This window comes from Marinobacter sp. V032 (genome assembly GCF_052645435.1).
The window spans coordinates 684,440-1,607,185 of sequence record NZ_JBQXYE010000001.1 but is presented as its reverse complement, the minus strand read 5'-3'; the positions used below and the strand labels follow the sequence as shown (position 1 = coordinate 1,607,185).

The 922,746-nt window shown below is 56.2% G+C and carries 838 protein-coding genes, 1 other RNA gene and 2 riboswitches (2 of these 841 only partly in view); of the genes, 425 read left to right on the top strand and 414 right to left on the bottom strand.

Features of this window, described 5'->3' with window-relative positions:
• Both ACUN9X_RS07365 and ACUN9X_RS07360 read left to right on the top strand, forming a co-directional pair.
• Positions 1–1,841 carry the 3' portion of a putative bifunctional diguanylate cyclase/phosphodiesterase gene (locus ACUN9X_RS07365; RefSeq protein WP_445472653.1) on the top strand. The gene continues 385 nt to the left of window position 1, outside the view, so the window shows 1,841 of its 2,226 coding nt (coding positions 386–2,226); its start codon lies beyond the left edge, outside the window; its stop codon occupies positions 1,839–1,841.
• Positions 1,842–1,858: 17 nt separating this feature from the next.
• Positions 1,859–3,781, top strand: a complete 1,923-nt coding sequence (locus tag ACUN9X_RS07360; protein WP_260036224.1) for a sensor histidine kinase — start codon at positions 1,859–1,861, stop codon at positions 3,779–3,781.
• A gap of 142 nt (positions 3,782–3,923) precedes the next feature.
• Here the strand turns inward: ACUN9X_RS07360 and ACUN9X_RS07355 are convergent, their stop codons facing one another.
• Entirely contained in the window at positions 3,924–4,589 is a 666-nt protein-coding gene (locus ACUN9X_RS07355) for an AbiTii domain-containing protein (RefSeq protein ID WP_445472652.1), read from the bottom strand.
• 464 nt (positions 4,590–5,053) lie between these two features.
• Between ACUN9X_RS07355 and ACUN9X_RS07350 the strand changes: the two genes are divergently transcribed.
• Genes ACUN9X_RS07350 through ACUN9X_RS07340 form a run of 3 tightly spaced genes read left to right on the top strand, consistent with a single transcriptional unit; the run spans position 5,054 to position 7,790 of the window.
• Positions 5,054–6,997, top strand: a complete 1,944-nt coding sequence (locus ACUN9X_RS07350; protein ID WP_445472651.1) for a SpoIIE family protein phosphatase — start codon at positions 5,054–5,056, stop codon at positions 6,995–6,997.
• Positions 6,994–7,410 (top strand): ATP-binding protein, encoded by a 417-nt coding sequence (locus ACUN9X_RS07345; RefSeq protein WP_445472650.1) that lies wholly within the window; start codon positions 6,994–6,996, stop codon positions 7,408–7,410. The genes ACUN9X_RS07350 and ACUN9X_RS07345 overlap by 4 nt, the downstream gene beginning before the upstream one ends.
• A gap of 14 nt (positions 7,411–7,424) precedes the next feature.
• Positions 7,425–7,790, top strand: coding sequence for an STAS domain-containing protein (locus ACUN9X_RS07340; protein WP_260036229.1), 366 nt, complete (start codon positions 7,425–7,427; stop codon positions 7,788–7,790).
• Between the two features lie 79 nt (positions 7,791–7,869).
• On the opposite strand, the gene phnE (ACUN9X_RS07335) is transcribed toward ACUN9X_RS07340, so the two are convergent.
• The 4 genes from phnE (ACUN9X_RS07335) to phnD form a co-directional block, all read right to left on the bottom strand.
• Complete coding sequence (gene phnE, locus ACUN9X_RS07335) at positions 7,870–8,670, bottom strand: phosphonate ABC transporter, permease protein PhnE (RefSeq protein ID WP_445472649.1); 801 nt, start codon at positions 8,668–8,670, stop codon at positions 7,870–7,872.
• A complete protein-coding gene (gene phnE, locus ACUN9X_RS07330) occupies positions 8,667–9,467 on the bottom strand; it encodes a phosphonate ABC transporter, permease protein PhnE (RefSeq protein WP_260036232.1) in 801 nt (266 codons plus the stop codon). The genes phnE (ACUN9X_RS07335) and phnE (ACUN9X_RS07330) overlap by 4 nt, the downstream gene beginning before the upstream one ends.
• Complete coding sequence (phnC, locus tag ACUN9X_RS07325) at positions 9,464–10,252, bottom strand: phosphonate ABC transporter ATP-binding protein (protein ID WP_260036233.1); 789 nt, start codon at positions 10,250–10,252, stop codon at positions 9,464–9,466. The genes phnE (ACUN9X_RS07330) and phnC overlap by 4 nt, the downstream gene beginning before the upstream one ends.
• Before the next feature lie 82 nt (positions 10,253–10,334).
• Positions 10,335–11,333, bottom strand: a complete 999-nt coding sequence (phnD, locus tag ACUN9X_RS07320; RefSeq protein WP_260036235.1) for a phosphate/phosphite/phosphonate ABC transporter substrate-binding protein — start codon at positions 11,331–11,333, stop codon at positions 10,335–10,337.
• Positions 11,334–11,585: 252 nt separating this feature from the next.
• Here phnD and ACUN9X_RS07315 point away from each other — a divergent pair, with 252 nt between their 5' ends.
• The 3 genes from ACUN9X_RS07315 to ACUN9X_RS07305 all read left to right on the top strand — a co-directional run bounded on the left by ACUN9X_RS07315 (position 11,586) and on the right by ACUN9X_RS07305 (position 14,186).
• Entirely contained in the window at positions 11,586–12,371 is a 786-nt protein-coding gene (locus ACUN9X_RS07315) for a ZIP family metal transporter (RefSeq protein WP_260036237.1), read from the top strand.
• 268 nt (positions 12,372–12,639) lie between these two features.
• Entirely contained in the window at positions 12,640–13,011 is a 372-nt protein-coding gene (locus ACUN9X_RS07310) for a DUF7673 family protein (protein ID WP_260036239.1), read from the top strand.
• 365 nt (positions 13,012–13,376) lie between these two features.
• Positions 13,377–14,186, top strand: coding sequence for a Crp/Fnr family transcriptional regulator (locus ACUN9X_RS07305; RefSeq protein WP_260036240.1), 810 nt, complete (start codon positions 13,377–13,379; stop codon positions 14,184–14,186).
• A 106-nt stretch (positions 14,187–14,292) separates the two neighbouring features.
• Here the strand turns inward: ACUN9X_RS07305 and ACUN9X_RS07300 are convergent, their stop codons facing one another.
• On the bottom strand, positions 14,293–14,790 hold the full coding sequence (locus ACUN9X_RS07300) for a hypothetical protein (RefSeq protein ID WP_445472648.1): 498 nt from the start codon (positions 14,788–14,790) through the stop codon (positions 14,293–14,295).
• Positions 14,791–14,950: 160 nt separating this feature from the next.
• Here ACUN9X_RS07300 and ACUN9X_RS07295 point away from each other — a divergent pair, with 160 nt between their 5' ends.
• A complete protein-coding gene (locus ACUN9X_RS07295; RefSeq protein ID WP_445472647.1) occupies positions 14,951–15,580 on the top strand; it encodes a LysE family translocator in 630 nt (209 codons plus the stop codon).
• Positions 15,581–15,584: 4 nt separating this feature from the next.
• Here the strand turns inward: ACUN9X_RS07295 and ACUN9X_RS07290 are convergent, their stop codons facing one another.
• Positions 15,585–16,478 (bottom strand): chemotaxis protein, encoded by an 894-nt coding sequence (locus tag ACUN9X_RS07290; RefSeq protein WP_260036245.1) that lies wholly within the window; start codon positions 16,476–16,478, stop codon positions 15,585–15,587.
• Between the two features lie 244 nt (positions 16,479–16,722).
• Between ACUN9X_RS07290 and ACUN9X_RS07285 the strand changes: the two genes are divergently transcribed.
• Entirely contained in the window at positions 16,723–17,223 is a 501-nt protein-coding gene (locus tag ACUN9X_RS07285; protein WP_260036246.1) for a DUF2244 domain-containing protein, read from the top strand.
• A gap of 15 nt (positions 17,224–17,238) precedes the next feature.
• Here the strand turns inward: ACUN9X_RS07285 and ACUN9X_RS07280 are convergent, their stop codons facing one another.
• Entirely contained in the window at positions 17,239–17,712 is a 474-nt protein-coding gene (locus tag ACUN9X_RS07280) for an Lrp/AsnC family transcriptional regulator (RefSeq protein ID WP_260036248.1), read from the bottom strand.
• A 183-nt stretch (positions 17,713–17,895) separates the two neighbouring features.
• Here ACUN9X_RS07280 and ACUN9X_RS07275 point away from each other — a divergent pair, with 183 nt between their 5' ends.
• Complete coding sequence (locus tag ACUN9X_RS07275) at positions 17,896–19,572, top strand: aminotransferase class V-fold PLP-dependent enzyme (RefSeq protein WP_445472646.1); 1,677 nt, start codon at positions 17,896–17,898, stop codon at positions 19,570–19,572.
• A gap of 28 nt (positions 19,573–19,600) precedes the next feature.
• Here the strand turns inward: ACUN9X_RS07275 and ACUN9X_RS07270 are convergent, their stop codons facing one another.
• From ACUN9X_RS07270 to ACUN9X_RS07240, 7 genes are all read right to left on the bottom strand, one after another.
• Entirely contained in the window at positions 19,601–19,933 is a 333-nt protein-coding gene (locus tag ACUN9X_RS07270) for a YkgJ family cysteine cluster protein (protein WP_260036251.1), read from the bottom strand.
• Positions 19,934–20,046: 113 nt separating this feature from the next.
• Positions 20,047–20,904, bottom strand: a complete 858-nt coding sequence (locus ACUN9X_RS07265; RefSeq protein ID WP_260036253.1) for an ABC transporter permease — start codon at positions 20,902–20,904, stop codon at positions 20,047–20,049.
• Positions 20,904–21,764 (bottom strand): ABC transporter permease, encoded by an 861-nt coding sequence (locus tag ACUN9X_RS07260; RefSeq protein ID WP_260036254.1) that lies wholly within the window; start codon positions 21,762–21,764, stop codon positions 20,904–20,906. Before ACUN9X_RS07260 ends, ACUN9X_RS07265 begins: the two co-directional genes overlap by 1 nt.
• Positions 21,761–22,852, bottom strand: coding sequence for an ABC transporter ATP-binding protein (locus ACUN9X_RS07255; RefSeq protein ID WP_445472645.1), 1,092 nt, complete (start codon positions 22,850–22,852; stop codon positions 21,761–21,763). The genes ACUN9X_RS07260 and ACUN9X_RS07255 overlap by 4 nt, the downstream gene beginning before the upstream one ends.
• A 5-nt stretch (positions 22,853–22,857) precedes the next feature.
• Entirely contained in the window at positions 22,858–23,907 is a 1,050-nt protein-coding gene (locus tag ACUN9X_RS07250; RefSeq protein WP_260036603.1) for an extracellular solute-binding protein, read from the bottom strand.
• A 227-nt stretch (positions 23,908–24,134) separates the two neighbouring features.
• Complete coding sequence (locus ACUN9X_RS07245) at positions 24,135–25,199, bottom strand: hypothetical protein (RefSeq protein ID WP_445472644.1); 1,065 nt, start codon at positions 25,197–25,199, stop codon at positions 24,135–24,137.
• Positions 25,200–25,318: 119 nt separating this feature from the next.
• Positions 25,319–26,377: a hypothetical protein gene (locus tag ACUN9X_RS07240; protein WP_445472643.1), complete on the bottom strand. Its 1,059-nt coding sequence runs from the start codon at positions 26,375–26,377 to the stop codon at positions 25,319–25,321.
• A gap of 298 nt (positions 26,378–26,675) precedes the next feature.
• On the opposite strand from ACUN9X_RS07240, the gene ACUN9X_RS07235 reads away from it, so the two are divergent.
• Positions 26,676–26,834: a YqaE/Pmp3 family membrane protein gene (locus ACUN9X_RS07235; RefSeq protein ID WP_091998138.1), complete on the top strand. Its 159-nt coding sequence runs from the start codon at positions 26,676–26,678 to the stop codon at positions 26,832–26,834.
• Between the two features lie 74 nt (positions 26,835–26,908).
• On the opposite strand, the gene rarD is transcribed toward ACUN9X_RS07235, so the two are convergent.
• The 3 genes from rarD to ACUN9X_RS07220 form a co-directional block, all read right to left on the bottom strand.
• Complete coding sequence (gene rarD / locus ACUN9X_RS07230) at positions 26,909–27,814, bottom strand: EamA family transporter RarD (protein WP_445472642.1); 906 nt, start codon at positions 27,812–27,814, stop codon at positions 26,909–26,911.
• Positions 27,815–27,926: 112 nt separating this feature from the next.
• The gene (locus ACUN9X_RS07225; RefSeq protein ID WP_445472641.1) at positions 27,927–30,281 is read right to left on the bottom strand and encodes an EAL domain-containing protein; all 2,355 of its coding nucleotides are present in this window, start codon (positions 30,279–30,281) and stop codon (positions 27,927–27,929) included.
• Positions 30,282–30,354: 73 nt separating this feature from the next.
• Positions 30,355–31,242 carry a tetratricopeptide repeat protein gene (locus ACUN9X_RS07220; protein WP_445472640.1) on the bottom strand — a complete coding sequence of 296 codons (888 nt, stop codon included), beginning with the start codon at positions 31,240–31,242 and terminating at the stop codon, positions 30,355–30,357.
• A gap of 439 nt (positions 31,243–31,681) precedes the next feature.
• Between ACUN9X_RS07220 and ACUN9X_RS07215 the strand changes: the two genes are divergently transcribed.
• Positions 31,682–32,626: a Wzz/FepE/Etk N-terminal domain-containing protein gene (locus ACUN9X_RS07215; protein WP_445472639.1), complete on the top strand. Its 945-nt coding sequence runs from the start codon at positions 31,682–31,684 to the stop codon at positions 32,624–32,626.
• Between the two features lie 31 nt (positions 32,627–32,657).
• On the opposite strand, the gene ACUN9X_RS07210 is transcribed toward ACUN9X_RS07215, so the two are convergent.
• Positions 32,658–32,909, bottom strand: coding sequence for a TIGR02647 family protein (locus tag ACUN9X_RS07210; RefSeq protein ID WP_260036270.1), 252 nt, complete (start codon positions 32,907–32,909; stop codon positions 32,658–32,660).
• Positions 32,910–33,437: 528 nt separating this feature from the next.
• Here ACUN9X_RS07210 and ACUN9X_RS07205 point away from each other — a divergent pair.
• Positions 33,438–34,268 carry a formate/nitrite transporter family protein gene (locus ACUN9X_RS07205; protein WP_260036272.1) on the top strand — a complete coding sequence of 277 codons (831 nt, stop codon included), beginning with the start codon at positions 33,438–33,440 and terminating at the stop codon, positions 34,266–34,268.
• A 72-nt stretch (positions 34,269–34,340) separates the two neighbouring features.
• Positions 34,341–36,062, top strand: coding sequence for a protein kinase domain-containing protein (locus ACUN9X_RS07200; RefSeq protein WP_445472638.1), 1,722 nt, complete (start codon positions 34,341–34,343; stop codon positions 36,060–36,062).
• An 18-nt stretch (positions 36,063–36,080) separates the two neighbouring features.
• Here the strand turns inward: ACUN9X_RS07200 and ACUN9X_RS07195 are convergent, their stop codons facing one another.
• Positions 36,081–36,782 carry an SDR family oxidoreductase gene (locus ACUN9X_RS07195; RefSeq protein WP_445472637.1) on the bottom strand — a complete coding sequence of 234 codons (702 nt, stop codon included), beginning with the start codon at positions 36,780–36,782 and terminating at the stop codon, positions 36,081–36,083.
• A 172-nt stretch (positions 36,783–36,954) separates the two neighbouring features.
• On the opposite strand from ACUN9X_RS07195, the gene ACUN9X_RS07190 reads away from it, so the two are divergent.
• Positions 36,955–37,665, top strand: coding sequence for a dienelactone hydrolase family protein (locus tag ACUN9X_RS07190; RefSeq protein ID WP_445472636.1), 711 nt, complete (start codon positions 36,955–36,957; stop codon positions 37,663–37,665).
• Between the two features lie 37 nt (positions 37,666–37,702).
• Here ACUN9X_RS07190 and ACUN9X_RS07185 read toward each other — a convergent pair whose 3' ends face one another.
• Together ACUN9X_RS07185 and ACUN9X_RS07180 are read right to left on the bottom strand one after the other, a co-directional pair.
• On the bottom strand, positions 37,703–38,389 hold the full coding sequence (locus ACUN9X_RS07185) for a glutathione S-transferase family protein (protein WP_445472635.1): 687 nt from the start codon (positions 38,387–38,389) through the stop codon (positions 37,703–37,705).
• A 28-nt stretch (positions 38,390–38,417) separates the two neighbouring features.
• Entirely contained in the window at positions 38,418–38,609 is a 192-nt protein-coding gene (locus ACUN9X_RS07180; protein WP_260036281.1) for a hypothetical protein, read from the bottom strand.
• A gap of 210 nt (positions 38,610–38,819) precedes the next feature.
• On the opposite strand from ACUN9X_RS07180, the gene nfsA reads away from it, so the two are divergent.
• Positions 38,820–39,557 (top strand): oxygen-insensitive NADPH nitroreductase, encoded by a 738-nt coding sequence (gene nfsA, locus ACUN9X_RS07175; RefSeq protein ID WP_445472634.1) that lies wholly within the window; start codon positions 38,820–38,822, stop codon positions 39,555–39,557.
• Between the two features lie 77 nt (positions 39,558–39,634).
• Here the strand turns inward: nfsA and ACUN9X_RS07170 are convergent, their stop codons facing one another.
• Positions 39,635–39,880 carry a hypothetical protein gene (locus ACUN9X_RS07170; protein WP_445472633.1) on the bottom strand — a complete coding sequence of 82 codons (246 nt, stop codon included), beginning with the start codon at positions 39,878–39,880 and terminating at the stop codon, positions 39,635–39,637.
• Positions 39,881–40,159: 279 nt separating this feature from the next.
• Here ACUN9X_RS07170 and ACUN9X_RS07165 point away from each other — a divergent pair, with 279 nt between their 5' ends.
• The gene (locus ACUN9X_RS07165; protein ID WP_260036285.1) at positions 40,160–40,861 is read left to right on the top strand and encodes a lytic transglycosylase domain-containing protein; all 702 of its coding nucleotides are present in this window, start codon (positions 40,160–40,162) and stop codon (positions 40,859–40,861) included.
• 15 nt (positions 40,862–40,876) lie between these two features.
• Here the strand turns inward: ACUN9X_RS07165 and ACUN9X_RS07160 are convergent, their stop codons facing one another.
• From ACUN9X_RS07160 to ACUN9X_RS07130, 7 genes are all read right to left on the bottom strand, one after another.
• Positions 40,877–42,988, bottom strand: a complete 2,112-nt coding sequence (locus ACUN9X_RS07160) for an FUSC family protein (RefSeq protein WP_445472632.1) — start codon at positions 42,986–42,988, stop codon at positions 40,877–40,879.
• 18 nt (positions 42,989–43,006) lie between these two features.
• The gene (locus ACUN9X_RS07155) at positions 43,007–43,867 is read right to left on the bottom strand and encodes an efflux RND transporter periplasmic adaptor subunit (RefSeq protein ID WP_445472631.1); all 861 of its coding nucleotides are present in this window, start codon (positions 43,865–43,867) and stop codon (positions 43,007–43,009) included.
• Between the two features lie 9 nt (positions 43,868–43,876).
• On the bottom strand, positions 43,877–44,077 hold the full coding sequence (locus ACUN9X_RS07150; RefSeq protein ID WP_260036288.1) for a DUF1656 domain-containing protein: 201 nt from the start codon (positions 44,075–44,077) through the stop codon (positions 43,877–43,879).
• A gap of 78 nt (positions 44,078–44,155) precedes the next feature.
• Positions 44,156–45,274, bottom strand: coding sequence for a BamA/TamA family outer membrane protein (locus tag ACUN9X_RS07145; RefSeq protein WP_445472630.1), 1,119 nt, complete (start codon positions 45,272–45,274; stop codon positions 44,156–44,158).
• A 30-nt stretch (positions 45,275–45,304) separates the two neighbouring features.
• Positions 45,305–46,672, bottom strand: a complete 1,368-nt coding sequence (locus tag ACUN9X_RS07140) for a hypothetical protein (RefSeq protein ID WP_445472629.1) — start codon at positions 46,670–46,672, stop codon at positions 45,305–45,307.
• Positions 46,673–46,889: 217 nt separating this feature from the next.
• A complete protein-coding gene (locus ACUN9X_RS07135; RefSeq protein ID WP_260036291.1) occupies positions 46,890–47,549 on the bottom strand; it encodes a porin family protein in 660 nt (219 codons plus the stop codon).
• 135 nt (positions 47,550–47,684) lie between these two features.
• Positions 47,685–48,128 (bottom strand): hypothetical protein, encoded by a 444-nt coding sequence (locus tag ACUN9X_RS07130; RefSeq protein WP_260036292.1) that lies wholly within the window; start codon positions 48,126–48,128, stop codon positions 47,685–47,687.
• Positions 48,129–48,499: 371 nt separating this feature from the next.
• Here ACUN9X_RS07130 and rnk point away from each other — a divergent pair, with 371 nt between their 5' ends.
• Positions 48,500–48,898 (top strand): nucleoside diphosphate kinase regulator, encoded by a 399-nt coding sequence (gene rnk, locus ACUN9X_RS07125; RefSeq protein ID WP_445472628.1) that lies wholly within the window; start codon positions 48,500–48,502, stop codon positions 48,896–48,898.
• 119 nt (positions 48,899–49,017) lie between these two features.
• On the opposite strand, the gene efpL is transcribed toward rnk, so the two are convergent.
• Positions 49,018–49,584 carry an elongation factor P-like protein EfpL gene (gene efpL / locus ACUN9X_RS07120; RefSeq protein WP_445472627.1) on the bottom strand — a complete coding sequence of 189 codons (567 nt, stop codon included), beginning with the start codon at positions 49,582–49,584 and terminating at the stop codon, positions 49,018–49,020.
• A gap of 298 nt (positions 49,585–49,882) precedes the next feature.
• On the opposite strand from efpL, the gene ACUN9X_RS07115 reads away from it, so the two are divergent.
• A complete protein-coding gene (locus ACUN9X_RS07115) occupies positions 49,883–50,413 on the top strand; it encodes a cytochrome b (RefSeq protein ID WP_445472626.1) in 531 nt (176 codons plus the stop codon).
• A 34-nt stretch (positions 50,414–50,447) separates the two neighbouring features.
• On the opposite strand, the gene ACUN9X_RS07110 is transcribed toward ACUN9X_RS07115, so the two are convergent.
• Positions 50,448–51,650 (bottom strand): helix-turn-helix transcriptional regulator, encoded by a 1,203-nt coding sequence (locus ACUN9X_RS07110; protein ID WP_445472625.1) that lies wholly within the window; start codon positions 51,648–51,650, stop codon positions 50,448–50,450.
• 188 nt (positions 51,651–51,838) lie between these two features.
• Positions 51,839–53,062: a dicarboxylate/amino acid:cation symporter gene (locus ACUN9X_RS07105; protein ID WP_445472624.1), complete on the bottom strand. Its 1,224-nt coding sequence runs from the start codon at positions 53,060–53,062 to the stop codon at positions 51,839–51,841.
• 266 nt (positions 53,063–53,328) lie between these two features.
• Between ACUN9X_RS07105 and ACUN9X_RS07100 the strand changes: the two genes are divergently transcribed.
• On the top strand, positions 53,329–54,405 hold the full coding sequence (locus ACUN9X_RS07100; RefSeq protein ID WP_445472623.1) for a hypothetical protein: 1,077 nt from the start codon (positions 53,329–53,331) through the stop codon (positions 54,403–54,405).
• 95 nt (positions 54,406–54,500) lie between these two features.
• Here the strand turns inward: ACUN9X_RS07100 and ACUN9X_RS07095 are convergent, their stop codons facing one another.
• Positions 54,501–55,199, bottom strand: a complete 699-nt coding sequence (locus ACUN9X_RS07095; RefSeq protein ID WP_445472622.1) for a crotonase/enoyl-CoA hydratase family protein — start codon at positions 55,197–55,199, stop codon at positions 54,501–54,503.
• 219 nt (positions 55,200–55,418) lie between these two features.
• On the opposite strand from ACUN9X_RS07095, the gene ACUN9X_RS07090 reads away from it, so the two are divergent.
• From ACUN9X_RS07090 to ACUN9X_RS07080, 3 genes are all read left to right on the top strand, one after another.
• Complete coding sequence (locus ACUN9X_RS07090) at positions 55,419–56,609, top strand: helix-turn-helix transcriptional regulator (RefSeq protein ID WP_260036300.1); 1,191 nt, start codon at positions 55,419–55,421, stop codon at positions 56,607–56,609.
• 101 nt (positions 56,610–56,710) lie between these two features.
• Complete coding sequence (locus ACUN9X_RS07085) at positions 56,711–57,190, top strand: DUF6942 family protein (RefSeq protein WP_260036302.1); 480 nt, start codon at positions 56,711–56,713, stop codon at positions 57,188–57,190.
• Positions 57,187–58,032: a DUF72 domain-containing protein gene (locus ACUN9X_RS07080; RefSeq protein WP_260036303.1), complete on the top strand. Its 846-nt coding sequence runs from the start codon at positions 57,187–57,189 to the stop codon at positions 58,030–58,032. Before ACUN9X_RS07085 ends, ACUN9X_RS07080 begins: the two co-directional genes overlap by 4 nt.
• A 43-nt stretch (positions 58,033–58,075) precedes the next feature.
• Here ACUN9X_RS07080 and ACUN9X_RS07075 read toward each other — a convergent pair whose 3' ends face one another.
• The gene (locus tag ACUN9X_RS07075; RefSeq protein ID WP_260036304.1) at positions 58,076–58,279 is read right to left on the bottom strand and encodes a YjfB family protein; all 204 of its coding nucleotides are present in this window, start codon (positions 58,277–58,279) and stop codon (positions 58,076–58,078) included.
• 163 nt (positions 58,280–58,442) lie between these two features.
• On the opposite strand from ACUN9X_RS07075, the gene ACUN9X_RS07070 reads away from it, so the two are divergent.
• A complete protein-coding gene (locus tag ACUN9X_RS07070; protein ID WP_445472621.1) occupies positions 58,443–58,847 on the top strand; it encodes a DUF1090 domain-containing protein in 405 nt (134 codons plus the stop codon).
• 3 nt (positions 58,848–58,850) lie between these two features.
• Here the strand turns inward: ACUN9X_RS07070 and ACUN9X_RS07065 are convergent, their stop codons facing one another.
• Positions 58,851–60,590: a S8/S53 family peptidase gene (locus ACUN9X_RS07065; protein ID WP_445473193.1), complete on the bottom strand. Its 1,740-nt coding sequence runs from the start codon at positions 60,588–60,590 to the stop codon at positions 58,851–58,853.
• A 400-nt stretch (positions 60,591–60,990) separates the two neighbouring features.
• Between ACUN9X_RS07065 and putP the strand changes: the two genes are divergently transcribed.
• Positions 60,991–62,484 (top strand): sodium/proline symporter PutP, encoded by a 1,494-nt coding sequence (putP, locus tag ACUN9X_RS07060; RefSeq protein ID WP_260036306.1) that lies wholly within the window; start codon positions 60,991–60,993, stop codon positions 62,482–62,484.
• Positions 62,485–62,575: 91 nt separating this feature from the next.
• Here putP and ACUN9X_RS07055 read toward each other — a convergent pair whose 3' ends face one another.
• The 5 genes from ACUN9X_RS07055 to ACUN9X_RS07035 form a co-directional block, all read right to left on the bottom strand.
• Positions 62,576–62,899 carry a hypothetical protein gene (locus ACUN9X_RS07055; protein ID WP_260036307.1) on the bottom strand — a complete coding sequence of 108 codons (324 nt, stop codon included), beginning with the start codon at positions 62,897–62,899 and terminating at the stop codon, positions 62,576–62,578.
• A gap of 243 nt (positions 62,900–63,142) precedes the next feature.
• The gene (locus tag ACUN9X_RS07050) at positions 63,143–65,146 is read right to left on the bottom strand and encodes an alkyl/aryl-sulfatase (RefSeq protein ID WP_445472620.1); all 2,004 of its coding nucleotides are present in this window, start codon (positions 65,144–65,146) and stop codon (positions 63,143–63,145) included.
• Positions 65,147–65,812: 666 nt separating this feature from the next.
• A complete protein-coding gene (locus ACUN9X_RS07045) occupies positions 65,813–66,808 on the bottom strand; it encodes a homoserine dehydrogenase (RefSeq protein ID WP_260036309.1) in 996 nt (331 codons plus the stop codon).
• A 262-nt stretch (positions 66,809–67,070) separates the two neighbouring features.
• Positions 67,071–67,661 carry an outer membrane beta-barrel protein gene (locus tag ACUN9X_RS07040; RefSeq protein ID WP_260036310.1) on the bottom strand — a complete coding sequence of 197 codons (591 nt, stop codon included), beginning with the start codon at positions 67,659–67,661 and terminating at the stop codon, positions 67,071–67,073.
• A 67-nt stretch (positions 67,662–67,728) separates the two neighbouring features.
• Complete coding sequence (locus ACUN9X_RS07035) at positions 67,729–69,174, bottom strand: hypothetical protein (RefSeq protein WP_260036312.1); 1,446 nt, start codon at positions 69,172–69,174, stop codon at positions 67,729–67,731.
• A 442-nt stretch (positions 69,175–69,616) separates the two neighbouring features.
• On the opposite strand from ACUN9X_RS07035, the gene ACUN9X_RS07030 reads away from it, so the two are divergent.
• Entirely contained in the window at positions 69,617–70,060 is a 444-nt protein-coding gene (locus ACUN9X_RS07030; RefSeq protein WP_260036313.1) for a YtoQ family protein, read from the top strand.
• 92 nt (positions 70,061–70,152) lie between these two features.
• Here ACUN9X_RS07030 and ACUN9X_RS07025 read toward each other — a convergent pair whose 3' ends face one another.
• The 4 genes from ACUN9X_RS07025 to ACUN9X_RS07010 form a co-directional block, all read right to left on the bottom strand.
• The gene (locus ACUN9X_RS07025) at positions 70,153–70,590 is read right to left on the bottom strand and encodes a DUF3010 family protein (RefSeq protein WP_260036315.1); all 438 of its coding nucleotides are present in this window, start codon (positions 70,588–70,590) and stop codon (positions 70,153–70,155) included.
• A gap of 12 nt (positions 70,591–70,602) precedes the next feature.
• Entirely contained in the window at positions 70,603–70,947 is a 345-nt protein-coding gene (locus tag ACUN9X_RS07020) for a PBPRA1643 family SWIM/SEC-C metal-binding motif protein (RefSeq protein ID WP_445472619.1), read from the bottom strand.
• Positions 70,948–71,201: 254 nt separating this feature from the next.
• On the bottom strand, positions 71,202–72,131 hold the full coding sequence (locus ACUN9X_RS07015; RefSeq protein ID WP_445472618.1) for a sucrase ferredoxin: 930 nt from the start codon (positions 72,129–72,131) through the stop codon (positions 71,202–71,204).
• A 42-nt stretch (positions 72,132–72,173) separates the two neighbouring features.
• Entirely contained in the window at positions 72,174–73,001 is an 828-nt protein-coding gene (locus ACUN9X_RS07010) for an ABC transporter ATP-binding protein (RefSeq protein WP_445472617.1), read from the bottom strand.
• Between the two features lie 238 nt (positions 73,002–73,239).
• Here ACUN9X_RS07010 and ACUN9X_RS07005 point away from each other — a divergent pair, with 238 nt between their 5' ends.
• From ACUN9X_RS07005 to ACUN9X_RS06995, 3 genes are read left to right on the top strand one after another with little or no spacing between them, the layout of a single operon-like run.
• Positions 73,240–74,118: an ABC transporter substrate-binding protein gene (locus ACUN9X_RS07005; protein WP_445472616.1), complete on the top strand. Its 879-nt coding sequence runs from the start codon at positions 73,240–73,242 to the stop codon at positions 74,116–74,118.
• Positions 74,112–75,116, top strand: coding sequence for a FecCD family ABC transporter permease (locus tag ACUN9X_RS07000; RefSeq protein WP_260036324.1), 1,005 nt, complete (start codon positions 74,112–74,114; stop codon positions 75,114–75,116). The genes ACUN9X_RS07005 and ACUN9X_RS07000 overlap by 7 nt, the downstream gene beginning before the upstream one ends.
• On the top strand, positions 75,113–76,153 hold the full coding sequence (locus tag ACUN9X_RS06995; RefSeq protein ID WP_445472615.1) for a FecCD family ABC transporter permease: 1,041 nt from the start codon (positions 75,113–75,115) through the stop codon (positions 76,151–76,153). The genes ACUN9X_RS07000 and ACUN9X_RS06995 overlap by 4 nt, the downstream gene beginning before the upstream one ends.
• Positions 76,154–76,221: 68 nt before the next feature.
• On the opposite strand, the gene ACUN9X_RS06990 is transcribed toward ACUN9X_RS06995, so the two are convergent.
• From ACUN9X_RS06990 to ACUN9X_RS06980, 3 genes are all read right to left on the bottom strand, one after another.
• Positions 76,222–78,339 (bottom strand): TonB-dependent receptor, encoded by a 2,118-nt coding sequence (locus tag ACUN9X_RS06990; RefSeq protein WP_445472614.1) that lies wholly within the window; start codon positions 78,337–78,339, stop codon positions 76,222–76,224.
• 281 nt (positions 78,340–78,620) lie between these two features.
• Positions 78,621–79,964, bottom strand: a complete 1,344-nt coding sequence (locus ACUN9X_RS06985; protein ID WP_445472613.1) for a diguanylate cyclase domain-containing protein — start codon at positions 79,962–79,964, stop codon at positions 78,621–78,623.
• Positions 79,965–80,107: 143 nt separating this feature from the next.
• Positions 80,108–81,013 (bottom strand): LysR substrate-binding domain-containing protein, encoded by a 906-nt coding sequence (locus tag ACUN9X_RS06980; RefSeq protein ID WP_260036331.1) that lies wholly within the window; start codon positions 81,011–81,013, stop codon positions 80,108–80,110.
• Between the two features lie 123 nt (positions 81,014–81,136).
• Here ACUN9X_RS06980 and ACUN9X_RS06975 point away from each other — a divergent pair, with 123 nt between their 5' ends.
• A complete protein-coding gene (locus tag ACUN9X_RS06975; RefSeq protein WP_260036332.1) occupies positions 81,137–81,841 on the top strand; it encodes an FMN-dependent NADH-azoreductase in 705 nt (234 codons plus the stop codon).
• 131 nt (positions 81,842–81,972) lie between these two features.
• Here the strand turns inward: ACUN9X_RS06975 and ACUN9X_RS06970 are convergent, their stop codons facing one another.
• Positions 81,973–83,142 carry an alkane 1-monooxygenase gene (locus tag ACUN9X_RS06970; protein WP_445472612.1) on the bottom strand — a complete coding sequence of 390 codons (1,170 nt, stop codon included), beginning with the start codon at positions 83,140–83,142 and terminating at the stop codon, positions 81,973–81,975.
• Positions 83,143–83,280: 138 nt separating this feature from the next.
• Between ACUN9X_RS06970 and ACUN9X_RS06965 the strand changes: the two genes are divergently transcribed.
• Both ACUN9X_RS06965 and ACUN9X_RS06960 read left to right on the top strand, forming a co-directional pair.
• Complete coding sequence (locus ACUN9X_RS06965; protein ID WP_445472611.1) at positions 83,281–84,297, top strand: AraC family transcriptional regulator ligand-binding domain-containing protein; 1,017 nt, start codon at positions 83,281–83,283, stop codon at positions 84,295–84,297.
• 117 nt (positions 84,298–84,414) lie between these two features.
• Positions 84,415–85,614 carry a CynX/NimT family MFS transporter gene (locus ACUN9X_RS06960; RefSeq protein WP_260036337.1) on the top strand — a complete coding sequence of 400 codons (1,200 nt, stop codon included), beginning with the start codon at positions 84,415–84,417 and terminating at the stop codon, positions 85,612–85,614.
• A gap of 137 nt (positions 85,615–85,751) precedes the next feature.
• Here ACUN9X_RS06960 and ACUN9X_RS06955 read toward each other — a convergent pair whose 3' ends face one another.
• The 5 genes from ACUN9X_RS06955 to ACUN9X_RS06935 all read right to left on the bottom strand — a co-directional run bounded on the left by ACUN9X_RS06955 (position 85,752) and on the right by ACUN9X_RS06935 (position 90,994).
• The gene (locus ACUN9X_RS06955; protein WP_260036339.1) at positions 85,752–86,618 is read right to left on the bottom strand and encodes a hypothetical protein; all 867 of its coding nucleotides are present in this window, start codon (positions 86,616–86,618) and stop codon (positions 85,752–85,754) included.
• A 29-nt stretch (positions 86,619–86,647) separates the two neighbouring features.
• Entirely contained in the window at positions 86,648–87,244 is a 597-nt protein-coding gene (locus ACUN9X_RS06950; RefSeq protein WP_260036341.1) for a hypothetical protein, read from the bottom strand.
• 381 nt (positions 87,245–87,625) lie between these two features.
• Entirely contained in the window at positions 87,626–88,330 is a 705-nt protein-coding gene (locus ACUN9X_RS06945) for a hypothetical protein (protein ID WP_445472610.1), read from the bottom strand.
• A gap of 123 nt (positions 88,331–88,453) precedes the next feature.
• A complete protein-coding gene (locus ACUN9X_RS06940; RefSeq protein WP_445472609.1) occupies positions 88,454–89,248 on the bottom strand; it encodes a substrate-binding periplasmic protein in 795 nt (264 codons plus the stop codon).
• Between the two features lie 135 nt (positions 89,249–89,383).
• Positions 89,384–90,994, bottom strand: a complete 1,611-nt coding sequence (locus ACUN9X_RS06935; protein ID WP_445472608.1) for a BCCT family transporter — start codon at positions 90,992–90,994, stop codon at positions 89,384–89,386.
• A 308-nt stretch (positions 90,995–91,302) separates the two neighbouring features.
• Between ACUN9X_RS06935 and ACUN9X_RS06930 the strand changes: the two genes are divergently transcribed.
• The 5 genes from ACUN9X_RS06930 (at position 91,303) to ACUN9X_RS06910 (ending at position 96,885) form a co-directional block, all read left to right on the top strand.
• Positions 91,303–92,922, top strand: coding sequence for a GMC family oxidoreductase (locus tag ACUN9X_RS06930; RefSeq protein ID WP_445472607.1), 1,620 nt, complete (start codon positions 91,303–91,305; stop codon positions 92,920–92,922).
• A 22-nt stretch (positions 92,923–92,944) separates the two neighbouring features.
• On the top strand, positions 92,945–94,699 hold the full coding sequence (locus ACUN9X_RS06925) for an aldehyde dehydrogenase family protein (protein WP_445472606.1): 1,755 nt from the start codon (positions 92,945–92,947) through the stop codon (positions 94,697–94,699).
• Between the two features lie 62 nt (positions 94,700–94,761).
• Complete coding sequence (locus ACUN9X_RS06920) at positions 94,762–95,376, top strand: TetR/AcrR family transcriptional regulator (RefSeq protein ID WP_445472605.1); 615 nt, start codon at positions 94,762–94,764, stop codon at positions 95,374–95,376.
• Positions 95,377–95,586: 210 nt separating this feature from the next.
• The gene (locus ACUN9X_RS06915; protein WP_445472604.1) at positions 95,587–95,991 is read left to right on the top strand and encodes a hypothetical protein; all 405 of its coding nucleotides are present in this window, start codon (positions 95,587–95,589) and stop codon (positions 95,989–95,991) included.
• A 15-nt stretch (positions 95,992–96,006) separates the two neighbouring features.
• Positions 96,007–96,885, top strand: a complete 879-nt coding sequence (locus ACUN9X_RS06910; RefSeq protein ID WP_445472603.1) for a hypothetical protein — start codon at positions 96,007–96,009, stop codon at positions 96,883–96,885.
• Positions 96,886–96,925: 40 nt separating this feature from the next.
• On the opposite strand, the gene ACUN9X_RS06905 is transcribed toward ACUN9X_RS06910, so the two are convergent.
• Together ACUN9X_RS06905 and ACUN9X_RS06900 are read right to left on the bottom strand one after the other, a co-directional pair.
• Complete coding sequence (locus ACUN9X_RS06905; protein ID WP_260036357.1) at positions 96,926–97,069, bottom strand: DUF3096 domain-containing protein; 144 nt, start codon at positions 97,067–97,069, stop codon at positions 96,926–96,928.
• A 318-nt stretch (positions 97,070–97,387) separates the two neighbouring features.
• Positions 97,388–98,116, bottom strand: a complete 729-nt coding sequence (locus tag ACUN9X_RS06900; RefSeq protein WP_445472602.1) for a hypothetical protein — start codon at positions 98,114–98,116, stop codon at positions 97,388–97,390.
• 331 nt (positions 98,117–98,447) lie between these two features.
• Here ACUN9X_RS06900 and ACUN9X_RS06895 point away from each other — a divergent pair, with 331 nt between their 5' ends.
• A complete protein-coding gene (locus tag ACUN9X_RS06895; RefSeq protein WP_260036360.1) occupies positions 98,448–98,747 on the top strand; it encodes a 2OG-Fe(II) oxygenase in 300 nt (99 codons plus the stop codon).
• Positions 98,748–98,787: 40 nt separating this feature from the next.
• Here ACUN9X_RS06895 and ACUN9X_RS06890 read toward each other — a convergent pair whose 3' ends face one another.
• The gene (locus tag ACUN9X_RS06890; protein WP_445472601.1) at positions 98,788–99,588 is read right to left on the bottom strand and encodes an enoyl-CoA hydratase; all 801 of its coding nucleotides are present in this window, start codon (positions 99,586–99,588) and stop codon (positions 98,788–98,790) included.
• A gap of 509 nt (positions 99,589–100,097) precedes the next feature.
• Between ACUN9X_RS06890 and ACUN9X_RS06885 the strand changes: the two genes are divergently transcribed.
• Positions 100,098–101,681 carry an arylsulfatase gene (locus ACUN9X_RS06885; RefSeq protein WP_445473192.1) on the top strand — a complete coding sequence of 528 codons (1,584 nt, stop codon included), beginning with the start codon at positions 100,098–100,100 and terminating at the stop codon, positions 101,679–101,681.
• A gap of 103 nt (positions 101,682–101,784) precedes the next feature.
• Here the strand turns inward: ACUN9X_RS06885 and ACUN9X_RS06880 are convergent, their stop codons facing one another.
• On the bottom strand, positions 101,785–102,531 hold the full coding sequence (locus tag ACUN9X_RS06880; RefSeq protein WP_445472600.1) for an SDR family oxidoreductase: 747 nt from the start codon (positions 102,529–102,531) through the stop codon (positions 101,785–101,787).
• A gap of 346 nt (positions 102,532–102,877) precedes the next feature.
• Here ACUN9X_RS06880 and ACUN9X_RS06875 point away from each other — a divergent pair, with 346 nt between their 5' ends.
• Both ACUN9X_RS06875 and ACUN9X_RS06870 read left to right on the top strand, forming a co-directional pair.
• Positions 102,878–103,360, top strand: coding sequence for a VOC family protein (locus ACUN9X_RS06875; RefSeq protein ID WP_445472599.1), 483 nt, complete (start codon positions 102,878–102,880; stop codon positions 103,358–103,360).
• A gap of 123 nt (positions 103,361–103,483) precedes the next feature.
• Positions 103,484–104,095: a YqaA family protein gene (locus tag ACUN9X_RS06870; RefSeq protein ID WP_445472598.1), complete on the top strand. Its 612-nt coding sequence runs from the start codon at positions 103,484–103,486 to the stop codon at positions 104,093–104,095.
• Positions 104,096–104,152: 57 nt separating this feature from the next.
• On the opposite strand, the gene ACUN9X_RS06865 is transcribed toward ACUN9X_RS06870, so the two are convergent.
• Entirely contained in the window at positions 104,153–104,761 is a 609-nt protein-coding gene (locus ACUN9X_RS06865) for an NAD(P)H-dependent oxidoreductase (protein ID WP_445472597.1), read from the bottom strand.
• A gap of 259 nt (positions 104,762–105,020) precedes the next feature.
• On the opposite strand from ACUN9X_RS06865, the gene ACUN9X_RS06860 reads away from it, so the two are divergent.
• Both ACUN9X_RS06860 and ACUN9X_RS06855 read left to right on the top strand, forming a co-directional pair.
• Positions 105,021–105,917: a LysR substrate-binding domain-containing protein gene (locus ACUN9X_RS06860; protein ID WP_445472596.1), complete on the top strand. Its 897-nt coding sequence runs from the start codon at positions 105,021–105,023 to the stop codon at positions 105,915–105,917.
• Between the two features lie 396 nt (positions 105,918–106,313).
• Positions 106,314–107,750: an NCS1 family nucleobase:cation symporter-1 gene (locus tag ACUN9X_RS06855; RefSeq protein WP_445472595.1), complete on the top strand. Its 1,437-nt coding sequence runs from the start codon at positions 106,314–106,316 to the stop codon at positions 107,748–107,750.
• A gap of 177 nt (positions 107,751–107,927) precedes the next feature.
• Here the strand turns inward: ACUN9X_RS06855 and ACUN9X_RS06850 are convergent, their stop codons facing one another.
• From ACUN9X_RS06850 to ACUN9X_RS06835, 4 genes are all read right to left on the bottom strand, one after another.
• Positions 107,928–108,407, bottom strand: coding sequence for an FKBP-type peptidyl-prolyl cis-trans isomerase (locus ACUN9X_RS06850; protein ID WP_260036371.1), 480 nt, complete (start codon positions 108,405–108,407; stop codon positions 107,928–107,930).
• 206 nt (positions 108,408–108,613) lie between these two features.
• On the bottom strand, positions 108,614–110,050 hold the full coding sequence (locus ACUN9X_RS06845) for an arylsulfatase (RefSeq protein WP_260036385.1): 1,437 nt from the start codon (positions 110,048–110,050) through the stop codon (positions 108,614–108,616).
• 126 nt (positions 110,051–110,176) lie between these two features.
• Positions 110,177–111,430 (bottom strand): FAD-dependent oxidoreductase, encoded by a 1,254-nt coding sequence (locus tag ACUN9X_RS06840; protein ID WP_445472594.1) that lies wholly within the window; start codon positions 111,428–111,430, stop codon positions 110,177–110,179.
• A gap of 50 nt (positions 111,431–111,480) precedes the next feature.
• Positions 111,481–113,280, bottom strand: a complete 1,800-nt coding sequence (locus ACUN9X_RS06835) for a DEAD/DEAH box helicase (protein WP_445472593.1) — start codon at positions 113,278–113,280, stop codon at positions 111,481–111,483.
• Positions 113,281–113,496: 216 nt separating this feature from the next.
• On the opposite strand from ACUN9X_RS06835, the gene ACUN9X_RS06830 reads away from it, so the two are divergent.
• Positions 113,497–114,057 (top strand): hypothetical protein, encoded by a 561-nt coding sequence (locus tag ACUN9X_RS06830; RefSeq protein WP_445472592.1) that lies wholly within the window; start codon positions 113,497–113,499, stop codon positions 114,055–114,057.
• 194 nt (positions 114,058–114,251) lie between these two features.
• Positions 114,252–114,920, top strand: coding sequence for a thiaminase II (gene tenA, locus ACUN9X_RS06825; protein WP_445472591.1), 669 nt, complete (start codon positions 114,252–114,254; stop codon positions 114,918–114,920).
• A 203-nt stretch (positions 114,921–115,123) separates the two neighbouring features.
• On the opposite strand, the gene ACUN9X_RS06820 is transcribed toward tenA, so the two are convergent.
• Both ACUN9X_RS06820 and ACUN9X_RS06815 read right to left on the bottom strand, forming a co-directional pair.
• A complete protein-coding gene (locus ACUN9X_RS06820) occupies positions 115,124–115,903 on the bottom strand; it encodes a hypothetical protein (protein ID WP_445472590.1) in 780 nt (259 codons plus the stop codon).
• Positions 115,904–116,081: 178 nt separating this feature from the next.
• On the bottom strand, positions 116,082–116,750 hold the full coding sequence (locus tag ACUN9X_RS06815) for a PEP-CTERM sorting domain-containing protein (RefSeq protein ID WP_445472589.1): 669 nt from the start codon (positions 116,748–116,750) through the stop codon (positions 116,082–116,084).
• A gap of 273 nt (positions 116,751–117,023) precedes the next feature.
• Between ACUN9X_RS06815 and ACUN9X_RS06810 the strand changes: the two genes are divergently transcribed.
• Entirely contained in the window at positions 117,024–117,344 is a 321-nt protein-coding gene (locus ACUN9X_RS06810; RefSeq protein WP_445472588.1) for a hypothetical protein, read from the top strand.
• Between the two features lies 1 nt (position 117,345).
• The gene (locus ACUN9X_RS06805; protein WP_445472587.1) at positions 117,346–117,855 is read left to right on the top strand and encodes a hypothetical protein; all 510 of its coding nucleotides are present in this window, start codon (positions 117,346–117,348) and stop codon (positions 117,853–117,855) included.
• Positions 117,856–117,931: 76 nt separating this feature from the next.
• Here ACUN9X_RS06805 and ACUN9X_RS06800 read toward each other — a convergent pair whose 3' ends face one another.
• The 21 genes from ACUN9X_RS06800 to urtA form a co-directional block, all read right to left on the bottom strand.
• Positions 117,932–118,324: a transposase gene (locus ACUN9X_RS06800; protein WP_445472586.1), complete on the bottom strand. Its 393-nt coding sequence runs from the start codon at positions 118,322–118,324 to the stop codon at positions 117,932–117,934.
• A gap of 72 nt (positions 118,325–118,396) precedes the next feature.
• Positions 118,397–119,089, bottom strand: coding sequence for a transposase (locus ACUN9X_RS06795; RefSeq protein WP_445472585.1), 693 nt, complete (start codon positions 119,087–119,089; stop codon positions 118,397–118,399).
• A 448-nt stretch (positions 119,090–119,537) separates the two neighbouring features.
• Positions 119,538–120,122: a hypothetical protein gene (locus ACUN9X_RS06790; RefSeq protein WP_445472584.1), complete on the bottom strand. Its 585-nt coding sequence runs from the start codon at positions 120,120–120,122 to the stop codon at positions 119,538–119,540.
• Between the two features lie 525 nt (positions 120,123–120,647).
• Positions 120,648–121,958, bottom strand: coding sequence for a hypothetical protein (locus tag ACUN9X_RS06785; protein ID WP_445472583.1), 1,311 nt, complete (start codon positions 121,956–121,958; stop codon positions 120,648–120,650).
• Positions 121,959–122,041: 83 nt separating this feature from the next.
• Positions 122,042–123,193 carry a hypothetical protein gene (locus ACUN9X_RS06780; RefSeq protein WP_445472582.1) on the bottom strand — a complete coding sequence of 384 codons (1,152 nt, stop codon included), beginning with the start codon at positions 123,191–123,193 and terminating at the stop codon, positions 122,042–122,044.
• Positions 123,190–123,687 carry a DUF4365 domain-containing protein gene (locus ACUN9X_RS06775; protein WP_445472581.1) on the bottom strand — a complete coding sequence of 166 codons (498 nt, stop codon included), beginning with the start codon at positions 123,685–123,687 and terminating at the stop codon, positions 123,190–123,192. Before ACUN9X_RS06775 ends, ACUN9X_RS06780 begins: the two co-directional genes overlap by 4 nt.
• Positions 123,688–123,916: 229 nt before the next feature.
• Complete coding sequence (locus ACUN9X_RS06770) at positions 123,917–124,417, bottom strand: hypothetical protein (RefSeq protein ID WP_445472580.1); 501 nt, start codon at positions 124,415–124,417, stop codon at positions 123,917–123,919.
• 6 nt (positions 124,418–124,423) lie between these two features.
• The gene (locus tag ACUN9X_RS06765; RefSeq protein ID WP_445472579.1) at positions 124,424–125,206 is read right to left on the bottom strand and encodes an NERD domain-containing protein; all 783 of its coding nucleotides are present in this window, start codon (positions 125,204–125,206) and stop codon (positions 124,424–124,426) included.
• 222 nt (positions 125,207–125,428) lie between these two features.
• Positions 125,429–126,001, bottom strand: coding sequence for a HupE/UreJ family protein (locus ACUN9X_RS06760; RefSeq protein WP_445472578.1), 573 nt, complete (start codon positions 125,999–126,001; stop codon positions 125,429–125,431).
• 172 nt (positions 126,002–126,173) lie between these two features.
• Positions 126,174–126,812, bottom strand: coding sequence for an urease accessory protein UreG (gene ureG, locus ACUN9X_RS06755; RefSeq protein WP_445472577.1), 639 nt, complete (start codon positions 126,810–126,812; stop codon positions 126,174–126,176).
• Positions 126,813–126,857: 45 nt separating this feature from the next.
• Entirely contained in the window at positions 126,858–127,544 is a 687-nt protein-coding gene (locus ACUN9X_RS06750; protein ID WP_445472576.1) for an urease accessory protein UreF, read from the bottom strand.
• Entirely contained in the window at positions 127,534–128,130 is a 597-nt protein-coding gene (gene ureE / locus ACUN9X_RS06745; RefSeq protein WP_445472575.1) for an urease accessory protein UreE, read from the bottom strand. The genes ACUN9X_RS06750 and ureE overlap by 11 nt, the downstream gene beginning before the upstream one ends.
• Positions 128,131–128,138: 8 nt before the next feature.
• Positions 128,139–129,842: an urease subunit alpha gene (gene ureC, locus ACUN9X_RS06740; protein ID WP_445472574.1), complete on the bottom strand. Its 1,704-nt coding sequence runs from the start codon at positions 129,840–129,842 to the stop codon at positions 128,139–128,141.
• Positions 129,843–129,990: 148 nt separating this feature from the next.
• The gene (locus ACUN9X_RS06735) at positions 129,991–130,308 is read right to left on the bottom strand and encodes an urease subunit beta (protein ID WP_260036418.1); all 318 of its coding nucleotides are present in this window, start codon (positions 130,306–130,308) and stop codon (positions 129,991–129,993) included.
• A 10-nt stretch (positions 130,309–130,318) separates the two neighbouring features.
• Complete coding sequence (locus tag ACUN9X_RS06730) at positions 130,319–130,621, bottom strand: urease subunit gamma (protein ID WP_260036419.1); 303 nt, start codon at positions 130,619–130,621, stop codon at positions 130,319–130,321.
• 46 nt (positions 130,622–130,667) lie between these two features.
• Positions 130,668–131,600: an urease accessory protein UreD gene (locus ACUN9X_RS06725; RefSeq protein ID WP_445472573.1), complete on the bottom strand. Its 933-nt coding sequence runs from the start codon at positions 131,598–131,600 to the stop codon at positions 130,668–130,670.
• Positions 131,597–132,295 carry an urea ABC transporter ATP-binding subunit UrtE gene (urtE, locus tag ACUN9X_RS06720; protein WP_260036423.1) on the bottom strand — a complete coding sequence of 233 codons (699 nt, stop codon included), beginning with the start codon at positions 132,293–132,295 and terminating at the stop codon, positions 131,597–131,599. The genes ACUN9X_RS06725 and urtE overlap by 4 nt, the downstream gene beginning before the upstream one ends.
• Complete coding sequence (urtD, locus tag ACUN9X_RS06715) at positions 132,295–133,119, bottom strand: urea ABC transporter ATP-binding protein UrtD (RefSeq protein WP_445472572.1); 825 nt, start codon at positions 133,117–133,119, stop codon at positions 132,295–132,297. The genes urtE and urtD overlap by 1 nt, the downstream gene beginning before the upstream one ends.
• Positions 133,116–134,264, bottom strand: coding sequence for an urea ABC transporter permease subunit UrtC (urtC, locus tag ACUN9X_RS06710; RefSeq protein ID WP_445472571.1), 1,149 nt, complete (start codon positions 134,262–134,264; stop codon positions 133,116–133,118). Before urtC ends, urtD begins: the two co-directional genes overlap by 4 nt.
• Positions 134,265–134,267: 3 nt before the next feature.
• Positions 134,268–135,881 (bottom strand): urea ABC transporter permease subunit UrtB, encoded by a 1,614-nt coding sequence (gene urtB, locus ACUN9X_RS06705; RefSeq protein WP_445472570.1) that lies wholly within the window; start codon positions 135,879–135,881, stop codon positions 134,268–134,270.
• A 179-nt stretch (positions 135,882–136,060) separates the two neighbouring features.
• A complete protein-coding gene (gene urtA, locus ACUN9X_RS06700) occupies positions 136,061–137,359 on the bottom strand; it encodes an urea ABC transporter substrate-binding protein (RefSeq protein WP_260036430.1) in 1,299 nt (432 codons plus the stop codon).
• Between the two features lie 840 nt (positions 137,360–138,199).
• Here urtA and ACUN9X_RS06695 point away from each other — a divergent pair.
• From ACUN9X_RS06695 to ACUN9X_RS06685, 3 genes are all read left to right on the top strand, one after another.
• A complete protein-coding gene (locus ACUN9X_RS06695; protein ID WP_445472569.1) occupies positions 138,200–139,243 on the top strand; it encodes a 2-dehydropantoate 2-reductase in 1,044 nt (347 codons plus the stop codon).
• A 523-nt stretch (positions 139,244–139,766) separates the two neighbouring features.
• On the top strand, positions 139,767–140,072 hold the full coding sequence (locus ACUN9X_RS06690; RefSeq protein ID WP_347710192.1) for a ComEA family DNA-binding protein: 306 nt from the start codon (positions 139,767–139,769) through the stop codon (positions 140,070–140,072).
• 358 nt (positions 140,073–140,430) lie between these two features.
• A complete protein-coding gene (locus tag ACUN9X_RS06685; protein WP_445472568.1) occupies positions 140,431–141,375 on the top strand; it encodes a DMT family transporter in 945 nt (314 codons plus the stop codon).
• Between the two features lie 71 nt (positions 141,376–141,446).
• On the opposite strand, the gene gloA is transcribed toward ACUN9X_RS06685, so the two are convergent.
• Positions 141,447–141,992: a lactoylglutathione lyase gene (gene gloA, locus ACUN9X_RS06680; protein ID WP_260036435.1), complete on the bottom strand. Its 546-nt coding sequence runs from the start codon at positions 141,990–141,992 to the stop codon at positions 141,447–141,449.
• Positions 141,993–142,244: 252 nt separating this feature from the next.
• Here gloA and ACUN9X_RS06675 point away from each other — a divergent pair, with 252 nt between their 5' ends.
• Positions 142,245–144,026 (top strand): monovalent cation:proton antiporter-2 (CPA2) family protein, encoded by a 1,782-nt coding sequence (locus ACUN9X_RS06675; RefSeq protein ID WP_445472567.1) that lies wholly within the window; start codon positions 142,245–142,247, stop codon positions 144,024–144,026.
• Between the two features lie 255 nt (positions 144,027–144,281).
• The gene (locus tag ACUN9X_RS06670) at positions 144,282–145,142 is read left to right on the top strand and encodes a choice-of-anchor L domain-containing protein (RefSeq protein ID WP_445472566.1); all 861 of its coding nucleotides are present in this window, start codon (positions 144,282–144,284) and stop codon (positions 145,140–145,142) included.
• Between the two features lie 77 nt (positions 145,143–145,219).
• On the opposite strand, the gene ACUN9X_RS06665 is transcribed toward ACUN9X_RS06670, so the two are convergent.
• Entirely contained in the window at positions 145,220–146,269 is a 1,050-nt protein-coding gene (locus ACUN9X_RS06665) for an alkane 1-monooxygenase (protein WP_260036605.1), read from the bottom strand.
• A gap of 422 nt (positions 146,270–146,691) precedes the next feature.
• On the opposite strand from ACUN9X_RS06665, the gene ACUN9X_RS06660 reads away from it, so the two are divergent.
• Entirely contained in the window at positions 146,692–147,369 is a 678-nt protein-coding gene (locus ACUN9X_RS06660; RefSeq protein WP_445472565.1) for a GntR family transcriptional regulator, read from the top strand.
• A 9-nt stretch (positions 147,370–147,378) separates the two neighbouring features.
• Here ACUN9X_RS06660 and ACUN9X_RS06655 read toward each other — a convergent pair whose 3' ends face one another.
• The gene (locus ACUN9X_RS06655) at positions 147,379–147,849 is read right to left on the bottom strand and encodes a DUF4864 domain-containing protein (RefSeq protein ID WP_445472564.1); all 471 of its coding nucleotides are present in this window, start codon (positions 147,847–147,849) and stop codon (positions 147,379–147,381) included.
• A 228-nt stretch (positions 147,850–148,077) separates the two neighbouring features.
• On the opposite strand from ACUN9X_RS06655, the gene ACUN9X_RS06650 reads away from it, so the two are divergent.
• Together ACUN9X_RS06650 and ACUN9X_RS06645 are read left to right on the top strand one after the other, a co-directional pair.
• Positions 148,078–148,863 (top strand): substrate-binding periplasmic protein, encoded by a 786-nt coding sequence (locus tag ACUN9X_RS06650; RefSeq protein ID WP_445472563.1) that lies wholly within the window; start codon positions 148,078–148,080, stop codon positions 148,861–148,863.
• A gap of 244 nt (positions 148,864–149,107) precedes the next feature.
• Positions 149,108–150,103, top strand: a complete 996-nt coding sequence (locus ACUN9X_RS06645) for a DUF6160 family protein (RefSeq protein WP_445472562.1) — start codon at positions 149,108–149,110, stop codon at positions 150,101–150,103.
• An 85-nt stretch (positions 150,104–150,188) separates the two neighbouring features.
• On the opposite strand, the gene ACUN9X_RS06640 is transcribed toward ACUN9X_RS06645, so the two are convergent.
• From ACUN9X_RS06640 to ACUN9X_RS06630, 3 genes are read right to left on the bottom strand one after another with little or no spacing between them, the layout of a single operon-like run.
• Positions 150,189–151,934: an alpha-amylase family glycosyl hydrolase gene (locus ACUN9X_RS06640; protein WP_445472561.1), complete on the bottom strand. Its 1,746-nt coding sequence runs from the start codon at positions 151,932–151,934 to the stop codon at positions 150,189–150,191.
• 14 nt (positions 151,935–151,948) lie between these two features.
• Complete coding sequence (locus tag ACUN9X_RS06635; protein WP_260036447.1) at positions 151,949–153,199, bottom strand: glycosyl transferase; 1,251 nt, start codon at positions 153,197–153,199, stop codon at positions 151,949–151,951.
• Positions 153,200–153,208: 9 nt separating this feature from the next.
• Positions 153,209–154,051 carry an HAD-IIB family hydrolase gene (locus ACUN9X_RS06630; protein WP_260036448.1) on the bottom strand — a complete coding sequence of 281 codons (843 nt, stop codon included), beginning with the start codon at positions 154,049–154,051 and terminating at the stop codon, positions 153,209–153,211.
• 276 nt (positions 154,052–154,327) lie between these two features.
• Here ACUN9X_RS06630 and ACUN9X_RS06625 point away from each other — a divergent pair, with 276 nt between their 5' ends.
• The 3 genes from ACUN9X_RS06625 (at position 154,328) to ACUN9X_RS06615 (ending at position 158,699) form a co-directional block, all read left to right on the top strand.
• On the top strand, positions 154,328–155,461 hold the full coding sequence (locus ACUN9X_RS06625; protein WP_445472560.1) for a lysylphosphatidylglycerol synthase transmembrane domain-containing protein: 1,134 nt from the start codon (positions 154,328–154,330) through the stop codon (positions 155,459–155,461).
• A complete protein-coding gene (locus ACUN9X_RS06620; RefSeq protein WP_445472559.1) occupies positions 155,439–157,679 on the top strand; it encodes a glycosyltransferase in 2,241 nt (746 codons plus the stop codon). The genes ACUN9X_RS06625 and ACUN9X_RS06620 overlap by 23 nt, the downstream gene beginning before the upstream one ends.
• Positions 157,680–157,754: 75 nt before the next feature.
• Positions 157,755–158,699, top strand: a complete 945-nt coding sequence (locus ACUN9X_RS06615) for a YbgA family protein (protein WP_445472558.1) — start codon at positions 157,755–157,757, stop codon at positions 158,697–158,699.
• 40 nt (positions 158,700–158,739) lie between these two features.
• Here the strand turns inward: ACUN9X_RS06615 and ACUN9X_RS06610 are convergent, their stop codons facing one another.
• From ACUN9X_RS06610 to ACUN9X_RS06600, 3 genes are all read right to left on the bottom strand, one after another.
• The gene (locus ACUN9X_RS06610; RefSeq protein WP_260036452.1) at positions 158,740–159,480 is read right to left on the bottom strand and encodes a DUF481 domain-containing protein; all 741 of its coding nucleotides are present in this window, start codon (positions 159,478–159,480) and stop codon (positions 158,740–158,742) included.
• 130 nt (positions 159,481–159,610) lie between these two features.
• Positions 159,611–160,612 (bottom strand): oxygen-dependent tRNA uridine(34) hydroxylase TrhO, encoded by a 1,002-nt coding sequence (gene trhO / locus ACUN9X_RS06605; protein WP_445472557.1) that lies wholly within the window; start codon positions 160,610–160,612, stop codon positions 159,611–159,613.
• A 230-nt stretch (positions 160,613–160,842) separates the two neighbouring features.
• Complete coding sequence (locus ACUN9X_RS06600) at positions 160,843–161,577, bottom strand: DsbA family protein (RefSeq protein WP_260036455.1); 735 nt, start codon at positions 161,575–161,577, stop codon at positions 160,843–160,845.
• A gap of 144 nt (positions 161,578–161,721) precedes the next feature.
• Between ACUN9X_RS06600 and ACUN9X_RS06595 the strand changes: the two genes are divergently transcribed.
• The gene (locus tag ACUN9X_RS06595; protein WP_445472556.1) at positions 161,722–162,690 is read left to right on the top strand and encodes an NAD(P)H-dependent flavin oxidoreductase; all 969 of its coding nucleotides are present in this window, start codon (positions 161,722–161,724) and stop codon (positions 162,688–162,690) included.
• Between the two features lie 106 nt (positions 162,691–162,796).
• Here ACUN9X_RS06595 and ACUN9X_RS06590 read toward each other — a convergent pair whose 3' ends face one another.
• The 6 genes from ACUN9X_RS06590 to tkt form a co-directional block, all read right to left on the bottom strand.
• Positions 162,797–163,132, bottom strand: a complete 336-nt coding sequence (locus ACUN9X_RS06590; RefSeq protein WP_260036458.1) for a chaperone modulator CbpM — start codon at positions 163,130–163,132, stop codon at positions 162,797–162,799.
• Between the two features lie 3 nt (positions 163,133–163,135).
• Complete coding sequence (locus ACUN9X_RS06585) at positions 163,136–164,104, bottom strand: DnaJ C-terminal domain-containing protein (protein ID WP_445472555.1); 969 nt, start codon at positions 164,102–164,104, stop codon at positions 163,136–163,138.
• 246 nt (positions 164,105–164,350) lie between these two features.
• A complete protein-coding gene (fba, locus tag ACUN9X_RS06580) occupies positions 164,351–165,415 on the bottom strand; it encodes a class II fructose-bisphosphate aldolase (protein ID WP_260036461.1) in 1,065 nt (354 codons plus the stop codon).
• A gap of 55 nt (positions 165,416–165,470) precedes the next feature.
• Positions 165,471–166,631, bottom strand: a complete 1,161-nt coding sequence (locus tag ACUN9X_RS06575) for a phosphoglycerate kinase (RefSeq protein WP_445472554.1) — start codon at positions 166,629–166,631, stop codon at positions 165,471–165,473.
• Positions 166,632–166,646: 15 nt separating this feature from the next.
• Positions 166,647–167,672 (bottom strand): type I glyceraldehyde-3-phosphate dehydrogenase, encoded by a 1,026-nt coding sequence (gap, locus tag ACUN9X_RS06570; protein WP_445472553.1) that lies wholly within the window; start codon positions 167,670–167,672, stop codon positions 166,647–166,649.
• Positions 167,673–167,771: 99 nt separating this feature from the next.
• Complete coding sequence (gene tkt / locus ACUN9X_RS06565; RefSeq protein WP_260036466.1) at positions 167,772–169,772, bottom strand: transketolase; 2,001 nt, start codon at positions 169,770–169,772, stop codon at positions 167,772–167,774.
• Positions 169,773–170,010: 238 nt separating this feature from the next.
• Here tkt and ACUN9X_RS06560 point away from each other — a divergent pair, with 238 nt between their 5' ends.
• The 7 genes from ACUN9X_RS06560 (at position 170,011) to ACUN9X_RS06530 (ending at position 177,344) form a co-directional block, all read left to right on the top strand.
• Positions 170,011–171,033 carry a metalloregulator ArsR/SmtB family transcription factor gene (locus ACUN9X_RS06560; protein WP_445472552.1) on the top strand — a complete coding sequence of 341 codons (1,023 nt, stop codon included), beginning with the start codon at positions 170,011–170,013 and terminating at the stop codon, positions 171,031–171,033.
• Positions 171,034–171,116: 83 nt separating this feature from the next.
• Positions 171,117–172,307, top strand: a complete 1,191-nt coding sequence (metK, locus tag ACUN9X_RS06555; RefSeq protein ID WP_260036469.1) for a methionine adenosyltransferase — start codon at positions 171,117–171,119, stop codon at positions 172,305–172,307.
• Between the two features lie 84 nt (positions 172,308–172,391).
• Positions 172,392–173,783: an adenosylhomocysteinase gene (gene ahcY, locus ACUN9X_RS06550; RefSeq protein ID WP_260036471.1), complete on the top strand. Its 1,392-nt coding sequence runs from the start codon at positions 172,392–172,394 to the stop codon at positions 173,781–173,783.
• A 111-nt stretch (positions 173,784–173,894) separates the two neighbouring features.
• Positions 173,895–174,764, top strand: coding sequence for a methylenetetrahydrofolate reductase [NAD(P)H] (gene metF / locus ACUN9X_RS06545; RefSeq protein ID WP_445472551.1), 870 nt, complete (start codon positions 173,895–173,897; stop codon positions 174,762–174,764).
• A 262-nt stretch (positions 174,765–175,026) separates the two neighbouring features.
• On the top strand, positions 175,027–175,785 hold the full coding sequence (locus tag ACUN9X_RS06540; RefSeq protein WP_260036475.1) for a transporter substrate-binding domain-containing protein: 759 nt from the start codon (positions 175,027–175,029) through the stop codon (positions 175,783–175,785).
• A gap of 127 nt (positions 175,786–175,912) precedes the next feature.
• Positions 175,913–176,584, top strand: a complete 672-nt coding sequence (locus ACUN9X_RS06535; RefSeq protein WP_260036476.1) for an amino acid ABC transporter permease — start codon at positions 175,913–175,915, stop codon at positions 176,582–176,584.
• 13 nt (positions 176,585–176,597) lie between these two features.
• Positions 176,598–177,344: an amino acid ABC transporter ATP-binding protein gene (locus tag ACUN9X_RS06530; RefSeq protein WP_445472550.1), complete on the top strand. Its 747-nt coding sequence runs from the start codon at positions 176,598–176,600 to the stop codon at positions 177,342–177,344.
• A gap of 87 nt (positions 177,345–177,431) precedes the next feature.
• Here ACUN9X_RS06530 and ACUN9X_RS06525 read toward each other — a convergent pair whose 3' ends face one another.
• Complete coding sequence (locus tag ACUN9X_RS06525) at positions 177,432–177,920, bottom strand: DUF2505 domain-containing protein (protein WP_260036478.1); 489 nt, start codon at positions 177,918–177,920, stop codon at positions 177,432–177,434.
• Between the two features lie 162 nt (positions 177,921–178,082).
• On the opposite strand from ACUN9X_RS06525, the gene ACUN9X_RS06520 reads away from it, so the two are divergent.
• From ACUN9X_RS06520 to ACUN9X_RS06495, 6 genes are all read left to right on the top strand, one after another.
• On the top strand, positions 178,083–179,432 hold the full coding sequence (locus ACUN9X_RS06520; RefSeq protein WP_445472549.1) for an adenosylmethionine--8-amino-7-oxononanoate transaminase: 1,350 nt from the start codon (positions 178,083–178,085) through the stop codon (positions 179,430–179,432).
• An 8-nt stretch (positions 179,433–179,440) separates the two neighbouring features.
• Positions 179,441–180,187, top strand: a complete 747-nt coding sequence (locus ACUN9X_RS06515) for a 16S rRNA (uracil(1498)-N(3))-methyltransferase (protein ID WP_445472548.1) — start codon at positions 179,441–179,443, stop codon at positions 180,185–180,187.
• A gap of 155 nt (positions 180,188–180,342) precedes the next feature.
• Positions 180,343–181,623: an efflux RND transporter periplasmic adaptor subunit gene (locus ACUN9X_RS06510; protein WP_445472547.1), complete on the top strand. Its 1,281-nt coding sequence runs from the start codon at positions 180,343–180,345 to the stop codon at positions 181,621–181,623.
• On the top strand, positions 181,620–184,760 hold the full coding sequence (locus tag ACUN9X_RS06505) for an efflux RND transporter permease subunit (RefSeq protein WP_445472546.1): 3,141 nt from the start codon (positions 181,620–181,622) through the stop codon (positions 184,758–184,760). Before ACUN9X_RS06510 ends, ACUN9X_RS06505 begins: the two co-directional genes overlap by 4 nt.
• Positions 184,761–184,991: 231 nt before the next feature.
• On the top strand, positions 184,992–186,221 hold the full coding sequence (locus tag ACUN9X_RS06500; RefSeq protein ID WP_260036483.1) for a DUF445 domain-containing protein: 1,230 nt from the start codon (positions 184,992–184,994) through the stop codon (positions 186,219–186,221).
• Between the two features lie 249 nt (positions 186,222–186,470).
• The gene (locus tag ACUN9X_RS06495; RefSeq protein ID WP_445472545.1) at positions 186,471–187,376 is read left to right on the top strand and encodes an HDOD domain-containing protein; all 906 of its coding nucleotides are present in this window, start codon (positions 186,471–186,473) and stop codon (positions 187,374–187,376) included.
• 18 nt (positions 187,377–187,394) lie between these two features.
• On the opposite strand, the gene ACUN9X_RS06490 is transcribed toward ACUN9X_RS06495, so the two are convergent.
• On the bottom strand, positions 187,395–188,720 hold the full coding sequence (locus ACUN9X_RS06490) for a YihY/virulence factor BrkB family protein (RefSeq protein ID WP_445472544.1): 1,326 nt from the start codon (positions 188,718–188,720) through the stop codon (positions 187,395–187,397).
• 332 nt (positions 188,721–189,052) lie between these two features.
• Here ACUN9X_RS06490 and ACUN9X_RS06485 point away from each other — a divergent pair, with 332 nt between their 5' ends.
• Positions 189,053–189,373 carry a hypothetical protein gene (locus ACUN9X_RS06485; RefSeq protein WP_260036486.1) on the top strand — a complete coding sequence of 107 codons (321 nt, stop codon included), beginning with the start codon at positions 189,053–189,055 and terminating at the stop codon, positions 189,371–189,373.
• 152 nt (positions 189,374–189,525) lie between these two features.
• On the opposite strand, the gene ACUN9X_RS06480 is transcribed toward ACUN9X_RS06485, so the two are convergent.
• Complete coding sequence (locus ACUN9X_RS06480; RefSeq protein WP_445472543.1) at positions 189,526–191,916, bottom strand: fatty acid cis/trans isomerase; 2,391 nt, start codon at positions 191,914–191,916, stop codon at positions 189,526–189,528.
• A gap of 217 nt (positions 191,917–192,133) precedes the next feature.
• Here ACUN9X_RS06480 and ACUN9X_RS06475 point away from each other — a divergent pair, with 217 nt between their 5' ends.
• From ACUN9X_RS06475 to ACUN9X_RS06440, 8 genes are all read left to right on the top strand, one after another.
• Positions 192,134–192,799, top strand: a complete 666-nt coding sequence (locus ACUN9X_RS06475) for a DsbA family oxidoreductase (protein ID WP_260036488.1) — start codon at positions 192,134–192,136, stop codon at positions 192,797–192,799.
• A gap of 3 nt (positions 192,800–192,802) precedes the next feature.
• A complete protein-coding gene (locus tag ACUN9X_RS06470; RefSeq protein ID WP_445472542.1) occupies positions 192,803–193,429 on the top strand; it encodes an FMN-binding negative transcriptional regulator in 627 nt (208 codons plus the stop codon).
• A 144-nt stretch (positions 193,430–193,573) separates the two neighbouring features.
• On the top strand, positions 193,574–193,795 hold the full coding sequence (tatA, locus tag ACUN9X_RS06465; RefSeq protein WP_445472541.1) for a twin-arginine translocase TatA/TatE family subunit: 222 nt from the start codon (positions 193,574–193,576) through the stop codon (positions 193,793–193,795).
• A 27-nt stretch (positions 193,796–193,822) separates the two neighbouring features.
• Complete coding sequence (locus tag ACUN9X_RS06460; protein WP_445472540.1) at positions 193,823–194,251, top strand: Sec-independent protein translocase subunit TatA/TatB; 429 nt, start codon at positions 193,823–193,825, stop codon at positions 194,249–194,251.
• A gap of 7 nt (positions 194,252–194,258) precedes the next feature.
• Positions 194,259–195,056, top strand: a complete 798-nt coding sequence (gene tatC / locus ACUN9X_RS06455; protein WP_260036495.1) for a twin-arginine translocase subunit TatC — start codon at positions 194,259–194,261, stop codon at positions 195,054–195,056.
• Between the two features lie 209 nt (positions 195,057–195,265).
• Positions 195,266–196,732 (top strand): alkaline phosphatase PhoX, encoded by a 1,467-nt coding sequence (locus ACUN9X_RS06450; RefSeq protein ID WP_445472539.1) that lies wholly within the window; start codon positions 195,266–195,268, stop codon positions 196,730–196,732.
• Positions 196,733–196,847: 115 nt separating this feature from the next.
• On the top strand, positions 196,848–197,411 hold the full coding sequence (locus ACUN9X_RS06445; RefSeq protein WP_445472538.1) for a PEP-CTERM sorting domain-containing protein: 564 nt from the start codon (positions 196,848–196,850) through the stop codon (positions 197,409–197,411).
• Between the two features lie 401 nt (positions 197,412–197,812).
• Positions 197,813–198,355, top strand: a complete 543-nt coding sequence (locus ACUN9X_RS06440) for a GNAT family N-acetyltransferase (RefSeq protein WP_445472537.1) — start codon at positions 197,813–197,815, stop codon at positions 198,353–198,355.
• Positions 198,356–198,404: 49 nt separating this feature from the next.
• Here ACUN9X_RS06440 and ACUN9X_RS06435 read toward each other — a convergent pair whose 3' ends face one another.
• Entirely contained in the window at positions 198,405–198,707 is a 303-nt protein-coding gene (locus ACUN9X_RS06435; RefSeq protein ID WP_260036501.1) for an antibiotic biosynthesis monooxygenase family protein, read from the bottom strand.
• A 239-nt stretch (positions 198,708–198,946) separates the two neighbouring features.
• On the opposite strand from ACUN9X_RS06435, the gene ACUN9X_RS06430 reads away from it, so the two are divergent.
• Together ACUN9X_RS06430 and ACUN9X_RS06425 are read left to right on the top strand one after the other, a co-directional pair.
• Positions 198,947–199,861, top strand: coding sequence for a glutathione S-transferase family protein (locus tag ACUN9X_RS06430; protein ID WP_445472536.1), 915 nt, complete (start codon positions 198,947–198,949; stop codon positions 199,859–199,861).
• An 88-nt stretch (positions 199,862–199,949) separates the two neighbouring features.
• Positions 199,950–202,736: a hypothetical protein gene (locus ACUN9X_RS06425; RefSeq protein ID WP_445472535.1), complete on the top strand. Its 2,787-nt coding sequence runs from the start codon at positions 199,950–199,952 to the stop codon at positions 202,734–202,736.
• 173 nt (positions 202,737–202,909) lie between these two features.
• Here ACUN9X_RS06425 and lpoB read toward each other — a convergent pair whose 3' ends face one another.
• The 3 genes from lpoB to ACUN9X_RS06410 form a co-directional block, all read right to left on the bottom strand.
• Positions 202,910–203,509 (bottom strand): penicillin-binding protein activator LpoB, encoded by a 600-nt coding sequence (gene lpoB, locus ACUN9X_RS06420; protein WP_260036505.1) that lies wholly within the window; start codon positions 203,507–203,509, stop codon positions 202,910–202,912.
• 12 nt (positions 203,510–203,521) lie between these two features.
• A complete protein-coding gene (locus ACUN9X_RS06415) occupies positions 203,522–203,932 on the bottom strand; it encodes a YcfL family protein (RefSeq protein WP_445472534.1) in 411 nt (136 codons plus the stop codon).
• 85 nt (positions 203,933–204,017) lie between these two features.
• On the bottom strand, positions 204,018–205,499 hold the full coding sequence (locus ACUN9X_RS06410; RefSeq protein WP_445472533.1) for a COG3014 family protein: 1,482 nt from the start codon (positions 205,497–205,499) through the stop codon (positions 204,018–204,020).
• 272 nt (positions 205,500–205,771) lie between these two features.
• On the opposite strand from ACUN9X_RS06410, the gene ACUN9X_RS06405 reads away from it, so the two are divergent.
• On the top strand, positions 205,772–206,050 hold the full coding sequence (locus ACUN9X_RS06405; protein ID WP_260036510.1) for a peptidylprolyl isomerase: 279 nt from the start codon (positions 205,772–205,774) through the stop codon (positions 206,048–206,050).
• Positions 206,051–206,136: 86 nt separating this feature from the next.
• Here the strand turns inward: ACUN9X_RS06405 and ACUN9X_RS06400 are convergent, their stop codons facing one another.
• Positions 206,137–207,099: a 2-hydroxyacid dehydrogenase gene (locus ACUN9X_RS06400; RefSeq protein WP_445473191.1), complete on the bottom strand. Its 963-nt coding sequence runs from the start codon at positions 207,097–207,099 to the stop codon at positions 206,137–206,139.
• Positions 207,100–207,264: 165 nt separating this feature from the next.
• Here ACUN9X_RS06400 and tmpT point away from each other — a divergent pair, with 165 nt between their 5' ends.
• Both tmpT and ACUN9X_RS06390 read left to right on the top strand, forming a co-directional pair.
• Positions 207,265–207,924, top strand: a complete 660-nt coding sequence (gene tmpT / locus ACUN9X_RS06395) for a thiopurine S-methyltransferase (protein WP_445472532.1) — start codon at positions 207,265–207,267, stop codon at positions 207,922–207,924.
• 48 nt (positions 207,925–207,972) lie between these two features.
• Positions 207,973–208,719 (top strand): spermidine synthase, encoded by a 747-nt coding sequence (locus ACUN9X_RS06390; RefSeq protein WP_445472531.1) that lies wholly within the window; start codon positions 207,973–207,975, stop codon positions 208,717–208,719.
• A gap of 81 nt (positions 208,720–208,800) precedes the next feature.
• On the opposite strand, the gene ACUN9X_RS06385 is transcribed toward ACUN9X_RS06390, so the two are convergent.
• Together ACUN9X_RS06385 and ACUN9X_RS06380 are read right to left on the bottom strand one after the other, a co-directional pair.
• Positions 208,801–209,313 (bottom strand): hypothetical protein, encoded by a 513-nt coding sequence (locus tag ACUN9X_RS06385; protein ID WP_260036514.1) that lies wholly within the window; start codon positions 209,311–209,313, stop codon positions 208,801–208,803.
• A gap of 510 nt (positions 209,314–209,823) precedes the next feature.
• Positions 209,824–210,942: an App1 family protein gene (locus ACUN9X_RS06380; RefSeq protein ID WP_445472530.1), complete on the bottom strand. Its 1,119-nt coding sequence runs from the start codon at positions 210,940–210,942 to the stop codon at positions 209,824–209,826.
• A gap of 235 nt (positions 210,943–211,177) precedes the next feature.
• On the opposite strand from ACUN9X_RS06380, the gene ACUN9X_RS06375 reads away from it, so the two are divergent.
• The 11 genes from ACUN9X_RS06375 to ACUN9X_RS06325 all read left to right on the top strand — a co-directional run bounded on the left by ACUN9X_RS06375 (position 211,178) and on the right by ACUN9X_RS06325 (position 222,867).
• Complete coding sequence (locus ACUN9X_RS06375; RefSeq protein ID WP_445472529.1) at positions 211,178–212,101, top strand: bile acid:sodium symporter family protein; 924 nt, start codon at positions 211,178–211,180, stop codon at positions 212,099–212,101.
• A gap of 321 nt (positions 212,102–212,422) precedes the next feature.
• Complete coding sequence (locus ACUN9X_RS06370) at positions 212,423–214,066, top strand: AMP-binding protein (protein ID WP_445472528.1); 1,644 nt, start codon at positions 212,423–212,425, stop codon at positions 214,064–214,066.
• A complete protein-coding gene (locus ACUN9X_RS06365) occupies positions 214,063–214,491 on the top strand; it encodes a PaaI family thioesterase (protein WP_445472527.1) in 429 nt (142 codons plus the stop codon). The genes ACUN9X_RS06370 and ACUN9X_RS06365 overlap by 4 nt, the downstream gene beginning before the upstream one ends.
• 13 nt (positions 214,492–214,504) lie before the next feature.
• Positions 214,505–215,314, top strand: coding sequence for an alpha/beta fold hydrolase (locus ACUN9X_RS06360; protein ID WP_445472526.1), 810 nt, complete (start codon positions 214,505–214,507; stop codon positions 215,312–215,314).
• A gap of 75 nt (positions 215,315–215,389) precedes the next feature.
• Positions 215,390–216,169 (top strand): ABC transporter ATP-binding protein, encoded by a 780-nt coding sequence (locus ACUN9X_RS06355; protein WP_445472525.1) that lies wholly within the window; start codon positions 215,390–215,392, stop codon positions 216,167–216,169.
• Positions 216,166–216,888 carry an ABC transporter ATP-binding protein gene (locus tag ACUN9X_RS06350; protein ID WP_445472524.1) on the top strand — a complete coding sequence of 241 codons (723 nt, stop codon included), beginning with the start codon at positions 216,166–216,168 and terminating at the stop codon, positions 216,886–216,888. The genes ACUN9X_RS06355 and ACUN9X_RS06350 overlap by 4 nt, the downstream gene beginning before the upstream one ends.
• A 97-nt stretch (positions 216,889–216,985) precedes the next feature.
• Positions 216,986–218,200 carry an ABC transporter substrate-binding protein gene (locus ACUN9X_RS06345; RefSeq protein WP_445472523.1) on the top strand — a complete coding sequence of 405 codons (1,215 nt, stop codon included), beginning with the start codon at positions 216,986–216,988 and terminating at the stop codon, positions 218,198–218,200.
• Between the two features lie 98 nt (positions 218,201–218,298).
• Positions 218,299–219,186 (top strand): branched-chain amino acid ABC transporter permease, encoded by an 888-nt coding sequence (locus ACUN9X_RS06340; RefSeq protein WP_260036529.1) that lies wholly within the window; start codon positions 218,299–218,301, stop codon positions 219,184–219,186.
• Between the two features lie 41 nt (positions 219,187–219,227).
• Positions 219,228–220,184 carry a branched-chain amino acid ABC transporter permease gene (locus tag ACUN9X_RS06335; protein ID WP_445473190.1) on the top strand — a complete coding sequence of 319 codons (957 nt, stop codon included), beginning with the start codon at positions 219,228–219,230 and terminating at the stop codon, positions 220,182–220,184.
• A gap of 137 nt (positions 220,185–220,321) precedes the next feature.
• A complete protein-coding gene (locus ACUN9X_RS06330; protein ID WP_260036533.1) occupies positions 220,322–221,947 on the top strand; it encodes an acyl-CoA synthetase in 1,626 nt (541 codons plus the stop codon).
• A 176-nt stretch (positions 221,948–222,123) separates the two neighbouring features.
• Complete coding sequence (locus ACUN9X_RS06325) at positions 222,124–222,867, top strand: class I SAM-dependent DNA methyltransferase (protein ID WP_260036535.1); 744 nt, start codon at positions 222,124–222,126, stop codon at positions 222,865–222,867.
• Between the two features lie 37 nt (positions 222,868–222,904).
• On the opposite strand, the gene ACUN9X_RS06320 is transcribed toward ACUN9X_RS06325, so the two are convergent.
• Complete coding sequence (locus ACUN9X_RS06320; RefSeq protein ID WP_260036537.1) at positions 222,905–223,708, bottom strand: hypothetical protein; 804 nt, start codon at positions 223,706–223,708, stop codon at positions 222,905–222,907.
• Positions 223,709–224,049: 341 nt separating this feature from the next.
• Between ACUN9X_RS06320 and ACUN9X_RS06315 the strand changes: the two genes are divergently transcribed.
• Both ACUN9X_RS06315 and ACUN9X_RS06310 read left to right on the top strand, forming a co-directional pair.
• Positions 224,050–224,868 (top strand): DUF1206 domain-containing protein, encoded by an 819-nt coding sequence (locus ACUN9X_RS06315; protein WP_445472522.1) that lies wholly within the window; start codon positions 224,050–224,052, stop codon positions 224,866–224,868.
• A 229-nt stretch (positions 224,869–225,097) separates the two neighbouring features.
• The gene (locus tag ACUN9X_RS06310) at positions 225,098–225,736 is read left to right on the top strand and encodes an SDR family oxidoreductase (protein ID WP_260036540.1); all 639 of its coding nucleotides are present in this window, start codon (positions 225,098–225,100) and stop codon (positions 225,734–225,736) included.
• Positions 225,737–225,833: 97 nt separating this feature from the next.
• On the opposite strand, the gene ACUN9X_RS06305 is transcribed toward ACUN9X_RS06310, so the two are convergent.
• Entirely contained in the window at positions 225,834–226,736 is a 903-nt protein-coding gene (locus tag ACUN9X_RS06305; protein WP_260036542.1) for a DUF4382 domain-containing protein, read from the bottom strand.
• 317 nt (positions 226,737–227,053) lie between these two features.
• Here ACUN9X_RS06305 and ACUN9X_RS06300 point away from each other — a divergent pair, with 317 nt between their 5' ends.
• Positions 227,054–228,127, top strand: a complete 1,074-nt coding sequence (locus ACUN9X_RS06300; protein ID WP_260036543.1) for a Gfo/Idh/MocA family protein — start codon at positions 227,054–227,056, stop codon at positions 228,125–228,127.
• Positions 228,128–228,177: 50 nt separating this feature from the next.
• Here the strand turns inward: ACUN9X_RS06300 and ACUN9X_RS06295 are convergent, their stop codons facing one another.
• Positions 228,178–228,576: a GFA family protein gene (locus ACUN9X_RS06295; protein ID WP_445472521.1), complete on the bottom strand. Its 399-nt coding sequence runs from the start codon at positions 228,574–228,576 to the stop codon at positions 228,178–228,180.
• Positions 228,577–228,797: 221 nt separating this feature from the next.
• Here ACUN9X_RS06295 and ACUN9X_RS06290 point away from each other — a divergent pair, with 221 nt between their 5' ends.
• From ACUN9X_RS06290 to ACUN9X_RS06275, 4 genes are all read left to right on the top strand, one after another.
• The gene (locus ACUN9X_RS06290) at positions 228,798–230,483 is read left to right on the top strand and encodes a methyl-accepting chemotaxis protein (RefSeq protein ID WP_260036545.1); all 1,686 of its coding nucleotides are present in this window, start codon (positions 228,798–228,800) and stop codon (positions 230,481–230,483) included.
• 199 nt (positions 230,484–230,682) lie between these two features.
• Positions 230,683–231,264: a LemA family protein gene (locus ACUN9X_RS06285; RefSeq protein WP_445473189.1), complete on the top strand. Its 582-nt coding sequence runs from the start codon at positions 230,683–230,685 to the stop codon at positions 231,262–231,264.
• Positions 231,265–232,032 carry a TPM domain-containing protein gene (locus tag ACUN9X_RS06280; protein WP_445472520.1) on the top strand — a complete coding sequence of 256 codons (768 nt, stop codon included), beginning with the start codon at positions 231,265–231,267 and terminating at the stop codon, positions 232,030–232,032.
• Positions 232,033–232,086: 54 nt separating this feature from the next.
• Positions 232,087–232,704: a TPM domain-containing protein gene (locus ACUN9X_RS06275; protein WP_445472519.1), complete on the top strand. Its 618-nt coding sequence runs from the start codon at positions 232,087–232,089 to the stop codon at positions 232,702–232,704.
• Positions 232,705–232,837: 133 nt separating this feature from the next.
• Here ACUN9X_RS06275 and ACUN9X_RS06270 read toward each other — a convergent pair whose 3' ends face one another.
• A complete protein-coding gene (locus ACUN9X_RS06270; protein ID WP_260036550.1) occupies positions 232,838–233,002 on the bottom strand; it encodes a hypothetical protein in 165 nt (54 codons plus the stop codon).
• A 167-nt stretch (positions 233,003–233,169) separates the two neighbouring features.
• On the opposite strand from ACUN9X_RS06270, the gene ACUN9X_RS06265 reads away from it, so the two are divergent.
• Together ACUN9X_RS06265 and ACUN9X_RS06260 are read left to right on the top strand one after the other, a co-directional pair.
• On the top strand, positions 233,170–233,535 hold the full coding sequence (locus ACUN9X_RS06265) for a hypothetical protein (RefSeq protein WP_445472518.1): 366 nt from the start codon (positions 233,170–233,172) through the stop codon (positions 233,533–233,535).
• Entirely contained in the window at positions 233,536–233,712 is a 177-nt protein-coding gene (locus ACUN9X_RS06260; protein WP_445472517.1) for a DUF1289 domain-containing protein, read from the top strand.
• Between the two features lie 76 nt (positions 233,713–233,788).
• Here the strand turns inward: ACUN9X_RS06260 and ACUN9X_RS06255 are convergent, their stop codons facing one another.
• The 3 genes from ACUN9X_RS06255 to ACUN9X_RS06245 all read right to left on the bottom strand — a co-directional run bounded on the left by ACUN9X_RS06255 (position 233,789) and on the right by ACUN9X_RS06245 (position 235,705).
• Positions 233,789–234,160: a YajD family HNH nuclease gene (locus ACUN9X_RS06255; protein WP_445472516.1), complete on the bottom strand. Its 372-nt coding sequence runs from the start codon at positions 234,158–234,160 to the stop codon at positions 233,789–233,791.
• 185 nt (positions 234,161–234,345) lie between these two features.
• A complete protein-coding gene (locus ACUN9X_RS06250) occupies positions 234,346–234,906 on the bottom strand; it encodes an HD domain-containing protein (RefSeq protein ID WP_445472515.1) in 561 nt (186 codons plus the stop codon).
• Between the two features lie 220 nt (positions 234,907–235,126).
• Positions 235,127–235,705 carry a hypothetical protein gene (locus tag ACUN9X_RS06245; protein WP_445472514.1) on the bottom strand — a complete coding sequence of 193 codons (579 nt, stop codon included), beginning with the start codon at positions 235,703–235,705 and terminating at the stop codon, positions 235,127–235,129.
• A 324-nt stretch (positions 235,706–236,029) separates the two neighbouring features.
• Here ACUN9X_RS06245 and ACUN9X_RS06240 point away from each other — a divergent pair, with 324 nt between their 5' ends.
• Positions 236,030–237,673: an Ig-like domain-containing protein gene (locus tag ACUN9X_RS06240; protein ID WP_445472513.1), complete on the top strand. Its 1,644-nt coding sequence runs from the start codon at positions 236,030–236,032 to the stop codon at positions 237,671–237,673.
• A 296-nt stretch (positions 237,674–237,969) separates the two neighbouring features.
• Here ACUN9X_RS06240 and ACUN9X_RS06235 read toward each other — a convergent pair whose 3' ends face one another.
• The gene (locus ACUN9X_RS06235) at positions 237,970–239,670 is read right to left on the bottom strand and encodes an Ig-like domain-containing protein (protein ID WP_445472512.1); all 1,701 of its coding nucleotides are present in this window, start codon (positions 239,668–239,670) and stop codon (positions 237,970–237,972) included.
• Positions 239,671–240,247: 577 nt separating this feature from the next.
• On the opposite strand from ACUN9X_RS06235, the gene ACUN9X_RS06230 reads away from it, so the two are divergent.
• The gene (locus tag ACUN9X_RS06230) at positions 240,248–241,624 is read left to right on the top strand and encodes a lactonase family protein (RefSeq protein WP_445472511.1); all 1,377 of its coding nucleotides are present in this window, start codon (positions 240,248–240,250) and stop codon (positions 241,622–241,624) included.
• 82 nt (positions 241,625–241,706) lie between these two features.
• Here the strand turns inward: ACUN9X_RS06230 and ACUN9X_RS06225 are convergent, their stop codons facing one another.
• The 7 genes from ACUN9X_RS06225 to osmF all read right to left on the bottom strand — a co-directional run bounded on the left by ACUN9X_RS06225 (position 241,707) and on the right by osmF (position 249,860).
• The gene (locus ACUN9X_RS06225) at positions 241,707–242,744 is read right to left on the bottom strand and encodes a DNA helicase UvrD (RefSeq protein WP_445472510.1); all 1,038 of its coding nucleotides are present in this window, start codon (positions 242,742–242,744) and stop codon (positions 241,707–241,709) included.
• Positions 242,729–244,294 (bottom strand): ATP-dependent nuclease, encoded by a 1,566-nt coding sequence (locus ACUN9X_RS06220; protein WP_445472509.1) that lies wholly within the window; start codon positions 244,292–244,294, stop codon positions 242,729–242,731. The genes ACUN9X_RS06225 and ACUN9X_RS06220 overlap by 16 nt, the downstream gene beginning before the upstream one ends.
• A gap of 512 nt (positions 244,295–244,806) precedes the next feature.
• Positions 244,807–246,021, bottom strand: coding sequence for a winged helix-turn-helix domain-containing protein (locus ACUN9X_RS06215; protein ID WP_445472508.1), 1,215 nt, complete (start codon positions 246,019–246,021; stop codon positions 244,807–244,809).
• 19 nt (positions 246,022–246,040) lie between these two features.
• Positions 246,041–246,787 carry an ABC transporter permease gene (locus tag ACUN9X_RS06210; protein WP_260038945.1) on the bottom strand — a complete coding sequence of 249 codons (747 nt, stop codon included), beginning with the start codon at positions 246,785–246,787 and terminating at the stop codon, positions 246,041–246,043.
• Positions 246,787–247,734 (bottom strand): ABC transporter ATP-binding protein, encoded by a 948-nt coding sequence (locus ACUN9X_RS06205; protein WP_445472507.1) that lies wholly within the window; start codon positions 247,732–247,734, stop codon positions 246,787–246,789. The genes ACUN9X_RS06210 and ACUN9X_RS06205 overlap by 1 nt, the downstream gene beginning before the upstream one ends.
• Positions 247,735–247,754: 20 nt before the next feature.
• Positions 247,755–248,921 carry an ABC transporter permease gene (locus ACUN9X_RS06200; RefSeq protein ID WP_445473188.1) on the bottom strand — a complete coding sequence of 389 codons (1,167 nt, stop codon included), beginning with the start codon at positions 248,919–248,921 and terminating at the stop codon, positions 247,755–247,757.
• Between the two features lie 66 nt (positions 248,922–248,987).
• Complete coding sequence (gene osmF, locus ACUN9X_RS06195) at positions 248,988–249,860, bottom strand: glycine betaine ABC transporter substrate-binding protein OsmF (protein ID WP_445473187.1); 873 nt, start codon at positions 249,858–249,860, stop codon at positions 248,988–248,990.
• A gap of 544 nt (positions 249,861–250,404) precedes the next feature.
• Here osmF and ACUN9X_RS06190 point away from each other — a divergent pair.
• The 5 genes from ACUN9X_RS06190 to ACUN9X_RS06170 all read left to right on the top strand — a co-directional run bounded on the left by ACUN9X_RS06190 (position 250,405) and on the right by ACUN9X_RS06170 (position 257,646).
• A complete protein-coding gene (locus ACUN9X_RS06190) occupies positions 250,405–252,327 on the top strand; it encodes a PrkA family serine protein kinase (protein ID WP_260038943.1) in 1,923 nt (640 codons plus the stop codon).
• A gap of 175 nt (positions 252,328–252,502) precedes the next feature.
• Positions 252,503–253,795 (top strand): YeaH/YhbH family protein, encoded by a 1,293-nt coding sequence (locus ACUN9X_RS06185; RefSeq protein WP_445472506.1) that lies wholly within the window; start codon positions 252,503–252,505, stop codon positions 253,793–253,795.
• Complete coding sequence (locus ACUN9X_RS06180; RefSeq protein ID WP_445472505.1) at positions 253,792–255,336, top strand: SpoVR family protein; 1,545 nt, start codon at positions 253,792–253,794, stop codon at positions 255,334–255,336. The genes ACUN9X_RS06185 and ACUN9X_RS06180 overlap by 4 nt, the downstream gene beginning before the upstream one ends.
• An 88-nt stretch (positions 255,337–255,424) precedes the next feature.
• Positions 255,425–256,834 (top strand): flavin-containing monooxygenase, encoded by a 1,410-nt coding sequence (locus ACUN9X_RS06175; protein ID WP_445472504.1) that lies wholly within the window; start codon positions 255,425–255,427, stop codon positions 256,832–256,834.
• The gene (locus ACUN9X_RS06170) at positions 256,834–257,646 is read left to right on the top strand and encodes an alpha/beta hydrolase (protein ID WP_445472503.1); all 813 of its coding nucleotides are present in this window, start codon (positions 256,834–256,836) and stop codon (positions 257,644–257,646) included. Before ACUN9X_RS06175 ends, ACUN9X_RS06170 begins: the two co-directional genes overlap by 1 nt.
• Positions 257,647–257,666: 20 nt before the next feature.
• Here the strand turns inward: ACUN9X_RS06170 and ACUN9X_RS06165 are convergent, their stop codons facing one another.
• Complete coding sequence (locus ACUN9X_RS06165; protein ID WP_445472502.1) at positions 257,667–258,122, bottom strand: EVE domain-containing protein; 456 nt, start codon at positions 258,120–258,122, stop codon at positions 257,667–257,669.
• Positions 258,123–258,319: 197 nt separating this feature from the next.
• On the opposite strand from ACUN9X_RS06165, the gene ACUN9X_RS06160 reads away from it, so the two are divergent.
• A complete protein-coding gene (locus tag ACUN9X_RS06160; protein WP_445472501.1) occupies positions 258,320–258,877 on the top strand; it encodes a hypothetical protein in 558 nt (185 codons plus the stop codon).
• Between the two features lie 73 nt (positions 258,878–258,950).
• Here the strand turns inward: ACUN9X_RS06160 and ACUN9X_RS06155 are convergent, their stop codons facing one another.
• Positions 258,951–260,471, bottom strand: coding sequence for a ShlB/FhaC/HecB family hemolysin secretion/activation protein (locus ACUN9X_RS06155; RefSeq protein WP_445472500.1), 1,521 nt, complete (start codon positions 260,469–260,471; stop codon positions 258,951–258,953).
• A 118-nt stretch (positions 260,472–260,589) separates the two neighbouring features.
• Between ACUN9X_RS06155 and ACUN9X_RS06150 the strand changes: the two genes are divergently transcribed.
• Positions 260,590–261,639 (top strand): FecR domain-containing protein, encoded by a 1,050-nt coding sequence (locus ACUN9X_RS06150; RefSeq protein ID WP_445472499.1) that lies wholly within the window; start codon positions 260,590–260,592, stop codon positions 261,637–261,639.
• 29 nt (positions 261,640–261,668) lie between these two features.
• On the top strand, positions 261,669–264,413 hold the full coding sequence (locus tag ACUN9X_RS06145) for an EAL domain-containing protein (protein ID WP_445472498.1): 2,745 nt from the start codon (positions 261,669–261,671) through the stop codon (positions 264,411–264,413).
• Between the two features lie 3 nt (positions 264,414–264,416).
• Here the strand turns inward: ACUN9X_RS06145 and ACUN9X_RS06140 are convergent, their stop codons facing one another.
• The gene (locus ACUN9X_RS06140; protein WP_445472497.1) at positions 264,417–264,995 is read right to left on the bottom strand and encodes a PhnA domain-containing protein; all 579 of its coding nucleotides are present in this window, start codon (positions 264,993–264,995) and stop codon (positions 264,417–264,419) included.
• A 411-nt stretch (positions 264,996–265,406) separates the two neighbouring features.
• Here ACUN9X_RS06140 and ACUN9X_RS06135 point away from each other — a divergent pair, with 411 nt between their 5' ends.
• The 17 genes from ACUN9X_RS06135 to gntR all read left to right on the top strand — a co-directional run bounded on the left by ACUN9X_RS06135 (position 265,407) and on the right by gntR (position 283,059).
• A complete protein-coding gene (locus ACUN9X_RS06135; protein ID WP_260038959.1) occupies positions 265,407–266,150 on the top strand; it encodes an ABC transporter ATP-binding protein in 744 nt (247 codons plus the stop codon).
• Entirely contained in the window at positions 266,140–266,865 is a 726-nt protein-coding gene (locus ACUN9X_RS06130; RefSeq protein WP_445472496.1) for an ABC transporter ATP-binding protein, read from the top strand. Before ACUN9X_RS06135 ends, ACUN9X_RS06130 begins: the two co-directional genes overlap by 11 nt.
• A gap of 89 nt (positions 266,866–266,954) precedes the next feature.
• Positions 266,955–268,205 (top strand): ABC transporter substrate-binding protein, encoded by a 1,251-nt coding sequence (locus tag ACUN9X_RS06125; protein ID WP_445472495.1) that lies wholly within the window; start codon positions 266,955–266,957, stop codon positions 268,203–268,205.
• Positions 268,206–268,282: 77 nt separating this feature from the next.
• Entirely contained in the window at positions 268,283–269,161 is an 879-nt protein-coding gene (locus tag ACUN9X_RS06120) for a branched-chain amino acid ABC transporter permease (protein ID WP_260038957.1), read from the top strand.
• Between the two features lie 7 nt (positions 269,162–269,168).
• Positions 269,169–270,083, top strand: a complete 915-nt coding sequence (locus ACUN9X_RS06115; RefSeq protein WP_260038956.1) for a branched-chain amino acid ABC transporter permease — start codon at positions 269,169–269,171, stop codon at positions 270,081–270,083.
• Between the two features lie 186 nt (positions 270,084–270,269).
• On the top strand, positions 270,270–270,734 hold the full coding sequence (locus tag ACUN9X_RS06110; protein WP_445472494.1) for a MarR family winged helix-turn-helix transcriptional regulator: 465 nt from the start codon (positions 270,270–270,272) through the stop codon (positions 270,732–270,734).
• Complete coding sequence (locus ACUN9X_RS06105; RefSeq protein ID WP_445472493.1) at positions 270,731–271,852, top strand: HlyD family secretion protein; 1,122 nt, start codon at positions 270,731–270,733, stop codon at positions 271,850–271,852. The genes ACUN9X_RS06110 and ACUN9X_RS06105 overlap by 4 nt, the downstream gene beginning before the upstream one ends.
• Entirely contained in the window at positions 271,849–273,369 is a 1,521-nt protein-coding gene (locus tag ACUN9X_RS06100) for a DHA2 family efflux MFS transporter permease subunit (protein ID WP_445472492.1), read from the top strand. Before ACUN9X_RS06105 ends, ACUN9X_RS06100 begins: the two co-directional genes overlap by 4 nt.
• Positions 273,370–273,430: 61 nt before the next feature.
• Positions 273,431–275,230, top strand: a complete 1,800-nt coding sequence (locus ACUN9X_RS06095; RefSeq protein ID WP_445472491.1) for an ABC transporter transmembrane domain-containing protein — start codon at positions 273,431–273,433, stop codon at positions 275,228–275,230.
• A gap of 92 nt (positions 275,231–275,322) precedes the next feature.
• Entirely contained in the window at positions 275,323–276,255 is a 933-nt protein-coding gene (locus tag ACUN9X_RS06090; RefSeq protein ID WP_445472490.1) for a cation diffusion facilitator family transporter, read from the top strand.
• A 3-nt stretch (positions 276,256–276,258) separates the two neighbouring features.
• Entirely contained in the window at positions 276,259–276,693 is a 435-nt protein-coding gene (locus tag ACUN9X_RS06085; protein WP_445472489.1) for a DUF2946 domain-containing protein, read from the top strand.
• Between the two features lie 167 nt (positions 276,694–276,860).
• Entirely contained in the window at positions 276,861–278,297 is a 1,437-nt protein-coding gene (locus tag ACUN9X_RS06080; RefSeq protein ID WP_445472488.1) for a PepSY-associated TM helix domain-containing protein, read from the top strand.
• 213 nt (positions 278,298–278,510) lie between these two features.
• Entirely contained in the window at positions 278,511–279,521 is a 1,011-nt protein-coding gene (locus ACUN9X_RS06075) for a TRAP transporter substrate-binding protein (RefSeq protein ID WP_445472487.1), read from the top strand.
• Between the two features lie 98 nt (positions 279,522–279,619).
• Positions 279,620–280,204: a TRAP transporter small permease subunit gene (locus ACUN9X_RS06070; RefSeq protein WP_445472486.1), complete on the top strand. Its 585-nt coding sequence runs from the start codon at positions 279,620–279,622 to the stop codon at positions 280,202–280,204.
• The gene (locus ACUN9X_RS06065) at positions 280,197–281,513 is read left to right on the top strand and encodes a TRAP transporter large permease (RefSeq protein ID WP_445472485.1); all 1,317 of its coding nucleotides are present in this window, start codon (positions 280,197–280,199) and stop codon (positions 281,511–281,513) included. The genes ACUN9X_RS06070 and ACUN9X_RS06065 overlap by 8 nt, the downstream gene beginning before the upstream one ends.
• Position 281,514: 1 nt before the next feature.
• Positions 281,515–282,021, top strand: a complete 507-nt coding sequence (locus tag ACUN9X_RS06060; protein WP_445472484.1) for a gluconokinase — start codon at positions 281,515–281,517, stop codon at positions 282,019–282,021.
• 39 nt (positions 282,022–282,060) lie between these two features.
• The gene (gene gntR / locus ACUN9X_RS06055) at positions 282,061–283,059 is read left to right on the top strand and encodes a gluconate operon transcriptional repressor GntR (protein WP_445472483.1); all 999 of its coding nucleotides are present in this window, start codon (positions 282,061–282,063) and stop codon (positions 283,057–283,059) included.
• Positions 283,060–283,083: 24 nt separating this feature from the next.
• Here the strand turns inward: gntR and sodC are convergent, their stop codons facing one another.
• Positions 283,084–283,644, bottom strand: coding sequence for a superoxide dismutase [Cu-Zn] SodC (gene sodC / locus ACUN9X_RS06050; protein ID WP_445472482.1), 561 nt, complete (start codon positions 283,642–283,644; stop codon positions 283,084–283,086).
• Positions 283,645–284,034: 390 nt separating this feature from the next.
• On the opposite strand from sodC, the gene ACUN9X_RS06045 reads away from it, so the two are divergent.
• Entirely contained in the window at positions 284,035–285,450 is a 1,416-nt protein-coding gene (locus ACUN9X_RS06045) for a DHA2 family efflux MFS transporter permease subunit (RefSeq protein WP_445472481.1), read from the top strand.
• Positions 285,451–285,573: 123 nt separating this feature from the next.
• On the opposite strand, the gene ACUN9X_RS06040 is transcribed toward ACUN9X_RS06045, so the two are convergent.
• On the bottom strand, positions 285,574–287,160 hold the full coding sequence (locus tag ACUN9X_RS06040; protein WP_260038906.1) for an ABC-F family ATPase: 1,587 nt from the start codon (positions 287,158–287,160) through the stop codon (positions 285,574–285,576).
• Positions 287,161–287,444: 284 nt separating this feature from the next.
• Here ACUN9X_RS06040 and ACUN9X_RS06035 point away from each other — a divergent pair, with 284 nt between their 5' ends.
• Positions 287,445–288,329 (top strand): AEC family transporter, encoded by an 885-nt coding sequence (locus tag ACUN9X_RS06035; RefSeq protein WP_445472480.1) that lies wholly within the window; start codon positions 287,445–287,447, stop codon positions 288,327–288,329.
• Here the strand turns inward: ACUN9X_RS06035 and ACUN9X_RS06030 are convergent.
• The 3 genes from ACUN9X_RS06030 to ACUN9X_RS06020 form a co-directional block, all read right to left on the bottom strand.
• Complete coding sequence (locus ACUN9X_RS06030; RefSeq protein ID WP_445472479.1) at positions 288,315–289,013, bottom strand: aspartate/glutamate racemase family protein; 699 nt, start codon at positions 289,011–289,013, stop codon at positions 288,315–288,317. The two genes, ACUN9X_RS06035 and ACUN9X_RS06030, sit on opposite strands and share 15 nt — an antisense overlap.
• A gap of 3 nt (positions 289,014–289,016) precedes the next feature.
• On the bottom strand, positions 289,017–293,651 hold the full coding sequence (locus ACUN9X_RS06025; RefSeq protein WP_445472478.1) for a CHASE domain-containing protein: 4,635 nt from the start codon (positions 293,649–293,651) through the stop codon (positions 289,017–289,019).
• Between the two features lie 128 nt (positions 293,652–293,779).
• On the bottom strand, positions 293,780–294,706 hold the full coding sequence (locus ACUN9X_RS06020) for a diguanylate cyclase domain-containing protein (protein ID WP_445472477.1): 927 nt from the start codon (positions 294,704–294,706) through the stop codon (positions 293,780–293,782).
• Between the two features lie 306 nt (positions 294,707–295,012).
• Here ACUN9X_RS06020 and ACUN9X_RS06015 point away from each other — a divergent pair, with 306 nt between their 5' ends.
• Positions 295,013–295,723: an SIMPL domain-containing protein gene (locus tag ACUN9X_RS06015; RefSeq protein ID WP_445472476.1), complete on the top strand. Its 711-nt coding sequence runs from the start codon at positions 295,013–295,015 to the stop codon at positions 295,721–295,723.
• Positions 295,724–295,753: 30 nt separating this feature from the next.
• Here the strand turns inward: ACUN9X_RS06015 and ACUN9X_RS06010 are convergent, their stop codons facing one another.
• Positions 295,754–296,446, bottom strand: a complete 693-nt coding sequence (locus ACUN9X_RS06010; protein WP_260038898.1) for a Crp/Fnr family transcriptional regulator — start codon at positions 296,444–296,446, stop codon at positions 295,754–295,756.
• A 175-nt stretch (positions 296,447–296,621) separates the two neighbouring features.
• Here ACUN9X_RS06010 and ACUN9X_RS06005 point away from each other — a divergent pair, with 175 nt between their 5' ends.
• From ACUN9X_RS06005 to ACUN9X_RS05995, 3 genes are all read left to right on the top strand, one after another.
• Complete coding sequence (locus ACUN9X_RS06005) at positions 296,622–297,401, top strand: class II aldolase/adducin family protein (protein ID WP_260038897.1); 780 nt, start codon at positions 296,622–296,624, stop codon at positions 297,399–297,401.
• A 56-nt stretch (positions 297,402–297,457) separates the two neighbouring features.
• A complete protein-coding gene (locus tag ACUN9X_RS06000) occupies positions 297,458–298,045 on the top strand; it encodes an HD domain-containing protein (RefSeq protein WP_445473186.1) in 588 nt (195 codons plus the stop codon).
• 249 nt (positions 298,046–298,294) lie between these two features.
• Positions 298,295–299,740 (top strand): WS/DGAT/MGAT family O-acyltransferase, encoded by a 1,446-nt coding sequence (locus tag ACUN9X_RS05995; RefSeq protein ID WP_445472475.1) that lies wholly within the window; start codon positions 298,295–298,297, stop codon positions 299,738–299,740.
• 109 nt (positions 299,741–299,849) lie between these two features.
• Here ACUN9X_RS05995 and ACUN9X_RS05990 read toward each other — a convergent pair whose 3' ends face one another.
• A complete protein-coding gene (locus ACUN9X_RS05990) occupies positions 299,850–301,115 on the bottom strand; it encodes a malic enzyme-like NAD(P)-binding protein (protein ID WP_260038895.1) in 1,266 nt (421 codons plus the stop codon).
• A 323-nt stretch (positions 301,116–301,438) separates the two neighbouring features.
• Positions 301,439–301,654: a 50S ribosomal protein L31 gene (gene rpmE / locus ACUN9X_RS05985; RefSeq protein WP_260038893.1), complete on the bottom strand. Its 216-nt coding sequence runs from the start codon at positions 301,652–301,654 to the stop codon at positions 301,439–301,441.
• Between the two features lie 225 nt (positions 301,655–301,879).
• On the opposite strand from rpmE, the gene ACUN9X_RS05980 reads away from it, so the two are divergent.
• The 6 genes from ACUN9X_RS05980 to ACUN9X_RS05955 all read left to right on the top strand — a co-directional run bounded on the left by ACUN9X_RS05980 (position 301,880) and on the right by ACUN9X_RS05955 (position 309,092).
• Positions 301,880–304,087 (top strand): primosomal protein N', encoded by a 2,208-nt coding sequence (locus ACUN9X_RS05980; protein ID WP_445472474.1) that lies wholly within the window; start codon positions 301,880–301,882, stop codon positions 304,085–304,087.
• 118 nt (positions 304,088–304,205) lie between these two features.
• Positions 304,206–305,891 carry an arginine--tRNA ligase gene (argS, locus tag ACUN9X_RS05975; RefSeq protein ID WP_445472473.1) on the top strand — a complete coding sequence of 562 codons (1,686 nt, stop codon included), beginning with the start codon at positions 304,206–304,208 and terminating at the stop codon, positions 305,889–305,891.
• Positions 305,892–305,923: 32 nt separating this feature from the next.
• The gene (locus ACUN9X_RS05970) at positions 305,924–306,577 is read left to right on the top strand and encodes an SPOR domain-containing protein (RefSeq protein WP_260038889.1); all 654 of its coding nucleotides are present in this window, start codon (positions 305,924–305,926) and stop codon (positions 306,575–306,577) included.
• Between the two features lie 170 nt (positions 306,578–306,747).
• Positions 306,748–307,278, top strand: a complete 531-nt coding sequence (gene hslV, locus ACUN9X_RS05965) for an ATP-dependent protease subunit HslV (protein ID WP_260038888.1) — start codon at positions 306,748–306,750, stop codon at positions 307,276–307,278.
• Between the two features lie 11 nt (positions 307,279–307,289).
• Positions 307,290–308,615: an ATP-dependent protease ATPase subunit HslU gene (hslU, locus tag ACUN9X_RS05960; protein ID WP_260038887.1), complete on the top strand. Its 1,326-nt coding sequence runs from the start codon at positions 307,290–307,292 to the stop codon at positions 308,613–308,615.
• 114 nt (positions 308,616–308,729) lie between these two features.
• Positions 308,730–309,092 carry a DUF971 domain-containing protein gene (locus ACUN9X_RS05955; protein WP_260038886.1) on the top strand — a complete coding sequence of 121 codons (363 nt, stop codon included), beginning with the start codon at positions 308,730–308,732 and terminating at the stop codon, positions 309,090–309,092.
• 57 nt (positions 309,093–309,149) lie between these two features.
• Here ACUN9X_RS05955 and ACUN9X_RS05950 read toward each other — a convergent pair whose 3' ends face one another.
• The 3 genes from ACUN9X_RS05950 to ACUN9X_RS05940 form a co-directional block, all read right to left on the bottom strand.
• A complete protein-coding gene (locus tag ACUN9X_RS05950; protein ID WP_445472472.1) occupies positions 309,150–310,397 on the bottom strand; it encodes a patatin-like phospholipase family protein in 1,248 nt (415 codons plus the stop codon).
• A 131-nt stretch (positions 310,398–310,528) separates the two neighbouring features.
• On the bottom strand, positions 310,529–312,838 hold the full coding sequence (gene ptsP / locus ACUN9X_RS05945; RefSeq protein ID WP_445472471.1) for a phosphoenolpyruvate--protein phosphotransferase: 2,310 nt from the start codon (positions 312,836–312,838) through the stop codon (positions 310,529–310,531).
• A gap of 6 nt (positions 312,839–312,844) precedes the next feature.
• Positions 312,845–313,366, bottom strand: a complete 522-nt coding sequence (locus tag ACUN9X_RS05940; protein ID WP_260038883.1) for an RNA pyrophosphohydrolase — start codon at positions 313,364–313,366, stop codon at positions 312,845–312,847.
• A 267-nt stretch (positions 313,367–313,633) separates the two neighbouring features.
• On the opposite strand from ACUN9X_RS05940, the gene ACUN9X_RS05935 reads away from it, so the two are divergent.
• Positions 313,634–314,290 (top strand): histidinol-phosphatase, encoded by a 657-nt coding sequence (locus tag ACUN9X_RS05935; RefSeq protein ID WP_260038882.1) that lies wholly within the window; start codon positions 313,634–313,636, stop codon positions 314,288–314,290.
• A gap of 6 nt (positions 314,291–314,296) precedes the next feature.
• Positions 314,297–315,400: an imelysin family protein gene (locus ACUN9X_RS05930; protein ID WP_445472470.1), complete on the top strand. Its 1,104-nt coding sequence runs from the start codon at positions 314,297–314,299 to the stop codon at positions 315,398–315,400.
• Between the two features lie 79 nt (positions 315,401–315,479).
• Here ACUN9X_RS05930 and ACUN9X_RS05925 read toward each other — a convergent pair whose 3' ends face one another.
• The 8 genes from ACUN9X_RS05925 to ACUN9X_RS05890 all read right to left on the bottom strand — a co-directional run bounded on the left by ACUN9X_RS05925 (position 315,480) and on the right by ACUN9X_RS05890 (position 322,389).
• The gene (locus ACUN9X_RS05925) at positions 315,480–316,673 is read right to left on the bottom strand and encodes a class I SAM-dependent rRNA methyltransferase (RefSeq protein WP_445472469.1); all 1,194 of its coding nucleotides are present in this window, start codon (positions 316,671–316,673) and stop codon (positions 315,480–315,482) included.
• Between the two features lie 142 nt (positions 316,674–316,815).
• A complete protein-coding gene (gene gcvH / locus ACUN9X_RS05920; RefSeq protein WP_260038879.1) occupies positions 316,816–317,208 on the bottom strand; it encodes a glycine cleavage system protein GcvH in 393 nt (130 codons plus the stop codon).
• A gap of 73 nt (positions 317,209–317,281) precedes the next feature.
• Positions 317,282–317,917 carry a YqiA/YcfP family alpha/beta fold hydrolase gene (locus ACUN9X_RS05915; protein ID WP_260038878.1) on the bottom strand — a complete coding sequence of 212 codons (636 nt, stop codon included), beginning with the start codon at positions 317,915–317,917 and terminating at the stop codon, positions 317,282–317,284.
• 7 nt (positions 317,918–317,924) lie between these two features.
• Positions 317,925–318,764, bottom strand: coding sequence for a 3',5'-cyclic-AMP phosphodiesterase (gene cpdA, locus ACUN9X_RS05910; RefSeq protein WP_445472468.1), 840 nt, complete (start codon positions 318,762–318,764; stop codon positions 317,925–317,927).
• A 134-nt stretch (positions 318,765–318,898) separates the two neighbouring features.
• Positions 318,899–319,384, bottom strand: coding sequence for a DUF1249 domain-containing protein (locus ACUN9X_RS05905; RefSeq protein WP_445472467.1), 486 nt, complete (start codon positions 319,382–319,384; stop codon positions 318,899–318,901).
• Positions 319,384–320,013, bottom strand: a complete 630-nt coding sequence (locus ACUN9X_RS05900) for an NUDIX domain-containing protein (protein ID WP_260038875.1) — start codon at positions 320,011–320,013, stop codon at positions 319,384–319,386. Before ACUN9X_RS05900 ends, ACUN9X_RS05905 begins: the two co-directional genes overlap by 1 nt.
• A gap of 106 nt (positions 320,014–320,119) precedes the next feature.
• The gene (gene thiC, locus ACUN9X_RS05895) at positions 320,120–322,000 is read right to left on the bottom strand and encodes a phosphomethylpyrimidine synthase ThiC (RefSeq protein ID WP_445472466.1); all 1,881 of its coding nucleotides are present in this window, start codon (positions 321,998–322,000) and stop codon (positions 320,120–320,122) included.
• 101 nt (positions 322,001–322,101) lie between these two features.
• A riboswitch (TPP riboswitch) is annotated at positions 322,102–322,235 on the bottom strand.
• The gene (locus tag ACUN9X_RS05890; protein ID WP_445472465.1) at positions 322,201–322,389 is read right to left on the bottom strand and encodes a hypothetical protein; all 189 of its coding nucleotides are present in this window, start codon (positions 322,387–322,389) and stop codon (positions 322,201–322,203) included. (Overlaps the previous riboswitch by 35 nt.)
• On the opposite strand from ACUN9X_RS05890, the gene ACUN9X_RS05885 reads away from it, so the two are divergent.
• On the top strand, positions 322,388–323,770 hold the full coding sequence (locus ACUN9X_RS05885; protein ID WP_260038873.1) for a TolC family outer membrane protein: 1,383 nt from the start codon (positions 322,388–322,390) through the stop codon (positions 323,768–323,770). The genes ACUN9X_RS05890 and ACUN9X_RS05885 overlap by 2 nt on opposite strands.
• Positions 323,771–323,865: 95 nt before the next feature.
• On the opposite strand, the gene waaA is transcribed toward ACUN9X_RS05885, so the two are convergent.
• Positions 323,866–325,125 (bottom strand): lipid IV(A) 3-deoxy-D-manno-octulosonic acid transferase, encoded by a 1,260-nt coding sequence (waaA, locus tag ACUN9X_RS05880; protein WP_445472464.1) that lies wholly within the window; start codon positions 325,123–325,125, stop codon positions 323,866–323,868.
• Positions 325,126–325,346: 221 nt separating this feature from the next.
• Here waaA and lpxL point away from each other — a divergent pair, with 221 nt between their 5' ends.
• From lpxL to ACUN9X_RS05850, 6 genes are read left to right on the top strand one after another with little or no spacing between them, the layout of a single operon-like run.
• Positions 325,347–326,303, top strand: coding sequence for an LpxL/LpxP family Kdo(2)-lipid IV(A) lauroyl/palmitoleoyl acyltransferase (gene lpxL / locus ACUN9X_RS05875; RefSeq protein ID WP_260038871.1), 957 nt, complete (start codon positions 325,347–325,349; stop codon positions 326,301–326,303).
• Entirely contained in the window at positions 326,300–327,253 is a 954-nt protein-coding gene (locus ACUN9X_RS05870) for a mitochondrial fission ELM1 family protein (protein ID WP_445472463.1), read from the top strand. Before lpxL ends, ACUN9X_RS05870 begins: the two co-directional genes overlap by 4 nt.
• Positions 327,250–328,356, top strand: a complete 1,107-nt coding sequence (locus tag ACUN9X_RS05865; protein ID WP_445472462.1) for a glycosyltransferase family 4 protein — start codon at positions 327,250–327,252, stop codon at positions 328,354–328,356. Before ACUN9X_RS05870 ends, ACUN9X_RS05865 begins: the two co-directional genes overlap by 4 nt.
• A complete protein-coding gene (locus ACUN9X_RS05860; RefSeq protein ID WP_260038868.1) occupies positions 328,353–329,174 on the top strand; it encodes a polysaccharide deacetylase family protein in 822 nt (273 codons plus the stop codon). Before ACUN9X_RS05865 ends, ACUN9X_RS05860 begins: the two co-directional genes overlap by 4 nt.
• Complete coding sequence (locus ACUN9X_RS05855; protein WP_260038866.1) at positions 329,174–330,205, top strand: glycosyltransferase; 1,032 nt, start codon at positions 329,174–329,176, stop codon at positions 330,203–330,205. The genes ACUN9X_RS05860 and ACUN9X_RS05855 overlap by 1 nt, the downstream gene beginning before the upstream one ends.
• A 14-nt stretch (positions 330,206–330,219) precedes the next feature.
• A complete protein-coding gene (locus ACUN9X_RS05850) occupies positions 330,220–330,879 on the top strand; it encodes a PhoP regulatory network YrbL family protein (protein WP_260038865.1) in 660 nt (219 codons plus the stop codon).
• Positions 330,880–330,888: 9 nt separating this feature from the next.
• Here the strand turns inward: ACUN9X_RS05850 and ACUN9X_RS05845 are convergent, their stop codons facing one another.
• Entirely contained in the window at positions 330,889–331,683 is a 795-nt protein-coding gene (locus ACUN9X_RS05845) for a class I SAM-dependent methyltransferase (protein ID WP_260038864.1), read from the bottom strand.
• 315 nt (positions 331,684–331,998) lie between these two features.
• Here ACUN9X_RS05845 and ACUN9X_RS05840 point away from each other — a divergent pair, with 315 nt between their 5' ends.
• From ACUN9X_RS05840 to ACUN9X_RS05820, 5 genes are all read left to right on the top strand, one after another.
• Positions 331,999–332,907 (top strand): lysophospholipid acyltransferase family protein, encoded by a 909-nt coding sequence (locus tag ACUN9X_RS05840; protein ID WP_445472461.1) that lies wholly within the window; start codon positions 331,999–332,001, stop codon positions 332,905–332,907.
• A gap of 114 nt (positions 332,908–333,021) precedes the next feature.
• A complete protein-coding gene (locus ACUN9X_RS05835; RefSeq protein WP_445472460.1) occupies positions 333,022–333,861 on the top strand; it encodes a glycosyltransferase family 2 protein in 840 nt (279 codons plus the stop codon).
• 36 nt (positions 333,862–333,897) lie between these two features.
• The gene (locus ACUN9X_RS05830) at positions 333,898–334,716 is read left to right on the top strand and encodes a glycosyltransferase family A protein (RefSeq protein WP_260038860.1); all 819 of its coding nucleotides are present in this window, start codon (positions 333,898–333,900) and stop codon (positions 334,714–334,716) included.
• A gap of 15 nt (positions 334,717–334,731) precedes the next feature.
• Positions 334,732–335,544, top strand: coding sequence for a hypothetical protein (locus ACUN9X_RS05825; protein ID WP_445472459.1), 813 nt, complete (start codon positions 334,732–334,734; stop codon positions 335,542–335,544).
• Between the two features lie 101 nt (positions 335,545–335,645).
• Positions 335,646–336,536 carry a glycosyltransferase family 2 protein gene (locus tag ACUN9X_RS05820; RefSeq protein ID WP_260038856.1) on the top strand — a complete coding sequence of 297 codons (891 nt, stop codon included), beginning with the start codon at positions 335,646–335,648 and terminating at the stop codon, positions 336,534–336,536.
• Positions 336,537–336,599: 63 nt separating this feature from the next.
• On the opposite strand, the gene ACUN9X_RS05815 is transcribed toward ACUN9X_RS05820, so the two are convergent.
• Complete coding sequence (locus tag ACUN9X_RS05815) at positions 336,600–337,427, bottom strand: polysaccharide pyruvyl transferase family protein (RefSeq protein ID WP_260038854.1); 828 nt, start codon at positions 337,425–337,427, stop codon at positions 336,600–336,602.
• Between the two features lie 154 nt (positions 337,428–337,581).
• Between ACUN9X_RS05815 and ACUN9X_RS05810 the strand changes: the two genes are divergently transcribed.
• Entirely contained in the window at positions 337,582–338,841 is a 1,260-nt protein-coding gene (locus ACUN9X_RS05810) for an O-antigen ligase family protein (RefSeq protein WP_260038852.1), read from the top strand.
• Here the strand turns inward: ACUN9X_RS05810 and ACUN9X_RS05805 are convergent.
• The 3 genes from ACUN9X_RS05805 to ACUN9X_RS05795 are packed head-to-tail and all read right to left on the bottom strand — an operon-like array spanning position 338,812 to position 341,057.
• Positions 338,812–339,585 carry a glycosyltransferase family 25 protein gene (locus ACUN9X_RS05805; protein WP_445472458.1) on the bottom strand — a complete coding sequence of 258 codons (774 nt, stop codon included), beginning with the start codon at positions 339,583–339,585 and terminating at the stop codon, positions 338,812–338,814. The two genes, ACUN9X_RS05810 and ACUN9X_RS05805, sit on opposite strands and share 30 nt — an antisense overlap.
• Positions 339,585–340,286: a lipopolysaccharide kinase InaA family protein gene (locus ACUN9X_RS05800; RefSeq protein ID WP_445472457.1), complete on the bottom strand. Its 702-nt coding sequence runs from the start codon at positions 340,284–340,286 to the stop codon at positions 339,585–339,587. Before ACUN9X_RS05800 ends, ACUN9X_RS05805 begins: the two co-directional genes overlap by 1 nt.
• Positions 340,287–341,057 carry a 3-deoxy-D-manno-octulosonic acid kinase gene (locus ACUN9X_RS05795; RefSeq protein ID WP_445472456.1) on the bottom strand — a complete coding sequence of 257 codons (771 nt, stop codon included), beginning with the start codon at positions 341,055–341,057 and terminating at the stop codon, positions 340,287–340,289.
• Between the two features lie 117 nt (positions 341,058–341,174).
• On the opposite strand from ACUN9X_RS05795, the gene ACUN9X_RS05790 reads away from it, so the two are divergent.
• A complete protein-coding gene (locus ACUN9X_RS05790) occupies positions 341,175–342,236 on the top strand; it encodes a glycosyltransferase family 9 protein (protein ID WP_445473185.1) in 1,062 nt (353 codons plus the stop codon).
• A gap of 21 nt (positions 342,237–342,257) precedes the next feature.
• Here ACUN9X_RS05790 and ACUN9X_RS05785 read toward each other — a convergent pair whose 3' ends face one another.
• The 3 genes from ACUN9X_RS05785 to glnE all read right to left on the bottom strand — a co-directional run bounded on the left by ACUN9X_RS05785 (position 342,258) and on the right by glnE (position 346,604).
• The gene (locus tag ACUN9X_RS05785) at positions 342,258–342,662 is read right to left on the bottom strand and encodes a DUF6165 family protein (protein ID WP_260038845.1); all 405 of its coding nucleotides are present in this window, start codon (positions 342,660–342,662) and stop codon (positions 342,258–342,260) included.
• Positions 342,663–342,780: 118 nt separating this feature from the next.
• A complete protein-coding gene (locus tag ACUN9X_RS05780) occupies positions 342,781–343,707 on the bottom strand; it encodes a branched-chain amino acid transaminase (protein ID WP_260038843.1) in 927 nt (308 codons plus the stop codon).
• A gap of 122 nt (positions 343,708–343,829) precedes the next feature.
• Positions 343,830–346,604: a bifunctional [glutamate--ammonia ligase]-adenylyl-L-tyrosine phosphorylase/[glutamate--ammonia-ligase] adenylyltransferase gene (glnE, locus tag ACUN9X_RS05775; RefSeq protein WP_445473184.1), complete on the bottom strand. Its 2,775-nt coding sequence runs from the start codon at positions 346,602–346,604 to the stop codon at positions 343,830–343,832.
• 331 nt (positions 346,605–346,935) lie between these two features.
• Between glnE and ACUN9X_RS05770 the strand changes: the two genes are divergently transcribed.
• Positions 346,936–348,003, top strand: a complete 1,068-nt coding sequence (locus ACUN9X_RS05770; RefSeq protein ID WP_445472455.1) for a potassium channel family protein — start codon at positions 346,936–346,938, stop codon at positions 348,001–348,003.
• A 178-nt stretch (positions 348,004–348,181) separates the two neighbouring features.
• Here the strand turns inward: ACUN9X_RS05770 and ACUN9X_RS05765 are convergent, their stop codons facing one another.
• The 5 genes from ACUN9X_RS05765 to typA all read right to left on the bottom strand — a co-directional run bounded on the left by ACUN9X_RS05765 (position 348,182) and on the right by typA (position 354,353).
• Positions 348,182–349,090 carry a CYTH domain-containing protein gene (locus ACUN9X_RS05765; RefSeq protein WP_445472454.1) on the bottom strand — a complete coding sequence of 303 codons (909 nt, stop codon included), beginning with the start codon at positions 349,088–349,090 and terminating at the stop codon, positions 348,182–348,184.
• A 91-nt stretch (positions 349,091–349,181) separates the two neighbouring features.
• The gene (locus ACUN9X_RS05760) at positions 349,182–350,147 is read right to left on the bottom strand and encodes a porin (protein ID WP_445472453.1); all 966 of its coding nucleotides are present in this window, start codon (positions 350,145–350,147) and stop codon (positions 349,182–349,184) included.
• A gap of 638 nt (positions 350,148–350,785) precedes the next feature.
• A complete protein-coding gene (gene dtd / locus ACUN9X_RS05755; protein ID WP_445472452.1) occupies positions 350,786–351,235 on the bottom strand; it encodes a D-aminoacyl-tRNA deacylase in 450 nt (149 codons plus the stop codon).
• Positions 351,236–351,472: 237 nt separating this feature from the next.
• Positions 351,473–352,438 (bottom strand): prolyl aminopeptidase, encoded by a 966-nt coding sequence (gene pip / locus ACUN9X_RS05750; RefSeq protein ID WP_445472451.1) that lies wholly within the window; start codon positions 352,436–352,438, stop codon positions 351,473–351,475.
• A gap of 103 nt (positions 352,439–352,541) precedes the next feature.
• Positions 352,542–354,353: a translational GTPase TypA gene (typA, locus tag ACUN9X_RS05745; RefSeq protein WP_260038834.1), complete on the bottom strand. Its 1,812-nt coding sequence runs from the start codon at positions 354,351–354,353 to the stop codon at positions 352,542–352,544.
• Positions 354,354–354,895: 542 nt separating this feature from the next.
• Here typA and glnA point away from each other — a divergent pair.
• The 4 genes from glnA to ntrC all read left to right on the top strand — a co-directional run bounded on the left by glnA (position 354,896) and on the right by ntrC (position 360,057).
• Entirely contained in the window at positions 354,896–356,299 is a 1,404-nt protein-coding gene (gene glnA, locus ACUN9X_RS05740) for a glutamate--ammonia ligase (RefSeq protein ID WP_260038833.1), read from the top strand.
• Positions 356,300–356,544: 245 nt separating this feature from the next.
• The gene (locus ACUN9X_RS05735; protein ID WP_347710213.1) at positions 356,545–357,078 is read left to right on the top strand and encodes a DUF4124 domain-containing protein; all 534 of its coding nucleotides are present in this window, start codon (positions 356,545–356,547) and stop codon (positions 357,076–357,078) included.
• Positions 357,079–357,556: 478 nt separating this feature from the next.
• Positions 357,557–358,627, top strand: coding sequence for a nitrogen regulation protein NR(II) (glnL, locus tag ACUN9X_RS05730; RefSeq protein WP_260038832.1), 1,071 nt, complete (start codon positions 357,557–357,559; stop codon positions 358,625–358,627).
• Positions 358,624–360,057, top strand: coding sequence for a nitrogen regulation protein NR(I) (gene ntrC / locus ACUN9X_RS05725; RefSeq protein ID WP_260038831.1), 1,434 nt, complete (start codon positions 358,624–358,626; stop codon positions 360,055–360,057). The genes glnL and ntrC overlap by 4 nt, the downstream gene beginning before the upstream one ends.
• Before the next feature lie 131 nt (positions 360,058–360,188).
• Here ntrC and ACUN9X_RS05720 read toward each other — a convergent pair whose 3' ends face one another.
• Complete coding sequence (locus ACUN9X_RS05720) at positions 360,189–360,449, bottom strand: hypothetical protein (protein WP_260038830.1); 261 nt, start codon at positions 360,447–360,449, stop codon at positions 360,189–360,191.
• 277 nt (positions 360,450–360,726) lie between these two features.
• Between ACUN9X_RS05720 and ACUN9X_RS05715 the strand changes: the two genes are divergently transcribed.
• Entirely contained in the window at positions 360,727–361,764 is a 1,038-nt protein-coding gene (locus ACUN9X_RS05715; RefSeq protein ID WP_445472450.1) for a Solitary outer membrane autotransporter beta-barrel domain, read from the top strand.
• Positions 361,765–361,816: 52 nt separating this feature from the next.
• On the opposite strand, the gene ACUN9X_RS05710 is transcribed toward ACUN9X_RS05715, so the two are convergent.
• Positions 361,817–362,317 carry a copper chaperone PCu(A)C gene (locus ACUN9X_RS05710; RefSeq protein ID WP_260038828.1) on the bottom strand — a complete coding sequence of 167 codons (501 nt, stop codon included), beginning with the start codon at positions 362,315–362,317 and terminating at the stop codon, positions 361,817–361,819.
• 56 nt (positions 362,318–362,373) lie between these two features.
• The gene (locus tag ACUN9X_RS05705; protein ID WP_260038827.1) at positions 362,374–362,745 is read right to left on the bottom strand and encodes a VOC family protein; all 372 of its coding nucleotides are present in this window, start codon (positions 362,743–362,745) and stop codon (positions 362,374–362,376) included.
• Positions 362,746–363,077: 332 nt separating this feature from the next.
• Here ACUN9X_RS05705 and ACUN9X_RS05700 point away from each other — a divergent pair, with 332 nt between their 5' ends.
• Together ACUN9X_RS05700 and ACUN9X_RS05695 are read left to right on the top strand one after the other, a co-directional pair.
• On the top strand, positions 363,078–364,223 hold the full coding sequence (locus ACUN9X_RS05700) for an efflux RND transporter periplasmic adaptor subunit (protein ID WP_445472449.1): 1,146 nt from the start codon (positions 363,078–363,080) through the stop codon (positions 364,221–364,223).
• Complete coding sequence (locus ACUN9X_RS05695; protein WP_445472448.1) at positions 364,223–367,282, top strand: efflux RND transporter permease subunit; 3,060 nt, start codon at positions 364,223–364,225, stop codon at positions 367,280–367,282. Before ACUN9X_RS05700 ends, ACUN9X_RS05695 begins: the two co-directional genes overlap by 1 nt.
• A gap of 118 nt (positions 367,283–367,400) precedes the next feature.
• On the opposite strand, the gene ACUN9X_RS05690 is transcribed toward ACUN9X_RS05695, so the two are convergent.
• Entirely contained in the window at positions 367,401–368,786 is a 1,386-nt protein-coding gene (locus ACUN9X_RS05690; RefSeq protein ID WP_260038821.1) for an alpha-amylase, read from the bottom strand.
• Positions 368,787–369,018: 232 nt separating this feature from the next.
• Entirely contained in the window at positions 369,019–370,512 is a 1,494-nt protein-coding gene (gene mqo / locus ACUN9X_RS05685) for a malate dehydrogenase (quinone) (protein ID WP_260038819.1), read from the bottom strand.
• A gap of 226 nt (positions 370,513–370,738) precedes the next feature.
• On the opposite strand from mqo, the gene nhaD reads away from it, so the two are divergent.
• Both nhaD and ACUN9X_RS05675 read left to right on the top strand, forming a co-directional pair.
• Positions 370,739–371,986: a sodium:proton antiporter NhaD gene (nhaD, locus tag ACUN9X_RS05680; protein WP_445472447.1), complete on the top strand. Its 1,248-nt coding sequence runs from the start codon at positions 370,739–370,741 to the stop codon at positions 371,984–371,986.
• Between the two features lie 327 nt (positions 371,987–372,313).
• Complete coding sequence (locus ACUN9X_RS05675) at positions 372,314–372,955, top strand: NAD(P)H-binding protein (RefSeq protein WP_260038815.1); 642 nt, start codon at positions 372,314–372,316, stop codon at positions 372,953–372,955.
• A 63-nt stretch (positions 372,956–373,018) separates the two neighbouring features.
• Here the strand turns inward: ACUN9X_RS05675 and msrB are convergent, their stop codons facing one another.
• Positions 373,019–373,444, bottom strand: a complete 426-nt coding sequence (gene msrB / locus ACUN9X_RS05670; RefSeq protein ID WP_260038814.1) for a peptide-methionine (R)-S-oxide reductase MsrB — start codon at positions 373,442–373,444, stop codon at positions 373,019–373,021.
• A 12-nt stretch (positions 373,445–373,456) separates the two neighbouring features.
• Positions 373,457–374,104 carry a peptide-methionine (S)-S-oxide reductase MsrA gene (gene msrA / locus ACUN9X_RS05665; RefSeq protein ID WP_445472446.1) on the bottom strand — a complete coding sequence of 216 codons (648 nt, stop codon included), beginning with the start codon at positions 374,102–374,104 and terminating at the stop codon, positions 373,457–373,459.
• Between the two features lie 158 nt (positions 374,105–374,262).
• Between msrA and ACUN9X_RS05660 the strand changes: the two genes are divergently transcribed.
• A complete protein-coding gene (locus ACUN9X_RS05660; protein ID WP_260038812.1) occupies positions 374,263–375,237 on the top strand; it encodes a metallophosphoesterase in 975 nt (324 codons plus the stop codon).
• A gap of 24 nt (positions 375,238–375,261) precedes the next feature.
• Positions 375,262–375,939 carry a hypothetical protein gene (locus ACUN9X_RS05655; RefSeq protein ID WP_445472445.1) on the top strand — a complete coding sequence of 226 codons (678 nt, stop codon included), beginning with the start codon at positions 375,262–375,264 and terminating at the stop codon, positions 375,937–375,939.
• Between the two features lie 52 nt (positions 375,940–375,991).
• Here the strand turns inward: ACUN9X_RS05655 and ACUN9X_RS05650 are convergent, their stop codons facing one another.
• The 4 genes from ACUN9X_RS05650 to ACUN9X_RS05635 all read right to left on the bottom strand — a co-directional run bounded on the left by ACUN9X_RS05650 (position 375,992) and on the right by ACUN9X_RS05635 (position 379,618).
• On the bottom strand, positions 375,992–376,471 hold the full coding sequence (locus tag ACUN9X_RS05650; protein ID WP_260038811.1) for a CDP-archaeol synthase: 480 nt from the start codon (positions 376,469–376,471) through the stop codon (positions 375,992–375,994).
• Positions 376,472–376,567: 96 nt separating this feature from the next.
• Positions 376,568–377,944, bottom strand: a complete 1,377-nt coding sequence (locus tag ACUN9X_RS05645) for a class II fumarate hydratase (protein ID WP_445472444.1) — start codon at positions 377,942–377,944, stop codon at positions 376,568–376,570.
• Positions 377,945–378,003: 59 nt separating this feature from the next.
• Positions 378,004–378,288, bottom strand: coding sequence for a hypothetical protein (locus ACUN9X_RS05640; RefSeq protein WP_260038809.1), 285 nt, complete (start codon positions 378,286–378,288; stop codon positions 378,004–378,006).
• Positions 378,289–378,499: 211 nt separating this feature from the next.
• Positions 378,500–379,618: an S-(hydroxymethyl)glutathione dehydrogenase/class III alcohol dehydrogenase gene (locus tag ACUN9X_RS05635; protein WP_260038808.1), complete on the bottom strand. Its 1,119-nt coding sequence runs from the start codon at positions 379,616–379,618 to the stop codon at positions 378,500–378,502.
• 135 nt (positions 379,619–379,753) lie between these two features.
• Between ACUN9X_RS05635 and ACUN9X_RS05630 the strand changes: the two genes are divergently transcribed.
• From ACUN9X_RS05630 to ACUN9X_RS05615, 4 genes are all read left to right on the top strand, one after another.
• Positions 379,754–380,629, top strand: a complete 876-nt coding sequence (locus ACUN9X_RS05630; protein ID WP_260038806.1) for a LysR family transcriptional regulator — start codon at positions 379,754–379,756, stop codon at positions 380,627–380,629.
• A gap of 174 nt (positions 380,630–380,803) precedes the next feature.
• Complete coding sequence (locus ACUN9X_RS05625; protein ID WP_445472443.1) at positions 380,804–383,398, top strand: intermembrane phospholipid transport protein YdbH family protein; 2,595 nt, start codon at positions 380,804–380,806, stop codon at positions 383,396–383,398.
• Between the two features lie 51 nt (positions 383,399–383,449).
• Positions 383,450–383,671: a YnbE family lipoprotein gene (locus ACUN9X_RS05620; RefSeq protein ID WP_260038803.1), complete on the top strand. Its 222-nt coding sequence runs from the start codon at positions 383,450–383,452 to the stop codon at positions 383,669–383,671.
• 25 nt (positions 383,672–383,696) lie between these two features.
• Complete coding sequence (locus ACUN9X_RS05615) at positions 383,697–384,041, top strand: YdbL family protein (protein ID WP_260038801.1); 345 nt, start codon at positions 383,697–383,699, stop codon at positions 384,039–384,041.
• 13 nt (positions 384,042–384,054) lie between these two features.
• On the opposite strand, the gene ACUN9X_RS05610 is transcribed toward ACUN9X_RS05615, so the two are convergent.
• Positions 384,055–385,422: a wax ester/triacylglycerol synthase family O-acyltransferase gene (locus ACUN9X_RS05610; RefSeq protein WP_260038799.1), complete on the bottom strand. Its 1,368-nt coding sequence runs from the start codon at positions 385,420–385,422 to the stop codon at positions 384,055–384,057.
• 419 nt (positions 385,423–385,841) lie between these two features.
• Between ACUN9X_RS05610 and ACUN9X_RS05605 the strand changes: the two genes are divergently transcribed.
• Positions 385,842–386,768: an alpha/beta hydrolase gene (locus ACUN9X_RS05605; protein ID WP_260038797.1), complete on the top strand. Its 927-nt coding sequence runs from the start codon at positions 385,842–385,844 to the stop codon at positions 386,766–386,768.
• A gap of 24 nt (positions 386,769–386,792) precedes the next feature.
• Here the strand turns inward: ACUN9X_RS05605 and ACUN9X_RS05600 are convergent, their stop codons facing one another.
• Positions 386,793–387,074 carry a polyhydroxyalkanoic acid system family protein gene (locus tag ACUN9X_RS05600; protein WP_260038796.1) on the bottom strand — a complete coding sequence of 94 codons (282 nt, stop codon included), beginning with the start codon at positions 387,072–387,074 and terminating at the stop codon, positions 386,793–386,795.
• Between the two features lie 343 nt (positions 387,075–387,417).
• Here ACUN9X_RS05600 and ubiE point away from each other — a divergent pair, with 343 nt between their 5' ends.
• The 10 genes from ubiE (at position 387,418) to ACUN9X_RS05550 (ending at position 394,509) form a co-directional block, all read left to right on the top strand.
• Positions 387,418–388,209 (top strand): bifunctional demethylmenaquinone methyltransferase/2-methoxy-6-polyprenyl-1,4-benzoquinol methylase UbiE, encoded by a 792-nt coding sequence (gene ubiE / locus ACUN9X_RS05595; protein ID WP_260038795.1) that lies wholly within the window; start codon positions 387,418–387,420, stop codon positions 388,207–388,209.
• Positions 388,209–388,853 (top strand): ubiquinone biosynthesis accessory factor UbiJ, encoded by a 645-nt coding sequence (locus tag ACUN9X_RS05590; protein WP_260038794.1) that lies wholly within the window; start codon positions 388,209–388,211, stop codon positions 388,851–388,853. Before ubiE ends, ACUN9X_RS05590 begins: the two co-directional genes overlap by 1 nt.
• Complete coding sequence (ubiB, locus tag ACUN9X_RS05585; protein WP_445472442.1) at positions 388,850–390,502, top strand: ubiquinone biosynthesis regulatory protein kinase UbiB; 1,653 nt, start codon at positions 388,850–388,852, stop codon at positions 390,500–390,502. The genes ACUN9X_RS05590 and ubiB overlap by 4 nt, the downstream gene beginning before the upstream one ends.
• A 27-nt stretch (positions 390,503–390,529) precedes the next feature.
• Positions 390,530–390,982 carry a phosphoribosyl-AMP cyclohydrolase gene (gene hisI / locus ACUN9X_RS05580; protein WP_260038790.1) on the top strand — a complete coding sequence of 151 codons (453 nt, stop codon included), beginning with the start codon at positions 390,530–390,532 and terminating at the stop codon, positions 390,980–390,982.
• On the top strand, positions 390,979–391,326 hold the full coding sequence (locus ACUN9X_RS05575) for a phosphoribosyl-ATP diphosphatase (RefSeq protein WP_260038789.1): 348 nt from the start codon (positions 390,979–390,981) through the stop codon (positions 391,324–391,326). The genes hisI and ACUN9X_RS05575 overlap by 4 nt, the downstream gene beginning before the upstream one ends.
• Positions 391,327–391,409: 83 nt before the next feature.
• Positions 391,410–391,646 carry a Sec-independent protein translocase subunit TatA gene (gene tatA / locus ACUN9X_RS05570; RefSeq protein ID WP_260038788.1) on the top strand — a complete coding sequence of 79 codons (237 nt, stop codon included), beginning with the start codon at positions 391,410–391,412 and terminating at the stop codon, positions 391,644–391,646.
• 11 nt (positions 391,647–391,657) lie between these two features.
• Complete coding sequence (tatB, locus tag ACUN9X_RS05565) at positions 391,658–392,050, top strand: Sec-independent protein translocase protein TatB (RefSeq protein WP_260038787.1); 393 nt, start codon at positions 391,658–391,660, stop codon at positions 392,048–392,050.
• Between the two features lie 77 nt (positions 392,051–392,127).
• A complete protein-coding gene (gene tatC, locus ACUN9X_RS05560; protein WP_260038786.1) occupies positions 392,128–392,859 on the top strand; it encodes a twin-arginine translocase subunit TatC in 732 nt (243 codons plus the stop codon).
• Positions 392,856–393,575, top strand: a complete 720-nt coding sequence (locus ACUN9X_RS05555) for a 16S rRNA (uracil(1498)-N(3))-methyltransferase (protein WP_260038785.1) — start codon at positions 392,856–392,858, stop codon at positions 393,573–393,575. The genes tatC (ACUN9X_RS05560) and ACUN9X_RS05555 overlap by 4 nt, the downstream gene beginning before the upstream one ends.
• Positions 393,576–393,738: 163 nt before the next feature.
• A complete protein-coding gene (locus tag ACUN9X_RS05550; RefSeq protein ID WP_260038784.1) occupies positions 393,739–394,509 on the top strand; it encodes an HPP family protein in 771 nt (256 codons plus the stop codon).
• Positions 394,510–394,922: 413 nt separating this feature from the next.
• Here the strand turns inward: ACUN9X_RS05550 and ACUN9X_RS05545 are convergent, their stop codons facing one another.
• From ACUN9X_RS05545 to ACUN9X_RS05530, 4 genes are all read right to left on the bottom strand, one after another.
• On the bottom strand, positions 394,923–395,147 hold the full coding sequence (locus ACUN9X_RS05545) for a hypothetical protein (RefSeq protein WP_445472441.1): 225 nt from the start codon (positions 395,145–395,147) through the stop codon (positions 394,923–394,925).
• A gap of 357 nt (positions 395,148–395,504) precedes the next feature.
• Positions 395,505–396,005, bottom strand: coding sequence for a hypothetical protein (locus tag ACUN9X_RS05540; RefSeq protein WP_445472440.1), 501 nt, complete (start codon positions 396,003–396,005; stop codon positions 395,505–395,507).
• Positions 396,006–396,361: 356 nt separating this feature from the next.
• Positions 396,362–396,571, bottom strand: coding sequence for a hypothetical protein (locus ACUN9X_RS05535; RefSeq protein ID WP_445472439.1), 210 nt, complete (start codon positions 396,569–396,571; stop codon positions 396,362–396,364).
• A 107-nt stretch (positions 396,572–396,678) separates the two neighbouring features.
• Positions 396,679–397,005 carry a hypothetical protein gene (locus tag ACUN9X_RS05530; protein ID WP_445472438.1) on the bottom strand — a complete coding sequence of 109 codons (327 nt, stop codon included), beginning with the start codon at positions 397,003–397,005 and terminating at the stop codon, positions 396,679–396,681.
• A gap of 145 nt (positions 397,006–397,150) precedes the next feature.
• Between ACUN9X_RS05530 and ACUN9X_RS05525 the strand changes: the two genes are divergently transcribed.
• The gene (locus ACUN9X_RS05525; RefSeq protein WP_445472437.1) at positions 397,151–397,441 is read left to right on the top strand and encodes a hypothetical protein; all 291 of its coding nucleotides are present in this window, start codon (positions 397,151–397,153) and stop codon (positions 397,439–397,441) included.
• 721 nt (positions 397,442–398,162) lie between these two features.
• Here the strand turns inward: ACUN9X_RS05525 and ACUN9X_RS05520 are convergent.
• The 9 genes from ACUN9X_RS05520 to ACUN9X_RS05480 form a co-directional block, all read right to left on the bottom strand.
• Complete coding sequence (locus ACUN9X_RS05520) at positions 398,163–398,480, bottom strand: hypothetical protein (RefSeq protein ID WP_445472436.1); 318 nt, start codon at positions 398,478–398,480, stop codon at positions 398,163–398,165.
• A gap of 455 nt (positions 398,481–398,935) precedes the next feature.
• Complete coding sequence (locus tag ACUN9X_RS05515; RefSeq protein ID WP_445472435.1) at positions 398,936–399,307, bottom strand: hypothetical protein; 372 nt, start codon at positions 399,305–399,307, stop codon at positions 398,936–398,938.
• Between the two features lie 19 nt (positions 399,308–399,326).
• Complete coding sequence (locus tag ACUN9X_RS05510; protein WP_445472434.1) at positions 399,327–404,207, bottom strand: RHS repeat-associated core domain-containing protein; 4,881 nt, start codon at positions 404,205–404,207, stop codon at positions 399,327–399,329.
• A 9-nt stretch (positions 404,208–404,216) separates the two neighbouring features.
• Complete coding sequence (locus ACUN9X_RS05505; protein WP_445472433.1) at positions 404,217–405,029, bottom strand: DUF4123 domain-containing protein; 813 nt, start codon at positions 405,027–405,029, stop codon at positions 404,217–404,219.
• On the bottom strand, positions 405,022–407,079 hold the full coding sequence (locus ACUN9X_RS05500; protein ID WP_445472432.1) for a type VI secretion system Vgr family protein: 2,058 nt from the start codon (positions 407,077–407,079) through the stop codon (positions 405,022–405,024). Before ACUN9X_RS05500 ends, ACUN9X_RS05505 begins: the two co-directional genes overlap by 8 nt.
• Positions 407,080–407,159: 80 nt before the next feature.
• Complete coding sequence (locus ACUN9X_RS05495) at positions 407,160–408,428, bottom strand: UbiH/UbiF/VisC/COQ6 family ubiquinone biosynthesis hydroxylase (protein ID WP_445472431.1); 1,269 nt, start codon at positions 408,426–408,428, stop codon at positions 407,160–407,162.
• On the bottom strand, positions 408,425–409,699 hold the full coding sequence (gene ubiH / locus ACUN9X_RS05490) for a 2-octaprenyl-6-methoxyphenyl hydroxylase (RefSeq protein ID WP_445472430.1): 1,275 nt from the start codon (positions 409,697–409,699) through the stop codon (positions 408,425–408,427). Before ubiH ends, ACUN9X_RS05495 begins: the two co-directional genes overlap by 4 nt.
• Before the next feature lie 60 nt (positions 409,700–409,759).
• Positions 409,760–411,073 carry a Xaa-Pro aminopeptidase gene (pepP, locus tag ACUN9X_RS05485; RefSeq protein WP_445472429.1) on the bottom strand — a complete coding sequence of 438 codons (1,314 nt, stop codon included), beginning with the start codon at positions 411,071–411,073 and terminating at the stop codon, positions 409,760–409,762.
• A gap of 36 nt (positions 411,074–411,109) precedes the next feature.
• Positions 411,110–411,694 carry a UPF0149 family protein gene (locus ACUN9X_RS05480; RefSeq protein WP_260038267.1) on the bottom strand — a complete coding sequence of 195 codons (585 nt, stop codon included), beginning with the start codon at positions 411,692–411,694 and terminating at the stop codon, positions 411,110–411,112.
• Positions 411,695–411,969: 275 nt separating this feature from the next.
• On the opposite strand from ACUN9X_RS05480, the gene ACUN9X_RS05475 reads away from it, so the two are divergent.
• The 4 genes from ACUN9X_RS05475 to ACUN9X_RS05460 all read left to right on the top strand — a co-directional run bounded on the left by ACUN9X_RS05475 (position 411,970) and on the right by ACUN9X_RS05460 (position 413,489).
• Positions 411,970–412,176, top strand: coding sequence for a TIGR02449 family protein (locus ACUN9X_RS05475; RefSeq protein WP_260038268.1), 207 nt, complete (start codon positions 411,970–411,972; stop codon positions 412,174–412,176).
• Positions 412,176–412,472, top strand: a complete 297-nt coding sequence (locus tag ACUN9X_RS05470; protein ID WP_260038269.1) for a cell division protein ZapA — start codon at positions 412,176–412,178, stop codon at positions 412,470–412,472. The genes ACUN9X_RS05475 and ACUN9X_RS05470 overlap by 1 nt, the downstream gene beginning before the upstream one ends.
• A gap of 90 nt (positions 412,473–412,562) precedes the next feature.
• A non-coding RNA gene (gene ssrS, locus ACUN9X_RS05465) (6S RNA) lies at positions 412,563–412,744 on the top strand.
• A gap of 46 nt (positions 412,745–412,790) precedes the next feature.
• The gene (locus ACUN9X_RS05460) at positions 412,791–413,489 is read left to right on the top strand and encodes a 5-formyltetrahydrofolate cyclo-ligase (protein ID WP_260038271.1); all 699 of its coding nucleotides are present in this window, start codon (positions 412,791–412,793) and stop codon (positions 413,487–413,489) included.
• Between the two features lie 698 nt (positions 413,490–414,187).
• On the opposite strand, the gene ilvA is transcribed toward ACUN9X_RS05460, so the two are convergent.
• On the bottom strand, positions 414,188–415,717 hold the full coding sequence (gene ilvA / locus ACUN9X_RS05455) for a threonine ammonia-lyase, biosynthetic (RefSeq protein ID WP_260038273.1): 1,530 nt from the start codon (positions 415,715–415,717) through the stop codon (positions 414,188–414,190).
• 214 nt (positions 415,718–415,931) lie between these two features.
• Here ilvA and rpiA point away from each other — a divergent pair, with 214 nt between their 5' ends.
• On the top strand, positions 415,932–416,603 hold the full coding sequence (rpiA, locus tag ACUN9X_RS05450) for a ribose-5-phosphate isomerase RpiA (RefSeq protein ID WP_445472428.1): 672 nt from the start codon (positions 415,932–415,934) through the stop codon (positions 416,601–416,603).
• Between the two features lie 63 nt (positions 416,604–416,666).
• On the opposite strand, the gene oadA is transcribed toward rpiA, so the two are convergent.
• Both oadA and ACUN9X_RS05440 read right to left on the bottom strand, forming a co-directional pair.
• Positions 416,667–418,475 (bottom strand): sodium-extruding oxaloacetate decarboxylase subunit alpha, encoded by a 1,809-nt coding sequence (gene oadA / locus ACUN9X_RS05445; protein ID WP_260038277.1) that lies wholly within the window; start codon positions 418,473–418,475, stop codon positions 416,667–416,669.
• Positions 418,476–418,487: 12 nt separating this feature from the next.
• Complete coding sequence (locus ACUN9X_RS05440; RefSeq protein WP_445472427.1) at positions 418,488–419,909, bottom strand: acetyl-CoA carboxylase biotin carboxylase subunit; 1,422 nt, start codon at positions 419,907–419,909, stop codon at positions 418,488–418,490.
• Positions 419,910–420,170: 261 nt separating this feature from the next.
• On the opposite strand from ACUN9X_RS05440, the gene ACUN9X_RS05435 reads away from it, so the two are divergent.
• Positions 420,171–421,313: an acyl-CoA dehydrogenase family protein gene (locus ACUN9X_RS05435; RefSeq protein ID WP_445472426.1), complete on the top strand. Its 1,143-nt coding sequence runs from the start codon at positions 420,171–420,173 to the stop codon at positions 421,311–421,313.
• A gap of 19 nt (positions 421,314–421,332) precedes the next feature.
• On the opposite strand, the gene ACUN9X_RS05430 is transcribed toward ACUN9X_RS05435, so the two are convergent.
• Together ACUN9X_RS05430 and ACUN9X_RS05425 are read right to left on the bottom strand one after the other, a co-directional pair.
• Positions 421,333–421,878 (bottom strand): hypothetical protein, encoded by a 546-nt coding sequence (locus ACUN9X_RS05430; RefSeq protein WP_445472425.1) that lies wholly within the window; start codon positions 421,876–421,878, stop codon positions 421,333–421,335.
• A 2-nt stretch (positions 421,879–421,880) separates the two neighbouring features.
• Positions 421,881–422,204, bottom strand: coding sequence for a hypothetical protein (locus ACUN9X_RS05425; RefSeq protein ID WP_260038282.1), 324 nt, complete (start codon positions 422,202–422,204; stop codon positions 421,881–421,883).
• Positions 422,205–422,572: 368 nt separating this feature from the next.
• Between ACUN9X_RS05425 and ppa the strand changes: the two genes are divergently transcribed.
• Positions 422,573–423,106 carry an inorganic diphosphatase gene (ppa, locus tag ACUN9X_RS05420; protein ID WP_260038283.1) on the top strand — a complete coding sequence of 178 codons (534 nt, stop codon included), beginning with the start codon at positions 422,573–422,575 and terminating at the stop codon, positions 423,104–423,106.
• 99 nt (positions 423,107–423,205) lie between these two features.
• On the opposite strand, the gene ACUN9X_RS05415 is transcribed toward ppa, so the two are convergent.
• On the bottom strand, positions 423,206–424,246 hold the full coding sequence (locus ACUN9X_RS05415) for a DUF2333 family protein (protein ID WP_260038284.1): 1,041 nt from the start codon (positions 424,244–424,246) through the stop codon (positions 423,206–423,208).
• Positions 424,247–424,377: 131 nt separating this feature from the next.
• Entirely contained in the window at positions 424,378–426,375 is a 1,998-nt protein-coding gene (locus tag ACUN9X_RS05410) for a bifunctional diguanylate cyclase/phosphodiesterase (RefSeq protein WP_445472424.1), read from the bottom strand.
• 269 nt (positions 426,376–426,644) lie between these two features.
• Here ACUN9X_RS05410 and ACUN9X_RS05405 point away from each other — a divergent pair, with 269 nt between their 5' ends.
• From ACUN9X_RS05405 to ACUN9X_RS05345, 13 genes are all read left to right on the top strand, one after another.
• Complete coding sequence (locus tag ACUN9X_RS05405) at positions 426,645–428,258, top strand: diguanylate cyclase (protein ID WP_260038286.1); 1,614 nt, start codon at positions 426,645–426,647, stop codon at positions 428,256–428,258.
• A 249-nt stretch (positions 428,259–428,507) separates the two neighbouring features.
• Positions 428,508–428,948 carry a type II 3-dehydroquinate dehydratase gene (aroQ, locus tag ACUN9X_RS05400; RefSeq protein WP_260038289.1) on the top strand — a complete coding sequence of 147 codons (441 nt, stop codon included), beginning with the start codon at positions 428,508–428,510 and terminating at the stop codon, positions 428,946–428,948.
• An 18-nt stretch (positions 428,949–428,966) separates the two neighbouring features.
• On the top strand, positions 428,967–429,431 hold the full coding sequence (gene accB, locus ACUN9X_RS05395) for an acetyl-CoA carboxylase biotin carboxyl carrier protein (protein ID WP_445472423.1): 465 nt from the start codon (positions 428,967–428,969) through the stop codon (positions 429,429–429,431).
• Between the two features lie 28 nt (positions 429,432–429,459).
• The gene (gene accC, locus ACUN9X_RS05390; protein WP_260038518.1) at positions 429,460–430,800 is read left to right on the top strand and encodes an acetyl-CoA carboxylase biotin carboxylase subunit; all 1,341 of its coding nucleotides are present in this window, start codon (positions 429,460–429,462) and stop codon (positions 430,798–430,800) included.
• 2 nt (positions 430,801–430,802) lie between these two features.
• Positions 430,803–431,699, top strand: coding sequence for a 50S ribosomal protein L11 methyltransferase (gene prmA / locus ACUN9X_RS05385; RefSeq protein WP_260038295.1), 897 nt, complete (start codon positions 430,803–430,805; stop codon positions 431,697–431,699).
• 145 nt (positions 431,700–431,844) lie between these two features.
• On the top strand, positions 431,845–433,182 hold the full coding sequence (locus ACUN9X_RS05380; protein WP_445472422.1) for a DUF3426 domain-containing protein: 1,338 nt from the start codon (positions 431,845–431,847) through the stop codon (positions 433,180–433,182).
• Between the two features lie 166 nt (positions 433,183–433,348).
• Positions 433,349–434,347: a tRNA dihydrouridine synthase DusB gene (gene dusB / locus ACUN9X_RS05375; protein ID WP_260038299.1), complete on the top strand. Its 999-nt coding sequence runs from the start codon at positions 433,349–433,351 to the stop codon at positions 434,345–434,347.
• Positions 434,344–434,661, top strand: coding sequence for a DNA-binding transcriptional regulator Fis (fis, locus tag ACUN9X_RS05370; RefSeq protein WP_260038301.1), 318 nt, complete (start codon positions 434,344–434,346; stop codon positions 434,659–434,661). The genes dusB and fis overlap by 4 nt, the downstream gene beginning before the upstream one ends.
• A gap of 85 nt (positions 434,662–434,746) precedes the next feature.
• Complete coding sequence (gene purH / locus ACUN9X_RS05365) at positions 434,747–436,327, top strand: bifunctional phosphoribosylaminoimidazolecarboxamide formyltransferase/IMP cyclohydrolase (RefSeq protein WP_260038302.1); 1,581 nt, start codon at positions 434,747–434,749, stop codon at positions 436,325–436,327.
• A 23-nt stretch (positions 436,328–436,350) separates the two neighbouring features.
• Positions 436,351–437,637 (top strand): phosphoribosylamine--glycine ligase, encoded by a 1,287-nt coding sequence (gene purD / locus ACUN9X_RS05360; RefSeq protein WP_260038303.1) that lies wholly within the window; start codon positions 436,351–436,353, stop codon positions 437,635–437,637.
• A gap of 124 nt (positions 437,638–437,761) precedes the next feature.
• Positions 437,762–438,724: an alpha/beta fold hydrolase gene (locus ACUN9X_RS05355; protein WP_445472421.1), complete on the top strand. Its 963-nt coding sequence runs from the start codon at positions 437,762–437,764 to the stop codon at positions 438,722–438,724.
• A 27-nt stretch (positions 438,725–438,751) separates the two neighbouring features.
• The gene (locus tag ACUN9X_RS05350; RefSeq protein ID WP_260038305.1) at positions 438,752–439,579 is read left to right on the top strand and encodes a crotonase/enoyl-CoA hydratase family protein; all 828 of its coding nucleotides are present in this window, start codon (positions 438,752–438,754) and stop codon (positions 439,577–439,579) included.
• A 192-nt stretch (positions 439,580–439,771) separates the two neighbouring features.
• Positions 439,772–441,349, top strand: coding sequence for a cation:proton antiporter domain-containing protein (locus ACUN9X_RS05345; RefSeq protein WP_445472420.1), 1,578 nt, complete (start codon positions 439,772–439,774; stop codon positions 441,347–441,349).
• 18 nt (positions 441,350–441,367) lie between these two features.
• Here the strand turns inward: ACUN9X_RS05345 and cadR are convergent, their stop codons facing one another.
• The 3 genes from cadR to ACUN9X_RS05330 form a co-directional block, all read right to left on the bottom strand.
• On the bottom strand, positions 441,368–441,835 hold the full coding sequence (gene cadR, locus ACUN9X_RS05340; protein WP_445472419.1) for a Cd(II)/Pb(II)-responsive transcriptional regulator: 468 nt from the start codon (positions 441,833–441,835) through the stop codon (positions 441,368–441,370).
• Positions 441,836–441,853: 18 nt separating this feature from the next.
• Positions 441,854–442,330: a Cys-tRNA(Pro) deacylase gene (gene ybaK / locus ACUN9X_RS05335; protein WP_445472418.1), complete on the bottom strand. Its 477-nt coding sequence runs from the start codon at positions 442,328–442,330 to the stop codon at positions 441,854–441,856.
• A gap of 63 nt (positions 442,331–442,393) precedes the next feature.
• Positions 442,394–444,382, bottom strand: coding sequence for a CASTOR/POLLUX-related putative ion channel (locus tag ACUN9X_RS05330; protein ID WP_445472417.1), 1,989 nt, complete (start codon positions 444,380–444,382; stop codon positions 442,394–442,396).
• 523 nt (positions 444,383–444,905) lie between these two features.
• Here ACUN9X_RS05330 and ACUN9X_RS05325 point away from each other — a divergent pair.
• Both ACUN9X_RS05325 and ACUN9X_RS05320 read left to right on the top strand, forming a co-directional pair.
• Positions 444,906–446,321 (top strand): sigma-54-dependent transcriptional regulator, encoded by a 1,416-nt coding sequence (locus ACUN9X_RS05325; RefSeq protein WP_445472416.1) that lies wholly within the window; start codon positions 444,906–444,908, stop codon positions 446,319–446,321.
• Entirely contained in the window at positions 446,318–447,373 is a 1,056-nt protein-coding gene (locus ACUN9X_RS05320) for a transporter (protein ID WP_445472415.1), read from the top strand. Before ACUN9X_RS05325 ends, ACUN9X_RS05320 begins: the two co-directional genes overlap by 4 nt.
• Positions 447,374–447,379: 6 nt before the next feature.
• On the opposite strand, the gene ACUN9X_RS05315 is transcribed toward ACUN9X_RS05320, so the two are convergent.
• The 4 genes from ACUN9X_RS05315 to ACUN9X_RS05300 all read right to left on the bottom strand — a co-directional run bounded on the left by ACUN9X_RS05315 (position 447,380) and on the right by ACUN9X_RS05300 (position 450,096).
• A complete protein-coding gene (locus tag ACUN9X_RS05315; RefSeq protein WP_260038316.1) occupies positions 447,380–447,898 on the bottom strand; it encodes a hypothetical protein in 519 nt (172 codons plus the stop codon).
• Between the two features lie 5 nt (positions 447,899–447,903).
• Positions 447,904–448,614, bottom strand: coding sequence for a C39 family peptidase (locus ACUN9X_RS05310; RefSeq protein WP_260038317.1), 711 nt, complete (start codon positions 448,612–448,614; stop codon positions 447,904–447,906).
• Positions 448,615–448,644: 30 nt separating this feature from the next.
• On the bottom strand, positions 448,645–448,998 hold the full coding sequence (locus tag ACUN9X_RS05305) for a hypothetical protein (protein WP_260038318.1): 354 nt from the start codon (positions 448,996–448,998) through the stop codon (positions 448,645–448,647).
• 87 nt (positions 448,999–449,085) lie between these two features.
• On the bottom strand, positions 449,086–450,096 hold the full coding sequence (locus ACUN9X_RS05300; RefSeq protein WP_260038319.1) for a hypothetical protein: 1,011 nt from the start codon (positions 450,094–450,096) through the stop codon (positions 449,086–449,088).
• A gap of 471 nt (positions 450,097–450,567) precedes the next feature.
• Between ACUN9X_RS05300 and ACUN9X_RS05295 the strand changes: the two genes are divergently transcribed.
• Positions 450,568–452,529 (top strand): hypothetical protein, encoded by a 1,962-nt coding sequence (locus tag ACUN9X_RS05295; protein ID WP_260038320.1) that lies wholly within the window; start codon positions 450,568–450,570, stop codon positions 452,527–452,529.
• Positions 452,530–452,646: 117 nt separating this feature from the next.
• Here ACUN9X_RS05295 and ACUN9X_RS05290 read toward each other — a convergent pair whose 3' ends face one another.
• Entirely contained in the window at positions 452,647–454,248 is a 1,602-nt protein-coding gene (locus ACUN9X_RS05290) for an isocitrate lyase (RefSeq protein WP_260038321.1), read from the bottom strand.
• A 527-nt stretch (positions 454,249–454,775) separates the two neighbouring features.
• Here ACUN9X_RS05290 and ACUN9X_RS05285 point away from each other — a divergent pair.
• From ACUN9X_RS05285 to ACUN9X_RS05220, 14 genes are all read left to right on the top strand, one after another.
• Positions 454,776–456,770 (top strand): LTA synthase family protein, encoded by a 1,995-nt coding sequence (locus tag ACUN9X_RS05285; RefSeq protein WP_445472414.1) that lies wholly within the window; start codon positions 454,776–454,778, stop codon positions 456,768–456,770.
• Between the two features lie 59 nt (positions 456,771–456,829).
• Positions 456,830–457,237, top strand: coding sequence for a GtrA family protein (locus tag ACUN9X_RS05280; protein ID WP_260038323.1), 408 nt, complete (start codon positions 456,830–456,832; stop codon positions 457,235–457,237).
• Complete coding sequence (locus ACUN9X_RS05275; protein ID WP_445472413.1) at positions 457,230–458,279, top strand: glycosyltransferase family 2 protein; 1,050 nt, start codon at positions 457,230–457,232, stop codon at positions 458,277–458,279. The genes ACUN9X_RS05280 and ACUN9X_RS05275 overlap by 8 nt, the downstream gene beginning before the upstream one ends.
• Positions 458,263–459,765 (top strand): ArnT family glycosyltransferase, encoded by a 1,503-nt coding sequence (locus ACUN9X_RS05270; RefSeq protein WP_445472412.1) that lies wholly within the window; start codon positions 458,263–458,265, stop codon positions 459,763–459,765. The genes ACUN9X_RS05275 and ACUN9X_RS05270 overlap by 17 nt, the downstream gene beginning before the upstream one ends.
• Positions 459,766–459,769: 4 nt before the next feature.
• A complete protein-coding gene (locus ACUN9X_RS05265; protein WP_445472411.1) occupies positions 459,770–460,516 on the top strand; it encodes a response regulator transcription factor in 747 nt (248 codons plus the stop codon).
• The gene (locus ACUN9X_RS05260) at positions 460,513–461,814 is read left to right on the top strand and encodes a sensor histidine kinase (protein WP_445472410.1); all 1,302 of its coding nucleotides are present in this window, start codon (positions 460,513–460,515) and stop codon (positions 461,812–461,814) included. Before ACUN9X_RS05265 ends, ACUN9X_RS05260 begins: the two co-directional genes overlap by 4 nt.
• A 299-nt stretch (positions 461,815–462,113) precedes the next feature.
• On the top strand, positions 462,114–463,685 hold the full coding sequence (locus ACUN9X_RS05255) for an ABC transporter substrate-binding protein (RefSeq protein WP_260038330.1): 1,572 nt from the start codon (positions 462,114–462,116) through the stop codon (positions 463,683–463,685).
• Positions 463,686–463,811: 126 nt separating this feature from the next.
• Positions 463,812–464,861: an ABC transporter permease gene (locus tag ACUN9X_RS05250; RefSeq protein ID WP_445472409.1), complete on the top strand. Its 1,050-nt coding sequence runs from the start codon at positions 463,812–463,814 to the stop codon at positions 464,859–464,861.
• Positions 464,858–465,790, top strand: coding sequence for an ABC transporter permease (locus ACUN9X_RS05245; RefSeq protein ID WP_260038332.1), 933 nt, complete (start codon positions 464,858–464,860; stop codon positions 465,788–465,790). The genes ACUN9X_RS05250 and ACUN9X_RS05245 overlap by 4 nt, the downstream gene beginning before the upstream one ends.
• A 3-nt stretch (positions 465,791–465,793) precedes the next feature.
• Complete coding sequence (locus tag ACUN9X_RS05240) at positions 465,794–466,792, top strand: ABC transporter ATP-binding protein (protein ID WP_260038333.1); 999 nt, start codon at positions 465,794–465,796, stop codon at positions 466,790–466,792.
• Entirely contained in the window at positions 466,789–467,805 is a 1,017-nt protein-coding gene (locus ACUN9X_RS05235) for an ABC transporter ATP-binding protein (protein WP_260038334.1), read from the top strand. The genes ACUN9X_RS05240 and ACUN9X_RS05235 overlap by 4 nt, the downstream gene beginning before the upstream one ends.
• Positions 467,806–467,925: 120 nt before the next feature.
• Positions 467,926–468,840 (top strand): LysR family transcriptional regulator, encoded by a 915-nt coding sequence (locus ACUN9X_RS05230; protein ID WP_260038335.1) that lies wholly within the window; start codon positions 467,926–467,928, stop codon positions 468,838–468,840.
• Positions 468,833–470,128 (top strand): Xaa-Pro dipeptidase, encoded by a 1,296-nt coding sequence (gene pepQ / locus ACUN9X_RS05225; protein WP_445472408.1) that lies wholly within the window; start codon positions 468,833–468,835, stop codon positions 470,126–470,128. Before ACUN9X_RS05230 ends, pepQ begins: the two co-directional genes overlap by 8 nt.
• Before the next feature lie 26 nt (positions 470,129–470,154).
• Entirely contained in the window at positions 470,155–471,189 is a 1,035-nt protein-coding gene (locus ACUN9X_RS05220) for a threonine aldolase family protein (protein WP_260038339.1), read from the top strand.
• 135 nt (positions 471,190–471,324) lie between these two features.
• Here ACUN9X_RS05220 and ACUN9X_RS05215 read toward each other — a convergent pair whose 3' ends face one another.
• The 15 genes from ACUN9X_RS05215 to ACUN9X_RS05145 form a co-directional block, all read right to left on the bottom strand.
• Positions 471,325–472,320, bottom strand: coding sequence for an AgmX/PglI C-terminal domain-containing protein (locus ACUN9X_RS05215; protein WP_445472407.1), 996 nt, complete (start codon positions 472,318–472,320; stop codon positions 471,325–471,327).
• Positions 472,317–472,820 (bottom strand): ExbD/TolR family protein, encoded by a 504-nt coding sequence (locus ACUN9X_RS05210; protein ID WP_445472406.1) that lies wholly within the window; start codon positions 472,818–472,820, stop codon positions 472,317–472,319. The genes ACUN9X_RS05215 and ACUN9X_RS05210 overlap by 4 nt, the downstream gene beginning before the upstream one ends.
• Before the next feature lie 44 nt (positions 472,821–472,864).
• Entirely contained in the window at positions 472,865–473,362 is a 498-nt protein-coding gene (locus ACUN9X_RS05205) for an ExbD/TolR family protein (RefSeq protein WP_445472405.1), read from the bottom strand.
• 57 nt (positions 473,363–473,419) lie between these two features.
• Complete coding sequence (locus tag ACUN9X_RS05200; protein WP_260038346.1) at positions 473,420–474,124, bottom strand: MotA/TolQ/ExbB proton channel family protein; 705 nt, start codon at positions 474,122–474,124, stop codon at positions 473,420–473,422.
• 156 nt (positions 474,125–474,280) lie between these two features.
• Complete coding sequence (locus ACUN9X_RS05195) at positions 474,281–474,616, bottom strand: hypothetical protein (RefSeq protein ID WP_445473215.1); 336 nt, start codon at positions 474,614–474,616, stop codon at positions 474,281–474,283.
• A gap of 3 nt (positions 474,617–474,619) precedes the next feature.
• Positions 474,620–475,219, bottom strand: coding sequence for a tetratricopeptide repeat protein (locus ACUN9X_RS05190; RefSeq protein ID WP_445472404.1), 600 nt, complete (start codon positions 475,217–475,219; stop codon positions 474,620–474,622).
• Positions 475,209–478,058 (bottom strand): tetratricopeptide repeat protein, encoded by a 2,850-nt coding sequence (locus tag ACUN9X_RS05185; protein WP_445472403.1) that lies wholly within the window; start codon positions 478,056–478,058, stop codon positions 475,209–475,211. The genes ACUN9X_RS05190 and ACUN9X_RS05185 overlap by 11 nt, the downstream gene beginning before the upstream one ends.
• On the bottom strand, positions 478,055–480,115 hold the full coding sequence (locus ACUN9X_RS05180) for a tetratricopeptide repeat protein (protein ID WP_445472402.1): 2,061 nt from the start codon (positions 480,113–480,115) through the stop codon (positions 478,055–478,057). Before ACUN9X_RS05180 ends, ACUN9X_RS05185 begins: the two co-directional genes overlap by 4 nt.
• Before the next feature lie 8 nt (positions 480,116–480,123).
• The gene (locus ACUN9X_RS05175; protein WP_260038351.1) at positions 480,124–480,663 is read right to left on the bottom strand and encodes an AraC family transcriptional regulator; all 540 of its coding nucleotides are present in this window, start codon (positions 480,661–480,663) and stop codon (positions 480,124–480,126) included.
• Between the two features lie 17 nt (positions 480,664–480,680).
• A complete protein-coding gene (locus ACUN9X_RS05170; RefSeq protein ID WP_445472401.1) occupies positions 480,681–481,847 on the bottom strand; it encodes a DUF3570 domain-containing protein in 1,167 nt (388 codons plus the stop codon).
• Positions 481,834–482,073, bottom strand: coding sequence for a DUF4266 domain-containing protein (locus ACUN9X_RS05165; RefSeq protein WP_445472400.1), 240 nt, complete (start codon positions 482,071–482,073; stop codon positions 481,834–481,836). Before ACUN9X_RS05165 ends, ACUN9X_RS05170 begins: the two co-directional genes overlap by 14 nt.
• A 7-nt stretch (positions 482,074–482,080) precedes the next feature.
• Positions 482,081–482,557: a TlpA disulfide reductase family protein gene (locus tag ACUN9X_RS05160; RefSeq protein WP_445473183.1), complete on the bottom strand. Its 477-nt coding sequence runs from the start codon at positions 482,555–482,557 to the stop codon at positions 482,081–482,083.
• Between the two features lie 98 nt (positions 482,558–482,655).
• Positions 482,656–483,303 (bottom strand): outer membrane beta-barrel domain-containing protein, encoded by a 648-nt coding sequence (locus ACUN9X_RS05155; protein WP_445472399.1) that lies wholly within the window; start codon positions 483,301–483,303, stop codon positions 482,656–482,658.
• Positions 483,273–484,058: an outer membrane beta-barrel protein gene (locus ACUN9X_RS05150; protein WP_445472398.1), complete on the bottom strand. Its 786-nt coding sequence runs from the start codon at positions 484,056–484,058 to the stop codon at positions 483,273–483,275. The genes ACUN9X_RS05155 and ACUN9X_RS05150 overlap by 31 nt, the downstream gene beginning before the upstream one ends.
• A 57-nt stretch (positions 484,059–484,115) precedes the next feature.
• Positions 484,116–486,722 (bottom strand): HzsA-related protein, encoded by a 2,607-nt coding sequence (locus tag ACUN9X_RS05145; RefSeq protein WP_445472397.1) that lies wholly within the window; start codon positions 486,720–486,722, stop codon positions 484,116–484,118.
• Between the two features lie 391 nt (positions 486,723–487,113).
• Here ACUN9X_RS05145 and ACUN9X_RS05140 point away from each other — a divergent pair, with 391 nt between their 5' ends.
• Genes ACUN9X_RS05140 through ACUN9X_RS05130 form a run of 3 tightly spaced genes read left to right on the top strand, consistent with a single transcriptional unit; the run spans position 487,114 to position 492,349 of the window.
• Positions 487,114–488,331 (top strand): hypothetical protein, encoded by a 1,218-nt coding sequence (locus ACUN9X_RS05140; RefSeq protein WP_260038355.1) that lies wholly within the window; start codon positions 487,114–487,116, stop codon positions 488,329–488,331.
• A 3-nt stretch (positions 488,332–488,334) separates the two neighbouring features.
• Positions 488,335–490,815 (top strand): LamG domain-containing protein, encoded by a 2,481-nt coding sequence (locus ACUN9X_RS05135; RefSeq protein WP_445472396.1) that lies wholly within the window; start codon positions 488,335–488,337, stop codon positions 490,813–490,815.
• A 13-nt stretch (positions 490,816–490,828) separates the two neighbouring features.
• The gene (locus ACUN9X_RS05130) at positions 490,829–492,349 is read left to right on the top strand and encodes a hypothetical protein (protein ID WP_445472395.1); all 1,521 of its coding nucleotides are present in this window, start codon (positions 490,829–490,831) and stop codon (positions 492,347–492,349) included.
• Between the two features lie 21 nt (positions 492,350–492,370).
• Here the strand turns inward: ACUN9X_RS05130 and ACUN9X_RS05125 are convergent, their stop codons facing one another.
• From ACUN9X_RS05125 to ACUN9X_RS05075, 11 genes are all read right to left on the bottom strand, one after another.
• Entirely contained in the window at positions 492,371–493,372 is a 1,002-nt protein-coding gene (locus ACUN9X_RS05125; RefSeq protein ID WP_445472394.1) for an FAD:protein FMN transferase, read from the bottom strand.
• Positions 493,373–493,551: 179 nt separating this feature from the next.
• Positions 493,552–493,899 (bottom strand): VOC family protein, encoded by a 348-nt coding sequence (locus tag ACUN9X_RS05120; protein ID WP_260038359.1) that lies wholly within the window; start codon positions 493,897–493,899, stop codon positions 493,552–493,554.
• An 81-nt stretch (positions 493,900–493,980) separates the two neighbouring features.
• Positions 493,981–494,466: a pyrimidine dimer DNA glycosylase/endonuclease V gene (locus ACUN9X_RS05115; protein WP_445472393.1), complete on the bottom strand. Its 486-nt coding sequence runs from the start codon at positions 494,464–494,466 to the stop codon at positions 493,981–493,983.
• 190 nt (positions 494,467–494,656) lie between these two features.
• Complete coding sequence (locus tag ACUN9X_RS05110; RefSeq protein WP_445472392.1) at positions 494,657–494,935, bottom strand: hypothetical protein; 279 nt, start codon at positions 494,933–494,935, stop codon at positions 494,657–494,659.
• An 81-nt stretch (positions 494,936–495,016) separates the two neighbouring features.
• Complete coding sequence (locus ACUN9X_RS05105) at positions 495,017–495,280, bottom strand: RNA recognition motif domain-containing protein (protein WP_260038362.1); 264 nt, start codon at positions 495,278–495,280, stop codon at positions 495,017–495,019.
• Positions 495,281–495,481: 201 nt separating this feature from the next.
• Positions 495,482–495,799: an antibiotic biosynthesis monooxygenase family protein gene (locus ACUN9X_RS05100; protein WP_445472391.1), complete on the bottom strand. Its 318-nt coding sequence runs from the start codon at positions 495,797–495,799 to the stop codon at positions 495,482–495,484.
• A gap of 57 nt (positions 495,800–495,856) precedes the next feature.
• A complete protein-coding gene (locus tag ACUN9X_RS05095) occupies positions 495,857–496,234 on the bottom strand; it encodes a nuclear transport factor 2 family protein (RefSeq protein ID WP_260038364.1) in 378 nt (125 codons plus the stop codon).
• Between the two features lie 267 nt (positions 496,235–496,501).
• Positions 496,502–497,161, bottom strand: a complete 660-nt coding sequence (locus tag ACUN9X_RS05090) for an NADPH-dependent FMN reductase (protein WP_445472390.1) — start codon at positions 497,159–497,161, stop codon at positions 496,502–496,504.
• Positions 497,158–497,364, bottom strand: coding sequence for an NnrU family protein (locus tag ACUN9X_RS05085; RefSeq protein ID WP_445472389.1), 207 nt, complete (start codon positions 497,362–497,364; stop codon positions 497,158–497,160). Before ACUN9X_RS05085 ends, ACUN9X_RS05090 begins: the two co-directional genes overlap by 4 nt.
• A gap of 124 nt (positions 497,365–497,488) precedes the next feature.
• A complete protein-coding gene (locus ACUN9X_RS05080) occupies positions 497,489–498,211 on the bottom strand; it encodes a YebC/PmpR family DNA-binding transcriptional regulator (protein ID WP_260038366.1) in 723 nt (240 codons plus the stop codon).
• A 71-nt stretch (positions 498,212–498,282) separates the two neighbouring features.
• Positions 498,283–499,467, bottom strand: coding sequence for a benzoate/H(+) symporter BenE family transporter (locus ACUN9X_RS05075; protein ID WP_445472388.1), 1,185 nt, complete (start codon positions 499,465–499,467; stop codon positions 498,283–498,285).
• Positions 499,468–499,604: 137 nt separating this feature from the next.
• Here ACUN9X_RS05075 and ACUN9X_RS05070 point away from each other — a divergent pair, with 137 nt between their 5' ends.
• The 3 genes from ACUN9X_RS05070 to ACUN9X_RS05060 all read left to right on the top strand — a co-directional run bounded on the left by ACUN9X_RS05070 (position 499,605) and on the right by ACUN9X_RS05060 (position 501,638).
• The gene (locus ACUN9X_RS05070; protein WP_445472387.1) at positions 499,605–500,174 is read left to right on the top strand and encodes a helix-turn-helix domain-containing protein; all 570 of its coding nucleotides are present in this window, start codon (positions 499,605–499,607) and stop codon (positions 500,172–500,174) included.
• 78 nt (positions 500,175–500,252) lie between these two features.
• On the top strand, positions 500,253–501,317 hold the full coding sequence (locus ACUN9X_RS05065) for a beta-N-acetylglucosaminidase domain-containing protein (protein ID WP_445472386.1): 1,065 nt from the start codon (positions 500,253–500,255) through the stop codon (positions 501,315–501,317).
• A gap of 36 nt (positions 501,318–501,353) precedes the next feature.
• Positions 501,354–501,638, top strand: a complete 285-nt coding sequence (locus ACUN9X_RS05060; RefSeq protein WP_445472385.1) for a DUF1330 domain-containing protein — start codon at positions 501,354–501,356, stop codon at positions 501,636–501,638.
• A gap of 79 nt (positions 501,639–501,717) precedes the next feature.
• Here the strand turns inward: ACUN9X_RS05060 and crp are convergent, their stop codons facing one another.
• Complete coding sequence (crp, locus tag ACUN9X_RS05055; RefSeq protein WP_260038371.1) at positions 501,718–502,359, bottom strand: cAMP-activated global transcriptional regulator CRP; 642 nt, start codon at positions 502,357–502,359, stop codon at positions 501,718–501,720.
• A gap of 416 nt (positions 502,360–502,775) precedes the next feature.
• On the opposite strand from crp, the gene ACUN9X_RS05050 reads away from it, so the two are divergent.
• The 4 genes from ACUN9X_RS05050 to ACUN9X_RS05035 all read left to right on the top strand — a co-directional run bounded on the left by ACUN9X_RS05050 (position 502,776) and on the right by ACUN9X_RS05035 (position 505,876).
• On the top strand, positions 502,776–503,198 hold the full coding sequence (locus tag ACUN9X_RS05050) for an OsmC family protein (protein WP_260038374.1): 423 nt from the start codon (positions 502,776–502,778) through the stop codon (positions 503,196–503,198).
• A 224-nt stretch (positions 503,199–503,422) separates the two neighbouring features.
• On the top strand, positions 503,423–504,214 hold the full coding sequence (gene speD, locus ACUN9X_RS05045) for an adenosylmethionine decarboxylase (RefSeq protein ID WP_260038375.1): 792 nt from the start codon (positions 503,423–503,425) through the stop codon (positions 504,212–504,214).
• 154 nt (positions 504,215–504,368) lie between these two features.
• Positions 504,369–504,971: an FMN-dependent NADH-azoreductase gene (locus ACUN9X_RS05040; RefSeq protein WP_260038376.1), complete on the top strand. Its 603-nt coding sequence runs from the start codon at positions 504,369–504,371 to the stop codon at positions 504,969–504,971.
• Positions 504,972–505,018: 47 nt separating this feature from the next.
• Entirely contained in the window at positions 505,019–505,876 is an 858-nt protein-coding gene (locus ACUN9X_RS05035; protein ID WP_445472384.1) for a pirin family protein, read from the top strand.
• Between the two features lie 129 nt (positions 505,877–506,005).
• Here ACUN9X_RS05035 and ACUN9X_RS05030 read toward each other — a convergent pair whose 3' ends face one another.
• Together ACUN9X_RS05030 and ACUN9X_RS05025 are read right to left on the bottom strand one after the other, a co-directional pair.
• Positions 506,006–506,872 (bottom strand): phosphoribulokinase, encoded by an 867-nt coding sequence (locus tag ACUN9X_RS05030; RefSeq protein ID WP_260038378.1) that lies wholly within the window; start codon positions 506,870–506,872, stop codon positions 506,006–506,008.
• Between the two features lie 105 nt (positions 506,873–506,977).
• A complete protein-coding gene (locus ACUN9X_RS05025; RefSeq protein WP_445472383.1) occupies positions 506,978–510,730 on the bottom strand; it encodes a DUF1631 family protein in 3,753 nt (1,250 codons plus the stop codon).
• Between the two features lie 213 nt (positions 510,731–510,943).
• Here ACUN9X_RS05025 and ACUN9X_RS05020 point away from each other — a divergent pair, with 213 nt between their 5' ends.
• Positions 510,944–512,038, top strand: coding sequence for an aminopeptidase (locus tag ACUN9X_RS05020; RefSeq protein WP_445472382.1), 1,095 nt, complete (start codon positions 510,944–510,946; stop codon positions 512,036–512,038).
• Here the strand turns inward: ACUN9X_RS05020 and argA are convergent.
• The 3 genes from argA to ACUN9X_RS05005 form a co-directional block, all read right to left on the bottom strand.
• Positions 512,022–513,332, bottom strand: coding sequence for an amino-acid N-acetyltransferase (gene argA, locus ACUN9X_RS05015; RefSeq protein WP_260038381.1), 1,311 nt, complete (start codon positions 513,330–513,332; stop codon positions 512,022–512,024). The genes ACUN9X_RS05020 and argA overlap by 17 nt on opposite strands.
• Positions 513,333–513,426: 94 nt before the next feature.
• Entirely contained in the window at positions 513,427–514,641 is a 1,215-nt protein-coding gene (argE, locus tag ACUN9X_RS05010; protein ID WP_445472381.1) for an acetylornithine deacetylase, read from the bottom strand.
• A gap of 3 nt (positions 514,642–514,644) precedes the next feature.
• A complete protein-coding gene (locus ACUN9X_RS05005) occupies positions 514,645–516,237 on the bottom strand; it encodes a hypothetical protein (RefSeq protein ID WP_445472380.1) in 1,593 nt (530 codons plus the stop codon).
• 203 nt (positions 516,238–516,440) lie between these two features.
• On the opposite strand from ACUN9X_RS05005, the gene ACUN9X_RS05000 reads away from it, so the two are divergent.
• A complete protein-coding gene (locus tag ACUN9X_RS05000) occupies positions 516,441–516,875 on the top strand; it encodes a PilZ domain-containing protein (RefSeq protein ID WP_260038387.1) in 435 nt (144 codons plus the stop codon).
• Positions 516,876–516,923: 48 nt separating this feature from the next.
• Here ACUN9X_RS05000 and argB read toward each other — a convergent pair whose 3' ends face one another.
• The 4 genes from argB to coaBC form a co-directional block, all read right to left on the bottom strand.
• Positions 516,924–517,820: an acetylglutamate kinase gene (gene argB / locus ACUN9X_RS04995; RefSeq protein WP_260038389.1), complete on the bottom strand. Its 897-nt coding sequence runs from the start codon at positions 517,818–517,820 to the stop codon at positions 516,924–516,926.
• A 171-nt stretch (positions 517,821–517,991) separates the two neighbouring features.
• Complete coding sequence (locus tag ACUN9X_RS04990; protein ID WP_279307135.1) at positions 517,992–520,664, bottom strand: phosphomannomutase/phosphoglucomutase; 2,673 nt, start codon at positions 520,662–520,664, stop codon at positions 517,992–517,994.
• Between the two features lie 63 nt (positions 520,665–520,727).
• Entirely contained in the window at positions 520,728–521,189 is a 462-nt protein-coding gene (gene dut / locus ACUN9X_RS04985) for a dUTP diphosphatase (RefSeq protein WP_260038391.1), read from the bottom strand.
• A gap of 51 nt (positions 521,190–521,240) precedes the next feature.
• Entirely contained in the window at positions 521,241–522,434 is a 1,194-nt protein-coding gene (gene coaBC, locus ACUN9X_RS04980) for a bifunctional phosphopantothenoylcysteine decarboxylase/phosphopantothenate--cysteine ligase CoaBC (RefSeq protein ID WP_260038394.1), read from the bottom strand.
• Between the two features lie 160 nt (positions 522,435–522,594).
• Here coaBC and radC point away from each other — a divergent pair, with 160 nt between their 5' ends.
• The 3 genes from radC to rpmG all read left to right on the top strand — a co-directional run bounded on the left by radC (position 522,595) and on the right by rpmG (position 523,857).
• Positions 522,595–523,299, top strand: a complete 705-nt coding sequence (radC, locus tag ACUN9X_RS04975; RefSeq protein WP_260038396.1) for a RadC family protein — start codon at positions 522,595–522,597, stop codon at positions 523,297–523,299.
• A gap of 153 nt (positions 523,300–523,452) precedes the next feature.
• Positions 523,453–523,689 (top strand): 50S ribosomal protein L28, encoded by a 237-nt coding sequence (gene rpmB, locus ACUN9X_RS04970; RefSeq protein ID WP_260038398.1) that lies wholly within the window; start codon positions 523,453–523,455, stop codon positions 523,687–523,689.
• A gap of 12 nt (positions 523,690–523,701) precedes the next feature.
• The gene (gene rpmG, locus ACUN9X_RS04965; protein WP_096783935.1) at positions 523,702–523,857 is read left to right on the top strand and encodes a 50S ribosomal protein L33; all 156 of its coding nucleotides are present in this window, start codon (positions 523,702–523,704) and stop codon (positions 523,855–523,857) included.
• A gap of 111 nt (positions 523,858–523,968) precedes the next feature.
• On the opposite strand, the gene ACUN9X_RS04960 is transcribed toward rpmG, so the two are convergent.
• The 3 genes from ACUN9X_RS04960 to ACUN9X_RS04950 all read right to left on the bottom strand — a co-directional run bounded on the left by ACUN9X_RS04960 (position 523,969) and on the right by ACUN9X_RS04950 (position 526,316).
• Entirely contained in the window at positions 523,969–524,829 is an 861-nt protein-coding gene (locus tag ACUN9X_RS04960; protein ID WP_260038399.1) for an endonuclease/exonuclease/phosphatase family protein, read from the bottom strand.
• Positions 524,830–524,857: 28 nt separating this feature from the next.
• A complete protein-coding gene (locus ACUN9X_RS04955; RefSeq protein WP_445472379.1) occupies positions 524,858–525,490 on the bottom strand; it encodes a thiol:disulfide interchange protein DsbA/DsbL in 633 nt (210 codons plus the stop codon).
• Between the two features lie 217 nt (positions 525,491–525,707).
• Entirely contained in the window at positions 525,708–526,316 is a 609-nt protein-coding gene (locus ACUN9X_RS04950; RefSeq protein WP_260038401.1) for a c-type cytochrome, read from the bottom strand.
• 138 nt (positions 526,317–526,454) lie between these two features.
• Here ACUN9X_RS04950 and yihA point away from each other — a divergent pair, with 138 nt between their 5' ends.
• Positions 526,455–527,123: a ribosome biogenesis GTP-binding protein YihA/YsxC gene (gene yihA / locus ACUN9X_RS04945; protein ID WP_260038402.1), complete on the top strand. Its 669-nt coding sequence runs from the start codon at positions 526,455–526,457 to the stop codon at positions 527,121–527,123.
• 220 nt (positions 527,124–527,343) lie between these two features.
• Here the strand turns inward: yihA and ACUN9X_RS04940 are convergent, their stop codons facing one another.
• Positions 527,344–527,997, bottom strand: coding sequence for a TetR/AcrR family transcriptional regulator (locus tag ACUN9X_RS04940; protein ID WP_260038403.1), 654 nt, complete (start codon positions 527,995–527,997; stop codon positions 527,344–527,346).
• Positions 527,998–528,232: 235 nt separating this feature from the next.
• Here ACUN9X_RS04940 and ACUN9X_RS04935 point away from each other — a divergent pair, with 235 nt between their 5' ends.
• The 6 genes from ACUN9X_RS04935 to ggt all read left to right on the top strand — a co-directional run bounded on the left by ACUN9X_RS04935 (position 528,233) and on the right by ggt (position 534,672).
• Positions 528,233–529,678: a coniferyl aldehyde dehydrogenase gene (locus tag ACUN9X_RS04935; protein WP_445472378.1), complete on the top strand. Its 1,446-nt coding sequence runs from the start codon at positions 528,233–528,235 to the stop codon at positions 529,676–529,678.
• Between the two features lie 99 nt (positions 529,679–529,777).
• Entirely contained in the window at positions 529,778–530,395 is a 618-nt protein-coding gene (locus ACUN9X_RS04930) for a hypothetical protein (RefSeq protein WP_445472377.1), read from the top strand.
• An 18-nt stretch (positions 530,396–530,413) separates the two neighbouring features.
• Positions 530,414–532,006: a GMC family oxidoreductase N-terminal domain-containing protein gene (locus tag ACUN9X_RS04925; protein ID WP_445472376.1), complete on the top strand. Its 1,593-nt coding sequence runs from the start codon at positions 530,414–530,416 to the stop codon at positions 532,004–532,006.
• A gap of 106 nt (positions 532,007–532,112) precedes the next feature.
• Positions 532,113–532,595: a pantetheine-phosphate adenylyltransferase gene (coaD, locus tag ACUN9X_RS04920; protein WP_260038408.1), complete on the top strand. Its 483-nt coding sequence runs from the start codon at positions 532,113–532,115 to the stop codon at positions 532,593–532,595.
• A 119-nt stretch (positions 532,596–532,714) separates the two neighbouring features.
• Positions 532,715–532,963 carry a YfhL family 4Fe-4S dicluster ferredoxin gene (locus ACUN9X_RS04915; RefSeq protein WP_260038409.1) on the top strand — a complete coding sequence of 83 codons (249 nt, stop codon included), beginning with the start codon at positions 532,715–532,717 and terminating at the stop codon, positions 532,961–532,963.
• Between the two features lie 2 nt (positions 532,964–532,965).
• Positions 532,966–534,672 carry a gamma-glutamyltransferase gene (ggt, locus tag ACUN9X_RS04910; RefSeq protein ID WP_445472375.1) on the top strand — a complete coding sequence of 569 codons (1,707 nt, stop codon included), beginning with the start codon at positions 532,966–532,968 and terminating at the stop codon, positions 534,670–534,672.
• Positions 534,673–534,723: 51 nt separating this feature from the next.
• Here the strand turns inward: ggt and ACUN9X_RS04905 are convergent, their stop codons facing one another.
• The 3 genes from ACUN9X_RS04905 to hemB form a co-directional block, all read right to left on the bottom strand.
• Positions 534,724–536,016 carry a DUF945 family protein gene (locus tag ACUN9X_RS04905; protein ID WP_445472374.1) on the bottom strand — a complete coding sequence of 431 codons (1,293 nt, stop codon included), beginning with the start codon at positions 536,014–536,016 and terminating at the stop codon, positions 534,724–534,726.
• A 244-nt stretch (positions 536,017–536,260) separates the two neighbouring features.
• A complete protein-coding gene (gene ppk1 / locus ACUN9X_RS04900; RefSeq protein ID WP_260038413.1) occupies positions 536,261–538,366 on the bottom strand; it encodes a polyphosphate kinase 1 in 2,106 nt (701 codons plus the stop codon).
• A 38-nt stretch (positions 538,367–538,404) separates the two neighbouring features.
• On the bottom strand, positions 538,405–539,421 hold the full coding sequence (gene hemB, locus ACUN9X_RS04895) for a porphobilinogen synthase (RefSeq protein ID WP_445472373.1): 1,017 nt from the start codon (positions 539,419–539,421) through the stop codon (positions 538,405–538,407).
• Positions 539,422–539,839: 418 nt separating this feature from the next.
• On the opposite strand from hemB, the gene ACUN9X_RS04890 reads away from it, so the two are divergent.
• The gene (locus ACUN9X_RS04890) at positions 539,840–541,978 is read left to right on the top strand and encodes an FAD-dependent oxidoreductase (protein WP_445472372.1); all 2,139 of its coding nucleotides are present in this window, start codon (positions 539,840–539,842) and stop codon (positions 541,976–541,978) included.
• Positions 541,979–542,125: 147 nt separating this feature from the next.
• Here the strand turns inward: ACUN9X_RS04890 and ACUN9X_RS04885 are convergent, their stop codons facing one another.
• Entirely contained in the window at positions 542,126–542,347 is a 222-nt protein-coding gene (locus ACUN9X_RS04885; RefSeq protein WP_260038417.1) for a hypothetical protein, read from the bottom strand.
• Positions 542,348–542,631: 284 nt separating this feature from the next.
• Here ACUN9X_RS04885 and ACUN9X_RS04880 point away from each other — a divergent pair, with 284 nt between their 5' ends.
• From ACUN9X_RS04880 to ACUN9X_RS04860, 5 genes are all read left to right on the top strand, one after another.
• Complete coding sequence (locus ACUN9X_RS04880; protein ID WP_260038418.1) at positions 542,632–543,264, top strand: TetR/AcrR family transcriptional regulator; 633 nt, start codon at positions 542,632–542,634, stop codon at positions 543,262–543,264.
• A gap of 3 nt (positions 543,265–543,267) precedes the next feature.
• Positions 543,268–544,974: an isovaleryl-CoA dehydrogenase gene (locus ACUN9X_RS04875; RefSeq protein ID WP_445472371.1), complete on the top strand. Its 1,707-nt coding sequence runs from the start codon at positions 543,268–543,270 to the stop codon at positions 544,972–544,974.
• A 127-nt stretch (positions 544,975–545,101) separates the two neighbouring features.
• Positions 545,102–545,440 (top strand): DUF503 domain-containing protein, encoded by a 339-nt coding sequence (locus tag ACUN9X_RS04870; RefSeq protein ID WP_260038420.1) that lies wholly within the window; start codon positions 545,102–545,104, stop codon positions 545,438–545,440.
• Between the two features lie 265 nt (positions 545,441–545,705).
• Entirely contained in the window at positions 545,706–547,385 is a 1,680-nt protein-coding gene (gene panP, locus ACUN9X_RS04865; protein ID WP_445472370.1) for a pyridoxal-dependent aspartate 1-decarboxylase PanP, read from the top strand.
• 84 nt (positions 547,386–547,469) lie between these two features.
• Positions 547,470–547,940: an Mpo1 family 2-hydroxy fatty acid dioxygenase gene (locus ACUN9X_RS04860; protein ID WP_445472369.1), complete on the top strand. Its 471-nt coding sequence runs from the start codon at positions 547,470–547,472 to the stop codon at positions 547,938–547,940.
• Between the two features lie 124 nt (positions 547,941–548,064).
• Here the strand turns inward: ACUN9X_RS04860 and ACUN9X_RS04855 are convergent, their stop codons facing one another.
• Together ACUN9X_RS04855 and ACUN9X_RS04850 are read right to left on the bottom strand one after the other, a co-directional pair.
• Positions 548,065–548,331, bottom strand: a complete 267-nt coding sequence (locus tag ACUN9X_RS04855) for a hypothetical protein (protein WP_445472368.1) — start codon at positions 548,329–548,331, stop codon at positions 548,065–548,067.
• 85 nt (positions 548,332–548,416) lie between these two features.
• On the bottom strand, positions 548,417–549,979 hold the full coding sequence (locus ACUN9X_RS04850; RefSeq protein ID WP_445472367.1) for an inorganic phosphate transporter: 1,563 nt from the start codon (positions 549,977–549,979) through the stop codon (positions 548,417–548,419).
• Positions 549,980–550,368: 389 nt separating this feature from the next.
• Here ACUN9X_RS04850 and ACUN9X_RS04845 point away from each other — a divergent pair, with 389 nt between their 5' ends.
• From ACUN9X_RS04845 to ACUN9X_RS04835, 3 genes are all read left to right on the top strand, one after another.
• Positions 550,369–551,460: a GGDEF domain-containing protein gene (locus tag ACUN9X_RS04845; protein ID WP_445472366.1), complete on the top strand. Its 1,092-nt coding sequence runs from the start codon at positions 550,369–550,371 to the stop codon at positions 551,458–551,460.
• Positions 551,461–551,535: 75 nt separating this feature from the next.
• On the top strand, positions 551,536–551,985 hold the full coding sequence (locus ACUN9X_RS04840; RefSeq protein ID WP_445472365.1) for a flavodoxin: 450 nt from the start codon (positions 551,536–551,538) through the stop codon (positions 551,983–551,985).
• Positions 551,986–552,226: 241 nt separating this feature from the next.
• The gene (locus ACUN9X_RS04835) at positions 552,227–554,755 is read left to right on the top strand and encodes an EAL domain-containing protein (RefSeq protein WP_445472364.1); all 2,529 of its coding nucleotides are present in this window, start codon (positions 552,227–552,229) and stop codon (positions 554,753–554,755) included.
• Positions 554,756–554,774: 19 nt separating this feature from the next.
• Here ACUN9X_RS04835 and tesB read toward each other — a convergent pair whose 3' ends face one another.
• A complete protein-coding gene (tesB, locus tag ACUN9X_RS04830) occupies positions 554,775–555,641 on the bottom strand; it encodes an acyl-CoA thioesterase II (RefSeq protein WP_445472363.1) in 867 nt (288 codons plus the stop codon).
• 127 nt (positions 555,642–555,768) lie between these two features.
• Here tesB and ACUN9X_RS04825 point away from each other — a divergent pair, with 127 nt between their 5' ends.
• Positions 555,769–556,179 (top strand): hypothetical protein, encoded by a 411-nt coding sequence (locus ACUN9X_RS04825; protein WP_445472362.1) that lies wholly within the window; start codon positions 555,769–555,771, stop codon positions 556,177–556,179.
• Between the two features lie 43 nt (positions 556,180–556,222).
• Here the strand turns inward: ACUN9X_RS04825 and ACUN9X_RS04820 are convergent, their stop codons facing one another.
• Both ACUN9X_RS04820 and rd read right to left on the bottom strand, forming a co-directional pair.
• Positions 556,223–557,377, bottom strand: a complete 1,155-nt coding sequence (locus tag ACUN9X_RS04820) for an FAD-dependent oxidoreductase (RefSeq protein WP_260038433.1) — start codon at positions 557,375–557,377, stop codon at positions 556,223–556,225.
• Between the two features lie 83 nt (positions 557,378–557,460).
• On the bottom strand, positions 557,461–557,628 hold the full coding sequence (rd, locus tag ACUN9X_RS04815) for a rubredoxin (RefSeq protein WP_260038434.1): 168 nt from the start codon (positions 557,626–557,628) through the stop codon (positions 557,461–557,463).
• Between the two features lie 254 nt (positions 557,629–557,882).
• On the opposite strand from rd, the gene ACUN9X_RS04810 reads away from it, so the two are divergent.
• The 5 genes from ACUN9X_RS04810 (at position 557,883) to phoR (ending at position 562,486) form a co-directional block, all read left to right on the top strand.
• Positions 557,883–558,440: a hypoxanthine-guanine phosphoribosyltransferase gene (locus tag ACUN9X_RS04810; RefSeq protein WP_260038436.1), complete on the top strand. Its 558-nt coding sequence runs from the start codon at positions 557,883–557,885 to the stop codon at positions 558,438–558,440.
• Positions 558,421–559,011: a chorismate--pyruvate lyase family protein gene (locus tag ACUN9X_RS04805; RefSeq protein ID WP_445472361.1), complete on the top strand. Its 591-nt coding sequence runs from the start codon at positions 558,421–558,423 to the stop codon at positions 559,009–559,011. Before ACUN9X_RS04810 ends, ACUN9X_RS04805 begins: the two co-directional genes overlap by 20 nt.
• Positions 559,012–559,108: 97 nt before the next feature.
• Entirely contained in the window at positions 559,109–559,996 is an 888-nt protein-coding gene (ubiA, locus tag ACUN9X_RS04800; RefSeq protein ID WP_445472360.1) for a 4-hydroxybenzoate octaprenyltransferase, read from the top strand.
• A gap of 393 nt (positions 559,997–560,389) precedes the next feature.
• Positions 560,390–561,082, top strand: coding sequence for a phosphate regulon transcriptional regulator PhoB (gene phoB / locus ACUN9X_RS04795; protein WP_445472359.1), 693 nt, complete (start codon positions 560,390–560,392; stop codon positions 561,080–561,082).
• A gap of 75 nt (positions 561,083–561,157) precedes the next feature.
• Complete coding sequence (gene phoR, locus ACUN9X_RS04790) at positions 561,158–562,486, top strand: phosphate regulon sensor histidine kinase PhoR (RefSeq protein WP_445472358.1); 1,329 nt, start codon at positions 561,158–561,160, stop codon at positions 562,484–562,486.
• A 17-nt stretch (positions 562,487–562,503) separates the two neighbouring features.
• On the opposite strand, the gene ACUN9X_RS04785 is transcribed toward phoR, so the two are convergent.
• A complete protein-coding gene (locus tag ACUN9X_RS04785; RefSeq protein WP_260038445.1) occupies positions 562,504–563,343 on the bottom strand; it encodes a response regulator in 840 nt (279 codons plus the stop codon).
• Between the two features lie 305 nt (positions 563,344–563,648).
• On the opposite strand from ACUN9X_RS04785, the gene ACUN9X_RS04780 reads away from it, so the two are divergent.
• The 4 genes from ACUN9X_RS04780 to rsuA all read left to right on the top strand — a co-directional run bounded on the left by ACUN9X_RS04780 (position 563,649) and on the right by rsuA (position 567,221).
• Positions 563,649–564,815 carry a lytic murein transglycosylase gene (locus tag ACUN9X_RS04780; protein WP_445473182.1) on the top strand — a complete coding sequence of 389 codons (1,167 nt, stop codon included), beginning with the start codon at positions 563,649–563,651 and terminating at the stop codon, positions 564,813–564,815.
• Between the two features lie 39 nt (positions 564,816–564,854).
• Positions 564,855–565,400 (top strand): ADP compounds hydrolase NudE, encoded by a 546-nt coding sequence (nudE, locus tag ACUN9X_RS04775; RefSeq protein ID WP_260038446.1) that lies wholly within the window; start codon positions 564,855–564,857, stop codon positions 565,398–565,400.
• 196 nt (positions 565,401–565,596) lie between these two features.
• A complete protein-coding gene (locus ACUN9X_RS04770) occupies positions 565,597–566,337 on the top strand; it encodes a THxN family PEP-CTERM protein (RefSeq protein WP_445472357.1) in 741 nt (246 codons plus the stop codon).
• Between the two features lie 191 nt (positions 566,338–566,528).
• The gene (gene rsuA / locus ACUN9X_RS04765) at positions 566,529–567,221 is read left to right on the top strand and encodes a 16S rRNA pseudouridine(516) synthase RsuA (protein ID WP_445472356.1); all 693 of its coding nucleotides are present in this window, start codon (positions 566,529–566,531) and stop codon (positions 567,219–567,221) included.
• 13 nt (positions 567,222–567,234) lie between these two features.
• Here rsuA and ACUN9X_RS04760 read toward each other — a convergent pair whose 3' ends face one another.
• The 7 genes from ACUN9X_RS04760 to ACUN9X_RS04730 form a co-directional block, all read right to left on the bottom strand.
• Positions 567,235–567,732: an asparaginase domain-containing protein gene (locus tag ACUN9X_RS04760; protein WP_260038449.1), complete on the bottom strand. Its 498-nt coding sequence runs from the start codon at positions 567,730–567,732 to the stop codon at positions 567,235–567,237.
• Positions 567,733–567,776: 44 nt separating this feature from the next.
• Entirely contained in the window at positions 567,777–568,694 is a 918-nt protein-coding gene (pbpG, locus tag ACUN9X_RS04755) for a D-alanyl-D-alanine endopeptidase (protein ID WP_445472355.1), read from the bottom strand.
• Between the two features lie 54 nt (positions 568,695–568,748).
• Entirely contained in the window at positions 568,749–569,219 is a 471-nt protein-coding gene (locus ACUN9X_RS04750) for a CopD family protein (RefSeq protein WP_445472354.1), read from the bottom strand.
• 219 nt (positions 569,220–569,438) lie between these two features.
• Positions 569,439–569,765, bottom strand: a complete 327-nt coding sequence (trxA, locus tag ACUN9X_RS04745; RefSeq protein ID WP_445472353.1) for a thioredoxin — start codon at positions 569,763–569,765, stop codon at positions 569,439–569,441.
• Between the two features lie 176 nt (positions 569,766–569,941).
• Positions 569,942–570,565 carry a TetR family transcriptional regulator C-terminal domain-containing protein gene (locus ACUN9X_RS04740; protein ID WP_445472352.1) on the bottom strand — a complete coding sequence of 208 codons (624 nt, stop codon included), beginning with the start codon at positions 570,563–570,565 and terminating at the stop codon, positions 569,942–569,944.
• 161 nt (positions 570,566–570,726) lie between these two features.
• Positions 570,727–572,403, bottom strand: coding sequence for a dihydroxy-acid dehydratase (gene ilvD / locus ACUN9X_RS04735; RefSeq protein ID WP_445472351.1), 1,677 nt, complete (start codon positions 572,401–572,403; stop codon positions 570,727–570,729).
• Positions 572,404–572,446: 43 nt separating this feature from the next.
• Complete coding sequence (locus ACUN9X_RS04730; RefSeq protein ID WP_445472350.1) at positions 572,447–573,037, bottom strand: DUF938 domain-containing protein; 591 nt, start codon at positions 573,035–573,037, stop codon at positions 572,447–572,449.
• A 322-nt stretch (positions 573,038–573,359) separates the two neighbouring features.
• On the opposite strand from ACUN9X_RS04730, the gene ACUN9X_RS04725 reads away from it, so the two are divergent.
• The gene (locus tag ACUN9X_RS04725; RefSeq protein ID WP_445472349.1) at positions 573,360–575,936 is read left to right on the top strand and encodes an EAL domain-containing protein; all 2,577 of its coding nucleotides are present in this window, start codon (positions 573,360–573,362) and stop codon (positions 575,934–575,936) included.
• On the opposite strand, the gene ACUN9X_RS04720 is transcribed toward ACUN9X_RS04725, so the two are convergent.
• The 3 genes from ACUN9X_RS04720 to ACUN9X_RS04710 all read right to left on the bottom strand — a co-directional run bounded on the left by ACUN9X_RS04720 (position 575,900) and on the right by ACUN9X_RS04710 (position 579,339).
• The gene (locus tag ACUN9X_RS04720; protein ID WP_445472348.1) at positions 575,900–577,435 is read right to left on the bottom strand and encodes a flavin-containing monooxygenase; all 1,536 of its coding nucleotides are present in this window, start codon (positions 577,433–577,435) and stop codon (positions 575,900–575,902) included. The two genes, ACUN9X_RS04725 and ACUN9X_RS04720, sit on opposite strands and share 37 nt — an antisense overlap.
• An 89-nt stretch (positions 577,436–577,524) precedes the next feature.
• On the bottom strand, positions 577,525–578,448 hold the full coding sequence (locus ACUN9X_RS04715; protein WP_260038463.1) for a ferritin-like domain-containing protein: 924 nt from the start codon (positions 578,446–578,448) through the stop codon (positions 577,525–577,527).
• Positions 578,449–578,496: 48 nt separating this feature from the next.
• On the bottom strand, positions 578,497–579,339 hold the full coding sequence (locus ACUN9X_RS04710) for an SDR family NAD(P)-dependent oxidoreductase (RefSeq protein WP_445472347.1): 843 nt from the start codon (positions 579,337–579,339) through the stop codon (positions 578,497–578,499).
• A gap of 83 nt (positions 579,340–579,422) precedes the next feature.
• Here ACUN9X_RS04710 and ACUN9X_RS04705 point away from each other — a divergent pair, with 83 nt between their 5' ends.
• A complete protein-coding gene (locus ACUN9X_RS04705; RefSeq protein WP_260038465.1) occupies positions 579,423–580,073 on the top strand; it encodes a TetR/AcrR family transcriptional regulator in 651 nt (216 codons plus the stop codon).
• 54 nt (positions 580,074–580,127) lie between these two features.
• Here the strand turns inward: ACUN9X_RS04705 and ACUN9X_RS04700 are convergent, their stop codons facing one another.
• Positions 580,128–580,736, bottom strand: coding sequence for a Yip1 family protein (locus tag ACUN9X_RS04700; RefSeq protein ID WP_260038466.1), 609 nt, complete (start codon positions 580,734–580,736; stop codon positions 580,128–580,130).
• A 228-nt stretch (positions 580,737–580,964) separates the two neighbouring features.
• On the opposite strand from ACUN9X_RS04700, the gene ACUN9X_RS04695 reads away from it, so the two are divergent.
• Positions 580,965–581,777, top strand: a complete 813-nt coding sequence (locus ACUN9X_RS04695; protein WP_445472346.1) for a dienelactone hydrolase family protein — start codon at positions 580,965–580,967, stop codon at positions 581,775–581,777.
• Between the two features lie 47 nt (positions 581,778–581,824).
• On the opposite strand, the gene ACUN9X_RS04690 is transcribed toward ACUN9X_RS04695, so the two are convergent.
• Positions 581,825–582,397: a glutathione S-transferase family protein gene (locus ACUN9X_RS04690; protein ID WP_445472345.1), complete on the bottom strand. Its 573-nt coding sequence runs from the start codon at positions 582,395–582,397 to the stop codon at positions 581,825–581,827.
• Positions 582,398–582,596: 199 nt separating this feature from the next.
• Here ACUN9X_RS04690 and ACUN9X_RS04685 point away from each other — a divergent pair, with 199 nt between their 5' ends.
• From ACUN9X_RS04685 to ACUN9X_RS04645, 9 genes are all read left to right on the top strand, one after another.
• Positions 582,597–585,356, top strand: a complete 2,760-nt coding sequence (locus ACUN9X_RS04685; protein ID WP_445472344.1) for an endo alpha-1,4 polygalactosaminidase — start codon at positions 582,597–582,599, stop codon at positions 585,354–585,356.
• Positions 585,357–585,359: 3 nt separating this feature from the next.
• Positions 585,360–588,812 (top strand): tetratricopeptide repeat protein, encoded by a 3,453-nt coding sequence (locus ACUN9X_RS04680; RefSeq protein WP_445472343.1) that lies wholly within the window; start codon positions 585,360–585,362, stop codon positions 588,810–588,812.
• 10 nt (positions 588,813–588,822) lie between these two features.
• Entirely contained in the window at positions 588,823–589,353 is a 531-nt protein-coding gene (locus ACUN9X_RS04675; protein WP_260038471.1) for a hypothetical protein, read from the top strand.
• Between the two features lie 11 nt (positions 589,354–589,364).
• Positions 589,365–590,693 carry a PelD GGDEF domain-containing protein gene (locus tag ACUN9X_RS04670; RefSeq protein WP_445472342.1) on the top strand — a complete coding sequence of 443 codons (1,329 nt, stop codon included), beginning with the start codon at positions 589,365–589,367 and terminating at the stop codon, positions 590,691–590,693.
• A complete protein-coding gene (locus ACUN9X_RS04665; RefSeq protein WP_260038473.1) occupies positions 590,683–591,669 on the top strand; it encodes a tetratricopeptide repeat protein in 987 nt (328 codons plus the stop codon). Before ACUN9X_RS04670 ends, ACUN9X_RS04665 begins: the two co-directional genes overlap by 11 nt.
• Positions 591,666–593,186: a GT4 family glycosyltransferase PelF gene (gene pelF, locus ACUN9X_RS04660; RefSeq protein ID WP_445472341.1), complete on the top strand. Its 1,521-nt coding sequence runs from the start codon at positions 591,666–591,668 to the stop codon at positions 593,184–593,186. Before ACUN9X_RS04665 ends, pelF begins: the two co-directional genes overlap by 4 nt.
• Positions 593,186–594,562, top strand: a complete 1,377-nt coding sequence (gene pelG, locus ACUN9X_RS04655; RefSeq protein WP_260038475.1) for an exopolysaccharide Pel transporter PelG — start codon at positions 593,186–593,188, stop codon at positions 594,560–594,562. The genes pelF and pelG overlap by 1 nt, the downstream gene beginning before the upstream one ends.
• A gap of 92 nt (positions 594,563–594,654) precedes the next feature.
• On the top strand, positions 594,655–595,938 hold the full coding sequence (locus ACUN9X_RS04650) for a glycerophosphodiester phosphodiesterase family protein (RefSeq protein ID WP_445472340.1): 1,284 nt from the start codon (positions 594,655–594,657) through the stop codon (positions 595,936–595,938).
• A gap of 157 nt (positions 595,939–596,095) precedes the next feature.
• A complete protein-coding gene (locus ACUN9X_RS04645; protein WP_445472339.1) occupies positions 596,096–597,367 on the top strand; it encodes a D-amino acid dehydrogenase in 1,272 nt (423 codons plus the stop codon).
• A gap of 149 nt (positions 597,368–597,516) precedes the next feature.
• Here the strand turns inward: ACUN9X_RS04645 and ACUN9X_RS04640 are convergent, their stop codons facing one another.
• The 5 genes from ACUN9X_RS04640 to cysZ form a co-directional block, all read right to left on the bottom strand.
• Positions 597,517–597,723, bottom strand: a complete 207-nt coding sequence (locus ACUN9X_RS04640) for a cold-shock protein (protein ID WP_260038478.1) — start codon at positions 597,721–597,723, stop codon at positions 597,517–597,519.
• A gap of 262 nt (positions 597,724–597,985) precedes the next feature.
• Positions 597,986–598,375: a fluoride efflux transporter CrcB gene (crcB, locus tag ACUN9X_RS04635; protein WP_445472338.1), complete on the bottom strand. Its 390-nt coding sequence runs from the start codon at positions 598,373–598,375 to the stop codon at positions 597,986–597,988.
• 187 nt (positions 598,376–598,562) lie between these two features.
• Entirely contained in the window at positions 598,563–601,010 is a 2,448-nt protein-coding gene (locus tag ACUN9X_RS04630; RefSeq protein WP_445473181.1) for an acyl-CoA dehydrogenase, read from the bottom strand.
• Between the two features lie 320 nt (positions 601,011–601,330).
• Entirely contained in the window at positions 601,331–604,234 is a 2,904-nt protein-coding gene (gene rapA, locus ACUN9X_RS04625; protein WP_445472337.1) for an RNA polymerase-associated protein RapA, read from the bottom strand.
• 24 nt (positions 604,235–604,258) lie between these two features.
• The gene (gene cysZ, locus ACUN9X_RS04620; RefSeq protein WP_260038480.1) at positions 604,259–605,032 is read right to left on the bottom strand and encodes a sulfate transporter CysZ; all 774 of its coding nucleotides are present in this window, start codon (positions 605,030–605,032) and stop codon (positions 604,259–604,261) included.
• Positions 605,033–605,103: 71 nt separating this feature from the next.
• On the opposite strand from cysZ, the gene ACUN9X_RS04615 reads away from it, so the two are divergent.
• Entirely contained in the window at positions 605,104–605,538 is a 435-nt protein-coding gene (locus tag ACUN9X_RS04615; RefSeq protein ID WP_445472336.1) for a VanZ family protein, read from the top strand.
• A 499-nt stretch (positions 605,539–606,037) separates the two neighbouring features.
• Here the strand turns inward: ACUN9X_RS04615 and ACUN9X_RS04610 are convergent, their stop codons facing one another.
• On the bottom strand, positions 606,038–606,700 hold the full coding sequence (locus ACUN9X_RS04610; protein WP_445472335.1) for a class I SAM-dependent methyltransferase: 663 nt from the start codon (positions 606,698–606,700) through the stop codon (positions 606,038–606,040).
• Positions 606,701–606,856: 156 nt separating this feature from the next.
• Between ACUN9X_RS04610 and mnmH the strand changes: the two genes are divergently transcribed.
• From mnmH to ACUN9X_RS04585, 5 genes are all read left to right on the top strand, one after another.
• Positions 606,857–607,972 carry a tRNA 2-selenouridine(34) synthase MnmH gene (mnmH, locus tag ACUN9X_RS04605; protein ID WP_445472334.1) on the top strand — a complete coding sequence of 372 codons (1,116 nt, stop codon included), beginning with the start codon at positions 606,857–606,859 and terminating at the stop codon, positions 607,970–607,972.
• 297 nt (positions 607,973–608,269) lie between these two features.
• A complete protein-coding gene (locus ACUN9X_RS04600) occupies positions 608,270–609,109 on the top strand; it encodes a mechanosensitive ion channel family protein (protein ID WP_260038484.1) in 840 nt (279 codons plus the stop codon).
• A gap of 258 nt (positions 609,110–609,367) precedes the next feature.
• Positions 609,368–609,874 (top strand): aminoacyl-tRNA deacylase, encoded by a 507-nt coding sequence (locus ACUN9X_RS04595; protein WP_260038485.1) that lies wholly within the window; start codon positions 609,368–609,370, stop codon positions 609,872–609,874.
• Between the two features lie 94 nt (positions 609,875–609,968).
• Complete coding sequence (locus ACUN9X_RS04590; RefSeq protein ID WP_445472333.1) at positions 609,969–611,276, top strand: FAD-dependent oxidoreductase; 1,308 nt, start codon at positions 609,969–609,971, stop codon at positions 611,274–611,276.
• A 110-nt stretch (positions 611,277–611,386) separates the two neighbouring features.
• Positions 611,387–611,752: a histidine triad nucleotide-binding protein gene (locus tag ACUN9X_RS04585; protein WP_260038487.1), complete on the top strand. Its 366-nt coding sequence runs from the start codon at positions 611,387–611,389 to the stop codon at positions 611,750–611,752.
• An 80-nt stretch (positions 611,753–611,832) separates the two neighbouring features.
• On the opposite strand, the gene ACUN9X_RS04580 is transcribed toward ACUN9X_RS04585, so the two are convergent.
• Entirely contained in the window at positions 611,833–612,249 is a 417-nt protein-coding gene (locus ACUN9X_RS04580) for a GFA family protein (protein ID WP_445472332.1), read from the bottom strand.
• A 488-nt stretch (positions 612,250–612,737) separates the two neighbouring features.
• Between ACUN9X_RS04580 and ACUN9X_RS04575 the strand changes: the two genes are divergently transcribed.
• Positions 612,738–614,033 (top strand): maltoporin, encoded by a 1,296-nt coding sequence (locus ACUN9X_RS04575; RefSeq protein ID WP_260038489.1) that lies wholly within the window; start codon positions 612,738–612,740, stop codon positions 614,031–614,033.
• A 58-nt stretch (positions 614,034–614,091) separates the two neighbouring features.
• Here ACUN9X_RS04575 and ACUN9X_RS04570 read toward each other — a convergent pair whose 3' ends face one another.
• Complete coding sequence (locus ACUN9X_RS04570; RefSeq protein ID WP_445472331.1) at positions 614,092–615,186, bottom strand: DUF2855 family protein; 1,095 nt, start codon at positions 615,184–615,186, stop codon at positions 614,092–614,094.
• 19 nt (positions 615,187–615,205) lie between these two features.
• Entirely contained in the window at positions 615,206–616,606 is a 1,401-nt protein-coding gene (locus ACUN9X_RS04565) for an NAD(P)/FAD-dependent oxidoreductase (protein ID WP_445472330.1), read from the bottom strand.
• A gap of 85 nt (positions 616,607–616,691) precedes the next feature.
• On the opposite strand from ACUN9X_RS04565, the gene ACUN9X_RS04560 reads away from it, so the two are divergent.
• Positions 616,692–617,279, top strand: a complete 588-nt coding sequence (locus ACUN9X_RS04560) for a TetR/AcrR family transcriptional regulator (protein WP_260038493.1) — start codon at positions 616,692–616,694, stop codon at positions 617,277–617,279.
• 43 nt (positions 617,280–617,322) lie between these two features.
• On the opposite strand, the gene ACUN9X_RS04555 is transcribed toward ACUN9X_RS04560, so the two are convergent.
• The 3 genes from ACUN9X_RS04555 to ACUN9X_RS04545 form a co-directional block, all read right to left on the bottom strand.
• Positions 617,323–617,577, bottom strand: coding sequence for a DUF2164 domain-containing protein (locus ACUN9X_RS04555; protein WP_260038494.1), 255 nt, complete (start codon positions 617,575–617,577; stop codon positions 617,323–617,325).
• A 36-nt stretch (positions 617,578–617,613) separates the two neighbouring features.
• The gene (locus ACUN9X_RS04550) at positions 617,614–618,369 is read right to left on the bottom strand and encodes a substrate-binding periplasmic protein (RefSeq protein ID WP_445472329.1); all 756 of its coding nucleotides are present in this window, start codon (positions 618,367–618,369) and stop codon (positions 617,614–617,616) included.
• Between the two features lie 66 nt (positions 618,370–618,435).
• A complete protein-coding gene (locus tag ACUN9X_RS04545; RefSeq protein WP_260038496.1) occupies positions 618,436–619,284 on the bottom strand; it encodes a formate/nitrite transporter family protein in 849 nt (282 codons plus the stop codon).
• 295 nt (positions 619,285–619,579) lie between these two features.
• Here ACUN9X_RS04545 and ACUN9X_RS04540 point away from each other — a divergent pair, with 295 nt between their 5' ends.
• Complete coding sequence (locus tag ACUN9X_RS04540) at positions 619,580–620,908, top strand: SAM-dependent methyltransferase (RefSeq protein WP_260038497.1); 1,329 nt, start codon at positions 619,580–619,582, stop codon at positions 620,906–620,908.
• A gap of 1 nt (position 620,909) precedes the next feature.
• Entirely contained in the window at positions 620,910–622,049 is a 1,140-nt protein-coding gene (locus tag ACUN9X_RS04535) for an NAD(P)/FAD-dependent oxidoreductase (RefSeq protein WP_445472328.1), read from the top strand.
• Between the two features lie 102 nt (positions 622,050–622,151).
• Here the strand turns inward: ACUN9X_RS04535 and ACUN9X_RS04530 are convergent, their stop codons facing one another.
• Positions 622,152–623,882 carry a choice-of-anchor I family protein gene (locus ACUN9X_RS04530; RefSeq protein ID WP_445472327.1) on the bottom strand — a complete coding sequence of 577 codons (1,731 nt, stop codon included), beginning with the start codon at positions 623,880–623,882 and terminating at the stop codon, positions 622,152–622,154.
• A 237-nt stretch (positions 623,883–624,119) separates the two neighbouring features.
• Positions 624,120–624,593 carry a Dps family protein gene (locus ACUN9X_RS04525; protein WP_445472326.1) on the bottom strand — a complete coding sequence of 158 codons (474 nt, stop codon included), beginning with the start codon at positions 624,591–624,593 and terminating at the stop codon, positions 624,120–624,122.
• Positions 624,594–624,869: 276 nt separating this feature from the next.
• Between ACUN9X_RS04525 and ACUN9X_RS04520 the strand changes: the two genes are divergently transcribed.
• The 15 genes from ACUN9X_RS04520 (at position 624,870) to ACUN9X_RS04450 (ending at position 638,342) form a co-directional block, all read left to right on the top strand.
• Positions 624,870–625,160 carry a DUF2061 domain-containing protein gene (locus tag ACUN9X_RS04520; RefSeq protein ID WP_260038501.1) on the top strand — a complete coding sequence of 97 codons (291 nt, stop codon included), beginning with the start codon at positions 624,870–624,872 and terminating at the stop codon, positions 625,158–625,160.
• A 202-nt stretch (positions 625,161–625,362) separates the two neighbouring features.
• Positions 625,363–627,414 carry a TonB-dependent receptor plug domain-containing protein gene (locus ACUN9X_RS04515; RefSeq protein ID WP_445472325.1) on the top strand — a complete coding sequence of 684 codons (2,052 nt, stop codon included), beginning with the start codon at positions 625,363–625,365 and terminating at the stop codon, positions 627,412–627,414.
• 24 nt (positions 627,415–627,438) lie between these two features.
• Positions 627,439–628,617, top strand: coding sequence for an HmuY family protein (locus tag ACUN9X_RS04510; protein ID WP_445472324.1), 1,179 nt, complete (start codon positions 627,439–627,441; stop codon positions 628,615–628,617).
• 14 nt (positions 628,618–628,631) lie between these two features.
• Positions 628,632–629,729 (top strand): hemin-degrading factor, encoded by a 1,098-nt coding sequence (locus ACUN9X_RS04505; RefSeq protein ID WP_445472323.1) that lies wholly within the window; start codon positions 628,632–628,634, stop codon positions 629,727–629,729.
• Positions 629,720–630,577: a heme/hemin ABC transporter substrate-binding protein gene (locus ACUN9X_RS04500; protein WP_445472322.1), complete on the top strand. Its 858-nt coding sequence runs from the start codon at positions 629,720–629,722 to the stop codon at positions 630,575–630,577. Before ACUN9X_RS04505 ends, ACUN9X_RS04500 begins: the two co-directional genes overlap by 10 nt.
• Positions 630,567–631,601, top strand: a complete 1,035-nt coding sequence (locus ACUN9X_RS04495) for a FecCD family ABC transporter permease (protein WP_445472321.1) — start codon at positions 630,567–630,569, stop codon at positions 631,599–631,601. The genes ACUN9X_RS04500 and ACUN9X_RS04495 overlap by 11 nt, the downstream gene beginning before the upstream one ends.
• A 48-nt stretch (positions 631,602–631,649) precedes the next feature.
• Positions 631,650–632,462, top strand: coding sequence for a heme ABC transporter ATP-binding protein (locus ACUN9X_RS04490; RefSeq protein ID WP_445472320.1), 813 nt, complete (start codon positions 631,650–631,652; stop codon positions 632,460–632,462).
• A 356-nt stretch (positions 632,463–632,818) separates the two neighbouring features.
• The gene (locus tag ACUN9X_RS04485) at positions 632,819–633,361 is read left to right on the top strand and encodes a hypothetical protein (protein WP_260038767.1); all 543 of its coding nucleotides are present in this window, start codon (positions 632,819–632,821) and stop codon (positions 633,359–633,361) included.
• A gap of 82 nt (positions 633,362–633,443) precedes the next feature.
• A complete protein-coding gene (locus ACUN9X_RS04480) occupies positions 633,444–633,740 on the top strand; it encodes a hypothetical protein (RefSeq protein WP_260038766.1) in 297 nt (98 codons plus the stop codon).
• 141 nt (positions 633,741–633,881) lie between these two features.
• Positions 633,882–634,184, top strand: coding sequence for a putative quinol monooxygenase (locus tag ACUN9X_RS04475; protein WP_008927334.1), 303 nt, complete (start codon positions 633,882–633,884; stop codon positions 634,182–634,184).
• 34 nt (positions 634,185–634,218) lie between these two features.
• On the top strand, positions 634,219–634,515 hold the full coding sequence (locus tag ACUN9X_RS04470; RefSeq protein WP_445472319.1) for a hypothetical protein: 297 nt from the start codon (positions 634,219–634,221) through the stop codon (positions 634,513–634,515).
• A complete protein-coding gene (locus ACUN9X_RS04465) occupies positions 634,503–634,937 on the top strand; it encodes an ankyrin repeat domain-containing protein (protein ID WP_445472318.1) in 435 nt (144 codons plus the stop codon). Before ACUN9X_RS04470 ends, ACUN9X_RS04465 begins: the two co-directional genes overlap by 13 nt.
• A 10-nt stretch (positions 634,938–634,947) precedes the next feature.
• Complete coding sequence (locus ACUN9X_RS04460; RefSeq protein ID WP_445472317.1) at positions 634,948–635,262, top strand: HigA family addiction module antitoxin; 315 nt, start codon at positions 634,948–634,950, stop codon at positions 635,260–635,262.
• A gap of 308 nt (positions 635,263–635,570) precedes the next feature.
• Entirely contained in the window at positions 635,571–636,218 is a 648-nt protein-coding gene (locus tag ACUN9X_RS04455) for a LysE family translocator (protein ID WP_445472316.1), read from the top strand.
• A 186-nt stretch (positions 636,219–636,404) separates the two neighbouring features.
• Positions 636,405–638,342: a methyl-accepting chemotaxis protein gene (locus tag ACUN9X_RS04450; RefSeq protein ID WP_445472315.1), complete on the top strand. Its 1,938-nt coding sequence runs from the start codon at positions 636,405–636,407 to the stop codon at positions 638,340–638,342.
• 20 nt (positions 638,343–638,362) lie between these two features.
• Here ACUN9X_RS04450 and ACUN9X_RS04445 read toward each other — a convergent pair whose 3' ends face one another.
• The gene (locus ACUN9X_RS04445; RefSeq protein ID WP_445472314.1) at positions 638,363–639,460 is read right to left on the bottom strand and encodes a 3-deoxy-7-phosphoheptulonate synthase; all 1,098 of its coding nucleotides are present in this window, start codon (positions 639,458–639,460) and stop codon (positions 638,363–638,365) included.
• Positions 639,461–640,017: 557 nt separating this feature from the next.
• Between ACUN9X_RS04445 and ACUN9X_RS04440 the strand changes: the two genes are divergently transcribed.
• Positions 640,018–640,788: a secretin N-terminal domain-containing protein gene (locus ACUN9X_RS04440; protein ID WP_445472313.1), complete on the top strand. Its 771-nt coding sequence runs from the start codon at positions 640,018–640,020 to the stop codon at positions 640,786–640,788.
• A 22-nt stretch (positions 640,789–640,810) separates the two neighbouring features.
• Here ACUN9X_RS04440 and ACUN9X_RS04435 read toward each other — a convergent pair whose 3' ends face one another.
• Complete coding sequence (locus ACUN9X_RS04435; RefSeq protein WP_445472312.1) at positions 640,811–641,395, bottom strand: DnaJ domain-containing protein; 585 nt, start codon at positions 641,393–641,395, stop codon at positions 640,811–640,813.
• Positions 641,396–641,557: 162 nt separating this feature from the next.
• Here ACUN9X_RS04435 and ACUN9X_RS04430 point away from each other — a divergent pair, with 162 nt between their 5' ends.
• The 5 genes from ACUN9X_RS04430 to ACUN9X_RS04410 all read left to right on the top strand — a co-directional run bounded on the left by ACUN9X_RS04430 (position 641,558) and on the right by ACUN9X_RS04410 (position 646,933).
• Positions 641,558–642,430: a prephenate dehydratase gene (locus ACUN9X_RS04430; RefSeq protein ID WP_260038978.1), complete on the top strand. Its 873-nt coding sequence runs from the start codon at positions 641,558–641,560 to the stop codon at positions 642,428–642,430.
• Between the two features lie 2 nt (positions 642,431–642,432).
• Positions 642,433–642,759, top strand: coding sequence for a DUF3301 domain-containing protein (locus ACUN9X_RS04425; RefSeq protein ID WP_260038979.1), 327 nt, complete (start codon positions 642,433–642,435; stop codon positions 642,757–642,759).
• A 169-nt stretch (positions 642,760–642,928) separates the two neighbouring features.
• On the top strand, positions 642,929–643,858 hold the full coding sequence (locus ACUN9X_RS04420; RefSeq protein ID WP_445472311.1) for a lipase family alpha/beta hydrolase: 930 nt from the start codon (positions 642,929–642,931) through the stop codon (positions 643,856–643,858).
• 79 nt (positions 643,859–643,937) lie between these two features.
• Complete coding sequence (locus tag ACUN9X_RS04415) at positions 643,938–645,035, top strand: lipase secretion chaperone (RefSeq protein ID WP_445472310.1); 1,098 nt, start codon at positions 643,938–643,940, stop codon at positions 645,033–645,035.
• Between the two features lie 98 nt (positions 645,036–645,133).
• Complete coding sequence (locus ACUN9X_RS04410) at positions 645,134–646,933, top strand: ATP-binding response regulator (protein WP_445472309.1); 1,800 nt, start codon at positions 645,134–645,136, stop codon at positions 646,931–646,933.
• A 59-nt stretch (positions 646,934–646,992) separates the two neighbouring features.
• On the opposite strand, the gene ACUN9X_RS04405 is transcribed toward ACUN9X_RS04410, so the two are convergent.
• Positions 646,993–647,691, bottom strand: coding sequence for a response regulator transcription factor (locus ACUN9X_RS04405; RefSeq protein WP_445472308.1), 699 nt, complete (start codon positions 647,689–647,691; stop codon positions 646,993–646,995).
• A gap of 374 nt (positions 647,692–648,065) precedes the next feature.
• On the opposite strand from ACUN9X_RS04405, the gene ACUN9X_RS04400 reads away from it, so the two are divergent.
• The 3 genes from ACUN9X_RS04400 to ACUN9X_RS04390 all read left to right on the top strand — a co-directional run bounded on the left by ACUN9X_RS04400 (position 648,066) and on the right by ACUN9X_RS04390 (position 652,131).
• Positions 648,066–649,745, top strand: a complete 1,680-nt coding sequence (locus ACUN9X_RS04400; protein ID WP_445472307.1) for an acetolactate synthase large subunit — start codon at positions 648,066–648,068, stop codon at positions 649,743–649,745.
• Positions 649,746–649,889: 144 nt separating this feature from the next.
• Complete coding sequence (locus ACUN9X_RS04395) at positions 649,890–651,185, top strand: pyridoxal phosphate-dependent aminotransferase (protein ID WP_445472306.1); 1,296 nt, start codon at positions 649,890–649,892, stop codon at positions 651,183–651,185.
• A gap of 127 nt (positions 651,186–651,312) precedes the next feature.
• Positions 651,313–652,131 (top strand): inositol monophosphatase family protein, encoded by an 819-nt coding sequence (locus ACUN9X_RS04390; protein ID WP_445472305.1) that lies wholly within the window; start codon positions 651,313–651,315, stop codon positions 652,129–652,131.
• Between the two features lies 1 nt (position 652,132).
• Here ACUN9X_RS04390 and ACUN9X_RS04385 read toward each other — a convergent pair whose 3' ends face one another.
• The 10 genes from ACUN9X_RS04385 to ACUN9X_RS04340 all read right to left on the bottom strand — a co-directional run bounded on the left by ACUN9X_RS04385 (position 652,133) and on the right by ACUN9X_RS04340 (position 661,570).
• Positions 652,133–652,984: a substrate-binding periplasmic protein gene (locus ACUN9X_RS04385; RefSeq protein WP_445472304.1), complete on the bottom strand. Its 852-nt coding sequence runs from the start codon at positions 652,982–652,984 to the stop codon at positions 652,133–652,135.
• Between the two features lie 146 nt (positions 652,985–653,130).
• Complete coding sequence (gene slmA, locus ACUN9X_RS04380; RefSeq protein ID WP_445472303.1) at positions 653,131–653,727, bottom strand: nucleoid occlusion factor SlmA; 597 nt, start codon at positions 653,725–653,727, stop codon at positions 653,131–653,133.
• A 53-nt stretch (positions 653,728–653,780) separates the two neighbouring features.
• Positions 653,781–654,575 carry a thiazole synthase gene (locus tag ACUN9X_RS04375; protein ID WP_445472302.1) on the bottom strand — a complete coding sequence of 265 codons (795 nt, stop codon included), beginning with the start codon at positions 654,573–654,575 and terminating at the stop codon, positions 653,781–653,783.
• Between the two features lie 71 nt (positions 654,576–654,646).
• The gene (thiS, locus tag ACUN9X_RS04370) at positions 654,647–654,847 is read right to left on the bottom strand and encodes a sulfur carrier protein ThiS (RefSeq protein ID WP_445472301.1); all 201 of its coding nucleotides are present in this window, start codon (positions 654,845–654,847) and stop codon (positions 654,647–654,649) included.
• Between the two features lie 22 nt (positions 654,848–654,869).
• On the bottom strand, positions 654,870–655,190 hold the full coding sequence (locus ACUN9X_RS04365; protein WP_445473180.1) for a DUF423 domain-containing protein: 321 nt from the start codon (positions 655,188–655,190) through the stop codon (positions 654,870–654,872).
• Between the two features lie 52 nt (positions 655,191–655,242).
• Positions 655,243–656,049: a symmetrical bis(5'-nucleosyl)-tetraphosphatase gene (locus tag ACUN9X_RS04360; protein ID WP_445472300.1), complete on the bottom strand. Its 807-nt coding sequence runs from the start codon at positions 656,047–656,049 to the stop codon at positions 655,243–655,245.
• Between the two features lie 40 nt (positions 656,050–656,089).
• Positions 656,090–656,893: a 16S rRNA (adenine(1518)-N(6)/adenine(1519)-N(6))-dimethyltransferase RsmA gene (gene rsmA / locus ACUN9X_RS04355; RefSeq protein WP_260038998.1), complete on the bottom strand. Its 804-nt coding sequence runs from the start codon at positions 656,891–656,893 to the stop codon at positions 656,090–656,092.
• Complete coding sequence (pdxA, locus tag ACUN9X_RS04350; protein ID WP_445473179.1) at positions 656,886–657,887, bottom strand: 4-hydroxythreonine-4-phosphate dehydrogenase PdxA; 1,002 nt, start codon at positions 657,885–657,887, stop codon at positions 656,886–656,888. Before pdxA ends, rsmA begins: the two co-directional genes overlap by 8 nt.
• A gap of 2 nt (positions 657,888–657,889) precedes the next feature.
• On the bottom strand, positions 657,890–659,272 hold the full coding sequence (locus tag ACUN9X_RS04345; protein ID WP_260038999.1) for a peptidylprolyl isomerase: 1,383 nt from the start codon (positions 659,270–659,272) through the stop codon (positions 657,890–657,892).
• A gap of 36 nt (positions 659,273–659,308) precedes the next feature.
• Complete coding sequence (locus ACUN9X_RS04340; RefSeq protein ID WP_445473178.1) at positions 659,309–661,570, bottom strand: LPS-assembly protein LptD; 2,262 nt, start codon at positions 661,568–661,570, stop codon at positions 659,309–659,311.
• A 371-nt stretch (positions 661,571–661,941) separates the two neighbouring features.
• Here ACUN9X_RS04340 and ACUN9X_RS04335 point away from each other — a divergent pair, with 371 nt between their 5' ends.
• The 3 genes from ACUN9X_RS04335 to ACUN9X_RS04325 are packed head-to-tail and all read left to right on the top strand — an operon-like array spanning position 661,942 to position 664,410.
• On the top strand, positions 661,942–662,976 hold the full coding sequence (locus tag ACUN9X_RS04335; RefSeq protein ID WP_445472299.1) for an aminoglycoside phosphotransferase family protein: 1,035 nt from the start codon (positions 661,942–661,944) through the stop codon (positions 662,974–662,976).
• Positions 662,973–663,656 (top strand): N-acetylmuramate alpha-1-phosphate uridylyltransferase MurU, encoded by a 684-nt coding sequence (murU, locus tag ACUN9X_RS04330; protein WP_445472298.1) that lies wholly within the window; start codon positions 662,973–662,975, stop codon positions 663,654–663,656. The genes ACUN9X_RS04335 and murU overlap by 4 nt, the downstream gene beginning before the upstream one ends.
• Positions 663,649–664,410 carry a DnaJ domain-containing protein gene (locus ACUN9X_RS04325; protein WP_445472297.1) on the top strand — a complete coding sequence of 254 codons (762 nt, stop codon included), beginning with the start codon at positions 663,649–663,651 and terminating at the stop codon, positions 664,408–664,410. The genes murU and ACUN9X_RS04325 overlap by 8 nt, the downstream gene beginning before the upstream one ends.
• Positions 664,411–664,426: 16 nt before the next feature.
• On the opposite strand, the gene ACUN9X_RS04320 is transcribed toward ACUN9X_RS04325, so the two are convergent.
• On the bottom strand, positions 664,427–665,455 hold the full coding sequence (locus ACUN9X_RS04320; protein WP_445472296.1) for a DUF3530 family protein: 1,029 nt from the start codon (positions 665,453–665,455) through the stop codon (positions 664,427–664,429).
• Between the two features lie 73 nt (positions 665,456–665,528).
• On the opposite strand from ACUN9X_RS04320, the gene rpe reads away from it, so the two are divergent.
• From rpe to trpC, 6 genes are all read left to right on the top strand, one after another.
• Entirely contained in the window at positions 665,529–666,200 is a 672-nt protein-coding gene (gene rpe / locus ACUN9X_RS04315; RefSeq protein ID WP_445472295.1) for a ribulose-phosphate 3-epimerase, read from the top strand.
• Positions 666,197–666,886, top strand: a complete 690-nt coding sequence (locus ACUN9X_RS04310) for a phosphoglycolate phosphatase (RefSeq protein ID WP_445472294.1) — start codon at positions 666,197–666,199, stop codon at positions 666,884–666,886. Before rpe ends, ACUN9X_RS04310 begins: the two co-directional genes overlap by 4 nt.
• Positions 666,887–667,139: 253 nt before the next feature.
• Entirely contained in the window at positions 667,140–668,627 is a 1,488-nt protein-coding gene (gene trpE, locus ACUN9X_RS04305; protein ID WP_260039006.1) for an anthranilate synthase component I, read from the top strand.
• 20 nt (positions 668,628–668,647) lie between these two features.
• Positions 668,648–669,250, top strand: a complete 603-nt coding sequence (locus ACUN9X_RS04300) for an anthranilate synthase component II (RefSeq protein WP_445472293.1) — start codon at positions 668,648–668,650, stop codon at positions 669,248–669,250.
• Between the two features lie 28 nt (positions 669,251–669,278).
• Positions 669,279–670,307, top strand: a complete 1,029-nt coding sequence (gene trpD, locus ACUN9X_RS04295; RefSeq protein ID WP_445472292.1) for an anthranilate phosphoribosyltransferase — start codon at positions 669,279–669,281, stop codon at positions 670,305–670,307.
• A gap of 30 nt (positions 670,308–670,337) precedes the next feature.
• Positions 670,338–671,150 (top strand): indole-3-glycerol phosphate synthase TrpC, encoded by an 813-nt coding sequence (gene trpC / locus ACUN9X_RS04290; RefSeq protein WP_445472291.1) that lies wholly within the window; start codon positions 670,338–670,340, stop codon positions 671,148–671,150.
• 118 nt (positions 671,151–671,268) lie between these two features.
• Here trpC and ACUN9X_RS04285 read toward each other — a convergent pair whose 3' ends face one another.
• The 3 genes from ACUN9X_RS04285 to ACUN9X_RS04275 form a co-directional block, all read right to left on the bottom strand.
• Positions 671,269–671,886, bottom strand: a complete 618-nt coding sequence (locus tag ACUN9X_RS04285) for a glutathione S-transferase family protein (protein ID WP_260039010.1) — start codon at positions 671,884–671,886, stop codon at positions 671,269–671,271.
• Between the two features lie 174 nt (positions 671,887–672,060).
• The gene (locus ACUN9X_RS04280) at positions 672,061–672,798 is read right to left on the bottom strand and encodes an alpha/beta fold hydrolase (protein ID WP_445472290.1); all 738 of its coding nucleotides are present in this window, start codon (positions 672,796–672,798) and stop codon (positions 672,061–672,063) included.
• Between the two features lie 6 nt (positions 672,799–672,804).
• On the bottom strand, positions 672,805–673,905 hold the full coding sequence (locus tag ACUN9X_RS04275) for a M14 family zinc carboxypeptidase (RefSeq protein ID WP_445472289.1): 1,101 nt from the start codon (positions 673,903–673,905) through the stop codon (positions 672,805–672,807).
• Between the two features lie 250 nt (positions 673,906–674,155).
• On the opposite strand from ACUN9X_RS04275, the gene ACUN9X_RS04270 reads away from it, so the two are divergent.
• From ACUN9X_RS04270 to ACUN9X_RS04255, 4 genes are all read left to right on the top strand, one after another.
• Positions 674,156–675,868, top strand: coding sequence for a diguanylate cyclase domain-containing protein (locus tag ACUN9X_RS04270; protein ID WP_445472288.1), 1,713 nt, complete (start codon positions 674,156–674,158; stop codon positions 675,866–675,868).
• Between the two features lie 183 nt (positions 675,869–676,051).
• The gene (locus ACUN9X_RS04265) at positions 676,052–676,720 is read left to right on the top strand and encodes a hypothetical protein (protein ID WP_445472287.1); all 669 of its coding nucleotides are present in this window, start codon (positions 676,052–676,054) and stop codon (positions 676,718–676,720) included.
• Positions 676,721–676,751: 31 nt separating this feature from the next.
• On the top strand, positions 676,752–677,231 hold the full coding sequence (locus tag ACUN9X_RS04260; protein ID WP_260039018.1) for a GNAT family N-acetyltransferase: 480 nt from the start codon (positions 676,752–676,754) through the stop codon (positions 677,229–677,231).
• 42 nt (positions 677,232–677,273) lie between these two features.
• Positions 677,274–677,708 carry a GNAT family N-acetyltransferase gene (locus ACUN9X_RS04255; RefSeq protein ID WP_445472286.1) on the top strand — a complete coding sequence of 145 codons (435 nt, stop codon included), beginning with the start codon at positions 677,274–677,276 and terminating at the stop codon, positions 677,706–677,708.
• An 83-nt stretch (positions 677,709–677,791) separates the two neighbouring features.
• On the opposite strand, the gene ACUN9X_RS04250 is transcribed toward ACUN9X_RS04255, so the two are convergent.
• From ACUN9X_RS04250 to ACUN9X_RS04225, 6 genes are all read right to left on the bottom strand, one after another.
• Positions 677,792–678,646 (bottom strand): DUF2059 domain-containing protein, encoded by an 855-nt coding sequence (locus ACUN9X_RS04250; protein ID WP_445472285.1) that lies wholly within the window; start codon positions 678,644–678,646, stop codon positions 677,792–677,794.
• 165 nt (positions 678,647–678,811) lie between these two features.
• The gene (gene phoU / locus ACUN9X_RS04245; RefSeq protein WP_260039021.1) at positions 678,812–679,531 is read right to left on the bottom strand and encodes a phosphate signaling complex protein PhoU; all 720 of its coding nucleotides are present in this window, start codon (positions 679,529–679,531) and stop codon (positions 678,812–678,814) included.
• Positions 679,532–679,552: 21 nt separating this feature from the next.
• Positions 679,553–680,359 carry a phosphate ABC transporter ATP-binding protein PstB gene (pstB, locus tag ACUN9X_RS04240; RefSeq protein ID WP_445473177.1) on the bottom strand — a complete coding sequence of 269 codons (807 nt, stop codon included), beginning with the start codon at positions 680,357–680,359 and terminating at the stop codon, positions 679,553–679,555.
• 91 nt (positions 680,360–680,450) lie between these two features.
• Positions 680,451–681,728, bottom strand: a complete 1,278-nt coding sequence (pstA, locus tag ACUN9X_RS04235) for a phosphate ABC transporter permease PstA (protein WP_260039023.1) — start codon at positions 681,726–681,728, stop codon at positions 680,451–680,453.
• Positions 681,721–683,109 (bottom strand): phosphate ABC transporter permease subunit PstC, encoded by a 1,389-nt coding sequence (pstC, locus tag ACUN9X_RS04230; protein ID WP_445472284.1) that lies wholly within the window; start codon positions 683,107–683,109, stop codon positions 681,721–681,723. Before pstC ends, pstA begins: the two co-directional genes overlap by 8 nt.
• 225 nt (positions 683,110–683,334) lie before the next feature.
• Positions 683,335–684,387, bottom strand: a complete 1,053-nt coding sequence (locus ACUN9X_RS04225) for a substrate-binding domain-containing protein (RefSeq protein ID WP_445472283.1) — start codon at positions 684,385–684,387, stop codon at positions 683,335–683,337.
• Between the two features lie 264 nt (positions 684,388–684,651).
• Between ACUN9X_RS04225 and ACUN9X_RS04220 the strand changes: the two genes are divergently transcribed.
• The 3 genes from ACUN9X_RS04220 (at position 684,652) to ACUN9X_RS04210 (ending at position 687,179) form a co-directional block, all read left to right on the top strand.
• Positions 684,652–685,209 (top strand): TRAP transporter small permease subunit, encoded by a 558-nt coding sequence (locus ACUN9X_RS04220; protein WP_445472282.1) that lies wholly within the window; start codon positions 684,652–684,654, stop codon positions 685,207–685,209.
• Positions 685,206–686,591 (top strand): TRAP transporter large permease, encoded by a 1,386-nt coding sequence (locus tag ACUN9X_RS04215; protein ID WP_445472281.1) that lies wholly within the window; start codon positions 685,206–685,208, stop codon positions 686,589–686,591. The genes ACUN9X_RS04220 and ACUN9X_RS04215 overlap by 4 nt, the downstream gene beginning before the upstream one ends.
• 186 nt (positions 686,592–686,777) lie before the next feature.
• Complete coding sequence (locus tag ACUN9X_RS04210) at positions 686,778–687,179, top strand: acyl-CoA thioesterase (RefSeq protein WP_260039032.1); 402 nt, start codon at positions 686,778–686,780, stop codon at positions 687,177–687,179.
• Between the two features lie 81 nt (positions 687,180–687,260).
• On the opposite strand, the gene ACUN9X_RS04205 is transcribed toward ACUN9X_RS04210, so the two are convergent.
• Both ACUN9X_RS04205 and uvrD read right to left on the bottom strand, forming a co-directional pair.
• On the bottom strand, positions 687,261–688,403 hold the full coding sequence (locus ACUN9X_RS04205; protein WP_260039033.1) for a TRAP transporter substrate-binding protein: 1,143 nt from the start codon (positions 688,401–688,403) through the stop codon (positions 687,261–687,263).
• 254 nt (positions 688,404–688,657) lie between these two features.
• A complete protein-coding gene (gene uvrD / locus ACUN9X_RS04200; protein ID WP_445472280.1) occupies positions 688,658–690,823 on the bottom strand; it encodes a DNA helicase II in 2,166 nt (721 codons plus the stop codon).
• Between the two features lie 339 nt (positions 690,824–691,162).
• Between uvrD and ACUN9X_RS04195 the strand changes: the two genes are divergently transcribed.
• From ACUN9X_RS04195 to ACUN9X_RS04185, 3 genes are read left to right on the top strand one after another with little or no spacing between them, the layout of a single operon-like run.
• Positions 691,163–692,776, top strand: a complete 1,614-nt coding sequence (locus ACUN9X_RS04195; RefSeq protein WP_445472279.1) for a methyl-accepting chemotaxis protein — start codon at positions 691,163–691,165, stop codon at positions 692,774–692,776.
• Positions 692,777–692,828: 52 nt separating this feature from the next.
• Positions 692,829–693,980 (top strand): hypothetical protein, encoded by a 1,152-nt coding sequence (locus ACUN9X_RS04190; RefSeq protein ID WP_260039036.1) that lies wholly within the window; start codon positions 692,829–692,831, stop codon positions 693,978–693,980.
• Between the two features lie 9 nt (positions 693,981–693,989).
• Positions 693,990–694,403: a phosphate ABC transporter substrate-binding protein gene (locus ACUN9X_RS04185; RefSeq protein ID WP_260039037.1), complete on the top strand. Its 414-nt coding sequence runs from the start codon at positions 693,990–693,992 to the stop codon at positions 694,401–694,403.
• A gap of 6 nt (positions 694,404–694,409) precedes the next feature.
• Here ACUN9X_RS04185 and ACUN9X_RS04180 read toward each other — a convergent pair whose 3' ends face one another.
• Positions 694,410–695,864 (bottom strand): NAD-dependent succinate-semialdehyde dehydrogenase, encoded by a 1,455-nt coding sequence (locus ACUN9X_RS04180; RefSeq protein WP_445472278.1) that lies wholly within the window; start codon positions 695,862–695,864, stop codon positions 694,410–694,412.
• A gap of 222 nt (positions 695,865–696,086) precedes the next feature.
• On the opposite strand from ACUN9X_RS04180, the gene ACUN9X_RS04175 reads away from it, so the two are divergent.
• Both ACUN9X_RS04175 and ACUN9X_RS04170 read left to right on the top strand, forming a co-directional pair.
• The gene (locus tag ACUN9X_RS04175; RefSeq protein ID WP_260039039.1) at positions 696,087–697,112 is read left to right on the top strand and encodes a histone deacetylase family protein; all 1,026 of its coding nucleotides are present in this window, start codon (positions 696,087–696,089) and stop codon (positions 697,110–697,112) included.
• 242 nt (positions 697,113–697,354) lie between these two features.
• On the top strand, positions 697,355–697,567 hold the full coding sequence (locus ACUN9X_RS04170) for a PA3496 family putative envelope integrity protein (protein ID WP_260039040.1): 213 nt from the start codon (positions 697,355–697,357) through the stop codon (positions 697,565–697,567).
• Between the two features lie 47 nt (positions 697,568–697,614).
• On the opposite strand, the gene thiI is transcribed toward ACUN9X_RS04170, so the two are convergent.
• Complete coding sequence (thiI, locus tag ACUN9X_RS04165) at positions 697,615–699,066, bottom strand: tRNA uracil 4-sulfurtransferase ThiI (protein WP_260039041.1); 1,452 nt, start codon at positions 699,064–699,066, stop codon at positions 697,615–697,617.
• 212 nt (positions 699,067–699,278) lie between these two features.
• On the opposite strand from thiI, the gene ppnN reads away from it, so the two are divergent.
• Positions 699,279–700,652 (top strand): nucleotide 5'-monophosphate nucleosidase PpnN, encoded by a 1,374-nt coding sequence (gene ppnN, locus ACUN9X_RS04160; protein ID WP_260039042.1) that lies wholly within the window; start codon positions 699,279–699,281, stop codon positions 700,650–700,652.
• 33 nt (positions 700,653–700,685) lie between these two features.
• On the opposite strand, the gene ACUN9X_RS04155 is transcribed toward ppnN, so the two are convergent.
• Positions 700,686–701,015 (bottom strand): c-type cytochrome, encoded by a 330-nt coding sequence (locus tag ACUN9X_RS04155; protein WP_445472277.1) that lies wholly within the window; start codon positions 701,013–701,015, stop codon positions 700,686–700,688.
• A gap of 281 nt (positions 701,016–701,296) precedes the next feature.
• Here ACUN9X_RS04155 and ACUN9X_RS04150 point away from each other — a divergent pair, with 281 nt between their 5' ends.
• A complete protein-coding gene (locus ACUN9X_RS04150; RefSeq protein ID WP_445472276.1) occupies positions 701,297–702,403 on the top strand; it encodes an enoyl-CoA hydratase/isomerase family protein in 1,107 nt (368 codons plus the stop codon).
• A gap of 21 nt (positions 702,404–702,424) precedes the next feature.
• Here ACUN9X_RS04150 and ACUN9X_RS04145 read toward each other — a convergent pair whose 3' ends face one another.
• From ACUN9X_RS04145 to ACUN9X_RS04135, 3 genes are all read right to left on the bottom strand, one after another.
• A complete protein-coding gene (locus tag ACUN9X_RS04145) occupies positions 702,425–703,099 on the bottom strand; it encodes an ankyrin repeat domain-containing protein (protein WP_445472275.1) in 675 nt (224 codons plus the stop codon).
• A 136-nt stretch (positions 703,100–703,235) separates the two neighbouring features.
• Positions 703,236–705,395 carry a tRNA(Met) cytidine acetyltransferase TmcA gene (locus ACUN9X_RS04140; protein WP_445472274.1) on the bottom strand — a complete coding sequence of 720 codons (2,160 nt, stop codon included), beginning with the start codon at positions 705,393–705,395 and terminating at the stop codon, positions 703,236–703,238.
• Positions 705,396–705,406: 11 nt separating this feature from the next.
• Positions 705,407–705,790, bottom strand: coding sequence for a DUF2237 family protein (locus tag ACUN9X_RS04135; protein WP_445472273.1), 384 nt, complete (start codon positions 705,788–705,790; stop codon positions 705,407–705,409).
• A gap of 87 nt (positions 705,791–705,877) precedes the next feature.
• Between ACUN9X_RS04135 and ACUN9X_RS04130 the strand changes: the two genes are divergently transcribed.
• From ACUN9X_RS04130 to ACUN9X_RS04120, 3 genes are all read left to right on the top strand, one after another.
• Positions 705,878–708,148 carry an ATP-dependent helicase gene (locus ACUN9X_RS04130; protein ID WP_445472272.1) on the top strand — a complete coding sequence of 757 codons (2,271 nt, stop codon included), beginning with the start codon at positions 705,878–705,880 and terminating at the stop codon, positions 708,146–708,148.
• Between the two features lie 190 nt (positions 708,149–708,338).
• Positions 708,339–709,526: an OmpA family protein gene (locus ACUN9X_RS04125; RefSeq protein ID WP_260039052.1), complete on the top strand. Its 1,188-nt coding sequence runs from the start codon at positions 708,339–708,341 to the stop codon at positions 709,524–709,526.
• A gap of 79 nt (positions 709,527–709,605) precedes the next feature.
• Positions 709,606–710,091 carry a DUF4124 domain-containing protein gene (locus ACUN9X_RS04120; RefSeq protein WP_260039053.1) on the top strand — a complete coding sequence of 162 codons (486 nt, stop codon included), beginning with the start codon at positions 709,606–709,608 and terminating at the stop codon, positions 710,089–710,091.
• Here ACUN9X_RS04120 and ACUN9X_RS04115 read toward each other — a convergent pair.
• Positions 710,076–711,326 carry a methyltransferase gene (locus ACUN9X_RS04115; protein WP_445472271.1) on the bottom strand — a complete coding sequence of 417 codons (1,251 nt, stop codon included), beginning with the start codon at positions 711,324–711,326 and terminating at the stop codon, positions 710,076–710,078. The two genes, ACUN9X_RS04120 and ACUN9X_RS04115, sit on opposite strands and share 16 nt — an antisense overlap.
• Positions 711,319–711,600, bottom strand: a complete 282-nt coding sequence (locus ACUN9X_RS04110) for a SelT/SelW/SelH family protein (RefSeq protein WP_445472270.1) — start codon at positions 711,598–711,600, stop codon at positions 711,319–711,321. The genes ACUN9X_RS04115 and ACUN9X_RS04110 overlap by 8 nt, the downstream gene beginning before the upstream one ends.
• A 120-nt stretch (positions 711,601–711,720) precedes the next feature.
• Positions 711,721–711,963, top strand: a riboswitch (cobalamin riboswitch).
• Positions 711,964–712,102: 139 nt separating this feature from the next.
• Between ACUN9X_RS04110 and ACUN9X_RS04105 the strand changes: the two genes are divergently transcribed.
• From ACUN9X_RS04105 to ACUN9X_RS04085, 5 genes are all read left to right on the top strand, one after another.
• Complete coding sequence (locus tag ACUN9X_RS04105) at positions 712,103–713,119, top strand: ABC transporter substrate-binding protein (RefSeq protein ID WP_445472269.1); 1,017 nt, start codon at positions 712,103–712,105, stop codon at positions 713,117–713,119.
• Positions 713,116–714,186 (top strand): FecCD family ABC transporter permease, encoded by a 1,071-nt coding sequence (locus ACUN9X_RS04100; protein ID WP_445472268.1) that lies wholly within the window; start codon positions 713,116–713,118, stop codon positions 714,184–714,186. Before ACUN9X_RS04105 ends, ACUN9X_RS04100 begins: the two co-directional genes overlap by 4 nt.
• Positions 714,183–714,947 carry an ABC transporter ATP-binding protein gene (locus ACUN9X_RS04095; protein WP_445472267.1) on the top strand — a complete coding sequence of 255 codons (765 nt, stop codon included), beginning with the start codon at positions 714,183–714,185 and terminating at the stop codon, positions 714,945–714,947. The genes ACUN9X_RS04100 and ACUN9X_RS04095 overlap by 4 nt, the downstream gene beginning before the upstream one ends.
• Positions 714,948–715,119: 172 nt before the next feature.
• Positions 715,120–715,926 (top strand): TatD family hydrolase, encoded by an 807-nt coding sequence (locus tag ACUN9X_RS04090; RefSeq protein WP_445472266.1) that lies wholly within the window; start codon positions 715,120–715,122, stop codon positions 715,924–715,926.
• Between the two features lie 145 nt (positions 715,927–716,071).
• Complete coding sequence (locus ACUN9X_RS04085; protein ID WP_445472265.1) at positions 716,072–717,280, top strand: HD-GYP domain-containing protein; 1,209 nt, start codon at positions 716,072–716,074, stop codon at positions 717,278–717,280.
• 21 nt (positions 717,281–717,301) lie between these two features.
• Here the strand turns inward: ACUN9X_RS04085 and ACUN9X_RS04080 are convergent, their stop codons facing one another.
• The 14 genes from ACUN9X_RS04080 to acnA form a co-directional block, all read right to left on the bottom strand.
• On the bottom strand, positions 717,302–717,691 hold the full coding sequence (locus ACUN9X_RS04080; protein WP_445472264.1) for a response regulator: 390 nt from the start codon (positions 717,689–717,691) through the stop codon (positions 717,302–717,304).
• 52 nt (positions 717,692–717,743) lie between these two features.
• Positions 717,744–720,707: a GAF domain-containing protein gene (locus ACUN9X_RS04075; RefSeq protein WP_445472263.1), complete on the bottom strand. Its 2,964-nt coding sequence runs from the start codon at positions 720,705–720,707 to the stop codon at positions 717,744–717,746.
• Positions 720,708–720,783: 76 nt separating this feature from the next.
• Entirely contained in the window at positions 720,784–721,941 is a 1,158-nt protein-coding gene (locus tag ACUN9X_RS04070) for an HDOD domain-containing protein (protein ID WP_445472262.1), read from the bottom strand.
• Positions 721,942–722,124: 183 nt separating this feature from the next.
• Positions 722,125–723,306 carry a choline ABC transporter ATP-binding protein gene (gene choV, locus ACUN9X_RS04065; RefSeq protein WP_445472261.1) on the bottom strand — a complete coding sequence of 394 codons (1,182 nt, stop codon included), beginning with the start codon at positions 723,304–723,306 and terminating at the stop codon, positions 722,125–722,127.
• Positions 723,303–724,151, bottom strand: coding sequence for a choline ABC transporter permease subunit (choW, locus tag ACUN9X_RS04060; protein WP_260039068.1), 849 nt, complete (start codon positions 724,149–724,151; stop codon positions 723,303–723,305). Before choW ends, choV begins: the two co-directional genes overlap by 4 nt.
• Positions 724,152–724,223: 72 nt before the next feature.
• On the bottom strand, positions 724,224–725,150 hold the full coding sequence (locus tag ACUN9X_RS04055) for a choline ABC transporter substrate-binding protein (protein WP_260039069.1): 927 nt from the start codon (positions 725,148–725,150) through the stop codon (positions 724,224–724,226).
• 97 nt (positions 725,151–725,247) lie between these two features.
• Positions 725,248–726,915, bottom strand: coding sequence for a choline dehydrogenase (gene betA / locus ACUN9X_RS04050; RefSeq protein WP_445472260.1), 1,668 nt, complete (start codon positions 726,913–726,915; stop codon positions 725,248–725,250).
• Positions 726,916–726,988: 73 nt separating this feature from the next.
• Complete coding sequence (betB, locus tag ACUN9X_RS04045) at positions 726,989–728,452, bottom strand: betaine-aldehyde dehydrogenase (protein WP_445472259.1); 1,464 nt, start codon at positions 728,450–728,452, stop codon at positions 726,989–726,991.
• Entirely contained in the window at positions 728,449–729,048 is a 600-nt protein-coding gene (gene betI, locus ACUN9X_RS04040; RefSeq protein ID WP_445472258.1) for a transcriptional regulator BetI, read from the bottom strand. The genes betB and betI overlap by 4 nt, the downstream gene beginning before the upstream one ends.
• Positions 729,049–729,302: 254 nt before the next feature.
• The gene (locus ACUN9X_RS04035) at positions 729,303–730,211 is read right to left on the bottom strand and encodes a lysine exporter LysO family protein (protein WP_445472257.1); all 909 of its coding nucleotides are present in this window, start codon (positions 730,209–730,211) and stop codon (positions 729,303–729,305) included.
• 57 nt (positions 730,212–730,268) lie between these two features.
• Positions 730,269–730,640 (bottom strand): PA4575 family protein, encoded by a 372-nt coding sequence (locus ACUN9X_RS04030; RefSeq protein ID WP_260039075.1) that lies wholly within the window; start codon positions 730,638–730,640, stop codon positions 730,269–730,271.
• Positions 730,641–730,686: 46 nt separating this feature from the next.
• Entirely contained in the window at positions 730,687–731,001 is a 315-nt protein-coding gene (locus ACUN9X_RS04025; RefSeq protein WP_260039076.1) for a DUF2288 domain-containing protein, read from the bottom strand.
• Between the two features lie 49 nt (positions 731,002–731,050).
• Entirely contained in the window at positions 731,051–731,596 is a 546-nt protein-coding gene (locus tag ACUN9X_RS04020; protein WP_445472256.1) for a hypothetical protein, read from the bottom strand.
• Positions 731,597–731,808: 212 nt separating this feature from the next.
• Complete coding sequence (acnA, locus tag ACUN9X_RS04015) at positions 731,809–734,559, bottom strand: aconitate hydratase AcnA (protein WP_445473176.1); 2,751 nt, start codon at positions 734,557–734,559, stop codon at positions 731,809–731,811.
• A gap of 454 nt (positions 734,560–735,013) precedes the next feature.
• Here acnA and ACUN9X_RS04010 point away from each other — a divergent pair, with 454 nt between their 5' ends.
• Positions 735,014–736,483: a hypothetical protein gene (locus ACUN9X_RS04010; protein ID WP_445472255.1), complete on the top strand. Its 1,470-nt coding sequence runs from the start codon at positions 735,014–735,016 to the stop codon at positions 736,481–736,483.
• On the opposite strand, the gene ACUN9X_RS04005 is transcribed toward ACUN9X_RS04010, so the two are convergent.
• The gene (locus ACUN9X_RS04005; protein WP_445472254.1) at positions 736,472–737,929 is read right to left on the bottom strand and encodes a rhomboid family intramembrane serine protease; all 1,458 of its coding nucleotides are present in this window, start codon (positions 737,927–737,929) and stop codon (positions 736,472–736,474) included. The genes ACUN9X_RS04010 and ACUN9X_RS04005 overlap by 12 nt on opposite strands.
• 371 nt (positions 737,930–738,300) lie before the next feature.
• Here ACUN9X_RS04005 and ACUN9X_RS04000 point away from each other — a divergent pair, with 371 nt between their 5' ends.
• Together ACUN9X_RS04000 and ACUN9X_RS03995 are read left to right on the top strand one after the other, a co-directional pair.
• A complete protein-coding gene (locus ACUN9X_RS04000; RefSeq protein WP_445472253.1) occupies positions 738,301–739,023 on the top strand; it encodes an OmpA family protein in 723 nt (240 codons plus the stop codon).
• A gap of 140 nt (positions 739,024–739,163) precedes the next feature.
• Positions 739,164–739,580, top strand: a complete 417-nt coding sequence (locus tag ACUN9X_RS03995) for a copper resistance protein NlpE (RefSeq protein ID WP_445472252.1) — start codon at positions 739,164–739,166, stop codon at positions 739,578–739,580.
• Positions 739,581–739,602: 22 nt separating this feature from the next.
• Here ACUN9X_RS03995 and ACUN9X_RS03990 read toward each other — a convergent pair whose 3' ends face one another.
• The 6 genes from ACUN9X_RS03990 to ACUN9X_RS03965 all read right to left on the bottom strand — a co-directional run bounded on the left by ACUN9X_RS03990 (position 739,603) and on the right by ACUN9X_RS03965 (position 744,303).
• On the bottom strand, positions 739,603–740,004 hold the full coding sequence (locus ACUN9X_RS03990; protein WP_260039083.1) for an MAPEG family protein: 402 nt from the start codon (positions 740,002–740,004) through the stop codon (positions 739,603–739,605).
• Between the two features lie 2 nt (positions 740,005–740,006).
• Complete coding sequence (locus ACUN9X_RS03985; RefSeq protein ID WP_260039085.1) at positions 740,007–740,249, bottom strand: GlsB/YeaQ/YmgE family stress response membrane protein; 243 nt, start codon at positions 740,247–740,249, stop codon at positions 740,007–740,009.
• Between the two features lie 120 nt (positions 740,250–740,369).
• Positions 740,370–741,071 carry a lysophospholipid acyltransferase family protein gene (locus ACUN9X_RS03980; protein ID WP_260039087.1) on the bottom strand — a complete coding sequence of 234 codons (702 nt, stop codon included), beginning with the start codon at positions 741,069–741,071 and terminating at the stop codon, positions 740,370–740,372.
• Positions 741,072–741,160: 89 nt separating this feature from the next.
• Positions 741,161–741,451: a DUF6316 family protein gene (locus ACUN9X_RS03975; protein ID WP_445472251.1), complete on the bottom strand. Its 291-nt coding sequence runs from the start codon at positions 741,449–741,451 to the stop codon at positions 741,161–741,163.
• A 135-nt stretch (positions 741,452–741,586) separates the two neighbouring features.
• Positions 741,587–742,165, bottom strand: coding sequence for a class GN sortase (locus ACUN9X_RS03970; protein ID WP_445473175.1), 579 nt, complete (start codon positions 742,163–742,165; stop codon positions 741,587–741,589).
• Positions 742,165–744,303 (bottom strand): marine proteobacterial sortase target protein, encoded by a 2,139-nt coding sequence (locus ACUN9X_RS03965; protein ID WP_445473174.1) that lies wholly within the window; start codon positions 744,301–744,303, stop codon positions 742,165–742,167. Before ACUN9X_RS03965 ends, ACUN9X_RS03970 begins: the two co-directional genes overlap by 1 nt.
• 208 nt (positions 744,304–744,511) lie before the next feature.
• Here ACUN9X_RS03965 and pdsR point away from each other — a divergent pair, with 208 nt between their 5' ends.
• Genes pdsR through ACUN9X_RS03950 form a run of 3 tightly spaced genes read left to right on the top strand, consistent with a single transcriptional unit; the run spans position 744,512 to position 747,878 of the window.
• Entirely contained in the window at positions 744,512–745,213 is a 702-nt protein-coding gene (pdsR, locus tag ACUN9X_RS03960) for a proteobacterial dedicated sortase system response regulator (RefSeq protein WP_260039092.1), read from the top strand.
• Between the two features lie 30 nt (positions 745,214–745,243).
• Positions 745,244–747,382 carry an ATP-binding protein gene (locus ACUN9X_RS03955; RefSeq protein ID WP_445472250.1) on the top strand — a complete coding sequence of 713 codons (2,139 nt, stop codon included), beginning with the start codon at positions 745,244–745,246 and terminating at the stop codon, positions 747,380–747,382.
• A 58-nt stretch (positions 747,383–747,440) separates the two neighbouring features.
• On the top strand, positions 747,441–747,878 hold the full coding sequence (locus ACUN9X_RS03950; RefSeq protein WP_260039094.1) for a DUF4124 domain-containing protein: 438 nt from the start codon (positions 747,441–747,443) through the stop codon (positions 747,876–747,878).
• Between the two features lie 3 nt (positions 747,879–747,881).
• Here ACUN9X_RS03950 and ACUN9X_RS03945 read toward each other — a convergent pair whose 3' ends face one another.
• Positions 747,882–748,607: a spermidine synthase gene (locus ACUN9X_RS03945; RefSeq protein WP_445472249.1), complete on the bottom strand. Its 726-nt coding sequence runs from the start codon at positions 748,605–748,607 to the stop codon at positions 747,882–747,884.
• A gap of 165 nt (positions 748,608–748,772) precedes the next feature.
• Between ACUN9X_RS03945 and ACUN9X_RS03940 the strand changes: the two genes are divergently transcribed.
• The 3 genes from ACUN9X_RS03940 to ACUN9X_RS03930 all read left to right on the top strand — a co-directional run bounded on the left by ACUN9X_RS03940 (position 748,773) and on the right by ACUN9X_RS03930 (position 752,007).
• Entirely contained in the window at positions 748,773–750,374 is a 1,602-nt protein-coding gene (locus tag ACUN9X_RS03940) for a phospholipase D family protein (protein ID WP_445472248.1), read from the top strand.
• A 131-nt stretch (positions 750,375–750,505) separates the two neighbouring features.
• Positions 750,506–750,967: an NfeD family protein gene (locus ACUN9X_RS03935; RefSeq protein ID WP_260039096.1), complete on the top strand. Its 462-nt coding sequence runs from the start codon at positions 750,506–750,508 to the stop codon at positions 750,965–750,967.
• A gap of 2 nt (positions 750,968–750,969) precedes the next feature.
• The gene (locus tag ACUN9X_RS03930) at positions 750,970–752,007 is read left to right on the top strand and encodes an SPFH domain-containing protein (RefSeq protein WP_445472247.1); all 1,038 of its coding nucleotides are present in this window, start codon (positions 750,970–750,972) and stop codon (positions 752,005–752,007) included.
• A 70-nt stretch (positions 752,008–752,077) separates the two neighbouring features.
• On the opposite strand, the gene ACUN9X_RS03925 is transcribed toward ACUN9X_RS03930, so the two are convergent.
• The 3 genes from ACUN9X_RS03925 to ACUN9X_RS03915 form a co-directional block, all read right to left on the bottom strand.
• Positions 752,078–752,353 carry a DUF7218 family protein gene (locus tag ACUN9X_RS03925; protein WP_445472246.1) on the bottom strand — a complete coding sequence of 92 codons (276 nt, stop codon included), beginning with the start codon at positions 752,351–752,353 and terminating at the stop codon, positions 752,078–752,080.
• 45 nt (positions 752,354–752,398) lie between these two features.
• Positions 752,399–753,724 (bottom strand): MFS transporter, encoded by a 1,326-nt coding sequence (locus ACUN9X_RS03920; RefSeq protein ID WP_445472245.1) that lies wholly within the window; start codon positions 753,722–753,724, stop codon positions 752,399–752,401.
• A gap of 99 nt (positions 753,725–753,823) precedes the next feature.
• Entirely contained in the window at positions 753,824–754,894 is a 1,071-nt protein-coding gene (locus tag ACUN9X_RS03915) for a right-handed parallel beta-helix repeat-containing protein (RefSeq protein WP_445472244.1), read from the bottom strand.
• A 191-nt stretch (positions 754,895–755,085) separates the two neighbouring features.
• Between ACUN9X_RS03915 and nfi the strand changes: the two genes are divergently transcribed.
• Positions 755,086–755,814, top strand: coding sequence for a deoxyribonuclease V (nfi, locus tag ACUN9X_RS03910; RefSeq protein WP_445472243.1), 729 nt, complete (start codon positions 755,086–755,088; stop codon positions 755,812–755,814).
• Positions 755,815–756,078: 264 nt separating this feature from the next.
• Positions 756,079–756,483 carry a DUF4332 domain-containing protein gene (locus ACUN9X_RS03905; protein WP_445472242.1) on the top strand — a complete coding sequence of 135 codons (405 nt, stop codon included), beginning with the start codon at positions 756,079–756,081 and terminating at the stop codon, positions 756,481–756,483.
• 89 nt (positions 756,484–756,572) lie between these two features.
• Here the strand turns inward: ACUN9X_RS03905 and ACUN9X_RS03900 are convergent, their stop codons facing one another.
• From ACUN9X_RS03900 to ACUN9X_RS03880, 5 genes are read right to left on the bottom strand one after another with little or no spacing between them, the layout of a single operon-like run.
• On the bottom strand, positions 756,573–757,334 hold the full coding sequence (locus tag ACUN9X_RS03900; RefSeq protein WP_445472241.1) for a sulfite exporter TauE/SafE family protein: 762 nt from the start codon (positions 757,332–757,334) through the stop codon (positions 756,573–756,575).
• A gap of 3 nt (positions 757,335–757,337) precedes the next feature.
• Positions 757,338–758,132: an SDR family NAD(P)-dependent oxidoreductase gene (locus ACUN9X_RS03895; protein ID WP_445472240.1), complete on the bottom strand. Its 795-nt coding sequence runs from the start codon at positions 758,130–758,132 to the stop codon at positions 757,338–757,340.
• Positions 758,129–759,067, bottom strand: coding sequence for an SDR family oxidoreductase (locus ACUN9X_RS03890; RefSeq protein ID WP_260039106.1), 939 nt, complete (start codon positions 759,065–759,067; stop codon positions 758,129–758,131). The genes ACUN9X_RS03895 and ACUN9X_RS03890 overlap by 4 nt, the downstream gene beginning before the upstream one ends.
• A 19-nt stretch (positions 759,068–759,086) precedes the next feature.
• Positions 759,087–759,980, bottom strand: coding sequence for a bile acid:sodium symporter family protein (locus tag ACUN9X_RS03885; RefSeq protein WP_445472239.1), 894 nt, complete (start codon positions 759,978–759,980; stop codon positions 759,087–759,089).
• Position 759,981: 1 nt separating this feature from the next.
• Entirely contained in the window at positions 759,982–761,274 is a 1,293-nt protein-coding gene (locus tag ACUN9X_RS03880) for a flavin-containing monooxygenase (RefSeq protein ID WP_445472238.1), read from the bottom strand.
• A 146-nt stretch (positions 761,275–761,420) separates the two neighbouring features.
• Between ACUN9X_RS03880 and ACUN9X_RS03875 the strand changes: the two genes are divergently transcribed.
• Entirely contained in the window at positions 761,421–762,383 is a 963-nt protein-coding gene (locus ACUN9X_RS03875) for an AraC family transcriptional regulator ligand-binding domain-containing protein (RefSeq protein ID WP_445472237.1), read from the top strand.
• Positions 762,384–762,412: 29 nt separating this feature from the next.
• On the opposite strand, the gene ACUN9X_RS03870 is transcribed toward ACUN9X_RS03875, so the two are convergent.
• The 29 genes from ACUN9X_RS03870 to ACUN9X_RS03730 all read right to left on the bottom strand — a co-directional run bounded on the left by ACUN9X_RS03870 (position 762,413) and on the right by ACUN9X_RS03730 (position 802,738).
• Entirely contained in the window at positions 762,413–763,279 is an 867-nt protein-coding gene (locus tag ACUN9X_RS03870) for a DNA ligase (protein ID WP_445472236.1), read from the bottom strand.
• A gap of 249 nt (positions 763,280–763,528) precedes the next feature.
• Positions 763,529–764,842 (bottom strand): hypothetical protein, encoded by a 1,314-nt coding sequence (locus ACUN9X_RS03865; protein WP_445472235.1) that lies wholly within the window; start codon positions 764,840–764,842, stop codon positions 763,529–763,531.
• A 463-nt stretch (positions 764,843–765,305) separates the two neighbouring features.
• Positions 765,306–765,533 carry a hypothetical protein gene (locus tag ACUN9X_RS03860; protein ID WP_445472234.1) on the bottom strand — a complete coding sequence of 76 codons (228 nt, stop codon included), beginning with the start codon at positions 765,531–765,533 and terminating at the stop codon, positions 765,306–765,308.
• Between the two features lie 5 nt (positions 765,534–765,538).
• Positions 765,539–766,366 carry an RHS repeat-associated core domain-containing protein gene (locus tag ACUN9X_RS03855; protein ID WP_445472233.1) on the bottom strand — a complete coding sequence of 276 codons (828 nt, stop codon included), beginning with the start codon at positions 766,364–766,366 and terminating at the stop codon, positions 765,539–765,541.
• Between the two features lie 52 nt (positions 766,367–766,418).
• Positions 766,419–769,268, bottom strand: coding sequence for a golvesin C-terminal-like domain-containing protein (locus tag ACUN9X_RS03850; RefSeq protein WP_445472232.1), 2,850 nt, complete (start codon positions 769,266–769,268; stop codon positions 766,419–766,421).
• Between the two features lie 41 nt (positions 769,269–769,309).
• A complete protein-coding gene (locus tag ACUN9X_RS03845) occupies positions 769,310–770,956 on the bottom strand; it encodes a hypothetical protein (protein ID WP_445472231.1) in 1,647 nt (548 codons plus the stop codon).
• Between the two features lie 148 nt (positions 770,957–771,104).
• Complete coding sequence (locus ACUN9X_RS03840; RefSeq protein WP_445472230.1) at positions 771,105–772,418, bottom strand: hypothetical protein; 1,314 nt, start codon at positions 772,416–772,418, stop codon at positions 771,105–771,107.
• Between the two features lie 859 nt (positions 772,419–773,277).
• On the bottom strand, positions 773,278–774,153 hold the full coding sequence (locus ACUN9X_RS03835) for a hypothetical protein (protein ID WP_445472229.1): 876 nt from the start codon (positions 774,151–774,153) through the stop codon (positions 773,278–773,280).
• 139 nt (positions 774,154–774,292) lie between these two features.
• Positions 774,293–775,168, bottom strand: coding sequence for a hypothetical protein (locus ACUN9X_RS03830; RefSeq protein ID WP_445472228.1), 876 nt, complete (start codon positions 775,166–775,168; stop codon positions 774,293–774,295).
• Between the two features lie 131 nt (positions 775,169–775,299).
• Positions 775,300–776,175 carry a hypothetical protein gene (locus tag ACUN9X_RS03825; protein WP_445472227.1) on the bottom strand — a complete coding sequence of 292 codons (876 nt, stop codon included), beginning with the start codon at positions 776,173–776,175 and terminating at the stop codon, positions 775,300–775,302.
• Positions 776,150–779,017: a toxin VasX gene (locus tag ACUN9X_RS03820; protein WP_445472226.1), complete on the bottom strand. Its 2,868-nt coding sequence runs from the start codon at positions 779,015–779,017 to the stop codon at positions 776,150–776,152. The genes ACUN9X_RS03825 and ACUN9X_RS03820 overlap by 26 nt, the downstream gene beginning before the upstream one ends.
• The gene (locus ACUN9X_RS03815) at positions 779,010–779,876 is read right to left on the bottom strand and encodes a DUF4123 domain-containing protein (protein ID WP_445472225.1); all 867 of its coding nucleotides are present in this window, start codon (positions 779,874–779,876) and stop codon (positions 779,010–779,012) included. Before ACUN9X_RS03815 ends, ACUN9X_RS03820 begins: the two co-directional genes overlap by 8 nt.
• Entirely contained in the window at positions 779,876–781,951 is a 2,076-nt protein-coding gene (locus ACUN9X_RS03810) for a type VI secretion system Vgr family protein (RefSeq protein WP_445473173.1), read from the bottom strand. Before ACUN9X_RS03810 ends, ACUN9X_RS03815 begins: the two co-directional genes overlap by 1 nt.
• A gap of 146 nt (positions 781,952–782,097) precedes the next feature.
• On the bottom strand, positions 782,098–782,385 hold the full coding sequence (locus tag ACUN9X_RS03805; protein WP_260038535.1) for a type VI secretion system PAAR protein: 288 nt from the start codon (positions 782,383–782,385) through the stop codon (positions 782,098–782,100).
• A 179-nt stretch (positions 782,386–782,564) separates the two neighbouring features.
• Positions 782,565–786,158, bottom strand: coding sequence for a type VI secretion system membrane subunit TssM (gene tssM, locus ACUN9X_RS03800; RefSeq protein ID WP_445472224.1), 3,594 nt, complete (start codon positions 786,156–786,158; stop codon positions 782,565–782,567).
• A gap of 117 nt (positions 786,159–786,275) precedes the next feature.
• Positions 786,276–787,715, bottom strand: coding sequence for a type VI secretion system protein TssA (tssA, locus tag ACUN9X_RS03795; RefSeq protein WP_445472223.1), 1,440 nt, complete (start codon positions 787,713–787,715; stop codon positions 786,276–786,278).
• A 30-nt stretch (positions 787,716–787,745) separates the two neighbouring features.
• Positions 787,746–788,408, bottom strand: a complete 663-nt coding sequence (gene vasI / locus ACUN9X_RS03790; protein ID WP_445472222.1) for a type VI secretion system-associated protein VasI — start codon at positions 788,406–788,408, stop codon at positions 787,746–787,748.
• The gene (locus ACUN9X_RS03785) at positions 788,405–789,988 is read right to left on the bottom strand and encodes a sigma-54 interaction domain-containing protein (RefSeq protein WP_445472221.1); all 1,584 of its coding nucleotides are present in this window, start codon (positions 789,986–789,988) and stop codon (positions 788,405–788,407) included. The genes vasI and ACUN9X_RS03785 overlap by 4 nt, the downstream gene beginning before the upstream one ends.
• A 10-nt stretch (positions 789,989–789,998) precedes the next feature.
• Positions 789,999–792,692, bottom strand: a complete 2,694-nt coding sequence (gene tssH / locus ACUN9X_RS03780; RefSeq protein WP_445472220.1) for a type VI secretion system ATPase TssH — start codon at positions 792,690–792,692, stop codon at positions 789,999–790,001.
• Positions 792,693–792,702: 10 nt separating this feature from the next.
• A complete protein-coding gene (gene icmH, locus ACUN9X_RS03775; RefSeq protein ID WP_445472219.1) occupies positions 792,703–793,503 on the bottom strand; it encodes a type IVB secretion system protein IcmH/DotU in 801 nt (266 codons plus the stop codon).
• Positions 793,504–793,506: 3 nt separating this feature from the next.
• Positions 793,507–794,841 (bottom strand): type VI secretion system baseplate subunit TssK, encoded by a 1,335-nt coding sequence (tssK, locus tag ACUN9X_RS03770; RefSeq protein ID WP_260038545.1) that lies wholly within the window; start codon positions 794,839–794,841, stop codon positions 793,507–793,509.
• 2 nt (positions 794,842–794,843) lie between these two features.
• On the bottom strand, positions 794,844–795,374 hold the full coding sequence (gene tssJ / locus ACUN9X_RS03765; protein ID WP_445472218.1) for a type VI secretion system lipoprotein TssJ: 531 nt from the start codon (positions 795,372–795,374) through the stop codon (positions 794,844–794,846).
• Positions 795,371–796,702: a type VI secretion system-associated FHA domain protein TagH gene (gene tagH / locus ACUN9X_RS03760; RefSeq protein ID WP_445472217.1), complete on the bottom strand. Its 1,332-nt coding sequence runs from the start codon at positions 796,700–796,702 to the stop codon at positions 795,371–795,373. Before tagH ends, tssJ begins: the two co-directional genes overlap by 4 nt.
• A 5-nt stretch (positions 796,703–796,707) precedes the next feature.
• Entirely contained in the window at positions 796,708–797,724 is a 1,017-nt protein-coding gene (tssG, locus tag ACUN9X_RS03755; protein WP_260038550.1) for a type VI secretion system baseplate subunit TssG, read from the bottom strand.
• Complete coding sequence (tssF, locus tag ACUN9X_RS03750; protein WP_260038552.1) at positions 797,688–799,466, bottom strand: type VI secretion system baseplate subunit TssF; 1,779 nt, start codon at positions 799,464–799,466, stop codon at positions 797,688–797,690. Before tssF ends, tssG begins: the two co-directional genes overlap by 37 nt.
• 4 nt (positions 799,467–799,470) lie before the next feature.
• On the bottom strand, positions 799,471–799,911 hold the full coding sequence (gene tssE / locus ACUN9X_RS03745) for a type VI secretion system baseplate subunit TssE (RefSeq protein ID WP_260038553.1): 441 nt from the start codon (positions 799,909–799,911) through the stop codon (positions 799,471–799,473).
• Between the two features lie 3 nt (positions 799,912–799,914).
• On the bottom strand, positions 799,915–801,396 hold the full coding sequence (gene tssC / locus ACUN9X_RS03740; RefSeq protein ID WP_260038554.1) for a type VI secretion system contractile sheath large subunit: 1,482 nt from the start codon (positions 801,394–801,396) through the stop codon (positions 799,915–799,917).
• Between the two features lie 91 nt (positions 801,397–801,487).
• Positions 801,488–801,994 carry a type VI secretion system contractile sheath small subunit gene (gene tssB / locus ACUN9X_RS03735; RefSeq protein ID WP_260038555.1) on the bottom strand — a complete coding sequence of 169 codons (507 nt, stop codon included), beginning with the start codon at positions 801,992–801,994 and terminating at the stop codon, positions 801,488–801,490.
• A gap of 252 nt (positions 801,995–802,246) precedes the next feature.
• The gene (locus ACUN9X_RS03730; protein ID WP_260038556.1) at positions 802,247–802,738 is read right to left on the bottom strand and encodes a DUF4442 domain-containing protein; all 492 of its coding nucleotides are present in this window, start codon (positions 802,736–802,738) and stop codon (positions 802,247–802,249) included.
• A gap of 161 nt (positions 802,739–802,899) precedes the next feature.
• On the opposite strand from ACUN9X_RS03730, the gene ACUN9X_RS03725 reads away from it, so the two are divergent.
• A complete protein-coding gene (locus tag ACUN9X_RS03725; RefSeq protein WP_260038557.1) occupies positions 802,900–803,166 on the top strand; it encodes an acyl-CoA-binding protein in 267 nt (88 codons plus the stop codon).
• Positions 803,167–803,316: 150 nt separating this feature from the next.
• Positions 803,317–803,625 carry a site-specific integrase gene (locus tag ACUN9X_RS03720; RefSeq protein WP_260038558.1) on the top strand — a complete coding sequence of 103 codons (309 nt, stop codon included), beginning with the start codon at positions 803,317–803,319 and terminating at the stop codon, positions 803,623–803,625.
• A gap of 32 nt (positions 803,626–803,657) precedes the next feature.
• On the opposite strand, the gene ACUN9X_RS03715 is transcribed toward ACUN9X_RS03720, so the two are convergent.
• Positions 803,658–804,116 carry a hypothetical protein gene (locus ACUN9X_RS03715; protein ID WP_260038559.1) on the bottom strand — a complete coding sequence of 153 codons (459 nt, stop codon included), beginning with the start codon at positions 804,114–804,116 and terminating at the stop codon, positions 803,658–803,660.
• Between the two features lie 249 nt (positions 804,117–804,365).
• Between ACUN9X_RS03715 and greB the strand changes: the two genes are divergently transcribed.
• Together greB and ACUN9X_RS03705 are read left to right on the top strand one after the other, a co-directional pair.
• Complete coding sequence (greB, locus tag ACUN9X_RS03710) at positions 804,366–804,839, top strand: transcription elongation factor GreB (RefSeq protein ID WP_445472216.1); 474 nt, start codon at positions 804,366–804,368, stop codon at positions 804,837–804,839.
• Positions 804,840–805,165: 326 nt separating this feature from the next.
• Complete coding sequence (locus ACUN9X_RS03705; RefSeq protein ID WP_260038562.1) at positions 805,166–805,402, top strand: hypothetical protein; 237 nt, start codon at positions 805,166–805,168, stop codon at positions 805,400–805,402.
• A gap of 42 nt (positions 805,403–805,444) precedes the next feature.
• Here the strand turns inward: ACUN9X_RS03705 and ACUN9X_RS03700 are convergent, their stop codons facing one another.
• From ACUN9X_RS03700 to ftsY, 8 genes are all read right to left on the bottom strand, one after another.
• A complete protein-coding gene (locus ACUN9X_RS03700; RefSeq protein ID WP_260038564.1) occupies positions 805,445–806,944 on the bottom strand; it encodes a sensor histidine kinase in 1,500 nt (499 codons plus the stop codon).
• Positions 806,931–807,611: a winged helix-turn-helix domain-containing protein gene (locus ACUN9X_RS03695; protein ID WP_260038566.1), complete on the bottom strand. Its 681-nt coding sequence runs from the start codon at positions 807,609–807,611 to the stop codon at positions 806,931–806,933. Before ACUN9X_RS03695 ends, ACUN9X_RS03700 begins: the two co-directional genes overlap by 14 nt.
• Before the next feature lie 94 nt (positions 807,612–807,705).
• Positions 807,706–808,500: a hydroxypyruvate isomerase gene (gene hyi / locus ACUN9X_RS03690; RefSeq protein ID WP_445472215.1), complete on the bottom strand. Its 795-nt coding sequence runs from the start codon at positions 808,498–808,500 to the stop codon at positions 807,706–807,708.
• Between the two features lie 2 nt (positions 808,501–808,502).
• Positions 808,503–809,423, bottom strand: coding sequence for an NAD(P)-dependent oxidoreductase (locus ACUN9X_RS03685; RefSeq protein ID WP_445472214.1), 921 nt, complete (start codon positions 809,421–809,423; stop codon positions 808,503–808,505).
• A gap of 176 nt (positions 809,424–809,599) precedes the next feature.
• On the bottom strand, positions 809,600–810,466 hold the full coding sequence (gene rpoH, locus ACUN9X_RS03680) for an RNA polymerase sigma factor RpoH (RefSeq protein ID WP_260038571.1): 867 nt from the start codon (positions 810,464–810,466) through the stop codon (positions 809,600–809,602).
• Between the two features lie 251 nt (positions 810,467–810,717).
• Complete coding sequence (gene ftsX, locus ACUN9X_RS03675; protein ID WP_445472213.1) at positions 810,718–811,767, bottom strand: permease-like cell division protein FtsX; 1,050 nt, start codon at positions 811,765–811,767, stop codon at positions 810,718–810,720.
• Positions 811,757–812,449, bottom strand: coding sequence for a cell division ATP-binding protein FtsE (gene ftsE / locus ACUN9X_RS03670; protein ID WP_260038575.1), 693 nt, complete (start codon positions 812,447–812,449; stop codon positions 811,757–811,759). The genes ftsX and ftsE overlap by 11 nt, the downstream gene beginning before the upstream one ends.
• 30 nt (positions 812,450–812,479) lie before the next feature.
• Complete coding sequence (ftsY, locus tag ACUN9X_RS03665; RefSeq protein WP_445473172.1) at positions 812,480–813,733, bottom strand: signal recognition particle-docking protein FtsY; 1,254 nt, start codon at positions 813,731–813,733, stop codon at positions 812,480–812,482.
• 270 nt (positions 813,734–814,003) lie between these two features.
• On the opposite strand from ftsY, the gene rsmD reads away from it, so the two are divergent.
• Positions 814,004–814,636, top strand: coding sequence for a 16S rRNA (guanine(966)-N(2))-methyltransferase RsmD (gene rsmD / locus ACUN9X_RS03660; RefSeq protein ID WP_445472212.1), 633 nt, complete (start codon positions 814,004–814,006; stop codon positions 814,634–814,636).
• Positions 814,637–814,715: 79 nt separating this feature from the next.
• Here rsmD and ACUN9X_RS03655 read toward each other — a convergent pair whose 3' ends face one another.
• Entirely contained in the window at positions 814,716–815,891 is a 1,176-nt protein-coding gene (locus ACUN9X_RS03655) for a DesA family fatty acid desaturase (RefSeq protein WP_445472211.1), read from the bottom strand.
• Positions 815,892–816,185: 294 nt separating this feature from the next.
• On the opposite strand from ACUN9X_RS03655, the gene mutM reads away from it, so the two are divergent.
• The 6 genes from mutM to ACUN9X_RS03625 all read left to right on the top strand — a co-directional run bounded on the left by mutM (position 816,186) and on the right by ACUN9X_RS03625 (position 821,477).
• A complete protein-coding gene (gene mutM / locus ACUN9X_RS03650) occupies positions 816,186–816,998 on the top strand; it encodes a bifunctional DNA-formamidopyrimidine glycosylase/DNA-(apurinic or apyrimidinic site) lyase (protein WP_445472210.1) in 813 nt (270 codons plus the stop codon).
• Between the two features lie 186 nt (positions 816,999–817,184).
• Positions 817,185–817,514, top strand: a complete 330-nt coding sequence (locus ACUN9X_RS03645) for a hypothetical protein (RefSeq protein WP_445472209.1) — start codon at positions 817,185–817,187, stop codon at positions 817,512–817,514.
• 117 nt (positions 817,515–817,631) lie between these two features.
• Positions 817,632–818,312 (top strand): GMP/IMP nucleotidase, encoded by a 681-nt coding sequence (gene yrfG / locus ACUN9X_RS03640; protein WP_260038580.1) that lies wholly within the window; start codon positions 817,632–817,634, stop codon positions 818,310–818,312.
• 99 nt (positions 818,313–818,411) lie between these two features.
• Positions 818,412–818,816, top strand: a complete 405-nt coding sequence (gene hslR / locus ACUN9X_RS03635) for a ribosome-associated heat shock protein Hsp15 (protein WP_260038581.1) — start codon at positions 818,412–818,414, stop codon at positions 818,814–818,816.
• A 67-nt stretch (positions 818,817–818,883) separates the two neighbouring features.
• Positions 818,884–819,735 (top strand): Hsp33 family molecular chaperone HslO, encoded by an 852-nt coding sequence (hslO, locus tag ACUN9X_RS03630; RefSeq protein WP_260038582.1) that lies wholly within the window; start codon positions 818,884–818,886, stop codon positions 819,733–819,735.
• Positions 819,736–819,944: 209 nt separating this feature from the next.
• A complete protein-coding gene (locus ACUN9X_RS03625; protein WP_445472208.1) occupies positions 819,945–821,477 on the top strand; it encodes a phosphoenolpyruvate carboxykinase in 1,533 nt (510 codons plus the stop codon).
• 96 nt (positions 821,478–821,573) lie between these two features.
• Here the strand turns inward: ACUN9X_RS03625 and ACUN9X_RS03620 are convergent, their stop codons facing one another.
• From ACUN9X_RS03620 to ACUN9X_RS03610, 3 genes are all read right to left on the bottom strand, one after another.
• Positions 821,574–823,649, bottom strand: a complete 2,076-nt coding sequence (locus ACUN9X_RS03620) for a TRAP transporter large permease subunit (RefSeq protein WP_445472207.1) — start codon at positions 823,647–823,649, stop codon at positions 821,574–821,576.
• 43 nt (positions 823,650–823,692) lie between these two features.
• On the bottom strand, positions 823,693–824,709 hold the full coding sequence (locus ACUN9X_RS03615) for a putative solute-binding protein (RefSeq protein WP_445472206.1): 1,017 nt from the start codon (positions 824,707–824,709) through the stop codon (positions 823,693–823,695).
• A gap of 234 nt (positions 824,710–824,943) precedes the next feature.
• Positions 824,944–826,011 carry a hypothetical protein gene (locus ACUN9X_RS03610; RefSeq protein WP_445472205.1) on the bottom strand — a complete coding sequence of 356 codons (1,068 nt, stop codon included), beginning with the start codon at positions 826,009–826,011 and terminating at the stop codon, positions 824,944–824,946.
• Between the two features lie 295 nt (positions 826,012–826,306).
• Between ACUN9X_RS03610 and ACUN9X_RS03605 the strand changes: the two genes are divergently transcribed.
• Positions 826,307–826,582 (top strand): HU family DNA-binding protein, encoded by a 276-nt coding sequence (locus ACUN9X_RS03605; RefSeq protein WP_260038589.1) that lies wholly within the window; start codon positions 826,307–826,309, stop codon positions 826,580–826,582.
• Positions 826,583–826,654: 72 nt separating this feature from the next.
• On the opposite strand, the gene ACUN9X_RS03600 is transcribed toward ACUN9X_RS03605, so the two are convergent.
• From ACUN9X_RS03600 to gshB, 9 genes are all read right to left on the bottom strand, one after another.
• Positions 826,655–827,680: a putative solute-binding protein gene (locus tag ACUN9X_RS03600; protein ID WP_445472204.1), complete on the bottom strand. Its 1,026-nt coding sequence runs from the start codon at positions 827,678–827,680 to the stop codon at positions 826,655–826,657.
• Positions 827,681–827,846: 166 nt separating this feature from the next.
• Positions 827,847–828,134, bottom strand: coding sequence for a hypothetical protein (locus tag ACUN9X_RS03595; protein WP_445472203.1), 288 nt, complete (start codon positions 828,132–828,134; stop codon positions 827,847–827,849).
• Positions 828,135–828,240: 106 nt separating this feature from the next.
• The gene (locus tag ACUN9X_RS03590) at positions 828,241–829,539 is read right to left on the bottom strand and encodes a dihydroorotase (RefSeq protein WP_445472202.1); all 1,299 of its coding nucleotides are present in this window, start codon (positions 829,537–829,539) and stop codon (positions 828,241–828,243) included.
• The gene (locus tag ACUN9X_RS03585; protein ID WP_445472201.1) at positions 829,536–830,546 is read right to left on the bottom strand and encodes an aspartate carbamoyltransferase catalytic subunit; all 1,011 of its coding nucleotides are present in this window, start codon (positions 830,544–830,546) and stop codon (positions 829,536–829,538) included. The genes ACUN9X_RS03590 and ACUN9X_RS03585 overlap by 4 nt, the downstream gene beginning before the upstream one ends.
• Positions 830,547–830,551: 5 nt before the next feature.
• Positions 830,552–831,076, bottom strand: coding sequence for a bifunctional pyr operon transcriptional regulator/uracil phosphoribosyltransferase PyrR (gene pyrR, locus ACUN9X_RS03580; protein ID WP_260038595.1), 525 nt, complete (start codon positions 831,074–831,076; stop codon positions 830,552–830,554).
• Between the two features lie 115 nt (positions 831,077–831,191).
• A complete protein-coding gene (ruvX, locus tag ACUN9X_RS03575; protein WP_260038596.1) occupies positions 831,192–831,614 on the bottom strand; it encodes a Holliday junction resolvase RuvX in 423 nt (140 codons plus the stop codon).
• Positions 831,607–832,167 carry a YqgE/AlgH family protein gene (locus tag ACUN9X_RS03570; RefSeq protein WP_260038597.1) on the bottom strand — a complete coding sequence of 187 codons (561 nt, stop codon included), beginning with the start codon at positions 832,165–832,167 and terminating at the stop codon, positions 831,607–831,609. Before ACUN9X_RS03570 ends, ruvX begins: the two co-directional genes overlap by 8 nt.
• A 66-nt stretch (positions 832,168–832,233) precedes the next feature.
• The gene (locus ACUN9X_RS03565; RefSeq protein WP_445472200.1) at positions 832,234–833,100 is read right to left on the bottom strand and encodes a TonB family protein; all 867 of its coding nucleotides are present in this window, start codon (positions 833,098–833,100) and stop codon (positions 832,234–832,236) included.
• A 153-nt stretch (positions 833,101–833,253) separates the two neighbouring features.
• Entirely contained in the window at positions 833,254–834,201 is a 948-nt protein-coding gene (gene gshB / locus ACUN9X_RS03560) for a glutathione synthase (RefSeq protein ID WP_260038600.1), read from the bottom strand.
• A 475-nt stretch (positions 834,202–834,676) separates the two neighbouring features.
• Here gshB and pilG point away from each other — a divergent pair, with 475 nt between their 5' ends.
• The 12 genes from pilG to ACUN9X_RS03500 all read left to right on the top strand — a co-directional run bounded on the left by pilG (position 834,677) and on the right by ACUN9X_RS03500 (position 852,477).
• Positions 834,677–835,069 (top strand): twitching motility response regulator PilG, encoded by a 393-nt coding sequence (pilG, locus tag ACUN9X_RS03555; RefSeq protein WP_111498521.1) that lies wholly within the window; start codon positions 834,677–834,679, stop codon positions 835,067–835,069.
• 34 nt (positions 835,070–835,103) lie between these two features.
• On the top strand, positions 835,104–835,466 hold the full coding sequence (gene pilH / locus ACUN9X_RS03550) for a twitching motility response regulator PilH (RefSeq protein WP_260038602.1): 363 nt from the start codon (positions 835,104–835,106) through the stop codon (positions 835,464–835,466).
• 18 nt (positions 835,467–835,484) lie between these two features.
• The gene (locus ACUN9X_RS03545) at positions 835,485–836,030 is read left to right on the top strand and encodes a chemotaxis protein CheW (RefSeq protein ID WP_260038603.1); all 546 of its coding nucleotides are present in this window, start codon (positions 835,485–835,487) and stop codon (positions 836,028–836,030) included.
• An 80-nt stretch (positions 836,031–836,110) separates the two neighbouring features.
• A complete protein-coding gene (locus ACUN9X_RS03540) occupies positions 836,111–838,183 on the top strand; it encodes a methyl-accepting chemotaxis protein (protein ID WP_260038605.1) in 2,073 nt (690 codons plus the stop codon).
• A 33-nt stretch (positions 838,184–838,216) separates the two neighbouring features.
• Positions 838,217–839,110 (top strand): CheR family methyltransferase, encoded by an 894-nt coding sequence (locus tag ACUN9X_RS03535; RefSeq protein ID WP_260038779.1) that lies wholly within the window; start codon positions 838,217–838,219, stop codon positions 839,108–839,110.
• Between the two features lie 11 nt (positions 839,111–839,121).
• Entirely contained in the window at positions 839,122–847,197 is an 8,076-nt protein-coding gene (locus ACUN9X_RS03530; protein ID WP_445472199.1) for an Hpt domain-containing protein, read from the top strand.
• Positions 847,197–848,246 carry a chemotaxis protein CheB gene (locus ACUN9X_RS03525; RefSeq protein WP_445472198.1) on the top strand — a complete coding sequence of 350 codons (1,050 nt, stop codon included), beginning with the start codon at positions 847,197–847,199 and terminating at the stop codon, positions 848,244–848,246. The genes ACUN9X_RS03530 and ACUN9X_RS03525 overlap by 1 nt, the downstream gene beginning before the upstream one ends.
• Positions 848,247–848,256: 10 nt before the next feature.
• Positions 848,257–848,721 carry a chemotaxis protein CheW gene (locus tag ACUN9X_RS03520; RefSeq protein ID WP_445472197.1) on the top strand — a complete coding sequence of 155 codons (465 nt, stop codon included), beginning with the start codon at positions 848,257–848,259 and terminating at the stop codon, positions 848,719–848,721.
• An 80-nt stretch (positions 848,722–848,801) separates the two neighbouring features.
• Positions 848,802–849,311 carry a Fur family transcriptional regulator gene (locus ACUN9X_RS03515; RefSeq protein WP_260038609.1) on the top strand — a complete coding sequence of 170 codons (510 nt, stop codon included), beginning with the start codon at positions 848,802–848,804 and terminating at the stop codon, positions 849,309–849,311.
• The gene (gene znuC / locus ACUN9X_RS03510) at positions 849,304–850,116 is read left to right on the top strand and encodes a zinc ABC transporter ATP-binding protein ZnuC (protein WP_260038610.1); all 813 of its coding nucleotides are present in this window, start codon (positions 849,304–849,306) and stop codon (positions 850,114–850,116) included. The genes ACUN9X_RS03515 and znuC overlap by 8 nt, the downstream gene beginning before the upstream one ends.
• A complete protein-coding gene (znuB, locus tag ACUN9X_RS03505; protein WP_260038611.1) occupies positions 850,103–850,918 on the top strand; it encodes a zinc ABC transporter permease subunit ZnuB in 816 nt (271 codons plus the stop codon). Before znuC ends, znuB begins: the two co-directional genes overlap by 14 nt.
• Positions 850,919–851,013: 95 nt before the next feature.
• A complete protein-coding gene (locus ACUN9X_RS03500; protein ID WP_260038612.1) occupies positions 851,014–852,477 on the top strand; it encodes a PAS domain-containing protein in 1,464 nt (487 codons plus the stop codon).
• 53 nt (positions 852,478–852,530) lie between these two features.
• Here ACUN9X_RS03500 and ACUN9X_RS03495 read toward each other — a convergent pair whose 3' ends face one another.
• On the bottom strand, positions 852,531–853,610 hold the full coding sequence (locus tag ACUN9X_RS03495) for a patatin-like phospholipase family protein (RefSeq protein ID WP_445472196.1): 1,080 nt from the start codon (positions 853,608–853,610) through the stop codon (positions 852,531–852,533).
• Positions 853,611–853,732: 122 nt separating this feature from the next.
• Here ACUN9X_RS03495 and ACUN9X_RS03490 point away from each other — a divergent pair, with 122 nt between their 5' ends.
• Positions 853,733–854,374: a TetR/AcrR family transcriptional regulator gene (locus ACUN9X_RS03490; protein WP_445472195.1), complete on the top strand. Its 642-nt coding sequence runs from the start codon at positions 853,733–853,735 to the stop codon at positions 854,372–854,374.
• Positions 854,375–854,518: 144 nt separating this feature from the next.
• On the top strand, positions 854,519–855,586 hold the full coding sequence (locus ACUN9X_RS03485) for a GGDEF domain-containing protein (protein WP_445472194.1): 1,068 nt from the start codon (positions 854,519–854,521) through the stop codon (positions 855,584–855,586).
• 1 nt (position 855,587) lies between these two features.
• On the opposite strand, the gene ACUN9X_RS03480 is transcribed toward ACUN9X_RS03485, so the two are convergent.
• Complete coding sequence (locus tag ACUN9X_RS03480) at positions 855,588–856,499, bottom strand: alpha/beta fold hydrolase (protein WP_445472193.1); 912 nt, start codon at positions 856,497–856,499, stop codon at positions 855,588–855,590.
• 290 nt (positions 856,500–856,789) lie between these two features.
• On the opposite strand from ACUN9X_RS03480, the gene ACUN9X_RS03475 reads away from it, so the two are divergent.
• The 11 genes from ACUN9X_RS03475 to ACUN9X_RS03425 all read left to right on the top strand — a co-directional run bounded on the left by ACUN9X_RS03475 (position 856,790) and on the right by ACUN9X_RS03425 (position 868,021).
• Positions 856,790–856,996 (top strand): hypothetical protein, encoded by a 207-nt coding sequence (locus ACUN9X_RS03475; RefSeq protein WP_445472192.1) that lies wholly within the window; start codon positions 856,790–856,792, stop codon positions 856,994–856,996.
• Positions 856,997–857,292: 296 nt separating this feature from the next.
• Positions 857,293–857,859: a GTP cyclohydrolase I FolE gene (gene folE, locus ACUN9X_RS03470; RefSeq protein WP_260038621.1), complete on the top strand. Its 567-nt coding sequence runs from the start codon at positions 857,293–857,295 to the stop codon at positions 857,857–857,859.
• Between the two features lie 31 nt (positions 857,860–857,890).
• Positions 857,891–858,274 (top strand): dihydroneopterin triphosphate 2'-epimerase, encoded by a 384-nt coding sequence (gene folX / locus ACUN9X_RS03465; protein WP_260038622.1) that lies wholly within the window; start codon positions 857,891–857,893, stop codon positions 858,272–858,274.
• Between the two features lie 10 nt (positions 858,275–858,284).
• Positions 858,285–858,719 (top strand): CoA-binding protein, encoded by a 435-nt coding sequence (locus ACUN9X_RS03460; protein WP_260038623.1) that lies wholly within the window; start codon positions 858,285–858,287, stop codon positions 858,717–858,719.
• 490 nt (positions 858,720–859,209) lie between these two features.
• Positions 859,210–860,487, top strand: a complete 1,278-nt coding sequence (locus tag ACUN9X_RS03455; RefSeq protein ID WP_445472191.1) for an HD-GYP domain-containing protein — start codon at positions 859,210–859,212, stop codon at positions 860,485–860,487.
• Positions 860,484–861,440 carry an AEC family transporter gene (locus ACUN9X_RS03450; RefSeq protein WP_260038625.1) on the top strand — a complete coding sequence of 319 codons (957 nt, stop codon included), beginning with the start codon at positions 860,484–860,486 and terminating at the stop codon, positions 861,438–861,440. Before ACUN9X_RS03455 ends, ACUN9X_RS03450 begins: the two co-directional genes overlap by 4 nt.
• A 142-nt stretch (positions 861,441–861,582) precedes the next feature.
• Entirely contained in the window at positions 861,583–863,853 is a 2,271-nt protein-coding gene (locus ACUN9X_RS03445; RefSeq protein ID WP_445472190.1) for a putative bifunctional diguanylate cyclase/phosphodiesterase, read from the top strand.
• A 124-nt stretch (positions 863,854–863,977) separates the two neighbouring features.
• Complete coding sequence (locus ACUN9X_RS03440; protein ID WP_260038627.1) at positions 863,978–864,292, top strand: hypothetical protein; 315 nt, start codon at positions 863,978–863,980, stop codon at positions 864,290–864,292.
• A gap of 116 nt (positions 864,293–864,408) precedes the next feature.
• On the top strand, positions 864,409–864,867 hold the full coding sequence (locus tag ACUN9X_RS03435) for a MerR family transcriptional regulator (protein ID WP_445472189.1): 459 nt from the start codon (positions 864,409–864,411) through the stop codon (positions 864,865–864,867).
• The gene (locus ACUN9X_RS03430) at positions 864,860–867,454 is read left to right on the top strand and encodes a heavy metal translocating P-type ATPase (RefSeq protein ID WP_260038630.1); all 2,595 of its coding nucleotides are present in this window, start codon (positions 864,860–864,862) and stop codon (positions 867,452–867,454) included. The genes ACUN9X_RS03435 and ACUN9X_RS03430 overlap by 8 nt, the downstream gene beginning before the upstream one ends.
• A 126-nt stretch (positions 867,455–867,580) precedes the next feature.
• Complete coding sequence (locus tag ACUN9X_RS03425; RefSeq protein ID WP_260038631.1) at positions 867,581–868,021, top strand: DUF411 domain-containing protein; 441 nt, start codon at positions 867,581–867,583, stop codon at positions 868,019–868,021.
• Between the two features lie 28 nt (positions 868,022–868,049).
• On the opposite strand, the gene ACUN9X_RS03420 is transcribed toward ACUN9X_RS03425, so the two are convergent.
• On the bottom strand, positions 868,050–868,454 hold the full coding sequence (locus ACUN9X_RS03420; RefSeq protein ID WP_260038633.1) for a hypothetical protein: 405 nt from the start codon (positions 868,452–868,454) through the stop codon (positions 868,050–868,052).
• A gap of 165 nt (positions 868,455–868,619) precedes the next feature.
• Between ACUN9X_RS03420 and ACUN9X_RS03415 the strand changes: the two genes are divergently transcribed.
• The 3 genes from ACUN9X_RS03415 (at position 868,620) to ACUN9X_RS03405 (ending at position 873,043) form a co-directional block, all read left to right on the top strand.
• On the top strand, positions 868,620–869,216 hold the full coding sequence (locus ACUN9X_RS03415) for a hypothetical protein (RefSeq protein ID WP_260038635.1): 597 nt from the start codon (positions 868,620–868,622) through the stop codon (positions 869,214–869,216).
• Positions 869,217–869,392: 176 nt separating this feature from the next.
• On the top strand, positions 869,393–871,351 hold the full coding sequence (locus ACUN9X_RS03410; RefSeq protein ID WP_260038638.1) for a ribonuclease R family protein: 1,959 nt from the start codon (positions 869,393–869,395) through the stop codon (positions 871,349–871,351).
• A gap of 204 nt (positions 871,352–871,555) precedes the next feature.
• Complete coding sequence (locus ACUN9X_RS03405) at positions 871,556–873,043, top strand: putative bifunctional diguanylate cyclase/phosphodiesterase (protein WP_260038639.1); 1,488 nt, start codon at positions 871,556–871,558, stop codon at positions 873,041–873,043.
• 32 nt (positions 873,044–873,075) lie between these two features.
• Here the strand turns inward: ACUN9X_RS03405 and ACUN9X_RS03400 are convergent, their stop codons facing one another.
• Complete coding sequence (locus ACUN9X_RS03400) at positions 873,076–873,972, bottom strand: acyltransferase (protein WP_260038640.1); 897 nt, start codon at positions 873,970–873,972, stop codon at positions 873,076–873,078.
• A gap of 200 nt (positions 873,973–874,172) precedes the next feature.
• Between ACUN9X_RS03400 and ACUN9X_RS03395 the strand changes: the two genes are divergently transcribed.
• Positions 874,173–875,324 (top strand): alpha/beta fold hydrolase, encoded by a 1,152-nt coding sequence (locus tag ACUN9X_RS03395; protein WP_445472188.1) that lies wholly within the window; start codon positions 874,173–874,175, stop codon positions 875,322–875,324.
• Positions 875,325–875,328: 4 nt separating this feature from the next.
• On the opposite strand, the gene ACUN9X_RS03390 is transcribed toward ACUN9X_RS03395, so the two are convergent.
• Positions 875,329–876,009 (bottom strand): haloacid dehalogenase type II, encoded by a 681-nt coding sequence (locus ACUN9X_RS03390; RefSeq protein ID WP_445472187.1) that lies wholly within the window; start codon positions 876,007–876,009, stop codon positions 875,329–875,331.
• 131 nt (positions 876,010–876,140) lie between these two features.
• On the opposite strand from ACUN9X_RS03390, the gene ACUN9X_RS03385 reads away from it, so the two are divergent.
• The 4 genes from ACUN9X_RS03385 (at position 876,141) to ACUN9X_RS03370 (ending at position 880,418) form a co-directional block, all read left to right on the top strand.
• On the top strand, positions 876,141–877,043 hold the full coding sequence (locus ACUN9X_RS03385; RefSeq protein ID WP_445472186.1) for a LysR family transcriptional regulator: 903 nt from the start codon (positions 876,141–876,143) through the stop codon (positions 877,041–877,043).
• Positions 877,044–877,154: 111 nt separating this feature from the next.
• Positions 877,155–878,372, top strand: coding sequence for a multidrug effflux MFS transporter (locus ACUN9X_RS03380; protein WP_445472185.1), 1,218 nt, complete (start codon positions 877,155–877,157; stop codon positions 878,370–878,372).
• Between the two features lie 109 nt (positions 878,373–878,481).
• Positions 878,482–878,979 carry a thiol peroxidase gene (tpx, locus tag ACUN9X_RS03375; RefSeq protein WP_260038645.1) on the top strand — a complete coding sequence of 166 codons (498 nt, stop codon included), beginning with the start codon at positions 878,482–878,484 and terminating at the stop codon, positions 878,977–878,979.
• 176 nt (positions 878,980–879,155) lie between these two features.
• Positions 879,156–880,418: an MATE family efflux transporter gene (locus tag ACUN9X_RS03370; RefSeq protein ID WP_445472184.1), complete on the top strand. Its 1,263-nt coding sequence runs from the start codon at positions 879,156–879,158 to the stop codon at positions 880,416–880,418.
• A 12-nt stretch (positions 880,419–880,430) separates the two neighbouring features.
• Here the strand turns inward: ACUN9X_RS03370 and ACUN9X_RS03365 are convergent, their stop codons facing one another.
• Positions 880,431–880,859 carry a thioesterase family protein gene (locus ACUN9X_RS03365; protein ID WP_260038648.1) on the bottom strand — a complete coding sequence of 143 codons (429 nt, stop codon included), beginning with the start codon at positions 880,857–880,859 and terminating at the stop codon, positions 880,431–880,433.
• On the opposite strand from ACUN9X_RS03365, the gene ACUN9X_RS03360 reads away from it, so the two are divergent.
• The 5 genes from ACUN9X_RS03360 (at position 880,858) to ACUN9X_RS03340 (ending at position 886,427) form a co-directional block, all read left to right on the top strand.
• Positions 880,858–882,630 carry an MBL fold metallo-hydrolase gene (locus tag ACUN9X_RS03360; protein ID WP_347710209.1) on the top strand — a complete coding sequence of 591 codons (1,773 nt, stop codon included), beginning with the start codon at positions 880,858–880,860 and terminating at the stop codon, positions 882,628–882,630. The two genes, ACUN9X_RS03365 and ACUN9X_RS03360, sit on opposite strands and share 2 nt — an antisense overlap.
• Positions 882,631–882,940: 310 nt before the next feature.
• On the top strand, positions 882,941–883,318 hold the full coding sequence (locus ACUN9X_RS03355) for a DUF4398 domain-containing protein (RefSeq protein ID WP_260038651.1): 378 nt from the start codon (positions 882,941–882,943) through the stop codon (positions 883,316–883,318).
• A 21-nt stretch (positions 883,319–883,339) separates the two neighbouring features.
• Complete coding sequence (locus tag ACUN9X_RS03350; protein ID WP_445472183.1) at positions 883,340–884,128, top strand: OmpA family protein; 789 nt, start codon at positions 883,340–883,342, stop codon at positions 884,126–884,128.
• A gap of 109 nt (positions 884,129–884,237) precedes the next feature.
• A complete protein-coding gene (locus ACUN9X_RS03345; RefSeq protein ID WP_445472182.1) occupies positions 884,238–884,603 on the top strand; it encodes a DUF2784 domain-containing protein in 366 nt (121 codons plus the stop codon).
• A gap of 186 nt (positions 884,604–884,789) precedes the next feature.
• Positions 884,790–886,427 (top strand): succinylglutamate desuccinylase, encoded by a 1,638-nt coding sequence (locus ACUN9X_RS03340; RefSeq protein ID WP_445472181.1) that lies wholly within the window; start codon positions 884,790–884,792, stop codon positions 886,425–886,427.
• A gap of 15 nt (positions 886,428–886,442) precedes the next feature.
• Here ACUN9X_RS03340 and ACUN9X_RS03335 read toward each other — a convergent pair whose 3' ends face one another.
• Entirely contained in the window at positions 886,443–886,775 is a 333-nt protein-coding gene (locus tag ACUN9X_RS03335) for a DMT family transporter (protein WP_260038655.1), read from the bottom strand.
• A gap of 200 nt (positions 886,776–886,975) precedes the next feature.
• Between ACUN9X_RS03335 and ACUN9X_RS03330 the strand changes: the two genes are divergently transcribed.
• Complete coding sequence (locus ACUN9X_RS03330; RefSeq protein WP_445472180.1) at positions 886,976–887,518, top strand: hypothetical protein; 543 nt, start codon at positions 886,976–886,978, stop codon at positions 887,516–887,518.
• 21 nt (positions 887,519–887,539) lie between these two features.
• Here ACUN9X_RS03330 and ACUN9X_RS03325 read toward each other — a convergent pair whose 3' ends face one another.
• Both ACUN9X_RS03325 and ACUN9X_RS03320 read right to left on the bottom strand, forming a co-directional pair.
• On the bottom strand, positions 887,540–887,944 hold the full coding sequence (locus ACUN9X_RS03325; protein WP_260038657.1) for a group III truncated hemoglobin: 405 nt from the start codon (positions 887,942–887,944) through the stop codon (positions 887,540–887,542).
• A 112-nt stretch (positions 887,945–888,056) separates the two neighbouring features.
• Positions 888,057–888,692, bottom strand: coding sequence for a MarC family protein (locus ACUN9X_RS03320; RefSeq protein WP_260038658.1), 636 nt, complete (start codon positions 888,690–888,692; stop codon positions 888,057–888,059).
• Between the two features lie 258 nt (positions 888,693–888,950).
• Here ACUN9X_RS03320 and ACUN9X_RS03315 point away from each other — a divergent pair, with 258 nt between their 5' ends.
• The gene (locus ACUN9X_RS03315; RefSeq protein ID WP_445472179.1) at positions 888,951–889,823 is read left to right on the top strand and encodes an alpha/beta fold hydrolase; all 873 of its coding nucleotides are present in this window, start codon (positions 888,951–888,953) and stop codon (positions 889,821–889,823) included.
• Positions 889,824–890,093: 270 nt separating this feature from the next.
• A complete protein-coding gene (locus ACUN9X_RS03310) occupies positions 890,094–891,500 on the top strand; it encodes a TPM domain-containing protein (RefSeq protein ID WP_445472178.1) in 1,407 nt (468 codons plus the stop codon).
• On the opposite strand, the gene ACUN9X_RS03305 is transcribed toward ACUN9X_RS03310, so the two are convergent.
• Entirely contained in the window at positions 891,487–892,380 is an 894-nt protein-coding gene (locus tag ACUN9X_RS03305) for a DMT family transporter (RefSeq protein WP_260038663.1), read from the bottom strand. The two genes, ACUN9X_RS03310 and ACUN9X_RS03305, sit on opposite strands and share 14 nt — an antisense overlap.
• Positions 892,381–892,505: 125 nt before the next feature.
• Between ACUN9X_RS03305 and ACUN9X_RS03300 the strand changes: the two genes are divergently transcribed.
• The 3 genes from ACUN9X_RS03300 to ACUN9X_RS03290 all read left to right on the top strand — a co-directional run bounded on the left by ACUN9X_RS03300 (position 892,506) and on the right by ACUN9X_RS03290 (position 896,277).
• Entirely contained in the window at positions 892,506–893,423 is a 918-nt protein-coding gene (locus tag ACUN9X_RS03300) for a helix-turn-helix domain-containing protein (RefSeq protein ID WP_445472177.1), read from the top strand.
• 262 nt (positions 893,424–893,685) lie between these two features.
• Positions 893,686–894,429: a hypothetical protein gene (locus ACUN9X_RS03295; RefSeq protein ID WP_445472176.1), complete on the top strand. Its 744-nt coding sequence runs from the start codon at positions 893,686–893,688 to the stop codon at positions 894,427–894,429.
• A gap of 57 nt (positions 894,430–894,486) precedes the next feature.
• Entirely contained in the window at positions 894,487–896,277 is a 1,791-nt protein-coding gene (locus ACUN9X_RS03290) for a carbohydrate binding domain-containing protein (protein WP_445472175.1), read from the top strand.
• A 77-nt stretch (positions 896,278–896,354) separates the two neighbouring features.
• Here ACUN9X_RS03290 and ACUN9X_RS03285 read toward each other — a convergent pair whose 3' ends face one another.
• Positions 896,355–896,975 (bottom strand): TetR/AcrR family transcriptional regulator, encoded by a 621-nt coding sequence (locus ACUN9X_RS03285; protein ID WP_445472174.1) that lies wholly within the window; start codon positions 896,973–896,975, stop codon positions 896,355–896,357.
• A 217-nt stretch (positions 896,976–897,192) separates the two neighbouring features.
• Here ACUN9X_RS03285 and ACUN9X_RS03280 point away from each other — a divergent pair, with 217 nt between their 5' ends.
• From ACUN9X_RS03280 to ACUN9X_RS03260, 5 genes are all read left to right on the top strand, one after another.
• Positions 897,193–899,289, top strand: a complete 2,097-nt coding sequence (locus tag ACUN9X_RS03280) for a 3-hydroxyacyl-CoA dehydrogenase NAD-binding domain-containing protein (RefSeq protein WP_260038669.1) — start codon at positions 897,193–897,195, stop codon at positions 899,287–899,289.
• 81 nt (positions 899,290–899,370) lie between these two features.
• Complete coding sequence (locus ACUN9X_RS03275; RefSeq protein ID WP_445472173.1) at positions 899,371–900,552, top strand: acetyl-CoA C-acyltransferase; 1,182 nt, start codon at positions 899,371–899,373, stop codon at positions 900,550–900,552.
• A gap of 103 nt (positions 900,553–900,655) precedes the next feature.
• Positions 900,656–901,843 (top strand): acyl-CoA dehydrogenase family protein, encoded by a 1,188-nt coding sequence (locus ACUN9X_RS03270; RefSeq protein WP_445472172.1) that lies wholly within the window; start codon positions 900,656–900,658, stop codon positions 901,841–901,843.
• 11 nt (positions 901,844–901,854) lie between these two features.
• On the top strand, positions 901,855–903,012 hold the full coding sequence (locus tag ACUN9X_RS03265; RefSeq protein ID WP_445472171.1) for an acyl-CoA dehydrogenase family protein: 1,158 nt from the start codon (positions 901,855–901,857) through the stop codon (positions 903,010–903,012).
• A gap of 10 nt (positions 903,013–903,022) precedes the next feature.
• Positions 903,023–903,796: an SDR family oxidoreductase gene (locus ACUN9X_RS03260; protein WP_445472170.1), complete on the top strand. Its 774-nt coding sequence runs from the start codon at positions 903,023–903,025 to the stop codon at positions 903,794–903,796.
• 93 nt (positions 903,797–903,889) lie between these two features.
• Here ACUN9X_RS03260 and ACUN9X_RS03255 read toward each other — a convergent pair whose 3' ends face one another.
• Positions 903,890–905,473, bottom strand: coding sequence for a flavin-containing monooxygenase (locus ACUN9X_RS03255; RefSeq protein ID WP_445472169.1), 1,584 nt, complete (start codon positions 905,471–905,473; stop codon positions 903,890–903,892).
• Between the two features lie 168 nt (positions 905,474–905,641).
• On the opposite strand from ACUN9X_RS03255, the gene ACUN9X_RS03250 reads away from it, so the two are divergent.
• A complete protein-coding gene (locus tag ACUN9X_RS03250; RefSeq protein WP_445472168.1) occupies positions 905,642–906,271 on the top strand; it encodes a TetR family transcriptional regulator in 630 nt (209 codons plus the stop codon).
• A 42-nt stretch (positions 906,272–906,313) separates the two neighbouring features.
• Here ACUN9X_RS03250 and ACUN9X_RS03245 read toward each other — a convergent pair whose 3' ends face one another.
• Complete coding sequence (locus ACUN9X_RS03245; RefSeq protein WP_445472167.1) at positions 906,314–906,694, bottom strand: hypothetical protein; 381 nt, start codon at positions 906,692–906,694, stop codon at positions 906,314–906,316.
• 138 nt (positions 906,695–906,832) lie between these two features.
• On the opposite strand from ACUN9X_RS03245, the gene ACUN9X_RS03240 reads away from it, so the two are divergent.
• Together ACUN9X_RS03240 and ACUN9X_RS03235 are read left to right on the top strand one after the other, a co-directional pair.
• Complete coding sequence (locus ACUN9X_RS03240; RefSeq protein ID WP_012137510.1) at positions 906,833–907,084, top strand: type II toxin-antitoxin system Phd/YefM family antitoxin; 252 nt, start codon at positions 906,833–906,835, stop codon at positions 907,082–907,084.
• A complete protein-coding gene (locus ACUN9X_RS03235; protein ID WP_008938367.1) occupies positions 907,081–907,335 on the top strand; it encodes a Txe/YoeB family addiction module toxin in 255 nt (84 codons plus the stop codon). Before ACUN9X_RS03240 ends, ACUN9X_RS03235 begins: the two co-directional genes overlap by 4 nt.
• A gap of 86 nt (positions 907,336–907,421) precedes the next feature.
• On the opposite strand, the gene ACUN9X_RS03230 is transcribed toward ACUN9X_RS03235, so the two are convergent.
• From ACUN9X_RS03230 to ACUN9X_RS03215, 4 genes are all read right to left on the bottom strand, one after another.
• On the bottom strand, positions 907,422–907,817 hold the full coding sequence (locus ACUN9X_RS03230) for a hypothetical protein (protein WP_445472166.1): 396 nt from the start codon (positions 907,815–907,817) through the stop codon (positions 907,422–907,424).
• 112 nt (positions 907,818–907,929) lie between these two features.
• Complete coding sequence (locus ACUN9X_RS03225) at positions 907,930–908,535, bottom strand: hypothetical protein (protein WP_445472165.1); 606 nt, start codon at positions 908,533–908,535, stop codon at positions 907,930–907,932.
• 463 nt (positions 908,536–908,998) lie between these two features.
• Positions 908,999–909,313 (bottom strand): outer membrane protein assembly factor BamE domain-containing protein, encoded by a 315-nt coding sequence (bamE, locus tag ACUN9X_RS03220; protein WP_260038695.1) that lies wholly within the window; start codon positions 909,311–909,313, stop codon positions 908,999–909,001.
• Between the two features lie 191 nt (positions 909,314–909,504).
• Complete coding sequence (locus ACUN9X_RS03215) at positions 909,505–910,617, bottom strand: NADH:flavin oxidoreductase (RefSeq protein ID WP_260038697.1); 1,113 nt, start codon at positions 910,615–910,617, stop codon at positions 909,505–909,507.
• Positions 910,618–910,738: 121 nt separating this feature from the next.
• Here ACUN9X_RS03215 and ACUN9X_RS03210 point away from each other — a divergent pair, with 121 nt between their 5' ends.
• Entirely contained in the window at positions 910,739–911,239 is a 501-nt protein-coding gene (locus tag ACUN9X_RS03210) for a winged helix-turn-helix transcriptional regulator (protein WP_445472164.1), read from the top strand.
• A gap of 68 nt (positions 911,240–911,307) precedes the next feature.
• Here the strand turns inward: ACUN9X_RS03210 and ACUN9X_RS03205 are convergent, their stop codons facing one another.
• Positions 911,308–912,621, bottom strand: coding sequence for a DEAD/DEAH box helicase (locus tag ACUN9X_RS03205; protein ID WP_260038701.1), 1,314 nt, complete (start codon positions 912,619–912,621; stop codon positions 911,308–911,310).
• A gap of 760 nt (positions 912,622–913,381) precedes the next feature.
• Between ACUN9X_RS03205 and ACUN9X_RS03200 the strand changes: the two genes are divergently transcribed.
• Both ACUN9X_RS03200 and ACUN9X_RS03195 read left to right on the top strand, forming a co-directional pair.
• The gene (locus ACUN9X_RS03200) at positions 913,382–914,443 is read left to right on the top strand and encodes a Leu/Phe/Val dehydrogenase (RefSeq protein WP_260038702.1); all 1,062 of its coding nucleotides are present in this window, start codon (positions 913,382–913,384) and stop codon (positions 914,441–914,443) included.
• 180 nt (positions 914,444–914,623) lie between these two features.
• Positions 914,624–916,027: a sodium-dependent transporter gene (locus ACUN9X_RS03195; protein ID WP_445472163.1), complete on the top strand. Its 1,404-nt coding sequence runs from the start codon at positions 914,624–914,626 to the stop codon at positions 916,025–916,027.
• A gap of 78 nt (positions 916,028–916,105) precedes the next feature.
• On the opposite strand, the gene ACUN9X_RS03190 is transcribed toward ACUN9X_RS03195, so the two are convergent.
• The 3 genes from ACUN9X_RS03190 to ACUN9X_RS03180 form a co-directional block, all read right to left on the bottom strand.
• On the bottom strand, positions 916,106–917,527 hold the full coding sequence (locus tag ACUN9X_RS03190) for an efflux transporter outer membrane subunit (protein WP_445472162.1): 1,422 nt from the start codon (positions 917,525–917,527) through the stop codon (positions 916,106–916,108).
• Positions 917,520–920,711 carry an efflux RND transporter permease subunit gene (locus ACUN9X_RS03185; protein WP_260038705.1) on the bottom strand — a complete coding sequence of 1,064 codons (3,192 nt, stop codon included), beginning with the start codon at positions 920,709–920,711 and terminating at the stop codon, positions 917,520–917,522. Before ACUN9X_RS03185 ends, ACUN9X_RS03190 begins: the two co-directional genes overlap by 8 nt.
• A 106-nt stretch (positions 920,712–920,817) precedes the next feature.
• A complete protein-coding gene (locus tag ACUN9X_RS03180; protein WP_445472161.1) occupies positions 920,818–921,999 on the bottom strand; it encodes an efflux RND transporter periplasmic adaptor subunit in 1,182 nt (393 codons plus the stop codon).
• A 352-nt stretch (positions 922,000–922,351) separates the two neighbouring features.
• Here ACUN9X_RS03180 and ACUN9X_RS03175 point away from each other — a divergent pair, with 352 nt between their 5' ends.
• Positions 922,352–922,746, top strand: partial view of an AraC family transcriptional regulator gene (locus ACUN9X_RS03175; protein WP_445472160.1) — the 5' portion only. The gene runs 565 nt beyond the window's last position; the window shows 395 of its 960 coding nt (coding positions 1–395); it begins with the start codon at positions 922,352–922,354; its stop codon lies beyond the right edge, outside the window.

Below are 922,746 nucleotides of genomic sequence, written 5' to 3'. Positions count from 1 at the left end.
AAGCGTTCGATATCGACGACTACTGGAACAAGACCGAACTCACACATGACCATCTGATCTCAATGCTTTCCGGCAATCTACGGTCGTGGCGCAAGGCGGCCGAGCTTGAAGAAGCACGCAGCGGGCTGGAGCAGCTGGTAAATGCATGCCAGGCAATCACCTATAAGAGGTACCTGACCGAGCTGACTCGCACTGCGCTCCAACACCTGGGCTCTCTGGCCGGTACAACCGATGGTATTGTTTGTCTCCATCGCAGCAAACTATCAAATCTGGATGGCGCCGTTATCATCGCAGCGTCGGGTTCCTTGCAGCCAACCATGGGACAGACACTGGCTGAAGCGGAGCCCCTGCTGCCATTGCCGCTGATTGCACGGGCGGCAGAACAAAAGTCCCATATCAGTGACCAGAGCTATCACCTGTTCTACTTTGCAAATCCGGATATAAACGACGTCGAGTACTTTATAGTCCTCGAGCGGGCCAGAACCGATGCCAAACAGACCGACTGGAATCTGCTCAGTGTTTTTACCGAGCAGGTGGCAACAGGGTTTGCCAACGTTTCCCTGTTAAACCGACTATCAGAAACTGCTTACACGGATCTGGCTCTCGGTTGCGCGAATCGCAGCAAGCTTTTGGTGGAACTCAAGCGTTACACACTGCGACCCGATATCCGCTGTCGACTTCTCATTACGACGCTTGTGCAGCTTCAGGACATCATTTTTTCGCTGGGCGAAGACTTCCTCAATCAGCTCCTCCGGGGCATGTTGGACAGGCTTAAAGAACAGTTCCCCGGCAGCTTTATAGCGCGTCACGAACGTGGTGGCTTCGCTATGTTGCTGACTGGAAGTGAAGACCTCAGCCAACCCAGCCTGCACGCCATGTTCGACAATCCACTGACCATCGACTCGGGCCAGCACACAGTGCTTGCAAGCTTTGCGGTGGTAACGCTGGGGGCTGCTTCGAACCTTCAACCTACTCAGTTGCTATCACTGGCGGAGGGGCACCTGAATCACGCTTTCCACACAGGTAAATTTTTTATTGAGTACAAACCTGAACTCCAGGAACAAATTACCCAGAGCTATCAACTGCTCAATGAGCTCCGCGTAGCCCTGAATGAACAACAACTATTTATCTTGCTTCAACCTAAAGTGCGATTACGTGACACACGGATTGTTGGCTTCGAAGCGCTTGTGCGGTGGCAACATCCCGATGGCAGGATAATCTTGCCTGCGGACTTCATTCATGTCGCCGAAACCTCGGGCCTTATTGAAACCTTGGGGAGGCAAGTACTTCATGCTACCTGTGTCGCGGCGAAGGCGCTGGAAAATGCAGGGTTCAGATTGCCGGTATCATTTAATGCGTCCGGGACAGAGCTGGCAAAACCCGGCTATTTTGACCAGGTACTTTCGATTATCGCATTACACAATTTATCGCCGTCGCAACTTGATCTCGAAATTACTGAAACCCAGGCTATGCAGGAATTTTCTGACATCCGCCGTGGACTGCTGAACCTTATAGATAAAGGTTCAAAGGTTAGCATTGATGACTTCGGTACTGGTTATTCATCACTTGAATACGTCACACGTCTTGCGGCGACAACACTAAAAATCGATCGTAGCTTCATCAGCGGCATGAACGAGCCTAGAGGTGAAGAAGTTGTTGAGCTTATTTTGCGATTAAGCCGGCGGTTCGAACTTGAAGTGGTTGCTGAGGGGATAGAAACAAAAGCTCAAATGGAAAGCCTGCAAGCTAAAGGCTGCGAGACAGGACAGGGTTACTACTTCGCACGGCCTATGCCTGTGGCCGAGGCGATTGAATGGGCGGCTAATAATTTGTCCAGCTAATGTCCGGAGAGACAAAAATGGCGGTTGACGCACAAACCAGCCTGCTCAGCAGGTTTAACGCACACAGGGCCCGGTTCGAAACTTTTTATCCGGTGTGGGTGCCATTTGCCTGTATTGTAATTCTCTCGTCGATACTTGCTTACCAAAAATTACTGGATCTCCGTCTTTCGCCCTATCGGACCAGCCAACAGATGGTCATCAAAGAAGCGAATGGTACACTTGTACGTGAGCTCGGTTATCTCACGCGGATCCCCAGACTATTAAAACTCAACCCTGACGTACGCGCAGCGCTCGACCAAGCAAACGCTCTGGATCTGGAGCGTCTCGGCCAGGAGTTTTCCTATTTTTCAAAGCTGTCGCCACTCATTTCCCAGATCCGCTGGCTCGACGCGGATGGAAATGAACGCGCTCGCATCAATGTATCAGCAGGGTCCCCTGTCATTGTGCCAACGGATGAACTTCAGGTTAAGGCCGACCGTTATTACTTCACTGAAGCGCTCAAAATGCCTGAGGGGCACGTCTATGTTTCACCGATAGATCTTAATATCGAAAACAACGTCATTGTCGAACCCTTCCAGCCCACATTTCGTGCGGCTATCAAAACAGGTAAGAGCGAGGGCCTTCACCTTGGCGTGCTTGTGGTCAATTATAGCCTGGAATCCTTACTCAACACTTTACGCCAGATCAGTCCCCAAGGGATTAACTATCAGCTCATAGACGAACGTGGTTACTGGCTAATCAACCATAATCGCAGGCTGCAATGGGGCCGACATCGGGACAAGCCGGAACTAAGAATCAGCGAATATTATCCGGAAGTCTGGCAATTACTTCAGCGACAGTCTGCCGGCCATGCCGCTATCGCAGACGCCAAGATCTGGTCATATAGTGTTGTGCCCATAGCCCTTTCGACGTCACCGGGAGGTCATCTCTATAGTCTTACGACCACCCACGCCGATACGGCAAACCATATTCAGTTCACGACAAGGCTCACGATTCTGTTGTTATGCGCTGCTTTGTTGATTTTCGGTGCCATAATTGCGTGGCGAATGGAAAGAGCCCGACGCAGAGAAAGACGACTCAGTCAGGCCCTGGCATCCGAAAAGGCCGAGTTGCTGATGGCCTGCGATGATTTACTTGCCTCAAAAAAACGCTCTGAAGCTCTGCAATACGAGCTGATCGAAGCCAGAAAACTTTCTTCGCTGGGAATGATGGTGGCTGGCGTAGCGCATGAACTTAATACTCCTGCTGGTGGTGCGCTTATGAGCATCAACAGCCTCAAAGCTAATCAAGCTCAGCTCCAGCTTGAAGTTGCCCGAGGTATCACCAAAGAACACTTCGATGGGTTCATGGAGCGCTATCGAGAGGGGCTTAGGCTTGCGGAGCACAACGTTGAACGAATCATTGAATTAATAAAGAGTTTCAGGCGCCTTGCAATTGATCGGGCAAACGAATCTGTTCAGCGATTTTACCTATTTGAACAAGTTGAAGATCTGGTCCTTTCTCTCCAACCGCGACTGGAGAAAACCAATATCCAGATCATCACGCAAATACCGAAAACATTGGTACTGGAGTCCTATCCTGGCATCATTTCCCAAGTGCTACAAAACTTGATTGACAACGCAGCGCTGCACGGCATCGGTCTCGAAGGCACAGGCAAAATCTGGATCAAGGCCAGACCCCTTGAAGGCAATGATTTGATCATCCAGGTAAAAGACAACGGACGGGGTATTGATCTGGACATCCAGAAGCAGATCTTTGATCCGTTTGTCACTTCAGGTCGTGGTAAAGGCCATACCGGGCTGGGCATGCATCTGGTCTACCAGTGGGTAACGCAGGAATTGCAGGGTAAACTGAAAATAAAATCAGGTCCCGGCGGCGGCACGCAGGTGACCATCCGTATCAAACAGAAGATGTCTTATCGATCAGGCTCATTAAATTAAACCGCTTGCCCATTCCGGGCGCTTTTGACTCTCACCTTACCGACACTAGAGCTTCCGGCTTTTTATTTTTTTCTACTTGCATGCTTTCGGGATAAAACCAAACCGGGCGACTTCCCTTTTCCAGGAAGCCGCCATTAAACGATCAACTGGCGCGACCAAATACCCGCTCCAGAAATCCCGAGGTGCGTACGCCCGGTATGGGCAACGACGGCGCCTCTGTCATGGCTTCTCGCCAGAAACGTTCAGGGTCGTCCAGGTGCGCGGCTCTTGCCCTTTCCGAATCATTGAACGAGTTATGCTCGCCTGAAAAGCCCAAGGCCACCAGTTCGCGAGTCCAAAGGTAAATGGCCGATCGGATAACCCGTAGCACGTCGACATAAGATTCCCGGCTAACCGTGATCGCCAGTTCCGCACTCAGGTTGATTTGCGCCTGTAGCGCCAGCATCTGATCCGGTGGAAAGGCGATTTGCTGCCCACTGCCTTTCTTGCATTTCATGCAGAACCGCTCCAGCGTTTTGACGCCGTCAGGCAGATCGCGATGGCCGTGCTCGAGCTTCTGTTTGTCATTCACCGGCGCCGGGATCCAGCCGTACTGAGGGGACTTGGCAACAATATGGCCCACCACATCACGACGAAAATCCGGCAGTGCCGCTCCTTCGTCGTATCCTTCGAATTCTGTGCGAAACCAGGACGACATTTTCCTGTGGCGAAACATCATAGCCAGCGTAATGGCGGCTGGCATAATTTCCATCAGTTCGTCGCTGGCATCCTGAACACGCTGTTCCAGATCATCAACGGGGGCGCTCATCTACTTGTCCTCTTCCTGAAGAACCGCTCCGGTAGCCATTTGCGATCAACCGGTACGGTGATTTGTTGTTGTGAATAAGGCTTCGCAGGAGAAGTCTTTGGTCAAAAAGTAGGCTGAAGCAGGCCATCTCTCCGTTGCAAATTGGTTGCAGTCCGTAACTGCACGTAAATGGTGCACGATTTGTTGAGAACATTCAGCGACTTTACGAAAACCCTCTTTTTGTGCAATCAAAATGGCTGCCCCGTTTTCGCCTGGCCCCTGGATCGATAAGCATCGTGCGTACCGTCACCATCGCTTACACTTTTGCCATTGCTTTACATTTAAACAGCGCCGCACTATAGGCCCGTAGAGCAGTACAATAAGCCGGACTGGCGGCTCCCTAGCGTTCAACGAGGTATTCCATCATCGCTTTTCACCCCAGACTGTCACTACCGCTCCATCTGCGTATTGCGGGGAGTTTTGCGTTGCTGGCTATTGTGATGGGAGCCATGCTGACCGGGTTTTATCAATCCAAAACTGAATCCCTCGTGATGGATACCGCCCACACGTTGTTTGATCAGGCTGCCACCAAAATCACTCTGGCGTTCCAGAAAACATATCGGCCTGTACAGGAGCTGACCAGCGTACTGTCTCGAGCCCCTCAAACCAGCAACCCGTCATTAGCTGCGCGGAAGAACACACTTCCGGTATTTATAAGTGCTTTGCAGAGGCAACCGGAAACCGTCGCCATCTCCATTGGCTACGACAACGGTGATTACTTCATTGTACGGGCCGCGGCTTCAGAAAAACTTCGCACCGTCTTCGAGGCGCCCGCCGGAACGGTCTACATCGCCGACCACCTGGTGCAAGCCGACAACGGCAACGCATTGATGACACGGCAATTCCTGAACGATGATCAGATCGTTATTGAGGAACGACGCCTGGACCCGATGGTTTATGATCCGCGCACCCGTCCCTGGTTCACGGCCGCGATGGCAACAGATGAGATTGTCATGACCGAGCCCTATGCGTTTTTCTTCTTCCGCCAACCGGGGTTGACCGTCGCCCGACAGACCGAAGACGGCAAGGCAGTTGTCGCCTCGGATATCACACTTGAATCCCTTTCGGGCACACTCAACAGCCTGAGCATTTCTCCCAGCGCCCACTCTGTACTCTATCTTCCAAACGGCACCGCAATGGCCTACAGCGACGGCTCAAAGATGGTGGTGACAACCCGGGAAAACCAGTCCCGGATTGCCCAGGTCGATGAGTTGGACATTCCGGTGATGCTCAGCCTCGATGGCGAGAATCCAATAGAGCCGCCTGAGGGCTGGATGGAGAACACCGTCGTGTTGCCGCTGACCGACCAGCTTCAGCCACGCCTGACCATTGCGGCCCCCAGCCGCGAGATTCTGGGTAGTTCCTACCTTGCGTGGCACGATGCCTTATGGACGGCCATCGCAATCATTGCACTGTCGTTGCCGTTGACCTGGTTGATCGCCAGATCAGTATCCGGCCCAATCAGAGCATTGCGTACAGCAGTCGGTCACGTATCGGAGGGTAACTTCGATTTTCATTTGCCGGATGCCAAGCGTCGCGATGAAGTCGGCGAACTGACCCGCGCCTTTCGTTCAATGCGCACGTCTTTGCGCCAGCACATAGAAGAGCTCAAGCAAACCACAGCCGCCAAAGAGCGCCTTGAAAGTGAGCTGGAGATCGCCCGGGAAATCCAGATGAGTATGGTGCCCGGCGATGGAGAACTGAATCGACAGCTCCGCAACTGGGACATGGCCGCTACACTCCGGCCCGCTCGCGCCGTGGGCGGCGATCTGTTTGATATAGCCGAGCTCCCGGATGGCAAGCTACTGGTCACAGTGGGCGATGTTTCGGACAAGGGCGTTCCTGCCGCTTTGTTTATGGCGCGTACTGTTTCATTGATGAAGCTGCTTTACGGTCAGGGGCATTCATTGCAACACCTGATGCATGAGCTCAATCAGCATCTGGCACTCGACAACGAGAGCTGCATGTTTGTCACCTTACTGTGCCTGATTGTCGACACCGACACCGGCGCTATCGAAATGTCGTCAGCCGGTCACAGCCCTCCCGTGCTGGTCAGTGAACACCAGGCACAACTGCTGGAGATGGAGAACGGCCCTCCAATGGGCATTCATGAAGATATCGACTTTCCATGCTGCCAGGCATCACTTCCTGTCGGTTGCTCTCTGATCCTCTACACTGACGGGGTCACCGAAGCCTTTAGCCCGAATCGAGAGGAATTTGGCGAAGACCGTATGCTGGCTTCTCTGGCGGCGATTGGCTCCCCTGACAGTAACGAGTCAGTCCGGGGATTGCTGGATGCGGTAACCCGGTTTGCCGCAGATGCAGATCAATCTGACGACATCACGGTGCTGGCACTGAAACGCTTATGACAGAATTGACGCCCAGAATGCAGATAACAGCCGAAACGGAATTGCCCAATGCCATGAACTGGCTGGACCGCCATCTCACCGGTCCCGCCGCTGATATTCAAAGCGATCTCAAGGTTGTGCTGGATGAACAGCTGGCGAACATTTTCAGTTATGGCGTCATTGATGAGCAGGCGATAGAGGTGCGGCTTGAGCTGGATATTCAAGATGACGCGCTGCAGCTACGCATCATCGATAACGGGCTTGCATTCAACCCTCTACAGAATGATATCGATACCGACTTTCCGAACATCGAAGACCGCCCAATCGGCGGCCTCGGCCTGCTGCTTATGCGGGAGCTCACCGATTCTCAGCATTACCAGCGCCAGGACAACCTTAATATCCTGGAACTGACCCGTTACCTTCCCCAAACATAAAAAGGACAAGACACGTGCCGCTTACTATCGACATTCAATCGCCCGGCCCGACAGCCATCAAGGTGTCCCTGACCGGTTCCCTCGACAGCCAGACAACACCCGAACTTGAAGCCGCCCTGAACCAGGCCATGACGGACCAGACACAATCCGTGGCGTTTGATATGGGCGGCGTCGATTTCATCAGTTCCGCCGGTTTGCGCGTCATTTTCAAAACCCTGAAGCGGGTGAAAAAGCACGGCGGCAAGGTGAGCGTGTCCCGAATGTCAGAAGGCGTCAGGAAGGTATTTGAAATCGTAAAGGTGCTGCCGGATCTGGAAGTTTTCGCCAGCGAGGAGGAAATGGACGAGTATCTGGCCGCAATCCAGAACGCAACGCGTTAAGACAAGCGCCAGTTCAAACAGTGTGCGGGCGCCCTCTATCAAACAGGTTGGTTACGATCCATCAGTGCCCGGGAACGGGCTAAATGACCTTCTTGCGCAACCAGGCCGAGATGGCCTCACCCACAATGACCAGCACCACAATCGCGATCAGTACCGTCGCCACGGTACGCCAGTCAAGCGTATCGATAGCGCCCTGCAGAATCACCCCGATGCCGCCCGCACCGACCAGGCCAAGCACTGTGGATTCCCGCAGGTTGATATCCCAACGCAAAACGCTCACCGCAAAAAACGCCGGCACGACCTGCGGCACAATGGCGTAGAGGATGACTTTTGCGTGAGATGCGCCAGTCGCTTCCAGTGCTTCGACGGGCTTGCGATCAATCTCTTCAATCGCTTCACCTATCAGCTTGCCCAGAAAACCGACCGACCGGAACATGATCGCGACAATGCCAGCCACGACGCCCGGGCCAAATATCGCCACAAACAGCAATGCCCAGATCAGGGTATTCACCGAGCGGCTCGAGACCAGAATAAAACGCCCCAGCCACAGCGTGGCCTTATTGGGTGTCGTATTCTGCGCTGAAATGTAGGCGACCGGTAATGACACCACGACCGCCAGCACTGTGGCGATGGTTGCGATGTTTACCGTTTCAATGAGCGCCCACACGATGGCATGAATGCTGGAAAAATCCGGCGGCACCATACGGCTGAGCAGGTCCGCAATCTGCACCGGGGCATCCCACACCCAGGGCCAGATGATATCGATGGTGGCCACCGACCAGAACACCGCCAGCGCCACTGCGGCCATGCTGGCGAAACGGATCCAGCGCTGTCGGGGGCTATATCGCGTCCAGGCGCGATCGGCTACAGATTGAGTCACCAGATATTTCTCCGAATACGGCCACTTACCGCTTCGCTGACAAGAATCGCCGCGATAATCACGATGGTAATGGCAAGTGCAAAGTCGTAGTCATAACGGCCAAATGCGTTCATCAGGGTTGAGCCGATACCACCGGCACCCACAATGCCGACGACCGCCGACGCGCGCAGGTTACTGTCAAGCTGATACATCGCCAGGCCGATCTGACGCGGCATGATTTGCGGCAGCACAGCGTACTGAAGCATGGCAAGGTGGCCTGTGCCGGTACTTCTCAAGGCCTCAAGTTGCCCCATGTCGATTTCCTCGATGCGCTCGGCCAGCATCTTGGCCACAAAGCCTATCGAGTAAAGCGTCAGCGTCAGTATGCCCGCCACCGGGCCGAACCCCACGGCCTTCACAAAGAGGATCGCGACGATGACCGGGTGAAAGCTGCGGGCAAAAATGATCAGGCCCCGGCCCAGCAGGTACACCGGCTTCGCTGCAATGTTGCGTGCCGCCATAAACGCGATCGGGACGCTCAGTAACACTCCCAGCAAAGTCGAGACGATGGCAATTTTCAGGCTTTCCAGAAAGCCATCGATCAGCAGCTCACTGCGGGAAAAATTGGGCGGAAAAGCGCCGGAGAATATGCGGGCTGCACGCTCCATCCCCTGAGCGACGCGATCCCAGTCGAATGGCAGGGTATAGAGCGCCCACACGGCATAGCCGACACAGGCGACCAGCATCACCCAGCGAACGATCGGGTTGCGAATAAACGGCGGCTTGCGCCAGGCACGATGAACGGCGCTGTCGCTCATGACACCACCGGTTGCGACGGTGTTTTACCCTCGCCCTGCTCTTCCGACTGGGTGCCACTGTAGACCTCACCCATGGCTTGTTCATCAAGATCAGCAGGCGTGCCATCAAAAATCAGCCGTCCAAAGCGCATACCCACAATTCGCTGGGTAAACTCTTTGGCTTCATTGACGTTGTGAATATTGATCAACACGGGCAGTTTGAACTCGGCAGCAAGATTCTGGAGCAACTCCATAATCTGCCGTGAACTGACGGGATCCAGCGAGGCCGTGGGTTCATCCGCCAGCAGGATTTCCGGCTCCTGCATCAAGGCCCGCACCACCCCTACTCGCTGGCGCTCGCCACCGGAAAGCTCATCTGCGCGCTTGTCGGCATAGTGAGCAATGCCAACCCGCTCCATCAGGTGAAACGCGCGATCAATATCTTCTGCGGGATAACGGCGCAGTGCGGCACGCCAATACGGGATATAGCCGAGCCGGCCGCACTGGACGTTTTCCATTACCGTGAGGCGATCAACCAGATTGAAGCCCTGAAAAATCATGCCGATATGGCGCCGCGCATGGCGCAGGTCATTGTGCCTGAGCCCTGTGAGTTCAACGCCATTCAACTCAATGCTGCCGGACGTCGGTTCGACCAGCCGGTTGATGCAACGCAGCAAGGTGCTCTTACCGGCTCCGGAAGCGCCAATTATCGACACCACGGATTCGTCGGGCACTTCAAGATTCAGATCACGGAGCACCGGCTCTCCGTTGCCATACCGTTTAACGAGGTTACTGATTTTTAGCATACTGCTGTCTCTGGTTCGAAACACTGCCGCTGCGCCACAGGGAGTCGCAGCGCAGCGGTGCCGGATAGATAGAAGGTGGGGCTTACTTGAGGTTTTCCTTGGTGTAAGTCACGCCGTTGGCTTGCTGGATATCACGGATGATTTCCCAGTCGTCCTTGTACGTGATCGGCACAAACTTGGTGACGCCCTTGAACTCTTCACCCAGAGCCGTGCCTTTCATGTTGAAGCTGAAAAAGGCTTCCTTGATCTTCTCGGCCAGTTCCGGCTTCAGGCTGTGCGAGTAGGTGTACGACGTTGTCGGGAAAGACTTCGACTCATAAATGATCTTGACCTCTTCCGGATCAAACAGATCACGCTGGGCCATCCGGTCAACGACCTCTGACGCCACCGGTGCGGCATCGTAATCGCCTGCCACTACGCCCAGCATCGACTGATCGTGGGAGCCGGAATACACCACTTCGTAATCATCGCCCGGCACGATGCCCTCTTTGGGGAACAGCGCGCGAGGTGCCTGGTTGCCGGAATTCGATGTCGGCGAGGTATGCGCTACCCGCTTGCCTTTCAAATCTTCCATCGTGTCGATGCCGCTGTCTTTGCGGGTATACAACTGGAGCTTGTAACCAAACGAGCCATCATCCGATCCCATGATCGCAAAAGGCACCGCGCCGCCCAGATTAACCGCAAACGGTGTGGGGCCCGTCGAGTAGCCGGCGATATGGATGCGATTACTGCGCATGGCTTCAATTTCGGCAGAGTTGGATTGCACAGCGAAGAAGCGCACGTCCTTGCCGGTTACGTCACTGAGGTGCTTGATGAAAGGCTTCCAGATATCAGCGTAGATCGCAGGATCCTCAACCGGTGTATAGGCGAATACCAACGTATCAGGGTCAATCTGATCGGCACTATTAGTCGGGGTATCGGCAACCAGGTCGCCATCAGCATCACAGTATATTTCGGCTAACTGGCCGCGGTTCTTGCAGTCAGCTGCGGTCGCAGAGCCGGGTAGAATCAGGCCGGCAAGCAAGAGCGATGACAGCCAAAGCGGTGCAGAGCGGGTAACACGAGACAAAGGTAATGGCATAAGACTGACTCCTTTCCCTGTTGATTTTGTTGTTGTGATTTTTAGGAATGCGTTTTCAAGATTACTCAGCATAGTTGGCTTTCACAATCCCTGCTCTTATACCCATTGTCTAATTGACGGACTCAATTCACTTTCCATGAATATCGGTTCAAAGCTTGGCCAAATGGACACTGGCACCCACATAGGCCTCTGTGTAAGCATGGTTGCTTTTCCGCGACCGATGGCCACAGCGGCGCAACCAGCAGGTAGCCAATGTTCGAAGGACTCAATATTGTCTGGCAGGGATCGATTGCCAGCTTTCTGGCCGGTATGGGAACCAGCCTTGGCGCTCTGGGCGTATTCCTGGTGCGTACGCTGTCGATCCGGCTGCAGGATGCACTGCTGAGCGCCGCCGCGGGCGTGATGCTGGCCGCTTCATTTTTCTCATTGCTATTACCGGGAATTGAGTACGGGGAAGCCCTGACCGGTCATACCTGGATTGCTGCCCTTATCGTCATTGCCGGACTATCAATGGGCGCAGTGACCCTGTATATCATTCATCAACGCCTGCCCCACGAACACTTCATGCTCGGACGTGAAGGTCCTGAAGGTGCGCATATCCGCCGGATCTGGCTATTTATCGTTGCGATCACGCTTCATAACTTTCCCGAAGGCATGGCGGTCGGTGTCGGCTTTGGCGGCGGTAATACGGGGAACGGTATTGCGCTGGCGATAGGCATTGGTCTTCAGAACATTCCGGAAGGTCTGGCTGTTGCCGTATCACTACTTGGCATTCAGTACAGCCGACTGCAGGCCTTTTCGATTGCCGTACTGACAGGGCTGGTCGAGCCCATCGGCGGGATATTCGGAGCCGCCATGGTGTGGCTGGCGGAGCCTATCATGCCGTGGACGCTGGGTTTCGCAGCCGGCGCCATGCTGTTTATTATCAGTGACGAAATCATTCCTGAAACCCATAACAACCGGAACAAAACCCTGGCCACATTTTCACTGCTGGGCGGTTTTTCCGTGATGATGTTTCTGGATGCAACGCTCGGCTGAACCACGCTCTACCCACGTCTACTTCACAGCATTTCCCCTTTACTAACGAGCCCTTACAGGCGCGTCCCACCGTACCTGCCGCCCCCGTCACTTCATGACGAAATCAAAACGATTTACAACCTATGTTAATAAGCCATGCGAACGAACCATGTCATGATTAACAACCAGCCAAGTGATCCTGTTTTAGGTTCGTCAACGACCATTGGAACTTGACCATCACTATTGCTAATGCACTTTTCAGCGATGCCCTTGGCAAGGAACGAACGTTATGAAAAAGGACGCCACTACCCGGGCAACCGGTCAGGTATCAGAAGCCGAAATCATCTGTTCAGAGCTCGCCGTTTCAGCAGGCGATTACCACAAAGCAATCGAATTACTTTGGTCCCAGTCTGCGATCGACGACGCCAAAGCAAGTGTGGCTTCACGCATTTTGCTCGGTGCTTACGATCCGACAAATTGGGGTATTACATTCTGCGACCTGGGTTCGCTGGATTATCCCCTGCTGAAAGCAGCTCTGATTGTCATACGCGGCCGACTGGTGCTCGGTATTGAGCCACACACTGTCATTTCGAATGGTCCGGCGCGCTTCCGCCAACTGATAGAGCGAAGCTATCCGCGACATCTAAAGATTGCCCAGTGAATCAGCAGCAGTTGCCATTCAGGCAGTTTTTATCGGTGCTTTGGCTGATCGCCGTCTGGCTTGGTGCTCAAGCCATACTGAATTCAATGTCGGGTGAGTACACACAGGTTGAAACCAGCCCAACCCGGCCAAGCGGATACGAGGCGCAAGCCAGCACCACAATACAGCCTCTGTGCTCATGCGGTTCGGTTGGGCAGGTAAACCGTGCAACCGGCATTGAACAACCGGCCTGTCCGGAAAACGCAAACCGCACATGCGAAGCGTTTTAGCGTGCGCTAACACAAGACATCGGAATTGGCCCATTGGAAGACACACAGCCAGGCCACAAATAACTGATCAGATTATATCGAGGCAGGAGTCCCCTTTTGGAACCGAGTTGTATCATCAGACATTTTGAGCACTACTCTCCATTGGGAGAGAGTGACAAGGCTCTTCTGGATTCCCTTGAGAAAACCCCGAAAACCTACCGTAAAAATACAGCCGTGTGGCACCAGGGTTCCCCCTGCGAGGACTTCTATACGGTAAAACAGGGCTGGGCTTATTCTTTCAGGAACATGGAAGATGGCTCACGGCAGGTGCTCGATATTTACGTGCCGGGTGACATTGTAGGACTACGTGAGCTTGCCTTTGAGAAGCGAATCACCGGTTTGATGGCGCTATCCGATGCCACGCTCTGCCCTTTTCCGAAAGCCAGACTGATGGAAGTGTTTTCTGAATCGCTTCTGCTGTGCAGCATCTTCTTTATGGTGAGCTCGGCCGACCAGGCACTGCTGCTGGCGCGACTGGTGAACTTTGGTCGTCGCTCCGCCCGACAAAAGCTCGCTCACTTGCTGCTCGAGGTATCCAAGCGCCTTGAAAAAACCAACTACGATTCCCGCAATCCTCTCAGGCTGCCGCTAACCCAGGCGCTACTCGCTGATGCGCTGGGCCTTAGTGTGGTGCATGTTAACCGGGTGTTTCGTGAGCTTCGGGACGAAGGGCTGATCAGTTCGGCTGCCGGTGAAGTCGAATTGCTCGATATCAAAGGCCTGAGCAAAGTCGCGTGTTTTGAGGCTGATTATCTTGAAGAAAATGACGTGCTTATGATTCAGCACGCACGCGATGTTCAATCACGCGTCGGCCATCCCCTTGACGCAGCGCAGACCGATCAGGAACTGACCCACTCCACGAAGTAAGTCCGATCAGGTTGCCCTGTTGATTGCTTCAAACGCTGCGGCCAGTTTGCCCCATCCAGTCAGGGGCCCATACTCACCAAAAGAGTGAGTTAAAGGCCCCTGATACTCAGATACTGTTTCGGCGCTTTTCGTTCTCGTCAGCTTCGACTTCTCTTTCCGCGTTATCCCAGGCTTCAGACAAGCCTTCATAGGCGCTGGAGAACCCTTTCTTCATTCGTCCCCATGCGGTGGACGAGCTGTCTTTGAGGCGTTCATACCAGTCGCCCACCTTTTCACGCTGGGCACGTAAGGCATCCAGACTCTCGCGGGTCTGTTCGCGGGTGGCGTCGCTCATCGCGTCCCAGTCTTCCGCCACACGTTTCTCGAGGGTTGCGATCCGCTCGTCGAGTACCTCAAGTGTATCGCTGATCGAGCGAGCAGCTTCGTCCCGCTGCTCGGCGGTGTAGTTTTTCAGTTTTTCAGCCAGCGCCCGGGTGTCCTGCTTCAGTTCTTCAACCGACGGCGGCGTATTCTCCGCTTCCGCGCTTGCCAGCATCGGAGTAGCCAGGGCTATCGCAGCCAGCACAGCAGCCCTTGACCAGCGTGTCGTTCGACGAGATGTCATATCGTTTTCCTGTTGCTCAATCCGTTTATATGAGGGATACACTGAGAATAGCCTCTTGTTGGTAGCAACCTCCAGCCCTGACACGCTATATAGGGAGCTATTCAAATGCCATGCGGCGCACTATGATGGAAACACATTCACTGTAACAATCGGGACGCTTGTGCTGTCGCTGAACCTTCATCTTCTGTCTGCGTTTATCCCGACATTTTTCGTCGTTTCCATTACGCCGGGAATGTGTATGACTCTGGCGCTATCGCTGGGCATCACAATCGGTGTGCGTCGCGCAATGTGGATGATGGCGGGTGAACTGGTCGGTGTCGCACTGGTCGCGACCTCTGCGGCCGTCGGTGTCGCCGCATTCATGCTGAAATACCCGACGGCATTCATTTTGTTCAAGTATGCCGGCGGCCTCTACCTGGCCTGGCTGGGCATCCAACTCTGGCGCTCACGAGGCAAGCTGGCCATGCCCGAAACCGATGCCCCTGCGCCGACATCATCCAGAGTACAGCTCGCTATTCAGGGTTTTGTCACAGCAATCGCCAATCCCAAGGGTTGGGCTTTTTTTGTCGCACTGCTGCCGCCGTTTATCGACAGCGATTTGCCCATGGCGCCTCAGTTGACTGTGTTGATCCTGATTATTCTGTGTCTGGAGTTTATTTGCCTGCAGCTTTATGCCCACGGTGGAAAAAAGCTGAGTCAGGCGTTGCGGCGTGGTGCCGGCGTTCGCGTGATGAACAGAATTGCCGGCACCTTGATGATTATGGTGGGCGGCTGGTTGGCGCTGGCCTGAGGTTTCAGCTCTTTTCAGCGGCGCCTCGCAGCATTGCCTGCAACAGCTCATCGGCATCAAACTTGGTCAGCGCTTCATCGGCTCCCACCTGAGTGGCGTAGCTTACACTCATTTCGCTGTTCAGTGACGTGTGGAGAATGATGTACGGCTGAACTTTCAACGTCGGGTTATCGCGCACGCTAAACGCCAGTTCGTAGCCATCCAGCCCGGGCATTTCGATATCGCTGACCAGAATGTGGATCGGCTGCTGATCCCTGTCCGCCTCCAGCATGGTGTCCAGCGCTCGCTGGCCGTTCGACGTTACCTGATACGGAATATCCTTGCTGTCGAGTACGTCTGACAGCTGCTTTCGGGCGACTTTGGAGTCATCCACCAACAGAATATTCATTGCCCTCAAGGCTTCCCGCTGCACGTCTGTCAGCACCACTGACGCCAGGTCTCCGCTTTGGGGGTACACCAGCGAAAGCAACAATTCCACATCAAGCAATTGCACCAGCTGCCCTTCGAGATCCAGCAAGCCAGTAACAAACGCCCGACTGCCCAACGCTGACGGTGGCGGCTGAACCTGCTGCCAGTCTGCTTCGACAATCTTGTCGACACTGCGCACGACGAAGCCGATTTCCTTACGCTGGATATCGGTAATGATGATTGAGCTGGTCTTGCATTCTTCCGCCGTTAACGGGCGATAGCCGACGGCAGCGGCCATATCAATCACTGGCACCGCGGAACCGCGAAACATAAGCGTGCCGATAACAGACGGATGACTGTGCGGCAGTTGAGTCAGCGACGTGAACGACATGATTTCACGGATCTTGAGAGTGCCGATAGCAAACGACTTCTGCCCTCCCAGACCGAACAACAGTAATTTCTGATAGTGATTACTTCGATTGGATTTCAATGTCGTGAGTCCTGAATAAAGCTGTCGCTATTGCCGGAGACATACCGGCAATAGCGGGTCACAAGATAACACCCATCATTACCAACCGGCCTGTTGATCCCGTGTCGTCCTGACGCAAATAATGGGGTAAGGGTTACACTTGAACTTAATACGCCATCGTCACGATATCAATTGCCGTTTGTATCGCCGTCATCATCATGTCCTGTTCCGGTGATGATTGGCATACAGCGCGAGGAAAATGTCTATGGTGCAGCAACTTCCCAATGAGTCCGGCATACGCCTCCTGCTCGCACCTAACCGGTCGCTGAGCTGGCGAGGCAATGTCCGGATCTGGTTGGTGCTGTGCGCTGTGTCCCTGTTAATCAGCATCGGCATGCTGACGGCAGGTGCCTGGGTTGTCCTGCCGTTTGCCGGTCTTGAAGTGCTTGCGGTAGGCGCGGGGTTTTATTACACCGCCAGGCAATGTCAGCGTCAGGAAGTGCTGACGTTCAGCGATAACAACCTCAGGTTGGAGAAGGGGGTTAACCATATAGAAGCGTCGTGGGATCTTCCCCGACATTACACTCGTCTGAAAATGACCGAACCGCGGCATGTCTGGACACCGCGACGTCTGTTTCTTGTCTGCCGTGACCTCGAAATCCCCCTCGCCCCTTTTCTCAACCTGGACGACATCAAAGCCCTGACAAGGATTCTCGAACGGGAAGGTCTTCGCATACAACATCAGCCAGTCACCAGCGTGTTTTGACGCGCCCGACCCACACTATCCTGACGGCAGTAAATGCGACAACGGCAGTTCCGTGGTTTGCTTCATGGTTTCCATCACAAAACTGGAACTGACATCGGAAAGATCGGCCCGGATCAGCTTTTTATAAAGCCGGTCATAATCCGGCATATCTGTGACCACCGCCTTGATCAGGTAATCCAGATCACCGCTCATGCGATAGACTTCCAGCACCTCCGGAATATCCCCCAGCACCGCACGAAAATTGGCGGCCCACTGATCATTGTGCTGATTGGTGCGGATCGAGATATACACCGTGAGCGGCAGGTTTACCTTGTCCGGGTTCAGCAGGGTGACGCGCTGGCGAATCACCTCTGCCTGCTCCAGTTTCTGAATGCGGCGCCAGCAGGCCGATTTCGACATACCCACCTGTTCGGCCAACTCGCCCACTGACAATGCAGCATTCCGCTGAAGCAACTCCAGTATCTGCCGATCCGATTTATCGAACGCCATAGCTCTTGATACTCCCGGTTTCGCTTTTGCTTCTCATGCCAATAAGAGAAACAAAATTTCGATTATGAAAAGTATAATGGCATGTTTTTTCGATTTTCGCAGGAGTCTCCGCTCATTCAGGCACAATGTGCGCCGCACGCTGCTTTAAACTGGGTTTATTCCCAGATAACAGCGGCGGCCATCATGACCTTACTCACAGACATCATCCGAAACTCAATTATCGGCGAACGCGCATTAATCCCAACGCCGTTCGGTGACAAACCACTGGTGTATGCCGACTACACCGCGTCGGGCCGTTCGTTGACGCTGATTGAGGACTATATTCGGAATCAGGTCATGCCCTGGTACGCCAACACGCATACTGAAACGTCCTTTACCGGTGCTCAATCCACCGCATTGCGGGAGCAGGCTCGGCAGCAGGTGCGCTCCGCTGTTAACGGCACTGATGATGACAAGGTAATCTTCTGCGGATCAGGTGCCACGGCAGCGATAGACAAGCTGATCGACGTGCTGAATCTGCGTCTGCCGGCAGACCTGAATACCCGATACAAACTGGAAGACGTTATCCCGGAGCCTGAGCGGCCGGTGGTGTTCATCGGCCCCTACGAACACCATTCCAACGAGTTGCCCTGGCGGGAAAGCATTGCCGATGTGGTACGGATCCCGCTATGCCGCAACGGGCAGCTTGATGGCAGCGCACTTGAGAAAGCGCTGCTCCGCTACAGCGATCGCACCCTGAAAATCGGCAGCTTCTCCGCCGCATCCAATGTCACCGGCATCAAGACTCACGTGGACGCGGTCACCCGCCTGCTTCACCAACACGGCGCCTTGGCGTTCTGGGATTACGCGGCCGCCGGTCCTTATGTCGGAATCGATATGACAGGAAGCGTGACCGCCGAAGGCGACAGCCACAAAGATGCTGTCTTTCTCTCCCCTCACAAGTTTGTGGGCGGGCCCGGCACGCCCGGCGTGCTGATCGCCAAACGCCACCTTTTCAAAAACCGGGTGCCGGCAGTACCGGGTGGCGGAACGGTTGCCTACGTGACCCCGGATGATCATCGCTATACTGATGACATTGAACGCCGCGAAGAAGGCGGCACCCCCGCCATTATCGAATCGATTCGGGCCGGGCTGGTGTTCCGATTACAGCAGCAAGTAGGCACCGACACGATCGAGGCACTGGAAACGGATTTTATGCGCAGGGCCCGTGAGCGCTGGTCCGCTTTCGACAATATCGAGATACTGGGTCCTGATGACGCCCCACAGCTTTCGATCGCTTCGCTTCGAATCAAGCATCAGGGCAAAGACCTGCACTATGGCTTTGTCGTCGCGTTGCTCAACGACCTTTTCGGTATTCAGGCACGAGGCGGCTGCTCGTGCGCTGGCCCCTACGGGCACGCATTGCTCAATATGGATATGACGTACAGCCGTGCTTTGGACAGACAGGTGATCGCCGGCCATATGATTCTGCGCCCCGGCTGGGTGCGGCTCAATTTCAATTACTTCATTGATGAGTCGACATTCGAGTACCTGATACGCGCAGTCGAACTGGTGGCTGAACACGGCTGGCGACTGCTGCCCTATTACGCGTTTGATACGCAGGCCAATGTCTGGCGCTATCAGGGAAGCGAAACCCCGTTAATCACGCAGTGGCAAGATATCGATTTTGAGGAAATGGTTAAGCGTTCCCCGGGCGCTCCAGCGACGGCCGACAAAACGCTGCCTGACTACCTGGCAATGGCTGAGAAAACCCTGACGGATACCCGAGACCAGGCAACCGTTTATTCGCTTGAATTGCCCGAAGAAGCCGAGGCACTGCGATGGTTTGCGTTACCGCAGGAAGCAGCACGCGCCTTTTGAATCTGGCAAAACCCTACCGGCGGGGCACTTACCCCATGTGCTCCGCCCGCTCAACCCGACACTCGTAAGAGCCCATTTCCAGCGAACGACACACCCAGGGCCGTTTTTCGTAGATCGTACACATCATCGTGTTGCGGTCGAGCGCCGCGCACCAGCCGTCATCCAGGCGCGCCATGGTCTGCCCGCCGTAGTCGTCCTCCTCGATAAAACGGTCCGGCACGCCTGTGTCACTGATCAGCATCACTTCCAGTCGACAGCAGCACGCCAGGCAGTTCGAGCAACTGACCGCAGGATCGATATCAATGGTCGCATCAACAACTGCAATAGTGGAAACGATGGCAGACACCTCGTGATACGGCATTGCCGCAGCGGGCCGGAGAGTCGGAATAAACCGGGCGTATTGGAAGGCACGTTACCACAGGGCGGAATAATCGGGACAGTTCGAATCGCATGTGACCGCCCGGATTTCAGGCGTTACCTGGCTGATTCTGACGATCGCCCCATCACCAGCACCGCCAGCACGGCAGAGCCGACCATCAGCAACACGGCAACAGCGTTCAGCACGGGCGTCGACCCTTCACGCAAACGATTGAACAGGGCGACGGTCAGCGGCGTATCGCTACCGGTGAGCATCACCGTGGTGTTGAAGTTCTCGAAGGACATCAGAAATGCCATCGCGGCGGCGCCGAATATCGACGGCAACAGCCAGGGCAATGTCACGGTAAACCAGGCCACAACCGGCGTTGCCCCAAGGTTGAGAGCGGCTTCTTCCAGTTGTCGATCAAACTTGCGCAGGCGAGCCGCGATCACCAGCGTGCAAAGGGTCGTGATAAACGCCACCTGCCCGCCAACCACCAGAGGCAGTCCCGGACGGAATACATCCAGCTCGATCCCCCAGAGACTCGACGCATCGTTGGCCATGCCGCTGTAGAACACCAGAATCGAAACACCGAGAATCACCCCGGGAATCACCAGCGGCAGCAGCATGATCACATACAGCAACTCCTTCCCGCGAAATTCCAGCCGTTCGAACAGAATCGCATTCAGGCACCCCAGCGCAACACTGATAAGCGTTACCCAGAAAGCAACGATCACGCTCACCCACAGCGCGGACAACAGACCGTCATCATGGAACAGGCCTGTCCTTCCGCTGCCTTCAGCGAAGTACCAGTCCAGCGTAAACCCTTTCCAGGGCAGTGAGGGAAATGACGCATCATTGAAAGCAAATGCAGCCGTCACCAGCAGTGGCAGCGAGAGGTAGACAAAGAACACCAGCAGATAGGTCAGGTAGAGCCCGTCAAATGACGAGGAACGAGGTACAGATCGAATCATCAGCCCATCACCTTACGCAACGACTGACCGGTCAGCCGCAGCCCCAGCCAGACCATTACCGACGACAGCACCAGCAACAACACACCCAAAGCGGCGCCCTGCTCCCAATTGAAGCGTGTAATGAACTGGGTGAAAATCTGACCGGTAAACCAGGCACTGTCTTTACCTCCCATCAGAATGGGCGTCAGGTAGCTCCCGAGCGTCAGCATAAACACCACAATACTGCCCGAGACGACGCCCGGCATCGCCCATGGCACCACCACTTCGCGCAGCACCGTGAAGTGATTGCCGCCAAGATCGTAGCCCGCCTCGACCAGATTGTCGTCCATGCCTTCCAGCGTGGTTACCAGCGGCACCAGCATAAACAGCAACCCGTTGTAGACCAGCCCGATAATCACCGCGACATCGTTGTAGAGCATTTCAACCGGTCCATCAGCGAAGCCGAGATACTGCAACCAGGTGCTGAACAACCCGCTTTCGCGCAGCAGGATCATCCAACCGTAAGTGCGCACAAGCTCGCTGGCCCAGAAGGGAATCAGGCAGGCAAAAAACAGCAAGCCTTTGGCTCGGCCCCGGGCCAGTTTGGCGATGTACCAGGCAATCGGAAAGGCAATGATCAGGGTCAGAAAAGTCGTGAAAAGCGACATCAATCCGGTTCTGAGGAAGGTTCGCCAATAGTAGGATTCGCTGAAAAAGTTCTGGTACTGCTGCACACCCCAACTGATGGTGTCCCAGCTTTCACGCACCTGGAACGACACTCGCAGCATCTGCAGGTGCGGAAGCAATACCAGCAACAGAATCCATAGCGCAAAAGGCGTAATCAGCAGGCACAGCGACAAGCGGCTGGCACTGGCATTCATGTACCCGCCTCCGCAAACACCGTGGCCAACTGCGGATTCCAACTCAGATCGATGGCGGATTCCGGCGCGACGCGCCCGACGGATCCGTCCTGCGGCAATCGGGCAAACAGAGTCTGCCCGGAAGCCTCGGCCTCGACCCGGCTGTTGGCACCGTCAAACAGAGTGGTCGTTACGGAAGCCCTTAGACTGGCGTAGCCGGTGGCCGCAGCGGGTGTAAGCATCAGGGATTCGGGGCGAATAAACAGGTTCGCCCGCTGGCCCACTTTCAATCCGGGAAACGCCAGTTTGCCGGAGACGCGCTCCCCGCTTGCCAGCAGCAGTTCGGCAATCCCCTCCTGCAACCCGACAACTTCGCCCGAGAGACGGTTATTGTCGCCCACAAAATCGGCGACAAAGGGCGTCTCAGGTGCACGGTAGAGGGTTTCCGGCGGCGCTACCTGATCGAACTGGCCATTGCGCATAACCGCCACCTGATCAGACATCACCATGGCTTCAGACTGATCGTGCGTGATGTAGACGAAGGTGGTGCCAAATGCCTTTTGCAAATGCTTGAGCTCGATTTTCATCTGCTCACGCAGTTTGAGATCGAGCGCTCCCAGCGGCTCGTCCAGCAACAGCAGTGTCGGCTCCAACACCAGACAGCGGGCCAATGCTACCCGTTGGCGCTGTCCGCCACTGAGCTGCTGCGGATTGCGACTTTCCAGGCCGGGCAAACCCACCTGTTCGAGCACACGCGCAACCCGCTTGCTGCGCTCGGCAGCCGGGACTTTCTTTCGGCGCAAGCCGTAGCCGATGTTGTCACCCACTGACATTGTCGGAAACAACGCCAGATGCTGAAACACCATGTTGACCGGTCGACGGTTTGGCGGCACCTCGTTCATCCGCTGACCGCGGATATGGATATCGCCTTCATCCGGGCGATCAAACCCCGCCAGCAACCGAAGCAAGGTGGTTTTACCGCAACCCGAAGGTCCCAGAATTGAGAAGAACGTCCCCGCAGGGACGTCGAGTGACACCCGATCCACCGCAGCATGGCTGCCAAAACGGCGGATCAGGTCAGTGCAGAAGAGGTCTGAATCCATTCCCATCCGGATCAGTTCGCCGCCTGCACGCGATCAAGCACCTGCCCTTCCATGGCTTCCAGTCCCGGCGGAACCGGTGGGTACCATTTGATGTTGTTGAGTGCGTCTTCGTTGAAGCTTTGGCGATAGGCATCACGCAGCTCGGCTGTAACAAATTCATCGGCGCCTTTGGCTGCAGTGAAGTTACCGGACTGGTTGGTGATTTTCGCGGCGATTTCCGGCTGCATCACAAAGTTAATCCACTTGTAGGCGGCATCTTCGTTCTCACCCCGGCGCGGCAGCGCGAAGGTATCGATCCAGCCCAATGCGCCGGATGTGGGGGCCACAAAACTGATGGCCGGATTCTCGGCATTCAGCTTCCAGCCGCCGGCATCCCATGCCATCGCCGCCTTTATTTCGCCGGAGCGGAGCAGCGCCAGCAGTTGATCACCGCCGGTCCAGTAGGTTTTGACGTTGCCTTTGCAGTCGATCAGTTTCTTTTCAACCTTGGCAAGAATCGACTGGTATTTCTGCTCATCGTTATAGGCAGCAAAAGGATCTTCACCCATCGCAAACGCAAACCCGATCAGGGTCGGGCGCTTAAGCCGGTAGCTGACCCTGCCGGCAACCGCAGGGTCACACAAGTCCGTGTAGTCCTTGACGGTGTCCTCAACCTCTCCGTTCACGATCAGCCCACTGGTGCCCCAAACCGCAGGCACACCGTAGGATTTCCCATCCAGCGCAGTGGCCTCTTTGGTGGCTTTCATCATTGAAGGCTGCACACGGGCAGCATCCACTTTGCTGTAATCAATCGGGCGATAGATATTGAACTGGCGCTGTACACCGACAATACGATCCTGGCTGGGTTGCGCCAGATCAAAACCGGCGCCGCCGGTTGCCCGCAACTTGGAGATCATGTCTTCGTTATTGGATAGCGTGACTTTGACATCGATACCCGTTTCTTCCTCGAACTGGGCGACCACATCATCAGGCGCGTAGCCACCCCAGGTGATCAACCGCAACTCTTCGGCTGTGGCCGAAACCGACAACAACGCAGCGGCAACACCGGCGGCAACTTTCATAAGGCGAAAACGGGACGTCCCTTGCTTGCTGACCATACCTTTTCCTTGTTTCTGGGGTTGAGTACGCTAACCAATAAAAGCGACACAGGTATCAGAAAGTTATAGACCATATGTTTCAGTTTTGTGAAGTCGCGGGTGCAAAACCTCGGGAGGGCAAATACATAGAGGGATCAGTCAATCAGGCGGGGCGCCCGACAGCGCTGAGGGCTGCCGGGCTTTGCAAAGCATCAATTGTTCAATGTGGTGTACACCAGAGATGACATATCGGTGTTGGCCGAATTCGGCACTTCGATGTACCGGTCGCCAGAACCCCAGAGCTGCCACCAGGCCCGCTTGTTATAACTACGACTGGCGAAATCCACCTGCAAGCCATTTAGCGTGGTGTTGTTGACCACCGGCACCGAGATATTGCCGACTTCGCTACCCAATACACCACTGTGAGTCACGTCCTCGTTCATCAGCACCGGATAGTGATTCCAGTAGAGGCTGTCGGGCGCATCCTGACTGGACACCTTGCCGGCAAGGCTGAGATTCGAGACACAGGAATCGATGGCATTGGACGATGCAGAACCACAGGATGAGTGCGTCGGAACAACGCCATCATCGGTTCCGTCGATAAACGGCTTGGTCACCCCACCGTAGGACGCGCCACCTGCAACAAACCGCAGTCGGGGAATATCATTCGGGCTGACCGCCAGATTGCGGGCCACGTTGGTTTGCAGATCGTTGACAACACCCAGCTTGCCCGGCTCGGGATCAATACCGGTAAACAGCCGAACGGCCGCCTTGACCGGCGCCAGGTACCAGCTGTCGTTGTATGCAACGCTGACCGCCAGATCGGCCAGATCCGTACCACCACCGGCGCCGGAGAAGTCCAGAGACGCCAGTATCTTCAGGGGAGGCAGGCCATCGGCGGCCAACCACCGGGCCTGATTGTCGAGCATGTAGCGGGTTACCAGATCACCGGTTGAATGCGACACGACGATGCAGTAGTCATCACATAGCCCTTGCTGGGCAATGGATTTGATTTGGTTATAGGCCTGCTGGGCAATTGCACCTTCAACCCGACCATCGCTACCCCAATCGATACGGGCCTCCGACCGGGATAACCAGAAGGTACGCCAATAGTCTTCGCCATTGGCTTTGACTTCGTTCAGGTCTGCCGGCGGGTTTGCCAGGTCTTCTTGCTGGAATCCGTGGATCAGGACCACATTGTGCCCGGCCACCTGCGCCATCGCGGCAGTTGAGCAAAAGGCTGCCGCCAGGGCAACCGCTAGTGTTGGCTTTCTCATGTTGTTCTCCGTCTGTGTTGCAGTCTTGTTGTTATTGGTCCTCCGGGAATCCGGAGCTTGCACTCAGTACGGCACGGTCCGGTTCCTCTGTTTTCACACAGGGCCTCGACCGCGGCGTATCAGCCGCCAACCGCCAGCTTTCTCAGTAAGGCTGCTCGCTGCACTGATTCGGGGTCCCTCGCGGGAGTGTCCTTGAGATCGTCCAGGCCCGAGGCCTTGAACTCGAAACCTTCTTCCGGGCCGAAAGCATAATCGGTGCGATCACCGGGGCGTGCGGGTAATCGCCGTATCTGCAAACCCTTCAACTGCATAACCGGCGCATCAGGCTGGCCGGCCAGTACCGTCCCATGGGCCTTGAGATCAATGGTTGCGCTTGATCCATCCAGACGTTGTTCGTGGCTGAGATGTGCAACCGGGCGCTCGCCGACGTAAAGGTTGGCGCTCAGCGCAAAGTAGCCGGAAGCGTCCGGTTTGAACCGGACCGGAATCACCAGATTATTGTTCTCGATGAAGGGCGATTCGACGCCGCCAAAATCGCCCAGATAGGGCTCGATGGTCAGGGTCGACACATGACGGATCGGTTTTCCGTCAATGCGGGCCTCAACGATCAAACGGTATTCGCCCGGTTCATGATCACTTTCCAGCATGCCTTCAAAAAACCCGTCCGGAGTCCTCTCAAGCGTCGAGGAACCGGAGTCGTCCCCATCCTGCGACTCGAGTCGTGCGGTGGCCTGATCGCCCACAACCATGGTGCCGTTCAGCGTCGCCACGACCAGAATGTCCTCGCCCCGGGTAAAACGGTATTTTTCGAGACTGACAGAAAAACGCCCTTCCCCCGCCAGTGGCAGAACAACCGGCTCATAGTGATTGCCGGCATAGGCCTCCGCCTGTTCAGCACTAAGGGGAATGGAGTAACGGGGATAACGGGTACTCGCTTCATATCGGCTGGCCACTTGCGCGAACATGAATCGAACCGCATCGTCTGGCCGCGTCTTGACCGACGAAGGAACAGGGGGAGCGGGCACTGCTGCAGGCGTAGTGAAAGTTGATGCTGGCTGATGTGCAGCCTTTGCCGTGGCAATAACCGTCCGCTGGTCAGGCGATGCTGACAGCAAATAACCGATACCGACAGCAGTGCCGATAGCAGCCATAACCCAGAACGGGCCACGAAGGCGCATTTACTTCACCTCTACGTCCACTGAATGGAGTTGGGAACCTCTACTACACTAGTAGCTGGAAGCGACGGCACGCCAAATTTCCGCCGATATCAGCGAATGAAAAGTGACCCAAGTCACACTTTAGAGTGAGCACCTACAAGCCGGCGAAGGTCTTTAGTCTGCGCATTGCCGCTTCGAATGAAGGCGAGGTAATGCACCCCGGGGTGCTTTTGTTGTTAACCTGAGGGTAATGGACGCAAGCCGCCATGTGCGGACGTCCTTCATTCGCCCTTTATTTGAGAATCAGGGAGTACTGTCGATGGATCTTCTACGTATTCTGATCGCAATTCTTTTACCCCCGCTGGGCGTGTTCCTGCAGGTAGGCATAGGGAAACACTTCTGGATCAATATTTTGCTGACGCTGCTGGGCTATATTCCGGGCATTGTTCATGCCGTATGGGTCATTGCGAAGAAGTAGGTTTTGCAGAGGCCGGCCTGACAGGACAGGCTGGCCGATTCCGCGCCAACTCAGCTCCCCTTGCGATATGAACGCTACCTTGGTGCTGGTTCCCCAGGTCGCTCCCGGGATTGCCAGGCCGACCAGGAATAGAGCGCCAGTGCAGTCCAGATCATAATGAAACTGATCAGCTGGATCAGGCTGATGGCCTCTCCGAACACAAACAGTGCAATGAAGAACTGCAACGTCGGGTTGATGTACATCAGGAAGCCTACAGTCGACAATCTCAGTCGGCGGGCAGCGCCGGCAAACGCCAGCAAGGGCAGCGCGGTAATCACGCCACTGGCCACCAGCAAGAACGTGGTGCTGGCATTGGCGGTAAAGTGTGACATGCCGGCATAATCCAGTCCCGCCAGCGCAATCAGCCCGACCGGCAGCAGCAATAGCGTTTCAACAAACAACCCGGACAAACCATCCAGCGCCACCTGTTTGCGCAGCAAGCCATAGGTGCCGAAGGTGGTTGCCAGTATCAAACTGATCCAGGGCACACTTCCGAGCATCACCAACTGCAACAGTATCCCGCAACCGGCCAGCGTCACCGCAACAACCTGCAAACGCGCCATCCGTTCGCTCAGTACCAGCATGCCCAGCGCCACGTTCACCAGTGGCGTCAGAAAATAACCCAGGCTGGCCTGCAGGACGTGATGAGTTTCAACCGCGTAGATATAAAGCCCCCAGTTGGTCGCAATCAGTATCGCGCAACCGAGCACACGACCGAGTTTTCGGGGCTCCATAAGCGCCGCTTTTACCGGGCGCCAGCGCCTGAGCACTGTGATCACAAACGCCAGGAATACGCAGGACCAGATGATGCGGTGAAACAGGATTTCGTAGGCAGGCACATTCTGGAACAGCGCAAAAAACAGGGGGAAACAACCCCACATCGTGTAGGCGCCAAGACCAAAAAATATGCCTTTGGTCGCTTCCGGGGTAGTGGTTTTCATAGCGCGACTCTTGGGGAAAGACCCACTAATCTAACACACGGTAATCACGAAAAACCGGAACAGTCAGCCCCCGATTGACCAGTACAGATAACCGGGCTGACGTATGCGGAACCTATACAGTTTCGAAGCGAGCAGTCTGGATGAGTGTCGGGCCAGGCATACTGAAATATTCCCCCTGGGAGTACTCGATACCCAGCTCCACTACCTTCGCCTGCACGGCCTCACTGTGGACAAACTCCGCCACAACTTTGATACCGAGACTGCGGGCAAACTGAACAATGCCCTTGGTTACCAGATAGGCTGTGTGGTCTTGCGCCAGATACCGGATCAGGCTGCCATCGATCTTGATGATATCGATGTTCAACTGCAACAGATGGGAGAAGTTGGAATAGCCGGTGCCGAAATCGTCAATCGCAATCTGGCAACCGAACGGTTTGATCTTCTCGATAAAGCGGAAGACCTCACTGTAGTTTTCGATCCCGTCCGATTCGAGGATTTCGAAAATCACACGCTGGCCCACGTTGCTCTGTTTCAGGTGCCGGAGAATTAACTCCAGTATTTCCGGATCCACGATATCGGCATACGACAGGTTGATCGCGAACTCATAAGGTTCTTTGGCAAACGCCGCAAATGACTTTTCAATCATGACGCGCGTGATGTGCCGGTTGAGCCTCAACTTGTTGGCAACTCCGATGAACTGTCCTGCGGCAACCACCCCATGCTCATCATCGGGCATTCTCACCAGGCATTCGTATTTGGTTATGCGTTTTTGCTGGTTGTCATAGATCGGCTGGAAATGTGGAACCAGCGCGTTCTTCTCGAGCGCATTTTTCAATCGAAGCGCCCAGTAGAGATTTTGCTCGTACCCCTTCTCCACTTTCTGAAGCTGATCGTAGAACAGATAATTCCGCATTTGCTCGCGGGCCTGATGGACCGCGATGGTGGCCTGGCTCAGCAGTTTATCCGGCGAGGCATCGCTTTCCTTGGCTTGCCGGAACGCGATACCGGCGCTGGCATCCAGGCTTAGAGGCTGCTGTTGCCAATAGATACGCTTTTCACGCAGGAAGTCGGTCAGTTCCTCGGTAAATCGTCGGACCCTGCTTTCGGTTGCCATCGGCCCCAGCAGTGCAAACTCGTCACCCGCCACCCGGTAAACAGACAAAGCAGCGCCGAAAACGCGGGAATGGCTCCCCACAAATTCAGTCATATGCCTGGCCATCGCCAGCAACACGTGATCGCCACAGTCGTTGCCGAACAGGCTGTTGATCTCCTTGAATCGATCAAGGTTTACAACAATGAGGCAAGCATCATCACGATCGCCAAGATCTTTGAGAATACGGGTGCGGTTTGGCAGTCCGGTCAGATGGTCAGTGTAAGATATCTGCAGCTCGCGCATCAGCAGCACAATCCGGTAAAGCAGATAAAGACTCAGCACCAGCAATACCGATCCGGTGATAATCAGAATGCGGTAGTTGATGTCACGCATCGGAATCAGCACCCTGTCTATCTCGTCTCGAGGGACGCCGGCGCCATACACCATCCCGGCAGGCGTCGCTGCGTAATACAGTTCGTAGACGCGGCCTTCGACTTCAATTGCCTTGTTCTGCATACGCTGTCGCTGAGCCGAGGCATCCCTAAGCGCGGTCGTATCCGGCGCGTCGGTCGAAAGGTTTTCTGCCAGAATGGCATCAATGATTTTCTGTTCCAGTACCGGGTCATCACCCTCGCTAAGACTCGAGAGGTTGCGATTGTTTCGATCGTTCAGAAACGAAAAACTGTTGTCGGTCACTTCCACACGGCTGACCAGATCTACAATCTGCTCTGAGGCCCAGTCCATTCTGGCGACACCGATATAATGACCGGCTGCGTCGTACATCGGACTGGCCAGCGTCAGAATCGCTTTCTCGGTATCAAAATCGAAATACACCGGCGACCAGAAAACCCGATGAGTGGCAGAATCACCGAGCGGGCTATCCCCTAGGGTCAGCGCAAACCAACGTTCACTCCGAATACTGTCGGCGCTGCCTGCGGCGTCAACACCGGTGAAATCCTTCGGCCCGGAAGACCCTGTCAGGTACACCGAGTGCGTATTGCCTTCAGCGGCCAGCACTCCGGGTGCATACCACAGGCCAGCACCGGATACGCCGTCTGCAGCCGTCAGATGTGCCTTCAGAGAGGTTCCAAGCTGGCGTTGCAATGCCTTGCGTTCGTCGACATCTCCGCTGGCATTCTCTGCCAATCGTGCAAAGGTTTCACCGATTGCTGCCAATCCTTCGATGTTGCGCTGCAACGCAATCTGACGGGCATCAATACGAGTAAGGCTGGCAATAAAGACATCCCGAATCTGCTCGCGCCTGAGTTCATACATCGCCTGCTGCGAGTAGCTCAGATTCAGGTGTGACAACAACAGCATGCCGACAAAAAACAGGAGGGTTAAGAGCGCCAGCAGCCACATAATCGAATGCATGGCGTAATTGCTGCGCCAAAACTTCAGACGCAGGCGACCCAGATTTGTGCGCACGGACCAGCCGGCCGGAGGCTTAATGGATATTGGCATCAGAGCTTGCGGTCACGACATCGTTCATTCGCGCTTTTGCCCCGGCATGACCGAGGCTTGCGGCCTTTTCGAACCACAGAGCGGCTTTCGCCTGATCAGCGCCTACTCCGTGCCCCTGGGAATAAAGTTCACCAAGAAGGTTGGCAGCGTCGCCGGACTCCGGGGCTGCCAGCGTCGCCCAGCGGTATGCATTCCCGTAGTCTCGCAGGGCGTTGGAAATAAGCGCCATATTGGTTTGAGCTCGCACATTGCCTGCATCTGCCGGGGCATGACACGCTTCAAGGGCGCTCGAAAAATTACGGATCGCGGTGAGCAGATAACAGTCGTTCAATTGCTTTCTGAGCGCCTCATCCATTGGCTGCTCCGCGGCTACCGATTCGGCAGGCACAGGTTCCGCCGGTTCTGGTGCAACCTGGGCAGCAACGGGTTTCTCAACGGGGTCAGCGGGCGCGACATTTAACAGGGCAACACGCTCGGCATATGTAGCCACATCTGCCGGGCACGACAGCGTGTAACCGGCACGGTACCGCGCAAGCCGATCAGCGGAGACAGGTTTTTCGGCGTAACGGGAAGCAATCACGGCGCAACGACGGTCCCGTTCTTCAGCAACCACCGCACGCAGGTCTGCCTTGGCGGGATCCCCTTCAACGTCGCGCATGTAAGCAGTAAGCGGATCAATATAAGGTTGGTCGAACAGTGCCTTCAGCTCTGCATTGTTCTCAACAACGGGGTTGGGCTGGCCTATTTTTCCCAGCGCCTGCCCGGTTCGATGAAAAAACTCGGACGACGAGCTAAACAGCCCCTTGTCCTGAAGATTGGCACAACCCGTTAAAAAGGTCAGCAGAGTGAGAGAGACCAGCAATCGGTACATCAGTATTCACCAGAAAAAGTGGCCGCAAAATGTAAAAAAACAGATAACACAACAATGATCCAAAGTTCTGACCAAAAGAGACATTCAACCGGATACTAGTCCGTAGCGATGATCATAGTTCATAACACATGACATAATAGTTCATTATCTGACGCTTTCACTGCCATCTCGGCGGCGGGTAATCGTCACCATTGGACACCGAAACCCACAACGACGCGATTCCCGCACGTTTTTAGTTCCGACTCCGCGCTCTCAGCTCACTTGTGAACTATTGAAAAATTTTTGCCCGAGTGTCGAAAGAGGGTCGCTAAACCGATCTAACGCCCTTCAAAGAAACGCGCGCTGAGACAGACCTCCCATCAAGCGCGAAACCGATTGAGTGGGAGCATCAGGCCCCGTATTATTCCGTTTTATATAATTTCACGTTTCAGGATTACTAATGAGCGAGCAGGAAGCCGGCGCCCATCCCCCCCATCCATCCTACGCCAACGATGAGATCAGTCTGGTTGATATAGCGAAAGTCTTAATCCGGAGAAAAGCCTGGATTATCAGCCTTTTCCTCATCTGCTTACTCGGTTCTGTGGGTCTTGCACTGGTCAAGGATCGCCACTACACCTACACCACCAGCATCCTGGTAGGCGAGTTCGGATTGGACAAATACGTCTCGTCGGCAAAACAGGCCAAAAGTGTGCTCGACAGCCGTATCGTTCCGGTGATTGAAAGGCAGTTTGTCGACAAGCGGAATATTGAGCAGATTCCTTTTGAAACCTCTGTCATGGCAGACGAAGGCAACAATTTCGTCACGCTGCAATCAAAAGCGACAGAGGACAAGCGGTCGCTGGTTGCCGAGTTCCATGAGTCCATGGCATCCGCTCTGACACGTGACCATAACGAGAAGCTGTCGTTGCTGGAAAAAGAGAGTGACATGCGCCTGCAGGCCTTGCGTGTCTCTTATGAAACAGAGCAGCGTCAACTGGAAGAACTTCGAAAACTGCTGGCAACCTCAACCGAATCCGTCGACAAAGCGGAGGCAGAAGAACAGGTGAGAGCCAACTCACAAGGCGCTAGCGGCAACATGGAAGCCACCCTGACCAGCTCCAACAACAAGCTGACATTTATGCTCAGCCAAATGCAGCTGACACAACAACTAAGTGAACGTGAAAACCGGGTAAACGAGCTTCAAAGCGATATTAACGAGGAAGAACTGAAGCGCTCGTGGATCAAACCCACCCGCACAGCCAACCTTGCCACCGCGTCAATCAGACCATCAGGCACCGGCAAGGCGCTCATTGTCGCCTTGGGTGCGATGCTGGGCCTCATGCTAGGCGTGTTTGCGGCTTTCTTCGCAGAGTTCGTCGGTCGGGTCAGACAGGTATCCGAGTAATCACATTTCACTGCGCCAGGGCCGGGAAATTTCAGGTGTCCGCCTTTTCCCCTGACAGCACTCCCAGCAGCGTTTGCGTGTGCTCTACCGCCTCGGCTCCCAGATTGGTCAGGTAGCCTCCGTCGTCCTGAGTGATCAGACCCTTTTGAAACAATCGCTCTGCCGCCATTACCATCTCGGGGGCAGCGGAGTGCTGATGGACCTTGATGCCTTCCTGGCTGGATGACGAGTTGAACAGGGCCAGAAGATTCAGTTCAGCGAGATGATCAGGCGAAAACGGCATTGTCTTACCTCGAATTGTTGTTAGTGGCACTTAACAGTTCTATACGAGATTGCGTCATTCCACAAAGTTAAATTCCCACCCAGACTGCCCTCACCCTTTTGCCGGATGCAACACCCACAGCCTGCATTCCATTTCGGTGCACACCGCCCTGAATCAGGGCGGTGTGGCCTGCTTATAATTTAAAACTCCTTTATTTTCAACAAACTAACTTATGGCACAGCTATTGCTGAATATCTAGCGAATGCCAGACGGGCTTCGCTGTTGCCAGTACGCGGCCAGACTCTGGCATTCAACAGTGAAAATTGAGCAAAGGCGCTCATTGCAACGTGTTTAACGGTGCAGTGGGCGTTTTTTTTGCCCGTTTTGACCGAAAGCCCAAACAGAAGCGTTACTCATAAAAGCGACCCGAGAGAGACCTGCGTGACACGTGACAGGCGCATCTCCTCACTGTTGTGGCCTGGCATGAAAGGACAGATCCAGGGTACCTGACTGCCAAGCCCCTTCGCTCTTCACCCAGAGGAATAGATTATGTCTTATTTGGTTCCATCCGAATTTGTCACCAAGATGGTCGACGCAGGTGAATCCAAGATTCACATGTCGACCCGAGACACCCTGATTCGCGCCTTTATGGCCGGTGCCATTCTTGCGCTTGCTGCGGTTTTTGCGATCACTATCGCGGTGCAGACCGGCAACTTCCTGATCGGCGCCATTCTCTTTCCTGTTGGGTTTTGCATGCTCTATCTGATGGGATTTGACCTGCTAACCGGTGTTTTCATGCTGACCCCGCTGGCATTGTTGGACAAGCGACCGGGCGTCAACGTAAACGGTATCCTGAGAAACTGGGGACTGGTATTTGTGGGCAACTTTGCCGGTGCACTGACCGTTGCCTTCATGATGGCCTTCGTCTTTACCTACGGCTTCAATGTCGAGCCGGGTGCAGTGGGTGCCAAGATCGCAACGATCGGTGAAGCCCGCACTCTGGGGTATGCCGAATACGGTGCCGCGGGCTGGGCGACTATCTTCATCCGCGGCATGCTGTGCAACTGGATGGTATCCCTGGGTGTTGTCGGCGCGATGGTATCAACCAACGTAGGTGGCAAGGTCATCGCAATGTGGATGCCGATCATGCTGTTCTTCTATATGGGCTTTGAACACTCAGTCGTGAATATGTTCCTGTTCCCTTCCGCGATGATTATGGGAGGACAATTCTCGGTTATGGATTATCTGATCTGGAACGAGATCCCGACTGCGCTGGGCAACCTTGTGGGCGGCATCGCATTCACTGGCCTGACCCTGTACACCACTCACGTCCGCACCGCTGCAAAGCGTCGCGTTGTGGGTGAGCGTGTTGCGGCATAACTGATAGCGCCCAACGACATCACTACTAGCGGACCACGGCTTAGCGGCCGTGGTCCGGATTCTGGATCGCACATGAGCCGTCAGCTGAAAGTATCGGTAGGACAGCATTCCGATAAAGGTCGCAAGGCTTCCAATCAGGACTTTCACGGCTGCTATATCCCCGACGAACCCCAGCTCAGCATGAAGGGCATTGCCTTCGCCATGGCAGACGGCATCAGCAGCAGCCACGTCAGTCATATCGCCAGCGAAACCGCAGTCAAAAGCTTTCTGGATGACTACTTCTGCACGTCCGAAGCCTGGTCCGTCAAACAATCGGTTCAGCGCGTCATCAATGCCACAAACTCCTGGCTTCACTCACAAACACTGAACAGTCCTGCCCGTTATGACAAAGACAAGGGGTATATCTGCACCCTCAGTGCGCTGGTCATAAAAGCGGCAACGGCACACCTGTTTCATGTGGGCGATACCCGCATATATCGCTTGCAGGATAAAGGTCTTGAACAACTCACCCACGATCACCGCCTGTGGGTTTCACAGGAAAAAAGCCACCTGAGCCGGGCCCTGGGGATTGATGCCATATTAGAGCTGGATCACCAGACCCTGCCGGTTTCCGTCGGCGATATTTACTTGCTGGCGACTGACGGCGTATACGAACACACAGACGCCGAATTTATCCGGGGCGCCATTGAGCGCTACCCTGACGACCTTAACGAGGCCGCAAGATCGATTGTTGATCAGGCTTACCAGCAAGGCAGCGCTGACAACCTCAGCATTCAGATTGTACGGGTAGATGCATTACCGCAGGACGCGTCCCACTCCCTTCAACACCAGATTGATCAACTGCCCTTTCCACCGGTGCTCGAAGCGCGAGCAAGTTTCGACGGCTATACCATTCTCCGCGAGCTGCACGCCACCAGCCGAAGCCATGTGTATCTGGCTCAGGATGATGAGACCGGCATTCAAGTCGTACTCAAGAGCCCGTCTATCGATCTGCGTGGCGACCCGCACTACCTCGAACACTTCCTGATGGAAGAATGGATTGCCCGGCGGGTCAACAGTGCTCACGTGCTCTCAACCGGCCCGCAGACGCGCTCGCGCAACTACCTCTATACCGTTGCCGAATTCATTGACGGACAAACGCTCAAACAGTGGCTGACCGACACCCCCAAACCTGACCTTGAAGCGGTTCGAAGCATTATTGAACAGGTCGCCAAGGGACTTTACGCGTTGCATCGTATGGAGATCCTGCATCAGGATATCCGTCCGGAAAACATCATGATTGACGCCAACGGCACAGTGAAAATCATTGATTTCGGATCAGCCCGAGTGGCCGGGATCGTGGAGGCAAGCACGCGCAGTGAACAAAGCGATATTCCCGGCACCGCCCTTTACATGGCGCCGGAATATTTTATGGGTGAAGTAGGCACGGTGCAGTCGGATATCTATTCACTGGGCGTACTGACCTATCACATGCTGACAGGCGCATTCCCCTACGGCACTCAGGTTTCCCGTTCACGCACGGCCGCGGCCCAACGCCGCCTGACCTATCGCTCAGCGTTGGACGATGAACGTGAAATTCCGGCCTGGATTGACGAAACCCTGCGCCGTGCCGTGCATCCAAATCCGGACAAGCGCTACCAGGAACTGTCCGAGTTCACCTTCGACATGCGCCAGCCCAACAGGGCCTACCTCAACAAAACCCGGCCACCGCTTCTGGAGCGGAACCCGGTTTTGTTCTGGCAAGGGATATCGGCGGTTCTGGCAATGATTATCGTCATGTTGCTGAGCCGTTAAAAAGGCCGGCAACCCCGGTTACTCTTCAGCAGGGGTAGGACGAATCAGAATCTCATTGACGTCCACATGACGCGGCTGGGAGACGGCATAGATAACGGCGCGAGCGATATCTTCGTCTACCAGTGCGTGCTTGGGCTTTTCATCAAAAAAAGCGGTATCCACCATCCCCGGTTCAATCAGTGTCACCCGCACACCACTACCTCGCAGCTCCTCACGCAGGCCATAACCAATAGCACTCACGGCCCACTTGGTGGCGCTGTACATTGAGCCCGGAATCGTCGCACGACCAGCAGCCGAGCCGGTAAGCAGTACATGCCCCTTCGACTTGCGTATCGCTGGCAATGCCGCCTGGAGTGTCAGGCCGACGCCGTATACATTGGTCAGAATCATGTCCCGCCAGGCTTCGTGGTCGGCCTCGCTGAAGCCGCCCGGGGATCCACCGCGGCCGGCATTGGCGAAGACCGCATCGAGTCGGCCAAATGCCTCAGTGACCTGAGCGACCATCGCTTTTTGCTGGTCAAAATCCTGCACATCGCATTGCAATGCCAACGCCCGTTCGGGCCCACCGAGTTCATCCTGCAAAGCCTTGAGCTTGTCTGCCGATCGCGCAGCGAGTGCCACGCGGTATCCGGCTTTTGCAGCAGCACGGGCGGTTGCAGCGCCGATACCGGAGGACGCGCCGGTAATCAGAATCACGTTGTTCTGGCTTTCGTTTGTCATAGTGCCTCCCTGGATCGAAATTACGTTTAGCGTTACGACTATGCACCTCGAGGTTGTACGTGTCACATCACCTGATCGGTTTTCCCACCTGGCACAAGGCGGTCATCAGGCGTTACTGTATTCAGGTGCAATTAATTGTCAGGTCGCAAGTCCATTACATTCCGGAGGAAACATGTCCGAATCACCTGTCACCACCCAATGGATCGACATCACCAGCACCGATGGCCAGACTTTCAATGGCTACCTGGCCCTTCCCCCTGGCGGCAGTGGCCCCGGCATTGTGCTGATTCAGGAAATTTTCGGCGTTAATCGTCATATCCGCAGCGTGGCCGAGCAGTACGCTCAGGATGGCTACGTCGTCCTGGCCCCGGATGTATTCTGGCGCCAGGAGCCAGGCGTTGAGCTGGCCTACGACGGCGAGGATATGGACAAGGCCCGGAAGCTGGTGCAGCAGATTGATTTCTCGACTGCGGTTGATGATCTCGCCTGCGCCACACAGACGTTACGGCATCAGCCACAATGTGAAGGCGAAGTTGCAGCAATCGGCTACTGCATGGGCGGCATACTGGCGTATCTCGCCGCACTCGGCGCCGGTGTCGATCGCGCCGCCAGCTTCTATCCCGGCGGTATCGCCAATCATCTCGACAAGGCTGCCGAACTGAAGGTACCGGTCCAGTTCCACTTCGCCGGCAATGACAGCCACATTACCGGCGCACATGTGGAGCAAACCCGCGCCGCCTTCAGTGATCGTGATGACGTCGCTGTGTTCGTCTATGACGGTGCCGAACACGGCTTTAACTGCTGGGCCCGCAACAGCTACCAACGCCACGCTGCAGCACTGTCGCATGGTCGGGTTCTGAGCTTTCTGGAAAGCGGGGACTAGTGTCCCCGTTTGGTTAACTCGTTAATCTACCGGGACACTAGGACGATACCCGGTTGTCTTCGATCCATCGACCCGCCCTGCGGGCCTCCTCTTCGTGTGCCTCGTCGCGCCAGGGTTCCTGCAGGGCAGCGTCATACCAGGCGCGCATCGAAGGGAGAGCCAACAGGCGCTCGGCATACGCCATGCTCTCCGGCGACAGCGACAAACCATAGGTCCGGACTCTAAAGGCGACCGGCGCATAGAAGGCATCAACCGCAGTGAAACTGTCCCCAGCGAGGAAAGGCCCGCCAAAATGCGAGAGTCCCTGCTGCCACACGGCATCAAGCCGGCTGACTTCGCTTTTCAGCCCTTCTGGCCAGGGGCCGGTTTCGATCAGCAAACCGCAGTTCATGGTGCAAAAATCACGCATTACCGGAAAACCCGAGTGCATTTCCGCCGCAGCACTGCGGGCCCAGGCTCTGGCCTCACGGCTGCTGGGCCAGACTTCCGGCTTAATTTCCGCCAGATATTCCGCAATGGCCAAAGAATCCCAAACCAGCACATCGCCATCCTTCAGGTAAGGCACTTTTCGCGAAGGTGATCCGGCAAATACTGACTGCGGATCGTGCTTTTCGGAAAAAGGCGAGAGTTGCTCGTCAAATGGAATGGCAAGCTCGTGCATCAATACCCATGGACGCAGCGACCAGGACGAGTAGTTCTTGTTGGCAATGGCAAGTTCGAGCATGGCGTAATCAACCTCAGGACAGGTAGGTTCAGAAGAAGTAATAGCGAATCAACTGCAGTACGATCAATAACCCCATCAGAGGGAAAAGAAACCGGGTGATGTTGCCATAATCGCGAGGTTCACCTTGCTTCTCTGTTTTTTTCGCGTGCTTTTCCATAAACGGCACCAATACGACAAGCGCGAGAATCAGCACGGTGATGATCGCCAACAAGTTCATCATGGACAAAACTCCAGCGATGGGTTTGGACAGGGACAATCGTTTACCCCCGAACCATTGCAGCATGTCCCCGTGACCGGGTAAAGAACGATTGGCAGGCGCAACCCGGTGCCTTAGGCTTTTTACTAATGGTACATGCGCCACATTCCTTCGTATCCTAGTGATTAGTCCGGCAGACGTTCTATTTGATCCACTGCATTACATTGAGGCCTTATGAATCCGACCATCGAACTACTCAACTCTCACCGGTCCATCCGGAAATTCAAGGACCAGAAAATTCCGCAGGATCTGTTTGAAACGATCATCCGAGCCGGCCAAAGTGCCGCAACATCCAGTCATGTTCAGGCCTACTCCATCATTCATGTGGTCAACCCGGAGAATCGGGCAAAACTGGTCGAACTGACAGGCGGCCAGACCTATGTCGCTGATTCTTCAGATTTCCTGGTGTTCTGTGCCGATATGAAACGCCCAACTGAAGCCGCTGAGCGTGCGGGAGCAGAGGTCGTGCGGGGCATGATGGAGCAACTGCTGGTCGCCAGCGTCGATACAGCCCTGATGGCTCAGAATATTGCGGTTGCCGCAGAATCAGAGCAACTTGGCATCTGTTATATCGGCGGAATCCGGAACCACCCCGCAGATGTGAGCGAAATCCTGCGGCTGCCCGAGCATGTGTACCCGGTATTTGGAATGTGCCTGGGTTACCCGGACCAGAACCCCGAAGTCAAACCCCGCCTGCCACTGGCATCGATTCTCAAAGAAGATTACTACCACGACGAGCAGGACCTGGCTCAAATAGGCGCATTCGATGACACCATGCGCACCTACTATCTGGAGCGTACCGGAGGCAACAAGGAAACCAACTGGTCAGAGCAGCTCAAACCCTTGTTTACTTCGAAGCTGCGCCCTCACATGAGCAGCTTCCTCAAAGCCCGAGGGTTTGAGATGAAATAACGCCAGGACGGCAATAAAACGAAAGCCGGTCTACCCGAGCAGGTAGGCCGGCTTTAATTCAAGTTCAATCCTGCAGGTTACTGCTCCGCTGCCTTCAGCTCATCCAGCGCCTGATCCAACACCTCAACGGAATTGCCATGCTTGCCCTGTTTATGAAGGGCCAAACCTTTGTCGCGCAGGGTCTCGATTCGCTCTCGGGTTTCACTATCAAGATCAACGGTGGCCAGCTGGTCATCGATTTTCTTAACCAGTGACGGGCAATGGGATGCCAGCACCGGGCTGCTCAGCAGCATGCTGACCACTACAGCAATTACATAACGCATATCTCATTCCTCCATGACGAGCGTGTCAAAACCAGTCTACGCTTACCTGAGCAGCATCGAAATCGTTTATTTTATGACCACTCATCGCAATCCCGGGAGTAAGGCGGGCGATCTCGGACAAAGACGTTTAAATGAGAACCCGGCAGCAGAACGCGAAACGTAACATTTTTTCCACAAATCAAGGCGTTTCTTCTAAAGTTCAAAGTCGTATCATTCAACATTGAAAATGTTCAGGACAGGCGGACGATTCTCAGGAATCGAACCGACGAAGAGACAGCAATGACGCAAGGCAAACGGACCTTTTTACCCTGGTTAACCACACTGGCACTGATTGTCGCGATGCCCGCCATGGCGGATGGCGTCAAGCGCATCATGCATGCTGATGGCACGGTGGAGTTCACCAACGTAAAAGGTAACAGTCAGAAGCGAGCCTCGACCAAAAATGAAGTCGTGTTCCGCTACAAGGATGACAACGGCGTGGTTGCTTTTAGTGGCACTCGCCCCAGCAACACCGACGTCGATGTGATTCACTTCTACTGTTATGCCTGCGATCCGAACTCTCGCGTCAACTGGCATACCACACCGTTGTACCGCAAACCTTTCAGTGACGAAATCAAAACCGCGGCCACCGAGTTCGGAGTGGATCCGGCGCTGGTACGGGCTGTGATTCATGCCGAATCCGCCTTCAACCCCGCCGCTTTATCGCCTAAAGGTGCGCAGGGGCTGATGCAGTTGATGCCGGCCACCGCAATGGAACTGGGTGTCAAAAATGCGATGATGGCCACCGATAATATTCGCGGCGGAGTCAATTACCTGGCCCTTATGCTCAAGCGCTTCAACGGTGACATTAGCCTCGCTGCGGCAGCCTATAATGCGGGCCCCGGAGCCGTATCGAAGTACAATGGCATACCTCCTTATGCCGAAACCAAGGCCTACGTGAAACGCGTGGGCATTCTCCGCGACCGTTACGCCACCAGATAGATACCACCTTTAACGTCACGCACCGGCCGTCCGGATTGCCTCGGGGCGTGCCGATTCTTTCCAGCCAGTCATGCCCTCGGCTTCTGCCACCGTATTGGCCGTGCGCTCAAATGTAAGCGCGATGCGTTCGAACATCCCTTCAGCAATAAGCGTTTGGTGATCAGCTTCCACATCGGCATGAGCTGCACGAATAGCGCGCAGCAACTGGGCGCTCACCACCCGGAAATCCGTGTTTACGCCACCTTTTGAGGACATCAGGTAACTGTCAGCCAGCGCAACCTGCCACTGGTTCAGCAACACGTTGACGGCAGGCGTGCGGTGTTTTTGCAGTAGCCGCCGCAGACGCATGGACACATGCCCGAGGTTGAGGCCGGTAAAACCGAGATCGGTCATGTATCGGTGCGGACTGCCGGTTTCCTGATCATAGTTGGCAAGCCTCAGCAAACGGTCTCCCATGCGACCGTTAAACCAGTCTTCCGGCCTGGCGTGGTGATCAATGTTCGTCAGGTCCTTCGCTGTTGAGATCAGTAAACGCCGCTGCATCCGTTTGCCATCAGGCGGTGTGATCAGCTTGAAGATCCAGTAAAGCAGACTCATGCCAACGAACAGCCCCAGCGCAATACTGACCGCCGTGTCAGCATGGAATTCCATATGATTGGTGGGCTGGGTAATGACGGTAAACGGTACGCAAAAGCCAAGTCCGTAAGGCAAGGTCGCGCGGTTAGGCAGGGTGAGCAGGCCCACAAAATAGGGGCCTGCGAGCACCAACACCAGCATCTCGAAATCGCCACTGGTCTGGGACAGCAGGAAAACACCAAAGAACAGGGCCGCAGGAATGGCTGCGATCGCACCCAGCATCAATCGCCGCAACACGACCATCAGCGTAACCGGTGAGAAGCGGGCAAACATGATCGAATAGACCACCGGCAGTATCATCAGCATGATCGCTGCGGGGCTGGCCGATAGCACCCAAAGGATAGCGCCCATCATGAAAACAACGGCGGTACGAAAACCGTTGACGATGCCGATAAGCGGGTCCCGATGGGTCTCCAGCTTGGGCGCTTTGAGCAGTGTTCGATCCCGGTTTTCGAGCGCGTTATATGCCCGTAAGGCGATGACAAGATCAGCCACCAGTTCCAGCGATGTCTGGGTCAGACGACTGACGATTGCAGGCTCATCAACATACTCCGAGCGCAGGCTCAGCAGGGTGCGACGCAGGGTCTGAGCCAGTTTGTAGCTTTCCTCGTAGCTGTTCGCTTCGGCGATGCGATGGAAGTAAAGGCGCATTTCACCGAGCAGTTCGTTAAATGCCGGCGTCACCAGTTCCGCATGATTGCGCTGGAAGCGCCCCAGAATCTGTATCACCGCGAGCAACGACATGATCTTGTTACACAGCAAGTTTGCCGCACGCCCCCTGCCCGGTCCCTCGGTGCCTTCATAAACAACGGCACTGGAATCGTCATTGAGCGCGATGAGGGACTCCAGAATGACATCTGCCAGCTGATGGCGATCGTCCCTTGCGCTCTCCGGATCCAGCTGCAATCGCAGGTAATCCAGCGTCTTGTTGATCACACTGCGGGCATGATCTCGCAGTACATCTTTGACCTTTAGTGGCCACAGCAGCCGGCTCACCAGCAGCGCACACAAAGCGCCCACTGCGATTTCGCTGATCCGCGCCTGGGCGATCTCGAAAATAGCCGGGCTATCGACTGTTCTCGCATCGGCCATAACCAGCACGACAATCAGGCCAGCGCTCATACCCGCCATCGCGAAGGCATATATAAAATTGGTGTTGTGGACCGTTGAGGATGCAGCCGAATTCAGTCCGATCCAGGTGGTCAAACAGATCAGGGCTGCGACCGGATAAGGCATCAGAAATGCGAGGATCAGAATCCCGACACCGGCGCCGACGATCGAGCCGAATATCTGGCAAAGCGCCTTCTCGATGACCAGGCCGCTCTGAGGGCGAATCTGGAGAAATACCGCAGAAACCAGCGCCCAGTAGGGACGATCCAACTGAAGATACATCGACACGTAAAGCGCCAATGCCATGGAGATCACGCCTTTGATGGCATAGATCACCGACCTGCGGTCCGGCGTCAGGAGTTGGGCGAGTAGCGGGTGCACTGGCGTCAGCTCCGCCGGTTATCGGGGTTCGAGATCGATTGAGACCGTCATACCGGCACTGATGTGAATTCCCTCCGGCAGCGGTTCCAGTTTGATATCAACGGGAATGCGCTGCGCAAGGCGTACCCAGTTAAACGCCTGCTGCACCTGGGGAAGCTGCTGGCTGTTGCTGGTGTTATTGGTGTCAGCGATGCCTTTGGCGATACTGACCACCTCGCCATCCAGCTTGTGGCCACCTCCCATCAGGGTTATTCGCGCCTTCTGGCCCACCTGGACACGCTGCAACTTGGTTTCTTCAAAATAGCCGGTGACGTATAACGAATCACTTTTGATAACCGACATCACGGTATTTCCGCGGCTCACATAATTGCCTTCACGCAGGGTGAGGTTGCTGATTGTGCCGTCTTCAGGCGCGATCACGCGGGTACGCTCCAGATCCAGTCGGGCACTGTTCAGCTCAGCTTTCGCCACGTCGTAGGCGGCCTTTGCCGAGGCGGTGTGGATGCGATAGGTTTCCAGATCCTCTTCGCTGATAGCGCTGCGGCCGGTCAGCTTCTCGCGGCGCTGATACTGGTGCCGGGCCAACTCCCAAGCGATGCGCTTTTGCTCCGCCTGCGCCTCGGTTTCCTCGATTCTGGCCTGATAACGCGCGGCATCGATTTCAAACAGGAGATCTCCCTTGGCCACCTGCTGATTATTTGCCAGGTGCATCTGCGTCACCCAACCCGACACATCCGGCGCGATGGTGATAATGTCCGCCCGCACCCGGCCATCCCGGGTCCAGGGCGAATACATATAATGATTCCACGCCCAGTGCCCCGCCACCACAGCAACGACAACCACCAATAATGTCACGCCTATACGAAGCACCTTATTCATAACTCCGTTTCAACTCCCGAAAAAATAAATGATGAGCGCGAGATAGCACACATAAAGCCCCACATCGAACCAGGCTTCCTTCCAGATATACCGCCGCCAGTCCAGGTGGTGTAGTGCCAGCCGGGTGACGGACGCCAGTACAAACGCCATTGGTATCATGACCACCAATGGACTGAACAACATGCCGCCAAATCCCAGTTCGTGAAGCATCAGTGCCTTGTCATCGTCATAGGGTTTATTTCCAGCGAAAACACCCTGAAGGAATCGATCGCATAACCTGCGAATTATTCAGAAGCGCTCGCCAATCTGGATAAAGACAACGGCATCGCTGTCGCCGGTGTAAGCGACGTCCAGTCCGAGATTGAGCGGTTTATCCGGCGTTGTCTGCCAGCGAATACCCCCGCCGATACTGAACGCCGTCTCACCCGACAGTATGCGGTCAGCCTTGTCACTGACCCAGCCGTAGTCGTAAAAACCAACAACCGACCAGCGGGCCCTGAATTGATAGCGCGACTCGATGCTGAGCTTCAGGGCACCGTCGTCCATATAACGCCCCCGATCGTAGCCACGAACGCCCGGAGACGCGAGCATGAAAAACGGGATATCGCCTGCACCGGTTTCGTAATAGGCATTGCTGGCAACCACCAGCTTTGGCGACACCGGAAAATAATTACTCAGGTACGCCGTGGTCTTGCTGAAACTGAAATCACTTCCCAGATCGTCCCCATAATAAAAGGAGCTGATGCCAAAGTCCGCACCCCGGGTAGGATAGTAATTGTTATCGCGGGAATCGTAGGTCAGGGTCAGCCCCAGCCCCGATATCAGAATATTTTTGCCAACGGCTGGCAGAGTCGGCACCAGCGAGCTGAAGTCGAGCGTTACATCGCCCTGACCATAAACGTAAGCGGGCCCCAAAAACCAGTGTTCCGTGCCCGGCAAACGCCACTGCGCGCGGGCAAACCCAACATCAGCATCGAGACTGTAACCAACGGGGTTGCTGGCCAACAGCCCTCCTCCACCGGAACCGAAGTACTTCAGTTGCAACGAGCCCTTCCCCGCTGCCGCCATGAGCCGCAAACTGTCATCGTAAAGGTAAGTCTTGTGGAACAGGCCCGCAAACCAGCTGTCGGTGTCTGTGTACATCAGGCCCAGGCCCGTGGTGGCATTGGGCGAATCATCACTGTTGCCTCGCGCCGGGTGAAGATAAAGAACGGCCAGCTGCAGGCCGGTACCCAGAGTCGGATTTGAAATAGGTATGGGCGCCACCACCCAGTTACCTTTGTCGATATTGGGTGCCAGCTGACTGCTCTCTGTCGAATCCACAAATGCGTCAGGCTCATCAATTGCGTTTGCACGGAATGCCAATGACAGCAGTCCAACGGTGAGTAAAATGCTATAGCGTGTCATGTGGATCAAGATCCCCATTGAACAGCGACATCAGAACCGAACAACCAGTGACGAAATGAAGGACTCCCGAGTGCCGATAAAGCCGTTGTACTCGGCAGTCCATGACAGTCGAGGGCTGACGTCCCAGTTGAAACCGGTAACCAGAGCCCAGCGGTCTTTATTACGTTGCTTGATGCGATATTCCAGCTGAATATCCGTTTTGGGAACGATGAGCGTCCCGTTCACCGTATTTCGACTATCCAGATAGTTTCCGCCTGCAAACAGCGAGAGACGCCCCAGCCGGTTCAACTGGAACGCGTGCCCCCCTCGCGGCGTAATGGTGAGCGAGCGCCCATATGCCACTGCATTGTTGGGCTCCGAATAGGTAATGTTGATAGGCAATGCCACAAACCAGTCGTGCCAGCCACCGGCAAGTACGGTGCCCGCCCCGTAGGTAATCGGACTGACGCCGGTACGGATGGGCAGCGTCACGTTGCGACCTTCCAGAACCAGACAGCTAACAGGCTTGATCACTTTGCTGCAGTCCTTCCCTGCCTGGCTGAGTAGCGCATCGCCATCTACCAGCACATTCATCTGGATGTCGCCATCGACCTGCCCGAACATGGCGAACACATTCATGAAGGGAAACAGCCAGGCATCCACCTTGATCTGCGTGGTCCGCAGCTCAGTGGCCGTGTCATTAAACGCGACGAATTCGTAGGGTTTGGGCTCGGTGCCGTTGAAGCCGACCATCAAGTCGGTAAGCGTCATTTCCTGATCAACATCCGCAATGGTGATACCGATTCCGTACGGGTTCGGCAGATTGAATCCTAAATCCACGACGTCCTGAGCCAGAAAAGGCAAACGATGGGGCCACTTTCGCGGTGCTGCCTCGGTTTGCCTGCTGGGGGAACCGGCCCCCAGAGTGGGGAAGCTGATCGTCGCAAGCCCCGTATCCGTCAGTTCCTGATTTACATTCAGGTGGGTTATGCCGACCCCTGCAACAGCTGCAGCACCGGATTCGCTTCGAGCGAGCACTTCGAGATCACCGTCGGCCAGTATATAGGCGCTGCTGGTATCCCCTAGAGCGCCGCCAAGGCTGGGTTGAAACACCCAGCGGCCCCGCTGCAACTGGTCCAGCATATCCTCAGTCTTGACGATCGCCAGGTATTCGGCCTCAACTGAACCCAGCCCCACACCGACATTCAGGCTGGTGCCGTCGAGATAGGTTCGGGTGCGGCGTTGCTGATCATAAAGCACACATGCGCTTGAAGCGCTTCCGAGGGCGGCCACCATCAAAGTGGTGGCGTTGCACACCATATAGCCAGGCGCAGCCGCCAGCTCTTTGGCAATGGCGGCATCTTCTTCAATAAACCGCTGCAACGACTCCTGGGCCGCGATATCAAGCTCATCCCGCACTCTGTCCCGGTCCTCCACCGGAACAGAACTGCAGCCGGAAGCCAGACCAGCAATACAAGCTGCCGCCCCCCAATACCTGAGGTCGCTGATAGCACGCCGCCAACTTGAGCCCATTGTGTCCACGCCAGCCATCACTCCCCGCCGAATTCCTTTTAATACAAAACACTATAGTTGAATTCCGGACGGTTGCCGGGAGGAATAAGATGCCCGGCGATACTTACCAGGCCGGCAGGCGCCAGCCAAATTCGATACGCCATAGATCGAAGTCGGGGCTGGAGCCCAGACCGTCGCCCACCAGTTCGTAGTGGTCAAAGCCACCGGAAACAAATAACTGCTCACCGATGTCGTAACGCAGGCCCACGCCCATGCCGTAGGTAAAGAAGGTGTCGTCATAGGTCTCGTAATACCGGGAGCAGATATAGCCGTACCAGGGGTCCCACCAACAGACGCCTGAAGGTACATCGTCGGACACGATATTCGAATCAATATATGTCCACCCGAGCCCGCCACGCACATAAGGGGTCAGCGGGCCGGGAAGGAAATTCCAGGCGCCATATAGATGACCGTTAAACACGTCCAGTTCCGAGTCGATCGTTTCCTGGCCACCCCCTTCAACATTGATGGTCGCCTTATAGTCGGGATAGAAAAACGACAGGTCTGCCCCGAACTGCAGGTGCTCATTAACATGATAGGAACCGCCAAATGCCATCCCAACTGCAGAATCGATATCGACGCTCGATCCGTTGCTGCCGTTGCTCTTCTCACTGAAGTTGCCCAACATCTGAATGGACATGTCCCAGCGCTCCGCCCTTTTGGCCTGAACAGCCATTGAACACACAACACCCAGGATCAGAATCACCAGAGTACAGAATTTCACGATCCACTCTCCTTCTGATTAAGCCAACAGCGCAAGAGCGCCCAGGCACCTTTAACTATTAAAATAGTGAACCTGGCGGAGAATGGAAATGTGTGATGACAGCCGCGTACGACACAGCACCGGATTGGCGCCGGTTCACCAGACCGCAAGCAAGGCGCCAACCCCCAGTACAGCGCTGCCACCCACCTCGGCGACAATCAACAGCACCATAAAGATCACCATCAGTACCGGAGGCAATGTCCTGCGCCCCACCCTGTGCGGTTTGCGCAGCTGATTACTGGTGTCTTTCAGCACCCCGTGCACCACATAACTGGCAATTGCGAACGCGAAAAAAGACAGCGCCGAAGCTGCAGCCGCTGTATTAAGCCATTGGGGAAACACACTGTAAGTTGCAAACCACCCGAGCAACATGGCTGCAAAGCTGTACATCAGGGAGCTGCGATGCGCGACATCGACATAGCGTGGTGCGACCGCTCTGGGGCTCGCTGCCATGCAGGCATATTTCCAGATACCGGTGAGCAAACCGGTCATAAAGAAAATAAAGGCAGCCGTCAGGCACAATTTTTCTGCGATTGTCATGATACTGTTTCCATTTATTTTTGATCGAGTCTATCGACAACCGAATTTAAAATCCTGTGTTTACAGGCCTTTCCTGGGCCACCGCCAGCCTCTCCGCAGATAGCAGACCAATTTTCTTGATCTTGGGTCGGGCATCAGCTAATGATAGAGCCACTATTCTTCTATCGAGCATCACCGTGTTCAGATCAATGCCCATGCAACTGTCAGATACTGCGTCATCGCCAGCCCCAGTGCTCCGGGTGATGCGCTGCTGCTTCGCTCTCTTCCATTCTTCTCGCTGAATCCGCACCTGCATCGTCGGATTCGGCGATGACATCGACCCCAGCCCACCAACCAACGAGCAAGCATTCAACGAGAATTGAGAGATCACTATGTCCGACAGACCCGCAATTACCATTACCCAACAGGATCACGACCGACTCTGGGTCATGCTCGAAAGGCAAGCAGCCGATACTGAAACAACGATTGGGCTTGAAGAAGAGTTGTCCCGCGCCACTCTTGTGCCGGCCGGAAACTTGCCTGCCAACATCGTAGCCATGAACTCGACTGTCCGGTTTATGAACGAAGACAACCAGCGCGAACATGAACTGAAGCTGGTCTACCCTTCTGACGCCAAAGGTGCCGAAGGCTGTGTATCCATTCTCGCACCTGCCGGTTCGGCCCTGCTGGGGCTAAGCGTGGGTGACAGGATCGAATGGCCGGTGAACGGGAGAAATATGCTGCACCTGAAAATCATTCAGGTGACCGACTCGTCACAGCCTGCCGTGTGAATTTTGTGGCAGGCCGCAAGCAACGCGGACACCTCAATTGACGTGAGGTGTCCTGGCTTGCACCAAAGCCGGTGGGCAGAGAAGCAACGCCGCCTGTCAACGATGCGTTATCGCTAAAATCAGGCGCGACTCAGAAACCGGCGTTCATCGACGTTGATCTTGATGCGGTCACCGGTGGAGATATGTTCCGGCACCTGCACCACCAGACCGGTCGTCAGGGTTGCCGGCTTGGTTCTGGCGGTGGCTGAACCACCCTTGAGGGAAGGATCTGTCTCTACGATTTCCAGATCAACCGTGGGGGGCAGCCCAAGCGCTACGGGTGAGTCACTGACCAGAATCACTGTCACGCCCTGAGTTTCTTCACTGATGAACAACAGTTCTTCTGCAATGACTTCCCTGTTGAGGCTGTATTGAGTGAAGTCTTCAGTATCCATGAAGACGAACTCATCACCATCCGCGTAGGAAAACGTAGCAGGACGCCGGGTAAGATCCGCCAGCGTCAACATGTCTGAATCCTTGAAGGTCTGGTCGATTTTATTGTTCGTCACAACATCGTACATCCGCATACGGTAGAGACTTCCACCAGCACGACCTTGTGGTACTGAACGCTCGATATCCCTCACGAAGTAGACCCGACCCTCAAACTCAACTGCCGAGTTCTTCTTGATTTCACTTGCTTTTGGCATCTTCCAAAACTCCAGAATTTTAATCAGACAGAGATCGACCGACACAATGCGATCACCGACTACACAACCGCCCTCACGCGATGCTTTCACCGGTATGCTGATATACCACGAAGACACAGTCCAGGCGATAGTGGATCGATAACCGTATTCGAAAACAGCCCGGTTTGAGCATGCCTCAGGCGTCTTGCGAAATAAGGGGAACGTCCTATTCTGGAAATCATCAGAACAGGCAAAATAGATGGCTGAACAATCCGAACCCCGTTTCTAACTTTCATTCATCCCATGCCATGGAGTTCACATGCACAAGGATACGCCCCAACATTACGGCACCATCAGCCGGCTGTTTCACTGGAGCACTGCGCTTCTCTTGCTCTGGCAGTTCACCACAGCGTTCGGGCATCTCCTGCTGGATGACACGCCCGTTGGGGATTTCCTATGGAGTAGCCACAAACCTACAGGGCTGGTAATTATCGTACTGATCACGATCAGATTAGCCTGGGCATTGTGGACCCATCCCCGCCGCCCAGCCGCGATCAATCAGCTCGCAGCGTATGGCCACTACGCTCTTTATGCACTGATGCTACTCATACCCGCACTCGCGCTGTTGCGACAGTATGGTTCAGGAAGGAGCTTTACACCTTTCGGGATACCGCTAATGCCGGGCTTTGAAGGCGAAGCCATTGAATGGATGACCTTGCCCGCTAACGTGCTGCACAGCTGGCTGGGATGGCTTCTGTTGGCGATGATCGCAGGGCACATCATGATGGCCCGGGCGCACCGGCGTAGCGGGGATGTCAACGTACTGGAAAGAATGGCATCGAAACGCTAATCCAGAGCGCTACTACCAAACCGCCATCCGGGCGCTACCCGAGCGCCCGCACCATTGCCGCCACCAATTGAGTCTGGCGGCGATAGCCATTCTTGCCCAACAGGCTCTTGATATACTGGCGAACGGTGTGAACTGAAATCGAGAGCTCTTCAGCGATGGATTCTGCCGTCATCCCCTGAGCCAGAAGAGATGCTGTGCGCGCTTCAGCGGGGGTACACTGGAAAAGCTCCTGCAGCCGGTTCTGGTCAACCGGGTTCGCGGCATTAAACAGCACCAGCTCCGCCAAAGCGCCGTGATGATTATTCTCACCCTCAACTAATGGTGTAAGACAGATCGCGATACGTTCATCGTCGGTTTCGTCAAACAACGTGATGATGTCCTGAATACCGTGCCGGGCGTTGAATATACTGGTGACAATTGCACTCTCGAGTTTACGGTTGAAGCGGGCATGCCGGCTTTTGAGCCTTTGCTCCTGTGAATCCGTCACGAACAACCCGGGATGCATAGCCAGCACGACCTCGGCCGCCGCATTGCATTGCACCACCTGTGCGACTTCGTTGAACACAATCATCGGTTTGGAAACGTGGTTCAGGGCAGCGGAGAGGTTCTCGCTATCACCCTTGGAGTGATAAAGCTTTTGATGAAGTTTCACTGCATTTTCAATATGCGGCGCCAGCATATTCATCTGCAGCAGTTCCGTCTCTGTATAAGGCCCTTCATCCCGATGGCGGTTGGTCATGAATACGATCTGGGATTCATCGTTACGGCAAACCAGCATTCCGGCGCTGTCACCAAGACCGGCTTCCTCTGCCCAGACACGGCTCTGCTCCCCCATCATCGCCATAAAATCCACATTGGGATCGCCTCCGGTAAATGAACCAAACTGGCGTGGCGACAGCGCAGTATATTTCAGCAGAGCTTCATCCTGCTGGGGTAAGTCACTATTGATGTACCACTGCTCGAAGCCGTCAGGATAGCCGAACGTCCAGCCATAGATCATCCGGATCGGCGCGTTGGTTAGACCAAGGAGGCCGCCTTGAAGACACCTGAAATGGGATTTGAAAGCATCGAAGAAGGGGTGAAAGCCGCTATTGGAGTTCAGGCAACCATAAAGTGCTGCCACGAGCTGATCGTAGCCAGCGAAGTCATCGAGACCGAAGGCAAATGCGTCGTGCGCCTGCACTTCGCCTCGGTTTGGAGGCACGTCGCCGGCGAACATTTCTTTATCATGAGCCATGACAGGGTAGTGTTTGCGCTAGGGGTTGACGTCAGGCGCCTTCCGGCGCCACTGATGTCCACATTATAGGCAAACCGTAGCATTTATGGCCACACCCGGCCGACTGCGGCTTCAAGCACGCTGCATTCAACGAATTCAGCCCGACGCCAATGTGTCCAGCGATGCCACTGATCGCGACATAAACGGGTTTATGTCACATGCTTCTTCTCGGTTTTCGCAATAATCGAGGTGCACACCAGATCCCCCGTAACATTGAGCCCGGTGGCGCCCATGCCAACCAGCGCATCAATGGAGACCAGCAATGCGACCGTCTCGATCGGCAAGCCTACCTGAGCAAAAACGGTTGCGATCATCACGATGCCAGCACCCGGCACACCGGCAGTGCCGATTGAGGTCAAGGTGCCGATCAGCACGATCTCAATCATGGTCATGAGATCCAGTGGTATACCCACCACGTTGGCAGCGAAAACAGCGGAAATCGCGATACGAATCGCAGCGCCATCCATATTGACGGTGGCCCCGAGTGGAAGACTAACGCCATAAATTTGCTTCGGAATTCCCAGGCGCCGAGCAGCATCCAGAGTAAGTGGCAAAGTGCCTGAACTGCTCTGCGTTGCGAAGGCCGTTGCCATCGGTGTGCGCGCTTCACGGAAAAAATCAGTCAGCCGCACACCGAATGCGCGCATCAGTCCACAATAAACCACTAGATGGACGGCCAGCGCGATATACAGCACAAGCACCATATCGCCCAGTGCCAGAATGGTGTCGGTACCCTGTTCTCCCGCCGTCTTTGCGACAATTGCGAAAACACCGATCGGCACGTATTGAAGGACACCCGCCATCACCTTCAGCGTAATTTCGTTGAGTGCTTCGATCACACGATAAAGCTGGTCGCCCAACGCCGCATGCTTGTCAGACTCACGCACCTTCAGCAAGGCAATACCGAAAACAATAGCGGTGAAAATAATCCCCAGCAGATTCGGCTCAGCAAAAGCGCCGAAAATATTGGTCGGCACAATACTGAGCAGCACTTTCACAAATCCCGGGTTCTCAGGCACCTCGATCTCGGCATTTTCATCCAGCGTCATGCCGCTGCCCGGCTCAAACAGGGAGGCCACAACCAGGCCGACAATCATCGCAAGGGCGGATGTGAGGACATAGAAACCCAACAACTTGCGCCCGACACGCCCCATACTGCCAATGCTCGCCTGATTGATACCGACCAGCAGGGTGAACAACACAATCGGCACAATCAGAAACTTCAGCAGCCTCAGCAGCAACTCACCAAACGGCGCCAGCCAATCGGCAACCTGTGGCCCACCAATCAGGCCCACCACCACGCCCAGCACCAGGGCGATACTGACTCGCAGAATCAACGATGAATTCAAGTAGATGTTCAGCAGAGCCCTCATTCCGCAGCTCCCCCGTCGCAAGAAAAAAACAGCACCATAACGCGGCCCCAATCAAAGATGCCGATGATTGTGGTGGATATCGTCAGGCGGGTAAACAGGAAACGCCTGATAGCTCGCCGGATTATCGCCGGTACACCACGCCCGGTTGAGGAAACAGGAGCCGTTCGTATAGCTACTCCATTGCCCCATCCATTGCATTTCAGAATTCGGAGCTACACTGGTTTATAGAGAAATCCTTCGACGACTGCCAAGTCCCGGAGACTCCATTGATAGAACGAAGAGCATTATCGCTGGTCATGCTGAGTATCCTCCCGCTATCCATTTCAGCCGCCCCGCAAGAGGGAGATAACGCTGAGTCCAACGGGAAGATGAGCAGCAAGTGGCTGGTCGCGCCCGTACTGAGCAACGGCCCCAAACTTGGGCTTTCAGGCGGGGTAAGTGTCAACTATCTCAACCAGTTCGATGGTAGCTCTCCTGCTTCGATGACAGGGCTATCAACAAAGTATTCGGATACGGATTCGTGGACGGCATTTCTATACAACCGATCGTATTGGGACAACGATAGCAAGCGGTTCGTAGGGGTGATCGGCCAGGCCGAGACCAAAAATGATTACAACGATTACCTGGGGCAAGGGCCGGCATCTGTGGATACGCACTTTCAGATGTACTACGCCCGTTACCAACAGCGGGTTTCCGGTTCGGACTGGTTTGTCGGCGGGAGCTATGTCTACACCAACATTAACCCTCAAGCCGCTGACGATGCCACAAACGTCATCATGACGGAGTTCGATATTGGTGAGGCGTACAGCGCAGGCCTGGGGTTGAACATCAACTTTGATACCCGTGACAACCTGATGAATCCCAAAACCGGTTCCAACTTTGAAACCGCCATAACAGCTTTTAACGATGCATTTGGGGGCGACAACAATTATTGGGCTTACAACGTCCAGTATTCCTATTTTCAGGCCATCAGCGATCGTTTGCTGATCGCTTACGATACGGGCGTGCTCTCAACACCTGACGCGCCGACGGCGTCCCAAGCTACCACTCGACGGTTCCGTGGTTATACCCCGGGAGAAAACAGTGCCGAAAACTCGTTATGGGGTCAGGTCGAAGTTCGGTACGTTTTACGCCCTCGTTGGGAACTAGCGGGATTCACGGGCACCACAACGCTGTTCGATTCGGACAACGACCTGAATGAATCTGAAAACTGGTACCCCATGGTGGGACTTGGCGGCCGTTACATTATGGATCCGAAAAGTCAGACCATTCTTCGATTGGATTACGCGGTGGGCAAGGCAAACAATCAGGGGTTATATCTGAGCCTGGGTCAGCCGTTCTGATGCCTCATTCAAACAAAAAACCGGCCGCGTAGCGCGCCGGCTTTTTTGTTTTGGACGTCTGGTTGATCACAAATGAAAAACCAGTGGGTTCAGACTTAACCTGCCAGCCCCAATGCTTGCGCATCGTCTTCAATACAACGATCGAGCAATGCCAAATAGTCCGCTTTCGTTTTGAGCTTGGTTTGCGCATGGGCTCGCATGTTCAGCTGCTGGAACTGGCCTGCGACGGCTTTTGCATGCGCCATCAATTGCTCAGGTGCGACAACCTTATCAAGGAATCCGGCAGTCACGGCATCTTCAGGGCTGAAAATTTCAGCGTTGATCACCGAACGGTAGAAGTGCGACGGCGTCAGGCGATGGCGCGCGATTTCAATACCCGCATGATGCATGGTCATACCGATCATCACTTCGTTAAGGCCCAGTTTGAAATCACCTTCAACGCCGATGCGATAGTCGACAGACAGCAGGATAAACGCACCCTTTGCAATGGCATGACCACTACAGGCACCAATTACCGGCAAGGGGAAAGCAGCCAATCGACGCGTCAAGGTCGAGCCGACTTTGACCAGCGCAGACGCTTCCTTTGCGCCCTTCTGCATTTCTTTCAGGTCATAACCGCCGGAAAAAATACCCGGCTGTCCGGTCAGGATCACCACCGCCTTGTCCTGTTCGGCGCGATCGAGCGCAGCATTCAGCGCCTCAAACACCTCATGGCTCAGAGCGTTTGCCTTGCCGTTATTAATGATAATCGTTGCCACGCCATCGTTCAGTTGGTAATCAACCAGATCAGTCACAAGCCTGCCCTCTTTTTTCGGTTTCGTTTTGATCCGTTGAACTGTGCCACCTTATTGCGGTTGCCTCAATCCAATATGCGAGAAGCCGGGGATTGTAACTGACCTTGCGCGCGAATTTCAGGCGACGTGATCTCCGCCTGACCGAAAGGATGTCGCTGGCCGGCACAGCGAGCGCCGGCGAATCGATACCGTCAATAGATTCGATACCAGGTTTGGGCTATGGTTATTGCCAATTACGTCAATGATAACCAAGGACAGGCAGTGGTCAATCCATCCACACCTATACCCACTCCCGGCCAGCGCACTTCCCCGCTGCCAGATGAACTCGCCCTGATCCACACACTTTATGCAGCGCTGACGGCCAAAGACGGTTTCCATGATTTCCTCGAAGCACTGACCACCGCAATCAACGGCGTTGCAGCACAGCTTGTGGTGGCCCGCAAACAACCACTGCAGATAGATCACCTGTGGCACCATGGTTTGTCCGATGAATTCCTGAGCTGGTACCTGGACAACAACATGATCGCTCAGGACGTTGTCACCAATCATGCGACCTTCCAGCCCCCAGGCCTGTTCCACTCGGCGTTACCATTACTACCCGACTTCCAGCCAGACAAGGACTACTCCCGCTGGGAAAATGATCAGGATATGCTGGACACCGCCTGGCTTGTAGTGGATAGCACCGACGCTCACACCTTTTTACTGTGCGTTCAGCGAACCGTGGCCCAGGGCCCTTACCTTGATACTGAACTTCGGGGGCTCAACCGGCTGGTACCGCATATTCGCCAGGCGGTGCAACTTCACCGACAGTTGGATCTGAGGCACCAGATCGTGTCCTCACTCGCAACCGTGATTGATCTTCTGCCCGACCCCACCTTTGTACTCGATACGTCGGGATCGGTCGTGTGTTCCAATAACGCTGCGCAAACACTGATCACCCAGGAGCGCAGCCTTGCGATCGAGGATGATCGTTTCAACTTCACGGAGAGCCATCTTCAGGATGCCTTTTTCAGGGCATCCGTGAGAATCGTGCGTTCGAGTATGGGTAAGGAGGACTACTTCAGCGAAACGCTTTTCCTTGAGCGCCCGGGCCGAATGCCACTCGCGTTCGTGATCAGACCCATCGAAAGCCAGGAACTGACAGCCGGCGGCGCACTGATCACCGTGTACGATCCCGTAAAAAGACCATTGCCGTCAGCGGAACATATTGCCATTTATTTCTCATTAACCCACGCGGAGGCGCAGGTGTGTGAGGGATTGGTCAAAGGTATGGACGTTCAGGGGATCTCTGCTTTCTACGGAAGGGCCGTGTCCACTGTGCGGTTTCAGATCAAGCAGGTATTCCAGAAAACAGGATGCTCCCGGCAGGGCGAGCTGATCAGCAGAATTCTATCGGCGCTACTGCGTTGAATCGCACAAAGGCAATGCGCAAACTGCAGCTCACCATTTGCAGCCTGCCCAACAAGACAGGAAAATGAACCGCGCGGTTACCTTTTAGGCGAACATTCCCCATGTCTCAACCTGATTATCTTGGCAGTGCCAATCCACGGCTGGTGCTCTATCTGCCCCATCGACCGAATAGCCTGGCAGAAATTGCGAACGCACCTTGTGCAAACACACTGGTCGCTGCCAACTCCAATCATTGGCGCAAGATCGTTAATCTGTTAGCCAAGATCACCAGTCCTGTGGAGGACCATTGGCGTGAATTCAGGGATGCGGCGCTATTCCGGCAAACTGCGCTTTGCTTTCGTCCCGAATTGTTGATGACTGACGGCTGGCACTGGATTGGTGGAAAAGACAACCTGCAGCGTTTTGGCGCTCTGCACTGCAATACGCAGCCGCTGACGGAGTGCGCGGAAGTGTCGATCGATATTGAGAAACGACTATTGCTGACGCCCTATCCGGATTACCGACAGCTCAGCAACAAAGTGGTCAGTCAAATCCGCGCGGCGCTGGTCAGTCAGAGGTTTTATAGCGGCTCCCCCTCATGACCCTGCCCTATTTCCTAGGCTGCCCGCAATGGCAGGATCCAAGCTGGAACACATCACTGCCATCAGGCGGATATCCGCTAGAGCGCTATGCGAAAATCCTCAATAGCGTTGAGGGCAACACCACGTTTTATGCAACACCCAGCCAGGACCAATGCCGCCAGTGGCGGGCGCAGGTGCCCGACGACTTCAGGTTCGTATTGAAGTTTCCCCGGCGCATCACCCATGAACGGCTGCTTGCCGGACCTGGCTCAGAGGTGCTTGATTTTCTTGAGATCGTAGCGCCACTCAATGACGTTCTCGGCCCTTTCCTGCTTCAACTCCCTGCCGCTTTCGGGCCAGAGCACCTGAAAAATCTCTGGCGGTTTATTGAGGCACTGCCTGCTCCGCTAAGCTGCACCGTCGAAGTCCGGCATAGCGCGTTTTTCAGTAAAGGCGAAGCGGAAAAATCGCTGAATCGGGGATTAATGGAGCGGAACATCAGCCGCGTCTGCCTCGATAGTCGGGCACTCTTCTCCGCGGCGCCGGATAACGAGACCATCCGTGATGCCCAGCGCAAGAAACCACGAGTTCCAGTACACCTGCTGCCTGTCGATGCACCACCGGTGATCCGTTATATCGGACACCCTGATCTTGAGAGCAATCGTCGTTTTCTGGCCCCATGGGTTGAACGTGTCGGAAACTGGATCGAGGAAGGGCGGCAGCCGTTTGTTTTTATGCACATGCCGGATAACGGCGATGCCCTGTTCCTGGCTGCGCTATGGAGCGAGTTGCTGAACAAGAGGCTACCTCAGCTGGAAGCACTGGATCTTAACGAAAAAAAGCCCCAGATGGGGCTATTCTAGTCCGCTTAAAAATGGGTTGGAGGCCACAAGCGAATGCGCGCCCTCAGGCTCGCACATCAACCAGGCTGCCCAGATTGGAGTTGGCACTGGTAGGAGTCGGTGCCGTTGCGGTGACACTATCCAGTAATTGAAGGACGCCAGACTGCGCCATGTCCTGAGCGGATTTAAGCACACTGATCTGTACCTGCTCCCTGAGCTGGCTCTGGCTCAGCTGCGTGCTGAAGCTGGCGATCGAAGCTACGTCCACAATAGACTCCTGTGAAAGTCGGGGTTAACGCGATACCAGCCAATAGACCCAAAAAACCGCGCCTCACTGGCTAAATTATAACCACCTCGTGCTTCAATAAAACCCCATTTCGACTACCCTTTCAAATCATTACATCCACTTACACGTTGAGGTCCGCACTACCATGACCACGTCATTTACCCTTGCCACTAGCAGTCTGTTACTTATCGTCGTGGGTGTCTCGACCTCAACTCTGGCTGACGACACAACGCCCGCGCTCCGCGACTGCTCCGCAAAAATTGCCGAGATCCAGACACAACTTGACCATGCCAATGCTCAGGGCAACCAATCCCGGATTGCCGGGCTTGAGCGAGCACTGGCAGGCGCACAAAACTGTGACGACCAACAGTTGCGAGAGAACGCCCTACAGGACATTGAAGAGGCGAAAGCCAAAGTGCGCGAGCGGCGCCAGGAACTTCAGGAAGAACGCGAAGACGGTGACGCCGACGATATACGCAAGGCCGAACGCAAACTCCGTGAAGCCGAAGAAGAATTGGCTGAACTGGCGCGTCCTGCGGAGCAGGACTGACAACTATCGTTCCCGGTCGAGACTTTGCACCGTGAGATCCAACGCTTTCTGCATATCAAGCCGGGCGGAGTGCCCAACATCAGGGTCATCCAGATTGTTCTCGCGCTCAGAAGGCAGAATCGGTGACGTCAGGTCATCCGCATCAGCGGGCTCGAAGTCATATTCCTCACCAATCGTCATCGCACTGCGGCGCAATAACATGCGTAATTGCTCTGGCGACAGCTCCGGATCAATCGACATCATTCCGGCAAGCAATCCTGTCACCAGCGGCGTCGCGTACGAGGTGCCGCAATGCACCTCGCCGGGTTCGTCCGGCTTCGCGGTCGAGCCATGGGCGCAGGCCGCCGCTGTAATATCAACCCGCATATCAATGTTCGAGGCTTTGCGCTTGATGGCGTAATCGGGATCATCCACGTCCAGCCTAGTCTCTTTGTTCAACTCGTGGGCGCCCACGACGAACAATTGTTCCGTGACAAATGAAGACGGCAGGCGATACTCATCCCGGCTCGAATAAGACGACGCGTTACCGGCAGAATTCACTACGACAACATCAGGGTGTTCACGTCGCAGCCAAAGGAAAAACTCTTCCAGTAGCTCTTCATAGCCACTCATCGCGAGGCCGGAGCGGACCAGCGAGTCCACTTCATTCCCTTCAATATTAACCGCTCCGATACGATGGAGCCCCCAGCTCCAATTGAGCACCCGCACGCCATCTTCCACAAGGTTGACCGAAGCAGCGATATTGGCAGTGATGCCGGCATCAGAACCCCGTTCAACAATCACGTCAAAGCCTGGACTTGCGGAATCAAGCCCCCGGAGAAAGCCAGTGTTTCCACCGTTATCCCAACCAGCCGCGAGGATACCTGTCACCGTTGTGCCGTGATCTGCGGGGTTATCTGCATCGCGGGCAAAAACGCAGGTTCGGAGCTTGCCCGCATGACAGTTGCCGAGATAATCCTCAAAGTCCGGTGTATCGAAATCCACATCGCGTTCAATCACACCTACCTTTATCGGGTGCGTCTTTATCGCAGCATTGTTCTGCTTCAAGCGGCGCGTGTAATAGTTCACGCCATCAAGAAAACGGTTCGCAGTCCATTCTTTCTGGTCAGCCTCCGGTAACCTGTCACTTTCACCCTGCTCATCAGTCAACCGATTGTCTTCAGGACTCGTTTCCTCGATTACCACAGCATCAACACTCACCTCACCTCCCATGCGGAGAATAAGCGCGTCGCGCTCAGTCAGGTCCGAAACGGGCAGCCTGAGTTGGTAGAGGTTTAACGGTGGAATAGCGCCGACAATCCGCGCATCGAACTTCTCGGCAAGACGTTGTGCCTCCTCGGCACCGTTATAGCTCTCCTCAATAATAATGCTGATCAGATCCACATAGGTTGTCAGGCCATCCATATTCTTGGCGACTTCGTCCTGAGTAGCCGCCACGACATGACTGCCCGCCAGGCTCAGCCAGACAGGATTGCTCTCCACATCATTCCGCTCCAGCCACAGTGGGCCACTCTCATTGTCAGTGGATGAAAGCGACACGGTTAGCTGGCCATCGTCGACGCTAACCTTGCCTTCAGGTATCTGGTTGCCATCCAGCATAACCTTGGGGATTTCGCCCTTGAGTCCCGTAACGTTCAGACAAAAGGTTACCATCGCTGACTCAGGCGACTTGTTGCAGCGCTCGATGTGCTGGACACGCAACTGATCCCCCAGCGCAGTGGAGCTGACCAGCAGGCAGATCATGGTCTGCAGCCATCGAACGAACCCAAAGTGTGCGCTACCCATAAATAAATCCCATGATCCACAGCCTCCTATTGTACGCGCAGGCTAGCGCCCATTTTGTTTGAAACCCATTGTTCAATATCAGGAATAAACGCGCTGACCAACTCAGCAACTTTACAGAAGCGATCCGTCTAAGTGGGCAAGGTTGCACATGTTTCATGGACGGGGCATATCAACTTCGATCAAAAAAGACGCAAAACCGTCCCGAATTAGCACAATTTTCAGTCAAATTTACCCCTTTCAGTCACTTTTTACCGTTTTGGCAAATAAAACCTGCATATCACTGCTACTCTTATATGCGATGGAAAGCCTACATAAACGGTCGCAGCGAATGCCGACCTGACAAACCGGAGGAACATTCATGGCAATTGGTATTTGGATCAGTCTGCTTCTGTATTTTGCGCTGATGCTAGGCATCGGGTTTTATGCGTGGCGCAAGTCAACCGCATCGTCGGAAGACTACATGCTGGGCGGGCGTAATCTTAGCCCCGCAGTAGCCGCTCTCTCTGCGGGCGCTTCGGATATGAGTGGCTGGCTGCTCCTGGGTCTGCCTGGGGCCTTGTACGCAACCGGGCTGGTAGAAGCCTGGATTGGTATCGGTCTTTTCGTCGGGGCACTGGTTAACTGGATCGTTGTCGCGCCACGCCTGCGTGAGCAGACGGAACGCTACGGCAACAGTCTGACGATCCCCCAGTTTCTGGCCAATCGATTCCCCAGCAGAGCCATGGCACTGAGAACCGTGTCTGCAATCATCATCGTTGTGTTTTTCGCGGTGTATACCGCATCGGGCCTTGTTGCCGGGGGTAAGCTGTTCGCCAGTGCATTTGGCGGGCTTATCGATTCCTCTACCTTCAGCGATTATTCCATCGGCATCTGGCTGACATTGGGTATCGTTCTGACCTATACCGTCATCGGCGGTTTTCTCGCGGTCAGCCTGACGGACTTTGTGCAAGGCTGCATCATGATGCTGGCACTGGTCATTATGCCTGCGGTCGTTCTGTTCGGCAGCGGCGGTGGTGGCCTCGAGCAGGCATCTGAAACGCTGGCCAGCATTGACCCTAACTTCCTGTCCTGGACGCACGGCCTCACCTTTATAGGATTCCTGTCGGCGGTCACCTGGGGGCTTGGGTATTTCGGGCAGCCGCATATTATCGTGCGGTTTATGGCCGTTCGCTCAGTACGCGAAGTCTCGACCGCCCGTAATATCGGTATGAGCTGGATGGCCATTTCGCTGATCGGCGCCATCTGCCTGGGCGTATTTGGTCGCGCTTATGCGGTTCGCAATGGTCTGGACGTTGGCGATTCGGAAACCATCTTTATCGTGCTGGCTGACCTGTTGTTCCATCCGCTGGTAACAGGCTTCCTGTATGCGGCACTGCTCGCGGCCATCATGAGTACCATTTCAAGCCAATTGCTGGTGTCTTCATCTTCACTAACCGAAGACTTCTACCGGCTGTTCCTCCGCAAGGAAGCGACCGATAGCGAAAGTGTGACTGTAGGACGTGTCTGCGTGCTGCTGGTGGGCATCGTGGCGGCATTCATTGCGGGCGACCCTGACTCAGAAGTTCTGGGACTGGTCAGTAACGCATGGGCCGGCTTTGGTGCCGCGTTCGGGCCATTGATGATTCTGTCGCTGACCTGGCCGCGCATGTCAGGCACTGGCGCAGTCGCCGGCCTGGTCGTTGGCGCAGTTACCGTTATCGCCTGGATCTCACTGGGCTGGAACAGCAGCTTCATGGGTGGACCTGGCGTATACGAGATCATCCCGGGCTTCATTGCGGCCTGGATTGCGATCGTTGTTGTGAGCCTTGCCACGCAATCAACCGGCGAGTTCCAACCGATTGATTCACACTAATCCGTGAATCCGCAGTCTCCCGTGGCTCCGTTGAGTCACGGGAGACTCACCCTCTACTACTCTCCCTTCTCTGAAGTCTCCTGCATAAACCTCAATCAAAGTAGTCCTGCATCCACTCAAACAGTTTTTCTGTGGTCATTTCCGAGAGCGCCATTTTCTTGAATTCATCCCCCGCCTCATCTTCAATCATCACAAACTGATACAGCAGCGCGCCCGGGTGCTCATCGTGCAATATCAGCGTGATGCGCCGCTGCGTGCGCAGGCAATCAATGGTCATGGCATCAGCAGGAATGCCTACATCACGCATGCCACGGCGCACACCGACCACCGGATTGATATGTTGATGCGCCTGCTGGATGCGGGCATGCGCATCACTGGCCATATCGGAAAGGGCTTTCAAAGGATCTTCGGACATTCTGACTAACCTGCACTGTCGTTGCATTCATGTCGTTGCATTTAACCACAATCAATGCTCATGACGCTTTGACTGCAGGATCAGCACCACCCATAAGCAAAGTAGGCAGGTAGCCACAAACCGTCTTCATGACGGAACCGGAACACAAAAAAGGGCAGATTGATTTAGCGTCAATCTGCCCTTTTGAACTTCCTTTTAAATCAGAGCATCAACATCCTGTCGACGCCCTGTTCAGCGCGACGGTTACATCGCGGCTTTTTTCGGTGTCATGACAGGCCACCATGGATCGAATTCGACAAGCACCGAACGGAACTCGTCAAACTTGGCTGAATCGCCATCCAGTGATGCTTCGCCAGACCCCACCATGTCCTTCAACGTTGTTTTGCCAAGCAGGACATCATTGAAGTCTTCACGCGTGGTTTTGATCGTCAGATCCGCATCATCCAGCAGCTTCTTGTGATAATTCAGAACGCCGTTCTCAAGCGTTACCGAATAGTCTTCCTTGGTATCCGTCAGCGAGAAGTTCATGCTGATTTTCTTACCCGCTGCTTTCATACCATCGACGTGAATGGCCACGAAATCGAGGTACATGGGGATCGTCATGGAGCCCACAATATCAGGCGAGCTTGTATTCGTAACTGGCAGTTCCTGAACACCATTACGCAACTCTTTCGCACCCGTCAGGTAAAAGTTACGCCATTGGCCATTCTCGGCCTGATAGCCCAATTGAGTCAGGGCATCCGCCATCAGGTCCTTCGCCTTCTGGTTATCCGGTTGTGCCATAACAAGCTTGTCCAGCACTTGCGCTACCCAGCGATACTCGCCGGCATCGTAGTCCTTCTTGGCCTTCTGGATAATCGCGTCTGCGCCTCCCATATAGTCTACGAACTTCTTGCCAGCTTCAGTTGGCGGCAGGGGATGCAAGCGCGCCGCGTTGCCGTCGAACCAGCCCAGATAGAAGTTCCACACTGCTTTCACGTTGTGGTTCAGGCTGCCGTAATAGCCTCGGTTCGGCCAGTATTCGCCCAGTTCCGGCGGGAGCTCGACCATTTCCGCTGCCTCTACCATGTTGTAGCCTTGGTTAGCCAGACGAAGGGTTTGGTCATTGAGGTACTTATACAGGTCACGTTGTTTCTTGAACTGCTCAACGATCTTGTCCTGTCCCCAGGTTGGCCAGTGGTGAGGCGCGAACAGCACTTCGGCCTTGTCACCCCAGCGCTGCAGAGCGGCATCAATATAGCCTGACCATGCACGGGCATCCCGAACCTTGGCACCACGAAGAGTGTAAAGGTTGTGCATGGTGTGGTTCACATCCTCTGCCGGGCAAAGCGCCTTCAGCTCTGGAATATAGAACAGCATTTCGGCTGGCGCTTCACTGCCGGGTGCCATCATGAACTCGAACGTCAAGCCGTCAATTTTAAGGGTATGATTTTCGTCATTGATAATGTCTGTCGGTTCAATCAGGGTCGGGGTGCCTGTTGAGGTCGACAGCCCCAAGCCGGTACCAAGGCCGCCCTTCGGACCTTTGTCAATCAGGTTGCCGTACATATAACCGGCACGACGCGACATCGTGTTGCCGGCAAATACGTTTTCGCTGACCGCTTCCTCCGTGAAGCCCTCCGGAGCAATAATCTTGATTTTTCCGGCTTTCACCGCGTCGCCGTCAGCGACGCCCCGCACACCGCCGAAGTGGTCGATGTGACTGTGGGTATAAATGACCGCCACAACAGGCTTGTCACCACGGTGCTCGCGATAAAGCTCGAGACCCGCTTTCGCGGTTTCGGCCGATATGTTCGGATCCACGACGATAATGCCGGTGTCGCCTTCAATGAAACTGATGTTGGTCAGATCGTTGTTACGCACCTGATAGATACGCGGCGTGACTTCATACAACCCCGTCTTGAGCAACAGTTGTAACTGGCGCCACAAACTGGGGTTGGCAGTGGCTGGCGCCTCTGAGTCTATGGCAAACGAGAACTGGCTCAAATCCCAGACCGGCTTACCGTCCTTACCCTTGATGACACCATCATTGGGTATGGGCGCGATAAAGCCCTTGTCAGCGTCTTTAAAGTCTTGCTTGTCATTAAACGGCAGCGTCTCCAACACCTTCTGGTTTGCTGCTTTGGTGGTTTCCGTAGCCTCATCCTGCGCGGCCATCAGCCCGCCGGATGTTACCGTACAGACAAGAAAACTAACCGCACAAATTGCTTTGCCAAGCTTCGATTTCTGACCATAACATCCCATCATCAACTCTCCTGGAGATTCTCAGTTTTTATTGATTGCGCTGTCATTTGCACAGGCGCCGACTCGATAGTTGAGCCGCAACGCTAGCTCACCGCGACAACCAGACCCCTTCCACCGTTTACGTCTGGCAATATAAAGAAATCACCAGACTCTTCCGGGTGGAACAGCCTTCCAACGGCATAAGTGACATTTCTTGCAATAGCCCAGGTCGCCCCATTTCACTGCTCCAGGATTACCGGCACTATCGGCGAAACAGCCATCCATACCTCAGAACTGATTGCTGAATTCATTCCAACAAAGCTCACGCCCCACAGGCGCTCTTGGTGCACAGCTGGACTACCCAGCCGCCGAATTGCTTTCAAATTACATGTCGTATTTTTTAGCGTAGTACCGGTTTATGACATTTGCACAATATTTTACATTCCTGAAATTCATATAATTTTGCACCGATTTGGTGCTGATTTACCGGGAGGGTTCTTGGGTCTAGTCGATGGATTAAGAGAATGCATGTCGGGCACCCAACAGGCATTTGAAACCGGTGTGCGGGGATAACCATCAGGAAATGGCAAAGCGTATCGAGACAGCTGGAGTACCAAACAATTCGGTGTGCCAGATGCCGTGGAAGGTTTCAGTTGCAGAAATCGCAACAGGTTGTATAGGCGCCCCTTGTTACCTCTGCATCAGAATATGTTCAAAGTCCTTAAGCGCTGCCGCAGCCGTTGCGAGCGGCCCGGCCTTGCAGATAGCGACAACCTCACCCATTGCATCGGTCTCTACCCTGATCGCTTTCATTTTCGCGTTGATATGTGCAAACGGATGATCCTGCTCATAGGTTCTAAGCCTGACGCCCGCAGTCACACCACACTCGCTCACAACAATCTCCCCCACAAGCTTTGGCACCACGCCTGCGGCTTTCCAGGACTCGATATCGCCGCGCGTGATGTTGTCGATACCCTCACGCTCAATGTCGTCAAAGGTGAGGTCAGCACCGAGTGCTGCGTTGGCAAGCAACATGATTTTGCAGGTGGTGTCCCAGCCTTCCATATCGAAGCGGGGATCAGGCTCTGCCATTCCAAGGCGCTGCGCTTCGGCCACGCAATCCGCCAAACCGTGGCCTTGCATCATTCGGTTCAATACAAAATTGGTTGTTGCAGTCAGAATACCCTCGACCTTCAGTACCCGACATCCTGCGAGGTTATGCTCGAGCAGATCCAGCGTCGGGAGAGAGGTCGCCGTCGCGCCGCTGAACTTGAGAGCGACATTATGCTGGCCAGCCAGAACACGCAGTCCCTTCAAATCGAAAATCAACGCGCCCTTGGAAATAGCGATGGCATGCCTGTCGTGCGCAAGCGCAGAACGCATGTATTGATACGCCGGGCCGCCAGTGACGAAATCGGTCGGGCCTGCGTCGATTACCACCGATGCATTCGTGGATTCGATGAACTCGACACCCGTGAGCCCAGCCTGAAGATCTTGCCGGGCTGGCGCATAGGGCCCGGCCAAGCCTTCCGACGCATACAATCCCGCGCGAGAAGTGCACACAGCAGTCAGCCGAACATCCGCCCCATATCGCTCTGCGTAGTGTGATCGTCGCTGCCACAACAGTTCGGCAACGGCCCGACCCACTGTGCCGAACCCCGTAATGGCGATGTTCCATCGTTGCATTCCGACTCCCCTATGCGTTTATTTCGCACTCAGCATAGCGGGGTTTGCGAACGACATGAATTGGCGTGTGGTGACATCAGTTCAGGCGAGTGACCAGGTGACGGTTCTATTCCGCCTTTATTACGCGGTTTGGAACGGAGGCGTGCGGCTTTAAACCGGGTGTCATTCAGATCGCGGTCGTGATTCACAAAGAAACAGGGAGGACTCAAACTATAGAAGCCAGCCCTCGCTGAGCTGACTGGCTTCTATCAAGCTCAATTACTCAGAAGGCGTAGCCGAGGCTAAGCGCGATATTGTTTATAGTGTGGTCATAGTCAACGCTATTGAGCGTGCCATCAAACGTCAGATTGGTGTACTCCAGCGCAACGCGGATATTGGTGCTCGCACGATACTCAGCACCTGCGCCATAGTAGAAGTCGATGCCGTCGTCACTGAGCTTGTAAACCTCGCCCGGGAGTGAACTGTCACTTTCCTCAACATCGTAGTTCCACCGTGAAGCGCCCGCGCGCCCGAACAACGAGAAGCCATTGCGGATCGGCAAACTCGCTTTCAAGCCAGCATTCACGGACGACGTTGTCACTTTCTCAGTGATGGTATCGCCGAACGGATCAATAAAGCTGTCTTCCATCTCTCCATAGTGAATATAGGAAAGTTCCGCCGCCACGTACTCGTTGAATGCATAGGCGGCTCTGAGCCCCAATGAGAGGCTGTTTCCGGAAACGGAGGTGACGTCTCCGATTTCGGTTTCCTGATCAGCATTTCCCAATAAAAAATCGACGGAGAAACCGGTTTCTGCTGAAACATTTGCTGAAAAGAAAAACAGCGCGCCTGCCGCGACAACATACTTTTTCATACTATTCCTTTAACAATCACTTTTAAAAACCGTGCTTACCCGCGCTGAAATAGCGTGGTTCATTGCGTTAGTGCTTACTCACTCCAACAGCATAATCACCGTCGATCTTGACCTGAGTATAGGCATTGTCGCCCTCTTGATAAGACCACAACTCGTTCCAGCCTTCGTTATCGCTGTCAGTCAAAACGAAATAGCGGTTGCCCAGAACAAAGCCCTTATCAACGGAGCTGCTGAATGTATGCTGTGGAGTGAAAACATCGGTTGCGCTGTTAAGGCTGGAGACCACATAGCCATCAGTATTGTTACCGGTCACCGCGATGATCTGGTCATCGTAAACATACAGGAATGCCGAATCCTCGGAGCTGTGAATCATCTTGGTAGTCGCTTCGGTACCCTGGGTCCGCCAAATATCGACGGTTGCGGCACCTTCTTTTCGTGCCACAAAAAACGCGGTGTTACCAACGCTGACGAGGCTGGATATAGAGGTAGAGCCGGGATACAGATCCTTGATCATCCGGGTGCCAGCCTGAGTGCCATCGCTGGCCCATATTTCAGTATTGCGATAGACAGTATCACTATTATCGTCGGCCGCATTATCGGCCCGGAAAACGAAATAATCTCCCACGCTGACAAGGTTGCGAATGTCTGCATTGCTGTCTGAATAGAGCGTCTCGTTGATATCCGCAAACACCTGTGTGCCCGCCGGGGTGCCATCGCTCTTGTAGAGAACATAACCTTTGCCACCGTCAATGTAGTCACCCGCGCTGGCCCGAAAGTAGAGACTGCCTTTAAAGGCCAGGGCAAAGTCGGCACTGAAACCATCTACCCAGGTCACATTGGAGTCAATCAATTGGTCGTTATCCGCCGTGCCGAGGCCAGCAAAGACTTTCGAGCCGGTCCCACTGGCGTGATCGTCAACATTCGAATAGAAGATGAGCTGACCGTTATACTCCAAGAACTGCCCTGGTGAAGCATGGTCAATGTTCGAGTTACGTGTGTTGACCACGAATTCAGGGCCGGTGCTTTCATCTACAAATTTCCAGAGTGCCGTTGCCTGATAGGCATTGCTCTGCCCCTGAAAGTAGAGCGCATTCTTGTAAATGATCCCCTTGTTGCCGACAAAACCAGCATAACCGCCAGAAAACAGATCCTTGATGATGTAGGTACCGTCACTTGTCCCGTCGGTACGCCAAAGCTCCCTGCCCTCGAGATTCGTTGTCGCGGTGAAATAGGTAATGCCACCCAGCTCGCCCTGTATGGCGCCTCCTCCATCGAATTCACGAACCAACTCTGCTGAACCGTCACTGCCGAAGTTATAGAGTCCCGGTTGCTTGGTGTTCAGGTTGGTCAGTATTTTGAATGCATAGACCGTCTGCTCAACCTCATCTTCTTCGGGGTTGTCACCACCCGACACCGAATCATCGTTATCCCCGCAGGCAGTCAACACCAGCAATGCCAAACACAAGAGCGCATATCGCACGAACAGGTTTGCTGAACCGTCTTTGTTTTTCATATCGTCCTCGTTATAAAACAACAGGGGGCTGCGGCATGCACAGCCTCTCCCAGCGCTTGTCAGGGCATTTGGATGCCAAAAGCTCATTCGCCCGGTAGAGACACCGGACACTCAGTTAATCGCAATGCGCAGGAGAGAAACGGAATAAACGACGGCGCACAGTACTCGGATGGCAAGGTACACATCTGGCTGCTACGCCTTGAAAATGCGGGCCTTTTCACGCCAAAAGATAGTCGCTTGCGGATACGCGGTCTGTAGGCAAATTGTTGCGGTTATGTCTGTTTTTATGACACAACTATGGAATAAAGTGATGGACACCCCCTGTCAGTCAGGCGTGCTCCACATCAAACGGACCATGATAACCAGCAATCGCTCGCGTATGATGGACGCCTCTTACGTGGTCGAATACCGATCCTTCCCGATATCAACCAAGGAGACTTCCATGATCTGGACTGTTTATTTATCTGGCGAAATCCATACCGATTGGCGTGAACAGATTCAGGCTGGAGCTGAAGCAGCGGGATTGCCGGTGGAATTCACCGCGCCTGTCACTGATCACGCAGCCAGTGACGCTGCAGGTGATGTGCTGGGCAAGCCGGACGTGCCTTTCTGGCGTGATCACCAGTCGTCAAAGGTCAACGGTATTCGTACCAAAACACTTTTGGAACAATGCGACCTGGCCGTCATCCGCTTTGGCGACAAGTACAAGCAATGGAATGCAGCCTTTGATGCGGGGTTTTGTGCCGCTATGGGCACCCCCTACATCACCCTCCACAATGACGACATTATCCACCCCCTGAAAGAAGTGGATGCATCCGCCATGGCCTGGGCGCAAACGCCGGAGCAAGTGGTTGAGGTGTTGAAGTACGTTATTACGGCGCGGTAAAACGCGAAATCGGGACGGGATGATCAGTGCGTCGAATTCATCCCGTCCCGGCTAACGTAAAAGCGTCTTGAATTGAACAAAGCAAAGGGCAGTTACGCCTGCCCTGATTTCGCTGCTGCGTAGGCCACCACGAAGGCCGCTTCCTGAAACATTTTGAGTCCGGTATCAGCAAAGTCGATAGGCAGCGGGTTGGCAGCCAGTGTCGATTTGATGAGCGCAGGCGGGTACAGGGAAACTTTCAAGTACTTGCCTGGAATCAACTGGATCGCGGCCTCCAGCTTGAAGCTGATAGCGCCTCCGGCAAATTTACCTTTGGGCATCCGCTCTTTTATCGCGACCTTTTTCACGCCGTATTCCGCCATCAGCTCCGCAAACGAGGTCTGAAAATCCCGCAGATCTTCACGGGTGTGATTCTTCTTTAGCGTTAGCTTGCGTACTTTGCTATCTGGGAGACTGAACTGCCCCTGGTCAAGATTGAGAAAGCAGACGACAGCATCGCTACCGGTCAATTCAACACCGCAAATAATCATAAAAAGCCCTTTCTAACCGCAACACTTCTTGAACTTGAGGCCACTGCCACAGCTGCAGGGATCATTACGCGATGGCACCTTACTCTGCGTCACCGGCGCGCCCTTGTTCAATATTGCCGTCAATTCACCGATGGATTCGACCGCCCCTTCACTCGTATCAAGCCTGATATCCGCATGCAGCTGCGCTTCGGCAACCAGCGCTTCGACTTCCTGCTTGCGCGCATCACTGGTAACGACAAGTGCTAGCGGGTATTTCCTGCTCCCACTCTTTTTTACAGCATCGGGCTGATAGCCACCGTAGGCCGTATGATGCTGACGGGCATCCTGCCTACCTTTGAAGAAAAATTTATCTGACATGCTGAAATCCTGATGAGGAGGGTGGCCCTCTTGAGCGCAATGGTTAACTCTTCATGAGCTCAGGGCGTTGGCGACATAATACGCTGAAGCGCGGTGCATTGCCGCAAATCAGTGCATCAAGCTCATTTGAGCTTCACCATAGTGTTTCGACAAAAAGATGCACCTGCAGTGCGTTTGCAACGCGGCCGAGGGGAAAGCGCATACTGTCTAACGATATTAGATTCAGCGGGCGCCAGCTCAGTACGTAAAGACACTCAGACGGCAACACCGCTAATTGGCAAAACCTCTTGCCCAAGCCAGACAGTGCTGAGGGAGGGACCTTCGGGCTGGATATCTGCACAGGTATCATACCGCATCACTTCACTGGCTCCGCACCGCACCATAAGACGACCTGACGAGGCGCCAGCACCCCAAAGCACGACAACGTTGGTTATGTCCCCTGAGGAGTCAGCCTGCGTTGACTCAATCTCTATTTTGGCTGTGTAGCCCCTGGCACTCAGCCATTGGAGCGCTGCTATCTCGGCACACTGCTCTACTGGCTTCAGCTCCGGATTACCCCGATAGCAGGGCAGATAGGGGCAATCGTGAGACTCTGCTTCGAGGAAGGGCAAAATGTCGTCTGGCGCAATGCGGCCGTACTTTCGGTTGGCAGGAAAAACAATAGCGCTGGTTGCGAGCCGACAACCACCAAGATGTGAGCTCTGCCAAACGTCAAAGCGGTAGCCATTGAGGTTCACCGCATGCTCCAAAGATTTGAACGTAGCATAGCCAAACCTGGCACAGCACTTGTCCTTTTTGCCGTGAGTGCAGCATAAAACGAGAGGGGCGCTCATCGGAATGGGGAGCCAGGGCTCAATCGATGCACTCGTATTCAGGGCTTTTAGAAATGCCGGCAGCTCGTTCCGGGTCAAATCCAGTTGCAGATTCTCTGGTATCAGAAAAACCCGATGCTGCTCGGGTGACTGTTGCTCACGATGAATGAGATTGACCCGGCGACCGGATTCAACAACAGCTTCAATGCCGTCAATAACGTCCGGGGCCATATCTTTGGCTCTACGCAGACTGCGCAGCCATTTCCCGCTCGGCCAGCTGATCAAAAGATTACGCTGTGCATGAGCACCGGTTCCGGCCAGTGGATCACCGACCTTCTCGCTCTCAACAGCACAAAACACTCGGTTAGGCATAAGCAACAAACTTCGTCATAAATTCTCTAATGCGAGCCACGCCTAAGACGCAACACAAGAGTTCAACGGCACTGGGGTGGGCGCTGTTCGCCGAGCTTTAGGTATACAAACAGGTCGACCGCTTTCCGGATCGATGAGTATATGGCTGTCCAGATCAAATACCTGTTTCAGATTGGCCGCTGTGAAGACTTGATCCGGCGACCCCAAATACTCAATTTTGCCCGCATTCAACATAACAATTGTATCGGCATAGGCCGCCGCGAGATTGAGGTCATGCAAAACAATCAGCAGTGTTCGGCCTTTGTCATGGGCCAGGCTTACCAGCAGCTCAAGCAGATCTACCTGCACTTTGAGATCAAGAAAGGTGGTGGGTTCATCCAGCAAGATCAGGTCAGTTTCCTGAGCCAGCACCATCGCTATCCAGCAGCGCTGACGCTGCCCCCCTGATAGCGCATCAACCGGGCGATCGGCAAATCCGGCAACATCAGCGATATCCATCGCCTCACTGACGGCAATTTCATCCCGCTTCGACCATTGTTTCCAGAGCGACTGATAGGGAAAACGACCAAGATTAACCAGTTCTCTGACGGTCAAACCTTCGGGTGCGGTAGAGCTTTGAGGGAGCATGCCCAAACGCTGGGCCACGGAGCGCGTGGATTGCCTGTGTATTGAGTGACCATCCAGTATGACGCCACCAGCCCTGGGCTCTATAGTACGGGCCAATGTTTTGAGCAAGGTGGATTTGCCACTACCATTCGGCCCCAAAAGGACCGTCACCTTACCGTCTTCTACCTGAAAATCCACGCTGCGAAGGATCAGGTTATCGTTGTAGGCAACATCCAGTCCTTGCCCTTCCAGGCGGCAGTTCATATCGGTTTTCCGGGGCGAAGCCATAGACGCTATCGAAATCAGTTAAACGGTGATGGTATTATTTATCATTCTCATTTTCAATTAAGCGGAAGTCCGACCAACACCCATGCCATCCCTTTTGTTGACACACGGTCGCCCACGCACCGCTTGGTCACTTGCATCGATAATCCACGTCATGTTTGTGATGACCCTGTTCACCGGTTTTTCTAGCGCGACTCATGGACAGCCATCCGAAGCCATGGATCAGACAAACACTGTGGACCACCCCAAACATAGCCAGATCGCACCCAAAAGGGTGGTCACACTGTTCCAGGGCGCAACCGATAACGCCGTGGCTTTGGGCCTGAAACCGGTAGGCGTCGTTGAGTCGTGGACAGAGCAGCCAATGTACCATTACTTGCGACCGTACCTTGAAGGTGTCCATTATCTGGGACTGGAAACTCAACCTGATCTGGAATCCATTGCCTGGTTAAACCCGGATCTCATTGTTGGAGAAAGGAGTCGCCACCAGCTCATATCCCCTCTGCTCTCCCGTATCGCCCACACCGTTATTGCGGATCAGCTTTACGACTTCAAAGCGCTACTCAAGCTCATGGGACAGGCAGCTGGCCGTGAGCACAAAGCAGATGAGCTGCTGGCGTGCTGGCAGGTTCGCGTTGAAGACTTCCGCATGAAGATGGCCTCCCGACTGGGGGAAAGATGGCCGCAGAAGGTGTCGGTAATCCGCTTCCGGGGCGCCAGCGCCCGCATCTACTACGGCGGATTTGCCCGCTCAGTTCTCGATGAACTGGGCTTCACCCGGCCAGAATCACAACGACAATCCGGTTGGGGGATTAATCTGACGAGCCAGGAAAGTATCCCCGCCATGGATGCGGAGGCCATCTTTGTATTTATGGTCGAATCCAACCCTTCCGTCATGGAAACCTACCGCACCTGGACCCGGCACCCTCTGTGGCAGCAACTTGAAGCCGCAAGGTCAAAGCAGATCTATAAAGTTGATCCGGTGACGTGGAACATGGGCGGTGGTTATTTGGCCGCCAACAACCTGCTGGACGAACTCTACGCTCACTATTCTCTTGAGCCGCTGAACCAGGCTCAGGAATGCTGCACATGCTGACGTCAACATCAGGCAAGCTTGCAGGTCTGGCGATAGCATTACTGCTGGTCGTGATGAGCTTCGCCGGCAGTCTCGCTTTTGGGCAGTTTGCAACATCGTTCTCTACACTGATGCGCGCGCTGTTAGCCTATGACCCCGCCTCCACCAGCCACCTCATTATTGTGACCGAAAGATTGCCACGCGCGATCGTGGCGGTATTGGTAGGCGCCAGCCTGGCCGTCTCCGGCGCGCTGATGCAGTCACTGACCCGGAACGCACTGGCATCTCCCGGCATATTGGGTATCAACGCAGGTGCCATGCTGTTCGTGGTGATCAGTGCAGCCTTCTTTACCGATAACGTACCGGCGTCACTTATTTGGGCGGCCTTTATGGGAGCGGCAACTGCAGGCAGCATTGTCTACTTCCTCGGACGGGAGCCAGGGGCCGGCAGCTCGCCGCTGCGCACAGTACTCGCAGGTGTTGCGGTATCAGCCCTGTTTGTCTCGTTCGCGCAAGGTTTACTGGTGGTCAATCAGGAGCGGTTCGGAAGTCTGGTTTTCTGGCTGGCCGGTTCTGTTTCCGGACGGGGGCTCGATATGCTCTGGCCAATGCTGCCGCTGTTCGCTGGCGCTTCTGTGATCTGTGTATTCCTCACCCGCCAACTCAATGTCCTGTCACTCGACGATGAAGTGGTTCGGGCGCTTGGTCAACGTACGGGACTCGTCAGGCTTACCGCCGGTCTCGTCGTGATAGTGCTGTCGGGTGCATCAGTCGCTCTCGCCGGAATGATTGGCTTTATCGGACTAATCGTGCCCCATATCACCCGTGGCGTATTTGGCCGGGACCACCGATGGTTACTCCCCGGATGCACGTTGCTTGGGGCCTCTCTTTTGCTGATTGCTGACACCGCCGCACGGTTTGTTATCCCTCCACAGGAAGTACCTGTAGGTGTTATGACTGCCCTGCTGGGAGCCCCGCTGTTCCTCTATCTGGCCAGCCGCAGGAGCCAGTCGTTATGAGCAACACCGTGATCGTGTTAAGAACCCGGAGTGAACGACTGACTCTTCGTTTATCACGGCATACCCTGTTTGTCGTAGCTGCACTCGGTACAGCCCTTCTTGGCAGCGCATTTGTTTCTCTGTGCCTTGGCAGTCATTCAACCTCGCCGGCAAACGTATTTCAGGCTCTGGTATCACCACATGAAAGTGACATTGCGCTGATCGTCCGCGAAATCCGGCTACCAAGGGTTTTGTTGGCTATTCTGGTTGGCGCCGCACTTGGCGTGGCCGGTCTAGTTTTGCAGGGACTGGTGCGCAATCCGCTTGCATCACCGGACGTCATCGGCATTACCAGTGGCGCATCGGCGGCCGCCGTGTTCCTGCTTACGATAGGCGGTGCCGCTCAAGGCAGCCCCTTAATACCCGTCGTTGCCATTGCCGGCGCCTTCGCGGTGGCGCTGACCATTCTGACGGTGGCATGGATAAAGCATGCCACTCCCGGGCAACTTATACTCGTGGGTATAGGCATCGCATCGGCTATGGGCGCGCTCATTACGCTAATGATCGTTACGAGCCCAGACACTACAGCGATGAATGCGTACCTCTGGCTAACCGGCAGCCTCTATGCTGCGCAATGGGGCGACGTACTGGGATTGCTGCCGTGGGTGGCAGTTTTTCTTCCGTTGGCGCTAAGCCGTGCACGCCATCTGGACATTATGGCTATGGGTGACGACATGGCCACCAGTCTTGGAAGCGCCCTGAATCTAAATCGGCTGGTTTTACTGTTAGCAGCGGTCGCACTTGCCGGTTCAGCTGTCGCGTTCGCCGGTGGCCTGAGCTTTATAGGACTTGTTGCCCCTCATATGGCCCGTAACCTGAGCCGGTCAGGATCTGCTGGATTAATACTTATAGCCGCTATGGTGGGCGCTCTGATGCTACTGCTTGCCGACATCATCGGTAGGATCGGGTTTGCCCCGAGAGATTTGCCTGCGGGTGTCTTTGTGGCCTGTATCGGCGCACCCTATTTTGTCTATCAATTGCATCGCCTGAGGCGTTGAGACTCCAAAACCGACGCGCCGCCGATCATGTAAGCTCGATCGGCGGCGCGTCCGGTTCTCAACTCCACTTAAAAATCGACAGCATACCCAAGCGTCACTGTTCGCCCTCTGCCTGTGAAGTAGTATTCATCACTTACCCGCGCAGCCTGTGAGTAATACGTGATGTAGTCTTTATCAGTCAGGTTCTCAATCCCCAGACTCACACGCCCTTTAGGCAACCGGTATGCCATGGATGCGTCCACCAGCGTGTAGCCATCGAACTCCAGTTCGGGATCATCAGTGCTGCGATCAAGGTAGTGGAACAGCTGCAAACGAGTGCTCAAACGACTTGTCCAGGCGCTGCTCCAGCCCGCCCGAATGGTATCTGGAGCAATATTAAGGCCCGTCAGATCAGTATCAACGGAACCGTCTCCATCGGTATCGGATTCACCTTCGGCATGGGTGTAACTCAGTGTCAGGTTGTGAGCGTCGCTCACTCGCGCTTCACCACTGATCTCAACGCCCTTGATCTCAGTTTTTTCACGGTTTCCTACCCAGACCCCGTTAACCTCACTCAACCGTTCACCAAGATCGGAGTATGACTCGTAATAGCTGATCTCCAGCTTGTATCGATCCCAATTGAACCGAGTGCCGATCTCACGGTTATCCGTCACGATGGGTTCGAGCGTGAGAAGCGTATCGACGTCCTGGCCCGGGGTGTCGATTCCGCGCAGGACCCGGCCGACGTCCGGCATACCGAAACCTTCAGAGTAGTTGCCGTAAACCTGCGCCCAGTCCGTTACGTCATATACCAGCCCGGCATTGAACAGGGTCTCCTCAAAATCCGGACTACCACCATTAACTGTCACGCCGTCTTGCGTAACATTGCTTCGATCAATCGTTTGATAGGTGTCGACGTTTAGCTTGGCATACTCATGACGCGCACCACCATGGAACGTCAGGTTATCGGTAATGGCCAGATCACCCTGAAGAAACAACGCCAGATTGCGAAATTGCGATTCAGGCACATAAGTGCGCCCGGTGTGGACCAGCACTTGTTCGGTTTCATCCTGAAGCACATCAAGGCCGGTTGTAAGAGTCAGGTGGTCATCGAACATACCATCCCTTACAAGCGTAAACTTGCCCCCGATCTTGTCTGACTTATTACGCGTCTGGTCATACTGCGTATCGTTATTGCCGTCCAAATAGGGAAAGAAAGGTGTTGTTGCAAACTGCGCGCGGAACGTCTGGCTGTATAGCTGGGCATCGAGTTGATTGCCATACCAGTCCCCATGGCTATACGACAGACGAGCAGTAGTGACTTCGTTGTATCCGGGATCGCCAACTGGCGTGCCTTTCTCCGCCGTCGTCGGAATACCTGCATCCCGGTCACCCACAACCGGGATGTAATCCCCGTTTCCTTCAAGCTCGAAGTGATTCACAAAGAACTCAACATTCTGTTCGTCATCAATCCAGTAGCCCAGCTTCGCCAATACGTCATAACTGGTCGAGTTTTGAATCTCACCCGGATAGGCAATCCCGACCAGCTCATCATTCCCGTCATAGTAGACACCGCGTTCCTGAATAGTGGCGCCGGCGAGATAATCCCACTTCCCCTTTTGTCCGCTGAGTCGATAGTTCGCCTTGTAGCCAAGGCCATCTGACTGAACGTCGTCGTCAGTTGTCATCTGAACTTCGGCATGCTGGTTCAATGTGTCGGTGCCAGGCCGCTTCGTGACGAAGTTGATGATCCCTCCAGTCGCGCCCAGACCATGCTCAGCACTGGCGCCGTAGATAACCTCAATTCGCTCAACCATGCTCAAATCAATTGTGTAACTGGAACGGGCACTGTCCCTTAGGGGATTCGACTGGGGTACGCCATCAATCAGGAACTGGGCGGTACGTCCGCGCAGCGTCTCGCCGGCGTTGGACATTTTTTGCCGACTGGGTGAGTACGAAGGGATCAGATTGCTCAGCACCTGGCCGGGATCGCTGGTGATCGCCAGTTGCTGTTCAATATCCTCGCGGGTGATGATCTTCACCTTCTGCGGTGTTTCACCCTCAACACTTTTATTTCGTGTGGCAGATACCACAATCGGTGCCAGATTGGTTGCAGAGGTGCCAGTTTCGGAAAAGGCGGTGGAGGGCAAAAATCCAGACATGAAGGGCGCTAACCAGAGAATTCGCAGCTTCGGTACAGCAGTCATCTTTATTCTGTTCCTTATCATTTAAGACGTGTGGCGCAACCCACAAAAGCATGGGACTGCAAACCGCATTCTAAATGATAATTGTTATTATTTATACCGGAGCCATAAATGGTTTTTAGCGGCCCCTCTGGTATCGGAGGACCAACGATTTTGGATACAACCTGATGAATAGCGAATCAAAGCGGTGGAGTGAGGCGCAAGAAAAATGAAATAACGGCGGAAACATATAATGTGGACAATATAACCGTCGCGATCTGACGATAGTCACGTCCACGATGCGCTTAGTCGGCGCTTCCCTTTATCTCTCGCTTCATCCCATACATAGCGGCATCGGCACTGCGTAACAGGCACTCGGCGTCAGTGCCGTCATCGGGATAAAGCGCGGTGCCAATGCTAAACACTGCCGAAAAGCTGTGCCCATTGAACTCTATAGGGGTGGCCATCACATCGCGAATTTTCTGTACTGTTGTGGCGACTGATTCCGGGTCGTTAATGCCTGTCAGCAGTATCGTAAATTCGTCGCCCCCCATCCGGGCCACGGTATCGGATGCCCGCGTGCACTGTTCAAGCCGACGCGAGACCTCACACAATATGCGATCACCTGCCTCGTGACCGCAGGTATCGTTTATTCGCTTGAAACCATTGAGATCCAGATACAGAAGCGCCACCTGCCCCTCGTCTCGCTGAGCCACGCGGAGCGCTGTTTCCAACCGGTCGTAGAATAACGGGCGATTGGTTAGCCCGGTGAGCGCATCATGATGAGCAATAAACCGCAGGTCTTCTTCTGCCTTTTTACGTTCGATGACTGTTGAAATCTGGGTCGCCACAAAATCCAGCAGGTCCCGATCCTCTTCAGTGTAATGCTCAGCTGCCGACTGGCTCTCGATAACCACCGCGCCCAGGCAACGACCGCCCGACACCAGAGGTACGCCCAACCAGTTAGCCTCTTCAGGTCGTTGCACCACTGCTCCACCCTGACCGGGGCGCAACACATCACGAGTGGCCAGCAAAGACCGGCCCGATCCGATCACTTCAGCAATCGCTGTGCCTGCCTGCAGCGGCCCTTCCATCCATGCAAACACCCGGTCTTTTGGGGCGTAAGGATACGACAGCGCGTCATTGGCAAAGTCGTAGAACGTCACATAAAGATCATCTGTCGACAGCAGTTCACCGACGACCTGGTGAACTTCCTGACACAGTGACCGCAGGCTTTCAGTCACATGCGCTGCCTGAGAAATACGGTACAGAGCGTCCCGCATTTGATCCGCCTGCCGCAGCTTTGTCACATCCCGCGCCACTGCGATACGGACTTTGTTTTCCGCTGACCAGCGGGCCGACCACAAGACATGGACGATCTTGCCTTCTTTGTGCAGATAACGGTTTTCGAAATCGATATGGGAGTTGCCGCTCATAACTGCCTTGGCAGCCTCCAGCGTGCGCTCCAGATCTTCTGGATAAACAAGGTCCATCAACTGGGTGCCAACTAACTCTTCCGGAGTGTAGCCCAGCATGCCCTCGCACGCGTCACTGATAAAAGCGACGTTCCCGGCCTCATCCACAACGACGATAAGATCGAGAACAAGGTTCAATAGTTTGGGAAATAGTGCTTCAAGATCGACAGGCATACGTCAGTTTTACCCGTAAAGTGCTTCGGAGTCGGCCTGCTTTCCTACACTGCGCAGAAGAGCCTGTATTAAAAACTTTAGCAGAAAGTCTACGCAGGAAGCCGAACAGATTTCTTTAGACATCCCGATCCATGCCTACAAGGTTAGTGTGGCAGCGAGCAAAGCCCGCCCGGAACGTTCAATACCCAGTCACGAATGGCGAGAATCGTTGGATCCAGCTGCCGGTTTTCCGGATAAACCAGATAAAACGGCTTACCTTCAAGCTCTGGACCGAAAGGCTGTACCAGCCGCCCTTCTGCCAACTCATCCTCAATCAACTGTCGGCTCATTAACGCCACGCCCTGACCACCAATAGCAGCGGAGATGGCGTGGGTCTCATCGGAGAAGATGAGTCCGGCACTCACATCCAGCCCCGGCACCTGCGCCTGCTTTTGCCAGCCGGTCCAATCCACGGGCGACACCGACGCTACCTGGGGGCGGAAGTGAATCAGTGAGTGTTTCGGCAGGTCTGCCACATTGTGCAGCTCCAGGTGAGGGCTGCAGGCTGGAACGAACGTGTTATCAAACAGTTTCTCTGCCACCACCCCCGGCCAGCTCCCATCGCCATAGCGAATCGCAAGATCTGCCGTCACCCCATCCAGTGCCGCCACCTCATGAGAAGCATGGAAGCGCAGGTCAATGCCCGGATGCGAGTCCCTCAACATACACACCCAGGAAAGCAACCACCGAACGGCGACTGCTGGTGTCGTGGAGAGCGTAACTGACTGGCGCGTTGGCGTCGTTTTCAAGCGATCAACAACGTTGCTGATGTTATCGAACGACATTTCCAGCACTTGTTGCAACTCTCGCCCCTGAGGCGTCAATTCAAGCTGGCGTGGTTTGCGCACAAACAGCGACACTCCCAACGCCTCTTCCAGACTCCGGATCTGGTGACTGATGGCGGTGGCGGTCACAGAAAGCTCTTGCGCAGCGTGTTTGGCGCTCTCATGGCGGGCAGCAGCTTCGAAAGCCCGCAGGGCAGACAAAGAAGGTAAGCGACGAGCACTCATAACTGAAATTGTCTCATCTATAAGTGAAAGAAATGATCATTTGCCGCTCAATTAAGCGCGGCGATAAGCTGAGTTTGCTGTCAATTACAGATGAATTCAACTCATATATTAAGGAGAGATAAGATGCCTCATATCCTGCAAATCGATGCCAGCGCACGCCCGGGCTTTGCCGGTACAGATGAACACGGGTCCCACAGCCGCAAACTTACCCATCTATTCGTTAGCGAGTGGCAAAAACGGCATCCAAAAGATACCCTTACCAAACGGGATGTGGGCTTAAATCCACCATCGTTCATTACCCGGGACTGGATTCAATCCGCATTCACATCTTCGGAAAATCAGGAACCCTGGATGACGAAGATCCTGGCCGAAAGCGACCAATTGATTGACGAACTCATCGTCGCGGACATTCTGGTGATTGGCGCGCCGCTGTATAACTTCGGCATGCCCGCAGCGCTAAAAGCCTGGGTCGACCTGGTGGTGCGCATGGGCCGTACAGTGGACTACGATCCCACCACACCGGAGGCTCCTTTCACTCCGCTGCTTGCAGACCGGCCGCGCCACGCGATTATCCTTTCCTCCCGGGGAGGAGCTGGTTTTGGCCCGGGCCAGGCATTGGCCCACATGAATCACCTTGAACCCGGCTTGACGACTGTGCTCGAATTTATCGGCATCACCAATGTCCATCAGATTGCCGTGGAAGATCAGGAAGCAGGAGGTGAGCTACTCGCCGCATCCGTCGCGGATGCGGAACGTCAGGTGGGAGAGCTGGTGACAGCGCTACAAGCAGCCTTTCAGGTCGCGCCCGAACCCGAGATGGCGTGCTGAGATTTCGGCAAGCAACGACGCTCTTCCTGTCCCACCGATATTGGCGGCAACGCAACCGTATGTTCGTTGCCGCACAGGACTGGGCTGAAGAGCAGACAATACGAAATCGCCGGCCACCAGACCCGACGTGTTTATGCCGCCCGCGCAGAACCGTCACCGGCCTGAACCGATTGCTCGAAATCCTTGGCCGACAACTGCCACTCTTCGCCCTCATAATAAGCTCGCACTCGCGGGTTCATCACTCGAAACCAAAGTGGTGGAATGAGCGCCAGCACATACATACCGGCGTATCCCGTCGGCAACTGAGGTGCACCATCGTAATGACGCAACACCTGATAACGCCGGCTCGGGAAGGCGTGGTGATCCGAATGCCGCTGCAAGTGAAACAGCCCCATATTGGTGACCAGATAGTTGCTGTTCCAGGAGTGTGCTGGCGTGGTGCGTTCGTACCGTCCGTTCGCGAGTTTGCGGCGGTGTAAACCGTAGTGCTCCACGTAGTTGATAATCTCCAGCGTGGTGAAGCTCATCCAACTAACGCCCAGATAAAAAGCCAGCCCGGCCCAACCAAACATTTCGAAGGCCGTCAAAGCAAATCCAACACTCACGGCATTCCACCAGATCAGTTCATTACGCCAGTGCAGGGCCGGCAGGCCCAGACGGGACAGGCGCACGGCTTCCAGCTTCCAGGCATTGCGCACGTTGTGGAGATAAGCCCGTGGCAAAAAGTGGTAAAGGCTCTGCCCGTAACGGGACGACGAGGCATCTTCCGGCGTGGAGACCGTGACATGATGACCTCGCACATGCTCTACCTTGAAACCGGCGTAGCAAACCGAGGCGTATAACAAACCTCCGGCCGACCGCTCAAGTCGACTGCGGCGATGAATCAGTTCATGCCCGACATTGATCGAGAGGATGGCACTGACAATACCGCAAGAGAGGATCCAGCCGACCTGCCCTGCCAGTGAAAACTGAGCCGTATTGGCAAACACCCAGGCGCCAAACGCAAGCACGGCGAGTTGCGCCGGGACCGCCATCAGCGTCAGGAATGCATACCAGCGCTGCCCCGACAGCAGCTTCACCTCGGATTCGGACGGGTTAGATGCATCGGTTCCGACCAGGTGATCAACAATCGGCAAAATGCCGAAAATTACAAACAGCGGCCACCAGGCATACAGGTCCCAGTGCCCCGAAGACTGCATGCTCTGCCAGGCGTTGTATGGCAGCAAAGCCACTGCAAACACCAGCAGGAACAGCGCCTTTTTCAAAGTAATCATGACTCGCGAAGGCAGCCTGGAAAACATACATCACCTCTGTCAGTAAATGTCGTTTTTGACAGGCCCACTTTGAGCGAATGCGTTAGGGCCTGCAGGTTGCCAATTGACAGATTGCTGTCATTTTCAGACACTGATTCAAACAAACAAAACAATAAAGGCCCGGCGATGGACACCCCGCAAGTGCAGGCCTCAACGGCTGCGCGCTACATCCACAGCCTGTGCAAATTGCTCGCCCAAGCCGGCGACCCCGTTGATCATCTGCTCGACGGCACCGGGCTGAGCACTGAAGCACTTCAGAGCCCGGGTCGGTATGTTCATCATGATGCCCTTGACCGGTTCCTGCTGAATGTGGAGCAACAAACCCGTGAAAAACTGCCGGGTGTCCTGCTGGGCCATCATCTTAATATCAGCGCGCACGGTGCCGCCGGTTATGCGGGCCTGACCACTGCCAATGCAGGCAAAGCCATAGAAGTCGCCATTCGCTACTTCCCGCTTATCACCTCACTGGTAACACTGGACCTCAATCGCACCGGGAGTTGCGCCCAACTCCAGATCATCCCGGCACCCGGCATCTCGTCACGCACTGAACAATTTATACTGCATACCTTGCTGGCCAGCTTCGACGTAATGGGGCGTTTTCTGATGGGTGATCTGAAGCTGGAAGCGGCCCTGACATGCTCTGAGCAGAAAGAGCTGAGAGCGCGCCTCAGCCCGGCCATCCATGACATTGTGTTCGATCAGCCAGATGCCTTTTTTTCGATCCCCGAAACACAGCTCGAGGTGCCATTTGCGCTTGCAGACCAGAGCGCTCACGAGCGGGCCATCGAACAGTGCGAGCGAGAGCTCAAGTCGCTTAACAACCAGAGAAGTCTGGCAGGACGATTGCTCGAACTGCTAACCCAAGACTCTGCCCCGATGCGTAATCAGGAGGCCATCGCCGCTCAGCTCGGCATGTCATCTCGCACATTGCACCGACGACTGCAAAATGAGAGCGCCAGTTTTCGCGACCTGGTGCAAACCGCACGCATGACGCGAGCCAAACACTATCTGGTGAATGACCGGTTTAGCGTGACTGAAACGGCCTATCGGCTGGATTACCAGGATTCGGCCAATTTCACCCGGGCCTTTCGAAAAGCAACGGGGATGACGCCTTCGGAGTATCTGCGTCAACAGAACGCCTGACATCGCAACGGCTTGATCTGATATTGTCCAACCCGCCAGTTCACGGCAATGCAAAATCATGGCGTTTACGGAAAGCTGCCCGCCAGTCACCATTGTTATCAACAGGAATCGACCTTCATGCCTCATGTTGCCCCGACATCCCGAGCGCCTTCGGTCGCACTGACATTGCTCGGTCTGATGCTCGTTGCACTGAACCTGCGACCCGCGTTAACCAGCGTTTCGCCAGTGCTCTCCCAAATCGGCGACAGCCTGTCATTGTCATCCTCCGGGCAAGGTATTCTGACGACCTTGCCCGTGCTGTTTCTGGGGCTGCTTGCACCCGTAGCGCCTTTGGCGGCAAGACGTCTTGGCGTGGACAGAACCGTACTGGCGGCCGTGATCGTGCTTGCGCTGGCTCTGCTTGTGCGCCCGTATGCCGGCATCACAGGTTTGTTCATCGGCACGGTTATCGCCGGTGGCTGTATCGGCGTGATGGGGGTCTTGCTGCCGGGTATTGTCAAACGCGATTTCTCCCGCTCGGCCAGCCTGCTAACCGGTGTTTACACCGCCGTACTCTGCCTGGGAGCCTCCGCCGCTGCCGGCGCGACCGAGCCAATGCGCATCGCCTTTGGCAATGACTGGCAGGCCGCATTGGCGATATGGATGGTGCCGGCGGTGATCGCCGCAGTCATCTGGTGGTGTCAACTCGATGGCAAGCACGTGCCCAAAACCCACATCAAACCCGAACGGTCACTGTTCCGCGATCGCCTGGCCTGGCAGGTCACGCTCTATATGGGGTTACAGTCATCCCTCGCCTACTCGGTTTTTGGCTGGCTGCCAACGATTTTACAGGACCGAGGATTGTCACCCGTCGACGCCGGACTGGGGCTTTCCGTGTCCATACTGACCCAGATTTCAACTGCCATTGCTTTCCCCTGGATCAGCAGCCACATGCGAGATCAACGTGCGATGTTGGCGCTTGCCGTTATATTGACCGTCAGCGGTATAGCCGGTTGTATTTATGCCCCCATCAGCGGCGTGTGGTTCTGGGCCGTTATATTGGGGCTCGGCCAGGGCGGCACTTTCAGCATGGCGCTTACCTTACTGGCAGTCAGGGCCCGCGATGCGGATATGGCCGCACGTTTATCCGGCATGGCGCAGGGCGTCGGTTACACCATGGCCGCAATCGGCCCATTGGCGCTGGGCTTGCTGCACGATGCATTCGACGACTGGCAGGTCGCCGGCATATTTTTGGGGGCTATTGGCATAGCGGCACTGGGGTTTGGAATAGCTGCAGGGCGGGATCGGTATGTTGGGGAGTCGGCGGAGAGCTGCTAGTTACGTTGGCTGCAGGGCTGGAAGGCCCCCCGCAAAATAGGGGCCGAATGAATCCTGATAGAGAATAGATCCCACTAATCGGTGACGGCATGAGCTTCAGGTAAGCATAGATACCTTCAGCCACATGCCCGTGGCGTTCATTTTTGCTTTCGAAACCTCAGACCCAACGCGAGCAGCGGGAGAAGCAATACGAACCAATCCATTCCACCAATCCCACCTTTCCTTCCTGAGCGGTTGCTTGCTGTATCGGAAAGAACCGCCGCTTCCAGAACCGCAATTTCAGCTTCAGCTGAGTCCAGTAATGCCTCGAGCTCATCCATAAGTCTGCTTTGTTCCTGAAACAGACCAATATCCAACTGCGACTTGGTGAGCACATCGGAGTCAGCAATTGCAGCCGCCACATGAACCAGGCGACGGCGTAGTTCGGCGCTTCCAAGACTCACTTGACCATCCGCAAATTCTGCCCCGGCCCCCAAGGCAACGCCGCTTCCAGTAGTGCCACCAAGCACAACACTGTCTACCTGCAAGAACTGCCGGACTGGCAAGCAGTTCTGTAAATTGTTTTCTATAGGCGACCCTTCGGGAATGGTTCCCACAACAGTATTGGGAGCAGCTGGGCAGTCGTAGTCCGGGGCTGTGCCATCACTTAATACCGTGTAGCTGTTAATGCTTTGCTGATTGATATAGAAAGCATTTAATCCGCCATTCGCAGATTGATTAGCCTCCATTCGCCACGACTGACCGACTCCACCGTCAAAGTACCCATTGGGCAATACTTTACGCACGGTTGCACCAGCAGCGGCCGAGGTGTCATACCAGCGAATACGCAAATTATTTTCTTTGAGCTTCAGCGCTCCCGAAGAGAAAACTTCACCGCTAACACAATCAACGCCTACACAAAGATTGCCTTGCACGATCAGGTCATCGGTTTTCACCTGATCGGCGTAAGAAGGCAGTGATACCAAGGTACATAGCGCAAATACGCCAAACTGAAAAATTCTCATTAGCTGGATTCCTGACTGAACGGCTGAAATCAATTGGCTTGGGTCGCAACGGCCTCAAGGCGCGTTACGAGATCCGATAGCCGAGTTTCCAGTCCGGAAAGGCGAGTATCCAGCGCCTCCACATCACCTGAAACGGAAGTTGTAGCGGTCGTCTTAAATGCATTGAACTGGGCCAAACTCACCGCATCACTATCATCGACCCCATCAGCTACGTGAGTCACCCTGCGCTCGCTGCCCAAATCACCCACAGAAACCGCTTCGGCAACGATTGCAGCGCCGGCCCCCAAAGCAACATCCCCGTCTGCGGAGATCACCAAAGCGTCGAGGTTGTGGGTCAGGTTTTTGATGAAGAAAGTCGTAGGTGTTGCGGAACCACCATCAGTAATACCAACGCTCCAGTCGTCACCCGGGAAGCTTGCGGAGCCACTGGTGTCTTGAAATTCAATTTGAGGCGTCGGTGATTGAAGACGCAGGGTATCAAAATCGAATTCGATATCCGCGACGCAACCCTCACCCGCACAGAGGCTCGCCTGCACGATCAGATCGTCCGCAATCGTTTCATCTGCAGTTGTAATAACGGGAAAAGACAGTAAGACGGCAGAGGCAAAAATATAACACTTTTGCATTTAATTATTCCTTATCCATTTAATGAGAGCTTGTAACCGGTGCCGTCCGACTCAATAATAATGAGCCTTTCCGCGCTTTAAACTGGAACGAGTATGCAGCCCACTTATATCAGGAAGCTAATAAATACTTGTTATTTTGCGTGTCGAAATATATCCAAGACCACAAACAGTAAATGAGTTTGCATATATTGGCTGGGGAGCCATTTCAGGGCACGGCAGCTCTTTAAGTTTTCACTCAGGTCAGCAATTGGGTGCTGGCAGCAGAGCCCGATATGCCGAAAAAACAGAACAGAATCGGTATGGGGAGGGGAGATAAGTCGCGGTTTTACTTACGTCATTCATCATCCCCCGAACGCCTGGCCGGGGGATGACGAGCAAGTATCAATCGAAGTGGTTAGCGGAGATACCGCGAGAAGAACCATACTGTTGCCAAACAGCCATAGCCTCGCCATTAGCACCAACAGCCAATCTCGGATTCTCGCCTGATTCGCTGTCCGATTGAATCAGGATATCAGAGCCCCAGCTTGCGCTGGCGGAAGCATAGCGATTTGCGTGAATGGTAGTGTTACCCGAACCATCTTCCTCACTCCACACTGCTAACGCGTTACCATTCGCATCCATGGCTACTTGCGGAAGAAAGGCATCAACACTGCTGGTTTCAATTTCAACGGCACCACTCCAACTGTCATCAGCGATGGTATAACGTTTCGCGAAAACGCTCACGACCGTTGGAGCATTCGCCTGGAACCATACCACCAGGGCATTCCCACTGGGATCAATAGCCACATCCGGGTTGTCGGCAAAAAAATCAGCCTCATCTAGCAAGATCTCGCCGCTCCACATTTCCTTAGCTGCGGAGTAGCGATTGGCATAGACGCGATTCACAGAGTTGAATCTCTGACCCCACACCACCAAAATGTTTCCGCTTGCATCGATGGCCGCTTGCCCCTCGTAGACACTCGTACTTAGGTTTTCGAGCGACACGGGCGTTCCCCAGCTCTTAGTAGCTACCGTATAGCGGTTCGCATAGAGATCACCACTCTCACTCCACACAGCGACAGCATCGCCATTCGCAGCAACAGCCAAATCCGACGGATCATCTATTGTCTAGGCCTCGGGTTTAATGCCGGAGGCGGTCACGATGACAGACGTTCGATTGACTGGAGGGTGTCGAGCGATTAAAGCAGCAACGGGCTTGCGCCTTACAGCCTACTGAACAGCGTAAGCCGACTCGGATATGTTGTACTTGCTCAGGAGCGCCTGACGCTGATCGCGCGTTTGTTCTAATGCTGACTGGAAGCGCTGGATCAAGGCGTCGGGGGTCTCTTTATGAAAAGCGATGAAGTTTCCTTCTGAACTGACCCTTACCACCACGTGAAAGTCACCGGTTGAGTATTGCTCCCTTTCAACAACCTGCTGAAACCCTGAGAGCGACATCAATATCAAATCCACGCGCTTCCGAGAGAGCATTTCCAGCAACTGCTTTCTTGTCGTCACCGAACTGATATGCGCCTCGGGATGTTTTGATGCCAACAATTCCTGGTGGGTGACATCATTTATTACCACGGCCACATCCAAATCAGAGGCATCGGCCAGTGATGTGATCGTCCTGTCAAAATCACGCCGCGCGATGAGCACGTGATGGGCAACAAAAATCGGCCCGATCCATTTGAACAGTGATTTCCGCTCCGGCGTGCGAGACATGGTGAAAAGCACGGATCCCGGTTGCTGGAGCACCTCACGATAGCCCCTCGCCCAAGGCACTATGTTGATACGCTGCTCTGCCACGCCCATCTGCTTCCACATCAGACGCAGGCTATCCACCGTCAGCCCCGTCACTTCCCCGTTTTCGAGATAGTTTGCCGGCGCATAATCTTCAGCATAATAAGTCAGACTTTCCGGCGTCCAGGCGTTAACAGGCTCCTCGCCCCGGGCGTCAACAGCCCTAGCCATAACTAACACCATCACGGAAACAAGCAATACAGGGAAAGACGACAGTGTCATAACGCGACCACATCATGTTTACGGAAACTACGTACAAGGGCAGTTTAGCAGCTTGCATTTTAACTGCTAATTACGCCCCGACAACCGCAACAGATCTGCTTTCGATGGCTCTACCGTTGACCACGCACGCCTGAACTACAACTCCTCCAGTCTGGGTGGTTGGCCAACTTTTACTTCGGTGAGGTTCTCTTGTGTTAAGCCTCGGTATAGCGCGAACATCATCGCAAACACCAATATAAACATCGGCAAGCCAACTACCGTGATGACCTGCTGCAGCGCAGTGAGCCCCGCGTCACCTGCAAGCACGATAAGCATGGCCGCCAGCACGCCTTCCGAAACGCCCCAGAATACCCGCTGATGCCAGGGGCCCGGATCAGCGGTGCCCGTGCACAACATATCGACCACAAGCGAGGCTGAGTCCGAGGACGTCGCGAAGAAAATTGCCACGATCACCACCGCCAGTCCCTTGATCAGTGTGGCCGCCGGGAAGTGATCAAAAAACGCGAACATGGCCAGCGGAATGCTCTCTTCCACCGCCGCTGACAGTGACCCCGCCTGCGCGCCAAGAGCAGCGCGGGCATCCGCTCCGATACCGTCAATTTCCATTGCTGACCAGCCGTAGATAGCGAACCAGACGAGCGTAAAAATAGACGGGGCAAACAGAACCCCGAGTACGAATTCGCGAATGGTGCGACCCCGTGAAATTCGTGCCACAAAGATTCCGACGAACGGAGACCAGGTCACGGTCCAGGCCCAGTAGAACACCGTCCAGTTACCCTGCCAGCCCCAGCCGCCCTGCTCGTGTGTATACTCCGCCAGTGCATCGTTCCAGAACGCCAACGGCAATATATTGGAAATATAAAGCCCGAAGGTCTCAACAATAGCGCGCAACAGGAAGACGGTTGATCCCGCTATCAACACGAAGAGCATGAGCCCGATCGCCATGGCAATGTTGATGTTGGATAGCAGCTTCACGCCCTTATCAAGCCCCGCCACGATAGAACACACGGCGACAGTCGTGAGTGCCGTAATAATGAGCACCTTGGTTGTGACCGTCTCCGGCACACCGAACAACTCGGAAAGCCCGGCATTGATCTGCTGAGTCCCCAGCCCGACGGACACGGCGACACCAAACAAGGTGCCGAGCACAGCAAAAATATCGAGTGTTTTGCCGACAGGGCCGTAAATCCGGTCGCCGATCAGCGAATAGAAGACCGAGCTGAAACGCATCGGCAGGTTATAGCGATAGATAAAGTAAGCGAACGCCAGCCCCGGTAACGTAAAGATCGCCCAGGTATGAAGCCCCAGATGATAAATCGCGAATCCCATGGCATCGTCAGCCGCTTCCACGGTGAACGCCGCGACATCGGGCCGCGGTGGCGTGGAGAAGTGCGAAATAGGTTCAGCCACGCCCCAGAACATCAGCACGGTGCCAATGCCGCCTGCAAACAGCATGGTGAACCATGACGCATTGCCATAGTCCGGCTTTGCATCGTTACCGCCAAGACGGATTGCACCGTAACGACTGAACGCCACCCAGAGCAAAAACACCACCCAACTGGTTACGCCGAAGATGAAAAACCAGCCCAGGTTGGTGACGATCCATGCTCGCCCGGCGCCGAAGGCTTCGCCTATTGCTTCAGGTGCCAGCAATAGCGCCGCCAGAAAGATGACCATAATGCCGGCGGAAACGAAAAATATGGTCGGGTCTGTCCTCAAACCAAGCCTTTGCGCGAGCTTTTCCATTAGCGGTCTCCTTTTGATTAATTGAAAGGTAGGCCGCTTCTACGGAACTGGGCAAATTACACTCTGCAAGTCACAACATAATGCCCTGAAATTGCTACCAAATAGCAGGGAAATAAATTTCAGGATCAACACCTGACAGCTTCCAGCAAGCTACTGTCAAAGCCCTCTTTCGCCAACAAAACCGAGGGCAACAAAAAATTTGGACAAATGACCAAAACAAGTGATCTACTCTTGTCATGCGCGTCGAAACTTCAAGACTGAATCCGGCGCGTGCCTGTCCTTATCCAACAACAAAAGAGGGAGAGGTCATGACCTTTGACTACGTAATTGTGGGCGGTGGCTCCGCCGGGGCTGTTCTGGCATCCCGACTAAGCGAAGATTCGGATGTGACGGTTTGCCTGCTCGAAGCGGGCAGCAACAAAGACCATATGCTGATCCGGACGCCGGCCGGCGTGGTGGCGATGATGCCTGGCCATGGCAAGATCAATAACTGGGCATTCAATACCGAGCCTCAGCCGGGGCTGGGCGGTCGCATCGGTTATCAACCCCGTGGCAGAGGCCTTGGGGGGTCGAGCCTGATAAACGCCATGCTCTATGTGCGCGGCCATCGGGAAGATTACGATGACTGGGTTAAACAGGGCTGCACCGGTTGGGGCTGGGATGATGTCCTGCCTTACTTCCGCAAGGCTGAAAACAACGAGCATGGCGAAAACGCATTCCATGGCGCTGACGGCCCCCTTCATGTCAGTGATCAGAACTCTCCCCGTCCCATATCACGTGCATTTGTTGAGGCTGCCAAACAATGCGGCCATGCCGCTACCGATGACTTCAACGATGGCGACAACGAAGGTGTCGGGCTCTACCAGGTCACCCAGTTCCACAGCCGCGAACGCGAAGGTCAGCGCTGCTCTACCGCTGCCGCATACCTGCATCCAATCAGGGACACGCGCCCCAACCTGACGATCCTCACGGATGCCCATGCAACCCGCATTACTTTCGAGGGCAAACGGGCAACAGGTGTTGCGTATCGCCAAAAAGGTCAGGATGGACAAGTAACGGCTAAACGTGAGGTTCTGCTGGCTGCCGGCGCATTTGGCTCGCCCCAGTTGCTTCAGCTATCCGGTGTGGGGCGCCCGGAAGACATCAAGCCGCATGGTATTGAAACGCATCATGAGCTCCCCGGCGTCGGGCAGAACCTGCAGGATCATCTGGACTTTATTCTGGCCTATAAGACCCGCGACACCGACAACTTCGGCTTCGGTGGGCAAGCCGTCGGCAACATGATCAGGGCATTGAAGGAATGGCGGCGAGATGGCTCCGGCTTGCTGTCGTCGCCCTTTGCCGAGGGTGCGGCCTTCCTGAAATCAGATCCGTCACTGGATCGCCCGGATTTGCAGCTCCACTTTGTTGTGTCGATCGTCGATGACCATGCCCGAAAACTGCATTGGGGTTATGGCTTCAGTTGTCATGTCTGCAACCTGCACCCCAAATCAAGGGGGCGGGTATTCCTGCATAGCAGTGATCCAACAGCAGCTCCGGCGATTGACCCGCAGTTCCTGGCTGAACGCAGTGACCTGGAGGTCACCATCAAGGGCGCGAAGCTAACCCGCGAGATCCTGGAAGCCCCTGCCATGGAGCCGTTCCGGTACAAGGAGCTATTCGGTATTCATGGTGATTTGAGCGACAACGAATGGGAGCAGCACATCCGGTCCCGAGCGGACACCATCTATCACCCCATCGGCACCTGCAAAATGGGCACAGACGAGATGGCGGTTGTGGATCCCGAGTTGAAAGTCCATGGGCTTGACGGGCTACGCGTCGTTGATGCCTCCGTCATGCCGACCTTGGTAAGCGGTAATACCAACGCCCCCACAATCATGATTGCCGAGCGGATAGCGGATCTGATTCGCGGCCGTCTGGCACCTTAACGCTTTAGACCGGAGCTAAAACATGACCAGTCAGAAACAAGAAGAAGCCCTGACGGATCGCAACGCCCCAAACGAAAACCCGTTCCCCGCTGTCGAACAGGCGGTCGCTTCGCTGGTGTCGGCCCGTGATACCTGGGCCCGCACTTCCATAGCCGAACGCATCAGCATTCTGGAGGACATTCGCACTGCGCTTGACGGTGTAGCGCCGGCATGGGTCGACTCGGCAGCCAAAGCCAAGCAGCTTCCGACCGATTCACCACTGGTCGGTGAAGAATGGACATCCGGGCCCTATGCTCTCATGGGCGCCTGCAACGGCCTGATTGAAACGCTTTCAGGTATGCCCGGTAAAACCTTTCTGGATCAGATACCGCTGCGTAGTCTGCCGAATGGCCAGACCGCTGCACGAGTGACACCGCATTCCGTTTGGGATCAACTGCTGCTCTCCGGAGTGACGGCCGAGGTCTGGATGAAACCCGGTATCGATGCCAGCAATCTCGCCAACCACACCGCCCAAAGCTACGACCAACCAGCAGAGCAACGTACCGGGCGTGTAGCGCTGGTGCTGGGGGCCGGGAATATTGCCGCCATCGCACCACTGGATGCATTCCAGAAGCTCTTTGTTGAACACCAGGTCGTGGTATTGAAGATGAACCCGGTCAACGATTACCTGACGCCCCACCTTGAGCAGGCATTGCGCCCACTGATAGAGCGGGACGCCCTGCGCATTGTTACCGGGGGTGGAGACGTCGGTGCCTGGCTTACCAATCACCCGAGCGTGGAAGAAATCCATATTACCGGAGCGGAATCGACTCACGACGCCATCGTCTGGGGCACCGGCGCAGAGGGCCAGGCCAACCGCGAGGCCGGCACCCCGAAAATCGACAAGCGCATCACGTCCGAACTTGGCGCCGTCTGCCCGACAATTGTTGTGCCGGGCCCCTGGTCACCGGCCGATGTGCAGTTCCAGGCCGAGCATATTGCCACCCAAAAGCTTCACAACTCGGGTTTCAATTGTGTCGCCTGCCAGGCCCTGATCATGCCCGATGGCTGGGACCAGTCCGCGTCATTGCTGGATGCGGTTCAGCGCATCATCGGACAGTCTTCACGCCCGGCCTATTACCCGGGAGCCGAGGATCGGCTTGAGCAATTCGCCAGCCAGGCCGCTCAACCAACGCGTATCAGCAGAGGCAAGGCACCAGCGGTGGTGATGAACGACCTGGACGACGCCCCCTGGTTCTGTAACAACGAGGTATTCGCACCCGCGCTTTCGATTAAAAGACTGCCGGGTAGCAACGCTGAGCAATACCTGCTCGACGCCATCGAGTTTGCCAACAATGAGCTGCACGGCACGCTGGGTGCCAATGTGTTGATACATCCCGCCACAATCCGCGAGATCGGGCGTGACCGGTTCGAGGAAATCCTCGCCGAGCTTCGCTACGGCACCATTGCGATCAACGCCTGGACGGGGCTGGGCTTTTTGATGACCGCTTGCCCCTGGGGCGCGTTCCCCGGTCACACGCTGGATGATGCCCAGAGCGGCATCGGCACGGTACACAACACCTTCATGTTCGATGCAGCTGAACGCACCGTCGTTGAAGCACCGTTCCGGCCATTCCCCCGCTCAATGCTGGGCGGGCAGTTCAGCCTGCTGCCCCGACCACCCTGGTTTATCACTAACCGGCGTTCTCATCACATCGGCCGCCTGCTCACGCAGTTCCAGTATCGACCTGCATGGCACCGGCTTCCCCGCATTTTCTATCACGCCCTTTTGGGATAAGGTGCACGGCTTTGCCGGACGGGCGCCCCGCGCGTCGTCCGGTAGCCAGGAGAAACAGAGTCATGACGAGCGCAGTTTCCGAAAAGCTCCAACGCCGCACAGAGCGCAAGGAGCTTAAACGGGAGGAGAAAAAAGCCCAGATCGCGACAAGCGCGCAGCTGGTTCTGCAGGAATTGGGATACGCCAATACCAGCTTGCGGGACATTGCGGCCAGAGCGGACCTCTCGCTTGGGTCTCTTCATTATTATTTTGAAGACCGCACCCAGCTGATCCTGTATTGCGTTCGGGCGTACAAGACCACGTTCTCGGAGCGGTTGCAGGCATCGATTGCCCATGCCTCCGGTCGTGACGCCATCATTGACGCATTTGCCGAATCACTGACGACATCCATTATCGAAGATGCCACCACTCACCGTCTCTGGTACGACATCCGGGTACAGGCCCTGTTTGACCCGGTCTTCCGACCGGTTGTCGAAGAGATCGAAACCATGTTGATCAATGCCGTCGACGTGGCCGCGGACAAGGCAGGGGTCAGCGACCCGGCACTCAGCACCTACGGCTACCCCATGATCGACGGCCTGTTCCGCTTCCACATGCAGAACGCCATCTCCGGTAACGGTTTGCCCCGAGACCGCCTTGTCGAAGAGATGCGTCGCGCATTGGCGCGCATTTTCTAGCGGGCTCGCTTAATTCTGCGGGCTCCTCACCCTGCCCCTGCCAACTTCGCCCCCTGCTCCACGCGCCTTTTGCGGCGCGACTTTGACCTGTTTTTACCTTAAAACCTGTCGGTTCATACCAATCTCTGTGAGAGACTCGCTATCGAAAATGGAAAGCCATTGGCAAAGGACGCCCAGCCTTAATTAATAAATACAAAAGGAAAAGGTGCGATGAAAAAACTGCTAATTACTCTGTTTGTCATTCTGATCAGCCACACCGCGTTAGCGGATGGCAAGAACGAAGGTATCACCTGCCTGAACAACGACCAGTGGGTTAAAGCCCAGTGGGGCGATCGCAGCAATTCAAACCGGTCACAATGGTTCCAGGCAACCAAATCCGCACCGGGAAATCCCGCTAACTCCGGCTTCGATACCGGTTGCATGGGGCGATGCGGCGAAGGATGTGGCAGTGATAATGGCGCCGGCTTTTACACCAAGGACTGCATGGATCACGATGCCTGCGCTTTCTATGATAGCGAGTTCGGGGGCGCCTTCGATCGGGACTGCGGTGATGAATGGCGTCAGGCAGCCGATGATTTCAGCTTCGGTCAGGCCTGCCGCTTGGGCTCCAAGTAAAACCGGATAACTCAGATGGTCTACGGGTATAAACCCTTTTACATCCTCGCTGGCCTGCTAATCTGTGCAGCCAGCCTGTTCTGGCTGCTGCTCCATGAGGAGCAGCAGCCGGCGCCAGCCCCCCACAAAACCATTACCGTAGTGCCGAAGCCGTCGTCAATTGACCGCCAATCGGTAACCGGTGCAGTTGTCATGAAACCCAAACAAACTGCCGTCTCCAATGAGCCCGCCTGCGATCATGTATCCACCCGTGAGCAGGCGCTCAATGACTGGTATCGGGCCAATGGGTTTCCCTACCAGAGCGGACATACCAAGGGTATGCGGGACGATATTCTTCAGCTTCACGGCATGTCTGCCGGCCAACTCACCCGCCTAGCGCAGGTCGGATCAGCAAGCGCCATGACGGTGCTGGCCCAACGCCAACTGAACGCGGCCATGCCGGGGGCAGGGTTTCTGGCTGACAAAATCTACAATGCAGATGAAACAGTCGCAATCCCAGAGTCGAATTCCGATATAGACACAGACGCGTCAATGGAAAACGGTATCCACTGGGCACGACAGGCGGCTCTCAACGGCCAGGTATACGCTCTGAGTTTGCTGGCCCGAGCGTATCAATGGAAACTGCTTAACACTGAAACAGGTACACCTGAAACTGATTCCCTCCAGCCTCAATTGATCGCCAAGTACCTCGCCTATCGGACGCTCTGGCACGATGCCCTGGGGCTGAGCACCGAAGACGAGCAGCCCATACCGGAACTGACAGCGCCGCCATCAAGCGATGTTATGGACGATGCAGAAATGCAAATGCGTAAGTTCATGGAGGATCGCCGTCGACTGGGTTACGCCCCGCGTCTTTCCAGCGCACCGCCGGCTGTGTCAACCTGCTTCGAATAATCAGTTGCCAGCCTGCACGCCCACGGCACATCCAGCTTACTCAGAACCCCTGCCCCAACAGGCCCAATACACCGAGCACAATCAGATAGGCCGCCACGATATAGTTAAGCAGGCGCGGAAAGAACAGTATGGCCACGCCGGCGCCCAGAGTGATCAACGGCGCCAGTTCGAGATGAAGCGTCATACAATGACTCCTTATTGAGTATCCCGGATCAGGGACAAGGATAAATGTGACGTGTCGCCTTAACCGACAAATCGTCCACTACTCCAAGCCTAGCAAAACGATATGCTCCGCTGTGTTAACCCTGCCTTGCCATTTTTTTAGCTTTTCTGATTCCATCTGACACAGCAGACCGAATCATAAACAGCAGACAGAGGTTCATCTGCGTCACACTATTTGAGAAAAGACTGATTGAGGACGCCGTATTCTCTTGAGTCGAACCCCTCCATGCCAGTCGAGTCACTCCGGATAACCAGCATGAACTGCTAGAAACATATCAGGTCATTCATTCAAAAAAGCACTTGAAACCGCCGCAATCATGGCCACGAAAAGGGGCATAGACCATGCCGTTATAAGCAGTTGCATCGCATCTTTTTCAAAAGACGCCATCGCAGTCACATGCATTTCAGCAAGCGTATGTTTTCGCATTTTCAACAAAACAACCAGCGTCAGTACCAGATAGAACAGCGCAAACGCCAACCCAGTACGATAACTTGTAACCTCTTTCGTGCCCGGCGGATAAGCGATCGAAAAGACAATCAGGCCAAAAGCGCCGCATAAGTATAAAAGCGTGGATCCATACTTACCCGTCAACGACCATAAAGCGGGAAACATTTGGATCAGGAGTTTTTCATCTTCGCTTTTTGCGCTGTACAACGAGCGCGCGAAATATGGCCTTAGTCTGGATACCGCGAAACTCAGCCTGAGGTAGCGCCGGAGAAACGGCAGTATCAAAAGCGCAAAAGCGACCCAAACATCCATTCCAAATTGCGGAATAGTCCAGCCGGTCAAATGAGAGACCCACTCGATCAGAACCCCGGTCCACACCCGATAAAACTCAACACCGTTAACGAGGAAACCCTTAAGCTCAATAATGGTTTCCCCAATTGACGCAACGGACAGCAATCCAATCAAGCCAAAAATTGATGAGAGCAACCGACCCGCCCGGGTTTTGACGGTCCATTGGTTAGTGGCATCTATCAGCTTTTTCAGGTCTTCTGATGCATCCATGCAGCATGTCTTCCATGAAGCGGGATCAATTCCCCCTAAAATGCATTTAGCCATGAGCCCGGCGAAAGTGGGACATATTTATTCCGATACTCGCCATGATCAATCAGACGCATGTCTCTTCAAGATCCGCTATAAGCCGCCACCCGGGGCGTAATGTCCTTTCACCCAGTGTCTCAGGTTCCGCCTCAAATCCCGATAAACAACTTTTCCGTGACGGCCCTTACAGGCGACTAGCAACACTGTCGCAGGCATCGAGTTCAAATCGATCATTGACCGTTGCCTCGCAAATCCAGCAAACTTTTCGCCACACTCACTCCAGAGCAAGCAGACGATGCCGGCATCTGTGAAAAACCGGATTCTATTTCGGTCGAAGCGCCTGAATATCTATCTCGTGCGCTACCCTGAAGGCCATAAAGTCGGGCCTCACATTGATATGGTCGAGCAGGGGAAGCTATACAAGCTCAACTGCGTATTGGTAAAGCCCAAAACCGGCGGGGAATTCGTGTGCGAGAAAAACGTATTCAACCTGTTCGGGCGACTCATCCTGTTCCGTCCCGATCTCTATCAGCATCGCGTGGAAAAGATCCAGCGTGGAAACCGATGGCTGCTCAGTTTCGCGCTAAGCGCATGACGAACTGGCAGACGTGCAGGTAACGGCACAAACACGCTGATCAACTATCCGTCCAATCCGGCTTGCGCTTATCCAGAAAAGCGCAGATGCCTTCTTGGGCATCATTAGCCTTGAGGTTCTCGGCCATCACATTGGAAGTGAATGCATACGCCTCGTTCAGAGGCATTTCCAGCTGCCGGTAAAACGCCTCTTTGCCGACTTTCAGGGTATGTCCGGATTTATCTGCAATTGTCCGCGCGATCCGGTAGACCGTTTCGTCCAGCTGCGATTCTTCTACAACACGGTTCACGAGCCCAATCTGCTCGGCCCTCTCGGCGCTGACCATCTCGCCGGTCAGCAGCATTTCCATCGCATGCTTACGCGAAACATTCCGGGACAGCGCTACCATCGGCGTAGAACAGAACAGCCCAATGTTGACGCCGGGCGTCGCAAACCGGGCGCTGCTGGCCGCTACCGCAAGATCGCAACTGGCAACCAGCTGGCAGCCTGCGGCGGTTGCAACACCCGCCACCCGGGCAATCACCGGTTTGGGAAGCATTATGATCTGCTGCATCACCTTGCTGCACTGGTTAAACAGGGCCAGCTGAAAATCCGCGTCACCAAACTGTTCACGGATTTCCCTGAGGTCATGCCCTGCGCAAAACACCTTGCCCTGCGCCGCAATCACTACAACCCGGGTGTCCGCATCCGCAGCAATACTGTCCAACTCAACAGACAAAGCTTCGAGCATTGCCATCGACAGGCTGTTGTGCCGCTCCGGTTGGCTCAGGGTCAGCGTGGTAATCCCTCCATCTGTATTTTTGCGGACCAGCGGTTCCTGTTCTTTTACGGCGCGCGACATTCGGCCCCCTCCTCTCGACGAGTTCTGTTGTCCCAGTTGGTATTGCCAGTATTGGTCAAACGAAGGGCGCTGTCGAAGCCACTTTCGTAGTATCGAAGTGGCCCACCAAAGTTGGGGATGACCTCACTATTCTTGACTGAGGAATTGATTCAAACCCGATCTTTAGCGTTCAGTTCTGATTATCCCGCATCTCTTTATCACCGCAGTTTTCAGTCCATGGCACGCAACGTTTTTACCCAAACTGTAATGTTCATGCCGTTTAATGACTCTCAGTCACTGCAAGGTTCCTCTTCATTCTGAACCTTCCAACACATTCAACAGCGGCGTATCGACGTTCAAAACTGCCACCAGCAGCTGGCGCTACCCAGAATGGGCGACTAATATTTTGATGTCTTTTGCACAGAGTTCTTTAACGAGTTTGCAGGTGAAACGCCTGCAAACCTGTCCGCGCAACCGTGAGCTCGTTATATCTCAGCAAACCAGGAGACTTACCCGTGATCAAAAGGTTCATGATACTGCTATCAGCGAGCTGGCTGTTGGCGCCAACAGGGGCGTTTGCCCAACAAGACAAACCCAATATTCTGGTAATTTGGGGCGACGATATTGGCACTGAGAACATCAGCTTCAATAACCGCGGCATGATGGGATACGAAACACCCAATATCGACCGCATCGCCCACGAAGGCGTGTCCTTCACTGACTATTATGCCCAACAGTCCTGCACGGCCGGGCGAGCCGCCTTCGTCGGCGGGATGACACCAGTTCGTACCGGTATGACTAAGGTTGGCCTACCCGGTGCAAAAGAGGGCTGGCAGGAAACCGATATCACCATCGCTGCTGTCATGAAATCCCTTGGCTACGCCACGGGGCAATTTGGCAAGAATCATTTCGGCGACCGGGATGAGCACTTGCCAACCAATAATGGCTTCGACGAGTTCTTCGGCAACCTCTACCACCTCAACGCGGAAGAAGAGCCCGAGCATCGTGATTACCCGGGAGACTATGTCTTGCCCAGCGGAGAGACCTTCGCGGAGAAATGGGGCCCACGTGGTGTGCTTAAAGCGAAAGCCAATGGTGACGGCACACAAACCATCGAGAACACCGGACCGCTGACCAAAAAGCGCATGGAGACTATCGATGATGAAACCGTGGCGGCCGCAAAAGACTTCATCAAACGGCAGCACGACGCAGGCAAGCCGTTTTTCACTTGGTGGAATGCCACGCGCATGCACTTCCGCACCCACGTCAAGGAAGAGAATACGGGCATCAGTGGACCAAGTGGCAATGAATATCACGACGGCATGGTCGAACACGACCGACATGTTGGCGAGCTGCTCGATCTCATCGATGAACTCGGCATCGCGGATGACACCATCGTGTTCTATTCGACAGACAACGGCCCGCATTACAACACCTGGCCGGATGCTGGCACCACGCCGTTCCGCAGTGAAAAGAACTCAAACTGGGAAGGCGCCTACCGTGTCCCAGCCTTTGTCCGCTGGCCGGAGCACTTCCCTGCCGGGCAAACGCTGAACGGTCTCGTCGCTCATGAGGACTGGCTACCTACCTTTGCAGCCGCAGCAGGAAAAGACGATATCAAGGAAGACCTGCTCGACGGTTACAAGGCCATCGGACGCACCTACAAAAATCACATCGACGGCTACGACATGACCGAATATCTGTCCAAAGCCGGCAGTTTCAAAACGATTAACGACAACATCGCTGCATCTCCGCGCAAGGAGTTCTGGTACTTCAACGATGACGGCCAGATGGTCGCGATCCGCATGTCAGACTGGAAAGCCGTGTTCTATGAAAACCGGGCACAAGCCTTTGAAGTCTGGCGGGAGCCGTTTACAGAACTGCGCGTACCGCTGCTGTTCAACCTTCGCCGCGACCCGTTCGAGAAGGCACAGCACAACGCAAACACATACAACGACTGGTTTCTGGATCACGCCTTTATCCTGGTTCCAATGCAGGCAGCGGCGGCCCAGTTCGCCCAGACATTCGTTGATTACCCACCGAGCCAAAAGCCAGGTTCATTCAACCTCAATGGTGTTGTAGAGAAACTGAAGGAAACTGGCGGCGCACGCTGATCAGCCAGGTTCTCATTGAAGCGCGCCCTGCGATGGGCGCGCTTCCTTTCCGAGAAAGCCATTCATATCGAACCTCACGAAGTCGCAGTACTTCCCCGGACAATCACATCGCCCTGGCGAATAACCCGAAGGGCATGGCCTTCAATACGTAACTCAGCGGAGTCCACGGCCACCAGGGCACATAAGCACGGCGTTTTTCGGATTCGATCGCTTTCACAAGCGCTTTCACACCGGTGTTCAGATCCACCCGGAAAGGCGCGTTTTTAGTGTCGCGATTGATATCGGTGAGGATATACCCGGGCATGATATTGGTGACATTTATCGGCGTGCCTCGCGTATCCAGCTGCAGACCCTCTGCCAGCGTGGCAACAGCTGCTTTGGTGGCGGCGTAGACGTTCATTGAACCACGGAAACCGCGCACGCCACTGACCGACGACATCAACACCAGATGGCCGCTGTTCTGTTCCCTGAAAATCGCCATCGCCGCCTCGCTCTGGGCAATAGCCGCCACAAAATTGGTCTCCGCCGTTTGGCGATTGGCCTCAAAGTGCCCGCGGCCGATCGGCTGGGAACTGCCGATGCCGGCATTCACCACCACCCGGTCAAGACTTCCCAGTTCATGCCGGAAACCCTGAAACACGTCGAATACCTGATCGTACTCAGCCACATCCAACCCACGAACCAATACCCGGATCTCCGGATAGGCCTGCTGCAGCTCACGCTGCAATGCTTCAAGCTTGCCAGCCCTGCGGGCGCAGAGCGCCAGATTGCAGCCTTTGGCCGCCCACTCACGGGCCATACCTTCGCCGAGTCCGGTGCTGGCGCCGGTGATCAGAATATTCTGTCGCATTGGTGGTGCCTTGTTGTTATCGAAAGGACTGCCATTTAATCAGACTGGCAAGGCACAGCAAAAGGCCAGATGCGCCACAATCTGCGTTCGTTCGGTGTTGTGTCGCGCCGTTGGGCTGATTCCTAGCGGGTTATGGACCACTGAAAAGCGTACACCAGGATACAATGTGGGAGGGATTTATGAATCTGAAAACCGGCCAACTGGCGCCACTTATTGCGTCACTCACGCCAACCGCTTTTTGGTGTGACGTTGGTCAAAGATTAAATTTATCGAACAATGTCGATCTTTAATGCGGCTGTGCGACAAGGCTATGGAGGCCGGCCACATCATTCAAGGAGAAACCGCCATGAATCATCCCAAAAACACTATCTGCCTGTGGTACAACGGCGACGCCGAGGAAGCCGCCCGTTTTTATGCAGACACCTTTCCCGACTCTTCAGTCGATGCGGTGCATCATGCCCCGGGGGATTATCCGGCAGGCTCGGAAGGCGATGTGCTGACTGTTGAGTTCACGGTTCTGGGCATTCCCTGCCTCGGACTGAACGGTGGCGATGCATTCAGGCATTGCGAGGCTTTTTCATTTCAGGTGGCCACCGCCAATCAGGAAGAAACCGATCGTTACTGGAACGCGATTGTCAGTAATGGCGGAGAAGAGAGCGCCTGCGGCTGGTGTAAAGACAAGTGGGGCCTGTCCTGGCAGATTACGCCGGTCGTGTTGACGGAGGCAATCACCGACCCAGACCCCGCGGCCGCGAAACGGGCATTCGAGGCCATGATGCAGATGGGCAAAATTGATGTCGCCACCATTGAAGCGGCAAGGCGGGGCTAAGCCGAGTCAGTAAAAAGCCTCTATCCAGAGGACCTTAAGCGTCGCGGCGAGTCAGACCGAACTGATTTCAGTTAAACTCCCTGTCTACCCTTTACAGCACGGCAACGTGCTTCAGGAACGATGATGACAGAGGACACTGAGCGCCCTGCCCGGGGACTCGCCCGCATTAAAGAACTGACGCTACGCCTGATCCATTCCAAGCATGCTTACTGGGGGTTAGGACTCGCATCTTTCCTCGAATCCATCATTATTCCGATCCCGTTAGAGGCCGTTCTCATTCCTTTGATGCAGGCCCGACGCAATCATATATTCCTTCTCAGCACGATTGCCCTGCTCGGCTGCCTGGCAGGTGCGACGGTCGGCTACCTCGTCGGCTATTTTGTATTTGATGCCATAGGGCAACAACTTGTGGCGATGGTGTCCACCCCCGAACAATTCGAGCAAGTCCGCATGCGGATGGAGCAGGATGGGTTCTGGTTTATCCTGAGTGTCGGCGTTATTCCGATTCCGTTTCAGATCGCCATGCTGGCCGCTGGCGCCACCAGCTATTCGTTCTTCCTGTTTATGCTCGCGTCAGCCTTGTCCCGCGCACTGCGATACTATGGCCTCGGGCTGCTGGTCTTCATTGCCGGTAATCAGGCACAGGCTATTTTCGAACGTCACAAAGTCAAAGCAACCATCGTGCTGACCGCCGTGGTGCTGGTGATTTGGGGAAGCTCGATACTGGGAGGTTAAATCCGGGAGACCAGCCATCAGACCCACTCCACTGGCTGGTGCCGATCCACTTGCCTTTCAGCAGGCTTCGGTTTCGACAGTCGTTGCCGGTTCGAAAACACGGGCCAGGTGTTTCTGGTAGGCGATCTGGTGGCCGGCAATATCGGGTGCCTTGATAACATCATTGGCGAGGAATGTCGGCAATGCGCTCATCCCCAGAAACTCCATCGCCTTATGAACCGGGAAGTAGACGGCATCAACACCGCGGCCCTCGAAGAAATTACCGGGTTCTTCAAAGGCTTCCCGAGGGGCATTCCACGTAAGCGACAGCATGTATTGCTTGCCTTGCAGAAGCCCACCGCTACCGTACTGAAGGCTGGGGTCTGTGCGTGAGCGGCCATCGCTGGCATACAAGCTCCCATGGCCCCCGGTGAGCACTTCGTCCAGGTAGCGTTTGACGGTCCAGGGGGTACCCATCCACCAGCCGGGCATCTGGAAGATCAGAACATCAGCCCAGAGCCATTTATCTACCTCTACTTCAATATCGAAACCATCGTCGATACGGGTCTCCTGCAACTGATGGCCTTGTTCAGCCAGGAGCGCGCGGGCGCTATCATGCAGGGTATCGTTGTATCGACCGCCGGAATGAGCAAATGCCTTGCCGCCATTAAGTAGAAGAATGTTCATATATTTCCGTGCTCCAGTTCTGCGTGCAGTTCGTCTATTTAGTATGAGGTAGACTGCTCGGCATACGGGCTATCGATTGCACGCCACCTTCTCGCATGACAGAAGAGTATTTGAGCAGCGTGGAGCTCGTACTGCGTGCCGAACCTATCAAGTGGGTGCATTTTGCTCCGGCTGTTTTGTTTTATAAATAACGCTAAAATAGAAACACTTTTGCATTATTCGCAATAATCGAAGAGCTGAGAGCTGATGGGAGGCTGAATTGCGGAGTCGCTCGGAAGACCTTGAATTGCTGATAGCCGTCGTCGATTGTGGTGGCTTCAGTGCCGCCGCCAGACAACTGGACGTACCGGTGGCGAAGGTGTCGCGTGCGATACAGCGCCTGGAGCTGCAGCTTGAAACGCCGCTGCTCAATCGCACCACTCGAAGCGTGACCCTTACGAGCGAGGGTCGCGCTTTTGTCGACCGGATCCGCGAAGGTCTGGGCCTGCTAACCGAGGCGGAGGAGGCAATGCGCCAAAGCCGCGAGCGCCCCAGCGGCACCCTTCGAGTGGACGCGGCCACGCCCTTCCTGCTGCACCAGTTGGTCCCGTTGATCGGCCGCTTTTGCCAGGCATATCCGGGGATTGAGCTCGAACTCACCGCTTCGGAAGGCATTATCAATCTACTGGAGCAACGCACCGACATGGCGATCCGCATTGGCGGACTCGAGGACTCAACGCTGCATGCCCGCCCCCTCGGGCGCTCGCCATTACAGCTGGTGGCAAGTCCGCGTTACCTGGAACGGCACGGCGTCCCGGTAAGCCCCGCCGCCCTGCGTGACCACCGACTGCTGGGATTTATAAACGCCGGCAACCTCAATTATTGGCCCGTGGCAGGACTACCTCAAACAAGCGCCAACATTAAGACTCAGGTGAACACCTCAAGCGGGGAAGTGATGCGCCAGCTCTGTATTGCCGGTGAGGGCATTGCATGCCTGTCACGTTTCATGATCCAGGACGACCTTGCGCAGGGCCGGCTGGTCAGCCTGATGGCGGATCGCATTATCAGTCCCAACTCCCGCGAGCAGGTCCAGGCAGTCTATTACCGCAGCACAGCGCTCTCATCACGCATTACGGCCTTTCTCGATTTCATCGCGCCTCGCCTTCAGCTGCAGTGATAGTAGTACTCTGCAGTAATCTGCGTGGACTACCAGCACCCCTGGTCACACATCAGGGAGACCTGGTCGCCAACATGCATCACACCTCAACGTCTACTCTGCCGGTCGGCTAGCATTCCTGCCTACAAATCGCTGACGGATCGAATGTAAATCCGGCTGCCCTTTAGTGCCACAAAGCTTTAGATGTCAGTAGGTTGCACAAAACCGGTGCGATTTTATTGGTACATCATGAATTTTAGGCCGCTGTAGTGCGCTCTCGTGTTTAGCGCTATTCAATCCGCGTCACTCTCATCCTTGTATATCCGCAATTTATTGAAAAATATCACTTAATTATTTCTGGCATAAAAGCTGCGCTCGCTTGAATCCTTTGTTTCATAAATTAAAACGGTGAGCCACATGTTTCAGGAAAAAACAGAGGGTAATGACGCGCTTGCGATTGTCGGGAGCGATAAAAAGCGCTGGGGCTGGTTTGAAATTTTCAACATCTGGGCGAATGACATTCAAAGCCTGTTTGGCTACACACTGGTCGCTTCATTATTTATAAGTTACGGCGTAACAGGCTGGACCGCCTTTGCGGGATTGATCACCGCTGGCCTGATGGTCATGTTTCTGGTCAATATCTCAGGTCGAGCGGGGGTCGATTACGGCATCCCCTATCCGGTTCTAGCGCGCGCCAGCATGGGAACCCAGGGTGCAAAGCTTGCCGCAATATTGCGCGCAATCGTCGCCGTGTTCTGGTTTGGCGTACAAACCTACTTCGCTTCAACAGCCTTGAATCTGCTATTGGTCACCCTGACCGGCGCGCCCGGGGGCGAACTCTACTTTGGCATGACGCTGCTGGGCTGGTTCTCTTTTATTATCGTCTGGATACTTCAGATGGTGATCTTTTCGCGCAGCATGGATTGGGTGAAAAAATTTCTGAACCTCGCCGGGCCGTTTGTGTATGCCGTTATGATTGGGCTACTGGTTGTGCTGTGGCAAAAGGCAGACGGTCAACTGCTCTCCTCTGCAAACTCGATTTTCCAGAACCCGAACGCGAGTTTTGGAACTGAGTTGAGCGGATTTATCGCTATTGTGGGCACGATGGTGGCGTATTTTGCAGCCGTTATGATCAACTTCAGTGATTTCTCAAGATTTGCCCGCGATCGTAAGTCAGTCGTGATGGGGAACCTTGCCGGCCTGCCATTCAACATGGTTTTCTTTTCTGCATTAGCGCTTCTCATTACTGCGGGCGCGGCAGTGGTCTATGGAGAGCAACTCACCAATCCCACCGCGATCGTTGAAAAAGCAGATAGTGCCGTGTTGAGCGTTATCGCAGCCATCACTTTTTTCGCCGCTACGGTGGGCATCAATCTTGTCGCCAACTTTATCCCCGCAGTCAACGGCATTGCGAACCTGTCGCCTTCAAAAATCAGCTTCCAGAAAGCCGGCATGATCACGTCGTTGTTTGCACTGGTGATCGGTGCACTTTGGACCAGTTTTATAAGCCAAGTGGGGATAGGCGCCTTTGTGAACACATTGGGTGCAACCCTGGCCCCTTTGTACGGGATTATGGTGGTTGACTATTATCTGGTGCGGAAACAGAAGCTGAATACCGACGCGCTCTACGACGAATCATCCTCCAGTTGTTATTTCTTCAAGCAAGGCTGGAACAACACCGCACTCGTTGCATTTGCGATTGGCGCGGTGTTCTCGGTAGCGACGGTATGGGTTGATGCGCTTGCTCAACTTTCAGGCTACGCATGGCTCTTGGGCGCACTATTGGGCGGGCTGCTATATCAATGGCTTAGCAAAAAGACACTGGTGGCCATGCCTGTTGAGGCTGTTAATTAAGCGAAGCGCTGGCCTGATGATCTGCCGGTTTGCACGGGAGCCCCTTATAAGGTGTGCTCCCGCATCTTAACCAGAATATGAAGTTTTCTACCACAGAGGATGACTGAGGCAGATCGGTTTCAGTTTACACGCCTCGCGCCCACCAAAAACCCGCCCCCAATCTCTACTTTATGATTCTCAATGATGCCCGCCAGGCCCATGCGCGTGGCCGTGTGCTATTTCACTTGGATCGGCATCGCGCACTTCGGTGATGTCGATATCGAATGTCAGCGTTCTGCCAGCCATCGGATGGTTGGTGTCGACATCGACGAACTTGTGACCCACCTTTACGACCACCACATGGCGCGGTCCCTGATCGGTCTGTACCTGGGCGACCATGCCCGGCTTCCAGCGTTTGGCGCCACGCAGGTGTTTGAGCGGCACACGCTGCATGGCGTCGGCTTTGCGCGGGCCGTAGGCTTTATCCGGGGTGATGGTGACACTGAAGCTTTCGCCTGCATCGCGGCCCTCAAGGGCTTCTTCCACGCCTCGGACAACACCGCCGTGGCCATGCAGATAAGCGTTCGGCTCGCCACCATGAGAACTTTCAATAACCTTGCCTTGTTCGTCACTGACGCTGTAGTGGAACAAGACCACGTGATTCTTTTCGATTGGCATAGGGTTCTCCGCGCCAGTTAAAGGTAGGCCATTATAGCCGGCTGAGACGTTGACTCCAGTCGGCACTTTTGTTCGGGCCTTCTCTAACGCGACGGGCAAGAATTGCACTTGTCCCGGCTCTTCAACAAACACAGTGCCAGGCCCAACCCCGCGCAAGCGATCAGGCCCGGGAACCTTAACCCAAAAGCCACCTAACAGATTCGTGATTAACTGTCGGGTGTGTAGGGCTCAGGAGCAGGAAACGGCACCGGGGGTTCGTCCTTGAGGGATTGCTGGAACTCCAGCACACGCTCGGTGACGGCGGGAAATACCCAGGTCAGGTTTTGCGCGCCTGTGTTGTTCGCACCCCCGGTGATTCCGAACAGTTCTTTCGGGTCTCTGATCAGGTTGTGCACTCGAGGGAAGTTGTGGGCGACCGGGGTATCGAACATGCTGTCCTGTTTCCAGTAATGCACTTTGAAGTTCCGCCACTTGTATGACTGCAGGCGACTTCCGTTATAAGCCGGGAAACCCTCCCGAGCGGATTTTTCCGTTTGCCCGGTAAAGAAGGGCAGCTGATCGACTCCGTCAATCATACGGTCGTCCGGCACCTTGAAGCCTGCAGCATTGGCCAGGGTCGGCATCATGTCGACCATATGCACAATCTCATTACTGACCCCGCCCTCCGGCACATGGCCTGGCCAACGAATGAGAAAGGGTGTCCGTAACGACCCTTCCAGTGTGGTGAAATAAAACCCGCGCCAGTAGCCCGCAGTGCCGAAGTGATTCGGGGCTTCTTCAGGGCCATTGTCACTGGTCCAGATTACGATGGTGTTGTCGCGAAGCCCGAGCCTGTCGATGGCGTCCAACACCTGGCCTGCGTTGTGGTCCACCTCCGCCAACATATCCGCCCAGCGTCCATTGCCCGTTTTGCCCTCAAAATCGGGATGCGGTATTGCAGGAAGATGAGACTGTGTATAGGGGAGATAGAGGAAAAAGGGATCGCCGGCATCCTTGGCCTGCTCCATGAAATCAATGGCGCGCTCCGTCAGTTCCCGGTCAATCAGTGGGCGGGTGCTCAAATTGTAGTCTTTAACGGCTACAGGCGTTTCACCGCGCTTGGCTTCAACTATTTTGGGCGCTTTTACCACTTCAGGGTCGTAGCCAAACTGTGAGGTGTATTGTGATTCATCGGTGGTGTTTGCAATACCGTACCAGCTGTCAAACCCCTGATCTGTGGGGTACCGGCCTTCCTGTTCACCGAGGTGCCATTTACCGAACATGCCGGTGCGATACCCCGCCTCTGACATGAGTTCGGCGATGGTTACCTCCCATCCCACAAGACCATAGGGCAACCCCCACACAACCTTGGTAGTGCCGGACCGAATCGGATGCCTGCCTGTCATCAGTGCAGAGCGGGTGGGCGTACATTGGGGTTCTACATTGAAGTTCAGCAGCCGGGTGCCTTCTGCAGCCAGCGCATCCAGGCGAGGCGTTTCCGCACCGCGAAGCGCTCCACCTCCGTAAACGCCAATTTCGCCCCAACCGAGGTTGTCCATCATCATAAAGACAACGTTCGGCTTGGCATTATCCTGTGCCCAGGCAAATGGCATCGCCAGCGCGTTGAAAAGAATGATCAGCCCAACGCTTTTAAATCGCTTCATTGCATTTCCCTCTACTGGCTCAATGGTTCGATGCAGCGTTACCAACTTAGGTGAGTTACCGAAAGTATAGTCAAAGGGGCAAAACTGGCTTGAATCAAATCGAAAAGACGCTCTGCCTGATAGCGCTCAGGCGCGCGGTAGGCCACTTGAACTGATCGCATCGACTACCGCGCTGGCTGAGCAGACTGCCGACTCCAGCAGCGGCACGCCTTCGTAGGCCCAGGAGCCGCAGAAGAACACTTTGCGGCCGGGCTGGCGATGCCATTGAACCAGCGCCTCGTGAACCCGGGCAGTGCCGGAGTCGACAACGGCGCGATCCAGCGGCACCCGGGCGAGCACCTTGTCCGGGGCCGGATCGAACAGCGGGTTCCAGGTCTGGAAAACCGGGGCCTTGCCCGCAAGCGTAGGCTCCACTTTGTTGACCCAGACTGTAAACATGGGCTTTTCCAGCGCTTCGTCCATCTGGAAATTCAACGCGGTCCAGTCCTGTTTCTTCGTGGGCATGAAGCGCGCGTCCTGGTGGACCCAGAGCTCGCCGGAGTCGAATCCGATGCCTTCCAGCAGTTCCCGCTCGTGCCCGAACTGCGCGTCATCCAGAAAGCTCAGCTCATTGGCCTGGGTCGCCACAATCGCCCGATCAAACACGCCACCTTCGCCCCGCTGGTTGCAGACCTTCACCCCCTCCCCGATTTCTTCAACCTGCACCACGGGACTGCCGGAATACAGCGGCAGATCTTTTATCAGTTTCTCGACCAGCGCCGACGTACCGCCCTTCAGGCGACGGATGTGGGCGCCGTGGAGTGTGCTGTCGAGCAGCGAGAGTAGCTGCGCCGCAGGCCAGTCGAGCAGATGTTTCTCCTCGCAGGTGCAAATAGTGGTGAGTATTGGCAACACCAGCCCACGCCAGAACAAGGGGTCAAAATCATGCTGCTCGAGGATTTCACCCAAGGTGGCGCCGTTATTCTCGCGCTCAAGCCGGCGCGTAAGACGTTTAAGTTGCCAGATGCCCCGCCCCATGCGCAGTGCACGGCCATTCAGATAACGCAGGGAACCAATAGAGGGCCAACCCAGAACCGGCACCTTCCCGCCGCTACGAAACCAGGTATGACGATTGGTCCAACTGCACGAAGCATCGAGGCCAATTTCGAAGGTGCCAACGCCTACCTCACTGGCGAGCTGGAGCAGGCTTGGCCAGGAATCCGCACTCATCACGCGCAAAGGCACATCCACCAGACCGCCATCCACCGTGAGGGCGTGGGCATCCATCCCATGGCGTTTACTGGCTTCAAATACGGTGACATCGTGGCCGGCGAGACGCGCCCGGTAAGCCGCCGCCAGCCCCGCCATACCACTACCTATGACTGCAATGGAGTAAGTCATCAGGCACCCTTGTCTAACATTTGCTTAAAGCGTAACAGCTTCCGCAGGCGTCACACCTCATTCGCCTTGCGATAGCTACCCTGATAATCAAAGATCCGATCCTGCACCTGCCAGTAATGCTTCTGTTTGCGGGCAATCACAAAATCCGGTGCGGGCAACAAGGTTTGTATCCCGAGCACCTCTTCAAGGTTACTGAACACTTGCGGGGCCTGGCTGTTCGCCAAACGTCGTCCAAATAGTCTGTTGAAAACGTTGCGCTGTGCCGGCTTGCTGAAATCAAAAGACTCACTGAGCTCTTCCCCGTCTTCACCGTGATAGGTGATTCTCAGCTTGCTGTCGGTTTTGCCGCTATAGGCGCTTAAGGTGGTACCAGCGCAACGGATTACCATGGCATCTTTCAGTTTCAGGGCATTTTTTAACTGATCATCCGGGTCGATAATGGCTTTTTTACACTGCTGGCAGTTACGGGCCGCAATATCATTTTCGCTGCCGCAGTGTGGGCACTCCTTGAAACGAAAACGGTAATCGCACTGTTCAGGGCGACTGCTCCTGGCTGCAGCTCCATCCTCTTCAGCAGGCTCCAACAGCCCCTGGCAACGGCGTCCGTAATGCTCGGTAACGCGGCCTTCACTATCAGTTATGCCCCAGAAGATATTGGCAAACCCACAGCCCGGGCAGAATACCTGCACCGGCTCGCTATCCGGATTCGGCTTCTTCTCCCCTACTTCGGGGTGATACAGGTTGACCCTGTTGCCGGCGTAATCAATCACCAGACACGTCTGCTTACCTTCATCCAGACGAAGCCCGCGTCCCACGATCTGCTGATACAGGCTGACCGACTGGGTGGGTCGAAGAATGGCGATACAGTCCACATGGGGCGCATCAAAGCCGGTGGTGAGTACGGATACATTCACAAGGTACTTTAATTGCCGCTGTTTAAAGCGCTGGATCAGCAGATCCCGCTCGTTCTGAACGGTCGCACCGGTGATCAAGGCGGTCTGGTGTTCCGGCAGATAACCGGTGATTTCACGCGCATGATCCACGGTTGCCGCAAAAATCATCACCGCCTGACGCTCAACCGCCAGCTCCATCACCTGCTCAATGATGGCGCGGGTTACACGCTTGTGCTTGCTCAGCAGCTTGTTCACGTCCTTTTCGGCATATTCGCCAAAGCGGTTCTGAGACAGCACAGAGAAATCGTATTGTGCGACCGCCGCGTCGACCAACTCGGGTTTGGTGAGGTACCCCCGATTGATCATATAGCTCAACGGCAGTTCATAAATGCAGTACTGAAAGGGCTTGGCCTGCTCTTCACCACCTTCACTACGGCCACGGACAAAGCCCCGGTAGTGATAGCGATAGATCCAGCCCATGGCCAAACGATAGGGGGTGGCGGTTAGCCCGAGCACTTTAAGGGCGTCATTCTGCTGCTTGAGCAGCTCGATAATTCGCTGATACTGACTGCTGTCATCCTCACTGACCCGATGGCACTCATCGATGATGAGCAGCGAGTATTCATCCCTGAACTGATCCAGATTGGCGGATACAGACTGCACGCTGGCGAAGGTGACCTGATACCGGTTTTCCTTCTGCTTTAACCCCGCAGAGAAGATGCCGGCCGTTAACCCATAACTCTCATATTTGGCGTGATTCTGCTCGACCAGCTCTTTTACGTGGGTCAGCACCAGAATTTTACGACGGGCAAGACGGGCCAACTCCGCAATGACCAGACTCTTACCCGCACCGGTCGGCAGCACAATTACCGCAGAATCATCCGATTTGCGGAAATGGTTCAGCGTGGCATCGACGGCTTCCTGCTGGTAGGGCCGGAGTTGGAAGGGAGCGTTCATCTAGCAGCGCATCATCTTATCGGGATGAGAAGAAGGCCATACTAGCAAATTCCGGCGCCATAACGCCGGGCCAAAACTAAACCTGCCTCGGAAAACCACGTTAACTCTCATGGATTTAAAAAAGAAACCGCCCCGAGATCATAACCAGCTACATATGCTTATAGATAAATGTTATAAATCACTCTAACTCTATAATATTGTTAGGATGACATAAAAATGAGGACGATCTTGGCGTTTACCCTGGCTTCCACGTTGATGGCTGGTTGCGGAGGTAGCAGTGACAGCAGCGATCAGGGAACAAACGGCTCTGGAACCGGTTCCGGGTCGGATTCCTCTCAGGGTGGGAATGACAACGATTCCACCAGCCCGACCGGCGAAGCAACCGTGCTTGAAGGCACCTGGAAAAAGCAATGCGGGCCAGTTGCTGGCCAGGAGCATTCCGATATTGTGACCTTGACCTTTACCGGCAACACTTTTACCAGCGATATCGAGAACTATATTGATGCCGGCTGCAATGTCCCATATGCCGAGGCGCCAAACCCCACCGCGTCGGGAACCTTCATATTAGGTGAGGACGTAATGCTGAGTAGTGGCGTCACAGCGACCGAACTCGATAGCCATATCACCCAGTTCGACGGCGCGCCATTCGACATCGACGAATACAACGTCATTTACATTCAAGGCGACATTCTCTACACCGGCGAAGGTGAGGCTGATTCACCGCAACAGCGACCAACCAGCCTGGACTACAACCGCCCCTTTGATCGTGTGAACTAGGCGCCGCCATCCTCCTAAAACAGGAGAGGCCTTGCAGGTAGGCGATAACTCCGCCTGCAAGGTCTGAATCCATGAAGGGCCTGATTGATTGACCCGGGAGGGTTAGATTCTGTTTTTAAAAGACCAATACCGGGCTGATCAAAATTAAATCGACCTGATGCCTTTAGCGTGATACCAGTACACAAGGAGCCCCAATGCCTTACCAGTTTGACGACCTCAAGAAGAGCTGCCCAGCCGAATGGCGTGCCTACATCGAGCACCGCTTTGTGCGGCAGCTGGGCGAGGCCTCACTGGCTCCGGAGGCATTCCAGCATTATCTCAAACAGGACTATCTGTTCCTGATCCAGTTTGCCCGCGCTTTTGCCCTCGCCGCCTACAAAAGCCCGACCCTGTCGGACCTCCGTCAAGCCAAAGACGGGTTGCAAGCGATTGTGGATACCGAGCTGGACTTGCACATCGGTTACTGCAATGAATGGGGGATCTCAGAGCAGGAACTGGCCGACCTTCCAGAAGCCCGCGCCACCCTCGCCTACACCCGCTATGTACTCGACACCGGCAACCGCGGCGACCTGCTTGATCTGCACGTTGCCCTGTCTCCCTGCATGGTGGGTTATGGCGAGATTGCCAACTGGTTGAACCACCACACAGACACCATTCGAGGCAACGCTAACCCCTACGATGCCTGGATAGCCATGTATGAAAGCGATGAATTCCAGGACGCCATGCAGGCAGAGGTTCGCTGGTTAAATGAACGACTGGCCGACGTTTCTCCTGCCCGGTTCGAGCAGTTGACCCGGATATTCCGGGACGCCACTCGACTGGAAATCGACTTCTGGGATATGGGGCTGAACCTGAGTGACTGAGTCAGTTATCGCGGTTCGGAAGCGGGTGATTTCCGGAGAGCCTAATTGAGGCGGGATAGGCTCAGTCATCAAGGCGAAGCGCTTTCCGAATGCTTCGGATATACCATGTCTCCGGTGTCTTTCTCGTGAAGGGGCGGGGTCACTGCTCTCGCTCCATGGCAGTTCTGGAACGATGAATAAACTCAATCTGCCCTTTAATTCGCTTATTGCCTTAACGCAGAACAAACCCCGGGAGAGACGTCGACCGTTCCCAATCGTTCACCCTCACGATCGACAGTCGCGTAGCGGATGGTCGCCCCATTATCAATCAGACTGGAAACCCTTGGATCACCGCATGCACTTTGCACACCGATCTGATTGAGGATCACTTGAACCTCGTCGAGGTCCAATTCGCTTGCAGTTGTAGTATGAAGGCGCTGACTGTAGATCAAAGCAGATCCTTCAACTTCTACACTTTCGAGGCGTGTGTCAGCATCGAGATTCAGGGGCAGATGTGGGCGTATCATGTTACTGATTTTGGAAAGCGATTCCGCGAGTTCATCTGAAGGTTCACATTGCGATAGAGAAGCTGTCTCTGTGTATTCCTCTACAATTAACCAACGATCGCCTTCGCGTTCTACGTCCATATGAAAGTCCAGGCCGTCTATACACTTGAGGGCGGAGGATCGTAGTGCAGTTACCCGATAGCCCTCGCCGTGCGAATCTACCTGAACGTCTGTGTAGGTGGAAACATCGCCCCGACGTTCAGCTACCGGCATTATCTTTCTGACCAGAGTCTGCCATTCAGCACCGGTGAACTCGAGGGTATCCCTTCCATCCCGAAGCGTGCTGATTCTCGCATCAGGGCTGTAAAGCTCAACAACATCAGCATCAAAATTCTTTCCGAATTCGACGTACTTGTTAAAGAGCGCCTGAACTTCATAGGCATCATCGGCAAACGCAAATGAACTGATTAGAAGGGTTAGAAAAACGATAAAACGCATTGGCTATCCTTAGTCATTTCTTACTTGATCCTTTACATTACTAAACAAGTGCAGCGTTAGCTTTCTGGACGCTGCACCTCTAAAACTAAACCTGCCCCGGTTCTGGAATTCTCACCAGCTCGGATCGCCGAACCAGAGTGATCAAAAAATCGACCTCCCCCTTAACCAGTTTGCATACTTAGTTTTTTCGTCTTCTAAAAACCAGGAATGCGCCTCCTATACCTATCAGGGCGATGGAAGATGGCTCCGGCACTTGCGAGGCAATTTCTGATGACAGGCTATCGGGTTTATAATTAAACTGACCAAAAATTCCGGGTAATTGAATTGAACCAAATGTATAATTATAATCTTCAAAGCTCATTGGGTAATCAGGTAGTTCGTCACTCGTAATCAAACCTAAGTCAACATCCCTGTTTTGGAAACCTGCAACTACTTCCGCCCCGTTTTCTAACCTACCAGTCACAGTATAAGAATCAATAACCGGATACATACCAGGTTTAGGTGTATACTCCCAATTGTTCTCCGTCAATATCATCGAAATATAACCGCTATAGTTATATAGAACAGAGTTACTGTTTGACGAATCCAGTATAGATAAACTAAAGCTGCTATTGATTTCAGTAAACATATACTGGCCAACAACGTCCCAGTCATTAATATCATCAACTCCAGACGGATCATAATTAAAAGACCCGACAACGATATCGCCTTCTTCGACTTTATCAAAATATGAACTAGATCCAATGTTTCCGGAAGCGCTAGTAATTATTCCTGAGTAATCAATAGTTGATGCATAAGACGGGACTGAAAACAACAGTAATGCGGCGGAGCAATAGCGGTACTTCATGGGCAATCCTTGCGAAAAAAGTTGTACAGCAAGCAGACTCGTACAGAGAGCCTACAAAGAGCATAAAATAATAACAGAAATTTAATGATTGGCAATCAGGATGCAACGGGACAGATTGAAACTCGCCCCGGTTAGATGCAGCTCTGAACAAAGCCAAGACCCGGTACCGACACTACATCTTTTCCACTTTAATTTCTGTTGTCTGTAAACATAAACCCCGGTATCTTCAAAGCTTCCAGGCTCAGGACGAGCTCCAGAAAAAAGGGAATTCTTATGGATTCTTCCGAGCGAGAGCATATCGCTACGGTACTCAACTATTTCTGGGGAGGCGGCACAGCGACTCCTCACTCCGTAAATGAAAATACCGCATCTGTTGCCTACGAAGCTCTAGAGGAAGCCCAGAGCTGTTCGGCTTCTATGGATCTTGTTCCGCGCCCTGTATTCGGTCGCCCGGGCATTGGCCACGCGGTGAAAGAAGTGGCAAAGATCGGTAAGCGCATAGCGTCCGGTGATACCGAAATCTACGAGAGTTGTCGTCGCCAAGTTGCATCAACTTACCGCATCAAGATTGAGATGGCGCTACAGGGGATATGAAGTGAAACGGATTTATCTATTTTTGACGATGCTGCTTTTATCTACTGCCGGGTGCGCCGACTCCGAACCAACTATCCAAGCTGTTTTCTCGGGAGTGAAGTTCAATATTCCGAACAATCCATTGATAGTCGGAAACCTCGGACAGAACAACGATCTACTAATCGTGAAATACAGCCGCGAATTGGGGAAGCAATACATCGGGTTTTCAAAAGAACGCGACATCGATACCGGCGGTTGTACTGCCGATGTTTTTTTTGAAACAACAATTGAAGACGATGATGCCGATACAAAGTGCAGCGGGACAGCGATTGATGCATTCCGTAAAGTCTTCGTCGAAGGCGCTTCTTATGGTCAATGGAAAGGAAAGAAGCGTGAGTACTACTTCTTCCTCAAAGATGAGAAACCATCGTTCATCTTCTATACTCTGACCGATGGCTCGGTAATTAAACTGGAATCTGATTTTATGGATAAGCAGGGATTCCGGGAGATGCTGGGGGCTGAACTTAATTAGCATCAAGTACCGGGGCTGATACCGCCTTAAGAGTCAGCGCTCGGCTGATCAAAATTAAAAGCTTCAGTAACAGCGATCAGACCATCGCAGCGCGAACCGGGTTTAGAAGGATGTATCGACACAGTTCGAGTAGATAGCTGTCCTTCTTGACAAGTATTGCCTTATACCGCCCCTGAAAGACATGCCCTCCCCGATTATGATTGCGATTGAAGAATTGTGTATACACCCCGTTAAGCTGACGCATCCCTCTCGACAGATTACCTTCAGGGGCTTCAATCAAAAGATGGTAGTGGTTGCCCATCAGGTAGTAAGCGTGGCATTCCCAGTTGAAGGTCTCACACACTTCATCGAAAACTGACAGAAAGGCACGGCGGTCATCCTCTGATTCAAAAATCATCTCACGCCGATTTCCGCGAGACGTCACATGATACAACGCGCCGGCAAATTCCAGTCGCAGCGACCTAGCCATTCCTTGGCGCCTTCCGTGGTGCTAGTTGGGGGTCCGGCTCGGCTGCTTGGGGTAAGATCGATTTAACTTTGATCAACCAAGGCTGCCAACCGGACGCCCTTTTCCAACCTTCCCGGCCTTGCGCCCAAGAGCCGATTCCACCTGCTCCCTGAATCGTCCGCTGCCTAAAATCTGACTGGCGGACAGGCACTTGGCGATATCATTTCTGGCTTGCTCTGGCAGACTGAACCTGAACAAATCCCGGTACGCGATGCTCCGATCAACACTGTTAACTGCCAACGCCTCGAATAGCGAGTGTGGAGAGATCAGGCTGTCGGGTTCGCCCAGCGCATTGAATCGAAAACTACTCCACGGATACTCTTCCGGTTTGCTGACCATACAGGCCGTCACTGGATTCAGCTCGATGTAGCGATAGCAACTCAGGAGATAGCCCTCAGCATCGATCAGACTCCCCTTGTGGCGCCCTTCCCACAATGTGCCGGACCGACGATAGGTTCGATTCACGTACTGAACGTATTGACGACCCACGTGCTGCATGAGCCTTGAAATGCTATCGGTATGGTGGGGCGTAAGCAGAAGGTGAACGTGGTTGGTCATCAGGCAATAGGCATGGAGCTCTGCGCCATAGCGTTTCAGCCCCTCACCCAGCACTTGGCGGTAGTAGCGGAAGTCCTCTTCCGCAAAGAAACAGGCATCCCGGTTGTGGCCACGTTGAACCACATGTACAGGAACGCCCGGTAGATACATTCGTGTCTTCCGCGGCATATTCCAAATCCGTTTGGCTTGGTGTTGAGCCTATCCTTTGGCTCCCACGGGGATTGTAACTGAACGGGTTCGGAAGACCGAATTGATCAAAATTAAATCGATCTGACCCCTTTAATCCACCCGGATATTCCGGGACGCCACTCGACTGGAGATCGACTTTTGGGACATGGGGCTGAACCTGAGTGACTGAGCCGGTTGTCGCGGTTCGAAAGCGTGTGATGGCCGGAAAGTCTGGCTGAGACGAGGTAGGCTTGATCATCAAAACTAAGCGTCAAAATCGGGGCAAAGGGCGCGACCTGACTGGCATTCTGTCTTTATGTTGAGCCTATTCATTGGCCCACACGGAGGTTCTAACTAAACGTACTAGGAAGACCCAATTGATCAAAACTAAATCGATCTGAGTCCTTTTGGGTTGCCCTTCAATGCTGCGAAATAACTATTATCTGCTTTAATTTCTAAGCGCCCTTGATAGTTTGGCGGCCGCAATGTTCAAGCATTCATCGAAAGTAACGATATGGGTTTCATCGATTCGAAGGCAATATCGGCCAACATCGAAGTTTGATTTTGGATCGCCTGGTATGTCATAGAAGATCTTGTAAATCATTTTTTCTCTGAGTGAGCTTTTACTCTGCTGAGAAGGTTTAATCGTTTGAGGCTTCTCGGCGTTAACTTCAACTTGGCGCTTAGCCAGCCCTGTTGGTGCGATATTCAGGCACTCTTCGAGCGTCATGGGTTTGCTGTGTTCAGTGCGAAGGCAGTATGCGCCATAATCAAAAAATGGGCTCGAATCTTCTGGGATCTCATCAGCAACACGCTCTACAGCCTTATTTCTGGATAAGACAGCATTCTCCTGGACAGACTGAGTAGTCGAAATTTTTATCGAGTGTTTGTCTACTGTGGGATTCAGACTTTTGGCCCCGAGAGTTAACAGGTCGATGTGAGTGTAAGTCAGGTAAATAAATGCAACGACATAACAGTTGAAGGCAATCGATCCGGTCAGCAAGCGGCTAAAGAATTGGATTACTTTTTTCATACTAAAATCTGAGCTCTGTTATTATGGGTCTTGCTACTACGGTATCCTAAATTGGGAGTCTGATAATCCAAACCGTACTCAATTTACAAATAATCCGGAGTATAGGGGTTCAATCTTCTTCCTCTTCCTAACCTTGTGCTTCTGCAAAATTGGGATACGCAAAAACTAGGACAAATTTATTTCCCGCCAACCTCTAATCCAAGCGTCTGCTTTCAATTTTTGAGATTACTCAGGTAATAAGCGTAGTTCTATCCTGTTCTTCGACAAAAACAGCTTGCCGATTATGACCATGCTGAACAATGTAATGAGGTGAAAAATGCACGATAACAAGGGCTTGGCGGGGTACTGGCTTCTCCTTGCTTTGGGAACGAACGCATATCCATCCCCGCTGTCGGATTCTACCTTAGCTAACAACTGTGCAGCGCTGAGAACTGAGCGGGAAATAAATCTGTCCCGGTGTTTCCCGATGAAACAACTTGCGCTTCAAGACCACATCTCACTCTGACAGGGGATTCAACTATATTTTTAGTAACCGGCTAACTCTGGTAGAGCAAATATTGAGCGAGATCTTGCCTTATCAAGCCAATTAAAGCGCTCATAAACGCCGTAAATCTCTATTAATTCTTTCGCAAGTTCACCATAGTGTAGAAAACAAAGGCTTAATACTAAATTATCGAAAAAATTTTCTTTATCAACTAAGTGCATAAAACTTTCTTTTATACCCTCAATACCTTCCCGGCCACGCATTTCAGCTGCTCTGAGCTCTCTTTGATAGGTAAAAACATATGTCTCTGAAAACTTCTTATCACGAGCAAAATAAAATAAAGATCTGAGCCCTGCGAGCACCGTTGGTGTAAGTTGCCCATTAATCCCAACCCAAAATTCGATCTTTGCTTTATCATCGATTTCTAACGAACCCATAATGGAGTCTACATCCATGTCCATAAATTTCGAGTCATTACTTTTATTTTTTATTTCAGGATTTATTTTTATCCAAAAATCTAAAAACCATATCAAATCATATTCATCTAAACCTCTTAGAGGCAACTGCCGACCAACCTTATACGCAAGCTCATAATTTGATTTAATAATATTTATAGCTTTCGTTAGGTCATTGCTAGTTATACTATACTTTTCACGCAGCTCTAATTTTTTCTCTCGAAATCCTTCGTTCCGCCACAAATTTATTTCTGGAAGATCTTCGGCTATTTTGAACAGTTGTTGTCGAGAAAGCTTGCTTGTAAATGTACTCAAATAGTACTCTTCTAAAAGGTAGTCATTGAACTCCAGCAGCTCGTTTAAATTTTCTTCTAGTCGACTAAACTTTTCCTTTAAAACAAAAAAATTTATTAATGCTACATTCGTTAAATGCCGCTGACTCTCTTTGTCTGTAGGGTATCTGAACGTCTGCCCCGTCGCATCTATATCTGCGATATCAAGTATAATTGGCTCAATTTTTGAATTAACAACCTCATAACGACTATCAAAACTTTCGGATTGCTGTTTGAAGAAACCCCAAACATTTCCTATGTCATGAGACCTTACCAGATCGAAATTCAGAACAACCCCTTTAATTCTTGCAATTTTCTGTAATTCTGAAATCGCTCCTTTTAACCGAAGCTCAACTGAATGCCTCATATTGAAACAAACTGGATAAACCAAATCATCAACAGTAAGACCGATACCTCTTGAACTAACAACTTTATCAATAAGAAAATTAGCAGCCTTTGAAAACCCTAATGCGTATTCAACATAGCTAGGCGAACCATTATCCCCGACACACGCATTTGCCCACGCTGGGCTACTGCCATGAAATGTTGAGTTTTCTTCTCTCATAATGGCCTCGATATTAACTTAATATATAGCACGAAAATATACAGCGCTTCAGAATGGGGTAGTTGTCGCCGTGATTGTTATCGTTAGGATAAGTCATCAAACATGTCAGGATTCCGTACGACACTAAAATCCTTAGGGTTAACTAGAGATGCCGACCTTGGATTCACATGGAGATCACCTCGGCATACGACTGGAATATTAGGTTTGTGAGCTTTGACGGCTTCCCAGTAATTATCGAGATCAAGCTGAATCGAAATATTCCTCGTAACCCCATTCACTAGTGAACTTACCCTAACAACGCCATAACCTTCAGTTGGCTCATGGTCCATCCTCACCACTAAACCGAAAACTTCATAGTTATTAATAACGAAATTACCCTTATAATACTCGGATGCAGTCGCTAACACTGGAACTTGACGTGATAAAAACTTGTGCTTTCTGACAATTTTCTGAGAGTCTATTTCAGCTAGCGCTAGCTCTATCGAAATCTCTACGTCACGATTCCTATTAACACCACTAATACCAATTATTGCATCACAAAGATTTGCGCTCACTCCGCTTGAAATTGCATCTTCAAAAAAAATCAGGCTTTCCGATTCTTCATATTTTTCAACAGCGATAATTGTCGCCTCAAGGCTTTTGGCCAAATTATTGCTCATCGACCGAGTGATAGAGCTGTCAGCTTCTGAAATATCTCCTTCAGGAAACGGCATAATGGGAGCAATAACATTAACCACGTAACTTCCACGCTCAGTCTGTCCAAATCTTAGGGTTTCTAGAAAGTCTTTCACGGCTGACGGCCAACTACCCGAGAAGAACCGTTTCTTTTTGAAGGCAGATAGACTAGATGAAACCAGTAAGTCTTTTGCCCTCTCAAAAAGTAGCACGCCATCATCAAGCGGGATCACACCGCCTTGAACGTCAGCATTTATTACTCTAATTCTCACTATATCAGAACTAAAATTAATAACATCTTCAATGACTTTTTTTATAGGCCGCTCCTCAAAATCAGACACGACCTGCATCGCTTCATACATCCTTTGCATATAGTCACGAAGACTTTTATCTAAGGGCTGAACTAACTCTAAATCAAAGTACTTTTTTTCAGGTCTATGCCATACCTTGGCTTTGTCACCTATAGCTTCATCGTCAGTCCACCCACTTGAACGGAGATATTTCTCGAGTTGAATCGGAACAATATCTTTGATGGCTAAGCTCAGATCGAAGAAGCTCATGCCATCTCCATGACATTAGCCATTTCCATCAAATAAAGCATACTTTCAGAGGTTAGTCGTTGCGATCTAGGAATCTTTATCGTTACTGAAGTGCGATTTTCTACTGTCGGCATACTACGTAGTGAAAACCAATAGCAACAGTGCTTAATAATACTAAAATTTGAGTGATGAACTAACCACTCTTGACAGTCTTCTGGTACTACCAAGACAAACAAATACCTTGGACAAAGAATATTGTCGCCTCTAAGATCATTATAATTCTTCAATGACAGTGAAAACTTCAAGAAACCTTCTTCACCGTCATTATTGGCCGTACATTTCAGTTGAGCATCAAATTGGGGGTTTCTAATACCAAACCTGTAGCCTCTACCTCGAACAATGACATCTATACTATCGTCATCCACGTCAGGTTCGGCACTCCTGAAGCCCGATTGAGCAGCTAAGGCTTTCACAAAAGCCTTGCTGAACAGTTCTTTTTTTTGGCTATTATCCATGTGCAAACTCGTATCCTAAAAAATATTAATACTCAATGCAGTGGCGCGGTAACTATCCGTTGACTTTTGTTTTATGCGGCCTCTTGTGATACAGCATCAATGGCCAGTGGTATCGGGAAATGTATTGAATTGGACCCAATATGGAAAAAACTTTTTCCTATCATAAACTTCAATCATTTATTCAGCTGGTCTTCCGATAGCTAACAGTAAGACCAGAATCGGGACGGATTTATTTATCCGATATCAGTTCGTTATACACCTCACACAACGCCCATCTCTTCCTCAAAACCTCAGGCTCCCGACTCCCCATAGCCGCCACAGTAGCCGCATTACAAGCCTGCCTCGCCTTTTGTAACTCAGACTCTTCACTAGCCACACTCACGCTCGCAATCGTCGGTTTAAACATCATCGAGGCGTTGCAATACATCGTCCGAAACTTGCCGTGTTTCCAGTTCTGCTGTGGTGCCTTGGAAAGCTCAGAGCAAAGAACACTGAACAAATCCTTGGCCTTCAAACTGCATTCAGAAAACGCTTTAAGGTTATGGCTGACGTTGCCGCACACGCTTTTATCGCGGATTCGCCAAAGCTGATGCTGGAACGCCACATTCACGCCGTTGTACTCGATTTCCACAGGCGTAACCTGCGTGCCGTAGATCTCGGCAACGTTGTTCTGAACATGGCCCTTTACCGTATTCAGGTATGCGGCAAACAAATAGGAAACTGGATCCAACTCTCTCTACTCCGACTGAAGGTTCAGCATTCCCCGGCACTTCGGAAACACTGAACAGCCCCAAAATTCTTTTCCAATATTTTCGCCACGTTTAACCACACGGCGAACCATCTCGCCCTGGCATTTCGGGCAACGAATCGCATTCTCTTTTTCTTCAACAATGGTTTTAACGTGCTTTACATGCTCGCGGTGCGTCTTGAATGACGCCTTCAGGCGACCGGAAGCGACTTTCTCCACGATCACCCTGACTTCCTCCGCATTCAGCACTGCATCCTGATGCGATTTTATAAACCGCAAATACCCACCACCCCGCGTCACATTCGCAGGCATATCTGTCTTAAACGTCGCATCCCCCACAAACACCACCACCGAATGAATCTGCGAATCACTCAGCCCTAACAACCCCTGCAGCGTTTTCAAATGCTTGTAGTTCTGATGCAGTGGGTTCTGGAATTTCTGGGAGTGCTTGAAGATCTTCTGTGTCCACTGGCGCTGGTGAGCGCTGCCGAAAATCCACCCCTTCATGTTCTTGGTTTCCACCACGAACACGCCAAACGGCGACACGATAATGTGATCGATCTGGGTGGTGCCGTCTTCTGTCGGCAGGGTGATGTTGCGGATCAGGTGGTAGGTGTTTTTATCGAGAAAAAGGCGAGCCGATACATTGACGAGGCATTCGCCCATCCAGCCTTTGAACCAGGGCGATTTCAGAACATTTGCAAGAATGATGAGCGGTATGATGTACCAGAGAACTTGGATGACGGGCTGAAAGGCAGGTGCAAAATCCATTTTATGATCCCCGCCAACGCACTCCGTACATTGGCTACTTCGTTATTGTTAGGCGCGTGAATCGCGCAACTTTCTTTATGGTTAATGAATTTATAGCTGGGGATTAATTAGGGAGCAATTGAATTGGGTAACCGCTTTGAAAACTCTTGTTAAACAAAAAGGCGCGAGGTTTCCCGTCGCGCCTTTTTGATCGTGACTCAATGTGGTCACACTGCCATTTGATCAGGCTGCCAAAAGCGCCCCAGTCGCCGCCAGCGCTACACCAACGCCGCGCGAGATCCGGCTGTCTGTTTTCATCAACAACGCCCCCAGACCGCGCCCGGCAAAGGCAATCGCCGCTGTCGCCAATCCAAAGCCTGCCATGTAGGCCGCAAAGTGCGCGCCCATTGGCATTTCCACTGCGTGGGCAAAACCGTGAAACACCATAAATGCGGCAACCAGAGTGCCGCCTACAGCAGTCGGCAGTTTGGCTAATGTTGCGATCAATACACCCGCCAGCATCACGGATAACGCGATACCAGTTTCAACACCCGGAATGCTCAGCCCGGCAAACGCCAGCCCGGCGCCCAGGAACATGCCACCGATCATGAACAGCGGTGTGCCACGCTGCATCACTTTGGACTGGCGCATGCTCCAGAACCCGATGGCGGCCATGGCCAGCAGGTGGTCGAGGCCCAGCATCGGGTGCAGCAGGCCGCTGGTGAAGCCACCTTCACCGTGGCCCGGATGAGCAGATGCGGCGGTGGCCGTGAGCATGAGGCCGGCGGTGAGCAGGGTTTTGGTGAGTCGATTCATCTTTTTTCTCCTAGAAAAACTGCAGATATTCAATTATTTAACAGCTAGCACTAGCCTCTGGTTCTGGTGGCGTGAAGGGCAAGGCGCACCGACGCGCAGGAAGCGGGACATACCGACCGGTAGGACCGCTTTTGAGCATTGGAGCAACGCTGCCATTCGCGTCACCAGGGCCTTAGGCGGTACTCGCAATCTTGCTTGGGCGACGCTCTGGCAACATTCCGCGTTCGAGGATGAAGCTAATGATCTCTTCCAGCCCTACCCCGTCATACAAATTCGCAAACACAAAGGGCCGTTCGCCGCGCATCTTTTTGGAGTCCCGCTCCATGATGTCGAGTGAGGCGTGGACGTATTCGGCGATGTCGATTTTGTTGATGATCAGCATGTCGGATTTGGTGATGCCGGGGCCGCCTTTACGGGGAATCTTGTCGCCGGCGGACACGTCGATGACGTACAGGGTGAGGTCCGACAGTTCCGGGCTGAAGGTGGCGGAGAGGTTGTCGCCGCCGGATTCCACCAGCACCAGTTCCAGATCCGGATGACGGGTCTGGAGATCGTCGATGGCGGCCAGGTTCATGGAGGCATCTTCACGGATGGCGGTGTGGGGGCAGCCGCCGGTTTCTACGCCGAGGATGCGGTCGGCGGGCAGTGCATCGTGCTTGAGCAGGAAGTCGGCATCTTCACGGGTGTAGATGTCGTTGGTGACCACGGCGATGTTGTAGTGATCACGCAGGGCCAGGCAGAGCTGGCGCAGCAGTGCGGTTTTACCGGAACCGACAGGGCCACCGACCCCGACGCGCAGACAATGTTTCATGATGTGTTCCTCATCGTTGTTTCTGGGTGCGCTCTGGTTGGCGCTTTAGCTACGAAATAATCGTGAATACTGTGTTTCGTGATGGGCAGACGCGAGCGCAAGGCCGGGCAGAACCGGGCCCAGTGCGTCGTCCTCCAGCATTTGTGCGGCGTCCACGGCTTTCACCAGGGACGGGCGCAGTTGTTCTGTGAGCCTTTGGGCGGCGGTGTGCCCCAGAGGCAATGCCTTGCAGGCCACGGCGAGCTGGTTTTCCATCCACGCCCAGGCGAAGCCAAGCAGGGTTTGGCGCACCGGCACATGGCGTTGATGGGCGGCCCAGGCGAAGACGGTGACGTAGCCGGGATCGCCGGGCATCAGCCCGTCTTTTGGCATGAGTTCCAGGCTGGTCAGCAGTCGCACCAGTGCCAGGCCGAGGCGGGTGTCTTCGTCGCTCAGTTCGGCGGTTTCGCGTGTTGCGTGAAGCCAGTCGTTCCACTCAGCCAACGCGTTTGCATCGCTGTTGGCCCAGGCGTTTTGCAGGCGTATCAGCAATGGCAATTCGCAGCGGGTGAGGCCATCTTCCAGCACGCCTTCCAACCACTCGCCCAGCTCCGCCTCGTTGGTGACCCAGCCGAGTTCAAAGGCACTTTCGAGCCCCTGTGACCAGGCAAAAGCACCTATCGGCAATGCCGGACTGACCAGCTGCATCAGCCCCAGCAATGACAGATCGGCGGAGGTGGATTCAGTGTGCATGGTCGTTTTCCGCGTCATGGCTGTGGTCGTGGCTATGACTGTGAGAGTGGCTATGGGAATGCCCATGAGCGTGCGAATGCGATTGTCCATGAGAGTTCTCATGAGAGTGCCCATGAGAATGACCGTGCGAATGCCCTTCTCCTGCTTTGGCATAGGCGCCCGGTTCCGGATCGAACGGCGCCTGATGGTGCTTCAGGGTGGCGCCGAGTCGTTCGGCCAGTTCTTCAAGCACGTGATCAGGCGGGAAGCGGACCCAGCCTGTTTGATCATCGGTCTGGCCTAGCGCCAGTTGCACGTGGCGGTTGCCCAGGTGATAGCTCAGGCGGGCCATGGCCAGGCCGTTGGCGATTTCAGCGGTGACCACCGGTTCGTCGGCGGCACGGATCTGGACGATTTCGCCGCTATCGGCTTGCAGGCATTCGCCTTCGCGCAGTACCGGGCCACGGTCGAGAAACAGGCCCACGTCGGTGCCGTTGTCGGTGGTCGCCCGCAGGCGCCCCCGAATGCGGAGTTCGTAAGGCAGGGTCAGGCTGTCGAAGATTTCAGCCGATTCGACCTGGCCCATGCGTTGTGTGAGTTCCAGCATGTGGGCTCCTAAAACAGGTGGTAGCGCTGGGCCAGCGGCAGCTCGGTGGCCGGCTCGCAGGTCAGCAGTTCGCCGTCCGCATGAACCTCGTAGGTCTGCGGGTCCACGGTTAGTTCCGGACAGGCGTCGTTGAGTTTCATGTCGCTCTTGCGCACCTGGCGCACGTTTTTGCAGGCGGACAGCGGGCTGTCGAGACCCAGTTCTTTATCGACGCTGGCATCCAGTGCGGCCTGGCTGACAAAGGACAGGCGGGTGGCGCTGGCTGCCTTACCGAAAGCGCCAAACATGGGGCGGTAATGCACCGGTTGCGGCGTGGGGATCGAGGCGTTCGGATCGCCCATTGGCGCTGCCGCGATCATGCCGCCTTTGAGAATGCAGGCGGGCTTCACGCCGAAGAATGCGGGGCTCCACAGCACCAGATCCGCCAGCTTGCCAACTTCCACCGAGCCCACATCGTGCGCGATGCCGTGGGTGATGGCGGAGTTGATGGTGTACTTGGCGATGTAGCGCTTGGCGCGGAAGTTGTCGGCGCCCATGTCCTGATCTTCAGGCAGCAGGCCGCGCTGGACTTTCATTTTGTGGGCGGTCTGCCAGGTGCGGCATATGACTTCGCCCACCCGGCCCATGGCCTGTGAGTCGGAGGAGATCATGGAGATCACGCCCATGTCGTGCAGGATATCTTCGGCGGCGATGGTTTCGCGGCGGATGCGGGAATCCGCGAAGGCGACGTCTTCCGGAATATTCGGGTCCAGATGGTGGCAGACCATCAGCATATCCAGATGCTCGTCGATGGTGTTCACCGTGTAAGGCCGTGTCGGGTTGGTGGACGACGGCAGTACGTTGGGCCTGGAACAGGCTGTGATGATATCCGGTGCGTGGCCGCCGCCTGCGCCTTCGGTGTGGAAGGTGTGGATGCAGCGATCCTTGAACGCCGCCAGGGTATCTTCGACGAAGCCGGATTCGTTCAGGGTGTCGGTGTGAATGGCCACCTGCACGTCGTACTTGTCGGCAACCGTGAGGCAGTTGTCGATAGATGCAGGCGTGGTGCCCCAGTCTTCGTGCAGTTTGAGGCCAATCACGCCTGCCTTGATTTGCAGTTCCAGCGCTTCCGGCAGGGAGGCGTTGCCCTTGCCGAGGAAGCCGATGTTCATTGGCTGCGAATCCACCGCCTGGAGCATCTTGCCGATGTGCCACGGGCCAGGTGTGCAGGTGGTGGCGTTAGTGCCGGTGGCCGGGCCGGTGCCGCCGCCGAGCATGGTGGTAATGCCGCTCATCAGGGCTTCTTCGATCTGCTGCGGGCAGATGAAGTGAATATGCGGGTCGATGCCGCCAGCAGTGAGGATTTTGCCCTCGCCTGCGATGATTTCAGTACCGGGGCCGATAACGATGGTGACGTCTGGCTGGGTATCGGGGTTACCGGCCTTGCCGATGGCGGCGATGCGACCTTTCTGGATACCCACGTCGGCTTTGACGATGCCCCACCAGTCGAGAATCAGGGCATTGGTGATGACGGTGTCCATCACGGTGTCGTCTGCCAGTTGGCTCTGGCCCATACCATCACGGATGACTTTGCCGCCGCCGAATTTTACTTCGTCACCGTAGTGGGTGTGGTCTTTTTCGACTTCAATCCAGAGTTCAGTGTCGCCCAGGCGAATGCGGTCGCCGGTGGTGGGGCCATACATGTCGGCGTAGGCTTGTCTTGTGATTTTCATGTTATGCCTCTTCTTTCTAACTTGGGTGCCTGGGTTCGCTCAGTTATCGCTCTGCGGGAAACGCTCAAGCACATCCCTCTGGTGCTTGGGCTCCGCCATCCATGGCTCCGCACATTCCCGCAGAGCGATAACTGACCAACCCTCCGACTTATTTCGTGGCGTCCAACTTACCCATCACGTCACCACGGAAGCCGTAGATTTCGCGCTTGCCTGCGAAGGGGATTAGGGTGACTTCGCGGCTTTGGCCCGGCTCAAATCGGATAGCGGTGCCTGCCGCTACATCAAGCCGGTAGCCGGTGGCTTTTTCGCGGTCAAAGGTGAGAGCCGGGTTGGCTTCGGCGAAATGGTAGTGGGAGCCGATCTGGACCGGGCGGTCGCCGGTGTTGCCCACCTCGATGGTGATGCGGTCGCGGCCAGCGCAGAGTTCGATGTCGCCGTCTTTGAGTGCGTATTCGCCGGGAATCATATCGGGCTCCTTATACGATCGGGTTGTGGACGGTGACCAACTTCGTTCCGTCAGGGAAAGTGGCTTCCACTTGCACTTCGTCGACCATATCGGCCACGCCGTCCATCACATCGTCGCGGGTGAGCACTTCGGTGCCGGCACTCATCAGCTCGGCAACGGTGCGGCCATCGCGGGCACCTTCCAGGATTTCGGCGCTGATCAACGCGACCGCTTCGGGATAGTTGAGTTTGAGACCACGCGCTTTACGGCGTTCGGCAAGCAGTGCTGCGGTGAACAGCATCAGCTTGTCTTTGTCTCTTGGCGTGAGTTCCATCGTTGTCACTCCGTTGTTTGAGATAAGGGCTGCTTCAGATAACCCGTCAGGTCAGCCAGATTCTTGGTATGTGTGCCTGCTGCCCGGTTAACCGGGGCCGCAGGATTTCCCAGGCCTGTTGGCACAATGCCCAGGCTTCGTTGCGTTCGTTGCCGAGGTAGCGCAGTAGCAGCACGCCGCGTCGGCGGGTAACGGCCCAGCGCACGGATGCCGGGATCGCTTCGCGCAGGGCTTCAACTGCACCCACTTCGTCGTCTAGCCCCACAGCCCATAACGTTGCTTGCACGCTGGCGCCACCCTGCCCCCATTTGCCTTTGAAGCGCGGGTGCTTCGGGTCCATCGGTTGGCGTTCCTGCCACAGCGGGCGGCCGTTACGGGTCAGGCGGAAGCGCTGTTCCAGATGACCGCTGACAAAAGGCAGATCACCGACCGGACGACCCAGCGCTAGGATTTCCCAGCCGATGCAGCGGGCATCGTCTTCCAGATCAATCGTTGTGGTCTGTTCACCGCGGGAGCCGTCAAATGCGAGGGTTTCCTGCGGGAGCCATTCCAGGGTCGCGCCTTTGGCGACTGTCAGGTGCGTGTGCTGCCCCCAGGCCACGCCGTGGCTGTCGGCCTTGTAGAGTTTGGCGGCAGCGGGCGTGGTGAGCAGCGTGTGCGCACCGGCGCCGACATGGGCTGCAATATGCAGCGCATCACCGCTGACCAGTCCGCCCGGCGGGTGCAACAGGTAGACGTGGCAGCAACCGGTTTTGCCTTCCGGATAGAAGGGCCGCTGGACTCGCAACGGGCCTTGATGGCGGCGGCGGGTCAGGCGGGTAACCGTGTGCAATTGCTCGCTACGGGATTCAAATCCCAGCTCGATGGACGCTGCCCAGCGCCGGCCCGCATCGAAGCGGTGGCCGGAATCGTTCGCCGGGGCTGTCTTCGACAAGGCATCCGGCGTGAGGGGCTGGGCGATGGGCGTGTAGATCGTCATACCGTCAGGTGTTGTTTGATGAGCGCGTCAGAAAGCTCGGCAATTTCGCCCTCTGCCACACGGCGGCCCCGGTCCATAATCGCGAAGCGGTCGGCGTATTTGCGGGCGAAGGGTAGTTTTTGCTCTACCAGCAACACAGTCAGGCCATCTTCAGCGATCAGGCGACGAATGACCTCGCCAATCTGGGCGACGATATTGGGCTGAATGCCTTCGCCCGGCTCGTCAAGAATCAGCAGGCGTGGTTCGATCACCAGCGCCCGACCAATCGCCAGCTGTTGTTGCTGACCACCGGACAAATCACCGCCCCGGCGGTTTTTCATTTCTTTCAATACCGGGAAGAGTTCGTAGATGCGCTCGGGGATGGTTTTGAGGCCATCGCCACGGGCGGCCAGCCCGGTGCGCAGGTTTTCTTCCACGGTGAGCAGCGGAAATATCTGACGGCCCTGGGGCACGTAGCCAATGCCCAGCGAGGCGCGATCTTCCAGACGGCGTTTGGTCAGCTCGACCTTGCCTTCATAGAGCAGACTGCCGCTGGCTGTCAGTTCCTCGCCCATTACACACTTCATCAGCGTGGTCTTACCCACGCCGTTACGCCCCATCACGCAGGTGCACTGGCCTTTGGGAATGTCGAGATCGAGATCCCACAGGGTGTGGCTTTCGCCATAGAACTGGTTGAGCTTTTCGATTTTCAGCATCAGGCGCCCTCCCCCAAATACACTTCGATCACTTTGCGATCATTGGAGACCTGGTCCATCGTGCCTTCTGCCAGCACGCTGCCCTGGTGCAATACCGTGACTTTGCGTGCGATGGAGCGAACGAAGCCCATGTCGTGTTCAACCACTACAACCGACTGCTTGCCGGCGAGACTGGTCAGCAGCTCGGCGGTGCGTTCCATTTCCTGCTCGGTCATGCCGGCGACCGGTTCGTCCACCAGTAGCAGGCGCGGCTTCTGCATCAGCAACATGCCGATCTCCAGCCACTGTTTCTGGCCGTGGGAGAGAATACCGGCGTCGCGGTGGCGCAAGGCGGTCAGGCCGATCATAGTCAACACTTCGTCGATGCGTTCCCGGGTTTCGCCGGTCATGCGGGCGGTCAGTGTGGGGAACACACGCTTGTCGGCGGCCATCGCCAGTTCGAGGTTTTCGAATACTGTCAGCGCTTCGAAGACCGTGGGCTTCTGGAATTTACGGCCGATACCGAGCGTGGCAATGCTGGGCTCGCTCATGGCCAGCAGGTTGTGACGACTGCCGAACCAGACTGAACCGGTGTTGGGGCGCGTTTTGCCGGTGATGATGTCCATCATCGTGGTTTTGCCTGCCCCGTTGGGGCCGATGATGCAGCGCAGTTCGCCATCGTCGATGGTGAGGTTCAGGTTGTTGATGGCCTTGAAGCCGTCAAAGCTGACACTGACATCTTCCATGTAGAGGATAGGCCCGTGGCGCACATCCACTGGCGATTGCGTCGGTGTCAGAAAATCAAAAACCCGGTCGCGGCGGCCCAGTTCCGTCATGATGCTCATGCGGTGACCTCCTTGGCGGTGGATGGCGGTGTGCTGTCATCGTCCTGCGGCTCTTTCTTCAGTGATGGCAGCAGGCCCGCAATCCCTTTGGGCAGGAAGACCGTCACCAGCACGAACAGCGCACCCAGTGCGAACAGCCAGGCGTCCGGCATTACGCCGGTAAACACGGTTTTGGCGTAGTTGACCAGCAAGGCGCCGATCACCGCGCCGTAGAGCGTTGCCCGCCCACCCAGTGCTACCCAGACCACGATTTCAATCGAGAACAAGGGGGAGAATTCGCTCGGGTTGATGATGCCGACTTGCGGCACATAGAGCGCACCGGCAACACCCGCCAGCATCGCCGATACGGCGAACACAAACAGCTGCACCCGCTCGACCCGATAGCCGAGGAATCGCGTGCGGGCTTCCGCATCACGGCAGGCGACACTGACGCGCCCCAGCTTGCTGGTCACGATAATCCGGCAGATCACATAACCGATGGCCAGCGCCACGCCTGTTGCGAGGAAAAGGCCCATTCGCGTGGCGTCGGTACGCAGGTCAAAGCCGAGGATGTCTTTGAAATCGGTCAGGCCGTTGTTTCCGCCGAACCCCATTTCGTTGCGGAAGAAGGCCAGCATCAAGGCGAAGGTCAGCGCCTGGGTGATGATTGACAGATACACACCGGTGACCCGGGAGCGGAATGCCAGGAAGCCGAAGACCAAAGCCAGAATACCCGGTGCCAGCAGCACCATGATGAAGGCGAACCAGGCCATGTCGAAGCCTTGCCAATACCAGGGCAGCTCCTGCCAGTTGAGGAACACCATGAAGTCCGGCAGGTCCGGATTGCCGTAAACGCCGCGATCACCGATCTGGCGCATCAGGTACATGCCCATGGCGTAGCCACCCAGCGCGAAGAACGCACCGTGGCCCAGGCTGAGAATGCCCAGGTAGCCCCACACCAGATCAACCGCTACCGCGAGCAAGGCATAGCAAAGGTACTTGCCCAGCAACGTGATGGTATAAGCGCTTACGTACAGCGCGCTGCCCTCCGGTACTGCCAGGTGCAGTACAGTGACCACCGCCATGGCGGCGAACAGGATGCCCAGGAACAGTTGTGTCGAACGCTCGGTAAAAGGCCGCGCCAGAAACGATTGCGATGATTGCATTGCTCAGCCCTCCGCCGCACGGCCCTTTTGCGGAAACAATCCGCGCGGGCGCTTTTGAATGAAAAGAATGATGAAGACCAGCACAACGATCTTGGCGAGAACAGCGCCTGCCCAGGGTTCGAGCAACTGGTTGATGGTGCCGAGAGACAAGCCAGCCAAAAGCGTGCCCCAGAGATTACCGACGCCGCCGAACACCACCACCATGAACGAGTCGATGATGTAGTTCTGGCCCAGGTTGGGGCCAACGTTGGTGATCTGCGATAGCGCAACACCCGCAAGCCCGGCCACGCCGGAACCGAGGGCAAAAGTCATGATGTCGACTTTGGTGGCCTTGATGCCCATTGACCGTGCCATCGCCCGGTTCTGGGTGACGGCACGCACTTCCAGACCCAGCCGGGTCTTGCGCATGATCAGCATCAGGCCGGCAAACACGATCAGCGCAAAGCCGATGATGTAGAGCCGGTTAAGTGTGAGTGACAGGGCTTCGTTGACCATGATCGAACCGCTCATCCACTCCGGCGTAATAACCGTGCGGTTGAGTGGGGAAATCACCGTGCGCACCAGTTGCTGCAGAATCAGGCTGATGCCGAATGTAGCCAGCAGGGTCTCCAGCGGACGGCCCTTGAGGAACTGAATAACACTGCGTTCAATCGCAATGCCCGCCAGCGCCGCGACCATAAAACCGGCCGGTATCGACAGGAGCAACGCCAGACCGGGTTGCCCCGGCAGCAACTGCTGCATGCCCCAGGTGGTATAGGCGCCGAGCATGATCAGCTCGCCGTGGGCCATGTTGATCACGCCCATTACGCCAAAAGTGATCGCCAGACCAATCGCCGCCAGCACCAGCACTGAACCCAGTGACAGGCCAAAGTAGAGGGTCTCGGCAGCGCGGTTCCATTTGAGTTTCTGTTCGATGCTGGACAGTGCTTCGTTAGCGGCCTTGACCATCGAGGGGTCGTCTCCGCGAGCAGCGGTTGTCAGCGCCGCGCGAGCTTCTGTATTAAGGCTGCCGGAGAGCTGCGCGACTGACGCGACATCGCCCTGTTCAACCCGGTAAATCGCGAGGCTTTCGCTGAGCACATCGCTGACCCGGTCGTCGGATTCGGTTTCGAGCAGCGTGGTGATGCGCTCGGCCATCGCCTCATCCACCCGGCCGCGGATCGCGCGGGCCGCTTCGAGGCGGGTATCTGCATTGTCCACGGTCAGATCAATGACCGAGAGGATGCCATCCAGCTCCCGGCGCAATGCATTATTAATTCGAATGTTGTCGAGATCACGGCGGGATATTTCGCCCATCGACTCGCCCGTCAGGGCGTCTTTTACTTTCCAGTTGCGGCCACGATTTTCCAGCACGATGACAAACTGACCGCTGTCTTCAACGCGGCTCAACTTGCCTGAAGCAAAGGCTTCGAGCCAGTCACGCGCCCTTTCATCACCACTCTTGGCGATGTCACTCAAGACCTGACCCTTCTGCGCATTTGAAGAATCAGCCAGTGCCTGCAACAGCGCCTGCCCGTTATCACCGGCTGACGGTGCTTCAGCCTGGGCCTGCGCCATCAGCGGTAAAGCCAGACAGCAGACAAAGAGCCACTGTGTGAGCGATCGAATGATGCTCATGGTGTTTTCCTGTTGTTTCGGATGAATCAAAGTTCGGATAAATCAACGCTCGGACAAATCAAAGTTCGGTTGAATCTGAACTCGGGTGGATCAGGGTTCGAATGAACCCGATCCGATAGCGGGCATCGGCGTTAGTTATAGGTGGATCACCGATGCCCGCCAGATACTGCGTTTACACCTTACTTGGCTGCGACTTCAGACTTGCCGCCACAGGTCTTCTCAACCACGTTGTAGTTGCCGCAGTTCATCGGCTTGCGCCAGTCACTGATCAGGTCCTTCGAACCGGGCAGGAAATCAGACCATGCATCGCCTGCAACGGTTGACGGGGTCTGCCAGACAACTGAGAACTGGCCGTTGTCCTGGATTTCGCCAATCAGCACCGGCTTGGTGATGTGGTGGTTCGGCATCATGGTGGCGTAACCACCGGTCAGGTTGGGAACAGACACGCCGATGATGGAGTCTTTCACCGCATCAACGTCTGTAGTGCCCGCTTTCTTGACTGCTTCAATCCACATGTTGAAACCGATGTAGTGAGCTTCCATCGGATCGTTGGTGACTGAGTCATCTTTGCCGGTGTACTTGACCCAGGCGTCGATGAAGTCGTAGTTGGCGTCGTTATCGACGCTCATGAAGTAGTTCCAGGCCGCCAGATGGCCGACCAGCGGTGCGGTGTCGATACCGGACAGTTCCTGCTCACCCACAGAGAAGGCGACAACCGGGATATCCGATGCTTCGATGCCCTGGTTTGCAAGCTCACGGTAGAAAGGCACGTTGGCATCACCGTTAATGGTAGAGACCACTGCGGTCTTCTTGCCCTGGCTACCGAATTTTTTGACGTCAGAAACAATCGACTGCCAGTTGGAGTGACCAAACGGCGTGTAGTTGATCATGATGTCGGATTCAGCCACACCATGGTCTTTCAGGTAGGCTTCCAGAATCTTGTTGGTAGTACGCGGGTAAACATAGTCGGTACCCGCCAGAACCCAGCGCTTCACGCCGATTTCGTTCATCAGGTAATCGACCGCAGGAATCGCCTGCTGGTTGGGCGCTGCGCCGGTGTAGAACACATTCTGGGACGACTCCTCACCTTCGTACTGAACCGGATAAAACAGCAGGCCGTTCAGCTCTTCGATAACAGGCAGTACCGACTTGCGGGATACCGACGTCCAGTTACCAAAGATGACATCGACCTTTTCCTTAGCCAGCAGCTCACGTGCTTTCTCAGCAAACAGCGGCCAGTTGGACGCCGGATCAACGACAACTGGTTCAAGCTGACGTCCCAGCACACCGCCTTCTGCGTTCTGCTTTTCGATCAGCATCAGCATGGTGTCTTTCAGGGTAGATTCACTGATAGCCATGGTGCCGGAGAGCGAGTGGAGGATACCGACTTTAATAGGAGGTTCTGCAGCAGCTGCAGAAAGTGAAAATGAAAGTGCCAGCGCAGAAAGCCCGAGTTTCAAGCCCTTTTTTACGTTCATTATTCCTTTCCTTTATTGATTATGGTGTCGCGTGTTTACCTCCCAACAGAGTGCACTCCGCGTTCCAATCAAAGGAAACTCAATTTAAAATCAAAGTGTTACGAAAAAATACCAACACCTTTTCAACGTCCGATCGCATCATCATGTGCACCGCAGCCTTCCATACACCCCCTTATTGCACCATTTTGAATCGCGCGCCGATGCAGAATCATTAGCCAACACACGGCAACCTGTTCAGTAATTAACCGATTTAGATGAGGTTGCGATATTTATTGCAGATAAGTGAGATGTTTAAGGCAGAGAAGCCGCGAGTGCGCACCACAACAATGCAGGATCAATGCACTCGCACCACGGCGCGATGCCAAGGCCATATCAGTGCACCGAGTATCGTTATGGCCCATCAACGCGGAATCATATTGATCGAAAAACGAACAGAGAAAACGATTCGCTTAAACTCATGCCCGAATGCGGTGCACAAACAGCGCGTCAGCCGGCACCCGAAAGCCGCACCAGAACCGCATGCAACGCTGCGCTACCGATGATTTGTGCATCGCTGATCAACAAGAATTCACATTGTCTGACCAAATGGCAGCGACGTATCGTGAACACTATGCCATTCTTGAAACACCGGCCTGGCAAACGCCCGTTCTCACTGCAAGGCCTCAACAGAAGGCATCTGGCCGAGGCGGCGATCCGTATTAAGCAGGGCTTGGCGATGATAAAACCGCCTTAACAGGCGAACTGAAGCGCTTAAATGTAAACTATTTGACAGTTTGTAGTGTCGTTTACCCATACAGTTCGGCCTCACCCATAAAAACAGCAGCGATAAGAGCACTCTTGATGACGACTGATTCTGTTGCGCCCCGTTCTCCTCACATCGTGATCGTTGGCGCGGGCAGTATTGGTTGCTATCTGGGCGGACGCCTGCTGGCCGCCGGCGCCAGCGTCACCATGATCGGCCGACCAAGGTTGCATCAGGTATTCGAGACCCACCCGCTGAGGGTGAGTGATTACCATGGTTTCGACTCAGCAGTGCAACTGGCGCCGTATCAGTTCACGACATCCCCCGAACCTGTTGCTCACGCAGACCTGGTGCTGCTGACCGTCAAATCGGCAGCGACCGAAGATACCGGCAGAGAGATCGCCCCCCTGCTTCGGCCGAACATCCCTGTGATCAGTTTCCAGAATGGTATTGGCAACGCCGACCGGCTCAGGCCGCTGCTACCCAAAGCATCCGTGCTTGCCGGAATGGTGTCGTTTAATGTGTTGCAGAAAACGCCCGGTCACTTTCATCAGGGAACCGAAGGCAAGCTGATGGCTGAGGCAAGCCTTGCACTTACACCGGAGATCATTGCGGCATTCAACAACGCAGGCATTCCGCTAACGCCTCGCACCGATATGCATTCTGTGCTCTGGTCAAAGTTGTTGCTCAACCTCAACAATCCGATCAACGCGCTGTCCGGCCTGCCCCTCAAAGAACAACTCTCGACCCGGGCTTATCGTCGCTGCCTGGCAATGGCGCAGGACGAAACGCTGAGTCTGCTCAAAGCGGCCAATATCCCGACCATAAAAATGGCAGCAGTCCCGATGGAGTGGATACCCACGGTCATGCGCCTGCCTGACTGGTTGTTTCGCCGGCTCGCGCAAACCATGCTCGCCGTGGATCCGATTGCGCGCTCGTCAATGTGGGAAGATCTTGAAGCCGGGCGAAAAACTGAAATTGAATGGATTAATGGCGAAGTCATCAGGCTGGCAAAAGCTCACGGCAGAACAGCGCCCGTAAACCAGCGGCTTGTCGACCTGATTCATCAGTCCGAATCCGGTCAACGCCAAGCCTGGCCCGGCCTGGCGCTGTTGCACGAGCTCACAAAGCCGTCGGCCTGACACGCCACCTCACCGCACATCCTCTGCATATCTGCTGCTCATTCTTTCCAAATGATTACGACGCTGTAATCCATATCGCACACGCTATGGTGCGAATGTCGGATTTGCTTCCTACACCATTCCCGTAAACTTGTTTTCAGCAAGGACGCAGAACTGCAAGGATGCAGAACACGGATGTTAAGCCTGAAGGATCAGGCGCCAGGGAAGAGTTTAGTCTGAAGGATCAGACACATAGGGATATACCAGCCTGACGGATCAGGCGACCGGAGCCACGGAGCAGGTGCACAAGGATTGTGGGCCTTACTCCGTGACTTTTTCTGCACGACACCTGATGGTGTTCCAACTGGGTGTCATCTGGTTACCCTGAGCGCTCAACTCAGGACACTCTCTCGCCTCAGCTATCTTCGGTCATGTAACACGCTACTGAAGCACGCCGATGCCTCCCTGTTTCCGCATGTTCCCCTCCGCACTCTACGTGCTTGTGATGGTCACCCACACTCACTCGGACATCACGGAGCATTTCATGAAGCTTGTTTTCAGCCTGCTGCTTACCCTGGCCACCTTACTGGCCGGCACCGGCATCGCAGTAGCCGCACCGACATCAACAGCACCACAAACCCAGGCAGTCAAAACTGCTATCAACATCAACACAGCGGACGCCCAGACACTGGCCTTGAACCTCGATGGCGTCGGCACAGTCAAGGCCCAGGCAATTGTTGACTATCGCAAAGCCAACGGTCCATTCGCGACAACCGCTGATTTGCGCAAAGTGAAAGGCATCGGCGAACGCACTATTGAGATTAATAAAGCCAACATCAGCGTGCAGTGATAGCTGAGATCCACTGGCTGACAGAGAAGCCGGCCCGTTGCAAAGCCGGCTTCTCTTTTTGAATTACCCTGCGCCTGGTTGATTCTCCCAAGCAGACAACCAGACAACCAGACAACATCTCTTCGTTGCCCCGGCTTTCCCCTATCGGCATGTCTTGCCAGCCTATGGCATTAACGTTAGGCTGACCGCATGACTAATTCTGCAACCCTCTTCGGAAAACGTACCCCACCGCCCCGGTTCTGAGCCGGATAAGGGGATTCTTGTCTGAGCATTAAACTCCGCTCGGTGATCGCCCGCCTGTCCGGTTCACAGCATTTTGCTGCCTTCACCTTTCCAGTAACCGGACAACGGATCTGACATGACCCAATTCAAACAATTGTCGCCTGCAACGCGCGGCGCTTTACTGATCGCCATTGCTGCTGCGCTTTGGGCAACCACCAGCATTGCCGCAAAAACCCTGTTCAATCACACCGATCTGGAGCCGCTGACGCTGGCGTGCCTGAGGCTATGGATCGCCTTTCCTCTGTTTTTCATACTCATGATGCGTGAGCGGGCGTCGCGCCCCCTGCCCCGCGGCAAAAAAGTCATCTTGCCGCTACTGGCACTGGGTTGCCTTCAAGGAGCCTACCAGGGCACTTATCTCTGGGCGGTCGACCTGACGGGGGCCAGCATTGCCACTCTGGTAACGCTTTGCCTGGCACCGGTTCTGGTTGCGATTGTCGCAGCACCGCTGCTGGGTGAGCGCCCGAACCGCACCACTATCATCGCCCTTGTTTGCGCTATCTTCGGTACGCTGCTGCTGGTTTCAGGCGACATGCAGAGCGCGGACTCAGCCCGGATAGGCGGGGTGCTGGTGTCTGTGGTCGCCGCGGCGGTTTATGCCGCTTTTACCCTGACAAGCCGGCATGCTGCCAGTGGCGCGTCAGTGTATGCCACGGCATTTGTCTGTTTCCTGACCGGCGCGCTGGTACTGCTCCCTCTGGCCCTTGCCAGTGGCGGGCTGACGGAACTGGCAGATCTTGATGCCAGAGGCTGGTTGCTGGTGGCCTACATCGGCGTGGTGCCCACTTGTGTGGGTTATGTGTGCTTCTTTACGGGAATGCAGAGCACCCCTGCGACGACTTCCAGCATTATCGTGACGCTTGAGCCGCTGTTCGCTGCATTTCTGGCGTGGATTATTCTGACCGAAGTGATCGGTTTGAGCGGGATTATTGGCGCGGTCATTCTCACTGCGGCAGTGCTGGTCGCCTCACGGCAATCGCCGGCGCAGCAGGAGCAAGAAGAGCCGACGGGCCATCAGTAGCAGGTTAAAACCAAACAGGGCCGGCGAATTGCCGGCCCTGTTTGTCTGAGGCGCCAGGTAAAAAGAGGCATTCACTCCTTGCGCTGACGTTCCAGCATGTTGGGCTGGAGAATCTCGATCCAGTATCCGTCGGGATCCTGAATAAAGGCCAGGCCCTTCATCTTGCCATCGTCCGGGCGCTTCACAAACGGCACGTCCAGCGACTCAAAACGCTCGGCCGCCTGATAGACGTCCGGCACCGCAATACCGATATGGCCAAAACCCTGTGGCTCGTCGTTGCCGTTGTGATAGTCAAAGGCCGCATCATGCTCGGTGCCCCAGTTATGGGTCAGTTCGAGCATAGCCTCACGGCCGAAGATAAAGGTCGTGCGGTGCGCATCGTCGGACGGCACAGCATTGGCCTGCCTGTCGTCCAGATAGCCCAGGAAATACAGAGTGAACTTCATCTCCGGAAAATCGAGCTTGCGGATCAACCGCATGCCCAGTACCCGCGTATAAAAATCCAGACTGCGCTCGGGATCCTTGATCCGCAGCATCGTCTGGTTAAAGACATAGCCTTCCGTCGCCGGGTCTGCGTCTTCAGACAAACCGGGGGCTGTTTCAAAATGGCGGGACATACTTGTTTCTCCTGTCGTCGAGGCGGGTGAGTCGATACATCCTGTTCGTCGCATGCACATGCGGATAATGACGCATAGACAGCATCGGCCTCGCATTTACAATGAACTGCTCACGATGAGGGGCTAAGCCCAAACTTTCAAGGCGCACATTTACGATACCGAACTAAAATACCGGTGAGGCCCTGCTGCCGGGCTCTATCGGGATAGCCCGCGCTCAACGCTCTACTCACCGATTTCTTTGCAAGGATACCCATGAACCCCCTCGCTCAGCTTGTCATTCTCTTTCTGGTCGCCGTTATTGCGGTTCCACTGTTCAAACGGGCCGGGCTGGGCGCAATTCTGGGTTATATCGCTGCAGGCATTTTGCTCGGCCCCTATGGCATGCGGGTGTTCAGCGACGTCGACACTATGATGCACATCTCGGAATTCGGCGTGGTGCTGTTGATGTTTGTGATCGGGCTGGAGCTGCAATTCTCACGCCTCAAAGCCTTGCGGAAACCGATTTTCGGGCTCGGCAGCCTGCAGGTTGCGTTGTGTATGGCGGGTATTGGCGGTGTCACCCTGCTGCTGAGCTATTCATTGACACTGGCCATCGTGCTCGGCAGTGCACTGGCGCTGTCGTCCACGGCTTTCGTACTTCAACTACTGGCTGAAAAAAAAGAGCTGGCCACATCCCACGGGCGACTGGCCTTTACCATTCTGCTATTTCAGGACATGGCAGTGGTGCCTTTCATTGCGTTTCTGCCGTTTCTCGCAGGCGGCGGCTCTCCTTCAAGCTGGGAAGAAAACCTGTTTGATGCAGGCCGGATCGCACTCACCTTCGCCGGCATTGTATTCGCCGGGCGCTATCTGCTGCGCCATGTTCTGAAATTCATTCACGCCACCCAGGTCCGTGAAATTTCAATTGCTGCCGCACTGCTGCTCGTCGCAGGCACCGCATTGCTGATGGAATCCGTTGGACTCTCGATGGCTTTGGGTGCGTTTGTGGCGGGCGTTCTGTTAGCGGATTCAGAATTCAGACACCAGCTTGAGGCTGATATCGAACCGTTTAAAGGATTGCTTCTGGGGCTTTTCTTCATCTCGGTGGGCATGACACTCAATCTCGAACGGGTGCTCGCTAATCCGCTTTTCCTGATCTCCGGTGCAGTGCTGCTGATGCTGATTAAAACCGTGCTGATTGCCCTTATTGGCTGGCGCGGCGGCAAACTGAAAAAACTTGGCGCGTTGCGGCTGGGCCTGCTGCTCAGCCAGGGCGGCGAGTTCGGCTTTGTGATTTTTTCGATGGCGGGCCAATTACAGTTGCTCGACAAGAGCCTGCACGAACAATTGATCGCGATCATTACAATATCAATGGTGCTGACACCGATAGCCGTTTTCCTGTTCGAAAAGACGGTCATGCGCTTCGCCCGCGATTCGCACCCGGCCTTTGACGAAATCGATGACGGCAAAACTGGCGTCGTGATTGCCGGCTTTGGTCGCTTTGGCCAAATCAGCGGCCGGGTTCTGGCCTCGCTGAGAATTCCGTTCACTGCCCTCGATATTAATCCCGAACAAGTCAGCGTAGTGCGCCGGTTCGGGAACAAGGTTCACTACGGTGACGCCTCGCAGCTGGACATGCTACACGCGGCACGTGTTGGCGATGCCAAGGTGCTGATTCTGGCGATTGATGATATCGATGCCTCACTACGCACGGCGCGGCTGGTGCAGCAGGATTTTCCGGATGTGCGCATTCTGGCCCGGGCCCGTAATCGCCGCCATGCCCACTTGCTGATGGACGCGGGCGTCACCTGGATGGTGCGGGAAAACTACCATTCCTCGCTGTTGATGGCGGAGGAAATGCTCGTAGGAATCGGCCGGGAACGCAAAGAAGCCCAGGAGCTGATTCAGCTTTTCCGCGATGCCGACGAATCCACGCTGATCCGCCAGCACGGTCTGCATAATGATCCCGACAAGATTCTCCAGTCAGCCAAGGAAGCCGCCGACGAATTGCGCGAACTGTTCGAGGAAGACCAGCGCAGCCGGGACCGCTCCTGACCTGACGCAGACTCTGGCCGGCACTCCGGGAACGCCCTGAATACCGGCCGAAGTCGTCGATTTTTATTACACCCGCCTCGTTTTTCACCATCGCTGCCTCCCGCCTCGCCCCATTTTATGGGCCTTTCAAGCCCATGGAGTGAATATTGCTTCCCCTCGCCGCAAGCCCAGGCTATTGCTGTAAGTTCTGGGCCGTGGAACGAATGGAGTGCGGTGGTTTATCGCACGTTTAACAGGAAGAAAAAGGAAACAGCTATGAACGGATTTCAGAAAGTACTGCTCGCTGCAGCGTTGGCGACCGCCAGCGCCCAGGCATCAGCTCTTGCCGTCACAACAACCGCATCCGGTTCAGATCTGGTTGATACCATCATCGGAACAGGCGTCACGATTGACTACGGTTCTATCAACTACGTTGGCAGCAGCACCCAGGCGGGTATATTCACCGGCGGCCTGAGTGCCGGCATCGGCATCGATAAAGGCATCCTGCTCACGAGCGGCGCGGCCACCAATGCGATTGGCCCTAACTCAGCCGACGACACCACGACAGATCTCGGCTCTGCAGGTGACGCCGATCTGAATGGCCTGGTTGGCGGCAGCACTCAAGATGCCAACGTGCTTGAATTCGAGTTTTCAACGACTGGCGGCGACCTGTTCTTCAACTATGTGTTCGCATCAGAAGAATATAACGAATACGTCGATTCCGAATTCAACGACGTGTTTGCGTTTCTGGTCGATGGCATCAACATCGCGACGATCGGCAGCGACCCGGTTGCGATCAATACGGTCAACTGTGGCAATCCTTTAAGCACGACCGGTAGCAACTGCGATCAGTTCAACGACAATGATCCGAGTGACGGCACTCCCTCTTACAACCTGGCATACGACGGCTTCACCAATGTGTTTACAGCCTCAATCCTGGGACTGAGCGCCGGTACTCACTCCATGAAACTGGCGATTGCCGATCGCGGTGACGGCCGTTTGGACTCGGGTGTATTCATCCAGGCCAATTCCTTCTCCGACATTCCGACACCGCCAACTGAAGTACCCGAGCCCAGCACCTTTGCGCTGATGGGTCTGGCACTGGCCGGTCTGACACTGCGCCGTCGTACCAAGTAACACTGGCCGCAGTATAAAAAAACCCGCAGCGTTTACGCGCTGCGGGTTTTTTCGTTCATGGCATGCGAACAGCGGCATCACGCCAGCTGGTGTTCTTCCCCTTCGTAATACGCTTCCACCCGTGGATTCATAATCTTCTTCCAGAGCGGCGGAAAGAGTGCCAGCACGACCATGGCGGCATAACCGGCGGGCAGTTGAGGTGCTATTTCGTGGTGACGCAACACCTGATAGCGACGCTTGGCAAAAGCGTGGTGGTCACTATGTCGCTGCAGATGGAACAGGAACACGTTGGTCAGAAAGTAGTTGGAGTTCCAGCTGTGTTCCGGCGTTGTTCTTTCGTAGCGTCCGTTCTCGAGTTTGCGGCGGTGCAAGCCGTAATGCTCAAGGTAATTCACGATCTCCAGCAGAGTAAACGCGAAGAAACTCTGGCCGATAAAGTAGGCGGCGCCCAGTGCACCGAAAGCAAGGGTGAAGCCGATCAGCGCCAGCGCCGAGATGCTGTACCACCAGATCAATTCATTGCGCCAGCTTAGTGCCCGATGCCCCTTGCGTTCCAGTCGAACGGCTTCCAGACGCCAGGCATTAATGAAATTACGCACGTACGCCTGAGGCAGGAAATTGTAGAGCGACTGATTGTAGCGGGAAGACGACGCATCTTCCGGCGTCGATACATGCACATGGTGCCCACGCAAATGCTCCACCTTGAAACCGGCATAACTCACCAGTGACAGAAGCAGGCCGCCCGCCCAGGTTTCGAGTTTCTCGTCCTTGTGGATCAGCTCGTGGGCCACATTGATGCCCAGCCCGCCGACAATACCGATCGAAACAATCCAGCCAATACTACCCAGTGCATTGAACTGCCCCGACGCCAGTACCACCGCGCCCCACACCAGAAGCACTGCGTAGGCGACAACCCAGCCCAGCGTCATCACCTTGTAGAAACGTTCGCCAATCATCTGCGGCACGTCGGCTTCTTCATCCGGGTTCAATGCATCCTGTCCCAGCATAAGATCCAACAATGGAATGATGCCGAACACCACAACCGGAACGCCCCAGGCAAAGACGTTGATCCAGCCCGTCGCCTGACCCGCGCTCAGTAGCAGGCCCGGTAACGCCAACGGCAGCATGGCAATCAGATAACTGTACTTTTTCAATCGAAGCAGCAAACGGCGCCGCGCCGTTGGCTGAGTGATGGTCGCTTCCTGTGTATTCACCGAAAAGCCCTCTTTTGTTGTTAGGGAGCCGAAGCAGCCTGCAGCCGCTTTCCGCTCAGTTGCGCATACCAGGATGCGCCCTCATTCGACATACTGCTATATTGTAGAACAATACAGCAGTCGTCAACAAAAATATGGCAAAGTTGATCAACAAGGCATCAACAAAAATGACCATCATGATCGACACGAGCCCCTCGTCAGATATCAACCACAGTCCATATTGGGCTGTGCTAGACTAGGCCGAATCGACCGAGTCGCAGATCTTTGCTCTGCATATCAAGGGTTTCAGGCCGGTCAGCGCCCACCGATCAGCATCACGCGGACAAGAGCATCGAATGGAGTTTCAGGTTCCCAACACCCTTGCCGAGCAAATAGCCAATTACCTGGCTGACAGGGTTATGACCGGGATAATCCGCCCGGGCGAGCGGATTCAGGAAGCCACTGTGGCGGCAGAGCTGAGAGTCAGCCGGGCATCAGTCAAAGAAGCGCTATACACGCTGGAGCGCTGGCATCTGGTGGACATCACGCCGCGCAAGGGCGCATCCGCAACCCGGCTTGATGCCCATCATGCGTCCGAGTTGTACGACGTCTACATGCATTTACTGATTATGCTGGCGCGAAGGCTTACGGAGCGCTGGAAGGTGGAGGATCGTCCTCATCTGCTGGAAGCGATTGAGTCCGTAACCCATCGTCTCAATGCCGGGACACCGGATGTTGCCGCCGTGGTCCAGGCCAGTTTTGATGTGATGGATGCCTGCTGCAATGTGGTCAGAAACCCCTATCTGACTGAAGCCCTGGCGAACTTCAAGCCGGCGGTCAGCCGCACCTATTACTTCTGTGCAGACCGCTACAAGCAGGATCTCGACAGTACCGGGATGTTTTTCGGGCAGCTGACCACCGCCGTCTTGGCAAGGGATGCTGACGGCGCTGAACAGCGCATTGTCGAGTTTGCAAACCACCAGAAAGCACTATTGTTGGCAGCCCTGCCTGATCCGCTGAAAACAGGCGTCTAGTCCGCCTGATCAAATGCCGCCGGCCACCTCTGTGAGCACAACGCCACCAATGCGCCATTCACCGGGGCCTTGCGGCTCCATGCGATAGTAGGCATCCCAGTAGTGCCCTTGCGGCCCCACTAACTGAACCCTTTGTACCAGAAAGCCCGGATGGGGTACTTGCTCACGGAATCTCACAGTGACCGCCTGAAATACCGCCGGATACCGCCGTTTGACCATATCGGAAAAGGCACTGGCACTGGAAAAGCCGTTCCGGATCGCGGGCGAAGCGTAGCTGAATGCCCGCTCCTGATCGTCATTGGCAAAGGCGTCAAGCTGTGCTGAAATCACCCTTTCGATCGCCGCCGCTGCATCTGCCTCGCGCAGGCTATCATCCGCAGACACACCGGTAGCTGAGAACGCGCCAAGCAGAGCCAAGCCCGCTATCAGAAGGCCGCCTGATAGCCGCCTGCCGAACAGAATCCGTATGCGGTGGATCATCAGGGTACCTCCGCCGGGTGAAGAATTGAGAACGGGCCACGCATCGCACATCAGGCGTTCTCCATGTGTTCAAGTTTAGACGCATCGTCATCAGGAGTACGACTGAAGAGTGCCGACAGATGAATTTAACAATGGCGCTACTGCTGTGTCCCTTTTTATGACATATTCTTGGTATAGCCATTAACCGTGGCAGCGGAATTTACCCACTAGTCAGGATCTGAACCAGTCATGATGACCGCATTTTGTCGATGGGGTTTTGTGAGCGCGCTCTGGGCGGTAGCTGTGCCCGGTTTTGCCGTCTGCTCCGCATCGCCTCCATCGACTGAAAGTGGTACGCCAACCTCACAGATTTTATTCAATATCGCGCCTGGCGGTTACCCACCCTACACTGTCATCAACTCCGATGGCTCGGTTTCGGGCATTATGTGGGACGTGATGACGACCATCGCCAATGCTAACGGCCTGACCGTTGAAGCACGTCAGATCCCATCCAAACGCGTTGATAACTTTATGCTTTCCGGCGAGCTTGACGCGACCATGCGCGCTATTGAGTGGACCCGGAAGCCGGAGCAGTTTGCCTTTACCGAAGGCGTGCTAAAAGCCCAGGACGTGATTTTCAGCACTCGAAAACGACCGCTGGAGCTGAACTCAATAGACGATCTCGAGGGCACGATACTGCTGAAGCATCTGGGGTTTAGCTATCCCATGCTGGAAGCCCATCTGGAAGCCGGCACTATCCGCTCGATCGATGCCCCTGATGGACAGACCATGTTCCGGCGACTGGCCGGCGCGGAGCGTTTTAATGGCCTGGTTTTCAACAGGCGAGCCGGCGAATGGATCATTCAGCACAATAACTGGCAGGATACGTTCATCAGAGAGCCGCTAGTGCTGGAGGAAACCGACTACCGGCTCATGTTCTCGCCCCAATGGCGCCCCATGATGAGCTGCTTCGACGAAACCCTGCTCCAGATCAAGCAGGACGGGCTGCTGGACAGTATTCTGGCCCGATACTGACGGCGCACTTACGCCACCACCCTCCGCTCCTGCTGAGTTCGCCCCCACCTTAAACTCGTGAATCCGTTCACAGACCTGACAGAACCAAGCCGATACTGTAACGGTCTGTAACACCGCTTCGCGAGAGCAGTCCGAGGCGCATCACGGAACTGACGTTTACAACGAAACTAAAAATATAACGATAAAAATAAACTCGACACCGGCCGGCTATCGCTGACTGGCACGGGTACAGGGACTGACTATCATGACTGGACTGCGACGCGTCTTGTTAAGCGTACCACTCGTTCTTATCTCTCCATTTGCGGCCGCCGAAATTCAGGCACTGGATGACCAGACCATGAGCCGGGTGACAGGCCAGGCCGGGGTCACGATCGAACTGGAAACCCGCGTTGATCTGGACAGATTTTCCTACATCGATGAAGGCCGCCTGAGCATCTATGACCTCAGCCTTTCCGATCCCGATGGCACGGCACTGGACAACATGAAGCTGACCATCGATGTCGCCGGTGACGGTGAAGTGCTGGAGCACGGTTTCTCGGAAATTGCCCGGCGGGCAAGTACCGGCCAGCTCTCCACCGCCAACCCGGATGTGGCCGATGCCCTGAGCAAATACGCCGTAGGCGGCAGCTTTGGCAAGCAGTTCAACAGCGGTGATCTGGTCATTCACCTCGGCCCCACAGACGCAGGCAACCCGGCATCACTGGAAGAGTACCTGCACGCCATCGACTTCCAGCTGCAAATTGGCGAAGTCCGCGCTGAAGGCGCCACCGACAGCACCACACTGTTCTCCAATATCCGGCTTGACGGTTACATCGGTCCGACGGATATTGTCGTGCGCAACGGCGGCGACACGACTCGTGTACTGGCCAACGGCAACACCGTATCCAACTCGGAACTGCAGTTCGACACGCATTTTGAGATCAGCAACGGCTCTCTCGACTGGGACGTTGGTGATGTGATTCTGCTATTCAATTTTGCAGGTGTCGGCATTGAGGATCTGGCCATTCATAACCGTCGTGGCGACGATACGGAAGGTCACTTTGGCATGGCCAGCGCGACGGCCAAATTGTCCAGAGGCACCAGCGGTTCCTCCGGACAAGAGGGCTTGTCGATTCACGATGTGGAATTCCGTGCAGACATCGACATGCCGGTTTTCAACATCGGTGGCACCAGCATTGGCGAGGTCTACTTCACAGACTTCGTGATCAGCAATACCTCAATGATGGTTTACGGACACTGATATACGAGCAATCCAGACTTTAATCACCAGCGTTCCAACCGGAACGCTGGTGATGCCACTCTCCCTTCCCAAGGCATTCAGCCAATCAAGACCGGTTCGACAGCCAGACAAACTCAAATGGCGCCAGCGTTACACTCGCGCCCCGCTCCTGAAATGACGTCCTGCTGACAATATCCAGCCACTCATCAGTGGAAATAAGGTTCAGCTCGGACAGACTGAAGACCTGCTCCTGCCCCGAAATATTGTGGATCGCAAATATGCTCTGACGCCGATCGACACTCTGACGCCAGAAAGCAAACAACCCATCCCCAAGATGTAAGGTGTATTGGGTCGCATTGGGATGAAACGCAGCCTGACGGGTGCGTATCGACAACAAGCGGCGCAGGGTTGTGAACACATCCCGGTGATGAGTATCCGACGCCAGCAGGTTCTCCAGCTCATCGGCGTCCCATACATGGCGATTAATGGAACGGTTCTGGCCGGTATGCTCCACCCGGTCATCGTCATTTCGGGTCGCCAGCAGGCTGTGAATATAAAACGCCGGGATGCCCTCCAGCGCCATCATGATCGCGTGAGCGCAAACAAACCGGGCCAGTTGATGGCCGTCAACGCCATCCGCTTCGGTTCGTTCCATCGCATCCCACAGGCTGATATTGATTTCGTAGGGCCGCACTTCGCCGGACGCACCGGTTCGGCTTGTGACGCGAGCGCCAGATGCGACCAGTGTGCTGATCATCCGGTCGCTTTCTTCATCGCTTAGCAGGCCCTCGACCGGGCGCAGGCCAATGCCGTCATGAGAGGCCAGAAAGTTGAGATAGGCAGTGCCCTGCTGAGCCGGCGGCATCGTCATCAGCCAGTGTTTCAGATGCTGGCAATTGCCGCTCAACATGGTGTGCAATAACAGGGGCGGCAGCGAGAAGTTGTAGATCAGGTGCGCCTCGTTGGCATTACCGAAATAGGTCAGGTTTTCCTGATTGGGGATATTGGTTTCGGTGACGATCACCGCATCCGGCTGACGGTGTTCAATCAGCAGACGCAGCAAACGGATCACTTCGTGGGTTTCCGGCAGATTGATACAGGGGCCGCCCGGCACCTTCCACAGAAATGCCACGGCATCCAGCCTGAACCAGCGCATACCCTTATCGAGGTACAGCCGGATGATACCGAGAAACTCCAGCAATACGTCCGGGTTGGCGAAATCAAGATCCACCTGGTCATGACTGAAAGTGCACCACACGTGCCTTTCACCATTCACTGTTTCTACCGCACGCAACAATGGTGACGTACGAGGTCGCACCACGGCGCTCAAATCATCATCTTCGCTGGCTTCAACAAAATAGCGGTGCCCCGGTGCCCGACCTGCTTTGTAATTTTCGAACCACAAACTGCGGCTCGAGCAGTGATTGATCACCAAATCCGTCATGACCTGAAAGCCTGAAGAAAGATGGGTCAGATCATCCCAATCACCGAGCGACGGGTTGACTGTGGAATAGTCCATCACGGCAAAACCATCATCAGAGCTGTAGGGAAAAAACGGCAGCACATGGACCGTTGAGATCATCCCGGCTGCCAGGTTGCGCCGACAGAAGGCATTCAAAGTCTGGAGCGGCGCTTCACCGTCGCGCCTGATGGTATCGCCATAGGTAATCAACAAGGCGTCACCCGCATTCCACAGGTTGCGATGCGGCGTTGGCGACGGCGCGGTTTTCGCCAGGTCGAATGTCGCCAGGCACTGATCAACCAGTGCATCGAGGTTTTCGCCCGGGTACAGACATTCAAGATGCGCTTTCAATCGCGATGCCAGTGGCGGCACTGTCTCGGCTTCTGTCATGGCGAAAACTCCTCTTAAGCATCGCTCGGTGCGCGTTGCACTGACTCACCGTGCTCGCGCAAATCATCTTCAACCGCATCATGCAATTGGGTCATGACCCCCGGAAACGCGCTGGCAACACGCCCCCAGGATGAAATAAACGGCGCTTCCATGGGGTTGTCGAGAAAGTACTCGCCCGCTTTCATGATGTTGCGGGCAAATAGCTCAACAGCCTGTTCTTCCTGATGCACATCAAAGCTGAGGCCGTTGATTTCGGCGTCGTTGCGGTAGGTTTCCACAAAATCCAGCGCAATCCGGAAATAGGTCGCCTTGATAGTGCGGAAGGACTCATGGGTAAACACGATGCCATTGGTGGCCAGCTTACGGAAAATGGCCTTGGTGATATCAATCGACATTTTGGACAGGCCACCGCTTTCATCCTCCGGCGACAGAATCTGGTGCTTGTGATCGTAATTGTCTGCGATATCGACCTGACACAGCCGGTTGGTGCTGTAGTTGCGCTTCATTTCGCTCAGCACACCGATCTCCAATCCCCAGTCACTGGGAATCCGGATGTCCGTCATCACATCTTTGCGGAAAGAGAACTCGCCAGAGAGCGGGTAGCGATAGCTGTCGAGATAGTCGAGGTAATCGAGATTGCCGAGCACTTTCTTGAGCGCCCGCAGCAGGGGTGTCACCAACAGACGGCTGACGCGTCCGTTCAGTTTGCCGTCAGCAACCCGCGCATAGTAGCCCTTGCAGAATTCATAGTTGAAGTTGGGATTGGCCACCGGATAAATCAGCCGCGCCAGCAGCTCACGGTCATAGGTCACAATATCGCAGTCATGCAATGCGATGGATTCGGCTCGGCCGGACGCCAGCACATACCCCATACAGAACCACACATTACGACCTTTACCCGGCTCTGTCGGCGCCAGCTCTTCGCCTTTGAGATCGCGGTCGATCTGGCGCAGCCGGGGGCCGTCGTTCCAGAGCACCCGATGGCGTTGCGGCAAAGCCGAGAAGAATTCCAGCGCATGGTGGTACTGTGCCTCTGTCGCCCGATCAAGGCCGATAACGATCTCGCTCAGGTACGGCACCTTTTTCAGGTGCTCGAGAATCCGGGGCATGGCCTCTGTTTCGAGTTCCGAATACAGGCATGGCAGAATCAACGCCATCGGCCGGCTTTTCGAGAAACGGACCAGCTCTGCTTCAATGTCTTCCAGCGGTCGCTTCGAAAGATTGTGGAGTGTTGTGACAATGCCGTTCTGGTAGAAGTCACCCATGACATACCCTCATTCTGGTTTACCCTGGCTGGCAATATCGACGCCATACTTCGACAACACTGATGACACCGCATTCGCCCAGCCTTCCGGGCCGTATGAAGAGGTAATGCACACATCGGGCCGGTTCGGGATCACAGGTGGTGCGTGCACCGGCGAGCGCACCAATATCGGGATATCAGCTGCAGCCAGCATGTCGACGTCGTTATCGCTGTCGCCCAGTGCCAGTGAGGTGACCGCGCCGCCGAAGGCATTCTGATAAACCGCGAGCAACCAACTCATGGCCTGACCTTTATCGCAGGCCCCAATCACATGAACGAAGCGCCCGCCCCGGACAAGGCGCAGATTGAGCGCATCCAGATCAAGCGCGCACTTTTTCAGTGCATCCTCCGTATCCAGCCAGACCAGGGGTTCGCTGAACTCTCTTTGCGACGCCAGGCGCGCTTCTTTGCGCCCGAGGCCGGTGCGTTCAACGATCTCTTCCAGCCCCATCTCGGACAGGCCCCGGAACACATAGCGGCTGCGTAACCCGTAAAGCCTTTCCAGAATGTCTGCCCGTGCAATCGACATCACCTTGCAACGCATGCCGTCATGGGCGCGGGCGTCCGGTGGCAGTGGCAACGTCGTGTTATCGGGAAACCAGACTGCCGCGCCATTCTCTACGATAAACGGCTGCTCCAGCCCCATGGCGGCCTGCAACTGAAGCACCTCCGCCCGGGTCTTGCTGGTATTGAACACGCAAGGAACACCGGCGGCCTGCGCTGCCTCCCATACCGGTCGCGCCGCTGCGCAGGAATATGAAAAATGATCGAGCAGCGTACCGTCCAGGTCCGTGAAAATAACCAGCCTTGCCATGGGTTTGCCTCCCTGCATTCAAATGAATTGATTTGCGGCCGGCATTCGCATCACCTCAGGTGATGCCTGCACCTGCCCAAAATTCCGACAACTCGCAGAACCAGCAATGCAAGGTAGACGCCAGCATTGGGAAAATGGGCATTTTTTATATGACGGCCATAGCGGGTGTCCCCCGCCGGTTACCAACAGTTCATGGTATACGCGCTTGCCAGCGCCCCCCGCATTCGCAGTAAACTGCCCGCTCCCGGCCCAACAAGGATCTCTGACCCGAGCGTCATGACCAGCCCTTCCACTACAGAACAAACAGGTACACAAGCATCCGGCTGGAAACTGGCAGGCTTTGCGCTGCTGTTTATCCTGCTCAGCGCGGGCGGCACCTGGGCGATCTGGCACCAGTTTGCAGATAACAACTTCAGTTTTGATGATCGCCTGCTGAGTGCAGCCTTTCTGATCGCTGCGGTGGTTTTACTGGGCATTTACTTTGCCGCGGACGGGCTGCGCCTGCACTTTACGCTGCGAGCGCTCGGTCACAGCCTGCCAATTGGCCAGATCTTCCGGCTGGTGTTTATTAACATCTTCTTCTCTAACGTGACCCCGATGGCCACCGGCGGCGGCTTTGCGCAGATCTGGTACTTGCAGCGAAAGGGCGTTCCCGTGGGCACCGCGACGGCGGCCACAACCATCCGTACCGTGTTAGCCATCGCGTTCATTTTTTCCGTCACCCCCATCTGCCTGTTATGGCTTGATGCGCTGAAAGGACAACCCCTGCTCGGTGAAGTCTCCGGCTTGCTGGCCTTGTTCATCGCGCTCTATCTCGGCTTTTTTGCGATTGTGCTGCTGAGAACCCGTTGGCTGATCGGCCCTCTCTCAACATTGATTGATCTGCTTCATCGCATTCACGTGATAAATGAGCCTCGTCGGCGTCGCTGGCAGTTCGGCATGAAAAGAGAGATGGTGCGTTTTGCCCGCAGTTTCGCGATCTATATCCGCGGGCCGCGCCGCGATGTGTTGCTATCGGTTGTGTTCACGCTGGCATTTCTGATCAGTCTGTTCAGTTTTCCGGCGTTACTGATGACAGCACTGGGTTATGACGTAGACTATCTGACCGTGATCGGACTTCTGTTCGTCACGACTTTCATTATGTATTTTGCCCCCACGCCCGGCGCATCCGGCATATCGGAAGGCGTCTTCGGCAGTTTTTTCAGCACCCTGGTTTCGGCCAACCATCTGGTACTGGTGACCGTGGCCTGGCGTTTTCTCACAATCTACCTGGGAATGATCATTGGCCTGGTGTTGATGCAGAGGGAGTTGGCCAGCAGCCTTCGAACGTCGCAGGTTGAATCAGGGCAGCGCAACCAAACGGGAAAACCCGGCTCAGGGATGACTGATGATCCGACGCAAACCTCTTAAGGCACTGTTCTATCTCTGCCTGCTGATCGTCACATTGTTGATCGGTTATAAAATCTATCTGGATTTTTTTGAGCCAGATTACGAAGCCGTACATACCGAACAGCTTGACCGGATTCACGCAGGGCTGGATAACGCGTCGGAATTCAGCTTTGCGGTAGTGGGCAATATCAACAACTCGGTGGGGGTGTTCGAGCGAAAAATAGTACCGATGCTCAACCGGGCCAATGCGGATTTCCTCATCTCCGCGGGCAATGCCGTCAGTAGCGGTGGCGAAGACAAGTACCGGGCGATCTACCGCACCCTCAACCGGCTCGACATGCCCTACCTGCTGACCTTTGGTGATAACGAGTTCAGCAACTTCGGCAGCTTCCGGTTCTATGAACATTTCGGTCCTTACTTCTATTCGTTCAAGACCGGCAACAGCCGCTTTGTATTCCTTGATGCAACCGGCAAAACCCCCTACCAATGGCAGATTCGCTGGCTGGCCGACCTGTTAAGTGAGGATGACAGCGAACATCGGTTTGTCTTTATCGGTGAGCCGCTGCTGCCGGTGAACAAGGACACGCTGTTTGACGACGAAGACAACTATCTGAACAACCCGGCCTTCAGGGACGAACTGATGCGCCTGTTCGATGCCTATGAAGTCGATGCTGTGTTCTCGGCAAACCTGCCCCTTTACTCAACCCAGACCAAAGGCTCTACCCGTTACATCACAACCGGCGGCGCAGGCGGCCTGGTGATGAACGACGAGACCAGCTTTTATCACTTTGTCCGCGTTGACGTGACCAAGGAAGGCTTCACCACCCGGATGGAAAAGCTGGATATCGGCCAACACCCGGTATTCAAACAGCTGGAAAGTCTGTGGTTTTTTATTCACTCGCTATTTTATGTCGGCTATCTGAATTTTATTCTGCTGGTTGCCGTCATGGCGCTGATCACCATCAAGCTCTACGCGCTGATTTTTACTGACCGTGATTACTACCCTGATTTCGAGCTGGACCCCTCACCCTGGCAGAAGCGCCCGTTAAAAGTCGCGATGTTTACCAACAACTACCTGCCCTTTATCGGTGGCGTTCCCCTGTCAATTGATCGCCTGAAGCGCGGCCTTGAGGCGCTGCATCACAGTGTTCTGGTTGTAGCCCCCCGCTACCGCGATCAGTCAGACGATGAGCCGGACGTGTTGCGCGTGCCGTCGCTGGTAACCATGGGCGGACAACGGGAGTTCCGGCTGGCGAACATTTTTCTGGGCCGCATCCGCAAGCGGGTGAAGTACTTCAAACCCGAAATCATTCACGTTCACCACCCTTTCTGGCTAGGATCACTCGGCCTCTGGGTTGCTCGACGTCTGGGCATACCGGCTGTCTACACCTACCACACCCGGCTTGAGCACTACGCCCACTTCGTGCCGCTGCCCGGCCTGATCTTCCGCAACCTGATCTCCCATGCGCTGATCAAGCGCTTTGCCAATAAGTGTGACGGTGTGATCGTCCCCACTTACTCGGCGGAAGACTATCTGCGCATGATCGGTGTCAAAACGCCTGCTTTTGTGCAACCCACGGGCATCGAATACGACACCTTTCAGGAGGTGGACACCGAGGCTGTTGAAGCGCTGCGGCAATCTTTCGGTATCGGGCCGAATGACCATGTTTTTGTCAGTGTGTCGCGCCTGTCCACCGAGAAGAACATCGACTTCATGATCGAGGCCATCGCAGGACTCGCCAAAAAAACCGATCAAACCTTTCGGTTTCTGATGATTGGTGAAGGTCATGAACATGAGCGCTTGCAACAACGCATTGACGATCTCGGCCTGCACGATCAGTTCATTCTGGTCGGTGCAGTGCCTCCGGAAAAAATGGCGACCTACTACCATGTTGGCGACACCTTCCTTTTCGCCTCAAAATCGGAAACTCAGGGCATGGTTATTCTGGAAGCCATGGCGGCAGCATTGCCGGTAGTTGCGGTTCGCTCCAGCGGCATAGAGGATGTTGTCCGTGACGGGCACAACGGCTTCAAGACCCCGGAAAATCACGACCAGTGGCGGGCGGCCGTACTGCGGCTGCTGAACGAGCCTGAGCTGCATGCCAGCCTTTCGAAAAACGCGCTGGAATTTGCCGGCAACTTCTCGACCCACCAGTTCGCCAAAGACGTCACCAACGTTTATGCCACCGTACTGGCTGGCTATCGCAAGCGACAGGGCAGGAAAACAAAAGCCGAATAGGCCCTGTAGCGATCGAATTCCGCGCGCTCGACGTATTGTCCTGAAGATCCACTTCAGGGCGAGGGTTCATCAACCATGAGTCATATTCCCGTCGGCATCAGCAGCTGCCTGCTCGGACAATCAGTGCGCCATGATGGCGGCCACAAGCATTCCCGATTCTGCACCGGCGTGCTGGCTGAGCACTTCAGTTTTCAACCACTGTGCCCTGAACTGGAAGCGGGCCTGGGCGTGCCTCGTCCCACAATTCACATCCGCGATATTGATGGCGACTTGCGACTCGTGGAATCAAAGGGCTCCGCAGATCACACGGATGCCATGCGAAACTGGATCAAGCAGCGTATTCCGGATATCGACCAGCTTCGGGGTTATATTCTGATGGCCAAATCCCCCAGCTGCGGGATGGAGCGGATCAAGGTCCATAACGCCGAAGGGCGAGTGATTCACCGGGAAGGACGGGGACTGTTCGCCGAAGCACTGATCCAGGCCTACCCTCTGATGCCGGTCGAAGAAGAAGGCCGGCTGAATGACAGCCACCTGTGCGAGAACTTTATCGAGCGGGTATTTGCTTACGATGATTGGATGAACCTCGTAGAATCGGGTTTGACGCCGTCTGCACTGGTCGATTTCCACACCCGCCACAAGTTCCAGTTAATGGCGCATTGCAACCAGACCCATCAACAATTGGGACGAATGATCGCCAACCTCAAAAGTGCGCCGATAGGCGAGATTGGCAACGAGTATATTGCGCTGTTTATGGCCGCGATGAGAAAGCACATTCGCCGTGGCGCTCATGCCAATGTGATGCAACATATGATGGGATTTCTGAGGCAGGCGCTGTCGGCGTCGGATCGGCAGATGATGACCGAACAGATCGATGCCTACCGAAGGGAGGAAGTCCCGCTCATCGTGCCGATGACGCTGCTGATGATGGCTCAGCGCAGGGCACCCGCTGACTACCTGAGCAGGCAGGAATACCTGTCCCCCTACCCGGAACAATTGGGACTGCGGAATAAGGTTTAGGGGGGATGCGGCATCCATGCCGGCAATCCGAAGTGACCGATCAGAACCCGTAAAGCAGACTCAGGGCGGTTTCCGTATCGGTGTTGGCAGTGCCTGCGGGTACCTTGGATTCGTGTTTGACGCGATAGGACAGCTTCATCGCCAGATTTCCGATCAGGTTGGCTTTGATGGCTGTGAGCGACTCGGAAATCGTACTGCTATCATCCTGCAGCCCCACTTCAGTGCTGAGTTCCTGGATGAAGAGCGCATTTTCAGAGAGCTCATAATTGAAAATGCCGGCAAAACGGGCAACCGCGCCATCCTCCTCTTCTTCACCTTCATCATTGGGCTCGTAGAGCTTGTTGTAGCGGTAACCAGCACCAGCCTTCAGATCAAGAAAGCTCTTTTCAGTCAATTCCCACACCCGGTTACCATAACCGGCGGTTACAGATGACTGGAACCGATAACCAGAGAAGCGGTCATCCTCATAGGCACCACGAAGGAACCAGAACTGGCGCTCGTCAAACTTGTAGTTGGTTTCTGCTTCACCGAGATACTTCTCGGATGTCGTTTCTTCGTCTGCTTCCGAGTAAAGCGTTCGCAGCTCAAGCGTGTTACGCCAGCTTTCAATTTCATGCTTCAACCCGAGGCGGGTGTTGAGATTGGTCTCGTCAGAATTGCCGGAGGTAATCAGCAGTCCCACCTCCGCTTCGCCTTCCCAATCATCACTTGGATCTTCCTGGGCCATGACTGCCGGTGAAATAGCGACCGACAACCAAAGCAGCGAGTACTTCAATCGCATGCCTACTCCTTAGTGTGTGCGTATGAAAAAATCTATACACGAACCGTGCCTATAAAACACGATTGGCGCTTTCAGGAAAAGGTCGTGATTGAAGACAGGCCACCAGAGCGGCATACCCGGGAGTGCTGAATTACCCCAATTCACCCCGGCGGCTGCGCTCCGCCTGCTGCTCCCTCGCCTCTTGCTTCAGGCGCCGACGCTCGGCGATTACCGCTGCCGCATCACCTCCAACATGGGCTTCGCCGCGCGCTTTGGCGAGCTGCATCTGCTTCTCGCGCTCGGCAAACCGCTGGCGCTGAGCGGGCGTCAGCTGCGCAAAGCACTGATGACAGCTCACCCCCTGCTTGTACTCGGGCCGCGCCTTGTCAGCTTCCGTAATCGGCCTGCGACAGGCATGACACTGGTCATAATCGCCGCGTTCAAGACGGTGATTTACAGTGACACGGTCATCAAATACAAAGCACTCGCCCTGCCAGAGACTCTGCTCTTCCGGGACGTCTTCGAGGTATTTCAGAATGCCGCCCTTGAGGTGGTAAACCTCGTCAAACCCCTTTTCCTTGAGAAACGCCGTGGATTTCTCACACCGGATGCCTCCGGTGCAGAACATAGCTACTTTACGATGGCGGGACGGATCCAGATGCGTTTCAACATATTCCGGAAACTCACGGAAGGTATCGGTTGCAGGATTGCGGGCGTTCTTGAAGGTGCCGACTTCCACTTCGTACTGATTTCGGGTATCGATCAACAGCACGTCCGGATCGGAAATCAGCTCGTTCCAGTCGCTGGGCTCAACATAGGTGCCGACAACCCGACGCGGGTCGACGGTCTCCACACCCATGGTGACAATTTCTTTTTTGAGTTTCACTTTGGTGCGCTTGAACGGCTGGATATCCACCTCGGATTCCTTGTAATCAATGCCGGTAAAGCGCTCATCAGCGCCCAGCCATTGCTTGATCACATCAACGCCTTCACGGGGACCGGCAATAGTGCCATTGATGCCTTCGTGGGCGAGCAGCAAGGTGCCGCAGACATCGTTGTCAGTCATGAGGTCTAGCAGGGGCTGACGGAGGGTTTCAAAATCATCCAGCGCGGTAAATTTATACAGCGCACACACAACAGTTGCGTTCATCATTTTCTCCAGCGGGCCGGACCGTAAATCCGGAGCAGGTTAAATTAATGTCGATTCAGACAGCGGATATCGGGGCGCTTACCCCAAGAGGCCAATGCGGCGGTGCAGATTTTAACCAATCAGGCGCCGGGAAAGAAGAGCGGTAGTGGAAGTCACGACCAAGGCACCTGGCTCAGCAGGCGATACAGGATCGCGGCCACCGCGATCCTTTACGAATAAAGATACGAGCAGGGTTATTCTGCGCTATCGGCAAGCTCTCGCATCACAACAGCCGACAGCTGAGCCCAGCCGGGCTGCGTCAGTTTGATATTGTCGACGTAAACCGTGGGCGTGCTGGTGACCCGCAATTGCTTTGACAGGGCGAGGCTCTGATCAATCGCTTCGCGATGCAGGTCTGTGCTGAAGCAGCGCCCAAAGCGGCGGCCATCCATGCCCAGCTCTTCTGCATAACGCGTAAACATACCCTGGGTATCACCGGTTGTGTTCCATTCCGACTGGTGATCGAACAGCTGGCCATGCATCTCCCAGAACTTGCCCTGGTCGCCCGCACAACGGGCTGCCATCGCTGCCGGAACAGCATTGTCGTGCTGCGGTAACGGCAATTCGAAGAACACAAACCGCACCTTGCCCGTTTCAACCCACTTTTCCCGCAGCTGGTCTGTTGCAGTTGAGAACCGGGCACAGGCCGGGCATTGATAATCAGCAAATTCGCGCACCACAACCGGCGCATTCGCATCCCCCAATGAAATCCCCACTGAATCAAACTGTGCCGGGAAAGGTGCCGTTCCTTCCGCCACGTCGGGTAACGCTGAAGAGGTCGGCGCTGGTGGCTGCGTGATCCACCACAATCCGGCGATGACCATGGACACTACCGCCAGCACGGCAATAATAATCAGCCCCGGTTGGCGCTGTTTACGCCCTCCCGAGCCCTGTTGCCCTGTGCTTTTCCGACGCTTGGCCTGCCCCATGGTGAACTCCTTACAATTTGCTGATTCCGGTTTAATGTCGCAAGCTTACACTAGGGTCGGCCATGTCGAGTAGATGCGTTTTGCAGTTAAGCCCGACATCCCCCCCCGTCGCCACCACCACAACGCATGCAGGAGCCCGTATCCGTGAGCCTTCCCCCCCGTCTCCAGAACCAGTTGTCTCTGCCGCTAATCGCCGCGCCGATGTTTCTGATATCGGGCCCGGAGCTTGCACTGGCCTGTTGCCGGAACGGTATTATCGGCAGTTTCCCCGCTCTCAATCAGCGCACCAGCGATGCCTTCGAAGAATGGCTGATACAGATGAACGCCGGCCTTGACGAAATTCAGCGAGAAAACCCTGACGGCCCTTTCATTCCCTACGCAGTGAATCTGATCGTCCACAAGACCAACCCTCGCTGGGAGGCCGACCTGAAGCTTTGCGAAAAACATCATGTGCCCATCGTGATCACGTCACTCGGCGCCGCAAGCCATGTGGTGGATGCCGTTCACCGATACGGCGGACTGGTGTTCCATGATGTGACCAACCGCCGGCATGCAGAAAAGGCGGTTGAGGCGGGAGTGGATGGCATTATCGCCGTATCAGCCGGCGCCGGTGGCCACGCCGGCACGACTAACCCCTTCGTGCTGGCCCATGAGATACGGGAGATTTTCGATGGCACGCTGATTCTGGCGGGTTGTCTGTCGCATGGTGAGGATATTCTGGCGGCCCAGGCCATGGGGGCTGATCTCTGCTACATGGGCACACGTTTTATCAACACCACCGAATCCATGGCGGAAACAGCCTATAAAACAATGATCAGTGAGGCCGTATCCGGTGACATCATTCATACCCCGGCGGTATCCGGTATTCCAGCGAACTTCATGCGACAAAGCCTGGAAGCAGCCGGCTATCCGATGGACAAACTGAACCAGCCTGGCGCGCTGGACTACGGTGAAAAACTGAAGCCGGTAGATGACGAAGCAAAGGCCTGGAAAACAGTGTGGTCAGCCGGCCAGGGGGTCAGTGGCATTTCTGACGTGGTCAGTGTCCAGGCACTGGTCAAACAGCTTCAGGAGGAATACGGGAATGCCAGGCAGCGCCTGACGGCACTCTAAATCACGATGCTCGGATTAATCGGGCAACGGGTAGTGATATGACTGCGTGGCACGCCATTAAGCGGCGGGCGCCTGGCAGCGCCCGCTTCAATCCGTGTTGCCGCCGCTACTCGCCCCGCAACTGCCGGACCTGCTGATTCAGTCGCGCCACTTCGCGACGGAGCTCGTCCACGTCATCCAGCAACTCCAGCGACATCGCCAACCCAGGCAGATTGAGTTTCAGATCACGCTGGAGCCGCTGAGCCTTGCGCAATCGCGACAGCGCTATGGCATCAAAGTACCAATCCCTCGGCGCACCCTCTTCCACTGGTGCGATCACGCCGTAACTGACAAGCTTGACGACGAACTCAGCGTGCACATCACTGCGTTCGCAAATTTCACGTAGCGTGAATTGAGTGCCATGATCCAGCACTTCAACTTGATAAACCGTTTCAATCTTCATGGATCAAGCCCCCTCCGGCTCAAGATGAGCGCGCGGATTGAAATCCGCTTCCGCCTCGGCAAGTTTCTGATAGAGCGCTTCACTGGCCTCGCTATGCGTTTTCGGCAAGGCAATTTGCAGTATCACAATCTGGTCACCGGGCTGTTTGCCCGGCAACCCTTTACCCTTGAGCCTGAGCTTCTGGCCGCCGGTGGCGCCCTTGGGCACCTTTAACTTCAGCTTGCTACCCAGTGTGGGCACCGTCACCGACGCACCCAGTGCGGCTTCCCACGGCGTCACGGGCAGGGTCATAATCAGATCCCGGCCTTCCACCGTGAAGACCGGATGTGGCGCAAGATCCACTTCAACGAAGAGATCGCCCGACTCACTGCCGCCAATCCCCGGAGAACCCTGACCCCGCAACCTGATGTGCTGGCCCTGCTTCATTCCGGCGGGGATTTTGACTTTCAAAGTCTTGGTGCGGCGAAAAGGCCTGCCATCGGCGCCCACCTCGGTGACCTCGAACTGCATCTGTTTCTCGCAGCCGTTATAGGCTTCTTCAAGAAACAGTGCCACCCGGGCATGCACATCCTCGCCCCGCATGTGCGCCCTCTGGCGGAACCCGCCGAAACCGCCAGCGCCGCCTTTCCCACCGCCAAATATGGACTCGAAAAACTCGCTGAACTGGGCGGAATCAGCCTCGGTGTAGCCTCCGCCCCCAAAGCTCGCGCCACCCTGCCAACCCGGAGGTGGCTGGAAGTTGCCTTTCTGGTTAGCACCGTATTTGCGCAGCTCGTCATACTCCGCGCGCTTTTCAGGATCTTTCAGTGCCTCGTAGGCCTCGCCAACATCCTTGAACTTGTCTTCAGAACCTTCTTCCTTGCTGACATCCGGGTGATATTTACGCGCCAGCTTGCGGTAGGCCTTTTTGATCTCATCCGGCGACGCATCTTCCTTCACGCCGAGCGTCGCATAATAGTCTTTGAAATCCATTGCATCCCTCACATCGTCAGTGGGCAATCAACAAATCATCAACTGTTTATTCCATCATTGATGCCAGCGCGGGAAATACAAGTCTGATCTGACTGAAATTTAGACGGGTACCTGGCCAGGGAGCCATTTGTGCAGCCAAAGCCACACGCGCTGATAACAAGCCATAAAAAAACCCCGGCTGCGCCAACGCACACCGGGGTTTTATGTCTGCACCGCCTGACATCAGGCGATTACAGGAGGCAAGACTCAGTTGATCTTCGGATCCAGCTCGCCACGGGCATAACGCTCGAACATCCGCTCAAGGTTCACCGGCTTGATCTTGCTGGCATTGCCCGCAGTGCCAAACGCTTCGTAGCGCGCGACACAGATCTCGGTCATCGCCTTGATTGATTCCTTCAGGTATTTACGCGGATCAAACTCGGCCGGGTTTTGCGCCAGGAAACGGCGAATAGAACCGGTAGAGGCCAGCCGCAGGTCAGTATCAATGTTGACCTTGCGAACACCATGCTTGATACCTTCGACAATTTCTTCAACCGGCACACCGTAGGTTTCCGGAATCTCACCACCATACTGGTTGATGATTTCCAGCCAGTCCTGAGGCACCGAACTGGAGCCGTGCATGACCAGATGGGTATCGGGGATGCGGGCGTGAATGGCCTTGATCTGGTCAATCGCCAGAATGTCACCTGTCGGCGGACGGGTGAACTTGTAGGCACCGTGGCTGGTGCCGATCGCAATGGCCAGCGCATCGACATGGGTCTTCTTGACGAAGTCAGCGGCTTCTTCGGGATCGGTCAGCATCTGGCTGTGATCCAGAATGCCTTCAGCGCCAACACCGTCTTCTTCACCCGCTTGCCCGGTTTCCAGCGAGCCCAGGCAACCCAGTTCACCTTCAACCGATACACCGCAGGCGTGCGCCATATCCACGGTACGACGCGTGACATCAACGTTGTATTCGTAATCGGCTGGCGTCTTGCCGTCTTCGCCCAGTGAGCCGTCCATCATGACGGAGCTGAAGCCCAGTTGGATCGAGCGCTGGCAAATGGCAGGGCTGGTGCCGTGATCCTGGTGCATCACCACCGGAATATGTGGGAACTCCTCAATTGCTGCCAGAATCAGGTGGCGCAAAAAAGGTGCGCCGGCATATTTGCGTGCACCAGCAGAAGCCTGGACGATCACCGGGGAATCGGTCTTGTCAGCAGCTTCCATGATCGCGCGCATCTGCTCGACGTTGTTGACGTTGAACGCCGGAACGCCGTAACCATACTCGGCGGCGTGATCCAGCATCTGACGCATTGAAATAAGAGCCATCGGACATCTCCTTTTGAACTGTTCGGAATTCTGTTACGAACGGGCAAATCCTGTGTTATGCGCCGCGCTCTTCGAGTATTGCTACCGCCGGGAGAGTTTTACCTTCCACAAATTCAAGGAAAGCACCGCCACCGGTCGAAATATAGGAAATCCTGTCACTCACACCGTACTTGTCGACGGCGGCAACGGTATCGCCACCGCCGGCCAGTGAGAAAGCATCACTTTCGGCAATGGCGTTTGCCATGGCCTCGGTGCCACCACCAAACTGGTCGAACTCAAACACACCAACGGGTCCGTTCCACAGAATGGTTTTGGCAGATTTCAGTAACTCAGCAAAATGAGCTGCAGTTTTCGGGCCGACATCCAGAATCATGTCGCCTTCTTCCACTTCACTGATCAGCTTGGTTGTCGCTTCAGCATCTTCTGCAAAGGCACCGGCAACGACCACATCTTCCGGCAGAGGAATGTTGACCTGCAGCGCGATTTTCCGGGCAGTTTCAAGCAAGTCATGCTCACACAGGGATTTACCCACCGGGTAACCCGCTGCCGCCAGGAAGGTATTGGCGATACCACCGCCGACAATCAGCTGATCGCAGATTTCAGACAGGGAATTGAGCACATCCAGTTTGGTGGACACTTTGGAACCGCCAACAATGGCCACGACCGGCTTGGCCGGGTTATCCAGCGCTTTGCCGAGTGCTTCCAGCTCTTCCGCCAGCAACGGGCCGGCACAGGCTTCAGGTGCAAACCGTGCCACACCGTGAGTAGAGGCCTGGGCGCGGTGCGCGGTGCCAAACGCATCCATTACAAAGATATCGCACAGCGCTGCGTACTGGCGGGACAGCGTCTCGTCGTCTTTTTTCTCGCCTTTGTTAAAGCGTACATTCTCGAACAGCACCACTTCGCCATCGGCGACTTCGACGCCATCAAGATAGTCCTTGACCAGACGCACAGGCTGCCCCAGCAGCTCGCCCAGATGATCCGCCACCGGCTGCAGTGACGAGCCCTCATCAAATACGCCTTCTTCAGGACGGCCGAGATGAGACATCAGCATGACCCGTGCGCCCGCATCACGCGCGGCCTTGATGGTCGGCAGCGACGCGCGGATACGCGCATCACCCGCTACTTTTCCGTCCCGCAGGGGTACGTTGAGGTCTTCTCGAATCAGCACCCGTTTACCTGCGAGCGCCAGTTCCGTCATTTTCTTGATCGCCATGAAAAAGTCCTGGTTTCAGAATGATTCTGTTCGGGACAGCCAGCTTTGGCTGACATCCAGCATTCGGTTTGCGAAGCCCCACTCGTTGTCGAACCAGCACAGCACTTTCACCATGCGGCCGCCGACCACCCGGGTCTGGCCGCCATCGACAATGACCGAGCGTGGATCGTGATTGAAATCGGCACTCGCCAACGGCTCGTCGGTATAACCGAGAATGCCTTTGAGCCGTCCTTCCGCCGCTTCGCGGATAACTCTGTTCACAGTTGCGATATCGGTAGAACGTCCGACATTCACCGTCATATCGATCGCGGACACATTCAATGTCGGCACTCGCATGGCAACCGCACTGAACCTGTCTTTCATTTCCGGCAACAACCGCTCGATCCCTTTTGCGAGGCCGGTATCCACAGGCACGATATTGTGTAACGCGCTGCGGGTGCGCCGCAGATCATGGTGGTGATAGGCATCAATCACCGGCTGATCGTTCATGGCGGCATGAATCGTGGTAATGGCGCCTTGTTCAACCCCAAAGGCCTGATCCAGCTCGCGAATCACCGGCACAATACAGTTGGTTGTGCAGGAAGCGTTGGATACAACCTGATCAGACGCACGCAGCTCGTGTTCATTAATGCCATACACGATCGTGCGGTCTACATCGGGCTCTGCAGGTTGGGAAAACAACAACCGCGGCGCGCCTGCATTCAAATGCTGTTCAGCTGTCGAACGATCACGGAATGCTCCCGTGCACTCCAGCACCAGATCCACATCCAGCGCTTTCCAGGGCAGCTCACCCGGTGTCCCTGAACGCAGCACCTGAATGTCGTCACCATTGACGATCATCCCTGTGGCGCTGGTCGACACCTCGCCACGGAAGCGGCCATGCGTCGAGTCATACCGCGTCAGATGGGCGATGGTTGCCAGATCCGACAATTCATTGATCGCCACAACCTGCAACGCATCACGGTAGCCGTTCTCATACAGCGCCCGCAGAACGCATTGACCGATGCGGCCATAACCATTGATCGCCAGACGAAATGCCATGTCGCGGGGGCGTCTCCTGAAGTGTATAAGTGCGTGATGCAAGATTCCGCCAGCCGCTGGATGCTTGCGCAAGCCAGAGTGCCGGCGGAAACATCGGTCTTAATTTTCCAGCAGTTCCTCTGCGACTGCCATTACATTCTCGACAGTAAATCCGAATACCCGGAACAGCTCACCAGCCGGTGCGGATTCGCCAAACGTGCTCATGCCAATGATCCGGCCATCAAGGCCGACATACTTGTACCAGAAGTCCTCACTGGCGGCTTCGATTGCAATTCTGTTAGTCACGTCCAGCGGCAGTACCTGCTGCTTGTACTGGGCGCTCTGGGTATCGAACACGTCGGTACACGGCATTGACACCACACGCACGTTGCGGCCCTGGTCACGCAGTGCAGACGCCGCCTCCTGGGCAAGCCCTACTTCAGAGCCGGTCGCGATCAGAATCAGATCAGGGTGACCTTCGCTATCAGACAGCACATAACCCCCCTTGCTGATGTCTGCCAGCTGACGATCAGTGCGATCCTGATGCGGCAAACCCTGACGCGAGAAGATCAACGATGACGGACCGTCGTGACGCAGCAACGCTTCTTTCCATGAAACCGCAGATTCAACAGCATCTGCAGGGCGCCAGACGTTCATATTGGGCGTACTGCGCAGATTCGCCATTTGCTCGATGGGCTGGTGAGTCGGGCCATCTTCACCCAGGCCAATTGAATCGTGGGTAAACACATAGATCGCGCGTTGCTTCATCAGCGCAGCCATGCGCACCGCGTTACGGGCGTATTCCATAAAGATCAGGAAGGTCGCGCCATAGGGCACAAAGCCACCGTGCAGGGCGATACCATTCATGATCGCCGCCATACCGAATTCACGGACCCCGTAGAACAGGTAGTTGCCGCTGGCATCATCCTTGTTGATGCCCTTGGTGCCGTTCCAGATGGTCAGGTTTGAACCGGCCAGATCGGCAGAACCGCCCAGCAGTTCTGGCAACAACGGGCCAAAAGCATTCAGTGAGTTCTGGGACGCCTTACGGCTGGCAACAGTTTCACCCTTGCCCTGGCACTCGCGAATGTAGGCATCCGCCTTATCGGCGAAGTCGGCTGGCAGATCGCCGTTCGCACGGCGCTTATACTCAGCTGCCAGCTCAGGGTGCGCTTTTTCATAGGCTGCCAGAGCATCATTCCAGGCGCTCTGGGCACCCGTGCCCTTTTCGCGGGCATTCCAGGCAGCATAAATATCGTCAGGCACTTCAAACGGCGCGTGGTGCCAGCCAAGGTTGTCACGGGCAGCCGCTACTTCAGCTTCACCTAGCGCAGAGCCGTGGCTACTTTCTGAGCCCTGCTTGTTCGGCGCACCAAAACCAATGATGGTCTTGCAGCAGATCAGCGAAGGCTGGTCGGTATTGGCACGGGCTTGTTCAATTGCACGGCGGACCTCTTCGGCATTGTGGCCGTCGACATCAGCGACGACATGCCAGCCGTAAGACTCGAAACGCTTCGGCGTATCATCGGTAAACCAGCCATCGACTTCGCCATCAATCGAGATGCCGTTGTCGTCGTAAAACATGACCAGTTTGCCCAGACCCAGAGTACCGGCCAGCGAGCAGACTTCGTGGGAGATGCCTTCCATCAGGCAGCCATCGCCAAGGAATGCGTAGGTGTAATGATCAACAATCTCGTGGCCATCGCGATTGAACTGCGCTGCCAGGGTTTTCTCGGCGATCGCAAAACCGACGGCATTGGCAATGCCCTGCCCCAGCGGGCCGGTTGTGGTTTCGACACCAGCGGTATAGCCGTACTCAGGGTGCCCCGGGGTGCGGCTGTCCAGCTGACGGAAGTTTTTGATGTCATCCATGGTGACGTCGTAGCCGGTCAGGTGCAGCAACGAGTAGTGCAGCATCGAGCCGTGCCCGTTGGACATCACGAAGCGGTCACGGTTTGCCCACTTCGGATCTGCCGGATTGTGAACCAGATAGTCGTTCCAGAGCACCTCGGCAATGTCTGCCATGCCCATTGGCGCGCCCGGGTGGCCGGAGTTGGCCTTCTGAACTGCATCCATACTGAGGGCACGAATGGCATTGGCAAGGTCTTTACGGGATGACATCAAATAATCTCCACTGATGTGCAAAAGCTATAACAGCTTTAATAACGGTGCGTTAGGGCCAACCGACGGACTCGGCGACACCCGCCTGAACGTGAGAAGGCGCATATTTTCGCCGATAACGGAAACTCGAGCAAATACCACGGGTCCGCAGTTGCCGAAAAACCACAAAGAGATCTATATCAAAGTTTTTTGATATATTAGTTGATTCACAGAAAACACCCACCTAAACTCACTTCCCATGAACAGTATCGCCCCCGTTTACAATGAAGATTCCGGCACGCCTGCCCGCGACCTTAACGGCTCGCTGGACGCGCTCGCCCCGGTATTCAAGGCCAGCGGCGACCCCATGCGACTGGAAATACTGCGAGTCCTGCAGCGGGATACATTCGGGGTGCTCGAGCTGAGCCAGATTTTCGAGATGCGCCAATCCGGCATGAGCCACCACTTAAAGGTGCTCGCCACTGCAGGCCTTCTGGAGCCGCAACGGGAAGGCAATGCCATTTTTTATCGTCGCCCGCTGCAATCCGGCACCGATTCACTGCAGGACGTGACCATTCACCGTATTTTCGAACTGGTGGATCAAGTCGTACTGCCGGTGCATCTCAGCACACGCATTCAGGAGATCCGGAACCAGCGGGCGGACCAGTCACTGGCGTTTTTTGCCCGCCATGCCGAACAGTTCCGCGAACAACAGGAACTGATTGCTGCCTTTGAACTCTACGCCGAACCGGTTGCAGAACTGTTGCAGCAACGTTCAGAACTGGAAGGCTGGCAACAAATACTTGAGATTGGCCCCGGCGAAGGCGCCTTTCTGGCAGAACTGAGCCAGCTCGGTGAATCGGTTGTCGCACTCGACAACTCGAAAGACATGCTGGAAAAGGCCCGGGCAACCTGTGACGCAGGATCCCTGCACAATGTCACGCTGGTCGAAGGCACCACGGACTTGCTACGCCAGACCCATGCCGGGCATTTTGATCTTGTGGTCGCCAACATGGTGCTCCACCACGTGCCCAGCCCGGCGGATATTTTTGCCGATGCGACCGCGCTGATTCGTCCGGGCGGATCGCTGGTGATCAGTGATCTTTGCAGTCACGACCAGAATTGGGCCAAAGCCAACTGCGGCGATCTATGGCTCGGCTTTGAACCGGAAGAGCTCACCGCCTGGGCCAGCGATGCGGGCCTGGAGACGGGTGAAACACTGTTTATCGGATTACGTAACGGCTTCCAGATTCAGGTAAGAGAATTCCGGAAGCCGGATTAGAAACCGAATCGAAAACCGGAGTAGAACCATCAATACGGCCATCCTGTTGAGGCCACGATTTCGAACAAGAGGAAACCAAAACCATGTCTGACTACAGCATTTTTACATCTGAGTCCGTCTCTGAAGGCCATCCGGACAAACTGGCGGATCAGATTTCCGACGCCGTTCTGGATACAATCCTGACCACTGACCCCAATGCCCGCGTGGCCTGCGAAACCATGGTCAAGACCGGCGTCGCAATCGTCGGCGGCGAAATCACCACCTCTGCCTGGGTCGATCTGGAAGATCTGGTGCGTTCGGTGATCAAGGATATCGGCTACACCTCGTCCGACGTTGGCTTCGATGCCGACACCTGTGGCGTCATCAACATTATCGGCAAACAGTCGGTTGATATCGCCCAGGGCGTGGATCGCCAGAAACCGGAAGATCAGGGCGCAGGCGACCAGGGCCTGATGTTCGGCTACGCCAGCAACGAAACCGAAGTACTGATGCCGGCACCCATCTGCTACGCCCATCGTCTGGTCGAGCGTCAGGCAGAGGCCCGCAAGAACGGTCTGCTGCCATGGCTGCGTCCGGATGCAAAGAGCCAGGTCACCTGCCGCTACGAAAACGGGCGCGTAACCGGTATCGATGCGATCGTACTGTCCACCCAGCATGACCCGAGCGTCACCCAGGCTGATCTGAAAGAAGCGGTGATGGAGCTGATCGTCAAGCACGTCATTCCTGCCGAACTGCTGGATGACAAGACCCAGTTCCATATCAACCCGACTGGCAAGTTCGTGATCGGCGGGCCTGTGGGCGATTGCGGCCTGACCGGCCGCAAAATCATCGTCGATACCTACGGCGGCATGGCACGCCACGGCGGCGGCGCCTTCTCCGGCAAAGACCCGTCAAAGGTCGACCGTTCTGCAGCTTACGCCGGCCGTTACGTTGCGAAGAACATCGTTGCGGCAGGTCTGGCGGACCGTTGTGAAATCCAGGTGTCCTATGCGATTGGTGTCGCTCAACCGACGTCTATTTCGATCAACACCTTCGGCACCGGCAAGATTGCCGACGACAAGATCATCAACCTGGTACGCGAACACTTTGACCTGCGCCCATATGCGATCACTCGCATGCTGGATCTGCTGCATCCGATGTATCGCGCCACGGCAGCCTATGGTCACTTCGGCCGTGAGCCTTACGAGATGACAGTCGCTGGCAAGACTTTCACCGCCTTCCCATGGGAAAAGACCGATCGCGCCGGCGCTTTGAAAGACGCCGCAGGCATCTGAAGCCCGAACTGACACTTATTTCCAAGGCGCGCGCCCTCGTTTACGTCATGGCCGCGCCACACCCTGATATCTGGAGCACAGACAATGAGCACACCAGCCGAGCAACTGAACACCAACGACTTTAAAGTCGCCGACATTTCCCTGGCCGACTGGGGCCGCAAGGAAGTCATGATCGCAGAGAGCGAAATGCCGGCCCTGATGGCCCTGCGCAACAAGTACAAGGGTGAGCAGCCGCTGAAAGGTGCAAAGATCATGGGCTGCATCCACATGACGATCCAGACCGCCGTGCTGATCGAAACACTGGTCGAGCTGGGCGCTGAAGTGCGCTGGTCTTCATGTAACATCTTCTCGACCCAGGATCATGCCGCCGCCGCAATCGCAGCGCAGAACATCCCGGTTTTTGCCTGGAAAGGCGAAACCGACGAAGAATATGACTGGTGCCTCGAACGCACAATCGGCGCCGATGTTGAAGGCTGGGAACCCAACCTGATTCTGGACGACGGCGGTGACCTGACGGCCCTGCTGCACGAGAAATACCCTGAAATTCTGGCCAACTGCCACGGTGTCACCGAAGAAACCACCACCGGTGTACACCGCCTGCAGGAAATGCTGCGCGACGGCACCCTCAAAGTGCCGGCAATCAACGTTAACGATGCCATCACCAAGTCGAAGAACGACAACAAGTACGGTTGTCGTCACAGCCTGAACGATGCCATCAAGCGTGGCACCGACCACCTGATGGCGGGCAAGAAAGCACTGGTTATCGGCTACGGTGACGTGGGCAAGGGTTCTGCAGCATCACTGCGTCAGGAAGGCATGATCGTCAAGGTCACTGAAGCCGACCCGATCTGTGCGATGCAGGCCTGCATGGACGGCTTTGAAGTGGTGTCTCCGTTCATCAATGGCGTCAACACCGGTACTGAAGCGGGCATCAACCGCGATCTGATGCAGAACACCGATCTGCTGGTAACCACCACCGGTAACGTGAATGTCTGTGACGCCAACATGCTGAAAAGCATCAAGGCAGGCGCCGTGGTCTGCAACATCGGTCACTTCGATAACGAAATCGATACCGCCTACATGCGCAAGCACTGGGAATGGGAAGAGATCAAGCCACAGGTTCACCTGGTCCACCGCGACAAGGCTGCCGGTGACTATCTGATCCTGCTGTCCGAAGGTCGCCTGGTTAACCTGGGTAACGCCACCGGCCATCCGTCACGCATCATGGACGGCTCATTCGCCAACCAGGTACTGGCACAGATGCACCTGTTCGAGCGTCGCTTTGCTGACCTGCCTGAAGACGCCCGCGCCAAAGGTGTCTACGTTCAAGTTCTGCCCAAGCAGCTGGACGAAGAAGTGGCCCGTGCAATGGTGGAAGGCTTCGGCGGCACCATCACCAACCTGACACCGGATCAGGCCAAGTACATTGGCGTTGCGGTGGAAGGCCCCTATAAGCCGGACAGCTACAAGTACTAAGGCAGACCGGCAAGGCAACAACATGCGTAATGCCGACATTTGCGACGGTATTACGAAGTACGGGCGGCACCCCGCAGCGGGTTGTCCGCCCGTCAGTATCAGAGCATAAACATGGATTCCCAGAAACAGTTCAAACGCCGTTTCAGTTTCGAGTTCTTCCCGCCCAAGACCGATCAGGGCAAAGAGAAACTCCAGACCGTGCGGGATCAGCTCGCCACCGTCGACCCGGATTTCTTTTCGGTTACCTTCGGTGCCGGCGGATCAACCCGCGACCGCACTATCGACACCGTGCTGGATCTGCACCGCCAGGGCATTTCGACAGCCCCTCACCTGTCCTGCGTGGGCGCGACCCGCGACAGCATTGCCGAGTTGCTTGATCTCTACAAAGAGAACGGCATCCAGCGCATCGTCGCATTGCGCGGCGATCTGCCGTCAGGCATGGGCGCTTCGGGTGAACTGCGCTATGCCAACGAACTGGTCAGTTTTATTCGCGAGCACAGCGGCGACACGTTCAACATTGAAGTGGCGGCCTACCCGGAGTTCCATCCCCAGGCACGCAATGCTGAAGACGATCTGAAAAACTTTGCCCGCAAGGTCGAAGCCGGTGCCAACAGTGCCATTACCCAGTACTTCTTCAACCCGGATAGCTACTTCTATTTTATTGACCGGCTGGAAAAAATGGGCGTCACGATTCCGGTTGTGCCGGGCATCATGCCCATAGTGAACTTCTCGAGTCTGGTCCGTTTCTCTGACATGTGCGGCGCCGAAATCCCCCGCTGGATCCGCAAACAGCTCGAAGCCTACGGTGACGACAGCGAGAGCATCCGCAAGTTCGGCGAAGACATGATCACCGAGATGTGTCAGAAGCTGCTCGATGCCGGCGCACCGGGCCTGCACTTCTACACCCTTAACCAGTCCACAACCAGCGTGAACATCTGGAACAACCTGGGCCTGGGCCAGCGCAACAAGATTGCATTCTGAACCTCGGGGAACCTCTGTTCGGGTCCGTTGACGGCTGACCGGGCAGAGGCTCCCTTGACCTGCGTCAACATTCCCCGGCTCGCCAGCCCCCTCTTGGCCTTCGGCCGCGGCCGCCGCCTGCCATAAGGTCAATTAGACTTCTGTCGATGTCGCCAAAATTGACTTCCCCCCCTGTCTCCCCTCATGGTCTAAACTGATCTGGTTGTAGTGACACACAAAACCCACTGAACCGGGCGTCCAAAAGAAAAACCCAGGAGGAAATATGAGCACCAAATGGTTAACCACCGTGAGTGCAACTTTGGCCCTTACCCTTGGCGCCACAACGGCTAGTGCAGAGACCCTGCGCGCAGTAACCGACCCCAGCTTTGTTCCATTTGAAATGATGGATCAGGAATCCGGCAAAATGGTCGGGTTCGACATGGATATTCTGGCCGAAGTGGCCAAACGCGCGGGCTTTGATTACAAGCTCAACACCATGGACTTCAACGGTATTATCCCCGCGCTTCAAACCGGCAACGTCGATATCGCACTCGCCGGGATCACCATCACCGATGAGCGTGAAAAAATCGTCGACTTCTCCGATCCGTACTATGACTCGGGCCTGCGCCTGCTGGTCAAGGAAGGCGATGACTCCATCAAGGCCATCAGTGATCTGGAAGGCAAAAAAGTCGGCACCAAAATCGGCAGCACCAGCTACGATTACCTGACCAAAAACATCAAGGACAATGACGGCGTAACGCCTTATCCCGGCAGCGCCGACATGTACATGGCGCTGATGTCCGGCAGTGTTGACGCCGTGTTCTACGATGCGCCGAACGTGGGCTACTTCGCCAGCACCAAAGGCAAGGGTCGCGTCACCACCGTTGGCGAACTTTATGAAGGCCAGCAATACGGCATCGCCCTGAAGAGCGGCAGCAAGTGGGTTGAGGACGTTAACGAAGCCATTGCTGAAATGAAGGACGACGGCACCTACAAGGAAATCTACGAGAAGTGGTTTGGCAAAATGCCAGAGGCCAAGTAAGCCCTGTAAAGCGCAGGACATCTTCCGGGTGTCCTGCGCTTTTTTATTGCAAAGGAACCTCTGATTAGATCTTGCCGAATCACCAAAAGACTTAATCAGAGGTTATCTAACCTGGAGACTAAACATCGTGGAATCCGGATTCACGTTTGACTGGAGCGCTGCCGTTGGCGCGCTACCTCATCTTGTAAAAGGTATTCCCTATACCCTGATGATCTCGTTCGGCGGCCTGCTGATCGGGTTTGTCATCGGTATTTTTATGGGGCTGCTGAGCATTAATAAAAGTCGCTGGCTGCGCTGGCCCGCAACGGCTTATATCGAGATTTTCCGCGGCACGCCGATTCTGGTGCAGGTGCTGTTTATCTTTTACGGCCTGCCAGACCTGGTAGGCGGCCCGATCAACGCGCTGACAGCCGGTATTGCAGCGATTGCACTGAACTCTGGTGCCTATATTTCTGAAGTCGTCCGGGGTGGCGTTCAGTCCATCGATAAAGGCCAGACCGAAGCCGGCGTATCGCTAGGCCTGTCACGGTCGCAAACCTTCTGGTCAGTAGTCTGGCCGCAAGCCTTCCGCCGGATGATCCCGCCGCTGGGCAATCAGGCCATCGTCAGCATCAAGGACACCTCGCTGTTTTCCGTTATCGGTGTCGGCGAACTGGTGCGTCAGGGGCAAATCTACATTGCCACCACCTTTACTGCCTTCGAGGTGTATTTCATGGTCGCCCTGCTCTATCTGGCGATTACCCTCACGCTGTCGCTGCTTCTGCGTTTCGTAGAACGACGCGGACTGGCCTCAACCTGACGGAGACTGAACCATGGAAAAGATCGTGCGCATGCAGCGCCTGAACAAGTACTTCGGTCAGCACCATGTTCTCAAGGACATTGACCTCTCCGTCGCACACGGTGAAGTGGTGGTGATTATCGGTGCCAGTGGCTCGGGCAAGTCGACCCTGATCCGTTGCGTTAACGGCCTGGAAGAATTCGAGTCCGGCGAGTTGCAGGTTGATCAGCATCCGCTGGAGCCCAAGGGTGGCAACCAGAAAAACCTGTCCGAAATCCGCAAGGAAGTCGGCATGGTTTTCCAGCAATTCAACCTGTTCCCTCACTTGTCGGTGAAGGACAACATCATGCTGGCGCCCCGCAAGGTCAAAAGCACCGACAAGGCAGAGGCCGACAAGGTCGCCATGAAGCTGCTTGATCGTGTAGGCATCGCCAATCAGGCCGACAAGTATCCGTCCCAGCTATCCGGCGGTCAGCAGCAACGGGTGGCGATCGCCCGGGCGCTGGCAATGGAACCGCGCCTGATGCTGTTCGACGAACCCACTTCGGCCCTTGATCCTGAAATGATCGGCGAAGTGCTTGATGTCATGCGGGAATTGGCCAAGGAAGGGATGACCATGATGGTGGTCACCCACGAAATGGGCTTCGCCCGGGAAGTGGCCGACCGCGTCATCTACATCGACAGCGGCCAGATTGTCGAGGAAGGCAAACCGGAGGCTGTATTCGATAATCCGCAGAACGAACGGACCCAGTCGTTCCTGTCGCGGGTGCTCAAGCACTGAAGCATGGACGTTCAGCTATAGCGTAAAACAGAAAGGGAGCCCCAGCGGCTCCCTTTCTGTTTTGAGGCCCACTCAAACCCTGAGCGGTTAGAGCAGCCCCCGAATCGCGTCGTATTCCTGCTCCAGCTTATAGCGCGTGTCATCCACCAGAAACTGCGCCACCTTTTTCCCCAATAACGGAATATCGCAACGCACGTCCAGCGAAACGTGGTTGGTGCAACTGCTCTGAGAACCGTGCAGGCGCATATTACCGTGGATTTTGGCCGGCACACCTTCAATCCGAACGCGGAATTCACAGTGCCACTCGTTGTCGTCCTTGCGGAACCAGTGCTCTTCCTGACGGATCGAATTCCACTCACGGTGGAAACTCGCCAGCGTCGCGGGCACTTTGACCGAAGTCGTCATTTCCCGTTCCACAACCAACTTGCCGGCGGCATCATCGCGTTTCAGTTCGGCGACCTTCACATTCCGGTTGCCCATCCGCTGGTTCTTTTTGTGAATTGTATCCTCGTCAAAGAACACCCCCAGTACGTCATCCAATCCGGCAGCGTACGGGTGCACCACGTCAAATTTCATGCTGCGCCTCCAGTTTTATTTTACCGGTGATCATCCATCAGAGCGTCGATGCCACACATTGGCCGGTCAGCCGTCGGCGACTGGCACAGCAGCCCCCCTGACCAGTATGATGGCGATCTGTTTTAGGGAACCTCTGAAGCCAAGACCGGAAGGGAGAGCAAAATGCGCAATGCGGACATCGTAAAACGGGATCTGAAATCAGTCTGGCACCCCTGCACCCAGATGAAAGACCACGAAAGCCTGCCACTGATACCGATCAAGCGAGGCAAAGGGGTCTGGCTGGAAGATTTCGAGAACAACCGCTTTATCGATGCCGTGAGCTCCTGGTGGGTGAACCTGTTCGGTCATGCGAATCCGCGGATCAACGGCGCGATCCGGGATCAGATCGAGCAGCTTGAGCACGTCATTCTGGCCGGTTTCAGTCACGAGCCGGTGGTCAATCTTTCCGAGCGCCTGATTGAAGTGACGCCGCCCGGTCTGAACAAGTGCTTCTACGCTGATAACGGCTCGTCCGCGATCGAAGCCGCCCTGAAGATGAGCTATCACTACTGGAAAAATCTGGGCAAACCCAACAAAAAGAACTTCGTTAACCTGGGCAACAGCTACCACGGTGAGACCCTCGGCGCTCTCGCACTCGGCGATGTCAGCCTTTACAAGGAGACCTATCAGCCACTGCTGATGGAAGTCATCACCGCACCATCACCCGATGCCTACAACCGCGAAGCTGGCGAAAGCTGGGAAGATTACGCCCTGCGTCAGTTTGAAGCGATGGACAAGATCCTCGCAGAACAGCACGACGAAATCTGCGCAGTCGTGGTGGAACCGCTGATTCAGTGTGCCGGCGGCATGCGCATGCACCACGCCATTTACCACAAGAAACTGCGCGAGGCCTGCGACAAATACGGCGTTCACCTGATTGCCGATGAAATTGCCGTCGGTTTTGGCCGTACCGGCACGATGTTCGCCTGCGAGCAGTCCGGCACCACCCCTGATTTCATCTGCCTGTCCAAAGGACTGACGGCCGGTTACCTGCCGCTATCGGCAGTACTGACTACCGACACGGTGTATGACGCGTTTTATGACGATTACGAGACCATGCGCGCCTTCCTGCACTCCCACAGCTACACCGGCAACCCGATTGGCTGCGCCGTCGCACTGGCCACTCTCGATATTTTCCGCGACGACAATGTGATCGAGAACAACCGCAAGCTGGCAACCTGCATGGGCGAGTCAGTGGCGCATCTTATCGACCATCCGAATGTGGGCGATATCCGCCAGCATGGCATGACCCTGGCAATCGAGATGGTGAAAGATAAAGCCACAAAAACCCCGTTCCCCTGGCAGGAGCGACGCGGTATAAAGGTCTATCGTCACTCACTGACCCGGGAAGCGCTGCTGCGCCCTCTGGGAAATGTGGTTTACTTCATGCCGCCTTACGTCATTAACGAGGAGCAAATCCGGCACCTCGCTCAGGTGGCAACAGAAGGCATCGACATCGCTGTACGGGACTGAGCCAAAGCATGCGCGTACCTCGTATCTACACCCCTGTCGCACTGACCGCAGGCCAGGAAACTGCTCTGGATGAGCATGCTGCCAACCATGTCGGCCGGGTGCTGCGCATGCAAACCGGCCAGGCATTGGAACTGTTCAACAGTGATGGCCTCGACTACCCGGCAACGATCACCGGCGTCAGCAAGCGGGAAGTGCTTGTATTACTCGCAGAGCCGGTGCCCAATCACACCGAGTCGCCGCTAAAAGTGCATCTCGGGCAGGTGCTTTCCCGTGGCGACAGGATGGATTACGCGATCCAGAAAAGTGTCGAAATGGGCGTGGACCGGATCACACCACTGGTCAGCGAACGCTGCGAAGTGAAACTTAAAGGTGATCGCGAAGACAAACGCCTGCGTCACTGGCAGCAAGTGGCGATCAGTGCAGCCGAGCAGTGCGGAAGAGCCCGGGTACCGGAGATACTGCCGGTCTCGACCCTGGCGGACTGGTTTGCAGCCACAGCGGATGATGACCTGCGCCTGGTACTGCATCATCGCACCCGGCAATCACTCGCCGAGCTGGCAAAACCTGCGCGCCTGGCGCTGCTGGTAGGGCCGGAAGGCGGACTGGCGGACGACGAAATACAGGCCGCTGAAGCGGCGGGGTTTGTTGCGGCAGCGTTAGGCCCCCGGGTCCTGCGCACTGAAACAGCACCGGTTGCGGCGCTGTCCGTGTGCCACTGGTTATGGGGAGACGGACAGAACAGCGGCAACGCCTAACCCGCCCGGAACCCAAACAAAGCGGGCGCTCATACGTCATAAAAAAGACAACCGCTTGAAGAATACAATTTGATGAGTCAAAAGGTTAGCAGGCGGACATCGCCCACCTGACATCAACAGGCAACCACAATAACAAGCTGACGAGAGATCTGTTCGTGCAAGAATCCAAACGTTTCCGGATCACCAAACGGCGCCTTCTACCGCTTATTCTGATCGCCATCGCAGTGGCGCTGATTTTTGTGATGGCACTGCTCAAGCCGGTACCACCGGAATCCACGGCAAAAGAAAAAGCCTGGCCTGTGCAGACCGTCACGCTTGATGCCCAGTCCAGATCTCCCCAATTGCGCCTGTTAGGTCGCATCGAAACCCCTTACCAATCCACTCTTAGTGCGAGTGTGACCGCAAATGTAGAAGCACTGCCTCGCCTTGAAGGGCAGACAGTCGAGCGTGACGACGTGCTGATTGAGCTGGATGATACCGAGGTCAAACTGCTGGTGGCCCAGCGCGAGGCAGACGTCGCGGAACTGGAAAGCCAACTCAAGCAGGAACAGAACCAGTTCGCCTCAGACAAGCGCCTGCTGGCACGGGAGAAGGAACTGGTCGCCATCGCTCAAAGTGGGCTCGATCGCGAAAACAAGCTGCAAGCCTCCAAGCTCAGCAGCCAGTCACGCACCGATCAGGCGAGCCAGTCGCTGCAGGCCGCAGAAATATCCATGGTGAACCGTGAATTGGCGGTCGCCAATCATGACAGCCGACGCCAATCGCTGCAGGCCAAACTGGCTCGAGCGGAAGCATTACTGGAGCAATCACGGCTGGATCTCGAGCGAACCGAAATTCGGGCGCCCTTCGCCGGAGTGATCGTATCCATTCAGGTGAGCCCCGGCGAGCGTGTCCGCCCCGGTGAAGTCCTGGCGACGCTTTACTCCACTCGCGACCTTGAAGTCCGCGCCCAGATTCCGATGCAACAAGCGGGCTTTGTTGCGCAATCGCTCAATAAAAGCGAGCCGGTTACCGCACAGGCGAAACTGGGCCAGACCACCCTGAACCTGACACTCAACCGCCTGTCCGGTCAGGTAAATGCAGGCGCCGGAGGGATTGACGGGCTATTCAGGTTTGAGGGCGAAGCCCCTGCAGCAGCGCTCAACCGCACGCTGGACCTGACACTCAACCTGCCCAGCCAACCCGGTCTATTTGCCGTGCCGGTCTCCGCACTCTATGACGAGCATACGCTCTACCGGGTTACCGACGGTCGCCTGGAATCGGTCGAAGTGCAGCTTGCAGGCGACCGATTTGAAAAGGGTCGGCAGCAGTTACTGGTCCGGTCTGATGCACTCAAGACGGGTGATCCAATCCTGACCACCCAGCTCCCCAATGCGATATCGGGACTGAAAGTAGAGCCAATGGGCAGTGCCGACAGCACGGAGCAGGCGCAATGACTGACAATGCCAGCCAGCATCGCGAAGATATTCTGGGCCGGTTTGCACGCCACAAGGTCGCCGCCAATCTGCTGATGCTGATTATGATACTGGCAGGCATCTATGCGCTGGGCGGTCTTAATCGACAGTTCTTCCCCACCTTTGCCACAGACTTCATAACCGTCAGCGTGGTCTGGCCGGGCGCCAGTGCCGAAGATGTGGCGCGCTCGATCACAACCCCGCTGGAGCAGGAATTACGCAACCTCGACAACGTCAAGGAAATGCGTTCAACCTCGGCCCGGGGCTACAGCCGAATTGTCATCGAATACGAAGAAAACACACCGATGGGCATTGCCCTTGATCAGGTCAATGAACAGGTGGGGCTGGTCCGAAACCTGCCCTCCGACTCGGAACGACCGGAAATCAGCAAGTTCGTCCGCAACGAAACCATCGCGACGGTCATCCTGACCGGACCGGCAAGGCTTGAGGCGCTGCGCCCGATGGCTTATGCCTTCGAGACCCAACTGCTCGACCGTGGCATCGCGAAAGTTGAAATGACGGGCCTTCCCGATCGGGAAATTGCGATTGAGGTGGATTCCGAATCGATTTCTGCCCTGCAGATGTCATTGCCTCAGCTCGGCCAGCGGGTCGTCGGCCAGAGCCAGGACATCCCCGCTGGCTCTGTCGGGGACAAGGAATCCGTCCGCGAGATTCGCAGCCTCGAAAAAGGCCGGACAGCAGCCGACTTTGCCAACATGCCGATTATCGCCACCGCTGATGGGCGGCGCCTGGCGCTGGGTGATATAGCCGATATCGAAATGCGCCCGAAAGAAGACTCGGTCGAGGTGTTCTATCAAGGTCAGCCTGCCGTGCTGATGGAGTTGCAGCGGGCCGAGACGTCCGATTCGCTGGATTCAGCCGATGTGATGCTGGAGTGGCTGGATGACACTCGCGCGACGCTACCCGAAGGCATTCAGCTGATCACCTTTGATGAGCAGTACGAACTGATCGTCGACCGGATAAACCTGCTGCTTAAAAACGGTATCGGCGGCCTGATTCTGGTGGTCGGGATCCTGTTTATATTCCTCAACGGCCGCATCGCGTTCTGGGTCGCCGCCGGTATCCCCATTTCGCTGATGGGCACCATGGCCATTCTGTGGTTCAACGGCGGCAGCATCAACATGATCAGCCTGTTCGCCCTCATCATGGCACTGGGCATTATCGTGGACGATGCCATCGTCGTGGCGGAAGACGCCATGACCCATTATCAAAGAGGCGAGCGATCGCTCGAAGCGGCCGAAGGGGGCGCCCGACGCATGTTCGTTCCGGTCATGAGCTCGTCGCTCACGACCATCGCCGCCTTCCTGCCGCTGATGCTGGTCAGCGGCATTATGGGGCAGGTGTTGCGGGATATTCCGTTTGTCATCATCTGCGTCATTATCGCGTCTCTGATCGAAAGCTTCCTGATTCTGCCCGGGCACCTGCGCTCGTCCTTTCGCAGCAACCACCATCGACCCGACGGCAAATTGCGCCAACGCCTCAACAATGGCTTTAACAGTTTTCGTGACAACCGCTTCCGGCCGGTCGCCGTATGGAGCCTGAACAATCGGGCGACCGTTCTGGTGGCCACCGCCTGCGCGCTGGTGATAAGCGTCGCGGTGGTTGCAACCGAACATGTCCGCTTCACCTTTTTCCCGACCCCTGAATCCACTCAGGTCGTGGCCAGCGTCAAGTTCGCCTCCGGCACACCACCCGCCGACGTCAAGGCATACGGCAGGCGAATGGAGGCCGCCCTGTGGCGTATCAATGACGAACTGAAAGATGAAGACGATCTGGTGCGCGCGGCGGTCCTGCGACTGAACCAGGCCTCGTTTGACGGCGGCGAACGTCTGGAACAGGGCGAGCAATACGCCATGGTGTCGCTGGAGCTGACGCCGCCGGACGCCCGCTCTGTGCGCACACCGGATTTCATCAAAGCCTGGCGCAAGGCCTTGCCGGATCTTGCAGGGATTGAGCAGCTGTCACTTACCAGTCCACAGGGTGGACCGCCGGGCAAGCCAATTGATGTGTTTCTGTCCGGCGCCGATGCGGATACGCTCAAGAAGGCGGCAGAGTCTCTCAAACTCAGCCTTGGTAAATACCAAGGTGTGACGGACATTCTGGATGATCTGCCCTGGGGCAAGCAGCAGTATATTTTCTCGCTGACACCGCTGGCTCAGTCGCTGGGGCTGACCATTGATGACGTCGGGCGGCAGATGCGTGCGGCGCTGGACGGCCAGTTGCTGCAAGTGTTCTACGACGCCCACGACGAAGTAGAAGTCCGTATAATGTTGCCCAAGGCCGAGCGTGAACTTCAGCAGACACTCAACACGCTTCCGATTGCCACGCCGGCGGGCTCCACGACGCCGCTGGCCAACGTCATCAATCTTGAATCACGTCGCGGACTGGCCCTGCTACGCCACAGTGACGGCCAGCTCGGGGTACATGTCACAGCCGATGTCGATACCGACGTCACCAACGCCAACCAGGTGCTTACCGATATCGAGCAAACCATTATCCCCAACCTGCAAAGTCAGTACGGTATCATCACCCATTTCAAGGGCACAGCTGAAGACCAGCGGCAGACCAGCAGCGACATGAAGGCAGGCTCGCTGCTCGGACTGGCGCTGATCTACATTATCCTGGCGTGGGTGTTCGGCTCCTATACCTGGCCGGTGGCGGTGATGATCGCCATTCCTTTCGGACTTTGCGGGGCAATACTGGGGCATTTCCTGCTGGGAATTGATCTGACCATTCTGTCGCTATTCGGCATGTTCGGGCTTTCAGGCATCGTGATTAACGACTCGATCATTCTGGTGACGTTCTACAAAGAGCTCAGAGAAGGCGGTATGCCGATCAGCGAAGCGTTGATTGAAGCATCCTGCCAACGCCTGAGAGCGGTACTGCTGACCTCGCTGACAACGATCAGTGGCCTCCTGCCCCTGCTGTTCGAGACGTCCCTGCAAGCCCAGTTCCTGATCCCCATGGCCGTCAGCATCGCCTTTGGTCTGGCGGTCGGTACCTTCCTGATTCTGCTGGTTGTCCCGGTGTTACTGTCGCTGATCGAAAGCGCGACCGCGCGCCTCCAGCGTATCGGTGGTGCTCCCCAGCCCGAGTGATTTGAATGACCGGCGGCCACCGCGCAGGTGTCATTGACAAGCTTGCAGTGGCCACAGATGATGCAAAGCACTCTGGCCCCGCCGGCCCTGCTTTCAGGCAGTGTCGGCGGGCTGAGCGCCAGAACCGGTTTAGATCACGATGGCACTCTGATTACAGCGGCACTGAGATTGCCGTAACACGCTGATCATCGTGACAAGACAACAACGACATTGAACCTGACGAGTAGCGACATGACCGAGCTGTTGCACCAAGCGGAATTCTGGCAATACCTCAGTATCCCTGTTATTGCCGCCCTGATCGGTTGGATTACCAACTGGCTGGCGATCAAGATGACCTTCTACCCGCTCAATTTCATTGGCATCAAGCCGATTTGGGGCTGGCAGGGCATCATCCCCTCCAAAGCGAGGAAAATGGCGGCGATCAGTGTTGATGCCACGATTTCAAAAATCGGAACAGTGCAGGAAATCTTCCAGCAGATAGACCCGAAAGTGCTGGGCGAATACGTGATCCACAATGTCGAACCCCGCACCGAAGAATACGTCGACGAGCTGATGCTGCGGGAGTACCCCACATTCTGGGAGAACCTGCCCGCGTCGGCCCGTAACATGGTGTACGAGCGGGTACGTAAATCCACCCCCCATCTGGTGGATAACCTGGTCGCCGACCTGTCTGAAAACATCGAAGGCCTGCTCGATATCAAGGGCATGGTGATTGACCGCCTGGCTGCCGACAAGCGTCTGCTGAACCGGATATTTCTGGAATGCGGGCAGAAAGAGTTCAAATTTATTGTGAATTCCGGCTTCTACTTCGGCTTTCTTTTTGGCCTGATCCAGATGACCGTCTGGTACTTCCATCAGGGCTGGTGGGTGTTGCCGGTTTTTGGACTACTGGTCGGATGGGCAACCAACTGGATTGCACTGAACGTCATTTTCCGTCCGTTACACCCACACAAGGTCGGGCCTATTACGCTCCAGGGGCTATTCCTGAAACGCCAGCGGGAAGTGGCCGAATCCTTCTGCCATATCGTGACCCATGAAATCCTGACCGTCGGCAATATCATTCATGCGGTACTGAACGGCCCGAACGGCGACCGGGCCAAGAATATGGTCAAAAAGCACATGAAACCTCTGGTCGACGAAACCGCCGGCATGGGCAAGGCGCTTACCCAGATGGCATTCGGACCTACCGGTTTTGCCACGCTGAAAAACCAGGTGGGAGAAAAAGCGCTGGAGATCTCCTCAACCTCTTTCGATAACCCGGTATTTGAAAAAGACCGGGCCGAGGCCGTTGAGAGCATCATGGTTGAACGCATGGTCGCGCTGTCTTCCGACGAGTTTCAGGATTTGCTTCGCCCCTGCTTCCAGGAAGATGAAATCAAACTGATCGCCGTCGGCGCATTGCTGGGATTCGCAGCAGGTGTCGCGCAACTGATACTGGTGTTCGGACAGCAATTGTTCTGAACAGGCATCAGATTTTGCACCAATTTGCGCATTCTCTGTGTCGTCGTTCTATACTCGTAGGAGCAGGAAGGGCTGCGCCGCTCTTCCCACTCACTTACCCTTTCTTTGAGGGCCGTATGGATGTGGCGCTTGTTCAATTGGTTGTCGCCAAAGCATTCGCAACAAAAATCCCCCGCTCCCAGTCAGTCTCGTCTGCTGAATGCTGGCAGACTAGCGGAAACCGGGATTTCAGCGAGCACCCTAGACGCGTTGCATAGCCTCGAAGGACACCTGTTCTGCTGGTTACTGGACGCATCCCCTGCCCAGGTCAACCAGACATCTCCTAACGAAGCGCTGGTACTGGCAGAACTCGAACGCCGGCTGACAAAAACGGCACTGGAAGAGCTGCCTCGCCAGCCCGCTGTGCTGCCCGCACTGATGGGTGCGCTATCTGATCGCGACGTCACGCGCTCCCATCTGGCCGGTATCATTCTTGGTGACCCATCCTTGACTGACCAGTTGCTTCACGTCGCCAACAGCCCGTTTTTCAAGCCTGGCGAGCAGCAAATCGAATCCGTTGAACACGCCATTTTTCTGCTGGGCATCGATGGCATCCGCAGCGTTGCCTCCGCAGCAGCCCTGAGACCGATGATGACCGCGCGCACAAGCCAGGAAGCCCTCTTTGCCCAACGGGTCTGGCGCTGGGGGCTCTCGTGCGCCCGCGCCTCGGAGCTCCTTGCCAATGCCCAGGGCACTGATGCCAACGCCTTCTTTTTGGTTGGCTTGCTGCCTTCGCTGGCCTATATCACCCTGCGCCGCGAAGTTCAGCGCATCTATCGGTCCAAATTACCTGAGGAGACCATCGAACCCTCGGTCGTTCGCAAAGCCCTGCGCCACTTCGACTGGCATACCGCACAGATTATTGCGGACAAATGGAATCTGCCGCCGCGCTATCACGCGCACCTGCTCGCTGCGGAGAGACCTTCTCCGCGCAGCGAACATACGCCATTGAACGACGGCATTATCATGGGTACCCGGGAAGTGCTACGCCATGCTCACCAGCGCAACCTTTCGGAAGAGGTATTACGAGAGGCAATTCCGCTGGAAACACGTCAGTTTGACGAGGTGCGACGTGCACTGTTGCTTATGCTGCGGGAAGGCGCCCGCAGCCTCTAGCAACGGATTTGTCCTGCCTTATACCGCCGGTGGCGGTCGCCCGACATCCGCCTGGATCAGCTCGGCAAAGGTTCTGCCATCCTCTTCACCATGCAGCATCAACATACTTTCGGGTAGCACTTTGGGCAGGCGCCGCATCAGCCGGTCTTCATCGGCCCGGACAACGGACATCACATCACCCACAGTGATTTTATCGAGTGCCCTGGCGGGCATGAGGGCATCGCAGGTTTCACCCGTCAGCACCAGCAGTTTGCCCCGGATCAGTTTGTCACTGACGCGACGCGTCACCTCTCCTGGCACGCCCAACTGGTACTCGAGTTTTTCCTGCTGCGGTGCCGGGCGCCCCTCACTGAAAGGCTTGCACACCAGCCACATCAGCACCATCGCCACATGTTCCTGCAGCTCAGGCGAAAATCTGACCCGGTAACGCTTGGCCACGGCATTCGGATTCTGCAGGTAGAACACAATACTGGCGCCGACCAGCAATATCAGCCAGTTCAGATAAATCCAGATCAGCATGATAATGCCAATCGCAAAGCTGGAATAAATCGCCTGATAGCGCGCAGAGCCGGCAACGAATGAGGCGAACAGCATGCCACCCGCTTGCCAGGCCACACCTGCAATCAAGCCACCAATAAGGGCGTACTTCAGCTTTACCCGGGTGTTGGGCATAAAGACGTAGGTGAACGTGAACGCCAAAACCACCAGAAGGAACGGCGTAAACTTGCTGAGAAACAGAACCAGTGAACCCAGCGGTTCAATCGCCATCAGCCCTTGCACTGCTGTCGAGGAAAATATGGTCGCGCTGATCCCGATGGCTGACACCATGAGCAATGGCCCGACCATAATCACGCTCAGGTAGTTGCTGAAGCGCTGCACCACAGACCGCATCTGGGGAACTCGCCAGATCATATTGAAAGAGCGTTCGATTTTCTGGACCAAGGAAACGACCGTGTAGACCAGCAATGCCAGACCGACCGACCCCAGTACACCCACTTTGATGTTGTCGACAAAACCGAGAATCTTGTCAGCCATTTCCAGCCCTTGAGGCCCCATCGGCTGAAAAAACTGATAGAGAAACGGCTCCATTTTCTGGTGAACATCCATCGCCTTGAGCACGGAAAAGCTCAAGGCAATCAGCGGCACGATACTGAGAAGCGTGGTGTAAACAAGGCTCATCGCGTAAAGCGTCAGCTGCCCGTTAACGATATCGCGCACCACTGCAAACACCGTTCGCCCGGCTTTGTAGAGCCAGGTCCACGGTCTGTGCTGCGGTGGATTCGGGTTCGCTAACGTCCATTTTTCGAGCGCTGCTAACTGTTCCTTGATTTGGCTCAGATCCACACGACCTCACTTGATATGCGCGAAATGTCCGCGACCATAATGCCGCTATAACACCCTGTTTTTCCAGTATGGCTTATTTTTCATGGATATATTGCGCGGCGCTCAAAAGATTCGAAAAACGTCGGATACCGGATCACTCGTGACTGGTGGGGCTCCGCAGATCTATCGCTTTTCGGGACGCATTGCACAAAACTGCAGGCGTGTCGTTGTTCCCTGTAATTGACCTCGATAACCTGTCTGAATTGAGGATCAGACACGGCTTGTGGGCAATCCAGTCACGGTCAAAATCTGTCCTCGAACCAAACATCCAGACAAGTTTTCGGAGTATTGGTTTGAAACCGATAAAAGATCGAATGATGTACCTGTTGATGTGCTGCTTGCTGTCGCCACTTTGTTCGGCTGATGACGCGCTTTCCATGAGCACACACAATGACATGCGGTCCCGCTTTACCGAAATGAACGACGACGAATTGATGGAAGCCAATGTGGCATTTCAGGCCCCAGTCGTGGAAGCCTCAGACGGCACGCCCCAAGTACTTACCACACCAGGCACGCCAGGCGACGGCCACATCAACACGGTGACGCAAACACCCAGGGTCGAATTTCGAGCCGGGCAGTTCCAGCGTCGCTATATTGAAGAAACAGTCTATTAGAAACGGGCGATCATCGGGCGTTAATGATACAAACACCTACTATGAAGCACCCGGGGCGATAACCCAAAAGGGTTATTCAATTCACGAACCACACGCATCCAGATCACAAACATTCGTTGCGCTTCGCCTGCTGCAATGGCTATTGCCATGTATTACAGATTCTCATACCGGTTCACGTCAAAAATCCCCGCTTCTACCGGGTTGGTCTGCTCAACAAACGCCCTGAAATCCGCCATCACATCCCAAAAATCCGGGCTGGTGCGACGCACGCCCCAACGCTCGGCCAGCGCATTCATGTCTGAAGCACGGGTGATGCCTTTGAACGCCGAGACAAATGCGTCCAGCTCGTTCAGCGGGACGTCAAAGCTGAAATTCGGATAGCTGCCCAACGTGCCGTCTATTACGGAAACCGTGTCCTGCTCCAGCAATAACCGGCTGTCTTCAGCGAACATAAAGGCAACGTTGGAATGGATCCGGTTGTGCACCAGGGTATAGACCCAACGCTCGTCTTCGCTTGAAACCCGCAAGAATACGACCTCCGGCAAAAATTTGATCGCCGGCATGGTGGCACCGTTGTCGAACGCCAGCCCGCGAAGGATCGCATCCGCGTCTTTCTGCAATGGCGAGGCGTCCGGTCGTTCACAGGGCCCACCGAAGCAGCGGTTCAGAAAATCGGGTGGGCCGGCCACCGCTGCCGCCCGATCCAGCAGCAGCTGGCTGAACTTGTCCATCACCGCGGTGTTACCGCGCTGAGGGCCATAGTCGATATCGACAGGCGTGGCGACGTCCAGATCGGTATAGGTGATCGCATCCTTGATCTTGCCTGAATCCTGATACCAGTGGTCATACAGGGCCTGGCGCTGATCAGCCGGCACAAACCGCAGGAAGTTGTGCTCCGAACCGTTCCGGATGAGATCAAAGTAAAGTCGCGTCTGCGCCTGATGCGACACACTGCCAAACACGTTGAAGTTGACCACCAGCTCGTAATAGGTGCGCTCAAGCAATGGATAATCCATCACCCAGATTGTCCGCGGCACACGCCCCAGTAAGCCGTTGCGCACTGACGCGCTGTCGTGATGGCGGAAAATAGTCAGCAGCGCATCGGTGTTGGTGCCATCACCATCCCAGATGTCGGACATCGCTGCGCCTTGCGGATCACGCGCGTTGTAATGCAGTTGGCGATCCGCCAGGTATTCGTTGCGTTTGGCCTTGTAGTCAAACCACTCTGAGCCCAACGCCATAATATCGCTCTTCACACCCGGCAGCCCCAGCAGGGGCGTCACCTGCTCCCGGTAGGCCTTGTCGTTGACGAAAGCGTCGTGATCCGGATCTTCGAAGACGGTCCAGAACTGATCCCGAATGACGTCGGTCGCGATCTGGCCACGACAGACCGGGCCGCGGATAAAGGTGCGAACAAAATACTGCGCCGTATCAAGCATAAACCGATAGCGCGCCTTGGCTGGAATCGCATCAAACGTGGCGAATGGATTGGAGCGGTCCTTGTAACCGTACCCCGGCAGCTCGCCGATGCTCCAGTCCGAATCCAGAAACAACGAGCGGTATCGGGCCATACGATCGTCATTCAGCGCGTAGGTAATATGGGTTTTCTCAACAATGGTGCTGTTCACCGGCTGTAACCGATAATAAAAGCGACCTTCCGGGTCCTCGTTCGGGCGCACGGTCGCGACCGGCAAAATCGGCTGGCCCGGCGCCGTCCACGACCGCACGATCTGATAGAACCGGCTGCCTTCCAGCGTGTCGAAATACAGGTGAGCGGTGAACAGGTGCTCGTACAGATAACGGGCGACCAGCGCTTCCCTCGCCCCCGACTGATTGAAGAAGGTTTCCCAACGCTCCACCTGCGCAAGTTCCGCATCGCCGGGATCGTAGGGTTGGGGCTGGGTCAACGCGCCTTCGGCCACCCAGGTCTGGATACGGGCGTATTCTTCATCGGTCAGGCCCGTTGTCGCGAATGGCATGCCGCCATGCGGATTGTCCTCTGCATAGTCCTCGAAATCCGCCAGCGTCGGGCAGCTCTGGGGCCGGCCAATATCGGTTCTCAGATCTTCCGGCAGCCGGCTGTTTGGCGGCAGCGGATTTTCCCGGCCCAGTGCAATCATCTGGAACAGCACCGAGGTTTCCCGCGCGTCCAGAGCACCTTCCTTATCGCCGTGTAAAACAGAGAAGAAGCCCTTGTCTCGCCAGTCCGAAGTGGTTACCGCATCAATACCCAAGCGGGTGGGTGCCATATCCTCCAGTCGGCTGCCTGCATATACCGGCAAGGGGGATGCGCCGCGCAACAGCCCCTCCGAGCTGGTGAGCTTCAGCTGGCAAGGCGCGTCATAGCAGCCATGGCAGGCCATACACTTGGCTTCGAATATGGGTTTGATGTCAGTCTGGAAATCGTAGGTCTGATTGGCCGCTACCAGCGAATGCGGTCTTTCATACGTCGGCACCTGACTGCAGGCAAAAGCGAAGAGCGCCAGCAGAAAGATCAGGCCCACCCTGAATATTGCCCTCGCCCGACCGGAATCGAATACCATTCAATAGTTCCTTCTGTTCACAGACATCATCAAGTGCGGTTTATTATAACGGGTTCATTGGCGCGGTTAAGCCTCAATGGCATACGACTGACGCCATACTTTCGATTCATTCCCGGCGCATCCGGGCGTAATCAAAACAGCGTCCGGATAATTGCGCATTCGTATCGCGCGGCGTCTTCGCGTTATGCTCGGGGAAACCAATGACCGGAGTTGTCTCATGCAGCCGCTAAAAATCGACATTGTCTCGGACGTCGCCTGCCCCTGGTGTGCCATCGGCTACAAACGCCTCGAAAAGGCGATGGCCGAACTCAGCAATGAGCTGACATTCGATATTGAATGGCACGCCTTTGAACTCAATCCCGATGCCGGCCCCGAAGGTGAACCTATACTGGAACACCTGAGCCGCAAATACGGCCGCAGCCCTGCCGAGATGGAAGCCAATCAGGCCCAGATGATCGAAATCGCAACCGATCTTGGACTGAACTTCAGTAAACTGCAGGAGCGCTATTCCCGCAACACTTTCGACGCTCACCGGCTACTCAAATGGGCCAAGGACGAAGGTAAACAGACCGTGCTGAAACTGGCACTGTTTGACACCTACTTCGGCCACGCGGAAAACATCTCTGATCCGACCATACTTCGGGTGGCAGCAGAAGCCGCTGGACTGGACGGCGACAAAGCGAAGCAAATCCTGGAATCAGACCAGTATGCTGACGCCGTTCGCGCCGATGAGGAACAATACCGCCAAGCGGGCGTATCCGCCGTGCCTGCGTTTGTTATTAATCAACAGTACCTGATTTCCGGCGCACAGGAACCGGAGACGCTGGCAAACGCCTTCAGGGAAATTGCTGCGGGCTCACAGGAAGTCATTGATGGAGAATGATTGATGTACATTCCCGAACACTTCCGCGAGGCGGACACCGGCACCCTGCAAGATCTGATTCAGCAGCGGTCGTTCGGCACGCTTGTCACTGTGGACGAGGACGGCCCGGTCGCCAACCATATGCCGTTTGTTCTCGACAGAAGCCGCGGTGAGCGGGGTGTTCTGCAATGCCATGTCGCACGCCGCAACCCGGTGTGGCAGGCACTGGCAAATGATCCCGGAGCGCTGATGCTTTTTCAGGGCCCGGATGCCTACATCTCGCCCAACTGGTACCCCTCCAAGCAGGAAACCGGCAAGGCCGTCCCCACCTGGAACTACATTGCAGTACAAGCCCGTGGGCGGGCCCGGATCATGGACGACCCGGAGTGGCTGTTGCATCACCTCAACCACCTGACCGACCAACACGAGCGCACCCAGTCAGCGCCATGGCAGGTTGCCGACGCGCCGGGTGATTACATCGAGAAAATGATGGGCGCGATTGTCGGCATTGAAATCCCCATATCAACACTGACCGGCAAATGGAAAGCCAGCCAGAACCAGCCCGATGGTAACCGGCAAGGCGTCATCCGGGGACTACATGATCAACAGGAGGCCAACGCAAACGCGATGGCAAATTGGGTTTCCCGGTAATTTCGTTTCAGAGCAGCCATCCTCCCTCCCCCTTAACCCGTAATCCCGTGGTCATCACAGCGCAACATTGATCTGCCACCGTCTGGGCTGGCGATATCGACACCGGTATCAACTCCTGAAAATAACGGGCAGCGGGTAATTCTCATGGGTGTGAGTATCTGGCAAGTCGTGGTGGTGGTTATTCTGTTTTTGCTGCTTTTCGGGCGCGGCAAGATTCCGGCTCTTATGGGCGATCTGGCTCAAGGTATCAAAAGTTTCAAAACCGGTATGCGGGATGATCCCGTAGACGGTGACACTGACAGCCTCAAGGCATCGGCGCCGTCCGCAGTGCCAGAGCAGCCGGCACAGACACGCTCATCGTCCTGACCCCAACACAGACAACCGGGTGGCACCATGTTTGATCTGAGCTGGGTAGAGCTACTGTTTTGCGGTGCGCTGGCGCTTATCGTGATCGGCCCTAAAGATATGCCGCAGTTATTCCGTGCCGGCGGGCGGTTAATGGCCAAAGCACGCCGTACCTACAGCGATGTTATTGGCAGCATGCACCAGCTCGAACGGGAAGTGGATATTGCATCGGGTAAGAACGGCAAGGATGACTGGCGCAACCTGATGCCGGAAGAAATCCGCAATCTTCCGGCCGACTTTCAGCCTGGGTCGATGACCGCGCAGCAGCACCAACAACGTCGGGCGGCACTTGACCAGGCTCGGTCCGATGCCGAGGCGAAGCTGCTCAAAGACACCACCGACTCCAGCCCCGAAACGGTCGAAGAACCCGCCAGCACAGCATCCGGGCCCATTCAGCCACCGTCTGCCAAAGGCTAACCCTGCGATGAGTCACGATGACCTTGATCTGTCCAAAGCCCCCCTGCTGACCCACCTGCTGGAACTGCGCACCCGATTACTTTACTGCATGGCCTTTTTCGCCGTGATGTTTGGGCTGTCATACCTGTGTGCTGAGGACATCTACCGATTTCTGCAGCAGCCGCTGATTGAGGTATTCGGACCTCATAGCGGTCGCCGGATGATCTACACCGGTCTCCATGAAGCCTTTTTGACCTATCTCAAGCTGTCGTTCTTTACCGCCCTGTTCATCACCCTGCCGCTGGCGCTGATACAGGTCTGGAAGTTTATAGCGCCCGGCATGTACCGGAATGAACGGTCAGCCCTGTCACCACTCTTTATCATGACGCCAGTGCTGTTCGTTATGGGCGCTGCGCTGGCATTTTACGTGGTGATGCCCCTGGCCTGGAATTTCTTTATCAGCTTTGAAACCGCTGCGCAGGGCAACGATATCAGCGTGGAGCTGGAGGCCCGTGTGAGCGAGTACCTGGGGCTGGTGATCAAGATGATTCTGGCATTTGGCCTGAGCTTCGAGCTCCCGGTGCTGCTGCTGGTCATGGCAAAGGCCGGCTTGGTCACAGCGCAATCCCTGCGCAAGCACCGGCGCCATGCCATCGTGGTGACCTTTCTTGTCGCTGCGCTGATCACACCTCCCGATCTGGTGTCCCAGATTGCACTGGGGCTGCCGATCGTCCTGCTTTATGAGCTATCCATACTACTGATTCGCTGGACCGGCTCCGATGCCGAAGCGCAGGAACGCGCACGGATCAGTGAAGCAGCCTCCTGAGGCCACCCCGGGGTCGATTAGTCGGCATATCGGGTATCACGAAAGGTTAACCCAACCGTAAGACCGCCGACCCTCGGCTGTCACAGTTTTTTTACAAGCTTCTTGTCGAGGGCTAAACCAGCCAGACAACCATTCCCGTCGTCTGCCCTGAGCACAATCAATAAAAGCCCCGCATCCCCAATTGACGAAAAAGACAATGGAGCTTCCTGATGACTGACGTTTCTCTACCTGAACTGGACGACCAGAAAGGCGACGCGCTGATCCAGCCGACGTTCAACCGCCGGGCTTTCATGAAAGGTTCCTCCGCAGTTGCCGCCAGCACTGCGTTTGCAGCCATGGCCAGTCGTGCCAATGCCGCCAGCCTGCCCTACTCAGACAACTACGGCCCACTGGTACCAACTGCCGATAAAGCCACCGGCCTGACGCTGCTGGCGCTACCGGAAGGCTTCGAGTACACCACTTTCGGCTGGACCGGCCAGATCCAGACAGACCAACTGCCAACACCAACCGATCACGACGGCATGTCAGTGGTCGCATCAAAAGGCAATGTCATCGCGTTGGTCCGCAACCACGAACTGTCCGAAGGCGAAAGCACGCCGTCGTCCCCTCGCGGTGGCCGCGGCGTGTACAACCCGAACCAGAACGGTGGCACCACCAACCTGATGTTCGATGTGGTAAAAGGCGAGTTCCTGTCGTCCTATAACAGCCTCGGCGGCACTATCCGCAACTGTTCAGGCGGTCCTACTCCGTGGGGCACCTGGTTGTCCTGCGAAGAAACCTTCCACCCATGGGGACAGGGTTCCCAAGGCTATAACCACGGTTATGTGTTCGAGGTTCCCGGCTTTGGCATTTCCGACGGCCAGCCGATTCGTGAAATGGGTCGCTTCTCCCACGAGGCCGTTGCCGTCGATCCCGCTACCGGTTTTGTCTATGAAACCGAAGATGCCGGCCAGTCTGCGTTCTACAAATTCGAGCCAGCGGGTAAGTGGGGCGACATGAAGTCTGGCGGCAAGCTTTACGGCATGGTCGTGAAGGATTCACCACGCCTGGACTTGCGCGGCGGCCTCACAGAAGGCACCACCTGGGATGTCACCTGGCAGGAAATCAATGACCCGGATGCCATGAGTGACACCTGTTTTAACCAGGCGACTGAAGCCGCCATCATCGAGCGTGGCGAAGGCTGCTGGTACGACGACGGCAAGATCTTCTTCGTGTCGACTTCCGGCGGTGCGGCCGGCCTGGGCCAGGTCTTCTGCTACGACCCGCGCAAGGAAACCGTTCAGATAATCTTCGAGTCAAAAGACGCCATCACCGAAGTAGACGGCCCGGACAACATTGCAGTCAGCCCTCGCGGTTCGATCCTGATGTGTGAAGACGGTGGCTCCAACCCCAAGCGCCTGGTGTGCCTGACCCAGACCGGTGTGGTCTTCCCCTTCGCCGAAAACCGCATCGCGTTGGATGCAGGCGACCTGGCCAAAATCGACACGATCTACCCGGGCACTCGCGATTTCTTCTGGGATGAAGTGGGCGCATCAACGGATGGCTCTGCCCGTCGCAGCTTCACCAGTCAGGAATGGGCCGGCGCGAGTTTCCACGGTCGCTGGTTGTTCGTGAATATCCAGTCGCCGGGCGTCACCTTCGCCATCACCGGTCCATGGGAAAAAGGCGCGCTTTAACGCCAGGACCCGCCCACAGGGAAGTGAGCAACAACTGTATCAGGGAAGCCAGTGACGGCTTCCCTTGTCGTGACACAACCAATGTCACGAACACAACAATCACAGGAGAATACCGATGCGTTCCCTAGTTCAATCTGCAGCCCTTGCCCTGCTCGTTCTTGTGCCCTACACCGCTAACGCGACTCTGATGACACTGTCTGACGATGGTGTTTATACCGGCAGCGTGGATACCGACAATGCCTGGCTTGAAGAAAACACCTTTTCCGACGGTGTTGATTTCTGGACCTTTGAAGTCACCTCACCCACCTCGCTTTCCATTGATATCGCCTCCGCAATCGATTTCGGCATCAGCGTTTATGCCGGCGAGATGATGGACGAGTTCCAGGCGCTCTTCTTCAGTAACAGCGGCGACTTCAGCGACGGCTCTCTGACATACGTTGACGGCACGCCCGCCATTCCAATGCCCGGTAGCAGCCTCGACTTCATGCTGGCTACATCGGGCTTCTTCACCATCGCTGTTGGCGGTGACAACGGCTTTGGCATGGATGGCCCGCATGACTACACCATGACGGTTGCCGGCCTCAGCAGCCATGATGTCCCTGAGCCCTCAAGCGTCGCCTTGTTGCTCGCAGGCGGGCTGGCACTGGTGGCGCGTCGCCGCGCCCATCGCTCAGCCTGATTGTCAGGCCGGAGTAGCCCCGCACTTTGTGACCATGTGCGGGGCTACTCCGGCCTTTCCTGAACGCCGCCTCCGGTGAGCATCCTTCCCTTCAAAACATCCCTTCAGATTGTTCTTTCGGAAGGCGGAGCCTCACAGATCCTCCGCTGACCGTTCCCGTACCACTATCTGGCCAATGCCCACACGCAACCCATCATCTGACGGAACCCTTCATGACCCTGACTGTCGAAAGCCGGATATAACTTTAGGCAAGCCGTCATTTTTATCCTAAGCTAATCCGGTAGTTACCCAGCAGGGAACCCATCGGGATAGCGTCCGTCGTACCGCCATCGATCATCGGTACCGCTCCCGGATCCGCAATAATCCGGGCGACGCCGTTCAACAAGCAAAGGATGCTCAGCATGAACGACACAACAGATTTTGCACCGCAGCCGGTGCTGGAGAGTCGCACTTTACGATTGCGACCGATTCAGCCGGACGATTTTGAACCGCTCTATGCCGCGGCCTCCGACCCCCGCGTGTGGGAGCAGCACCCAAGCAGCGATCGCTACAAGCGGCCCCAGTTTCAACAGTGGTTCACGGACGCTATTGCCTCCGGATCAGCACTGATCGTTATCGATCGGGATACGGCCAGAGTGATTGGCTCCTCCCGCTATTACGAATGGGACCCGGCTCAACAGGAGGTAGCCATTGGCTACACGTTTCTCGCTCACGATTTCTGGGGTGGCAAAACCAATGCAGAGATGAAGCGGCTGATGCTCGACCATGCTTTTCAGTGGGCGAAGCGGGTGTGGTTCCACGTTGCGGCGGGGAATACGCGATCCAGAAAGGCGATGGAGAAAATCGGCGGTGTGCTGTCCCACCGGGGCATCAAAACACTGAATGGCACAGATCACGACTACTACTTTTTCCGGATCGACAGCCACGACTGGTCCGAAAACTGACGCATGCCGGCCAGGGCTTTATGCCCTGGTGGCAAAACAAGCTGTTGAACTAAACCACTGCCTCAAACCCTTCGAATACCGGTGGCCCAAGGTAAATATCCTTGTTCGGACTGGCGTTGGCGTGCGCCTTCTTGAACGCATCAGACTTGGTCCATTTCTCGAACGCGGACTTTGATTCCCAAACCGTATGGGAGGCAAACAGGGTGTGGTCCTCGTGAGTTGGCCCCTGCAGCAGGTTAAAACTCCTGAAACCGGGGACTTCCTCAAGGTAGGTCTCCCGATCACACCATATCTGAATGAACGTCTTTTCTTTTCCCAGGGCGATGCGAAAACGGTTCATGGCTATGTACATACTCGACAGCTCCTTTTTATTGACGTTCCTTCGTTAAACGCCGTAACGACCGGCGTTGAATCCTGAATCCGGATAACCGGTATCCTCCTGATATTAATTATTTGCGCTCATGCCGGAAAGTGACGTTATCTTCAGGCAAAATCCATTGACTGATCGATAACGCACTGTAACCGCTCTTTCTGGTATGACAGGCTGATTCCGATATCGATCCCTGAGAACCAACTATGGATTGCCCAGACATGCCCGACATTATTCTTCACCACTATGCCCTCTCGCCCTTTTCAGAAAAAATCCGCGTCATGCTCGGTTACACCGGTTTGCCTTGGCAGTCGGTTATCGTCCGGGAAATGCCTCCCCGACCGGAACTGGAAGTGCTGACAGGTGGCTACCGCAAAATCCCGGTGATGCAGATCGGCGCGGACATTTTCTGCGATACCCGGGCAATAAGTGCAGAGATCGCGCGCATCAGCGGCAAACCGGAACTGGCGTTGGAAAATAATCCGGACGAGGTACAGCAGTTTGTGACTGAAGTGGATCTGGATATCTTTCTTGCGTGCATTATCGCGTTCAGCGGCCCGGGTATGTTGGTCAAACTGGTCAAGGAAACGTCGCTGATGAACACCTTCCGTTTCCTGCGGGACCGGATCGACATGGGCCGGCGCTCGCGGGTAAAAGCCCTGCCGCCCAAGGCAGCAAAAGAAAAAGTCATGCGCCACATTGATCGTATGGAGCACATGCTCAGCCATGACTTCCTGTTTGGCGACAACCCCTGTATCGCGGATTTCTCGGCCTACCACAGCCTCTGGTATGTGTGCGATATCGCCAACAAGCCGGTGCTCGCGAAAGCACCACGGGTGAAGGCGTGGATGGACAGAATGCGGGCATTTAACCGCATTCAGCCACAGAATATCAGTGCCGGGGACGCTCTCAATACGGCGCACCAGGCAGAGCCGCGACCTGTCCGGAAGCCGTTGTCCGCTCACACATCGGAACAAAACGTGCGGATCACGCCGGATGACTACGGTCGAGTGCCGGTTATTGGCGAACTGATCGCCGAGGACGATAACGGCTGGATCGTCGCCCGCAACGACCGCGCAGTGGGTCTGGTACACGTCCACCTGCCCAGGCAGGGCTTTTCGCTAAAACACCTGTAAACTTCCGTTATCTGAATTAAAAGCCAAACCCCGCTATCAGCCCACCGGCTTGGGAGCGGGGCAGGAATAAAAAAAAGAAGGACCTTCAATGCGTGCGCTTTCGCTGATAATGCTGGCCAGTCTGCCTGCGGCCGGGTGGAGCTATACTCTGGTTTCGCCGAACCCGACGGTGGTGCCCCACGACCAGCCCTATTTCACATCAGACATCCGTAACACCGAGCTGATCTACACCGAGAAAAACAAGCCGTTTGCGGAGCACGTGGCGGGGCTGGAGCTGTATCTCCAACCGGTCTATGAAGCCAGTTTTGGCTTTGAAATGAGCGAGCAACTCTCGGTAGGTCTGATCTCGGACTTCAACCAGATAGCCAACGGCTTCTCAACCCAGTTTCCGGTCAACCGTCAGATCAACTACGTGGGTGGCGCGTTGCAGGTGGATTATTTCACTACCACCTCCTGGCTCGACACGCTGATCTATCACGAGACCGCGCACAACTATCAGATCAATCCCCGAAACAATCCCGTCTCAAGCACGCTCTATGAGTGGTTCGGTGTCGGCTCGGTCATCACGCCGCTGATTCCGGCCATCACTCCCAACCTGTTTGAGTCATCGTTTATTCTTGAAGGCAATGCGGTGCTGAATGAATCCTGGCACGGCAACGGCGGCCGTTTGTACAACGGGCGTATGACGGCAATGATCCTGCAACAGGCCGAAAAGGGCGAGCTGACAGCCGGGTTGCTTTACAACGTACCATTGCGTTTCCCTTACGGCGAACGGCCCTATGTACTCGGTGGTCATTACCAGTACTTTCTGGCTGAAAGGTTTGGCCTGGGTACAACAAACCGATACTTCTTCAACCGGTCCGCTTACTGGTACTGGCCGTTCATGGTCAACACACCAACCCTCGACACTTTTGATTTCCATTTCGACACGACCATTGCCAAGTGGTCTGCGACCATGGCTAAAAGAGCGCAGGGGCTGGTAAAGGCAGAGGGTGAACCCGTCGGCTCATCCCAATACGCGCTGCCCTTGAGCAGTGACGCTGAGGAGATCTTTTTCCTGACCAGCCCGACCGGCGTCCGGGCGCCAGAGCTCGTCCGGATCGACAAACAAACCGGCGACATTACCCGCAAGCGGGTGGAGTATCCGTCCGGCAAGCTGGTCAAACAGAATGGCAGCATCTACTCCGTCTCCGGTCGCCCCGTGTCGCCCTGGCGCATCTATCAGGGACTGTTTGATGACGATGCCGTGCTGGTAGAAGGCACCGAGGGGCGCATTGTGCAGGGCACGCTCAGCGATGGCCGCAGTGTGTATTTCGACGTGTCCTCGTCCTACAGTGAACCGCAGCTGTATGTGGGAGATACGTTCTACGGCGAGGTCAATTCATCCGTTTTGATCGGGCCGGACGATGCGCTCTACTATTTCCGTCAGGATGGCCGCCAGCGCACGCTCTACCGCAATCGGGATCCGTTGTTCAGTATTGAGGGCTACTATGGCCTGGTTGAAGATATCGACTCGGAGGGCCGTGTTTACTTTGTCGCCAACACCGATCTTGGCTCAGGGCTGTTCCGTTTTGATGGTACAGGCATCGAACAGGTCTCCCCTGCAGACAATATCGCCGAGGCGCGATTGATCAATGACGATACCTTGCTGGTAAAAGCGGTAAGCGCCGACGATTACTATTACGTTTATCAGCCGGTTCAGGTGGTCGACGGCGGGCCTGCCTCGACACATTTGTTCTGGGATGCCTCCGCCAACGATACCGCGACCTCATCGGCGAGTAACGACATCCCGGCAATCGAAAGCGACACGCCACAACCGGCACCGCCGATTGACCCCGTCGCCCTTGATCTCGACGAACCCTACAACGCGTTGCTCGGCCTGCATTATCGCGGCACCGATCTCTCACTGTTCACCCTAACACGTGACAACAATAACGGTGAGGACGACACCACGCTGGGCTATAGCCTGTTCGTCGAGTTCGCCGATCCACTGACCCAGAACTCGGTGTCGCTGTTTGCGCTGCGAGACGAGGACTGGTCCCAACTGGCGGGCGTGTCCTACGTTAATCGCCAGTATTTTGTGCTGGCCGGCATCAAGGCCTATGGCGTGATGGCAGAGGATCTCGACGAACTCCTGCCCCCCGATGAATCGCGTGGTTTTGGCATGAGCGCCGAGTTGCGCCTGCCTTTTCTGGAAGCCGGCTACTGGTACGGCGAGCTGGGCGCATTCCATTATCTGGACTACCGGGAACTCGAACGCGAGCCGACAGGCCTGCAGCTCAATCTGAGCCGCATCACCCGCTTTGGGCACAGTCTGTTTCCCAACAGTTTGTTTGCGGCCGAAGGCTTCGCGGTGGAAGACCGGGGAGACACCACTTCCGGCGGTAGCCTGGAGTTATCGACCGACTTTCCCTACGAGTTTTACGCCGGCGTCAGCGGCAAGTATGCCCGTAGCAGTGCCGATACGGTGAGCCAGTTCGAACGTCGCGGTGTGTATCTGGAAAACACGCCGGATCTCCTGAATGACGACCCGAGTATGGTGGTCATTCCCGGGCTGAATGGCGAAACCTATGCCCGGGAAGCCGCCTATGGCGAAGTGTATCTGTCCAAGGTCTTCAACTTCGACGCCTACGCCTTCAAGTTCCCGCTGTCCCTGCGCCGGGAAGCACTCAAATTGCGCTATCGCCGGGTCGACATCCGCGACCCCTCACGCATCGGGGACGGCAGCTTCAATCAGTACGGGCTTGGCATCACCTTTGATGTGGTCGGCCTGAACATATTGCCGTTCCAGTTTGAAGCAGAATACGTTCACAACGATGAGACTGCGCTGGCCGACAGTGATGTGATTGAAGCGAGGGTGTTGGTGGCGTTCTGAAGTACAAACAGTAGATAAAGTTTAGATCGCTTTTGTAGCGGAAGCTTCAGCTTTCGAGCAGCACAAAGGGCTGCCGAGTGCCGGCAAACAAGGAGCCTTACGGCTCCACCAAAGCTGAAGCTTCGGCTACATGGGCCACGATCTAATCGACACCAGTTTAGCGAGCCACCGCTTTACCAGGACACCGCATCATTCGAGCCGCGTTTGATAATCGGGGTTTCGTTTTCCCAAACGGCCAGCCCGCTGGTCAGATCCGTCATGGAGAGCTGGAAGTAGTATTCCACTTGCTGCTCATCCTCTACCTTGTGATTACGCTGGATGATCTTGCCGGACAGGCTCAGATCCGGTGCTTTCAGGGTACCTTTCTTCTGCACGCCGGACTGATCAAACTCATCGGAGTTGCGCAGCTCGCGGGCTTTTTCGTTCATTGCATCTTCAGCACCGTTCAAACCGACTGCTGTGGTGGTGATTACCTTGCCTGAACGCAGCAGGGCAACGCGGATTTTCTTGACCAGTTGATCAGTGTCGATCCTCTGCATGGTGTCGTTGGTAATCCGGCTGACCACCATGATGTAGCGCTCGCCAGATGGGTTATCGACAGCGCCGCTGGTCAGCAGATCCTGAACCGCGGCATCTGCGGCGCGTTCAAAATCACGGTAGTCCATGGTCATGGTGACCGGGCCATCATCCGCCGCAGGATCAACATAACGGGTCGGGGTTGCGCAGGCCGCAAGCAAAGTGGAGCAGAGCACGGCGATTACTGTTTTTTTCATAACGTCGATTCCTTATCGGTCTTCACGCAAATGCAACTGGAAGCTGACAGCACGCTCGTTAGGTGCTGACGCTGTAAAAAAGCGGGTCTGATTCTGCATCACCCTAGCCGTGTTGTAGCCCTCGCCCACACCTGGGACAACCATCCCATCGGCATCAAACCAGGTGGCTTTCCACTCCATGCCCACGTCCTGATAGCCTTTGACCGAGAACTGGATTTTCAGGAGGCTACCACCACCGGGCAAGTCCACCCGCGATTGCAGCAGCTCGCTGACGGTCAGGGCCTGACGGATTTCAGGGTCAACCTGAAGATCATCCCGTTGAACGTATTCTCGCTGGGGCTCAAGCGGCACGCAGGCCGATGTGACCAAGATGCCGGTCGCCATAAGCGCTACCAGCATGACCCGACTCAGAGTTCTGAACATAGTGTTTTCCTGCATCACTCCCCTCCTGTTCCGGCAGCCATATCAGTCGCAGGCCACCGACATTGAATCCACTGCCCGAAGCAGGTCAGTTTTCACCGCGCTCAGGCAAGGTAAACTGCTGACCGGCATGTTGCCCCTGCAGGTCAAGCACCATGACCGTCGCCGGGCTTTGGGCTGTCGGGCGTTTCACATATACCAGAGTATACGGCCAGCTCGGCAGCGCCAGATGCCCCAGCGCACCCTGCTGGCTATCACTCAGCCGCAGTTCCCCGCTGGCAGGGCGTTCAAACCGGGTCGCTTCCCAATGATCCGGCATTGCCTGCCAGCCTCTGAGGTCCGCCTGGGTGGTGGCTATCGTATACAGAATGGACCCGAGCTGGCCTGCGGCGCCCAGCGATTCCGTTGCCTCATGCTGGAGCACCCCTTTGACGACGGCGGACGAAATCGAGCGTGCCAGAATGCTGGTAAATCGCGCCTGCATTTCCGTGCGGATCACCTTGCCCATGCTGGCAACCAACTGAGTGTTGTAGCGGGTGTCATCATCACTGGTGGCGACTAAACTGCCGCCAACCGAGGTGCGATCGGTATAGCGGGGCAACGCGATGCCGGTATACACCACCGAGGCCCAGTCGCCATGGGACAGAAACAGCGGGATATCGAAACGGATCTCCTGCAGCACCGGGCCCAGACCGTTTTCATACACCAGCCAGACCATCGGCGGCAGTGACTGGCGTGTTTGCTCGCCTGATGCCAGCGCCTCTGCCAGCTCTGCGTCCGCAGCAATCGCAGGGTTGTTCGGCGCCATCTGCGCTACCCGTTCAAGTGAGGTAGCCGCTCGCTCAAAATCAGAACCTCCCTCTCCACTCGCGAGAAAGTAAAGGCCGTGAAGATAGGTGCTCGAAGGCACAATAAACCGGGGATAGACGCTCCAGCCTGCCGGGTCGCCGTATTTGTTGCGCAACACCCCCTGAATGCCATCGCTGTTGATGTTCTGCTCAACCGCCCGGGCATTACCCGGGTCTTTCTGCAAGGCCCGGCGCTGTTCGGCAATCTCATCGGCAAAGTAATCCACGGCGCGACGTGTGCGGTCATCCGCGCGATTGAACTCCACCCGTGCACTGGCATTGTCGCCCAGCGCGAGAAACGACAGCGCCTTGTAGGTGTTGACCAGAATGGCCTCTGACATCAACGCCCGGTAATCCCGGCTGGAATCATTCACCAGCACCGACATGACATTTTCCGAAGCACTGGCCGCAAAGCCCTCGGTATCGAGATACTTCATACCGCTCTCGGCACGGTCATAAACCGCGATCGACCGCTTGTAATCTCCCTCCAGCCTCAGCGCTTCACCCTGATGCATGAGTTCCAGGACCTTGCCTTGCGGGGCTTTATCGTCATCCTTGTCCAGCCCCATTGCCGCCGCTGCGCTTGGGTAGTCGCCCTTGTCATAAGCGGTATTGAACTGAGCCATTTGATCACGCTGGCTGAACGACGAGCAGCCGGCCATTGCGGCAACCAGAAAACACAGGCTGATCAGTTTGGAAGCAGGGGCGATGCACGTGGTCATATTGTCCTTAGCGGGGACAGGGCATTGGCGTATTGGGAAGCGGTTAGCCGGAGACGCGACTCACAGTCTCAAAATACTAGCCTAACAGGGGGAAATATTCCGTTAAAATCTCAACAGGATAGCGAGTCGGCGCGCGTAAAAGACCGGCTAGCGGCAAGAAAAAACTTGCCACGATCAGCCCGGGCGGGCAGGATTCGCTGCTCGGACCAAAGGAACCGCTGATCAAGTCTGATGGCGGTTTCCAAGACACTCATCAGCGCAGGACAATCATCATGGCACAAGCATCTGCACGCCACATTCTGGTCGACAGCGAAGCAAAATGTAATGAACTGAAAGCCGAAATCGAAGGTGGCAAGGACTTCGCTGAAGTCGCCAAGCAGCATTCAAGCTGCCCATCAGGCCGCAACGGCGGTGATCTGGGCACATTCGGACAGGGCCAAATGGTGCCTGAATTCGACAAAGTCGTATTCAACGATGAACTGAACAAGGTTCACGGCCCGGTGAAAACCCAGTTCGGTTATCACCTGCTGGAAATCACCAGCCGCAGCTGATCCCGTTCGATAGCCTGATCAGGCCATCGTAAAAGCCCCCGCCGGAACTTGCCTGCGGGGGCTTTTTTGTACGCTGAACAAGAGGCTCAAACCACCCAGCGCTCCAGAGCATTACCCTTCATCGCATTCAGGTTATCCGCTGTCAGCTGCACCATCCGTTGACGGGCTTCCATGCTCGCCCAGGCGCTGTGGGGCGTCACAATCAAATTGGGTATGTCGTCCGCCAGCAGCGGGTTGCCGTTTACCGGCGGCTCTTCGGTCAGCACATCAAATCCGGCACCGCCAATCTGGCCGGCACGCAGGGCGTCTGCCAACGCCTGCTCGTCCACCAGCCCACCGCGGCTGGTATTAATCAGCAGCGCGTGAGACTGCATTTTTGCCAGCTCATCAGCGCCGATCATGTTGCGGGTTTCATCCGTCAGCAGGCAGTGCAACGAGAGCACATCAACCTGAGGCAACAGCTCATCCAGCGGCACCCGGGGCACGCCTTTATCAATGCCCGGCGCATGACCCGGCCGCGCACCCAACAATACTTTCATGCCAAAGGCCCGGGCCAGATTCGCAACACCCTGCCCCAGATCGCCATAGCCAAAGAGCCCGAGTGTCTTGCCTTCCAGCTCCATGATCGGATGATCCATCAGACAGAACTGTGGGCTGCGGGCCCATTCACCGGCCTGCACATCTTTGTGGTAATCCACCAGCCGCGTGGCCAGCGCCAGTATCAGTGTCATCGTATGCTGGGCCACGGTAGCCCGCCCATACTGGATCACGTTCACCACGCGAACACCCGCGCTGGCGGCCGCGTCGAGATCGATATTGTTGGTTCCGGTCGCCGTTAACGCGATGAACTTCAATGACGGGTTCGCACTGAAATGGGGCTCCCCCAGCACCACCTTGTTGGTGATGACGGTATCAAAGCCGGCAATGCGCTCGCTGATCTGATCCGGCGTTGTGCGGTCATGCAACACAAGCTCGTCGACCGCATCCCGGATAGGGCCGAGATCAACATCATCGCCCAACGTGGCGGCATCCAGAAAAACAGCTTTCATCATGGGGGGGTCCTTAACAGTGAGCCTTTATTTTTTTCAAGCTTACACGCTGACTGCGCCCGCATCACCGAATCCGGGTTACCGTGATGACATGTCGGCGTACTCTTTCGATTCAGCCACCGCAGGTTCATACTGATCGAAAACGATGACCTGCGAGGCGCAACTATGGAACACGCATTCTGGCATTCCCGCTGGACGAAGAAGGAAATCGGGTTTCACGAAGGCTCCGTCAACCGCTACCTTCACGACTACTGGCCCGACATCGCCGGGAATACCAGTCAGACGGTGCTGGTGCCACTGTGCGGCAAATCCCAAGACATGTGGTGGTTACATGATCGCGGTCACCCGGTTATGGGTATCGAGCTGAGCGCGATTGCCTGCAAAGACTTTTTTGAAGAGGCCGAATCCAAGGCCTTTGTGCAGCCCCGTCAGCCCTTTACCCGCTATAGTCACGATGATCTGGAGCTCTGGTGCGGTGATTTTTTCCAACTGGTTCCGGACGATGTCCGCAACGTGCGCCTGGTCTATGACCGCGCTGCGTTAATCGCGCTGCCGCCCGCCATGCGTAAGGAATATGCCGAACACCTGACGGCTATTCTGCCGGAACAAACCAGTATGCTGCTCATCACGCTGGACTACGATAACGACGAAGTGAAAGGCCCGCCTTTCAATGTCAGCGATGACGAGGTGTACCGGCTTTATCTCAGTGGCTTTGATATCAAGCGTCTGACCAGTAATAAACTGGATAAAGACCACCCCTTCATGACCCGCAAAGGCCTGGAGCACGCGACCGAAAGCGTTTTCATCTTGAAACGCAAAGCCTGAATGGTCATTGTTGTCGCCCCTGCATGAGACAGAGCGAAACCCGGACTGATGAAATTCCAATTGGGTGGCAGTGTCACCCATAGAACCAGCGACACGCTCGGCGATATTGTGGTGATGGATTACCGCAAACACCGGGTGCTGACATTCGATACGATCTTTGAACAGAGCAAAATCGATCGTAACAAACCCTACCTGCCGGTCCACGAATACAATCGCGCCATGCTGCTGCCGATCGCCTTTGCCGAACCCTGTCACGCCACGGTGCTCGGTCTTGGTGGCGGCACCATGGTGAATGCCCTGCACCACCTGCTACCTGCCTGCGAAATTCACGCGGTGGAACTTCGACAGGCGGTTGTGGACGTTGCCCATGCCTATTTCGGCCTGCCCCATCACCCGAATATAGCGGTGACAGTTGCCGATGCCCGACCCGTGCTGCATGACATGCCAGAAGCCAGCACCGATCTGATCATGGCTGATTTATACAGCGCCGACCGGATGAGTCCGGCCCAGGGCCACCGCCGATTTATCGACCTGTGCGCGCTGGCACTAAGCGACCACGGCTGGCTGGCACTCAACTTCCACCTGGCGCCCTCTCGCGAGGGCACGATGATGCAGCATATTCACCGGCTGTTTGCCGACGTCATGCTGTACCGCACCAAAACCAATAATTACGTGCTCTACGCCAGCAAGCGAGCACTGCATGGCGATATGCCGGGAGCGACCAGACTGGCAACGCTGGAGCAGCGATTACCAATAGGTTGGCCGCAATTAATCGGGAAGGTCTGGGCGGCTTGAGCATCCAATTCGCGATTAGACGCAAGCCGCCCAGAGGCCCTGTGTCAGGACCTCACAAGAAGTGAATTCACGCCGGCGCGATCAGAAGTTGAAACCGATACCCAGGCTGTAAGCCCAGGCGCCATCATCAAAATTGTCGTCGGCGTCACTCGCGGAGTCGAAAAAGACCTGGTACTCCATCTGCGCGGTTATGAAGGTCTTGGGCTTTACGTAATACTTCACACCCCCCTCGGGCCCGGCAAAGAAAGTCTCATCAACCCCGTCACCGTAGATGCCACCAAAGTTAGCACCCAGGAAGGGGCGCCACTTGCCGGCGTCAAAATGATAGTCCGCAAATATCCGGGTTGCCCCGTTCCAGCTCGAGTCATTTTCCGAGTCCGCGAACCCCATACTTTGCCGCAGCCCCAACACTGTATTCTCGGTATAGAACTTACCCAGATCAAAGCTGACGCTGGCGGTATTGTTGTCAAAATCGGAGTCACTTGACCCTGACCCCGTGAGGGTAAAAATACGATCCCCGGCCTCAGGCTCAGCAGAGCCAATGGCAGGCAGAAACGCTAACGACACAACTAAAAGTGCATTATTCCATCTCATGGCGTTGACCCTTTCTATCCTCGCAGCTTCTTTGATTATCAGATGCCACATGAAGTGAATTCCGTCCGGCTGGACATCATCAGGTTCACCCCGAACTCAGGTACAACTTGCGACGGCTTACTTAAAGCGTAGAGCAGGTTTGAGGGAGTTTTCAGCAGTGGCGAAAGTTGTAACCAATCAGGAAGGCGACATATCGACCAGGCAAACAGATGGCAGGAAATCAGGATAAGGATGAAACAGCAGGTGTTACGTTTCGGCTGAAACAGAAGAGGTCGGCCACTCCACCCACGCAGAACCGGGCAGCCTGGCAAACATGCCGATAACGTTGAAGTTCTTTATTCAATCACTCGACATCAGGCAGGATAACTGTCGTGCCATCGTACGCATTTCAGCTCAGCCGCTGACACTTCGCGCCACCCCGTCACAGGACTGTCACGTTCGGAGCAAAGGCAGCGGGGACCGTCAGATCATTCAAAGATTAACTTAAATTAATCAATTGCGATCACCGAATCAGTCGTTTTCATCCGGGTTCTGAACACGCTTGACCTTTTCCAGCGCATCGGCCGAAATCAGGCCCTGCTCTACCGCATGGCGTGCCATTTCGACAGAATCCGAAGCCAGCATGAGATCACTCCCGGCCTCCTTCACTTCCCGCGCCAGCGTGGCTATTGATTCTTCCCGGCCCGCATCATTACTGACATCCCGAATGTAGATCCCAATAATCCGCCCCGGATGCTCCCGCAGGATGCGGGTGTACACTTCAGGGTCGCGTTGACCACTATCCCCGATGAGCACGAACGGCAGATCCCGGTAAAGTGCCAGCATCTGGCGAATCACGTCGAGCTTGTGATCCTTGGCGCGCCGCGGTAGAAGGCTGCCCCGCTTGAGCCCCCACTCGCGAAGAATCAGAATCGGCCCCACCGGAATACGATGCATGCGGAAAAACTCCACCAGCACCTGATAAATACTCCAGGGCGCGCGGGAGACATACAGCAGAGGATTGCCTTGATGGCCTTTGTCACCTTCATAAAACGCCTGGTAGAGCGCCGCGACACCGGGAAACACCATGCGGCTCTCGGCGCCCTGGGCAAACAGCCGCCACATCATACGGGCGGTGCTGGCCACGCCGGTAAATACCACGGTGTCATCAATATCGCTGATCACTCCGTAGCGGGCGCCTGAAGAGGGGGTAAAGAACTCGCCGGTAGTCGCGGCCCGATCGTCCACCGGGTGCACCAGCGACAGCTCCATCGAATGCCAAAGGACGTCAGACGGCATGGTCGACAGGCTCATGTTGACGCGAAAATAGCCGTGCTTGTCGGTATGCACCAGCTGTTCCGCATCCTTGTAGCGCACACGCACCTGCGCATTCACCACCGGCTTGCGCATCAGCCGGCGGATCAGATCAATCAGATCCCGCCTTAGCCGGTCTTCCCGCAGACTTGCACCAAATCCCGGTTGATGGAACACCCGGCCCATCAGAAACAGTTGGCGGCTTGAGCCATAGCCGCGAAATGCCTGAATAAACAGCCCGCCGCGTCCATTATCACCTTTCACCGGTGCCGCGATGATATGCAGCGCTTTGCGCAAGGCGAGAGCCAGCTTTCTAAATTGACGACGAAGGGACATTCATTCCTCTGGTAGATAACGGCAAAGCGAATAGGATTACCATTGATACAGGTATGGCGACTGATTCTGCAAGCCTCCCCGGAAAAGCTCAAGCAACCGTTAAAAACAGCGGCGTCCGTTTACCCTGCAATTCGCGATAACCACCTAAAAGCCAACTGCCGTTTTCGTTAGCCTGCGCTACACTTCGCCTGAAATGACGCTCGGCCAATGAACCAATAAAAAAACAGGAACCGTAATGCCTTTTCTCGAACGCCTTAACAGCCTTTTCCCCGTGTGGGCCATTCTGTTCTCAATTTGCGCTGCGTGGCAGCCCGACTGGTTTACCGGGCTTGCCTCGCAGATCAAGATGCTGCTGGCGATCATCATGTTCGCCATGGGGCTGACGCTCTCTCGTCACGACTTCATGGGTGTGATACGCGCGCCAGCACCCGTCGCGGTGGGGGTGATTCTGCAGTTTACCGTGATGCCGCTGGCTGCCCTGCTGGTATCCTGGTGCCTGAACCTGTCACCGGAGCTGACCATCGGCATGGTGCTGGTTGGTGCGACTGCCGGGGGCACGGCCTCCAATGTCATTACCTGGCTGTCCAACGGACACGTCGCGTTGTCCGTTTCCATGACACTGACCTCCACCCTGATTTCAGTCGCCGCGACGCCGCTGATTACATCACTGCTGGTCGGCCAGTCGGTTGATGTGCCGGTCGCCGGCATGTTCATGAGCATTGCCCAGCTGGTCATCGCACCGATCGCCGCAGGGGTGATCGTCCATCATTTCCTTGGCACCCACATCAAGAAAGTGGAACCGGCGCTGGCAACCGTTGCGATGTCAGCCATCGTGTTGATCATCGCCATCGTGGTCGGGCTGAATGCCGAAAAACTGGCAACTCTCGGGCCGCTGGTCGCGCTCGCGGTTATTCTGCACAACATGATCGGGCTGTTCGGTGGCTACAACGTCGCCCGCCTGCTGAAGTTCGACAAACGCGTGGCCCGCACTATCGCCATCGAAGTCGGCATGCAGAACTCCGGGCTCGCGGTGGCGCTTGCCAACCAGTTCTTCACTGCGACCGCAGCCCTGCCGGGCGCCTTGTTTTCGATCTGGCACAATGTTTCAGGGTCGATACTCGCGGGTTACTGGAAGCGTCGTCCGGTGGACGAAGGCTAATCAGGCACACCGGATACTACAGCGGAAATACAAACAAGCCGGAGCGGGTTCAGCCTGCTCCGGCTTTTTATTGTCTGCAACACCCCTCTCTCGTGCTTAAGGCGCGTCCAGAACCCTTTCAAAACGGTATTCCTGGCCGGTTACCCACTAAAATCGGCCCGGAATTGCGAGCGAAACAGCGTCGATATCCATACTCATCTAACATGCTTTTTCATGGTGCCGCTTACGCCTAAAGTTTACCTTTACGTAAACAGGACCCCGTGCTAAACAAGAACATTGCAATTCGATCCACGACGACCACAACAACAAAAGGAATCGATCATGAGTCTCCCGGAATATGCATCTGTCTACGATAATTTCGATCCTGCCCGTCTGGAAGCTGACATCCTTGAGGGGCGTCTGGATAGCGGCCTGAATGTCTGTGTCGAGATTTGCGACAAGTGGGCGACCGATCCCGAGCGGGTTGCGCTGTATTACGAGAAAGACGGTGGCGGCTCCGGCAAGCTGACGTTTGCCGAGCTGAAAGCGGCTTCGGCACGTTTCGCCAACTACCTGACGTCTCAGGGTATCGGCAAGGGTGATCGGGTGGCCGGTCTGTTGCCACGCAGTCCGGAGTTGTTGATTGTGATTGCCGGGGCCTTGCGGGCCGGCGCCGTTTACCAGCCGTTGTTTACAGCCTTTGGGTCCGGTGCCATCGAGTATCGCCTTGAAAAGGCCAGCACCCGTCTGGTGGTCACCGATGCCACCAACCATCCCAAGCTTGATGACGTCAAAGGTTGCCCACCGGTGTTGTGCGTATCCCCGGCGGACGCCAGTGTTCCCGACTTCAAGACGACGCTGGATCAGCAATCCGATCAGTTTGAACCGGTGATGATTACCGGAGCCGATCCATTCCTGCAGATGTTTACTTCCGGCACTGTGGGCAAAGCCAAAGGTGTGGCCGTACCCGCCAAGGCACTGCTCGCGTTCTACGTTTATATGAAGTACGCCATTGATCTGCGTGACGACGACGTATTCTGGAATGTGGCGGATCCGGGCTGGGCCTATGGTTTGTACTACGCAGTGGTCGGGCCATTGCTGATGGGCCACGCCACTCATTTCAATCCCGGTGCTTTCACCCCTGAAAGCACCTACGACATGATTCGCAAATACAAAATCACCAACCTGGCGGCCGCGCCCACGGCGTACCGCCTGTTGAAGGCAAACGATGATGTGTTGCCGGAAGGCGAAGTCCTGGGTCTGCGCGTGGCCAGCAGTGCCGGTGAACCCCTGAACCCGGAAGTTACCAACTGGGTGAAGCGCCGGCATCACTGCCCGGTGATGGACCACTACGGCCAGACCGAAACCGGCATGACCTGCTGCAACTTCCATGCGCTATCTCACCCCCAGCGCCAGGGCGCCATGGGCTACTCGTCGCCGGGCCATCGCGTGGTGGCACTGAACGAGCAGAATGAAGAAGTCGGCAAGGACGAGGTCGGTCAACTGGCGGTGGACGTCAAAGCCTCGCCGCTATTCCATTTCGATGGCTACACCTGGGGCGAGAAAGACCCGTTCGTGAACGGCTACTACCTGACCGGCGATATGGCGATTTGCCATGGCGATGGCAGCTTCTCGTTCAGCGGTCGGGACGATGACATCATCACCACCGCCGGATACCGGGTCGGACCTGCCGATGTGGAAAGCACCTTGCTCGAGCATGCCGCCGTGGCTGAATCCGGCGTCGTGGCCAAGCCCGACGAAAAGCGCGGCTCGATTATCAAAGCTTACGTGGTCATCCGCGCCGGCCACGAACCGGTAGACGAGGCAGAACTGAAAGAAGAACTGCAGACACTGGTCCGTCGCCGACTTTCGACTCACGCCTACCCGCGTGAAATCGAATTTGTGGACCAACTGCCGAAAACCCCGAGCGGCAAGATCCAGCGGTTCGTGCTGCGCAATCAGGCCAAAGACGAAACAGCACAATGACGGAGCCTTTAAAAGTCACGACAGAGGAACTGCGGGCCTTTCTGGCCGAGCAGTTCCCCCAGGGTGAGCGGTTCGGCACGCTGGAGCGTCTGGGTGATGGCTGGGCCGAGATGAAGCTGAACGTCGGTGACGAGCACCTGCGGCCCGGTGGCACCGTGTCGGGCCCCGCCATGATGGGGCTGGCCGATGTGGCCCTGTATGCCGCGCTGCTCGGTCAGATTGGTCTGGTGCCGCTGGCGGTCACGTCCAACCTCAACATCAACTTCTTGCGCAAACCCGTCGCTCACGCACCGATAAGAGCGACAGCCAAAATGTTGAAAGTAGGACGCACCATGGGCGTCGGCGAAGTCTTCGTGTACTCCGATGGCCGGGACGAACCCGTCGCTCATGCCACCATCACTTACGCGATACCGGCTCCGCAATGAAACCGGTGATGCTATGGAAACGCTGAATCAGGCTGTTTCTCTGGGCGACGGTGTCGTGCTCCAGACCCGGCGAATTCGTCATCAAAGGAGCCGCGGCCCCACCGTGGTATTTCTCCACGAATCACTGGGGAATATCGCCCTGTGGAAACGGTTTCCGGCCCGCGTTGCCGAGATGACCGGCGCCGATGTGCTGGTTTACGAGCGCAGGGGTTATGGCACCTCCAGCGACGAGCCTCTGCCCCGTCCCTATCACTACCAGGAAGACGAAGGCCAGGTCTGGCTGCCGCGGTTGCTCGACGCACTGGACATTGAAGACGTCGTGCTCGTGGGGCACAGCGATGGGGGCTCCATTGCACTGATCGCGGCAGCGGCGCTGGGCAAGCGCGCAAGAGGCCTGATTACGATGGCGGCTCACACCTGGGCGGACCATCTTACGGTATCGGGCATCCAGAACATGATTCGTCGCTATACTGAGGACGGCCTGCGAGAGAAGTTCCAGCGCCATCACGGCGAGCGCACCGACGCTTTATTTCGTGCCTGGCACACCATCTGGCTGGACGAAGGCTTCCAGAAATCGATGGATTTTTCACGCTGGCTTGAGGCTATTGATTGCCCGGCCCTGATTATTCAGGGCGAAGACGATGAATACGGCGTGCCAGAGCAGGTGACGGATATTGTGAAAGGGATCGGCCCGAGCGCTCGGCCGGTGTTTCTCGAGAACACAGGCCACTCCCCGCATCTGGAGCAGCCAGAGCAGGTTCTGGCGCTTATCTACGACTTATTGCTCATAGTGAATAGTCGGGAAATCGAAAGATTTGATTGACGCACACGTAAACGTCAATCTAGTCTGAGTGCACGATAGTTGAGATCTACAACAATAACAAAAGGTAGATAACACATGAGTGAACAGTTTGTGCTGGAGACTCAGGGGCTAGTCAAAGAGTTCAAGGGCTTTGTGGCGGTCGACGACGTGAACCTGAAGGTTCAGAAAGGCCATATCCACGCCCTTATCGGCCCCAACGGCGCGGGCAAGACCACCGTCTTCAATCTGCTTACCAAATTCCTGATCCCTACCCGGGGCAAGATCCTGTTCAAGGGTAAGGACATCACCTCCATGAAATCCGCTGCCATTGCGCGTCAGGGCGTGGTGCGTTCGTTCCAGATTTCGGCGGTGTTCCCCCACATGACCGCGCTCGAGAACATTCGCGTCGCGCTGCAAAGTTTTGAAGGACACTCCTTTCACTTCTGGAAATCCGGTAACAGCCTGAACGCGCTGAACGAACGCTGTATGGCATTGCTGGATCAGGTCGGCCTGACCGAATTTGCCAACACCACCACCGTCGAACTGGCTTATGGCCGCAAGCGTGCATTGGAACTGGCCACGACACTCGCGATGGAACCCGAACTTCTACTGCTCGATGAGCCAACCCAGGGCATGGGCGGTGAGGACGTGGAGCGGGTCGTCGAACTGGTTCGCAAAGCGGCTCAGGGTCGCACCGTGCTGATGGTGGAACACAACCTTGGGGTCGTCAGCAAACTCTGTGACCGCATTACCGTGCTTGCCCGTGGCGCTGTGCTGACCGAGGGTGACTATCAGGAAGTGTCCAACGACCCGCAGGTACGGGAAGTCTACATGGGCAGCACCTCGACCAGTGCCAAGCAGGAGACCTCCGAATGACTCAGGCGGCACCAAAGGAGTATGAACAGCTTCGGGTTTCCGGGTTGCACGCTTTTTATGGCGAATCCCACATCCTTCACGGCATTGATCTGGTGGTCAACCGGGGCGAACTGGTCACCCTGCTGGGGCGCAATGGCGCCGGGCGCAGCACAACGCTCAAAGCCATCATGAACATGGTAGGCCGCCGTACCGGCTCCATCATGATCAATGGTGAGGAAACCATGGCCTGCGCGCCACACCACATTGCCCGGTTGGGCGTGGGCTATTGCCCCGAACACCGGGGGATTTTTTCGGAGCTCAACGTGCAGGAAAACCTGACCCTGCCACCCGTGGTGCGCAGCGGTGGCATGGGGCTGGAGGAAATCTACAGCATGTTCCCCAACCTGTACGAACGCCGCTTCAGCCAGGGCACCAAGCTCTCCGGTGGCGAACAGCAGATGCTGGCCATGGCCCGCATCCTGCGCACGGGCGCCAACATGCTGTTGCTCGACGAGATCACCGAGGGCCTGGCCCCGGTGATCGTGGAAAAGCTGGGGGAGGTCCTGCTCAAACTGAAGGAAAAAGGCCTGACTATTGTACTGGTCGAACAGAATTTTCATTTCGCCGCGCCGCTGGCTGACCGTCATTACGTGATGGAACACGGCCAGATTGCGGAGGAGATCAGCGCCGATGAACTTGAAGCCAAGCAATCGTTGCTGAATGACTACCTGGGCGTTTAGCGTTCCGGCATTTCGCGCGCAGAACCGGATGCCCAGTAAGCACGATCTAACAACAATCAAAAACACCTAACGCAATGACAGTAGCGGAGTTAAAACAATGACAATTATGAAGAAGCTTCTGACCTCAGCGATTGCATCAACCCTGATGGTGGCCGGCGCACAGGCCGAAATTTCAAACAATACCGTCAAGATCGGTTATCTGGCGGATATGTCCGGCACTTACCGCGATCTGGCCGGCCCCAATGGCCTGGCCGCTCTGGAAATGGCGGTGGCGGATTTTGGCGGCAAAGTGAAAGGCGCCAAGATCGAAGTCGTCAGCAGCGATGACCGTAACAGCCCCGACGTCTCTTCCAGCACCGTACGCCGCTGGGTTGAAAACGAAGATGTCGATATGGTGGCGGGCCTGGTCGCCTCCTCGGTCTCCATTGCCGTGAGCGACATTCTTGAAGAGAAAGGCAAGCTGGGGATTGTCTCCGGTTCTGCAGCCTCCAGCATCACCAACGAACACTGTACCCCCAATCACATTCACTATGTGTATGACACCTATCCCCTCGCCAACGGCACCGCCAGCGCCATTGTGAAAGAAGGCGGCAAGTCCTGGTTCATCCTGACCGCTGACTACGCGTTTGGTCACTCCCTGGAAGCGGATGTCACCAAAGTGGTGGAAGAGAACGGCGGCAAGGTTGTCCAGACACTGCGCCACCCCTTCCCAACGCCTGATTTCTCATCGTTTATCCTTCAGGCGCAAGGCTCGGGTGCTGATGTTGTCGCGCTGGCCAACGCCGGTGCCGATACCACTAACGCAATCAATACCGCTGGTGAGTTCGGTCTGACCCAGTCCGGCCAAACCCTCGCTGCGCTACTGTTGTTCCTCACAGATGTGCACGCCCTGGGTGTCGATGCAGCACAAGGCATTCAGCTGACCACCGGCTGGTACTGGGACATGAACGACGAAACACGGGCCTGGTCTGATCGTTTCCTTGAGAAAACCGGTGTGCGTCCAACCATGGTTCATGCTGGCATCTACTCCAGCACCATCCAGTATCTGAAAGCGATCGAAGCAACCGATTCAGACGAAGCCCAAACCGTGCGCAAGCAGATGATGGATACGCCCATCAACGACATGTTCGCCACCAATGGTCGCATCCGTGAAGACGGCCGCATGGTGCACGACATGTACCTGGCGCAGGTTAAAACACCGGCTGAATCGAAGGATGCATGGGACCTGTACAAGATCGTCCGCACCATCCCGGCTGAAGAAGCGTTCCGTCCGCTGTCCGAAAGCAAGTGCCCACTCGTTACTGGCAACTAATGACCTGACCGACCGGGCGCCCATGATGTGGGCGCCCTTCGGAAACCGCAGAGTCGCAAACCAGTTGAACTGTCTGCGCTGCTTTTGGAGTTTTTACCATGTCCGAGATTCTGGGAGTTCCCGTCACAGTGCTGTCTGGACAGCTACTGCTCGGGGTTATTAACGGCGCTTTCTACGCCCTTTTGAGCCTGGGGCTGGCGGTTATTTTCGGTCTGTTGAAGATCATCAATTTCGCCCATGGCGCCATGTACATGCTGGGCGCGATGGCAACAGTCGTTCTGTTCGATAACCTCGGCGTCAACTATTGGGTGGCCCTGTTTGTGGCGCCGATTATGGTTGGTGCACTCGGGGTGCTCATCGAATACTTCCTGCTACGCCGGATTGGCGGCCAGGACCATATCTACAGCCTGCTGCTGACCTTTGGCGTGGCGCTGATGATTCAAGGCATTCTCACCAACATCTACGGGGTATCCGGATTGCGGTACTCCATGCCCGATGTGTTCAAGGGCGGCATGAACCTGGGCTTTATGTTCCTGCCCTATTACCGCGCCTGGGTTATCGTGATGGCGCTGCTCGTATGCTTCGGCACCTGGTTCATGATTGAGAAAACCAAGCTCGGCTCCTATCTTCGGGCCGGCACCGAAGACGCCCAACTGATGCAGGGTTTCGGCATCAACGTGCCCTTGCTGATCAGCCTGACCTACGGCTTTGGCGTCATGCTGGCAGCATTCGCCGGCGTGCTGGCAGCGCCGATCTATTCAGTCACGCCGGTAATGGGATCGCATATTTTGATCGTGGTGTTTGCGGTGGTGGTTATTGGCGGCATGGGCTCTATTTCGGGCGCCATTATTACCGGCATCCTGATGGGCATTATCGAAGGCCTCACCAAAACCTTCTATCCCCAGGCATCATCCGCTGTCATCTTCCTGGTGATGGTGATCGTTCTGTTAATTCGCCCCTCGGGCTTGTTCGGTAAGGAGGCGTAATCATGAGCGAGCCAATCAGTCATGCCGACATCCAGAAAACCATGCTCCAGCAACAAAAGGCGGAGCAACGCAAAAAGCAGCTCCTGAACCTGGTACTGCTGGTGCTGCTGCTGGCTGCCCCGGCAGTTCTGTACCCCGTGTTCCTGATGAAAATCCTGTGCTTCGCCCTGTTTGCGGTGGCCTTTAACCTGCTGCTCGGCTTTACCGGGTTGCTGTCATTTGGTCACGCCGCCTTCCTTGCCAGCGGGGCGTACACCACCGGTTATCTGCTCTCGACCTACCCCGGTCTGAGCACCGAAATGGGTATTCTGGCGGGCACCGCTGCTGCCACCGTGCTGGGCTTTTGCTTTGCTGTGGTCGCCATTCGCCGTCAGGGCATTTATTTCGCGATGATCACCCTGGCGTTGGCTCAGTTGGTGTTCTTCTTCTTTGTGCAATCGGAATTCACCGGCGGCGAAGACGGCCTGCACGGCGTACCCCGTGGCTACCTGTTCGGCTTCATCGACCTGAGTAACAACCTTGCCATGTACTATTTCGTGCTGGCGGTGTTCCTCGGTGGTTATTTGCTGGTGCAGCGTATTGTCGGCTCGCCCTTTGGTCAGGTGCTGAAGGCCATTAAACAGAACGAGGCCCGTACCGTATCTCTGGGCTACAACGTCAACCTGTACAAATTGCTGGCCTTTGTAATGTCTGCCGGTTTGGCGGGCCTTGCGGGTTCAGTTAAAACGGTGGTCTTCCAGCTTGCATCTCTGGGCGATGCTCAATGGCATACCTCTGGCGAGGTCATCCTGATGACCCTGCTCGGCGGCACCGGCACCCTGCTGGGCCCGGTGATCGGCGCAGCCTTCGTGGTCAATCTGGAATACCAGCTTTCGCAAGGCCCGCTTGGAGACTGGGTAGACGCCATCCTCGGCGCTATCTTCATCCTGACCGTGATCGCCTTCCGCAGCGGGATCGTGGGTGAAGTTCAGAAGTTTATGCGCAAGAATCTGGGGTAAGCCGCCACTGCAGCCGGCGCACATGTAGGCGTCGGCTGCAGTTGTTCGACATTAGTGGACTTGGCGTGCTGAGCGGCAAGCGGTACTGTCAGAGTCAGACCTGTGCCCAATGACAACAACGCCAACAGGAGGCCACCATGACTTCGATCTTTGACGACGGGCTTGAGCCCGTCGATGCCAATCACGCTCCGCTGTCCCCGATTGATTTTATTGCCCGCACCGCCAGTGTTTATCCGGATTATCCTGCAGTCATTCACGGCAACGTTCGCCGCACCTGGCAGGAAACCTACCAGCGCTGCCGCCGCCTGGCCTCAGCGCTCGATAAACGCGGGGTTGGCAAAGGCGATACGGTTGCCGCAATGCTACCCAATATTCCGGAAATGCTGGAATGCCATTTCGGGGTGCCGATGCTCGGCGCTGTATTGAATGCCCTGAACACCCGGCTGGACGCCGAAGCCATCGCCTTTATGCTGGAGCACGGCGAAGCCAAGGTGCTGATCGTCGACCGGGAGTTCTGCGACGTCATGAGCAAGGCGTTGGCGCTGATCAAGAATCCGCCGCTGGTCATCGACGTGAATGATCCGGAACTTGGCAGCGACAACGCCGTCAGCGAGCTGGATTACGAAGCCTTCCTGAACGAAGGCGATGCGGAATTTAGCTGGCAGTTACCCGAAGACGAATGGCAAGCCATTTCCCTGTGCTACACCTCGGGTACTACCGGCAACCCCAAAGGCGTGGTGTACCATCATCGCGGTGCCTATGAGAATGCTCTGGGGAACCAGGCCGTCTGGTCCATGGGCCAGCACCCGGTGTACCTCTGGACGCTGCCGATGTTCCACTGCAACGGCTGGTGCTTCCCCTGGACCATCACCGCCTTCGCCGGCACCCACGTCTGCCTGCGCAAAGTCGAGCCGGAAAAAATCCTGCAACTGATTCACGACCATGATGTGACCCACATGTGCGGCGCACCTATCGTGCTGAACACCCTTCTGGGCGCTTCGGCAGCGGCCAAGGCGGGCATCAAGAATCCTGTGCGCGCCATGACAGCCGGCGCCGCGCCGCCAGCCAAGGTAATTGAAGCCATCGAACAAATGGGGATCTACGTCACCCACGTGTATGGCCTGACCGAAGTCTACGGCCCCGTCACCGTGTGTGCGTGGAAATCAGAATGGGACAAGCTGCCGGTCGAAGAGCGCGCGGCCATCAAGGCCCGCCAGGGTGTACGCTACCACACCCTCGCCGGCATGATGGTGGGTGATCCTGAAACCATGGAAGCCGTGCCGCAAGATGGCAAAACAATCGGCGAGATCTTCCTGCGCGGCAACACGGTAATGAAAGGCTACCTGAAAAACCCCAAAGCCACGGCCGAAGCCTTTCGGGGCGGCTGGTTCCACACCGGCGATCTGGCGGTCTGGCATCCTGACGGCTATGCCGAGATCAAGGACCGACTGAAGGACATCATTATCTCGGGCGGAGAGAACATCTCCACCATCGAAGTGGAAGGCGTGCTCTACCGCCACCCCGCCATTCTGGAAGCGGCCGTAGTCGCACGCCCGGACGAAAAATGGGGCGAAACTCCCTGTGCCTTCGTCACCCTCAAGCCGGATGCCCCCGAGACTACCGAAGCCGACATCATCAGTTTCTGTCGGGAGAACATGGCCAAGTTCAAAGCTCCCAAAACCATTGTGTTCTGCGACCTGCCCAAAACCTCGACCGGCAAAATACAGAAGTTTGTGCTGCGGGATCAGGCAACCGAGCTGTAACGTAACGCAGCGGCCCACTCGTGGCCGCTAATTTTCATCTGATGGGCGTGGCAGAATGCCTGCCCGTCAGACGCCTTCCCAAACCCGGTTACTTGAACAAAAAAAGACATATTCCCCGTTCTCCGGCGACCGCTTTGTGGCTACTATGCCCTCCCCCGCAAGATAAATAGACAACCATGGCGACCAACGCGCTTTATACCGACTTGTCCGGTTACTACGACCTGATGTGTGCCGATATCGACTATCCCGCACAAAGTCACGGCGTCAGGCGCCTGCATCAGATTTTCGGCAATGGCGGCAAGGCCCATCTTGACCTGGCCTGCGGGACTGGCCCCCACATTCGTCACTTTATCGATGCCGGTTACAGCAGCAGTGGACTCGACATCAATCAACCCATGCTGGATCAGGCCACTCAACGATGCCCGGAGGCCCACTTCCGCTTGCAGGACATGTGTGACTTCGAGGTGCTGGAACCTTTGGATCTGATCACCTGTTTCCTGTATTCGATTCACTACAGCGACGGGATCGAAAAGCTCAGGGGCTGCATCGAAAGCGTACATCGGGCTTTAAAACCCGGCGGTCTTTTTTGTTTTAACGCCGTGGATAAAACCAGAATCAACAATGCATTGTTCGTAAGGCACGCTGCCAGACACGACGATAGCCTGCTCACGTTTACGTCGAGCTGGCATTACAGCGGCAAGGGTTCAAAGCAGTCACTCAAACTCAGCATTGAAAAAACGACATCACAGGGCACGCACTGCTGGCATGACGAACACCCCATGGTGGCTGTCAGCTTTGACGAACTGAAAGGCCTCCTGGCGCCTTATTTTGAGGTGCACGTATTTGAACACGACTACGAAAAGATCATTCCCCTGGAAAAGATGTCAGGAAACGCCATAGTCGTCTGCATCAAGCATTAACGGCCCCGCCAGCTTCACTGATGGGGCCCGCAAAGGCTTACTGAAGTTCGCAGATATCGCTCAGTGAGCGCATGTCTTCCGGAATATCCGCGTTAAACGGCTCATCCCACTCGGTAAAGTAAGTGTCGGTATTGCCATCGGCATCAATGACCCGATGCGGGCGATTCTTCCCGTTCTCAGCCAGCATCCAGACCGTTGCAGATTCATTGCGGAACTTGACGGTTTTAATGCCGTCGATTGTTTCTTCCCCAAGGCTCTCAAAGCCATCATCACTGAACGGCAGCAGCTTCGTTGCGAAGACTGTGGGCGCAATATAATCAAGCAGGAGGTTTTCGGCGTACGTATTGTTTGCCTTCCACCAACTATTCATGACCGCAGAAGGCTTAGGGCTGGAGGCTGATGTGCAGGAATCGAGAAGGCGCTTGGCGGCAGCGACACTCAGGGGGCGAAAGGCGCTGGTCCAGTTCCCTTTCCCAAGCCCATTCTTGTGCGTTCGGTACACGAACTCAAAATGCACCACATCGTCGTCGCACAGGGATTTGATTTCTCCCAGCACTTTGGTCAGGCCGTTGTCTGACTGCTTACCTGTTCGGAAATCAATCTGACGGCAGTTCGCCTTACCCGTCCAGTGCACCGCGTCGGCTGCCCCCACTTTAAACTTGGCAAATCCGGGTTTCGGCTCTGACTTGCAAAGACTGGGCAACGCTTCGCAGGCAGCTTTCAGATCAGCCTTGGCATCGCTGATATCGGTAGTTTCGGAGGTTTCGGTATTTTCGGTGGCTTCATTTTCCTCAGCGCCGCAGGCCGCCAGGAAGAGTACGAAAAAAAGGGGAAGGAGCATTCTTGTTGTTGAACGAAAAACTGGCATAAACGAATTCCCTATCGTCAAAAACCGGATTGTTGTCCGTCTATTGTGCATCGACCAGAGGAGATGTGCGCAGAGCTAACAAAAGTTTCACGTCCACGCTGAGGCGTTCCCCACGTCGCTCGGATGCGCAAATAGTGCCAGTATTGAGATCGCGTTCTAACTTTAAAGCTAGCGAATCCCGAGCGCCACAATGCAAATAATTCAGGAAGTACTGTCATTCCATGGCGGACTGCTGGCACGCTGTTCAAAAGAATGGACTACCACACCTGACACACTGCAGGTGCCGGCTCCCGACCAGCTCCGGAGAACACCCTATGGCGAACTCACTTTCACGCCCCGATCAGGGCGATATTATTGCCCTCTTTGCCCGTGCCGGTTACGCAGCGCGGGGGCTCGTTTATGTTCTGGTGGGCGGGCTGGCAGCGCTGGCGGCCCTTGGCGAGGGCGGCGAGGCCACTGATAGTCGTGGCGCACTGGAGAGTGTGCTGTCAGCGCCGCTGGGCCAGGTCTGGTTGGGCGCCATGGCGATCGGCCTGGTGGGCTACGCCATGTGGCGCTGTATTCAGGCCATCAAAGACACGGACCACCATGGCACCGACACCAAGGGCATCACAGTCCGTGCCAGTTTGCTGGTCAGCGCCGGTATCCACCTGATGTTGGCGAGCTTTGTCGTCAGGCTGATCTTCGCCTTTGGCGGATCATCCGGAGGATCGGAGGGCGGCTCCCAGGGGGTTGCCCATTGGCTGATGAAACAGCCATACGGGCCTTGGCTGGTGGGGGCTCTGGGCGTGATCCTGATTGCCGTCGGGCTCGCACATGCCGCCAAAGGCTGGAAGATGTCGTTTGATCGCCACCTCGACATGTCCTCCACCATGCAACGCTGGACCTATCCCATCTGCCGCTTTGGTCTCGCCACTCGCGGCGTCATCTTTCTGTTCATTGGCGCGTTTTTCATCATCGCGGCCTACAGCGTCAATCCGAACGAAGCCGGAGGCCTTGCCGAGGTGTTCGACACGCTTCGCAATCAGCCCTTCGGCCCCTGGCTGCTGGGTTTTGTTGCTACCGGCCTGTTCGCATTCGGCATTTACAGCCTGCTGGAATCCGTTTACCGGCGAGTCAATCCGGACTCCTGAGCCGATCAATCAACGCCCAGGCCCCAGGTTGTCAGCTGTTCTGACAAAACGTTCACACAACTGCCTGGTACGTTGTCTGTCTCCTGCATCCCGCTGCCAGCGGCCTCAGCGCCCTTTCAGCTCGCTCGCTGAAATTGACAAGGCATGCCGGAACACGCCTGCTTTCTTGAAATCGACAAGAATGACCGCAGGTGAATAAGACACCCGCAACGAATCAGGAGAAGCACAGATGCGTATTTTGATCGCAGGCGCAAACGGTAAGATCGGCCAGCACCTCATCCGGAAAATGGCGGACAGTAAGCACGAAGCCCGCGCAATGGTACGCGATCCTGAGCAGGCGCCAGCCCTGCAAGCACTCGGTGCAACTGAAACCGTTGTGGGGGATCTGGAAAAAGACTGCAGTGACGCCATGAAGGATTGCGACGCAGTGATATTCACTGCGGGGTCAGGCCCACACACCGGGCCTGACAAAACCATTGATATTGATCAGAACGGCGCCATCCGCCTGATCGATACCGCCAAAAAGATGGGCGTTAAACGCTTTGTTCTCGTCAGCAGCATGCGCGCGGAGACACCTGAAAAAGCACCCGAGAAAATCCGCCACTACCTTCAGGCCAAACTCAACGCCGACAACCATCTGCGGGAAAGCGGACTGACCTATACCATCGTCCGCCCCGGCCCACTGACGGAAGATCCGGGCAACGGCCAGGTGGAAGTGAGCGAAAAACTGGACCGCTCCGGTGATATCCCACGTGAAGACGTGGCGGAAGTGTTGCTCGAAGTGCTGGACGCTACGAACACAGAGAATCAGGTGTTCGACGTGCTATCTGGCGAGAAGCGTGTCAAAGACGCACTCGGCAACTTGTAAACTCGTCCGTTGCACCTGCTATGCACAAAGTGCAAAAACGATGGCAATTCAAAACAAAAAGGCAGACCGAAGTCTGCCTTTTTTAATGGTGCGTGAATCAGTTGAAATTGGAGACGGTGATCTCACCGGCTTCAACAGTCGCACTCTGAGTGCCATAGAACGAAAGGTCTTCATCAACCGGGTTCTCATCGGCATCTTCAACGCTGTCCATATCGCAGGTATAACTCACGGTGTATTCCCCCGCTGTTACAAATGCCGCAGTGTAATCGTAGTTACCGGTATGCGTATCAACAGGTGCAACCATCATCGGCTCGTTTGCGCTTCCCAAATCATCAGGAACGGCTGCAGCACCCTCGAAGATGTAAACGGCGCCGGCATAATTGGTAGCGTCGCTGCATTCGCTCGCCACGACTGTGCTGTCGACAGCGCCCTGAATCGTACCGACGTTGTCGTTTTCAACCAACCTGAGCACTGGCTTGAGCATGTAATCGGTTGGTCCACCATTGGGTTTTACCAATGATTTTCGAACATCGAAATCAATAGTGAATGCCGCTGCACCTCCTGCGGGCACGTTAAATTTTGATGTCTTAAGCCCGGTCTGGTCGCCCGAGGGCACTCTCAGAGTGTAGGTGCCTCCATCATCAGCAATCACCGTGAAGGTGCTCTGATCGCCTAGCTGCAAGCGCGCCCAGTTGTATTCGCCTGCCGGCACTTCCTCATCCGCCAGCAGTTGTGCAACAGCACCGTTCTGGAGGTCCAACAAGTTCAGAGAGATGGGTTTCTCAAAATCGAAACGAATCCGGTCACCGCCAGCGGGTTTCGCTTCAATGCCGGTAATCGTGATATTGACCTCCTTGACGCTGTCGACTGGCGCATCCGTGAGGCCCATCGACAGGGTGCCGGTTTCAGCACTGCTACCGTCGTTGCTATCCCCTCCTCCACATGCCGCAAGGGCAGCGGTAAGCGCAGCGATACTCATATACTTTGCGGTATTTTTCATTGTTGGTCTTCTCCATTGGCACTTTGGCGACAACTCCAAACTTCAGTACACAAAGAGTACATGAGTGCGCATTACGGACCCCCTTACGGGCTAATTACCTCTAGTTAATTCGCTCGACTGATAGCGGACTCAGTAACCAGGCACATACACGGCCTGCCCAAAGCATCGACAGCCCAAACCAAAGTAGCAGGCCGCTCCGGAACACATGCAAGGAATAGCCCTTTACTGTATTTTTTGTCTTTAGTGCTCACACATTTAATCCGATGCCCTAACCTGCCGGTTCGGGCAGGGTTCTGATACTTTCAAGGAAAGCCCGCATGTCTGACGTTCGCGAACTGAAAGTCGGCTTGATTGGTTTCGGCCTGGCCGGTTCCAGTTTTCATGCCCCCCTCATTGATGCCGCCTCTACCCTCACGCTTGCAGCAATTGTCACGTCCAACCCGGAGCGGGCGGCTCAGGCAAAGCAGCAATATCCTGATGCCAGAATCCACGCCAGCCCGGATGAGCTCTGGCAAAACGCCAGTGCGCTGGACCTGATTGTCATCGCATCGCCCAACAGCTCTCACAAACCCTTGGCAATGGCCGCAATGAAGGCCGGGCTGCCTGTTGTTGTCGACAAGCCCCTGTGTGCGTCAGCTGAAGACGGGCGCGAGCTGATCGCCGAATCAAAGCGCAGCGGCGTTATGCTCAGCGTATTCCAGAACCGCCGTTGGGACGGCGATTTCCTGACGCTCCAACGGCTCATAACATCAGGTGAGTTGGGTGAGATCAGACGGTTTGAATCGCGATTCGAACGCTGGCGCCCCGAGCCCAAACCCGGCTGGCGCCAATCCGGCGGAACGGAAGACGCAGGCGGCGTGCTATACGATCTCGGCGCCCATCTGATTGATCAGGCGCTGGTATTGTTCGGCCCGGTGGAGCACGTCTATGCCGAGCTGGATCAGCGCTACCCCAACGCGGAAGTGGACGATGACTCGTTCATCGCCCTCACCCATCGCAACGGCGTGCGATCGCAACTCTGGATGAGCAGCGTCGCAGCCCACAGCGGCCCTCGCATAAGAGCGCTGGGGAGCAAAGCCGCATTTGTCAGCCATTCGCTGGACGGTCAGGAAGCGGCGTTGCGCAGCGGCAATCGACCGGACAAGCCTGACTGGCTGAAGGCTATTAAAGGGGAAGACGGCGTGCAGGTAGCCGGTGACGATAAACAGCCGGTTGCCCTCGAATCAGGGGCCTATATCGACTTCTACGAAGCGATAGGAGCGGCTATCCAAAAAGGCACCACCGGCCCGGTTGACCCTGCGGATGCCGTTGCCGGGCTGGAAATTGTAGCGGCAGCAAAGCGTTCATCCGAGCTTGGGCAGGTGGTTTCGCCGGGGCCTTCCCGTAACTGAACGCTCATTCGCTGGCTGGATGATTTGCTAGCGCAGGCTGCCTTTTGCGGTCAGTCGTATTCCGCCTGCTGAGGCAAATCATCCGTAATCTCATACCAGGGCGCTTTGCTGTTCACAAAAACATGGCGCTCTGCTCTCACACCCGGATCGGTATCGAGTGTTCCCAGCGGAAAACCATAGACCTCCGGGTTTGAATCGAATTTTGTGTAAAGGCTGGAACCGCAGTTTGAGCAAAAACCCTTGTGCTCTCCCGGGGACGATTCGTAGAACCGAATCAATGCCTGACCTTGCATCGTCTCCCAGTCTGAAACGTTCACTTTGGCTCGGGTTCTGAAGGCAGAAGCGTGCAACTTCCGACACATCGAACAGTGACAGTTCAGAACGTCAGTAAGCGGGCCATTGATCTCGTATTGAACACCGCCGCAAAGGCAGCTGCCGGTATGTTTCATTGGTACACCTCCTTGTGAGTTTAAGCTTTCAGGCTGCTGAAACGGATATTGCAGCCCAAGTAGCCGATAGAGTCAAAAGCTGAAACCACCCACCGACTAGATATAACAGAATATAAAACCGCCTAGCGAAACCATCTGTTACAAAATGGAATGGAAAAGCGTCTGGATAACCGGATACTCCGAACACTGCCTTACTTATAGCTTCCTATCGGAGTTCTGCCATGATGTTCCTTGAGCGCCTGCGTATTCGTTCGCGACTGCTTATCGCCATACTTGTGCCTGTTCTGCTAACAGCCTGTGTTATAGCCTGGGTCACCGCCCATCAACTCAGTGCAAATGGTGTCGCGGAAACCCAGCGGCTGCGCGCCACCTTGCTTGAAACGCATGAATCCGGGCTCAAACATCTTGTCGAAGCCGCACGTACCGCTATCGACAAAGACTATAACGACACAACAATCCCTGTCGAAGAAGCCAAACTTCGGGTAAGAGACACACTCCGCTCTATTGGCTTTGGCGACAAGAACTACATTTTTGCTTACACAGAAGACTCGTTTAACCTCGCGTTTCGCCCCAAGCCCTCGGCCGAAGGCTATGTTAAAGACAGCAACGCCTCGACCAAGGCCTTGCTGAGAGCATTGTTTGATGCCGGCCGTAACGGCGGTGGTTTCTATGCCTACGAGCGAAAGAATCCGGCGACGAACCAGGTCGAACCCAAAATTTCCTACTCACTGGTTCTGGATAAATGGAACTGGGTTATCGGCACCGGCGTGTACGTCGCCAATGTCGACAAAACCGTGGCAGCGGCCGAAGCGAAAATCCAACAGAACATCAAAGAAGCGTTGAGCAGCATCCTGCTTGTCACACTGGTGATCGTCGCAGTGGCCATCGGCTTCGGTCTGTTTATCGGTCGCAGTGTGACGGCTCCGATCCAGCGCGTGACCCTCACAATGCAGGAAATCGCAGACGGTGAAGGCGACCTGACTCAGCGCTTGCCGGATGACGGTAAAGATGAGCTTTCCCAGCTGGGTCGCCGATTCAATGCTTTCGTAAGCAAGATCCAGAACACTATTCGTGATGTGGGCGACACCACCCATCAGGTGGCATCGGCTGCTGAAGAACTGAGCCGCGTCGCAGAAGAAACCCGTCAGTCTGTTCAGGCGCAGGGGTCTGAAACCGACCAGATTGCCTCCGCCATTCAGGAGATGGCCGCCACGATTCACCAGATTTCCCGGAACGCCAATGAAGTGCAGTCAGCCGGCTCCGATGCGGATCGGCTGGCGAAAGAAGGCGGGCAAACCATTGCGGCGTCACAACAATCCGTCAGTGAACTTTCCGCCAATATCCAGCAGACAGCGGAGTCTATCGAGGCACTCGCGGCGCGCAGCAACAACATCCAGTCGGTTCTGGATGTCATCCATGACGTCACCGATCAAACCAACCTGCTTGCGCTTAACGCGGCAATCGAGGCGGCACGTGCCGGTGAGCACGGCCGGGGCTTTGCTGTTGTAGCCGACGAGGTGCGCCAGCTCGCGCGCCGCAGCGGTGAATCGGCGGGTCAGATCCGGGAGATGATTGATGGCTTTATCGGCGAGTCCCGCAGCGCGGTAGAGCGCATGAACGCATCACAAACCCTGTCTGACAGCACCGTGGAGCGCATTGATCACGCCACATCGACACTCAGCACAATCGAACGTTCGGTGGAGCATATCCACGATCAGGTCACCCAGATCGCGACGGCTGCCGAGCAGCAAAGTCAGGTTGCCGAAGAGATCAACCAGAACGTCGTGCGCATCGTGGAAGCGGCTCAACACAGCGATGCGGGCGTGACTCAAACCAACGACGCCAGCCACGAACTGGCGCGACTGGGCGAGCACCTGCGGACGTTGGTGAGTCAGTTCAAGGTGTGACGCAAGCGGTAATGGAGAAGAACGCCGGCGCCGAACACCCGCCGGCGATGCGATCGTCTCGCCTCCATTGGTATCCCTGACTGTTGTGAGTTCGCTGAATGTGAGACCCTTTCTCTCATTCGTGGCCCAAGTGGCTCGTCCAACTTCAGGGAATCCCGACACTATGCAAACACTGCCAACTTCCACCCACCTGCGTTCGATGCGACAGCTGACCGTGTTGCTCATGATGGCGTTTCTCTTGAGCGGGTGCGGCATTAACAACATCCCCACCTATGATGAAAAGGTGAAGTCCGCCTGGGCGCAGGTCGAGAACCAGTATCAGCGCCGTGCGGATCTGGTGCCTAATCTGGTGGAAACAGTCAAAGGCTTTGCCAAACAGGAAAAAGAGACCCTGACCGCCGTTATCGAGGCACGTTCCAAGGCAACGTCCATTCAGGTGGATGACAGCATTCTCAACGACCCCAAGAAGCTCCAGCAATTCCAGCAGGCGCAGGGCGAGCTCAGCAGCGCATTGAGCCGTTTAATGGTGGTATCCGAGCGCTACCCGGACCTGAAGTCCAACCAGAACTTCCTCGCACTTCAATCGCAGCTCGAAGGCACCGAGAACCGGATCTCCGTGGCGCGGCGCGATTTTATTCAGGCGGTGGAACGCTACAACACCGAAATCCGCACCTTCCCTGGCAAAATCTGGCACAGCATGCTCTATAGCGAAATGGAGCCGCGTGAAAACTTCGAAGCCACCACCGAAAACGCGGATGAAGCGCCCAAGGTGGAGTTTTAAATGGCATTTCCTCTGCGCTACACCCTTGCGGGACTGTTCGCCCTGATCGTATTACCCGTGTCAGCAGTGCTGGCCCAATCAACCCCGGAATTCCCGGAGCTGAGCGGCCGCGTGGTGGACAAGGCCGATATGCTGAGCCCCGCCACCGAAACCCAGCTCACCCAGATGCTTCAGGCACACGAGCAGAGCACGACGGAGCAGGTCGTGGTGGTCACGCTGCCCGACCTGCAGGGCTACGCCATAGAAGACTACGGCTATCAACTGGGACGGCATTGGGACATCGGCCAGAAAGGCGAAGACAACGGCGCTCTGCTCCTCGTTGCCAAACAGGAACGCAAGATCAGGATTGAAGTGGGCTATGGCCTGGAGGGGCGCCTGACCGATGCGGCCTCGGCCACTATTATCAACCGGATCATCACCCCTGCATTCAAGCAGGGTCAGTTTGAGCAAGGCATTGCCAACGGCGCCGCTGCGATGGTGAAAGTGCTGGGAGGCGAGCCACTGGCCGCGCCGAGCCGAGCTGCCAGCGGCGGCCGGGAAAAGCCGAACGTCTCGCTGGCATCGCTGCTATTTATCATCATGATGGCCGTGATTTACTTCATTGGTGGTGGCCGCGGGCGCGGCGGACGCGGTGGCGCAGCACTGCTGGGTGGAGCCTTACTCGGTGCCAGCATGGGCGGCCGTGGTGGCGGAGGCGGCTTCGGTGGTGGTGGCTTTGGCGGCGGGGGCGGCGGCTTCGGCGGCGGAGGTGCTTCCGGTGGCTGGTAACAACACCGTCTTCACAGTCAACGCAGCCTTCAATCCATCACAAAGCGATAACCCATGACATTATTGAACAAGCAGGAACAGGAACAGGTCGCAGCCGCCATCCATGCAGTGGAGCGTGAAACCGACGCTGAAATGGTGACCGTGCTGACCGCCCAGTCCGACAACTACGCCTATATCCCGCTACTCTGGGCCGGGCTACTTGCGCTTCTGGTGCCCGGCATCATCAATTACTTCACCGGCTGCCTGGGGGCGGACGCCCTGATGCTCAGCCAGTGGGGCACGTTTATCGTGCTCGCGCTGGTGTTCCGGATACCGGGTATCAATGTACGCCTGATCCCACGTTCAGTGCGTTACTGGCGGGCTTCCAACCTTGCCCGTCGCCAGTTTCTTGAGCAGAACCTGCACCATACGGCAGGCGCCACCGGCATGCTGATCTTCGTTTCGGAGGCAGAGCGTTACGTCGAGATTCTGGTGGATCAGGGCATTTCCAGCCAGATCAACAACGACGCCTGGGAAGCCATCATTGCGACCTTCACCGAACAGGTGAAACAGGGCGAGACTCTAAAAGGCTTCCTCACTTGCATCGAAGCCTGCGGCACACACCTCAAAGCCAAGGTGCCCGCCACTCGCCAGAAGAATGAGCTACCCAATCATCTGGTGATACTGGATTAAAAGATGGGGAGTTGCGCTCCAGACAGCATGGGAGCCAGGGAACGGCTAAAGGGAAGGTCTTGCGTTTTGCAGTCAGGTTTTTTAAAGGCCCGGGGCAGAAAGCACGGCCTGACCCCGGCATTCCCGGTCAGGCTTATCGACCGCTTTTCAGGTCAATTTGCTTGGAACCTGTAGGGGTGACCTGTCCGCTTGTGCCTTTGACGACGTATTCAACCGTGCCGCCGGCCTTCAGAAAAGCAGCCGTCTGTTCTTCGATCATGGCGGTAGTGATTGAATCTTTTGTGGTTTTTTTGATCATTGTAGTTTTCCAGTTAAATTTTGGCTTATTCGACCCACTTGAGAACCTCTAATATACACCTTTGGTGCCCGGATTTGGCTTTTGCTTGCGCAACGGCAAACCGCAGGGCCTGATCCGGTATTTGCAGAACCACCAACAGACTGAACCAGAAGCTCTTAGGAGAGTGCATGATTGCCAAGCGCGAACGCGGCAAGATGGAGCGAAAACTGATTGCCTCGCTCACCCAGGCTTGTGAAGAAGCCAAGCCCATGCTGACAGGCTTCACCTGGCTGACGCACACCGTCGACTACCAGCGCTTTCCCGAAAGCCTGGTGGTGACTTGGGTGTTCGACACCAACGCCAACCTCACCACCGCGCTCAAAAGCGGTGCCCGACAGGAGATCGACGACCTTACCGCGCAGGCCTTCGCCGATGCAGGTGTCAATGTCGACAGCCTCTCGCGCCATGTCGATCTTGATAGCGAAGAAGCCTGCCAGCGCACCCACGCAGGCGACTGGGACGCCCGGCTGCGCCAGAAATCAGTGAAGCATTGAATGGCCAAGAAAATCGAAAGTCCCTGCGTGTCTATCTGCCAGCTTAAAAGCGGCATGTGCACCGGCTGCGGCCGCAGCGTCGAAGAAATACGCCACTGGAAGTCCATGAAGCGGCCCGAGAGAATGAAAGCGATGAAACTGGCGGATCAGCGGTTGAAGAAAAGCACGTCGAATTGACGTGAGGGGCACGGGTTCATCTACCGCCCCCTGAAAATACGTTTATTGCCAACCATGCCGCCAATGGGGCAGGCGTTCATTTCTTCTTCTCAAGCGCCTCTCGAAGACCGGCAAACGGGTTATGGGTCGCCGCTTCCCTTCTTTTCCCGGAACTCCCACCGTACCGGACGAAATCCTCAAACTTGGTATGTTCTTCATCGTGACAGTACACGCACAATAGCTCCCAGTTACTGCCATCGGCCGGGTTGTTGTCGTGGTCGTGATCAACATGGTGCACCGTCAGTTCCCGCACATTGGCGCGGGTAAATTCACGGGCGCAGCGGCCGCACACCCAGGGGTACATCTTCAGCGCCCGCTCCCGGTAGCCGCCTTCGCGCTTGGCAATATACTCACGCTGCTCAGCCAGCAGTTTATCCAGTTTGCTTGGGTTGCCGGCGCTCTGACTCATGGTGAATGACCTCAATGGGCGAATAAAAAACTCAGGGGCGGCGCTTAGCGTTCACATCGGCAGCGTGTTTAACGACAGATATACCAGCGTACCGACAACATCAAGGAAGCTCGCCTTGAAATCGATCTTCTTCGATTTATATTGATGCATGCGACCTATCCAAGTCTGATATCACGTTGAAGGACCTATCTAAAGTGATTCTCCACCAGCTTTTTTGCTTTAGCCCATAAGCTGGCAGACCCTTTATTGATCGTCCGCCCATAGCGCTCGTTCACCTGAGCTTCCGTAACATTGGCTTCCAACCAGGTGCCCCCGCCGGTTGCGACGTTATGGATCAAAGGCTGAAACCGATCGAGTGCTTTAGCGAATGCGGCATCATCGCTGGTGCCCGCTTCGAACTCACGCCAAAGCTCTATTAACTCTCTACCCTGGTTCTCTGGAAGCAGCCCAAATAGCCGCTGTGCCGCCTGCTGTTCCAGTACTTCCTGCTGTCCATTATCCGCAGCGTCATGTAGGGGGTGGTCACCGGCATCGATTTCTACAATATCGTGGATCAGAAGCATGCGAATCACACGGTTGATATCGATTGCCTGGTTTGATGAATCGGCGAGGATTAGCGCATACATGGCCAGATGCCACGAATGCTCGGCTGAATTTTCTCTGCGGGACTGATCAATAAGCGGAGATTTCCGCACCACACTTTTGAGCTTATCGATCTCTTGAAGAAATGCTAGTTGCTTGTCCATAGCCGAACCTTGGGTGACTGTAGGCATTAGTTCACTTTGAGCGCTCGTAGAAAGGCCCTTATGGGGAAGTGCAGGGTTCAGGTCAGGCCTTTTGCTTCACACTAAATGCAGGCGGGTCTTCAAGACAATAGAGCAATAGCAAAACACGAGACCTGACCCCGAGTTTTCATGGAATGGAGCCGACGACGCAATGTACTAAACGCCGCCGTACATGCACTGGTTAGCGCATTTTCTCCGTTGCACGCTGCGCCGCGATTATTATCTGTTGAACCGTGGCAGTGAACGACTGAATCGCATCACAATCAAGTGCATCAAGATCTTCCTTTAATGCGCTCTCAGATGCCTCAATGTACTCTAGGACGAGAGCATCTGAATCCTTCATGATTACGGCAGCTTGCGCTCTCAGCGACGCCGGCACAGCCTCGAAATTCATGCTGTTAAGACCACATTGCATGTGTGCCACGCGCAACATTCCGTAAACCCTGGCCCAGCCTTCGACCATTTTTCTAACATAGCCTTCTGATTTTCGATTGTTTTCATCCAAGGCTTTTAAATGCCGCAACGACTGTTCTTTGCAGGCTTGGCTCATCGGGGCGGCTCCTGGAGACGATGCTTTCAGGCAACGCTCTCTCTCCAGCTCTCCAATAAACTCACCATCGGCAGAAACCAGCTTGCTCCTCAACTCATTGATCGTTCGCAGCTCGGCAAATAAGCGTTTGTCGAGACTCTCTGCTGCAAAGAGGGCTGCAGGAAGAACGAGTAGAATAAAACTGAGAGAGTAAATAAATGGAACTCGCATATGTCCTTTTCTCGTTAAAAGGGGGGGAGCAGATCGATTTAAAACCAATGAGTTTGGTTAAAAATAAATCGATATACCCCCTTTAATTTACTACCTCGCAGTGCTTGGCGAAGGTACTCTGGATTATAAACATCCACAGAAATTACTCACATGAGTTTCAATAGCAAAACGCAAGACCTGACCCTGGGAAGCAGTCGCCAATGTTGAGTAGTGCGGCCTTAACAAAACGTTGCCATCGTTTTCATTATGAACGTTGGTTTTTTGTGTAGCCCGAGACTATAGTTCGATTCAACTATAATCAACGCCCAGAGTCGGAGAAAGTTCATGTTAAGGATGAAGCGACCACTGATTGTTTTCGCCCTCTTTGGCAGCGCAAGCCTGCTCTCTGGTTGTGGTGATTCCTCTGATACAACGCCACCGGAAGTGTCATCGGTCACCCCCGCGGCTGGCATGTCTGATGTGCAGCGAGATGTGGAACTGACCGCCAGTTTCAATGAAGACATGCTGGGTACCAGTGTCAATGACACGACTTTCACTGTGACTGCCAGCAACACGGTGACCGGTGCCGTCACCTTTAATGGCGATACCAATGTCGCCACGTTTACACCCGACAGTGACCTGCCGCTGCTGACGGAAGTGACGGCTTCATTGGGCACGGGCATGACCGACCTGGTAGCCAATGGGCTGACCGCTGATTATGACTGGAGCTTTACGACCCGGGATGGTCGTTGGGGCACGGCTGAGTTGATCGAGACTGACAATGCCGGGAATGCTTCCACCCCGCAGATCGCTATGGACGCCAGCGGGAACGCCATCGCCGTGTGGCACCAAAGTGACGGCACTCACAACAATATCGTTGCCAACCGTTATGCAGCGGCCAGCGGCTGGGGCACGGCTGAATTGATCGAGACTGACAATGCCGGGTCTGCCTACGGCCCGCAGATCGCCACGGACGCCAACGGGAACGCCATTGCCGTGTGGTACCAACAGGACGGCACTCGCACCAATATCGTTGCCAACCGTTATGCAGCGGGCAGCGGCTGGGGCACGGCTGAATTGATCGAGACTGACAATGCTGGGAATGTCTTCGGCCCGCAGATTGCCATGGAGGCCAACGGGAACGCTATTGCCGTTTGGCAGCAACATGACGGCACTCGCAACAATATCGTTGCCAACCGTTATGCAGCGGGCAGCGGCTGGGGCACGGCTGAATTGATCGAGACTGACAATACTGGGCCTGCCTACAACCCGCAGATCGTCATAGACGCCAATGGGAACGCTATTGCCGTTTGGCAGCAATATGACGGCACTCGCTCCAATATCGTTGCCAACCGTTATGAGGCGGGCAGCGGCTGGGGCACGGCTGAATTGATCGAGACTGACAATGCCGGGAATGCCGCCAGGCCGCAGATCGCCGCGGACGCCAATGGAAATGCTATTGCCGTTTGGCAGCAGCATGACGGCACTCGCGAGAATATGGTTGCCAACCGTTATACAGCGGGCAGCGGCTGGGGCACGGCTGAATTGATCGAGACTGACAATGCTGGGGATGCCTCCAGGCCGCAGATCGCCACGGACGCCAACGGGAATGCTATTGCCGTTTGGCAGCAACATGACGGCACTCGCGAAAATATCGTTGCCAACCGTTATACAGCGGGCAGCGGCTGGGGCACGGCTGAATTGATCGAGACTGACAACGCTGGGAATGCCTCCACCCCGCAGATCGCTATAGACGCCAGCGGGAACGCCATCGCCGTGTGGCACCAAAGTGACGGCACTCGCGACAATATCGTTGCCAACCGTTATGCAGCGGGCAGCGGCTGGGGCATGGCTGAATTGATCGAGACTGACGATTCTGGGGATGCCTCCAACCCGCAGATCGCCACGGACGCCAACGGGAATGCCATCGCGGTCTGGGATCAGATCGTTGGCGGCGATAGAAACATCTACACCAATCGGTTTGATTGAGTCGAAGCCCGTTTCTGAAAAAGGCGCGAAGGTGACTTGGTAAAGCCTGGAAAGACAAAGCCCCCGGCGATGGGGGCTTGAATCTGACCGTCGGTCATCAGGATGTATCCCCAGTAGCGGTCATTCTCTTACCCTGCATACCAAACTTCCTGTAAAGAACCGAAGCCCGATGGCAACAAGGCTCACTCTTGCAGTTATTCCGTATTTATCAATGCTCGCACTTGTTAACGCCGCTAGGGGTATTGCCGCTCGACTACAAATAAATCGATCGGCCCCCATTGCCCCCCTAACCGGCGTTATTCAAAGCGATTTGCGTCGATGCTTTCCAGCGGCCCGTCAGACTGGCTCCACACCGCGATCCCATTGCCCTCAGCATCAATCGCGATTTGAGAATTAGAGGCATAGCCGCCATTCGTCTCTATGGTTTCTGCCGTCGCTTTCCACCCGTTGCCCACGGTGTAACGATTGGACCAGATACTGTAGCCGCCTAGACCCTGGTGCCACACTGCCAGGGCATTGCCGTCAGCATCTATGGCTATTTGAGGACTAAGGGCACTCCCGGCATTATTCGCCTCAATGGTTTCCGCAACGCCCCAACCGACGCTTGCCGTGTAGCGGTTAGACCAGATATAGCTGCGGGTTCCATCGGACTGCACCCATACCACCAAAGCGTTGCCGTTAATGTCCATGGCAATTTGGGGTTTTTCAGCTGCCCCGTTACCAGTCTCAATATTTTCCGCTGCACTCCATCCACTGCCTTTTACGTGCCGGCTGGATCGAATATTGTAGTGTGAGCCGTCATTCTGCTGCCACACCGTGATGGCGTTGCCAGCAGCATCTATGGCAATTCGAGGCTCGCGCGAATCTTCCGTACTACTCGCCTCAACCCTTTCCGCAGCCATGCCCCAGCCTGTACCTACGGTGTAACGGTTAGACCAAATATTGTGGCGAGTACCGTCATACTGTTCCCAAACCGCCAGAACATCGCCGTTAGCGTCCATGACAATTTGAGGGCTGCGAGCATCTTCGGTTCCACTCGTGTCGACCGCTTCGGTCACACTGTTCCAACCGGAGCCCGCAATATAGCGGCTGGACAGAACACCAGTACTAGTGCCATCAAACTCCGCCCACACCGCCATTGCATTGCCGTCGGTATCGAACGCAATTTGAGGGTCAGAAGCAAACAGGGCAGTACCTGCACCGATACTTTGCGCCACTCCCCAACCAACGCCTGTAGTGTATCGATTAGTCCCAATGCTTTCCGAGTGCCCCCCGCTATCAGCTTGCTCCCACACCGCCAAGGCATTGCCGTCAGAATCAATCGCTATCTGGGGGTAATTCGCCTCCACTGTATTGCTTGTTTCTATTGCTTCAGCCTGGCTCCAGCCGCTCCCAGGAGTATAACGACTGCTCCATACACTATCGGCGCCTCCATCATCCTGAATCCATACTGCAATCGCGCTGCCATCGGGTCCTGTAGCGATTTGAGGCCAGCTACCGCCCGCTTCGTTGTCTATCGTCTTCGACGCGGCTGCCCAGGCACCATCACGCACGGTAAACGAACTTGTATAGTCAGTAGCCAGCGTATTACCCACCAGATCTGCGATGGTCGCGCTAAGGGTGAGCTGATAGTGACCCAGCAAAGCCAGGGGGCGCTCCGGAGTCAGGGAAACGGCATTACTGGAACCGTCAAAATTTACAGTAGCGGGAATGACGCTACCATTGCGGGACAAACGCACACTGCTGTCATCGATGCTTGTGCCAAGCATATCCTCGCTGAATTGGGCAAGGATCCCGACATTCCGCTCGACATCAACGGTGCCATCAGCAGGTTGCACAGCGTCCACTGTCGGAGCAACCATATCCGAAGTAGCCGCATTCGGAGTGGGACTATCGGCCGCTTTTGCCGATGAATCATCTCCCCCGCAACCAGACAGCATCAGAAAGCTGGTCGCCAGACCCGCGCACACTCCCAAGCGACACCCAGGATTAAACATAGATAGAGCACCTTTTTATATTTGAATAGCGTAACTAGGCAGGAAGTAGATTGGGACGTCCAAGCCTTCCACTTTGGAAGCCAGCAAGAACTCTGATTTGTGTACGACTCAATCGTATTAGAATCTATATGCGTCTTTTACTTCGCTCAGAAGATTAGCCTAATCAAACGATGCTCACCTCGTACAATTCGGTGTAGTTGTGTATCAAAATAAATATTGATTGCAATATATGGTAAATAATCAGATGACTGCATCAATCCCTTCACACAGTCATGCGCGGAACAATTGCTAGAAAAGTCCAGGCGGGGTGAGGCATTCGCCATTAAAATAATCGATCCCCCCCTTTAATTACCAAGACCTGACCCAGTTACTCTTAACTGCGGCGCTTTTTATAAATCCAGACTTGGTGTCCTATGGCAGGCGAAAGCCAGGACATTGCGAATTGTAACAGCAACGCTGGTTATATCGCCGGATCATAACTTCGTAACGGAACGCGTAAAGGAACGAACAAAAAGAAACTCTTATCGACCATTAAATCTTTAAGATAGGCCTTTAAATCTTTAAGAGACACGCCCCTATGAACAACAAAAATCGGCTATCTGCAATTGCTGCCTCTGTCGCAATCTCGCTCAGCCTTACGGGTTGCAATCTATGGGACGGCGGATCTACATCAACGCCAGACCCTGACCCAGCCCCAACCACAGTAAAGTACACCATAGGTGGCGATATTTCCGGGCTGGCGAGCGGTCAGCAGGTGAGCATGCAGAATAACGGCGGAGACACCTTGACCCTCTCAGCCAATGGTGGATTTACCTTCGCAGCCCCCATTGAGGCCGATGGCAGCTACAACGTGGTCGTGAGCGAGCAGCCTGTTGGTGTCCAGTCCTGCTCGGTATCTTCGGGCTCGGGCAGCAACGTGAGCGCCAACGTGACCAGCGTAAAGGTGTCGTGTTCGTCGCACAATGTGTATGTGTCCGACGCCGCGAATCCGCAAATATTCCAGTATGCGATAGAGCATGACGGAACACTGACTCCGCTTTCTTCCGCAACGGTATCGACGACAGGTCCAACCCAAGGCTTTGCGATCCATCCGAGCGGCACGCACCTCTATGCGACAATCAACAGCATGAATCAGGTCGAGCAGTTCAACATCGCCAATGACGGCAGCCTTACGGCGATGACTACACCGGCAGTTCCTACTGGCGCAGGCCCCTACCAGGCAACCGTTTCTCCTGACGGAAAATACCTCTTTGTCGGCAATCAGGGCGGAGCCAGCATCACCTCGTTCAGCATTGCCAGCGATGGCTCGCTCACGGCAGTCGGCACTTATTCCTGTTCAACGCAGTGCAACAACGTGCAGGGATTGGCAGTGGACTCAAGCTCGTCGTACCTCTACATCGGCGGCGCGCAATATCGATATATTGTTACCATGACGATTGCTACCGATGGATCACTTTCCAACCCGGTGGGAGTGTATGGGTCTAGCCTGGGAGGCCGCGCGGTCGAGACTGATCCAAGCGGTGCGTATCTGTTAGCGGGGGGCAACTCCTCGATATCGGAGTTCACAATCGACTCTACTGACGGCTCCCTCTCGCTTTACAGCACAATTCCACTGACGGATAGCGGTACACAGACGATGGTGTTCGATCCGAGTGGGTCGCACCTATACCTGAGCATGGGCATCAGCAACACGGTCAATCAGTTTTTCTATGACAATGGCACGCTGACAGCTCTGTCGCCGGCGTCAGTTTCGGCCGGTGCGTCGCAAACCAACGTCTATGACGTGGCCGTCGACCCGACCGGGCGCTACACCTACACTCTCAATCGCAATTCCAGGGACATATCCCAGTTCGTAGTGGGAAGCGACGGTGCTCTGTCTGCCAACACGGTATCCGGCGTGGTCTCACTCCCGAATTCTCCGTTACCGGACCCTCTCTCGATCATTGTCAGATAATAGATGCAGAAAAGCGTAGCGAAGGGGCAGATCGGGTTACAATTAGCCAGCTTGGTTAAAAATAAATCGATCTGACCCCTTTTTATTCCTGTTTGTAGCTTTTTAATTTTTCTTCTGACACAAAATATAGATTTCCCTTTGCCCTTGTGCATGCAACATAAAGTTTATTTTTTGTTGTTGCGGCCAGAGAGGAGAGTTGACCAGTTTCATATGATTTGAATGAATTAGGGTTTAGAACAACACAGACATCTCGGTAATGATCAAGCCCCTTAGTATTTCCCCAATTTTCCGTATTTCCAGGATATGAATTGCTTTTCTGGTAAAATAGCTTTACTACTGAGTCATTGTAGAAAACCTGTTCGATTGTTTCTTGGTCCTCTAATAACTTTAATTCCATAGTATCATCACGATGAGATTTAATTGATATTCCTATATTATCCTCGACGAATGAGCAGATGGTAGGGCCACATCTATAGCTGTGAGATAGTGACTCAAGGTCAACAGTATATCCTGCGCTACTCAATTTTTGGCAGTATGTATCAAATGAATTATGAAGATTTTTTTGAGTGTTGCCATCTCGACTTGTATCAAAAGTGTGTTGAAAAAAGTCCCCGACGAGCTTTATGTCTACGTTAGCTTTTGCAAGTTGGCAAACTAAGTTAAAATCATTTGCTGCGAAATCTTGGATTTCATCGATGAACACAGCATCGAAAAATGTTTCAATCCTTTCCAGAACTTCTGGAATTACACTGAATTCAATAAGTAATTTTGCGATTCGGCTTGAAAAAAGCCGTCGATTTTTATCGAAATAATGATCCCAAGTATTTTTTTTCTTTCTTTGAGCATACTTCGGAATTGGTTGGGTGAAATTTATACCTTTACATTTTATTTCATAATCACAAAGTGGCCTATAGCAAAATGAATATAGAAACGTAAAGTAGCTATAGACCCGTACTCCATCGGGTATTTTTCCAAGCTTCTGAATTATTTTGCTTTTTAAGTGCTGGGTGTTGTTATCTGTGTAAGTGATAATAAGATACTTACTATCACTTTCCACTCTATCAAGAATGCTTGTTGTCTTTCCCGACCCTGCAACAGCAAAAACTACTCGTTTATCCATGTAATTGCCTGCTTAATATATTCCGGTGTGATTAGCTTATCTGATTTTTTATCTGCCAATCGAAAAGAACATTCAGACTTGTTATCCAACATAAAATCAAGGGAGGCTTTTTTTATGTTGCCTCCGGAAAATAATTCATTACATACTTTTTCATTATCTGCGTGAATGCATACTTCAAACGTGTAGCGAGAATTATCTTGATCAGAAAAAACCTTAATATTGTCAGAAGTGAAGTCTTTGTAGTTTTCAACACAGTTTTTTTGGTAATCTTGATCATTATCTCGTATTACTGCCGTTTTTATACCTAATACTTTCCCTAACTCCATGTATCTTTTGAAGCTTGTTCCACCAACTGAAATAACGTGAATACAATCTTGTTCAAGGCTCCTTTTAGTTTCATTAGCATAAAGAGAATCCATCAAGATATACTCAGCGTCACCTTCTACTAAAATAACCTTATCAGATAAGACGAACTCAAGAATGTTATTATCTGGTGCTTTCATAAAGAACTTTGCAGTTGGTTCGGAAACATCCTTTAGTTTTATTGGCGTTTCACTTGAACTATTAATAAGTATGGACTTTCTTAGATCAAGGCGCGTGCTAACTAAACTGTTGTGTGTAGCAAGGATAATCTGATTTTGGTGTGAAGCAGAAATTTTATTGATCAAACGCTTCATGTTTAAGTGGCTGAGGTGATTTTCTGGTTCTTCTAGTAGAAGAATATCTATGTTCTTCTTGTCCGTTTTTTTCGCAAGAGCAAATTCCGTCTTTATAAAACACTGCTGGCCCTTTCCGCGCTCATCAATTGGTATATCGTTTTGCGTTAGCGTGATATCGGTTTCTAGGTTTGATTTTGAACCTGAACGCACACTAAAATCGTATTCACCAAGTGAATTATTTACCGTTTTCAGGTGTTCTTCTCTAAACTGAATTTTTTGTTGCCGATATTCATTCTTTAAAGATATTCTAGTTGAATAGTCTATTGATGCATCATAGATTGTTTTAATGTATTCCCTATTTGCATATTCACTATTTATCTTTGAACTATCGATAGTTAATGTCTTTAAAAATTGACGATACCCTGAATAAGCCTCACCATTAAAAGTGAAAAACCTTGCAATATAAAATTCATAGGGAAAATTCTTTTCACCTGATTTGAGAACCTCATTTATCTCCGCTGACAACTCTTCATTTGGCTCGCAAACCAAATGTAAGCCACTTGCATTTAAACCATCAGTGTTATGTTTTCCATACAAATCCGGATCACTTTCATCATTTAGAAAAATTTCTATATGAATCTTGGGTAAATTATCAAATGTTTTCTCACCAAGAAAATAACTTTTGACTGAACCTTTGTTTAGTAGTGATTCAATGCTAGATGATTCAACTCTATTTCGGTTGCCGCTCGAAACCAAGTCAATAGCCTGAAGAATGGTACTTTTCCCTGATTCATTGTCCCCTATAATTGTGTTTATTCCTTGTTCAAATTTCAACTCAAGTTTCTCGAAACGTTTGAAATTAATCAACTTAAGCTTTTTTATGTATTGCATGTATTTTCAACCCTGAATAAATTCTTCTTTCTGGTTTATATAATTGGTTAGATTCTGAAGTTTACGATGATGTTTGGGTGCCGTATAACAGTGGTTAGATAGCACTCTGCATGATTGCGTAAATCTGACAGCTTCATCATTACCCGCAACCACCCCCGAAATAACCGAAAAATTCACTACAAAACAAAGTATTAATCACACTCAACATAATCCGCCACCGCAATCATCTGCGCGCTATATGATTGCAATAACTAAGCATCACCAAAACGCCCCCGCCATCCGCTCAAACCAAGACGACGAGCAAACACCAAACAAAAAAGGAACGAAGCGTTAAGAGAAAAGTGCGGTTTTCGGAAAGGCACTAAAAAATCCATTTCATACCCCCACCAACCATTCCCTACGCTGGCTATTTCAATGACGTGATTGAGCGCCTAAAGCGCGGTAATTTCTTATCGTTTATGTAGGTTATAGCGGGGGATAAAAGAGGGGGCAAATCTATCTCGTAACAGCAATTAAAACTGATGTGAAATCGGGCTGCGCAAGCGCTGCTCCATGGGTTTGGGGTAAGCCTCAGTCAAACTCACCCGGTCACACCCCTGGAACTGACTGAACGTTTTGAGGGCCTCTGTAAACGCCGTCACGATCTGGTCGTCATCAAAGGTATGTGGTTCAAAATAGAGCGACTTGATTTCCAACAACCGGTCCTTTCTGTGGGCTTTACAGTCCATCCGCCCAACAAACTGATCACGGTAGAGTAGCGGCAGGCAAAAGTAGCCGTATTGGCGCTTGGCGGCGGGCACGTAGCATTCAATTTGGTAGTCGTAACGGAAAAGCGATTTTAGGCGTTCGCGTTGGATCACGCTGTTGTCGAATGGGGAGAGTATCAGCATGCGGTTGCTCACCCGTGGCATGGGGCGTTCAAGTGCGCCCGCTTCTACCAGTAAGACTTCGCCACTGCTGAGTTTGATCTGCTCTAAGGCACCCTGCCCCACGCTTTCGTTTACCAGGGTTTTGACTGCTTGGCGCAGCCCCGCATTGCGGCGCAGGTAGGTGATGCCCTTGAGTGAGGCCACGCCGTGGCAGCGTAATTGCTGGTCTATCAGGTGCGCGGCAAACTCGTCGGTGGTGGGCGTTGTGGTATCGACGTGCGACGGCAGTACGCGCTCGGTCAGGTCGTAGGTTTTCTGGAAGCCTGTGCGGTCACTGACCATCAGGTCGCCTTGCATGTAGAGCTGCTCGAGGGCTTTTTTGGCGGGCTTCCAGTCCCACCAGCCTGCGCTCTTTGTTCTGTTGGTTTCGAGATCACGGGAGCGGAGGGGGCCATCGGTGCGTATGCGCGCCAGCAGTTCGCCCATGAGTTGCTTGTCCGGATTTCTGAACCAGTGGGTCTGGCCGCTTTTGATTGTCTGCTTGTAGGGTAAGGAGAAGCGGAAATCAGCCATCGGCAGAAAGGCGGCTGCGTGGGACCAATATTCGAAGATGTCGCCATCGACCAGCATCTGGTTGGTCATGGCGGGGTCGAATTGCGGCACTCGGGTGTGCAACACATGATGATGCGCGCGCTCGACAACGGAGATGGTGTCGATCTGCACGTAACCGATGTGATTAATTGCTTGCCGACAGCCGGCCAAGCCACTCCCAAAGGGTTTGGCCTGCAACAAGCCTTGAGCCGCGAGGGCGAGACGACGCAGGCGGGCCAGATCGTGTGGGCGCTTGAGCTCTATCATCGCTGACCCAACCGGTTCATCAAGCCCCCGCCGCCTGCGGCGAAAAACGCTGATCCCAGGTACGTTCAAAGGCCTCAAACAAGCTGTCCGTCGCCAGTGCCAGCAAGCCGATCAGTATGGCGCCTTGTAGTACATAGGCGGTGTTGCCGTTGACCAGCCCTGCAATAACCGGATCGCCCAGCGTGCGGGCGCCGATGGTGGAGCCGATGGCAGCGGTGGCGATGTTGATGGTGACCGATGTGCGGATGCCAGCGAGGATGATGCGACCAGCCAGCGGGAGCTCGACCCGCACGAGCACTTGCAGGGGTGACATGCCCATGCCTTGCGCGGCTTCGCGTACTGCGGGATTGATGCCGTTGAGGCCAACCAGGGTGTTGCGCAGGATGGGCAACAGGCCGTAAAGCACCAGCGCGACCAGCGTGGGCCCTTCGCCAAAGCCGACAACCGGTACCGCCAGCGCCAGCACGGCAACGGGCGGGAAGGTCTGGCCGATGGAGGCGATCTGGCTGACCAGTGGCAGGAAGTCACGCCCTGCTTTGCGGGTTACAAAGATGCCGCCAGCCACTGCTGTAAGGGTGCCGATGGTGGCGGATATCAACACCAGCATCACGTGGTTCTGCAGCAGAAACAGAAAGCTCTCGCGCTGGTAGATCACGCTTTGTTTATCGGGCTGCACCCACTGGAATACGGGTTCCAGCAGGGGCATGGCCAGACACAAGCCGATGAGTGCGGTGATGAGCACTATTGGCGATAACCAGACGCGCATCAGGCACCGCCCTGCATGAGAATCTCCCGACTCAGTACGCCGGTTTCTTCGCCGTTGGTGTTGAATACCGCGACTTGTGGCAGGTCTTGCCAGAGCATGACCGACAGCGCCAGTCGCAGGCTGTCTTCCTCGTTAAGGCCGTCTGCACCCGGTTCGGCGGGGCGCGGGAGTTCGTGGGGTGTCATCAGGTCGCGCACCGGGCGCAGGCCCATCAGTTTGAGGCCCCGGTCCTGTTTGCCCACGAGGTTTTCAACAAAATCGGACGCTGGTCGGCGCAGGATGTTTTCCGGCGTGTCGTGCTGGATGATGCGCCCCTGATCCATAACCGCAATGCGGGTCGCCAGGCGCAGGGCTTCGTCGATATCGTGGGTGACAAATACGGTGGTCTTGCGCACCTGCCGCTGGATGCGCAGCATCTCAAGCTGCAGGTTCTCGCGGGTGATGGCATCCAGCGCGCCAAAGGGTTCGTCCATCAGCAGGATATTGGGATCGGCCGCCAGTGCCCGCGCGACGCCGACCCGCTGGGCCTGACCGCCGGACAACTGATGCGGATACTGATTACTGTAAGTTTGCGGATCAAGGTCCAGCAGGGTGAGCAGTTCGTGTACCCGGGCGTCGATTTTCTCCCGTGGCCATTTGAGCAGGTCCGGCACCAGGCCGATATTGCGGGCGACGGTCCAGTGGGGGAACAACCCGGTGCCCTGTATCACGTAGCCCATATTGAGGCGCAGTTTCTGGGCATCCATGTCGTTGATGTCTTCCCCGTCTACCCGGATATCGCCGCTGCTGTGGGGCAGCAGGCGGTTGATCATCCGCAGCGTGGTGGATTTGCCGCAGCCGGAGCTGCCGACCAGCACGCACACTTCGCCGGTTTCGATGGTCAGGTCGATATGATCAACGGCGGTGATATTGCCGAATCGTCGGGTGACACTTTTGAGTTCGATCATCCGGTCTGCTTCCTTTTGCGTCAGGCAGTGGTTTCCCGACTGGCCGGCATGAATTTGAGACTGGCGCCCAGCATCGAGAACAGGGCATCGGCCGCGAGCGCCAGCAAAATCGTCGGCAACGCGCCCAGCAATACCAGGTCCATCGCGGCCTGGCCCAGCCCCTGAAAGATAAAGGTGCCGAAACCGCCGGCGCCGATCAATGCGGCAACTGCCGTAAGCCCGATGGCCTGAATGGTGGTGATGCGCACGCCTTCAATAATCACCGGCAAAGCCAGCGGTAATTTGACCCGCATGAACAGCTGGCGCTCGGTCATGCCCATGCCCCGCCCTGCGTCTACCACCGACTCGGGCACTTCAGTGAGCGCGACAAAGGTATTGCGCACCATTGGCAGCAGGCTGTAAGCGATCAATGCGAGCACAGCGGGTGCCCAGCCGATACCGTGAATGCCCAGCGTTTTCAGAACCGGGAAGGCTGCGGTCAAGGCGCTCAGGGGTGCAATGAGCAGTCCGAACAGTGCCAGGCTGGGAATGGTCTGCAGAAAGCTCACCATCCCCAGCATCGGCCGTTGCCAGGCGGGGCGGCGAATCATGGAAACCGCCAGCCACAGTGCGAACAGCAGGCTTATGCCCACGGCCCCGCCGGCCAGCGCCAGATGGATGCGCAGCGCCCTCCAGAATTCGTCTGGCCGGGTATTGAATTCCCGCACCAGCGACAGGCTTTCAAGTCCGTCGTCGCGGAACGTCACCAGCCAGGCGCCCAGCACCAGTAACCACATGGCGGCTTGCAGGCCGCGGGCGGTTTTCAGCCGGCCGAAGACTTCCACCAGCATCAGCGACAGCAGGAAGAGCAGCGTCCAGAAAGCCGCCCCAACAGACGAGCGGGCATAAGGCGCATCGGCCGGAAGGTGGCGGGCGGCGAAGAGTTCAAGCAGCAAAGGCAGTGTGGCCAGCCCAAGTCCCAGCAGGCCCACCAGCACATAGAACCGGCCCCGGAAGGGCGAAACGCTGAGGATGGCGACGCACAGCAGGCCAAAGGTCAGCAGCGCTGCGTTCATTCCACCTATCGCACCGGCAAGACCGTAACCGGTGCCGGGCACAATGCGGTTTGGCTGGATGACACCAAAATCCAGCCACCACACCAAAGCAATGGCGATCACACTGAGAAGCGGGATGACCTTGTTTGGCATCACCGTATTGCGGATCACCTTTCTGCGTATCGCCTTTCCAGGCCAGGCAAACTTGCGGGGCAAACTTTAATCCTGAGCGACGCTATCCAGGAATTTTTTGGCCACTTGCGCTGCAGGGGCCCCGTTCACGGCCACTTCGCCGTTAAGGCGCTGCAGGGTTTCCAGATCAAGCGCCTCGAACACCGGCTTCAACAGGTCCTTGATCTCGGGATAGGCCTTGAGCACGGATTCGCGAATGATCGGTGCTGGCTGATAAACCGGCTGAACGCCGCGGGTATCTTCCATTACCTTGAGATCCAGCGCGTTGAGCCCGCCGTCAGTGCCGTAGGTCATGGCGCCATTGACGTCGTTATTGTTGAGAGCCGCTGCGCGCAGGGTAGCCGCTGTGTTGCCGCCGGAGAGGGTCAGCAGCTGGCCGGAGTTGAGTTTGAAGCCGTAGGCTTCCTGGAACGCCGGCAGCGCGCTGGCTGATTCGACAAATTCTGAACTGGCCGCAAACTTGAAATCGCCGCCGTCGTTGATGTACTTGGCCAGATCATCCAGCGTGTTCAGGTTGTGTTCCCGCGCCAGATCGCCACGGACGCTCATCGCCCAGGTGTTGTTGGCATCGGCCGGCGTCAGCCAGACGATCTTGTTGGCGTCGTAATCAAGCTCGGCTGCGCGTTCGTAGGCTTTGCCTGCATCTTTCCATACCGGGCTGTCGGCTTCGTCAAAGAAAAAGGCCGCGTTGCCGGTGTATTCCGGATAGATATCGATTTCGCCCGCTGTAATGGCACTGCGCACAATACTGGTGCCACCCAGCTGGATTTTGTTCTCAACCGGGATGCCGGCGCCCTCCAGCCGTTGCAGAATCATCTGCCCCAGCACCGAGCCTTCCGTATCAATTTTCGATGAGACCACCACAGGGTCGGCAGCCAGTGCAGGCACGGTGAATGTCATCAGCAAAACAGGGATAAACCGGCGGATGTGCGAAAGAAGGTTCACGACCACTCCTTTTGTAAGTTTTAAAACGGGTGCGATAGTTGCATTCAATACAGGGCAACCGGATGCAGGCGGGCCCGAACGTTCTATTGAGTTTATGCGACACCCATACGAAGGCAAGCCCAAAAAGGACGACTGCCCTGCCAATTCAGTTGCGGTTGCCGGTACCCGGCGCGCAAGGCGTAATTGCTGACAGGATGACACGTTTTTGAGCGGATTCAACGGCAACCAATGGCGTACAAAAGTTAACCATTTTATCGGGAAACAATTATCTGGATTCAGTGTCCAACGTTAAAAAGTAAACTAAGCTGAAATTAGAGTCGTAAATTAGAACATCCGCCTGACCGGGGTTCCGACACCGGCGAATTCCGTGCAGGACGGGCCCAACTCCCACTCATCCAACAATAATTGGAACGCCGGTGATCAGGCGATCCTGATTGAAGCGCATCGAGGAATTTTGAACGTGTAATCTGGCATATCACAATGCGAGCGAGGGGCGACTATGAGCATACTGCAGCATTTCAAGAACCGGTATGATTCCACTCAGGAAGAAGAATGCTCTCTTGAGGAATACCTGGAGATCTGCAAGCAAGATCCATCGGCCTATGCCACTGCGGCCGAGCGGATGTTAATGGCCATCGGCGAGCCGGAACTGATTGATACATCCCGCGATTCACGCCAGTCCCGTATTTTTTCCAACAAAGTCATCAAGCGTTATCCCGAATTTTCCGAGTTCTACGGCATGGAAGAAGCCGTGGAAAACATCGTCTCCTTCTTCCGCCACGCGGCCCAGGGCCTCGAAGAAAAGAAACAGATCCTCTACTTGCTGGGCCCGGTCGGCGGCGGTAAGTCATCCCTTGCCGAAAAGCTCAAGTACCTCATGCAGAAGGTGCCCTTTTACGCCATCAAAGGTTCGCCGGTAAATGAGTCGCCGCTGGGTCTGTTTGACCCGGGTGAAGACGGCGCCATTCTGCTGGAGGAATACGGCATTCCCACCCGTTACCTCAAGCCCATCATGTCACCCTGGGCGGTGAAACGACTGCATGAATACGGCGGCGATATCAGCCAGTTCCGTGTGGTGAAGCGCTATCCCTCGGTGCTTGACCAGATCGGCATATCCAAGACTGAACCCGGTGACGACAACAACCAGGATATTTCGGCCCTGGTGGGCAAGGTCAATATCCGCATGCTGGAAGAGTATTCCCAGGATGATCCGGATGCCTACAGTTTCTCCGGCGGGCTGAGCAAGGCGAATCAGGGCCTGATGGAGTTTGTCGAGATGTTCAAAGCGCCAATCAAGGTGCTGCATCCATTACTGACCGCGACTCAGGAAGGTAACTACAACACCACCGAAGGCATGGGTTCGGTGCCGTTTGACGGCATCATTCTGGCCCACTCCAACGAGTCGGAATGGCAGACTTTCCGCAACAACAAGCACAACGAGGCCTTCCTCGACAGGGTGTATATCGTCAAGGTGCCCTATTGCGTGCGAGTCAGCGAGGAGATCGACATCTACCGCAAGCTGCTGAGACACAGTTCGCTGCACGGCGCCCCCTGCGCACCGGATACGCTGGACATGCTGTCGCAGTTCTCGATTCTGTCGCGGCTGAAAGAGCCGGAAAACTCCAGCATCTTCTCCAAGATGCGGGTCTACGACGGTCAGAACATCAAGGATACCGACCCCAAAGCCAAGTCGATTCAGGAATACCGGGATTCCGCCGGCGTGAACGAAGGGATGGACGGGCTCTCGACCCGCTTTGCGTTCAAGATCCTGTCCAAGGTATTCAACTTCGATACCACCGAAGTGGCCGCCAACCCGGTGCACCTGCTGTATGTGCTGGAAAAGCAGATTGAACAGGAGCAATACCCCGCCGAGGTTCAGGAGCGCTACCTGCGTTTCATCAAGGAGTACCTGGCGCCCCACTACGTCGAGTTTATCGGCAAGGAAATCCAGACTGCTTATCTCGAAAGCTACAGCGAGTATGGCCAGAACCTGTTCGATCGTTACGTCACCTATGCCGACTTCTGGATTCAGGATCAGGAATACCGCGACCCTGAAACCGGCGAGATTCTCAACCGCTCGGCTATCAATGACGAGCTGGAGAAAATCGAGAAGCCGGCCGGCATCAGCAATCCCAAGGATTTCCGTAACGAGGTGGTCAACTTCGTCCTGCGGGCACGGGCCAACAACCAGGGGCAAAACCCCTCATGGCTCAGCTACGAGAAACTGCGCAGCGTGATCGAGAAGAAGATGTTCTCGAACACCGAAGACCTGCTGCCGGTGATCTCGTTCAACCCGAAGGCCTCGCAGGAAGACCAGAACAAGCACAAGCAGTTCGTCGAGCGGATGGTTGATCGCGGCTATACCGAAAAGCAGGTGCGCCTGCTGGCCGAGTGGTATCTGCGGGTCAGGAAGTCCCAGTAACGGCTCACGATTCAGTGCACGTTTATCTGGATCGACTACTTGAAAACAGGGTGACGACCACCCGGTTTAACTTCGGACGTCCGGGGTGTTCATGAGCATGTGAGGTGCAGGCCGCGCAGCAACCCACGCAGCCAATCGCAGGCTCGGAACAACCCCCACTACATCGGGGTTTCGTATGGGGATGACGCATATCATTGATCGCCGTCTCAACGGCAAAAACAAAAGCACCGTGAATCGCGAACGCTTTTTGCGGCGCTACCGTCATCACATCAAGAAAGCCGTATCAGAGGCTGTTCAGAAACGCTCCATCACCGATATTGAGCGGGGCGAAAGCGTGAGTATTCCGTCGCGGGATATTCAGGAGCCGATTTTTCACCATGGTTCCGGCGGCAACCGTGAAATGGTGCATCCGGGCAACAAGGACTTTGTCACTGGCGATACCCTGCCCAAACCCCAGGGCGGCGAAGGGGGCCAGGGTCAGGGAAAAGCCAGCCCCGATGGCGAAGGCATGGACGAGTTCGCCTTCCAGATCACCCAGGAAGAATTCCTTGATTTTCTGTTCGATGACCTCGAGCTGCCCAACCTTGCCCGCAAGAAGCTGAAAGATACCGAATCGTTCAAATACCAGCGGGCCGGGTTCTCGTCCCAGGGGATTCCCGCCAAGCTGGATGTGGTGCGCTCGCTACGGGGTGCTCACGCACGCAGGCTGGGGTTGGGCGGTGCCCGCAAACGCAAGATCCGCGAACTGGAAGCCCAGCTTGCCGAACTCAAGGCGCTGCCGGAGGAGACGGACCCTGCATTCAGCCACAAGGATCAGATTGCAGCGTTGGAGTCTGAGATCGACCGGCTGAAAAACAACATTCGCCGCATCCCGTGGATCGATGAAATCGACCTGCGCTACCGCCAGCACATCAAGAAACCCCAGCCCGCCACCAGCGCGGTGATGTTCTGCCTGATGGACGTTTCCGGCTCGATGACCCAGGTGCACAAGGACATCGCCAAGCGTTTTTTCATTCTGCTGTACCTGTTCCTGAAGAAGAACTACAAGCGGATCGAGGTGGTGTTTATTCGCCACCACACCAGCGCCAAGGAAGTGGACGAGGAAGAGTTTTTCTACTCCCGCGAAACCGGCGGCACGATTGTCTCCAGCGCGCTCAAACTGATGAAGCAGATTGTGGATGCCCGCTATTCGCCGTCGGAATGGAACATCTATGCCGCACAGGCATCGGATGGCGACAACTGGAACGATGACTCGCCCATCTGCAGCAAGATTCTGGCGGAGCAGATATTGCCGCTGGTGCAGTATTACTCCTATGTGGAGATTACGCCTCAGGATCACCAGATGCTGTGGTACGAGTACGAGAAGATTCTCGCCCAGGACCCGAACAACTTTGCCATGCAGCAGATTTCGGACCCCAGTGATATCTATCCGGTGTTCCGCCAGTTGTTTGAGAGGAAAGCCGCATGACCGACGATACTATCGACAAGCCCACCACCCAGACCGAGCCGATCTCAACCGGATCGGAATGGACCTTTGATCTTATCCGCCGCTATCAGGAGGAGATTGCCAAATGCGCGGAAGAGTTCGGGCTGGACACCTACCCCAACCAGATCGAGGTCATCAGTTCCGAGCAGATGATGGATGCCTACAGCTCCGTCGGCATGCCGGTCGGCTATAACCACTGGTCGTTCGGCAAGCAGTTTCTCAATACGTCCAAAGGCTACCAGCGCGGGCAGATGGGCCTTGCCTACGAGATCGTCATCAATTCGAATCCCTGCATCGCCTACCTGATGGAGGAAAACACCCTGCCGATGCAGGCGCTGGTGATCGCCCATGCGTCCTACGGCCACAACTCCTTCTTCAAGGGCAATTACCTGTTCCGCACCTGGACCGATGCCAGCGCGATCATCGATTATCTGGTGTTCGCGCGGAACTTCATTGCCGAGTGCGAGGAGCGCCACGGGGTGGATGCGGTGGAATCCATCCTCGATTCCTGTCATGCGTTGATGAACTACGGCGTTGATCGCTACAAGCGCCCTTCTCCGATTTCAGCCGCAGAAGAACAGCGGCGCCAGAAAGACCGCGAGGAATACCTGCAACGCCAGCTCAACGATCTGTGGCGCACGATCCCCCGCAATGAAGCTGATGACGACGCCCGTTCCCGCATGCGGGAACGCTACCCTGATGAGCCGCAGGAGAACCTGCTCTACTTCATCGAGAAAAATGCGCCCTTGCTGGAAACCTGGCAACGGGAAATCATCCGCATCGTGCGCAAGCTCGCCCAGTATTTTTATCCCCAACGCCAGACCCAGGTCATGAACGAAGGCTGGGCCAGTTTCTGGCATTACACCCTGATTCACCGGCTGTATGAGAAGAAACTGGTAACAGACGGTTTTATGCTCGAGCTGCTGCAAAGCCATACCGCCGTCATCTACCAACCGCCCTTCGACAGCCCCTGGTATTCGGGCATTAACCCGTACACGCTGGGTTTTTCGATCTACACTGACCTGCGCCGGATCTGCGAAAGCCCGACCGATGAAGACCGGGAATGGTTCCCGGATTATGCCGGCACTGACTGGATCGAAACCCTGCATTTCGCCATGAAGAACTTTAAGGACGAGAGCTTTATTCTGCAGTTCCTGTCGCCCAAGGTCATGCGCGACCTGAAGCTGTTTGCGATCCGCGATAACGAGGACGAAGACGTCTACCGGGTAACCGCCATTCACAACGATCCGGGCTATCGGGAATTGCGGGAAAAACTCGCTCGTCAGTACAACCTCAGCTTCCGCGAACCCAACATTCAGGTGTGGAACGTGGATGTGCGGGGCGATCGCTCACTGACCCTGCGTCACGTGCCGGTGGACAATGTGCCGATGGGCGACAGCACCCACGAAGTCCTGCGTCACGTTCACCGTATGTGGGGCTTCAACGTGCATCTCGAAAGCGTGGATGACGGCACCGTGGTGGAAGAATTTCACTGCCCGGTTCAGCCAATTGGCGGTGAATAAATCAGGCTTGGCCGTCACCTGGTTACGATTTTTCTTCTAAACTGCGATGAGCTTTTCATAACAACAATAACCGACAGGACAGACTTCCATGTCATCTTCACAACAGCACGTCTGCGTTATCGGCGCAGGCCCGAGCGGGCTCACTGCGGCCAAAAACTGCATTGAATCCGGCATTCCCGTTACCGTGTTTGAAAAGAACGACAAGGTGGGCGGCAACTGGGTGTTCAATTCCAGCACCGGCCATTCAAGCGTTTACGAAAACACCCATATCATCAGCTCGAAAGTCTGGTCTGAATACGAAGACTTTCCCATGCCGGCAGACTATCCCGCCTACCCGAACCACAAGCAATTACAGGCCTATTTCGAAAGCTACGCGCGGCACTTCGGTGTGATGGACAAGATCCGGTTCGGTCACACCGTAAAGCAGGTCACCCGCACAGAAGAGGGCCAGTGGGAGGTGCAGTACACCGACGAACAGGGCAAGGACGGAACAGCCAGCTTCAGCCATCTTATGGTCGCCAACGGCCATCACTGGAACCCCAAGTATCCCGAATACCCCGGCGAATTCACCGGCACTTTCATGCACTCTCACGACTTCAAGGGCGTGGATGACAGCTGGCGTGGCAAGCGGGTGCTGGTGATCGGCGCGGGCAATTCGGCATGTGATGTGGCTGTGGAAGCGGCCCGTTTGGCCGACAAGGTTGCCCTGAGCGTCCGCAGCCCCCAATGGTTTCTGCCCAAGTTCATGTTCGGCATGCCGTCCGATGTACTGAGCGCACGCAATTCATGGCTGCCGGGCAAAGTGCGCCAATTCCTGTTCACCCACCTGCTGCGGTTGCTGCAGGGCGACTATGCAAAAGCCTACGGGTTGCCCAAACCCACAACGCCGGTTTTGAGTCATCATCCGTCGCTCAATTCGGACCTGCTGGACTTTATTCGTCATGGCCGGGTAAAACCGCGACCGGCCATTCAGGCTCTCAACGGCCAATCAGTAGCGTTTGCTGACGGTCGGACGGAAGCGTTCGACATGATTGTCGCCTGCACCGGGTTCTGGATTTCCTTTCCGTTTTTTGACCCGTCACTTATTGATTTTCAGCATGCCGAGCGGGTGCCGTTGTATCGCAAGATGATGCACGCGGATTACGACAACCTGTATTTTATCGGCCTGTTTCAGCCGCTTGGTTGCATCTGGCCGCTGGCAGACTATCAGGCGAAACTCGCCTGTCAGGAGATACTGGGTTTCTATCAACGGCCCGCCAATATGCCGGCGGCAATCGACCACGAGATCAACCATCCGCACCTGGATTTTGACAAGGGCAGCCGGCATTCCACGGAAGTGGACTATCACCTGTTCAGAAAGGAACTGGCTGAGGGGCTGAAACAGGCGGGCATTGATATCGGCAAAGCGCCGGAGGGCATGCCGGGGCGCTACAAGCACTTCCGCCAGCCCGCGCGAAGCGATCAACAGCCATCAGCGCAACCCGAATTGAGCGCCTGATGAGCGAGTCCAATATGCCCTCAAACCCTGCGCGACCAACCATCGTGATGATACACGGCATGTGGTGCCAGCCCTCGGTGTGGCGTCACTGGCATCGTCTGCTGGACACGGCCGGTTACCACTGCCTTGCGATCCGCCTGCCGGGCCATCGCCCTGACCCGGATCGCAGAACCCTCAACCTGCTCGGCAAAACCCGGCTGCACGACTATGTCGCCACGGCCCGTGCGGTGATCGAAACCCTGCCCCGACCGCCCATTGTGATCGGCCATTCCCTGGGCGGACTGATTGCCCAGAAACTGGCAACCGAAGTGCCTCTGGCGGCTGCGGTTCTGCTCAATAGCGCGGCGCCCGGCGCGGTGTTTCCGCTGCGCCCAGTGGCGGTGCCCGGTATTTATCGCCATTTTCTGCACCCCAACCTGCGGCGTCAGCCTTTCCGGCTTAGCGATGCGGAGGCACGCTATCTGGTGCTCAACAAAATGCCCGCGAACCGGCAGCAACCTGTGCTTGACGGCCTGGTGTATGAATCCGGAAGAGTGGTGTATGAAGTCGCGTTCGGGCCACTGAATCTGATGAAGACCAACACCGTCGATAAAGAGGTTATCAGTTGCCCGATGCTGTCGATTGCCGGCCAGGAAGACCGCATTGTCCCGGTCAGCGTCAGCCGCAATATGGCCAAGTGGTACGACTCACGACTGGAATACTGGGAGTACCCGGAGCATGCCCACTGGTTGCTGGGTGAGCCCGGCTGGGACAGCGTCGCAAACCGGACATTGAAATGGCTGGAAAAACATACCGGCGGGTACCATCCCTGACAGTGCGAATGCAGCGAAGCTCAACCCAGCGCCAGAATCGCCTGCCACTGCGCCTGGGTAACCGGCATCACCGACAAACGCATTCCACGACGCACCAGCGGGAAGTCCGATAGCGCCGGCGCCGCCTTGATCGCCTGCAGCGGTATCAACTCGGGTAGCTTGCGCTCGAACTGCAGATCAACGGCTTGCCACCTGGGTTTTTCGGGCGTGCTTTTGGGGTCGTGATACGGCGACTCACTATTGAACTGGGTCGGGTCCGGGTAGGCCGCCCGCACCACTCTGACAATGCCCGCCACGCCGATATGCTGACAGCTTGAGTGATACACCATCACCGCGTCCCCGACCGCCATCTGTGCCATAAAGTTGCGCGCCTGATAGTTCCGCACGCCGTCCCATGGAATGGTCCTGTCCGGCGCCGCGACGAAATCATCGATGCTGCATTCAGACGGTTCACTCTTTACCAGCCAGCAGGCCATGGTTTGTTCCTTTTGTTGACAAGGTCGGGTGCTTGCAGCGTATCGGCTGCGCGTGTTGTGAGGTTTTCAAAACTTGATGCAGGCTCCCTGAACTCTTGGTAACGCCACATTCATCTGGTGTCTTGGTAACGTGCCGGTAACCTGAGGCCAGCATCACGCCGGTCCAGTGATTTCAAGAACAACCAAGAAGGCATTATATGAAAAAAACATTTCAGGGTTTAGTGGCGGCTGCCGCTTTGGTACCCACTTTCGCTGCCGCAGAAGGGCTCAGCTATAACTACCTCGAAGGTGGTCTGGCGCTCTATCCCAATTTCGATTCCCAAGACTACCTTGGCGTTGTTGGCCGTGGCTCCTTTGCCCTCGACGAGCACTTCTTCGCCTTCGGTGGTCTTAAATACCTTGAAGATGACATTGATCTCACCGCGATGCACATCGGCGGCGGCTACCGTCACGGGCTGGACGCAAAGACTGATGTGTGGGGCGGCGTGACGGCGGAATACCAGGAATACGATCACAACCACCATCACGGCGACGTTGACGACACCGCACTGGGTCTTCGCGGCGGCCTTCGGCATCAGCTGAACGAGAAACTGGAACTGGGCGCCAGTGCCCGGGTGATCACCGGCGATCTGGATTACGTTGGCCTGACCGGCACCGGTCGCTATGCGATCCAGGAAAACGTCAAGCTCTTCGCTGAAGCCGATCTGTATGACAGCGAGCTGGGTCTGCTGGGAGGTGTGACGGTCGAATTCTGACCGCCGCTTTGCAGCACGATTGAAGGCGTCATAAGCTGACGGCAGCGCCTTCAATCGTGACCCCGGGCACGGCTCAGAACTGCAGGGTCAGTCGCCCGGTCAGCCGTGGATTGTCATCCCGGTATTCGGAATCCACAGTCAATGGCTTGCCAAATTCGAGGTAGGCGACGGCGCGATTCGTCAGCATCCGCAACCCCACCCCCGAGGCCGCAGCGGAAGCGCTGTCATCCGTTTCATTTTCCCAGGCAGCGGCAACCCCGTAGTAAAGATAGGGCACCCATCGGACACTTCCAAAATAGCGGGTCGTGTTGAATCCCCTGCGCAGTTCCAGTTTAGTCCCGGCACCGGAATCCCCACTGAACTCGCCAGGCTCATAAGCCTTGGCAAACTGACTACCGCCAATGGAGAAACGCTGGGAATAAGGGAGATTATCCTCTGAATACTGACCGGCCAGATCCCAGCGCAGCGAGAAATCGGCAGGCAAATTCTGCCAGAGCGTATATTCCGCCTCCAGATACTGGAACTCCAGATCAATGCCGTCATCGGCATCCACCCCGGTCCGGGCGGCCCCCATAATCTCAAGACCAGCGCGTCCGTTTAGCGCAATGCGTGACGTTCGACCATTCCCCCGCAAATAGGTGCGCACGCCCAACTCACCAATTCGCAGCGCCTCGTCGATCTCGGTGATATCGCCACGTTCCCGCGTGTAGTCGCGCAAAATCAGCGCGCCATTGAAGGACATTTCGAGCCCATCCTGCGACAACAGGTCGTGATTCCACAGGATGCGGGACCACATGCGGCGGTATACCGTACTGGGGCTGGTCGTCTCATCCTGCGGCACGGCCCGGGCTGAACTGATATCCACATAAAGCACATTGCGGGTTGATAGCGGCAGGCTGATCCCCCCGTCCACATTGCGATATCCAGCTGAATCAACCGTGTGCAATGCCGAAAGGTACATCTCGCCAATGGCTTCAGCAGGGCCGTAAACTCTTACACTTGCGCCCACCAGATGTTGCCCCAGGCGCTGGCTGCCCTCAGCACTGTAGGTCAGTTCCCCTTCTACCCGGCTGGCAACCTCAACGTTGAGCTGATAACCCGCTGGCCCCAAAGCACCCGGACCGACGGTGGTCGTCAGCCCCATGCCGGTGGCGCTTTCGATGGCGCGGGCAAAGCGGTCGATATCAGCTGTCGATACCGGCCCCCGGCCGATCACCGGCTCAGCCTGGCGACGCACGGCTTTGCGCTGCTCCTCGGAACCACCCGTAACATGCAGGGTATCGATAAATGGCTCCGTGACCTGAACACGCAGGATCTGCTCCGCTTCAGGGTGCAGGGACACGGTAACCTCGGGTTCGAGGTAGCCCTGGTCGGTATAGAATGCAATAACGCGCAGGCGGATGGCGTCTCTTTTTGCGGCGTCTGGAAACTCGCCCAGACTGTCCTCATACAAGGGCAAAAGACGATTCGCACTGAACGCCGTGACCCCCTCAAAAACGACCGCGCCAATGACGGTATCCAGGCGAGTGGCGGCCTCTGCCGTGCCGATAAGTGCCCACATCAGGCAGACACAATAAATAACGTTTAAACGCATGGAACTCGTCACGTGGCGGTTTATTATGGTGTCAGACTAGCGGCATAGTGCCGGTAACGTTGTTAAAATTTGTTTGAAAAACGAAAAATTGAGCACCGGCGTTCCTGGAGTCCATCACATGATGAGATACATTGTTGGCAGTAAAGCACTTTTGGGGCTCGCATTCGCAGCCATGATGCTCATCAGTGCGGCGACTCTTGCTGACGAACCGGTTCGCGTTGAATCACTTTCGGGCACCGTACAGTTCCGTGTCAATCCGGGTGATAGCTGGCAAACCGTTAGCGCGGGCATGGTTCTGCCTGCGCCGGCAGACATCAAGACCTCCGCCAATTCGGAAGCCGTGCTGGTGCAGTCAGGCTCCAAATTTGAATTGAAAAGCGGGTCGCAGATCTCCCTGAAAGCCAGCAATCGTGAACCGAAAGGTCTGGTCACCCGGATCAAGCAGTGGTTTGGCACTGTGTTCTACACCATCGAGCGGCAACCGGATCAGTTCAGTGTTGAAACGCCCTTTCTGGTCTCCACCGTTAAAGGAACGCGTTTTGTCATTGTGTCCAATGATACCTCCAGCCTGGTCACGCTGACCGAGGGTTCGCTGGAAATAGAGGATCTGGCGTCCGGTGAAACCCAGATGCTGGCACCGGGAGAGATCGCCGGTGCAGGTGCTTCCCAGGCCGGCGTAAAGTCGTTCAAGCAAACTCCTTCAAAGACCTCAAGCCGCAGTGAAGGCATGCCTGCTGCCGCAGCCCCGGGCGAAGTGGTAGAGGGCAACGCAGCCGCCAACGATTTCAGCTCTGCCCTGGACACCATGACGGAAGTCGCCACCCAGCAGCAGGTCGAAGCGGATACCGCCGGTGACAATGGTGGCAGCCCGGGCAGCGATGACGGTGGCAACGCAGGCAATGCTAATTCAGGCGGTGGTAACGGCGGTGGCGGTGGCAGTACCGGCAACGGCGGTGGCAACACCGACAATGGCGGTAACACTGGAAACGGCGGCGACAGTATCGGTAATGGCGGGGGTGATGACGGCTCCGACGACGATATGGACTTCGGCGGTGACGGCAGCGGCAAAGACAAAAAAGATAAAAAAGACAAAACCAATAACGGCAACGCATACGGCTTTGGTCATGACAAAGGAAAAGGCAAAGGTCACGACAAGCACGATGACTAATACGGGTTCCTCAAGCACCCAGAGCGGGCATGTTAAAACGCTTTAGTGCCAATCACTCAGGTAAAACGCTGCTGGCTATCATCCTCGCGGGGAGCTTTTACCTGTTGCTGTCCTGGACCGGCAACCTGGATCGCCCGGAGGCGGGCATCCGCGACCGCATCATTGCGGTTATTATGAGTGAGGTCCCAAGCGACCTGGTTATTGTAGAGATTGATTCCTCCAGTATTGATACGATCGGGCGCTGGCCGTGGCCCCGCGACGTCTACGCTCGTGCTATTGCAGCGCTGGGCGACGCAGGTATCCGCTCGCTGATGATCGATGTGGATTTCAGCGCGCGCTCAAACCCGGCAGATGATGCCCGCTTGGCAAACGCCATCAACGCCCTGCCCCCCAGCGTACCGGTCAAGTTGCCGGTATTCGTTCAACGTCGTTCCCAGAATGATACCGAACTGATGTTGCGGCAGCCGATGCCGGCGCTTGCCCGCAATGCCGAGCTGGTCTCCGTCAACATGTACCCCGATTCTGACGGCCTGGTCCGCTTTCTGTCCGCCGGTTTCAGCTGGGACGGCGCTTTCTATCCTGGCGTCTGGAACGCACTGGCCAATCAGTCCGACACGGCAACCTGGATCGACTACAGCATTTCGCCACAGTCATTCGACTATATCAGCCTGATCGACGTGCTGAATGACAAGGTGCCCCCGCGCAAACTGAAGGGCAAGGACATCATGATCGGCTCAACTGCCATTGAGCTCGGTGACAATCTGGCAACGCCGATACACAAGGTTCTGCCCGGCGTTGTGATCCAGGCGTTAGGCACCCAGACCCTCCGCCAGGGCGGTTTATTCCAGCTCAGTGAGCTTGTGTCAGGTATCGTGCTGGTGATTTTCTGGATGCTATCCGCGCTGCTTTTCAACAAATGGAGCTGGTATCGCAGTTTGCAGGGGCTGGCGATAGCCGCTTCCATATGGCTGTGCCTGTTTCTGGTTGCCTACGCCAAAGCGCATCTTCTGATCGATGTTTTCAAACCGGTGCTCCTGAGCACGATGGTCTATGTGGCGATCTGCCTGGCCAAGCTCGACACAGCAACACTGGAACGTCTCTGGCTACAGGTTTCCCTGCGTGATAACGAGGCGCTGCTGGACCGGATCGTGACAACAACCAATGATTACATCCTGTGCACCGATCAGAACGGCACCATCACCCGCGCCAACAAAGCCTTTCAGATGCTGTGTGAAATACCGGAAAGCGCGCTTATGGGCACACCGCTTGACCAGCGACTACCGGATGCGAAAAAAGGCTTGTTTAACCTCCCGCTCAAGCCTTTCGACACAACGATTTTGAATCAGAAAGGCACGGCGATTCCGGTGGAAGCGACCATCAGCCGGCTCGACCTGTCGTCAGATCCGGTCTTTACCATTGTGCTGCGTGACCTTCGAGAGCGTCTTGCCCGCGAAAAGGAGCTGGCCTACCGGGCCAGCCACGATACCCTGACTGGCCTGCTGAATCGTTCCGCCTTTTTCGGGCACGTAAACGACAGCCTTAAACACCAACCAACCGGCTGTCTGATTTCGCTCGATCTGGATTACTTCAAGGAAGTGAATGATGCATATGGCCATCAGGCCGGGGACCGTTTGCTTACCGCCGTCGCAGAACGCATTCAGGGGCAGATCGGCCAGCTTGGCTATAGTGCGCGGATTGGCGGCGATGGCTTCGCGATATGGCTTTGCGGACTGCGCTTTGCCGGTGGAGGGCGACAATTCTGCGAACATCTGCTGACGATACTTGAGGCACCGTTTGCGGCTGATGGCGGCGATTACAGCATTCAGATATCCGGCACGCTCGGTGTGGCAGAACCGGTTGAGACTGGTGATAGCCAGAGCGAAGCGCCGGCACCCGATATGGCGGAACGGCTGCTGAGGCAATCGGCCGATGCCATGCGCATGGGCAAGTCCGAAGGCGTGGCGGTGCGCTGTTATAACGAGGCTGACGGCAAGGCCGCAGTCCGCCGACTGGAGATGGTGCCGGCCATACGCACGCACATCCGCAACAACGCATTCGAACTGTTCTACCAGCCCAAACTGACCCTGGATACGCTGCACCCGGTGGGCAGCGAAGCGCTTCTCAGGTGGCCATCGAACGACCGGGAATTCGTGCCGGTTACGACGCTGATTGAGGTCGCCGAAAATTCACGTCAGATCGTTCCGCTTACGCGTTGGGTGGTGGATACCATTCTTGAGCAGGAATCAGAGTGGGAACGGCTGGCGCGCCCGCGCCAGATTGCCATCAACCTGTCGGCCCGACTGTTTCACGACCGGAACTTCTTCGCCGGCCTCAAAGAGCTGTTGCGGGCCCGCAAAGGCTATTTTCAGGTTGAATTCGAAATCACGGAAACAGCACTGCTGGGTAACGAAATGCTGGCACTGGAGCTGGTGAGGGAATTGATTGAAAGCGGCGCAACCCTGGCAATCGATGACTATGGCACGGGCTATTCATCATTGTCCTATCTTCAGGACCTGAATGCCTCGGTACTGAAAATCGACAAATCCTTCGTCTCAAATATCCAGACAGCACCGGCCAATCAGGTGATCGTTCGCTCGACCATTAACATGGCTCACGATTTGGGCTTGAAGGTTGTGGCAGAAGGCGTTGAAACCCTGAGCGATGAAGCGTTTCTGAAACAGGCCGGCTGTGATCTGGTGCAGGGTTACCATTATGCCCGCCCGATGCCGCTGGAACAGTTCGATCAGTGGCTGGCCAAGTGGCCAGCCCGCTAGGCTCTAGCCATTTTTCTTGACGAACTGCGTCAGGATGACAATCTGCTGGCCCTCTACCCGCCCTTCAATTTGCTCGGCGTTATCCTGAACCAACCGTATATTGCGTACCGGAGTACCGCGCTTGGCTGTGAGGCTGGAACCTTTGACGTTCAGATCTTTGGTCAGCGTAACCGAATCACCGGCGGCCAGCACAGCGCCGTTGCAATCGCGATGAACAATGGCGTCTTCGCTGGCTGTCGCGATGCCCTCTTCTGCCCAGGCCTGGGTTTCCTGATCCAGAAACAACATGTCGAGCAATTCCTGCGGCCAGCCCTCGGCGCTCAGGCGGGTCAGCATACGCCAGGCGACCACCTGCACTGCCGGCACCGGCGTCCACATGCTTTCGTTCAGGCAACGCCAATGATTCACCTCAACCGTCTCCGGGTTTTCGATCTGCCCGTTGCAGGTTGCACAGATCAGGATGCTCTGCTCAGCGCTGCCGTCAGAATCCGGCGGCACCGGGTACACCACCAGGCCGTCAAAGGCACCGCACAGTTCACACTTGGATTCACTGCGGGCATGGAGGGTCTGTTCAGGGGTCATGGGTCTTTCCTGGCCGAATGGAGGTGGAAGCATATCAGGCGGCGATAATACCAGATGGCACGGTCTTCCGGACAAACAACAGGCACAGGCACCCGGGCACAGGCGAGGTCAGGTCACGCCAGCATCTGCAACCGGCGTCTTAGCAAAACGTCTAAGTGTGCATTCTTGACAGAAATCATCTTCGGCGCCATAACTGATGACTGACCCGCACAGCACAGGACGCTGTCAGACGTTTCGCTGCAGAGATCAGCCCGGTTCAGCAACACCCGCTTTTACTAACAATAATAATGACTTGAGCAGGACCTCCCTCCCGCGCTCAGGTCGCATTGACCGAGGTCCTTTGTAGTGAGCGACTTGAATGGCGTGCGTTCTGAAGACCATACAGAAAACGGAAACCCGCAAGCGTCCTGGATGCTCGAAACTCGGGGCCTGACCAAGGACTTCAAAGGCTTTACCGCGGTTAAGGACGTCAACCTGCGTGTTCAGGAAGGCCATATCCACGCTCTGATCGGCCCCAATGGTGCCGGCAAAACCACCTTCTTCAATCTGCTGACCAAATTTCTCACGCCCAGTGCCGGCAGCATTGTATTCAATGGCACCGATATCACCCGCCGCAAACCTGCCGACATTGCCCAGAGCGGCGTGATCCGTTCATTCCAGATTTCAGCGGTTTTCCCCCACCTGAGCGCCCGGGATAACGTGCGCATCGCCTTGCAGCGCAAGCTCGGCGTGTCGTATCAGTTCTGGCGCTCAACCAGGGTGCTGAATCAATTGGATGAGCGGGCCCAGGACCTTCTGGAACAGGTTGGCCTGGGGGCATTTGCCGAAACCAAGGCCGTCGAGCTGGCCTACGGGCGCAAACGCGCGCTGGAAATCGCCACCACCATCGCCCTTGAACCCAAACTGATGCTCCTCGACGAACCGACTCAGGGAATGGGAGCGGAAGACGTGGGCTCGGTCACCGAGCTGATCGGCAAAGTCGTCAAGGGCCGCACGATCGTGATGGTAGAGCACAACCTCAATGTTGTGTCATCCCTGGCTGACACCATCACCGTGTTAAACAGGGGCGAAGTACTGGCCGAAGGTAATTACGACGCGGTGTCGCAAAATCCTGCCGTTATGGAAGCTTATATGGGGACAACCGATGCCGAGTAACCACGCGAGCGGTCCGGAACTCCTTAAAATTGAAAACCTGCATGCCTGGTATGGCGAGTCCCACGTTTTGCACGGGATGAACCTGACGGTGCGCGAAGGTGAAGTCATCACCTTGCTGGGCCGCAACGGGTCGGGACGTACCACTACACTGAAAGCCATTCTCGGGCTGGTCGGGGCGCGCACCGGATCGATCAAGGTGCACGGCACTGAAGTGATCAACATGGCCACCCACAAGATTGCCCATGCCGGCCGGCTCGGTTACTGCCCGGAAGAACGCGGCATCTACGCCAGTCTGAATGTAGATGAGAACCTTGCCCTGCCCCCCAAGCTGGCCGAAGGCGGCATGTCCATCGACGAGATCTACGACATGTTTCCGCACCTCAAGGAGCGGCGTGCAAGTCAGGGCTCGAAACTGTCAGGCGGCGAACAACAGATGCTGGCGATCGCCCGCATTCTGCGAACGGGCGCGACACTGCTGTTACTGGATGAGATTACCGAGGGCCTGGCCCCGGTGATCCTGAAATCGCTGGATGCGGTTATCCGCAAATTGCGGGACAAGGGCTACACCATCGTACTGGTAGAACAGAATTTTCATTTCGCTGCACCGCTGGCCGATCGCCATTACGTGATCGAGCATGGCTGTGTGGTGGAACAGATTGAAGCCTCAGAACTTGAGGAAAAACGAGAGCTGCTGAACAAGTACCTGAGCGTCTGATCCGGCGTGCAGCATTCCGCTCGTAAGCTGAGACTTTGATTGGCAAGTAGAACCAAACCGGAAATCAAAAACAATAAGGGGCAAGGAACATGTTCAACGAAACTCACCTCAATCTGAATATCAAACACACACTCAAGGGTATCGTCGGCGCCGTCAGCCTGCTTAGCCTCGCCGCTGCGCCGGCGTTCGCTGCCGACGGCAAACTGTCGGATGACAAGGTCAAGATCGGCGTACTGAGTGATATGTCCGGCGTTTACAAATCACTGGAAGGCCCCGGCGCGGTTATCGCCGCCAAGATGGCGATCGAGGATTTCGGTGGCAAGGTACTGGGCAAGAATATCGAGATCATCTCGGCCGACCACCAGAACAAGCCGGATATAGGCGCCAGCACCGCCCGGGAATGGATCGATTCCAAACAGGTAGACATGATTACGGCGCTGGATAACTCCTCGGTCGGGCTGGCCGTTCAGGGGCTCGCGTCAGACAAGAAGACCATCACCATGAACACCGGCGCCGGCACCACAGCGCTCACCGAGGAACAGTGTTCCAAATACGGCATTCACTACGTGTATGACACTCACGCCCTGCCGGTCGGCACTGCCACGGCCATCGTGAATAACGGGGGCAAAAAGTGGTTCTTTATTACCGCCGACTATGCCTTCGGTCACTCCTTGCAGGACAACACCTCGAAAGTCGTCAAAGATCTGGGAGGCGAAGTCGTTGGTAACGTCAACGCACCGCTGGGCACCAATGATTTCTCCTCTTACCTGCTGCAGGCACAGTCGTCCGGCGCTGACGTGATTGGTCTGGCCAACGCCGGCCAGGATACGGTCAATGCCATCAAACAGGCGAACCAGTTCCAGATCGTCCAGAGCGGTCAGAAACTGGCGGGCATGCTGGTGTTCATTACCGACATTCAGAGCATGGGCCTGGATATCGCACAAGGCCTTCAGTTCACGACTGCCTTTGTCTGGAACCAGGACGACGAGGCTGAAAAGTGGTCACGTGAGTTCTTCAAACGCCATGGCGCCATGCCAACGATGGTTCAGGCGGGGGTCTATTCGTCTGTCAGCAATTACCTGGCCGCCGTCAAGGCTGCAGGCACGGATGACTCTGATGCTGTGCGCAAACAACTTGGCGAGATGAAACTGAACGACATGTTCGTCAAGAACGGCGAAATCCTGTCCAACGGTCTGATGCTGCACGACATGTATCTGGTTGAGGCCAAGAAGCCGGGCGAGTCCAAGGAAGAGTGGGATCTGCTCAACGTGATATCAAAAATCCCGGCCAAGGATGCCTACATCCCGTTGGCTGAGAGTGCTTGCGCTCTGGCCAAGTAAGTACGCCGGATATCACCAAACCATAACCGCTTTTCGGGCAGAGTGAAGGAGTAACAGACGTGTCGACACAGGTGATCATGGCTCAGGCATTGCTGGGGCTCAACGTGGGGGTGTTCTACGCCATGTTGAGCCTTGGTCTGGCGGTCATCTTCGGGCTGCTCAACATTATCAATTTCGCCCATGGCGCGATGTATATGTTGGGCGCCTTTATCGCACTCATCGGTTACTCGATGCTCGAAGAGTGGTTTGGCATCAGTATGGAGATCGGGTTCTGGCCCTCGCTGATTGTAGCGCCCCTGTTTGTGGGCATATTGGGCGTGATAATCGAACGTACCATGCTGAAACGGCTCTACGAACTGGATCATATCTACGGCCTGCTGCTGACCTTCGGCATTACGCTGATTCTGCAGGGGCTGTTTTCCAACTATTTCAATGTCTCCGGTACGCCTTACCCGGGCCAGCCGGAGTCTCTGAGCGGGGTGCTGAACCTCGGCTTCATGTACTTCCCCACTTATCGCCTGTTCGCCATCGTGTTCTCGATCGTGGTGTGCTTTGCCACCTGGTATGTAATTGAACACACGCGGCTGGGGTCACGGCTTCGGGCCGGGGTTGAAAACCCGCAGTTGACCCAGGCATTTGGCCTCAATGTGCCGCTGATGATCACCCTGACCTTTGGGTTTGGCTGCGCCTTGGCCGGCCTTGCTGGCGTGCTGGCCGCGCCGATCTATTCCGTCAGCCCGCTGATGGGGGCGGACCTGATTATCGTGGTCTTCGCGGTGGTGGTGATCGGCGGCATGGGGTCGATAATGGGCGCCATTCTGTCCGGCCTCGCACTGGGGCTGGTTGAGGGGCTGACCAAAGTGATTTACCCCCCTGCAGCAAGTACTGTCATCTTTTTCCTGATGGTGCTGGTGTTACTGTTCCGGCCCGCCGGGCTCTTCGGCAAGGAGAAATGATCCCGTGATGATCAACCGTATTCTGTGGATCGTGATGCTTGTCGCAGGCCTGACTGCACCGTTTTTTGCCTACCCGGTGTTTGTCATGGACTTGCTCTGTTTCGCGCTGTTTGCCTGCGCGTTTAACCTGCTGCTGGGCTATGTCGGCCTGCTGTCTTTCGGGCATGCAGCCTTTTTTGGCGCGGCCGCCTATATCACCGGTTATGTCATCAAGGCCTGGGGGTTCCCGCCCCTGCTGGGCATTGTTACCGGTGCCGCTTTTTCGATGGTGCTGGGCGTCGCCTTCGGCTATCTGGCCATACGCCGACAAGGCATCTATTTTGCGATGATCACATTGGCGCTGGCCCAGATCATTTACTTTATGGCCCTGCAAATGCCCTTTACCGGCGGTGAAAACGGCCTGCAGGGCATTCCGCGCGGCGAGCTGTTTGGCTTTATCAATCTGAACGACTCGCTGACCATGTACTACTTCGTGTTTGCGATCTTCCTGACCGGCTTCTGCATTATCTACCGCACCATCCACTCGCCTTTCGGTGAGGTGCTGCAGGCGATCCGCGAGAACGAAGCACGCGCTCTGTCACTGGGCTATGACGTTGATCGCTTCAAACTACAGGCATTTGTCATTTCCGCCACCATGGCGGGGCTTGCCGGCGCGACCAAAGCGGTGGTTTTCCAGTTTGCCGCTCTGACCAATGCTCACTGGCAAACCTCCGGCGAGGTCATTCTGATGACCCTCGTAGGCGGGCTCGGAACCGTCTTCGGCCCGGTGGTCGGCGCACTGGCGGTCGGCTCGCTCAGCCATGAGCTGGGCTCGTTCGGTTCCTGGGTGCAGGTCATCCTGGGCACTATCTTTGTGATCTGCGTGCTCACTTTCCGCCGGGGCATTGTTGGCGAACTGGAGCGTATTTTCAGCAAACGCTAATCCCGCTAGTGCCAAACCCGCTGCGGGCGTTCTGCCTGCAGCGGTTTCCTGCCTCCCTTTTTCCAGCCGCCCCGCGGCCGCTTTCCGCATGTGATATCAGCACACCTACTGCTCCTGTTTTCATTTTTCACTTTGTTTAGTATGCTACCTATATAACAGCTTACTATATGTGATATTGCTAATTAAATGAACGAATCCAATGCCCACATCAGCCAGATCGGGATCCTGATAGCGGAGGCGTCCAGGCTTATGCGCCGGGATTTCAACCGCCGCGCACGGGACCTTGGTTTGAGTAGTGCCCAGTGGGCTGTGCTCAGTTGCCTGGCGCGGGAAGAAGGCCTCAGTCAGGTTGCGCTGGCAGACAGTCTGGACCTGCAACCCATATCGCTGGCCCGCCATATTGATCGGTTGGAAGCACGTGGTTGCGTGGTCCGTCGCCCTGACCCCAATGACAGACGCGTCCATCGTCTGTTTCTGACGGACGAGGCTCACCCGCTGTTGCAGGAACTCCGCACCCTCGGCCAGAAGACCCGCAACCATTCGCTGAATGGCCTGAGCACCGAACAACAGGAGGCGCTTTACGAGGCGCTCACCCGGATCAGACACAACCTGTCGCAGTGCGGCGGGGAATCCCAGGAGACACCCCAATGAGTTCTTCAGACGACACACAGCAACAGGCTCCGGCAAAGGGCCGCAAACGCTGGCTCAGACGCACATTGCTGATTGGGATACCGGCAACCGTGGCACTGGCCATTTTTCTGTTTTCGGTCTTCAGTGGGCGCTATATCAGTACCGAGAACGCCTATATCCGGGCGCCCATGATCAGTATTTCGCCGGAAGTCAGCGGGCGTATCAGCAGCGTGCTGGTCAAAGAAAATCAGGCGGTCAACACCGGTGACCTGCTGCTTCAGATTGATCCGGCCCCGTACAAAATTGCAGTGGCCCGTGCCGAGGCGCAACTGCGACAGGCGGAGAACGCCATCAGCACCCTCAAGGCGCGTTATGCCACCCGCCAGGAGGAACTCGAACTGGCCAAAGAGAACGTGGCCTTTGCCCGAAAGGAATACAACCGCCAGCAGGCGCTGGCCAAACGTAACCTGACATCCCAATCAGACCTGGCCCGTTATCACCACGAGCTGGCCACAGCCGAACGGCAGCAGGATGCGATCAGTCGCGATCTGAAGCGGATTGAAGTAACGCTGGGTGGCGGTCTAGATCTGCCCTTGGCGGAACACCCGGATTATCAGGCCGCCCAGGCCAGCCTGAATGCAGCGAAGCTGGACCTGGCCCGTACCCGCATCACATCGCCGTTCGCCGGCATTGCCGCCAAAACACCCGATCCCGGCGCCTACGCCAAAAACGGTGCTGCGATCATGAGTCTGGTGGGCAACCGGGACCTGTGGATCGAGGCCAACTTCAAGGAAACCGAGCTGACTCGCATGGTGCCGGGCCAGAAGGTGGAAATTGAAGTGGACACCTATCCTGACCAAGCCTTCGAAGGCACCGTGCAAAGCATTGCCCAGGCCACAGGTTCCGAGTTTTCAGTGCTGCCGGCACAGAACGCGACAGGAAACTGGGTCAAGGTGGTGCAGCGGGTGCCTGTGCGTATCCGGTTCGATTCCACCGATAACGCCCCTGCACTGCGCGCCGGCATGAGTACATCTGTCAGCGTCGATACCGGTTATCCGGAAGGGCATCACATCGCGCTGGTTGACTGGTTGCGCGGTTTCGTCGGCGAAGCGCATGCCGGGGAAGTCACACCGGAATGACCGCTATTGCGACCAAAGCGCCACGTTCTGCAAAGAATCTGCGAGGCCTGATTACCCTTTCGATCATGCTCGCCACCATTATGCAGGCGCTGGACACCACCATCGCCAACGTTGCCCTGCCGCATATGCAAGGCAGCATGTCGGCCACCTCCGAGCAGATTTCGTGGGTGCTGACGTCCTATATTGTCGCGGCCGCTATCGCCACCCCGCTGACCGGCTTTCTGGCGGCGCGGATTGGCCGGCGTCAGTTGTTTCTGCTCTCCGTTACCGGTTTCACCATTGCATCGGTTCTGTGTGGCATCGCCACCAACCTGAACGAACTGGTGGCTTTCCGTTTGCTGCAGGGTATTTTCGGTGCCGGTCTGGTGCCATTGTCCCAGGCGGTATTGCTGGACACCTACCCCAAAGAACAGCACGGCTCGGCAATGGCCATGTGGGGTGTGGGCGTGATGATAGGCCCCATCCTCGGCCCTACGCTTGGCGGCTATCTGACGGAGGTACTGGACTGGCGCTGGGTTTTCTTCATCAACCTGCCGGTCGGCATTCTGTCACTACTGGGCATCTGGGCTTTCGTGCCGGAAACCGAGAAAGACAAACGCAGCTTTGACGTTTTCGGCTTCACCCTGCTGGCGATTGCCATCGGCGCACTGCAACTGATGCTCGATCGGGGCCAGAGCCAGGACTGGTTTGCCTCCACTGAAATCATGCTGGAAACCGCCCTTGCCGGCACCGCACTGGCGATGTTCCTGGTGCATATGATGACGGCCAGGGCGCCATTCCTGGAACCCGGGCTTTTCCGCGACCGCAACCTGTCGGTTGGTCTGATCTTCATCTTTATGGTGGGCATTATTCTACTGGCCACGCTTGCCTTGTTGCCACCGTTTCTCCAGCAGCTTATGGGTTATCCGGTAATGACCACCGGCTTCGCGCTGGCCCCAAGGGGGCTGGGCAGCATGATCGCGATGATGCTGGTCGGCAGGTTGGTGAACCGGGTGGACATCAGGGCACTGGTGTTTCTGGGGCTGACACTGGTATCGGTCAGCCTGTTCCAGATGGCCGAATTCACCACTGATGTCAGCATGGCGACACTGGTCGGCACCGGCATTATTCAGGGGCTGGGGCTGGGCTTTATCTTTGTGCCCCTGAGTACCATCAGCTTTGCCACTCTGGCGCCCCGCTACCGCAACGAGGCCACTGCGATGTTCAGCCTGATGCGTAATATCGGCAGTTCGATTGGTATTTCGGTAATGGTCACGCTGGTCGCACGTAACACCCAGATTAACCACGCCGTGCTTGGCGAGTTTCTGAACCCGTTCCGGCCTGCGTTTGAGGCCATGACGCTGCCCGGCGGCATCCCCACTGACAGCGCCACGGGCATGGCGCTGCTCGACCAGACCCTGAATGCGCAGGCGGCCACCATCTCCTACCTTAACGATTTCAGATTGATGGCCTGGGTAACCGTGGCTTCGATGCCGCTGCTGTTCCTGTTCCGTTCCCAGTCGAAATCCGCACCATAGCGCGCTTGAAGATGGCATAATCAGCGCGCTTTCACCCGACAAGCGCCTGAAGGAAATACCGATGGCCAAGACCACAAAGACCGAACGCCAACTTGCCCTGTCCATGGTGGTCCGCTTTATCGCGCCTTACCGCAAAGCGGTCGTCGGTGCCTTGCTGGCGCTGATCTTTACCGCGGGCATTACATTGTCGCTGGGCCAGGGCATTCGCCTGCTGGTGGATCAGGGCTTTGTGACCGGCTCACCAGCATTGCTGAACCAGTCCGTCATGCTCTACTTCGTACTGGTGGCCGGTCTGGCAATCGGCACCTTTGCCCGTTTCTATCTGGTGTCCTGGCTGGGCGAACGGGTGGTGGCGGATATCCGAACCCAGGTATTCGATCATCTGATCACTCTGCATCCCGGCTTCTTTGAGACCAACCGGGGGCTGGAAATCCAGTCACGGCTGACCACCGACACCACCGTGCTGCAATCCGTCATCGGCTCCACGGTTTCTGTGGCCTTGCGCAATCTGGTGATGCTGGTGGGGGGGATCATTCTCCTGTTTATCACCAACCCGAAATTGACCGGCATTGTGATGCTGGCCGTGCCTTTGGTCGTCGCGCCGATTCTGATTTTTGGCCGGCGGGTACGCAAGCTCTCACGCCTGAGCCAGGACCGAATTGCCGACGTTGGCAGCTATGTCGGCGAAATACTGGGCCAGATCAAAACCGTTCAGGCCTATAACCACCAAAGCGAGGATGCGACCCGTTTTGCAGACGTGACCGACCGGGCCTTCAGCATCGCCAAGATCCGGGTGCGCCAACGGGCCTGGATGATCGCCATCGTGATTCTGCTGATTCTGGGCGCAGTCGGTGCCATGCTCTGGGTCGGTGGACAGGATGTGATCGCCGGTCGCATCACCGGAGGCGAGTTGGCGGCCTTCGTCTTCTATGCCCTGATTGTCGGCTCATCCGCCGGTTCGCTCAGTGAAGTTATCGGCGAACTTCAGCGTGCGGCGGGCGCTGCTGCGCGGATCATCGAGTTGCTGCAAACCGAAAGCGAAATCACCCCTCCCGCCCAACCCGAAAACATGCTCACTCTGCCCCCGACCATCACCGGTAAGATCGAGCTGGAGCAGCTTCGCTTTGCCTATCCCGGTCGCCCCGACGTTACTGTGATAGACGACATCAGCCTGGTGATACGCCCAGGCGAAACACTGGCACTGGTGGGGCCGTCAGGTGCAGGCAAGTCCACTTTGTTCGATCTGTTACTGCGTTTTTTTGATCCGCAATCAGGGCGGATTCTGCTGGAAGGTCTGGATATACGCTCACTGGACCCGGCCGACCTGCGACGGTGCTTTGCGTTTGTATCGCAGAATCCGGCGCTGTTTTTTGGCACCATTGCCGATAACATTCGCTACGGTCGACCCGATGCCGGGATGGACGCTGTGAAAGCCGCTGCCCGCGTAGCCTACGCCGATGATTTTATCGAAGCTGCACCTCAAGGCTACGACACCCGGCTCGGGGATGCGGGGCTCGGCTTGTCAGGTGGCCAGAAGCAACGCATAGCCATTGCCCGGGCGCTGATGACCGATGCGCCCGTGTTATTGCTGGACGAAGCGACCAGCGCCCTGGACGCCGAAAGCGAGCACCTGATCCAACAGGCACTGCCGAAGCTGATGGCCGGCCGCACCACGCTGGTGATTGCTCACCGCCTGGCAACCGTAAAACATGCGGACCGGATCGCGGTGGTGAATCAGGGCCGTATCCAGGCGATTGGCACGCATCAGCAGCTGATCGAAACGGATCCGTTGTATGCGCGCCTGGCCGCATTGCAGTTTCAGGAACCTGAGGCGGAAAACAAAGACATACCGGCGCAATAAAATCCTGTGCCAGCATGGCATTTACACCTAAAAATACTCGAATTGTGCGCTATCCTGACGGGACGCAACGCACTCCGGAATGGACACCTTTTATGGCAGGCTCCAACAAGAAAGTAATCTACGCCGCGCTCGGCGGCAATTTCCTGATCGCCTGCACCAAGTTCGTTGCAGCTGTGATGACCGGCAGTTCGGCCATGTTTTCAGAAGGGGTTCACTCGCTGGTGGATACCGGCAACCAGGTCCTGTTGCTCTACGGCATGAAAAAAAGCGCGCGCCCGGCTGATGAGCGATTCCCGTTTGGTTATGGTAAGGAGATCTATTTCTGGAGCTTCGTGGTCGCCATTCTGATCTTTGCCGTGGGTTCGGGCATCTCGATTTACGAAGGGGTCCGCCACATCATCCATCCCTCCCCAATCGGCGATCCGACGGTAAACTACATCGTACTGGGGCTGGGCATACTGTTTGAAGGGGCCGCCTGGTATTTCGCGTTTACCGAATTCACCAGGTCAAAAGGCAAGTGGGGGTATTTTGAAGCCGTTCGCCGGGGCAAGGATCCCACCATGTTTGTGGTGTTGTTCGAGGATTCTGCGGCGATGATCGGCCTGCTGGTGGCGATGATCGGTATCTTCCTGGCTGACCAAACCGGCATGTACTGGATGGACGGCGCAGCCTCGGTGATTATCGGTCTGATTCTGGGTGGTACCGCGATCTGGCTGGCATACGAAACCAAAGGCCTGTTGATCGGTGAAGCTGCCAACAAACCGGTGGTAGCCGGTATTCGAAAGATCGCGACTGAAACGCAACAGATCGATAAGGTCAACGAGCTATTGACCATGCACATGGGCCCCGACTTCGTGCTCGTTAACCTGAGCGTGAAATTTACCCAGCAAAACTCGGTGGCCGAACTGGAGCACGTGATCGCAGATCTGGACGGGCGCATCAAGCAGGCGTACCCGCAGGTCAAGCGGGTGTTCGTTGAAGCCGAGTCGCTAAAGGCGCACGCCGCCAGCCCGAAGGTGGAATAACCGTTGAATCCGCATTGCAACACGCCGTCCAGCTTGCTGGGCTTTGATCGACGTCAGCGCCAGCGTTCCGCATGGCTCGCGCTGTTGTCGATGGTGCTGCTTTTTGCCGGCCCCTTGATATCCAATGTTCAGGCTGCATTTGCCAAACCGGCCTACGCCATGTGCCTGGCATCGCCGGCACAGCCTGACCTGCACGACACCCATTCTGGGCATCATGTATCGGCGGATGCATCCGGCCAGCCGCAATTGCTGCATGCATCCTGCGGCTATTGCACACTGCTGTTTCATACGTCATCGCTGGCACCCCAGGCGCTGGTTATCGCCACGCCGACAATCTGGGGCGCCATCCATCCGCCTATTCCCACCACGCGCGGCTATTCAACGCCCGCCGCCTACGCACTTGCCCAGGGACGCGCGCCTCCCGGCCTTACCATATAAGCGGGTGTTGAAAGCGTCATACGCGACGTTTTCAACACCCTAGCAACCCGTTGCTTTCACCCAACACAACAACACCTGAGCGCGGCTTATTCGTAAGCCTTCGCCCATTCAGGTGTGTGCTGATTGTGTTGACGCATTCTGTTTTGCATATGGTTCAGAGGCTTTTTATGTCCCAGGAATCCACCCTTTCACACGGGCTCAATGCGGATGCCCCGGTATCTGCGCAACAAGGCGCCAAGCGCTGGTTCTACCCGTTACTGCTGCGGCTGCACTTCTATATCGGGCTGCTGGCAGGCCCTTTCATCTTTATCGCCGCCCTCTCCGGTGGGCTCTATGCGATCTCGCCGCAGATCGAGAAACTGATGTATGCCGATGCCCTCACCGGCGTCAGCACCGGCACGCCGGCCTCATTGGCACAGCAGATCGCCGTCGCCCGAGAGGTTGTCGGGCCGGATGCATCGCTCGCGGCTGTGCGCCCGGCGCCCGCAACGGGCGACACCACCCGGGTAATGTTTAATGATCCGACATTGACCCAGTACGAGCATCGATCCATTTTTGTTGACCCCATCACCCTTGAGGTCAAAGGTAACCTTGCGGTTTATGGCACCAGCGGCGCGCTGCCGCTAAGAACCTGGATCGATAACCTGCATCGCAGCCTGCATATGGGTGATGTTGGCCGACATTACAGCGAACTGGCGGCATCCTGGTTATGGATCGTCGCGTTGGGTGGCCTGATTCTCTGGATTAACCGGCAGCGCAAGCGCAAGCAAGTCGCCCAGGCGGCAGCTATGAACCCCGCTCGTGAGAACACGCGGCGCAGGCATTCGACGCTTGGCATGGTGCTCTTGATAGGGCTGCTGTTTCTGTCCGTAACAGGGCTTACCTGGTCGCAGTGGGCGGGCGGCAACATTGGTCAAATGCGCGCGGCGCTTGGCTGGGGCACTCCGGGCGTCAACACGGATATCACAGCGACTGCACCGGAAGCGGGCGGTCATGCGCATCATCACGGGGATCACGCGCCAGCGGAAACGGCGCCCCCAGCCATGAGCGCAAATGATGGTCTGTTCGATTCGGTCCTGGCGACGGCCCGCCAGCACGACATCAAAGCGGGCCTGCTTGAAATTCGCCCGGCGACATCTCCGGATAAAGCCTGGGTCGTGAGGGAAATCAACCGTAGCTGGCCCACCGAAGTGGACTCTGTTGCGGTCAACCCTCACACGATGGAGGTGGTGAGCGAAGCGCGTTTTGCCGATTTCCCGATTGCAGCGAAACTCACCCGCTGGGGCATTGATATTCACATGGGGTCGATGTGGGGTTTACCCAATCAGCTGGCGCTGCTGGCGTTTGCGCTGGGCCTGTGCACCCTGATCGTGCTGGGGTACCGGATGTGGTGGACGCGCCGGCCAACGAAACAGAGCAGCTCCGGTCGACTGACCACCCATCTGCTTCGGGTTCCACCCGCTGCACTTGTTGTTCTGATCGCCGTGGCGGCGACGCTGGGCTGGTTCCTGCCGGTGATGGGCGTCAGCCTTGCGGCCTTTCTTATCATTGATGTTGTGCTAATGGCAGCGGGCAGGAAACAGGACGCCATTAAGGGCTCCTGACCCGCACGCCCTTTCACTGTTATCCTGCTGATCCTCCGGCGAAAACGGTTTCGCCGGAGGCCTTCAGCCCGCCTTGCGAACTCGCATTTCGTCGCTTTCTCCCTTAACACTCTGTCATTCAGCGCTCTTGCATGCGCGTTTTTCATGCCATACACTCGCCAATGTTACCGGTAACATGTGCCGCAAAAACAACAATGCTCAGGAGACCTGATAATGACCCCGCTTAAACTAGTGGCCGGATTTCTCTCTGCTACATTTGCCATGAACCTCATGGCGGCCGATTTTAATTTCAAGTTCCAGTCGTCTGATCCTTCCGGAGTCAAGAACTTCCATATCCAGCAGGAATGGGCCGAACGCGTCGGCAAAATGACCGGCGGTCGTGTCGAGATCACTATTCTGCCGGTGGGGAGTGTCGTCAGCCACACCGAGACACTTGGGGCCATGAAGATGGGCGTGCTCGATGGGCATGTGTCCGTCACCGGCTATTTCTCGGGTCAGGACCCTGCATTCGGCCTGATTGGTAATACTGTGGGTGCCTGGTCAAGCCCCGACCAGCTGTACACCTATATCAATTACGGCGGCGGCTACGAGCTGATGAATGAGCTCTACAAGCCATACGGCGTGAAGTTTGTCGGCGGTGGTGGCACTGGCCTTGAATCGTTTGTATCCAAAAAACCGCTGGATGGCGTTGAAGATCTCAAAGGCCTGAAGATGCGGGCGCCTGAAGGTCTGGTGCAGTCTGTATTCGCAGCGGCCGGTGCGTCACCCGTCAACCTGCCGGGCTCTGAGGTATACACGGGCCTGAGCAAAGGCGTGATTGATGCCGCAGACTACACGGTGTTCTCGACCAACCAGTCAGCGGGTCTGAACGAGATTGCCCCGCACCCGGTCTATCCCGGTTTCCACTCCCTGCCATTGCTGGAAATTGCGATGAACCTGAAAGAGTGGAACGAGCTGCCGGAGGATATTCAGGCAATCATGACCACCTCGGCCCGTGATTTTGCCAAGGACATCAGCACCCAATTGGCGATCGCAGATGTGAAAGCCGTGAAGGAAGCGCGTGAAGATCCGAATATCACGATCCACAACTGGTCCGATGAAGAACGCATGAAGTTCCGTGAGATCGCCCGCAAGCAGTGGAAAACCTATGCCGAGCAATCGCCGAATGCCGAGAAAGTCTATAAATCGGTGACCCAGTTCCTCGAATCCCAGGGGCTCCTGTAAGACACCCCGGGCTGAGGTTTCCTCTATTCCCGTTTAAACGACCTGTCGATGGTCTGACCGTCATCCTCTGATATGACGGCAGGCCTGGAGGCTGCTGCATGTCTGAAAATCCGTATCCCGATATTCCGGTGCGTGGTGCATCACCGGTTCCCAACGCTGATGACGATCAGGGCTTTTCGGCCCTCGACCGCGGCATTGTCTGGCTGGGCCGAAAACTGAGCCTGATCTTTGCTGTGATCGTGGTGATCTCGGTTTATGAGATCGCACGTCGCTACCTGTTTGATTCCCCTACTCTTTGGGTTCACGAAACCGTCACGTTTCTGGGCGCCTCCCTGTTCGTATTCGGCGGGCTCTACGCACTGGCCACGGACAAGCATGTGCGCGTGGTACTGATTTACGACGCGGTGTCTGCCCGCACCCAACGCTGGCTGCGGATTGTCCACCATCTACTGGGGCTCGCGTTCTGCGGCATGATTGTCTACGCCTCCTGGTTTATGGCGAAAGACGCGGTCGTTGCACCCTGGGGTGCGATGCGGCTGGAAACCTCCGGGTCGGCCTGGAATCCGCCCTTTCCCGCTTATCTGAAAGTCATCATTTTCATCGCGATGATCGTGCTGACCCTGCAGTTTGTGCTGCACCTGATCCGCGACCTGCGTGCCAGCGGGGAGACGCCTGATGTTTGAACTCGCTTCCATTGGCATCGGCTACGGCAGCCTGTTGATGCTGGTATTGCTTATCCTGCTGCTACTGACTGGCATGCAACTGGCTTTCGCCACCGGCCTTGTTGCCCTCACCTTTGCACTGGGCTGGTTTGGTCCCGACGCACTGCCGATTGTCAGTAGCCGGCTTTACAGCTTTATCGGCAATTACGTTTTCCTCGCAGTGCCGATGTTTGTGCTGATGGCCTCGCTGCTGGATCACTCCGGCATCGCCCGTGACTTGTTCGATGCCATGGCCCGGGTCGCACGCAAGCTGCGGGGTGGCGTGGCCATCCAAACGCTGATCGTGGCGGTTATCCTGGCCTCCATGTCCGGCGTCATTGGCGGTGAAACCGTATTGCTGGGCATTCTGGCTCTCCCCCAGATGCTACGCCTGGGATACGACCGTAAACTGGCGATCGGCACCACCTGCGCCGGCGGCGCTTTGGGCACCATGCTACCGCCCAGCATCGTACTGATCATTTATGGCCTGACGGCCAACGTGTCGATTGGTGACCTGTTCAAGGGCGCGTTGCTGCCGGCCCTGATTCTGGCGGCGCTCTACATGGGCTACGTACTGATCCGCGTTTGGCTGAATCCGAAGATGGCACCACTGCCGTCTGACAGCGGCGAACCCGAAACCCCCGCTCCGAATTTCTTTAAAGCCCTGCTGTTTCCGATTCTGTCGGTGATTACAGTTTTGGGCAGCATCTACGGTGGCGTGGCATCGGTTACCGAGGCTTCGGCACTGGGCGTGCTGGGCATCGCCATCAGCACCCTGATCCGGGGCGAACTGAGCGTCGATATGGTGAAGAAAGCCACCATCAGCACCTTGCGGATCTGCGGCATGATCATCTGGATCGGCATCGGCGCTACCGCGCTGGTCGGCGTTTATAACCTGATGGGTGGCATCGACTTTGTGCGCGATATGGTCTTCACCGTCAGCGGCGGCGATCCCATGGGCACCATTCTGTTCATGATGCTGATCCTGTTGATTCTGGGGATGTTCCTCGATTGGGTGGGCGTCGCCCTGCTGACCATGCCGATCTTTGTACCGATCGTGACCGAGCTTGGGTTCAGCCCTATCTGGTTCGGCGTGGTGTTCTGCATGAACATGCAGGTGTCGTTCCTGTCACCACCGTTCGGGCCAGCCGCGTTTTACCTGAAAACGGTAACGCCCAAGGACATCTCGCTGGGTGAGATTTTCCGCTCGTTGATGCCTTTTATCGCCCTGCAACTCGTGGCGCTGGCGTTGCTGATTATCTTCCCGCAACTGGCGTTATGGTGGACATGATATGAGACACCCCAAAATTGTCGTCATGGGCGTCTCTGGCAGTGGCAAAAGCCTCGTAGGTGAGCGCTTGAGCGAAAAACTGGGCGCGCCCTTCTTTGACGCGGATGCTTATCACAGCCCGGATAACGTCGAGAAAATGGCCAGCGGCATTCCACTGACCGACGACGACCGGCGCGGATGGCTGGATGATCTGGCGGCGCTGATCCGCAACGAGCAAGGCCTGGTGCTGGCCTGCTCGGCTCTGAAACGGATCTACCGTGATCAGCTCCGCAAAGGCGACAGCGCCCTGAGGTTTATCTATCTGGACGGTGATTTCGAGACCATCTGGTCCCGACACACCCAACGGCAGGATCATTACTTCAACGGCCGCAGCATGCTGGAAAGCCAGTTCGAACTGCTGGAAGCACCATCAGCAGAGGAGGCCATCATTGTCGATATTGCCGCCTCTCCGGAGGATGTGCTGAACCGGTGCCTATCAGCACTCACCTTGCCCAATGACGTATCATAGGCGCCGCACTCAAAGATCTGGCGCACGGATAAACCCAGCATGGTAAAGAAGAGACGACCGACACTACAGGATATCGCCGATCAGGTAGGGGCCACCAAGATGACGGTGAGCCGCTGCCTGCGCGGCGGCGAGAACGTTTCCGAAAAGATGCGGGAGCGCATATTCGAGGTCGCTGAATCGCTGGGTTATATCCCCAATCGCGGCCCCGATATACTGTCGAAATCCACCAGCCGGGCCATTGGTATCCTGCTGCCCTCCCTGACCAACCAGGTGTTTGCCGACGTGATCAAGGGGATCGAACAGGTCACCGAGCCTGCCGGCTATCACCTGATGCTCTCCCACTACGGCTACAGCCCCGAGGTGGAAGAACGCAGCCTCTCTTCACTGCTTTCTTACAACGTGGATGGCGTTATCCTGTCGGAATCACAGCACACGCCCAAAACCCTGCGGATGCTTGAAACCGCCGGGATCCCCACAATCGAGATCATGGACACCCACAGTCAGCCATTCGAACAGGCGGTCGGCTTTAACAACGTGTCCGCGGCCTACGACATGACCAGTGCAATGATTCGGCGGGGACATCGCCAAACCGCCTATTTCGCGGCCCGACTGGATGCCCGAACCCTGCAGCGGCAGGAGGGTTATACCCGCGCGATGGAAGAGCACGGACTGCCACCGGTTGCCCTGCGAACCAACCTGCGCTCGTCTTACAGCGTTGGCGCGACGCTGATGGCCCAACTGCTTGAAGAACACCCGGATGCCGACGCCATATTCTGCACCAACGATGACATCGCCATCGGCGCCTATTTTGAGTGTGTACGGCGAGGTATCCGTGTGCCGGACGATATGGCCATCGCCGGCTTCCATGGCCACGATGTGGGCCAGGTAATGACACCCAGGCTCGCCAGTGTGATCACCCCGAGGGAACAGCTGGGTGAGCGCGCAGCCCGGGAACTGGTTCAGCGAATGAAAGGCGAGCCGGCAACCCAGCAGATGATAGATCTGGGTTACCGGATCGAGACCGGTGAGACACTCTAGTCAGTACCCCGACGGTCGATCTTGCTACTTGATTACGCCACAGGCTACCCGGTCACCACCGCCGCCAAGAGGCTTGGGTTGATCGGAATAGTTGTCGCCATCGGCATGAATCATCAGGGCGTGCCCTTTGAGATCATCGTCATCAAGTCGCGGTGCAAACACGTCATGAGTTGCATTGCCATCCTCATCCACATACAACGCCGGGAGGTCCCCTTCGTGACCTTCTGCGAATGGCCCGTTGTGGCCACCGTTATCCGGATTGTAGTGCCCGCCTGCGGCTGCACCGGGCGTCATTTTTCCGTTCTTTTCAGCAGGATCGCAGCTTGGGTTTTCATGCATGTGAAAGCCGTGAAGCCCAGGTTCGAGACCCTTTAAATCGGGCTTGAACAGCACGCCATCTTCATACTCCTGAATATGAATGGTACCGATGGATTCGCCGGACCCTTCATCGTTTACCTCGAACATGCGAACAGCCAGGGTGTCATCATCCCCCATACCGGCATACGCGGCGGCGGGCGAAAGCGCAAGCACTGCAGCAATACCTGTCGCCTTGAGAACGTCTGATTTCCACTGATGGATCTTCATAGCAGCAGCTCCTTAACCGGACACTCACTCAAAGCCACGGCAGGCCCTGATAATCGAGCGCCGAAATGTCGATTGCCGTACCTACTTTGGTAGCACACGCCGTCCGGAATACTCAACCAGAACGACCCTGGCGACACCTTGAAAAAGCGCTGAAACCAGCGGCAACACTGGGCTTAAGAGGTGCGATTACGGTTTGGTTACTCGATACACCATAACCTCCTCCCACTATGCGACAGGCAGACAGCGCCTGATCAGGGCGCTATGATCATTAGCAACCAACATAAACTGGGAACAACACGTTACTTCGCCTATGCCGATCCACAATCGTCACAGCCTGGTGCCCGCTGACTGCCGGGATGATGCGCCGCCTTCACAGAGGCCAGGTGCCTGATGCCACAAACGCTGGAACAGCTACAGGCCCGATTTGGCGAACACTATAAATGGCGTGTGATGCTGACCGCGATGATCGGCACCATGACCATGTCGCTGTCATCCACCATCGTGAATGTCGCACTCCCCGATATCATGCGACGCTTCGACGTCAACCACACGGCAGGCCAATGGCTGGTTACCGCATTCCTGTCCAGCATGGCGGTCGGTATGCTCGTGAATGCCTGGGCGGTACACCGGTTCGGCGCACGTAAAACCTACTTCACCACGCTGACCGTATTCGCTGTGTCGTCGCTGATTGGCGGCCTGAGCCCATCATTTGAGGTGCTGATTGGGGTTCGCATTATGCAGGGCTTTCTGGCGGGTATGGTGCAACCGCTGGCGCTTGTCATCATGTACTCGGTGTTTCCAGTGCAACAGCGTGGTCAGGCGATGGGGCTCTATGCCATGGGCGTCGTGCTGGGGCCAACACTCGGGCCGGTGCTCGGCGGGATTCTGGTGGATGTGTTCTCGTGGCGGGCGGTGTTCCTGATTGTGCTGCCCAATTGCCTCTACGCGCTTTGGCTCACCAAAACCTATGTCGCCACAGCGACCATGCCGGAAGACAAGAAAAAGCTGGACCTTACCGGTCTGCTGCTACTGACCGGCTGGCTGGTATCGCTGTTATGGGCGCTATCGCAGGGCTCTCACATGGGCTGGCAAGCACCGCTCATTCTGGGCGCGTTTGGCGCCTCCGCTTCGCTGTTTGTGCTGTTCATCCTGTGCCAGCTCAAACGGCGATCGCCCCTGCTTGATATGAGCCTGTTTCGATACGCGGGGATCACGCCAGCCTTCCTGATTGCCATGCTGACTGGCGCAGGGCTGTTCAGCTCGGTTTATCTGCTACCTCTGCTGGTTCAGACGGTCATGGAGAATTCAGCTTCCGCATCCGGCCTGCTGTTGTTACCTGCGGGCATCTGCATGGCACTGACGTTTCCCATTGTCGGCAGACTGACCGACCGGCTGGCGCCAGGTTATCTGGTCGGGATCGGGCTGGTGCTGTTTGCCGGCTCGAGTTTTGTTCTCAGCTTCGCCACCGCCGGTTTCTCGCTGACCTTGCTCGCCATTATGGCCTCGGTCGGTCGCATCGGGCTGGCGATGACGATGCCACCGGTTGTGGTTCAGGCGCTCAGCGTACTGCCACCAGAACTGACCACCCAGGGCACAGGCCTGGTCAGCTTCGCCCGCCAGTTTGGCGGGGCACTGGGTGTCAGCCTTGCAGCGGTGCTGCTGCAGGAGCACAGTGCGTTTATCGCGCAACTGGGCTACGTTTCCGCCGCCAAAGGCTATCAGGATGCTTTTGCTCTGTTCGCGCTGCTGTTTGCGCTTGGGCTGATACCGCTGATGCGGCTGCCGGGAAAACAGCCGACTACCTGAGCTTCCGCTAGCAGATTTTCAGGCTATGGGATCCGATTTCTGATTCTCGTTAAGCAAACAAAAAGCCCGCAGCGCTTCCGCTGCGGGCTTTTTGTGTGGCTATGCTATCACCATCGCGCGATGTCAGAAGACACCCTGGCTGCGAAGGTAATCATCATAGGTACCGCTGAAGTCCGTCACGCCCGTGGCGCTCAGTTCAATAATGCGCGTGGCCAGTGACGATACAAACTCGCGGTCGTGACTGACGAAAACCAGCGTGCCGGGATAATTTTCCAGCGCCAGGTTAAGCGACTCGATGGATTCCATGTCCAGGTGGTTGGTAGGTTCGTCCATCAACAACACGTTCGGCCGTTGCAGAATCAGCTTTCCAAACAGCATCCGCCCCTGCTCACCACCGGAAATCACTTTCACCGACTTCTCGATATCATCACCCGAGAACAGCATACGCCCGAGGGTGCCACGAATCAGTTGTTCGCCGCCGGAGGTCCACTGTGCCATCCAGTCAGTCAGGGTCGCATCCTGGGCGAAATCGGCAGTATGGTCCTGTGCGAAATAACCGACCTGTGCGCTGTCGGTCCATTTCACTTCGCCTTTATCCGGTGTCAGGTTGCCTGCCATGCACTGCAGCAAGGTGGTTTTACCAATACCGTTGGGTCCGATAATCGCCACCCGCTCGCCAGCTTCAACCTGCAGGTTGAGACCCGAGAACAGCTGATTGCCATCAAATCCTTTGCCAAGATCAATCAGGGTAACGGCCTGGCGGTGCAGCTTCTTATCCTGTTCAAACCGGATAAACGGGCTGACCCGGCTCGAAGGTTTCACATCCTCAAGCTGGATCTTGTCGATCTGGCGGGCACGGGACGTGGCCTGCTTGGCTTTTGATGCGTTGGCGGAGAAGCGGCTGACGAAGGTCTGCAACTCGGCAATTTGAGCCTTCTTCTTGGCGTTGTCGGCCATCAGACGCTCGCGCGCCTGGGTAGCGGCAGTCATGTACTCGTCATAGTTGCCCGGGAAGAGGCGCAATTCGCCGTAATCCAGATCCGCCATGTGGGTACAAACGCTGTTCAGGAAGTGACGGTCGTGGGAAATGATCACCATGGTGCTGTTACGCGCCACGAGCACGGATTCCAGCCAGCGAATCGTGTTGATGTCCAGGTGGTTAGTTGGCTCATCAAGCAGCAGCACATCAGGGTCCGAGAACAGGGCCTGGGCCAGCAACACCCGCAACTTCCAGCCCGGCGCCAACGCGCTCATAGGGCCGAAATGCTGTTCGATCGGGATATCCAGACCCAGCAGCAACTCGCCCGCGCGGGCTTCGGCCGTGTAACCGTCCATCTCGGCAAACTGCACTTCCAGATCAGCGACGGCCATGCCGTCTTCTTCGCTCATTTCCGCCAGCGAATAGATCCGGTCACGTTCGGCTTTCACCTTTGCCAGCTCTTCGTGCCCCATGATCACGGTGTCGATCACGGTATGCTCTTCGTAGGCAAACTGATCCTGGCGCAATTTACCCAGACGGGTATTCGGTTCAAGCATCACTTGCCCGACGGAGGGCTCCAGATCACCGCCCATGATTTTCATGAAGGTGGATTTACCGCAACCGTTGGCGCCAATCAAACCGTAGCGGTTGCCGTTGCCGAATTTGACGGAGACGTTTTCGAAGAGGGGCTTGGCCCCGAACTGCATGGTGATGTTAGCTGTAGAAATCAAGAAAGCGACCTGCAAGGAAAAAGGCGCGGCGATAGGCCGGCGCGAAAAGGCGCACATTGTACAGGTTTGCGATCCGGAAGTGGCGTCTGACTGATGAAAGTTTGATCGTGGATTGCCGCAGCCCGGTCGTTCATGCCCCGCTCCGCAGGGCAGAGTGCCACTATCGTCGAAAGGAGTGGCTCGCTGTATCGGCGCATACTGGGCATAATTGCGTCGCTAACTAATATTTTACCTGGCTCGCTCACCTGCGAGACAGGACATCAGCATTCAACGGAACCTTTTCGATGTTCGCCCAGATTATCTCGACCATGCTGCCAGTGTTTCTGATTGCCGGTTGCGGTGCGCTATACGGGCGGTACCGCACACCGGACATTCAAGGCATGAACACGCTCAACATGGAGCTGTTTGTGCCTATGCTGGTGTTTGCTGTGCTGGCCGACAGGCAGGCGCCTTTGCAGGAGTACGCCGACCTGGCACTGGCCGGCGCGGCGGTGGTTTTGGGCTCGGGTCTGCTGCTCTGGCCGCTGGGTCGGGCACTGAAGATTGACCTGCGCACGTTCCTGCCGCCGATGATGTTCAACAACTCCGGCAATATGGGCATACCGTTGATGGTGCTCGCTTTCGGCGAAAAGGCACTGCCGGCTGCCGTGGTGCTGTTTATCGTTGAGATGTTGCTGCACTTCTCCGTGGGGCTGCACATGCTCGACCGCCACGCCCCGCTCTGGCGATTGCTGAAACTGCCAATCGTGATCGCCAGTATTGCCGGTCTGGCGGTCAACCTGAGCGGCACAACGCTGCCAGAGTGGCTGCTTGCTGCACTCAACATGCTGGGGGAAGTCTGTATTCCACTGATGCTATTCGCGCTCGGCGTGCGCATGCTGGACGTGGATTTCAGTGACTGGAAGCTGGGGATGCTGGGGGCTGTCGCCTGCCCATTGAGCAGCTTATTGCTGGTCTGGCCGATGCTTTACTTGCTGGATTTGCTGCCCCTGCAAGTCGCCGCGCTCTGGGTGTTCGCGGCGCTGCCGCCAGCCGTACTCAACTATATTGTCGCCGAGCAATATCAACAGGAACCGCACAAGGTGGCGTCGCTGGTATTGATCGGCAATCTCGGCAGCCTGATCATTATGCCACTGGTGCTGTGGCTGGTGTTCTCAGCGGGGTACTAGCGCCCATCGGACGGCCTGATCGACGTGGATCTGGGTGGTATCAAATAGCGGAACGTCAGTATCTGACGGTTTCACCAACAGGGCGATTTCGGTGCAACCCAGAATCACCCCCTGTGCACCGCGTCCGGCCAGAGCGCTGATGGCGTCCAGAAACACGGACCGCGAAGCGTCGCTGATCACGCCCTGACACAATTCTTCAAAAATAATACGGTGGATAGCGTCCCGCTCGGCTAGATCGGGCACCAGCACGTCAATCCCGAATTGCTGCTCAATACGATCACGGTAGAACGGCTGTTCCATGGTATAGCGCGTGCCCACCAATCCAATCTGACGGATACCGGCAGACTTCAGCACTTCACCCGTTGCATCTGCGATATGAAGCAGCGGGATCGAAAGCGCAGCCTGCACTTCCGGTGCAACCTTGTGCATGGTGTTGGTACAGATCAGCAATCCATCCGCACCAGCCCGCTCAACTGCCAAACCCGCCTCGACCAGAATGTCAGCCAGCGCCTGCCAGTCACCTTTGCTTTGCAGCGTTTCAATCTCGGCGAACTCCAGGCTGTTGAGGATAATCCGGGCCGAATGCAGACCGCCTCGCGCTGCCTTTACGCCTTCATTCAATGCACGATAGTAACTGACCGTGGACTCCCAGCTCATGCCGCCTAACAGACCTATTGTTCTCATCGCTCACGCCTCAGTGTTGTTGCCTGTCACCATCATTCGCAGAATGGCAAGCGCCGAACCGAACTCCATTCGACCAATATGCTGTTCCATGGTCTCGATATCCGCACTCGACAACCACTGCCCCAACTCATCCCTGCACTCCCCAAACAGGGCTTTCGTTTTTAGGTTATGCGATGCCAGCAACCTGTCCAGTTCGAGAATGGTATCGGAGGGCTCAGCCAGCGGCTCACTACCCGACTCGCTGCTCACCATCGACGCAAGTGCCCCCGCCGGCGCTGAGCCCTCACTTTCGAGCCATTGCCGGGCGACCAGCAGCGCCTGACTCAATTCATCTTCCAGGCGATCCCAGTGATCTTCCGTGACCTCATCACGTTCTTGTTTTATCAGCGTCTCAAGTGACAACGCGGCGGCGGCAAAGCGTTGTGCACCGATGCTACCAATCGACCCACGCAGCGTGTGCAAGGCCGTTGCTGCAGCAGTTTCGTCTTCCTGCTGCCATAAACGACGAGCATTCTGCAGTGGTTCGATACCCTCATCGACAAAGCGACGCATGATCGTCTCAACGACCTGTGCACCGGATGCGCTGGCGCCGCTTAGCGCTGTCAGAGTGCTCAGGTTTAATATTTCGCCTGGCTCGCTTTCCGGCTCCGAGACTGGTTCGTCGCCTTGCGCCGGAGAATCGGCAACGGGTTTTTTTTGCCAGTATTGCAGGATCGTCTGGATCAGCTCGTCCTCATCCAATGGCTTGGGTATAAACCCGTTCATTCCTGCGCGGGCGTACCGCTCCCGCTCTTCTTCAAGCACGCCAGCGGTCAGTGCCAGAACAGGCAACTCGAGCTGCAACTCCCCACGGATGATTTCGGTCGCAGTAACCCCATCCATAACCGGCATCTGGATATCCATCAGCACTAAATCATAGCGATTCGCGTGGGTGCGCAGGTGATTCACCGCCTGCTCTCCGTCCTCGAGCATCGTCAGCCCGGCACCGGCATGCTCCAGAAAGCCGCGCGTTACCACCTGATTCAACAGGTTGTCTTCCACTACCAGTAAGCGCACACCCTCCAGCTCTCGCATACCCTGCGGTTTATTCGGTACGGTTGTCTGCCATTTGTCGTCTCGGGCCACAAGAATTTCGAGCAACCGGTCATACAGATGTGAACTGGTGACCGGCTTCAGAATGACCGCATCAATCAACGATGCATCCTGATCAGCCAGCGCAGCTGCATGCACATGGGCACCCACCATCAGGATGATAATGGCATCTCTTCCGCCGGGCAGCCGACGCACTCGAGCCGCCAGTTCAACCCCGTCCAAACCTGAAGCAGACAGTCCCAACAGGTAGATGTGTTGCAGGCTTTCCTCTGGTGGGTGCTCGCGTACATCAGCCAGTGCAGCGTCGCCCGAGGCGTAACTGTTCACTTGCCAATGCCAGCCCTGGAGCGTTTTTTTGAGGTAATCCCGACTGGTGTCATTGTCGTCAATGAGTACCACATGATGCTCGCCGATTGGCTTTGGCAAGCTCATTTCAGGCGGTGGTGCAAAAGCCGCAACCTTCAGCGGCAGTGTGACCGAGAACTCACTCCCTTTACCTGGCGTGCTACTGACATTGATCTGCCCGCCCATCAGATAAACAAGCTTTCTGGAGATGGAGAGCCCCAACCCCGTGCCGCCAAATCGGCGCGTCATGGACGCATCACCCTGGGAAAAAGCGGTAAACAAATTATTGAGCTGTTCTTCGGTCATGCCAATACCGGAATCTCTCACCGTAAAGCGAACTGTCGACTCCTGGCCACGACGTTCCACCTGCTCAATCAACAGGGAGACCTCCCCCTCCTCGGTAAACTTGATGGCATTGCTGAGCAGGTTGACCATGATCTGCCTTAAACGCAGTTCATCCCCTACCAACTGGCGTGGCACGTCCGGGTCGACGCCGACGGCCAGCTCCAGCGTCTTCTGGCCTGCATCAACTGACATGATATTGGCGAGGCTGGTCGAGAACTGGTCGATATTGAAATCCACGGGGGCAAGGTCCATACGGCCGGCCTCGATTTTGGAAAAATCGAGGATGTCGTTAAGGATCGACATCAGGGACTGGCCGGCAGAGCGCGCCATTTCGAGGTATCGCTGCTGCTCAATCGACAGATTGGTGCGCCCCAGAATGCGCGTCATTCCCAACACGGCATTCATTGGCGTGCGGATTTCATGGCTCATATTGGCAACGAAATCACTTTTGGCCCGACTGGCCGCCTCAGCAGCAGCCCTTGCCTGCTCAACCCGTTGCTCGGCAAGGCGCGCCTCCGTTACATCCCGGAGGATGACGCCAAAGTACATCTGCCCATCGCTTTCCCAGCTGGACAATGAAAATTCTACAGGGAACAGTGCACCATCTTTGCGGCTACACTCACCTTCAAAGGAGCGATCCGCGAGGTCAGGCAAACCGGCGGCTGACACCTGTTTCCATTCTGCCAAACGTTGGTCCCGGGTTGCTGGAGAGACAAGCTCCAACCACGAATGCCCGATGATTTCGGCTTCTGGATAACCGAAAATTCTTTCTGCAGCCCGATTCCAGGAATAGATTTTGCCCTCGTTATCGAGCATGAATAGCGCCTCACTGGCGCTCTCTGCCATTGATGAAAACTTGGATTCTGACTGGCGCAAAGCCGCTGTCATTTGCTCTGCCAGCGCCAACGCCCGACTCCGCGTTACCACCAGGGCTCTTACGAACGAGAACAGCAGCAGACTGATGAGTATCCCGCCTGCCAGCACAATCTGCGCCTTTTGATAGTCCACTCCCCGCTCAAACTCTGGTAGAGCCTGAACCTGCACTAGCCATTGCCTGTCAGCTACCGCAACTTCCCGAACAGTATGCCTCCTGGCACTTTCCTGAATGGCGCGGGCACCGAGAGAGTCGCTGCGAAACAGCTGGCGTTCAGGCAACGCCTCAGAACCATCAAATATCGTGATTCCGATATCCGGATAAGCGCCTGCCAGAATACCGCTAATCAAATCGTTCATTCTGAAAGGGCTATAAACGTAGCCACTCATCTGCGCACGACGTTCAGCAACAGTTGCCGGCACTCTGCCGCCTGCATATATCGGCAAATACATCAGGAACCCGGCCTGCGTGCCCACATCGGTTTCCTGCACCAGCGTGATTTTTCCCGTCATGGCAGCTTTACCGGAATCCCGGGCCTGCGACATGGCCATACGACGGATGGATTCAGAAAACATGTCATAGCCATGAGCCCGCTTGTTTCGCCAGTCGTAGGGCTCGAGGTATGTTACGGGGCCAAAAATGGAACGCTCGCCCTCCGGCCTAATCGCAAACTCCGAAAACCCTTCGCTACGGACTTTTTCCACAAATGCGTTTTTCTCTGCCCTGCTATCCAGATAGGCCGCGTAACCCACACCCTGAATACCCGGGTAGCCGTCTTCCAGCTGCAGTTCCTGTACATAACGGGACCACTCACGCCAAGTCACTTCCGTGGAAGCATAAAACAACCCCGCAGCCCCTTTGAGTACCTGCTCATAATCTTTCATTCGATCGGATATACGCGCCTGAATGGAGCTGACCCGATGATTGAACTCCTCGCTGACAACCCGTTCGGTACTCACCATCGCAATCCGCCAGGCAAAGGCGGTAACACCCAGCGCCACCATCAGCGCCAGCCAGGGCAGCAACAGGTCTCTCATTTTAAGCGTGGATGTCAGCGCCCGCTCGGTAATATCGGCAGCCAGCACCAAACCACATGACACCCACAACAACAGGAAGCTGTCCAACGCAACCATTGATGCGCTGATCGAACCGGAGACAAAGGGCCCATGCCCCTTGAGCGTTGCTGTGACAGCGGCCGCTGTCAGAACCAGCGAGATACTGGTAACGCCACGCAAGCCGTAGCAATAGGCCGCCATCGCAAGGCAAGGAACATACAAAAACATCATCAACTGCTTGTCACTGCGATCGCCAAAATCCGGTAAAAAGATCATCACCGTCACGGTGGCAATCAATGACAACAAAATCACCGCGCCGCCGAATCCACCCCGGATGACACCGAGCGGCCTATAACGGAACCAGGCAACAAACACCGACGTAAACACCAATATCCCGACAATGTTGCCGAGCCACCAGGTTGTCATGACGTTGAAAAAACCGTCCCAACCAATAAATCCGCCCTGTAACAACGCAGACGCGCCCGCCAGGGCGCTGACAGCTGCGGCAAGCGCAGCAGCACCCACAAACAGGAACACGCTAACGACGTCGGCAAACACACCACGCTGTTGCCATGTTCGGCGAATCAGCACCGATCCCAGTACTGCCTCAAGTGTGTTCCCGGCTGCGATCATCAGTGATGTGGTCGCCGCTGCGGGCAGCGCCGTGCCCGACTGGGAAAAGCTGATGACGTTGACCAGCCAGGCACCGGCAGCAATGACCGGCCAGTAACGTGGCCCCATGATCAGCAGCGCCGCAATGGCAATGCCGGAGGGAGGCCATACCGGAGAAACATTGGTAACAGCAAAGGAAAGCTGAAGGCTCAGATGTCCGATGACACAATAGACAATCAATAACAGTGTGCCGTGGAGCAAACCCGTAAGCCTTGTTGGCGACTTTTTCGGAAGTACGGTAGTCACGTCAGACATTTCAGAATCCTTTGAAACCGCAGGGCCACCAGTCTCTGCTGGCGGGCCGGGCTCAATAGCGGTGGATGGCTATCACTATCAGGCCGCAACCTGCTCACGGGAGTTTATACGGACCTCAAGTTATGGATTTATAGATTAAAATTGCTCACAACGCTCGTATTTCGACCGTTACGTTTGGCCTGATAAAGCGCTGCATCGGCTACCAACGTAACCTCCCTGACGGACATGCCCTGCGGGGGCACGCCTACTGCCAGGCCTACACTGGCCGTCAGATAGTTTTGAATGTTTGAAAAGGCATGAGGCAACGCCAGATCACGGATACCCTGACACAACCAATTGGAAAACCCTTCAGCTCTGTCGACGTCGAGGTTCGGAACAATAATGGCAAACTCCTCACCACCATACCGCGCAACTAACTCACCTGGGCGGCGCAGCATTCCGGTGAGGCATTGGGCAAAGTTGCGTAAACAATCATCACCGGCAAGATGACCATAACCGTCGTTGTAAGCTTTGAAGAAATCGATATCCACCATAGCAAACCCCAACGACTGTCCTTGTCGATGATGTCTTCGAATCTCAGTTGTCAGCAGGGAATCAAGATAACGGCGATTGTAGACGCCCGTCAGGCCATCCCTGTCAGCCAATTGCTGGAGCGCATCTGTCTTCCGCTTCAGTGCCAGATGCGTATTGACCCTCGCAATGACAACTGGCGCATTAAAAGGCTTGGTGATGAAATCAACCGCACCCGCTGCAAATGCACCCACTTCCATATCTTGCCCTGTATGGGCGGTGACAAAAATAATGGCACAGTGGCGAGTCTCGTCATTGGCTTTCAGCGCCCGGCAGGTCTCATAACCGTCCATCCCGGGCATTTCCTGATCCAGCAAAATCAAATCCGGCTGGTGCTCTTCGGCCAACCGGACGGCGTCGGCCCCGTTGGTCGCTACAATGATATCGCCGAGGTCTTTCAACAATGCGCTAAGTATCTCAATGCTCGCGACGCTGTCATCAACAATCAATATCACACTACCGCGCTCGGGTTCTGGCAAAATCATGGACGAACTTACTCCAATACGAATGACAGGCGTTCACGCCGTGTTGATTTGGGCAGACCGCGCTAAAGGCGACCTTTCGCCGGCACCTTCTGATTTGCCTTCGCGGTCACTGCAACCTGAATGCTCCCGGATATTGGTTATACTCTGCCCCACTGATTCACAGTATGGCTCAAAACTCGAATGGGCAAGGTCGACCAATACATTACGTTCGGTTTTATTGGAAGGATGCCAGATATTTGCAACAAACTGTAAACTGGGCACTTTTGCGACATTCGCCAACACCCAGCTGAAAATGGAGCACGCGAATTGAAATTATTAAGCGCACTTATCCTGTCGATCGGCGCGGTTATAGCAGCCTGGCAAATTGCCGATGGTCTGCGTGACCTTAAAACCGGTGACCGCTACGTCACCGTTAAAGGCGTCGCAGAACGAGAAGTAGAAGCCAATCTCGCACTGTGGCCGCTACGCTTTGTCGCAACCGGTGACACCTTGGAGCAGGCCCAGACCACCGCCCGCAAGAGCCGGGATACCATCAGCGCCTTCCTGAAGCTGCAGGCAATTGAGGCTGACGCTGTTGAACTTCAACGGATCGACGTCACCGATACCGAAGCCAATCCCTACCAGAGCGGTAACGGTGGCAAACGCTTTATCGTGAACCAGACCTTGATGATCCGCAGCCAGGATATCGACAAGGTGAAACAGGCCGCACAGGCGATGGGTGATCTGGTGGATTCCGGCGTGGTGTTGTCCGGCGATTATGGTGCCAGCGGCCCAACCTATCTGTTTGATGACCTCAATAGCATCAAACCAGCCATGATTGCCGAAGCAACCGCTGCGGCCCGGGACGCTGCGCAGCAGTTTGCCGCTGACGCCGGGGCAGAGGTCGGTGGTCTGAGACGTGCCAATCAGGGCGTCTTCCAGATTCTGCCCAGGGATCAGGCACCGGGGATAACCGAAGCCCAGCAGCCGGTAAAAACCGTGCGGGTCGTGTCAACGATACAGTACTACCTGAAATAATCCCTGCTGCCTGAAAACGCTATGCCCTGCTCAATCCAGCGTTTTCAGGTAAGCCTCCAGGGCACGCGCATCCTGGACGGTCACATGCCCGTAGCTCAGCACGATCATTTGCTGGGCCTCAAAGGCCTTCAGCACTTTGTGCACGCCCTGTCGTGTCATCCCCATCATGTTGGCAATATGCTCCCGGGTCAGCCTGAAAGTCACCGGTTCGGACAGCGTGTGTCCGCCGCTATGCATCTGAGCCAGGAATAGCAACCGCCGGCCTACTCTCGCCGGCACCCCTCGCAGCGCGTCATCCTCGATCAGCGACATGGACGCCCAAAGCCGGCGGCTGAGCAGGTCCAGCACGTTGGGATAGCTCTCGGGATATCGGCGCATCAGCTCGCGAAAGAATTCGCCCTGCATCTCCACAATCACCGCTTCAGTATGGGCTGTCGCTCCGTAAACTCTTGGCGTTCCCGGTGAAAATACGGTGTCGCCAAACCAGGTGCCCTTGTCGAAAATAATCAGCATGGCTTCACGACCGGCAGCATTCACCGAACTGATGCGCACCGTACCTTGTGCAATCACGCTGATCGTTGACTGGCGAGAGCCTTTTTCATAGATCAGCTCATCGATATTGAAGCGCCGGATGCGGGCATGTGCAGCCGCTTCCTCAATCGCGCGATCGGGGAATCCGGAAAAAATGGGGCATTGGCGAAGTACAGCGACAGAATCGGTCATCCGGCAAGTGTAAACCAATTGACAGTCAACCGGTGCTTGAGAGGCCTACACTCTTGCTGAACGTCAACAAACAGGGGCCTCGGTCAAAACACAGGTGCGTCGCATTGCGCGCCGCCTGCAGTCCTCACGTTACCGGGATGCCCCGCCGAACCAACGCGATGAAGAGAGCACCACTATGAACAGTCCCGCCCATGTTTCCGCCATACCATCCAAAAAAGAACGGGTCAGCGCCGAAGAGTGGCAACTGCGTGTTGATCTCGCTGCAGCCTATCGACTGATCGCAATGTATGGATGGGACGACCTGATATTCACTCATATCTCGGCGCGCATTCCCGGTGACGAGCACCACTTCCTGATCAACCCTTACGGCATGATGTTCGAGGAAATCACCGCATCCAGCCTGGTGCGTATTGATCAGGAAGGTAACAAAATCGATCCTGACGACTACGACATCAACCCGGCGGGTTTCACCATCCATAGCGCCATCCATGCGGTTCGCGAAGATGCGACCTGCGTGATGCACACCCACACAATGGACGGCATCGCCGTTTCTGCGCAGCAGGATGGCTTGCTTCCCCTGTCACAACAAAGCCTGTTCCCGCTGGCCGATCTGGCCTATCACGATTATGAGGGCGTTGCCCTGCGCGAGGACGAGAAAGCACGGCTGCAGAAAGACCTCGGGATGTCGAAGTTCATGATCCTGCGTAACCACGGCCTGCTGACCGTAGCACCAACCATCGCTGACGCTTTCCTGAATATGTACACGCTGCAGCGCGCCTGCGAGATCCAGATCCGGGCACTCAGTGGCAACCGGGAAATGGCACCGATTCCGGGCGACATCGTCGGCACCATCAAGCAGCAGGCATCAAAAGTCACCAAAGGTAAAGGCGGCAACCTGGCCTGGCCGGGTCTGCTCCGCAAACTCGACCGGACCGACTCCAGCTTCCGGAACTGAGGAGTTCTCTGGCAAACGTACCCACGACAATAATAAGGGAGACCAGAATGAGCGACATGAACAGCCCACGTGCTGCATTCAGTGACATGCAGGACGGTACAGCCGAAGACTGGCAAACCATAGCCGCGTCATTTGGTGATTTTGCCAAGACGCTGCCCGACCGCATCATGGACCACCTGAAACTGCTGGAAGGCGACTTCGGCGGTTTCAAGGTTGATCGCATGACCCATTGCCTGCAAACCGCCACTCGCGCCCACCGGGACGGCAAGGATAACGAGTATGTCGTGTGCGCTTTGCTGCACGACATCGGCGACACCCTCGGCACATACAACCACGCCGATGTGGCGGCGGTTCTGCTGGAACCGTTTGTCAGCGAGGAAAACCACTGGATGGTGAAGCACCATGCCATTTTCCAGGGCTACTACTTCTTCCACCACCTGGGTATGGATCGGGATATGCGGGAGCAGTTCAAGGACCACCCCCATTACGCCCACACTCTGGAGTTCGTGACAAAATACGACTCGCCCGCGTTTGATCCGGAGGCAGAAACCCTGCCGCTGGATTTCTTTGCGCCCATGGTGCGGGAGGTAATGGCCCGCCCCCGAAAATCCCTCTACAAGAAAACGATGGAGGAGAAAGCCTGACTTTCTCACATCAACCCGGTTTGATGTGTGTCCGTGTGTTCTGATCAACGTTAATGCGCAGTGCCATGCCGGACCGATCGTGGAGAGTGTTGATGAGTCTTGGGAAGTATTGAGAAGTCTTGATATACGTCATCACCGAAAATGGCGGTGCTGTGACATTGCAGCATTCCCTGACAGATGGCTTTGTATATACTTCAACGCAAGACAATAACGACATGCCAGGGTCAGACCGGCAGCACAAGGAGACGCATGAAACGCGTGAACACACTGGACGCCTCCTGGCTTGCGGTGGAGTCAGAAGACACCCCAATGCAAGTAGGCACACTGCAAATATTTTCGCTGCCTGAAGGCGCACCTGAAACCTTTCTCCGGGACATGGTCACCCGGATGAAAACCAACTGCGATGTTGCTTCCCCGTGGAACTACAAACTGGCGAACGCCGGCCTGTTCGGCCGCCTGCTGAGCCCTCACTGGAAAGTTGATCGCCATATTGACCTCGACTATCACGTGAGGCACTCCGGCCTGCCGAAACCGGGAAGTGAGCGCGAGCTTGGCATTCTGGTGTCGCGGCTGCATTCCAACCCGCTCGATTTCGCGCGCCCGTTGTGGGAGTGCCACATCATCGAGGGGCTGGAGAATAACCGGTTTGCGCTCTACACCAAGATGCATCACTCGCTGATTGATGGCATCAGCGGTGTCCGCCTGATGCAACGTATCCTCTCGACCGATCCGGACGAGATCAACATGCTGGCGCCCTGGTCTGTCAAACCCCAACGCAATCACAAAGTGGCCGGCGACAACGCCGCCACTATTTCGCGCGCCTTCCAGGAAGCGCTACAAGCGTTGAAGATTCAGGCGGATTCAGCACCCCGGTTGATCAGCGCGATTAGCCGGATTGCCAGTGCTGCCCGCCACCCGGAAGATCACCTGACGGCCCCCTTTGCCGGTCCGCGATCGAGCCTCAACCGGCGGGTGACCGGCCAACGCAGGCTGGCCACGCAACACTATGAACTAAGCCGCCTCAAAGCCCTCGCCAAACAGGCCGAGGTGTCGTTAAACGATATCGTACTTTACCTGTGCAGCACGGCCCTGCGCCGCTTCCTGATGGAGCAACACCGCCTGCCCGACACGTCGCTGACTTCAGGCATTCCGGTCAATATCCGTCCTGCGGACGATCAGGGCACCGGCACAGCCATCAGTTTCATGATCGCCAACCTGGCGACAAACGTAGCCGATCCGCTAGAACGGCTCGACCATATACGGGCGTCCACCGCCAGCGCCAAGACGCATCTTCAGAGCTTGCCGCGCAGCGCGCTCAACCAGTACACCATGCTGTTGATGTCGCCTTATATTCTGCAACTGATGACAGGGCTGGGCGGGCGCGTCCGCCCGGCGTTCAACGTCACTATCTCGAACGTGCCAGGGCCGGAGCAGACGCTTTATTACGAAGGCGCCAAGCTTGAAGCGATGTATCCGGTGTCGCTCATCACTCACGGCGGAGCGCTGAACATCACCTGCCTGAGCTATGCGGGGTCATTGAACTTCGGCTTTACCGGGTGCAGAGATACCCTGCCCAGCATGCAGAAACTGGCCGTGTACACGGGCGAAGCCCTGGACGAGCTCGAATCGCTGCTACTCCCCAAACCCAAGGCGAAGCCCAAAACACCGCGCAAGCGTGTCAAGAAAGCCGGGTAGCCCCCCATTTCTGACACGGCCCAAAAACAAAAAAAGCCCCGGGATCGCCGGGGCTTTTTGATCAGCTACGCCGACAGATCGGTCAGCGTGGCAAAATATTCTGAGACGATTACTTGATATCAGCGATCGACTTCAGCGGGTAGTGCGACGGATATGGATGACGCGCTACACCTGAATCTACGGCCGCCTTGGCAACGGCAGCAGGCACAAACTCAAGCAGACGAATATCCATAGGCTTGGGAATGATGTATTCACGACCAAACTCAAAGCTATCGACGCCGTATGCTTCGCAGATTTCTTTGGGTACCGGTTCTTTCGCCAGCTCACGAATCGCATTAACAGCCGCGACTTTCATTTCCTCGTTGATTGCCGTTGCACGCACATCCAGCGCACCACGGAAAATGAACGGGAAGCCCAGTACGTTGTTAACCTGGTTCGGATAGTCTGAACGACCTGTCGCCATGATGATGTCATCACGTGCGGCCAGCGCGACTTCCGGGCTGATCTCGGGATCAGGGTTGGAGCAGGCAAATACAATCGGGTTCGGCGCCATCTTCATCAGCGACTCAACCGGCACCAGATCCGGACCGGATAGGCCCAGGAAAACATCTGCACCGTCCATCGCGTCATCCAGCGTACGAGCATCTGTCTCGTTGGCAAACATGGCTTTGTACTGGTTCAGATCATCACGACCGGCGTGGATAACGCCCTTACGGTCGAGCATCAGGATGTTTTCTGACTTGATACCACAACTGATCAGCAGCTTCATGCAGGCCACAGCCGCTGCACCAGCACCCAGGCAAACGACTTTTGCTGTCTCCGGCGTTTTGCCCTGCAGCTCAAGTGCGTTCAGCATGCCCGCAGCCGTTACAATCGCAGTACCGTGCTGGTCATCGTGGAAGATAGGTACACTGCACTGCTCTTTCAGCGCCCGTTCGATTTCAAAACACTCGGGTGCCTTGATATCTTCCAGGTTGATTCCACCGAAGGTGTCCGCAATACGCGCAACCGTTTCAATGAATGCCTGCGGGCTTTCCGAGTTCACTTCGATATCAAACACATCAATACCGGCAAAACGCTTGAACAGTACGCCCTTGCCTTCCATTACCGGCTTGCTGGCCAGTGGCCCCAGGTTACCCAACCCCAGAATCGCGGTGCCGTCGGAAATAACAGCCACCAGATTACCCTTCCCGGTGTACTTGTATGCGTTTTCAGGGTCTTTAGCGATCTCGCGGACCGGCTCGGCAACCCCGGGACTATACGCCAGAGAGAGGTCACGGGAAGTCTGAGTCGGTTTGGTAATTTCAACGCTCAGCTTACCGGGCCGCGGGTTGGCGTGATAATCAAGGGCCGCTTTCTTCAGATCTTGAGACATTGCCACTGTTCCGTTTGTCACGTTAATAGGGTGGAGATAGGTTGTGCTTGCCGGAGCCCCGTCATCCTTATTCCGGGATGATCATAAGGTGCAATGTGTTATTCATTGCGCCCGACACTACTCTCACTTATACGCCCCACCAGCATCCAGTGCCAGCAGGAGCGCGACATTATGGCGTGAGTGTTCAGCTCAAACAAGAGCTGCTGCGCAAGTTTTGACCAACTCCAGAACCATTTAAGAGAGGGCGCCAGAAACAAAAAAGGCGCCTGTATAGGCGCCTTTTCCAATACCAGTCAGCACAGGATGCTGACGGGTTAACCGAATCAACCTTTCTTGATACGGCCACCGAAACGCTTCTGGAAACGATCGATACGACCGGCAGTGTCCATAACCTTCTGCTTGCCGGTGTAGAACGGGTGACACTGTGAGCACACGTCCAACTGCATATCGTGACCGATAGTCGAGCGGGTATTGATAACATTACCGCAGCTGCAAGTCGCGGTCATGTCTGTATATTTTGGGTGGATACCTTCTTTCATGGGGGAAACCCTCTTAGGTCATGCCGCCACCTGATCTCGTGCCAGGCACCGCATATTCTGATCAAATGACAAAGCGGGACAATACTGGCCCGCCACAAATAGACGGCGAATGATAGCAGAAAAGATTTGAATCGCAATAGAACCCAAGTGATGAGAGCATAGCGACCTTCCACTATAGTGACTGTTACGGCTACTAGAACCCCTTTGAATACCTCGGGAGCGTTAGTGATTCAGACCGTCCGCATTGCTCTGGCCCGCCCGCTACGCAAACTGTTCGATTACAGCCTGCCCGAAGGTGTGGCTGTTTGCCCCGGGCAACGGGTGCGCGTTCCCTTCGGGCGCCAATCACTGATTGGCCTGGTAGTCGAAACCGAGGTTGAGCCACCAGAGGGCATTCAGCTCAAACCCGTTCAGGCGGTTCTTGAAGACTGGCCCCTGCTCCCGGACGAAACCCGCAAGCTGATGCATTGGGCGTCGGCCTACTATCAGCACCCTTTGGGCGAATGCCTGTTTATGGCATTGCCGCCGGCGTTGCGCCGTGGCCGACCCGCCGCATTGCGCAAACAGCCCCACTGGACGATCACCGAAGATGGGCGCCAGGCCAAACTGCCGCCCCAAGCTCACAAACAACAGGCGTTGCTGCACTGGCTTGAAAATCAGGGCAAGCCCTGCTCGCTGAGCGATTTCAAAACCGCCGGTTTCAGTGCCGACCAGGTCAAACGCCTGGCCGCGAAGGCGATGCTTACAGAAGTCGAGGATGACCAGCGCGAGGCGGCCAGGGAGACAGCCTCCACCGCCACCCTGCCCGTTCTTACCGCAGCACAGCAGGTCGCCTTTTCTGAACTTCAGCCGATCGAAAACGGTTTTAACTGCAGCCTGCTGTATGGCATTACCGGCAGCGGCAAAACCGAAATCTATCTGCATTATATTCAGCAGTATCTGGGTACCGACCAGCAGGCGCTGGTGATGGTGCCCGAGATTAACCTGACGCCCCAGACCGTCCGACGCTTCCAGCGGTACTTCGGCGCCCGAATAGCCGTCTGGCACTCGGCCCTCAACGACAGCGAACGCCTGCAGAGCTGGCTCCGCGTGCGCAACGGCGAACCGGTTATCGTGATCGGCACCCGGTCTGCCGTCACGCTGCCATTCTCGGATCTCGCGATGATAGTGGTCGACGAAGAACACGACACATCGTTCAAGCAGGGCGAAGGCTTCCGTTATTCAGGCCGGGATATGGCGGTATTCCGGGCCCACCAGAATAATTGCCCGATCATTCTCGGTTCTGCCACACCTTCTATTGAGTCCTATCACAATGCGACCAGCGGCAAGTATCACCTGATACGGCTCGAAGAAAGAGCCGGCCCTGCGGTTCTGCCTACTATCCGCCTGCTGGACATCCGCAGCCGACCGCTCGAAGGCGGGCTTTCAGCACCGGCACTCAAAGCTGTCGGCGAGCGCATCAACAAGGGCGAGCAGGTTCTGGTTTACGTCAATCGACGCGGGTTTGCGCCGGTGATGATGTGCTTCGACTGCGGCCATATCAGCGAATGCCCTCGCTGTGACTCGCGGCTGACCTACCATCGCCGGGAACGCGCCATGCGCTGCCACCACTGCGATTATCAAACCGCAGCCGTCAACACCTGCCCGAAATGCCAGAGCGAGGCGTACAAGCCTGTCGGCCAGGGCACCGAACGGGCAGAAGATATTCTCAGCACACGCTTCCCGGACACACCGGTTATTCGGGTCGACCGGGACAGCACGCGCACCAAAGGCAGCATCGACAGAATCCTGGGGCAGGTCAATTCCGGCGATCCCTGCATCCTGGTTGGCACCCAGATGCTGGCCAAGGGTCATGATTTCCCCAACGTATCACTGGTGGTCGTAGTCAATGCGGACGGCGGGCTGTTCAGTGTCGATTTCCGCGCCCCGGAGCAGCTGATTCAGACACTGCTGCAAGTCAGTGGCCGGGCCGGACGCGGCACGATCCCTGGCACGGTGCTGATTCAGACCTGTCACAGCGATCATCCGCTACTGCAACAGCTCTGTACCGGGAGCTACCTGGACATGGCGCAAACCCTGCTGGACGAACGTGCAGGCGCTCGCTTTCCGCCTTATCGCGCGATGGCATTACTCAGAGCAGAGGCTGAAACAATGGGCGAGAGCCTCGCCTTTCTCGACGGCGTAAAGCAGGTCATACAGCTGCAACCGCAACAGGCTACACCCCAAACGGACACCGGCATCGAAACATGGGGCCCCCTGCCAGCCGTCATCGCCCGTCGGGCTGATCGACATCGCGCGCACCTGGTTTTCGTAGCGGATCAAAGACGCACCCTGCAACGGGTGCTTGGCCCACTTTGCCAGCAACTGGAAACCCAGCGCCAACCCCGTGGTCTCAAATGGCAGATCGACATTGACCCATTGGAGACGGGATAAGGAAGGCGCTGCGCCGCCGCATTGAGAAAACAGCCCCTTTCCGCGATAATAGCGAGCCCCGACAGCCGGGGGCTTTCACCCCCATCAACGCTCCGATCTGACTGAGTCATCTGCCAGCATGAAAGACACGGTAATCCAGCTACTCGAAGCCGCCATCGCGGCCCTCCAGGCTGAAGGCGTTCTGCCTCAGGACCAGGCCTTCAAACTCAACGTGGACAGCGCCCGCGACAAAGCCCACGGTGATTTCGCCACCAACATTGCCCTGGTTACTGCTAAAGCCGCCGGCAAACCGCCGCGACAACTGGCCGACTTGCTGATTGAAAAGCTGCCCGAAAGCAGCGCCGTGGCGAAAGTGGAAATTGCAGGCCCCGGCTTTATCAACTTCTTTATGAGCGACGCCAGCAGCTTCGATATTGTGAATACGGTTCGCAGTGCTGCCGACGGATTCGGGCTCAACAATAGTGGCGCCGGTGAATCGGTGCAGATCGAATTTGTATCCGCCAACCCTACCGGCCCCCTGCACGTCGGCCACGGCCGTGGCGCAGCCATCGGCGATTGCCTGGCACGCTTGCTGGAAGCAAACGGCTACAGGGTGACCCGCGAATTCTACTATAACGATGCCGGCGCGCAGATCGATAATCTGGCGTTGTCTGTTCAGGCCCGCATCAAAGGCATATCGCCGGATGATGACCTATGGCCGAAAGACGGTTATCGCGGCGACTATATCCAGGATGCAGCCAACGCCTATCTTGAGAAGGCAACGGTAACAGCCGATGACCGCGAAGTAACAGCCAAAGGTGATGCGGATGACCTGGCCGCAATCAAGGACTTTGCTGTGGCCTACCTGCGCCGCGAACAGGACCTCGACCTGAAGGCCTTTGGCGTCAAATTCGACGTCTACTTCCTTGAGTCTTCACTGTATAACGAAGGCAAGGTCGAGAAGACCGTTGAAGCGCTCAACGCCAATGGCTTCACCTACGAAAAAGATAATGCCCTCTGGCTGAAAACCACCGAGTTCGGCGACGACAAAGATCGCGTGATGCGAAAGTCTGATGGCGGCTACACTTATTTCCTGCCTGATGTGGCCTACCACCTCGACAAGTGGCAACGCGGCTTCAGCACCGTGATCAACGAACAGGGCGCAGATCATCACTCAACAGTGACCCGCGTACGGGCTGGCCTGCAAGCGTTGAAAGCAGGCATTCCCGAAGGCTGGCCGGACTATGTCCTGCATCAAATGGTGCTGGTCACCCGCTCAGGACAGGAAGTCAAACTGTCAAAGCGCGCGGGGAGTTACGTCACCCTCCGCGATCTGATCGACGAAGTAGGCCGCGACGCAACCCGGTTCTTCCTGGCTGCTCGGCGGGTCGACTCACAGTTGACCTTCGATATTGACCTGGCACGCTCCCAGACCAATGAAAACCCGGTCTACTACATCCAGTATGCGCATGCCCGGATTTGCAGCGTCCTTCGCAAGCTTCAGGAGCTGGGCGTCGACATCAACGCAGCGGATTTCGGCAGCGACCTGAGCGGCCTGGCACTGGATGAAGAACGTGAAATTGCCAACCAGCTTGCCCGTTATCCCGAGCTGATTGCCAATGCCGCCCGCCAGCGTGAGCCGCACCACCTGACGCATTACCTGCGTGAGCTTGCGGGTCTGTTCCACACCTATTACAACGCGCACAAGGTATTGATCGACGATACCGCCGTTCGGGACAGTCGCGTCGCACTGTATCTCGCGGTGAAGCAGGTACTGGTCAATGGCCTTGACCTTATCGGCGTCAGCGCACCTGAAGAAATGTAATTCGCAGTTAGCGAGAACCCGAGACCATAACGATGTCCCGCGATTACGCCAAAAAGCCAAGCACCAGCCGTGCCGCGACCTCGCGACCGCCAAGTCGCAAGAAGCCCGCAGCACCGGCCAAAAAGAAAGTAAACCGACAGTCGCCGTCACGCCAGTCCGGCGGCCTGTCTATCCGCTGGATCCTGTCGCTGGCACTGGTTGGCGGCTTTGTCGGGTTTATTGCTTACCTGAACTCGATGCCCAAGCCTGATGCAAGTCAGCCGGTCGCAACGAAAGCACCGGCGAAGTCCGCAACCGCAAACAGCAAAAGCGAGCAGGCGCCGGCAGATAAGCCAGCCAAACAGAAGCAGGCATTTCAGTTTTACGAGATGCTGCCCGAATCCGAAGTCGTGGCACCCAAGGTTGAAGCCTACGATCCGGGCCCGACAGCTGCCCAGCGCAAATACCGCTATGTCATCCAGACCGGGTCATTCCGTGGTCGCGAGGATGCCGAGCGCCAACGGGCCCAGATTGCGTTCCAGGGGCTTCAGGCCAAAATTGACGAAATCAATCTGGAGAGCGGCAGCGTCTGGTATCGCGTCAATATCGGGCCTTACGATTCCCGAAGCAAAATGAACAGTGCGGTCGACAAACTGGTTCGCATCAACATCGCGCCACTGGTCCGCAAGGTCCCCAAAGAGGGCTGATACCCTCAACATCCAGCACTTCTCGAACGCGATAGCCGCCCACCTGATGGCTGTCGCATTCGAGAGTTACAACAGCTTCCCCACCCCAGCCCTTGAATTTCTCCGCTTCGCTGCCATATCTATCAGAATTCTGAAGAACGCTTTGCGCTTTCCATTCAACCGGAGCAAACATGACTACGATTCTTTCAGTTCGACGCGGTGATACGGTCGCCATGGGTGGTGATGGCCAGGTATCCCTGGGCAACACCGTTATGAAAGGCAATGCCCGTAAGGTTCGCCGCCTTTACAACAACAAGGTGCTGGCCGGTTTTGCCGGAGGCACCGCTGACGCATTTACCCTTTTCGAGCGTTTTGAGGCCCAACTCGAAAAACATCAGGGTAATCTGACCCGAGCCGCAGTGGAGCTCGCCAAAGACTGGCGAACGGACAGGGCCCTGCGACGACTTGAAGCACTGCTCGCTGTCGCCGACCACACGGCCTCGCTGATCATTACCGGTAACGGGGACGTAATTGAGCCTGAGAACAGCCTGATTGCTATCGGATCCGGCGGGCCATTCGCCCAATCCGCTGCCCGCGCATTGCTCGAAAACACCGAGCTGCCGGCCGATCAGATCGTCGACAAGGGCCTCGATATCGCGGCTGACATCTGCATCTACACTAACCACAACCGCACGCTCGAAGTGCTGTCTACCAACGAGTGACAGGAGCTGACATGTCTGGAATGACCCCTCGCGAAATCGTCCACGAGCTCAACAAACACATCGTCGGACAGGAAGATGCCAAGCGTGCCGTTGCGATTGCACTGCGTAACCGCTGGCGTCGCATGCAGCTCGACACCGGGCTGCGCGATGAAATTACCCCCAAGAACATCCTGATGATCGGCCCCACCGGCGTCGGTAAAACCGAGATCGCCCGCCGGTTAGCCAAACTCGCCGATGCACCATTCCTCAAGATTGAGGCCACCAAGTTTACCGAGGTGGGCTACGTCGGCCGCGATGTTGAATCCATCGTTCGGGACCTTGCGGACATGGCGGTCAAAATGCTTCGCGAAAAGGAAATGAAGCGCCACGAGCATCGGGCCATGGATGCTGCGGAAGACCGCATTCTGGACGCCCTGCTGCCCCCGGCCCGAAGCTTTGAGGAAGACAGCAAGCCGGCTGACTCCTCCACTCGCCAATTGTTCCGCAAGAAACTGCGCGAAGGCGAGCTGGACGACAAGGAAATCGAAATCGACCTGAACAATCCGGCTGCCGGCGTGGAAATCATGGCGCCCCCCGGCATGGAAGAAATGACCAATCAGCTTCAGAGCATGTTCTCCAACATGTCGAAGGACCGGCGCAAAACGCGCAAGCTGAAAGTTGCTGATGCGCTCATCGCTGCACGGGATGAAGAAGCCGCCAAATTGGTCAATGAAGAAGAGATCAAGCAGAAGGCGATTCATTCCGTCGAACAGAATGGCATCGTGTTCATTGATGAGATCGACAAGGTAGCGAAGCGCTCTGAAAGCGGTTCGGCCGATGTTTCCCGTGAAGGTGTGCAACGCGATCTTCTGCCACTGATCGAAGGCAGCACCGTTTCGACCAAGTTCGGCATGATCCGCACCGACCACATTCTGTTTATTGCGTCGGGCGCGTTCCACCTGACCAAGCCGTCAGACCTGATTCCCGAACTGCAGGGCCGGCTACCGATCCGCGTTGAGCTGAAGGCACTCACGCCAAACGACTTCAAGCGCATCCTGACTGAACCGGATGCTTCGCTGGTACAACAGTATGAAGCACTGATGGGCACCGAGGGACTTACCCTCAAGTTCGCCGAAGACGCCCTTGATCGACTGGCCCAGATTGCCTGGAAGGTCAACGAGTCCACCGAGAACATCGGTGCTCGGCGTCTGCATACTGTGCTGGAACGGCTGCTGGAAAGCTTGTCGTTCGACGCAGGTGATGCCGTCGACGGTGAATTTGAAATTACCGCAGCCTATGTCGACGAGCGACTTGGCGACCTTGCCGAGGACGAAGACCTGAGTCGGTATATTCTCTGACCAGATGCCCGGGACATGTCCCGGCGCGTGATAAGACCCGAGGGAGTGAATACCTGTTCACTCCCTCGCCGGCCCTCCTTATATATGACTTTTCTGCCCGCGGAGACCGCGACCATGTCATCGCCTGATAATCGACCAACTGATATCCGCATCCGCAAACAAAGCCGTTTACTTGAACTTGAGTACGGCAGCGGCCAGGTTGTCGGACTGCCTTTCGAGCTGCTGCGGGTTTATTCACCCTCGGCTGAAGTACGTGGCCACGGCATGGGGCCCGGCACACTGCAGACAGGCAAGCGGGACGTGTTGATTACCGGCGCAAACATGATTGGTAACTACGCCCTGAAGCTGACGTTCAGCGACGGTCACGATTCCGGGTTGTTTACCTGGGCTTACCTGAAAGATCTGGGTGACAATCAGGACGCTCACTGGGCGCAATACCTGGCGCGGCTGGAAAAGGAAGGTGGGCAGCGGGGCTAGATGCGTACTCACCGGCTCGCCAACGAGTGGAGCCGGTCAAGACTGATGCCCGCCTCTTTAAAGCGCTTTCTGCAGAATATCTGTGACGTTATCCAGCCCCGACGACAACCGCTGACGCGCGGCTTTCTTGCGTCGCCCTTTGGCCACGTACAGCGGCAGCATTTCACCATACAGACTGGTACTGATCGTGCGCTGATCGTCTTCCAGGCGGTCCCGGCGCAGGGTAATGCCATAGGGCGCCAATGTGGCCTCCAGCTCGTCCGCACGCTCGAGAAGGTCACGGCGGGTCATCTGATAGGCGTGCTCACACACCATTCGGCGTGACTGGAAACTGAAGACGTTCGAGAAGTACAGCTTGGCGTCATCCCGGGTGGGCTCAAACAGCACGATATCCTTGTCCGGATAATCACGGGCGTACTGTGCGATACCCGACTGCATTCGCGAATACACCATGGTTCTGAAGGTCTGAGCCAATACATTGGGCATTCCCGACTGGGTCAGCGCGCCTGGTTTCATGGTCCCGGCACGCACCGCTGCACTGGCATCGATTGGCACCTGGGGATTGACCGCAAACACCAGATCCGCACCGTCCTCAAAGGCAACAGAGGCGTGCAGCCCTTTCCTTAAAGTGCCATCAACATAGTAACGACCGTCGATCTCAACCGGAACATAGAGGCCGGGCGATGAGGTACTGGCCTGGATCGCCTTCGAAATCGGCACATGATCGAATCCAGGTGCGCCAAAGCACACTGCTTCAGTGCTCTCCACATCTGCGGCCACAATATAGAGACTGCGACGCAACTGGCGGAAATCATTGCTGCGCCCCAGCATGCTGAATGCACGCTCTAGATATTCATGCAGCCCTTCGTTATCGAATAAGCCAGCCGGCGCGGCCTGCGACAAGATCGTCAGGGCTTCCAGCAGGCTTTGGTCATAAGGATTATCAACAAAACGCCCCAACGCACTGGCCAGCAGCCCAGGCACCGCGAGCAGACGGCGGCCGATTTCGGCAAACGCCGGACGGTAAAAAACTTCGGGATGGAATGGATGCACTTCGGCTTCGTTCTTGACGAAGATCCGGCACAACTGGGCGGTTGTCATCTGGTTGGCCAGATTGGCGGCAACAAATGAGCCGGCATTGACGCCCACATAGACATTCAGATCATTGAAATCAATGCCATCCAGCGCTTCGTCGAGCGCCCTGAGAGCGCCTATTTCATAAATACCGCCCAGTGGTCCGCCACCACCAAGGGCGAGGCCAATTGGCGGCTTTTTATTGCGTTCCGAAGTCTTGGTTACCGTCATCGCATTCCCGGTTTATGGCTGTGATCAACGTTCATTAGGCAAGCTCAGTACAGATAGTGTTGAGCGCTCATGCCCTATACGCTATCAGCGCCTTCTAGAGTAAACACCCTATTGGCGGTATAGCCGCTACTTCAGGAGCTGGCCGGCGCTGCAGCCGGAGCCTCACCCGATAAGCGACCGGGGCGCAGATACCGCCCGAACCCGGCACGGCGCAGCGCAAGATCGACACAGCTTTTTATGACATGTGGCGAGTCCAGATCGAGCACATCGTGCAACAGCTTGACGGCCCATTCCGAATCAATACTTCGAATCACCGACTTCACCTTCGGCAGGCTGGCAGCATTCATCGACAAGGCATCGTAGCCCATTGCCATCAGCAATACGGCGCCACCCGGATCCCCGGCCAGTTCGCCACATATGCTCACGGGTGTTCCCGCATCATGGGCATCGTTGGCAATTTTCACCAACGCGTGCAGTACCGCCGGATGGAATGAGTGATATAAAGACGCCACCCGGGGGTTGTTGCGATCCACTGCCAGCAGATACTGGGTCAGGTCATTCGAGCCCACTGACAGGAAATCGACCCGGTGCGACAGATCTCGCACCTGATACACAGCAGCGGGAATCTCGATCATCACGCCCACCTTGGGCATCTGGATATCGTATCCCTCTTCCCGCACCTCGTGGTAAACCCGGTAAATCAGATGCAGCGACTCTTCTACTTCGGACACGTTGCTGATCATCGGCAACATGATTCGCAGGTTATTCAGGCCATCGCTGGCCTTGAGCATGGCTCGCACCTGCACCAAAAATATCTCGGGATGATCCAGTGTCACCCGGATCCCCCGCCAGCCAAGGAAGGGGTTCTCTTCACTGATCGGAAAATAACTCAACGCCTTGTCGCCACCGATATCCAGCGTTCGCATGGTGACATCGTTGGGAGCAAAGGCCTCCAGCTGCTCGCGATAATAAGCCCGCTGCTCTTGTTCAGACGGAAAGCGCTCGTTAATCATGAAAGGCACTTCGGTGCGATAGAGCCCGATACCTTCAGCACCGTGACTCAGTGATCGCACGACATCAGTCATCAGGCCTGTATTTACCAGCAGCGGCACCCGTCTGCCATCCGTGGTGATGCAGGGTTTATCGCGCAGCTCTTCAAGTCCGCGGAACAGCGCATCTTCCTCGTCGCAGATTTCCTGGTAAAACAGCCGCAGGTCGGCCGACGGCGAGGCGTAGATCTGACCTTCAAAACCGTCGACCACAAGCTCCCGGCCGTTGAGCTGGTTCACCGGCATATCGATCATGCCCATGACAGTCGGAACCCCCATGGCACGGGCGAGAATGGCGACGTGGGAGTTACTGGACCCGCGCACGGAGACCAGACCAACCAACTGGCCTCTTGGCACTTCGCCCAGCATCGCCGGCGTCAGTTCATCACTGACCAGAACCGTTTCCTGGGGATAGACGAGTTCTTCCTGGTTCCCTTCCTGAAGATGAGCCAGCAGACGCCGTCCGAGATCCCGGATATCCACCGCCCGCTCACTCAGATACAAATCGCCCATCTTTTCAAAGTGGCGTACGTACTGTTGAACCACCTGCTTCAGCGCGCCCTGAGCCCATTGCCCCGCGATAATCCGGGTCATGACTTCGCCCGGCAGGGCGTTGTCGTCAAGCATTCGCAGATAGACTTCAAACAGGGCGAGTTCTTCTGGCCGGAGCTGCGGCGCCAAGCGTTCGGCCACCAGTTCGATGTCTTCGCGCACCGACATTACTGCGGCCATGAACAGATTCTTTTCCGCTTCGGTGTCGTCTACTTCCTTATCCGGCACCGCTTCAAGATCGGCCGGCGGGTACACCACAACGCCAGTACCAATCGCCACACCGGGCGAGCCCGCTACGCCTTTGAAACCAATATCGTGAGAGGCCTGACCGGTGAGCGACAAACCGCTCATGGCACCCGTCGCTTCACTGTGGGCAATTACGCCAGCCAACTGGGCCGAGATGGTCACCAGAAAAGCCTCTTCCCCCTCATCAAAACAACGCGAACTTTCGCGCTGCTGAACAACAAGCACGCCAAGAACCCGGCGATGGTGAATAATGGGAACACCCAGAAAGGAACGAAAACGCTCTTCACCGGTTTCAGGAAAATAACGGTAGCGGGGATGCGCGGTGGCATCTTCAAGATTGATCGGTTCTTCACGAGAACCGACCAGACCAATCAGACCTTCCGAATGCGCCAGACTCACGTTACCGACAGCCTTTTTGTAAAGACCTTCGGTCGCCATGAGGATATAGCGGTTAGAGTCCGGATCGAGCAGGTAGACCGAGCAGACTTCAGTATTCATGGCACGCTGAACGCGGGATACGATGATTTCCAGGGCTTCATTAAGATCCCTGGCACCATTCACTTCCTGAACAATACTGCGCAGCGTGGTCAACATAGACGCTTAATCCATTCTGTCCGGGAGCACGGTTTTTCCCTGCCGCTGCTCCATGTTGTGAAATAACCTTGGCGCCAGCTCCCTGAGCGCGCGCCGGTATACCTCACGCTTGAAAGACACAACCTGCCCTAGCGGGTACCAATAGCTGACCCACTCCCAACCATCAAATTCGGGCGAGTCCGTACCATCGACACGTACATTCGCATCGGGAGACAACAACCGCAGCAGGAACCATTTCTGTTTTTGCCCGATACACACCGGGTGCGAATGATGACGCACCATACGCCGTGGCAGACGGTATCTCAGCCAGCCTCGAGTGCAGCTGATGATTTCAACATCATGCTGCCCCAATCCAACCTCTTCGCCCAGTTCGCGGTAGAGCGCCTCTTCGGGGGATTCATGAGAATTGATCCCGCCCTGAGGGAACTGCCATGCGTCCTGTCCGATCCGTCGTGCCCAGAGTAATTCTCCCCGATGGTTCGCCAGAATGATTCCGACATTGGGCCTAAAACCGTCGGAGTCGATCACAGTGTTAACCTGTATGAAATGATGAGCAATGGGTGCCGGCCTCTCTATGCTTGTAATACCCGTTAAGTAGACTTGGCCGGACAGCGACAAGATCCGCTCCCGACCGGGTAAAACAACTGCTTTCCGACAATCCGCAATTTGCCTAAGTTGCCTTCATTCTTGCAGAAAGCGTACCGGCGGGCAAACGACAACCCATCATTTGATAGCATGCTAGAATGCGCGACTTACCAGTCACACCCCACACGCCAGAAATGAAGGATCACCAACGTGACACTTGCCATCTTTGACCTCGATAACACCTTAATCAGTGGAGACAGCGACCACGCCTGGGGCGATTTTCTGGTGGCGGAAGGCATCGTCGATGCCGGGGTCTATGAGAAAGCCAACGACCGCTTCTACCAGGAATATCTCGACGGCAGTCTCGATATCCTGAATTATCTGTCGTTTGCGCTTAAACCGCTGGCCGATCACGATGAGGCCACACTGCATCAACTACGCGCCCGCTTCGTCGAGGAACGTATTCAGCCAATCATGCTTGAAAAGGCCCGTCAGCTTCTTGATCACCACCGTCAGCAAGGCCATTACCTGTTAATTATTACCGCGACCAACCGGTTTGTAACCCAGCCCATTGCGGATTTGCTGGGCGTCGATGACCTGATTGCGACGGAAGCCGAAATGAAAGACGGTCGTTACACCGGTCAGGTGGCGGGCATTCCAAGCTTCCAGCAGGGCAAAGTGACCCGCCTGCAGCACTGGCTGGAAGACCGCGAGACACTGCAAAGGGAGACCTGGTTCTACAGCGACTCGCACAACGACCTCCCACTGCTGGAGCAAGTAAACCATCCGGTTGCGGTTGATCCGGATCCAAAGCTCGCTGCAGTTGCACGCGAGCGGGAGTGGCCAATTATGACTCTGAGGGACTAACAAGACATGGCACGGATCGCTACTGTTTTACTACTGGCAATGCTCACCACAGCCTGTTCGGAGCCAACGCCACCGCCCGAGGTGGCGCCAGAATCGTCTTCGACATCTCAAGAGCCCCAAATACCCGACGCCATCCGGCAACAGGTGAATGCCCGCAGCGAAGCAGTCTGCTCCACGACCAGCGCCTTGTCCGACGCGGCGACCGGCTTCGTGGCATCACCGGACCAGACAACTCTGGCCTCGGCCCGCACCGCATGGAAAGACGCGCACCTGGCCTATCGCGCCCTGCACACCCTGTATCTGCTGGCTGACCTGCAGCCACCGCAGATCAAGTCAGATCGCGATTCAGTGGACGCACATCCGATGCTACCGGGGTATCTGGATCAGGTTCCAGGCTACCCCCGCAGTGGGCTGGTTTACTCCGAGGTACCACTGACGCCGGAGTTCTTGCGCAAGGAGCACCAGTCAACCGACTTTTTCTACCTGACACTGGGCTTTCACCCGATTGAGTCACTACTCTGGCCACCCGCCACACCCAAGCCTGAAAAAGTGGTCGCCACCTTTGCCGGTAGCGAAAAGCAGGCAGCGGACCACATCGACGCACCGGAGCGGCGACAGAATCTACTCCGGGTCATTACGCTGGCGCTAAAAAAAGATGCCGCCGCTCTCTGCCAGGCGCCGAATCAGGCTCATCTGATTCAAGGGTTGGCCAGATTGACAGCACACCCCAACAAAGCGATCACGCGGCTTGAGCGGCAACTCGCCGATACGGTCGGTACGACACTTGACGCCTGGACGAAGCATCCAGAAGGCGAAGACCGGAATGGCATGCCGCTGGCACACAGCCCACAAGTCTTGACAGACTTTGACGAACTGACCGCGATAACGTCAGCAATGGGACAGGACTGGCTACCCATGCTGAACCCAGATTCAGGTGAAACAACAAAGACTATCGGGACCAAGCTCGCCACCCTGGCCGATCAGCTGAAAAAAATAGTCATAAAAGAGGCGCCGGCAACTGAAAACATTGCGGCGGCGAAGCAGACGCTGGCCGACATCAGCGATGAAGTGACGACCCTGGCGCTTTCAGCAAACTCAACAGATGAGTAAAAGGCGGGGCACTGCCCGGCAATAGGGAGACCTCACCGGATGACGCGTCATCCGGGTCGAACAAGCGCTCGGCGACCCGTCAGATAAAGCCGGTCAACGAGCGAACAAAGCAGCTTTTGATGTAGTCGGTTTCGGGGATGCCCGGAACAACCGGGTGATCGGGCGCCTGATGCCCCTGCTCGAGCAACTGCACAAAGCGGTCGATTTTCCGGCCGCTCCCCCGAATGATGTCGACCAGCTTTTCGCCAGACAGGTGCATGGAGCAGGAAGCAGATACCAGCAGGCCTTCCCGATCGAGCAGCCGCAATCCCAGCTGGTTCAAGCGCGCATACGCCTGTTCGCCGGTTTTCTGGTCGCGACGCCGGGGGATCAACGCCGGAGGATCCAGCACCACGATGTCGTACTTTTCTTTCTGGTCGCACAGGTCTTTGAGCACGGCAAAGGCATCGCCTTCAAGGGTATCGACATTCGCCAGCCCGTTAAGGCTGGCGTTATGCAGGACGCCGTCCAGCGCCTGGCGAGAACTGTCCACACAAGTCACCGACTCGGCCCCCGCAGCTGCGGCCTGTATGCCCCAGCCACCGATATAGCTGAACACATCAAGCACGCGCTTGCCCGGCGCGTAAGCTTGCAGGCGTCGGCGGTTCAGCCGGTGATCATAGAACCAGCCGGTCTTTTGTCCATCCATGAGTGGCGCCTCAAACCGCACGCCGTTTTCTTCAACCTGCAGGGTGTCGACAGCATCCCCGAAAGGCACATCGACATAACTTTCCAGCCCTTCAACGCTGCGCATTTTGCCGTCGTTCTTGAACACGATGCTGCGCGGATGTACCAACTTCTGAACCGCGCGAACAAGCGACTCGCGCAAGCTTTCCATGCCCGCAGTGGATATCTGGATCACCACCACATCACCATAGCGATCAATGACCAGCCCCGAAAGGCCGTCGCCATCGCCGAACACCCAGCGATAAAACGGCTTGTCAAACAGCGATTCGCGCAATGACAGCGCCAGTTCCAGTCGATGAGACAGGCGCTGCGGCGTCATGCCGTGCTCGGGATTACGACTGATCAGACGACCGCAGATCAAGGCGTGCGGATTAACGAAGACAGTTCCCAGCGCCTTGTCGTTTGACGCAACAAGCTGTGCCTGAACACCCGGCTCAAACTCTGTCAACGGGCTGCGGCGGATATCCACCTCGTTGCTGTAAACCCAGAGATGACCGGACCGGAGGCGGCGTTCGGCGCCCTTGCGCAGATAAAGCTTGGGAAACATAACAGGACTCGCGTTCTTGACTGGAGGGGGCTGAATTATACGGGCTCGAAGGAGTGAAGACCATGAAGCGAACACCCCAAAGAGCGTCGCAAACAGGTTAAACAGGTATTCGGGCAGGCGGCACCTGCCCGGAGATCATCGCTTACTCGGCGTCAGCGACCATGTCAGCGTAGGCATCAGCTTCCATAAGGCCATCGATTTCGCCTGCATCTGACAGACGCACACGGAACAGCCAGCCTTCGCCATACGGGTCTTCGTTCAGTTTCTCCGGCTCGTCCTCAAGACTCTCGTTGATCTCGATAACTTCACCGGTGACAGGGCTGAACACGTCCGAAGCGGACTTGACTGACTCGGCGACACCCGCCTCTTCACCACCGGTGACGGTAGCGCCCAGCTCTGGTAGCTCCACAAAAACCACATCGCCCAACTGGTCCTGGGCAAAGTCAGTGACACCAACGGTAGCGGTGCCATCATCAGCAACCCTTACCCACTGGTGAGTTTCGATGTATTTGAGATCGGCAGGAATCTGACTCATTGCGCGCACACCCTAAATGAAATTTTCGGCAGTTTAACCTATTTAACCGAGTTCACTGAATAGCGATGCGATATCAGTCGCGGGGCATGAGGGTATCGGGCAAGGGAATACCAAGAAATGCCATGGCGGCAGGCAATACGCGAGGGAAATTCTGAAACCGGTGATCGCCACCGGGCTGAATCCATTGCGAGGCGCTGCTGTAACGACGGCAAGCATCTCGGTAGTCCAGCGTTTCGTCTGCCGTCTGCAGCAACACCATCAGATCAGCCGTATTCAGCGACGCTCCCGGCTCCATCTCTTGCAGCTGCAGCATGTGATCCCGCGTGACCTCGAACGCCTCGCCGGTATACAGATTGGTTTGCGTACCGATATAGCCGTCCAGCAATTGATAAGGCGCAACGGCGGGATTGATCAGCACAGCTCTGAGCCGGTGCCGGGCCGCCACGACGCTGGCGTAGTAGCCCCCAAGGGAGCTCCCCATCAATCCACATGGACGGTCACCGAAACACTCCACGATATCCGACACACGTTGAATCGCCTCTGCAGGTTCGAATCCGAGATCCGGTACATGCAGTTCTACCGGCACCTGATGCGAATCGAGCCACTGGCGCAATTCGGTCACCTTGTCAGACTGCGGCGAACTCCTGAAACCATGCAGATAAATCAGGCCGGGTCGGTTGGATGCTTGCTCAGAATCGGATGCTGACATCGGTGGTTCAATACCCCTGGCTGTTCATATCAATCGAAAACTCGAAATCGGTGGCCCGGCGCACATGGCTGGCGATGTCACCATCTGAAAACAACTCCAGCCAGCGATAGCCCGGTGCCAGCCCATCAACAGAGAAACCGGAGGATTCCGGTGCAAACTGAATACAGGTCGATGGCGTCGCCATCAGCCGGACACTCCCCTGGCAGTTTTCCCACTGTTGATGAATATGCCCCCACAGCACGCCCCTTACCTGGCCATGCTGCGACACTATCTGCATTAGCTCATCCCGGTTGCGCAAGCCGATATCCGACATCCAGTCACAATCGATATCGACCGGATGATGATGCAGCGCGATCAGCGCCGGCAAGTCCGGATGCTCGCTAAGACTGGCCTCAAGAAAGGCGAGTTCGGATGGCGTTAATTCGCCGTGCACTTTACCGGGCACGGACGAATCCAGAAAAATCAGCTGCCAGCCGCCCAGAACCAGACGCTTGCGTGCTGCCCCGGTGCCGCCGATCACACTCTGCATCACCTCGACATTGTCATGATTTCCGGCGAACCAGATCACCGGACAGGAAAATGCCGTCATGCGATCCTGAAACGCGCGATAAGCCGCTTCCGAGCCATCCTGTGCAATATCGCCACTGACCACCACGACATCTGGCTCACTTTCTTCGACCTGAATCAGAGCGATTACCGCGTCCAGACTATCCCGCGTGTTGACGCCCAGAAGCTCGCCTGCCGGGTCAGCCATCAAATGAGGATCAGTAATTTGCAGCACCCGCAGCCCGGAACGGGGCTCGGTGCCAGCAGCGTTGGATTTGTCAGGTGAATGGCTAAAAGACATGTCTGGCCGTTATCTTTGGCGGGTATGAGTTGGCAAACTATTACAGATGCGCGTCAGGACATATTAGCGAATAGTGCATACGGGTTCCTGAAGACCTGTCACATTAACTCTGCGCAACGTTTGGCGTCTGGTATTTAATCGACCACCGGCCAGGCAATGTTCTCGGCCGGCACATGACCAAACCGCAGGCAAAAGCCCAACCAATCAGCCAGAAAAGCATTCACCTGAGCTTTTTCGTCCGGATGGTGCATAAACTGGTTAGGGTAATTGTTAATCGCCTCGATGCGACGATATCGACGGCAACTGATGACCTCTGCCACCAGAGCGTCATGATAAACCCGCACAGTCAGTTGCGGGTTGTTGAGCCAGCGGCCAGCGTTGTGTACTTGCTCGAGCAATAAAGTCTCGGTGAACCTGGACTCCTGAATCTGCTCAATACGCACCCGACCAAAATAGCGATCACTGTCCTGCAGCTCAAACTCGGCAATATCATTGTGCTGCTTTGCCAAACGGCGCAAGCGCTGCAATCGGCCATAATTGGCCTCGCACAGAGCACCAAACCGTTGAAGGTCGGGCACGTACTGCTTTTTTCTGCGCACTGACATTGCTGTTTTCATCATCAGGACCAGCTTTCTCGAAGTCTTGCACGGTGTATCGTCAGCCATTGCAGCGAAATAATCGCGGCAGCATTATTGATTGTACCGTCCGCCAGCATGGCCAGAGCCTCATCAGCGGTAAATACATGAGCGCGGATATCCTCATTCTCGGCTGCGATACCAAACAGACCGCCCGCGTTTTCAGTGCTAACCCAGCCAGCGTAAAGGGACACCATTTCAGTTGTGCCACCCGGCGACACCAGATAGTCACAGATTCTCTCGAGCCGCCGGAATTCAAGACCGGCCTCTTCCTCTGCTTCACGATGGGCGACGTCCTCCGGAGTCTCCCCGGGTTCGTTCATACCCGCGATCAACTCCAGCAACCAGGGGGACTGATCACGCCAGAGAGCACCGGGTCTGAACTGCTCCAGTAATACGACCTCATCACGCACCGGATCATACGGCAGAACGCAGGTCGCATCCCCTCTGAGAAACATTTCACGATCAATCGTACCGGTGTAACTGCCATCAAAACGGGCATGACTGAGCCGCAACCGATCCATTCGGAAAAAGCCCTGGTACAGGGGTTCCTGTGATTCGATGCGCACATCGTTAGCGTCAAACTGAAACGGTGCTGTTTTCTTCTGTGGCATAACCCAGTCTATTGTGGCGAGTGAAGCAGAACAATAGACGCGCGGAGGCTCGGGTTTCAAGCCCCCGGCATGACAGTCCGCTCACCTTCGGGTCAGCGTGAGCGCGTCATATTTTGTCGTACAACCGGCTACCGGCATTCAGAAACTCCTCCGATTTCAGTTGCATGCCGTCCTTCTTGACCTGATCTTCAGCCAGCCCGTTCGCCTCTGCGTAATCCCGAACTTCCTGGGATATTTTCATGGAACAGAATTTTGGACCGCACATGGAACAAAAGTGCGCCACCTTGGCCGAATCCTTTGGCAGGGTTTCATCGTGAAATGCGCGAGCCGTGTCGGGGTCCAGCCCCAGGTTGAACTGATCTTCCCAACGGAACTCGAAACGCGCACGCGACAGGGCATCATCACGCAACTGGGCTCCGGGATGGCCTTTGGCAAGATCAGCCGCGTGGGCAGCAATTTTGTACGTAATAATGCCGGTTTTGACGTCATCCTTGTTAGGCAGCCCAAGATGTTCTTTCGGCGTGACATAACAGAGCATTGCACAACCAAACCAGCCAATCATCGCCGCACCAATACCGGATGTGATGTGGTCATAACCTGGCGCAATATCAGTTGTCAGGGGGCCCAGCGTATAAAATGGCGCCTCATCACAGCACTCGAGCTGCTTGTCCATATTCTCCTTGATGAGATGCATCGGCACGTGGCCCGGCCCTTCGATCATCACCTGCACATCGTGCTTCCATGCAATTTTGGTTAGCTCACCAAGGGTTTCCAGTTCGCCGAACTGCGCCGCATCATTGGCATCGGCAATACAGCCCGGCCGCAGACCATCGCCCAGGCTGAACGACACGTCGTAGGCTTTCATGATTTCGCAGATGTCTTCAAAATGGGTGTACAGAAAACTCTCGGTATGATGCGCCAGACACCATTTGGCCATGATCGAGCCGCCACGGGACACAATGCCGGTGATGCGTTTTGCTGTCATGGGCACATGATGCAAGCGCACACCTGCGTGGATCGTAAAGTAATCAACGCCCTGCTCTGCCTGCTCGATCAGGGTATCGCGGAACACCTCCCAGCTCAGATCCTCGGCGACGCCATTGACCTTCTCAAGCGCCTGATAGATTGGCACCGTGCCGATGGGTACCGGGGAATTGCGAATTATCCACTCCCGGGTTTCGTGGATGTTCTTCCCGGTCGACAGGTCCATCACCGTATCTGAGCCCCAGCGGGTTGCCCAGGTAAGTTTTTCCACTTCTTCCTCAATGGACGAACTGACCGCGGAGTTGCCGATATTGCCATTAATCTTGACCAGAAAGTTACGGCCAATAATCATCGGCTCCAGTTCCGGATGATTAATATTGGCCGGTATAACAGCCCGTCCGCTGGCCACTTCTTCGCGCACAAACTCCGGTGTTATCTGCGCAGGAATCCTCGCCCCCAGTGACTGACCGGGGTGCTGTGTTTCAAGCAATCCTCGCTCTCTGGCGTCCTGTAGCTTCAGGTTCTCGCGGATGGCGATAAACTCCATCTCCGGTGTCACGATACCCTTGCGCGCATAGTGCATCTGACTGACATTCATACCGGGGCGAGCTCGCAATGGCCGGCGCTTGTCGTCAAACCTAAGCACATCAAGCGCAGGATCATTCAGGCGCCGGCGCGTGAACGCCGAGGTGTAGCCCGCCAGCTGTTCGGTATCTCTGCGCTCATCAATCCAGGCATGCCGGACAGGCTTGAGCCCGCGTCGCAAATCGATATCTTCCTGGGGATCGGTATAGGGGCCTGACGTGTCATACACCACCACAGATGGGTTCTGCTCCGGCCCCTTGGCAGTCTGGGTGGCACTGAGGTGAATTTCCCGCATGGGGACGCGAATATCAGGGCGACTGCCGGTGACGTAGATTTTATTGGACCCGGCGAGCGGCGCGATTGCTGCCTTGTCGACCTGGGCAGCGTCTTTCAGAAAGGAAATGGTATCCGTGGCCATCAATACAGCCCTCCACATGTTAATTACGGGTGGGCGCGTTTGACGGAGCACAATATAAAAAATGACACCATGCCGATTGCAGCAATGATGGCATTCCGAATTGCAGGTCAGGTCTCAAATCCCTACGCCGGTACTAACCGGATCAGGTTCGCGGGTTTTGCCATGCAGGAGCGCGCATTCAGCGGTTCCTCCGGGCAATCTCAGCCGGCCAATGCCAGCACCCCGTCAAGACGCGTCAGTAAGATCACCAGTTCAAGCCTGAACCGCGACATGATGCGGCTTACAGGCAATATAAAGGTGACTTTTGCAAGTGTAGAGATCGGATTGATTATTGTCCATAATGTGGATCGCTGATCGCTTAACCCATTTTGCCAGGCAGGAGAATTCATGAAGAAGTCTGTTCTTTCCGGACTTGTTGGGCTGCTGATTGCTCAGCCGACAATGGCCGTCAACCTGATTGACGCCTACGAAAAAGCTCTTGCCTACGACTCCGGCATTGCCTCCGCCAGAGCGTCATATGAATCCCAGCAAGCCAATGTTGATGTCAGCCGCAGTAAACTCCTGCCGCAGATCAACGCATTCGGTAACGCTCAACACACCGATTCCAACGGTGACATTCAGGACGACTCCTACAAGGCATATAGCTACGGAGCAGAACTGACACAACCTATCTTCAGGGCTGATGCCTGGTTCAATTTTGACGCCAGCCAGTTCCAGAGCGATAGCGCCCGGGCCGAATACAGCCTGGCGCAGCAACAGCTCATTCTTGATGTCGCCACAGCGTACTTCAACGTGCTGCGAGCCGAGGATAATCTGACGACTGTTGGCGCAGCGGAAGCGGCCTTTGAACGCCAATACGATCAGGCGCAGGAACGGTACGACGTAGGTCTTATCGCCATTACTGAAGTTTACGAATCCCGTGCGACTTACGACGCCACCAAGAGCGAACGCATCACGGCAGAAAACGATCTGGATATCGCCCGCGAGCAATTGAGCCGCCTGATCGGCGAATATGCAGACGATCTTGACAATCTGCGTCAGGATTTCCCGCTTTCACGCCCCTCGCCGCAAGATCCGGCAGCATGGGAGAACATCGCACTCGAACAGAACTGGCGCATTCAATCTGCGGCGTACACCCTGCAGGCCAATCGCTCACTGCTTGATGTCGCCAAGTCCGGCCATTACCCGACTCTGGACTTTACCGCCAGCTACACCGAAACTGAACTTGACGGTATCGGCGCCACGTCTCCATTGCAGGCAACCCGAGACGGCACAACCGATGAAGGCGTCGTGGCCTTGCAACTGAACGTGCCGCTTTATCAGGGTAACGGGACGGAAGCGAGCATCCGTCAGCAGCGCGCGCAGGTGACAGTTGCTGACCAGAACCTCAACACGGTTCGCCGCGATGTGCGTGTCAACGCGCGCAGCTTCTACCGCACCGTTAACTCGAACCTCGAAACCGTAAAAGCGCAGGACCAGACGATTGTTTCACGGCGCAGCGCACTGGATGCCACCCGTGCGGGCTACGATGTAGGGACACGGAATATCGTGGAAGTACTTGATGCCGAAAGGAACTATTACATTGCGCTGCGGGACTTCGCAAACGCACGCTACGACTACGTGATCAACACACTGAACCTAAAACTGGTCGCAGGCACGCTAAGCCCGCAGGATCTGGTTGACCTGAATCAGTGGCTGAGTGCAGCGGCACCCGGCATTGAAGCCCAGGCCAACGAAAGCAAAACAACGGATCCAATGACCACGCCTTAACTGCGCAGGAACACACGCGCCGGCTATGAGCCTCAGGTGCGTGTGTTTCAGTGGGCGCCTTCAAATCATGCACTGATGACTTGAAGGCGCCCTCTCTATTTCAGCTTTTCAAGGATGCCCTCAACCACTTTGTTGAGGGCGCCTCGGTTCGCATTTACAACTGCCAGCGCATTGCTTCCCAAGGTCTTACCTGCACTCTCACTACCCAAACACTCGAGCACAACGTCACCCAGTGATGCACTGTCATCTACGGTTTTCAAGGCTTCGCCTTTCCTCAGCCGATCATAAATATCCGAAAAGTTGAATACGTGCGGTCCCGAGACAACGCCCGTCTCCCACGCGGCGGGCTCAAGCGGATTGTGGCCACCCCGCTCAATGAGTGATCCACCTACAAAAGCAAGGTCTGCCGCTCCGTAAAGCATCAGCAGTTCACCCATGGTATCGCCGAGATAGACCTGGCAGTCTGCGCCCACCTGACCGGCCGAACGACGGTAACAGGAGAGTTTTTTTCGGTTGATCAGCTCGGCAACATCATCGAACCGTTCGGGATGCCGGGGCACCAGCACGAGCAACGCATCAGGAAAGGTATCCAGTACACGTTGATGTGCATCGAGAATCTGGCTGTCCTCCCCTTCGTGCGTGCTTGCAGCAATCCAGACCGGACGGGCGTCACCCATTTCACGGCGCAATTCGCCGGCCCGACGACGCAGATCGGGGGAAATATCCACATCAAACTTGATACTGCCTGTCACCGAAACCGCCGACGGCAGAGCCCCGATGTCCTCAAAGCGCCGGGCGTCCGAGGCTGCCTGAGCCGCTATCCAGTCAAGATGACGCAACAAATCACGGGAGGCTTTATGCAAGCGAAGATAGCCTTTGGCCGAACGTGCCGACATGCGGGCGTTGATCAGAAATATCGGCGTGCCGGCAGCGGACGTTCGCTCAATCATGTTGGGCCAGATTTCAGTTTCCATAATAACGAGTGCCCGCGGTCTGGCTCGCATAAGAAAACGCCTGACTGATCCCGGTGTGTCATAGGGCGAAAAGGCATAGTCCACACTATCGCCAAACATCGCCTGAGCACGGGCACGGCCTGTGCCGGTCATTGCCGTCATCAGAATACGAACATCCGGGCGCCGTCGTTGCAGCTCGCGAACCAGTGGCGCAGCGGCTATGGTTTCACCCACAGACACCGCATGCACCCAGATCACAGGCTGGGGCTGGCGGGCGATATAACCCAGGCGCTCTCGCCAGTGATCCATGGTGTCTGGGCTTCGACGGCCGTGCCACCACAGACGGATCAGTACAAATGGCAATATCAGGCGGAAAAGCGTTGAGTATAAAAAGTGAAGCATTAACACTCCGTGTCACATCCGTATACAGTCATTCTAACGTATAGATTTCGACGCCACCGGCCGGCAACATGATTCATCGCAACAACGCCCGATAACGTCCAAACGAAACAGATTCCGGCAACCGCCGAACAGGGTTCCAAGCAACAAGATTGCACAGACCGGTACTTATCAAACTAAGATATGCTGATAAACTTGTACGAAATCACAAACATGGACAGATCGTGAGTCAAAACGCGACAAAACGCAGACCCCGGGACACGCAATATTCTCATTATCTGCATCCACGCTGGTGGCCCACCTGGTGCGTAATCGGCATCATCTGGCTGATGGCGCAATTGCCAATGTCAGTGCAATGGCAACTCGGACGCACAATCGGAGCCCTGGCTTACCGCACGCTGGCCCGCAGAAAACACATCACTCGTGTCAACATACGGCTGTGCTTCCCGGATCTATCACCGGAGGAGCAGGAAGCGCTGGTTAAAAAATCCTTTTATTCCAATGGCATCGGCATCATGGAAATAGGACTGGCCTGGTTCCGGGATCCGGAGCAGTTGCGCGACCTGACACAGGTGCACGGTCTGGAACACCTGGAATCAGCACTCGCAAAAGGAAACGGCGTGCTTCTGCTCGGCGGGCACTATAGCACGCTCGACCTCGGCGGTAGCCTGGTATCACTGTTTATAGAAGCCGATGTTATGCAGCGGGACCACAATAACCCGTTGATGAATGCGGTGATGACACGGGCCCGGGAACGCCGCTACGGCATTGCACTGGGAAGCAAGGATCTCAGGGGGTTGTTCCGCCGTTTGAAAGCCAACCGCACCATCTGGTACGCCACCGATCAGGACTACGGCCGCAAGGGTGTCGTGTTTGCACCTTTTTTTGGAGTTCCGGCGTCGAGTATTACGGCAACCGCCCGTATCGCGGAGCGCAGTCAGTGTGCCGTCATTCCGTTCAGCCATTTTCGGCGGGAGAACAGCGTTGGCTATGACATCTATTTTCATCCGGCCTTGAATCACTATCCCTCGGGAGACGATCTCGCCGATGCGACACGGGTTAATCTGACCATTGAAAACGAGATCCGACGCTATCCCGATCAATATCTGTGGATGCACCGCCGCTTCAAGACCCGACCACAGCGGTCAGATCCCGACTTCTATGACCGGGAAAGCGCGTGATCACCGGCCGGGCGCCAATTGTGTGGTTGCTGCATGATGACAAGCCGGGCCACAACACTCAGCTCCGCGGGCTTGCCCACCGCCTGAAAGCGCTCGGCAACGCTCACTGCCACTGGATAGACTGCGGCAATTTGAGCGTGCCGTTCTGGCGCGCGCTGTTCGGTGTGGCTCCGGTTATTGACGCGCTGAGCGCTTTGCCGTCACCGGATATAGTGATCGGGGCAGGCTCACAAACCCATCGGCTACTCTTTGCACTTCGACGCCGCAAGCAGGTGATGACAACGGTGCTCATGCGTCCCTCACTGCCACTGAGCTGGCTCGATACAGCCATCATCCCCGAACACGACACACCAGCATCATCAGATCGAACGCTGATAACCAAAGGCGTACTGAATACCATCACGCCGATGGCGAAACTCACGGCCCGACACAACGGCTTGATGCTTATCGGCGGCCCGTCCAAGCATTTTGAGTGGGACGATGACCAGGTACTCGCCCAGATAGACCAGCTCCGCAAAGCCTTGCCCGGATGGCACTGGACCTTGTCGTCCAGCCGCCGCACCCCGCAAGCGATGCTCTCGCAACTGGCGCTGATGGAAGATTCAACCCTGACAGTGACGGACCACAGAAAAACGCACGCCAGCTGGCTGTCCCAGGCTTTGGCGGACAGCCGCTGCGTCTGGATTACACCGGATAGTGTTTCGATGGTGCATGAGGGACTGACGAGCGGCCTTCCAACCGGGCTTTTCGATATACCCCCTAAAAGCGACAGCCGGGTCGCCCGGGGCATTGCTCAGCTTCAGGCCGATCAACGGGTTTATTCGCTGTCCGACGCCGGCTCGATCGCCACCGCCACACCGCCCGCGCCCCTGTGGGAAGCAGACCGGGCAGCGCGTTGGCTACTTGATCGCTGGCAGAGCAGGCAAAAAGCAGGAGCCCCCTTACCATGAAAGTACTACAGGTCTTACCTGCACTGGATAGCGGTGGCGTTGAGCGCGGCACTCTGGAGATTGCCGAGGCGCTGGTGCAGGCTGGACATGAATCCTGGGTCGTTTCTGCCGGCGGCCGGCTGGTCAGCCAACTGGAAGCAGCAGGGTCGCGACATATTCACTGGGATCTCGGCCGAAAATCACCCGCATCGCTGCTACAGGTCAGACCGTTCCGGCGCTGGCTCAGTCAAAATGAGTTCGATATTGTCCATGCACGCTCCCGAATGCCGGCATGGATTACCTTGATGGCGTTGAAACGCCTTGCGCCCGGGCAGGCACCACACCTGGTGACCACCGTCCACGGCCTGCACTCTGTAAACCGTTACAGCGCGGTGATGACGCGGGGCGAGCGGATTATTGCCGTATCAGAAACCTGTCGTCACTATATTCTGGACAACTACCCATCCGCCCGGGCAGAGCACATTCGATTGATTCATCGCGGCATTGATCCGTCGCAGTTCCCTCGCGACTTTCAGCCTTCAACCGAATGGCAAGCCAACTGGCAGCAGGAGTACCCGCAGCTGCAGGGCAAATTTATCGTCACCCTGCCCGGTCGACTGACACGCCTCAAAGGCCATAGAGAATGGCTTCAGGCGATCGCACGCCTTAGCCAGCGCATGCCTGATCTGGCAGGACTCATTGTAGGCGGTGATGCACCCGGCAAAGCGGATTACGCAGCGGAAGTACGCCAGCAGATCAAGGATAACGGCCTTGAAAACATCGTCACAATGACGGGCCATCGTACTGATATGCGCGAGATCTATGCCGCTTCGAACGTTATCATTTCACTCTCGACCAAACCCGAATCCTTTGGCAGGACGGTACTGGAACCGCTCGCAATGGGTGTTCCAGTAGTCGGCTATGCTCGCGGCGGCGTCGCCGAGATTCTACAGGCGCTTTATCCTGCTGGCGCTGTTGAACCGGGCGATCTGGAAGGCATCGTCGATGCCATCCTTGGCGTCTACAATGGACAGCACACTGACGTAAAGCCAAACGATGTTTTCCTGCTTGAGAAGATGCAGGCTGAAACGCTCAAGGTTTATCAGGAGCTGGTTGCCCCATGATGCTAACCCTCGTCGCCCTGCTGGCTGTCGTCATCTATTTGTCATGGCGCTATGCCTGGTGGCTCCCTGCACAGGATTATCGGGCGCCACGAATCTTGATGTATCACATGATCAGCGATGCCCCTGAAGGGGCCAAATTCAAGGGGCTGCGGGTATCCCCCGGACATTTCGAACGCCAGCTTCAGCACCTGAGTCATCAGGGCTGGCGTTTCGTCACCATGCAGGAACTCACTGATCAAATCGCCAACGGCACGCTGCGGCAAAAAACCGTTGCCCTGACATTTGACGACGGCTACCAGGATAACGTCACCAACGCACTGCCTCTGCTGCGGCAATACAATGCCAAAGCGACACTGTATCTGGTGGTTGATCGCCACGACCGCGACTGGTCAACCTACAAGAAAGCCCACCATAATTCCGGTGAGCTGGCGCGGGAGCCAAAGCTGACTGACGAGCAAGTAAAGGATATGCTCGCTTCCGGACTGATCGAGCTGGGCGGGCACACCTATACCCACGCCAACCTGCTGACAGCTGACGACGCAAGTCGCCAACATGAGATCGCCAGCAGCCGACGCACGCTTGAAGCGCAGTTTGAAACCTCTGTTACCAGCTTCGCCTACCCTTTCGGACTCTACGGCGAGAAGGATGTTGTCGCAGCGCAGGCGGCTGGATACCGTAATGCTGTCACCACCATCGAAGGCATTGAGGACCAGTTTGGCCAACGCCCCTTTGAACTTCGGCGCGTCAAGGTGAGCGGCAAAGACAACTTGCTGGCATTCAAATTGAAAATGCGGCGCGGAATCAGAGGTGTCCGCTGATGCGTATTCTTCACGTGATGGGCGGAAACGAAGAAGGCGGTCTCGAAAAACACGTTATTGAACTGGTCAACACACTGGCCGAATATCCGGACGATCAGGTGATGCTCGCCGCCCACGCCAAATATCAACCGCGTGTCAGCGCACAGGTTACGTTTATCCCCGTTGACCTGTCCCGATCACGGCGCAGCCCACTTGCCCTCTGGGCGCTTTGGCGGTCAGTCAGACAGCACAAGCCAGACGTCATCCATGCGCAGGGCGGCAAGGCAATGGCCATGATCGCCACGCTTGCCAGCCGCTTACACAGACCGTTGGTGGCAACGGTTCACGGCCAAAAGAAAAAGCAACCGGGGCTCGCTGCCTTCTCCGCTATCATCGCTGTCAGCGCCGGACTGGCCCGGCAAATCAATCACCCTTCGGTTCACGTGATTTACAACGGTATTGCGCCGCCGCTTGAACATGATAAGCAGCAGATCGCAGACCTGCGCCAGTCACTACAACCTGTAAGTGGCCAACGCCTGTGGCTTGCCGTCGGTCGGCTGGTGCACGTTAAAGGGTTCGATATCTTGCTTGAGGCAATGACGAAGGTACCCACCGGCCACTTGCTGATCGCCGGCGAGGGACCAGAGGCCGACAGGCTCAAAGCGCTTTGCCGCGACCTGAAGCTGCAACAGCGTGTGAGTTTTCTCGGGAACCGGTCCGATGTCAGCGCCCTGATGAGCGCCTGCGATGCCGTGGTCATATCGTCCCGGCGAGAGGGATTTTCCTATGTTTTCTGTGAAGCAGCCATGCAGGCAACGCCGGTGATATCAACCGATGTCCCGATTCCCAACGAAATGCTACCGTCATCATTGATCTGCCCAACCGACAACCCGGATGCGCTGGCTCTTTTGATGAATACGTTCAACCCCGATGATCCCGGTCACGGGGATAGCCACCGAGCCGCCCGGGAGAAGCTGACCATCGCGGCTATGGCCGGCGCCACCCGGGACCTGTATAACGGAATAACGCCAACGGACCGTCGCGCAAGCTGAGGGAACAGCAGGTTATGATCGATTTAAACGGGATGACACCCTTCGCGGAAGGCGATAATCGGCTGTGCTTCATCCACCCGGATAATCCACGCCACTGCCTGAAAGTCATGAAACCGCACCTGGCCGACCAGCAATACACTGATGCGCCCTGGTACAAAAAACTCCGTGGACGCAAAGCGCTGAACGATAACGAACGGGAAATCAGCGCCTATCACCAGCGCGCAATCGTTCACGGCGGCGATCAGATCTGGCATCACCTGCCCCGCTGGCATGGCGTGACGCCCACAACATTGGGTGATGCCAGTGAGACTGATTTTATCAGCGATGATCAGGGCAACCCGGCCCCCACCCTTGAAAAGCTCCTGAAACAACAAGGTACAGACCCGGTGGTCACTGCCAGCCTGCAACAACTCGAAGCCTGGCTGCGTGAAACACAGGTATTGTCACGCAACCTGCTGCCTCACAATATCGTCGCGAAAACCATCGGCCCCCGCTACCAGCTGTACCTGATCGACGGACTGGGACCACCGACTGTTGCCAGCATCCTGGGCTGGAGCGAGGCATGGCGAAAACATTATATCGAGCGCAGGATTCAACGGATGTGGCTGCGAGCCAACTGGGAGGCCGGTGGACGGGAAGGCCAGTGGTCCGATATTGAACGCGCTGACCGTTAGCAACTGACGTCATTCAGGTCGGGCCGCAACGTGGCAAACCGGCACCATGTCCGCATATTTACCCTCACTGACCCGCATACTGGCCGGATGCGGCTCAACCTGCGAATCCGGCGCGCCAGGCAGCGCCGATTCATAGAAGTAAAGCTGGTAGCGGGCGTCGAACTCGCCCGAAAAATACTCACGAACCTCATCAAAGACATCCCGAAACCGATCCGTGTAATCCAGTCCCGGCTCGTGAAAAAAGCGCCGCCCTTCCGGGTCGACAGTTTTATCCCCCACGATCGGCACCGGCATAATGGCGATACCACCGGGCCTCAGAATGCGCCGCACTTCAGCAATAGCCTTGCGGTCATCCCTGGCATACACCAGCACGTGAGATGCGAACACAAGATCAAAGCTCTCGTCAGCAAACGGAATACTTTCGATGTCGAACCGGCAATCAACATCCTGACGAAACAAGTCCGCAGAAACGTAGCGCCGGGCCCGAGATTTCAGCCACTTTGCCAGTATGCTCTCCGGCGCCACATGCAGTATATCGAGCTCGCCACCGCCCCGGCGGGACAGAACATCAGCCGTCACCAGATACTGCAATCGCGCCCGCTCATTGGCGCGACAGCAAGGACATTTAGCGTCCGTGCGCGTGTGATGATACCGACGCGTTGTCTTCTTCTTGAAAGGCCCCCGATAGAGACAGATCGGACAGGTGTAAACCGCTCTGAACGGCCATACCAATCGCAACAGTACGGAGAACAACGCACGCTTTAACCGGTAGTTTTCCGCAAAAGCCTTCTGATCCAAATTCAAACGCCGCTCCTTTATCCGGGTTATCGCTGCTGGCTGAACTGAAACTGCCTGCGCCATGAGATCGAATGTACCGCAGCCAGCCGGGAATACACCACCGCAAAAACCGGGTTCTGGAATCTATGCCACACCGGATTCAGCCGCCGCCCGAAACAGATCCGCTTGCCGTACCCGAAAGATGGTGCTAGGTTCGCGTTCAACATTTCCCGACCGATCACAAACAGGCTCAATCAGCGATCATGGACAGCCCCGCAGGGCCAACTAAGCTTAAACGGTCACCATGCGCCTTTTGATCATTGAATACTTATCCTCAAGACTATGACCATTTCCAAAGCGTCCGTCATTGTTATCCTGCTAAAGCTCGCCGGCAAGCTGCCATTGGGTGTAGCCCAGGCCATCGGTCGTTTTCTGGGGCGTTTGGGTTGGTGGCTTCCAACCAATGCCAAAACCGTTACGAAAACCAATCTGGCCATCTGCTTCCCCGAACTGGACGCGAAGGCGCAACGGGCACTGGGTAAAGCCAGTCTTCGTCATACCGGCGAAACCATTATGGAAATCCCGCTGATATGGGAGTGGCCTGTTGAAAAGTGCCTGTCGCTTGTAAAAGAAATTGAAGGTGAGCACCTGCTGCAAAATGCCATGAATAGCGGTAAGGGCCTGATTCTTCTTGCGCCACATCTCGGCAACTGGGAACTCGCCGGTCTTTATTTTTCATCACGCTATCAAATGGCGGCGCTTTACAGCCCTCCCCATATGCCCGAGTTTGAGGATTACATGATTAACGTGCGTGGTCGCCTGGGGTCAGAGCTGGTTCGTGGCGATCGCCGTGGACTGTCCCGTTTGATGACGCTGCTTCGTGAAGGCGGCGTCGCAGGCATACTCCCTGACCAGTCCCCCAGGGGAGCAGGCAACGCCTACGCGCCATTCTTCGGCATGGAAGTCAGGACCATGACGCTCGTATCCAAATTGGCGCAAAAATCCGGCTCGAACGTGCTGGCGACCTATGCCGAAAGATTGCCTGACGGGCAGGGATTTCGCATTGTTGTTCGCGACGCTGAAGCAGGCATCGACGATCCCGAGCCTGTTATTGCGACCACTGCCCTGAATAAAACGGTGGAGACATGTGTAAGAGCCCTCCCGGAGCAGTACCAATGGGAGTACAAGCGCCTGCGCCACCGCCCGCCGGGACAACCAAACCCCTACTATCCCGACCGCATTTGCCGCTAAGCGCACAGGCAGCGAGCAGCACTCCCTGCCCCACGTTTCGAATGAAAACCTGTATACTGAACACCAGTGTTTTTTCCTAGTGCCTTAACCCAATTAACAGCCTCAGGTTGGCCCATGTCTCCGCAAAAAATCGGGGTCGTCATCACGACCTACAATTCGCCGCTATGGCTGTCCAAAGTACTCACCGGCTATGAGCAGCAGACCGTTAAAGATTTCAGGGTCATTGTTGCCGATGACGGCTCAAGCGAAGAAACACGTGAGGTTATCAACCGCTTTCGCGACAGGGGCCGGCTGAACCTTGATCACGTCTGGCATGAAGACCAGGGCTTTCGAAAGTGCCAAATTCTTAACAAAGCCATTCGGGAAACGGATTGTGATTACCTGATTTTTACGGATGGCGACTGCATCCCCGAGCCAGAATTTGTTGCTACCCACGAGGCCCTCGCACGACCCGGTTACTTCCTGTCAGGCGGTTATATCAAGCTCACGATGCCAGTCTCTGAAGGCATCACTGATGAGCAGATTCGCAGTGCGGAGATATTTTCCCCAGATTGGCTGGTTGCTAATGGGCAGCCGAAAAGTCACAAGCTCAACAAGCTTGCGGCTTCAGATCTGAAGACAAAGATCATGAATTTCATCACGCCCGCTGCAGCCAGCTGGAACGGTATGAACAGTTCAACCTGGACCAGGGACCTGATCGCGGTTAACGGGTTCAACGAAGACATGCAGTACGGCGGACTGGATCGGGAGCTGGGTGAACGCCTCTGGAATTATGGCCATAAGTCCAAACAGATCAGATACAGCACCGTGTGCCTTCACCTGGATCACGCCAGAGGTTATGCCAAGCCCGAAATCTGGGCAAAAAACAAAGCCATCCGTAAAGACGTAAAAAAGAATGGAACCTTCTGGGCAGTAAATGGCATTGAAAAACGAGAGAACACCCAGTCTTCCTAATGTGTTGAACTCTCAATACTGCTGATGGAGCGAACCATGAAAGTTAAAGAGTACCCACCGTCACTGGCGCGCATGATATATCTAAACTCCCTGAATGCCGCGGAATTACACGGTTCCTCCAGGGAGAACGAGCTTCCTGTCATCGTTTCACTCACATCGATTGAATCGCGACTCAAGTGTGTGCACCTGGCCGTTCGCAGCGTGCTAAGACAATCACAACCGCCGAAGAAAATTATTCTGTGGCTCGGGCACGAATGTGAGAAGAAGATTCCAGAAAAGCTGCATCGCCTGCAGGGACAGCGCTTTGAGATAAGATTCAGACCTGATGTTGGCCCACACACAAAACTAATTTACTGCCTGAAAGAGCATCCATCGGAAACGATCGTAACCTGTGACGATGACCTCATGTACCCCCAGGGGTGGCTGCAATCCCTCTATCATGCTCACAGAAAGAACCCGGATGAAATCGTGGGCCATCAGTGCAGAAGAATTCGCTACTCGGAGGCCAGATCTCCAGCGCCGTATCGCCAATGGACTTATGAGGCCCCGGACTGCTCTGACAAGTACACTATGCCATTAGGCTATGGTGGCGTACTCTATCCTCCGCACTCGCTTTCGGAGATGTCGACGTCGAGTGACCTTTTCCTGAAACTTTCTCCAAAAGCAGATGATCTCTGGTTCAAAGCAATGAGTCTCCTGGCGGGGACCTCTTCTCGAAAAACGATGAAAACAGAACGCAAACCCTACCCGATTCCGTTCTCGCAAGGCGTTGCCCTTAAGAAGTCAAATGTTAGAGAAGACGCTAACAGAGATCAGTGGATGGAGCTCGCAGAGCACTTTGACTTGCACCCTTAACGCAAACAAACATTGATGAAATACTTACTCCATCCAGATTATCAAGCACTCGCCCTATCGGAGCGGACCATTCTGTTTACAAAAGACACAGGCGGTGCTTTCTCAGCGTCGGGAAAATCCTGGCAGCAGGAAATTTGTCGAATGCTCGACGCTGACGAGTCAAAAGCGACAGTATCACTGGCCAGCTATAGCCCTCCGCTATTACTGAAAACCAACACCTTGAAGTATTTCAGCCAAAAGGTACGGGCACGCTTTGGCATTCAGCGTCATGGGCGCTTCGAGTGGGCTACTGCGGAACTCGACACTGCCCTTCGCATGCAAGGCAAACCATACATACCAGAAATATATGCCTATGGTTGGCGGGTTGGTGGTTTTGGGCTCCCAGAGCAGACCTTCTCAGTTACGGAAAACCTGAGTAACTCGATTACATTGGAAGAATACACCCAGCAGCATCCAGATCGCGCTACTGAAGCGATGAAACTGGCATTCGATACGCTCCTCACTGCTATGAAAGATGGCTTGTTGCACCTTGACCCTTGGGCCGGCAATTTTTTGCTTTGCCCCGACCTCACACAATGCTGGCTCATCGATCTGGAATTCTCGAAAATCAACTCCCCTGCTCCACTGGAAAAGCAATTGGGATTTTCCTTTGGCTTTTTCTACCGCAACAAGTTTGAGAAACGCTGGTCACGTGAGAGGTATCTTTCATTCGTTCACAGCTGGTTTGGTGTGGCCGCACCCGAGCTCAATTGCGAAGAGTTCCAAGACCACTTAAAGTTTTATCTGGACAACCATGTGAAGCGGAAAAAGCGCTTTTCAGCTTTTTGAATGTCTGTTTGCAACTTGGGGCAAGTAAACAGATATAACGCGGCTAGCCTTCACTAGTCACCCGGTTTTTAGTTCGCATTTAGGCCGAGCACATTTTTACTATGCCAACATCAATTGACGTTATCATTACCACGAAAAACCGCCCCGTCTATGTCGCGGAGGCTATTGAATCGGCTGTCAATCAGACAAGCCCAGCGAACTCCATTATTGTCGTCGATGATGGAAGCGACACCCCAATTGCAGACCAGCTGGACCCAGAGCTTGCGAAGCGTTGCACGGTAATTCGAAACGAACGTAGCGCTGGTGTATCCGCCGCACGTAATCAAGGAGCCAACATTGCTACTGCGCAGTGGATTGTATTTCTTGATGACGACGACTGGATTGATCGGGATTTCATCCAGTGTATTGAACACACAATTAACGAGCACTCCACTGCAAAGTTCTTCTGGCCTTCCCGGTTAATGGTTCGCGAGACAACAGGCGAAACCAGGACCAGAAAAACACCGGTAGTCGCTGCTGGCACTGAGATGCTGACGACAGAGTTGATGGTCAGCCTGATGGAAACCGGTTGCTCCGGCACGACCGTTCACAAATCTGCGTTTGAAAGCGTGGAAGGTTTCGACGAATCGTTGATTGTTTCCGAAGACCGCGACCTCACATTCCGGCTACTGGCAGCAGGTTACCTGGCACTCCCTGCCCAGAAGGCTGTGATCAACATACGAGTGCATGAAGGCCCCCGTCTCAGCAGTAGCGAAAAAGGTGAACTTCAAGCCAAGTCAGACCTCAAAACGATTGAGAAAAACCTGGATTTCTTGAGAAAGCACCCTGTACTCGCGGAGAAATTCATGGGGAGAGCGGCGAAGCGTCTTTGGGAGCGCAATCACCAACGCGAAGCACAATACGTCATCAAACTATTGGCAGGCATTTGCCCTTTTTCCATTCGCGTGCGTCAAAGGCAGTTAAAGTGGCTGATCGCTTCTGCTTTTTCTTAGAAATTGAAGAGTGAGTCAGATACCGCAAACCTGCTTCAGATGTTATGCATTCCTGCCGTTGCCTTATCGATAGACTTCTTTTGGAAACGATGCCTCAAGCCTTTCTTTATTCTCATTGAATTGTTTTACCGAAGCCAGAGCGCCGATAGATTCCAGGCATACACGCAACTCCTTCTCGTCCGTTATGCGAACAACATCCTCGTCGGGCTGGCAGGTTGTCGAGTAATAATCCGCAAACTTGAATCGCCCCCCCGCAAGTCCGTCTGAGAAAGATGCCCACTTATTGGGCACACCATAAGTATCTGCCAATATCAGCCCATGCAAGGACGACGATAGAATAAACTCACACTCAAGCAGCTCAAGAATAAAGGCCTCCGGACTATTTCGAACGTTGATCACCCGAGTATCCTCTCGGCTTAGCGCATGCAGCATCGACAAGTCTTCATCCACGTAATGCGGAACAATACCAATGCGGTACTTTTTCTCTACCTGAGGATCAAAGTAGCCTTTCATCAGCACGGCCGGATCCCCCAAAGGAATATCGGCGCCATTGCCATCATCGCCATACAGCAATGCCTTGCTAAGATGCCCTCTAAGAGCGTGAACCTTTAAATCAGAGACCGAGATCTTACTCGCAATTTCTGGCCCCAAAGTCCCTGTTCCCCAAATATCGCTGTTGCTTTTGGCCCTGTGCATCATGCTCCCGACGGCCAACATATGCCGAAAATACCGACTCTTCACGTTGTGTGCGGTTCGGCCAGTCAGCTTCTCGATCAAATACGGGGTAAGCAGATCGCCAACATTCTGCTCCGCGCTGAAGTAGTAGACAGGTGCACGATTACGTAGATTGAGGTTGATGAAATCATCAAAAAAATAGAAAAACTTAGCCATCAAACCGATACCTTTGTTCAATACAGCAACTTATGGGCTACCAAGAATCACGGGGCATAAGATCTACTTTTTAGAATAAGAAACTCGATGAATCTGGTAGAATTTCGTATCTATTTTCGTCAGATCAGCGCCCCTAAGAGCCTCATAGAAATCTATGCCCAACGAATCTATTAAACACCACATAGGCAACGCTCTTTGGTTTCTTCCCGTCATCTATGCCATGACAGCCCTGTGGTGGCTTCCTGAGGGCGACAAATATTTTCCAGCGATTGTTTTGCTGACACTCCTTATCTTGGGAGTTCGTAAGATTGCACAGAAACCCGCTAGATCCACCGGCCAAAACCTCCGACAACAAAAGATCGCATTTGCCGGTGCCATTTTGCTAACCACCCTAATCTTTGGGCTAGGCTACCTGCAAAATGACGGTAGCATAACGCAACTGAGGACTCTGGCAGCACTCAGCATTTTTGCCGGACTGTCCGTTAATGCAGCCATTCGACTCAGGATCTTGATCACCACGATACTGATTTCTGGTGCAGCGTTTACCGCCATCTGCTTCTTCCAGTATTTTGCAGCTGACATGTCCCGCGCTCATTTGCATTACAATCCCATTCCCTTTGCAACTGGCGTGGCAACGACGCTGGTGAGCGTTCTGTTTTTGGCAATCGCAACCAAGCATAAAGCTGTCAGGACTGCGTCCCTTGTTCTTACTCCTCTTCTGATTATATCCGTTGCTATGACAGGTACCCGAGGTGTCGCTCTTCCGATTTTATTGATCCTGCTCGCCTTGACTCTGCTATTTCTTTACCGACGTGGGCGTTCACACCGTTTCGTTACCGCAGCTATCGTGGCGGCCTTTTGCGTTGTTAGCGCGACAGGCGCGCACTTGCTCCAAAACCGACTAAACGAAACAATGACTAACCTGGAGCAGGTAGAATCTGGACACAACACCGGGTCTATCGGACTGCGCCTCGAGTTCTGGAGTGCCGCGTTAAAATTGTCAAAGCTAGAGCCATTAACGGGCCTCGGTGATCGCCACAAAGAGCAGTTCCAGAAACTTGCACAGCAGGGGAAGGTGAGCAAAGCAGCGGCAAACTACGCCCCGTACCATTATCACAATCAATACCTGGATACGCTGGTGAAGCAGGGCTTCTTGGGCCTTTGCGCATTACTGGCCATCCTGGTGATTCCAGCTTTTCTGGCGTTCAAGTACTATCGAAATAACAAATTCGTTTTCGGCAGCCTTCTTGGCACCACTTTCCTTTATTCGGTTGCCTGCCTCACCGACGTTCCCTTCAACCATCCGGCAACCATCAACATGTTTGCCGTTTCGATGATCGCTTTCCTAAGCGTTCAGCCGGAAATACCAGCTCGCAGTGCTGAATCAGAACAGGATCTTTCGGTAACCACGTAATCTGCACCAGCTTGCACCAGCTCTACGCTTCAGCCTGGTCAGTCGCTTCAACCAAAAGGCCTTAAAGCCTTTATTTTTTTTCGCACTGATGCTGGCTCTACCTAGCTCAATGTGACTGTTGCTGCGATCAACCGGGTGAGCCAAGTCATGACTGAAATACAAAGAAAAGTCGCCACCGCGCGCAAGGAGAGGCCAAGCATCAGCAAGTTTTAACGATCGTTTCTGCGTGGCAACAATCTGCGCGGCACTGTAGCGAGTCACACCATAACAGCACGTTCGAAACACATGATGATGCGAATAGGGCGGAAGCTTGAAGACATCACTAACGCCTGCAGGCTTGCCAAAAATATACTTTCTGGACGGCATGCCCTCCTGGCCACCAAGAATGATGACCGCATCCTCAGGAATCCCCTGCACCTTTTCGACCGAACGCTGGAGCCCCTGATCATCCCCGATCACATCATCCTCCAGGATGATCGCGCGCTCTGCCTCGCCTTCAAGAAACTGCTCCAGAACCTTGAGATGGCTAAGGCTGCATCCCACCTCTGCTGGAGAAAGAATCCGATGATGGTTTTCCATGGCGCTGGAAATGTACTGAAAGTAGGCTTGTGCAGGCAATTCACGCCCGTCAACGGCGTTGGTCATAATCATGCCAGGATAAGAATCGGGGAATGCCTGCGATATCTGCTCTCGGCGTGCTGAATCGCTCACCATGGAAACAAGGTAAATGGGAATGTCTGACATCAATCGTACTCACGGTCGGGCGCAGCATCTCGCGCTTCACGTTTAATCCGGAACTGCTCTTTTTGACGGAAAACCTCACGTGCAAAATGGTGCTCATCAAACTCGACGTCTCCCTGGAGATCTTTCCGAGCTTGAATATAGGTGGCTCTCAGCCACAGGGGAAGATCACCACTGGGTAATCTGGCACCAACATTGGCCAGATTGGTCATAGCCGCCCGCCCACTCAAAGCGCTCTTACCCACCCTCACATCGTCTTCGTCGACCATTTTTATATCACCATTGGGACCCAGTAAGAAGTTAGTCAGATTGCCATCTGGCTGCTCAATTCCCCTTCGGTGCAGGTCGGCAATACACTCAGCCAGTTTCTTGAGCAGCTGTTTTTGCTCGCCCAGCTCATCAGACTCCCGCAGAGCTTCACGCAACGAACGATATCCCTCAAGGAACTCCGTTGCGAACCCGAAGCATCGAAGTTCCGGAACCCATCCCGCATAAATAATAGGGGGCACAGGGCCTCCAGCATTGCGAATTTTATATGCCTTTATGCGCGCTCTTTGCCAGTGAAACAAACCGAAAAGCGGTTTCCGAAAGCATTTAATTGCTGCTGGCTGGTTGTCGATCAGCGCGGCATAAGTGATGCGCGTACGCCGAACATTGGCGTGTAACTCTCTTTGCAGAACAACATTAGCCATGGACTTGGTCACTCATCCCTTTTTGCTTGCGGCAAGACTTTGCTCATACCCACTCAACAACGTCCGCCACCGCAAAGGCAGTGCTCCTTCAGGCAGATCATCGAGTCGCTTTTCCAAAGATCTTTTGAGCCGGTTCAGGTTCCGCCTCTGCCAGCCTGCCATGCCCGAATGACGACGATCTCCCCGCAACTTGCAACGGTCAAAATCGATAAGATAAATACCGCTGGCAGACACAAGAATGTTGTCACAATTGAGGTCCACATGATCCAGACCTTCAGCGTGAAATCGCCCGATGGTTTCACCCACCTGCCGCCAAATCAGGTCGTCTGCAATCGAATCATGTTCCAGCATCGCAACCGCGCCGGGAATCCGCCGGACAAGAATCGCCGCCTGGTACCGAAAAGCGCCAACTCTCTCTGCAAGCGCTCCCACTGGCTCAGGGACTGGCAGATTCAGCTCGAGAAGTCGAGCAAGCATCCGGAACTCGCGAAAAGACCGCGATCGTTCAAAACCAGTGAAGATATACCGTCGTTTAGACAAACGAGCGACGAGCCCACCCCGGTAATAGTGCCGAAGTACGACATCCTCATCTTCATAACGTATAAACCAGGCACCCCCTCGCCCCCCGGTTCCCACGGGCGCGCAACTGCCGCCCCAGAAATCAGGGTCAAACCAACAAGGGCTCAAAGCTTCGAATTTTTCGTTGCGCAGAAAAGCCGTTTCTCCGGACTTCACTGTTTGCCGACTGGCTTTCACTGGCACAGCACCATCAAAACACCTCATGCTTGTTCGATGCAGACAAGACGCATTCCTGCAAGTGGGCTAGAATGCAGCTCAGTTTAGCAATGAGCAACGCGGGGCTCCACACTAAGCGAAAACCAATTGGATAACGTTAAATTGATTAACTCCATCTGTATATTACGCCTATCCGCCATTGGCGACGTCACCCATGTCATTCCAGTGGTACTAAGTCTTCAGGAACAACTACCTGGAACAAAGATCACCTGGGTAATCGGTAAAATTGAAGCGAAGCTGATTGGCGATCTTCCGGGCGTCGAATTCATCATTTTCGACAAGAAGACGGGCCGAAAAGGTTACCAGGAACTGCGTGCGGCGATGAAAAACAGGCAGTTTGATGCCCTTTTACACATGCAGGTGGCGTTCCGGGCCAACCTGGCTGCTGCGATAATCCCTGCAAAATTGAAAGTGGGCTATGACAAGGCCCGCAGCAAAGATCTCCACGGCCTGTTCATTAACAAGCGGATTGCAGCAGCACCACAACAACATGTCCGTGACTGCCTGGCGAGCTTCCTGGAGCCGCTTGGCCTGAAAGCCGCGGAGCCCAAGTGGAATATACCACTAAGCCAGGAAGATCATGATTTTGCCCGCAGCATCCTCTCAAGGGACGGCCGCAATCTGGTCATCAGTCCATGTGCCAGTCACACGCTCCGCAACTGGCCAGCAGCGCGCTACGCCCAGCTGGCCGACTATGCCAGTCGAAACCACGGCATGCATATCATTCTGGTGGGCAGCCCGGCACCATTTGAAGCAGAATTTTGCGCGTCTATTGAAAACGCCATGACGGAAAGAGTCACCAACATTTGTGGTAAAGACACCCTGAAACAGCTTACTGCTCTGCTGTCGGGCGCAGACCTGCTGGTTGCTCCGGACACTGGCCCCGCTCACATCGCGAGCGCCGTTGGAACCGACGTCCTTGGCCTTTACGCCGCGAGCAACCCGTACCGATCAGGCCCCTACAACTCACTCAAATTATGCGCAAACCAATATCCGAAGGCCCTGGAGCAATTCACCGGGAAGTCAGTAGACGCGGCCCGCTGGGGAGCAAAAGCAGAGTTTGAGGGGGCAATGGAGCTGATCACGATCGAGCACGTGACCGGGATACTGGATCGATGGGTTTCGCAGACCCACGCAAAGTGCGAGACGGGGAAAGACGGCATTTAAATCAAGCCCCGTCAGCGACACTCACTTCTTCGCCGTATAATCCTGATACGACTTTTCTTCTACAAAGCGTGAACCAAGCGCAAGATTGATGTCTTTCTTGAGCGCGGCACGCTTGTCATTGGTCACGTACACAGCACGGGCAAGCTCGATGAAGCGCGGACCGAAATCCTGCTCGGCTTCCTGGTCCCGTATATCGTCTTCAATAACCCAGAGCTGCTCATTCACGGCCTTCAGTTGTTCGCGCAGCGAAGCAATCGAAGCCGGGTCGGATACGGCGTCATCCCATACCAAGGACAACTCCTCAAGCTCCAGCCGCACGTTCTTTACCTTCGCGGCATCCTGGATGCGCTCTGATTTGATCTCGAGAATAGTGATCTTGTCGAGGACTTCGCCGAAAGAAACGGGAACCTTGATTACGTCAGTCATTGTGCTGCCCCGGATTGTATTGATTCTGGAGTGTGCGGAGCCTGTTGCAAGCCACGCCAAATATAAAGCTGTCTCTGCAGCAGAATCCCGAAAGCTTCTGCTGCAGTTGTCGGCCTGATCAGTCGCGAACCCGGGTTAACCAGTTGGCGTTTTCCGGGCGCTTGCCTTTGACTGCATCGAAGTACATGGTCTGCAGCTTTTCTGTCAGAGGGCCGCGCTTGCCGGCACCGATGACACGGCCGTCCAGCTCACGGATTGGCAACACTTCTGCCGCAGTGCCGGTAAAGAAGGCTTCATCTGCAATGTACACTTCATCACGGGTGATGCGACGCTCGCGGACCGGCACGTTGAGTTCCTTGCAGAAATCAAGAATGGTCTGACGGGTAATGCCTTCCAGACAGGAGGTCAGCTCCGGTGTGTGCAGCACACCATCCCGCAGGATAAAGATATTCTCGCCGGATCCTTCTGCTACGTATCCTTCGTTATCTAGCAACAACGCCTCTTCACAGCCACTGGCAATGGCTTCGTTCAATGCCAACATCGAATTGATGTAGTTACCGTTCGCCTTTGCCTTACACATGGTGATGTTAACGTGATGACGGGTATACGAAGACGTACGGACCTTGATACCCAGCTCGCGCGCCTCGGGAGACATATAAGAAGGCCAGCTCCAGGCGGCAACCATCAGATGCACCTGCAGGTTGTCTGCACGCAGCCCCATGCCCTCTGAGCCCAGGAACACCATCGGCCGGATATAGGCTTCATCCAGGCTGTTTTCACGCACGGCTTCACGCTGAGCTTCGTTAACCTGCTCTTTGGTGAACGGCATTTTCATGTTGAGAATGTGCGCAGAACGGAACAGACGATCCGTATGATCCTGCAGGCGGAAAATAGCCGGCCCCTGATCGGTATTGTACGCTCGCACACCTTCAAAGCAGCCCAATCCATAGTGCAGGGTATGGGTTAGCACATGAACCTTCGCATCGCGCCAAGGCACCATTTCACCATCCAGCCAGATGAGGCCGTCACGATCCGCCATCGACATCACATTACTCCTGAAAAAAGCAGGTTATAGCGCTCCGGCGACAACACCTCCGGAACGTTCGGGAAACGGCCATTCTAGCAGGAAAATCCGGCCTGACGCAGTAGCGGTTAGCAGCAGTTTCATTAACCTGGGTCAAGCATGATGCGCTGCCACACTTTCCAGATATAGGCGCGTTCATCCGGAAATGCATCGGGCTCAACCTTGCTGTTGAGATTCTGCAATGCGCGTCGGTGAATGGTTGAACGCAGGGTGATATAGGTTTCCCTGAGTTTTTCGGCATCCTCCACCGGAATCACCCCGGCTTCCCCCAAGGCTTCCATCTGCCGAATATTGTCTGACCAGCGCGTCAGCTCGGGATACTCTGAGGAATACGCCAGCATTAGATACTGCACCATGAATTCGATATCCACGATGCCGCCGCGATCGTGCTTGGTATGAAAAGCGTCCGGATCCGCCCCTTCGCGAACGGGCGTGCCGAGGCTGGCGCGCATTTTCTCACGCATATCCACAACTGTTTCCCGCAATGTTTCGCGCTCTCTCGGGGTACACAACACCTCATGACGCAGAGATTCAAACGCGGCTATTGCATCGCTGCATCCTGCGACACCGCGAGCACGCGCCAGCGCCTGATGCTCCCAGGTCCAGGCATCTTCCCGTTGATACTTCGCAAATGCGGTAATGCCACTGACAAGCAAACCGGAATTTCCTGAAGGGCGCAGCCGCATGTCCACTTCATATAGTTGCCCTGACGGCGTCTGCGTACTGAGAATGTGCACGATTCGCTGACCGAGGCGGGTATAGAACACGGCGTTATCAATCTGCCGCTCACCATTGGTCGACTGCTGCGGATCGGCAGTATGAATGAAGACCAGATCAAGGTCCGAGGTATAACCCAGCTCAATCCCCCCCAGCTTGCCATACCCTATAATCGCAAAATCACGCTCACAGGCCGACCCGTCCGCCCTGCAGGGAAAGCCATGACGGCTGACCAGATTCGAAAACGCCACCTCGACAACGTGCTCCAGCACGACTTCGGCGATCCAGGTCAGGTAATCGCTCACTTTCATAAGCGGCAAAGTACCCCGCAACTCTGATGCGGCCACGCGCAGCACATGAGCCTTCTTGAAGTGGCGCAGCACTTCCATCTGCTCTTCCAGATCATCCAGTGGAATGCGCAGTAACTGCTGACGCAGGTCATCTTCCAGCTCTGCTTTGGTCGGCGGGTGGTAGAGACTTTCCGCGTTCAGGAGCTCATCCAGCAGAAGCGGGGTCTCGGCCAGCTGACGGGCTATCCAGGGGCTTTCGCTACAAAGCCTGACAAGTTGCTGAAGAGCGCCCGGGTTCTCAAGCAACAGGACCAGATAGGCTGTTCTGCGCAGGACCGAGTCAATGAGCTGGACAACCCGCTCCAGCGTTTTGGAGGGCGCCTCTACCTCACTTAGCGCCTCAAGTAATACCGGCATAAATCGGTTCAGTCGACGGCGCCCTTCCGTCTGCATGACCTGCGCGGTTTTGCTTTTTCGCAGTTTTTGCAACAAATCAAAGCTTTCCCGGGGCGACCCGAACCCGTTTTCAGCCAGGCGCTTTTCCGCCGCGTCCTGATCAAGCTCACCCAACCAGATTTCCTGCCAGCGCTCGCTGGCATCATCCGCCTCAGCGACTTCATCATCCAGAGTAATGATGTCTGAAAAATGGCGAGCGACCTTGTCGCGATGAGCATTCATCGCAGTCATGCACTCGTCCCAGCTATCAAACTCCATGATCAGCGCAACCCGTGCGCGAGATTCCGGATCGTCCGGCAACTCCTGGGTCTGCTGATCCTGCATGCCCTGCAACGCATGCTCCAGATTTCTCAAAAACACATAGGCGTCACCCAGCTCATCAGTTACCTGCTGAGGGAGCAGTTCCAGGTTGACGAGCTCGGGCAAAATCCGCTGCAGCTCACGTTGCTGCAATTCCCGGTCACGGCCACCGCGAATCAACTGAAAGGCCTGAACCACAAACTCGATTTCCCGGATGCCACCACGCCCCAGTTTGATATTGTTCTCCAGCCCTTTGCGCCTGACCTCCCGGCTGATCATCGACTTCATTGAGCGCAAGGATTCGAAAGCGCTGAAGTCGATGTATTTGCGATAAACAAAAGGCCGCAGACTCGTCATCAGCACGTCGCCGGCGGCACTGTCGCCGGCCACAATCCGCGCCTTGACCATGGCATAACGCTCCCAGTCCCTCCCCTGGTCCTGGTAGTAGGATTCCAATGCGGAAAAACTGAGTGCCAGCGCACCGCTTTGGCCATAAGGGCGCAACCGCATATCCACCCGGAACACAAAGCCGTCTGCCGTAATCTGATCCAGCGCCTGAATCAAGCGCTGCCCCAGCCGAACAAAAAACTGTTGATTATCAAGTACCCGACTGCCGTCGCGGGTTTCGCCATTGCTGGGGAAAGCAAAAATAAGGTCGATATCAGACGAGACGTTCAGCTCATAGCCGCCGAGCTTGCCCATACCCATTACCAGCATTCGCTGAGGGGCCGGCTTGCCCGTCACCGGATCGTCGCCCCAGGGCGTGCCCCACTGCTTGCAGGAATCATCATAGAGCCAGTCAAGTGCCCCGCTGATTGCGGTGTCCGCCATCGCGCTCACTGCAGCCATGGTTTCGTCGAGATCCGATAGCCGCAGAAAATCCCGCCAGATGATGCGAAACATCGTCTCACGCCGAAACTGGCGCAAAGCCCTGTGCAGCGAAGGCTCATCGCTCACTTCGTCGAGGTAGTCCTGCGCAATGCTCTTCACCTGCTCGGGCGTCAGGCACTCGGACACGGGCCGCCGGGCCAGCCAATCGGCCACCTGGTTCGGGTTCCGCTGCACCACTTCCTTGAGGAAGGGGCTCCGCAGCATGGCTGCAGACGCGTCGTCCGCTGACAGCGGTGATACGGACGCCAGCCACTGCTGACCTTCAGCACCAGCAAGCCAACTCTCCACCTCCCGGGCCTCTGACCTGAGCGAATCGGGAACCTCGTTCCGGGCACGATCATGCGCTGACATAATGCAAATCCTGACTCTCTGATGTAATTTGATTAGATGTAGCGACCCATTCCTGATGTCGCCACCTCACGTTCCCGATGGGTAATCCAAAAGCATGCTGAATAAAGACCGACGCGCGGTTACCGCCGCTCATCATTTTTCACATCTTCCCATTTCGAGTGCGATACGCCAAAGAATACGACGAATGATACTGGTATTGCTCGGTCTGCTGGCATTCCAGGTCTGCATGCTGATGGTCGTCGAAGGCATGTCGTTTCTTGAAGCCATCTGGCTGACCTTTACCACGCTCGCGACGGTAGGCTATGGCGACATCTCACCTGTCACGCCGTTGGGGCGAGTGCTAACCGTCATCGTGATGTACATTATGGCGATAACGGTGCTCACGCTGCTGGTCAGTGATTATATTGAATACCGGTTTTATCGGCGCGAACGCATCGTGACAGGACGCTGGAGATACTCAATGAAAGACCATATTGTCATTATCAATACGCCAAAAAACGGCGGTTCGCAGTATTTTATACGCCTTGCCAGCCAGATCCGCGCGGTGCCCGGCTATGAAAGCATTCCGATTCAGGTGCTTACCCGGCAATACCCGGATGGGCTACCCTCTGAAGTTCGCGACGCAGGCATCGTGCACTACCACGGCTCAGGCAGCGATGCCAACGCCATGCGTGCGGTCAACATCATCGATGCGCGCTATATCATCGTACTGGCGCCGGATTCATCTGACGCCGATTCTGATAGCGTGACCTTCGACATCGCGCATCGCCTGTCAGAAATGCAACTGGCGAATCGCGTGACTCTGGAGTGTGTCAACGATGAGAACCGCCAGCGCTTTACGTCGCTGGGCATCCTTACCGTGATACGCCCGGTGCGAACCTACCCCGAGATAATGGTGCGAGCTGTGATCTCACCGGGCTCGGAAAAGGTGCTGGAGGACCTGTTCAACTACCAACATGACCACCCACATCGTTATGAACTGCCGCTGGACGACCTGAGCTGGGCCGATATCGTAAGCGCACTCATACGTCACGGCATAGGCACAGCGCTCGCCTATATAAACGCCGACAACGAAGTGATCTGCCACCCGGATGCCAACAAAGAGGTCGAAGGGAAAGCCCTTATCGTGCTGGTAAAATCCAACGAAACGCCGCCGGTTGAGGACTTGATTGATGCGTTGGCCCGTTACCGTGCGTTTCTGGAGCGTTATAATTCGATGAAGTCAGAACATGATGAAGTAACTGACGCTTAGAGGGGTGTCAAAAGAGTGACGTTCCAAAGTTGGATGGCGGTTGTGCATTTGTAGCGGAAGCTTCAGCTTTCGAGCAGCCCGTAGGGCTGCCGGTGCCGGATGTCTGAAATCGCGGGAGATTCAGGAGCCTGCCGGCTCCCCCAAAGCTAAAGCTTCGGCTACAAGGGCAGGTCTGCTCTCAAGCAGACGTATCGATCAGCGCCAACTGTAGCCGTAGCAACGTCGGTTCAAAAATCCACATTTCCGGTAACTCCTTCTCAGCTAGCCTGCTCAACAACCACTGTAAGTCAGCCTTTATCGCAGAGTCTTTGCTGCTGACTATCAATACCCTAACAACCTCGATTGTTGCGTCAGAATCAACAGCCTCATACCCGGCCAGCCACAACACACTCAACGCTTTCAGCAATCCTGTTGCGCGATCGCTGATAGAGTCGCTTGCAGTCGGGGAATACAGGCCGGACAACCAATACCCCTGCTCCGCCTTGCTCACCAGATTCAGAAATAGGGGATACTCCAAAGCCAGTTGCCGGGTGCATTCCAGCAGCACATCGGGACGCCCCGACTTTAATTCAAACTCAACTTCACACAACGCCATTTCACGATGACCTGAGCGAACGACACCAACATCAAGGGCGCATTCCACAGTACCGGTACCGGACTCAAGATTACCGGCCTGGCGCTCGAAGTTCGTTTCAAACACAACGGCCAAATCAGCCAGATTGATATTATTCGCTAGTGGTGTTTCCGCCAGCAGGCCGAGATCCAGTTGATCGCTTGCCAGATCCCACTCCCATTCCTGTCGCTTATGGGCGCCGTTCACAAACTCACCCTGCGTTTTCAGCGTCTGAATAAAGCGGTTTCCCGCTTGACGCACGCGAAGAGCGGCACGCTGACCGTTCAGCTCAAGCGACGGCGTGTCGTAATAGCGATTAATCAAAAGTCGAGACACCACGCCTTCACCTGCCTTTTGTTCTAACCAGCGGCTAACACCATCAACACAGGACATCGGTAGCGTAAGTTTTATTTCCAGTTCTTCGGCCATGGGAAGCTGCTCTTCGGTGATTAATCGGGAGGGAGAGCGTGACATTAGCAACAGGTTAATCCAGACACAAAAAAACCGGCGACCCGAAGGTCGCCGGTTTTTTCTATACTACAACTCTGATCAGGCCAGGGCCGTATCAGAAGTAGTAAGTACCACCGAAGGCGATGTCTTTACGCTCATCACCAGTCGCGGTGTAGTCGTCGCCGTCACCGTAGTAGCCTTCAACGTAGACATACATGTTGTCAGACAGGTTGTGCAGTGCCTGAACAGTGTATACGTCAAAGTCATCTGCACCGGCAACGTCTGGCTCGCCACGCTCCCAAGATGCCGCAAACGTGTTAGAGCCCATTGAGTAAGCACCAAAGATGCCATAGACATCAACAACGTCTTTACGGGTCTGGTACTGACCGGTTACACGCAGGTTGTCCAGGTTGTAGCTGGCACGCAAACCGTAGGTGTTCTCGTTGTTCAGATCGGCACCGTTAGATGAGTATCCAGTGTCACCGTCGTTGGAATCCATAGCCACTGCCAGTTCCAGGCCGGCCATTTCGTACATAGCGGCCAACTGGTACGGGTAAGACTTCTCGGCGTTATCTGCGTCGCCATTGATCTGAACAGCACCCGCCAGAGTCAGACCGCCAAATGATGGCGTCTTGTACTGAATCAGGTCGCCTTCACCCGTGGTGTAAGCACCACCGATGCTCTGGGAAGCCACTTCGTAGTAGTTAGCGATTTCGTCGATAGCTGATTCGTAAGTAGAATCGTCAGAACCTACCCAAACCTGACCAAAGCTGTCGCCTTTCACACCGATGTAAGCTTCATCGAAACCGTTCAGGCCGCCGTTACCGGCTTTGTCGTCTGCGTCGAATTCAAGCTCAGCCTTGAAGAAACCTTCTACGCCCGGCATCAGCTCGTGGCTATGCTTAACACCAATGGTAGAACCGTTATCAAACAAAGACTGGTCATTAGAACCATCGTAGTCGCTGTACATGTATGCCAGCTGGATGTTCCCGTAAACAGTCGGCAGGTTGACGTCTTGCGCCATCGCTGCACCGGAGAATGTAGCGGCCGCTACAGCTGATGCGATCAGAGTCTTTTTCATGTTGCGTCTTCCTTCTTGAGTTAACTCAGGTTTTAGCCGCGGGTTTAAACCCGTTTTTTTAATAGAGAGTTCCATCCGGAACTCATTATGTGAACTCTACATGTCGATTTTGTTACAGGGTTCAGACCACTCCCCAAAACCCTTTACGAACCAACAATGTGTGAACGTTTTCCTCAACGTTTGGGAATCCCGGCCGATCAAACGGCGGCGACTCCACTCACTTGCCTTAAAGGTCAGTCACTTACAGCGCTTTCTTAAAGAGCTGCATAATGACATCGTTTTAATACAAGAATCTAAAATTTGCAAATTTTTTATGACGTTTTTTTAAGTAATTTGGCGCGCCACATTTTCCGCATTTTGATAACAAGTTTCAGGCCAACTCAAAAATAATACGCTATTTCATGACGTTAAATTCAAAGCCACTGAACGCTATGGCGTCAGTCGGTCCACTATGATGCACAAAAAAAATCAGTGCACTTTAATCGCTCTTTCTGCCCCGCCTCACCCGAAACTCCCGCAAATTAGCACAGAGCCCAAACTAAACCATCTCGACTTTCTGCCAGTTGCGGTTTACTTGCGCCGCATTGAATCACGGTAATCATGACGACTTTGTGACAACGGTTTTTTAAACAGATTGTTCATTTTCGACTCTCGAGCAGAAAAGTCACCGGACCATCATTCACCAGGCTAACCGCCATGTCGGCACCAAATTGCCCGGTTGCCAGCCGCTCACCCGGGACATGCTCCGCAGCCTTTGCAACAAATGCATCAAATAAAGCACGCCCAAGATCGGGATCTGCAGCAGAAGAAAAGCTGGGGCGCTGCCCCTTCCGGGTGTCAGCAGCAAGCGTAAACTGGGGAACAACGAGCAGGTGAGCACCAACATCCAGAAGGCTGCGATTCATGCGACCGGCGTCATCAGGGAAAACACGATAGTGGAGAATGCGCTGGCAAAGATCTGCAGCATCAGAAGTCGTGTCATTCCGTTCGACACCCACGAAGAGCAATAACCCCTTGCCAATTCGACCCACAGATTGACCACCGACATTCACGTCGGCTCGCTCAACCCTTTGAATCAGTCCTTTCAATCAGTGCTCCCGGAGGTTACTTATTGTCATGATTAACTCACCGCAATCACCCGAAGTTTCCGTCTTCGCAGCGAGATTAACGCGTGGCCATTCAATGACAGCGCGTTAATGATTGCAAGAGTCTAATGACCGATGACGGGAGCGGCAAGTCGAGGTTACATAATTAGACAAAGAAACGAACTAAAGCTGACGCCAACACATCAGAGGATGCCATAACTCCAGCGAGTGCCGAGCGATCTAACGCGTCGTTTCACTGCCATAACGGGCGGAAACCGCTTCACAGGCCTGCATCAACGCGTCAACAATAGCGGGTTCTGAAGAGGAATGGCCGGCATCTCGTATAATCGAGAGCTCGGCCTCAGGCCAGGCATCGCTGAGCGCCTGAGCATTATCAAGCGGACAGACCATGTCGTATCGGCCATGCACGATGTAACCGGGGATACCTTTAAGCCGCTCCGCATTCCGGGTGATCTGATCGGGCTCAAGAAAGGCATTGTTCATAAAGTAGTGGCACTCGATACGTGCCAGTGCGATGGCAACATGCGGGTGACCAAAGCGCTCAACAACCCGGGGATTGGGGTGCAGCGTTGCACAGCGCCCCTCCCATATCGACCAGGCCTTGGCTGCCTGAATTTGCACCAACTCATTATCACTGGTCAACCGACGGTAGTAGGACGCGACCATATCGCTCCTCTCCTCGGTCGGTATCGGCGCAAGATAGTCACGCCAATAGTCCGGAAAAACCCGGCTGGCGCCTTCCTGATAAAACCACTGAATGTCTCGCGGGCGACACAGAAAAATCCCCCGGAGCACCAACGCAAGCACACGCTCCGGATGCGTTTCGGCATAAACCAGGCTCAGGGTTGAGCCCCAGCTCCCGCCAAATAGCGCCCACTGCTCCACACCGAGAAACCGGCGAATCGTTTCAAGGTCTTCAACCAGCGCCTGGGTGGTATTGCCTTCCAACTCAGCCAGTGGCGTAGAGCGACCTGCACCACGCTGGTCAAATAGAATGATCCGGAAGCGCTCAGCATCAAAAAAACGACGATAATAATCTTCACAGCCGCCGCCTGGACCTCCATGCACCACGACTACCGGTATGCCATCCGGATTCCCGCTTTCTTCCAGATACAGTTCGTGAGGGGCATCAACCGCAATGCGATGTTGGGCATAGGGTTTGATTTCGGGATACAGGGCAAGCATGGAGAGATTCCGGCGAATGGATTTAACCGGAGTTTAGCTGAAGTGGACAAAAAAAGGGGCAGACCACGAATGATCTGCCCCTTCCTGTTACCTGCGATGCTTCTTACTTCTTGTTCGAACGCTTGCGCTCGCTTTCAGTCAGCAGTTTCTTGCGCAGGCGAATCGCCTTGGGCGTTACTTCCACCAGCTCGTCATCATCGATGAACTCAAGCGCTTGCTCGAGGGTGAACTTGATGGGTGGTACCAGGCTAATCACTTCATCCTTGCCAGACGCTCGCATGTTGTCGAGCTTCTTACCCTTGGTCGGGTTGAGCACCATATCGGTTTCACGGCTGTGAATACCACACAACTGGCCTTCGTAAACTTCCTGACCAGGATCAAGGAACAGCTTGCCTCGGCTCTGCAGCGTTTCCAGCGAGTACGTCAACGCAGTGCCGGTTGCCATTGAGACCAATACGCCGTTCTGGCGACTTGTCACATCACCCAGCTTGATCGGTCCATAATGGCTGAAAGTGGACGTCAGAATACCGGTACCCGACGTCATGGTCAGGAAGGTATTGCGGAAGCCAATCAAGCCACGTGCAGGAATAGTGTAATCAAGACGCATACGCCCTTTACCATCCGGCACCATGTTGGTCAGATCGCCCCGGCGCAGACCCATCTGCTCCATTACTGCGCCCTGATGCTGCTCTTCAATGTCGACGATGACATTTTCATAGGGCTCTTGCTTTTCGCCATCCACTTCGCGAATGACCACTTCCGGCCGACCAACCGCCAGCTCGAAATTTTCGCGACGCATGTTTTCGATCAGTACCGACAGGTGCAATTCGCCGCGGCCTGATACCTTGAACTTATCCGCGCTTTCACCATCTTCAACGCGCAGCGCAACGTTGTGCAGCAACTCTTTCTCAAGCCGCTCCTTGATGTTACGACTGGTGACGTACTTGCCTTCCCTGCCAGCAAACGGCGAATCGTTGACCTGGAAGGTCATGGATACAGTCGGCTCATCTACAGTCAGTGCGGGCAGCGCTTCTACATTGGCAGGATCACACAGGGTGTCGGAAATAAACAGCTCGTCCATACCGCTCACACAGACGATATCGCCTGCCTGCGCCTCTTCAACTTCTACGCGATGCAGACCGGAGTGCCCCATAATTTTGAGGATTCGGCCATTACGCTTCTTGCCATCTGCCCCGATTGCTGCGACGGGCATGTTGGTCCGCACCTTACCGCGCGAAATACGACCGATACCGATGACACCCAGGAAGCTGCTGTAATCCAGCTGGGAAACCTGCATCTGGAACGGGCCTTCAGGATCGACATCCGGTGCTGGCACGTGATCGACGATCGCCTGGAATACGGCATCCATATTATCGTCAAGGTTTTCGTGATCCAGACCTGCAATACCGTTCAGGGCGCTGGCATAGACAATCGGGAAATCCAGCTGCTCATCCGTGGCACCCAGGTTATCGAACAGATCAAACACCTGATCGACAACCCAATCCGGGCGCGCACTCGGACGGTCGATCTTGTTAACGATAACAATCGGACGCAGACCGGCATCAAATGCTTTCTGAGTCACGAAGCGGGTTTGCGGCATCGGGCCGTCGATGGAATCAACCACCAGCAGCACACAATCCACCATGCTCATGACCCGCTCTACCTCACCACCGAAATCGGCGTGGCCAGGGGTATCAACAATGTTGATGTCGTAGTCGTTCCACTTCAACGCCGTGTTCTTGGCCAGGATGGTAATGCCGCGCTCTTTTTCCTGGTCATTGGAGTCCATTACGCGCTCGCTTTCGAGCTCTTTCCGGTCCAAAGTGCCAGACTGACGCAGCAGTTTATCTACAAGCGTGGTTTTACCATGGTCGACGTGGGCGATAATGGCGATATTACGAAGCTTCTCAATCACAACAATAGTCCTGCGGCATGCTTTCTTTTGACCTGAGAGGGTCTTAAGGGAGGCCAAGCCTCTCACATGCCATCTCAAATCCGTAAAGTGAACCCATTATCCGATACCGGGCGGTACCTACACCCCTGAACAACTTTACAGACCAGGGTGCAAATGAGGCGGCGCGTAGTATATCTAAAAGTCCATGCCGTTAATATGAAGAAAAACGCCTACTTCCAAACCTTAAACCGCACCATAAACGAGCATTATGCATCAAAAGCGCACCACATTAGTGCGGACTACCTTCTGCGTTGCACCAAAATATTGCCGTCAGACGTCGAGAGTTGAGCCGGATGCCGCTCCCAGCGGCCTCTGCAGGGCAGCACCAAAAATTGGCAAGGCGATTGCTTTGAAGAAGTCAGGATAAATTTGCAGGTAAGTGGCAGAGGCTTTTGATAAGCTGCGACCTCCTGAAAAAATCGGATATCAGTGACCCTGACCCATCCGGCAATACGAACATGAATGCACCCGCTGAAGCGGGATAACTTTACGGAGCATGCACAATGTCCAAGACGCTTGACCTGATTAAAGAACACGAAGTGAAGTGGGTTGACCTGCGGTTCACTGATACCCGCGGCAAAGAGCAACACGTCACTATGCCGACCTCAGAAATCGATGAAGACTTCTTTACTGACGGCAAGATGTTTGACGGCTCATCTATTGCTGGCTGGAAAGGCATTAACGAATCCGACATGATCCTGATGCCAGATGATTCCACCGGCGTAATCGATCCGTTCACCGAAGAAACCACTCTGAACCTGACTTGCGACATCGTAGAGCCTTCTACCATGCAAGGTTACGAGCGTGACCCGCGCTCTGTTGCCCGTCGCGCAGAAGAGTACCTGAAGTCTACCGGCATCGCCGAAGGCGCACTGTTCGGCCCTGAGCCCGAGTTCTTCGTCTTCGACTCTGTGAAGTGGAAGACTGACATGAACGGCGCAATGTACGAACTTTACTCCGAGGAAGCCGCCTGGGTTTCTGGCGAAGATTTCGAGCGCAACAACATTGGTCACCGTCCTGGCGTCAAAGGTGGTTACTTCCCTGTTCCACCAGTAGACAGCCTCCACGACCTGCGTGGCGCCATGTGCTCTGCCATGGAATCCATGGGTCTGGAAATTGAGGTTCACCACCACGAAGTCGGTACTGCAGGTCAGTGCGAAATTGGCGTTGGCGCCAACCCGCTGGTCAAAAAGGCTGACGAAGTACAGATCCTGAAGTACTGCGTGCACAACGTTGCACACGCATACGGCAAGACTGCGACCTTTATGCCGAAGCCGGTTGTCGGCGACAACGGTTCAGGCATGCACGTTCACATGTCTCTGAACAAAGATGGCAAGAACCTGTTTGCTGGTGACGGCTACGCTGGCCTGAGCGAAATGGCGCTGTACTACATTGGCGGCATTATCAAACACTCCAAGGCCATCAACGCCTTCACCAACGCTTCAACCAACAGCTACAAGCGTCTGGTTCCAGGCTACGAAGCACCTGTCATGCTGGCCTACTCGGCTCGTAACCGCTCAGCTTCGATCCGTATTCCATACGTGAACAGCCCGAAAGCGCGCCGTATCGAAGTACGCTTCCCTGATGCATCAGCGAACCCGTACCTCGCATTTGCGTCACTGATGATGGCCGGCCTGGACGGCATCCAGAACAAGATCCACCCTGGCGATGCCATGGACAAGGATCTGTACGACCTGCCAAAAGAAGAAGCGCTGAACATTCCTAAGGTTGCGGAAACCTTCCAGGAAGCGCTGGACTGCCTGGCAGAAGACCACGAGTTCCTGACTCGCGGCGGCGTATTCACCGAAGACATGATCAGTGCTTACATTGATCTGAAGCGCGCTGAAGTTGAGCGCCTGAACATGACCACTCACCCGGTCGAGTTCGAACTGTACTACTCTGTTTAAACACGATATTTCGGGTTAACAGACCTGTACACACAGAAAACCCCGCCTAACCGCGGGGTTTTTTTATTTCCGGCCCCGTGCTTTGTTGCTACACCGATAGTGCGCTCCAGTGACGCTGCCAATTACAAAACCTTACCAGCCATTAATACCATTTAGGGTCAGGAAAGTTGCAATCCAATCCCCCTCTTGCCAATAATCCTTACAGGCCTGCTACAACTTGGAGAATTCCCCCAATGGAGGGTTCCGTGAAAAATACAATAAAGCTTCTGACATTCAGCATCGCGATGACAGCCAGCCTTGGCGCCTACGCCGAGGTATACAAGCACACCGATGCCCAGGGCAACGTCAGCTATTCTGACGAGGCCAGCCCCGGCGCAAAAACCATTAAAGTGAAGCCTGTCACGACTGTCACACTGCCAAAGCCGGACGAAGTGCCACAGATGGTGGAAGACTCCAAAAAGAAACAGGAGCAGGATCAGGGCAAGGCATACAACCGGGTTTCATTTGATGCGCCTGAAAATAACAGCGCGTTCCATAGCGGAAACGGTGATGTGACGTTCGCAGTATCAAGCAGCCCTGCCTTGTTGCGCGGCCACGAATTCGAGGTATCACTTGACGGGCAACCAGTCGGCCAGAACGCATCCGGCCAATTTACCGTCAACAACATCGATCGTGGCACCCACAATGCGTCGGTCAAGATAGTCGACAGCAAAGGCAAAATCATTCAGTCAGGACAAGGTATTTCATTTACCATCCATCGCCCTTCGGTCATCAACTAACCCCTCTTCGCTAATGCGCCCGCCTCCCCGGCCGGGCGCATCTTCGCACCAAAACAATCCCCACCCCATGACCTGCACTATTTTGGTGCGCAAGCACTAATTAAGGTCTAGAATCCGATTACAATCAGGGGCGGGATACCGGCAGTTTCAATGGCGCTTCCCCTCCGACGACCAGGCTGCTCGCCAAAATGACACAGAAAAAGCAGGCGAGCCATGCGAAAAAACGTCAGCTCCGGTCGGCAGACCGCCCCCTTCAGCAAGTGCCTTTACAGGTCGTTATCAGCATTTTCGCCGATTTTAGCGGCAGTTACTGAATGCCATTCAGGCCTTGCGCCCCTCAGCGAGGGAAAGCAATGGAGCGAATCTCTACTGATTCATTAAACAGTGCCACCGAACAGGACCAAAAACGCGCACTCGCTTGTGGCGAGCTCACAACTGGTTCGCTTTTTGCAGTTACTGGCATGTCACGAGGAATCCTATGCCACACACTAATGTTTACAAGCAGATTTTCGATCACCTCACCACGGCAACGCTGGTGCTGGATGCGGAGCTGAATGTGCAGTTCATCAATGGTGCAGCAGAGTATCTGCTGGAGGCCAGCGGTTCGCGCATTATAGGCACGCATTTCTACGATCTGTTTGTAGAGTCCACCGAGGCATTCCAGACACTCTCTGATGCCGCCGAGTCTGGCCAGCCCTTCACCAAGCGCGAAGCCGAATTTACGCTGCTATCCGGTTCAAGATTTACAGTCGATTATTCTGTGTCCCATATTGGCGCAGACGGTTCGACCATGTTGCTCGAATTGCAGCCACGTGATCGCCTTATTCGCATCACACGCGAAGAGGATATGCTGAGCCAGCAGGAAACCACGCGCATCCTGGTTCGGGGTATGGCCCACGAAATCAAGAACCCGCTCGGCGGTATTCGCGGCGCAGCGCAATTGTTGGACCGCGAACTGACGGACAACGGGCAGAAAGAATATACCCGCGTCATCATCGACGAAGCGGACCGCCTGCGTGGCCTGGTTGACCGGATGCTCGGCCCCAACAAGGCATTTCAGCTTACTCCGACCAACATCCACGAAGTGATTGAGCGGGTTCGCACGCTACTTGAGGCCGAAACCAAAGGCCGGGTTCGACTGGAACGGGACTACGACCCAAGCCTGCCAGAATTCCCAGGCGACAAGGAACAACTCATCCAGGCGGTGCTCAATATCGCCCGCAACGCGATGGAGGCCGCAGCCGACAACCCATCGACGGATGTGCCCTGCATTACTTTCCGCACCCGAGCCCTGCGCCAATTTACGATCGGACATAGGCGTCACCGTCTCGTATGCCGGCTGGATGTAATTGACAACGGGCCCGGTATTCCACCGGATCTTTTACAGAACATTTTCTATCCCATGATCAGTGGCCGAGCCAACGGCACAGGTCTTGGGCTTTCTATTACCCAAAGCATCATCGGGCAGCACCATGGACTTGTTGAATGCGAAAGTTCACCCGGCCTGACCGATTTCATCATTTTTCTGCCTCTGGAGCTGACAGCATGAGCCAATCGGCCAACGTCTGGATAATTGACGATGATCGGAGTATTCGATGGGTCCTGGAACGTGCACTGACACAGGCCGACATCCAGACTCGCGTATTCGAGAGCGGCGAAGGCATTATGATGCGCCTCGACCGGGAACAACCGGATGCCATAATCAGCGACATCAGAATGCCCGGCATCGACGGTATTGCGCTATTGGGGCAAATCACCCACGACCATCCCGACATTCCGGTCATCATCATGACCGCCCACTCGGACCTGGAAAGCGCGGTTGCGAGTTATCAGACAGGGGCTTTTGAATACCTGCCCAAACCCTTTGATGTCGATGATGCAGTTGAACTCGCCAAGCGGGCCATCGCCCACAGCCGCGAACGCAGAGCCAGCACCGAACCCCAGCCGGATAGCACGACACGCCACACCGAAATCATTGGTGAAGCGCCTGCCATGCAGGAAGTTTTCAGGGCAATAGGCCGGCTCTCCCACTCAAACATCACGGTGTTGATCAATGGGGAAAGCGGCACCGGCAAGGAGCTGGTCGCGCAGGCACTGCATAATCACAGCCCTCGTGCCAGCCATTCGTTCATCGCGCTGAATATGGCCGCAATTCCCAAAGATCTGATTGAGTCAGAATTGTTTGGCCATGAAAAAGGCGCCTTTACAGGAGCCGCTGCCGCCCGTCAGGGACGTTTTGAACAATCCAACGGCGGCACCCTGTTCCTCGATGAAATTGGCGATATGCCCGCTGATACCCAAACGCGCTTGCTGCGGGTGCTGGCCGATGGCGAATTTTATCGGGTAGGCGGCACAACACCGATCAAGGTCGATGTGCGCATCATCGCCGCCACGCACCAGAATCTGGAAAAGCTGGTTCAGGCCGGCACCTTCCGGGAAGACCTGTTTCATCGCCTGAATGTTATCCGTGTTCATTTGCCAAAACTGGCTGAACGGCGTGAGGATATTCCACGGCTGATGCAACACTTCCTGAAACGTGCAGCCCTGGAACTCTCGGTTGAACCCAAACTACTGCGGGCCGAAGCTGAAGAATATCTGACCACGCTGCCCTGGCCCGGGAATGTCCGCCAGCTCGAAAACACCTGTCGCTGGTTGACGGTCATGGCGAGCGGGCGCGAGATTCATGTCAGCGACCTGCCGCCAGAATTACTCGACCAGGCCGACACACCACCGACCGGACAAACCTGGCAGGAAGGCTTGCGCGCCTGGGCCGAACAGGAACTGAAACGAGGCAAGCAGGCAATCCTTGATGTCGCTGTACCCGAGTTTGAACAGGTGATGATCGAAACCTCCCTCAAGCACACTGGCGGTCGCCGACGGGATGCGGCGATTCTGCTGGGCTGGGGCCGAAACACCTTGACCCGGAAAATCAAAGAACTGGGCATGGCGGATGGCCCGGGGGAAGACGACGAAGACTAACCCCTCGCCAATGCCAACCCTGAGGTGAGCGACTACCCGTTCACCTCAGGCCCTCGCTCAGCACGTTTTACAAACCACCTGAGGGCACCACGTCCCGAACCCCAGACCATCAGATTATTGCCTGTTGCTCATCAGTGTCGGGCTGTCGGGGAATAGAGCGCCACCGTTTTTCTCTCCAGTAGCTGCCCTTGTGGGCTATAGCGAAAAAATCCAAAAAAACTCTGCTCCACCATCCATGCATCAAAACCGGCTACAAGGTTCCTGTTTTCATCAATCAGATTGAAATAGCGCGCCGTGCAACTCGCCGCATGGTGCTCACGCGCCTTTTCAATTTCTACCAGTCGATAGTTGTGAGGCACCTGTAATGCATTACGAAGATACTGTTCAATCATGGAACACCCTCCCGTCTGCAGCTTTTACTACAAAAAAGGTGACACTGCGCCAGATGGCCCACTGCCCCGGATATACCAGACTGTCAGCCGGCAATGACATCGAGATGACAAGGTGATGTTGTTCGAGGAATAACAGGGCAACAAAAGCAGATATGTGCCGGCCCGAAACTTGCGCTCCGCCAGAACAAAATCATCTACCGATGATTCCATGCCCCCCGTGCCACAGGTAAAATTGCCACACAAAAGCATTCATTCCAGACTCAAGGCAGGCAGGAATGTGCCCAAGGATGATCCTGCAAGGCGTGTGGAGAGCATCGTGGTGAGAAAACACTGGACAAGCGTCTGCATTCTGGTCGCGACGACCATCTTCCTGGCTCGGCCCGCAATGCCTGATGCACTCGATGCGGCGGCACAAGCAAACATTTCAGAAACGATAACGACGTCCATGCTCCTTACCAACGGGGAAGCGGTTCGCTTCGGCCTTTGGAACTTCAATCCCAACGATTATTTCGAGATTGACAATGACCAGTTCGGGAGCGCTGATTCAGCTCAACTGCGTCAGGAAATTTCAGTCGTCAGCCTGCCCTATCAATGGCAAACTCACCTCCCCGACTCAGACGATGAATTGCTGGTACTGGCTAAGCTGGCCTATCTCGACATCGATCAGGATATCCAGGTCGTGGCGAGCGATAATCCGGGTCAGGACGAGTTGCGCGACACCGTCATATCTGGGGAGCTCGGGGGGGCCTGGCGGCATCACATTGATCAGCACTGGCGAGTCACGCTCGGGCTCTACTCACACCTGCTGCACTATAAAAATCGCACGAGATACAAAACGGAAGCCTCCAAGCCGTTTGCTCCCGTTTTGGACGGTGTTCTCACGAACATTTCGGTAAACGCCCTGGTGGCCGAGCCTACCTTGACCGTCAATTATCTGCTGGACGCACAGGGAGCCCGGTGGAACTTTTTCTCTGATTATCACTATATAGCAGGCACCACTTATGGCGCCCATATTGAAGCCCACAAGGCAAAGCCAGAGGCCTTCTTCTGGTCCAACGGGCTCCGGGTGAAAGTGCCCACCAAAGCGGCGTTTTTGCCTGCACAGGATTTATGGCTGCGGGCAGCACGGGTCGACGTGGGCGGGGACATGAGCCATGCACTTGGCAGCACACACTATTATGAGGCAGGCGTTGCATGGCTGGTGGAAACCAACGACTTCATGGGGATACTGGACAACATCGGGATTGGAATTAATTTCAACTACGGCAGCGTTCTACGGGGGGGCAGCATCATTTTCATGTTTAACGAGAAGTAGCGCCCGGGCGGCAGTGCCCGGACAGGAAAACTAACGCACTCAGGTGAACCCTTTAGTGTGCGTGTTCTTTTGAATGTCCCCCCATGGAGTGGCCGTCCATTTCAGGCTCATCACCCACCTGAATCTCAACCTGCTCAGTAAGCCCCCCCTGGAATTCAAGAGTGATCGGGAAATGGCTTCCAGCAACCAGTGGTTCATCCATATCCATCAGCATGACATGATAGCCACCGGGTGCGAACTTAACCGTCTGGCCCGGTTCAATTTCCAGCCCCCCTTTCAGCTTTTCCATTCGCATGTTGCCGTCCACTTTCTGAGTCTCATGGATGCTGGCTTTGTCAGTCACCGGTGTCGTAACGCCTTCCAACACTACTGCCTCATCTGACGTATTGGTCAGCGTCAGATAAGCGGCGCCATGCACCGGCTTGACCGGCGGTGTTGCACGCGCCCATGGATGACTGACCTCGACCACAGCGCCGTGATCATGTGCAAATGCAACGTTGCTGCCCAACACGCCAACTACCAGCGCAGCCCATGCGAATTTTTTTATGGTCACTACTGTTCTCCTTATCGCCTCAATCTGTAAAGAGGCAAGGTCGCATCAAACAAACATCAACCGAAATGAAAAAAGGCCATTTTATTGCCATCAGTATCGCGCACGTAGGCACCGTAGAACTGATCGGGAATACGCTGTCCCGGCTCGCCATCGCACGTCGCCCCCAACGAAATCGCCTTGGCGTACAGACCGTCAACCGCCTCTTTGGAACCCGGACTAATAGCAAACATGTTGCCGTTACCCTGGTTACACGACTCATCATTGTAAGGCGTGCACACCGCTAGCATCGGCGCTTTCATGCTGGTGCCAATAAACGCGATTCGCCCCATATCCAAAAGTACTTTCGCGCCAACATCCTGCAGCAGTTCACTGTAGAACGCCTTGGCCTTCGACATATCACTGACACCAATCGTCACGTAACCAATCATCCGTTGCCTCCTGTTGGGTGTGCGCCCATACTGACGCTGCTTTTTGCCTTTACAACAATGGATCAGGCTCCCGTGTTGCGCAACAACTTCTATCGCCTCGCGATATTCGAGTGAGTTGGCGATACCCGGGTAGGTAAAACTACTGATCCATTCCAAACCCTGTTACGGATAATTATTACCGGCAATTGAATCACCGCTATTGATACCAACCTTCCGTGCTCGTCCTCTTATAAACGGCTTTAGCGGGATATTGTGTTGTATAGCAGGCTATTCTTTCCGCTATAATCTGGCGCTTATCCGCATTCACGTGACAAAAAATTCAGGATTTCTTCATGCGCACAGCATCACGCTTTGTCGTTGTCATTGTTTTTCTGGCTGTCGTTCTCGGCGGCATCTTTGGCTACAAGTTTTATCAGTTCGGCCAAATGAAGGAAAAGTTCTCACAGCCTCAGCCGCCCGCGGTTATTGAAGCAACCACTGCCCAGAGTGTTCAGTGGCAACCATCACTGAAAGCCGTTGGCAGCATCGAAGCCGTAAACGGCATCCAGATTGCCAACGAAGTCCCGGGGGTGATCAAAGACATCCTGTTCGAATCCGGTGACAAGGTTAAAAAAGGTGACGTGCTACTGCGACTGGACAGCCAGACTGATGAGGCCGCATTAACCACACGCCGCGCAGAAGAAAGACAGGCCAGCCGCGAGTTCAAACGACTCGAGGATCTGTTGCCCCGCAAGGCCGTATCCCAGTCTCAGTACGATGAAGCCGAAGCGAATCTCGAAGCCGCACGCGCACGCTCAATTGAAGCTCAGGCTCAGTTGAACAAGAAAGAGCTGAAAGCGCCTTTCGCCGGCACCCTCGGCATTCGTCTGGTAGACCAGGGTGAATACCTGGCAACCGGTACGCCGATCGTTGAAATCAACATGCTCGATCCAATCTACGCCGACTACACCATCTCTGAGAAAGAACTCGCCAACGTCACGGTTGGTAATCAGGTCGATGTCACAGTTGCCGCCATTCCGGATCAGACCTTCTCCGGTAAAATCAGCGCCATCAACAGTTCGGTCAATGCTGAAACCCGCACTGTGCGTATCCGCGCCACGCTGAAAAATCCGGAGCAAAAACTGCAACCAGGTATGTTTGCCACCATTCAGACGCTGCGTCCCAAAATGCGGGATATCGTTGCCATTCCTAACACTGCTATCTCTTTCAATACATACGGCGATTTTGTTTACGTCATCAAGGAAAACGACGAAGGCGCGCTGATAACTGAACGTCGCAGTATTGAAACCGGCGGCACCCGTGACGGCATGGTCGAGGTCACCAAAAATCTCGAAGCCGGCGAGCGTGTCGTCGCGACCGGCCTGCTCCGCCTGAGAGCGGGTCAGACGGTAGAAATCGAGAAAAAAGGCGCAGACGCCGGAGACTCCGCCGATAGTGGCAAGCCCGCCTCCGAAGCCAGTGAGGAGGGCGCCAACTAATGCGCTTCACCGATATTTTCGTAAACCGTCCGGTCCTGGCGACGGTTGTCAGCTTGCTGATACTGCTTTTGGGTGTGCGCGCCGCCATGGAATTGGAAGTGCGCGAATACCCGCTGCTGGAAAGCACAACCGTCACCGTGACAACCGCCTACCCGGGCGCAAGTTCGGAGCTTATCAAGGGGTTTATCACCACTCCCTTACAGCAGGCCATTGCTGAAGCCAGCGGTATCGACTACCTGAGCTCCACCAGCTCACAAGGCGTGTCGACCATTCAGGCCAAGATGGAGCTGAACTACGACGCCAACGCCGCGTTGGCCGAAATTCAGGCCAAGGTTGCAAGTCAGCGCAACGTGCTGCCGGCCGAAGCGCAGGATCCGGTCATTTCGTCAGAAACCGGTGATAGCACTGCGTTGATGTACATCGCGTTCTACAGCGAAACCATGCCGGTACCTCAGATTACGGACTACCTCACGCGGGTGGTTCAGCCTAAATTGCAGGCGCTGCCCGGAGTAGGTAAGGCCGAATTGCTGGGGCGCACGTTTGCCCTGCGTGTCTGGCTGGACCCTGAGCGCCTGGCAGCGGTGGACATGACGGCCCCGGATGTCATCCAGTTTCTGTTGCAGAACAACTACCAGGCCGCTGTCGGCAACACCAAAGGCGATCTGGTACAGATCAGCCTGACCAGTGACACCGATATCGGCAGCCTGGACCAGTTCCGGGAACTGGTGATCAAGGAATCCAAGGGGTCACTGATCCGCCTGAAAGACATCGCGCGAGTGGAGCTGGGGTCCGAGAGCTATGAAAATCTGGCGCTGTACAAAGGCCAGCCCTCAACCTATGTCGCTATCGAACTGTCGCCCGGCGCCAACCCCCTGACTGTCGCAGAGCTGGTCAAAGGCGAACTGCCCGATATCAAGGCCCAACTGCCGGAAGAACTCAAAGTCGAACTGCCCTACGACTCCTCGGAGTTTATTGAAGACTCCATCAAGGAGGTCATCAAGACGCTGTTCGAAGCCATCGTCATCGTTCTGGTGGTGGTGTTCCTGTGTCTTGGATCGCTGCGTGCTGCAATCATTCCATCGGTCGCGGTCCCGCTATCGATCGTCGGTGGTGCTTTCGTCATGCTTGCACTGGGCTACTCCCTGAACCTGCTGACACTGTTATCGCTGGTACTGGCCATCGGGCTGGTGGTCGACGATGCCATCATTATTGTCGAGAACGTTCACCGTCATATCGAGGAAGGCGCATCGAGATTCGACGCAGCGCTAAACGGCGCTCGGGAGATGGCAACGCCCATTATCGCGATGACCACTACACTGGTCGCCGTTTATGCCCCGATAGGGTTTATGGGCGGACTCGTCGGCTCGCTGTTTACCGAGTTTGCCTTCACGCTCGCCGGTACCGTCGTTATCTCGGGCATTGTCGCTCTGACGCTGTCTCCCATGCTGGCAGGTAAGGTGCTGAAGCCGCACGGCAACCCGACCCGATTTGAAACCAAGGTTGAGAACACCTTCACTGCGCTTTCAAACGGATACAAGTCGATGCTGACATCATCGCTGCAGACAATTTCGGTGATCGTCTTCTTCGCTGCCATCGTGCTGGCATCGATTTACTTCATGGTCGCGATGAGCCAGAACGAACTCGCACCAAACGAAGATCAGGGCATTCTGCTTTTCCAGGGAACCGCTCCCCAGACCGCAACCCTGGAATACCTGCAGAAATACGGCGCCGAAATGCAGGACAGTTTCGAGCAGCTACCTGGCTACGACGAGACGTTCATGCTGCTGGGCATCACCAGTCCCAACGCGGCCTTTGGTGGCTTCAAAATGAAGCCCTGGAGCGAGCGGGACGTGTCCCAGTTTGAAGTGCAGCCGATCCTGCAGCAGGAAATGTCTAAAATCACCGGTCTGCAAACAGCGGTGTTCCCGATTCCGTCGTTGCCCGGCTCCAGCGGTGGTCTGCCGTTCCAGTTTGTCATCACCACTGGCAATGACTACGAGCAATTGAACAGCGTCGCCGATGAGCTGATGGGCAAAGCCATGCAGAGCGGCCAGTTCATGTTCCTGCAGAAGTCGATCGAGTTTGACCGCCCCATCACCACCATCAAAGTCGATCGCGACCGTGTGGCTGATCTGGGGCTGTCGATGAGCGATGTCGGTCAGGCAATGTCCAGCATGCTGGGTGGTGGCTATATCAACCGCTTCAACATGGAAGGCCGCTCCTATCAGGTGATTCCTCAGGTTGAGCGTGCAGCCCGTGCCGACGTTGACAAACTGAACGACTATTACGTACGCGCTGACTCTGGCGAACTGGTGCCACTGAGCAGTGTGGTGAGCTTCGAGAAGGGCGTTGAGCCGTCCCAGCGGACCCAGTTCAACCAGCAAAACTCGTTGACGCTACAAGGCATCGCAACGCCGGGCGTATCCGCAGGCGATGCGATCAATTTCATGACCAAGACTGCCGACGAGATTTTTCCGCAAGGCTTCACCTATGACTTCACTGGCGATTCCCGTCAGTTCGTCAATCAGGGTAGCGCGCTGGCCGTGACGTTCTTCCTGTCGCTGCTGGTCATCTACCTGGTGCTAGCGGCTCAGTTCGAAAGCTGGCGTGATCCGCTGATCATTCTGATCTCGGTTCCCATGTCCGTCGCCGGAGCCATGGCGTTCATCGTGCTTGGATTCACCACAATGAACATCTACTCGCAGGTAGGGCTGATTACATTGATCGGGGTCGTCTCTAAGAACGGCATACTGATTGTCGAATTCGCCAATCAACTGCAACACGATAAGGGTTACCGCAAAGCCAAAGCGGTGATTGAAGCCGCCGCGATTCGTCTGCGGCCGATCATCATGACCTCGCTCGCGCTGATCGTGGCGATGGTGCCCCTGTTGATCGCGGTAGGCCCTGGCGCACAGAGCCGCTTCGCAATCGGCCTGACCATCGCGACGGGGCTTGGCATCGGCACCCTGTTTACGCTGTTCGTGTTACCAGCGTTCTACGTGCTGCTGGCGAAGGATCACAATGCTGAAAATGATGAGGCCCAAAAGGCACACGCCTGAGGTAATCAGAAGGTAAAACAAAAGGGCCCCAAGGGGCCCTTTTTTATTGATCAGGATTGGCGTAATAACGAGCGACCTCGGTTTGAGCGTCACTCGCTATCAGGCGATGTAACCACTGTTAACCGCAGGGGGCTCCGACGTGGATTGCAGCGGCCTCCATGCCGGGCACCGCAACCGTGAGCTGGCCACCCGACACAGTGACACAGGCGTTATTACCTGCCACATTCCGATAGCGGCCATCCGGCATCCCGGTGCTAAAGGTACGGTTCAGCGCATTCGATTGCCGGTTGATGATGACAAAGCCCTGACCACCCCGGCCAAACGCAATCTGGTTGTTACCATTGTCCCACCAATGATCGACACCCGTGCCATCCGTGTTATTGCGGAATGCCACCATGTTGGCGATTGAAGACCAACGGTGCTCGCATATCCAGGCACCGCCGCACTGTGCAACGCCGTTCTGGTAAACACTGGATGATGGCGGCCCCTGATCCGCATTATTAAAGGCGTAGCTCGACATGACTTTGGGATAACCATAGGGCCAGGCCAGCATAAAGACGTTAGCCAGGTTATAAAGCGAGCCATCCTTGAATGTCAGTACATTGGCGCCACCGGCACCGTGGCCGCGCTGGTTGTCGTGGTTGTCGGTAAACACGACCGCGGACCCGCCGCCCAGAAACCCCCAGCTTTCGCCAAAGTTGTTCAGGTAGCTCAACTGCTGGTTCTTGAAAACATTGCCGATCGAGGCGCTGTAACGAAATTCTGTCACCGCTGCAGTACCGGTATACTCGTTCGCGCTGACCGCCTCGCCTCCGAGATCAATCACTTCCTGGAACACATAGGGCGAGCCGTTCACACGACTCAGAATACCGCTGATATCACCTGGCGCGATATGTTTGGCCGCATCAATCCGGAAGCCTTTAACACCGAGATTAATCAACTGATTGAGGTATCCGGCGACGGTGGACTGGACGTAGTTGTCAGCCGTGTTGAGATCCGGCAATCCAACCAGGCGACAGTTGCGCACACGCCCGGCGTTACCTCCGTAATCGCCACTGTTGATATCACATGCCGAGTGAAAATCCGGCCCGCTATATTGAGGATAGGACAGACTACCACTGCTATATGACGACCCTGCACTCCCGGTACCGCTGCCGTTGGCCATGTGGTTGACCACCGCATCGGCGTAGACATCGACACCCACTGCGTTACATCGGGATACCATGTTGGCGAAATCAGCGGCATTGCCGCCGCGACTTTGTAGTTGGTAACTGACAGGTTGATAGCGAGTCCACCACGCATTTCCCTGAATATGCTCCTGGGGTGGCGATACCTGCACCGCGCTGAAGCCTTTGGGGCCGAGGAAGTTTTCGCACTCCTGTGCGACATCATTCCACTTCCACTCAAACAGCTGAACAAAGGCGCCTGCGTGAGATTGCGCAGCACCCCCGGTCAGCATCAGTCCGACTGCTGAGCATTGCAGTACATGCTTCATTTTTTTCATGTTTGCGCTCCAAATGTTGTATTTGTTTTCAGAGCATCCGATTAGCTGGGAACTGCGTCATCCAAACCCGGATGTCCACAGATTGACAGTGCGCCGGGTCAGACTCGACCAGAACATCCGGATATCAGAAAAATGGGGCGTAGAGAGAGGGATGAGCAGCAAAACAAGACAGGATAAAACAGGCGGGCAAGCCGACAGCATGGGTTTTCACACCCATGCTGTCGATTCGGTTTCAGTCTTTAAGCTTGTTCAGATTGAGTGTTGAAAGCGTGCGACTGCGCACCTCATTCAGCAATGCTTCATTTTCGACAAGTGACTGACCGTAGGACGGAATCAGTTCACGCATCCGCTCCTGCCATTCAGGTGTCTTGATGCGGTCCGAGAAGCAACGCTCAATCACATCAATCATCGCCTTAACAGCGGTCGAGGCGCCAGGAGAAGCCCCCAGAAGCGCCGCCAGCGAGCCATCTTTGGCCGCGACGATCTCGGTGCCGAACTCGAGCTTGCCCCGACCCTCTGCCGATTTCTTGATGATCTGCACGCGCTGACCGGCATCCTGCAGACGCCAGTTCTTCTCCTGGGCATCCGGGAAGAAGTTACGCAATGACGCCACCCGCTCGGAGTGCGACTGGAAGGCCTCCTTGATCAGATAGCGGGTCAGATCCATATTGACGCGCCCGACCTGCATCATAGGCAGAAGGTTCCCGCCTTTTACAGATGAGAACAGATCAAACACAGAACCCTGCTTGAGGAATTTGGTCGTGAAACCCGCAAAAGGCCCAAACAGCAAGGCCGGCTCACCGTTGATGATGCGGGTATCCAGGTGCGGCACAGACATCGGAGGCGCGCCAATCGGCGCCTTGCCATAGACTTTGGAGTAATGGCGCTTGATCACGTCAGGGTTTTTGCACACCAGCCACTGACCGCTCACCGGGAAACCGCCGTACCCTTTGCTCTCGGCTATATCGGACTTCTGCAGCAGTGGCAACGCGCCGCCGCCCGCGCCAAGGAATACGAAACCGGCTTCAAGTTTCTTGGTAACACCGGTCTGCTCATCACGCACCCGTACCTTCCAGCGGCCATTTTCCCGCTGCGCCAGGGAGCGAACCGAATGCCCGAGCATGAGTTCGAAGTTGGGCTGATTAGCCAAATGGTCGATCATGCTGCGGGTCAGCGAGCCGAAATCGACATCCGAACCATGCTTGATGCGGGTCGCTGCGACCGCCTGCATCGGATCACGATGACTGACAATCAGCGGCATCCATTCTTTTAGTGTTTCAGGAGACTCGGTAAATTCCATCTCCCGGAACAGGTGGTGCTTGCTCAGCATTTCGTGCCGCTTGCGCAGGAAGGCCACATCTTTTTCGCCCCAGACGAAGCTCTGGTGCGGCGTTGCATTGATGAACTTGCCGGGCTCCGGCAAAATTTTGTTTTCAACGAGATGGGACCAGAACTGCAGAGACAGTTCAAACGCCGCATTGATGTTCAGCGCGCGATCAATCTCAATGCCACCATCCGGGGTCTCGGGCGTGTAATTTAGCTCGCAGTAGCCGGCGTGGCCGGTACCTGCATTGTTCCATCCGTCAGTGCTCTCATGGGCGACGTGATCAAGACGCTCCACCATGATGATGTCCAGGGACGGATCAAGCTGCTTGAGCATCATGCCGAGGGTGGCGCTCATGACGCCACCACCGACCAGCACGACATCTGCCTGTCTTGCAGTCATTAGCCTGTTACCTTCAGTTCAGTATTCGAAAGGGGTTCAGAATTATCGGAATCCGATTATCCGTTTTTTCGATGCAATTTGAAATTGCCGATCTTACGTAAAGTCGCGATTTGCATGATCAAGGCAATGATCCCGGTGGCGCGGCACAAGCCGTCGGAGTAAACTTCGGCGCTCAATTTTGCCTTGCTGTCAGCGCCGGCAGCTTTCCACCAACGGTTCACCTCATATGGTCTGGTTAGATAGTGTTCTGGTCAGCTTTGCTGTCCTTGCCCTGCTGGGTGTCATTTTTGAAGAAGTCACCCACGTCAACAAAGCAAAAGTGACACTGTTTTTCGGAACACTCTCCTGGTTACTCCTGTTTATAGCCTCAGACTCGGAAACACAAACCCGGACCATATCCGCCGGCCTCTCTGAAAGCATCGCCGAAATCGCTGGTCTCTGGCTCTTTCTTGTCGCCGCAATGACCTTCGTTGCCTACCTGAACAAGAAAGGCATGATTGAAAACCTGATCTATCTGATCATGCCCAAACGCATCAAGGAAAAGTATCTCCTGTTGCTAACGGGGGCATTCTGCTTCGTATTTTCTTCCCTGGCCGACAACATCACCGCCACGCTGGTCTCCTGTGCGCTAATCCTGTCGCTGAAGCTCGATAAAAAGAAGCAAATCCGCTTCATTACCCTGGTGGTCTTTGCGGTGAACTCAGGCGGGGTAGCGCTCATCACCGGTGACGTTACCACGTTGATGATCTTCCTCGCCCACAAGGTCGAAATCCTGACTCTGCTGGCGCTGTCGATTCCGGCCGCCTGCGGCGTTCTGCTGCTGGCACTGCTGCTTTCACGCGGCATGCACGGCGAAGTACAACTGGTGCACGCCCGCAATGAAGTGCGGCGCGTAGACGTCATCATCAGTGTGCTGTTTCTGACCACGATTATCATGACCATCGTGTCCAACGTGCTGTTCAGCGTGCCGCCGGTACTGATGTTCCTCTTCGGGCTTTCGGTCATGTTCCTGGTATCCCGGTTCTTCAGTTCAGATTCGGAACTGGACCCGATTATGGAATATGTCCGAACGATCGAATTCGAAACCCTGCTTTTCTTCCTGGGCATCCTGCTTTTGGTGGGCATGCTGAAGGAAATTCACGCCCTTGGCAGCTTCGTCGCTGTCTATGACGTGCTGCCACCGCTGGTCGCCAATTATCTTATGGGCATCTTCTCGGCCGTGATCGACAACGTCCCGCTTACCGCTGCGTTGCTCAAAGCAGGTATCACCATGTCGCCTGGCGAATGGATGGGGCTGACCTACGCCGTGGGCGTTGGCGGCTCGCTGCTGGTCATCGGTTCAGCCGCAGGTATCGTGGCGATGAGCAAAATAGACGGCCTCACCTTCGGCAGCTACCTGCGCTACAGCTTCTTTCTGCTGATTGCCTACACGCTGGGCTATGCCGGTGTGTACGTGGTTGGGAACTTCATCTGAGGTTCTGGTTTCTGCAGACTCAAACCCGATCAGCATCACACAGGTTGATCGGGAGCGTTCAGGTTTCGGGGGTTGAAAAAAGCGGAGAGGAGACTCACGAGTACGTTAAAAAGCGTCATCCCTGACGCGGTGTGAACATCCTTGCTCTGATCTGGCGAAACACCACAATGCAGTTTTGTATTGCCACAACAAATGCACTGCCCATAGCTTGTCACGCCAGCATGACAAACACGTGACAGACATTCGCCATTGCACCCGCCCTCGCTATTTCCTCCAGCCGGCTCCATACGCTAGGCTTTCCGTTCCATTTACCAGGGCGGATATGTGATGAAACTGATGATACTCGGTGCCACCGGCGCAGTCGGACACCAGGTGCTGACCCAAGCGGTCGCCAGCGGGCGCTATTCGTCTATTGTGGCGCCAACGCGCCGACCACTGAAGCAAAACGACCTGCCTGAGACGACGCTCAACCCGGTGACTGATTTCTCGCTACCGCTGCCCGATGCCGATTGGTGGTCGGTTGATGCAGTCGTGTGCTGTCTCGGCACGACACTCAAACAAGCGGGCAGCAAACAGGCCTTTTACGCCATTGACCATGATCTGGTGATCGCCTGCGCCAACAAGGCGCTGGAGTCAGGCGCCCATGCCTTCGCATTGAATTCGTCACTCGGCGCCAATGCGAATAGCCGCAGCTTTTACCTGAGCACCAAAGGCGAAGCCGAGCAGCACTTGCAGGCACTGGGTTTCAGTCGGTTGACGCTGGTTCGGCCATCACTGATTGAGGCCGAGCGGACCGAATCGAGGATTGGCGAACAAGCCGGGCTGATCGCCAGTCGATTGTTCAAGCCGCTGATCCCCAAGCGATACAGATCCGTTCCGGCCAGCGATATTGCGGCCACCCTGCTCGACTCGCTCTCGGGCCCGGATGGCTGCAACATCATTGAATCGGAAAGCATTCAATCTGCTTAGGCTTTCGCAGAAGACACAAAAAAGCCCGGCGGACCGGGCTTTTTTCGTACATCTTGGGCACCTTCACGCGCCTGCCTGAAACACCATCGCGATGGAGTTGAGGCAATAGCGCTGCCCGCTGGGCGGCGGACCATCCGGAAACACGTGGCCCAGGTGACTGTCGCAGCGCGGACAGCGGATTTCGGTCCGGGTCATCCCCATACTGGTGTCTTCGATATAGCGGATATGATCCGGATCATAAGGCGCGAAAAAACTGGGCCAACCAGTGCCCGACTCAAACTTGTGCTGCGAACTGAACAGCGGTAAATCGCAAAGACGGCACATGTAGGCGCCATCCTGATTGTTATCCAGCAAAGTCCCGCAAAAGGGATGCTCGGTACCGTGATCAAGCAGCACACGCCGCTCATCGGCTGTCAGCCCTGCGGCCCGCTTTTCGATTTCTGCCGCCGTCAGAGGCGTCAGGTCATAACCGGATTCAGACTGCGTCATTATTCACCTCGTTTAGGCCAGATCATCCCTGAATGATGGCTTCAATTGATCCCCGTAGCTATTGCGCAGCTTTTCAAGCTTCGGCGCTGCGACCGCCATGATGTACGGCTGGTGGGGATTCCGTTCTGCAAAGTTCTGATGGTATTCCTCAGCAGGATAGAAGGCATCCAGCGGCTCTACAGTGGTGGCCAGCGTATCACTGTATACACCGGACGCATCGATTTGCCGAATATACGCCTCTACCATGTCTTTCTGCTGTGGTGTTTCGTAAAACACAGCAGAGCGATACTGGGTACCCCGGTCATTGCCCTGTCGGTTCAGCTGTGTGGGATCGTGGGCAACGGAAAAGAAAATCCGCAACAGTTCACCATAACTGGTTCGCGCAGGGTCGTAGCGCACCTCGATCACTTCTGCATGACCTGTCTGACCACTGCACACGCTGTCATAATTGGCCGTTTCGGCAGCGCCACCGGCGTAGCCGGAAACCACGGAGGTGACACCATCCACCGCCTGATACACGGCTTCAACGCACCAGAAGCAGCCGCCACCCAAGACTGCACGCTGCTCGCCTGCGCCTTCCGGCAGGTCCAGACTCATTTCGGGCATGGGGAATCGGCTTCTGGCGACATTCATTCCGGGTATATCACAGGCTCTGGTCATGACTCCTCCTCTATCGCAATCAGGCATCAATGCTCATTCTGTCCCCTATTGTCCTGTATTACCAATCTGACAGGTCATCAGATCACCGGTTCCCCACATTTACTGATGAGAACGGAGAGACCATACTGATGTATTTCGCTTGACCAGAGGAGTATCTGATGACGCATCCCGCCTCCGACATGCGGCATGATGATGACCTTCTCGACTACCGTCTATCACTCCGGCTTGGCGCCACCCATGCACGTCAGCGTTTGGGGATCGAACGGGAGTATGAAGGCGCCATGATTGGTCCTGATGGCCACTTCGTCTACTTCGAAAAGTGGTACTCCTTTCACCGCCTGGTCGAAACCTGCCTGCGCCTGTCCGGCATGCTGAATCGGGCCCGCCAGAATGCCCGCAGGATCAATACTATTGACCGGCGTATCGTCTTGCCCAACCTGCCGGAAGATTTTGAAGGCTTCCGCATTCTGCAGCTCACCGACCTGCATGTGGACATGGACCAGCAGGCGCTCGATGCGCTGATCCGACACGTCAGCGAAATGGATTACGATCTGTGCGTGCTGACCGGGGATTACCGAAAGCTGACCTGGGGGCCGATCGATGCCTGCCTACAGGGCATGCGGGAGCTACGCCCCGCGCTCAAAGGTACACCGCTTGCGGTGCTGGGCAATCATGACAGCATTCGAATGCTGCCCGGGCTGGAAGACATGGGGTACCAATTGCTGGTGAATGAGAATATCGCTATTGACCGAGGTGCATCCCGGCTATACATCGCCGGTGTCGACGATGCGCACTTCTACAAGGTCGATAACCTGCAACAAGCGGCTGACGGAATACCCGCCGGCGCCGTCACAGTCCTATTGAGTCACACGCCTGAAATTTTCCGCCAGGCGGCCCATGCAGGCTACGACGTTTTCCTGTGTGGCCACACCCACGGCGGCCAGATCTGCCTGCCGGGCGGCATTCCTGTATTGCTCGATGCCGACTGCCCGCGCTTCGTCGGTAAGGGAGCCTGGCAACATGCCGGCATGCAGGGATACACCTCATGCGGATCCGGCACCTCTGTCGTCCAGGCGCGCCTGAATTGCCCGCCGGAAGTGACGCTGCATACGTTGACTCGCGGCCCTCAATAACACCGCCATTACGAGTGAAAAAGAATGACGGACTCATGGAGTTTAAAGGAACTAAGAGAATTCATACTGAGTATTCATGGGAAAAATCAATACCTTTACGATCTGATTTTTTCGATTAGCAGAAGCATCGATATCTTCCGTTACCACGTGGGTATTGCACGTGACTCTCTGGAAGGCTATTTCGATGAAGACGATCAGAGCAATGAAGAGAACTTTAAGTTGGTAATGGGCCACTCTGAGCGTTCGCAAGAATTTAATGAAGCCAAGCTGGCAAATGAAGCCAACACTATTGCAGCTATATATACCGTGAGATCTCTTTACGATTTATTTGCCCAACTTGTCCGAGCATTGCTTTTGGCAGATTCGCTGGATGAAGCTCACTGTAATATTTTTCAAGTAACGAATAAGCTTTCGCCAAGTCAACTAAAGGATGTATTAAGTAAATTGCTTGAAAGTGACGGTTTTTCATATGTTAATGCATTCGCAAACGTATCCAAGCATCGCTATTTGGTAAAGCACGGAGCGTCAATCAACACCGTAAACAGCCGCGCAGGGGTAAAGTTCAGCCCCTTTAAATTTCGTGGAGAACAATTCTCGGACAAATGGGCACAAGATGTTCTTGAATTGGTGGTTCAAGTTCAAAACCACGTGGTAATTGCAGGAAAGGAGTTGAATCGGCACTGTAATATCACCCCCTCATAGGAAGTCGCTTCTCTCGGGCTCACTATTTAGAGTACATCAACACTCTTTGGCATTAATGCGGCTGTTTACGTATACCGAGGCGATAGAGCAGCGGCGACATCATGATATTGGCCAACATGAACAGCGCCACCGTCACGACGAGCGTCAACCAGCCGTAACCCAACCAAAAATGGCCGAACAAAACAGGCAGAAAGGATTCGGGGAATTGGTCCAGGCCGGTTGAGCGCGAGCTTGGGGCCAGCCTACGGCGGCGCTTGATAAAGCTGCTGATCAGATCGCCCAGCAAAGCAAGCGCACCAAATACTGCGCCAAACGCCACGCCCAGCCCTAACAGCGCGCTGAGTAAAGCACAGCTGGCGGTGCCGACGATAAAGCCGCGCCAGGTCTTGCTTCCCCCCAGCAGGCGCACGCCGTCACTCCACTTAATTCCGCCGTCGATAGGGGCGTTACCAACCCGCCCCATCAGGCGACTACCCAACACCGGAGCGCCATTGGCGGCCAGCAAAAGCAACAGCAATTCCAGAATCAACACAAACGAGCTCCCGTTGTGTCAGCTGAATGAAAGACGCCGCTGCGGACCCTTTGGGTCAGGGAGACGCTGATCAATTCCCCAGCCAGTCTGGAACGCCTAACCAACCCCTCCGCGGGTCAGTTTGAGTGGATCAAGAATGCCCTCCAGCTGTGCCCTCGAAAAATCCGTTTGCTCAACAGCAACGTCGATAATGGGTCTACCGGTTTTGTAGGCTTCTTTTGCAATATCCGCGGCCCGGCTATAACCGATTTCCGGGTTAAGCGCGGTGACCAATACGGGATTGCGACCAACAGCGTCCGCCAGATGGTCGGCATTCACAGTAAACCCGGCAATGGCCTTATCCGCCAGCACTCGCGCGCTATTGCCAAGCAGGTTGATCATCTCGACCAGGTTGGCACCGATCAGCGGTAACATGACATTGAGCTGAAAATTGCCGGATTGTCCGGCGATTGCCACTGCACTATCCAGCCCCATTACCTGAGTGGCCACCATCGCGGTTGATTCCGGAATTACCGGGTTGACCTTGCCCGGCATAATGCTGCTCCCCGGCTGCAACGCCGGCAAGCTGATTTCCGCCAGCCCGTGGATCGGGCCGCTATTCATCCAGCGCAGGTCATTGGCCATTTTCATCAGCACCACCGCCACACCGCGTAATTGCGCCGACATATTAACGGACGCGTCGACGGCACTCTGGCCGACAAACTTGTGCTCAAGCGATGTAAACCGGAGTTCGGTGAAGGCATTCAGCGATGAGACAAAACGATCCGCAAACTGGTTGTGCGCATTCACCCCCGTGCCGACTGCAGTGCCGCCCTGAGGCAGGGCCAACAAATCTTCACAGGCGCTCTGAAGGCGTCTTTCTGCGCCGTTCAGCTGCTCGCGCCAGGTCTGCAGCTCTTGCCCGACCGTTACCGGCATCGCATCCATCAAGTGCGTGCGCCCAGTCTTGACGGTCTCCTTCAGCTCGGCTTCACGCTCATAAAGTGTCCCGCGCAAATGTGACAATGCCGGTATCAAAACCGTTTGCACCAGCATCACGGCGCTGACATGGATAGCAGTGGGAATGACGTCGTTAGAGCTCTGGCTCATATTGACGTGATCATTGGGATGCACGTTGGTGCCCGCAGCCGTTGCCAGATGCGCGATCACCTCGTTCACATTCATGTTGGTGCTGGTGCCGGAACCGGTCTGATAGACATCGATCGGAAACTGGTCCCGATGCTCGCCCCGCAACAAGGTGTCGCAGGCACTGACAATGGCATCCCGGACGCCGCCCTCCAACAGGGACAAGTCGGCGTTCGCCTGGGCAGCGGCCCGCTTGACGGTTACGACCGCATCAATAAACGCCGGCGGCATCTGCCTGCCACTGACCGGGAAATTATCGACAGCACGCTGGGTCTGGGCTCCCCAGAGAGCGTCTTTCGGCACATTCACATCACCCAGACTGTCTTTCTCAACACGATATTCAGTCATTGGAGCCTCCTTATTCCGTTAGATGGTGATCTCCGCTGATCGTTCACATCACGGCCGCATCAGTTATCCGGATTATGTTTCAGCCTGACATGATCACAGATGCCGGTCACCTTGGAGAAATTGACGATCAGTGTGTGCACCGTATTGGTATAGGTGTCATGCAGGTGAAACTTGTAACGCTTTTGTGGCTCACCCTGCAGGAAGGCGTCGTATTCCCGCGCCAGCTCGCGGACGTCGCTGCCGGTATCCACACTCCAGGTGGCGTTAAAGGGGCCCAGCACGGCACCACCTTCCAGACAGATCGTGACTTCATGATTCGTCAGTGCATTTTCTGAAGATTGCATGTTTCTACCTCCGGTATCGTTGTTGTACTGGAACTGTGCATGGCAGAGCGAGACCGTTCAGGCCGCCAGCCAAGTCAGTTCGGGAACCGTATCAAACCATTCCGAGTGTAGCGTTCTTTTCAAAGGTGCAGAATAGATTGTGGCTGACGATTGCCAGCCACGAAGGGAGACGATGATCTAGCTCATGCTCAAACGCATGAATCAAGACGTGTTATTGATCGAAGTGGATCACGCTGCGAATGCTTTTGCCTTCATGCATCAAGTCAAACGCTTCGTTGATCTCCTCCAATTCCATGGTGTGGGTAATAAAGTCATCCAACTTGAATTCACCCTGAAGGTACCGCTCGACGTATTCAGGTAATTCCGAACGACCTTTAACACCACCGAAAGCAGAGCCACGCCATACTCGGCCAGTCACCAGTTGAAATGGCCGTGTCGTGATTTCCTGGCCGGCACCGGCAACTCCGATCACAACTGACTCGCCCCAACCTTTATGGCAACACTCCAGAGCGGAGCGCATGACATTCACGTTGCCAATACATTCGAACGAATAATCAACGCCGCCGTCCGTCATCTCGACTATGACGTCCTGAATCGGCTTGTCATAGTCCTTTGGGTTAATGCAGTCGGTTGCACCCAGCTTACGTGCCAGCTCAAATTTGCTCTCGTTAATATCGACCGCGATGATGCGACTCGCCTTAGCCATCGTCGCACCTATGATGGCAGACAGGCCAATTCCACCGAGGCCGAAGATGGCAACAGTTGCACCCTCTTCCACTTTGGCAGTATTCATCACCGCCCCCATCCCGGTCGTCACGCCACACCCCAGCAAACACACCTCTTCCAGAGGCGCGGCCGGGTTTACTTTCGCCAGGGAAATCTCTGGCAAAACAGTATATTCAGAGAATGTAGAGCAGCCCATATAGTGATGGATCGGCTGACCGTCTTTGTAAAAGCGGGTGGTCCCGTCCGGCATCAGGCCTTTGCCCTGGGTTTCACGGATTTTTTGACAGAGATTGGTTTTGCCGGACGTGCAGAATTTACATTCGCCACACTCTGGCGTGTAAAGCGGAATCACATGGTCACCCACTGCGACGCTAGTGACGCCCTCACCAATAGACTCGACAACACCACCACCTTCGTGGCCAAGGATCGCAGGAAAAACACCTTCAGGATCATCTCCTGACAATGTAAACGCATCGGTATGGCAGACGCCGGTCGCAATAATCCGAACCCGTACTTCGCCTTTCTGTGGTGGCATTACATCGACTTCTTCAATCGACAGAGGCTGACCAGCCCCCCATGCAACGGCTGCTTTTGATTTAATCACGTTGTCACTCACTTTGAACCCTCACTCTTTGTCGCCCAGAGGGCGTTGTATCCATCAATTATTTGCACATTCTATTTGTTTATCAAAGAATGATAATCGGTCTATTTGTGAAATCATTTTTGCGAGATGGTAATAATGGGGAATTGGGAAGGCGTTACAGAGTTCGTCGCGGTGGCAGAAACGGGCAGCTTTACAGTGGCCTCAAAACAGCTGGGGATATCCACAGCCCAAGTCAGCCGCCAAGTCAGCGCTTTGGAGAAGCGGCTAGCGACCAGGCTTTTCTATCGCACCACGCGCAAAGTATCCGTCACCGATGCAGGGCAAACGTATTATCAGCATTGTCGCCCGGTACTGGACGGGCTTGAAGAAGCAGAGCGCGCCCTGAGTCAACTCCAGAGCGAACCTCGAGGCAAACTCAAAATCACGGCCCCGACCCTCTACGGCGAAAGCAGGATAGCGCCCCTCTTAAATAACTTTGTCGCCCGATTTCCCGAACTGGACGTTCAATTCAGCTTAACAAACCAGAAAGTGGACTTGGTTGAGGGCGGTTTCGACTTGGCAATCCGGCTCGGCAAGCTCGAAAGCTCCAGCATGATGGCGAAGCGCCTGGCTTCTCGTCATCAGTATGTCTGCGCCGCGCCTGATTATATCGCCACTCACGGAAAGCCACGCACTCTTACAGACCTGGCCCACCACAATTGCCTGCTGGGCACTTTGGATTACTGGCGATTTCAGGAGAATGGACATGAGCGGGTTATCAGGGTCCATGGCAACATTCGCTGTAACAGCGGCCAGGTGTTACTGGACGCGGCCCTGAAAGGCCTGGGGATCGTCCAGCTACCTGACACCTATATTGAACCTTACATTTCAAAGGGAACACTGATCTCGTTACTGCAGGATTTTCAGCCATCAGACGAAGGCGTGTGGGCTATTTACCCCCACAACCGTCACCTTTCACCAAAGGTACGACTGTTGGTGGACTATCTTGGCGAAAGCTTGCAAAGCCTCTGAGTACAGGGCCTATGCCAACTCAAGGGCCATGGATAACAATCACAAAGCCATTGACGAGATGAGCGTACCGCCTGTTCCAACCCGACTGAACCCTCTTATATTCGACAGCAGATGCTGCAACACTATGCTCATGCCACAATATCCAGCTAACCATTTCGGGAGCTTCTGAAGCGCATGCTGACGCGCCGTCGCACGAGTGCCTTGCTACTGGCGATATTCATCACCGTCGTTGCCGCAATAGTGCTGGCTGCCCGGCACCTTTGGCTTGAGTTGCTGCAAACCCACAACATCAGGCAACTGGACTGGCAGGGGCTGGACCTGTCGACCACATCGCTATCGATGGACCGTTTTACCCTTCGTCAACAACAGGCAGAACGGGAAGTCAGCGCTCAGGGCGTGCAGCTCATTCTGAGCTGGTCCTGGGACGGGTTTATGCCTCGGGTTGATAGCCTGTCACTGAACGGACTTCAGGTTGATGTGCGCCAGACCGCTGAAACTGAAGACCACACGACGCCAACATCCCGGTTTCAATTTCCGGACACCTTGCCCGACTGGCTCCCCGAGCAGGTAGACGTCCGTTCATTCCGCGTCACCTTGCCATGCGCCGATGGCACCTGCCCGCTTGAGGGGTCGCTGTCAGCCAGCCGCAAGCCGGAGGGGTTGCCACTCGCACTCAATCTGGCGCTTACGCGGCATGACCATTACATCGATATTAACGGTGCCCTTGATCAACTCGACGCCCGCCGCCTCAACTTGACAGCCAGTATAAGCATCGATGGCAACCCGACATTGTCGATGAACACCGACTACGTTCATGCCGACAGCGACGCCCACCCCCACTGGTCCGGCAAACTGGATATGCCCAACCTTCCGAGAGCGGACTGGCTTCTGACATGGATTCAGCAGTGGTACCCCATGACGATACCGGATCTGCCCCCGCAACCGGATGCCGGTATGGTCAGCGCACAATGGAGTTTCAGCCTGCCAACTTCCGGAAGCTTCACCAGCCCCCAGTCCGGAACTGCGACTGTCAAAGCCGAGATACCCCGGCCCTGGCCACTACCAACGATTGCGACGGTGCAGGGCAACGTTGAGTTGTCACTCGCGGTCGATCAGGGCCAATGGCGAGTCAGCACCGGGCAAGCGGACGTTCAACTGGAAGCCCTGGGCGATTGGGTTCTGATGCTGCCGCAATTTCTTCGCCCGAAAGCACTCGACGTCAGCATCCGGCCTGCCGAGGCCATCCCTGCAGCCGATGGTCAGCCAACCTTGCCACTTCAGATCGCCATTGCCAGCCGCGGCGCAGCAAAAGCTGATATTCAGGCCCATGTCGCGATCCCTATTGAGGCGCCGTGGATCGTCTATTTTGGACAGTCCCGTCTCCAGGGTGCATTTCCGCAGATGAGCGCCGGTGGCTGGTCCGTCTCCCGCCCGAAACTGGATCTGCGCTTTACCGGCCAGGCCGACAAAAACACCCTGACGCTCACTTCAGCAGCACCCTCATCACTGACGATCCCGGAACTCAGCAATGCCGGATCAGACCAGTGGCCCCTATTGAAAGGTCTGGCCGCCAACCTGAGGTCGCTCCAGTTAACGGCCAACTATGACACCGCGGACAAGACATTAAGCAGCCTCACCCTGAAGGGCCCCGCACACCTGACGGTGGCGCAACTTGAACAACCACAACTGAAACCGCAAAGCTGGCAGTTTGATGGTGATGTCTCGGCGCAACTCGATGGCCTCACTGCAAACGGCATATTGAAAGCGAAATCCGGCGCGCAGGCCCGGCTCGACCTGAACGCTCCCTTTGCCGGCACCATCACCGCAGACGCCAGCACCCGAATATCGGGTAAAACCGGCAGCAAGGTCTGGTCGAAAACCCTCAACCAATGGCCGGCATTGCTGGACATCACCGAGGGCACAGCCACGCTTGACGCCCATCTCACTCAACGCAAAAACAAACCGCTACAACTGAAAGGAACGCTCAATTTCGAGAATATTTCGGGCATCTACAACCGCATGGCGTGGACCAGGTTGAACGGCCCGGTAAATGTCGGGCTGAGCGACAAACACCTGATCACCCGCTTTCCCGCACTCACGCTGGAAAGCCTTAACCCGGGCATCCCCGTCGGTCCGATCACAACGGGTGGCACCTATGAAACGAATACAACGCAGCTGACGCGGGGCCAACTGACACTTGCCCCCACAACATCAGACCTGCTGGGCGGGACTATCAGACTGGGACCGGGCAACTGGGACCTGAGCGCACCGCCGATCCGGCTGCCACTGGAGGCTCACAACCTTGATCTTTCCCAGTTAATGCAGCTCTATCCGGCGCGAAACCTGTCCGGAACCGGCACTCTCAGCGGGCAAATTCCCGTTTGGCTAGAGCCTGAAGGCGTGCATGTGGAATCAGGTGCACTGAACGCAGAAGCGCCCGGGGGAAGGCTAACCTTGCCCGGCGACCGATTCCAAGCCATTGCCCAGGGCAATCAGGCGATGGCACTGGTCGCCGAAGCCATGAAAGACTTCCACTATTCGGTTCTGGATAGCACCATAGACTATGATCGGGAAGGCACCCTACAGCTTGGATTGCATATCGAGGGCAACAACCCCAAAGTCAGCCAGGGGCAGCCCGTCGTGCTGAATATCAATATCGAGGAGAATATCCCGGCGCTGCTGACAAGCTTGCAGCTCAGCGGCCGGGTTAACGATGCGGTCACCGAACGCGTTAAAAAGTGGCTGGAAGAGCAACAATCAGCCCCGTAAATCAGGCCACCGCTTAAGGTCGCCGGCCCCCATTCAACAGGAGTCCGCCGTATGGCAACACCCGAATTACGACACAGGCCGCTCACCGGCTTGCGCCTGGCGCTGACAGGCCTCATCTTCGGGGTCTTCACCGTCGCGTGCACACCAACGGTTCAGATGGCCGCCCCCAAAGAGCCCATTACGGTCAATCTGAACGTTAAAATCCAGCATGAGATCTATGTCAAAGTCGATAAAGACGTAGATGCGCTGTTCAGCGAAAAAGGCTTGTTCTGATCATCAGGTGATTTGGAGAAAAAACATGACACGATTTGCACGCATCAGCGCACTTTTCATCGCGCTTTGCCTTAGCCTGCCGGCACTTGGAATGGGGCTGGACGAAGCCAAGGGAAAACTGGAATCAGCCAAAACCCAGGGACTGATCGGCGAAACGCCGACCGGATACCTTGAAACAGTCAAAGCGGACAGTCAGGCTCAGGCCATCGTCGATGCTATCAACAAGGCACGCCGTGACGAGTACGCCCGGATTGCAGAAAAGCATGATATTGCCGTGACCAAAGTGGAAACCGTTGCCGGCCAGAAAGCGATCGAAAAAACCCCGACCGGTCAGTACATCCAGCAGGATGGCAATTGGGTTAAAAAGTAGTGTAGGCAAAGCGTCAGCTGTAATCGTTAAGCGCCATCAGACAATCATTCAGAAACGCCTGAGGTTCAGGTAACACCGCCTCGTCGGCAACCACGCCGAACTGAACCTGTCCGGCGTAACTGACAATACTGACCCCCAGTCCGATGTCACCGGACTGGGGCACCCAGAACATCTGCTCCTTCACCCGACAGCCCGCCAGATAGCGAACATCCCGGCTACCCGGAACATTCGACACAACCGCCGAGGCCTTGCGGCAGAACAGATCAGCAATCGGTTGCTGGACGTTTACAGGCAACAGGCCAGCAGCGCACATCAGCCCCCACGACACGCCGGGCTGCACCGACTTCTTGAGTCGGCGCGTTTCATGTTTGACGCGAAACAACCGCTCCAGCGGACTATTGCCATCTACCGGCAAAGGCACGAATACCGTACCAAACAGATTGGCCACCTCACCCGGCGCCGGCTGGAGCTGGTCCGGAAGCAACCCCCTGATATCCACCGGCACGGCGGCATGGAGTGTCACATCATCAAGGTCGTCTTGGTCAATTTTAAGCTGCCGGCGCAACGCGAGGGTGACGCAAGCCAACAACACGTCGTTTATCTTGCAGCCAGTGGCATCTGCCACACTCCGGAAGCGGGACAAAGGCAAGGGCGAGGACCATCGACATACCCGACGCCCCAGCAATCCGGGTTTAAGTCGGGACGGTGTGTCTTCCGGCTCCAAAAGGTAATCACCTATGCCGTGGGCCACCCGCAGAGCCGACATGGCCATTTTCTCCAGCTGACGATGCGAACCGGCAACACCGGCCTGACCTTCCGCAGCCGTCTGGCTGGCCTGAGATTGAAACCACTGCCACCCCGCCTCGAGCCAACGCGCAGCAGCACGAGTATCGGCACTTGCCGGGCAGCCGGCTGGCAGGGCATCCGGTGCGCCCGTTGTCAGCCCATTGAACACGCCCACCAGAGAGAGCCCATCGGCATAACAGTGGTGCATGCGCAACAACAATGCAGCTCCGCCTTCGGCATTGGGAAGCAGCCAGAAACACCAGCGCGGCCGGTAATCAGGGAGCGGCTGGTTGAGGCGCTGGGAGATCCATTGCTGCAACTGCTCCTCGTCTGGCGCGTCAGAGGATACTTTCAGGTGGTGCCGCACACGGAATACCGGGTCTTCTTCCCAGCGCCATATCGTGCCACGGCGCACCGGCATCGCCCGGAAACGGGAAATACTCAACCAATGGTTCTCGAGGAAGCGCTTGAAGACTGAAGCCGTCAGACCTTCAACGCGCAATAGCACGGTGATGGTCATGGGATTGGCGGGTGATTCCATGGAAAGCCAGGCGGCGTCAACCGGTGACAATAAGCTGGATTCCGCGTGGCTCAAGTCCAAATTCCCCTTCTGACAATATGGCGGTCTGCAATCTGAATCGGACAGTGTGGCATTCTGGTGACAAGCCAAGCATTGTGCCAGACATATTTAGGCCGCTCCACTTGGCGATATTACAAAAATTTACAGCCCGGGATGCGCTACTCCCTATACTCGAGACGTACAACACATAGAAACTTAACTTGTCATTTCAGGCACAAAGACTTTTTATACTTTAGTCTGATTCAGAGGATAAACGCCTGATTTATCGTAGAATCAAAGGTAGTGACTCAAATGGCAGTAACGCGAGGGTAATCCGCGCCAATACCGAAACGGGTTATTCGCGATAGAACGGATCAGGTCTGCAGCGCATTCAGGAGATGTTGTCTCCACGCTAAAACAAAATAACCGCAGGCGCCGATACGGGAGAACCGATCATGAAAGCTAGCCACGTTCGCAAGTTGATCAAACCGATCGACAATGTCTACTCGGAGATGTTCTCCGGGCGCGTTTATCGCGTCGGCAAAGGCGCGGTCTCTGTTCGCAACCACAGTGGTGAGGCGGAACAGACAGTTATTGGCGTGCATGGCTTTCTGGAAAATCACTGTTACTTCACACAAGCCTACGAAGCCCCGACTACCGAGCTCATCCTGCTGACCTGCAGTAACTACCACATCCCCGTCAATGGCGTGACACCTGAAACCCCTGACTGGGAAGTGCAGATTAAATACCTTGAAGCGACCATCGAATATGACGCCTGCATCCTGACACAGGCGCTGGCGAACCTGCCGACAACCAACAGGGTGCGACTGCATGGTCATTCCCGCGGCGGCGCCGTGATTCTGGAGGCTTTGAGGCAGCGCCCAGAGCTTTTTGAGAATGTGGAAATCATTCTGGAGGCACCGGTATTGCCCCAGGGCAAGTTGCATGCACTGGTCACCACGCTGCTGGAGCCTGTCAGCCACGGCATGTGGCCCTGGCTTATCCGCCTGATCAACTCGGCGCCCTCATCGGCCTACGGTCAGACCTTCTTCGGCAAGATGAATCCCCGCAAAAAGCAGCTGCTGGGGCATTTGTTCTCGGCAACCCGTGATCATCTGACCATTGTGCGGAACATCGAAAACATCATGGAATGGATGGAACGCACGCCTACGGATATCTACAGCGAAGTCCGCCACGGCACCTTTCTGATACCACAGGTCGATCGTATTCTTGACCGCAGCGCCATGCTGGCAAGTGCTCGCCAGAGCCCGACAACCATGCGCATCATCGAAACCGAGGCGCCGAGCCACTTCATAACTCTGGACAGCAAAGAATGGGTGCCATCGCTGGAGAGTTTGTTGCAGGCATCAGCTCAGGGCTGATGCCGCTGGCCGCTGGTAGGTGCGTCAGGCCTTGCCGGTCAGATTATCCAGCTGCGAGTTGATTTCAGATTCAATCCGCGAACGGAACGGACGCAGCATCAGCCCCAGCTCCAGGTGCACCTGCAACTCCTCCGGCAAGACATTCAGGTGGCCTTTCACCCCTGAGCGCTTGAACCGCAGCACATCACCGTCCCAGTTGTAATCAACGTCAAACTGTTTTGACAGATCCTTCGCCAGTGTTTCTGCCGCGTTCCGCGCGTGATCGTGATCGAGTGAATGGCGGCGGTTGATATCAATTGAAGACATGAAAGATCCCGAATAATCAGAAAACGGCCAAATGGAACCGGCACAATGCGCGCTCCGTACCGTATTCTGGTGAAGTGATCTGAAGAAGTTTAAGAAAATAAACGACCGGTGCAAGCACGCCAGAGAATCTCCTCTAAAGTTCATCGGCAGTAAAGCAAGTCGAGAGTACCTCTCCGCAAGGGCTTTACGTGAGTCTCTGAATCGCCAATAGACCGAATCAGGGGCGCCTAAATTCACGCTTGCACGACTTGCTGCTTGTAGCCTGCGGCCTGGCCGTTAGAATACAGGTTTGAACAAGGGAAATGCTGATCAATTCCCCGGCACCTCTGACAGGAAACCGACCATGACTGACCCTCAGACACATCAATCCGCACCCGCCCCTCAGGGTAACGATGGCGACACGACCCATTTCGGATTCCGTCAGGTCAACAAGCAGGAAAAGGCCGGGCAAGTTGCCGAGGTGTTCCATTCGGTCGCAGGCAAATACGATGTCATGAACGATCTGATGTCGATGGGGATTCATCGGCTGTGGAAACGCTTCACCATCGAGCTGAGCGGCGTGCGTCCGGGCCACCGCGTGCTCGATATCGCCGGTGGCACGGGCGATCTGACCATGAAATTTTCAGATCTGGTGGGCAAGGATGGCCAGGTCGTACTTGCGGACATCAACGCGTCCATGCTGCAGGTTGGCCGCAGCCGTCTAACGGATCGGGGCTATGTTGGTAATATTGAATACGTGCAGGCTGATGCCGAGCACCTGCCATTCCCGGACAACAGCTTCAACGCCGTCAGCATCGCGTTTGGCCTGCGTAACGTGACGGACAAGGATCAGGCCCTGCGCGATATGGCACGGGTACTCAAGCCAGGCGGCAAGCTGATGGTGCTGGAATTCTCCAAGCCCACCAACCCGCTGCTGAACAAGGCTTATGACCTGTACTCCTTCAACGCACTGCCACTGATGGGCCAGCTCATTGCCGGCGATTCCGAAAGCTACAAGTATCTAGCCGAATCGATTCGCATGCACCCGGATCAGGACACCCTGAAATCCATGATGGACGAGGCCGGTTTTGTAAACACCCGCTATCACAACATGACCGGCGGCGTCGTCGCCCTTCATGTGGGCACCAAGCCCTGATGTTTCCGGGCCCCACGCTGCAAGCGGCGATTACGCAGGTTATTGAGCAGGCGCTGAATCGAACGCTGCAACTCGATCCGGCCGGACGCGACATGCTGCTGGCAGCGCTTGCGCGACCCGTCGCATTCAGAATTGAAACCACTGGCATGGTGCTCTCGCTGCAGCAGGTCAAGGACCGGGTTCAGGTGGGCAGTATCGAGCCGGAGGCCCCCGCTGTTACCGTTAGCGGGCGACCCTTTGCATTTGCCGCGCTGGCACAGGGTGATGACCGGGTCTTCAGCGATGGCAGGCTGACCGTGCAGGGCGATGTCGGTAGCGCCCACGCCCTGCAACGGGCCATGGCAGACCTCAACCCTGATTGGGAGGCCGCATTGGCCGGCCACATAGGTGATATCCCGGCGCACTTCATTGGCCAACGAGTACGCGGCGCACTGGGCTGGCAGCGGCAGGCCTTTCGTTCACTGAGTGCCAGCGTGGAAGAATACATCCACGAAGAATCCGGCAGCCTGCCCGGACGCAACGAACTATCCGCAACCTTTGAAGATATTGATCAGCTGAACCTGCAATCAGACCGTCTTGCTGCCCGCATTCAATATCTGGAAAACCGGCTAAAAGCCGCCTCTGAACCGACGGAGCCGTCGTGACCCGCATTAAACGCCTGTTTCGCATTGCCTGGGTGTTCAGCAAATATCGCCTGGACGAATTCATTCCCCTTAGCGATTTACCGCCGTTCCTGCGCGTGTTGCTGGCTCTGGCACCCTGGCATTTCTTTCCACAGCCCAAGCACTCCCGCGGTGACCGGCTCAGACTCGCACTGGAAGAACTGGGCCCGATTTTCATCAAGTTCGGCCAGATCCTGTCCACCCGCCGCGACTTGCTGCCCGACGACATGGCGCTGGCGCTGGCGCATCTTCAGGATCGGGTGCCGCCTTTCCCTGGCAGCCAGGCCCAGGCGATTATCGAGCGCTCCCTCGGACAACCCGTCGGCACGCTGTTCCAGACTTTTGACAGCAACCCGATGGCTTCCGCTTCCGTTGCCCAGGTACATGCCGCCACTCTGCTCAGCGGGCAGTCAGTGGTCGTCAAAGTGATTCGACCGGGCATCGAAAAGGTGATTAATCAGGACATTTCCCTGATGCGCATGATGGCCTCAGCGCTGCAACGCTACTGGTCTGAAGGTCGCCGACTGCGCCCGATGGACGTTGTGGAAGACTACGAGCAAACCATCCACGATGAACTGGACATGCAGCGCGAAGCGGCCAACGCCAGCCAGCTGCGCCGCAACTTTGACGGCTCCTCGCTGATCTATATTCCGGAGATATTCTGGGATTACACCAAGCAGTCCGTGCTGGTGATGGAGCGGATTCAGGGCATTCCCGTCGCCGACACGGACGCCCTGCGGGCTGCGGGTGTCGATATGAAAGTGCTGGCCGAGAAAGGCGTCGAGATTTTCTTTACTCAGGTGTTCCGCGACAGCTTCTTCCACGCCGACATGCACCCCGGCAACATTTTCGTTGACGCCAGCAACCCGCAGGACCCGCGCTACATCGCAATAGACTTCGGCATCGTCGGTACGTTGGCGCCGGAAGACCAAAGCTATCTTGCGCGCAACCTGCTCGCCTTCTTCCGGCGGGATTACCGTCAGGTGGCGGAGCTGCACGTGCAATCCGGCTGGGTGCCGGCCCACACCCGCGTCAACGAATTCGAAGCCGCGATCCGTACCGTGTGCGAACCCATCTTCGAGCGGCCCCTGAAAGAAATCTCCTTCGGCCACTTCCTGTTACGCCTGTTCCAGACGGCCCGGCGCTTTGAAATGGAAGTTCAGCCGCAGCTCGTCCTGCTGCAAAAAACCCTGCTAAACGTCGAAGGCCTGGGACGCCAGCTGTATCCTGATCTCGATCTGTGGAATACCGCGCAGCCCTATCTTGAAGCCTGGATGCGCAAGCGCATCGGGCCACCGGGCATGTTTAAAGCCTTGAAAGAGCACCTTCCGTCCTGGCTTGAACAGTCTCCGGAAATGCCGCAACTGGTGCACGACGCCCTGCTGCAAATTCGCGACCTGAATCGCCCGACAGGCCCGGATCAGGCTACACTGGACGCTTTACAGCGAGCCGAACGCTCACGCCAGCGCAACCTTCGCCGCACGGTGCTGGCCGTCGCCTGCATTGGCGGCGCCTGGCTGACCACCCAACAGGTCGACTGGCAATCGCTTCAGACGATACCAGTACAAGGGTGGATCTTGCTCGCTGCAGGCGGCTGGCTGCTGCTTGGCCGCAGCCGCTCTGAACTTTGACCGATCAGACCTGACTGGATAGATGTGATGGATTTTCTGAAGCCCGACGCCACTGACGCAACAACAGACACCGCGCCCACCGACTGGCTTGATGCCATCAAATGGGACGACCAGGGCCTGATACCTGCTATCGCGCAGGATCAGGCCAATGGCGATATTCTGATGATGGCCTGGATGAACCGCGAAGCCCTGGAACTGACCGCTCGCGAACAGCGTGCAATCTACTGGTCACGTTCACGGAATAAACTCTGGCGCAAAGGCGAGTCATCCGGGCACGTTCAGCATGTCTCGGAAATACGCCTGGATTGCGATGCTGACGTGATCGTGCTCAAAGTCGACCAGGTCGGCGGCATCGCCTGCCATACCGGCCGCCGCAGCTGCTTTTTCAGCAAACTGGAGGCCGGACACTGGGTCGCCGTCGAACCGGTTCTAAAAGATCCTGATGCTATCTACGGACACAGCGGAGACTCGCCGTCATGACCCAACAGACACCGCAAGATGTGCTTGTTGCGCTTGCCGAAGTGCTTGAGGCTCGCAAATCTGCCAGTCCTGACAGCTCTTATGTCGCCAGTCTTCATCACAAGGGCCTGAACAAGATCCTTGAGAAGGTCGGCGAAGAGTGCACCGAAACGCTGATCGCAGCCAAAGATGCCGAACGTTCTGGCGACACCCGGGAACTGATCGGAGAGACCACCGACCTGTGGTTTCACTCGCTGATCATGCTGTCGCACCTGAATCTGGGACCGCAGGACATTCTGGATGAACTGGCCCGGCGCTTCGATCTGTCCGGACTTGAAGAAAAGGCATCACGAACCTCGGAATAGTGTCCACGAAGCGCTTATGTGAATGCTCTAAAGTTGGCGTACAATGAACGCCATCAAAACCTGAATGACACGAGGAACCCGACATGGGTATCAGTATCTGGCAACTTCTTATTGTTCTCGGCATTGTCGTGCTGTTATTCGGAACGAAAAAACTGCGCAACATCGGCACAGACCTGGGCGGCGCCGTACGTGGGTTCAAAAAATCCATGAGTGATGAAGACGAGAAAAAGGATGACGACGCGCTCGATAGCGAAAAAAAGAGCAACGTCTATGAATCCAAAGCCGAAACCACGGAAGACAAGACCAAGACCCACAGCTGAGTCGTTGCTGAATGTTCGATATAGGCTTTCTTGAAGTCCTCATTTGCGGGGTCATCGCCTTGCTGGTTCTCGGCCCCGAGCGCCTGCCAGGTGCCGCGCGTACCGCCGGTCATTGGGTCGGGCGGGCGCGTCGGATGATGCGCCAGTTCACCTCGGAGCTGGATCGTCAGATCAAGGCTGAGGACCTCAAAGAGCAGCTCCGCAAGGAAGGCGGTATTGATCTCGAGGGCGTCCAGGACAATGTGCGGAAAGGACTCGCGGAAGCGCGCAGCTACGAGCACCTGATTATGCCCCAGGACAAAGGCACCTCTTCTGTTTCACCGGAGCCCAGTGACCCGCACCATGCCGATGCACAAAGCCCGGCTGACAAGCCAACCGAATCAACACCCGATGCCCGCAAGTGACGCCAAAGCCCGCTGGAGATACCGTGTCTTCGTCTGAAACAGAGCGCCCTGAAGGCGATCAGGACATTCATCAGGAAATGTCATTGATAGATCACCTGCTGGAGCTGCGCAACCGGCTTCTGCGAGTTGTACTGGCGGTTCTGATTTGCTTTGCCGCCGTCTACCCGTTTGCCAACGAGCTTTACCTCTGGCTCTCCCAACCCCTGCGCGACTTGCTGCCCGAAGGGCAGATGATGATCGCGACAGACGTGACCTCGCCGTTCTTCGCCCCATTGAAACTGGCGCTGGTGGTGGCTGTCTTTATCGCCATTCCGTACATCCTGTACCAGATCTGGAGCTTCATCGCGCCCGGCCTGTACAAGCACGAGAAGAAGCTGGCCTTCCCGCTGCTCGCTTCGTCCGTGTTGTTATTCTATCTCGGCGCCGTGTTTGCCTATTTCGTGGTGTTTCCGCTGGTATTCGGTTTCTTCACTTCGGTGGGGCCGGAAGGTATATCCGAGCTACCCGACATCAACAGCTACCTCAATTTCGTGCTGAAGATGTTCTTTGCCTTCGGCGTTGCCTTTGAAATCCCCATCGCCACCATCCTGATGGTGCTGTCCGGCATCACAACACCGGCAGATCTCGCCGCCAAGAGACCTTACGTGGTCGTCGGCTGTTTTATTGTCGGCATGCTGCTGACCCCGCCGGACATCATTTCCCAAACGCTTCTTGCTGTGCCGATGTGGCTCCTGTTCGAAATCGGCATCCTGTTCAGCCGATTCGCCACGCGCCGCAGGGACATTGAAGAAGATTCACCCGAACAATGAACCTCGGTTTACTGTTTGATGAGGACTTTATTGCCCCGGATCGCGTGCGCCTGACAGGCCGCCGCCGGGAGCACCTCGAATCCGTACTCAAGTCGTCAGTTGGTGACACCGTTCCGGTCGGCAGGGTAAACGACCGAATAGGCACCGGCATTGTCGAAAGCCTGTCCGCCGATGCCATCGAGTTGAGCGTGAGCTTCACGGAACAGCCGCCGGCATCGCTGCCATTGACCCTGATACTGGCCATGCCACGCCCGAAAATGTTCCGCCGGGTGCTACAAACCTGTGCCGCGCTCGGCGTTAAGGACATCTGGCTGATCCATGCCTACAAGGTGGAAAAAAGCTTCTGGCAAACGCCCTGGCTCTCAGACGCCCACCTCAGGGAAAACCTGACACTCGGGCTTGAACAGGCCCGAGACACCCGGATGCCGACCGTACAGATCCGCAAACGCTTCAAGCCGTTCGTTGAAGATGAACTTCCCGCCTTGATGGCCGGCAGGCGAGGCATTGTCGCCCACCCCGGCATGTCAAAGCCCTGCCCGACTCATATCAACGAACCAACCACTCTCTGCATCGGCCCCGAAGGCGGCTTTATTCCTTATGAAGTCGACAAGCTGATAGAAGCTGGCGCCGAAGCGGTTCACCTCGGCCCCCGCATCCTGCGAGTCGAAACCGCTGTGCCGGTGCTGGTCAGTCGGCTATTCGACAGCTGCCAGTAATCCCTCTCGCCCCGACTTGATCAAGATCACTTATTAAACAACCCCGTTTCCATTGCACCAAAATAGCGCGTATGATCCGCGGCCGTTAGGGAATCTCTGATCAAGTCTATTGGCGATTCTGCAAATCTTGAGAGCCTTCCTGGCAAGGCGCGGATCGCCGGCAATGGCCCTAGCCCTTGCCAAGGTTCGCAACGCAGCCAGGAAGGCTCTCAAGACTTGCCCAAAGGGGCTTTCCCTGAAAGCCGGAATCGCCAATAGACTTAATCAGAGGTTCCGCTGGGAAAATCAGGTTACCGAGGGATCAATGGGGATCAGGAACGAAAGACTGCGCTGGCAATTAGTGTCCGGCGTGCTTCGAAAGTTGCATCTTGAGCGGCTGACCGAACGTTATAGCCACCGCGCCGTCATGGCAGGCTTCAGTTTCGTTAACGGCACCATCAGCATCGCACTGATCTCGTTTCTCGCACTGCTGACGCAGGAAGCCTTCATCTTCCCGTCACTGGGCGCCACCGCCTTTATCCTGTTTCACGTACCGATGGCTCAAGCCGCCTCACCTCGCAATACACTCTGTGGTCACTTGATCGGCGCCCTGATGGGCTTTGCCAGCCTGTACCTGTTCGGCCTCTACGATGCCCCCTCAGCCATGGCAGACGGCGTGAATCTCGCTCGAGTAGGTGCAGCCGCTGTATCACTCGGCGCGACCGGTTTTCTGATGGTCTGGTTTCGGGTGCCCCATCCACCGGCCGGCGCCACTGCACTGATCGTTTCACTGGGGTTGATGCATCAGATAGAGCAACTGCCGGTGCTGATGGCAGGTGTACTGCTTCTGCTGATCAAGGCCTTTGTCTTCAATCGCCTGGCTGGACTGGCTTATCCGGTTTGGAGTGGCCGTAGTAGCAGAGCAACCCCAGTAAGTACGCCCGACCCGGCCTAGCCAACAATATAGCCATTCACGCACCCTATCATGGACATGTGAGCGGCCTGAGGGTTTGTCCCCCGAGCCAAGCCGCTTAAACGCCCACAACAAGCTCGGGCAAAGTTCAGCGTCCAACGGCACCAACGCCGCGCCTACTAAGAACTTCTCGCCGCTCTTCAAAGCCTGCACCGACCTGCCAAACACGCCTTCAATAGACACCATAGAAGCCCTGCACCTGGCAGTATGGGGCGGCCGTCGCTATGCCATGTTGGTTCAGCTTGATGAGGCGCGGATGGATAAGTGGGCTGAGGAGATGGAGAGGATGTGTTGTGGGATGGCAGGCCCCTAATTCGGTCGAACAGCGATCACGTGCTTATATTAACCAGACCAAACAATGGCTAATACCGAATCATATAAAAACGAGACATCAATCACTTACCTTTAAAATATTCTTCTTTTGATATTTCTTCCCCATAAAGCAATGCATCATTATATAGCCTATTTTTATGACTTATAGGTTCCACCGCCTCCATCTCACCATAAAACTTCCTGAAAATTATTTTTTTATTGTGACTCCATCGAAACATGACATCTTCAAATGGATAATCAACAAAAACATCTCTAATCCTGAAAATCTCACCCTTGCTAATTGGCATTACCGTTCCTAGTTACCATAGATGACCTTCATGGCTCAATTATTCCCGCTTCAAATGCGCCGCCCCGCTCCCCTTCAGGTCAGCTAGGAATTCAGCGATCGTTCCCGGGGGATAAACCAAATCATTGTCTCGCAAACCCTTTCTAGCCCCATCGACGATGTTCTATAACTGACTAAAATCGTTGGCACTTGAATTCACGGATGCTTCTTAAACCCTGTACTGCTCTTCGTAATCAACCATGCTATTGCTTCCAGGAATAGACACGTAATAAACCCCTTGTTCTTCTTCAAATCCAAAAGAGAATGTTTTTCTTTTGAAAAACACTTGCCCCTGACATTCTGAAATTATGACTTTTCTCTAACCATACGTAATAAAACATACCATGCCCAAGCGCCAACCGTGCAAAAAAAAGGATGTTATTACACTCAAATAGATCGGGTTTTTAAATAGTATATCCCATATAAGAACTCGACCTTGGCTGCCAAATAAAATCGAGTTTTTTTGGCCAACAACCAAGAAAAGGCATATATATCCAAAAAAAATGCCTGCTGCGCCAATCCATAGCCCAAGACTAATGGATAGGTTTTCGAAGTGAGCAGCGTCCTTTTGATACGTCAAACCAAAAACCGTAGAGGTGACTAAAGACATCGTGAAACTAGCGAAAGTGGCAGATCCAGCTCCACGCCCTAAATACGAAGCTGCTTCTGTAAAAAGAGTAACGTCTATTAACTCGAGTTCCGGAAATTCGTTCCTGCCGATAACGTAAATTATCCAGAAAATAATAATGCTTGTTACGAGAACCGTATTTGCAAGCACTTCGCCTAGTGCTTTGGGCCTTCCTGAGATTTGAATACTCATGAAGCTGCGCTCCTTAACGTATTTTTTAGCGTTCAACTAGAGCGCGCTAGAAGCGCGAAACCTCCCAGCACATCATGACCATCTCCTTCGCCCACAGATTCATAAGTACTATGCTTTAAAGATGAGCAAATTCTAGTGAAGATCAGGCCGGCTCCGCTCGTCACAAACGGGGCGCTTCAGCCAAATCCTAATGTAGCGTGCCCGCATGCCCCCGCGTCGATTACAACCTCAGAGCCTCCCCCAGAGACCTAGTGGTAATTCGCGCCAGCCTCAATTCCGGACAGGCTTAGTAATCTCCAGGTACTCTTAAAAAAGTTTCCCAAGAAAAACCAAGACGGTTACTGCGGCTTATCCTTTTATATGAAATTGAAAGCGATTTCTTTTATGACTTTTCCATCAACTTCTTCAATACCGGCGCTGTTTTTATGGAAATCACGCATTATCCATTTTTCCGCACCAGCGCCTTCTGAATTAGCCCTATTTATCAACGCGGCGGCCAACTCTTTATCAGCGATATATTTATTAATTAGGTACTCTAAGTTTTTAATAAATTGATTGTCAGTCACAGTTTCGCTCTACAAAATCAGGTCAACCCCTACCATTTACAATATACCGAACTAAAAGTAAAAAATAGAATATACAGAAATTTCCACGACTTAATCGCAGAACGCCCCTACCTAAACTCAATTCGATACTCCGACAGGCTTGACCGCGAAATTTCGCGATATTTTCCGGAGACGGCATCTGTTTCTTTCAAATAACCGACCAACTCAGATGGACTCCAATCTCTTCCCGCCGAAAATAGCGCATTGAGAGTAATCAATTCTCGAACAAAATATTCACGCTCGTTACTATTTTCTATTGAGCATACGAAGTCATTACCCTCTTTTTGAAAACCCAGGGCAAGCAATGAGATTTCGAAGTCCAGATTTCCTGTTTTTACTCTAGCGGCTTTACCGGCTATTTCTGTAACTACTATTTCACCCCCAAGGTAGTCCATATCCAGCTTCGGTCTGCGGCAGAGAATTTCTTTGGTTAGCTAGCTCGACACCGCTCGACCCGATGCATCGATAGGTGGAGCCGGCTTGTCCCTTTTTGTAACCACAAGCGCAACAGGGTGTCCTGAATGTATGGAGAGGTATAGCTTGGCTGAATACCCTGCTCCCTTGAACGCAACATACTCTGCTGCTCTTTCATTCAATCTTGGCAATGTATCAATAGCCTCGCTGAATCCCCCAGCTCTGCACTCCGGACTCAACAACGAACTCGTGATGAGTTTTCATCTGCTTCGATTCGGCTTCACCATCAACTCGAACCGGCCGCTCAGTTATAACTCTGAAATCTTCTGCCAAAACCATTTCATTTATGACAGCGCTATCTTTCGCAACACCGCAGTTTCTCAGCAGCAAGATTACTTCGTTTCTCTTCATGATTAGACTGAATCCAGCGGGCTTCTATTAGACGTATATGACTTGGACAATCTCTTTCTCATCCTCAGTAAGATCCAGAATATCCGTATGATAGAACTCACACATAACAGCATTCATAGGCAAGCGACCAGGATCAGATATTATAAGCGCGATTATTTTTATTTTTGTCTTTTCATCCACAACCGCCCGCCTGACGATAGACTCAATATTATTCTTACATTCATCTACAGTCAGGAAATCCAAGACCACTTCCTAAACCAACTTAAAATTAATATGTGAAATTATTCCTCAGAGGCCAATATAAAAATAATTTCTTATCGCCTTAAATAAAGAAAACGACGACTTCTACTAGATATTTTTAACTAGCTTCTCTGTCCTCCCCATTTCATGAAGAAATTCTTGGTCATAACTGCTGGACTTTTCCATGTACCCTCGAGCGCAGTTCAATAGTTTTTTTAGACTATTTATTTTTTCATCGTACGAACCGCTGTCTAGCGCACTCAACGCTCTCTCGTACTTCTTTGAATACTCATTCAAGTCAGGATCATTTAACGATCTATTTTTTGCTCTTATCGAATCTATTGAAATTTTTATTTTAAACTTAATTTTATCCAAATAATCATTACTCATGAATATATAAATTTGGAACCTTTTTCGTTATTGGCACCCACGAACGCGACCTGTACTTGATCATCGTGCTCTAGCCCCCTATTTATTACAACTTAAATCAGGCATTAATTAACGACCAAATATCCGCGCGCAACCTATCTAACTTTTTATTTGCTTCATTTCGATCATCGGCATCATCGCACCGAATAAAAAAATCAGAAAAGCTTCCATTCCCTGAAACCATTTTTCGATAGGTATTTTCAACATACTCAATAGCTTCACCTGGATCCCCGCTTCCACAATAGTTTGGCGGTGTTAGGGCGGAAAGTATTAGATTTATTCCCCGCACCCAATTATCTTCGCCTTCATTGGTCAGCAATCGACTTAGCTCTGAAAATAGTTGAGGAAGCTCATTTATGTTCGGGCACTCTTTCATTTTAACGTCCTATCATTACAACTCGTGCCAATAACACTCAAAAACTCCATACTACAACCTTCTCCTAAAGATTAACTAGAACGACTTTAGTTTCTCTGCGCAATACTGAATAAAGTGAAGATCTTAAACCCAGTCTAAATACTGAATATGGCTCAGACACATATCTTTCAAACCCTTAATATTAAAACAAGAGCTTATCATGCATTCCAATTCCTTTTTTTATGACTTGTTATTAAAAATCGGTTTTATCTCATTATTATTTTTTGCTATTAAATTTTCAAATAACCCTATTCTATTTTCTAGCGCTTGTGATTGGCTAGCCATCCCTGCTTGATCAAGGGCCCTCGTAACTTATTTTCCTTTATTAATAAATTCTGAAAGAATTTTTTTACGCAAACTATCTACAGAATTTTAAATAAAATAGAATTTATATTATCGCACGCATACAGATGAGTTCAGTATGCAGGACAATGCCTAAAAAGCTCTTTTTTTTCATAATCAATTCCAAAATGCCAATCGCGCCACCCATTAACAGGGTCTGGAGAAACACAGACCACAGAAATACCTATTTCAGCATGCTCAGAAAGATAGTAAAAACTGAATTTTTTGGGGCAGGATAGGTCAAAACTGCTTCCGTCTGATAACACTGCAGTCAAGCGGGTAGGAAGATTGTTATTTTTTCCCGATAAAATCACTATCCCATTATGCTTATTATCAACAATGGCTTGGTCAATTTCTTCTACCTCCATAGAAAACAATTCACCCTTGAAACGCCAACTCACTTTTCCTTTCTTCGAATCTGAAACTAAATTTTTTATATCACCCATCTAATTAAACCCTTGCCGTTTATTCTATCGGTGTTTCTTCTACGATCTTCAAATAGAGCATTCGATCCTGAGGTAACACTGTTATCTCCAACTGTGAACCCCCTCCTTCAAGATAACGTCCAACTCCGCCATCGACTTGCGGCCCGACGGGCCCTGTCCTAACGGGCAAAGGCTGGACCACTTCATACGTTACCACCCGGTCTACCTCCTGCTTCCAAGAGTTCTTTACGGCCAAACTATTTCTTACATACTCAATATCAGGTACATCATCAAAAGTTGCAAAGCCCCCTGGCCGCGTAGATGGCTGCCCCGGACTCATTGCCATATTAACTTTACTTCCGGGTAGCAATGTCGCTTCAGGTGGAACAAAGTTACGAGGCCAAGGGGATTGTCCTGACACCAACTCTTGGTAACTGGCTGACGCCTTACCAACGTCACTGAATTGCCCCTTGTGATGGCGCTGAAACTCATTCCACGCATTCTGCCTTGATGTTTCCGGACAAGCACTTGGAACACAAGCCAACCCCAACGGATCCACCCACCCCGTCGGATTTGGCACATACTGGTAGTTATTCAGCCCACCGGCTAATCCAATGGGATCGGGCGTCATAAACCGACCGCTAGCCGGATTGTAATACCGGTGGCGGTTGTAGTGCAGGCCGGTTTCGGGGTCGTAGTACTGGCCCTGGAAGCGTAGAGGGTTCTGGACGATTGCGATGTCTTTTTTGACGACGCTGCCGTAGGCCCGATAGGTGGCGGACCAGACGATATCGCCGGATGCGGTGGTCATTTCCTGCGGGGTGCCGAGGTGGTCCAGATGGTAGTAACAGACTTGGGACTGTTCCGGCCCCTGACCTTCGGACAGGGCCAGCGGGCGGAAGCTGTCGGGTTCGTAGAGGTAGCTGCGGTAATCGTCACCGGTTTCTTCGGCGATCAGGCGGTCGCCTTGCCAGATGAACTCTGTGCGCTTGAAGTCGTCTTCCTTGGCGATTCGGCGGCCAAAGGCGTCGTATTCGTAGCGGAAGCGGCGACCGTCCGGGCGTTCGACTTCGATCAGGCGGTGTTCGCAGTCGTAGCGATAGTAGGTAACCAGCTTCTGGCCCTTACCGCGCGCTTCTTCTACCAGATTGCCAAAGTCGTCGTAGCGATAATGGCAATCGCCGTGCATGTTCAGGCGGTTGCCCTGTACGTTGGCGTTGTTTTGCGGGGACGGGCTCTGGGTCTGTTCCAGCAGGTTGCCGGCGGGGTCATGGATCAGTTGTTCATAGACATCGCCACGGACGCCGGTGAGGCGGTCTCGGGGATCGTAGACATATTCCCGCAGGCCCTTGCGGGTATCCTGTACTGATTTGAGATTGCCGGCGCCGTCGTACTGATAATCACGCTGGTAGAAAATGTCCTTGATGCGCTGCTGGTGCAGGCGATGCTGGGTCAGGCGCCCCTCATCGTCATAGACATAGGCGCTCAGCAGATCGCCCTGCTCTCGCTCCAGCTCTTCGCCGGTGGCGGCCATGCGGTGACAGGTCAGCACCTGGCCGTTCAGGTCGATGCCGGCGAGTTGTCCCTGGCCATCACGGTGATAGGCAACGGCCTGCCCGTCAGGCAGTGTCATGCCTTTCAGGCGATCGAATGCATCGTATTGATAACTGAGTGTCGCCCAGCCCTGATGCTCCGTTTTCAGCAAGCCTTGCGCGTCGTACTGAAATGCCAGCGGCCAGTTGCCATCATCCACTGCGACCAGTTCACCATCCTTGCCGTAGCGATACTGCACTTCGCGGCCATCCGGCAGCACTTTGGTCAGCAGTTGCCCCTGGGCATCCCGCTGATACTGAGTGGTTTGCAGCGCTTCGGTTGAAGTACCGAACTCGGTCTTTTCGGTGAGATGGCCGTTCAGATCGTAGCCGTAGGCCGTGCGACGACCATCAAATGCGGTTTCCTGCTGCACCAGGCCATTGGGGTAATAATCGATGTCGTACTGTTCGCCGCGTTCGTTTTCGATACGGGTCAGCAGGAAGCGGTGATTATCGTACTGGTATTTGAGCTGGCTGCCGTCAGGGTTGATGCGGCGGCTAAGCAGGTGCAGGTTGCGATCGTATTCGTAACGGGTTTCGCGGCCCTTTTCATCTATAAAACGAGTGACCTTGCCAAAACTGTTGTAGCTGTACTGGCGCGTTTTGTTACCAGCGAGTCGCTCTTCGATGACCCGCCCAACCGCATCATATCGATACTGGGTGATCGCGCCCCGGGCATCTTTTTTTGCCAGCAGGCGACCAAACTCGTCGTAACGGTATTTGTAGATCGCGCCGGTCGGGGTTTGCTCGTCCAGCAACTGGCCTTTGTTGTTCCAGGTCCAGAGGTGTTTACGGGCATCCGGGAGATCCACCCGGGTGAGATGCCCTTGCCGGTCATAGGTATAGGTGGTCTGGCGTCCGCGGGAATCGATCTCTTTAGACAGATCGCCGGTAGCGGTGTAATCGAACTGCCAGGTCTGGCCGTTGCGATGAATTTCGGCGATGCGCCCCTTTCTATAGGAGAACATGACCGGCACACCGTCTGGCCCTGTTTTGGCGGCAAGCCTGCCTGCGTCGTCGTATTGATAGGTGGTTTTAGCGCCCAGCGGATCAACGCTGGTGGTCAGGCGGCCCCTGGTATCGTATTCGCTGAGATGGGTAGCGCCGTCAGGATCTGTTTTCTCCTGCAATTGCGCCGCGCCATCGTAGCGCCAGATTTCTTTGCTGCCGTCCACATAGGTGACGGTGCAGGTGTGTTGGTCGTCGTCCCAATCAAATTGGGTGTCGATCTCGGCCGTGTCGCCCCACTGGCGAACGCAGCGCCCTTTGGGTGTGGCCTCGTCCCATGCCAGATGGAAACGATAGCCGCTCGCCAGCGTGCGTTGGACCAGCATGTGATTATCGAAGGCGTACTGCTCGGTTTCACCGGCGGCGTTGGTCGCTTCAACCAGATCGCCATTGTCGTCATAGATGTAGGTGAACACTGTCTGGAGCTTTACCCAGACCAAGCCATGGTCGGTAATCTTGCGATGCAGGCGTGTAAGCGCGACCAGCGTGTTGTCCTGATACTCAAAAGCCAGCGCCTGTTCGGCATCGTTGATGATCTGCTGCAACCGGCCATGGGTGTCGTACCCCACATGAAGCTGATTGCCGTAACGATCGCAGATACGGGTCAGAAGCCCGGCATCGCCGTCCCGCCGGAAGTGATAGCGGGGCTGCTTTTCGCCGGCGCAAACCACGTAGTCATCGCCATCGCGCCAGATGGCCATGCCTGCCTGGGAATTACTGGCAAACGGGTTGGTGTCGACTGCCGGCAGATGCGTGTTCTTGCCTTCATGGTCATGCCAGATAATTCCGTCTGACTCAAAGCTCAGGCTGTGGTTGAGGCTATGGCGCCAGCCGTAACCCATAGTGAGTTTGCGATCACTACTGCCGGAGCGGTAAAGGCGTTTGAAATCAAACGGCATCGGCCCGGGCAGTTGCGCATCGGTCAGTTCCAGCAATTCTTCGCCGGTTACTGTGCTGACGGGATCTGCACAGGTTTCTGTTGATTCGTTGTCTTTGGTGGCACGGCCCTGATCAGTGGTTGACGGCGAAGGCTCATCCGGCCCATGCGGGGTGGCTGCGCGCTCGCTGACGGAAGTGCTATCCCTTCCTGATGATTGCAGTGGCAGCCCGTGATCATCCGCCGCCATGGACTGATAAGCCGTGTCATGCTGAACCTGAAAATCCGCACCCCGGCGTGTATTGCCAGTCGACAGCGGCATGTCACCAGCCACCTGTATGGCACGATGATTGGTGCCGATGTCGTCCATGTATTTCTGGAAGCCTTCTGCCAGCTTCGCCAGGAACGGCCCCAGCCCCATGTTGTCAGGCGCGGCTCGTCCGGCACGGCCAACCGCTTTGGCGGCCGCCTTGGTGCCAATCCGCGTGCCGTATTTGGCCGCAAGACCAGCACCGCCGGTGATGATCAGCCCGACCACCACATCAAACAGCACTTGCCCTATCAACTCGCCCGCCATCTCTGCCAGCTGCGTCGGCGGCAGCATGCGAAAGTACTGACGCATGGTGTACATCACAATGAACAGGAAGATCTCATCATTGGCGACAAGGCAGGCTTTCAGGTAGGCGTCATCGGCCTGTTTGAGCTTCTCCATTTGCTCCGCCATGTCGTCTGGCATATCGGAAAAGTCGTAATCCATCAGGCCGCAGATCACATCGTAGATGCGGCGAAGGTCATCAAGGATGTTAGTGAAACCATCGGCCAGGCCATTCAGAGCGCGCGCTTGAATCTCGGCAGCCTGCGCCGGGCCTGCCATTGATATATAGCTATCCCACTCACCGCTGATACCGCCGTTCCAGGCGTTCAGAAGCACAGAGCTGCATGATTCGATAAAGCCGTCATAGGTCGCATAAAGTGCGTCCATTTCGGCTTTGGTTATATTTGGGGAAAGAACGACCCGGTATTCCTTGCCGGGCGTTACGGTCACTTCCGCAAGTCCGTTAGCATCGGTAACGCCGGTCGTTACGGTTTCCCAGCTGTCGCCGCCGTACCAGGTGCCTACGTTTTCCTGGACCTCGAACTGGGTCTCAGGAATAGGCGTTTTCTTTATGTTTTCATGGAAGTGCGCGATTTTAATAATACGCTTTTCTTCACAGGGAGCGACCGTTGATGACACCACCTCATCGTCGTCAGAGGCGGCGCTGGTGCTTTCACCATTGACCTCCAGCACTTGCTCGTGACCCAGGAATATCGACTTGAACCAGTCATCGTTCCAGTCGTTATAGTTATTGACGACGGCTTCCCGGAGCTCCCGGGTCAGGGCATTGATGTCCGGTTTAACCGAATCAGTCTGCGAGTCATTCGCGACAGCTGCTGTGGTGTCCATGGGTAATCCTTACCTTGAATGAGTGCGCTCAGCTTCCTGCTGAAGGCGTTGCTGCAGAGTCTGCAGCGTTGTCTGATCAATCTCTGTTACTGGCCCGTCGCCGATAACCCGGCGCAGGTGACGCTGCACCTTCTGGCGCGCAACCGGCGCCGGATAGGCTGCAATCGGTGAATGCTCAACCTTGTGGAGCGCGGCCACGGTGTTGTCAACGAGCACATCACGGCAGTGACTCGCCAGTGCCTGCTCGGCAGCCGGCGGCAGCACAAACCAGGGGAAGGCTTTTTCGCCATCATAAACAGGCGCTGCCGGGTGCAGCCTCTCCTTCCCGTCCGGAGCAATCCATGACGAAACGGGCCCAAGTAAAGCGGCTTGATGTGCGCTGTCGAGACTGTCGAACAGAGGCGCCAGAAAGCGCGCATCCCAGTGCCGGAAAAACACCGCTTTGCCGGCAGCACCGCTTTTGTCGATGGTGATCTGGGTCAGGCTTCGAAGATGGGCAAATACGCTGTCCATTGGTTCAGTGGACAAAGCTGCCCAGCCCCAATCTGGCGCATCACAGCTATCTATCCAGTCAACAAAGGGGCTGGTCATACTGATCTCTGCGAGATACGGCATGACGGGCTGCCAGCCTGCGTAAGGCGTGCCGAGATAAAGCGGCAGTGCCGTCAGGCCGTCCTTATCGAAAAAATGACGTACCGGCTCTGCCTGACTGGTGCCGCTCAGCACCAGATAAATACGCGCGCTTTCGCCACTCGCACTATTCGCTTCAACACGTTCAAGCGCAGCTTCCAGTGAAGCTCTGAAGGTCAGTGGTTCAGACATTGCAGACGCCGTCCCGACACTTCACACACTCTTCGCAGAAAGGCACCGCCGCCTGGAGGTTGGCGAACTGAGGCGCAGTCAAAGGCACTTCTGCCAGCATTGCCGGCGCAATCGCCTGATGCACGAATTTTTCCAGATCCTGAGGCATACCCGGCCCCTGCGCGCCCTGCCCGGAACCACTGCCGGGCGCGCCACCGGAGTTGATCTTCAGGGTGGCACCAGAGAGCGTGACACCGCTCGGATCAAGCTTGATGAAGCTTCCACCGGCGGCGATGGTCAGTTCCGCCCCTGCATCCAGCACCACCTTGGCGCCGGCCTTGTAGTGCACTTCACTGCCCGCTTCGCTGAGCATCGAGGTGGCATTCTTCTGGTGGTAGGTGCCGCCCACAGTCAGGCTGCTGTCACCGCCAACCTTCTCCCGCTTCTCGCCATCCACCGTGTTGTGATCATTGGTCTTGATATGGCTGACCCGGTCGTTGTCCACGGTGAGGTGACTGTTGTTGTGAATCACCTCGGTGCGGTCATTTTCGGTCAGCAGGTCCAGGTCTTTCTGGGCATGGACGTAGATTTGTTCTTTGTCGGCTTCGTCTTCAAAGCGCAGTTCGTTACTGCCTTCGCCCTTGTGGGTCTGGGTCTTTAAGGTCGTGCGTGTTTTGTGGGCCGGTAATTCATACGGCGGGGTGTTGGTGGCGTGGTAGGTGCGTCCGGTAATGATCGGCTGATCCGGATCGCCGTCCAGGAAGGACACAATGACTTCGTGACCGATTCTCGGGAGGGCCATAAACCCATAGCTGCCGCCGGCCCAGCCCTGGGAGACTCTGAGCCAGGCACTGCTGTTGTCGTCGTTCTTGGAGTAACGGTCCCAGGGGAACCGAACTTTCACCCGGCCGTGTGTATCACAGTGGATTTCTTCCCCCGGGGGGCCGGTGACGATGGCGACTTGCGGGCCATCCATACGGGGACGCTGGCTGTCTTTTAACTGGGGCCGCCAGGTGCGGTCGGCCGGAATGACGCTGAAGCGGTTGTTGTAGGTGGTGGACCCACTGCCGCCGTCTTCTTCCAGTGCCTGGGGTTGTGTGCCCTTGTGGGTGACACTGGTAATCAACCAGTCCCGGTTGAGGGAGTCAGCACTGTGTTCACTCAGCGTGAATTTGGCGCCGCTGGTAAAGTCCGCCCGGTTACTGGTGCCGGATGCGGTGCGGCTCTGGTTGCGCAGGCTGTCGAGGGTGGCCTCGGTAAAAGGTTGGCCACTGGCATCCTGTTTGAACCGGCCCGGGTAGTCGTAATGCTGGTAGTCGTCCCGATGGGGTAAATCAGCGCCACTGGTTTCATGCATCAGGGCATAGGCCGGGTTTTTGAAGGTGTAGTCCTTCAGCGCCACGCTGGCGACGGAGACGGTGTCCTGAGGTGTGAAGCTGAACACCGCCGGTTGGCGGCTGCTGCCGCCTGCAGTGGCGTTGTAGCCGGCCTCAGGCAACTCTGGCGCTTCCCGGTGGTGATCGGCCAGGATCAGGGTATGCCCGCCCTGGCGGTGTTCAAAACGGTAATGCCAGCCTTCTTCGGCGGCTAAACGGGTGGCGAAGGCCAGATCGGATTCCCGGTGCTGGACGCAGTATTCCCGTTCTTCTGAAGGGCGTTTGAGATTGAGTGTACGGTCGACGACACCCCGTTCATCCAACAGGGTCTGGACGATGGTTTCAGTGGTCTGCTGCTGGAAGATGCGGCTGTTGTGCATCAGTCCTAAACGCCAAAGGGCGGGCTGAACGATAGCCGAGTACTGGGTGCGGCGATGGCCGGTATCGCCCCGGCTGAAAGAGGACACCACGCCGTGGAAACGGCGTAGAACGTCACCGTCCTGATACAGCACCAGTTCGGCATCCTGATCCAATACGTCAGTGACCGCCAGATCATCAAAGGCACTGGCCAGATCCAGCTTGAGATGGAACAGCTCGGAGAGGCTTTCGGTCAGCTCGAATTCGACCACCGCGAAGGTGTCATCCGGCAAAGACCCGAGACGGGCCGTGAACTGCAGGCCGGTGGGCTGGGGCATGTTTTCATCCTTGAATGTTCAAAGTGCGTGCGCATCCTGCGCACGGGAGCCGAGGCTCTATATTCAGTTGTGCAAAAAGTCTACAACCGTGGCGTGTCCGGATCAATACGGGAGTTTACCGACGCAGTCACATTCAACCCCATTGCCTGTGCTGCAATGCGGTTTTTAAGGGACCCGCGCCGATCCAGAAAACGCATACCTGCATTACGCAGCCAGCGCAACGGCAGCTCTTCATTGGCGAAAAGACGTTTGAAACCTTCCATCGCCGCCATCATCGATATGTTTTCGCCTTTCCGGCGACGCTGGTAACGCGCCAGCATTGCAGGCTCATCCGGGCTCCTGCCCGTTTCACGCGCAACAGCAAGCTCTTCCAACAATACCCGTACGTCACTGAAACCGAGATTCACCCCCTGCCCTGCCAACGGATGAATCGTGTGCGCGGCATCACCAATCAACACCATGCCCGGACGGACATAATCCTTGGCGTGGCGCTGGCGAAGCGGGAATGCATGACGGGCAGATACCGCATGGATCGCTCCCAACTGTTGCTCAATGGCGGCATTGAGCTCGGTCACGAAAGCCTCGTCATCAAGACTCATCAAGCGCTGAGCTTCGTGAGTGTCCTGAGACCAGACGATAGAACTGAAACGGGTGGCGCCATCATCGGTTTGTAGCGGGAGAAACGCCAACGGTCCGGTTTTCGAAAATCGTTGCCAGGCGGTGAACTCATGGGACTGGGCGGTTGCGACGGTGCAAACGATACTCTGCTGGTCATAGTCCCATTCACGGGTGGGCATGCCTGCCCATTGCCGCAGGCGCGACTGGGGACCGTCCGCCGCCACGATCAGCGATGCAGAGAGCCGACGCCCGCTGTCCAGCGTGATGCCTCTTTGCGCGCCCTCTTCCCACCACCCGGATACAGAAGCACCATCGAGTACATCCACCGCGTTAGCACGGAGCGTGAGGAAAAGCCCCCGGATCAGAATCCGGTTTTCCATGATCATTCCCAGCGCCGGGGCCTGCAGCTCACTCGCATCAAAGGCAATGCGGCCTGTACCATCGCCATCCCACACCACCATGCGGGTGTAGGCGCAGCGCCGCTCACCTGCGATCGCAGGCCAAACATCCAACTGCTTGAGCAACGACTGGCTGGCAGCAGAGATGGCGCTGACGCGCGGCTCAAAATCGGTGACGCTGTTAATCGGCGCAACGGGTGCCGCGAGGCTATCCCAGGTGGCGGCTTCTATAAGCCCGACCCGCCACCCCTGTCTCGCCAGCCCTAGCGCGGCGGTGCTGCCCACCATACCGCCGCCGACGACGAGAATGTCATAGTCCGGTTTACCATTCATGTTCCGGTTCCCTCCGGTTCAACGCTCTTTAGCGGGGCGGTTCGCTTTGCTGCGAGCCCCATTGCCCGGCGCGCAAACCAGCGACGCGCACCCGGCATCAGATCAAGCCCGACCAGCCCGGCATCCCTTGCCGCCCCCAGTAACGATGACTCTGCGCCAAAGATCTGAATCAACGAGTCCGACAGACGCACTGTTTGCTGCCAATCTTCTCGATGAGTCAGTTGATAGGCCTGTAATACGTCCAGCCTCCCCAACGGGATGCCTTTGTCCGAAGCTATGCGGAGTTGATCAACCAGAGTCATCAACCCTCGCAGCGCCAGATTGAATCCCTGACCGGCGACGGGATGGAGCGTGTGCGCTGCATTACCAACGAGCACAATGCCGGGGCGCACCGACTCTGCTACGGTCGTCAGTGTCAGTGGATAATGACTGCACTCACCGATCCGATTGAATCGCCCCAGACGCCAGCCGAACCGCGCCTGCAAACGCCGGCATTTCTCTTCATCGGATGCCGCCAGCACCTCTTCAAGATCATCGCCGGACAGCGTCCAGACCAATGCTGATTCATGCCCCGCCCGCTGCGGATTCCCCCGGGGCAGCAACGCCATAGGGCCGGTATCAGTAAACCGTTCGTAAGCTCTGAATTCGTGCGGATTCGCCGTCGACACATTGGCGATCAGGGCGTGCTGATCGTAGTGGGTATGATCAGGATTGAAGCCGAGCTTCTCCCGTAGTCCCGAGCGACCACCATCGGCGACAACCAGACACTGAGCGGTCATTGAGGTTTGCTCGCCACCTTCACTGACCACCACCGAAACGCCTTCAGTCATGGGCGTGACATCCACGACTTCAGCTGGCGCCCGCCACTGCACTGCAGACTCCCCCAGCAAGGCGCGCATCAGCGACAGCCCCATCCAGCGGTTATCGACGACATAACCCAGCGCCGGCACGCCCTGCTCGTCGCAGGACATGCGGGTCGCGCCGAATCGGCCGCGATCGGAAACGTGAATTCGCTGGATCGGCGTGGCGTAAGGGGCCAGATCGGGCCAAAGGCCCAATGCTTCATAGATATTCCGGGACGCCCAGGCGAGCGCCGTCGAGCGGGCATCATAACTGGGCTGATAGGTATCCGGCAGGGCATCCGGCGACAGGGGAAAAGACTCGACAACTGTCGTACGGCATTCCGGTAGCGCACGACTGAGCGCCAGCGCCAGTGTCGCACCGGCCAGTCCACCGCCGGCGATCAGAATATCGGTATCGAATTCAGCCAAAACAGGCATCCTTGCCGGGGCAACGCCCCGATTGCTTCAGTCTTACGCCGGGATGATCGCTCATCGCGCCATCAAGGCCTCGATATCGTCGATGGTTTTGGGCACGCCTTCGCTCAGCACCCGGCAGCCATCTTTGGTGACCACCACATCATCTTCAATGCGGATACCAATACCCCGCCACTTCTCATCAACATCGGTATTATCAGGGGCAATGTACAGACCCGGCTCAACCGTCAGCACCATGCCAGGTTCCAGCAGGCGCCAGGCTTCACCCACCCGGTAATCGCCGACATCATGAACATCCAGGCCAAGCCAGTGGCCGGTGCGATGCATGAAGAACGGCTTGTAGGATGCCTGCTCCAGAGCGTCTTCAAGCGAACCGGAGAGTAGCCCGAGATTGATCAGCCCCTGGGTTAGTACCCGCAGCGCCGCTTCGTGGGAGTGATTCCAGTGATTGCCGGGACGCACGGCATCGATCGCTGCATACTGAGCCGACAGCACCACTTCATAAAGTGCTCGCTGTGGTTCGGAAAATTTGCCGTTCACCGGAAAAGTGCGGGTAATGTCCGAGGCATAGTTCTCAACCTCACAACCGGCATCAATCAGCACCAGGTCGCCATCTTTCAGCGGTGCGCTGTTTTCGATGTAGTGCAGAATGCAGCCATTGCGACCGCCACCCACAATCGACGGGTAGGCTGTATTCCTGGTGCCGCGAGTCATGAAGGTATGAATCAGCTCGGCCTCGAGCTGGTATTCATAAACACCGGGCGCTGCTTTTTTCATGGCGTTGCAATGGGCCTCGGCACTGATTTCGCCCGCCTTTGCCATCACCTTTATTTCCGCTGGGCTCTTGTACAGCCGCAGGTCATGCAGCGTATGCTCAAGTGCAACAAACTCCCCTGGCGGCTGGGCACCGGTGCGCACCTTGCTCCGAATCGTCTGCACCCATTCCATGACCTGACTGTCGAACGCCTTGTCACGTCCCAACGGGTAATAAACGCGGCTACGACCCTCAATCATTCCCGGCAGAATCTCATCAATATCGACAACCGGAAACGCATCGTCCAGGCCGAATTTTTCGATCGCGCCTTCCGGGCCCGTCAGATAACCGTCCCACAGCTCCTTTTCAGGATTGCGTTCCTTGCAGAACAGCACTGACTCGCCATGCTCCCGGCCAGGAATCAGCACCAGCACCGCTTCCGGCTCATCGAAACCGGTAAGGTAGAAAAAGTCGCTGTCCTGCCGGAATGGATGCAACACGTCGCGGTTCCGCACCCGCTCCGGCGCCGAGGGAATAATGGCAATGCTGTCAGGCGCCATATGCCCGATCAGCTTGTTCCGGCGGCTGGCAAACTCTTTAATCGGCATCAGCATAAGAGATACTCCGGTTGAGGCTTTCGCGACTCGCAATCAGTGCAGTGTTTTGTTTTTCGGCGCAGGCGGCGGATTAAACTCAGTAAACACCGTCATGGTGCCGACCCGCACGTACTCCATGATTTCGATGTATTGCTGCTCGCCTTCCTCGCTGTCGGCTTCGCCCTGGGAAACCTGACTGATCGCTACCAGGTCTTCAACCAGTTCACGAATATCACCAGAGGCTTCGCCCAACTCCCGGCTCGCCATCACGGCCATCCCTTCCAGAAACCCACGCACCCAGGCTGACAGAGCCTGCAGACGCTGGTCCAGCTCGTATTCATCATCGGGCAACAAGGGGCTGAACGTCAGGTCTGTTGCCTGTAATTGGGACAACGTCAGGTCGTAAGCACTGATCATGAAATCGGCCAGTTCAGAAGACGAATCAGCAGATTCGGGCGCAACGCCCATCTGTTCGCAAGCCAGTGCCAGCCAGTCATCCGGTGACAGCCGGCCACCGGCTGACAGCCTTCCGCACAAGGCACCGTGCAACTCGGACGGGTGACTGAACGCTTTGTGGGTGGCGTAAATATTGGCCCAGGCTTCGAAATCTTGAGGTGATGTGCTGGTATTCTCGGTCATGAATCCGCGCGTCTGCTGGTCTGTGAAATGGAGCACTATCCTAGCATTCAGGCGATCAATTGGCATCGGCCAAAGTTGATCGCTTTTGAAGCCGCACGCTCAGGCCGACTTACCTGTTCAAGGCACCATCGTCGCCTCATACGACAATCATGAACGGACTGCAAGGTCATCAAATTGACCCCTTTAGAAGGCGCATTTATAGTTAGGGAACACTTGGTTAACTCTTATATCTATAAAACCAATGAAATCGTCGCCTCCGGGAAGTAGAAATCGCCATGGATCAGTCAGAATTGCAAGCACTCGCCGATAAGGTGGACCGTCTGATCGCGCACTGCGAGAAACTCGAGCAGGAAAACTCGGCCATTCGCCAGTCCCAGGATGACTGGAACCGCGAACGTTCACAGCTCATCCAGAAAAATGACCTGGCCCGTAACAAAATTGAAGCCATGATTGGCCGACTGAGAGCACTGGAGCAACACTAATGCCCGAGAAACCCACCACGGTTGAAGTCAACATCCTCGACAAGTCATACCTTGTCGCCTGCCCGGACGAAGCCCGCAGCGCACTGCAGGAATCTGCCCGGCACCTGGACAGCAAAATGCGTGAGATCCGTGCCAGCGGCAAAGTCTTTGGTACTGAACGGATTGCAGTGATGGCAGCGCTGAACATTACCCATGATTTGCTTGAGCAAAGCACGGTTTCGGATGGCGCTTCATCGGTATTGCGCCGAATGGACAGCCGGCTTGACGATGTTCTGAACAAAAAATCAGGCAGCTAAGCTGCTGATATGCCGTCCGGATTATTAAGATTTCTGAATGGCGCCATATCCGGTTTGCATCTGGCCCCGGTATACCCCGTATAATGGAATCACTTCCTGGGTTGTTCGCTGGTCGGATTCGTCCTCGAGCCGATGCGCAATACCCAGGTGGCTACTTCAGGGCATTGTGAGCATGTCCCCCACGTAGGGGAAAGCCTAATATGTCACAGCGGCCACCACCTTGAACTTTTGGGTTCAAGGGCTACATCCGATAACGGCATCCCGGGAAGCTTCTTTCATGCCGATAACCTCCACACTCCTGCTATCCAGTCACTTCCGATGAATCGAGAGCCCGTCGCTGCCTTGTCGGATCGCCGTCAGCTCCGTCGCATTCTTCGCCAGCGCCGCCGGAATCTGACGCGCCAGCAACAACGCCAGGCATCCCGCGCACTCGCGCGACAGCTGATGCGCCATTTCTCGACATCGAAAGCCCGGCATATCGGCCTTTATTTGCCCAATGATGGCGAAATCGATCCGCGGGATTTCACCACCGAAGCACGACGCCGCGGCATTCATGTGTACCTGCCGGTATTGCACCCGGTGCTCGGCAATCAGTTATGGTTTTATCATTACGGGCCGGGAACAGCGCTTTCGCCCAATCGCTTCGGTATTCCCGAGCCTTCCGCCCGCAACGGAAAGCGGCGCGCCCCATGGGCCCTGGATGCGGTACTGATGCCGCTGGTGGGGTTTGATCTAAGTGGAGGGCGATTAGGCATGGGTGGCGGCTTCTACGACCGGACATTTGCATTCAAGCGCCGGGAAACATCACGCCCTCCGCGGCTGATAGGGCTGGCGCACGATGCTCAGCAAGTAGCCGATCTCCCCATTGCGAGCTGGGATGTTCCTATGGATGCGATTATTACCCCATCCCGCGAAGTGACCTGTCATCCACAGAACACAAAGCTGCGCGCTGACTATCGTCGCCTTTTTGTTGGCCACTATCGACTGCATTCGTCACGCCAGCCTGCGAAGACATAGCCCGCAACAAACCTCCATACAGCAAACCCAGGTAGCAATTACGACACCACAACAGACGCTGTCGAGCCGAAAGTCACCCGGAACAATCAAAAGAGATTTGATTCAGAATTAAGGTTAGACAAAGAAGAGAGGCTAATACGCGGTTAAAGACAGTGACTCAACCCGACTGGCAGGCGAATACACTTGACCGGGGACAGCCTGACCACCCCAAAGACAGGGGCGGCAAGCGTTTCAGATTCAGCAAGATGCGGGCGATCAGTTTTGATGATCACCCATAGGCGCGAACGTAGACTCGATAACACTGACTTTATTTGAACGGGGCTCCGACGCTTGCAGCGAGGTAATCCCGGTCACAGCCAAACCAATCACGAACAGAAAAACGAGCGCCCGGATGACGTCAGGCTTTCGTTCCATTGATCACTTCCCCCAAATGTACGAGACGGCGATACGCCGCTTTATTGTTTGCATAACCAAAGATCTGATTACACTGAAGACATTAAACGAGTCAATAAATGTCAACAACAATCATATGGTTATTTTTTATATATAGAATTGAGGTAAATAATATCAGGTAACTGTCGCATTACAATTTTTGACAGATTACAGATGCTTCATAAAAAAGGCGGGGCGGAAAGCGCTTCCTTGCACGTTTCCGCCCCGCCTTCTGTTAACGCTGAGCGCCGACTAAGCCGAAGCTGTCAGTCACCGTTTCCGTTGCCAAGAAAAAGCCGATAGGCTTCATTATCGGTAACATCTTCGTACCGGAATCCGACTTTGCTAAGCATCTTGCCAAATGCGGCAAGTTCGTCATCCTCAACTTGCGCCCCCATCAAAACACGACTGTAGGCCGAGCCATGATTGCGGTAATGGAACATGGAGATATTCCAGCGAGTGCCAAGTGACATCAGGAACTTGAGCAGCGCGCCGGGGCGCTCCGGAAACTCGAACTGAAACACTCGCTCATTGGCAATAGTCGGCGCATGACCGCCCACCATATGGCGGATGTGCTGCTTCGCCAGGTCACTGTCGGTCAGATCGATTACGCCGTATCCAATTTCCCGCAAATCGCTTACCAGCTCATCGCGCCCAAGGCCGCCAGACTGGATCTGAATACCAACGAATATCCGCGCATCGCCGCTATCCGAATAACGGTAGTTAAACTCGGTGATGCTGCGTTTATGCAGGGCGTTGATGAACGACTTGAAGCTGCCCGGACGCTCCGGAATCGTGACCGCAAGAATCGCCTCGCGCTGCTCACCGATTTCAGTGCGCTCAGAGATATAGCGCAACCGATCAAAGTTCATGTTGGCGCCACTGAGCACACCCGCAAGGTTTTGCCCGTGAATTTCTTCACGCTGGACATATTTCTTGATTCCCGCAACGGACAGGGCACCCGCTGGCTCGCAAATCGAACGGGTATCATCAAAAACATCCTTGATCGCGGCGCAGATTTCGTCGGTCGACACGGTGATCACCTCATCGACACAATCCTTGCAGATATCCCAGGTGTGCTCGCCGATCTGTTTGACTGCGACACCATCCGCGAAGATTCCCACCTCATCAAGAACGACCCGCTCACCAGCTGACAGCGCCGCCTGAAGGCAATTGGAGTCTTCCGGTTCAACACCAATTACCCGGGTTTCCGGGCGCAGGTACTTGATGTAGGCCGCCATACCTGCAATCAGACCGCCACCGCCAACCGGGATAAACACGGCATGCAACGGCTTGGTAAACTGCCACAGCAATTCCATCGCCACAGTGCCTTGCCCTGCAATCACGTCGGGGTCGTCGTAGGGAGGAATATAGGTCAGCCCCTGCTTGTCCATCAGCTCTTTGGCATGCGCTGCGGCTTCGTCGAAGGCATCACCTTTCAATATCACTTTGGCGCCACGATCACGAACCGATTTCACCTTGATCTCAGGCGTGGTCTGCGGCATCACGATAACCGCTTTGATATCCAGCTGCTGAGCGGCCATCGCCACACCCTGGGCGTGATTGCCGGCAGAGGCACAGATCACCCCTTTGGCTTTCTGCTCTTCGGAGAGCTGGGCAATAGCGTTGTAGGCCCCCCTGCACTTGAACGAAAATACCGGCTGCAAATCTTCCCGCTTGAGCAGAACATGATTATTCAGCCGCTTGGAGAGATTTCGGGCGGGCGTCAGCGGCGATTCGATCGCCACATCGTAGACTCGGGCATCGAGTATTTTTTTGATGTAGCGCTGGGGCATAGAGCAATTCCATTTTTACGGACGATTGAAGTGGTTGCGAAAAGCCTTCGAGTGTAAGGAGTTTCCGGGGCCCGCGTCCAGATACAGACATGAGGTAAGACTGTATTGGTTGCCGGTTTTGCGGATTGGGCACAGCTTTCCCTGTATGGCGCTCCGCTACGCCGATATACTAGTGCCCCATCATATCAACGACCACCGACCCCGCGAGGACGTCATGACCCAGGATGAACTCAAGCAAGCCGTTGCCAAGGCAGCGATTGATGCCATTCGCCCCCAACTGGACAGCGAAAGCGTCATCGGTGTCGGCACAGGCAGCACGGCGAACTGCTTTATCGATCTGCTGGCAGAGCTTAAAACCGAGTTCGACGGCGCCGTTGCCAGTTCGGACGCCACCGCAGAACGATTGAAAGGCCACGGCATCCCGGTTTACGACCTCAACGCAGTTACCGGCCTTGAGTACTACATCGACGGCGCGGACGAAGCCAATGGCCAGCTGGAGCTGATCAAGGGCGGCGGCGCAGCACTGACGCGCGAGAAGATCGTCGCAGCTGTTGCCCGGACCTTTATCTGCATTGCCGACGACTCCAAGCGGGTCGATCTGCTGGGCGGCTTCCCGCTGCCGGTTGAGGTTATCCCTATGGCCCGCAGCCATGTTGGCCGGGAAATCGTCAAGCTGGGCGGTGATCCGGTGTATCGTGAAGGTGTCACTACCGACAACGGCAACATCATCATCGATGTCCACAACCTGCAGATCGATAACCCGATCGAACTGGAGCGCCAGCTCAACAATATCGTCGGCGTTGTCACCAATGGGCTGTTTGCTCAGCGTCCGGCAGATATTCTGCTGCTGGGCACCGCCAATGGCGTCGAAACCATAAAACGCTGACACCAGAACGACAAACCCCGCCGTTTTGGCGGGGTTTGCAGGCACCCTTTCACGTTAACGCGATCAGGCAGGCTCGATTTCCATCAGAATTTCTGATGGCGTGACCCGGTCACCCTTGGCGATAAATACGCCGACGACCTTGCCCGAAACCGGCGCTTTCACTTCGGTTTCCATCTTCATCGCTTCAATGACCAGCACCGGCTTGCCCGCTTCAACGGTATCGCCTTCACCGACCAGTACATCGACGATATTGCCCGGCATGCTCGTGGTGACGTGGCCTTCTTTCGACGCCTTGCCTCGCTTGGAGCCTCCGCTGCCGTCTTCGCGTTCGAAGCCACCAACCGTTTCCAGGCTGATCTCTTCCGGCATGCCGTCGACCGTCATGTAGAAACGACGCTCATCGTCAGCCGTCGGGCTTACACCGGTGACCTGGATATCGAAGGTTTCACCGTGCACGGTAACCTTGAACTCGGTTGAGATCGAGCCACCCGCACCGGCAGCAGGTGCCGGCTCCAGCGGCTCCGGCTTCAGGGTGCCGGCTTTACGCTGCTCAAAGAACTGACGCGCCTGATCAGGGAACATGGCGTAGGTCAGTACGTCTTCTTCAGACTCTGCCAGCTCGCCTACTTCTTCCTTGATCTTGTGGAATTCGTTCTTGATCAGGTTGGCAGGACGTTCGTCGATCAGGTCTTCATTGCCAACGGCACGTTTCTGCAGATCCGCATTCACAACACCAGGCGCGGCACCGTACCAACCTTGCAGGTACTTCTTCACTTCGTTGGTAATGTTGTCATAGCGCTTGCCGGCCAGCACGTTGATAACGGCTTGGGTGCCCACGATCTGAGAGGTAGGCGTGACCAGCGGCGGGAACCCGAGGTCTTCACGCACACGAGGAATCTCGGCAAACACATCGCGAATCTTGTCGAGCGCGCCCTGCTCCTTGAGCTGGTTCGCCAGGTTGGACATCATGCCGCCCGGCACCTGGGACAGCAGCACCGCAGTATCCACGCCGTTGTAGTCGCTTTCGAACTGGTGATACTTCTTGCGCACATCGCGGAAGTAATGGGTCAGCTCATCCAGCATCTCAAGATCCAGATCCACGTCGTAACCGGCATCTTTCAGCGCTGCCACCATGGATTCTGTCGGCGGATGGCTGGTACCACCGGCAAAGGCTGACAATGCGGTATCAATATGATCAACACCGGCTTCGACGGCCGCCCACTGACACATGGACGCCATGCCGGAAGTCGCATGCGAGTGCAGGAAGACCGGCAGCGACAGCGTATCTTTCAACGCCTTGACCAGCTCACTGGTGGCGGTGGGCGTCAGCAGGCCGGCCATATCCTTGATGGCGATGCTGTCGATCCCCATGTCGGCCATCGCTTTTGCCTGCTTCACAAACAGCTCGGTATTGTGAACCGGGCTGACGGTATAGCAGATAGTGCCCTGGGCATGCTTACCCGCTTTCTTGACGGCCTTGATGCTGGTTTCCAGATTGCGAACATCGTTCAGCGCATCAAAAATGCGGAATACATCAATTCCGTTCTCGGCCGCTTTCTGGACAAAGGCCTCTACCACGTCGTCAGCATAATGGCGGTAGCCCAGCAGGTTCTGGCCTCGCAGCAACATTTGCAGCCGGGTATCCGGCAGTGCCTTGCGCAGCTCACGCAGACGCTCCCAAGGGTCTTCCTTGAGGAAGCGAACACAGCTGTCGAATGTCGCGCCACCCCAACACTCCAGTGACCAGTAACCCGCCTTGTTCAACTTCTCACAGGCCGGAAGCATGTCTTCCGTACGCAGGCGAGTGGCGATCAGGGATTGATGGGCGTCCCGTAAAATAACATCAGTGATTTCAATCTTGCGCTTGGTCATATCTATCTCCCGTCAGAGTCCGGCCTGAGCCGCAATGGCAGCCGCAAGGGCCGCTGCCAGAGACTCTGGACGCTTTTTGATGCTGTATTGGGTCAATTCCGGATGGGCTTCAACAAAGCCGGTGTTGAAATCGGCAGCCTGGAACTCCGGATGGCCGAGAATTTCCAGGTAATACGGAATCGTGGTTTTGATACCGTAGATCCCCATGTCGTTAAGCGCCCGGCGCGAACGCTCAAGCAGCTCCTCCCAGTCCATCGCGGACACGATCAGCTTTGCGCACATCGAATCGTAATAGGGCGGGATCTCATAGCCGGTATAGATCGCAGCGTCGGTTCTGACACCGGGCCCACCGGGCGAGTAGTAGCGGCTGATCTGGCCAAAGCTCGGCAGGAAGTTGTTCTTTGGATCCTCTGCATTGATACGGAACTGCGCCGCAAAGCCCCGGTAGCTGATTTCATCCTGGGTGTACTTCAGCGGTTTGCCCGCTGCAATGCGGATTTGCTCCTTGACGATATCAACCCCGGTGATCTGTTCGGAAATGGTGTGCTCCACCTGGATCCGGGTGTTCATTTCCATGAAGTAGAAATCGTCTTTGTCATCAAGCAGAAACTCAACGGTACCGGCGTTTTCGTAACCGCACTCCTTCGCCAGGTTAACCGCCAGCTCACCAATATAATGACGCTGCTCATCGGTCATCTGCGGTGATGGCGCCAGCTCGATCAGTTTCTGGTTACGGCGCTGGATGGAGCAGTCGCGCTCATACAGGTGAATGGCGTTACCGTGGCTGTCTGCCAAAACCTGCACTTCGATATGGCGCGGGTTTACGATGCACTTTTCCAGAAACACGTCGGCGCTGCCAAACGCTTTGGTCGCTTCGGAAATAACCCGTTCGAAATTCTGCCGCAGCGCCGCTTCGTCGTCACAACGGCGGATACCGCGGCCGCCGCCACCGGATGTTGCCTTGAGCATCACCGGATAGCCCACGGATTCAGCCTGCTTGACCGCATCCTCGATATCTTCGAGGTTACCGTCGGAGCCCGGGGTAACCGGGACACCCGCGTTAACTGCGGTTTGACGCGCGTGAGTCTTGTCACCCATTGATGCAATAACTTCAGACGAGGGACCGATAAAACGGATTCCCCGCTCCTTGCAGACCGCAGCCAGCGTTGCGTTCTCAGACAAAAAACCATAACCGGGATGCAACGCATCGCAGCCGGTCTCAACCGCGAGATTCACAATATGATGGGGGTTGAGATAGCCGGTTAACGGATCAGCGCTGATGCAGTGCGCTTCATCGGCCTTTTTGACATGCAACGAATACCGGTCTGCTTCGGAGTATATGGCGACAGCTTTGACGCCCAACTCCTGGCAGGCCCGGGCTATTCTGACGGCGATCTCACCACGATTGGCGATGAGCACCTTTTTGATCTTCATACCTGGATCTCCCTGTGCATTGTCCAGGAAGTGAAACTGGGACCTGAGTCCACCTGGATACCACTGTTATGTGGGTAAATACATATAGCATATCAGCGCAAACAGCACGTTGGTCTACCCTGAGCGCGCCTCACTCTATCCAGCTGGATGTTACCTAACCATAGCTAACCTGATCCAGATCAACTTTTTAACCAAGCGCTTGCTTGGTTTTTCGATTTATCAGACACTGCTTCATGCCTTACATCAACACAGGTGAGATCCATGGACACGGCTTACTTCAACGACACACATGAACAGGCTCGCCAGACCGCCCGCAAGTTCATCGCCACTCATGTCAGCCCTTATATAGAGGACTGGGAAGAAGCCGGCGAGTTCCCCCGCGAACTCTATACGCTTGCCGGCGAGGCTGGCCTGCTCGGCGCGGGTTACCCTGAATCACTGGGCGGGCATAGCGAGGGCGATATTTTCCTGAAGGTCGCGCTTAGCGAGGAGCTGATGCGCTCAACATCCGGCGGCCTGGTCGCCGGCCTGGGCTCGATTGATATCGGTCTACCGCCAGTTGTGAAGTGGGCCCGACCGGACGTTCGGGATGCCATTGCACCCGCAGTTCTGCGTGGTGAGAAAATCATTGCGCTGGCCGTGACCGAGCCTGGTGGTGGCTCCGACGTGGCGAGCCTGAAAACCCGCGCGGTACGCGATGGCGACGAATACGTGGTCAATGGGGCCAAAACCTTTATCACCAGCGGCCACAGAGCAGACTATTACACCGTCGCCGTGCGCACAGGCAGTGAGGGGCACGGCGGCATCAGCCTGCTTTTGATCGATCGTGACACACCCGGCTTCACTCGTGGTCGTAAACTTCGCAAAATGGGCTGGTGGGCCAGTGACACCGCGGAGCTGTTCTTCGAGGACTGCAGAGTACCGGCCAACCGGCTGATCGGCGCTGAGAACGCCGGGTTCATCGCCATCATGACGAACTTTCTCTCCGAACGGTTGATGCTGGCCATCATGGGTTACATGACAGCAGAGATCGCATTGGAAACATCCATCAGATACTGCCGCCAGCGGGAGGCCTTCGGCCGATCAATTTCCGGCTTTCAGGTCACCCGGCACAAGTTGGTCGAGATGGCCACGCAAGTCGATATCGCGCGGGAATACACCTACCGCTGCGCAGCATTGATGCAAGCTGGCAAAAACCCGATCAAGCAGGTGGCCATGGCCAAGAATTTTGCAGCGCAGGTCTGCGAGGACGTGACAAGAGAAGCTATTCAGCTCCACGGCGGCATGGGATATATGCGCGAGGCGATGGTTGAGCGTCTGCACCGGGATGGCAAACTGCTGTCCATAGGCGGCGGCACAACCGAAATAATGAAGGAATTGATCAGCAAGCAAATGGGGCTTTGAGATTACGGGCCCCAGACGCCTACGCCGTGTTTTGCGAGGGTGCTTCGTTAGCGCCCTGTGCGGTATCTTCCGGAACGCCGTCGCCCGATCCGGTGGCGTCATCGTTTTCCGGTTCGCCATCATCCATCGCGTTGGCCGCCTTCAAAAATGCCAAACCACTCTGGATCAGAAACTGCCGCATGCGGGGATCGCTCTGTTCCGTCACGCCCAAAGCAAATGACGTCAGCACGGCTTCCCAGGGATTGTTGATGATGAGTTTGCGAAAAGCGTCAACGGGAGAGAATGACTTACCACCTGAACCCGACTCACTATCGCCGGATTTCTTCGCCGGACTTTTAAGCATCCGATAGAAAAAGAAAGCCAACAGCAAAACACAGGCGAAGCCGGTAATACCGTACGCACCCGCCTCGCCCACCCAGGGCGTCAGCCCCAGGCTGGCAGCCTTCAACAACATCACAAAGCCGCCAATCAACAAGGCACTGAGTAACACAAATGCAAGCACGAACCCTATGACAGCGCCCAGCGCCTTGCGTACCAGTGCCTTAATGTCTTCAGATGACATCATATTCAACGATCAAGCAACTTGCCGACCAGCAGCCCGACGAGGAAAACAATCACAACACTCAGGAAGGGGCGTTCCTCGATTTTATGCTCAACGTCGTGTATTGCCTTGCTGCCCGCATCGCGAGCCTTGGTCAAAGCCTCATCTCCACGCTCACGCGCATGCTTGAGGGCATCACGGCTTTCTTTGCGGATTTCCTCCCGCAGGTTACTGATATTGCCTTTCTGGCCATCAGCCACCGCTTTCGTCAGTTTTGCCAGATCGTCACGCAACAACTGAAGGTCTTCTTTTACATGCCTGTAATCTTCTTGTGTCGATTTCGCTTCCATAACATCTCTCCTTACGTGGGTAGATCCGGAAAGGTACCTCAGGCAACCCTCGAAGACGCGCCATTACACCCTGCAACGTTGCGACTTGCGATCAGCACCCGGTACGCCGGTTCTCGTGCGAAGCCTGACATCCCGTGACCGAGGCGTTTCACACACGACCCGGACCCGGCACACGGACAGACCCTATAAATGTAGCACAGTGGCGGATTCCAACATGACCGTACTGTCATGCCGAAGCCTGAACCTACACTAAATGTAGTTTTCACCCCTGCGCGACGACAGGTATAATCTAGCCCACTCTACTCTGATCAGCGGTTAACCTATGATCATATGATCGCCGTTGGACACTTTAAACTTAAGGACGCCCCATGAATTTCGACATGATTCCGCCTGGCAAGAACCCTCCTGAAGACATCAATGTTCTGATCGAGATCCCGGCCAACGCATCCTCCCCCATCAAGTATGAAGTGGACAAGGACATGGGAGCGGTTGTTGTTGATCGTTTTATGGCGACGCCAATGTTCTACCCTGCCAATTACGGTTTCATCCCCAACACTTTGGCGGACGACGGCGATCCATTGGACGTTCTGGTTGTGACCCCTTACCCGGTAATGCCCGGCTGCGTAATCCGCTGCCGCCCCGTCGGCGTCCTGAACATGGAAGACGAAGCCGGCGGTGACGCCAAGCTGGTAGCAGTCCCCCACGACAAGGTCACACCGCAGTACAAGGACATTCAGGACGTTGAGGACCTGCCGGAACTGCTCCGTAACCAGATCCAGCATTTCTTTGAAAACTACAAGGATCTGGAAGCTGGCAAGTGGGTCAAGGTTCAGGGCTGGGATAACGCCGCAGCCGCTCGCAAAGCGATCGAAGCTTCCATTGCGGCGTACAGCAAAGACTGATATTGCCAGCACACGATTCTTTTTGAATCAGCGCAAAAAAGCAGCCGGTTTACGCCGGCTGCTTTTTTATTGGGCGAAATAACCCGAGGTACGACTGGATCAGCCCTGATCCAGTAGCTTCCTCAGATCAACGACAGCCGAGTTTGCTCTGGCGAGATACGACGCCATCGTCAGCGAATGGTTCGCAAGGAACCCGAAGCCACTGCCATTGAGAATCACCGGACTCCACATCGGCTCCTGACTGCCCTCAAGCTCGACGATGATCTGCCTGACGCTGACCAGCGCATTCTTGTCGATCAGCACCTCGCGGAAATCCACTTCGATGGCGCGGAAGATGTGAAGCAACGCCCATGCGGTACCACGTGCCTCGTAGAACACGTCGTCGATTTCGGTCCAGGGGGTCTGGACCGATTCATAACTCTTGTCTTTGGGATCGCTGACCATCTCGTCGCCGCTTTCGCCAACGGTCTGCTTGCCGACGCTTTCGCTGAGCTTGCGGGACAGGCTGCCCAGACGGGTCTCGAGATCTCCCAGCCAGTTATTGAGGTTGTCAGCCCGCGCATAGAACTGTGCCTGCGGTTGCTGGGGGTTCGACAGCCGGTCGAGATAGCGCCTCAATGCCGCAACACCGCGGCGATATTCCGACTCGGTCGATGGCAGCACCCAGCTACCATTATCAAAATGCAGTTGCGGCTCAGCTACCGTCAGATCAGGATCTTCCGAAGACTGACTCTGGGAACGGCTCATATCCTTGCGCATCGCACGTGCCATGTCGCGAACCTGGACCAGCACACCGTATTCCCAGTGCGGCATGTTATCCATCCATAACCCCGGAGGCATGATGTCGTTGGTAATATAGCCGCCAGACTTATTCAGCAGCGTTTCCGTCATTTGAATCAACGTCGAGGTGGTCGTGAAGCCGGTGACCAGCTCACGGTTCATGTCTTTTGCTGTTTTCGCAGCCTCCGCTCGCACGGGGAACACGTCAGGCTCGGAACTCCAGATAATCCCGAGTACCGCTGCCACCAACAAATAAATAACGAACAATACGCCAAGGGTTTTGGCTACCTTGCCGCCTCCCAGATAATCCTGGGCATCCTCTTTTCGCTCTTTAAAAAAGCGTTTTATTCCACTTAACATAGGGCTGCACCTTAATCAGAGGTTCGTTTTTTATCATTGGCGACCGAAACAGGGTCAATCCAGACAATGCCGGCACGCCTTTGTGCGACGTCAATTTTGCTGCGCCAATCAGATAGCTGTCGTTCAGGTTACTATAATTGTTCTACCGGACGGGCCAGATGGTAACCGGTTCCCCCATCAATACCCAACTTCACCAGCTCATGCCACTCTGCCGCAGTTTCAACACCCGCAACAAAGACCTCAACACCCCGGCTGTGTGCGATGGGTACAATAGACTCAACATAAAAACGATTATCCGGAATCGAATCGACGTGGCGTATGAAGCTCGCATCAATACGCAACGCCTGGAAAGACAGATTACGCAGATAGCTGAACGGCGCTCCACCAACACCAAACCTGTCAACAATCAGCCTGCCGCCGATACGCCTCAGCATGCCCACCAGCGCACCAACATCTGACCGGTGGTGATAAACCGCCGCTTCCGGCACGTTGAACCAGAGCCTGCGCGCCAAAGCCCCCGCACTGGTGAGTTCTGACTGCAGGTGCTCGCGGAAGGCGGCATCCGCAACGGCACTGGACCCTATCGTCATGCCAAAATTCATATCGGGATGCGTTTCCAACAACTTCAGGACCCGCACCAGCACCAACCGGTCGAGACGGGCCATCAGCCGGAACCGCTCCGTCATCGGCAAAAACACACTGGCGGGCACCCATTCACCATCGACTTCAAGTCGGGACTGAACCTGATAAAGACGCACCTGACCGTCACTCGCCCTCACCAACGGCTGGAACAGCATCATAATGCGCTCATTATCAATCGCATCAACCAGCAGTGCCTGCCAGTCGGCGGGACCGTTAGCAACGGGCCCATCCGCTTCATGCAGAACACAGCGGGTCACCGCTCCGGCGCGCGCAACCAGCAGCGCCTCGTCGCACGCGGCACGCAGGGAATCGACATCGCTGGCCTCGGTCACAACCGCCACACCGGCATATACAGCCACTTCAAGGCCTGTAGCTGAATCCGAATAAACGCCATCCAGGGTTTTGATTAACTCTTCCAGCCAGAAATGGCCATCGACCGCCGTTACGCCGGGCAAAAAGATACCGAATTCCGCCCCGTTAAGACGTCCCGCAAATGAGCCCGGATACTGCCTCACAAACGCCCGGATCGGCTCGGCGATCTGCCGTAAAACCAGATCGCCCTGTTTGCGGCCGTACTCATGATTAAACTGCCCAAACTCGCCTAGCTGGATCAGCGCGATAACCCCACGCTGATAGATATCCTTTGAGTCCACTTCGGTGCGCACCCGCTGATAAAACGCCCGACGGCTCACCAACCCGGTGGCCGAGTCTTCATTATTGATTTTACGCAGATGCTGAATCAGTTTGGCCTGACCTTCGAACAACTGACCGAGGTCATTCGCCATCTGATTCATTGCCAGGGTAACCTTTGCCAATTCCCTCGTTCCGGCAGCAGGCGCGCGAGCCCGGAAATTCCGCTTGCTGATGGCTTGCGCCTGCACCTCGAGATTGGTCAGTGCGCGCAAGGTCCGGCGCAAGATCAGCCAGAGTAAAAGCAAAGCGGCGGCTCCGATAATCAGCGCCACAAAAACCAACTGGCGCATGACGAGCCACAACACAACATAGCCCTGGGCAGGATGGCTGCTCACCGTCACCGTGCCAAGCTGCTGCCAGCCCCTGACAACCTGCGCGGTTTTACGAAAGTCGTCGGAAGGTAATTTTATAAGCTGAACAAACCATTCCGGTATGCCGGGGGGGATCAGTGCCGCTTCGCGCTCAATAACAAAGCCCTTCGCGATATTCTCATAACGGATTTTCAGATAACGGCTGCTATCAAATGTCGCGTCAATCAACGAGCTTGCGGCAACCCGATCATTGCCGTCTATGGCGTTGGATAACGATAGCCCAACTGCCACGGCGCCATCGTTGGCATGATTTTCCAGCTCCTGCACCATATGATCGCGAAAACCGACAAAACCGATGGCCACTGTTGTCACCAGCAGCATCAAAATCAGACCGCCGGCAAAAACAAGCAACACCAGTTGCAACGACACAATGCCCTTTACGCCATCAGGTGGTTTCCGCTCTTCCGCTTCGGTATTCTGCATTCCCTGACCCACCGCGCCAACGCGCTGAAACCCGTCTGGACTGCGATATATCCGCAGCCTGTTTGCGTCCTATGACAAACATTTACATACCATCACGTACGCCGACAACATAAAACACTATAGACTCTTATGCGGGCCCGCGAAGGCTCTACAATCATAAAAATCGAACCGGACCGGTCTCCATGCCGACTCTGGATCATGCGGGGAACCCGTCCATACTCCCTGCAGGATGGCCAGCTTCCGGAAATAAGTGACAGGCTAGAGATGTAATGACAGACGACACTCAGAAGGAAAAGCTGAAGCAGCACTTTGCGCGCAGGGTCACAACCCAGGCCCGTGTGATTCTGGATATCTGGCAACACATGCGCGCACCCGACACTGATCCGGACGCGTTCCATCGCGAGCTCTCAGCAGCCACCGACAAACTGGTGCGTTATGCCCAGCGTTTCGAAATGGAGAAACATTCCGCGGCAGGTAAAGCGCTGCTGGCAACACTGGAAACCTGGTCGCCGGACAGCCCGCTGACGCCGACGCTTGAAGCTGAGCTTCAGACCGGCATCGACAGCCTGAGCCAATGCACACTGCGCCGCTCCGACCAGGATCTCGAAGAAGCCCCTCGCACGTTTCTTCGCACGCCCGTCTATGTTGCACTGGCCGAACTGGAAATGGCTCACCGCCTGATTAAACAGCTCGACTTTTTTGGTTTCCGGGCAGCAGCGTTCGATGACTCTGAAAGCCTGATTGATGCGTGTAGTCGCCACAAGCCCGAAACCATCCTGATGGACGTCAATTTCGGCGGCGCGCCATTGCACGGTATTGCGACTGTAGAGGCCCTGCAGGCTCATCATGACACCCCCATCCCTATTGTCTTTACCAGTGAAGTGGATGGAACTATCGAAACCCGATTGCGTGCGTCACGTTGTGGTGGCGAGGAGTTTTTCTATCCTTCGGTAGACCCTGGGCAACTGATCGAAAAGATCGAAACCTACACCCACGGCAATACCGTAGAACCCTATCGCGTTCTGGTGCTGGACGATTCCCGCGCCCAGGCGAAGTTTATGGAGAATGTGCTGAACCGGGCCGGCATGACCGCCCACATCATCACTGACCCAATGCAGATCATTCATGCGCTGGAAGCTTTTACGCCGGAAATCATCGTGCTCGACATGTACATGCCGGGTTGCACAGGCATGGAAGTCGCACGGGTTATCCGCCAGCAGGACCGCCTCCACAGCGTGCCCATTATTTATTTGTCCGCAGAAGATGACGTCTCGAAACAGCTGCACGCGATGAGCCTCGGTGGCGACGACTTCCTGACCAAACCAATCGACCCCAAACACCTGGTCGCTACCATCCACAATCGGGGACGACGAGCACGCTCACTGCTGGCGCTGATGATCCGTGACAGCCTCACCGGCTTGTACAATCACACGCACACACTGCACCTGCTCGAGCAGGAAATCGTCAAGGCAAGGCAGAAAGGCACCTCCCTATGCTTTGTAATGCTCGATATTGACCACTTTAAAAAGGTAAACGACACCTACGGCCACCCTATCGGCGACCGCGTACTGAGGAGCCTGTCGATGTTCCTCAAGCAGCGACTCCGTAAAACCGATCACATCGGCCGATACGGCGGCGAAGAATTCGCCATCATCCTGCCTGAAACCCGTGAGAGCGATGCCAAAAGCGTGATCAATGAGATCCGCGAGCGATTTGCCGAACTGCTGCAGCCGGCCGGTAACCGGGAGTTTGCTGTGACATTCAGTTGCGGTATTGCCAGTCTTGGCGACGATTCCTCCCAGACCCTGTGCGAGCGCGCCGATCGCGCACTTTACCGGGCCAAGGAACTGGGCCGAAACACGGTCGTTTCAGCCGAAACCTGAACACACCTCAACCAGGCGCTCCCTCAAAACGGAGGGGCGCCGAACCCCATTCGACCACCCGCTATGAAACCAACGTCTTATGGACGCTGCTGATGGCCTTGTTACCATTGGCGACGGATGCACGCTGACTGGCCGGTCGCGATTGTCAAAAATTGTTGAACTCATAGGCTTTACCGGTCACCATGGGTAGAAAATGTCGGTAATTTCGGCGATCCTGTCGAAATACAGACAAACAACAAGGTTGATGAAATGGCCACCATTCTCGTGCTTCACGGCCCCAATCTGAACATGCTCGGCGTCCGCGAGCCCGACGTTTACGGCAGGGAAACCCTGACCGACATCAACGATCGTTTGCACTCCAGCGCCAGCAAGGCCGGGCATCATCTTCTGCACCTGCAATCCAATGCGGAATATGAACTGATTGACCGTATCCACGAAGCCCGCCAGGAAGGCGTGGACTATATATTGATTAACCCGGCAGCTTTCACGCACACCAGTGTTGCCCTGCGCGATGCGCTGCTGGCCTCGGAGATTCCCTTTATCGAAGTGCACCTTTCCAACGTGCATGCCCGTGAACCATTTCGTCATCACTCCTATTTTTCGGACGTGGCGACAGGCGTTATCTGCGGCTTGGGCAGTCAAGGCTACGACCTTGCCCTCCAGGCTGCTACGGCGCGACTGAACACATAAATTCGACGAGAGCTGACTATGGATATTCGTAAAGTTAAAAAGCTGATCGAACTGCTTGAAGAATCCGATGTAGAAGAACTGGAAATTCGCGAAGGCGATGACACTGTCCGCATCACCCGCCGTCGCGGTACCAGTGATGTGATGCCTTACATGCCGCAGCACTACGCGCCGGCACCAGCGCCCGCTGCCGCTCCGGCACCGCAGGCTGAAGCGGCATCTTCAGGCGGCAACAGCGAACCGGCGCCCGAAGGACACCAGGTGCTGTCACCGATGGTCGGCACCTTCTACCGGGCACCTTCGCCGACGGCCAAAGAATTCGCCGAAGTGGGCCAGAGAGTGTCGGCCGGCGAAGTAATCTGCATCGTCGAAGCGATGAAGATGATGAATCAGATCGAAGCCGACAAGAGCGGCACGATCGTCGATATCCTCGTCGAAAACGGGCAACCGGTTGAATTTGACCAGCCCCTTTTCGTAATTGCCTGATTCTGACAAAGACAGCATACCCATGGCCATGATTGAAAAAGTCCTGATCGCCAACCGGGGCGAAATCGCGCTCCGGATTCTGCGCGCCTGCAAGGAACTCGGCATTCGTACGGTGGCAGTGCACTCGCAAGTTGACCGCGACCTTATGCACGTCCGGCTTGCCGACGAATCTGTCTGTATTGGACCGAACAGCGCGACGGAAAGTTATCTCAACATCCCCGCCATTATCAGCGCCGCCGAAGTAACTGACGCAGTCGGCATCCACCCGGGCTACGGTTTTCTGGCAGAGAACGCCGATTTCGCCGAGCAGGTGGAAAAGAGCGGGTTCCGGTTTATTGGCCCCAAAGCTGAAACCATCCGCCTGATGGGCAACAAGGTGTCTGCCATCAACGCGATGGTAAAAGCCGGCGTTCCGACGGTACCCGGCTCAGACGGCCCGATCACCGACGACGACGCCCAGACCCTTAAAGTGGCCCGCCGCATTGGCTATCCGGTCATTATCAAGGCAGCCTCCGGCGGCGGCGGTCGCGGCATGCAAGTAGTGCACTCCGAAGCGTCACTGCTCAAGAGCATCCAGATCACACAAACCGAAGCACGCAACGCGTTTGGTGATGAAACCTGCTATCTCGAGAAGTACCTGGAACGCCCTCGTCACGTGGAAGTTCAGGTGCTTGCCGACATGCACGGCAATGTCATCCATCTCGGTGATCGTGATTGCTCGATGCAACGTCGTCACCAGAAGGTTATCGAAGAGGCGCCCGCGCCGAACATTGACCCTGAAGCCCGCGCCAAAACCCTGAAAGCCTGTGTCGATGCCTGCAAGGAAATCGGCTACGTCGGCGCCGGTACGTTTGAATTCCTGTACCAGGATGGCGGCTTTTATTTCATTGAAATGAATACCCGTGTCCAGGTCGAGCACCCGGTATCAGAAATGATCACCGGCGTGGATATCGTCAAGGAACAGCTGCGAGTGGCCAGCGGACTGCCCCTGTCCTACACCCAGGATGACATCAAGGTGTCGGGCCACGCGATTGAGTGCAGGATCAACGCCGAAGATCCCAAGACATTCGTACCCAGCCCCGGCAAAGTGAGCCACTTTCACGCGCCAGGCGGTAATGGTGTGCGGGTCGACTCGCATCTTTACAGCGGCTACACCGTTCCGCCCTACTACGACTCGCTCGTATGCAAGCTGATTTCATTTGGCGACAGCCGTGAAGTAGCCCGTACCCGCATGAAAAATGCGCTGGACGAGCTGGTCGTTGAAGGCATCAAAACCAATCAGGCGCTTCACCGCAAGCTGATTCTGGATGGCGGATTCAAACAAGTGGACTTCACCATCCATTATCTCGAAAAACTGATCCGGGATTAATAATGCGCTGGATCCAGATGCGCGTGCCGGCAGATCCCGAGCACGCCGAGCTTATTGAAGATATCCTGATGGAAGCCGGCGCCGAAGCCGTTACCATGGAAGATGCGGCCGACCAGCCGCTCTACGAACCGGACCCCGGCACTACCCCTCTCTGGGGTAATACTCGTGTCACCGGCCTGTTCAACGCGGATAGCAGCATCGATGACATCCGCACCATGATCAGCGACAGCTATCACCAGCAAACCCAGCAAATGCTCGATGAAATCGACGTCAGCATTCTTGAAGACAAAGACTGGGAACGCGCTTGGATGGACGATTTCAAGCCGCTGCCCTTCGGCAAGCGGCTTTGGATTGTTCCCAGCTGGCACGAGGCCCCCGACCCGGATGCCGCGAACCTGATGCTGGACCCGGGCATGGCCTTTGGCACGGGCACTCACCCCACTACCGCACTTTGCCTGCAATGGCTTGACGGCAAAGATGTCAGCGATACGCAGGTTATTGATTATGGCTGCGGTTCCGGCATTCTCGGCCTGGCCGCGCTGTTGCTCGGCGCGCGTCACGTGATAGGCGTCGACACCGACCCCCAGGCACTGGAAGCCAGCCGCGACAACGCACGCCGCAATCAGGTTGAAGACGATCGACTGGCACTTTTTCTGCCAGGGCAGGACTCGGAAACAGAAGCGGACATCATGCTTGCCAACATTCTTGCGCAACCACTGATCAGTCTGGCCGAAAAACTCGCCAGCCGGGTTCGCAACGGCGGCGACATCGTACTCTCAGGCATTCTCTCGACTCAGGCACGGGAAGTAATGGCAGCCTACGAGCCCTGGTTTGTTATGGATGAACCTGTGCAACAGGACGACTGGATCCGCCTCACTGGACGCCGTCGCGACAGATGACGACAGCTCGGTGACCCATTACACTGAGCACTTCAGGGACAGCGTCGCGGGAGCAGTAAATGCCCGCGACCGGAAACGGGTTATGCGTGAAAACGGCACCATTGACCACAGCCCGCCCCGTTGACTTTCGCAACAGGAACAAAGGATGAGCCAGAGCAGTACGCTGACACGTTGCCCCCATTGTGAGACCCGCTTTCGGGTCACTGAAGAACAGCTCGGCATTGCACGCGGCAAAGTACGTTGCGGGCACTGTATGGAAGTGTTCAATGCGCGCGACCACAGTGAGCCCGATCCGGTTCCAGCCACGCCTGCCACACAAAGCAAGCAGCACACCCAGCAAGCTTCACCCCCCCCTCCCGGGGATGACACTGACGCCATCCTGCCGGACGACGATCTGGTCTTCGAAGATGACCCCGAAGAAGACGCCGTAGAAGGCAATTACGCCGGCATCCAGTCGAAATTTCAGGATGAAGAGCTGAGCGACAGTTTTCTGTCTTTTGACGAGAACAAAAACTCCCACTTCGACGATAGTGATGATGACCTGGCATCGTCAGTGGATGAAAGCTGGGCCGAAGCCATGTTGGCCGAGGACCGGCCACCTGTGCGCTCCAACGATAAGACGCCGGCACAAGAACCGCCGCCCGCGCCCGAGTCAGCCGAACCCGAGTTCGACCCGACGTTCAGCCTGCCTGCCCATCAGGAGCCTGAACCCGAGTTCGCACCACGCAGTACTACCCGGCCAGCACCCGGTTCCATTGCCGACAAGGTCAGCCGGGATTTCGAAGCCAGCCTCCAGAACGAGCCTGCTGCCACAAGCGCCGATCATGAGCCCGACAGGGCGGTCGATGCGGCCTTGTCAGCCCCTGTTTTCGACGCCGCACCGCCCCCACCGCCCACGCGCGATGACGGCTTCTTCGATCTGGGCGACGAACCCTCATCGCCTTATCATAACCTTCGCTCTGAGCCTGTCGCCCTGTCCGGCCAGAAAAACCGCGGCGGCGGATTCCGGCGTGTCGTCTGGTCTTTTCTGGCCGTCGCACTGGTGGCGGCCCTGATCGCTCAGGTGACCTACTTTCAGGTTGACCGGTTATCCAGCATTCCCGAGCTGCGCCCTTACTATGAAAAGGGCTGCGAAATTCTGGGCTGCACGCTACCGCAACTGGTGGCGATTGACCGTATTCAGAGCCAGAAGCTGGTGGTCCGGACTGACCCCAAGCAGCGCAATACGCTGATTGTCGACGCCGTGATCATCAACCGCGCCGAGTTTGAACAACCCTTCCCCGGTATCGGTCTTACATTTTCAAACCTGAACGGTGACGTTGTAGCACAGAGCTTGTTTGAACCGGACGAGTACCTCGCCGGAGATGCCAAAGACTCGAAAGTCATGCCTACAGGAACCCCCGTTCGCATCTCGATCACTATCCGTGATCCGGGTCGTGACGCGGTAAACTACAACATTTCGTTCGTTGCTCGCGGAGGCTGACCCCAGCCTCCGGGTTACATTTCACTGGCTGAAAGTCAACCGGATAGAGCGAAAAATAATCAACTTTTTCCCCGCCTTGCCCCTTCAATCAGAACAAGCTCGGGGGTATCATTGTCGCCCCTTGTGAACTGGTTGACTTTTGACCAGATCAAACAGGTGCGAGCGCATGTTACCCGAAGCGAAAATAGGCCCCTACACTCTTCCAAACTCGCTCATCGTTGCGCCGATGGCTGGAGTGACAGACCGTCCTTTTCGTCTTCTTTGCCGTCGCCTTGGCGCAGGTCTGGCCGTTTCTGAAATGGTCATTGCCGACAGCCGCCTCTGGCACACACGCAAATCGATGCTTCGCCTCGATCATGCCGGTGAACCTGAACCCCGTTCTGTTCAGATCGCCGGCGGTGATGCAGAAATGCTCGCCAATGCTGCCCGGCTCAATGTGGAAAACGGCGCCCAGATTATTGACATCAATATGGGTTGCCCCGCCAAGAAGGTGTGCAACAAAGCCGCGGGCTCAGCGCTAATGAAAGACGAAGCGCTGGTGCGGGATATCCTGGAGCAGGTTGTAGCTGCAGTGGATGTTCCGGTCACGCTCAAAATGCGCACCGGGTGGGACCGGGAGCACCGCAATGCACCACTGATTGCCAGAATGGCAGAAGATGCCGGCATTCAGGCACTCGCGGTTCACGGGCGTACCAAAGCGGATGCCTACAAGGGCGAAGCCGAGTACGACACCATCGCCGCAGTCAAGGAAAGCGTCAGTATTCCGGTGTTTGCCAATGGCGACATCACCTCACCGGAGAAGGCACGGGATGTGCTCATGCATACCGGTGCGGACGGCCTGCTTATCGGACGAGCAGCTCAGGGAAGCCCCTGGATATTTCGCGAAATTGAGCACTTCCTCCGAACCGGTCAGCACATGGCGCCACCGGAACTGGACGAAGTTGAAGCCCTTCTCGCGGAACACCTGACAGCATTGCACAACTTTTACGGCGAGCATATGGGACACCGTATTGCACGCAAACATGTGGGCTGGTATCTCCAGTCCCATGATGAAAACAAGCTATTTCGGCGCTACTTCAATGCACTTGAAGATGCGCAAGCGCAACTCGACAGTATCAAACAGTATTTTTCAGGCTTACGAAATGGAGAGGTATTCGCAGCATGACCGCTGAGACACTGGCCAACGAACACGCAACAACCCCCGATAGCGATGGCGGCTATCAACTACAGACCCGGGAACAGAACGGCAACACTGTCACTCTGCGAGACAGCGTTGAGGTCGCACTAAGCAACTACTTTGAACAGCTTGACGGCGCCCCGGTAACGGAAGTCTATCAGCTGGTACTCAGTGAAGTTGAAGCACCTCTGCTGGAACACGTGATGCAATACACGCGCAACAACCAGACCAAGGCCTCCACCATGCTGGGCCTTAACCGCGGCACGCTGCGCAAGAAGCTCAAGCAATACGGTCTGCTATAATCGCAGAAACCGATCTCACGAGGGCCACACGGATCCATTCTGCGCGGCCCTCATTTCGTTCAGCTCCAACGAAAAATCGTGACTCATGGCAAATCAGGCTCCCACTCCCGTTCGTCGCGCGCTTATCAGCGTCTCAGACAAAACCGGTATCGTAGACTTCGCCCGTTCACTCACCGACCGTAGCATCGAGTTGCTGTCCACCGGCGGCACCTACCGCCTGCTGCAGGAAAACGGCGTTGCCGTTACCGAAGTGTCTGACTACACCGGCTTCCCGGAAATGATGGCAGGCCGGGTAAAAACCCTGCACCCCAAAGTACACGGCGGTATTCTCGGGCGTCGAGGCACTGACGACGCGGTTATGGCAGAGCACGGTATCGATGCCATCGACATGGTAATCGTCAACCTTTATCCGTTCGAACAGGCGATTGCCTCACCCGACTGCGATCTGGCCAACGCCATTGAGAATATTGATATCGGTGGCCCGACCATGGTGCGTGCAGCGGCCAAGAATCATGATGACGTTGCGATCGTCGTCAACGCCACTGACTACGCCACAGTGCTTGCCGAGCTGGATGCCAACGATGGTCAACTGCATTACGCCACCCGTTTTGACCTTGCTGTAAAAGCATTCGAGCATACGGCAGGCTACGACAGCGCTATTGCCAACTACCTTGGCGGGCGCACCCGGGACAACGACAATCCCGATTTCCCCCGCACCTTCAATACCCAGTTCATCAAAGTGCAAGACATGCGCTACGGCGAGAACCCGCATCAACGTGCCGCGTTCTACGCCGAAAAGCAGCCCCGCGAAGCCTGTGTGGCAACAGCCAAACAGTTGCAGGGCAAGGAACTGTCGTTCAATAACGTCGCTGATACTGATGCTGCGCTGGAATGCGTCAAACCCTTTGCAGACCCCGCCTGCGTCATCGTCAAACACGCCAACCCCTGCGGTGTTGCGATCGGCACAGATATCGCCCAGGCCTATGATCTGGCATTTGCCACCGACCCCACATCATCATTTGGCGGCATCATCGCCTTTAACCGTGAACTGGATGCGGCCACCGCGAAAATGATTGTGGATCGCCAGTTTGTTGAAGTCATCATTGCGCCCACCATTTCAGCAGAGGCCGTCGAGATTGTCGCTGCCAAGAAAAACGTGCGCTTGCTGGCTTGTGGCGAGTTTGCCGAGAAGCGCGAAAAGGCGATGGACTTCAAGCGCGTGACCGGCGGATTGCTGGTGCAGGATCGCGACCTTGGCATGGTGGCCATGGATGACGTGAAAGTCGTCACCCAACGCCAACCCACAGAAACCGAACTCAACGACCTGCTGTTTGCCTGGGAAGTGGCCAAGTACGTTAAATCCAACGCCATCGTATACGCCAAAGCGGGCCGTACGATTGGTATCGGTGCGGGCCAGATGAGCCGCGTCTACAGCGCCAGAATCGCCGGCATCAAAGCGGAAGACGAAGGCCTGGAAGTACCGGGTTCGGTCATGGCTTCAGACGCATTCTTCCCGTTCCGCGATGGTATCGATGCGGCGGCCAAGGCCGGCATCAAGGCAGTCATTCAGCCAGGTGGCTCCATGCGCGATCAGGAAGTCATCGATGCTGCGGACGAACACGGCATCGCCATGGTCTTCACCGGCATGCGTCACTTCCGACACTAAAATCGGTCAGCAGGATAACGCTTATGAACATTCTGATTATCGGCAGTGGCGGACGTGAACACGCGCTGGCCTGGAAAGCAGCCCAGTCACCAGACGCCGAACAGGTCTTCGTAGCACCTGGGAATGCCGGCACAGCCCGCGAGCCCAATCTGGAGAACGTCGATATCGACGTGATGGCGCTGGAACAACTGGCGCAGTTTGCTGAAGACAACAACGTCGGTCTGACCATTGTCGGACCTGAGGCGCCGCTGGTTGCGGGCATTGTTGACCTCTTCCGCGAGCGGGGCCTGCGCGTGTTCGGCCCCTCCCAGGGCGCGGCCCAGCTGGAGGGCTCCAAAGCCTTCACCAAGGATTTCCTGGAGCGCCAGAAGATCCCCACCGCAGACTACGGCAATTTTACCGATGTCGATAAGGCGCTGGCCTACGTTCGCGAAAAAGGCGCGCCGATTGTGGTGAAGGCCGACGGCCTGGCCGCTGGCAAAGGCGTGATCGTTGCCATGACCCTTGAGGAAGCCGAAGACGCGATTCGCGATATGCTGGCGGGTAACGCCTTTGGCGATGCCGGCAGCCGCGTGGTTGTCGAAGAGTTTCTTGAAGGTGAAGAGGCCAGCTTTATTGTGATGGTCGATGGCAAGAATGTGCTGCCAATGGCCACCAGCCAGGACCACAAGCGCGTGGGCGATGGCGACACCGGGCCCAACACCGGTGGCATGGGCGCTTACTCTCCGGCACCGGTGGTAACCGATGCGGTCCACAAGCGCATCATGGACGAAGTCATCACACCAACTGTTGAAGGCATGGCGAGCGAAGGCCATCCGTATACCGGTTTCCTTTACGCCGGCCTGATGATCGATCCCGAGGGCGCCCCCCGGGTCATCGAATTCAACTGCCGCTTTGGCGACCCGGAAACCCAGCCGATCATGCTGCGCATGCAAAGTGATCTGGTTGCCTTGTGCAACGCCGCGATCGACGGTGAGCTTGATCGTTGCGAATCACAATGGGATGCCCGAGCGTCGGTCGGCATCGTGCTAGCAGCCGGCGGCTACCCTGGCAGCTACCAGAAAGGCAGCGTTATCCATGGATTGCCAGACGCCGAGACGGCTGGCGAGAAGGTGTTCCACGCGGGTACTGCCCTCAAGGGTGGCGATGTCGTCACCAGCGGTGGGCGCGTGCTCTGCGCAACCGCATTGGGTAACAGCGTGACCGAAGCGCAGCAGCGCGCCTACGAGGTTGCACGCACCATTGACTGGGACGGCGCTTTCTATCGCAATGACATCGCCTATCGGGCAATAGCACGCGAACAGAAGTGACGCAGAATGAGACGCAGCCCGGTCATTGACCGGGCTTTTTTTTGTTCTAATCTGGGACAGTCACCGTGTTACCCGCAACTCGCTCTGTGGGCGCACTAACGATTCCTCCGGATTAAGGATTGCTATGCGGTATACAAGGACTGTTCCCCTGCTCGCCATATTGCTCATCGCAGCAGGACTGCTGTCAGGATGCTCACGGCAGGAAATCTACGAGGCCGCAATGCGCTATGAACGCAGCTCTGCCGGCCTGGTACCTGATACGATTTCCGTTGATGGCCGCAAGATCGCCTATCTGCACAACGAAGACATGCACGACGGTGATACCATCGTGATGCTTCATGGCTTTGCCGCAGACAAGGAAAACTGGCTGCGAATGGCGGCCGAACTGACGGACCAATACAACGTGTACGCTATCGATCTGCCAGGCCACGGCGCTAGCAACAAAGACCTCGACCGCGCCTACGGCATCAGCGATCAGGTCGGCTATGTGAATGACATTCTGGACGCCCTGCAGCTTAGCCAGGTCCACATGGTTGGTAACTCAATGGGCGGAGCCATTACCGCACTTTATGCCGCCACCTACCCGGACCGGATCAAGACGGCCACGCTGCTGGACCCCGCCGGTATCTTTGAATACGACAGCGAACTGGTTGGCCTGGTTTTAAAGGGCGAAAACCCGTTGGTCGTCTCCAAACCGGGCGATTTCGAAAAGCTGGTGGACTTCGCGTTGGAGAAAAAGCCGTTTGTGCCCTGGCCGATCTATAGCGTGATGGAACAGAAAGCGATCGCCAACCACGCCATCAACCAGCACATCTTTCTGGAGATCCGCGACTCCGGCTATCAGCCCGAGTTTCGTGACAGCATTGAGAATATCCGCGCGCCGGTACTGATTGTGTGGGGCAAACAAGACCGCGTGATCAACTATCGCAACGCCGACGTCTTTTCCGCCCGCATCCCCCACTCCCAGAAGGTTATTCTCGACGGAGTAGGACATGCACCAATGATCGAAGTCCCGGAGCAAACCGCCACTATGCTGCGCCGCTTCATCGAACAACCCGACACTATCATCACTGCGGACGCCGACTGACGCCAGGGCGCCGCAGCAGGAGAACCCATGGAACAGGCCGCCGTTATTACCCGCACCCAGGGGCCAGTGGTCACTATCACGCTCAATCGGCCGGACAAACGGAACGCAGTGGATGGTCCGACTGCGCAGGCGTTGCTTGAAGCCTTCAAGCAGTTCGAAACCGATGACACGCTGAAAGCAGCCGTTCTGTGCGGCGCCGGTGGTCATTTTTGTGGCGGTGCCGATCTGTCTGCGCTGCCAGACCCGGAACGGCGCAACACTGTTGAACCTGATGGAACCGCTCACGGCCCTATGGGTCCGACCCGCATGGCGTTCAGTAAACCGGTTATTGCAGCCGTCAGCGGCTACGCCGTCGCCGGCGGCCTCGAGCTCGCACTCATGTGTGATCTCCGGGTAGTCGAGCAGTCATCCACCTTTGGCGTTTTCTGTCGCCGCTGGGGCGTGCCGCTGATTGATGGCGGAACCGTGCGGCTACCACGGATCGTTGGCCACGGCGTGGCCATGGATATGATCCTCACCGGCCGCCCCGTAGCCGCCGATGAAGCACTCAGGATTGGCCTTGCCAATCGCGTGGTTGCAGACGGAACGGCGCTCGAGGCCGCAGAGGCGCTGGCACACGAAATTGCCGGCTTTCCCTTCCAGTGTGTGCAGGCTGACCGTCAGTCCGCCATCAACCAATGGGATCTGCCACTGGATAAAGCACTTCAGGCTGAAGGCGCTGGCGGTTATCCGGTTATCTTCGCTGAGGCCATCGATGGCGCCCGACAATTTGCTGCGGGTGCAGGCCGCCACGGTGTCTTCGATAGCGCTGAGCCCTTTTCTGAACAGACTCCGCACTCCCCCAACCGGAATTGATATGGGGAATGTGGAGCCCTTAAACCAAGCAAGTGTTGCTGCGCGCTCACTATGCCACGCTACTTGGTGATCATGCTTGCCGATAACGTTTACCCCTCAAAAACATGACAAACTCCGCGATAACTTGTCACAATCGCCCGCAATACGGGCTTCTCTGCCACAATAAAAGTTCACCCTCTGTCTGAGCGCACAATGACGGTCGCGATCTGGATTCTGTTTGCATTTATTCTGGGTATGGTTGCCCGCGGTATTGGTCTGCCGCCTCTGGTTGGCTACCTGATTGCGGGGTTTACCCTGAACAGCCTGGGCCCCACAGTGGGGCTGCCGGCTGAAAGCGCTGACATGCTGAAGCATATCGCCCATCTTGGGGTCCTTCTGCTGCTTTTCACGGTAGGCCTAAAACTCAAGTTTCGTTCAATCCTTCGGCCGGAAGTAATCGGGGGGAGCCTGCTCCACTTCGGTATTACCTGCATGATTTTCATGCCGGCCCTGTATCTGATCCTGGGAATCAGTGGACCCGAGGCACTGGGCCTGGCGATTGCGCTGTCGTTCTCGAGCACCGTTCTGGCTGCCAAGGTGCTGGAAAGTAAACAGGAGCTGCGGGCATTTCACGGTCGGGTCGCCATCGGCATCCTGATCATGCAGGATTTGATTGCCCTGGCGGTGATGAGCGTCACCGCGGGTCATACCCCATCGCCCTATGCGTTACTGGTATTTGCATTACCCCTGATGCGGCCCTTGCTGTTCCGCTTGCTTGATGCCACCGGCCACGACGAGCTGCTGGTTTTGTTGGGGCTGATGCTCGCACTGGCGGTAGGCGGTATCGGTTTTGAAGCGGTAGGCCTGAGCTCAGAGCTGGGCGCCCTGGTTATCGGCGCTTTGCTGGCGAATCACCCCCGAGCGGTTGAGCTTTCCAACTCCCTGTGGAGCGTGAAGGAAGTGTTTCTGGTGGGATTCTTCCTGCAGATTGGCATGAGCGGAATGCCCGATGGCAATGCGCTGATGTTCGCCATCGTGGCGGCGCTGGTGCTGCCTTTGAAAGGGATTCTGTTCTTTGTACTCTTGCTCACCTTTAAACTGCGCTCCCGCAGTAGCTTTCTGTCCAGTTTGCTGCTTACCAACTACAGCGAGTTCGGATTGATTGTCGCCAGCGTCGCCCTGCCCCAGTGGCTGGTGCCGCTGGCGATCACGGTGGCGCTTTCGTTTATCATTTCAGCGCCGCTGAACCGCATCGCCCACCCGTTGTACGCCCGTTTTGCCCGCTATATGGACCCGCTTGAGAGCGACAAGCGCCATCCGGATGAGCAACCACTGTCATTGGGCGACACCCGGGTGTTAATCATCGGGATGGGGCGAACCGGCACTGCGGCTTATGAAGCCTTGCGCGACAGCGAACCGAGACTGATGGGAATTGATTCTGATCCGGCGCGCATCAAGGGCCATCAGGACGCCGACCGTCGGGTCTCTTTTGCTGATGCCGAGGATTTCAATTTCTGGCAGACGCTGGATATGCCGGAGCTCGAAGCCGTGATCCTGTGCCTGCATGACATCGAAGGCAAGACGATTGCCGCGACAAAGCTCAGAGAGCGTGGATTCACTGGTTTTATCGCCTCCCACACCCTGCACGATGACGAAGTGGAACGCATCAAGAACGCCGGTGCCGATGATGCCTATCTGACCATGAACGAGACCGGCGTTGCGCTGGCTGTCCACGTTCAGCAGAAACTGGCTATTCCGACGCCGGCGGACATTACTCCTGACCAGTCATAGACTGAGTCAGACCGGACTTCAGCCGGGCCGGTGGCCGTGGCTGCCTGGAACATGATTGTGAACACGGCCATCGGAGCGGTCCTCTCGCGATACCGACATGCGGTCCAGTTCATTGAGAATGCCGCAATCACGAGTCGCTTGCTCGGTTCCGCACTCACCTTGTATCACCTGCAACTGATCGGCCAGCTGGGTCAGCTCATCAATACGATGACGGACATGCTGGAGGTGCTCGTCAATCAGCTGATTAGCCTCACCACAGCGCGCTTCCGGATTGTCACGCAGCTCCAGTAAATGGCGAATTTCATCGAGCGTCATATCCAGCGAGCGGCAGTTGGCAATGAACTGCAGCCGATCCACGTAGGGCGCAGCGTAATCACGATAGTTTGCGCCACTGCGATCCGGCTGGGGGATAAGCTCGATTTTCTCGTAGTAACGAATGGTTTCCTGAGTAAAGCCGGTTCGACGGGCAAGTTCACCTATACGCATGGCATATGCTCCCAAAAGTTAGCCGGCACCCTGAGCCAAGGATGCAAACCGGCCGTTGGTGAGACGGGCCAGCACACCGGCCGCCAATTCAATTTCCAGCCCTCGACGCCCGGCACTGACAAAGATCGTATCAAAGCCCTCGGCTGACGCATCGATAAAAGTCGGGAGCCTTTTTTTCTGGCCCAGCGGGCTCACGCCGCCAAGCACGTACCCGGTAGCACGTTCGACATCTTTTGCATCCGCCATCGCTGCCTTTTTCGCGCCGGCTTCCTTGGCCAGCTGCTTCAGGTTGAGCATGCCGGACACCGGTACAATCCCAACCGCGAGACCGCCGGAATCAAGCTGCACCACCAGCGTTTTAAACACGCGGGCGGTCGCGATGCCCAGCTTTTCAGCAGCTTCTTCACCGTAACTGCTTTGCTGTGCATCATGGGAATATTCATGAATCTGATAGGTCACGCCGGCTTTTTTCGCCTGATTCACTGCGGGCGTCATGTCTGGGATTCTCCTGAGAATTAACATCAGCCGGTGATCGCCGTGTCGATCTAACCAGCCGTTCTAAACCCGGCTTAAAACGACGAGCTGGTCACCGGGCTCAAGGGCCATCAGGGTGCTGCGTGGCGGATTCAACTGGACCCAATGACCGTCACTATCCGGCGTTGACCGGAATACCCCGAGTGCCGTTTCGCCACAAGCGGCAACTGCCTTTTCAAGCGCTGCGAAATCTGCGTTTACCGGAAGATCAAAGTCTGACTGGGGGCGCAGCATGATCTCGGCCCCGCCCGGCGTGAACAGTTCATCCAGCACCGCCTTGAGTTCCCGGCGCAACGCCACCTGCGCGAGAATGTGACTGAGCACCATGGGACTGACGACGGTTTCGCTGCGATTGGTCACCAACAGGGTTTCATTGTCCGGGTCGCTCAGCTCCATGATGATCTGGGGCTCGTCCGTACTGCGCTCCCGTGCTGATGGTTGAGACGCCAGAACCTCGCCCAACTGCAAATAGCCCATCATGGTCCGGGCATCCGCTTCTTCGCCTGATGCCAGCCGATCGCTGCTGAGAAACAGTATGCTGTCGTAGGATTCCGGGCGCAGCCGACGCAGATCATCTTCAACAATAAAATCGGCAACGATCTGGCGGGCTCTTACGGATGTGCCTGATGCAAGGTACCGACTGATTTCAGCTTCACGGGTTTCAGCCGCGACGATCGACACCACGTCCACATCAAACTCGTGGGCATCATACAACCCCATTTCGGACAACAGCGCCGGCACCCGACGGTTCCAGCCCAGCAGAAGAATACGATGACGCGGGCCGGCATGATTTACCGGCAACGCCGGTGTCGATGAGCGGGCAATCGCAGGCATGCGCACCGCGTGTTTGCCGGCCTCTGGTGCGGGTTCGGTATCGTCGTAATCGCGCGCCATCAGAATAACCCGGTCCCGCGCGGAGATCCGTGTATCAGAGCTCGCATTAAGCTGAACATCCCACCGGTCACCCTGTTCTCCGAGGGGGTGCAGAACGCCCATTACGATTGCGTCAGGGCAACGTGATGCCAACTGTTCCAGCGTCTGGCCTTCAGCAATATCCCCTGACCGAACGAAGATATCGTTGCCATAGCGCGCAGTCAGCAGCTCGTTACAAATCTCGGTCAGGCCCGGATGCAACAGCGTTTGCACCAGCAGGCGACTGACAATGGCATCGCCGGAGACGACCTCCAGTGGACCGGGATAGGCCCGCTCCACCAGCGCCTGCTTACGGATATCCTCGATTTCCGCAACGATATAAGGCAGTTCCCGACGCAGGTATTGCGCTTGCGACGCCATCGACAACAACGCCTTGACCGTTTCCACATCCGATGTCACCAGGCTGTCGGGCCCGTGGGAACTACTGGGAATAATGACCGCTGCGGCATCAAGACACGCAACCCGATGCAGCGCATCCGGCTGTAGTGGCGTACCGGAACGCAACACGATTTTGCCGGCATGGGACCCGATATCCCGCTCATTGCGCAAGCTCAGCAGTTGCGCCGACGACACTTCCTCAGACAACACCACCAGTCGCAAGCGGCGGACAGCGTGACGCTGCAGAAAACGTTTCACCCGACCGGTGGACGCCGTCAACTCCTGCAGAATCGGCACTGTGCGACTGGTCCAACCCAACACAACAACATGGTGACGCAATGTCACGGGCGTCAGCCCGCGCTCAAGATCCGTCATTCGGGCGATCAGCGAGCGGGTCAGGATCGCAACCAGCGTACCCATGAAAACCACATAGCCGCTGACAGTGAGAATCGTTGACACCAGGCGGCGCCAGCCCCCCTCGTCGTCCCCCAGATAGCCCGGGTCCGTCAAGCGCAGAAACGCCCACCAGATCGCGTCACCCAGTGACGAAAATGAATTCTCTCCGGGCCAGACCAGCAAGCCCCCTACCAGCGAAATGAGGCCAATGAAAATCGCCACAACCAGCAGCTGGAACAAGGCTCCCTTGACGAACTGGCGCTCGACCAGATACTTGACCCGATCAATAAACTGCAGCGGTAGCATGGCTTTCCTCAAGTCGCATCGTCTGAAAATCCGCAGGATCTTTCGGCAACCCGGTGTGCGGATATCCGGGTTTGCAAAGGCAATGTCTCAATGGTCTGTGCAAACCTGAAACCGGTCAAGCCGTTCGCTGGCTGACGTCAAGATTCAGCTCAGTATATGTCGGTGTTTTTTACAGTTATGCCCACCTTGTGCACCTCTGTTCGGGCAAGCCGCTCAATTTATTGACTGTTTTATCGTGGCACCAAATATGCTTTTTACAACCAACAAGAGCCGATGTGCCCGCCAGAAAGCATCTCGCCCAATGGCCCGCTGGTTCACCGGGACCGCACACCCGGCAGTATCTCCGCCCCACACCGGCAGCGATTCGGGTCATGTGATGTCTCCCAGGGGAGACCTGAAGCCTGTGCAAACTGATAATCCGGCTGGCCCTTCGCTTCTCATGCTTTCCCCGTAAAAACCCGCTGTTGGCTGCCATTTTTTGCATCACACACTGCAAGAAGTGGCCCGGGAGGGGAAATCAGCAATGACCAAAAAGAAGACCTTGCTCTGGCTGTCCTCGGGTCCGCATAAGCCGCCCACCGATGAGCCGTTTCTGCGCCCATGGGAGTTGGTGCACTTTGATATCACACACCCGCCCGGACGCCGCAGCCCCACGCTGCCACCTGTTCGGGTTGGCGTGCTGGACTTCACTCACCACTCTCAAACCATTCCGCCCCTGCACCTTGATAGCTGGATTGAAGCCCTTACGCCAACAGCCTGGGTCGGGCTGCTGCCATACGCGCCCCATAGCGATGTTGAACTGAGCGACATAGTGGCGAGTTTTTGCGTGGATTATCACACCCAACCTTACGACTGCGCACGCCTCGATAACGCGCTGGGCCACCTGTGGGGCATGGCGGAATTGCAACACCAGCTGCAAACCGAAGACCCGGGGCAATTTGAGCATCATGCGCTGGATGGCCATTCACCGGCGATTCGCCAGACCCGCGCACTACTTAAACGCTTCGCCCATACCGAAGAGCCGGTGCTGATTCACGGCGACAGCGGCACAGGCAAGGGCGCCGCCGCCCGATTTCTCCACAATCACTCTACCGTGGCGCAGGGGCCTTATATCACGGTGAACTGCGCTGCACTGCCGATCAACCTGACGCAAAGCGAGCTGTTCGGCTACGAAAAAGGGGCTTTCACTCACGCCATGAGTGCCCGGGCAGGCCGGATAGAAAAAGCCGATGGCGGCACTCTGGTTTTCAGTGGTATCGACGAACTCAAACCGGAACAACAATCGGCACTGTTACGTTTTTTGCAAGAAGGGCTGATTGAGCGCGTAGGCAGCCATCAGCCACGAAAAATCCGGGCCCGCATTGTGGCCACCAGCAGTCTGTTGCTGAAAGATCTGGTGACGTTGGGGCAGTTCAGGGGAGACATTTACTACCGGCTTGGGAGCCTGCAAGTCCGCATGCCGCGCTTGAGCGAGCGGCTGGACGATATCCCGCTGCTCGCGGAGATTGTTCTGCGTTCGGTCCGACGATTTGCAACCACCCGCCCCAAAACTTTATGCACAGCCGCAACCCGCTGCCTTTTCCTGTATCCCTGGCCCGGTAATTTGCGCGAGTTCCACAACAGAATCCGCCAGGCCGCATTACTCAGCGAAGCCCCCCAATTGACGCCCGCCGATCTCGGGCTGGCCGACCTTGACCCCGATCAACCCCACGTTCAGGCACTGTCACTGGAAACATTCCGCGCCCGGGCCGAGCAGGAGGCGATTGCCTATTGCCTGAACCTGTCGAATAACAATGTCTCAGCTGCCGCCAGACTGCTGAAAATATCCCGGCTATCGCTTTATCGGTTGATGGACAAGCATCGGCAGGATTTGCAGACGCCCTCCGTTCAATCGTCTTCTGCCAGCCATTCGCCGATTAATAAAGGAGAGTCGTCATGACACGCCGTTCCGTTCGCCAGCCAGCTCTCGTGATGCTTGGGTTCCTGATCAGCACTGCGCAGGCACAACCCAATCCGGCCAAAGCCTCACTGCCCCCTGAAAAGCCGGTCGAAAAAGCGAGCGAGGTGGCATCCATCACCACCGATCGGGGCATTGTTACCCGTCCGGGAAAGCTGACCATTGAACCGGCTATTTCCTATGCCAACAGTAATTCGACGGTCGTCGCGGTTGAAGGCTACACCGTCATACCTGCATTGCTGGTCGGGTTGATCAACATCACCGAAGTACAGCGGGATATCTTTGTGGGCGCGCTTACCTTCAAATACGGCATTACCAGCCGGCTGGAAACGACTTTGCGTGCGCCCTATCTCAGTATCCGTGAAGATCTTCGCGAACGGCAGGCCTTCCAGGGCACACCGGTGGATTCGATTACTGAATCTTCCGGCGATGGGCTCGGCGATATTGAGGCCACCCTGCGCTATCAGTTCAATGATGGTGTGGAAGGCTGGCCATATGTGATCGGATCCTTCCGGGTCAGAGCCCCGACAGGCGAAGGGCCTTACGATGTGGATCGCCGGATTCTGCGGGATAATCTGGGCAATCCTATCGGCATTGCCTTCACCGAGCGCCCGACAGGATCCGGTTTCTGGGGGTTCGAACCAGGCCTGTCTTTCATCTATCCATCGGATCCTGCGGTACTGTTCGGCAATCTCAGCTACACCTATACCCTTAAAGAAGATGAGGGCTTCGCCAACGGCGGCACAGTGGATCCGGGCGATATCATTCGGTTCGGCTTCGGAATGGGGTTTGCGTTTAACGAACGAACATCCTTCAGCCTGGGCTATGACCACTCAATCATTCCCAAAACAGAGCTGGAGTTCGACAATAATCTGGATGACGCCCGGTTTGACCGTATTCAGCTTGGCTCACTGGCATTTGGCCTGTCTCAACGACTGACGGCAGACACAAGCGTGAGTCTATCGGTCAGTGTCGGGGTAACGGAAAACGCACCCAGCACCGAACTGACACTGAAGTTACCGATGGCGTTTTAGGGGAAATCAGCGTCCTGTTTGCAGGTAGGGTGAAAGCAGACCGGATGGCACATTGTTGGGCACGCCAACGTTGTTGAGTTCGATATTAAGCGAGCGAATATTCTGGATAACCGTCTGATCAAGACTGTTCTGAATCTGGGTAAACCACCCGCCTTCGAGTAGCAGGTTCGAAGTTACCAGTGCCGGCACAATGCCCTGACTGGCCGTGGAGATCTGCGCCACCTCAAAGTACTGCTGCCCCAGATCGTTACTGATCCGCTGATTGAGGTTGGGAATCGTCAGCCGGTTTACGATAAGCGTTTCACCGTTAACGGATACCACCTGCTCCAGCCCTATCGCAATTTCCAGCCCACCAAGGCTGAAGCCGCCGCGCTGCTGGTCCAATGCTGCATTATCCAGGCGTAACGAGGTTCGATACCAGTCGTCAGCAAACGCCTGCCCCATAGCCGCCAGTAACAGCCCGGCACTCACAATCAATCGATAGCAACTGCCAAAACACCGCCCCTGAGTCCGTCTGACGCGCATGGTGATCACCACTCCAGCCCCATCGGGGTCATCAGCAACTGTTCGCTGTTCAGCCGGTCGCCCGGAGTATTGTTTGCATTCACCGGCGCACGTGCCACCCGATGCCACTCGGCATCGCGGTTAAAAGTCTCACGTCCCTGAGCGACGTGATCCCGAATAACAAAAGCAACGCCGTCCCAGCGGCTTTCAAAGACATCTCGGGAAAGCACCAGTAACCCTCGGGTTGGGTCGCCTACCAGAACCTCCTGATCACTGATGCCCTTTACCACCACAAAATGACGAAAGCCGTTCAGATCCAGCAATACAATCAGCGGTAAACGCACTTGCGCCGCGATCTGCTCCAAAGGCATACGAAACCCGTCAGCCTGATACCCCTGCGCTTCCAAATACCGCTTCATGTCCAGCATTGAGAAGCCTTCTCTGCGGACCTTGTCTCTATCCGCTGATGCCAGCATGGCGTCAAATACGGTCCGCTCACTGACCGACGTGTCATAGTGGTAAGACAGTAAAGACGCGACCGCCGCAGAGCCGCAACTGAAATCATTCTCCTGCCGAAGAATGGTGCTGAAGCGACGCTCCTGAAAGCTGGTCACCTCCATCTCGATGTCCCCACCCAATCCCGGCAACTGAACTGATCCGGCATAAACCACAGGTGCGCCGACGACCAGCGTGGTCAACAACCCCGCCGCTACCCACAACATGCTCCGCGCACCCATGCTGACACCTCCTTGCGTTGCTATCGGGTATTACCGATTAATCAACACATTGATCTGAGTACTGTCCTGAATGACCACCTGGTTGCCGGTATTCTGGATCACCGTTGCCACCCCGTTCATGTTCTGAAAGGCGTTGTCGGAAATCGAGTTATTGCCTGTCATCACATGGCCCTGGAGGACGTTGTCAGACACCACACCATTCTGCTCGGTATCGTTAACCTGCCACTGGAACGGAATGCCCTGCCGACCATTGGCCTGTTGCAACGACTCCGGGGTCATGATGTCCACACCCTGCAACACGTCTTCAGCCTGCATAGCCGGACTCAACGCCAGACAAACGGGAAGCCAGAAAAACCGCCGCGATAATTTCCGGTAGGAAACCATGGCTGATGCTCCTGCAAATAACTGCCGCAGGCTGATCGCCTCCCGGCAAACACCGGGAACACAGGGATCAGCCTCGGCCGTCGCGCCCTACTGACCGGCGGTCAGGTTGGACATCACGCTGACATTCGCCTGGGTAACGCTCGCATTCCCGGCGTTTTGAGCGATAGCCCCTACCCCGGTGAAGTTGGCAGAACCTCCGGATATATCATTGCGATGCGTCACTTCGGTGTAGGCATTCTTCGCATTGCCATCGCCGTAAGTGGTGGTGGTCCCTGACACGCTGCCATCCAGATCAGCATCGTTCATGAACACATGCAGGCTCAGGTTCAGCGAAGCTGTGCTGTTGTCTGAGTTATCACTGCTGTCGGAATTGTCGCTGTTATCAGTGTTGGTATTGAATGAGTTGTTCGCCGTGTTGTTGGAATCGGTATCACTGTTATCCGAATTATCCGAGTTATCTGAATTATTCGAGTTGTCCGAATTATCAGAGTTGTCAGAGCTGTCCGAATTATCAGAGTTATCGTTTCCGCTATCGGCCACCTTGAACGCGTCGCTGGTGTTCACGCTATTGTCAGACGCATCAGAATTGTCGGAGTTGTCCGAGTTATCCGAATTGTCATTGCCACTGTCTGCGATCTTGAATGCGTCACTGGTATTAACGCTGTTGTCGGACGCATCGGAATTATCAGAGTTATCGGAATTGTCCGAATTATCCGAGTTGTCGGAGTTGTCATTACCGCTGTCCGCGATCTTGAACGCATCACTGGTGTTCATGCTGTTGTCTGATGCGTCAGAGTTGTCGGAATTATCCGAGTTATCCGAATTGTTGGTGTTGTCCGAATTGTCATTGCCACTATCGGCCACCTTATAGGCATCACTGGTATTCAGACTATTGTCAGAGCCGTCTGAATTATCAGAATTATCGGTCGAGTTATCGTTACCGGAATCGGTATTGCCGGAATAGCCGTTGTTCGCCGATGAACCATCATCCGAGTTGGTGTTCGGTGCACCATCACCACCCAGATCAGCGAGTGCCGCGCCCGAAAGACCCAGACTCATCGCCACAGCAAGTGCTAGCAAGCTCTTTTGAGTTTTCATAATTCCCTGTCCTTTTTCGTCGTTGGCTTATCAAGGGACCTCTACAGCGTCGACCGCATCCTCCTGTCGGAGCGCTGGCGACCAGCCCGCTACTCTGCTCAGCGATTCCCGTGCCAATACAAAAAAGTACGACTAACCAATTGAAATAGAATGACTAAATAATTCATCCGCCAAGTGGAGAAATGACCAGCTCATCAATCTGTTCCAACTCTGAAACACCCACCAACGCAAAACTCCTGTGGCAGAGGAAAAGCACCGGTTAATCAGTCGCCTGTATCGGTGTCCGAATGTAAGCCCGCCTGACATCGGGTTACAGCCAGAACCCACTCAACAAACATACGGTTACAAACGATTGATTATTAAACATTGTTTTACCATCTATACCCTATTTTGGGGATTCGATGCACACCAGTGACTGAGAGGATAAGGCCTTGAAGATCGATAACACTGATACCTACAGGAACTGCTCTCATGAAAATGCATAAGAAACTACCATTGGCTCTCGCTGTTTCTTCACTGGTCGCCCTCGCCGGCTGTGGCGGTGGCGGATCATCCGGATCTGACTCAGGCTCAGCATCCACAACTGTCACTGGCACAGCTACTGCGCCGGCAGGCGCAGTAGCCAAGCTCGAACCCGTTAACCCACTACAGATTGCCGCACGCTTTCTGATCAGCCCGGCCCACGCCAAAATTGACGGGCTACAGCCTGTTAGTGGTGCAAAAGTCGAGCTCATCAGGGTTGACGATGACGGCAAGCAGATCGGCGAGGTATTGGCTGAAACCGCAACCTCAATCAGCGGCAACTACAAAATAGACCTGCCTGAGGGCGTCAGCCTTGCCGGTAACCTGATCGTGCGGATCACCGGCCAGAACAACTCGGAAATGCGCGCACAGGTTGTCGAAAAAGCGGTGAACATTTCACCAGTGTCTGAATTCGTGCTTCGCAGCTTCATCAAGAGCGGTGCCGATCTGGACGCACTCAAGCCCGGTGCCGTTGTGTCTCTGTCCGGTGCCGTTGAAGAATTCGATATGACCGCCGGTGCCAACCTGGACGAAATGTTCAAGACGCTGGAGCAGGTTGCTGGCGAGTATGTGGAAACCAAAATCGCCGATATCAGTGCCGGCACCGGCGACGCCACGTCGATCTCCGGTGATTACCGGTCGGCCGCCATGGGATTCGGACTACATGACTCTGATGGCAGTGGGCATGGCACTTTTGCACTGGATACCTATGCGTCTCCGTTTAATTTCGTTGGACATGCTGACGGTACCGTTGACGTCACTATCAGTGGTGAAGAAACAGGCTACGGCTCTATTTCTGGTGCGAACCTGGCGAATGCCTACGTCGGATACTCATCTGACGTTGATGACGAAGTGGAAGAACTCGAAGCCACTTTCAACGCAAAGAATGTATTGATGATTGCAGGTGAATTCGAAGAAGAGCTCGAAGGCAGTGATGATTATGGCTTCCGCTATCCTGCAGCAAACTATCCATTGCAGAAACTAAAAGACCAGAACCTGTTTTTTGTGCAGGCGCAGGATGGGGCAATTCGCTATGCGACGCTGGATACCGATGGCGACAACATTTATGACGCGATTGATCCCAGCAACAAACTTGGCGATGAGGTTTTCCGCTCAATCGAAGTATTCGCAAAAACGCCAACATCTGCTTCAGCTGCGGATCTGCAAGGCCAATACGGCAGAGTTTTCCTTTCCGCCAAACTGGCAAGCGGTGGAACGATTGATATCGAAAACGAGAACAATATTCTGAACTTCGATGGCGTTGATGAAGTCAGCTACGGTGAAGTTTCAGGGGATGGCGTGAACGTCACGGATGGCTGGTACGACAATTCCGACTCAAACAGTGAAACCCTGGATTACACTGTCGAATCCAACGGCAACCTGAATGTCGATGGTTCTACAGGTTTCATCAATGATGAAGCCAACTTCATCGTATTCGGTGAGTCTGATGGACTTGATGGCACTGGAGCAGAAGCTGGCACCACCATGATGGTCAAACTGCCAACAACGGCTCCCTCAGTTTCCGGCAAAACCTACCGCCTGATGTTTGTTGGCGTAGGATTCCCTGGCAACAACCTTGCGATGACCAACACCACGTTCGGCTCCACCATAACAATGAATAGCGAAACGGAGGCAACAGCAACAACCCGCACGGCTGAGTTTTCTATGGCGGGACTGGGCGGTGACATCCAGATCGAAAAGAGCGATGAAGCGACTGCTGAAGACGCCACTGTCGACATTTCTGCAAATGGTGCTGCCGTGATCGTTGTCGGCGATGCCAGCACCGAAGCGACATACTTCATCGGTTACTTCAACGAAAGCGGCAGTCTGGGCATTTTCCGCACAGCCTACACCAACGATCTGAACGCTCCTGAGGAACTGGGTATGGCCATCCTGATCGAACTACCATAATCGCATCAAGGTGAACACGAAAGGCCCGCGATTGCGGGCCTTTCGTATATGTCATAGATACAAAAAAGGCGACCCCTTACGGGATCGCCTTTCTGGCAAAGCTTGAATCAATCGAGATTAGATGTTCTCGAACTGACCCATAGTGTTGTCTTTACCGCCAGCCTTCAGGGCTGCATCACCCGCGAAGAACTCTTTGTGGTCATCACCGATGTTGGAACCGGCCATGTCCTGGTGCTTCACAGTCGCGATACCCTGACGGATTTCCTTACGCTGTACGCCTGCAACGTAGGCCAGCATGCCTTCGTCACCGAAGTAACCTTTGGCCAGGTTGTCAGTAGACAGGGCCGCAGTGTGGTAAGTCGGCAGAGTGATCAGGTGGTGGAAGATACCCGCTTCACGCGCAGCGTCGCGCTGGAAGTTGGCAGTCCACTTGTCAGCCAGCTGACCCAGCTCAGTTTCGTCGTAGTCAGCGCTCATCAGCTTGGTACGATCGTAGGCAGACACGTCTTTACCTTCTTCTTTCCAAGCGTCGAATACTTGCTGACGGAAGTTCAGAGTCCAGTTGAACGATGGGCTGTTGTTGTAAACCAGCTTGGCGTTCGGTACCACTTCGCGGATACGGTTAACCATGGCTGCGATCTGGCCGACGTGAGGCTTCTCGGTTTCGATCCACAGCAGGTCAGCACCGTTCTGCAGGCTGGTGATACAGTCCAGTACAACACGGTCTTCACCAGTGCCTTCCTTGAACTGGAACAGACCGGATGCCAGACGCTTAGGCTTGACCAGCTTACCGTTCTGCTTGATCACAACGTCACCGTTGTTGATGTCTTCAGCCTTGTCGATAACGTCGCCATCGATGAAGCTGTTGTACTGGTCGCCGATGTCGCCAGGCTCGTTGGTAACAGCGATCTTCTGAGTCAGGCCTGCACCCAGCGAGTCGGTACGTGCAACGATAACGCCATCGTCAACACCCAGTTCCAGGAACGCCAGACGAACCGCGTTGATCTTGGACAGGAAGTCAGCGTGAGGAACAGTTACTTTACCGTCCTGGTGACCGCACTGCTTCTCGTCAGATACCTGGTTTTCGATCTGGATGCAGCAAGCACCGGCTTCGATCATCTGCTTGGCCAGCAGGTAAGTCGCTTCGGCGTTACCGAAACCAGCGTCGATGTCGGCAATGATCGGCACAACGTGAGTTTCGTAGTTTTCGATCGCATCAAGCAGCTCTTTTTCTTTGGCTGAGTCGCCAGCTTTCTTCGCTGCTTCAAGGTCACGGAACAGGTGGTTCAGTTCCCATGCATCAGCTTGACGCAGGAAGGTGTACAGCTCGCCGATCAGGCTGGAAACAGATGTCTTCTCGTGCATGGACTGGTCAGGCAGCGGGCCGAACTCGGAACGCAGTGCTGCAACCATCCAGCCAGACAGGTAGAGGTAACGACGCTTGGTAGTACCGAAGTGCTTCTTGATAGAGATCAGCTTCTGCTGACCAATGAAGCCGTGCCAGCAGCCCAGGGACTGGGTGTACTGAGCAGTGTCAGCGTCATAGTTCGCCATGTCTTCACGCATGATTTTTGCGGTGTACTTGGCGATATCCAGACCTGTGTGGAAACGGTTCTGGGCGCGCATACGTGCAGCGTGCTCAGGGTTGATCGCATCCCAGCCCTTCATTTTTTCTTTAAGCGCTTTGATGGCCTCAATGTCTTGGTTGTACTGTGACATGGTCGATCCTGTTTAGTAGTTGATTGAACCTACGCTCAGCCTTCCGAAAACTGATCAAACAACAATCAGAAAACCGGCCCGGCTGACGATGGAAGCTATTCTACGAACCGCCTAAGCATAATTAAAATTTATATTATCTATATTCGGTATTTTTTACATGAATACCAAAACAGCTCTGCTAACACGCTGAAAACCCGACCTAAAAACTGCCTCACTCACGATATGACTCTGTACACAACAGGTAGCACGTTGCGGTTCTGACCGCCCCATTCGATCAAACTCTACCCTCTGACACCGCCGTGCTCAGGCGCCGCCTATATGCGACTTCTCACTTTCCAAACTCCGCTCTCGAGTCTCTGGACTGCTTTGATATTTTTTTGACATTCCCATGACACCCCACTGACAAGCGGCTCTGTACGATGGCGCAAAAAGCGCTGTATCGCACCGGGCAGCTATTGCCTATGGGAAATCCAGGCAAAACCGATGGCATACATGCATCAAGAATCTTTCAATCTTAAGGAAGTGGCATGTCAAAGCAGTCCCCCTCTCCCGCTGGCTCCATCGCCCAAGGCTGGTACCGTGCTTTTCGCTGGGCAGGCGCCTACGCGCCGCTGTTGCAGCTATTCTGCCTGATCCTGATTATCGAGGGCGTTTCCCGCGCCGGGCTGGTGCTTTGGCAATGGGACCGGGTCGCTGATACCGGTATCTTCCCGGTTATCTTTCTTCAGGGACTGCGGGTGGATGTTATTCAGGCAGGGCTGATTATTACGTTGCCTCTTTTGCTTTTGCCATTTTTCGGCCATGGCAAAAGCTGGACTCTCTGGAAACGCCTGACCCTGACATGGTGGATCATCGCGGTCGCTATATTGCTGTTTATGGAACTGGCAACACCCACATTTATTGCCCAATACGATGTTCGCCCCAACCGCCTGTTTATCGAGTACCTCAAGTACCCAAGAGAAGTGTTTGCGACGCTCTGGCATGGCTTCCGCCTGCAGCTCATCTTCGGTGTGACCGCCTGTATTGTCCTGACCATTGCCCTGACCCGGCTGTTGCGACCGTGGCTTGCGGAAACCCGGATCCCTCGCTACCGCAATACATTGCTGGCTTGGCCGCTCGTGGTTCTGGCCGTCTTCGCGGGCGTTCGCTCAACCACAGAACATCGCCCGGCCAATCCAGCCATGTTTGCACTGACCTCGGATGCTCTTGTCAATTCACTGATTCTGAACTCTGCCTGGTCAGTGGAATACGCAATTTACAACCTCAAGCATGAAGCCAACGCCGGCGATGCTTATGGCCAGATGGACAACCAGACCATTCTCGACGAAGTACGCGGCGTGCCCTGGCTGGCAGATGCATCTTTCGCCAGCGAGCAGTTCCCGACACTCCACCACCAGGTGGCGACCCGCAAGCGCGACAAGCCGATGAATCTCGTCATTGTGCTGGAAGAAAGCCTGGGTGCGACCTTCGTGGAATCCCTTGGTGGCACACCGGTAACACCCAACCTCGAACGTCTGAAAAATGACGGCTGGTGGTTCGAGCATCTGTATGCGACCGGCACCCGATCGGTCCGTGGCATTGAAGCGGTCATCTCCAGCTATCTGCCCACGCCGGCGCGCAGCGTGGTGAAGTTATCCCTGTCCCAGAACCACTTTTTTACAATAGGTGAGCTGCTGCGACGGAAAGGCTACGACACCGGTTTCATATACGGAGGCGAGGCTCACTTTGACAATATGCGCAGCTTCTTTACCGGGAACGGTTTCGAGCACATTGTTGATGAGCTGGACTACGAGTCGCCCGAGTTCACCGGTAGCTGGGGCGTCAGTGATGAAGACCTGTTCAACAAAACCCAGAAGGAACTGGAAAAGCTCAATGCCGAGGGCAAGCCGTTTTTCCGCCTGGTGTTCTCATCGTCCAACCACTCGCCGTTCGAGTTTCCTGAGGGCCGGATTTCGCTTTATGACGAGCCGTACAACTCGGTCAATAACGCAGTCAAGTATGCGGACTATGCGCTGGGGCAGTTCATTGATAAGGCGCGTGAAAGCGACTACTGGGACAACACGCTGTTCCTGATCGTGGCCGATCACGACGCTCGGGTTTATGGTCAGGATCTGGTCCCGATCAAGAACTTCCAGATTCCCGGCCTGATCCTGGGTCCGGACATCGAACCGAAAAAAGTGGAGACCATCGCCAGTCAGATTGACCTGGCCCCCACCATGCTATCGCTGATGGGGCTGGACAACGATAACCCGATGATCGGACGGGATCTCACCCGCGAGCTCCCCGGCGCCCCCGGCCGCGCCATGATGCAGTTCAGCAACTACTATGCGTGGATGGAAGGCGACTTCGACGTCACCGTTCTGCGTCAGGATCAGCCCCCGCTGAGCGGCACCTATATGCCGGATAAGGCCAGAACAAAGTTCCGCGACACGCCGCCAGCAGAAGACGTGCGCAAGCGTGCACTCGCCCACTCGCTGCTACCACTGTGGTTATACCGGGAGCAGAAATACGACCTGCCTTGATATTTCCCTGACATTCACTGAACAGTCCCTTGATGGTCGGCACGGTAACGTGTCGACCCATGAAAGCAGATAACGCCATCTTGTCATCCACTCACATCCGTATCCGGCAGCCACTGGGATTTCTGGCCGCCGGCGGACTCGCCACATCGGCTCACTGGCTGACCATGGGGATATTAATGCAGGCAGGGATGTCCGCGCTGATAGCGACGGCAATCGGCTTCCTCGTCGGTGCTGTCGCCAACTACTTGTTGCAGCGGCGACTCGCCTTCCTGAATGCCCGCCGTCACCGCTCGGCCGTACCCCGTTACCTGCTTTCATGCGCCATTGCCTGGCTGACCAACATTGCCATTTTCGATGCCTTGCATCAGGTCGCGATATGGCCGCCTGCAATTGCTCAACTGGTCACAACTCTGTGTGTGGCTGCCCTGAACTACGCCCTGTACAAGAGGCTTGTGTTTCATGAGTGAGCTCCGTTCCACTAGTCATTTCACCCTTCCTCATCGCGATCATCCTGCGACGCCCGCACTCAGCGTGGTGGTGCCCGTTTATAACGAGAGAGAAGTGTTACCCCTTTTTATTCAGCGCCTGGAACGGATTCTGGCCAAACTTCCCCTCACTGCCGAAATCGTGTTTGTGGATGACGGCAGCGAGGACGGCAGTGCGGAATATATTATCGACATGCTGCGCGAATACCGGTTCACCCGGCTGGTTCGCCTGAGTCGCAATTTCGGCAAGGAAGCCGCGCTGACCGCCGGCATCGAGCACGCCCGGGGCGATGCTGTGGTGATCATTGATGCTGATCTTCAGGACCCGCCCGAGCTGATCCCCGAGATGGTCGATCGCTGGCAATCGGGCTCCGACGTCGTGTTGATGCAACGCAGATCCCGACAGGGGGAAACCTGGCTCAAACGCGCCAGCGCCTACTGTTTCTATCGCCTGCTGAATCGCACCTGCAGGTCGCCCATTCCGGTCGATACCGGTGATTTCCGCCTGATGAGCCGCCGCGCTGTCAACGCGCTGTTGCAGCTCACCGAACGTAATCGCTACATGAAGGGGCTCTTTGCCTGGGTGGGCATGCCCACCACCATCATTCGCTATGATCGTGATCCGCGTCAGGCGGGCACCACCAAGTGGGATTTTCTCGGACTGGCCGGGCTGGCCTTTGAAGGGCTGACCTCGTTCTCTGTTTCGCCTTTACGCTGGGCCACGGGAGTCGGCGTTATCGCAGCGACACTCGGCGCGCTGTTCGGATTCTGGATCGTCGTTAAGGCGACACTGCTGGGCGACGTTACCAGCGGGTATCCGTCACTGGTTGCGATCATCACGTTCCTCGGCGGTATGCAGCTGATGGGGATTGGCATCGTTGGCGAGTACGTTGGGAAAACCTATATCGAATCCAAGCAGCGACCGGTGTACATCACTCAGGACGTGGTGGAACGCACAGGCGTGGCCACGGACCAGAGCGTCGCACACCTGCAGGAGGCCAAACGCCATGTTCAAGCGGGTTAACCCCTGGCTGTGGGTTTTGGCAGCTGTTTTGCTGAGCCGACTGATCAGCATGGCCCTGTTCCCCCTGGTGGACACCACCGAGCCGCGCTATGCCGAAATTGCCCGTTTGATGGCCACAACAGGCGACTGGATCACGCCCTGGTTCAGTCCCGGGGTTCCTTTCTGGGGTAAGCCACCGCTATCGTTCTGGGCGCAGGCGGCGGCGATCAAGGCATTTGGCACTTCGGAATTTGCACTGCGACTGCCCTCATGGCTATGTACCCTGGCGATGCTCTGGCTTACGGGCTGTTATGCAAGAGCTGTCTACGGCCGTCAGGTCGCACGTTGGTCGGCCCTGATACTGGCGACTATGGCGCTGACCTATATCAGCGCCGGCGCTGTGATGACCGATCCGTTTCTGGCGCTGGGCACGACACTCAGCCTGGTGAGTTTCGGAATGGTGGTGGCCGGTCATCAACGCTACTGGCGCTGGCTGTTCTTTGCCGGATTGGCTATTGGTCTGCTGGCGAAAGGCCCACTTGCACTCGTCCTCACCGGAACCCCGATCACACTCTGGTTACTCTGGCCATCCTGGCGCGGCAACTGGAAACAAACGCTCGGGGCGTTCCCCTGGGTTTCGGGCACCCTTGCGACACTGGCCATCAGCTTGCCCTGGTATATTGCGGCTGAACTGAAAACACCGGGCTTTCTCGACTATTTTATTATCGGCGAGCACATCAAGCGCTTCATTGATCCCGGTTGGGCCGGCGACCTCTACGGCTCCGCCCATTTGCGACCAAAGGGCATGATCTGGGCATTCTGGCTTTGGGCTTCATTCCCCTGGGGTATTCTGGCCATTGGCGGTGTGACATACCGCCTGTTGAGGCGAAACGCCTCTGCAGCGACTCTTGCCCCATGGCGCGACCCACAAGGCGGGCTGATGCTGCTGGCGGCACTGACACCGATGCTGTTTTTCAGTCTTGCCAGCAATATATTATGGACCTACGTGCTGCCTTCGATGCCCTTTTCAGCGATCCTGATCGCAAGAGGGCTGTGTGCGCTACACAATAGTCGCCCGCAGCTGGCACGACGCGCGTCGATTCCTCTGGTACTCAGCGTGCCGTTGCTAACCACTGCGTTCGCCTTGGTCATGGTGGCAAGCAACCACAAACTGAAAACCGAAGAGACGTTGGCTCAAGACTACGCAGCACTTAAAGCGCCCGGCGACAGCGCCCTGCTCTATCTGGATGAACTGCCGTTCTCGGCCCAGTTCTATTCAAATGGCACAGCGGCTGGGGTAAGCATGAGCGAACTGACTAAAATGCGAGAAAAGCAGCGGTATAGCCGATATTTTGTAGCGATCCCCAAGGATCAAAAAGACGATATTCTGGCGCAGCTGCCGGCGTCGACCGTGATAGAAGCCAGCAACCTGCGCTACCTGCTAGTCTCCATTGGAAACACGGCACAAACAGCCGTTAAAAACTCGATACAACCGCAAAAGGGCTGACCGATTGAATTCGACGACTCCCGTTTCATCTTCGTCTGGCACCGAGCAGTCACTCAGGCTATTGATCGTGGAAGACCAGATCGATCTCGCCGAGAACCTGTTCGAGTTTCTCGGCGAAGACCGGTACCAGCTGGATTTTGCTGCGGACGGACTGACAGCGCTGCACTTGCTGGCCACCCAGCATTACGATGTCATCGTGCTGGACCTGATGCTGCCGGGCGTCTCCGGCTTCGATATCTGCAAGCGTATTCGAGGTGATCTTCAGTGCACCACACCGATCATTCTGATGACGGCGCGCAGTGCACTTGCAGACAAGGAAGAGGGGTTTGCATGCGGGGCGGATGATTACCTGGTCAAACCTTTCGAGCTGCGCGAACTCCAGCTTCGCATCGATGCCCTACACCGACGTTTCACGCCTCGCCAATCCGGCGTGCAGGCTGGCGGGATCAGGTTTGACCCGGGCACACTCAAAGTGGAGATGAATGGCCGGCACACCGAACTGACCGGGATCCCTGCCCGACTGTTCGAGTTGCTGATACGCGCCTACCCCAGTTTTCTCAGCCATGAAGCGCTGAGTGATGCGATATGGGGGCACAATCACAACGACAACGACGGTCACACTCTGCGGACGCACGTTTACTCACTGCGCCAGACCCTGCAAAAAACCTATGGCCATTCACTGGTCAAAACGGTCTATGGACGTGGCTATCGTCTTGACCCACCTGCCGTGGAAGGGAGTTCTGACGCTTGATCAAATCGCTGGGCACTCGCCTCTATCGCACGATCTTTCTGGTCAGCCTGGTGACTATCCTGCTGTCATTGGGAGCTATCGAATTTTTCTATGAAGATATGGAAGACACGATCCTGGATCTGGAACTGACCCAGGAACAGGACTATTTCCGGAATCACATTCAGGGTGATGGGTTTCAAACATGGAAAACCGCACGTCTGAACGCCATATTCCTGCCTGAAGGCCAACCCGAATCGCTATTACCGGAATACCTGAGAGGGCGCCCGACACCGGATTCTTCGGAAATAGAAACCGGCGATGAAACCTTTCTGGTTTTGGTAGAGGCGATTTCCCAACCACCGGGACGGCTGTATCTGTCGCAAGATATTTCAATCATGGAGTCCCAGGAAACACTGTCCCAGATCACACTGATCAGCATCTTCCTCGGCATGTCGCTGATCGGTTTTGTGCTGGCGAGGCTGAGCACCCGACAACTGGTGGACCCGCTAAAACGCCTGACCCATCAGATCCAGGCGACCGAACCGGACAAATCCATGCAGCGGCTTGCCATCGATTATAAGGACATCGAATTCATCAACATCGCCAGCGCATTCAATCGTTTCCTGGATGCGCTGGAAGCCTTTGTGGATCGGGAAAAATCGTTCGTCAAACTCGCCAGCCACGAGCTCAGAACGCCGCTGGCCGTTATCACCGGCGCCCTGGATATCATAGAGAAACGCGACCAACTATCCGGTGCCGACCGCCTGACGCTGGGGCGCATTCGCCGCGCTACCAGCGACATGCATGCCGACGTGGAAGTACTGCTGAAACTCGCCCGGGGCGAGAGTGAACAGGGGCACCGGGTAAAGATCAGTCTGCTGAGGAGTATCCGCGATACCATCGCCGATCTCGAAAGCACCCATGCCGATCACGCGGGCCGCTTTATTGTCGCCGAGGGCGCCTCAGACCAAACATTGCATACCGACCCCGCGCTGCTACGAATGCTGATTCGTAACCTGCTCCAGAACGCCCTGAAACACACCCGTGGCGAAATCCGCATTGCGCTGCTCAACAACGGCATGAGCGTATCGGATGACGGTCAGGGGCTACCTGACCCGGTGATCAAGCGGCTCCAGCGACCACTCCCGACACCTTCCCTGACGGTGAAGGAAAACAGTTTTGGCTTGCTGATCGTGCAGCTGATTTGCGAACGTCTGGGCTGGCATCTGACGATTCCCCGGTCCGACGACAGCGGGACTGATCTCAACATCCGGTTTTCTTCCCCAAAACCGTCAAACGATACGGAAAATCCAGACTAACCGGCGGTCAATCATTACAAATCGATTGACCATTTTAAGTGCATGGCTCGTCGCTCGGCTTTCCCCTGGCAGCCAAAAACGTAGCAGATGTCGCGCCAAGGCCCCGTAATAACAGCCTTTGACGCGAACCTGCCCCGCCCCCGGCCTGCGCCCTGCTTCGGTTCATTCACACCGCGAATAGGGGCAAGTTGTTATTTCGATTGCCCACCCGCCAAGCTGTTACTAGTTTGTTATCTAATGTGCCCGGTATAACGGGTGCTAGAAAAACAAACCTCAAAAAAACAGCGACGGAACACGCTATGAAACGATTTCTCACAGCGCTTGTAAGCTGCGCGGCTCTCTCTACACTTGCTTCTGCTCCCGCTTTTGCAGCGGATGCAAACAAATCGCTTAAAATGGCGTACGACGCCGACCCGGTCACCCTGGACATCCATGAGCAACTGTCCGGCGGTACACTGCAACTGTCCCATATGGTGTTTGATCCACTGATTCGCTGGACCAAGGATCTGGAGTTCGAACCCCGCCTTGCCAAAAGCTGGGAACGGGTGGATGACAACACCATGCGCTTCACGCTCCGTGAAGGCGTAAAATTCCACTCCGGCAACACCCTGACCACCGAAGACGTCAAGTTCACCTACGAGCGACTCAAGAAGAGCCAGGACTTCAAGGCTATCTTCAAGCCATTTACTGAACTGCGCGTCATCGATGACACCACGTTTGAGCTGGTCACAGCCGAGCCTTACCCACTGGTCCTGAACGCGGCGACCTATATTTTTCCGATGGACAAGGCGTTCTATACCGGCAAGGACGACAACGGCGACGACAAGGCTGCCATCAGCAAACAGGGCAGCACCTTTGCCTCGCGCAATCAGTCCGGCACCGGGCCTTTCAAGGTCACCTCCCGCCAGCAGGGCGTCAAAGTCGAGTTCGAACGTTTTGATGGCTACTGGGACAAGGAATCACCAGGCAACGTGGGCAAGATCACGCTGACCCCAATCAAGGAAAACAACACCCGCGTATCAGCCCTGCTGTCAGGCGGCGTGGACTTCATTGCTCCGGTGCCACCGACCGATCTTGATCGCATCAAGCGTGATCCCAAAACGGATCTGGTGACCATGAGCGGCACCCGCATTATCCTCCTTGATCTCAACCAGAAGCGGGTTGAAGCATTCAAGGACGCCCGTGTCCGCCAGGCGGTTGCCTACGCCGTCAACCAGGAAGGCATCGCCGCCAAAATCATGAAAGGCTTTGCCACACCGGCTGCACAGTTGTCACCTGAAGGTTACCAGGGACATGTCGACAGCCTGAAGCCTCGCTTCGATGTTGAAAAAGCCAAGAAACTGATGAAAGAAGCCGGCTACGAAGACGGCTTCACCGTCACCATGATGACCCCGAACAACCGCTACGTGAACGACGACAAGATCGCACAGGCGGTCGCCGCCATGCTATCGCGCATCAACATCAAGGTAGACCTCAAAACCTTGCCAAAAGCCCAGTACTGGCCTGAGTTTGATGCTCGCGCTGCTGACATCATGATGATTGGCTGGCATGCGGATACCGAGGACTCAGCCAACTTCTACGAGTTCCTCACCATGTGCCCTAACGCCGACACCGGTGCTGGCCAGTACAACGCCGGCAACTACTGCAACCCGGAACTGGATGCGCTGGTTGAAAAGGCCAACGTGGAAACCGACCTCGACAAGCGCGCCGAAATGCTGCAGCAAGTTGAGCAAGCCCTTTACGACGATGCCGCATTTGTACCCCTGCATTGGCAGGATCTGGCGTGGGCCTCGAAAAAGACCGTTAAAATCGAGCCTATTCTTAACGTCATGAACTTCCCTTACATGGGTGATCTGGTCATTGAAGACTGATTACCTGCAATGAAAAAGCCGTGGTTCCGGCCCTCCCGGAGCCGCGGCTTTGTTTTACCGCACTTCCACAACGGTGTGTTTTACAGCCATGCATGTATACAACGATAACAACCCCGGAATGACGCCATGTTAGCGTTCTTGGTACAGCGAATAGGTCAGGCGATGCTGGTCATGTTCGTGATCAGTGTGATCGCTTTTTCCATCCAGGATGGGCTCGGCGATCCCCTTCAGCAGATGGTGGGTCAGTCCGTCTCGGCCGCCGAACGGGTCAAGCTCCGCGACGATCTGGGACTGAATGATTCGATCGTGGTTCAGTATGCCCGCTTCGCCGGAAAAGCAGTCCAGGGTGATCTGGGCACGTCCTACTTCTACGGCGAACCCACGCTGGACGTGATCATGGAACACCTGCCAGCCACTTTGGAGCTGGTGATTGCCGCCAGCCTGATGATTGCGTTCCTGTCGGTCCCGATTGGCGTCTATGCGGCGATCAAACCCCGGGCCTGGCTATCCAAATTCTTTATGGGCGTGAGTACGGTCGGGATATCCATTCCGGTCTTCCTGACGGCCATCGTGCTGATTCAACTGTTTTCAATCGGCGTCACCGTGGACTGGTTCCCGGAAGACACCGGCTGGGGGCAATGGTTGAATGGCGCACTATCGACCAATGGCGGCATGCCGTCCTACGGACGCGGCGATGATCTGACGCACTTGTTCGGCACCTGGTATTCAGGCTTCTTTTCGGAGAACGGTCTGCTGCACCTGCTGCTCCCTGCTGTATCGCTGGCATCCATCATGCTGCCGCTGTTTATCCGGTTGATCCGCGCGGAAATGATGGAAGTGCTGCAGAGCGATTACATCCGCTATGCCCAGGCCAAGGGTCTAGCGCCGCGGCGGATTCACTTTTTGCATGCGCTGAAGAACACCATGCTGCCCGTCATTACGGTCGGCGGCGTTCAACTGGGCATCATGGTGGCCTACACCATTCTGACCGAGACAGTATTCCAATGGCCTGGTGTGGGACTGATGTTCCTCGAGGCGATTACCCGCAGCGATATTCCTCTGATTGTGGCCTACCTGATGGTCGTCGGGCTGGTCTTCGTGATTACCAACACGGTGGTTGATCTGATTTACGGTCTGGTGAACCCCACCGTCAAACTGACAGGGAAAAAAGCATGAGCACAGCGACCCTCTCTCGCTGGAGCCGCTTCCGCGAGTCGTTTCTCTGGTACAGCTTCAAACGCGACAAGATAGCGATCGTCAGCTTCGTTGTGTTTGTGCTGATCGTCGCCGCTGGCGTGTTTGCACCGCTGCTGGCACCCGCCGATCCCTACGATCTGACCCAGATCAACATCATGAATTCGGAATTGCCACCGATGTGGCTTGATGGTGGCGATCCGCAGTTCCCGCTGGGCACCGACGCCCAGGGCCGCGATCTGCTATCCACGATTCTCTACGGCACCCGGGTGTCACTGCTGATCGGCTTTGGCGCCGTACTGCTGCAGTCGTTGCTGGGTATCCTGTTCGGCTTGCTGGCGGGTTACCTCGGTGGCCGCGTTGATGCCTTGCTGATGCGGGTTGCCGACGTGCAGCTGTCGTTTTCCACACTGATGGTTGCGATCATCGTAGGCGCGGTATTCAAGGCCAGCTTCGGTAACCTGATGTTTGGCGAAATCGCCATCTATATGCTGATCCTGATTATCGGGGTTGCAGAATGGCCGCAGATTGCCAGAACGGTAAGAGCGTCCGTACTTGCGGAGAAAAAGAAAGAGTATGTCGACGCGGCCAAGGTGATGGGGTTCCGGACCAACCGCATCATGTTCCGCCATATTCTGCCTAATACCTTATCGCCGATTTTTGTTATCGGCACAGTACAGATCGCCAACGCGATCATCTCCGAAGCGGCCCTGTCGTTTCTCGGGCTGGGGATGCCGGAAACGCAACCCTCGCTGGGGTCACTGATCAAATCCGGTTTTGACTATATCCAGAGCGGCTCCTGGTGGATCACCTTGATCCCGGGGCTGGTACTGGTCGTGCTCGTACTGGTCATCAACCTGTTGGGTGACTGGCTGCGGGATGTCATGAACCCAAGACTGTACAAGGGGTAAGCCATGGCACTGCTCGAAGTCAAAAACCTCGATGTCCGTTTTGCCGTACGCGGCGGCGACCTCAAAGCCATTCGCGGCATCAGTTTCTCGCTGGACAAGGGCGAGCGTCTGGGTCTGGTGGGCGAATCCGGTGCGGGCAAATCCGTCGCCGCATTCTCGATTCTCAACCTGATCGCACGGCCCGGCTATATCGCCGGCGGCGAGATCCTGTTTGAAGGCCGCAACCTGGCCGCCATGAGCGAACGCGAGTTGCGCAAGATTCGTGGCGACCGGATCGCAATGATCTTTCAGGACCCGATGATGACCCTCAACCCGGTGCTGACAGTCGGCACCCAGATGGTCGAGGCGCTCAAGGCACACCGGCGCATCAGCACAGCCAACGCCCGCAAGATCGCGCTGGAGCGACTGAAGCAGGTCCAGATTCCGTCACCGGAAAAACGGCTGGACCAGTACCCGCACGAATTGTCGGGGGGGATGCGCCAGCGGGTCATTATTGCAATCGCGCTGCTGCTTGATCCGGAAATCATCATTGCGGACGAACCGACGACCGCGCTGGATGTCACCATTCAGGCCGAGATCATGGCGCTGCTGCTCGAACTCTGCGAGCAGCACAACGTGGCGCTGATGCTGATCACCCACGACCTGGGGGTGGTGTCTCAGGTTTCCCAACGGATGCTGGTAATGTATGCCGGCCGGGTCATTGAACAGGGGCCGACCAAGGAAATCATCAACGACGCGCAACACCCCTACACGCAAGGGCTGATCAATGCGCTGCCGCAGATGGGAGAACCCGGGCGCCGACTGTTCCAGATTCCGGGCTCCATGCCATCACTCAACCGGATTCCGACCGGCTGTCCGTTCAATCCCCGCTGTCAGTTTGCCAACGACCATTGCCGCGAAGTGATGCCCGAATACGTCCGCTCCGGCAATGTCGATGTAGCCTGTCACGAGGTCGCGGCCCTGATTGAAAAAGAAAAACAACTGCAAGAGGAGCAACCATGACTGCGCCTGCGCCACTGGTTGAGATCCGCAACCTTGAAAAACGTTTTGATCTGTCGGGTAACTTCCTTGAGCAGTTGCGGTTTCGCAACGGCAAGCTCACCCGTCATCAGGAATATGTACACGCCATCAACGGGGTCAACCTGCAGGTTCAGAAGGGCGAAGCCCTGTGCGTAGTGGGCGAGTCCGGCTGCGGCAAATCCACCGTTGCCCGCACGGTCATGGGCCTGCTCTCGCCATCAGGCGGCGAAGTACATTATGGCGGCAAACGCATTGATGACATGAGCGGCAAAGCCGTGCTGCCATACCGTCGCAAGATGCAGATGATCTTTCAGAACCCCTACGCGTCGCTGAATCCACGCATGACCATTCAGCAAACGCTGGAAGAACCGATCCGCTTCCATCACCCGGACTGGACCAAGGCCGATATCAAAAACCAGGTACAGGACGTGATGCAGTCGGTCGGTATCGATCCGGATTGGGGGGTGCGTTACGCCCACGAATTCTCCGGCGGCCAGCGCCAGCGAATTTCCATCGCCCGGGCACTGGCCGTTGACCCTGAATTTATTGTGGCAGACGAGCCGATTTCGGCACTCGACGTCTCCATTCAGGCCCAGGTCCTGAACCTGATGATGGATGCACAGGAGGCCCGTGGCCTCACCTATCTGTTCATCACCCACGATCTGGCGGTAGTGGAGCACTTCGGCACCCGGGTCGCGGTAATGTATCTGGGTACCGTCTGTGAACTGGCGGATACTGCAACGCTATTCGACAGTCCGCGACACCCGTACACTCAGGCACTGCTGTCTGCGATTCCGCGACTGGAAGATCACCGACCCAACCATATTCGCCTGCACGGCGAGGTGTCGACCCCGGTAAACCTGCCCTCCGGCTGTGTTTTTCACGGTCGCTGCCCATACGCCAACGACCGCTGCCGGCAGGAAATACCCGCTCTGATCGCAACCGATAGCGGCAGTCAGGTGGCGTGCCATGCGGTTGAAGAAGGACGTCTGTAGTGCAAAAACAGGTGCAAGCAAAACCCGCGCACTCGCACAGTTTTGCCGCACATTATAAAACGCCGCGATTAGTCTATGCTGCCTCAGGCATTGTCCTGAAGAGGATGGGATGAGGTAGCGATGGAAGTACGCTGGTTAGAAGACTTTATGGCGCTGGCCCGAACCCGGCATTTCTCCCGTGCAGCCGAAATTCAGCATGTGAGCCAGCCGACGTTCAGTCGCCGGATAAAGCTGCTGGAAGAGGCCATGGGGACCACTCTGATTAACCGTCAGACGTTGCCCCTGTCGCTGACACCGGCTGGTGAAGCCTTTCATGACATGTGTGTCCGGGTCACCCGGGACGTACGGGATACCCGCGACCAGATTTCGGCCCTGGAAGCCGAAGCCGCCACACGGATCAGTGTCGGCGCAACCCAGGCCCTGTTTTCCCACTTCTTTACCAACTGGGCAGAGCGCACTGGCCTCAGAGACCGGCTGGAGATCAACCTCAAATCCACCAACTGGATTGGCGAGGACTTCCTCAACGCGCTCGACAACGGCGAGTGCGACCTGATCCTGTGTTACTGGCACGATCATTTACCTTGGAAACACCGGCTTGACGGCGATCGGTACGAGTACCTGACGCTGGATACCGAACGACTGGTGCCCTTCAGTATCAACAAGGAAAACGGGGAACCGCGGTTCCAGTTGCCCGGCACCGAAGAACAGCCCGTGCCGGTGATTGCCTACCACCATCGCGGTTTCATGTCGTCGGCCATCATGGGCAAACTGAACCAGACGTCCCCCCAGGCTTACCTGCTACCCCTGAATGAAAACAGCCAGTCATCCAGCATCAAGGCGTTGGTCAAACAGGGATTTGGCATGGGCTGGCTGCCACTGCGATTGAGCGAGAAAAGTGAACAGTTCGGCAAGCTGCAACGTGCCGGAGACGAACGCTGGGATGTGACCGTTGAAATCCGCCTGATCCGTCTGCGGGACACGCGCGCCGACGACACCCTGACCCTTTGGAATGAACTGGTGAAACAAAATGCCTGATACCGACCGCGATGCCTTGCAACTCGAGCATATCCAGCAGCTGGAATCAGCCTACGCCAGGCTGCTCGAACAGCACCGCTATGATGCCATCCTGATCAGTTCCGGCGCTGCCCCGATACGGTATGCCGACGATCAGTATCACCACCATCAGGGATACGGCCACTTCCTCCACTGGACCGGGCTGACCGGTATCGAACACAGCTGGCTGCTGATCCAGCCAGGCAAGCGCCCGCAACTGTGGCTGCATGCACCGGTTGATTTCTGGCATGCCACACCGGACCTGCCCAACGAACCCTGGACCCGGCGTTTCGACATTACCCCCACAACATCCGCTGAAGCACCGGACCTTGCCTCCGTCGGGCGCCTGGCGGTCATTGGCGATCCAACAGGCCTGGCCGGGATCGCCGGCGACCATAACCCGGAGGTGCTGACAGCAGCCCTTGATGAATTGCGCGTTCACAAGTCAGCCTATGAAATCGATTGTATCGAGTACGCCAATGCACATGCCGCACTGGGACATGACGCGGCTCAGGATGCCTTTCTAAACGGTGGCAGCGAATTCGAGATTAACCTGGCATACCAGCGGGATACCCGACAGCGCGAAGCAGATGCGCCCTATCACAGCATCATTGGCGTGAACGACCACGCCGGCATCCTGCATTACCAACACTATGATGCTCGCCGCCCGGTTCAGCCCCGCAGCCTGCTGATTGATGCCGGGGTTCGTTACCGGGGTTACTGTTCCGATATCACCCGCACGGTGCACGGCCCCGGCGAATTGCGCTTCAAAACGCTGATTGATGGCGTGGACCGATTGCAAAAACGCCTGTGCGATGCGGTTGGGCCAGGTGTGGATTACATCGACCTGCACATGAAAACCCATCTGGGCATCGCCGCCTTGCTGCGCGCCAGCGATCTGGTTCAAGGGCTGGATGAAGAGGCAATCGTCGAGACAGGTATCAGCCGAGCCTTTTACCCTCACGGGCTCGGCCATCTGCTCGGCATTCAAGTGCATGATGTCGGCGGCAAGCCCACACCGCCGCCTGCCCATGCGCCTTTTTTACGATTGACCCGTCCGCTGGCCAGCGGCATGGTGCTAACCATCGAGCCGGGGCTGTATTTCATTCCGTCACTGCTGGACCCCATTGCCAGCGGACCGCACGGCCAACACCTGAATCTGCCCCTGATCGATGAACTCAAAGGCTGTGGCGGCATTCGCATTGAAGACAATGTACTGGTCACTGACAGCGGTTCCCGCAACCTGACACGCCCTTACCTGCCACGCTGAAATCAACGAAAGCCAACGGAGTCACCATGCCACGGGACGAGCAGTTCGCAAGTGATAACTACGCCGGTATCTGCCCTGAGGCCTGGCAATTCATGGCGAAAGCCAACGAACAGGATGCCAGCGCTTACGGCGAAGATCCCTGGACGCAGCTCGCTGCAGACCGACTGCGCGAGACGTTCGAGTCCGACTGCGAAGTATTCTTCGTATTCAACGGTACAGCCGCTAACTCGCTGAGCCTCGCCGCCATGTGTCAGTCGTTCCACAGCGTCATCTGTCACGAGCTCGCTCATGTGGAAACAGACGAGTGCGGCGGGCCGGAGTACGCCTCCAATGGTTCAAAGCTACTGGTCGGCACCGGCCCCAACGGCAAGCTGACGCCGGACAGCATCGAAAAACTGGTGACGCGCCGTACCGATATCCATTACCCCAAGCCCCGGGTAATTACCCTGACCCAATCCACCGAGGTGGGCACGCTTTATTCCATCGAGGAGCTGAAAGCGATTCGTGAGGTCGCCGATCGCCACGGCTTGCGGATTCATATGGACGGTGCGCGCTTCGCGAATGCGGCGGCTGCGCTGGGCGTCTCCCCTGCCGATATCACCTGGCGCTCAGGCGTCGATGTCCTGTGTTTTTCGGGCACCAAAAACGGCCTGGCTGTGGGTGAAGCCATCCTGTTTTTCAATCGGGAACTGGCAGAAGATTTTGAGTGGCGCTGCAAGCAGGCCGGTCAGCTGGCGTCAAAAATGCGATTTATCTCCGCTCCCTGGTGCGGGCTGCTTGAGCAGGATACCTGGCTGAAAAATGCAGCTCACGCCAATGCCTGTGCCGAAAGGCTGGAAGCAGGCCTGCAACAGCTGGATAACATTGAGCTGACCTTCCCTCGCCAGGCTAACGCGGTTTTCGTTGACCTGTCTGACAAGGTGCAGTCGGTATTGCGTGCAAAAGGCTGGCGCTTTTACACCTTCATCGGCGGCGCGGCGCGCTTTGTCTGTTCCTGGTCGAGCACGCTCGAAGGGGTTGATGCGTTGGTGCGGGATATCGGGGAAGCCGTAGCGGAATAATCCGGTCACGGCCCATTCGCAAAGCGTCCGGGCCAGAGCGTGAAACGCGCCGGACAGAACCGGACTATCGGACCGGTCAGGCAATCGGAGGGTGTTGCAAAACGCCGCATGCGCAGCTTTTCTGCAACCACCGCCTCAGCCTGACAGCAGTTCAATCGGATAGCGAATGGTCGTCCTGTCGACGCCCGGCCGGGCACCGAAGTTGACCAGCCTCAGGCGGCTGCAGATTTTCTGTTCCAGCGCCGGCTCATTGAGAGTGGAATCCACCACTGAGCAGTTCGACACCACACCGTTCGATTCGATAACCAGCTCGGGCGTAATCTGGCCCTGCAGCGACGGCTTCTTGCGCAGCGCGCGGTTATAGATGCTGTAGATCGCCGACTTGTTGGCGTCCATCGTACGACGCAGTTCCTCACGGGAACGCTGGGTTTCCTGACTGCGTGATGTCTGCTTACGCTCTTCGGCCTCAACTGCCGCCACCACAGATTCAGACTGCTGAACCTCTGCACGCTGGCGAGATGCCAGTGCAACTTGCTCGGTCTTCTGACTCAGCTGGGCCTCATCGACACCCTGACTGCGAGTGGTCCGGGTTGCCTGGGCCGCCAGCTTGTCGTTGGACTTGCGCGCAATCGGCTGGGCGGTCACGGTTTTAGGCTTATCCAGCTTGACGGTCTCGGCCATTGCGCTCAGCTGGGACAACTGACTGCTCATCGCCAGTACGCCTGAGGTCTTTGCCTTTTCACGCGCCTTCTGTACTTCTTCAGGCGCGGGTTCCGGCTTCTTCGCGACCTGAGGTTTGGGTGTTGGCTTGACCTGCACCGGCTTTGGCTCGGGTTTCGGTTTGGGCTTCTCGGCAACTTCCGGCTCGGGCTTCTTCGGTTCCGGCTCTGGCTTCTTCTCCTCTTTCTTTACCACCGGTTTAGGGGGGTCTTTCTTTTCGAGGATGAGTTTGGCCAGCTGTGGAGGCAGCGCTTCGCGTTCCTCTCTGGCCTGTTCAGGCAAGGTCACCCAGGTCACGTACACTGCCATCACCAGAAACAGCGGCAACAGAACAGACGCGATAATCAACAAGCGCCGGCGCTCTCCCGGCTCCTGGTTCCAGGCCAGACCACGGTTCGTCAATGTGCTCATCCGGCCTCCCTGGTGCCGTCCTGACTGACCGCGAGGGATATGGCGGCATAGCCCGCATCAACACAGGTCGACATGATTTTCTTCAGGAGTTCGTAAGGGAGCTCCCGATCCGCAAGAATCGTAATCGGGCGACCGGCTTCCGGCACTGATTGGCTTGAGCGACCGGCCTGATAATTCAGCTCGGTTTTCAGCGTCGGCTCCACATCACCGTCAAAAGCCAGCAAGGCCTGACGCTTGAGTACCGGCCGGCCACTGACCAGGATATCCTCGTCGGTTACCGTCACCGCCAACACATCCGCAGGCGGCTGATCGGCATTCGACACAGGCAGCTCGATTCCGCTTTCAGGATTCAACACCTGCACATCGTTGGAGGAGTTCACCATCAGGAAGAAAACCAGAATAGTGAAGATATCCATCAACGACACCAGGTTCAGCTTGCTCGTCTGCTTGCCACGGCGCTGATGTCGCTTGATGCGCTTTGCTTTGGCTGACTCTTTCATGCCTTACCCTTGATTCTGATATCAATACGCGTTGAAACCGTCACTCAGGATTCACCCACGTTTTGCGGCGCGTCAGCGATCGATATTTCGGGAAACAACTCGGCATCGACAACACTGCCTGCTACCACGGTTTCGTAGGAGCGGACGGTATCCATCGCCGATACCAGGCTCTGATAGGAGGTTTGCTTGCGGGCCATGATGACGATGTCACGCTTGTCCGGAACCCTCGCCTTGACCTCTTTCATGACCTGACCGAGCATGGCGAAATCGTGGCCCTGCTTGTTATCCGCGATGCGCTTGATCACCCCTGCCTTGTTATCCGACACCACCAGCGCATCATCCAGAATGATCACCTGCAACTGCAGCGATTCGGCCTGCTCTGCGGCGCTGCCTTCCGACTGGGGAAAGTTCAGCTCCAGCACGCTGGTGTGTGCAAAAACCATATTCAGCAACAGCACGGGCACCAGCACGATCATGAGATTCATGAACGCGGTGATATCCAGTTCTGGCTCGGTGTGTAACCGGCGGTGTTTACGCCTCATGACCTGGCTCCATAACCTGCGTCAATCTGTTCCTTGCGACTAACCAGCAACCGGCGATCAGGCCGGCGTGCCGGCTTTGCCTGCGGCGCCGACGCTGGCCGGAGCTGGCTGAGCTGCGGCTGCAGTCTGGGCAGCGGCCTTGGTGTCACTGACGAGGTTCAGTACCTTGACGCCGGCCATCTCGAAGCTGTCGACAATTTCATTGGTCTTGGTCTGCAACAACGAATGAATCAGCAGTAGCGGAATGGCTGACATCAGACCAAATGCGGTCGTGTTCATCGCCACCGAAATACTCTGGGACAACAGGCTGGCTTTCTCCGCCGGGTCGGCAGAGGCAACCGCAGTAAAGGCTGCGATCAGGCCGATGATGGTGCCCAACAGCCCCATCAGGGTGGAGATGTTGGCCAGGGTCGCGAGGTACTGGGTGCGTTTCTCGAGCCGGGGCATCACTTCCAGCAGCCCTTCCTCCATGGCGTATTCGATTTCCTCACGGGACTGGCGACGGGCCAGGCGCTGCAGGCCACCACCGACCATCTGTGCCATCGCGCTACCGGACTCCGTCGCGTATTTGATAGCGCCACGCAGTTCACGGTTTATCAGCAACTGGTGCAGTGTCTGAAAGTCTTTGCGGTTGGTCCGTTTCTGGGCCGAGAGGTAGACATAACGTTCAATGGCAACAATCAGTCCGATCAGCAAGACAACAGCAATCGGATACATGAAAAAGCCACCTTCCTGAAAAAAGCGAATGGCGGTTTCAATCATTGTGGGTTCACTCCCGGTCATAAGGTTTGTCGGCATTAGAACAGCAAATGCGCGCTCGCAGGGTAAGTTCGCGCAAGCATTTGTTGCTTATTGTTTTCACAGGATTTTACGCACAACGAAAACGTGACACGGTTCACGTTATGCGTCAGTTTCGAGTTATTGGTCGCGGGTTTCGTCTTCGTCCAACGGCGCATGCTGGGCTTCAAACTGGCGGTGGTAGCTCAACATGCGCTGGAACTCCGCTCGCTCGAGAGGTGCAATTGACGCCTGAACCATCAGCTTTTCATCCGGCCGTTCGAGACCCTGCACTTCCGGCGGCTGCCAGGGCACAAGGTACATAACCGTCGGCATTTCCTGATCGCCCCGGATCAGGGTGCCGTCAATGGTCAGCACCTCGGTCTCTTGCGCACCGGCAATGCTGGCGAGCATCACCATAACCGCCAGGGCCAGCCGCTGGAGAACGGCTATTCTCTTGTTCGTTCCCGTTCTCATGGTTTACTCCCCGATGCGATTCTTGAGATCAAAGATCCAGTCTTTCAGACGTGGGTCCGGCTCATCCGCTATCGTCTGGTAGTGCTGATAATAGCCCAACGCTTCGGCTAACTCGCCACGATAAAGATCCAACAGAATGGCCAGATTCAATACCGCCGGGGCGAAGTCAGGATCGGTTTCAAGTGCCTGCCGATAATCGTTTTCGGCGGTGTCGAAATCGCCACGCTCCCGCGCCAGCATACCCAGCGCGTTGAGGCTCTGAAGCTGAGCCGGATCGATCGCAACGGCCTGTTCGAACAGCACTTCCGCGTCATCCGGCTTATCCTGCGCCATTGCAATCGAGCCCATATTCACCAGCGGCGCTGCCAGTTCCGGATGGGCTTCGTGCAAAGCCAGATAAATCTCCTTTGCGCTGTCCAGGTTGCCCGCATTCTGCAATACAACGGCCTCGTGGAAGTGAGCCTGTATTTCAGCCTGCTCTTTGGTAAGCGATGCGTTTCCGTCAACTGATCCGGTGTCCGGCGCACTGGCACAGGCAGCCAGCAGGCTGGCAAAGCCGGCGACCAACAGATAGCGGATCAGCGCCGTTGGTTTAATAGACATTTTCAACGATCCCCGCATTCAGCTCAGGTTTGTTGTAACGGCCGGGCAGCAAGCTACGGAGCGATTCAAAGCTATTACGCACCCATTCATCGTAAATACCATCCCAACTACGCTGCGCATTCTGTTCATGGATAGCGATGGCGTTGTCTTCAAACGGATAGGCCTGTTCTTCCAACAACAGCTCGTACTGGGACAGCTCCAGTTCGCTCAGCCCGTCCGGCCGCTCTGATTCCATCAGTGCGGTGCCCAGCTGGGCATAGAGATCGGCAATCCGGTAGCCTGCTTCGGTGGAGAACTTCGATACGCCGTAGTCTGCCGTTTTCTGATAGGCCGCGACGGCTTCTTCCAGTGCGCTTATCTTGGCACCGAGGGTTTCCTGCAGCGGCTGGGTGATGGTCAGCGCGCTGAAGTAGCGGTAAGCGTCGTCAGCAAACACGGCCGATGCGGCCGCCGCCTGATAGCGCATGCGATCATCCGCTGAAGCCGGGTTGCGATCGACCGCGTCCATCTGCTTCTGCAACCAGAGCCGGCGCTGAGTGGGCTCGCCGGTGTCTTCATACAAGACAGCCAGTCTGTCGGCGGCATCCATGTAATCCGCCAGTGGCTCGGGATAGCGATTGGCGTAATCACTGTAGGCGCGAATGGCTTTCTGCTGGTTGTCAGCGCGGTCGTAAAGTTGCGCGGTGATAAACAGGGTGTCGCGCTTCTCGTCGTCGGTAGTGGCAAGCCCGACCATACGCTGTGACTCGTCGGCGGCCTGCTCCCACTGCCCGGTTTCACGATAGGCCAACGCCATCTTTGCCGGCAGGGTGTCGATCATTGCATGCTGCGGATAGGCCGCACGGAAAGCCGCCATTACGCCAACAGCTCTGTCCCACGACTTCATTTCGATCAGATAATTGGCCGCATCGTATTCAGCATTCGCCCGCAGCGCAGAAGTGGGTGCCACCTCGCCAACCCGCAGCAATTCATCGACAGCCGCCGTTTTGTCACCCGCCGCAAGAAATGCCTCGGCTTGCTTGTAAACGGACGCCGCCAGATTCTCCAGCACATCAGCGCGTCGAGTATCGTCTTCCGGCAAGCGCAGAAGCGCATCCTGGTAGGCCATCTCGGCAAACGGATAGTCGCCCATCCGGTAGAGGCTGTGCGCCTTGATCAGTCGGGCATCCAGCAATACGGTTTCGGCCGGAACCGGCTGCCAGTCGATGATCTGTTGGGCATGTGCCAGCGCATCCAGATACTGCTGCTGCTCGAAATCCTGCTGGGTGGCAATGTAGAGAATATCGATGGCCCGCGGGTCTTCCGGGAAACCGGTGACAAATCGCAGACGACTTTGCTGTTCGCGCTGCTTCAGCGACGCCAGAATCTCGGGCGAGCTGTCAGCCGAGGCTTTCAGATAATCCTGATATGTCAGGATGCCGGCATAAGCGGCTTCTGCGCCTTTGGGCTGCGGACCGAAACCATAGGCCACCCGCTCAAATGCCTCAATCGCCTGTGGCCACTGCTGCAACTCAACATGGGTTTCCGCTAACAGAAACACCATGTCCGGCGTGTCAGGGTGGCGCGGGAAGGTCGCCACAAATGCCGCATAATAGTCGGCCGCCGCCTGGAACTCCTTTCGGGCCTCTTCAGGTTTGTTCGCTTTTTTGGCACGTTGGGCGATCACATAATGCCGGTTGGCCAACTCGGTCAGGAGCGGTTCAAGCTGGGTCAGCAGGTATTGCCGGTCTTCGGCAGACGCCTGCTGCCAGTAAGTGCCGGTAATGCTGTAATCCCGCACAAAAGCGGCTTTGCGCTCGACGATCGTGCTGGTGAAGCCGGCCTTTTGCAGGGTGTCGATAATGGCAATGTGATAGCGCGGTGCCCAACGGCTGTCCGGGTGCAGCGCAATATAGCGTTCGTAGACATCGATCGCGTCAGAATACTGCTCCTTGGCAACCAGCAAGTCGCTGTATCGATCGTAGACAACAATCTCGTAGGGCTTGCTGCCGACCTTTTCAAACAGTGCCTGCAGGCTGTCTGCTCCGCCGGACTGGGTGAAGCCCAACCCCATGACACGGAACAGGTCACTCAACAGTGTCTGGCTGCGCTGATCGACCGCTGTCGGTGACTGCCCTTCCGGCATGACCCGATCGAGCACACGGGTGTAGCTCACCAGGCTACTGTCGTAATCCCCCAGCTTGAACAGGCACCAGCCGCGCATATACCAGGCATCGGTAACAAAGCGCTGATCGCTGGCGTCGTCGCTGTTTTGGGCAAGACCAATAACCGACTGGAACGCCTCATCTGCTTCTGCGTAATAGCCCTGAGTGAATAACAACTCACCCCGACGGAACTGGGTTTCGATGCGAAAATCGGAATCCGGATAGCCTGCCACCAGCGCATCCAGCGTCGCCATATGAGCCTGGGTGTCGCCATTCAGATCCTGCGCTTTGGCGAGCTGGTATAGCACCTGATCGTTGGACTTGCGGTCAGGGTACTTTTCCAGCAACTGCTGATAGGCATCAATCGCCACATCAAGATCTGCCTGTGCAGTCTCGACCATCCGGTCCTCGGCCTGATGGAAGCGCAGGTCCGCCAGCCGGTGCTGTACCTGTACAATCCGCGCGGGATCATCCAGCAACGGCAGCAGATCCTCGTAATCCTGTATCACCTGATCAAGGCTGACCGGCGTCCTCTGCCCGGTCTCCACAATGGTGGGTGCGGGCTGGAGGCTTCCGAGTGTATCGGGTCGGGCTTGCGGTTCACCGGCGCCAAACAGCCCCGAAAGGCTCTGACAGCCCGCCAAGGTACCCAGCAACACAGCAACCGCTAACGGACGCAATCCAACAGACGTCATGGCTGCGCCTCCCCACTGGCAGGCGTTTCAGGCGTCGCTGTGGCGCCTGACTGGAACAGCAGATCTGACAACCGGGCCTGGGCATGACGGGCCGCCAGCAGGTAGCGTTTGACCTCCGATTCCTGGCGCGCGATCTCACCACTCACCTGCCCGATCAATGCATCACGGGCCGCATTCAGGGCGCTGTCGAGATCGGCATCAAGGCTGGCAATACGCTGCTGGCTCACGCTGACTCGCTCGGCCAATGCTGCGTTGCGATCATTCGAACCCATTTCACGTAGCAGCATCCGGTTCTTCTCGCGGAACGCTGCCATCGCCTGATTCAGCTCACGCAGCTGCTTCTGGGCAGCCCAGCGGTTGACCGCGTACTGATTACTCACTTGCCATTCGAAGTAGGCCTTTATCCGGCGGATCTTGTCCCGCTGGGCGGCGGTGCTGTCGTCGTTCGGTAATGCGGCGAGCGTGTTCTCAACCTTGCGAATACGCTCAGCAAATGCCTTCTGTTCGTCAGACATGAAAAATGCCGCGTCACCGGCCTGATCGGCCGCTTCAATCTCGGCGTTGAAGGTCGCCTGCTGTTGGTGCCACTCATCAGCACCCAGTGATGCCAGCACCGTTTCTGTCTTGTCGATCTTGACCCGGCGCTGCTCCGCCCTGGTTTCGAGCATGACCTCGAATGACGCGAGCTGGCGCTGCCAGCGGGTCATCTTGTTGCGCAACTGATACAGCGCGTGCAGATCCCGCAGAGCCAGCTGAAACTTCTCGGAGGACAGCAGTAGCGCCAGATTGAAGTCGTCTGGCTGCACATCAAGACGGCCGTATGCATCAGCCGTTATGCCATCTTCGGTGGCAAAGGCTTGCAGGGCCGGGGAAAGAGCACCCACGTCAGTGGATGAGCCATCTGCATCAAACCGGAGCGCGGCCAGAATACCGGCTTCCGTTAACGACTGACGGGACTGAACCAGTGTGTCGAGCAGGGCCTGATAATGATTTGCCGCCGCACGATAGGCCTGCAGTGCAGACTTCTGCTGATCCAATTGCTCAAACACGAATCCGCGGGCATAGGGGACTTGCTGCAGCCATGGCGTAAAGAGCGGCCGCTCCTGCAAGGTATTCAATGCCTGTAATGCCAGCCCCCAGGACTGCGCCTCGGAAGCTGCAACCGAATACCGGTAAAGCGCTTCGTCAGAGAACGCGCTGGTCAGGCTGATTTCCGCCAGTCGCGCCAGCGCCAGATCGGTATCACCCTGTTGCTGGTAGACCTGCCCCAGGCTCAGCAGTGATCTTTCACGCAGAGCCAATTGCTCACGCTTCAGGGCGAGCTCGTCCCGGCTTTCCGGGTCATCTGCGTTTTCCTCAAGGTCAGCGATGGTCTCGCTGTCCACGCCGGCAAGGTCTTCGCTTAAACGCTCCAGGCCCAGAATACCCGCGTTCTGACCGCCGTCGGCTGTTCCCTGGTCAAGTTCAAAAGCCGCCAGGTTGTAGCGCAGGTAGGCCTGCCAAAGCGGTGCATCGGACAGGGATTCAATATCGTTTGTCACTGCCTTGAGAGCCTTCGCCGTGCCTGCACGCAATGCCAGCTGGCCTTTGAGGTAGTGCCATTCGGCAGTCAGCGGCTCTTCTTCATCTTCCCAGGCTTCGGGGTCGACACGGTCCAAAGCATCGATGGCGTTGGCGTTATCGCCTTCCAGATAAAACACCTTCCCCAGATAGAACCAGGCCTGGCTGCGGGTTGACGCCGGAATGTCCTCCGTCAATAACTGCTCAAACAGGCTGCGGGCTTCACGGGTCATGCCGTAGGCCAGCATCAGGCCGCCTTTGACGAGCAGCGGATGATCGCCGTGTCCCTTGATGCCACCTTCGTGCTCGGCAACCGCCATGCGGGTCAGCGCGTCGAAACTCTTTCCCTGATAGTAATCATAGAGAATCGCGCCGTAGCGCAGGTCCTGCGCGCGTTCCGGCAGTTCATCGTCCGCCACAACCGGACTGGCCGCCAACAGCGCAGTAGCCAATGCAGCGCCCTGCCACATGGTTTTTTTCAGGAAAGACAATGACACGGGTCTGCTCATTCCCACTCGACAATATTGACGCTGGGCTGGTAGCGGGATGACTCGTCCTGAATCCGGATTTCCAGGGCTGCTACATCAGTGCCCTTGTCCATCATCAGTGTTGCAGCCTGTTTGTAGGCTCGGTTGTCAGGCCCCATGCCTTCAATAAATGCTGTCACTTCATGAGGCCCGGTTTTGAGGTTGCCGATATACAGCCGCTGCATACCGCCGCGCTGGAGAGCTTTTGCCTGTCGCTCGGTATAAAGATGCGCCGCCACGATATCGTCATCGACTTTTAGCTTGACGCTATCGAGCTTGAGAAACTCACCGGCATTCAGGCTCAGGAATACCGTGAACTGGGTGCTGGCGGGAAACAGCAGATCCTCTTCCAGAATAAACAGGTCCCGGTTCAGTTCGATCACCTTTTTCTTCATGCTTTCAACGCTGTCCGCAACGGATGCACCGGCGCTCTCATCGGCAGCGCTGGCCGTGTTCATGGCGCCCAGCAATACCAGACCGGCCAGCAGAAAAATCATTGATTGAATACGTTTACCCATAACCGTCCCTTGAATGCTCAATACTCGATAATGATTGATGCCCGGGTGACAAAGGCATCAAATCCATAAAGGGGTTCTTGTCCCGGCAGGTAGTTCCCGCCGGTGGTGACATCCCGAAAGTTGTCATATTCGAAATTCAGATAATCCAGCAGCAGATTGAACTGCAACCGGTCGATACCGGGGAGTGATGCCTGACGCAGCTCGTAGGTCACGCCAGTGCCAAACGTGGTACCCGAGAAGGTACTCAGTTCCTTGTCCCGTCCCAGGTGATTTTGCGAGTTCGCATAGGCGTAGAGATCACTGTAGAAATCAGCCTGATCCTGCATGTAGTAGCGCACCCGTCCTTCGACCGTCCATTGCGCTGTCAGCGGATGCACATAGGCCATCTCGAAGGTGTGAGCCTGGATGCCCCAGCTATCATCGAAGTAGCGATACTCGCCACGCAACGACGCCCGGTACGGCAGGTAGTACATGGCCCGGGTGGCCACCGCAAAACTGGTGCGGGTTTCGGGATACTGCTCCGGCTGATACAGGTATTGGGTGCTGTCGGCCGGATCCAGATAACGGTTCTGGCGATAGGGGTTCTCCAGAAACCCCTCATCAGTAACGGCTTCCAGATCAATGCCCATTACCGTGTTTTTGGTGATGACCTGTGACAGGCCCAGCTGGTAATTGCGGCGGTCTGCCTGTTCATCAAAGTTGGTATTGCCCACTTTGCCGACATCATCCCAGCCCTGGGCATAGCCCATTCTCAGGGTCGACAATCCGCCGAAAAATTCCTGACTGACCGAGAAGAAGACCGTGTTCGCCTCGTAGTCGTTCTCGCTGCTGTTGGTGTACCCGAGGCTCAGAATGGCACTGTCATGCAGGTAGTCCACGCCTGCGGTGTACTCCGTGCGTTCCTCTTCATATTTGCTTGCAGTCGCCAACACATCCACCGAGGCTGCGGATACGGAATCCACATAATACTGCCCCGTGAACGACACCTGAGAGCCGGCACTTTTACGCACCAGCACCGACGGGCCATCAATGACCATGCCGCCGCCATCGTAGCGATGATAGAGCACATCGACATTGTCGACCGGCAGAGTCGCCGCCTGAACACCCGACGCCACCAGGCCCGCAAGCAAGATGCAGGCAGCACGGCAGATCGCGGACATGCGCAGCCCGTCAGTTACAGCCACAACCACCCCCGGTTCCACCTTCCGCACCACGCGCACCTTCGCGTGCACCGTAGACGTGATGAATGTAACTGTCGGCATAACCATGGCGGCTAAGGCTCATCACCGGGTCAGCCAGATTCGCGCGCTCGTAGGGTTTGACCCAGGGCTTGATCGAGCTGCAACCGGTGGCGCTGAATACCAGCGCCACCATTAATCCGGCCAAGACGGCTACTTTGATCAGTTTCACAGGCGACTCACTCACGCACCAGCTGTTTGATCTGGGTGACATAATCGTCTTCATAACCCGGCAAATAGCCGTGGTGCAGGAAACGGGCGTTGCCATCGCGGTCAATCATCACGGTCGTGGGCATCGCCTCAACGTTGTAGCGTTCGCTTACTTTGCTGTCGTTGTCGTACAGCACCGGATAGCTCACCGGTACCGCCTCGAGGAAACGGTTGGCATCGGTGGAATCTTCATCCACATTCACCGCCAGCACAGTGAAGCCCAAATCCTTGTACTTGCTGTAGATATCATCAATCAGCGGCATTTCCTGACGACAGGGGCCGCACCAGGAAGCCCAGAAATTCAGCATCACGACCTGACCGCGATAGTCTTCCAGTCGCAGGTTTTTGCCTTGATTACTCTTCAGCGTGAAATCAGGCGCCGGCTCATTCATTTCACCAGCCAGCGCAGAAGTTGCTATCAGCAGGCTGAGCGCCGCCGTAAACATTCGAAGAAAAGCGCGTTGCATATCTGTTCACTCCTTTTGCCCGGTGTGCCAGCCCCGATTTCGGCCCGTTCACCGGCGGTTATGCTTCTAAACCCGAATCAGAAAAATACCGACAAGCCTGTGCTCAATTCAGTATTGAAGGCGGTTTTGTCTTCACCCAGCACATCGATCTGATACATGTGCTCGCGGGCGCTGAAGTTCAGCGCGAGGCTATCGGTCAGCAAAATCTGGTAGCCCATACCGACGTTCCAGGTAAAGCGGTTGTCTCCGGCAAAATCGGTCGAACCGGCACCGGCCACCAGATAGAAATTGGTATTGAAGGCGTAGCTTTCGCCGATAAACGCTTCACCGGGCAACACCCGGTAGCCGAAATTGACGTTGTAGTAGGTGTACTCACGATCGTCGTCCGAGAGCAACTGCACGTTGCCAGCCAAAGTCTCGAAACTGGTTTCACCACCCTCGGCAAAACCAATATTGGCCTCCATGAAGAACGACTCACTGAGGTTGTAGCCAAGTCGACCACCCCAAACGAAAGACGAGCCAAAATCTTCGATATTGAGCACACCGGCGAAAGCACCGAGTTCAAAGTTTTCGGTATCGATCAATGCTTCGTCGACATGCTGTGGCCGCACGTCAGGTTCGATCAGTGGCTTGTCATCGTCGGCGGCTAACGCCGGCAGCGATAACAGTGCCAACAGGCTGCCCCCGCTGAGGGTCAGAAAAATACGCTGAGTCCAACTTTCCATTCTGTCGCTTCTTCGTCTGTTTCGCGTTTAGTGAAAATCTTGTAGTCCTTGAATTCGGCTCGGAGGAAGTAACGATCCGCCAGATAAACCCGCAAGCCCAAGCCGGCATGAGCCGTCCAGTTGGTGCGGTCGCCGGGTTGGGACAGGGTCGCCTTCGGCTTGATGTAAATCTGCCCGCCCCCAAGAGTGAAAAACGGTGACACCCGCCAATAAGGGAACGGCTGGTGCACGAGGTTGCCGTTGATCATCAGTATTTCCGACGCCGAGCCCAGCACCTGGGAACCCGACAGTTCGACCGACAGGTTCTCCGTCATCCCGTAGCCGCCGTAGAGGGATGTCACGGTGCCGCCTTCGAACTGCCCCATCATCAGCCCGGCTTCCCAGTTGCGGCTGCTGAAGTCATCAAAGCGGGGACGCGAGAGCGTTACCTGCTCGCCCTGGCCGTCCAGCGTCAGCAACAGATCGTCGATATGCACCCAGCCTTCCCGGCCATGATCATCCTGCACCTTGAACCACTGGGTTTTGCGCATCAGCAACGTCAGCCACTCCCCCTTTTCGCTGACCCGGATCACCGGATAGGCGGACGCCGGCCCCGTGTGCCACTCAATAAAGGGTTCCGCTACCTGCACCTGTGGCTGCGGCTTGTCATCCCACCACCAGCCATCTGCTGACGCCGTGCCGGCACCCAGCGCGAGCAACGGCATGAGCAGCCACAGAAAACGGGTACAGCACAGTGTCGATGTCTTACTCCGCATGGCGTGTCGCATCACTCTCGCTGTAGGGCATCACTGCCCGCACGTCGGCCGTCGTCATCAGTCTTCCGGAGCGTCAAAGGGGTTGTTGTAATACTGGGCGCCGATATCGAGCCACTCGGCTATCAGTTTCAATTCGATATCAGTGAGGAAGCCCTCATGAGCACCGCCGGTGCGAAACAGGTTCATAAACCGTCCGCTCGCTCTGGCGCCCGCAGTGCGCATGGACGAAGGCACGTTCACGGTTGTCAGAATCGGAATCGGGTTGTCCATATCGTCCAGTACAAGCTCGCCGTCTTCATCACGCTCGAATTCACCGGTTTCAACCAGCCTGTCGACCAGGATGCCCCCCTCGACTTCCTGTTCATTGTCGTTAAACAGGAGTTCCCGGTAGGCCTTGAACTGATCGGGATCGCTATTGGACGGGCCGTCAGTCAGGTCGAGTTGGGCCGCGGGCACCTGCAACACATCAGCAGCGTCTTTTTCGGTATGGCAGCCAGTGCAGGTGAAATTATCAATTTCAGTCACGCCATCCACGTCATAGAGCGGGCGGTCCAGACTCCACATTGGGTGGATATGCTGCTCGTAATTGATGACGGTGCGGCAGAACGTGGACCACTCAGCGGCGCAGGCCGCAATAATGGGCTGGGCTGTCATCAGATCCGCATAGGCATAACTGAACGGCTGTGCTTTGGCTGTCACCGCCGGATTGGTCCATTGGTCTTCAAATACAGCATCCGGCGTCAGCTTGCGCACACCGTTGATACGAGCAAACGTCTCGGCCATGGTTTCGCCCATATTAGCCGTCAACGCAGGCTCCGAATTGGGGAATGGCAACCCACTGGTCGTTGCGCCCGAGTAAACCGCAGCCGGCCCTGCACCAGGACGACCGTGCGGCACCTTGCTACCGGCATCATGGCAGCCGTGACAGGTCACAGTTTCACCTGGCCGGACCTGAAGCCAGTTCTGGTGGCGATCGGTAATCCGCTGCCCTGACTGATCCAGCACACTGATCGCAAACGCCACATTGGCGGGTACGGCAACACGCACTGAACCATCCGGCTCGACCGGCACATAGCCCAGAATTTCGCGCATTGACTGGGCCGAACTGCGCCCAAAAGCGGAGTTATCAAAATCCCGCACCTCGTCATCCGGGATCGATACTGCCTTCTCGATCCGCACAAACCACGCGGGCCGATTCTGCGGCAACGTTTTCACCGGGTCTGCTGCAGCCCGAATACCACCCGGTGCTGTATCAACACCATCCTCGTCGTACACACTGCGGATATCGATGACACCCAGCCCTTCCGATGCCAGTGTCTGAGATTCGCCATAGAGCGTGGCATCCGGAATATAGGTAGGCAGAGCGCGAGCTGTCATCAGCACGGCTTCGTCAATCTGCTGACCTTCCACCGGCCGCTCGATCGGCAACTGGGTATCGCTGTCAGCATCCAGCAGCCACAAGCCGTACACAGGATCAGCCGCGTCATACTCATCAGAGGCCAGACGCGCTTCAGTGCAGTTGGTAATCGTGCCATCATTCAGTCGAGTCAGCCGGCAAGGGCTCCAGCTCGCCAGGTAGCGACGGGTCCCATCGAACAGGGGCGACGTCATGCCATAGCGACCATTCAGCCCTTGCTCCCCGGCAACCTCAAAACCGGCAACCAGCGGCGTTTGCCCCTGCCCTTCAATGCCCTCCAGAGTCGTGCCTGCATCCACATAACGATCAATGTCGATGGCCGTAGGCAACAGGCTCAGATCGTTCGATTCAAACCCGCGCAGTTGGGCCAGCACGGTGCCGGTGTCTGTTTCGACAGGGTTAAAATACTGAACCGTGATCGCATCGCCGGCGGAATCGTGCGAGTTGCGCCCATAGAGATAAGTCAGACCGGTGCCGTCTGGGTTTACCTGATACAGGTTAACCCCGTTGTCGCGGGTCTGGCCGGCGTTATCCCAACGACTGAACAGCACCTTCCCATCGGCTCGCACCGAGGGATCCAGATCATGACTCTGGTTGAAAGTGATCTGGTCGATATCATCCCCATCGCCGGTCATTACATGCAGCACGAATGCAGGCACATCACGCTCTTCTTCCAGCGCACTGAACTGGGGTTTGCCTTCATCCAGGAGAATCGATTTGGAAGCCCGCTGGCGGGTCGAGGAAAACACGATACGACCGTCCGGAAGGTAGGCAGGTGCAATATCCTGGCCTGCTTCAGCAATGGTGTCGGAGCTAATCAGGCGGCGCAGCGCCCCCTGGGTAACGTCGTATTCCCAGATATTCCAGGTGGGCTGATCTTCTTCGTCGGCGTTTTCTATCTCGGGCGCGCGCATGGCAAACACAAGGCGATTGCCGTCGTAAGACACATCCAGGTCCCGGACGTCATAGCGCAACTGGCCCGCATCATTCAGGAAGGACGCATCAGCAAATGCAGCAGATGTAATATCCCGGGAGACTGCTCCGGGGGAGGCGCTGTTTTTCAGGAACAGGCGAGCACCGGGGCGAAACATGGCGGGGTCGCGACGGTCATCGCCCATCAACTCACCGTTTTCGTCACCGAACTGCAGCGGGCGCTTGATAAACGCCACTGCATTTTCAACAACAACGGGGTCGGATTTTTGCTCACTATCGCTACCGCATGCTGTCAGCGATAGCAAAACGCCCAACAGCAGCCCCCCTGAAAAAAAGGAACGGGCCGGGCGTCGAGAGCGATCAGTGCAACCTGATGCAGGGGGAATCTGGTGTGTTTTACGGTAATGCAAAAGGTCGCCTCAAAGCATCCTGCCAACAAACCCCGTAGGGTATGTGTGCAACTCTCATCCTTACTAAACAAATTGTGTTAATTTCTGTAAAACCTTGTTCCACACCTCAAAACTACACTTGCTTACATTTCGGCTTTATGGAAAGCCCTTAAGACCGCTTATTATGTTGCCTTCCTAAGAATTTTGGCCTAAAAAGACCAGCCAGAATACACGTGCGTCCTGAATTAAGCACAGGGAAATTCAGTGTATTAGCCGGTTAACGTCCCCCGGTTACCGAAAACCCAGGATGAATAGAATGACATCACGCAGTCCTATCGGACGCAGTTCGCTCTGCAAAACCATCACAGCGGCCTGCCTGCTCACAACGTTTGTAATCGCACCAGGCGCTGCCAACGCCATTAGCCGTGACCAGGCCAAACGCATTCACGAACGGATCACCGGCGTGCCGCCAACTGCAGAAAAGCTGACAGAGATGGCCGGAGAAGATGCAATTACCGCAGCGCTCGATGCCACCGAAAACCCTGCGTTTTACGATGTCACCCTGAAAAACTTTGCCGCACCCTGGACGAACGAAGCCATGTCCAGCTTTGTGCCGCTGAATGATTACACTGCAACAGTGATCGGCGCGGTGCGTGACAATCGCGACTTCCGCAGCATTCTCTTCGGCGACTATCTCTACACCGGCGGCAGTGGGCTTGGCCTGCCAGCCTACTCGAACACGAACAACGCACATTACGAGCAACTGGAAGAGAGTGGGGTCAGCCTCAAAGACAACCTGCAGTATGTGACGCAGTCTGCGGTCAACGGCCTGCCTCCAGAAGCCACCGCCGGCATCATGACCTCGCGCGCGGCATCCCAGGCGTATTTTAGTGGCGGCACCAATCGCGCCATGTTCCGCTTCACCTTGTTGAACCATCTGTGCAACGACCTCGAGCAGGTCAATGACGTGACCCGGCCCACCGACCGCATCCGACAGGACATTTCCCGCAGCCCCGGCGGCGACAGCCGGGTGTTCCTGAACAGCTGTGTCGGTTGCCATAGCGGCATGGATCCAATGGCCCAGGCCTTCGCCTATTACGACTTTGAGTATGACGCCGATGCCGATCCCGACGGCAATCTGGGCCGTCTGGTATACAACACCGTCGGCACTGTTGATCCCGAAACCGGCACCCGGGTACAGGGCAAGTACCTGATAAACAGCGCCAACTTCGAGCATGGATATATCACCCCTGACGATCATTGGGACAACTACTGGCGCCAAGGCCCCAACGCCCGTTTGGGGTGGTCATCAAACGGGCCTGACGGTTCTGGCTCAGGAGCCAAATCACTGGGCGAGGAACTGGCGAAGTCAGAGGCGTTTGCCGAATGTCAGGTTAAAAAGGTGTTTAGAAATGTCTGCTTCCGCGAGCCGAATCAAAGTCAGATCACTACCCTCGTCGGAGGCTTCAAGACGAGCAATTTCAGCTTGCGACAGGTGTTTGCCGAGTCCGCCGTCCAGTGTATGGGGGACTAATCCATGAACCATTGTCGTCTTCTACGTCACCTGCCACTGCTGCTCATTGCTCTGTTCGCGCTTAGCGCCTGTAAAAGCGGCGAAGAGACCACGGTACTGCCTAATACCGCAGGGCCTGGCGCCAACAGCAACTACTCAGGGCCCCCGCCTGCGACCGATGACGTTCAGAATTTCAAGCGCGCGGTCTGGGATAACCTGGTATCGAACGATCGCTGTGGCGGATGCCATAGCACTGGCGGCCAGTCACCCATGTTCGTTCATGACGGCGACATCAATGTGGCTTATGCCGCGGCCAATACCGTGGTTAACCTGACTGACCCCGGCCAGTCCCGAATGGTCGCCAAGGTAGCCGGAGGCCATAATTGCTGGCTGTCCAGTGACCAGGCTTGTGCCGATACCCTGACCCGCTATATCGCCGAATGGTCAGGCAACAGTGCCGGTGCTGCCAAAAAAATTGATCTGACGGCACCCGCGATCAAAGAGCCCGGTCAAACCAAGTCTTTTCCGGTTGACCCCACTCGGTTTGGAGACACGGTCTACCTGGTACTTCGCAATCACTGCGCTGACTGCCATGTTGAAGGTATCCAGACGCCCTATTTCGCAAGTGCTGATCTTGATACTGCCTACTCAGCAGCTCAAAGCCGTATTAATCTGGAAACCCCAGGTGACTCTCGACTGGTGCAGCGCCTGGGCAACGATTTCCACAACTGCTGGTCCGACGACTGCGCTGCCGATGCCCAATTTATGGCAGACGTTATCGCCGAGTTCGCAGGCGACCTTAGCCCAACCGAAGTCAATCCTGATTTTGTTACCAGCAAGGCGCTTTCCTTGCTCCAGGACGGTCTGGCAGCCAACGCCGGCGGTCGCTTTGAAGACAACATCATCGCACTCTATGAGTTCAAATCGGGCTCGGGCTATACGGCATTTGATACCAGCGGCGTCGAACCCGCGCTACAGCTCAACCTGACCGGTAACGTCGAATGGGTTCAGGGCTGGGGCATTACCATCGGCGCCGGCTATGACGACGACAGCGGAGCACGGGTCGCCAACGGCAAGGCGCAAGGTTCAACGGCGGTGAGTCGCAAACTTTACGACAGCCTGACCGGCTCGGGCGAATTCAGCATCGAGACCTGGATTGTGCCCGCCAACACCACGCAGGAAGATGCCCGCATCGTCACTTACTCCGGTTCCAGCACGGCGCGTAACGTCACCCTGAGCCAGACTCAACAGAACTACCAGGTACTGCAGCGCAGCTCGACGACCGATCAGAACACCCCCTTTTCGACAGCTGACGGCGATCAGGTGCTACAGGCATCGCTGCAGCATGTCGTTGTCAATTTCACTCCGGGCAGAGGGCGTGAGATCTTCGTCAATGGGGAGTCGACCGGCGACGTCGATCCCGACAATGCGGGCCTGCTCAATGAATGGGATGACAGTTTCGCTCTGGTACTGGGTAACGAAACCGACAGCAACTCGCTGTGGCAAGGCACATTGCGGATGGTCGCCATTCACAATCGCGCGCTCACGCCCGCCCAGATCAAAACCAATTTTGAGGTAGGGGTCGGCCAGAAATACTACTTGCTGTTCAATGTCGCGGAGCTGTCAAAAATTCCCGAAAGCTATGTGGCATTCGAAGTCAGTCAGTTCGACAGCTATAGCTACCTGTTTAGCGAACCCTTCTTTATCAGCCTTGATGACAGTCAGACCCCGGGCAGCATTCCGGTGAAAGGCATGCGGCTCGGCATTAACGGCAAGGAAGCAACGGTTGGCCAGTCGTTTGCCAATCTGGATATCGTGCTGTCCGATTCGGACTATCAACCCGGCGTTGGGCAAAGCATGTCCCCGCTGGGAACGGTGATCGGCGCTGAGAATGGACCAGAGGTGGATGAGTTCTTCCTGACCTTTGATGTATTCGGTGACCAGTCGCACGCCCGCACCGAACCGGCCGTCCCCACGCCATCGACACCTGATCCAGCGGTTCCGGAGTCAGACCTTGGCCTGAAAACCTTTGATGAGATCAACGCATCCATGTCAGTCATGACGGGCATTCCAAAAACCGCCAGCGGTGTGCAGCAGACATTCAATACGGTCCGCCAGCAACTGCCTTCGGTAGAAACCATCAAAGGATTCCTGTCATCACAACAGATGGCGATCACCCAGATGGCAATTCAGTACTGCAATGTGCTGGTGAACGACACCGACAAGCGGGATGCGCTCTTCCCCGACGTTAATTTCACTGCTGACCCGACTACCGCATTCGGCGATGCCAGCGGCCGGAATCATGTGATCGACCCACTGCTCACACAGTTCGTGGGGACGGGATTGACTAGCCAACCTGACGAAGCGGACATGCGTACAGAGCTGGATTCGCTGATGCAATCGCTAAGCAGTTGTTCAGGTACTTGTGACGCTGAACGCACAGCTACCGTCGTTAAAGCCACCTGTGCCGCCGTTCTCGGCAGCGCTGTTACGCTGGTGCAATAGGAGTATTTGCCGAATGTTTATCAAACCCTCACGCAAAAAGGCATTGGCAAATCACGCGCCGCTCAAGCATGGCGATCACCGCCGTCCGATCACCCGGCGGGAATTCATTTCTCAGGGGTTTATGGCCGGCGCGGCGACAGTGTGCGGTACCTCGCTGTTCAGCTTGCTCGCACCTCGTACAGCACTCGCGGCCATTCCGCAGGCTGATAAAGAGGCGTGCGGCATCCTCACCGCAAGCACCGGCAAGGTGCCGTTTATATGCTTTGACCTGGCGGGCGGCGCCAACATCGCCGGCTCCAACGTGCTGGTTGGCAAACAGGGTGGCCAGAAGGACTTCCTCAGTACCCAGGGCTACAGCAAACAGGGACTGCCCGGCGATATGGTGCCGAACAACCCAGCCTTTACTGACGAGGAAATGGGGCTCGCGTTCCATGCTGACAGTGCCTTCCTGCGGGGTATCCGGGCCACCACCAGTGCCGGTACCCGTGCCGCCACCAATGGCACCGTGTTTGCGGCGCGCTCGGAAAACGACACCGGCAACAACCCGCATAACCCGATGTACGGCATCAACCACGCCGGTGCCGATGGCCAGCTGGTGTCACTGATCGGATCGCGCAGTTCCGAGTCTGGCGGTAACTCCATGGCACCGATGAGCATGATTAATCCCAAGGTGCGTCCCACCAAGGTCGATCGTCCCAGTGATGCCACAGGTCTGGTCGATCTCGGCGATCTGACCAGCCTGCTAAGCCAGGACGATGCTGTCGCCGTGATGGAAAGCATTGCCCGAATCAGCGACGACAAGATGAGTAAGGTTTCCAGCGTGGCGGACATCAACAAGCTGGTGAATTGCGGCTACATCAAGAGCGCGGATCTGGCTGCACGCTTTGGCAACCCGACGTCCCTTGACCCCGCCGGAGACCCTGACGTCGTCGGTGCTCAAGGCGTGTTCTCGGTGACCGATTTCAATAGCGAACGGGAATTCCAGAAAACCGCATCGGTGATGAAGCTTGTCATTGACGGCAATGCCGGTGCCGGCACCATCACCATGGGCGGGTACGATTACCATACCGGCGAGCGCGGCACCGGTGAACGCCGGGACTACCTGGCCGGACGTTGCATGGGCGCTTGCCTGGAGTATGCGGCCAAGAAGGGACGCCCGCTGATGCTATACGTGTTCAGCGACGGCTCGGTATCCAGCAACGGACGAATTGATGACTCGGCAGACGGCCGAGGCAAAGGCGAATGGACGGGCGACAACCAGCAGACAGCGGCTTCGTTCGCGCTGGTCTACAACCCCAATGGAAGGCTGGCCGATGTGCGCAATCAAATCGGTTACATGCGGGCAGATGGTTCTGTGGAAACAGCATCAAGCCCTGCCGCCAACAACGTCAACCAGCTGGTTCAGGCGGTGGTACTCAATTACATGGCACTACACGGTGAGCAGGGGCAGTTTGATGCCAAGTTCCCGGGACACGGCCTTGGCAATACCGCCACCAAAGACAGTGTGATTGCCTTCCCGACGCCAATTATCTAAGGCGTCTGTTTTACTGAGGCATTACTCCGGAGCGGAGGCATCCTGCGGATCCAGCAGACCTCTGGAGTAATGCAGTTTCCGGTCCGAATCTATAATGATGGCATCAATGCCATCCAGCTTGTTAATCATTGCCAGGCCTTTCTCTACGCCCAGAACAAAAACGGCTGTCGACAGGCCATCTGTTGTCAGGGTGTCATTCCCAATGATGGTGACGCTCTGAATTCCCTCGACCGGGCGACCACTTTTGGGCGACAGAATGTGATGCACCCGATTGCCTTCCTCATCGATAAAGAAGCGCTCGTAATCACCAGAAGTGGAAATAGCCACATCCGATACAGGCAACACGACCGCATTTTTTGCCGCCTGTCGTGGATCGCGGACACCCACAACCCAGGGACGGCCGCGCTTGTCGCCGAGAAGGTACATATCCCCGCCCGCACTGAGCCTCGCGTGACGAATACCTTCCGATTTTAGAATGGCAATTCCCCGATCCACCGAATATCCCTTGGCGATGCCGCCCATATCGGTCAGCAGGCCGGCCTTGCGGAAAGACACGCTGCGCTCAGCCTTGTTGAGCTCGATATCGCGGTAATTGATCTTAGGCAGATGCTGCTCGACTTCTTCGGCAGTGGGCTGTTTCTTTTCCCGAAAATCATAAAGATAACCGACTGATCCGAAGCTGATATCGAAGGCTCCGTCGCTCAGTTCTGACACTTCCTGCGCTTTCTCAAACACACGGAAAAGCCCACCGCTCACAACCACCGGGTGCTCAGCTGCTTCACGGTTGACGGCGGAGAGTTCAGAGCGCTCGCGATAACGGCTCATCTGCGCATCGATGCGGTCAAACTCGTCAAACACCCGCTGGCTGATACGTTTTGCTTCGGTTTCGCTGTCACCCCAGAACTCCATCTGGATAGGCGTTGTCATCGCCGTACCGGAGAACTGAAACCACTCAGCCTTCGCCATCGCCGGAGCCAATAACAAGCCGACAATCAGGCTGGTGCGCCGAAGAAAAGAATCCATAAACCATCGTCCTGGGAGCAGTGAGTGCGGCAAAGACATTAACGAGTTAACGGCAATGGCTCAACAATATTCAACACAGGTTTAATCACCAAAAGGGCCATCGGAGACATAGGCCTTCGTTCATCCAGCGCTGCGCTCAGGTAGCCGTTTCGTTCAGGGGTCTATCAGGAGGGCACGGATCAATGCTGCAAAATATTGATCAGCTTCCCGAAAGGATCACGGACGTAGAATCGGCGGACACCCCAGGGTTCGCTTACAGGCCCGTACTCGATGGGCACCTTGGCATCCTTGAACCTTGCCAGCGCGGTATCCAGGTCATCCACCTCGATGGACAAATCGGGCACCGCAGTGCCTGAGCCCCCTTCCACGCCAAAGCTCACCTGAACCGTCATCTTTTCACTTGAACCGTAACTCTGAAACCAACCATGATCCATCAGTAGCTCAAGTCCCAGAATGTCCCCATAAAAGGCGGCGGCCTGCTTGAGATCTGATGTCGCGGTATTGGCCATAATCCGTGTTACTTTCATATCCCACCTCACGTTCTGCCGTATGCTCTGGTGAGACTATAGAAAACAATCTGACTGCAGGACAGCGGCGGCTGCGACCATTCAAGCCCCGCCTTCAACGTGCTGACTGATCCAGAAAGGCACCTCGCGTTTGGTCCACTTGGCGAACCCCATTTTCTCACCAAGATAGAACTGTCGATAGGCCGATACCGGATCACCCACCTGCTTGTACTGGTCGGGCATCGCCTGAGCGAACGGGGTCAGGCCGAGGCGCTCGAACCTGAACTTGTCAATCTCAGACAGCACGGCGATAGATTTGTGATCACCGGTCTTGTCGAACCGAAACCGGTACTCCGCATTCAGCGCCAAAGTGAGCTGAACCAACCACTCGAAGTTGTCATAGGAGGCTTCCACCCAAAGTACGCAGGGATGCTTGGCATGGGTGGATTTGTAGGGCGTACTGAAACCCTTTTTGTTGAGCGCCGTGCACAGTAACTGGACGCTTTCCAGGATCATCTTGATGGCATGCTGGTCACAGTGATATTCAGCACATTTGGTGATGTCGTCATCCAGTACAAAGATATTCATGCTTTAACTCAGGCGCAGAGGGATGGATTAAATCGATAACTCCCCTCTTATACGCTTGCCTGCGATTGCAGATCGCACTGTTGAGAAATCAGGGTCGAATGGGACCAGGAGAGGCCTGCAGCGGGAGGGAAAGATTTCAACTTCGAAGCAGGAACAGGGCGATCGACGGGACACCGAAAGTTCACGACGACTATTTGCGAGGCGATCCGCTCGACCCAATTATCAGCGAATGCACCTGAACCAGCGCACTGCTGATACCCAGCACTATCCCCAGAAATATGGCGATCGCCAGAGGGGAGGTAAGATATTGCAGGGAGTAACCGGTGCCACCGTCACAACTCTGCATCAGCCCAAGCCAGCGTCCACCGGCACTCAGGCACGCTTCTTGAACAGAAGAGCGAATAAACCAGACGAGCCCCATAAAAGAAATCAACGCTGAAATCGCGAGGCTAAGAAGCCACTTTTTCATCATATCCACCGACTGCCCTGGCGTCCCGTGAATGGCCCCTATTGCACGTCAGAAACAGTAAAACAGACTTCAGGGCGGGCGTTATCCGGCGTCTGGCGCCGAGCCCGGCTCCTCGGCCTTTTTGACGCGAATTTTATTGTTGCCAATCATTTTGTCATTCAGGTTCTTGATCGCAGCTTTTGCTTCGCCTGCCTTTGGCATCTCAACAAACCCGAAGCCTTTTGAAGTGCCGCTGTCTCGATCCATGACCAGATCGCATGACTGAACCGCACCGAACGCCTGAAACAGACTTTTCAGTTCGTCTTCTGTAGTCGATCGATCCAGATTCCGTATTAATAATTTCATTGGTATTCCTAGCGGTGTGCTTATCAACAATAAGCGTGGGTTTATTTCGATGATGCCGATACAACAGACCACTCTTCGGCAAATCCACTTAAACACTATTCAACGGAGAGCGAGCATTCACCGCTGTGGCTCCTGTAATGTGAGACATACCCAACAAGAACACCACCTGCTTTTTACTTCTGAGCGTCAAATCAAAACCTGTCAGATGCCATAAGCCCGTTCAACCCTCGCGACCCGGACCCTGAAATCGGCATACCAGACGTTATGCCCCAGGCGCTGGGCTTCAAGATGTTCAGCGTTTTGCTTCCAGTTCTTGATCGCTTCTTCGCTCGCCCAATACGAAACCGTGATTCCCACTTCCTCCCGCGCGGATTCAATACCCAGAAAGCCTTCCTGTTGGGCAGCCAACTCAAGCATCCTGTCAGCCATGGCGCCGTAACCTCGATCACCTTCTGTGCGAACAGAGCTGAAAATCACAGCGAAGTATGGTGGCTCCGGAGTTTCCGCGATCCCTGACATGACAACCTCCTGGCGATAATCTCGACAAAGCCCGGCTAAGCGCCCGCTCCCATTTCATCAATTGGCTGATGGCAGATTCCCCCCGAGCATGTTCTCGACCACCGCCGCGTTATAGAAGGCTTCAACCGTCTGGATCTTGTCGTCGCGAACACGAAACCAGACCGCCAGCCGCACATCGCCGATCGGCTCAAAGTTGGTCCGGTAATCCAGAACCGCAAACACATGCTCACCGTCTGCGCTGAGCTGGCGGAGGATCAGGTCTTTCTGGATCGCAGCCATACCAAACTGGTATGACATCATGTCGTCGGGGCTGAGGAAACGCATATTCGGCCCCACATATTCAAACCCCTCCGCAACCAGCAAGGTCTTTGCCTCATCAAAACGCTGGGCATGGATATCAGCAATAAATTGCGCCACGGTATCTTTTGGCTGCATGAATAAACTCCACTTCCTGACTAAGGGGATAATTTTAAAAACCAAGTTAGCGTATATGCCAAGAACATTCGCGGCTTTGCTCTACCGGTATACCAACACCGGGAGCAGTGACAAATCAGATTGTTAACACTATACCCTAACACCCGGGCAGGTCGCGCCGGAGCCCATCGGTAGTATCTTGTGTAACGTCCATATTCAGCAACGACCTGTGCGTAGCGAAACTGAGGAAAACCAGCCACTCTGCAGCCGATAGCTTTGCTACGCAAACTAAGGTGCGTTTCGCTCAGATGGATGAGTCCTGAAGTCTCTGACCAACTCGTGAGGATCAACCTGCGCTCGCTGCTCCCTCGCTGCCTGCGCCCACCAGACCAGTTGATTGAGTGTCCGGCCAAAATAGTCAAACCAGGCGTCTTGATCCTCCCCGGCCTGCGGATTTCCATTCGCTTTAAAGACTTCTTGTGCCTTAGGCACGTGTATCATCGCGGAAACCGGCAAACAGCCCAACTCTGAGAGAAACGTACGCATTGCGACCGCCGCACGCATACCGCCCCACTGACCGGCTGAATATGTGACGATCGCGCTCGGCTTATAGGAAAACAAAGAACTGCCAAAGTGGTTCAGCAGGTTAGCAAGTGCCGGACTCATTGAATGGTTATATTCGGGGCTTACCATCACAAATCCATCAGCATTCTCTATTTTCTCTGCCAAATGATTGAGCTCAGAAGGTGCTTTACTTTTCGGATAGGCAAAGTGCGGCTTGAAAACGGCTTCAAGAGGATAATCTAAAGCATCGATCAGCTCTATTTCATGCTCTTCATACCGGCTTTGCAGGCAGGCAAGGATCGATTCTACTACCCTAACACCCAGGCGGGCCGGCTTCGGCGGTGTGCTATCGCGCACCGTGCCCAAAAAAACCAGGAATTTCATATCAAACTCCATCTGATATTAGCGTTGGTACATAACGTCTGGCCAGGCACTGCCATCAAGGTTCCACGACTACATGGCGAGTAAAGTCCTTTAAACGGCCCGAGACCCAAGCGTGCAAACAGCCTTTCACGAGCCGGCTTGTTGGAAATGGATAACGAATGCACGCCCAAAAACAGCACCTGACCTACGACCAGCAGTGCCATGATCTCTATTCTGTTTTAAAGGCAGCTTAGATCAGGCGTGGCACAACATAAAGAATAAGGCGGAAGGGCGGGAATGTGCGGAGAATAACCGGAGTCGACTCTTAAGACGGCTCCGGCGGGGATATCAGGCTTCGACTTCTGCGTTGTGATAGACGTTCTGTACGTCGTCCAGATCGTTGAGCATGTCGATAAACTTGTCGAACATTTCCACGTCTTCACCGCTGACCGTGGTGTAGGTCTGTGGGATGAACTGGATTTCGTCGACATCAAAGTCGATATCGGGGATGGCATCGGTAAGCGCCTGACGGGCTTTGGCATATTCGGTATTGGGTGCGAATACGGTGATTTTACCGTCTTCGTTCTCGATATCAGTGACATCGACATCAGCCATCATCAGGGCTTCAAGTGTGGCTTCTTCGTCGTCGCCGGCGAACACAAAGATCGCGCAGTGATCGAACATGTGGCTGACGCTACCCGGTGTGCCGATTTTGCACTTGGTCTTGGTGAAGCACAGACGGACATCACCGAACGTGCGGTTCGGGTTGTCTGTCAGGCAATCCACGATGACCATGCAGTTGCCCGGGCCGAAACCTTCATAGCGTGCGGGGGAGAAATCCTCACCACCGGCACCCTTGGCCTTTTCAATGGCCTTTTCGATGACGTGGGTTGGTACCTGGTCTTTCTTGGCGCGGTCAATCAGACTGCGCAGCGACAGGTTGCCATCCGGATCTGGCCCGCCCTGCTTGGCGCACACATAAATCTCACGACCGTATTTACTGTAAACCTTGGTCTTGGCGTTGGCCGTTTTGGCCATGGAATCTTTGCGGTTTTGGTAGGCTCTGCCCATCACCCTGCCCCGTTGTTTTTCAATAAGAGGGCGAATATTACACGCAGACGCGGGGGCATATCCATGCCCTGTCATGTCCTTGTGTGTGAACCCTCTCGAAATGCCTGTAATAGCAGCCTTGCGGCGACGCCAATAACGATACCCCAAAATGCCGAACCAATGCCAAACAGGGTCAGTCCGGAGACCGTGACAAGAAATGTGATCAATGCCGCTTCGCGCTCATCCGGCTCAGCCAGCGCCGCATGCAAGCTGTTGCCGATTGTTCCCAACAGTGCCAGACCTGCCAATGCCACTACAAAAGCTTTGGGGAATGCGGCAAACAATGCCACCACCGTTGCGCCAAACAACCCCACCAGGATATACACACCCCCGGCACAGACCGCCGCCAGATAACGGGTGCGGCGGTTCTCGCCTGCTTCGTCGCCCATACAGATGGCCGCAGTTATCGCCGCCAGATTAAAAGCAAAACCGCCGAATGGCGCCAGTACCAGCGTGGTCAGGCCGGTCGCGGTTAGCACCGGCGACAAGGGCGTGCGATAGCCATTGGCTCGCATTACGGCCAGCCCCGGCACGTTTTGGGAGGTCATGGTGACGATAAACAACGGCAGGCCAACGCTGATCAAAACCGGCCAGGAAAATGCCGGCGTCACCCAGACAGGTTCAGCCAGTTTCAATGCAACACCGCCCCAATGGAGCTGCCCCTGAATTGCTGCCAGTGCGACACCCACCACCAGCACCATCAGGATGGCATAGCGCGGCAGCAGTCGGCGGCAAAGCAGGTAGGTCATCAGCATGATACCCACCAGCAACAGGTTGCCCTGCAACGAGATAAAAGCATTCAGGCCGAATTCAAACAGAATGCCTGCAAGCATCGCCGCCGCCAGCGATTGCGGAATGTGATGGAGCATACGCTCAAACCAGCCGGTGTAGCCGGCAATCACGATGAGCACAGCAGAGAACACGAAGGCGCCCGTTGCCTCGGGCAAGGAGACACCAGCAAGGCTCGTGACCAGCAATGCGGCTCCGGGGGTCGACCAGGCCGTGAGTACCGGCTCGCGATAGTAAAATGACAAACCGGCACTGGTGATGCCAATTCCCAACCCCAGCGCCCAGATCCACGAACTGACCTGTTCAGGCGTTGCACCGGCGCTTTCAGCCGCCTGCAGAATAATCACCACTGAACTGGTGAAGCCCACCAACACCGCGACGAAGCCTGCAGTGACGTGTGAAAGCGACAGTGACCGAAGCATGCTCATGAATCGGATCTCTTGAGTTGGCTGGAAAGGCAAATGTGTGCGCTTTAACGCACAGCGCAGTGAGGTTAGCATTTGTGCGTTATAGCGCTCAAGCGTTAAACTTGGCGCTAACTCGCTAACCCAGGATCATCGCTTTCGTGGAAATTGGCACTCACCTCGCTTCAACCTTGAAGTCACTGCGCCGGCAAAGAGGCTGGAGCCTTGATCGTGCATCCGAAGCAACCGGTGTCAGCAAAGCCATGCTCGGACAGATCGAGCGAGGCGAATCCAGCCCTACGCTGGCTACGCTCTGGAAAATCGCCACTGGTTTTAATACCTCATTCTCGGGCTTGCTGACCGTCCCTGCACCGGGCCTGAAAGAGCCCCTTTTCGTCCTTAGCTCTCAACAGCAAGCAGACCTTCCCGATGAACAACTTCAGGTGCGACCACTGTTTCCATTTGATGCCCGGTTCGGGTTTGAACTGATAGAGCTCACCCTGCCGCCTCATATCGAACATGCTTCGGACCCTCATGAAGTTGGCGTCGTCGAGCATGTCACCGTGACGGCCGGCGCGCTTGAGGTGTTGATCGACGGCCACTGGCATCGATTCAACGCCGGCGAGGCCGTCCGGTTTGCAGCGGACGCAGCCCACGGCTACCGCAATGTCTGCGACGCACCGGCCACGTTTCACAACCTGATCCACTACCCAGCCGGCACGCGGGCATAAAGCGCGCCGTTGGCTGGGCAATCTGGATAAGCTATCGTGCAACACACCAAGCACACTCTGGCGCCGGACACTGACTCTATGACCACACCACTGGGCATCATCGAAGGCTTCTACGGCCAACCCTGGTCCTGGCAGGACCGGGCCGACCTTGTGTCTTTCCTTGCGCCTCACGGCTACGGTTTTTATATCTACGCCCCCAAGGCTGATCCGTTCCTGAGGCGACGCTGGCAGGAACCACACCCGCAAGAGATGACCGCAGGACTCAAAGCCTTTGCAGCACACTGCCGCCAGCTGGGCGTGCGTTTCGGGATCGGCCTCAGCCCCTATGAGCTGTATCACCACTTTGACGACGACGCCCGTATCGCACTGAAAGCCAAGCTCGCGTTCTTCGACGACATCGGTGTTCAGGATCTGGCTATTCTGTTTGATGACATGCGCGGCGACACGCCAGATCTGGCGGACAGGCAGATCGAGATCATGCACTGGATACAGGCCGAGTCAGGCGCTGAAAGGCTGATGGTCTGCCCCAGCTATTATTCGGATGACCCGGTACTGGATCGGGTATTCGGCGAGCGACCTGCCGGTTATCTGGAAAAACTTGGCGCCGCCCTCAATGCCGACATCGATATATTCTGGACCGGTGAAGAAGTCTGCTCCCGTGAAATTTCGCCCGGCCACCTACGTAAAGTCGAAACGCTGCTGCATCGCAAGCCGCTACTATGGGATAACTACCCTGTGAACGACGGCCAGAGGATGTCGCAGCACCTTCACCTGCGCGGCTTTACCGGACGCCCTGCTGCCATCGGCAATCATCTCAGCGGTCATGCAATCAACCCGGCACTGCAGCCTACGTTGACATGCATTCCCGCACTGACGCTTGCCGACAGTTACCTGCAGGGCGACGACTATTGTTATGCCGCCTCTTTCCGCCGCGCAGCCGAATCGGTGCTGGGATCAGATCTGGCGGCACTGGTGGAGGCCGATATTATGGCCCTGCAGGATGTCGGACTTGATCAGCTGGAAAACCGTGAAGAACGGCTGCGCAGGCACTATGCTGAAAGCCAGCACACCGGTGCCCGCGAAATCATGGCGTGGCTGGATGGCGACTACCGCATTACCGATGAGATCGTGCAGACCCAATAATCACCCTCATGGACATAGCGCTCAACGGAGACAAATATGGCGGCTTACCTGATCGGGCAGATCAAAGTGAACGATTCTGAGCGCTGGGGGCAATATGTGGAAGGCGTCGCGCTGTCTCTCAAGCCTTTCGCGGCGTCCATTGTGATGCGCGGAGAAAAGCACAGCATGCTGGCAGGCGAAAACCCGAAGGACCGGGTTGTAGTGGTCGAGTTCGACACGATGGAAACGCTGGAAAGCTGGTTTCATTCGGATGCCTATCAGGCTTTGATTCCCTTGCGGGACAGCGCCGCCGACGTGACCATCACCACCTATACAGCCTGACGTCGAGGCGGCACACGGCGGATTACAGGCACAAAAAAAAGCGGGCAAGGCCCGCTTTTTTACTGATGAGTACAACGTGCTAACGCGTGCCGTAGACCACCATGGTTTTGCCTTTTACCTGCACCAGGCCCTGTTCTTCCAGGGTCTTCAAAACGCGCCCTACCATCTCACGGGAACAGCCGACGATGCGGCCAATTTCCTGGCGGGTGATTTTGATCTGCATGCCATCCGGATGCGTCATGGCATCCGGTTCCTTGCAGAGGTCCAGCAACGTGCGGGCAACACGGCCCGTCACGTCGAGGAAAGCGAGGTCCCCTACCTTGCGGGTAGTCTGACGCAAACGTGTCGCCATCTGCTCGCCGATAAAATACAGCACCCTTGGGTCCTGCTGGGCAATTTCACGGAACTTGGTGTAGCTGATCTCCGCCACTTCGCATTCGCTCTTGGCTTTCACCCAGGCGCTGCGAGAATCCATGTTGTCGAAAAGCCCCATCTCGCCGAAGAAGTCGCCCGCGTTCAGGTACGCCATAATCATTTCGCGACCATCATCATCTTCGATTATGACGGTGACGGAACCCTTGACGATGTAGAACAGTGAGTCGCTCTTGTCGCCCGCATAAATAATGGTGCTCTTTGCGGGATAGCGCCTGCGATGGCACTGAGACAGGAAATAATCGAGGTGTTTGGTTTTGTGTTCAACCGGTCTGATAATGGTTGCCATAATGCGTGTTGTGCCTCCTTCAACGGCTAATCCCGGTGCTTTTTGTAATCGCCCAGCTTCCATGTGAGCACTTGTTTTTTGTCTGTCTGTCGTCTGATGTCGATGCAATGTCTGTCTGTTATCGCCCCGTCGGCCTAAAAGTCCCCCTTGGCGGGTTTTGCTCACCTGCCAATCCAGCCGAGATACGGATTACCACTTATATCAGGAAGGTCGCAGGGCAGCAACGCCGGTGCATGCCCACAGTTAACCGCGCGATGCGCCCGAAAGCTGGCACAGCGTCTTCATCAGCCGCGGCATTATAGTACAAATGTACCGGATTATCCCCAGTCACCAGCAGCCTGCCCCCACGCCAGGCTGAGCGGGCTGTGTTAGCATTCGGCCTTTGATATTCGCAAATACACGGCAGGAGACGCTTCGTGAAAGCAACAATTGATTGGTCCGGTGATGCAAGCTTCAAAGCGACCAGCGGCACGGGCCACACGGTTCAGATGGATGGCCCGCCCGACCACGGCGGTCGTGATCTCGGCCCCCGGCCGATGGAGATGTTGTTGATGGGCCTGGGCGGCTGCTCATCCTTTGATGTGATGAGCATTCTGCAAAAATCCCGGCAGGACGTGACCGATTGCCGGGCGGAACTTGAAGCAGAGCGGGCCGATGCAGTCCCGGCGGTCTTCACCCGCATTCATCTGCACTTTATCGTCACCGGACGCAGCTTGAAGGAAAATCAGGTGAAACGCGCGGTAGCGCTGTCTGCTGAGAAGTACTGTTCAGCGTCTATTATGCTGGAGAAAGCAGGCGTCGAAATCACCCATGATTATGAGATCCGCGAAGCGGACTAAAGCCTGACAGATACGCGGCTTCCATTGCGGAAAAGCGTAAGAAAAAACGGGGGCAAAAACCTATTCAACACTCCTGTGGATAGGCATAATACGCCCCCTCTCCGCCGGTCTGCGCAAAAGGTGATCAACCGATCAGTTCCCGGTGGCGGTCTTTGCGGTCAATGTTGCATTTATCCGATGCAAATCGACCGCTGTCATTCATCTCCTTAACCGGGGGGGCTGTGATGGAATCAAAGCTAGAGCTTCATGGTTTCAATAACCTGACCAAATCGTTGAGCTTCAACATATACGATATCTGTTACGCGCAGACCGAAGAGCAGCGTAGAGCCTACATCGACTATATCGATGAAATGTATAACGCTGAACGTCTGACCCAGATCCTGTCAGATGTGGTTAAAATTATCGGTGCCAATATCCTGAACATTGCTCGTCAGGACTACGAGCCGCACGGCGCTTCCGTGACCATGCTGATTGCCGAGCATGAAGTCGGCCCCAACCCGGCTGACAACGAAGAGAGCCCCGGCCCACTGCCGGATGCCATTGTTGCGCATCTGGACAAGAGCCACGTGACAGTTCACACCTATCCGGAGAGTCACCCGTACGAAGGTATCAGTACCTTCCGCGCGGATATCGACGTTTCCACCTGCGGCCTGATTTCACCGCTAAAGGCGCTGAACTACCTGATTCACAGCTTTGATTCCGACGTGGTGACGGTCGACTACCGGGTGCGCGGCTTTACCCGCGACGTGGATGGCAAGAAGCACTATATCGATCACGACATCAACTCCATCCAGAACTATCTGAGTGAAGATACCCAGAACGGTTATCAGATGATCGACGTGAACGTGTATCAGGAAAACCTGTTCCACACCAAGATGAAGCTGAAAAACTTCGATCTCGATAACTATGTGTTCGGCGTCAATGCCAAAGATCTCGACGACGTAGAAGCGAAAGAAATTTCAGAACGACTTCAGCGTGAAATGCTGGAAATCTTCTATTCCAGAAACGTCGAATAAGCTAGAACCCCTGTCACGGCAGGCCCTCACGGCCTGCCAGACGATTGTTCATATTTTTTGAATAAGCCTTCCAGATTTATCCGGTTTCTTCTATCGGTCAGTCACTGTTCAATAGCTTCATCAAACCAGTCAACTGCACTGAGAGGCTATTCCAATGACATCTATTCTTATTGTTACCGCCAGCATGTTCGGCCAGAACGGCCAGTCATCACAACTCGTGTCACAGACCCTTGAGAAGCTCCGAGCTCAATACCCCGATGCCAAAGAAGTGCATCGCGATCTTGCAGAGCAACCGGTGCCCCACCTGGATGCGACACGATTTGGCGCATTCCTGACTGGCGCAGATGAGCGCAACAGCGAGCAGCAGGACGTGGTCGCCTACTCTGACGAGCTGATTCAGGAAATACAGAGTGCTGACGTTATTGTGATGGGCGTGCCCATGTACAACTTTGGCATCCCCTCGACCCTGAAGGCCTATTTCGACCACATTGCACGTGCCGGCATTACCTTCCGCTACACTGAAAACGGCCCTGTCGGGCTGCTGAAGGATCGTCCGGTTTACGTTCTGGCCGCTCGCGGCGGCATCTACGCAGGCACCGCCAACGACTCGCAGACACCTTATATCCGTTCGTTTCTGGGTTTCCTCGGCCTGACACAGGTTGAGTTTATCTACGCCGAAGGATTGAACCTGGGTGATGACCATAAAGCATCGGCCATTACCAAGGCCCACGGTGATATCGCGGCACTGGAAGTCTGAACTCCGCATACAACGCTCGACACCTGAACCGGTAAAGGAGGTTAATCATGACAACGCATCCATCGCGCTCAATCAGGCAGGTCATTCCCGGCGCTGGAACCTCCGACGGTGCAGGTGTACGCATCAAACGCTCACTGGGCCAGCAACCGTCAGTCAGGCTGGACCCGTTTCTGATGCTCGACGAGTTCGGCTCATCGGACGCAGCAGACTACATTGCGGGCTTTCCCTCTCATCCGCACCGAGGCTTTGAAACGGTGACCTACATGATCGAAGGGCACATGCTGCATGAAGATCATATGGGTAACCGGGGCGACTTGCGAAACGGCGGCGTGCAGTGGATGACCGCCGGCCGCGGCATTATCCACTCGGAAATGCCCCAGCAGGAATCCGGTACCATGCGCGGCTTCCAGCTTTGGCTGAACCTGCCCGCAGCGGAAAAGATGCAAGACGCCGGCTACCACGACATCCAACCGGAGGATATTCCAGAGATTCGCATTGACGGCGGATTAGTGAAACTGATTGCCGGCGAAACCGCCATCAACGGCCAAAGCGCCACCGGTGCGGTATCCGGTAGCAGCACGGCACCAATCTACGCCGACATACAACTGGAGCCGGCCGCCAAGGTCAGCCTGAACGTACCCGCAAGCCATCAGGGCTTGCTGTACCTGTACGAAGGCGATGCCACGCTCGGTCAACAGCCGCTGCAACGCAGTGCGGCCAACATACTGGCTGACGACGGCGACAGCATCACCGTCAAAAGCGGCCCCACCGGCGCACGGTTGTTACTGATCGCAGGCAAGCCCATCGGCGAACCGATCGTCCAGTATGGCCCCTTCGTGATGAACAGCCGTGAGGAGATCGAACAGGCATTGCAGGATTATCGGGATGGCACGCTGACCGCCTGAGGCGAATGCGTTTTAGAGGCATTGAAGTGGAAGGCGCACGGCGCGCAGAAAGCGGAGCCTACCGTCCGGTAGGTGGGCTGACGAGCACCGCGCAACGCCGCAATTCAGCGCCTCAGTAACGCCTCCCCCTCAAGCGAATTGTTTGTGGGCCATTAGCTCCAGCACCATCGGCCTGACGATCAGGTCCATCGCCAGCCCCAGTTTCGTGCCCGGAATCACCAGCGTATTGTGCCGTGACATATGACTCCCGGGGATCATCTGAAGCAGGTACGGGAAATCAATATCACGATGATCGCGAAAGCGGATCACGATGAGGCTTTCGTCGTCGTTAGGCAGTTCGGTGACCACAAAGGGGTTGGAGGTATCCACCATCGGCACCCGCTGGAAATTGACGTGGGTGTGGGAGAACTGGGGCACGATGTCCTGAACATAGTCGTCCATCCGGTTGATAATGGTTTTGACCACCGCTTCCTGGGAGTAGCCGCGCATATTGGTATCGCGGTATATCTTCTGCATCCACTCCAGATTGACGATGGGCACGACGCCAATCAGCAGGTCCACATACTGGGCGATATTGTAGTGCTCTGACACCACACCGCCGTGCAACCCTTCGTAGAACAGCAAATCGGTATCCGGCGCCAACGGCGACCAGCGAGTGAAAGTACCGGGCTCGAACCCCTCCCGCATCAACTCAAAATCGTCGTCGTGTACGTACTCGCGTGACTGGCCGCTGCCGTTAATGCCGTAGTCGTGAAACAGGCCCTCGAGCCGATCAATATGGTTGGCATCCAGCGCAAAATGGTTACGCTGACCGTACTTGCCTTTCTCGGCGAGCACTGCCATCTGGTCACGGGTGTAGCGGTGGAAACTGTCACCGCTGACCCGTGCGGCGGCGATGCCCTCGCTGGAAAAGATCTGGCTGAATATGCGGCCAGTGGTGGTGGTGCCGGCCCCAGAAGAACCGGTCACCGCAATAATCGGATGGCGTTTGGACATAATCAAAAAAGTCCTGACTCACAGGGCAAGTAACGGGCGGGCGCCTCGCCTGACTGCCAGTGGGCGCCGCAATATGGGGCAGCATAGCGGGGATGTGAGAATCTGTCAGCTCAGGATGGTATTCAGCAACTGCGGCTTTTCAATCACATAGCCCTGAGCGTAGTCGACACCCAGGCTGCGCAGCATGTCCAGGGTAGCCCGATCTTCCACCTGTGAGGCAATCACTTCACGCTTGGTGTAGTGGGCCATATCCACCATGGAGCGCACCATCGCCCTGTCGGCTTCATTGCTGACAATGTGGCGGGTAAAGGCGCCATCAAGTTTGATCAGGTCCACCGGCAGGCTTCTCATGTACTCGTAAGACGTCGGGCCGCTACCGAAATTGCCAAGACAGAACCGGCAACCCAGTTCTTTCATCTCGATCATGAAGTCAGCGACTTCCTGCAGATTATGGATAGCCGCTGCTTCAGTGATTTCAAACCAGAGGCGCTCGATGGGGGCGTTCTTCTGGCTCAGCTTTTCATATATAAATTCAAGCAAGGACGCGTCGTTGAGCGAATAACCGGACAGGTTGATACAGACTCCGCCCAGCTTGCGGGCGGCTGATTCCGAATCGCGCAGTGCGTCCAGCATTCGGCCCACCACCCAGCGATCGACGGCCTGCATCCGGTTGTAACGCTCAGCCATACGCACGAATTCTGCGGCGGTAATCAGATTGCCGGCATCGTCATACATACTGATCAGGATTTCATACTGGGTGCCCATTTTGGCGTCAGCATGAAGCGGTATCAGCTTCTGGCCCCGGAGCAGGACCTGATCTTCATCGAAGTTGCCCAACCCGGCCACCTTGGCGGCAATTTGCTCCTGCTGGGCCTGTACCTGGGCATTCATGGTGTAAGTGACCACACGCCCGTTACCCAGCTGTTTGGCGCTCTTGCAGGATGCATCCGCAGCCTTGAGCCAGCGCTCGGCTGTCACCAGCGCAGGTTCGTTGGGGGCAATACCGGCGCAGGCAGAAAAGCGATAGTGGCGACCGTTGTACTCGAAATCGAGCGCCTCGATCCCCGCGATCACGACCTTGACCGCCGCCTCGCAACCCTCCGCCGGGAACAGGAATGCGAACTCGTTGCCGTCCAGACGCGCCAGCGGCAATTCAGGCGCCACATGCTGGCGCAGTGTTTCTGCCACGCGGGCAAGGGCGTCATCGCCTGATTTGAATCCGGCTGTATCGTTAAGCAACCGGAACTGACGAAGATCGATCTTCACGAGGCTCAATGCCTGCTCATCAGGCCGGGTCAGATGCTGCTCAAGCACCCGCTCAAATTCCCTGCGTGCCAGCAATCCGGTCAGCTCATCATGAGTCGAAACCCAGGACAGCTGGTCGTATACCTGCTTGACCATTCGGTCGATACTGTCGTCGACCAGAGGCCGCTCGTAACTTTCGTCCGGCACCAGAATGCCCTGCTTGAGCTGATGCGCCAGCTGCTCCAGTGTCAGCTCGACAACTCGCATCCCCTGATGATTGACGAAAACAAAGCGACTGAACGCCCGGGCAATCCAGACCAGCCGGACATAGTAGGGCTCATTGGGGTTATCCTGATTGCGCAGCCAATCCCCCACAGACAGGCGCTGGGCGCGCGCAGTCCAGCGCTGAAGACTGCGCAACTGCCGCTCGGTGGCCTTGTCTTCCGGCGTTTGTACCGGTGCGGCTTCGCGCGGAACATCGACCCGTTCAACCTCGGCACCCGGCCCTTTAACCAGAAACGACTTGAGCTCATCCCTGATCTGGGCAGATGGCAGGTGATTGCTCGAAATAGACGCCAGGCCGTCCTGAATCATCCGCAACAACTCGGGAAGATTGATGCTGGCGCCCTCGTTATCGGCGAAGGCCATCAAGGAATCCAGTACCGACAGGTAATCCTGCCACAGCTGACTATCCGGCCCTTGCCGGATCCATGTCAGCGAAAGCAGATCACGCCAGCCGCCGTTCAGCAAACTGAGCACCGGCTTGGGTACCTGGCGGCCACCCAGGCGCTGGTCCAACACATCAGTCACGGCCTTTTTGGCCTCCGCGACTTTCTGTGCGCCTTCAGCGGCTGCGCTGACCCGCTCGACATTGCGACGGTAAACCAGATTCTGGCGCTCGATCAGCGTATCCAGCTCGCCCCGCACACTCTCGAACACGGCCGTGTCCTGGTCGAATTCCCGCGTGATGCGTTGAACCATTTCGTCCATACGGCGCTGAATCACCGGGTTCACACGCCCACCCTTGATACCCAGTTGGGCCATCCGGTTCATGACACCTCTCACCGGACTGCTTTGGTCGTCAAAAAACGCCCGGTCGCGCAGCACGACTTTCAATACGGGCACTTCCAGGTGGCGCATCTGCTGACGCACCGCATCATTCAATCTTGGGCTATCGACCACACTGCGAAAGAACTGGTCGACCACATCAACCGTTTCCTGCTGGGCCTCATCCAACGCCGCATTACTGGCGTCGCGCACCTGCTCTACGACCCGTTCACGCAATGGCTGGTCACTAGCAGCTGACGCCTCAGTGGCGGATTGCTGCATCGATTGCAGTTCGCGCTGAAACTCACCGGCAGAGAGCTGTCTGGCGTCCGGCAGGTAGGGCGCAGGTGCACTGACACCGGCCTCCTTGCGACGGGTACTGAGCGTCGATAACAGATTGCGCACGGTGGCGAATGCAGTCTGGGCGCTTTGGGAATGACTTCTGAAGGTATCCGGGGACGGCGTGCCGCCGGGCTTCACGCCGCCATGTCGAGTCGATGCGGGCAGCACCGGCTCGGGGGCTTTGGCTGGCGATGCCGGAGCCGCCTTCACCGTTGGCTTTTCCGGCTCCTTGCGGGGCGTTCGGTCACTGAGATAACGACTGAGGTCGAGATCTGGCAGAACGCCCTGACGAATCAGTATCTGGTTCAGTGAGGTGTAAAGCGATTCGAGCTGCTGTAATACCAGTTTGTCGAATACCTTGAGGCAGATTTTCTCGACGTCCCGCGACGCCTTGAAATGCTGCAGGCCGTTGTGGAAAGCCTCACAGATCAACGCCGGCCCCAACGGATTATGATGGCCTGTGGCGTTACCTACTCCCAGCTTGTCCAGCCGCATACGCAGCTGAAGCAGCTCGCCACGGTAAAGCGTATCCGCTTTCGTCACCATAACCTTTATGGTCAGCCAGTCCTCAAACTCGCTCTTGTCTACCAACGACAGCTCGCTACCGGGCGCCCCCTTGCGCTCGGGCTTGAGCGGCGATTCCAGCGCAATCATCATCTGATGCCAGATTGCCCGCTGGCGTGAAGCCAGTTGACCCGACGCATCGAGCAACTCGTTTGCCAGCTGATCCGAAGGGGCATGCTGGGCCGCTTCACTGAGGGTACTGACCATGCCGTCAAAGCATGGCTCCATCAGTTGTTCGATGTGCTGAATAACGGTCTTGGCACACTGATGCAGTACAAACTGCACGCGCTCACTGGGAGGCTTGAGGTGGGAGCGTTCCTGATTGGCACTGGAGCCGAGCTGTTGCAACATCGCGTTGAGGGCAGCCGGGCTTTCCCGGGTGAAATAAACCCCCATCGCGCCATCCATGAGACGGGCAACCTGCACATGCATGTCATGACGCGACGCACCATCGGCACTGCGAAAGCGGATTAGCAGGTCATCCGGGCGATGCGCCTCGGAGAGCGCACCACGGACCCGCTTGGCGGTATCGCCCGAGAAACGGATGAACAGCCCTTCCGCACAGAAATCAGCAATCTGGCAAGGCCATGACTGATCGTCCGTGAGATAGAGTTGTGCTGCGAGCTTTATGGGTTGCCGAGTACTGGCACGTCGTTCCATCGAATCTCTGAATACCCTGCCTGTGGATCGCTCTTGCGGGTGTGCGACACCGGCTAACGTGTTGAAGTCGCCGCCCGCATCATGAATAAAGCGGTATGCTGAAGTATAGTATCTGCCACCGGCTCCACGACCGGCATTGACAACCTTTTACAATCCGCAGTACCCCGGCGGCGATCACCGCCGGGGACGGCCTTCCCTGAGTGATTCTGCCTGATGTATCAGCTTAGCCAGATCTATCTACTTTCGCTACTGATCTTTAGTCTGACCGGTTGTTCAGGCATCCATTACTACCAGCAGGCAGTGACCGGTCAAATGACACTACTGTGGGACCGCACCCCCATTGAAGACGTACTGGATGATCCTGCCACTGATGAAGCTTTACAGCAAAAGCTGAACCTGGCGATAAAGGCTCGCCAGTTCGCCGGCGACAACCTGGCGCTGCCAGTCGACGGTACGTTTTCGTCGTACGTAGAGTTGAACCGGCCCTATGTGGTTTATAACCTTGTGATCGCGCCCCGTTTTTCACTGGCGCCGCAACAGTGGTGCTATCCGGTCATTGGCTGTCAGGCTTATCGCGGCTTCTTCCATCTGGAGGATGCACAGGAGGAAATGTCCGGTTACCCATCGGATGAGTACGATCGGTTCATTGGCGGGGTCAGTGCCTATTCGACCCTCGGCTGGTTCGATGACCCTCTCCACAGCGGTTTTACCAATTTGCCGGACGACCGGATGGTGGCACTGATTTTTCACGAACTGGCGCACAAGGTGGTCTATGTTGACGGCGACACCACGTTCAATGAAAGTTTTGCCACGACGGTGGAGCTGGAAGGACTGAAGCGCTGGCTGATTGCAGAGGGGCAACCAGAGACCTATAGCCACGCCAAAGTCCGCTGGCAGAGGCGACGCGACACGATCCAGCTGGTTGAGCAAACGAGTGAGCAACTGAACCGGCTTTATCAGGCAACTGATACCCTGCCCGAGCAAACCCTGATGGCCCGCAAGCAGGCATTACTGGAAGCACTCAAGACAGACTACGCTGCGCTCGAAACACGATGGGGCGAACCCGGCCCACTCGGAGGACTTGTCGACCAGGCCAATAACGCGATTATCGGCCTGCTCAAGCAATACAATGGTGACGTCCCGGCCTTTCAGCAATTGCTGAAGGACAGTAATGGCGACTTCCTGGTGTTCTTCGAAAAGGTCCGTGCGCTGGCTGAGCTGGATGCCGAACCACGCCGGCAGCAGCTCGACAACCTGAGAAGCCGCCAGACAGAGCCCGCTGAAGTGATGATTAGGCCAGACGCTTAACAAACACTTTGGAATTTCGCTTCACGTTGTAACTGGCAAGCTTCGGCCCGGGCAAGGACTGGACGCTGCTGGGCTCAAATCCACGCTCGCGGAACCAGTGTTCGGTCTGAGTGGTCAGTACAAACAGACGCTCGATACCTCTCTCACGCGCGGTCTTCTCGACCATCTCCAGAATCTCGTCACCACGGCCGGAACGCCGGTACTCCGGATCAACCGCAAAGCAGGATAGCTCGCCGGATTTTTCCTCCGGATATTCATGCAGTGCGGCACAGCCCACGATAGTGCCGTCGCGCTCAACTACGGTGAAACGGTCAACTTCTGTTTCCAGCATCTCACGTGAACGGCGCACCAGAATGCCCTGCTCTTCAAGCGGCTGTATCAGGCCCAGGATTCCGCCGATATCCTCCACTACGGCCCGGCGAATCTGCTCGTAATCGTCATCGCTCACCAGGGTGCCGGAACCATCACGCGTGAACAGCTCTTCAAGCAGCGCACCATCGCGTACAAAGCTGATAATCTGGCTGCGACGAACCCCGCGAACGCAGGCATCACAGGCAGCACGGATCAAATCAGCGTCATGACCTTCCAGCGAACTGTGCTCCAGCAATCCACGCGCCTGACGCACTGTCAGCTCACGAATCAGCTCGCCATCTTCATCAAGGACCCCATCTTCATCGGTGAAAATGATCAGTTTTTCTGCTTTCAGCGCCGAGGCAACCTGGCTGGCAACGTTCTCGTAGGACAGGTTGAATACGTCACCCGTCGGGGAATAACCCAGGGGTGGAAGCAACACAATATGTCCCAGCGCCAACAGGGATTCGATGCCGGCCACATCGACACGACGGACTTTACCCGTATAGCCGAAATCCACCCCATCCAGAACGCCCACAGGACGCGCTGAAACAAGGTTACCGCTGCTGACCCGAATCCGCGCGCCATGCATCGGCGAGTTCACCAGCCCCATCGAAAGCCGGCTTTCCAGATGTGATCGCAGCGCGCTGGCCGCTTCAATTACCAGCGGCAACTGATCTTCCGGCGTCACGCGCAACCCGTCGCAGAAGGTAGAATCCAGCCCTGCCTGATCAAAGCGCTCCTGAATCTGGGGGCGCGCACCAAATGCCACCACCAGCCGCACGCCGAGGCTGCTCAACAGTGTGATGTCGTGGATGATGTTGATCAGATTTTCATGGGCGAGCGCTTCCCCGCCCAGAGTGAGCACAACGGTTCGGCCCCGGTGGGCATTAATATAAGGGGATGAATGGCGGAATCCGTGCAGCCAGTCATTGGATTTCAAGCGCGTTGTCTCCTCGTTGTGACACATTAGATGTGCGGTCAAATAAAAACAGTCAGAACCGATACAATCGGTCAGTATGGGTTTCAGCCGAAACTCAGCTCTTCAGCTCAGCGGCTGATGCGTCATCGACACAAAAATGCTGGATCAGACGCGACAAGATATCCACCGCCGGCTTGACCTGGGACAGGTCGAGATATTCATCCGGTTGATGGGCCTGATCGATGTGACCTGGCCCCATGACCAGCGTTTCCATACCCAGCTTCTGCAGCCAGGGCGCCTCAGTTGCAAACGCCACCGATTGTGCGCTGTGACCCGTCAGACGCTCGCAAACTTTCACCAGCGCCGCATCCGGCGAGGTTTCAAAAGGCGGCACACCATCGAACAGCGGCTCGAAACGCATACCAAGATTGCGCTCGCGAGCCAGCGGCTGAATCCGATCGAGAATAGCCTGACGCAATTCATCCATCTGCATGCCCGGTAACGGGCGTAAATCAAAGTGCAGCTCGCAGTTGGCGCAGATCCGGTTCGGATTGTCTCCGCCATGAATGCATCCCAGGTTCAGGGTCGGCACCTGCACATCAAAATTGGGATTCTGGTAGCGGTTCTGCCATTCCCCCCGCAGGGTCAGCAGCTCCCCAATGGCAGCATGCATGCCTTCCATCGCGTTACGGCCCAGAGAAGGGTCGGACGAGTGACCTGACTGGCCGTCGAACACCAGCCGCTCCATCATGATGCCCTTATGCATGCGCACGGGTTTAAGCCCGGTGGGCTCGCCAATTACTGCGTAGCGCGCCTTGGGCCGGCCCGATTCCGCCAGCGCCCGGGCACCGTTCATCGAGCTCTCTTCGTCGGCGGTCGCCAGAATAATCAGTGGCTGCTTCAGGGGCGTTCCGGTAAACGCTTTGGCCGCTTCAATCGCCAGCGCAAAGAAGCCCTTCATGTCGCATGTGCCCAGCCCGTACCAGCGATCATCACGATCGGTCAGCTTGAAGGGATCACTCTGCCAGCGTTTGTCGTCATAAGGCACGGTGTCGGTGTGACCGGATAGCACCAGCCCGCCGGAACCACTGCCAAGCGTCGCGATAAGGTTATATTTACCGGGCATGCCCGGCACCGGCAAGATTTCCACTGCGAACCCCATAGGTTCCAGCCAGTGGGCCAGGGTCTGAACGACCGATTCGTTGCTGTGATCCCACTCCGGCGATGCACTCGAGATCGACGGCTGAGATACCAGTGACGCTATCATGTCCCGGATTCCCGGAGGCTGAGCACCTGCAACCGCATTCGCCCGCACTTTTTCGCCACTCATGGATCAGTTCTCCAATTCACCATTCACGTTGTTCGGCCCGGTTGACGGCGCATCCTGCACCGGCTGCTCGGCCGGTGCCAGTTCATCATCATTGCCGGCCGGATCGAGTAACCGGTCAGGCTCTTGCACCGGGGTGCGCCTGACGCTGGTATCGTCCGGTACCTGCGATTGTTCTGGCGAGGCATCAGGCCCTGTTGTAGCGCTTTCAGCGCCTGTAGCGGGCTGACCCTCTGCATTCACATTTTCATCCATACCCGCTTCGTCGCCGGCAGAGCGGGTGTTGGCCTCGTTCTCCGGCGTTGCAGCAGGCGCTTCGGGTGCGGGTGGTTCAATGCCGCGATCGCCCTGGCGGCGCCATACTTCAAACAGTGTAATCGCAGTAACCGGCAGCGGATAGGCCACTTCGCCACCATCCACAATTCGGGTCAGGTTGAGGCGACGATCATCCGTTCCGGACAATCGCCCCTCCACCACACGGCCACTGCTCAGCGTCACCCGTACATCACGCCCCACCCACCGACTAGCTTCTTCCGCGTCCGAGATGCGAAAACGCTGCTGAGTCGGCGACTTGTCGGCCTGCATTTGCGACTGGGATCCGGAGGTCAGCACGGGGTTCGGTTTTTCGATCTCGCGCACGAACAAATCCGGAACACGGGCGCCGTTGTAAAACACATCAAAATTATCAAGTTGCGGATCGGCACCAATTTCAGGCGCTGAGACACCACGGCGAGGTAAACCATACAAAGGATCACCCGCAGTGAGCGTTGCCTTGAGTTCACCTCCATCCCGCATCCAGACCTTGTAAAGTGCCAACAGCTGATCACTGGGCTTGTAGCCCAGCTTCGCCAGTCGCTGCGCAAAGTCAGCGGCAGCCTTGCCGGCCCAAACATTCACATCCGTATCCGCTTCGCGGGCGCAAAACGCGGCTACACGCCGCATGAACCCACCATCACGCAGGGTGAACAGCACCTGCCCGCTGTAGGCTTCCAGACCTTCCTCTGAAAGCCCCTCTGTCAGCCCATGGTCCGGCAATCGCAAGTCAAGGCTACCGAGCTTACCGCCGTTGACTTCAAGCGCCAGACCACCTTCAGAGCCGTCCGATGCGCTGCGGGACAGCTTCAGGTCAGCCGCAACCTGATCCACTCCCAGTGCCATCAGCTGCGACAAACCGAGTTCGCCTGTGCCGCATGGGACTTTTAACAGACCAGACTGCTGAATGCCGTCCTCCGACGCCACCCAGTCACGCATGAGGTTGGTATCCATCGCCATCCGGGCATTCTCGACATCCGCTTCCCAAACCTGTGGGAGCGGCCCACCGGTGAGCATGCTGATCAATGAGGAAGGCGAATCGGCAATAAACGTAACGCGGTTGATTTTCAGCGGTTGGGTCACGCTGAAGTGCTGGTATTCAATATCGTAGACCGAGACCTGCCCGGCAATACTGGAGCCGATCCCACCCCATTTCAGCACCCCCTCACGGGCAACTGATTCCTGTAATTGCGTCAGGGTTTGGTTCACCTGATACCAGGCTGCGCCCTTGAATGCGACATACCCCAATAGCAAGAGACCCACGAGAGACAAAAACAGCTTTTTCATGCCGACTACTCTTTAAATCTGATGATAAGAACCCCAGAACTGATCGTGAAGACACCCACTTTTCAGAGGTATTCTGAAGTGTTATTCCCTGGCATAGAACCTGGCAAGCTATACTCTAGCAGGTTGCGGGCCATTCGCAGGGAGTGACCGCGCATTTTCGGCTGAGACATATCTCGAAATCATATCGGAGAGACTTCAGCGGCATGATGAGTCAGCACGAACGCGCTTTTATTCGCCACCCGGCTGATATTCCACTGGAGGTCAGCCCTCACACGGTCGCGCGCACCACCGGTGCAGTCCGGAACCTGAGCCCGGGCGGACTGGCGTTTTCGTCCACTCGTCCCTATCCGATCGGCAGTGATATCCGCCTCTGCATTCGCTGCTCACCCCACCCACTGGATGTACTCGGGCAAGTCATGTGGTGCGAAAGCAGCTCCGAGGGATATGAGGTCGGCATCGCGTTCTACAGCCCCAATGACGCCTATCACGTCAGAATGGTGGAGCAGATCTGCCAGATTGAACAATACCGTCAGGATGCGTGGAGGCAGGAAGGGCGTTGCCTGTCACAGGAGCAGGCCGCGCGGGAGTGGATTGACCTCTACGCCGATCAGTTTGCCCAGGGTGGCTGGTCAGAATAAGCTGCCAGCCAGCCTGGGCAATCACTGCCGACGATCCAGTCCGAAACCTCAGTTCCGGGAAATCAACGTACCGACGCCCTCGTCAGTGAAAATTTCCAACAGTGTTGCGTGCGCGACCCGGCCATCAATGATGTGCGAGGTCCGGACACCGTTCTCGACAGCATTCAGTGCGCAACGGATCTTCGGCAGCATACCGCCGTAAATGGTGCCGTCTTCGATCAGCTCGTTCACCTGTTTCGCCTTCAGGCCGGTCAGCACCTTGCCATCCTTGCTCTTGAGGCCGGACACATTGGTCAGCAGGATCAGCTTCTCCGCATTCAGGGCCTCTGCAACCTTGCCGGCTACCAGATCGGCATTGATGTTGTAGGAAGCGCCATCCTTGCCCACGCCAATTGGCGCAATCACGGGTATGACGTTGCTCCGCGTCAGCATGTTGATCACTTCGGTATTGACGCTTTCCACTTCGCCCACGTGGCCGATATCGATGATTTCAGGGCGCGTCATTTCCGGCGACTGCTCGACAACTTCCAACTTGCGGGCGCGGATCAGGTTGGCGTCTTTTCCGGTCAGGCCCATCGCGGTGCCGCCCTGCTGATTGATCAACGAGACGATTTCCTTGTTCACCTGGCCACCCAGAACCATTTCAACCACATCCATGGTTTCACTGTCGGTCACGCGCATACCGTTAACGAAACGGGATTTGATATTGAGCCGCTCAAGCAGATCGCCAATTTGAGGGCCGCCACCATGGACCACAATCGGATTGATGCCCACGGTTTTCATCAGCACCATATCGCGGGCAAAACTGCTTTTCAGGTCTTCGTTCTCCATGGCATTTCCGCCGTACTTGACGACGACAGTCTTGCCTGCGAAGCGCTGGATATAGGGCAGCCCCTTACTCAGTACTGACGCCACCTGCATTGCAGTTTCACGATCCAAAGCCATGGAATTCAACCTTCTAAACCTAAAATAAGCGATACCGCCATCGGCGGTATCCCAGAGATGAATGTCGGACGGCATTTTAGAACAACCGGTCCCGGGCGCAACGCCCTTCAGCCGTTCAGGTGGTAAATACGGACGCCTTCCGGCGTCGGCACAGCCCCACTGTTAACGCGCTCAGAACGTAATCGTCACATCCGGTGCCACCTTCGCAAGCTGGGCGCGGAAAATCTCCCGGATCCGCTCCAGACCGGCATCGGTTTCAGACTCGAACCTCAGCACCAGCACCGGGGTCGTATTGGAGGCACGGCACAAACCCCAGCCATCCGGGTAGTCCACCCGCACGCCATCAATACTGGACAGATTGCCGTCACCAAAGTCGCCTTCGGCACTCAGCTTTTCGATGATGGCGAACTTGTTTTCATCGGTCACCGCAACATTGAGTTCGGGCGTGCTGATATCGTCGGGCAACTCTGCAAAAACATCATCGCTGTCGCGATCTTCAACCCCGAGTATTTCCAGCAGACGGGCAGCCGAATAAAGCCCGTCATCAAAACCGTACCAGCGCTCCTTGAAGAAAACATGACCCGACATTTCGCCGGCCAGCAAGGCACCCGTCTCGCGCATTTTCGCTTTCATCAGCGAGTGGCCTGTCTTCCACATAATGGGGCGGCCGCCCGCTTCGTTGATAACACCGGCCAGCCGGCGGCTGCATTTGACGTCGTAAATCACATCCGCGCCGGGATTGCGCGAGACCACATCGCGGGCAAACAGCATTAGCAAACGGTCAGGCCAGATAATCTTACCGGTATTGGTCACCACGCCCAGACGGTCGCCATCGCCATCAAATGCCAGACCGATATCCGCCTTCTCGGCTTTTACCTTGGCGATCAGCGCCTCGAGGTTTTCCGGCTTGCCCGGGTCCGGATGATGATTGGGGAAGTCGCCGTCAACTTCACAGAACAGCGGAATGACCTCACAACCCAATTCCTCCACCAGTATCGGCCCCAGCTCACCCGCGATACCGTTACCGGCATCCATCACCACCTTGAGCGGCGCGGCGACGGCAATATCCTCGATGATCCGGTCAAGATAGGGACGGCGCACATCCTGCTCCGAATACTGACCCTGGCCCTCGGCAAAATCTTGCGCCTGTATACGTTGCAGCAAATGCTGAATCTGATCGCCAGACAGGGTATCGCCGGCAAGCATCATTTTCAGACCATTATAGTTAGCCGGATTATGACTTCCGGTAACCATGACGCCGGAGCCGGTATTCAGCTGATGGGTGGCAAAGTACAGCACCGGCGTTGGCACCGCGCCCACATTGATCACGTTACACCCGGTGCTCATGATGCCGCGTGCCAGTGCATCTGCCAGTTCAGGGCTGGAGTGGCGGCCGTCATAGCCTATGCACAGGTCCGTCACCTGACGCGCAAGCGCCTCGGAACCGATAGCCTGACCAATCAGACCCACGATTTCGCCCGTCAGGGTTTCGCCCACTACACCGCGAATATCGTAGGCGCGGAAGATAGAAGGAGCCACCTCAACCGAAGGCAGCAGGGTTTCTTCCACATCAAATCCTTCGGCGCCAAAGATATCGTCGCCACCACCGACAGGCTCACCAAAGCCCAGGACGTCTTCATCACCGTCCAGCATATCGATATCAAGCGCGTCAGTTTCCTGAAACAAGGGTTCGTCCACAGCGGATTGCCGACCGCCCTTGCCAGCTGACGCTTTGCCGGAGGCATTGGCGCTGGCCTTAGCCGCCTCTTCAGCCTTGGCCAGGCGCTTCTCGGTGACCTGCGCCAAACGCTGCAAGGCTTCACCGACCGATGCGGCAAGCTCCCACTGGTAAGCCGGCGCTTTCACCCGCTCTCCCACAAAAGCCTTGTGTGCCCATTGGATCATAGCGGCGACATCCCGGCGCACGCCGGATTGGGCTCGATTGACCAGCACCCATACCAGCAGCATGGCAATCACCGCAGGCACGACGACAATCAGCAGCGCCATGACGGGATCAACCACCGGGGACAGTGTGTTGGCCGGGTTATAGGCAATCGACCAGTTGGGCGCTGACAAATCCAGCGACTTTTGCTCGCCACCACCGGCGCCTGCCGCAATCACCGTCTGCGTAGGCCCGGATACGGTCTGATTCAACGCCAGACGCCCGCCCAGCGCCGTGTCCGATACCTGAAGTGCGGGTGCCAGTGCCGAGGCCTCAAAAATAACCAGCAGGGTGCCTTTGATGGCACGGCTGTTGGGATCAGCGACAGGTGTCGCGTACTGGACATACCACTTGCCATCACGAGGGAAGGCATCGGGATGCAACTGACGCCCGGTTTCAGCCCGCTTGGCCAGATCCAGGTTGACAAAACTCAGCTCAAACTGACGGCCAGACTGACGATTGATCTCACCGTAAGGAAAAACGAAAACAGCTTTTGTACCGGGCAGCATCTGCTGCATCTCATCTACCAGGGCACGGCGTTGGGTGGGCTCATCAATCGCCTGCCGCACGCTACCTTGCAGGCTATAACCGGTCACCACGCCTTTGACCAACGCAAGCCGCTGCTCCAGGCGCGATTTTGCCGCAGCCACAACCTGATCAGTCCGTTCTGCCTGCTGGGCATTTTGCGCTGGCTGCAAAACGAGAACGTAAAGCAGCGCGGCCGCAACCAAGCCACATAAAAGCACGACAGCGGATTGCTGCAGGGCAATACTGCCCAAACCTTTCAGTTTTGGCCCTTTAGCGTCCTTTTTTGTCCCTTGCTGCGCCGCCGCTTTTTCCTTCGTCGCCTTCCCTGATTTCTCTGTTGGCGCGTCTGATTCTTTTTTCTTTCCGAGTTTCATAGGATTCCCGTTGTTCTTTTTCTATCCCGCTGGTAGCCACCAGTATAGATGGATCTTTGCGAATCAGGCGGTGCCGGTAGAACCAAAACCACCGGCACCCCGATCGCTCGCGTCAAAGGCCTCAACCACCTCGAAATCAGCTTGCACCACTGGCACCAGCACCATCTGGGCAATGCGTTCTCCCGTTTCAATGGTGAAAGCCGTATTGCCGCGATTCCAGCAGGACACCATTAATTCTCCCTGATAGTCCGAATCGATCAGGCCTACCAGGTTGCCCAGCACGATGCCGTGCTTATGCCCCAACCCTGAACGAGGCAGAATCATCGCCGCCAATGACGGATCACCGATATGAATCGACAGGCCGGTTTTGATCAGTTGGGTATCGCCCGGATTGAGAGTAAGCGGACCATCAAGGCAGGCCCGCAAGTCCAGCCCGGCGGAACCGTCAGTAGCGTAGGTCGGCATCGGCAACTCGTTACCGATGCGTGAATCAAGAATTCGAACCTGGAACGTCTGTCGCGTCATGAATTACGCCTTGCTGCCTGATAGAACACATGTGAATGAAGCGTGTATCGCCTAGCGCGATCTTTCTGCAATTAATTCAATCAATTCCCGTGCCAGAACGGTTTTTTCAGCCGCCGGAAAAGCACAACTGCCATCCGGCCAGAATACAGTGACGGCATTGCTGTCGCTGTTGAAGCCCAACCCGGGTTCTGACACATCGTTGGCGACGATCATATCAAGGTTCTTGCGGCTCATCTTGTCCCGCGCGTAGTGCTCGACATCACGGGTTTCCGCTGCGAAGCCCACTGTAAAAGGCTTGTCTGGCCGGCCAGCCACGGTGGCCAGCGTGTCTGGATTGCGTACCAGTGCCAGCGCCATCGCACCTTCGGTTTTCTTGATCTTGTCACCGGCACAGGTTTCGGGGCGATAGTCCGCCACTGCCGCAGTTGCGATAAACAGGTCGCACCCTTCATCAATGACCTGCTGAGTTCTGGCCAGCATCTCGTCCGCAGTTTCCACCATTTCCCGACGCACACCCGCCGGGCAAGGTAGCGTAACCGGCCCGCTAACCAGCACAACGTCCGCGCCCGCGTTACGGGCAGCCAGCGCCAGTGCGTACCCCATTTTCCCCGAGCTGTGATTGGTAATGTAGCGCACGGGATCAATCGGTTCACGGGTCGGGCCGGCCGTAATCACAACCCGGCGCCCTGCCAGTGCTGTGCCTTTTGCTTGCTCCTGCAGCATGCGCTCCAACAACATCTGCGGTTCGAGCATTCGCCCGGCGCCTACATCCCCGCAAGCCTGCTCTCCCGCATCCGGCCCCCAGATGGCAACCTGAGGGTCAGCCTCAAGCAGTGCGACATTGCGCTGGGTACGAGCATTACCCCACATGGCTTGATTCATGGCTGGGACCACGATGATCGGGGATTCAGTCGCGCAACAAACGGTGCTCAAAAGATCGCTGGCCAGACCATGGGCCAAACGCGCCATAAAATCCGCCGAGGCTGGCGCAATCATCACGTAATCAGCCCATTTGGCCAGCTCAATATGACCCATGCCGGCTTCGGCTTCCGGGTCCAGCAATGATGTTCTTACCGGCTCGCCGCTGAGTGCCTGAAATGTCATCGGCGCAACGAACGCTTCTGCCCCGGCCGTCATAACGACCCGAACCTCATAACCGGACTTTTTCAGCAGGCGAACAAGCTCTGCACTTTTATAGGCTGCAATGCCACCGGTCACTCCCAGTAGGATGCGTTTTTGGGTCATGCCTGCTCCGCGCTTTACGGTGACGGGCCGGGCTTCGGCCAGTCAGAATGATAGTGCCGATAAGATAGCATCGCTGGCCTTCTGCCGACAGCCTGAACCACGTGGTAAACTGCCGGCGCGCAGGACGCGCACTATCTTTTGATCCCGGAGGGAATCGGGCATGACAACACTTGAACACAACCACCAGACCGCCCATAAATCCAGTTGGCCGGCGGATGAACGTCCGCGTGAGCGACTGATGCGCCACGGCGCAGATAGCCTCAGTGATGCCGAACTACTCGCTATATTTCTACGTACCGGAACAGCCGGGCAGCCAGTCATGGCCCTGTCACGATCGCTGATCGACCAGTTTGGAAATCTCCGCAATCTGATGACCGCGTCATCCCGGCACTTCTGCAGCATCCATGGCTTGGGCGTGGCGAAATATGCACAGGTGCAGGCCGCCATGGAAATGGCCCGCAGAGTGCTGGATGAGCCGCTGCGCCAGGGCGATCCACTGACATCGCCTGACGATACACGGCGCTATCTCAGCAGTCGGCTGGCGCACCACCCCCACGAAATATTTGCCGGCCTGTTTCTCGACAACCGACACCGGATTATCCGTTATCAGGAGCTGTTTCGTGGCACGATCGATGGCGCAGCCGTCTACCCTCGGGAAGTGGTCCGTGCAGCGCTTGAGCATAATGCAGCGGCCGTTATATTTGCCCACAACCACCCCTCAGGTGTCGCTGAGCCCAGCCAGGCTGATATCAGCCTGACAAAGCGGCTGAAAGACGCACTGCAACTGCTGGACATACGGGTGCTGGACCATATGGTGGTCGGCCACGGCGAGGTTATCTCTCTGGCCGAAAGAGGGTTGATGTGAATAATTGGACAAATTCCCAACAATTTTTTGCTTCGACCTCGCCATTCTGGTATAAAGGCGTCCCTCTTTCTGGCGGCTTCTGGCTAACATCCAGAGGCTCGAAACAAAGAATTCCGTATATAAAGACCCTTTTAGCTCAGGTCGGAGGCAAAAATGTCCAGAGTCTGTCAGGTTACCGGTAAGCGTCCGGTCACCGGTAACAACGTTTCTCACGCGATGAACCACACCCGTCGTCGTTTTCTGCCTAACCTGCAGAACCATCGTTTTTGGGTAGAGTCAGAAAAGCGCTTCATCAAGCTGCGCGTTTCGACCAAAGGTATGCGTATCATCGATAAAAAAGGCATCGACGCTGTACTGGGTGAACTTCGCGCCCGCGGCGAGAAAGTATAAGGATCCCTAGTCATGCGCGAAAAGATCAAGCTGGTTTCATCTGCAGGTACTGGTCACTTCTACACGACCATCAAAAACAAGCGCAACACGCCCGAAAAAATCGAGATCAAGAAGTACGATCCGGTTGTTCGCAAGCACGTTGCCTACAAGGAAGCCAAGATCAAGTAATTCTGATCGACGCCTCTGAAAAGCCGGCCTCTCTCACGAGAGCGCCGGTTTTTTTATGTCTGAAAAAAAAGCAACGGCAAACCGGCGACACACGCAGAGCGATCGCTCCGATCAGAACTTGCTGAGGTAGCCTTTGGGCAGGGCTATATCCATTGCGATGGGCAGGTGATCGGACATCGGGTGATTGACCACTTCAGCTTTGCGTATTTCCAGCGAGGGGCTGACAAGGATATGGTCCAGCGCGCGCTCCGGTCTCCAGCTGGGAAAGCTGTGGGCAGTCTCCGGTAACGGCAACAGATCGGTTTCGCTGAGGGGCGTATTGCTGAGCAACTGCTCTGCGTGATTGTTCAGATCCCCCATCACCACCACGTGCTTGTATTCGGCAATCATGTCCCGAACATAGCCCAGCTGGCGGTTCTGCGCCGAAGTACTCAGGGAGAGGTGCATCATCACCAGCACAAGCGGGTCATCCGGATCACCAAAGCGAGCCACGATCGCACCCCGTCCCGGAATCAGCCCCGGCAACCGGTGCTCGGTCACATCCAACGGACGAAAACGGCTCAGCAACCCATTACTGTGTTGAGCAAAGCGGCCCAGGTTGCGGTTCAGCTGCTGATGCCAGTAAGGGATCTGGCTGGCCTCCGCCAGATATTGCACCTGATTGATAAAGCCACTGCGCAGGCTACCGCCATCGCATTCCTGCAAGGCCACCACGTCATAGTTGCGCAGCAGGTAGGAAATCTTGTCGAGATTCTCGATACGCCGCCGGTGCGGCAGCACATGCTGCCAACTGCGGGTCAGGTAATGATGGTAGGACGAGGTATTGATGCCAACCTGGATATTGTAGGTCAGCAAGCGAATGTGGTTATGCGGCTCGAAATCCGGCACATGGTCGGTTCCTGAAGACGCACTTTTGACGCCTTCCTGGAACCCCATCAGATCACTGAACTGCTTTCGGATTCGCTGATACATTGCTTGCCAACCTGTTTAGCGGCAACGCTTACTGTGCGTCCCGCTCCTTGGCTACTAGGTAGTCGATCACGTCAATCATCTGCTCGTGACCACCTGCTGTCGACGCGCTGACTTTGTACTTACCGTTTACGATAACTGTCGGCACACCGGTAATGCGGGCAGCGCGTACGCGCGACTGCGCCTGCTGCATTTTGGCGTTCACACCGAAGCTATCGAACGCTTTCACAAACGCATCCTTGTCTACACCGTAATCGGTCAGATATTCACCGATGGCTTCAGGTGTATTCAGCTGTTTGTGATCGCGCGCCAGAGCATCGAACATGGCATCGTTGGTTTTATCGAGAGCACCTAACGCCTGCAGCGTATAGTACGCCCGCGCATGCACCTCCCAGGAACGCCCCAGGGCTGCCGGCAACATCTCAAACTCAACATCGTCTGCCTTGTTCTTATCCCAGGATTCGATAAACGGCTTGAAGGCATAGCAGTGCGGACAGCCGTACCAGAACACTTCGGTGACTTCGATTTCCTCAGGGTTCCGGGTTGGTAGCGGGTTACTCATCACTTCGTAGTGCTTGCCTGCCACAAAATCCGCAGCATTGACCCATGCCGCCATGGGCAACAACAGCATGGTGCAAAGCAAACCCTTCCAGAATTTCGACATTACTTACTCCTATGTATTATTTTCGCGTGAGGCTCAGACCTGACATTGCCCTGAAAGTTCGCAGTACAAGCAAGTTCTGCCGGCGCCTCACATACTCACTTCTTACCCCGAGTCTACCTGCCCTCGCCAGACCCTGCCAGCGCGAGTAAACCCCTGAAAGCAAAAACCCCCGCTTTGCAGCGAGGGTTTTTGAACGCATCAGACGCCTATTCAGTGATCAGTGCAGCCCGGACACATAGCTGGACACGGCATCAATCTCTGCATCTGTCAGTTTGGACGCGATGTCGATCATGATCTGACTGGTCTGACCGGCGCTACGCTCACCATTACGATAGGCGTGCAACTGCTTGGCAACGTAATCGGGATGCTGGCCACTCAGGCGAGGGAAGCCGGCAGGCTCATTTCCCAGCCCCTGAGGGTTGTGGCACCCGGCACAGGCTGCAACGCCGCTGGCAAGGTTACCGCCGCGGAAGAGCTTCTTACCCTTTTCAACCAGTTCGGGATCCGCCTGGCCGATTGGCATGGCCTGCTGATCAAAGTAGGCAGCAAGATCCTGAAGATCCTGATCGGAAAATTCATTCAGGATGCCGGTCATTTCGGTGACCTGACGCTCACCTTCCTTGATGTGTTTCAGCTGGTTGAAGATATAAACCTCACCCAGTCCTGACAACTTGGGATACGCCGGCTGTATTGGCTGAGCCCCGCCCTGCCCGTGGCACCCTGCACAGACGGCCGCATTGGCCTTGCCTGCTTCGGGATCACCTGCGCCATAGGCTGTTGTTACCAGGCCAAAGCCAAGAACAACTCCCGCGATCAGTTTTTTCATGCTCGCCCCGCTCTCATCAAATTTCTTATCTTGGTATTGCCGCCCGGTGATCAACAGTAGGCAGCGCTCTGCATAGATCTGGTGTGATATTATACATTAATCCCAAACAACTGAAATCCAATAGGACATGCCGAGACAGTGCAAGATTCCCCTGAATCCGAAGTCGAGCTCATCAAGCCCATCGCCTTCAACAGCGCCCGATTCCTGATCAGCGCGTCGCGGGTGGCCGAGTGCCCGGACGATGAAGGCACTGAAGTCGCCTTTGCCGGCCGTTCAAATGCAGGCAAATCCAGCGCAATTAATGCGCTCACCGTCAATGGCAAGCTGGCACGCACCAGTAAGACGCCCGGCAGAACCCGGCTGATCAACTTTTTCTCGCTAAACCGCCCGGGTTGTCGATTGGTGGACCTTCCTGGCTACGGCTACGCCAAAGTCGCCAAGGATATGAAACACGAATGGCAAAAGCACCTTGGCGACTACCTGTCGCGCCGGGAAAGCCTGCAAGGGCTGGTACTGGTGATGGATATCCGTCACCCGCTGGGCGAGTTTGACCAGATGATGATCGACTGGTGCGAACAGAGCCAGATGCCATTGATGATTCTTGCCACCAAAGCCGACAAATTGAAGTCTGGCCAGGCAAAACAGGCCATGCTGAGCATCCGCCAGGCACTGAAGCCCTTCGCTTGCGTGCAGCATCTGGTGCAGTTTTCTGCCACTAAAAAGCAGGGACTGGAGGTTGCTCGGGCGGGCATTATTGACTGGCTGGAAACACCGGTAGAAGTGACTGAAGACCCGGACGCAGAATAAAAAAACTCCCGGCCACTGTGTAACCGGGAGAATGTCAGGGTATTACTTCAGCTAAAACCTGAACATTGGGAGCCACCAATCAACTCCTCGGTGCTCCCTGGCTCAGGAAGACACGCCAGCAATCCATTCCGGTACGCGTCTGGAATGTGTGACATGAGGTGGTTTCGAAAGTTTCACCGGTAAGTACCATCACTGACCCTCGCTGTTTTAGGGCCCTCAATCAGTCACCCAGCAAATCCGGACGATACCGGGTCCGGATTTGCAGGACCTCTTCACGGTAATCCGGCATCAGATAGGGCATCTCCAGCGTCAGGACCTGAAAAATGCCCTGTTTGAGCTCGTCACGGGACACACTGTCTGACTCATGACTGGCATGGGCCGTTTTCAGGAACGCCATCCAGTTGGTAATCACCAGCCAGACATTCAGCGCCATCGCTCCCTGTAATTCTTCCGCTTGCCGCTGGACCACGCCCCCCTCGGTCAGACCTGCAAAAATCTGTTTGATCGATGCCAGACAGCGATTGGTAAACTTCCGATAGTCATCCCGCAGCCGCTCATCGTTATCCAGCAAAAACTCCAGATCGCGATGGAAAAAGCGGTAGCTCCAAAGCCCGTCAAACACAGACTCCAGATAGAACATCATATCTGGCAGCCCGAGCGGGCGATCATCAGGTATTTCCAGGTAGTAATTCACCAGCTTCTCGTATTCGAGAAAAATCTCGTAAATGATGTCTGACTTGTTGCGGAAGTGGTAATAGAGGTTCCCGGGCGAAATACCCAGATGCGCCGCAATGTGGTTTGTGGTCACGTTGCGCTCGCCCTTGTCGTTAAACAGCTCCAGGCTGGCCAACAATATTTTGTCGCGTGTCTTCATGAAAATTGCTTTTTTGTTGGTTTGACGAAGCGGCTCAGGAGCACCTGATGGCCTTATTTGCTATTCCGGCATTCTTGACTCTCTAGAGTATATACTCTAATAATATATCCCAACACAACCTGTGCACTTTTTGACCACCCACAAATAACGCCCTGTGTCATAACAAAAGCCGGACCGGCCCCCCAGCCGAAGCCGCCAGACCAACACAGCCGACCAGGGCGAGGAGAGAACCAGCATGTCTGCCAGCGTCGTACAATTGACTGAGAGCAAAAAGCAGATCCAGCATACCAGCCGTATTTTCGACGAGCAGCGCCGGGCTTTCCGCCGTAATCCCTCGCCTTCCCAGACTGAACGTCGGGAAAACCTGAAACGACTGAAGCGACTGCTGCTGTCTAACCAGCAAGCCATGATTGAAGCCATCGATCAGGATTTCAGCTGCCGGTCAGCGGATGAAACGAAGATTGCCGAACTGATGCCCAGTGTGCAGGGCATCAATCACACCCTCAAACATTTATCCGGCTGGATGAAACCCGCCAAACGCCAGGTTGGTATGCTGTTTCAGCCTGCCAGCAACCGCATCCACTATCAGCCGCTGGGTGTGGTGGGCATTATTGTGCCCTGGAACTATCCGCTATTTCTCGCTGTCGGGCCGCTGGTTGCGGCGCTCGCAGCGGGAAACAGGGTAATGATCAAGATGTCTGAGTTTACGCCGCACTTCTCGGCGCTGTTCAAGGACCTGATCGAATCCCACTTCCCGCAGGATCTGGTGTGTGTGATCACAGGTGAAGCCGATGTCGCGGCCGATTTCTCCAGCAAGCCGTTTGACCACTTGCTGTTCACCGGCTCAACCGCCGTTGGTCGCCATGTGATGCGCGCTGCCGCAGAGAACCTCACACCGGTTACCCTTGAGCTGGGAGGTAAGTCGCCAGCCGTTATCGCGGCTGATGTCCCAATGAAAGATGCAGCCGAGCGGATGGCCTTCGGCAAGGCAGTCAATGCAGGTCAAACCTGTGTCGCGCCGGATTACGTGTTGTGCCCGGCAGATCGGGTACAGTCATTTGTCGACGAGTTCCGCGATAGTGTCAACGCCATGTACCCGACCCTGCGGGACAACGCCGACTTCACCGCCATCATTAACGAAAGGCAGTACACGCGCCTCAAAAGCTATCTTGACGACGCGCGCGCCAAAGGCGCAGACGTTATCGAGATCAACCCGGCCGATGAGAACATGGGCGACGGTACCCGCAAAATGCCGATACACCTGGTACTCAGCCCCACCGATGAGATGACGGTGATGCAGGACGAGATCTTTGGTCCGATTCTGCCTGTGGTTACCTACGGCAGCATCGACGAAGCGATTGACTACATCAACAACCGGCCGCGCCCCCTGGCGATGTACTATTTCGGTTATGACAAAGGTGCCCAGGATTACATCATCGACAACACCCACTCCGGCGGCATGTGTATTAACGACACACTGATGCACGTTGCCCAGGACGATCTGCCGTTTGGCGGCGTCGGCCCTTCCGGCATGGGCAGCTATCACGGCCATGAAGGCTTCCTGACGTTCTCTCATGCCCGCGGCGTATTCAGTCGCCAGCGCATCAACAGTGGCAAGTTTGTCTACGCTCCTCACAACACGCCCTTCCACAAAATGGTGTACAAGCTGTTTATCCGCTAACCCCTCTGACAGCAGACAGGCCCGACTTTCAGGCTTGTCTGCTGCCACCGGGCCAACCGAACATCGCAGCCAATAACAACAAATTGCAGGACATCACGCATGCCCCACTCCGGACAGAACGATGGCGTCGCAACCCTGAACCGCCGGAATTTTCTGCGGCTGGGTTTGGGTAGCGCAACCTTACTGGCTGGCGCCAGCCTGACAGCGAACCTCAGTGGCTGTTCGTCATCAGATGCACCCGCCGCTGAAAACACCGCATCCGGCTATCGTTACCAGTTCCTGACCACTGACGACCTCACATTATTCAGGGCACTACTACCCGCAATCGTCGGGCCATCACTCCCCCCCGAACAAGCGCCACAGCAGAGCACAATAGAAGGCACTATTCAGAACATCGATTCAGGGATTGTTCACTTCAGCCGGGCCAACCAACAGCAGCTGCGACAATTGCTGGATCTTCTCAATGGCAGCTTCACCCGCATAACCCTGGCGCGAATGTGGCCCACATGGGAAGAAGCCTCCATCGACGATGTCAGCCGGTTTCTGGCTCGCTGGCGGGACAGCAGTATCGGGCTGTTCAACAACGGCTACATCGCGCTGATCAAGATCACCAACGTCGCTTTCTACGGTAACCCGGCACATTGGGAGGTCTCACGCTACCCCGGCCCGCCCAAGTGGGCTGTCGATGCCCTTCCCCAATTCCAATCACCCGCCTGACGATCTGCTGGAGCTGACATGACGATGCAAGACCCTATTACCCGGGGCCTGGAGAACGGCTGGGCGGTCACTGATGCGACCCGATTAACCGAAAGCCAGACACTGGAAGCCGATGTCGTCGTTATCGGTACCGGTGCCGGCGGCGGCACTACGGCTGAAATCCTGGCCAGTGCCGGTCTCTCGGTCATCATGGTTGAGGAAGGCAAGCTCTATTCCCAGAAGGATTTCCGGATGGACGAGCTGGACGCCTATGCCAACTTCTATCAGGAAGGCATGAGTCGGACCACGTCTGATGGCGGCATTGCTATCATGCAGGGTCGCTGTGTCGGCGGCTCCACCACGGTCAACTGGACCTCGAGCTTCCGTACACCGGACGAAACCCTGAACTACTGGCAGCAACGCTTCGGCCTGACCGACCTGAACCCGGACGCTATGGCACCCTGGTTTGCCGAGCGTGAAGACCGGCACAACATGGCCCCCTGGGCGGTGCCGCCGAATGCCAATAATGATGTTCTGCGCCAGGGCTGCGAGAAGCTGGGTTGGCGCTGGCAAATCATCCCCCGCAATGTGAAAGGCTGCTGGAACCTCGGGTATTGCGGTGTGGGCTGCCCAACGAACGCCAAACAGGGTGCACTGTTAACAACAATCCCGGGCGCACTGGACAAGGGTGCCCGACTGTTTCACGGCTTGCGGGCAGAAAAACTGGTGATGAACGGCGACCGCATCGACCACCTGCTGACCGTTGCCATGACGCCGGACGGCATTCGCGCCGGCAAGGTTAACGTCCGGCTCAAAGCCCGCCATTTTGTGGTGGCTGCCAGCGCCATTGGCTCGCCGGGCCTGCTGCTGCGCTCAGACATTCCCGACCCCCACAAGCGCATTGGCAAACGCACCTTCCTGCACCCGGTTAACGCATCGGTGGCCGAGATGCCAAAGCAGGTTGATCCTTTCTACGGTGCGCCCCAGTCGGTTTATTCTGATGAATTCAACTTCAAGAACGGCGTCGATGGCCCGGCAGGGTTCAAGATGGAAGTGCCGCCACTTCACCCCGGCATGATCGCCGCGGTCAGCCCGAATCACGGCAAAGCCCAGCACCAGTTGCTGAGTCAGCTACCGCACCTGCAATCCGTGATCGCGCTGATCCGCGATGGCTTTCACCCGGACAGTCCCGGCGGGACCGTCTCGCTACGAGACGACGACAGCCCGGTGTTGGATTACCCCATCACCGACTATCTCTGGCACGGGGTCCGCCAGGCCTATCTGACACTCGCGGAGATTCAGTTTGCTGCGGGCGCCCGGCGGGTTCAGCTGATGCATCTGGATTCACCGCGTTTCTCAGGCTGGCGTGAAGCGAAAAAAGCCATCACCGAGATGCCGATGGAACTGCACCGGGCCCGCCTGTTTACCGCTCACCAGATGGGCGGTTGCGGAATGGGTGCTGATCCGGCGGAGTCTGTAGTGAATGGCTTCGGCGAACACCACCAGGTGGCGAACCTCAGCATTCATGACGCGTCGATCTTCCCCACCAGCATCGGTGCCAACCCGCAACTGTCCATCTACGCCCTGGCGGCGCGTAACAGCACACACCTCGCAACCCGACTGACGAGCTGAAACTGCGATGTCTGGCCGTCAGCTCCTCCACGGCCCGGCATCACATTTGAACTGGCAGTAACTCTCGCGCTACTATCGCGCAGCATCCGCTTGCGAGGGCAATTGAATGAATACTGTCGTATATCCGGGCACATTTGACCCGATCACCAACGGCCACACCGATTTGGTGAGCCGCGCGTCGCGCCTGTTCGACACGGTAATCGTTGCCGTTGCTGACAGCCCCAAAAAGAAGCCACTGTTCACGCTGGAAGAGCGCGTCGCATTGGTAGAAGCGGCCACCAGCCACCTGCCCAACATCAAAGTAACCGGTTTCAGCAATCTGCTGGCGGAGTTTGTCCAGGAACAAGGCGCCAATATACTGCTGCGAGGGCTGCGGGCGGTGTCTGATTTTGAATACGAGTTCCAGCTGGCCGACATGAACCGCAAACTGGCACCGGATGTCGAAAGTATTTTCCTGACCCCGGCCAATCACCTGTCTTACATTTCGTCGACGCTGATCCGGGAAATCGCCTCCCTGGGCGGTGATATCACCGAGTTCGTGCCAGAGCCTGTTGCCAAAGCACTCAGCGACAAATTCGCGAAGCGGTAATCGCCCCAGCACTACGCATATCTGCGCAGCACACCCCGCCGAACGACTCTGACAGCGGGGTAGAATTTCGGTTAAAATATCCCCATCTCTTTTTTTGTATCCTTCAGAGGAATTCCTTAATGGCCCTGATCATTACGGACGAGTGCATCAACTGCGACGTCTGTGAACCGGAGTGCCCGAATGAAGCCATTTCACCCGGTGATGACATCTATGTGATCGACCCGGGCAAGTGTACTGAATGCGTGGGCCACTACGACGAGCCACAGTGTCAGCTGGTGTGCCCGGTGGACTGCATTCCACTGGACCCGGACCACAAAGAAACCAAAGATCAGCTGCAGGAAAAATACCACCAACTTACGGGGCAATAACCATGCGGGCACGGATGTCGGGAATCAGCGCACTGTTTATCGGACTGCTCATTCTCGGCGGCTGCGCCAATCGCCCTCCCGCCCCGACCGGCGACCTCGCGGTCGCCAGCGCCCACCCACTGGCGACTCAGGCCGGTATGCGCGCGCTGCGTGAAGGGGGTAACGCATTTGACGCCGCCATCGCCACAGCGGCCGTGCTGGGCGTCGTCGAACCCTACAGTGCCGGCATTGGTGGCGGTGGATTCTGGTTGCTGCAGCAGCCTGACAACACCAGCATCGTGCTGGATGCCAGGGAAAAAGCTCCCGGCCGCAGTACCCGTGACATGTATCTTGATGATGCGGGCGATGTGCATCCCGACAAGCTGTCGATCAATGGGCCGCTTGCCGCCGGCATTCCGGGCCAGCCTGCCGCCTTTGCCTATATCAACGAACATTTCGCCGAACGTCCACTGAGCGCCAATCTCAAGGATGCCATCCGGATTGCCCGGCAGGGTTTCAGGGTTGACGAGCACTACCGGTCTCTCGCCAAATGGCGGCTTGATGTGATGCGACGCTATCCGCCCACCGCAGCAACGTTCCTCACCGACGGTGAAGTTCCTCCGCTGGGTACCCTGATCCGCCAGCCCGCCCTCGCCGATACCATGGAAGCACTCGCCGAAGAGGGCTTTGACGGCTTCTACAAAGGGCGCGTCGCTCAGGCGCTGATCGATGACGTGCAGGCAGCGGGCGGCATCTGGGAAGGCCAGGACCTGGCAGACTACACCGTGGTCGAGCGCGAACCGGTGGTGATCGACTATGGCGATGCCCGGATCTGGGCCGCGCCGCCGCCCTCGTCAGGTGGTATTGCGCTGGCCCAGATGTTCGGCATGATGTCGCAGCGTTCGTTTCAGGCAGTCCACCCCGACACCCCGGCCACCAACAGCATTGCCCGCACCCAGTATCTGACGGAAGTCATGCGGCGCGCGTATCGTGACCGGGCGGTTTATCTTGGGGATCCGGACTTTACCGACATCCCCGTTCAGCACTTGCGGGACCCCGACTATCTCCGGCAGCGAATGGCATCGGTTAACCCCGAAAAGGCGACCCCAAGCGACAGTCTTGAAGGCGATCTGGGCAGCGGCACCCACACCACCCACCTATCGGTGCTCGACGCCCGGGGCCACAAAGTCAGTGCAACACTCAGTATTAACCTGCCATTCGGCTCTGCGTTCATGTCACAGCAGACAGGCGTACTGCTAAACAACGAGATGGACGACTTCGCAATCAAGCCCGGCGTTCCGAATGCCTACGGCCTGGTAGGCGGGGAAGCCAACAGCATTGCTCCGGGCAAACGTCCGTTATCCAGCATGACACCGACGATCATTGAATCGCCAGAGCACACCGCGATCATCGGCACACCGGGCGGCAGCCGGATCATTACTATGGTATTTCTCGGCTTGCTTGATGTGATGGACGATGCGTCAGCGGACACCATCGTCGCCCGTCCACGTTTTCACCACCAGTATCTGCCAGACGTGATCCAGCACGAGCCCGACACCTTCACTGAAAGCGAAAAGCAGCAACTCGAGGCGATGGGGTATGGTTTGAAGGATGTGGGCAGGCAATACGGGAACATGCAGTTAATACTGCGAGACAATCAAACCGGCGAAACCACTGCGGCAGCCGATCCTCGCGGTATTGGACAGGCTATTGTGCAACCGGCCCCTTGATAGAGGCCGGCGTGGGGAGACCTGGGTCTCCCCTGCACACAGAAACCGGTATCAGATCAGCGGCGGTACCGACATCTGGTTACCGTTGATATCCAGCATCATGTCGCTCAGGCTCGCTTTTATTTTATAGCGGTCGCCGTCCTGCACAATCAAACCTTGCTGAACCAGCCCCCGCACTTGCTGGATCAGTGACGGCTCTTTCTCAATCAATGCCACGGGTACCGTCAGCTCCAGCTCACCGGTCATTTGCTGCATCACCAATGGCATGGCGTCACGCTCATCTTCAGGCACCTCGGGATGGCTCAACTGCCAATGGCCATCGACGCTGCCCTCCGGCGTTTCCAATTTGATAACGGGCATACCAACCTTGATTCCGGAGCCTGCCACCGAACGTGCCGCGCCGCTTAACTGCTGGGCCAGCATCATTTTCTGGCGGAACAACTCTTCCGCAGACTTGGACGGATCCATCTGCTGATTCGCTGACTGCACGTCAGCAATCACTGTCAGGAATTTATCCCAGGCTTCAACATTGACGTTCTCAAGTGCCAGCTCCACTTTGTGCGGCCCGAACGTACGGTCATCCACTTTGATACTTTCAAGTGAGACGGTCGATTGTGATGACAGGCGTTTTTTGCCGCTCTGCGGATCTGTTTCACCGGTGATTTCCAGATCGTGAAGCTCAACGTGGGGCTTGTCCCCTTCCTTGATTTCAACCCGGCCCAGCACCATGTGGCCCTCGCCGGACCAGACTTCGCCCACCACACGTTCGGCATCCTGGGAAAACTCAAAATCGTCAAATGCGATCTTGAGGCCCTCACCCCGAACGCTGAGGCCAGGCCATTTCAAATTGACTTCAAACTGATCGCCGCCGTCTGATACCTCAGCCCAGCCATAGGCTTCGGCTGCGTTGAGGGTTTCGCCGGTATCGTCATCGGTCACGTTAATCGCCGGTACGTTCAGATCGGCTTCCAGCGTGCCCCATAGCCAGGTTTGCAACGCCAGGCGAGGCAACTCTTCAGGAAACAGTTTTTGCAGCAGTTCATGCCCCTCGGTGACTGGCGTCAGCTCGACACTGCTGCCGGCAATGCCGTGGGAAACCTCACCGACAAAGCCAACCTGAGCGGTCTCACCGGTTTCCGGATTGATCAGCAAAAGTTCGCCTTCAAGGTCACTGCTGAAAAAGTGCCGCTCGTAGCGCGTCGTCTGCACTTGCATATACGGTTGCTCAGCATTGAGACGATCAATCGCCGGGCCCCATTCCTGCTCTGTCAGAAGGCCCGTGCCGTAAGGCGCCCCCACTGCTGTCGCAATAAAAATGATGCCGACAAAAATCCATTTATTCATTACTGCCTGTCTCCTGAAGGTTTAATCGCGCCGGGCGCTCTGTCGGGAAATGCTTGCAGACATAGCGATGCCAGACCCGGTCACAGTTGATCCGGAACGATAACGCCGCAAACAAATTGAGATGGGGTGATCCTACGCTACTGCCTTGGTAGCGCCAAGCAAAGGCTGCGGGTGGATCGGCATGGCGAACGCAGGAAACAATCAGAGGCTGCAGACACAATCGCCTGCAGCCTCTGCGTTTGCGCTATTTGGTGGTCAGGCGTTCCAGCAGCAGGCTCTGTGCGGCAAGACGCTCTTCTCCCTCTTCAGGGGAATTCTGAATATAGCTGCCGTCGGATTGCAGCACCCAGCTCTGGCAATTATCCGCCAGGTAAGTTTCCAGATCCCCACGCAGGCGTTCGGCCAGTTCACGGTCATCCACCGGAAATGCGACTTCTACCCGGTTTAACAGGTTGCGAACCATGCCATCTGCACTGGAACCGTACACTTCCGATTTGCCTCCATTACCGAAGTAGTACAGCCGCGTGTGCTCCAGAAAACGGCCAATGATCGAGCGGACATGAATATTCTCTGACAACCCGGGAACACCCGGCCGCAGGCAGCAGATACCGCGAATCACCAGTTCAACACGGACACCAGCCTGTGAGGCGCGATACAACGCCCGGATCAGCTCAGGATCTGTCAGGGCATTGATCTTCATGATGATATGGCCGTGCTCGCCCAGCTTCGCTTCGCGGTCAACCAGTTCGATCAACTTTCTGTGCAGTGTAAACGGAGCGTGGAACAGCTTCTTGATCTTCAGCGCCTTGCCCATGCCAGTGAGCTGCTGAAACAGCTTGTTCACATCATCGCCCAGCGCATCATCACACGACAGCAGACTGTAATCGGTATAAAGCCTCGCGTTACCTGCATGGTAATTGCCGGTTCCCAGGTGCACGTAGCGCTTGAGGCGCCCTTCTTCACGGCGAACGATCAGAATCATCTTGGCGTGGGTTTTATAGCCCACCACGCCGTACACCACGATAACGCCTGATTCCTGCAACCGGCTCGCCAGCTCGAGGTTTTCTGCCTCATCGAAGCGCGCACGTAACTCGATAACCGCCGTGACTTCCTTGCCACGACGAGCGGCGTCCATCAGGGCCTCAACGATTTCCGAATCGGCACCGGTACGGTAAAGCGTCTGGCGGATCGCCAACACTTGTGGGTCCTTGGCTGCCTGGCGCAGGAAATCCACCACCGGTGTGAAGCTTTCAAACGGATGCAGCAGCAGAATGGGCTGCTGACGAATCGCATCAAAGATGATTTCCTTGTTGCGAATCTGCCTTGGCACCACGGGAGAGAATCCGGCATAGCTCAGATCAGGCCGATCAACCAGGCTGCCAACCGCCATCAGGCGGGTCAGGTTCACCGGGCCGTGGACGCGATACAGCTCGCGCTCGGTCAGGTTGAATTCCCGCAAAAGAAAATGTGCCAGCTCAGGTGGGCAGTTATCCGCCACTTCCAGTCGCACGCCATCGCCAAAACGACGGCTGAGCAGCTCGCCCCGCAGAGCTGAGGCCAGATCTTCCAGATCGTCTTCAAGCTCAAGGTCGGCGTTACGGGTCAGGCGGAACTGATAGCAGCCCTTGATTTCCATGCCCGGGAACAACTCATCGGTATGGGCGTGGATCATCGATGACAGAAACACCAGATTGTCGCCGCCGTTGCAGATGTCATCCGGCAAACGCACCAATCGCGGCAATGACCGCGGTGCGGGCACAATCGCCATGCCGGTTTCGCGACCGAAGGCGTCTTTGCCATCCAGCTCGACAATAAAGTTAAGGCTCTTGTTCACCAGTCGCGGAAACGGATGTGACGGATCCAGCCCGATCGGGTTCACTACCGGCAGAATCTCATCCTCAAAATACCGGCGCACCCACTCCGCCTGTTCCGGCGTCCAGTCGCGGCGGCGTACGAAGTGGACATTTTCCTTTTCCATCGCCGGGATCAGCACGTTGTTGAGAATGTCGTACTGTTCGTGGATATAGTCGTGAGCAACCCGGCTGATCTCGTTCAGCAATTGCTCCGGTAGTACGCCATCCGGACCGACACTCTCACGGCCGTATTTCATCTGCTGGCGCAGACCTGCGACCCGGATTTCGAAGAACTCATCCATATTGCTGCTGAAAATACAGCAGAATATCAGCCGGTTAATCAGCGGATGGGTTTCATCCATCGCCTGCTGTAATACGCGATAGTTGAACTGAAGATGGCTCAGCTCGCGGTTAAAATAGTACTCGCTCGCGTTCGGATCCGGCAGCGGATCTGTTTCCAGCTCTTGAGTCTTCGGGACATCCGTTTCGGTCGTCATGGGTCTGCTTTCCAATTACTGTGATTCTGTTCCGGCTGTCAGGCGTCGCCGGATTGCAGCAATATTGCTGCTCTCTTTGCAAAATAGGTCAGGATGGCATCAGCACCCGCCCGGCGCAGGCACATCAGGCTTTCCATCATCACTTTATTCTCGTCCAGCCAGCCATTTTGCGCCGCGGCCATATGCATCGCGTACTCGCCACTGACCTGATAGACAAACGTCGGCACTTTGAGTTCATGTTTAACGCGATAGACAATATCAAGATAAGGCATGCCCGGCTTGATCATCACCATGTCGGCGCCTTCGGACAGGTCCATGGCGACCTCATGCATCGCTTCATCGCTGTTGGCCGGATCCATCTGGTAGGTTTCCTTGCTGCTCTTGCCCAGATTTCCCGACGAGCCGACCGCATCACGGAACGGACCATAATAACTTGAGGCATACTTGGCCGAGTAGGCCAGCACTCGGGTATTGATATAACCGGCATCTTCCAGCGCCTGGCGAATAGCGCCGACGCGGCCATCCATCATGTCGGATGGCGCCACAATGTCAGCCCCCGCAGCAGCGTGGGACAGGGCCTGACGCACCAGCGCCTCGACCGTAATGTCATTCAGCACATAGCCGTCGTCATCGATAATGCCGTCCTGCCCGTGGGTGGTAAACGGATCAAGCGCAACATCGGTAATAATGCCAAGGTCCGGGCACGCCTTTTTGATCGCGCGCACGGCCCGTTGTGCCAGACCATCACGATCCCAGGCGGCAGAGCCATCAAGATTCTTGATTTCCGGTGGCGTTACCGGAAACAGGGCAACGGCCGGCACGCCCAACTGCACCAGTTCTTTCGCTTCTTCCACCAACAGATCAATGCTTAACCGGTCAATCCCCGGCATCGATGGAATGGCCTCTCGCTGCTGCTCACCCTCAAGCACAAAAACCGGATAGATCAGATTGTCGACCGACAGTCGGTGTTCGCGCACCATGCGGCGAGTAAAGTCATCTGCGCGGTTGCGACGTAAACGGGATGACGGAAAGACACGTGGGTTGGGCGAAAACAAGGCATGACCTCCTGAAACATGGACTTAAACAGGCTACAGCATACACTGAGAGTCCCTTCTGGCTAATGTCCTACCAGGCAAAACTCCAGCCCTGAACCTTTAAGGCCTTTGAAGCGTATGACGTGGCTGTTGGCGTGCCGGTGTTTGCAACCAGCTTATACGCCGATTATGACAATTACGGTCATTGTGACAATCTGACGTTGCGACACTATGCGTGAAAACCGCTGTGCCGCGCTCATACTGCGGGAAAAGAAACGTCGGAGCGCCGCAATAGCGGACGGCATTGTTTCTGTTTGCGGATAAAAATGTGAAGACTGCACTGTAACGTCCCGAACAATAAGACGTCAGAATGGCGTAACCACAAGTTTTGTTCACTCACGCTGACGGATCGCCCCATACAGCTAAGGAAAACGACTGCATGAAACTGTCGAAGAAACTACTGCTGCTGATCATTATCGCGGCCCTGATTGGCGCCTATTTCGCATTTGATCTGGGGCAGTACCTCAGTCTCGATTACATCACCAGCCAGCGTGATGCGTTACAGCAAAGAGTGGCCGACAACCCGTTGGTCACCGGCCTGTCCTTTTTCCTGATCTATGTCGCGGTTACCGGCCTGTCAGTGCCCGGCGCTGCCGTTCTGACCCTGCTGGCAGGCGCCATGTTCGGCCTCTGGTTCGGGTTGTTGCTGGTGTCGTTTGCCAGCTCTATAGGGGCGACCCTTGCCTTTCTCGCGTCCAGAATCATCCTGCGCGACAGCGTCCAGCGGCGCTTCGGTGACTCGCTCAGAACCATCAACAAGGGCGTTGAACGGGATGGGCCATTTTACCTGTTCGGCCTGCGACTGGTGCCACTATTTCCATTCTTCGTCATCAACCTGGTGATGGGCCTCACGCCCATGAAAACACTGCGGTTTTACTGGGTCAGTCAGCTCGGCATGCTCCCCGGCACCTTTGTTTACGTTAATGCCGGCACTCAACTCGGCCAGATCGACAGCCTCAGCGGCATCGTGTCGCCCGGCCTGATCGGTTCCTTTGTTTTGCTGGCGATTTTCCCGTTGATTGCCCGCAGTGTGATGAATCTCATCAAGCGTCGACGCGCCCTTAAGGGCTATAAGCGCCCTGCCCGTTTCGATCAGAACATGGTCGTGATTGGCGCGGGGTCAGGCGGGCTGGTCACTGCCTACATTGCCGCGGCCACCAAGGCGAAAGTCACACTAATCGAAAAACACAAAATGGGGGGCGATTGCCTCAATACCGGCTGCGTACCCAGTAAAACCCTGATCAAAAGTGCGCATATCGCCCACAACGCCCGCCAGAGTGATCGCTTTGGCATCACCACAGAGAAGGTCAATGTCGACTTTCGGGCTGTTATGGAGCGCATTCAGACAGCCATCAAAACCATCGAACCTCATGACTCCATTGAGCGTTACACCGACCTGGGTGTGAGTTGCATCACCGGCGAAGCCAAAATCCTCGATCCCTGGCGTGTTGAGGTCAACGGTGAGGTTCTCACCACGCGCAACATCGTGATCGCAACCGGCGCCCGTCCGTTCGTGCCCCCCATCGATGGCATCGACCAGGTGCCGTATCACACCTCCGATACCATCTGGAATCTGCGCGAAGCCCCCGGCACGCTGCTGGTGCTGGGTGGTGGCCCGATCGGTTGCGAGTTATCCCAGGCCTTCAGCCGACTCGATGTGCCGGTGATCCAGGTTGACCGTTCAGCCCGCGTGTTGCCGCGCGAAGATGAAGACGCCGCCCTGATCGTTCAACAAAGCCTTGAAGACAGTGGCGTGGACCTGCGCACCAACGCCAAAGCCGTGCGATTTGAACAAGATGGCGATCGCTATCGCCTGTTTTATGAGCAGGACGGTGACACTCACAGCCTGGTGTTTGACACGCTGCTGTTGGCGGTGGGCCGCAAAGCCAATACAGAGTCGCTGGGGCTGGAAGCGTTGGGCATCGAGTGCAACCCCAATGGCACGGTTACCGTCGATGAGACCCTACAAACCCGAATGCCCGGCATTTACGCCTGCGGTGATGTCGCCGGCCCCTATCAGTTCACCCATGCTGCGGCCCATCAGGCCTGGTATGCGTCGGTCAACGGATTGTTCGGTACATTCAAGTCATTCAAGGTGGATTACCGGGTGTTGCCGTGGACGACCTTTACCGATCCGGAGGTCGCCCGTGTCGGCCTCAGTGAACAGGAAGCCGACGAGCAGGGTGTTGCCTACGAGGTTACACGTTATGGACTGGACGATCTGGACCGGGCGATTGCGGAGGGCCACACCGCCGGTTTCGTAAAAGTGCTGACGCCGCCGGGCAAAGACCGGATTCTGGGAGCCACCATCGTCGGCGCCCACGCGGGCGAGTTGATTACCGAGTTTGTCAGCGCCATGAAGCACGGCTATGGCCTCAACAAAATCCTAGGCACCATCCACGTTTACCCGACGCTGTCAGAAGCCAACAAGTTCGCTGCAGGTAACTGGAAAAAAGCCAATGCACCTGAGCGCGCACTGCGCTTTCTCGAGAAATTCCACAGCTGGCGCAGGGGCTGAAAATTTCAGCGAACGCAGGAATCACCGCTATAATTTCAACAACGACGGGACTGACGGCATGGGGAGCAGCTTAGCGCCTGCCCCGGCCAGCCGATTGAAAACACAAGACCGGACACCGTTTAATACGGTGCCCGGTTTGAAGGAGCATCAGACAGACCGGTTGTTAAAACCGGGCTCTGCCTTCTGGGGTACGTCTGAACGCAATGCCGAATCAAGCTCGGTTATTTTTCCGCCCTGACTCAGAAACGCCTCAATGTCGGCAGCCAGTTGCGCCCGAACCCGGGAGCGCCCCGCCACTGTATGCGTATCTTCGTTATCGGGACTCCAATGGCTGGAGCTTTCCAGATTGCTTTCGTCGAATTCACTCATGGGCCTTACCTCCATCAGCGAAAACAATACCGAGGCCAAGACGTACTCAACGACGCCAAAACCCGTTTCGGCAGCGATACCACTCAATCTCGTGCCTTGCCGACTATATAATCCGGATTTGAGACAAAGACCATGCGCTCTAAAAGTATTTTTGTAATATTTTGTAACTTCGATATCACTTAACTGCCTGAATCGCTGAAAGCCCCGTTAGATCGGCCTTTCAGCGACAGCCGATGTCGTTGACACAAGAAATGAATAGTGATTCACTCTTTACGGGAGAGGTAATGGCTTACCGCGAAACTGAAAAAATGCGCCAGCGCAAAGCAGAGGTTCGGCAGCGCATTCTTGATTGTGCTTCCGGCCTGGTGGCAGAGGGTGGTTTTCGTAATGCCCAGATCAACAACGTGGCAGACAAGGCTGATGTAGCAACCGGCACGGTGTACCGGCACTTTGAATCAAAATCCGAGTTGTTCGCCGAAGTTTTTCGACGCGCCACGATTCGCGAAGTGAACAAGGTTGCCGAGTCGCTGGAAGGTAAAGACCCGGCTCCTGACCGACTTGAGCGCGCCTTGCGGCAATTCGCCTCACGCGCCCTGCAGGCGCCGGCAATGGCGTGGTCGTTGATCGCAGAGCCGGTCGACCCACTGGTGGAAGGCGAACGGCTGGCATATCGCCGGGCATACGCCGATCACTTCAGGGCCGCGATTGATGACGGCATTCGCGACGGTTCGCTGCCGCCACAGGATGCGGGCCTGAGCGCGACCTGCCTGGTGGGCGCCATCGCCGAAAGCCTCGTCGGCCCATTATCTCCCACACGACAGAACGCCGACAGGGCGTTCAGCGAACAACAAAAAGCCGAACTGATAACGCCGATCCTGACCTTCTGCTTACAGGGGGTGACCGGCACGCGGAGATGAATCATGAACACTGCCGACCCTGCTGCCCCGATTGTTGATGGCAACGGAAAACCACTGGATCCTTATCTGGGAACCACCCATCAGGTGACCAACCAGCCCCCTGCGCTGGAGAACTACAACCTGTTCAGCCAGGATCAGGCACTAAAAGAAGGCGTCGCCCGGGAAGGTGCAGGCTGGGCCCGCCAGTCGCTGACCGACTACGGCGAACTCACCGGTCGTGCCGACACTATAGAGCTCGGCTTTCTCGCCAACGAAAACAAACCCTCCTTTCATACCCACGACCGCTTCGGGCACCGGCAGGATCTGGTGAAGTTTCATCCGGCCTACCACCAACTGATGGACATGGCGCTGGCTCACGGGCTCCACAGCAGCCCCTGGACCGACCCGAAAGAAGGCGCCCATGTAGCCCGGGCCGCGCGCTACTATATGCACTCCCAGGTAGAAGCCGCCCATTGCTGCCCAATCACCATGACCTTTGCAGCCACGCCCTCCATTCGTCTTCAGCCCGAGCTGGCCGAGACCTGGCTGCCGAAAATCATGGCCACCGCGTACGACCCGCGCAACCTGCCGGCGGAACAAAAATCCGCAGTAACCATCGGCATGGCGATGACCGAAAAGCAGGGCGGCTCGGATGTTCGCGCCAACAGCACGCGGGCTTTCCCAACCGGCCCAGGCGGGCCCGGACAGGCTTATGAACTGATCGGCCACAAATGGTTTGTCTCAGCGCCCATGTGCGACGCTTTTCTGGTTCTGGCGCAGGCGCCTGGCGGGCTGTCGTGCTTCCTGATGCCGCGCTGGCGCCCGGATGGCACAAAAAACCCCTGGCAGATTCAACGCCTGAAAAACAAGATGGGCAACGTCGCCAATGCCTCAAGCGAAGCGGAGCTCCGCGGCGCATTGGGCTGGATGATTGGCGAAGAAGGCCGTGGCGTACCGACCATTATTGAAATGGTCGCCATGACGCGTTTTGACTGCATGATTGGCAGTGCATCGGGAATGCGCCAGGCCACAGCCCAGGCGCTTCATCACTGCCGTCACCGTGCCGCGTTCGGCACCACACTGAACCAGCAGCCGCTGATGCAAAACGTGCTTGCCGACCTGGCCATTGAAAGTGAAGCGGCGCTGGCGATGACCCTGCGGGTAGCCCGAGCGCTGGATCATCAGGATAACGAACACGAAAAATTGCTGACCCGACTGGCAACACCTATCGGCAAGTACTGGATTTGTAAGCGCACGCCGAATCACGCCTATGAAGCCATGGAATGCATCGGCGGCAGCGGCGTGATGGAAGACTGCATTATGCCGCGCCTGCTGCGGGAGTCGCCGGTCAATGCCATCTGGGAAGGCAGCGGCAACGTACAGTGCCTCGACACCTTGCGCGCGATGCAGAAAACACCGGACGCACTCGATGCGTATTTCGCTGAAGTCAGCGCTGCAACCGGCTGCGACAAGCGTTTTGACCAGTTTTTGACCCGGTTAAAGCAGGATTTTGCCGATCAGAACCATCTGCAGTATCGGGCTCGCAATCTGGTTGACCGGCTGGCGCTTGCCCTGCAAGGTTCACTATTGATTCGCCACAGCCCGCATTCTATTGCCGATGCCTTCTGTGGCAGTCGCCTGCAAGCTACCGACGGCCTCAACTACGGCAATCTGCGAACCGGAGCCGATGTCGGTGCTATCATTCAGCGCGCGACCCCGGTCGTTGACTGAAGGGCATCTGGTCACCTGTCGGTAACGCCAAAACGGCATATAATGCAGTGACCGGCGCCCTCGCCTGACGACACCCGCCAGGCTACGGGTGCCGACTGCCTGTTTATCCATCTCGCGAGGTTCTCTCATGTCTGAAGCCATGCGCCGACTGCTCGCCGAAGCACCTGATCACCCGGTTGTCACACCGCACATGGGCGTGATGACCCTTCACTTTCAGGTATACGGTTGCGAAGATATCAAGGCCAAGCGTAAAGCCTTCACCGCGCTCAAAGCCATCTGGGGCAAGGAACCGGACCTGGCCATCGCCGAAACCGGCGATTTTGATGCTCTGGACAGGGCTACCTGGTCCATTGCAGCGCTGGGCACCTCAACCCAGCTTATCCAGCAGCGGCTTGATCAGGTCGAGAAGGCCATCGAACAACGGATTGATGCGCCGGTTCTGGAGGTCCACCGGGAAATGCTCTGACCGACCGGTCAGGCGAACTCCGAAAAATCCTAGTGCGCAAATCGGTAGCAGGCGTACTACCTTTGGCGAACACCCGGGTGAACGGCTGGTGTACACATTGCTTAGGTCTTATACTACGCGCCCGCTTCAGGGACCTGATAGCAGGAGGCTGGCAACGCAGCCAGACGGAGCACAGAGGGATTGGCAACCTGATCCGCAGGAATTGATAAACTCTCAGAGAGACTCTGAGCGGTTTTGCATCAACCACTGAAGATGTGTGGCGCGTATGACTGGCAAGAAAAAAACGGCAAAAGCCTCACTCGAGGCCATGTACAGGGTTTTCACGGTGCCAGAAGCGCCGGATTCGACCCTCAGCCGCATTGACCAGGATATCTCCCGTAACCTTGCAGGTTTCCTGCAGGAGCATATTGTCGCGATCGAACGTGATCTGGGCGATGTGGTAAAGGATTTCAGCGAATCCTCGGTTCCCGAAAAGCCCATTTTTGTCTCCGAGCAAACCCAGTTCCTGCTCGATAAACTGGTTGCCCACTCTGTTCACACGGCCTCCCCCAGCTTTATTGGTCACATGACCTCGGCATTGCCTTATTTCATGCTGCCGCTGTCAAAAATCATGATCGCGCTGAACCAGAACCTAGTGAAGACTGAAACATCCAAAGCCTTCACGCCGCTTGAACGCCAGGTGCTGGGGATGATTCATCGGCTGGTCTATAACGAGGACGGGGCGTTTTACCGCAAATGGATGCACGACCCCCGCTTTGCCCTCGGCTCGATGGGATCGGGCGGCACTGTCGCGAATCTCACCGCGCTCTGGGTTGCCCGTAACCAGGCCTTCCCCGCCGAAGGCAGCTTCCGCGGCCTGCACGAAGAAGGCCTGTTCCGGGCGTTACGGTACTACGGCCATGAAGGGGCTGCCATTCTGGTCTCAAGCCGGGGTCACTACTCCCTGCGCAAGGCTGCAGATGTTCTGGGGCTGGGCCGCAGCTCACTGATTTCAATTCCAACCGATGACGACAACCGCATCCAGACCGACGCTCTGCGCGACAAGTGCCTTGAGCTGCAAAAGCAGAAAATCAAGGTACTCGCCATCTGCGGTATCGCCGGCACTACCGAGACCGGCAATGTGGACCCGCTGGACGCGATGGCAGATATTGCCAAAGAGTTCGGAGCTCACTTCCATGTTGACGCGGCCTGGGGCGGCCCGACGCTATTTTCGCGCCAGTACGCCCACCTTCTGAAAGGTATAGAGCGCGCCGATTCGGTCACCTTTGACGCACACAAACAACTCTACGTGCCGATGGGATCGGGGCTGGTGGTGTTCCGCAACCCGGAGCTGGTCGGCGCAATTGAACATCACGCCCAGTACATTATCCGCAAAGGCTCACGGGATCTTGGCAGCACGACGCTGGAAGGTTCCCGCCCGGGCATGGCGATGCTTATTCACTCGGGCCTGAAAATCCTGGCCCGAGAAGGCTATGAAATCCTGATCGACCAGGGATTCGAGAAAGCCCGCACGTTTGCCGAGATGATCAACGGCCGGCCAGACTTCGAACTGATCACCCGGCCGGAACTGAACATTCTCACCTATCGCTATTGCCCGGCCGATACCCAAAAGGCCCTGGATCTGGCAACAAAAAGTCAGTCCGAACGCATTAACGCCTCTTTGAACCGGCTGACCAAGTACATTCAGAAAACCCAGCGTGAGCTCGGCAAGGCATTCGTCTCCCGAACCCGACTCGAGCCGGCCAAACATCACAAACTGCCCTGTGTGGTTTTCCGTGTGGTGCTGGCCAATCCCCTGACCACTCCTCAGATTCTGCAGGACATTCTTGAAGAGCAAGCGCAAATTGCGCAGTTCCCGGCCATTGCCGATGAAATTCAGGTACTGGAAAACCTGACCCAATCGGTACTGACCGGCACATCTGACCGTAAATCCCGGCAAGCCTGACGCCCGTTAATCAGCGCTCGTTTAGCGACGCGCTGATCGCTATACTGTCTCCATAATAAAAACCGGATAAACAGGAGATCTGTCATGGCCAAGAGCGCCGATCAGTGGTTCGCCGAATACGGCGAGAGCCACCGCAACCCCACCAACAAGGCAATTCACTGGATTGCCGTACCGGTCATTTTCATTTCCGTGATCGGCCTGATCTGGTCTATCCCGACCCCGGCGGCATTTGATCGTGTGCCCTACCTCAATTGGGGCACCCTGGGTCTTGCCATCGCGACTCTTTGGTACATTCGGTTATCGCTGCCACTGGGCATCGGCATGGCTATTTTCAGCATTATCGCAGCTTCGCTGGTGGCCGCTTTTGAAAGTACCGGTTTGATGCCGGTCTGGGGGATGTCATTGATTCTGTTCGTGGTGATGTGGGTGCTTCAGTTTATCGGCCACCACATTGAGGGAAAGAAGCCCTCTTTTTTCAAGGATCTTCAGTTTCTGCTGATTGGCCCTGCCTGGCTGATGGGGTTCATCTACCGCAGCTTGGGTATCCGTTACTGATAAACCCCGGAACCCCCTTTGATAACGCAAAAAGGCGCTGATCTCTCAGCGCCTTTTTAGTGGGCAATTACCGCACGAGTCAATGTAGCCGAAGCGTCAGTACTCGAATTGCCGTTATTCGAAATCAATAAAGTGCGGCTTCGTCGTCCAGCACATCCTTCAGAATATCCAGGAACATTTTGTCTGCTTCGCTCCAGGTTTCAGGAATGCGCACGCTGGTCGTCGCACTGATTTCCCTTGCCATTTTCTCGTTGGAATCCGGATCATCCTTATAGCGGCGCGCAATTTCGACACACTTCACCGCAATTGTCGGATCCCCCAGCACCTTCTTGATGAAGACCCTAAGCTCGTCAATCATCCGCGCCTGGCGGCTTTCCGATGCACTGCTCATAGCATGCCTCCACAATCTGCATTGAATTCCGACTCAGGGGAGCCTCTATAAACCCGAATATACGAAAGCCTGTGCTCTGCCGCAATCAGACCAAAAGACCGCGCAGGGTAAAAAACAGCAACGCCGCCATACAGGCCGACGCAGGCACAGTGATGATCCAGGCGGCGGCAATTCGGGTCAGCTGGGAACGCTTGACCAGCTCTTCCTTGTAAATCTTCTTGAGGCGCTTGCGCTCCTTTTTGGACAGAGGCACATCCGACGATTTCTTTTTCGTCGATTTCAGCATGGCCTCCATGTCTTCGACCGTCGCTTCGCGGAAACGTGCCAGAAACGCCTGGATACGCTCTTTTTCCTCACCTTCATGATTCTCGACGATGCGATGCAACTGTGACGCATAGCTGCGCTTGAGATACTCCCGCAAGAACCCGACACCGAAGACACCACCCAGCGCAATGTGCGTGGAACTTACCGGCAGCCCCAGCTGTGAGGCGATAATGACGGTAATAGCGGCAGACAGGGCAATACAAAAGGCCCGGGTTTTATCCAGCTCGGTGATTTCACTGCCCACCGTCTTGATCAGCCGTGGACCGAAGAGTGACAGTCCCAGCGCGATCCCCAACGCACCGACGACCATCACCCACATCGGGATGCTGGCTGCAGCAGCCACAGAACCATGGGCCAGTGCATCGTTGATCGCCGCCAGCGGACCAATGGCATTGGCAACATCATTGGCACCGTGCGCGAAGCTCAGGAGCGCAGCGGCAAAAATCAGCGGCCAGGTGAACAGACCGTTCACGCCGTCTTCCGCATTGGCCATGGTCGCCGCTCGCCGACCGATCGTTCCGCGCATGACAACCCAAACCACAGCGCCCAGCGCAAGCCCGATGAGCGCGGCGGTCATGAAATCGACTTTGATGATGTGCTTGACGCCCTTGAGCATCAGATAGGTGCCGAAAGCCCACGCCATCAGCGCAACAACCCAGGGCACCACTTTACGGGCCGCTGCCACCATATTGCTTTGATAGAGCACCGTGCGCTTGATGACATACAGGAAGAATGCCGCAATAAGGCCGCCCAGCACCGGCGAGATGACCCAGCTGGCGGCAATAGCCCCCATCACCGACCAGTTGGCGATATCCCAGCCTCCGGCGGCTACACCGGCCCCCAGAACACCACCCACGATGGAGTGAGTCGTCGACACCGGCGCGCCCATCCAGGTCGCCAGGTTGAGCCATAGCGCTCCTGCCAGCAATGCAGCCATCATCAGCCAGACAAAGGCTTGTACGTCCGTCAGGCTAGAAGGATTGATGATGCCCTTCTTGATGGTCGAGACCACATCGCCGCCGGCAATCAGCGCCCCGCCCGCCTCAAACAGTGCAGCAATCAGGATGGCAGCCCCCAACGACAAGGCGCCGGAGCCCACCGCCGGACCGACATTATTGGCTACATCATTGGCGCCGATATTCACCGCCATATAGGCACCGATCGCGGCCGCTGCCATCAGCAACATACTGCCTGGCATACCAGTGCTCATTTGCCCGACATACAACCAGACACCCAGCAAAAACACCAAACTGATACCAATCCGGTAGCGTTCGGTCGCAGAGCTGGTTAGGGCGCGATCAATAGGGGAAATGCTCTTGGCCATGACAGTTCACCGCAAGTACATGAGTCAGTCGACTGGAACAGGCGCCACTATAGGGAGTTCAGCCTGAAAATGAAATATCTGTGACATTATCGGGGCCAGGCCTTATCGGGCTCACTCGATGGCATGCCGCCAGCGCCGCCCGACCCCATCGGCAGTCGCACCCAAAACCCGATGCTGTCAGACTCAATAAATCCATCAAAGTACGCGCTGATCGTCATCGCGGGAGCCTCGCCATGTTTTACAATTGATGACGGCAAGGTTGGTGAGCCCCGCTATTATATGCCAATGTTTTGACGCAAAATAACCTAATAGTTCGCCAACTTATCATTTTACTGTCATCCCTCGGCCCTTGGTGCAGCGCCATTTGCCGTGACCCCAGATGAGAACCGATGACCCAACCGCAACAATTGCGAGTCGATCAATCCCGGGCGGAAGAAGACGTCCGGGTTGCCAAGGTACTGACCTATCTGTCTGTCAGCGGTGTTGTGTGCCTGGCCGGTATTGGTATCAAGTCCTGGTTTTCAGCACACCCGGTGCACGCTGTTGTCCTGATACTGTTTATGCTGCTGGTGTTACTGAACATGGCAGCCTTCAGACGGTCCGGCAATTTTGCACAGCAGAAAAACGGACTGCTAACCATTGTCGGGGGGCTGTTTGCGTACCTTATCGCTTCCGGAGGCGAGAGTAATACGGGGCCGCTCTGGCTGTATGTGTTCCCGCCACTGGTGTTTTATCTCACCAGCTTGCGTGCCGGTTCCCTGCTGCTGGGTCTTTACCTGGCCTTTTGCCTTTTGGTGTTCATGTCACCCGACCTTCCATTTGTGACCGGGACATACGCCCCCGATTTCAAACTCCGGTTTATCGTGACGCTGATGTTTGAATCAATCTTCTGCTTCGTGCTTGAGGCCAGCCGCCGAAGGGCACGCAACCAACTGGTAAAGCTCGCAAACTCGCACGAGCAAGCGGCCCGCACTGACGAGCTGACTGGACTGCCCAACCGGCGGGACATGCACCTTCAGCTTAACAATGAACTGGCCCGCTACCAGCGCTCCGGGCGACATTTTTCCGCGGTGCTGATTGACCTTGATCATTTCAAACGCATCAACGACGAGTTCGGCCACGATGCCGGGGACCAGGCGCTACAGGAATTCGCAGATCTACTGCGCGGCGCCTGCCGTGAGAGCGATACCGCATCCCGATGGGGCGGTGAAGAATTCCTGATATTGTTGCCGGATACCTCTTTACTCCAGGCGCTGACGCTGACCGAGCGACTGCGCTCGGAAGTCGAGGAACACGACTTTATTTACCATTCCAAACGGCTGCCGGTCACTATCAGCGCAGGGGTTTGCTCGATCACCCAAAGCGACTCGATTAACGGCTTGCTGCGGCTGGCTGACAAAAACCTCTATGACGCCAAGGAAGCGGGCCGCAACCGGATATCACCGAGAGTACGCAGCAAAATCCCCTCCGGCTCACGATAGCGACTATTTGAGCTGATCCCGCCCTGCCGTTAACATTGTCACCCCTTTAAACTCTGGCACAGGCGCAGACGCTATATGGCCCGTATTCGTATTTTTGTCGGCAGCGTATTCGGTGGCGCGCAACTCACCGCACGCGCAATGGGTAAGGCTCTGACCGATGCAGGCCACCCGACCTCAGTCTCCGAAAACCCTACGCTGGAAGATCTGACGTCCAATGACGACGCCATCCTGGTATGCACCTCGACCACCGGCCAGGGCGAGCTCCCCGCGCCATTGATCCCGCTATACGCTGCAATCCGGGATACCCTGCCAATGCAGACCGGGCGCCCGTTCGGCGTGATTGTGCTGGGTGACAGTTCCTACGGCGATACCTTTTGCGGGGCCGGTGAGCTGATGGAAGAGGCGCTTTACGAAATCGCCTGTCGCAAGGTCGGTGAAACCCTGCGTATTGATGCCCTTGAAACAACCGATCCGGAATCCGAAGCACTACCCTGGGTTCTGGAATGGGCAAACAGCCTGCCGTAACCCCTGCAATTTAGGGCGGACCAGCCCCAGAATGGCCACGATGTCCCATTAACACGAATCAAAGACCGAACCACTTGAGCAGCTGCAGATCTGTAGCCATACTGGAATGAACAGGCGTCAGAGCGGACGCCTGCTCTGATGGGCGGCCCTTGTCACGGGCTTCAGCTCAGGCACAACAAACAAAACAAGACTTATACCTGTGCGCCAAACCGTTCTGCTCGCCGTCCTTCTGGGCGCATTGATGACTGCTGCCTCCTTTGCTCATGCCGACCTCGAGCATGACGGCCAAATTGAGCCGGCAATTGATTACCTTCAAATTGATGACGCTCAACAGGACAGCCTGACACCAGAAGCCGCCTTGAACCTTCCAGGCTGGCAGATCCTAAACGGCGAGTCACCGAATTTCGGCTACACCGAAGCGCCTGTCTGGCTGCGTTTCAGCCCTCCCATATCGTCCAGCAAAATGCATCAGATACTGGACATTCGCTACCCGCAGCTCGACTCTGTCAAGATCTACCTCTTCCGCGACGGTAAACTGATTGACGAACTGATAACCGGCGACAGAATGCCACTCAAGTCTCGCCCGCTACGTCATCCCCACTTCCTGCTGCCCTATACCGTCGACCCCGGTTCCAGTTATCAGTTTGTGATCAGGGTTCAGACCAACGGTGCGCTACAAGTACCGATCACCCTCTGGCAACGGGATCGCTTTTTCGATCACACCTTCGCCGCCGATCAGGCCCACGCCATCTATTATGGCATCCTGATCACCGTGATTTTTTTCAATCTGTTCGTGTTTGCTGCCCTCAGGGAAGCAACCTATCTGTACTACGCGCTTTCAACACTCGGCTACCTCGTGATGCTATCCACCTTGCGCGGGATGGCGTTTGTCTACATCTGGCCCGGCAGCCCCTGGCTACAGAATCAGTCGATGATGGTGTCCGTGCCCTTTGCGCTGCTGTTCTCCTCACTATTCGCTCGCGCCTTTCTCGATCTGAAGCACAGCAGCCCCGCGCTTGACCGGTGGGTTCGGGTCTCGGTGTACCTGAATCTTGCGGCCATCGCCGGCACTTTCATTCTCGACTACAACACCTCAATGCGATTGTCGGTGGCCCTGGCTATTCCGGGCTGCCTGCTCCTTACACTGCTGGGCCCCATTGAATGGCTCAAGGGTAACCGGCAAGCCGGGCTTTATACTCTGGCATGGGGGGCATTGACGATTGGCAGCGCACTGACAGCGCTCAACAAATATGGGGTTGTGCCAACCAATTTCGTGACTGAATTCGGAATGGAGATCGGCTCTGCTCTGGAAGCGATTCTGCTGTCCATCGCGCTGGCTGCCCGTCTCTATCGCGAACGCAGCGACAAAATGGACGCTCAGGAGGCTCAGCTGCAGGCGCTCGCTGCCCGGCGCAAGGCTGAACTGAGGATGATGGACCAAGCTCTGCATCACCCTCTGACTGGGCTACCTAACCGCTCTTCGTTCGAGCTTCACTTGCAGGATACCCTCACCCGCAAGCCTGACAAGCGCCACGCTGTCGGCGTGATTCAACTGACAAACCTGCAGGCCATCACCAAAACGCTGGGGCACCAGAACGCGGACCAGGTTCTGAAACTGGCAGCCCGGCGCTTCAACATCATTTGCCGTGATCTCCCCGGCATTCAAATAGTTGAGCATTCCGAAACTCGAAGCTTTTTTGTCGCCGCGCTGGAATCTGCCACCTTCGGATTTGTGATTGATGCCGAGGAGGTCAAAGCCATGCCTCGCAGGGTCGTGCAATGCCTTGAGGCGATTCGCAAACCCATCGAATACCTGGGCATGCAGCTGCCTCTTGACCCACTGGCAGGGATTTCAGTCTACCCCGATCATGCGACGGATATTAATACCCTGATCCGCCAGGCCTATATCGCACTGGAAAGCGAAGACTCCGCTGAGCGCGGTCTCGCCTACTACAAGCCAGAAGCAGACAGCTACAACACCGGTCGCCTGACGCTGGTATCCGAGTTGCGCGAAGCACTGGACACCAATCAACTCGCTCTCTACTTCCAGCCCAAACTTTCATTATCCAGCCGCAACGTTGTGGGTGCCGAAGCACTGATCCGTTGGCCGGGGAAGGCAACACCAATTTCCGCAGAGGAGATTATCTCTGTAGCGGAGCAGACCGGGCTGATCAAACCCCTGACCCGATGGGTTCTCGAGCAGGCGTTGAAAGCCCGGGACAAGCTGATCGCCGCGGGCTACAACGACCTCAGCATCTCGGTCAATATTTCGCCCAACAACCTGCGCGAACCTGAATTTCCGCTGTTTGTGCAACGCTTGATGACCAGCTATCACCAACATGCCGGCAAGATCATTCTGGAAGTCACTGAAACATCTATGATGCAGGATCCTGTCAATTCGCTACGCGCTTTGCGATCGCTGGATTTCACTGGTATTCCGCTATCGATTGATGATTTCGGCTCGGGCTACTCGTCGCTGTCCTATATCAAGCGACTGCCGGCCAGTGAAATCAAAATCGACCGCTCACTGATCAGTGACCTGGAGTTTCAGGCAGACGACCGGGTGATCGTCAAAACCACGATCAATATGTGCCACGATCTGGGATACACGGTTGTGGCGGAAGGCGTCGAGGATGAGAGCACGCTGCGATTGCTGCGCGAGATGAACTGCGACATGGTGCAGGGCTATGTCATGACCCCGCCACTGCCATTTGATGATTTCGTGCGCTGGCTTGCGAATCAGGCCCAGCAGGAACAGCGCCGAGCCTGAGCGGCACGGCGCCAGAGAATCAGGACTTGGCCGAACGCTGACGAATCAACGCTTCCTGGCATGTTGATGCCACCAGTACCCCGTCACGATTAAAGATATTGCCACGGTTGAATCCTCTCCCACCGGACGCACTCGGGCTATCCTTGTCGTAGAGCAGCCAGTCATCCATGCGAAACTCCCGGTGAAACCAGATCGAATGATCAAGGCTCGCCACCTGCATGCCTTTGTTCATGAACGACACACCATGGGGATGAAGCGAGGTACCCAGCAGGCCGAAGTCGGAAGAATAGGCCAGCAGGCAGCGATGCAGCACCGGGTCATCCGGCAGGTCACCCTGCGCACGGAACCAGGCCTGCTTTTGCGGATCTTTCGGCTCTGGCTTCAACGGGTTGACCGGATCAATCGGGCGGATCTCAATCGGACGGTCTCGTGTAAACTTCTCACGACGGTTTTCAGGAATATACTGTTTGAGCATCAGCGCATAAGTGTGTTCGGATTTGAGCTTGTCGAAGTTCGAAACCTCGGGCATCGGAACCTGGTGATCAAACCCGGGTTCCTCCACCTGGAAGGACATGGACCCGGTGAGAATTTCCTTGCCATCCTGACGCGCAATCACTCGACGAACGGAGAATGTACCCCCATCACGAACGCGCTGTACTTCATAATCAATTGGCAACCGGGTATTGCCCGGGCGCAGAAAATAGGCATGAAGCGAATGGGCGGTCCGGTTCTCAACCGTGCGGCTGGCAGCCATCAGCGCCTGCCCCAGAACCTGACCACCAAACACATTTTCAAAACCGAGATCTTCACTTTCGCCTTGAAAATGATCATCACCGATCGGTGCCAGGTCCAACAACTCGACCAATTTGCGGGTGACATCCAGCATGCCTGCTCCTGTTAACTTTTCTGTATCAGAGCACGCTGTTCTACCCCAGCGCGCCTGTTTAAGCAATGACGATAATGACCCAGGTTGCAGGCTCAAACTATCAGGTCCGGGCTGCTGGGGAGCCATGGTGCTATTTCTGACAGCCCTGGGCCTGTTCGGAGAATCTGCCTCCGCCAAAGGCGCCATCGCTGACTGGCACTATAATCCGCAGCTGGATTCACGCATGACGCGGCGCAGCTGCGTGTCAGTCACCGACCGCCGCGATGAGATTAACCCCGTGGTGTTGCCCCAACCGGAATGGCCTCCTGAAAAGCGTGAAAGGTATGAGGATCGCGGCTGGTATCTTATTCAACCCGCTTTCAGTACCGACACCACCGTGGGCTACAAGGATTCCCGTGATGCTGTGCAGATCGCCCAGACCCAGCAGGATGCCGACCTGGCAAAGGCCAGCAACACGTCACTGAGTCAGGATCACTTGCCCGAGGCCTTGCGAGGGTTTGTATATCGCATCGACTTCGGGGTCGAATACCGGTTCTGACTGCAGGGAATGCCGGAACGCCCTGTCGACGTCCCGTCCGGCATTAGCGGTGCAGTGGCGGCACTTCTTTGGAAAGCGCCTGCTTCTCAAGCGCAAAATCACCGGTAACGGCGAAGCCCAGCGCCTGGCCGTCAGCATCGCGAAAGATGGCCTTGACGCTGCGGCCGTTCTGCTCAACTTCCCAATCACCCTCGGCGCCCACCGGCGGCGGGCATACGGAGGTCGGACAGCATGGCGTCTTGATCATCACCGGCATCACCCCATAGGCCACTTCTGTTGCCTGCCCCAGCAGGGTCTTGGCCAGTGCCCGTGAGCAGGCCATCAGCGGCAACACATACAGCAGCACATGGCCGTCGACTTCGGCGCAATCGCCAAGCGCATAAATGTCTTCTGCGCTGGTCTGCAGATGGCGATCCACCACGATGCCCCGCTGCACATCGAGACCAGCGGACTCGGCCAACTGGGTACGCGGACGTAAACCAACAGCTGAAATGACCCGATCTGCCTCCACGATCTCGCCGTTCGCCAGGGTCAGGCGCACGCCATCCCCATTCGGTTCAATATGATCGACTACCGTTTCCAGATGAAAGCGCACGCCTTCATCCTTCAGGGCATCGATCACCGCCTGCCCGGCTACCGGTGGCAGCAGCCCCGGCATCACGTTGTCTGAAGGTGCAATAATATCGACTTCATAGCCGCCGTTGCGCAGGTCATTGGCGAACTCACAACCAATCAGGCCAGCCCCCATAATTGCCACCCGCTGCTTGCCTTCCAGCGCCTGGCGAAACGCCCGGTAATCCATCAGGTCATTGATACTGTGCACAAACGACTGACCCTCGCCTTTCAGTTGCAAGCGAATCACGTCCGCTCCCCAGGCGAGCACCAGTTTGCTGTATTCAAGTCGCTCGTCACCGATCAGAACACAGTGAGCTTCGGCGTCAATACCGGTGACTGTGGTATGGGTCCGCAACTCGATGTTCAGCTGAGCCGCCATACCAGCAGCGTCCGACTGAGCCAACTCATCTGCAGTCTTGCCTTTGGTGAAACCGGTAGACAGCATCGGCTTGGAATAGCTGTGGCCGTCATCGGCAGTCAGCATCAGAACAGGGACTTCTTTGTCCTGCTTACGAATTTCACGGGCCAGGGAATACCCTGACAGGCCCGTGCCGATAATGACGATGGGGGCATCGTTGGACATGCCACTGCTCTCCTTGATGGTTACTCAGGCATCAATGCCGGTCGTGCCGAACATTGAAAAACACAAAACAGGCCGGCAGATAATCAGCCGATTTCGATCATTTCAAAGTCTTCTTTGCCGACGCCGCAATCCGGGCAGACCCAGTCTTCCGGCACATCGTCCCAGACCGTGCCCGGCTCAATACCGTCTTCCGGCCAACCCTGGGCTTCATCGTATATCCAGCCACACACCACACACTGCCACTTCTTCATGATCGTTCTCCACTGTTCGCATCAGGCCGGGGATCATAATTGTTCTACAATCCCTCACGCAACCAAACCTTCATTCTGTACATTATCTGGCCCGTCATAATACGCATTGTCAGCCCGCTGACCAATGCCATACGCGCCAGCACCGACGTCAAACCTGCCAAGCCCCCTCCCCGCGAGCGACCAGCTTCGGTATAATGGCCCGTTTTTGGGACGCAGCCGGCGGCTTACCCCTTCCAAAACAGGACTTTCACGGTATGACAGATTCCCGCGACGAACTGCAACAGGTTTTCGATGAGGCTGATTGTCTCTGCTCCGAGCAGGACGTGCATCAGGCGATCGACACCATGGCAGCCGCCATTTCCGAGCAGCTCAGTGAACGTAACCCACTGCTATTTTGCGTGATGAACGGCGGGCTTATCTTTACTGGCCAGCTGCTTCCCAAACTGCGTTTTCCGGTCCAGGCTGAATACCTGCACGCAACTCGATACCGTCAGGAAACCACCGGCGGCATTCTGGAATGGAAACTGCGCCCCGAAGCTGACATGCGCGGACGCACCGTACTGATCGTTGACGATATCCTCGACGAAGGCACTACCCTGAACGCCATTGCAGACTACTGCCGCAGCCAGGGGGCAGAAGAGGTGTTGACAGCAGTGCTGGTCGACAAACAACACGATCGCAAATGCCGCCCCGGCCTTAAAGCCGACTTCACAGGGCTGGATGTTGAAGATCGTTTTCTTTTCGGCTTCGGCATGGACTACAAAGGCTACTGGCGCAACGCCCCCGGCATCTATGCCGTTAAAGGACTTTGACATCCCCGCTTCTTCAGCAAGTGACAGCAACCTCCGCCGGGTGCCTCAGGCCCTGTGGTTTCCCAGCATTCCCGCTGCGCAACTGGTTGCTGATCAGTCGCTGACCGATGGGGTGCACTGGCTGACCGTTGAGGGATCACTGACCCGGGCGCTGCAACTACGCTGCCGGCAGAGTTTCCATGTGGACATTCTCTGGGAAGGCTATGCCCGCCCCACAGCCGAAGAAGCTCGGGCGCTCAACCTGCCTTCCCGCCAGCATGCCTGGATTCGCGAGGTCAATCTGTGCGGTGACGGTGAACCCTGGGTGATGGCGCGAACCGTTATCCCGCTGGCCACGCTGAAAGGTGCCGGCCGACGACTGCGGCATCTTGGACGACAGCCGCTGGGGGCTTTTCTTTTTCGCCACCGCCGCTGGCATCGCGGAGCCTTCCAAACCGGCCTGACCCAGTCACCAACTCCGGATCAACCCGCGATCGGACGCCGCTCCCGCTTCAGCAAGGGCTCGCGCGCATTATTGGTTGGCGAGTACTTCTACCCTCGGTTGCTCCAGCAAAACGACAGCAAAAACTAATCGCCGCACCACCCCAAGCGGCTTCAATCAGAGGGCGCTGCGCGGCTATACTGGCGCTCACTGACACGTCAGAGCCACACACCAAAGCAGCCCGAATATGACCTTCGACTTTATTCCCAGCCCCCTTCGAAACAAGTTCGTCGACTATGCCCGCCTGCTCCGGCTGGACCGGCCTATTGGCACCTTGCTGCTGCTTTGGCCAACCTATTGGGCGCTCTGGCTCGCCGCGTCCGGGTTTCCGTCATGGCCCAACCTCATCATCTTCACCCTCGGCGTATTCATGATGCGGGCGGCAGGCTGCGCCATTAATGATTTTGCCGACCGCAAAGTCGATGGCCACGTTAAACGGACCAATGCGCGCCCGCTTGCGACCGGCAGGGTCAAACCTTTCGAAGCTGTCGCATTGTTTCTCGGGCTGGCACTGGTGTCTTTCCTGATGGTCGTGCTCTGGACCAACACGCTGACCTTTTATCTGTCATTTGGCGGTCTGGTGCTGGCGTTCATCTATCCCTTTATGAAGCGCTTCACTCACTTGCCCCAGCTGTTTCTGGGTGCTGCATTTTCGTGGGCGATTCCGATGGCCTGGGCTGCGGAGGCCGGCGAGTTGGCGAAGGTGACCTGGCTGCTATTCCTGGCCAATGTGCTCTGGACGGTGGCCTATGACACGCTATATGCAATGGTCGACCGGGACGACGACCTCAAAATAGGCGTTAAATCGACCGCGATACTGTTCGGCGAAGCTGATCGAGCTATCGTCGCAGGTCTTCAGACCTTCGTTATTCTGATTCTGATTTCGGTGGGCACCCAGGCAGAACTCGGGATCGCCTACTACCTGGGGCTTCTCGGCATGGCGGTTCTGTTTGTTTTCCAGCAGCACATGATCCGCTATCGCCAGCGGGAAGAATGCTTCCGCGCATTCCTGAATAATCAGTGGGCCGGGCTGTCGGTCTTTATCGGGCTGGCACTGGATTTTGCGCTTAGATAGTGCCGGCCTCGGCAGGCAACCGTCCATGTCGTTGCAGCTTTACTTCGGGCTTGTCATATTTATGTCATAAATACGGGGTGTAATGTGTCGTGTCCCGTCTGGCCAATGACTTAACCTACTGCGTGACACTGAGGATTCTGGTCAAGGCGACGGTCCGCCGATGTGGTGGTTCCACATCAAGATCTGGCAACGCCGATCCAAAGTCCTCAGCGACACGCCCTTCGGGAGCTCCTGAGAGCTTTGATAGCGGCTTTACGGTTGCTCGGTTTGGAACCACCAAATCTTCCCGCCCGTGCATTGCTCTCAAAGCTCTCAGGGGCTCAGTGGATTAAGTCATTGGCCAGACGGGACACTAGCAACAATGATTCGCTGGTGCTGACAAGGGAAAACGTCATGTCGGGAAAAACCGTACTAATCGTCGACGATGAACCGTCGATTCGGGAAATGATTGCCGTCGCGCTGGAGATGGCTGACTACAACTATCTCGAAGCTGCAGACGCGCTGGATGCGCACGCCCTCATTATTGATCGCAAGCCAGACCTGATTTTGTTGGACTGGATGTTGCCGGGCACAACGGGAATTGAGCTGGCACGACGTCTTAAAAAAGACGAGACCACAGCCGAGATCCCGATCATCATGCTCACAGCCAAAGTTGAGGAAGACAACAAGATACAGGGACTGGAATCCGGCGCAGACGATTACATCACCAAGCCGTTTTCCCCCCGCGAACTGGTCGCGCGCCTCAAGGCTGTGCTGCGCCGGACCACCCCGGCCGGTATCGAAACGCCGGTTGAAGTGGATGGCCTGCATCTTGATCCGGCCAGCCACCGGGTAACCTCCCCGACAGGGGCTGTCGATATGGGGCCCACTGAATATAAACTGCTGCAATTCTTCATGACGCATCAGGAGCGGGTATACACTCGCGCCCAGTTGCTGGATCAGGTCTGGGGTGGCAACGTCTATGTTGAAGAGCGGACGGTTGACGTGCATATCCGCCGCCTGCGCAAAGCGCTGGGAGACCAGCACGATCATCTGATCCAGACCGTCAGAGGCACCGGCTACCGGTTCTCGACCCGCGCAGCCTGACCCCGGTCAGTAACACTGCGCGTGCACCAGGCCATGTATTTCCGACCTCGGGTCGGCCGCCGTCAGGGATACAGCATGCAACACAACTGGACGCGACATTTCCGCATCATCATTGGCTTTGTATTCGCCTGTGCGGTTGCTGGCTGGTGGCTGGGGAGCGTGCTGATCGGGCTCTGCACCGGTCTTGCACTTTATCTGGCATGGACGCTGGTGCAGACCCGGCGCCTGCACCAGTGGCTTGCCGATCCCGATGCCAGTGATGAAGCGCCGGGTAGCGTTGGGCTCTGGGGCGACCTGTTTGACAGCCTGCATCGCCAGCATCAGAAGCATCTGAGATCCCGGGATTTACTGCAAACCCGCATCAACCGCGTGCAAGAATCCACCAACGCCATGCGCGACGGCGTCATCATGACCAATGCCGATGGCGCAATGGAATGGTGGAACTGGTCGGCCGAGTACCTGCTGGGGTTCCGACGCGAGACAGATAGGGGACAGCCGATTCACAACCTGATCCGCAGCCCTTCATTCAAGCGTTACTTTGATGCCCGGGATTATCGCGAGCCCCTGGACATCCGCTCGCCCGCCAAGCCCCATATCCACCTGCAGATCCAGATCAGCCTGTTTGGGGACGACGACCGCCTGATCGTGGCAAAAGATATCACCCGCCTGTTCCAGCTTGAGCAGATGCGCCGGGACTTTGTCAGCAATGTCTCTCACGAAATGCGCACCCCGTTGACGGTAATCAGCGGCTATCTGGAAACCCTCACCGATAATGCAGACGACGCCCCACCCCGCTGGCAAAAAGCATTGAATACCATGGCCCAACAGGCCGACCGGATGGAAGCATTGATCACCGACCTTATCCTGTTGGCAAAACTGGAAACCGGTGAACAGCAGGTTAACGACAACGTGACCAATGTGCGGACGCTGATTGAACAAACCTGCAGCGATGCGCGAGCACTCAGCGGTGAGGCTGAACATCAGATCGAGACCGAGATCGGCCCCCGCCACTTCGTGTTCGGCGACGAAGGCCAATTACGCAGCGCCTTCTCAAACATTATCTTCAACGCGGTAAAATACACGCCCGCCGGCGGCACCATTCGCATTCGCTGGTATACCGACAAGGAAGGCGCTCACCTGGCGGTGAAGGACAGCGGCATTGGTATCGACATGGTGCATATTCCACGGCTGACCGAGCGCTTTTACCGCGCCGACCCCAGCCGACACCAGCAAACCGGTGGCACCGGCCTCGGGCTGGCAATCGTCAAGCACGTACTGCTCAACCATGACGGCAATCTGGAGATCAACAGTCATCCGGGCGACGGCAGTGAATTTATCTGCCACCTGCCACGTGCGCGCATTGCCGAAGCACCAATAGAAACGGCACAGGGTATTTCAGATTAAGACCACAATCGCGCGGATCAGATACCGGTGCGAAAACGGGCTATAAAGCGGGAAAGGTCTTCCATCTTCTGCGGATCTTCATCAACAAATCTCACCACCAGACTGACAAAGTCCGTATCCTGACGCTTCTCGACAGCTTGCAGCTGGTGCACGTACCCGTTCAGACGAGCCACTGTACCTTCGCTGATTTCAAGATCGACCACAGCCTGATCAAGAATGCCGGGAAAGGCCTGATCGCGCTTGCAGATCACCTTTATTTCGGTGAGGTTAATATCCTTTACTACCGAGCGCAGAGTCGAGTCAGCAAACCTTACCGCCGCAACGCTTCGCATTCTCCCCGCAGCACCGCCGCCGGACTTGTCAGGTGTCGGCTTTTCAGGCGCTGGCTGCGCCCCCTTGGTCAATAGCGCAGCTGATTCCTTGAGTGCATCGGTCGGTCCATCCATCGACTTGCCGGACGCGCCCATGGCGTGCTTCAGCTTGTTACCCATCACCTTGATGATTTTCTTGCTCAGCCCATCAGGACTGAATGGCTTGCCCAGGTATTCCGACACCCCTTCCTGCACAGCCTCGATAACATGTGACTTGTCACCCCGGCTGGTAATCATGATGAATGGACAGTGCTTGAATGCTTCCTGCTGACGCATCCAGCGGAGCAACTCCAGACCGGACATTTCCGGCATTTCCCAATCACATAACACAAGATCAAAGGGGGTTTTGGTCATCATGAACTGTGCTTTTTTGCCGTTCGGAGCCTCGGCCAGCTCGATTACAGGAAAACGATTCCGCACAGTACGCTTGACCAGATCCCGGACAAAACTGGCGTCATCGACCACCAGCGCCTTCAGCATTGCCATATCACAGCCCTTTCAGTCTATTTGTTGAGAGGCCTTCTCTAACGCTTACTATAGCCCAGCCCATCAACACTACTGTTAAGAACCCGGCCATAACTGTAAGTTTTGTTATTACCGTCGTTGTTCTACGGTGTTTTCGCAGCATCAAAACAAGCTACCATGCGGTTTCATCTGGATGCGAGCGCGAGGAATAATTTGTGAAACAAGGACTAACTGCCGGCCATTACCTGACAAGCGCGATCATCGCCGCCTGCCTTTTATCCGGAACAGCGTGGGCCGGACAGGCCGACAAAAGTGCCGGAGTACCGCTGAGCGCCGAGAACACCACATCGACGCAATTCCAATCCTGCGTCGCCAACCTGAAAACGCGAGCCCTGAAATCCGGGGTTTCCGAGAAGGTAGCCGATGATGTTCTGGGCCAGGTCAGTTATCTCGACCGGGTAATCGAACTCGATCGCCGCCAGCCTGAATTCACAACAACGTTTGCCGATTACCTCAACCGGCGCGTCAATGAAGATCGCATTGAAAAAGGGCGCGCACTGCTGGAGAAGCACAGAGACTTGCTCAATCGGGTGACCGCCGAAACCGGCGTACCGGCCGCCTACCTGCTCGCCTTCTGGGGCCTGGAAACCAACTTCGGCACCTATTTCGGCAAGATGTCCGTGCCCAGCTCGCTGGCGACACTGGCCTGTGATCCGCGACGGGCCGACTATTTTTCTGGCGAGCTGATGTCGGCGTTACAGATTATCGACGAAGGCGCCATCTCCCCGGATCAAATGGAAGGTTCCTGGGCCGGCGCCATGGGTCACGTGCAGTTCATGCCCTCTGTGTTCCTGCGCTATGCCGTCGATGCTGACGGGGATGGCAAACGCGATCTGTGGCACAGCATTCCGGATGCAATGATGTCCGCCGGAAACTTCCTCAACCATCTGGGCTGGGATGGTGATTATCGCTGGGGCCGCGAAGTACTGTTACCCAAGCAGTTTGACTACAGCGAGGCGGGCCTCAAGCGGGCCAAACCACTGACAGACTGGCGCAAGGAAGGCATCACGGATGCATTTGGCAATGCGCTGCCCAATGCCGATGTAAAGGCCGCCCTGATTGTGCCGGCCGGTCATGAAGGCCCTGCTTTTCTGGTGTACCACAACTTCCACGTCATTATGGGCTGGAACCGTTCGGAGTATTACGCCATCGCCGTCGGCCATCTGGCTGATCGTATTGCCGGAGGCGGCGGGCTACAACAACCGCCGCCGGAAGACGCCCTGCACCTGTCCCGGCAGGATATTGAAGCATTACAAAATGCACTGAATGACCAGGGTTACGACGCCGGTACACCCGATGGCATTCTTGGGCCCGCAACCCGCAGCGCCATTCGCGACTATCAGCGCTCCCGGAAGCTGATTGCTGACGGCTACCCGGACGAGATCCTGTTTGAATCGCTCAAGATCACCCTGAGCGAGCCAGACAAGGGCTGACACATCGCGTCTGTCGTTACCGTTAAGGAACTTCATACAATGGAAACGAAGCCGGAAATTCTCGACACCCGTCTGGTGGCCAAAAGCCGCCTGTTTGGCATCGAATCCGTTCACCTGCGCTTCAGCAACGGTGAGGAGCGGGAGTTCGAGAGGCTGCGCACTCCTCCCATCGCTGGCGTCATGTGCGTACCCATGCTGGACAATGACACCGTGGTTTTGATTCGTGAATACGGTGCCGGGGTTGAAGACTATCAATTAACGCTGCCGAAAGGCGCCTACGAGCACGGAGAGGACTGGCGGGACGCCGCAAACCGGGAGCTCAAGGAAGAAGCAGGCTACGGCGCCCGGACACTGACTCACCTCAAGGATATGACGCTATCTCCGGGCTACATGGGTCACACCATCCGGATTGCGTTGGCTGAAGATCTTTACGAGGAAACGCTGCCCGGTGATGAGCCTGAGCCGCTGGAGGTGCTGACCTGGAAGCTCTCCGAACTCGACTCGCTTGTAGCGCGTCAGGACATGACGGAAGCTCGGGTTATTGCCGCCCTGTACATGGTGAAATCACTGCTGAGCGAGCGTTAAAAAACCGGGATTCCATCATCTTTATGTGTCAGGTTTTTATACATAGATTGCAAATACACATACCTAACTAACTGTAAATTATGCTATTTTATTATTGGCATGATTATCGCTATTTCGATTCAGTGACTCGCGCATGTCTCACACCAAAAGGTGAGGCAACAGAGTATCTAAAAAAGCTGGATTCAAGGGATACATCATGAAAAAAATAATCAAAGGACTGGTCGGCGCTCTGGTGCTGACCACTTCAGCCACCGTCGCAGCCTTCCCGGTTGATCTGGAAAGTGTCAGCGGCCAATGGGTAAACCCGACAGGCGGCCAAAACGTCAATGGCGTTGGCACCAATGAAATTCGCTGGGGCACAGGCTCGAGCCAAAGCGGTTATGACTTTGACGGCAACCCGTCGCTGCCACAAACCATCACAAACTCTGATAGCTTTGTGCTCGGATCGGTGACTCACCACAACAATCCGATTGCCGAAAACTCCGCTATTACCGGCGTTTCGCTCGAAGTGCTGGCCTCTTTCAATGACTCATCGAACACTGCTGCCACAGGTCCATATTCGTTCTTGTTCGAGCACAATGAGACACCGAACAACGCGCCGGTCACAACTGAGTGCGCATGGTTCAACTTCCTGTGCCAGATATTCCATGGCGGCAGCTATACCGAGTACAACGGCGACGTTGACGATATCGTGACCATCATGTTCGACAACACTGTGGATAGCACCGAGTTCGTATTGGGCTCTAACATCTATTCCATCAGCCTGTTGGGCTTTGAAGGCAACGCGTCTTCTTTCGCTACTCCTGAAAATGGCTCGACTTCTGTCAACCTGCTCGCCAGCCTGAATGTGCGCTCTGTTCCAGAGCCGGGCACATTGGCGCTGCTGGGCCTTGGCCTGGTCGGTGCCGGCGTTATGCGTCGCCGTCGCGCGGCCTGATCCGCAGCCCGCTTCGGCACATTAGTCATCCCACGGATGACGAAGCAGTACCCGAAACCCCGCCCGCAAGGCGGGGTTTTCTTTATGCGGCACCCAACTTGAGGCACACTCGCGTCCAGCCGTCGTTATTCCCCTGATCACATTGACATCGGGCGACTAACCCAACCTTCCCAGGCAATGGACCGGATCTCATGCGACTCGATTTTTTTCTCTCAAAATGCACCGGTATCTCCCGTAAAGAAGCCCGACGCCAGATCATGGCGGGTCGTGTCACCGTCGACGGTACCCTGTGCAAAAAATCCGCGACCACTGTCACTGCGGATCAAGCAATGTCACGTGACGATCAGGCGCTGCAGCTTCCCGGTGAACACCGCTATCTGATGATGAACAAGCCGGTCGATGTAGTCAGTGCGACGACTGACGATCTTCATACCACGGCACTTAATCTGATCCCGCCAGAATGGCGCAGGGACTTGCACATTGCAGGAAGGCTGGACCGGGACACAACGGGATTACTGCTGCTGACCACCGACGGCCAATGGTCCCATCGGGTGACATCCCCCCGCTCAGATTGCGCAAAGACCTATCAGGTGTGGCTGGCTGAGCCGCTGTCTGAAGACGCCATCCAGCAACTTGAAGCGGGTATTTTACTGAAAAGTGAAACGGATAAGACGGCACCCGCAAAGGTGGAGATGATTGCACCGGCGCACATTCGTCTCAGCATAACCGAGGGGCGTTACCACCAGGTGAAACGGATGCTGGCAGCAGTGGGGAATCATGTTGAACGCTTGCATCGAGAGCGCATTGGCGCGATCACGCTGGAACCATCACTGGCTCCAGGCGAATACCGGGAACTCACCGAAGCTGAAATCAACAGCTTCTGAGAGACCCCAGCCATCAATCGGTCGATTCAAAGCGTCCGGCAGCGCGGTTCTTGCGGGCCCGCAGCGGGTCAAGCACCTGCCCGCTCATCGCCACATACACACCTTCTGGCAAGGTTTGCAGAACCCCGAGCGCGAACCCCACATTGAAGTCGGCATCCGTGACCTGCATGCGTGAAGGCTGCATCGCGCCGGTGAACACCACGGTCTTTCCAGACACCCCGGCAAGCACTCGCGCCGTATCGACCATGGTATCGGTGCCATGGGTGATCAGGATGCGGGTTTCCGGCGCAGCGCTAACCGCCGCCAGCACCTGCTGACGGTCTTCTTCAGTCATATCCAGACTGTCCTTGCGCATCAGGGATTGCAGCCTTAACGGTGCCTGCACATTGGCAACTGACGCAATATCCGGCACCTGACTGTCACCGATGCTGAACGCACTATTGGCGTCAAAATAGATCTTGTCGATCGTGCCACCGGTGGTCAGCACCAGTATTGAAGCTGAATCTGTCATGCATGGCCCCTCTTGTTTGATCGCGCGTGACGGCGCTTTGATGGCTACTGAGATGCAGTATTACCTGCCGTTTTCCCGGCCTGCTCGTACAGCTTGTTGCGACGGACTTCATAGTCTTTCGCAGCTTTGGCAATCGAACCTCCCTCGCCGGTGGCGAGCCATCGGCGGATTCGGCCAGCATCGCCTATGGGCGTTCTGGTGCCGAACGAATCCAGCAACACCGTCACCACATCACGGCCGTCAACATTAATCACCATCACCAGACACCGCCCGGCTTCCTTGAGGTTGCCGGTTTTACTCAAGCCCACGCCCCAACTGTCGCGATGCACCAGTATGTTGGTATTGCCATATGCCAGCGAATAACGAGGCTTGCGAAAATGTGCAGTAAAATAGGTCGTCGTGGTATAGGTTCGCAGTGTTTTGTGCTTGAACGCGGCATTGACCAGTTTGACCAGATCCGATGCGGATGCCCGATTCATCGGCGACAGTCCAGTGGGTTCAACGAACAGACTATGGGTCATGCCAATCTCTTCCGCTTTGTCATTCATCGCTTTGATGAATGCGGCAAAGCCACCCGGGTAATGTCGTGCCAGCGTGTAAGCGGCGAGGTTTTCAGACGACATCAGCGCTATGCGCAACATGTCTCCCCGCTTGAGGGTCGAGCCGATACGAATTCGGGAATACCCATTATTCGCGGCCTTTTTGTGGCGGGGATAAACCTCCAGCCATTCATCCAGCGGCTGCCCGGCGTCCATGACGACCAACGCGGTCATCAGCTTGGTCACCGAGGCAATTGGCACCGAACGATCAGGATGCTTGCTGAATAACAGTGACGACTCGCCCTGATAGGCAACAGCAGCATTCACCGATGCCAGGTTGAGCCCCTGGGGCGCAGCGGCAGATACACCTGAAGCCACCAGCAGCAGCGCCCAAACGAAAAATAGATTGTTCTTGAACAGCATTCGACTGACATTCCCCTGCGTTTTATTTACCCGGCACTCAACCGACTCCGTCACTTACATGTTGACCAATACCAGGTAGCGGCCACCCGATCCGACCACGACAACGACGAGCCCCAGAATCAGGTTAATCAACACAAACAGCCTGATCTGCCCCACTCTGCGACCTGCTTCTGCTGTATCAGACGCTGCAACAGCCTGCTTCAGCCGACGATAGGGCGCAAACCAGATATGCAGGAAAATCAGCATCATCAGGAGTCCGAGCGTGAGCATTGCATGCACGTGCCAGCCTGCCGAACCCAGACCGTTGAAGTAAGTGCCCAGCATTCCAAAACCGGTTAATAGCAACGCGATGATGGACACCCAGACCCAACGAAAAAACAGTGACAGCGTATGGCACCAGAGCAGACTGCGCTGCTGCGGCTCCAGCACCTTGGCAGCAGCAGGACGCAGCGCCATATACGCGAAAAACATTCCACCCACCCAGATCACTGCAGCAAGTGTATGCAGAGCAATAAAAAATCCCATGAAGCGCCTCAACGTTTTCGAATAATGAGCAGGACTATATCAGTCGAGAGACCGTCCGCGCACACTGAACAACGCGACATTAAATGAAAGCGGGCAATTCGGCGCTATCGCACCAGTAACCAGACAAAAAAAAGCCGCCAGAATCCGGCGGCAAAGATCGCAACAGCAGTGTCCAAAAGAGTGAAACTCTGATGGAGCCGCTTAGTGGCCCTGCAGTCCTTAGCTATGGGTCTGAATAAATTCGTTCAGCTCGCCTTTCCCCAACGCGCCAATCTGGGTGCCCACTGGCACACCATCCTTGAACAGCATCAACGTCGGGATGGAACGCACACCGAACTTCACCGCCAGTTCACCCTGAGCATCAACATCAATCTTTGCGACTTTCAGGGATTCAGACTGGTCGTCGGCTATATCTTCGAGCAACGGCGCAACAGATTTGCAAGGCCCACACCAGGCGGCCCAAAAATCCACCAGCACGGGTTTGTCAGCTTTCAGCACTTCCTGCTCGAATGTTTCGTTGGTTACTGCGACGGGTTGATTGCTCATATCCAGTCTCCTTCGACCGTTCAGGGTTTCATTTCAGTCACACTTCAACTCATTAATTAGACCGGTCTACTATATTTTCGACCTGTTTTTTGGCGGTCCCGGCCCGGGTACCGCCATCGCTTCAGTTGCGGCTTGACGTCGACAAACCTATTCAGTGTCGGCTGACGCTTCACTCGTCAATTCTTTACACCCAGTATCTGCTCGAAATACATCGTCTTGAAACGCTGCATGGGCTCAACAGACTTACTGACCTTCGCTCTCAATGTTGCGCCCTGCCAGCCCATCTGAAGCAGTTGGGCAAGTGCAGCGGGATCCGCCGCGGGGTCAACATACCCTTGTTCCTGCGCCTCAACCAGACACCGGGTCACGCGCGCTTGCCAACTGGAGAAAATCGCATCAATCCTGAGTCGAAAACTCTCGTTCTGGCCAGCCAGTTCCTGCCCGAGATTACCGACCAGGCACCCCCGGCTGTTATCGCAAGCTTCCATATCGTCAATCGCCGTCCGCAGGTATCGCCGGATACGCTCCAGCGGCAGCAGGTCCGGATTGCCGAGCGTAAGGTCGAGCTGAGCATCATACTCGGCAGCAAAATCATCAATCACCGCCAGACCGAAATCTTCCTTACTGGAAAAATAGTAATAAAAAGACCCCTTGGGCACACCGGCCTCTTTCAACACCACGTTGATGCCCGTGCTGTTAAAGCCCTTGTGCGCAATGATATCGCTACCAATGCGAATCAGTTCTGCCCGTGTATCTGAAGCCGGGCGAGCCTTTTTCCGGGATGTTAATGTAGCTGTCATACGCCTTATAATAGACCAGTCGTCTAGTTGATTCAATTAACCGCTAAGACCCTTTGTTTATCAGGTCATAACCGAGATCGCCGGCGAAATACGGGGCGCAACACTTGCGCCCGGCGCTCACGCAAGTCTTTCCAGAACTCGCGGGAGCAAAATAGCCTGAATCAGAAATCGTCTGTTACTGCGCCTAGCGATGCCGAGTTCACTGTTTTTGCATACTTCGCCAGCACACCGCGCCGGTATTTGGGTTGCGGTGGCTGCCAAGCCTGTCTTCGACGGGCCATTTCATCCTCGGAAATCCCAAGCTCAATGGTGTTGGCCTCAGCATCAATGGTGATAGTGTCGCCGGTCTCGACCAGCGCAATTGGGCCACCATCAGCCGCTTCTGGTGTGATATGCCCCACCACAAAGCCGTGACTGCCGCCGGAGAAACGGCCATCGGTTATCAGCGCCACGTCATTGCCCAGACCTTTGCCCATGATGGCGGAGGTCGGCGTCAACATCTCACGCATACCCGGTCCGCCTTTGGGCCCTTCGTAGCGGATCACCAACACATCACCGGCCACCACAGTGCCATCCATGATGCGCTCCTGGGCCTCCTCCTCGGAATGAAACACGCGCGCCGTGCCTATGAAATGAGTACCTTCCTTGCCGGTAATTTTTGCCACCGCGCCAGTCGGCGCCAGATTGCCACGCAAAATCCGCAAATGGCTGTCTTTCTTGATCGGCATGTCCAGGCCGTGCACGATCGTCTGGCTGTCAGGATAGGGCGCCACGTCTGCCAGGTTCTCCGCCAGTGTTTTGCCGGTTACCGTCATGCAGTCACCGTGCAACATGCCCGCATCCAGCAGCATCTTCATCAATGGCTGTATACCGCCAATCGCAACCAGCTCCGACATCATGTAGTGACCACTGGGCCTAAGATCGGCCAGCACCGGCACACGTTGGCCGATGCGCACAAAATCATCCAGCGACAGCTCGACTTCAGCCGTGCTCGCCATCGCTAACAGGTGGAGTACAGCATTGGTTGAACCGCCCAGGGTGATCACCACAGTAATGGCATTTTCGAATGCCTCCCGGGTCATGATGTCACGGGGTTTGATGTCCTTTTCAAGCAGATTCAGAACGGCTGCACCGGCTGCCCGGCAGTCATCCATCTTGGTCTGCGACACCGCATTCTGGGCAGAGCTTCCAGGAAGACTCATACCCATCGCTTCAATTGCGGATGCCATGGTGTTAGCGGTATACATGCCACCGCAGGAGCCCGGTCCCGGGATGGCGGTTTCTTCGATCTGTTTCACTTCGATCAGATCCATATCACCTTTGGCGTGAGCCCCGACCGCTTCGAAAACCGAAATGATGTCGGTATGGTTCTTACCCGGTTCGATGGTTCCACCGTAGACGAAAACCGATGGTCGATTGAGTCTTGCCAGCCCCATCACGCAGCCAGGCATATTCTTGTCGCATCCGCCGATCGCAACCAGCCCGTCAAAGCCCTCGCAGCCGGCAGCCGTTTCAATGGAATCGGCAATCACCTCACGCGACACCAGCGAGTACTTCATGCCCTCAGTGCCATTTGCTATGCCATCCGAGACGGTGATGGTATTGAAAATAAGGCTTTTACCACCGGCGGCGTCGGCGCCCCTGCCCGCCTCTTCGGCCAGTTCATTGATGTGCATATTGCAGGGCGTCAGGTTGCTCCAGGTTGACGCGATACCCACCTGAGGCTTGCGGAAATCATCATCGTTAAAGCCAACCGCACGGAGCATCGCGCGGCTCGCGGATTTGCCAATGCCGTCTACAACCTGGCTTGAATAGCGGCGGCGTTTATCGTCGGTCATTATCTCTCTCCCGTTGATGCTTCTGCTGCGACAGGCGCACTGATCAATTTTTTTGAAATACGATGAAGCGGTTGTTGGCCGGCATATCCGTAGCCGACATCAGCATCAGACCGCAGTTTGCTGCCCGGTCAACAATCGCCTGCTCATCTTTGATGCCGCTGTTGGCGTCACGTGACTTCAGCCACTTATCAAGGCTGATATTGCCGTCACTGGTGTAGCGGCCGTTGTCATTAAACGGGCCGTAGACGGCAAAGGTACCGCCGCTTTTCAGTGATCCTGAGGCATAAGTGATAATGGCTTGTGCTATCTCCCAGCCTACGAAATGCAGGGTGTTGGCGGTGAAGACGCCGTCGTACACGGGTGCTGGCGGCACGGCATCTGCCGCATCAAGCACTATGGGCTCCGGCAAATTAGCCAGCCCTGCCTCCTGCTGCCAGGCACGCATGCCCTCAAGCGTGTCCGCAACGTCACTCAATTGCCAGCGAACAGACGGGTGGCGTTCCGCTATATAGACACCGTGCTGGCCGGTGCCGCTGCCCAACTCGAGCCATTGCCCGGCGGCCTGCAGCCAGGGCGCCAATGCATCGGCGATAGGTTGCTGGTTGCGAAGACAAGCTTCAGCGACAGGTTTCAAGGCAGTGTCCTTATTCGGTAGTTCATGAATTCAGCCGCACCCGGGTCAGGTCTCAGGCGTGCAAACTAGGGTAACACCACCCGCAACGTAGTTCCTGCATCATGCTCAAAGCGCATGCTCGCTATCAATAAATTGAAATACAAAAAACCATTAAAAATAGTAAAATACCCTGAAATTCAATATGTTAAGTTTTGTTTCCAAGTGTTTGCCGACTGTAATTTACGCGTCTCATCCTAAGTGAGCACCGTTACGCCCGGCGACACCTACAAGGATCGTAATCTCATGCCGGAAAGGATATCTGCAATCGTTGGCCGGGGGCTCCATGGCTGACGCTTCTCAACGACGCCCGCTGGTGGCGCTCGTTATCTGGTTACCGCTGGCTCTCGTTGCGGCCTTGTCTGTATACGTATTGCTTATCCATCACACCGCCATTTCCACTCCGCCAGCACAAACACTCACCCCTCTTGTGCCAGATACCGGCGCCGTTCAGTCACAAATAAGATTCCAGGCACTCCCCCTGCAAACCGTGCTCGATCACAAGTTGTGGCAACAGGATGACAACTGGAACACCAGAGACACATCCCGTGGCAGCCTTGGTTATCTCGACCGACCGACCACATTCCAGGTGATACTGAAGAATTCTGACGACCGCTCTCGCGACCAGTTATTGGTCATTCCTGCTCCCTCACTTGATCAGGTGCGCGCCGTGGTCATAGACCCTGATAACACGTTGCGGCGTCTTGCCACCCTCGGTGACAGTTTCCCGTTTGCCGAACGCACGATCGGCCTCCCTGATCTGATTTGGCCGGTCGCCCTACCCGCCAATAGCGAAACCACCCTGCTCTTCGAAGTGGTCAATGCCGGCCCCACACTGTTTCCGTTTTCAGTGACCGACGCCGAATCCATGCTTTCAACTGTGGGCGTGTCCATTGCCTGGAAGGCTTTTCTTTACGGCATTCTGGTATTTGCCCTGTTTTTCTGTCTGGCGCTGCTGGCGATGCTGCGCCAGGTAAGGCTAGCCTGGCTATCAGGCTTAATCATGGCCTCCCTGATTTCACAGCTGTCTCTGGACGGCTTCGGGCTCTGGCTCATTTGGCCGGACATGCCGGCCGTAAATGATCTGCTGACCCCCATGCATGCGCTGAGCGCGCTTTGCCTGCTGGGTTTCACCCGGCACTACCTCGGCATCACCGGTCATCTTCGCGGCCTGATGATCTTGGGCAAATGTATATTACTGGTACTTGCCCTCGCCGCGCCGCTTCATCTTAATTGGGCAAGCCAAGGCAACATTCTCTTGATCAGCGGGGCGACGATACTGTTTGTGGTGGGGGTTGCCGTGAGCCGTCGCCCATGGAATGCGCCCGCACGCACGCTCTCAGGTTTTCTGCTAATACAACTGCTGGGCGCTATTCCCGTGCTGATGCGCACCGTGGGTCTTTTGCCGGTAAACGAACTGACCACATCCAGCTTCTTTATCAGTTCAGCGGTAGCTTCGGTGTATCTGACCCTCATGGTGGCCTATTCGTTAATGACAGAACGCCGGCGACGGCGCAGCGCCCACTCACAGGCCACACGAGAACGCGAACTGCGTACCCGACTGACGCAGGATTACAACCAGTTGCTGACCAACCACCGGATCACGCGACGCCCCAGCCGCCCCATCATTGAACAGGCACTGGATCAACTCCACGCCGACGGCACCGCCTACACCATCGGTATACTGCGACTGGAGCGTTATCCTGAACTTGAGCGGACGCTGGGTTACCGGGAAGCTGAAAAACTGTTGCGAATCTACCTCTCGCGTTTCAGCCGATTCCTTGAATCATCATTTGCGGAGCAGCTGGTGCTGTTCCAGGGGCATTGCCTCGGGACAATCGATACCGCCAGTCATGTCTTCGCTTTCAAAACCGCATTGAAAACCGACACCGGAAAACCGGGGGCCGCCATCAACTGGCACATGATTGAACACTGGCTCCAGAGAACATTCGTGGAAGAGCGCTATGCCTTTAGCTGGACACCGCGCATCGGTATCGCAACAGCCCCGGAGCACGGCGACCGAAGCAGCGATCTGATCTCCCGTGCGGGCTATGCGACCCTCTCCCGTCACCAAAGCATTAACCTTTATAATCCGCAGGCCGCCGAGCAACAGGATCTGCAACATTTCCTGCTACTGGATCTGGATCAATCCCTGAGAAATGGCGACATCCACATGGCCTACCAACCCAAAATCAGCCTGCACAGCGGTGAAATTACCGGGTATGAGGCACTCATCCGCTGGCAGCATCCCGGTTACGGTGAAGTGACGCCCAGTCAGTGGATTCCGTTTGCCGAGCAGGTGGGTGCAATTCACCCGGTCACGCTATGGGCCATTGACCGGGCCGCGCAGGATCTCGCCCAGTTGCGGGCGGCAACGGCCGACGATGTGACCGTCGCCGTGAACATATCGGTTCAGGACCTGGCGAATGCCGACTTTCATCTGGAGGCCGCCGACTGTCTTCGACGCCACAAGGTCAATCCGGCGCGGATGGTGCTTGAGATTACCGAGACTGCCGTGATGGCGGACAAGCAGATGGCGCGCGTGATGCTCGACAAGTTACGGAGCCACGGCTTTCGAATCGCACTGGATGATTTCGGCACAGGGCACTCGTCGCTGGGGGCGCTGGTCAACTTTAATGTCGACGAGCTGAAAATTGACCGCAGCTTTCTTACTGATATCGGCCAGGATGCTGTACGGCAAAGTATTTTCCGTGCGGCATTCGCTCTCGGTACAGCGCTGAACCTGCGAATTGTCGTGGAAGGTGTCGAAACCCGAGATGTGGCCGATTGGCTGAAACAGTTTCCCGGCCTGTATGGGCAGGGCTTCTACTGGGGCCGGCCAGCTACTCTCACTACCCGATAATCGCCAGGATCAAAGCCTTCCATCTGGCGTGCATACTGGCTGGCAAAACCGGGAAACATAGTAGCGTTAAACCCGTCTTCGGTGAGATACCAACTCTTGCAACCGGAGTTCCAGTTGGTCTTTGCCAGTCGCTTCTGAATATCGTGATTATGCCGCCGCTGCACGTCCTTGCGCACATCCAGGCTCTTGATACCCTCTGACGTCATCATTTTTACCGCTTTTACCAGATACTCGATCTGGGACTCCATATAGACCAGAGCCGAGTTATGGCCCGGCCCTGAATTGGGGCCGAATGTAATGAACAGATTGGGATAACCGGCAACGTTGATACTCTTGTAGGCCTGTGCGCCACGCTTCCAGTCGGTATCAAGATCGCGCCCTTTGCTGCCGGTGACCTTGAACGGGGTGCCGTTATTGTTCACGTCAAACCCGGTTGCAAACACGATGCAGTCGAACTGGTGCTCGATACCTTCGGCAGTGCGAATGCCATTTTCACAAAGTCTGGCAATGGGCCAGGTGATCAGACGGCAGTTGTCCCGCTGAAGCGCCGGATAGTAGTCGCTGGACATCAGTACCCGCTTGCAGCCAATACGGAAATCCGGCTTCAGCTGGCGGCGCATCCAGGCATCTTTCACCTGATGATTAAGGTGTGCCTCCGAGACTCGCTCAAGCAGACCGGTCAGTGGCGAGTTCCAGATAATGCCCAGCGCCATGGATTCGTGGGCGAGGTACAGTGCCCTACGCACTGATTCCTGTGCTTTCGGCACGCGGCGGAACAGCAGTTTATTCCATTGCGGTGTAGCAAAATCCGGGCGCGGCATCACCCAACCGGGTGTGCGTTGAAAAACCGTGAGTTTATCGACCTTCTTTACCAGCTCCGGGACGATCTGCACGCCGCTGGCGCCAGTACCGATAACCGCCACCCGCTTACGGTTGAAATCATAGTCATGATCCCATCGGGCACTGTGGATTTTGTGTCCCTTGAACTCATCGAGGCCCGGAATGTCCGGAAAACTGGCATTGGACAATGGCCCCTGTGCCATCACTACAGAGCGGGCCTGAAAGGTCTCACCGGTTTGAGTGACGGCAGTCCAGAGACCGGTTTTATCGTCATACCGGAGATGGCTGACATCCCGACCAAAGCGGACCAGTTGCCGCAAGTTGTAGTGGTCTGCAAGGTGATGCACGTAATCCAGAATTTCGCGGCTGCCAGCAAAACTGCGCGACCAGTCCGGATTGGGTGCAAAAGAAAACGAATAAAGATTCGACGGAATATCGCAGGCCGCACCAGGGTAAGAGTTATCTCGCCAGGTACCGCCTACGTCGTCGGCTCTTTCCAGAATAACAAGATCGCCAACACCTTCCTGCTGCAAGCGCAGCGCAGCGCCCAGCCCGGCGAAACCGGCACCGACGATCAGGACGTCATGGGGTTTATTCGTGGCTGGCGCCTGCCTGGGGGTTGCCTTTCGGGCGCCAGATTTCATGGTCGGGATCGTCATAGGTTTCTCTCGTTCAGCCAAACACGCGGTAACACACTGCGTTCACCGCGGCTCTCAGATACTTTCAGATCTGGGTGGAAGCCATCGGTTCAGGCGGTCGGCCGCCAGGTCAGCTCTTTCACCCAGCTTGGAACGGGCCCCAGCGCACGCCGGGGTATGTAGTTGCTCAGTTTCACCAGCGCATCCACCGGCTTGTGGTAAATATGGCTCCGATCAACCACCATCCTTCCGTGCTGACTGATAATCTGAAACCAGGGGTTGCGGCGCCCTTCCTTCGTGCGCCCGCCAATACGCTGGTATTTGTCCATAGCCTCGTAAAGTCGCTCTTCCTTCAGGCCCATCTCCACAATGTTGTCGCGCATTCGGTTAAGCAGCGGCGCATATGCCAGCACACCCATAATCAGTTTCGGGCTGACTACCGTGCCGATTGTCTTGACCGCAAGCTGATGCAGCCGACCACGCCCCAGCATTTCCATGACATGGAAATCCACCCCCAGATGTCGGGCTTCGTCTGCATTAATCTTCTCGAAAACCTGATGGCATAACGGGTCGTTGACCTCATCCAGCAGAAATTTCAGCAAGGCGCCATCCAGAGCAATCTCAAGCATCGGAATCACAGAACCCAGCACTTCAAGCGGCATATCATCGCTGTAGCGATCCAGCCACTCGATGGTCAGCCGGAGGTTGATATTGGGCTCGGGCAGCTCTTCACCTTCCAGCATGCCCCAGCGACGCATCAACGCCATTTCGGCATTCGCGTGACGCTGCTCTTCGGCGTGGAAGTATGTGTAGATTTCCCGCAGGGTATCGGTCGGCGCTTTCTTTGCCATTGCGGCAAAACCACGGGCGCCGACATGCTCAATCCACATCAGGTCTGACATAAAGGCTTTGAGTTTGGGCCACTGGGCTTCGCTGATCATCTCCGCACCGGGAGCCTCCCAGTCAATATCCGCCAGCGCCCACTGGCTGGCCTTGATTTTCGCCAGCATGTTATCGAGATCAATCGTTGCCATGGCTATATATCCCCTGTGGGTGTGGTGATAGAGATTGCGTACGGGTAGTCATTGCAGGCGACTGGTGCCGAAGCGGTTGATCAGTCCGGTGCCCAAGGCATAGGTGCGGGGTATCAGGCGTTTGGTCCGCCAGATCATCCGCGCATCAAACTGTGGCATCACATAGAGGTCGCCGCTGCGGTGAGCATCAAGCGTCATCCGTACGACCTGCTCAGGCGACATGCCGAACCGGTTCATCAGACGGTCAAACAACCGGGACGATTCGCCTACGATACGGCCGTTCGCATTGATATTGGTTTTGACCAGCGTCGGACACAGCGCCGTTACGCTGATCCCGGTGCCTGCCAGTTCCGCCGCCAGCGTCTCGCTGAGGGCCAAGACCCCGGCCTTGCTGACGTTATAGGGCCCCATCAGCGGCGCGGCAGAATAACTGGCCGTCGACGCGACGTTGATAATCCCGCCCCGTCCCTGCTCCCGCAGCAGGGGTGCAAACACGTGGCAGCCATGAATCACACCCCAGAGGTTGATATTGAGGGTCCATTTCCAATCGGCGATGGTGGTTTCACCTACCGGCTTGCCACCGGCACCGACGCCTGCATTGTTGATCACCAGACTAATCGGCCCAGGCAGCACTCTGGCTGCGTCTTTTGCAAGCGCCTGCACCGATGCCAGCTTGCTGACATCACATTGGCTCGCCCAGGCCTGACCACCGGCTGCGATAACGTCTTCCGCCGTTGCCCGGGCGGATTCGGCGCTTATATCCGAACAGTGGACAGCGCCTCCCCGGCGCGCGATTTCCAGGGCAAAGGCACGCCCTATACCGCTACCTGCACCGGTAACAACCGCAGAAACACCCGCTTCAGGTTTCTCGGGCAAACGACTTCCAAACATGGGCCACCTACACTGGTTGAAATGCATCGTTGATGGCATTCAAAGTAAAGCGAATGCTTGTTCGGATTCAATTCGGAAAAATTATGGCGAGAAAACCGAGTCAGACGCGGGCAAAAGCAACGGTAAACGCAATTGTGGAGGCCGGTTTCATTGCAATGGCCGAGCGCGGTCCGGCAGCAACAACCACGCGGCAAATTGCTGATATTGCGGGAGTTGGCGTCGGTTCACTGTATGAATACTTCGACAACAAGGACGCGATTTTCAGCGTGATGTCGGAGCGGTTTGTGGCAGATACCGTGGCGTTGATCAGACCGTTGATCCCGACCCTTGTTCGGATGCCGATATCAGATGCCGTACGGGAGTTGCTCGAAAGATTCAGGGAATTCCTGCAGGAAGGTGACGGGCGCTATCTCAATTGTGTCCAGTACGCGATCACCCTCGACTTCGAGATGTATCTCGATCCGCTACAAACGGCGCTGTCGGAACTGGTCACTCAGTACCTCATGCATCACCCGGAAACACTGCAGATACGCAGCATTCCCACTATGAGTTACATCATGATTCACGGCGGCATATTTGCGGTAGTCCGACACCTGACAGAGCCCAACCCGCCGATCAGCTTTGATGAGCTGGTTGAGGGACTGGCGCGAATGGTGGGTCATTACATAGAGCAGGAAATTGCGCTGGCCAAAGCCACACGCTCAGAGCTGAACGCTCAGACTCGGGGAGATTGAAAGCTTTCGGGGAACCCGGCAGTTAACGCTCGCCGGGCCCCAACCCGCAATCTGCTAGCCGACATACTGCGGAGCAAAACCTATATTCCAGATAAGTACCGATCCAATGCGAGTGCAGACCAGAATTACCAACGCCACAGTCAGCACCGCGCCGCAATAAACCACCGCCTGTTCTTTGGGAATACCCAGCACAATCGGCAGACCGTCATAGATCAGATAACCTGCATAGGCGGCAGCCGCCAGAAAAACCAGCCCGTTAAACCAGGGGACCGGATAAAGCAGCGCAAACCCGGCAAGAAACAGCGGCGTGCTGGCATATGCCGCCAGCGCCATGCCATTGGATTTGTCAGCTTCGCTGGTGGATCCATAGGTCTTCGCCATCCAGTCAATGGCATAGCCCATCGCAAACACGCCAACGAGTATCGCAATATAGGTCAGTACACTCAGCTGAATTGCACTGATATTGGAGAGCTTGATCAGGCGCTCGCTACCCACCGTCCAACCGAAGTAAGTGGTCGAAATGTAGGCGCAGATCGGGCCGATCGCGGCAAGAATCAGCACATAAGACACATAAAGGTGAGCCGGTGTTTCATGTTCCTTGCGAATGGTCGCCCACTCGGCATCGGGATGAGTGAACAGTCCAAAAGCATGTTTGAGCAGCATGGATCTCTCCTTTTTATATGATCAACGCGTTCTTTACGGCGTCATTCTTTCAATCAGCATCATCGCCGAGCCGGCTTGAAAAAACAGTCTCTTCGGCGCGATCTGTATTGAGTCTAGTTCAGATTCAGCACTGTGCTTTAGATGCAGATCCGACTATATTCCTATCCAGATTAGACGACCCGTCTGGTTACCGCGAATCCCAGGCTTAAAACCCGCCATGGAGGCATCATGAAAACCCGATCATCCCTTACTGGCATCAGCATTATTGTGGCCGCATTGCTGGCGACAGCCTCTGCTCATGCCGAACTCAAAACAGAAAGTGTGACCTATGACGTCAACGGCGAGAGCTTCAGCGGCTACTTTGCCTATGATGACGAAGTCTCGGGCAAGCGACCGGGCATACTGGTTGTTCACGAGTGGTGGGGGCATAACACCTTTGCTCGCAAACAAGCAGAGCGATTGGCGGATATGGGCTATACCGCCTTCGCCTTGGATATGTACGGCTCGGGCAAAGTGGCGCAACACCCCGACGACGCCATGGCGTTCATGAAAGCGGCCATGAGCAATCCGGATGCCGTAGAGGCCCGATTCATGGCGGCCATGTCAGTGCTGCAAAAACACCCCACCGTCAATCCCGATCAGATTGCAGCGCAAGGTTACTGTTTCGGCGGCGGAGTGGTGCTGAATATGGCAAGACGCGGAGTGGATCTGGCGGGTGTCGTCAGCTTCCACGGCTCACTCGCGGCTGCCTCTACCGCAGAACCCGGCACGATCAAACCGCGCATTCAGGTGTATACCGGTGGTGATGACAGTTTTGTGCCTGCCGATCAGGTGGGCGCCTTTGTAACCGAGATGCAAACAGCAGGCGCCGCATTGGAACTGGTCAGCTACCCGGGCGTTAAGCATTCATTCACCAGCCCGGGTGCAGACGCGCTTGGCAAACAGTTCGATATGCCACTGGCCTATAATGCCGAGGCAGCAGAAGATTCGTGGGATCGCACCGGTCGCTTCTACGATGAGCTGTTCGGACAGGAAGACTGATAGGTGTGCCTGAACCGCTGCAAGCACAAGCCTGCAGCGGTTTTTCATCAGGCGTTGCGGGGATCGGTTTCTGCGATCATCGGCTGATGCTTATTACTGTCCCGGAAACGGAGCAGGCTATCCACTTCGGTGAAGTCCACAATTTCCCGGAACGCCATCCAGTCAACAGTGCTGTATAGGCAGATGGCAGGATACTGCCAATCATTGAACTCCCCGGCATCGACCATTGCAGCCAATGTACGCAAAGACGTCATGATGCGTTCGCGCTGCAAATTGTAGAACATGGTATCGCTGTCGACGTCAATGCCGGACTTTTTGGACAGCAGAAGCGTCACGCAGGAGTCGTTGACCGCATCAATCAGAGTGAGCTGGTTCTCCTGATCCCAGCTCAGGGCCGCGATGCCCTGCTTGTGAGCAAGATAGCGTGCGATGACCCGTGAGTCATACACCGCCTGGTCCCCATCCTGCAGCATCGGTATCTTAAGCGCAGGATTGTTGCGCCGCAGCTCGTCGCGGCCTGCACCATAGATATCCAGGCTGACGAAGTCATAATCTGCATCGCCCAGCAGCAGGCGAATACGACGTACATAAGGAGATGTAGTTGAACCTATCAGTTTCATGGCAAAACCCCTTTTTCAGGCCCCTTGAAGAAAGTTTTCGGAAATCGACCGCAGCGTGCATCCTGACGCCCCGGTTCATCGTATACTCTTGTCGGCATGTCGTTGAAGTCATTGATGCTGCCAGGCCGGTGAAGCAAATTTAGCCTATGATGATGGTGTTTCAATTCCCTATATCACTCGTGTTATCAATCGACCCGTAATGATCCGACTTTTTCTGAGCATCCTGGTTTCTCTGGTTTTTTATAGCGGCGCCAGTCATGCGTCGCAACCTGAGAACATCGGCTTTTACTACGGCAACGAGGCCCCCGTCGCATCGCTAATGGCTTACGACTGGCTGGTACTTCAGCCCGATCGGGTCTCCGCTTCGCGACTGGACGACCTGCGCCGCGCAGGCACCGTTCCGCTGGCGTATATCAGTCTCGGTGAAATTGCCCGTGACCACAAACAATACCGGCAAGCACCAGCAAAAGGCCTGCTCGAGGAAAACAAAGCCTGGCGCAGCCGGGTGTTCGACCTGCGCAGGGAAGACGTTCAACGCTTTATCATCGACCAGTTGGTCGAACCTGCATTCAAAGCCGGCTTCAACGGCGTTTTCCTCGATACGCTGGACAGCTTTCAGCTCACAGAAGCCGGCCGCGCCGAACCGGAGGCCTTTGCCGCCGCTCAGCAGCAGATAATCGAGAAAATCCGTAATGCCCACCCGAAGGCACACATACTGGTCAACCGGGGGTTTCAGCTTCCCGATGCCGCCCGTGCTTTGGTCGATGGTGTCGTCGTTGAGTCCTACCGCCGCGGCTACAACCCCGATAAAAAGCGTTATACCCGGGTCAGCGACAGCGATCGCGCATGGCTCGATCAGCAGTTCGACAAGTGGCGCCAGATCCGCCCGGACATTCCCTTTATCGCCATCGACTACATCGAAGAAGACAAAGACGCTGATGCGCTGGCGCGCCAGTTACGATCCGATGGCTTTATTCCCTATGTCTCTGACCCGGATCTACTGCGTCTGGGGCCAACACAGCCGTCCCGTGTCAAACGGCAAATTCTGGTGTTTCACGACGCTCCAAGCGGACAACTGATCCAGAGCACCGCCCATATTCAAGGCGGCGTATTGCTGGACGAGCTCGGCTACATACCCCATTACCGTAGTACTCAGGCGCCGCTACCCAAGGAGCCCGCGACCGATCGGTTTGCCGGCATTGTGGTCTGGTGGGAAACCGCCGGCCAAAGTAACCGGCTGTGTAATTGGCTCATACGTCAACAACAGGCAGGTTTGCCGGTTGTTGTGCTGGGCCAGGTGCCCGGTGACCGGTCCTGCAAGCAGCTGATCGGCGCAGGCGCACTGGGCACACCTTCCGGTCAGCTCGACAGCAAGCCGCTGCAGCCTTCATTTGCCAATTATGAAAGTCGTCGGCTGCCTGCCGCCGATGGCAGCTCGCTGCCACAAGTCGATATCGGCACCGTCACACCCTGGGCGACCATAACAGACAGTAAGAATATCGAATTCACGCCTGTGTACACTTTCTCGGGTGGCGGCGTGGCTTTGACGCCCTACCTGTTCGAGCCCGGTCCGGACGACCAGAAATACTGGCTGTTCAATCCGATCACCTTCATGGCTGAAGCGCTTAGCAAGCCGTCGTTCCCAGCGATTGATGTGACCACCGAAACCGGCCGCATTATTCTGACCTCTCACATCGACGGCGACGGATTTGTCTCGCGTGGCGAATTCCCCGGTGCGCCGCTTGGGGCAGAAGTTATAGAAGACAAAATCCTGAAGGCCTACCCTGTTGCCCATACGGTTTCGATTATCGAAGCGGAAACCAGCCCAAAAGGCATTTACCCAAGCACCAGCGCCGAGGCTGAACCGGTGGCACGATCGATTTTCCGTCTGCCTCAGGTCGAAGTCGCATCCCATTCTTACAGCCACCCGTTTTTCTGGAATCTGCTGGAAGACGGGCCGAAGAAACTGCCTAAATTCGCCGATTATGGTTACTCCCTGGATATTCCCGGCTACACACCAAAGCTGGAAACGGAGATCGCCGGATCCGTCGCTTACATCAATAAGCTTGCACCACCGTCCAAACCAGTGAAGGTTTTTCTCTGGACCGGCGATGCTTTCCCCGGCGTCAATGCCCTGCGACAGGTGCGCGAAGCTGATCTGCTCAATGTGAATGGCGGTAACACCCACCCACTCAAATATGAATCCGAACTGGCGGGTGTCTGGCCGGTTGCACGTCCGGTTGGAGATGAGCTGCAGATTTACGCCCCGGTGATGAACGAAAATCTTTACACTAACCTCTGGCACGGCCCGTACTATGGGTTTCGTGATGTCATTGACACCTTTAACATTCTGGAACGGCTCGGCCGCCTGAAGCCCATCAGTATCTACTACCATTTTTACTCGGGCACCAAGCCCTCTGCCCTTCACGCGCTGCAGGAGATCTACGACTACGCACTGAGCCGGCCGGTCACGTCACTGTTCCTCAGCCAGTATGCCGTGCGGGCCGAAACCGCCTATCGTTCAGTGCTGATGAGGGCCGACGATGGCCGCTATCAATGGCGTGGAATTGGCCAGCCTCATACCGTGCGCATCGACCTCGATCAGTATCCCGATCTTGATGCCAGCCTGGGTGTTGCCGGTTACAAGGACGATGCGGGCAAGCGCTTTGTCCATCTGACGGGCGCCTCTCCACAGTTAAAACTGACCGACAGACCACCCTCAGCCCCTTACCTGCGCAGCGCCAATGCAGTGCTGACCCGCTGGACCCGGGAACAAGAGGGCAGTCAGTGGACTATTTCAATGGGGTTTGAAGGCCACCAGCCTCTGGACATCACCATGGCCGCCAAACGTTGTCGGGTGAAGCGTGGCCCTGCCATGAAGATCACCACAGCTGCCGACGGGGTTCATCTCAGCACGACAGCGCAGCGTGTTGACCGGCTTGATCTGGAGTGCCAGTAACCTATGGCGGCACCACGGGAAAAGTTCTTCAGCCTGCCATCGCTGCTCATCGTTGCCGCGTTGATCGGATTGGCGCTCTATGCGCTGTTCCCGAGGCAGGCTGTGTTTGAGAACGTAAACTATCTCGACCGCCCCGACGCCCTTTCTATTGCCTACCTCGATGTCCTGCTTCGGGCGGACCCGGACAATACCGCGGTCCGGATCAACCTCGCGCGCATGCTCCGGGTCACCGGCCAGAACGCCCGCGCAGAAACCATCCTGCGACCGCTGATGCAGCGGGATGCAATTCCATCACTGGCGTTCGGGGAGTACATCAACCTGCTGCGCCAACGCGTGTTCGCGGCCAAACCAGGCCCGGATCGCGATGCAGCTGAGCGTGAACTCTATCTCAACCTGCTTCAGCTGCCTCGTCAAAACTACCCGTTCGAACGGCGTATGGCATTGCTGGACAGTGCCACCGATGCCATTACACCACTGCAGTCCCAGGTGCTGCTTAGGGATATGCTGGCGCAAGCCTCAGACGCCGGTCAGCGACAGGCACTGCGAGTGCGCCTGGCCCGTATTCGAGAGTCCCAGGGCGCCCCGGGCGCTGCGGCGCAGCTGTTGAGCGATAACATCAGCGACACACCACCGGCTCAGCAACCTGCGCTCTTCGCCGAAATCATCCGCCTGCAACTGGCGAGCGGAGAGCCGGAAAAGGCCCTGCTCACGTTCAAGGCCCGCGTTGCCAAGCCGAAAATGGATGTAACCGGATTGGAGCAGGGCATCCGGCTCGCACGTCTGGCGGGTTCTCCTGAGGATGCCCAGCGCTGGCTCGGCCAGCTTGCTGCACAGCAGCCCGATAACGTGCCGCTGCAAAGGGAATACATGGCTTCACTGTTAGCGAGTGGCGATCTGGATCGAGCGCTGGGTGCCGCGCGGCGCCTGCAACGCTATCCGAACCAGCTTACTGACGACGACCGCCAACAGATCGCACAACTGCTGGAGTGGACGGATCACCCCGCCGAAGCCCTGACAGCCTGGACCCAGATCTACCGCAAAACCGGCAGCACGCTGTCCTATGATCGCGCCCATGAGCTGGCTCAATCCCTGTTCGACTGGCAAACGCTTGAAGCCCTTCTCAGGCTGCGCAATGAGCGAGGCCAGCTCGACGAGCAGGACTATGCCCTGTTAGCCGATACCCATATCAGAGACGGCAATCTGGAAGCGGCCAAAGCCACGCTTACTCAAGGCCTTAAACGCTACCCTCGGTCGTCTGCTTTACGGGACCGCCAACTTGCACTGCTACTGAACTCCCGTGATTTCGAAGGCGCAATTGCGCTGCTTGAAAACCGCAGCGATCTGACCGACGAACAACGTTTCGAACTGGCCAACCTCTACTGGCATACCCGCCAACCGGAAAAGGCATTTGACCAGTTGCAGTTCCAGGCCGGTGATCCGCTCCTTAACGAAGAAGTTGTGGCCACCCGGCTGGCGCTGGGGACCTACCTTGGTCGCACCGATCAGCTGCGGAATGATTACCAGAACCTGATCGGTATGGCGGATGATCCAAACACATCACCGGACATCCTGGAGCAACTGATCCAACTGGCCGTTCGCTTCGGCGACTACGATACGGCCTACAAACTCAGCCAGAACCGTTACGCCAAGACCGGCGAGTTGCGTTACCTGATCAATTCCGCCGAGTACCAATCCGCGATGTCCGACTGGCCCGGCATGTCAGAAACACTGGATCAATGGGCCGCTATCGCTCCGGATGCAGAGAACTCACCGCGTTACTGGACACTGCGGGCACTTGCCTACCATCAACAGGATCAACTCGTCGCCGCCGACGCCGCTTATCGCCGTGCGCACGCCCTGCTCCCCAATGACACCGAAATCCTGATCGGCTGGAGCTGGTTGCAGATCAGCGATATCAGCCAGTTCCGCGAGACGCTGCGGCACCTGCTCGCTGAACTCGCCGAGAACCCGGACTCTGACGCCTATCCGGTTCTGGCCTATGGATACAGCGCGCTCGGCGAGCCCCGCATTGCACGCGACTGGTTTCTGCTTGGGCTCGACAGCAACCGGGACAATCAGGACTGGCTACTGTCCACCGCCACGACACTGGAGCAGACCGGATCGCCGCTGGCCGCGCGCAACCTGCGTCAGTCGGTTGACCCCAACCGGATCACTGAGCCGGAACAGCGCATCGCCTTTTATGAAGACCAGGGGCTGCACCGGCTCGCCTGGCGCACCCTCGAACAATCCGGCCAGACACCGGCAGCGCTCACGACGCAAAACCGTGTTGCCTTGAGCAGCTACGCCCTGGATCAGGACAACACCCTGTTTGCAGAAGCCATGCTCGCCCAGATCGGTCCCAGCCGGCGCAACGACATACCGAAGGTTTATGCGACGCCGGAAAGCCGTGCGGAGCAGGCCCGGCGCTTGCGACTGCAACTCGACCAACTTGAATCTCCGAACACCCCCGCAGCACAATCGGCGCTGGCACGGGACACCGTCGAGCTGCACAAGCAGCTTCCGCGAACCGTGCAATTGGGAACCGAAAGGCTCAACCTCGGTAACTTCGCGGTGCAGCAAACCGGCGCAGCCGGACGCTATGCCTTCCACCTTGACGATCACCTGTTTGTACTGGACGGCGAACTCCGCACGCTGCATGCCAACGGCCCGGGACGGCTGCGCGAGCGCCCGGCTGACTCTGTTGAGGGCGGCGTCGCCTTAACCGGTCTGGAGGAGAACTGGAGCTGGGAGCTGACCGGCGAACAACTGGCGCGGGCCGCCGGCAACGAACTCGCGGGCGGCCTGGAGATCAACTGGCAACCAGTTGATCGCTGGTCCCTGACCGGCGGCATCGGCCGCAACGAACGCACACCGGATACCGCCGAGTCCTGGTGGTTGCTGGGCCGTGACCGGGAATACATCGGGGCGAGCTATACCCCGTTTTCACGCCTCACACTTTCGGCGCAGCTACAGCGTATGAGCGTGCACAGCTCTGACGGCAACGGGCTCGGTGAGGGCTATGGCACCGACCTGACCGGGACCTACACTGTATTCCGTGAAGACCCGGCGATGACCGTCACCCTGAATTATCAACGTCAGCGACTGGATCTGACGGATCCACTGCCGGCTGATGTGCTGGCCGAGCTGGACCAACCGCTGGCACCATCAGAACTACTGACAGATGAATACGAAAGAATTGGCATGGCGACCCGCTGGTTCCACGGCGAGCCCCATGCGCTCTACCGGACGACACCTTCGCCACGCGCTTTTCTTGAGCTGGGTGCAGGCTACGTCCTGTCCACCAATACACCTGAGGTCGGTGTTGGTGTGGGCCTCGGATGGCGCCTGACAGGCGATGATGAACTGGCGCTTTCCGGCCGCTGGACCTCCGAAGGTCTGGACGGTAACGGACGAGCAGATCTCAACCTAACCTATACGCTATACCTCGGTCGTTAAGGAGACCCTGATGAAACGACTTATACGCTACTGCTGGCCCATTGCACTTGCTACATTGATGGCCGGATGTGCCGTCATCCAAAGCGAAGACAGCGCGCCCATTCCGTCCGACAGCACGTTTGCTGTGGTGCCGCTGACCAACCTGTCGCAATCACCACAGGCGGGCGAGCAGGCAGCCAGCATTCTGGCTGCAATCATGCGCGCCAAAGGCAGCAAGAATGTCACCCTGTTCCTGCCCGAAAACCGCAACCCCTTGCTGTTCGATAACACCGAGCAACGCAAGGACGCCATTGAAGCAGCGCAACAACAGGGCGCCGACTATCTGGTGACGGGGACTGTGGAAGAATGGCGCTACAAGAGTGGCCTTGATGGGGAACCTGCGGTCGGTGTCACACTGGAAATTCGTACCGAAGACGGTCAAACCATCGTCTGGTCAGGTACTTCGGCACGCACAGGCTGGGGCCGGGAAAGTCTCAGTGTGGCCGGGCACAAAGTCATTGATGAACTCACAGAGGCCATGCCTCTGGTCAGTCCACAGTAAAAGGCACACTCATGGATGCACCGGATAACAGCAGCAGTCGCGGGACGCGGGTAAGTCTGCCGCTGCGATGGATCGAAACGCTGATCATCACGGGGTTCTGCTTTGCGCTGGGCGCCTGGAATCAGCCGGACGATCCATTTTACATTACCGGCAATTTCCCCTGGCCGATGGTTGGCCCGATACTGGTCGCCTTACGCTATGGCTTTTTCATGGCGCTGGTATCGTCCATCCTGATCGTCGCAGGGCTGGGTTTTTACCTTCGGTTCACCCCCGGCATTGAAACTGCATTTCCTTTATCCTGGGCTGTGGGCGTGCTGGGGCTGAGCCTGGTTGCCGGTGAGTTTCGGGACTACTGGGAACGCCGCCGCTCCCAGCTTGAGGCATCCAACGCCTATCGTGAATCACGGCTTGATGAGTTCACCCGCAGCTACTATCTGCTCAAGGTCTCCCACGACCGACTTGAGCAACAGCTTGCAGGCAGCTCACGCAGCCTTCGGGAGGCGCTGCGACGCCTCTACAGCGAACTGGACGACGACATTGACCCCGGCATTTCAAAGGCCCGGGCCAATGCCATGCTGCAACTGCTGGTGCGCTATGGTCAGATTCAGACGGCAGCAATCTACCCGATTGAACAGGGTAAGCCCCTCGATACGCCACTGGCCTCAGTGGGCAAGGTTTCCAGCCTGCCACTTCAGGATCCATTGCTACAGCACGCGCTTATCGAGCGAAAACTGATTTCGATTCAGACCGAGTACCGCTCGCGACAGGCGGACATGGACACGCCATACCTGGCGGTGATCCCCATGATTGATGCGGACGGCCACTTCCAGGCGATCTGTGCGATCGAGGCCATGCCTTTCTTTAATTTCGAGAGTAAAACCCTGCGCTTCCTTGCGATTCTTGCCGGTCATATGGCAGACATGATCAGCGAACAGGATGCCTCGGTCGCAACAGAAGATGTGGCTCGCCGCAGCTTCAATCATCACCTTGCACGGGTCGCCCGGGACGCTGAACAGCACCAGCTGCCCTCCGCTCTGCTATCGCTTCGAATGCCCGTGTCCATACGATCCCAGCAGGTGTCTGAGCACATCAAACGGATTCGCCGGGGTCTGGACCTGATTTACGAGACCGAGGCTGATAACCGGCATCACATCATGGTGCTCATGCCGCTTACCGATGAACTGGGGCTGGCCGGCTACGTGCAACGCCTCGAAGACGAGTTCCGGGCCCACCTGGGGATTCACCTCAACGACGACGAGTTCCAGCTCCGTACGCTACGGATCACCCAGCGGGATCAGGCCGAAATCTGGGTCGAGGAGGCCTTGCGCAATGGCCACTAACTGGCTCATCGCCCCGGCTATTGCGTTTGAGGCAGGCGGCATCGCGGCACTGTTTTCACCACTGACCGGCTGGAGTCAACTGGCGGCCTACCTGGTACCCCACGCGATTGCCTGCGCGCTGTTTGCCCTGGTTCTGACCTGGCTTTTGCCCGCACGCTATCGCGGCCAGTCGCTGCGTGCGGTGCTGTTTCTGTTCACCTTACAGTTTGCCGTGCCGTTACTCGGAATACTGGGCGTGGTTGTCGGGATATTGCTGGCACTCTACCTGCCGCGTTCCGAGAGGGAGGTCCCATGGCAGGAAACCGACATCCCCGAACTGCCCTTCCGCCCCATCGATATGGGGGTCCAGATGGTCTATAGCCAGGGCGGTCTGCGGCAGATTCTGCGCGAGGCGAGCGATCCGGACAAACGTTTGAAAGCCCTTATCGCAACCCGGCAAATGCCTGACCGGGAGGCTATCGGCATTCTCCGCGAAGCACTGAAAGACAAAGTTGATGATGTGAGGCTATTGGCTTACTCGATGCTCGAACAAAAAGAGAAGGCACTGACCCAGCGGGCCGGAAGGCTGCAACATGCCCTTCGTACCGCAACCGACGACGAATCATTGGGCATCCAGCGGCGACTGGCACAGGTATGGTGGGAGATGTCCTATCTGGGGCTTGCCCAGGGCGGCCTGCGCACCCACTTCCTCGACAGTGCAGGCAATACATTACAACGGCTGATTGCCCGTCGCCCCCAGCACAACGACTGGCGACTGCTGGGCCGTATCGAACTGGAACGGGGCAATCTGGAGGCGGCAGAAAGCGCTTTTAAAGCCGCTATTGAGCGAGGCGCGCCTAAAGACCTGATCCTCCCCTACCTGGCAGAAACGGCGTTTTTACAACACAACCATGCCGATGTCAGACGCTATCTTGCAGAATGCTCCCGATCGCCCGGCAACCCGGCAATCAATACGCTGGCGGAGGCCTGGTTATGAAACCCCAACCCGAAGCCACTGAATACAAGGCCGACATTGCCCTTTTACTCGAAGGCACCTATCCCTTTATCCGGGGCGGTGTGTCGTCATGGGTGCATCAGATCATCACCGGTCTGCCCGAATACACCTTCGCACTGATTTTTCTGGGTGGTGAGCGAGGACACTATGGCGAGCAACAATATGTCTTGCCGGATAACGTCACTCACCTCGAATGCCATTACCTGATGGATGCCAATACCGAGGGCCACCCCACGCCACGCAAAGGCAATGCAAAAGCCTTTGATGCCCAACGCTCTCTACATGACCAGTTCAAATCGGGCACCCCGGTACCGCCGGAAATCATGCATCAGGTTTTCTCCGACCTGGGGAGGCCCGAAGGCATCAGCAAGGAAGACTTCCTGTACAGCATGCAAAGCTGGGACATGATCGACGACAGTTATCGGAAGTACTGCACCGAGCCTTCCTTTGTCGATTATTTCTGGTCGGTTCGGATCATGCACGCGCCTCTGTTCCAGCTTGCTGAAGTCGCCCGCAACATGCCCAAAGTGCGGATGCTGCATTCGATCTCAACGGGCTATGCCGGACTACTGGGCACCCTCGCGAGCGAGCAACGCGGCATTCCCTACGCGCTATCCGAACACGGCATCTATACCAAGGAACGCAAAATTGACCTGTCCCAGGCGCAATGGATTCATGATCCTACCGATCAGGTCAGCGGCACACTGAATGAACAGGTCGGCTATATCCGGCAATTGTGGATCCGCTTCTTCGAGGCACTGGGCCGGCTGACGTACCAGAAGGCAGATCCTATCGTCGCCCTGTATCAGGGCAACCGCCTGCGGCAGCTTCAGGATGGCGCCCCGGAAGCACCCACCCGCATCATTCCCAACGGCATTGACCCCGGCCGTTTTGTCGAGGTTCGCAAGTCACGACCGCAGGCTATCCCCAAGGTACTGGGACTGGTCGGCCGGGTGGTGCCGATCAAGGACATCAAGACGTTTATCCGGGCAATGCGTACCGTGTGTTCAGAAGTCGAAGGTGCCGAGGGCTGGATTGTCGGGCCGGAAGATGAAGATGAAACCTACGTGCAGGAATGCAAGGAGCTGGTGAACAGCCTTGGACTTCAGGACAAGGTGAAATTTCTCGGCTTTCAGAACGTCAATGACATCCTGCCAAAACTGGGGCTGATGGTACTGACATCCATTTCAGAAGCCTTGCCGCTGGTTATTCTCGAAGCTCACGCAGCCGGCTTGCCCTGCTTGGCAACCGATGTGGGCGCTTGCCGCGAATTGCTTGAAGGGGCATCCCCTGAAGATCGAGCCCTTGGCGCGAGTGGCGCCGTCGTTCCCATTGCCGATCCTGAAGCCACAGCCCGTGAAGCCATTCGGCTGCTCAATGATCCCGAGTTATGGCATCAGGCCCAGGCCTCGGGTATGGCCAGAGTCGAGGCGTTCTACACGCTGGACAGCATGTTTGATGCCTACCGCGATATCTACAAGCAAGGAGTCAAGCACTAATGGCCGGCATTGGTTTTGAGATCCGTCGCATTCTGCGCCGCGAGAGCTTCCTGAACCTGCTGGAAGCCTATGGCCTTGCCGGCATTATCAGCTCCGGCCCCTGGGTCTTGTCGGTATTGGGCGTCATGCTGATCGGTATCATCAGCATCAACCTGACTGAGCCGGATATATTGATCATCCAGTTCCTGGTGTCGGTCACCTACCTGATGGCGTCCTCGCTGGTGTTATCGGGTATCTTTCAGCATGTATTCACCCGCTGGGTGGCCGATCGGCTCTATTCCAAACAGAACGGGCTTATTTTGCCCAATCTGATGGGGCTGATCTGGGTCACAACCTTGCTGGCATTATTAATCGGCGGCGCTGTTGCCGGCCTGTGGCTGCGCGATACCGGCCTGCTTTACCAGCTGCTGATGATCGCCAACTTTGTGGTGCTCTGTAATCTCTGGCTGGTGACGATCTTCCTGTCCAGCATGAAATCCTATCGCCGTATCGTGATCCTGTTTGCGCTGGGGTATGCCACTGCCGTAGTAGCGTCCACCCAGCTTGCGCCCTGGGGTTTGGAAGGCCTGCTCGGCGGTATCTTGCTGGGGCATAGCCTGCTGTTTTTCAGCTTCTTCTACACCATTATTCGCCAATATCCGGGCGACAATTTTATCGCGTTCGACTTTCTGCAGCGCTCACAGATCTATCCCTCCCTGATCTTCACCGGGCTACTTTTCAATGCCGCGGTCTGGGCAGACAAGTTCATATTCTGGTTCCATCCGGACACTTCCCAACAGGTTATCGCCAGCCTGCGCGCCTCGGTGATCTACGACTTGCCGATCTTTCTGGCCTACCTGTCGATCATCCCCGGGATGGCAGTGTTTCTGGTGCGAATGGAAGCCGATTTCGCTGAAGCCTACGATCGCTTCTACACCGCGGTGCGCGAAGGCGACACGCTGGAGCGGATCAACCGATTCCGGGACGAGATGGTGCTTATCGCCCGCAACGGTATCTACGAAATTTTCAAGGTTCAGGGGCTGACGGTGATCGTATTGTTCCTGTGGGGGCCTGAAATTCTGGCGGCCATTGGCATCTCGCCGCTTTATCTTCCGCTGTTCCAGATAGATCTGGTCGCGGTTGCCATCCAGCTACTGCTGCTGGCTATCCAGAATGTACTGTTCTACCTTGATGCCAGAGGTATCAACGTAACGCTCTGCGCGCTGTTTTTTGTGAGCAACATCGTCTTCACCCTGATTACCATCGGGCTGGGTGCCTCGTTTTACGGATACGGGTTTGCGGGCGCCGCGCTGATTTCAGCGCTCACCGGCCTGTTTCTGTTGTCCCGGAAGTTCGACCGACTGGAGTACGAAACATTTATGTTGCAGGGACGTTAGTGTTCCGCCCGCCCTTTTTTTCATCGGAAGGTCACTGCATCGTCATGGATTAGCTCCAGACTGAACGCCCCCTTCAAAAAAAGGATTTTACGATGAAAACTGCGTTTAAATGGCTGTTACCCCTATCAGCCCTGATGATCCTCCTGGGCAGCACTCAGGTGTATGCCGGAGAAGGAAAAGACAACAAAGGTCACGACAAGCACCATCACAACGATAAACACCATCGCCATCATGATGTCATTCAGGTGGGGCCACGCCCGTATTTTCTGGTAAATGATATGGACGATGGCCCGCTCAAGAAGAAACTGCAGTCTTGCCGGGTTGACGAATTCAGACGTACCGATCTGTCCATCGCCCACCGGGGTGCCCCGATGCAGTTTCCCGAGCATACCCGCGAATCCTATATCGCAGCTGCACGAATGGGCGCAGGCATTGTCGAATGTGATGTGGCATTCACCAAGGACCGCGAACTGGTCTGCCGCCACGCCCAGAACGACCTTCACACCACCACCAATATCGTGACAATCCCCGAGCTGAACGCCAAGTGCACCCAGCCATTCCAGCCCGCCAACCCCGCAACAGGCACACCCGCAGAGGCCGAATGCCGCACCAGCGATATCACACTCGCCGAATTCAAGCAGTTACGCGGCAAGATGGACGGGTTTAATCCGGATGCAACAACGCCCGAGGAATACCTGCAGGGCACCGCTGACTGGCGCACCGATCTGTATGCCACAAACGGCACGCTGATGACCCATAAGGAAAGCATCGAACTGTTCAGTAAACTCGGTGTGAAATTCACTCCCGAGCTGAAAACCCCGGTCGTCGAAATGCCCTATGAGGGCGATTACACCCAACAGGACTACGCCCGCCAGCTAATCGCCGAATACGAGGATGCGGGTATTGACCCTGCTGAAGTATGGCCGCAATCCTTTGAGCTTGATGACGTGCTTTACTGGATTAATAATACCCCGGCTTTCGGCCAACAGGCCGTGTTCCTCGACCAGCGTCCAAACTCCGAAGACACGGCCTCGGCGGCCTACATGCATTCTCTGACGCAACAGGGCGTGAAAGTTGTCGCTCCCGCTTTGTGGAAGCTGCTGGCACTGGACCCACGCGGTGACATCGTACCGTCTGATTACGCAGTTAACGCAAAAGCGGCGGGTCTCGATATGATTGCCTGGAGCATGGAGCGCAGCGGCCCACTGGCAACGGGCGGCGGCTGGTATTACCAGACCGTGAATGACGCCATCAACAACGACGGCGACATGCTGACAGTGATCGATGTGTTAGTCCGCGAGGTGGGTGTTGTGGGCATATTCTCCGACTGGCCGGCGACCGTGACCTATTATGCGAATTGCATGAAACGCCGCTAAAGCCTGCAGCCCACATCACGCTCAATGCCCCTCAAATGAGGGGCATTTTCCCCTTTCTCTCCCAAAACCCTTCGGTAAATACCCACCCCCGATTTCTTGACGCAGGGGACGACACCCTCTGTTATAGGGGATTGGCAATTCGGAACCGGGGGAAGCTATGCACGTTGTTGTTATTGGTGCAGGTGTAGTCGGCGTCACAACCGCCTGGGCACTGCAAAAACGGGGACATCAGGTCACCGTTATTGAGCGCCAGAGCGGCGCGGGACAGGAAACCAGCAGAGGCAATGCCGGTCAGCGTTCCTATGGCGTGGTGTATCCATGGGCATCATCCGCCATGGTGCGCAAAGCACTACCCTGGCTACTGGAGAAAGATGGGCCGCTCAAGATGCGTTTGCCGCCATCGCTGGATACCCTGCGGTTTTTGCTGTCAACGCTGCGCTACGCCTATGCGCCGGGAACTTTCGGCCTGAACAAGCGCACCATGCTGCGGTTAGGCATACAGAGCCAGCGCTGCTTCAAAGAGCTGGAGAGTGAGCTGACGCTCGACTTTGACGGTGATCACGCCGGCCTGCTTCACCTCGCCAGCACCCCGGCCACGCTCGCTGAATATCGTGACACTGCGGTTCTGCTCAATGAAATGGGCATTGAGCATCAACTGCTCAGCCCCGAAGAAGTGCGCGAGGTGGAGCCGGGAATGCAGGGCAATGGACCACTGTACGGCGCGTTACGCTACTCCACCGATGGCACCGGCGATTGTCATCTGTTTTCCCGGGCGCTGGCAAAAGCCTGCGCAGACCAGGGTGTGGAATTCCGCTACAACACCAGTGTCCGGCACCTGTTGGCAGACTACCGTCGTGTTCACGCTATTGAGCTGGATTCGGCAGATGGAGAACAGGAAACGCTGGCAGCCGATGCCGTCGTATTATCGGCGGGTTGCTGGTCACCGGAACTGGCAAAACCTCTAGGCATGCGACTCCCGATTTATCCCGTTAAGGGGTATTCGCTTACCGCGCCGCTGGTCGACCCGTCCAGGGCCCCCGTGTCCACTGTTCACGATGACAATTTCAAGGTGGTCTCAACCCGTTTGGGTGATCGGCTGCGGGCTACCGGCTTCGTTGAACTGGCTGATTTCGATCGTTCTATTCCCGAGTCACGACTGGCCACCATTCGCAAATCGGTAGCCTCCCGCTTCCCGGGAGCCGCCGATTTGTCAGCCGCAACAACCTGGACAGGCTTTCGCCCCATGACGCCTGACGGCCCGCCTATTATCGGCAAGGGCACCCGGGATAATCTGTTCCTCAATACCGGCCACGGCACCTTTGGCTGGACGCTCTCGGCGGGCAGTGCCGAACTGATCGCCCAGCTGATTGATGGTCAACAACTGTCGATGGATCTGGATGGTTTTCGGCCGGGGCGCTTTAGTGAGTAGTAGAAACTGAATCCACCCTATGCCGCAACACAAGAGTCCGCGCTCTACGCGACATTCAAAGCGGACAAAAAAAAGCAGCCCGAGGGCTGCTTTTTTGTTACACCGTTTGTGGCTCAACCGAGCCACGCAGGTGAGACGGCAGTTGCTATTTACAGAGCAACAACGTTCTCAGCCTGAGGACCTTTCTGGCCCTGGGTAACAGTGAACTCGACCTGCTGGCCTTCAGCCAGGGTCTTGAAGCCTGAACCTGTGATAGCGCTGTAGTGAACGAACACGTCAGGGCCGCTTTCACGAGTGATGAAGCCAAAGCCTTTTGTTTCATTAAAGAACTTAACGGTACCGGTCTCTGTAGACATAACTTTCTTTCCTGTAATCATCAATATTTGAAATTGCCCGTAGGCGGTGTTCGGAAATGCAGGACTCGCTTAATCAAAAACAGGACGATGCACTACAAACTACAGAGGGATACGTCTTATTAATGAAATGCTTTGCTGAACCTTTCCAACAGTTTCCACTCTACCTCTGATTAAAACCCTTGCCAACCGATTTTTGGGGCATAGGTATAACTACTTTTGATCAGTTTTAACGGCTGTTTTCATGCCCCTTCAGAGGGCCCATTCAGCCTCCACGAAAGACGTGAAAACTATAGATTCCCAGCCCCGTCATAAGCAGAGAACCGAACAGGTGCAAAGACATGCCTGCAGCGGCCGCAAGCCAGCGATCACTCTGAAGTGCACCGAACATCTCGAGGGAAAAAGTCGAAAAAGTGGTCAGTGCGCCGCATAGCCCGGTGATGGCAAACAAGCGCCATTCAGGCCCGAGATGCGAGGCCGAACTGAAGTAGCTGATCAGCACCCCCACCAGCCAGGCCCCACTGAGATTTGCCACCAGCGTGCCCAACGGCACTATCGCGCCGTTGGTGTTGAGCCAGAGGCTCAACAGCCAGCGCATGTTGGCACCGATGGCCGCACCCAGACTGATCGCCAGCATGGAAAGAGCAATAGACACTCGACAACTCCTGTTCGCTCAAAAAAGCCGGCGGGGAAACCGGGCGATCACTCTCAGGCACATCAGCAACACCCGGAAAAAGGCATTAAAAAACCCGCAGACACACGCGGTGCGCTGCGGGCTTTCGTCAGCGATTGTTCCACGCCACACCGGTTAGATTAACCAAGGCGGCGTGGTGGCTCAACAATCAGGCTGCATTATGCTGAATGACGGTGTCCTTCTGTTGCGCAAAGGCATCGAAGGCAAAGTCATCTACGGTCAGCATTTCAAGAACACGCCCCTCATAGTCGCGCATGAACTCGGCCTCGTCCTTCGACAGGATATCGGCCTTGAGGGCGGCTTCAACCCGGTCTTCCGGATGCAGGACATCCATCGGAATGTCGCCTTTCGCGTAGGCTTTACCCACTTTGCGGTACAACCCCTCGGCACGCTCGTAATGTTTCAGCAAATCGTTGTACTGGGCAATCGGATTGTCGACCCCACCCTCTTCGGTGGTGGTCCAAGCCGGGCGCAGCAACTTCTCACGCAATGGCGTATCGGTTGAAATAGCCCGAGCCAGCGCACGTGAAACATCGTCATGAGGACGGTCCCAGTTACGACCCAACGGCATGGTGATCGCTTTCAGTGCCCAGGCGACCGGCCGGTTCGGCAGATTCTGGAAGAATTCTTCCAGCGCTGTCTCGATCCGGTTCAGCAGATAACTGAGGCTGTATTCAACCAGCGCCCGCTCACCTTCAACCGGCTGGGTTTCATTCCAGTTTTTCAGAACCATTGAGATCATGTACAGATTTGCCAGCACGTCACCCAGGCGAGCCGAAATCAGCTCGCGCATCTTGAGATCAGAACCCAGTGTGGTCATCGCCGCATCTGCACAGAGACCAAACGCTGAGCTGAAGCGAGATGCCGCCTGAGCGTAACGTCGTGTCACTGAGTCAAACGGTACATCCGGGCGGCCGATACCAAAGGCCTGCGTGAAGGCGCGGGCAGCATTGCCGAAGATCAGACCGGCATGGCTGAAGAAGGCGTCATCGAAGGCATTGATGTCATCATTGTCTTTAGCTGCAAGCTCCTTGAGCACGTACGGATGACAGCGGATCGCACCCTGACCGAAGATCATCAGACTGCGGGTCATGATATTGGCACCCTCTACGGTAATGGAGACGGCAGTACCGCTGAAACCAATGCCCAGATAGTTACGTGGCCCCAGTGTTACCGCCTTACCGCCGTGAACATCCATGGCATCAGTCAATGCCTGACGCTGCATTTCGGTGAGGTGGTATTTGAGAATCGCAGAGGGCACTGAGGGCTTCTCACCGTTATCCACCATATTGGCCGTCTGGTATACAGATGACTGGGCGATATACGTGAGGCCGGCGATACGCGCCAGAGGCTCTTGTACGCCTTCCATTTCCGCAACCGGGGTATTGAACTGGCGGCGCACACGGGTAAAGCCGCCGGCAGTACCCACTGCCGAGGCCGCGGCACCGGCCGCTCCGGAAGGCAGCGTGATACAACGGCCAACCGATAGACACTCAACCAGCATCCGCCAGCCTTCACCGGCCATTTCCGGTCCGCCAATAATGAAGTCGAGCGGGATGAAGACGTCCTTGCCGAAGATCGGGCCGTTCATGAACGGTGAACCGATCGGGCAATGGCGACGACCGATATCCATACCCTTGGTATTCCGCGGAATCAGCGCGCAGGTGATACCGAGATCCTCTTCCCCTTCCAGCAAACCGTCAGGGTCAAACATCCGGAACGCCAGGCCCACCACGGTGGCGATCGGCGCCAGTGTGATCCAGCGTTTTTCGAAGTTCAGGCGCAGGCCCAGCACTTCCTTGCCTTCGTATTCTCCTTTGCAGACGATACCGGTGTCCGGCAGTGCGGTTGCATCAGAGCCGGCACGGGGGCCGGTCAAACCAAAGCAGGGGATTTCCCGACCGTCAGCCAGGCGCGGCAGGTAATGGTCTTTCTGCTCGTCCGTACCATACTTGAGCAACAGTTCGCCGGGGCCGAGCGAGTTCGGCACGCCTACGGAGACCATCAATACCTCGTTCCCCGCCAGACGCTGTAGCACTGCTGACTGGGCTTTGGCAGAGAAACCAAGACCACCGTATTCCTTCGGGATAATCATGCCGAAGAACTTTTCTTTCTTGAGGAATTCCCAGACTTCCGGCGGCAAATCAGCACGCTCCACCGCCACATCCCAGGCGTTGCATTTGCTGATTGCATGTACACACTGGTTATCAACGAACGCCTGTTCCTCATCGGTCAGGCCGTTGTTACGGTTTACCAACAGCTTGTTCCAGTTTGGCTTGCCAGTGAAGATTTCACCGTCCCAGCCAACCGTGCCCGCATCCAGGGCAACTTTCTCAGTGGCCGATACCTTGGGCGCCACCTTCTTGAACATGGCGAACACTCGCGGCGTCAGCCAGGAGCGTCGCAGGCCCGGCAAGCCGCAAACTGCCGTAACAGCAGCCCCGACCAGCAGCACCAGAGCCAGCCAGTTCGATGCGAAAATCAGGGATAACACGCCAAATCCCGCCATAATGGCGATAGCAGGCTTGGCGCCGGCTTCCTGACGCAAAACCATCAGAAGTCCTGCGACTGCAAGCACGAATAAGATAAAAGTCATCATAGGCTTTCTCTGTCTTCCATGTCGTGAAATGGGAATCTGTTACCTGGCGTGGACGATCCGATCGAGTTGCCCGCCATGCTGCCAGGACACTATCTGTCGCCGGATCGGGCTGCTGCTTTAGCCAGCGCGGGAGCAGCCCCGGCCCCTGCCATCTACTACTTTAGGATAACAGGCATTACGCCAAAACTACCGGATTGGATGATTCTGTTCCAGTACATATGTTGCAAACGCGAAAATTGAGACCCGACCCGGAATCATCTTTATATTCAAGGCGCCAGCGCTCTGCCGACACCCTGAATATCGCGACCGCTAACCAATCAGGAGGAGACGATCACTCTGAGGCCGCTCAGCGTCATCTTCGCCCGCGCGATGGCCGCTTCACCAGCTGCCATCTGGGTCTCGAAGAAGCTGATTTCTTCATCCCTGATGGCGGGGTTAACCTTACGCAAGGCTGTCAGGCGGTCAATTTCCGGCTGAATCAGCGCCCTCAGGCTCTCAACTGCCTGGGCCTGCACATCTGCCAACCGGCTCTGTGCAAAGCCTTCCGCATGATCCGCCATGGTTTCCACCTCGGCGCGAATCTGCGGCACCACCTGCTGGGCAGTGCGGCGGCGAATATTGGAACACAACTCATTCAGTCGATCGTGCGGCAGCGCGGCGGACAGGTCCTTACCGCTCACATCCACCAGCAACCTCAGCGGCGCCAGCGGCAGGCAACGTGACAGCTGCAGGCTGTCCGGTGCCGGGCAGTGGAGCGTAAACAGGGTTTCCAGCAGTAAGGTTCCAGGCGGTAAGCCTTTCACTGAAAGACTCGCCAGCGCGGCATTACCCAGCTCAGAATGGGTCATCAGATCCATCACGCCGGTCACCATCGGGTGTTCCCAGCTAAGGAAAGCGATGTCTTCGCGTTCTAGCGCAAATGGCCGATCAAAGGTAACCGTCATGCCTTCGTCGGTCAGCTCCGGAAACTGCCCTGTCAGCATGTGCTCGGTCAGTTTGAGTACGTCGGAATGATCAGTATGGGGCTCGACTTCCACGCCGAAAATATCGAACGCCTCCGTCATATAGTCCTGAAGACCCTGGGACTGTTCTTCATCCTCGATGTTGCCGATTAATTTTTCGGCTTCTGCAGGCCGGCAGGAGTTCAGCTCAATCAACGCGTCACGCCCGGCCTGCAGCAGTTCACGCAAGCGTGAAGACTCTGCACTTGCCGCCTTTACCAGATCATCAAGGCCGGCACCCGGCGATTCAATCTGGCCCTGCCACTGGTCGTACAGTGCCTGCTGCACCGCGACACCCACTGCACAACTGGCTCCGAAGGCGTTAAGTCCTTCGTGGTACCAGCGGTACTGCACTTCCTGGCTGGTCCCTTCAAGGTAGGGCACGTGAATATCAATCACCTCGCCCTGCCCGATCCGGTCAAGACGGCCAATTCGCTGCTCGAGCAGATCCGGATTGGCCGGCAGATCAAACAGCACAAGATGCTGGGCGAACTGGAAATTGCGCCCTTCACTGCCGATTTCGGAACAGATCAGCGCCTGGGCACCCTGTTCGGTCTCAGTGAAATAGGCCGCCGCGCGGTCACGCTCAATCAGGCTCAGGCCTTCATGGAATGCTGTGCTACGAATACCGGCCCGCAGCTGGAGATGATGTTCCAGCGCCATGGCCGTGGTGGCATGCGCACAAATGACGACGACTTTGGCCGGTTTCAGCGCTGTCAGCGTTTTCTCAAGCCAGGTAATTCTTGGATCCTCCGCCAGCCAGACATCGTCAGGCAATCCGGCTTCAGGCGTCAGGCCATCCAGCCCGGTTGCAGCGGATGCTTCGCTGTAGAGTTCTGGACAAGGTAACGGTGACGGCGTCACGCGCCGCTCAGGGAAGCCTTTTACGGCAGCCCGGGTGTTGCGGAACAACACCCGTCCGGTGCCATGACGATCCAGCAGGGTGTCGATCAAGGCCTGCCCCTGATCATCACGCTGGAGCAAAGCCTCTGCCTCGTCACCCAACCACCCCTTGAGCTGTTTGGCATGAGCCTCTGAGACTTTGCCATCGGCCGCCTGCAGCTCGCGCACAATAGTATTGATTTCGGCGTAACGGCTCTCTTCCTGCTCAAACTGGCCCAGGTCATGGAACCGCGCCGGGTCCAGCAGGCGCAGACGGGCAAAGTGACTCGCGACACCCATTTGCTCCGGAGTTGCGGTCAATAGCAGCAGACCGCGGGTGATTTCAGACAAGGCCTCGACCGCCTGATATTCAGGGCTCGCTTCTTCGGGCGACCAGGTCAGGTGATGGGCTTCGTCCACGACCATCAAGTCCCAGCCTGCCGCCACTGCATCGGCGTGCGCCTGGCTATCGTGGGTCAGGAAGTCCAGGCTGCAAATGACCAGCTGGGACTGTTCGAATGGATTCTCTCTGGCGCCGAAACCATCTTCGGTTTCTTCATCTTCGTTGTTCAGCTCTGCGAACATGCTGGCCAGCTCATCAAAACCGGCCGGCATGTCGGGGTCAGATTCGTAACTGCCTGCATCAACAATCGAGAACCGCAGATTGAAGCGACGCAGCATCTCGACCAGCCATTGGTGGACCAGCGAATCAGGCACCACAATTAACGCACGGCCAGCGAGCCCGGTCTGCAGTTGTGCATGCAGAATCAGACCGGCTTCAATGGTTTTGCCCAACCCGACTTCGTCAGCCAGCAACACCCGGGGCGCGTGGCGGCGAGACACTTCACCGGCAATATAAACCTGATGCGGTAAATGGCTGGTACGGGCGCCGATCAGACCTCGAGCAGCCGACAAACGCAGGCGCTCCTGATGCTCCACAGTCGCCATCCGCAAACGGAACGCGCCGTTGCGGTCGAAGCGTCCGGCAAACAGACGCTGCCGGGGGTCGGAAAAACTCACATGCCCACCCAGGCGCACTTCGGAAATCTGCTGCAACTCGCCGGCAGCATCCTCCGCGTGATAGACCAGCACACCATCAAGCTCTTCGACAGCACGTACCGTCAGCGTTTCGTCATCAAACGTCTCGATTTCGTCGCCTATCTGGAACTGTACTCGCGCCAGCGGCGCGTTGTCCGTGGCATAGGTGCGCTCTTCCTCTACCGCAGGGAACCCCAGGGTGACACGGCGACCGGAAACATCGGTGACGATACCGAGCCCGAGAGAGGCATCACTGTGACTTACCCAACGCTGACCAATTACAAAATCCATGCTTCGCATTACCTTTGAACAGAAAACTGAAAACTAGCGACCCCGGCGCACCGCGGGGAGCTCAGTGAAAGACGATTGTTCCCGCACCCAGTAGGCCGTTGCACCACAGACTGCCGCCGGCACAACAAACAGGTTCAGGATCGGCACCATGGCCGCCAATGCGACCGGCAATCCAAAACCCAAGGCAGACAAACGACGCGACGCCAGCCCACTGCGTAACGTATCGAAACTCACCTTGTGATTGTCTGCGGGATAATCAACATACTGAAGCGACATCATCCAGCTGTTGAACAGGAACCAGAGCGCAGCTGCGACCAGATTCACCACCGGAATCAGGCCAATGATAAGGAGAAAAAGCGCTCTTGGAAGATAATAGATGATCTTGCGCACTTCGCGCCCCAGCGAGCGCGGAATATCCCGCACAAGCTGCATCCAGCCCTCATCCGATGCGACTTCCTGACCGGTGAGATGCTTTTCGGTGAGCTCTGCAAGATAGCCGTAGAAAGGCGAACCAATAAGGTTGGCAACAATGACAAAGCCATAGGCCAGCATCAGCAGGATCACCAGGCCGTAGAGCAACCAGAACAGCCAATCCAGCGACTGCAGCCATTGCCAGTCAGGCAGCCATCCCATAGCGGCATCAATCATCGAACCAAAAGCGCCGGCGAGAAAATAGAACAACAACCCGAACAGGAAAATATTGATAACAAGGGGAATAATCACGAAAAGCCGCAAACCGGGCTGGCGAATCAACCGGAACCCCTCACCGAGGTAACCCAGCCCATGAAAGAAATTGCCTTTAAGCATATGCGCCTCCCCGGTTTCCAGGCTGATCCCGACCAGCCTTGTGCTGGCAGAATGTGGCCGCAGAGCATACCATGGCAGGCCATCAGACCATACCGCCCGCTATTCTTCGCAACAAACCCGGACTGCTTTCAATGACGCAACTGTTCCATCGCTTCACCCGTATGACGGCTCTCTGGCGCCTCGCGCTGTTCGGCTCAATGCTGATCATTCTCTGGCTTGCGACGACCCGGCTCGATTATCCAATCCCCTCATCAAGCTGGGACAAACTCAATCATCTGGCGGCATTCATCGAACTCACCATTCTCGCCCGCCTGAGCTGGCCAAAACTGCGCGCTGTCTATGCCGGCCTTGCCATGCTGGCGTATGGTCTGACGATAGAAATAATCCAGGCACCGCTGGCGTACCGGGAATTTTCCCTGCTTGATCTTGTCGCAGATGGTATCGGGGTCATCATTGGCCTCATCCTGATGCTATGGTTCCGACCGGAACCCAAACTCGCCAACTAACGACATTCGCCCATCTCGGTGTGAGATATTTCCTACACGCATGTGCGAAAACACGATTTAATCCCGTAAGCATCGGGGTTATGTCAGACGAGCTGAAATTTAACCCGTTAAAAAATAAGACCTTTCAACTTTGCCGCTCATTAAACGCACAATTTTCAAGACCACCGTCACAAGAAGAAAATACTGAGCTTGGTATAGTGGTCGTGTCAGGACGACAGGGAAAGGACGACACACGGAGTGGTTCCTCGCAGGAAGCGAGGGGAAGCATGGACCAAACGGATTTCCTGCTTAAGGGATCGATTAGTATCGCTGGCTAGGATGCTGGCGAGAAAAAGCATATATAAAGACGGATCCAGGGACCGGATCAGGGAGCAAAGCGACAGGATGTCGCAAATTCGCACGGAGGCGAATACCCGTTCCGACAAAAGGGCAACAGATGTTGCCCTTTTTTTTGCCTGTTTTTCCTGATCTTGCTTGGCGCGTACCTACCCGGATAAATTTATGCGCCGGACACGCGATAGATACGCACCCGATTGAACTCCTCAAATTCGTGCAGATCCGGCCAGGTGCGCCCCTCTTTCACCATTTGCAGCTTATAGCGCTCATCACCAAGATCGCGCACCCGGGAATCCGCCAGTAATACTGAAGGCGCTGCCCTGCAAAAACTGTCCAGTAGCGGACGATTATCCGGGTCATATAGCACATCTGCAGCAGTGACCAGATCAAACTCGCCAGCACGGGCATCCCAGTTATCGCAACATTTCACCTCGACCTGATTGAGCCTGGCATTTGCAACAACCGCCGCCAGCGCGTCACCGTCGATATCGCAGGCGACGACTTCAGCCGCTCCTGCCAGCGCGCAGGCAATGGCCACGACACCTGAACCCGCGCCGAAATCGACCACCCGCTTGCCTGCAACCAAAGCCGGGTTGTCCAGAATGTACTGTGCAAGGATCTGCCCGCTCGCCCAGCAAAACGACCAGTAAGCCGGCTCTGCGACAACAGCCTGGGCTTCATCGTGACTTAACGGCCCTTCCAGGACCGCAGGATCAAACAGAAAGAGTTCAATGGATGGGCAGGCAGCCGGTCGGTTGGCGGCCACCCGGCCCCGACTGAGGGTGCGCCCCATGCGAGCGTTCAAATCATCGTGAGTTTTAGTCATGCCGCATTCTAACCGCCAAACCGCACAAGGTTAATGCAAAACGTCGCGAGCCGCGGCCAGGCCAAACACAGCCGTATTTTGAAAGCCCTGGTCGGACTGAAGAGATGCGGGGCATCAGTTATACTGCCGCCACACTTACTGGCAAACAGACCTTCTATGACGCGCCCGGACACTGACGACTACCTCAAGCTTTTCCTTGACGACGTTCCGCTGATGGATGTGCGTGCCCCTGTGGAGCACCGTAAAGGCGCCTTCCCACTGGCCGAGAACGCACCGCTGATGACGGACGAAGAACGCCACAAGGTCGGCATTCGCTACAAGGAGAAGGGGCAGGATTCGGCCATTGAACTCGGGCACCAGCTGGTTCAGGGGGATACCAAAAGCGAGCGCATCGCTCACTGGACCCGGTTCGCCACCCAGCACCCGGACGGCTATCTGTTCTGCTTTCGTGGCGGCCTGCGATCGCGCCTGACACAGCAGTGGATGAAGGAAGCCGGCATTGATTATCCCTTGGTGAAGGGGGGCTACAAGGCCCTGCGCCGATTCCTCATAGAACAGCTCGAAACCCTGCCGGCGCAATTGCCGATGTTCGTCATCAGCGGTCGGACCGGCACCGGTAAAACCCGACTCCTGCTGGATACCCCCAACCCACTCGATCTTGAAGGAATAGCCAACCACAGGGGTTCAAGTTTTGGTCGCACCCTGATCCCCCAACCTACCCAGATCGATTTTGAAAACCGCGTCGCTATCGACCTGTTAAAAGCCCGTTATCGTCGTGCCGGCCCCATCTTCGTTGAAGATGAAAGCCGTTTGGTAGGCCAGTGTGCTGTCCCCGAACATCTCAGGGAGCAGATGCTCACAGCTCCGCTACTGATTCTTGAAAGCACAATCAAAGAGCGCATCGATATCATCAAGCAGGATTACGTCACGGACATGCTGGAGGCCTATCTTCAGCGGGATGGCGAAGTCGCCGGCTGGCATAATTTTCGCGAATACCTGACCAGCGCACTGGACCGCATCCGGCGCAGGCTCGGAGGCGAACGTCACCAGGAATTACGCGCGGTGATGGTCAATGCACTCGATGCCCAGCAGCAGGGTGACTCGCTGGACGGCCACGACGAGTGGATCGAAATCCTGCTACGGGACTACTACGACCCCATGTACGACTACCAGCTCAGCCATAAAGAGGGCCGCATTGCCATGCGCGGCGACCTGGCCAGCTTGCGGAACTGGGCGAACAACATGCCGGGCCCCATGCGCTCAACATCCTGACCGAATGCATCCAAATGCTCGTTGAACCGTATACGTCCGGCAGGGAAACACTGACCAGCCGGCTTTCGCCTGTGCTTCCCGAGCTTCGGCTTGAAGGAACGCCCGACGAATCGGAGAATGGGTGGAATGCCCCTAACTGATTGAATTGGCGTCGCGCTTCAGTCATCTTTTTCTGCTATAACGAAGTAGACATTTGTAACAACCCACTCAATACCGAAAGCAACGTCAGAGTGCGATGAGGAATCATCTGCCTCAGGCGCTTTTAAAATCAGGAACCCCCCCTTACAAGGAGTCCTCATGGAAAACCTCATGCAAGGCGACGGACAGATCGCCGAACTGGTTCAAATGGCTTACGCCATGGTTATCGCTTACGCCCCCAAAGTGCTGCTGGCCATCATCACACTGATAGTCGGTCTGTGGCTTATAAAGCGGGTGATCGGCGTATTGGACAGAAAGCTCGGAGCCAAAGACCCGACGCTGAACAAGTTCATGTGCGGCCTGATCAGCGCCATCCTCAAGATCATGCTGCTGATCTCGGTCGCTTCGATGGTCGGTATTGAAACGACTTCGTTTATCGCGGTGATCGGTGCTGCCGGCCTGGCCATCGGCCTGGCATTGCAGGGCAGCCTTGGCAACTTTGCCGGCGGCGTGCTGATTCTTATCTTCAAGCCGTTCAAAGTCGGTGACACGATCGAAGCTCAGGGCTTTCTGGGGTCAGTCGTCGAAATCCAGATTCTCTACACCATCATCAACACCTTCGATAACCGCCGTATCGTAATTCCCAATGGCGACCTTTCGAACTCCAGCCTGACGAACCTGAGCGCCTATGAAAACCGCCGCTGCGACATGACGTTCGGGATCGGCTACGGCGACGACATCGACAAGGCAAAGGCAATCTGCAAGCGCCTGATCGAAGAAGATCCCCGTTCGCTGAAAGATCCCGAACCGCTGATCGTTGTCGGCGCACTGGGCGACAGCTCGGTTGACCTGATCGTACGTGCCTGGGTCAAAGCCGGGGATCTCTGGCCGTTTTACTGGGACATGCACGAGCGCGTGAAAAAGGCATTCGATGCCGAGGGCGTATCCATTCCGTTCCCGCAACGCGACATCCACGTTTACGAAACAAAACAGGATTAATACGAAATGGCCCGGCACCCCGCCGGGCCATTTATTTCATAGACTTACATCCGCTCAAACCTACCCGGACGCGGCGTTGCGATACCGGGCATCCCGCACCAGTCGCCATTCACCAAATTGTAATTTCGTCTTCCGCCCTGCCTCTACTATGCTTGCCAATGAAACAGGTGGCTCCCTGCTCAACGGCTCCTGTAACCAGAAATTGTGGTCGATATTGTGCAGGGGTAAGTGCTGTCGCTGCTGGTAGGAGGGTGTCTTATGCCGGTACAGCAATTAAAGGAATTTCTTGATAGTCAGGCAGTCAACTATACCTGCCTATCCCACTCCCCTGCGTTCACTGCGCAGGAACTGTCGCAGCACGCCGGTCTTGGCAGTGGCGAAGTCGTCAAAACCGTCATCATTGAACTGGATGGCAAAATGGCGATGGTGGTGATGCCTGCTACCTGGCGGATACGCTGGGACCAGCTCAGCCGCGTGCTTGACACCGACTTCGTGCAACTTGCGGATGAAGATGAGTTCAAGGATCGCTTTCCGAATTGCGAGGTGGGCGCGATGCCGCCCTTCGGCAACCTGTTCGGGATGACCGTCTACTGTTGCGAAGCCCTGACCACCCAGCCTCAATTGGCATTCCCTGCCGGCAGCCATGGCGAATCCATGCGCATGGCCACCCGGGATTTCCTGCGTCTGGTTTCACCGATGGTCATCAACAAGGGCTTCAAGCGCCCGGATGCTCCCTGCCCGGCCTGGCTGCGCAAAGTGTCCTGAAGCATCGACCGGAACGGACAAAAGAACCGGCAACAGGGTTTGCGACCGACCCCCGCGGCCTCTAATATGAGGCCATTCGAACGGGGAACGGGACATGACGCAAAGTTTTGACGTGATCATTGTAGGGGCCGGCATGGTCGGCGCGGCGCTGGCTAACGGCCTCGCTCAGGCGGGACTGACCGTCGCCCTGCTTGACCGCGAAACCCCCGCGCCATTCGCGCCCGAAGATCCGCCAGACCTTCGGGTGTCGGCGCTCAGTGCCGGCACCGAAACCTATCTGAGCCGCCTTGGCGTCTGGTCCCGCATCAGTGCCATGCGGCTCACGCCCTATCGCCGACTCTCAGTCTGGGACGCCAGCCAACATCCGCTGTCCAACCTGATAACAAAACCACTTGCCAGAACCACATTCGATGCAGCCGATCTCGGTCGGAGGCATCTGGGGCATATCGTCGAAAACCGGGTCACCCAGCGCGCACTCTGGGATCAGGCCGGCAGCGATGAACGGATCACACGGCTTACAGATGTTACCGTGAGTGCGATCGACAATGGTGCAGATGCCGCCACACTGACATTGACCGACGGGCGGACACTGACCGCAGAGGTGCTGGTCGGTGCAGACGGGGCCCGATCCCAGATCCGCCAACTGGCCGGTATCGGCACCACCAGCGATCAGTACGCGCAACAGGCGATGGTGATCAGCGTTCAATACGCCGGTTCACCACAGGACATCACCTGGCAGGCGTTTCATCCCAGCGGGCCTCGCGCATTTTTGCCGCTCCATAGCGCAGAGCCCGATGGTGCAGCAGAACACAGTTGGGGGTCGCTGGTGTGGTACGACACCCCTGCACGCCTCAGCGAACTGAAAGCCTTGCCGGAGGACGCCTTGATCAGCGATATTCAGCGCGCCTTCCCACAGGATTTGCCACCACTGGTCAAGGTGGCCGGCCGCGCCAGTTTTCCGCTGGCTCGTCAGCACGCAAAATCCTATTTCGTGAATCGCGTGGTGCTGGTAGGCGATGCAGCTCATACCATTAACCCGCTGGCCGGTCAGGGCGTGAACCTGGGGTTCCAGGACGCAGAAGCCCTGCAACAGACGCTGGTGGAAGCTCGCCGGGCCGGACAACCACTGGCCACTGCTTCCGGGCTGGCGCATTATCAGTCAGTACGCAAGCCGGCGAACCGGCGCATGATGCTGGCGATGGACCTGTTCTATCACGCATTCAGCAATCAGACACCGCCACTCCATCTGGCCCGCAACATCGGCCTGGCACTCGCCAACTCGCTGCCATTCGCCAAGCAACAGGTGACGCGCTACGCAATGGGTATTGATGCCCAACTGCCGCTGCCGATCCGCCAACTGATCGACCGTGCGCCACGACTACCCTTTATGAATCGCGGCTAGCCAAAGAGAGCGGACGCGGCAAACAGAAACACCTGGTCCCCTCAGCGTTCCCGGACCATAGGCGATAATTCAACGACTGATACCAGCCGTATCACAAGGAGCTTTTCAGTATGGCGGAAACCATTTTCGACAAGATCATCAATCGCGAAATTCCTGCAGACATCGTTTACGAAGACGACATCAGTCTCGCGTTCCGCGACATCAATCCGCAGGCACCGGTACATCTGCTGATTATTCCCAAAAAGCAGATCGCCACTATCAACGACATTGAATCCGGCGATCGCGAACTCGTTGGACATCTGTTTGTGGTGGCCAACAAGCTCGCCAAAGACATGGGCTTTGCCGACGACGGCTACCGCGTGGTGATGAATTGCAACGAGCAGGCCGGCCAGACTGTTTTCCATATTCACCTGCACCTGTTGGCCGGCAAACCTCTGGGCTGGCCGCCGTATACGGACAAGATGAAGCAGGGCTGATAAAGAGGCTCTTTTGGCAGCAACTATCCACTGTAACAGCGCGATGGTGGAGGTTGCCGCCCTTGCCGCTGCAGCCCTGATCAGGGCGTGTACCGGGCAAACACCTCACCTTCGGTCATCTCCGGGGTGATATTGGCAAAACTGTAATATCCGGGTTTACGATCAATAAAGATCTGCGACGTCATCGAAAAACCGGAACCACTTTGAAACAGCCCCGCCGGAATGGCGTACTCGTCAGCACCCTTCAATTTATAGAACAGATGTGTACCACACTCGCTGCAAAAACCACGCTCCGCCCAATCTGACGAATTGTAGACAGTGATATTTTCCAAGCCGAGAAACTGCACGTCGCTGTCACAGTGCACCGCCAGGTAGGGCCCGCCGCCCCATTGCCGACACATACCGCAATGGCATGCTTCAACCGCATCCCGGCGCCCCGCCGTCACTGTAACTTTGCCACACAGACACTGCCCCTCCATACGTTCAAGGTTTTCCATTCCACCCTCCTGCGATCGCTACTTGTTTGAAACGACGAATAACGAAACTGCCATTTCCCCCTCCAATATAGACGCCGTCAGATGCTTGCGCAGGCAAATGCAACTGACCCGCACCGCTTCGGGTTACGCCGGCCGGCGATAATAAAAATCGCAGGTTTCGCGCCACTGTTTTGATTCTCGAACCGGCTTCAAAACTGACGCCCAGCACCCGCTACCGCGGGCTTAAGGTAACGGCACCAGCCCCTTTCCAAAAAAAACTACGTTATTTTGCGTATTTTTTACCCAAATTTTCTTTATTTATACGGTTTTTATATGTAGTTTTACTTTCAATTCTTCAAAGTACGCCCTCGAGGTACTCCCCCGAGGGATCGCTGAAGAATGAGAAAACGCCCGTATCCGCCCGTTGAACAGGGAACCCGAGTTCACTGGTGAAACGAGCCTGCCGCGGCGTCCGAAGTCTATCTAACAACAAAAGCAGGACAGCAATCATGAGCCAGAACAACAAACGTGCCATTCGCAATCACACAAAACTCTCTGTCGCCATCGCGACAGCACTCATTTCCAGCACAGCTTTAGCCGTTGATTTTAAAGGGTATTTCAGGTCAGGAATCGGCTCCACCGTAGGCGGTGGCGACCAGGCGTGCTTCTCCGCCCCCGGCGTTTCGAAATACCGCTTGGGGAACGAGTGCGAGACCTATGCAGAAATTCAATTAGGTGACGAGGTGTTTAGCGAGGGTGACACCAGTTTTTATGTAGATTCGATGATCGCCTATGTGACGAATCAGGAGAATGACGAGGAATTTACCGGCGGGGATGATGCAAATATCGGTGTGCGCCAGTTCAACGTGCAAGGCACCAATGTCATTGAGTCGCTTCCCGGCTCGATGCTGTGGATTGGTAAACGCTACTACAAGCGTCACGATATCCATATCAATGACTTTTACTACTGGGATGTCTCCGGCCCCGGTGCCGGCCTGCAGGACATTGATGTGGGAACGGGCCTGTTGCACGTCGCCTGGACCCGCTCAGCCAATGACGAAACCAGTGACGAAGTAGTGCTGGACCCAAATGACATCAATACCGTTACCAATGACATTATCGATATACGCTGGACCGATCTTCCCGTGAACCCAAACGGCACCCTGGAAATCGGCGTGGACTATGGCCAGGCGAACCTGAACGACGCCCAGGAAGACAAGGGCATCGATGATCAGGACGGCTTCATGGTGACAACCGAGCACCATCAGACGGATTTCTTTGGTGGCTTTAATAAACTGACATTCCAATACGCCACCGACTCACTGGTTCGCAACCTCTCTGCAGGCCTGAATGGCAGCAAAGGGGTCGCCAACAGCAACGCCCTCAATGATGGCGACATGTTCCGGGTCATCGACCATGGCGTGATTCCGATGGGCAGCAGCATGGACATGTTCTATGTCGGCATTTACCAGGATACCAGCATGAAAAACGACACGGGCGCGACCTGGATGTCGCTCGGTGCGCGCCCTACGTATTACTGGTCACAGCGGATGAGCACAGCAGTGGAGATTGGCCTTGATCGCGTATCGCCGGAGGCCGCCGGAGAAGATGACCGGGACCTGCAGAAACTGACCATTGCGCAACAGTGGTCGCCCAGCGCCAAGTTCTTCGCTCGACCGCAACTCAGACTGTTCGCGACTTATGCCAACTGGAACGAAGATGCCTATAACGCCGCCAGCGACTCCATTGGCCCCGACGAGGGTGATGGCCTGACCTTTGGCGCACAAGCCGAGGTGTGGTGGTAACCTCTCAAGCACCTGAAGCCGGAGCAGGCAATCGCGCTCCGGCTTCAGGACTCACGGGCTAGAGTTTGACGATAATACCTTCATCCGGCGCTACCCGTCCCTCACAGACATCCGGATAAACGCCGGCCAGTCCATCGAGCCCTTCAACATCTTTGAGTCGCAGCCAGCTGCGGCACTTGAGGGTCGTTTCGCGCATGAACGTCGACGACCTGCTGGCAAATCCTGCCGGCCCCCATTCTTTCATTCGCTTCTGGATATGACCCGGCGCAAAGAAAAACTCGCTACGCTGTTTGTTCACACCTTCACCGGGTGCAGCTTCATCCCAGTGAGTCAGACCGACATTGATGCAGAACATCATGTTGTCGTCCAAACGGGAGTGCAGGCGACCCAGAACCTCGCCATTGCCCGACATATCGACGATCACAGTCGGCACATCCGCATCTATGGCGGCGAGATCGTCATAGCTGACACACTGCCGGTACAACCCTAGCTTGCCGACAAAATCGAGATTGCGCTCTGATGTCACAGCAATCACTGGTGGCGCATCAGGGTCAGCATCCAGCGCATAGGCAAGACCGATGCTGGTCTTGCTTGAGGCGCTCAGAATGACGACCTGACGGGCGCCATACCAATCCTTTTCCTGCAATGCATCCCACAGACAGAATGACGTGATATGCAACGGCCACAGCAACATACGCTCATTGTCCATGCTGCTGTCATAGCCCGGCTCTGCCGCCACCCGGCTGTAGCTGTTATAGCCCGGAGGTAATGTCGAGCGGTGAGGCGCGCCGTCAATCAAGCGCTGTTCGGATACGCCTACAGGCAACATCTTCAGGTAACTCGCCGGCGGAAAATAACCGAATAATCGCTCGCCAACCGGAATACCCTCTGCCCTGGACTCCACGACATCGGCAAAGCCCCAAACGGGGATAACGCCCCAGTCTGTCGTGTTTTCACCCGACGGCGGGAAAAACTGCCAGTACCCCAACTGATCACCGGCAGCAGCATAGGTAATGTTGTTGGCGGTAAATGAAAAGCGATCAATTTTGACCACCACTTCACCCTCAACAATCGCCGGTATCTGCTCCGTTTCGGGTGTCTCAATCAGCCGGTTTGTCAGAAAATGGTCTTTGCGTATTTGAAACTCAGGCATATCGGATTCCCCTTGAAGACTAACCTAGCTCAGCCATAAAGCGATGAAGCTTGGCTACCGCCGGCATCGCGTTGTTTTTCATGCGTTTGATGATCGCCTGTTTTTCAACGTCATCCTTGCTGGCATCCCGGATCATGCGGCTCATACCATCCAGCCGATTCTCCGTCAGCCACTGGCGCAGGGCTTTGTCCTGTGACCACTGGTACTGATTCATCATCAGACCGGCCATCATCTTGATCCAGTCGGTATCGTGATTCGGTAGCGGCACAACATGACACAGCTGATTCTTTTTCGCTTCCCCTTCATAGCTGGCCTCAACGTGGGCAATAAACGCAGCACTGAACACGGGCTGATAGGAGCGCACGGTTTGTGGCGTGATAACATCACCGGCGAATACGGGCTTCACTTCAAGGTTGGTGATGGCACTTGCCGAGCAGTCAATATGAACCTGGCCAGTGTCGGTCGGCACGCGCCCCTGCTCAAGGATAATGGTGTCCTTTTCCAGGCGCTCAACCCGACCGAGCCGGATAACATTCCGGATTCGCCGCAACTCGTTCAACTCCTGCCGGCTCACCGTTGCCCCATGAAACATGGAAGGCCGCACCTCGGGATCCAGCCGCAGCAATACGCCAGCCGCCTCCAGGTTATCAAACAGGCCCGTAATAGATTCCGCCTTTGCAAGGGCCTCAAACTGGGCTGCCATTGAGCCAATGGTCGAGGCAAAGAAATCGTCGGTCGGCTGGGTATTCTGTCGATCCAGCAACCAGGCATCCCGCGAAACAATCCAGCGGATATGATCAGGATCGACTCTGTTTTCGAGCAACCAAAGGCAGGCATCAATACCCGTTTTACCGCCACCGATGACCACGTATCCGGACGGCGGCCTATTTATTTTGGGCAGATCATTCAGCGGCATAAAGCGCACGCCGTCTGCGATTGAAAATCCCGGCTTATGCGTGGATGGCACGGATGTTTTCAGATAGGTTGCATCTACGGTTTTCCTGTTCACCGACACCTGCCAGGACTCACCCGTCAGCATCGAAACAAACCGCCCCTCGCCCTGATACTCGCACATGGGAAAATACTGTACCCGGCCTGACGGCAAAAACTGATGGCGCATCACGTCATCATAATAAGCGCAGACCTCAGCGCCGGAGGCCAGGTCGTTGAGCCCCTTGTTCAAACCCACTTCATCCCGCAGGCCCTTGCTCAACTCTTTTGAACTCACACCATAGTAGGCGGAAGGCTGATGCAGGGTGACAAAAGGGTAAGCGACGTTCCAGTGGCCACCCGGTTTCTGATACTTGTCGACAATAATGATGGTGGCATCTGTTTCAGTCAGTAGCGTATCGGCAAACGCCATACCGACGGCCCCGCTGCCCACAATCAGATAATCCGCTTCCAGCATCTGCTCTTTCATACCCTTCCCCCCTGTTTTGCGCCATAACAGTGTTATATGCCATGAGAATATAACATTGTTATGCTGCGTCAAGTACAATAGTGAAATGAACGATGCAAAAGCCAATATCCTCGCCGCTGCCTCCGCACTCTTTCTCGAAGGAGGCACCCGGGCGCTCAGTGTTCGCGAAATCGCCAAACGGGGCGGTGTTTCGACTATCGGGATCTATAGCTACTTTCAAGGTAAGCAGGGGATTCTGGATGCGCTTTACATCGAGGGGTTTCAATCGGTATCGCGGGCAATGGACGTGGAGACAGAGGGCCGGCCCCCGCGGGAAGCCGTGCTCGAAGCCTCACAGAACTATCTGGATAATGCGGAGCGCTACGAGGCCTACTACAGCCTGATTTTCAGCGAACTTGACGGCAGCTATATGCCATCAGCCGAGGCCCGGGATGCCGGCGAGCACGCCTTTAACCAGCTGACCCGGCTTGTCGGGTCGCTGCTGCCAGCGTCAGCGACTCAAGCGGAAAAACAGGATGCGGCGATTCAGATCTGGTCTGTGGTGCATGGCTTCGTCAGCCTGAAGAATCATGCGGTTTCATTGCTGGCCGATATGTCAGCGTGGAAGCAACGCGCCATGAGGACAATTGAAACCCTGGTTGATTCGATCGAACAGTCTGGCTCAAACCGCTGACCGGCGAACGTCAGGCGTCTATTTCCATCCGCAAACCCGAGACTTACCTGACAAAGGCTGTCGGTTTCTCAAGCTCGGTGAAACCATCGGTAATGGTTTCGATTTTCTGTTCCAGTAACGCCTGAGCGTCGTACAGACCCCGGTTATAGAAATAGACACCCACTTCATCGCCAATAAAATCGAGCAGGAATTCAGCATCAAATTGTCTGATCTCCTGATCCAGCGACTGCTCAAAATAATCTTTCAGCTTTTGTACCAGCAGTGCCTTTTCGTCTTTTGTAAACGCTATAACCGACATACTCACGCCCCTTTCCAGACCAACGCCAGACCAACGTTACTTCGGCGCCTCGTATTGCCCCATCATCAATCGATACCCTGTCGTTTGGTGATATGCGCGCAGTGCGTTATCAAACTCATCGACGAATGACTGAGGCACATCCAGGGCAAAAGCCAGATAAACCGGGCCGCCGCTAACGAGCTGATCTGACGTCGCCAGCTGCGACGCGATCCCCCGTTGCCGCGCTTCATACCAGCCCACTTCGCGGTTCACGATAAACGCGTCTACCCGGCCACGCATCAGAAGTTCAAGCCCGGCCGCTACATTGGGCGCCGCAATCCGCTCAAAACCGGACGCCTCGCTAATCTCTCTGGAGTAACTGTAGCCGGCCGAAAGCCCTACCGTCATGCCATTAAGGCTTTCAACACCCTCGAACTGGACCGGATGGTCTGCCCGCGAGAAAATCACAGTTTCACTCAGCAGCAGCGGCTCGCTTGGAAAGCGCATCACCGCGTCACGCTCCGGCGATCGACCCGCCGCCAGCACCGCATCACGCTGTCCCCGCTCCACCAGGTAAAGTGCCCGGCGCCAGGGAACGAACTCCAGTGTCACCTCAACATCCATCTGCGCCAGTACTGCGATTGTCATCTCCCAGATCAGACCACCGGACACGCCATCATTGACCTTGATCAGCGGTGGCCAGGCTTCGGTCACGATACGAAGGGTCTGCGCCGAGGCTGCTGACCCCAGACTGCACAACAGGAGAATGCAGCCACCGATACATAATCGAGTAAGACGTACTGCCGCTTTCATCTTCGCTCCATTACCAGCCGCCCGTCTCCGGTCGTCGCCTGTCAGAGTGCGATCTTCAGAATTCGCTCAGGCTTTGCCTGTGGCCTTGTCAGACCCGCTATAAGCCACCTGCGCATAGTTAACCGCTGCCACCAGCATGATGCCACCTACCATATTCCCCAGCAGGGTGGGCGTAAAAAACAGCGTGAAGAATTCTGTCATGCTGAAATCACCCTGGAACACGCCATAAAGGGCCGCCACCGACCCCGCCACAATATGGGGAAAGTGCGCCAGCCCGATGACGTAGGTCACCAGAATAATCACACCTACCCGGGCTGTTTCGGCAAAGGGCATCAGCCACAACATCAGGGCCACCAGCCAACCCGCAAAAATCGCCCGCACAAACATGGTGCCGAATGGAAACTCATACTCCCGGGCCGCAATGGCACTGAGGGCGTCGTTAATCTTCGGATCAAGTACATCAAAATATGACAACGCGATGGCAAAGATTGCCGTTCCGATCATATTACACAGCAACACCACCAGCCACAGCTTGAGCGTGCCTGCCACCGTCACCCACTTGCGAACCCGCAATACCTCGAGCACCGGTGTCAGCGTGTTTTCGGTAAACAGTTGCTGGCGACCAAGAATGACAAACAGAAAGCCGATGGAATAACCAAAGCTGCTGATAATCGGTCGCCAGGTCGCCTCAGGGGTGTAGCTGTATAGCAACGCCTGAGCCACCAGCGAGAACCCCATCGACAACCCGGCCGCCAGCGCAGACCAGCCCAGCCCCACCAGCGGTCGGCTCAGCTCGGACTCGGCTTCCCTGCGGATAGCCTCGTAAACTACCGCAGCACTTGGCGCCTCACGCTGGCGCGCATCCCGTTTCTCATTCGAGTTGAGATCATTTTCCCGGGGCGTTTTCTCTGTCATGGCGATGTCCGTTTGAAGTTTTCTATCAGGTGGCCCGTTCGGCCTTCACTTGGCACAGGTTATGCCGTACCTGCGCATCATGGCTAGCAAAGGCTGCGACGCATGCCGATGTCACACTATCGAATCATGACAGGTCGAAACGCTATTTGAGCAGTCTATGAGTGCGATAGCTACGAAATAGCCACATTGGGTTGTGACTTTAACTGGTTAATTTCTATACTGTTAAAAACGCCGTCCGAAGATGAGGTTCCGGGCGGGGAGTCGGCTAAAGATCGACACTGCAGGGAGAGTACGAATGGCTTACCAGAACAGTCCATCGAGCGACGATGCTCCGACGGCAGATCTGCCAGGGTCTCGTCAAAGTAACGCGCTATCCATTCCCCTTTCGGAGCATGATGTCAGCAGGGCATCCAATGCCTTCGAGCGCATGTTACTGCGCAAGCTGCTCAAGCTTGCCGGAAGTCCGCCCTTGCGGTTTGAACTCTGGGATGGCGCTTCGGTCAAGCTGGAAAATCAGCTGACGCAGTTCACGCTCACCCTGCGTGATCCCAAGGCCCTGATGCAACTGCTGGCGAATCCCAATCTCGCCTTTGGCGACCTTTACAGCAGTGGCAGGCTGGAAGTAACAGGTGATCTGCCAGAACTGATGATACTGCTTTATCGCTCAACACATAGCGCACGCGATAACTGGCCACGCTGGCTGGAACGGCTGTGGGCCAATCATGCACCCCGCTCCACCGGCCTTAGCGAAGCCCGTGAGAACATTCACCACCACTATGATCTCGGGAATGAGTTTTACCAGATGTGGCTCGACACCGAAGCCATGCAATATACCTGCGCCTACTATGAGTCCGATGACCTGACGCTGGAGCAGGCCCAGCTCGCCAAACTCGAGCACGTCTGCCGAAAGCTCCGCCTGAAGCCGGGCCAAACAGTAGTCGAAGCAGGTTGCGGCTGGGGCGGGCTGGCGCGTTATATGGCGCGTCATTACGGCGTTAAAGTGCACGCCTACAACATTTCCCGGGAGCAACTGGCCTACGCCCGTGCCGAAGCCAAGCGCCAGCAGCTTGATCACCTGATTGACTATATCGAAGACGACTACCGCAACATCAGCGGCCAGTACGATGCCTTTGTGTCCGTCGGTATGCTGGAGCACGTGGGCAAGAGCCATTACGCCGACATGTCTGACGTTATCAGTCGTGCACTGAAGCCTGAAGGTTTGGCACTACTGCACAGTATTGGCCGCAACCGGCCGATGCAGATGAATGCCTGGATTGAGAAACGCATCTTCCCCGGCGCCTACCCCCCCAGCATCGCCGAGTTCATGACCCTGTGTGAAAATGGCGGCTTCTCAGTGCTGGATGTCGAAAACCTGCGATTGCATTACGCCCACACCCTCGAAGACTGGCTTAAACGCTTCGAAGCCCACAGCGCTGAGGTATCCGCGATGTATGACGAACACTTTACCCGGGCGTGGCGGATGTATCTGGCGGGCTCCATCGCTGCTTTTCACGCCAGTTCACTGCAGCTGTTTCAGGTGGTGTTTGCTCACGGCGAGAACAACAGTGTCCCGCGTAACCGCAAACACCTCTACGACAAGCCGGCCGCACCGGAGGCGCTGTGACATGCAACAGACTGACAATCACTATGATCTGATTATCGTTGGCGGTGGACCGGCGGGGGCTACACTGGCCTGGGGGCTCAGAAACAGCGGCAAACGGATTCTGATTATCGACAAGGCACGCTTTCCGAGAGACAAAACCTGCGCCGGCTGGGTTACACCCGCAGTGATCGAGAGTCTCGGCCTTGATATCGAGGACTATCGCAAAGACCGGATACTGCAACCGATCACCGGCTTTCGTATTGGCATGATGGGCCAACCCGCCGTGGACAATAACCATGGTACGGCGCCTGTCAGCTACGGCATTCGCCGTTGCGAGTTTGACGACTACTTGCTCAGCCGGGTTGACGTGGACAAGGTGCTCGACACCCCGGTGAAAACCATAACCCGTGATGGCGATAACTGGACGATCAACGGGCAATGGCAAGCCCCGCTGCTGGTGGGCGCCGGCGGGCATTTCTGCCCGGTTGCGCGCGAGCTCGGCGAAGGCCCCGGCTCTCACGAAACCGCCGTCACCGCCAAGGAAATTGAATTTGAAATGACCGATGCCCAGGCCTCTCTCTGCCGGGCTCAGGGCGAGCAACCGGAGTTGTGGTTCTGCCGTGATCTGAAAGGTTATGCCTGGGTATTCCGCAAAGGCAATTTCCTCAACATCGGACTGGGCCGCGAAGACAACCACAAGCTCAGCGACCATCTCAATGCTTTTGTCGACGACATGAAACAACAGGGCCGGATTCCTGACGATCTTCCAGGCCGATTCAAGGGTCACGCTTATCTGCTCTATGCCCACGCCGACCGGCAGTTGGTGGACGATGGCATTATGCTGATCGGCGATGCCGCCGGGCTCGCCTACACCCAGAGCGGCGAAGGTATCCGCCCGGCCATAGAATCCGCACTGCTGGCTGCCGGGACGATTCGTCGGGCACCGGACTTCAGCGCCCAGAATCTCCAGCGCTACGGCGAGGCCATTGCAGACAGGTTTGGCCGCAGGGCTCTTGATCATGGTAACGGCTGGCAGCTACCCGATTGGGTCAAATCCTCAGTTGCCAGCGGCCTGATGCGCTCACACTGGTTTACCCGCAAAGTGGTCACTGAAAAGTGGTTTCTGCATACCGATGTGCCGGCGCTAAAAGCCGCGGTGTGATCCGGGCACTGAATCAACAGGAATTGAACGGAAAAGGCGCTTCCCGGCTCCTTTTCCGTATCAACGACTTAAGCACAGATACTCGCGCGTTCCACCGCAGTTCTATTCTGTCGCCGTATCGGCTTCGCCAGCCAGCTCGGTGACCGCAATGCGGTAGAGAGTGGTTGAACCGCTGACTTCGTTCCCCACCGCCAGCAATGGCTCTCCCGTCGGGCTTTTATCAGCGGCGATGAAGTACAAACCTTCCGGCCCCAGATCCCCTGCCATATCGCTCAGCAGATCAGTTTCGCTGGCGCCGAAATCACGGTTGTTGATGTATTGAACAAAGACCGGGGAGACGGGATCGGTGATGTCATACACCATAATGCCACCAACCCGTTCAAGACCGATGAACGCAAACGTCTGGTCTTCGATCTGCCCTAATACCAGCCCTTCCGGTTCAGGCCCCTTGTCGTCGGAGCGACTGTCAAAGCTGTCGTTTTCGTCGTTGGTGCTGTTGAAGTTATCGGGAATTTTTTCGGCAGTAATGCGCTCGAAATCCGATCCACTGTCAAAAACCTGGGCACCATCATCCGACCAGATGGAAAATGACCGGGCGCCATAGGCATACAGTGTGTCGTATTCGCAGTCCGCTTCGATATCGGTTGTCACCGATGAGGGGTCACACCCGTTACTGACTCCCAGTGTCGCCGTGACACGCAAGCGACCCAATTCATGATCTTCCTGCAAATCGGGTAAGGCGGCAAAGCTGCCTGCTTTGAGTGTCAGATCCTTGACCCGAAACTCTTCTGTAAAGCCGTCGTAATCGCGGGAATCGCCTTCATTGGCAGTCACATAGTAGGTCTTGCCCGCTACGCTGTAGCTGTAGATTGAATCTGGCTGGTACATCCCCAGCACAGGCCAGTTCGCAATATGAATGGCACCGTCCTTGTCTGAGGCGTTCAGGTCACGGTCACTCGGATCCAGCTCATTGCCGGCCAGCATATGATCCTTGTAGCCCAGCGGCAGAACCTGTGTGATGGTATCGGTCGCCAGATCCAGCACGGCTACCGCGTTATTCTCCTGCAGGGTCACCCAGGCTTTAGAGCCGTCTGGCGCGACCGCGATATACTCCGGTTCAAAGTCTTCAGCCGCACTGGCGCCCGGTCCGAAGATCCGGATGCCGTTAGCACGCAACTGCGTCTCCTGACCGTTGTATGCCGTAAAGTCAGCCGTTTTTACCGTGGCACCTGCAACACCGGCAGACAGATCAATCACGCTGACGGAGCCTTGCGGATCAACCGTGTAGTCGGAATTGGGCTCACCTTCATTGGCCACCAGCACCTTGTTGCCATCCGGCGTAAAGACCACCATATCCGGCAGCGCGCCCACTTCAACTTCGCCCACTTTCTGCAGGTCTGTGAGGTTATAAAAAACGACCTTGCCGTTGGCCTGCTTGACGTTAGCTTCGATGGCGACCGCAACCAGATTACCCTGCACCGCAACGCTGTTTGCCGAGCCACCCTCAATGCTTGCATCAATGGTGCTCATTTTTGACAGTGCGGCGGGATCTTTCATGTCCAGCACATCGACGGACACATTCGCGGCATTAATCACAAACAGTCGATGATTGACCGGATCGTACGAGACAATCTCCGCAGCCGAATCTCCACCCGCGACCAGCCCTGTGCGATAGCTGCTCAGCACTGACAGCTCGATACCCACCGAACGGTGTGCTTCAGTCGCGGGCAAAGTTGAATCACCGCCCGGAGCATCGTCGCTACTGTCATTACAAGCGGTCAGAGCAAAAGTTGCAGCGGCAATTGCCAGGGAAAATAACGTCCGTTTCATCATTACGATAATGCCTCGTCTGAAAGAAGGTAAGCGCCAACAAAGTGCTCACAGGACGCTATAGACGACAGGTTTCAGTATCGTGACAACCAAGTGACACACAGACAAAACGTGACACGGACAATTAAAAAAGCCACCGCCGGGCGCCCGGGGTGGCTTTTATGTGTTTCAGTGCTCAGGAGTCGCTCAACAGAAGCCCAAATTGCTTATCACTGCCGAGCGGCTATCACCCTTGAGACGTTACTCGCCGAGGTAACTGCGATACATCCAGACAGTTTTTTCCTGCTGGGAGATGTAATCGCTCATCAGCGCTACCGTCCCCTCATCCTGGGCCTCTCCAGCTGTGTTCAGAATTTCCCGCTGCTTCTTGATCAGCTTGGCAAAACTTTCGACGATATGCTGCACAGCAGTCTTGCCGTCGCTGACGTCCTTCCGCTCTTCCACATCAGAGCGCTCAATGTAAGTGCTGTAGGCGTGAGCAGGGCGATGGCCCAGTGTCAGGATGCGCTCAGCCACTTCGTCAATTTTCAGCAGCAAGTCGTCATACTGTTCTTCAAACTTCACATGCAGCTCGAAAAAATTGGAGCCCTTGATGTTCCAGTGATAACCGCGAACATTCATGTAAAAAATCTGGTAGTTCGCCAGAAGATCGTTGAGATCATTCGCCAATTGCTGTGTTTTGGCGGTGTCCAGGCCAATCAGATTGGTGCTCATACGTTTACTCCTTTAGACGCTCACCGATAAGTGAACTTTAAATTATCTTGAAGGAAATCTTAGGATTAACAGCGATAAAAACATAATTTATTGTCAACATAATTCCAATAGCAAAACCCTATCCTGAGACCGTGCCATCCAGACTTTTGTAAATAGCCTGAAGCTATAGATTTAAAACAATCAATGAATTTAAAAATGATTCTCATTCACTATCTAATGGCTCTCAAGGTTTAACCGCAATCCGCGACCGCTATCATCATTCATCCGGGGAGTCTCATGAGCGTATTAAGTCACTTTATCCATAACCACGGCAATGGGATGGATCAATCGCTACTGAAAACGATCACATTCGCCATTACCCACTTTACGGTCGCGTTTACTGTCGCATACCTGCTCACCGGCGACATCATTGTGGGTAGTTTGATAGCAATGGTTGAACCAGCCATTAACACCGTCGCCTATTTCTTCCACGAGAAACTGTGGTCACGCCAAGCCCGTCGGACACAAGCTTCCACTGGCATAGCCACCGAAAACAGCTCATTTCAGAGGCGATCTGACTGCGCCTGAACAGCTTAACCAACCTCCTGCCGAGCAGCCCGGCGCTCGGGCAGGACGGCCATTTCGGCGTGGTAACTCGCCTCTGCCTGCACTCTCACCATTTTAAGATCCACCCTCGCCCTGCATCAGTCTGTTGTCATAGTTGACACACCTATCAGTCTTAATGATAATCGTTCGCATTATTGTTAGCATTTATTAACAGGATCCCCCTATGTTGTTACCTGGCTTGCAGTGGCGCCCGGGATTAATTGCGCTGGTGGCAGGAGCAGGCTTCGTGCCGCTTGTCAGTAGTGCGGCAGACGCAAAGCCTGAGAACCCCTCAATGCTGTCGCGCCTGTATCTTGATGAGGTCGTGGTCACGGGAACACGAACCCCACGAACCGTCAGTGATACTCCGGTACGCACCGAGGTCGTCACACAGGAAGAAATCGAGAACACCCACGCTCGCGATCTCAAAGACGCCCTTGAAAATGTCCAGGGCTTGCAACTGCGCCAGATCCACGGCAAATCCGGTTACGAGGTCTGGATGCAGGGTGTTAATGCCGACCGAGTGCTGATCCTGATTGACGGCCTACCCGTCACCGCCACCACCGGCTCTTCAGTTGACGTCACCCAGATCGCCACTCTCGACATTGAGCGCATCGAAATCGTCAAGGGCGCGGTTTCGGCACAATACGGCAGCTCTGCAATGGGCGGTGTCGTCAACGTTATTACCCGACCGATTCCCGAGGGCGCCCACGGCAAGCTGACGATTGACGGTGGCAGCTACGGGGATCAAAACCCCAGTGGAGAGCGCTATGACTTTTCCCGCCGCAACGCCCAGGCGGGCCTTAGTCTTGGAAACGAACAACTCCGCTGGCGGATAGCCGCTTCCAGGCGGGAGACCGACGGCATTGATCCCGAACCAGACACCTGGGCGCGGCCCGGAGATGCCGTTGAGCACACCGACGTGTCCAACCGCCTGGAATGGCTGCCGTCTGATGCTCACCGGCTTTACGCTCAGGTCGGCCTGTTCCGCGAAGATATCGTGTCCCACTACTTGCTGGACCGTCCCGGTGCCCCGGTTAACGCTGGTAAAGACGAAACCGTCGATCGCTGGCGAGCATCTATCGGGGGGCGTCATCAACCTGCTGATGGCCCTGAATGGCATTGGGATCTGATGCACGAGAATCTGGACGACGTCACCGACAAGTACACGGCGGGCAGTCGGTTCGACTATCGCGATGCCAACGTCACGCTTTCGCAGGCCTCCGGCTGGACCGGCCTTGACCTGACCGAGACACACTACCTGCAGGTGGGAGCGGACTATCGCCGCAACGGGCTTGAACAAACACTGGATGGAGCCTCCGAACTGGATGGTCCCGGCAAGTTCAGTCAGAACAGCAAGGAAATCTGGCTGCAGGATACCTGGATGCCGAGCGATCGCTGGGAAATCGTGCCCGGGGTCCGCTACCAGCATGACTCGGATTTCGGCGACCACGTCGCACCGAAAATCAACGCACGCTACGGACTGTACAGTTCGCCGGACGTCGATATTTACCTTCGTGGCGGTTGGGGATCAGGCTATCGGGTGCCCAACCTGAAAGAACGCCACTACCTGTTCGACCATAGCCAACTCGGTTATATCGTAAACGGTACGCCAGACCTGCAGCCGGAAGAGTCCGACAGCTACCAGTTCGGCGGCGGGCTACGTTATCGCAATATCGCCTGGGTCGAGGTCAACGGCTTCTATAACGATTTCGACCAGTTGATTCAGACCGAACTGAATGCCGCGGCCACGGCTGCCCGTAATGACGGCATACAGGTTTACCAATACGCCAACGTTGAAAAAGCCCGCACCCAGGGCGCGGAACTAACCGTGGGCTGGCAATTCCGCGAGGGCTGGAAAGTCACCGCCGGCTACACCTACCTCGAAGCCGAAGATCTCACCAACAACCAACCGCTGACCCGCCGCCCCCGACATGACGTGCGCGCAGGCTTTGACGGACTCACCCCTTTGCCCGGGCTGAGTTGGCTGGTGCGCATTCGCAGCCAGAGCGACGAGACCGTGGACGCGGCAACCAACGCCGTATCGCCGGGATTCACAACCTACGACTTCAAACTGAATCAGGACATTACCGATTCGATGCGACTGTTTGGTGGCGTCAACAACGTCACTGACGAGCAGCGCAATTTCGATAACGCCAGTGATTTCGGCCCGGTATCCGGACGCTATATCTATGCCGGTATTGAGGTTGGGTTCGGCACTAACACCCGTGACTAATAACGAAAACCAAGAGGAACTGACATGCAGATGACAACAACACCCCTGGCACTCGCGATCGCACTCGCCCTGCTTTCGGGCTGCGGCGGCGGAGGCAGTGATAATAAGATCAGCGGTTCAGACGACTCATCCGGCGGCGATGACACATCAGGCGTTACCAGCAAAACCATTGATGCTTCAGACAGCAGCCGATACGTTTACCTGAATCTCGATACCGGCCAAATGATCGACATGACTGCCGCGGAAGCAGCGGCATCAACCGCCTGGCACCTGGCATTCAGTCGCACCAACATTCAGCTGAACGGTGGTGCTTCCGGGCCGGGCAATGTTGTGGGCGCCGTGGGCGCAGACCAAGCGGATTTCTATGACGCCAGCGGCAACCCAAACGCCAGCGTTTTTCTGAACGCCACCGCTAACAGCGAACTGGAACATCTTCTGGCCGCCATGAATGAGCCTTCAAGCTGGACCGGAGATGCACTGACCAGCCTGTTCGGCAGCGATTGGTACGTTTACGACTTCACCAACGGCAACATCACCGAAAATGCAGATAACGGCTTTCTGTTGCGCTCGGCAGAGGGCGACAGCTATGCCCGGGTCCGGACCACTGACTTCGACTTCCCGACACGCTCAGGCGATGGCATCAGGAATTTCGAGTTCAGCTTGAATGTACAGGCCGCCGGCACCGTTCAGTTTGCAGGCCCCACACTGACCTTCACAGGTTCCATTCCAGCCACTGGTGGCTTGGCCTGTTTTGACTTTGACACAGATACCACCGTTGACTGTGAAACGTCAGACGTATGGGATCTGCAGATCGGATTTCAGGGTCGGGATATTATCCTGCGCAGCAACAGCGGCCCGTCCGGTGACGGAAACGGCGGTGTATTCGGCCCCTTTGAATGGTCCGACCTTTCAACCTACACCAGTGCCACCAGCGATCCCGACAGCAACAACATCAGTGCCCGCTATACCGCAGATGCCAGCAGCGGCATTTTCACCACCTCATCCTGGTATGCCTACGACCTGCAAGGCGCCCACCAGTTGTGGCCGAACTACCGTGTCTACCTGATTGATGCCGACAGCACTGATGCACAGGCACCCGTCTATGCACTCCAGGTTACCAGCTATTACGGCGCAAGCGGCGGCAGCGGCCAGCCTACTATTCGCTGGACAACTGCCGACCTGACCGCCACGACAACACCTTGATGGAGCCATGGAATATGACAACCTCTATTGCTGAACCGGTTGCGAACCCTAGCCATAGCGATCTGAAACAGCGCTGGCAGGCATTGCGCGAAGCCCAGCCGAACCTGCGCATCCGGAACGCGGCGAATCAGCTCGGTGTGTCCGAGCTGGCGCTGGTACTGCTGCGTGAAGACGACAATGTGCAGGCTCTGAAGCCCGCGTTTTCAAGCTTGCTCGAAGCCATGGATTCGGTTGGCGAAGTGATGATTCTCAGCCGCAACGACGCCGTCGTCCATGAAGTGACGGGCACTTTCAAAGAGTTCCGAACGGCCGGTTCCGGCACAATGGGGCTGGCGCTGGGTGCCATCGACGTCCGCGTGTTCTTCGGCCAGTGGCATCACGGTTTCAGGGTGCGCGAAGAAGTCCGTTCCGGCCTGCGTGAGAGCTTGCAGTTCTTCGATGCCCACGGTCAGGCTATCCAGAAGATCTACCGCACCGACGCCACGGATACTGAAGCATGGAACGCACTGGTTTCGGACTTTCTGGCGGATAAGTCCACTGAACCGCTGGATCTGTTGCCCGCTCGCAAGCCACTGGAACGCGTTGATCCAGGGACTATTGACGGTGAATCCCTGCGTCAGGATTGGGCGTCGCTGAAAGACGTTCATCATTTCAATGCTTTGCTGAAGCGCCACAAGGTCGATCGCCTGACCGCACTGGAGCTTATCGGACCAACTTACGCTACACGCCTTGGATCTGCTGGCACAGTGGGTTCCTCGCCACTGGATCTGCTGTTTGAACAGGTTCGGGAAAGCCAATGTTCGCTGATGATCTTCGTTGGCAATCCCGGCATTGTGCAGATCTACTCCGGACCGATTCAGAAAGTCGTGCCAACGGGCGAATGGCTGAACATTCTCGATCCGAAGTTCAACCTGCACGTCAATATCCCGTCCATAACCGACTGGTGGTGCGCCCGCCGACCCAGCACAGATGGGATCGTCACATCGGTGGAAGGTTATAGCGCCACCGGTGAACTCGTACTTACGGTATTCGGTGAGCGTAAGCCCGGTCAGGTTGAAAACGAAGGCTGGCGGGAAGAATGCAGAAAGCTGGAGCGTGCGCTATGCCCCTGATCAGCACCGCCCTGACAGCGGTTTTCGGTGTGCTGCTCTCTCTGGTGGCGGCTTCAGCCGCTGCACAGGAGCGCATCGTAAGTGCCGATGGCGCTATTACCGAAATCATATTCGCGCTTGATGCGGATGATCAGCTGGCTGGAGTGGATACCACCAGCCACTATCCACCGGATGGTGTTGCCGCGCTGCCAAAGGTGGGCTACCTGCGTGCTCTGCCGCTGGAGGGCGTATTGTCACTGCAGCCAACTCGACTGATCACCACGACCGAAGCCGGTCCGGCTAAAACAATCGAGCGTATTCGTGATGCCGGCGTGCAGGTCGTGCAACTCCCGGTTGCGCTCTCCGCCGATTCGGCGCTGGAGCGCATCACCAACGTCGGTCAGCTTGTGCATAGAGAAGCAGCATCGGAGAAACTGGTCGCCACCCTGCGTGACCAGATCGACCAGGTGAAACTGCAAATGCACGGCAAATCGGGCGCTCGAGTCCTGTTCCTGCTCGCAGCCGGAGACCACGGCGTCATGCTGGCCGGCACCGGCACATCCGCTGATGCGCTGCTGACATCGCTAGGGCTCGTCAATGCGGTCCCCGAAGCCAGTGGCTACAAGCCCGCAAGCCGCGAAGCGTTACTGGTTTCAAACCCGGATGCGATCGTGGTTGCCGAAGCACGACCGGGCCAGTTCCGGGAACAGGACTGGCCTGCGCTTACCCGGTTACCGGCATGGCAAAACGGCCACAGGCTGACCACCAATGCGATGTTCCTGCTGGGATTCGGGCCGAGGCTGGCTGATGCCATGAAAGCGGTTGCGAACATCGTACCCGCTGGCGAGACCACGGCCGATGCCCGCTGAAGCCCGCCGCCTGGCGCCAAAAACAGGCTACTTTGCGCTACTGATCGCCCTTGTCGCCGCTGGTGGGTTTGCGCTCACCAGCGGCGCCTACCCGGTAGCGCTGGACGATATCCTGCGCCTGTTCACCGGAGCAGAAGCGGCCGATGCCACCACGAGTCTGGTGCTCTGGGACATCCGCATGCCAAGGCTGGTGCTGGGCTTGCTTACCGGCGCGGTGCTCGCAGTTGCTGGCGCACTGTTGCAGGGATTGTTCCGTAACCCGCTAGCCGATCCCGGCCTGATCGGGGTCTCAAGTGGTGCCGCTCTTGCCGCCGTCGCTGTGATTGTTCTCGGCGGCACAGGACTGGCCGGCTGGAGCGCACTGACCGGCCGCTGGGCGCTGCCGTTTGCCGCCTTTCTGGGTGGCGCGGCAACCACTTTGCTGGCGTGGCGAATTGCCAGACGACAGGGCCAGACCAGTGTTGCCCTGTTACTGCTGGCGGGTATTGCGATCAATGCCGTCGCCGGCGCCGGTACCGGCGTTTTGACCTTTTATGCTGATGACAACGCACTCCGTTCGCTAACGTTCTGGACCATGGGCAGCCTCGCCCACGCCAGCTGGGATGACGTCTGGATATCCGCTCCCTTTATGCTGCTGACTCTGATCGCGGCGCCACTACTGGCCCGACCACTGGACGCTTTTCTGTTGGGCGAGCCGGTCGCAGGGCATCTTGGTTATTCGACAGACTGGGTCAAACGCGGCGTGATTCTGCTGGTGGCACTGGGCGTTGGCGCTGCGGTTGCGGTATCCGGCCTGATCGGCTTCGTAGGTCTGGTGGTGCCCCACTTCCTGCGGCAACTGCTGGGCGCAGGCCATCGCGCCCTGTTGCCCTCCTGTGCGCTGGCCGGTGCAACACTGCTGGTCGCGGCAGATTGCCTTGCCCGCATAGTCGTCGCCCCCGCCGAATTGCCGATCGGACTGGTAATGGCCCTGCTGGGCGGGCCGGTATTCCTGATTCTGCTGATGCGGAACCGGTTCGTCTGAGGAACCGGTTTTGCTGATTCGATAAGCAATCATAAACCCGAGATCACCATGCTGAACACGTCAACCGACAACCCGCTGCTCAACGTCGAATCGCTTTCACTCAAACTGGAAGGCCGCAACATTCTTGACGGTCTGACAGCCCACGTCCGCGCTGGCGAACTGGTGGCATTGCTCGGCCCCAATGGCGCCGGCAAATCGACACTGGTGAAAGCTGTGGCGGGCGAAGTTGAAGCCGCCAGTGGAGGGATAGCGATTAACGGCAGGCCACTCAGTCAATGGCCCCGCGCTGAACTCGCCCGCCATCGTGCGGTGATGCCGCAGAAAATCGACATGCAGTTTCCGCTGACCGCGTACGAGGTCGTTGCCCTCGGCAGGCCCCGAGAGCCAATGGCGCAACGCCAGCGCATCGTGACGGAGTTACTGGCGCTGATGGATGTCGCTGACCTTGCCCAACGGCGGGTCCCCACATTATCCGGTGGCGAACAACAACGAGTTCAGCTTGCCCGTGTGCTTGCCCAACTTTGGGAACAACCTCACCCCGGTCTCTTTCTGCTGGACGAGTGTACTTCAGCGCTCGACCCCGCCCACCAGCAATTGGTGTTCAACCGCTTGCGGCAACTCGCCAACAGCGGCAATGGTCTGCTGGTTGCCGTGCACGACCTCAACCTGGCAGCCCAGTGGGCCGATCGGCTAATCCTGATGAACCACGGCACAGTCGCCTGTGAAGGCTCGCCGGAAGCCGTACTGACAGCCGACAACCTGATGCAGTTCTATGGTCTGGACGCCCGAGTTATCACACTCGCCGAAGGCTACCCTGTCGTCCTGCCGATTCGCCCTGCCCATCTCGCCGTTGCGATTTAAAACCCATCATGCCGATCAAAAACAAATCAACATGACCCCACATCTGGACCCAACGACTTACCGCCCCACAAAGCAAAATCGATCGCAGTGACCGTGATTTCCAGGTGCCGTAATAATTCACTGCTTTTTTCTTCCAATATCAATCAGTTGACGCACTAGCTCGACATCGGGGATATCGGTCGCAGTGACCGTTTTGTCAGAATGCCCGGCCCCTTTGAGCATGTCGTGATTATTGACGTACCGGGGCTTGAGAGCTAGTTTGAAGCCAAATCTTAAAATGAGATATCGGTCGCGGGGATATCGGTCTCTGCGACTCATATACAAATGTTATGCCTTTCCGGGCTAGGATATTGAGTATGCGCTACGTTCCGATCGGCCCGTCCTCGGATAGGCCGGGAAGCGAGGGGCACCAAGTCCCATCCGAGACTGAGTACAGAGAGTTCTACGTTGCCTACGGCGAGGCAATGGCGGCGTGGGCTATAGTAGAGCAGAATCTCCTGGCAGTATTCCACTTTCATACTGCACCTCGGGAGTATGCGGTGGGATCGGGAATTTATTGGAAGCTGCAAGGATTTCGAGCGCGTCTCGATGTGACGGACGCAGCGGTTGAAGCTTCAGGTAGGTCAGCTGCCGAACTCAAAGAATGGAAGCGAATATCGGAGAAGCTTGGACGGAAATCAAAATCGAGGAACAAGCTTGCCCACTACACGCCCTGCTATGGAAGAGAGCGTGAAGGGCTGGAGCGCCAAATGTTCTTGGGCGATCCGAAGAGTCCTTTTTCGAACTCAGTTATCAAAAAACGCGACCTTGAGGAGTGGGCGGCATCATTCGACTCGCTTGCGAAAGAGACTATTGAGTTCTTCCTGAGGGCGGCTGATGAAAGGTCAAGCCAGCCATAACAATCGGCTGCACAGCGACCGATTTTCCGCCGCTTTGCGGCTCCAACCCGGCGCGTGAGCCGGGCGTTATGTGTAGAAAACAATGCAAGCACTAAATAGAAAGCTGGCCTTAGTTCTCTGGGCTGAAGACGAGAAAGGAGAAGAAGATGTTGCAATCTTTTCCGGTACTCTCGTTGCCAAAGGCGGGCGGTATTTTCTTGAGCGCGATCGAGAGCAAGCCTCCGAAATTCTGGAGGAGTGGCTTGAACGAATACAGCCAGTCCCGGATCACTTGCGTGAAACCCTTTTGCATTGTGATTTTCAGTTGCCTTTATCTGTCGGTAAGGCTGAGAGTGGCGCAAGCATGGAGAGTTTCGGAGGGCTTGAGTGGCCACGATAAATGCACATAACAATCGCAGGCACGGCGACGGCTTTTCCATTGCGGCTTCGCCTTCATTCCAAAGCCGCGCATGCTGCGGGCGTTAGACTTGCAAAAGAACATCGCGCATCGTGATGTCGTTTTAACAACAGGAGACATGCCATGGTCAAAGTAGCCTTGTTCGTTCGCCTTGAAGCGAAACCCGGAAAAGAGAAAGAGGTTGAGAACTTCCTTGTGAGTGGCCTTCCCATCGTCAATGAGGAGCCTGACACCACTGCGTGGTTTGGCATTCGCCTTGGACCAAGCACTTTCGGAATCTTTGATGCTTTCCCGGATGAAGCGGGTCGGCAGGCCCATCTCTCCGGCAAGGTCGCAGCCGCGTTGATGGCAAAGGCAGGTGAGTTGTTCTCCGAGCCCCCGTCCATCGAAAACGTTGATGTACTTGCGGCAAAGCTACCTAGCTAGCAAGCCTAACTCAGGCGTTATAGTGTAGAAAACAATGCAAGCACTAAATAGAAAACTGGCCTTAGTTCTCTGGGCCGAAGACGAGAAGGGAGAAGAAGATGTTGCAATCTTTTCCGGTACTCTCGTTGCCAAAGGCGGGCGGTATTTTCTTGAGCGCGACCGAGAGCAAGCCACCGAAATTCTGGAGGAGTGGCTTGAACGAATACAGCCAGTCCCGGATCACTTGCGTGAGACCCTTTTGCATTGTGATTTTCAGTTGCCTTTATCTGTCGGTAAGGTTGAGAGTGGCGAAAGCATGGAGAGTTTCGGGGGACTTGAGTGGCCACGATAAATGCACATAAACAAATGTTAGTAGGCACTGGCATGGAGCTGACACGGGACAAGCTTTTAATATTTGCCGTTCGCAGTGGCAATTTCGAGTTAGTCAAAAAGCGAATAGAAGCCGGCGCTAATATTAACTATCAAGACAAGCAGGTCGGTTCGGCTCTTGGTGCAGCAATACACAACGATGACGTGTCATTGGCGCACTACCTGCTTGAGGCTGGTGCCGATGCCAACCTTCCAAACGACCATGGCATAGCTCCTCTAGAGCTCGCTCTCCATCATGCAGGCGACAGCATGGTGCGCAAACTGGCTTGGTTCGAAGGCAAGGTCACTAGTCGGTGCAGGCCGCACTGGAGAGAAAGGCTGGAGGTGTGTTTCCGCTGGACCGAGGCTGGTGCGGAAGATGTCGAAATTATTGATTACCACTAGGAGGTAACTCATGCGCAATATTAATCCTGTAACACCAGGCGAGTTACTGAAGGAAGAGTTTCTTGAGCCGATGGGTATTTCTCAATATCGTCTGGCCAAAGAAATTGGGGTGCCTGCCCAGAGAATCGGTCAAATTATCGCTGGAAAACGTTCGATAACTGCAGACACTGATCTGCGACTTTGTCGTTTCTTTGGTTTGTCTAATGGCTATTGGTTGAGAGCTCAGGCAGCTTACGATACTGAAATTGCGGAAGATGCCCTTGAAGACCAGTTAAAGAATATTCGTCCATGGAACTCTGTGCCAGAAATTGGACATAGGGCATAACCAACGGCTGCACAGCAACCGATTTTCCGCCGCTTTGCGGCTCCAAACCGGCGCGTGGAGGGTGTTCAAAACTCTGTGTCAGCGATTTAAACGACGGCCCTGCCACAACTAAAAACCTCATGTCGTACATCATCCATCACACGATCACAAAAAACCGACGCCGACACTTTCTGATAGAATTATCGCTGCATTGATCGTTGGCAACGCCATCTGCAGATGGTCACTGTCCGTCAGCAACGACCCATTTTTGACCAACCCCGACATCACCGGCACTATCTGGTGCACGACCCGCTAAAGCAGAGTTCTCCATGACCCATTACTGGCCTGAATTTCTTACTGTCGCCCTGATCCACTTCCTGGCTGTCGCAAGCCCCGGGCCGGATTTTGCGATTGTGCTGCGCCAGGCTATTTTCCAGAGCCGTCACAACGCGCTGCTGACCGCAGTGGGTATTGGCCTGGCCATTCTGGTGCATGTGACCTATTCGCTGCTGGGAATCGGCCTGCTGATTCAACAGTCCGTTACCCTGTTTAACGTGCTCAAGGTCGCCGGTGCGCTCTACCTCACCTGGATTGCATTCCACTGTCTGCGGGCGAAGCCGGGACACATGGAAATACGGCCCGAAAGCAGTGAGCGCCAGAGCCCGGGTAAAGCGTTTCGACTGGGCTTTCTGACCAACACCCTTAACCCCAAGGCCACACTGTTTTTTGTGTCGGTTTTCTCCGTTGTCATCAGCCCCGGCACACCAACGTTGGTGCAAGGCTTCTACGGCCTCTACATGGCCGTCGCGACCGGTCTGTGGTTTATGCTCGTTGCCCTGTTTTTTACCCTTCCCCGCGTGCGCGCCGGCTTTGCCCGATTTGGTCACTGGCTGGATCGCCTGATGGGCGGCGTTCTGCTTGCTCTGGCAGGCCGCCTCCTGTTCTCTGCTGCCACTGGCACGGAATCTGCTGAATAATCTTTTCAGTAGCCATGCAATATCCGGCGGAAAAATCTCGCCGCCGTTTTTGTTTTGTGGCAAACCAACTACGCTAAAAGTCATCATCCGATGATGCGGACAGGTTACCGGTCTTCGTTCGCCGGGTGACGTGGCAATCCATCCGATAATGTCGCAGGGATGTGCGTTTTCTTCAGAGAGACAACTATGCTCCGCTTTTTTAGAAACGCTTTTCGCAGCCGGCTGGCGCTGCCCTTGTTTCTGGCGCTGATTATCGCGTCGGCTGCTCAGGTCATTCTGGTGGCCAGCATCACCAGCGCCAACGTGGACAACCTTGAACAGGCCCTCACCCGCGAGTTTGAACAAACCCGCACCTCCGTCACCCACAAACTCGATGACAGCCGCGAGCACATCAACGACATTGTGGGATCAATGGCCGGGCAGGTGCAGACGGATCTGAGCACAACGCTCACCACATCACTTCAATCAGAACAGACCCGGGTGGTCGAACGCTTTGAGCAAACGCTAACACAGTCAAACCAGGTGATCGGTCAGATTCTTGCCCAGATCGCTGCACCCTATATCTGGGACAAGAATATTCCGGAACTGACCCGATTCGTGGAAATGGCCCATGAGAATCCGAATATCATCTTCGCCATTTATCTCGACCGCGATGGCAAGCCGCTGACCCGTTATATCGATCGCACCAACCCGGATGTGCAGCGCCTGATTGACGCCAGCCCGATCCGTAGCGCCGTCAAAAGCGTGTTGGACGCCGCACCCAATGATGCTGGCACCCGCCTGATCACGACACCTGTCACCTCCCAGGACGTGGAAATCGGCAAGCTGGTACTCGGGGTCAGTAATGCTGCCATCACTGAAGAAACCCAAGCGCTTGGCGATCGCTTCAGGTCGCTGACTGCCAGCGCAGCCGGGGCCACCGAAAATGCGCTGAATGCCGCAACCGCCAGTATGAGTGCCCCTCTTGAAGAGGCACTGTCGAGTGTCAGCACCGAATTTGCCGAGGCAACCGGACGGCTACGCGACACCACCGATGATCAGGCATCACTGTTAATCAAAACCATGATCGGCGTGCTCATTATCAGCGCTATCGCGCTGATAATGGTGATAGCGCTGCTGATCGGCCAGCGGGTGATCCAGCGTCTCAATGTTCTGAAAGATGCGGCTCTTTCCGTCGCTGAAGGCGAAGGCGACCTTACCCGACGGGTGCCCGAGCAGGGGCGGGATGAACTCACCGACATGGCACGGGCACTCAACCTGTTTATCGGCCGGACCCAGAATACGATTCGCGACGTCAATACCGCGGTCGCCGATACCCGTCAACACGTCAGCGAACTGGCACAATCCACACGCGATGCCGACAGCTCCAGCCGCAGCCAGCGCGCCGAGCTTGATCAGCTCACGGCCGCCATGCACGAAATGGGCACTTCAATCCAGCAGGTGGCCGAAAGCATTCAGCTCGCCAACAACCATGTGGATACGATCAAGGGCGACATGACCGACAACCGCGACATCACCCGGCAGGTGAACGCCAAACTCAATGCTTTGCTGGAGAAAGTGGCGGATACATCGACGGTGATCCACTCACTGAACAGCCGCAGTCAGGATATCGGCTCGGTGCTCGATGTGATTGCCGGCATTGCAGAGCAGACCAACCTGCTGGCACTGAACGCTGCGATCGAGGCCGCGCGGGCGGGTGAAAGCGGGCGGGGGTTTGCGGTAGTGGCAGATGAGGTGCGCAATCTGGCCCAACGCACACAGGAATCCACCCAGCAGATCCGGCGCAACATTGAAACACTGCAGGGCAGTAGCGAAGAGGCGGTAGCCGCCATCGAGAGCGCCTCGGAACTGGCACACGAGGGCCAGGTGCGATTCCGTGAATCCGACACCCTGATGACCAGTATCGATACAGCAACCGCCCAACTCTTCGATATGAGCACCGAAGTGGCCTCGATGGCCGAGCAACAGAGTTCGGTGTCAGAGGAGGTCAATCGCAATGCGGTGAATATCAATGACGCAGCCGACCACGCCAGTCAATCGATCAGCCGGGCGGCAGACGTTGCCCGCTCGCTCGACTCGGCGATGACGCAGTTGTCAGCCGCGGTGGGCCGGTTCAAGGTCTGAGCCGACCCACATAGCGGGGTTCAACGACGGCGTAGCAAGTCCGCCAGCGATTGCAGCAGGGTTTCGGTTTCGATCCAGCCCAGGCAGGGATCGGTGATCGACTGACCGTAGAGCAGATCGGCGCCGTCGTTCTGCCGGCCCGGCTCGAGGAAGCTCTCCAGCATAATCGCCCGGATACGGGTGTTGCCGGCACAGCGCTGGATCACCACATCCCGGGCAATCGACATTTGGCGCTCCGCTTGTTTACAGGCATTGTCATGGCTGCAATCGACCATAATCGCGGCACTCAGATCAGCCTTGGCTAACGCTTCTGTTGCCTCACTGATGCTATCGGCATCGTAGTTTGTTATGCCTCGGCCGCCACGTAACACCAGGTGAACATCCTGATTGCCACCGGTGATCAGCATTGCCGGGCGACCGTCCGGGTCCATGCCCAGCAGATGATGCGAGTGACGCGCCGACTGCATGGCGTTCAGGGCCATGCCGACACTGCCGTCGGTGCCATTCTTGAAACCGACAGGCATCGGCAGACCGCTGGCCATTTCACGGTGCAACTGGGATTCGGTTGTCCGGGCGCCAATGGCGGTCCAGGACACCAGATCCTCCAGGTAGTTGACGGCAACCGGGTTAAGGGCTTCGGTGGCCAGCGGCAGCCCCAGCGACGCCAGGTTCAGCAGCAACCGGCGCGAGCGCACCAGCCCCTGCGCCATATCCCCCTGGCCGGTACGTTCCGGATCATATAGTAGCCCTTTCCAACCGACTGTTGTACGGGGCTTCTCAAGGTAAGCACGCATCACTACAACACACTGGTCACTGACTGTTTCCGCCAGACGCGCCAGACGCTCGCCGTATTCCAGCGCCGCCACTTCGTCGTGAACCGAACAGGGTCCGACGACCAGCAGCATTCTCGGATCATCACCGGCCAGAACCCGACGAATAGTGTTCCGGTGGCGGGCGACCTGCTCGGCCAGCTCCGCGCTGACGGGCAATTCATGACGAAGTTGCGCCGGGGTAGGCAAAGTCACCACAGTGTGTCGCTCCTCGTCATTGCCTGCTGTCGCGTGCGGGTTCAGTGCAGTTGTGGTTTTAACATCCGTTGTTGGCATTGGCATGTTCATTATGAGTGCTCCGGTACAAAAAAGTTGCGATATCAGTTTTATGGGCGCCGGCCTGCCTTCAGGCCCTGCTTAAATGACCACAAGGGTTGACGTTCAATAACGCCAACCGCTGATAAATCGCCAACCTGTCCGTCCGGATTTCGGAAGAAGGTGAGAGATCACTGTGCACAGCTCGGAATCTGGCTGCATATCGCTGTTCATGTCACTGTTCATTTCTCTATTCCAGTCTTCCAGAATCAAAAAAGCCCCGATGGCTGCTGCCAATCGGGGCTTTTCGTCCGGTGGCAGCCTGGGTTTCTGCCGGGCCGCCTTCCTGAAATCTGAGTGAAGGTTCTCTAGGCGTGGCCCGACGTCTGGCTAAAATAAAAGCCATAGCTAAACCACCACGAAAACGCAGACGCGCCGCTACCTGCCGGAACACCGGAAGCGGAAATATGCTGTAATTGACTGTCCGATTGACAGAGTGCGCGTGAGCTATTCATGCTTTTCATCATAACCCAGTCTGATGGTAATGCAACAACCGTAGATTCCGGTATGTTGCCCGAGGAGTTGTCTGAATGATCAGGAACAGCCTGTTGGCGCTGATTTTAATGGTACTGACACCGATTGCGCTGGCCGCACCCGAGCTGCGTACCTACGCGCTGCAAAACCGCCCTGCCGACGATGTCGCCGCGCAACTACACCAGCTCTACCCCGATGAGCTCAGCATCAGCTCTCAAGCCCAGACGCTGATTGTTCGCGCCGAACCCCGGGTGCTGGACGAAATTTCGACCCTTATCGAGACCATGGACGTGGCCGCCGCACAATTACGCATTACCGTGCGCAGCGGCAATGCCGGGGACAGCAACAGGCAGGGAGGCGGCATCACGATTAACAACGGCAATGTCAGCGTGCAGGGCGAGCGCAAGGTCATTACGACCCGGCGTAACCGTGAACAATCGCTGATTGTTCAGGATGGCCAGGCTGCCCATATCAAGTCAGGCAGTATCCAGACGCTCCCCATCGCCATCAGTGGCGGCTTCAATCCGGCGGCGATTCTGCAGCAGGTCGACATCAGCAGTGGCTTTGTTATCAGCCCGCGCGTTATATCCGGCCAGCAGGTTGAGTTGCAGATTATGGCGTTCGATAACACCCCGCAGGGGGATTTGCCTGCCGGCTATGAAACCGAAGCTGTCATGACACTGCGCCGGGTGTCGCCGGGCGAGTGGGTCGAGCTGGGCAGCACGGATACCCGCCAGGCGGGTAACCAGTCAGGCATTACCTACGAAGTTGGTGGCAGCAGACAAAGCTCCCAGAGCTTTTCTGTGAAAGTGGATGTGTTGCGATAAGCCATCGATCGTCTTTTCGTGCTTATTTGGGAACCAACACGCTCTTGGCTTCGTTAATTTTCGCCGCCAGGTAGTCGTTGCCGCCGCGATCGGGATGCATTTTCTGCATCAATCGGCGATGAGCAGCGACGATTTCTTCCCGTGTCGCGGATTCAGTCACGCCCAAAATGTCACGGGCTTCCCGGGGTGACATGGCAGAACCGGTGGCGTGTTGTTGCTGGCGATGCTGACCCTCCGGGCCGCCAGCGGCGCCCGTCTCGCCTTTGAAATGCCGGTAGGCTTTATTCATCAGCGGCATATAACGCAGCAACGCCGGCAGTTTTCTGAGAAACGGAATCAGCGCTCCCACGGCCGCGACCAACACGTGAATGCGACCAGTCAGCAACAGGGCCAGCAGCATAACAATGAAGCCGCCAACCAGGACGCGCGTAATAAACTGTCGCTTCCTGTCAGCCGGCAGGTTTGACCAGTGCTGCAGTACCAGAAAAACACCGATGGTCAGCCCGATCCCGAGAATCCAGTGCACCTTGCCGCTTACCTCTTCAATTGACGGTGATTGACGATCCCGTCGATCCCGTGCCGGAAACCCACCGTGCGGGGTTATCATATCGCCTGTTCATCATGCCAAAATCCGACTGGCCAGCCTATCCTTCTCTGTCCGAACGGCTCAATAGTTTGCCTTCTCACCTTTTCTGAACAGATGGCAATAGGTGGCGCATCGCGGTTTTGCTATGCTTGCGGAGCTTCAGATAATCAGGACGTTCCTTTTATGCTCAGCTCATTGCCAACGGACGCGGCAATTGCCTTCCAGGGTCACCGTGGCGCTTACTCACATTTAGCCTGCCAGAAAGTCTTTCCGGATCACGCCGTGCAGCCCTGCACCAGTTTTCTGGATGCCATGCGCGCCGTTGAAAATGGCTACGCTGCGCGTGCGATGATCCCGCTGGAAAACTCCACCGCAGGCCGGGTTGAAGAGATTTACCGCCTGATCCCTGAAATGAAACTGCACCTGGTGGGCGAGCATTTTGAGCCCGTCAATCATTGTCTGATGGCACTGCCAGGCGTAAGCCTGGATGAGCTGTCCACCGTGGCCTCCCATCCCCAGGCTCTGGCCCAGTGCGCACGTCACATTGAAGCCGCGGGCTTCACCGCCGAAGCGACGCTCGATACTGCCGGCGCGGCGCTGGCCGTCAGTGAAGGCGGCGACCGCAGCCGGGGCGCCATTGCCTCTAAGCTGGCTGCAGAGCTGTATGGCCTGACGATACTGAACGATCATTTCCAGGATGTGACGGGTAACACCACCCGCTTTATCATCCTCTCGGGCACAGAAGTGATCCCCGAATTTGATCCCTCCCGCGCCTATATCACCTCCATTGTATTTCGCGTGCGCAACATTCCGGCCGCGCTCTATAAAGGGCTCGGGGGCTTTGCCACCAATGGCGTAAATATGGTCAAGCTGGAAAGCTACATTATCGGCAGCAGCCTGAGTGCCAGTCAGTTCCATGTGGATATCGAAGGTCACGTGGCCCAGCGCTCGCTGCAGCTTGCACTTGAAGAGCTCGCCTTTTTTGCAGAAGACGTGCGAATTCTGGGTACCTGCGAGGCGCATCCGTTCCGCGCCAGCCATCAATTCAGGGACTGACTGTGACCCTCGGCAACCTCTTCATTATTTTTCTGCTCTGCTATATCGCCTGGTACTGGTGGCGCGCGAAAGAAATCAAGGACTATGTCCTCCGTGCGTGCCGGGAACACTGCGAGAGGCTGGACGTTCTGCTGCTGGATGACGCCGTATACCTGCGGGGCATCTGGTTCAAGCGCGATCCCGAGGGGCGGGTCAGGGTCTGGCGCCGTTTCATGTTCGAATTCACTTCCACCGGCGAAGACCGCTATCTCGGCCATGCCGTTCTGCTCGGGCGCACCATCGAGCACATGGAACTGCAACCCCACCGGCTGCCACCCGGCCAGCAGTAACCCACAGGCCCGATCAGTGTGATCGGCCTTCAACTCTGCCATCGTGTAACCTGATCTCCCCCAAATGGGTGATTCAGCCTACCGCTATTCCTCTTTAATAATGACCGCGCATTGACGACCGGCAGCTTCGCTAAAGAAGCCCGCCTTACAAAAACAACAGGAGTCAACCATGCGTAAGAAACTCATCATCTTTTTGGTGGCGTTATGCTGTGCCACCGTTTCCGCCCCTACCTTTGCCTGGTGGGGTTACACCAAAACCAAACATCCGATCGTACTGGTCCACGGCGTTACCGGCTTCAGCACGATTGGCGGATTGGTCAATTATTTCCACACGGTTCCCTGGAATCTCGAGCGTGACGGCGCCAAGGTCTATACTGCGTCGGTTTCCTTCGTCAACAGCAGTGAAGCACGGGGGCAGCAGCTGGCCAATTACATTAATGGCCTGGGCGAATCGAAGGTCAACATCATGGCCCATTCTCAGGGCGCGCCGTCGGCCCGGGTCACCGCCTCACTGATTCCCAACAAGATCGCATCGATCACATCAATCAACGGCGCCAACAAGGGTTCAAAAGTAGCCGATGTGATCCGTGGCATCATTCCGCCGGGTAGCTATGTCGAAGGCGGTGTCAACGCCATTGCCAATGCACTGGGTGATATCGTCAACGCTCTGTCCGACTCCAACAATCCACAGGACGGCGTGGCGGCACTGGAAACCCTGACCACATCCAGCACCTGGAACCTGAACAACGCGTTAGGCTGGAAAGGGATCAACAAAAACAACTGCTCCGGCACCAATGAAGATGTCTGGATCAATGGCAACAAGATCAAGTACTTCTCGTGGAGCGGCGACAATGTGTGGACCAACGTCGCTGACATATCTGATCCTTTCCTGATTGTGACGTCCAAGGCTTTTGGCAACGAAGCCAGCGATGGTCTGATCAGCGTCTGCTCTTCCAAAATGGGTAACGTCATCGGCACCAGCTACGACATGAACCATGTGGACGCAATTAACCACCTGTTCGGCGCACGCTCGGTCTGGACCAACCCGGTCTCGCTGTACCGTAGCCAGGCAAACCGTCTGAAAAACCGCGGGCTGTAATACCCCGGCCCAGCGCGCCGGCCAGCTCCTGCAGCAGGTCGGCGCATTCGTATTCCGGTCCACTTTCGCGAGAGGTTGTATGCGCGATCACAGTAGCCCACGCAAATTCATTGTCATCAGCACTTTAGCCGTCAGCCTTGGCGCCATTGGCCTGGGGCTCTGGTTCAATCAGCCATCAACTGAACCGCAACCCTCCACGGCCGCATCGGCCCGGCCCGGCGATGAAACACAAACCGCTGCGCCCGCAAGCCAAAAGCTCACCGCCGCAAAACCGGACTCAGAAACCCCGGAAAGTGTTGCGGCAACGCCCCGCGAGTGGACAGAACAGCCCTTCGCACCCTCTCTTGAAGGTACTGAAATCGATGGCCAGCTTCGGGCCGACGCCAACGGCGATCTGATCGTCGATCTGGAGGTGAAAGATTTCTTCGACTACTTTCTGAACACCGTCGGCCAGGTGCCGCCTGAAGAAGCACTCGGCGCGATCCAGTCGATGGCCAACAACAATCTTCCTGATTCCGCGGCCAAACAGGCGATGGCGTTGCTGGACAGTTACCTGGAATACAAGCGCGAGGCGCTGGCACTCAGTCAGGTGCGGCTTGATCCCGGTCGCCAGTCTGATCCGAAATATCAGGTTGCCCAACTGCGCCAGGCACTGGCCGATCTCAAGGCGGTGCGTCGCAATACCATGTCGCCGGAGGCCGTCGAGGCCTTTTTCGGGCTGGAAGAGGCTTATGGTGAATACACTGTCGCCTCCATTGAAATTCAACAGCGCGAAGACCTGTCGCCCGAAGCCCGGAACACCCTGCTTCAATGGCAGCGGCAGCAGTTGCCAGAGGTCATTCGGCGAACAGAAACCACGTTGATTGATGAAAACAAAGTCAGCGAAGCGCGCCAGCAGGCAATTGCCGATGCCGACTCGCCAGAAGACGCCGGTCGCAAGTTGCAGGCGCTGGGACTGGATTCCTCGCAGGCAGACGACGTCGTAAGTTATCTGCAGGAACGGGAAGAGTTCGACGCCAGCTTTGAGGACTACCAGAAAGCGCTGACCAAACTGGAAACCTCCGGCCTTGCACCGGAAGATCAGGCTGAACAGCAGCAAGCCTTGCTGGAGCAGTACTTCAGCAATGAACAGACTCAAACCTGGGCGAAACTGCGGCAACTGAGCCAATCCCCCTGATAGCAACCGGGGATACGTGATCCATAGTTTGTGCTCCAGTACCCACCCGTGCTGACTCGCGGCGCTAGACTGGCGTAAAACAAGAAAGCGGATCCACCGTGAAACTCAGCGAATTTGAAGCCCAACGCGCCACCGGTCACCGGTGGCTGCGCTTTGATCCGGCAATTGAAACCTGCTATCGACACGAGCGTGAAGCCGCGCTACCTGAGCGTGCTCGTCCGGTAGCCGCCAGCGCTCTGTTCCTGTTTCTTGTGTATGCGTTGCTTGATCCGGCATTCCTGCCGCCGTCACTGGCCTGGCAAACCATCGCCATGCGGCTGCTGTTTACCTGCCCCATGATCGGCTTCGTCTGGGCCCTGACCTACCTGCCTCCCCGCACCGGCCCCAAGCCACCGAGGCTCAGCATTACGCCCGCCCATTTTGCCCGCTGGTATGCACTCTCCTATTTGTGGGGAGGCCTCAGCGTCGTGCTTATTATTGCCCTGGCCCGCAACCAGCAATATCCGATGCCCTACGATGGCATTCTGCTGATGCTCATGTTCGGGTATTTTCTGATGGGCCTGCCGTTTCGCACTGCTTCAATTGGTTCCGCGTTAATTATTGCAGCCTATCTGCTCGTTGAGGTGATCTACCAAACCCCACCGCGGGTGATCGGCGTCAACATGTTCTTTGTAATGACCGCCAACCTGATCGGTATGGTTGGCGCCTGGCTCAGGGAACACCAGCAACGGGCTCACTTTATTGACCGGCAACTACTGGAGCTGTCCCGGCAAAAAGCAGAGACCGACAGCGCCGAGAAAACCCATTTGATCAGCGTCGCCAGTCATGACCTTCGCCAACCCCTGAATGTGATCAATCTGCTGCTGGAAAACCTGTCGGCAACACGCCTTGGCAACGACCAGGCCCCAATGGTTGATCGCCTTCAGCGTTCGGTCAGTCATTTCAATGGTCTTCTGGGTTCGCTGCTGGATATCTCACGTATTCAAGAAAATATGGTACGGCCGCTACCGGAAACCATCATCGCAAATGACGCCCTGCAACAGATGGCAGAGACCTGTTTTGCTGTGGCCCAGCGTGCCGGCATCACCCTGCTCGCGGCCCCGTCCCGGGAACCTGTCACCGTGCAGGCGGACCCACACCTGCTTCACCGGATTCTTCAGAATCTGGTGGTCAATGCGATCCAGCATAGCCACGGCAAGGAGGTCACCCTGGGTATCAGCCCCGGCGACAGACACCACCGCCTGTGGGTGAAAGACGATGGTTGCGGCCTCGATGAAACGACCCAACACCGTATCTTCGATACCTTCTATCGCGCCGACTCCACAGACAATTCTGATCCGGGGCTCGGCCTTGGGCTGGCCATCACCCGAGAGCTGACCCAGCTGATGGGCGGGTATTACGGCATCACATCCGCAAAGGGGGAAGGCAGCCTGTTCTGGATCGAGTTACCCGCCGGCAGGCTCCCCGATCAGCCAACGATTACCACTCGTGCTCCAGAGCACAGTCAGCATCTTCAGCAACTGTTACTGGTCGAGGACGATTGCGATTCACGCCAGGGCATGGTCACCATGCTCAGACGCTGGGGCTATCAGGTGTCAGAAGCGGATTCGGCGGAAGCCGCGCGCGCCCTTGTCGCCAGACAGACATTTGACCTGATGATCAGCGATTTGCACCTGCCGGCGGAATCCGGTCGCGAACTCTACGCAAGCCTGCGGTCGGCCCGAAAGGTGCGGTGCGGTGTGCTGGTGACAGCCGATACCGGCGAAGCCCAGGCTTATACCAGGGAAGAGAACCTGTGGCTGATGCACAAACCGCTGGTGCCATCGCGACTGCGTGCGGTACTGCAACGCTTGCAGCAAGCCGGAAGTGCGCCAGATAGTGAAGACCCGGCACCCTAACTGAGGATGGGGAGGGAGACGGTTTGAACAATTCTCAACGCCCTGGCGCGCCAGCCCGCTCACTGAGCCAGATGACTGTCCGACCCCACCAGCCCCAGTGAACGAGCCAGGGTGACGCACTCGGTGCGGTTGTGCACATCAAGCGCCTGAAAAACGGCCTTAAGGTGGCTCTTTACGGTGTGCTCGGTAAGATCAAGCTCCTGGCAAATCCGCTTGTTGGGAAGACCCTCGGCCAGCAACTGCAAGACGTCCTGCTGGCGTGGTGTCAGCCTGAGGGCAGGATTATCCGCCGTTGCTGCAGCCGGAAAACACAGATCCCCCCGGGCAATTCGCTGCACAACCCTGATGAGCACATCACCACCGCATGACTTGGGCATAAAGCCCTGGGCACCGGCCGCACGGGCCGCCCGAACCGTGGTTTCGTCTTCGTGACTGGAGATGACCACCACCGGTACCGGCATCGCCGCATCATCAAGCCGGGGCAGCAACGACAGTCCGCCCTCACCCGGGAGACCGACATCCAGCAGGATCAGGTCTATTTCTGGCACCTGCTTCAGGCGGATTAATGCTTTCTCGACACTCACGGCATGATCCACACAACCCGCGAGGCGCTCCCGCAGCAGAATATGGCCGAGGCCATCCGAGAAAAACGGATGGTCATCAACGATGAGTACATGATTGAGCACCGGTGCAGAAGCTGCATCACCGGCAGCCACATGACGCGCAGCACCAGCGGAGTGGCGGTCTGGTATTGTCATAACGATCAACGCAGGCTTTTGTTGTTATTGATGATCCGGAGTGACCGCGTAAACCCAGTTCCGGAGCGGGAAATCTCTCGAATCGGCGGTCACCCTGAACGCCTTCCTGAATACGCTTCAGATGCTTTTTCAGATCCCACGCAAGAGACTTCCCTGACACTCTACTATACCCATGCAGCGAGCTCTCACAGGCAAATTTTTGCCCGCAATGTGATGTGTGCACCCTGAGCTGATGACGCGCTGGTGAAACCGGCTCAACCGCCGACGGTAACACCGCGAAACTTGCCGGAGCCCGGGCTATTGATCCATAGTGAACCGGCACACCGGATTGCAGACGTCATATGCTTGTCCACTCCGTATGTCAGGAAGCCACAATGACTGATAACGCACCGACTACCCGACCAACAAAAGGGTCCGATCTTTTCGTCAAGGCGCTTGAGAACGAGGGCGTCGAGTACATTTTCGGTATTCCCGGCGAAGAGAATCTCGACCTGCTGGAATCTATCCGCAACTCCGGCATCCGCCTGATTGTTAACCGGCATGAGCAGGCCGCCGGTTTTATGGCTGCCACCTACGGCCGACTGACCGGCAGAGTCGGCGTTTGCCTGTCTACTCTCGGGCCAGGCGCAACCAATCTTGTTACGGCCGCCGCCTATGCCCAGCTTGGCGCTATGCCGATGCTGATGATTACCGGCCAGAAGCCGATCAAGTCATCAAAGCAGGGCTTGTTCCAGATTCTGGATATCGTCGATCTGATGCGCCCGCTTACCAAGTACACCCGCCAGATCAGCAATGCCAATACGATCCCGGCAAAGTTGCGGGAGGCCTTCCGCCTGGCAGCCGAGGAGCGCCCAGGCGCAGTACACGTTGAGTTGCCAGAAGATATTGCCAGCGAGATGTCCAGCGCCGACGCCCATATTTTCCAGCCCAGTGATGCGCGGCGGCCTACAGCCAGCGCCAAGAGCCTGCAGCAGGCCTGCGACATGATCAAAGCGGCCCGGCATCCGCTGATCATGATTGGCGCCGGGGCGAACCGGAAGCGGGTTTCCCGGGCGCTGATCAATCTGGTGGAGGCCACGGGCATTCCCTTCTTCACGACACAGATGGGCAAGGGCGTTATCGACGAGCGGCACCCTCGCTATCTGGGAAATGCGGCACTTTCCTCCGGCGACTTCGTTCATTGTGCGATCGACCATGCCGACCTGGTGGTCAACGTGGGTCATGATGTGGTGGAGAAGCCGCCATTTTTCATGCATCCGGGCGGCAAACAGGTGATTCACGTCAATTTCTCACCGGCCGATGTGGATCCGGTTTATTTTCCACAACTGGAAGTGGTCGGCGATATTGCCAACAGTGTGGACTGGCTGGCCGCAAACTGTGGCGAATCGGAACATCATGACTTCGAGCAATTCATGACCGTCAAGCAATCGGTGGAGAACCACCTGCGCGAATGCATCGATGACAGCCGCTTTCCACTGGTGCCCCAGCGAATCGTCGCCGACGTCCGCAAGGTTATGCCGGAGGACGGCATCATCGCGCTCGACAATGGCATGTACAAAATCTGGTTCGCCCGCAACTACAAGGCGTACGACAACAATACCGTGCTGCTCGACAACGCCCTTGCCTCCATGGGCGCCGGCCTGCCGAGTGCAATGGCAGCGGCCATGCTCTATCCCGAGCAGAAAATCATGGCCATCTGCGGCGACGGCGGCTTCATGATGAACAGTCAGGAGCTGGAAACGGCGGTGCGACTGGAACTGAATCTGGTGGTCATGATCATCAATGACAATGGCTTCGGGATGATCCAGTGGAAGCAGGATCAGGAGGACTTTTCCCGTTTCGGCCTTGATTATGGCAATCCGGATTTTGTCGCCTACGCCAACGCCTATGGCGCAACCGGCCACCGCATCAACAGCGCCGACGAGCTGGTCCCCAAACTCACACACGCCATGGATGCCGGTGGCGTGCATGTTATCGAAGTGCCGGTGGATTACAGCGAGAACGACCGGGTGTTCAATCGCCAACTGAAAGACCTGACCTGCACAGTGAAATAACTATCTAACAGGGTGATCGCCGGCTCGCGGCGATCACCCTGGCCTGCCTCGGCAATCACTTACCCAATTCACCCGTTTTCCGGGAAGCGTTTTTTCTATACTGAATTGGCAATACCTTCCAAAATTCCCTCAAAGACCGGAGCCATGGACATAAACACGGATCATCGTTACGCCATCAACCTCAATGTTCGGGGCATCCAGCCCTCGGCAACCCTCCGCATCAACGAACTCAGCAACCAGCTACGCGCCGATGGCCGGGATATCATCAAGCTCGGCTTGGGCCAGTCTCCGTTCCCGGTACCGGAACGTGTCGTTGAGGCGCTCCGCGAGCATGCCCACGAGAAGGACTATCTCCCGGTCAAAGGCCTGAAGGCCCTGCGGGAATCCATCTCCGGCTATATCAATCGCAGCCAGCGCATGCGCAGCACATGGGAAGATGTGCTGATTGGCCCCGGCTCGAAAGAGTTGCTGTTTATTCTTCAGCTGGCCTACTACGGCGATCTGCTGATACCTCGCCCCAGCTGGGTCTCCTATGCGCCTCAAGCCCGGATTATCGGCCGCTCCGTCTACTGGTTGCCAACCCATGCAGAAAACAACTGGCAACTGACTGCAGAAGAACTGGACATTATCTGCCGCGACGATCCGACCCGGCCTCGCATTCTTATCCTTAACTATCCGTCCAACCCGACCGGCTGTACCTACACGGAAGATCAGTTGCTTGCTCTGGCCAATGTGGCGCGCAAGTACGGCCTGATTTTGCTGTCGGACGAAATTTACGGTGAGGTGCATTTCGAAGGAAACCACAAATCAATCGCCCGCTATTATCCGGAAGGCACCATCATCAGTACCGGTCTCAGTAAGTGGGCAGGCGCCGGCGGCTGGCGATTGGGCACCTTTATTTTTCCGCCCGAGTTACGCCCGCTGCAGGATGCCATGGCGATCATTGCCAGTGAGACCTACACCTCAACCAGCGCACCGACCCAGCACGCGGCCATCACTGCGTTTAACGGGGGCGACGATCTGGACGAATACCTTCGCCAGTCGCGTCGGGTGCTGAAAGTACTGGGGGAATACCTCCACCGCCGTCTCGAAGGCATGCAGGTCTGGACGCAAAAGCCGGAAGGCGCGTTCTATCTGTTTCCGGATTTTTCGGAGTACCAGGAACCTCTCGCCAAACGGGATATCAAGACCAGCCCCGCACTCTGCCAAGCGCTGCTGGAAGACACGGGCATTGCCATTCTGCCGGCCAGCGATTTCGGTTTCGCTCCTGACAAGCTGAGCGCCCGACTGGCGTTTGTCGATTTCGATGGTGGCGATGCGCTGACCGTCGCAAGCACTGACTACGCTGACAAGCCTCTCGATGACGCCTTTGTCGAAGCGGTCTGCCCTCGCCTCAAACTGGCTATGGACAAGCTGGAAAGCTGGCTGGGCAAGCTCTGACCAACGCGCACTACCGGCATGACACGTCCGAAGGCTTCAGGCCTCCGGACGTGTCCGGTTTGCTGAATCCGGACAGCCCGGATACGATCAGTCTTTTCTCCTGCCCTGCCTGCAACAAGGATTCTCAGTGACCCCATCCCCGACATCACCCTTGACTGAAATCGCCATTTTTGCCGAACAGCTGGCACTGGAAGCCGGTGAGCTGATTGCTCGCGAGCGCAACGAGAACCGGTTGCGTACCGATTACAAAGCCCAGACCGAGCTGGTGACTCACGCTGACCTGATGGCTGATGAGCTGATCACCCGTGCCATCCAGGCCCGTTACCCGGATCACCGGATCCTGTCAGAGGAATCCATGCCGGATCTTCAGCAGGCCAGCCACCTCGAAACCCCACTATGGATCATCGACCCGATCGACGGCACAGTAAATTACGCCTACGGGCACCCCGCGAGCGCGATATCCATCGCCTACGCAGAGCGTGGCCAGGTTCAGGTCGGGGTGGTTCATGCCCCCTTTTCGAAAGAGACATTTAAAGCGGTGCGAGGTGAAGGGGCCACACTGAACAAGGCCACTATCGGCCATAGCGGCGCGACTGACCTGCGCAAAACCCTGTTTGCCACGGGGTTTCCGTACACAAAGGACGCGTTGGAACCGCTGATCCGACGGCTGGACAAGATGATTCACAACTGCCGTGACCTGCGCAGAATCGGCTCTGCAGCGCTCGACATCTGCTGGGTGGCATGTGGCCGGCTGGATGCCTACTACGAAACCGTCAGTCCCTGGGATTTCGCTGCCGCACGATTAATTGCCCTGGAAGCTGGCGCCAGCTGCGGTCACTTCAACGGCGTGCCCGATGGCTACCCGGAAGACCTCTGGGGGCAGGATATTCTGATCTCGGCACCGGCAGTGTTTGAGCCATTGCAAACGCTGCTGCACGAGGCCTGAATTACTGTGGTGCCTCAGGTTTACCGCCGCGAACTGCCTGCTGGTCGGCGTAGATCGGCTCCAGAAGCGTGTCCAGCTCACCGCTATCACGCATGGCGCTGAGTTCCCGGTTGAAAATTTCCCGCAAAGCTTCGCCCTGCCCGGTGGCGCGACTGAACAACACATGCAAGGATTTGCTGTGCAACGGGCGGGGATGATGCACAATTTTGCTCCAGTCTTCTTTCGGCAGCACGGCTCGAACCATGCCGTACCCGACGGCCCGATCCTGCGGGTATAGATCGATAAACCCCCGCATCAGCAATCGAAGGTTGGCATGATCATCGGCGACGCGCTTGACTGACAGGCGCCCGTCCCGTTCTGCATCCTCAAACGGCTGTCCGTAGAAATACCCCAGGGTGGCGCCGATGGTGTAATCCTTCAGGTCATCCACTTTTTTCCAGTCGAATGGCATATCCGCGCGATAGAAAAACACCTGTTCACCGGCCACAATGGGATCGCTGCATAAGAACTGCACAGCCCGTTCGTCAGAACAATAATAGGGCATCATCGCATCGCGCTCGCCGTTGGCGACGAACTGGGCATTTCGTGTCCAGGGATAGACACTGAAGACAACGTCATAGCCCGCCCGGGCAAAAGCCGTTCGGATAACCATGCCCATGGGGCCAAAGTCCGGCATGTTTGAATCAACATAGGGTTGCCAGTCGCCGGTGGCGATGGTGACGACCGGGGGATTCGGAACATCTGCGGAAAGTGCCTCGGAAGGCGCATCGGCAGCACCCAGGGCCTGAGTGCAGGAAAAGGAAATGCCTAGCCAGAGCAAGGCCTTAATCAGTGTCTTGTTGTAAGCGCGCATGTGGGTCCATCGCCGAGCATGGTGGACTGCAACTGTAATCACTTGGCACCTACACCCGGCATTTGGGATCGGGATAGTCGACCTGCAGGACTACACTTGCAAGCAGTGAGGACGCGTTCGCCTTCTGCCTGTTTTGTTATTGGACTCTATTCTGCGTCACGCCAGAGGCCCGGCGCAAGCGCCGCCCACAATTCTTCGATATGTTCGTCAGGACGATGCTGGAACGACGAACGGGTAAAGCGCTGGATACGGCCTTCAATGAATGTCATGTACCACTGAGCAGCACGCGCTGCGGAAGTGGCTGGACGCAGGCCGTCCCGAAGCTCGCCCTCTTTCAGAATTTGCCGGGTCTGGGTTTCAAGACGCTCAAAAAACTGTGATGTGCGGTGGCGCAAAGCGCCGTCTTCCCCAACCAGCGCTTCACCCGTCAACACCCGGCACAATCCCGGATTCCGGGCCGCAAAGACCAGTATAAGCTGTGCCGTTTTATATAGCCGTTGGCGGGCATCGGTTTCATCCTGAAGAATGCGCTGGCAGCGGGAAAACACACTTTCTTCAGCAAACTCGATCAATCCCTCGAACATCCGCTTTTTGCTGGGAAAGTGTCGATACAGAGCGGCTTCTGTGACGCCAACAGCACGCGCCAGAGCGGCAGTCGTGATTCTGGCATCCGGCGCTGATTCCAGCATACCGGCCAATGCCTGCAGGATCGCCTCGCGGCGATTAGGCGTTCTTGTGGCCACTCAGCAATGCTCCGGCAGGCAGGCCCTGCCTACGTGCTGCTTCGGTGCCGCCATCAGAAAAACGTACCATCCAGCGGTGAGGATGCGCTGGCGTAAAGCTTGCGAGGCATACGACCCGCCAACCAGGCTTCCCGACCGGATTCAATTGCCAGTTTCATCGCCCGGGCCATACGAATCGGCTGCGTGGCGGAGGCAATGGCCGTGTTCATCAATACCCCATCGCACCCCAGCTCCATCGCAATAGTGGCGTCAGACGCGGTACCCACACCGGCATCCACCAGAATCGGCACGCCGGCATTCTCGACAATCATGCGGATGTTGTAGCGATTCTGGATACCCAGACCCGAGCCAATCGGTGCACCCAGCGGCATCACCGCAACACAGCCCATCTCCTCAAGCCGCTTCGCCTGCAACGGATCATCCGTGGTGTAGACCATCACATCGAAACCGTCCCTGATCAGAATCTCGGCGGCCTCCAGTGTTTCAGGCATATTCGGGTACAGGGTTTTATCGTCCCCCAGCACTTCGAGCTTCACCAGATTGTGACCATCCAGTAGTTCCCTGGCCAGACGGCAGGTTCGCACCGCGTCCTTCGCACTGAAGCAGCCCGCTGTATTGGGCAGAATCGTATAGCGGTCAGGTGATACCACATCCAGCAGGTTGGGCTCATCAGGGTTCTGACCGATGTTGGTGCGGCGCACCGCAACTGTCACCATCTCTGCACCACTGGCTTCAATGGCCAGTCCGGTTTCTTCCAGATCCCGGTATTTACCGGTGCCCACCAGCAGACGTGACTGATAGGTTTTGCCCGCAATAACCAGCGGCTTATCCTGCTTGTGTTCGCTCATTGGAGTTCACTCGTTTTAAATCAGTTTGGTATCCGGAGCATTGGCCGGCGCCCGGGCCGGAAAAAGATGCCTCAGCCCCCGCCAATGGCGTGGACGACTTCAACGGTGTCGCCCGGTTTCAGCTGATATTCGGCGTGACGGCTACGGGGTACGATCTCTTCATTGATCTCGACGGCAACCCGGCGACCGGCCAGTTGCAGTTCTTCAATCAATGTCGCCACAGTGGCGGCTTCGGGTAACTCTCGCGGTTTGCCGTTTAACTGAATCTGCATAATTGAAATGTCCGTTAATTGACTATCGCTTCAGGCCTGCCACTGCCAACAGCACCCAGCCCGCCATAAAGCAAAGCCCGCCCAGCGGTGTAACCGGCCCCAGCGCAGGAATATCCAACAGTGCGAGACCGTAAAGACTACCACTGAACAACAGGATGCCCAGGGCAAACATCAGGGCCGAGGCTGTCAGCAGGCGACGGGACAACCCGGCCGTGCCCAGCAACGCGACAATCATCAGCGCGAAGGCATGGTACATCTGGTAGGTTACGCCCGTCTGGAATACTTCCAGCGCGCGAGGCGTCACCGTGCCACGCAAGCCGTGGGCACCAAACGCCCCTGCCATTACGCCGATCAGCGCCGCAATGGCCCCCACGACGAGCGCCCAGCGGATGATGTCAGCTCTCGCAATCACAGCAGATGCGCTCCCCGGAATCCAGGTTCATCAAAGTCAGTTCGCCACCCCAGACACAACCGGTGTCGAGTGCGATATACCGGTCAGCCCCGGTTTTACCTTCCAGAGCAGCCCAGTGGCCAAAAACAACCCGGGTATTATCCGCTCGTGGATAGGCAAACCAGGGTTCAAACCCTTCCGGAGCCGATGATATCGATTCCTTGGCGGTCAATTCCAGGGTGCCGTCCTGCGCCACAAAACGCATCCGGGTCAGGTAGTTAGTCATCACCCGCAGCCGTCCCATGCCAGTGAGATCCGGCGACCAGCGCTCCGGTTGATTCCCGTACATCTCCCGAAAATAATCCGCCGCGTCGGGGCTGCGCAATACAGATTCGAGCTCTCCGGCGCAGGCAACCGCGTCGCTGGCCGACCAGATGTGCGGCAAGCCGGCATGACTCATGAAAAGATCGCGATCCGCGTCATAAACTGCCAGATGCTGATGGCGGAGCCAGTCCAGCAACAAAGTCGCGTCTTCGGCATCCAGCACTTGCTGGATTGTGTCCTTGCGCTTCAGCGGATGACCACCATACTTCACCGCCAACAGGTGCAGATCGTGATTACCCAGCACCACGTCGGCAGCATTGCCGAGGCTATGGATGTAACGCAGCGTCGCCAGCGATGAGGGGCCTCTGTTCACCAGATCACCGGCCACCCAGAGCCGGTCCCGTGATGGTGAAAAGTCCACCTTGTCGAGCACATCCTGCAGCGGCTGAAAGCAGCCCTGGATGTCGCCTACGGCGTAGTCCGTCATTACATCAAGCCTGTGTTGTCTGAGTGTATAGAGTGGCCTGTCAGGCTGCCGGGCCCGACAGGTGGTCGGCAATCCTGACGTATTCCGCCAGCGTCAGATTCTCGGGACGCAGGCCATCATTGATATCAAGTGCACGCAGCGCCTCAGCCGAAATAAGGCCGCCCAGCGCTTTTCTGAGGGTTTTACGACGGGCGTTAAATGCCGTTCGGACAACAGCCTGCAGCTGGCTCAGATCTTTTGCCGGATAGGGCAGCGTTTCGTGCGGCACCAGCCGGACGATGGCCGAATCCACCTTGGGTGACGGGCGGAAAGCGCCGGGGCCGACTTCAAACAGTGGCTGCACCTTGCAGTAGTACTGCGCCATGATCCCGAGGCGGCCGTAATGGTTGTCACCGGCAACCGCAGCAAGCCGTTGCACCACTTCTTTCTGCAACATGAAGTGCATGTCCTTCACCACGCCGGCCTGAGACAGCAGATGAAAGATAAGCGGCGTCGATATGTTGTACGGCAGATTACCCACGATTCGCAGTTGGCTGTCACGCTCCTTTGCCAGTGCACTGAAATCGAACTTGAGCGCATCCGCCTCGTGAATCCTGAAATCGGGGTAGTTGAAAAACTTGGTGCGCAATACCGGAATCAGGTCCCGGTCCAGCTCAACGACCTGTAATGACGGCGTCGTCACCAGCAGTTCTTCTGTCAGTGCGCCCAAGCCCGGGCCGATTTCTACCAGCGCGTCATCCGGCTGGGAATTGATGGCCCGCACGATCCGTTCGATAACCCCCGGGTCGTGAAGAAAATTCTGTCCAAATCGCTTGCGCGCCTGATGCCCGGCCGGTTTAGCCATGTGTCGTCTCCCGGCGATAACGCGCCATTTGCTGTGCGTAGGTGATTGCAGTGTGCAAGCTGCCCGCATCAGCGGTGCCCTTGCCCGCCAGATCCAGCGCAGTGCCGTGATCAACCGAGGTGCGCACAATAGGCAACCCCAGCGTGATATTGACCGCCCTGCCAAAGCCCTTGTACTTGAGCACCGGCAACCCCTGATCGTGATACATCGCCAGCACCGCATCCGCGTTGTCCAGCCAGTGCGGTGTAAACAGGGTGTCGGCGGGCAGAGGCCCCGTCAACTCAAGCCCTTCCAGACGCAGATCAGCCAGCGCCGGCTCGATTACCTCCAGTTCTTCGCGCCCCAGATGGCCACCTTCGCCCGCATGGGGATTAAGGCCCGAAACCAGAATACGGGGGTGCGGCAGGCCGAAGTAGGTTTTCAGATCATTGTTGAGGATACGGGCCACCTGTTTCAACCGCGCATCAGTGACGGCGGCCGCCACATCTTTCAGCGGCAGATGGGTCGTGACCAGCGCAACCCGTAAGCCTTCGGTTGCCAGCATCATCACCACACGCTCAACGCCACACAGCGCCTGAAGGAACTCGGTATGGCCACTGAAAACAATACCGGAATCGTTGATAACGCCCTTATGCACAGGCGCCGTTACCATGCCATCGAAGTCGCCGTTCAGGCAGCCTTTGGCGGCTGCTTCCAGGGTATCGAGCACATAGCGGCTATTAGCGGGGTTGAGTTGCCCTGCAACCCTACTCTGCAGTCCGGGGATGGTCAGCACGGACAGTTCGCCGCGAGCCGTCGCGGCCGCATCACCAGCTGACCAGTCGTGTAGTTTGACCGGAACACCCAGCAAAGCCGCCCTTTCAGCCAGCAACTGCCGGTCAGCGATCACGACAATACCGGCCTTTCGATCTTCCTGCGCCAGCTGCACACAAAGATCAGGGCCGATACCGCCAGGCTCGCCGGCAGTCAACGCCAGGGTAATCGGCGGCGTCATGCTCACTCGGACTCCGATCCGGAATCTTCCGCCGCTTTCAGCGTGTTGATGTCACTGGCTTCCGTATCTTCCTGACCGTCGGTGTCATCTCCTTTGATGTCGACATAGGCTTCTTCACGGATTTCCCGCAACCAGTTCTGAAGCTCAACCTCGAACTTGCGGCGATACAACACCTGCCGCGCTTCAGACTCTTTCACCTGGGCGCCAATATCTTTCTGCCGGCGTTCTTCAACCTGCAGGATATGCCAGCCGAAACGTGACCGGAACGGGCCTTTGAGTTCGCCAACAGAAGCTTCATTCATCGCTTGCTCGAAAGCCGGCACCATCTCACCCGGGCTCACCCAGCCCAGGCTGCCACCGGCCGAGCCGGATACCTTGTCATCCGAATATTCTTTCGCCAGAGCGGCGAAATCGGCTCCGCCCTCCAGTTGCTGATACAGGTCGTTGATCCGCTTCTCGGCCTGCACATCAGACACCGCATCTGTCGGACGAATCAGGATATGACGCACATTGGACTGTTCGATTACCTTGGCACCATCGCCACCCCGTTTGTCGAGGACCGAAATAATATGGAAGCCACTGCCGCTTTGCAGCAGTTCGGACGGTTGGCCGACTTCAAGGTCTGGTGCCACATCAACAACCAGTGATGGCAACTGGTTCTCGTTACGCCAGCCCAGTACCCCGCCTTCAAGCGCATTGGAGCCATCCGACTCGGCAACCGCCACCTGCTTGAAGTCAGTACCATCAAGAATCTGTTGGCGCAGGTCTTCGGCTTTTGCTTTTGCTGCTTCGACTTCATCGGCATCATTGAAGTCATCCACAGCGATCAGGATATGGCCCAGTAGGTACTCCGCGCCGGTTGCTTCCCGGCCCGCCTGCGCCTGCAGGAAGTTATCCACTTCCCGCGCTGTGATCCGCACCCGGCCGTCGACGCGGTGCTGTTGAACCCGGCTGATCAGCATTTCCCGGCGAATCTGCTCACGGGCTTCGCGATAGCTCAGTCCTTCCTCCGCCAGCGCTTTCTCAAACTGATCAATATCGAAGCCGTTCCGGCTGGCAATATTCTGCATGGTGTCGTTCAGCTCGTTATCGCTGACGCGCATCCCCATTTTTTCGGCCATCTGCAACTGAATGGTGTCCAGAATCAGCTGGTCCAGCACCCGCTCCTCGAGCACATCACGCGGCGGAAGCCCCGTTCCCTGAGCGTTGAGCCGGGCGATAACAGTCCGCACACGGCTGTCCTGTTCAGTCTGCAGGATCACGTCGTCATCAACGATCGCGATTACACTGTCGAGCGGTTTGCGGGCAGCAGAAGCTGCTTGGGCTGCCATGGTCAACATCAGCACAACCATGACGTTTGCGCACAGGCGCAGGGATGCCTTCATAATCACCTCAGTTTTCAAGTTGCGGTCAGGGCGTCTTTAATACTGCCCGCCTGACCGGCCAAAACGTCTGTTTTCACGCTCGTCAAAACCATAAATGGCGTCAGCGATATTGCCGCTACTGTCGCCACTGCCACCCAGCCCCTTGAGCTGTATCTGGAACAGAATCCGGTTTTCAAGCTGTTGATCGTCGGTCAGGTAGTTCTGACTGACAAGCTGCAGGCTCCAGCAGCAATCGGTATATTCAATGCCGGCCAATGAACCGGCGGTGCGGTCGGACTGCGAGTCGTAAACCCACCGGCCAATCACACTGATATGGTCTGTGACAGGCAAAACGCCGCCAATATCCATCTGTTCGAAATCGTCGCGATCATAGGTGTGCCCCACCGTCGCCAGATAACGATAGTCATCAGAGTGATACACCAGCTGGCTACGGCCAATTTCGGTTTTGCGCGACCGTGCGTCCCAAACGCCGGACACCCGGAGATCCAGACTCTCGAGCGGGCGCAGCACAGCCTCGCCGGCAAGCGGAGAATCGCTGCGGGTATCGGCACCCTGCCCGTTCAGGCTCACCTCGCGCTCGTCGTAATAGTAGATCTGCCCGAGACTGAAACGGGCCCGCTCAATACCGGTATTGAGATCGTTGAAACGTGTCGTCAACGCGGCGGTCAAACGATTATTGTCAGCCACACGGTCACCACCGCTGAACCGGTTGGCTTCAAACAGCTGATCAAAAGTGAATGATTTGAGGGCCGAGTCAAAATCGGGAATAAAGCTCTGATCTTCGGCTTCCGAATAGGCGTAATAAAGCCTCGGCTCCAGCGTCTGGTTGTAGGGAATCTCAAACAGCGTCGACTGGCGATCAAAATACAGCCCTGAATCCCACTCATAAACCGGAATTGTCCGGCTAAAGCTGTCGTCGTCCGATATGTAGTCTTCAAGCTGGTACTGGGTAAAGTCCAGCGTCACCGACGGGCGGCTGTAACCCCACAGAGCCCTGAAATCCAGCGCAACTTCAGGTAATACCCGCAGGCGGTTACCGTTACTGCGCGCAAGGCCGGTTATGTTGTCGTTATCGCGGTAGAAATAGGTGTACTGCGACTCCAGCACAGTTTCAACGACGCCCCACTGATAGTCCGCGCCGTAAACAATTTCCGGCAGCTGGGAATAGGGCTTTTGAACATCGGTGATGTTGTCGGTAATCGTCTGATAGCCATTCAGATAACTTTCGAAGAACTGATGCTCACCGTTGTAGACAACGCCGCCTGTCCGCAACAGGTGGGTCGCCTGATCGATATCCAGTGACCGGTTCAGATCACTCAGATAATCATTGTCAGACACGACCGAGTAATCGACATAACCGCCCCAGCCGCCACCGAAGCTGGACTGGTTGGTGAAATCCAGACCCCAGCGTTCGCCGTCGGCACCGGGATTTTCATCAATGTAATAGTCATCATTCCCGATATAGCCCAGCTGCAGCACAGACTCGCCATAATCGCTGAGGTATCGTCCCTCCAGCTCGGTAAACAGCCCCCGCCCGTAAATGTATTGCGGGGTAATGGTGGCATCGTAATCCGGCGCCAGGTTCAGGTAATACGGCGTGGAGACAAACAGGCCACTGCCGGTATTCGACGTGCCAAAGGCAGGGTAAAGGAAGCCGGTTTTGCGGCGGTCATCAATCGGGAAGGTCGCGTAGGGCCAGTAGAAGACCGGAATATCCTGCACTTCCAGACGCACGTGCTTCGCAGTGCCGAAACCTTCGGCCTGATCCAGCTCAATATCCGATGCAACGACAGCCCAGGCGTTACTTTCGGGTGAGCAGGTCGTTAACCGCCCGTCCTGGATCACCACCAGATTATCCTCTGGCCGGGACAAGTGGGATGCCTCGCCCCGCATTTCAGCCGCATGGATCAGAAATGTCGCGGTATTGACGTCGAGCTGGCCGCTATTCGCGTCATAGTCGGCCGATTCGCCGGTCAGCAAAAAGCCGTCCCCCCGGCTGGTCATCGGTCCGGACAACGCCATTTTCCCGCTTGCCTGGTTGTAGACAGCCTGGGAACCGGTCGCAGTGAACGTGCCCTGACGCAACCGGACATCGCCTTCAAGACGGAGTTCATTGTCTATCGAGTAACGGGCAGACAGGCCACTGGCCTCAATCGGCGCATCAGAACCCGCTGCATTGCCGACTGACAGCGGCGCTCCACCCGTTACGGATTCTGGCTGCAGGTAACCACCGGCACAATAACCCGGTAACGCCGCCTGACGCTCTTCTGGTAGCTGATCACGGGGTCGCCAGTCCATTTCGGCCGCACTCTTGACCTCACTTCCGGCCTGAACATAAGGCACTGCCAGTGCCGATACCAGCACGCCAGCCCACCAGTGACCGGCCCTGTTTTTAAGGGCACTGTCCCGCAGACGCAACGATAAAGTGGGGATCAATGACACAATGACGGATCCTGTCCGGTTATGAGGGCCGACGAAAGAAAACCTCTGACGGCGTCGTGTTACTGTTGATCTTAGCTGATCGACCGATCAAAGGCTCCGTAGTTTACACGCCCTGACCCGGGTTGTTAACGACGCAGAAAGCGCTACCTTTTGCCGCAATCACCACCTTCTGATATTTTCCGTGACAGACAGGAGTTTCCTTATCCACCGACCAACAGATAACACTCATGGATAGCAGATTTGATCAGTTGACGGATTGGGTGCGCCAGCAACCCGGCCTTGAACAGGCACAACCGGTGACCGTGTCCGGCGATGCCAGCTTTCGGCGCTACTTCAGGGTAACCGTTGCGGGCTCAGGGTCGGCATCTGATAGCGCCGCTTCACTGATCGTAATGGACTCACCGCCCGACAAGGAAGACCCGACACCGTTTTCCACTATCGCACGGCATTGGCACAGTCTCGGCCTGAGTGTGCCCAAAATACATGCAGAGAACCTGACTGACGGTTTTCTGCTGCTGGATGACTTGGGCGACAGCCTACTGCTGGGCGCCTTGACCGAAGCGAATGCCGACGCACTTTATAATAATGCCCTTGATGAACTGGTCCGCATTCAACAAACATCTGACCCGGACCACTTCCCGCTACCGCCTTATGATGCCGCGCTTCTTGACCGGGAGATGCAGCTTTTCCGTGACTGGCTGGTCGGCCAGTACCTGAAACTGGAGCTGACGGATCAGGAACACTGCCTGCTGGACACTACCTTCGCGCTGCTGAAAGAAGCGGCAATGGCCCAGCCCGAGGTACCCGTTCACCGGGACTATCACTCCCGCAATCTGCTGGTATTAGACGACGGCGAACTTGGCGTGATCGACTTTCAGGACGCGGTGCGAGGCCCGATCACCTATGATCTCGTATCGCTGGTCAAAGATTGCTACGTCGCCTGGCCGGAAGACACCATTAGCCGCTGGATCGAGACCTTCCGGGAGAAATCCGCACAGGCCGGTTTGCACCATGCCGATGCCGATACCTTCCGCCAGTGGGTTGAACTGATGGGCATGCAGCGCCACCTAAAGGCGTCGGGCATCTTTGCACGCCTCGCCCTGCGAGACGGCAAGTTCGGTTACCTCGACGATATCCCCCGCACGGTGAACTATCTGCTTGAGGCCAGTCACCGCCAGCCGGCCTTGCGCCGCTTCCACGACTGGCTCGAAGCCCGGATAATGCCAGCGCTCACCAGTGCACGGGAGACCGCTCTTTCGTGAAAGCCATGATTCTTGCCGCCGGCAAGGGCGAGAGGATGCGGCCGCTGACACTGAAAACGCCCAAACCCCTGCTCGAAGCGGGCAACAAACCCCTCATTGTTTACCATATCGAACGCCTGGTAGCGGCCGGCTTGCGCGATATCGTGATCAACCATGCCTGGTTGGGCGAACAGATTGAGCAGGCGCTGGGTGACGGCAGTGACTATGGCGCGAGGATTGAATATTCCCGCGAAGGCGAACCACTGGAAACCGCCGGCGGCATCATCAATGCGATGCCCATGCTGACAGCGGGAAACGATGACTGGTTTGCGGTTATCAACGGCGATATCTGGACCGATTTTGATTTTTCCCGACTGACACCTTCTACCGGCGATCAGGCCTGCCTGGTGCTGACCGAAAACCCGCCCCAGCATCCAGATGGCGATTTTCATCTTGACCCGCACAACCGCGTTCACGACGAGGGCAACCGGCGGCTGACCTTCACCGGCATCAGCCTGCTGCATCGCAGCCTGTTCGATCAGTGCCCTGGCGGGCATGCCAAGCTGGCGCCACTGCTGCGAGCGGCCATGGCGCGCGGGCAGGTCAGCGGGCTTTACCATCCGGGCCGTTGGTATGACATCGGAACGCCGGAGCGCCTGCAACAGCTTGACCGCGAACTCAAGGAATCGCGGCATGAGTGAAAAGGACACATCCCTGGCCTTGTCAAATCGCGCCGAAGACGCCTTTTTTGAGCTGCTGGAAGAGCTGAATGCCTGTGGTCATCAGGCTCACACTCTGCTGGCCCGCGCCAGACTGCCTCGCTGGTGCCTACGAAGCCTGTTTTATTTTCTGGGCTACATCGCCAAAGCCGGCGGACGGGTGACCGAAACCGATATCCGCTTTGCCGAGAGCCTTATGAAGTCGCTGAATCTGTCGCAGCGCGGACGCCGGGGCGCCATTGAACATTTTCGTGTCGGCAAGCAGGAGCAGGCTCTTCTCGCCATGCGAGGCCTGCGCTTTCGGCTTACCCGCAATATCGCGCCACGGCCTGCCTTGCTGGTCGCCATTTGCCTGTGTCATGCAACCCAGCTTCATGGCGCACCGACCAAAGTCCGCCGCCATCGTTGCGAAGACGCCATTGACCGGATCGGCCTACCGATTGAAATAGTCGATAGTGTGCTCGACAGCTACGCCCGCAAGGTGTGGATTACCCAACCGGAGCTCAAGCCGGCGCCGACATCATACGATCAGGCCTGCAAATTACTGGGGGTCAGTCGCCAGGCGTCTTTCAGCGATATGAAAAAGGCCTACAGGCGCCGCGTATCGGAATGTCATCCAGACAAGCTGGGAGATAATCTGTCAGAAAAGGAATACGCCACCGCCAAGGAGCGTTTGCATCGCTACCAACTGGCCTGGGAGCTGATTAAACGGCGGGAGAAAGTCCGCTCCCATTGAGTTAGCCGCCACTCGCTCAATAAGGCGACACCTGACTGCGGGCCCAGCCTACAATACGGTTGGCGATCTGGCTCGCGTCTCTTGCCTGAGGTCGGGCCGCCATTGCCAGCAACTGCCGCTGATAGCCGACGAATCCTGCCCGAGCCAACTGAGCCTGACGCGCTTCGCCAGCGTTACCCGCTGCAAGATGGGAATCCAGTTCCAGCACCTTGAGGTTGCTGGCATCGCTCAACGCGCCGGCAAGACCGTCATTATCGGCCGGCGCGATCCACACCAGCCCCTGCATTTCGTCTTCCCCTGCGCCTGCCCCGTTCAGCGCCTGCGCGGTTACCTCCGACGCTCCGTGACCAATGCCAACCAGCAAAACGCGCTCATATCCCTGGCTTTTAAGATAGGTAACGCCCGACTGAAGGTAAGCGGCGATCCGGGCCTGGTAACTCTTTTTCATTTCCTCAATCGCGTCTTCAGGCAGAACATCAATCATAACCGCCGAGTCCGCCGGCTTCTGTTTGGCTGCCGCCTCCTGCTTTGGCGCAGTGTCATCACTCTCAGCGGGCATTTCGCTATCCGGCTTCCCGGTCATGGCTGACGATGGCTGCTGCCGGGCCCTGACGACCGGGTAAGGTGGCGGCTGCAAACCCAGCGTCATCGCGGCCCAACCCGCACGCGACAGAGGATCTCGCAAGGCACCCGCCAGCTCACTATCAGCGGTCTGCCCCTCGTCGGCCAGAATTAGCATGGCGCCCCGCGCCGGGGCATTTGACTCGAGCATCACCAAGCCCAGCGTGCGGCCTTCGGATTCTGTCTCGAGCCAGACATGATCGTCCGGAAACCTGGCCGCCAGAGCCGCATTATTCTGGCCCGTTGTGATCATCGGGCGTTGCACCGGTTTATCAGCGGCGGCATCGCCCGAAGCCTCTGCAGCGTCACCGCCGGCAGTCGCCTTTTCTTGCTCTGCGGACTGCGCCGACACAGAAGGCGCCGCTAACCAAAAACTGGCGCTGGCCATCATCCACACCATCACTAACCGACACTTTGCTGCCACAATCAAACCTCTTACATCCGCGACCAAACTGTTAGACTAGCACTCTCAAAAAATATCAGTGAGAGAGACCGCCATGCTCCCCGATTTTATCGCCCCTTCCATCCTGTCTGCGGATTTTGCGCGCCTGGGAGAGGAAGTCGATAACGTATTGGCCGCCGGTGCCGATGTTGTCCACTTCGACGTTATGGACAACCATTACGTCCCCAACCTCACCATCGGCCCCATGGTCTGCGAAGCACTGCGCAAACACGGCGTCACTGCCCCCATCGACGTTCACCTGATGGTATCGCCGGTCGACGATCTGATCCGCATGTTTGTTGATGCGGGCGCCAGCTATATCACATTCCACCCGGAAGCCTCGGCGCACGTTGATCGTTCGTTGCAATTGATTCGTGACGGCGGCTGCAAGGCCGGGCTGGTGTTTAATCCGGCCACACCGCTACATCATCTCGATCACGTGATGGACCGGCTCGACATGATCCTGTTGATGTCAGTCAACCCGGGGTTCGGCGGTCAGAAGTTTATTCCCGGCACTCTGGACAAGCTGCGCATGGCCCGCAAGCGGATCGACGACAGCGGGCTGGATATCCGCCTCGAGATTGATGGCGGCGTCAAGGCGGACAACATTCGTGAAATCGCGGCTGCCGGCGCTGACACCTTTGTTGCCGGCTCCGCGATATTCAATACCGACGACTACCAGAACACCATCGACAAGATGCGCGAGCAGATCGCGCTGAGCCGATGAAGCTGTCGTCACTGTTCAACACAACGCTCCCCGCCGGCATCCTGTTTGATCTGGATGGCACTCTGGTCGACAGTGCACCTGATCTGACAGCGGCGGTGGACAGCATGCTGTCCACCCTCGGGCGTGAGCCTGCCGGCGAGACACAGGTACGTAACTGGGTTGGCAATGGCGCCGGCATTCTGGTGAAGCGGGCACTGGCCGGGCAGTTTGATTATCAAACGAATCCTGGCTTCAGCGAAGACGATTACCGCAAAGCACTGGATCTGTTCTTTACCGCCTATTCCGATTCCAACGGCCGCCAGGCGGAAGTTTACCCGGGCGTCGTGCCCTTTCTGCAGGCAGCTCATGCCGAGGGCATTCCTCTGGGCGTGGTAACCAACAAGCCACAAGCCTTCACCGGCCCGTTACTGCAAAAAATGCAACTCGACCGGTGGTTTGCAATTGCCGTCAGCGGCGACACCCTGCCAGTCAAGAAACCTGACCCGGCTCCACTGCTGCATGCCCTGGGTATTCTGGGCAAGAAACCGGAGCAGTGCCTGATGGTGGGCGACTCGGTGAACGATATTGAAGCCGCCAAAAGAGCCGGCATGCCATCGGTTGCCGTGAGTTACGGATACAACTACGGCAGCGATGTCCGCGCACTGGGGGCCGACATAGTGGTTGATTCGCTGGCAGAGCTTTTGTAACCTCTCAAGAGATTCAAGCAAACCTTCTCATCTGACTCTTCTGGAGCACCTGCCGTGCAGGGACTGAAACTGACTGCAACAGCGCGAGGCGTTTTAACAACCCGCGCGACTCGATGGTGGCGATGGCGCACCGGCTGAACTTCAGCCCGGCAGCCGCGGTACCGCGCGTGCCTGCCTGATACCACACCACAGCCCTCAGCCTTTGCGGCAACCCTGTGGATGCACAAGCAGATCAGATTTCAGGATACCGATCATGACGCCCGAACAATTCGCCGACCTGGCTCAGGCCGGTTATAACCGCATACCTGTCCAGCGCGAAGTCCTTGCCGACCTGGACACCCCACTCAGCACCTATCTAAAACTGGCTAACGGGCCCTATACCTACCTGTTCGAATCCGTTCAGGGTGGTGAAAAATGGGGCCGTTATTCGTTTATCGGCCTGCCTTGCCGGGAAATGCTGAAGGTTGAAGGCCATAACATTACGATTATTCGTGACGGCGCCGTTATCGAAGCCCTGACCAGTGATGACCCGCTGGCGTTCGTCGAAACCTATCAGGCGCGCTTCAATTCGCCTGATTTGCCTGAGTTGCCACTGTTCAATGGCGGCCTTGTGGGTTACTTCGGTTATGACACCGTCCGCTTTATCGAAAAGCGCCTTAGGGAAAGTTGCCCACCTGACCAGCTGGAAACACCGGATATCCTGCTGATGGTGTCTGATGAGGTGGTCGTGTTCGATAACCTGCGCGGCAAACTGCACCTGATCGTCCACGCAGATCCCGCCGATGAAGACGCACTGGCCCTGGCCGAACAACGTCTGGACGCTCTCGAAAACCAGCTTCACGACAGTAAAGCAGACGCCCCGGTAACGCCGGAAACACTGCGCGGCACCCAGGTGGATGAATCGGATTTTGTTTCCGGCTTCACCGAAGACCGCTTCAAGGAAGCCGTCGATACCATCAAGAATTACGTGCTCGACGGCGACGTCATGCAAACCGTTATCTCGCAACGCATGTCCATCCCGTTCGCGGCGCCTCCGCTGAACCTGTATCGCTCGCTACGTGTACTCAACCCCTCGCCGTACATGTATTTCCTTGATCTGGATGATTTCCAGATTGTCGGCTCCTCGCCGGAAATTCTGGCTCGCGTCGAAGACGAACAGGTCTCGGTCCGCCCGATTGCCGGCACCCGCAAGCGCGGTGCAACCGATGCAGAAGACCGCGCACTGGAAGCCGAACTGCTGGCCGATCCCAAGGAAATCGCCGAGCACCTGATGCTGATCGACCTTGGCCGCAATGATGCCGGCCGGGTCTCGGAAACCGGTACCGTGCGCCTGACCGAAAAAATGGCCGTCGAGCGCTATTCTCACGTCATGCACATCGTGTCCAACGTCACCGGCCGCCTCAAGCCCGGTACCTCCTGCATCGATGTGCTGCGTGCGACGTTACCGGCAGGCACCCTCAGCGGCGCGCCGAAAATCCGCGCCATGGAGATCATCGACGAACTCGAACCGGTCAAGCGGGGCGTCTATGGCGGCGCCGTGGGCTATTTGTCCTGGAATGGCAATATGGACACAGCTATCGCTATCCGCACCGCAGTCATCAAGAACGACACCCTGCACATTCAGGCAGGGGCAGGCATCGTAGCTGACTCAGTGCCACGTCTCGAATGGAAAGAGACGATGAACAAGGGCCGCGCCATTTTCCGCGCGGTTGCCATGGCACTTAACCATTTTGATCGCTGAGCAGCGCGGGAGACAGACTCATGTTATTGATGATCGACAACTACGATTCCTTTACCTACAACGTCGTTCAGTACCTCGCGGAACTGGGCGCTGACGTGCAGGTATATCGCAACGATGACATCAGCATCGAACAGATCGAGGCCCTCAAGCCCGAAAGACTGGTGATTTCGCCAGGTCCCTGCACGCCAAACGAGGCCGGCATCTCAATGGACGTTATTCGCCATTTCGCCGGTCGGCTGCCCATTCTGGGCGTCTGCCTGGGGCATCAGGCGATTGGCCAGGTATTTGGCGGCAATATCATCCGCGCCGGCCAGGTGATGCATGGCAAGACCTCACCGGTCTATCACGCGGATACCGGCGTCTTCCGGGGGTTGAAAAACCCGCTGGAAGCAACCCGCTACCACAGCCTGGTGATCGACAAGACAACCCTGCCCGACTGCCTCGAAGTCACTGCCTGGACCCGTAACGCGGATAACAGCGTCGAGGAGATCATGGGTGTGCGTCACAAGACGCTGCCCATCGAGGGCGTCCAGTTTCACCCGGAATCGATCATGACCGAACAGGGCCATGAGCTGCTGCGTAATTTTCTGCGCATGCCCACTGCACCGGATCAGGCCGCCTGAGCGCAACGGACACGACAGAGAGAAGACAATGGATATCAAAACTGCACTGAACCGCATCGTCGAAAGTCTGGATCTGACGACTGAAGAAATGAAGTCGGTGATGCGTATCGTGATGAACGGCGAAGCCACCGATGCCCAGATCGGCGCGCTGCTGATGGGCCTGCGGATGAAAAGCGAGACCATCGACGAAATCACCGGCGCCACCGAAGTCATGCGCGAACTGGTAACCGGTGTAACCGTGAACGCCGAGCCACTGGTCGACATCGTGGGCACCGGTGGTGATGGCGCCAACCTGTTCAATGTCTCGTCGGCATCCTCGTTTGTCATCGCCGCTTCCGGTGCTTTCGTTGCCAAACACGGCAACCGCTCGGTGTCGTCCAAAAGCGGCAGTGCCGACCTGCTGGAGCAGGCCGGCATCAACCTGAACATGACGCCCGAGCAGGTCGCCCGGTGCATCGAGGAGATTGGCGTCGGCTTTATGTTTGCCCCGGCCCATCACGGCGCCATGAAGCACGCAATCGGCCCGCGCAAGGAACTGGGCATGCGCACCATCTTCAACATCCTTGGCCCCATGACCAACCCGGCCGGGGTGAAGCGCCAGCTGATCGGCGTGTTTACGGAGCGGCTGTGTCGCCCGATGGCCGAGGTACTGCATCGACTGGGCAGCGAGCACATCATGGTCGTGCACTCGAAGGATGGCCTGGATGAAATCAGCCTTGCCAACAAGACCCATGTGGCTGAGCTGAAAAACGGCGAGATCATCGAATACGATATTGCGCCGGAAGATTTCGGCATCAAGAGTCAGAGCCTGGTGGGTTTGACCGTCGACAGCGCTGAAGAATCGCTGGCCCTGATCAAATCGGCCCTTGGCCGCGGTCACGATGAGGTCAGCGACAAAGCCCGCGATATGATCGCGCTGAATGCCGGAGCGGCAATCTACGTTGCCGGTGTGGCGTCTACATTGGCCCAAGGTGTGGAAATGGCGCAGGATGCGATTGGCACAGGCCTGGCGATGGGCAAAATGACCGAGCTGGCCGATTTTTCCCAGTGCTTCTGATATTGGCAAGTTTAATTGGCAAGGATCGTAATGAACGCTTCAGATAACGACCACACTCCGACCATTTTGCGCAACATTGTGTCCCGCAAATGGGAAGAAATTGATGTTCGCCAGCGCAGTCGATCCGCAGCCGAGTGCAAGTCACGGGCGGCGGATCAACCACCGGCCCGGGGCTTTGCCGACGCCTTGCGTACCCGTATCGAGCAACGCACACCCGCCGTCATCGCCGAAGTAAAAAAAGCCTCCCCCAGTAAAGGTGTGCTGCGCGATCCGTTTGAACCGGCGGCCATTGCTGAAAGTTACGAAAAAGGCGGGGCGGTTTGTCTGTCAGTGCTGACCGACAAGGACTTTTTCCAGGGCCACGAGGATTACCTGACCGAAGCGCGCAATGCGTGCAGCCTGCCGGTTATCCGCAAGGATTTCATGGTGTCGCCTTACCAGATCTACGAAAGCCGAATGATCAACGCAGATTGCATTCTGCTGATCGCCGCCTGCCTGACCCGTGATCAGATGCAGGAACTCGCCGGTATTGCCAAGGAAATCGGACTGGATGTGCTGGTAGAAGTACACAACGGTGAAGAACTGGACGACGCCCTGACACTGGCCACACCGCTGGTGGGCATCAACAACCGCAACCTCCACACCTTCGATGTAACACTCGACACCACCTTCGATCTCCACCAGCGGATTCCTGAAGATCGCCTGACGATCACAGAGAGCGGGATTCTGACGCGTGACGACGTGGGTGCCATGACTTCGAGAGGTATTTACGGGTTTCTGGTCGGCGAGTCCTTCATGCGGGCGCCAGAGCCCGGTGAAAAGTTGCAGGAGCTGTTTTTCTGAGCCCCGGCCAAGCTCCCGGATCAGCAGCGCCTTCGCCGTTGTAGCCGAAGGCCTTTCACAACATTTGTATCAGACCGTGGAGGTGGCGACAGCCACCTTCTATCCACGGCACCCACATTCAGACTTTTGACGACGGACGCGCTTTGATCCGGTCATACCAGGCCTGCAAGTGAGTTTGCTCTGGCTTGATGCGGATATTGATCACCTTGTTGAAATCAACGGTGGTAAAGGCGTTGATATCCGCTGCCGAAAAAGTCTCACCGCAAATATATTCGCGCCCCTCCAGGTGTTTGTTCAGGAAGTGGAAGAATTTCTCCACGTTCTTGCCACATTCCTCACCCCACTCCTTGATCGGATTCATCCGGTCCTTGAAGTAGCCGCTGGTATGCTGGAAACACATGCCGGTCGGCAGGAAAAAGAAGTATTCAATCCAGCGCAACCACTGCTCCGTCTTGGCTTTACCTAGCGGGCCTTCGCCAAGCAATGGCGTGGTTTCAGGGTGAAGTTCCTCGAAATAGCGGCAGATCGCCATGGTTTCCGAGATGCAGGTGCCATCATCCAGCTCCAGTACCGGCACCTTTTTCATCGGGTTGCGGGCAGCAAATTCAGGCGTCAGGTTCTCACCCTTGGCCAGATCAATCTGAATGAACTCGACCTTGTCCAACAGGCCCTTTTCTTCCAGAAACATTCGCACGCGGCGGGGATTGGGGGCCGTTTTGGTTTCATAGATCTTCATGATCGCTCCTGTAGAACATCGTCGTTCGATTGTTGTTTTCACGGATAAGGCATAACGAACAGAACACGGCTTCGCTTATTGAAACAAGCAACCGCGGATAGCATTGATCTCAGAGAGTGCCGCCACCACATAGCTGCCGTCAAGCGACGGCCGCTATGGTTGTCATTTGACGGATCAGGTATCCGACAGATAAGTCTGTAGCTGCTGAACAACCCACTCGGGATCATCCAGCGGCAGGTCATGGCCAGCATCAGGATGCAACCGAAGGGGCCATTGCCAGCGCTTCTCGAGTGTTGCGCTGCAACGCCAGTCAACGATGCGATCACCTTTGCTGGCCAGCAGCAGCGCATCGGGCAGAGGCCGGCTGGAAGCCGGCCTGAAGCGGGCCGCTGCCGAAAGCTGACGAAACGCATTGGCCGGCGACACCGGCCGCTGTTTCTGAATACTGTACCAGCCCTGAACGGTGCCCGGATTGACCTGTCGGTTGGAGGTCAGTGCCAGCACCTGGGCCTCTCGCTCCCGGATGTCCCGGAGCAGAAGCAAATGCAGTAAAGTTGGCCAGACCACCGGCCTCATCCGGTGCCAAGGTGGATTAAAACCGCTACTGGTATTGATCAGGATCAGTCGTTGAATCTCACCCTCGGGAGCATCTTGCGCCCAGTCCATCGCCACCATCCCTCCCATCGAAAGCGCAATCAGACCGTAGGGGCCAGGGATATGGGCAACCTGACGCTGTACCGCCCGCCGAATCTGACGGATGGTCCAAGGAGAGGTTTCACGAAAACGGGTGCCGGTGCCAGGCAGATCAACGCAATGGAAGCGTTCCTCCGGGAAAGCCAGACGCAGGTGTTCCGGCAGATGTCCCCAATGCGCATGTTCGCGGGTGAGCCCTCTGAGCAATATCCAGTGCATAGTCAGTTATCCCGGTTCACGGTACCAATGCATAATCGCCGCTTCCCTGAGCATGGGCTGCATATCCGAACCTGGCAACCAGTTTTCATGATTGGCAGCTGCCCGCATCATGAAGTCAATCAGATTGAGGTGGGCGCGTAAGACACGCTGATGGCGATGCGGCACCATCGGGTTGAAAAAGCCCTCGAGCCGCAACAACTGACGGGGACGCTTCCTGATCCAGCGCCATGATCCCATTTCCAGGGTCAGGGGAATAAAGCCGCCTGGCCCCTCACGATTGATTTTTTTGTAGAAGTAGTCCCACAGGTCGCCATGGGTCAGATAATGTTGAGACTGGGGCTCAAACACATAATTATGATTCGGATAGGCCTGCTCCCATAACAGTTTGAGTGCCATCACAGAAGCAATCTTCCGCATCGGCCGGCGCCGATAGGCATAGGGAAACCAGATCTGATCCTGCCAGCCGAAACCGGAATGACAATCCAGCGCCAGGCTGAAAGGGCGCCCCGGCAAGAGTTCGCGAATAACCTTTTCCAGCGCCTGGTTTTCCGCTTCCATGCCGCTCTCCGGTGTTCCCGTGAACCACGGCAAACGACGTGACAGGCGCTGACCGCCGAGCATAAAGGTGCTGGTACCCTGAGCTTCAATCGGCGCGTTGCGCATCAGATCAACGCCGTTGGGGTTACTACGCTGGTTGAGAAACATGCCGCCCGGATTGAGTATTGGCAACACCGTAATCCGTAACCGCGACAGCAATATCTGCAGTTCACTGTCCCAGACCATTCGCTTGAGCAGGCTTTGCAGCCACGCCAATAACACCTGGGTACCGATGCGCTCCAGCCCATGAACACCGCCAACCAACAGCAACAGCGGCGCATCTGGGGCTTCACTGCCAATGTCCACGCGATAAACCGGCAGGTTCACTTCTTTAAGACTGATTCGCTCAATGACGGACGTGCGCACCTGCTCCGGCGCTTCCGCCAGCATGCGCTCCAGTGATGCCATTTCCGGCAGGTACTCGCGCACCCGTCGTCGCTGGCGCCGATCTCTGGAAGACTGTTCAAGGGGAATGGCGGCGTGAGGCGTGAGATCACGTAATTCGGTCATGGCGGCACCCGGTCAGAAACGACCCTTCACCCTAACCGGCCAGTGCTACAGTTTTTTGACGGTAACAACTGAATTGAAATTCAGTGGTCAATACTTGCGCACTTAATCTATGATAATAACGATGGACAGCTGAAGTTCCGAGCCTTCCTTGCGAATTAACTTCACCACGCTGCGCTGCGCTCTTAAACGTTGCAGCGCCTGGCCATACCGCGGCACCGCCAGTGACTTTCCTTGCAAGAGATCCAGGACAGTGAGTCTTAAAACCCGATTTTTACTTTTGGCGACCGCGCTGATTTTGCTTGCTTCATCCGCTTCCTGGATGGTGTTTCAACGGATTACAGAATCCATCACCCAACGCTGGGGTGAAAACATTGCCGAGCGGCAGGTGCGCTATGACAGCGCCCGTTTACTCCAGACAATAGAGCGGGAAATCGGCCTGTCACGACAGCTGGCGGATTCCGCCATTATCAAACATTGGGCGACGGCCCCGGACGATAAAGCACTGGAACGCGCCGCGATTGAGGAGATGGAACGATTCCGCAAGAATTTCGGTGACGAAAACTATTTCGTCGCACTGCGGGACAATGGTGCTTACTACTACAACAATGCGCAAAACGAGTTCGAAGGTCAGCAACTGCGCTATCACCTGAACCCCGACAAACCCGCCGACGCCTGGTTTTATAAAGTCATTGCGGAAGGCCGCAGTTTCCATCTCAACGTCAATCCGGATGAATCGCTGGGCGTTACCAAACTCTGGATCGACGTACTGCTGAAAGCTGACGACAGGATTATGGGTATTGCCGGCACCGGCATTGAGCTTGATGCACTCCTTCATAACATTGTCGACCTGGGCGAAACCGGAGTGCGCACACTGTTCGCTGATCACAATGGCGCGATTCAGCTCTACCGCGACACCCGCTATATCGACTACGCCAGCATCGTCAATCCGGACGGCAAGAAGAAAACCATTGATTTACTGTTCGAGAATACCGCTGACCGGCACTGGATACGGCACACCATGGGCCGCTTGCTGAACAGCTCCGAACAGGGTCACCGGGTCATCACCGGCTTTGTCACCGTCGATGGTGAAGAGCAACTGGCAGGCGTTGCCTATTTGCCCAGTATTGGCTGGTACGAGATCACCCTGCTCGACCTTGATGTTTTGCTTCCGGCCAGCGCATTCATGCCGCTCACCATGGTGTTCGTCGTGACACTGCTGTTATCACTGCTGGCCTTCAGCTATGCCATTCGCCGCCAGATCATTCGCCCCATGCAATCACTGGAAACCGCCATGAAGGCGGTGCGTGAAGGTGACCTGCCGGACAAACGGCGGGTACGGGGCTCCGGGGAAATGGCCAGCCTGAATCTGCACTTCGAGGCCATGGCGAACAGCATTCGCAACAACACCCAGCAGCTGGAAAATACGGTACAGGAACGCACCGAGGCGCTGCACCGGTTGGCACGCCTTGATCATCTTACAGAGTTGCTCAACCGTCGCGGGATGAACGAATTGCTGGAGGGCGAGATCGATCGGGCTGCGCGCCAGCATTCCCACTTCGGCGTGATCTGGCTGGACCTGGATTGCTTCAAGGAGGTGAATGACCAACTGGGTCATGGTGCGGGAGACCAGGTGCTGCGGGAAATTGCTGGCATTCTCAGAAAAAGTATTCGCCCCTACGATCATGCCGCTCGCTGGGGAGGAGACGAGTTTCTCGTGGTGCTGGCCCCTTGTGATGACGCCACACTGGAAAAAATTGGCGAGCGCATTCGTCAATCCGTTGCCTCAGGTGTGCATGTTGGGGACAGGAACATGACCGTCAGTATCGGTGCCTGCATGGCAGGTGCCGGCGATCAGAAGGAAGATATTCTGTTAAGGGCCGACAACGCCCTCTATCGCGCCAAAGCGAATGGTCGAAACCGTTTCCATACCGAGCCGCGCACAGTGTCCGCTGATTGCGAATAAGCCGGCGTTTCAGGCGCTTCCAGTCGCCTCGCCATCAACGTTTGATGTGCGTTGCGATCCTCAGGTCGCCGTCCTATTATGAAGCAGACGCGAGAACAGCGTGGTCCGCGCCAGCCACCGGACGGTTTTCATCAGCAGTCCCTCCGGCCCCAGCCTTTCATCTGGTCAATGAGGACGATGATGATGAAAAAGCCACTGTTTGCTCACCCGCTCCGCTATCTGCTTTTTATGTTATTGGTATGCCTGCCACTGCCCGGTTATGCCGTATTCCTGAGCTTCGAGGATCTGCCCCAGTATAATATCGACGATCCGCTGCATATGCCGCCGGATGACACTGTCCCTAATCCTGTCACCACACAATATGCCCACCTCGGCGTTGTGTTTGATGGCGCAGGCGTCAGCATTGCCCCCGGTGGAGTCAAATCCGGCAGTCAAAGCATTGCTGACAACTATGGTCCCGAAATGGCCATCCGGTTCACCGGTGATCTGCCGTCCTACGTCAGCTTTTATCTCAGCGCCTTGTTCGAGGACAAGGTTTTCATGCGTGTCTTCGACCAGGCCGGTGCTCTGATCGGAGAGACAGCAAGCGATGGCTGGTTTGGTGTTGAGGAAAACAGTCAGCCCTATACACCGCTCCAGTTTTTTGAATTTTCTGGAACACAGATCAGTGAAATCAGCCTGTCGTCATTTTATAGTCTGAGATCAGGCATCCAGTTGGACGATCTGACGTTTACCCGGGCCCAATCGGTACCGGAGCCCTCTTCGCTATTGATGGCGATCATTGCAGTAATGGGGCTGCTGACCGCAAGCCACTGCCGGAGCCGGGAAAAGAACGAGGCCATGTCGACCTGAGGTCATAACAAAAAATACGCCGAGGCAGTCCATGACAGATACTGTTATCCGCAACATCTCGACCGATGACTACCCGACCATCATTCCCCTTATCGACGACTGGTGGGGCGGCAGACCCATGTCGGCCATGCTGCCCCGGCTATTCTTCAAGCATTTTCAGGACACCAGTTTTGTTGCTCTGCAGAATCGGCAGATTGTCGGCTTCGTGGTCGGCTTTATTTCCCAGACCGACCCTACGCAGGGTTATATCCACTTTATTGGTGTAAGCCCACAACACCGTAACCAGGGTGTCGGGGAATTGCTTTATGACGCCTATTTCTCCACGGCCCGACGCTGTGGCGCACATCATGTCAGTTGTCTGACATCGCCAACCAATCATCTCTCCATCGCTTTCCACCAACGTTTAGGGTTCGACATCACACCGGGCGACACGCTTGTTGACGGCATTCAGACGCACCGGGATTACGACGGCCCCGGGGAGGATCGGGTGCTGTTTTCCCGTGTCATTTAACACCTCAATCCAATCCGGGCTTTCCGGAAAAGGCTGGTGGCCATGCAAATACGAAAAGCGCGCCTGACCGATGCACAGGCGATCGCGACACTGGCCCATGAACTGGGCTACGAGGCCAGCGAAGCCGACATGGTTTTCCGGCTCACCCACCTGCTGCCCGATGAGGACCAGTTTGTTGCGGTGGCCGAGCTGGAGGATCAAACACTTGCCGGCTGGATCGCGGCGGAGCGACGGTTATCACTGGAGTCCGGAGAAAAGGCCGAGATAGTAGGGCTTGTGGTGGGTAGCCAAGCCAGGCGCACCGGTGCAGGTCGGGCACTGGTGAACGCCGCTTGCGAATGGGCCCAAGCCCGCAAGCTCACCAGTCTCTGTGTGCGCTCCAACGCCGCGCGCTCAGAAGCTCACCAGTTCTACCCTGCGCTGGGCTTCAACCACAACAAGACGCAACATGTTTACGTGATCAGCCTCAAAGGCTGATCGTCGTGTTGATGTGTCACACCACACAGACATAAAAAAGGCTCCGGGGTTTCGCCCGAAGCCTTTTCATCAACCGAACGCTGTCACTTTGCAGGCGGCGCGCCCGGGTTCAGCAACCGCACAAGCTGGTTGCCCACCGATTCGATCGGTTTCATAACGGCTTTCTGGATCGAATCAGTCACCACCTTGGTGTAGCGGGCGCCGGACTCAGTCTCCAGAAAATTCAGATACTGACGGATCTCGTCCGTACTGAAATCACGGTAAGTGTACAGGTAAGCGGCATATACCTGCTGCTCGACCGCAGCACTCAGGGTGGAACGCTGGCTTTCGATCTGTTGCTTCATTTGATCAAAGGTCGGGCCATTGCCACCGCGCATGGCGGACATGGCCGACGCCAACCCCATTTGGACCGCGATTGCAGTATCGACAGTGCTCTCGGTTGCCCGCGACGCTTTATCAAACTCAGCAAACAGGGCCTCGCGATCCGTGCCCTTGGATTTCTCCATGAGCTGGCTGCTCTGGGCCTGCAGATTCTGCCAGGCTGCAGGCTTTGACGCTGCGATTTCGGCACTGGTGATACGCCGGCCCAGCTTGGTGTCATACCAGTCCTGTACCGACTGCAATTGCGGCTCGCTCAGGCCTTTATCAAGATTGTTCACCACCTGGTCACGGATATCAGCGGTATTGAAAGCGCGGCTGACAATGCCACCGATGGTGTCAGCGATAATCGGTTCAACCTGCCCGGTTTGCTTCAGGCCATCCCGAATACCCTGGCTCATCATTGCCGGGTACTGTTGAATAATTTCACCCAGTGGTGAGGTTCTGACTATGGATTCAGATGTTGCACTGGCCTGGGTTACGCCACTGAACAGCACGGCCGCCATCATGGCGAGCGCCCGAACAGGCAGGGTCATATCGGTCAGCGGGGATAAACGCATTGCGGTCTCTCTTTCATCAGAATAAAGCACACTTATGCCATGCCGGACGTTTCCCAGCAAGCGGATAGCGCCCAGTTTAGATGACGATTTGGAGAGACTACGGGGAAGGCTGCACCCACTGCCTGCGCAGCAAGGCAGTGGGTCAACAGCCGATAGCAGGGGTTTCTAGCGGCCTACAATTTTTTCAGCTTCTTCGACCGGAGTGTGACGTACGTCTTCGCCCTTCGCCATGAAGATAACGTGTTCCGCCATATTGCAGGCATGATCGCCCACCCGTTCCAGCGCCCGCAACACCCACATCACCGACATGCAGCGCGAGATATTGCGTGGATCTTCCATCATGAAGGTAATCAGGGTGCGGGTCGCTGCCTGATACTCTTCATCAACGCGCTTGTCAGCCTTCATGATACGCAGCGCCTGCTCGGAGTCGAGACGGGCAAACGCATCCAGCGCATCCCGCACCATCTGAATCACATGAGACCCAATGTGGCGCACTTCCACGTAGCCGCGAGGTGCCTGGCCTTCCTGCGACAGACTGACGGCAAACTTGGCGATCTTCTTGGCCTCGTCGCCAATCCGCTCCAGGTCCGCCACCATCTTGATCACTGAAATAACCAACCGCAGATCCCGGGCCGCCGGCTGTCGACGGGCGATGATCCGGGTCGCTTCCTCGTCGATTTCGAGCTCCAGCCGATCGACCTGCTTATCCCGGGCCCGAATCTCGTCAGCCCGATGCCCGTCACCATCAATCAGCGCATCAATAGCGTCACCCACCTGCTCTTCGACCATACCGCCCATCCGCAGGAAATCTTCCTTGAGACCGGCCAGATCGTCATTGAACTGGTGAGAGATGTGATCGCCGTAAATATCTTCCTGTTTTGCCATGGTTGTAACTCCGGTGCCGGGTTAGCCGAAACGGCCGGTGATATAGGATTCTGTCAGGTCATGCTGGGGCGATGTGAACACCTTGTTGGTCTCATTTACTTCGACCAGATGCCCCAGGTGGAAGTAGGCTGTTCGGTTGGATACCCGGGCTGCCTGCTGCATCGAGTGCGTCACGATGATGATCGTGTAGCTTTGCGAAAGTTCGGAAATCAGTTCCTCGATTCGCGCTGTTGCAATCGGGTCCAGCGCCGAACAGGGCTCGTCCATCAGCACCACTTCAGGGCTGACGGCAATGGCGCGAGCGATGCACAAACGCTGTTGCTGGCCGCCGGAAAGACCGGTGCCGGGCATGTGCAAGCGATCTTTAACTTCGTTCCAAAGACCTGCGCTGCGCAAGCTCGATTCCACCATCTCATCCAGTTCGGACTTGCGGTTGGCGAGGCCGTGAATGCGAGGTCCGTAGGCCACATTGTCGTATATCGATTTCGGGAACGGATTCGGCTTCTGGAACACCATGCCCACCCGGGCACGCAGCTCCACAACATCGCGCTTGGGGTCATAGATATTCTGACCATCGAGTTCCAGCGTGCCTTTGACCCGGCAAATATCGATACTGTCGTTCATCCGGTTCAGGCAGCGCAAAAACGTCGACTTGCCACACCCGGAAGGGCCGATGAAGGAAATGACTTCATTCTTCGCAATATCCAGGCTGATACCTTTTATCGCCTGGGTTTCGCCATAAAAGACTTCCACGTCACGCAAGGTGAACTTGGCATTGTCGGCAAACGGGGTACCAACGGTTTTACCGCGAAGTCCGGCATCGTCCATGGGTTTCTCCTGCGGGGTTAAAACTGCAGGTTCAGGCGTTTCCGCCTTGTTAGCAAGACCCGAGTTCATCGTATTCATGAATATTCTCCTGTTACCACCGGCGCTCAAGGCGACGGCGCAGCCAGATGGCGATAGCGTTCATACTGATCAGGAACGCCAGCAGCACCATGATGGCCGCTGAAGCGCGTTCGATAAATGCGAGTTCCGGGCTGCCTGCCCAGAGGAAAATCTGCACCGGCAAGACAGTAGCTGAATCAAACAGACCGTCGGGCACATCGACAATAAAGGCGACCATACCAATCAGCAGCAGCGGCGCGGTTTCACCCAGTGCCTGCGCCATACCGATAATCGAGCCGGTCAGCATCCCCGGCAGCGCTAACGGCAGAACGTGGTGCAGAACCACCTGCATCTTGGAGGCACCAATCCCTTCTGCCGCTTCGCGGATCGACGGCGGGACGCTCTTGATGGCCGCGCGGCTGGAAATAATGATGGTTGGCAAGGTCATCAGCGTCAGTACCAGACCCCCGACTACCGGCACCGAACGCGGCATACCAAACAGGTTGATAAACACCGCCAGACCAAGCAAACCGAAGATAATCGACGGCACCGCCGCCAGATTATTGATGTTCACTTCAATGAAGTCGGTCAGCTTGTTCTGGGGCGCAAACTCCTCCAGATAGATAGCCGCAGCCACGCCAATCGGGAACGACAGCAGCAGCGTCACCAGCATGGTCAACAGCGAGCCGACGATCGCCCCCAGAACACCTGCATTTGCCGGCTCCCGGCTATCGCCGTTGGAGAAAAACACATCGTTGAAGCTGTTCTCGATAACACCTGCTTCGACCAGCTGATCCACCCAGGCTTGCTGTTGCTCGCTCAGCTTTACGGTGTAGGTTGGATCATCGCCGTGCTTCACATAGACACTTACATCATCGTGAGCCAGGAACGTCATGGTCTGGGTGGTGCCCATTATGCCGGGATCAGCCTTCACCGCATCGCGAAGTTGATTCGCAGCATAGGTATTGAGCAGCTGGCCCAGCGCGCGCTGGGCCGTCTTGCCTGTCGCGTCTGACACCTGATTTTCCAGCGCTACGACCAATGGCGCCTTGAAGTCCGCCATACTGAACGCTTCAGCGTCCGTGGGGTCTTCCAGGTACATCACCTCCGGGTCAAGCTGCACTTCCAGCGTGACTGTGGTCTTGATAAACCCGGTGTAGCCCTTGCCGATAATATCGGCAAACAGGATCACCAGAGCTGACAGAGCGATCACAATCGCCAGGATGCCGTAGAACTTGAAACGCTGTTCCTTGCGGTAACGACGCTTCAGCGACTTGCGAACGATTTCCTTCTGGGACATGGCGTTATTCATACTGTTCCCGATATTTGCGAACCACATGGAGGGCAATAACATTCAGCACCAGCGTGACCAGGAACAGCATCATGCCCAGCGCAAATGCCGACAACGTCTTGGCACTGTCGAATTCCTGGTCACCGACCAGCAGAGTGACGATCTGCACGGTTACCGTGGTTACGGTTTCCAGCGGATTGGCCGTCAGGTTTGCAGCCAGGCCAGCCGCCATCACCACGATCATGGTTTCACCGATCGCCCGCGATGCGGCAAGCAGCACGCCCCCCATGATCCCCGGCAAGGCGGCCGGAAAAATCACTTTGGTCATGGTTTCTGACTGGGTAGCGCCCAGAGCCAGCGAGCCATCCCGCATGGTCTGTGGCACTGCATTGATCACATCGTCAGACAGAGAGGACACGAAAGGGATAATCATGACGCCCATCACCAGCCCGGCGGCCAGTGCACTCTCCGACGAGGCACTCAACCCGATCGAGGATGCGAGATCCCGTATAAACGGCGCCACCGTCAATGCTGCAAAAAACCCGTAAACCACGGTAGGTACGCCCGCCAGCATCTCCAGCATCGGCTTTACGATGCTGCGCGTGCGTCTGGACGCGTACTCAGACAGGTAGATGGCCGACATCAGTCCCACTGGCACTGCAATCAGCATCGCGATAGCCGAAATCATCAGGGTGCCGACAAACAGCGGGATCATCCCGAACGACCCTTCAGCGCCCACCTGGTCAGCCCGAATCGCTGTTTGCGGGCTCCAGCTGGTACCAAACAGGAACTCAAACATCGGCACTTTCTGGAAGAAGTGAATCGTCTCGAAAATCACCGAAAAAATAATGCCGGCCGTTGTCACAATGGCGAGACCGGCACACAGGAAGAAGATCTTGCGCAGTATGGATTCAACCTTCTCCCGCGCGTTCACGTGCGGAGCAATCCGCAACCAGGCAATGAAGGCCGACAACACAGCAATACAGATCACCAACAAGGTCATGATCGTCTGGCTTTCGTCACGCAGCGTGACCAGCAGGCTCGCAGCATCATTGATCGCGGCGGGCACAGACTCTGCCGACAAAGCGCCGGAGGCAACGTTGCTGATCTGGGACAGCACCAGACTGGCCTGCCCTACAGATTCCGGCCGCAACTCCGCCGGCAAACTGCCAACGACGACAAGCTGAATGACCTTGTCCTCAAAGCCCAGCCATAACAGCAGAATCAGCAAGGCCGGCAGGCCACACCAGAGCGCAGCGCGGGCAGCGTAATAAAATGGCAGGGATTTCAGATTACGAATACCGCCAAGTGGTGTCGCCAACGCTCGGGACCGGGCATACCCCAATGCAAATGCAATGGCGATCAGTACCACGAGCAGCGGGAAGAGATTGGCTGGCTGCATGTTGTCTCTCTTTGATTCGTATCATTCAAGGAGCTGTTCTATCTGCTCCGTCGAACCGTTTTCCATTGATTATCAGGGACTCAAGCCCCAACGACATTGTGTTCACTGGCTTGCTAAATGCAGGTTTGACATATGCAAAAGGTGCGAAGCTCTGTTCGCTCCGCACCTGCGGTAAACCTGTTTTGCCCCGCCAGCTGCCTCGCAGCGCCGGGGCAAGAGTACCGGTTATTTCAGTTCATCACCGGTCATGGTCTTCATTGCTTTGGCATTCTTGGCCGCTTCCATACGAGCACTGCGCTCAAGAGGAATCAGACCAACATCTGCCAGGTAACCATTGTCACCCCAGGTGCCTTCGCTGGTGAATTCACCCACATATTCAGCAATGCCTGGCACGACACCGACGTGTGCTTTCTTGACGTAGAACCACAGTGACCGGGCAACAGGATACGCGTCGCTGCTGATGTTCTCCATTGTAGGCTCTTTGCCGTTGATGGTAGCCGCCTGCAGTGTGCCCGCATTCTCTTCAAGGAAGCTGTAACCGAAGATGCCGTAAGCACCAGGGTCACTGTTCAGCTTCTGGACGATCAGGTTGTCGTTCTCACCAGCCTCAACGAATGCGCCGTCTTCACGAATGCTCTGGCAAGCCTGTTCCATTGCATCTTTTTCCATGGCCTTGATCATGTCGATCTCTTCACAGCCACCTTCCATTGCCAGCTCGTTAAACGCATCACGGGTTCCGGATGTTGGCGGCGGTCCCATCACACGAATCGGCTTGTTGGGAAGGCTTGAATCAATTTCGTTCCAGTTCTTGTAAGGGTTGGCCACCAGCTTGTCGCCGCCTTTTGGATCCGGCACTTCTTTGGCCAGAGCCAGGTAGATCTGTTTCAGGCTAACGTCCAGGTTCTCGGCCTTTTTGGAACTGGCCAGCACGATGCCGTCACTGCCGATCTTGACTTCAACGATGTCCTTAACGCCGTTACTGTTGCAACGTTCAAACTCACTTGGTTTCATACGGCGGGATGCATTGGTGATATCCGGCGTATCGGTACCCACACCGTCACAGAACAGTTTCAGACCGCCACCAGAACCGGTTGATTCCAGTTTTGGAGTCGAAAAATCGGTATTACGACCAAAGCGCTCGGCAACCACAGTTGCGAACGGATAAACGGTAGATGAACCCACGATGTTAATGGTTTCGCGAGCCATGGTTGGGGTTGATACTGCGGCCAGAGCGCCCGCTACCGCTACACTTGCAACAACTGCTTTCAATTTAGTCACGTTGAGCCTCCATAATGCACATTGTCTGACGGGCGTTCTGTTGACAGTGTTAAGTCCTGTCCTTCAGACCCGTATCCGAAACCGGCAAGAGTGAGCCGATGAGTGCAGCCTAAGGGCTATATGTGACACTTACATGACAGCGGGCGCGCTTTTTCGTACACACCGATATACGCCATTGGTCGACACTGGCAGGATTTTGCTTGCAGACAGCGCTGCGCCCTCTAACATATGGGCCTACAATTCCAATAACATGACTATTAAATCATGACTCATAACGCTCCCCTGATCCGATTTATGCGATCGCTGGACACTTTCACGGAAGTTACGGGCCGCACACTCGCCTGGCTGAACGTGGGAATGGTCGTTCTGACATTCGCTGTCGTCCTGCTGCGATACCTGTTCAATCACTCTTCCATTTTCATGCAGGAAAGTGTGATGTACCTCCACGCGATGGTCTTCATGCTGGCCAGCGCCTACACCTTGAAGCACAACGAGCACGTGCGGGTCGATATCATCTACCAGAAGCTTTCCGGGCGCCGACAGGCACTGATTGATCTGCTCGGAACGTTATTCCTGATGCTACCGGTGGTTATTTTTATCGCCGTTACCAGTTGGGATTACGTGGTGCGTTCCTGGCACATCATGGAAACCTCGCCGGAATCATCTGGTATTCCGGCAGTATTTCTCCTGAAGTCACTAATGCCATTGATGTGTGCCCTTTTAATCATTCAGGGAGTCGCAGAAGTGCTCCGTAATATTGCCGTACTCACCGGCGCCTTACCCAAAGAAGCGCCGCCGGCGGCAGCGGAGGAGTGGGTATGAGCGGTTTTATCGAGTTCCTGCCATTGGTGATGTTTGCAGTGGTCTGTGTGGTGCTCATGGCAGGCTACCCGGTCGCGTTTTCCCTTGCCGGCACCGCACTCGCCTTTGCTTTTGGCGGCACACTGTTTGGCGTATTTGATACCAGCTTTCTCGGTGCATCACCGAATCGCCTGTTCGGCTTGCTGACCAATCAGACCCTGATCGCGGTTCCACTGTTTATTTTCATGGGCTGTATGCTGCAGCAATCAAAGATTGCCGAGAATCTGCTGGAAAGCATGGCGGAAGTGTTCAAGCGCATGCGAGGCGGGCTGGGTATTTCAGTGGCCGTCGTGGGCATGCTACTTGCCGCCAGCACCGGTATTGTCGGTGCAACTGTGGTCACCATGGGGCTGATCTCTCTGCCCACAATGCTCAAGCGGGGCTACAGCCCGTCGCTTGCGACCGGCACAATCTGCGCGACCGGCACCCTGGGCCAGATCATTCCCCCATCCATCGCACTGGTGTTGCTGGGTGATGTCATGTCCAGCGCCTACCAACGGGCGCAGCGGGATATGGGCATCTTCAGCCCTGACACGGTTTCGGTGGGCGACTTGTTTGTTGGTGCGCTGATTCCGGGCCTGTTGCTGGTTCTTCTGTACATTATCTACATTATCGCTGTGGCCTATATCCACCCCAGTTCCGCGCCGAACGACAACCGGACCGACGAAGAAAAGCGGGATCGCGACCTCAATATCTGGCGCGACCTGACTCCGCCCCTGATCCTGATCGTTGCGGTGCTCGGCTCTATTCTGTCGGGCATCGCCACGCCAACCGAAGCGGCCGGTGTGGGCGCTTTGGGCGCCAGCATCCTGGCAGCCATCAAGCGCCAGATGAGTGTCGAAATCATGCGCAACGTCTGCCAGCAGACGACTCGCGTCACCTGCATGGTATTCCTGATCCTGATCGGTGCAGCAATTTTCTCACTGGTGTTCCGGGGCTACGGTGGCGATATCCTGATCCACGATATTTTCACCAATATGCCCGGCGGTGCCGTCGGCGCCATGATCGTGGTCATGATTGTCATCTTCCTGCTCGGCTTTATCCTCGACTTTATCGAGATCACCTTCGTGGTGGTGCCGATCGTGGCACCGGTACTGCTCAAAATGGGCATTGATCCGGTCTGGCTGGGCATCATGATTGCGCTGAACCTGCAGACGTCATTCCTGACGCCGCCTTTCGGTTTCTCTCTGTTTTACCTGCGCGGCGTAGCGCCGCCGGAAATCAAAACATCACAGATTTACCGAGGCGTCATTCCGTTCATTGCCATACAGGTCCTGATGCTGATCATGCTGGCGATCTGGCCCGTGCTCGCCACCGGCTTGCCGGAGTATTTCTACGGATAACCCCGGCACAGCAACGTCAATCTCAAAAAAAGGCCATGCAGCAGTCACAAATGCCTGCTGCATGGCTTGTGTTTTAGCTATTCGATAGCGTATTAATCACACAAACGATAACAACAAAAACGGCAACAGGGCCCTGTGTGGCCTGTCCGATTCACTGCGACCAGAGAGCTCCGAGCCAGCACACCCATGAACATGACAGACGACGACAAACCCAACCCTCGCGGACAACTCGCACTGCAACTTATCCCGTTACCGTCCGACACCAATGCCAACGGCGATGTGTTTGCCGGCTGGCTGGTCAAACAAATGGATTTGGCAGCGGCCACAACGGCCGGCCGTATCTCCCGCGGGCGAACGGCGACAGTCGCTATCGATCGTATGGAGTTTCTGTCGCCTTTGCGTGTCGGCTCACAGGTGGCGTGTTATACCCACCTTGAAGACATTGGCAGCAGCTCGATGAAGATCAGCGTCGAAGTCTGGACCCTGGATCGCAATACCGATCGCCGGCGCAAAGTCACCGAGGCGATGTTTGTGTTCGTTGCGATAGATGAACAGGGCAGAATCAGGGAAGTGCCGAAGCAGGACTGAGCAATAGCAGGGTTACAGTGTTAAACCCCCGGCACCCAAAAAAGGGCACCGGGGTTTTCAGTCATATCTCAAGAGCCCGCGTTACTCTTTGGCTTCGCGGATATCAAGATAGGTTTTTTCAGAAATATCGGTGTAAGGCACTACCTTGTCACGGAACGCCTTATAGGATTCATAGGCCTTACCTGCCATCTCATCCTTCTTGGCCAGGTCTTTCACTACCTGATCAGACATTTCCCGCAAGCGGTTGATGACATCATCAGGGAAGCGGCGCAACTTCACGTCCTTCTCTTCCACCAACTCCTTGAGTGCTTCGTTGTTACGTGCAGTGTACTCGGCCAGCATATCGGCATTCATTTCGCGCACGGCAACGTCAATAATCGCCTGCAGATGCTCCGGCAGGCCGTTATAGGCGTCAGCGTTGACGATCATCTCAAGCGCAGTGCCGGGCTCGTGCCAGCCTGGGTAGTAGTAGTATTCGGCAATCTGGTGCAGGCCAAAAGCCAAATCGTTGTATGGGCCAACCCATTCAGTGGCGTCAATCGTGCCGGTTTGCAGCGCAGTGAAGATTTCGCCACCAGGCAGATTCACTGGCGTGCCGCCCGCTTTCTCGAGCACATCACCACCGATACCCGGAATCCGCATTTTGAGGCCGTTCAGGTCATCAACACTGTTGATTTCCTTGTTGAACCAGCCGCCCATCTGGACACCGGTGTTACCGCCAGGCCAGGGAATAACACCAAATGGCTCGTAAGCCTCACGATAAAGTTCGAGACCGCCACCGTAGAACATCCAGCCATTGTATTCCTGAGCTGTCAGACCAAACGGAACGGTAGAGAAGAACTGACCGGCAGGGATCTTGCCTTTCCAGTAGTACCCGGCACCGTGACCCATTTCCGCAGTGCCCTGGGAAACAGCACTGAAGACTTCCAGAGCAGGTACCAGATCACCCGCACCGTAGACGGTGATATCAATCTGGCCATCGGTCATCGCACGCACGCGCTCTGCAAAATGCTCGGGCGCAGTACCCAGACCCGGGAAGTTCTTGGGCCAGGTGGTGACCATTTTCCATTTGTAGACTTTTTTGTCAGCGGTCGACGCGCTGGCTGCGTTTTCATTATTGTTGGATGCGGAGCTTGTGGCGCCGTCCTGTTCCTGCGAGCAGCCGGCAAGGCCGAGTCCCAGCGCACCGGCGACCAGAGCAGCCAAAAGATTGCGACGTTTCATGTCTTCTCCTTCTTTCTCATTGTTGTATGCGGGAAGTGCTGTTTCGCGAGTGACATCCCGTGCGCGGCCCACACGATCTGTGTGCGTTCGGCCGAACCCTCCAAGAGTGAACGAAAACCCGCCTCAACGCTCTTAGTCTAAAGTCTGATCCCAGACATCAGGCCGCCAGCGCCGCAGGGCGCATTCGTTCATCTGTTTGTTGTTATCAATCACAGGCAATAATAGCCCATCATCCGGTTTTGTCTTTGCACCGGCTATAACGGCTCCAATGGCGCATAAGCCAGCACCAACCATTTGGCTCCGTCGTCAAAATTAACCTGTACCCGGGTGTGATGGCCCGAGCCCTCGCAGTTCATGACGACCCCTTCTCCGAATTTGGCATGATGCACCCGCTGGCCCAGCTGCAGACCGGCCTGCGCCATCGGCTCGGAATCGAACAGGCTTTCACTGCGGCGTTGCACCAGCGCCGGGCGCGTCACAGTATTGCGTAACCGGACTTCCTGGATGCAATCCGACGGAATTTCCCGAACAAAACGGGATACCGCATGAAACTTCTCCTGACCGAAGAGCCGGCGGGATTCCGCGTAAGTCATCACCAGCCGTGTCATGGCACGGGTGATCCCGACGTAGGCAAGCCGGCGTTCTTCCTCCATCCTGCCCGGTTCTTCCAGCGACATGCTGTGAGGGAACAGCCCTTCCTCGACCCCCGCCAGAAATACCATAGGGAACTCGAGTCCTTTGGCCGAGTGCAAGGTCATCAGCTGCACGCTGTCTTCATGTGCTTCAGCCTGGGCTTCTCCGGCATCCAGCGCTGCCTGCGCAATGAATTCCGACAAGGGATCAATGCCATCCTCGACTTCGAAGTCGGCCATCGCGCTGACCAGCTCTTCCAGGTTTTCAACCCGCGCCTGCCCTTTCTCGCCTTTTTCACTGGCGTGATAATCTCGCAGCCCGCTATCGTGAATTGCCCGCTGGGTCAGTTGCTTCAGATCCAGGTCATCCTGATCGGCTGCCATGGACTCGACCAGCCCCATAAAGTGCTGCAGACCTGTACGCGCCCTGCCCTTGACGGCACCGGCTTCCAGCAGGCGCTCGGAGGCCTGCCACAGGGACAGGCTTTCAGTTGCTGCCAGCGCCCGGATATCAGCAAGGCTCTTGGCGCCAATTCCTCTGGCCGGCACATTCACAACCCGCTCGAAGGCCGCATCGTCGTTGCGATAGTGCACCAGCCGCAAATAGCCCAGCGCATTGCGGATTTCCTGCCGGTCGTAAAACCGCAGCCCGCCATAGACCCGGTATGGAATTCCCTGGCGCAGCAGCGCTTCTTCCAGCACCCGGGACTGGGCGTTGGAACGGTACAGGATGGCGCACTCGGCTCGCAGATTGCCTTCGTTCACCCAGGCTGCAATGGTATCGGCAATATAGTTGGCTTCGTCCTGTTCGTTAAACGCGGCGTACAGGCTGATCAGCTCACCTTCTTTGCCATCGGTCCAGAGCTGCTTGCCCAGCCTTCCCTGATTATTGGCAATCACCGCATTCGCCGCTTTGAGAATGGTTTGAGTCGAGCGGTAATTCTGTTCCAGCCGCACCAGACGGGCATTAGGGAAATCCTGCTGGAACTTCTGAATGTTCTCGATCTTGGCGCCACGCCAGCCGTAGATGGACTGATCATCATCACCGACAATGGTCAGGGGCACCGCGGCACCGGCCAACACCTGCAGCCAGGCGTACTGGATCGTATTGGTATCCTGGAACTCGTCCACCAGGATGTGCTTGAAGCGGCGCTGGTAGTGCGCTCTCAGTTCCGGCCTGTGCAACCAGAGCTCATGGGAGCGCAGCAACAACTCGCCAAAGTCCACCAGCCCGCTGAACTGACACTGCTTCTCGTAGCGCTGATAGATTTTCAGCATGGTCGAGGTGTAGTGGTCACCGGGATTATCCTGAATGTGATCCGCCCTCAACCCCTCGTCTTTCTGGCTGTTGATAAATCCCTGCGCCTGACGCGGCGGCCAGCGGGTCTCGTCGATGCCCAGTTCACGCATCACCCGCTTCACCATGCGGATCTGGTCGTCACTGTCCAGCACCTGAAAGTTCTCTGGCAGGCCGGCATCCTGCCAGTGCGCTCGCAGCAACCGGTGAGCGATTCCGTGAAAGGTGCCAAACCAAAGGCCGTGTCCCTGCAGATCCATCATCTCGCTGATCCGGTGACGCATTTCCCTGGCGGCTTTGTTGGTGAAAGTCACCGCAAGAATACCGGTGGCCGGCACCTTGTCGACTTGCATCAGCCAGGCCATACGATGCACCAGTACGCGGGTTTTACCGCTACCGGCGCCGGCCAGTACCAGCAGGTGACTGTTCTGTGCGGTGACCGCCTCGCGCTGAGCGTCGTTCAGGGGATCAATGATCGGGGAGACATCCATGGAGAACCGTTTGCCAGAAGAAGAATGAAGAACCGGGATTATACCAACCTGAGCCATGGGTACGACCGCCAATCAGGTAAACATCGCCCCCGCCTTTTTACATTCGAGAGAAACCTGTGACCACGCACCCGGCATAGTCGTCCGGCGCCCTGTCCGTACTTTCCACAGATAGCGGCTGCGCGGCTAAAGTTGCGCCTCAATGAGCCGTTAAACAGGCTATGAGCTGCTGAATAAATAAACAATACAAAACAGTTACCTTTCTTTTCAGTAACTTTTCATACAACCGGTAGGATCGTGCCTCCTGACGGTTCAAGTGTCCAACTGACGAAGTGATGCCCTATGCTATCTGCCCTGAAAATTTCCCAGAAACTGGCCTTGATGGTTGCCGTCGCGATCCTTGCTTTCATTATCAGCGAGGGTTTCACCATTATCACTGAGCGTCAGAACTCGGCACGGCTCGCCGAGCTGGAGCAGAAGCTTTACCCGACGCTGGAACTCTCGACCGTAAACCTGGGCCAACTGTCCCTGATTGAGCTGCAGATCAACAGCGCAGTGGTCACCGGCGACGATACCCAAATAGAAGCCACTCGCCCCTACTTCAACACCATTCAGGATAACCTGGAAGAGCTCGGCCGCCTCAACCCCCAAAGCAGCGACCGTACCGATGCGCTGGCCAGCACAATGAAAACCTATTACACCACTGCCACGCGCATCGCCAGCAGCATTATTTCGGGCAATGCCGACTTCAATCGCATTGGCGCTGAAGCGGCCACCAATGCCAAGCGGCTGGAAGATCTGCGGGCAGACATGACCGCCATGCGCACCGAAACACGGGCCAGATTTACCCAATCGATCAGCCAGACCGTTGATGCCTCTCAAAGCGCTTCGACTATCGGCATCGTGATCCTGATTTGTGCCACCTTGCTGCTGGTTGTGCTCAGCCTGGTCATTGGCCGCTCTATCAGCCGCAGCCTGGGACAAATTATTGACTCGCTGAAGGCTATGGCGTCCGGCGAAGGCGACCTGACATCACGCCTGACCTACACCGGCAAAGATGAGCTGCGGGAAGTCGTGACTCACTTCAATGCCTTTGTTGAAAAACTGCACGCTTCGTTCGGCACCATCAGCACCGATGTCAGCGGACTCAATACTGTTTCCCTGAAACTGGCCGCATCCAGCAGCCAGAACCTGGAACGCATCCAGGATCAGTCAGAGGCAATTTCGGCTGCCCGCCATGCGGTTGAAGAGCTGGTTAAAAGCGTTGAGGAAGTCGCCGGCTTCGCCAGCAGTGCATCCGATCAAACCCAGGACGCGGCCAGCTTCGCCCAGAAAGGCTACACCACGGTTACCGCCAACATTGACACGATTCGCGCCCTGGCCGGCGACGTGGAACAAACTGCCGGGCTGGTCAACCAGTTTGAGGAATTCTCCGCGAAAGTGGGCGGCCTGCTGAACACGATCCAGACCGTTGCCGATCAGACCAACCTGCTCGCGCTCAATGCCGCCATTGAAGCGGCGCGCGCCGGCGAGCACGGCCGCGGATTCGCCGTGGTTGCCGATGAAGTCCGGGGCCTGGCAGTGCGCACCCGCAGCGCTACAGAAGAAATTCACAGTGTCATCAGCGAGCTGACCAACGTGTCCGGTTCTGCCGTGAAATCCATGCAGCAGAGCGTCACCAAGGCCCGTGAAGGCGTCGATGCCACCACCGAATCCGGGGAGATGCTGAGCAAAATCCTCGAGAACATGCAGTCGATCAGCAGTATCAACGAGCAGATTGCCGCCGCAACCTACGAACAGAGCGCGACTTTCAACTCGGTGACACAACACATTGCCGATATTCACAACAACGCCGAGCAGGTCAGCAGCAGCACGCGCGAACTGGACACTGTCAGCCATGACATTCGCCAGATCAGCGACGGACTGAGCGAAGTCGCCGGCCAATTCAAAGTCTGATAAATGCGCTCCGCCAGGGGCGCCAGAAAATACCTGTAGCTGGAGAAAAACTATGGTACCTCATTACATCAAGGTCGCCCCGCTGGCGCTTTGCATCGCTGCAAGCAGCGTGTCCGCCCAGGAAACCGATGCCGAGCGCATCGACAAGCTCGAGCAGCGCGTCAACTCGCTGCAGCAGCAGGCCACATCATCAGCCGCTGACCGTGTCCGCCTGAACGGTTTTTTCAGCACCGGTTACGCCCGTGCTGACAACGATGCCGGTTTTGCAGACATTACCGAAGAGTCGGAAGTAGCCGATCTGAGCCTGATGGCACTGCAAGGCACCTTCTCGATCAACGACGACACCAAAGCCGTGATGCAGCTGGTTTCCCGTGGTGTGCAGGACTGGGACACCGAACTGGAATGGGCCTACCTGAGCCACCAACTGACCAACGATCTGCAAATTCGCGCCGGTAAAATGCGCCTGCCGTTCTTCATGTATTCCGATTCGCTGGAAGTCGGTTATGCGCAACCCTGGGCCCGCCCACCTCAAGCCGTCTATGGCCCTGTAACCGTTAACAATTATGTAGGTGCCGACGCGACCTATACCTACAGCCTAGGCGGTTCCGCGATCACAACTCAGCTTTTCAGCGGGTTTACCGATGATCCTGAGACCACTAGCGGTGCTGACGTAGAGTTCCGAAATACAGTAGGCCTGAATGCCGAGTGGACAGACTATGTCTGGAAAGCCCGTGCGGTGGTAGCGACAGCCGAAACCAACATCAGCGCCCCGGGGCTAGGCCAGTTGGCCGACGGAGACCGCGGTAACTTTTATGGTCTTGGGTTTGGTTACGACGACGGCACGTGGCAGGTGATCTCGGAAATCACACGCATCGATGTGGACGGCGCATTCACCGATACCGACTCAGCTTACCTGACCGTTGCTCGGCGCATTAATTCGCTGACGCCGTACGTCTCCGTTGGCTGGATCGAAAGCAAAGACGACGATGAGCGCTCTGGGCTTCGGACTGCACTGAACACTAACCGCGATGAGTACAGTCTGGGTATGCGCTGGGATGTGTTGTCCGGTGTTGCCGTCAAGTTCGACTGGACCTACGTCACTGGCTTTGAAAACGATCCCGGCGGCCTCAACGCTGCAGGCATCATCGGCGATGATCTGGACAGCACCAACGTCTACACCGTCAAAATTGATTCCGCATTCTAAGGAGCCAACATGAAGTCTATTTATTCAGTACTGGTTGCTTTGTTGCTACTGGCCCCTGTGGCTCAGGCCGAAGTGGTCATCATCGGCCACACCGGCGGACCGGATGCGATTTCCCTGGATCAGGTGCGTAACATCTACCTGAACCGCAGCAAGGAAATGCCGGACGGTCAGCGGGCTACTCCGTTTGAGCTGCCGGAAGGCAATGCAACCCGCGACGCATTCCACAGTGCCGTCACCAGCCGCAGCAATGCGCAGCTGAAGGCATTCTGGTCACAGCAGGTCTTTACCGGAAAAGGTCAGCCACCGCAGGAAGTCAACGACGCGGCAGCGATGAAAGCGTCTGTATCATCAACACTGGGCAGCGTCGGCTATATCGACTCCACCCAGGTTGATGATTCCGTGAAAGTCATTCTGAAGCCGTAACCGGCTTCAGAAACCTTTCGGTACGGTTTGGGCCTCGACGAACTCGAAGAGGCCCTCAACACCCCCTTCACGGCCTACGCCGGATGCCTTCATCCCACCGAACGGTGCTTCAGGTGTCGGTCCGGTACCCGTATTCCAGCCCACATGACCGAACCGCAAACCGCCAATCACCCGGCTGGCACGCGCCGCATCCGCAGTGAAGACATAGGCTGCCAACCCGAATTCGGTATCATTACCCGCCTCGATCACCTGATCTTCATTACTGAAAGTCGCCATCGGCACCAGTGGCCCAAAGGTTTCTTCCTGTGAACAGCACATATCGCGGGTCGTTCCGGTAACCACCGAAGGCGGATAGAACAGGTCGTTACCGCTAAGCGACGAGGGATCCTTGCCTGCGATCAGCTTTGCGCCCTTGGCAATTGCATCTTCCACGTGTCGGCGGACCTTATCGAAACCGGCCTTGTTGATCAGCGGCCCGACATCCACTCCGTCTTTCATGCCATCACCGACCTTCAAAGCGTTGACCTTTTGTGCCACCTTTTCACTGAAGGCATCGACGACTTTTTCATGGACGAATACCCGGTTGGCGCAGACACAAGTCTGGCCACCACCGCGGAACTTGTTGGCCATCAGATTATCCGCTGCGGCATCAAGATCGGCGTCATCAAAGACAATAAACGGTGCGTTACCGCCCAGCTCCAGCGCCAGCTTTTTCACCCAACCGGTACTGTCGGCCATCAGCGTGCGGCCTACTTCCGTTGAACCGGTAAAGCTGATCATCGGCACGTCCGGTGATTCACAGAACAACTTGCCAATCATGCTGGATTTACCCATCACCAGATTGACCATGCCCGCCGGCATATCCACTTTGTCGTGAATCAGCTGGAACAGGGCAATCATGGTCAGCGGCGTTTCACTGGCGGGTTTGATAATGGACGGACAGCCTGCCGCCAGCGACGCTGACAGCTTCTTGGCGATCATCCCGATCGGGAAGTTCCAGGGCGTAATCAGTGCCGCAACACCGATCGGACGATAGTGAACCGTCCAGGTGCAATCCTTGGGCTTTTCGTCAATTTCGTGGGCGTCCAGTACTTCAATGTTCTTCGCACAATAATCAAAGAAACCGGCCGCATATTCGACCTCGCCCTGCGCCTCCTTGAGGGGTTTGCCATGCTCCAGGCACAGGATTCGACCGACTTCGTCCTTGTTCTCTCGCAACGCATCGCGAATCCCGCCAAGCCAGCGACGCCGGGTCTCCAGATCATAAGGCTCTGTCAGCCTGAGGGCCGCCTTCGCTTCACTGATCGAGCGCTTAACTTCGTCCTCGGACATCGACGCCACCGCAGCGATCACTTCGCCTGTCGCCGGGTTATAAACATCGAAAGTCTGACCTGTGGATGTTTTAACCCACTGCCCCCCGATATAACCATCCAACTGCGTCAATAACGGTGACTGAATCATGTCGGCTCCTTGTATGGATTTACATCGATTCATAGTGGCTGATGACATGGCGTTGGACAAGTCTTGTGCTTTTCGACACATCATGACGGCGTTAAATTAGCCTATTGACGGGTTGAGTCCGGAGGATTTCGGTGCCTATACTCAGCTCAAAGCATCCCTGATCGAGGGCCTGAACCAGAGCAATCAACCAAATCCATTACCCGCATGTTGGGAGCCGTGGCCATGAAAGCGTTTTTCCACCCCGCACAGGATCTGCATATTCCGCGCACTTACTTTACCCGCGGCCAGATGCGACAGCCTCAGGAAATACCGGATCGTACCGGCCTGATGCTTGAGGGCCTGAAATCCATGGACATTCAGGTACTGGAGCCGGCCGATCAGGGTGCAGGTCCGATCTCGGCGGTGCATGACCTGGGTTATCTCCGTTTTCTGGAATCCGCTCACCGGCGCTGGAAAGCGATCCCGGAAGACTGGGGTGACGAGGTAATGTCGAATATCTTCGTGCCCTCCCCCAACCCCTTGCGCGGCATTCTGGCCGAAGCCGCCCGTTACCAGGCGGATGGCAGCTGCCCGATTGGCGAAAACACCTGGACAGCGGCGTACTGGTCAGCACAATCGGCATTGGGTGCAGCTGATGCCCTGATCGCCGGTGACCGCACGGCTTATGCCATGTGCCGCCCGCCCGGGCACCACGCACGGCGCGATGCAGCTGGTGGCTTTTGTTACCTTAACAATGCCGCTATTGCCGCCCAATCACTCACCCGCACCTTCCCCAGAATTGTCGTGCTCGACACCGACATGCATCACGGACAGGGCATTCAGGATATTTTTTACCAGCGGGACGATGTGCTCTACATCTCGATTCACGGGGATCCGACCAACTTCTATCCCGTCGTAAGCGGCTTTGAAGACGAGCGAGGCGAAGGTCCGGGTCTTGGCTACAACATCAACCTGCCGATGCCTCACGGCTCATCCGAAGCCGATTTCTTTGCTCGACTGGAAGAAGCGATGGCGGCCATCAAGCTGTTCCAGCCGGATGCGATTGTGCTGGCACTGGGCTTCGATATTTACCAGAACGACCCGCAGGCCAAGGTGTCGGTCACGTCCGAGGGGTTCAGTAAACTGGGCGCACGGGTCGCGAAAGCCGGCCTGCCCACGCTCGTGGTTCAGGAAGGCGGTTACGATCTGGAGACGCTGCCTGAAAACGTGCGGCAGTTTGTCAGCGGGCTGGAGGGGCTTTCGTTATAGGCTGACGCGCATTGAGAACACCCTTCTACCACGAATCCCGGGGTTAAACGATTTCGGGACTGACTTGAAAATGCCATCCGCAGTTCACTGTGCTGTCACACAGGCGAACTAGGATCTGGCTTGCGGGCGACGCCGGACGCATCGCGCCGCAAGCCATCGCGTCAGGAACGCCGCTTCAGGCCCCCGGGCAATCGGGGTGCCATGCAGGCGTTCATCGGGTTAACAACAGGAGGATGTGACACATGCGAACGTCATCAGCTTCAGCTCACCAGCCCTATCCCGTCGAGAATGTTCAGGCAGAAATTCTCTCTATCTTCGATCACCTTACGCGCGACGAAACCCGCGAAAAGGAACGCGCCGCCGCAAAACGCCGGCTTGCCGCCCGACGCGCGATCGAGCAACACTTCGAGCGCAAGGCGCTGGAAGATGCCATTCGCGACGGATGGGACGTGTAATCCCGGAAATCGCCTGAACGATGATTACATCTCGGACTGACAAACACTCAGCCCGGGGAGTAAACCAGAATATTGTCGCGACCGGCTGCCTTGAGGTGGCCGGCGTGAACCTGACTCATCATGCCTTTTTCGCAGTACAGCAGATAACGGCGATCGGGCTGTAGCTCGTCCATGCGCTCCTGCAATTCATAAAACGGAATGCGAAGAATTTCATTGTTGGTCAGGTGCAAGGGTGAGCGCTCTTCCTCCGTCGGATGGCGCACGTCGATGATGACATCCGCAATGGCCGGAGTCTGCACCAGTTCCACATCTTCCGGCGTGGTCACCGTATCCAGCACCCGGTGAATCGGGATATCGACCCGCTCTTCAATGGCTCGTGCCAGCACCGCCATATCCATCTTGGATTCTTCTTCCTCAACCCGGTGCAGACGGGCACGTGTGACGGGCTTCTGTGAAATAACACCACAGTATTCGGGCATGTTCCGCGAGAACACCTCGGTGCCAATCTGGTCTGCAAGCTTGATGATGTCCATCTTGTCCATGGTGATCAGCGGTCGCAGAACGACTTCCTCACTGGCTCGATCCACCACGTTAAGGTTGGTCAGCGTCTGGCTCGATACCTGTGCCACCGCATCGCCGGTAATCAAAGCCTTGGCATTGTTGGCACGGGCAATTTCAGAGGCGGCCTTGAGCATCATGCGCTTGAGGATAACGCCTGTATGACGCGAATCGACTGACCTGACAATTTCGGCAACCACGGCTTCAAACGGCACTGAAATAAACTTCACAGAGTGGGACGCGCCGTAGCGGGACCACAGGTAATGGGCCACCTGTTTGACGCCGACTTCATGGGCACTGCCGCCCAGATTGAAGAACAGAAAATGGGTCCGCATCCCCCGGCGCATGCTCAGGTAGGTGGATACTGACGAATCGAAACCACCGGAAATCAACGTCAGTGCTGATTCAACCGTGCCCAGCGGATAGCCGCCAATGCCTTCATAGCGCTGCGCCACCACATGAAAGCGATCATCGATTACTTCCACCCGCACCAACTCGTCAGGCTGGCGCAGATTGACGCCGGCCGCTTCGGAATTTTCCATCAGCACCCCGCCGAGGTGGCGCTCGAGATCGCCTGAGGTGAAGCTGTGCTTGCCGGTGCGTCGCACCCTTACTGCAAAGGTTTTTCCCTTGAGATACTCGCCGAAAACCGCCAACACGCGTTCGCTGACACCGTCAAAATCCACAAACGGGTAGTCCTGAACAACCAGAATATTGCTGATACCGGGAATGCGCTGCAGCAGATCGATCAGTTTATCGCCCCGCGTATTGTCCGATGGCACCTGAACATCGATCCGGTCCCAGCTGCCATCCACCTTGATGCGATCGTCGACACGCCGCAGCAGCTTGCTGATATTCTGCCGTAACTGCCTAATCTGTTGGCGGCGAACGGGTTTGCTTTTGATCGCCACTTCGGCGCTGGGTCTGATCAGAAAATTCATGGGCAATCCGGGGTATCAGTCGATGGTTAACGCGCCAGTTTAACGCGTTGAAGCAGGATCGAAAAATCGGGTGTTACCGAAACGCGGGTATTCGGACCAGGTTATGGCAACCAGACAGAGCAACACCGTGCTGCAACAGCACTCCATAAAGCAGCTAAACGCGTTACACTGATTTCTTTCTACCTTTTTGTTCTAACAAGGATCCAGACTCAATGACGCAGGAAACCGTCAACGCACTGGTGTCGCCGGAAGGCAGCCTCGAAGTGCTATCCAGCCACGAAGTCAATCTGCTCAAAGACAAGAGCGAAGGCGGTCTCTACCGCCTGTTTCGCCGCTGCGCGCTGGCGGTGATGAATATCGGTGCCGAAATCGACGACTGTAAAGACCTGATGGAGCGCTACGCCGATTTCGATATCCGGCTGGTACCGCAGCCGCGCGGTCTGAAGCTTGAACTGGTGAATGCACCGGCGCAGGCGTTCGTCGATGGCCATATGCTGCGCGGGATCCGCGAACACCTGTTTTCGGTGCTGCGGGACATCATCTATACCCACTCGATGCTCACAGCCGACCCGGGTATCGCCAGGGAAAGACCTGACGACACCACCAATCTGATATTCCATATTCTGCGCAACGCCCGGGCACTTCAGGCCGGCCGTCATCCGGATATCATTGTGTGTTGGGGCGGGCACTCCATCAGTCGGGAAGAATATGTCTACAGCAAGGAAGTCGGCCATGAACTGGGGCTGCGAGGCCTGAGTATCTGCACTGGCTGCGGCCCGGGAGCGATGAAAGGACCGATGAAAGGTGCCACCATCGGCCATGCCAAACAGCGGGTCAAAACCGGGCGCTACATCGGCATTACCGAGCCCGGCATTATCGGCGCCGAGCCACCCAATCCGATCGTCAACGAGCTGGTGATCATGCCGGATATCGAGAAGCGACTGGAAGCATTTGTTCGCGCGGGCCACGGCATCATTGTGTTCCCCGGAGGCGCCGGCACGGCGGAAGAAATCCTGTACCTGCTGGGCGTGCTGCTACATCCGGACAACAAGGACCTGCCCTTCCCCGTAGTGTTTACCGGGCGCAAGGAGAATGCAGCCTATTTCGAGATGATTGACCGTTTCATCCGCAACGCACTCGGCGACGAAGCTGCAGAGCGCTATGACATCATCATCGATGATCCGGATCGCGTCGCCCAGACCATGAGACAGGGAATGGAAGAAGTTCAGGCGTTCCGCCACTCCAAACAGGATGCTTACTACTTCAACTGGCTGCTGACAATTGACCCGGTATTCCAGCAGCCGTTTGAACCCACACATGCCTCAATGCGGGCGCTGGAGCTCCACCGTAATCAACCGGCGCACCTCGTCGCGGCCAACCTGCGCAAAGCATTCAGCGGGATTGTGGCCGGTAACGTGAAAGAACAGGGCATTCGACTGGTCGAACAGGAAGGGCCATTTGAGATCGCCGGCGATCCCGTGTTACTGGAACCTCTGGAAGCCCTGCTGACAGCGTTTGTGCAGCAAGGCCGAATGAAACTGCCGGGCTCGGCCTACAAGCCAAGCTATCGCATCGTAAACGCCTGACCGGCCGGGAAATAAGGGGCGGCGGGTGTGAGACTACTCGCCGCCATCAGCCGGCAGACTGGCGTAGTAGGCGGCCAGATTTTCAATATCCGCATCGGTCAGCGCAGCCGCCTGGGCTTGCATGATCGTTGCCTGCCCACCACTGCGCAAATGAGCCTTGTAGGCTTTCAGCGCCATTACCAGATACTGCTCGTTCTGGCCCGCCAGATTCGGGTACATCGGAATCTGTGCCTTACCGTTCTGACCGTGACAAGCCGCGCACACGGCCGCTTTCGCCTTGCCGGCCTCAACATCGCCAGCGGCACTGACAGCAACCGGTAGTATCAGCAGCACACTGGCCACCATCATTTTCAGCTGAATCATTATCTCTCACCGTGATTGTTATGATCGTCTGCGGCGGCTACTTCCATTTCCGCAGCAGAACTGCTGGCTTTTTATAACACGGAATATGCCCGGATAGAGAGCACCAATCAATCGTTGCGATATGAACCTGCATCACCGGAGATTCGTTTCAGGGGCGTTTGCAACGGGTGACAGCACCCCCGTCTTGGCGGCATTATTGGTGACAAATGCCCGTTATCCGTTGTCGGCGCCCATCGCCCTCCCTATTTTACAATCACGCCATCAGGAGTTGCTGATAGTCCATGACCATTCACGCTGAAACCATTGCCTGCATGGAAGGTTCTGCCGGCCTGATTACACTCGACTCGCCCCGCAGCCTGAATGCACTGTCTGAAGATATGATTATCGCCATGCAGAGGCATCTTGATGCCTGGGCCGAGGATCCCGATATCTGCCTGGTGATTCTGCAGGGCGCTGGCGAACGGGCCTTTTGCGCCGGCGGCGATATCCGCCAGCTGTATGACGTGCTGGGCACTGACCAGTCAGAAGCCGAAGCCACCCGCTATTTCAATGCCGAATATCGCCTCGACTACACCCTTCACACTTACCGTAAACCCCTGATTTGCTGGGCGCACGGAGTCGTGATGGGTGGTGGACTCGGGCTACTTGCCGCCAGCCGATACCGGCTACTGACGCCGTCCGCACAACTGGCAATGCCGGAGATCAGCATCGGCCTCTTTCCGGATGTGGGCGCAGGTTATTTCCTGAATCGGTTGCCGGAAGGCATGGGGCTCTTTCTTGGCCTCACTGGCGCCCGCCTGAATCAGATCGACAGCCTGCGCATTGGCCTGGCCGATATGACGGTGCCGGAAGACGGCTTTGATGCCCTGATCCAGCGCATTCGGGATTCTCGCTGGCGTGGTGAAGTGGCCGCCGATGACAATCGCCTGTATCGCCTGCTGAACCAGTTTTCCAATGAACATCAAACACCACACCTGAAAAGCGAACTGGCTGATCACGAGCAGTTCATCGCCACCATCTGCCGTGGCGAGTCATTGCCGGATATTGTGCGTGACCTGCTGAGCCGGGATAGTGAAAGCAGCTGGTGGCAAACGGCTATCAACAATCTGCGAAGCGGCTGCCCGACTTCGGCGTGGCTGGTATTTGAACAACTCAAGCATGCCCGCCAGTTGTCGCTGAAGGAGATTTTCCGGACTGAACTGGCGATGGCAGTTAATTGCTGTGCCGGGAAAGACTTGAAAGAAGGTATTCGCGCGCGTCTGATCGACAAGGACCAGCAACCAAAATGGCAATACAGCAGCGTGGAAGAACTGAGCGCGGATGATGTCGCCCGCTACTTCACGCCGCCCTGGCCGCCCACCGACAATCCGCTTGCGGATCTGGACTGACCCGCACTCGAAGCAACCTCTTTAGCGCTCGGCGCCCGCCTGCACCAATAGCATTTCGAGATCCCGGTATCGTTTGGCGCGGGCAATATCGAGGGCCGTCGTGCCATCTTCAGCGCGGTAGGTGGCATCGGCGCCGGCCGCGATCAGCACTTCCGCCGTCAACAGATCACCGTTGTCTACCACATGCATCAGCAGCGATTTACCATCCGGTGCAATGTTCACATTCCCGCCCGCACCCAGCAGCGTTTTCACCACCGACAGGTTGCCCGCCTCCGCTGCGGCACCAACCGGCGTTTGGCCGCTGCCACCGCTGGCGTTTACGTCGGCACCTGCTGACAGCAGCAGCTTTACAAGCCGCTGTGAACCTTCCGCCGCAGCGGCGATCAGCGGGGTGACCCCATTGCCATCCTGCAGGTTCGGATTGGCCCCTTGTTTGAGCAGAAACCAGGCTACACGGTCATGACCATTGGCAGCGGCAGCGGTCAGCGGTGTCCCCTGCGCTGTTACCACGTTGAGTGAGGCTCCACTGCTGGCAAGGGATTGCACCTGATCCACATCACCACCGATGGCGGCCTGAACCAGGGGCGATGCGGACGCCTGAGTGACGTCAAGATTGGACGGCGGTGGCGTGCCGGCACAACCGGCCAGAGCCAGCGAGAACACCAGGGCAGCGAGAAAGGCGGCACGCATGGCCATGAATCACATCCTTGTTGATTGTCGGGCCACCATTTTGCCCAACAGGCCAACCCGATTTAAAGCGAGTAAGTCACAGTTGATGGGTTACAGCAGCTGAATCTGCTTTTCACGGGCGCCTGAAAGCGAATTTCAGGCCCTACTGCTGGTCCAGCCAGGCCAACGCACTACGTGCCATGTCGCGCAATACACGTTCGCCCTGTTTTCGTCCGCTGCAGGCGCCAGCAGTCTGAAGCGCCTCCCAGCGCCAGTGCTGGAGCACGGCCCTGCACCAGAGCCCCTCGCTGTCCGCCTGCGCCAGATTGCCGGCAATTCCCGCCTGCAATGACAGCCTGAGCAACGGCAATCGGGACAATTCAAACTGCCGGGATCCTTCACTGAAAGCCACCAGCTCCGACCGGTCCGCAACGGATAGAGGCGGCGCTGCATGCCAGCTATCGGTGAGCGCCCAGACCAGCGCTACGTCCAGATCCGCAAACTCGTTAACCAACAGCCAGGGCCAGTGTTCGGCAAAACGGACGGCCAGCCGCTCGATGACCTGCTGGCCGTCCGTTGAAAGGGGAGCTCCCATCTGCACTGTAAACTCGCCACTGCTTGCCGCCCGATGTAACCCCAGACGCAATGGCTTCAGCCCGCACCCCTGCCAGAACCGCAGCAAGGCCGGCGTGGCGCCGAAACTGGTACCAAACAGATCAAGCCCCTCGGCACCGATTGCCTGGCGGGCAGCCTCAACCAACTGCCGACCGACCCCCTGACTGCGCAGATCGGCATGGACGGCTATTCGCACGACCCGTGCCATGCGCGCCATAGCCGCCTCGGCCAGCGCGCCATGCGACGCCAGCGATTGCGCCAGAAGATGTCCACGGGGGCGTCGCTCACCGCGCATCACGCTATTCGCCATGGCCGCATCCAGTCCGCCTTCGCGTGTCAGCCAAAGCACGCCCACGATTGCGCCCTCACCTGTGCGCGCGATCCAGCTTTGAGCTTGCACGTCATCCAGCCATTGCCGGAGATCACCCGGCGTGGTGCGGTAATGGGCGTCAGTCAGCAAACCGAATGCTTGCCTGAGCTCAGCCAAGTCCGCCTGAGCCGGCTGCCAACGTTCAATCGTCACTTGAGAAGCAAGGCTGCTTTCCGCCAGCGAGGCGCTATCGGCATCCAGCAGGAACAGACGGGAGACCAGGTGCTCCAGCGGGTCGCCGCTCCGCCAGCGAATAGGCTGGATTAAGCGACAGCTTTGCCATTGTGGCGTTAATCGGTCGAGCACTTCCCGGAAACGCACATCAAAGCCTCGCCCGGTGCCTTCGTAGCCGTGAACTGTTGTGGCAAAAACAACGCGAGGCCAACTCGCCAGGATCGACTCCAATAGTGGTGCCGGGAGCCCGGCTGCCTCGTCTACCAGAATCAGTTCCGCTGCAGGCCTTTCCCGCAACAAGACGTCTGCAGGTATGAAAACCAGCTCGCGGCCATTGGTGGCCAGCGAAAACGGCGTACGAGAAGCCTCCGGCCACGCCGCCTGTGCGGCAGAAAACAGATGATCAACCGCTTCTGCTCGGGGCGCGGTGACAATCACGCGTTCCCGCTTGTCACGCAGCAGGTGCACCGCAGCCCGCCCCAGCGCAGTCGACTTTCCGCGCCCCCGGTCCGCGCGGACAACCAGTGGCCGGCGCCTGCGGCCTTCGCCGGTACGGATTATCCGGGCGATGGCCTGTTGCTGGCAGGGTGTATCCCCCGGACAGAAGCCCACACTCGCAGCAGGTAGAGACAGATCGGAAGGTGTCATGCCCTCGCGGTTCAGGCGCAATACTGAAGGATCGCCTGCTATAACAGACGCAAGATGAGCGGCGAAAGGATGATGCGCGGTGTCCGCAAGGCCGGTGCGGGGATAATCAGGATCAGCAAAAGTCGGCCATTGGTCGAGCGGTGGCATCAGCCAGATCAGCAACCCACCCGCTCGAAGTGTACCGGCGATAGCAGCGAACGCATCCGGTGGCGTTCCCTGCCAGCCATCCCAGACCACCAGATCCAGCTCACGGCCGAGCCAGCGACTGGCTTGATGGGCTGGAATCAAAGTGACAGAGCCCAGCCCCGGCTGCTTGTCCCCCACCCACAATGTCTGACCGGACGCGCTCTGACCGACCGTCGCCGCATAGTCACGGGCATAACTCCGGGCATCAGCGGCATTCCCTTCCACCAGCACCAGCCGGCGCTCACCCTGGTCTGCCAGCATCTCCTGCCACAACCTCAATGCCGCTGCAGTGGGCCAGCCAGCCGATGTCCGGTCGTTCAGCTCAGTCACGCCCGGTGCACTCAGTTCAGGTCAATCGAGTGGCGTTTCAGATCTGGCAGCGCGCAATGCTCAAGTGCGGCCTGATGAGTGGCACGCAAGTGGACCCGGGGAGCGCATTCGGCCTCCAGGGCCTCCTGCCAGCGGGGGGCACACAGGCACCACTGATCGCCGGCTTTAAGGCCGGGAAACCCAAACTCGGGCCGCGGCGTCGACAAGTCATTGCCGGTAGTTTTGGAAAAGCTGAGAAATTTGTCGGTCAAGACCACGCACACCGCGTGAACACCGAAATCGTCGGGCCCGACATTGCAGCAGCCGTCCCGATAGAAGCCGGTTTCCGGATCTTTACTGCAGCTTTCCAGCACTTCACCGAGCACATTGACGGATTCAAACAGGTCTATGGCCATGGGAATTCTCCCGAGCGGGTCAACCGCACTATGAAAAATGATCGGCCATTATGGATGAGGGGCGGGTGTCATGCCAGAATAGCGCCCATGCCAACAGCCCTGCCGCCCCATCTTACTGACGAACAACACGCCATCATCACCGCCGGTTACGAACACGCGCTGATTACCGCCGTCGCCGGCAGTGGCAAAACCACCACGCTTGCCTGGCGCATTCGCTATCTGCTGGAACAGGGCCATGATCCCACCCGCATCCTAGTGCTGATGTTCAACCGCAGTGCCCGCAATGACTTTCAGGGCAAACTGCGCGACGTCACCCGTGACACCGGTCTGGGACTACCAGAGGTTCGCACCTATCACGCCATGGGGTTCCGGCTCTACAAACGCTTTGTGCGCGAGGGCTACCTGCCGGATTTCGCCGACAACATCCTGTCGGATCAGGAAATCAACTTTCAGGTCTGGCAACTGACCCGGCAGCTGGCGCCGGAATCGCTGCAGGACGAGATCAAGCGGGGCAAGAAGGACTACATTGAGACTGCCAGCCACTTTATCGATCTGGTCAAAACCACCCTGTCACCGGTGGAAATCGTGTTTGAGCAGCTCGGCTATGGTGAAAAACACCGCTACCTGATCGATCTGTTTCACGGCTTTGAGCAATGGCGCAAACGCAACAGCCGCATCAGTTATGCCGACATGCTGTACGAACCTGTTATGGCGATTCACCAGAACCCGCCGTTACAGCGGTTGGTGGCCAACAAGATGGATCTGGTGATGGTGGACGAATATCAGGACACCAACGAAATCCAGCATCTGTTGTTGCGCTATATCGCCGGCGAACGGGCCCGGGTAACCGTCGTGGGCGATCCAGATCAGACCATTTACGAGTTCCGTGGCGCCCAGCCGGATTTCATTCTGAGTCGCTTCGGCGAGGAGTTTGAAAGCCCGCTTGAGCAGACCCTCAGCTTCACCTTCCGCTACGGTCATCAGGTAGCACTGCTGGCCAACCACCTGATCAGCCACAATACCGGTCGCAAGGATGTACTCTGTCACGCGCACCCTTCAACGCCGGCTACCCATGTCGAGCTCCACGAAACCACGCAGGACAGCGACGTGGTGTTGAGACTGGTGGAACAACAACGGGATGGCGGCCACCCGCTTGAAGCCGTGGCCATCCTTTTCCGGGTCTGGAGTCAGAGCGTACCGATCGAGCTGAAGCTGTTGGCCCGCCAGATTCCCTACCGCATCGACAGCAGCAAGGGTGCGCTGTTTACCCGCGAGGTGGAAGCCATCACCCACATGATGCGCGTATGTGCCGGTCATTTGCCCAAGTTGCCACCGGAAGCGCGACTCGAGACAGCCCGCAGCCTTCTGCGCTTCCCCCATGTCGGCTTGCGCGAAGCGGAGCTGAACAACCTGGCCCAACTGCTTTCGCGATTTGAGAATGACTGGGGCCAGCGCCTTCTGGACCTTGAGTTCGACGCCATCGGCCCGATGCCCACCAAAAAGCTCAAGGCACTCGGCAATACCCTGATTGTACTGAACGATTTCAAAGGATCCGCCAGCGACCTGATCGCCCGGTATGCGGATGCGACGGAACTGTTTGAGGGCATTCGCAGCCTTGCCATGACCCACGAAACCGCCGACGAACGAATCGATACCGTGCGCGGGTTTCAGCATTACATCAAAAGCCTTGATGTGGGCGTTCCCGAAGCACTGAATCATCTGGATGTTCTGCGAACTCAGGCCCAGCAAACGGATGCGGGCGGCGTGCAGCTTTCGACAATGCACCGGACCAAAGGGCTGGAGTGGCCGATCGTCATCATTCCCGGCTTGCAGGAGAAGTACCTGCCCCACACGGCCCGTCAAACGGACGACATCCGCAGCCTGGTCGAAAGCGAGCGCCGCCTGCTCTATGTCGCCCTGACCCGCACCCGGCAAGCTCTGCACCTGATCACCCGACCGGATTCAAACACGCCTCACCTGGACGGTGACCAGAGCCGCAGCCGTTTCATTCATGAGCTCTGCTTTCCCTTGTCGGCCGATATGGGCGGGCAACTGGACAATCGTCAAGCAGACTCGGCCGGTTCTCAGATCAGGCTCAGCACACCTCTCACTGCCATCAGCCAGCGCTATGCCCAGCGCGAAGGCGTCACCCTCACCTCGTCCTGCAGTGCCACGGACAGCCCACTAGCCGACGCTCCGATATGGCACCAGTCGCGCATTATCCACGCAGTGCTCGGGGCCGGCCTGGTTCTGAGTGAAGAAGAGCGCGCCTTCGATGTTCGTTTTGACAGTGGCGAGACCCTGACATTCAGTAAAAAGAGTGCTCACCTGTATTTTCGACCAGCTGACACACCCTGAAGCCAACGGAAAATTGATCAAATTGCACCCGGAAAGATGTTATTTCTGCAATATTTGCCTCAAAACCTGTCCAATATGAATCTCATCACTTAAATTGTTCGTAAGAGGTTGAATGCTCGATAAAGCGCTCACCCAAAAATAATAAGAAGATTAACGACGATACAAATAACCGAATGAACAGGAGGTTCCAATGACCCTGATGCGTCCTTTTGCAGCAGCCGCACTCATGGCGGCCGTAGCGACACCGGCTATGGCTGAAGAAGTCGATCAACAAAAAATCTATATCAATCCGTTCATGGGCTTTCAGCTCTTTGACGATAAACGGGATCTAAGCGAAACCGCCACCTTCGGCGCCGGACTTGAATACCGCTTTCTGCCCAGCTGGGCACTGGAAGCTGTCTGGTCACGGGGCGACGCAGACCGTAAATACGTGCCTGGCGGTAGCGATTTTGACGATTACCGCCTGGATGGCCTGTACTACTTCGGCGAAATCCAGGATACCTGGAACCCGTACCTGGCCACCGGTGCCGGCCATACCGAGTTTGAAGCACTGGGTGGCGGCATCAATGGCGAGACCCGCCTGAACGTTGGCGGCGGTGTGCGCTATAACATTAGCGACAACCTCTCCCTGCGCGGTGATATCCGTGAATTCTATAGCCTGGACGAAGAAGCCTTCGACACGCTTGCAACGGTCGGTATCAGCATCGGCTTCGGTATGGCCGGTGCCAAGTCTGAGCCTCAGGATAGCGACAATGACGGCGTCATGGATGACACCGATCAGTGCCCCAATACCGCACCAGGCGCCCAGGTTGACGCGACCGGCTGCGAAATCGAAGCCGACGCTGACAATGACGGCGTAGTCGACAGCCAGGATCAGTGCCCCAACACGCCTGCTGGCGCCGAAGTGAACAGCACAGGCTGTGAGCTCGATAGCGATAACGATGGCGTGGTCAACAGCAAAGATCAGTGCCCGGGTACCGAAGCAGGTGCAACGGTTGATGAAAAGGGTTGTACCGGTGTCACCGAAGCGGTTGAAACCTTCACGCTTGAAGTCCAGTTCCCGCTGAACAGCGCCGTTATCGGCGACCAGTATGACAGCGAACTCCAGCGTGTGGCCGACTTCATGGAAGAGCATCCGGAAACCGTTGTTGAAATTGCAGGCCATTCCGATAGCAGTGGTAAAGCAGAATATAACCAGGCGCTGTCACAGCGTCGTGCAGAAGCCGTTGCCAAGCGTCTGACCAACCGTCTGGGCGTGGAGCAATCACGGGTTTCAGCCACCGGTTATGGTGAATCAGAGCCTGTAGCGGATAACTCAACAGCCGCTGGCCGTGCCGACAACCGTCGGGTTGAAGCGCGGATTCAGATAGAGCGGTAAGTATGACGCTCTGAATCAAAAGCCGCCCGCGTCAGTTATGGCCCGGGCGGCTTTTTTTACTCAAAGGGTTCTTGTCAATATGCGCCGTCACGTCTTTCTGTTCGCTGGAATCCTGTTGCTAAGCGCAAGCGCATCAGCCCAGGTCTATAAATGCGAAGGCCCCGAGGGCGTGCGCTATTCCGACAGCCCCTGCGGAGAAAATGCTGAGCGCATTACCATTCCGGACAACCGAATTGGTGGCAGCTTTAACAGCAACCTGCCCCCACAGCCCGAACCCGCAACCGAACAAGCGCAACCCGAAGAACGGGCCGCAAGCTCCAACCCGCCGAGCCCCTGCAAGTTCATCAACTCCACTGACCTGCGGCGTTATATCATCCGTGAACAAGTCGTGAAGGGAATGACCAAGGACAACGTGCTGGACGCTTTTGGCCGGCCACCGGAAACCTATCCGACACCTCAGGAAACCTGGGTGTACTCCACGGATTACTACGGCATGCTCTACGAATTGACCTACGTGTACTTTCGGGATGGCTGCGTTGAGAAGGTGGTCTACCGCAAACCCTGACGTTCCGTTTGGTTGATTTTCAAACAGGCATCAATCAACAGGTTTCGCGGCGTCGACTCCCGTTCACAAAAAGTGCCCCATCTCACCTGAAACCCCTGCTCCTGCAGGTACAGCACGTAATCCAGCACCAACCAGAGCTCGAGTGGCCGTCTAAAAAGATGCTGCACCAGCTCGTGCTGGCGTACCTGCAGCAGTCGCTGCTCGCCGTAAGCCTGCCATTTTGGATAATCAACATGCGCAGGCAAGTTGAGCGCTTTAGTCTGGGCGGCCCAGCGACAGAAGCCGGAAAAATCCCCCTGATTCAAATGCGTTGGAGACGTTGGTACCGGCAGGTAGTCATCACTCGAGCGCAGCGCTCGTTGCAACCCGTCAAACCCCAGCCGCCAGGCTCGCAGACGTTCTCTCTGCACTGTTTCCCTGGCCGGCGCTGTCACCGTTTCCTGAACCGCCAGACGACTCTCCCGGGTGCTCAAGGCCAGCCGGTCAGACTGTGAGGACACGAAATGTGACAGCGGGCTATGGCGAGTATCCCGGGTCAGGTGATAACAACAAGGGGAGAAGCTGATACGCGGCAGCCGCTGCTGCACGCTCCGCGTCAACAGGCGCTTGTGAAGGTCGCCACAGGCATGCAGCGCTACCGCGTGAGTGTCGGCCGGCATCTGAAGCGAAGGCGCGAGCACGTCCTGCCCGTGTATCGTCACCGCATCACCATAGCGCCGGGCAAGGGCGTTGCCTTGCTGAACCAGCGACGATGCCCACTCCATTCCGCACACACCTGACGGTGCAGTCGAAGCCAGGGTGCGCGCCAGGTGCCCTTTGCCACAGCACCAGTCCAGAACCCTGTGAGACAGCGGCTGTATCGCCCCGGCAAACCGACCCGCCTGCAAACGTTTGCGACCGGGCATATCCACTGCTCGGGTTTCCGGAAGGCTCAGATCAGCACCCGACAGGTCGGGTAGTCGAATCAGGGACGACCTTTGCGCCAGTGCCGGCACATCCTCACTCAGCAGATCCGCCAGTTGGTCTGGATGTTGCTCATAGAAATCACAGGTCGCGCTGTCGAAAGCACCAAGGCGTCGGGCCGTGGCAGAATACGCCAGGCACCACTCAGGTTCCGGCGTTGCAAATGGCACGTATTGCCAGAGCACGCGATGATCCCGAAGCCAGGTATTCAAGGCCAGCCAGTGCTGATCGGATGGCACATCTGCACCGCAGCCTGCAATCAGTTCAGGCATCCTTGCGATCCGCGTGACCCAGCGACCTCTCGGGCGAGACAAGATCACGCACAACCTGCTTCAGCTCTGTGATCTCGGGAAACCGGCCCGCCTCTTTGCGGGACCAGACCCGCTGCCCGTCAGCGTAGACTTCAAAAACGCCACCGGTGCCCGGCTTCAAGGTCAATTCGGTGATTTCGTCTTCAAATGTGCTCAGCAGCTCCTGCGCCATCCAGGCAGAACGGAGCATCCAGCGGCACTGCGTGCAATAGTGAATTTCAATCCGGCTCGACATGAAACAGCTCCGTTATGAGAGATAGGTGACCTCTGACTGGGTCTATTTTCGCGCACTCTATCGCGCCTTGGCCAGACACCCCCGACGCCTACCGCCTTCCTTGCCATCATTGGGCAACCTGTATATTCTCGCCCTGTCGGTTTCCTTCGGGAACCAGGGAGCCTTTGAAAAAGGCTCCTAATAGGGAATTCGCCGCGAGACTGCCTGTTGAGCTATCCGTTCAACGATCCGCGAACCGAAACTGCCCCCGCAACTGTAGGCGATGAGCAAGGCCCCTTCGTAGCCACTGGGAAACACATCCCGGGAAGGCCGGGCCTGCGATGATGCGCCAGTCAGGAGACCTGCCGACACGAGTTTCATAACGCCGGGCGGGGTGTCCCGGGGGAAGGAAGGTTAAGGCCTGTTTCATATTCCGGCGTGCACTCTTCGGCGCCTCTGGTAATCGGCGCTTCCGGACCACTGGACCCCCTTGTCCAATTCTCGTAGATCCGGAGACACGCTCATGCATCCCGTTCGCCAACTGCTGGCCGCGTTATTGATTCTGCCTGCACCCCATGCTGCTTTCGCCGCGACCCATTATCCGCTTTCGTTGACCAATTGTGGGGTTGAACTCCGTTTTGAGTCAGCACCCGAACGCAGTGTCACCGTCGGGCAATCCGCCACCGAAATGCTCTACATGCTGGGACTCGCTGATACCGTTGAAGGCACATCAGTCTGGTTTAACCCGGTGCTGCCACAATTCAGTAAGATCAATGCCGGCATCAAGCGGATAGCGGACAACGACCCCAGCTTCGAAGCGATAGTAAACAAAAAGCCCGATCTGGTGGCCGTTCAGTATGAGTGGCATGTGGGCCCGACCGGCAGCGTAGGCTCGCGTCGGCAGTTTCACGATCTCGGCATCAATACCTACATCATGCCCGCCGATTGCGACACCAAAAATAACGCCACCGGCGGCGATGGCACCCGGCTCGCTGCGTTCTCCACCGCGTCTGTCTACAAGGGTATTAACCAGCTGGCCACCATTTTCGACGTGCAGTCAGCAGGCGCAGCGCTGGTAAACGATCTCAAAGCGCGCGAAGCCCAAGCTGTAATGCGCGCCGAAAACCTGGATCTGCCTGACGACCTGTCCGCTGTCTTCTGGTTCTCCTCTCCCGATCTCGAGACCGATCCTTATGTCGCCGGCCGTCTGGGTGCACCAGGCTACATGATGGAGAAGCTGGGCATCCGCAACGTTATCGAATCCGATGAGGAGTGGCCCACTGTCGGCTGGGAGACCATCGCCAAGGCTGATCCGGATCTGATTGTCATTGCCTACATGGATCGCCGTCGCTACGCCGCAGATGACGTGCAGAAGAAACGGGATTTTCTGCGTAAGGATCCGGTTGCCAGTCAGATGACAGCAGTGAAAGCCGGCCGTATTGTGGAAATGGATGCCCACGCCATGAGTGCCACAATGCGCACCATCTTCGGTCTTGAGTCACTGGCCGATGCCTTGTCGGACATGACGTTTACCCCATGAGCCCACTACTGGCAGCCGGAGCCTTCACCCGCCCTATCCTGCGCTGGTTCTGGCTGACGCCGCTTATTCTGGTGATTGCCCTGATTGCCGGCACCGCCATTGGTGAAACGTCGATCCCGATTGACATCATTCTCAAGGTACTGGCGAACAAGCTCTGGGATGCAGGCTATGCTGTTGATCCGATCGATTCCGGCATTGTCTGGAGTTACCGTCTGAGCCGGGCCATTGTCGCTGCCAGTTGCGGCACCGGCCTTGCGCTCGCCGGCGTTGTGCTGCAGGCGTTGCTGCGGAACCCGCTGGCCGACCCCTTCCTGATGGGCATCTCCGCCGGCGCCTCAACCGGTGCCGTCTCCGTAACCGTCGCCGGCCTGGGCGCAGGCGCGGTCACGCTGTCCGCAGGTGCTTTCGCCGGCGCTTGCCTGGCCTTTGGGCTGGTGGTGCTGCTTGCCCGCGCGGCCGGCAGCGGCACGGGTGGTGGCGGGCGGGGTATTCAGACCGCAGGGGCGATCATCCTCGCCGGCATTGCCGGATCCCAGCTGTTCAATGCGCTTACGGCGTTCATCATTACCAAGTCCGCTAATGCAGAGGAGGCCCGTGGCATCATGTTCTGGTTGCTGGGCAGCCTCTCCGGTGTGCGCTGGGAAGACGTCATGCTTGCGGTACCCGCTGCTGTCGGCGGGCTGCTGGTCTGCCTCTGGCACATGCGGGCATTGGATGCTTTCACCTTCGGTGTCGACAGCGCCTCTTCCATGGGAGTCGCTGTACGGCCAGTGCGGGGCATTCTAATCGGGGTCATGGCCCTGGTAACCGCGGTGATGGTATCAATGGTCGGTGCTATCGGCTTTGTGGGCCTTGTCATTCCCCATGCCATGCGCTTTATCGTGGGCAGCCAGCACGCCCGTCTGATTCCCGCCTCGGCACTGGCCGGCGCGGTCTTCCTGATTGGTTCGGATGTGCTGTCCCGCGTTTTGGTGCCCGGGCAGGTACTGCCTATCGGTGTCATCACCTCGCTGATCGGCGCACCGGCGTTTGCACTGATACTGATCCGTGGTACGGGGGCTCGATGAGACTGACAGCCGAACATCTGGACTGGACCGTACAGAGCAAAAAACTGCTTGATAACGTCAGTCTTACAGTCGAGCCCGGCCAGAACTATGGTCTGGTGGGGCCGAATGGCTCAGGGAAAACCACCCTGCTGAAACTTCTGGCCGGGCTGCGAAAGCCAAGAACCGGACAAGTGCTGCTAGATGGCCAACCAATATCACGCATGCGTCAGCGGGATATTGCACAAACACTTGCGCTGGTAGAACAGCAGGCCGAAACGACCGACCGGCTCAATGTACGGCAAGCCGTGGGGCTGGGCCGAACGCCTTTTCTGTCTCCCCTTCGCCCCTGGTCAGAACAGGACGATATCATCGTGGCCCGGGCGCTGAATGATGTCGATATGGCGCACATGGCCGACCGGCTCTGGCACACGCTGTCCGGCGGTGAGCGTCAGCGTGTTCACATTGCCCGCGCACTGGCTCAGCAGCCCCACATCCTGTTGCTTGATGAGCCGACCAACCACCTCGATATCCATCACCAGCTCTCCATTCTCCAACTGGTGCGACAGTTACCTGTCACTGTGGTGATCGCCCTGCATGATCTCAATCAGGCCATGGCGTGTGATCGTATCGGCGTTATGGATCACGGGCATCTTGTGGCCGATGGCCCGCCCGCCGAGGTGCTGACCACCGAGCGGTTGCAGACCACCTTTGGCGTGCAGGCAGACCTCATTGAGGATCCGCTGGATGGCAGCCACATCATGCGCTTTCGCAACGCGATCTGAGTGCAACCACAGGTCTCACCGGTTGCAGGCAATACCGCTTGTGGCAAACGCGATGACGGAGAGCCCCGCTACGGATCGGGTCTGGGGTAGGGGCACATCAAGATGTTAGACTACCCGGCCAGTTGATCCACACTTTGTATCGGTTTAAGCCGCCGCACCTGTGAGCCAAAGTATGAGCAAGAAAAAGCGCGAAATTCCGGTCTTTGATCATCCGATCATCGAAACCCATTGCCACCTTGATTACCTCAAGGATCGGCCATTGGAAGAAACACTGGCCGAAGCGCAGCGGGTCAATATTGAGCGCATTATCACGATTGCTGTGGCGCCGGAAAATCTGGCTACTGTTCGTGAACTGGCGCAGGTCGCGCCCTTTCTATATGGCACACAGGGCATCCATCCCCATGATGCCGAGAGCTACTCCGATGCGGTTGAGGCAGAAATCCGTCAGCACGTACCCCATGACAAGATGGTGGCAGTAGGCGAAATCGGCCTCGACTACTTTTATGACAACGCAGATCGCGGCATTCAGCGGGATGTCTTCCGCCGCCAGCTGCAGATCGCCTGTGATACCGACCGCCCCGTAGTCATCCACAGCCGGGAGGCAGACGACGACACCATCGAGATCCTGCGGGAATTCGAAAGCACGCTGACCCGGCGAGGCGTTATTCACAGCTTCACATCCGGTCCTGGCCTGGCGCGCTATGCGATCGATCAGGGCTGGTGTCTGGGCTTCAACGGCATTTCGACATTCAACAAAGCCGAGAACGTGCGGGACATTATCCGCATGACACCGATCGAGCAGTTGCTGCTGGAAACCGATTCCCCGTTCCTCACCCCTGTCCCCTATCGAGGGCGCGAGAATGCACCCTTTTATATTCCTTTCGTCGCCGAGAAGGTGGCCGAAGTGAAAGATATACCGCTGCAATCAGTGCTTGAACATACCTATCACAATAGCCTGCGTACATTTTTCAGGGCGTGACCCGAAGGCAGGTCGAAAGAAATATTCCGGCCCGCCGCTGTCATTGACTAAGCTGTAATTAAGCCGCCAACGTATAAAAGGCGTGGTCTCGGTTCTGCCCTTTGCCGGCATATTTCAGGCTTATCAGCTCTGCTGTCAGGTGCTTATGATAAAGCGTATTCCGCTATCTGCTCTGCAGGTCGGTATGTACATCGCCGACCTGAACAATGACTGGATTCCGCATAACACCCAGCGGCGGCGCGGTATCGTGCGCAGCGAAGACACACTCGCCAAAATTCACAAACTGGGTGTCACCCACCTCTACATCGACACGGAGAAAGGCAAGGACTCAAGCGAAGGCGAGCCGGTTGAAGAGGTTGATCGTAGCAACGAGACCCTGCTACAGAAAGCCGGCGAGCTCCCTCCGGCTGGTAACCCCCGAACCGACCGCGATGCTGAAATTCCCGTCGCGATCCGGATTCATCAGGAAGCGCAGGATCTGGTCGGCACATTGCTGCAGGACGTCAAACTGGGCAAGGCCATTGACCTGACGCCGATCCACGAACTCGCCGACAACCTGCAAGGTTCTGTGTTCCGTAACCAGAACGCCATGGCCTGCCTGGGACGGATTCGTGACAAGGATAATTACCTGCTCCAGCACTCGGTTAACCTGAGCGTGCTGATGTCGATCTTCGGCAAATCCATGGGCCATAGCGACGATGTGCTGCACCAGACGGTTGTCGGCGCGCTACTGCATGACATTGGCAAGGTGCTGACGCCAGACGACATCCTGCATAAACCGGGACGCCTGACCCCGGAGGAGTTTGAGGTAATGAAGCTCCATGCCCTGCACTCACACCAGATTCTGGCCTCAACCGAAGGCATCGGCGAACTCACGATCATCACCGCAGCCCAACATCATGAACGCATGGACGGCAGTGGTTACCCGGTCGGGCTCAAAGGCGATGCCATTTCAATCTACGGGCGCATGGTGGCGATTGCGGACGTCTACGATGCGATCACTTCAAATCGCGTCTATCACAAGGGTATGACGCCGACTCAAGGCCTCAAGAAACTGCTTGAGTGGAGCGGCGATCACCTTGATCCCAAGCTGGTGCGGCTGTTTATCCGCTGCATCGGCATCTATCCGGTGGGATCTCTGGTGCTGCTGGAGAGTGGCCGGCTTGGGGTGGTGGTCGCCGGTAATGAGGAAGACCAGCGACTGCCGGTGCTGCGGGTGATCTACCACACCCGTTTCCGTATGCCGATACCGGTGGAAACGCTGGATCTGGCAAAACCCGGGGTTCAGGATCGCATCAAGCATGCCGTTGATCCGGAAACCTATAAACTCAATATTGCGCCCTTCCTGTCCTGAGAAACGGTATGGTGCAGACAATCAGTCGGCCCGGCACCGCTGCCAGATCTCGCGAACCTTGTCTGACAGGGTCATGGGATCAAACGGCTTGGCGATCACATCCGCAACCCCCATCCTCAGGTAACTCTCAATCTCGGCAGGCTGCACTTTCGCAGTCATGAATACTATCGGGATGTCATCCAGTTCGGAAATTTCGCGCAATGCCCGCATGGTCTGAGGGCCATCCATGCCCGGCATCATCACGTCGAGCAGAATGATATCCGGTCCGAAGCCCACCGCTTCTTCAAGTGCAGCTTCACCCGACGAACAGACCTTGACCGTGAAACCACCCACAGCTTCCAACGCCAACTGGGCTACGGCCTGAATACTCGGTTCATCTTCAACGTACAGGACTCTTTGCAATGCACTCATAATGCTCCCGATTTCTGATGTCTATACGTCCGTTATAGCGCCGCTGATTGCATCAGCGATCCAATGCCGGTGTCGCGTTTGCGAGCGGAAATTCCACATAAAATACCGAGCCGCGTCCCATTTCGGATTCAAATCCGATGGTTCCGGCCATCCGCTCGACCAGCTCCTTGCAGATGGCGAGTCCCAGGCCGGTACCGCCTTTCTGGCGTGTATCCGAGGCGTCCGCCTGAGAGAATTTGCTGAAAATACGGTCATGGAACTCGACCGGTATGCCGGACCCCGTGTCGACGACATCCATCCTCACTGTGTCCTCATGCTGTGAGACTGATACCGATACAGTGCCCCCCGCCGTTGAGAACTTGATGGCGTTGGACAGCAGGTTAGCCAGTACCTGCTGGAACCGTTGGGCGTCAACCGCAACCCGTGCGTTGTCGGCCTCACCCGCCATCACAACCTGCACGCCATACTGATCGGCGTAGCTGCTGTTCTGGGCCAGACCTTCCCGAATCAGCGCCATAATGTCATAACTGCGCAGTTCAAAACGCATTTTACCGGCGATCAGTTTTTCCATATCCAGCAGGTCATCAATCAGGTGTGACAGGCGCGCGCTGTTTTTGTGGGCAATCGCCACCATTTCACGCGCTTTGTCGGGCAGAACACCGGCAACACCTTTGTCGACCAGCCCCAGTGCGCCGGCAATTGCTGTCAGGGGCGTTCTCAACTCGTGGCTGACGGTTGCCACAAACTCCTGCTGCATACGTGCCAGCCGCTTGGGTTCGGTAATATCCTCTACAATCGACCAGATCATCTTCCGACCACTGAGATCTTCCAGCAACATGCCTTGCAGCAACACAGGATAGCGAGTGCCATCCTTGCGAATATATTCCTTTTCGTAGGGGCCGTACCGCCCCGTAGCGTTCAGGCTATCGAGCTGGCGCTGCTCGTCAGTCTCGTACTCTATAGGCGTCGTATCCCAGTAACTCAGCCCGAGAAACTCATCGCGGGAGTACCCTGAAGGCAACAACAGGGACTCATTCACATCGATAAAGAGGCCGGTTTCATAATCATTGAGTGCAATACCAACGGGCGACAGCTCAAACAGCGCGCGGTAGCGGGCTTCATTGTCCCGAAGCGCAATATCGGCTGTTTTCATCTCGGTGATATCGGCACGGGTTCCGGCCATCAGCATGGGCTCGCCGGACAATGTCCAGCGCATCACACGCCCGCGTTCATGGGCCCAGACCCAATGCCCCGCCTTGTGTCTGAGACGCACCACCACGTCATAATCGTCCAGCTCACCCGCAAAATGCTGGTGCAGTAACCGGTCACAATGCCGCAGGTCATCGGGATGCACCAGGCTGCGCAAAAACGCCCGGGCGTCTGCGGGCAGCTCATCCAATCGATACCCGACAATTTCCAGCATGCGCTCATTCATGACGACTGCATGGGTCAGCATGTTCCATTCCCAGGTGCCGATTCGCGTACCCTCAATAACAGACTGCAATCGCCGCTCGGTGTCCAGACGCTGCTCCTGAATCCGGGCGGCATCAAGTAACTGCTCAAGGGTGCCGGTGATCGGGGCCAAGGCGGCAATCAATGACTCATCATATCCATCCGGGCGGTCCGTCAGCCCGAGCACCGCGACCAGCCGGCCCTTGTGAATCACAGGAATACCGAGCAGTGTCCTGACCCCAGGCGCCGCGAGATCCGAGTTGCCGTCATCTGACACAAATGCCTGCGCTTTGTGTTGATCCGCACTGGCGAAAAAGACACCCCTCAGCGCCGTACTGATTTCGTTCTCCTGCGCAGGGTCCAGTGCCGGCAGATCCGCATGACAGGCATACAGTGTTTGCAGCTGAAGATCGTTGGGATGAGTGCTCGAATGGACCTCAGCAATCACCCCGGCCTTGCTGCCGGTAAGCGCCAAGATATCCATAAGCAATCCCCTGAACGCCTTCCCTCCTCCAGGCTCGCGTATAAACAAGGCCTGAGAGCGCGTGATGGCCGCCAGCATCTGCTCCTGCCACGCCAGGAGATCATCACCGCGCCAGCGCTCCAATACTTCGTTCACCCAGTCCGACAGCAGTTCGATAAACTCCCGCTCGGCGTCGGTAAATCCTGCCGGTACGCGCGGGTCCGACGATGAAAAGTTCAACGTGCCGTATGGCTCGCCGGCAACGGTCAGCGCGGTTCCGATATAGCTTTCCAACGCAAAAGCCCGGTAGCAGGGATGAGAGCTGAAACGTGATTGCCCCATATGATCAATTGTCAGCAGTTGCCCGTGGGTCAGGGTTACGCTGCAGTAGGTATCGCCCAGTTCAAAATGCTGGCCATCTTCAAGGGTATTTTCCGGCGAGACCTGCAGCAAAACCTGATAATCGTTTCCTCGAATGCGGCTGATAATCCCGAACGGCATACCCAGAAACCCGCAGCCAAGCGCCAATCCACGGCGCAACAGTGCCTGGGGCGATTCATTGGCTTCGGTGCTCAGGCGAGTCAGCGACTGGAGTGACGCATACGCGCGCTTTTGCTGTCGGGTTCTGATCTGCTCTTCAATACAGTCGGCAATATCCCGCAGCGCCAACCGCTGAGACTGGGTCATCTGGTGGGGCTTATCGTCAATAACGCAGAGCGTGCCAATGCGATACCCGTCATCACCATGCAGGGGCGCGCCGGCATAGAACCGAATGTTCGGGTCGCCTGTGACCAGCGGATTATCGAAAAATCGCGCGTCCTGTGTGGCGTCTGGCACCTCCAGAATGCCGTCGCTGAGAATGGCGTGACCGCAGAACGAAATTTCCCGAGGCGTCTGCTCTGCATCCAGCCCCTGGCGAGACTTGAACCACTGCCGTTCACGGTCCACCAGTGAAATCAGACAGATGCTCGTGCCCACGATGCTCTGGGCGAGACGCGTCAGACGATCAAACGCCTCATCCGGTTCCGTATCCAGCAAACCGGTGGCGTATAACGACCGCAGGCGCTCGATTTCGTTTTCAGGTGATGGTGGCGTTAACATAATGCCTCCCATCGTGATCGGCTGCGGCGATCACAACGCTGACAGGCAGAGTGCTGCGAGGCGTGACAGGTCCTGGTCATGTTTCGCTGGTTCCGATATCCATGAACGGCTCGGGCTTGGGTGTCAGGCCAATCCTTCGCAGCAGTGTTTTACATTCTTCCGAATCCGCTTGTTCCTCGGTGATCAACATGGCCGCCCTCATCATCACTCGGGCACTGTTCTCGGGGCCATGAGGCAGGGAGTGGATCGCGCCGATCAGCTCCCGCAGGTCGAGTGGCAGGCGCCATTCAAGTTTAAGTGTATTACCCAATGGGCCAGACCACTGCTCCAATGCCTGATCAAGCTCCGCCTCCGCAACCGAACCACCGCCATTGATGTGTTGCTGGGCCAGCACCAGAACCGCCAATTCGCCAAGACAATACAGAATGCCAGCCGCGTAACAGCGAGAAGGATCAACGCCAACGCGTGACGCCATATCCTGCGCGCACTGGGCCAGTGCCCTGCTTTTGTTGATATAGGCATCAGCCCTGTTCCGCAGGCGCTCATCGGCCAACCCGTGGGACATATCCAGAGCCACTCCCAATGCCTGGTTAAGACTCATTTTCACGCCCAAGGTGGCAATGGCTTCGATCAGCGAATTGCAGGGCTCACCTGAACGTCGATAGGAACTGCTGTTGGCGATATCCAGCAGGCGTGCCGACAGGCCGACTTCACTTTTCCAGCGCGCAGCAAGATCCGATACCGATATCTCATCAGAGGCGGCCATCAAATCGAGAATCGCAGAGGGATCAGCGCTCACCGGCAGGTGCAGTTTCGAGTGCGCAGCTTTCGACAACGAGGTGACAAAATCCTGCTCGGTCGCCTGCGCCAATTCCACGGGTAAAACGCGCTGCAACCGATCGTGCACGGTTACGATATCAAACGGCTTGGTAATAAACCCGTTGATCCCGTGGTGGGCGGCAGCCAGCACACTGTCGCGATCGGCACGGGCGGTGACCATAACAATGGGGACCGTCTTGTTGTGTTGCCGAACCCAGCGGACGAATTCAAGTCCGCTTCCGTCAGGCAGATTCCAGTCGCAAATTGCCAGATCACAGGCACCGGCCGACCAGACACTTCTCGCCGTCGCCAGATCACCCGCCACTTTGAGATCAGCACTGCCGTAGAGACCCGCGACAATTGTCTGCAGCAACTCCGACATCATCAAATCATCTTCGAGTATCAGAACGTCCATACCTAGAGCCCGAAATTCTTCAGCCTGGCAGCAGTATCGCTGCAATCACGACCTCATCAGCATAGCCAATATGTCAGGACCTGTTTGTAAAATACGGTGAGCGTCAGAAGGAAAGTGATCACTCCGGCAAGGGATACCGAAGTGATCTGACACGGCCCGCCGGGCGGCAGACCGGAAGAGGGATCAGCTGTCGTCCAGATGCTTGCCCAGCATGGCGTGGTACAGCTCTCGGTCACCAATGGCACCGGTAATTTCGCCGTTTTCTTCCACCAGCAGACTGTGGCCGGTGAAGTAGCGAATTTCCACCGCTTCCCGCAGGGGCGCATCGGGGGCTATCCGGGTCGGCTGTTTGGCCAGGCTTTCGATGGTCTGACCTTCTTCCCAGGTCTGGGTCTGAAACGTCTGACCGCCGCTGGTAACAACGGCTTTGTCCGCCTGCTCAGGCGTATGCAGCCAGGTGTCATAGCGCTTGTTCAGGCAGCGGTTGCCGTCAGCATCCACCGGCACATCGCCAATCGGCAACATCAGGGAACGGGCAGCCAGAACATTCAGCGGATTGGTGCTGGCCACAAAGCTTTTGACGTAGTCATTTTCGGGTTTGAGCACAATGGATTCAGGCTTGCCGTGCTGCACAATCTGACCGTCTTTCATGATTGCGATGTGGGAGCCCAGCTTGAGCGCTTCATCAAGATCATGACTGACAAATACGATCGTCTTCTGCAGCTCTTCCTGCAGGCTCAGCAACTCATCCTGCAGCTGGTGGCGGATCAGCGGATCCAGCGCCGAGAACGGCTCGTCCATCAGCAGAATTTCCGAATCTGTCGCCAGCGCACGCGCCAGTCCGACCCGCTGGCGCATGCCGCCTGACAGCTCGTCCGGTCGGCACCTGGCCCAATCCTGCAGGCCAACCAGAGCGAGCTGACGGGCTACTTTTTCACGACGCTCGGTTTTGCCAAGCCCCTGTAACTCCAGACCGAAACCCACGTTCTCTTCGACCGTCAGCCAGGGCATCAGGCCGAAACTCTGGAATACCATCGACACCCGGCGGGTGCGGATATCGCGCTGGACCTTCTCGCTGGCCTGGGTGAAGTCAACCGACTCGCCATCGTGCTGGATACGAATCGAGCCGCTGGTGACATTGTTGAGGCCGTTGATGCAGCGCAACAGGCTCGACTTACCGGAGCCGGACAAGCCCATCAGCACGCAGATCTCGCCCTTTTTGATCGACAGGTTGGCACCCTGCACGCCCACCACAAGCCCGGTCTGCTCGCGAATGGCTTCCCGGTCCAGACCTTGCTCTATCATCGGCAGCGCCCGTTGGGGCTGCTTGCCGAAGACCACATTGACGTTTTCCAGTTCAATCATACCGAGGCTCCCTGTGCGTTGCGCTGACGGAAGAACCGATCCATCCAGATGGCCAACAGGACAATCGCCAGTCCTGCCTCAAAGCCCTTGCCGATATCCACGGTGTTCAATGCCCGTACAACCGGCACACCGAGTCCGTCCGCACCCACCAGCGCGGCAATGACCACCATCGATAGGGACAGCATGATGCACTGGGTAATCCCGGCGCCGATGGAGCTCATGGCTGCGGGGAGCTCAATGCGGAACAACAACTGCCGGTTGGTACAGCCAAAAGCCTTGCCCGCTTCAACCAGTTCTGTCGGTACCTGGGAAATGCCCAGATAGGTGAGCCGTACTGGCGCCGCAATCGCAAAAATCACGGTGGAAATAACCCCCGGCACCACGCCCAACCCAAACAGGGTCAGGGTGGGAATGAGATAGACAAACGGCGGAATGGTCTGCATCAGATCCAGCACCGGTTGCAGCCCCTTGTACAGCCATTGGTGATGCGCCGCATAAATCCCCAGCGGAATCCCGATGACAACACACAGGAGTGTGGCGTATAGCACCAGCGACAGGGTCGCCATGGTGTCTTCCCAGTAGCCCAGATTCCAGATCAGCAGAAAACTGATCAGGGTGAATACAGCCAGCCCCCAGCTGCGGTGACGGAAATAGGCCGCAACGGCAAACAGCGCCACCATGACGCCGGGTGGTACCCAGAGCAACAGGTCGGTCAGGCCGTAGATCAGGCTGCTCAGATTCTCTGATATGGCATCAAAAAAGCCCGAGCCATTGTCGACCAGAAAATCAACGATCCCTTCGATGAACTCACCAAAGGGCAACTTGTGTTCGGTTATCCAGTTCATGGCCTTCAGTCTTTTGAGACACCGCCCCCATCAAAGGAGCGGTGTCGGAGAATGGATAGTCAGATACCGGATTTACTTCAGCGATGCCTTGACCGCGGGCAGTGCAGGCTTGCCATCCAGTGTGGTCACGCCTTCGAGCCACTGATCAAGAACGCCCGGATTCTTGGCGAGCCAGCTATGTGCTGCATCACGGGGCTCTTCGCCATCATTGAGAATGCCACCCATCACCTCGTTCTCCATTGCCAGCGAGAACTCCATGTTTTTCAGCAACGTACCAACATTCTCACATTCGTTGAGATAGCCTTTGCGCACATTGGTGTGCACAGTCGCGCCGCCGTAGTTGGGGCCGAAGAAATCATCGCCGCCGTCCAGGTACGCCAGCTCGTGGTTGGCGTTCATCGGATGCGGTTCCCATGCCAGGAAGACAATCCAGTTATCACGACGCACTGCACGCCCCACTTGCGACAACATGCCGGCTTCGCTGGATTCCACCATCCGGAAATCGCCCAGACCGAAGGCGTCCTTGTCGATCATGTCCTGAATCAGACGGTTGCCGTCGTTGCCTGGCTCGATGCCGTAGATACGGTCATCGAACTTGTCGGCATTTTTTGCGATATCGTCGAAGCTGGTGACACCGGCATCGTAAACATACTGGGGTACCGCCAGCGTGTACTTGGCGCCTTCAAGGTTGGTGCGGACATCTTCAACATCACCGCTTTCCAGATAGGGACGCACGTCGGCTTCCATTGTCGGCATCCAGTTGCCAAGGAAGACATCAATATCGCCGTTTTTCAGTGATCGGTAAGTTACCGGAACCGACAGCACTTTGGCCTCCGGCTCGTAGCCCATGCCTTCCAGCACTTCAGATGCCAGTGCTGTCGTTGCAGTGATATCCGTCCAACCTACATCGGCAAAGCGGACGGTCTTGCACTCGGTATTCGCAGCGATACTTGCGCTGCTGATCATCAGGCCGGTCATGGCCACCAGTAGTTTCTTCATTGTGCTCTTCTCCTTTCGATTATTGACGTCGATCTTGCGACGTTCGTTCTCCAGCAAAGTGCTCTTCTAAATCTTTGGAACGGGTCAAAACATTCTTTCAACGCTGGTCAGTGCACCAGCTCGGGTGCTCCCATACTTTGGCTTTCGATGGCGCCAGTGGCGTTTTGCCGCGGATATGATCAGCACACTTCTCGGCCAGCATAATGGTGGGCGCATTCAGGTTGCCGCTGACCACGCTGGGCATGATGGACGCATCCACCACTCGCAAATTCTGTACCCCGTAGACCCGTGCCTGCTCATCAACCACCGCCATCGGATCATCCGGACGCCCCATTTTGCAGGTACACGACGGGTGGTAGGCGCTATCGGCGTATTCGCGAACGAAGGCATCAATGTCCTCGTCCGAAGTTTTGCCGGCACCGGGGCGCAGCTCTTCGCCCCGAAACGGCGCAAACGCCGGCTGCTCGAAAATCTCCCGGGTCAGCCTGACGCTGTCGCGCATTTCCTTGCGATCCTGTTCGGTGCTGAGCAGATTGGGTTCGATGATCGGATGATCGCCGGGGTTGGCGGATTTCAGCTTGAGATAACCGCGACTGGTCGGTCGCATCGGGCCGACGTGTACCTGAAATCCATGGCATTCGGCATCCTTTCTGCCGTGGTCAATCACCTGCGATGGCAGGAAGTGGAACTGGATGTCCGGGTGCCGAACACCTGCCGCAGAGCGAATAAACCCGCCCGCTTCCAGATGCGCGGTGCGACAGGCGCCCCAGTCGTTATTGAGGAACCACTTCATTCCGGCCAGGGTTTTGCCCGGCTGGGTGGTGTACTTGTAGAGCGTGACCGGCTGGGTTGATTTGTGCTGAACATACAGCTCAAGATGATCCTGCAGGTTCTGGCCAACGCCGGGGCGATCGACTTTCACTTCAATACCAAGCGCTTCCAGATCGGCTGCGGGGCCAATACCGGACAACATCAGCAATTGCGGCGAATTGATCGCACCACCGCTGATGATCACTTCCTTACGTGCCGCAACCCGCACGGTTTTCCCATCCTGCACATACTCAACGCCGACGGCCGTATCCCCATCAAACAGAATACGATGGGTCATGGCACCGGTTTCAGCGGTCAGGTTCGGGCGGGCCAGCACAGGGCGCAGATACGCCTGGGCGGCACTCCAGCGCTTGCCTTTGCGGATCGTCATGTCCATCAGGCCGACGCCTTCCTGCTGGTAGCCGTTCATGTCTTCAGTGAACGGATAACCCGCCTGCTGGCCGGCCTCAATAAACGCTTCGAACAACGGATTCGGCTCGTCACCGGTGTGCACGTTGAGCGGGCCTTCGCCGCCGCGGTAATCGTCAGCGCCCTTTTCGCGGGTTTCCGATTTGCGGAAGTACGGCAGCACATCCTGATAGCGCCAGCCTTTGGCACCTTCTTCATGCCAGCGGTCATAGTCGTAGGCGTGGCCACGGATATACACCATCGCGTTCAGTGCCGAGCCACCGCCCCATACCTTGCCGCGCGGCCAGTACAGGCGACGGTTGTTCAGAAACTTCTGGGGTTCAGTGTGGTAGTACCAGTTGTACTTGTCGTCCATCAGATTGAACATCAGCGCGGCTGGCATGTGGATCTTCCAGGTGTTGTCCTTGCGCCCGGCTTCCAGCACCAGCACCTGATCCTCGCCGCTTTCGGTCAGCCGGTTGGCCAGTACACAACCGGCCGATCCCGTGCCGACAACCACATAGTCAAATTCATGATCAAAATTCACTGCTTTCTCCTCCGCGCGGGCGGGCAAAACGGCATTCGGTTCAGGGACTGAAACTCACCACAATTCCGGTTGTTCAAAACGGCGCTTCAAGCGGCACCATGCCCACATAGACGGATTTGATCTGGGTGTAGTGATCCAGCGCCGCCCGTCCATTCTCACGCCCCAGACCTGACAGCTTGTAACCGCCAACCGGCATTTCCGATGGCGAGGCACCAAAGCTGTTGATCCAGCAAATGCCGGCTTCGATCTGATGGATGACCCGGTGAGCGCGGGTGATATCGCGGCTGAATACGCCGGCCGCAAGCCCATAATCGGTACCGTTGGCGCGACGAATCACCTCGTCTTCATCATCAAATGGCAGCACAGCCATGACCGGCCCGAAGATTTCTTCCCGCACGATCGTCATGTCGTCCGTACAATCGGCAAACACGGTGGGCGCGACAAAGTAGCCCTCTTCACAATGCGTGGGCTTCAGTGGCATGCCCCCGGTCACCAGGCGCGCGCCCTCAGCTTTTCCGGCATCGATAAACCCCATCACCTTGTTCCGGTGATCCGCACTGATCAGGGCACCAAGGTTGGTCTTGGGATTCATCGGATCACCGGCGAGAATGTTCTTTTCGGTGCGCTCGACCAGCGCCTCCAGAAATGCGTCGTAGATGCCACGCTGGACGAACACCCGGGTACCGTTGGTGCAGATTTCGCCCTGGGTGTAGAAATTGCCCAGCATCGCCGCGCTGACCGCCTGATCGATATCCGTGTCATCGAAGATGATCATGGGCGACTTGCCGCCCAGCTCCATGGTCACCGACTTGAGCGTCTTCGCTGCGTCCGCCATAACGGTGCGACCCGTTCCCGCTTCACCGGTAAACGACACCTTGGCGATGGCAGGATCCGCCGTCAGCATCTGGCCGACGCGATAGTCACCCTGGACCACGTTGAAAACACCCGCAGGCACACCGGCTTCGATAAAGATCTCCGCCAACCGGATCGCCCCCAACGGGGTTTCTTCTGATGGTTTGAAAATCATGCTGTTGCCGCACGCCAGTGCCGGCGCGGACTTCCAGCAGGCAATCTGCAGCGGATAGTTCCAGGCGCCGATACCGGCACAGACGCCCAGCGGCTCACGGCGGGTGTAGAAGAAGTCAGGCCCCACCTGCTGGCTTTCGCCTACGACGCTGGATGCCTGTCCGGCAAAGTACTCCACGGCGTCAGCGCCGGTCACCACATCCACCACGCTGGCTTCCTGCCAGGGTTTGCCGGTATCCAGCACTTCTACTGCCGCCAGTTCGTCATTCTTCTCCCGCAACAACGCAGCGGCACGGTTAAGTATCCGGCCACGCTCCAATCCGGTCAGTGCGGACCATTCACGGAAACCCTGCTGCGCGCTGGCTACTGCAGCCTGCATCACCGATGCGTCGGCTTGTTCAACCTGATAGATCACAGCGCCAGTCGCCGGGTTGACCACGTCGAAACGTTCACCCGATTGATTGGCGAGGGGTTGGCCGTTCACAAATGACAGGTACAAGGGCAAGGTCATGAATGCTCTCCGTTGTTGGCGCGGATGGCTTGATCGATATAGGTTTTGCACAGATTCACAGCTTCGTCGGTCTCAATCCGACCTTCACTCATGGCAGCGCGAAGCCAGAAACCGTCAATCAGCGCGGCCACAGTCTGTGCAGTCGCACGGGCCTGCTGATTCGACATCAGTGTGCGTAAATAGAACTTGAGGTTGGACAGCAAGCGGCGCTCGTTGACCCGCTGCAAGCGCATCAGGTCGGCGTTATGCATGGCCTGGGTCCAGAACGCGAGCCAGGTCTTGGCCGACTGCGGATCCGTCTGGACGCCGGAAAAGTTGGCATCAACAATCGCCATCAGACGTTCACGTGGCGTATCCGGACGTTCGGTCATCCGCTGTTGCACATCACTACACAAGGTGGCCAGCAGATGTCGCATGGTGGCTTCCAGCAGCCCCTGCTTGCCGCCGAAGTAATGACTTACAATCCCGACCGACATACCCGACACATGAGCAATCTTGCCGATCGTCGCTCCTTGAAAGCCGTTGTCCTCGATTACCTTCAGCGTGGCGTCAATCAATTGCTGACGCCGGATTGTTTCCACATCCAGCCTGGCCATGTCGTCCTCTCGAATAGTTCTGAATGGTTATTCAATTGATTGAACGTTCATTCAATAAATCTAGCGTAATGGTTCGTTCTCTAAATATCAAACGTGACAGGGCGCCGGTCAGGTTAGGCAAAAAAGGCTTTAAATCGACAGAGTTCAGGAAAATCGAGGGAATTCAGACATAAAGAAGGGATCAGGGCCAGCGCAGCCAGCCCTTAAATTAAATTGACATCAAACTATAAAGGCCCGGCGGACGAGCCTGTCACTCAGCCCGCGAGAAAAAATGCCATCAGGACTGGCGAGATAAAGGAAAGGATAAAACCGGACGCCAGCGCGACAGGCACACAGGCCAATCCACCGCTGCGCCGGATAATCGGTAGAGTGAAATCCATGGCGGTAGCACCGCCATAACCAATCGCCATGGCCGGGCGGGCTTTGATAATCACCGGAATCAGCGCCAGCGCGATGATCTCCCTCAGTACATCGTTGAGGAATGCGACACCGCCCCAGGCAGGCCCCAATGCGTCGCCAATCACAATGCCGGACAGGGAGTACCAGCCGAAACCGGAGGCCAGCGCTAGGGTGTCCATCAACGGCAGATCGAACCAGGGTGCAATCGCCAATCCCGCCAGTAGTGAGCTGACAATCAGCGAGCAGGCCACACCAAGCCCCTGACGGTTCATCAGCAGTCGGCGCAACGACAACCCGGCATTGCGCAGCTGCAAACCGATCAGAAACAGCAACAGCATCAGCGCAGCACTGGCCAGATCTTCCACCCAGGTCAGCACCGGCAACACCAGATACCCCAGCGCCATACCGACAAACACCGCCCCCAGCGGTTTGGCCGCCCCCAGAAACAGCCGCTGGTAACTCATCGGGCCTTCGGCGCTGTCATCGTCTTCCAGGGTCATCGGCTGCCAGCGCTGCCATAGCCACAGGCTCAGCATATTGGCAACGAACAAGGCCCCGACCAGAATGAACACCTGCCCGGTCATCCGTGACAGTTGATCCGCCAGCCCGTCAAGCTGCCCCAAACTGATCCCCAGCAATCCCAATATCAGATAGACCAGCCCTTCCACACACTGATTGATCCAGCCCAGCAATCGCCGGTTAGTCAGGTGAAAAGCGAAACCGATAAACAGGGGAACAAGAATAAGTAACGCGCCGGCAAGCATGAAGATCCTTGTGATTAGCAAGTAAATTATTAGGCAGGATTCAGAAGGGGGAGCAGTTTACCAGAGCGGTTCGTGTTGTTCAGGATCAAAAATGTAATGCCCTTCACTCGCATCCCGGTCACGTCGAATGGTGCGAGCATGGCGTTGAGCGGACACCGTCCAGACCACGTGAAGTGACGGCGCCGGATCGTAACTCTTGGCGAGCAACGAACCGGCCACTCCACGCAAGGCGGATTCGGCCTGGGAGGCACTGCGATAGGGCCCCTGGCACTTGTGCCATTCCGGCTGACCATTGTCTGGCCCGCTCAGCGCTACCAGTGCCCAGGTGTCTTCACCGACCGGTTTAACATGAAGCTCAATACGGCGTCCGTCGCGCTGGAGCACCAGCGCTCGCAAGGGGGACTTGCCGTTAAAGTAATGCAGCTTCATCGCTAACCCTAAAAATCAGACCGGGAACATCACCGGTCCGTTACGATCAATTGCGCGTGTTCCGGTCCTGTATCAGCACCCAGGGCGCAATCACTACGGCCCAGAGTTCGGCATCCGCGTCATACCAAGACTGCGCCCGATCAACTGGTACCTCACCGACAGCGCCTGACGCCATCCACTGCTCGAACTGCGCCTTGTTGTCTGCCGTCAGGGCTTCGCCCACCGAAAGCAGATCCAGCGCTTCGGATACAAATACCACCTGCCCGCGGGCAAAGTAGGTCTGTAGCTCTCGCCAGCGAATCGGCGCCGTTTCCAGATTCAGCCTGGCGCGGGTATCTTCGGACGGTTTGTCGGCGGGCATTGCGTCTCCGGTGAATAAATATCTGCTGATAATCTATCGATGACCGTGGTTACTGCGGGCTGTTCTGCTGCTGAGCCTGCATGAATTCCATGATCTTCTTCTGATTGCGCTTCAAAACGGCCTTGTCGTTGTCCGACACCTTGTCGGCAATACCGCCAAACTGAGCCGCCATTTGCTTGCGCGCCTCTTCTGGCACATTCGGGTTTTCCATCATGGCTTCCTGAGTGGCCGCCATAAAGCCCATCATCACCCGCGCCTGCACTTCGAGCAGTTCTTCAACCGAATCGAAGCCGCTGTCTTCAGCTACCCGGCGAACATCCGAATAAGCGTCTACCTTTTTCAGGGCGTCGGACATGCCATCGGCCATCTCTTCGGGATCATAGTCCGCAGACTTGGGATCAAGCTTTGGGGGTTGCTCGTCTTCCGGTAGGGAAGCCAAACGCTGGCCCACCTGCTCCATGACAGGTTGAAGCTCGGTCATCGAATCCAGAAACTTGTCGACCCGCTCGTCGGTCAGCGGCGCATCTGCCTGTGCGATACCCGACACCATCACCAGCGCGGCTGTTGCAAGCCAGATTCTCATTGGCTTCATCATCTTGGAACTCTCCTTTTATCTGACTTGTCAGCGGTCCATTTACTCCCGGCCGGAAGCAAATACAAAAAAGCTGAACCCCGGGTTCTCTGCTGAGGAACAGGGATTCAGCGTCGCATGATTCCCGGGACCGGACAAGCAAAACGCCCATCCGGCCGCGTATCTTCCGGTTAAAATCCGGCGATCCGGCTAAAGCCCGGGGCCGGTCTGTGCCATCAAGCGGACTTGATCATTTCCCGCAATACATAATGCAGGATCCCGCCGTTGAGGAAGTAACCGGCCTCGTTGACAGTATCAATCCGCGAGACAAGGTCCACTTTTTCCTCGTTACCATCCGGATAGGTAACGGTCATCTCGATAGTCTGCCCCGGCTTGGTTTCGCCGGCCATACCACTCAGACTGATCGTCTCCTCACCGGTCAGCTTCAGTGATTTACGGTCCGTGCCTTTCGGGAATTGCAGCGGCATCACACCCATACCGATCAGGTTGGAACGGTGAATCCGCTCGTAGGACTCGGCCACTACCGCCTTGACGCCCAGCAGACGCGTGCCCTTGGCTGCCCAGTCACGGCTGGAACCGGTGCCGTATTCCTTGCCGGCAATCACCACCAGCGGCGTGTCGTCCTCGATGTACTTCATGGCGGCATCGTAAATCGCCATTTCCTCACCCGACGGGATATGGCGGGTGTAACCGCCCTCCACTCCGTCCAGCATCTCGTTCTTGATGCGCACGTTGGCAAAGGTGCCCCGCATCATGACTTCGTGATTACCCCGGCGCGAACCATAGGAGTTGAAATCCTTGGGTTCGACACCGTGATCCTGCAGGTAATGCCCTGCCGGGCTGTCTGCCTTGATCGAACCGGCCGGAGAAATATGGTCGGTGGTCACCGAGTCTCCCAGCAATGCCAGGATGCTGGCATTCTTAACATCCTCTATCGGGTCCGGTTCGCGTCCCATGCCTTCAAAGAACGGCGGATGCTGAATATAGGTGGACTTGTCCGACCACTCATAGACCTTGCTTTCCGGCACCTTGATGGCCTGCCAGGTGGCATCGCCATCAAACACAGCCGCATATTCGGTGCGGAACATCTCGGTTTTGACTTTCTCCACCGCTTCGGCGATTTCATCCTGCGATGGCCAGATATCCTTGAGGTAAACCGGGTTGCCGTCCTGATCCTTACCCAGCGGATCCTTGGTCAGGTCGACCCGCACATTACCCGCCAGCGCGTAGGCGACAACGAGCGGCGGCGACGCCAGCCAATTGGTTCTCACCAGCGGATGCACGCGGCCTTCAAAGTTACGGTTACCGGACAATACCGACGCAACAGTCAGATCGCCCTTTTCGATAGCCTTTTCAATCGGCTCTGGCAATGGACCCGAGTTACCGATACAAGTGGTGCAGCCGTAGCCGACCAGGTTGAAACCCAGCTTATCGAGGTCTTCCTGAAAGCCGCCGGCCTTGAAGTACTCGGTGACCACCTTGGAACCTGGCGCCAGCGAGGTTTTCACCCAAGGCTTGGTATCCAGCCCTTTTGCCAGCGCCTTGCGCGCCAGCAGGCCTGCCGCCATCATCACGCTCGGGTTGGAGGTATTGGTGCAGGATGTAATGGCAGCGATCACCACCGCCCCCGGATCAAGCCGGAAACTCTTGCCCTCGAACTCGGTTTGCTGACTGGCCGCGTGTTCGTAACTCTCTTCCACTCCGACCGCAGACTGCCCACCTTCCGACTCGAGCTTGTCGTGTTCTTTTTCCGACGCGCCTTTGTCCGAGGTATTCATGATCAGCTCAAAGGCTGATTTCATATCTTTCAGAGCTACCCGGTCCTGTGGGCGCTTCGGGCCTGCCAGGCTGGCGACCACATCCCCCATATCCAGCGCCAGGGTGTCCGTGTACTGCGGTTCATGGCCAGGCTCACGCCATAGCCCCTGGGCTTTGCTATACGCTTCTACCAAGGCGATCTGGTCATCGTCACGACCGGTCAGACGCATGTAATTCAGGGTCTGGTCATCAACCGGGAAGAAACCACAGGTCGCCCCGTATTCCGGCGACATATTGGCGATCGTTGCCCGGTCAGCAACCGGCATATCCTTGAGGCCATCGCCATAAAACTCGACGAACTTGCCGACCACGCCATGTTCGCGCAGCATCTGGGTCACGGTCAGTACCAGATCGGTGGCGGTAATACCCTCACGCAGCTTGCCGGTAATCTTGAACCCCACAACTTCCGGGATCAGCATGGACACCGGCTGCCCCAGCATCGCAGCTTCCGCCTCGATACCGCCTACACCCCAGCCCAGAATCCCGAGGCCGTTAATCATGGTGGTGTGAGAATCTGTGCCCACCAGTGTGTCCGGGAAGGCAAACGTCTTGCCGTCTTCCTCTTTGGTCCACACGGTTTTGCCCAGATACTCCAGGTTCACCTGGTGGCAGATACCCGTGCCCGGCGGTACAACCCGGAAGTTGTCGAACGCCTGCTGCCCCCAGCGAAGGAACTCGTAACGCTCCTGGTTGCGCTCCATTTCAATCGCAACGTTGTCTTTAAACGACGACGCATCGCCAAAGTGATCCACCATCACCGAGTGGTCAATCACCAGGTCAACCGCCGACAAGGGTTTGATGCGGGCAGGATCTTCGCCGGCCGCCGCCATAGCGTCACGCATTGCAGCCAGATCGACCACACCGGGCACACCGGTGAAGTCCTGCATCAAAACCCGTGCCGGGCGATACTGGATTTCGGTGTCCGATTTACGGTCTTTCAGCCACTGCTGCATGGCCTGCAGGTGGTCCTCGGTGACGGTAACACCGTCTTCGTTACGCAACAGGTTTTCGGTCAGCACCTTGAGTGAAAACGGCAACCGGGAGAGATCACCCAATGCTTTTTCCGCATCCGGCAGACTGTAATAGTGGAAAGTTTTGCCCTGCACATCGAGCGTTTTGAGGGTTTTAAAACTGTCTTTCTTCGACATCATCAGCCTCCGTTTACATCATCCGTGGCGCTGACTACCCGGATATCAGAGGGTCTATCAGCCTGAAACAGATGACGCTGTTGATACATGAAGTTTAAAGCTGTCCGAATTCTTGCGCGCACTCGGCTAAAAAACACCAGGCGATGCTTACAATATACACCTTCACTCATGACTTCGATGTCACAGCATCGCCGAAAAGCGTGTCCAGAGATTCGCTATGTTTGTATTTATAGGAAAACACACAAAGCGGCGAGGGTGAAATCCATATTATCTATGAGGTTAATAACAGATGAGAGAGCAGCTGCCATCGCCGCCAGACCAATGCCTGCCTTTCAAACATGACCGGACTCCATAAATAACGCCTGTCGGTCAGTTATTGCTATTGCAGCAGATGCTGGTCGCAGCGGGCGGCATCTGCGATCATTACCGTTCATTCATTTTTTGCCGGACCGCTGTGAAACACGACTGCCATTATCATCCCAACACGGCCGCCAAGTGGCATTGCGGTGGCTGCCAGCTCCATTACTGCACAGCCTGCATGCCGGATGCCGATACCCGCCGCAAACAGGGCTTATGCCCCCATTGCGGCCAGCAGATGCGCTATCTTGGCGCGGCAACCGAAGTTGTGCCGTTCTGGAACCGGATCCCCGAATTCTTCCGTTATCCGTTCCGGGCCGATTCGCTGCTGGTGATCGCTATCTGCACGTTTGTGCCGATGCTGGTCGATCCCAACGTATTCGGGCTAATCATCTCGGTGATCCTGTTGCTGGCGCTGTTCAAATACACTTACGCCATCGTCACCCATACGGCTGCAGGCCATATGACGCCGCCACCGCTTTCAATGGCGTTTTCAGGCGCCGGTGCCGGCGTTGTGGTGCAGCAGTTGCTGGTTTTCATTCTGATGGGGGGACTGATTTACTCTGCCGGACTTGTGGGCGGTCCGGTGCTGGCAATGCTCGCGGTCGCTTTTCTGGTGCTCGCGCTCCCCGCCAGCATGATGATTCTGGCCATGGAGCAATCGGTTGGCCCGGCGGTCAATCCGCTGCATCTGACATCTCTGATTTCCCGGATTGGCTGGCCTTATTTCGTGCTCTACGGTCATCTGATTCTGATGATGCTGGTCAGTGGTGCTATTCAGGACTTTGCGTTTTCCCAGTTCCCGGCAATCGTTGCCCAGCCGCTATCCGGCTTTGTCAGCAGTTCGTTTCTCCTGATTTTCTTCCACATGATGGGCTACCTTCTGTTCCAGTATCAGGAAGAACTCGGCTTCGCCAGCGATCTGCAGGATCAGGAAGCGCCGCCCGAGCCCAACCGGGCGTTGCGGGTGGATGCAGATCTGGACATGAGCCTGAAAGACGGCCAGTACGACAAGGCATTGACGCTGGTGAAAGCGGCTCTCAAACGTGACCCATCCAATCCCATGCGGTTGGAGCAGCTTTACCGACTGCTTTGGGCCATGAATGACGGGACCGAACTCTACCGCAACCATCCTCGTTTGCTGCTGTGGCTTGCGGATCGGCGTGATGCGGTGGAACTGGGGAAGATGCTGCAACTGCTGGAGCAACAGGAACCGGGATTCCGCCTGGATGACCCGGCCCTGACGGTCAGTTGCGCCCGCCTGATGTATCGCGAGGGTGAGCACCGCACCGTGTTGCGGCTACTGCAGGACTTCCACAAACGGTTCCCGGACAACGAGCATATCGCCCCCGCCTATCTGCTGGTGGCACAGTCACTGACGCAGGGCATGGCGCAATGGGAAAAGGCGACCGCATTCCTGAACTTCATCAAGAAGCGCTGCCCGGACCATCCCTTAAGCGAGCAAATGGACGGTTTCCTTCAGCAGGCAGCCAATCACGAGCCGTTGCAGGGGCCTCCGGAAACAACCCGGGCGCAGTTTAGTCTGGACCCGGCCTCAGGGGCCTGAAGGCGCTTCCAGCAGCTGGCGGTAATGACGTGCTTTGGGGGTCATCTGGCGCTTGTCGAACTCTTCAGCGAGTAGCCGACAGGCTTCCAATACCAGCATCTCGTCGCCGGTGCCGCGCATCCGTTCAAAGACCTTTTCGGCGGTCTTGAGTTCACCTTTTCGCAAGCTGGCGAAGAACACCCGGTTATGATCCTCTGCGCTCAGCGGATGATGAGGCTGCCCCTTGGTCTGGTATTCCTGCCAGACCTCCAGCAACCGCTCTGGCTGATGCCGGGCCAGAGTGGTTTGCATCAGTTCCCGGGCGCGCAGGCTGTAAGCCTCAGTATCCGGACGCAGCTTGGCGAGCTGGTAAAGATGTTCAAGCAGCACTGTCCGCTCCGGATACCGTTGCCACAAGGCTTCGAACTGCAGGCGCGCCTGCTCGAAGTCCAGTTGGGAAACACGGCTCATCGCCAGTGCGTAGGCCGAACGAAAACGGTCATCCTGCTCGTCTTCCTCCGGTTCGAAAAAGCTCTCTTTCACTTGCAGCCAGCTTTTGCCCAGCAGCAACACCAATCCGGCGCCGGCCACCAACCCGCCGGCATGCGCCATATAGGCAATACCGGTGGCGCCGGCAAACCAGTGATCAAACACTTCCTTACCAATCCAGATCGGTAGCAGCGCGATCGCAGGCGCCTTGAAGTAATCAAAATACACACCGAGGAAGTAAAAAAAGCGAATACGCTGCATGCCGAATATCGCAACGTACATTCCCATCAGGCCCGCGATTGAACCTGAAGCGCCGACCAGCCCACCCCAGGTGCCCCAGTTAAAGCTGGACCAGAGCAACCCGGAAACCACACCGCAAAACAGGTAAGCCAGCAGAAATTTTCCCGCACCCAGCGCTTTCTCCACAGTAAAGCCCAGCAGAAACAGCACCAGCATATTGCCAATAAGATGCCCCCAGCCGGCGTGCAGAAACTGGTACGCAATCAGGTCTGAAAGTGACAGATCCGCCGGCACCACACCCAGGCTGTTTATGCTCACGCGGTCAATGTACGTCTGCTGAATGGGGATCCGTTTCGCCTGCCATATCTCCCGTTGTTCCGGCGCCCAGACAACGCCGATATTGTCCTGCACATAATGGAAGAAACCGGCATCCCACAACATCAGCGACGCCAACAACAGCCGATCGTCGTCAGCCATTGCCTGGCGCAAGAGGTTCAGACGCTCAGCAAGATCATCCTGACCTTCCAGCCGGATCTCGCGCTCGAGATAGTTTTCATAAACCGGGGCTTCGAGCTTGTCGAGATCAACCTTCAGGTATTGCTCTACCGCACCGCCCAATAACTCGTCGTCATTACCCTGATAGAACACAAACACCAGGAAGCAGGCCAGTATCAGACCAAGCGTAATCCAGGGGGGACGGCGCCAGTCAATAGAGCGCTCAACGGGGATAATCAGCATGTCACTTCCATTTGGGGACATCTGAACAAGCAGGCTGATGCGCCCATGCACTTACCCAGAAAATCCTTAGTTAAAATACAACGACAGCCGTAACGGGTTGTGCAATTCAGGTGCATCAAAACGCCGCGTGCCTGATTTCATCACATTTGATCCGATACGATCCGCTTTTTTACCACAGCGCTGCCAGATTATCGCGCTGTAATGGCTACTGAGAGACAAGGGGCAACAAAAGAATATCTGCCCTTACAGAAAGATAACTTCAGATCAGGAGCCCAACCATGCCATATTGCTCAAGCAACTCACTCAGTTACAGACCGTCACAAACCTTTAACAGTGAGCGTATTCAATCAGCGACAGGATTTGCCCGCCGAATGGTTGCAGGCGCAACCGGCGCAGTCTTCCTGGCCATCCTCGCCGGTTGCGCAGCTGACGGTGGTACAAACTCTGCATCAGCACGTCAGCCAGCGGCAGCAACACAGACCGGATCCGTTGCAGCTCAAGACGAGTCCGGGCCACTGGCAAAACCGGCAGCACCAGCAGAAACAGCCGCTATCGACCAATCGCCAATTGCAGCAACGACCAGCGACGACAATAGTGAAACAAAAACAGACGATCGCATCGTCGAAGCACCAAAGGATGAAGACATGACCGTGCTTGTACTTGATAACCCTGAATTGCTGGCCCGTGCGGCACAAATCAACACGATCAGCACACAGCAGGTGAACGCCATGGCCGACAGTCCTCGCAAACCTCATCGCATGAAGTTTCACTTTGCATTCGACAAACATCGTCTGAACGAAGAAGACAAAGCCATCCTGGTAGAGCATGCGGCCTACCTCAAAGCACATCCGGAAGTCCGCGTGCGCATCAATGGCCACACCGACAGCCACGGCGCTGACGAGTACAACGAATTTCTGTCACGGTTACGTGCCAACACCGCAGCCAAGATTCTCAAAGCGGAAGGGATTGACGAGAAACGCATTGAGGTCGTCGGCTGGGGCAACCACAAGCCATTGACCAATCCTGAAGACAGTGCCGCCAATCGTCGCCTGGAGCTGGAATACCTGAGCGAGCAGATGGCCCGCGCGCAATAACCGCCCAAAGATGGTCCGGCAGCCCTGCCAATACGCCTGAACGCAATCCGGTCTGTCGCCCGACACGCCGGATTGCAGCCTGCCAGCTAACCTGCGATTCTAGATTTCCCCTCATACAGAGCAGACACAGAGAGCCCGTTATGTCCGGATACCGGTTGGCCACCACACTCATGATGACCCTGCTGATCAGCGCCTGCGCAACAGTTGAACCTGAGCCTGCCCCCAAGCAATACGGTACCTGGAGTGGCACCCTGCCCTGCGCGGATTGTGCCGGGATCGAGACCAGGCTGACGCTTTTCGCCCAACCCAGAACCTATGTGCTTGAAGAAGCCTACAAAGGCAAGCCCGAGCCCATTGAGCACTCAGGCACCTGGTCACTATTGCCCCCGGAGAACGCCATGGATCTGGGGCGAATCGTGCTGACAAACGAAAAAGGAACGGTCGACCGACAGTTCAGGCGATTGCCCGAGGGTGGGCTGAAAATGCTGGGAAAAGACGGCAAGGATATTCGCTCGGAGCTCAATTACACTCTCGAGCGAAAACGGATTTCAGACTAATTGAAACCAAGTGAAGACAAGATCAAAGTGATACCTGGGCGACGTTGAGCAGCAGCAATCCAGCCATAATCAGGATTGAGAGCCAGGTAAACAACACGCCGATCATCCTCGACAAGGCATAACCGCCGCGGCTTCTGGTAAAGCCCCAAGCATGTAATAGCCGGCCCACTACAAACAACATACCCACAACATAGACGCTCAAGGCGGATACACCGTTGAGTTCGCCAATCGCCATCAGGATCAGCGCGATTGGCGCATACTCCACCAGATTCGCGTGAGCACGGATCGCCACTTCAAAGTCGTGGTCACCGGCATCGCCCATGCCAGCCTTGAACTTGCGCCGGAAGGTCGTAACCCGCCAGGCAAGGAACAACATCAGAAGCGCAATAACAGCTGCGAATACTGCGGTAACTGGAATGATCATCGTCAGCCCTTTTTAATCACACTTACAATCCACAACAGGAACACCGCACCCGCTGTAGCGGTTACCAGCGCGCCGATAGTGCCATGAGACGACAATCCCACCAGCCCGAACAAAAAGCCGCCTACCAGCGAACCCACAATACCAATGCCGATATTGGCCAACACACCAAAGCCACGGCCTTTCATGATCAGGCCCGCGAGCCAGCCGGCAACACCACCAATCAGAAGAAAGAGAATCAGGTTCATCGCGCCACCTCCCGGTTATGACAATAAGATTTCAGGCACTTCCCCTCTGGAAGTACCGGCGAAAAGCCTCAAAGCACGGTTATATCGAAGCAAATCGTGGATAAAGTCAAGGAACGGGGATCAGGCCAGGTCGTTTACCGCCTCACTCATTTCCCGGTGACAGCGCGCCATCAGGTCGGGAATGTCGTCCGGTTTCAGTGACGCCGTTTCGATCGGTGGCAAGATACGCACTTTCACAGGCAACCGCCTGCCCAGCCAGCCCTTGCTCTCCATGTTGTAAGGCGCCACGCAAACCGGCGTAATCGGCGCACCGGCGGCAACCGCTGCGTGAAAAGCGCCTTTTTTGAAGGCCTGGAGCCCCTTACCGTGACTGCGGGTACCTTCGGGGAAAATCCAGATACTCTTGCGCTCGTTGGTCATGGCGGATGCAGAGGCGTTGATCATCGCCATCGCTTTACCGGAACGACCACGATTGATCATGATATTGCCGCCCAGCCAGAACACCTGGCCAAAAAACGGCACCCAGCCCAACGACGCCTTACCCACGGCAACAGTCCGCGGCGGCAGCAAATCCGCCAACACGAAAAGATCGTCGTTATGCTGGTGATTGGCAATCAGAATGGTGGGACGATCCCGGGGTATGTTGTCCCGGCCTTCAACTGGCCGACGCATCCCGAGAATGGCACGGCCGGAAATCGCGATGACACGGCCAATCACGACCGTATTGTCGGGATTGAACGGCCGGAAAATACAGAGGATAAGGCCCAGCACGCACAGCAACGGGACAGATAGCCAGGCAATCACTTCACGAACGAAACGCATCAGAAACTACTCCTAAACGAACCTGATGAGCGTACATATGTACGCTAAAATCAGCTATAGGATATAGGTCTGGGGGTCGTTATGGAACGTCAGGACAGCAGCCGAGCCGCTTCTTTGCACTGCTGGCAATGCCTGGCGACGCAGGTTTCATAGTCGTGTAGCGCCACACCATAGGCATAGTTCACGGAATTGCCACGCCGCTGCGCATCAAAATCGTCAATATAGGCCCGAACAGACGTTTCAGCCTGATCGAAAGACTCAAAAGGCCCCAGCGACGTTTTTTCACGGGTAACAAAAAACCACTGAGAGCCAATGGCGAAATAACGACTGGAGCGTATAGGTAGCGATCCCTGCTCTCCGCGGCGCTTCTCCAAAAACATGACATTATCTCCGGTAACACGGCTTGAGATAATGTGCGCCACTCTCTTCTTATTGTCAAACAAAGTTAAAATGACAGTCATTTGCAGCAAAAAGCGCCGATTATCCGCGTCCGGGCAACCGCATCTGGCGATACCCTATAACGCAGCCTGCATCTGCGGCTGTGCCGCTTCAGCCTCAATCACATAGCGTAAAGGGCCATTGGGATTCAGGGCATCGAACGGATAACAGGTCACCAGTATCAACCTGTCCGGGCCATCCGGACGAACGTCCAGACGCTCCTTTCGCGAATCCACCACCCGTTCGCTGACCACCGTGTATAGACGCCAATCGCCGTCACTGCCCTGCAGCTCAACCCGATCACCGGTGTGGATGGTCTGAAGTACACGAAAGTGGGTATCCCGGTGCCCGGCCACAATAACAGTGCCAGGCTCACCAGGAGTCGCCGAAGCGGTAACGTGCCCCGGACCAAATGCGAGGCTCTCGCCGTAGGTGCCCGAGAGAATCACCATCGGCTCGCCCGAGCCTGGCAGGCGCAAGCGCCCGACCGGCCAGGTGTCGGCCCAGGGCCAGGGTTTGACGTCCTGATGTCCAGCCTGGCTTTCTGCCCAGGCCATATTGAGCAGTTCCTGGGATAGCATCGCTTTCAACGGAATCCAAAGCCCCGCCAGCAAGGTTAAAGCCGCCGCCAGCGTCAATGTCAGAAGCAAACGCATCACGCCACCCTCCTGCGCCGCAACATCAGTACGGCGAATGCGGGCATCAGGCCGGCGAGGCCAATCACAATCAAAGCAAGTGAAGGCGTTGCAGTTTGCGGGTAGCGGATCATTTTCTGGCTGCTGCCGGCGGGCAGCAACGAGGGCACCGCATCCTTTTTCAACGACTCCCCGACCGGCCGAACCGGCGTTTTATCAACCGCGACAAAACTGGTGTAGGGCGTGGTCAGACTATGGGCCAAAGCCAACGGCGTAACCTGCTCCCGGATTTGGTCTTCGCTGACACCATGCAAGCGCTGATCGGTAATCTCATCAATCTTCTGGCGTGCCCAGTAGCGATGCAGCCCCTGCCCCGGTGCAGCGCCTGACAGAGGCAGGGACTGCTGCCAGCTGGAACCATCCGGCAAAACACCCGTCAGCTCAAGATCACCTGCAGGTGCGATACCACGGGTGACCATTATCAACGGCTCTCCCCGGAAAAGGTCGCCCGGTTTCGCCGGAAAGGCCTCACCTGCGGCCTCGTCATCAGGCCAATGTGTCTGGATATCGACCAGTACCGGCGCTGCCATTTTTGAGAACAAGGTGCCCAACTGGCTCGCCACCTCATTAATGTCGCTCACTGAAGTGAACGTTCCCCGCCCGATACGCGCCGCTTCGCGCATGAAGTACATATTGGGAGCAGAGCCGATACCCACCGTAAACAGTCGCGAATGACCCAGTTGATCCTGAATCTGCTGATACAGCGCTCTCTCGTTGCCCACCGCACCATCGGTAATAAATACGACCTGTCGTACCCGTTTTGTCGATGCTTCGTCGCTCGACTTTCGAATACGCAGGGCCCGGTCCAGAGCGGGCGCCATTTCGGTGCCACCATTGGCCTGCAACCCCCGAGCATACTGGCGAGCCTGGTTGAGATAGGCCGTATCTGCAGGCTGAGCTTGACCAAACAGTGCATGGGTTTCGCTGTTGAATTCAATAATATTGAAGCGGTCGCCGGATTTAAGAGTATCAAGCCCCGCCAACAGCGCGCTGCGGGCCTGTCGAATCGATTCTCCGGCCATTGAGCCAGACGTATCCATCACAAAGATCATTTCCCGAGGCACCGACTGGCCCCCATTAAGCCCTGGCACCAGCAGCGTCAGCAGATAGTCTTCATCCTGCCAGCGTTCATGGAACACCGCGGCAGCGGGCGCCTGCCCGCGTTTCGGCGTCCAGCGCACCACCAGATCGCGATCCATTGCGATATCACCCGACTGGGGCACCACGGTGACCTGCTCGCCCTGCCATTCCGGCTTGAGCGCATGGGTGGGGCTCACCACATTGGCAATAGGCAGGCCGGCGTTAAGCGTCAGCTCGACGTGCGCCCGATGACTGCCCGCTGGCACATCTTGCGAATTCACCGTGAAAGGACTGATCGCATCCGCATCAGCCACCTCGGTGGTCGGCACCGCCCAACCCTGACGCCAGGTAACCGGACGCTCCGGATCGTCGATCGGCGTCCCCGGCATGTAGCGGGGCGTCATTGTTGTTGGCAGACGCAATTCAAACTCACCGGACTGATAGTCCACGGCCTGTTGATAGCGCAGTTCAACGGTAACCGTCTCGCCGGGCGGAATATTGGCGACCCGCGTAGTGAACAGGTTTGGACGCTGCTGTTCCACGTGTGCCGCCTGCTTACCTTCTGTTTTGGCCTTTTCATAGGTCTTGCGTGCATCGTCACGGGTTTTGATCTCACCCACGATGACCCGCTCGCCAATTCGCAGCTGCATGGCATAAAGGCTGGCTTTCTCCGGCAGCGGAAACACATAGGTGCCTTCGCGCCAGTCAGTACTGGTGTTTTGGAAATCTTGCCGCAGCCGGGTGTCCGCCAGCAGACCGCTGACCCTGACCCGGTAATCCGTGCGCAGCAAGGTGGCGGTTTCGAACTGGCCGTTTGGCGTTGTCATTCTCAACTCACCGGCACCCGGCTCGTCAGCGCCGCGTTCGCTGGCCTGGGCGGCAACCGACTGCAGCACAAAGAAAAGGATCACAGCAAGCCACAGGCTGATACCCTGAACCAACCGCAATTGGCGGCGTGTGAATGTCGTTTTTCCAGATGACTTGCCGGACCAGTCTGATGACCAGTCCACTGCTCGCATGGATCTCACAGAAAACCCTCCGTTGTCGTTTTTTGCTATTAGGCCCGGGGCAAAAGGCAATTCCGTGGGAGAAACCGGCAGGATTCAGGCGTAATCGTGATCAATTGTGGCAATTGTTCGGCGAAGGCTTGCGAGTAACGCCTGTCGTGTTTAAATACCGGACAATCGTATTCAATGAATTGTTCATGCGTCAGTAGGAAGTGAGTCCATGAAACGCCACATCGTGCTCGTCGAAGACGAACCCGCTATTCGAGAGAATTACCGTGACGCACTGGAACGGCGGGGTTATCAGGTGTCCGTTTTTGCCGACCGCCCCAGCGCGCTGGAAGGACTCAAAGGCAACATGCCGGATCTGGCCATAATTGATGTGGGTCTGGGTGAGGAAATCGAGGGCGGCTTCGACCTGTGCCAGGCGTTGCGTCAGCGTTCGGCGTTGCTGCCGATTATCTTCCTGACCGCCCGGGACAGCGACGCAGACTCGGTCGCCGGCCTGCGGCTCGGGGCGGATGACTACGTCACCAAAGACATGAGCCTTGATCACCTGTTCGCGCGTATCGCAGCGCTGTTGCGGCGCACGGCAGCCTGGGCCGAAAACAGCCGGCAAAGCGACGAGATGCTGAACCGCGGCCGATTGGCCCTCAATGTTGATCGCATGATGGCCGAATGGGGCGGTCAGCCCATCGAACTGACCGTCACCGAGTTCTGGATGCTGCATTCCCTGGTTCAGCACCCGGGTCATGTGCGCAACCGCACCCAATTGATGGAAGCAGCGAACACGGTGCTGGACGACAACACAGTGACCTCCCACATCAAACGGATTCGGCGCAAGTTTCAGCAACTGGAACCGGATTTTGATGCCATCCAGACCGCTTACGGCTTCGGCTATCGGTGGAATGCCCATGAGGCCTGAGCGCCGCGCTCTTGATAACGGCAGAATCCCATGCCGCGCCTGACCCTCAAGCGACAACTGCTGATCGCCTGTCTGTTGATGCTGCTGATTCCCTGGGCGGGACTCCAGTTTGTACTTGAGCTGGACCAGGCATTACGCCATCAGGCCAGCGAGCAACTGGTCAGTCAGGCCCGACGGATCAGTGCCAGCCTGCAAGCGCCGGTCGCCTCAATCCAACCGCTACCCGGCCAACACACACGCACCTTCTACGCCGAGCAGTTGCATCGCCCTATCTATCTGGACGGCTATGGCGACGACTGGCCGTCATGGAGCGAGGATTCCGACTCCGCCTATCCGACCGCTGGCGCAAACAAGCCCGTTCAGTGGCGCGCCGCTGTCGACAAACACTACCTGTATTTGCTGGTACGGGTCCAACAGGCACCCGGCGCCTATTTTAATCCCGGCGCGCCGGCACAGCCCCATGCCCATCTGCGCCTGTTTACCACCAAACAGGACCAGTTGCAGACCCGACTGATCCGCACGCCGGCGCCGGGACCTATCGTCGCCCAGTTTGATGACACCCCGGGCCCCAATCGCGCCAGCGCTGAACCACCGAGCCAAGACAGAAATGACGTGCTGCAGCCGGACGAAGAACCAGCGCCAGTCCGCAACGATTTCCAGACCACCGGTGTCTGGCAGGCCACTGGCGAGGGCTACCAGATTGAGCTGCGGTCACCTCGCCCTGCACTCAACAGTCCCACCGGCTTTGAAATCTGGCACCCTGATGCCCGCGGCGGCTACAGCATTCTGGGTAATGCCGGCTTCGATGCCGAGGAGCGGCTGCCACACCTGATGTTTCCAGTTCCGATACTGAGGCAATCGCTTCAACCCCTGCTCGCCTCCGGTCAACGCGCCATCCTGCTCGACTCACATGGCTGGGTGCTGGCAGACACCTCGACACCCGCTGCTGAAACCGCTGATTTCGACACATTGGGCCCCTGGGAAATCGTCGAGCAGATCGGCCTCAACGGCTTGCGGTCGCTGTTGCGCCGCTTTCAACCGGAACCAGTCAATCTGCCGGGTGAAGCGGCCCAATATCCGCAAGGCAGCCTGCCATCATCAACGCATGCACAAACCATTGTGCGCCATGCAGGCAGCGAATCCGCATTGATTTACCAGCAGACCGTAAAGCAACCCAACGGCTCACCGGTCACACTGGTGCTGGAACAATCGCTCGGGGATATTCTGGCGCTGTCTGGCGACACGCTGGGGCGGGTCATCGTTCGCAGCGCGACCTTTGTGGTGTTGCTGATGCTGATCGTGCTCGGCTACGCCAGCTGGCTGTCGTGGCGTATTACCCGCCTGCAACGCGCGGTGGCCGACACCTTCGACGCCGACGGGCGATTGCAACGCCGCTTGCCCGCCAGCAACGCCGGTGATGAACTGGGCGAGTTATCCCGTCAGTTCAGCCAGCTGGTCGACAACCTGCAAGGCTATACCGACTATCTGGAAAGCTTTGCCCGCCGCCTGTCCCATGAACTGAAAACACCGGTGGCGGTGGTGCGTTCGTCCCTGGAAAACCTGCGGCACGACATACCGGGGCTGGAAAACTCACCGTATATCACCCGCGCCCATCAGGCAACGGACCGGCTGAGCCAGATTCTCCAGGGCATGAGTGAAGCTGCGCGACTGGAGAAAAGCTTTGATCAGGTCGAGCGCGAAACCTTTGACCTGGCAGACGTGCTGGCCCAGGCCACCGCCGCTTACCAGAGTCTCGATCCGGATCACCTTATTCGTTATGCCGGACCGGACCGGGACTGCAAAATTCAGGGTTCACCGGAACTGGTGGTGCAGCTGCTGGACAAGCTGGTCGACAACGCGCGGGACTTTACCCCGCAAGGCGAGCTGATCGAGGTGCGCCTGAAGCCAAAGGGAAACCGGCTGCTGATGCAGGTTTTCAACGCCGGCGCGCCTCTGCCTGAGCACCTTACCAGTGAAATATTCAGCCCGTTCGTGTCGCTGCGTGAAGGCTCGCAGGACGGCCACCTTGGCCAGGGACTGCAAATTGTGCGATTGATTGCCGACTATCACGGAGCAACCGTCAGCGCCCGCAATCAGGATTTTCCTGCCGGCGTGGTGTTTTTGGTGAATTTCCCGCTGGCAGATTCAGCGTCGAGCGACGGCACCTAATCTGGTAGCCTTGCAGCTCCACATAGTCATGCTCAAGGATTGGGCAGGAGATCGCAGGATGCGAACGTTTATCAGTGGACTCATGTTAGGCATGAGTCTGCCGGCTTTGGTGTCGGCGCAGATTTACCAATGCGAACAGGCCAACGGCCAGACCGAATTTTCCGATACCCCTTGCGCACCCGATGCGCAGATCATTACCGTTGATCCGGCCCGAATCGGCGGCCGGTTCGATACCGGCACCGATGTCAAACTCTGGCAACCAGCCGAACGCCAGACTACCCGCCAATATGCCTGCCCCCGTGGCTACATCAACTCCACCCAGATGCGTACATTCAGAGTCCGCAAACAGGTTCAGCAGGGCATGAGTTCAAAACAGGTGCGCTATGTGCTCGGCGACCCCGACCGGCAACAGGGCCTGTGGTGGGTATACGAACACAAAGGCGAGGAAACCGGGCGCTACGAAATCAAGAACGGTTGTCTCGCCCGGGTGCGTTAGGGATTAGCCGGGTTTGCGACCCACATATACGGTATTGGACGATTCACCGTTCTGGAACGGATTGAAGAACGACACCACATGCGCTTCGATATCGGTGAACACCTCGTGCATCACCGCCATGAAATCGTCATCGGGCGGCTCGTTGGACCAAAGTGCGAATACCCCGCCTTCACGCAACTGGCGGGCCATTTTGGTCAAGCTCTCGGCGTTGTAAAAGCTGGCATTGGAATCGTTCAGCACTGCTCGGGGCGAATGGTCAATATCCAGCAGAATGGCATCAAACTGCCGGCCGGGCTGGTCCGGATCAAAACCCTGATCATCGGCCACCGCCAGCTCGAAAAAACTGCCGTTTACGTAGCGGCAGCGCGAGTCTTTATTCAGCACCTCGCCCAGCGGCACCTTTTCCTGCTGGTGCCAGCAAATCACAGCGTCCAGTGCCTCGACCACCAGCAGCTCACCCACTGCGTCATGTTTCAACGCGGCCATCGCGGTATACCCCAGACCGAGGCCGCCCACAACAACCGCGAGCCCGTCGCCATCGACCGCGGCCAACCCAAGGTCCGACAAAGCGACTTCTGCATCCACGAACATGCTGGACATCAGAAACTCGTCACCCAGCTTCACCTCGTAGATATCGCGGTCACCCAGCGCCGGTATCCGGCGGCGGCGCAGGGAAATTTCGCCAATAGATGATGGCTGGCTGTCGATCTCTTCAAATAAAAGGCCCATAGGTTTTCCACACAAACGGTTCAGGACGCCTATGCTATCACTCAATGGCACCCACGTTCGGGTTAGCGGTATGATCGGAGGCAAGACTGCCCGAAACCGCAGCTCCATCAACACCTGAACAGAGTGCCCGCATTCACTAGGGGTCCGAGGCTGACTGAATTCCTGATGTCTTTCGCAACGCTAACCGACGGCTCTTACGCTCTCAGACTGATGGCGATCACTATGGCGCTGGCTATCGCGACACTCATCGCAGGCTGTTCCTCGTTACCTCCACTTGAGGGGCGTTCCGAATCGAGCGCCTTACCCCTTGAGGCGGCGCGCAACACCGAGCTTGGTCAGGCCCTCGCGCCGGTGGAAGCGGCACATCCTGGAATGGCCGGCATCTATCCCCTTCCCGATGCAGCCCAGGCGTTCGCCACGCGCGTGCTGCTGGCCGAAGCTGCAGAGCAGACACTGGATATCCAGTACTACATCTGGCGCGATGACATTACCGGCACTCTGCTGCTCAAAGCCCTGTGGCAGGCTGCCGAGCGCGGTGTGCGCGTTCGCCTGTTGCTGGATGACAACAACACCAGCGGGCTGGATCCGCTGCTTGCCGAGCTTGATGCTCACCCCAATATCCAGGTCCGGCTGTTCAATCCGTTTGTCTACCGCGGCTCCCGGGTTTGGGGATACATTACCGATTTCTCGCGCCTGAACCGACGCATGCACAACAAGTCCTTCACGGCCGATAATAATGCAACCGTTGTCGGGGGCCGGAATGTGGGCGATGCCTATTTTGGAGCTACCGACGGCGTGCTGTTCAGCGATCTGGATGTGATTGCCGTCGGTGATGTTGTGCGGCGGGTTTCGGACGACTTCGATCTGTTCTGGGCCAGCCAGTCGTCGTATCCGGCTGGCCGGATCATACCTGAGGCTGAACCCTATCAGGATAACGCGGGTTCCGTGCCGCCTTCGCTAAAAAACGCGCTCGACAAGGCTCTGTCCGATCCTTCTGCGGAGGCTTATATACATGCTCTGAAGACATCGCCGTTCATCCGGCAACTGACCCGGGGCGAACTGGACGTCACCTGGGCCAGGACCCGCATGGTCAGCGACGACCCGTCAAAGGGCCTGGGCCAGGCCAAAGGCGACGCCCTGCTGGCCAGCAAACTGACCACGATCATCGGTCACCCGACAACAACCCTCGATCTGGTATCACCCTACTTTGTGCCGACTGATTCCGGCGTCAAGGCACTGTCAGATCTGGCCGCCAAAGGTGTGAGGATACGGGTACTGACCAATTCGCTGTCCGCGACCGATGTTGCCGCTGTTCATGCCGGCTATGCCAAACACAGAAAAGCCCTGCTGGAAGCCGGGATACAACTGTACGAACTGAAGGACACCATCACCCACACCGGCACAGAAGACCCCGTGGGCACCTTTGGTCACTCCGCCAGCAGCCTCCACGCCAAGACCTTTGCCGCTGACGGCGAGCGGGTCTTCGTGGGCTCTTTCAATTTTGATCCGCGTTCGATGCTGTTGAACACTGAACTCGGATTTGTCGTCGACAGCCCCGATCTGGCCCGGGAGATTGCCTCCGGGTTTGACCGGAAGGTGCCTTTACAGGCCTACGAAGTCCGCCTGTCAGATGAAGGAGACCTGTACTGGGTTGCGCGCCAGACTGACGGCACTGAAACCCGTTTTGACACTGAACCAGACAGTTCCTTCTGGCGTCGCACCGCGGTCAGTATCATTTCAATTTTCCCAATCGACAGCCTGCTGTAAGACATTGCCCTGAAAACGCCCCGAATCTGCTGCCTTAGGGTACACTGCCCGACCAGGCCATGCCCCGATGCACAAACCCGATCGCCGGGGCACCTGATCCTTATTCTGGACTGATTCAACAGGAGTAACCGATGGAATGGAGTTTGACCCATCTCTGGCTGATTCTGGCACTGGTGCTGGGGCTGGCTGAGCTGACATCCGGCGTGCTGGTGTTGCTGGCGCTCGGTTGTGCCGCTGCCGCCACTGCACTACTGGCGTTTCTCGGTTTCTCCCTGACCTGGCAGCTGGTCGGCATGGGCGTGCTATCCGGCATTTTCGTCCCGGTTGCCATTCGCTATATCCGCCCCCGTTTTTCGCCCAAAGGTGTGGCCTACGGCACCACCGGCACCGGTGTCGAGCAGGGGCAGCACTACACCGTCACCAAGCGCGACTTTGATGGCGCAACCGGCCTTAAAATTAACGGTGACTTCTATCGTCTGCGTGTTGCTGAAACCGGCGCCACAGCATTACCCGAAGGCACGCAAGTGGTATTCGGACACTTTGACGGCACAACCGCAGTGGTCCACTGCACCCCAACTCACAAGGAGCTTTAAGCATGGAATCGTTTCTCTCACCCGGGCTGATCATCAGCCTGTTCATTCTGGTCATTGGCATTGTCATCATCGCCAAAGGTCTGGTCATCGTACGCCAGTCGGAAGTGATGGTGATTGAGCGGCTCGGCTCTTTTCACCGAGTGCTGGAAAGCGGCGTTAACATCATCATCCCGTTTATCGAACGGCCACGGCCGATCACCATGATCCGCTACATCCGCGCCGGTGAGGATTATCATGCGGTGGTCAGCGACGAAACCCGTATCGATCGCCGAGAGACTGTCATGGACTTCCCCGGCCAGCCGGTGGTGACCACCGACAACGTGACCGTCAAGATCAACGGCGCGCTCTACTACCAGATCATTGACCCTCGCCGTGCGGTCTATGAAGTCGCCAACATGAGCCAGGCCGTTGAAGTACTGGCCAAGACCACCCTGCGTTCGGTGGTCGGTAAGATGGAACTCGACAAACTGTTTGAATCCCGCGCCGAAGTGAACAGCGCAATTCAGGCGGAGATGGAAGAGCCGGCATCCAAGTGGGGCGTCAAGCTCACCCGGGTCGAGGTTCAGGACATCAGCATGCCGGAAGAAGTCGAAGAAGCCATGCGCCTGCAAATGGCAGCCGAGCGTAAGCGTCGTGCGACCGTGACCGAAGCGGAAGGTGAAAAATCAGCCGCGATTGCGATGGCACAAGGCCAGCGGGAATCATCCATCCTGAATGCCCAGGGCGACAAGGAATCCGCCATCCTGCGGGCGCAGGGCGAGCAGGAATCCATCAAGCTGGTCCTGAATGCCATTGGCGACACTGAAGAAAACAAGCGGACGGTCGTCGGTTACCTGCTTGGCCAGAGCTACATCAAGGCATTGCCTACCATGGCCAAAGATGGCGAGCGTGTGTTCGTGCCTTACGAGTCTTCAGCACTGTTGGGATCGATGGGCATGTTCCGGGAAATGGCGGGATCGCCAGAAGATACCGTGCGCCAGCATATCCAGCGGGATGGTCTCCGCAGTGGCGCGGTGGCCGGTGCCGGCACCTCGTCCTGATTGACCGGGCAAGTCTGAACAGGCTCTCTGCTGCATACAGGCAGCAGAGAGCCTGATATTTGATAACCGTCTAATGCTCTCTCAAGGCCTTGATCAACGCCTGCTTCCGCATGGTTGATCGCCCCTTGATGCCCACCTCTGCGGCTTTTTGCTGTAACGCCTTCACCGTCCAGTCTTCGTAACGGGGTGATTTCCCGCCCTTGCGACCGGTTTCACTGGGAGGCGAGTTTGCAATGCGGGCAGCTTTCTCTTTACTCATCCCTTCATCACGCAAGGCTTCGTAACGCTTGTCGTCCTTCACCGACGGGCCCGGACCCGCCTTCTTACCTGCTTTTGACTTCGCCATAAGAACACCTCCATTTACATTGAAGTTGCCTCTCAGCAGCGCAGATTACGCGTTATTGCCGGATACCAACGCCTCTGACTCTGCACCGGACTTGATCGTCGGCACACTCAGCATTAACACAAAGCCTACCAAAAGAAACAGCAGAATGGTGGCCATGCCCCAGCGTTGGCTGCCGGTAGCGGCCGTGACCCACCCCACCAGCAACGGCCCGGCGAAAGCCGTTGCCTTGCCGGAAAAAGCGAACAGACCGAACATCTGGGTTTGCAGATGAACCGGCGCAGCCCGCGCCAGATACGAGCGGCTGGCCGATTGCAGTGGCCCTACAAAGATCCCCAGCACCATGCCGAATACCCAGAAGCCGGTCACGCTTGTTGCCAGCAGAATCCCGGCAGCACTGACTCCAAGTCCGATCAGGGACAGCAGCACCGTGTTGCGACCACCAATGGCATCATCCACCCACGAAAAGCATAGCGCCCCCAACCCGGCCGTCACGTTAAGCGCAATAGCGAACTGCAGCACCGCTGTTTGATCCATGCCAAACGTGCCCGCAGCATAGACTCCGCCGAAGGTGAAAATGGTCGCCAGCCCGTCGGTATACAGCATACGCGCGATCAGGAATCGCAGGATGTGCCGGTAACGCCGAACATGGGCGATGGACTCACGAATCTGACCAAAGCCGGCTCGGGTTGCTTGCCCCAGGGTCAGACCGGTTGCCTTGCGATCCGGCGTCAGGAAGAAAATGGGCAGTGAAAACACCAGATACCAGACGCCCACCAGCACAAAAGTGGCCCGAACGTGTTCGGCCCTTTCAGTATCCAGCCCCATCCAGGACACATCGCCCTCAATGAACACGAACAACGCGACGATAAGGCTCAGCACGCCCCCGACATATCCAAGCCCCCAACCCCAGCCCGACCAGCGGCCAATCCGGTCAGGTGAAGCCAGTTCCGGCAACATGGCGTTGTAGAAGATGAAGGCAAACTCGGCGCCCAACACGCCAATGCCCACCCAGAAGGCTGCAAACCAGAACTGATCCGCATCGGGCGTGACAAACCACAGCATGCAGGATGCCAGCGCGCACAGCAGGGTAAAGCTGATCAGCCAGGGCTTGAGCCGGCCGGACTGATCGGCAATCGCCCCCAGTATCGGTGCCAGTATGGCGATGAACAGCCCCGAGATACCCACGATATTGCCCCAGGCCTCGGTGCCGGCCACATCGTCCTGAACCACGGACTGGCTGAAATAACGGGCAAAAACAAACGTGAGAATAATCGTGAAGAAGGCACTGTTGGCCCAATCGTAGAGCGCCCATGACCAGAGCGCGCGTTTGCCGGCGCCTTGTCCGGCAGTCATAGCAGTATTCGCTGGCATCGCGGTTCCCTGGCGGTGCGGTGATTCGGAAGTGTGAACTGGCATCAGCCTACCACCCGGCCTGTTGGCAGAGCCAGCCGATGATTCAAGCGATGCCGATCAAAGCGTTTTGCTGCCCTCGAAGGCTATGCAGCGCCCAAACCTGTCCCACGCCGGCTCTTCATTCGGGCTGTTCTTGAATGTATCCCCACGTGACACGTTGGGTGGCGTTTGCCGCCCAAGACAATTCGCCGCGTCGTCGACGGCTATCTGGTAACCAAAGCGGTTATGGCTGAACCGGTTATCGGTAAAGGTATTATCACGACTGAAGCTGTTGTCCCAACACAGCACCGGATCCCGTTCACGTACCGAGCAGGTAAGGAAAACACCCGCCATCCCGTTATTTTCAATTTGATTGTTGCTGAAGTCATTGTGCTCGGCGTCAGCCAGATACATGCCGTGAGAGCCATTGTCGGCAATCACATTGTCGCGGATTTCAGACGACTGGAGATATTCCACCGTAAGGCCAGCGGCAACGTTGTCGCGGATGGTATTGCCCACTAAAGCAGTGGGGCCTGCACGGTTGAGCGAAACCCCGTCCCACTGGGCATGGCTGATATGGTTGTTTTCAATGCGAACGTCGCGGCTGTGGTATTCAGTCAGCACACAGGCGCTGCGACAATCGCGCACGTCCAGATCCCGCAGCACGATATCTTCGCCCTGCCTCACGATCAGTGCGCTGTTGCTCAGATAGGGTAAATCCGAAAAGAACTCGCTGTCGCTCTCCCCGCCGCCGCGGATGGCCAGGGACTCGACCTGAACATTCTGAATTTTTCTGGAGGGCTGCTGATGCATCGCGTCACCCAGCACAAGAACCGGACTGGAGACGCCATCTTTCATCTTGAGCACTGTTTTGTCCCGGCCCTCACCACGCAGAATTGTATTGTTGCGGGTCAGCGTCACCATGCTGTCCAGTTGAAACTCACCGCTTCCCAGACATAACACCTGACGGGAGTCATCGTCTGGCAACTGGTCGAGTGTCGCCTGCAGGTCGTGCTCCGGCGTCACGCCTCTATCGCAGGCAGCCGGTTCCGCCATTGCCGATACCGGAAAAGCCGTTGCCAACAGACAGCCGATCAACCACAGCCCGAATCGCCCGTGCCGGCTACGAAGAGATGCCTCACTGTGCATTGCGTTTCCCCAATTCAAACTGGTCTGAACCCTGAAACATTCAGGCGCCCGAAAACAGGCTCTACTTTCGCCGATTTAGCGCAGCGACACCATTAACGAAGCATTAGGGAAGTTCAATCAAGTGAGTGTTGGCGAACTCAGTTCAAGCCCTTACTCTGAGGAACACGCCGGACAAATAGATGGAGAGATGCATGCCAGAGGACCTCAACCCGGACTGGGCCAACCTGAGCGCCCGTGATGCCATTGCGCTGCAACACCGACTCGCTGCTGACGTGTCTGTAGCCGATGACCTTCCGACAGTGCGCACCGTAGCCGGCATCGATGTAGGGTTTGAAAACAAGGACACTGCCCGGGCGGCCATCGTGGTGTTAAATCTCAGCGATCTGAAACCGCTGGACTACGCTATCGCACGGCTGCCAGTCAGCTTTCCTTATATTCCGGGACTACTCTCATTCCGCGAATGCCCGGTGATTCTCAAGGCGCTCGGGCAACTGAAAACAACACCGGACTTACTGCTTTGCGACGGTCAGGGGATCGCCCATCCCCGGCGGCTGGGGATTGCATCCCACATCGGGCTGCTCACCGGCATGCCGGCCATCGGTGTGGGCAAAAGCCGACTTATCGGCACCCACGATACGGTGCCGGACGAGAAAGGCCGATGGGCACCTCTGACGCACAAACAGGACACCATCGGTGCGGTACTGCGCACCCGCGCCGGAGTTAAACCCCTCATTATTTCCGCCGGCCACCGGATCAGCCTGCCAACGGCCATAGACTACGTCATGGCCTGCACCACCCGATATCGCCTGCCGGAGACCACCCGTTGGGCCGATGGTCTGGCCTCTCAACGCGGCCAGAAGTGGCTGGCTGCACTCGAAGAACTTCACGATGGATCTTGTGACCAGGGCGCCTCTGCATAATGTGTCCAGAACCGCCCGGTTATTTTGTTCGAGTGCTTTCCCTTTTCCATTTGTCCGCTAAATTAATACAGGCGGAAGTAGGCTTGGTTCGACGCCAGCACTCTGCCTGTTTTGATCGCCGACGGTCAGCACCAGCCTCGCAGTGATCCGGCCCGTCAGGATCGTTGATCTCCCAGTTGGGAGTCATCGTTTTTGGCGCGGCCCTGATCGCAGATGACTGATAGAAAACCCTCATCTGCCAACCGACTGCAACAGGAGATGGAAATGACCAAATTAGCCGACATTGAAGGTATCGGTGCCTCATACGCAGGCAAGCTCGAAGGCGCTGGCATCAGCTCACTGGAAAACCTGCTGAAAGTCTGCGGAGACAAAAAAGGACGGCAGACCGCCGCGGAGAAATCCGGCATCAGCGAGAAGCATATTCTCAACTGGGTAAACCGTGCGGATCTGGCGCGCATCAAAGGTGTCAGCACCCAGTATGCGGACCTGCTCGAATATGCAGGGGTCGACACCGTGCCCGAGCTGGCCCAACGCAATGCCGAGAACCTTCAGGCCAAAATGGCTGAAGTGAACGAAACCCGAAAGCTGGTGCGTCAGGTACCCGGCCTGTCACAGGTCGAAGACTGGATAGCACAAGCCAAATCCCTTCCCCGTGCGGTGACGCACTGAACACCAAAGCGATGCGGGTGGAAATAGCGTCGTATTCCACCCAGTTCCTCATCACGGCGTCTGCCCATCATCACTGCAACCAGCGCCGGTCAGCCCGGCCAGCCCGGCCAGCCCGGCCAGGCCAGAATACCGCCGGTCATCCATAACACTACAAAAACGGCCTGACGAAACCGCGCCTCATTAACCCGGCGATGCAACCACTCGCCCAGCATCATGGCCGCAATTACCACCGGGATCATCACGGCAATATGCGGTGCGGCCGGCAGCAGCGACCCGTCCAGCAGGAACACCAGCGTCAGCAAGCCATTCAGTGACAGCCAGACCAGAATCAGCGTGGCACGAAATTGCTGCTTGTCGAGGGCAAGACCGCTGAGCGCATAGACTAACAACGGACCGCCAGAAGCAAACAGGCCGTGGGTCATTCCGGCCATCAACATCCAGAACTGTGACCAGACCTTGCCATGCGGCTTTACCGTAATACCCTTCCACAGACGCCATAATTCACGGCTACTGAACCAGAGCACCAGCAAACCAAAGGCGGTTTTAAGCAACTGATCACCCAGCCAGGGACGCAGCCCGTAGCCGGCCAGCGTGCCCACGACCATCAGCGGCAAAATCATCCTGCACAGGGTCGGCCAATGAATCGCGTGCCGATGGCGCCAGCTCAGCACGCTGGTCATCACAATGTTGAGTGGCACCAGGATCGGCAGCAGTTCCGGAATCGGAAACAGCAGCGCGCCCAGCGACAAGGCAATGACGATACTGCCAAAACCGGTGGTGGCTTCGGTTGTGAATGCCAGGAAGATGAACAGCGCCAGCAGCAGCCAGGGCAGCGTCAACAGTTCAACCACCGGTTAGTGCTCCAGTTCGCTGGCAAACTGGCGCTGCATCAGGCGTTGATACAGATCGGGCGACAACCGCCAAAGGATGCTGGCAAACCAGGCGAAGCGGTCCGGAAACAAACGCCGCTTTTGTTTTTGATACGCCACAAACGTTCTCTCCGCCATCCACTCGGGCGTGCGCATGCTGCCGACGGTGGAGCGCTTGTGCCGCGCCGGCTTGCCGTCATGACCCAGCGCATTGGTTTCAATGGGGGTATCCAGAAAGCTGGGATACACCATCAGAATATGCACGCCATAGCGCACCACTTCGCCGCGCAACACCTCAAAAAACTGACCCAGTGCGCCTTTGGCACTGCAATAACCGGCTCGCCCCAGTACCGGCATCCAGCCTGCCATGGAGCCGATATTAATGATGCCACCCCGGCTTTTTTTCAGCATCGGCAAGCAGCCGATCGTCAGTTCTACCGGCGCCTGCCAGTCGACCGCCATCACCTTGGTGAAGACATCCATTTGGGTTTTCTCGGCGAGAGACCGCTGCGTGATACCCGCGTTGTTGATCAGCAGATCCAGTGATTTTTCGTTTTTCTCCAGCCATTTAACGAGGGCCTGCAATGCTTCGCTGTCGGTGATATCAACCGTGCGGGAGGTGACCCGCGCACTGTCCTGAGCCGCCAGTTCATCGGCACCACGGGCCAGCAAGCCGGTATTGATATCTACCATCACGACCCGGTAACCCAGTGCAAATGCCTGCTGCGTCAATGACCAGCCAAGCCCTGAGGCGGCCCCGGTAATCAGTACGGTTTTCATAATTGGTGCCTTGCTCTGGCAGCGTCCATGAAGAAGCGAAACACCTGCTCGGAATTCTTGCGCGGGGTATAACCAAACTCTTCTTTCAAACGGCGATTATTCAGCACCGGCCGGTACCGCAGAAAGTTCACTTGTGCCGGCACATAGCCGGTCAGTCCCAACTTGTTCCCGACCCACAAACCGGCCTTTATCAAGGGTGCCGGTACAGTGATGACCGGCTTACCAAGCAACTTGCCGAGAGCATGAATAGACAGCGCGCCATCACCTGCCAGGTTGAAACAGCCACTGCTGTCACGGCAGACACCCTGCTCAATAATGGCCACCACATCCTGATCCCAGATAAACACAAAGGGCGACGGAGAGCCGGCTACCGCCAGCATTCGATCGCCTTCGAAAAGACGGGTAATCAGGTTGCGAGTCTCAGCGCCAAGCACCGTACCCGGGCGCAGCACCAGCTGTTTGAGCTCCGGGTGCCTTTGCCGGTACTCAGCCAGCATCTCTTCCACCTGTCGTTTGTGGTCAGAGTAAGCAAATTCCGGATTACCACGCAGGGCATCCTTCTCGTCCAGCCACTCAGGGTTGTCCGCGTGATAGCCATAGGCCGCGCCGGAGCTGGCCACCACTACCTGGCTGATACCGCAGGCCACGCAGGCTTCCAGCACATTGCGAGTGCCGTTTACGTCGATATCATAGTCCCGCGCACGATCACCGGAATCTTCCAGCACTGCAGCCAGATGGACCACTTGCTGGATCTCATGTTCTTGCACCAGTTGGGCAAGCTTTGGATCTCGAATATCCATCTTGAAAAACGGAAAGTCAGCCGTCTCATCCGGACGAATATCCACCCCGAACACTGCATGGTTCTCACTCAGCTGGCGCGCCAACTGACTGCCGATATAGCCAGCGGCTCCGGTAATCAGGATACGTCGTTGCACGATTGCTGCTCCTTGTCTGTCATTGCTGTTCTGCCATTGCTTTACTACGCGACCACCACCAGGCCAGCGATAAGCCGCTCACCAGATGCCAGACACCCCAGAACCCCGCGATCAGGATCATCCCGCTGGCGTCGGGGAAAAACGTAAACAGGATGGCCAGAGCCAGGCCGGAGTTCTGGATACCCACCTCCATCGTGATCGCCCGCTTGTCACCAACCGGTAATCGGGTGAGCGATCCGGCGGCAGCCCCCAACCCGAGCGCCAGCAGATTCTGAAACACCACCAGACCCACAATGCTGTGGGCGGTGGCCATGAACACATCCATGTTTTTGCCAAACGCCAGCCCCACAAACAGCAGCAATACCAGCAAGGTGACAACACGCATGGGCTTCTGGGCTTTTTCGGCAAATACCGGAAAGAACCGACCCGCCAACATGCCCAGCACCAGAGGCACACCCAGCACCAACACCACCAGAATCAGGATGTTGGTGCTGTCGAGCTGAATATCAGTGAGGATCGCTCGGGCATTCGGGTTCAGCCAGCCGAAAAGAGCAAAATTGAACGGCGTCATCACAATTGCGGCAAGACTGGAAACGGCGGTCATACTGACGGATACCGCCACATTGCCCCGGCCCAGCCAGGTCATGATGTTGGAGAAGGAACCGCCGGGGCAGGACGCCACCAGGATCATCCCCAGCGCCAGTTCGGGGTCTACATCGAAGAACCAGGTGGACAGGCAGGTCGCCGCCGGAAGCAGACCAAACTGCGCGATCAGCCCCACAACCGGAGCCTGCGGACGCTTCAATATCCGACGGAAATCATCAGCGGTCAGCGACAGCGAAACACCAAACATCATGAACGCGAGAATGACATTCAGGATCAGCAGGTTGTCGCTACTGAAATGAACCTGCATGTCAGGCTCCCCGGGACAGTTCAGCGATGTGCGTATTCACTGCGTTGCGGTAGCTGTCCTTATGGACGTAATACGCCATTCGGGCCAATTTCAGGTAATCAAAACCGCCATCAAGGGTTTGTTCTGCCTCACTCCGGATTTTGCTCGCCAGCGCATCAGCACTGGCATCACCCCGCTGCCGGGCCCGAATATACAGCGCCACCATTTCAGCCTGTTCATTGCGACCTTCCCAGCCCAGCCCCGCAGCTTCCACCATGCCCATCATGAACAGGTTGTCGTGCTTCGGGCTGAACACATTCAGGTACAGCTGCGGCGCATCACTGTTCTGCCAATTCAGCTCAGCGGGATCAATAAACGGATAGTCCAGCTTGTAGCCTGTGCCCATCAGGATCAGGTCATACTGCCGGATCTGGCCGCTGGTAAAGGTCACGGTATCGCCTTCCACACTGGCGATGTCGGTCTGTGGCGTAATGTCGCCGTGCCCGAGATGGTGCAGCACCAACGAGTTCACAACCGGGTGGGACTCGTACATTTTATAATCAGGGTCAGGCAATCCGTAGTCACTGGGGCGACCGACCAACAGGCGTATCAGGCGTGCATCCACCCGTTGTTTAAGGCCTCGGGGCAACTTGAGCTTGCCGCCAATCGAATCCGACGCCTTGCCGCCAATAAACTTGGGCAGGAAGTAATAGCCGCGCCGGACGGAAATATCGACACTCGCCGCCCGATGCACCGCGTCGACCGCAATATCACAGGCCGAGTTGCCACAGCCGACAATCAGCATGCGCTTGCCTTCAAAAACCGAAGCCTTCCGGTACTCGCTCGAATGCATCAGCTCGCCATCAAACGAACCCGGCAAATCGGCCACATTCGGCTTGTGCAGCGTACCGTTGGCAATCAACACCCCCGCAAACCGTCGACACTGTTGCTCACCGCCGGTTTCAGTCGTGACCCGCCATTCGTCCCCGTCCCGCACCACGTTCACGACCCGGGTCGAAAACTCATAGTGCTCATACAGACCGAAATGCTTCGCGTAGTCCTGAAAGTAGCGCTTCATCTGACTGTGATGGGGATAAGTGGCGACATCTTCAGACATCGGGAACTCACGAAACTCGGTCATCTTCTTCGATGAAATCAGATGCGCAGATTCGTACATGGTGCTGTGTGGATTATCGATATCCCACAGGCCGCCGACGTCAGTATTCAGATCAAAGCCCACGAACGGAATGTCGTATTTCTGGAGATTTCTGGCGGTGGCCAGCCCCATGGGGCCGGCGCCAATGACTGCGTACATAGCTGTCCCGATATTTATTGTATGCGCGCCCGGCAGGCACCCGGAGCGCGGAGTTTGTTATGCTTGTCACATTAGAATATCCGGGACACAGACACCCGGCTTTTTCAGGACCATGTCACGGTTAATACGGGACCTTTCGGACATCCATGTCGCATACCCCCACGGTTACGGTGCGTTATACACAGGCCATCAGCCAGGCTGCCGAAAAGCTCGGCTTTGCCTTGCCTGACAGGCTGAAAACAGCGTTCGCGGAACAAGACAGAGTGGAGCTGGAACTTCAGGGCGAGATCTGGGAGACCTTCTGCCAGCAGGCTGATGACCCGCTAATCGGCATCCAGTTCGGACTGACACTCCAGGTGGGCCACCTGGATACCGCAGGCATGGTATTGATGAGCTGCGACACCGTGACCGAAGCGCTGGACTCGCTGATGGACTACTACCCCATCGTCGGCGAGGGCGGGACGTTTGAATACAGCGTACACAACGACATCTGCGAAATTCGCTACGAGCCCCAGTACAGCACCCGCCAGCCCGAGCGCGTGGAAGCCGCGCTGGCTTCACTGCTGCAGTTGTCACGCTGGTCGACGGGCGAGCAGCTGCAGGCACAGCACATGACCTTCACTCACCCGGCTCTGGATGAACCACAACGTTATAAAGCACTGCTGGGATTACCAGTCACCTTTGCCAGCCAACATAACAGTTTGTGCATTCCCGCCAGTGCATTGAAGATGCCTCTAATCTACGCCAACCCGGCATTGTGCCAACACCTGCGCACGCTGGCCGACCAGCTGCTGGCACAACTCGGCAGTCAGTCACTGAGCGCCAATGTCAGTCATCTGCTGCGCCAGCACCCTAACTGGGGCAAAGAAAAAGTCGCCGATCATCTGAACATGAGCGGCCGCCACCTGATCCGTAAACTCAGTGACGAAGGCACCACCTTCAAATTGCTGCGCCAGGCACTGCTGCAAAACATGGCCGAACAGGCATTGGGGGAAGGATTGAAATTAGTGGATGTAGCAGACCAGCTCGGGTTTTCTGACGAAAGCGCCTTCGCCAAAGCCTTCAAGCGCTGGACCGGCATGACGCCCGCCCAGTTCCGCGAGACCTGATCCTCTGAAGAAGGCAAAACTAGTGCGCCCTACTCGGACACCGGTTCGTCGTCTCGCACCCGCAAAAAGCTCGCGAATCGCGGCAAGCCGGTTGAAGTCAGGCCATAATATTTGAAGGTCACCTCCGCGCCCACAGGTGGTGGATCGGCCCGCTGGGCGTCGCTGAACCCGGTTCCCAGTTTGAAACGACGGCCATCCTTCCTCTCCACAATCAACGCCCCCAGTTGCCCCTCATACTTGCCATTGCCTTCCGTGTGGCCCACTACCACGGCTTCAGCATCCTGATAGCGTTTTACCTTTAATACGTCGTCAGACCGGCCAACCCGATAGAGGCTGTTGCCTTCATGCAGCATCAACCCCTCACCACCATTCGCCACAACCTGATCGAGCTGCTCCATCAACGCGTCATGACTACTCGCCCTGCGCTGATCAATCATCGCAATGTAAGGTGAGCCCGAGCCCGACACCAACGCCTTCATCTGCACGACACGTTCGGAGAATGGTGCCCCGCTCGAAGGTAAATCAAACACCATTAACCGAATCTGCCGCCACTCTGCATCAACAGGTTCCAGCTTGCGCACCGCACCGGACGTTTCAGAAAAACGACCACGCCCCATCCAGAGTTCACCATCTAATGGCTGCTCCGGAAAGTCGGCCACAAACCAGTCTGGCGCGTGGAACCTATGGCCTTGTCGGGAGAGGAGCTGCTTGCCATCCCAGTAGGCGCGGACGCCGTCGAGTTTCTCGCTGACCCAGTAGTCGGAGAGGTTGATACCTTGTTGGTAGGTTTCGCCGAGGAGAATTTGGGGTGGTTGGGCGTGGGTGGTGTTTGCGAGTAATAAGAGGGTGAGGCTGCTGATGATGAACAGCCACTCCCTGTATAGCCGGTGGGGCATTTCACGGTACTTGTGGGTAATTCAAAACACACGGTGGCATTCCACTTTCCCGATCATTCCTGAAACGGGTCTAAGTAATCGTTCCCAAAACGCGCGATTTGGAACTTGAAAGAGAGATCTCCTTCAACAACCGTCAAAACGATTACGCCTGATCGTTTTTGTAACTACTCCTCCAACATGAGTTACACCCGTCTTTTTCCGCTGTTCGTGAGCAAAAGGGAGCTCATTCAGCCCTGATTCCATCGACACTTACTGCGTGCAGGCCAGTTCAGGTTCGCTCGTTTTCCGGGTGGCCTGTCGGGTTACATTGCCTTCAGGGTCATAGCAGAATTCCTGAACCCGGTCGCCCTTCTTGATGCGAATGGGCTCGTCGAGAGTGGGATGCCAGATCGTGCTAATCCTCTGTTGTTCGACGGTTCCTTCAGCCAGTGTTTTCAGCGTTACTTGCCCACGGTCATTATATTCGTAGCGGGTTATGTGGCCGCTCCAATCCGTGGCGGTCTCGATGCGACCACTGGCGGTATAAGTAAACGACTGATTAGCGGCCGCGCAGTTCTGCGACGCCTGACCATCAACTTTCGCTACCAGGGTTGAGCCGTTAACGGAGGTAAAGCTGAAGATTGATTCTTTGCCCAAGGCATTCGTGACCGTGGTGGTGCCGTCATTATTGAATTGAAGACTCGTTTCGTCCTTGCCGTCGCCGAGGGTGTTGCGATGGGTGCGTCCTTGGGCATCGTATTCCCAAGAGGCCAGAGTGTTGCCGTTGTCGCTGATGCCGGTCAGGGCCTGAGGATACCGTGCATCCTCATAGAGGTACGTTCGAGCGGAGCCGTCAGGATAGGTAATCTGGGATAGCATGCCGTCTGTGTTATAGGTGTAGTCGAACGTCAGCGATGTGCCATTACGCGCCAGGACCGCAGTCTCTATGGTTTGGTTCACCGTGTTGTAGCTGTAGGTCAGAGACGCTTGGCTTGCAAGGTTGTTGATCTGACGCTGGATGGGATTACCTTCGCTATCAATCGTCGTCTCAATAGCGAAAACCTTTCCGTGGCGTTCATCGATTTCGGTGAGTTGGCCATTGCTATCGAAGGTGTATTCAACACCAGACTTGGCGAGGAGGCGCCAGCCGGAAGGTTCCCCTGAGGCATTAACCGTGACTTCCACAGACTCAAATGGCGGTTGCTGCCAGGAGGTAAAGGCATAGCCGATATTTTCATTGCCTTTAAAAAGGTAGCGGACTCCTCCGGTCCAGTTCACCGCATAGCTGGTTTGGGGGTTGTCGCCGTTTGTCGTGGTGCGTGTTTCAATGGATTGGGTATAGGGGAACAACCACTGGCCCTGGCCGAGGGCTTCAGGATTGGGGCCAACGGTGTAGAGGTAGTGACGCTGCAGGTTTAGCCCGCCGCCGGAGGCATCATCTTCCGTCTGGTAGTTGTTGCCATTGCGAACATCAATCGGATCGCCGACCGTCGAGGCGCACGTTGGCTTCTCGTCGGTAATGCATTCGCCTATATCGTTATTAAAGGTGCCACCGCTGGGGCACAAATTGCCGTTACAGCTCACCGATTTGATTACGACGCGATTTTTATAGCAAGTATAGGACACACTTCCGGTACTGGAAGTGCCGCGATACTCGGGAGCGAATGGGCTACACGCTGCAACCGCTGAAGGGAAGTACCCATGGCTCGAACATTCAATCCAGGCACAACTCGTTGCCTCACACATATTGTCAGCCAAAACTGGTGAAGCTAGAAGACCCGATACAACCAAAACTGAACACTGGCACTGCGTTATAAAACTTGCAATTCGAACCAAACTACACTGTGCGCGCATGCTCTATCCTTGAGTACGTACATTGAGCTCTACCCCGTTTGCCGGAATTTCGATGCTGGGGCCACCAGAAGAGTTTTGCGGACGCCAAAATATACCATTTCCACCAATTAATCTTCCCGGCAGTGCCGAATCACTTAGTTAAGCCAGTTTGAGAGGAGAGCAAGCATGGGCATGCTCTCCTCGGAATAACCTATCAACGGCAGAGATTTTCAGCTGCTGATTTTAGTTGTTCGATAAAATCATCTAGAGAGATGCGTGTTCCTAACTTCCCGTCGCTCCCGGGTAGAGCAATACAGAGGTTCTCACGCCCCTCCTCCCTGTCTAACAGTAGTAGAAACTGATCATCAAAATGCAGCTCGGCAACTAAATGCTCATATCCAGGCTCACTTAGAATAATTGTGTCCCAGTCAGACTTTTTCATTTGTATTACCTCGGCTCAAGAAAGCCCGTAAATTTTCCATTCTGATCAAATCTTGCCCCTCTCCCATCTGGACTTTGGTGTACATCGACTCCTCCATGCCTATTAGGTCGATCAGTGCGATCAGGTGAGTTTACGATACCATCCAGGATACCTTGACCTTGTCGATTTTTATCTGCTGATGAGCCTGTGGCTGGAGGAAAAGCGCTGCCAGCTCTATCCCCATGCTTCTGACCTGCTCTGCCAGCTTTTGTCAGATCGCCTCTGTCTGGGTCGCTCCCAGAAGCCGGATCAATGCTAGGTTGCGGATCGTTAGCGCTAGTTTCGTTCCACGCACTCCACGCATTGCCACAAGCTTCTGCAAAGTTAGCGAGAACCTTCTGCCCTTGAGGCGTCGATAAAGCAAGCGCTGCAGCCAAACCTGATAATGGGACAGCAACGGCAGCTGATTCTCCAGTGGGATCAGTATATTTCAATGGATTTTGATTAGCATAGCCGTAGGTATTGAAGCCCCCATTCAATCCAATCGGATCACTTTGAACATACCGTCCCGTTGTCGGGTCGTAATCCCGAAAATAGTTGTAAGAGTAATTCGTTTCCAAATCACGATACTGCCCGGGAAACCGTAACGACTGAGCTAGGGCACCAGTCTCCTGAACAACCTCTCCAAACGGCAAAGCGTTACGCTGCCAAACTACAGCTTGGCTTTCATCCGTCATTACTTGGGGAGTACCCAAGTGGTCCACATGGACAAAATACATTTGCGTGGCGGCAAAAACGGATTGCGTCGTTATAAGAACGGCCAGTAATCCGAAAATAATTCTGAAATATGTCATAACAGTTCCTTTGTCATTAAAGCTAAGAAAAGCGCAAACAGTAGCGTTTATCTTAGTTATTCACTCGCTCTACCTTGATCGCATCAGCAATTACAGATCCATTAGCATTATCGGACACCGATACACCGAACCCAGTGTCCAGTTCGTATGTCCCAAGCAATTGCCAACTGCCGCCGCCACTACGTTGGTTTTTAACAACAGTTTCAGGGCCATTAGCTGTTTGGACTATGTATTTTGCATTGGATGCTCTTTTGTAGTGGCTGGTCCACTTTGCAGAAACGCGATATGTGGCATTACCTGCAATCGGCGGTGACCAGGTAAAGGTGTTCTCGCCAACGCCCTTAAAGTGATAGGCATAGTTATCGCCTTCATATCCACCCTGGTTTGTCGACAGAGGCCACACACCAATGCTGGAGGTATCACTGGAAGTATTATCAGTGATGATCACAGATGGCGCCGTACTTGCCGGCGTCAATTTGATGGCATCCGCAATAACATAGCCATTCGCCTCATCTGATAGTGAAATAACACTTTCCGGGCCCAGTTCAAACGTGCCAAGCAACTGCCAGCTGGAGCCATTATTGCGCTGGTTCACGACAACCGATTTATTCACCCCGTTGTATGCAACCACATACTGAGCATTGGAGGCTCGGTTTGAGTGACTGGTCCAACGGGCATAGACCTCATAGGTGGCTTCTTGCGTTAAACTCGGCTCCCATTGAAAAACATCGGCGCCACTTCCAGCAGCATTGGCCTGGTAGTTATCACCCACATATCCAGCTTGTTTCACTGATTCGGTCCAGGTGCCCACACTGGATGCGCGGGCATCGGAATTATCGATAACGAGTTCAGGTGTTTCTCCTCCAGCACCACCCTCTGCAAGCATTGCCACTGGCAGATCATTTAAATAGATATACTCGCGCACCACCTCTCCGGAAGGTTTGCTTTCGGCTATCAGATGGCCACTTTTATCGTAGTGAAAGTGGAGATTACTGGCAGGTTCCTGCGCTACTTTAACGACTCGCTGGCCTAAAGCATTGTGGAGGTACAGTGCCTGCGTAGCACCGTCTTCTTCGATTTCCTGGAGTCTGTTACGCGCGTTATAGATGAGTTCTCTACTTTTCGCTGATGCCGTATCGGAAATGGTGTTGCCGACTTCGCTGTAGGCGAACGTCCGATTATCTACAGTACCGTTCTTATCCGACGCAACGTCCAACAACCGATTGCTATCTGCGGCGTAGGTATAGTTCTCGGTCAAAGTCTGACCGCTATCCAATATGCTACGCAGCAATCGGTTACCTACTGCATCATAGGCATAGGTGATCTGGCCGTAAGGGCCGGTCGCATCCGTCAGTTGTCCCTTCGCGTCATAGAAAAAGGTTTCATTTTGGTCGGGGTCAAGATAGTCGCTAATCTCAGCAATATTGCCAGCACCATCATAGGTGTAGCCTTTGTCCATGACCGGGCTCTGGATGGCTGTTGGTTCGTAGCCATCGTTATAGCTGAGTTGGCGGGTAATACCGTTGCCGTATACTAATCGGGCCAGGGGTCCAAAAGGCAGGAAGTCGAGTTGATCAGCGACGATCTGAGGCTCGCCTCCAGCTGAGTCTTGAGTCCGGATACTGACCAGTTCGCCATCGGTGTCGTAGTTGTACAGGACAAGCCGGCCGGAGGGATAAGTAATGGAGATGAGTTGGCTGACGCTGTTATAGGCGTATTCTGTCACATACAGCGTCGACTCCATCGTGCGCTCTTCCCGCACCGTCCTGCCCAAAGCGTCGTAGACGTACTGAATGGTTCCACTGCGGTCACTGATGCTGGTGAGCCGTCCTACGCCGTAATTCCCGCCGGCGTTATCGTCGTAGCCGTATTCGATATTCTCTTCAGGGGATCCCGGGTAGGTGATAGAGATTAGTCGGTTTAGCGCGTCGTAGGCGTACTCTGCAACAACGACCCTCGCATCGGTTTTCCTGATGCGATTGCCCGCCGAATCGTAGCTGTACGTTGTGGTTCCGGTATCCGGGCTATGACGTGCGGTGAGTTCGCCAGCAAAATTATATTCGTAGGTTGTTTGCAAACCACGCTGGTCGGTGACCGAGATCAGGTTATCCATATCATCGTAAGTAAACGTGATAGTCCCTGAATCAGGGTCTGTGATTTGAGATAGGCGGTTCAATGCATCATAGCTTCGACGCGTCTCCTGGCTGTTGCCATCAATGGTCGAAACAAGGTTTGAATCCACATCGTAACTGTATTCCGTTGTCCGATTTTCGGCCTCAATGACACGAATAACGCGCCCCAATTCATCGAACACCTGCTTGTGTTGGCGGGCAACCACATTCGATGATCCTTTGGTCGTTTCCAGGGTGACGTTGCCCATAGCGTCATGCTCAAACTCAATTCGGTCACCAGAGGACACTTCTATTGCCGTCAGACGTCTTGCAGAATCGTACTCGTAAGACACGTCCTGTCCGTCAGGGCGTGTTATCTTGGTGAGTTGGCCTACAGGATCATATTCATAAAGTGTTGTGATGTTGCCTTGCCCGGTGGTGGTCGTTTGGCTGGTCACTTGGCCTCTGAAGTTATATGTCACTTCGGTTACCACACCATTGCCATCAACAATGCGCTGCGGGAGGCCCAACACAGTGTAGTCTGACAGGTTGACCTCGTGGCCCAGTGCGTTCCGGGAGCGAACCAAATTGCCTGAAGTATCATAGGTATAGGTTTGGATATCCTGAACATCCGTTCTGGGGCCATCGGCTTCTGTCATTAAGCCATTTTCGTCATATTCGTAGTTCCAAACCCGGTCGGCCTCGCAGACCACCGGCACTAAAAACATCATGACAGCACAGGCAATTTCAACTGGACGATTAGTGTTCGTCGATTTGTAGAGTTGGCGCATGTTACATCCCTGTTCGATTAATCGGGTTTCCATTTGAATGGCTACGGATTGGTACAATCCAATGATGGCTCTGCCGGTTCGCGTGTTGCGCGAGTTACTTCCTGACCCGACGCGTCATAGCAGTATTCAGTGACTTCCTGGCTGCGTGTCACCTTCATTGGCACGCTCAGATCAGGGTGCCAGGTTGTTTCAACCGTTTGTTCGGACGCGCTACCGACACCTATTGTTTTGGCCGTAACCAGCCCGCGATCATTGTATGTGTAACGAGTGACCTTGCCGCTCCAGTCAGTCTCTGTTTCAACCCGACCTTCTGGCGTATATGTAAAGGCCTTGCTGGCTGCCGCGCAGTTCGAACTCGCCTGACCATCAATTTGCGTCAGTTTGCGTGAGCCCGCCACCGTCTCGAAGTGATAGATACTCCGCTTACCTAAGGCATTAGTGAGTGTAGTCGTGCCGTCCGGGTTGAAAGCCAGGGACACAGATTCAGTGTCGCCCGCATGTGAGCTTCGCACTGCCCGCCCCTGATCATCGTATGACCATTTAGCGTAGGCATTATCGCCCTCATCCGTTATAGACGTTAGCGCTTGAGGCAATGTCGGAGCGTCATAGTGGTAATCGCGCTGTGTGCCATCAGGATTTATTACCCGGTTGAGCATGCCACTACTGTTATAGCTATATTGGAAGGAAAACGACTGACCATTAAAAGACAGATCAGCAGACTCAATATGCTGGCCTGACGCATCAAAGGTATAGGCTAACTCCGCACCACTGCGGAGGTTGCGGATGATCTGGAAATCTCGTGTTCCATCTGCTCGGTCGGTGTACTCGATGGCGAATTGAGCTCCATCTGTGTGCTCAACCTTGGTCAGGTAACCACCATCGTTGAAGTAATAAACCGTACCGTCTTTATGTGTTACCTCCCAACCAGAGGGCGTGCCCGATGCATATAAACGTTCAACAGACTGGAAAGGCGGAAGCTGCCAATTCCGGAACGCATACCCTGTCGCCTCATTACCGCGGAACACATAACGTACGTTCTTATCCGTGAGCACGTATGACAGATAGCCATCATCACCGTACTGCCTGGTGTAAGACGCAACTGATTGAGTATAGGGAAACTGCCAACGCCCCCAGCCCGGCGCACGAGGATTCGGACCAACAGAATGGGTATAACTACGAACCAGTTCCAGTCCTCCACCGCTAACATCTACCTCTTGCAGGTATTTGTTGCCATTGCGGGCATCAATGGGGTTGCCCACAACCGTGGCGCACTCTGGTTTCTCGTCAGCAACGCACTCACCAATGTCCGCGTTAAATGCACTGCCACCGGGGCATTGATTTGATGAGCAAACCGCATAGCTGGCGAATACACTAGGCGATGTAGGTGGAACACAATAATAATTAGCGTCCCCGCTCGAGTTTTGGAAACGCAATTGAGGACTATTGCTTCCACATGCAGCTGCTACCGATGGATAAAAACCATAGCTTGTGCATCCGATCGAACCACATGAAGAGCGTTCGCACACGTTAGCTGAGAAAGCATAACCGGAAAACAGGCACAATAGTCCACCTAGATAAACTATGGCTCCTATTTTCAATAGCTTCAACGGTAGTTTTAAAATATTCCCATATAAATACCCCACTCCATTCATGAACTGTATAATTATCGATTGGTAGAACTGGCGCATGTCACACATCCCTGTCCGATTGATCGTTCTTATATCCATTACTGCCGGCTGGTACATTTTATTCGCTTTTTCCTCGCGAAAAGCCGTCCTTTTACCCCCTCTGTTCGTGAGCAAAAGGGAGCTCATTCAGCCCTGATTCCATCGACACTTACTGCGTGCAGGCCAGTTCAGGTTCGCTCGTTTTCCGGGTGGCCTGTCGGGTTACATTGCCTTCAGGGTCATAGCAGAATTCCTGAACCCGGTCGCCCTTCTTGATGCGAATGGGCTCGTCGAGAGTGGGATGCCAGATCGTGCTAATCCTCTGTTGTTCGACGGTTCCTTCAGCCAGTGTTTTCAGCGTTACTTGCCCACGGTCATTATATTCGTAGCGGGTTATGTGGCCGCTCCAATCCGTGGCGGTCTCGATGCGACCACTGGCGGTATAAGTAAACGACTGATTAGCGGCCGCGCAGTTCTGCGACGCCTGACCATCAACTTTCGCTACCAGGGTTGAGCCGTTAACGGAGGTAAAGCTGAAGATTGATTCTTTGCCCAAGGCATTCGTGACCGTGGTGGTGCCGTCATTATTGAATTGAAGACTCGTTTCGTCCTTGCCGTCGCCGAGGGTGTTGCGATGGGTGCGTCCTTGGGCATCGTATTCCCAAGAGGCCAGAGTGTTGCCGTTGTCGCTGATGCCGGTCAGGGCCTGAGGATACCGTGCATCCTCATAGAGGTACGTTCGAGCGGAGCCGTCAGGATAGGTAATCTGGGATAGCATGCCGTCTGTGTTATAGGTGTAGTCGAACGTCAGCGATGTGCCATTACGCGCCAGGACCGCAGTCTCTATGGTTTGGTTCACCGTGTTGTAGCTGTAGGTCAGAGACGCTTGGCTTGCAAGGTTGTTGATCTGACGCTGGATGGGATTACCTTCGCTATCAATCGTCGTCTCAATAGCGAAAACCTTTCCGTGGCGTTCATCGATTTCGGTGAGTTGGCCATTGCTATCGAAGGTGTATTCAACACCAGACTTGGCGAGGAGGCGCCAGCCGGAAGGTTCCCCTGAGGCATTAACCGTGACTTCCACAGACTCAAATGGCGGTTGCTGCCAGGAGGTAAAGGCATAGCCGATATTTTCATTGCCTTTAAAAAGGTAGCGGACTCCTCCGGTCCAGTTCACCGCATAGCTGGTTTGGGGGTTGTCGCCGTTTGTCGTGGTGCGTGTTTCAATGGATTGGGTATAGGGGAACAACCACTGGCCCTGGCCGAGGGCTTCAGGATTGGGGCCAACGGTGTAGAGGTAGTGACGCTGCAGGTTTAGCCCGCCGCCGGAGGCATCATCTTCCGTCTGGTAGTTGTTGCCATTGCGAACATCAATCGGATCGCCGACCGTCGAGGCGCACGTTGGCTTCTCGTCAGTAACGCATTCGCCTATATCGTTATTAAACTTACTGCCTGTTGGGCAGCGAGACGCATCGCAAGACACTCTTTTGTCAAAATAAGCATATCGGTAGCAATAATATGAGTTGCCACTGGAACGTTTGGGGGTATCTGGACTACATGCTTCAACAGGGGAAGGAAAATACCCCAGTCTCGTACATAGGGAACCACAAGATCTTAACAAACAGACATTATCGGCTAAGACTGGTGTCCCAATGGTCAACAAGGCAAACACAAGCAGCACCATGCACTGGTATCTAATTGAGAAACTAGCTAAGCAAAAAAAATCACCTTGAACAAGCATGCTCTATCCTTGAGTTCAGTCAATATCAGCACAAAATATGTCGATATTATTTATGTCGCGATCCAATGATCCAATGATCCAATGATCCAATGATCCAATGATCCAATGCGACTATAAGACCAAAATTTTAATTACTAGCAAAATTAGCATTATTGAAAGCTAAAGATCAATCTGCACCTAAAAAATCTTTTTAGTTGTTAATTCGACGTGTACATTAATTGACAAGAATGACAAAAATACAAGCGCTTTCAAGTGGTCAGCTGACCATCGTCAATTTATAAATATAGCGCATATTACACCCCTGCTTTACCGCCCGAACTATAACCATATGCCACTGAACAAAAAAGTGCGATTTTATCAGGCGAACTAAATCACTACCCCAGTTTTCGGTCGACTATTCCTATAATCAGCCATTTCTAGCTGGCCAAGCTTCGGCGCTAGCCTACAACTGCGTGGGCCCCATGGGCATTGGACCTTTGCACGCGCAAGCGCTGCACCTTCATTCGATTTCAATTTTCCAGATCCAGATCACGCCAATAACGCGGAGATCGGTTGGTTTTTTGGTCATGTTCTGCCACGACAGGAAGTCCTCAGCTCGGGATCAGTAATTGTTAGCCTTCCCAAAAACCTCCTCAATTTCTTTCGGCCACTTATACTTGAAAGGGGTGAAATTCCACCAAATAATACTTGGAATAAACAAAACAACTCCCACACACTCAATAATTGAGATTCCTAGTGGTTTTTTTTTCAGATCTTCTTTATACGAATTATAATTAATCCAAGCGAGATTATCGGCATCCTCTTCAATGACCCCTTCGTTGAAATACCTAACAATGAAATTCCATTTTCGATACATATCCTCCTCTTTAAAACCAGAAGATATCTTCTTGCGCTGCAAGGGCATCTTGGGGCGCTTCCCGCAAAAGTAATGCCTTTCCCGCATAAACAGGTGGGCGTAATACTGCCGCTCCCACACAACACCGGAACCCAGATACTGCCAGTTGTAGGAAAAGGTCACCTCCAACTCGTCCCAGGGAATCCGGTAGAAGGTGCCCCGGTGCCCCACGTACACGAATCCCTCCTTCCGGTCGATCCGAACAGGCAGTGTGAGCGGGAAAAAAATTTCGAACAGATAGACAGCCACCCAGACTGGCCCAAAAGCAACCAACATAGCCAGCAGCGCCTTTGAATAAAACAGGCTAATAATCCAGCCCAATACTAATACAATAAACATGAATAGATTTATGATGGCCGGCAGGCCTGAACGAAGAGATAAGAAGGCCGTGCGAACGTCCATGAACCGTTCACCTATGTAGGCAAAACTGTGTTCCATCTTTTCCGAGGAATCGGACACCCCAGTCACTTTCCGGGGCGGGGGACTGGCAAGCCGCGCACCATGCGTGCGGTACAGCTTCTTTTCCAGCAGTTGCTCCAGATCCGTTTCCGGAAAATCACACTTCAAAGGCGAGTCTTTCATCGACACCCAGTTCCTCCACGTCGTTACCATCTAGGATCACACGAAGCCCTTTCTCGCCCGTGACTTTGCAACCGTCCGTCTCACTCGGTCGTCAGTTCAATGGGGATAACGTGGTGTCAGGAAAACCTCGATTACTGGGTCAGTAATAGTTAACCTTCCCAAAGATATCTTCAATCTCCTTCGGCCATTTATACTTAAAGGGAGAAAACGCCCACCAATACATGGTCGGCATAAAGAGGATTAACAATAAAGTGTCGACGATACGCGCCGCCATTGACTTAGAGGGTATATCCTTACGATACGAGTCATAATTAGCCATAACAAGATTATCAGCATCCTCTCCAACAACCCCTTCGTTGTAGTATCTGACAATAAAATTCCATTTCCGATACATATCCTCCTCTTTAAATCCAGAAGATATCTTCTTGCGCTGCAAGGACATCTTGGGGGGCTTGCCGCAAAAGTAATGCTTTTCCCGCATGAATAGGTGGGCGTAGTACTGCCGCTCCCACACAACACCGGAACCCAGATACTGCCAGTTGTAGGAAAAGGTCACCTCCAATTCGTCCCAGGGAATCCGGTAGAAGGTGCCTCGGTGCCCTACGTAGACAAATCCCTCCTTCCGGTCGATCCGGACCGGCAGCGTGAGCGGGAAGAAGATCTCAAATAGGTAGATGGCTACCCAAACGGGCCCGAAAGCGATCAATACCGCCAGCAGTGCCTTCGAATAGAACAGGCTAACAATCCAGCCCAACGCCAGCACGACTGCCATGAACAGATTTATGACAGACAATTGGAACCGCCTAAAGATCAAGAAGGCCGACCGGATGTCCATGAACCTTTCGCTGAAGTAGGCGACACCATACTCCATGTCCTCCGAAGAATCTGACACCTCAACCACTTTCCGGGCCGGTGGGCTGGCAAGCCGAGCACCATGAGTGCGGTATAGCTTTTTTTCCAGCTCTTGTTCCAAGTCCGTTTCCGGAAAATCACACTTCAAAGGCGAATCTTTCATCGACACCCAATTCCTCTACATCGTTACCGTCCAAGACAATTCGAAGCCCGTTTTCGCCCGTGACTTTGCGACCGTCCTTATCAGCATATCAATGGAGTAGAACGCAGTGACTGGAAACCCTTGATTCGCGGTCAGTAATTATTAGCCTTCCCAAAAATCCCATCAATTTCTTTCGGCCACTTATACTTGAAGGGGGTAAGCTTCCACCAAATCATTGTGGGCATTAAAAGAATCAAAAAGAAATATTCGACAATACGCTTTCCGGTTGAAATTGAAGCTATATCCTTACGAAGTGAATCAAAATTAATAACAGCGAGATGATCAGCGTCTTCCTCAATAAGCCCTTTGTTATAATATCGAACAATAAAATTCCATTTTCGATACATATCCTCTTCCTTAAACCCGGAAGAGATCTTTTTGCGCTGTAGCGGCATTCTGGGGTGCTTCCCGCAAAAGTAGTGTTTTTCCCGCATGAACAGATGGGCGTAATACTGCCGTTCCCACACAACACCGGAACCCAGATACTGCCAGTTGTAGGAAAAGGTCACCTCCAACTCGTCCCAGGGAATCCGGTAGAAGGTGCCCCGGTGCCCCACGTACACGAATCCGTCCTTCCGGTCGATCCTGACCGGCAACGTAAGCGGGAAGACGATCTCAAACAGGTAGATAGCTACCCAGATAGGCCCGAAAGCGACCAATACCGCCAGCAAAGCCTTTGAATAGAAAAGACTAGCAGCCCAGCCCAACGCCAGCACAACAATCATGAACAGGTTTACTATACCCAGTTGTGCTCCTCGAAACTTCAAGAAAGCCGTCCGGATGTCCATGAACCTCTCGCTAATAAAAGCAACGCCATGTTCCATCTTTTCCGAGGAATCAGATACCCCTGCCACTTTTCTTGCTGGCGGGCTGGCAAGCCGTGCACCATGGGTGCGGTACAGCTTCTTTTCAAGCAGTTGCTCCAGATCAGTTTCCGGAAAATCACACTTCAAAGGCGAGTCTTTCATCGACACCCAGTTCCTCCACGTCGTTACCATCCAGGATCACACGAAGCCCATTCTCCCCCGTGACTTTGCGACCGTCCTTCTCGTACTCAATCAACATTTCAAGCTGTTCCCACTTGTTGTGGTTGTAGTGGGTAAAACGGTACATGACCTCATGGGAAGTGGCCTCTATTCTCTTTCTATTATCAAAAAGATGGGTAATCTCGTTCGAATCGTCGTCAGAGAACCAGTTGATATTCGCTTCGAACAGTTTGATGGAAACTGCGCAAGTCCCCTCAATAAAACCCGGGAAATACACTACGAAACTCGTGAATTCAGACAGGACCTTATATTCCCCCTGCTGGGTTATAGCCGGATGATTGGGCATGTACTCGGTTATCAGCACAATGGGAGAAAACAGCATGTAATAGAACGCATCCAGTTCCGCTTCGAAATAGCGCCTGACTTCAGCGCCTTCCTCTTGGAAAACAACGGTTCGGCTTTGCTCCAGTAGTTCTCCGCTCGAGGGCCGGGACTGCTCATCCCAGTAGCGCAGCGTGGGCGCATTACCCCAGAATGACAATGACAGAAAATCCTCGATCCGGGACCGGGCGATGTATAGCTGTACCATGCTGATGACGAAGGAGACCGCAACCAGAACCGCGCCTACCACGAGCACTACGGCAATACCCGCCCCGGTAACCGCTCCCGCAACCGCCAAAGAGGCTAGGTAGGTAATACCGATGCTCAGCCCAATCTGGACCCCGGACAGCGCCAACATCGTGTGATGGCCTGTGTACAAGGCCTTGTAGCCCATCCGACCTTCCAGAACTATCGACAGTATAGGCCCGACGTAGGGGAGGTACTTCATTGTGGTTCTCGCAAAACTCCTTGCAACAGGAGAGAAATACTGAACAATTCTGCCCCCACTTATAGCCACCGACACCCTGGCCCCAGCAGCTGACAAGTTCGCCCCCAGGGCCTTGGCGTATTCCTCCCTGACCAGCAACCCGCTGAGGTTAACCACACCTTCGCCGATGCTCCATAGGCCAGATGCAAAGTATCCCCACCGGTCGAGGGTGGATCGGTCGCCCAGCATGACATCCTGCTGTGTCTTCTTCAGTCCAGAATATAGGCTTGCCACATTAATCGCCTGGAAGAAAGTCACGGCCCCAATGAACTTGCCCCGGTTCTGTTTGATCCCTTCAACTACCGGGTCCAGGCGGGTATGAAGCCAGCCAAAGGGGTTGTCCTTGAAGTCCGGGGTCAAGTGGAACACGTCAATCAGGGTTCTGTTGAGGTAGTTTCTGATCCTTGTGTCCGCCATGCCGGCAGCCAGGGGCGTCATTGACAGTTCGGACAGGTTATGACCTGCTGCTTCCAGTGATTTGCGGTGGACCGCCTGGAGCAGATCTGCCGCGGTATCCAGGGTTATTCCCTGCCGGTAGACGTCAATGCCGTAACGTTTCTGGACGGCCTTAGTCCACTTTTTCCACTGTGGCCAAGTTTGGGGGTCTTTCGCCCAGAATCCCATTTTCGCGGCAGGGGCGGCAAACTCCAGCATCAACGTCTCTGTAGAAGTGGTCACACGCACATAAGCCGGCATGTCGAAGATACTGTCCACTATCTTCAGGCTGCCATAGTCAAAGCCGGGGAGATTTTTCAGTTTCTGGGCGATACTATTGGTGGCAGATGCTAGGAACAACGCAGTTTTTAGCGTGTTCCCGACCGTGCCGGCTTCGCCTTCGTCCGCAGCCAGCCACTTTTCGGCGTCTTCCTTGCCCTTTTCCGCACCGACATAGCCATCCAGTATATCGGCCAGCTCCTGTTCGACTGCCTCAAACCCCTCAGCACAGTAACAGTCGTTGAACTCCAGTTTCCTGGCTATCTGGCCGGAGCCAATCCACCGCTTCCAGTCATCAAATACCAATGCCCGGCCCTGGTCATACTCTTCAAGCTGTTTGTGATAGTTTTCAACAAACGCGTCTTTTTCCCCTGAGCGGATGCGCTCTTTCAGTTCCTCGGTGACTTCTTGTTGGTCGTCTTCCGATTCCTTCTTGCTGGCCTCACGGGCAATGAGCGCGTCCACCATCTGGGAGGTGGTGTAGGCGTATGCGTTCTCCTCCGCGTGATTCATGATCAGGTTTACATACAACGCATGCAGTTGCCCCAATTCGGAGGCGATACCGATTTCGTCGTCAAGGGCAACGCAGTAAGAAAATTCTGTTTCCTTTTTGCACTGCCCCTGCAAATCCGGCTCGCTGACGCCCTGCGCAAAGTCTGTCAGGCTCCACTCGAAGTCCACTGGATTCGGTCGAAAATCTTCAACCACTCCATTTAAAGCCTCGGTTTCGCCAATATTAACGCCTTCGCCTTTTTCGGGGAGTCCATTCAGGTCGAATGATTGCAGGTGCTCTTCGCGGACTTGCGCATCCGTTTTTACCAATTCCTGCAAACGAGCCGTCCATCGATGATGTACGAACTTCAATAAAACCGTCCCTTCTGCAGGATGGTGGATACACGGTAAAGCACTTTGGGCATCAACATCCGGAAGTAACACAGAGTTCCACCCGGGTTGCACTTCCGTTATTGCACCTTGCTCGTTAACTTTATACTCGTGGAGCGTCCCGAAGACTTCCGAAAACATGTAAACCCAACCGGGTGTCAGTTTTCGAACACAGTAATGAGTGTTTCCAATGGCAACGGCCGGAGGGCGAAAATTGGCAGGCAGCGCGGTTTCTTCCTGACTGATCGCCCAGCGCACCGGATACAACGCGACAGTTTTAAGCTTGAGCGGGCACATCTGTGCCGCTGATTCGGTGCTATCAGCACCCTGTAAAAACGCTGAGCTGTTAGCGCTACCCATGAACCAGTCCCTCCGTTGACTTTTTCTCAGCGAATTCTGCAATTCGCGCTATGGCTTTGCTCAGGGTTGCGGAATTTTCTTCCCACAGGTTTTGGACATCCCTGTCCTTAAACGCATTATGCCCAAGCCAGCCGATAGTGTTGATGTATAAGGCAATATCCCGCGTACTGTCGAGTCCTCGCTTTTTCGCTGCGGCGGTCAACGCAGAAACCAAACCCCAATCCCGCCCAGTTGAGCCGGGCTGTTGAAGCAAATGAGGAAAGTAAGTCTCAGTATGGAGCTCAAGTTTTCTCAGGGCAGTTCGTTCCGCTGCTTTTTCCATGGCAACCTGATGCTCCTCGCGAATATTGAACATCTCTTTCTGCTTTTCACCTGATGGCTGCTCATTGTAAAAACACTCCCACTCTCCCACTCGGCGGTCCTGAATGGCGATTGCACTACATGGTCCCATCAGCCGACTCTTACCCTCACCCTTCGAATCCCGACTCAACAAGTTCCGGGCGATTTCAGGGTCGTAAAACCGGAAAACCACCTCATCACCTGTCACCAGCCGAGCCATCAGTAGCCCGCGCAGGTGATCCATCACTTCTTCAAACGGGCAGTCGGCCTGCAATACGATGGCAGCCCCCAGATGTTTCCACTCATCGAAACATTTCCGGGCCAAGGCGCTATTGATACCGGTCTCGACCAACCACGGTGATATTTCAGATAGACCAGAGAGCTCGGTCTGTCGGTATAGCGCATCACAATGTGGGCGTTCTTCTTCACGGTATATGACCTGAGATAAATCGTTCACTTTAGCCCCATCAATGAGGAGGAACGTTTTCTCTGAGTCAGGAAGGCTGGCCCGACTATTCATCAGACTGCACCTTGTGATTCTGGTGAGCAGACCTGACAGATTCCCTTACCCTGATTCGCTGCATTCTTGATGGCACGTATCTGGTCCGGCTTGGCCATCGGCCTTTTGGGAGCCTCAGGCAATTTTTCAGGCGCCACGCTGACAACCCCAGTTTTCTCCACCAACCCCGGCATTTCAGGCACCTGAACTGCTTGCCCAGCCCCACTCCCGGCTGATCCGCCCGCGTTCAGATTAATCGCCGGCCCACTCAGTGCCACGCCACTCGGATCAATCTTCACAAAGCTGCCGCCGGCTTTGAGGGTAATTTCAGCACCCGCTTCGATCACGGCTTTTTGGCCCGCTTTGATGTGGAGTTCCTGGCCGGAGTCGCTGAGCCAGGCGGTGCCGGCTTTGATGTGGACGGTGCCGGTGACGTCGAAGCTGAAGTCTTTGCCGGTTTTTTCCCGCTTCTCGCCATCCACCGTATGGTGATCATTGGCCTTGATATGGCTGACCCGGTCGTTGTCCACGGTGAGGTGGCTGTTGTTGTGGATGACCTCAGTGCGGTCGTTTTCGGTCAGCAGGTCCAGGTCTTTCTGGGCGTGGACGTAGATCTGTTCTTTGTCGGCTTCGTCTTCAAAGCGCAGTTCGTTACTGCCTTCGCCCTTGTGGGTCTGGGTTTTCAGGGTGGTGCGGGTTTTGTGTGCCGGTAATTCATACGGTGGAGTGTTGGTGGCGTGGTAGGTCCGTCCGGTAATGATCGGCTGATCCGGGTCGCCGTCCAGGAAGGACACAATGACTTCATGGCCGATTCGCGGTAGGGCCATAAAGCCGTAGCTGCCGCCGGCCCAGCCCTGGGAGACTCTGAGCCAGGCACTGCTGTTGTCGTCGTTCTTGGAGTAACGGTCCCAGGGGAACCGAACTTTCACCCGGCCGTGTGCATCGCAATGGATTTCTTCCCCCGGTGGGCCGGTGACGATGGCGACTTGCGGGCCATCCATACGGGGACGCTGGCTGTCTTTTAACTGGGGGCGCCAGGTGCGGTCGGCCGGAATGACGCTGAAGCGGTTGTTGTAGGTGGTGGAGCCACTGCCGCCGTCTTCTTCCAGTGCCTGAGGTTGTGTGCCCTTGTGGGTGACGCTGGTAATCAACCAGTCCCGGTTGAGGGAGTCAGCACTGTGCTCACTGAGAACAAACTTGGCCCCGGCGGTAAAGTCCGCCCGGTTACCGGTCCCACTGGCAATCCGGCTTTGATTACGCAGGCTGTCGAGGGTGGCCTCGGTAAAAGGCTGGCCACTGGCATCCTGCTTGAACCGTCCCGGGTAGTCGTAATGCTGGTAATCATCCCGGTGAGGCACGTCGGCCCCACTGGTTTCATGCATCAGGGCATAGGCCGGGTTTTTGAAGGTGTAGTCCTTCAGCGCCACGCTGGCGACGGAGACGGTGTCTTCAGGATTAAAACTGAACACCGCCGGTTGGCGGCTGCTGCCGCCTGCGGTGGCGTTGTAGCCGGCCTCAGGCAGCTCCGGCGCTTCCCGGTGGTGATCGGCCAGGATTAACGTATGCCCGCCCTGGCGGTGTTCAAAGCGGTAGTGCCAGCCTTCTTCAGCGGCTAAACGGGTGGCGAAGGCCAGATCGGATTCCCGGTGCTGGACGCAGTATTCCCGTTCTTCTGAAGGGCGTTTGAGATTGAGGGTACGGTCGACGATACCCCGCTCATCCAGCAGGGTCTGGACGATGGTTTCAGTGGTCTGCTGCTGGAAGATACGGCTGTTGTGCATCAGCCCTAAACGCCAGAGGGCGGGCTGAACGATAGCCGAGTACTGGGTACGGCGATGGCCGGTATCGCCCCGGCTGAAAGAGGACACCACGCCGTGGAAGCGTCGCAGAACGTCACCGTCCTGATACAGCACCAGTTCGGCATACTGATCCAGTACGTCAGTGACCGCCAGATCATCAAAGGCACTGGCCAGATCCAGTTTGAGATGGAACAGGTCGGAGAGGCTTTCGGTCAGCTCGAATTCCACCACCGTGAAGGTGTCATCCGGCAAAGACCCGAGACGGGCCGTGAACTGCAGGCCGGTGGGCTGGGGCATGGTGTCGTCCTTGATTCCTGATCGGTGCATCCTGCATTCCCGGGCAATCCCGCCCGGAAGCTCTTAATACGTTAATCGCTCAGTACTTTAATTACGCAAACCACTCGCTCTGGCGAAAATCTGCAGAGAAGTAATAGTGGCTAGTGTTAACCGCCAACGCCAGAGCCGCTGCCAATCACCACACCACCGCAACTGACGGCATCACCGGTCAATGCGATCGGTTTACCTTCAACCAATACAGTGGGATTACCCGCTGCAATTTGTCGGGGGTGAGGTCCATGGTGGGGCTTGGAGTGAATCGCCAACGGATCGCCCATGCGGGCAACCGGTTTGCCGTCCATAAGAACGGTGCTGCTGGCAGCAATGACGGGGGTGGGCGGAAAACCTTCGTGATCGGTTCCGATATCGCCCAGTAATACGACTTTCTTACCCATGTTAACGCTCCCTGTTCGCGCCTGCCTGACGTTTACAAAACCGGACATCCTGATGCCGGTCAATGCGTGACGCGTCTGTTCCCTGAACTCATGTGTTCGATAACCCGGCAACAATCCAGCTGCCGGGTTCGAAGTGTCGCCTGCGCGGTGCGGGCTGACAATAGGTCTTCCTACGGATACTAATACAGGCTGCGCGGTACCTGGTAACCCGCCAGCAATTTCTGGGTAAACGGGTTCACGTTGCCCGCAGCATGAAGCCTGTATCGTGCGCTGCCACCATCCAGAGTGAACTTCACATCAATCGCGCTGCTGCTGACGCCGGTAATATCGGCTTTATCCAGCAGGCGGAAGAAGGCCCAGGGCCCGCGGGCGATTTCGCTGCGGGGTGAGCGGTTCACTTCGATCGGCACCAGCGTGATTTCGCTTTCGACCGAGTCACGCAATGTATTCGGCCATATTAGCGGAATACTTTGCCGCGGTCCGTGGCTGAATTCAACCAATTGCCCATCCACGTTCACCACACTGCGACGCTTGTTGGACGACAGGTTCAGCGGCTCCAGCGCAAACTCCAGATCCAGCGTACCGCTGCGGGTGAAAAACGCCTGACGAATTTGTTCAGCCTGCTCCAGCGCTGCCATTACGTCCCGACGAACCAGTGTCGCGCGCTTGCTCATCACCACGTGTTCCGGATGATCTTCGAGGAACAGTTTCAGGTTTTCTTTGTAGAAGCTGTCCAGTGTGCCTTGCGGTGCGAAGAAGCGTTCGAAGTCTTGCAGTGCCGCATCGCGACCAGCACCCGAGCTGAACGGATAATGACGCGCCAGCCCCTGCTGGAACGGCTGATAGACCTCCTGATACCACTTGCGTTCAAGCTGTGCCACCGCCTGATCGAGCACCACCCGCCAGCTCTCGGTCGCAAGCTTGTCCAGCATACGGTTGACCGGTGCAGGCTGATTGCGCGCCAGCCGCTGGAGGGTGAAGATCGGATCTGCACCTTCCAATGTCAGCCGTGCTCTGGCTGCGGCCAATGCCGCTTTGCCGGAATCAGGCGACTCCTGAATACTGCGCAGGTAGTCGTGCAGCGTGCGCAGGACTTCCTGGATGTTATCCATCTGCGAGGGCTGATCGCCATCCTTGCGCAGCAGGCCCTGCAGGCCCGCAAACTGCTGTTCGATGTTCTCGGCCAGACGATAGTTGGCGGACTGACGCAGTGCCTCGGCGGCGGCATCCGTCTGGCCTTCACTGGCCGGGAAGATCAGGGTGTTGTCCCGGACCGACGCCAGCAGCTGCACCATTGGCTTGTGTCCACCCGTCAGGTTGTCCAGAATCCGGACCCCATCATTGATGTCACGGAAAGCGCGCACATCCAGGTGGCTCAAGGCACTGCGCCAGGTTTTGACGTAATCCTCGGCATACTGGTCGCGCAATTCCGCTTGCAGTTCGGCTTCATCCGATTCGCTGAAATCCACATTATCCCGACGCCCCAGCACCCAGGCATCGACCAGCGCCAGCTCGGTCACAGACGCAGACTTGCGGGTGAAATAGCCCTGCAATCCTTCGCGGGTCAGCATTCGGGGTATGCGCATGGGATCCTGATCAGCCGACGGCAGGCTTTCCAATGGCCGGCCGTCGCTATCAATACGGACGAATACGGCATCAAACGCCGGGCCGCTCTTGGCCTCCAGATTCAGAGGCGAAGTCAGATCGTGAATGCCTTTGGATTTCAGGTCACGATAGACCCGGTCCGGCGTGGCCAGACGGCCCAGCTCGCGCTGCGACCACTGCACACTGCTCTGGAAAGGCGCCAACGCCATATCCGCCGCCCGGTCACCGGATTGCTGCCACTTGCCCAGATCGGTGTAGGCCATTGCGTAAGTGAGGTGCTGGCTGAGGCGTTCCTGTACCGAGCGCTGCCCCGGATAACGCTGCTGCCAGTAGGCTTCCATATAGCTGTCGACAATATCGTCGCGGCGACCGCTACCATCGTAGAGCATGCGCAATACACGCAAGTGCGGGAGCCGCGAGGAACCGTCGTCCGGTGCTTTGTTCATCTCGTCCATAACGCCGACCATCAACGACGGCAGGAACTGGTACGCCAGCATGTTGAGATAGGATTTCTCGACTTCCGGGCCAATCCGGTCGCCCTGGTACAAGCCCATATCGGCCACCAATGGCCACTCGTCACGGTAGTTACCATAGGCCAGTGTGGCCTCGCGGAGATCGTCGAGCGGTTCCATCAGATTGCGGCCGGAAGGATCCAGCTCGCTGCCGATCGGACGCCAGTTATTGATAAAGCCACGCACCCGGTTTTCGACCTGTTGCGCCGCTTCGGCATTCTGCACGAAGTAATGCTGCCAGCCCGCCGTCATGGCAATGCCCGATGCGATAAACAGCACCGCTGCGGTGGCAAGTGAGCGGCGGCGCTGTCGCGTCACCCGCACGTTGTCGCCCGCCAGCCCCGCTTCCCGATAGATTACTTCAGGGAACAGACGCTCACTGAAATAGGTTACAGATTGACCGCCTCGTTGGGCCGGTTGGATAGCCTCCGCGAGGCCATAGTGACGGGCCGCTGCGCCAATGAAGGCATCTTCCGGCACACCTTCCTGGAACACTGAAGTGTAGTACACACCACGCACCAGTGCCGGTGTCGAAAAGGCATCGGCCGCCAGCATTTCCGCCAGGAACTGCTGGGTCACCGGAAACAGGCCCGCCAACTGACGGCTGAATGAATAGATTGCGGCGCGCTCTTCCTGATCACGGGTATCCGCCAGCAGGCGCGGCAAACGCTGATTCACCTGCTCGATCAGGTCCTGATACTGGGCATCGAACTGCTCCAGCCACTGATCCGGATCCTGCAGTGATTCCAGTTCAAAGGTGAAACCGAGCGGCTGTTCCCGTTCTGCTTTTGACAGCTTGCGGAAGTAGGCGCCAAAGCCATGCAACAGGTCCATTTTGGTGAAGCTGATGTACACCGGCAGGCGCGAACCCAGATGCTCCATCAATTCCCGCAGACGGGTGCGCAGCAGTACGGCCTGCGCCTTGCGTTCGCCATCGCCCAGTCGGCTGAGCTGCGCCAGGTCGACCGTCAGGATGACGCCGTTCAGCGGGCGCCGAGGGCGGTTCTTTTCGAGCCAGTGAACAAAGTGGTTCCACAGACGCTCCTGCAGGGCGGCGCCGGAGTTATTGATTTCACGCTGGCTCAGCAACTCACCATCAGGGTCGATCAGGACCGCATCGTCACCCACCCACCATTCGAACCCGAACGGGTTCCTTTCGGTACGGCGATTCTTGACGACGTTGGTCAGGGTGAAGGTCTGGCCGGAGCGCTGGATCAGGCTGGACTTGCCTGCATCTTCCAGCCCCATCACCAGATACCACGGCAGCTTGTACAACCGGTTGCGGCCCGGAATATTGTCCTTGAGTGCTGACAGACCAAGGTCCAGCAGGCGAGTCTGGCGGCGCTCATAAACCAGAATCGGATCTTCTTCCTGACGCTGTTCATCCGCACGGGCGCGATCGACCTTTTTCAGCCGACGGGCCATCACCATGCCCCAGATCACTGCAATCAGCAGTACGATCCCCAGAGTCACTACCGTGCGGCTTTCCCAGCTGGCCAGCGGTCGTTCACCGCGGAATTCCCACTGCGGCCCCAGCCACCAGGTGGCGGCCAACAACAGCCCCAGCCCAAGGGCGATGACGATGGGGCCCCCGACGCGAATGAAGGGCCAGACTTTTTTACCGATATACATCAGTTTGCGAGCGATGACTTCCATATCTGTACTTCCTGCTGCTTTCCCTGGCGATGGGCCAAAACACCCACCTTTGTGGCTACCCGATTACTTCCCTACCGACTCTCACCGCGTGATTGCCGGTAAACTCCCAAAAATCGACTACGACAACTGATCGAGGTGGGCCATTAGCGACGGCTCCCACTCGGCCAGGTTCATATTTCGGTTCTGTTCCCGCAGATCGACAACTTGCTGTTTGGCAAGCGTTTTCATCCCCGCTTCGCGCAGTAAATCAGCGCACATCAGCCGCCAGTAAAACTGCGACCGGGGCTCGTCGGCTTCTGCGAGGCCGTCTTCCAGAATCTGCATGGCCGGCGCCAGTCCTTTCTCGGCGAGTGCGCCTTTTGCCGTCTCGAACGCCTCTTCCCAGCGCTCACCCGAGCCGGCACGACCACTACTACCGCCACTGCTCTGGAGCCAGCTTTTGACCGCTTCCGGCAAAAACGCTGTGCTGTCAGAGAAGGTCATCTCGGTGAGCTTGGGCAGACGGTCCACAAACGCTTTCAATGACTGGCGGATAGCCTCGGCGCAGGCACTATGCCCTAGCTGCTCTGCCGCCTGAGCGCTCAGGTAATGACCCTCAAGCCAGAACGGGCTGACAGCGAGACTCTGTTCGATGCGCCCCCAGAGCGCCAGATCCGCACCCCGCGTCAGGCTTTCCTGGTACTCTGCGACCCTGTCAGCACTGACTGCCGCCAGATCGCTGCGGACACCATCACGGGCAGGCGGTAACGTTGAAATACTGTGCCATATGGCAAACCGGCGTAGCTGATAACCGAGTGGTTCTGTAGGCGAAACCTCCGTCAGCATGTCGGCGACTTTTAGCAGGCTCTGGCGGGTAGCGCGATCATTGCCGGGATCAAGATTCATGCCCACCAGTGATGCTGCCGCTGAAGAGGCCGAAGACGTTGACGAACCGGACGCAGCTTCCCGTGACTGCGGGGCAGCCGGAGCCGCACTCGCCGCTGGTTTTTGCTGCTCTTCATTCGCTGCCGGCAAGCGCTCGATACTGCGGCGCAGATCGACTACAGGGTCTGGCGGAATCGAATGACTTTCGACAAGAGCGTGAAGCTTATCCAGCGCTTCGAGGCAAAACTTGCGGCCATCCCCCATTGCGCTGTTAAACGAGACCTTGGTGACTTCAGCCTGGGCCCGCTGCATGATTTGCCCGAACATCAGGCGCCGCGGCCGATGCCCCTTGTCGCCGGGGTAAGGCCAGGCATGTGTCCACCAGTTTTCCATTGCCAGGCACAACAGGTGTACAGAGAGCGCAAAACGCTCACCATCACCGCCACGCTGTAACGCCAGCAACAGAAAACCAAGCACCTTGAGATCCTTGGCCTGATCGCTCAGCAAACGCACCGCCTCGCGCTCGACTTTCTGCCAGTCGATCTCCATATGAGACAACGAGCCGATCTTCATGATTTCGTTTTCAAGAAACTCCAGCGCAGCATCTTCGCCCAGCGCATCGCCCATCGGCGTATCACCGGCCAGAGGTTCAATGACCTGTTCCACATAGGGATGTTGTTCTACTGCCTGCATAACGCTCTACCTTTCGCCCCGTCCGGCCGCTTACCAGCGACACATTTCGCGCAGCGGATTGAGTGCATCCTTCATACCTGCAAGATCAAAGACCAGACCATCGACTGCCGACTGATCGGCGCTCAGGGTCAGCCTTTCGGCTCCCAGCAAATTGCGGATGGTATCGATAGCCGGCAAACCGCGACCGCCGCTGAGGACATACCCGTCATCCCTGACCCGCCAGACCTGCTGTTGTTGGCGGTTGTCAGTCGCCATGGTCAGCCGCACACGTTCGGCAGACATCGGCTTGGGCATCATCAGGGCGAGTTGGGTGATCTTGTTATGGCAGCGCACGGTGAGCAGCGGACGCGGCGGTACTGCACCCAATGCCGCCACCGTCACCATCTGGCCGGCGTCACCATTGGCCTGAAGCGCGCCGTCCTGCGGTGCCCGGCGATTTTCCTGGGAATAGGCCGCAATCCACTGCACTGGCTGGCGCCCGGGCATGGTCTGGGTGGCATTCTCTGCCTTGTGCAATGGCGTGTTGAACACTGCATCAAAGCAGGCCAACCGCTCCAGCCTTGCCGGTTCCTGGGTGCAGCGCATTGCGGCGGCTACCGGAGTGGCTGGCGCGGCATGAACCAGCCCCGACACCATCAAGCCCAACAGCACCAGCGTCGCGCTGATATGACCTTGTAATCGATACCGCGTCATCCTGCCTCCGACACGTTGAATTTCTGGCATTTGTGGGCCAGCGTTCGCTTGGGCAAACCCAGACTCTCAGCTGCCTGGGCACGGTTACCCCGGTACTGGCGCAAACGGGCGCCGATAATCGCCGCCTCGAAGGCCTGGGATGCCGCCCGGAGATCGTCAATCTCGTGGAGCGAAGGGACGCCCGGTTGAATTGCCATGGCAACGCCACTGTCGGCGCCATCACGTTCCGGTTCGTTCTGCGCAATCTCATCAAGGCGCAGATCCTCAGCCTGAATATCGTCACCTGCCACGGTTTGCAGGCAGGCAAATTCGATCACGTTACGCAGTTCGCGCACATTGCCTGGGAAGCTGTACTGCCCGAGAAATTGCAGAGCCTGGCTGCTGATGCCCAGTGGTCCGCTGCCTTCGCGCTCCTTGAAGCCGCGGATAAAGTGACGGCACAACTGCTCAAGGTCCTCTTCACGATCGCGCAACGGAATCACACGGATCGGAAACTGGCTGAGCCGGTAGAACAGATCGCGGCGGAAGGCCCCGTCCCGAATCCGGGTTTGCAGGGGTTGGTGAGTTGCTGCAACCAGACGAAAATCCGAATGTGACTCTTCCTGCGCACCTAGCGGACGGAACTGGCGGGTCTCAAGCACGCGCAGGAGTTTGGACTGGAGCGCCAGCGGCATATCGCCGATTTCATCCAGAAACAGCGTGCCGCCGTCCGCCTGGGCCAGTAACCCCTGCTTGGCCGCATCCGCACCGGAGAAGGCGCCTTTGGTATGCCCGAACAGCTCGTTTTCCAGCAGGCTGTCAGGAATCGCGGCGCAGTTGACCACCACAAAAGGCCCTTCGCTGCGGGACGAGAACTGGTGAATACCCCGCGCCACAAGATCCTTGCCGCAGCCGGTTTCGCCCTGCACGAGAACCGACAGCTGACTGCCCGCTGCGCGAATCACCTGGGAGCGCAGATCTGCCATGCTCCGTGAAAGCCCGACCAGGGTTGATGCCAGGGTTTCGTTTTTCTGGCGCTCAGTTTCGGTATCTTTCAGATGGTCCAGCGACCGCTTGAGCATGCGTTGCTGCCACACACGGTCATGACGCTCACGCTGGGCATCCCATTGATGACACAGCAGGCTCAGCAAGCCTTCGTACAGCGGCTGACCCACGATGCCTTCCCAGGCATCGCCGGAACCGCACATCACCAACACGCCCAGCGTCTTCTTCTGGCCCTGCAGCAGTGGCTGAAGCCAGAGCGATTCAGAATGACCGCTGGCTTCAAACAAGCTGTTCAGCCCCTTGTGCTCAAGTCGCGCACAGGCCTCTTGCGACAACCCGCGGGGGCGTGCCTCGCGCAGAACATGGGCAAACGGATGCGAGAAGTCATCGCACTCGAAGCTCAGCGTGTCACTCAGGCGCGGGCATACCAGCGAACGGCCGCTGCTATCGAGTTCCAGCAGCCAACACTTGTCGACACCGAAAACCCGCTCCATCTGAAGGCTGGCGCACTGCAGCAGGGCAGCCCTGTCGGGTTGCCTGATTAGCTCGACTGCCAACTCTACCCCGGTGTGCAGTTCCATCTGCATCCGTCCCATGTCCTTTTCCTTAGCTGACTGTTCCGGTGAAACGACCTTCTGTAACACCCAGGCTGACGCTTGCCACGGGTTCCCGTGCAGCCAGCTTCTCCAGAAGCGCAAGCGATACGGGAGGCAACAGCTCCCCTTCAATAATGGACTCCAGCATCCGCGCCCCGTTTTCGCTGCGGGTTGCGCGGCTGCGAATGGCTTCCACCAGACCGTCTTCCAGTGTGACCACGGTGCGATAGCGGTCACGGATCTGATCCGCCAGCCGTTCGAGCTTGTCACCCACGATACGGTTCAGCGTGTCTTCGCCCAGCGGCAGATAAGGCACCGTTTCCATACGGGCCAGCAGTGCCGGTTTGAAGAAATCCGCCAGTATCGGATAGAGGTCATCGTCCAGCGCGGCGGCGTCGAATTCACCTTCCTGTTCCGCGTGATGCACGATGGCCTGGTAGCCGAGGTTGGAGGTCATAAAGAAGACCACGTTCTGGCAGTTGATCAGCCGGCCTTCGCCGTCCGCCAGTTCGCCCTTGTCGAACGCCTGATAGAACAGGTTCAGTACTTCCGGATGCGCCTTTTCCACTTCATCCAGCAGCACGATGGAATACGGCTTCTGACGAATCGCTTCGGTCAGGATGCCGCCTTCACCAAAGCCCACGTAGCCCGGCGGTGAACCGATCAGGCGCGAGACGGTGTGCTTCTCCTGATACTCCGACATATTGATGGTGGTCAGGAACTGGCGACCGCCGTACAGCAGCTCGGCCAGTTGCACCACGGTTTCGGTCTTGCCGACACCGCTGGGGCCTACCAGCAGGAAAGCGCCCATTGGCCGGCCCGGACGACGCAGGTCGGCGCGAGCGGTCAGCAGATGCTGATGCAGGGCATGAATAGCCGGATCCTGACCTTTGATATGGGCCTGCAGATGCGTGGGCAGATGAGTGATTTTCTGCAGCTCATCGGCGGTCATGCGATTGACCGGAATACCGGTCCAGTCAGCGATAACCTCGGCGATCTGACGGGTATCCACCAACGCATGGACCAGCGGCTCATCGGCTTGCAACTGCTCAAGCTCCTGCGCCAGTGCACCGGCTTCTGCACGCAGTGTTTCAGCATCTTTCGGTGCTTCTTCACTGTCAGCTGTCGTGGTTTCGCTGTCGTCAGCAATGACGTCTTCCGCGCCGTCGAACAGCGACGGTTGTGCGTCTTCCGGCGCCAGCAACTGCTCGCGAACGGCAATCAGTTTTGCCACCAGTTCCCGCTGGGTTTCCCAGCGCTCTTCCAGTGCCTCGGCTTCTTCCTGAAGCATATCCACATTGCCGGCGACGGCTTGCAGACGCTCATCATCAGCGCCCTGCCCGAGTTGCTGCTGACGGCTGAGCAGGTCCTGCTCCATTTTCAGCTGGTGCAATTCGCTGCGAACGTGACTCAGCCGGCGTGGCGGTGTAGTCAGATTGAGACTGACCCGTGCCGATGCGGTATCGAGCACGTCGATCGCCTTGTCCGGTAACTGACGACCGGCGATATAGCGTGCAGACAGTTCGGCGGCGGCTTTCAGCGCAGAATCATCAATCAGTACCTGATGGGCATTCTCATACACCGGGCGCAGACCGCGCAGGATATGAACCGCCTGTTCGGTGGTCGGCTCGCCCAGGGCAACGGGCTGGAAGCGACGGCTCAGGGCCGGATCTTTCTCGAAATACTTTTTGTATTCGCGCCAGGTAGTGGCGGCAATTGTGCGCAGCTCGCCTCGAGCCAGTGCCGGCTTCAGCAGGTTGGCCGCATCGGAACCACCTTCGCTGTTACCGGCACCGATCAGGGTATGCGCTTCGTCAATAAACAGAATAATTGGCGTTGGTGAGTCTTTCACCGCTTCAATCACGCCTTTAAGGCGCTTCTCGAATTCGCCTTTCACGGAAGCGCCAGCCTGCAGGGCGCCCAGATCCAGCGCCCAAAGCTCAACACTGTGCAGCCGTTCCGGCACATCACCGGCGACAATGCGCAGGGCCAGCCCTTCAACAACGGCGCTTTTGCCAACACCGGCATCACCGACGACGATCGGGTTATTTTTGCGGCGACGGCAGAGGATATCGATCATCTGGTCGATTTCCGGATCGCGGCACAGTACCGGATCAAATTTCTCTTCCCGTGCCAGACGGGTGAAATCCGTTGCGTAACGGGTCAGCATCGAGCCTTCACCGGCATTGGCTGCCTGTGGCGCACTCTGGCTGGCGCTCTCAACCGGGGTTTCCAGCGAGCCGCGAGTCACGCTGTCGAAGGCTTTGCGCAGGTGCTCGCGATTCAGCTCAACCAGCAACCGGCTGACTTGCGGCATCAGGTAACGATCCACATTCATCAACAGGGCAAGGAAAATGACCCCGGAGCGCAATTCGCGGTGACCAAACTCGGCAGACGCCAGCAGCCAGGCATCCTGAATCAGCTCAATCAGCAGCGGCGAAAATGACGGATACGGCTCCGCACTCTGCAGCTCGCCGTTCAGGCTTTCACCCAGCACCGGCTGCAACTGAAACGGATCAACACCCGCATTATCCAGCATCTGGCGAATATCCGAGTAAGGCGTTTCCAGCAGTTTAAAGAGCAGGTGCGCCGGTGTGATTTCGGCACCCTGGCGGGATATGCACAATGCCGCCGAGGCTTCCATGCCCTCGCGACAGACTTCATTGAGGCGCCCAATCAGCGCAGGTAGTTCGACCCGAAGCACAGTGATCTCCTTATTTCGGGAGTTGATCCAGTACGCTGAGCACATCCCTGATGCGGTCATCCAGCGCTATTGAGTAAAGCGTGTAAATCGTCGCCATTGCGCCGACAAACAGACCAAACATTCCCCACAGGGGCAGCCCGTTGCGGAACCGGTTGCGAGCCGGTGTAACATTGTCCAGTGCGTGGCCAAGGGTGTTACTGTCAGGCTCGCCCCGGAAATGTTCGATCTGGCTGTACAGGCCGGCGATAATCCGTTCGTATTCTTCACGTCCGTTATCCATCACCTTGTAGCGTCCCTCGAAACCGAGGCACAGCGACAGGTAGATAAACTCGAGCATGTCCCGGTAACGCTCGGGCTCCTGCTCCATCCGTGACAGGATGGCGAATACCTTTTCACCACCCCAGGTTTCGTTGTGAAAACGGGACAACAGAGAGGTCTGTGACCAGATGCTGTGGGCGCCCCAATCGGTGCCCAGCACAGCTTCATCAATGAACGCACACAACACGTACCGGTAGGCCACAACCGTTGGGCGCTCATAGCCCTGCTCGATCAGCTCCCGGTCAATATCGGTGATTTCATCGACAACCTGCTGATAGAGCGACATCACCTGATTGAAGTCCGCCAGCCTACGCACACGGATCACCAAACCCAGTAACGGCGTTGCGGCGTCTACCAGACGATTGCCTTCGAAGCCTCGCAGCTGGAAGGTTTCATCGGCGGTACCCCGTGATGCTTCCGCGGGCTCATCAAACAGGTATTGGCTGAATGCATCCTCATTCCGTGGCGCTTCCATTACGCTTGCCTCTGGCATGTTCTAGCTCCTGATTGCCCAGAATTGCATTTCAATGCCCGGGAATTCGCCGGCCACGTGGAAGGCGAAACCGCTGCCGTTCTCCAGCATCTGCCATGCCTGACTGCGGGCATCGAGCTGGAAGTAGGTAAATCCGGCGTGGTAAGGCAACTGACGCGGTGCCACCGGCAGCGCCACCAACGGGATACCTGGCAGCTGCAGGCTGATCAGATCGCGAATCTTCTCGACCGATGCCACCTTGCACTGCTGGGTAAACTGCTTGCGCAGATCGTCGGTCGGCATGTCGGCGCGCACCGCAAGAATGAACTCCGCCTGACCAATCAGCTGGGTATCCTGGATCGGCGCGACCGTGAGGCCGTACTGGCGTTGCTGCAACTGGATCGCCATTGCACGTGGCTCCAGCACTGTGCTCAGGGACTGACGCAATACCTGCATCAGGGGCGCGAATGACGCCTCCGGCAGATCGTGATCGTAGGCGGTGTATTCCTGCGGCAAACGGTTTTCGTCGGTAAAAGTCACCAGCTCGCCACACAGTTCCAGCAAGGCTTCGTAGAGCCGCTCCGGATGCAACTGCCGCAGACGGGCCAGGTGCATAAACCGTGGATGCGCGCGGTTGAGCATCTGCAGCAACATGAAATCCGATACGTCCGCGACACCGCCCTGATTGGGGGAGCCGACACGTTCCGCAATATTACGAGCACGTTCACGCATCAAACCGGCCATTTCACCGACAAACCGCTGAAGCTTGGGCGCCGCACGGACGCTGACCATGGTCGGAATAAAGCTCGGGTCCATGACCAGGCTGCCATCTGGACGTTTTTCCAGAATCCGGCCTATGGCTAACGTGGCGTACGCGCTGCGATCATCCCGCTCCAGCATCAGCCGAGGATTGACCTTGGCGACATCAATCGCATGGGCATCGCCGTCGATTGAGTGAAGATCGCGAATTTCTGCCGTTTGCGAACGGAAGCGGCCTGATACGCCGGATTCCGGCCACTCGACTTCCGCCAGACTCTCGGTGCCCAGCGGCAGTGCCAGGTAGACCACCTGATTGGCAACCGAGGCATCAGTGATTTCCATCGGCGCCGGCATGACATCTTCTTCCGGCAGGCTGAAACGGGTGCCGTCGGGGAACAACCCGTGCGCCCGAACCAGACCGATACGCCCAAAGGTCAGATACTCTTCGTTCAACTGCAGATCGCTGAAGCCATAGAGAAAATCAGACACGGCCTGGGCGCGTTCGTTGATCTGGTGCTCCAGATAACGCTGCTGCTGCTGAAAGTGCTGCGGTTTGATGAACAGGCCATCACTCCACACCACGCGGTTATGTACTGACATGATTAATCATCCGCCTTCTGCATGATCACATCGCGATCACGCAGGTTAATCAGGATGTGATACCGGCCGCCGATCGGATCGACCTTGACCACTTTTTTCCACTGGGACTGGTTGGGATAGGCGTAAAAGGCGATGACACCAACATAACGTGTATCGGAATCCAGCTCGGCTGACTCGATATATTTATACTGGCCCGGCAGCATGGTGTAGTCGCTGTGGTCGATGTAGTTGTTACCCAGCGAGTCTTCCAGTTCGGTCAGCAGCTGATCGAAATCCGCCGCCATGATCCGCGAACTGTCTTCCATCTCGATCACCTGGAAGTTGATCGGTGTGGGCTGCATGGCTTCGTTAGGGTTCACATCCGGCTCTGCCAGAATGGTAAGGTCCATGGTGCTCGGCAGATCCTCCGGCTCACCAACCGGAATATCAGGGTTCCAGAGTACTTTCGCAGTCTTGGTGACAGCGTTGTAAGGCGTACTGCAGCCGGCAAGGCCCAGCACAACACACAGCAAGATCCATTTGCGATAATTCACAGCATCGACTCCCTTTGTAGCTGACGTAAATGATGATCGTAGGCCTGTTCAAACACTTCCTCGAAGAGCCGCTCAAAGCCGCGTTGGCGACTGGAACTCAGCTCGTCGTAGTAGTGTTGATACATTTCCCAGGCCCAGGCAGGTTCGCTTTCGCCGGTTTGCAGCCCGCGGCGGTAACCGTGGAAACGGCGCAGCAGGTTGTCCGGTGAAAAGGCCCTCAGAATGGCATCCAATGCCTCGCTGATGGCGGCCTGGGTGGCCTGTTGGTGATGTCGCAACCCGGTCAGGCTTTCGGTGACTGCCGCAGGGGCAGACAGATGCACCGGGCTACGCTCGCTGGCAAACAGGGTCTGCATGGCGGCTTCGTAGTCCTGACCCAATCGTAACGGGTTGTCTTCAATCGGCTGCAGGCGTGTACGCAATGCCTGGTGCCGGGTATCTTCGTTCTGGTGCAGGTCGAGCAGGCCCGCCACTGTCGCTTTCAGCGTCTGGCCCGCTTCTTCCAGAAACAGCCGCATATCATCGCTATCCTGAAAGCTCAGATCGGTCTCCATCCCCCGCAGCAGCGGCGCGCCACTGATGTGCTTGCGGCTATGCTCGTCGTATTCATGATCTGCCGGTACAGACGCCATCGTTCCCTGATGCTCCGACATGGGTTTTCTCCCTCCGTTTAGAACTGGCAATCCCAGCGCCACATCACGGTCATCGCGACCGTCTTCCCGGGACGCCGGTTTACCGCCGCGCCACTGCGGGTTGTCCGCGAGCAGGCGGCTGGTTTCGTCTTCCTTTTGTTCCGGTTTAACCGGACGTGGATCAATGCCTTCCAGCGGATCACGCTGCTCCCGCTCACTGATAGCCGGCTGCAGGCCGGTCAGCGGATCGGTACGCACAATGCCATCGGTATTACCCTGATGCAGCTCGCCTTCGCTCAGGTGCATCATCGAATGATCGTCTTGCTCGCCTGCAAGCTGAGATGAACCGGCATCTGTGGCCGAAAACATCCGCGCCTGCACCTGATAGCGGCCGAGCCGGATAATGTCACCTTCTGACAGGCGGGCCCGTCGCCCCCGACCGACCGGCAGGCTGGCACTGTTGATATAGGTACGCCCGGAGCGGTCAATCAGGCAGTACTCGCCGTCAATAAAGCGAATTTCTGCATGGCCTGAGACCACGCCGGTGCGGTGCGGCGACAGCTTCCAGGTATCGCTCGCAGCCGAGCCGATGGAGCCGCCCCTGGTGCTGAATTCACACTGGATGTCAGCACCACCGGAGACTTCCCGGGGATTGCTGATGGTCAGTTTCAGACTGTGTTGCTGGGCTGCCGACATGATGATTACCGCCTGATCTGAATGCGAACGGGTTGTTGAGGCTCACCCGCTACTGGATTTACGAATGAGTTCCAACCGAGACGCACGTCTGCGCCCAACTGAATCGGGAAGACATCCTCCGGCCGAATGACCAGCTCAAGGTCGTAAGCGAGTTGTTCGCGCATGGTGAATTCCACCAGCTTGACCAGCTTGCTGTGATCTCGGCCATTGGGCAGAAAATCAGCAAAGCGCTCACGGGTCAGCTCCTTCAATCGGAGGATGAATTTGCCGCTGCGGTCACGGATACGTGAGCCAATCAAGGTGTCTTCCCCCAATCGGGCATTGTTGCCGCCCAAACGGGTTTGCTGGTCTTCCGGGATATCCACTTTGCGCAGCACCCAGGGCTCGATTTCCACGTCAGCAAGATCGAAACAGTGGGCGACAATACCGCTGACCACTTCCGGCGACCGGCTGCGGCCGGCCATCAGCCCGGCATAGGCCATCATCTTCGACCAGTTGATTGGGGTGTCGCCCCGCAGGTCACGGTCGCCCAGACCTACCAGCGAAAAGATATGTTCCGAGAACGCATCTGTCGCACCCGGCTGAAACCGCACGTAATAGCGATACTTGCGCCATACCCGATGAAACAGCGTGACCAGCCGGTGATTGAAGAAATCCAGAAAGTAGCGGCGAATACCGGTGTTCTGACCTTGTTCCCAGGCCAGATCTTCCAGGTAGTAACCCGGCAGAGGCGACTGCGAGCCGTGCAGCCCGAGGAAGCTGACTTCCATCTGATAAGGCGCGTATTCGTGCTCTGGCAACACCGCTGACAGCACATCGCTACCGGGAAAGCCAAGGCTCGCCGTCGATGAGAAGCGGATACGCTCATTCTGCGGTGCTTCATCCGTCGATCGCTCGAGGTCGTCCCCGTGCAGGCGATGGATAAGATCAACCAGCTGAAAAAAACTGTAGCGGCGCGCATCCCCGAGAACGGGCTGCAGGCCGACTACATCAGGGGCTGCTGCCCGGTCTGCAACGTCCATGTATACCGTTCCTGGTTTTCCGAATTCACCACATCCAATAGGTGAAATGCATTGATGCTTGCGTATAGCGCAAAGAACTGACTGAGCACCGTGCCAAACAGGTAGAGATCGCCTTCCGAGGCAAACGCTGATTGATCCAGTGTCAGTGTCGATTGAATACCCCGCACCGGCAGACCGCGATACATCCGATCAACCGGCTTGGTCTCAATCCCGGATATGCCGGCAAGCCGCTGCTGGGATACCCGTTCGGCCTGGCGATCCACCAGTGCCTTGAAGTCATAGACCCGCAGCACAGAGCGCAACGCGTCCACATCCAGCAGCGAGAGATAGTTCAGTGACAGGTTTGACACCAGAGTCCACTGCAAACTGCCATCCAGCGTCGGGCGCAATGTCGGCGTCGGCCGGGTTACGTTCCGGAACGAGGCAAACGCGGGCGTACTTTGGGTCGCTTCACAAATATCGCCCACCGCCAGCTGTGCCGGCAGTTGCCGGTTGGTGCAGGTCAATGTCAGCGAGATCGCTTCATTCTGGTTGAGGCAGGTGCTTTCATCCCCGCGCACAAACGAAATGAAGTGATCAAAGCCATCACCGCGCACACTGTCTTTCACCCGCATGCGGTAATACAGTGCCGTACGGTCGTGATCGCGCTCGATCTGGTGTTGAAAACTCTCGAATGCGTTGTAGATGCGCGGTTCGCCACGCGGTCGGCCGGGACTGCTGTCCAGCCAGCCTTCTACCTGATCCACGCTGAAAATTTCATAGTGAGACGCAAACCGGCTCGACGGCTGCATCCGGTATTCGGTCTGACGGCCATTGAGATCAATGGGATCCGCCTCATGCTCGAACAGGTTGATCGCCGGCGCGCAGTACAATTGAAAGCTGTCTTCACGCACCTTGGCATCCGGCGGTAATGTCCGGTTAAAGCGGAATTTGATCTTCAGCTCGTCAGCCTGCACATTCGGCAGCAACCGACCGAGACCGGTCAGATCAATAAAGTGGAATGCCTCGGGAAAGCTGAGGTATTCCTGCAAAATCCGGTAGCCCGGGTAGGCGTTCTTGGGGTAAGGCAGCAAGCCTTCATCCTTACCGAAACCGACCGGCTTGAGGCAGTCTTTTGGCAGCGACAGGGTCACGCCGTTGACTTCCATTTCGGCACGGGTCAGGCAATGATTGAGCCACAGGTAAAGCGTCTGGGCGGTATAGGCATCACCTCCCAGGTACAGACGCAGGCTGTCCAGCCCAAGCTCGGACAACGGCTGATCCGTATGCAGTGCCAATGTCAGCGTGACCGTCGATACTTCGCGGGAATGCTCGGCACTGGCCTCGGCCATGGTCATCGGGTACATTTCGATATCACGGCATGTACGAAAACGGCATTGGGTGGCGCCCCGGCGGTCACCCACCGGCCGGCTACGAACCTCAGTGTGACGCGCAATGGTCTGGCGCTCACTGATGGCATGTAGCTGGGGATCAAATCGCATAATCGTTGTGCTGGGCACCGGCCGCAAATAGTTGGGCCAGAGCATGTTCAGCAACGAATGCGTCAGCTCCGGAAATTCGTCCTCGACTTTCTCCCGCAATTTACCGGTCAGGAACGCGAAGCCTTCCAACAGGCGCTCCACATCCGGATCGGTACTCTGCTCTGACAGGAAGCGCGTCAGCTGAGGATGTGCCTCAGCAAACTCACGCCCCTGCAGACGAAGAAAGTTAAGTTCGTCTCGATAGAATCTGTTTAACTTCACGACGTTACACCACGCGATAATAGCGTCTGTCGTCCAACAGAAGGTCAATCGTGGCTCGGTCTTCCGAGGAGTCTACGCGCAGGTGTACCGTCACCTGGAAGCGCAGCTGCAAAGGGTCTGGCCCCTCTGGCAATGCCACTACATCCACCCTTTTTACCCGGGGTTCGTAGTTTTCAATGCATTGCCGGATCGCGCTGCGAATCCTGATGTTCAGATCCTGGGTCCCGAGGGTGGCATCGTTGAAGTCCACCAGCCCTAAAGCCGGTGCACTGGGACTGCTACCCGGATGGGTATTGAGCAGTCTGACCAGATGCCGCTTGATGGAATCCACTACATTGGTGAACTCGCCCATCGCTGTCCCTGCGGGCTGGGCAGCCCGTTCGAGTCGCTCGAACAGACTGCCCCCGTTGACCTGAACACCGTCGTCGACGGCATCCCAGTCCACGCGTTACTCCTTGTCCAGACGACCGACCAGCGAAAGCTCGAAGTTGGCACCCATGTATTTGAAGTGCGGACGGACCGCAAGCGACACCTGATACCAGCCCGGATCGCCCTCGACTTCAGAGACGGTCACCTGCGCTGCGCGCAGTGGGCGACGGCTACGGACGTCTGCCGGCGGGTTTTCCTGATCGGCCACATACTGCTTGATCCAGGTATTGAGCTCGCGTTCCAGATCCTGGCGTTCTTTCCATGAACCGATCTGTTCGCGCTGCAGTACCTTGATGTAGTGGGCCAGGCGGTTGACGATAAACATATACGGCAGCTGGGTACCCAGCTTGTAGTTCGTCTCGGCCTCTTTGCCTTCTTTGGTATTCGGGAACTGCTTGGGCTTTTGCACCGAGTTGGCCGAGAAGAAAGCGGCGTTGTCGCTGTCTTTACGCATGGTCAGTGCAATGAAGCCTTCGTCAGCCATTTCAAATTCGCGACGGTCAGTGACCAGCACTTCTGTCGGAATCTTGGCTTCCAGCTGACCGAACGACTCGAACATGTGAACCGGCAGATCTTCAACCGCGCCACCACTTTGCGGGCCGATAATGTTCGGGCACCAGCGGTACTTGGCAAAGCTGTCAGTCAGGCGCGTGGCCAGCAGATAGGCTGTGTTGCCCCAAAGGTAATTGGAGTGATCACCGCTGACATCTTCCTTGTAGTTGAACGCCCGCACCGGGTTTTCGACCGGATCATATGGGGTACGCAACAGGAAGCGAGGTGCGGTCAGGCCCAAGTAGCGCGCATCTTCGGACTCGCGCAATGAACGCCACTTGGCGTAGCGCGGGCCTTCAAAGACGGCTTTGAGCTCCTTGATAGCAGGCAGCTCCTGGAAGCTATCGACACCAAAGAAGGTAGGCGCAACTGATGACAGGAAAGGCGCGTGCGCCATGGCACCAACTGATGACACATACTGCAGCAGTTTCATGTCAGGTGTGGACGGCGTAAACGCATAGTTGCCGACGATGGCGCCAACAGGCTCACCACCAAACTGGCCGTAACCGGTGGCGTAGATGTGCTTGTAGAAGCCACTCTGGGTGACATCCGGCGCAAATTCGAAATCTTCCAGCAATTCTGCCTTGGTGGCATGCAGGATATCCACTTTGATGTTCTCGCGGAAATCAGTGCGATCGACCATCAGCTTGAGGCCACGCCAGGAAGATTCCAGCTCCTGCAGCTCGGGTGCGTGGAGCACCTCGTCCATTTGAGCGCTGATTTTGCGGTCAAGTTCGACCACCATCTGGTCGACCAGCGCCTTGTTGACCGGCTGGCCTTTCTCGTCGCTGTTCAGCAGATTGGAGATGAAAGTTGCCACACCACGACGCGCAACATCATAGCCTTCGTCGGCCGGCTTCATCCGGCTGTTGGCCATAACCTGGTCGAGTAGCGAACCCTCAGCAGTAGATTCAGAGGCAGCAGATTGCTGCACGGCTGTATCAGACATACCACATCCCTTCAGTACGTTTGTGTTTTCGGTTAAAGGCGTCCCGGACTCACCGCTTCATGCAGTCAGTCAGGCGAAATCCAGCTCGTGATCAGTCTTTCGAGGGCTCGTCGCCACTGCTGACCAGATCCAGTTCTGCGAGCAGTTTTTCGCGCGCATCGTCGTTATCGAGCATTTCCTGGAGTTTCGAACGGAAAGACGGCACGTTGCCCAGCGGACCTTTCAAAGCAACCAGGGCTTCACGCAACTCAATCAGCTTGCGCAGCTCAGGCACCTGACGGGCCACACTGTCCGGAGCGAAATCTTCGAGACCTTTGAATTCGAGATTGACCGGCAAATCATCTGCGTTATCTTCCAGACGATTGGAAACCGTTGTAGACAGACTCAGACCGGCTTCTTTCATCACCGATTTGAAGTTGTTCTTGTCAACGGAAATACTTTTGCGGTCTTCGAGGGGGGTTTCTTCAGCTTGTCCCTTAAAGTCACCAACGACGAACATCTTCAGCGGCAATTCCATTTCTGCCTGCTGATCGCCTGTGGCGGGAACATACTTGATATTGATGCGCTCTTTAGGCGCGACAGAGCCGTCCTTAGACATGATTACTCCCTTAATCCCAGTTTAACGTTGTTCAATCCTTTGAGCGCATCATCCTGATACGCCATTCAACCCGAGCAACTTTACACACGAGCTCAAGTGCCCTCAAGCAAAAAATCGCCAATTTTTGATCATTTTTCAATCTGTGGGCGAATTATTGCCAGCTGGCACCATTATTATTCCAACAAATCAAAACGTTGCCAGCAACTAGGTAAATACCGGCTCCGTAGTATCCTTTAAGTAGTTTCCGAGAGCTTATCGACGCTTCGGAGTCCACGCCCAGATCATCTCGATTTCGATCGGTTCCTGGTTATCAGCATCGTGGATCTTCACCTGAATTGCGGCCTCGCCTTTGTCTTCTGTTTTCATCCGGGCTTGCTGCTCAGGCGTTACCGAGGCTTCAACCCGCATGTCACCGCGGGCACGGCGCGTATAATCAGCACGCATGGTTTTGATCACCGGCACCTTGTCATCCGGCACATTCAGGCCAACCAGGAAACCGGTGGCCGATTCGGCCAGCAGCAATGACGCCACCGCGTGAACACCGCCAATGTGATTCTGTACCCGGCGCTTATTCGCGATACTGATTACACTGTGGTGCTCGTCCAGCGCCTCGATCCGGATGCCCGTGGTACCGGTGAAAGGTACAGCCTTTCCGAAAAACAGCGATAGCGCACGGGAACGAGCAAAGTCAGGCAACTGGTTGATCCGGTTTACGATACCGTGAAGCCGGTTATTGGCAGGCATTTTAAATCTCCGAAGTAGTTGGAAGCGGCAAGAATATAGGATCTCCACAGGAATAGGAAAGCCGACGACTGGCCCAGTCTGGCATGACGTATTTCTGCGCGGGACGGTATACTGGGCGCACGTTATTTTTTTGCAAATCAAAGCAACCACAGGGAATAACCATGAGTGATCTGAAGACTCGCTTCGACGAAGCCGTGAATTACATCCAGACAGCGGAAGGCGATTTCCAGCCTTCAAACGAGCTCAAGCTGGAGTTCTACGGCCTCTACAAACAGGCTACCGAAGGCGATGTCAGCGGCAAGAAGCCGGGCATGATGGACTTCGTCAACCGCGCAAAATACAGCGCCTGGGAGTCGTATAAGGGCCTGTCTAACGATGACGCGATGCAGCGTTACATCGACAAACTGGAAGGACTGAAGAACCAGTAACTCCGGCCCAGGGTCCGGCCTGGCACCTGCGCCTCCGGACCCGCTCTTTGACGAAATCCCACACTTTTGCCGCTTTATAGTGCCTCCTTCAAACGTTTGTCATAGAATGCCGCCACTCTAATAACAAGAAATCCACAGGAAAGACGTCCCATGAGCATGACCGAAGCACTGGAGCAGAGCCAGTCCGGCCTGTTATCGCGTGTCTATCACGCTATCCATTCGCGTAAACTCAACCAGCGTACCGAGCAAACCTATCTTCACTGGATCAGTCGCTTTCTGGTTTTTCATGACCTGAAGGATCCGGACAATCTGGGAACGGAAGATACGGTGCAATTTTTCGGTTATCTGCAGACCCGCCTGCGCGTCTCGCGGGCGCGGATGAATCAGGCCAGGCAGGCCCTGCACTTTTTATACGAGGATGTGCTGGAGCGGCGCGCCGATAGCACGGCGACCAGTTGATGCATCGAGGTTTTTGGAAGGCTTGCCGGGATTCAGCGATCCCTTAGACTGGTCGCCTGGGCTTCGTAGGTGCGATTTTCAGGCGGCCGGATTACATAGTTGTTGCCAAAGGTCTGGCCCGGCACGCTTCTCGGTGAGCTGAACTTGATTTCAACAGGTATCTCATTGCGGCCAAGGTCAGTGCGCTCATCACGAGGTTGAAGCGCCAGCGGATCCAGGTAGTAATCATCATCCGGCTGGGTCACGGGGCGAGCCGGCACCCCAGCGGCCGGGGCTGCCAGACCGCCTTCAATGACAGTATTCGCCAGGGCATCCTGATCCATCGCCTCGAAGGGAATGGTGTGCATGGTCGAACGCTCGTCGTAGCTGAACACAGCCTGTTTGTCGCCGTCAGCTGACTGCGCCCACGCGCCACCGGACACAAGCCCCAAGCTCAATGCAAGACAGAGCAGATGCTTGTGATACACACGTTCAGTGGGCGAAGAATACATGGCCGGATCCCTGGAAACTTTTCGGTTTAAATAACGCCGATTGAAATAACGCTGCAAATGCAGCCGTTATTGAACAGTTTATCGCCAATTAAAGCAGTAGTTTTAACTATTCTCCAGAGTTGTGACGCTCATCACTACACCCCAGAACCCGTCCCGAACCCCGTCTGCACAGCATGCCAGCGGAAGTAAACGGCTCATCTGATAGACTGAGCCCCTTTATTTCACCTGACACTCAGGAACCGGATTCGCATGCGAGCAAAGCTGATCACCCGGGAAGGGTTTAACGCCCTGCAGAAAGAACTGGACTATCTTTGGCGGGAACATCGCCCCGAGGTCACAAAAAAGGTGCAATGGGCCGCCAGCCTGGGCGACCGAAGCGAAAATGCCGACTACCAGTACAACAAGAAGCTGCTACGTGAAATTGATAGGCGAGTACGCTATCTGCGCCGCTGCCTTGCTGACCTGAAAGTTGTGGACTACGGATCGGAACAGGAAGGCCGCGTATTTTTCGGCGCCTGGGTGGAGGTCGAAAACGATGCGGGCGAGAGCCGGCGCTTCCGTATCGTGGGTTACGACGAAATCTTCGACCGTAAAGACTATATCTCCATCGATACGCCGATGGCCCGGGCCTTATTACGCAAGGAAGTGGACGATGAAGCCGTCGTTGAGACCCCGAATGGCCAGGTCACCTGGTTAATCACCGCTATCGAATACATCTCCTGACGCCCACGTTTTCTGCAGACATAAAAAAACCCCGCAAAGGCGGGGTTAAGGCTAGCGCTGTGCTGGAGGGAACAATGATTTAACCGGCAGTGTTGCCGCGTCAGATCACTGTCTTACTCGACAGTACCTATTCTCCACACATGGCGTTACCTGATAGTGGCCATCCAATTACACTTTATTCAGGTATCTGTTTTCCGCTGAACGCGCGATAATTAGGTTGAGCATTCTAGACAGGCAACCTAGAGTGCCCCTCAAACTGATGCGCATTCGCTCTGTCATGTCATACCGTCCGGAGCGCGCAAACTCTCCATACTGAGGTGTTGAAAATGAACAGCAAGGCATTGCTAGATGTTGCTCTGAAGGGGCTGGACTCGGTTGGTTATCAGCTTGATAGCCTGGGCATTACCAGCAAAATCAACCGCCACACGCTGATTGCGTACGCCATGGCTGAACAGAAGCATCTTGAAGGCGAATGGGACAGCTTGCAGGCTCGTTACGGCAGCCAGATTCAGCGCGTTGAAAAAATTGTAAACCGTTTTCGCGGCAACGCCGCTCGCAGCTGAACCCGATTTCAGACTACTCCCCGGGCGCTGACTGATCTGCCTTCAGCTTTGTGATCGGGCGCCCAGGTCGGCATCGCCACCAGCAACAGTCTTGTCGTCTGCGTTGTCGTCCGCGGCGCCCTGTTGCTGTCCTCGCATTACCCGACGCTTGATTGGCTGATACAACGGCAGGTAAACCTGCACCTTCAACCCGGGATTTTCAGCGCCCTTGCGCCGGTCGCTAAGCTCGATGCGCCCTTGATGGATTTCTGTGACGGCACTCACCAGGCTCAGACCCAGTCCATTACCGGGCAATGAACGACTTTTACCGACCCGGTAAAACCGCTGGAAAACGTTGCTCTTCTCACTGTCCGGAATGCCGATTCCGCTGTCACTGACCTCCAGCACCGCTTCTCCGGCAATGCTGTCGACTGCAACGCGGATGTCTCCGGATTCTGGTGTGTATTTGATGGCGTTGTCGATCAGGTTGCTGACCATCTGGAACAACAAGTCCCGGTCACCCTCGATCTTCACATCGCTGCTGATGGCTTGCTCAAAGGTCTGTTCTTTATCCTCGGCTACGGCTTCGTAGAGTTCGCAGGCATCGGCAACCAGTTCGCCCAGCATGACCACGGTTTTATCCGCCGCGTTACCCCGGGTTTCAAGGCGCGCGATACGTAGCAAAGCATTGAAGGTCGCAAGCAACTGATCCGCCTCGGCAACCGCTTTGGCCGCTGGCTCCCGGGCTTCGTCGTTATCAACCGCGAGCAGCGTGGTTTCGAGCTGGTTGCGCAACCGTGTGAGCGGGGTGCGCAAATCGTGGGCAATACTGTCGGAGACGTGACGAATCCCTTCCATCAGATACACAATGCGGTCGAGCATCTGATTCAGGTTTTCGGCAAGCTGGTCAAAATCGTCGCTGGTGCCGCGGGTAGGAATACGCAGCGACAGGTGGCCGTTCATAATCCGGCGGGAAATCTTGTTAATCACTTCAATACGACGGGTGGTACTGCGACTCATCATAAAGCCACCCAGCAACGCCAGTGCCAGCGTGATCCCCATGCCCCAGTTTATGGCACGCTCGATCAGACGCTTCAGCGTGGTCAGCTCCTGGACGTCACGGCCGACCAACAGGCGCAAGCCGCCCTGGACTTCAAATACCCGCGCACGCGCCAGCCTGACCGGGCCTTTCCAGCCTACAGCTTCGTTGAGCGAAAAATTGATCCAGCCATTCTGGGATCCCGCTTCACCGGGCCACGTAGACAGGTTGCCGGCCAGCTTGAGGTAGTCGTCAGTCGCCAGCAGGTAAATTGATTTGGCATTGGGGTCCCGGGAGACACGCTCCCGGATCACGGTGACGAGGCCGTTGATGCCTCGCCCCCGATACTGTTCAGCAAGACCGGCGATTTCCGCCTCGATGGTTTCATCCGTTTGTTCGGTCATGAAACCGGCAGTTCGCCAGTAGATAAACGCCAGCAACAAAAATACGGAGGTGGCAAAAACCACCATGTAGAGAAGAGCCAGCTGGAAGGTAGACGTTTTGAGCTGACTAAGTATCTTCACGCAACATGTATCCTGCACCCCGGACAGTCTGCAGCAAAGGCGTCTCGAACTCCTTGTCGATCTTTGCACGCAGACGACTGATGTGAACATCAATCACGTTGGTCTGAGGATCAAAGTGATAATCCCAGACTTTCTCCAGCAGCATGGTACGGGTGACCACCTGACCGGCATTGCGCATCAGATATTCCAGCAGCCGGAATTCGCGAGGCTGAACATCAATGTTTTGCCCTGCCCTCTTGACCGTGCGCGCCAGCAAATCCATTTCCAGATCGGCGACCCGCAACACTGTCTCCGTTTCCGGCGCTTGACGGTTGCGACGCACCAGCGCATCCAGTCGCGCCAGCAATTCGGTAAACGAGAAAGGCTTGGTGAGATAATCATCACCACCGCCACGAAGACCTTCAACCCGGTCATCAACATCGCCCAGTGCACTCAGAATCAGCACGGGTACGCTGTTGCCCGTCGCACGCACGGTCTTGATGATATTCAGACCATCCATGCCCGGTAACATCCGGTCGACAATCATGATGTCATATTCTTCGCTGGCAGCCAGCATGAGTCCATCTTTCCCGTCCGCCGCATGATCGACGACAAAGTCCGATTCTCTCAGACCTTTAACGAGATACGTTGCTACATCGTGATCGTCTTCAATGACCAGCGCTCTCACCGGTTAGCCTCCCGCTATGCTTTGATTAGACTTGGACAGGGTACGAAGTCATACCTTAAACAACCAGTTAACATATTGTAAGAGGGTGTCGCAATCAGCGACGGTCAACATAAAGCGACGGACGCATCCAGTCCAGACTGTCCCGTGTCAGGCCGCTGGGACGGTACTCTGCACTCACCCACCCTGCATACCCAAGATCATCCAGCACTTTGAAAATATTAGCAAAAGCAATTTCTCCTGTTCCCGGCTCGTGACGCCCTGGATTATCTGCAATCTGGATATGGCCGACGCTTTCAAGCGCTGCGGTAAGCGTCCGGATAAGATCGCCTTCCATGATTTGCATGTGGTAGAGATCATACTGCAGCTTTATATTGTCTCGCCGGGTGGCGCGAATGACGTCCAGAACCCGGCGTGACGTGTCCATAAAGAATCCCGGCATATCAATCCGACTATTGATCGCTTCCACCATCAGGGTAATGCCGTGCGGCTCTAACCGGTCAGCAGCCCATACCAGATTGGCGATCAGCGTATCCCGGGCTTGCTCATCAGAGACGGTCGCAGGCTTCAACCCGGCCAGACAGTTGAGCTGGTGACACCCCAGGGCCTTCGCATAGGCTATGGCCTTTTCCACGCCCTGGCGAAACTCGTCAACTCTATCCGGCAGGCAAGCGATACCGCGCTCGCCGGCATTCCAGTCACCCGGTGGCAGATTAAACAAAACCTGCACCAGACCGTTTTCTTTCAACAATGCGGCCAGCTCCTGCGGCGGCCACTCATAGGGAAAAAGATATTCGACACCGGAAAAGCCGGCGTCACGGGCTGCGGAGAACCGCTCAAGGAACGGTAGCTCTGTGAAGAGCATCGACAGATTGGCAGCAAATCGGGGCATGATCAGTCCTTTCGAGGCTGTGCCCGCGAGGGCAGTGACGGCTCACCCAGGCGCACGCCGTTTATATGTTCAAGGGCAAGCAACAGTCCGCTATGATCCGCTTCACCCTGCCCATTGGCCGATAATGCGAGGTATTCATCATGCACCCGCTGCGCCAGCGGCAGGGTCAGCTGCTCATTTCGCGCTTCATCGAGAATCATCCGCATATCCTTGAGCTGAATGCGCGCAGGTGCGCCCGGCTCAAAATTGCGGTCAATCATGCGCTGACCGTGGAGATCCAGAATACGGCTGCTGGCAAAACCGCCCATAAGGGCTTCCCGCACAGCGACAGGGTCGGCACCACCTTTTGCCGCCAGCAACAGCGCCTCTGATACTGCTCCGATGGTGATGCCGACAATCGCCTGATTGGCCAGTTTTGCTAACTGCCCGGCCCCAACCGGGCCAATATGGGTAACACGCCCCAGAGTTTCGAGCACTGCTCTGACCTGCTCCAGCGTGTCACCATCCCCGCCTGCCATGATGCTCAATGCGGCCTCTGTGGCACCAACCGTACCGCCGGAAACTGGCGCATCCAGATAGCCAATATCACGCGCGGCACAGAGCGCGGCATGCGATCGAGCCATTGTGGGTGGCGCCGAGCTCATATCGATCACCACACTGCCCGGAGCCAGATTCGCGATCAGACCCTGCTCTACCAGCACTTGCTCAACTACGGCGCCGTTCTCCAACATGACGATCACAATATCGGCAGCTTTCGCAGCTTGCTCCACGCTGGCGGCAATCGTCGCCCGCTCAGCAAACGGAGCACACTTGGCAGCGGTGCGGTTCCACACAGTCAGCGGATAACCGGCAGCTATCAGGTTCTCAGCCATGGGTGCGCCCATCAGGCCAATACCGATAAAAGAAATACAGGGATAAGACATGGAATGCGGGCCTTTGAATCTGGTCAAAACCCGATAATAGCGAATACAGCCCTACCGAGACACCGATCTGTCTGATAAGCCGCCCGGGGCCGAATCAAAAGCCTGAAATGAAAAACGCCACTGGCCGAGGCTCAGTGGCGTTATCTGAATCACTGCAAGAAGCAGATGGCAGGCGTTTACGCGGCTTCCGCTTCACCCATATGCAGGCGAATCTTCTTCATGGCGTTCTTCTCAAGCTGACGGATACGCTCAGCGGAAACACCATACTTGTCGGCAAGCTCGTGTAGCGTTGACTTGCTTTCAGTCAGCCAGCGCTCGCGCAGGATGTCCTGACTACGCTCATCCAGACTGGACATGGCAGTAAGCAGACGGCTGTTGCTGTCTTCTGTCCAATCCGTATTCTCCAGCTGAACTGCCGGATCGCCGCGACGATCTTCCAGGTAATGCGCGGGCGCCTGGTAGGCTGAATCGTCGTCATCATCCATCGGGCCATCGAATGCCGTGTCATGGGATGCCAGACGACCTTCCATTTCACGCACCACTTTGGGTTCGACACCCAGATCAGCCGCCACTGCATTGAGCTCGGCATGGGACAACCACGCCAGACGCTTTTTCTGGCTGCGCAGATTGAAGAACAGCTTGCGCTGGGCCTTGGTGGTCGCCACTTTGACGATCCGCCAGTTGCGCAGGATAAATTCGTGTATCTCGGCCTTGATCCAGTGCACGGCAAATGACACCAGACGCACACCGTATTCAGGATTAAATCGCTTAACGGCCTTCATCAGGCCAACGTTACCTTCCTGAACCAGATCAGACTGTGCCAGACCGTAACCGGAATAACTGCGGGCAATATGAACCACAAACCGCAGGTGTGACATGACCAACCGGCGTGCTGCCTCAAGATCATTGTCATAATACAGACGCTCCGCCAGCTCCTGCTCTTCGGCAACAGTGAGCATTGGGATTTTACCTGCAGCCTGAATATAGGCTTCAAGGTTGGCGCCTGGCACCATTTTGTCTGTCAGCTGTAAGCTGGTACCCATCTCTGTCCTCCGCTACGTGGCGACCCGATACTATAGCAACGGGAAGATAGGATCGCCAACTGGGCTTGAAGTTCCATACAGACTGTATATAGAACCTCGAATTATCGAACGTTGGAATAGTAAATTGCCGACTGTGACGATTGTTTAATCAAGTCCGTCTCATCAACGTTCATCTATTACCAGTAGTACTACATCGGCCTGAGCCTAGCTATACGGTGATTCCGAAATCGTCGATCACCGCCGAACACGGCTCATGCGTGCCCGGCTTCAATCTGGTTGGGTTCAATAGCGTCAAGATGCCGCTTCACTGCCAGCCAGGCACCCAGCCACCCCAACAGCACCGACGCCAGAAGCAGGGCGAACGTGCCCTCAAAGGTTAATCCTGACAACTCGAACTGGCTACGATAAAGGCTCGCCAGATGCTCCACCGGCCCGCTCATCCACCACAAGGTCAACTCAAGCAGCACGAAGGCGATAATGCCGCCGCCCAGACCATACCAGATGCCCGTGTAAAGAAAGGGGCGCCGCACAAAAGCATCGGTGCCGCCGACAAGTTTGGCGACCAGTATTTCATCGCGCCGGTTTTCAATGGCTAACCGGATGGTATTGCCAATGACCAGCACCACCGCCGCTCCAAGCAACAACGCCAGCGCCCATACACCGCGACCCAGCAAATCGGTAATGGTATTCAGCCGCTGCAGCCAGCCAAGATCCACCTGCACCCGCGCCACCGCATCAACCTGCTCAAGCTCATCGACCAGCGCCTCCATTCCTTGCTTGTTGCGAATATCAGCGCTCGGCGTCAGCAACAGGGTGTCGGGCAGCGGGTTTTCGTCCAGATAGTCCAGCGCATCAGCCAGACCGGATGACGCCCGGAATTCGGCTAGCGCCTCTTCCCGGGTAATCACGGTCACATCTGTAATATCCTTTCGGCTGGCAAGCTGGATACGCATACGATCCAGCGTGTCCCCACCGGCATTCTGTTCGAGGTATAACGTGATCCGCGCTGTGCTGTCCCAACCTGCACTCACCCCTTGCAAACTACCCAGCAGCAGCAACATACCTACCGGCAGAGCCAGGGCTATGCCCATTACCATCCACGTCATGAGACTGGCGACCGGCGAACGCCACAACCGCTGCGCACTGTCCTTTGCCGTTTTACGATGATGTGACAGATAGCTGCCGAGCAGCTCTTGCAGCGGCGTCCGGGACCTGGCAGCTCCCCGACCCGGCGCCGGCCGCTCTTTGCCTTTGGCGGGCGGCTTTTGCGATGCTCGACTTACCCCCCGATTAGCGGCCATACAACACCTCTTCATCGGGCATGCTGTCACCGGAGGTCAACCGCCCCTGCCGGAGAGTCAGCACGCGCCGCTCCATATGCCGGATCAAAGCAATATCGTGACTCGCGATCAGCACAGTCACACCCACCTGACTGAATTGCTCGAACAAATGCATGATGTCGGCTGACAGCCCGGGGTCAAGGTTACCGGTCGGCTCATCCGCCAGCAGCAGCGGGGGCTTGTTCACCACGGCCCGAGCAATACCGACACGCTGCTGCTCACCGCCGGAGAGCTGAATCGGATTCATCCGCTCTTTGCTGAGCAGCCCCACCTTGTCGAGCGCCGCCCGCACACGTCGGCCGATATCCCGATGCGGCACGCCGGTGACCTCGAGGGGCATGGCGACGTTGTCAAACACAGAGCGATCAAACAACAGTTGGTGATTCTGGAACACAACCCCGATATGCCGGCGAATAAAGGGAATCTGTCGCCGGGGCAACTGGTCCAGCCGCTGCCCACCGACAATGACATGCCCCGCACTGGGACGTTCCATCAACATGATCAGCTTCAGCAGCGTACTTTTACCTGCCCCGGAGTGGCCGGTCAGAAAGGCAAGCTCGCCCCGGCTGAGCTCAAAATCGACACCCTGCAGTGCAGTATGACCACCCTCATAACGCTTGCTGACCTTCTCGAACTGGATCACCTGGCGAACTCCCGGCTGCGCTGGCGTATGTTATTCGTCAAACAACGCTTCCACGAAAGCTTCCGATTCGAAGGGGCGCAGATCCTCGACCTGTTCACCGACGCCAATATAGCGAATAGGCAATTTCAGCTGACGCGCGATGGCGAAGATGATGCCGCCCTTGGCGGTACCGTCGAGTTTGGTCAGGGTGATACCCGTGACACCCACAGCCCGCTGGAACACCTCGGCCTGACTCAGGGCGTTCTGACCCGTGCCGGCATCCAGTACCAGCATGACTTCATGGGGCGCGCTGTCGTCCAGCTTCTTCATCACGCGAACAACTTTCTCAAGCTCGCTCATGAGGTTGTCTTTGTTCTGCAAGCGACCGGCAGTGTCGGCAATCACAACATCCACTCCCCGGGCCTGGGCAGACTGCACGGCGTCGAAAATAACCGAGGCGCTGTCAGCACCCGTGTGTTGTGCCACAACCGGTACATCGTTGCGTTCGCCCCACACCTGCAACTGTTCCACCGCCGCCGCACGGAAGGTATCACCCGCTGCCAGCATTACTGATTTGCCTTCGTTCTTGAACTGGCGTGCCAGCTTGCCGATGGTTGTGGTTTTACCCACCCCGTTGACGCCCACCATCAGAATAACGAACGGCCCTTTATCGGACTTGATCGTCAACGGTGCGGTGCTTTCTGTCAGAAGTCCACGCAGCTGCTCTTTAAGGGCCTGCCGGACAGCTTCGCCATCCTTGAGCTGCTTACGTTCCAGCTTTTCAGTCAACGCATCGATGATTTCTGTGGTTGCGGTAATCCCTACATCGGCGGTGAGCAGCGTGGTTTCGATTTCTTCCAGCAAATCGTCATCGACCGATTTGCCGGTATTGAACAGATCAGCAAGACCGGAGGAGAAGTTTGCACGCGTCTTCCCAAGACCACTTTTAATACGCTGAAAAACGCTGACCTGTGGCTCTGGCTCTGGCTCTGGCTCTGGCTCTGGCTCTGGCTCTGGCTCTGGCTCTGGCTCTGGAACACTATCTGTCACCGTTTCAGGTGTCGATGCAGACTCTGTCCCGGACGACGGCGGGGCAACGGGTTCAGCGACCGCACTGTCACCGGTTTCTTCCGGCGCGGATGGTGGCGTCTCACGCGTGACGGCACGGGCACCCGCCTGAGTCTCTGGCTGGCGCTGGGGCACCGGCTTGGGTTTGGGCAGACTACGATGTCGCCCAACCAGCTCCACTACAAACAGCAGAACCAGTAAGGCCAGCAGCCCCATCATTATCCATTCAGACATCATCATTTCGTTTCCGTCGATAAGGAGAAAAATCGTGGTGCAGTATGTCAGGCCGAGTCACTGATGCACAGACATCAAGGTGCCTAAGCTCGCGTGCGGCGAACCATCACCAGGCTCATAAAGAAACGTATTCTATCCACCCACACAAAGATCGTCCAAATGCCGCTGCTTTTCGATACACTGCAAACCCGTCTGCCAAACATCTGGCGCACGACGTTACGCCAGTAATCGACGCACCACTGAAAGCATAAACTCAGTAAAAACAGGTTGAACATGCCGCGCAAATCGCCCTCTCGCCCGTCAAAAATATCGTCTCGTCGCCCAACCGCAGGCCAGGCTGACTCCGGTGAATTGCGGATTATCGGTGGTCAATGGCGCAGCAGAACCCTGACATTCCCCGCCGTTGGCGGCGTGCGCCCGACACCCTCACGGGTGCGCGAAACGCTTTTTAACTGGCTCATGCCCGTGGTGCCTGGCGCCCGCTGCATTGACCTGTTTGCGGGTAGCGGCGTGCTGGGTCTTGAAGCCTTGTCCCGGGGTGCAGAACAGGTCGAATTTGTCGATCATACGCGACCGCTCACCGATGCCCTGAGCGCCAATCTGAAAACGCTTCGCTGCACTGATGCCAGCGTTAAATGCCAGGACATTCTGGCCTATCTGGGACAAAAGCCAGCGCAGGCCGCCGACATTGTGATGATGGACCCGCCCTTCAGGCAGAACTGGCTGAGCCGCCTGCTCCCGCTTATTCGCGACAACGGCTGGGTCAGTTCTGACAGCTGGGTTTATATTGAGCACGAGAGCGAATTGCAATCAGTACCGGCACCTGAAAACTGGCAGTTGCATCGTGAAAAGACAGCCGGCCAGGTCTGCTATCGCCTCTATCGCGTCATGGCGACTGACGCCTGACAAAGCGCCGCACTCATTCGCCACAAACAAAAACGCCCCTGTCTGATCACTCAGCAGGGGCGTATTGTTTTCGTCAGCCTCAGGCTGGACGCAGCGCGTAAGATTTCAGGTGCGCAGCGAATTCCTCAAGGTAGCGAATACCGCTATCCTCGGCCTCCCGGCACCATTCGACCAATGCCTGCATCTTTTCGTTGGACTTGAGTCCACGACGACGCCACAACTCCTGCAGCTCCTGACTTTTATCGTAGATCTGTCGCAGAACCGCATTGTTATCCAGCAGCGAATCGAGATGCTTCTGGTCATGCGGCTTGATCAGCGACGTTTCCCGGAACAACAATTTACGCGCCCGGCTGTACACCGGCTTGATATCTTTTTCGACGACCTGTTTTTGCTGACGCAGAACCGGCTCTAGCACGCGCTTGCGATACTGGCGCATGATATCGAATCGGTTGTTGGCAATGGCTTGCACGGTTTCAACGTCAACCGCCAGCTTGCCAGGGACGCGATGGGCAATCGGGCGATAACCTTTTGGCTTGGCAAGCCCGAACAACTGGAACAGGCGGATATAACCCCAACCGATGTCAATTTCATACCAGCGGCGAGACAGCTTGGATGAGTTCGGGTAGGTGTGATGATTGTTGTGCAGCTCTTCACCGCCCACCAGAATACCCCAGGGCACAATGTTGCGGGCATTGTCGGCACACTCGAAGTTGCGGTAGCCAAAATAATGGCCAATGCCGTTAATGACCCCGGCAGCCCATACCGGGCTCCACATCATCTGCACCGCCCAGATCCAGATGCCGTTCACGCCAAACAAAAGCAGATCGATCACCGCCATCAGCGTAATACCCCAGGTGCGGTGACGGGTGTAAACGTTGCGCTCAACCCAGTCCTGGGGTGTGCGTTGCCCGTAACGCTCCAGAGTTTCCGGTGTCGCTGCTTCAGCGTAGAGTTCGGAACCTTCGGTCAGTACTTTTTTCAGACCTTTGACGACCGGGCTGTGCGGATCGTTCTCGGTTTCACACATCGCGTGGTGCTTGCGATGAATGGCAGTCCATTCCTTAGTGACAATGCTGGTTGTCAGCCACAGCCAGAAACGGAAAAAATGCGACAACACCGGATTCAGATCCAGTGAGTTATGAGCAGAATGGCGGTGCAGGTAGAGTGTTACACTGACAATCGTCACATGAGTGAGTGCCAGGGCAACCAGAATAAGCTGCCATACCGGGAGGTCTAGAAGACCGTTGTACCACATAAACAGAACCCTCAAAGAAACAAGACGCAGGCGAAGAGAAAGTCCTATTTCTTCCGCTTTCAGTACCCTGACATTCAATCTTTCGATATTAGCGTACAGCTGTAAGCTACAACAAGACTGATCTGGATGATATGTAGATTTTGTGACATCACGTTGGCAACTCAATGCGCTGTTTTGCTGTACGCATAATAATCCGGTTGCAAGATACAATTATATCAGCTTGTACACATACATTGACATGCCCGTCGGGCCACAGAGCCTCTGCCAGTCCGACACTATTGCAGGAGCCCGCAGGTGCCCGAGTTACCTGAAGTTGAAACGACCCGACAAGGAATCGCACCCTTCCTGGAACAGCGTCCGATCCTGGCCGCAACCATTTACAACCACAGCCTGCGCTGGCCAATCCCCGCCGATCTGGCTGAAAAGCTGACCGGCGCAACCGCCACCGCCGTCGACCGCCGGGCCAAATACCTGCTGATCCGCTTTCCTGAAGGCACGCTGATGGTCCACCTTGGCATGTCGGGCAGCCTGAGGATTATCACCGATCGCAGCCCTCGCCTGACGCACGACCATGTTGAGCTTGATCTGGGCGACGACACACTCCTGCGTTACAACGACCCACGCCGGTTCGGCGCCTGGCTCTGGACCGACGACCCGGATCACCACCCCCTGATCCAACACCTGGGCCCGGAGCCACTAAGCGAAGATTTCAGCGGCCAACGCCTGTACCGCCAGTCCCGGGGCAAAAGCACGGCGATCAAGTCCTTCATTATGGATAGCCGGGTTGTAGTGGGTGTGGGGAATATCTATGCCAACGAGGCACTGTTTATGGCCGGCATTGATCCCCGCCGCGCTGCAGGGCGAGTCGGCCAGGACCGAATGAACCGCCTGACCGGCGCAATCAAGGAAGTGCTTGCCGCCGCCATTCTAATGGGCGGCACCACCCTCCGGGATTTTGTAAACAGCGATGGAAAGCCGGGCTACTTTACCCAGTCCCTGAACGTCTACGGCAGGGGCGGCGCACCTTGCCGTAACTGCGCGTCATCACTGAAAGAAATCCGCCTGGGCCAGCGCACTACTGTTTTTTGTGTGAACTGCCAGAGATAAACGGATTTTTGGCACATAACTACACGAAATTTCGTTTGAAAATACGTCAATATGATTCATAGTTAATAAAGTACGCTATGCTTGTTCATCCTTATTCCTGCTGATCGCCTGTCTGGACGCGGCCAATAACGCCGTTTTCTCTGAGCGCCAGCAATTCGGGATGGTATTTATATCCAGGAGAGAGTTATGTCATCCAAAATTTTTCGTGTGCTGACCATGACCGTCGCGATCTGCCTGATGGCATTCGCTTCAGTTGGCCATACCAAGACACTAGACGAAGAGCCATCTGCACTGGCCATGACCGGCGACGCACTGTTCGCACGCCCGGTACTGTTCGCCACGACTATTGTGGGCGGCGCGGTTTATCTGGTTTCACTGCCATTCTCGTTGCTGGGCGGCAATGCCGCTGAAGCTGGCGAAACCCTGTTTGTCGGCCCGGCCAAAGCCACTTTTGTTCGCTGCCTGGGCTGCACCCAGTCAGGCCGTAAGCAAGAACCTGCCCACGCGGCCGAGTAATTTCCTGCAATACAATTGCAACAGCCCTTCCCTGTATACGTGACATCAGCAAGTTGCACGTTTACAGGGAAAGAGGCAGCCTGAGCGTTCTGATTCGACGTTTTCGGGCTTGCTTCAATGATTGACTGGTCATCTCTGGACACCGTGTTCCTTGATATGGACGGAACACTGCTGGACCTGCATTTTGACAGCCACTTCTGGCTGACACACCTTCCGCTTCGATATGCCGAGCTCAAATCCTTGAGCCATGACGAGGCGCGCGCTCACATTATTCCGATGATCGAGTCCGAGAAAGGTTCCCTGCAGTGGTACTGCGTGGATTACTGGAGCGATCGACTGGATGTTGATATCACCGCGCTGAAAACGGAAGTCGCCGAACGCATTGCCTATCGCCCTCACGCCGAATCTTTTATGGCAGCAATCCGCGCGAGCGGCCGGCGCAGCGTCATCGTAACCAATTGCCATCCCAAGCCACTGGCGCTGAAACTCGAGCGTACCGGGCTGGATCGCCATGTCGACCGGGTGCTGTCGACCCACGACTTCGGCCGCCCCAAAGAAGATATCCAGTTCTGGCATGAGCTGAACGGGGTCGAGCCCTTCGAGCCCAGCCGTACCCTGATGGTCGACGATAGCCTGCCCGTTCTGGACAGCGCACGCCGGGCGGGAATCGCGCACTTGCTGACGATTCTGGCCCCGGACAGCCAGGCACCGGTTCGCGAGCAGAGATTTGATATGCCGGGCATTGCACACTTTGATGAAGTGCTGGCCCAGATTCAGCCCATCCCCACAACCGTGTGATCGCGTTATACTACTTCTATTAAAAGGTGTATCAACATCAGACTCAACACGGTGATGCGTTCGTCGCCCTGTGGTTGCTGATTTCCCAGATGGAGAACCATGACTTCAGCCGAAACAGATAATCGGGTCCGGCTCGACAAGTGGCTCTGGGCCGCCCGCTTTTACAAGACCCGCACCCTCGCCAAGCAAGCGATCGAAGGGGGCAAGGTGCACTACAATAGCCAACGCACCAAGCCCGGCAAAACCGTCGAGATTGGCGCCAGCGTCAAACTCCGGTTCGGCAGCGATGACAAAGTGGTCGTCATCGACCAGATCAGCGAACGCAGGCGGGGAGCGCCAGAAGCACAGATGCTGTACCACGAAACCCCGGACAGCGAGAAACGCCGGGAAGAACACGCCTGGCAGCGCAAACACATGCAAGCCGCCCAGCTACCTCCCGCCCGCCGACCAAGCAAAAAGGCACGGCGGGAAATCATCCGGTTCAAGGACCAGAACGGGATTTAAGCAATACGGCTACCGCGCGCTCACTAACCAGTATCCAACTTTTTCTATTCCACCAAGAGGTCCCGTCATGGCTCTGGACGATCAGTTTCAACGCTTTCTCTTCGACGACAGCCAGATTCGGGGAGAGTGGGTGCGGCTCAGCACCAGTTATCAGGACATCATGTCACAGGCCGCTTACCCGGCTGTCATTCAGCAATTACTGGGCGAGTCGCTGGCCGCCAGTGTCCTGCTCAGCGGCACACTGAAGTTTGAAGGCAGCCTGTCTATCCAGGCTCAGGGCAACGGGCCGGTACGCACGCTAATGACCGAATGCAGCCATGATCGCGCCATTCGCGGGCTGGCCAGTTTCGACGAGTCAGCCAGCGGAGAAACTCTGGACGAATTGCTGGGCAGCGGCAGCATGGCCATCACCATCACGCCTGATCAGGGTCAGCGCTATCAGGGCGTTGTGCCCCGTGAAGAACCTACCCTCTCAGGCTGCCTGGAAGACTATTTCGAGCGTTCCGAACAGATCGATACCCGCCTGTTTCTGTTCGCTGATGGCGAGCATGCCGCCGGATTGATGCTACAGCGGCTGCCCGGAGACAAGGCTCTGGATGAGGACCTGTGGCGCCGAGTCGGTCATCTTGCATCGACGCTGAAGCCGGAGGAAATCCTCTCGCTCGACAGCGAAACCCTGCTGCACCGGCTTTATCATGAGGAAACCCTGCGCCTGTTTGAGCCGGAGCCGGTCGTTTTCCGCTGCAGTTGCTCCCGCGAACGCACGCTTGCGGCTCTGGAATCCATTGGCAAAGAAGAGTGCTACAGCATTCTCGATGAGCAACAGACCATTGATATGGACTGTCAGTTCTGTCATCAAAGCTACCAGTTTGACCGCAACGATATCGATCAGTTATTCCACGGCCACTCGCTTCATTAACAGCCAGTAAAGAACCGTGCAAAACCGCTCTGAAGCCGACAACCACGCGGCTTCTGGGGATATCGTTTTTTTCAGGCGTCTCTGGCATAATAGCGCGCCTGAGCTTATCGAATTGTTCATAAAATCGTCAGCTTTGACCCGGAGCACATGCGCCGGGTTTTGCTGTTTCGGGTGGACAATACCGAATACATATTTAGGGCGAGGTCGAAGTGAGTAACACTTACACGGATTTGAGTTCAGCGCGATTGGTTGAACTGGCGCTGGAACGTAGCGAAGGCGAACTTGCCTCAAATGGTTCCCTGGTAGTCAAAACCGGCAAGCGCACAGGTCGCTCACCGATGGACCGCTACATCATTGATGAGCCGAGCACCTCGGACGCGATTCACTGGGGCCCGATCAACCGCCCGTTTGACGCTGACAAATTCGATGCCCTCTGGGACCGCGTTGAAGCTTATATGGCGGACAAGACCCAGTTCGTATCCAACGTCCACGTCGGTTCCGATCCCGAGCATTACCTGCCGGTCCGGATGACCACCGAAACTGCGTGGCAAAACCTGTTCGGCCGCAATCTGTTTATCCGGCCTGATAGCTTCAATCCTGCTGACAAGCAGGAATGGCAGATCCTGAACGCAGCCAACTTCGCCTGTGACCCCGAACGCGACGGGACCAACAGCGACGGCACCGTGATGATTAACTTTGCCAAGCGCAAAGTGCTGCTGGCGGGTATGCGCTACGCCGGCGAAATGAAAAAGGCTATGTTCTCGGTTCAAAACTTCCTGCTTCCCGAGAAAGACGTTCTGCCGATGCATTGCTCGGCAAACGTAGGCGATGACGGCGAAACCTGCCTGTTCTTCGGCCTTTCCGGCACCGGTAAAACCACCCTGTCTGCAGATCCTGATCGCTACCTCATCGGTGACGATGAGCATGGCTGGGGCCCGGGCACAGTCTTCAATATTGAAGGTGGCTGTTACGCCAAGTGCATCGATCTTAGCCAGAAGAATGAACCGATCATCTGGGACGCCATTCGCTTTGGCGCCATCGTCGAAAACGTCACCATCGACGAAGACACCCGCGAGCCGGATTACAGCGATGTATCGCTGACAGAGAACTCCCGCTGCGCCTATCCGCTGGAGCATGTCGAAAAGCGTGTACTGGAAAACCGGGCCGGTGAACCCTCAGCGGTTGTGTTCCTGACCTGCGATATGACGGGCGTTCTGCCGCCAGTTTCTGTACTTACCAAGGAATCAGCTGCTTACCACTTCCTGAGTGGCTACACCGCGCTGGTTGGTTCAACCGAGATGGGCTCATCGTCCAAGCTCAAGTCCACTTTCTCTACCTGTTTTGGTGCTCCCTTCTTCCCGCGCCCAGCCGGCGTATACGCCGAACTGCTGATGAAGCGGATGGAAGAATTTGGCAGCAAGGTCTTCCTGGTAAACACCGGCTGGACCGGCGGATCTTATGGTGAAGGCGAGCGTTTCAGCATTCCGACAACCCGTGCCATTATCAGCGCCATCCAGAACGGCGCGCTGGACGATGCGGAAACCGAGCACCTGGACAAGCTGAACCTGGATGTACCCGTGAACGTGCCCGGTGTCGACAGCAAGTTGCTGAATCCGCGCAACACCTGGTCCGACCCTGCGGCCTATGACGAAAAGGCTCAGGAGCTGATCAAACAGTTCGTTGAGAACTTTACCAAGTTCGACGTCTCCGACGCGATTGTTGCCGCCGGCCCCAAGCTCTGATCACACACTGGCAGCAACACTGAAAACGGCGTCCATCTGGACGCCGTTTTTGTTTGTACCCGTTGCCTGTCGCCTGTTGCGGCAAGCCTGGCAACATCACACGTAGAACAGTAGCGGCACAAAGGCCACCAGCACCAGCGCAATGCCCATAACGATCAGAGGCATGATGATCCGCTCATGGCGCTGGTAGAAGGTGCCGTCTTCGGCAAGCGCTGCAGCCACTTCTTCCTCACCGACAACCTGACGGGTCAGCAGGTGATTAAGCGCTACCGGCGGGCTCAGATAGCCCAGTTCAAATGCGACCAGCGTCACCATCCAGAAGTGGATAGGATCAATGCCACTGCTGTAGGCAATCGTGGCGACCGTGGCACTGACCAGAATAACCGCGCCGAACGCGTCCATAATCATGCCCAACACCACCAAAACCACGACCATCAGCAGCATCGCCATCCAGGGGCTATCGAATGCCTGCGGGAACATCGACATGATCTCTGCACGCTCGATTACACCCCCGACACTGACCGACAGTCCCAATAGCAGCAGCAAGGCACCAATTTCAGAGGTGGTATCGTTAGTCGCGCCGCGGATGCTGTTTTCGATGCCCTGGTGACGGACCGCATCAGGGTCATCTGCGGCACTGCGACGACGCAACCGAAACGCGAAGTGCTCGTATACCAGAATGGATAACATGATAACCGGCAGAATCCGGGGCGCGGAGAACTCGTCCATCGTCACATCAAGTGCCCAGAAATAGAACGCAACAACCGCAACAATGACCAGCACGTAGGGCACCAACGCCATCAGAGCTTTCATCATGACCGGAACCGCTTCAGCGGCGGGCGCCAGCTCAAACCGACTCTGACGATTAACACTCAGCGCGACGACCATAAACAGCACGGCCGTCAGCAGGAAAACCCAGATGCCCCAGCCGAACAGATCATCCGTGGTCACTTCACGGTTCAGATAGGCAATAATCACCACTAGCAGGCAGGGTCGTAACACAACACCCAGTGAGCCCGACATTGCCGTCGCCGCAAGCGCCAGATGCCGGCGAGCGCCTGCGGCCCGCAATTCACTGTAAATCACCGCACCTGCGGCGATGACGAATATACCCGATGCGCCGGTATAAGCTGTCGGTACTGCCGCAACAATGACAGCCACAACCGCCAGCATTTCCGGCGGCATTCGCCAGGGGCGGAAAACATCAAACACCAGCGGTGCCAGCCGCGTTTGCTTGAGCATCATGCCGACCCAGACGTACAGGCCGACATTAAGGAACATATCCGACAACTCCATCATTTTGTCGAGATAGACCCCGATACCCGAAGCATGCCCCAAAAGCGCGAAATAGGTGCCCGATACCAGACACATTCCGGTATAAAGCGGCACCGCCAGGCCGGCTTTCATCAAATCACCACCGGGCTTTAAATCTGCCGGCGGGCGCACCAGGCGATAGAGACTGACCAGCGTCAGGCAGGCAAAACCGATGATCCAGAGATCATGAAGCAACTCTCGCTCAAATGAGATATCGGCGCCGGCATCATGGGAGGTCTGCCGGAACAGCACGCTGGACCCCAGCAACATCGCGTTGGCAACGGTTTGAAGGAAATAGGACAGGTTATAGTCGAGACGGGTTTCAATCGCCCGCATCGCAATATGATGACGGGTCAGCGTGGCAGTGGCCGCGCACAGCATGACAAGAATAACCAGGATATAACGCTGGGATGTGAGCCCAAGGGCAATCAGATCCGAAATGAAGCCCTCTACCGCACGATAGACTTCCAGCGCGGGGGTGACTTTGCCTTGCAGGCTTGCGAACTCCTGATGTTTTTCCCGGCACTGAGCCACGGCGTTTTGAACCGCAGAGCGCACATCGTCAGGATTGACCTCGGTTTCCCCCAGCAGCGCTGTCAGCGGATCGTCAGCAGCCTCACTTTGCTGTGCCACCCGCTGGCGGACCTCCGCCTCGATATCCCGATCCGGATTACAGGTCGGCGCAACGGGATCAACACGCAGCTTGTAGTAACCGCTCCACATCTGCTCACCGGCACGGAGCATCTGATTATGGATATCGCTACTGGTGGAAAAAACCACCACCAGTAGCAACAAAATGCAGGCCGGAAAAGAAGAAAACCACTCCAGACCCGAACGGGTCATCCTTCTATGAGACATGTAAAGCGCTCTGTTTTTTTACGAACGTTCCGTTCAGACCCACTTACTCAGCGGCAAGTGCACATTCCGCCCGGGTTGGTTCATCTTTGCAGCGGATCGCTCTCATCAGCTTGAGCGCCCGCGCGTCGTAGGTGCCTGCATCTTTCAGGCTCAGCCGCACATCCCGCAACATGCGGTCATACTCTTTAACCTGCACATCCGTCGGATGCATCCAGACTGCGGCAGGAATCTCGGCTTCTGCAGTGCGAATCAACTCGTAGGCGTCATCCACCCGTGAAAACGCATGAGCCCGGGACTTGTCGCCGTAGCCATCAGGGAACCGATCGGAACGGTTGATGATCTGGAAAGTCATCTGCCCCAGCTTGTAGCTGTAAATACCGCCATGGGGCTCCACGCCCTTGTAGAGTTCCAGTGGCGTGTAGGCAACCGCCGGCGCATAGGCCATATCGACACTGCCGTTATTGAACTTGCCAGCAAAGTTGGCCGAGTTGGCGCCCACGACAGAGGCTCCGACATGGCGCACCATAGTGACCGCCGCATTGTCGTAGTCGAGCGTGGCGATCTTTTTACCCTGGAGTTTGTCGACGGCATCGTTTTTACGATCGCGGATAAACAGGTAAATCGACCCGGCTGGCAGGATGCCGACAATTTCATAATTGTCGCGACGCAACAGGCTTGCGGCGTTCGGCTGAGCCAGTGTCCGGAGCAACATTCGCATCTGTGATTCGCTGGTCAGCGCGCCCAGGGCTTCGATGCTGCCGGTGAATTCATTGAACTCCCGGGCACGGGTCCCGGTCAGCAAAACCGAATCACACTGTCCGGCTTTAAAATCCTCGGCGGCAATTTTTTCATCGGTATAGGCACGGAGATCCAGGTCCACTCCCCACCCCATAGCGGTGGGTCGAATCGATTTCATGACGTTGAACAGCGGCCCATTCGCCCCCACCGGGTCGAATACACAGAAGGATCGCTTTAAAACATCGTCAGCGGCTGAGGCGCTGGCGGATGCCAGCAGCGCAAGCAAGCCAAAACCGCAAAAAATCCGTTTGCAGAGGTGCATGTTGAGTGTCTCCGTTGCTTTCCGTTTTTATCGTTTTTATCACTACCGCCTGCGTCATTAGCGCAGCCTTATTGTTATCGGGTATCCGTGTAGTAAAGGCGATGCGCCTGGACGGGTATTCGCGCCGCAAAAAAGCCGCTCTGACGGATTACTCCGCCAATAACGGCCTGTATTCCCAATCGCAGCATCTGATCGCTTCGCTGCAAACCATCATCCAGGCGATGCCTGCTGTGATCACAGCAGGGAATCGAGATCGATCACTTCTGCTTCCGGCGCTTCATCATCCCAGAACGTGCCTAAACCACCGACAGGCGTTCTGTGCCCGGTATTCTCCATCCACAGTCGATCGGAAATCGCGAGAATATTATGGGTCGCCAACTGGTCAACCATTGCCCAGTCTTTGTCTGAAGGGACCGAATCAATGGATTCCGCATGAGCACGAATGACGGCCTTTAATTGCTCGGTATCCCCTTTGTTCTGAGCCGCGATGGCATGGAAAACGTGGCTCAGACGAACGCCTGCTGCCTCACCAAGGGCATCCGAAGCCCGAAGCCGCTCAAACGCATCCTCACCATTTGGCTGAGCGCCCGGGATCATGGCCCAGACGGTTGCCCGCAGCGCCATAGGTGCGCCCCACCATTTGCTGTTATCAAGGCAACTGGTGGCCCGTGCAACGACCGAGCCTATGTTCTTGGGAACACCGATAGGGGCTGTCGACTGAATTTCGGCATTCAAGGCCTGAAGCCCGGACAGCAGACCGCCGAGGTAGATAAATTCGTCCAGATCTTCGTCGAAGTCAGGGCATTCACCACTTTCAGGGTCGCCGTAGTACTCGATTTCATGTTTCCAGCCAGAAAAATACCGTTGGGCGGCCAACGCGTAATAGCGCTTCTGACGAATAATGGCGTCTTCTGCAGCCTCCGGCGCCCGGGCACGAAGCGCCGCGATACCTTCCAGCTCGGCTTCACGCGCCCGGTCTTCGGCACATCCGCCAGCTTGCAGACTCATCATGACCGCCAACTGGTCCGGCGGCGTGGTCACCCGACCAAACGACAGTAACAGCGGCTGCACGGCCTCACTCATGGCGCAAGCCATAGCGAGATCATTCGATTGGAGCAGATAAGGCACAGTATGATCCTTGGAGAACCCCTGCATAACATCGCCGGTGGTTTTGTAGATCATGCTGCAGCCACTGAGTGACATGCCGGCGAGTGCCGCCATCAACAACGCTCTGAGTCCTGACATAGGCACACCCGACAAGCGGGAGAAAACGGCCCGGGTTGAGTCGATCCTGGTATTCATACTACCCATCATCCTTTGGTTCTTGTTTTGTTGTGATTTGAACCGTCGCAAAGCCCCACCTGTAACCCTTTGTTACAGAGCAAGCATTATCCTTAACTCGACGACGATTTTGTGAGACCAGTGCCTCAAAGCAGCCATCGCCTACGACTTTAGCCTTAGCAACCCCGTACTTACGATTGACACCAGTGCATGAAACGCTATACCTGTAGGCTATGGCCGGATAACATGCCGACCGTTACCGGCGAACATGGCCCATACGGGGCTGATCGCCTGTTTTTTAATCAAGGAGACATTCATGCGCAAACCCGAACTTGCCAGTGCAATCGCAGAAGAAACCGGTCTGACCAAAGAGAAAGCAAACGAAGTGATCACCGCCTTTACTGACCAGGTTGCTGCTGCAGCCGCCAAAGGTGACGATGTTTCTCTGATCGGCTTCGGCACCTTCAGCATCCGCAAGCGCGATGCCCGTACCGGCCGCAACCCGCAAACCGGTGCAACCATGCAGATTGCAGCCAGCAAAACTGTCGGGTTCAAAGCAGGCAAGGCTCTGAAAGACGCCGTCGCCAAGTAACCTGTCCGCTATCAGCGACCGGCTCAGAAGCGGGTCGCTGATGCACCCCGCTTCACATCTCCCCTTTCCGGTTCAGCTTGACGCGCACTCCGCACGCGCACCATCTACCCGACAGCGAATCGCTTTCATCAGACGGATCGACCGCTCGTCATAGACGCCTTCTTCGAGCAGTGACAGCCGCACGTCCCGCAGCATCTGATTGTAATCCGCAACGTCATCACTCGGCGGATGCATCCATACTTCGGCTGGAATCTCGGCTTCGGCCTGCTCAATAATCTGATAAGCCTCTTCGATGCGCTTTACAGACTCATCCCTCACCATCTGCCCCGCATCTTCGGGGAAGCGGTCACGGTGCAAAATAACCTGGAAATTCATGTAGGCAACGGCGTACTTGAAGACACCACCATTGGGCTGTACACCCTTGTAGAGTTCAAGCGGGGTATAGGCCACTGCCGGTGCATAGGCCAGATCCACGCTGCCGTTGTTGAATTTACCGGCGAAGTTTGCGGAGTTGGCTCCCACTACGGAAGCGCCGACATGGCGCACCATCGTCAGTGACGCGGTATCGTAATCCAGTGTGGCTATTTTTTTGCCTTGCAGCTCAGCAACCGTGTCGATGTTGCGATCTCGGGTGAACAGATAGACCGCACCACCCGGGAAGATACCCGCCACTTCATAACGGTCGTTAACCAGGAACGGCTTTGCCTTGGGCTGGCTCAGGGTATTGAACAGCAGGCGCATTTCCTTTTCGCCCGGAATCGCCCCCATAGCCTCGAGACTGCCGGTAAACTTGTTAAACTCCCGTGCCCGCGTGCCCGTTAACAACACCGCATCGCACTGACCTGCCTTGAAGTCTTCTGCCGCCACTTTCTCATCGGTATAGGCCCGCATATTCAGCTCGACCCCTTCGCGCAGGGCGACCGGCTTGAATGACTTGGATATGGCGAACAAGGGACCGTTGGCCCCGACCGGATCAAAGACACAAAAGCTGCGTTTGATAACGTCCTGCTCGGCCGCCTGTATTCCTGCTGACAGCGATGCTGCCAGACACAGGGCAACACGGCCAAGAATCCGGCGGACCGGTGACTGGGTGAACATGGTGCGGCACTCCTACTTGTTATTCTGATGCTATGAAGCGGCCAGAGTAGGAGCGCAGACAGACAAATTGCGTTGGCAGGAGCGCCCGCACTGGACGGGCATTAATGTCAGAGAAAGAGAGAAAACGCGCCAAATCAACACAGGCCCTCTTCAGGCGTGCGCGGCGCTATTCCTTGTCAGCAGTTTTCGGTTTGGTGGCCGGAGCAGCTTTTGTCCGGGATTTTGAACCAGTTCCACTTTTGGCTGCAGTGCTTCGCGCACGCAACGCCGGTTTGGCTTTGGCAGTGGCCTGTTGTTCAGCCAGCTGACGGGCCAGTCCTTCGATCTGCTTTTCAAGTGCCATCATCTGATGCTGCAGGGCGGTTTGCTTGTCCAGCGCATCGGTTGCGTTGCGGGAGATTGTCCACAGCATCCAGATGATGGCCAGCAAAGCGAGAAAAGAAAGAAACCCCATGAGTTGTTCTCCTGATTCAGATACGCGGCCCGGCGACCTGCTTTAAATTCAGGCTACCGATCACCTCTTGTCTTCCTCAGTTTAGCAGGCTCTGGATTCTCTGCTTTCAGGAAGCCTTGGCGGGGAATACCTGCCGCCCCTCGCACCAGGTACCGACGACACCGCCCTTCAACGGCTGATTCAGCACCGGCGCATGCTTGCCGATGGATAGCAGGGCGGCCTCGGACGGCTGCCATTCAGCCCTCGGATCAATCAGGCAAAAATCAGCGGCAGCGCCGACTTCAATCGCCGGCTCACTCAGGCCAAGTACACTTGCGGGCCCGACAGTCAGTGCTCTCAGCAACTGGGACAGACTCATTTCATCCCGCTCGACCAGCATCAGGCCCAGCGACAGTACGCTTTCGATGGTGGACAGACCCGGTTCGGAATCCCCCAGCGGCGCACGCTTCGCCGCAGGGTCATGAGGCTGGTGCTGGCTCACAATCGCACTGATCACACCGGTACGCACACCCTCAATCAGTCCCAGTCGATCCGCTTCTGAACGCAGCGGGGGCTGAACATGGAAGCGACTGTCAAAGCCTGCCAGCGCCGCTTCGGTAAACAGCAGATGGTGAATCGCAACATCCGCAGTCACTGACACCCCGCGCTGCTGCGCTTCTGCAATCATGGTGACACTGCGGGCCGATGACAGCTGGCTGAGGTGCAGGCGCACACCGGTTTCCTCCGCCAGCAGGATCATCTCCATAACAGCCGCCGTTTCCGCCACTTCGGGAATGCCCATCAGACCAAGCTGCGTGGTGATCAGGCCATCATGGGCAAAACCATCAGCGGCCAACGACCGGTTTTGCGGCTGCAGCATCAGGGCAACATTGAAAGTGCGGGCGTATGCCATGCAGCGGCGCAGCACGCGGGCATTCACCAGCGGCGCTGAGCCATTGCTTAACGCCACGCAGCCGGCAGTAGTCAATCCCACCATGTCGCTCAGGTGCTCACCAGCCAACCCTTTGGTCGCGGCGCCCAGCGGCAGCACCCGAATCGCAGAATCACGCTCGGCTACGTCGAGAATCAAGTGAGTAATCGCGGTGGAGTCATTCACCGGTGACGAGTCCGGTGCGGCGCAAACCGTTGTATAACCGCCCTTGGCGGCGGCACGGGTTTCAGTGGCAATCGAGCCTTTCTGGCCGTTGCCTGGTTCGCGGAGGTTGCAGTAAAGATCAATAAACCCCGGCGACAGAACTGCGCCTTCTGCATCGACGATCTGGTCCGGTGTCGCCTGATCCGCTGCAGCTCCGATGCCACTGATCCTGCCATTCTCCACCAGCACAGAGGCCTGTGTTTCCTTGCCGCTGACAGGATCCAGCAGGCGCGCATTCTCAATCCGTATCATCGGATTCTCAGCACTCATACCCGGGCCTCCGCCTCTGTCGCTGCACGCTGTGCAAGTTGTCCGCTCATGGCCATCGACATAACAGCCATCCGGATCGCTATGCCGTTGGTGACCTGGTTAAGAATGACCGATTGGGGCCCGTCGGCCACCGCCGATTCAATTTCCACGCCCCGGTTTATCGGCCCCGGATGCATCACGATCGCATCCGGTTTAGCGTAGGCTAGCTTGTCAGTGTTGAGGCCGTAAACCTTGTAAAACTCGCGCTCGCTGGGCAGTAACGCCCCTTCCATACGCTCTCGCTGCAGGCGCAGCATGATAATCACATCAATATCTTTCAGTCCGGCCTTGAGGTCGTACTCGACTCTGCACCCCAGACTCTCAACATCCCGGGGCAACAGCGTACTGGGGCCGATCACCCGCACTTCTTCTGCACCGAGTGTATTGAGCGCGCGGATTTGTGAGCGAGCCACCCGTGAATGCAGGATATCCCCCACAATCGCGACCTTGAGCCCGTCAAAACGCTGCTTGTGCTGTCGAATCGTCAGCATGTCCAGCATCGCCTGGGTGGGGTGCGCATGGCGGCCGTCGCCGGCATTGATAATCGCCACGCCCGGCGTCACGGATTCAGCAATAAAATGAGGGGCGCCGCTGCGGGAATGACGCACCACAAACATGTCGCTGGCCATCGCCTCAAGATTCAGCAGGGTATCGGACAGTGATTCGCCTTTGGATGTTGCCGAGGTGCTGATGTCCAGGTTCAACACGTCGGCCGACAAGCGCTTGGCAGCCAGCTCAAACGTACTGCGCGTGCGGGTACTGGATTCGAAAAACAGGTTCACGACGGTACGACCACGCAAAAGTGGCACTTTCTTGATACGCCGCTCGCCTACTTCAATAAACGAGTCTGCAGTATCGAGAATCTGCGTCAGCAGGGATTGATCCAGCCCATCGAGCGTCAGGAAATGACGAAGCTGGCCATCGGGTGTCAGCTGCAGTGCGCGGGCCGATTCTTCAGTGGTCATCATACGATTCAGGCTCCTTCTGAGGTGACATCGGCCTTGCGAACTTCAACACTCAATGGATCCGGCCCCTGCAGCTTGACCCGCTCGCTGGCCTTGAGCGCAAGCGACTGGCCCACCACATCAGGCTGAATCGGGAGTTCCCGGGCCCCAAGATCAATCAGGGTGGCGAGGATAACGCTGGCCGGACGGCCGTAATCGAATATCTCGTTCATCGCGGCACGAATCGTACGCCCGCTCATGATGACGTCGTCGATCAGGACAATGTGGCGGTCTTCGGTTTCAAAAGGCAGATGGGATGGGCGGACTTTCGGGTTCAGACCGATGCGGGAGAAGTCATCCCGGTAGAACGAAATGTCCAGCTCACCGAACGGCTCATCGAGCCCCAGTCGCTTATGCAGGATATCAGCGAGCCAGACACCACCGGTGCGAATCCCGATCAGGGCAGGCCGATCAACTTCACGCTCTTGCAACACCCGACGCAGATTGCGCTCAAGGTCATCCAGCAACACGTCAACATTCAATAAAGCAGTCATTGAAACCCCTCGTCCGAACAGCGGGCGTAGTCTAGCATGCAGGTAGGAAACAGGGCAGAGCCACGACCGTCAGAGGGCGTTGCAAAACGTCACGAGCACAGTCGTCTGGCTTCCGTCAGGAGGAGAACCAGCTTTCCAGGATCAGCACGGCCGCAAGATCATCCACGCCGTGCTTGCCGAAGTCGCGAGAACCGCCGCCCGACAAGACCTCCCCTTTCGCCTCATAGCTACTCAGGCGCTCATCCATCATTTCATAGGGGTGGTGGTAACGACCGTGAAGACGCTTGCCGAACTTGCGCGCCCGCAGGCACATTTCGCTCTCGCTGCCGTCCATGTTAAGCGGTAAACCCACCACGAACAGATGGGGCTGCCATTCTTCGATCAACGCCGTGATGTCATTCCAGTCGGGCACACCATCACGCGCCAGGATCATCCCTACCGGCTGCGCCTTGCCCAGCATTTCCTGGCCCACGGCGACACCAATACGCCGGGTACCGAAATCAAACGCCATCACCCGGCGCTGGCCAGCCTCAGGCATGACCCACCGTGCTCGTCAGCTGGTTCAGGTTAATACCCATCAGTTTAAGGGCTTCGGCGTAGCGTTGTTCACTGGCCACCCGAAACAGCAGATCGTGATTGGCGTTGCACACCAGCCAACTGCTGCCGGACAACTCCTCTTCCAACTGCCCTTCAGACCAGCCGGAATACCCCAGCGCCATCAGAAATTCGGAAGGACCATCACCACACCCGATAGCCTCGAGAATATCCCGCGAGGTAGTCATTGAGAGTTGGTCGGTGACCGAAAGCGAGCTCTGCCAATCCCCAAAGGGCCGGTGCAAAACGAAACCTCGCTCCGGCTGGACCGGACCACCGGAGTACACCGGCTCGGTCACTTCATCTCCATCAAGATCAAGCTGCTCGAGCACCTCGCCAACACTGATATCCAGCGGCCGATTGATGACCAGGCCCATTGCGCCTTCCGACGTGTGTTCGCACAAGTAGATGACGGCGCCGTGAAAACCCGGATCCTGAAGGTAGGGTGAGGCCACCAGCAGGCGGTTACGTAATGAAGCATCGAGGTTATGTGTCATAGACTTAGTATTCGTGTCCAGGGCAGCCTTGGCAAGGACTGCCACCGGTTAAAAAGGAAGGCCGGGTCAGCCGGAACTCAGGCCGCGCCGTTCGAATGACCAGGTGCGAATAATTTCGAGCTGATCAACATCTTCACGCATCTCCGGTGGGAACGGCGCAAAGGGAGCAGACAGTCTGACAATGCGAATCGCGGCATCATCCAGCACCTTGCTGCCGGAGGAATTGAGTATCTCCACATCCTTGACGCTGCCATCCCGCTCAATCACCACCACCATTCGCAACGAGCCGTACAGGCCCGAACGCCGTGCTTCCGGTGGATAGTTGATATTGCCAACCCGGGTGACCTTGCTGACCCAGTTCTGAACATACCAGGCATTATCAGATTTGAGAGTCGATGCCGCCGTCACCCGCAGGATACGGGGCTTCTTGGCGTAGGCCCGCTTTTGCTGATCAAGCCGTGCCTCCAGACTGGCAATCTCCAGACTGCGGTCCATCAGGCTCTTTTTCTGCTTTGGGGCTTCTTCTTTGGGTTCTATTTCGTCTTCAGGCTCGCTAACCGGCCGCGACTTTGCCGTCGTGGTTACCACCGATTTCTCTGGTTTGGGGGCGTCTTCTGCGGCCTCCTGCTGAACCACCGGTTCGGGTTGCACTTCCTGAATCTGGGCGGACTGGACCGGCGCCTGCTGAGTTGTGGTCAGTTCCTGCTTTTCTTCCTCGGTGCCACTGCCCTTCTGACTGGTGGCGGCCAGGAAGTCTGCGTCGTCCGGTGCATCATCGTCATCAAACTGGGAGAGCGTAATTTCGAGGGTTTCTGCTGCAGGCACGGGTTCTTCCGGCGCAAAGCTCACCATCAGCACGATAAACGCATGTAAGGCTAACGCTATAAATAACGTGAAGGAAAAACGATCGAAATCACTGACCTGAACAGCCATGCTCGCCACTTGAATTAATCACAACAAAAATGCGCCTTGAGGCACATTCACGGACGTTGAAGGGAAAAACCCTGAAAAAAAGGAAGCCACAGTTTGGGGGCTTCCTCATCAGTTGTCCATCCTGAGGCCGTTTTCTTTAAACCGACATTCTACTCAACGCAGACGGCTTTCAATGGCGTCCAGCAACTGGGCCGAGATATCCAGACCGAAGGCGCTGTCCAGCTCCCGCACGCAGGTCGGGCTGGTGACGTTAATCTCGGTAAGGTAATCACCAATCACGTCAATACCGACAAAAATCAATCCCTTCGCCTTGATCGCCGGTGCGATGCGCGCGCAGATCTCGCGATCCCGGTCAGTCAGCTCGCGCCCCTCACCGCGACCACCGGCCGCCAGATTGCCTCGGTTCTCACCCTGGGATGGGATACGGGCCAATGCATAAGGCACTGGTTCACCATCAATCAGCAGAATACGTTTGTCGCCTTCCTTGATGGCAGGCAAAAATTTCTGCGCCATGATCTGATGATTGCCGTCATTGGTCAGCGTCTCGATGATGACGCCGAGGTTGGCGTCCCCCTCTTTCACCCGGAAGATGGATTTGCCACCCATGCCATCCACCGGTTTCAGAATGACATCGCCGTGGCGCGCATAAAATTCGCGAAGGCGCGCAGCCGAGCGGGTCACGACCAACGGTGGCGTGCAATCACTGAAACGGGTCGCAAACAGCTTCTCGTTACAATCGCGCAGAGCAGCCGGCGGGTTGACGATCAACGCCCCCTGATCGGCGGCCGCATCCAGAATATAGGTCGCCATCATGAACTCGCGATCGACCGGCGGATCCTTGCGCATCAAAATCACATCCAGATCACCCAGCGCCATTTCCTGAGGCTCGCCACGATCAAACCAGTCTTCAGGATCCATCCTGACGGTTAGCGCGCAAACGCTGGCCATGGCGGTACTGCCATCCAGATAAAGATCCGGCTGCTCCATGTAAAACAGCTCCCAGCCGCGCTGCTGCGCCGCCCAGAGCATCGCCAGAGAAGTGTCTTTCTTGAAATGGATATCCTCAATCGGATCCATAACGATGCCGAGTCTGACTGTCATAACGTTTCCTTGCCTCGATTCGATCCCCGCCTAACCTGTTATTTCAAAACGGGAACCGCTCTACAAAGCGGTGCTCCGAATTAGTGCTATGCTGGGGGTTAAGGAACCTGTGGACGGGTTCCTTTCGGTTTTACAGATGGTATTTCACCCGGGCGCGCTTTGCATCCGTAAAGAGGCCTACAAGGGCACCTGAAATCTGCTAAACCTACACAGGGGTACATTTGGTCACAAACTTATGCTTTTTCTCTGACCCCCTATAATCTATAAATAGTCAGGCTTTATAGAACGCCCTTTGAATGTATGTTAAAAAGGCCCGTCAAATTACCCGCTGGTCTCATGATTCGGCTGCACGGACCATCAAAGTATCGGGCGAACATTAAAGCCGGTCTCCGAGCCGTCGTCTTGCTCAGTAGCACAGGCGGGTATTTTCGGAGCTAAACAATAACGATCCTGTAGAGCGCAAGGCTGTTGGACAATGGATGACAACTTCGAAAACCTGAAGATTATGGTGATTGACGATAGCAAGACGATTCGTCGCACCGCCGAAACCCTTCTTAAAAAGGTAGGCTGTGAAGTCATCACCGCAACCGATGGATTCGACGCTCTGGCCAAAATCGCGGATTCCCAGCCTGACATCGTATTTGTCGATATCATGATGCCGCGCCTGGACGGGTATCAAACCTGCGCCCTGATCAAGAACAACTCCGCTTTCAAGAAAACGCCCGTCATCATGCTTTCAAGCAAAGACGGACTTTTCGATAAGGCCAAGGGTCGTATAGTTGGCTCCGATCAGTACCTTACGAAGCCGTTCAGCAAAGACGAGCTTCTAAACACTATTCGTCAGTATGTTCCAACACCGGAACAGTAAACCCGACCGATGCATTGATTTTACCGAGGAACTCATGGCCCGCATCCTGATTGTCGATGACTCTCCGACCGAGGTTAAGAAAATCTCCAGTATTCTGGAAAAGCACCAGCACGAGGTTCTTTCTGCTGACAACGGCGCTGATGGCGTAGCCAAAGCCCGTGCAGAAAACCCTGATCTGGTCCTGATGGACGTCGTTATGCCGGGGCTCAATGGTTTCCAGGCAACACGTCAGCTCACGCGCTCACCTGATACTGCGTCCATTCCTGTTGTGATTGTGACCACCAAAGATCAGGAAACCGACCGTGTCTGGGGCACCCGCCAAGGTGCAAAAGGTTACCTGGTGAAGCCTGTCAACGAAGACGAACTGATCAAAACGATCAATAGTCTGATTGCCTGATCCCCTTTTGGAGTAAGCATGTCCGCACAGGCTGCCCCTTTTGCTGTACTGACGGATATCGCCCAGCGAAGCAAATCCCTTGCGTCTGGTCTGCCGGCTCAACAGGAAGCTGTTGAGCTATGGAACGGTATCGGCTTCACACTGGCCGGCCAGCGCTATGTTGCACCCATGGGCGAAGTTGTCGAAATTCTACACGTCCCCCGCTACACCCATGTACCGGGGGTTCGTTCGTTTATGCTTGGTGCTGCAAACGTCCGTGGCCGGTTATTGCCACTGATTGATCTGGCACAATTTTTTGATCTGGGTCGCAGTTCCCGCAGCCAGCGGGATCGTCGTGTGCTGGTTATTGAAAAGGACGACATTTTCAGTGGACTGGTCGTCGACAGCGTCTCAGGTATGCAGTATTTCGCGGTGGAAAATTTTGTGGGCGATCCCGCAGAAACACCCGAGATTGTCGAGCCTTTCGTAACCGGAGGCTACCGACGTAATGATGAAATCTGGAAAGTGTTCTCTACCTTTGCGTTGCTGGAAGACGAGCGTTTTCAAGATGTTGCCCAGTGGTGATCAGGACGGCAGGGCCTGCTCACTGATGATCGAAAGACTCGACGGAATAACTTGCCAACGAAAAGGCCGGGAGCCAGAAAATGAAAAATAGAGCCGGAAGATTCAATGCGGGACAGGGCGCCAACAAACTGGTCGCCACGCTGATCTCAGCATTGATCGTACTAACCGTCCTGCTCGTTGCGGTGCTGTTTATTGTTAACCGCGACAGCCAGCATGACCAGGAATACATCGCTCACGCGAGTGAACTGCGGGTACTCTCCCAGGAGATTGCCAAGAACGCTTCTGAGGCTGCCGGCGGCACCCCCGAGGCATTCGACGAACTGCAGCGTTCGCGTGACGAATTTGCCGTCCTTTGGGGTTACATTGTCGACGGTAACGACGAAACCGGCTTGCCTGCGAGCGACCTTGCCGCAGACAGTGGCGTAGAAGCCAACTGGAACACAGTTCGGGATCGTGCGGACACCATCATCTCTACCCGTGACGCGGTACTTGGCCTTCACGAAGTTGCCCTTACCCTGAACGAGAACATCCCCCAGCTGCAGGTCGAGTACGATGACATCGTACAGATCCTGCTGGATAACGGCGCACCGGCGGAACAGGTGGCACTGGCCCAGCGGCAGTCACTGCTTGCAGAGCGGATCGTGCGGTCAGTCAACAACGTGCTGTCTGGCGACGAAGACGCGGTTATCGCAGCTGACCGTTTCGGTCGTGACGCCGCCCTGTTCGGACGCGTACTGGCCGGCCAGAAAGACGGCAACGTCGCCATGGGCATCACCAAGGTTCAGGACGAAGACGCGATCTACGGCCTTGAAGCGGTTTCCGAACTGTTCAAGTTCGTCTCCCAGAACGTTGACGCGATTCTTGAGGCCTCTCCCGACCTGTTTACTGTCCGTCGCGCATCCAATGAAATCTTCCAGAGCTCACAAGCCCTGCTGAATGAAACCTCAGCACTGGCTGAGCAGTTCCGGGTTCAGTCAGAATCTCGCCTGATCAGCCCGACACTGGCTTATATCCTGCTAGCCGCACTGGCCGCCGTGGTCGTGATGATCGGCCTGACGATCTACCGCGCATCTCAGGAACGTCTTGAACAGACCCAGGAACAGAACGAGCAAAACCAGAACGCGATCCTGCGACTGCTCGACGAACTCGCTGACCTTGCGGATGGTGACCTGACAACCGAGGCCACGGTAACCGAGGACTTCACCGGCGCCATCGCTGACTCCATCAACTACGCGATCGACCAGATGCGCGGACTGGTACAAGCCATCCGTGGTACAGCGGTCCGGGTATCCTCTGCGGCCCAGGAAACACAGGCCACAGCGATGCACCTTGCGGATGCGTCCGAGCACCAGGCGCAGGAAATTGCCGGCGCCTCTGCGGCGGTTAACGAAATGGCGGTGTCCATCGACCAGGTATCGTCGAACGCTGCTGAATCTTCTGCGGTTGCGGAGCGGTCGGTTGCGATCGCGAAGAAAGGTGCCGAAGTCGTACAGAACACCATTCGCGGCATGGACAACATCCGGGAGCAGATCCAGGAAACGTCCAAGCGGATCAAGCGTCTGGGTGAATCTTCCCAGGAAATCGGCGACATCGTATCCCTGATCAACGACATTGCCGACCAGACCAACATTCTGTCTCTTAACGCTGCAATCCAGGCGAGCATGGCGGGCGACGCCGGCCGGGGCTTCGCCGTTGTTGCGGACGAAGTACAGCGTCTTGCGGAACGTTCTTCTGCGGCAACCAAGCAGATCGAGGCACTGGTTAAGACGATCCAGTCTGACACCAACGAAGCCGTTATTTCGATGGAACACACCACTGCCGAGGTAGTGCGTGGTGCCCGCCTGGCACAGGATGCGGGTGTTGCACTGGAAGAAATCGAAAACGTTTCGATGAACCTCGCGGAACTGATCCAGAACATCTCCAACGCGGCACGCCAGCAGGCGTCCTCCGCGGCACACATCTCCAACACGATGAACGTTATCCAGGAGATCACCTCACAGACCTCATCCGGTACCAATGCGACCGCCAAGTCGATCGGTAACTTGGCAGAGATGGCCGCCGAGCTTCGTTCTTCGGTTGCCGGTTTCACATTGCCAGAAGAGGAGCTGCCTGAGGACGAAGAGGAAGACAGCGACGTTCCCGTGGTGAGCTGATGACAGCGCCGGATGTGCGGCTGACTCATGATAATGGCTGAAACGCGCAACGATAAATCTGCCGGTATCTGGACACTGCGCCCTCTTCCCGCAATGGATGAGGGCCAGTTCAAACAGTGGCAAGCGCTGCTGGAAAGCCGAACTGGCATGACCCTGACGTCTGACAGACTCTCCTTTCTTCAGACCAATCTGGGTATCCGTATGCGCGAAATCGGCTGCGAAACATATCAGTCGTACTACGAGAAAGTCGTTTCCGGACCGAGTGCGGTCATCGAGTGGGCAACGCTGGTCGACCGACTCACCGTTCAGGAAACCCGCTTCTTCCGTGATACTGACGCGTTCCGGCTGGTGTCTGATTACATCATGACCCGGCCGCTGGAACACCTGAAACGGCATCCTCTGGAAGCCTGGAGTGTGGGCTGTTCAACCGGCGAAGAACCCTACACCCTGGCGATGTTGCTGGACCAGGGCATGAAGCATCTGGGGCTGAACCCCCTTTTCGGTGTCACCGGATCCGATATCAGCAAACCGGCCATCGAGAAAGCTCAGAAAGGCATTTTTGGTGCAGGCAAGCTGGTCACGACCGACCCTGCCGTCAGAGATCTTTATTTTCTGCCGGAAGAACGTAACCAGTGGGCCATCAGCCCGGCAATCAAGCAGCGGGTATGTTTCACGCGGCTCAATGTGCTGGACCTGAATCAGGCACCGATGCATGGCATGGACATTATATTCTGCCAGAACCTGCTGATTTACTTCCGCCGATGGCGACGTCGGGAGATCGTTAAAAGACTGACCGAAAGGCTCGCGCCGGGAGGTTTGTTGGTGCTAGGCCAGGGCGAGCTAACAGACTGGCAGCACCCGTCTCTGCAACGCGTGCCATCGGATAATGTTCTGGCGTGGATTCGCCGCCAGACCGACGAAGAATAACCGGAGTGGTTATGGGAAATCACCATGACAGCATCGCCCTCGACTGGGTCAGGGGCGAGATACAGGACACCCTGAAACAGGGCCAGCAGGCGCTTGAGTCATTTGTCGACAATCGCGATGACACAGCCCGTCTGCGCTTCTGTCTTAATTATTTGCATCAGGTGCACGGCACCCTGCAGATGGTTGAGCTGTATGGGGCCGCCTTGCTTACCGAAGAAATGGAAAAGCTGGCACAGGCGGTACTTAACGAGACCGTCGCCCATGTTGACGAAGCAATCGAAGTCCTGATGGAGGCTATCCTCCAGCTGCCGCAGTATCTCGAGCATCTCGATAGCTGCAAAGACGATTTCCCGATGGTGCTGTTGCCACTGCTCAATGATCTGCGTGCAGCCCGTGGCGAAACCCTGCTGTCGGATACCTCGCTGTTCAAGCCCGACCTCTCCGCTGCCCGCATCAAAGCGGCACCTGGTGCGTCACAGCGGTTGCAGGATCCCAAGGTTCTGGGTCACATTCGCAAACTGCGCCAGATGTATCAGTTCGCGCTGGCGGGTATCGTCCGCGAGGCTGATCTGAATGCGCATTTTGATTACCTCGACAAGGTTATCCAGCGTGTCGTCAAACTCTGCCAACGCACGCCGCGCGCCGAGTTATGGCTGGCAGCCGCCGGTTTTGTCGACACCCTGAAGAGTCGTGACAACCCGGTAAACTCCGCCGTCAAATCCCTGCTTCGTCAGCTGGACGCAGAACTCAAGCGTCTGATTGACGAGCATGTTGATATTCTTCAGCAGCCGGTGCCTGAAGCCCTGTTCAAACACCTGCTGTATTACGTTGCCCGTGCCTGGGAACTGGAAACCGAAAACGTACGCACACTGCGGGAGCGCTATCGACTCACCGCTGCCCTGCCCTCGGAGCAAGCTGTAGACGCTGCCCGCAGCAAGGTGTCAGGCCCCGGCCGCGAAGCCATTCATTCTGTGGTCAGCGCGCTGAATGAAGAGCTGGCCCGCCTGAAGGATCAGCTCGATCTTTTCGTTCGCGCCGAATTTCGTCAGAACGACGAGCTGGAAGAACTGCTCCCCGGCCTGAAACAGGTGTCCAATACCCTCGCGGTTCTGGGCCTGGGTATTCCTCGCCGCGTGGTGACCGAGCAGGTCGAAATCGTCGAGCGCCTGAGTGCTGCATCAGAAACTGCCGACGACGGCACCCTGATGGATATCGCCGGCGCCCTGCTTTACGTTGAAGCCACACTCGCTGGCCTTGAAAAAGACCATAACGCGCACAGCGAAGAAGATACCGGCCAGGCCATCACCTATGGCAGCCAGGAATTATCGGAAGCGAACCACGCCTTGCTGCGCGAGTCACGTAACTCGCTGGAGCAGGTCAAAACCGCGATTGTGAACTTCATTGCGGCGCAGTGGGAACCTCGGGAAATCGAGCACGTCCCGGGCCTGCTGCACAGCATTCGTGGTGGCCTGATGTTGATCCCGCTGGAGCGGGTGTCAGCGATGCTGCTGTCCGCAGAGCGTTACGTTACCGACGTTCTGCTTCAGGGCCAGCGCGTACCCGACTGGAAGCAACTCGACACCCTGGCCGATATGGTCACCAGTATCGAGTACTACCTTGAGCGCCTTGCTGAGGGCATCGAAGATAACGACGCCGTTCTCAAGATTGCTGAAGACAGCCTCCAGACTCTCGGCTTCCCCGTCGGCCAGGAGCCGACCTGGAATGCCGATGCTGCGGACGCGACATCTCACGAAGACGAATCACTGGATCTGGATCTCGATATCACTGCGCCGGACACCACCGCGCAGCCAAAGCAGTCCGATGCTGACTTGGTTGATGACGAAATTCTCGAGATCTTCGTCGAGGAAGCCGAAGAAGTCCTGACAACCATTCAGACGTTCTACCCGCGCCTGCACCAGAACCACGATGATCGCGAAGCATTGGCCGAAGTCCGCCGGGCATTCCACACGCTCAAAGGCAGCGGCCGCCTGGTAGGCGCGACCAGTATTGGTGAGCTGGCCTGGGCTGTTGAAAATCTGCTGAACCGGGTCATCGACCAGAGCATCAAGCCAACAGATGAGATGTTCGGCCTGATTGACACTGTTATTTCAAGAATTCCGGGCCTCATCAATGAATTCCGCAACGGCAATGTTGCTGGCGATGTCGCGGATTTGATCGCTCAAACAGAAGCGCTTTCAACTACCCGCAAAACGGGTGGAGCCGAAGAGCAAGTCGTAACGCCTGAGCGTGAGCAGGTTGACGAGGTCGAACCATTCCCGATCGACGAAGAAGCTGTCGTCGAGGATAGCGAATCGGCCACAGAAACAGATTTCAACGACGACCTGATCGACGATGAAATCCTGGAAATTTTCATAGAGGAAGCTGGCGAAGTACTCGATACCATCAACGAGTATTTACCCATGCTACTGCGCCAGTACGACGACCGTTCCGCATTGTCTGAAGTGCGCCGGGCATTCCACACGCTCAAGGGCAGCGGCCGCATGGTGGGTGCTACGGCGGTGGGCGAAGTGGCCTGGGCCGTTGAAAACCTGTTGAACCGGATCATCGACGGCAGCGTTTTCATGAGCGACGACGCCGGTCAACTGCTTCAGGATGTGGTTGCAATCACGCCTGATCTGGTCGGCGATTTCGAAGCCCGCCGCCCACCGTCGCTGGATACCGCCCCACTTGAAGCGCGCGCCAACGCGCTGGCCAATGGCGAAATCCTCGAAACCAGCACGATGCCGGACGACACTCAGGTCAGCGCGCTCAAAGAGGACGAGTCCGCCAGCTCTGAGATCACAGCGACCGGCAGCAATGACGATAGCGCAGACAATGAAAGCGACCAGCTGGTCGATCCGGTACTGCTCGATATTTTTGAAAGCGAGACCGAGACCCACCTGCAGGCATTGCGCCAGTTCCTGGCAGAGTCGGAAGGTCGGGACACAACCGCCTATACCGACAATCTGTCCCGCGCGCTGCATACGCTGAAAGGCTCTGCGCATACAGCCGGCATAGAGCCCTTGGCCTCTATTATCTCGCCGCTGGAAAAGTTTGTTAAAACCGCGCGCGCTGAAAATCACCGCGCAGATCGCGACGCACTGGTATTGATCGAAGACGCCTGCGGCTTTATCGAGACCGGCCTTCAACAGATTCACACGGCTCCACAAAAGCCTCTGCAGGGAACCGATGCATTCCTCGGCCGACTGGAAATGTTGGCCGAGCGAACCCTGACGTCGAGTTCTGTTGGCGGCGAGTCTGAAAAAGACACGCAACAGGACCCTCAGCTGATCCAGTTGTTCCTCAATGAGGGGCTGGACATTCTGCTGGATGCGGATGCGATCCTGGATGCCTGGGCAAACGCGCCTGACGAAAACGAGCAACTCGACAAGCTGGTACTGGAATTACGTCAGTTGGCACGGGGCGCGGAAATCGCAAATCTGCCTGACGTTTCCGAACTCGCCGATTTGCTGGAGCGCACCTACGCCGCTGTCATGACCTCCAGCATTCACCCGGACGATGACTTTTTTGCGGTCGCCCGCGCGGGCCATGAAGCTGTAATCAACATGATGGATCAGGTTGCTGCCGGTCTGTCGACAAGAGGCGATGCCGAGCTTCTGGCCAGGCTGCAGGAAAAGCTCGCGCACTTCCGCAGCGAAGCGGATGACGCTTTTGCCACCAACCTGGATGAAATCGATACCGGGTTCGAGGAAGAACTCGACCTGAGCGCAACCTTGCCCGAAGTCCAGACGGACGAGCCCGAAACACTCGAACTTGAGGAAACCCCGTCAGAGGATTTCGATCCGGAGCTGACAGAGATTTTCCTCGAGGAAGCAACGGACCTGATCGAAGGTACCGGCGAGCGCCTGCATCAGTGGGTTGAGCAGCCGGACAACAACGACCTGTTGCGGCATCTGTTGCGTGATCTTCACACCCTCAAAGGCGGTGCACGACTGGCCGACATCAGCCCTATTGGTGATTTGTCTCATGAACTGGAGACCCTGTTTGAGGCGCTGACGGATAACCATCTGGCGACCAGCGACGCACTCAGCGACCTGTTGCTGCGCAGTCACGACCGTCTGGCGATCATGATCGAGGCGATCAGCCTGGAGCAGCCACCACGGCCCGCACCGGATCTGATCAACGAGATTCAGACCTACATCAGCATGAATGCTGGCGTACCCGGCGCCCCCGAAGCGACGCTGGAAACGGAAGACGAAGATGACCTCGAGCTGACGCTACCTGAAGCCGAAGTCCTTGAGTCTGAAGACGATGACTCAGAATCCGAACCATTGGATCCGGAACTGGCCGAAATCTTCATGGAAGAGGCTGGTGAAATCATTGATACCACCGCTGACCAGTTACATCAGTGGCAGTCTGATCCGCACCAGCCAGAACTGGTAAAAGAGCTCCAGCGCGAACTGCATACCCTCAAGGGCGGCGCACGCATGGCCGAGATTGGCCCCATTGCCGATATCGCCCATGAAATGGAAACCCTCTTCGAATACATCGTCGACGGTCGCCTTCAAGCCACACCGGCACGCACCGAAATCGCTTTGCGGGCGCATGATCAGCTGGCCACGATGGTTGATGCCATCGCTGAAACCGGCCAATGCTCGGCCGCGCCTGATGTCCTCGAAGCCTTGAAAGCCGCTTTGTTGGACAACCCGTCGGCAGCTGCCGAGGTGAGCGAAGAAGCGGGGTACGACGAAGAGACCGAATCTACCGAAGTTCAGGCCGACCTGCCTGCAACCGAGCACGAAGCCGAAGCCGAAGCCGAAGCCGAAGCCGAAGCCGAAGCCGAAGCCGAAGCCGAAGCCGAAGCCGAAGCCGAAGCCGAAGCCGAAAATGATGAGCCCGAACATTCGGATGCGCTAGCGGATTTTGATCCTGAACTGGTCGGCATTTTCCTTGAAGAAGCCTACGACCTCATCAATTCCACCGGCAGCGCGCTTCACAGCTGGACCGAGAACCCTGGCGATCAGGCACTCGCAGCTCAATTGCAGCGGGATGTGCACACGCTAAAAGGCGGCGCGCGCATGGCTGGTGCCGATGCGATCGGCGACCTGACCCACGTGCTCGAAGATCTGTTTGAAGACCTCGCTGAAGGCAAGCGCGAAGCTACACCGGCCATGAACGACGTGCTGTTTGCCTGCCACGACCGCCTGGCGCAAATGGTGGAACAGGTCGCAGCCCAGAAACCGAACACCCCGGCTGATGATCTTATTGCCCAGGTTGAAGCAATTCTTAAGGGCCAGGCACCGGTTGAGGAGCACAGCGAGACCGTTTCGCCACAGGAAGACGCCATCGAAACAACGTCGTCCGAAGCTGTGGCAAGCGACCGCGACGACGATCTGGTCGGCATCTTCCTTGACGAAGGCATGGAAATTCACGAGGCCATCAAAGAGTGTCTCGCACAGTGGCGTGAAGACCCGGAAGTACTTTCCGGCATCACCTCACTTCAGCAGGAACTGCATACCCTGAAGGGCGGCGCCCGGCTGTCGGATGTTGACCCCGTTGCTGATCTGGCCGATGCATGGCACGACCGCCTCGAAGAAGTGCTGGCGGATCCGGCCAACAGTGCCGCAGCCCTGGCTTTGAGTGACGAAGCGGTGGCGGATCTGGGCCGCATGCTGACGGTTCTGGAAAATGGCGCCATGCCTGAGGCAGACAAAGCACTGATCGCCCGCATGCAGCCTGCGGATGACAGCGCAGCCCAGGCCACAGATGCACCGCAGACCGACGCATCACCGGAAGAAGTTGATGCCGAGGTGCTGGAGATTTTCCTCGAGGAAGCGGGCGAACTGCTGGACCAGCTGGAAAACCTGCTTGACGACTGGCGCAAGGAGCCAGCCAACAGCCACTTCAACCAGGAAATTCAGCGCGCGCTCCACACTCTCAAAGGTGGTGCCCGACTGGCACGGCTGGTGGAGTTGGGCGACAAGTCACACGAGCTCGAAACACGCTTGATTGACCTCGGTGGCAATGAGCCTGACGCAGCAGCCTGGCAGGCGATCACCCACGATCAGGACACCCTGAACGCGCTGGTCAGCGAAATTCGCAAACGCTTCAACGCCTCAAGCGCCGGCACAGTCACGTTGCCCACCATTGATGACGTGCAGGACGCCGTTGCGCCAGCGCCGGAACCGGCTGTCGCGGTAGCTGAAGAAGCACCTCAGCCCAAACCGGCAGCCAAAGCACCTAAAAAGGCACCGGTATCCGCCAAGCCGCGGCGGGACGCTGCCCGGGCAGCCCAGGAATCCATTCGGGTTTCCGCGCCGTTGCTGGATGAGCTGGTCAACCTTGCCGGTGAAACCAGTATCACCCGTAGCCGCCTGGAACAGCAGTCGAGCGATTTCAGCCATACCCTGGATGAAATGGGCGCCACGATCGAACGTCTGCGCGAGCAGTTGCGGCGAATGGACATCGAAACTGAAGCTCAGATCCTGTTCCGTGCAGAGCGCGATCACGGCCCTGAATACGGCGAAGACTTCGACCCGCTGGAAATGGACCGCTATTCCTCCATTCAGCAGCTCTCGCGCGCACTCAGCGAGTCAGCCTCGGACCTTGCAGACCTTCGGGAAACCATGGGCGATCGAACCCGTGATACTGAAACCCTGCTGGTCCAGCAGTCACGGATCAATACCGAACTGCAGGAAGGCCTGATGAAGACGCGGATGAATCCGTTCTCATCAATGGTGCCGCGTCTGCGCCGGATTGTGCGTCAGATCAGCGGTGAGCTGGGCAAAAAAGTCGAGTTTGACGTCCGTAACGCCGAAGGCGAAATGGACCGCAACATCCTTGAACGCATGATCGCACCACTTGAACACATGCTGCGTAATGCGCTTGACCATGGCATCGAGTCACCTGCAGACCGGAAGAAAGCAGGCAAGCCTGACACCGGTGAAATCACATTGTCACTAACCCGTGAAGGCGGCGAAGTGGTACTGCGGATGATCGATGACGGCGCCGGTATCCCGATCAACGTCATTCGGGACAAGGCTATCAAGCAGGGCATGTTGCGGCCGGATGAAGAGCTTTCAGATCGGGAGATACTCCAGTTCATTCTGCAGCCCGGCTTCTCGACCGCACAGAAGGTCACCCAGATTTCCGGACGCGGCGTCGGCATGGACGTGGTCGCCAGCGAGATCAAACAATTGGGCGGCAGCCTCGACATCGATTCGGTGTTGGGTCAGGGCTCGACATTCACTGTGCGCTTGCCGTTCACCGTATCGGTCAACCGCGCATTGATGGTCTCCACCGGCGAAGATTTCTACGCCATCCCTCTGAACACCATCGAAGGGATTGTGCGGGTCAGCACCTACGAGCTTGAGGAATACTACAAGCCGGATGCGCCGATGTACGAATACGCCGGTCAACAGTACCGCCTGCAGTATCTGGGTGGTCTGCTGCACAGTGAGCACCATCCGAAGTTGCAGGGACAGGCTCTGCCGCTGCCGGTCATTCTGGTGCGCGGCGCGGAACAACCCATGGCGTTGCAGGTTGATAGCCTGATGGGTAGCCGGGAAATCGTGGTCAAATCCCTTGGTCCCCAGTTTACCTCGGTCCGGGGTGTTTCCGGTGCAACGATTCTGGGTGATGGTAACGTGGTTGTGATCCTCGACCTGCCGGCCATGATCCGTTCCGACATTCTGTCCGAGCGCCAGCGCATCGCCGGCCTCGAGGCCGCAGCTGAGCATTCCCGTCGCGAAGAGCGTGCCACCGTCGTGATGGTGGTGGATGACTCGGTGACAGTGCGCAAGGTCACTTCGCGCCTGCTGGAGCGAAATGGCATGGTCGTCATCACCGCCAAAGACGGCCTGGATGCCGTCGCGCAACTGCAGGATCACCGGCCGGATATTATCCTGCTGGATATCGAGATGCCGCGGATGGACGGCTTTGAAGTCGCCAGCTTTGTTCGCCACGATGAGAATCTGAGTGAAACGCCGATCTGTATGATCACCTCGCGGACAGGTCAGAAGCACCGCGAACGTGCGCTCTCTATCGGTGTAAACGAGTATCTCGGTAAGCCCTTCCAGGAAACCGAGTTGCTTGAAACCATTGAGCGGCTCACCGGTAATCAGTGATGACCGCTGAGGTCAGGCCTTTCAGCGTTGCTATTGTTTCGGATAGCGCGCTGCAGCGCCGGCGGCTGCAGGATGCAGTTGCCAGATTCGGGCTTGAGGTTTGCTTCACCGGCGACCCGGCCCGGCTCATCGGATACCCGACCGTACCCGATGTGCAGCTCTGGCTGGTGGCGCTTGAGGACGAAGCAGACCATCCCAGTCTGTTTGATTTTTTACTGGAAAATACCGAAGCCCCGATCCTGTTCGGCGTAGATGAAGCTCCCAATCCCGGCAGTACTGATTTTTTCCGTTGGGAACGACGCCTGCAGGACAAGCTGGAGAAGCAGCTGGGCACATTGGAGCAACTGGATGACCCGGTCAGCCTTGAGGCATTGAACCAGGATCCCCCGGTTGCCGAAAGCCCGCGACGCCCGACCTGGATTCCGGAAGCGACCCGTGACCAGCCGGCCGAGGAAGTATGGGTTCTGGGCGCGTCACTCGGCGGTCCGGCAGCGGTCAAAGCGTTTCTTGATGGCCTGCCGCAAGGGTTGCCGGTTGGCTTTGTTTACGCCCAGCACATCGACGGCAACTTCACTGATGTACTGACCCGGGTACTGGGGCGTCACGCGCATTATGCGCTGAAGCAGGCCGAACCCGATTACCAGGTTCGCAATGGCGATGTCGTGCTGATGCCGGTCGATCACGAATGGTATCTGGACAGCCGTGGCCGCCTGCAGCAAAAAGATACCGCCTGGCCCGGCCCCTATGGGCCCTCAATCGATCAGGTGCTGCTGAACGTCGCGGATCATTATAAAGACCGTTGCCATGCCATTCTGTTTTCCGGAATGGGTAACGACGGTGCCATAGCCGCCCCCTTGTTACGGGCCTATGGCAGCAAAATATGGGTACAAAACAGCGATAGCTGCGGCAACAGTTCGATGCCCGATTCAGTCGCAGCGACGGGCTGTACCAGTTTTGTCGGTGATCCCGTGCAACTGGCGCGAAAGCTCACCCAGACCATTGAAGAATCCTGTTTGCTCAAGCGCAAACAGCAACGTGATTCCGCCTGAGGACGACACCATGGCTGATAATTCAAAAGTCCTTCCCTGTGTGCTGATTCCGGTCTCCGACCGACAGCTACTGCTCCCCAACGTATCCATCGCCGAAATCGTGGACTACGCCAAGCCCGAGCTATCTCCTGACAGCCCTGACTGGCTCGCGGGCTTCCTCAACTGGCGTGGCCTTCGATTACCCGTGATTTCCTACGACGCCGCTAACGGACTCGCCACATCGGTACCCGATAATGCCCGCGGTCGGGTAGCGGTACTGAACACGATCGGCGATGGCCACGGCACCATGCCTTTTATGGCGTTGATTACCCAAGGCATCCCCAGCCAGACCAAGCTGATCGAAGAACAGGTCAACCGTAGCGAGGGGGAAACAGGCCCCGCCGATTTGATGGTTGTGGATGTTGATGGCCATACAGCCTACATCCCTAACCTGGAATACCTGGAATCCCTTGCCGTCGGTTCCACTGCGGCCTGACATTACCTCCCATCAGTTCCGGTTTCCGCCAGCAATTAGCGATGTTATAATGTTTCACTAATTTGCTGCCGGATCCCGTCATGGTCTCCACGCCTTTACCCTATCGCCCCCATAATCACGCGGCTTGTGTCGAACAGGCCCTGGCCGATGCCCGCCGTATCTGCACGGATGCCAGTGCCCGGCTAACACCTACTCGTGAGCGGGTGCTTGAGCTGATATGGCAATCCCACAAACCGCTCGGTGCCTACGATTTGCTGGCGGCACTGACCCTTGACGGACACAACGCGGCACCGCCGACCGTGTACCGGGCGCTCGATTTTCTTCAGCAGCATGGCCTGGTGCACCGGATCGCATCATTGAATGCCTTTACCGGATGCACCCACGCCGGCGACCACCACACCGGATTTTTCCTGATTTGTCGCCAGTGCCATAACGTTCTCGAGTTGGCCTCGCCGGATCTCGACGGTGCTGTGGAGCAGGCCGCCCAGGCTCAGAAGTTTGCGGTAGAAAAGAGCACGATTGAAATTGCCGGACTTTGCCCGGCCTGCCAGTCAGGCACGCCGCCCGAGGGGACCCATTGCCATGAGTGAAGCGCTGGTGACACTGACCGATGCTTCGGTCCGATTCGGCGATCTGGTGATTGTCGACGCGATTAATCTGACCGTCAGCCGCGGCGATATCGTCACGGTGATCGGCCCGAACGGCGCAGGCAAAACCACCCTGATCAAGGCCGTGCTGGGGCTTCAGCCTATCTCAACCGGCACCCTCACCCGGGCTCCGGGACTGCGGACCGGCTATGTGCCGCAGCACATCCAGTTCCAGCCCACGCTGCCGCTCACCGTCAAACGCTTCATGTCGCTGACCGGTGCCGCTCCAGCCGCCTGCCGCGAGGCACTGGAGCGAACCTCAGTGGCGCATCTTTATAACGCCTCCATCCATCATCTGTCCGGCGGTGAGATGCAACGGCTGCTGATTGCCCGTGCGCTGGTACGCGAACCGGATTTACTGGTACTGGATGAGCCGGCACAAGGCGTCGACGTCAACGGCCAGGCGGCGCTCTATGATCTGATCCGCACATTACGTGACACCCTCAACTGCGGCGTCATCATGATTTCCCACGATCTGCATCTGGTTATGGCAGCGACGGACAAGGTGCTGTGCCTCAATCAGCATGTGTGCTGCAGCGGATATCCCGAGCAGGTTTCCAACGATCCGGCTTTTGTTGAGCTGTTTGGGCGCCACGTGGCTGAAAGCGTGGCGGTTTACCACCACCATCACAATCATCGTCATGATCTTCACGGCGATGTAGTCGGCCATCATCACGGCCACGGCGACCATCACCACGACCATCCTTCCCACGACGCCAAGGCGCGAGACCACCATGCCCCTCATTGATTCGATCCTTGGCGATTTTTTCTGGCGGGCATTGATCGGGGGCCTCGGGGTAGCCATTGTGGCCGGCCCTCTCGGTTGCTTCGTGGTGTGGCGCAGAATGGCCTATTTCGGGGATACCCTGTCTCACTCAGCGCTGCTCGGAGTGGCACTGGGCACACTGTTCCAGATTCAGCTCAACCTGAGTATCGCGCTGGTCTGCGTTGGACTGGCTCTGGTGCTGGTAATGCTGTCACGTAACCGCGCACTGGCCACCGATACCCTGCTCGGCATTCTGGCCCATAGCGCGCTGGCCATAGGCCTGGTTACGCTAAGCTTCATGCCCGACGTCCGGGTTGATCTGACCGGTTATCTGTTCGGTGACCTGTTGGCGATGAGTCGTGCCGATCTCGGCTGGATCTATGGCGGGGCGGCCGTCGTACTGGGCCTGCTGGTGTGGCTCTGGCGAGGCCTGCTGATGAGCACCATCCACGAAGAGCTGGCCAAGGTGGAAGGCCTGCCGGTGGAGTGGCTGCGACTGACATTAATGCTGATGTTTTCACTGGTCATTGCGGTGGCGATGAAAATCGTTGGGGTACTGCTCATCACCGCTTTGCTGATTATTCCCGCCGCCACCGCCCGAAGGCTGGCCAGCAGCCCTGAGCGCATGGTGATTGTGGCGATCATTCTGGGCATGGTTGCTGTCAGTGGCGGGCTTTCGATGTCATGGTACCTGAACAGTCCGGCCGGCCCATCCATCGTGGTGTCGGCGTTCCTGTTGTTCCTGCTGGTCTATGGGCTGGTCAGCGATCGCCGTGCCGGCTAACCAGGACATACAAACGCGACACTGGACGCTTTACCCTGCAACCACCTAAAGTATTGAGGACGGTATTACCGAGTTGATGGCGATGGAGAGCCCCTATGACCCCGCCAACGGGACGATGGATATTGGTCTGGTTACCCGCTGCGGTTCTGGCTGCAGGGCTGTTGGCCACCGGACTGGTGAGCTGGCTGATCAAGCAACAGCTGGATAACAACAGCCGTGAACTCTTTGAAGACCAGCATCTCGAACTGGCGGAAGAAATCCAGAGCGCGATCAACCAGCGACTCAACCTGCTCAACATGGTCGCCAGCGCCATGCAGCCTGGCATCAACCGACAGCAGATGTTCAATCAGCAGTCCGGTTTGCTGCTCAGACGCTTTCCGGATGTGCTGACCCTCGACCGGATTGCCACTGTTCCTGCCACCGAACGGAGTTTTGTTGAGCAGCAGCTGTCTTCGGAGAATAACCAGTACATCACGTTTGGCGCCTGGCACGCCGACGGCGAAACGGTCACCGCAGCAAACGATGACGACTATCAGGTGGTCGTTCAGGTTGCGGAGCGTATGCCAACCGCCATTACTCTGGGGCTGGTCGTTAACACTGTTCCTCATTGGCGTCAGCCACTCGAAACCGCATTGCTGCACGAAAAGACATCGGCTACCGCGCAAACCTATCTTCAGCGCAACGGCTCGCAACAAACCAGTGTCCGCCTGTTCAGAGCATGCCCGCAGATAGCGCCGGATCAACCTCGTGAAATCGTCAGCCTCGCCCTTTCACCCCAAAATCTGATTCAGGATATTGTGCCGGGAAATATCAGCGACGATATGCAGGCCACGGTGTTCGACCTGGACCAACACCTCAAGCTGCCCCTGTTCGCCTCATCAAAAATCGAGCACCCCTTGCCAGGCCTGGCGATCCGATCTGCATTATCAGTCGCGGACCGTGAATGGATTCTCACCTCTACGCCGAACAGCAACCTGATTTATGGCGAATCCCGCAGGATACGGGAGCTTATCTGGCTAATTGGCGCCGCCGGATCGCTTCTGATGGCGGCGTTGGCGTGGTGGCTGGGTAAACGGATCCGGTTTGAAATGGCGGCCAGGGCAGAAGTACGGAAACACCTGTCGACCGCACGGCGTACCAATGAAAACGCGCGAATTGAGAAAGATGCCCTCAAACGGGCGCTGAACGACAGCGAGCAGCGCAGCCGTGACCTGGTGGAGCTGGCAGGTGGATTCATTGCTGATCTGGATGAGGCCGGCCGCTTCGGCTATATCTCTCCCCAGATTCTGGCCTTAATCGGACAACCCCCAGGCAGCCTGACCCAGCACCTGATAACAGAGGTCGTCATTGCAGCGGATCAGGAGCGCCTCCGGCAAGCGCTGGCGGAATGCAGACGCGACAAACAGCTGACCCGGATTGATCTGATACTGCAGCATACCGACAACTACCCGGTGCCGGTGACCCTGCGGATAAAGCCCCTGATCGACACGCTCAATGGGTATGCAGGTTTCCGGCTTTCAGGCATCTCACGCCCAGGCCAACCGGAAGAACCATTGTAGAACCGCCGAACAGCGCTCAATCGCCGTCCAACTCGCGCTTTATTCACCGCCCATCACAAGGGCCGGACGACCTCGCCAATCCGGCCTTTTTCGATCAGCTCCATAAACTCGTCACCGAGACGGTCACTTTCTGCTATCGCCTGACGCCAGACGGATTCGCGCTTGTCGTCAGCACCCATATAGCGTTCAAAATCCTTGCGGTCGGGCAGTTTCCGGTCCGGCAGGGTTTGCAGGTAGTCCCGCGACGGCGCAATCAGCACCACATCCTGCAACCGGGTGGCATCACCCCGGCGCCAGGGCATGCTCTTATCAAACCAGCCCGGCACTACCCGGTCGGTAAAATGGGGATACAGCACAACACCCGGCTGCTCGTAGGGTAGATCCAGATGGTAGTCGAGCAGCCCGCCGTCGCGGTATACGCCCTCGGGGGCACCCGCAATCCCTGGAACACCCGACATGATCATGGGTATGGCCGCTGACGCCAGCAGCGCCGGCATCAGGTTATCGCGATTCAGTGGCACCTGGTGGCTGCGAAAATCAATCAGGTCGCCCAAAGGGGTCTTGCTGCGCGGGTCATGGATAATCCCTCGTTCAAGAAAGCGGCCCAGATGACGCCGGCTCACCATGTTGGCGCTGATAGCCGTCATTAGCCCCAATGCCAGGCGGCCACGGGTATCATGCTGCAACATGCCGAGGCTGCGCACCACCACGATGCTCAGACGGTAATCCGGATGATTGAGAATGGCGTCTTCGCGCCCTGCCAGCAGCTCCTCCAGGAACAGCACACTACGGCGGGTCACTTCCGCCATACTGACACCCTTGGGAAACCGTTGACTGGTGTAAAGCTCGCAAAGACGGTTCAGTTGCTCGACCGGGTCACCCGAAGCGATCGCGGCAAACCGCCAGCTGCCGATGGAGGCGCCAATCAGCGAACGCACCTGTTGTACCTGCGGCAGCCAATGGCCGAAGATAGCCTTATCAAGGCCTGAAATCCCCAATGCCTTTGGGCCGCCTGCGGCGCCCGGAATCACGTGGACATCCTCAGGCTGGAGACCGCGTTCACGAATGCGCTGATACGCGCGGCGGCCGGCCAGAATCGTCAGTGCCGGTGAGCTGGAATTTCGTGTGGTCATGGATCGTCCCGAATCACGCCAGTAAAGCTGCAGAAGTCTACCGAACTCATGCGCCCTCAGCCAGAAGGACTGCGTCAGGCTATCCAGTGTATACTGCGCGTGAATTTTTCCGAGTGCTGATCATGGCCCGTTCGAGTCACGGCGATACCACCCGTCACAACATCATCATGACCGCCCTGGCGCTCTACGCGGAGCGTGGCCTGGACGGCGTATCACTGCGCACGATCAGCGCAGAATCCGGCACCCGGAACTCCGCTGCAGCCCATTACCACTTCGGCAGCCGGCTTGGCGTGCTCGAAGCAGTGGTCACGTTTATAACCGACTATACGCGCCCGGCATTCAAGGCTGGCCTGGACGCCACCGAAGCGGATGCCCACCCCAGCCTTCGCGCGGTAGTGGAAGCGATGGCGACGCCCTACCTCTCGCTCGCCGTAACACCTGACTGGGGCCCTGCTGCACTGCGGTTTATGGCGCACCTCAATGCCGATAACACACCTGACGTTGTGCAGCTGATGAATAAGCACTTCCGCCCCGACGTTGAGCGCATTGAACTGCAGCTGCATCGGGTGCTGCCCGACGTTCCCCGGGACATTTTGCGGATAAGACTCGCCATCACTTTCGTTAACCTTATTCATGGCGCCGCCGAGATCGACATGCTGTCGAACACCCCCTTCGGCAATATCCGGCCCGATAACAACACGCTGTTCAACTGCTTTGTCGATTACGTGGAAGGGGGTCTTTCTGCCAATCCTGTTGGTCACTGAACACTCCTAAATCGCCACCCTTTTGAACCGTCCCAGCCTGAATCGTGACAGACCCTTTCGACTTCGCAACGACGTGCTAGACTCAGTGAAATTACGCATGGTGACCGGAATACGCCCTTCACCAAATGCAGGCAGGAGCGCGGAGTGAACAAGCGGTATTCCCTGGATTTATCGACCAACCCAACCGAAACGGTGCTCGGGTACCAACGTCAAATCGTCTACCACGTCCATTTCTGGTCGCTGATTGCCGTTGCCCCTCTTGTTCTGGTGCAGTGGGCCAACGGGCATGCGTTACTCAGCCTTTTGCTGGCCCTGTTTTGCCTGAACCTGGTACTGGTCATCCTCTTTTTGCGCACCCGGAACCGCTACCTGTTCAAGGGTCGTTTTTTCGCGCTCTTTGCCATTGCCTGCACGGTGTACTCCACCGTCATCAATGGCCATAACGGTTTGTTCTGGGCCTATTCCGCCATCGCCGCCATTTTTTTTCTGCTCTCCCTGAGAGAAGCACTGAGCGTGAACGTCATCTTTATTGTGGTGATGTCCACCGTCTCGTTTATGCGCTTTCCGGAGCAGGAGTTTTGGCGTATCGCGTTTTCTCTCAGTCTTACCGGTATTTTCGTGGGTGTTTTCGCCTGGCTGGTGGGGCGTATGCAGAAAGAGCTCACTGAGCTGGCCACTACTGACCCTCTGACCGGCTGCCTGAACCGCTCCCAACTGGCGGATCTGCTCAATACCCAGATTCAGCTGCGGGAGCGTTACGAGCGTGTCGCCACCCTGGTCCTGATTGATATTGACCATTTCAAGGCGATTAATGATCGCTGGGGCCACGCAGCCGGTGACGAGGTTCTGACGGCGTTGGCAGCTAGACTGAAACGCAGGCTGCGCGATGCCGATCAGCTGTTTCGGATTGGTGGCGAGGAGTTCATGGTGATATTGCCGGAAACCCGCCATCAGCAAGCGGAGGAGCTGGCGAATCAGTTGCTGTCGACCATTCGCGCGACGCCGGTGCGGGACGACATCCAGATCACCGCCAGCGCGGGTGTCACGGAAGTGATCAAAGGTGAAACCTGGTCCACCTGGCTGAACCGGGCTGACCAGGCGCTCTACGCCGCCAAGGATGCCGGGCGCAACAGGATGATCAGCGTGCGCGGCTCCGCCCGGGAAAACCCGGATTTTGAGGAACCCGAGCCACCGACGAACGGCGCCGCCTGAGTCAGATCGACGCCCAAAACGCCGTAACGGCCTCGCACACCTTTTGCGGCGTCTCATAATGAGGGTAGTGGCCAACCCCCTCTAGCGTCACCACGTCAGGGTCGGGCACCAGTGTGCGGTATCGCTCAGCCATCGCCAGCCCGGAAACCGGGTCACTTGTTCCGCAAATCATCCGTAACGGTTGCGGGGCAGTCTGCATCGCGCCGACCCAACGATGGCGGTGGCATCGTCGTTCTTCCTGAAACCGAATCAGACGGTGCAGGATTCCCCGCCCATTGTCGTAGAGTAACAACTGCCAGAAATCGTCCAACTCGGCCGCACTCGGCCGGTGGGCAGGCCCGAAAATTTTCGAGATATTGTAGTCAAATACCTGACGCGTCAGCGCCCGACTGACCAGCCCGCCCAGAGGACCGCAGAGCAGTTTCTGGATCAGCAGGGGCTGATGCACTTCAGGGAAAAGCCCACCGTTGAGAAAACAGGCGCTGGCAACAGAAAATGGTAGCGTCCCCTCCTGATCTCTGGCCAGCAACTCCTGAGCAACGCTGCAACCGTAATCGTGGGCCAGCAGATGAACGCGGCGAATACCCAAAGCCTCGAGCCAACCCTGCTGCATATCTGTCTGATCGACAATGCTGTAAGGATAGTGCTTCGGCTTGTCAGAGAAGCCAAACCCCAGCATGTCCGCCACCAACACCTGATGCTGCCGGCACAAAGCCGCCCAAATGCGGCTCCAGTCCCAAGAGGCAGTGGGAAAGCCATGTAACAGCAATACCGCATCGCCGGCACCACCGATCCGGCTGAAGATGGCGTGCTCACCATAGCAAAACCATTTGCCACCCTGCTGCCAGCGCGGCAACGTCATATCCGCTGTCGCGTCCAATTGCGACACATTGAGAGAAACCACCCGTTCCATAGGCTTTTATCCGCAGCCTGCCGGCTGCCCTTTCAATTGGGTATGTAAAGCCCAGTTTACACCTGCCGTTTTGCGGCATCTGTGGACCATCCCTGTTTTCTGCTGCCTGACAACGACACATCACCAGATATCTAACAAATTAATATAGAACAATATGTTAGTAGGGCAACAAGAATAAAAGTGCGGCGTGTCGGTGCTCTGGCATAGTTTACGCATAGTTTTTCATTGAAGTCTCAACCAGGCGCCGACCCTTCCCTCTTCTGGCGTACTGGATGTTAAGAGGTAGCATCATGCGAGGCATTCCAACATTGTCCCGGACACATCACGATCAGAATCGTCTGGACCGGCTTTACCAACTAAAACAGCAACAGCTGTTAAGAGCGTCCGGCTCACGTGCCGACAGCCTGCTGTGTCAGGTACTGGCAGCCGAGGCCGATGCGATTGATGTTGCGCTGCGCCTGAACCGGGATAAGGACGCCCAGGGTAATTCTGAATAACGTCCCGCGCACGCCCAGTCTGCAGCCTCGCTATTTGGGTTTTGCTGCAAAAATAGCTTAATCTTCCCTCATACAGGCCGGAACTCACGATACCAGCCGCCCCGATAGCGCCAGTCATACCCGTCACGATCCGGCCCATCCGTTCGGCCCGTTCCGGCGTATCTTGTTATCCGACATGACGCCAGGTGACGCGTCGTCAGTATTTTGGCGATCGTCACTGATGGTGACGGATGGACACTACGGCGACGTCATGGTGACAGTAACCGACGCAAACCGGACGCCAGAGAGAGCGAACAATGAGCGACAACACCAGCAGCATTGCCCAGCACTACGCGGAAATCATCCGGTCTCTGGGCGAGGATACAGACCGGGAGGGCTTGCAGGACACGCCCATGCGGGCAGCCAAAGCCATGGAATTCCTAACCCATGGGTATAGCCAGGATCTGGCCAGCATCGTCAATAATGCGGTTTTCGAGTCCGACATGGACGAGATGGTCGTGGTTCAGGATATTGAGCTCTACAGCCTGTGCGAACACCACCTGTTGCCGTTTATCGGCAAGTGCCACATTGCCTACATCCCCAAAGGCAAGGTGCTCGGGCTTTCGAAACTGGCCCGTATCGTTGATATGTATGCCCGTAGACTGCAAATTCAGGAGAACCTGACACGGGAAATTGCCGAAGCGATCCGTCAGGTCACGCAAGCTGACGGCGTCGGTGTCGTCATCGAGGCACAGCACATGTGTATGATGATGCGCGGTGTCGAAAAACAGAACTCGCTGATGAAGACCAGCGTTATGCTCGGCAGCTTCCGCAAATCCCAGGCAACCCGGACTGAATTCCTGACTCTGATCAGCCAGCGCTGAAGCCCCTAAATTCCCAGATATGAGACCCGCTATGCCGACACCCAATGTCGATCGTCAGGCCACCGTGCGCATCAAGGATTTGCTGCTGCGTACCTATATCGGTATCAAAGAAGAAGAAATCAACAATCAGCAGGATGTGCGGATTAACGTCAAACTCCGCTATGACGCATCCGCTGCTGTGAGCAATAATGACATTGCGTCCGCCCTGAACTATCGCACCATCACCAAGGAAATCATCCACCATGTGGACGGCAACCGCTTTGCGCTGCTCGAACGCATGACCCACGAAGTGCTGATGATTGTGATGGCCCATGGCATGGTGCAGTGGGCAAGGGTAGAAATTGATAAGCCCCACGCGCTACGCTATGCCGAATCGGTATCGGTGTCACTTGAGGCGCACCGGGACAGTCTTTGAGGAACCTTTCATGCCCGTAAACAGCCCCGATCAGTTACGCGTTATTCTGGAAAACGTACGCACCATCGCCCTGGTCGGTGCCAGCGAAAAACACCACCGTGACAGCCACCAGGTAATGGCGTTTTTGCAGGGGCGTGGCTACCGGGTGATCCCGGTCAACCCCCGGCTTGCGGGCGGCCAACTGCTGGGCGAAACCGTCTACCCCTCTGTCAGCAGCATTCCCGATAAAGTTGATATGGCGGACCTGTTTCTGGCCTCTCACCGGGTAGCCCCGGTAGTCGACGAAGTAATCAACAAAGGCATTGGTATCGTCTGGATGCAGATTGGCGTGATCGATGAAAGCGCGGCAGAAAAAGCCGAGCGTGCTGGCCTGCAGGTCGTGATGGACCGCTGTCCGAAACAGGAAATTCCGCGCCTGGGCGTCCCGCTGGCGGTCACATCCTGATGATGGAACGGGTCACCTCGCATCCCCTTAAAATTGCGGTCACTTCTCGCCTGACCTAAGGGTAAAACGGCTTGCGGGCAGTGCAACGTCTGTCACTTCGCTGCCCGCTGATGTCACCTAACTTTACACCACGACCAACCACAACCTGACCGCCCTTCTGAACACCCTTCGGCAACTCATATAAAAGACTCCGGTTTTCATCAAACGGACTCAAACTTGCGAGAGACTAACCGGAACAACTGAATGAGCCGCCAGCTATTGTCGCTGACGACACATTCCCGCCTGCATGTCACAACCGGAGGTGCATCATGGTCAGTGAGTTGATTTCGTTCGCCAAAATCTCAGCGGTCACAATGTTGTTTGTGCTGGCATCGGCCTATTCCGGCGGTGTTGGCTTCGGGTTCTGATCTGCGTTGAAGTGCCGATAGCATGTGCAAGTGAGCATGCCGTGCCATAATACAGGCCATATGCTCAACGGATTGGACACATCATGTGGTTTCGTCGTCCGCCTGATAACCCGAAGCTATCGAACCAACGCGCTTCTGTTGCCCTGACTCGTACACGCCTGCCTGTTGATCTGTTGGCGCCAGGCATGCGGATAGTCAAACTGGACCGCCCCTGGACTGAAGTCCCCGTGTTGTTCCAGGGCTTCACTATTGATAATGCGGACCAGCTAAGCCTGCTTCGACATTACTGTGATTGGGTTGTGGTGGAAGCCGAAACCCGCACCCTCGCCCCACTGATGTCAAAAATCGAAGCCCGCCGGCGCCGCCGTGAGCAGCCGATGCCAGAATCCCGCTCGCTGGAAAGCGAGCTGCCGGGAGCCAGCCGGGCTTACGCGGCCGGCCAGCGATTTGTCAGTCGCATGCTGGCGGATATCGAAGCCGGCAATATGCTGGACCTGACAGATTCCCGGCCTGTCATTGCAGCCTGCGTGACCAGCATAAGCGCCAATCCCAACGCCATGTTCTGGATGAACCGCATCAAGCATCAGGATGCCTACACAGCAGAGCATTGCCTACGGGTGGCGATATTTGCGGTTGCCTTTGCCCGCTTTCTGGATTTCCCCAAACAGGATATGGAAGTAATCGGCCTGTGCGGGCTGTTGCATGACATTGGCAAAATGCACGTCCCGAAAACCATCCTCAACAAACCGGGCGCTCTGAATAGTGAAGAAATGGCCGAAATGAAGCGCCATACCGAATACGGATTCAGTTTGTTGCAATCGCACCACACGCTCGATCCTATCGTCGCTGCAGTCTGTCGGGATCATCACGAGCGGCTGGACGGCAGAGGTTATCCCCGCGGGCTCGAAGCCTGGCAAATCAGCCGTTTCGCCCGCCTGATTTCAATTGTTGATGCCTACGACGCGATTACAAGCGACCGCTGCTACCGGGCCGGGCTGTCGGCTTCAGATGCCATGCGCATTCTGTTCCGGGAGCGCAACAAACAGTTCGACCCCGAATTGATTGAAGCCTTTATCCGTATGATCGGCATCTACCCACCGGGCAGCCTGGTCGAGATGACCAACGGCGAGATCGCTGTGGTGATTGGTACCCATCCTTCATACAAGCTGCGACCACGCATCGAGATTCTGCTGAACGGCGACAAACAGCCTATAGCCCAACGTCTGGTTGATCTGAAAGACGAACCTACCGATGATAATGGCCACATCTACACCATCGCCGCACCACTGCCAGACGGCGCCTACGACATCTCGCTGTCCAGGCGCGTGCGTGACATGATCCGTAACCAGAGTATTTCGTGAGTTATCTAGACAACCTGTTATTTGCCCTTTCCGTCACCGCCCCCATCTTCCTGGTGATGGGCACGGGCTGGCTGTTGCGTCGTATCGGCTGGATTACCGAGGATTTCGAAGAGGTCGGTTCCAGGCTGGTGTTCAAACTGGCACTGCCGGCACTGATTCTGACCAGTCTGGTTGACCTTGACCTGTCCAGCACAATGAACGCCCAGCATCTGGGATACGGCGTCGCCGCCACCCTGGCCAGCTTTTTCGCGCTCTGGTTTATCAGCGCCTGGTGGCCCGGATCGGGTCCGGATCGCGGCGTCTTTGTTCAAGGCGCATTTCGCGGCAATCTGGGGATTATTGGCCTCGCGGTCTGTGCCAGCCTTTATGGCAAGTCAGGGCTCGCGATGGGCTCCATTCTGTTGGCGGGTATGACGCTGTTCTACAACATCCTGTCAGTTTTTGCGCTACAAGCCGCCTCCGGCCGGGGCCAAACCTCCTGGCGCCATGTCACGCTTGGCATCATCAAAAACCCGCTGATTATCAGCATTCTGAGCGGACTGGTGATTGCCGCCCTGAAAATACCGGTCCCCAAGCTGTTGCTGACCAGTGCCGCCTATTTTGGCCAGATGACCCTGCCACTCGCACTGCTCTGCGTCGGGGCCACGCTGACGCTTGGTGCGCTGCGCCACGGTTCGATACCGGCACTGATCGCGGTTCTGGTAAAACTGGTCCTGCTTCCGGTGATTCTGACGGGGGGCGCGATCGCGTTCGGGTTCGATTTCAATGCAACGGAGCTGGGCACCTTGTTTGCCATGTTTGCCGCGCCCACCGCAACTGTCAGCTATGTGATGGCCCGCAGCATGGGCGGCAATCACCAACTTGCCGCCAACATCGTTGCATTATCCACCTTGCTGGCACCGATCACCCTGAGCATCGGCATCTATCTGCTGCGGAGCCTGGCGTTGATATAAAAGGGATTTATGAGACGTGTGCCATGTCACGAGACATTACTTTGTAAATACTTGTAAAGTATAGTGAAGTAATTGGGCTACTCGCCGAAAATCTAGTAGTGGTTACGCGTAGCTCCTTATACTCATTCCCTACAGGCCCTTCATGCCAGATCAATCGACATCAGACCGGAACCCGGGATTAGCACGGGTACTGCTAAGCCCGGCTATCCCTGTGATACTGATGCTGACCTTCACCGTACTGGCAGGTTTTCTTTGTGCAGGCATCAGTAAACAGAACCAGCACCAGATTCAGTTCAACCTGAACACCGAGATCAGCGCTTTAGTACGAGAACTGAACAGCGATTTCCACAGCCACGTGCGCGCACTTGAGCGTATGGCGGAGCGACGCTCGGTAACGCCCGACCTTGGCGTTGACACCTGGCGTATGGACGCTCGTAGCTATCTTCGTCACTTCACCCACTACCAGGCAATCGAGTGGATCGGGCCAGATTACCGAATTCAATGGATAGAGCCTCTCGACGGCAACGACAATGCGCTGGGCTTTAACGTCGCCTTCAACGAGCAACGCAAAGACAGCCTTGATCAGGCCACCGAAACCGGCAGGGTCGATTTTTCAGGCATCGTCGAACTGAAACAGGGCGGCACCGGTATCGTCGCCTATGCCCCCATTGCACCTCAGGAAAGGCCAATGGGCTTCATTGCGGGCGTCTTCCGGCTGGAAGGTCTGGTTGAAGCCCTCATCACACCCCGGATTCACAATGATTTCCAGATCGAAATCATTGAGCGCGACGATATTCGTTTCAAACAGACACCCGATCTGCCAATGCAGGCTGAGTTCAGCGCCGAGGGAGCGCTCACGGTACCCGGTCTGAACTGGGTTCTGAGGATCACGCCAACCGTTAAATGGGTAGAGCAGCATCAAGGGGCAGAGCCGTGGATGGCGCTGTTCAGTTTGTCTCTCCTCGGGCTGATGATCAGCCTTTTGGTATGGCTGACTCAACTGGTGACACGCCGCAACCGCGTGCTGACCCAGACCCGGGCGATGCTGGAAGAAGAGGTCTATCAACGGGAATCCGTGCAGCAGGACCTGGCCCGTATTGAGTCGACCGACAGCCTGACCGGGCTCGCCAACCGCCGCTTTTTCATGGAAGACCTGAGCCATACGCTGGCCCTGGCCGATCGACTGCACCGTCAGGCAGCGATGATCATGATCGATCTCGACCGCTTCCAGATACTCAACGACACCCTGGGTCATCAGTTTGGCGATGAACTGCTGATCAAGGTTGCACAGCGCCTCAACAAGCTCAGTGACGAGCGGGTACTGGTCGCCTATTCCAGTGGCGACGAGTTCATGATCTGCCAGCAGCATATCGATGATATCGACGATGTAATCGCGCTGCTCGGCCAGATCAAACACTGCTTTGTTGAGCCGTTCCTGGTGCAGGGACAAGCCCACAACCTGACCGCCACCATGGGCGTTGCCGTATACCCCCAGAGCGGCCTCGATGCCGACCTGCTGCTGCGCAATGCAGATGTTGCGCTATACCGGGCCAAGGAGAACGGCCGCAATCACTACCAGTTCTATACCGAGGGCATGCAGGAACGGGAAGTGCTGCGACTGGAGCTGGATAAAGATCTGAACCGGGCCCTCAGCGAAAATCAGTTCGTCCTGCATTTCCAGCCACAGCTGGATCTGGCAACCCAGCAGATTGGCAGCGTCGAAGCACTGGTGCGCTGGCAGCACCCGACCCGGGGGCTCCTGCCGCCGGTCGACTTCATTCCGCTGGCCGAGGAAAGCGGGCGTATTGCCGATATAGGACGCTGGGTGGCACTGGCCGCCTGTCGACAACTGGCCGCATGGCGGGGCGGACCACTCGGGCACTTGCGCATCGCAATCAATCTCTCCGGGCGCGAACTGGAAGACAGCGATCTGGTGTCCAATATCGAAAACGCCTTACGCGCCAATGACGTCAGTGCTGAACAACTCGAAGTCGAGCTGACTGAAGAAATATTTATCGAAAACCTCGAGCGCAACCTGGACCAGCTAAAACGGCTGAATCAGTTGGGAGTACACCTGGCGATTGATGACTTTGGTACGGGCTATTCATCACTGGCTTATCTGCGTGATTTTCCGGTAGATCTGCTGAAGATTGACCGCTCCTTCATTACGCGGGTCGCGGAACGCCATGATGATGCGGTCATTACCCGAGCCGTTATTAATCTTGCCCATAACCTGGGTATCCAGGTCTGTGCAGAAGGGATTGAAACCGATGCCCAGCTCAGCTTCCTCCAGACACACCGCTGCGATCTGGCGCAAGGCTATCTGATCGGCCGCCCCATGCCGGCTGCAGAAGTCGAAGCGATGATCACACGCCATGCCAAATCAAGCCGTGATACCGGTACTGTGCGCTGATCCCGGGAGTCATCCGGTTTCGGCTGCCTGCTCGTAAAAACAGATAGAAGATCGTAAGATTGCAGCGGTTCAGGCCCTCACAGGCCTTGCCGCTTCTATTTGCAACGGGATTGAGGTTGCCTCCATGACACCATCACCACACTACCTGTCTCCCGATCAGGCCCGCCGGATCCGCCGCTGGGAAGCGTGGAACATGGGTTACTTTGTAGTCGCCTTTATCACACTGCTGACCCTGCTGGTGTTCAGCAGTCAGTTGGGGCTTTCCGATGGAAACGACTGGAGCGGTCTGGGTATCATCATTGCGCTGCTCGTTATCCCCATCATCGTGTTACAGCTGCGGCTGGCCTGCCCGGCCTGCGGCGAACGTATCGGCTGGCAAGCCAAAATGATGGCGCCGGACCAGTGCCGCCACTGCCACACCTTCCTTCGAGCCCGCTGACCGGCGCTTAACGAGCTGCTTCCCCTCGCGGCTAACAATAACCCTTGACCTGTGACCTGCTCAAAGGTTTTAAACTACCGCTATCCTTTGAACAGGATTTAGACGGGAGAGGTCTTGTGAAAGTCAGCGAAATTGCCAAAGCCGCCAGCGTGAATCCGGATACTGTGCGTTTTTATACCCGGGAAGGCCTGCTGCATCCGCAACGCAATCCGGACAACGGCTACAAACAGTACGGCAGCGAAGATCTGACACGGCTGCAGTTCGCCCGCAAAGCCCGGCAACTGGGATTCAGTCTCGCCGAAATACAGTCCATTCTTGATCAGGCTGATCATGACAACTCCCCCTGCCCCATGGTCCGCGACGTATTTGAACATCGCCTGGCCGAAGTAGAGACCAGGCTTGCAGAACTCGAGGCACTGCGCGATCGAATGCGTGATGCCATGGCGGCGTGGTCGACTATGCCCGACGGCACGCCCGATGGTCATACCATTTGCCGGCTGATCGAACACTGGGACGACAGCCCGGAGCGGCAGACAGAAACTCTTTCAGCAAAAGGAGGCCAAGACGATGAGTGAAGCCTTCAACCCGGCTTTGTCTATCTCCGGCGCATCCTGTCAGGGTTGCGTGCGTAATATCCGCAAATCAATGGCTTCGCTGGTGAGCGATACGGATTTGATCAGGGTCAATCTCGAGAAGCAGCAAGTTGCCCTGCCCGACGGCGTCGATAGCCGCGAGGCCGCGCGTCTGATCACCGAGGCGGGCTATCCGGCACAGCCCATTGAGAGCGCAGAGAAGGACGACCCTGAGGCAAACTCCGAACCCGGTTGCTGCAGCGCGCCCAAACCGGAGGCCAAACCCTCCGCACCGGCAAATGAAAGCGATGATCAGCCTGCATCCGCTTCAAAAAACGGCAGCACCATCACCCTGTCCATCACCGGTGCCACCTGCGCCTCCTGCGTCAGCACTATTGAAGGCGCAATGCAGCGGGTATCAGGCGTCAGCTCAGCCCACATGAATCTGGCCGACCTCACCGCCACTGCAGAGGGCACCCCGGATGCCTCAGCACTGATCCGCGCAATAGAAAGCGCAGGCTATGGCGCATCCGAGATTGAAGATCCCGATGCTGCCGACGACCAGCGCGTAGAATCCGAACAGCGGGAATACCGCCAGCGTCTCATCAAGATGACCGTAGGGCTGGCGCTGGGTGTTCCCCTGATGGCCTGGGGGTTGCTGGGCGGCGCCATGACCGTTACCCCTGCCAACCAGACCGGCTGGCTGCTGGTAGGCCTGGTCACACTGGCCGTGCTGGTGCTGGCCGGAGGCCATTACTTTACCGGCGCCTGGAAAGCCTTTCGTCATCACAACGCCAACATGGACACCCTGATCGCACTCGGGACCGGCACCGCCTGGCTTTATTCGATGGTAGTGGTGTTACTGCCCGACGCCCTCCCGGAAATGGCCCGGCACGTGTACTTTGAAGCGTCCGCGATGATCATCGGTCTGATCAACCTGGGCCAGGCGCTGGAATTGCGGGCCAAGGGACGCACCTCTCAGGCTATTCGGCGGCTGCTTGATCTACGCGCCAAAACAGCCCGGGTAATCCGCAACGGCGAAGAACAGGACATTCCGATTGATGAAGTGCGAGCCGGTGATCAGTTTCGTGTCCGGCCCGGCGAGAAGATGCCGGTCGACGGTCAGGTGATCGAGGGCAACAGCCGCATCGATGAAAGCATGCTCACGGGCGAACCCATGCCCGTCGCCAAGGCTGCAGGCGATGAGGTCTCCGCCGGCACCCTCAACACCAGTGGTTCGCTGGTCTGCGAGGCCACCCGGGTGGGCCGGGATACCGCGCTGGCCCAGATCATCCAGCTGGTCAAAAAGGCCCAAGGATCCAAGCCGCCGATCGGCAAACTGGCGGATCGCATTTCTGCGGTCTTCGTACCCTCGATCATTCTGATTGCGATCGCCGCGGCGCTGGCCTGGTACAACTTTGGCCCGGATCCGGTGGCGGCTCACATGATTGTGGCGGCCACCACGGTACTGATCATCGCCTGCCCCTGCGCACTGGGGCTGGCAACCCCCATGTCAGTGATGGTGGGCGTCGGCAAGGCGGCGGAATACGGCATTCTGATTCGTCAGGGCGACGCACTGCAGCAGGCCGGCCAGCTGGATACCGTGGTGCTGGATAAAACCGGCACCATTACCGAAGGCAAGCCGCGGGTGACCCATAGCGTGGCCGTGAACAACAGGGAGAAACAGGCGTTGCTGTCGCTCGCGGCGGGGCTTGAACAACATTCTGAACATCCACTGGCACAAGCCATCATGGCCGAAGCCAAAGCACAGGACGTAACACCGGCTGAAATCGACGGGTTTGATGCAGTCAACGGCAAGGGCGTCAGCGGCAAGAGCGGTGATGCCACCCTGCGGCTGGGCAATCGCCGCTGGCTGGAAGCTGAGGGCGTCGATCTGTCTGCGCTGGACGAGGCCGCGACCACCATCTCCAATGCTGCGGGCACGCCGCTGTTTCTCGCCCGTGATCGGGTTGCTGTCGGCGTGATTGGCGTGGCGGACAAGATCAAACCTGACTCGAAAGCCGCAATAGCTGATTTGGTACATCAGGGCATTCGGGTAGTGATGCTGACAGGCGATGTGGAAGCCAGCGCTGCTGCAATTGCGGCAGAAGCCGGTATCGACGAGTTTCACGCCAACATTCTGCCGGAGGACAAGGCCCGCATCGTTGAGGATCTGCGCCGCGAAGGCCGTACCGTAGCCATGGTTGGCGACGGTATCAACGATGCGCCGGCACTGGCCGCAGCCGATGTCGGCTTCGCGATCGGCGCCGGCACCGACGTCGCGATTGAAAGCGCCTCGATCACGCTGATGCGTAACTCGCTGCACGGGGTCGCCGACGCCATCGCCATCTCCCGGGCGACGGTTCGCAATATCCGCCAGAACCTGTTCGGTGCGTTTGTTTATAACAGCCTTGGCGTGCCTGTCGCAGCCGGTATTCTGTTTCCGGTCTGGGGCATTCTGATGAGCCCGGTGCTGGCTGGCGCGGCCATGTCATTGTCGTCTGTCACCGTGGTGACCAATGCCAACCGGCTGCGCTTATTCAAACCGCCCGGTGCCCGCCAACAACGACAGAAGGAGGACGACCAATGAGCGCACTAATGGTCAATGGTGCCGGCATATTGCTGGCCGCATTTGTCGTCAGCTGGTTCTGGCTTAGCGGCCCCGCCGCGCAGGACGACCCATCCAACAACACCCACAATCACTGAGGATCACACCATGAATCTGCTAGCCCGAAGTGTCAGTACTCTGCTGCTGGCTGCTGCAAGTACTTTTGCTGCGGCAGGAGAAGCCATCACTGTCTACAAGTCACCGAGTTGCGGTTGCTGCACAGAATGGGTTTCGCACCTGAAAGACAACGGCTTCGATGTCACCGTGAATGAAACAGACAACATCAACGCCATCAAAATGGATGCAGGCCTGACCCGCGAGCTGGCGAGTTGCCACACGGCTTTCGCGGGCGACTATGTGATTGAAGGCCACGTACCCGCCAGCGACATCCACAAGCTGCTTGCCGAGGCGCCGAAAGCGAAAGGGCTCGCCGTACCGGGCATGCCGGTCGGCTCCCCGGGTATGGAAATGGGCGACCGTCAGGACGCCTACACGGTTGTACTGTTTAACGAACAGGGCCAGACCCAGCCGTTCGCCCAATACCCCTGACTGTCACCCGGCTGCAGTAACACCCGGATTATTTGTCCGCCGCGGTGTTGCTGCAGTGCGCACGGAATTCCAATTTGCTGATGCGGTTGTCGCGATCGGCATCCATGACTTCCAGCTGACGGCGCCCGTCTTCAAAGTTCGCCCGCTTGTCTTCCCGGGTGCCTGCCGCCCCTTGCTGGTCTTTAGGATCCGCAGCCGCAACACTGCCACATGACAGATTTTCGCCGATGCCGCATTCTTCGAGGTAAACCAGCTCCGCACGGTCAATATATTCATTGCCGTTTCGGTCTGCACACTCGAACTGCGCCTTGGGCGTTGAAGTCGCGGCGCCCTGATGCGTCGCGTGCGAAGCCTTGTCGCCGGTGGTGCTGCACGCCGCCAACACCACCGAAATAGCCGCTACAATCACTCCATGCATTCTTGGCGTTACCATTTCAATCCTCCAGGGTATCGAAACCAGACCGCGTATCGGTCTATGCTTGGGAACCCGGATCATCGTGCACAAATGATGAGACGGGCTCGCTGACAGTATGGTCAAGAATTTGGACTCACGCCTGTCATGGATCCCGTCAACACCGAAAAACAACAGGAATCAGCAGTGAACAGCAGCGAAAAAACCGACAGTCGTCCCAAAATACTCCGCTTCATGATGATCGGCCTGTTTCTCTACGGTGGCATCAGTTACAGCCTCAGCATGATCGAGTACACCCTGTTCCAGACCACTGGCACGGCCATTTTCGGTACCAGTCAGACCTACACCCAGATCAGCGAAAACCAGCTCAGCCAGGCGGTCAGCGATTGCGGCAGCCAGTTGATGGGCGCCGGCGGCATTACAGTCGCCAATACCGGTGACCCGGTGAACCTGCGCTGTGGGCGCTTCTGGCCATTTTACCGCTACACCGTCGAGGCGCCGGCCCATGGCTCGATGCATGGCGTCAACGTGATCGACCAGGGTGTCAGCGCTGCGGATGCCCGGCAGGTCAAGGTGGTGCGCAGCGGCAGCTATGTCGCGATGGTGCTGGCAGTGCTGTCGCTGGGGCTGTCGGCCTGCGCACTGGTTCAGATTGTGGTGCGCAAGGATGACCAGCAGGCCTATCGCTGGAGCTTCCGTGGCTTTGTCGCCAGTGTCGCGGTTGTCGGCCTCTACGTTGGCTTTATGTTTTGGGCGGACCCGAATTTCGGGCTTGGATGGTAATCCTCTGTCTGACGCGAAACGATATAATCGGTATACTGTTTGCGAGCATCTCGATAAGCCCTTTTGAGCACCTGCCAGCCTTGATTCCGGATAACAGGAAGCGCTGGCATCGCCAATCGCCTTGTTGCGAGATACCTTAATCCATTTTCAAATCCCCGCCATTCAGGTTCCATTGCATGCTAAATGCCGACGCCCTTTCGCAGTTGCGCCAGCTAAAAACGGATATCGAAGCCACCAAGGTCGTGTTGCCAGGCACCGTTAAAGCCACCAGTGGCCGATTCGGCTTTGTCGCTCTCGACGATGGACGGGACCTGTATCTGCCACAAGAGCAGATGCAGCGGGTACTGCCCGGTGACCGCGTCGAGGTGATCGAGCAGGAAGGCGAAAAAGGCAAAGCCTACGCGGAAATCGACAAGCTGCTCGAATCACCGCTCAAGACATTCGTCGGTCAATACAAGGTGCGGGGCAAGGGTCATTTTGTGGCGCCGGAAACACCGGGGCTCAATCACTGGCTGTTTATTCCACCCAAACTACGCGATGGCGCAGAGCCCGGCGACTTCATCTATTGCCGCATTAATCGCCACCCGGTCAAGGACGGTAAAGGCCAGGCCGCCGTTATCAGGGTGTTGGGCAAACCGGATCAGCCCGGTATCGAGCGCGCGTTTACCATGGCCCAGTTCGATCTGAACGAGGAATGGTCCGAGCCGGCCCGCAAAGAGCTGGATCAACTCAGCGAAGCGCTTGTTTCAGAGCAGGCCGCTGATCGGCATGATCGAACAAATGATCCTTTTGTCACCATCGACAGTCCCAGCACCCAGGACATGGACGACGCGCTCTACGCCGTCCCCAACGCCACAGGCTGGACCTTGTCGGTTGCCATAGCTGATCCAACAGCATTACTGGCTGTGAACGGCCCGGTTGAGCAGGAGGCCCGCGCACGGGCCACCGCGATCTATTTCCCCGGCGAACCGCGTCCCATGTTGCACGATGCCATCAGCACCCAGCTGTGTTCGCTGGTGCCCGATAGCCCACGGCTGGCGGTGGTGTGTGATGTTCAGGTCAACAACGACGGCTCATTGGGAGAGTTCTCGCTGCAGCAGGCGATCATCCGCTCCCACGGCAAACTCAGTTACGACCGGGTCGATGCCGTCATCAGTGGCCGCTCAGACGATGAGACCGGCGCGTTACCGGATGCCGTTTCCGGCAGTCTGGACCAGTTGCACCAGGCGGCCCAGGCATTGCGTCGCTGGCGCGACCAGCACGCACTGCTGAGTGCTGATCGCCCCGAATTCAGGCTACGACTCGATGAGCACCGTCACATCCGGACGATCGAGCCTGCGATGCAGAATGAAGCGCACCGGCTGGTCGAAGAATGCATGATTGCCGCCAACCGATGCGCCGCACAGGCATTGACCGACCACAGCAAACAGGGTTTGTACATTACCCACAGCGGTCTGCGCGATGATCGCCACGAGAACATCCGTACACTGCTGAAGACCCATGCGCCCACTCTGGCAGATGTGGATCCGGCCAGCCCGGATGGCTTTAAAACGCTGATGCGTGAAACCGAAGGGCTCACCAGCGACGTGCCCGTCAAAACTATCCTGTCGCGACAACTGACCCGTGCGGAGCTGTCGTTCACGCCCGCACCGCATCAGGGTATGGGTTTACCTGCCTACACCACCTTTACCTCGCCGTTGCGCAAATACAGTGACTTCCATGTTCACCGTATACTGCGCGCAGCACTCTGGGGCGGCCCGGATGTCAGCTTCACCGAAAACCAGCTGGCCGCGCTGCAGCAAACCCAGTTTGATGCCCGCCGTGCGGCCAACAGCCTGGAACAATGGCTGAAATGCCTGTACGCACCGCAACTGGGCGATCAACCGATGGCAGGCGTTATCAGTCGCTCCACCGCATCCGGCTTTTTTGTGAAGCTCGATTGCAATGGTATTGAAGGCTTTGTCAGTACCAAGGATATGGCGGGCAAGTACAGCTTCGACCCGATCACCCTCACGCTGACCGGCCCGGAGCAGACATATATGCTGGACCAGCCGGTGACCGTCACGTTTGCCGGGGTGGACGACGCCCGCAAGCAAATCCAGTTTTCTATGGCAGCACCGCAACAGCCTGCCTGATTTTAGCCGGCACGAGGATCGCAGGTGTCCATCGTGCCGGTTATCACTTGATATGTGCTGCAGCCATCGTCATAGTCTTAATGAGAGCAATACCAGCCACTGATGTTACTGGCAGGCAGGGACGTATGCGCGAACCCGATTATCCGTTACGTGGATTTTTACAGCCGTTCAAACTTTCCCTAACCCTCAATCGGGATAGCCTCAGTGTCGTCATCTGACATGGACCAACTCCGTCGCCACATCAGGGCGCTGACCCAACAGCTTGAATCCCGATTATCGGGAGGCACCACTTCACCGCTGCCCTTACCCGATGATGACGCCGACCTCCAGGCTCTGGCGAATGCTGCCAATGCGCTGCTGAGCCATCTGGACCAGTCCCTGCACGACCCGCAATATATCGACGCCGACACCGGTTTTGCCAATGTTGATTACCTCGAGCGGCACCTGTCTACTGCGCTTGGCGCTGAGCCTCATTCACCGCTGACCCTGGCCTTGTTGAACATCCCGAACTGCCCGCTTATTGCGGCCACACTGGATGCCCAGGAAAACCGGCAACTCAGGCTTGCACTCCGCCAGCGCCTCACCCGGACACTCCAACCCCGGGAACTGATCGCAAGCCTGCCAGACGGCACGCTGGCCTTTGTCTTTCATACCACGGATGAATCGGCACTCTACGAACGTGCCGAGCACATCATGAATGCAATGGATGACCCGTTCAGTCTGGGTGAGCGACAAGTCTGGCTATCAGCCGTAATGGCCGCCGCCCAGGTGGCCGAGGACAGCCCGGTTACAGCCCAGGGTCTGATCCAGGCCGGACGCACCGCGCTGGGAGAAGCCAGGGAAAAAGGCACCGGCAACTTCGTGTTGTTCGAAGATACCATGCGCACGGAAACCCACGGCCGACTCGATATGGAACAGACGCTGCGTTCAGCCCTGCGCCATGGCTGGCTTGAAGCGTTTCTGCAGCCGCTTGTGGATCTGCAGGAAGGTCGCGTCACCGGATTCGAGGTGCTGGCCCGCATCCGTCATCCTGAGCGTGGGCTGATCTCCCCGATGCTGTTCGTCCCGGTGGCCGAGCGCACCGGTCTGATACGCCAACTGACGGGGCGCATGCTGGAACTGGCGGTTCCGATGTTGCACGACGAGAGGCTGCTGGAGCGGTACGGTAACGACTTCACACTCAGCATCAACCTGTCACCGGCCGAGATGCACGATCCCAATCTGGCTGATCAGATCCTTGACGTGCTGGCCCGTGAATCAGTGTCGCCGGATCGACTCAAGGTTGAGCTGACCGAAACCGCGGTGATGGCGGACCCAAACGTCGCAGTGCACCTGATTCACCGGTTGCGCAAGCAGGGTGTTGCGATTTCACTGGATGATTTCGGAGCCGGTTATTCATCGCTGGGCTATATCCGCAGCTTGCCGCTGGACCAGCTCAAAATCGACCGCAGCCTGATATCCGGGCTTGATCACGACGCCGAGAAACGCGCCATCCTGGAGATGATTCTGACCCTCTGCGAGCGGCTTGACCTGACGGTGGTCGCAGAGGGGATTGAAACTGAAATGGAGTTGAGCTGTGTGCTCGGAATGGGCGCACAGATTGGGCAGGGCTACCTGTTCAGCCGCCCCCAGACGATAGAAGACCTGCTTGAGCAGGTCCCGGCCATTGGCCTTATGCAGGCGATCAACTAACAGGCAATAGCATGTAAGACTGCGGTTAGCCGTCAGTCCGCTTTGTTGAGTTCCTTCAGTAGCGCATCCTTCTCCTGCCAGATGCCGCCCAGCCAGTTTTTCATGTTCCGGCGCTGTTCAGCATCCGCACTGTAATCCTTGCCCTTGAGCCCCTCAGGCACTGGCAGGGTATCGATCCGCATGCGAATCACCGGCACCTTGCCGCACAGGAACTCCCAGAAGGTCGGGGCGCCATGCGGATAGGCGATGGTGACATTGACCAGGGTTTCGATGGCATCCCCCATGGCGTCCAGTACAAATCCGGCTCCACCGGCCTTGGGCGGAAGCAGATTCTCGTACGGCGATTTCGCTTTGGCGTGCTTGGCCGGCGTGAAGCGGGTGCCTTCAACAAAGTTCATCACCGAAACCGGCGCGAAACGGAATTTTTCGCAGGCTTTGCGAGTCGCGACCATGTCCTGCCCGCGCTTTTCAGGATGCTTGATCAGATATTCACGGGAGTAGCGTTTCATGAACGGGAAATCGAGGCCCCACCAGGCAATGCCAATGACCGGCACCCAGACCAGCTCTTTCTTCAGAAAAAACTTGAGAAACGGCGCTCGCCGGTTGAACACCCGCTGCATCGCCAGTATATCGACCCAGCTCTGATGGTTGCTCAATACCAGATACCACCCCTGACGGCGGAGCTTGTCAGCCCCTTCCACATCCCAGCGTGTCGGCTGCGTCAATTTCATCCAGCCGGTGTTACAGGCAGCCCAGGCTTCGGAAATCATGATGATCAACCGCGTACAGGCGACCCGCCACGGCTTGATCGGAATCAGCAGCTTGAGCAGCGCCGGAATATAAAGCAGAACACACCAGAACACTGTGTTGATGGCGAGCAGTACAGCAGCAATCACACCCCTTACGGGTGCCGGTAGAAAACTCAGCATTGTTTTTATCCGTCGTCAGCCAGCGAATACAGGCGCACATCATAGCAAGTCGCCGAAAGGTGCGCAGTGATCATCTGCGCGAGTCCGATGACGGTCAGGTCATAAATACTGGCCAAAATGCCTGGCCCCTTCGCCCATCCCGCCACTGACCCGCCCCGACCTTTGCGTAGACTGAAGAGGACTTTTTCCGTGAGATGACTATGGCAAAACCACTCAAGGCCGCCATGAAGCGCAGTGCCATTCTTCGCCGGCAGGCTAAACATTACGCAGACAATGCATTTGACCGGGTTTTCCGGGCAGCGTCACTGGTGCAGGCAGGACAGACGCCGTTTGCAGTGCTGGAAGACGACGGGTTGGTCAGCCTGCGTTATTACCCACCACTGACCGAAGACACCATAACCCTTGATGGTGAAGTGGTGACGGTAGAGCAAAACGCTCATCGCACCCCCGTGGTGATCGTGCCGCCCCTGGCCGTCAACATGCTGATCTATGATCTGTTTCCCGAGCGCAGCCTGGTTCGCTATCTGCGCGCACGGGGGTTCGAGGTGTACCTGATTGACTGGGGCCGCCCTACCCGGGCCCATACCCACTTCAATCTCCACACCTATGTCGCCGAATTCCTGCCCCACTATCTGGACAAAGTACGTGCCCACAGCGGTCAGCAGGATCTGTCACTGCACGGCTGGAGCATGGGCGGCATGTTCACCCTGTTCCATGCCGCCCTGAGCCGGGACCCGCATATCCGCAATACCGTCATTCTGGGCGCGCCCATCGACAGCCACGCATCTGGCCTGATCGGCGTGATGTACCAGCGATTCAGCGATGTCGCGGAATGGGTGCGGGAGCGCACCGGTTTTCGTATCCATAACCTGAAGCCGCACTGGTTTCATACGCCGGGCTGGGCCAACACCATCGGGTTTAAACTGACCAACCCGGTGGGCAGCGTCATGGGTTACTGGGAGTTGCTGGCAAGGTTGGGCGACCGGGAGTTCGTGACCAGCCACGCCACCACCTCCGCCTTTCTCGATCGGATGGTCGCTTACCCCGGCGGGATCATTCAGGACACAGTGGTGCGGATCTGGATTGATAATCAGCTTTCAGAAGGCGCTATCCAGATCGGCGACGACTTCGCGCGGCTGGAAAATGTCAGCGCCAACCTGCTGGCCATTGCCGGTGCCACCGATACCATGGTGACACCGGGCGCGGCCAAACGGGTAATGGATCACGTCAGTTCTACCGACAAAACCTTCAGGGTCACGCCCGGCGGACACATGGGCATTCTTGCCGGCAGCAAGGCCCCCAGAGCCAGCTGGATTGCCATTGCCGACTGGCTCGCCGAACGGTCAGATTAGGGCCCTAGCGAGCATCCAGCGTTGCCAGTGCCTCCGGAAGCCCGTGAAGATCGGGAATCACCGCTGACGGCGCCAGTCCCCAGTCCTCAAACACAACCTCGGGGTCCCGCTGCACCCATACCGCCAGCAACCCCGACGCCCTTGCGCCAATCACGTCCCAGCCATTGCAGGACACCAGACACAGGGGTTGATCCATAGCCCCGGTGGCGCGGCGGGCGTGCGCATAGACCGCAGGATCGGGCTTGAAGCTGCGGATATCGTCAACCGATACCAGCCCGTCCAGATGCTCCAGCAAATGATTGTGGCCCAGCACCTTCTCAAGCGCCGGGTAACTGCCGTTGGAGAACGCAAAACGCGGGTACCGGTCACCCAGCTGCTCCAGCACCGGTGCCGCATCGTCAAATGCCGGCAGGGTCAGGTAAGCGTCCATCAATTCATCTTCGCGGACAGCAGACATCGAGAAGCCGCTGCTGGCCATGGCATGGCGCAATGCCTGGCGCGTGCAGACACCGAAATCCTCGTATACCCGCATCAACCCCCTGCGAAAAGAGAATTCCAGCTGTTTCTGCCGCCACAGCTGGCTCACCTCGGCAGCGGCCGGGCCCGCGTCCTGCTGCAGATGGGTCGCCATACCCTGAGGATTAACCAGCGTTCCGTAGACATCAAAAGCCAGGTGCATTGTCATGACAACTCCTGTTTGAGTGTTTCCGATACCATACGCCTGTTACCGGGTTTCGATCATCAACACTCGGTAACATCGGGGAGCGCTCCTGCCAGCACTGGCCGCTGTGCAGCTTTGCGCTTACACTGCCATTCATGAATTCAATTGATGATTTTAATCTTGATACCCGGGCGCTTTCGGTGTTTCTTGCGGTGCTGGACGAACGCAGTGTATCGGCAGCAGCTGTGCGCCTTGGCGTCAGCCAGTCTGCCGTCAGCCATACCCTGGACCGGCTGCGGCACACCCTTGGTGATCCGCTATTTGTAAAAGCCGGCAGGGGCATTACCCCCACCCGCTACGCGATCCAGACCGGCCCGCATATCCGGCATCTCCTGGACGAGTTGCGCGGCCTATCGCTGGGACCGCCCTTCACGCCGGAGCGGGCGGAGTTCACCTTTACGATTGCGGCCAACGACTACCAGCGCGATCTGCTACTGCCCGCATTCGCCCGCGTGCTGCGGGAGCAGGCACCGGGCATCGAGCTGCATATCATCCCGTCCGGCATTCCGACACCTGACATGCTGCGCAAAGACCTGTGCGACCTGATTATTTCGCCACATCCGCCACCAGCAAACGACATCATGCAGCAACGCCTGCTGGATGATCGAATGACCGTGTTCCATGACGCCTCCCAGCGAGAGGCGCCACTGGATCTGGAGGATTATCTTCACAGCCGGCACATTTCGATCATCTTCAATACCGGCGCCCGGCTGGGGCTGGATGAATCACTTGAGGCGCAAGGCATGCGCCGGGATGCGCCTGTCACGGTATCCAACTTCTCCGGACTACCGGCATTTCTGCGGGGCACGGCGCTGCTGGCGACAGCACCTGCCCGGTTGCACGGCGGCATACTGCGTGAATTTGCCGCATCACTGCTGCCCGTCCCCATCAAGCCGTTCACACTGTTTATGCTCTGGCACCAGCGCCACCAAAAGGATCCGGGCCACCGCTGGATCCGACAACAGCTACTCACTATCGCCAACAAAATGGACGCCTGACTCATTCATCAATTTTGTTCATGAATATAATGAAGGCAACGGGCGTTTTTTACAGCGGCCAGATCCGTATCCTGCAGGCTCTGATTCACCCTTTTCCGGAGCCCTGCCGTCATGTTCAGACTGACGAGCCTGTCGACCACCATATTGCTGGCAGCCGCTGTCGCCCTCGGGCCGCTGGCAACCGATATGTATCTGCCCGCCATGCCCACGCTGGGCGCGACACTGCTCGCAGATACCGGGCAGGTCCAGTTGACGCTGAGCATCTATATGATCGGTTTCGCCCTGGCACAACTGGTCTGTGGCCCCCTGGCGGATCGCTTCGGGCGCAAACCGATCATGCTTGGCGGGCTGCTATTGTTTGCGATCGCCAGCCTCGGTTGCGCCCTTGCCAGTTCAATTGAGGGGCTGATCTTGTGTCGCTTTCTGCAGGCACTGGGTGGCTCTGCCGGCCCGGTTCTCGGCCGAGCGGCAGTGCGTGACATACACAGCCCCCGGGAAGCGGCCCGTATCATGTCGATAATGGCCGGCATCATGGCGATTGCGCCCGCTATTGCCCCCACGCTTGGCGGCGGCTTGCTGGTGGGCTTCGGCTGGCAGGCCATTTTTATCGCACTTGCCGGCTACGCCATTGTGCTCAGCGCGGTGATCGCTTTTCGCTTACCAGAACCTCTGGCACCACACTATCGCCAGACACTGCGGCCCGCCAATTTGCTGCGCAACTATCGCACGGTCATTTCAAACCGGTCATTTCAGGGCTACGCACTGACCAATGCGCTGATTTTCTCAGGCCTGTTTTCGTTTTTGTCCGGCTCATCGTTTGTGCTGATCGATTTTCTGGGGGTCAGCCCTTCTGCATTCGGCGCCTATTTTTCAGTGATGGTCGCGGGTTACATCACCGGAAGTATCCTGTCGGCCAGACTCAGCCGCACCCGGCTGCCTGATCAACTGTTGCGGCAGGGTCTGGTGATCAGTATCAGCGCGAGTGTGCTGATGGCCGGGCTGGCCTGGGCTGAAGTCTTCACGACGGCAGCAGTGATTGGACCGCAAATGCTGTTCATGATTGGCGTGGGGATGATTTTGCCTCAAACCATGGCCGGTGCACTCGCACCCTTTCCGCAAATGGCGGGCTCCGCCTCGGCCCTGTTCGGCTTTATCCAGATGGCGCTGGCCGCAGGCGCCGGCATACTGGTGGGTCATTTGCACAACGGCACCAGTCAGGTAATGGCGACCGCAATCGCGGTAAGCGCAATTACCGCCGGTCTTGTCTACTGGCTGCGCACGACCCGCTATCCCGCTGCCGGGTTCGAACCCGCAGCAAGCCCTGCCTGACGCCTTGTGGCGTAACATCGACAAACGTCGTAGGATCCTAACGAACGGGGGCAGCGTATATGAAACCCCAATCGGCCTGATATCAGGCAAAATCGACAAGGAGCACACGATGAGCACAGTCACACTTGATGGCAACCCGATCGATGTCGCGGGCAGCTTTCCCGGCAAGGGCGAAGCAGCCAAGCCGTTCGTACTCACCGGCGCCGGTCTCGACGACAAGCCGCTAAGCGCCTGGGATGGCAAGCGCAAGATTCTCAACATTATCCCCAGTGTCGACACCGGCGTTTGCGCCGCGTCCACGCGCAAATTCAACGAAAAGGCCAGCGGCCTGGATAACACGGTGGTTCTGGTTATTTCTGCGGATCTGCCATTTGCCGCCGCTCGCTTCTGCGGTGCCGAAGGGCTCGAGAACGTCGTCACCCTGTCCACCTTCCGCAGCGACAGCTTCCGTCAGGACTATGGCGTCGCCATCGAGAATGGCCCGCTGCGTGGCCTATGCGCTCGCGCAGTCGTGGTGCTGGACGAGCACAACTCGGTCATTCACAGCGAACTGGTCAGCGAGACCAAGAACGAACCGGATTACGACAGCGCGCTAGCTGTACTGTAATGCGTCGAAAGCCGGGATCTCGTGTCCCGGCTTTCACTGACCTGCTCATTCCCTTCCAGGCTGCTAGACTTAGCGCGCCATTTACTCGCTGATTCAATGCGGTGCCGCCCTCTGTGACAACCTCTGACTCCGTCTCTCCATCCCTGGGCCGCCAATTGGTCCGGATGACGTGGCCAATGCTCTTTGGCGTGTTGTCGCTGATGAGTTTCCAGCTGGCAGACAGCATCTTTATCGGCCAGCTAGGCCGTGATCCTCTTGCGGCGCTGGGCTTTACCGTGCCGATGCAACAACTGGTCATCGGTTTGCAGGTCGGGCTGGGCATTGCCACCACAGCCGTCATATCCCGCACGCTTGGTGCCGGCAACAATGCCCGTGCCGAACGATTGGCCGCACTGGTGGTCATGATTGGCGGCACCCTTGTCTTTTTACTACTGGCGATGGTGTGGCTGCTGCGCGAAACCATACTCGACCTGTTGGGTGCAGAACCCGCCCTGATACCGCTGATTACCGATTACTGGGTACCCTGGCTCGGGGCGGCCTGGCTGGGCGCCATGCTGTACTTCGGCTATAGCATCTGCAGGTCACACGGCGACACCAAGTTGCCGGGCTATATGATGGTGGCCACCAGCCTGCTCAATATCGCCCTCGACCCCCTGTATATCTTCGTTTTCGACTGGGGACTGCCCGGAGCCGCGCTGGCCACCATTACCGCATTCAGCGCGGGTTGCCTGGTGGTCTATCCCAAATTGCTGAGACGACGCTGGCTGAGATTTGATCTGGCTGAACTGGCGTTGATGAAAGCCATCCGCCAGCTCAGCGGCATCATGGCGCCCGCGATGATGAGCCAGTTGATGCCGCCGTTGGCGGCCAGCCTTGCAACCGCGCTGGTTGCCGGTTTCGGTACCGCTGCTGTCGGTGCCTGGGGGCTGGGCACGCGGCTGGAGTTTTTCTCGATCGTTGTGGTGCTGGCGCTCACGATGTCGATGCCGCCGATGATAGGCCGCATGCTGGGGGCCGGGGATATCGGCCAGATCCGCAAGCTGGTGAGGCTGGGAGTGCGCTTCGTTGTCATCTGGCAACTGGTCATCGGGATTGTCTGGTTGGCGCTGTCTGGGGTGGTATCCAAACTGTTTACTACCGACCCTGCCGTCACCGGCATTCTGCATGACTACCTGTTGCGGGTACCGCTGAGCTACAGCGGATTGGGTGTCTGTATGCTGATGGTGTCAGTCTGCAATGCGCTGGGCCTGTCAATGCGGGCGCTGCTGATTTCGGTGTTACGGCTGTTTTTGTGCTTTCTGCCGTTTCTCTGGGCGGGCGCCCAGATTGCCGGTATGCCAGGGCTGCTCACCGGTGCCCTTATCGGCAACCTGCTTGCTGGCGTTCAGGCGTATCTGTTTTACCGGCAAGGCATGCGGCGGCTGACCGCCGCCGGCTGAAAGGACGCTTGGTCAGGCAGCAAACCTGGAGCGAAACCGCTCCGGCATGGGCACCACTTTCTTTTCGGTGTAGTTGAAGAACACAAACCCGTACTTGGCCAGCGCCACTGGCTGTCCGCTATCGGCCTTGGTGACCCTGAACACGAAATCACCACCGTAGCGGTTGAAGTCAGTCAGCCCGATCTCAAACCTCAGCACTTCGGGAAAGAACGACTCCGACTGATACATGGTCGCAAGATCCGTCACAATGATGCCGGCACCATCGCGGTCAACTTCCTGCACACCGTACTTCACCAACAGCTGCGCCCGCGCTTCCGACAACATCGAAATCAGCGCATCGTTACCCAGATGATTAGCGCCATTAATGTCAGTAATACGCACCGGCATTTCGGTGGAAAAAATAAACACATCATCCGGAAACGACAAGCTGACTCGCGCCATGATTACACTCTGCGACAGGGAAAATGGCCCGCGATCATACCGCAAATGGTTGCATAACGCAGTCGTATTCCCGCTGCTGACGGGGTATCTTCAGGGCATTATGGCAGCTAACAATAACGATGAGATGACCCCAAGACCCGCTTCCACTCTGGCGCTGGTGCGCAATACCCTCGATGGCGTTGAAGTGCTGATGCTGCAACGCACCCATCAGGCCGCTTTTCTACCCGGCTTTTATGTCTTTCCCGGTGGCGCAGTCGACCCCTCAGATCAACACCCGGAACTTGACGAGGTGATTACCGGTCACAACGACACCTCAGCCAGCGCCTTGATGGGCATCGACCACAATGGCATCGGTTATCTGGTGGCGGCTATTCGCGAGAGCTTTGAAGAAGCCGGAATCCTGCTCGCCCAAACATCTCAGGGCGAGCCGGTGAGCCCGAGCCATCCCCTGCTCGCCAATGCCCGTCTGCCCATTGCCAATGGCGACACCGATCTGCTGGCATTGTGCCGCGAACACGACCTGAAGCTGCCACTGGACCGCATCGGGTATATCGATCATTGGGTCACGCCTCCCGGCCCACCCAGACGTTTCGATACCCGCTTTTTTGTCGCGGCTGCACCCGATGGCCAGACTGCCAGCCACGATGGCGAGGAAACCATTGATCACTGCTGGCTCAGCCCCGCGCAGGCTTTGGCGGATCATCAAAGCGGTGAGCGGCTGTTCGGCGCGCCGACCCTGAGCGTATTGCGCCGACTCGCCAGGTTCCGCAATTGCGACGAGATCCTCGCCGATGCGATGCAGCAGACCCCCACGCCCTTCCCCACCGAACCCTGGCCGGCTCAACGGCAAGGGGATATCGTATCCGTGGCACCAGGGCAACCGGCCTATAGCGAAGTCCGCAAACTTGACCCCAGGGCACAGGGAACCGCCCATGCCGAGATCCGACCCGGGCACTGGGTGCAGCTCAGCGATACGGTTTCACGCCTGACAGTGCCAAACCCAGGCATGATGACCGGCCCCGGCACCAACACCTATCTGATCGAAACCGATGAAGGGGCCATCGCGATTGATCCCGGCCCGGATCACAGTGACCACTTGCCAGCGCTGCTCGAACGGCTCGAAGGCCAGACTTTGCGCTATATACTGGTCACTCATACCCACAAGGATCACAGCCCCGGAGCCCGGGCACTGAAAGCCGCTACCGGTGCAACGCTGTGGGGTATACCGGCACCGGCGGATGGCCTTCAGGATACCGACTTCAGTCCCGAGCAGATTCCGGTTGATGGTGAACGCCTGCAACTCGGCACTGTCTCGCTCAAAGCGCTGCATACCCCGGGGCACGCTTCCAACCACCTGTGTTTTCTGCATGAACAGGACAACATCCTGTTTTCCGGCGATCACATTATGCAAGGCTCAACCGTTGTCATTAACCCGCCGGATGGCGACATGGCGGATTACCTGACTTCCCTCAACCGTCTGCTGGGCGAAACCATCGAGTGGATCGCCCCGGGGCACGGTTTCCTGATGGCCTATCCCGACATGGTGGTGGATTTTCTGGTCAGTCACCGGCTGGGCCGTGAGCGCAAGGTGGTCGATGCGCTGAAAAACAACGGCCCCGGCACGCTTGCCGATCTCACACCCCACGCCTATGCCGACGTCTCACCTGCATTGCATCCGGTCGCCAGTCGCTCATTGCTGGCACATCTGATCAAGCTGCAAAAGGATGGACGCGCAGCCGAGAGTGACGGCACCTGGCAGTTGATCAGGTGAGGCGTGCGGCCTCCCTATTTCAAAATCAGCGCACGATCTTTATGAACATTCTGTAAATCCATGAGATTCCGGCAAATCCCGCCAAGACAGGCCCGCCGTCTTTAGCGACAGGTGCCGCCTCCCGCCCTGCAATGTGCAAAATTGCCTGTTTTTCATACTAAAACTGAACCGACCTGCTATCTTTAAACGTAAGCATTGTTTGTATTTGCGTAATGTTTCGTTACCAAAAACTTTGCGTTTCGCTCTCAAGGGACTTTCTGAACAGGGAAGTGAACATGATTTCGACAATGGCACAAACAGGAGAAGATGCATGAACAGGCATCCTAAAGTAGGACGTCTCTGTGTGGTGGTCGGCTCAGCGCTAGTGCTGTCAGCCTGTGCCAGCTCAGGGAAAATGCCGTCGGAAGATCTGACAGCAGCAAAATCAGCGGTTCAACAAGCCGAGGCAGCAGATGCCCGGGATTTCGAGCCGGTGATGCTGAATAACGCTCAGAACAAGATTTCCGATGCGCAGGAGTTGATCGACGCCAAGAAGTACGACGACGCCGAGATGATGTTGGAGAAAGCAACCGTCGATGCGCAACTCGCAGCCGCCAAATCCGAGACCCAAAAGGCTCAGAATGCGGTTGACGAAATTAACAGGAACATCGAGCAGATGCGTCAGCGCATCAACGCTGAGCAACAGTAAGCGGATCGTCAGGAGGCTATCATGACTAAACGGATTCTTTTATCAGGCACTGCCATTGGCCTGTCCGCACTGCTGACTGCGTGTGCAAGTACGCCGCCCCAGAATGACATGGTGGATGAAGCAAAAGCCAACTATGAAGCGATTGCCAACGACCCTTACGTTGCACGCTCAGGTGCTGTGCAGCTGAGGGATGCTGAACAATCGTTGACCAAGGCTGAGCGGTTGCTCGCGGACGAGAAATCGACCGAAATGGTTGAACACTCGGCCTACCTAGCAAACCAGCATGCGCTGATCGCAACCCAACAGGGCAAGCGGGCGCAGCTGCAGGAAGAAATCAAAAAAGCAGAGGATCGCCGGGAGCAACTGAACCTGCAATCAGCGAAATCTGAGGCAGATCGTCTGCGAGCTCAGATGGAAGCCCTGCAGGCCGAGAAAACTGATCGCGGCATGGTGCTGACTCTGGGTGATGTCCTGTTCGATTTGAACAAGGCCGAGCTCAAGCCCTCGGGCGAACGCACGGTTCAGCGCCTGGCGGACTTCATGAACGAGTACACCGACCGTCGAGTCCGGGTTGAAGGTTATACCGACAGCACGGGCGCTGAAGCCTACAACCAGAAGTTGTCAGAGCGTCGCGCTGAAGCAGTGCGTAACGCCCTGATTCTGGACGGCATCGATTCTTCACGCGTCGATGTGCAAGGCTTCGGTGAGGCTTATCCCGTCGCGAGCAATGACACCAACAGCGGTCGTCAGCAAAACCGTCGGGTCGAAATCGTCATCTCTGACGAAAAGGGCGATATCAAAACCCGCTGAGCCCTTCAGCAGTCCCGGGTCAACCTGACCGGGACATAGTGCAAGGCCGGTTCTGTCAACGACAGACCGGCCTTTTGTTTGGCCCCCGGTAACGCAGGAGACTCCACCCATGCTCTGGCGGCTGGCCGCGGATGCCCTGTTGTTGTTCCACTTGCTGTTCATTCTGTTCGCTGTTGCCGGCGGCCTCCTTGCCCTGCGCTACCGCAAACTGGTCTGGCTCCACCTGCCGGCGGTGATCTGGGCATCACTGGTGATGCTCAATGGCTGGATCTGCCCACTGACACCGCTTGAGGTATCACTCAGGCAGCAAGCCGGTGATGTGGGCTACAGCGGCAGCTTTATCGCTCATTACCTGCTACCCCTGATCTATCCGCCGGGCCTGACCCGTGGCGTGCAGATACTGCTTGGCGGCACGGTGGCGGCGCTGAATATTGGCATCTACAGCTGGCTGTGGGCACACCGAAAACATCGCTAGAACGCCGTCCTCCCAACATTATCTTAATGTTCCCGATACATTGGGGCAGGCACAATACGCTCAGCCACGGCAGCGGCAGCCTTTCATCCTGTCGGCCAACATGAATCCGCCGTTGCCCTCATGACAGTGCCGGTGAATTACGACTAGACTGACGCTTATACTTTTCCGGGGAATGACGACGCCAACATGCCATATCAACCGACACGCAGGTTCCACGCTTCTGTCTCATCGACACGTCTTTTAGCGCTGCTATTTTCTTTGTCATCCGGCCTGTTGCTATACGTTCCGGCGGCGTCAGCCGAGCCCGCCAAAACAGAACGCCCCTACCCGGTCGAGCTGTCTGAAGACGAAAGCGTTGAAGATATCGACGCCAGCCAGCTCGAGCCCAAAGCAGACGCGGGTGCAGCTGAGGCGAAATCAGCCCCGGAAACCTCAGGTAGTGACCCAGTGGCCGGGCCACCGGAGAACGCGAACAAGCCCAAAGAGACCGCCACCATGGTCGCGCCGGACGTGGACCTGAAAGAGGTGGCACCACCGCCCCAGGCAGCGCCGGTCACCGAATCGTCACCGGATACCGACCTGCTCCCCGAAAACCAGCGGATTCCGACAGTATCCTTGCCGGAAGACAGCAGCCCGCCCGTGGCACATGATCCTGAAAGCGCCGCCAAACCGGATGCGCCGGGCACTGACGCAACAGACCAGACGGACACTCCTGCCGAGACATCCACTGCTCCCGATACACAACAGCCGACGCCAGAAACAACCAGCCCTGAAAAACCCGCAAGCCCGGCTACGCCCGATGACAAGGCGCCTGCGGAAACCGCCACGCCCACTCCCGCCCCCGCAAAGCCTGCACCCAAGGCGGAGCCTCTGGTGATCCTGGGCGCCGAAGTTCGTCCCGGCACCTCAACCCGGCTGGCCTGGACCCCGGACATCTCGATTTCGGGGCTGGCGAGCCCCACACCGGTGCTGGTGATCAATGGCGCCCAGCCGGGTCCAAACCTGTGCATGACCGGCGCTGTGCATGGCGATGAACTCAATGGCATCGAAATCATTCGCCGGGTCATGTATGACATCGAACCGGACGAACTCAGCGGCCGGGTGATCGGAGTACCCATCGTCAATGTGCAGGGGTTCCAGCGCGGGTCCCGCTATCTGCCGGATCGCCGTGACCTCAACCGCAATTTCCCGGGCGACCCGAACGGCAGCCTCGCCGGGCGCATCGCGTATTCTCTGTTTAATGACGTGATCCGCCATTGCGACATGCTGGTCGACATACATACCGGATCGCTCAAACGCTCGAATCTGGCGCAGTTGCGGGCCGACATGCACATTCCCGAAGTCGCCGAGTTCACCCGCGGCTTTGACAAAATGGCCGTGGTTCACAGCCAGGGCACCATCGGCATGCTGCGCAGCGCCGCGACCGACAACGACATTGTGGCCGTCACGATGGAGGCCGGGGAATCGCTGCGGATCCAGGAAAACCAGATCGAGGCAGGGGTCAACAGCATCAACAGCCTGCTGGAAAAGCAGGGGATGATCTCGCGATTGTTTGTCTGGGGTAAGCCGGAGCCGGTCTACTATAATTCCAGCTGGATTCGCACCAACGTCGGCGGCATTCTGGTCAGTGATGTGGAACTGGGTGACGAGGTTGCGGCAGGTGAAGTGTTGGGCATCGTGACTGACCCGATCACCAACGCCCAGCACCCCATCAAGGCCGAGCGAAGCGGCCGGATCATCGGCATGGCGGTTGATCAGGTGGTCATGGCGGGGTTTGCCACCTACCACCTCGGTTCTGAGGCACGAGGGCCCGAAGAGCGCTAGTGCGCCGAATGGGGGTCAGTGAACCGATACTTTTGAAAACACGTTCAGGATCAGCACACCGGCCACAATAAACAGGATGCCGATAACCCCGGCGGCATCCAGTGTTTGTTTGAAGACCAGCCAGCCGATCAACGTGATCAGGGCCACACCGGTGCCGGCCCAAACCGCATACGCAATGCCGACCGGAATAACCCGCAGGGTCAGTGACAGAAAATAGAACGCCAGGGCGTAGCCGCCAACCACAAGCAGCGAAGGCCATAACCGGGAAAACCCGTCTGATGCTTTCAGTGCCGACGTTGCGAGCACTTCAAAACAGATAGCGGCAGCCAAAAACAGCCAGTGTTGCATAACGCCTTATCCTTGCCGCGGCGCTCCGTTAAAGCGCCTGAAATTGAACAAACCGGGAGCATAACCTGTCGCTGCAGTGCCGGGCCACACCGGAAGAAAACCGCACCCCGACCCCGACTTGATTCCATAAGGGTCACACGGCACGCTCTGTAAAGATGGAATCAAGGACCTTTTCCAGTCACTCAACGCCGGAACTCAACATGCGCCAGCTTTTTGCCCTGCTCTGCCTGATCACCGTTTCATTTACCCTTCCTGCCGTCGCACAGGCCGCAACCTGCGATCAGAGCCAGCACGAGTGGGTTCCCACCCGCTACTATCATCCCGGCGAACTGGTGCACTACAACGACCAATGGTACCGCTCCCGGGAGCTACACGAAGGCCACCAGCCAGGGCGCGGCGAGTTTGCCTGGGAAGCTGTATCAGAAACACCGGACTGCGAAGCCCGGGCGGCAAATGCCAAACCTGAAACCGCCGCAGCACAACCGCGTTCCGATGCACCCGAAAAAGACTCGCCAGAGACGTCAAATGAACAGGCACCAGCAGGGGGAGCATCCAGTATGACCGCAGACACCGTTTGCCAAGATTCACCCCAATGGGTTTTCTCCAAAGCCTATGAAGTGGGCACGACCGTTCGCCACGAAGGCCACCTCTATAAGGCGATCCGGCCGAGTAACGGTGATATGCCGGGTGTCGCCATGCCACCGCACTGGCGGAAACTGGAGACAGATTGCGCCGGCCAGTGAGCTGGCTTTCGCCCCCAGACGTCAGGGTTTAGCGGCTTTTTCAGCCTCGAGTTGAGCATCGCGCGCCGCCAGCCATCGGGCCAGGTTGCGCAGAATACGGCGCGCCAGCTTGCGGGCTTTTTCGGTGTAAGGGCCTTCGAAGTAATGATCCAGCGTGTGGTTGAAGTGGTCAAACCAGAGTTCAAAGTGTTCCGGGCTCAGGGGTAACTTGTCGTGCAGCTGTTCGTGACGGTACACCATGTTGCGATGGTAGGTGTCTTTGCCCAGCAGCATCTTGCACCAGTACCCCTCTATCAGCGGCAGATGGTCCGCCAGGTGTACGCCGGCCACTTCCACAAATACCGGGCGCATGGTGGGATCATCCAGCAGGCTGGCGTAGAACAACTGCACCATCCGGTGAATGGCGGCAGGATTATCAAGATCCATAAGCAGGCTCCGTCAGAGATCCTGTTGCAGAATCGCTCCAGAAATCGTAACCGACACCCCTATCGAATGATACCCAGCATCCGCCGACATAACCCGGCCGGGCCCGATGACTTTACGCCGCCAACCCGACGCTCTGGATATAGCCGGTAATACCCGACAGTACGATCTCGGCTGCCATCGCTGACAGGATCAGGCCGCTGATTTTGGACATGATATTGAGGCCGGTCTTGCCCAACCAGCGCTCCAGGTAACCCGACAGATACAGCAGTACGGCCAGGCTCAGCAGGCCCGTCACCAATCCCAACACCCCGCCCGCCATTTCAGGCACGGTTTTCAGCTCGGCACCGTAAACCAGTATCGCACCGATAGTGGCCGGGCCAATCATGATGGGGATCGCCAGTGGCACCACCGCGATGTCATCCCGGTTTTCCTCCGGCAAGCCGGTGGCGTGATTACGGGTACCGCTGTTGACCAGGCTGATGGCCGTCAAAAACAGAAGCGACCCGGCACCGATGCGAAACGAGTTAAGGGTGATGCCTATGGCGTTGAACAACACCGGCCCAACAAAAAACAACACCAGCCCCAGAATCAATGCCGACAGACAGGCGCGACGGATGGTTTTGCTTTTCTCCGCCGCACTCTCACCCCGGGTCAGCGCCAGAAACATGGTCACCACGAAAAATGGCGCCAGCAGAAACAGAAAGCGGATGGCACTGCTCAGGTAGGTGCTTAAAAACGTTGTCAGCATGTGAGTCCCGGATAACGAAAAGGATGATCTGTTACGCCCTTCAATACGCGCTTTTCAGAGGGGCGGGACACTAGCCTAGTCCGGCTTCGCGCTCTATGCGTAGTTCCGGCTAGATGAATCGATCAGCCAAACCATACACAGGTGTCTGGAATGCAGCCGCACATTGTGGGAAGGTAACGGACGCTCAATCATTACCCATCTGACTCGTCGCCGATCAGGTTATCCAAAACGGCGATTCACCCACAATGGAGGCGCGCTATGCACCTGAGTGATCCCCGGTTTCTGACCACATCAAGAGGCCGTTTTGCCTGGCGCGAGGGAGGCGATCCCGAAGGCGCACCGGTCGTGATGATCCACGGCTGGCCGGAGAGCTCTTACTGCTGGGAACACGTGGCCGGCTATCTCAAATCCGGATTGCGCATTATTGCGCCGGATCTGCGCGGCCTGGGTGACAGCGAGCGCACGCCCGGCAAAGACCACTACCACAAGGCAGAGCTGGCGCAAGACGTGATTGCCATGCTTGATGCGCTGGAGCTTGAGCGCTTCCAGCTGGTAGGTCACGACTGGGGCGGTATCGTGGCGCAGGAGGTTGCGCTGGCAATACCGGCACGGGTCAGCCAGATGGTGATCATGAACATTGCGATCATCAACAACCTGAAGGGCAACCTGGAGGTGATCAAAAAGGTACGGGCCGGCAGCTCAAGTGCCTACTGGTATCAGCATTTCCTGCAAACCCCGGGCTTACCCGAAGCCATGATTCCCGGTGCCGAAGAGCCCTGGCTGCGGCATTTCCTGCGCACCTGGAGCGACAAGGGCTTCCCGGAGGATGCGATCGCAGAATATGTCCGCACCTTTAAAATCGCGGATACGCCCGGCGCGAGTGCCAATTACTACCGCACATTCAACGACGATGCCAAGCGCTGGGCCAGTCTGGCCGGACACCACTGGCCCATGCCGTCGCTGTATATCTACGGCAACAAGGACACGGTCATCATTCCCGCGTATCTCAATCATATTGAGGACTGCTTCGAGCAGATCGACGTGGTTCAAGTCGAAGCCGCCCACTTTCTGCAGGAGGAGCAGCCTGAAAAGGTGGCCGGCCATATGAACGACTTTTTACAAGCGAACTGAACCCAGGCCGGTCTGCCGCTCCGTGACCCTGATACTCAGGCTGGCAGACCGGGCCTTTTTGCTTCCCCGCCCATCAAATCATCGATTAGTCCGATACGCTGTTTCCACAACGGCACCGGCAAACCTATAATAAAACACGACGTGACCACAGAGTCGCGCGTGATGCTGTTGCCGGGCACACCGTATTTTTGCCTTGTTGTCTGTCGCTGCCTGCCTGCGTTGTTTGCCACAACGATCTGAAAACCTGTTTATTTTGAGCTAGCTGAACCCATGATATTTCTGACTGTCGCAATGGCGGGACTGGTGCTAATCGCCCTGTTACCGTTCACGCTTATACTGACCGGGCTGACGACGTTCGAGGCTGTCCCCTTCTCGCTCTATATCCGCAGCCTGGTGCTGGTGACTGTGGCCATCGCCCTGTTCCAGCAACGCCGCGGGGCCTGGCTGGTGTCGGTAGTGCTGGCTATCATGTATACGGTTCTGGCGCTGCTGGCCGTCATCTCCGGGGAAATGTCAGACTGGTGGCTGTTCACCGACTCCCCCCGCTATCTGCTGCTGATTAACGCCGCCATCCTGGCCAGCGCCGTCGCTACCCTGACAGCACTGCTGCTGCCGTCTACCCGCGCGATACTCAAGGGTGAGAGTCCAAATGGCCCCGTGGAGTGGCAAATGCTGGTGCTGATCATGGTCACAGGCCTGGCGCTGCTGCCCACCTGGAGTGTCTGGCCCCGCTATCCACTGCTGGTCGACGATGAGACCGGACTGCTTTCAGGTGAAGAGCTGCGTTTCATTTCCCGCTATCACGGGTTGCTGCGAACTGACTACGACATCGATTATCGAATCGTGATCGACGAAGATCTTGGCGATATCCGCCAATATGCTCAACAATACTACGAAGATCACAGCATAGGTACAGCCAGCGAAAGCGGCAAAGGCGCGCTGCTGGTGGTCGACATCGCCGCCGACCGGGTTCACCTCGAGGTGGGCGAAGCACTGAAAACGGTCTTTACCGACGCCTTCAGCGCCTACATCGGCGAACAGCAAATGACGGGCTACTTTGCCGGTGACCAGGTGGCCAAGGGCCTGATGACAACAACCGAAATGATGGTGACCCGCGCCGACCACGAGGCCATGGGCCTCAGTCAGGAAAACGAAGAGTGGATGGCACAAGCCAGGAGCGAACCCGCCAGCGAGACACCCAAAGCCGGGCAACTTATCTCGGCCATTGCCATCGTCGAAACACCCCAGACCGTGCTGGAAAGCTACCGCAGAGCCATGACCAACCATAACAACAACCCGCGGCTGGCTTTTTACACAGAAGCGACCCGTGACATGCTGGCGCTTCGGGTCGTGACACCCGCCCAGATGGACAATGTCGCTTCCAGCCTGAATAACTGCACCATTGCACGCCGCTTTATCCGCGACGAGTATGCGGTGTTGCGGCCACCCATTGATGACCGCACCTGCCCACCGTATTTCTTCAAACGTGAGGACGGTAAGTGGCGTCTGGACTTTACCGTCATGAAAGACGCCCTTCGATTCGGGCGCGGCAACCAGTGGCGACTCGCGCCGAAGTACGCCGGCCCCTATGCCTTTGCCTTTCTCGACCTGCAGTTTGATGCCAATGGCTATCCGTATGAATCACCCCGCCGGCATGGCGGTGCTATTGATCAGTAACGGCGGCAGCGGGTCTTGTCGACGGTTTGCGGAACAACACGTAGTTGCCCAATAGCGCCAGCGTGGCACCGATCACCGCCGTGCTGGTCCATTCAAACCCTTCCAGCCAGGTCGACACAGAAAGCGCGACGACCGGGAACAGCACCGTGGCATAGCCCGCCTTGTCAGCCCCAACCGTGCGAATCACGGTGATGTAGCTGTAGAAGGCGATGATCGAACCGGGAATCGCCAGAAACAGGGTCGCGCCCCAAAACGAGGTTTCGCCGGGCAGGTACCAGTCCACCCCCTGAAACAGGCACCAGCCTCCGAGCAGTACAGCCCCGTAAAACATGGCCCAGGCGTTGCCACCCAGCAGCGGAATCTCCGCCTCGCGCACGCGAAGACTGATCAGGTTACCCAGCGAAAACCAATAGGTGCCCGCCAGCGCGAACAGAATGGCCGGCAAGGTCGCGCCCCCGAGATTCAGGTCATGCCAGAACAGCAATGCCACGCCCGTCACCCCCAGCGCGACCGCAGGGTAAATTCGAGGGCTCGGGCGCAATCGCATCCAGGCCCAGCCGTTAAACGCGTTAAACAGCGCCGCCAGCGAAAACACCACCGCCAGCAAGCCTGACGTCATAGATTCAGCCGCGCGATAGATAAACAGGAAGTTGACGCTGTAAAGCGTCAGGCCCTGCAACACCAGCCAGCCATGCTGTTTCAGCGACAGTTTTGGCAGTTTGCGGGCAGCCCCCAGCACGATCAGCGCCGTCGCCGAGGCCATCACGAAACGGTAGAACACCGACAGATCGACAGGAGCAGACTCTACCTGCAGACGGATCGCCGTCCAGGTCAGCCCCCAGATCAACACGGTTAAAACATAATGAATACTGATCGGCATCGCGTGGTCCTTGTGAGCGCCCCTCCCGAAACATTCCGGAGAATCGTGCATCACTCTAACCTCACCCGGAAAGACAGACTTGTCAGATCCTGCGCATCAGTGGATCATTCTTGCGGAGGACGATTATGGCCCATGAACCCCGGAACCCTGCCCCGTCGGCGCACGACCCCGACCGGCACAGCGATATTATTGACGCCCTCCGCGCTGCCGGAGCGGCACCCCGGCGCATGCTCGAACTCAGTCAGGGGCGCGCCCTCGCGCTGTGGCACAACCAGCAGGGTGAAGCCCGTTACGAGCGGCCGCGCCATCATGCCCTCAGTATCTATACCCGGGCCGGCGAACACACCTCACGACAAGTAAACGGCCACGCGGTGAGCAAGGGGTTTCCCGGTGCGGTTTGCCTGTTCCCGGAAGGCAGCCAGTCGTCCTGGCGCATTACCGGGCCATTTGAATTCATTCATCTGTACTTCAATGATCTGGATATCCGCCGCATCGCCGGTCAGACCTGGGATCGTGAGCCAGCCACTGTACAACTGTCCGAGCGCTACCAGATTGAAGACTCCCTTATGGCCCAGGCCGGGCAGATGCTCGACCTGACCGATTGGCAGGCTCCGGAGCAGGCCCTCGCACTGGATCATCTGACCCAGTGGCTGATGATTCAGATTGTCAGCCGCCACTCAGCTGTAAACGCGCCGCCCCCCGAGGTGACAGGCCAGCTCGCACGACCGCAGCGGCAGCGTCTTCAGGAGCGGATTCACGCGTCACTGGATCAGCCTCTTACCCTGGAGACCATGGCAGGCTGGGTTAATCTAAGCCCTTATCATTTCGCTCGCCTGTTCCGGGCAAGCTTTGGCTGTGCGCCCTACCAGTACGTGCAGGAACAACGCCTGACGCGCGCCCGGGAGCTGTTGCGCCAGCGCCATCACAAAATCACCACCATTGCGCTGACCTGTGGCTTTGGCGATCACAGTCAATTTACCCGGGCCTTCCGCAAGCGTTTCGGCATTACCCCTTCGGCCTATCGCGCCAGCAAAACAAACTAAAATATATCGATAAAATAGATACTTACATATAAGCGACGCAATAATTCCCCGATATATTTACGACATTGCCATTATTTAATTTAAAACGTACTCGGGCGCATAAACCATTCGCCGGAAAGACCTCGCTGCAATCGTCCTGCCCCGCCTGAAGCACTCACTCCACAATGAAAAACACGTAATCTTCGCAACTGGCCGCGTGCGGTGGGTTGGGCCAACATAGCGTCAATCCCCATCCCCTGAAAATTCGCGCAAGGAGTGCGCCATGCAAAAGCGGTCCGGCAGTTTGCTTTTTCTCGCCGGCGGTCTGGTCATCATCGCCGTCGGTTTCTTCTGGCTATCCCGATCCGGGTCCCCTGATTTGCCTGATACGGTGCAAACCGCAGATCAGCCAGATCCGCAGGCAGCCAGCCAGGCTCCCCGACCTGCGCCATCGGCTGCGACTGCAAAAACCGCCGGCCCATCGGGGGCACCTGCCCAGGCCCCCGCAACAACAGCGGCCCAAACCACCGGAAGCAGTACGACCATGCCGTTACCGGAACCGGTTCACCACCCCAAATGGCCACCGCAACAGCGGGTTGAGCTCTGGCAGGTGGATGCTGCAGATCCGGATACGACGGTAGACGGCATTCCCGCCACCAAAATGACGGTCGAGCCCGAGTTGCTCAGCAGTATGCATGTAGGCCAGGAAGTGACGCTGCCCATACCGGCACTCAACCGCTCCGTGACCGCCACGCTTACATCGACCCACAACCAGATCAACAATGTCGAAGTATTCAAGGGCCCGATCACTGACGGCAATGACAAGGACAACGTCATCATTACCCGTGGCAAGACCAACACCCACGTAATTGTCGCCACCCGGGAGGGTGTGTTTTCGGCCACCATCGACAATCGCACTGGCAGCGCCACGCTGACTGATGAGGGCGATATCAACGGCAGGATCGATACCGGTGACGACACCATGACCGTACCCGGCATTGAGATGCCGGTGCCCGAAGCAAGCTGATTCAACCCAGGGAAAACGGAAGTTTCCCGGAATTCACTCGACCAAGAGAAAGGACGCATGAAAACAACAAGGCAATGGCTCGCCGCACTCGGCTTTTTACTGACAACCCTCAGCACCCAGGCCGCGACGCAGATCGTGGATGTCCTGGTGCTCTACACAGGCGATGCCACACAGACCAGCGCTGGCAGCGACATAGACGCACGGATCGTCTCCTACATCGAGTACAGCAATCAGGCCTACCAGAACAGCAACGTCGACATGCAGCTGCGGTTGGTCGGCGCTGAACAGCTGAATGAGCCCTATACCTATGTGGAAGGCAATAATCTGGCCGCCCTGCGCACCAACGAAGATGTTGCGAGGCTTCGGCAGGAATACGGCGCCGACCTTGTAACCCTGATTAATCTCCGTAAGCCCATGAATGGCGGTTATGTTTGCGGCATCGGGTACGTCCCCCCGGGACAGGCCGGCACCGGCAAGTTTTACAGCAATGCCCCAAGCCTCGGGTTCAGCCTGGTGGGGGTGAACTGCGGTTACACCACCTTCGCTCATGAACTCGGACACAACATGAGCCTTGGCCATTCCTACGCCCAAAACTCCGAAGGTGGCATCTTTCCCTGGGCCCGTGGGTATGGCGTCAATGGCCTTTTCAGCACCATCATGGCGTACCCGCAAGCGTTCGGTACCCGTAATCAGGTTCAGCAGTTCTCGAGCCCGTCACAACGCAAGTGCGAAGGTCAGCCTTGCGGCGTGGACCGGAATCAGGCCGACGGCGCTGATTCGGTCAGCAACCTGATGACCGTTGCCAGCCAGGTAGCGGACTTTGTAGCCACGGTCGACCCCGGCAACGGCGGCGGTGATGATGGCGGTGACGACGGTGGCGATGACGGCGGCACCGGCGATCTCCCCATCTGCAACAAACCGGAACTCGAAGGTAACCTGCTCGAAGACGGCGATTTCAACACGCTCTCCGCCTGGAGCAGCTTTGCCAATGCCGCCAATCTGCAGCAAACCACCATCACGGCTGATTGTGGTCGCGATAACCTGCTGCGAGTCAGTGATCGCAGCCAGTTCTACGGCGGCCCGGTGCAGTCGATATCCAATGCCGTCGAGAGCGGCGCGCCATATCGCCTGACCGCCAGGCTCGGCATTGCAGCGGGTGCGGAGCGAGACACCATTCGCGCGGCGATTCAGCTCCGCGATAGCAACGGCACCCGCTACCAGTACTTGCCTCAGGCGTCATTCACGAGCAGCGAGCTCAGCACCTACGACCAGACCTTTACCCTGGAAAGCGATGCGTCACTGAGCGACGCGCAGCTGTTGATATACGGCCCACAGGCGGGCGTCGATTTCTATGTTGATGAGGTCAAACTGGTGCGGGTCGATGAAGCAGAAGAAACGCCAACCCCTGCATGGCTGGTCGATCAAGGCTTCGAGAATGGCGCCAAAGGCTGGGGCGGTTACTTCGGCACAACACTGTCGTATTCACGCACCGCCAAGACCGGCAACTATGGACTGCGTTCGAGTAACCGTCAGCAATGGTATTCCGGTCCGGGGTTTGATGTGCGGGGCGTTGTTCGTGTGGGCCAGAGCTATCAGGCCAGCGTGGATGTCTATCTCAACAATGCATCCAGTGCCAGCGACAGCGCACAGATTTGGGCCTACTTCGTAGACGATAGCGGTGCCCACTGGCAAAAAATGGGCGGTCAGACCATCGCCACCCACGGCTGGCAGACCATCAGTGCGCCGGTAAACATCAACGCCAATGGCGCAGTCACCCAGCTACAACTGCATGTAATTGGGCCGAAACCGGCTACCCAGTTGATTATTGATAATTTCAGGGTCCGGTAGCGGGCCCGGTAAACTGAAAGGCTGCGGGGCACTGAAGAAACGGCCCCGCAGCCAAGCAGCATGGGATACGGTTATGCCTAACGGTCGTCCCGCAAGCCCAGCACTACCCGCTCCATCAGGTCTTCAATCCGGCGAATGGCGTCATCGTCACCGCCTCTGCCGGTCAGCACCACTTGCGAACCAATCGTCGCCACATACATCAGCAGTGCCAGATCCTTTGTCTTTTGCGGATCGCTGGACAGGCGTTGGAACAGCGTACAGTTCTGGCTGACACGGGCAGCATCCACCTCCGCGACAATCTCGGCCGCATAATCGTGACGGCGAGCAAAGTCCCGCACGGCCAACTCGACCTTCAATCGCCGCATGTGTCGCGAGGCGTCCGTAAGCAGCACTTCGAGAATCCGCCGCAACTCCTCCTCAACTTCCCCGCCCTGGGGCTTCCAGTACTCCATCTCCTTTAACCGCCGCTCGCGCCAGCGATTCAGGAAGCTGATCACCAGATCCTCATGGTCCTTGAAGTGCCAGTAAAAGCTACCGCGGGTCACGCCCAACTGTTTGGCGAGCGTCAGTACCCGCACGTGTCCGAAGCCACCTGCAGCAATCTCGCCGGCTGCCGCATCAAGCCAGTTGTCGCGAGTGAGCTGCGGTTTTTCGGCTGTCTTCCGGCCGCGGCGTGCGGGCGTCTTGGGGTCATTCATCGTGAAACACGCTGTCCTGATTAAACTGAGGGTGAAGGATTCTACATCATGCGCCGAATCATTGATCGCGGCGTTGACCACCTCCACAACATACATTAGTGTATGGACAAACAATACACCAGTGTACGGAAGCGTCTTTTCGGTTTCCGCCACTCAGTTTCATGCGGGGCCGCCACTTCTTGCATTTGCCTCGCCAGTGCCCACAAGGAGCGACTCAATGAGTACCGCGCATTACGACGTAAACGGCGATATCGCCGTTATTCGGCTAGATAACCCACCAGTTAACGGGCTGGGCCATGCCCTGCGCCAGGGTATTGTGGCCGGCATCAAGCAAGCCGAAGAAGACAGCAATGTGAACGCTGTGGTGATCATCGGGTCTGACCGTGCCTTTTCAGGCGGCGCCGACATAACCGAGTTCGGCACCCCCAAGGCGACGGCAGAACCCAACCTGACCACCGTCATCAACTTTCTTGAGACTGCCAGCAAACCGGTTGTCGCAGCCATCAGCGGCGCCTGCATGGGCGGCGGTCTGGAACTGGCGCTGGGTTGCCACTACCGCATTGCCAAGCCCGATGCCCAGATTGCGCTGCCTGAAGTGAAACTCGGTATTCTGCCCGGCGCAGGCGGCACCCAGCGACTGCCCCGCGTGATTGGTGCTGAGCACGCCCTCAACATGATCGTCTCCGGCGCCATCATGCCGGCCAAGCAGTTCAAGGGCAGCGCCCTGTTTGACGATATCGTCGAAGGTGATCTGCTCGAAAGCGCCCAGGCATTCGCCAGCAAAGTTGTCAGCGAAAAGATGCCGCTCAAGCGGGTACGTGACCTGAAAGCCAAGCATCCCAATCCGGCCGGCTTCTTCATGTTTGCCCGCAACACCGTCGGCGCCGTCGCCAAGAACTATCCGGCACCGCTGAAGTGTGTCGATGCCGTCGAAGCCGCCGTCACCATGCCGTTCGACAAGGGCATGGAAGTCGAGCGCAAAGCCTTCGTTGAGCTGCTGCAAACTCCCGAATCCAGCGCCCTGCGCCACGCCTTTTTTGCCGAGCGCCTGACCAGCAAAATCAAGGATGTGCCGTCTGATACCCCAACCCGTGACATCAAGTCCGTCGGCGTGATTGGTGGTGGCACCATGGGCACCGGCATCAGCATCAATTTCCTTAATGCCGGTATTCCGGTGACTTTGGTCGAGATGAAACAGGAAGGCCTCGACCGTGGCGTTGCCGCGATCCAGAAGGTGTACGAAGGCCGCGTTAAGAAAGGCAAGATGAGCGAAGACAAGGCCAAAGCCTGCGTTGATTTGCTCACACCGTCCCTGAGTTATGACGACCTCGGCGATGTGGATCTGGTAATCGAAGCCGTATTCGAAGAGCTGGGCGTGAAAGAATCCGTATTCCAGAAGCTGGACGAAGTCTGCAAGCCGGGCGCCATCCTCGCGTCCAATACCTCCACCCTGGATCTGGACAAGATCGCCAGCTTCACCAAGCGTCCGGAAGACGTGATCGGCCTGCACTTCTTCAGCCCGGCCAACATCATGAAACTGCTGGAAGTCGTGCGTGGCGAGAAAACCGCCAAAGACGTGCTGGCGACGGCCATGAAACTGGCCAAAACCATTCGCAAGACAGCCGTTGTCTCTGGCGTTTGCGATGGCTTTATCGGCAACCGGATGGTCAGCCCCTATCAGCGTGAAGCCCTGCTGATGCTGGAAGAAGGCGCCACCGTGCAGCAGATCGACAAGGCCATCGAAAAGTTCGGCTTTGCGATGGGCCCGCTGCGTATGGCGGATCTGGCCGGCGGTGATATTGGCTGGGCCATCCGCAAGCGTCAGTACAAAGAAAACCCCGACATGAAGAAAGTTGTGGTTGCCGATCGCCTGTGCGAAATGGGCCGCTACGGTCAGAAGACCGGTTCCGGCTTCTACCGCTACGAAGCGGGCAACCGCAATGCCCTGCACGACCCAGAAGTGGATAAGGTCATCGATGACGTCCGCAAGGAGCTGGGCATCACCCCGCGCAAGATCAGCAACCAGGAAATTGTCGAGCGCTGTGTCTACGCCCTGGTAAATGAAGGCGCACGCCTGCTTGAAGAAGGCATCGCCCAGCGCGCATCCGACATCGACATGGTGTACCTGACCGGCTACGGCTTCCCGGTATTCCGCGGTGGCCCGATGCACTACGCCGAACAGGTCGGCCTGCCCAACGTGGTCCGTGCGATGGAGCCGTTTGCCGCCAACCCGAACACCCAGCCAGGTTTCTGGGAGCCCGCGCCATTACTGGTCAAGCGCGCTGCAGAAGGTACCGGTTTTGACGGCAAGTAAGTAAACAGTATTGCCGCTTCACGCAAACGAATAATCTCCGGTGGCGCCAACCAAACCGCCGCCGGTATGAGGAGAATTGATATGTCCAATGATGTCGTCATTGTATCCACTGCCCGCACGCCGCTGGCGAAATCCTGGCGCGGTGCATTCAACATGACCCACGGCGCGACACTGGCCGGTCATGCGATCAAGCACGCGGTCGAGCGCTCCAAGGTCGACCCGAACGAAATCGAAGATGTACTGATGGGCTGCGGCCTGCCCGAAGGCTCCACCGGTAACGATGTGGCCCGTATGGGCGCAATCCGTGCTGGCCTGCCGGTTTCGGTCAGCGGCGCCACCATCAACCGTTTCTGCTCGTCAGGCCTGCAATCGATTGCGATGGCCGCCCAGCACATTGCGGTCGATAAAGTGCCGGTGATGGTCGCCGGCGGTGTCGAGTCGATTTCCACAGTGCAGGCTAACGTCAACCAGAACTACTTCATGGAACCCTGGCTGGCCGAGAACAAGCCCGAGCTGTACTGGTCGATGCTGCAGACCGCAGAAACCGTCGCCAAACGCTATGGCATCAAGAAAGACGACATGGACGAATACGGCGTGCGTAGCCAGCAGCTGGCCGCCAAGGCCCGTGAAGAGGGCAAGTTCGACGACGAAATCGTCCCCATGACGACCACCATGGGCGTTGCCGACAAGGCCACCGGCCAGCTCAGCACCAAAGAGGTGACCATCTCGCAGGACGAAGGCATCCGCCCGGATACCAACCTGGAAGGCGTCAGCAAGATCCGTTCAGCGGTTGAAGGCGGCGTGGTCACTGCCGGTAATGCCAGCCAGTTCTCGGATGGCGCATCCGCTTGCGTACTAATGGACGGCAAGCTCGCCCAGCAGCGCAATATCGAACCACTGGGGATCTTCCGCGGTTTTGCCGTCGCCGGCTGCGAGCCTGACGAAATGGGCATCGGCCCGGTCTTTGCGGTACCCAAGCTGCTCAAACGTCACGGCCTGACCGTCGACGATATCGGGTTGTGGGAGCTGAACGAAGCCTTCGCTGTGCAGGTGCTTTACTGCCGCGACAAGCTGGGCATTCCGATGGAGCGCATGAACGTGAACGGCGGTTCGATTGCCGTGGGTCACCCTTACGGCACAACCGGTTCGCGTCTTACTGGCCACGCCCTGATTGAAGGCAAGCGCCGGGGTGTGAAGTATGTGGTCGTCACCATGTGTGTCGGCACAGGCATGGGTGCTGCCGGGTTGTTCGAGGTGGCGTAACCGCTGCCCTGAATCCGCCTGACACCACCTCGCAGTTCCGCCCGGCGCTGGCCCCCACGCCTTGCCGGGCGGCTCTTTCCTAACCTGTGTGGAGCGAGAGCCCATGGACCTGAACTATACCCCCGAACAAGAGGCCTTCCGTGCGGAGGTCCGGCAATTTCTGCAGACTCATCTACCCGACGATATCCGCGACCGCGTAAAAGGGCATCTGCGCCCGGACAAGGCCATGACCCAGCGCTGGCAGAAAATCCTGTTTGATCAGGGCTGGGGCGCGTCAACCTGGCCGAAAAAGCACGGCGGTACCGGCTGGAGCCCGATCGAACAGCTGATCTTCGAGGAAGAATGCGCCATTGCCGGCGCACCTCGCCAGCTCGATTTTGGCTTGCGCATGGTCGCTCCGGTGATCATGAAATTCGCCAACGACGAGCAGAAAGCGCGTTTCCTGCCCGGTATTCTCAGCGGCGAAGACTGGTGGTGTCAGGGCTATTCCGAGCCTGGCGCAGGCTCAGACCTGGCCTCACTGCGCACCAGCGCGCGACTTGATGGCGACAAGTACATCATCAACGGCCAGAAGACCTGGACCACCCTCGGTCAGCATGCAGACTGGATTTTCTGCCTGGTACGCACCGGCACCGAAGGCAAACCGCAGCAAGGCATTTCCTTTCTGCTGATCGACATGAACACCCCGGGCATCGAAGTGCGCCCGATTATCATGCTCGACGGCGAGCACGAGATTAACGAAGTCTACTTCGACAATGTGGAAGTCCCGGTTGAAAACAGGGTCGGCGAAGAGAATCAGGGCTGGACCTACGCCAAGTTCCTGCTCGGCCATGAGCGCACCGGTCTGGCGAACGTGGGCCAGTGGAAAGCGCTGATGAAGCAGCTCAAAAAGGTTGCCCGCGAAGAGCAGGATGGCGCGCGCCCGCTTATCGAGAATACGCGCTTCCGCGATCGCCTGGCGCAGCTGGATATCGAACTCAAAGCACTGGACCTCACCGTGCTGCGCGTACTGACCAACGAAGCCGGGCCGGGCCCGCAAGCCTCCATTCTCAAGATCCGGGGCACCGAAATCGGTCAGGCCTTGTTTGAGCTGTTGATGGAAGCGACCGGTCAGGACGCCATCGCCCATATCCCTGACGCCCTCGAACTGGATTATGACGGCCCACGGGTCGGCTCTGCCGATGCAACGCCGGCAGCGGGTGACTACTTCAACATGCGCAAGCTGTCGATCTTTGGCGGGTCCAACGAGATCCAGCGCAACATCATTTCCCAGCTTGTGCTCGGGCTTTAAGGAGGCGCGTTATGAACTTCAATCTCACCGAAGAGCAGCAAATGCTGCAGGATTCCCTGCGCCGCTTCCTGACCAACGAATACGGTTTTGAAAAGCGCGGGACAATCATAGAGTCCGGCCAGGGCTTCGATGATGCCACCTGGAAAGCCTTCGCCGACATGGGCCTGCTGGGGTTCACCTTCCCCGAAGACGTTGACGGCCTCGGCGGCAACGCCATCGATACCATGCTGGTGATGGAAAGCTTTGGTCATGCGCTGGTTGTCGAGCCTTACCTGTCGACCGTGGTGCTTTGCGGCGGCCTTGTGCGGGATGCCGGGACCCCAAGCCAGAAATCATCAATTCTGCCCCATGTCGCCAGCGGCGAGCACATGATGGCCTTCGCCCACAGCGAATCAGGTGCCCGTTACAACCTGAACCATGTCAAAGCGACCGCCACAGCAGACGGCGACAGCGGCGACAGCTATAGGCTGAACGGCCATAAAACCGCCGTATTGCACGGCGCGCAAGCGGATCAACTGATCGTCTCCGCCCGCACTGGCGGTGCAACCGCAGATGCTGAAGGGCTGTCACTGTTTATCGTGGATCGTGCGACGGACGGTGTTCAGGTACAGGACTTTGCCACCCATGACGGTCACCGCACCGCCGAAGTCGCCCTAACCGATGTAAAAGTCAGCGCTGAAGCCCTGCTGGGTGAAGCGAATAAGGCCGCACCGCACATTGAAAAGGCCGTCGATCTGGCTATCGCAGCGCTCTGTGCTGAAGCTGTGGGTGCGATGGAAGCCCTCAACGCGACGACGCTGGAATACATCAAAACCCGCAAGCAGTTTGGTGTGGCGATCGGCAAATTCCAGGTGCTGCAGCATCGCATGGCCGATATGTTCATCGCCGCCGAGCAGGCCAAATCCATGTCGATTCTGGCCGCCAGCGAAGCGGATTCCGATGACCGCGCGACCCGCCGCGAAGCCATCTCGATGGCGAAAACCCTGGTTGGCCAGTCAGCCCGCTATGTGGGTCAGCAAGCGGTTCAGTTACACGGCGGCATGGGCGTTACCGACGAAATGTTCGCCGCCCATCTATTCAAGCGCCTGACACTGATCAATCTGTTGTTTGGCGATGCGGACCACCACCTGGCCCAGGTCAGCGACCAACTGCTGGCCGAATCGGCCTGAGGAGCAAACAATGAGCGTTAAACAACTATTCGACCTGTCGGGCAAAGTCGCCCTGATCACCGGAGGTTCCCGCGGGCTGGGTCTGCAAATGGCCGAAGCACTGGGTGAAATGGGCGCCAAAGTCGCCATCACTGCCCGTAAGCAGCATGAGCTGGATGAGGCCGAAGCCCACCTGAAATCCCAGGGCATCGAAGTGATGACACTGGCGGCAGACCTGTCCAACCTCGAAGGCATTCCTGCCACTGTGGATCAGGTGGTCAGCGGCCTCGGCCCGATCGACATTCTGGTGAACAACGCGGGCGCCACCTGGGGCGCACCCGCTGAAGACTACCCGCCGGAAGGCTGGATGAAGGTCATGAACCTGAACGTGAATGCGGTGTTCTTCCTGACCCAGACGGTAGCGAAAAAGTGCTTCATCCCCCGCAACAGCGGCAAGGTGGTCAACATCGCCTCAATCGCCGGCCTGTCCGGTAATCCGGAAGCGATGAAAACCATCGCCTACAACACCAGTAAAGGCGCAGTGGTGAATTTCACGCGGGCACTGGCAGCCGAATGGGGGCATCACAACATCAACGTGAATGCGATCTGCCCCGGCTTCTTCCCGTCGAAGATGTCACAAGGACTGCTCGAAACCCAGGGCGACAGCATGCTCGACCGCATTCCGCTGAATCGCTTTGGGGGTGACGAAGACCTTAAGGGCGCAGCGGTGCTGCTGGCCTCTGAAGCCGGACGGCATATTACCGGCCAGTGTCTGGCGGTAGATGGCGGGACCATCGTGACCTGAGGCCGTTCATGCCTCAAGCAAAGCGCAAAAGGGCCCGGAGGCGATAACCTTCGGGCCCTTTTGCTATGGGCAGCTCAGATACTCAAGCCTGAATCACGCCGGCAACGCCTCTCCCGCCACCGCCTTCAAGGTTGCGGAAGTTTCGCAGTGATAGTGCTCGGCATCAAACTGACTGGTCTGCTGCCGGAAGGCCCAGGTAAAGCTTGGCCAGAGCGTCGTGTTCTTGCCGTTTTCGTTGATATACCAGCTGTTACAGCCACTTTGCCACACCGAGTCGCCTGACTTGGACTGAAGCATCGCGTTGTATTTTGATTGCGCTTTTTCGGCGACTTCAACAGCCTCCCAACCTTCCTGCTTCATGCGGGTCAGCGCGCTCATCACATACTGGATCTGGGATTCGATCATATACACCATCGAACTGTGGCCCAGACCGGTATTCGGCCCCACCAACATAAAGAAATTAGGGAAGCCGTTAACGGTTGTGCCCTTGTAGGCCTCAGCGCCCTCTTTCCAGGCATCCAGCAGGTCTTCGCCATTGCGACCAAAGATCATTCGCGCCGGGACCGGTTCCTGAGCCTTGAAGCCAGTTCCAAAGATAATCGCATCCACTTCCCGCTCAACGCCGTTGCTATCCACGATGCTGTGAGCGCGTATTTCGCCAATGCCATCCGTCAGCACGTCCACATTGCTCTGGGCCAGTGCCGGATAGTAGTTGTTCGACAGCAGAATCCGCTTGCAGCCAATGGTGTAATCCGGCGTCACAGCCTTGCGCAACGCCTTGTCTGGAATCTGGCTGCGAATATGCCGGCGGGCTTCCAGTTCGGCAATTTTCATCAGGCGCGGATTAAGCGCCAGCGCCAGCACGCGGGATTCGAGCTGCCAGTAAATCTTGTTGCGCAAAGCAGACTGAGCCGCAGGCACACGGCGGAACACGGCCTTCTCCCAGCTTTTCATTTCCCGATCCGGCTTGGGCATGATCCACGGCGGTGTGCGCTGGTACAGATCCAGCCGCGCCACATCTTTCGCAAGCTCCGGCACAAACTGAATGGCACTGGCGCCGGTGCCAATCACCGCCACTCGCTTACCCTTGAGATCATACTGATGGTCCCAGTCCTGGGAGTGGAAGCGCTTGCCCTCAAACGCATCAAGCCCCGGCAAATTCGGATAGGCCGGCGTGCTGAGCCCGCCCATGCCTGAAATCAGCACTCTCGCGGTCAGGGTATTGAATGCGGGCAACTCTGGATCATCCCGGTCAAGCGCTTCGCCTGGCTTGAGATCATGCTTTTGCATGTAGGCCCACATTTCGGGGCTACTGGCTGTCTCGACCGTCCACTGGTTACGTTTCTCGTCAAAATGAGCACCCGCAACATGAGTGTTAAACCGGATATGGCGTTTGAGATCGTATTTCTCGGCGCAGTGACGCAGGTAATCGAGAATCTCACTCTGCTGGGCGTACATCCGCGACCAGTTCGGGTTCTGCTCGAACGAGAATGAATAGAGCGCCGACTGCACGTCGCAGGCACATCCCGGATAGTGGTTGTCGCGCCAGGTACCGCCGACGTCATTGCCCTGCTCGAGAATCACAAAATCCTCAAAGCCCGCTTCCTTCAGCTTGATCGCCATCCCCAGGCCGGCAAAGCCGGTGCCGATAATCGCGATTGGGGTTGTCTTGCTCATACTCACCTCGTTGCTGCACTGGCTCGCGCTGAGCCTGATAGTGTTGTCTTGCTTGATCGGTATACAGATGTATACACCCCAAGGTAGACACCTGTATACTTTTTGAATTCGAAAACGCCGCGCTTGGCCCAATCAGACAATCCAAAAGCGCAACAAGGAGCCCTCCCCGTGAGCGTCATCACCGGCGGTAAACACAAACTGATTCAGGCCGCACTGCGCCTGATCACCGAGAGCCGAAGCCTCACATCGCTGGGGCTGCGGGAGCTGGCCCGCGAGGCCGGTCTCAACCCCAACACCTTCTACCGCCACTTCAGCAGCCTTGATGAGTTTGGTCTGAACGTACTGGGTTACATCGCAGAAGAAATGAAAAGCGGCGTGCGGGATTTGCGGCGCATGGCCGAAGATTCCGACCAGGCGGCACGGGAAACCGTGGCATTCGTATACAACTATTTTCTAGCCAACCCCGCCGCGACCACCGTCGCAGTGCGAGAGCTGCATGGCCCCTCGCCAGTCCTGAGGCGGGCACTTGAAGCCCAACTGGATGCCAGCGCCCGGGAAATGGCAGAAGACCTGATCGATCGCAAACTGGTACCCGGGCTCGACGACAGCATCATCCACGAAATCTCCAACATGACCATCCGCTATATCCTTTTCCGGGCCATGGACTACATCGAAAAGCCCGAAAAACGGACACAGATTCAACAGGAGACGGAGCGGTTTATCAACCGGCAATTCAAGGGGGCATTGGTGGAGGCTTTTTCGCCGGAGGCGCTTGCTGAGATGAGGGGTGGACGCTGATTACAAAGGTCTTGGCTAACGTCATGTCGCCATAGTGACTTGTTATGCGTGAATATCAAACCGCAGCTCCCCGCCCCTGATACTTACATCACCAAAATCACCAGCTAGGCTGAACCCACTTTCCGATGCCACTAGTGAATCGATATTGCCATAATCCTTGGATCCGTCTGGGTCTATTGATGGCGGCGCAAGTTCAATAGGCCGCAAACCTGTTATTTCGATTGCCCTAACGAACTCTAAGACTGCACTGCGATAACAGGTGTACTCACCTGCTTTTGGCGTGGAGTAATACCTTGACTCGGGCCAAATGCTGGCTTCGATATAAAATGCCAATCTCCCACCATCTTGAGTCCAGCCAAAGATGAAGGAATCGTTCAAATCGACACCTTCAAAAACTGGCATTTCTCTCCAATCCATCATCATTCACACATAACGCCCGGCTCTCACGCGCCGGTTTGGAGCCGCGAAGCGGCGGAAAATCGGTCGCTGTGCAGCCGATTGTTAAATCCTTTTGCGTACGGTATTCTGTCCATGATCAACATCCTGTACAGGAGCAACCTCATGGATGCCATTAGCTACACAGCCGCTAGAACCAATCTAGCAAAAACCATGGAGCAGGTCTGTGAAGACCATTCCCCTGTGATCATCACGCGGAGCAAGTCCCAGTCTGTGGTAATGATCTCCCTAGAGGACTACGAGGCGCTGCAAGAAACCGCATACCTTCTGCGCGCACCAAAAAACGCACGGCGTTTGCTAGAATCCGTTGCCGAGCTTGAACAAGGCGGCGGTCAAGAAAAGGAACTTCTTGAATGAAACTCATCTTCTCCGAGAACGCCTGGGAAGACTATTTGTACTGGCAGAAAACCGACAAAAAGATTCTTAACCGAATCAACAAGCTGATCAAAGAAACCAAGCGAGAGCCGTTCGAAGGTGTTGGCAAACCAGAGCCGCTCAAACACAGCCTCGCAGGGTATTGGTCTCGCCGGATCAATGAAGAACACCGAATAGTTTACAAAGTTACGGATGACGCTTTGCTTATCGCCCAACTCCGTTATCACTACTGATTTAACGCCCGCAATAAACGGCGCCCTGACAAGGGCGTCCGGTGGAGGCCGTAAGCCGGAACGAATTTGATTGCCTTGTTAGTGGCTTAGGCAACCTCCACCTCAATGATCCCTGGCTCCTGAGCAAAAAGCTCTTTGAAGAATTGAAAGCAATTGTCGGAGACAGTCATCTTGTTTTGACCAAGCAACTTCTCTTTCAAGCTACGGAATTTATGAACCTGAAAGACCCACTCGATTTCTGATGTTGGATCGTTGCCTGTCTCGAAAAATGCACACGCTCCGATCAGATAATTGTTGCCCTCATATTCGAGTTCACTAAACCACCCCCAATCCTCTGCGTCTGGCTCCGTGATAGCGATCTTGCCTTCAAGCTTTGCCCTCAGCCATTCCAGAAGAGATAGCCCATATATTGGGTTTATAGGGTTCTCCTTTTCCTTCGAGACATCAAACATCGATGTTTTGAAATGGATCGCCTCGTTCATACTTCTCCTTGGCCACTAACGCTTTTGTTCAGCGGCGCCCTTTTTGCAGCGAAGCGGAGAAAAGGGCGTCCGGTGGAGGGCCTTTCGGCCCGGAACGAACTGGAACTATTTGTTAGGCTTTGATGGCTCTGGAACTGTGTTGTTGCTTTAGGCTCGGAGCGTCCGTCATGAACCATTCGACCATTTCCCAACGATCCAAAGCACTCGATTCATTGCCCATACTTTTACGGATCTCAAGCAAAAGATCCCCCATTAAAGCGATCCAATCACATACTTTTTCTTCAATCGGCCTCTGATCTTTTTCAGTGTGATAGAAATACTGCATCAGTTTATTGTAGGCGCGAACCACTGAGTCATTAGCTACCAAGGATAGCTTGAAGCCAACTTCACGGTATTCAACAGACAACATCCTTGCCATAGCGAGGTCATTTTTATTCTTTTTTTTGAACTTGGGATCTTTTGCAAATGCTTCTTCGCTGGTGAAAAGCAAAAAGAACGGCTCAAGAATGGCGTTGTATGTTTTGATCCGATCTTCACGCAGCTTATCCTCAAGCTCACGAATTCTTGCGTCTCTTGACTCCACTTTCGCTTGTGATGCCTGAATCTTACTTTTAATTAGCCATCCAAGTCCGCCTAGGCCAAGCAGCAAGAGCGGCGTAACCAGCGTAGCTATTGCGCTGATCGTATCTAGTAGGTCCTTCTCAAGAGGTGACGCCATTATTTCCTCGTTTCTCGATCTGCCTAACATTTGTATATGAGTCCCAGAGACCGATATCCCCGCGCCCGATATCTCATTTTGGGATTTTGCTTCAAACTAGCTGGGAGGCCTTGATACGTCAACGTTCCCGACACGTTCAGGGTAACCAATGCCTCTGACAAATTATCACTGCCACCCATATCCCCGATTTTCATCGTGCAATCCAAGTGATTGAGCCACATGAAGAAATGGCTTTCGCCGGGGGTTGTCTCAAAAATCACAATCACTGCGACCGGTTTTGCATCTTTGAGAAAGGCTATTCGAGCAGTTCACGTTTTCTGTGACGGTGAAGGCTGGCAACCCGATGTGCAGGGAAAGCCGATAACTGGAAGGGAAATGTACGAGGAAGAGAGAAACAGCGTTCAGACTGCAAATACACACCACAGTCTGAACGCTACCGGTTCATGCACAACAATCCGAGGTGTTATTCCCCGGTAGAGTTGTATACGTAGGAATCGACTGTGCCGTCTTCATTGAACCGCACCACCAGATCCGTGGTTTCAGCATCGCTGAAGGCTGACCAGCGGTACTTGCCGTAGGTCCAGGTGCGCTTGCCGTCTTCCATGCCGGTGCGCCAGGGCTCGCCGAACATTTCCTGTACGTCTGCGCGGGTGGTTTTGTCGATTTTGATCTGATCGACGTTGTGGGTGGCAAAATCCTTGCCGACGGTGGCGCAACCTGCAGCCAGTACGACACTTGCCAGAATGCTGGCGCCTAACAGCGACTTCATACGTTGCATATCGACCTCTCCTGAGGATGGGGTTTGAGAACGCTTGATAGGATTATCATACCGATCCACATGCAGTTATCGATTACACATGCGTAATCGAGGCGCCATAAAAAAGCCGCGGAGCATGACGCTGCGCGGCTTTTTCGGGCGGGCTAAGCGCCCCTTTTTAACTCACTTTACTTCGACTCACTTCGAAGCGATCAATACAGCTCTTTCAGTGATTTCTTCGCGAACGGCTCAACTTCGCCGATGCGGCCTTCCTTCACTTTTACCAGCCAATCCGGGTCTTGCAGCAGGGCACGGCCCACGGCGACCAGATCAAACTCGTTGTTGTTCATCCGCTCGACCAGTTCATCGATGCCGGATTGTTCAACCGCTTCTTTCTTGCTGGCGAAGGTACCGCTGATGAAATCTTCGGTCAGGCCAACGCTGCCAACGGACATGGTTGGCTTGCCGCTGAGCTTTTGGGTCCAGCCGGCCAAGTTGAGGTTGGAGCCTTCAAACTCGGTTTCCCAGAAACGACGGGTCGAGGCGTGGAAGATATCAACGCCGGCTTCAACCAACGGCTTGAGGAAGGCTTCGAGCTCTTCCGGTGTATTCGCCAGTTTGGCGTCGTAATCCTGCATTTTCCACTGGGAGAAACGCAGCATGATGGGGAAATCCGGGCCGACACGCTGACGTACCGCTTCGATGATTTCGATCGCGAAGCGCTGACGGTTGAGCATTGAGCCGCCGTATTCGTCGTCGCGCTGGTTGGTGCCTTCCCAGAAGAACTGGTCGATGATGTAGCCGTGGGCGCCGTGGATTTCCACGCCGTCGAAGCCCAGCGCCTTGGCATCCTGAGCGGCGTCGGCAAAGGCATTCACTACATCTGCGATATCTTCTTTGCTCATCGCCTTGCCGTTGGCCTTGCCCGGCGCATACAGGCCTGAGGGGCTGTAACCCGGCACGCTGGGATCAGGTTCCATGCCTTCTTTACGGACTGCACCCACGTGCCACAGCTGCGGGAAGATCTTACCGCCGGCTTCGTGAACGGCATCCACCACTTTTTTCCAGCCGGCCAGTGCTTCGGTGCCGTGGAATGCAGGCACGTTCTCATAACCGTTTGCCGCCGGATGGTTCACGGTGGTGCCTTCGGTGATCAGCAGGCCGATGCCGCCTTCAGCGCGGCGGCGGTAGTAATCCACCACATTTTCGCCCGGTACATTGCCCGGCGAGAAGTTGCGGGTCATGGGCGCCATCGCGACACGGTTACGCAGTGACAGAGACTGGAGTTCAAACGGCTCGAATAGCGGGCCCAGATTCATGGTCATGATGGAATCCTCATTAAAAAGGCGGAAAGACGCTGACTCAGATAGCGGTCAGTTTGGTTTCATAACGAGACCATATTGAATCTGGTTTTATAATGCAACTCTATTAGGTAGACTCACTGATATGGCCAGAAAACGTTTTGATGATTCCAATTGCTCCGTCGCCCGCGCCCTTAATGAGGTGGGGGACTGGTGGTCGCTGCTGATTGTGCTGCACGCTATGTACGGCACCCGTCGCTTCGTGGATTTTCAGAAAGAGCTGGGGATCGCTCGCAATATCCTCTGCGACCGGCTGGCACGGCTGGTGGAAAACGACGTATTGCGCAAGGAAGAAGTCGGCGAACACGGCTCACGGCAAGAGTATCGCCTTACCGACAAGGGCCGCGAGCTGTTTCCGGTGGTTATCGCGCTGCGCCAGTGGGGTGATAAATGGAATCCGGCACCGAATGGCGCGCCGTTGAATCTGCGGGATCGTGAAACCGGCCAGCCCATTGAGCCTATGGCGGTGCGGAGCGCTGACGGCAAACCGCTAACGGTACGAGAGGTGTTTGTGCCAGAAGACGATATTGAGACGCCACTGCAAGATTCCGCCGAGGCGGGAAAGAAGCAAAAGAACGTGGGCTAAAGCCCGTTTTCTGCAGACACAAAAATGCCGGGACAAGCCCGGCATTTTTTATGCGATCAGCACATCAATCAGTCTTGACGACGTGCCTGTCCACCGCGGCCCTGGCCACCTGATGAACGACCGTTACCCTGGCTGTTACCGCCACGGCCACGACTCTGGGCACCGGCCGGACGACCGTTGCCACCGCCATTACCACCGCGACCACGCCCACGGTTCTGACCCGGGTTCGATTTGGGCTTGGCGATAATCTCGCCGGTTGGCTCAAAGCCTGCGACGACTTCCTTGGGCAGCTGCTTCTTGATCAGGCGTTCAATACCTGCCAGCAACTTGCCTTCGTCAGCACTCACCAGCGACAACGCGTGACCACTTTCGCCCGCCCGTCCGGTACGGCCGATACGGTGAACGTAGTCTTCCGGTACATTGGGCAGCTCGAAGTTCACAACCTGCGGCAACTGCTTGATATCGAGACCACGGGCGGCAATATCAGTCGCCACCAGCACCCGCACTTCACCCTGCTTGAAGTTCGCCAGCGCACGGGTACGCGCGCCCTGGGACTTGTTGCCGTGAATCGCAGCTGCAGTGATACCGTCTTTTTCCAGTTTCTGGGTCAAGCGGTTAGCGCCGTGCTTGGTACGGGTGAAGACCAGCACCTGTTGCCAGTCGTTGGTACTGACCAGCTGGCTCAGCAGCGCTGATTTGCGGCTTGGATCGACCGGATGCACGGTTTGCTGGACGTTGTCAGCCGTGGTGTTGCGGGTCGCCACTTCCACCTGAACCGGATCATTCAGCAGGCCAGCGGCCAGTGTGCGAATTTCGCCGGAAAAGGTCGCGGAGAACAACAGGTTCTGACGCTTGGCTGGCAGCAACGCCAGAATCTTGCGGATATCGCGGATAAAGCCCATATCGAGCATGCGATCGGCTTCGTCGAGTACCAGCACTTCCAGCGCATCAAAACGCACGGCATTCTGCTGGTAAAGGTCCATCAGACGACCCGGTGTGGCAACCAGTACATCGACGCCACCGCGCAGCTTCATCATCTGGGGGTTAATCTTCACACCACCGAAAACAACGGTGGAGGACATGTTCATGTAGCGGCCGTACAGGGCGACGCTTTCGCCCACTTGCGCGGCAAGCTCACGGGTTGGCGTGAGGATCAGTGCGCGCACGCCTTTGCCGTTGCGCTGGGTTTCGGACAGGCGCTGCAGCAGCGGCAGTGTAAAGCCTGCGGTTTTACCGGTGCCCGTCTGGGCTGCGGCCATGACATCTTTACCGGAAAGTACCGCAGGAATCGCCTGCGCCTGAATCGGTGAAGGTGTTTCATATCCCTGGTCCTGGGTTGCACGAACCAGCTTCTCGGACAAACCGAGTGCAGAAAAAGCCATATACACAATCTCTTGTGACCCGAAGATGTCATACCCATGCACCAGGCACAGCAGCGCCAGGCATCAGCGGTGATGACCACAGGTCTTGAAAAAAACGACTGCTAGCGCCCGTCTAAAAACGGCGCCGCCCTCTGAAAGGTCGTATTGGAGAGGTTCGCCTTACTTAACTGGCGAGATCCTTCGAGGCAGGAAGGCGCGCAGTCTAACAGAGCACAGGTCAAATAACGAACGACATTCGCGGTTGAAGCGCATTTGTCAGCACAATCCGCAACCTACGGACACGAGAGATCGACAAATTAGGTGTAAATGTGAACTGTCCGGACATTGACCGTTGACGTTAACGTCAATTAGATCTAGTCTCGGCTTGTCTTGCCCCAAAAGGGCGCGGCGGTTGGGAACCTCTGATCAAGTCTATCGGCGGTTCCTTGGCCGGTCACAAGCCGGCTTACAAAAACAAGACGACCCATTGCCGTGATCCGGCCCGATGGAGAGGATTTCAGAATGTCAGCTCACCTGTATTACCCGATGCCGGCCAGCACCGCCCGAGCATCTTATCCGTTACACTCCCGCACTTCTGTTTTACCCGGCCGGTCCAGGCCCGACACCCTGCAACGATCGATACGCTCACTCTCTCCGCTCTCATTATTCAGCGGCTGATAGCGCCCCTGAGATTTTCTTTTCGATCGCTTGTCGCGCTGCGCGGTATGCCTTACCCGCGTTTGTGACGCCACCTTACCTTTATTTCTAGCGGACCCTGGCCATGACTGTATTTACACATCCTGAATTTGATAATCACGAACACCTCTCCTTCTTCTGTGATCCGGAAACGGGCTTGCGCGCCATTGTCGCCGTGCACAACACCAACCGCGGCCCTGCGCTTGGCGGTTGCCGTATGTTTCCCTATGCCTCCGATGAGGAAGCACTGACCGACGTACTGCGGCTATCCCGCGGCATGACCTACAAGTCGGCGCTGGCGAATCTCGATCTTGGTGGCGGCAAATCTGTGATTATCGGCGACCCGCGCAAGTACAAAACTGAACAGCTGATGGAGGCCATGGGACGCTGTCTCGAGAAGCTCGGCGGCCTTTACATTGCAGCTGAGGATTCGGGCACCAGCGTCGCTGACCTGAAAATCATGAGCCGCCATACCGCTCACGTGGCAGGTATTGCTGACCGGCCCGGCTTTGATGGCAAACCCAGCAACGGCGATCCGTCGCCCGCCACGGCTTACGGCACCTTTGTGGGTCTGAAGGCGGCGGTAAAACATCAGATGGGGCGGCATGATCTGGAGGGTGTCCGGGTCGCGATTCAGGGCATCGGCAATGTCGGCTACCGGCTGGCGAAGCACCTCAAGGAAGCGGGCGCGCAATTATGGGTCTACGATATTCATCAGGACAACATGGATCGTGCAGTGGCCGAGCTGGGCGCAACGCCTGCCAGCGCTGAAGACATCCTTTACCTGCCTGTAGATGTCGTTGCGCCCTGCGCCATGGGCGCGGTGCTGAACGACCAGTCAATTGCACGCCTGCAAGCCAGTGTGGTTGCAGGTGCGGCAAACAACCAACTGGCGGAATCCCGTCATGACCGTGCGCTGCGTGAGCGCGGCATTCTTTACGCACCTGACTTTGTGATCAACGCCGGCGGCATTATCGACGTGTGTTACGAGCGTAACGGCCCCAACCCGGAAGCCGTGCGCCGGCATGTAGAGACCATCGGCCAGACGCTGGACGAAATCTTCACCCGGGCAGACCGGGATAACCTGCCAACCGGTGAGATCGCCAACCAACTGGCAGAGGAACGTTTTCAACATCTTTCAAGATAACGGTAAACTGCGCCCCGGAATTTTCCGGGGACGTGATGACGCTTTCGATGATGCTGTAAAACGACGCGCACCAGGGCCGGTTTGCAGCATCATCTTACCCTAAAGGGCACAGCTGATGCTGACGGAATAAACCGCCAGCGTCTGTCCCCCGAAAACAAAAACAGCAAGCAGGAGACAAATATGAGCGAATCAACCTCTGCCACCCGCGGCAGTGCCGGTGGCCAGTCAGGCAAGCGGGGCCTCTGGTCTTCGCGCCTGGCGTTCATTCTGGCCGCCACCGGCTCTGCGGTGGGCCTGGGCAATATCTGGAAGTTTCCCTACATCACCGGTGAAAATGGCGGTGGCGCATTCGTACTGGTTTACCTGCTGTGTATCGCAGCGGTCGGCCTCCCCATCATGATGGCGGAAGTCATGATTGGTCGTCGGGGCGGCAACAGCCCGGTTAAAAGTATCCGTAACATCACTCAGGCGGAAGGCCTGAATCCCGGCTGGCGTCTTGTCGCGGCCATCGGTGTACTGGCGGCCTTCCTGATTCTGTCGTTCTACTCGGTTATTGGCGGCTGGGCGATTTCCTATGTCGGCACCGCGGCCAGTGGCGCACTAACGAACCAGGATGCTGACGCTATCGGCGCCATCTTCTCGGGATTGCTGGCAAGCCCCGGCACCCTGCTGCTCTGGCACTCGGTGTTTATGGCGCTGGTTATGTTTGTTGTAGCTCGGGGCGTGCGCTCAGGCCTTGAGAAGGCGGTCAGCATATTGATGCCGGCGCTGTTTGTACTGCTGCTGGTTGTGGTTGGCTATGCGATGACAACCGGTCACTTTGGCGAAGCCGTTTCTTTCCTGTTCCAGCCCGACTTCTCCAAACTCACCACCAAGGGTGTGCTGGTGGCACTGGGCCACGCGTTCTTCACCCTGAGCCTGGGTATGGCCGTCATGGTGGCCTATGGTTCGTATCTGCCGAAGGGTATCTCGATCGCCAAAACCTCTATTCTGGTCTCGATCATGGATACCGTCGTGGCGCTGCTGGCCGGCCTTGCGATCTTCCCGATCGTGTTTGCCAACGGCCTTGAGCCCGGCGCCGGCCCGGGCCTGATTTTCCAGACCCTGCCACTGGCGTTCGGTCAGATGCCGATGGGCAGCCTGTTCGGCACCTTGTTCTTCGTACTGCTGATTTTCGCAGCCTGGACCTCAGGTATTTCCCTGCTGGAACCGCTGGTTGAATGGCTGGAAGAGCAGAAAGGCATGACCCGCCGCACCAGTACACTAGCTGCAGGCCTGTCGTGCTGGCTGCTGGGTATTGCATCGATCCTGTCGCTGAACCTGTGGGCCGATGTCACGCCGCTGGGGATGTTCAGCATGTTTGAAGGCAAGACCATCTTCGACCTGCTCGACTTCCTGACCGCCAACATTCTGTTGCCGCTGGGTGGCCTGCTGATCGCAGTGTTTACTGGCTGGTTCATGTCGCGCCAGGCACTGGAAAACGAACTGGCCCTGTCATCAGGCTCGTTCAGCCTCTGGTACAACACCCTGCGTTACTTTACGCCGATTGCGGTTGCGATCGTGTTTGTTTACAACCTGATTTGATGTGATGCGATATCGGGCAGGGTGACACTCTCACGCTGCACCCTGCCCGACGTTTTCCTTTCCCTTCTCTTTCTCCGATTACTGCATTGCCGTTTCTTCGGCAGCCTGAGGCGCACCCGCCAAAGCCCGATAGAGATTGACCATTCCCAGCGTCACTGACGTTCTGCTCCGGATCAACGAGTCGCGGGTATCAATCAGTTCCTGTTCGGCATCCAGCACTTCGAAATAGCCGATCAGCCCTTCGCGATAGCGTTGCCTCGCCAGCCTCGCCGCTTCATTGGCTGCCGCTGTTGCCCGCGACAGATAGTCGGTACGGGTCTGGGCACGGTGGTATTCAACCAGCAGGGTTTCGGTTTCTTCCAGCACGTTCAATACGGTCTGGCGGTAGTTCGCGAGGGCACCGCGAGCGTCAGCGTCGGCCACATCAATACGGGCCTGCACCCGCTCGAAGTCGAGGAACGTCCAGTCGATTCCAAGCGTCACACGACGTGATGCCGCACCGCCGGTAAACAGGTCACCAGAGCTGTCTGCAACCGAGCCGATCAGCGCATCGAGGCTGAAGCGCGGGAACAGATCCGCTGTCGCAACGCCGATACCCGCAGTGGCTGCCGCCAATCGACGCTCCGCAGCCCGCACATCCGGTCGGCGGCGCAGAACGCCTCCGGGGCTGCCGACCGGAATAGCCGGCACAACTTCAGGCAACGACTTCGCTTTCGACAGCGTTGCAATCAGGGCAGTCGGCTGCTGACCTGTTAGCACTGCAATCCTGTGCATTCGGGCGCGTATGCCGGCCTCCAGTGCAGGAATCGTCGAGCGCACCGTTTCAAGCTGGGTCTGGGCGCGCACGGTATCAAAATTGGTTCCGCGTCCGGCTTCCAGCCGAGAGGTGACGATATCCAGTGTCTGCTGCTGGTTATCGAGGTTTCGTCGGGCCACCAGCAACTGCTGCTGAAGGCCCCGCAACTCGAAGTAACTGCTGGCAAGCTGCCCCACCAACGCGACCTGGACCGCATTCAGATCCGCTCCGGCAGCATCCAGCTCCGCGCTTTGAGCCTCGGTGATGCGACGCAGACGACCAAACAGCTCCAGCTCCCAGTGCGCCACCGCCCCCACCTGATACAGCGTGACGTCATCCGCCGAACCGGTGCGCTCCACTTCCGCAAGGTGATTCTCCGAAACCGAGCCGGACGCCGTAACACTCGGCAACTGGTTGCGCTCAGCCCCTCGCAACAGCGCCTGCGCCCGCTCGTACCGGGCCACTGCGACCTGCAGGTTATAGTTGGCACTGAGGCTCTGGCGGATCAGGTCCGCCAGCATCGGATCATCAAACCCCTGCCAGAAGCGCCGCTCTGCCTGCGCATCAAACGGATCAGGGTTACGAACTTCGTTAAACCGGTCCGGGGCGTCCGTCGTTTGCGGGGCCTGGTAGTCAGGCCCCACGGCACAACCGGCCAGCATGAGTGCGATCAGCGCAGTTAGTGACAATGATGACCTAGCCATGTGAAACCTCCGTCCGGTTGGATTCATCCGGCGATGGCGCCGAATCGTCTTTGTTGGCGCGATGCCGGTTGGCAAAGGTGCTCAGGGCCACGTAGAACACGGGGGTCAACAGGAGCCCGAACAGGGTCACGCCCAGCATGCCGGTGAACACGGTAATGCCCATCACCGCACGCACTTCACTGCCTGCGCCCGTGGCCAGAACCAGTGGTACAACGCCTGCAATAAATGCGACGGAGGTCATGATGATCGGCCGCAACCGCAGGCGGCAGGCTTCCAGCGCCGCATCCATCACCGACTTACCCTGCATTTCCAGCTCACGGGCGAATTCGACAATCAGGATAGCGTTCTTGCACGCCAGCCCCATCAACACCACCAGTCCGACCTGGACGAAGATGTTGTTATCGCCGCCGGTCAGCCAGACGCCAAACAGCGCTGCCAGCAGGCACATGGGCACTATCAGGATGACCGCCAGAGGCAACACCCAGCTCTCGTAAAGCGCAGCCAGCACCAGGAACACCAGCAGAAGCGCGAGCGGGAATACCACCATCGCCGCGTTCCCTTGCGTCACCTGCTGGAAGCTGAGGTCGGTCCATTCGAAAGTCATGCCCGAAGGCAGCACCTTCCCGGCGACGCCAGCCACCACTTCCAGGCTTTCGGCTGATGACAGCACGGCTGGATCAGACTGGCCGATGATGTCGGCGGCCGGATAGCCGTTGTACCGGATCACCGGGTCAGGCCCGAATGAACGCTCCAGTGTCACCATGGTGTTCAGCGGCACCATGTCGCCGCCGCGATTGCGGGTATAGAGCGAGTTCAGATCGTCAGGATCGTCCCGATAAGGGGCATCCGCCTGCGCCATTACCCGATAGGTGCGCCCGAACAGGTTGAAGTCGTTGATATAAAGCGACCCGAAGTAGAGCTGCAGAGTGGTGAACAGATCGTCCATCCGCACCCCCTGGGCCTTCGCCTTTTGCCGATCGATAATGGCATCAAGCTGGGGCACGTTGGCCTGATAGGAACTGATCGGATAGCCCAGGCCTTCGGTACCACTGAGCGCACCGGCGAGCTGATTGGTGACGGTCTGCAGCTCACCATAGCCGGCACCGGAGCGATCCTGGATGTACATCGAATAACCAGAGCCCGCACCCAGACCAAAGATCGGTGGCGGCATAAAGGTAATCGCAAACCCTTCGTTCACATCACCCAGCTTGCCGTTGATCTCAGCCGCAATCGCCTGTGCTGTTTTATCCCGCACACTGAAATCATCAAACAGGATGAAAACCGTGCCCACATTCGGGGTATTGCTGCCCTGCAGTGCATTGAAGCCAACAAATGCAGCGGCGTTGGCGACGCCCTCGGTTTCCAGCGCGATATCGCTGACCCGTCGTGCCACGGCTTCGGTGCGATCCAGCGACGCCCCTTCAGGCAAGCGGATGCTGCCGACCAGGTAGGTTTTATCCTGGGTGGGTATAAACCCGCCCGGCACCTGATTAAACATGAAGGCGGTGCCGCCCAGGAGCAGGAGATACACCATGAATACCGCGCCACGACGATTCAGGCTATGGCCGACAAACCCTTGATAGCGATCGGCATTGCGCTGGAAGAACCGGTTGAATGGGCGGAATATCCAGCCAAACAAGCGCTCGATAATCCGCGCGAAAAGATCCGGTTTGGCACCATGAGGCTTGAGCAGGGTTGCCGCCAACGCCGGTGACAGGGTCAGCGAGTTAATCGCAGAAATCACGGTCGCGATGGCAATCGCCATGGCGAACTGGCGGTAGAACTGGCCGGTAATGCCGTCAAGGAACGCCATCGGGATAAACACCGCGCAGAGCACCAGACTGATCGCAATAATCGGTCCGCTCACTTCCCGCATCGCCTGATGGGCTGCAGCAATCGGCGCCAGCCCTTCTTCAATATTACGCTCGACGTTTTCCACCACCACGATGGCGTCATCCACCACAATACCGATCGCCAGCACCATGCCGAACAGCGTCAGTGTATTGATTGAGAAACCCAGTAACAGCAGGATTGAGAAGGTACCGATAATCGATACGGGCACCGCCAGCAACGGAATCAGCGACGCACGCCAGGTCTGCAGGAACAACACCACAACCAGTACCACCAGCGCCACCGCTTCCAGCAGCGTCGTGATAACCGATTCAATCGAGGTGCTGACAAATACCGTGGGGTCGTAAGCGACTTCCCATGCCAGGCCATCCGGGAACTGATCATCCAACTCGGCCATCTTGGCGCGTACAGCGCGGGAGACTTCCAGCGCATTGGAGCCGGGCGCCTGGAAGATCGGCAGCGCGACGGCTTGCTTACCGTCCAGCAGCGCCCGCAATGCATCCTGCGATGATGCCAGCTCAACACGCGCGACATCTCCCAGACGGGTGACTTCACCGTTATCGCCGGTTTTCAGCACGACATCGCGAAACTCTTCAGGGCTGCTCAGGCGCCCCTGGGCATTAATGGAAATCAGAAAATCAGAGCCATCGGGCATCGGCGGCGCGCCGATCTGGCCGGCCGATACCTGCACGTTCTGTTCCTGCACCGCAGCCGCAATATCGCCAGCCGTTACACCGAGCGCAGCGGCCCGTTGCGGGTCAACCCAGATCCGCATGGCATAGTCGCCGGAGCCAAACAGCCCCGCCTCACCGACGCCGGGAATGCGGGCCAGCTCATCGCGAATATGCAGCACGGCATAGTTGCGGATATAGGTAGCGTCAAAGCTGTCGTCCGGGCTGACCAGATGCACCGCCATCATCAGGTTGGGCGACTGCTTGCGCGTGGTCACGCCCTGGCGACGCACGTCTTCCGGCAACCGGGGCAAGGCCTGGGTGACGCGGTTCTGGACCTGCACTTGGGCCTGGTCCGGATCGGTGCCCAGTTCAAAGGTCACCGTCAACATCAACCGGCCATCACTGCCAGCCACGGATTTCATGTAGATCATGTTTTCCACACCGTTGATGGACTCTTCCAGCGGCGTGGCAACAGTTTCGGAAATGGTTTTCGGGTTAGCCCCGGGGTAGTTCGCGGTGACCTGCACGCTCGGAGGCACAACCTCCGGGTACTCGCTCACCGGCAGCAGCGGAATACTGATCAACCCCACCACAAAGATGATGATCGACAGCACCGATGCAAAAATCGGTCGGTCGACGAAAAACCGAGAAATATTCATGACAATAGTCCCTCAGGCACCTCCCCGAAGGGAGATGCCGAATAGCGCCGAATAATGAACTGCTTGTGTTAGGTCGGGTTAAGGCTGGGCGAAGGCTCGCCTGCAATCAGGGGATAATCGCGACTGAGCCTGCAACCTCTTTGCGCTGCATATCGACCGGTTGCGGGGTGACTGGCATGCCGGCGCCAAAGATCTTGTGCAGACCGCTGACCACCACCCGGTCGCCTGCTGCCAGACCATCGGCAATCACCATCAAACCGTCCGCCCGACCTCCTGGCACCACTTGCCGGCGATCAATCGTGTTGTCGGCTTTCACCACGTACACGAAGCGCCGATCCTGATCGGTGACGACGGCTTTCTGATCTACCAGTAGCGCCTTATCCAGGTTCGACGTCGGCATCCGCACTCGAGCGAACTGACCCGGTTTGAGCATGCCTTCAGGGTTAGGCAGCACTGCCCGGTACTGCAGGGTGCCGGTATTGGCATTCAGCTGGTTGTCGATAAAATCCACCACCCCGGGATGGGTGAAACCGGATTCACCGGCAAGCCCGACTTCAACCCGTGGGCCCTGATCGTTCTGCAGCAGTTTCCGGCCGCCCAGAAACGTTTCTTCATTGCTCTCGAAGTACACGTAAACCGGATCAACCGACACGATACTGGTGAGAATCGTGGTGTCTGCGCTCGCCAGATTGCCGCGCGTAACGCCTGCACGACCGGCACGGCCTGCGATTGGCGATTTCACCTGGGTGTATTCCAGATCCAGCCGGGCAGTATCCAGCGTGGCCTGGGCGGACCCCACGGCAGCGCGGGCGGAGGCGAGCGCTGACGCACGCTGGTCATACTCTTCCTGGGAAATCGCCCTTCCTTTTACCAATCGCTCGGCTCGTTTGGCTTCACTCCGGGCAAGTTCAAGATGGCTGCGGGCTTGTGCCAGATTGGCCTCCGCCACTCGCTCGCGGGCCTTGTAAGGCCGTGGGTCAATTGAGAAGAGCACATCGCCCTTGGCGACCATTTCGCCTTCTTCAAAGCTGACACTGTCGATATAACCGCTGACCCTGGGCCGCAAGGCCACAGTCTCCGGCGCGACGACGCGCCCCGAGAAGTCATCCCACAAGGTCACATCACTACTAACCACTTCCGCCACTTCAACCGACGGGGGTGCCGGTTGTTGCTGGGCGGTTTCTTCTTCGCCATGGGCATCACAACCGGACAGCCACAATGTACTGGTCAGCGTCAGCATCGCCGCAACGGCACAGCGTCGTATGCCGGGTTTATTGATCAATTCCATGAGTCTGTCACTCCCGTGATTCAATCAGATCTGGTAGGGGACGCCGCCGAATCAGTCACTCGGACGTTCAGCAGCAGGCAGCCGCGCGTCTGGATACTGGGCTACCGATGACAGCCACTTTAGGGAATAACGACAAGGGGGAGGTATTCGGTTTCTGCGCGGTGATTGCCTATTTCTGCATCCAGCATGACACCTTGATGAACAGGTCTAGACCACCCGCGCAGAGGTTATTGCAGAACATTGCGCATTCCTGCAGCTTAATTGCCTAATCCTGCAAAACTTCGGATTCGCAACTTATTATACAAGTGGCAGGGCGTATACTTCTGATGTCACGACGGGGGAGGAACGCAAGGTGGATTTCAGCGCAATCAGCGTGTTCGAGCCATATTCGAATACTGAAAGACTACGCGAGCAACTGGCGCGAACAATCATTAAATGGACACCTGAAGAAGGCCTGCAGCCCTCGGCAATTGATGGCGTTGATTTGATTCGTAGCAACACCACGACTACTTGCTTCTCGTCTGTGTATCGTCCCTCGCTGTGCATACTGGTGCAGGGCAGCAAGACCGTTTGGCTGGGGGATCGCAAGATCGTTTACGGGCCACTCAGCTATCTGGCATCGTCCGTCGATCTGCCCATTACCGGCCAGGTCACGGAAGCCTCTCCAGAAGAGCCTTATCTTGCCGTGAGACTTGACGTTGATCCGCACGAAGTCTCAAGCCTGGTGCTGGAAATGGGCACGCAGGC

Excerpts from the sequence above, each read along its gene's own strand:
- ACUN9X_RS04395 (WP_445472306.1), top strand. The coding sequence starts at position 649,890 with ATGGACATAAACACGGATCATCGTTACGCCATCAACCTCAATGTTCGG.
- ACUN9X_RS04455 (WP_445472316.1), top strand. The coding sequence starts at position 635,571 with ATGACCCATTACTGGCCTGAATTTCTTACTGTCGCCCTGATCCACTTC.
- ACUN9X_RS06110 (WP_445472494.1), top strand. The coding sequence starts at position 270,270 with ATGAACGAATCCAATGCCCACATCAGCCAGATCGGGATCCTGATAGCG.
- ACUN9X_RS05515 (WP_445472435.1), bottom strand. The coding sequence starts at position 399,307 with ATGGGTGATATAAAAAATTTAGTTTCAGATTCGAAGAAAGGAAAAGTG.
- ACUN9X_RS04310 (WP_445472294.1), top strand. The coding sequence starts at position 666,197 with ATGAAGCTGTCGTCACTGTTCAACACAACGCTCCCCGCCGGCATCCTG.
- ACUN9X_RS05100 (WP_445472391.1), bottom strand. The coding sequence starts at position 495,799 with ATGTCAGGGATCGCGGAAACTCCGGAGCCACCATACTTCGCTGTGATT.
- ACUN9X_RS03610 (WP_445472205.1), bottom strand. The coding sequence starts at position 826,011 with ATGAATACCAGGATCGACTCAACCCGGGCCGTTTTCTCCCGCTTGTCG.
- ACUN9X_RS03445 (WP_445472190.1), top strand. The coding sequence starts at position 861,583 with ATGCCAGATCAATCGACATCAGACCGGAACCCGGGATTAGCACGGGTA.
- ACUN9X_RS04615 (WP_445472336.1), top strand. The coding sequence starts at position 605,104 with ATGGCAGGCCATCAGACCATACCGCCCGCTATTCTTCGCAACAAACCC.
- ACUN9X_RS06780 (WP_445472582.1), bottom strand. The coding sequence starts at position 123,193 with ATGAGCTTCTTCGATCTGAGCTTAGCCATCAAAGATATTGTTCCGATT.
- ACUN9X_RS03205 (WP_260038701.1), bottom strand. The coding sequence starts at position 912,621 with ATGGCTTTTTCTGCACTCGGTTTGTCCGAGAAGCTGGTTCGTGCAACC.
- ACUN9X_RS03905 (WP_445472242.1), top strand. The coding sequence starts at position 756,079 with ATGACCAAATTAGCCGACATTGAAGGTATCGGTGCCTCATACGCAGGC.
- ACUN9X_RS06520 (WP_445472549.1), top strand. The coding sequence starts at position 178,083 with ATGCGCAATGCGGACATCGTAAAACGGGATCTGAAATCAGTCTGGCAC.
- ACUN9X_RS05760 (WP_445472453.1), bottom strand. The coding sequence starts at position 350,147 with ATGAAAAAGACTCTGATCGCATCAGCTGTAGCGGCCGCTACATTCTCC.
- rsmA (WP_260038998.1), bottom strand. The coding sequence starts at position 656,893 with ATGGCTAAACCGGCCGGGCATCAGGCGCGCAAGCGATTTGGACAGAAT.
- ACUN9X_RS05660 (WP_260038812.1), top strand. The coding sequence starts at position 374,263 with ATGACGCATCCCGCCTCCGACATGCGGCATGATGATGACCTTCTCGAC.
- ACUN9X_RS03420 (WP_260038633.1), bottom strand. The coding sequence starts at position 868,454 with ATGGTAACGCCAAGAATGCATGGAGTGATTGTAGCGGCTATTTCGGTG.
- ACUN9X_RS05195 (WP_445473215.1), bottom strand. The coding sequence starts at position 474,616 with ATGAGAACGGGAACGAACAAGAGAATAGCCGTTCTCCAGCGGCTGGCC.
- ACUN9X_RS06560 (WP_445472552.1), top strand. The coding sequence starts at position 170,011 with ATGAACAGTATCGCCCCCGTTTACAATGAAGATTCCGGCACGCCTGCC.
- ACUN9X_RS06920 (WP_445472605.1), top strand. The coding sequence starts at position 94,762 with ATGACGAGCGCAGTTTCCGAAAAGCTCCAACGCCGCACAGAGCGCAAG.
- ACUN9X_RS05235 (WP_260038334.1), top strand. The coding sequence starts at position 466,789 with ATGACTGCGCCTGCGCCACTGGTTGAGATCCGCAACCTTGAAAAACGT.
- ACUN9X_RS04000 (WP_445472253.1), top strand. The coding sequence starts at position 738,301 with ATGGTTGCAGGCGCAACCGGCGCAGTCTTCCTGGCCATCCTCGCCGGT.
- pelF (WP_445472341.1), top strand. The coding sequence starts at position 591,666 with ATGAAACCCCAACCCGAAGCCACTGAATACAAGGCCGACATTGCCCTT.
- ACUN9X_RS06270 (WP_260036550.1), bottom strand. The coding sequence starts at position 233,002 with ATGATCAAAAAAACCACAAAAGATTCAATCACTACCGCCATGATCGAA.
- ACUN9X_RS03590 (WP_445472202.1), bottom strand. The coding sequence starts at position 829,539 with ATGAGTGCTGAGAATCCGATGATACGGATTGAGAATGCGCGCCTGCTG.
- ACUN9X_RS06975 (WP_260036332.1), top strand. The coding sequence starts at position 81,137 with ATGCCTCATATCCTGCAAATCGATGCCAGCGCACGCCCGGGCTTTGCC.
- ACUN9X_RS06025 (WP_445472478.1), bottom strand. The coding sequence starts at position 293,651 with ATGTCTGACGTGACTACCGTACTTCCGAAAAAGTCGCCAACAAGGCTT.
- ACUN9X_RS05205 (WP_445472405.1), bottom strand. The coding sequence starts at position 473,362 with ATGAGGCGTAAACACCGCCGGTTACACACCGAGCCAGAACTGGATATC.
- ureC (WP_445472574.1), bottom strand. The coding sequence starts at position 129,842 with ATGAAAATCACAAGACAAGCCTACGCCGACATGTATGGCCCCACCACC.
- ACUN9X_RS03270 (WP_445472172.1), top strand. The coding sequence starts at position 900,656 with ATGGACCTGAACTATACCCCCGAACAAGAGGCCTTCCGTGCGGAGGTC.
- ACUN9X_RS07015 (WP_445472618.1), bottom strand. The coding sequence starts at position 72,131 with ATGCCTAACCGAGTGTTTTGTGCTGTTGAGAGCGAGAAGGTCGGTGAT.
- ACUN9X_RS07255 (WP_445472645.1), bottom strand. The coding sequence starts at position 22,852 with ATGGGAATGGATTCAGACCTCTTCTGCACTGACCTGATCCGCCGTTTT.
- ACUN9X_RS04085 (WP_445472265.1), top strand. The coding sequence starts at position 716,072 with ATGATAAAGCGTATTCCGCTATCTGCTCTGCAGGTCGGTATGTACATC.
- ACUN9X_RS06020 (WP_445472477.1), bottom strand. The coding sequence starts at position 294,706 with ATGATTTTGCCAGAACCCGAGCGCGGTAGTGTGATATTGATTGTTGAT.
- ACUN9X_RS03895 (WP_445472240.1), bottom strand. The coding sequence starts at position 758,132 with ATGAAAACCGTACTGATTACCGGGGCCGCCTCAGGGCTTGGCTGGTCA.
- ACUN9X_RS05780 (WP_260038843.1), bottom strand. The coding sequence starts at position 343,707 with ATGTCGATGGCGGATCGTGACGGCCTCATCTGGCTGGATGGTGAAATG.
- ACUN9X_RS06220 (WP_445472509.1), bottom strand. The coding sequence starts at position 244,294 with ATGCAATACATAAAAAAGCTTAAGTTGATTAATTTCAAACGTTTCGAG.
- ACUN9X_RS06430 (WP_445472536.1), top strand. The coding sequence starts at position 198,947 with ATGCCCGACATTATTCTTCACCACTATGCCCTCTCGCCCTTTTCAGAA.
- ACUN9X_RS05795 (WP_445472456.1), bottom strand. The coding sequence starts at position 341,057 with ATGAGGTGTTTTGATGGTGCTGTGCCAGTGAAAGCCAGTCGGCAAACA.
- gntR (WP_445472483.1), top strand. The coding sequence starts at position 282,061 with ATGGTAAAGAAGAGACGACCGACACTACAGGATATCGCCGATCAGGTA.
- ACUN9X_RS04990 (WP_279307135.1), bottom strand. The coding sequence starts at position 520,664 with ATGAAACTCGGAAAGAAAAAAGAATCAGACGCGCCAACAGAGAAATCA.
- ACUN9X_RS04940 (WP_260038403.1), bottom strand. The coding sequence starts at position 527,997 with ATGAAGACACGCGACAAAATATTGTTGGCCAGCCTGGAGCTGTTTAAC.
- ACUN9X_RS04280 (WP_445472290.1), bottom strand. The coding sequence starts at position 672,798 with ATGCACTGGATATTGCTCAGAGGGCTCACCCGCGAACATGCGCATTGG.
- ACUN9X_RS03340 (WP_445472181.1), top strand. The coding sequence starts at position 884,790 with ATGCCATATCAACCGACACGCAGGTTCCACGCTTCTGTCTCATCGACA.
- ACUN9X_RS06855 (WP_445472595.1), top strand. The coding sequence starts at position 106,314 with ATGTTTCAGGAAAAAACAGAGGGTAATGACGCGCTTGCGATTGTCGGG.
- choV (WP_445472261.1), bottom strand. The coding sequence starts at position 723,306 with ATGATTGAACTGGAAAACGTCAATGTGGTCTTCGGCAAGCAGCCCCAA.
- ACUN9X_RS07150 (WP_260036288.1), bottom strand. The coding sequence starts at position 44,077 with ATGCTTCACGAACTGGGATTTGGCGGCATGTTGTTCAGTCCATTGGTG.
- ACUN9X_RS06425 (WP_445472535.1), top strand. The coding sequence starts at position 199,950 with ATGCGTGCGCTTTCGCTGATAATGCTGGCCAGTCTGCCTGCGGCCGGG.
- ACUN9X_RS06400 (WP_445473191.1), bottom strand. The coding sequence starts at position 207,099 with ATGAAAGCTGTTTTTCTGGATGCCGCCACGTTGGGCGATGATGTTGAT.
- ACUN9X_RS05925 (WP_445472469.1), bottom strand. The coding sequence starts at position 316,673 with ATGTTTCCCAAGCTTTATCTGCGCAAGGGCGCCGAACGCCGCCTCCGG.
- ACUN9X_RS03830 (WP_445472228.1), bottom strand. The coding sequence starts at position 775,168 with ATGAAAGATTCGCCTTTGAAGTGTGATTTTCCGGAAACGGACTTGGAA.
- tmpT (WP_445472532.1), top strand. The coding sequence starts at position 207,265 with ATGGAACACGCATTCTGGCATTCCCGCTGGACGAAGAAGGAAATCGGG.
- ACUN9X_RS05470 (WP_260038269.1), top strand. The coding sequence starts at position 412,176 with ATGCCCGAGAAACCCACCACGGTTGAAGTCAACATCCTCGACAAGTCA.
- ACUN9X_RS04075 (WP_445472263.1), bottom strand. The coding sequence starts at position 720,707 with ATGTTAACGCCACCATCACCTGAAAACGAAATCGAGCGCCTGCGGTCG.
- tssC (WP_260038554.1), bottom strand. The coding sequence starts at position 801,396 with ATGTCTGATACAGCCGTGCAGCAATCTGCTGCCTCTGAATCTACTGCT.
- ACUN9X_RS06095 (WP_445472491.1), top strand. The coding sequence starts at position 273,431 with ATGGCCAAGACCACAAAGACCGAACGCCAACTTGCCCTGTCCATGGTG.
- msrA (WP_445472446.1), bottom strand. The coding sequence starts at position 374,104 with ATGACCAGAGCCTGTGATATACCCGGAATGAATGTCGCCAGAAGCCGA.
- rpmE (WP_260038893.1), bottom strand. The coding sequence starts at position 301,654 with ATGAAAGAAGGTATCCACCCAAAATATACAGACATGACCGCGACTTGC.
- fis (WP_260038301.1), top strand. The coding sequence starts at position 434,344 with ATGACCGCTGAGACACTGGCCAACGAACACGCAACAACCCCCGATAGC.
- ACUN9X_RS06870 (WP_445472598.1), top strand. The coding sequence starts at position 103,484 with ATGACAGAGGACACTGAGCGCCCTGCCCGGGGACTCGCCCGCATTAAA.
- ACUN9X_RS06690 (WP_347710192.1), top strand. The coding sequence starts at position 139,767 with ATGAAGCTTGTTTTCAGCCTGCTGCTTACCCTGGCCACCTTACTGGCC.
- tkt (WP_260036466.1), bottom strand. The coding sequence starts at position 169,772 with ATGTCATCCCGTAAAGACCTTGCCAATGCCATTCGTGCCCTCAGTATG.
- ACUN9X_RS07220 (WP_445472640.1), bottom strand. The coding sequence starts at position 31,242 with ATGTACCGATTGCTGGTCTCTCTCACTCTGCTGACCTTTTTAACGGGT.
- ACUN9X_RS06865 (WP_445472597.1), bottom strand. The coding sequence starts at position 104,761 with ATGAACATTCTTCTACTTAATGGCGGCAAGGCATTTGCTCATTCCGGC.
- ACUN9X_RS05240 (WP_260038333.1), top strand. The coding sequence starts at position 465,794 with ATGGCACTGCTCGAAGTCAAAAACCTCGATGTCCGTTTTGCCGTACGC.
- ppk1 (WP_260038413.1), bottom strand. The coding sequence starts at position 538,366 with ATGACGACCGAAACGGATGTCCCGAAGACTCAAGAGCTGGAAACAGAT.
- ACUN9X_RS07110 (WP_445472625.1), bottom strand. The coding sequence starts at position 51,650 with ATGGCTCATGATAAAGAAATGTTCGCCGGCGACGTGCCTCCAAACCGA.
- ACUN9X_RS05315 (WP_260038316.1), bottom strand. The coding sequence starts at position 447,898 with ATGCGCGTCAGACGGACTCAGGGGCGGTGTTTTGGCAGTTGCTATCGA.
- ACUN9X_RS06610 (WP_260036452.1), bottom strand. The coding sequence starts at position 159,480 with ATGCGATTGAAGTACTCGCTGCTTTGGTTGTCGGTCGCTATTTCACCG.
- oadA (WP_260038277.1), bottom strand. The coding sequence starts at position 418,475 with ATGACCAAGCGCAAGATTGAAATCACTGATGTTATTTTACGGGACGCC.
- ACUN9X_RS06070 (WP_445472486.1), top strand. The coding sequence starts at position 279,620 with ATGTCTGAAAATCCGTATCCCGATATTCCGGTGCGTGGTGCATCACCG.
- ACUN9X_RS03425 (WP_260038631.1), top strand. The coding sequence starts at position 867,581 with ATGAATCTGCTAGCCCGAAGTGTCAGTACTCTGCTGCTGGCTGCTGCA.
- ACUN9X_RS05885 (WP_260038873.1), top strand. The coding sequence starts at position 322,388 with ATGAAGAAGTCTGTTCTTTCCGGACTTGTTGGGCTGCTGATTGCTCAG.
- ACUN9X_RS04665 (WP_260038473.1), top strand. The coding sequence starts at position 590,683 with ATGGCCACTAACTGGCTCATCGCCCCGGCTATTGCGTTTGAGGCAGGC.
- ACUN9X_RS06385 (WP_260036514.1), bottom strand. The coding sequence starts at position 209,313 with ATGAGATGGAATAATGCACTTTTAGTTGTGTCGTTAGCGTTTCTGCCT.
- ACUN9X_RS03345 (WP_445472182.1), top strand. The coding sequence starts at position 884,238 with ATGCTCTGGCGGCTGGCCGCGGATGCCCTGTTGTTGTTCCACTTGCTG.
- ACUN9X_RS06980 (WP_260036331.1), bottom strand. The coding sequence starts at position 81,013 with ATGAGTGCTCGTCGCTTACCTTCTTTGTCTGCCCTGCGGGCTTTCGAA.
- ACUN9X_RS06115 (WP_260038956.1), top strand. The coding sequence starts at position 269,169 with ATGATCAACCGTATTCTGTGGATCGTGATGCTTGTCGCAGGCCTGACT.
- ACUN9X_RS05110 (WP_445472392.1), bottom strand. The coding sequence starts at position 494,935 with ATGAAAAAGTGGCTTCTTAGCCTCGCGATTTCAGCGTTGATTTCTTTT.
- ACUN9X_RS03185 (WP_260038705.1), bottom strand. The coding sequence starts at position 920,711 with ATGAATATTTCTCGGTTTTTCGTCGACCGACCGATTTTTGCATCGGTG.
- tssG (WP_260038550.1), bottom strand. The coding sequence starts at position 797,724 with ATGGACGTTGCAGACCGGGCAGCAGCCCCTGATGTAGTCGGCCTGCAG.
- ACUN9X_RS04545 (WP_260038496.1), bottom strand. The coding sequence starts at position 619,284 with ATGACAGAGAAAACGCCCCGGGAAAATGATCTCAACTCGAATGAGAAA.
- phnC (WP_260036233.1), bottom strand. The coding sequence starts at position 10,252 with ATGCTAAAAATCAGTAACCTCGTTAAACGGTATGGCAACGGAGAGCCG.
- ACUN9X_RS06125 (WP_445472495.1), top strand. The coding sequence starts at position 266,955 with ATGTTCAACGAAACTCACCTCAATCTGAATATCAAACACACACTCAAG.
- ACUN9X_RS04510 (WP_445472324.1), top strand. The coding sequence starts at position 627,439 with ATGCAGATGACAACAACACCCCTGGCACTCGCGATCGCACTCGCCCTG.
- ACUN9X_RS07155 (WP_445472631.1), bottom strand. The coding sequence starts at position 43,867 with ATGAATAAGGTGCTTCGTATAGGCGTGACATTATTGGTGGTTGTCGTT.
- ACUN9X_RS03850 (WP_445472232.1), bottom strand. The coding sequence starts at position 769,268 with ATGCGCCAACTCTACAAATCGACGAACACTAATCGTCCAGTTGAAATT.
- ACUN9X_RS04365 (WP_445473180.1), bottom strand. The coding sequence starts at position 655,190 with ATGGCAGGGGCGTTTGGTGCCCACGGCTTGCGTGGCACGGTGACGCCT.
- pepP (WP_445472429.1), bottom strand. The coding sequence starts at position 411,073 with ATGCTGATGCCGATTAAAGAGTTTGCCAGCCGCCGGAACAAGCTGATC.
- ACUN9X_RS04115 (WP_445472271.1), bottom strand. The coding sequence starts at position 711,326 with ATGCCTGAACTGATTGCAGGCTGCGGTGCAGATGTGCCATCCGATCAG.
- ACUN9X_RS03920 (WP_445472245.1), bottom strand. The coding sequence starts at position 753,724 with ATGCCAGCGAATACTGCTATGACTGCCGGACAAGGCGCCGGCAAACGC.
- ACUN9X_RS03955 (WP_445472250.1), top strand. The coding sequence starts at position 745,244 with ATGCCGCGCCTGACCCTCAAGCGACAACTGCTGATCGCCTGTCTGTTG.
- ACUN9X_RS04960 (WP_260038399.1), bottom strand. The coding sequence starts at position 524,829 with ATGTATCAGCGAATCCGAAAGCAGTTCAGTGATCTGATGGGGTTCCAG.
- ACUN9X_RS06340 (WP_260036529.1), top strand. The coding sequence starts at position 218,299 with ATGTCCGAGATTCTGGGAGTTCCCGTCACAGTGCTGTCTGGACAGCTA.
- ACUN9X_RS03825 (WP_445472227.1), bottom strand. The coding sequence starts at position 776,175 with ATGAAAGACTCGCCTTTGAAGTGTGATTTTCCGGAAACTGATCTGGAG.
- ACUN9X_RS07070 (WP_445472621.1), top strand. The coding sequence starts at position 58,443 with ATGACCACGTCATTTACCCTTGCCACTAGCAGTCTGTTACTTATCGTC.
- ACUN9X_RS03525 (WP_445472198.1), top strand. The coding sequence starts at position 847,197 with ATGACCGCTGAGGTCAGGCCTTTCAGCGTTGCTATTGTTTCGGATAGC.
- ACUN9X_RS05930 (WP_445472470.1), top strand. The coding sequence starts at position 314,297 with ATGGCACGGATCGCTACTGTTTTACTACTGGCAATGCTCACCACAGCC.
- prmA (WP_260038295.1), top strand. The coding sequence starts at position 430,803 with ATGCGCTGGATCCAGATGCGCGTGCCGGCAGATCCCGAGCACGCCGAG.
- ACUN9X_RS03380 (WP_445472185.1), top strand. The coding sequence starts at position 877,155 with ATGTTCAGACTGACGAGCCTGTCGACCACCATATTGCTGGCAGCCGCT.
- ACUN9X_RS04880 (WP_260038418.1), top strand. The coding sequence starts at position 542,632 with ATGGCTTACCGCGAAACTGAAAAAATGCGCCAGCGCAAAGCAGAGGTT.
- rpiA (WP_445472428.1), top strand. The coding sequence starts at position 415,932 with ATGACCCAGGATGAACTCAAGCAAGCCGTTGCCAAGGCAGCGATTGAT.
- ACUN9X_RS06925 (WP_445472606.1), top strand. The coding sequence starts at position 92,945 with ATGACCAGTCAGAAACAAGAAGAAGCCCTGACGGATCGCAACGCCCCA.
- tatA (WP_445472541.1), top strand. The coding sequence starts at position 193,574 with ATGGGTGTGAGTATCTGGCAAGTCGTGGTGGTGGTTATTCTGTTTTTG.
- ACUN9X_RS07005 (WP_445472616.1), top strand. The coding sequence starts at position 73,240 with ATGGATCAGACAAACACTGTGGACCACCCCAAACATAGCCAGATCGCA.
- ntrC (WP_260038831.1), top strand. The coding sequence starts at position 358,624 with ATGAGCCAATCGGCCAACGTCTGGATAATTGACGATGATCGGAGTATT.
- ACUN9X_RS03715 (WP_260038559.1), bottom strand. The coding sequence starts at position 804,116 with ATGTATTCTTCGCCCACTGAACGTGTGTATCACAAGCATCTGCTCTGT.
- phnD (WP_260036235.1), bottom strand. The coding sequence starts at position 11,333 with ATGCCATTACCTTTGTCTCGTGTTACCCGCTCTGCACCGCTTTGGCTG.
- ACUN9X_RS03195 (WP_445472163.1), top strand. The coding sequence starts at position 914,624 with ATGAGCGAATCAACCTCTGCCACCCGCGGCAGTGCCGGTGGCCAGTCA.
- ACUN9X_RS04575 (WP_260038489.1), top strand. The coding sequence starts at position 612,738 with ATGAGCCAGAACAACAAACGTGCCATTCGCAATCACACAAAACTCTCT.
- ACUN9X_RS03925 (WP_445472246.1), bottom strand. The coding sequence starts at position 752,353 with ATGGCGAAGTCAAAAGCAGGTAAGAAGGCGGGTCCGGGCCCGTCGGTG.
- ACUN9X_RS06965 (WP_445472611.1), top strand. The coding sequence starts at position 83,281 with ATGGACACCCCGCAAGTGCAGGCCTCAACGGCTGCGCGCTACATCCAC.
- ACUN9X_RS04770 (WP_445472357.1), top strand. The coding sequence starts at position 565,597 with ATGAAAAAAATAATCAAAGGACTGGTCGGCGCTCTGGTGCTGACCACT.
- ACUN9X_RS07065 (WP_445473193.1), bottom strand. The coding sequence starts at position 60,590 with ATGATCTGCCTGCTGGTCAGCTCCACTGCGCTGGGGGATCAGTTGCGT.
- panP (WP_445472370.1), top strand. The coding sequence starts at position 545,706 with ATGACTGGCAAGAAAAAAACGGCAAAAGCCTCACTCGAGGCCATGTAC.
- ACUN9X_RS05405 (WP_260038286.1), top strand. The coding sequence starts at position 426,645 with ATGACAGACGACACTCAGAAGGAAAAGCTGAAGCAGCACTTTGCGCGC.
- ACUN9X_RS04220 (WP_445472282.1), top strand. The coding sequence starts at position 684,652 with ATGACTCATAACGCTCCCCTGATCCGATTTATGCGATCGCTGGACACT.
- ACUN9X_RS05120 (WP_260038359.1), bottom strand. The coding sequence starts at position 493,899 with ATGAAAGTAACACGGATTATGGCCAATACCGCGACATCAGATCTCAAG.
- ACUN9X_RS06290 (WP_260036545.1), top strand. The coding sequence starts at position 228,798 with ATGATGTTCCTTGAGCGCCTGCGTATTCGTTCGCGACTGCTTATCGCC.
- dusB (WP_260038299.1), top strand. The coding sequence starts at position 433,349 with ATGTTACCCGAAGCGAAAATAGGCCCCTACACTCTTCCAAACTCGCTC.
- ACUN9X_RS07085 (WP_260036302.1), top strand. The coding sequence starts at position 56,711 with ATGTCTCAACCTGATTATCTTGGCAGTGCCAATCCACGGCTGGTGCTC.
- ACUN9X_RS04205 (WP_260039033.1), bottom strand. The coding sequence starts at position 688,403 with ATGAAACGTCGCAATCTTTTGGCTGCTCTGGTCGCCGGTGCGCTGGGA.
- ACUN9X_RS05505 (WP_445472433.1), bottom strand. The coding sequence starts at position 405,029 with ATGTCTGAACCACTGACCTTCAGAGCTTCACTGGAAGCTGCGCTTGAA.
- waaA (WP_445472464.1), bottom strand. The coding sequence starts at position 325,125 with ATGCTTCACTTTTTATACTCAACGCTTTTCCGCCTGATATTGCCATTT.
- ACUN9X_RS06120 (WP_260038957.1), top strand. The coding sequence starts at position 268,283 with ATGGCTCAGGCATTGCTGGGGCTCAACGTGGGGGTGTTCTACGCCATG.
- ACUN9X_RS06985 (WP_445472613.1), bottom strand. The coding sequence starts at position 79,964 with ATGCCTGTCGATCTTGAAGCACTATTTCCCAAACTATTGAACCTTGTT.
- ACUN9X_RS03500 (WP_260038612.1), top strand. The coding sequence starts at position 851,014 with ATGACCCCGCCAACGGGACGATGGATATTGGTCTGGTTACCCGCTGCG.
- ACUN9X_RS04610 (WP_445472335.1), bottom strand. The coding sequence starts at position 606,700 with ATGACTAAAACTCACGATGATTTGAACGCTCGCATGGGGCGCACCCTC.
- ACUN9X_RS05865 (WP_445472462.1), top strand. The coding sequence starts at position 327,250 with ATGAAAGTACTACAGGTCTTACCTGCACTGGATAGCGGTGGCGTTGAG.
- ACUN9X_RS05415 (WP_260038284.1), bottom strand. The coding sequence starts at position 424,246 with ATGTTAAGTGGAATAAAACGCTTTTTTAAAGAGCGAAAAGAGGATGCC.
- ACUN9X_RS07195 (WP_445472637.1), bottom strand. The coding sequence starts at position 36,782 with ATGACAAACGAAAGCCAGAACAACGTGATTCTGATTACCGGCGCGTCC.
- ACUN9X_RS05825 (WP_445472459.1), top strand. The coding sequence starts at position 334,732 with ATGAAATACTTACTCCATCCAGATTATCAAGCACTCGCCCTATCGGAG.
- ACUN9X_RS03320 (WP_260038658.1), bottom strand. The coding sequence starts at position 888,692 with ATGCTGACAACGTTTTTAAGCACCTACCTGAGCAGTGCCATCCGCTTT.
- ACUN9X_RS05275 (WP_445472413.1), top strand. The coding sequence starts at position 457,230 with ATGAGTGAGCTCCGTTCCACTAGTCATTTCACCCTTCCTCATCGCGAT.
- ACUN9X_RS04710 (WP_445472347.1), bottom strand. The coding sequence starts at position 579,339 with ATGTTTGGAAGTCGTTTGCCCGAGAAACCTGAAGCGGGTGTTTCTGCG.
- ACUN9X_RS04650 (WP_445472340.1), top strand. The coding sequence starts at position 594,655 with ATGAAAACTGCGTTTAAATGGCTGTTACCCCTATCAGCCCTGATGATC.
- ACUN9X_RS04495 (WP_445472321.1), top strand. The coding sequence starts at position 630,567 with ATGCCCGCTGAAGCCCGCCGCCTGGCGCCAAAAACAGGCTACTTTGCG.
- ACUN9X_RS06265 (WP_445472518.1), top strand. The coding sequence starts at position 233,170 with ATGATTGCCAAGCGCGAACGCGGCAAGATGGAGCGAAAACTGATTGCC.
- ACUN9X_RS04150 (WP_445472276.1), top strand. The coding sequence starts at position 701,297 with ATGACCATTCACGCTGAAACCATTGCCTGCATGGAAGGTTCTGCCGGC.
- ACUN9X_RS07275 (WP_445472646.1), top strand. The coding sequence starts at position 17,896 with ATGACCTTACTCACAGACATCATCCGAAACTCAATTATCGGCGAACGC.
- ACUN9X_RS04180 (WP_445472278.1), bottom strand. The coding sequence starts at position 695,864 with ATGATTCAGTCACCGTTATTGACGCAGTTGGATGGTTATATCGGGGGG.
- ACUN9X_RS05090 (WP_445472390.1), bottom strand. The coding sequence starts at position 497,161 with ATGAAATTCCTGGTTTTTTTGGGCACGGTGCGCGATAGCACACCGCCG.
- crp (WP_260038371.1), bottom strand. The coding sequence starts at position 502,359 with ATGGCAACCATTATCAGACCGGTTGAACACAAAACCAAACACCTCGAT.
- ACUN9X_RS03565 (WP_445472200.1), bottom strand. The coding sequence starts at position 833,100 with ATGGCTGTTCAGGTCAGTGATTTCGATCGTTTTTCCTTCACGTTATTT.
- ACUN9X_RS05550 (WP_260038784.1), top strand. The coding sequence starts at position 393,739 with ATGGCCCTAGCCCTTGCCAAGGTTCGCAACGCAGCCAGGAAGGCTCTC.
- ACUN9X_RS04195 (WP_445472279.1), top strand. The coding sequence starts at position 691,163 with ATGCTATCTGCCCTGAAAATTTCCCAGAAACTGGCCTTGATGGTTGCC.
- betI (WP_445472258.1), bottom strand. The coding sequence starts at position 729,048 with ATGGCCAGGCTGGATGTGGAAACAATCCGGCGTCAGCAATTGATTGAC.
- ACUN9X_RS07080 (WP_260036303.1), top strand. The coding sequence starts at position 57,187 with ATGACCCTGCCCTATTTCCTAGGCTGCCCGCAATGGCAGGATCCAAGC.
- ACUN9X_RS04645 (WP_445472339.1), top strand. The coding sequence starts at position 596,096 with ATGCACGTTGTTGTTATTGGTGCAGGTGTAGTCGGCGTCACAACCGCC.
- ACUN9X_RS06875 (WP_445472599.1), top strand. The coding sequence starts at position 102,878 with ATGAATCATCCCAAAAACACTATCTGCCTGTGGTACAACGGCGACGCC.
- ACUN9X_RS06260 (WP_445472517.1), top strand. The coding sequence starts at position 233,536 with ATGGCCAAGAAAATCGAAAGTCCCTGCGTGTCTATCTGCCAGCTTAAA.
- ACUN9X_RS03440 (WP_260038627.1), top strand. The coding sequence starts at position 863,978 with ATGACACCATCACCACACTACCTGTCTCCCGATCAGGCCCGCCGGATC.
- ACUN9X_RS03995 (WP_445472252.1), top strand. The coding sequence starts at position 739,164 with ATGTCCGGATACCGGTTGGCCACCACACTCATGATGACCCTGCTGATC.
- ACUN9X_RS03975 (WP_445472251.1), bottom strand. The coding sequence starts at position 741,451 with ATGTTTTTGGAGAAGCGCCGCGGAGAGCAGGGATCGCTACCTATACGC.
- ACUN9X_RS04125 (WP_260039052.1), top strand. The coding sequence starts at position 708,339 with ATGACCCTGATGCGTCCTTTTGCAGCAGCCGCACTCATGGCGGCCGTA.
- radC (WP_260038396.1), top strand. The coding sequence starts at position 522,595 with ATGACAACACTTGAACACAACCACCAGACCGCCCATAAATCCAGTTGG.
- ACUN9X_RS03460 (WP_260038623.1), top strand. The coding sequence starts at position 858,285 with ATGCCCGTAAACAGCCCCGATCAGTTACGCGTTATTCTGGAAAACGTA.
- urtA (WP_260036430.1), bottom strand. The coding sequence starts at position 137,359 with ATGAACGTAAAAAAGGGCTTGAAACTCGGGCTTTCTGCGCTGGCACTT.
- ACUN9X_RS03945 (WP_445472249.1), bottom strand. The coding sequence starts at position 748,607 with ATGGGCCTTTTATTTGAAGAGATCGACAGCCAGCCATCATCTATTGGC.
- ACUN9X_RS04530 (WP_445472327.1), bottom strand. The coding sequence starts at position 623,882 with ATGATGAAACGGACGTTATTTTCCCTGGCAATTGCCGCTGCAACTTTT.
- ACUN9X_RS05290 (WP_260038321.1), bottom strand. The coding sequence starts at position 454,248 with ATGTCACAGTACAACCAAGACATTGAGGCCATCAAAGCGCTTAAAGAA.
- ACUN9X_RS05625 (WP_445472443.1), top strand. The coding sequence starts at position 380,804 with ATGCTGACGCGCCGTCGCACGAGTGCCTTGCTACTGGCGATATTCATC.
- coaD (WP_260038408.1), top strand. The coding sequence starts at position 532,113 with ATGAATACTGTCGTATATCCGGGCACATTTGACCCGATCACCAACGGC.
- ACUN9X_RS06045 (WP_445472481.1), top strand. The coding sequence starts at position 284,035 with ATGCCACAAACGCTGGAACAGCTACAGGCCCGATTTGGCGAACACTAT.
- ACUN9X_RS03390 (WP_445472187.1), bottom strand. The coding sequence starts at position 876,009 with ATGACAATGCACCTGGCTTTTGATGTCTACGGAACGCTGGTTAATCCT.
- ACUN9X_RS04070 (WP_445472262.1), bottom strand. The coding sequence starts at position 721,941 with ATGGACGTTCTGATACTCGAAGATGATTTGATGATGTCGGAGTTGCTG.
- ACUN9X_RS04705 (WP_260038465.1), top strand. The coding sequence starts at position 579,423 with ATGGCGAGAAAACCGAGTCAGACGCGGGCAAAAGCAACGGTAAACGCA.
- ACUN9X_RS04750 (WP_445472354.1), bottom strand. The coding sequence starts at position 569,219 with ATGGGATTTTTTATTGCTCTGCATACACTTGCTGCAGTGATCTGGGTG.
- ACUN9X_RS04460 (WP_445472317.1), top strand. The coding sequence starts at position 634,948 with ATGCGCAATATTAATCCTGTAACACCAGGCGAGTTACTGAAGGAAGAG.
- ACUN9X_RS03940 (WP_445472248.1), top strand. The coding sequence starts at position 748,773 with ATGTCTTTCGCAACGCTAACCGACGGCTCTTACGCTCTCAGACTGATG.
- ACUN9X_RS03295 (WP_445472176.1), top strand. The coding sequence starts at position 893,686 with ATGCAAAAGCGGTCCGGCAGTTTGCTTTTTCTCGCCGGCGGTCTGGTC.
- ACUN9X_RS06505 (WP_445472546.1), top strand. The coding sequence starts at position 181,620 with ATGACTGACAATGCCAGCCAGCATCGCGAAGATATTCTGGGCCGGTTT.
- ACUN9X_RS03290 (WP_445472175.1), top strand. The coding sequence starts at position 894,487 with ATGAAAACAACAAGGCAATGGCTCGCCGCACTCGGCTTTTTACTGACA.
- ACUN9X_RS03785 (WP_445472221.1), bottom strand. The coding sequence starts at position 789,988 with ATGGGACGGATGCAGATGGAACTGCACACCGGGGTAGAGTTGGCAGTC.
- ACUN9X_RS04535 (WP_445472328.1), top strand. The coding sequence starts at position 620,910 with ATGCAACAGACTGACAATCACTATGATCTGATTATCGTTGGCGGTGGA.
- ACUN9X_RS04435 (WP_445472312.1), bottom strand. The coding sequence starts at position 641,395 with ATGATAACCCCGCACGGTGGGTTTCCGGCACGGGATCGACGGGATCGT.
- ACUN9X_RS06765 (WP_445472579.1), bottom strand. The coding sequence starts at position 125,206 with ATGGATTTTGCACCTGCCTTTCAGCCCGTCATCCAAGTTCTCTGGTAC.
- ACUN9X_RS04325 (WP_445472297.1), top strand. The coding sequence starts at position 663,649 with ATGAGTGAAAAGGACACATCCCTGGCCTTGTCAAATCGCGCCGAAGAC.
- ACUN9X_RS04025 (WP_260039076.1), bottom strand. The coding sequence starts at position 731,001 with ATGCCCGCCGACAAACCGTCCGAAGATACCCGCGCCAGGCTGAATCTG.
- ACUN9X_RS06910 (WP_445472603.1), top strand. The coding sequence starts at position 96,007 with ATGGTCTACGGGTATAAACCCTTTTACATCCTCGCTGGCCTGCTAATC.
- ACUN9X_RS03725 (WP_260038557.1), top strand. The coding sequence starts at position 802,900 with ATGAGTGATCTGAAGACTCGCTTCGACGAAGCCGTGAATTACATCCAG.
- ACUN9X_RS06480 (WP_445472543.1), bottom strand. The coding sequence starts at position 191,916 with ATGGTATTCGATTCCGGTCGGGCGAGGGCAATATTCAGGGTGGGCCTG.
- ACUN9X_RS05280 (WP_260038323.1), top strand. The coding sequence starts at position 456,830 with ATGAAAGCAGATAACGCCATCTTGTCATCCACTCACATCCGTATCCGG.
- ACUN9X_RS03315 (WP_445472179.1), top strand. The coding sequence starts at position 888,951 with ATGCACCTGAGTGATCCCCGGTTTCTGACCACATCAAGAGGCCGTTTT.
- ACUN9X_RS05675 (WP_260038815.1), top strand. The coding sequence starts at position 372,314 with ATGAAACTGATGATACTCGGTGCCACCGGCGCAGTCGGACACCAGGTG.
- ACUN9X_RS04035 (WP_445472257.1), bottom strand. The coding sequence starts at position 730,211 with ATGCTTGCCGGCGCGTTACTTATTCTTGTTCCCCTGTTTATCGGTTTC.
- ACUN9X_RS04440 (WP_445472313.1), top strand. The coding sequence starts at position 640,018 with ATGATCAGGAACAGCCTGTTGGCGCTGATTTTAATGGTACTGACACCG.
- ACUN9X_RS04210 (WP_260039032.1), top strand. The coding sequence starts at position 686,778 with ATGAACATGACAGACGACGACAAACCCAACCCTCGCGGACAACTCGCA.
- ACUN9X_RS05475 (WP_260038268.1), top strand. The coding sequence starts at position 411,970 with ATGGATCAGTCAGAATTGCAAGCACTCGCCGATAAGGTGGACCGTCTG.
- ACUN9X_RS05075 (WP_445472388.1), bottom strand. The coding sequence starts at position 499,467 with ATGAGCATGCTTCGGTCACTGTCGCTTTCACACGTCACTGCAGGCTTC.
- ACUN9X_RS04375 (WP_445472302.1), bottom strand. The coding sequence starts at position 654,575 with ATGAGCGAACACAAGCAGGATAAGCCGCTGGTTATTGCGGGCAAAACC.
- ACUN9X_RS05425 (WP_260038282.1), bottom strand. The coding sequence starts at position 422,204 with ATGGAAGCGAAATCGACACAAGAAGATTACAGGCATGTAAAAGAAGAC.
- ACUN9X_RS04885 (WP_260038417.1), bottom strand. The coding sequence starts at position 542,347 with ATGAGTGAATTCGACGAAAGCAATCTGGAAAGCTCCAGCCATTGGAGT.
- ACUN9X_RS04540 (WP_260038497.1), top strand. The coding sequence starts at position 619,580 with ATGGCTTACCAGAACAGTCCATCGAGCGACGATGCTCCGACGGCAGAT.
- ACUN9X_RS04105 (WP_445472269.1), top strand. The coding sequence starts at position 712,103 with ATGCATCCCGTTCGCCAACTGCTGGCCGCGTTATTGATTCTGCCTGCA.
- ACUN9X_RS06645 (WP_445472562.1), top strand. The coding sequence starts at position 149,108 with ATGACTGGACTGCGACGCGTCTTGTTAAGCGTACCACTCGTTCTTATC.
- metF (WP_445472551.1), top strand. The coding sequence starts at position 173,895 with ATGGATTCCCAGAAACAGTTCAAACGCCGTTTCAGTTTCGAGTTCTTC.
- ACUN9X_RS05830 (WP_260038860.1), top strand. The coding sequence starts at position 333,898 with ATGAAAGTTAAAGAGTACCCACCGTCACTGGCGCGCATGATATATCTA.
- ACUN9X_RS04740 (WP_445472352.1), bottom strand. The coding sequence starts at position 570,565 with ATGACAGCTACATTAACATCCCGGAAAAAGGCTCGCCCGGCTTCAGAT.
- tatC (WP_260038786.1), top strand. The coding sequence starts at position 392,128 with ATGTCATTGATAGATCACCTGCTGGAGCTGCGCAACCGGCTTCTGCGA.
- ACUN9X_RS06640 (WP_445472561.1), bottom strand. The coding sequence starts at position 151,934 with ATGACAGAAGCCGAGACAGTGCCGCCACTGGCATCGCGATTGAAAGCG.
- ACUN9X_RS05030 (WP_260038378.1), bottom strand. The coding sequence starts at position 506,872 with ATGTCCAAACGCCATCCGATTATTGCGGTGACCGGTTCTTCTGGGGCC.
- ACUN9X_RS07000 (WP_260036324.1), top strand. The coding sequence starts at position 74,112 with ATGCTGACGTCAACATCAGGCAAGCTTGCAGGTCTGGCGATAGCATTA.
- ACUN9X_RS05545 (WP_445472441.1), bottom strand. The coding sequence starts at position 395,147 with ATGCCAATTAGCAAGGGTGAGATTTTCAGGATTAGAGATGTTTTTGTT.
- ACUN9X_RS06575 (WP_445472554.1), bottom strand. The coding sequence starts at position 166,631 with ATGGCGATCAAGAAAATGACGGAACTGGCGCTCGCAGGTAAACGGGTG.
- ACUN9X_RS04835 (WP_445472364.1), top strand. The coding sequence starts at position 552,227 with ATGACTGCTGCCTCCTTTGCTCATGCCGACCTCGAGCATGACGGCCAA.
- ACUN9X_RS03370 (WP_445472184.1), top strand. The coding sequence starts at position 879,156 with ATGCTCTTTGGCGTGTTGTCGCTGATGAGTTTCCAGCTGGCAGACAGC.
- ACUN9X_RS06885 (WP_445473192.1), top strand. The coding sequence starts at position 100,098 with ATGATACTGCTATCAGCGAGCTGGCTGTTGGCGCCAACAGGGGCGTTT.
- ACUN9X_RS07250 (WP_260036603.1), bottom strand. The coding sequence starts at position 23,907 with ATGAAAGTTGCCGCCGGTGTTGCCGCTGCGTTGTTGTCGGTTTCGGCC.
- ACUN9X_RS07270 (WP_260036251.1), bottom strand. The coding sequence starts at position 19,933 with ATGCCGTATCACGAGGTGTCTGCCATCGTTTCCACTATTGCAGTTGTT.
- gloA (WP_260036435.1), bottom strand. The coding sequence starts at position 141,992 with ATGTCCCGCCATTTTGAAACAGCCCCCGGTTTGTCTGAAGACGCAGAC.
- pstB (WP_445473177.1), bottom strand. The coding sequence starts at position 680,359 with ATGGACGATGCCGGACTTCGCGGTAAAACCGTTGGTACCCCGTTTGCC.
- ACUN9X_RS05105 (WP_260038362.1), bottom strand. The coding sequence starts at position 495,280 with ATGAAATTATTAATACGGAATCTGGATCGATCGACTACAGAAGACGAA.
- fba (WP_260036461.1), bottom strand. The coding sequence starts at position 165,415 with ATGGCTCTTATTTCAATGCGTCAGATGCTGGATCACGCCGCCGAGTAT.
- ACUN9X_RS07280 (WP_260036248.1), bottom strand. The coding sequence starts at position 17,712 with ATGGCGTTCGATAAATCGGATCGGCAGATACTGGAGTTGCTTCAGCGG.
- ACUN9X_RS04285 (WP_260039010.1), bottom strand. The coding sequence starts at position 671,886 with ATGAAGATCTATGAAACCAAAACGGCCCCCAATCCCCGCCGCGTGCGA.
- ACUN9X_RS03275 (WP_445472173.1), top strand. The coding sequence starts at position 899,371 with ATGTCCAATGATGTCGTCATTGTATCCACTGCCCGCACGCCGCTGGCG.
- pdsR (WP_260039092.1), top strand. The coding sequence starts at position 744,512 with ATGAAACGCCACATCGTGCTCGTCGAAGACGAACCCGCTATTCGAGAG.
- ACUN9X_RS03225 (WP_445472165.1), bottom strand. The coding sequence starts at position 908,535 with ATGGCGTCACCTCTTGAGAAGGACCTACTAGATACGATCAGCGCAATA.
- ACUN9X_RS06390 (WP_445472531.1), top strand. The coding sequence starts at position 207,973 with ATGAAATTCCAATTGGGTGGCAGTGTCACCCATAGAACCAGCGACACG.
- ACUN9X_RS03215 (WP_260038697.1), bottom strand. The coding sequence starts at position 910,617 with ATGACCATGAATCTGGGCCCGCTATTCGAGCCGTTTGAACTCCAGTCT.
- nhaD (WP_445472447.1), top strand. The coding sequence starts at position 370,739 with ATGGTCTGGTTAGATAGTGTTCTGGTCAGCTTTGCTGTCCTTGCCCTG.
- ACUN9X_RS06365 (WP_445472527.1), top strand. The coding sequence starts at position 214,063 with ATGACGGAGCCTTTAAAAGTCACGACAGAGGAACTGCGGGCCTTTCTG.
- ACUN9X_RS03495 (WP_445472196.1), bottom strand. The coding sequence starts at position 853,610 with ATGACCACACGAAATTCCAGCTCACCGGCACTGACGATTCTGGCCGGC.
- ACUN9X_RS03430 (WP_260038630.1), top strand. The coding sequence starts at position 864,860 with ATGAGTGAAGCCTTCAACCCGGCTTTGTCTATCTCCGGCGCATCCTGT.
- ACUN9X_RS04030 (WP_260039075.1), bottom strand. The coding sequence starts at position 730,640 with ATGAAGCTGCATTACTTTAACGGCAAGTCCCCCTTGCGAGCGCTGGTG.
- ACUN9X_RS03260 (WP_445472170.1), top strand. The coding sequence starts at position 903,023 with ATGAGCGTTAAACAACTATTCGACCTGTCGGGCAAAGTCGCCCTGATC.
- ilvA (WP_260038273.1), bottom strand. The coding sequence starts at position 415,717 with ATGCCCCAGCGCTACATCAAAAAAATACTCGATGCCCGAGTCTACGAT.
- ACUN9X_RS06940 (WP_445472609.1), bottom strand. The coding sequence starts at position 89,248 with ATGACACTGTCGTCTTTCCCTGTATTGCTTGTTTCCGTGATGGTGTTA.
- ACUN9X_RS06315 (WP_445472522.1), top strand. The coding sequence starts at position 224,050 with ATGGCGAACTCACTTTCACGCCCCGATCAGGGCGATATTATTGCCCTC.
- ACUN9X_RS06815 (WP_445472589.1), bottom strand. The coding sequence starts at position 116,750 with ATGAAGTACCGCTATTGCTCCGCCGCATTACTGTTGTTTTCAGTCCCG.
- ACUN9X_RS03235 (WP_008938367.1), top strand. The coding sequence starts at position 907,081 with ATGAAACTCATCTTCTCCGAGAACGCCTGGGAAGACTATTTGTACTGG.
- ACUN9X_RS06285 (WP_445473189.1), top strand. The coding sequence starts at position 230,683 with ATGCGACAGCTGACCGTGTTGCTCATGATGGCGTTTCTCTTGAGCGGG.
- ACUN9X_RS04005 (WP_445472254.1), bottom strand. The coding sequence starts at position 737,929 with ATGCTGATTATCCCCGTTGAGCGCTCTATTGACTGGCGCCGTCCCCCC.
- ACUN9X_RS05510 (WP_445472434.1), bottom strand. The coding sequence starts at position 404,207 with ATGGACACCACAGCAGCTGTCGCGAATGACTCGCAGACTGATTCGGTT.
- ACUN9X_RS05230 (WP_260038335.1), top strand. The coding sequence starts at position 467,926 with ATGGAAGTACGCTGGTTAGAAGACTTTATGGCGCTGGCCCGAACCCGG.
- ACUN9X_RS06030 (WP_445472479.1), bottom strand. The coding sequence starts at position 289,013 with ATGAGAACAATAGGTCTGTTAGGCGGCATGAGCTGGGAGTCCACGGTC.
- ACUN9X_RS05500 (WP_445472432.1), bottom strand. The coding sequence starts at position 407,079 with ATGCCCCAGCCCACCGGCCTGCAGTTCACGGCCCGTCTCGGGTCTTTG.
- ACUN9X_RS03730 (WP_260038556.1), bottom strand. The coding sequence starts at position 802,738 with ATGCCTGCCAATAACCGGCTTCACGGTATCGTAAACCGGATCAACCAG.
- ACUN9X_RS06475 (WP_260036488.1), top strand. The coding sequence starts at position 192,134 with ATGCAGCCGCTAAAAATCGACATTGTCTCGGACGTCGCCTGCCCCTGG.
- ACUN9X_RS04185 (WP_260039037.1), top strand. The coding sequence starts at position 693,990 with ATGAAGTCTATTTATTCAGTACTGGTTGCTTTGTTGCTACTGGCCCCT.
- ACUN9X_RS06130 (WP_445472496.1), top strand. The coding sequence starts at position 266,140 with ATGCCGAGTAACCACGCGAGCGGTCCGGAACTCCTTAAAATTGAAAAC.
- hslO (WP_260038582.1), top strand. The coding sequence starts at position 818,884 with ATGGCTCTGGACGATCAGTTTCAACGCTTTCTCTTCGACGACAGCCAG.
- ACUN9X_RS06895 (WP_260036360.1), top strand. The coding sequence starts at position 98,448 with ATGCCGGCATCTGTGAAAAACCGGATTCTATTTCGGTCGAAGCGCCTG.
- ACUN9X_RS06250 (WP_445472515.1), bottom strand. The coding sequence starts at position 234,906 with ATGGACAAGCAACTAGCATTTCTTCAAGAGATCGATAAGCTCAAAAGT.
- ACUN9X_RS03385 (WP_445472186.1), top strand. The coding sequence starts at position 876,141 with ATGAATTCAATTGATGATTTTAATCTTGATACCCGGGCGCTTTCGGTG.
- ACUN9X_RS06840 (WP_445472594.1), bottom strand. The coding sequence starts at position 111,430 with ATGACTTACTCCATTGCAGTCATAGGTAGTGGTATGGCGGGGCTGGCG.
- ACUN9X_RS05160 (WP_445473183.1), bottom strand. The coding sequence starts at position 482,557 with ATGTTTACGGCGGCGCTCAGCCTGCTGATAGCAACTTCTGCGCTGGCT.
- ACUN9X_RS07300 (WP_445472648.1), bottom strand. The coding sequence starts at position 14,790 with ATGACATCTCGTCGAACGACACGCTGGTCAAGGGCTGCTGTGCTGGCT.
- ACUN9X_RS06735 (WP_260036418.1), bottom strand. The coding sequence starts at position 130,308 with ATGATTCCCGGCGAATACGCACTCAAAGACGGCGACATCGAACTCTGC.
- ACUN9X_RS03265 (WP_445472171.1), top strand. The coding sequence starts at position 901,855 with ATGAACTTCAATCTCACCGAAGAGCAGCAAATGCTGCAGGATTCCCTG.
- ACUN9X_RS04095 (WP_445472267.1), top strand. The coding sequence starts at position 714,183 with ATGAGACTGACAGCCGAACATCTGGACTGGACCGTACAGAGCAAAAAA.
- tpx (WP_260038645.1), top strand. The coding sequence starts at position 878,482 with ATGAGCACAGTCACACTTGATGGCAACCCGATCGATGTCGCGGGCAGC.
- ACUN9X_RS05270 (WP_445472412.1), top strand. The coding sequence starts at position 458,263 with ATGTTCAAGCGGGTTAACCCCTGGCTGTGGGTTTTGGCAGCTGTTTTG.
- ACUN9X_RS06105 (WP_445472493.1), top strand. The coding sequence starts at position 270,731 with ATGAGTTCTTCAGACGACACACAGCAACAGGCTCCGGCAAAGGGCCGC.
- sodC (WP_445472482.1), bottom strand. The coding sequence starts at position 283,644 with ATGAAGATCCATCAGTGGAAATCAGACGTTCTCAAGGCGACAGGTATT.
- thiC (WP_445472466.1), bottom strand. The coding sequence starts at position 322,000 with ATGGCCACGGATACCATTTCCTTTCTGAAAGACGCTGCCCAGGTCGAC.
- gshB (WP_260038600.1), bottom strand. The coding sequence starts at position 834,201 with ATGACAGTCAGACTCGGCATCGTTATGGATCCGATTGAGGATATCCAT.
- ACUN9X_RS06200 (WP_445473188.1), bottom strand. The coding sequence starts at position 248,921 with ATGCCAAACAAGGTCATCCCGCTTCTCAGTGTGATCGCCATTGCTTTG.
- ACUN9X_RS04340 (WP_445473178.1), bottom strand. The coding sequence starts at position 661,570 with ATGGACTGGCGACCCCGTGATCAGCTACCAGAAGAGCGTCAGGCGGCG.
- ACUN9X_RS04255 (WP_445472286.1), top strand. The coding sequence starts at position 677,274 with ATGCAAATACGAAAAGCGCGCCTGACCGATGCACAGGCGATCGCGACA.
- mnmH (WP_445472334.1), top strand. The coding sequence starts at position 606,857 with ATGACGCGCCCGGACACTGACGACTACCTCAAGCTTTTCCTTGACGAC.
- urtD (WP_445472572.1), bottom strand. The coding sequence starts at position 133,119 with ATGAGCATCATGACGGAACTGGGCCGCCGCGACCGGGTTTTTGATTTT.
- acnA (WP_445473176.1), bottom strand. The coding sequence starts at position 734,559 with ATGTCGAAGAAAGACAGTTTTAAAACCCTCAAAACGCTCGATGTGCAG.
- ACUN9X_RS05460 (WP_260038271.1), top strand. The coding sequence starts at position 412,791 with ATGAATCGAGAGCCCGTCGCTGCCTTGTCGGATCGCCGTCAGCTCCGT.
- ACUN9X_RS07105 (WP_445472624.1), bottom strand. The coding sequence starts at position 53,062 with ATGAGGGCTCTGCTGAACATCTACTTGAATTCATCGTTGATTCTGCGA.
- argB (WP_260038389.1), bottom strand. The coding sequence starts at position 517,820 with ATGGCTTTGGATCGTGAAACTGCAATGCAGGTGGCGTCAGTACTGAGT.
- ACUN9X_RS04685 (WP_445472344.1), top strand. The coding sequence starts at position 582,597 with ATGATCCGACTTTTTCTGAGCATCCTGGTTTCTCTGGTTTTTTATAGC.
- ACUN9X_RS04100 (WP_445472268.1), top strand. The coding sequence starts at position 713,116 with ATGAGCCCACTACTGGCAGCCGGAGCCTTCACCCGCCCTATCCTGCGC.
- ACUN9X_RS05190 (WP_445472404.1), bottom strand. The coding sequence starts at position 475,219 with ATGTCTATTAAACCAACGGCGCTGATCCGCTATCTGTTGGTCGCCGGC.
- ACUN9X_RS04250 (WP_445472285.1), bottom strand. The coding sequence starts at position 678,646 with ATGCGTTTATCCCCGCTGACCGATATGACCCTGCCTGTTCGGGCGCTC.
- ACUN9X_RS04695 (WP_445472346.1), top strand. The coding sequence starts at position 580,965 with ATGAAAACCCGATCATCCCTTACTGGCATCAGCATTATTGTGGCCGCA.
- ACUN9X_RS05540 (WP_445472440.1), bottom strand. The coding sequence starts at position 396,005 with ATGAGTATTCAAATCTCAGGAAGGCCCAAAGCACTAGGCGAAGTGCTT.
- tssA (WP_445472223.1), bottom strand. The coding sequence starts at position 787,715 with ATGCAGGCAGTAGAACAACATCCCTATGTGGAACAGGTCATTGAACCT.
- ACUN9X_RS04670 (WP_445472342.1), top strand. The coding sequence starts at position 589,365 with ATGGATGCACCGGATAACAGCAGCAGTCGCGGGACGCGGGTAAGTCTG.
- mqo (WP_260038819.1), bottom strand. The coding sequence starts at position 370,512 with ATGACTGCAAGACAGGCAGATGTCGTGCTGGTCGGTGGTGGCGTCATG.
- uvrD (WP_445472280.1), bottom strand. The coding sequence starts at position 690,823 with ATGGATGTCTCCCCGATCATTGATCCCCTGAACGACGCTCAGCGCGAG.
- ACUN9X_RS03605 (WP_260038589.1), top strand. The coding sequence starts at position 826,307 with ATGCGCAAACCCGAACTTGCCAGTGCAATCGCAGAAGAAACCGGTCTG.
- ACUN9X_RS07040 (WP_260036310.1), bottom strand. The coding sequence starts at position 67,661 with ATGAAAAAGTATGTTGTCGCGGCAGGCGCGCTGTTTTTCTTTTCAGCA.
- tagH (WP_445472217.1), bottom strand. The coding sequence starts at position 796,702 with ATGTCGGCAGCCCAGCAACACAGTCTGAAACTGACCATCAGCAATCCC.
- ACUN9X_RS06850 (WP_260036371.1), bottom strand. The coding sequence starts at position 108,407 with ATGCCAATCGAAAAGAATCACGTGGTCTTGTTCCACTACAGCGTCAGT.
- ACUN9X_RS05330 (WP_445472417.1), bottom strand. The coding sequence starts at position 444,382 with ATGCTACCGCTGCAGTTTATTGATCGGGTCAAGTATCTGGTCGAGCGC.
- ACUN9X_RS05835 (WP_445472460.1), top strand. The coding sequence starts at position 333,022 with ATGTCTCCGCAAAAAATCGGGGTCGTCATCACGACCTACAATTCGCCG.
- ACUN9X_RS03400 (WP_260038640.1), bottom strand. The coding sequence starts at position 873,972 with ATGCTGAGTTTTCTACCGGCACCCGTAAGGGGTGTGATTGCTGCTGTA.
- ggt (WP_445472375.1), top strand. The coding sequence starts at position 532,966 with ATGCGGGCACGGATGTCGGGAATCAGCGCACTGTTTATCGGACTGCTC.
- ACUN9X_RS06935 (WP_445472608.1), bottom strand. The coding sequence starts at position 90,994 with ATGGAAAAGCTCGCGCAAAGGCTTGGTTTGAGGACAGACCCGACCATA.
- urtC (WP_445472571.1), bottom strand. The coding sequence starts at position 134,264 with ATGCAATCATCGCAATCGTTTCTGGCGCGGCCTTTTACCGAGCGTTCG.
- ACUN9X_RS05480 (WP_260038267.1), bottom strand. The coding sequence starts at position 411,694 with ATGACCGAGAATACCAGCACATCACCTCAAGATTTCGAAGCCTGGGCC.
- ACUN9X_RS07090 (WP_260036300.1), top strand. The coding sequence starts at position 55,419 with ATGGTTATTGCCAATTACGTCAATGATAACCAAGGACAGGCAGTGGTC.
- ACUN9X_RS05645 (WP_445472444.1), bottom strand. The coding sequence starts at position 377,944 with ATGACTGAATATCGTGTTGAGAAAGACAGTCTGGGTGATGTGAATGTG.
- ACUN9X_RS05155 (WP_445472399.1), bottom strand. The coding sequence starts at position 483,303 with ATGGAAAGTTGGACTCAGCGTATTTTTCTGACCCTCAGCGGGGGCAGC.
- speD (WP_260038375.1), top strand. The coding sequence starts at position 503,423 with ATGGAATCAAAGCTAGAGCTTCATGGTTTCAATAACCTGACCAAATCG.
- ACUN9X_RS03305 (WP_260038663.1), bottom strand. The coding sequence starts at position 892,380 with ATGCCGATCAGTATTCATTATGTTTTAACCGTGTTGATCTGGGGGCTG.
- ACUN9X_RS05220 (WP_260038339.1), top strand. The coding sequence starts at position 470,155 with ATGCCACGGGACGAGCAGTTCGCAAGTGATAACTACGCCGGTATCTGC.
- hslV (WP_260038888.1), top strand. The coding sequence starts at position 306,748 with ATGACTACGATTCTTTCAGTTCGACGCGGTGATACGGTCGCCATGGGT.
- ACUN9X_RS05655 (WP_445472445.1), top strand. The coding sequence starts at position 375,262 with ATGACGGACTCATGGAGTTTAAAGGAACTAAGAGAATTCATACTGAGT.
- ACUN9X_RS05955 (WP_260038886.1), top strand. The coding sequence starts at position 308,730 with ATGTCATCGCCTGATAATCGACCAACTGATATCCGCATCCGCAAACAA.
- ACUN9X_RS06140 (WP_445472497.1), bottom strand. The coding sequence starts at position 264,995 with ATGACCCCTGAACAGACCCTCCATGCCCGCAGTGAATCCAAGTGTGAA.
- ACUN9X_RS05085 (WP_445472389.1), bottom strand. The coding sequence starts at position 497,364 with ATGGCACTGCTGGTCGTAGGTCAGGTGCTGTTTTTGGGCGTGCATTCG.
- ACUN9X_RS03330 (WP_445472180.1), top strand. The coding sequence starts at position 886,976 with ATGCGCCAGCTTTTTGCCCTGCTCTGCCTGATCACCGTTTCATTTACC.
- ureG (WP_445472577.1), bottom strand. The coding sequence starts at position 126,812 with ATGAAACATTGTCTGCGCGTCGGGGTCGGTGGCCCTGTCGGTTCCGGT.
- ACUN9X_RS05850 (WP_260038865.1), top strand. The coding sequence starts at position 330,220 with ATGATCGATTTAAACGGGATGACACCCTTCGCGGAAGGCGATAATCGG.
- ACUN9X_RS06175 (WP_445472504.1), top strand. The coding sequence starts at position 255,425 with ATGTCATCTTCACAACAGCACGTCTGCGTTATCGGCGCAGGCCCGAGC.
- ACUN9X_RS06405 (WP_260036510.1), top strand. The coding sequence starts at position 205,772 with ATGGCACAAGCATCTGCACGCCACATTCTGGTCGACAGCGAAGCAAAA.
- pepQ (WP_445472408.1), top strand. The coding sequence starts at position 468,833 with ATGCCTGATACCGACCGCGATGCCTTGCAACTCGAGCATATCCAGCAG.
- ACUN9X_RS05815 (WP_260038854.1), bottom strand. The coding sequence starts at position 337,427 with ATGGCTAAGTTTTTCTATTTTTTTGATGATTTCATCAACCTCAATCTA.
- ACUN9X_RS06090 (WP_445472490.1), top strand. The coding sequence starts at position 275,323 with ATGGCAGGCTCCAACAAGAAAGTAATCTACGCCGCGCTCGGCGGCAAT.
- ACUN9X_RS03600 (WP_445472204.1), bottom strand. The coding sequence starts at position 827,680 with ATGTTCACCCAGTCACCGGTCCGCCGGATTCTTGGCCGTGTTGCCCTG.
- ACUN9X_RS03720 (WP_260038558.1), top strand. The coding sequence starts at position 803,317 with ATGAGCATGACCGAAGCACTGGAGCAGAGCCAGTCCGGCCTGTTATCG.
- ACUN9X_RS06650 (WP_445472563.1), top strand. The coding sequence starts at position 148,078 with ATGATGACCGCATTTTGTCGATGGGGTTTTGTGAGCGCGCTCTGGGCG.
- ACUN9X_RS03810 (WP_445473173.1), bottom strand. The coding sequence starts at position 781,951 with ATGCCCCAGCCCACCGGCCTGCAGTTCACGGCCCGTCTCGGGTCTTTG.
- ACUN9X_RS03685 (WP_445472214.1), bottom strand. The coding sequence starts at position 809,423 with ATGTCTTATCCCTGTATTTCTTTTATCGGTATTGGCCTGATGGGCGCA.
- ACUN9X_RS06350 (WP_445472524.1), top strand. The coding sequence starts at position 216,166 with ATGACTCAGGCGGCACCAAAGGAGTATGAACAGCTTCGGGTTTCCGGG.
- ACUN9X_RS03190 (WP_445472162.1), bottom strand. The coding sequence starts at position 917,527 with ATGGCTAGGTCATCATTGTCACTAACTGCGCTGATCGCACTCATGCTG.
- ACUN9X_RS06725 (WP_445472573.1), bottom strand. The coding sequence starts at position 131,600 with ATGACGATCTACACGCCCATCGCCCAGCCCCTCACGCCGGATGCCTTG.
- pyrR (WP_260038595.1), bottom strand. The coding sequence starts at position 831,076 with ATGACTGCTTTATTGAATGTTGACGTGTTGCTGGATGACCTTGAGCGC.
- ACUN9X_RS07190 (WP_445472636.1), top strand. The coding sequence starts at position 36,955 with ATGTCCGAATCACCTGTCACCACCCAATGGATCGACATCACCAGCACC.
- ACUN9X_RS07185 (WP_445472635.1), bottom strand. The coding sequence starts at position 38,389 with ATGCTCGAACTTGCCATTGCCAACAAGAACTACTCGTCCTGGTCGCTG.
- ACUN9X_RS03280 (WP_260038669.1), top strand. The coding sequence starts at position 897,193 with ATGAGTACCGCGCATTACGACGTAAACGGCGATATCGCCGTTATTCGG.
- ACUN9X_RS07355 (WP_445472652.1), bottom strand. The coding sequence starts at position 4,589 with ATGAGCGCCCCCGTTGATGATCTGGAACAGCGTGTTCAGGATGCCAGC.
- ACUN9X_RS06320 (WP_260036537.1), bottom strand. The coding sequence starts at position 223,708 with ATGCTCCTTCCCCTTTTTTTCGTACTCTTCCTGGCGGCCTGCGGCGCT.
- ACUN9X_RS03860 (WP_445472234.1), bottom strand. The coding sequence starts at position 765,533 with ATGAAAAAGTCTGACTGGGACACAATTATTCTAAGTGAGCCTGGATAT.
- ACUN9X_RS03805 (WP_260038535.1), bottom strand. The coding sequence starts at position 782,385 with ATGGGTAAGAAAGTCGTATTACTGGGCGATATCGGAACCGATCACGAA.
- ACUN9X_RS03255 (WP_445472169.1), bottom strand. The coding sequence starts at position 905,473 with ATGAGCAAGACAACCCCAATCGCGATTATCGGCACCGGCTTTGCCGGC.
- greB (WP_445472216.1), top strand. The coding sequence starts at position 804,366 with ATGCGAGCAAAGCTGATCACCCGGGAAGGGTTTAACGCCCTGCAGAAA.
- tenA (WP_445472591.1), top strand. The coding sequence starts at position 114,252 with ATGCCTTACCAGTTTGACGACCTCAAGAAGAGCTGCCCAGCCGAATGG.
- ACUN9X_RS04260 (WP_260039018.1), top strand. The coding sequence starts at position 676,752 with ATGACAGATACTGTTATCCGCAACATCTCGACCGATGACTACCCGACC.
- ACUN9X_RS04385 (WP_445472304.1), bottom strand. The coding sequence starts at position 652,984 with ATGCGCGCTTACAACAAGACACTGATTAAGGCCTTGCTCTGGCTAGGC.
- ACUN9X_RS06440 (WP_445472537.1), top strand. The coding sequence starts at position 197,813 with ATGAACGACACAACAGATTTTGCACCGCAGCCGGTGCTGGAGAGTCGC.
- ACUN9X_RS05765 (WP_445472454.1), bottom strand. The coding sequence starts at position 349,090 with ATGTCACGCTCTCCCTCCCGATTAATCACCGAAGAGCAGCTTCCCATG.
- ACUN9X_RS03325 (WP_260038657.1), bottom strand. The coding sequence starts at position 887,944 with ATGGATCTTGATAATCCTGCCGCCATTCACCGGATGGTGCAGTTGTTC.
- ACUN9X_RS06445 (WP_445472538.1), top strand. The coding sequence starts at position 196,848 with ATGCGTTCCCTAGTTCAATCTGCAGCCCTTGCCCTGCTCGTTCTTGTG.
- ACUN9X_RS05305 (WP_260038318.1), bottom strand. The coding sequence starts at position 448,998 with ATGGTTTCCTACCGGAAATTATCGCGGCGGTTTTTCTGGCTTCCCGTT.
- ACUN9X_RS04080 (WP_445472264.1), bottom strand. The coding sequence starts at position 717,691 with ATGAGTGCATTGCAAAGAGTCCTGTACGTTGAAGATGAACCGAGTATT.
- hslU (WP_260038887.1), top strand. The coding sequence starts at position 307,290 with ATGTCTGGAATGACCCCTCGCGAAATCGTCCACGAGCTCAACAAACAC.
- ACUN9X_RS06660 (WP_445472565.1), top strand. The coding sequence starts at position 146,692 with ATGGAGTTTCAGGTTCCCAACACCCTTGCCGAGCAAATAGCCAATTAC.
- ACUN9X_RS04680 (WP_445472343.1), top strand. The coding sequence starts at position 585,360 with ATGGCGGCACCACGGGAAAAGTTCTTCAGCCTGCCATCGCTGCTCATC.
- ACUN9X_RS06295 (WP_445472521.1), bottom strand. The coding sequence starts at position 228,576 with ATGAAACATACCGGCAGCTGCCTTTGCGGCGGTGTTCAATACGAGATC.
- ACUN9X_RS05785 (WP_260038845.1), bottom strand. The coding sequence starts at position 342,662 with ATGACTGACGTAATCAAGGTTCCCGTTTCTTTCGGCGAAGTCCTCGAC.
- ACUN9X_RS06180 (WP_445472505.1), top strand. The coding sequence starts at position 253,792 with ATGACCGACGATACTATCGACAAGCCCACCACCCAGACCGAGCCGATC.
- ACUN9X_RS04110 (WP_445472270.1), bottom strand. The coding sequence starts at position 711,600 with ATGTCGAGCCGGATTGAAATTCACTATTGCACGCAGTGCCGCTGGATG.
- ACUN9X_RS05150 (WP_445472398.1), bottom strand. The coding sequence starts at position 484,058 with ATGCGGAGTAAGACATCGACACTGTGCTGTACCCGTTTTCTGTGGCTG.
- folX (WP_260038622.1), top strand. The coding sequence starts at position 857,891 with ATGCCGACACCCAATGTCGATCGTCAGGCCACCGTGCGCATCAAGGAT.
- ACUN9X_RS05310 (WP_260038317.1), bottom strand. The coding sequence starts at position 448,614 with ATGGGTGCGCGGAGCATGTTGTGGGTAGCGGCGGGGTTGTTGACCACG.
- ACUN9X_RS05285 (WP_445472414.1), top strand. The coding sequence starts at position 454,776 with ATGTCAAAGCAGTCCCCCTCTCCCGCTGGCTCCATCGCCCAAGGCTGG.
- ACUN9X_RS04170 (WP_260039040.1), top strand. The coding sequence starts at position 697,355 with ATGCGAACGTCATCAGCTTCAGCTCACCAGCCCTATCCCGTCGAGAAT.
- ACUN9X_RS05620 (WP_260038803.1), top strand. The coding sequence starts at position 383,450 with ATGGCAACACCCGAATTACGACACAGGCCGCTCACCGGCTTGCGCCTG.
- ACUN9X_RS04505 (WP_445472323.1), top strand. The coding sequence starts at position 628,632 with ATGACAACCTCTATTGCTGAACCGGTTGCGAACCCTAGCCATAGCGAT.
- ACUN9X_RS03300 (WP_445472177.1), top strand. The coding sequence starts at position 892,506 with ATGGCCCATGAACCCCGGAACCCTGCCCCGTCGGCGCACGACCCCGAC.
- ACUN9X_RS05705 (WP_260038827.1), bottom strand. The coding sequence starts at position 362,745 with ATGATTGGTTACGTGACGATTGGTGTCAGTGATATGTCGAAGGCCAAG.
- ACUN9X_RS05200 (WP_260038346.1), bottom strand. The coding sequence starts at position 474,124 with ATGATTGAAACCGCCATTCGCTTTTTTCAGGAAGGTGGCTTTTTCATG.
- ACUN9X_RS06280 (WP_445472520.1), top strand. The coding sequence starts at position 231,265 with ATGGCATTTCCTCTGCGCTACACCCTTGCGGGACTGTTCGCCCTGATC.
- ACUN9X_RS06790 (WP_445472584.1), bottom strand. The coding sequence starts at position 120,122 with ATGAAAAAAGTAATCCAATTCTTTAGCCGCTTGCTGACCGGATCGATT.
- ACUN9X_RS05700 (WP_445472449.1), top strand. The coding sequence starts at position 363,078 with ATGCGCACAGCATCACGCTTTGTCGTTGTCATTGTTTTTCTGGCTGTC.
- ACUN9X_RS06335 (WP_445473190.1), top strand. The coding sequence starts at position 219,228 with ATGCTCCAGCAACAAAAGGCGGAGCAACGCAAAAAGCAGCTCCTGAAC.
- coaBC (WP_260038394.1), bottom strand. The coding sequence starts at position 522,434 with ATGACCCAAAAACGCATCCTACTGGGAGTGACCGGTGGCATTGCAGCC.
- ACUN9X_RS06155 (WP_445472500.1), bottom strand. The coding sequence starts at position 260,471 with ATGCGTTTAAACGTTATTTATTGTGTCTGCCTGATGTGGGCACTTATC.
- cadR (WP_445472419.1), bottom strand. The coding sequence starts at position 441,835 with ATGCGTATAGGTGAACTTGCCCGTCGAACCGGCTTTACTCAGGAAACC.
- putP (WP_260036306.1), top strand. The coding sequence starts at position 60,991 with ATGGCAATTGGTATTTGGATCAGTCTGCTTCTGTATTTTGCGCTGATG.
- ACUN9X_RS04190 (WP_260039036.1), top strand. The coding sequence starts at position 692,829 with ATGGTACCTCATTACATCAAGGTCGCCCCGCTGGCGCTTTGCATCGCT.
- ACUN9X_RS04400 (WP_445472307.1), top strand. The coding sequence starts at position 648,066 with ATGACTGATAACGCACCGACTACCCGACCAACAAAAGGGTCCGATCTT.
- rarD (WP_445472642.1), bottom strand. The coding sequence starts at position 27,814 with ATGAAAACCACTACCCCGGAAGCGACCAAAGGCATATTTTTTGGTCTT.
- ACUN9X_RS05695 (WP_445472448.1), top strand. The coding sequence starts at position 364,223 with ATGCGCTTCACCGATATTTTCGTAAACCGTCCGGTCCTGGCGACGGTT.
- ACUN9X_RS05380 (WP_445472422.1), top strand. The coding sequence starts at position 431,845 with ATGAGCCAGAGCAGTACGCTGACACGTTGCCCCCATTGTGAGACCCGC.
- ptsP (WP_445472471.1), bottom strand. The coding sequence starts at position 312,838 with ATGTTGACCACGCTGCGCAGTATTGTTCAGGAAGTGAATGGTGCCAGG.
- ACUN9X_RS03875 (WP_445472237.1), top strand. The coding sequence starts at position 761,421 with ATGTCGCATACCCCCACGGTTACGGTGCGTTATACACAGGCCATCAGC.
- ACUN9X_RS04590 (WP_445472333.1), top strand. The coding sequence starts at position 609,969 with ATGACGCAAAGTTTTGACGTGATCATTGTAGGGGCCGGCATGGTCGGC.
- ACUN9X_RS05855 (WP_260038866.1), top strand. The coding sequence starts at position 329,174 with ATGCGTATTCTTCACGTGATGGGCGGAAACGAAGAAGGCGGTCTCGAA.
- ACUN9X_RS05520 (WP_445472436.1), bottom strand. The coding sequence starts at position 398,480 with ATGAAAGAGTGCCCGAACATAAATGAGCTTCCTCAACTATTTTCAGAG.
- ACUN9X_RS03820 (WP_445472226.1), bottom strand. The coding sequence starts at position 779,017 with ATGGGTAGCGCTAACAGCTCAGCGTTTTTACAGGGTGCTGATAGCACC.
- ACUN9X_RS05905 (WP_445472467.1), bottom strand. The coding sequence starts at position 319,384 with ATGATGAAAACAGCAATGTCAGTGCGCAGAAAAAAGCAGTACGTGCCC.
- ACUN9X_RS03310 (WP_445472178.1), top strand. The coding sequence starts at position 890,094 with ATGATATTTCTGACTGTCGCAATGGCGGGACTGGTGCTAATCGCCCTG.
- ACUN9X_RS05590 (WP_260038794.1), top strand. The coding sequence starts at position 388,209 with ATGTTTCCGGGCCCCACGCTGCAAGCGGCGATTACGCAGGTTATTGAG.
- pelG (WP_260038475.1), top strand. The coding sequence starts at position 593,186 with ATGGCCGGCATTGGTTTTGAGATCCGTCGCATTCTGCGCCGCGAGAGC.
- ACUN9X_RS03855 (WP_445472233.1), bottom strand. The coding sequence starts at position 766,366 with ATGACATATTTCAGAATTATTTTCGGATTACTGGCCGTTCTTATAACG.
- ACUN9X_RS06230 (WP_445472511.1), top strand. The coding sequence starts at position 240,248 with ATGAACAACAAAAATCGGCTATCTGCAATTGCTGCCTCTGTCGCAATC.
- ACUN9X_RS06345 (WP_445472523.1), top strand. The coding sequence starts at position 216,986 with ATGACAATTATGAAGAAGCTTCTGACCTCAGCGATTGCATCAACCCTG.
- ACUN9X_RS07200 (WP_445472638.1), top strand. The coding sequence starts at position 34,341 with ATGAGCCGTCAGCTGAAAGTATCGGTAGGACAGCATTCCGATAAAGGT.
- ACUN9X_RS04520 (WP_260038501.1), top strand. The coding sequence starts at position 624,870 with ATGAGCGTATTAAGTCACTTTATCCATAACCACGGCAATGGGATGGAT.
- ACUN9X_RS06775 (WP_445472581.1), bottom strand. The coding sequence starts at position 123,687 with ATGGATAATAGCCAAAAAAAAGAACTGTTCAGCAAGGCTTTTGTGAAA.
- ACUN9X_RS05530 (WP_445472438.1), bottom strand. The coding sequence starts at position 397,005 with ATGGACTACCTTGGGGGTGAAATAGTAGTTACAGAAATAGCCGGTAAA.
- ACUN9X_RS03240 (WP_012137510.1), top strand. The coding sequence starts at position 906,833 with ATGGATGCCATTAGCTACACAGCCGCTAGAACCAATCTAGCAAAAACC.
- ACUN9X_RS04930 (WP_445472377.1), top strand. The coding sequence starts at position 529,778 with ATGCCCCACTCCGGACAGAACGATGGCGTCGCAACCCTGAACCGCCGG.
- msrB (WP_260038814.1), bottom strand. The coding sequence starts at position 373,444 with ATGACGCAGTCTGAATCCGGTTATGACCTGACGCCTCTGACGGCGGCA.
- ACUN9X_RS03395 (WP_445472188.1), top strand. The coding sequence starts at position 874,173 with ATGGCAAAACCACTCAAGGCCGCCATGAAGCGCAGTGCCATTCTTCGC.
- rpmG (WP_096783935.1), top strand. The coding sequence starts at position 523,702 with ATGCGCGAAAAGATCAAGCTGGTTTCATCTGCAGGTACTGGTCACTTC.
- rpe (WP_445472295.1), top strand. The coding sequence starts at position 665,529 with ATGCTCCCCGATTTTATCGCCCCTTCCATCCTGTCTGCGGATTTTGCG.
- thiI (WP_260039041.1), bottom strand. The coding sequence starts at position 699,066 with ATGAATTTTCTGATCAGACCCAGCGCCGAAGTGGCGATCAAAAGCAAA.
- ACUN9X_RS03535 (WP_260038779.1), top strand. The coding sequence starts at position 838,217 with ATGGCTGAAACGCGCAACGATAAATCTGCCGGTATCTGGACACTGCGC.
- ruvX (WP_260038596.1), bottom strand. The coding sequence starts at position 831,614 with ATGCCTGAGGCTGGCCAGCGCCGGGTGATGGCGTTTGATTTCGGTACC.
- urtE (WP_260036423.1), bottom strand. The coding sequence starts at position 132,295 with ATGCTGAAAATCGAAAAGCTCAACCAGTTCTATGGCGAAAGCCACACC.
- ACUN9X_RS04445 (WP_445472314.1), bottom strand. The coding sequence starts at position 639,460 with ATGAACATGCCAATGCCAACAACGGATGTTAAAACCACAACTGCACTG.
- ACUN9X_RS04500 (WP_445472322.1), top strand. The coding sequence starts at position 629,720 with ATGCCCCTGATCAGCACCGCCCTGACAGCGGTTTTCGGTGTGCTGCTC.
- ACUN9X_RS05630 (WP_260038806.1), top strand. The coding sequence starts at position 379,754 with ATGGGGAATTGGGAAGGCGTTACAGAGTTCGTCGCGGTGGCAGAAACG.
- ACUN9X_RS03360 (WP_347710209.1), top strand. The coding sequence starts at position 880,858 with ATGATTACACTCTGCGACAGGGAAAATGGCCCGCGATCATACCGCAAA.
- ACUN9X_RS06160 (WP_445472501.1), top strand. The coding sequence starts at position 258,320 with ATGAAAAAAACATTTCAGGGTTTAGTGGCGGCTGCCGCTTTGGTACCC.
- ACUN9X_RS03970 (WP_445473175.1), bottom strand. The coding sequence starts at position 742,165 with ATGCGTTTGCTTCTGACATTGACGCTGGCGGCGGCTTTAACCTTGCTG.
- ACUN9X_RS04215 (WP_445472281.1), top strand. The coding sequence starts at position 685,206 with ATGAGCGGTTTTATCGAGTTCCTGCCATTGGTGATGTTTGCAGTGGTC.
- ACUN9X_RS06915 (WP_445472604.1), top strand. The coding sequence starts at position 95,587 with ATGAAAAAACTGCTAATTACTCTGTTTGTCATTCTGATCAGCCACACC.
- ACUN9X_RS06185 (WP_445472506.1), top strand. The coding sequence starts at position 252,503 with ATGGGGATGACGCATATCATTGATCGCCGTCTCAACGGCAAAAACAAA.
- hslR (WP_260038581.1), top strand. The coding sequence starts at position 818,412 with ATGACTTCAGCCGAAACAGATAATCGGGTCCGGCTCGACAAGTGGCTC.
- ppnN (WP_260039042.1), top strand. The coding sequence starts at position 699,279 with ATGACGCAGGAAACCGTCAACGCACTGGTGTCGCCGGAAGGCAGCCTC.
- ACUN9X_RS05210 (WP_445472406.1), bottom strand. The coding sequence starts at position 472,820 with ATGAAAGAGTCAGCCAAAGCAAAGCGCATCAAGCGACATCAGCGCCGT.
- tatA (WP_260038788.1), top strand. The coding sequence starts at position 391,410 with ATGGGTATCAGTATCTGGCAACTTCTTATTGTTCTCGGCATTGTCGTG.
- argS (WP_445472473.1), top strand. The coding sequence starts at position 304,206 with ATGAAAGACACGGTAATCCAGCTACTCGAAGCCGCCATCGCGGCCCTC.
- ACUN9X_RS06190 (WP_260038943.1), top strand. The coding sequence starts at position 250,405 with ATGAGCATACTGCAGCATTTCAAGAACCGGTATGATTCCACTCAGGAA.
- nfsA (WP_445472634.1), top strand. The coding sequence starts at position 38,820 with ATGAATCCGACCATCGAACTACTCAACTCTCACCGGTCCATCCGGAAA.
- trpE (WP_260039006.1), top strand. The coding sequence starts at position 667,140 with ATGACGCCCGAACAATTCGCCGACCTGGCTCAGGCCGGTTATAACCGC.
- ACUN9X_RS03595 (WP_445472203.1), bottom strand. The coding sequence starts at position 828,134 with ATGGGGTTTCTTTCTTTTCTCGCTTTGCTGGCCATCATCTGGATGCTG.
- ACUN9X_RS03885 (WP_445472239.1), bottom strand. The coding sequence starts at position 759,980 with ATGCAGGTTCATTTCAGTAGCGACAACCTGCTGATCCTGAATGTCATT.
- ACUN9X_RS06225 (WP_445472510.1), bottom strand. The coding sequence starts at position 242,744 with ATGGATAAACGAGTAGTTTTTGCTGTTGCAGGGTCGGGAAAGACAACA.
- ACUN9X_RS05320 (WP_445472415.1), top strand. The coding sequence starts at position 446,318 with ATGACACGCCGTTCCGTTCGCCAGCCAGCTCTCGTGATGCTTGGGTTC.
- cpdA (WP_445472468.1), bottom strand. The coding sequence starts at position 318,764 with ATGTCTTTTAGCCATTCACCTGACAAATCCAACGCTGCTGGCACCGAG.
- tatB (WP_260038787.1), top strand. The coding sequence starts at position 391,658 with ATGTTCGATATAGGCTTTCTTGAAGTCCTCATTTGCGGGGTCATCGCC.
- ACUN9X_RS04840 (WP_445472365.1), top strand. The coding sequence starts at position 551,536 with ATGGCCCGTATTCGTATTTTTGTCGGCAGCGTATTCGGTGGCGCGCAA.
- ACUN9X_RS05115 (WP_445472393.1), bottom strand. The coding sequence starts at position 494,466 with ATGAATATCTTTGTACTGGATGACGACATCACCAAATGTGCTGAATAT.
- ACUN9X_RS07115 (WP_445472626.1), top strand. The coding sequence starts at position 49,883 with ATGCACAAGGATACGCCCCAACATTACGGCACCATCAGCCGGCTGTTT.
- ACUN9X_RS04345 (WP_260038999.1), bottom strand. The coding sequence starts at position 659,272 with ATGAAGGCATCCCTGCGCCTGTGCGCAAACGTCATGGTTGTGCTGATG.
- ACUN9X_RS05840 (WP_445472461.1), top strand. The coding sequence starts at position 331,999 with ATGACCATTTCCAAAGCGTCCGTCATTGTTATCCTGCTAAAGCTCGCC.
- accC (WP_260038518.1), top strand. The coding sequence starts at position 429,460 with ATGATTGAAAAAGTCCTGATCGCCAACCGGGGCGAAATCGCGCTCCGG.
- ACUN9X_RS04785 (WP_260038445.1), bottom strand. The coding sequence starts at position 563,343 with ATGGCAATGCTGAAGGCGCTGGTGGTCGATGACGCCAGTTTTGTCCGG.
- ACUN9X_RS05640 (WP_260038809.1), bottom strand. The coding sequence starts at position 378,288 with ATGCAATCTTCAGAAAATGCACTGACGAATCATGAAGTCACGATCTGT.
- ACUN9X_RS03870 (WP_445472236.1), bottom strand. The coding sequence starts at position 763,279 with ATGCCCCACCGGCTATACAGGGAGTGGCTGTTCATCATCAGCAGCCTC.
- ACUN9X_RS05950 (WP_445472472.1), bottom strand. The coding sequence starts at position 310,397 with ATGACGGTAACCAAGACTTCGGAACGCAATAAAAAGCCGCCAATTGGC.
- ACUN9X_RS06215 (WP_445472508.1), bottom strand. The coding sequence starts at position 246,021 with ATGATAGAGCTCAAGCGCCCACACGATCTGGCCCGCCTGCGTCGTCTC.
- ACUN9X_RS07285 (WP_260036246.1), top strand. The coding sequence starts at position 16,723 with ATGGTGCAGCAACTTCCCAATGAGTCCGGCATACGCCTCCTGCTCGCA.
- tatC (WP_260036495.1), top strand. The coding sequence starts at position 194,259 with ATGAGTCACGATGACCTTGATCTGTCCAAAGCCCCCCTGCTGACCCAC.
- ACUN9X_RS06275 (WP_445472519.1), top strand. The coding sequence starts at position 232,087 with ATGACATTATTGAACAAGCAGGAACAGGAACAGGTCGCAGCCGCCATC.
- ACUN9X_RS06310 (WP_260036540.1), top strand. The coding sequence starts at position 225,098 with ATGCGTATTTTGATCGCAGGCGCAAACGGTAAGATCGGCCAGCACCTC.
- purD (WP_260038303.1), top strand. The coding sequence starts at position 436,351 with ATGAACATTCTGATTATCGGCAGTGGCGGACGTGAACACGCGCTGGCC.
- tssM (WP_445472224.1), bottom strand. The coding sequence starts at position 786,158 with ATGGAAGTCATCGCTCGCAAACTGATGTATATCGGTAAAAAAGTCTGG.
- ACUN9X_RS06635 (WP_260036447.1), bottom strand. The coding sequence starts at position 153,199 with ATGGGTGACTTCTACCAGAACGGCATTGTCACAACACTCCACAATCTT.
- ACUN9X_RS03540 (WP_260038605.1), top strand. The coding sequence starts at position 836,111 with ATGAAAAATAGAGCCGGAAGATTCAATGCGGGACAGGGCGCCAACAAA.
- ACUN9X_RS03475 (WP_445472192.1), top strand. The coding sequence starts at position 856,790 with ATGCGAGGCATTCCAACATTGTCCCGGACACATCACGATCAGAATCGT.
- ACUN9X_RS06075 (WP_445472487.1), top strand. The coding sequence starts at position 278,511 with ATGACCCCGCTTAAACTAGTGGCCGGATTTCTCTCTGCTACATTTGCC.
- ACUN9X_RS05300 (WP_260038319.1), bottom strand. The coding sequence starts at position 450,096 with ATGAAAACTCAAAAGAGCTTGCTAGCACTTGCTGTGGCGATGAGTCTG.
- ACUN9X_RS06930 (WP_445472607.1), top strand. The coding sequence starts at position 91,303 with ATGACCTTTGACTACGTAATTGTGGGCGGTGGCTCCGCCGGGGCTGTT.
- ACUN9X_RS06750 (WP_445472576.1), bottom strand. The coding sequence starts at position 127,544 with ATGCACACTGAATCCACCTCCGCCGATCTGTCATTGCTGGGGCTGATG.
- yrfG (WP_260038580.1), top strand. The coding sequence starts at position 817,632 with ATGATTGACTGGTCATCTCTGGACACCGTGTTCCTTGATATGGACGGA.
- ACUN9X_RS07210 (WP_260036270.1), bottom strand. The coding sequence starts at position 32,909 with ATGCCGTTTTCGCCTGATCATCTCGCTGAACTGAATCTTCTGGCCCTG.
- ACUN9X_RS06100 (WP_445472492.1), top strand. The coding sequence starts at position 271,849 with ATGACCGCTATTGCGACCAAAGCGCCACGTTCTGCAAAGAATCTGCGA.
- ACUN9X_RS07310 (WP_260036239.1), top strand. The coding sequence starts at position 12,640 with ATGAAAAAGGACGCCACTACCCGGGCAACCGGTCAGGTATCAGAAGCC.
- ACUN9X_RS04595 (WP_260038485.1), top strand. The coding sequence starts at position 609,368 with ATGCCGGTACAGCAATTAAAGGAATTTCTTGATAGTCAGGCAGTCAAC.
- ACUN9X_RS04805 (WP_445472361.1), top strand. The coding sequence starts at position 558,421 with ATGCCGTTAAAGGACTTTGACATCCCCGCTTCTTCAGCAAGTGACAGC.
- ACUN9X_RS06525 (WP_260036478.1), bottom strand. The coding sequence starts at position 177,920 with ATGAAATTTGACGTGGTGCACCCGTACGCTGCCGGATTGGATGACGTA.
- metK (WP_260036469.1), top strand. The coding sequence starts at position 171,117 with ATGTCTGACTACAGCATTTTTACATCTGAGTCCGTCTCTGAAGGCCAT.
- ACUN9X_RS05125 (WP_445472394.1), bottom strand. The coding sequence starts at position 493,372 with ATGGATTCTTTTCTTCGGCGCACCAGCCTGATTGTCGGCTTGTTATTG.
- tesB (WP_445472363.1), bottom strand. The coding sequence starts at position 555,641 with ATGCTGGATGTCACCCGCAAATTGGTCGAGTTGTTGGACCTGGCACCG.
- ACUN9X_RS05035 (WP_445472384.1), top strand. The coding sequence starts at position 505,019 with ATGACAACGCATCCATCGCGCTCAATCAGGCAGGTCATTCCCGGCGCT.
- ACUN9X_RS06325 (WP_260036535.1), top strand. The coding sequence starts at position 222,124 with ATGGCGACCAACGCGCTTTATACCGACTTGTCCGGTTACTACGACCTG.
- ACUN9X_RS06010 (WP_260038898.1), bottom strand. The coding sequence starts at position 296,446 with ATGACCGATTCTGTCGCTGTACTTCGCCAATGCCCCATTTTTTCCGGA.
- ACUN9X_RS06255 (WP_445472516.1), bottom strand. The coding sequence starts at position 234,160 with ATGAGTCAGAGCGCCGGCAACCCAAGCAAACTGGATAAACTGCTGGCT.
- ACUN9X_RS03285 (WP_445472174.1), bottom strand. The coding sequence starts at position 896,975 with ATGAATGACCCCAAGACGCCCGCACGCCGCGGCCGGAAGACAGCCGAA.
- ACUN9X_RS07165 (WP_260036285.1), top strand. The coding sequence starts at position 40,160 with ATGACGCAAGGCAAACGGACCTTTTTACCCTGGTTAACCACACTGGCA.
- ACUN9X_RS03335 (WP_260038655.1), bottom strand. The coding sequence starts at position 886,775 with ATGCAACACTGGCTGTTTTTGGCTGCCGCTATCTGTTTTGAAGTGCTC.
- ACUN9X_RS06330 (WP_260036533.1), top strand. The coding sequence starts at position 220,322 with ATGACTTCGATCTTTGACGACGGGCTTGAGCCCGTCGATGCCAATCAC.
- ACUN9X_RS07130 (WP_260036292.1), bottom strand. The coding sequence starts at position 48,128 with ATGACAATCGCAGAAAAATTGTGCCTGACGGCTGCCTTTATTTTCTTT.
- ACUN9X_RS05720 (WP_260038830.1), bottom strand. The coding sequence starts at position 360,449 with ATGATTGAACAGTATCTTCGTAATGCATTACAGGTGCCTCACAACTAT.
- ftsX (WP_445472213.1), bottom strand. The coding sequence starts at position 811,767 with ATGGCCGCTAATCGGGGGGTAAGTCGAGCATCGCAAAAGCCGCCCGCC.
- thiS (WP_445472301.1), bottom strand. The coding sequence starts at position 654,847 with ATGCAGATTCAGTTAAACGGCAAACCGCGAGAGTTACCCGAAGCCGCC.
- ubiA (WP_445472360.1), top strand. The coding sequence starts at position 559,109 with ATGACCTTCGACTTTATTCCCAGCCCCCTTCGAAACAAGTTCGTCGAC.
- gcvH (WP_260038879.1), bottom strand. The coding sequence starts at position 317,208 with ATGAGTCAGATTCCTGCCGATCTCAAATACATCGAAACTCACCAGTGG.
- ACUN9X_RS04020 (WP_445472256.1), bottom strand. The coding sequence starts at position 731,596 with ATGATGAAGCCAATGAGAATCTGGCTTGCAACAGCCGCGCTGGTGATG.
- nfi (WP_445472243.1), top strand. The coding sequence starts at position 755,086 with ATGCCAGAGGACCTCAACCCGGACTGGGCCAACCTGAGCGCCCGTGAT.
- rpoH (WP_260038571.1), bottom strand. The coding sequence starts at position 810,466 with ATGGGTACCAGCTTACAGCTGACAGACAAAATGGTGCCAGGCGCCAAC.
- ACUN9X_RS06150 (WP_445472499.1), top strand. The coding sequence starts at position 260,590 with ATGATGAGATACATTGTTGGCAGTAAAGCACTTTTGGGGCTCGCATTC.
- ACUN9X_RS06170 (WP_445472503.1), top strand. The coding sequence starts at position 256,834 with ATGAGCGAGTCCAATATGCCCTCAAACCCTGCGCGACCAACCATCGTG.
- ACUN9X_RS06065 (WP_445472485.1), top strand. The coding sequence starts at position 280,197 with ATGTTTGAACTCGCTTCCATTGGCATCGGCTACGGCAGCCTGTTGATG.
- ACUN9X_RS04420 (WP_445472311.1), top strand. The coding sequence starts at position 642,929 with ATGCGTAAGAAACTCATCATCTTTTTGGTGGCGTTATGCTGTGCCACC.
- ACUN9X_RS04175 (WP_260039039.1), top strand. The coding sequence starts at position 696,087 with ATGAAAGCGTTTTTCCACCCCGCACAGGATCTGCATATTCCGCGCACT.
- ACUN9X_RS04630 (WP_445473181.1), bottom strand. The coding sequence starts at position 601,010 with ATGACTTTTATCTTATTCGTGCTTGCAGTCGCAGGACTTCTGATGGTT.
- ACUN9X_RS05600 (WP_260038796.1), bottom strand. The coding sequence starts at position 387,074 with ATGTCTTCAATTGATATCAACCGCCGCCATTCACTCGATCACGATCAC.
- ACUN9X_RS06145 (WP_445472498.1), top strand. The coding sequence starts at position 261,669 with ATGTTAAAACGCTTTAGTGCCAATCACTCAGGTAAAACGCTGCTGGCT.
- ACUN9X_RS04550 (WP_445472329.1), bottom strand. The coding sequence starts at position 618,369 with ATGAAAGCGGCAGTACGTCTTACTCGATTATGTATCGGTGGCTGCATT.
- ppa (WP_260038283.1), top strand. The coding sequence starts at position 422,573 with ATGAATTTCGACATGATTCCGCCTGGCAAGAACCCTCCTGAAGACATC.
- ACUN9X_RS05990 (WP_260038895.1), bottom strand. The coding sequence starts at position 301,115 with ATGTCTCAAGATCTGAAGAAAGCGGCCCTTGATTATCACGCCAACCCG.
- ACUN9X_RS04480 (WP_260038766.1), top strand. The coding sequence starts at position 633,444 with ATGCAAGCACTAAATAGAAAGCTGGCCTTAGTTCTCTGGGCTGAAGAC.
- ACUN9X_RS04265 (WP_445472287.1), top strand. The coding sequence starts at position 676,052 with ATGAAAAAGCCACTGTTTGCTCACCCGCTCCGCTATCTGCTTTTTATG.
- ACUN9X_RS05295 (WP_260038320.1), top strand. The coding sequence starts at position 450,568 with ATGAAAATGCATAAGAAACTACCATTGGCTCTCGCTGTTTCTTCACTG.
- ACUN9X_RS07025 (WP_260036315.1), bottom strand. The coding sequence starts at position 70,590 with ATGATTATTTGCGGTGTTGAATTGACCGGTAGCGATGCTGTCGTCTGC.
- ACUN9X_RS03530 (WP_445472199.1), top strand. The coding sequence starts at position 839,122 with ATGGGAAATCACCATGACAGCATCGCCCTCGACTGGGTCAGGGGCGAG.
- ACUN9X_RS05810 (WP_260038852.1), top strand. The coding sequence starts at position 337,582 with ATGCCCAACGAATCTATTAAACACCACATAGGCAACGCTCTTTGGTTT.
- ACUN9X_RS04715 (WP_260038463.1), bottom strand. The coding sequence starts at position 578,448 with ATGGCAACGATTGATCTCGATAACATGCTGGCGAAAATCAAGGCCAGC.
- ACUN9X_RS06355 (WP_445472525.1), top strand. The coding sequence starts at position 215,390 with ATGAGTGAACAGTTTGTGCTGGAGACTCAGGGGCTAGTCAAAGAGTTC.
- ACUN9X_RS04855 (WP_445472368.1), bottom strand. The coding sequence starts at position 548,331 with ATGAGCAGTGCATCGGAAAGCCGCCAGGCGCGGATGATTGACGAGCTT.
- ACUN9X_RS06955 (WP_260036339.1), bottom strand. The coding sequence starts at position 86,618 with ATGAGAATTTTTCAGTTTGGCGTATTTGCGCTATGTACCTTGGTATCA.
- ACUN9X_RS07045 (WP_260036309.1), bottom strand. The coding sequence starts at position 66,808 with ATGCAACGATGGAACATCGCCATTACGGGGTTCGGCACAGTGGGTCGG.
- ACUN9X_RS06760 (WP_445472578.1), bottom strand. The coding sequence starts at position 126,001 with ATGAATCGACTCACCAAAACCCTGCTCACCGCCGGCCTCATGCTCACG.
- dut (WP_260038391.1), bottom strand. The coding sequence starts at position 521,189 with ATGACGCGACAGACGTTCCAGGTTCGAATTCTTGATTCACGCATCGGT.
- ACUN9X_RS07245 (WP_445472644.1), bottom strand. The coding sequence starts at position 25,199 with ATGAGAAAGCCAACACTAGCGGTTGCCCTGGCGGCAGCCTTTTGCTCA.
- ACUN9X_RS06820 (WP_445472590.1), bottom strand. The coding sequence starts at position 115,903 with ATGCGTTTTATCGTTTTTCTAACCCTTCTAATCAGTTCATTTGCGTTT.
- znuC (WP_260038610.1), top strand. The coding sequence starts at position 849,304 with ATGAGTGAAGCGCTGGTGACACTGACCGATGCTTCGGTCCGATTCGGC.
- ACUN9X_RS05805 (WP_445472458.1), bottom strand. The coding sequence starts at position 339,585 with ATGTCAGACATTCCCATTTACCTTGTTTCCATGGTGAGCGATTCAGCA.
- ACUN9X_RS03180 (WP_445472161.1), bottom strand. The coding sequence starts at position 921,999 with ATGGAATTGATCAATAAACCCGGCATACGACGCTGTGCCGTTGCGGCG.
- ACUN9X_RS04580 (WP_445472332.1), bottom strand. The coding sequence starts at position 612,249 with ATGGAAAACCTTGAACGTATGGAGGGGCAGTGTCTGTGTGGCAAAGTT.
- ureE (WP_445472575.1), bottom strand. The coding sequence starts at position 128,130 with ATGCTGGAACTCACACAACGCATGGGCCAGGTCGAATCGGCTGAAATC.
- ACUN9X_RS06540 (WP_260036475.1), top strand. The coding sequence starts at position 175,027 with ATGAGCACCAAATGGTTAACCACCGTGAGTGCAACTTTGGCCCTTACC.
- ACUN9X_RS07170 (WP_445472633.1), bottom strand. The coding sequence starts at position 39,880 with ATGCGTTATGTAATTGCTGTAGTGGTCAGCATGCTGCTGAGCAGCCCG.
- tssB (WP_260038555.1), bottom strand. The coding sequence starts at position 801,994 with ATGTCTAAGGACGGCTCTGTCGCGCCTAAAGAGCGCATCAATATCAAG.
- ACUN9X_RS03230 (WP_445472166.1), bottom strand. The coding sequence starts at position 907,817 with ATGAACGAGGCGATCCATTTCAAAACATCGATGTTTGATGTCTCGAAG.
- ACUN9X_RS04430 (WP_260038978.1), top strand. The coding sequence starts at position 641,558 with ATGCTCAGCTCATTGCCAACGGACGCGGCAATTGCCTTCCAGGGTCAC.
- ACUN9X_RS03455 (WP_445472191.1), top strand. The coding sequence starts at position 859,210 with ATGTGGTTTCGTCGTCCGCCTGATAACCCGAAGCTATCGAACCAACGC.
- ACUN9X_RS06470 (WP_445472542.1), top strand. The coding sequence starts at position 192,803 with ATGTACATTCCCGAACACTTCCGCGAGGCGGACACCGGCACCCTGCAA.
- ACUN9X_RS03615 (WP_445472206.1), bottom strand. The coding sequence starts at position 824,709 with ATGCACCTCTGCAAACGGATTTTTTGCGGTTTTGGCTTGCTTGCGCTG.
- ACUN9X_RS06970 (WP_445472612.1), bottom strand. The coding sequence starts at position 83,142 with ATGTTTTCCAGGCTGCCTTCGCGAGTCATGATTACTTTGAAAAAGGCG.
- ACUN9X_RS04525 (WP_445472326.1), bottom strand. The coding sequence starts at position 624,593 with ATGAGCACCAATCTGATTGGCCTGGACACCGCCAAAACACAGCAATTG.
- hyi (WP_445472215.1), bottom strand. The coding sequence starts at position 808,500 with ATGCCCCGATTTGCTGCCAATCTGTCGATGCTCTTCACAGAGCTACCG.
- ACUN9X_RS04335 (WP_445472299.1), top strand. The coding sequence starts at position 661,942 with ATGGATAGCAGATTTGATCAGTTGACGGATTGGGTGCGCCAGCAACCC.
- ACUN9X_RS07265 (WP_260036253.1), bottom strand. The coding sequence starts at position 20,904 with ATGATTCGATCTGTACCTCGTTCCTCGTCATTTGACGGGCTCTACCTG.
- ACUN9X_RS03815 (WP_445472225.1), bottom strand. The coding sequence starts at position 779,876 with ATGAATAGTCGGGCCAGCCTTCCTGACTCAGAGAAAACGTTCCTCCTC.
- ACUN9X_RS04470 (WP_445472319.1), top strand. The coding sequence starts at position 634,219 with ATGCAAGCACTAAATAGAAAACTGGCCTTAGTTCTCTGGGCCGAAGAC.
- rsuA (WP_445472356.1), top strand. The coding sequence starts at position 566,529 with ATGCGACTCGATTTTTTTCTCTCAAAATGCACCGGTATCTCCCGTAAA.
- ACUN9X_RS03835 (WP_445472229.1), bottom strand. The coding sequence starts at position 774,153 with ATGAAAGACTCGCCTTTGAAGTGTGATTTTCCGGAAACGGATCTGGAG.
- ACUN9X_RS06035 (WP_445472480.1), top strand. The coding sequence starts at position 287,445 with ATGTTCGCCCAGATTATCTCGACCATGCTGCCAGTGTTTCTGATTGCC.
- efpL (WP_445472627.1), bottom strand. The coding sequence starts at position 49,584 with ATGCCAAAAGCAAGTGAAATCAAGAAGAACTCGGCAGTTGAGTTTGAG.
- ACUN9X_RS04810 (WP_260038436.1), top strand. The coding sequence starts at position 557,883 with ATGACAGATTCCCGCGACGAACTGCAACAGGTTTTCGATGAGGCTGAT.
- icmH (WP_445472219.1), bottom strand. The coding sequence starts at position 793,503 with ATGCCAGAGGCAAGCGTAATGGAAGCGCCACGGAATGAGGATGCATTC.
- trpD (WP_445472292.1), top strand. The coding sequence starts at position 669,279 with ATGGATATCAAAACTGCACTGAACCGCATCGTCGAAAGTCTGGATCTG.
- ACUN9X_RS05000 (WP_260038387.1), top strand. The coding sequence starts at position 516,441 with ATGATGAGTCAGCACGAACGCGCTTTTATTCGCCACCCGGCTGATATT.
- ACUN9X_RS06590 (WP_260036458.1), bottom strand. The coding sequence starts at position 163,132 with ATGAAGATTGAAACGGTTTATCAAGTTGAAGTGCTGGATCATGGCACT.
- trxA (WP_445472353.1), bottom strand. The coding sequence starts at position 569,765 with ATGAGCAATCAACCCGTCGCAGTAACCAACGAAACATTCGAGCAGGAA.
- ACUN9X_RS07050 (WP_445472620.1), bottom strand. The coding sequence starts at position 65,146 with ATGATGGGATGTTATGGTCAGAAATCGAAGCTTGGCAAAGCAATTTGT.
- phoB (WP_445472359.1), top strand. The coding sequence starts at position 560,390 with ATGTCGGGAAAAACCGTACTAATCGTCGACGATGAACCGTCGATTCGG.
- ACUN9X_RS03210 (WP_445472164.1), top strand. The coding sequence starts at position 910,739 with ATGGCCAGAAAACGTTTTGATGATTCCAATTGCTCCGTCGCCCGCGCC.
- ACUN9X_RS06300 (WP_260036543.1), top strand. The coding sequence starts at position 227,054 with ATGTCTGACGTTCGCGAACTGAAAGTCGGCTTGATTGGTTTCGGCCTG.
- ACUN9X_RS04300 (WP_445472293.1), top strand. The coding sequence starts at position 668,648 with ATGTTATTGATGATCGACAACTACGATTCCTTTACCTACAACGTCGTT.
- ACUN9X_RS06515 (WP_445472548.1), top strand. The coding sequence starts at position 179,441 with ATGCGCGTACCTCGTATCTACACCCCTGTCGCACTGACCGCAGGCCAG.
- ACUN9X_RS06600 (WP_260036455.1), bottom strand. The coding sequence starts at position 161,577 with ATGGGGCAGGCCAAGCGTCGGAAAAGCACAGGGCAACAGGGCTCGGGA.
- ACUN9X_RS04925 (WP_445472376.1), top strand. The coding sequence starts at position 530,414 with ATGACGATGCAAGACCCTATTACCCGGGGCCTGGAGAACGGCTGGGCG.
- ACUN9X_RS03935 (WP_260039096.1), top strand. The coding sequence starts at position 750,506 with ATGGAATGGAGTTTGACCCATCTCTGGCTGATTCTGGCACTGGTGCTG.
- vasI (WP_445472222.1), bottom strand. The coding sequence starts at position 788,408 with ATGACGCGGTATCGATTACAAGGTCATATCAGCGCGACGCTGGTGCTG.
- ACUN9X_RS03490 (WP_445472195.1), top strand. The coding sequence starts at position 853,733 with ATGGCCCGTTCGAGTCACGGCGATACCACCCGTCACAACATCATCATG.
- rnk (WP_445472628.1), top strand. The coding sequence starts at position 48,500 with ATGTCCGACAGACCCGCAATTACCATTACCCAACAGGATCACGACCGA.
- ACUN9X_RS06380 (WP_445472530.1), bottom strand. The coding sequence starts at position 210,942 with ATGTCCCTTCGTCGTCAATTTAGAAAGCTGGCTCTCGCCTTGCGCAAA.
- ACUN9X_RS06995 (WP_445472615.1), top strand. The coding sequence starts at position 75,113 with ATGAGCAACACCGTGATCGTGTTAAGAACCCGGAGTGAACGACTGACT.
- ACUN9X_RS06670 (WP_445472566.1), top strand. The coding sequence starts at position 144,282 with ATGAACGGATTTCAGAAAGTACTGCTCGCTGCAGCGTTGGCGACCGCC.
- ACUN9X_RS04485 (WP_260038767.1), top strand. The coding sequence starts at position 632,819 with ATGCGCTACGTTCCGATCGGCCCGTCCTCGGATAGGCCGGGAAGCGAG.
- ACUN9X_RS04090 (WP_445472266.1), top strand. The coding sequence starts at position 715,120 with ATGAGCAAGAAAAAGCGCGAAATTCCGGTCTTTGATCATCCGATCATC.
- ACUN9X_RS07035 (WP_260036312.1), bottom strand. The coding sequence starts at position 69,174 with ATGAAAAACAAAGACGGTTCAGCAAACCTGTTCGTGCGATATGCGCTC.
- ACUN9X_RS07260 (WP_260036254.1), bottom strand. The coding sequence starts at position 21,764 with ATGAATGCCAGTGCCAGCCGCTTGTCGCTGTGCCTGCTGATTACGCCT.
- ACUN9X_RS06845 (WP_260036385.1), bottom strand. The coding sequence starts at position 110,050 with ATGAAGCGATTTAAAAGCGTTGGGCTGATCATTCTTTTCAACGCGCTG.
- ACUN9X_RS05255 (WP_260038330.1), top strand. The coding sequence starts at position 462,114 with ATGAAACGATTTCTCACAGCGCTTGTAAGCTGCGCGGCTCTCTCTACA.
- ACUN9X_RS05890 (WP_445472465.1), bottom strand. The coding sequence starts at position 322,389 with ATGAATTCTCCTGCCTGGCAAAATGGGTTAAGCGATCAGCGATCCACA.
- ACUN9X_RS04130 (WP_445472272.1), top strand. The coding sequence starts at position 705,878 with ATGCCAACAGCCCTGCCGCCCCATCTTACTGACGAACAACACGCCATC.
- pdxA (WP_445473179.1), bottom strand. The coding sequence starts at position 657,887 with ATGACGCCGCCGATTACCCTGGCGTTGACTGCCGGCGAGCCTGGCGGT.
- ACUN9X_RS06205 (WP_445472507.1), bottom strand. The coding sequence starts at position 247,734 with ATGATCGAACTCAAAAGTGTCACCCGACGATTCGGCAATATCACCGCC.
- ACUN9X_RS06905 (WP_260036357.1), bottom strand. The coding sequence starts at position 97,069 with ATGACGCTTCATCTCGAACTGGCGCCGTTGATCACTCTGGGCGCCGGC.
- ACUN9X_RS03950 (WP_260039094.1), top strand. The coding sequence starts at position 747,441 with ATGCGAACGTTTATCAGTGGACTCATGTTAGGCATGAGTCTGCCGGCT.
- ACUN9X_RS04700 (WP_260038466.1), bottom strand. The coding sequence starts at position 580,736 with ATGCTGCTCAAACATGCTTTTGGACTGTTCACTCATCCCGATGCCGAG.
- purH (WP_260038302.1), top strand. The coding sequence starts at position 434,747 with ATGGCAAATCAGGCTCCCACTCCCGTTCGTCGCGCGCTTATCAGCGTC.
- ACUN9X_RS03705 (WP_260038562.1), top strand. The coding sequence starts at position 805,166 with ATGAACAGCAAGGCATTGCTAGATGTTGCTCTGAAGGGGCTGGACTCG.
- ACUN9X_RS04915 (WP_260038409.1), top strand. The coding sequence starts at position 532,715 with ATGGCCCTGATCATTACGGACGAGTGCATCAACTGCGACGTCTGTGAA.
- phoU (WP_260039021.1), bottom strand. The coding sequence starts at position 679,531 with ATGGCAAAACAGGAAGATATTTACGGCGATCACATCTCTCACCAGTTC.
- ACUN9X_RS05970 (WP_260038889.1), top strand. The coding sequence starts at position 305,924 with ATGTCCCGCGATTACGCCAAAAAGCCAAGCACCAGCCGTGCCGCGACC.
- ACUN9X_RS04515 (WP_445472325.1), top strand. The coding sequence starts at position 625,363 with ATGTTGTTACCTGGCTTGCAGTGGCGCCCGGGATTAATTGCGCTGGTG.
- ACUN9X_RS05915 (WP_260038878.1), bottom strand. The coding sequence starts at position 317,917 with ATGTCAGCATCCGATTCTGAGCAAGCATCCAACCGACCCGGCCTGATT.
- ACUN9X_RS04955 (WP_445472379.1), bottom strand. The coding sequence starts at position 525,490 with ATGTCGAAATTCTGGAAGGGTTTGCTTTGCACCATGCTGTTGTTGCCC.
- ACUN9X_RS04560 (WP_260038493.1), top strand. The coding sequence starts at position 616,692 with ATGAACGATGCAAAAGCCAATATCCTCGCCGCTGCCTCCGCACTCTTT.
- ACUN9X_RS06785 (WP_445472583.1), bottom strand. The coding sequence starts at position 121,958 with ATGAGAGAAGAAAACTCAACATTTCATGGCAGTAGCCCAGCGTGGGCA.
- phoR (WP_445472358.1), top strand. The coding sequence starts at position 561,158 with ATGCAACACAACTGGACGCGACATTTCCGCATCATCATTGGCTTTGTA.
- ACUN9X_RS05040 (WP_260038376.1), top strand. The coding sequence starts at position 504,369 with ATGACATCTATTCTTATTGTTACCGCCAGCATGTTCGGCCAGAACGGC.
- ACUN9X_RS05575 (WP_260038789.1), top strand. The coding sequence starts at position 390,979 with ATGACCCAACAGACACCGCAAGATGTGCTTGTTGCGCTTGCCGAAGTG.
- nudE (WP_260038446.1), top strand. The coding sequence starts at position 564,855 with ATGGAAACGAAGCCGGAAATTCTCGACACCCGTCTGGTGGCCAAAAGC.
- ACUN9X_RS07180 (WP_260036281.1), bottom strand. The coding sequence starts at position 38,609 with ATGATGAACTTGTTGGCGATCATCACCGTGCTGATTCTCGCGCTTGTC.
- rsmD (WP_445472212.1), top strand. The coding sequence starts at position 814,004 with ATGCCGCGCAAATCGCCCTCTCGCCCGTCAAAAATATCGTCTCGTCGC.
- ACUN9X_RS06005 (WP_260038897.1), top strand. The coding sequence starts at position 296,622 with ATGAACAGTCCCGCCCATGTTTCCGCCATACCATCCAAAAAAGAACGG.
- ACUN9X_RS04055 (WP_260039069.1), bottom strand. The coding sequence starts at position 725,150 with ATGAAGAAACTACTGGTGGCCATGACCGGCCTGATGATCAGCAGCGCA.
- trhO (WP_445472557.1), bottom strand. The coding sequence starts at position 160,612 with ATGATGAACGCAACTGTTGTGTGTGCGCTGTATAAATTTACCGCGCTG.
- argE (WP_445472381.1), bottom strand. The coding sequence starts at position 514,641 with ATGAGTGGCGAAAAAGTGCGGGCGAATGCGGTTGCAGGTGCTCAGCCT.
- ACUN9X_RS03585 (WP_445472201.1), bottom strand. The coding sequence starts at position 830,546 with ATGATGACCACTGAAGAATCGGCCCGCGCACTGCAGCTGACACCCGAT.
- cysZ (WP_260038480.1), bottom strand. The coding sequence starts at position 605,032 with ATGCTTAAAGGCAATTTCTTTCATGGGCTGGGTTACCTCGGTGAGGGG.
- ACUN9X_RS06375 (WP_445472529.1), top strand. The coding sequence starts at position 211,178 with ATGCCTTTTCTCGAACGCCTTAACAGCCTTTTCCCCGTGTGGGCCATT.
- ACUN9X_RS03355 (WP_260038651.1), top strand. The coding sequence starts at position 882,941 with ATGAACAGGCATCCTAAAGTAGGACGTCTCTGTGTGGTGGTCGGCTCA.
- ACUN9X_RS05555 (WP_260038785.1), top strand. The coding sequence starts at position 392,856 with ATGAACCTCGGTTTACTGTTTGATGAGGACTTTATTGCCCCGGATCGC.
- ACUN9X_RS04155 (WP_445472277.1), bottom strand. The coding sequence starts at position 701,015 with ATGATTCAGCTGAAAATGATGGTGGCCAGTGTGCTGCTGATACTACCG.
- ACUN9X_RS03570 (WP_260038597.1), bottom strand. The coding sequence starts at position 832,167 with ATGACACATAACCTCGATGCTTCATTACGTAACCGCCTGCTGGTGGCC.
- ACUN9X_RS06360 (WP_445472526.1), top strand. The coding sequence starts at position 214,505 with ATGGAAACGCTGAATCAGGCTGTTTCTCTGGGCGACGGTGTCGTGCTC.
- gap (WP_445472553.1), bottom strand. The coding sequence starts at position 167,672 with ATGGCATTTCGTCTGGCGATCAATGGTTATGGCCGCATCGGTCAATGC.
- ACUN9X_RS04565 (WP_445472330.1), bottom strand. The coding sequence starts at position 616,606 with ATGAAAGAGCAGATGCTGGAAGCGGATTATCTGATTGTGGGCAGCGGG.
- ACUN9X_RS03645 (WP_445472209.1), top strand. The coding sequence starts at position 817,185 with ATGTCATCCAAAATTTTTCGTGTGCTGACCATGACCGTCGCGATCTGC.
- aroQ (WP_260038289.1), top strand. The coding sequence starts at position 428,508 with ATGGCCACCATTCTCGTGCTTCACGGCCCCAATCTGAACATGCTCGGC.
- ACUN9X_RS06615 (WP_445472558.1), top strand. The coding sequence starts at position 157,755 with ATGAGTCATATTCCCGTCGGCATCAGCAGCTGCCTGCTCGGACAATCA.
- ACUN9X_RS05060 (WP_445472385.1), top strand. The coding sequence starts at position 501,354 with ATGGCGGCTTACCTGATCGGGCAGATCAAAGTGAACGATTCTGAGCGC.
- ACUN9X_RS05690 (WP_260038821.1), bottom strand. The coding sequence starts at position 368,786 with ATGAAAAAAATGAAGCATGTACTGCAATGCTCAGCAGTCGGACTGATG.
- ACUN9X_RS03365 (WP_260038648.1), bottom strand. The coding sequence starts at position 880,859 with ATGGCGCGAGTCAGCTTGTCGTTTCCGGATGATGTGTTTATTTTTTCC.
- pilG (WP_111498521.1), top strand. The coding sequence starts at position 834,677 with ATGGATGACAACTTCGAAAACCTGAAGATTATGGTGATTGACGATAGC.
- ACUN9X_RS04725 (WP_445472349.1), top strand. The coding sequence starts at position 573,360 with ATGGCTGACGCTTCTCAACGACGCCCGCTGGTGGCGCTCGTTATCTGG.
- ACUN9X_RS04950 (WP_260038401.1), bottom strand. The coding sequence starts at position 526,316 with ATGAAAAAACTGATCGCGGGAGTTGTTCTTGGCTTTGGCCTGGTAACA.
- ACUN9X_RS04490 (WP_445472320.1), top strand. The coding sequence starts at position 631,650 with ATGCTGAACACGTCAACCGACAACCCGCTGCTCAACGTCGAATCGCTT.
- ACUN9X_RS07225 (WP_445472641.1), bottom strand. The coding sequence starts at position 30,281 with ATGCATTCGATTATGTGGCTGCTGGCGCTCTTAACCCTCCTGTTTTTT.
- ACUN9X_RS06060 (WP_445472484.1), top strand. The coding sequence starts at position 281,515 with ATGAGACACCCCAAAATTGTCGTCATGGGCGTCTCTGGCAGTGGCAAA.
- ACUN9X_RS05495 (WP_445472431.1), bottom strand. The coding sequence starts at position 408,428 with ATGAATGGTAAACCGGACTATGACATTCTCGTCGTCGGCGGCGGTATG.
- ACUN9X_RS07030 (WP_260036313.1), top strand. The coding sequence starts at position 69,617 with ATGATCTGGACTGTTTATTTATCTGGCGAAATCCATACCGATTGGCGT.
- folE (WP_260038621.1), top strand. The coding sequence starts at position 857,293 with ATGAGCGACAACACCAGCAGCATTGCCCAGCACTACGCGGAAATCATC.
- ACUN9X_RS06795 (WP_445472585.1), bottom strand. The coding sequence starts at position 119,089 with ATGCCGCGGAAGACACGAATGTATCTACCGGGCGTTCCTGTACATGTG.
- ACUN9X_RS04360 (WP_445472300.1), bottom strand. The coding sequence starts at position 656,049 with ATGACGGACTACGCCGTAGGCGACATCCAGGGCTGCTTTCAGCCGCTG.
- accB (WP_445472423.1), top strand. The coding sequence starts at position 428,967 with ATGGATATTCGTAAAGTTAAAAAGCTGATCGAACTGCTTGAAGAATCC.
- ACUN9X_RS06620 (WP_445472559.1), top strand. The coding sequence starts at position 155,439 with ATGATCCGACGCAAACCTCTTAAGGCACTGTTCTATCTCTGCCTGCTG.
- ACUN9X_RS04570 (WP_445472331.1), bottom strand. The coding sequence starts at position 615,186 with ATGCCTGAGTTTCAAATACGCAAAGACCATTTTCTGACAAACCGGCTG.
- ACUN9X_RS06305 (WP_260036542.1), bottom strand. The coding sequence starts at position 226,736 with ATGAAAAATACCGCAAAGTATATGAGTATCGCTGCGCTTACCGCTGCC.
- ACUN9X_RS04275 (WP_445472289.1), bottom strand. The coding sequence starts at position 673,905 with ATGACCGAATTACGTGATCTCACGCCTCACGCCGCCATTCCCCTTGAA.
- ACUN9X_RS05440 (WP_445472427.1), bottom strand. The coding sequence starts at position 419,909 with ATGAAGATCAAAAAGGTGCTCATCGCCAATCGTGGTGAGATCGCCGTC.
- ACUN9X_RS05435 (WP_445472426.1), top strand. The coding sequence starts at position 420,171 with ATGGACACGGCTTACTTCAACGACACACATGAACAGGCTCGCCAGACC.
- ACUN9X_RS04405 (WP_445472308.1), bottom strand. The coding sequence starts at position 647,691 with ATGACAATACCAGACCGCCACTCCGCTGGTGCTGCGCGTCATGTGGCT.
- ahcY (WP_260036471.1), top strand. The coding sequence starts at position 172,392 with ATGAGCACACCAGCCGAGCAACTGAACACCAACGACTTTAAAGTCGCC.
- ACUN9X_RS03880 (WP_445472238.1), bottom strand. The coding sequence starts at position 761,274 with ATGTACGCAGTCATTGGCGCCGGCCCCATGGGGCTGGCCACCGCCAGA.
- glnA (WP_260038833.1), top strand. The coding sequence starts at position 354,896 with ATGTCCAAGACGCTTGACCTGATTAAAGAACACGAAGTGAAGTGGGTT.
- ACUN9X_RS06585 (WP_445472555.1), bottom strand. The coding sequence starts at position 164,104 with ATGGATTTCAAAGACTATTATGCGACGCTCGGCGTGAAGGAAGATGCG.
- hisI (WP_260038790.1), top strand. The coding sequence starts at position 390,530 with ATGGATTTTCTGAAGCCCGACGCCACTGACGCAACAACAGACACCGCG.
- ACUN9X_RS06990 (WP_445472614.1), bottom strand. The coding sequence starts at position 78,339 with ATGACTGCTGTACCGAAGCTGCGAATTCTCTGGTTAGCGCCCTTCATG.
- ACUN9X_RS04600 (WP_260038484.1), top strand. The coding sequence starts at position 608,270 with ATGGAAAACCTCATGCAAGGCGACGGACAGATCGCCGAACTGGTTCAA.
- ACUN9X_RS07315 (WP_260036237.1), top strand. The coding sequence starts at position 11,586 with ATGTTCGAAGGACTCAATATTGTCTGGCAGGGATCGATTGCCAGCTTT.
- ACUN9X_RS05820 (WP_260038856.1), top strand. The coding sequence starts at position 335,646 with ATGCCAACATCAATTGACGTTATCATTACCACGAAAAACCGCCCCGTC.
- ACUN9X_RS04415 (WP_445472310.1), top strand. The coding sequence starts at position 643,938 with ATGCGCGATCACAGTAGCCCACGCAAATTCATTGTCATCAGCACTTTA.
- ACUN9X_RS06415 (WP_445472534.1), bottom strand. The coding sequence starts at position 203,932 with ATGTTCAGAACTCTGAGTCGGGTCATGCTGGTAGCGCTTATGGCGACC.
- ACUN9X_RS03410 (WP_260038638.1), top strand. The coding sequence starts at position 869,393 with ATGCTAAATGCCGACGCCCTTTCGCAGTTGCGCCAGCTAAAAACGGAT.
- ACUN9X_RS06800 (WP_445472586.1), bottom strand. The coding sequence starts at position 118,324 with ATGGCTAGGTCGCTGCGACTGGAATTTGCCGGCGCGTTGTATCATGTG.
- ACUN9X_RS04690 (WP_445472345.1), bottom strand. The coding sequence starts at position 582,397 with ATGAAACTGATAGGTTCAACTACATCTCCTTATGTACGTCGTATTCGC.
- ACUN9X_RS06900 (WP_445472602.1), bottom strand. The coding sequence starts at position 98,116 with ATGGATGCATCAGAAGACCTGAAAAAGCTGATAGATGCCACTAACCAA.
- ACUN9X_RS07020 (WP_445472619.1), bottom strand. The coding sequence starts at position 70,947 with ATGTCAGATAAATTTTTCTTCAAAGGTAGGCAGGATGCCCGTCAGCAT.
- ACUN9X_RS06370 (WP_445472528.1), top strand. The coding sequence starts at position 212,423 with ATGAGTCTCCCGGAATATGCATCTGTCTACGATAATTTCGATCCTGCC.
- ACUN9X_RS07010 (WP_445472617.1), bottom strand. The coding sequence starts at position 73,001 with ATGAACTGCCGCCTGGAAGGGCAAGGACTGGATGTTGCCTACAACGAT.
- ACUN9X_RS06240 (WP_445472513.1), top strand. The coding sequence starts at position 236,030 with ATGTTAAGGATGAAGCGACCACTGATTGTTTTCGCCCTCTTTGGCAGC.
- ACUN9X_RS03200 (WP_260038702.1), top strand. The coding sequence starts at position 913,382 with ATGACTGTATTTACACATCCTGAATTTGATAATCACGAACACCTCTCC.
- ACUN9X_RS04890 (WP_445472372.1), top strand. The coding sequence starts at position 539,840 with ATGAAACTGTCGAAGAAACTACTGCTGCTGATCATTATCGCGGCCCTG.
- ACUN9X_RS06080 (WP_445472488.1), top strand. The coding sequence starts at position 276,861 with ATGTCCCAGGAATCCACCCTTTCACACGGGCTCAATGCGGATGCCCCG.
- ACUN9X_RS06165 (WP_445472502.1), bottom strand. The coding sequence starts at position 258,122 with ATGGCCTGCTGGCTGGTAAAGAGTGAACCGTCTGAATGCAGCATCGAT.
- ACUN9X_RS04875 (WP_445472371.1), top strand. The coding sequence starts at position 543,268 with ATGAACACTGCCGACCCTGCTGCCCCGATTGTTGATGGCAACGGAAAA.
- ACUN9X_RS04640 (WP_260038478.1), bottom strand. The coding sequence starts at position 597,723 with ATGTCTACAGAGACCGGTACCGTTAAGTTCTTTAATGAAACAAAAGGC.
- znuB (WP_260038611.1), top strand. The coding sequence starts at position 850,103 with ATGCCCCTCATTGATTCGATCCTTGGCGATTTTTTCTGGCGGGCATTG.
- ACUN9X_RS06810 (WP_445472588.1), top strand. The coding sequence starts at position 117,024 with ATGGATTCTTCCGAGCGAGAGCATATCGCTACGGTACTCAACTATTTC.
- ACUN9X_RS05345 (WP_445472420.1), top strand. The coding sequence starts at position 439,772 with ATGACGGTCGCGATCTGGATTCTGTTTGCATTTATTCTGGGTATGGTT.
- ilvD (WP_445472351.1), bottom strand. The coding sequence starts at position 572,403 with ATGACCGACGATAAACGCCGCCGCTATTCAAGCCAGGTTGTAGACGGC.
- tssK (WP_260038545.1), bottom strand. The coding sequence starts at position 794,841 with ATGTCAGTACATAACCGCGTGGTGTGGAGTGATGGCCTGTTCATCAAA.
- ACUN9X_RS05615 (WP_260038801.1), top strand. The coding sequence starts at position 383,697 with ATGACACGATTTGCACGCATCAGCGCACTTTTCATCGCGCTTTGCCTT.
- ACUN9X_RS06630 (WP_260036448.1), bottom strand. The coding sequence starts at position 154,051 with ATGGCAAGGCTGGTTATTTTCACGGACCTGGACGGTACGCTGCTCGAT.
- ACUN9X_RS06880 (WP_445472600.1), bottom strand. The coding sequence starts at position 102,531 with ATGCGACAGAATATTCTGATCACCGGCGCCAGCACCGGACTCGGCGAA.
- ACUN9X_RS03845 (WP_445472231.1), bottom strand. The coding sequence starts at position 770,956 with ATGCGCCAGTTCTACCAATCGATAATTATACAGTTCATGAATGGAGTG.
- ACUN9X_RS03480 (WP_445472193.1), bottom strand. The coding sequence starts at position 856,499 with ATGGAACGGGTGGTTTCTCTCAATGTGTCGCAATTGGACGCGACAGCG.
- rpmB (WP_260038398.1), top strand. The coding sequence starts at position 523,453 with ATGTCCAGAGTCTGTCAGGTTACCGGTAAGCGTCCGGTCACCGGTAAC.
- ACUN9X_RS05355 (WP_445472421.1), top strand. The coding sequence starts at position 437,762 with ATGCGGTATACAAGGACTGTTCCCCTGCTCGCCATATTGCTCATCGCA.
- ACUN9X_RS05080 (WP_260038366.1), bottom strand. The coding sequence starts at position 498,211 with ATGGGCAGAGCCTACCAAAACCGCAAAGATTCCATGGCCAAAACGGCC.
- ACUN9X_RS04905 (WP_445472374.1), bottom strand. The coding sequence starts at position 536,016 with ATGAATAAATGGATTTTTGTCGGCATCATTTTTATTGCGACAGCAGTG.
- ACUN9X_RS06695 (WP_445472569.1), top strand. The coding sequence starts at position 138,200 with ATGACGACTGATTCTGTTGCGCCCCGTTCTCCTCACATCGTGATCGTT.
- ACUN9X_RS05350 (WP_260038305.1), top strand. The coding sequence starts at position 438,752 with ATGGAACAGGCCGCCGTTATTACCCGCACCCAGGGGCCAGTGGTCACT.
- pbpG (WP_445472355.1), bottom strand. The coding sequence starts at position 568,694 with ATGCTGTTCAAGAACAATCTATTTTTCGTTTGGGCGCTGCTGCTGGTG.
- rd (WP_260038434.1), bottom strand. The coding sequence starts at position 557,628 with ATGAAGAAGTGGCAGTGTGTGGTGTGTGGCTGGATATACGATGAAGCC.
- ACUN9X_RS04935 (WP_445472378.1), top strand. The coding sequence starts at position 528,233 with ATGTCTGCCAGCGTCGTACAATTGACTGAGAGCAAAAAGCAGATCCAG.
- ACUN9X_RS07360 (WP_260036224.1), top strand. The coding sequence starts at position 1,859 with ATGGCGGTTGACGCACAAACCAGCCTGCTCAGCAGGTTTAACGCACAC.
- ACUN9X_RS04135 (WP_445472273.1), bottom strand. The coding sequence starts at position 705,790 with ATGGCCATAGACCTGTTTGAATCCGTCAATGTGCTCGGTGAAGTGCTG.
- ACUN9X_RS06500 (WP_260036483.1), top strand. The coding sequence starts at position 184,992 with ATGACCGAGCTGTTGCACCAAGCGGAATTCTGGCAATACCTCAGTATC.
- ACUN9X_RS03990 (WP_260039083.1), bottom strand. The coding sequence starts at position 740,004 with ATGATCATTCCAGTTACCGCAGTATTCGCAGCTGTTATTGCGCTTCTG.
- trpC (WP_445472291.1), top strand. The coding sequence starts at position 670,338 with ATGAACGCTTCAGATAACGACCACACTCCGACCATTTTGCGCAACATT.
- ybaK (WP_445472418.1), bottom strand. The coding sequence starts at position 442,330 with ATGACGCCCGCAGTGAATCAGGCGAAAAAAGCCGGCGTGACCTATCAG.
- pstC (WP_445472284.1), bottom strand. The coding sequence starts at position 683,109 with ATGCAGCCAGCCAATCTCTTCCCGCTGCTCGTGGTACTGATCGCCATT.
- ACUN9X_RS04820 (WP_260038433.1), bottom strand. The coding sequence starts at position 557,377 with ATGTCCAACGATGCCCCCATCGTCATTATCGGCACGGGCCTGTCAGGG.
- ACUN9X_RS04450 (WP_445472315.1), top strand. The coding sequence starts at position 636,405 with ATGCTCCGCTTTTTTAGAAACGCTTTTCGCAGCCGGCTGGCGCTGCCC.
- ACUN9X_RS05005 (WP_445472380.1), bottom strand. The coding sequence starts at position 516,237 with ATGAAAAAGCTGTTTTTGTCTCTCGTGGGTCTCTTGCTATTGGGGTAT.
- ACUN9X_RS06245 (WP_445472514.1), bottom strand. The coding sequence starts at position 235,705 with ATGCGAGTTCCATTTATTTACTCTCTCAGTTTTATTCTACTCGTTCTT.
- ACUN9X_RS05140 (WP_260038355.1), top strand. The coding sequence starts at position 487,114 with ATGACATCACGCAGTCCTATCGGACGCAGTTCGCTCTGCAAAACCATC.
- ACUN9X_RS05135 (WP_445472396.1), top strand. The coding sequence starts at position 488,335 with ATGAACCATTGTCGTCTTCTACGTCACCTGCCACTGCTGCTCATTGCT.
- phnE (WP_260036232.1), bottom strand. The coding sequence starts at position 9,467 with ATGAGCGACAGCGCCGTTCATCGTGCCTGGCGCAAGCCGCCGTTTATT.
- ACUN9X_RS06210 (WP_260038945.1), bottom strand. The coding sequence starts at position 246,787 with ATGCGCGTCTGGTTATCGCCAATAGTGCTCATCACCGCACTCATCGGC.
- ACUN9X_RS04555 (WP_260038494.1), bottom strand. The coding sequence starts at position 617,577 with ATGTCGGTTATAGCGTTTACAAAAGACGAAAAGGCACTGCTGGTACAA.
- ACUN9X_RS03350 (WP_445472183.1), top strand. The coding sequence starts at position 883,340 with ATGACTAAACGGATTCTTTTATCAGGCACTGCCATTGGCCTGTCCGCA.
- ubiE (WP_260038795.1), top strand. The coding sequence starts at position 387,418 with ATGACTGACCCTCAGACACATCAATCCGCACCCGCCCCTCAGGGTAAC.
- ACUN9X_RS07240 (WP_445472643.1), bottom strand. The coding sequence starts at position 26,377 with ATGCGCCTTCGTGGCCCGTTCTGGGTTATGGCTGCTATCGGCACTGCT.
- ACUN9X_RS05770 (WP_445472455.1), top strand. The coding sequence starts at position 346,936 with ATGATACTGGTATTGCTCGGTCTGCTGGCATTCCAGGTCTGCATGCTG.
- ACUN9X_RS04585 (WP_260038487.1), top strand. The coding sequence starts at position 611,387 with ATGGCGGAAACCATTTTCGACAAGATCATCAATCGCGAAATTCCTGCA.
- ftsY (WP_445473172.1), bottom strand. The coding sequence starts at position 813,733 with ATGATGTCTGAATGGATAATGATGGGGCTGCTGGCCTTACTGGTTCTG.
- ACUN9X_RS04860 (WP_445472369.1), top strand. The coding sequence starts at position 547,470 with ATGGCCAAGAGCGCCGATCAGTGGTTCGCCGAATACGGCGAGAGCCAC.
- ACUN9X_RS05410 (WP_445472424.1), bottom strand. The coding sequence starts at position 426,375 with ATGCAGAATACCGAAGCGGAAGAGCGGAAACCACCTGATGGCGTAAAG.
- ACUN9X_RS06410 (WP_445472533.1), bottom strand. The coding sequence starts at position 205,499 with ATGACCACGTGCATCGCCCCTGCTTCCAAACTGATCAGCCTGTGTTTT.
- osmF (WP_445473187.1), bottom strand. The coding sequence starts at position 249,860 with ATGACATTCACCGTGCCTGCACTGGCTGCCGACCCTGTGGTGGTCTCA.
- ACUN9X_RS07345 (WP_445472650.1), top strand. The coding sequence starts at position 6,994 with ATGACAGAATTGACGCCCAGAATGCAGATAACAGCCGAAACGGAATTG.
- lpoB (WP_260036505.1), bottom strand. The coding sequence starts at position 203,509 with ATGAAAAAAACAGTAATCGCCGTGCTCTGCTCCACTTTGCTTGCGGCC.
- ACUN9X_RS05175 (WP_260038351.1), bottom strand. The coding sequence starts at position 480,663 with ATGGGTAAACGTATTCAATCAATGATTTTTCTGCTGGCCGGTCTGGTA.
- ACUN9X_RS05860 (WP_260038868.1), top strand. The coding sequence starts at position 328,353 with ATGATGCTAACCCTCGTCGCCCTGCTGGCTGTCGTCATCTATTTGTCA.
- pip (WP_445472451.1), bottom strand. The coding sequence starts at position 352,438 with ATGCTTGCCCTGTATCCCGAAATCAAACCCTATGCCCAACATCGCATT.
- ACUN9X_RS05215 (WP_445472407.1), bottom strand. The coding sequence starts at position 472,320 with ATGAGCACATTGACGAACCGTGGTCTGGCCTGGAACCAGGAGCCGGGA.
- ACUN9X_RS05025 (WP_445472383.1), bottom strand. The coding sequence starts at position 510,730 with ATGGAACGACGTGCCAGTACTCGGCAACCCATAAAGCTCGCAGCACAA.
- ACUN9X_RS07055 (WP_260036307.1), bottom strand. The coding sequence starts at position 62,899 with ATGTCCGAAGATCCTTTGAAAGCCCTTTCCGATATGGCCAGTGATGCG.
- ACUN9X_RS05900 (WP_260038875.1), bottom strand. The coding sequence starts at position 320,013 with ATGCCACAGAAGAAAACAGCACCGTTTCAGTTTGACGCTAACGATGTG.
- ACUN9X_RS03930 (WP_445472247.1), top strand. The coding sequence starts at position 750,970 with ATGGAATCGTTTCTCTCACCCGGGCTGATCATCAGCCTGTTCATTCTG.
- ACUN9X_RS07145 (WP_445472630.1), bottom strand. The coding sequence starts at position 45,274 with ATGACACGCTATAGCATTTTACTCACCGTTGGACTGCTGTCATTGGCA.
- ACUN9X_RS06960 (WP_260036337.1), top strand. The coding sequence starts at position 84,415 with ATGCCTCATGTTGCCCCGACATCCCGAGCGCCTTCGGTCGCACTGACA.
- ACUN9X_RS07235 (WP_091998138.1), top strand. The coding sequence starts at position 26,676 with ATGGATCTTCTACGTATTCTGATCGCAATTCTTTTACCCCCGCTGGGC.
- ACUN9X_RS06460 (WP_445472540.1), top strand. The coding sequence starts at position 193,823 with ATGTTTGATCTGAGCTGGGTAGAGCTACTGTTTTGCGGTGCGCTGGCG.
- ACUN9X_RS06000 (WP_445473186.1), top strand. The coding sequence starts at position 297,458 with ATGAACAGCCCACGTGCTGCATTCAGTGACATGCAGGACGGTACAGCC.
- ACUN9X_RS05185 (WP_445472403.1), bottom strand. The coding sequence starts at position 478,058 with ATGACGTCTGTTGGATTGCGTCCGTTAGCGGTTGCTGTGTTGCTGGGT.
- ACUN9X_RS07215 (WP_445472639.1), top strand. The coding sequence starts at position 31,682 with ATGAGCGAGCAGGAAGCCGGCGCCCATCCCCCCCATCCATCCTACGCC.
- ACUN9X_RS06530 (WP_445472550.1), top strand. The coding sequence starts at position 176,598 with ATGGAAAAGATCGTGCGCATGCAGCGCCTGAACAAGTACTTCGGTCAG.
- ACUN9X_RS05250 (WP_445472409.1), top strand. The coding sequence starts at position 463,812 with ATGTTAGCGTTCTTGGTACAGCGAATAGGTCAGGCGATGCTGGTCATG.
- ACUN9X_RS06235 (WP_445472512.1), bottom strand. The coding sequence starts at position 239,670 with ATGTTTAATCCTGGGTGTCGCTTGGGAGTGTGCGCGGGTCTGGCGACC.
- glnL (WP_260038832.1), top strand. The coding sequence starts at position 357,557 with ATGCCACACACTAATGTTTACAAGCAGATTTTCGATCACCTCACCACG.
- glnE (WP_445473184.1), bottom strand. The coding sequence starts at position 346,604 with ATGCTGCGGAGCCCCTTCCTCAAGGAAGTGGTGCAGCGGAACCCGAAC.
- ACUN9X_RS06730 (WP_260036419.1), bottom strand. The coding sequence starts at position 130,621 with ATGGAACTCACGCCAAGAGACAAAGACAAGCTGATGCTGTTCACCGCA.
- ACUN9X_RS04870 (WP_260038420.1), top strand. The coding sequence starts at position 545,102 with ATGTCTGAAGCCATGCGCCGACTGCTCGCCGAAGCACCTGATCACCCG.
- ACUN9X_RS03245 (WP_445472167.1), bottom strand. The coding sequence starts at position 906,694 with ATGATGATGGATTGGAGAGAAATGCCAGTTTTTGAAGGTGTCGATTTG.
- ACUN9X_RS06665 (WP_260036605.1), bottom strand. The coding sequence starts at position 146,269 with ATGCTGCCGTTGGCGTTACCGGGCCTGCTACTGAGCGCGGGTCAGGCG.
- ACUN9X_RS04850 (WP_445472367.1), bottom strand. The coding sequence starts at position 549,979 with ATGGCCAAGAGCATTTCCCCTATTGATCGCGCCCTAACCAGCTCTGCG.
- ACUN9X_RS06835 (WP_445472593.1), bottom strand. The coding sequence starts at position 113,280 with ATGAACGCTCCCTTCCAACTCCGGCCCTACCAGCAGGAAGCCGTCGAT.
- ACUN9X_RS06950 (WP_260036341.1), bottom strand. The coding sequence starts at position 87,244 with ATGCAAAAGTGTTATATTTTTGCCTCTGCCGTCTTACTGTCTTTTCCC.
- ACUN9X_RS04720 (WP_445472348.1), bottom strand. The coding sequence starts at position 577,435 with ATGACGATCCCGACCATGAAATCTGGCGCCCGAAAGGCAACCCCCAGG.
- rapA (WP_445472337.1), bottom strand. The coding sequence starts at position 604,234 with ATGCGAAGCATGGATTTTGTAATTGGTCAGCGTTGGGTAAGTCACAGT.
- ACUN9X_RS06135 (WP_260038959.1), top strand. The coding sequence starts at position 265,407 with ATGCTCGAAACTCGGGGCCTGACCAAGGACTTCAAAGGCTTTACCGCG.
- ACUN9X_RS03620 (WP_445472207.1), bottom strand. The coding sequence starts at position 823,649 with ATGTCTCATAGAAGGATGACCCGTTCGGGTCTGGAGTGGTTTTCTTCT.
- ACUN9X_RS05325 (WP_445472416.1), top strand. The coding sequence starts at position 444,906 with ATGACCAAAAAGAAGACCTTGCTCTGGCTGTCCTCGGGTCCGCATAAG.
- ACUN9X_RS06675 (WP_445472567.1), top strand. The coding sequence starts at position 142,245 with ATGAACCCCCTCGCTCAGCTTGTCATTCTCTTTCTGGTCGCCGTTATT.
- ACUN9X_RS05065 (WP_445472386.1), top strand. The coding sequence starts at position 500,253 with ATGACCACACCACTGGGCATCATCGAAGGCTTCTACGGCCAACCCTGG.
- ACUN9X_RS06685 (WP_445472568.1), top strand. The coding sequence starts at position 140,431 with ATGACCCAATTCAAACAATTGTCGCCTGCAACGCGCGGCGCTTTACTG.
- ACUN9X_RS03515 (WP_260038609.1), top strand. The coding sequence starts at position 848,802 with ATGGTCTCCACGCCTTTACCCTATCGCCCCCATAATCACGCGGCTTGT.
- ACUN9X_RS07205 (WP_260036272.1), top strand. The coding sequence starts at position 33,438 with ATGTCTTATTTGGTTCCATCCGAATTTGTCACCAAGATGGTCGACGCA.
- pstA (WP_260039023.1), bottom strand. The coding sequence starts at position 681,728 with ATGAATAACGCCATGTCCCAGAAGGAAATCGTTCGCAAGTCGCTGAAG.
- bamE (WP_260038695.1), bottom strand. The coding sequence starts at position 909,313 with ATGCAACGTATGAAGTCGCTGTTAGGCGCCAGCATTCTGGCAAGTGTC.
- ACUN9X_RS03915 (WP_445472244.1), bottom strand. The coding sequence starts at position 754,894 with ATGCACAGTGAGGCATCTCTTCGTAGCCGGCACGGGCGATTCGGGCTG.
- ACUN9X_RS05605 (WP_260038797.1), top strand. The coding sequence starts at position 385,842 with ATGAAAGCTAGCCACGTTCGCAAGTTGATCAAACCGATCGACAATGTC.
- pilH (WP_260038602.1), top strand. The coding sequence starts at position 835,104 with ATGGCCCGCATCCTGATTGTCGATGACTCTCCGACCGAGGTTAAGAAA.
- ACUN9X_RS06435 (WP_260036501.1), bottom strand. The coding sequence starts at position 198,707 with ATGTACATAGCCATGAACCGTTTTCGCATCGCCCTGGGAAAAGAAAAG.
- ACUN9X_RS04475 (WP_008927334.1), top strand. The coding sequence starts at position 633,882 with ATGGTCAAAGTAGCCTTGTTCGTTCGCCTTGAAGCGAAACCCGGAAAA.
- ACUN9X_RS04145 (WP_445472275.1), bottom strand. The coding sequence starts at position 703,099 with ATGGCCATGCGTGCCGCCTTTCTCGCTGCCCTGGTGTTCTCGCTGGCT.
- ACUN9X_RS05020 (WP_445472382.1), top strand. The coding sequence starts at position 510,944 with ATGTATCAGCTTAGCCAGATCTATCTACTTTCGCTACTGATCTTTAGT.
- ACUN9X_RS04120 (WP_260039053.1), top strand. The coding sequence starts at position 709,606 with ATGCGCCGTCACGTCTTTCTGTTCGCTGGAATCCTGTTGCTAAGCGCA.
- ACUN9X_RS03520 (WP_445472197.1), top strand. The coding sequence starts at position 848,257 with ATGGCTGATAATTCAAAAGTCCTTCCCTGTGTGCTGATTCCGGTCTCC.
- ACUN9X_RS05130 (WP_445472395.1), top strand. The coding sequence starts at position 490,829 with ATGTTTATCAAACCCTCACGCAAAAAGGCATTGGCAAATCACGCGCCG.
- ACUN9X_RS05245 (WP_260038332.1), top strand. The coding sequence starts at position 464,858 with ATGAGCACAGCGACCCTCTCTCGCTGGAGCCGCTTCCGCGAGTCGTTT.
- ACUN9X_RS06450 (WP_445472539.1), top strand. The coding sequence starts at position 195,266 with ATGACTGACGTTTCTCTACCTGAACTGGACGACCAGAAAGGCGACGCG.
- choW (WP_260039068.1), bottom strand. The coding sequence starts at position 724,151 with ATGAACTGGATAACCGAACACAAGTTGCCCTTTGGTGAGTTCATCGAA.
- ACUN9X_RS03980 (WP_260039087.1), bottom strand. The coding sequence starts at position 741,071 with ATGCGTTTCGTTCGTGAAGTGATTGCCTGGCTATCTGTCCCGTTGCTG.
- urtB (WP_445472570.1), bottom strand. The coding sequence starts at position 135,881 with ATGAGCATCATTCGATCGCTCACACAGTGGCTCTTTGTCTGCTGTCTG.
- ACUN9X_RS04845 (WP_445472366.1), top strand. The coding sequence starts at position 550,369 with ATGACCCAACCGCAACAATTGCGAGTCGATCAATCCCGGGCGGAAGAA.
- ACUN9X_RS06830 (WP_445472592.1), top strand. The coding sequence starts at position 113,497 with ATGAGGACGATCTTGGCGTTTACCCTGGCTTCCACGTTGATGGCTGGT.
- ACUN9X_RS05095 (WP_260038364.1), bottom strand. The coding sequence starts at position 496,234 with ATGCAGCCAAAAGATACCGTGGCGCAATTTATTGCTGATATCCATGCC.
- ACUN9X_RS04760 (WP_260038449.1), bottom strand. The coding sequence starts at position 567,732 with ATGACAGATTCAGCTTCAATACTGGTGCTGACCACCGGTGGCACGATC.
- betB (WP_445472259.1), bottom strand. The coding sequence starts at position 728,452 with ATGACCTTGCCCTTGTACCTGTCATTTGTGAACGGCCAACCCCTCGCC.
- ACUN9X_RS03965 (WP_445473174.1), bottom strand. The coding sequence starts at position 744,303 with ATGCGAGCAGTGGACTGGTCATCAGACTGGTCCGGCAAGTCATCTGGA.
- ACUN9X_RS05995 (WP_445472475.1), top strand. The coding sequence starts at position 298,295 with ATGAAACGCGTGAACACACTGGACGCCTCCTGGCTTGCGGTGGAGTCA.
- ACUN9X_RS04675 (WP_260038471.1), top strand. The coding sequence starts at position 588,823 with ATGAAACGACTTATACGCTACTGCTGGCCCATTGCACTTGCTACATTG.
- ACUN9X_RS05430 (WP_445472425.1), bottom strand. The coding sequence starts at position 421,878 with ATGATGTCATCTGAAGACATTAAGGCACTGGTACGCAAGGCGCTGGGC.
- ACUN9X_RS03985 (WP_260039085.1), bottom strand. The coding sequence starts at position 740,249 with ATGAACCTGATTCTCTTTCTTCTGATTGGTGGTGTTGCCGGCTGGCTC.
- ACUN9X_RS03655 (WP_445472211.1), bottom strand. The coding sequence starts at position 815,891 with ATGTGGTACAACGGTCTTCTAGACCTCCCGGTATGGCAGCTTATTCTG.
- ACUN9X_RS06625 (WP_445472560.1), top strand. The coding sequence starts at position 154,328 with ATGACCAGCCCTTCCACTACAGAACAAACAGGTACACAAGCATCCGGC.
- ACUN9X_RS03545 (WP_260038603.1), top strand. The coding sequence starts at position 835,485 with ATGTCCGCACAGGCTGCCCCTTTTGCTGTACTGACGGATATCGCCCAG.
- ACUN9X_RS06655 (WP_445472564.1), bottom strand. The coding sequence starts at position 147,849 with ATGATCCACCGCATACGGATTCTGTTCGGCAGGCGGCTATCAGGCGGC.
- ACUN9X_RS06890 (WP_445472601.1), bottom strand. The coding sequence starts at position 99,588 with ATGTCGCGCGCCGTAAAAGAACAGGAACCGCTGGTCCGCAAAAATACA.